The following is a 922746-nucleotide window of genomic DNA, read 5'->3' as shown; positions in this document are numbered from 1 at the left end:
TTTCTTAATAGGTTTTTTAGCATTATTTTTATTTGCAACATTAACTTCCGCATTTTCGATGTTAGAAATAATTGTGGCGGCTATTGTTAAGGGGAAAACAGAAAAGCGAACTAAGTATACGTTTATAATTGGTGCTCTAATTTTTATAGTTGGAATTCCTTCTGCATTATCCTATAGTATTTTTGCTGATTTTCTAATTTTCTCGAAAAGTATATTTGATTCTGCCGATTATTTAGTTAGTAATATTTTAATGCCGTTAGGCGTACTTTTAATCTCTATTTTCGTCTCACATAAGATAGAGAAAAGCACTTTACGAGAGGAACTATTACAGCATTCTCGTTTAGGTGCTACTGCATTTAATATTTGGTTTTTTATAATGAAATACATTATTCCATTAGTAATTATCCTCGTTTTTCTCGATATTACTGGTATACTCGATAAAATAGTTGAGATTTTTTATATTAAAGAGACTGGGACAGAAGTAGAAATTTTATTGGATAAGGAGAAACCTTTACTAAATAATGGATAGTTAATAAAATTGATTGGAATGGAGGGGCGACTCCTACGGGAATAGCGTGACGCCTGAGACTACAGGCTCAGGCCACGCCCGTGGAAAGCGTCCCTGGAATGGAAATCAATTTTGTGCACAGCAAAAAAACAGCATTTTTCTCACAGAGAAAAATGCTGTTTTGGGGTTCTGTCCCAGTCTCTTTTAGTTTTTAAGGCTAACTTTTTAAGGTTGTAATGCATTCAATATTGCCAAGAGATATAAATTTATCCCCAAAAAAAGAGTGCTTTCATAGCACTCTTTTCGACTTAAACTACATCGTATCCTTGATCATCAATTGTTTCTTTAATAACATCTAGTGATATTTTATCCTCTTCAAATGTAACGTCCACTTTTCCTGATTCTAAATGAACTTTTACTTCGTTTACTCCATCTAACTTTCCTACACTGCCTTCAACGGAACTAACGCAGTGACCACATGACATTCCTTGTACGTTTAATGTTACTTGGTTGACCATTTAAAATTCCTCCTCTTATTTTTTCATTAATTTTTGAATTGTAACTAATAATTCATCTAGTACTTCATCGTCACCTTCTGCTAGTCTATCCACTACACAGCCCTTTAAATGCCCTTGTAAAAGTACTTTGGCTACGCTATTCAGAGCTGACTGAGTTGCAGAAAGTTGCGTGATAATATCATCACAATAGACGTCCTTTTCTACCATGCCTTTTATCCCTCGGACCTGACCTTCAATACGATTTAATCGATTCGTTAAATCTTTTTTTACATGCTCAGGATGATGACTTTTTCTACAAGACTGATCAGACGTATTTGTATTCTCTTCTATTAAATTGTCCAACTCATCAACCTCCTATTTCTTATTATTTACATTATATAGTACCTGCAGGGGGTATGTAAAGTGTGATGCTTTATTATATATGGATTGAGTAAGCATTTATGACTTAGAAAATCCTGTGGATGTTTTATAAGCAAAGAAAAAGGACCTAATCTTAAGCCCTTTTATATTTCTAGCCTGATACACCAAGCCTATTATTATTAATGTTTTGCATGATCAATCGCCTGATGCAACAGATTCATAATATGGTCATCATCGCTTGAATAATACAAGGTTGTTCCTTCACGTCGAAACTTTACTAAACGTAAATTTTTCAAAAAACGGAGCTGGTGAGACACTGTGGACTGACCTAAATTTAGTGCCTCTGCAATGTCATTCACAGAATACTCCTCGCAGCATAGCAGATTTAATATACGTATACGTGTTGGATCACCTAACGCTTTAAACGTCTGGGATACGACAAAAAGAGTTTCTTCATCTAATTCATGTGTGTTAGCTTTTACTTCCTTTTCCATTCCATTATACCCCCTGCTATAAGTTTGAGTATTAAGAGCCGATATACATCATGTTAGTGATTGTGGTGTGCATGTGCATCTAGCGCCTTTGCCTTTACTGTACATAAAATGGAGTTATCATGTTTATGTGCTACTGTTTCTAGTTGAAGGGTCACATGTTGAATATTTTTATGCTCTAAATCATGTTCGATTTTACGAAGTAGTTTTTCGCTTTCTGCAATCGTCATTTGTTCCTCAACCACCACATGGCAAGAAAGTGCATTTAAACCGCTTGTAATTGACCAAATGTGTAAATCATGAACACCTAAAATTTCCTTTTCCTTCCTAATTGTTTCAACGATTTCGTCTACACTTACATTTTGAGGTGTTCCCTCCATCAATACATTTAGTGAAGCTTTCGTTACAAAGTAACCACTGCGTAAAACTAGTATAGCGACAATGACACTAGCTAATGGATCGGCCCATCCCCAACCAAAGAACATGATTAGTAAAGCTGCAATAATAGCACCTACAGAGCCTAGCATATCGCTGATCACGTGAAGAAATGCCCCACGCATATTCAGGTTGTCTTGCGTATCACTGCCTCGCATCATAATCCAAGCGACAAGGATGTTTACACCTAGGCCAATACTACTGATAATTAGCATTCCACTTGTGGCTACTTCAGGGGGATTAGCAAAACGTTCAATTGCCTCATAAAAGATAAAAAGTGCAATCAAAATTAACGTGACTCCGTTTAGGACTGCCGCTAATATTTCAAAACGCTTATACCCATAGGTTTTACTTGCATTGGCTGCTTTTGCACTAAATGTAAATGCCAGTAGGGCAATCCCAAGTGATACAGCATCGCTTAGCATATGTCCTGCGTCTGAAAGAAGCGCCAAGCTGTTTGTCAGATACCCCCCTATTGCTTCAACAATCATATAGACCGTAATAATGAAAAATGAAATCAGTAATACTTTCTTGTTTGCACCATTTGCATGGTCATGATTATCCGCCATTATAATCCCTCCGTTTAATATATAAAACTAATATATGATGATATGTTCATATATACACATTATATTCTTCTTTCTCTTTTGTCAATAATTAAACCGGATATTTTTTTAAAAATGTTAAAGTATTTCCATATTTCTAAGATTATTTTCACATAGAAATTTATTTGGAAGAATAGACTAAATTGTAACCCTTAAAAAATTTGTTGGTTATTTTAAGTCTAAGGTGAAAGGTGAAAGAGTATGACACCCTTGTTTTCTCATGTAACCCCCGACCAAATGGTTTCAATGATTCACCAGGGATTAAGTAAAAAACAAAACTCAAAGAGAATACTTATTGTTGGCGCAGGTATGTCAGGATTAGTTGCTGCCTCGCTATTAAAAGAAGCCGGACATACCGTAACCATAATTGAAGCTTCTGAAAGAGTGGGGGGACGAATATACACGAAACGCTTCCCTTTTATTAACGGTCAGTATATGGAAGCTGGTGCCATGCGGATACCATCCACTCATAATTTAACTTTAGAATACATAAAAAAATTCAATTTACCAATAAATCCATTTATAAACAGTACACCTAACGACTTGATTTACGTGAACGGAATTATAACACGCCAATACTTGTATGAACAAAACCCAGATATATTAGACTACCCTGTCGCACCTAATGAAAAAGGCAAAACAGCTTTGGAGTTGATACAATCAGTAATTCAACCTGTTATTGATTTTATCAATATAGATCCACCGGAAAATTGGAAATGGGTCATAAACGAATATGATAAATATTCAATGGATGCATTTCTAAGATATAACCCTAATGGCGTGACTTTATCGCCTGGTGCCATTGAAATGATTAAGGTACTTCTTTCTATCGAGGGCTTAGCAGAGCTCGCATTTCTAGATATATTACGTGAATTTATAATTCTTTTAAACCCAATTACTCGGTATTATGAAATTACCGGAGGCAACGACCAACTCCCAAATTCATTTCTTCCACAATTAAAGGAAAATATCATTTTTAATCAACAGATGACCAAAATTATTCAACACCATAACCAAGTAACTATATATTCGGAGCATACAGAATCGAAACAATCGTTCGAAACAACATGCGATATAGCTATTTTGACCATTCCATTCTCGATTCTGCAATTTGTTGAAGTTATCCCCCATAATTCATTCTCACATAATAAGTGGAAAGCGATTCGTGAACTCCATTATTCCACCTCCACAAAAATAGGTCTCCAGTTTAAGAATAAATTTTGGGAGAAACAAGGAATTCAAGGGGGGCAAACCGCAACTGATTTGCCCATTCGATTTAGTTATTATCCTAGCCATGATATCGGTAAGAACGAGACAGGAGTAATTTTAGCTAGCTATACTTGGGAGGATGATTCTCTCCCATGGGAAAGTTTATGTGAAGAGAAACGAATTCAGCAGGCCTTACAGAACTTGGCTACTATCCATGGTCGACAAGTTTATGATGAATTTATTACGGGAGCATCCTATAGTTGGGGGCAAAATCCATTTTCAGGTGGAGCATTCACTATGTTCAAGCCAGAACAGGAAACAGAACTTTTCCCTTATCTTGCCACACCAGAGGGTCGTGTTCACTTTGCAGGTGCACACACTACACTCCCACACGGTTGGATACAGGGTGCAATTGAATCTGGAATACGCGTAGCTTTCGAAGTCAATGATTTATCTTGAGAGAATCACTTAATTTGTGTCATTGCGAAACCTTGTTTGATTACTAATAGGGGATATACATAATTGAGTAAGGTAGGCAAACATGAACCGTATCATAAAGCATAGGAACAATCTCTTTAGTATTAACTGTTGATGATTCTGTTCAAGTATCCCAACTCTCCCTCTGTATACCCCAATAAAAGTAGACTTTAAAAAGAGACTGGGATAGAAGTAGAAATTTTATTGGATAAGGAGAAACCTATACTAAATAATAGATATCTAATAAAATTGATTGAAATGGAGGGGCGACTCCTACGGGAATAGCATGACGCCTGAGACTACTGGCTCAGGCCATGCCCGTGGAAAGCGTCCTGGAAAGGAAATCAATTTTGTGCACAAAAAAAACAGCATTTTTCTCACAGAGAAAAATGCTGTTTTGGGGTTCTGTCCCAGCCTCTTTTAAAATTTATATTTATCTTTACATATACTATTTTTTACTAAAGATATCTTCGATTTCATCTAACATAATATTTGCTGCTAAAACACCACCTGCTGTATTCCAAACAGCATCGCTTACTTCATGAACATTTCCACTTTTAACCGCATTTAAATTTTTCCAAAGAGGATCATTCGTCCATTCAGTTGCAGTATCTAATGCTGCTTGATCGCCTTGTGGTGCATACGTGAAATAGAAAAGTACATCAGCGTCCATTTTCGGAATAACTTCTTTACCAACCTCTATTGCTAAGTTACCAAGCTTGTTATCAGCAGTAAAAAGTTCCGTTTGCTGTGAAGCACGTTTAAATCCTAATTGGTCAAAGATAACTCCTGAAAATGAATCTGTATAATAAATTCTAGATTGACCAGCCATAAAGCGTACCACAGAAATTTCTTGATCCACTTTATCTCCTAGATTTTGTTTTACTTCATCTAAATGAGCATCAAACTGACTTAATACTTCTTTTCCTTTTTCTTCAAGATTCAATGCCTTAGAGTATAACGTAAAGTTATCTTTCCAATCGCCTCGTAATGTATCAGAAAATACTGTTGGGGCAATTGCACTTAACTGTTCGTAAACAGCTTCTTGACGTAGTTTGTTCCCGATAATTAAATCGGGTTTTAAGGCTGCTATTTTTTCTAAATTCACTTCATGCTCTACACCCACAACTTCTACGTCTGTCATGTCTTCTTTAATATGATCATACCAAGGATCACCTAGCCAAGATTGAACAGCACCCACAGGGGTTACTTCTAATGCAAGTAATGCTTCTGTACCTTCGTTTGTAAGAATTACAACCTTTTCGGGCGTTTTTTCAATCGTTGTAGTACCCATTGCATGTTCCACTGTATAGCTAGTATCTTCTTTGTTTTCATCACCTGTTGTAGCAGTGTCTTCTTTTGTTTGTCCGCACGCTGCTAATAGAAATAAAGAAAATATAGAAATCATAACGAAAAAACGTTTCATATTAATCATTTAGCTTGCCTCCCAAATTTAAACCTTATTGATAATCATTTTCAATACAAACTTTATAATAGTTCCGAAATTAGCCTATGTCAACAATTAATTGAAAATGATTATCAAGTTCATTGACACTCCTCATAACATACAATAGACTAGGTGATAAATAGATTATTTTACGGATTCTAGGAAGGTTAATATTATGTTATTAAAAACAAATGGACAAAAACTACTTGGACTAATCATTGTACTTCTAATATTAGTCTTATTAATGTGCGCAAGTATTGTTTACGGATATACACAAACATCTTGGAAGATGGTTTTAGATGCTTTTCAAAATAATAATGGCTCTAATGAACATATAGTAATTGAAACAGTTAGATTACCAAGAGCTCTAATTGCTGCTGCTGTTGGAAGTAGTTTAGCGATTTCAGGAGTGTTAATGCAAACTCTCACGAAAAATCCACTTGCATCGCCTGGGATTTTTGGCGTAAATGCTGGAGCAGGATTTGCAGTAGTGGTAGCTGTTACTCTATTCTCTGTAAGTAATCTTCAAGCATTCGCTTGGATATCCTTCTTAGGAGCAGCTATAGCCGCAATTGCTGTTTATATTATTGGTTCAGCAGGAAGAGATGGACTTACACCCATGAAATTGACATTAGCTGGTGCCGCGATGTCAGCAATGTTTGCTTCTTTTACGCAAGGTTTTCTTGTAATAAATGAAGCTGCTTTTGAACAGGTGTTATTTTGGCTCGCTGGATCAGTTGAAGGTAGAAAGATGGAAATTTTAACAAATGTTTTACCCTATTTACTGGTAGGTTGGGTAGGATCTGTTTTTATAGCTTCTAAAATGAATGTTTTATCTATGGGAGAAGATGTTGCCAAAGGTCTAGGTGTAAATACTGGTTTTTTAAAAATAATAATTGCTATTATCGTCATTCTATTAGCTGGAGGGTCGGTAGCTATAGCAGGACCAATTGGGTTTATCGGAATTGTGATTCCACATCTTACTAGATTTATCGTTGGTATCGATCATCGTTGGCTTATACCTTTTTCAGGTGCTTTAGGAGGAGTTTTGTTACTTGTAGCAGATATATTAGCTAGATATATAATTATGCCACAAGAAATTCCTGTAGGTGTAATGACTGCTATCATAGGGACTCCATTCTTCATCTACATTGCGAGAAAGGGGTTTAATGCACGATGAATCAATATAAAAGCTTTAGAAAGTTAGAAGGAAAAGTATCCTTTTTGTTAGATAAAAAAGCTCTATTCATATTAATAAGCTTCCTAATAGTAACTGGTGTTGTTTTTATCGTCAGCACAGGTTTAGGTGATATGAAGTTAAGCCCACTAACCGTCTTGTACGTTCTATTTGGCGGCGGAAGCGAAATGGAACAACTTGTGGTTCAATCCTTTCGCTTGCCTAGAATTATTGTTGCGCTAATGGTTGGGATAGCTTTAGCGGTGGCAGGTGGAATCCTTCAAGGAATGATTCGAAACCCTTTGGCTTCACCCGACATTTTAGGATTAACAGGTGGAGCATCAGTAGCTGTTGTCAGTTTTTTAGCCTTTTTCAGTGATGCAAATAACTCTCTGACAGTAAGCATTAAATGGTTACCCCTAGCTGCATTTATTGGGGCAGCAGTAATTGCATTACTAGTTTACATGCTAGCATGGAAAAATGGTGTATCTCCTATAAGAATAGTGCTTATCGGAATCGGAATTTCAGCACTCATGCAAGCATTAACTACACTAATGATGATTATGGGACCTATTTATAGAGCCAGTCAGGCAAATATATGGATCACTGGTACTGTATATGGTTCTAGTTGGAACAATGTAGCTATATTAGTGCCGTGGACTGTGATTTTCGTGACTATTGCATTCTTTATGGCGAAGAATATAAATATTTTGGAGCTTGGAGACGATATAGCTACAGGAGTGGGAGGTCGTATTCAACGACAACGATTCTTCTTATTACTAATAAGTACTGCTCTTGTAGGTGGGGCTGTAGCGTTTGCAGGTGGTATTGGGTTCGTCGGTTTAATGGCTCCTCATATGGCAAGGAGGTTAGTAGGCTCTTCTTTTGGAGCACTTTTACCTGTTTCGGCATTAATCGGTGGTATCTTAGTTATGCTAGCTGATTTAATCGGAAGAACGATGTTTTCTCCTTTGGAAATTCCTGCAGGTGTATTTACGGCCGGAATAGGAGCACCATATTTTATTTATCTATTGTTTAAAACTAGGAATGCATAATATGACCATGATAAGGAGTGTATTGAAATGAAACAAGTGATTGAGACACAAAATTTAACCCTCTCGTATGGGGAGAGTATTATTATAAATGATTTAAATCTTCAAATACCAAAAGGGGAAATTACTGTTTTCATTGGTGGAAACGGGTGTGGAAAATCTACACTTCTTCGTTCGATTGCTCGGTTGTTAAAGCCCAAAAGTGGAGCAGTATTGCTAGATGGAAGCGCGATATCTAAAATGGCCAGTAAGGATGTTGCAAAGCAAATGTCTATCCTTCCACAATCTCCAGTTGCTCCTGAAGGATTAACTGTACTTCAATTAGTGAAGCAAGGAAGATACCCTTACCAAACATGGTTAAAGCAATGGACAGAGGAAGATGAAGAAAAAGTAAGGATGGCCTTAAAAGCAACTGCTATTGAAGACCTAAAGGATCGTCCAGTGGATTCTTTATCTGGAGGACAACGACAAAGAGCATGGATCGCCATGACTTTAGCTCAAGATACAGATATTATCTTACTGGATGAGCCAACTACTTATCTTGATATGACACATCAAATTGAGATTCTCGATTTACTGTATGAACTAAATGAAACAGAGAAACGAACGATTGTAATGGTGCTACACGATTTAAATTTAGCATGTAGATATGCGGATAATATAGTTGCGATTAAGGACCGGGAAATCTATGCACAGGGTAAACCAGAGCATATTATTAGCTGTCCATTAGTAAAAAATGTGTTTGGTATGGATTGTCAGATTACAAAAGATCCTCTATTTGGTACGCCATTATGTATCCCATTCGGTAAGGGAAGATGCATTCTTAAGGAAGTTGGAGTTTAAGTGGATTTACATCTTGATAAGCTCCGAAAATTACGTTTGACTACAGTAAAAATGAATTCTTTTCTTTCAATTGAAACGACTAAGCTCATGGATGAATCATGCTTAAAGGAATATATAGTTTCTATTCAACATCATATTGGTGCAACTAATATAAAAGCTGCAGCATCTATTTTTTTAAAAAGATATGCATTCTTGTCTGTTATTTATTTGTATACAATGACGATGAACAATAAAAGATTAAATATCTCTTTTGAAAATGTCTCATTAGAAACGAACGATAGCAGTGAGCTTTGGCTACCTTGTTTCTATATTCACCGTTTAGAAGTACAAGCTCTTAAAGAAAATAGACAGCAATGGCGAGCAAATAGTATAGAGTTGCTTTTTAAAGAGCATATATCACCAATACTCAATACTCTTTCTAATGTTACGAAGGTGTCTAAGTTAGTTTTATGGGAAAACATTGCAGTATACATTTTTTGGCTATATGAAACGTTCATATTAGAGGAAGAAATTTCACAAGATATTTTAACTCGTGCACAGGAAGACTTTCAATTTATCATTTCCCCCACAGCAAGTAAGCTTTTTGGAGATTATAGTGAAAATCCTTTAGCAAGATACTATGAAGGAGAACTTGAAACTATCAATAGGAAGAGAACTACTTGTTGTTACTCTCATTTAACTAAAAGCCAGAAGTATTGTACGACCTGTCCACATATTATATCTAAGTGAAATTTGTTTAGGTACCTTTCCTTTTCGAATTCAGATTATTTTATGTAACTGGTACCCCACTATAACTACTGTTAATGCTTCTTTTATTTTTTATGGAAAAAAGTCGGCGAAGAGTCTACATTTGTTAACCACTGTTGTTCTAAATTATTTACCCCATTTTTAATCCAAACGTCCCCTTGGTTTTCCTTATCCCTCTTTCGATACCATGTAATAGTTGCCCCAATCACTTGGGGTGTATCGTCTATTTCATAGTTCGGTGGAAAGGTAAGTTGCTTTTGTTCTCCCGATTGAATATTAATAATATACAGCTTTGTAAACATAGTCGGAACTGGTCCCAATTTCCATTCCTTGTTTTCTTTTGCCCGAGCAACAATTATTTCATCTGGAGAAAGCCATTCTAAATCCAGATCAACATATCCTTTAGGTGTATATTCCTTTCGATCCTTTATGGAAGGAATATTAGTAACGGCGGTATTTTTGTTTTCAACCTGAAACCTGCCTTCACCAGATATAAAAGCTAGTTGATTTTTTCTAGGAGCCCATTTTATCCAGTTTTCATACCAAAGCATCTTTCCAATAACTTGAAATTGGTCTCCTACTGATGGGAGTACAGCTAAGGTATTGCTATCATTGGACCAAGATGCAGTTGGCATTGCTAGAAAGCTAACCCACTTACCATCAGCACTCCATTTAAAATATTGGGCATCAATTGCAAATAAGTCTGTCATATTTGTTTGAATGATATAAAAAGGTTTTATTTTAGTTGTATCAAGATTGGCATCTACTGGAACTTTGAAGAGTTGGACTGGCTCCCATCCAGTAGGCAGCAGATTAGACTGAGATGAAACGATAAATTCTTTTCCGTTTGGAAACCATTCGAAATCACTAACCCCTAAAGAGACATTCTCAAATCCTTGCGGTCGTCCATTTTTTGTTTTTGTAACGTTTAGGACACCCTCAGAAGTGTAAGCTAGTTGATTTGAAATTGGAGACCATTTAAAATTTCTCGTTTCAATTTGGTATGGCTGATAGTTTTCTTTTTTCTTTAAATCATATATAAACAAATATGTGTTATCTCCATTCTCATCACCAGCTAAATAAGCAAGGAACTGACCATCCTTTGACCACTTTGGTAAGGAAACATGTCGATCTGTTGTAAGTTGCGTCTCCTTATTGCCCTCTTTCATCCAAAGCTGATGATCTCGTATAAAAGCCGCTTTCAGTTGAACTTCAGCAGTAGCACCTATTGAAAAGTTAAAACTAAGTAGTAGTATGAATATTAAAATCCGAATTGCCATTCATCGCACCTCCTTGTAATAGGATGTCCTTATGAATAACATAAATTCGATCAGCAGACATAACAGTATTTGGGACCAATAAATCATTCCTTGTAAGTTGAGGAAGTAAAATTGCTCAACAAAAAAGATACATCACAAACTATATGATCAGTTTCCAATTAGAGGAATGCATTGCATGAAGTGAAATTTTATATTTTGGAATGTTTCTTCTCGTTTAAGTACTAAAAGATATTGTTTGTAAAAATTTTATAAAAATTATCAATAAATATATCCCTGTTTTGAAATAATTTTCCGATATGTCTTCACAATCAATTTTCTCGTTTGCCCTATCAAGTAAACTGGATATATGTGTCAAATTATAAATGTTCGTTTTTTCTAAAGAATAAGTAATTTTCTACTTTTCTTTTCATTAAATACATGATAGAATACATTAATTTGTGCATTAGGCGATAATTTTCTCGATATTACAAATTAGTTTTTTCTACAAGAAAAAGAAAGTAAAAGAGGATTAGATGGGGAGATGTTTTGATGGAATTCAGAGGAGCTAGTGTTTACGATCAAACGGATTTTTTTTCAAATTACATGAAAAGAAGAAACAGACAAGATAGTCCAAATAATGCTATTGAAGGTCCAATTATCTATGAATTAATTGGAAGTATTCAAGATATTGACGTCTTAGATTTAGGGTGTGGTGATGCATCGTTTGGAAAAGAACTCTTTCATTTAGGAGCAAAAAACTACATAGGAGTAGAAGGTTCGGAACAAATGGTGGAAGCGGCACGCTCTAACATACTTGAACAAAACGGGACAATACATTTTGAAACAATTGAATCCTATGATTATCCAAAAGAGGCATTTGATCTTGTGACATCTCGATTTGCAATCCATTATGTTTCAGACATTAACCGCCTGTTTCAAGATGTTCATAAAACACTTAAAGAAAACGGGAGATTTGCTTTTAGTGTCCAGCATCCACTTACAACTTCATCTTTTGCTAGTAAGCAATCTGGAGATAAACGCGGTAATTGGATTGTCGATGACTACTTCCATGAGGGGGAAAGAAAAGAACCTTGGATTGACCAAATAGTCGTTAAGTATCATCGAACAATCGAAAATTATTTTATGGCACTTAGACAAGCTGGTTTTACAGTATTGGATTTACGTGAAGGTACACCAAAGCGCGAACATTTTAGTAGCGAAGAAGAATTTGTTAGAAGACAGCGGATTCCAATCGTCTTGGCTTTTTCTTGTGTAAAGTAAAATAAATATCCTCATATTATTTGAAAAACAGTTAAAAGAGAAATTATGCTTTTGATAAAAATGGTGTGTTCAAAGAGTAAATAAATACATCGGTGGAATCATTATCGAAAATACCGATGAAGTTATACAGTCAATTTATCGACTAGATACTGCTTTAATGTTATCCATATTATTCACCAACTTAATAAATGATTCTGCTAAAAGGGATTACTATCTCAAGCGAGTTCATTTTTTAAGTCAAAAAATAAACAACACCTTATAGTCATATTCTTATTCAACACTAACGGCAGTTTCGTTTAACAAGAGGTTGCCTTTATGGGCAGATTTTGCTCCAATTCAATGCTTTAGTAACTCCACCAATCACTGCATTCAAAAGGACCCAAACCAATTCTTATTGTTATTAGACCACCGAAGAAAAGAAACCATTTTGAAAAAAGATTGATCAAAGTGGTTTCTTTTCTTATCAGTGAGTTTGCTGTTTTGATAAATAAGATTGGACATTTTACTTGATTTTCTCAGCCAGCTCCAAAACAATTCCTTCTGGCCCACTAACGAAGCATAATTTATAAGCGTTTTCGTAGTTTTGTATCTCTCCAATAAGTACTGCGCCTTTTTTGGTCAATTTTGTAACCATGGCTTCAATATCTTCTACATCAAAGGCAATATGCTGGATACCAAGAGTATTTGCTAAAGGACGCTGTATGCCACTTTCACCCGCGGGTGTGTGAAATTTTACTAGTTCTATATTTGCGTCACCATCTGGCGTTCGCAACATTACTAGTTCTATTTTTTCGTCACCATCTGGCGTTCCCAATATTGCAACTTCCTCTTTAACGTCTTGAAGCCCCATTATGCGCTCCATTCGCTGCACCCACTCGCCTTCCACTTTTCCTTCCCCTAGCATTTCAAGGCCACAGTCAAGAAAAAACGCTTTTGCTGCAGGAAGATCATTGACGATTATACCCACATGATCTATTCTATGGATTTTCATATCTCATACCACCTTTTTCCTAATTTTATCACATATTTCTCCTAAAGATTTCTTCTCGATTGCTTAATAGCTTTTCCTCTTTATTCTACAAACTGTCCCTTTAACAGAACAATTTATTTTCAATTTAACAATTCATTAATCTACTTTTTAATTCAGATGTTCTTTCCCTTCATTATAAAAATGCCCCTTTAGATAACCATATCCAAAGGGGCAAAACGTCGCGACTTTATTTCATCTATAATTTTTGTTGGTTTGGAATAAAGTTTGATCAAAAGTTTGCTACAAATGTTGATTATACAATAGAAGAAACTCACGCATTTTGAAAAAAGATTGATCAAAATGCGTGTTACTTCTATTTCTAATAATTATATTTTGTAAAAAAGATTGATCAGAATCCTTCCCCTCTTACCATTAATGATAAAAGGGAAGGACTTTTCATCTGTTCAACTAATTCTTGATAAAAAGAAACAAAACTTTTAATTAGATCTAATTTCAACCACAGCACTTTTTGTATTTATACACTTTACCAGTTTTCTCATTTATTTTCCCGCAAAAGCAAGGATCATTTCTTCTTAATTTTATTCTACCTTCTTCTTTCTTTATGGGGGGCAAATTTACTTTCTCAGTATTAAGTGATACAGACTGGACAATAAAATTTTGATTGCCATAACTTATTTCAATTTCATTCAAATTATAATCTACTCCCTCCTTTGGCAAGAAGAGATTATTATCAATAATTCGAATAACTTCTAATAAATCACCATTTGTATCAGCTAATATCTTCAAAAAGGATGCCTCATTAATAATTTTTGCTGAAGAATCAATAAAAGAGCTACCAATATTGTTTTTTGATATCACGCATGAATAAATTTGGTTTACTTCCAAATCATTCTGCCCAAAAGCTCTCTCTAAGACATCACTAGTGTTTTTCAAGGCGTATTCTTTAATTAACTTTGCCTGCGAAATACCCTTTTCAAGGTCTTTGTCCCTTGCACAAATTTCTTTGATAGAATCAATAGACAACAACCATTTAATTTCAGAAAGGAAAAGAACCTTTCTATTTTTATCATAAAGAATTAAATCCATATCAGGTAAGGGATCTGGTAATTTCTTAGCAGTAGAAACACTAATATTCGAATAATATTTTAATTTTTCAGATAAATCACCCAACATTATATCTTCTTTAAGGTTAGAGAGTCTCGAATAATCACCTTGTGCAATTTTATTTAAGAGATAAATCAAGTTTCTCTCAAAATTACTATTTATTATTAGATTGGGTGGTATGGCAATATTAATATCATCCAAAGGTATAATTGGTTGCCAAATTACATGCCCGTTTGTGATTGAAGCATCGTATAAAAGAGTTTCTAAAATTAACCTTACTTGTTCATTTGCTACCTTTGATTTATCTGTGATTTCTTTAGATAAGTCTTCAAATGTAGTAATCATAACAATATATTCAATGGCTCCTCCCTCTTTTTTTGAGGATTTACATGCAGCCTCGTGTATTAATGATTTTCTTAATAACACTTCCCATACTTTTCTGAATTCTCCTAGTGTAAACCCGTGCATTTTCCAGTCCTCTGGTAATTCACTAAAGTATTCAACTTGTGCTTTACTTATTAATTCAAAACTATTCAATTTAGCCTCTGATATATCATATTGTAAACCTTGATCGTTAAAGTAAATTTCTTTTTCAAGATTAAAACAATTAATAATATTATCTGGAATGGCTTTTAAAGCTTTTACAAGATTATCCTCTTTTGTGTTTTGTGCAAGAACAAGGTCCGCAGCTTCTCTTTTTCCTTGATCACCATTTTTAAATTTAAATATAAGCTGGTTATTTTCTTCGTTATATTCTACAATTTGTCTACCTCTTGAAAGCAGAGTATATCCATCACATATCCTACCGTACATCATCGATTGAATAAAAGTTTGTGAAGCAGCAAAATATAATTTACCATTATAGTCAATTTCTACAGAAGAGACACCATAAGGACAACATTCATATATCCATTTAATTGTTTGATCTAAACCATCAATAAAATTATTTATAACTAAGTCCTTATCGCTAAGCTTTTTTGAAATCAAGCCCCTTGCTTCAAATATTGAAGGGGCAAATTTTATACCATCTTCAAAAACCCTTAAAGCATTAAGAACAGCTGTACCTCGTTCGTTTTTTAGAAAAATATCACTTAAATGGTGTTTATCTATTATGTCTTCAATTGTTCTTTCAACTGATTTTTCCATTTGAACCTCCAAGTAAGCTAAAGTAAATTGATTCACACTCTTCACAGCAATTTCAACATAAATATCCAATAAAAAACGCCTCTGAGAAAAACTAGAGAGTTTATTTTTATAAAATATAATTATTAATAATGGTCCAATCTATAAAAAAAGTCTGTTTTTTTACAGACTTTTTCCTTATAAAGTTACTTTTATATTTTCCTCAAATCTCTCTTTTAACCACTTATAAAGAGATTCTATTACAAGTGAACTACTGTTTCGCATAATAAATATTTTATCTTGAATTTGTCTGCACTCTTCTAATGATTTATCTGGTAATCCAATGATTGATTCTACCTCGCCTAAATATTTCTCCTTTTTTTCAGCTAATTTTAGGTTCCCAATACCTGTTTCGAATCCAAAAAATAAAATTGAAGAAATCGGAAATACAAATGAAGCAACAGAATCCACAAAGGGGTTGTTTATAATCCACATTGTTATGAAGCATATAAAGATAATTAAAATAGTTATTCCAATTACTAAATAACCATATTTTTTTCTCAACTCAAAATCCCAATAAAGGTTTGTTCTTTGGCAAATTAGTACACTGTCTGGATATTCCATCTTGCTTACATTAGGATACCAGTCACGTAACTTTGTTCTTTCGACAATCGATAAACTTTTACTTTTTTCATATATTAATTCCTTTCTTACTTTTTTTCCCACAATATGTTTGTTCCACTTTAGACCAAACACTTCTGTATCAAATTCCTCTTGAATAGTAGCAGCCTGTTGCACCTTATGTTCAATTAACTTTTTATATAAAAAGATGTTAAATAACGCTAGAATAAAACTACCCAATGCAACACTCGCTTTATATTGTGGAAATTTTAAAGTTATTACAAGAGATATTAAACTTAATAAAATTACGCTACCTCCATAAAATTTCCATAATTTTTTTGCTTCTCTATAAAGGACTCTTTGTGCTGATAACAAATCTAAACATTCATCGCTGTTTTGGTCTTTTATTAATGCCAAAATACCCTGCTCCTTTATTATTTTCTACTTTCTTTTATTACATTATAAAATAGTTCATAAGATTCTATTATTAAACACAATATCAAGCCTATTTCGATTAGTTAGCCGAAGAGAAATATTGGTAGCCAGTATTATTCATATTCATCCCCGAAAACAATTCGCCATTTTTTATCAGCATTTTCGTAGTCCTTGGCATCTTCAAAATCTATAGCATCCTGTACTGCAGCCATAAATTCATTTGCTTTAGAGTCTACAGAATACTTTTTAGATAAATCTAAATCGTTAAGGTCACCTTGAATTTCTTTAGGGTCCCAAACAGCACTCCAAATTGCACTTTTCAAATACTTAAAGAACCCCATTAATTGATAAGGTCTTGTTAACCATAATTCTCCTTCATCATTCTCAAAATAATCCAATACTAGATTTTCAATTAAATATGAAGAAAGTTTTAGTGAGGAATGTACTTTATTACAATACTTAATAATTCTTATAAATTCTATAACATTATAATCAATCGATTTATTTAAGTTGGTTACTCGATTTTGATCAATTCGAGGGTCAGTCTTTTGCCAATGGCCATTACCATCCGGAATTAAATAATAAGAACGTCCGTCTGATTCTTCACTAGTTTTAAAAGCTGGAACAATATCAAAAGTCCAATCGTAGCTAATTAATTTTAAAGTAACCACTTCTTTACGAGTATTAATATCAGAGTTTTTATACTGTGAAACTTTATTAATATTATCTCGAATTTTATTTAGTAATTTTCTAGAATTAAGATACCCATTATCATCTCTAAGCACATATAATTCTTCAGCTGTAGCTGGTGGAATCATTTTAATGGTACCTCCATCTTGAAAATAAGTAGTCCCGTTTGCTGAAAAAAGAAGCATAAAATCAATATCATCTAGTGGACGAATTTTAGTACGTCTCGAGAATGACCCATAGTTAAAAGTTTCTCTATTAGAAAACAACTTAGGAAAGTTAGTTGTTTTCTCAGGAAGAGCAACTAATTGTTCATGTAAGAAATCTCTACTTGAACGTGCCTTCTTTGTCACTTCAGGGTCCAAATTAATTTTGTCTTTAATAAATGTACTCATATTTACTCTAGTGTAAGTCGACATGTTATTTCCTCGTTTCATTTTATTATTCGATAAAATAAATGCTACTGGTAGCACTTGCTTTCAAGAACCATTTTTTTACTTGCTATATCGTTGGTATAGTATCTTCAACTTGATTCACCTGATGTTTAAGATCCCTCCTACACCATGCTTATTATTTTAATAATAGAATTTATTTCCTAACTTTTCGGAATAGAGTTAGAAGTGAATAAATCATAACTTTTCTTATTAAAATGCTCTTAAATCTTCCAGAATTATACTCTATTTTTTATAATATTATAGCATACAACGGTATAAATTAACTATATATTGTGTTTTATACATAAAATAATTCAACATATTGTATTATAATGAATTCCTCATTAGTCGGTAGCCTTAAAATCAGAGTTTATAGTAATTGAAAGAGTTAATACGAATTAAAGACAACTGTGTCGTGATGTGAATAGAGTTTAATTAGTAAAATTATTTGATTATAGAATAAATAGTTAAATAATGGACAATAAATGTTGTAAGTAGGAGGGGAAATTATTTATGTTAAAAAAAGAAGATGATAAAGTAATTTTTTGCTATAGCTGTCGCAAAAAGAGTCTATTTACGCGGAGAGATGTGAGTAATAATAGTGGTGTAGAAAGCCATTGTAGCGAGTGTACATATCTGTGGTTTGAATGGCAAAATCGAGCAGTAGAGCGAGAAAAGGAAAAATGGCAAGAATTTAATGGAGGATTAGTAAATAATAAAAAAATTCCTCTTTCAAATTTCATACAATAACATTGTCTTTAAGTAACGTGAACATTCCGAGAACAAGATTCTCTAATATTCAAATATAAACAACACCGTTCTAAAGTTATGAGCGGTGTTGTTTGATTTTACACACTAATCAAGTGCCCGTTTTACCTTTGCATTAGCTGAGAACTCTATTATTTAATATTTCTATAGCCTTTAAAAAATTGGAGTAACTGTCTTTTCCATAAACTTCATTATTATTTTTAAAAAAGTTGTTAACCATATAGTCTTGTGCTTGTTCTAAAGAAAAAGATCTCGCTTCTCTAACCAGTTTTAGGTAGGAAATAAAGTAATCTTTAGATAAATTAGCACCATTATTTACAGTCACTTAAATTCACCTCTAACATTTGGATACCTCAGTTCCACAACATGATTGTGCATAATTTTGTGGCCCCAAATTAACACTACACACACCAGTTTCCGGCAAATCAAGTTCTACCTTTCTAGCCGATTCAAAATCACCAGTCAAATGGGCCACAATAGATCTAACTTGTTCATAACCAGTAGCCATTAAGAATGTTGGAGCTCGACCATAACTTTTCATTCCTACTATATAAAAGTCTTTTTCTGGCTGTCTTAATATCTCTTCCCCATGAGGTCGAACAGTACCGCAACTGTGAAGGTTTGGATCAATTAATGGAGAAAGTGCTTCGACGCTTTCTGTAGCAGTATCAATGTTTAGTCTGATTTCTCTTTCAAACGAGAAGTCTGGACGGCTGCCTGTGTTTGCAATGATTTCATCAACGGGAGAAAGTGTTTCTTCACCATCTTCTGATTCTCCAGTGATTGCGATTCCATCGTTTGTTTTAGTTAATTGATGAATAAAAAATGGGGTATAGACTTTTACTTGACCACCATCAACTAATTGGTGGATACGACTTCCCAACTCCCCTCTTGCTTCAAGAGCGTCTTTATCTTCTCCACCGTAAGCATCTTCTACGCTTTTCTTTCGCATAATCCACGTAATTTCTACATCATCATTTAACTGTGATAATTCTAAAATCGTGTTTATGGCTGAATGACCGCCACCTACAACAGCTACTCTTTTGCCTTTGTATTTAACCTTATGCTCCTCTTTAATATCTGGAATACCATAATATATATGTTGTTTTAATTCTATTTCTTCTTTTGTCCAAACATTATCGGCATTTATCGGATTTGGATGTGACCAAGTTCCCGTAGCATCTATGACTGCCCTGGCTTCAATTCTTTTTGATACTCCATTTTGTTCCAGGTATAAAACAAAGGACGATTTTTTACGATTAGCAGACTTCATTTTATCTAAGCCTTTTTTACTGATTGAAACAACTTTTGTACTTAGTAATAGATAAGGTTTTATTTCAGGTAAATTTGCTAAAGGCTTCAAATAATCGTTAACTAATTCACTTCCTAATGGAAGGTCATTTAAAACAGGTTCTTTCCAATCATGATCTTCTAGAATTTTTTTTGCTATCTTATCAATATTGTACTGCCATGGTGAGAATAACCGTACATGTCCCCAGTTTAGAATATTACTCCCAACACTATCACCTGACTCGAGTAATATAAAACGTTCACCGATATTAGCTAGATGGGCAGCCGCTGCTAAACCTACAGGACCAGCACCTATAATCGCTATCGGTAATTCCTTGTTTGAAGATTTTGCTACATCTAAATTTATTTTTGCAGCAGGTACGCAGCATCCACCAGTGTTTCCTTGTTTCAGTTCAATGTTATTCATTTTCTTACCTCCATAAAATTTTAGTTGTAGTAATATTAACGCTCTCATTAATTGCACTTTGCAAGTAATATATATTTTTTTAAGCAAGACTTAATCTTGCTTAAAGTAGAGGTGTACAGCAAACACTTGATTTGGACATAGCTTGATTTAGTAATTTAATAGAACGAATAACTGTTTCTCTTTCAAATTCGTTCATATGCGAGAATACTTCCTCTAAATAAGCATTCATCGATTCGTCAATGGTTGTAGCGACAAATTTACCTTGTACTGTAAGGGATAAAATATATACCCTTTTGTCTGCTGAGGAAGGTGTTTTCTTTACTAATTCCATTTTAATAAGAGTCTGGACTTGCCGGCTAAAAGTCGTTATATCCATCGCTATCGTTTCTGCAATCTGTTGCATGGATGGTGATGATTGTTTATCTATTTCATAAAGAATGTGACTTTGTACGGATGATATATCCACGGCTCCAATTGAACAACAATTTTTATTAAGAAGTCCAAACCTACGAGTAAGCAATTGAAATAGTTCACGTTTGTTTTCCATGTTTTCACCTCTTCTATAATATATACACCATTTACTTGCAATGTGCAACAAATAACATTAAAATTTCATTAAATACTTTTTAATTTTATTGGGGGAATCAGACATGAATTTTATTATTAGAAATGCTATTAAAGCTGATTGGGTCGAAATTAAACAAATTTATGAAGCTGGGATTTCCACAGGTTTAGCTACATTTGAAACTATAGCACCCACCACTTATGAACAATGGATCTTAAATGCTTCACCTGAATGTACTTTAATTGCACAAGCCGAAAATAAAATATTAGGTTGGTGCAAAATTACACCGATATCAAGTCGTTTGGCTTATGTAGGTGTCGGCGAAGTTAGTGTCTATGTTCATCCTGAAGCACAAGGGAAAGGAGTCGGCAATTTACTCTTGAAAAACTTGATTACTTTATCTGAAGAGAAGGGATTTTGGACTTTACAGGCTTCTATTTTCTCTGAAAATAATAACAGTATTTACTTACATAAAAAAAATGGCTTTAGAGAAGTAGGTATAAGAGAAAAAATAGGGAAATTAAATGGCAAATGGAGAGATAGTGTTTTATTAGAGAAAAGAAGCAATTTAGTCGGATTAGAAGGAGATTTTTAATTTATTTGCCCAAGACCAATTAAATTTGTTATATCTACTGAACTACTTGAAAGAATCCATTATGGATTGTCTTAAATGGATTCTTTTTGTATGCTTTATAACTCCTGCAATTACTTACCTAGCAGCATTCAGGTTTCCTGTTTTGATGTTCTTTTACTTGTTAGGGATAGACTGTAGGGCTTATCTCGTAACAAACTTTCTCACAGTTGGCTATGGTTACCTAAGAGAACACTTTGCCAATTACATTCGATGTTCAAGATAATGCAATAGTTTTTTCACGACATATTGTGCGTCAGGACCTACCCCTCTTAAGGTAGCAGAAGCAAAGGATCGTTGCCCTTCCATTCCCACATAATAGAGACCTGGAACTTCGCTTATACCCGCTTTATGTGATGGCTTACCCTCCTCATCCAATGCTCCAATCGCTTGAAGATATGGTAACTGTGGTCTGTATCCAGTCGCATATATAACAGTATCTACCTGTTCTTTTGTCCCGTTTGGCCAAATAACTCCGTTTTCATAAAAGGACGTAAACATCGGTTGTTGATCTGGTTTTCCTGCTATTATTCGCTCTTTGTATTTACCAGTATCATTAACAGCACTCGAACTAGGTGCTGTTTTTCCAAATCGCCAAAAGGGAAACTTGTCAAAACCAATAAATTTCAACCAAAAATGCAAATCCTTACCCCATACTTTTTGTTTTACAAACTTAATTGGACTTAACACTGCTAAAGACGTTTGACTCACCTCAGCTAGCTCAACTGCAATCTGAATGGCAGAATTCCCACGTCCCACAACCAATACTCTTTGATTTATAAATGGCTCTGAATTTTTGTATTCGGAGGAATGAATAGTTAGACCTTTAAACCCATCCCGCCCAGCTATATTCGGTATGAATGGATTGTTAAACGAACCGGTTGCATTAATGATAGTTCGTGTTTGAAATGTATCCCCTGTCATCGTACGAATCGTAAAACCTTCACTACCTTTTTCAACAGATTCTACACGCTGGTTGGTTTCAACTTTCAATTGAAACTTCCTCTTGTATTCCTGTAAATAACGAACGACCTCATCTCTCTTCGGATACAGACTTTGTTCTCCGGGGAATTTCATACCTGGCAGTGATGAATAACCTGCTGGAGAGAATAGTTTAAGACTGTCGTAATAACGTGACCACGAACCACCTACCTGATTGCTTGATTCCAAAATTAGATATCGAACCCCTTTTTTCTGCAAATGATAGCCTGAAGCAAGACCTGCTTGCCCTCCTCCAATGACTATTGTATCTAAAATTTCCACTCAAACACTCTCCTTTTTATTTGTATTTTACAAGTTCTTAAAATGATAAATAATGAATACCATTTGTTACTGCCAATAATTCGACATTGTATAGATCACGTTATAATTATTGATGTAATTATAACCTCACAAAGGTATAACTTTAAACACCGATTAAAAAACAACTATAAGATCAATTGTTTTCTTAATAAATATATACATCATTTATTTGTAAAATGCAACTATTTGTTATATATTAAAAGAAAGAACTGTAAATGGTCATACTTAAATTGATTGGATGTGATTGGTTGACAATTAAAATTTATTCTTCTTCAGCTAAAGGAAGGTTAGTTAAGAAGCGTAAGAAAAAAAGGGAAATAAATAACTTTATTAAGCACGCTGGGGATTAGGAGTGATTAGTATTGTCCGGAACAATCAAAGGGGAAAGTAAATCTTCTGTAATTGTCATTGTTGCCTTGATTACCGCAATAAGTCTGCTCGGGGATTCAATGTTATACATTGTCTTGCCCTTATATTGGAAAGAAATTGGCCTTGACTCGATTTGGCAAGTTGGAGTACTTCTATCTATTAACCGCTTTATCCGTCTGCCCTTTAATCCAATTGTCGGCTGGTTATATAATAGGATAACTTTAAAAACAGGATTAATAATTGCAATTATATTAGGTAGTATTACGACATTAGGATATGGACTATTAAATGGATTTATTGCATGGATTATTCTCCGTGGAATATGGGGGATTGCATGGTCTTTTTTTAGAATTGGAGGTTTATCAATTGTAGCCTTTAATACTGAAGAAAATAATAGAGGTAAATCAATAGGTCTATACAATGGACTATATCGATTAGGGAGCTTAGTAGGCATGCTAGCAGGAGGGCTGCTAGTTCCAATTTTGGGTTTAAGTACTGTTTCGATTATTTTTGGATGCCTTACGCTGTTAGCTCTACCTATAATTTTTATATATGTTAAAACAACTCCATTAAAAGATCATGAGCAGGATAATAAGGATAAGGTTGTATTTATTGATAACTCAATTGTAAACAGTCTCAAACAGAACAGAGGAAGGATTGTTTTTACTGGTTTCTGTATCACTTTATTATTTCAAGGGATATTTATGTCAACATTAAGTTCTGTAATTGAGCAAAACCATGGAGAAAGTGTCACCTTGTTCGGAACTGTGATCAGTGCAACTTTTCTAACTGGTATTATTTTATCGCTACAATGGATATGGGGGCCATTTTTAGGGGTACGTTTTGGAACTTGGTCAGATGGGGTCAAAGGAAGAGTGCCTGTATTAATTATGTCACTAATTTTTGCAAGTTTGACGTTTGGGATTATTTCTAGTGAACTTCCAATCCTAATATTGATTTTCTTTACATTTCTTGTCATGATTGCAGCAACCTCTCTAACGACAATTGTTGATGCAATTGCATTAGACATTTCAAAGAACTCAAATGTAGTTTCATTTTTAACTTCATACTCAATTGCTCAAGATCTTGGGGCATCCATTGGTCCATTTATTAGTTTCTTGATTATAGGTTTAGAATATGGTTTCTCCTACATTTACTGGGGAGGGGCAATCTTATTTTTATTATTAGCAATTCTTTGGTCAACCTCCTATAAAACAGAAGGAAAATCTATTTCAATTTCTTAATCAAAATTCTTGTAAATTATCTCAATTTCGAATATAAAAGTCCCTTAAAAACAAAAAAATTTAGGCTGTGTTAGAGGTAAAGGTTGATTTTTCGTAAAATGGTTTTATGAAGGTTGCCTGCATCTTAAAAAGTTTGTGAAAAAATGCACTTAAACTAACGCAGCAGTTTAGTTCAACAAGAAAAATGAAAAATATTCTATATTGAATGCTTTATTTTATAATTTTGTGATGTACTAGAGTTTGTTAATGTGCGATCCAATAATTTTTCTGTAAAAGTCATAAAGTAATTAAGTACAAGTCACTTTAACTTGAATTAGACCTCATATAATTGGAACACCCCTCAATCGGTAGACTCAACTATCCACGAAGGGGTGTTTTTATATTGAAAAAATTAAATATTCTAAATATCGCCTTGCTTTAACCCCCCCCCGGGGGATATATTTATGTAAAAGGAAGGGATGAAAATGGATCATCATTCGCATGTTCATAAAAACAGAAAACAAGTAATAAACAGACTAGCAAAAATCGAAGGTCATGTACGTTCGATTAAAGAAATGACACAAAACGGGCGAGATTGCCCAGATATTCTACTTCAGATAGCTGCAGTACGCAAAGCTTTAGATAACGCCGCAAAGATTATTTTAACTGACCATATGGAAGGCTGCTTGGTGGATGCCGTAAGGAATGGAGAAGAAGAAAAAGTCCTTCAAGATATTAAGAAGGCATTAGAAAATTTTATTCACTAAGGAAATGGTGAGTTATTATGACCAATGATAAAATAATGAATAATTTGACTTGGAAAGAAAAAACTACCGCTATTTTAGCTTTAGCTGTGCCTGCTATGATTGAAAATATTCTTCAAACCATTGTAGGGTTTGTTGATACATTGTTTGTAGCTAGGCTTGGATTAGCCGAAGTGACTGCTGTCGGAGTTGCGAATGCAGTGATAGCTGTTTACATTGCCATCTTCATGGCAATTGGTGTGGGTGCATCTTCTCTCATCTCCAGAAGTATTGGGGCTGGGGATATGAATAGGGCCAAGGCTTTAGCAAAACAATCCACGATTTTAGCGATTATCTTTGGACTAATTTTCGGATTGATTTCCCTCTTTTTTTCCAAAAATTTACTTTCACTTATTGGAGCAAAACAAGAGGTTATGGAACTAGGATCTGTCTATTTAACAATTGTTGGAGTTCCTTCTGTTTTTATTTCACTAATGCTTATGTTTGGTAGTATTCTTCGAGCATGCGGAGATACAAAAAGACCTATGTATGTGAGCTGGTGGATGAATATCTTGCACATTGTACTTGATTATATCTTCATATTTGGAATAGCAGGTTGGTTTGGTTGGGGTGTTGCTGGTGCAGCATGGGCAACAGTACTTGTAAGGATTTTAGGAACCCTCGCTTTATATTACTATATTCGAAAATCAGAACTGTCTTTTTCTTTGTTCGACGAAATCGATTCAAGTACATTGCTGGCACCAATTTTAAAATTATCAGCTCCTGCCGCTATAGAAAGGCTTACTATGCGATTAGGGCAAGTCCTTTATTTTGGACTAATTGTTTACATTGGAACGGAGACATTTGCTGCCCATACTATTGCTGGAAATATTGAAACATTCTCATATATGCCTGGATATGGCTTAGCAATTGCTGCAACTACTTTAGTTGGGATGCATATTGGGGCTGGTAAATTTAAAGAAGCATACCATTATGGTTTGCTGACAGCTGGGATTGCAGTTATTTTTATGAGTTTTATTGGAATAATTATGTTTTTTGGCGCACCCTGGATGGCGACGTGGTTTACAGACGATTTAGAAGCAATTAAAATGGTTACCATCGCTTTAAGGATAGATGCTTTCGCACAACCAGCTTTAGCCATCGGCCTAGTACTTGCGGGTGCTTTACAAGCCGCCGGTGATACTAAAAGTCCGATGTACAGTACAGCCATCGGAATGTGGTTAATACGGGTTGTTGGAATTTACTTTTTAGGAATTTACTTTAATTTAGGAATTGCGGGCATTTGGATTTCAATAGCAATCGATCTATTTATTCGTGCAATATTTTTATCTTGGAGATATAGAAATACTTTTAGAATCATGATGAACGAAGATAGTTTAAACAAAGAATAAACAATTGAAAAAGGAAATTTCTAACTTCCTAACGATAGGTGGTTTATAACCTTTGGATGAATATATACAACTCATTCCATTACTGAACATAGCACTTAAATTTTTCTTTTTACTTATCTTAAACTTGGGCGTTGGGGCTATCGGCTTTGTGCCAAGTTTCTTTATCACAGTAATCAACATCGATACTATGGGTTTAGTATTAGGCTCCGTACTTACATTTATAGGAGAAATTCTTGGAGCGCTTATCGGGTTTCACCTATACCGTTGGGGCTTCTCTAAAATTCGTTCTAAATGGTTAAATAATTCTTTTTTTAAAGCTATGAAAAAAAGCTCTCCTACAAAAGTATTTATATTAATTATTCTATTTAGGGTTCTACCCTTTGTTCCATCCGGTCTAGTTACCGGAGGTGCATCTTTGACAACTATTAGTGGAGTGCGTTTTATGATTGCAAGCTCTATAGGTAAAATACCTTCAGTAATCCTTGAGGTTGCTGTAGTCTTTGGAGTTCTCCAAAAAGTATCTATGACTTACTTGTATATCTTTTTTAGCTTGTTATTAATCATAATTACATCTTATTGGTTAAGAAATAAAAAGAAGATAACAGTTTGAAGTAAATCGATAGTAATGAGTATATCCACACTAATTCTGAGTTCTTTCTTCAACTAACGGAGTGCTCTAGTAAAAAAGACGGAAAAAAATGTGCTTGGAAATGCTTCTTCAAGCTCATTTTTCTATACAAAATCAACCCTTAGCTTTAACATAGCCAAATTTTATTAAAAGCCCGAAGATAAAGAAAAGAAACCATTTTAATCAAGCAAATTTAAAATGGTTTCTTGCTTGCAGTTTATTAGCTTATTTCTATCCCTATAACTTATTCAATACCAACAACCCAGTGCTTTAAGTTTGGCTTTAATTGAAAGCATAAGCATAACTTAGTACTTTTACATTAACAGCAACTACTTCCACCTATAAGAACTAGCCCTGCACCTCCGTCATTTTCTTCTATATCAAGAGTTAGACCTTCTGTATCACTTACCTCCGAATCAATCGCTAACTTAATGCCATTGATAGTTTGAATAGTATCCGATTCTAGTGGTGAATCTAAAGACAATGCAAATTGAGGACCGCAGCAACCAGTATTAGTAAAGAGACGAATTCCATCTACACCTTTTTCGCTTATAACGTTTTCTAGTAGTTTTTTCGCTCCGTCAGTAATATTCATTTAATATTCCTCCTAAATTTCTTTATGCATTTGGAAAGATTCTTTTCAAAGCTTCTTTCATTTCTGGTTTTACATTAATTTTCGGTCGCACTGTATTAGCTATTTTTTCTGCTTCTTCAATTGTGTTTGCTTTTCCTAACGTAAGTAATGTTCCAATCGCCACTGTTCCGGTACGGTTACTTCCACCCTGGCAGTGAAAGTAAACATTTTCCCCTTTATTATATGCATTCACAACCTGTTCAATTGAGTTCTTTATAGAAGTGTCTTGTTGGTCTGCATCATCAATGATTGGACAGTGTACACTAATCTCATTAAAGCTTACGTTTGGCGATTCCGCTCTTAAATCAAATATTGTATCTACTTTTTCTTTTCCGAGTACATCACCTACAGCATCGGCACCGCCAATAAAAATACGGTCTTTAATTAATTCTTGATAATTCTTTTTTGTCATTACATTCACCCATCAATTAGTTAATATAATCTTTAAGTTTTTCGTATCCAACTTTTTCTTCATGAAGCCACGGAATAATGACACAGTTTGATGCTTTATTTTCATTTACTTCATGAATCCATTCCAACTCGCCCATTGCTTTTGCACTTAATACTGGATCTGTTGTATTTGTAGCATATAAACTTTGATTAATAACCCACCATTTAGGGCTTATTTTTGCTCTTCTTAGATCTTCCTGTAGTCGTGATGCTTCTAAAACTGGTGTTGCTTCAGCCAATGTAACGATAACAACCTCAGTTACTTTTGGATCTCGAAGTAAAGGAAGCAAATTCTGCACACTTTGTGGTATTTCACCTGTAGATTGCTCTATTTCTTTACTGTAAGACTGAGCTGCATCTAACAATAGTAAAGTATGACCTGTTGGAGCTGTATCGATGACTACGATTTCATTATCCGTTTTAGCCACAACTTCAGCAAATGCACGGAATACTGCAATTTCCTCCGTACAAGGTGAATTTAGATCTTCTTGTAGGTATGCAATACCATCTTCATCCAAATCATTACTTGCCTTAGATAATATATCTGCTTTGTATTTTTCTACTTCTTGTTTTGGATCAATACTACTGATACTTAAATTTTGGTTCATTAATTTACTTTGAAATTGATAATTAAGATGTGCAGCAGGGTCTGTTGTTGTTAAATGGACACGATGTCCCTTTTCAACTAACCCAACTGCAATTGCTGATGCGACAGTTGTTTTTCCGACTCCACCTTTACCCATAGTAAAGATTAACTTTGTATCTGAGGAAGAAAAGTCAGCTATAATATCCTTTAATTTAGATTGGTTACTTAATTCAGGTTGATTGTTAGATATAAGTGTTGATGATGTGTACATTTTGAATAGATAACGAAGGTTTTCTACACCTGTTAAGGAATATGAAACAAAAGGTAAAGAATATATTACAGACTGCTTCAAATTTTGGGGCATCTGTTTTAAAGAATTTCTTTGTCGTTGATAAAATGCAGATGATATCTCATCCTCTTTTAGATACTCACGAAGAAGTCCGTTCACAATAACAATTTGGTTTTTTATCCCTATATCTTTTAGTTCTATGGAGGCACGATCAGCTTCTAACAGAGAAGAAACGTCTGGTCTTGTAACTAAAATTAATGTAGTTTTAGTAGCGTTAGCTAAAACCTCTACTGCTTTAGAATAGAGATCTTTTTTACCAGCTAATCCTGATAATGGACCTAAACATGATGCTCCATGCGTACTTTCCTCTAGGAACCCATTCCATGCTGTTGGAAGTTGTAAAAGTCGTAATGTATGCCCAGTTGGTGCAGTATCAAAAATAACATGATCATACTGACTTACCACTTCAGTGTTGGTCAACAAGCTTGTAAACTCATCAAATGCGGCTATTTCCACAGTACACGCACCTGATAACTGTTCTTCCATTGTGATGACTACAGATTCAGGAAGTTTTCCTCGATATGGTCCCACAACCTTTTCCCGATAGGCTCTCGCTGAAGCCTCTGGGTCTAAGTTACATGCATATAGATTATTAACATTCGGAACTTCTTTTGGTGAGTTAGTTAGTTCGATACCAAATACATCTTGTAGATTGGAGGCAGGATCTGTACTGATTAATAAGACATTTTTTCCCTTATCTGCTAATGAAATAGCAGTCGCACAAGCTGTGGAAGTTTTTCCTACTCCCCCTTTTCCTGTCAAAAATAAAAATGGAGTATTTATTACATTCTTTGGCTGAAAATCTTGAAACATGATTATCTCTTCTTTCCGTTTTAAAGTGAATTTAAATTAATAGAAAGTCGACCTTTAGGCTTTTCTTTTAGTTCTTCCAAACCTACATTAAACCATTCTGCAAGTTCATCGTTTGATGGATAACTTCCTAGTTTTACAATTTCACCATCTACTAAAACTACTGGCAAAGCATCTGTTCCATTTTCATGTAATGCATTGTTAACCACACCATTTTCAACAAACTTATCCGGGTTGTTTGTTAATTGATATCGGGTAATATTAAATCCTTTTTTTTCGAGTGAATACAAAGCCGAAGCGACTCTCGTTAATTCTGGGTCAACACTTGGTCCACATACTCCAGTTGAACAACACATCGCCGGATCAAAAATTTCTACTTTTTTCATGCATTAAACCTCCTTATATAATATCAAATAAGCATATACTTATATCCTAGTGAAAAGAGAACCAAGAGAATATTCTCTTGGTTATGGAAATCATTCGCCTGTCTCAGCAAAACTCTTGATTCTTTCTCCAATTTCATCACGAACTCGTTGGAAGGTAGCCCACTTCTCTTCATCAGTTCCCTCTGCTTTTGCAGGGTCGTCAAAGCCCCAGTGATCACGTTTCACGTGTGGTGGTGTCATTGGACATTTATCTGCAGCATCACCGCAAAGAGTAACAACAAACTCCGCATTATTTAACGTTTCCATATCAATGATATCTGAAGTCTGATTAGAAATATCGATTCCAATCTCATTCATTGCTTTAACAGCATTCGGGTTTAAACCATGTGCTTCAATACCCGCACTAAGAACTTCCCACTCATCACCTAAATATTTTTTCCCCCAGCCTTCTGCCATTTGGCTTCTGCATGAATTTCCTGTACATAAAAAGTAAAGTGTTTTTTTGGTCATAGTAAGAAATCTCCTTTGGTTTTAACTTTATAAAAAGTATTAGTTTATTTTGAGTTACATTATTTGATTGCTCATATTAGAAAAACGATAACGAAATATATAGACCTAATAATGTAATGAATAAGATAGGGACTGTTAAAACAATGCCTGTTTTAAAATAAGTACCCCAAGATATCTTCACACCTTTTTGGGATAAAACATGAAGCCATACTAGTGTTGCAAGTGAACCAATTGGAGTAATTTTTGGACCTAAGTCAGATCCAATCACGTTTGCATAAATAAGAGCTTCGCGAATGGTACCAGAAGTATTCGTTTCTGCAATCGCTAATGCGTCAATCATCACGGTTGGCATATTATTCATTAGGGATGATAGGAAGGCGGCAATGAAGCCCATCGACATCGTCGCTACGAATAGCCCTTGTTCTGCAGCTACTTCAATAACTCCAGCTAACACACTTGTAAGCCCTGCATTCCCAAGTCCGTATACAACCACATACATACCGATGGAGAAAAATACAATATTCCATGGTGCTCCTTTCATAACTGTTCTTGTATCGACAGCACTACTTCTTCTTGCCATGACAATAAAAAATATCGCTATTAATCCAGCTACTATGGAAACAGGAACTTGGATGAATTCGCTACTAAAGTAACCGATAACTAATATTGCAAGTACATACCATGAAAGATGAAACATTTTTATATCTTTAATAGCTTCTTTCGGTTCTCTAAGCTTGGATAAGTCATATGTTCTTGGAATACTCTTTCTAAAATAAAATAATAATACGCTGATTGTTGCAATCAGAGAAAATATGTTAGGAATAATCATTCTCGAAGCATATTCCACGAAACCAATATTAAAGAAATCAGCGGATACAATGTTAACCAGGTTACTAACCACGAATGGTAGCGAAGTTGTATCTGCAATAAACCCACTAGCCATAATGAACGGGAAGATCATTTTTTCATTGAAGTTCAAGTTTCGAACCATTGCCAAAACAATTGGCGTTAATATTAAAGCAGCACCATCATTAGCAAAAAAGGCAGCAACAACAGACCCTAATACACTTACATATATAAACATCTTAATCCCATTACTTTTGGCAGCTCTAGCCATGTGTAATGCAGACCATTCAAATAAACCAATCTCATCTAATATCAAAGAAATGAGGATAATTGCAATAAAGGACAATGTTGCGTTCCAAGTAATGCCAACTACTTCATTGACGTCACCAAAGTCTACAACCCCTACTAATAACGCTATAATAGCTCCACCACAAGCAGACCAACCGATATTCAACCCTTTTGGTTGCCAGATGACGAAGATGAGCGTTACGATGAAAATCAATGCTGCTAAAAAAACTTCTGACAAAATACTAACCTCCTTTAGTTACATGAAATACGTAAACCCTGTTGTTCCAACTCTTTTAATTTGAAATCTTGATTTGGTAGATGATGAATCAAACTTTGGATGAATGGATACACATCATTTTCCTTATTCAATGAATAGATAATCCATTGACCTCTTCTTGTTTCTCTAACCAATCCAGCATCTTTTAACTTCCTGACGTGTTGACTGATAGCTGGCTGACTAACTTTAAATATTTCAACAAATTCGCAAACACAGTAATCATGTGAATCCAGCATTTTAAGCATTGATAGTCTTGTTTTATCGCCCAACAATTTTAAAATAGTCGCAGCTTTTTCTATTTCAAGGGTTGATAGTTCCATCTAATAACATCTCCTTATATGATTTATATCATTAGCATATAATAATTTACTTATATAATATTGTACTTATATGTATTTTGCAACCTTTTTTTATTAGTTATTTGTAAATATGTTTTAAATAACAATATACAGTCTAAGTATATTATTATTTATAGTGAATGAATCCCAAGGAATGAGGAATGAGAAATAACAAAGACGCATTGAAAAAACGGGAAATCATTAAATATTTTTACCATTTTTCCCTTTTAAATATTCCTCTAACATTGGTTTTATTTCGTTGAAATGATGTGAAGAATTTATTCCAGCTTTTTGTCGTACCTTCCAAAGTACAACTAGTTCACCGCCTTCTAAAAATTTATCTATAACTTTTAGACAACGTCTAATTTGAAAATCTTGAACAGATTCAGTTATTTCATTTAATAAACGGTTTGTATGTGGTAATTTTATTACTAGTCTCTTTTCAATATTTGACAGTATATTCAATCTTCTCCCTATGATCCCACGTGTAATTCTTACCGGTTTGTCTAGAGCTAATAATTCCGCGTAGAGGACATTGATCTTCGCATAGTATTCCTGATCCCTAAAATTCCAATCAACCGTTTTTACTTGCACTTTTTTTTGTTTATTTGGAATGTTACTACTAAACCATTCTTTATCATTTTTAGACAAAAACCTATAAATCTTTTTAAATTTCCCTAATAATTCTGTCCTACTATAATCGGGAAATTTTTTCATGCCCTTAAGTAATTCTATACGATACTTCTCGATTAATTCTTCTTTATTCATTGAATTAATATCCTCTTTCAATTTTTCACTATATCCCAGTTGAGTTCTAATTACCTTTGGAGAGGCTTCTAAATGTTTTGCTATTTTATATATACTTACTCCCCCCTTATGTAGCTCTTTTAACTGAGCACGCCAACTATCTCCATAATCTTTTATATAGCTTATTCGATTTCTATCGTTAGCTGTTTTGTCAGGACCTTTTCGTGCGTAAATAAATCCACATGAACAAGAGAATTCACCTACAGGATTTTTAGTTCTATGGCCTCTTTTGATAACAAGTTTATTCACTACATCTTGCTCAAAGTGTTTTGAAAATTTATTAAGACATGGCCATGGTCCCATTCCAAATGGACCTTGATCTGGTTCAACCGCTAAAAATGATTCAATGTTTTGATCTAAAAAATATATCATTAGTAAATGCCTGAAGGGATGTATATGGCGTTTGAGATTAATCGTTATTATGTTCAACCAATTATTACCATCTGTTACATCTAGTGGTGATTCATATTTCTCTAAAAACCCTTTCGGAAATTTCTTGGAAAAAGTTCTGTATAATTCATTTTTCCTTACTTTATTTGTAAGTGTAATTAAATTTCGTTCTCGAAAGAGAGCTCGATATTTAAGAGCAATGAGCTCTCTCGATAATTTATTATTGGGAATATGGAACAATTGATATGCCATCTTTGCTAATTTAAGTTGAACGATAGCAAATTCATCATGTTCCCTATTTAGAGAGGCTGACAAATCCAGTATTTTTTTATCGAAACGAATATACTCAAATCTACTTCCCATTCTTGGTTCATTTGCATATTTTTTTAATTTAATTTCATGGTGTGCACAATATTCGATTCCTTGTAGTTGATGTTCACGATGTATGTAGGGCTCTCCACATTTTTCTATATCTTCATTTGCACACAATGAGCAGTAGTAGAGTCCGTCTTTTCTACAAATACTGCCTGCAACCATTCCAAGCCTCCCATAAAGCCCCATTCCTTTTCCTTTAACATCACTTAAAATTTCTTGTTGACGTTGAACCGAAAGAAATGGTGCATAATAAGGATAAATTGTATGTCCAGTGAGTAAGCCCTCGACTGAATAATTTTTCCCCATTTGTTCAGCTAAAATTGAAAATCTACTACCAATCTCCACACTCGCGATCACTGAACGACTTCTAAATAATTCTTCTAAAGTATCTTTGAAATTAATATTACCACTGTAGAAATGATACCGTGCTATTGATGAATAGACCAATTCATCTTTATATGGATCAGTAAAAAATGCAAGAATCCAAATCTCCCCCCAAAGAACTTATTTGGTATTAATCATTTCCATTCATTCATCTATAATAGATCCTTTTTCCAAAGATTTATACTTTATATAACTTTCTAACTCTCCTTTTATTTCAATAAAAGACAAGGATCTTAATCCTCCAACTCTTTGGACTTGCCAGAGCAATACTGACTTATTTTCTTCTAACATCTTGTCGATAATTTTACAACAACGTCGTATTTGAAAGTCTTGAACAGATTCAACAATGCTCTGAAGTAATATTTCTGTTTGCGGTAGTTTATTCAAATTACACTCTAAGTTAGCAAGTATTCCTAGTTTCTTTCCAATGATTGATTTTGTAATTCGAATTGGCTTCTCATATTGGACTAACTCTCGATATAGCTGGTTAATTTTCATATAATATTCTTTATCACGCTTTCCCCAATCAACTATTTTGGTTGACTCACTTTTCTTTTTCTTTACAGGTAGATGTTCATATAGCCGTTTCTTATCATTTCTATATAAATAAATATACTGCTTTGGAAAACGCTCGCGTATTTGTGTTCGATTTAATTCTTCATACTTCTTTATACCTTCAACTATCTCTACGAGGTATTGTTCGATTAAGGATGTATCTTTGGACTTTTTTTTAGTTACTACTTCATTAGAACCCTTTAAATACTTTTTCACAGTCTTTGAATCAACATTAAGTTCTCTCTTAATTGCTCGAATACTTAAGCTCTTCATTGATAGTTCTTGTAGTTTTTTTTGCCATACATGCCCAAATACTTTCACACGACCTATTCGATACCGATCTTCATCTATTTTATCAGGACCTTTTCTTGCATAAATAAAGCCACATGTACAAGCGAATGTTCCTATTGGACTTTTCGTTTTGAAATCTCTAGTTACCTCTACATCTTTAACAATAGATTGCTTATAATGTATAGCAGCCTTATTTAAACAAGGCCATGGGCCATTACCAAATGGACCTTTATCATTATCGACCTCTAAAATGCTTGATATATCAATCTCTAAGAAAAACAGTATAAGTAAGTGACGGAACGGATGCACATGACGCTTCACATTACGAGTAAGCACCTTCAACCAATTATATTCACTGCTTTCATCAATTGCTGAGCTATATTTCTCCAAAAACTCTTTAGGTATTTTCGTTTGGAAGACTTCATGCAAATTGCTCTGTCGTATACGGTTCGAGGCTGTGACTAAGTTTCGTTCTCGTAAAAATGCTCTATATTTTAAAGCCGTATTTTCTCTAGATAATTCATTCAGTGGCACTTTTAAAAGCTGATATGCCATTTTGGCTAATGTAATTTGAATCTTAGTAAATTCATCAACTACATTTAATGGCGACAATTCCATGTGCTTCAATTCAAAACGGATAAATTCTATTCTGCTTTGCCTGTTGACATCAACAGGATATTTTATTAACTTAATTTCATGATGACTGCAGTAATCGATACCTTGCAGTTGGTGCTCACGATGAATATACGGTTCTCCATATTGGTCAAAATCTTTCTTAGCACATTTATTACAATAATAGAATCCATCCTTCTTACAGATGCTCCCTGCTACCAGACCTAATCTAGTATATAGTCCTTGCCCATTACCTTTAATATCTTCCATTATTTCTCTCTGACGCTGCTTTGAAAGAAATAATGCATAATATGGATAAATTGTATGATCTGCTATTAGACTTTCAGCAGAATAATTAGAACCAATTTGCTGTGCTAATGCTGTAAACTGACTTCCTATTTCCATGCTTGGAATCACAGAGCGACTTAGAAAAACTTCTTCTAGTGTATCTTTGAAATCAATGTTGCCACTATAAAAGTGATAACGTGCAATTGCAGAATAAATCAGCTCATCTGGATAAGGGTCGGTGAAAAATGGTAGTATCTTAATTACCCCCTAGTTAAATTCGAATTATTTTTATAATGTCGATTTAACTAGGGTTTTAAACAGTTGATGAATAAAATTTAATAATTCAGTTAATTAACTATAGAATTCTTGTAATGGATTTTTAATATATCCACTTTTTTGCAAAACTTCATATGGGTTATTCTTTTTCTCTAATGCTTTCGTTCTAAGCTCTAATAATGGAAGTAATTGTAAACTTTTCACTTTAGGCACATTTTTCATTTTCTTTTGCTGGTTTAGTGTAATAGCCTGTTGAATTGCATCAGCTTTTAGTAAACTAAAATCTATTTCAATCGGGTTATTCTCAACAATTTTTGTTACGAGATTTCTAATATCATTTACATTTATACTGTCAAAAATTCCTAATGCTGAGGTTTCTATACTCAAATTTTCAATCACATCTCGTCGTCTATAATCTAGTGTATTTTGGCGTTCAGTAAATCCTTTACGAATTTTCCCTTCAAGTTCCGTATCACGTTTATGATTAATCATCAGTTCATCTAAATTAATCATGATATCCTCATATTTCATCATATCTTTTAAATTGTTGGTACGAATTGCATTCAACATAGGTTGAATAATTTGCATATCTACTTTAGCTGTCTTTTTGATCACTGTAGAATCAATAATTTCATTAACATTATCTTCATCAAACATAGCCCGTTCTTGAGCCAAGATAAATAGGCATACTGCAACAGAAGTTATTCCTTGGCATTCGTCATAAAATATCTTTTTTAGATCATCAGTGATTTCAGAACGTGTTTTCAGACATTCTAGTTCCCACAATGTTTCGAAGAAAAACTCCCATTCTTCGCTATCCTCAGCCATACGGTCCCAAATAATAGATCCTTCGCTTGCTGCACGACGGGCTTGCCGGAAGTTACCCGTAAACAATTTTTCTGCTTTTGATGTACCGATTAGCACCGTTGGAATCCCTACCGTATTTGATAATGTTACAATAAAGTTTAACATTTCTTCTTGGTCATTTTTTGAATACAAAAGGTGCTGAATTTCATCTATTACTAGTACACCAATCCCATACATACTTGCTAATGAAGTCATGTGAAGAAGCATGGTTGACGTAACACGACTCAAATAGCCAAATTTCTCTAAATAACGTGTTCCCAGTAAATCATCAATTGCCTTAAAAAAGCCTTTGCACAACGTAGAAAGACTACCATCATAAGGACAATCTATTTTAAGCCAAACAATTTGAGTACGATTAAATGGCTGTCCTTCATACGTTTCATGCTTAATGACCTGAGGATACATAAGTAACAATCGTTCAATTGCTGTTGTTTTACCGATACCTGAAATACCAATAATCGATAAGCTATCCGCTGTAGAACGAATATAATTTAGACGTTCATCAATATACTTATGAGCTTCTTCTCCATCCTCACGCAATTGATGTAACACTCTAATTCGCTCTAGGAAGCTTTTATCTAGTGGATTTCTCGCTAAGTAACCTCTTCTAATTAAAGTTGATAATCGACGCTCAACTTCAAAATGAATTGGTAAAGGCTGAATGAAATTCTTCACTCGCTTTAATACATGATAGCGAATATTCCTTTCACTCTGCTTATCTTGCAATGTAATCCGTGGCGTTAACATAAATCGTTCAAGTACATCATCCTCATCGAAAATTGGAGGAAGAGCTTCAATAAAGGGATTGTTGTTATACTCTAATAAAGCTTGTTTTTTATAATCTGCATCCTCAAAACCCCCTTTTAGAACAAGATTAATTACCTTTTTCAAATTCTTCATCTCGCTTCTTCATTAATTTTTCCATTAGACGTGAGTTCGACTTTTTTGGTAACGTTTCACTTTTCGCGGGTTTTGATGTGAATTCGACTACTTGAGTCGGTTTCTCGTTTACTTTATCTACTAAATCAAAATTCTCAAGTTTTCTGTTCATAATTTTTTCTGCCTGTCGATTAACACGAATACCTTTAATTTTTTCTGATTTACTTACGTTAGTAGGTACAGTACTTTTCTTTCCAGCTACTGCTTCTTTAATAATAGATTCAATTTCCGCATCTATTTGAATTGTATTTTCTATCTGGTTAATTGTTTCCTCTTTTTTTAACTCTTCACGTAGTTCTTGAAAAAATTCAATTTCTTCCAAAAATGTGCCTTTAAATTGTTTACTTGTGTCTAGTAAATAGCATGTATCAAAATTGTATCCATCTGCATGAGGAATATATAATTGATTCATATTCCTTGGATCATAGACGATTTCGATACTTTTTTTTCTATATTTTAGATACCATTGTTCATTCAATGCTTTTTCAGAACCATAAGAAAGTCCCTTGAATCTTATGCCTGCTCGAGTAATTTTGGCTTTTCCTTTAGGTAATAAATTCAGCCTAAGTACATTCTGTTCGGTTACAGTTTGAAGTCGACCTTTTTTATTTCCAATTCCCCAATACCACAAATTACTTGGTGTAGCTGTTAATCTATCCACCATCATTTCTTTTTCTAATGGATACTTATCAATAATTTTCTGGTTATGGTGTAATACAAGATGAATAATGATTTTAGTGAATTCAGTTAAGTTTAAACTTGCATCTAGACGATAATCACGGTCACCTCGTTCACGATATTCTTTCTGTATTGATCCGGGAGCCATACGTTTTATCTTTCCATTCATTGTACGGAAATATCTTTCTATAATCCCTTTTAAATCTCCACGATAAGGAGTCGTATTTTCAATTTTTATATTTAAGTTATTTATAAGATTCTCTACCGAATAACCTTCAAATTCACCACGATCAGCAATAATAATCTCTGGTAGATGATGAGCAGGCCATTGTGATTCTCCGATTGGTATATCGTACTGATTACAAAACTCAACTTTATTCATTACCATGTTATCTAACGCCATCATAGCACCAAGCCAAGATGGACCTTCTAGCCCAACATATACCCCTGTAATCATACGAGAATATACATCAATCACCCCATAAACGATGGGACGTCCAATAATTAAAGAGCGGTCAAATGAACTAACTAAATACACATCTGCAATCGTTGCATCAATTTGAAAGCGTGTTCCGGGACCATCTGTTTCAAGTGTTGAATTACTTAAAATAGGACGGTGCTTTAATTCAAACTCTTTCGAACTATGTCTTAACTGGATATCTATTTGAGGATTTTCGAATTTTTTAAACCAATAGTAAAACTGATCGTAGGTAGGTATTCTTGAGGCATCCCAAACATGGTACTTCAAGACATTAGCCTCATAATATTTATCAGCATAAAATTCCCTCAATAAATAGTTATAAGTATCCGTAAGAGATGGTCGTGCTTTTTTCCGATAATACTTCTTGATGACGTAATTAAACTGTTTTTTTATTTCTTCAGTTATATTGATACCATTTTTTAATGACGTATATCTTCTGGGTCGGCCTACTTTAGCTTCAGTTGTAAGCGTCCTTTCTTTCCCTTTTCCGCCTGAATACATATAGTCAGGTAATAAAGCGTTTTTATTTAATCCGCGTTGCCAAAAGCGGGTGAAGACGCGTTTAACCTTTATTTTGGAAGTGTTATATTGAAACGCTAGCTTATCAAATGCTTGATCTCTCATTTTTTTATTTAAAAAAACATCCTTTAAATTAGCCCATCCTTCAGATACAATGGTCCAATCTTCATCGCGTTTTCGAATTTGGTTTTTTGTTAAATCTTTATCTGAGTAACTTTTAGCAAATGGATCTGGAATAGGTAATAATATATCACTTTGTATTTCTGCTTCTAAATCCATTGTAGCCGCTTTTTTAGGCATTGATGTAACACCATGAAGTTCTACGAAATAAGTAACATCACTATTTGTCTCAATTACGCGAATACGACTTTCTTCTTCTTTATCAGTATACTGATATACCTGATTGTAAAAAATCATATTGCTTTCACCTTCTCAGAAAAATCTGTTCGAACTGCTTTTATGTGTAGAATTTTATTCATATCTAATTTCTCACTTAAATCAATATCAATTACTTTAGTCATTACAAGATGCCTAAAAATAGAAATACCACATCCAACTACCAGGCCAAAATTGTTTTCCAACTTTTTTGCAATTTCCTTAACCGTCTCTTCCTGAGCTAATAGCATTTGAAGAAAATAGATACTCATATCTTCAATATCGTATGTGCTACATTCCTCAAAGCCCTCCAGCACGGATAAGTCTGCATAGTTATGAACAAAAGCTATATTATGAGCCATTGTTTTAGGCACCTCTATTTCTGTTACAATTCCCCAATCAATACCTTGTCTTTCCCAATAAACTCGCTCAATTTCAAACTTTTCAAGTACACGTTCATCCATTAAATCATTCTTATATTTTAAAGTGCGGGCTACGTGCTCATGCTGTCCATCCTTGGAGGTCGTTACAAGAAAATCCGTAGTCATCACAATAGGCTCATTGGTCTTAGGGTCAGTAGCATGCTTAATCCCTAATTCATCTGCTATAACAATTGTTTCTTCACGAGGGAGTAAAGGATACTGTTCCCGAATATCGACTACATCGTCCGAATATTCCAATAAATAAAAGTAGTTTCGTTCCAAATCTGAAAAAAACTCGTATTGTCTCGGAATCTTATAACCATTTAACCGTGTAGAGCGTCCAAGTGAGGCTAAATCTTGAATAACTAACCAAGGCTTATAATCCGTTCCTAATCCTTGTCCGCGACCGTCTTTCAACTTTTTATCAATCGATGTTGAACGTTTACGTTTGGACATAATTCACCTCTAATATTTAATTTTCATTAACAATATTTTTTCTAAGTTCTAATTCAATCTCTTAATTTTTTGAGTTTCAATTACATTTTCATTTGCATAAATCATTTGTTTATTGCTTCAAAATATTAATTAAAATAATAATCCCAAATAACAGCTTTTTATAGTTATCAAATAACAATTCAAAACTTCTATCCAGATACTAGCCCGAAGTTAAATATTCTGAAAAAACAAAAATAACCTCTTTCAGATATAATATCCGAAGAGGTTATTTTAATCAATCTTTATTCCAAACGATCAAACTTTATTACAAATGATCAATCTTTATTCCAAATGATCAATCTTTATTTCAAAGCTACAATTTTTTTTGAACTCTACAACTCTTTTATTCCACAGTTACTGATTTTGCAAGGTTTCTAGGTTTATCTACGTCGCAGTCTCTGTGTAATGCTGCGTAATAGCTGATTAGTTGTAATGGAATTACGGCTACTAGTGGAGCGAAGAGCTCGTTTACTTTTGGAAGTACATAGCGATCTCCTTCTTCCTCATGGCCTTCCATTGCAATAATACATGGATTAGCACCACGTGCAACTACTTCTTTCACATTACCACGGATATTCAGGCTTACTGCTTGTTGAGTAGCTAAAGCAATAATTGGTGTACCGTCTTCGATAAGAGCAATTGTACCGTGTTTTAGTTCTCCACCAGCAAAGCCTTCTGCTTGAATATATGAAATTTCTTTAAGTTTTAATGCACCTTCTTGGCTTACGTAGAAATCTACGTTACGTCCAATGAAAAACGCATTTCTAGTAGTTGCTAAAAATTCTTTTGCAATTTCTTCCATCTCTTCTTTAGAATCTACAATTGCTTGAACAGCATTTGCTACAATTCCTAATTCTTTCACAACATCAAAGTCTAAAGTTTTCCCTTGAGATTGTGCATATACAGAAGCAGTTACCATTAATACTGCAACCTGTGCTACATATGCTTTTGTAGAAGCAACGGCAATTTCTGGGCCTGCATGTAGTAAAAGTGTATGATCTGCTTCACGGGAAAGAGTAGATCCCGGTACGTTTGTCATCGTGATAGTTGGGTACCCTAATTGTTTTATCTTCACCAGAACTTGTCTGCTATCTGCAGTTTCCCCTGATTGTGTTAAGAACATAAAGATAGGTTTTTCTGATAGTAGTGGCATATTATACCCAAATTCACTGGAAATATGCACTTCTACTGGGATACCAGCAATTTTTTCAAAGTATTCCTTCCCAATTAGTCCACCATGGAAGCTTGTTCCAGCTGCAATGATGTACAGACGGTCAGCATCTTTAAGTGCTGTTAAAATGGCTGGGTCAATTGAAAGTTCCCCTTGCTCGTTTTGGTACGCTTGTATAATTTTACGAATAACAGCTGGTTGCTCATCGATTTCTTTTAACATATAGTGAGGATATGTTCCTTTTTCAATATCGCTCATATCTAGCTCTGCTTTGTATGGAGCACGTTCCACTTTTGTGCCTTCCAATGTTTGAATTTCTACAGAATCTTTTCGAACGATCACTATTTCTTGGTCATGAAGCTCCACATACTGCTCTGTTACCTGAAGCATTGCCATTGCATCAGAAGCTACAACGTTGAATCCTTCTCCAACCCCTACTAGTAATGGTGATTTGTTTTTTGCCACATATATAGTATCTTCGTCCTCATTATCAAGTAATGCAAGAGCATACGATCCATGTATTAAATGCAATGTTTTGCGAAGTGCATCAATTGTAGATAATCCGTCCTTAGAAAAACGCTCTATTAGCTGTACAATTACTTCTGTATCTGTTTCAGAAGCCATTTCCACGTCTGATAAATATGCTTTTTTCATCAAATGATAGTTTTCAATTACTCCGTTATGCACTAATGTGAAACGTTTTGTTGTACTTTGATGAGGGTGTGCATTTTCATGGTTTGGTACGCCGTGAGTTGCCCAGCGAGTATGACCAATTCCAATTGTTGCCCCTACTTCTATATCTACTACGTCGCGTAAATCTGCAATGCGACCTTTTTCTTTGAATACCATTACACCATCTTCGTTTAATACAGCAATACCTGCTGAATCATAGCCTCGGTATTCTAATTTTTCTAACCCTTTTAATAAAATTTCCTTTGCATCTGTTTCCCCAATATATCCAACAATTCCACACATAATCTAAATTCCTCCGTTTACATTCATGTCAAAATAAGCTCCCTACACAAGACGCGTAGTAGCCAATTAAGCTAAGAATGCCTTCTTTTCCACTTGTCATCCGATCACTCGAATGTTTTATGAAAAAGAATAACAACCGGGCAAATACGGTCGGGAGGCATCCGCCGAAATTTCGATAACCTCCACCTCGTCTGCTGAAGATGATTTTCCGTCCAATTTCTTCAGCTCTGGCGCTATAATTGTTTTCTATGTTTTACGCGTTACCTTTCCTCCATTTCTACGCGGTTACCAATGTTAGATTGGCAACTTCTACATTATATATGTTCATAGTATGCTCGTCAATTTAATGGGTGCAGGAGGATTTACTCAACTTAAAGAAGCCATTACAAAAGTAATAGCTCTCTACTTACATATAATCTACCAGGCTGCAATAGATCCATCTGTACGAGACTCGGTTCCTCCCTGAAGAACTCCTGTATCATCGTTTCGCCAAATAATCTGTCCTCTTCCAAAGCTACCGCCGTCTGAAGCAACATGAATTTGATGCCCTTTACCTATAAGATTTTGTAAAAGGTAGCTTGGGAATTCCGGTTCTACATGAATTACTTTTCCTTTCATCCACTGCCAACGAGGCATATCTAGCGCTGCCTGGGGATTTAACAAATAATCTATTGTATTGGTCACTACTTGGAAATGCCCCTGTGGCTGCATATATCCTCCCATTACACCAAATGGTCCTACTGCCTTCCCGTCTTTGCTTAGGAAGCCCGGAATGATAGTATTAAATGTTCTTTTCCCTGGTTTTAACACATTAGGATGAGAGGCATCTAAAGAGAAGTCATGACCTCTATTTTGCAAGGCAATTCCTGTGTCTGGAATAACTATTCCTGAACCAAATCCCATATAGTTACTTTGGATATAAGAAACCATATTACCTTCTTCATCAGCTGTAGCTAAATATACTGTCCCGCCTTTAGGGATATCATAAATTTCTGGATTACCTGCTTCTTCATTTATAACGTTAGATCTATTTTTCGCGTACTCCTCTGATAACAGGTGCTCTATACTTATCGGCATTTCAGCAGGCTCCGTTATAAACGCCTGACCATCTGTAAAAGCTAGCTTCATCGCTTCTATTTGATGGTGTATGGTCTCCGCACTTTGCCATTTTGGTTCCCCCAAGTTTTTGTATACATTTAGTGCCATTAAAGCAATCATCCCTTGCCCATTCGGTGGGATTTCCCAAACATCATAACCTTTATAATCGACCGAAATAGGCTCTACCCATTCCACCTTATATGTAAGAAGATCATCTTTGCATAAATAACCTCCATGTTTTTTCATAAACTTATCAATTTTCTCTGCAATTTCTCCTTCATAGAAATCACGTGCATTCGTTTCTCCTATCGCTCGAAGTGTCCGTGCGTGACCAGGTGAGTTCCACATCTCTCCTATTTCTGGAACTCGACCATTTGGTGCAAAGGTTTCAAACCAAGCATTAAACTCTTTTGAAGTAAATGTAGTTTTATATTTGTTATACGCAAGCCTCCAGTACCTCCCTAGTATTGGAGTTAATGGATACCCTTCCTCGGCATATTGAATAGCAGGCTCTAAAACTTCTTGAAGTGACAGTTTTCCAAATCTTTCTGACAACGCAGCCCAAGCGGCAGGAACCCCTGGCACCGTCACGGGTATAACCCCGTAAGCAGGCATTTTGGTGTATCCTTTTTCTTTTAACACTTCGGCAGATATGGAGTGTGGAGCAGGACCTGAAGCATTTAAACCGTAGAGCTTGTCTTTTGTCCACACTAACGCAAAGGCGTCTCCCCCAATTCCATTGGAGGTGGGTTCTACTACTGTAAGCGCCGCTGCTGTAGCTATAGCAGCATCGATTGCATTGCCGCCCTTTTTCAATATATCCAATCCCGCCTGTGCAGCTAAAGGTTGTGAGGTCGCAACCATTCCTTTTTTCGAAAATACTGTATGACGCTTTCCTTGAAACGGGTGATGTAAATAATCCATAAGAACTCCCTCTTATACCATTTTTACAGGTATGATTTGATTTCTTAAGTATAATAAAAGAACTCCTTAAAATAAATATGAATTTTCTTGCAATTTAAAAAAGCACCTTCTAATGATTAGAAGATGCATTTTTAGATATATAGATTTATGCCTCCGCGTAATTGCGTCCAGATTTTGAAGGCTAAACTTGAAACAGCAGGAGTCCAATGCCCACAGTTGCAGGTTTATTTTATCAACCTAACAGCTTTACAATTTCTCTATTGAACGCTGGAATATCGTCTGGATTCCGGCTTGTTACTAGTTGGTTTTGGCAAACGAATACTTCTTCATCATGAAATTTTGCACCTGCATTTTCTAAGTCCACTTTTATCGACGTGTATCCTGTCGCGTCTCGACCATCTAACGTTTTCGCTGTGATGAGTAATTGTGGACCATGACAAATTGCAAACACTGGTTTTTTCTCATCCATAAAATATTTAGCAAATTGAACAAATCGATCATCTGCTCGTAAAATATCTGGTGAAAAACCTCCAGGTATAAATAATGCGTCAAAGTCTTCAGGTTTCACTTCGTCAATGCCATAATCGATTTTCACCGTGGCTTCGCCGTTTTTTCCTGTTACCTCTTTACCTGCTTCTTTTTCAATTGCAAATACTTCATGGCCTGCATCATTTAGTGCCTGTGCCGGACCTGTGTATTCTACGTCTTCAAACATATTTGTGATTAATGTTGCTACCTTAGCCATTTCCTCACTCCTTAATTGTTTGTTCACTCTTACTATTCCACTAAATTTACTCTAGTAAACATAAAAATCCGACACACTATGTATGTCGGATTTTTAAACTTATTCTTCTAGACCCATTTCAGCTTTTACAACTTCTACGATTCGGTTTACGTAGCTTTCGCATTCCTCTTCGGTTGCTGCTTCTACCATTACGCGGACTAACGGCTCTGTGCCAGATGGACGTACAAGGACACGACCATTACCAGCCATTTCACTTTCTACTTCACTAATAATAGCTGCAACTTTTTCATTTTCCGTTACAGCATGTTTATCTGTTACTCGAACATTAATAAGCTTTTGTGGATAGATCGTCATTTCGGCAGCAAGCTCAGAAAGTTTTTTACCTGTTATTTTCATAATATTCACGAGCTGTAAACCACTTAATAAACCATCACCCGTTGTATTATAATCAAGGAAAATAATATGCCCTGACTGCTCTCCGCCCAGGTTGAAGCCATTCTTTTTCATCTCTTCTACTACGTATCGATCTCCAACCGCAGTTTTAACACTTGCCATATCATGTGTTTCTAATGCTTTATAGAAGCCCATATTACTCATCACAGTGGAAACAACTGTCCCGTTATTTAGACGTCCATTCGCATGTAGATGTTTGGCACAAATATACATAATTTGGTCACCATCTACAATTTGTCCTTTTTCATCTACCGCAATTAGTCGATCTCCATCTCCGTCAAAAGCAAGCCCAACATCTGCTCCTTTTTCTAGAACAAACTTCGCTAAGTTTTCTGGATGTGTAGAACCGACGCCATCATTAATATTCAATCCATTTGGTGAAGATCCCATTGTAGATAGATCTGCATCTAAATCAGCAAATACGTGCGTTCCAAGAGACGATGTTGAACCATTTGCACAGTCCAGGGCTACATGGATCCCTACAAATTCTTCATCTATAGTTTGTTTCAAATACTGAATGTATTTTTGACCACCTTCGAAGTAATCAGATACCGTTCCGACACCTGCTCCGGTTGGACGTGGTAATTCATCTATATCTCTATCTAATAGCTGCTCAATTTCTTCCTCTTGTCCATCAGTTAATTTAAATCCATCCGAGCCAAAGAATTTAATACCGTTATCTGCCACAGGGTTATGAGAGGCAGAAATCATCACACCAGCACTTGCACTCATTGCTCTTGTTAAATAAGCTACTGCAGGTGTACTAACAACGCCTAGACGCATTACCTCAACCCCTACGGATAAAAGGCCAGCCACAAGTGCACCCTCTAGCATGTGACCAGATATACGAGTATCCCGACCAATCAATACTTTCGGACGTTCTGTTACTTCCTTCGTTAGTATATATCCACCAACTCTACCTAATTTAAATGCAAGTTCTGGTGTTAGCTCTGAGTTTGCAACGCCTCTAACTCCATCTGTACCAAAATATTTTTCCATTTATTCTTCTCTCCTTAAAAACCTGTTGTACAACCTATTAAGCTTCTTTAACCGTAAGGACTGCTTCTTGTTCAGAAGTTTCCCATTCTATATCAGATGAACCCTCTACTTGGATTGGAAGAACGCTTTCTCCCACCTCCGAATTAGTTGCTTCTACGTATACAGAAAAATTGTTTAATTGAACCTTGTCTAAAGCCTCTGCTGTTCCTTTTGCAACAACCGAGACGATGCCGTCTGCTGGTTTTTCGAAATTACTAACCAGTTTATCTGGTAGTCCTCTCACATTGATGGCTACTTGGTCAAATGATTTTTCTGTAATTGTCGAGACAGGTTCTTCCTGTTCATCTGTTTCTTCCGCATCAGGGTCAGAAGTAATTGTAACGTCGCCAGTAATCTCTACTGCTTCTTTAGATAATTTCGTAACCCCTTCTGGTACAGCTAGTTTCATATCAAAGCTACCAGACTTTTCTATTTTACTTATATCTACATCGACATTTAACTGATCTATTTTATCAAGGACTGATTTTGGTCCATATAATCGAATTTTTTCTGTCTTTGTAGTTAGTCCATTTATGGTGACCCCTTCTTTGGGTTTACCTTGTTTCACTAGAGCTATCGGTACCTCTTTACTATACTCTTCAATTTTTACACTTACTTGAACAGAATTTGGTTCAACGACAACGTCTAGCTTATTTAAGTCTAGATCAAGTACTTTAACCGTTGTTTCTTGATCAAAGGACTTATTGATACCTTGATCTCCTGAAATAGTAGCTTTTACATAACCTATGCTATTAATAACACTTTTTGCTCCTGTTACCGTTACTTTTTGTGGTTTCACCTCATAGGACTTCACCACATAGTTATCAGCTAACAGGCTTTCATTCATGTCCGTTTCTACGCTAAATTCTCGAGATATACGCTCTTCGATCACAACATCCACATACAAAGGATCTGTTCGTATATTTAGTTTTTCAGGGAAGTTTTCCGTTGCAATCGGAACTCGATGAGTACCAATAGCTAGTTCTCGAAGATCCACAAATACTTTAAAATCCTTCATCAATTTAGCCGATAACACCAATTGACTAGGACCTTCTACATTTACGTTAACGGTCTTTGGTGGACCAGTAACTACCAGATTATCATCGTCATAATAAACTTCCAGAGGTATATCACGAATTACATCGACATCATTGCTGCTTCTATTAGTATTATCTCTTTCTATATCACTTTTCACACTTATAAAAAGTGCAATTGCTAATACTAGTGCAATTATTCGCAAGAACCATGGATTATTCATCATCTTATCCATTTTGTTTCCCCCTCCACAACCATTTAGAAGAAGTTACTTGCTCCTCCTTTGGAAACCAAAGGCGAGTTAAATGGGACTCGAATTCCTCTATCGATAAATCTCTTCGTAAATCTCCATTTGAAGTTAAGCTAATCGCACCAGTTTCTTCTGAAACAACAATTGTTATAGCATCCGTCACTTCACTCAAGCCAATTGCAGCTCGATGCCTCGTACCTAGCTCTTTCGATATGAAAGGACTTTCGGATAGCGGCAAATAGGAAGCTGCTGAAGCAATTGTATCTTTTTTAATAATAACAGCGCCATCATGAAGTGGAGTGTTCGGGATGAATATATTAATAAGTAGCTCTGATGTGATATAGGAGTTTAGCGGGATACCCGTTTCTATATAATCTGTCAAACCAGTTTCTCTCTCTATAGAGATGAGTGCTCCGATTCGTCTTTTAGCCATATAACTAATCGATTTCGTCATTGCTGTAATTAGTCGACCTTGCTCTTCTTCCACTTGCATTGTGCTTCTAGAGAATAGCTTTCCTCTACCTATCTGCTCAAGCGCTCTTCTTATTTCTGGTTGGAAAATAATAATAATTGCCAAGAAACCATACTCAATTACTCGATCCAATAACCAATCAAGCGTATTTAAGCCAAAAAAGTCAGTCACAACTCGGGCAATGACAATGACAAAAATTCCTTTTAACAATTGAACTGCTTTAGTTCCTTTTATTAAGGTGATAACTTTATAAATAACAAACCATACAAATAAAACATCCAAAATATTTACAATAACGTTTACTGGCATTAAATCTGTAAATTGCTCCATAAACGACATGTGGCATCCCCCACTTTTCATCACTAATCCATTCTAATTAAGTATAACATAATTACGAAAATCCCTCGCTTTTGGAACTAAAAAAGTCTATCCAAAATATATACGGATAGACTTTTTCATTATTTTGTCTCATCTTTTTCAAAGAAGGAGACGACTTCCTTCGCACCATCTTTAATGTTGTACCATAGCCAATCAAAAGCTTCATTGATTTCTTCACTAGTTCCGGTAATTACTGCAGTAGAAGCCATATATTTAGATCCATTGATAATGGTTAAGTTTCCATCTAATTCTCCGTCAATCTGAACATCCCCGTTACGAACGACCAAATCACCTTTAACGACTTGTCCTTCGGGTATAATAACCGTTTCTCCCTCCACAAGAACGTTTTCTTGTTTAGTAAAGGAGAATTGTTTCTCATCATTAAAGTTTGTAAAAAGTGCACTACTCATCAACAAAAGGAACATTGCAGCAGCTGCAAGAACTGGATGGCGTCGCAACCATTTACTTACTCCTGCATGGGACTTTTCTTTTGGTAACCTAGCTATAACAGAATGATTGAAATCATTTGGCGCTTCTATATGAGCAGCTCCTTTGACGAAAGCAACAACATTGCTTAACTCATGCATATGAGCTTGACAAGCCTTGCATGATTGCAAATGAGATTTAAGTTCCAGCTCATGTTCACGGCTGATTTCACCATCTAAATATTCGTGCATAAAGTGAACAATTCGTTCTGGACACGCATTCATCTTGATTCCCTCCTATATTAGATATGAGGCTGTCTGCTTAGCTGTTTTCTAAGCGCTTCTCGTCCTCTATGAATTCTTGTTTTAACTGTTCCAAGTGGTAAATCTAATATCTCACTTATTTCTTGCAGAGATAATTCTTCCATATATTTTAATACGATAGCTGATCTATATTTATCAGGGAGTCTACTAATTTCATACTGTATACGCTCCTGTAGTTCAAGCTTCATGAGTTCTTCTTCTGGAAGTTCATCAGTCGCTGCTATTTGCGAATACATATCAAGTCCTTCTGTACCCCTAACTTCCGCATCTAAATAGTAATCCGGCTTCTTTTTCCGAATACGATCAATACATAAATTTGTTGCAATTCGATACAGCCAAGTTGAAAACTTTCTTTTTTGATCAAATGTATGAATATTAATAAAAGCACGGACAAACGCTTCCTGAGCTATATCCTCTGCCTCATGACGGTTACCAAGCATCCTATAACATATTTGATATAACCTATGCTGATACAGGTCGACAATCTCCGCGAATGCGTCTTTATCGCCCTTTAATATTTGCTTTATTCGTTTATTCACTAACGCATCCATCGTGTAATTTCGCCCCCGCTCCATGCGGCTGTCTTACCTATACGTATGAAGGTATCAACAGGTTTCATTTTTTTTATATCTTAATATTATCAAACATTTCCATCTTTGTGTGGATTATCAAAAAGAAAAAAGCAGACTGCATGTCCGCTTTTTCTTATCAGAGATATACCTTACCTGTTTTAACGTTCTATTTTGAGCACTACTAGTTACAATAAAAATTTTTATACAAGACTTTCCCCTAATAGTGACCCCATTAATCCTACCGCTACATCAGCCGTTTTATTTTTTTCATCGAGAATTGGATTTACTTCTACGAATTCAGCTGAAGTAACCATCTCTGAAGCATATAGCATTTCCATCGCTAAATGACTTTCTCTGTATGTAATGCCTCCAGCTACTGGAGTTCCTACCCCAGGTGTATATAAAGGATCTAAACCATCTAAATCGAGTGAAAGATGAACCCCATCAACTTTACGATCCTTAAAATACTGAATTGTTTGAGTCATTACTTCCGACATTCCAAGCTTGTCAATTTCATGCATGGAGAATACTTTAATCCCTTTTTCTCTAATAAGATCACGTTCTCCCGGATCAACTGAACGAGCACCAATAATCACAACATTCTCTGGTTTAATCTTTGGAGCAAAATCTCGAATATTCACGAGCGCTTCATGACCTAAGCCAATACTTACAGCAAGTGGCATCCCATGGATATTTCCAGAAGGAGATGTTTCGGCTGTATTTAAGTCTGCATGAGCATCATACCAAATAACTCCTAGATTATCATAACGATCTGCTAACCCTGCAAGTGTACCTATAGCAATACTATGATCACCACCAAGTACTATCGGAAAATTACCTTCACCAATAATATCGTGAACTCGATTAGCAAGTATTGTATTCGCTGCAACTACTTCTTCTAGATTACGTAATTTAGTATTTTGAGATGTCTCTCTTCTTCCAATCGCAATATCCCCAACATCATCTACTGAGTGCCCAAGCTCTTGAAGTCTTTCTACTACGCCCGCATACCGTATTGCACTTGGTCCCATATCGACGCCTCGTCTATTTTGACCCAGGTCCATTGGAACCCCTATAATTGAAATGTTTAATTTACTCATTATTTTATACCCCCTTAAGTTGTTACTTCCATTGTAAATGCTAAATGGTGTTTGGCTCAACCAAGCATAATTACGAATATTTATTCATTAATTGAACAAGCTTGTATTTCACTTCCGACCATTCACTTTCAATGATTGAGTATACAACCGCATTTCGAGCAGAGCCGTTAGATCGTATTCGTTCATTACGCAGTATACCCTCTTTTTTACCGCCAATTCGTTCGATTGCCCTTTGAGAAGACAGATTCAATTCATCTGTTTTAAACTGAACTCGAATCATACCTATTTGCTCAAAGCAATACTTTAACAGTAAGTACTTACATGTTGTATTTACGTGCGTACGCTGATATTGTTTCCCATAGAAAGTAGAGCCTATCTCGCAGCTATAATTTGTCTGATCCACCCCATAAATACGAGTGGTGCCCATAATTTCTTTCGTATCTGTATTTACTACTACAAATGCCAAAGCAGTTTTTGCCACATTCATTTGATAAATTCCAGCATTCAGCCATTGTTCTAGCTGTTCTTTGCTTTCAATCTTATTTAACATATATTCAAATATCTCCGGTTCATACAATTTCCACAATAGTTCATAATCCGAAACTAGTATTGGACGTAAAGTCACATCCCCATAAGTTAATATCTCACTCAAAACAGCCACCTCACTTTTTTTATTTCATCATAAAGGAAACTACGCTATATTGAAAAGTATTTTTTCTTGCAAAAAAAAACTCTTTCAACTATGGGTTGAAAGAGTTTTACTATAATATTTATGGAGCCTAGCGGGATCGAACCGCTGACCTCCTGCGTGCAAGGCAGGCGCTCTCCCAGCTGAGCTAAGGCCCCATGTAATTTTTATATCAGAATACGGTTGGCTGGGGTACCTGGATTCGAACCAGGGCATGATGGAATCAAAATCCATTGCCTTACCGCTTGGCTATACCCCAATAACTGGTGGAGGGGGACGGATTCGAACCGCCGAACCCTAAGGAGCGGATTTACAGTCCGCCGCGTTTAGCCACTTCGCTACCCCTCCAAAGCTAAATTTAAATATAATGGTGGAGGATGACGGGCTCGAACCGCCGACCCTCTGCTTGTAAGGCAGATGCTCTCCCAGCTGAGCTAATCCTCCTGGGTTTAAAAAATACTAGTACACTATAGTTTTCCATCTTGAACTACTATTATTCATTCAGATAAAAATACTGCTTGTTTATGTCAAAACCAGACAAGAACTATAATATCATATATCTGACATTAGGACAAGTTTTTTCCTTAAATAAATTGTAGTGAAGCTTCCAACCGGATTTGAACCGGTGACCTCTTCCTTACCATGGAAGCACTCTACCTACTGAGCTATGGAAGCAAAGACAAAAAAATGGCTCCGAAGGTAGGACTCGAACCTACGACCGATCGATTAACAGTCGATTGCTCTACCACTGAGCTACTTCGGAACGTTTATCTATTTAAAGTACAAATATAATTATAGCAACTCTTTTTAAAATTTCAAGTCTGTATTTAAAGAATTGATAAAAAGTATTCTTTTATAGCTTATATCCCTATTTTACGGCAAGAGAATTCTCCTATTGGGAAATGAATTTACACAATCATGCCTATCATCGTGTGTTATACAACGTCTTCACTAATTACAAGAGACTATACTTATTCATAACTAGACCAATGTGAAGGTAGTAAAAAGAATATTCTTTTTTGATATTTAAAGTAACATTTATATCCAGCCATTTTTGACTATCTATGTACTCAAATCCATACAAAAAGTCGATACCGAGATCTCTCGGTATCGACTTTTCTTTGGTGCCCAGCGACGTCCTACTCTCACAGGAGGAGACCCCCAACTACCATCGGCGCAAGAGCTTTACTTCTGTGGCCGGGGCTGCGAAAGCAGAGGGGCGGCAGATTTTTTTGTCAGCCGCACTCGTTCAATTATCGCGTATGTTATACGCTCCGAGTCTCTCTCACTTGCTTCCTTGAACTCTTTGCCCCTCTACTTTCTCGCATACTTTCTTATAGAGATAGACTACCTACGGCTTATTTTTTAACACAAAAAAGCCGCTACCAATTACTCGGTAACGACTTTTCTTTGGTGCCCAGCGACGTCCTACTCTCACAGGGGGAGACCCCCAACTACCATCGGCGCTGAAGAGCTTAACTTCCGTGTTCGGTATGGGAACGGGTGTGACCTCTTCGCCATCATCACTAGACTCATTCGGCTTTCAATATACGGCGCATTGCGTTGTCAACTTCATTCGATCCGTCAGTCACGTACGTTAGTACGTTCCTTCTTTCTCTCACTTGTTTCCTAGCACTGCTTGTATCTTGAAACCCTCATATATAGAGTGTTTGTTCACTCAAAACTGGATAAACGACATTGGAACTGAAACAAATTTGGTTAAGTCCTCGATCGATTAGTATTCGTCAGCTGCACGTGTCGCCACGCTTCCACCCCGAACCTATCTACCTCATCGTCTTTGAGGGATCTTACTTACTTGCGTAATGGGAAATCTCATCTTGAGGGGGGCTTCGTGCTTAGATGCTTTCAGCACTTATCCCGTCCACACATAGCTACCCAGCGATGCTCTTGGCAGAACAACTGGTACACCAGCGGTGTGTCCATCCCGGTCCTCTCGTACTAAGGACAGCTCCTCTCAAATTTCCTACGCCCACGACGGATAGGGACCGAACTGTCTCACGACGTTCTGAACCCAGCTCGCGTACCGCTTTAATGGGCGAACAGCCCAACCCTTGGGACCGACTACAGCCCCAGGATGCGATGAGCCGACATCGAGGTGCCAAACCTCCCCGTCGATGTGGACTCTTGGGGGAGATAAGCCTGTTATCCCCGGGGTAGCTTTTATCCGTTGAGCGATGGCCCTTCCATGCGGAACCACCGGATCACTAAGCCCGTCTTTCGACCCTGCTCGACTTGTAGGTCTCGCAGTCAAGCTCCCTTCTGCCTTTACACTCTTCGAATGATTTCCAACCATTCTGAGGGAACCTTTGGGCGCCTCCGTTACACTTTAGGAGGCGACCGCCCCAGTCAAACTACCCGCCTGACACTGTCTCCTACCCGGGTTACGGGTATGGGTTAGAATTTCAATACAACCAGGGCAGTATCCCACCGACGCCTCCTCCGAAGCTGGCGCTCCGGGCTCTATGGCTCCTGCCTATCCTGTACAAGTTGCACCAAAATTCAATATCAAGCTATAGTAAAGCTCCACGGGGTCTTTCCGTCCTGTCGCGGGTAACCTGCATCTTCACAGGTACTATAATTTCACCGAGTCTCTCGTTGAGACAGTGCCCAGATCGTTACGCCTTTCGTGCGGGTCGGAACTTACCCGACAAGGAATTTCGCTACCTTAGGACCGTTATAGTTACGGCCGCCGTTTACTGGGGCTTCAATTCGCACCTTCGCTTGCGCTAAGCACTCCTCTTAACCTTCCAGCACCGGGCAGGCGTCAGCCCCTATACTTCACCTTACGGTTTTGCAGAGACCTGTGTTTTTGCTAAACAGTCGCCTGGGCCTATTCACTGCGGCTCTTCAAGGCTATTCACCCTAAAGAGCACCCCTTCTCCCGAAGTTACGGGGTCATTTTGCCGAGTTCCTTAACGAGAGTTCTCTCGCTCACCTTAGGATTCTCTCCTCGACTACCTGTGTCGGTTTGCGGTACGGGCACCTATCACCTCGCTAGAGGCTTTTCTTGGCAGTGTGAAATCAGGAACTCCGGACATACGTCCTCGCCATCACAGCTCAATGTTATAGAATGCGGATTTGCCTACATTCACACCTTACTGCTTGGACATGCATAACCAACAGCATGCTTACCCTATCCTTCTGCGTCCCCCCATTACTCAAACGGTGGTTTGGTGGTACAGGAATATCAACCTGTTATCCATCGCCTACGCCTATCGGCCTCGGCTTAGGTCCCGACTAACCCTGAGCGGACGAGCCTTCCTCAGGAAACCTTAGTCATACGGTGGACGGGATTCTCACCCGTCTTTCGCTACTCATACCGGCATTCTCACTTCTAAGCGCTCCACCAGTCCTTCCGGTCTGACTTCAACGCCCTTAGAACGCTCTCCTACCACTGATACCAAAGGTATCAATCCACAGCTTCGGTGATTTGTTTAGCCCCGATACATTTTCGGCGCAGCGTCACTCGACCAGTGAGCTATTACGCACTCTTTAAATGATGGCTGCTTCTAAGCCAACATCCTGGTTGTCTAAGCAACGCCACATCCTTTTCCACTTAACAAATACTTTGGGACCTTAGCTGGTGGTCTGGGCTGTTTCCCTCTTGACTACGGATCTTATCACTCGCAGTCTGACTCCCAAACATAAATCATTGGCATTCGGAGTTTGTCTGAATTCGGTAACCCGGGATGGGCCCCTAGTCCAAACAGTGCTCTACCTCCAAGATTCTAACGTTTGAGGCTAGCCCTAAAGCTATTTCGGAGAGAACCAGCTATCTCCAGGTTCGATTGGAATTTCTCCGCTACCCACACCTCATCCCCGCACTTTTCAACGTGCGTGGGTTCGGACCTCCAGTAAGTGTTACCTTACCTTCATCCTGGACATGGGTAGATCACCTGGTTTCGGGTCTACGACCACATACTCATTCGCCCTATTCAGACTCGCTTTCGCTGCGGCTCCGTCTTCTCAACTTAACCTTGCATGTAATCGTAACTCGCCGGTTCATTCTACAAAAGGCACGCTATCACCCATTAACGGGCTCTAACTACTTGTAGGCACACGGTTTCAGGATCTATTTCACTCCCCTTCCGGGGTGCTTTTCACCTTTCCCTCACGGTACTGGTTCACTATCGGTCACTAGGTAGTATTTAGCCTTGGGAGATGGTCCTCCCGGATTCCGACGGAATTTCACGTGTTCCGCCGTACTCAGGATACACTCAAGAGAGAATGAATTTTGGACTACGGGGCTTTTACCCTATCCTGCGGACCTTTCCAGATCGCTTCGTCTAACTCATTCCTTTGTAACTCTATGTAGAGTGTCCTACAACCCCAAGAGGCAAGCCTCTTGGTTTGGGCTATTCCCGTTTCGCTCGCCGCTACTCAGGGAATCGATTTTTCTTTCTCTTCCTCCAGGTACTTAGATGTTTCAGTTCCCTGGGTGTGTCTCAGATGCGCTATGTATTCACGCAAATGTACTGCTCCATTACGAACAGTGGGTTTCCCCATTCGGAAATCTCCGGATCAAAGCTCACTTACAGCTCCCCGAAGCATATCGGTGTTAGTGCCGTCCTTCGTCGACTCCTAGTGCCAAGGCATTCACCGTGCGCCCTTATTAACTTAACCTAAAAGTTAAAAAGTCTTACACGTCATGATTACGTAAATAATCACAACAGAATTTCTTGTTGTTTATTGTTTCAATGTCGTTTTATCCAGTTTTCAAAGAACAAGCGTTGAATCTTCATATAAAAATGAACATTCAAAACTGAACTGCAAAACGTTAAGATACAGATAAAGATCTGTATTCCGATATTATCCTTAGAAAGGAGGTGATCCAGCCGCACCTTCCGATACGGCTACCTTGTTACGACTTCACCCCAATCATCTGTCCCACCTTCGGCGGCTGGCTCCCGTAAGGGTTACCCCACCGACTTCGGGTGTTACAAACTCTCGTGGTGTGACGGGCGGTGTGTACAAGGCCCGGGAACGTATTCACCGTGGCATGCTGATCCACGATTACTAGCGATTCCGGCTTCATGTAGGCGAGTTGCAGCCTACAATCCGAACTGAGAACGGTTTTATGGGATTTGCTCACCCTCGCGGGGTTGCGACCCTCTGTACCGTCCATTGTAGCACGTGTGTAGCCCAGGTCATAAGGGGCATGATGATTTGACGTCATCCCCACCTTCCTCCGGTTTATCACCGGCAGTCACCTTAGAGTGCCCAACTGAATGCTGGCAACTAAGATCAAGGGTTGCGCTCGTTGCGGGACTTAACCCAACATCTCACGACACGAGCTGACGACAACCATGCACCACCTGTCACCGCTGTCCCCGAAGGGAAAACTCTATCTCTAGAGCGGTCAGCGGGATGTCAAGACCTGGTAAGGTTCTTCGCGTTGCTTCGAATTAAACCACATGCTCCACCGCTTGTGCGGGCCCCCGTCAATTCCTTTGAGTTTCAGTCTTGCGACCGTACTCCCCAGGCGGAGTGCTTAATGCGTTAGCTGCAGCACTAAGGGGCGGAAACCCCCTAACACTTAGCACTCATCGTTTACGGCGTGGACTACCAGGGTATCTAATCCTGTTTGCTCCCCACGCTTTCGCGCCTCAGCGTCAGTTACAGACCAGAAAGCCGCCTTCGCCACTGGTGTTCCTCCAAATCTCTACGCATTTCACCGCTACACTTGGAATTCCGCTTTCCTCTTCTGTACTCAAGTCCCCCAGTTTCCAATGACCTTCCACGGTTGAGCCGTGGGATTTCACATCAGACTTAAAGGACCGCCTGCGCGCGCTTTACGCCCAATAATTCCGGACAACGCTTGCCACCTACGTATTACCGCGGCTGCTGGCACGTAGTTAGCCGTGGCTTTCTAATGAGGTACCGTCAAGGTACGAGCAGTTACTCTCGTACTTGTTCTTCCCTCACAACAGAGTTTTACGATCCGAAAACCTTCTTCACTCACGCGGCATTGCTCCATCAGACTTTCGTCCATTGTGGAAGATTCCCTACTGCTGCCTCCCGTAGGAGTCTGGGCCGTGTCTCAGTCCCAGTGTGGCCGATCACCCTCTCAGGTCGGCTACGCATCGTCGCCTTGGTGAGCCGTTACCTCACCAACTAGCTAATGCGCCGCGGGCCCATCCTGTAGTGACAGCCGAGACCGTCTTTTAACATTTCCCCATGTGAGGAAATGGATTATTCGGTATTAGCCCCGGTTTCCCGGAGTTATCCCAATCTACAGGGCAGGTTGCCCACGTGTTACTCACCCGTCCGCCGCTAAATCAGAAGAAGCAAGCTTCTTCGTCATTCGCTCGACTTGCATGTATTAGGCATGCCGCCAGCGTTCGTCCTGAGCCAGGATCAAACTCTCCATAATAGAGAACTTAAAAAGCTCATTTTGTTTTGCTGGCATCATCATTAAATGATGTCAAAATTGTTTTGCTTATCATTCTAACAAGTTAGCTGATAAGCTGTATGTCTTAACGTTTTGCATGTTCAGTTTTCAATGTTCATGTTGTTTAAGTTGTCGTCTTGTTTCAGCGACCTTTGTATCTTAACATCTTTTTAACATTAATGTCAACACTAAATCATAAAATTAATTAAAACGATTTGAAAAGGTGTGTGTTTCTTTGAAAACAAAGGCTTTATTAGTTGGTTTATTGATAGTTTTGGGATTGTTTTTGTTTAATGTACCGAAAAATTTTTCTTCGCTGCTCCCTGTTTTTCAGCTTACAGAAAAACCTACTGTTATTTCTAAAGGTTCGTATGGTAATACAATTACGATAGATTTAACTTTTGGAAAGGATGATATAGAAAAACTTGTAAATGATCTGCAAGCTCCTTACCCTCATTTTTTTATAAGTATTGATTGGATTGAACGCTCTGAGGATATTATAGAGGTCATGAAAGAAAAAAATGTACCTATTAGTCTTTTGGGTAAAAGTGGAGCAACTTATTTGGAAAATCCGACTTTGTTTGAAAAAGAAGTTGAACGTTTTGAACAAGCAATTGGTGAAAGTCCACTTTGGTTTAGAACAATCGATTATGATTTTCCTATTGAGTTGCAAAAAAAGGCTTGGGAACAGGAAGTTAATTTACTCAGCTCTAGTAAGTACTGGACCGATAAAGTTCCTGGGCTTGAAAAAGGCGACATTCTCACTATTCCTCTACATCAGGAAGAACGGATAGATATACAGCAACTGACAAAGTATGTTCAGTCTAAAGAAATTATCAGCATTGAACAAAATATCTTTGGTTTAAAAGTAAAAACCAAAACTTATCCAGAATAATTTATATAAATATAAAAGTTGCCCTGACTTGTAGTCAGAGCAACTTTTATTAATTCTTAGTCGATGCCGCTTCTCTTCTTTTTTTTCTGCGTTCCTCTAATTTCAAACGATCAACTTCTGACTTCGCATTATATTTTGGAAGCGCCAGTAATTGGTATGCATTAACTGCAAGAATCGGGAATAATAACAACGTAACCCAACTATCTACATTGTCAGCTCGTACCATTAATACCGGAAGCCACTCTAGAGTGGAGACAACAATCATAAAGAACAAAGCCGATATAAGCGCATGCTTTTTCGTGAGATTTGCTTTAATAATTGCCACGACTACTGAGGTAATGATTAAGGCCGCAAGTAAGATAACATATAGCCATATTTGTCCGGTAGTTTCAGCATTTGGTCGAAAACGGAACATAATTAAATCAAAAATAACAAATGCAATAATCAATAACTGTACCCAGTTCCACAAAGTAAGAGTTCTAAAAATATTGACTCCCATCTGGTGAATCGTTAAATAGGCAAAGTAACCCATTTGTGCAATGACACTAATCGTAAAACCCATTACTACCATAAAGGCAAATGCTGCAAAGAATTCACTCCATTGTCCTGCTTCAAAATATGTAGAAAAAGCATCGTCCCAACGTATAAATAAACCAAAAATACCTGTTACTAAACCACCGATTAACAAGGCATTCAGAAAGAATTTAAACCAATTTCGAATAGTCACAGCGAGATTTCCTCCATCTTTTCTATTTCCTTTGTAAATTGTAACAAGCCTTTTAAGAAAAATCTATTTCTTCCTTCTGACTATACATATTTCCAAACCAAATGTGAACAATAATCGAAAGGACGGTGACGGATATGAAATACTTTGCACTCTTATTAATGTGTCTTGGACTTCTTGCTAGCTGTAGTTCTCCCGCTGCTCAGCCTTCTTATGAAGAGAATAAGAAAATGTTCATCGATGCTCTGCAAACAGAGGATGGAAAAAAGGCAATTCGAACATTATTGTCAGATCCTCAATTCAAAGAACTTCTAGTATTAGACAGTGAACAAGTAAAGACATCTGTTGAACAGACAATGCTTTCAAAAGAAGCAGAGGATTTTTGGAAAGAAGTTTATTCGGATCCAAAGTTTTCAGAGACAATGGCAAAGAGTATGGTAAAGCAACAAGAAGAATTGATGAAAGCCTTAATGAAGGATCCTACTTATTTAAAGGATTTAGAGACCTTTTTTGGTTCAGCCGAGATGAAAAAAGAATTAGCTAAGGTATTGGAATCGAGCGATATGCGAAAAGAAATGCAAAAGGTTGTAGAAGAAACTATCCAAAGTCCGTTACTGCAAGCTAAGTGGCAGAAATTAGTGGAAGAAGCTGGTGGCAAAACAGAAAAAGCTGGCGGTGGAGCTGAAGGTGGAGAAGGAGAAGCAGGTTCTTCTGAAGAAGAGAAGAAGAAAGAGGAAGAAAAATAAGGCCGCTCCTCTTTGGAAACGGCCTCTTTTTTATGCTTTTTCGATAATTTTTTGTGCAATTTCCAAATAAATTTTTCCCGTATTATGTGTTTCTCCATAAACTGATGGTGCGAAATCGATATCATTCCAGTCCGGCTGCCCTAGAGGTAGTTGCCCAAGTAATTCTGTGCGAAGTTCTTCGGCAAGCTTTGGTCCGCCACCTTTACCAAATACAAATTCTTTTTCGCCTGTTGATTTTGATTCGTACCACGACATATTTTCGATTACTCCAAGAATTTCATGATCTGTTTGAAGTGCCATCGCCCCGGCTCTAGCAGCAACGAATGCCGCTGTAGGATGCGGAGTTGTTACGACAATTTCTTTAGACGCAGGCAGCATTTGGTGAATGTCTAAAGCCACATCTCCAGTACCTGGTGGTAAATCTAGGAGCAAAAAGTCTAGTTCACCCCATTCAACATCCTTGAAAAATTGGTCTAATACTTTTCCAAGCATTGGTCCACGCCATACAACTGGTGTATTGTTCTCTACAAAGAAGCCCATAGAGATAACTTTAACGCCTTTACGTTCTACAGGGATTATACGGTCCTCTATGATTTGCGGAATGTCTTTTACGCCCATCATATCAGGTACACTAAATCCATAAATATCTGCATCTACAAGTCCTACTTTTTTACCTATACGTGCAAGTGCAACTGCCAAGTTAACGGATACAGTAGACTTACCAACTCCACCTTTACCAGACGCAATCGAAATAATCTTCACTTTGCTATTTGGCGATAAAAGGTTTTCGTTATCACTTTCTTTTGTTTTCCCTCGGAATTGCTCCATTACTTCTTTTGGTAGCTCTTCAAAACGAATACCTACTGTTGCTGCTCCAGCTTCTTTCAATACTTCTACGACTTTCCCTTGTAGTTGCATTTGTTCTGCTGAATTTATCTTAGCTATAGCTAGTTTTACACTCACATGATTCTTTTCTTCTTTAATAGACACTTCCGAAATCCCGTTTGTTTCTTCTAGTGTTCTATGTAAAAATGGGTCGTTTAATGCTCCTATCAAAGCACGAACTTGTTGCTCATTAATCATCTGTAGACACTCCCCTTAAGTTTAACTATTCGCCTTATAGTATACCATAATCGAGTGTCTACATACGTTAGATAGTCTTAGTAAATATTATCCTCTACAAATTTAACTACACCTTCTGAAATAGCTTCCACCATTTGTTTCTGATACTTTTCAGATTTTAATAATTCTCGCTCTTCATCATTACTTAAAAAGCCTGTTTCTACTAACACTGCTGGAGCATTTGCTTTCTTCAATATATATACCTGTTTAATCGCCAGTGCCTCTCGCTCTGTGTTTCCGATATTTTCTCGAATAGATCCTTGAATAGATTTGGCTAATAGTTCTCCACCCGCGTGTCCTTCTGCATGATAGAAAACCTGAGCCCCTCTCCATCTTTCCTCTGGAACTGCATTCACATGCAGGCTAATGACCAAGTCCGCCTCTGAGTTATTCATAATTTCTTCACGTAACAATAAATCTGCACGTTTTCTAGCTCTTGTGGTCGGAAAATCTTCATCTGGTCTATGCTCCGCAATTGCATCTCCTTCTTTACTGCGTGTCATGACCACTGTAGCACCTTGCGCCTTTAACTTTTTCTCTAACATTAGAGACATAGCAAGCGTAATATCTCGCTCAACGGTATCTCCACTACTAGCTCCTCCATCAATTCCTCCATGCCCTGGATCAAGAACAATCTTCACTCCACTCATTGGTTCGGGTAAGAAGAAACCAATATCACTCGCTTTTGTTCCATACACAACTACAAGAAGGGATATCAAAAACAAAACCAAGATAATTAGCCACTTTTTCAGGTTCATCGCTCCTTTTTCACTCATTATACGTACAACGGACAAAGAGTATGATTAGAATTGTCCACGTATTTTTGAGCTATAATAGAACGATGGGATTGCCATTAACGTGACAAATGAAATAATGAAAAAGACCATCGCACCACTACTCATCGCATCTAGCAAAAAACCACCAAGGCTCGGACCTGCAATTCGACCTACTGACTTTACACCTGAAAGAGCAAAATAAGTACCCTTCTCATGATCCTCACACATTCCATCCAAATGGATATCCACCATTGTAAACACCAAGACTTCACCTGCTGTGAAAATAACCATCGCAACTAACAGCCATAAAATCGAGTCGCTCTGCCCAAAGGAAAATAAGCCTATGGATAATAACCCACTTCCAATCATTAAAGAAGTAGTCGTGCTGATCAATTCTCCGAGCTTATAGACAAAGTATTGAATAACTAATACGGTAATAGCATTTGTAGTTATGAGCCATGCAAAATATTGTATCGCTAGTTCATGATCAAAGGACTTTCCTAAGTATTGACTGAATGTGGAGTCAAACTGACTGTAGCCAAAACTAATAAAGATTAATGCCAACACAAAAAAGGAAAAAGCGGTATCCCTTTTAAAGACATGAAAAGAATGAAAGATTGATGTCTTCGTTACGCTAGTAGGTTCCTTTTTTAACGGGTACTTTTTAAATATAATGACGAACGTCCATATATTAAGCAAGAAAATAAGACCTACTATAAAAAACAAATTCTCCATTCCATACTGTTGGAAATACACAGAAGTCAGTGGGGCAATTGCAGCAGATATATTAATCAAAAAATAGCGGATATTAAATATTAACCGACGATTTTCTGGCTCTGTATATAAACTCAGCAATACTCGGTACGTTGGCTCCACAACTGCCTGACTCGCTCCAAGCAAAGCAGCAAATGCGATAAAACCTGCATAATGCTCAATGAAAGGGAAATAGAAATAACACCCTAAATATCCAAGGAGTCCTACAATGATGACTTTATTCTTAGGGTACTTATCAATATATGGTCCTACAAAAAAGCTCATCACTAAATTAGATAGAGCCAGTGTCGATATAATCACTCCAATTTGCACGCCCGAATAATGAAACTCATCGAGCAAAAAAAGTGTTAAATAAGGCAACACTAAAAATGTTCCAAAACGTGCGATAAAAATACTAACAAGAATTGTGCTCGTTACAATATTAAATTTACTTCTCATACATTTCCTCTTTTTCTTTCTACATCATTATTTACTTATATATGTATACACACTAACTGCCTTGCCTTTTAAAATTACTTCTTTCTCTAAGTGCATTCCATTTTTGATGGCTATATTACTGGACTTTGTGTTTTCCGGCTGAATAAGAGAAATCAGACGATCTATACCTAACCGATTAACTCCTCTTTTAAGTAAAGTACTAGCTGCTTCTGTTGCATAACCATTTCCCCAAAATTCTCTAGCGATCCAATAACCAATTTCTAACTCATCCACGTCATTAATTTGTTGCGGTATTATTCCAGCATGGCCCACTGGAATTCCATCCTTTTTACGAATAAGCATCTTTAAGCCAAACTCTTCGTTTTTCTCATAGTGACTCTGAATCCTTTCTAAAAATGCATGTGCTTCTTCTATATTTCGTGTTTTACCATTCCCTATGTACTGCATCATCTCTGGATCATTTAACATCGAACATAAAAAGGCAAAGTTTCCTTGCTCATAGGGACGAAAAATTAATCTTTGCGAGGTAAATTCCATTTACTCCTCTCCTCCCAATGTATTATCGTTTCCTAAATATACACCTCTCAAAATATACATACAATCACTTTTTCAACATTTTGACAATCATCTTTCTTCTCACATGACAAAAAAAGCACTCCTCGAGAAATCTCGAGAAGTGCTTTGAACTGATAATATAAGATTAACGTTTTGAGAACTGAGGTGCACGACGAGCGCCTTTAAGTCCTGGTTTTTTACGTTCTTTCATACGTGGATCACGTGTTAAGAATCCTGCTGATTTCAATGCTGGACGGAAATCAGGATCTACTGTAAGTAGTGCACGTGCAATACCATGACGGATTGCTCCTGCTTGTCCTGTGAATCCACCACCATTAACGTTTACGTGTACATCGTAGCTACCTAAAGTTTGAGTAGTTACTAATGGTTGTTTAATGATTTCACGTAAAGTTTCGTATGGTACGTAATCTTCTACGTCACGTTTGTTGATAACGATTTTTCCTTCGCCCGGTACTAAACGTACACGTGCTACTGAACTTTTACGGCGACCAGTGCCGATATATTGAACTTGTGCCAAGTGAATGTCCTCCTCTTAATTATTATCCGCGAAGCTCGTATGCTTCTGGTTTCTGTGCTGCATGTGGGTGTTCTGCTCCAGTGTAAACGTGAAGCTTACTGAACATTTGACGTCCTAAAGAGTTTTTAGGAAGCATTCCTTTAATCGCTAACTCAAGCATTTTCGTTGGGTACTTAGTACGCATTTCTAAAGCTGTACGTTGTTTAAGTCCACCAGAGAATTGAGTGTGACGGTAGTAAATTTTGTCATTTAGCTTGTTCCCAGTTAAATGAATTTTTTCTGCATTAAGAATGATCACGTGATCACCTGTGTCAACGTTCGGTGTGAATGTTGGTTTGTTTTTACCACGTAAAATAGCTGCAACTTCTGAAGCTAGACGACCAAGAGTTTGGCCTTCAGCGTCTACTACTAACCATTTACGTTCTACTTCGTGACCTTTAGCCATGAATGTTGTACGCATGTATTTTGTCCTCCTAATTCAATCATAATCGATCTAAAATTTTCTATATCCTCATACCAATAAGTTTCGGGGCTTATATTGTGGGGTTTAGAAATACCATACATCATCATACCCCGAATGGAACAAATAGTCAAGTATTTTTCGTAAAACACCTGGTGATGTTGTTTCGTCACTCATAAGCTACTTTTTCAAGGTACAAACCGTGTGCTGGAGCGGTTTTCCCTGCTTCCTTTCGAGCACATGATAATAGGATTTCTGGAATACTTTCCACAGTTTTTTTTCGAATTCCAACTTCCCATAATGTTCCTGCAATAATACGCACCATATTATATAAAAACCCACTTCCGCTAATAACCATATGAAGTTGTTGTGTTTCTTTTTTCACTTCAAAGTTAATAGAATAGATAGTTCTTACAAAATCATTTACATTCGTTTTAGCTGCACAAAAACTTGAAAAATCATGGGTCCCCAATAAATGCCCGGCTGCTTCTTGCATAGATACAATATCTGGTTTATATCGATCGGCATGTACCGAAAAATCACGCTCAAATGGACTATGTATTTCACTAAGTGACCAAATATAACGATATGTCTTTCCAACAGCATGGTATCTAGAGTGAAAATCATCCGGTACCTGCTCAATTGATAAAATACGAATATCTCTAGGCAGTTGAACATTTAAAGCTGTGCGCCAACGATCTAAGGGGAATGTTAACGGACTATCAAAGTGAATAACTTGTCCCGTTGCATGTACACCAGCATCTGTTCTACCACTCGCAACAATTTTTACAACAGCACCTTTATGAATTGTTTCTAAGACACGTTCTATCTCCACTTGAACAGTTCGTTTTCCCGGTTGAACCTGATAACCGGAAAACTGGCTGCCATCATAGCTAATAATCGCTCGAAGTCTCACGCTAACACCTCCTTATCATTTTCTAAAGTAAATCAGTATTGCGGCTAGTATGACAAGACAAAGGATGATTAGCGTGTCTCTCGTAGCCCATTCTAACTTTCGGTACCTTGTACGACCCTCGCCGCCTTTATAGCCTCTTACTTCCATTGCAGTGGCTAAATCCTCCGCACGTTTAAACGCACTAACAAACAAAGGTATTAGAAGCGGAACAATCGCATTCATCCTCTCCTTCATACTACCTGTTGTCATATCAGAACCTCTTGCCATCTGTGCTTTCATAATCTTATCTGTCTCATCCATCAAAGTCGGTATAAATCTCAACGAAATAGACATCATAAGAGCCAATTCATGTACAGGCAGCTTCCATTTTTTTAATGGATTTAACAAAATTTCTAATGCATCTGTAATCGAAATAGGTGTTGTAGTTAATGTAAGAATAGACGTCAAAACAACGAGTACGGTAAAGCGGATGGATATGAAAATTCCTTGCTTCAATCCTTCCTCGTAAATCTTGATAAACCTCCATTCAAAGATAATTGAACCTTCGCGAGTGAAAATCAGATGCAATAAAAACGTAAATATGATTAAAAACACAACAGGCTTTAATCCGTTAATCAAAAAATATAGCCTAATTTTTGATAATCGTATAATTAAAAAAGTAAACAGTAGTAAAATTCCATAAGTAATCCAGTCATTTGCAATGAAGACAACCATAATAAATAAGAACACGAATATCAGCTTTGCCCGAGCATCTAAACGATGAATAAAAGAGTCTCCTGGAATATAGCGACCGAATATCATTTTTTCAAGCATCAGATTTCACGCTCCTTTTCCATCATGCGCGCTAGTTCTTCTGCTAAAGTTTCTTCTGTTAAACAAAGTATTGGCAACTTTTTACCCATCATCTTTTCTAGTTTCTTTTGAAACTTAATAGATTGAGGTAATTCTAAACGATAATCCATTAAACGATCCTCATCCGAGAATATCTCCTGCGGTAACCCTTGCAGCACACATTTGCCACCATGCATAATAGCAATCCGATCTGCATACCTAGCAGCATCTTCCATGCTATGCGTTACAAGAACGGTCGTTAAACCTTTTTCTTGATGAAGTCGATAAAACAGCTCCATTATTTCTTTACGACCTCTTGGATCAAGCCCTGCCGTTGGTTCATCCAGTACTAATACTTCTGGATTCATCGCAAGGACTCCAGCTATGGCAACTCTTCGCATTTGTCCTCCAGACAGGTCAAACGGCGACTTTTCCATTACTTCTTCTGGCAAACCAAGTAATCGTACTAAATCTATAGCACGTTGCCTTGCTTCCTCTTCCGGCACCCCAAAGTTCATAGGTCCAAACATAATATCCTTTAAAACTGTTTCATCAAACAATTGATGCTCTGGAAATTGAAAAACAATCCCTACTTTTTGCCTAATCTCTCGTAATTTCTTATTCTTTTTAGCTGCTACTACTTCTGTGTTACCAATGCGAATAACACCTTCTGTGGGCTTTAGCAACGCATTTAAATGCTGAAGTACTGTAGATTTCCCTGAACCTGTATGACCAATAATCGCTTGATAGGATCCTGAAGGAATAAGTAAATCTACATCATATAAAGCTCTTTTTTCAAATGGTGTATCCTTGGCATATGCGTAACTCACTTGTTGAAGTGAGATGTCCATAAATCATTCACCAACTCTTCTTCTGACATATGGTCTGCTACAACCTGCACACCTTGTGCTCGCAGTAGTCTTGACATATTCATCGCAAAAGGAAGATCTAACCCCAAATCGATTAACTCTTGACCTCGCTCGAATATCTCATATGGTGATCCCTCTGCATACTTTTCTCCTTGATTCATAACAATCACGCGATCAGCGAGAAGCGCTTCTTCTAAATCATGCGTAATAGAGATAACCGTTAAGTCAGTTTCTACTCTCAACTGGCGCACTGTTTGCAGTACCTCTTCTCTTCCCTGTGGATCTAACATGGAAGTTGCCTCATCTAACAATAAAATCCTCGGTTGAAGTGCAATAGCTCCAGCTATGGCAACCCTTTGTTTCTGCCCACCCGATAAATGATGTGGCTCGCTATTCAAAAAGTCACTCATTTTCACTTTTACTAAAGAGGCTTGTACTCGTTCTACCATTTCCTCAAAAGGGATTCCGTTATTTTCTAATGCAAATGCAACATCATCTTGTACGGTTGCTCCTACAAATTGGTTATCTGGATTTTGAAATACCATCCCCATTTTAGAGCGAGTTTCCCATAAATTATGTTCATTTAATGGTTCTCCAAAAATTCGTACCGTTCCCATCTGAGGAAATAGAAGACCATTCATTAATCGTGCTAATGTCGATTTGCCAGAACCATTATGGCCTACAATCGCCACCCATTCACCTTCATTAATCGTATAGGACACATTCTGTATCGCCGGTCGCATTCTTGTATCTTCCTCGGCATATGTAAATATAACTTCCTGTAAAGAAATAATTTCACGTTTCATCCTTTACCTCCTCTGCTCAACTCAGCTGTGCTAATATTTTATAACATTTTACAATAAAGTAAAACTTCAATCTGTGGGGCTTTCCCCAACAGATTGAAATTTGAACTGGGAAACAACGCAACGTCCTTCGGCAATGCCTAAGTGACCAACATCCTATTGCCCCGGGGCTAGCAGGAAGCAAGTCACCCAGTCGAAGCCATACGACGTGGCGTCTTATTCGTCAGGTTTTACCTCGGGCTTTTACGAGCAGTTAAACTCCACTTACGTTTTGGGAGTAGACCAAATACTTTAGCGAAAATTTTACTGCGTGTTAAAGCGGGATAAATTAAAAAAGCGCGCACCTCATTTTGAGAAATGCGCTCTTCTATAACTTATTTCTAGATTGGTTGCTCAAGACCAATCTGAAAAATGAGGTGCGTAGAGCTAGACGAGACGCTACTTCTTTAGGTTCAAAGAACTTGAGAAGTCCGCTCATCGTAACACTCTGCTTTTAAATTGTCGTATAAATCTCTTTGAAAAAAGAAGAGGGCGGTAGTATCCCACCAAATACCCTCTTCAATTTGGCAGACGAATAAACGTCTGAAAATTAAATTAAACTAACTCAATTACTACTACTGGTGCTCCGTCTCCGCGACGAGGTCCAGCTTTCATAATACGAGTATAACCGCCTTGACGATCAGCATAGCGTGGTGCTACATCATCAAACAATTTTTGTAAAGCATAGATTGTTGATTCGTTTCCTTCTTCATCAGTAGAAGCAACGACCTCACGACGAATATAAGCCGCAGCTTGACGACGAGCGTGTAAATCTCCGCGTTTACCTAAAGTGATCATTTTTTCAACAACAGAACGTAATTCTTTTGCACGTGCTTCAGTAGTTTGAATACGCTCATTGATAATTAGGTCCGTTGTTAAGTCACGTAACATCGCTTTACGTTGAGAACTTGTACGTCCAAGTTTTCTGTAACCCATGGATGTTTCCCTCCTTTGGTGAATAATTCAAGTCTTGCTATATCAAAACCCGTTTAGTCTTCTTTACGTAATCCTAAACCAAGCTCATCTAACTTCGCTCTTACTTCTTCTAAAGATTTACGTCCAAGGTTTCTTACTTTCATCATATCGTCTTCTGATTTGCTTGCAAGCTCAAGTACTGTATTAATACCAGCGCGTTTTAAGCAATTATAAGAACGAACAGAAAGATCAAGTTCTTCAATAGTCATCTCTAAAACTTTTTCTTTTTGATCTTCTTCTTTTTCGACCATGATTTCAGCAGTCTGAGCCTCGTCAGTCATCCCTACAAAAATATTCAAGTGCTCTGTTAAAATTTTCGCTCCAAGAGAAATCGCCTCTTTAGGACCTGTGCTGCCATCTGTCCACACATCAAGTGTTAGTTTATCGAAGTTGGACAATTGTCCAACACGAGTATTTTCCACTTGGAAATTCACGCGTGAAACTGGAGTATAAATAGAGTCGATCGGGATTACGCCGATAGGAAGATCCTCACGTTTGTTTTGAACAGCAGGAGTGTAGCCACGGCCTCGACCTGCGTACATACGCATACGGAAATGACCATTTTTGCCGATTGTAGCAATATAGAGTTCCGGGTTTAAAATTTCTACGTCACTGTCATGTGTAATGTCAGCAGCAGTAATCGTTCCCTCACCTTTAACATCAATCTCAATGACCTTTTCCTCGTCAGAGTAGATTTTCAAAGCTAGTTTTTTCACATTCATAATAATAGATGCTACATCTTCCACTACGCCTTCAATTGTTGAAAACTCGTGTAAAACGCCATCAATTTGAATAGAAGTAACTGCAGCTCCTGGTAAAGAAGACAGAAGGATGCGTCGTAAAGAATTTCCCAAAGTATTTCCATAGCCACGTTCTAGCGGTTCTACAACAAATTTACCAAACTTGGTACCTTCGCTGATTTCTACACTTTCAATCTTTGGTTTTTCGATTTCGATCATTCCAATTTACCCTCCCTCAAAACATCGAATGTATAGGTTCTTTCCATCATGAATTCGATCGTTAACTGATTGCTGTTAATACATCCTCAGTCTGTACAATAAATGATGTTCTCAAACACGTTGAGTATCACCTATTAAACGCGACGACGTTTTGGTGGACGGCAACCATTATGTGGTACTGGTGTTACGTCTTTAATTGCTGTAACTTCTAGACCTGCAGCTTGAAGTGCGCGGATTGCCGCTTCACGACCAGCACCTGGTCCTTTAACAGTTACTTCTAAAGTTTTAATACCATGTTCCATTGAAGTCTTTGCAGCAGTTTCTGCAGCCATTTGTGCAGCAAATGGAGTAGATTTACGAGAACCTCTAAATCCAAGAGCTCCAGCACTTGACCAAGAAAGTGCATTTCCTTGCATGTCTGTGATAGTCACAATAGTGTTGTTAAATGTTGAGCGAATGTGAGCAATACCGGATTCGATATTCTTTTTCACACGACGCTTACGTGTTTGTTGTTTACGTGCCATGTTAAGAAGAAACCTCCTTTACCGATTATTTTTTCTTGTTAGCTACTGTTTTACGTGGACCTTTACGAGTACGTGCATTGTTCTTCGTATTTTGTCCGCGTACTGGTAAGCCTCTACGGTGACGGATACCACGGAATGAACCGATTTCCATCAATCGTTTAATGTTTAGTGATACTTCACGACGAAGGTCACCTTCTACTTTATATACACCGATTTGTTCACGGATTTTGTTTAGTTCGTCTTCTGTAAGATCACGTACACGTGTCTCTTCTGAAATACCAGCTTCTGCTAATACTTTTTGAGAAGTCGTTTTACCAATTCCAAAAATGTATGTTAATGCAATAACAACGCGTTTGTCGCGTGGAATGTCAACACCAGCAATACGTGCCATATGTGTCGTGCACCTCCTTCTTATTATCCTTGTCTTTGTTTGTGTTTAGGATTTTCACAGATTACCATTACTTTACCGCGTCGGCGAATTACCTTACATTTTTCGCAGATCGGTTTCACAGATGGTCTCACTTTCATCTAACCTAACCTCCTTAGTAGTCCGGAGTGCAAAAGATTATTATTTAAAACGGTACGTAATACGACCGCGAGTTAAATCGTAAGGAGAAAGTTCAATTGTGACTTTATCTCCAGGTAAAATACGAATGAAATGCATACGAATTTTACCCGATACATGCGCAAGTATCGTATGACCGTTTTCTAATTCTACCTTAAACATCGCGTTTGGCAAAGTCTCAACAACTGTTCCTTCGACTTCAATTACATCATCTTTCGCCATCAACCCTGTCTCCCTTCTATATACAAATCAGGTTCTCATCAATACTCAAACGTAATTTGCTGTTAGTATAGCCTCAGTAGGAACGAAACTATTCGTTCAAGCATATGTTTGGAAATCATGAGAGATGTTCGAAAGACACTCGTAAGGTTTCGCTTTTAGCAATCCACGGAGTAGACTCTCCCTCATGTCAACATGTTCGTACGAATGTGTTGGATGAGTTCCATAGTACCCGTTCGTTACACAGATGCTTCCACGAAACCCATTATACCCCGTAAGTATTTAAAATGCACGTGGACAAGGGAGTCCCCGCTTTTGATGCATTTCTTTTCCTCCGAACGTATACCGGGCGCAATATGCTTTTGCAGCTCTCGAAAAAAACATTTTCGTTCTTTGCATACTACCCGGGTATTCAGTCGTCTGCGACAGGCACCGGGCATTTATATGCGGTTGCCCTGTAACAGAGCATCAAGATCAGCGAATACTAATTTAATATCCTGCTGTCCATCTATATTAGTTAAAACACCTTTGTTTTCATAAAAATCAAGCAAAGGTTGTGTTTGCTTCATATTTACTTCCAGACGGTTAGTTACCGTTTCCGGATTATCGTCAGCACGTTGATAAAGCTCGCCACCATCTTTGTCACATACTCCCTCTTTGGCAGGTGGATTAAAGACTAAATGATAAGCAGTTCCACATTCTTTACAAATGCGTCGACCTGTTAGACGTTTGATCAATTCTTCTTGTTCTACTTGAATATTAAGCACATGCTCAATAGATTTATCAAGTTCCGAAAGTAAAGCATCTAGTGCTTCTGCTTGAGGAACTGTACGAGGGAAACCATCAAGCAGGAATCCTTTTTCACAGTCTGGTTTACTTAATCTTTCGCGGACAATACCAATCGTAACTTCATCGGGCACCAAGGCACCTTGATCCATAAACGATTTTGCTTTCAAACCTAGTTCCGTACCATCTTTAATTGCTGCACGAAACATATCGCCTGTAGAAATATGAGGGATTGCGTACTTCTCAACAATTTTATCTGCCTGAGTACCTTTACCAGCACCAGGTAAACCCATTAAAACGATATTCATACGAAAATGCCCCCCAGGACTATATAGTTGATTTTTAGGAACACCAACGTTCCTAAAAACCTACCTTATTTCATAAAGCCTTTATAATGACGTTTAACTAGTTGGGATTCTAGCTGTTTCATCGTTTCGAGTGCAACCCCAACCACGATTAACAAACTTGTACCGCCAATCTGTGCTGACTGCGGAAGATCCGCATATTTCACAAATAGCATCGGCATGATAGAAATGATAGCTAAGAATATAGCTCCAACAAAAGTTAATCGATACAATACGCTAGTTAAATAATTTTGTGTATTGATCCCTGGACGAATCCCTGGAATATACGCACCTTGCTTTTTCAAGTTGTCTGCTACGTTCTCCGGGTTCACTTGAATGAACGCGTAGAAGTAAGTAAACGCAATGATTAAAGCAATATAAATTGTCATACCAATAGGTTGTGTATAATCTAATGCTCTCGTAATAGCATCGGTAGTATTATTTTGACCGAAGAATAATACGATTGACTGAGGCGCCATAAGGAACGCTGAAGCAAAAATTACCGGAATTACTCCCGCAGCATTAACTTTTAAAGGCAAGTGAGTCTGTTGACCACCCGTTTGGGTCGTACCAGAAACACGCTTCGCGTATTGAATTGGAATTTTACGCAACGCTTGTTGAACGTAAATTACTCCAACTGTTACCGCAACAATCGCTAATAAAAGTAAAAGTACTATTACAATATTGATAAACAGTGCATCGCCTGCACCTTCAATTTGCTGTGCGTACACTTGGTTAACTGCGTTTGGAATGGCAGCAGCAATACCAGCGAAGATAATAATAGAAATACCATTACCAACACCTTTAGCGGTAATTTGCTCTCCTAACCACATTAAAAATGCAGTCCCGGCTGTCAAAACAACAGCAATAACTAAGTATGTCAATATACCGTCTTCTTTTATTAAAGAACCACTATACATACGGTTAAAGCCGTATGACATAGCAATCGCTTGAATAAAAGCTAAAACAATTGTGAAGTAACGAGTAAATTGTGCAAGTTTACGTCTTCCGACTTCACCTTGCTTAGCCCACTCTGTAAACTTCGGAACAACATCCATTTGTAGTAATTGTACAATGATGGATGCAGTGATGTAAGGCATGATACCCATTGCTAAAATAGAAAAGTTAGCAAGGGCTCCACCACCAAATGTATTAAGGAAACCAATCAAACCCATTTGGTCTGTTTGTTTTAAAACATCGGCATCGACGTAAGGCACCGGAACAAATGTCCCAATACGAAAGACGATTAACATCAATAATGTAAAAATGATTTTATTTCGAATATCTCTCACACGCATAAAGTTGGAGATTGTTTGAAACATTAAACCACCTCTGTTGATCCGCCAGCGTTCTCAATTGCTTCTTTTGCTGATGCAGAGAATTTATGAGCTCTTACAGTTAACTTCTTGTCAAGTGTTCCATTACCTAGAATCTTGATACCAGATTTCTCACTGCTCACAACACCTGTTTCGATTAATAAAGCAGGTGTAACTTCTGTGCCTTCTTCGAAACGATTTAATGTGTCAAGGTTCACAATTGCGAATTCTTTACGATTAATATTCGTAAATCCACGTTTTGGTAAACGACGGAATAACGGGTTTTGACCGCCCTCAAATCCTGGACGAACGCCTCCGCCTGAACGAGCGTTTTGACCTTTATGACCTTTACCTGATGTTTTACCAGTTCCAGAACCGATTCCGCGTCCGATACGCTTACGCGATGAACGAGATCCTTCTGATGGTTTTAACTCATGAAGTTTCATATGGTGGCACCTCCTTATTCTTAAAATAAACCTTAAATTTCTTTTGTTGTTACTAAGTGAGCTACTTTGCCAACCATCCCGCGGATAGCTGCATTGTCTTGATGCTCTACTGTTTGATGCATTTTACGTAATCCAAGAGCTTCTACTGTTTTGCGTTGAGCTGGTTTAGTACCAATCAAGCTTCTAGTAAGGGTAATTTCTAATTTAGTTGCCATTGTAATTTCCCTCCCTTATCCTAACAGTTCTTCTACTGATTTACCACGTAATTTAGCAACGTCCTCAGCACGTTTTAATTGAGTTAAACCTTCGATTGTAGCACGTACCATGTTGATTGGTGTGTTAGATCCAAGTGATTTAGAAAGAATATCAGTAATACCAGCTAATTCAAGTACCGCACGAACCGGTCCACCAGCAATAACTCCTGTACCAGGTGCTGCAGGTTTAACTAGAATAGATCCAGCACCAAAGTGTCCTACAACTAGGTGAGGAGTAGTTCCTTTAACTCTTGGTACTTCTATTAAGTTTTTCTTCGCGTCTTCAACTGCTTTACGGATAGCGTCTGGAACTTCTTGTGCTTTTCCAGTACCAAATCCTACATGACCATCTTTGTCACCAACAACTACTAATGCAGTAAAACGGAAACGACGTCCACCTTTTACAACTTTAGCAACACGGTTGATCGTTACTACGCGTTCTTCAAGTTCAAGTTTGTTTGGGTCAATACCACGCATGAAATATGTCCCTCCTTCTTCTTAAAATTCTAAGCCGTTTTCACGTGCAGCTTCAGCTAACGCTTTAACACGTCCATGATATAAGTAACCGCCACGGTCAAATACAACAGATTTGATGTTTTTTTCTGTAGCGCGTTTTGCGATTGTTTCACCGATCAATTTAGCAGCTTCTACATTTCCAGCTGTTCCATTGAAATCTTTATCCATAGTGGATGCACTTACGATTGTAACACCTTGAGTATCATCAATCAGTTGTGCGTATAAATGTTTATTAGAACGGAATACATTTAAACGTGGACGTTCAGTAGTACCCGTGATTTTTGTACGAACACGTGCATGACGTTTCTTACGAACTTGATTTTTGTCTTGTTTCGTAATCACAGTGGTCACTCCTTTCTAATGCGAGATGCATTATTTACCTGTTTTACCTTCTTTGCGGCGTACAACTTCGCCTTCATAACGAATACCTTTACCTTTATAAGGCTCTGGTGGACGAACTTGGCGAATGTTAGATGCTAAAGCACCAACGCGTTCTTTATCAATACCGCGAACGATAACTTTTGTATTAGAAGGAACTTCAACTACAAGTCCATCTTCAGGAGTGAACTCAACTGGATGTGAGTACCCTACGTTAAGTACAAGTTTAGTTCCTTGTAATTGTGCACGGTAACCTACCCCAACTAATTCAAGTCCACGTTCGAATCCAGCAGATACACCAGTGATCATGTTAGCTAGCAAAGCGCGAGTTGTTCCATGAATCGTACGGTGTTCTTTTGAATCTGAAGGACGCACTAAAGTTATTACAGTACCTTCTTGCTCAATTTTAATATCTTGGTTAAAAGATTTTGTTAATTCACCTTTTGGTCCTTTTACAACTACTGTGTTTTCAGCGTTAACTGTTACAGTAACTTCTGCAGGAACCTCTATTGGTTTTTTACCTACTCGAGACATTTTGTTGCACCTCCATTCGTTTGTTGATTATTACCAAACGTAAGCTACGATTTCTCCGCCAACTTGTTTAGCGCGAGCTTCTTTATCTGTTAATAAACCATTTGAAGTAGAAACTAAAGCAATTCCTAAACCGTTCAATACTTTAGGTACTTCGTTTGTTTTAGCGTAAACGCGTAGACCAGGTTTTGAAATACGTTTCAAACCAGTGATAACGCGCTCGTCATTTTGACCATATTTTAAGAAGATACGGATGATACCTTGTTTGCTATCTTCTACATATTCAACATCACGGATGAAACCTTCGCGTTTTAAAATCTCCGCGATTTCCTTTTTCAGGTTTGAAGCAGGAACTTCTAATTTCTCGTGACGAACCATGTTAGCATTACGAATGCGTGTAAGCATATCTGCAATTGGATCTGACATTGTCATTACATTTACCTCCTTCCCAGTTATAGGGGATTACCAGCTTGCTTTTTTAACGCCAGGAATTTGTCCCTTGTATGCAAGTTCACGGAAACAAATACGGCAAAGCTTGAATTTACGATATACAGAGTGCGGACGTCCACAACGCTCACAGCGTGTGTATGCTTGCACTTGGAACTTTGGCGTACGTTGTTGTTTAACGATCATTGATTTTTTAGCCACGTTTTCGCCTCCCTTATTTTACTTTTGGAATGGCATACCGAATTGTGTTAATAACTCACGAGCTTCTTCGTCAGAGTTCGCAGTTGTTACAATTACGATGTCCATACCGCGTACTTTCGAAACTTTATCATAATCGATTTCAGGGAAGATTAATTGCTCTTTAACTCCAAGAGTGTAGTTACCGCGACCGTCGAATGCTTTTTTAGAAACACCACGGAAGTCACGTACACGCGGAAGAGAAATAGCGATCAATTTATCCAAGAAGTCATACATACGCTCTCCACGTAGAGTGACTTTTGCACCGATTGGCATACCCTCACGAAGACGGAAACCAGCGATCGATTTTTTAGCTTTCGTAACTACAGGTTTTTGACCTGAAATGATTTGTAATTCTTCTACAGCAGCGTCAAGCGCTTTTGTATTAGATACAGCATCACCAACACCCATATTGATAACGATTTTATCAACTTTAGGTACTTGCATTACTGAGTTATATTCAAACTTGCTCATTAGAGCAGGAGAAACTTCCTTAAGATACTTTTCTTTTAGGCGGTTCATGTGTGTACCTCCCTTCTCTTTACTTATTTAATAATTTCACCGGATTTTTTCGCAACACGAACTTTTTTGCCATCTTCCACTTTAGAACCTACGCGAGTCGGCTCGCCAGTTTTTGGGTCGATTAACATAACATTCGATACGTGGATTGCAGCCTCGTGGCTTACAATTCCTCCTTGCGGATTAGCTTGGTTTGGCTTCATATGTTTTTTGATGATGTTTACACCTTCAACTAACACACGGTCTTTCTTAGGAAAAGCAGTAAGAACAACACCTGTTTTACCTTTGTCTTTACCTGAGATTACCATTACTTTGTCGCCTTTTTTAACATGCATTCTGTCGCACCTCCTTGATTGGCACTTTCATGTAAATTAAAGAACTTCTGGAGCTAAAGATACGATTTTCATGAAGTTGCTGTCGCGTAATTCACGAGCAACTGGTCCGAAAATACGAGTTCCACGCGGTCCTTTATCGTCTTTGATAATAACGCAAGCATTTTCATCAAATTTGATATATGTTCCGTCTTTACGGCGTACGCCGCTCTTAGTGCGAACGATTACAGCTTTAACGACGTCACCCTTCTTGACAACGCCACCTGGTGTTGCTTTCTTAACTGTACATACGACGATATCGCCGATATTAGCAGTTTTACGTCCAGTACCACCAAGTACTTTAATAGTTAAAACTTCACGTGCACCTGAGTTGTCTGCAACTTTCATACGAGTTTCTTGTTGGATCACTTAGGTAACCTCCCTTCGGAATTTATTAGTTCCGAACTTATTATTAGATAATAACCGCTTTTTCTACAACTTCCAATAGGCGGAAGCGTTTAGTAGCTGATAGCGGACGAGTTTCCATGATACGGACGATATCTCCGATTTGGGCTTCGTTTTGCTCATCATGAGCTTTAAATTTCTTAGAATACTTAACACGTTTACCGTATAACTTGTGTTTTTTATGAGTTTCAATTAAAACAGAAATTGTTTTATCCATTTTATCTGATACAACACGGCCAGTGTATACTTTGCGTTGATTACGCTCAGTCATGCCAGAAAACCTCCTTTATCAGTTGTTTGCACTGATTTCTCTTTCACGAACCACAGTTTTCATACGCGCGATAGCTTTACGAACTTCACGAATACGAGCTGTGTTTTCTAATTGACCAGTCGCCAATTGGAAGCGAAGGTTGAAAAGCTCTTCTTTCAGTGATTTTACCTTTTGTTCTATTTCTGCAGTAGTAAGTTCACGGATGTCATTAGCTTTCATTAGATTCACCACCAATTTCTTGACGTTTGATTATTTTACATTTAATCGGAAGCTTATGTGATGCTAAACGTAATGCTTCACGAGCAACTTCTTCAGAAACGCCAGCTATTTCAAACATAATTTTTCCAGGTTTTACAACTGCTACCCATCCTTCAGGAGCACCTTTACCTGAACCCATACGTACCTCAAGAGGCTTTTTCGTATATGGTTTATGAGGGAATATTTTAATCCATACTTTACCGCCACGTTTCATGTAACGTGTCATTGCAATACGAGCTGATTCAATTTGACGACTTGTAATCCAGCTTGCTTCAGTTGCTTGTAAACCGAATTCACCGAATGCTATTTCTTTGCCGCCTTTTGCTTCACCACGCATTTTACCACGGTGTTCACGACGATATTTAACGCGTTTAGGCATTAACATATTATTTGCCTCCTTCCTCAGAGTTCTTCTTAACTGGAAGGACTTCACCACGATAGATCCATACTTTAACGCCTAGCTTACCATAAGTTGTGTCAGCTTCAGCATGTGCATAATCAATGTCAGCACGTAATGTATGAAGTGGTACAGTTCCTTCACTGTAATGTTCAGCACGCGCAATGTCAGCGCCGCCTAAGCGTCCAGATACTTGAGTTTTAATACCTTTAGCGCCAGAACGCATTGTGCGTTGAATTGCTTGTTTTTGAGCACGACGGAAAGATACGCGGCCTTCTAATTGGCGTGCAATACTTTCTGCTACTAATTTAGCATCTAAGTCAGCTCTTTTTATTTCAACAATATTTATGTGTACACGTTTACCAGTTAAATCGTTTAAGTGCTTACGAAGTGCTTCCACTTCAGTACCACCTTTACCGATTACCATACCTGGTTTAGCAGTGTGAATTGTAACGTTAACACGTTTTGCAGCGCGTTCGATTTCTACAGTAGAAACAGAAGCTTCTTTTAAACGAGTTTCGATGTACTTACGGATTTTCAAGTCTTCGTGTAGTAGAGTTGCATAGTCTTTACCAGCGTACCATTTTGACTCCCAGTCACGAATGATGCCTACTCGTAATCCTATAGGATGTACTTTTTGACCCACGAATTATCCCTCCTTCTTCTCTGATACCACGATTGTGATGTGGCTAGTACGTTTGTTAATAGCACTTGCACGTCCCATAGCACGTGGGCGGAAACGTTTTAATGTTGGACCTTCATCAACGAAGACTTCAGAAACAACTAGGTTATTAACATCTAAATCATAATTGTGCTCAGCGTTGGCAACAGCAGATTTCAATACTTTCTCCACTACAGGCGATGCTGCTTTTGGAGTAAGTTGTAAAATCGCAACTGCTTCACCGATTTGCTTACCTCTGATTAAATCAACGACTAATCTTACTTTACGAGGGGCAATGCGCACTGTTTTAGCAATAGCTTTTGCTTGTGACATTTGAATGACCTCCTCTCAAATTAGCGTCTTGTTTTCTTATCATCTGCACCATGACTTTTATAAGCGCGTGTTGGTGCAAACTCGCCTAGTTTATGACCTACCATATCCTCAGTCACGTATACAGGAACATGTTTACGTCCGTCATATACTGCGATAGTTAAACCGATAAAAGTAGGGAAAATTGTTGAACGGCGAGACCAAGTCTTAATCACTTGTTTTTTCTCAGAGTCCTTTTGTGCATCGACCTTTTTCAATAAATGATCGTCTGCGAAAGGTCCTTTTTTCAAGCTACGACCCATGCTGAAACCTCCCTCCGTGATAACACCACGGCTCTATCTGTGAACCGTAGTAAAACCACTTTATTTTTTACGACGACGAATGATAAGTTTGTCGGATTTATTTTTCTTGTTACGAGTTTTGTATCCAAGAGTTGGTTTACCCCATGGAGACATTGGTGACTTACGACCGATTGGAGTTTTACCTTCACCACCACCATGTGGGTGATCGTTCGGGTTCATTACAGATCCACGTACAGTTGGACGTTTGCCTAACCAACGATTACGACCTGCTTTACCAATGTTCACAAGTTCATGTTGTTCGTTTCCTACTTCACCAATTGTAGCGCGGCAAACACCTAGGATTAAACGAACTTCACCAGATTGTAAACGTATGATTACGTATTTACCTTCTTTACCAAGTAATTGAGCAGATGTACCAGCAGAACGAACTAACTGACCACCTTTACCAGGTTTCATTTCGATATTATGGATAGTAGTACCCATTGGGATGTTTTGTAACGGAAGAGCGTTCCCTGCTTTAATATCAGCTTCTGGTCCTGACACGATTGTCATGCCCACTTCTAAGCCTTTAGGAGCTAGGATGTAACGTTTTTCCCCATCCGCATAATTAATTAATGCGATATTCGCAGATCGGTTTGGATCATATTCAATAGTAGCAACGCGTCCTGGTATACCATCTTTATTTCGTTTGAAATCAATGATACGGTATTGACGTTTATGTCCACCACCATGATGACGAACAGTAATTTTACCTTGATTGTTACGGCCGCCTTTACGTTTCACAGGAGCAAGTAGAGATTTCTCTGGCTTGTCAGTTGTGATTTCAGCGTAATCTAATGAAGTCATGTTACGACGTCCGTTTGTCGTTGGTTTATACTTTCTAATCGCCATGTTATTCCCTCCTTCTTGAGTATTAATTCCTTATTAAAAGGATTAGATTTCGAATAACTCGATTTCTTTGCTTTCTAGAGTTAACGTAACAATCGCTTTACGACGTTTGTTTGTATACCCACCAAATTTACCTACGCGTTTGTATTTCCCTTTGTAGTTCATGATGTTAACTTTCTCAACATCTACTCCGAAAATTTCTTCAACAGCGTATTTAACTTGAGTTTTGTTGGCGCGAGTGTCCACTTCGAAAGTGTACTTTTTATCTGCCATTACTTCAGAAGAACGCTCAGTAATGACCGGACGTTTAATAATATCACGTGCTTCCATTATCCAAGCACCTCCTCTACTTTTTCTACTGCAGCTTTAGTCATTACAAGTTTGTTATGACCGATTAAATCTAAAACGTTAATGCCTGTTGCAGACACAACTGTGATTCCAGGGATGTTACGAGCAGCTAATGCTACTGTTTCATCTAAATCAGCAGTTACGAATAACGCTTTTTTATCGATTGAAAGGTTAGATAACACTTTCACGAATTCTTTTGTTTTTGGTGCATCAAATGCTAAACCTTCAAGTACTACAATGCTTTCTTCACGAGCTTTTGTTGAAAGAGCTGAAAGAAGAGCTAAACGACGTACTTTTTTAGGTAATTTGAAGCTGTAACTACGTGGAGTCGGTCCGAAAACAACACCACCACCACGCCATTGTGGAGAGCGGATAGAACCTTGACGAGCACGTCCAGTTCCTTTTTGTTTCCATGGTTTACGTCCACCACCAGCAACTTCAGAACGGTTTTTCACTTTGTGATTACCTTGACGAAGTGAAGCACGTTGAGAAATGATAGCTTCAAATAAAACAGCTTCATTTGGTTCAATACCGAAAACTTTATCGTTTAATTCGATTTCACCAACTGAAGAGCCTGCTTGATTGAATAATGATACTTTTGCCATTCCTGTTTCCTCCTTTCTTAAGAGAATTATTTCGATTTAATAGCAGCTTTAACAACTACTAATGATTTACGAGAACCAGGAACATTACCTTTTACTAATAGTAGATTACGTTCAGTATCCACTCTTACGATTTCTAAGTTTTGGATAGTTACTGTATGTCCACCCATTTGACCAGGTAATTTCTTTTGTTTGAATACACGGTTCGGAGCAACTGGCCCCATTGAACCTGGACGACGGTGGTAACGAGATCCATGGGCCATTGGTCCACGAGATTGTCCGTGGCGTTTAATAACACCTTGGAAACCTTTACCTTTAGTAACACCTGTTACATCAATTACATCGCCTTCTGTAAAACTTTCTACCTTGACTTCTTGACCAACTTCGTAATTAGCTGTATCCAAGCCGCGGAATTCGCGGATGAAGCGCTTAGGAGCAGTGCTTGCTTTAGCTACGTGCCCTTTCGCAGGTTTATTAGAAAGCTTTTCGCGCTTGTCTTCAAAACCTAACTGAATAGCTTCGTAACCGTCTGTTTCAGTTGTTTTCTTTTGAAGTACTACGTTTGGAGTAGCTTCAATAACAGTTACAGGGATTAAGTCACCGTTCTCAGCAAATACTTGCGTCATACCGATTTTTCTACCTAAGATTCCTTTGGTCATTCGTCACACCTCCTATAATAATTTGTGTTTTTTATTTTTTACCATTAAAGTTTGATTTCAATATCAACGCCAGATGGTAAATCAAGCTTCATTAACGCGTCAACAGTTTGTGGTGTTGGGTTAACGATATCGATAAGACGTTTATGCGTACGCATTTCGAATTGCTCACGAGAATCTTTATACTTATGAACAGCACGAAGAATCGTATAAACAGATCTTTCAGTCGGAAGTGGAATCGGACCCGATACACTTGCACCTGAACGTTTAGCAGTTTCCACAATTTTCTCAGCAGATTGATCAAGAATTCTGTGATCATACGCTTTTAAACGGATACGAATTTTTTGTTTTGCCATTACTTTCCCTCCTTTTCGCCTATTTTCTAGACATTCTCCACGAAAATTTTCCGTACACTCGCCATGGCAAAGCGGCCGGGTGTGTCGGTAACCTCTCGCTTCATCGCAGTCAAAGACCAACATTCAACATTATATACAATAAAAAAAGATTTCGCAAGTGTTTTTACGAAATTCTTTTTAATGTTATAACCGCATTACTTTTTTATAATACTTATGTTTTTCTAAGCCGTTGTCTAGTATATAAAATTTCAATGAAAATAGCAACTGATAAGGTTGATAATATTTTTGTAATACGCAATTCCTTCTATACTAATGATTATGTTTTTACTGAAATAAAAGAGACTGGGACAGAAGTAGAAATTTTATTGGATAAGGAGAAACCTTTACTAAATAATGGATATTTAATAAAATTGATTGGAATGGAGGGGCGACTCCTACGGGAATAGCGTGACGCCTGAGACTACAGGCTCTGGCCACGCCCGTGGAAAGCGTCCCTGGAATGGAAATCAATTTTGTGCAGCAAAAAAAACAGCATTTTTCTCACAGAGAAAAATGCTGTTTTGGGGTTCTGTCCCAGCCTCTTCTTTCTATTATTATAGAACAAACACTACTGCAATCCATCCGAAAAGTACGAGTGGAATATTGTAACAAAGAAAAGTCGGAACACAAGTATCCCAAATATGGTTATGCTGTCCATCTACATTTAATCCAGCTGTCGGTCCGAGTGTTGAGTCGGACGCTGGTGAACCAGCATCTCCTAAAGCACCTGCCGTACCTATTAATGCAATTGTCGCTAATGGACTTAACCCGAGTTCCATTGCTAAGGGCACAAAGATAGCAGCGATAATTGGGATAGTAGCAAACGACGAACCTATTCCCATCGTCACGACCAATCCGATGACTAGCATGATCAACACTGCCACACTCACATTACCTGCTAAAAGCTTAGAGGATGCTTCCACAAGGCTTTTCACATGCCCTGTTGCATTAATGACCGCTGCAAATCCATTTGCTGTAATCATCACGAAACCAACGAACGCCATCATGCGCATACCTTCTGTCAGAAGTACATCTGCCTCTCTCCTTTTTAAAGCACCACTAATATAAAGTACAACGATACCCGCTAGTGCTCCTGCGATCATAGAATCTGTCTCAACCTGAACAACCAGAGCTGCTATTAAGGAAATAATAGTAAAGATTATACTACTTTTCTTCACTTCTACCTCTAATTCACTTACCTTCACGGCTTCTTGTTTATAGTTTCTAGGTTTGCGAAATAAAACAAACGCCGTTACTAATCCGAAAACCATTCCCAGAGCTGGAACCGACATCGCCTTTGGAATATCACTTAATGCTATCTCTAAACCTGATAGCCCCATCTGCGTTGCAACGATTTCTTGATAGATTGCACCAAATCCATACGGCAGAAACATATACGGAGTGATTAAACCGAACGCTAGAATACATGCTATCAACCTTCGATCCACTTGTAACATGTTCAACACTTTTAAGATTGGCGGTACTAACAATGGGATAAAGGCAATATGAATCGGTATCAAGTTCTGCGAGAACACAGCCATCGACAGTAACAATAAGAAGACTAGAGCTTTTACAAGCCCAGTTTTATTCGAGTCACCCTTGCTCTTTACTAGCTTCAGAATCGCTATTACTAATAATTCCGGTATACCAGTCTTAGAGATAGCGACGGCAAAGCCCCCTAGCAGCCCATAACTTAACGCTATGGTCGCTCCAGCACCTAACCCACCTGTAAATGCGTCAATTGTTTCTGCAACCGACAGACCAGCTGTAAGCCCTCCTACAAGGGCTCCTATAATTAACGAGAATACTACATTGATACGAAGTAAACTCAATACTAACATGACTATTACTGCAATTAAAACAGCATTCATATAAAACACTCACTTTCACACACTAGATTACTAACACATAGAAGTTTACTTGTTATTAAGTTTTATGTCAACATAAAAACCTCTTCGCAAAGTTGCAAAGAGGCTCATTTTTACAATGATTCGTTCACTACCTTACGATAGTACCCGATAGATAAAAATGCAAAAGTAGAATATAAAATCACATACACACCCATCGTTATTAATAAGGGAGCTAATAGTTCGGTACCAAAGAACATCCATCCGGACTTAACCGCAAAATAACTATGCGCTAGTCCTATGATTAACGGTACACCAAAGTTAAACAATTGCTTAATATAAATTCCTTTCATTAATTCATTTGTCGTAAATCCTATCTTGCGTAGATTTGTATAAGACGAGCGTTCTTCGTCGGCTTCACTCATTTGTTTAAAGTACAAAATGCTACCAGTAGCGATTAAAAATGCTAAACCTAAAAATCCTGTCACAAAGATTACTAATCCCATCATTTCCAACGTATCTTTCCGATAAGCTTCTTGACTTTCTACTTTCACGATTCTTCTTTCACCGGTATTTTTCATTACCTCTAGCATTCCAGCATTAGTTGTTTCTTCATATATAGTCTGAACTTCTGATAAGTGTGAACTATCCTCTAAGTCAATACCGACTTGTTTGTTCCAAAATGTTTGTTGTTGTATCAGCTTATCTTCCGAAAGTGTTTCAAATAACTCGTCATTTACAACGATCGACATACCTCCGCCTGATAGATAATACGCAAGAAGTGAATCCTCTGTTATTTCTTTTATTGTGATCTCAAGTTTTCCACTAGAGGTTGTCATTTGAACAGGATTATTTGGTTCTAGCTTTATTAGTTCAGCCATTACATCACTGTATCCTACTAAATAAGCTTCGCCGTCCTTTAACTCAAGTCCAGCTATAACCTGTTGCGCATCACTAAGTTTAGCAACTGGCATAAGACTCTTCGTCGTAACATTTATACCCTCAGGAATTTTACTAGTATATAACTCCGCAGTCTCAACTTCCATATCTAGCAATTCAATAGTTGTTTCCGTATATCGAATATTCCTATCGTCTAATGCAGCTATAAATGCTTCACCGCCATTGTTTGGTATTACATAATCAAACGGTATATTCTGTCTTGCTACTGATCCTGCAGAATAATAAGAGATGTATGACAAACACAGAATGCCTAATGCAGTCGCCGATATAATAGTTATGGTCGTAAGTGACATTGCATTAGATTTCATCCGATGCATGATAGGGGACAAGGACAATACGTCTACAATCGACAAGTGACCTCTTTTTTGTTTACGTATTACATTCAAAACAAAAGATACTGAAAAACGAAATACAAAATACGTTCCACTAATAGTACTCACTAAAATAATTATCATTCTTAGAAACAAGGCATTGACACTATCAATTTCTATATCGAATAGTTTAGTTGAAGAATAGTAGCCATAACTGATCAATAGAAGCCCGATTAATCCTAAACCCATTTGTAGACCACTAAATCTCTTGACCTTTGTATCCGCAATAGCCGTTGCAGTAAAAAGCGTCAGCAAGGACACACGACGTATTTGAATCATCGTCTGTATCAGTACTACAATAAGAAGAGCTACAAACACTACTATTGTCATTTGCAAAGCATCTACTGAAAAAAGCAAATCAACACTTGCTTCCTTTTCTAAAATTCGTAGCAAAATCATCGCAAACAATCGAGATGTCAAAAATCCAATTCCAACACCGATTCCAATCGCACCAACCCATAAAATAATATTTTCCAAAGCTAATAATCTAGTCACTAATCCTTTAGACATACCAATTAGCTGGTACAATCCGATCTCCTTGCTTCTCCTCTTCATAAATAAATGATTAGCGTATAATACGAAAAATACTACAACAAACAGCAGAATAAAAGAAGCAGATTTTAACCCTGCAGAAGCTTTCACTCCTTCAGATATTTCGAGAACACTTGGATTATACTGTAATGTCACAAAGGAAAAATACAGTGACACACTAAAGATCAATGCGAAGAAGTACAAATAGTAGTGCCTAATATTTTTCTTCATACTTCTAAATACTAGTTGACTAAGCGTCATAACCATCACCACCAAGCACACCTTGTGTATTTATTATCTCCTGGAAGAACTGTTTACGGTTCTTCTCTCCTTTATATAATTCGGTATATAACTGACCATCTTTTAAAAATAATACTCTGGAGCAAAAACTAGCTGCGACAGCATCATGCGTTACCATCATAATAGTTACTTGTTTGTCTTTATTAATCTTTTCTAAATTACTCAATAGAGTGGTAGCAGCTTTAGAATCCAGCGCCCCCGTCGGTTCATCAGCAAAAACAATAGTAGGCTTACTTATTAACGCTCTCGCTGCAGAAGTCCTCTGCTTTTGCCCGCCTGATATTTCATTTGGATATTTATTAGCCAGTTCCTGAATGTCTAATATTCTTGTTATTTCCTGAAAGCGTTGTTCTGCTTCCTGTTTAGAGATTTTACTAATAGAAAGTGGCAATAATATATTTTCTTTTACCGTCAATGTATCTAACAAATTGTAATCTTGAAAGATAAAACCTAATTGTTCTCTACGAAAATTGGATAATGCTTTTTCCTTCATTGTACGTAGGTTATGTCCACCTATTTCGATAACCCCTTCTGTTGCTTTATCTATAGAAGCAAGTACATTCAATAAAGTTGTCTTTCCAGATCCAGACGGACCCATTATTCCTACGAATTCTCCTTCGGTTACCTCTAAGTCAATCCCTTTCAACACTTCCTGCGATGTTGCCTTCTTGCCATATATTTTCTTTATTTTACGACCGCTCAGTATAGTCATGTATGTTCCTCCTACAACTTAGTAACCTAATTGTACGATTTTTCTTTTCATTAATCGTTTGATTTACGTTACAAACAAATAAAGTAGATGACAATTTTGTCACCTACCTAAAATCTTCACTATCTCATTTTTTAATGGAAATTGAAGAGAAAATGTCGAACCTGTTCCAATATTAGAAGAGACTAGTACTTGGATACCTAACTGCTCAGCGACGTTTTTAGCCAAGTAAAGTCCCATTCCAGTAGATGCGGTAGTTTGTCGACCATTTGTTCCCGTGAAAGCTTTTTCAAAAATTCTAGGTAAATCTGCCTGAGAAATCCCTGTCCCAGAGTCTCTGATCATTAAAATGATATGACCTGTGTCATCTATAGCAGTTCGAATATGAATTTCACTGTCCGCATTGCTGTACTTTACCGCATTGGATACTAATTGCCTCACAATAAAGGCTAGCCATTTTTGATCGGACAACACTTTTACTTCTAAATTTTCTAAGTCAAACCCAATGTTTTTCTGTATACACCATGCTTGAAATTCTTTAATTTCCATGTGTAATATCTTTTGAATGTCTACTTCTTCAATCATATAATCTTTTTCTATAGAAGAAAGTCTTGTGTTATGTAATTGCTGATCTAATAATAGATGGATTCGGAGCCATTCTACTTCTAGCTTTTTTTGAGCATTTCTATCATCTAACGAATCTATCATCAGCTTCATGCTAGTAAGCGGAGTTTTTACCTCATGAATCCATGCAAGCGTGTGATCATTTTCTTCTAAATGCTCTACTTTTAACCCATTAAGCTCTTCTTTTGCAACTAAAACAAGATCATCTATCGTAGTAGATAGTGTCTTCTCAAAGCTAGAATATCCATCTGGAAAAGATTCTAGTATGAAATCTAAATCTTTTTCGTTAGTCAAACTACTTACTAACGCTTTAATATACTTAGTTTCTTGGAAATATCGCCATATAAAAAAGAATACAAATGCAGTGATATTGATAAAGTTAATATATAGTATGGAGATTTCCATAAAGGCTACATCCAAAGTAAGTATGAAATTCAACCAAATCTGTAGAGTGAAAAAAAAGAGAATCCATGACTTTCTTTCTTTGATGTACAAAATGAACAAAATTTTTATCCCTCCCTAGTGACCGCCATATATCCCAAACCTTTTTTTGTTATAATCACATCTGCAAGTCCAATTTCCTCTAGTTTGGAGCGAAGGCGGTTAACGTTTACGGACAATGTATTATCATTAACAAAGCGCTCATCATCCCAAAGTTTTCGCATTAATTCATCTCTCGATACTATTTTATCCACAGATTGCAGCAGTACCCGCAATATAAATAACTCATTTTTCGTTAAATCTATCATTTTATCGATATAAGTAATTTCACCTTTTGCAAAATCGATAATAGCCCCATTCCAATTACTTATATCCATAGAATCTTCTTGGTAATCATTTGTCCTTCTAAGAAGGGCTTGGACTTTGGCAACTAATACATCGAGATGAAATGGTTTTTGTACAAAATCATCCGCACCCATCTGCATAGCCATGATCATATCCATAGGGTGATCTCTCGAAGACAAGAAAATAATCGGAACCTTAGATATACGACGTATTTCTCTACACCAATGAAATCCATCATATGCTGGCAATTGAATATCTATAAGAACAAAATGTGGTTTTTCCTTGATAAAAGTAGACATTACTTTTTGAAAATCTTCTGGTCTACTAACGTCAAATGACCATTGCACAAATCTTTCTTTAAGCATTTCAAATATGGCATTATCATCTTCAATTACAAATACTTTCATCGTCATCGACTAATTCACCTCTTTTGACTAGTGTACACTATTTTTTCATACAAAAAAAACCATCTCGTCGTCACGAGATGGTTTTTATATTAAAGAATTATAGATTACTTAGTGATATTAGCAACTACACCAGCGCCTACAGTACGTCCACCCTCACGGATAGAGAATTTAGTACCTTCTTCAAGAGCGATAGGTGAGATTAGAGATACAGTCATTTCGATGTTATCTCCAGGCATAACCATTTCTACACCTTCAGGTAAGTTACAAACACCAGTTACGTCAGTTGTACGGAAGTAGAACTGAGGACGGTAGTTTGAGAAGAATGGAGTATGACGTCCACCCTCTTCTTTTGAAAGAACATAAACTTCAGCTTTGAAGTCTGTGTGTGGTGTAATTGAACCTGGTTTAGCTAATACTTGACCACGTTGGATGTCATCACGAGAAACCCCACGAAGAAGAGCACCAATGTTATCTCCAGCTTCAGCATAGTCAAGAAGTTTACGGAACATTTCAACACCAGTTACAGTAGTTGATTTTGCTTCTTCAGAAATACCGATAATGTCTACAACGTCACCAATTTTAACTTGGCCACGCTCAACACGTCCAGTAGCAACTGTACCACGACCAGTGATTGAGAATACATCCTCAACTGGCATCATGAATGGTTTGTCAGTTTGACGTTCTGGAGTTGGGATATAGCTATCTACAGCGTCCATTAATTCAACGATTTTTTCTTCCCAATCTGCTTCGCCTTCAAGAGCTTTAAGAGCAGAACCTTTGATTACAGGAATGTCGTCGCCTGGGAAGTCGTATTCAGAAAGAAGGTCACGAATTTCCATTTCAACTAATTCAAGTAATTCTTCGTCATCAACCATATCACATTTGTTCATGAATACAACTAGGTAAGGAACACCTACTTGACGTGAAAGAAGGATATGCTCACGAGTTTGTGGCATCGGGCCATCAGCAGCAGATACTACTAAGATTCCTCCGTCCATTTGTGCTGCACCTGTGATCATGTTTTTAACATAGTCAGCATGTCCTGGGCAGTCTACGTGCGCGTAGTGACGAGTTGCTGTTTCATACTCAACGTGTGAAGTATTGATTGTGATACCGCGTTCTTTTTCTTCAGGTGCGTTATCGATGTCAGCGTATGATCTAGCTGTACCACCCATTTTTTTAGAAAGAACTGTTGCGATAGCAGCAGTTAGAGTTGTTTTACCATGGTCAACGTGTCCGATTGTACCAATGTTAGCATGTGTTTTGGAGCGGTCAAATTTTTCTTTAGCCATTAGAGAAGTCCTCCTCAGTAATTGTATGATTTTTTATTATAAAAGTAAGGGACTTAAAGCCCCTTGCCTTTCATAGACTACAAATTAGTTATACTTTAATTTTGGTGAAAATTCAATTATTCACCTTTATTTTTTTTGATAATTTCTTCAGAAATTGATTTTGGAACATCTTCATAGTGATCGAATGTCATTGAGAAGACTCCGCGTCCTTGCGTATTAGAACGTAAAGACGTTGCATATCCGAACATTTCAGCAAGCGGAACCATTGAACGTACAACTTGTGCGTTACCGCGAGCGTCCATACCTTCAACGCGTCCACGACGTGAAGTAATATCACCCATGATGTCTCCTAAATATTCTTCAGGAATAACAACTTCAACTTTCATGATTGGCTCAAGAATTACTGGGTTTACTTTAGAAACAGCATTTTTCAATGCCATAGAAGCAGCAACTTTGAAGGCCATCTCATTCGAGTCAACATCATGATATGAGCCATCGTATAATTTTGCTTTAATATCGATTAATGGATATCCAGCAAGTACACCATTGTTAAGTGAGTCACGAAGACCTGCCTCAACAGCTGGAATGTATTCACGTGGAACTACCCCACCGACAACAGCATTTTCAAATTCAAAGCCTTTTCCTTCTTCGTTTGGAGAGAATTCAATCCAAACGTGTCCGAATTGACCACGTCCACCTGATTGACGTACGAATTTACCTTCAACTTTTGCTGAAGAGCGGAAAGTTTCACGGTAAGATACTTGAGGAGCACCTACGTTAGCTTCTACTTTAAATTCGCGACGCATACGGTCAACTAAGATATCAAGGTGAAGTTCACCCATACCAGCGATAATAACTTGACCAGTTTCTTGGTCTGTATGAACGCGGAATGTTGGATCTTCTTCTGCTAATTTTACAAGAGCAGCACCCATTTTATCTTGGTCAGCTTTAGATTTTGGCTCAACTGATAAAGAAATAACTGGTTCTGGGAATTCCATAGACTCTAGAATTACTAAAGCTTTTTCATCACACAGTGTATCTCCAGTTGTTGTATCTTTCAGTCCTACAGCTGCAGCGATATCTCCAGCATGTACTTCTGAAATCTCTTCACGAGAGTTAGCATGCATTTGTAGGATACGTCCTACACGCTCACGCTTACCTTTAGTAGAGTTTTGAACGTAAGATCCAGCTTGTAATGTACCAGAATATACACGGAAGAATGTTAATTTACCAACGTAAGGGTCAGTCATAACTTTAAATGCTAATGCTGAGAATGGCTCTGAATCGTCAGAATGACGTTCAATTTCATCATCAGAATTAGGATCGATTCCTTTCATTGCTGGAATATCAAGTGGTGATGGTAGGTATGCAACAACTGCGTCAAGAACTTTTTGAACACCTTTGTTTTTAAATGCAGTACCACACACTACTGGATAGAATTCTACGTTTAGGGTACCTTTACGGATACCGTTAACTAATTCTTCGTTCGTGATTTCTTCACCATTTAAATATTTGTCCATTAAATCTTCGTCAAGTTCAGCAACCGCTTCTACTAATTTTTCACGGTATTCTTGTGCTTGAGCTTTGTATTCTTCAGGAATTTCACCTTCTTGAATATCTGTCCCTAAGTCATTACCATACAAAGTAGCAGTCATCGTTACTAAGTCGATAATTCCAGTAAACTGGTCTTCTGCACCGATTGGTAATTGAATTGGATGAGCGTTAGCTTGTAAACGATCGTGTAGAGTTCCTACAGAATATAAGAAGTCAGCACCCGTTTTATCCATTTTGTTGATGAAAACAATACGTGGAACGCCGTAAGTTGTAGCTTGACGCCATACTGTTTCTGTTTGTGGTTCAACACCAGATTGAGCATCCAGTACTGTAACCGCACCATCAAGTACACGAAGTGAACGTTCAACTTCAACAGTGAAGTCTACGTGTCCAGGTGTATCGATGATATTTACACGGTGATTATCCCAAGCAGCTGTTGTTGCAGCTGAAGTAATAGTGATTCCACGTTCTTGTTCTTGCTCCATCCAGTCCATCTGTGATGCACCTTCATGAGTTTCCCCGATTTTGTGGATTTTACCAGTGTAATAAAGAATACGCTCCGTAGTAGTCGTTTTACCAGCATCGATGTGAGCCATGATCCCGATATTACGTGTTTTTTCTAAGGAGAACTCTCTAGCCATATTGTATTTCTCCTTCCATATTCGGATTAGAGTATGATTTTATATTTATTTTAAAAAAGATTTTACCAACGATAGTGAGCGAATGCTTTATTAGCTTCTGCCATTTTGTGCATATCTTCACGTTTTTTAACTGAAGCACCAGTGTTGTTAGATGCATCAAGAATTTCGTTAGCTAAACGTTCTTCCATTGTTTTTTCTCCACGAAGGCGTGAATAGTTTACTAAGTAACGAAGACCTAGTGTTGAACGACGGTCAGGACGTACTTCAACCGGTACTTGGTAGTTAGCACCACCAACACGACGAGCACGAACTTCTAGAACTGGCATTACATTGTTTAGAGCAGCTTCAAATACTTCTAATGCATCTTTACCAGAACGTTCTTTAACAAGTTCAAACGCTCCGTATAGAATTTTTTGAGAAGTACCTCTTTTACCGTCAACCATCATTTTATTGATTAAACGAGTTACTAGTTTTGAATTATAAATTGGATCTGGTAACACGTCACGTTTGGAAACAGGACCTTTACGAGGCATGTGTTTTCCTCCTTTCGACGAATGTCAAATTATTAATTAAATTATTTCTTTTCTTTAGGGCGTTTTGCACCATAAAGTGAACGACTTTGCATACGACCAGTAACACCAGCAGTATCAAGAGCACCACGTACGATATGGTAACGTACTCCTGGTAAATCTTTTACTTTTCCTCCGCGGATAAGTACAACACTATGTTCTTGTAGGTTGTGTCCTTCTCCTGGAATATAAGCAGTAACCTCTAACGTATTAGTTAAACGTACACGCGCATATTTACGAAGTGCTGAGTTAGGTTTTTTCGGCGTCATAGTACCAACACGAGTACAAACCCCACGTTTTTGTGGAGAGTTAAGGTTAGTACCAGCCTTTTTAAAGCTGTTATAACCTCTTCCTAGTGCAGGAGACTTTGATTTCGTACTTTTGGATTGACGAGGCTTACGTACCAATTGGTTAATTGTAGGCATCGATTATTCCTCCCTTCATTTGTTCTTGTTAATACCACACATCCAGGTGGTTCATTTTTTGGGTAAAAACAAAGTCTTTGTGCTTAACACAAAAACTGTTACACAGTAATAGCTACAACTGACGCCGCTAAGCGCAGTCCACAAGCCTTACCAAGATCTACTTTAGACTCAACATAGTTAATCGAAACATTGTTATCCACGGCTGTTAGTCGTGCTAGTTCAATGATTCTCTCTTCTACATCTAGTGCAATATAAACTTCGTTGACAAGCCCTTTTTTCATTGCTTTTACTGCTTGCTTTGTACCTATGATTGTTTCTTTCGCTTGTTTCACTTTTTCATAAGACATTTACATATCCTCCAAAGGTACAAGTCAAATAACTATCAACCTTAAATATATTATCATTCATTGAAAAAGGTGTCAACAATAATCATGAAAATATTAGGGAGAAATATAATTTCTCCTCCCTAATATTCATTTGTTTTACTCAGCGTTAACTAATTCTTTTTCAGCATCTGCTTCATTGTCTGTGATTTTTATTTGGCGATAACGTTGCATACCTGTACCAGCCGGAACTAGTTTACCGATAATTACGTTTTCTTTCAATCCTAATAATTCATCACGTTTTCCTTTAATCGCTGCGTCTGTTAAAACACGAGTCGTTTCTTGGAATGATGCAGCAGACAAGAATGATTCTGTTTCAAGAGAAGCTTTAGTAATACCAAGGATAACTGGACGACATGTTGCAGGAATTTTAGCTTGTAATACTGCTTCCTTGTTCGCTTCAGCAAATTGATGGATATCTAGTAGTGATCCTGGAAGTAGGTCTGTTTCTCCAGCTTCAATCACACGTACTTTACGAAGCATTTGGCGTACCATCACTTCGATATGTTTATCTCCAATTTCTACCCCTTGCATACGGTAAACTTTTTGAACTTCTTTTAATAAGTACTCTTGAACAGTTGAAACGTCTTTAACTCTCAACAATTCCTTAGGATCCACAGAACCCTCAGTAAGTACTTGACCACGGTGCATTGTATCGTTTAATTGAACTTTTAGACGTGCATTGTATGGTGCCAAGTATTTACGAGTTTCTACATTTCCTTGAATTGTAATTTCTTTTTGGCCTTCTCTAATTTCATCAATTTCAGTAACAGTACCTGAAATTTCGGAAATAACAGCTTGCCCTTTAGGATTACGAGCTTCGAAAATCTCTTGGATACGCGGAAGACCTTGTGTAATATCGTCTCCAGCAACACCACCTGTATGGAACGTACGCATTGTTAACTGCGTACCTGGTTCTCCAATTGATTGAGCTGCAATAATACCAACTGCTTCTCCTACTTCAACTGTGTCTCCAGTAGCTAAGTTCAAGCCGTAACATTTTTTACAAACACCGTGTTTTGTATTACAAGTAAATGCAGAGCGAATTGTTAACTCACTAATACCTGCTTCTTCAATAACACGAGCGACATCTTGTGTAATTAACCCGTCTCTTTCTAAAATCAGTTCATTTGTAGTTGGGTGGAAGATTGTTTTCTTCGCATGACGACCTACAATACGTTCGCCAAACTCTTCAATAACTTCCGTACCTTCCATAAGTGAGCCGATCAGTAATCCACGGTCAGTTCCACAATCATCTTCACGAACGATTACATCTTGCGCAACGTCTACTAGACGACGAGTTAAGTAACCTGAATCGGCAGTTTTAAGAGCTGTATCGGCAAGACCTTTACGAGCACCATGTGTAGAGATGAAGTATTCAAGTACTGTTAACCCTTCACGGAATGATGACTTGATCGGAAGTTCGATAATTCGACCAGCCGGATTGGCCATAAGTCCGCGCATACCTGCAAGTTGAGTAAAGTTAGATGCATTACCACGGGCACCTGAGTCACTCATCATGAAGATCGGGTTCATGTTATCTAGTGATTTCATCAGTTTATCTTGAATAACTTCTTTTGCTTTACTCCAGTGTCCAATAACACTAGCATAACGCTCTTCTTCCGTTATTAGACCACGACGGAATTGCTTAATAACTTTATCTACTTTACCTTGTGCTTCTTCAAGAATTTCACCTTTGTCTGGGAGTACGACGATATCAGAGATACCAATTGTAATACCAGCTTTAGTGGAATATTTGAATCCAAGTGCTTTCATACGGTCAAGCATTTTCGACGTTTCTGTAATATGGAATCGTTTAAACACTTCCGCAATGATATTTCCAAGGATTTTCTTCTTGAATGGCTGTACAAGATCCATAGACTCGATATGCTTTTTCACATCTGTAATCATTGGAACGAAATATTTCTCCGGAGTTTCAATTTGTAAATTGAAATCTGTCGGTTCATTGATGTACGGGAACGTTTCTGGAAGTATTTCATTGAAAATTACTTTACCTACAGTCGTTAACAATAGCATGTTGTTTTGTTCTTCTGTAAATGTTTGATTGTTTACTGATGCTGCCGGTATTGCGATACGTGTATGCAAATGTACATGACCAGTATTATAAGCAATTAGCACTTCTTGTGGACCATAGAATGTTGAACCTTCGCCCATTGCACCTTTACGCTCAAGTGTTAAGTAATAGTTTCCTAAAACCATATCTTGAGATGGTGTAACTACCGGTTTCCCATCTTTCGGGTTCAAAATGTTTTGTGCTGCAAGCATTAGTAAACGAGCTTCCGCTTGTGCTTCTGCTGATAAAGGAACGTGAACAGCCATTTGGTCACCATCAAAGTCAGCATTATATGCTGTACATACTAGAGGGTGAAGGCGAATTGCGCGACCTTCCACTAATGTTGGTTCGAATGCTTGGATACCAAGACGGTGAAGAGTAGGGGCACGGTTAAGTAAAACCGGATGCTCTCTAATTACATCTTCTAATACATCCCATACTTCAGCATGCATACGCTCAATTTTACGTTTTGCACTCTTAATGTTGTGGGCTAAGCCACGTTCAACAAGTTCTTTCATCACAAATGGTTTGAATAGTTCAATTGCCATTTCTTTTGGAAGTCCACATTGATACATTTTCAAGTTTGGTCCTACTACGATAACGGAACGACCAGAGTAGTCAACACGTTTACCAAGTAGATTTTGACGGAAACGACCTTGTTTCCCTTTTAACATATGTGAAAGTGATTTCAGCGGGCGGTTACCTGGTCCTGTTACCGGACGGCCACGACGACCATTATCAATCAATGCATCAACAGCTTCTTGTAGCATACGTTTTTCATTTTGAACGATGATACTAGGAGCACCAAGATCCAATAGACGTTTTAAACGGTTATTACGGTTAATAACACGACGATATAAATCATTTAAATCCGATGTAGCAAAGCGTCCACCATCCAATTGAACCATTGGACGTAATTCCGGGGGAATTACTGGTAGCACGTCTAAAATCATCCAGTCAGGTCTGTTCCCTGAGTTACGGAAAGACTCTACAACTTCTAAACGTTTAATCGCACGTGTACGACGCTGACCTTGAGCTGTTTTCAACTCTTCTTTTAATTGTTCTGTTTCACTTTCTAAATCAATTTCTGAAAGTAAACGCTTGATAGCTTCTGCACCCATTGCAGCTTGAAACTTAGTACCAAACTTATCGCGATATGCACGGTACTCTTTTTCCGAAAGCAATTGTTTCTTCTCAAGAGGTGTATCTGCTGGCTCTATTACTACGTAAGAAGCAAAGTAAATTACTTCTTCTAGTGATCTTGGAGACATATCCAAAATCAGACCCATACGACTTGGGATACCTTTGAAATACCAAATATGTGATACAGGAGCAGCTAATTCGATGTGGCCCATACGTTCACGACGTACTTTTGCACGCGTTACCTCTACTCCACAACGGTCACATACAACACCTTTATAACGAACGCGTTTATATTTACCGCAATGACATTCCCAGTCTTTTGTAGGACCAAAAATGCGTTCACAGAATAAACCATCTTTTTCAGGTTTTAATGTACGATAGTTAATTGTTTCAGGTTTTTTTACTTCCCCATAAGACCATGAACGGATTTTATCAGGTGAAGCTAAACCAATTTTCATATACTCAAAATTATTAACGTCTATCAAGGAGCCTACCTCCCTTTAGTCTTGTGTCTTTTAAAAGACTTTTCCAAGTAGCTCTGCATTATGCAATTTTATACGGAAATACGGACAGGTATCACCTGTCCGATTTTTGATGTTCAATCTAATCTAGAATTTAATTTGCTCAAGCCCATGGTAGCGCCTTACGCTTTTCTTATTGTCTAGACTTCAGGTGCCAGCCACTCTAGTCGCTTCAGGTTTAAGAATAAAGGTAAAGTACACCTTTATTTCAACCCTTCCAGCGCTTGTCGTGGCTTTACCGACACCTTTCGCTTTTCTTTATTATTCTACTGTTCCAACTGGTTCTTCCTCTGTTGCGATTGGTAAAATACCAAGTGCATCAGCTGCTGGAATATCATCATCTTCATCTAAATCACGAAGCTCGATTTCTTCTTCATCGATCGTAAGCATCTTAACATCCATACCTAAACTTTGTAGTTCTTTGATCAATACTTTGAATGATTCAGGAACTCCTGGTTCTGGTACACTTTCACCTTTAACGATTGCTTCGTATGTTTTCACACGTCCAACAACGTCATCGGATTTTACTGTTAAAATTTCTTGTAACGTATAAGCAGCACCATAAGCTTCTAGTGCCCATACTTCCATCTCTCCGAAACGCTGTCCACCAAATTGCGCTTTACCCCCAAGAGGCTGTTGCGTAACAAGTGAATAAGGTCCTGTAGAGCGAGCATGTAACTTATCATCTACCATGTGGGCAAGTTTGATCATATACATAACCCCTACAGATACGCGGTTATCAAATGGTTCACCTGAACGTCCATCATAAAGGATAGTTTTACCGTCACGGTTAAGTCCTGCTTCTTCCATTGTGTTCCATACGTCTTCTTCGTTAGCACCATCAAATACTGGCGATGCCATATGAATACCAAGAAGTCTCGAAGCCATACCTAAGTGAAGCTCTAAAACTTGCCCGATATTCATACGAGAAGGTACGCCAAGTGGATTTAACATGATATCAACTGGTGTGCCGTCTGGAAGGAATGGCATATCTTCTTCTGGAAGAATACGCGAGATAACCCCTTTGTTACCATGTCGTCCGGCCATTTTATCTCCAACAGAGATTTTACGTTTTTGAACGATATAAGCACGGACTAATTGGTTAACTCCTGGAGATAACTCATCGCCATCTTCGCGATTAAATACTTTTACGTCTAATACAATCCCGCCTGCACCATGAGGTACACGTAGAGAAGTATCACGAACTTCACGAGCCTTTTCACCGAAGATTGCATGTAGTAAACGTTCTTCAGCTGTTAGTTCTGTAACTCCTTTAGGCGTTACTTTCCCAACAAGAATATCTCCATCACGAACTTCTGCACCAATACGTATAATTCCACGGTCGTCCAAGTTGCGCAATGCATCTTCTCCGACATTTGGTATATCTCTCGTAATTTCCTCAGGCCCAAGTTTTGTATCACGTGATTCAGATTCATATTCTTCAATATGCACGGAAGTATATACATCATCTTTCACTAGACGCTCACTCATAATAACGGCATCTTCATAGTTGTATCCGTCCCATGTCATGAAAGCTACTAATACATTACGTCCTAATGCAAGCTCCCCCTGTTCCATAGAAGGACCATCTGCAAGAATATCCAGAGGTTTAACACGATCACCAATTTTTACAATTGGACGTTGATTTATAGATGTACCATGGTTTGAACGCTCAAATTTATGAACTTTATAAGATGTTAAGTCACCTTTAACTTCTTTACCATCCACTTCTTCAATACGTCTAACACGAATTTCTTTTGCTTCAACATGCTCAACAATTCCGTGGTATTTCGCAATAACCGCAGCACCTGAGTCACGAGCATTCACATGTTCCATACCAGTTCCAACGAAAGGAGCTTCTGGGTTTAATAGTGGAACAGCTTGACGTTGCATGTTTGCTCCCATAAGCGCACGGTTGGAGTCATCGTTTTCCAAGAACGGAATACATGCTGTTGCAGCAGAAACGACTTGTTTCGGCGAAACGTCCATGTAATCAATTTGTTCTTTTCTAAACACGGTGTTATCTCCACGGAAACGACCTACTACTTCTTCTTTAAGGAATGCTCCTTCATCAGATAATGGAGAGTTCGCTTGTGCTACCACATAGTTATCCTCTTCATCCGCAGTTAAATAGTCGATACGTGATGTAACTAACCCCGTCTCCGGGTCAACTCGGCGATATGGTGTTTCAATAAAGCCAAATTTATTCACTTTCGCAAAACTTGAAAGTGAGTTAATAAGTCCAATGTTTGGTCCCTCAGGCGTTTCAATCGGACACATACGACCATAGTGAGAGTAGTGAACGTCACGTACTTCGAATCCTGCACGCTCACGTGTTAAACCACCGGGTCCAAGCGCCGATAGACGGCGTTTGTGTGTCAACTCAGCAAGTGGGTTCGTTTGATCCATGAACTGAGATAATTGCGAGCTACCAAAGAATTCTTTGATAGATGCAATAACTGGACGTATATTGATCAATTGTTGTGGAACGATTGATTGTGTATCGTTAATAGACATACGCTCACGTACCACACGTTCCATACGTGAAAGACCAATACGGAACTGATTTTGTAATAACTCACCTACAGAGCGTAAACGACGGTTACCTAGATGATCAATATCATCCGTGTTTCCAACGTTGAACAAAAGGTTAAAGAAGTAACCGATAGATGAAACGATATCAGCTGGTGTAATGTTTTTTACCTCTGTTTCCACATACGCATTACTTATAACGTTAACTTCTTTTTGCTCTTCATCATTTGGAGCATAAATTTTAATCGATTGGATTGTAATATCGTCCTCTAAAACACCACCTACTTGAGATAATGTTTTGAAGCCAATGCCGTTTTCAAGATGAGGAATTAGACGATCTAGTACACGACGATCAATTAACGTACCAGCTTCTACTAAAATCTCTCCTGTTTCCGGATCCACTAGCGTTTCGGCTATTGTTTGGTTAAACAAGCGATTTTTAATATGCAATTTTTTATTCATTTTGTAACGACCAACATTCGCTAAATCATAGCGTTTTGGGTCAAAGAAGCGAGAGTATAGCAGACTCTTTGCACTTTCCACTGTTGGTGGTTCACCGGGACGTAGACGCTCATAGATTTCCAGTAACGCTTTTTCAGACGTTTCTGTATTATCTTTTTCTAGCGTGTTACGTAAATATTCATTGTCACCGATTAAATCGATAATTTCTTGATCTGATCCAAAGCCTAATGCGCGAAGTAAAACAGTAACTGGTAATTTACGTGTGCGATCGATACGAACGTAAACTACGTCTTTTGCATCGATTTCATATTCTAACCAAGCACCACGGTTCGGAATAACTGTTGATCCAAAACCTTTTTTACCGTTTTTGTCTGTTTTATCGTGGAAGTAAACACTTGGTGAGCGGACTAACTGAGATACGATTACGCGCTCAGCTCCGTTAATAACGAAAGTTCCAGTTTCAGTCATTAATGGGAAATCACCCATAAAGACATCTTGTTCCTTCACTTCGTCCGTTTCTTTGTTGTGGAGACGTACTTTTACGCGTAGTGGAGCTGCGTATGTTGCGTCACGTTCTTTCGATTCGTCGACCGAATATTTCGGTTCGTTTAAACTATAGTCGACAAATTCAAGTGATAGATTGCCTGTAAAGTCCTCGATTGGTGAAATATCCTTGAACATTTCACGTAAACCTTCTTCAAGGAACCATTCATAAGATGCCGTCTGAATTTCGATTAGATTCGGTAGTTCCAGCACCTCACTAATACGCGCAAAACTTCTGCGTTGGCGGTGTTGTCCGTATTGAACTAGTTGACCTGTCAACTCATTCACCCCTCAATTAAAGCGATATTAGGTCTTTTCGATATGAACATTTTGGTGTATGATATCGAAAGACAAAAAGAAAACGAGTTCTTAACAAGAGCTCATTTTCGATTAACCAAACTTTTTCTCGGCCAGTATACCCATTTCTAGTACATTTTATACAAAAGGGCATAAGTCCTCAAAATAATATTTTTGCATTTTATTATAATATCATAGCGATTTTGTCAAGTCAATCTTTGTAGCTTTGATAATCCAATAACCTCTAGCTTTATCTACAACGTCTACTTGACCAAAAATCTCTTCTAAGTAACTAAAAGTTGATGGTGCCCCTTGTTTCTTTTGAATCACAACCCACAATTCTCCCTTTGAAACTAACTTTTCATAGGATTCATCGTAGAAACGAAAAATAGTTTCTTTCCCAGCGCGAATCGGTGGATTAGTTATAATAGCCGCAAAGTTCGCAGTGTCAACCGCTGACAATCCATCACTTTCATAGATTCGTACATTTTGTATCCCGTTAGCAGCAGCATTTTTTTCTGCAAGTTGGATTGCACGTGTGTTAACATCTACCAAATGAACTGTTCTTCCCTCATTTGCTTTTGCAATAGAAAGACCTATCGGCCCATATCCACAACCTATATCTAAAATTGGACCTTCTAGATCTGGTGCTTCAAAAGCATCAATTAATACACGGGAGCCAAAATCTACTTCGCTCTTACTAAATACACCAGCATCTGTTTCAAACCGAAAATTATACCCGAGCAATGTAAAATTCCAATGGCGCGGTTTACTTTCCGTTTGGGGTTTCCTAGAGTAATAATGATCAGACACCGAATCACCCTCCATAATACATACGAAGAAAAGCCCGTCGTTTACAGACGAGCTTTTTTCTTCGAATTGTAAAAAATTACTTGATTTCTACGCCTGCGCCAACTTCTTCAAGTTGTGCTTTGAAAGCTTCTGCTTCGTCTTTAGAAACGCCTTCTTTAAGTGCTTTAGGAGCGTTATCAACTACTTCTTTAGCTTCTTTTAATCCAAGACCAGTGATTTCACGAACCACTTTGATTACTTTGATTTTTTGATCTCCAGCAGATGCTAGGATTACATCAAAATCAGTTTTTTCTTCTTCAGCAGCAGCTCCGCCACCAGCAGCCATTGCCATTGGAGCAGCAGCAGTAACACCGAATTCTTCTTCAATTGCTTTTACTAAGTCGTTTAATTCAAGAACTGTCATTGATTTGATAGCTTCTAAGATTTGTTCGTTATTCATTTTATTTTCCTCCTATTATGGATAATTTTAGGTTATTAACCTTTTTTGTAGTGTTTAAGCCGCGTAATAAATTATGCGCCTTGTTCTTCTTTTTGTTCTGCAACAGCTTTTGTTGCAAGCGCAAAGTTGCGCATTGGAGCTTGAAGTACTGAAAGAAGCATAGAAAGTAGTCCTTCGCGTGATGGAAGTTCTGCTAATGCTTTCACATCTTCAGCAGATGCTACAGTTCCTTCGATGATTCCAGCTTTAATCTCAAGTTGATCGTTCTTTTTAGCAAAATCATTAATGATTTTAGCTGGTGCGATTACGTCTTCGTTAGAAAACGCTACTGCGTTTGGACCAATAAGGCTTTCGTTAATCCCGTCAACTCCAGCAACTTCAGTAGCACGGCGTGTAAGTGAGTTTTTGTAAACTTTGAATTCCACACCCGCTTCACGAAGCTGTTTACGTAATTCTGTTACTTGCGCAACGTTCAAACCGCGATAGTCAACAACTACTACGGAAGCAGCAGCTTTAAACTTTTCAGCAATTTCTTGAACTTGCACTTTTTTCGTTTCGATTGCTTTGTTCATCTTGGCACCTCCTATAAGAATTGGCCATTTATACCGACAAAAGAAAAGCCTCTGTTCTACGAATAGACACAGAGGCAGAAAGTCATCATCTTAAAAGAATCTGAATTTACTTGTCCTCGGTAGGGAATTAAGCAGTTTACTGCTCCTACTGTCTTCGGTACAAATGTATATTTAACAACAAAGGTCATCTTAACAGATAAACCTTTAACTGTCAACTATTATTTAATTGATTGAGCGTCAACTTTTACAGCTGGTCCCATTGTAGTCGTGATATTCACAGACTTCATGTAAACACCTTTAGATGCTGCTGGCTTAGCTTTTTGAATTACATCAAATACAGCTAAGAAGTTTTCTACTAATTTATCGTCTTCAAAAGAAACTTTACCGATAGGAGCGTGAATGATCCCTGCTTTTTCAGCACGGTATTCTACTTTACCAGCTTTAATCTCTTCGATAGCTTTTGTTACATCAAATGTAACTGTACCAGTTTTAGGGTTTGGCATTAAACCTTTTGGTCCAAGTACACGACCGATTTTACCAACTTCACCCATCATATCAGGTGTTGCAACGATTACATCGAAGTCAAACCATCCTTGTTGGATTTTGTTAATATATTCAGTATCGCCCACATAATCTGCACCAGCAGCTTCTGCTTCTTTTAACTTTTCACCTTTAGCGAATACTAATACGCGTTGAGTTTTACCAGTTCCGTTTGGAAGAACTACTGCTCCACGGATTTGTTGGTCATTTTTACGAGTATCGATTCCTAAACGGAAAGCAACTTCTACAGTTGCATCGAAGTTAACTGTGCTTGTTTTTTTCGCAAGCTCAATTGCTTCTTTAGCTGAGTATAATTTTGAAGCTTCTACTAATTTAGCTGCTTCTTGTAACTTTTTGCCTTTGTTAGCCATTATAAATGTCCTCCTTGATAGTGGTTTTAGCGGAATAAACCTCCCACGTGTAAAGGTTGCAGTTATCCTATATGAACAACTACAACCTTCCAAAAAACAATGCGTCATATCAAAATGCACATTAAGTATTAGTCTTCGATCGTAATACCCATGCTGCGTGCAGTACCTTCAACCATTAACATAGCTGCTTCAACAGATGCTGCGTTTAAATCTGGCATTTTTTGTTCTGCGATTTCGCGAACTTTTTCACGTTTCACTGTCGCCACTTTTACGCGGTTCGGTTCACCTGATCCAGATTGAATACCTGCTGCTACTTTAAGTAACACTGCTGCCGGCGGAGTTTTTGTAATGAAAGTAAATGAACGATCTTCAAATACAGAAATTTCAACCGGAATGATTAGACCTGCTTGATCAGCAGTACGTGCGTTGAACTCCTTACAGAATCCCATGATGTTAACACCTGCTTGACCCAATGCTGGACCAACCGGCGGTGCTGGATTTGCTTTACCAGCAGGAATTTGTAATTTAACAACTTTAATCACTTTTTTAGCCACGAGACACACCTCCTTAAGTCCGTGATGTGGTAATTGGGTTGCCCCTCCCACTCAAATATCTGTCTCTCAGCTCTGCGCTGATAACATTAGAAAAATTAATACAGACCTATTTTCAGTCTGACCTTTGAAATGATATCACTATTCTCCACCTTTAGCAAGTGGAAACAAAAATTATATTTTAATAACTTGTTCGAAATCAAGTTCCATATTGGTTTCGCGACCAAACATATCTACAGAAACAGTTACTTTACCTTTGTCTGTGTCAATCACTTCTACTTTACCTTGGAAGTGTGCAAACGGCCCTTCTAATACTTCAACTAACTCACCGACTGTAAAGTCTACCTCTACCACACGATCAGAATCACCCATTTGTTTCAGCATAGATTGCACTTCTTCTGGAGCTAAAGGTGTTGGTTTTGTTCCGCCGCCTGAAGAACCAAGGAATCCAGTTACACCTGGTGTATTTCTAACTACATACCAAGCATCATCTGTCATAATAAGTTCTACAAAAACATATCCAGGAAAGGTTTTTCTAACAACGACACGTTTTTTGCCATCTTTAAAATCCGTCTCCTCTTGTTCTGGGATATATACACGGAATATTTTATCTGACATACCCATTGTTTCTACTCTTTTTTCTAAGTTTGCTTTTACTTTGTTTTCATACCCAGAGTACGTATGAACAACATACCAATTTTTTTCCATAGTGTCAGGACTAGTCGTCCGTCCCCTCCTTTTCTCAAGACAAATGAAAAAACCCGTTCGTTTAATAAGACGGGCTATTTTCAAATATTTACATGCTACTTATTATAACGCTAAATACCAACGGAACAATTCAGAGACACCTAAATCAACTACAGCAAAAAATACAGCCATTACTACAACAGTAGCAAGTACAATTACAGTGTATTTAGTAAGCTCTTTACGTCTAGGCCAACTTACTTTTCTCATTTCAGTCATTACATTTTTGAAAAACCCACCAACATTAGCCATTTTAGCTAAACCCCCACACAAAAAATCTATCTTATTTTCATAACGTTTGTTTATGAAGTGTATGCTCATTGCAATGTGCACAATACTTTTTACGTTCAATTCGGATTGTTATATTCTCTTTAGATGCAGGAACCGTGTAATTGCGGTTGCCACACTGGGCACAACTTAAGACGATCTTCTTTGCCATATTATCACCTTTTTTATGCGTATACGTCTTTTTCAAGATTATCACCTTACGCAATCCATGTCAACAAAATCCCAGTTATGCATAATTACTACCAATCTCCATATAGCGTTCTAGTTTTCGCTTCACTCGTTGTAATGCATTGTCGATCGATTTTACATGACGATTCAATTCTTCGGAAATTTCTTGATAAGATTGGCCATCTAAGTATAAGGCGAGTACTTGTTGTTCCAACTCACTTAGTATTTCAGCCATCTTGCCCTCCATGTAATCAAAGTCTTCTCGATTAATGATTAGTTCTTCCGGGTCATCTATAACCGTACCAGCAATCATATCCATCAATGTTCGATCGGATTCCTCGTCGTATATAGGTTTGTCCAATGATACATAGGAATTTAGCGGAATATGTTTTTGACGAGTTGCTGTTTTAATAGCGGTTATTATTTGTCGAGTGATACATAATTCGGCAAACGCTCGAAAAGAAGCAAGTTTCTCTTCTTTAAAATCCCGAATCGCCTTATACAATCCGATCATTCCTTCCTGGAGAATGTCTTCCTTATCAGCCCCTATTAAAAAGTATGATCTTCCCTTCATACGGACAAAAGAACGGTATTTTGTTATTAAAAAGTCTAGCGCTTCAGTGTTTCCTTGATGAACCATCTCTACAAGCTCTTCATCTAGTAAACTATCCAATTGTAGATTCTGCTCTGTCTCTTCCAATGATGTCACCTCAGCTAACAAGAATATTATTCCAATTATACAGGAAGGAATTTTATAGCGTCAATGAATCATTTCATTCCTCTTCGCCATTTTTCGAAAATTTCTGCAATTTCTGTTGTTAATGGGATATTAGAAGCGGGTTTATCATCCTGAATACTTTTCACTTTTTTTGTTATTTTGGAGGAAATCGACAACATCTCAATTTCCAGTTCTCTTGCCGATTTTCGTAAAGCCCCTTGACCAAATATAACTCGTTGCTCGGTCAAATCGGATGTAGCTACGTATATTTGGACTCTTCTACTACTCAATTCTTTCGTCAATTTTTCAATGCGTTCATCTGCAATTTCATTTTTTCTCGTATAAATAACTTCTACGTTATATTGTTTCTTTTTATTTTCAACACCAGGTACTAAGTGCGCATCAAAGACCACAATCACTCGAACACCTGTATATGCTTTGTATTCTGCCATCAGCTCGATCAAGCGGTCTCTAGCTTCTAGTAATTTCACTTCTTTTAACTTCCTTAACTCGCTCCATGCGCCGATGATATTATATCCATCGACAAGTAGAATTTGCATCTTCTTATCCTTTTAGCGGATTTCTTACGCGCCATATTTCATATAACAAAACGGAGGCTGCAACAGACGCATTTAGACTCGTAACATGACCGACCATTGGCAAATAGTAAAGAAAATCACATTTTTCTTTTAACAGTCGACTCATTCCTTTTCCTTCACTACCAATAATAAGGGCAAGTGGAAGTGTCGCATCCATATTTCGATAATCAGTAGACTTCTCCGCATCCGTTCCAGCAATCCAAATACCACGTTCTTTAAGCTCATCAACTGTTTGTGCTAAATTACCCGCACGGTAGACCGGAATATGTTCAATTGCTCCCGTGGATGCTTTTGCAACTACCGCTGTTAGGCCGACCGCTCTTCTTTTCGGAATAATAATTCCATGCGCCCCTACCGCATCTGCAGTTCGCATGATAGAACCAAGATTATGAGGGTCCTCAAGTTCATCTAAAATAATAAAAAGAGGATCCTCTTGTTTGCTTGCTGCTAGCTCAAATAATTCGTCTAATTCCGCATAACGGTATGCAGCAACAGATGCGACTATCCCCTGATGATTCGCATCTGTTAAGTTATCTAGCTTCTTTTTAGGTACGAACTGTACGATTATCCCAGCGTCTTTGGCTAGTTGAATAATTTCAGATACGCCGCTTTTTTGAATGCCTTCAGCAAGCCAAACTTTGTTCATATCTCTGCCCGCACGAAGGGCTTCAACTACAGGATTTTTCCCTGCTATAAGCTCTCCAGTTTGCTCTGTTTGATCATTTTTCTCTGTCATTTACTTTTTCGCACCTTTCTGTTCATCGATAAAGTTAATCGAAAAATGTAACACTTCTTGCAAACGCTCCATTTGTCCACTCAAGTATAGACTCCCAACGACCGCTTCAAACGCAGTACTATGATGATAAGTAATGACATCTGTATTTTTTGGGACTGATCCTGACTTAGCATTACGCCCTCTTCGAAGGATTGCTTGTTCCTCTTCTGATAAAAATCCCTTATCTAGCATTTCCTTTACAATCGTCGCTTGCGCTTTTGCGGATACATAGTTAGTAGCTTCTTTGTGCAAAATATTTGGTCGAACTCGCCCAGAGCGGATGAGGTGTTCCCGAACGACTTGTTCGAAAACGGCATCACCCATATAGGCAAGTGCCAAAGAATTTAGTTGTTTTACATCTGATAGTTTTAAATTTTCCACAAGTTTATCCTCTTTTCCATCGGATACCCTGCGCAGTATCTTCCAAAATAATGTTTAACTCTTTTAATTGATCTCTAATTTCATCGGCACGAGCAAAGTTACGATCCTTTCTTGCCTGATTGCGTTCTTCGATCAATGCATCAATTTCTTCATCCAATACTTCTTTTTCTTTAGCAAACGTTAACCCTATTACAGCCGTTAATGTATCCATTACAGTTATAAATTGTTTCAATATAGCTTTAGAGGTTTGTTTTTCTTGTAAATACGTATTCGCAAGTTTCGACAATTCAAAAATAGCCGCAATTCCATTCGCTGTATTGAAGTCATCATCCATCGCGATTTCAAATTGTACTTTTACATCTGCAATTTTTTGTAACCAAATATCATCATGGTCTCCTAAATTTGCAGTGGTATCTAAGCGATGAACTAAGTTATCATAAGCAGTTCTTATACGGTCTAAACCTGCCTCTGCCTGCTCCACCAATTCCTTTGAATAGTTAATCGGGTTGCGATAGTGAACACTTAGCATGAAAAGACGCAATACTTGAGGATCAATTTGCTGACGAATATCATTCACCAACACAAAATTTCCGAGTGATTTCGACATTTTTTCATTGTCTATATTTATATATCCATTATGCATCCAATATCTTGCGAATGTCTTACCAGTTCTTGCTTCTGACTGAGCAATTTCATTTTCATGGTGAGGGAAAGTTAAATCCTGTCCTCCTGCGTGAATATCAATAGTATCTCCTAGTATTTCGCGAGCCATCACGGAGCATTCAATATGCCACCCTGGACGCCCTTGTCCCCAAGGGCTTTCCCAGAATATTTCTCCGGGTTTTGCAGCTTTCCAAAGTGCAAAATCGAGGGCATCCTCTTTCTTTACCCCAGTTTCAATACGCGCACCGACTTTTAAGTCGTCTACAGATTGATGAGAAAGCTTGCCATATCCATCAAATTTTCTCGTGCGGTAATATACGTCTCCTTGGGATTCGTATGCATACCCTTTTTCCTCTAATATTTTTATAAATTCAATAATTTGATCCATGTGATCCGTTACACGGGGATGTGAATCTGCTCGATTGCAACCAAGTGCCTCTACGTCTGCAAAATAAGCGTTGATAAAACGTTCCGTAAGCTCTGAGACCTCTTCTCCCAGTTCGTTGGCCGCTTTAATAATTTTGTCATCCACATCTGTGAAGTTAGAAACGTATGTCACGTCATACCCACGATATTGTAGATACTTTCTTACAGTATCATATACAATTACAGGTCGAGCATTTCCTATATGAATATAATTGTAAACAGTTGGTCCACATACATACATTTTGACCTTACCTTCTTCAAGTGGGATAAACGGTTCTTTTTCGCGCTTTAATGTATTAAAAATTTGGATTGTCATGACCAATTTCTCTCCTTTTCTTTCGTTAAGTGGTCGATTTCTTTATAAAGCTCTTCTATTTTAGCTTCCATTTGTTTACATCGATCAGTAAACGGATCAGGCAGGTCCTGATGATCGAGATTTCGCTTCACTTTTATACCATCTTGAATTACGACTACACCTGGAATGCCAACAACAGTTGAATTAGTAGGTACATCTTTTAATACAACTGATCCTGCTCCAACTTTACTATTTTCACCAATTGTTATCGATCCTAATACTTTTGCTCCAGTAGCAATTAGCACATTATTATGAAGAGTGGGATGTCTCTTCCCTTTTTCTTTTCCGGTACCACCTAGTGTGACACCTTGGTAGATCGTGCAATCATCGCCGATTTCACAGGTTTCCCCAATAACTACTCCAGAGCCATGGTCGATAAAAAAGCGTCGCCCAATTGTCGCCCCAGGGTGAATTTCGATACCTGTAAAAAATCTACTAACTTGTGAAATGGCACGTGCTAAGAAAAAGAATTTCTTTTTAAAGAATGCGTGTGCAATTCGGTGACTCCAAATTGCATGTAGGCCTGCGTATGTTAATACCACCTCTAGCTTGCTATTTGCTGCTGGATCTTGTTCAAATACCACTGCAATATCTTCTTTCATTCGTTCGAACACAAGATTGCCCCCCTTCATTTTTCTCCATAAAAAAAGTCTCTGTCTATAAATATATAGACAGAGACGCAATAAGCGCGGTTCCACTCTGATTGGAAAAATACGAATACTTCCCCCACTTTGCATCTTTAACGCAGATGATACGTTCAGCCTACTTAAAAGTTCGGCATGACACTTAGAGGTGCATTTCAGTAACTCATGGGTTCAGACCACTTTCAGCCGGTGATGGTCCTCTCTAAAGAACGTGCGTTACTTACTTCTCCTCGTCTTCGCTTGGTTATTTATTTCAGTTTCGAATTTGTATCACCATTTTCACACCTTGTAAGCGGAAAGTCAATCTTATTGTTTTGCAAATTTGGCAACGCGAGCAATTACTTTATCTTTCCCGATTAAGCTGATAGCATCAGCTAACTCTGGCCCGTGCATTTGACCAGTTGTTACTACACGAATTGGCATGAACAGATTTTTCCCTTTATGACCTGTTTCTTTTTGCACTGCTTTAATGGCAGCTTTAATCTCAGTCGCCTCAAAGATTTCTAATCCCTCTAGTTGTACTTTAAATGCAGCCATTACATCAGGAACCTGCTCCCCAGCCAACACTTCTGACGCTTCTTCAGTATATGCAATTTCATGATCGAAGAATAATGAAGATAACTCAACGATTTCAGCACCAAAACTCATTTGCTCATGATAAAGAGCAATTAGCTTTGTTGCCCACGTAAGTTCGTCTTCTGATAATTCAGCCGGAAGTAGATCTGCTTTTTGTAAATGTGGCAATGCAAGCTCTACTACTTTTTCAAGTGGTAGCTGTTTAATATATTGGTTGTTCATCCATGTAAGTTTTTGTTTGTCGAACATCGATGGTGATTTAGAAAGACGTGATACATCAAAGTTTTGAATGAATTCCTCTTTGGTGAAGATTTCATCTTCTCCTTCTGGAGACCATCCTAATAATGCAAAGAAGTTAAACATCGCTTCTGGTAAATACCCAAGATCCTTGTACTGTGTAACGAATTGAATGATCGACTCATCACGTTTCGAAAGCTTTTTACGATTTTCATTGATGATTAATGTCATGTGACCGTACTTAGGACATGCCCATTCGAATGCATCAAAGACCATTAGTTGTTTTGGTGTGTTCGATAAATGTTCTTCCCCACGGAATACATGAGAGATTTCCATAAAGTGATCATCTAATACTACAGCATAGTTGTAAGTTGGAATCCCATTAGCTTTCACTAGCACCCAGTCACCAACGTCTTTAGATTCAAAAGTAACTGATCCACGAACTAAGTCTTCAAATGTATAAGTTACATTTTCCGGTACACGCATACGAATCGTGTAGGCTTGACCTGCGTCTTCTTTTGCTTGTACTTCTTCTTTTGATAAATGACGGCATTTACCATTGTACATAGGAGCTGCAATACCTTTTTCTTTTTGTACTTCACGTTCAGCTTCTAATTCCTCGGAAGAACAGAAACATTTATAAGCATTTCCTTTTTCTAACATTTCTTCTGCATGCTTTGTATATATATCTAGACGCTCCATCTGGCGATACGGTGCAAAAGGTCCCCCAATATCTACAGACTCATCATAGTCGATTCCTAACCACTTTAAGTTTTCAAGTTGCGATAACTCGCCACCTTCTACATTACGCTCAATATCCGTATCTTCAATGCGAACAATAAATTTACCATTATGGTGCTTTGCATATAAGTAGTTAAATAATGCTGTACGTGCTCCTCCAATATGTAAAAAGCCTGTTGGACTTGGTGCATAGCGTACGCGAACTTCTTGTGTCATAAGTATATCCTCCTAGTTTTCGTTCCATCAAATTAGCCTTGGTGTATTTGTGTCCAGATGTTGAATTGAGCTTAGGCCTGCATGATGCAGGTCAGTTAGCCGTTGTACCATGGATGCGACGATTTTAGGCTAACATCATTCTAATACTCCCTACAAAGTCTGTGCCATCCGCCGGAGGCTTCACTTAAATAGGCAAGGGTTTGAATTTAACTTTTGCTGAATTAAGTGTAAACTTTATTCATTCTACCATTGCTTATATGTTTTTTAAAGTTAGTCTTTCTTAAGAAGCAATATTGTCGCCATCGATGCTATTCCTTCTTCACGACCAGTAAATCCAAGTCTTTCCGTTGTTGTAGCTTTCACATTAACCTGCGATACATCCGCCTGAAGTAACTCTGCTACGCGCGCTCGAATTGTTTCGATATGCGGTGCCATTTTTGGCTTTTGTGCGATAATTGTACAATCGATATTCCCTAACTTATAACCTTGAGCGTCTACCAGCTTCCAAATATGCTCTAGTAGCTTTGCCGAATCTGCATCTTTAAAATCTGGGTCTGTATCTGGGAAATGTCTGCCAATATCCCCTTCTCCAATAGCGCCTAAAGCCGCATCTGTAATTGTATGTAGCAGTACATCTGCATCTGAGTGACCAATTAGCCCTCGTTCGTAAGGGATTTCAATCCCCCCTATAATTAACGGACGATTATCCGCAAATTCATGTACATCGAATCCTTGTCCAATTCGCATCATATTATTGTTCCTCCTGCTCCCGCTTATTTAATATAACCTCTCCGTATAGAAGATCTTCCCTCGTTGTCATTTTCACATTATCATAAGTACTTTCAACAATATGAACAGGCTCTCCTAATCTTTCTACAAGCATCGCTTCATCTGTTCCAAGAAAATTTTCCGCTTCCGCTAATCTTTCTGCTTTTTCTAGTAATGTATACCGGAATGCTTGAGGTGTTTGAATAATCCACAAGCTCTCTCGATTGACTGTTTCTTGGATTATACCATTTTCTACTTTTTTCATTGTATCTTTTGCCCGAACTGCCGCAACTGCTGCTCCAGTGGCAGTTGCAACTTCCACTAATTGTTGTATTACTTCCTGATGAATAAACGGTCTTGCAGCATCATGAACGAGTACGATCCCTTCAGATGTAACAGCCTTTAAAGCTGCATATACACTATGCTGGCGCTCGTCTCCACCTTCTGCTATTGCAGCGACCTTCGTAATGCAATATTCTTTTAGCAGCTGTTCAATAAGTATTTTTTCCTCTTTCTTCACAGCTAATACTATTTGCTCACAATTCGGATCACTGTCAAATACTCGTAAAGTATGTATCAAAATAGGAATATTACGTAGTTCTAAAAATAACTTATTTTGACCAGCACCCATTCGTTTCCCACTGCCTGCAGCTGGCAATAAAACAGTATATATCATGCTATTGAACCTCCATCACACAGAAAAAGGGCGTATTCCTTTTGCAAAGGAAACAACCCTTCTTCATTATTTCGAGTCTTGTGGTTTTGCAAATATCATTCGACCGGCCGACGTTTGAAGCACACTTGTCACTTCTACGTTTATCGCCTGTCCAATATATGCCTTACCACCTTCCACAACGATCATCGTTCCATCATCTAAATATGCGACACCCTGATTGTGTTCTTTACCATCTTTAATAACGACAACATGCATTATTTCCCCGGGAATAACGACCGGCTTTACCGCATTTGCTAAGTCATTAATGTTCAAAACACGCACTTGATGCAGGTCACAAACTTTGTTTAGATTGAAATCATTCGTTACAACGATTCCATTCATCTTTTTAGCTAGACGAACTAACTTTAAATCTACCTCTTGGATATCCTCGAAGTCTTCTTCCACGATTAACACAGCAGAAGCTCGCTCTGTTTGTAGTTTCTTCAGTACATCTAACCCCCGGCGCCCCCTCGTTCTTTTAAGCGTATCCGAGGAATCGGCAATATGCTGTAACTCCGTCAGAACAAATTGAGGAACGACAAGAACTCCTTCGATAAATCCAGTTACCGAAATATCGGCTATACGACCATCGATAATAACACTTGTATCTAACAATTTATAAGTTCCTAGACTCAATTCTTGGTTATCCTCGTCCTCTGTTTTCTTTTTGCTACTATTCTGTTTAGAAGGAGTAAAAACTTGAAGCAGTTCATCACGTTTTTTAAAACCGACTTGGAAACCTAAGTATCCCAAAACAATAGACAATAGCACCTGTACAACCGATCCAATACCCAGTATAGCGATATTATTAAACGCAGAACCAAGGAAAAAGGCAACGATTAACCCAGTAACCAGACCAAGCGTTCCGAATAGCAAATCTCCAATGGGCGCTTTTAATAATCGCTCTTCCATCCACTTGATAAAGTTAACTAAGTAGTCAGTCATAAATAATGCAGCCACGTATAACAAAATGGCTCCAACTAAAACAGATACATACGGATTGTGAATCCAAGGGTTGTTAGATAAATTAAAAAGCTCGTATAAGTGCGGTAAGAATAGCAACCCCAATGTTCCACCTATTAAAACAAACGCAATTTGAATAATCCATTTTAACAAGTATGCCACCTCCATTTATTTTATTATACTTCCATCTTTCACAATAAGTCTAATCAGAAAAGAGCAGGTACCCACTCAAGCCCCGACAATGTTCTTTAGCAACGAACTTTGCGCAGGAGTAAGCTTGAAAGAATGAAGATAAAGGCGTCCTTTGCCTTTGTCCGGCATTCTGAAACGACTCGAGGGGCTGGGCACCGGAGCTAGAAAATAAGAAAAGCACTAGCGCCTGTTTCAGCCTTGACAGGCGCTGGAGCTAGAAGAATTTGTCCTCCTATTTCTTACGAAAATGCCTCTTTCATTGCTTGGTTAACTGTTTCAATCCCTATAATTTGAATTCCTTTTGGATAATCCCAACCACCTAAATTAGATGCTGGAACAATTGCTCTTTTAAAGCCAAGCTTGGCAGCCTCTTGCACACGCTGTTCAATCCTAGACACCCTTCTAACTTCTCCAGTTAAACCGATTTCACCGATAAAACAGTCTGTTGGTGTAACCCCTGTATCCCGGAAACTAGAGACGATACTTACTAGGACGGCTAAATCGATCGCAGGTTCGTCTAATTTTACTCCACCTGCAACTTTTATATAAGCATCTTGCGTTTGAAGTAGCAATCCCATTCTCTTTTCCAGTACTGCCATTAGTAATGAAACACGATTTTGATCAATTCCAGTAGCCATTCGTTTTGGATAATTAAAGCTAGATTGAGTCACTAGTGCTTGAATTTCTACTAAAATAGGTCTGGTACCTTCCATTGAGGCAACAATTGCAGAACCTGCAGCCCCATGAGATCGCTCCTGCAAAAATAATTCAGAAGGGTTAAGTACTTCTTTTAATCCAGATTGAATCATTTCAAAAATGGCGATTTCATTCGTAGAGCCAAAACGATTTTTCTGAGATCTTAAAATACGATACGTATGGTGACGTTCTCCTTCAAAGTACAAAACGGTGTCTACCATATGTTCCAGTATACGCGGACCTGCAATTTGACCTTCTTTTGTTACATGACCCACTAAAAAAATTGCTACGTTTTTCGTTTTGGCTATTCGCATAAGCTCGGCTGTACATTCTCGAACTTGTGATACACTCCCTGGGGCACTAGTTACTTCTGGGTGATGAACAGTTTGAATAGAATCCACAATGACAAATTTAGGTTCTACACTCTCAATAGTTTCATTGATTAGTTCTAAATTGGTTTCAGCGTAGATATAAAGCTCAGCTGAGGTAACCCCTAAACGTTCTGCACGAAGTTTTGTCTGACGGATGGATTCCTCACCCGAAATATATAGCACTCGCTCTCCTTTATTGGCAAGTAAAGCCGAAACCTGTAAAAGAAGAGTAGACTTTCCTATACCCGGATCTCCACCTATTAATACTAATGATCCTGGTACAATGCCCCCACCAAGAACACGATTCAATTCAGCAAAGTCTGTTGTCACCCGTGGTTCTTCAGCTGTTACTACTGAAATAATGGGGGTAGCCTTCTGCACTACGCCATCTGAATGCTGGAAGGAACGTTTCGGACCTTTGGAAACTATTTCAGTTTCCTCTACCAGCGTATTCCACTCTCCGCATCCTGGGCATCTTCCCATCCATTTAGCGGATTCATATCCACATGAGTTACACATAAATTTTGTTTTCTTTTTAGCCATAATACCTCCTATGTAATAAGAAAACCAGGCAAAAGACGACGCCCAGTCCTTTAGTTCAAAACCTGTTTCCAACATACGCTAGCTTCGAAACATGAAAGTGCGTTGTAACGGAAATTACAGGATTACTCATTCTTTAAAGTTCCTCGAAAAAAGTGTTCACGGTACATTTTTATATACTTTCTTATCTTTAAGTAAAGCACAGATCCTGGAGCTAGACAGTTAAAAAGGGCATTCCGGAATCTTTTTCGGAATGCCCGCTATATTAACCTTCTGTCACTAAAGCTTTTGTGCGAACCACGAATTCATTATCTTCTACATCAAATATTACATGTTGCCCATCTAATACTTCCCCTTTAAGTAGCTCTTCGGAAAGTCGATCTTCTACATGTTTTTGTATCGCACGACGTAGAGGACGAGCGCCATACTCTGGCTCATATCCTTCAGTTGTAATCTTATCTTGTGCTGCTTCTGTGATTTCTAATTCAATACCTTGCTCTTTCAAACGTTTTGCTAATTGCTCTGTCATCAGTGAGACAATTTGTTTTAAATGGTCTCTTTCAAGAGAATGGAACACAATCATTTCATCAAGACGGTTTAAGAATTCTGGGCGGAATGCTTTTTTCAATTCTTCTAGCATTTTGCCTTTCATATCTTTATAGTCTGTTTTGCCACCTTCTTGTAGGTTAAATCCAACGTATTTATTGAACTTAAGTGCATCCGCACCTACATTGGATGTCATGATGACTACCGTATTACGGAAATCTACTGTGCGACCCTTAGAGTCTGTTAATCGTCCATCCTCTAATACTTGAAGGAGAATATTAAAGACGTCTGGGTGTGCTTTTTCAATTTCATCTAATAAGATAACAGAGTATGGTTTACGACGTACTTTTTCTGTCAATTGTCCGCCGTCATCAAACCCTACGTATCCCGGAGGAGAACCAACTAGACGAGAAGTTGAATGTTTTTCCATGTACTCAGACATATCTACTCGAATCATCGCATCCTCGTCTCCGAACATCACTTCTGCTAAAGCACGAGCAAGCTCAGTTTTCCCTACACCGGTAGGCCCTAAGAAGATAAAGGAGCCAATAGGACGTTTTGGATCTTTTAGTCCCGCACGAGCACGACGAATAGCTCTTGAAATTGCATCCACTGCTTCACTTTGACCAATAACTCTTTCGTGTAATTTATCTTCCAGTTTTAATAGCTTCTCAGATTCTGTTTGTGCCAGCCTAGAGACTGGTACTCCGGTCCACATAGACACAACCGCCGCTATATCTTCTATTGTTACTTCTGACTCTTCTTTTCCTTGCTTTTCTTTCCAATTGTTTTTCATTTTTTCTAGTTCATCTTTAAGCTTTTGTTCTTTATCACGGAATGATGCAGCTTTCTCAAATTCCTGACTTTGAACAGCAGCATTCTTCTCAGATCGGATAGCTTCTAGCTTTACTTCTAATTCTTTTAAATTAGGAGGTGTTGTATACGAACGTAAACGTACTTTAGATCCCGCTTCATCTATTAAATCGATTGCTTTATCCGGTAAGAAACGATCAGAAATATAACGATCTGACATTTTCACGGCAGCTTCTACAGCTGCATCTGTAATTTTCACACGATGATGCGCTTCATAACGATCACGTAAACCGTAAATAATTTGGATCGCTTCGTCTACTGAAGGTTCATCTACTTGAATTGGTTGGAAACGACGCTCAAGTGCTGCATCTTTTTCTATATATTTCCTATACTCATCCAGCGTTGTCGCACCAATACATTGAATTTCTCCACGAGCAAGAGCTGGCTTCAAAATATTCGAAGCATCGATCGCACCCTCTGCGCCACCAGCGCCAATTAATGTGTGAAGTTCATCAATGAATAAGATAACATTGCCTGCTTGGCGAATTTCATCCATCACTTTTTTCAATCGATCTTCAAATTCTCCACGATATTTTGTGCCAGCAACAACTGTACCCATATCAAGCGTCATTACTCGTTTATCACGTAGGATTTCCGGTACTTCATTTTGTACGATTTGTTGTGCAAGCCCTTCTGCAATAGCCGTTTTACCAACACCCGGCTCTCCGATTAGAACAGGGTTGTTTTTTGTACGACGAGCCAAGATTTCAATTACTCTTGTAATTTCTTTACTGCGACCGATTACAGGATCTAATGTGCCTTCTCTTGCAATTTGCGTTAAATCACGAGCTAGACCATCTAGTGTTGGTGTACTAGCTGGAGCAGCTCCATTGTTTCCATTACCATGCGCTTGCTCTGTGCTTCCTAATAATTGAAGAACTTGTTGACGAGCTTTGTTTAAACTTACTCCCGCATTATTTAGAACACGAGCAGCAACACCTTCTCCTTCACGGATCAACGCGAGCAATAGATGCTCTGTTCCAATGTAAGAGTGCCCTAATTTTCGAGACTCATCTACTGAAAGTTCAATCACCTTTTTCGCACGAGGTGTGTAGTTAACAATTGGTCCAACTTCTTCTTTACCTGCTCCTACTAGTTCCTCGATCCCTGCTTCGATTACTTTTAGGTCTACTTCTATTGCTTCTAATGCTTTTGCAGCAATTCCACTACCTTCTCGGATAAGACCAAGTAATATATGTTCTGTTCCTATAGACTCATGCTTTAAGCGAATAGCTTCTTCTTGTGCTAGTTGTAATACTTTTTGAGATCTTTGTGTAAAACGATTAAACATCATTCAGATTCCTCTCCTTTTGTTTTCTGTTTTTCCTCTTTTTGCAATCGTTCCCTTAATAACTTCGCGCGAAACATATCCCGCTCGGAGGTATTCAATGAAGTTCCTGCATATTTTTGCAGAAATCCTGGTTGCATAAATACCATACATTCATTCAAGATAGACACATCGACATCTTCTATGAGTCCTATATCTATTCCTAATCGAACATCTGATAGGCATCTTGCCGCTTCATCTGTCGCCATAATACGAGCAAATGATAAAGTTCCTAAAGATCGATATAGTCGGTCTTCTAGTGTATTGGCTGAATGCTTTAGAAGTGCATCCCGCGCTTCTCTTTCTTTTTGAATAATTTGTTCGGTAATACTTTGAAGATCAGCAAGTATGTCTTCTTCTGACTTACCAAGTGTGGTTTGGTTGGACACTTGGTATACATTACCGAGCGCTTCACTACCTTCTCCGTAGATTCCTCTAACAACCATTCCTAACCTTGAAATGATCGTAACAATTCTGTTCATTTGCTTCGTCATCGTTAATGCAGGTAAATGCATCATTACAGATGCACGCAAACCTGTACCTGTATTGGTAGGGCAGCTTGTTAAGTACCCAAACTGCTCGTCGAACGCATATGATAATTCCTTATCTAAAACACGATCTAACACATCTGCCTGCGCATAGGCTTCTTGAATTTGAAGCCCCGGAAAAAGGCATTGTATACGAATATGATCCTCTTCATTGACCATCACACTAACAGACTCATCATTTGATAATAAAACCGAGCCTGTCATAGGTGAGTTAGCAAGCTTTGGACTGATTAAATGTTTTTCCACTAACACCTGGCGACTTAGTTCGGATACATCCTTTATATGAATAGAAGAAAATTGCATCTGCAGTTCGTCACTCGCGTCCAGCAAAGTGGCGGAAACAGATTGGTCAATTTTATGCGCCTCGTCTTCTGTAAATGCTAAAGGAAAACGATAGCCATTCAGATTTCGAGCTAAACGTATTCTTGTACTCATAACAATATCCGAATGCTTTCCAACGCCTGCCATCCAACTAGAAATTGAGTTGTCTAAAAAATGTTCAATTGACATCAGTTTGGTCACCTCCTGTAGAAAGTTGACTTTCCAAATCTCTGGCTTCATCTCTCAGCTTTGCGGCTTCCTCAAAACTCTCAGTGTCAATTGCATCTTTCATTTGAGAGCGAATCGCTTCTATACGTTTTTTTATAGCAATTTTTTCCCCTAGCGCACCTGGAGCCTTTCCAATATGCTTCATATTTCCATTATGAAGCCTCTTAAATACGTTAGGTAACTGTGGACGGAAACTGTTGTAGCAATTTGCACAACCAAATTTCCCTTCGTCTAAAAACCGCTGAATTGACCATCCACATTCATCGCATGCTATCGTATTTTTTTGTTGTTTTTGTTGCATTGGTTGTTGTTCTGTTTGACTGAACCAGTTCGATAATAGCTGATGCAGAGATAATGGATCTTGTTTGTACTCTACGTAAAACGGGTGGAGGCTATTTGCACAGACTTCACAATAATGTCTTTCAAAGTGTTCACCATTATGCACTTGGGTAACCGTTACTTTCGCCGGTCTTTGCTTACAATTTTCACAAATCACCTTTCAACACACCCCGTTCATTTTTCACTTTTTTCATATTTTAACGTTAATAACATGGCACATAAAATACGAGATCGCAATTCATCTCTTGCCGGTAGCGGAATAGCTAAAGTTGTTCTATTTAAAGCTGCTAAAATGAGTTTTGCTTCCCGCTTAGAAATAACATCCTCATCGATTAATCGAAAAACGATATCTTCCGTGACGGATTCAGAAGCACCATTTTCTAGTGTTTGTATAATATGTTCTATTAAATCAGCTTTCGTATGAGCTCGAACGCGGAGGATTCGAATATATCCCCCTCCACCTCGTTTACTTTCTACTAAGTATCCGCGGTCTTGGGTAAATCGCGTATTAATAACATAATTTATTTGAGATGGCACACACTGAAACTTTTCGGCAATTTCACTTCGCTTAATTTCAATTTGTTCCTTACTTCCTTCTTCTATAATGGCCTTCAAATACCCTTCAATTATGTCAGATATATTTTTCATCTTCTCACCTCTTCTCACAAACTGACTTTGACTAACTTTGACTATATTATAACGAGAATTTTTCGCATGTGCAATCGATACGATTTGCTCGTAAAAAGAAAAAAACTACAAACAGTCGTTTGTAGTTTAGGATATATTAAAGTGAATATTCCTATTCAATAAATCTTTTTTCCCTCATAAGTTAGTTGCGTGATATAGAAATTCGGTTCTATTTCAATATCAGCTACTTTCTTGAAATTATGTCTTTCATATAACGTGATTGCAGGTACATTTTTTGCCCCAGTTGATACAACTACATTTTTTTCGCTATTCTTAATACTTAATAGATAATCTATTAACTCTGATGCAATTCCTTTTCGAAAATAATTTGGGTCTACTACAAGCCTACAAATATCAATTAGTTCTTCTGTATCCTCATAAGAGAGAAAACCTACCAATTTCGAGCCATCTAACTTTCCAAAAAATAGTTCCTTAGAGTTTTTTATATCTTCTATAGTATCCAAAAGCTGTGGAATTCCATCAAACCCAATTAAATCAGCCTCTACTTTATACGCTGGTAATTGAATTGATAGAATACTTTCAGCTACTTTTTCATCCTTGTGATTGATCAATTGAATCATCCGTTAACTCACCCCTAAAATTAGATTTTCTTTTTAAAATTATTTCGTTGAGACTTCGTGATTTGCTTCCATTTATTCGTTTCAGCTTTTTTAGCTACTGCATCATTTTTCCGATCGATATGTGCAAGTTCTCTCATTAGTTTTACATAGCTTTTATAGCGTTCTTGTTTGAGCGTACCCGTATAAATTGCCTCTTGAATAGCACAGCCCGGCTCTTTTACATGCTGACAATCACGAAACCTGCACGCTAATCCAAGCTCTTCGATATCCTGAAAGCTAGCACTAACTCCATCATTCGTATCCCAAAGCTGAAACTCCCTCATACCAGGTGTATCGATTAATAAGCCACCTTCTGGTAATAGCGTTAGTTCTCTATGTGTGGTCGTATGACGCCCCTTACTATCATCTTCTCTTATATCGTTTACAACCATTACTTCTACACCTGACAAGGCGTTAATCAAAGAAGATTTCCCAACTCCAGAAGATCCTAGAAGTGCGCCAGTTTTATGTGCTGCCAACAGACTTCCTAGACGATCAACACCTTCTCCCGTAACACTACTCACTGCAAATATGTCTACACCAAATGCAATAGCTTCCACTTCTTTTATATAATATTCTAGGTCATCACAAGCATCTTTTTTCGTTAACACCACAACGGGTGTCGCCCCTGAATCCCATGCCGCCAATAAATATCTCTCTAGTCTACGGACATTGAAGTCATGATTGAGCGACATCACTAGAAATACAAAATCAACATTAACTGCAATTAGTTGAATCTCCGTCGTCAACCCTGCCATTTTCCTCGAGAACTGTGAGCTGCGAGGAAGCACTTCGTGAATGATTCCTTTTTCCTCACCAGGCATCTGTTCCAGCACTACCCAGTCTCCAACTGCCGGAAACGCTTCCCTACCATGCTCAAACTTAAATTTCCCAGAAAGTGAGCTTAGTAGCTCTCCTTCATTGGTCATAACTCTATATAAATTTTTATGTTCCAGTAGCACTCTACCCGCGATTCCACTACCTGTCATTTTTTCTTCCCAATTACTATTCCAACCATATTGTTCGATTAAATTCAATTTTACTTCCTCCTAATTTCCGTATGGATAAAAGCACAAGCCGCACATTGATGGCGGTTATAGCTAGACAATAAAAAAACCATGACTGCACGAATCAGCAGTCATGGTTTCCCGGCCATTAGTAAAGAAGCATATATCTGGTTAGAGACATACAGAGTGGGACATCATGAACTTACTGATTCGTGGATACGTATATAGATTTGCCATAATGCCTCACTCCTTTCTTTAAGTTATTTTCAGAATACTACAAGTATTAGTACTTCGTCAATATAAATTATGCAAGTTGCTATTGTGAATGTAGGTACTTTATAATACTGATTTTCGTTTCATGCGGACGCTTTTCGCGGGCGAGGTCGAGCCTCCTCGGGCCAGTATAATACTAATTACAGAATTATCGACACACGCCGTGGAATTCTTAGCCTTCGTTCCTATGGTCGCTCCCTGTGGGGTCTCGTCTTTCTCGCTTATCCCGCTGGAGTCGCCGCATTCCACTCCAATCAATAAAGTGGGTAGTAATTAATCATAAATTAGGATAGAGCAATCCTATTAAACACAATGAATATGCTAGGTCATATGTAGATCCTATCCACTTTAAGACAACTGAATGAATAGAAAACGACAAAACATCAGGGCACATATAAAAAACCATTAGAAATAGATAGAAACCTTAAATGAATAATCTTCTCTAAAAATGTTCTTTTTCAAAAAACACGATATAAAAAAGCCTTCAATTATAAAGATGACATGCTACAAAATGACCAGGCTCCTGTTCCTTCCAAGACGGTTTTTCTTCCGTACAAATGGACATAGCGTGTGCACATCTTGTACGAAACACACAACCAGAAGGTGGATTAATCGGGCTCGGAAGTTCTCCTTGCAATAGAATACGTTCCCGTGATTCCTCTATATCGGGGTCTGGAATCGGAATTGCAGATAACAAAGCCTGTGTATAAGGGTGTAGTGGATCTTCATATAATTGGTTACTCGTGGTCAGTTCTACCATATGCCCCAGGTACATGACCCCTATTCGGTCAGAGATGTACTTGACCATCGACAAATCATGTGCAATAAACAAATAGGTAAGATTTTTTTCTTTTTGTAGCCGTTGGAGCAGCTTCACTACTTGCGCTTGAACTGACACATCTAAAGCAGAAATGGGCTCATCCGCTATGATAAACTCAGGATCTAATGCAAGGGCCCGAGCTATGCCAATTCGTTGACGTTGCCCTCCAGAAAATTCATGAGGATAGCGATTAGCATGGTCCCTGTTCAGACCAACATCCTCTAGTAATTCATACACTCTAGCCTTTAACTCTTCCTTTTTATATAGTTTATGTATTTCCATCGGTTCTGCAATAATTTCAAACACAGTGGAACGGGGATTTAAGGATGCATAAGGATCCTGAAAAATCATCTGCATCTTTTTCAAATACCCAGTTCTTTCTTTATCACTCATCTCATGCACATTTTTATCTTCAAACAGAACTTTTCCCTCTGTTCGATTGTACAATCCTAAAATAGTTCTACCTGCGGTGGATTTACCACAACCCGATTCTCCTACTAAACCGAATGTTTCTCCTTTGATGATATCAAAACTTATCCCATCAACAGCCTTTAATGTATCCCCGTGCCCAATGTCAAAATGACGTTTCAAATCTTGAACAGATAATAGAACTTTTTCCGTCATGTAAATCCCCCCTAAACGGCATATCTTCTAACTGCACAAATTTCCTTTTCTAGCTTAGATCCTGCTAGTACTAAAATTTCTACTGTTTTCCCAGTTGAATGCGAATGCAAAAGCTGTCCATTCCCATAATAAAACCCAACATGCCTAACGAGTCCAGTCCCTTCATCATTTGCAAAAAATAATAAATCCCCTTTTTTCCAAAGAGAAGGGTCGTGTATAGATATTCCTTCTCCCATTTTTGCTTGGTCACTTGCATCTCTAGGAATTATATATCCACAGGCTTTCAACATATTGTACGAAAAACCCGAACAGTCATATCCATATGGAGACATTCCACCCCAGAGATAAGGCAAGTCTAGATAATTTTCTCCTAAAGCAACTGCCTCTTCTGCAAATCTCTTTGGAAGCTGCTCCACAGAAGGAGCAAATTGAGCATATGTTTTCGATAATAACGCTTTACCATGCGGAGTATGAACGGTATAAAACACTTCATCCTCTGACATTATTGGTAGAATAGTATTAAAAGGTAAAACGAGTAAAGGATTATGCTGTAAATCCCATAACTGAGCTTTTGCAGACGAAACTCGTGCAATACCTTTGAAATCTACTTGTTCAGCGGGCTGTATTTGCGATAGTGGAATCCACCCTGGATAACCCCGACTATCCTTATTGGAGGATTGCCAAATAGCAACAACCTTTGCCCATTCCCCTTCTATCGTATCCACAAGCACTGGCTCACCGTAAAGAAGCTGCGTTTGCACACGGTTTTCATTACATAATGCTAGCCTTTCTTTATATGGTAGTGCCTCAAGCCATTCCACCAATAATACGGGATTTGAGATTCCTGGGGCATCTACCTCTCTAGCGGAATTAGGTTCAGTCCAAATAGTCCCTACCTTTACAGCACAAACCCACTCTTTCGTTTCAACCGACATCTTTTAGCCTCCTAATCCAAATTTACATGTATAATCCCTAGTCCTGGTTCATTGGAAAACGTCATATTACTTTTTTCATAGATAACTCCACCGACTATTAAATCATTATCCAGCATCAAAGGGGCATCAAAATCGAAATATTGAATATTCGGCTGACTAGCAGCAAAATGTGCTGCGGCAGTAATGCCTAATTTCGTTTCAATCATACTACCTACCATACATTTCACGCCATTCGCCTCTGCAAGTGTATTTATTTTTTGGGCGTGATAAATGCCACCTGATTTCATAAGCTTTATATTGATCAAATCAGCAGCTCGCATTTTTAGAACTTGTTTTGCATCCTGCACTGAAAAAATACTTTCATCCGCCATTATTGGAGTATACGTATAATCGGTAACATACTTTAGCCCTTCTAAATCCCAAGCTGGCACTGGTTGCTCCACAAATTCGATGGATAGACCTGCATCCTCCATCAAACCGATTGCTTTTACCGCCTCTTTTGCGTTCCACCCTTGGTTAGCATCGAGTCTTAACTTTGGCGTCATTCCCACGCGCGCCCGAATAGCACGAATTCGTTCGATATCATCTTTTATCTCACCAATACCTACCTTGACCTTTAGAACTTCAAATCCATCCTTTATATACTGTTCCGCATCATCTGCCATCTCGGTGGGGTCATTCACACTAACTGTAAAATCGGTTTCTAGCGAATCCCGGTAACCTCCTAAAAACTGATATAAAGGAAGACCCGCATACTTAGCAAGTATGTCATGAATAGCCATATCTACTGCCGCTTTAGCACTCGTATTTCTTACTAAGACTGTGTTTAGTTTCTGAAATACCTGCTCACTTTGTAAAATGTTCATACCAATTAACTGAGGAGCAATTATTTCGTTAATAGCGTATCGGATACTATCCATCGACTCTCCAGTAATCACATGTGTCGGTGGAGCCTCTCCATAACCGACTATTCCATCACTCATCGTAATAGTCACATACACCGAGTATGCCGTTGTCACTGTTCGTAAAGCAGTTTTAAAAGGTTTAGTCAGAGGAATCGCGACATCAAATGTTTCAATCGACTTTATATACAATCTTCTCTCCCCCTATTCCACTCCAGGTAATATTGTTAGAGATAAGTTATTTGCATCCAATTCTGCTTCCATTCCAAGCGGAACTGCAAAATGAGGCTCACAATGTCCTATTTTAAATCCTTTCACCGCAGGTTTACCTAATTTACCAATATAGTGATCAAACACTTCGTCTAAAGACAAAGTAACCGGTCTTTTTTTAGGTTCTGCATTACTAAAATCTCCAATGACAAATCCAGCTGCTGCATCTAAAATACCAGCTTGGCGAAGTTGATTAAGCATACCGTCGACTTTGTAAGGCTCTTCCCCCACATCTTCTATGAAAAGAAGTTTCCCTTTTGTGTTTACCTCATATTTCGTCCCTACACCATTAGCAAGCAGTGATAAATTACCTCCTGTTAGCTCCCCCCTTATGACTCCGGGAGAAACTTTTGTCAATGGAGAGATTGCTTCAGTATAATATAGCTCCATCGGATTAAATAACTGCTGAAACATATTTTTGGATAGCTCGGAGAATGTATCCTTCCCCACATCCGAGGCTAGCATTGGTCCATGAAAAGTGACGATATCCGAATATAGATTCATCCCTGTATGTAGAAAGGTAATATCGGAGTAACCCCAAAAAACTTTTGGATTCTCTTGCATCAATTGAAAATCGATTTGATCCGTATAACGCGCAGAACCATAGCCTCCACCCGCACAAATAATTCCTGCGATGTTCGGGTTGGCGAACATCTCGTGTAAATCTTTTAATCGTTCCTCATCAGTACCCGCTAAATAACCACGTACATTTTCTACACTCTTGCCTAGCTGATAATTCAAGCCAAGCTCCTCTAAAAAGGCAAAAGAACGCTTTAAGTTTTCTAAATTCGGAGGACTTGAAGGAGCAATAATGCCAATAGTATCTCCTTTTTGCAATCGTTTCGGACGAATTTTCATATGTAATATCTCCTTTATAATAAAGCTTTGATAAACCAACTCTCAGCAAAGTTTAACATAGCTACTATGAAAGAAAAGGGCGGTACCAGAAGAGGCACCGCATTTTCTATAATCACTTCTTACTATTCTTTACTAGCCCATTTTAAATCCATATATCCAACTGGATGTCTTACGATTCCTGAGATTGTTGGTTTTTCAAGTGTCACTTGGTTGTAATAGTGAACTGGGAAAATAGGCATTTCATCCATTAATAATGCGTCTGCTTGAATAAGCATTTCCCAACGTTTAGCTTCGTCTGTTTCCTTTTTAATATCAGTAATTAGTTTATCAAATTCCGCATTTGACCAAGTCGTACGGTTCATAGAGGAACCTGTGATGAAGCTTTCTAAAGCATTCACTGGATCTGCATAGTCAAATAAGAAGGATGAACGAGACAATTGGTATTTAAACTCTTTTTGCTCGGTCGCAAATACACTTGCCTCTACATTTTGTAGTGTTACATCTACCCCTAACACTTCTTTAAATTTACTTTGCAGTGCTTCTGCTATTTTCTTATGCGTGTCACTTGTAGAATAAGTTAATATTACTTCGGGTAACTCGGTGTAACCCTCTTCAGCCATACCTTCAGCTAAAAGTGTTTTTGCTTTTTCTGCATCAAACCCTACAAGCTTACCTGCTGTTTCTCTGAATTCTTTACCATCTGGCCCTACAAAACCGTAGGGAATAAAACCTTCTGCTGGTTTTTCACCATTCTTCGTTACAAACTCTACGACTTCTTGTTGATCAACCGCTAATCCAAAGGCTTGACGAATTTTTTTATTCGTAAAAGGCTCTTGTGAAACATTGAAACGGTAGAAATATAAACCTGCTTGGTCTTCATTTTTCAGCTCAGGAGAATCCATTAACTGATCAGCCAATTCCGCTGGTACACCTGATACATCTAATTCCCCTGTTTCGTACATCTGGTATTCCGTATTGGAATCGTCTACCATAGCCCATTCTACTTTATCAAGCTTGACAGTGTCGGCATCCCAATAATTCTCATTTTTTGCAAACGTAAAGCTTACATCATGCTCCCATGCCGTTAACTTAAACGGACCATTCCCTACAAATGTATCTGATTCTGTAAACCAAGTTGCGTTCTCTGTCGCTACTTTCTCATTGACTGGGAAGAAACTTGGGTTTGTAATGATATTTAGGAATGCTTCTGTTGGAGCATTCAACTTCACTTCGAAAACTTTTTCCTCCAATGCTTTAATAGCAACATCCTCAGCTGCGCCTTCCCCACTATTATAAGCTTCTGCTCCATCAATGAAATACGCTAAAAATGCTGCTGGAGAAGCTGTTTCCGGATTTAACATATGCAACCATCCATAAACGAAATCACTTGCTAATACAGGTTCACCATTAGACCATTTCGCATCGTCGCGAATTGTAAATGTATATGTTAGACCATCCTCTGTTACATCAATTTTTTCAGCTGTTGCAGGTTCTGCTATATGGTCCTTTGAAAGTCGTACTAGCCCTTCCATTAGATTATTCAATGCATTCCAAGAAACCGCATCAAATCCTACAGATGGATCAAATGATGTTGGTTCATTTCCATTATTTAATTTGAGTACTTTTTCTGTTTCAGTTTCTACTGCAGTTTCCTTCTCTTCCCCTTCGTTACCTGTATTAGTTTCCGGTGTTTCACCAGCATCTTTCGTGGCTGTACAAGCACTTAACACAAGGACAAATAACGCTACTACAAACAATGATAACCATTTCTTCATCTAAGTTCCCCCTTTGTAATATATATGTGAATGCACTTACGCGCGCTCATCCTATTTTAAGATAACTCTTGTAATAATTTTGCACGTTCGTCTTGAAGCCAACAGTCAACCGCATGTGATTCAGATATTGTTGTCGTATAAGGATATACATGATCGCATACTTCCATCGCATAAGGACATCTCGCAGTGAACGGACACCCTTTCGGTGGCGAGAATAAATCTGGTGGCGTTCCTTCAATTGGTTGTAGTTCTTCCTCAACCAAGTCTAGACGAGGAACTGAATTTAAAAGCCCTTTCGTATATGGATGCTCTGGTGTGTAAAAAATTGCACGCTTGTCTCCAATTTCTACTATTTTTCCAGCATACATTACGGCTATTCGATCAGCTATTTTTGCAACAACCCCTAAATCATGCGTGATTAAAATAATCGAAATATCAGTTTTCTGTTGAATCTCCTCAAAAAGCTCCAAAATTTGTGCTTGGATCGTTACATCTAATGCCGTTGTCGGTTCATCCGCTATTAATAGCTCGGGTTCACAAATGAGCGCGATTGCAATCACGATTCGTTGACGCATCCCTCCAGAAAATTGATGTGGAAATTGCCTTAAACGCTCTGTAGGATTGGGTATTCCTACTAGTTCCAACATTTCTATCGCTTTCTGCTTTGCCTCCTGTTTATTTACTTTTTTATGCGTTCGAAGTCCTTCCGTTAACTGCTCTCCAATTGTGAGTGTTGGATTTAGCGCCGTCATAGGGTCCTGGAAAATCATAGATATGTCGACCCCTTGAATTTTCCGCAATTGCGACTTCGACATTCCCGTCAACTCTTCCCCTTTAAAAAGAACACGGCCATTCTTAATAATTCCAGCAGGTTGTTGAATTAATCCCATAATGGCATTAGAAGTAACACTTTTTCCACATCCTGATTCACCAACTATTGCAAGTGTTTCACCTTGATGTAGATCGAAACTAACCCCTCTAACTGCTTCAACCTCTCCACCATACGTTCGAAAAGAAACTTGAAGATTATTTACCTGAAGTACTTTTACATCTGACCTAAGCTTCTTTGCTTTCTTTCTATTCTTTTGCATCCCGGAGGTACCTACCGGAAGAGATTTGTCTACTTCACCAACTCGTGCTTTTATTTGTTCCTTTACATGATCTAATTGATGTTCATTCATCCAATCTACCTCCTAAGCTTCGGATCAAGCGCATCCTGCAGTCCATCCCCTAGCACATTAAAGGCAAACATCGTTAAAGAAATAAACAATGCAGGGAAGAATAAACGCCACCAATGACCAGATAAAATAACAGGAAGCGCATCATTTGCCATTACACCCCAGCTCGCAAATGGAGCTGCAATGCCTAAGCCTAAAAAACTTAGAAATGCTTCTGCAAAAATAGCACTCGGAACTGTAAGCGTCATCTGAACTATAATCGGTCCCATTGTATTTGGTAATAAATTTTTCCGGATAATTCTGGAGCTCTTGGCACCAAACGATTTAGAGGCTGTTACGAACTCATAGTTTTTTATTTGTAATACCTGTCCCCGAACAATACGGGCCATCCCTACCCAGCCAGTAACTGTAAGAGCTACTATGATAGTCGTTAAACTTGCCCCCATGATTACCATTAATAAAATAACAACTAACAAATGCGGTAATCCATAAAGTACTTCTACTATTCGCATCATGACGGAATCTGTACGGCCACCTTTATAACCACTTATACCACCGTAAATAATGCCAATAAAGAAATCAATTAGCGCAGCCATAACTCCAACAAATATGGAAATACGGGCACCATACCAAGTCCTTGTAAAAACATCTCTTCCTGCCTCATCGGTACCAAACCAATGAGCAGCGGATGGAGACTGGTTTTGACTGGGATAATCAGTAGCTGTAACCGAATATGGAGAAAAAATAGGACCAAATATAGCAAAAAGCATCAATAAAACAAGAAAGATTAATCCGCCCATCGCCAATTTATTTTTTCGTAATCGACGCCAAGCATCCTTCCAATAAGATAGTGAGGGGCGAACAACTGCTTCTGCACTACCATGTTCTTTCAGAAGGGGGCGAAACCATTCGTCTTTTACATGCTGTGGGGTCACTTCTTGTGGATTTGTCATTAAGCATCCCCCTCTTTGCGGTGTAATTTTATACGTGGATCCAGTAATCCGTAAACAATATCTACAATGAATAGCATGAACACCAAAAATGCACTATAAAACACAGTTGTTCCCATGATTACTGGGTAATCTCGATTATTAATACTCTCCACAAAATATTTACCCATTCCTGGAATAGCAAAAATACGCTCGATTACAAATGTTCCTGTTAGTATTCCAGCAAGCATTGTTCCCAGAATGGTCACTACTGGCATGAGTGCGTTTCTTAATGCATGTCGGACAATTATCCTTACCGGAGATAATCCCTTTGCACGAGCCATTTTAATATAATCCTGTGTTAGCACCTCTAACATACTAGATCTAGTTAAACGAGCAATGATAGCTGTAGGTCCCGTCGCAAGGGCAATTATGGGCAATATCATATGTAGCGGACTAGACCAGGTTGCCGCTGGTAGCAAGTCCCAGGTCACAGCAAGCTGTTGAATAAGCAATGTTGCAAGTACGAAGTTAGGAACAGATATACCAACAACTGCAAATGTCATGGCAAAATAATCAACCAGACCATTATGCCGAAGTGCTGCAATCGTACCTAGTATGATTCCAGATAGCAAAGCTACTAAAATAGTAGCCATCCCAAGTTCAAAGGAAATTGGAAATCCCCGCGCCAACAATTCATTTACCGATTCATTTGGCTTCTTAATCGATGGACCAAAGTCAAATGTGACGATCGATTTTAAATAACTTAAATATTGAATATGAAGGGGTTCGTCCAATTTATAAAACTTTTCTAAGTTTGCTTGAATAGTAGGATTAGTCGTTCGCTCTCCTTCAAATGGAGAACCTGGTATTAAGTGCATCAATACGAAAGTCAATGTAGCGATGATTAGAATCGTTGCAATCATCATGATAAAACGCTTAACGATATATTTCCCCATTCAAAAGCCCCCTTAACAGAATTTAGCTTGTAAAGCTAATTCCACCATAACAAGCATTGCTCGATATGCCTCTAATATATCTTTCGCTTTAAACTTAACCGTTGTAGTTCCTTCTATAATTTCACATCCTGGCATTAAAGCTGCCCACTCCGCTTGACCATAGTTAACAAATTCAATTCGCAATTCTGGTTTTTCAGGTGGTGTTAGAGGCTTTATTTGATCTCGTTTTTCTATTGCCTCCACAACTTTTTCTCTAAGTAAAGCTTGTGATTTTAAAGGATGTAACGTCTTTACAGCTGAACGAGAAATAGACTCTTTTACCACGGCAGTCACCACGCCAGGTAGAAGAGCCTGCGCTTCCCTACACGCACCGTCGTCTCCTGCCACCAGAATAACGGGCACGCCATAATGTCCTGCTACATAAGCATTTAGACCTAGCTCTCCAATCACTACATCATTTATGTACATATTACGAACCCCAAAAATCATCGAGTGACTCATCACCCCCGGTTGTCCGGCTCTTGAATGATAACCAGCAAACACTGCCCCTAAATACGTTTCGTCTAGTGCATGCACCATTGAATAGGGCTTAAAATCTCCTGTGATTAAGGAAGCATCTGGATGTAACTCTTCTACGAGAAGATTATTCATCTTAGAATGACTATCATTGACTAATACTTCTTTTATACCTTTTGATAAAGCACCTTCTACAATGGCATTTGCTTCTTGGGTCATTATACGTCTCGCCCGTTCGTAATTATGCTTATTAGACTCTACAAACGTGTAATCTGGTAATCCTGTTATCCCTTCCATATCTACCGATAAAAAAAGCTTCATATAATTCCCCCATGTCCTTCTATTTTTCTTTTATAAACCGAAATAATTATAAACTCTATCAAAATATACTGAAAATTACAATATATCTAAATACATAGATAATAATTTATTTGAGATTTTTTATATAATGTAAGACGTTTAGTAAGACTAGATAAGAAAAGCAAATGCACTTTTTAGATAAAAGGCATTTGCTCTTGTTTTCTATATAACGCAGAAATACTACAATATCGATGAATTATCTATTCTGACCTGGGAAGAACTGTTGCTGTCCGAATGGTTGTTGCCCAAATTGTTGTCCGAATGGCTGACCAAATGATTGTTGTGGAAACTGTCCTTGTTGCATAGGAAATGCTTGCTGACTTCCAGGTGCCATTACATTTTGATTTGTCACTGTGTAATAGTGCTGAGGGACGTTTACGATATGTTCTCTATTCACATTTACAATTGGATGGATAACAGGTTGCATTCTTGGTAAGAACGAATCACGCACTCGGTATTGTGGAGGACAAACAACTGGTTGCGCAGCTGGTTGATGCCACTGCGTTTGGTGACAGGAATTACAGGAACAGGGTTGACGATGTTGATTCATTGTTAATTCACCTCCTTCTTGCACTACTATTAGTAAATGCAAGAGGACAGGAAGCAAACTAGACAAATATCACCATTTGAAAAAAATAAAAATAGCTTTCGAAGCTTTCATTTAAGAAAAGGAAGTTTCAATATCATCTAATATGGAAATACTTAAAGGAACTAAGTATAAGTGTATTGGTTGATTCCATAATATTTTATTAGTATAGTTAACGGTTTAACTTTAAAAATGTAGGGGGAAACATGAGAAAATTATCAAAGGTATTTTATATTACCATGAGTTTAATAGTTTTAGCTGTCGGATACGGAGCTTTAGCACCGGCAAGTTTTGAAGCTATTACTACGACTATTAAGACTTTTGTTGCTTCGTCATTTGGTTGGTACTACATGTTACTTATGACGTTTATGTTAGTATTAAGCATCTTCTTCATCTTTGGTCCATACGGAAAAATCCGTCTTGGAAAAGATACGGATCGTCCACAGTTTTCAACTATTACTTGGATTGCTATGCTATTTTCTGCTGGTATGGGGATTGGGCTTGTCTTTTATGGGGCAGCTGAACCTTTATCGCATTATGCTATCGATCCTGCGACAGCAGAGCCAAATACTAGTGCGGCTTTTAAAGAGTCCCTGCGCCAAACTTTCTTCCACTGGGGATTCCACGTTTGGGCAATGTATGGGGTTGTTGCGCTATCACTTGCATTCTTCCAATTCCGTATGGGAGAACCTGGCTTAGTCTCTTCAACATTAAAACCTATTTTCGGCAAAAAGATGGAAGGACCATGGGGTACTCTCGTAGATGTACTCGCTGTCTTTGCTACAGCATTTGGAGTTGCTACTTCTCTTGGTTTTGGAGCTGTTCAAATTAACGCAGGCTTAAACTTCTTGTTCGGTTTCAAAATTGGGATCACATCTCAAGTCATTATAATTGCGGTTGTGACCGTCCTATTCATGGCATCCGCTTGGTCTGGACTAAGTAAAGGGATAAAATATTTGTCCAACACCAATTTAATATTAGCTCTTGCTTTACTTGGTTTTGTCATTATTCTTGGACCTACCTTGCTGATTTTCGATATGTTTACGGATTCTTTTGGTGGCTATTTAGGAAATATTGTACAAATGAGTTTCCGTACATCTCCATTAAATATCCACAATCGAGAATGGCTCGAAAATTGGACAATCTTCTATTGGGCCTGGTGGATTTCTTGGGCACCATTTGTAAGTATGTTCATAGCCCGAGTATCTAAAGGTCGTACGATTCGCGAGTTTGTTACTGGTGTCCTTGTAGCACCTACTTTACTAGGAGCAATTTGGTTCTCGGCTTTTGGTACGACGGCAATTGACTTTCAAAAGAGAGGGATTGCAGACTTAGCCCAAGTATCTATTGATTTGACTATTTTTGAAATGTTCAATTTGATGCCTCTTTCCACTTTTGTTTCTATTTTTGCTGTCATATTGATTGCTTCATTTTTCATTACATCTGCAGATTCTGCCACTTTCGTTCTTGGTATGCAATCGACCCATGGATCACTGACACCACCGAACAAAGTGAAACTCGCTTGGGGATTTTTATTATCTATTATCGCAATTATATTGTTATCCGTTAATGGATTGGATGCATTGCAAAATACAATAATTATTGCCGCCTTACCGTTTTCATTTGTCATGCTGCTTATGATTTTTTCTCTTTTGAAGGCATTAAAAGCAGAAGCAAAAAAAATGAAAATAAAAAAATAACTAAAATGCCAAGGGTTCTTTTATTCCCTTGGCATTTTAGTTATCTTAATTAGTTACTTTCTTTCCCATTATCAAATGAGATGCGAGAAAGAAAGTTATATTTTACTCGTCTACAGTCTTCTACAAATGAGTATGGAAGGTAGTCGAAATGTTACACAGATTAGCCCCAAACTTCTTTTGAGATATCAACGATGTATTTTAGTTTTTCCCATTGTTGTTCTTCGGTAAGCTTATTCCCATGATGAGTGGAAGCAAAGCCGCATTGTGGGCTGATACTCAGCTGCTCAAGCGGAACATATTGAGTTGCCTCTTCAATACGAGAAAGGATATTTTCTTTGTTTTCTAATTCACCAGTTTTAGAAGTGAAAATACCTAGCACTACTTTTGCTCCGCCGTTTGGAATATATTCGAGTGGCTGGAAATCCCCTGAACGATCATCATCATATTCCAAGAAAAACCCATCTACTTTTTCTTTTGCAAACAACGTTGGGGCTATTAAAGCATAGCTTCCACCGAAAGCCCAAGTTGATTGATAATTTCCGCGGCAAAGATGCGTTGTGATTACTAAATCTTCAGGTTTATTTTCTAGAATGCCATTTACGACACGAAGAGCAAGATCGATTAAGTATTCTCTTTCCCCTTCTTTATACGGAATGTCTGGGGAAGATAGACCCGCAATATAAACATCATCGATTTGTAGATATCTAACCCCAGCTGCATAAAAGGCTTGAATAGTTTCTTGATAAGCTACAATGATATCTTTGGCAAAGTCTTCTACATTTGGGTAGATATTTTCGTCTCGGATTCCAGGGTGGAACAATTGGTTAGGACTTGGAATAGTTTGTTTGGCAACTGCTCGACCAGCTACAATCTCATTAAAATCAATAAAGTCTTGAATAAATGGATGATTTGGGTTGAAAGAGATCTTACTAGTATTGCGAACTTCATATTTTTCAGTTTCTATCCCTTCAAATTTATATCCTTTTTCCGGTACATATCCTTCAAACCCATTCAAATGTTCTAAGAAGTCTAAATGCCACCAGTCACGACGAAATTCTCCGTCCGTCACAAGCTCTAGACCCACCTCAATTTGTTTATCAACTATTCGATGGATTTCTTTTGTTTCTACTTCTTTTAACTTTTCTCTTGTAATAGTTCCCTCCTTATACTTTTTTCTTGCTGTCAGTAAACTTTCTGGTCTTAACAAACTCCCTACATGGTCCGCTCTGAATGGTGCCTGAATAGCTGTTTTAACTGTCAATTTATCTCTCTCCTTTTATGGTAAAATCGCAAATGATCGAACTGGGAATCCAGAGGCTTTCTCCGGCTTCGGAACGATGTTGAATATAATGGCTCCTTTTGCAGGGAGCTTATCTAAGTTCGTTAATAACTCTATTTGATAAGTATCTTGTTCAAGCACATAATATTCCCCGTGTAATACACCATTTTTTAGATAATCCACACTTGAGTCAGTGTCAAATGTTTCATGTCCAATAGCCTTAATCTTTCTTTCTTGAAATAAAAACTTTAATGCTTCCAATCCCCAACCTGGTGCATGGTTATTACCATCTTCGTCTTTATTGTTAAATGCTTTTTCGTCAGGCCAACGTTTACTCCAATCAGTTCGAAGTGCGACAAATGAGCCTTCTTCGATTTTTCCGTGTGCTTTTTCAAATGTGAAAATATCCTCCACGGATAAAGTGAAATCATTATCTTCAGCCGCTTCTTTTGACTGATCAATGACGACTAATGGTAATACGAGTTCTTTCAATTCGAGTTCTTCTAAGTAACGCGTATCTCTCACAAAATGAATAGGTGCGTCTATATGTGTGCCATATTGTCCCGCAAATTGAAAGCTTTGTGCAAAGAATCCATCGTCATGATTAAATAATGTTTCTATTTCAGCTGCCTTAAAAGCTGAAAAATGTGGTGAATCAGCTCCGAATATGTGTGTTAAATCTACCCACTGCTTTTCTTTTAATGTGTTGAAGGCTTTTAATAATTCCGATGACATACTTGATTTCTCCTCCTATTTTTATAGTTTAAATCAAATAAAACCCCTTCTTAGAAACAAGAAGAGGTTTACACGTCACCAGTGATTATTCTCTTCTTATCTTCAAGCTAACGCTTCTGGAATTAGCACAGTACAAAATTGCCTGTTGCTGAGGTATCATAGGGCCAAGTCCCTCCACCTCTCTTGATAAGAAAGTTGTTTTATTTGATTAATACCTAGTATACGAATAGAAATTATATAAGTCAACAGTAATTTTCAATTTATTTAGAATATATTCTTTTTAAAGACTCGCGCTGGTCTTCTTTTAGGTTTATCTTTGATCGGATTGCTTTGGCTTTTCCCACAGCTTCCTCTACTGTTTCTGCTAGATTTAACTCCATTAGAGTAGCAACTGCCATTGTCCCGGCTCTTCCCCCTCCTGAAGTACAGTGAAAGTAGATATTTTTGCCTTCATTATATGCTTGAACAACTTCATGAACAGTAGCCTTTATAGAATCATCCTGTTGGCTTTGTCCATCCAAAATTGGTTGATGTACCTTTAAACTTTCTGCAGGATGATTGTTAGACGAAACCCTTAAATCGAAAATAACATCTATATGCTCATTTGCTAATAAAGGTTCGACACCATCTACTCCTCCTACAAATATACGATTAGGGATTAAAGCTTCATAATTATTCTTTTCCATAATAACTCTCCTTTGTTTTAGATTCATTATAACAGGGAGACTATGAGATAATAAGAAAAGAGATTGTGATGAAAGTGAGTGATTCCAATGATTCGAACAATCGGTATAACGACTGATCATGAAATAGTAAGTGACTTTCCTTTAGAGGATATAAAACAAAATAAGTTTGAATGGTACTGGATTGATATCGGAGAACCCTCCAAGGAAGAGGAACTTATACTTAGTTCTTTTTTTCATTTTCACCCACTCGCTATTGAAGACTGCTTACAAAGACTGCAACGCCCTAAGGTGGATTATTATGAAGGATACAACTTCTTTGTTTTGCATACGTTTAACGAGGAAACATTAGAGGCAGAAGAGTTAGACATGTTTGTTGGTCAAGATTATGTAGTGTCCTTTCATTTCCATCCAATGCATGAAATGGAGCAAGCACGAGAGCGTATTAAACAGAATCCACAAGGCTGGGGTAGAGGTGCTATCCATGCAACTTATCATATTGTCGATAAAGTGGTGGACGCCTATTTTCCGATTGTCTACAAAATTGAAGACTACTTAAATGCTGTAGAAGACAAGCTCACTTATGATATGCGCCATTTTTCGATGGATTTGGTGTTTGATCTTCGAGGCGATTTACTCCGATTAAGACGTACAGTTATTCCTATGAGAGATTTACTTTATCGAATTTTAAATTCAGAACGAATGAATTTACAACAAACAGAGCACACCTACTTTGCAGATATTTACGATCATTTAATACGACTGACAGAGATGATTGAATCGAACCGGGAACTTACCGCCGATATCCGGGATAGTCATATGTCGATAAATTCTAGTCGGATGAACCGTATTATGATGATACTAACGATTGTATCAACCGTTTTTATCCCCTTAACGTTTATCGTGGGAGTATATGGAATGAACTTCAAGAACATGCCCGAGCTTGAGTGGAAATATAGTTATTTTGTAGTGTTGGGCGCTATCGCTCTCATTGCTGTTTCAATGCTTGGTTGGTTCAAATACAAGGGATGGTTTAACTTGTTTAAAGATTAATATAAAGAAAAACCGGGCAAAAAACTCCCGGTCCTTTACGTTCAAAACCTATTTCTAGAGTTTCCGAAGTGCTTTGGACAGAATTGTCGCTATATTATTACCGAGTGAATTTTTAGAGATGCTACTTTCCTATTCATATAGGGGATGACAGTCTAAGTACGCGACATCGTGGTGCTCCTGCGCAAAGCTCGTCGCAAAATAAAGAAACATTTCGCAACGACTGCCTGACCCGCATCGTGCAGGCCCCGAAGATGCAATTTCGTTCGCTATTTCGCTTCTTTAAACACTTACTGCTTTTTTTATTTCCACTAGTATAAAAGAAAATCTACTTTCTTCTACTAACATTGGATAATCGCATTTCTAATTCAAAAGATATTGCAAATAATTTGATCACTCTCTATAATTTGACCAATCTTATCTTCTAATTAATAACCTATGCTAAATCTTCTAGTGAAGTACTAAACATTAATTGATTGCAGTGGAAGGTGGCGACTCCGGCAGGATGAGTGAGACAGATGAACCAGCACAAGCGAACGCGGAGCGTCGGTGATGGTTCATCGCTCACCCTGCGGAACGCGTCCACCTGAAACGGAAATCACAGTATTATACATTTACTCAAGTACCAAGAATCCAGTGTTACACTACATTTTTATATTGTTTCTGGTATATGAAAAAACGAGCAAATTCTATATGAACTTGCTCGCTTTTTATTGACTGGCTGTCCAGTAGTAAAACAACGCTGTAAAAGTAAGTCTTTCTGTATGCGTCAAATTATGGGCAAGCGATACATGAATATTCATCGCCTGCACTTCAAAGGCGGGATGCGTAGCATATAGAAATATTCCAAACCGATACTTAGCTAATCTATGGCCGTCTAAGTCATTCACATCAATATCTCCATACATACTTTTAGCTTCCATTTGAAGCAACTTTTCGTTATTTGCATCAAATACAATAGCTCTATTTTTTATGGACATTGATGGCAGAACAATAGTAGTTACATGCAGATTATTATGGTCACACACCTTTATTTCTAAAAATTTCAGCCTATTTTTAATGGTGAATTTAGAAACTAACTTCTCGTCCATTGTTTTTAATTGATAAGTAATTGGAAAGAACATACCCGTTTTAAAAATATTTAATGTCGATAGTTTCCTTCGAAGAGGCTGTTCTTCAGTAGGGTTGATTTTATATAAGCGTTCACCTGTACTGGATACTAAATAAGTTTGAGGGATTAGTGAAACATCTCGTTGAAAATTGAGTTCTTGAACCGGAAAATCAGCTGAGTAATAATCGCTGTCTATTTTCTTCTCATCCGGCAACTTTTCTGATGCATGTTGAAAGAAAAAAGATGAGCTATACAAAACAAATAACGCAAAACCAATGGCAAAATGATTTTCAAAGTCCTTCCACATGACATCTCTAAAAACTATAAGTAAAACTATGTATATTGCTACTAAAAGTATCGATCCAAACTTTGTATATTTGGCTGTTTTTTCGTAAATATGCTTCATCTCCAACATCCTTTCATTCATCTTTACGAACAAAAAGATAAGATGGTTTCAAAAAAAGCATTCCCTTCTATAGGAATGCTTTTAAATGTTACATATTTCTAGAACAGATTGTACAGATTCTACTGATTTATCTAGAGCTTGTTTCTCTTCATTCGTTAATGGAAGTTCAATAATACTTTCTACTCCGTCTCCTCCAATTACGGTTGGTACACCTAAATACAAATTCTTATAGCCATATTCTCCCTCTAAATAAGCAATAGAGGGTAGTATTCGTTTTTTGTCTCGAATAATCGCTTCGGCCATTTCTACCAGTGCTGCCGCTGGGGCATAATAGGCACTCCCATTGCCAAGAAGAGAAACAATTTCGCCTCCCCCTTTTCTTGTCCGTTCTACTATTGCATCTAATCTATCTTTCGGAATAATCTTTTCTAATGGAATTCCTCCTGCATACGAATAGCGAACGAGTGGGACCATATCATCACCATGACCACCTAATACAAAGCCCGATATATCTTCCACCGAAATATTTAGTTCCTCCGCAACAAATGTATTAAAACGTGCTGTATCTAATACCCCAGACTGACCAATTACTCTATTTTTCGGAAATCCAGTTGTCTTATAGCAAACGTAAGTCATGGCATCCACCGGATTGCTTAATATGAGAACATAGCTATTTGGTGCGTACTTTTTCACTTGTTCGGAGACAGCTCTCATTATCTTAGCATTTGTACTTACAAGATCATCTCTACTCATGCCTGGTTTTCTTGCAATTCCAGCTGTAATAATGACCATGTCGGCTTCTTTTATATCTTCATAATTCGAAGTCCCAATAATCTTCGAATTAAAACGCTGAACTGGTCCTGTTTCCAATATATCAAGTGCTTTCCCTTTGGCGGGGTTTTCTAGCTCTGGGATATCTACTAGCACGATGTCTCCTAACTCTTTTTGTGCAGCCATTAATGCTACGGTTGCCCCCGTATAACCAGCGCCTATTACGGCAATTTTATTTCTTTGAAATGCCAAGTATTTTCACCCTTTCCGATACCTATGAGTCTGTTGCTGGAGTCACTTCGGGTTTCACTGCTTTAGTGCGGGAAGCTTTTATAGGTTGTTCGGATTCTATTTGTTTGTTGTAATCGAGTGGCTCGATCATATCGTAAACACTTTGATCAGGACGTGGAATAACATGAGCTCCTAATAATTGACCTACTCTTTTTGCTGCTTCTTGCCCAGCGTCTACCGCTGCTTGAACAGCTCCAACGTCCCCCTGAACAACCACAGTTACAATACCACCATCTATCATCTCTTGTTTAATCAACGTCACATTGGCAGACTTAATCATGGCATCTGCTGCTTCAATGGAACCAACTAATCCCATTGTTTCAATCATCCCTATTGCTTGACTCATTGTTTTCACCTCTTTCTACTTCTGTCGAATCAATTATACCGATGATTACCGCATCAATCGGAATCGGATTCTCTCGCATAATATAACGAGATGACCCTCCACTCGTGACAAGAACGTCATCACCAATACCTGCTCCGATTCTGTCGGCTGCAACAAACTGAGTTCTTACCGGTTTTCCTTGTACATCAACCGGTTGGACAATGAGTAGCTTTAACCCTTGTAATCCTTCCTCTTTACGAGTAGCCCAAACGTTCCCGATAACCTTTCCTAGTTGCATGAATCATCACCTATTTCTATTTTCTATATGAAACGGATATACCAAGCTCTCTTACTGTATCGCGTGCAAGCGCAGTTACAATCGTTCCTTTTTCAAGTATTACTTCTTGTACGTTCAATTCTTTCACATCATCCTTAGAGAGCAATTTTTTGGGGTAGATTAAAGGAGAATCTACCTTACTTTTTGTTACGATTTCCGGAGCTACCTTTTGTACATTCACTGAACTCACTTCAGACTTTATCAAATGTCCAAGTGCACCTTTTGATATAAGACCTGCATTAGCCTCATCCGTATCAATATGCATTTCTAAACGGTATCTTTCGGAAACACGGACTTTTACTTGTCGATATGCTATTGGTCGTATTCCATCTGTTTCTACTGTTACGTAGTCACCATTTTGAACACCAAAATGAGCTGCATCCTTAGACGTCATATGAATATGTGCTTGTGCGATAATTAGACCTTCTTCTAGAAAAAGACTTCCTTTGGGTCCAATTATCGTAAAAGCTCCAGATCCTCCAATATCTCCTGATTCACGTAGTGGAGGACTCACTCCCAACTTCATCGCATCTGTCCAGCTTACCTCTGCTTGCGTCATAGACCGTGCAGGACCAAGAACTCTAACTCGTTCGATACTTCCTTTAGGTCCTGCAATGACAACTGTTTCATTGGAGGCAAATTGACCAGGCTGAGAAAGTTCTGCCCTTATGGTTAGTTCATACCCTTTACCAAATAATGCTTCCACATGGTGTGACGACAGATGAACGTGTCGAGCAGAAACAGCGATTGGGATTAAATCGTTTGGAGGTATTGCTTCAGCTTTTTCAAGTTGAGTCAAAACTTCTCCGACAATTCTTTCAATCAATTGCTGATTCATGTTGGAACCGCCTTTCCTGTAAACCTCTTATTAGTTTTCTAATTTTGGTAAAATCATTTCTAATTCGTTATGAGGTCTTGGAATAACATGGACAGATAATAATTCTCCTACTCGTTGTGCTGCCGCCGCGCCTGCATCCGTTGCAGCTTTTACAGCACCAACGTCTCCTCTGACCAATACAGTTACGATACCTCCACCGACATGTACTTTCCCAACGAGATTTACACTAGCAGCCTTTACCATTGCATCTGCTGCCTCAATTGCTCCAACTAATCCTTTTGTTTCTACCATTCCTAATGCTGTACCTTCTCTTGACATATTTGTTTCCTCCTAATAGGTTATTTAGATAATTTGTTTACTATTTCGCTGACTAAGTCTTTCACTATTTTAGGATTGACTTTGTCACTAGAACCCAATGACTGCAATACACTTTCTACCACTTGATCTGTTACATCGTCTGGACTATTATTTATTTTATTTTTAAAAACTTTAGGTGAGGTGAGATTTACTTCTTTAATACCGTAAGCCATTCTTTTAATATTCAAAAGATGCTTAGCAGTCACATTGTCGGAAGTTATGTTTCCGCCAAACGTACCGCATCCCAGGGTCATAGATGGCATTAAACCTGTAGTTCCACCTACCGCTCCCACTGAGGACATCGTATTGACTAGAATTCGAGACACTGGCATTTCTATCGCAAACTCACGAGCTACTTCATCCGTTTCTGTGTGAAGGGAGAGGCTGTGCCCCATGCCTCCAAGCTCTAAAAGAGACAAACAAAGCTCTTTTGCATGGTTAATATCTGTAGCTACATACATTGCAAATATAGGTGATAATTTCTCAAGTGAAAACGGTACCTCCTTGCCTACCTTCGTCTCTAATCCAACAATAATGCGTGTATCTATTGGTAAAGAAATGCCGGCAAGGTCAGCAATTGCTTGAGGACTTTTCCCAACAATTTTTGGATTTACTTTACCCGGAACTGGTGAAATCACTTTTTCCATCACTTGCTTTTCCTCATCTGACAATATGTAAGCACCATTTTTCTTAAGCGCTCTTGTCACTAACTCTGCAACATTTCGATCCACTACAATAGACTGTTCAGTTGCACAAATAGTGCCATAGTCAAAGGACTTGCTATTAACAATGTTCTCTATAGCTTTTTCAATCTTTGCCGTGCGCTCAATGTATACTGGAACATTTCCTGGTCCTACTCCGTAAGCCGGTTTCCCAGAGCTGTATGCAGCTTTTACTAATGCCCCTCCCCCTGTAGCCAAAATAAGGTTGATATCAGGATGTTTCATTAGTTGTTGCGTAGCTTCCATAGAAGACATCGTCAAGCATTGAACTAAACCTCGCGGAGCACCTGCAGTTACTGCTGCTTCCTCACACACTCTCAATGCTTCTTGCGTGCACTTCACTGCATAAGGATGTGGACTTACTACAATTGCATTTCTTGTTTTCAATGCAATAAGCGTTTTAAAAAAAGCAGTTGATGTAGGGTTTGTAGTAGGAATAATTCCCGCTATAGTTCCGAATGGCGCTGCAATTTCAATTACTTTATTCGCTTTATCCTCCCCAACTATTCCAACTGTTTTTAAATTTTTTATACTTTCATACACGTCACGAGAACCGACTTCATTTTTTATTTTTTTATGCTCTGCAACTCCCATACCTGTCTCTTCCACAGCCATAACCCCAAGTCTTGCCGATTCAGCAAAAGCAGCATTTGCTACGGCTTTAACAACTTGATCAACCTGATCTTGAGAAAATTTCATATAAACTTTTTGGGCTGCATTTGCACTTTTGACGGCAGTTCTCATTTCCTGTAACGCCAATAAGTCCGTATCTATGACGCTAACCATAGCCACCACTCCTTCCCTAATAATCTAATGGTCGTTTAGCCATATTTAAAATGGCCTCTCGAAATGCATCCGCAGCAGCTTGACAAGAAGATTGGCTTCCTTCAACCAACCCGCCTCCAAAGTTGGTTTCAGAAGGTGGTGTAAAAAGCTCCTTTACTTGAACATCCGCCGCTTTCAAAGCTGCGTCTAGTCCAACAATTGCCTCTATAGGTGGTGCGATTAAATAAGCAAGGGAGCTTCCTTCCTGCACCCCAGCTACCTGCGCTAAATAGCTTCCACAACTTGAAATAACTTTTGCATATAGAGCATGATTTTCATCCTCGTTTATTGCTTCAAAAAATGCATCATTTTCAATGGTAATTCGAATAGAGTCTAACCCACTTTTAACTTCTTCTGGAGAAGGACCTGCTATAATTCCGATAAATTCTCCCGAAAGAGGACCTGATGCATGTGCTGCTCCTGCATAGAAGCTTTTGGCATATACTACTTCTACAACAGACTTTTTCGTTGCTTCATCAGCAGCTGTATATCCAACATCATCAATAGTCGTTGTAAACAACCCTAGACTTCTTTGATAAGGCTTTAAGTTGAGTTTTTCAGCCAGACCAGCATCTACATTTGGTATAACTTGCATCGATAAAATATCTGCAAATATTTTTTTCACCTTCTAATAGATACCTCCTATCCTTCTTTTCTCACTAATGAAACTCCACTCGCTTCAAACTTCAATATTTTTTGTATAAGTGTTCCTAAATATGCCCCTGCCTCCACTGATGGTATGCCACCTTTATGGATATTAGAGACGACCATTCGATCCGCTTCAATCGTGCCAATTCTAGGCTTATAGCAGATATAAGCACTTAGCGATTCTGCGGATACAAGTCCTGGTCTTTCCCCTATCAAGATAATTACGATTTCAGGCTGCAGTAAGTCTCCAATCTCATCCATCAAAGCTACCCTGCCTTTGTCTACATAAAAAGTAGTGCCTATTTCTATATTCAAGTTTTTTAGGGACTGCTCAAGACTTAAATAGACATCTTCCAAATTTTCTTCAAGCGCCTTCGCACTTAGTCCATTCGATGCAACAATCTGAACTTTTGGAGAGTGTTGGCATTTATCCAAAACAATTTTTTTAGAGTCATCGGAAAGTCTTCTACCTAAATCTGGACGTCGAATATATTCTTCTTTGTCAAGCACTCTCGTATGTACTTGAAAGAAATTTAAACGTTCTAATATTTCCTTAGGTACCTCTCCATAAACAGCATCTACAGCTGCTGCATGGTCAAAACGAAATTGCAGCCAAGTATTTGTTTTAGGCCTGGTCCCTGCCCTACCAACTGCAATTCTAGCGGGAGTTTTCTTGCGTAATTCTGTAAAGTACTTTTCTTTTTCGTCTTCTTTTGAAGCTTGTTCACTTCTCATTTGTATATTTACATTATCTAGATTTCGAGTCGTCTCGTGAGAGGGATAAAATTTTACTTCTCCAACGGGTTCCGTTGAAATATTTGTTTCTGTTAAACTCCCTCTTGGGTTATCTGGATATAGATTTATATTTTGCTGCTCCTGCACTTCGTTCATCTGGAGTTTTTCAACAACCATTTTTGTAATTTGTTTAATCAATTGTTCATTCACATAAGTCATCTCCTAACGTGTGAATAGACTAGGGTCTCCTGCTCGATTACTCAACCGACCATTCTCATAAATTCCCATCTTCTCTAACCATTTTAAAAACTCTGGAGCAGGTGTTTTGCCAAAGGTTTGTAGTAGAGTAGCAACATCGTGATAACTCATCGATTGATAATTCAACATACAATCGTCTCCCATAGGAGTTGCAATAATAAAATTCACACCAGCTGCCGTTAAAAGAACACCCAAATCCTCAATATCATTCTGATCTGCTTTAATATGGTTTGTATAACAGATATCTACACCCATAGGTATACCATGCATTTTCCCCATAAAGTGATCCTCTAGACCAGCTCGTATTACTTGCTTACTGTTATACAAATACTCTGGTCCTATGAACCCTACAACAGTATTCACGATAAAGGGATCAAAATGTCGAGCAAATCCATAGTTACGAGATTCTAATGTCATTTGGTCAATACCAAAATGTGCTTCTGCCGAAAGCTCAGATCCTTGCCCAGTTTCAAAATACATCACCTGTGGACCAGTTCCAGTACCTTGTTTGAGAGCTAAATCACGTGCTTCTTTAATAAGTTCTGCAGATATTCCGAATGAACGATTCGCAACTTCTGTTCCCGCTATACTTTGGAAAATCATATCTGCTGGAGCACCTTGTTCAATTGCTTTCATCTGTGTTGTAACATGCGCTAGAACACAGTTCTGTGATGGGATTTTCCAATCGTTAATAAAACCGTGTGTAGCATGCAGTAATCGCTTTACACTTTCAACCGAATCGTCTACTGGGTTTATCCCAATTACTGCATCTCCAATTCCATACGATAGACCGTCCTTCAGTGAAGCAAGCATTCCATCCACACTATCCGTAGGGTGGTTTGGCTGTAAACGAGATGAAATTGTTCCTTTTTGACCAATTGTAATATTACAAGTGGATAAAATTTCAATCTTATTGGCTGCGTGTACTAAATCGAGATTGGACATTAGTTTAGCTACTGCCGCAATCATTTCAGAGTTTAGTCCTTTACTAATTCTTTTTAGTTCTCGGTCACCTACTTCGTTGCTTAAAATGTATTCTCTTAACTCAGCGACACTCCAATTTTTTATTTCACCGTAAATTTTTTCATTTAAATCTCCTTCAATTATTCGAGATACCTCATCTTCTTCTATAGGTATTAAAGGATGATTTCGTATGTCACTTAGTAAGATTTCACTAAGTACCGATTTTGCAGCAATCCGTTCCTGTACTGTATCTGCGGCTACACCCGCTAGGCGGTCACCTGATTTTTCTTCATTTGCTTTTGCCATTACTTCCTTCAGGTCTTGAAAGATATAGCTAATACCACCTAAAATTGTTTTAAAATTCACAGTTGAACACCCTCCTTTACGACGAGTGGAATGTTAAGGTTTTCACTACAACTGGTACAACGCCCGAGTTGAGTGCTTTTCCGATATCCATATAGTCGCCATGATCGACACTTACTTGATCAATACATATAACACTTTGGCGAACACGCATAGCTAGCAGTGTTTGACCGATTACCTTTGCATGGTCTGTCTGTAAAACGAGTACAATAGGCAGTGATGGATCCGGACGTTTTTCCATCACTCGTATTATGGCTTCGGATAGTTTTTGTATATCTCGAAATCCCATGTAAGGCAGCTCAGAGATATACAATGCAAAGTTTTGTCCCTCTCTCGTTGCATCATACATATCTATAGCTTTTCTAATCTCATCATCAAATTCTGCTAAACCCTGTTGCAAATTCGAATGAAAGTTAAAACTATATACAGGTACATTTTTTAAAGGTAAATCACTTGGAGACACCTGTATTGTTGCTCCACTAATTTCCGTCGTTTGAGTTCCAGCTCCTAGCACCGTAGCACGCACTGTTTCGATAGGTTCAAACCAAGTAAAGCTTCGTAGATTCTCATTTCTTTGTAATTCCCTTGCAAGTTCTTGACCAATATCGTCATATTGAGCTATCTGCTTACCATTGACTTCATGGTTATAAACACATTCAGCTATTCCCCCTGAAAGCACGATGGTATCGACTGCTTCTTTCCAGTTAGGCGAGTGTCCAAGTAAAAGTATCTGATCTATTTGATTTACTTCATTTTTTAATATTCGACTAAGCGATTCTGTCATAAACTTTACTACTAATTGAATTTCGGATGATGCCTTTGAATCTCCTACATGCAAAGATATTCCCTGTGATTCTAGTAACCTTTGTACAGGAGGAGAAATAGATTTTATCTTTTCATCCTCAAATTCTATTAATCTTCCACCAATATGCATCGTACACGTACCAAGGAGTTCCCTATCTTTGTAGACAGCAATATTCGCAGTTCCACCACCTATATCAATATTCGCAATTACTTTTTTGGAACGAGCAGAATATTCATATGCACCAGAACCTTTTGCTGCGATAATACCCTCTAAATCTGGACCTGCCGTGGCTACTAAAAAATCTCCAACTTCATCCGAAAGGTAGTGCAACATCTCTTTCGCATTTTGTTTCGTTGCCGTTTCACCTGTGATAATTACAGCACCTGTTTCAATTTGATTTGGTTTGATACCAGCATTTGCGTACTCAGAACGAATAATTTTCTCTATTTCTGAGACAAGAATAGTGGAAGCATCCTTTAAAGGAGTTCTAAAGATAGGGCTTTTATATATAATTTCCTTATCAACAATCTCAATTCTCGGTACATGAGTTGTTCCGGCGGTATTCATTAAGGAAAAGCGACTAATAATAAGCTTTGTCGTACTTGTACCTATGTCAATTCCAGCACTAATAATCGTTTCCATTTTTTGATTGAAATTGATCAAAATCGCACCTCATTTCTAACAAAAACTCATACTAAGACAGTGAAATGTAAATAATAATCCATAAAAAAACGCCTCTACTAAACACATAGGATTATCCATGTGGAAGTAAAGGCGTCATTGCCGATTTATAAACTTTTATTTGATAACTGTAAATATATCAAAAATTTAGTTAACTGTAAAGGTCGTTTGTAAATAATAGATAATCATCTTGTTTGTTTTCCACATAGTTTTTCATCGATGCCATATCATCCATATCCACTAATGCTTTTAAATGTTCCATTCCTGTCCCGTTGACTGAAGAAGTGATAACAATTGGACCAAATGAAATGACGGAACGAATCATTTCGATCGAGCGTTCGATATTTGCATCTGGATGATCACTTTTAGTTATTACACCAATAGGTAGTTTAGAAAACCCCATGCTAAATCCTGGAGGAAATATCATTTTCCCATTTGTTGCATCCTGCAAATAAAAAATATGTGTTACTTCTAAAGCAGTCGCCATAATATTTTTGTAAAAGAACGGATTTTCCGTGTATTCTCCAGGGGTATCCACAATCCAATCATAATAGACCAATGTTTGTGTTTTAATAGCAGGAACAATTTTTCCTAGCAAAGAGTTAGTCAGTGTCGACTTACCTGCTCCAATTGCACCAATGAGCATTGCTCTATTTTTCATGGTCTGTACACATCCTTACGACTTTGTTATTTCTGCTGGTGTATATCCTAGTCTTTCAGAAAGAAATCTATTAATCTCTATCATGGACATATCTACTTCAGATACACTGCCTACAATTACAAGACTTCCAGTGAATCTATCTAAAAATCCAATTTGAACATTTGCAGCTTTAGTTGCTAAATCTCCTGCAATTATAACCGTCTCACTTGGAGTACAAGTCATTATTCCTAATGCTCCAGCCTCTTGAATACCTAATTTCACAAACATATCTGGATCAGGATTAGCAATTAGATGACTTAATGTAATTTGTTTACCTGGTACAAATTCTTGTATGAATCTTTTTTTCTCTTCACTCATTCAGATGCTCCTTTCATGCGTAATATAGAATTACTTACGCTTGTACTGGAACCGAGTCTTTTCCAATATCCTCATCTTCTAAATATTCACCTTCTTTAATAATACCAGCCGCTCGGTCCTGTTCCTCTAATTTCAAAGCCGTAGGAACAGATAGCCAATAAGCAAACGCTATAGCGCATATACCAGCAAGTAGCTTACCTAAAATAACTGGTAGAATAATAGTTGGCTGGAAGTTAGCTGTAAAGGATAAGTGATCTCCTAATAAGAATGCAGCACATACTCCAAAAGAGATATTCAATACTTTGTCTTTTGGTCTCATATAGCGAACTAATGAGAACATCGCTAAAATATTAGCAATAGTAGCTAATATCCCTGCGCTTCCTACAGAAGTAAGACCTATTTTACGTCCACCTGCCTCTAATGGCCCTGATGCATATTTACGTAATAGGTACACCATTGGGAAGGCACCCGCTAACATAATACCAATATATCCAGCGGTTTCAAGCGCTCGGAATTGGTCAGCCTCATCAGCCATAATAGGATCAAAGCCCCAACCTCCAAAGAGTGTTGAAAATAGTCCTGTGAAAATTTCTACAATGGAGAAAACCAGTACTAATTTAATACCAGCATCCATTACTCGCCCAAATATCATAAAGCCCTTTATCATTCCATTCGGGAAGAATTTGAGCCCCGCTGCGATTAGTATAACGAAAATGAGTAAGGGTGTTAAGTTAATCAGTATTTGTCCGTAGCTTATGACGAACTCGTATGTTGAATCTGTTGTTGTACTAATGACATCTCGAATCTTTGTATCAAACAGCACAACTAAAACAGAGGCAATAAATGCACCAATCGGAATGGTAAGTACCCCTGACATAATACCGAGTGCCATATATTTGTGATCTCGTTTATCAAGCATTGCTAGTCCCATTGGAATAGAGAATACAATCGTTGCTCCTGCCATGTAACCTACAATAAGTGCCATTATCCATCCTTCGTAGGAATCTTTCAGTGCATTCGCTAACTGATATCCTCCCATATCCGATGCTAGTATGGCAGTTGCCGCAATTGCGGGATCTGCTCCTATAGAATTGAAAATTGGTCCAACAAACTTGTCGATAAACCATGTTAAATATGGAATAGACGCCATAATACCCGCAGCAGGAACAAAAATATGACCAACTGCATGCAAGCCAGACATAAACTCTTTCCCTAACCCCTTATCTGGATCCTTTATTGCGGCAAAAGCTCCAAGTACTGCACAAATCATAATTATGTACACTACCACTGTTCCTATCATTGCCATTTCTTTTTCCCCCTTTATGAAATAATATATAATGCCCAAATTAACTCCCTAATCCTTACTACTTGAATAGATAACACCCCCTTAAAGAAATACAAAAAGGCGCTCAAAGAATAAATTCTTTAAGCGCCATTGCTTATATATTCACTTGTATTTTAAAATAATCTCTTTGGCAATTGACTCCATTGTCATCTGCCTAGACATGCTAGATTCTCTTATTCTCTTAAAAGCATCAGCTTCTGTCGTTTCTTCGACTTGCATTAACAACCCTTTTGCACGTTCGATTAACTTTCTTTTCTCTACTTCTTGTTTAGCATTGTATATATCTTGTTTTAATCTTTTTGCTTTTTTGGATTGGTGTAAAGCTATCTCTACTGCAGGTAGCAAATTCGCTTCAGAAATAGGTTTTACTAAATAACCGACTATATTGTCCTGTTGAGCTTTTTCAACAAATTCCTTTTGGCTATAGGCAGTGATGATTAGAATCGGTAAATCTAGTTGATTTGCGATTATTTTACTAGCTTGTAGACCATTTATCTTTGGCATCTTAATATCCATAAGGATTAAATCTGGTTTATGTAAAAATGCTAACTCAATAGCTTTATCTCCATCTCCTGCTTCTCCCACTACTTCATAGCCTTGATCTTGAAGCATAAGTTTAATATCCATTCTTATGATAGATTCATCTTCAGCTATTAATATTCTCTTTTTCATGATAGATAATAACCTCCGAACTTATTGGGAATGTTACTACTGCATGCGTACCTTGCTCTACAGGAACGTATCTAAACTCCCCATTTAAATCATTTAATACAAGGTTATGAACTATCTCTAAACCTAAAGATGATTTTGGCTCCTGCATTCCAACTCCGTTGTCGAAAATATGAAGCTCTAAAAAGTCCTTATTTGAATAAAAACTTACTACTATTTCTCCTGCAATATCTTCTGGAAATGCATGCTTTAAAGAATTTTGTACAAGTTCATTGATAATCAATGCAATTGAAACCGCTTTCCTTGATGTTGTTAATATCTTATTGCCATTTGACTCAATAATCAAGTTAACTTTTTTTAAATATTCATTTAGCACTAAGGTTGAAGATACTTTTTTAGTTAAATCAATAATATTAACATCTTCATCATCGGCATTAGAGTTGGATAAAATCAGTTCATAAACGGAAGAAATACTATATATTCTATTAAGGGTATCTTCAAAATATACCTTACTTTCTTCTGGAAATCCTTTTCTCATTTGAAGACGTAACAAGCTAGCTACCGTCTGTAGATTATTTTTTACTCGGTGGTGAATTTCTTGAATAACTACAGATTTCATCATTAGTTCTTTTTCTTTTGTTCGAAGCTCTGTTACATCTTGAATAAGAAGAAGAGTTCCTTTAAGATGTTCTTTCTCTTTTATTCTAATTTTTTTTACTATCAAATTTTTTCTATCTACAGTTAAATCAAATATGAAGACATCTTCTTTAAAATCATAAACGGATTGAAGAAAAGGTAATAATTCTAAAATAGGCTGATTTTGAATTTTATCCATTTGAGTCATTTCTGCTATAAAGTTCACTCCGGCGGGATTAGAATATGTTAAGCAATCATCTTTGTCTGTTAGAAGGAAAATTTCCATTAAAAGATCCGAGATCATTGGTACTTCCCTTGAGTTACCTCCAAGGACTTCACTTAGCTCATCTTGACCAAATGATACATTTTTATAACTGCTACTAATCGGCATATGTTTATAAATTTCTTCCTCAGAAATTAGTACCCCAATCACTTGATGTTTGTCGTTTTTTATCGGGATAACACTTTGCTCTACAGTTTTTCCTTCTTGTGTAACTGCCTGGCTAGTAAGTGATTTTTTACCGGTTCGATAACTATAAAAAACACCCGGTTCGAACGATTCAAAAACAATTTTTCCTACTACGGATTTTTCATATATAGACTCAGAATTTCTAGGGAAGGCCTCCGAAACAACTATAGCTTGTTCCGAATTCTTCATCATACAGTCTATGAACATATACGCATTATTCAAATCTGCATATAATTGCAAATTAGAAGCAACATTTTCTAAAACCTTTATATCCTCTGTAGATAATTCCGTATAGATTTGACATAACTGGTTTAAGGTAGATTCACTCAAGTAATTATTTTCACCTCCATTTGTTGGAATTATTTGAATTCATTATACGAAGAAATATACGTTTGGTCAATGATCGCTTTGAGATGAAATAGGGTTTAAATAATTAGAAAAACCAGCAAAAAAGATGCCTGGTCCTTTAATTTCAAAACCTGTTTCTATCTTTTTCGAAGGAGCTTTGAACAGACTTGTTGCTATACTATAACCGTTTTTGGGGGGAGATTCTGGTAATCTTATAGCGTTTGCCTGTCCGTCCCCTCCTACAACTCTTAGAAACAGAGAAGTACATTTTGGGGTAACTAGTATTATTCATTCTTAAAGTCCCATGAGCCCAGTATTCACGAGACATTTTTATATTTTTGCTTTTAAAAAAACCTGTAAATTGCATAGCTTAAAGCAGTGCATTTACAGGTTTTCATTGTTTTTCTAGCGCTCTACCAAATAGCTTGCCGATAAAATACCACAAAATATATATGCCTATTACTATACATACAAAGAACAGGACACTTTCGATTTTTTCTGGTAGACCTATAGGCTCTAAGAATATCTGAATCGTCACAAGCAGATAAATGATACCTGCAATACCTGCTAGTAATACGACACCGATAATAGATAGTTGCGAATAGGTTAGTTGTTTAATATGGTGACGATGTTTCGTTAATTCCAAAAGAACGACGAGTATTATTGCTGTGAAAGTGATCGTAACTTCTTGTAGATAAATCGAATTGATTAAATATAAGACGAGCAGCATAATCATCAGATATTTGTATAGTTCATCAATTTGCTTTAGCACTTAGCCACTTCCTACTCTTTTAGTATTTCATTTCTAAGCGTTGTTTTCGATGAGCACGTCTAGCAGGTCCTGTTTCATAAAGACGTTTTTCAGCTTCAGTTTCTGGATGTATGCCTGGTACAGGTACAGGCTTCCCATTATCATCAACTGCGACCATTGTTACATAAGATTCAGTTGTTAATTTCTCTTCCCCAGTAATTAGGTTTGTTGATGTTACTCGAACATAAACCTCCATCGAAGAACGACCCGCATTAGAAACAACTGCTTCTAACTCTATTACATCTCCTACCTTTGCAGATGAAAGAAAGTCTACAGAATCAATAGAAGCTGTAACTACAGCACCTTGTGCGTGTTTCATAGAAGATATGGCTGCAATCTCATCGATAAATGCCAACACTCTTCCACCAAAAATTGTTTCGTGATGATTTGTATCCGGGGGTAATATTAAATGTGTTTGAATAGTTCTTGATTGACTCATTGGATTGGTGTTCATTATTCTAACTCCTCTTATATAGATAGTCTATGTTTAGTATAGCATGTTCATTAATCCGAGCCAGAACTAGATGCTGCTGCAGCGCTAGAAGCTGCAATAGTTGAAATCATAATCGCTTGTTGCGCCTGTAATATAAGCTCTATCGAAGTTGCCATGGAAATTGCTGCAGTTGCATAAGCTTCCTTAGAAGATCTTAAGGACAGTCCAAATGCGATAGGAAGAGCCGAGTCTTTGTACCACGAAAATAATTTCATACTAGCGATGGCTTCATAGTTTGCCACAATCTCGTTTAATTGTTCCTCATCCAATTTTAAAGCTGCCATAAAACCTATAATCGGATATTGTGCCTGAGAAGTTTTTATTTTGACGCTTTTTAATCCGTCTCGGATAATTACTGCTCTGCCCACCATATTTTCTTCATACTCTGGATTGGAATACGTAAGGACCTGGGACATCCACTGTAGTTCATTTCCGGAATAGAATTTATGTTGCTTTAACTCTTTGTAATAGCGGTTCATCGTTTCAGCTCGAACAGCCGTATCGCCTTCCATTTTGCCCAAAAACATTGCATATGGATAATCATCTGTAGATGTTAGAAAGCGATGATGTGCCTTCATATCATCCATTAATTTTTGTGCCATTTTCATTTCAAATGGCCATTGATCTTTTTGTTCCGACATCATGAGGGCGGCCAAATACGTATAGCTATTCACTTTAAAACCAAACTGTTTTAAAGCATCTGCTTTTTCCATTAACAAATTTACCGCTTGCTCAGGTTCTGCTCCGGAAACATCTAAAGTTGCTACAAAAAGAGGATGTAAGTGTGAGCGTAAGGGCGAAAAGACGCCTGCTCTTTTTTTTAAATGGCTAGCTACTTCTTTATACTTAGTTTCATCAAATTCCTTCTCTAAAGTTACATAGTACCCCGCAAGTGACAAAGTTATTCGTTTATCCACGGTCCAACCTAATGTTTTTTTCAGTGCATTAAATGTTTGCTCTAATCTTTGTTCAATATTCATACAAATCACTCCTTTCCTAATTTACGCTATTACTCTAATTTAGTTTCAACTTTTGTTATAATTAATACAATTAGAAAAGCGGCAGACGCTTTTCTTGCGACGAGCTAGCGCTAGAGCAAACGCCGCCCCGCAGCGAAAAGCGCTAGAAGACTTGAAGTAAAAGGGCCCTTTGCCTTTTCTACAAGTCTGAAGTGATCGAGTTGTTGGCGTCTGCAGCTGGACAGAGAATGAGTGAAAAGTAGGTGTTTATTATGCGGATTAATAAATTTTTAAGTGAAGCAGGGATTATCTCTAGACGCGGTGCAGACAAATGGATCACGGATGGAAGAGTAATGATTAACGGAAAAACTGCAGAACTAGGCAGTAAAGTAGAAGTTGGTGACGATGTACGCGTTGATGGTGAGCAAATTGTTGTTGAACAACCCCTCGTTTATCTAGTATTAAATAAACCTGTAGGTATTACTAGTACTACAGAAACTCATGTAAAAGGTAATATCGTCGATTTCGTTAACCATCCCCTACGTATTTTCCATATCGGGCGTTTAGATAAAGATTCTGATGGTTTAATACTTCTGACAAATGACGGAGATATTGTAAATGAAATTCTACGTGCAGAAAACAGCCATGAGAAAGAGTACGTTGTGACAGTCAATGAGAAAATCACCGATACATTTATCGAAAAAATGTCTACTGGGGTAAATATACTTGGTACAAAAACACTACCTTGTAAAGTAAAAAAGATTGGACCAAAAACATTCAATATAATCTTAACTCAGGGCTTAAATCGTCAGATACGTAGAATGTGTTCTGCATTAGGATTTACCGTGAAAAGACTACAACGAATACGTATTATGAATATATCTATTGAAGGTCTTCCTATTGGAGAATGGAGAGAACTTACACCTACTGAAAAAGCAGAACTATTTAAGACGCTTAACTATTCACCAAAACGGTAATAGTATATCAGGAGGTGTAAACATGTTAGCTCTTAAAAATACCGAGAACCTAACTGGAGCACTTATAAGTGGGGACTATTGGGATTTAGATGAACTATGTACTGCACTACATCGTTTAACAGGAAACGAATCACGCTATCTCGATTGGCAAGGTGCTCGAATGCGTTTATTGAGAACTATGCATGATTTAAGACAGGCGTATCAGGGAAGTAAGAATGTTGAAAGTGTTGGCAACGGGTTGAAGAGAGATACGATGAAGAATCACGATTTTATCGCTTCACAGAACAATATTTACTTCTCCACAGAAATCCTATGGCCTGAGCTTATTTTTGCTTTAGTTGCAATTAATGATTTTATCAATCTTCATAAAAAGTATGAACAGGCTACGGATTTAGATATTCATATCGTGAATGCCCGAAAACTTCAAGCTCTTATTGCAGAAGCGCTGAAAAAGAATATGTCTGAAGAAACGTATACGTTTGCTATGCAATATGTGATTACGTCAAATGCATTTGTAGAAGAGTATGCCATACAATACATCGACCTACTCAATATATCTTATATCGATATGTCTAAGGAGCAACGGACCCAAGCTTTTGAATCGATTGTACACAATATTATCGTCCAAACGAAAGACTATCATAATTTTAAAAGTAAAATTCTGTCAGAAACCAATAAAACTAAAAGTACTATCCATGATTTCCGAATGAATATAGAGTATCCAGAAAGTATTGAATGGTAAATTTTTGATTGTATAACAAAAAAGCAGCTCCATTCATGGAACTGCTTTTTCATATATTATGAGTTTCCAGCTACTCGTTTTTCAAGTGGTTGAAATAACTTCTTTTTATCGACATTTGGCCGAATGATTTCTAGTTGCTCTAATGCAAGTTTTGCCCCGTAATCCATTCCCTGACAACCAGCTAATAACAGTAGATCTCCATCTGTAATATCGTCTAGGCTACGGTTAATCGCTTCTGGTAACTCTTCGTAAAGTTGAACTTCGATACCTGCCTCTTCCATAACTTCCTGGAATACTGCAAGCTCACTCTCCGAAACGACATCTTTTTGAGTAACATGGGAACGACTTAATGTAGCAATTACCTCATGTATACCAAGCTTTGGTGCCCATTTAGCAATTGTCTCTGCATTTTCTCTATTCACCGTCACACCACGATCTCCACGAATAGCATAAACAAGCTTTATACGTTCAAAGTCCATCTTTTCTAAAGTACCTAGTGTAATATCTATATTACCACTGTTTGCAAAGTGGTCATCAATAATTTTAAAATCATCTTCAAAAATAATTTCAAAACGACGTTCTACCCCTACAAACTCTGCCAAACTCTTTTGGATAGTAACTACTGGAACTTCACATAATAGCCCAATCACAATACTGACCATTGAATTATATACCGAGTGGAAACCTGGAGTAGAAAGTTCAACTGTAAAACTTTGCTCTGGTATAACGAGATCCTGCGTAACTAGATCCTGTTGAATTTCTACTGTGAATTTTGCTCTACCAGTTGATAGGTCTAAATTCGTACAAATAACATCTGCAGATTGCTCCTCGACACCAATGGTGATAACCTTCGCTTTCGTCTTATTCACAAGTGATGCCGAATATGAATCATCCAGGTTTAAAATGGCAACCTTATCAGTACCAGCATTGCGAATAAGACTAGACTTATGATAAAAATAGTTTTCAAATGAGGAGTGCAAGTCAATATGTTCGCGACTAATATTATTTAGTGTGACGATATCAAAGTCCACACATCCTACACGATTTAATTCTAAAGCGGAGGATGATACTTCCATCGTTGCATGACTTACATTTTCATCCACCATTTGCGCATAAAATCGTTGTAAATCTAAAGATTCTGGAGTTGTTAGTTCAGAAGGCTCTGCATAATCTCCTATTTTCACTACAACTGTTCCCATAAGCCCCGTTTTAAAGCCATAGTTTTCTAAAATCGCATTTGTCATAAACGAGGTAGATGTCTTTCCGTTAGTCGCCGTGATCCCAATCGTTTTCAACTTACGAGTAGGGTGATTATAAAAAGCATCAGCAAGAGTAGCAAGTGCTGTACGTCCATTCTCTACTTTATATTGTGGTACCTCAATTTCATCGATAAAGTCTTCTACCACTAAAGCAACTGCACCACCTTCAACAGCTTGTCCTGCGAATTGGTGTCCATCTGCCTTAAATCCTTTTATACATACAAACACTTGCCCATTTTCCACTTTGCGTGAATTATAAGCAAGACCCGTTATTTCTATTGGCCCAGCATTTTTAGTTTCTAATACAGGTATATGCTTCATTAAATTTGTAATCTCCATCAAACAGCCACCTTTTGTTGTTGTAAATCTTCTCCATCAGTTTACCTCAATTACGATAAGAAGAAAACTTATATAACATGTTTTATTGTTTGGTAGAAGCATTCCTCTTAAAAACAAAAACCAAGAAGCACATGTCTTCTCGGTTTTTGTTTAAATAATATCATTATAATGTTCTTTGCAAAATGAAAGAACAATTGCTTCTTCTTCCTCTTCTAGGCCAAAATCTAATACTTTACCGTTGCTTCGGTTAATGAAATGGTATTGTACAATACGCGCTTCTGTTTCTTCTATCACTAGAATCACACGTAAATCTAATGAATTATTTTCATCAAAAAGTTCATCATCTTCAGGTACTTCAATTCCAAGTAGAAATTCAAAGCGATCGCCTGTTATGATTCCTGTTGGATCGTTTAACTTATCAACCTCGTAGGATGTTATTTTCAAAAAGTCCACCTCCGTAACTATAGTTTATCATTTTTAATAGATAATAATACATTTTCATTATTATTGATATAATATGCTTAATAACCTATAAATGAAGGAGTGAACAAATGCGTCTAAATCCTGAAAAGCTTATTTATATTTTGGTTCCTTTATATCTTTTACTATTAGTGTTCGGAAAGAGTATAAATGAAGGACTTTACTCTATACTTTCCTTTGTCTTAGGAATCTCTATGCTTTATTTGGCTTATAAACTCCTGAAAAAACAACGAAAAGAACGTCAGAAGGATTAATCCTGCTCAAATTTCGCAGGATTTTTCCAACTCTAGCAACATAGCATATGCACCCTTAGATTTATTGGAGCAAACAGCAAGTACAAGATCATTATGTGGATAATATGCTGAGTGAAAACTCACTCCAGGATCATATCCCATTACGTGATATTTATAGATTTCGTCCTCACGTTTATCTATCCAAACTCCGTACCCATAATAACTATCATCCTCCTCATGAACGTGTGGAGTCAGCAGTATTGTTTTATCGTTCAATAACTTATCTTGTATAAGAGCTTCCCAAAATAACACCATATCCTCGGCAGTGACAAATGCTCCGCCATCTGCCCCCCCCTGTATGGGAAGAGAATACATATTCGTTTTCCACGTACCATCCTCACGATCTATGTAACCAATTGCCGTTCTAGTAGGTAAAGCATCTAATGCAAAATAACCTGAGTTCCTCATCCCTGCTTTGTCCAAAATGTTCTGCTGAACATAGTCAGTAAATACCATTCCACTCACTTTTTCTACGATCAAACCTAAAACTATATATCCAGCGTTATTATAAGCAAACTTCTCTCCAGGTATAAACTTCTGCTGCTCCTTTTGAAACAATGGTAAAAAGTCATGCAATCGGCGCATATGGTACATCGGAGTATTTATCCATAATTCCTCAAAGTCATCCATTACTTCCTCATCAAAATAATCCGCGATACCCGAAGTATGCGTGAGTAAATGATGGATTGTAACGTCTTTGTGAAAATGTGGAAAAGAAATGTCTAATACGTCTCTTAAAAGGGCATCAAAACTCAATTTCCCTGCTTCTGCAAGTTGAGCAATCGCAACTGCAGTAAATAATTTACACCCCGAAGCAATACCAAAGCGGGTTTCTTTTTCATTGAGTATAGCTTCTGCACGATTAGCGTATCCAAAACTAGACTGTACTTGTACCGATTCACCTTGTTTCATAAAGATAGATCCTGCAAATTGATTTTCTTTTTGGATCTTTTCTAATTGATTCGTTAAATTATTCATAACAAAACACCCCTATTTTGTATATTGATCGATCCAATCGGTCGTTGTAATTTCCATTATTGGCTGTTGAACATTCTCTTTAAATACCGCCGGCTCGTTTAAACTACTAAAATCATCACCAAACCACTCTTCGACATTCTCTCTTGTTATTACATAGGATTGGTCTGTAAAACGCATATCAATTACTTCTAAATTTTTTATCAAAATAAAAGCCACTGTCGCATTATATATAGCAACTTTTTCTTCACCACTCGTATTGTAATTTACAACGAATGTGAGTGTATCTGGATCCAACTCTACTAAATCTCTATGATTAGAAAGAGGAAGATTATTAAATAGATTTGTGATGTTAGAATTATTGCCCATATAATCATTTTCGTAAGCTAGTACTTTTTTAAAGTTGTGAGTGTCTACAGATTGTTGTTCCACATCTTCTTGTTCTACTTGTTTCTGATTATTACTTAGTACATAAACTACTCCGAGTAATAATACTAAAGCTATTCCAACTACTAAACTGATTGTTTTTTGCAATTGTTTCCCCCCTAACCCCGTTCTCCTGCAACACTCAAGTGGAATAATTTGGACTTTACCCTTACAATAATAATATTAGAATAATTGAAGGAGATTGACAAAATGAGTCATCTAAACAAAGAATTATATGATTTTATCATGATAAATAAATCAGCAATAACAGATGCATGGTTAGCTGAACAATCAAAAGTTGACCCATCCTATGGTTTATCACAATATAAGACATATTTAAGAGAAGAAAATGAAGTTCTAATAGAAGCCATCTCTTCTGTATATATCCGAGATCATTTTGAATACGTAGAATATATCAACACTCGTTCTGCTGAAGTGGCAGAGAAAAGAGCAAAAGAAAAATATCCTTTATATGAAAGTATTCGTAGTTTCCGAAATGTCAGAATAGCCTATTGGAATATTGTTCAAAATTTCATCCAACAATCTACCACACTTGCTACGGTAGAAGATGTTGCTGAATGGTCAAACCTGATGAATACTGCATTCGATTATATTATAGAAAACTTTGCGAAATACCACCACGAATATACAGTAAATCTTTTCGCCTCCCAACAAGCTCTTATTACAGAGTTAAGCAGCCCAGTTATTCCTATAAAAGAAGGTATTGCAGTTTTACCTCTAGTAGGAAATATTGATACAGAACGCGCTACAGTTATTTTAGAGTCTACATTGGAGCAAAGTTCTGCTAAAAAACTGAGTACTATATTTATCGATCTATCTGCAGTACCAGTGCTAGATACGATGGTTGCTCAACAGCTATATCAACTGTATTCTGCGTTAAAGCTTATTGGCGTAAATTCTATTTTCTCAGGAATTCGACCTGAACTTGCTCAAACGGCTGTTTCGCTAGGTATTAATTTTTCGGAGATTCAAACATATTCTACATTAATGTATGCTCTGAAAGCTAATTCTTAAGTTATTCACGGCATATATTTTTAGAGAGTTATCCACATGTGAATAACTCTCTAAAAAGCGCTATTGTTCCCCTGTGGATATTTTTTATCGCTTTTATTTTATTGAATCGTTATTTTTCCTTCTCTGTTCACTAGAATTACTTTTCCATCTTCTATCACTATTTCTAATGGAGAGGTCTCACTCATTCTTTTAGAAAAATACCATCGTCGCTTTGGAGGAACTAATAAAATAAACGTATCTTTTTTTCCTAGAAAATTTAATTCATCAGGTTGAAGTTGGAAATGACCTGAAATAGGAATACCAATTTCTTGTAGCTTCTCTCCTGCTTCTTCTACAAATGGAGTAGTAATACTTACCTCACTTAAGTTTAAAAATGACTCGATGCTGAAGTCACTCCATTTATCTACATTACGTCTTGCTATTAGTTCAATGACGTTCCCCACTGGATCTTCAAAGTAAAATGCATCTGCTTCAAATCGAGCATAATAGATTTCATCAACTGCTGCTTCTCTATTTAGTACTACCCTTTCTTTTGCCCAATGCTTCGCAAGTGTAAACTGATTACCTGGTATGTTAATAGCAAAGTGATAGGAAGTCTGTAATTCGGAAAGCCGAAAAATAAGCGTCGAAGTTCCAATAGATATTTGAAAATGCTCGTCTGTTGATACCTCTATGGGAATTTCCAAAACATTTCCATAGAACCCTCGCAATTGTTTTAATTGATTTGTATATAGAGTTACCGTCTTAAACATATTCTCCCCTCCATTACTTAACGTCTATCAGTTCAAAGCGCTCGCAAACAAGTAACATGTCTTCTGAAAACTCCCTACCTACTCCTTTTAACTCGTTTGTGAAAAATTCGATATGTACCTTCCTCCAATGATCGTAGGAGCGATCTCCTTCTCCCTCCGCATAAGCAAAATCCGAAGGTACTTCATTCATCGGCATTATTTTCACGTCAGACGTACGAATTATACAAACAGGTTCATCCTTACTATTAAGTACAATACTATAATCATCCACCTTTGGAAGTGGCTCTTTCTCCAATTCATAAAATAGATGCAACGAGCATGTAGCAGATTTTACTCCATCCTTCACTAGCTGAGCCAGTTCATCTGGGCTCCCGCCAAACTGCCACGAAGTCACCGATAATGGTGTTTCTTTTCCTTTCCAATAAGTATCCCAATACGTTTGCGCCAATTTGTTCATTTATAAAACCTCATTCAACTTTTATTTTTTCGTTAAATTCAGTATATTAAACTATTTCCATAATTACTATTGCAATTTGGTGGATTTATTCTTACAACGTATGCTATAACAATAGCACTGCAACTAATTGATTTCATGATTCCTGTATCGATTGTATGCATTTTACTTTAATAGAATGCTCGAAACTATCAAGTCCAAAAGGAGCTCATTCAAATGACGAACAAACTCTATTATGAAGACCCATGCATCCAATCCTTTAAAGCGAAAGTAATAAAGCAACAAGCTGATTATGTTGTACTTTCCGAGACTGCCTTTTACCCTAATGGAGGTGGTCAGCCGCATGATCTCGGTCTATTAAACGGTATCGAAGTGACAAATGTTGAAGTGATCAACGGAGAATTAAGACATTTTCTTACCAATCCTTTACCTGAAAATACAACGGAGGTAAATGGACAGATTAACTGGGAGCGCCGTTTCGATCATATGCAGCAGCATGCCGGACAGCACATTCTATCAGCGGCCTTTGAACAATTATTTGGATTTCAAACGATTAGCTTTCATTTAGGAAAAGATACAGTCACGATTGACTTAAATGTCACGGAGGTGTCCGAACAGCAATTAAAGGAAGCGGAACAACTTGCAAATCAAATCATTCTGGAAGATCGTATTATTGAAACAAAGTGGGTAACGGAAGAGGAATTATTCAATTATAATCTACGAAAAGCGACATCTTTAAAAGAAAATATTAGACTCGTCATAATCCCCGACTTCGATTACAATGCATGTGGTGGAACCCATCCAACATCAACAGGACAAGTGAGGTCCATTAAAATCCTGCAAACAGAGAGGCAGAAGAAAATTGTTCGAGTGGAGTTTATTTGTGGGGAAAGGAATCTTACACATTTACATAGAAAGCACCAGGTACTAGTAAACTTAGTCAGCACATTAAGCACTCCTGAAGATAAAATAATCAATGCAACAAAAAATCTCTTAGAGCAAAATTCAAAACTCGCAAAACAAGTAGCAGATTTATCAAATTCTCTTTTAGCATACGAAGCAAAAGAGTTAAGAGAAAGTGCTAAGGGAACTACAATCACCTGTATACTTGAAAATAGATCCATGCAGGAGCTTCAAAAACTAGCTAAATTAGTAATCCAAGAAACACCGAAATCCATATGTATTTTCGTCTCCAACAACCAGGACAAGTTACAGGTCGTTGCTGCAAAAGGTAACGATGTAGAACAAAGTATGAAAGAGCTAATTGCACATGTCCTTCCATATATCAATGGAAAAGGTGGCGGTAATGAGCGAATGGCTCAAGGTGGTGGAGAGAAAATTTTAACAAGTGAGCAATTAATCGAAAAGGTAATATCCTATATCTGATAGGCACCGTTCCACAAATACCCTCCTTACATATACTAAGTTGATTACTTTATGAAAGGAGGATTTAACAATGAACAATCAATTTCCTTTTCCACAAGATTCAGGAGGTCCTCAAGGTTTCCCTTCAATTGAAGGTCAACAATTTGGAAATCAACTGTTTCCTGGAAGCATGATGCCTCCATTCGGACAACAACAGTTTCCTGGGAATATGTTCCCTCCATTCGGGCAGCAGGGGCCATCATTTCCTCCTAGTTTTCCACCAGGTGGGCAACAGGGTGGGCAACAAGGAGCTCCAACTAGTCCCCCACCATCTTTCGTTCCACAAAGACAAAGTCAGAGTGTCGGAGTATTTGCTGTAGATCCTGGCTCTATTCGTGGATGCTTGTTCCGCTTTACTTATGTATGGTTGAATAATGGCAATGCTTTTTGGCTTTACCCAACTCATGTCGGAAGAAGATCTATTGCTGGTTTTAGATGGAACGGATTCCGGTGGTCTTATTACGGAACCGACTTAGAGAGAATTTCCTCTTTTCAATGTTTTTAATACGGTGAATCTACCGAGCATATTGCTCGGTTTTTTTATTTGAGGATTATCAAAATTCTTGATAATTCTCGCATTGCTCACGACTACGTACTCTTTACAAATACTTTGTTACAAAGTAAAATATATTTAACTAGCTAAACAAATTTCATTTACTTTTAAAGGAGCGTCTCAACAATGAATCCACTTATTCATGAGCTTTTTCAAAAATCCCGTTTTTTAACTCAAGAAGCTAATGATACATTAAAACAGTTTAACTTATTTGCTTCTCAGTGGTCAGTACTCTACTGCATACAACGACATAAAGAAATGACATTGACACAGATTTGGAAATACTTAAATGTAGAGGCACCCACAATTACAAGAACTGTAAATAGATTATCTGAACTTGGCTGGATTGAAATATGCTCCGGGAGAGATAAACGGGAAAAAATTGTAAAACTGTCCGAAAAAGCATTACAACAGTACCCAGCTATCAAAGCATCTATGATAGAATTTGAAGATCAAATGACCGCTGGTTTATCCAAAGAAGAAGAAGTTCAGTTGTTTGAACTCCTAAAAAAAATTAGATAAAGCTAAACTTCAATCAGTGGGGTATTCTCATCTCCCACTGATTGAAAAGATGAATTCAGGCATTGCCGCATCGTGCGGCAATGCCTGAGTGACCAACATCCGGTTGGCCCGAGGCTCGCAGGAAGCGAGTCACATAGACGAAGCTACACTACGCGGCGCTTTTCTTCTATGTTCAACGTCGGGCTTTTACGGGAAGTTGTCTCCTACTTATGCCTATATTACTTGGACCAAGCATTGGAGTGGGAGGATTACGACGTACAGAACGTACTAGTGCCGATGTTGCTACAAGACGTGGCGAATTTAATCGGCCTGCCCGTTAATGCGAGATAAACAGGAGGATTATTAGTTTGAAGAACAAAGAGCCTATATGGACGAAAGCTTTTATTAGTTTGTTTACTACAAACTTTTCTATTTTTATAATTTTTTACGGACTCGTATCTACACTTCCACTCTACGCCACGGATGTATTGTCGCGTACAGACGAAGATGCGGGTTTATTAATGACTATCTTTTTAGTTTCTGCAATTCTTACCCGACCTTTTTCTGGTAAAATTTTAGATTTATTTGGAAAACGAAAGGTATTATGGCTAACTTTGTTCCTGTATCTAGTATGTACAGGACTATATTATTTTATTGAACCCTTTGAAGCTTTATTGGTACTTCGATTTGTACAAGGTATTTTCTTTAGTATCGCCACCACAGCGAGTGGTTCGATGGCTGCAGATAATATTCCTACCTCTAGACGTGGTGCCGGACTTGGTTATTTTACTATGTCAACAAATTTAGCAGTTGTTGTCGGTCCGTTAATTGCTTTAACTCTCATGCAAACTTTTTCATATGATGCAATGTTCTTATCCTTAACGATTTTACTACTAGTTGGCTCCATTGCTGCATTATTGATACCTGCTGATAGAAATTCCAGAACTGTTTTTCCTAAATCGAAGTTAACGTTAAATGATCTTTTTGAGAAAAAAGCGTTACCTGTTGCACTAATAGCTAGTTTAGTTGCTTTTTCTTATGCTAGTGTACTTTCTTATCTCTCTATTTACTCTCAAGAAAAAGGAGTACTCCACTTAACCAGTAGCTTTTTCGCTGTTTTTGCAATCATGATGCTAGCTACACGACCATTTACAGGTCGAATTTTCGATGAAAAAGGACCTAAATATATTGTTATTCCTGGTCTGGCCGCTTTCATGATTGGACTTGCTTTACTTGCTTATATGAACTCGCCCTTCCTTTTCTTACTCTCTGGTGCATTTATCGGACTAGGATATGGTGCAGTAGTTCCAAGTTTTCAAACACTTGCGATCCAGTCTACCAAGCATGAACGCAGTGGTTATGCTACAGCAACATTCTTTACATTATTCGATACGGGCCTCGCAATAGGTTCTTATATTTTAGGACTTGTTGCCACTTCGCTCGGCTATCAAAACTTATATCTATTCTCTATTATTTTCCTTGTTATCGCTCTCGTTCTGTTTATATTACGAGTAAAGAAAGTACAACGTCCTGTTTAACCGAGACGTTGTATTTTTTATTGGTAACTTTTTCATCTATCACGTATATATATGCCCTTAATTTGGTAATACTTGAAACAATACAGTATTTCAAGGAGGACAATTAGATGAGAAAGCAAATCGTAATTCCATTACTTATAGCGGTCACGGCACTTGGAGGATGTAATTTCCCCTCTGCAGATGCCGACTTAAATGAAACAGTAAAGGTTTCATTACTAAACACAGAAGGTAAAGAAGTAGGAGAAGCAACTTTGACTGAGCATTCAAAAGGAGTGCATATATTATTAAATGCAGAGGGACTTACTCCTGGTGTTAAAGCAATCCACTTTCATGAAAAGGCAAGCTGTGAAAAACCTACCTTTGAAACAGCTGGTGCTCACTTTAATCCGACTCACAAAGAGCATGGTTTTGAAAACCCTAAAGGTTATCATTTAGGGGATTTACCTAACATTGAAGTTGGAGAAGATGGTAAAGTAGAATTAGAGACAGTATCTCCAGCAGTAGTTTTAGCAGCAGGAAAAAGCAACTCATTACTAGATGCTGATGGAAGTGCACTTATTATTCATGAAAATGCTGATGATTATAAAACCGATCCTTCTGGCAATTCGGGAGATCGAATTGTTTGTGGAGAAATTAGCAAGTAGTTTGGGGGTATGACATGAGAAAAATAGGCTGGTTACTACTTTTTGTTTTAGCACTTTTCTTTTCTAGACCGTTATGGGAAGAGTATACAGTGGAATACGTTGACCTGTCATTCCTAGAGCCAGTGGATGAATGGATTGATTCACTGGAAGTAGAGCAATATTGGGATGAAGCAAAAGCGTACTGGACACAAATAAAAGATGAACCAGCCACTCATATTGCGTCAGATCAGGAAACACTACCGGGAACAGGCATTGAGTTAGACCAAATAAAAATAGGCATGAAAAAAAGTGAGATTGAGAAAATTCATGGTAATGCTAAACGAGTTAGTATAAATGAATATAATTTAGTATGGCATACATACCATGAAAACTACCGAAACTTCATGATGGTTTCCTATGATAGTAACAATAGGGTAAATGCTATGTTTACCAATCAGCCTTCCGAATCTTCCTTTCTAGGCTTACAAATGGATAGTACTAGAGAAGAAGTACTTTCTCGATTAGATGAACCTATTAAGAAACTGAAAAAAGGGAATATCATCTATCTCCTACCTGATGAAGGTGAATATGATTTGTTTTTAATCGATCAAAACTATGTAACATTTTTCTATGATCTTCATGAAAACAATACAATCACAGCCATCCAAGTAGTCGAAAAATCTGTTGAGAAAAATCACGAATCGACTTTTCGAGAGCCATCTGACGAACTGAAGAAAGGGTTTGAATTTCAACTTTTCGATCTCACAAATGCTGCTCGAGTAGTACATGGTCTTTCTGTTCTCTCCTATGATGAGAGTGTGAGCAACACCGCGCGAAAGCATAGTGAGGATATGGCCATTCACAACTATTTTAGTCATGAAAACCTAGAGGGAAAATCTCCATTTAATCGATTGGAGGAAGATGGTTTGAGCTTTTCCTATGCTGGAGAAAATCTAGCATATGGTCAAACTAGCAGCATCTTTGCGCATGAGGGGCTGATGAATTCATTGGGACACCGTAAAAACATTTTAAGTGTTCATTATGAAAATCTTGGCGTCGGTACCGCTTTTGATGAAAAATCGACTCCTTACTACACAGAAAATTTCTTCACAAAATAAAAGGTTGTTCAAAAGTCAGTGCTTACTGATTTTTTGTAATAACCTCTTTTTTTATTTATCCAGTAATATCGCTGATTTCCGTTTTAGGCTGACGCTTTCCGCGGGGGGAGTGATGAGCCATCACCGTAGCTTCGCTTCCGTTGTGATGTCTCATCTGTCTCACTCATCCCGCAGGAGTCCGCATCCTTCCAATACAATCAATGTACTGAGTGGTACCCAACACGAAGATTTAGCATAGTCTTATCGCTAAGACGATAGAAATAGATACAGTTAATATAGCGATAAAAATAGATAAAATATAACTATGCAACTAGTATTCAAACGCTATAAAATTACCAAGAAAAGAGATGCTGGACGTCATGAACGTCCAGCATCTCTAAAAAATCAGTCGATTAAAATATAGCAACAAGTCTATCCAAAGCTCTACGAAAGCGATAGAAACTGGCTTTGACTTTAAAGGGTACTTACGCTTTTCATGTAAATCATTTAAAATGCTTCAATGCCTCTCTCTTACTTAAAGGTGCTAGTGTGTGACTTCCTACAAATGCTTGTACTACTTGCGGATGTGTTTTAGCGTATTCCCTTAACACCCAACCGATTGACTTTTGAAGAAAGAATTCTTTTGACACTGCATGGCGCTCAATGGTTGCAAATAATAGCTCTTCATTCGTTTTTTCCTTGTATTTTAACTGATGTAAAATAGAGGCTCTATTCGTCCACATATTCGAGGACTTTGCCCACTCTATCATTACAGCTTCCCCTTCAATTCTGTTAGCTAAAACAATATCTCCCACTATCTTAGGAGCAATAGAATCCACACTATCCCACCAGGACTTCGTTTCAATAAGACGTTGACAGAAAGTTAAATCCTCTAGAGTCAATTGATTTTTATACTTGGCCAATAATTCAATTCCTATGTAATGATATTCTCTTTCCTCTAACTGGAACAAAGCCCATACTTCTTTTTGCATATCTTCATATAAGGGAAGCTCCATTTCTGTCGTCATCCTTTTAAAAAGCAATCGACGTTCAGGTGTTTTAATACCTAAAAATGGAAAGTGACTTTTCATATATTTTGCCATTGGAATTGCATTTTCGTCATTTCGACGAGGCTCCATATAGCCCTTAACTTGCTCTATCGTCCACTCCTTTTTCATTTGAGATGAAATCCTTTACTTGCTAAAAAATCAGCCATATGTGGTCTTCTCGGTTTCTCTAGAAAGTCAGCCATTGACTTGGTCCAATTTGCCATTTTTTGATTGGATCCACGACTTGTATAATAGCCTTCCATTGTTTGATCGTACTCGGGCAATAGTACTTCATACTTTGCACTATTATAGTTATTTTCATGTAATATTGCTGCTACCGGCAAACGAGGTTTCACTTCGTTTTGCTGATCTGGAATACCAAGAGTAATTGCAAATAGAGGAAATACCCCCGTTGGCAAATCAAACAAATGGCTAATTGCGCCTGGATCGTTACGTACTCCTCCTATATAGCAAATACCAAAACCTTTTGATTCTGCTGCAATGACTAAATTTTGGGCAAAAAGAGCTACATCGACTGCTCCTACTAACACATTTTCAGTTGTATCTATGTCAATTTCTGTCTGTTGTAATTTACCTGCCACCTGTAATCGATGAAAATCAGCACATAATAATAATGCCGCTCCAGCAGTTTCAAATTGTGTAGGATTTTTGGATAATTTACCTAGTTCTTCTTTTTTCTGTTCATCATTTACCCATATAACACTATATGCTTGTACAAAATGTGAACTAGCAGCATGTTGCGCAGTCTCCACAAGCTCGGACACTTCATCTTTAGTTAATGTATAATCTTTATACTTTCTGACAGATGAATGCTTTCTTAATAACTCTTGAACCAATGTAAGAACCCTCTTTCATCGTAAGTTTACTTTTAGTATACCCGAAGCCTCCTTCTGGATGAAATGAAAAGCGAAGCAGAGAGCTATAAGCTCTTTACTTCGCTTCATTTATACCTGTAATTGGTTATTTTCTTCTGATGTGAATGCTCGGGATCTCGTTAAAAATCGTTTTCCTTCCACACCTTCTAAAGAAAACATTCCTCCCCGACCATCCACCACATCTATAATCAGCTGTGTATGCTTCCAATAGTCAAACTGACTTTTGTGCATATAAAATGGAACATCGCCTATTTTCCCAAGAAGTACATCTTGGTCTCCAACGATTAAATCGCCATCCGTATAACACATAGGAGAAGAACCATCGCAGCACCCTCCTGATTGATGAAACATAAGAGGTCCGTGCTTACCTTTTAATAGTTCAATGAGTTCTAGTGCAGCGTCTGTGGCAATTACACGTTCAACCATCTACACTCTCCCTTTCTTTTATCCGCATTATCGGCAGGCAGATTAAAGGTTACTTTATCAAAAGAATCCTTGCTTATTTTCACTATAGCTTACAAGTAGGTTTTTCGTTTGTTGGTAATGATTTAGCATCATCAGATGATTTTCCCGACCAATACCAGACATTTTGTATCCACCAAAAGCAGCATGTGCTGGATATTGGTGATAACAGTTTGTCCATACACGACCAGCTTGAATTTTACGTCCGAAACGATATGCAGTATTCATGTTACGTGTCCAAATACCAGATCCTAAACCGTATAACGTATCATTGGCAATTTCTAGTGCCTCTTCTTTTGTTTTAAACGTCGTTACCGAAACGACTGGTCCGAAAATCTCTTCTTGGAAAATACGCATTTTGTTATTTCCTTTGAAGACTGTTGGTTTAATATAGTAACCTTCTGCTAGTTCTCCGTCTAATTTGTTTTGTTCTCCGCCGATTAAACACTCTGCTCCTTCTTGCTTTCCAATATCTAAATAAGAAAGGATCTTTTCCATTTGTTCATTCGAAGCTTGCGCACCCATCATAACAGATGGATCTAGTGGATTTCCTATTTTGATAGCTTCTACGCGCGCAATTACGCGCTCGATGAATTTATCATAGATAGATTCTTGGATTAGAACACGTGACGGACAAGTACATACCTCTCCTTGGTTCAATGCGAACATCACGAATCCTTCTACCGCTTTATCCAAAAATGCATCGTCTTCGTCCATAATGTCTTCGAAGAAAATATTTGGTGATTTTCCTCCAAGCTCTAATGTAACAGGAATTAGATTTTGAGAAGCATATTGCATGATTAAACGACCAGTCGTAGTTTCACCAGTAAATGCAATTTTACTAATCCGAGGACTAGATGCTAAAGGTTTTCCAGCCTCTAACCCGAAACCATTTACAATATTCACGACTCCAGGAGGCAATAGATCTCCAATTAGCTCCATTAGAACTAAAATAGACGCCGGTGTTTGTTCGGCTGGCTTTAGTACTACACAGTTCCCCGCCGCAAGAGCTGGTGCCAGCTTCCATACAGCCATTAGAATCGGGAAATTCCAAGGAATGATTTGTCCTACTACTCCTAGTGGTTCATGAAAATGGTACGCTACTGTATCGTTGTCAATTTGACTTAAGCCGCCTTCTTGTGCACGAATGGCGCCTGCAAAATAGCGGAAATGATCAATAGCAAGTGGAAGATCAGCATTTAATGTTTCTCTCACCGCTTTTCCGTTATCCCATGTTTCAGCAATCGCTAATTGCTCTAAGTTTTCTTCTATTCTATTCGCAATTTTATTTAATATATTTGCTCTTTCGGCTACTGAAGTGGTGCCCCATGCATCTTTTGCTGCATGCGCTGCATCTAAAGCTAGCTCAATATCTTCTGAAGTCGAACGCGCAACTTGTGTAAATACTTTACCTGTAATTGGTGTAACATTTTCAAAGTATTGTCCTTTTACCGGGGGTGTCCACTCGCCATTAATATAGTTTTCATACTTGTCCTTAAATGAAACCTTCGAGCCTTCTGTATTCGGAAATGCATAAACCATTTTCTAATTCCTCCCCTACATATCTATTTAGCACATTCCATATCGTATGCTAGATTCACTTTATGTATGCGCTTTCAAAACTATTAAAATAAAAAAATAGTCTTAAAGTTATTTTGACAGACTATACTAAACATTTCAACAATATTGATTGATCAATGAGACAAGTAGCTTGGATACCTCTGTTTGTTCGCCAATCGGATGGTTTACTTGCGTTCATTATGACTTTACTTGCTCTACTTCTTCATTTACTCAATAAAAAGGAAATAACCCATTATGATCCACGCTGTATTCCCTCTGCCCTAAACGTTGGGCAACCAAAAACAATAAATGGCCCAAATACATATTTAATGTACTCGAGCCACTTTTAAATGTTATTTACTTATCTCGTCGCCTGAGCAATGGCAGAAAGGACTACTACTGGTGAAGATACGGTGTAATCTAATCGATGATGTTCACCAACTCCGAAAATATCTAAACCGACCTCGTCTGCTATCTTCGCCAGTTCAATTACTTCTTTCAAACGTTGTGAAGCACTGATCGTTTCTCCTGTATGTGGATTTGGACCAAGATCCCCAAAAGTATAAACATCTATTTCCATCGATTATTCTGCCTCTGCTACTACCGTGAAGCGCTTGTTTACATGCTTTGGATTTTCCAATTCATCGACAATCGCAATAGCATAGTCTGCGTAGCTCACATAGCTTTCACCTATTGCGTTCACGATAAAGTTATCTTTGCCTGTTTGATAAGAACCAGTTCGTTTACCCTCTGGATTAAAAAATGCAGCAGGACTTACAAATGTCCATTCGAATCCTTCACTTTGTTGTAAATCTTCTAGATTTTTACCTTGGTTAGTTGCTGTTGGTAAATATTCTTTTGGAAAATCTGGCGTATCCATTACTTTAATTGTTTTTGCTTCATCTACATATAAACTTCCCGCCCCACCAACAACTACTAGCTTCGTATTGGCTGCTTCTTTAGCTGCTCCAATTAAGGACTTCCCAGCTTTCACATGAAGATGTTCTTGACCCGGAGGTGCGCTAATCGCATTTACTACTACATCGAATGCTTGAAGATCTGATCCAGTTAAATCGAAGACATCCTTCTCTAGTACTGCTCCATTTGCATTTTCTAACTTAGCAGCGTTTCTTACGATAGCCGTTACTTCATGACCTCTGTCAGCTGCCTCTTTATAAATCAAACTACCCGCTTTTCCTGTTGCTCCAATTATACCGATTTTCATCTTAATTCCTCCAATAGATTCATATTGTTGTAACTATATCAGTTACAACTATTTCAAAAAAAAGGATTCAAATTCATCCAATTTTTTTACTCAATACTTTGACTAGTTCTTCCATAGTAATTTCTATTAATACCGCTTCCATTGCATCTTGAGCTCGTACTAATATTAACTCTAGTACATCTTGTATATTAGCTCCTACCGGACAATTAGGGTTAGGGTTATCATGCATTTGAAAAAGTTCTCCGTCCTCCACTACTTCAACGGCTTTATACACATCTAGTAAGGTTATATCCTCTAGATTCCTTTGAAGAGTTGCGCCTCCAAGCCCACGACGAATATCTATAAGACCAGCCTTTTTCAGTTTCCCCATCACTCTACGTATAACAACAGGATTGGTATTTACGCTTTCTGCAATCCATTCGGATGTAGAAACAACATTTTGATTTAATGAAATTAGTGATAGTACATGTATGGCTACAGTAAATCGACTACTTATTTTCATATTATTCTACCTCCGATGTAACCATTGTAATTACAACTACTTTGTTCTGTCAACTAAGTTAGCTTTTGTTTATAAAGTACACTAATTCCTCTTTCTATATACAGAATTTTTCTATAAACTAAAACTATGATTACCTTTAAGAAAGAGGCGATGAACATTGAGTGATTTAACTTGTGAAATGAAACCTGTCAAGATCCCCCACAGAAGCACCCCTAAGAAAGTCATATTTGTCCGTCTACTCATGATTGCCATAGGAGCTATACTAATGGCTATTGGATTAGAATTATTTCTAGTTCCTAATCAGATATTAGACGGTGGTGTTGTAGGCGTATCCATCATCTTATCCCACCTAACTGGAATTCGTTTAGGGATCTTTATATTTGTCCTGAACATTCCATTCTTTTTCCTTGGATATAAACAAATAGGAAAAACCTTTGCTTTATCCACATTATTCGGCATCACCATACTATCCATATGTACCTCTTTCCTACATAATATTGATGCTATTACTCCTGATTTATTACTTGCTACAGTATTTGGAGGTATTGTTTTAGGCACGGGTGTTGGTCTAGTTATTCGTTATGGAGGCTCTCTAGACGGTTCAGAAATACTTGCCATTTTATTCAACAAGGCTACCCCGTTTTCAGTTGGGGAAATCATCATGATTATCAATCTGGTCATCTTTGCAATTGCTGGGTTTGTATTTACTTGGGAACAAGCCATGTATTCATTTTTAGCTTATTTTATTGCCTTTAAAACGATAGATATAGTGATTCAAGGATTAGATGAGTCAAAATCTGTCTATATCATTAGTGATAATATTGAAGATATTGGAGACGCTATTATGGATCGGTTAGGACGGGGTGTGACTTATTTACACGGTGAAGGTGCATACACTGGAGAAAATAAAAAAGTCATTTTCACAGTTATCACTCGATTAGAGGAAGCAAAACTAAAATCTATTGTAGAAGAAATAGACGACCACGCATTTTTAGCTGTTGGTAATATTGCCGAAGTCCGAGGCGGTCGCTTTAAAAAGAAAGATATACATTAGAAAAGCACAAGCGCATATACATGCCCTGGAGCTAGGCAGATGCCGAGTAAATAGCATTTCTTTCTAACGAAAAAAGACACCCGGTCCTTTTAGGTCAAACCTGTTTCTAGCGTTTTCGAAGTGCTTTGGACAGACGTTTTACTATAGGATTACCGAGTGAATTTTTAGGGAGTATTGGTTGTGACAGTCGTCACAACCAATACTCCCTTTTTTTCAGTAATCTTATGGCAGTTGCCTGTCCGTCGTCCTTCTACAACTTTTAGAAACAAGTTAGTGCGTTTTTGGATAACTAGAGAACTGATACAATTCTATTCCTAGCAGGAGCTCACGAAGATACAATTTCGTTCGCTATTTCGCTTTTTTACGGTACGAACACTTACTATTTCTCTTTTTTTCCACTAGTAGAAAAAGATCTGCTTTCTCCATCTATTCTTGGATAATAGTATTACTCACTCGAAAGCAATTACAAATAATTATTTTACTCTCTAAAATTGGAGCAATCTTATCTTCTTAGCGATAAGTTATGCTACATCTTATAGTGAAGTACTACATACTAATAGATTATTGCGGAAGGTGGCGATTCCAGCAGGATCAGTGAGACAGATGAAACATCACAGGCGAGCGCGGAGCGTCGGTGATGGTTCATCGCTCACCATGCGGAACGCGTCCACCTGTTTCTGCAACGCTACGCTAGCTTCGAAACATGAAAGTGCGTTGTAACGGAAATCAGCAGTACTGTCACTTCACTGAAGTCCCACGAAACCAATGTTCATGCTACATTTTTATATGCTTCTTATCTTTTAAGAAAAAGCGGGCATAAAGATGCCCAGTCCTTTCAGGTCAAAACCTGTTTCTAGCTTTGCCGAAGTACTTTGGACAGACTTGTTGCTAGAATAAACAAACAGTTCTTACAGTCGAAAAAACCGACTCCATATATGGAATCGGTTTTTTATCATACAAACGCTTTTTCTTTATCAAGCATTGTTCCATTGTTTGCAAGATTCGCATGGAATGAAAATGCTTTTTCTAGGACATGTGGAGTTTGTCCACCTCTAGTTAATGCCTCTTTATAGTAATTTCGTAACTGCTTCTTGTACATTGGATGTACACAATTATTAATGATTAGCTCTGCACGCTCTCTAGGTGCTAACCCACGAAGATCTGCATAACCCTGCTCTGTTACAACTACATCTACATCATGCTCCGTATGATCTACATGAGCTACGAATGGCACTATACTAGAGATGTTACCGTCTTTAGCAATCGATTTCGTTACAAAAATAGCAATTCTGGAGTTGCGGGCGAAATCCCCTGAACCGCCAATTCCGTTCATCATTTTGATACCTGATACATGTGTGGAGTTAACATTTCCATAAATATCAAACTCTAAAGCTGTGTTAATGGAAATAAGTCCTAAACGGCGAATAATTTCCGGATGATTCGTAATTTCCTGTGGTCTTATCACTAATTTATCTCGGTACTTTTCAAGGTTGCCGTACACCTTATCCATCATTTCTTGTGAAAGTGTTATAGAGCATGCAGAAGCAAAGTTTACTTTGCCGGCATCTATTAGTTCAAATACAGAGTCTTGAAGGACTTCAGAGTATACTTGTAGTTCTTCGAATTCTGATTTAATCATACCGCCTAACACTGCATTGGCAACTGACCCTATACCCGCTTGAAGTGGAGCTAGCTTATTAGTTAATCTACCAACGCTTACTTCTTGACGAAGAAATGAAATCAAGTGCTGTGCCATTTCCTCTGTTTCATGGTCTGGTGGGACAATAGGAGATGGTGAATCCGAATTGTTAGTAAATACGATCCCTTTTACTTTCGATGCATCAAAAGGAATACCTATTAGACCGATACGATCCTCTACTCCTGTTAATGGAATTGGTTCTCTGCTTCCTTGAGCAGCTGGTTCATATATATCATGAAGTCCTTCTAACATTTCTGATTGTGCTACGTTAATCTCTATAATTATATTTTTTGCTTGCGAAACAAAGGTTGTAGAATTACCTACAGATGTTGTTGGAATAATCATTCCATCTGCAGTAATTGAAATCGCTTCCACAATTGCAAAGTCAATAATTGGCAATACGCCGGAACGTATTAACTCCGAAGTGTGAGACAAATGCTGATCAACAAATAAATGATCTCCTGCATTAATATGTTTGCGCATCGTTGCATCCGCCTGGAATGGTAATCGTTTTTGTACAATACCTGCTTCAGATAATAATTTATCGATATCGGAACCTAAAGAAGCACCTGTAAATATATTCACTTTAAAAGATTCATTGGCGGCTCTTTCTACTAGTGCTAATGGAACCGCTTTCGCGTCACCGGCACGTGTAAAACCACTTAACCCTAATGTCATACCATGTTGAATCCATGAGGCAGCTTCTTCCGCTCCAACTACTAAACTATGTAAATTAGTATCCTTAATACGATTTAAATTGTTACACATGTAAGTGTCCCCCTCAAAAGTTGCATTTAAATAATTCTACCCCCTTTTGTCACAATTTTGCTTAAACTTGTCGAAGACATCTTTTATTTGCCTCAAGCAGAATATTTTTATACTAGAACAGAACAAATTATTCTAATAGTTTCTTTACTTCCATTATTATTGAAATTACAAAAAAAAAACGCTTGAATGTCGGAGTAATTACCCCTTATTCAAACGTTTTCTATTAGAATCCTAATAGCTTCCTAAAATAACTTGCGTAGGACTGGCTGACAGATATTTTTTCTCCATTTACCATTGCCAATAAAAAAGTTGAATGCGTGTCTGGGAAAATTTCTTGAATTTGATGTACATTGACGATAAAAGAACGATGGCAGCGTATGAACATTTCCCGTGGTAATCTATACTCAAAATCTTGAAGAGAGCTAGTGTGAGTTCCAGCGAAAGACTTAGTAACAATATGGGTTTTTCTATCCTTTGCCTCCAGATAGATAACATCTGAAAAAGGAATCGGAACCCAGCCATCCTGTGTCTTTATCGTAATCACAGATTTACCTTCTGTGAATGCTGGATAAATAGCCAATACACAGCCTTCTACTTCTCCTTGATGCAAAAAAGGTACTGCCATCCCATGATATGGAATACCAAAAACCTCTCGATTGATAAATTCGGATACCTTTTGTCTACTTTGCAGTGCTTTATAAGCTAAAGTCTCCTCTTTTAATAAATCCCCAGGAGTAATTTTCAAATCAATTCGTTTACTTGGTCGATAATAAATATACTTTTCCGTATCAGAGACAGCTATAGATACTTCATCTGAAAATAATTCTCCAACAACATCTAATAAGGCAACTATGGATAAATCCTTCATCCTTCCATCCCCTTTTTCGTTATCCTACTCGCAAACTACTATTTCGCGTGTAAATTGTTGTTTTTTTGTTATACAGCGGTCTTTTATACATAGACCAACCGTTTCTAATCGATCATCCATCGATTCTATCGTGACAATTACAACTTTTTTGGCAATTCTACGGGCATGCTTTAAAATAGTAAACTGTTCTTCCCAGGATGCATTTGTATACAAATTATAAGGTAAATCTATAATTGCTATGTCATACATCTCTTCGATATCTTCTATGGCACTCTTACGGACATCGCCAGTCAATCCAAAAAAGGCAATGTTTTCTCTAGACCCTTCACATACAAGTGGGTTAATATCTCTTCCTACAATATCTATACCCATTGACAGTGCTTCAACGAGTACTGTACCAATTCCGCAGCAAGGATCTATCGCTTGGATACCTTCCGGATGAGGAACTGCAATATTAGCCACCGCTCTGGCTACCCTAGTACTAAGAGCAGTAGAATACTCTCTCGGTTTCTTTATATGATTAAACCAAATAGGATCACTTTTCGTATATAAACCGAAATACCAACGACCACCAAATGGAACTACTGCAAATAACTGATCAGGATGATGTAAATCGAAATCACCTTGCATGTCACTTCCAATAGTTCGTGTTATTTGAAGCCTCTCCGCATTCTCAATTTTATCAATGCCTTGTCGGTCATTTATTTTTAAGAAAATTACTTTATTTGTTTCTTCCTCTGATCCGAACTTCGGGGCTTGAGCGATAATTTCCTCTACTGTGTCCCCTTCTGCTAAAATCTCTAATCTCCCTTTCATAAAAGGGCTTCTACTAGGATCTATTTTTATGGAACTTTTTAAAATTTTCGTTTCTGTGTCTATACCAAAAAAAGAGCGCATCTCTAGATGACATAGAGAGCGTTCGTCCTCATTATATGCGTATGTATAAATAAATGCCGATTGTCGGCTGTTGTTTATCAATGTATTCCCTCCAATAGTACTTCTATTATACCATGTGTCTCTGTTCAAATCATTTTTGCAATAGTGAATAGTAATTCATTATTTAATGGAATATAATACAATTAAGTTTCTGAATTTTTTAAAAATGGGGGATTCGATGGAATGGGATGTAATTGTAGTAGGGGCAGGGCTAGCGGGACTCGTTGCTACTGCTGAACTAGCGGATGCAGGAAAGAAAGTTTTACTGCTAGATCAAGAACCTGAAGCATCATTTGGAGGGCAAGCTTGGTGGTCATTTGGGGGATTATTTTTAGTAAACTCCCCTGAACAGCGAAGATTAGGGATTCACGACTCCTATGAACTGGCTTGGCAAGACTGGCTAGGAACAGCAGGCTTCGATCGGGAAGAGGACGAAGATTATTGGGCGAGGAAATGGGCTGAGGCTTATGTTCGTTTTGCTGCTGTGGAAAAACGAGATTGGCTTCATGCACAAGGTGTACGATTTTTTCCCGTAGTAGGTTGGGCAGAACGGGGAGGCTATCTTGCAGATGGACACGGAAACTCTGTACCAAGGTTTCATATCGTTTGGGGTACTGGACCAGGTATTGTGAAGCCCTTTGAGACCCGTGTTCGTGCCGCCATGTCAAAAGGAAATGTTGAATATAAACCACGTCACCAAGTAGATGAACTCCTTATGGACAATGGGCGAGTTAAAGGTGTGAGCGGCTCATTATTGCCCCCTAGCTCTGCTGCTCGTGGAGAACCAAGCCCAAGAGATGGAATCGGAAATTTTCAATATGAAGCTAAAGCAGTGATGGTAACGAGTGGTGGAATTGGTGCTAACCATGATTTAGTAAGGGAAAACTGGCCTTCACGACTTGGGAAACCTCCAAAACGTATGATTTCTGGAGTTCCAGAACATGTTGATGGTCGAATGCTTGCCATTACGGAGGAAGCTGGTGGTCGCTTAGTGAACAAGGATCGTATGTGGCATTATACAGAAGGTATTAAAAACTGGAACCCTGTCTGGCCACTCCACGGGATACGTATACTCCCAGGTCCATCCTCCATCTGGTTAGATGCCACAGGACAACGCTTCCCTGCTCCTAACTTCCCTGGTTTCGATACATTGGGAACACTTGAAGCTATTCAAAAAACTGGATATGATTACTCTTGGTTTATACTTACAGAGAAAATTATTGAAAAAGAATTTGCGCTTTCAGGATCCGAACAAAATCCAGATTTAACCGAGAAAAGTATTAAACAAGTACTAAAGCGAATTTTACCAGGGCCTACCGCTCCAGTAAAAGCTTTCATGGAAAAAGGAGAGGACTTCGTCGTATCCGACAATTTAGCTGACCTTGTAGATGGTATGAATAAAATTACTGGTGACAATCTATTAAACTTGAAGCATATTGAGAGTCAACTAGTCGATAGGGATCGTGAAATGGATAATAAATTTACAAAAGACCTTCAAATCACCGCGCTTAGAGGAGCTAGAAACTATATAGGCGATAAATTAATACGAGCAGCATCTCCCCATAAATTATTAGATCCTAAAAACGGTCCTTTAATTGCTGTTCGATTAAATATCGTGACTAGGAAAACATTAGGTGGACTTCAAACGGATTTGGACGGTCGTGTACTAAATGATAACGGACTTCCCGTACCCGGTCTTTATGCAGCGGGTGAAGTAACTGGCTTTGGTGGAGGCGGAGTTCATGGATATCGCTCTTTAGAAGGGACCTTTTTAGGTGGCTGTATCTTTACAGGAAGAGAAGCTGGTAGAGCGTTAGTTCGTAATCTAAATTCAATTTAATTTGAAGACTATTACAGACACAGAATCTGAGATAGGTGCAATTAATTACTGACGACCTGATTTGTATATTCATGTCGTCAGTAATTGTCCTCATCAGAATAACTCATCCTTACAGTAAGTATTTATATATTTCCTCCCCAATTTGAGAAAGAATTCGTTTTGACAGTATATCATCTTCATCCTTTGATAGAACCGTTGCGATAAACTTCCGATCACCTACATAAAAAATTCCTACATCGTGACGAGTTCCCGGAATCCACCCGGTCTTATTGGCAAACTCCCATGCCGTCATTCCATGATCAAAATCAGAATACGGAGACGGTAATTTCTCTGGCAAACAATCGCGTACCTGTTGCTTTTTCATGACTTCTATCATTTGGTCACTTGCCGAGCTACTAACTAATTCTCCTGTAGCCATCCTATGTAAAAGTATGGCAATATCCGAGGCGGCTATTCGATTAACACCTTTCGGACTAGGTTTACTCAACATGAGCTTATTAAAAAAAGTACTATAAATCATACCAGCTTCTTTCATGGTATTCTGGATATTCTCTACTCCTACAAGGTCGATTAATAGATTCGTAGCCGTATTATCACTTTGAATGATCATCAGCATAATGATATCTCGAAGTGGGAGGGATGAGCCTGAAGTAAAATGCTGAAGCACACCAGACCCTCCCACATAATCTTTTTCATCGAGGATTATTAAATCGCTTAGAGCCAAGTCTCCTCTTTCTACTGCACTATAAATCGAGGCCATGATAGGTACTTTAATAACACTTGCCGCATAAAAAAGCTCCTGTTCGTTATGCTCCCACTTCTCCCCTGAATTCAAGTCCTCTAAAACAATCCCCCAAGTCCCTTTTGACGGTGCTATCAATTTCTGAATCTTGCTCACAAGCCCATCCATAGTTCATCCCCCTATAGTAAATCTGTTTGTTTTATTATAGACTATTTGAGAATATATTTTTTGAAAATTACATTTTTAGATGGAGTACACAACTAATGAGACAACAACTACTATTAATACAACAAGTAATAGATTATATAGACAATCAAATAAAAGAAGAAATTCATCCAGAAAACCTTGCAAAGCTTATTGGATATTCTCCTTATCACTTTTATCGGATATTCCAACAAACAACTGGTTACACCGTTATGGATTATGTACAAAAAAGAAAGCTACAATTTGCTTTGTTTGAGTTACTCCAAGGGAAGAAGATTATCGATATCGCATTTGAATATGGATTCAAAACGCATGCAGGTTTTACAAAAGCTTTTAAACGTTGCTTTGGTAGTCCTCCAAGTCTTTATAAATTGCATTGTCCGGTATCATTGCCCCAGAAATTAGATTTAAATAGCCTCCATCAAAAGAAAACAGGAGGAATAGTGCTGCAGCCTAAAATAATTTCTAAACCCCCTTTTGAAATTGCAGGAAAAACGTTTGACAGTCTCTTAGAGAAGGTGTTTTTTACAAGAGATGCCCCTGCTTTTTGGGAGCAAAGAATTTCTTCCGATGAATCTATTGAGACAACATTATACAATCTCTTATCACCAAAAGAACACGGAGAATATTGCTTTAATCTAAGTGGTCCAGAGTTAAAGGATAGCTTCACTTATTTATTTGCAGTGAATTACGATAAAGGAACGCCCATACCAGAAGGAATCACTATGTTGCAGATAAAAGCCACTAATTACGCCGTTTTTAAAACTCCTCTAGTAAATGTAGATCAATTTGTTGCTTCTATTAAAGGAACTTGGCGATATATTTTAGAAGACTGGCTGCCCCACTCTCTTTATGAGGTAGATGAGGATAGCTACGACTTTGAGTACTACGATGAACATTGTCATGACTGGGAATACGAAAAAATATATATGGAAATTTACTTGCCGATTAAAGAAAGGGAAGGGTTAAAATAAGCATCAGTCCTAGAACCGATGCTTTTTTAATATTCGATATAAGTAAAATCGTTTTCTTTTATCTATCAATAAAAATCGGTGTAGTTAAACTATTCAAACTCTAGTACTCTTCAAAATAGTTTTATATAAGTAAAGAACTGGAGTTAATAAAACTGCACTTACAACGATGGCTGTTTTTATTGTAAACCCTGTTGCAATATATCCAATCATTGGACCCCCTCCAATTTGACCTATGGCATCTACTTGGCCCTTTACTGAGAAGAATGTTGCACGTGTAGAGGATTCACGTATGATCTTATTTAACCATATGTCCTCTAGTGGAAACATAACTTTCCTCGTCACTTGAATAACTATATAAAAGGCTAACAATCCAAACACAAATGACGAAAAAGCAAAGCCGATCAATGACAGGATTATAAATAAACTTCCTATAAAAAGTGCGATATAAATATGTCTAAGATTTTGATGTATAGAACTTCGATTCATTAAATGGAGTGCTACAAAAGAAACAAGTACAACTATGAATTGAATAGCTCCTGTAATCACAACTAACTTCTCTTCAGACAAAGCGCCTATATTTGATACTTCGAAAAAATGAGACATCCACAAACGATCAAAACCTTCACTATAAACCCCTACAAATAAAGCAATCAAAAATAGCATTCTTATAATGAAGCTAGCTTTAGAATAAAAAATAATTTTGCTCATATTACCTTTCATGTTTTCCCAAGTTGATATTCTTTCTATCTTATTTAGGGGTTTAAAGTTTTCTTCTTTCATAAAGATGACTAAATATACCGCTAACCCAATCATACATATTCCACCAATAATGATTGGTAAACTAATCATAAAATAACCAGTTACAATACTTAAAGGTATGGCTATGACTTGACCAAGACTACCGGCCTTTGCCCCTCTTATAAATGCTAATGAGGCACGCTCTTCTCCTATTTCATCTGCAATCCACGCTTGCTGAGAACCACTTGTAAACGTATACCCAATTCCCCATGCAACCTGAGCCAATAGCACAGTTGCAAAATAAGGGAATAATCCCTCCATTAAAAAACCAATTCCTATTAGAAAGTAACCAATTATAATAGAAAACTTTCGACTTTTTAAATCGGAAACCACTCCCGTAGGAATTTCAAAAAGAAATACAGATAGCTCCAAAATTGTTCCCACTAAAACAAGTTGAAATGGATCTAGCATTACAATCTTTACGTGATATAACAAATTCACCGTAAAAATAAAAGTAAAAAATAATTGTGATAAAAAACATGTGTAGATGTAAACTTGATATGGATTTCTTGTTCTTATTAAATTCATTTTATTGCCCCCTCGAATTGATTATAGTGAGGGAATCAACTAAGTTCTTATCCAAATTTGCGGTTATTTACAAAAATATATATAGGCTCGTCCACTTCATTTGATTTGATACACTCAACTTACAAGAAGCATTTAAACAAATTAAAAGTGAGATTTCAGGGATTATAGAGGACTAAATAAAAAAAGCGAACCGATTTTATCACTACATCGGTTCGCTTATATTATTCATAGATCTTGATAATCTCTTTGATATTTACCGCCGTCTTTTACTTCTGAATGATATAAAGCCTTTAAAGCAAAGCTTTTCTCTAAATCATGCTCCTTCATAACCTCTTTTAAACGCTTGCTTAACTCCGGGCTATATTTCACTAGCTCTTCCATTTTAGATTTCGAATATTGCAATGTTTATACCCTCTTTCTCGTTGTTTTAGTCTACCTAGTATAGCACTGATACAGGTGTTTTCGCCGTAATTTGCTATAATTAAGTTCAGAGGTGAGAACATGCACAAAACCATTGGAATTCTTGCACATGTAGATGCTGGAAAAACTACTTTTTCGGAGCAGCTGCTTTACCATACAAATACAATTAGACAAAGAGGACGAGTTGACCACCAAGACTCGTTTCTTGATAGTCATACAATAGAAAAAAATAGAGGAATTACTATCTTTGCTGACCAAGGAATCTTTACTCACAATAATTCTACGTACAATATTATCGATACTCCCGGGCATGTAGATTTTTCTCCAGAAATGGAGCGTGCTATTCAAGTAATGGACTATGCCATTATTCTTATTAGTGCAGTAGACGGCATTGAGGGTCATACAGAAACTGTCTGGCAATTACTACGCAAACACAAAGTACCAACTTTTTTCTTTATCAATAAAACTGATTATGAAGGGACTGACCCAGCAAGCATTCTTGTTGAAATACGTGACACCTTGTCGGAGGACGTATGCGATATAACAAATACTTTCGACGAAGAACTAATTGAATTTATTGCGGAGCGAGATGAGGCCTTATTAGAAACGTATATGGACAGCGGATTTGATAAGGACTTATGGACAATAACTCTTCAGCAAATGATAAAGGAAAATAAAGTCTTCGCATGTGCCAGTGGCTCCGCATTAAAGGATTTTGGAATAATAGAGTTTTTAGATAAACTAGATTTATTAACTACAACCTCCTATAAAGCAGACGATGCATTTGCAGCGCAAGTGTATAAAATTCGACATGATGAAAGTGGAAATCGTGTTACCTTTTTGAAATTAGTTAATGGAACGTTAAAAGTCCGTGATAGTGTAACCTACAACGAACAAACCGAAAAAATAACACAAATTCGCTTGTATAGTGGCAATAAGTTTAAAACCATAGATCAGGCTTTAGCTGGTGAGCTTGTTGCTGTAACGGGATTAACGAATGCTTCCATTGGGGATGGAATCGGTGCTATTTCCCAGAAAACTGAGTTCGATATGATTCCCACATTAAAATCCAAGGTTCTCTTTGATGCTTCTATCCATGTAAAGGAAGTATTGCGTTGCTTTAAACTACTAGATGCAGAAGATCCCTCTTTACGTGTATTCTGGGATGAGTATTTTCAAGAAATACATGTCCATGTAATGGGTGTTATCCAGCTAGAAGTACTCGAACAAATTGTTTTGGAGCGTTTTGGTTTTCACGTAACCTTTGGTGAGCCTAAAATTCTCTATAAAGAAACTATTGACAACTCCGTCCGTGGATATGGACATTTTGAACCCTTAAGACATTATGCGGAAGTGCATTTACTAATCGAGCCCGCCGAAAGAAATAGTGGAATTACATTTGCTAATATATGCCATGCGAATGATCTATCTATCGGCAATCAAAACCTAGTTAGGCATCACCTTTTTGAAAGAGATCATCACGGTTTACTAACAGGTTCCGCCTTAACTGATGTGAAAATTACTTTACTCACAGGTCGCGGGCATAATGAACATACACATGGCGGTGACTTTAGAGAAGCAACGTACCGTGCACTTCGTCAAGGATTGGAAAAAGCAGAAAATATCCTACTCGAGCCATTCTACGACTTTTCGATTAAAGTACATATGGACTTAATAGGTCGAGTATTATCCGATATTCAACAAGCAGCAGGAACCTTCGAACCTCCAGAAAATATGGGAGATAAAGTTCTCGTAAAAGGAAGAGTACCCGTGGCAACCTTTATGAATTACAGTACAGTTTTTGCATCCTTCACCCATGGTAAAGGATCCCTAAGCTTAGTCTTTGGAGGATATAATCGCTGTCATAATACAAAAGAAATTATTGAAACACTTGGTTATAATAAAGAAGCAGACCCTGAATATACGTCTACATCTATTTTTTGCGCTAAAGGAAAAGGATATCCCATCTATTGGAATGAGGCAGAAGCAGCTATGCACTGCCTATAACTTAAGGAGGAATAGTTCATGATTGCTACGATTCGAAAAGAAAACGGTAACTATATCGCACGATACGAAAGACAATTCCAGCATTCCGTAGAAACAGTATGGGCCATGTTAACCGATAATACGAAGCTTAAACAATGGTTTGATGAGCTGCAAATAGTAAATCTCCGTAAAGGTGGAATTATTAAGTTCGATATGCAAGATGGTACCTTTATCGATATGAAAATCCTTGATTATGAATCATTAAAAACTTTAGCATTTGAATGGGACACAGATATCGCTAGATTTGAATTATCCCCTATAAGCGGTGGTTGCCAATTGATATTCCTAGAAACAATCTCTTCTATAAATGAACAAACGGCTAAAGATCTAGCAGGCTGGCATGTCTGTTTAGATGTGATAAAAGCATTGCTAGACGAAGATGCAATTATCCGAGAAGATGAATGGAAAGTATGGCTCGAGAAATATAAAGAGCTTCTAAATAATTTATAAAATAAAAGCACTCCACTGTTATTAGCGGAGTGCTTCACTTATTCTAATCGAAAAACTAAAAACCGTTCATTATTATTTTCTTCATATAAACCCGGAAGTCGAATTTCCTTCCATAATTCAAACACTGTATAGACCTCGAGAAAATGACTATATTCTGAGGTTGGATAATAGAGAATGACATCCACTGAACGTGGATAATCTTCAACAGATCGAAGAATATTATCTATTACTTTTTGAAAAATCTGTAGCGAAAATGGATTAAAAAAATAAAATCGATTGTCTTCTTTGTCTATATCATACCCTTCGGCAAATATATGTTCAAACTGAATCGAAGCTCTTGAGCTTTTGGCACGTTCCATATATCTAGCCAGGTTCTCCATAGCCTCTTGATAGAGCTGACCATTCATTTCTACCCCAACTGCTGAGGCGTGCAAATGGTGGTAAACGTAAAATGGGAATCTCCCCTTACCACATCCAAAATCCACAAAACGATCGGTTGAGCTCCATTCGTATTCGTCAAAGAGAATCTCCAAAGCTGAATACGGTGTCGCTTCATATCGATTATAGTGAGACGATTGATGCTGCCACTCTCTTATACCTTCAGTCTTTATACGTAACAATCGGTCATGATCTTGTTCTTTCACACGTTACCTCCTAGCTCACTCTACTCCAAATACATGCTGTTGCACCCATGCATCCGCTTTTCCTATATCACTCTCAACATTTTTTAAAAAGTTAACCGTATAGGGTTCACCTATCACAACGGCTGTCGATGTAAAGCTAGGATTTTCTATAGTTATTACTTGTTCACCATTAACATTTTTCTTTAAAATTTCTATTTTAGCAATCCCACCAATATTAGTATACTCGTCTTTTTGACCCGAGAAAAAGTTTCCTAACGAATAAAACACATGTGTCCGATGACCACTTTCTGATAAAATCAGTTCATAGGGTTGAATAACATGAGGGTGATGACCGAATATAATATCTGCACCTGCATCTGCAATCGACTGAGCAAGCTGTTTCTGCATATCATTTGCCTCAAGGTTATATTCCGCACCCCAATGGATGCTAACAACAACAAAGTCTACCTTTGCTTTTAACTTTTTTATTTCCTCTATAATTCGATTCTCATCTATCCGATTTACTAAATAGTCCTTCCCTTCCGGAGTTTCATGACCATTTGTTCCATACGTATAACCAAGAATTCCAAGTGATATATTATCCACTTCGAATATCCGATCTACCTGTTGGTCCTCTAGTGATTTATAAGCACCAACATATGGCATTTTTATCTTCTCCATCTGTTGAATTGCTTCGAGAAGACCCGCTTCCCCTTGGTCGAGTGTATGATTATTAGCTATCGATAAAACGTCTACACCAATATCCTTTAAGTCTCCAATAATATGCGGAGGACTAGAAAAGTTTGGGTAACCAGATAATCCAAATACTCCACCTGCCGGTAAGGATTCCTGATTTGCTATTAACAAATCGACAGACTTCAACTCTTCCTGCACAGGAGAAAAAGAAGGAATAAAACTCATATAATTATAAAGCGGTAAATGTAGTAATATGTCTCCAATCATCGCAATCTCTATTTTTTCTTCCTTGTAATCCATATAAAATGTCGAAAATTGTTTCCCGTGGAACTCTTTATTAAATTGTAGAGGTTCCTCTATTTGTATATTAAAATATAGCAAAACGGAAATAACAACGACTAAAAAAGCAGCTAAAGCTTTGATAAATATCACCTCCACTCCAATCATATACCTCAATCACATTACTTATACAAAATAATCTTTATATACTTATAAGAATAATAGCTGCTATCTATTCTAATCCCTTTCATAGTATACAAGACATCCAGCATTTCATATATACAAATACGTTGCTATAACCCTAAGTATAATCATGTTTTGACTTGCAAAATCAACTATTGACCCTGCCATTATTAAGTATATAATTGTAGTGAGTGATTACTCACTTTCTAATAAAAAGGAGGTATAAAATGACTTCAACTATTGAATTAAACCAAGTAAGAAAAATTTACGGCAAAAAAGTAATCTTAAATAATATTAGCATTTCAGTTAAACCCGGGCAGGTGTTTGGGCTAATCGGTCCATCCGGTTCAGGTAAAACGAGCCTTATTAAAATCATCGTCGGAATGGATCAGCCAACCAGTGGTCATGTGGAGGTATTAAATACTCAGGTACCAAGTTTGAAGTTGCTGCAAAAAATTGGCTATATGGCACAAGCAGATGCACTTTACAATGACTTAACAGGTAGAGAAAACCTTTCCTTTTTTGCATCACTGTTCAAATTAAACAAAAATGCACAAAAGAAACGAATTGCTTACGTAGCACACCTAGTTAACCTTACAGCTCACCTTTCTAAAAGGGTAGAAAACTATTCTGGAGGTATGAAGAGAAGACTTTCCTTAGCGGTTGCTCTTATACATGATCCACAAATTATAATATTAGATGAACCTACTGTCGGAATTGACCCTGCGTTGCGGAAGTCTATATGGGCTGAGATTAATCGTCTCAAAGATGAAGGGAAAACCATTTTAATCACTACTCATGTTATGGATGAAGCAGACAAATGTGATCGACTCGTTATGGTAAAGGACGGAGAAATTATTTCAAATGGCACACCGGTTGAATTGAAAAACCTATACAAGGTAAGTAGCCTAGAAGAGGTTTTCTTAAAATCAGGAGGTGAAAAAGATGAATATAGTAGCACTAGTTAAACGAATTTGCATCCAAATGCTGCGTGATAAACGCACACTCGCTCTAATGATGGTTGCACCGCTTGTTATATTAACTCTGCTTCATTATTTATTAGATGCTGACACAGTCTCTCCAAAGCTCGGTGTTGTAGGCGTAGACGTAGCTATTATAGAACAATTAAAACAGCTAGAAATTGATATTGTTAATTACAAACAGTTAAACAATGTACAGCAAAATATTTCAAATGACCAATTAGATGGAATGCTCTTATTTGAAGGTAAGGAAATAGATCTAACTATTACTAACGATCAACCTTCAACAGCAAAGGTTTTACAAACAAAGGTATTGCAAGCAATTACTGCAGTAAACTCAAAAGAACAAGCAAGCAATTTTTCAAAAGTCTTAGAAAATATTGACAGTAAACTACCAAGTAATACATTAAATTTGGAGCCACCAGAAGTACTTAATATTAATACTTCTTTTATATACGGAACTAAGGACACCACCTTCTTTGATCAGTTAAGCCCTATTTTAGTCGGTTTCTTTGTATTTTTCTTTGTCTTTCTTATTTCTGGAATTGGGTTATTACGCGAACGGACGACCGGCACCTTGGACCGTTTAATGGCAACTCCTATCCGAAGATACGAAATTGTTTTTGGCTATTTAATCGGATATGGGTTATTCGCTATAGTGCAAACACTAATTGTAGTATTTTTCTCGATAAAAGTATTAGATATCATGCTTGTAGGTTCACTCTGGAATGTAGTACTGATTAATTTGTCTTTAGCACTTGTTGCGTTATTACTTGGGATTTTATTGTCAGCTTTTGCAAACTCTGAGTTTCAAATGATGCAATTTATACCAATCGCAATTATTCCTCAAGTTTTCTTTGCCGGGATTTTACCGATGGAGGGAATGCCAGAGTGGATGCAAGTCATTTCAAAGTTTATGCCCATGTACTATGGTGGAAATGCATTAGTGGACGTTATGTATAAAGGATTAGGATTAGATAATATTAAAAATGGTCTTTTTGTATTGCTTGGATTTGCTTTACTCTTTATCATTTTAAATATATTTGCTTTAAAAAAATACCGTAAAATTTAGTACGCTTTTGGAGAGGAGTAAACTATGGCAGAAGAAGAAACGTTGTTAGAACAACTTTTTGATGACGAAAAATTAACCGACAAACAAAAAAAAATAATCCTTGCAGCCATTGATACATTTTCCGAAAAAGGCTATGCTGCTACGTCTACAAGCGAGATTGCTAAAAAGGCCGGGGTTGCTGAGGGAACTATTTTCAAGCATTATAAAACAAAAAAAACATTGCTGATTTCTATAGTTGCTCCACTTATGACTAGGATAGTTGGTCCGTTAATTGTGAAGGATTTTCATAAGGTATTAGATGAACCATATGAAAATGTTGAAGATTTCCTAAGGGCAACAATTGAAAACAGAAGAGAAGTATTTAAAAAACTACTTCCAGTTATAAAAATTTTGATACAGGAAATCCCTTTCCAGCCTGAGTTACGTGAGCAATTTGTAGAACAAATAGCCAGAAAAACATATGAGCGGGTTTTGGAAATTATTGTGAATTACCAAGAAAAGGGTCAAATAATCGATATCCCCCCACCTAGCATAGTTCGATTCGCTGTTACAAGTATATTTGGTTACTTAATCTCACGGTACATTTTCTTTCCAAATAGCGAATGGGATGACGAGCTGGAATCAGAGCTCACTATTCAATTTATCCTCCGTGGAGTAGGAACAAAATAGACATTTTATCTAAAAAGAAAAGCATGTGCTACTAAGCATGCTTTTCTTTTTTGGATTGTGATGATCGTTGATTTAGTAAAAACACATACAAAAATGCACCCGCTCCTAGTAATCGCAATCCTGAGCTAATGTACATAGACAAATTCATTCCGATAAGATTCAATGACCAAATCCCAACCTGTGGTGCAATGAATGCGACGAAGGCAAGGAGCACATTATACGTGGTAATACAGTACGTACGGTACCTTTCAGGTGATTGCTCCAACAACAAGTTAAATAACAATAGAACAGTACCGGATAAGAAAAATCCTGAAGTTGTTTGAATTAGGGTTAAATAGTATAGGTTTGTCGATAGAACTGTTAAAAACGGGGTTGTTGCCATTCCAATTGCCGCCCATATGAAGACTTGCATATTAGAATACTTATCTGCCCATTTCTTCCATAACGGGAACGTTAAAAACTGCATAAGCATGCTTCCAACAGAGAACATACTAATCCAAAATATTGTTGCACCTGCTATTCGGACATTATAAATATTGAACAAGCCCCAAGCCATTTGCCAACCAAAGTTAAATAAAAGAGCAGCTGCCAAAAACCAAACATAGCTTGAATATTTAAAAATGCTCCAGTCCATCCATTTCTTTCTTACTTGCTCACCTGATGTTTCAACAACGTCTTCTTCTTGTTTTAATAGGAAAAATACTTCTAGTAATCCGAATCCAAAGGCTAGTGCGAACAGAATTTGATAGGCAATAATACTTTCAGTAGCATCTTTCATTAATATCCCAATAAGCAATGTTGATATAAGTCCAACCAGCGTTAACAGGCGATTGCGATCACTAAAAAATTGCCCTCTTCTCGATTCATCAATCATTCCACTTATCAATGTTTGCCACCCTACATTGGCTATCGTGTTCGGAACACTGATAAAAGCAATGATCCCTAGGAAAGCCCATGACTGAAACGAATCAGAAGGTAAATAAACAACAAGTACAATAAGCAAAAACATTAACCTTGCAAGTAAAACAGACATCGCAACTAGTTTCTTTTGTGTGCTTGCTCGATTAAGTAGGATTGCTGCTGGTATTGTCATTAACAGTGCCATTAATGGAGGTAACGAGCTAATTAATCCTACTTGATAATTAGTTGCCCCTAATATGGTTATAGCAAAAATAGGGAAAAAATTATTGGAAAAGTTAAGTGCTATCGTAGATGCCATTCCATGGTAAATACTAATCTTCTCATTATACGGTCTCAAATTCTGTCAGCCCCATCAATTTTTAATAGAGGATATGCTAGAATTATTATATACTTGCTTTGATAGAAAACAAGTACTTCGAGACACAAAATTTATACGATTTACAATTTTAAGAAAAACCAGACAAAAAGACACCCAATCCTTTAAATCAAAACCTGTTTCTAGCGTTTTTGAAATGCTTTGGACAGACATTTTCTATATGATTACCGAGTAAATTTTTAGTGATATTGGTTGTGACGTCCGTCACAACCAATATCACTTTTTTTCGGTAATCTTATGACGTTTGCCTGTCCGTCGCCCTCCTACAACTCTTAAAAACAGGTAAGTGCGCTTTTGGATAACTAAAGAAAGATACTTTCCTATTCACTGAGGAAGCTGACGGATATGCAATTTCGTTCTATATTTCGCTTCTTTATGAGGCAAATACTTACTAATTCAGCTGCGATTACAGATGGTTTTCACTATCTCGGAGACCAACAAGATGTTGATCACGAAGGAGTTGCAACCACGTTTGTAGCACTCTTAGCCTTTGTTCCTTTGCCTGAAATGGAAATCAGCTATATTATTCATTCTTTAAATTCCCATAGATCCAATATCCACAGGTCATTTTATATACTTTCCTATCTTACCAAAAACGAGGTTGCTAAATAATAAGTTTGGATAGCCTCTGCTACACGTACATTCATTCAACATTTGTATATATTTATAGGCTTAAATTTACCTAATTAAATAAAGTTCTTAAATTCTAATAAATACGCCCTTTCAAAATAGTTAAATAATGTATTAATACTTGTTTTATTAGTGACAATAAGCGGTCTTTTATTTACAATTGATTCTTAAAGAGTATAATGTGTAGATGATACAAAAGAACATTTACTGGGTATAATGGATTGCAGAAGGATACTGCATTATATAAACAAGCTTCACTTTATTTGAGAAAATGGGGTGTTATCAAAAATGAATCAAGAACAACAACTGACGCTTGTTGAACATTTAACAGAACTTAGAAAAAGACTTATAATTGTTGCATCGACTTTCATTCTTTCCCTTGCTTTAGGATTTTGGTTGGCCCCAAAAACACTTACTTTCTTAAAACAACAACCTACTGCTATAAATGTTGAATGGAATGTTTTCGGTTATACAGATGGTTTAATGATTTATGTTAAATGTGCGTTAATACTAGCCATATTAATAACTTTACCAATTGCCCTACATCAAATATGGTTATTCGTAAGACCAGGCCTTAATGAAAATGAAGTAAAGGGTACAGGCTATTTTATTCCGGTGTCATTTTTCTTATTTTTAATAGGAATCAGTTTTAGTTATTACATACTATTCCCCCTTATGCTGAATTTTATGTCTAATATCAACGATTCAATCGGTGCATTAGAGACCTATGGGATGAAGCAATATTTCACTTTTATGTTCAATCTAGTGATTCCCGTAGGTATTGTATTTGAATTACCTGTTATTATACTGTTTCTAACCAAATTGGGTATAATAACTCCAGATCGACTAAGAAAAATGAGAAAAGTATCATACTTTGTACTAGTAGTCGTAGGAGTTTCCATTACTCCACCAGACTTCATATCTGACTTTATTATTGTCATTCCATTGTTATTGCTGTTTGAAATTAGTATTCTTGTTTCCAGCTGGTCTTATAAAAAACAACTTGCAAAACAAGCACTTGAGGACCAAATTTTAGAGCAATAAATTAATGCGCACTTGCCACTGAATTTATATACTATCACCTAGAGGAGGAACTTCCATGCCAAACATTGGAGTACCAGGATTAATCATCATTTTAATAATTGCTTTAATCGTCTTCGGACCATCTAAATTACCTCAATTAGGTAAAGCAGTTGGACAAACGTTAAGAGAATTCAAAAACTCTACAAAAGACATCGTCGATGATGTTACCGAAGAGTTTAAATTGGATGACAAAGAAGCAGACACTAAAAAGAAAGCATAATAATAAAAACCAACTATCTTTCACCGGATAGTTGGTTTTTTGATTGATCAATTTTTAATAGATACTTCAAACCCTCCCAGTCCAATTATTGCCTGTAAAGTTTCACAAAGCTACTGTTAGGAAAAACCTGTTTCTATCGTTTTCGAAGGGCTTTAGACAGACTTATTGCTATACTATTACCGAGTGATTTTTTAAGAGAGACTGGTTGTGACAGACGTCACAACCAGTCTCTCTTTTTCGGTAATCTTATGGCATTTGCCTGTCTGTCGCCCTCCTACAACTTCTAGAAACAGGATAATGCATGTTTGATTAATTAGAGAAAAGCTACTTTCCTATTCATAGTGGAAGCTCGAAGATCCAATTTCTTCATGCTCTATTACAGAATAGTATCCCTAATTGACGGTTTCCCCCTATATTATCTTTGACTACTATTGTTATCATCATCTGAGCAATAAGCTATGGTAAATCTTCTTGTTGAATACTACACTCTCTAATCAGCGGTATTAGTCCTTCTTTCAAGTCCCATGAACCCCCGTGTAAAGGTGCATGTTTATATACTTTCTGTTGAAAAATCCCCTGTTATGCATTAATGCTTAACAAGGGATTTTCTGGCTATAGATTTTTGAAAAATACTCGTATAACATCCGCTCCACCTATAAAGGTACCGAACGATCCGAACAAGTTAGTTAACACAACTACGAGTAATACCCTAGTTACTTTGTTTCTCCAAAACCCTTTAATCGTAAAGACATCTTCTGATAACCTTTCAAAATCGGCTATCGTTGGGCGCTTGATATATGCTTGGACAAGTCCTGAAAACCAACCTGACGCTAAAATAGGATGAAGTGCTGTAACTGGTGCCGTGATAAATGCTGCTAAAATTGCTAATGGGTGTCCTAATGCTACCGCTGCTCCTACTGCAGCCATTGAACCAGTCCAAAGAATCCAGCTAAGTGCCTGGTCAAAACCTGCAGAAGGATTTGCTATGAATGTAAACACAATTAATGCGACAATCAAAATCGGAATTGCCCAACCGATTATTTTAGGGACAACTGACTTTGGCGGTAAAGCTGATAATTCAGCTAAATCCTGCTCCTTATGAATTTCCTTTGTAATACCAGGCACATGGGCAGCACCTAAAACCGCTATAACTTTCTTCCCTGGCGCTTCCTTAATTTTTTGAGCTAAATACTGATCACGCTCATCGATTAACGGTGTTTTTAGCTTTGGAAAAGATTCTGTAAACTCTGCTAAAACAGCATTTAAAGTATCCTTGGACTTCATATTCTCCATTTCTTCTTCCGATATAGTATCCTTACTGAAAATACTAAAGAAAACGGAAGTAAGTAATTGTGATTTCCCAGTCCATCCAAGATTATGCCATATACGTGAAAAAGTAGTTTGGATATTACGATCTGCTAATACAAGCTCTGCTCCATTCTCTTTCGCACTTGCTATACCTTGAATCATTTCCTGACCTGGCTTTATATCAAACTGTTTAGCCATCCGATTTTGGAAAGAAGAAATTGCCAGGTTCATTAATAGTAGTGTAGCTTTCTTATCTTTAATAACCTTAAAAATATCTGTCTGTTTCCACTTATTATTATCAATAATAGATTGGTATCTTTGCTCATCCAATTCAATACAAACAGAATCTGGCTGTTCTCTATCGATAACTTCCTTTACCTGTTCTGCACTCTGTCTTGATACATGTGCCGTTCCGATCAATATAATTTCCTTATCATTCACATATAAACGTGTAATATTTTCCTCGGACATAAACTACTTCCTTCGTCTAATGTATTATCTCTTAGTAATACCATTAAGAGATTCTCTATCTTTCATAATGAAGTAGATTATCATAAATTTCAACGATGATTCCATTTTATTTATAAATTTTTTGAAAAAACTTTATTTTTTTGCCAAGTTCTCCCCACTAAGCCCGAGAAAAACGTTTCTTTGCGTAAACGTAAGTTACTGCCAGTGCCAAAACTAATACTGTTCCTTTAATAATATCAAATGCATAATAAGGTAAATTTAAAATGGTTAGGCCGTTCAATAAGATTCCAATTACTGCTGCTCCAAAAAAAGTACCCAGTGCATTAGGCTTCCCAATTCCTAAAACGGAATAGCCAACGAAAACTGCAGCAACTGCCTCCATTAAAAGTGGGGTACCAGCATCAATTTGACCCGAACCTACCCTAGCTGTGAATAATACTCCTGCCAATGAAGCAAAAATTCCAGAAATAATATAAGCGATGAACTTCACTTTACGTGTGTTCACTCCCGACAATGTTGCAGCTTCCTCATTTCCACCCGTCATATATAATATACGGCCCCAGCGTGTATGATTGAGAACAATATAAGCTACTACCACTAGTATTAACATAATCCAAACAGGTACAGGTAACCCAAGTAATCTACCTTGGCCGATCCAAAGAAATGCCTCTGAAAATTGCCCTGGAGCAGTTCCACCTGATGTAAGTGGCATATTATTGTAAATTGAGTATCCTTCTGTATATGTCCGATGAAAGCCCGCAACAATATACATCGTACTTAATGTTGCTAGTAAATCAGGAATACCTATAATTACAATAAGGAAACTATTAAACAAACCCACTAATACTCCAACTAGAATTGGTACAATTAATACAAGCCATAAAGGCATCTCATACCAAACCATTAGAGATGCCGTCACAACTGTCGATAGCGACATTGTAGACCCTACACTTAAGTCAAAACCTCCTACTACAAGTGTGAAAGTCACTCCCAATGCTAATAGGGTAACGATAGAAATAGAGCGTAGAATATCTGTGAAATTTGCATATGTAAAAAAGGCATCACTTATTGAACTAAAATAAATAATAATACAAATAAGTAACGCAATAGCCCCAAACTTAAATAAAAAATTGATACCTCTTTCTTGCAACTTATTTTTCTTTACCACCGCTTGCATAAAGCAAAATCCTTTCCTGGGTCGCTTCTTTCCGTGATAATTCCTTCACGATTTGACCATCATACATAACTAAAATGCGATCAGAAATTCCTAGAACTTCATGAATTTCACTTGAAAAGTAAAGACAACCCTTCCCTTTTTCAGCAAACTCACGAACCATCCTATAAATATCTGTTTTTGCACCAATGTCTACGCCTTTTGTTGGCTCGTCGAACAAATAAAGAGCCGAATCGAGAGAGGTCCATTTACCAATGGCAACTTTTTGCTGATTTCCTCCACTTAAATAAACAAGTGGTGTCTCTGTACTACTTGTTTTAATCTGTAAACGCTCAATAATCTCTTTCGCAAATGACTTTTCTCTCCTTTTATTCATAAATAAGAAACGAGAAAAACTTTGTAAATTAGGGAAAGATGCATTGGTTTGCAATGATTCATGAACAAATAGCCCTTCTTTTCGTCTTTCTTCTGGAATTAGAGCCATGCCTGCTTTTATCGCATCTTTTGGATGCTTTATTTTTAAGGTGTTTCCTAAGATTTCAATACTTCCTTCTGTATGTGGAGAATATCCAAATAATGTTTTAGCTAACTCTGTTTTTCCTGCCCCAACAAGACCGACAATACCAACAACTTCTCCTTCAGACACTTGAAAAGAAATATTCCTTACCTTTTCTCCTCTCGAAATATCTTTAACACGAAGTAATATATTTCCCAATGTATGTGTACGAACAGGAAAATCTTTGCTATAAGAAGTTCCTAGCATAGCTTCAATAATCTCTTCTTGGCTAGTCTCGGTAATATTATAGGTCCCTACTAACGTACCTTCGCCCATAACAGTTATCCGATCGCAAATTTCAAATACTTCTGGTAGTCGATGAGATATGAATATACACCCTACTCCATTTGCTTTTAGCTTTTTAATAACTGAAAATAACTTTGTAGATTCATAAAGAGATAGGGGCGCCGTTGGTTCATCGAAGATAATAATCTTTGCAGAACTTACTAGCGCACGCGCTATCAATACCAACTGTTTTTCTGCCAGAGAAAGCATAAATGCTGGTTTTTCTACCGGTATATCCTCAGCTTGTAATTGCTTTAAGGCATTTTGTGCTACGCTATGTAGTTTCTTTTTGGAGATAAATATATTAGTACCAGCAACAATGGAATCCAGCAATATATTTTCTGCAACCGAGAGCTCTGAAACGATTGCAGTATCTACCTCTTGATATACACAGTAGATTCCAAAATCCTTTGCGACTTTAGGGGAATGTATACGTATTTTTTCTCCTTCTAACAAAATTTCTCCCTTGTCATGCTCATACACACCCGAGAGTACTTTCATAAGTGTACTTTTTCCTGCACCATTTACACCAAGTAAGGCATGTACTTCACCTTTTTTAAGTTCAAATTCAGCCTTTTTCAGAGCATTTACTTTTCCAAATGATTTATCTATAGCCTTCATATTAAGATAAGAATTCTGCATCGATTGCTCCTTTCTTAGAAAAAGCTGTCCCATAAACAGGACAGCTTAAATTCTTTTTAAGTTATCTGTTTTCTTCTAATCCTTTTAATTCATCTGTGTAGCCTTGATCGCTTGCTCCCCAACCTTCAATATGATCACTGAGTTCATTCGTCGTTACTGTTTCTTCCGGCAATTTAGAGGCTTCTACAAAAACTGGCTCTAATACGACTTTTTCTTCTACATTACCCCCACTAATTTTTTGATATAAATAACGAACTTGAATACGACCGATATCCTTAGGATCTACCGCTGCCGACGCAACCCAGGGACTATTGTCATTTTGAATCATTTGTAAATCTTCATCACTCATATCGATACTATATACCTTAATATCCGTACGCCCTGCTTGTTCTATTGCTCGAACTGCACCTTTGGCAAACTCGTCCCACGCAGCCCAAACAGCTGTAATTTCACCTTCGTTAGGGTATTGTTTTAATACCGCTTCCATTTGTGACTGAGTATCTAAAGCAGTATTTTGTGTTGCTGCTCCGAATGTCGCGATTTCTTTAATCCCTGGATTCTCTCCTAGAAAATTCTCATATGCTATTTGTCTTCTTTCCATCGGTGCAAAACCTGCTACCCATATTTTCACGATATTCGCTTCACCATTTGAATCTTCCGCTAGTTTTTCTAGCGTCATTTGGGCCATTTTTTCATCACCTTGTTCTAAAGAAGTTACTCCTTCAACTTCAACTCCCGCATCAAATGCGACAACCGGAATTCCCTTTGCAACTGCATTCTCTACCCCTTGGTTCAGCGCTTCTTTGGTACCGTGATCTATTAAAATACCGTCAACCCCTTGGTTCACCGCGGCATCCAAATTGGAAGCCATTTTAGATAAATCCCCTTCAGAAGTAAACACTGTGACAGTTCCACCAAATTTCTCTACTTGCTCTTTTACACCTTCAATATATTGAGCTGAAAATGTCCCTAAATTTTGTTGCATAACCAATGCAATTTTCTTGCCAGCTAGCGGATGGTCTGAAGCCTCTGCCTTACTGCTAGATGAAGTACTTACTTCTCCCTCTGCTTTTGGTTGACATGCGGCTAACAATACTCCAATAACCATAATCGCAAATAATAACCAATACTTATTAGTTTTCATAAATTTTCTCCTTTTCATTTGAAACCGCTAGTTGAGTTGAAATGTTTTCACTATAATTTGGATAGATAATACCTTTTTCTGTAATAATAGCGCTTATATATTTTGATGGTGTCACATCAAACGCAGGATTGAATACTTTTGTATTTACTGGGGCAATAGCTTTGTCGTTAATAATAATAATTTCCTCTGCTTTCCTTTCTTCTATTGGTATTTCTTCTCCATTATTTATGGATAAATCGAATGTAGAGGATGGTGCGGCCACATAAAATGGAATTCCATATACGGAAGCAAGAATAGCTAAGTTAAGAGTTCCTATTTTGTTTGCTGTGTCACCATTTTTAGCTATCCGATCAGCTCCAACAATAATTGCTTCTATTCCTTTTGCCCCTATTGTGTGAGCAGCCATACTATCGGTAATAAGTGTCACATCGACACCTGATTGCTGTAGCTCCCACACTGTCAGCCTGCCTCCTTGAAAGACAGGTCTAGTTTCACATGCAAATACTTCAAACTCTTTGCCACGTTCTTTTCCTAAGTGAAAAGGTGCTAATGCGGTACCGTACTTTGCAGTAGCAATAGAACCCGCATTGCAAATAGTCATTACTTTGGTTTTATCTTCAAATAAAGAAAGTGCAAATTCACCAATATTCTGACAGGACTCCTCGTCTTCCTTATGGATTCTCATTGCTTCTTTAACTAGTAGCTCTTTTGCAATCAGAACATTATCCATATGACTTGCTACTTTTAGCAACCTCTTAAGTGCCCAAACCAGGTTGACAGCAGTTGGTCGCGATTTGCCCAAGTATGTTGCATCCTTTTCTAGTATTTCTAGAAAATCTATCATTGAATTTGTTTTATAGTTCTGCGCCTCCATAGCTAATCCATATGCCGCCGTAATCCCTATGGCAGGAGCTCCACGAACTTTTAGGGTAATTATGGCCTCGTAAACATCTTTAAGTGTTTCTAGTTTTATATAGACAATTTCATGCGGAAGCTTCTGTTGATCTAAGATTATTAACTGCTTACCTTCCCACTTAATTGATAATGGAATACTCACTTTTTATTTCTCCTAACAACTCAATTACTGCATCTATTGAGTCTATTTCCTTATGACTCACTATTAATCTTTCACCAGCCTTAAGAGTTTGTTTTTTTAGTAAAATTCGTTGTTCTTGGTTTTCAATACTATCCAAGTCCTTCACATGTGCCAGTCCAATTGTTCTACGAATAAGCTCACACCCTGCAAATCCTAATGAATCATGAAATATTTTCCCTAACACAAATGCCTCATATCCCTCAACGTCATTAAATAAGTCAAATTCACTCTGTTTCAAATACTCCGAAAATTTACCGGAGAAAGTGATCCATGTGTTATGAATATGACTATGTATGACTTCACGTTGTTCGCCTTCTCTGGTTATAGATTGAACTATTAAATTTGCCAAAAATAAGCCTATATCAAATCCAATAGGACCATAAAAAGCAAACTCTGGATCTATTACTTTAGTTTCTTCTTCACTCGCAAATATACTTCCCGTATGAAGATCTCCATGTAGCAAAGCTTCAGCTTCTGTCAAAAAGCTTCTTTTTAATTTTGCTACTTCGAGCTTTAATAAATTATTATTCCATATTTCTTCCACTTCTGATCGTAATGCAGGTTCAAAGTCATTAGTTTCATGATTAAAAAAAGGATCCGTAAAGATTAAGTCCTCCGTGATCTTACACAATTCTGGATTAGAGAATTCTACAACAAGCGCTTTTTTTTCGAAGGGATGAAGTGCAAAATCAGAAGTATGAAAAAGTGTCGAAGCCAGATATTCCCCAATGTCAGATGACAGTTTAGGATAGGACTCCCCTTTTATCAAACCCTCACGCACTATTTCTAGATGAGATAAGTCTTCCATAACCGTGATTGCTAAATTTTCATCTGTTGCATAAACTTTGGGAACTAGAGCGGCAGCATATTCTCCATGTTTTTGTAATGCACTCGCTTCAATCTTTGCCCTTTTCAGTGTAAGTGGCCAACTCTCCCCGATTACTTTTGCATAGGGTAAGGCCTGTTTAATAATAACTCCATGCCCACTTGCTCGATTTGCTATATGGAATACATAGTTTAAATTTCCATCACCAATCTCTTCACAAACTAATGGAGCTTCGTTCGAGAACAATGATAATTCAATTGCCAGTGAAATTGCCGTTTCTTTAGTTAATGCTTCGTATTTTTTCGTCGCTACTACCGCCATTACTATCTCCCTCTCATTTAAAAAATAAAAAACCTCTTTCCAAAAGAAAGAGGCTAAGAATAAGAGATTCTGAACCTCTTATCTCTCAGAAAGTAAACTTTCTGATGGAATTAGCACCGTGCCTTACGGAATTTTACATTCCGGCGCATAAAGCGCCCCGTCTCACAACGGTATTACGGTCGGTTGCTGGGCGTCATCGGGCCATTATCCCTCTGCCTGCTCTTGATAAGAGTGCGGTACTACTATTGATGTTTGTTTAGAATCCTAGCATACTAGAAAAAGTTATGTCAACAGTATTTCGAATAAATATAATTTTTAATTTTTTTGTTGACAGAATTTTTAATGCATGGAATAATCAATGTAATTTATTAAATAATTCAACTGAATATTTTCTTATTTAGAGCAGGTGGAGGGACAAGCCCTATGATACCCGGCAACCGATTCAATTTTGAACACGGTGCTAATTCTTGCAGCCAACAGGCTGAGAAATAAGAAGTTGTTAAACTATTAACCTCTTCTTATTTGAAGAGGTTTTTTATATTATCCGTTGAGCGCTTGCGCTTTTCTTATATTCTATCCAGCTCCTCGTGCCGCTTCAGAATTTCAGCAAAGGAACAAGACGCCTTTTCGTGAAATTCTTCAAGCGCTAGTCGGAGGCCCACAGGATGTAGGTCAGTCAGTCGTTGCGAAATGTTTTTTTATTTTGCGACGAGCTTTGCGCAGGAGCACCACGATGTCGCGAACTTAGACTGACTTCCCAAGCATAGACGCTTGCACATTTATTAAGTTAGGAGTGAAAAAATGAGCGGAATTACCGCGCACTATCAACTATACGGAAAATCTGGTTCTTTTGAAAAAAAGGCGGAAGATATTGCACTTGGATTGACTATTGGTTCTTGGACCAGTTTAGCTTTATTAGAACAGGAACAGCTAAAAAAGCATAAAGGAATTGTAATATCTGTTACTGAATTTAAGGACATCCTACATCCCATTCAACCGGAAAAAATTAAGGGAGAAATTAAAATATTCTATCCTGCAGCAAATTTTTCTACTGATATTCCGGCAATTTTAACAACAGTCTTCGGCAAACTATCGCTAGACGGTGAAGTAAAGTTATTAGATTTACAATTCGATCTAAATATGTTGTCTCATTTCCCTGGTCCACGCTTCGGCATACAAGGAATCCGAGAAATATTAGGAGTCCATGAACGCCCACTAGTTATGAGTATATTCAAAGGAGTCATTGGGAGAGATATTGACTATTTAGCCGAGCAGCTTAAACAGCAGGCACTCGGTGGAGTTGATCTTGTAAAAGATGATGAAATTCTATTCGAAAACCCACTTACTCCTTTTGAAACACGTATTACTACTGGGCGCGAAGTCTTGAGGCAAGTGTATGAAGACACCGGGCATCGTACTTTATATGCAGTAAATTTGTCGGGACGTACATTCGAGTTAAAAGATAAGGCCAAAAAAGCCCGAGAACTTGGAGCAGATGCACTCCTATTTAATGTTCACACTTATGGATTAGACGTTCTTCAAGAGCTAGCGGAAGACGAGGAAATCCAATTGCCACTTATGGCACACCCGGCTTATAGTGGAGCATTAACGTCCTCAGCATTTTATGGGGTTTCAACATCACTAGTTCTTGGAAAACTTACTCGTTATGCAGGAGCAGACTTTTCATTGTTCCCTTCTCCTTATGGTAGCGTTGCGCTTGAAAAGTCTATAGCTCTTTCTTTAGGTGAAGAGCTAACAAAAATCAGCAAGGTTAAACAATGCTTTCCAGTTCCATCTGCAGGAATTCACCCCGGTCTCGTACCACTATTAATGGATGACTATGGAATTGATAGCATTATTAATGCAGGCGGGGGTGTACATGGGCATCCCGCAGGTGCAACAGGAGGTGGTTTAGCTTTTAGGCAGGCCGTATCAGCTGTTTTGGAAGGTATTCCGTTAGAACAGGCAGCGAAACAACATAGTGAACTAAAAACAGCAATTGAATTATGGGGGTGATTATATGAGTAAACTTGTAGTTTTTTGTGACTTTGATGGAACCATTACCAATCAGGATAATATTATGGCAATTATGAAAAAGTTTGCTCCACCAGAATGGACACCGATTAAAGATGATATTTTAGGTCAACGAATTTCCATACGAGAAGGCGTAGCAAAAATGTTCGCTCTCCTACCTATCGAGTCAAAAGATGAAATTATTTCTTTTGTACTTAAGCAGGCGATTATTCGCGATGGATTTAGTGAATTTGTATCCTTTACAAAAAAGCATGACATACCACTTTATATCGTAAGTGGCGGTATAGACTTTTTCGTCCATAAGCTACTAGAACCATTCGGGCCATTTGCAGGAGTTTATTGTAATACATCAGAATTTTCCAAGGATACAATTCACATTGATTTTCCACATAGCTGTGATGAACAATGCACGAGCCAAGGCTGTGGTTGCTGTAAACCATCTATTATTCGTACTCTGCTTGACCAAGATGCTATGAGTGTTGTAATTGGCGATTCTATTACTGATTTAGAAGCAGCAAAATTGGGAGATATCATTATCGCAAGAGACTTCTTAATCGAAAAATGCGAGGAAATAAATATTCCCTATGAGCCATTTGAGAACTTCCACGATGTGATAAAGATTATTGATGCTAAATTAGGTGTGAAATTATGACTTTACAAGATAAATGGGAAGAACTTGCGAATATAAAAGATGAGTTAGCTGCAAGAGATTGGTTTATGGGGACTAGCGGAAATCTTGCTATTAAAGTAAATGATAATCCTATAGAGTTTTTAGTAACTGCAAGCGGAAAAGATAAAAAAAAGAGGACTTCAGAAGATTTTTTACTTGTTGATGCCACTGGAAATCCAGTAGAAAATACTCATTTAACTCCATCTGCCGAAACATTACTACACTGTGCAATATATCGAGAGACAAATGCAGGTTGCAGTCTACACATCCATACAGTTGCCAATAACGTTATCTCTGAATTATACGGCGATAAAGGTTCAGTTGATTTTCAAGGCATTGAACTTATTAAAGCATTTGGAATGTGGGAAGAGGATGCAATACTCTCTATACCAATTATTCCAAACTACGCTCATATTCCGAAACTTGCAGAAGAGTTTACATCTTTTATTTCTGCTGACAAGGGAGCTATACTTATTCGGAACCATGGTATAACAGTTTGGGGAAAAGATGGGTTCGAAGCTAAAAAACTCCTTGAGGCTTGTGAGTTTTTATTTCAATATCAATTAGCATTACATCAAATACACTCAAAATAGAAAGGAAGATTTTTGATGGCTATTATTAAAATCCAAGAAACAAGTGAAACAATTGAAGTACAAAACGAGGTAGCAGCATTTTTAGAAAGTCAGGAAGTAATTTATGAACATTGGGATAATGACAAGTTACCAGAAAATCTTCGTGAAAAATTCGACTTAAACGACGAAGAAAAGCAAGAGATTCTACAAGCTTTCCAAGTGGAAATAGACGATATCTCTACCCGTCGTGGCTATCAAGCAGCTGATATTATTTCTCTATCTGATTCAAACCCTAATTTAGATGAACTGTTAAAAAATTTCGAACGCAAGCACCTTCATACGGACGATGAAGTTCGTTATATTGTAAGTGGCCATGGTGTCTTCATAATACAAGGCAAGGACAAAGGCTACTTTGAAGTTCATCTTTCACCTGGTGATTTGATATCCGTACCTGAGAATATTACACATTACTTCACATTATCAGAGGACCGTAAAGTTGTTGCTGTTCGCATATTTGTAACAACAGAGGGCTGGGTTCCAGTTTATCAAGAGGAAGCAGTAGAACAATAAAAATAAATACTCCTTGTAGGAATTAACTAAGGAGCAGCTTCCAATCTATTTCTCTAAAAATAAGAAAAAACGGAACTAGAGCAAAGCTACTTTCCTATTCATAGAAGGACTGACAGTCTAAGTACGCGACATCGTGGTGCTTCTACGAAAAGCTCGTCGCAAAATAAAAAGAAATTTCTCAACGACTGTCTGATCCACATCATGTGGGCCTAGAATATGCAAATTCGTTCGTTATTTCGCTTCTTTGTTTAGTGAATACTTATTATTTCCCTGTATTTCCACTAGCATAAAAGAAAATCACCTTTTTCATCCTTCCTTTCAAAATAGAACCCCTAATTTCACGGGTCCCTTTTATATACTTAATCTTAAAAAAAGTGGATGACTCATTTTATGAGTTCATCCACTTTTTTCATGTCTATTCGGTAGATACCTTTAATATCTCGTAAAATACATCCATTTGCTTCAAAAATACGTCTCATAGGGGCATTCCCTGTGTCTGTACTTCCTACATAAGTTTTGGCACCTAATGTTTTCAAAAGTTCCAATGTAATAGAATGAAATATCTTGCCATATCCTTTTCCTCGTCGCTCTGGTACAACCCCAAAATAAAACATTCTTCCCTCATCAGTAGTACCCTGTTCAATATGAGGAATACTGATTCCATAATTCATACCATCTTGAGAAAAGATAAAGCACTGTTCTCGCCAATCAGTACCTAATTCACGTTCAAGTGACTCCATTATTTGACTGATAGAAAACAACTTATTCTTGTTAGCCGAACCACTTCTGCATGAATCGTACAATATAGCAAATTCCGAATCAGTAACTAGGCTATTAGAAAGTGCATCTACTTGAAAAGTACTTATATTATTAAATGGGCCCACCAATGTCTTTGTATACTCCACAATAGAAGACACTTTCTTGAAACCACGCTTTAACAGCCAATCCTCATTCTCTTCATCCATCAGAAGAGATAGATAGGCTACTTTTTGTGCCTTCCACTCTGTTAATAATTTATCAAATGCAACTAAGTATTCTATGTTTGGAATATGAGATACTTTTAGCTGATCCACAAGCCAGTATTCTTGGTCTTTTTTAATCAGATTGAAAAGGTTCACCTATCGATTCCTCCAAGCGGTTGTTAGCTTAATGTTCGTTTTAAGAAAGCTTTTGTTCGTTCTTCTGTTGGATTGTTAAAGATTTGTTCAGGAGGACCTTCTTCGGCAATTACTCCTTTATCCATAAAAACAACTCGATCAGCAACTTCTTTAGCGAACTCCATCTCATGTGTAACTATTAACATAGTAAGGCCCGTACCTGCTAGCTCTTTCATCACTTTCAGCACCTCTCCAACCATTTCTGGATCAAGTGCCGAGGTTGGTTCATCAAATAACATGACATCTGGTTCCATAGAAAGTGCTCTAGCTATCGCAACACGTTGCTTTTGACCGCCTGATAATTGCTTTGGTTTGGCATTTACATAATGATCCATTCCGACTACTTTTAAGTATTTTAACGCAATTTTTTCGGCATCTTCTTTAGAGCGTTTTAACACTTTTACTTGACCGACCATACAGTTATTTAACACATTATGGTTATTGAATAAGTTAAATTGTTGGAAAACCATTCCTAGCTTTGTTCGGTAGGCATGAATATCATGTTTTTCATCTAAAATATTCTCCCCGTTATAAATAATTTGTCCGCCACTGGGCTTTTCTAACAAGTTTATACAACGAAGTAAGGTGGACTTTCCTGATCCAGAGGAACCTATGATGCAAACAACTTCTCCCTTGTTCACCGAAAAATCTATATCTTTTAGAACCTCATGATTTCCGAAGGATTTACTTAAATGTTGAACTTCGATGACATTTTCCACAGATTTTTCCTCCTTCGTTTAATCTAAATTAGTATTATTTTTGGTTACCATAAGTTGTGGTGGTGGCTGTCCAATCATGCTGTAGTTTTCTGGTCCATCTAATTTTCTTTCTATATAACGTAATATTAATGTTACAGTAAACGTCATGACGAAATACAAAATACATGCTATAAAGAAAGGCTCAAAGTACTTAAAGCTTATACCTGCAACTGTTTTCGCTTGAAAATATAGTTCCGTGACACCGATCACATTTAATACCGAAGTATCTTTAATATTTATGATAAATTGATTGCCTGTAGCTGGCAAAATATTGCGGATTACTTGAGGTAAAACAACACTCCACATTGTTTGAACGTGATTCATGCCAATTGCTTGTGCAGCCTCAAATTGCCCTTTATCAATCGAGATGACACCACCTCGCACAATTTCTGCCATATAAGCACCCGTGTTAATCGAAACAATGAATATCGCTGCCATAGTGCGGTCCATATCTATTCCAAAGGCTAGCGCGGACCCATAGAATATCACCATTGCTTGTACAATCATTGGTGTTCCTCTGAAAAATTCAATATATACAGAAAGTATCAGATTAACTATTTTTAATAGAATGCGTTTTAGTTTTCTTTCGGGCGTAGGAATTGTACGAATAACCCCTGCCAGCAAACCAATAACCGCTCCAATAATCGTCCCAATTATAGAGATTAATAACGTCATTCCTGCTCCACGAAGGAACATCGGCCAGTTACTTGTAATCATCGAAATAATATATTCTATGCTCATGTATTTCCCTCCTTCCAAATAAAAACCGACTGCAAAAAGATGCAGCCGGTATCACTTCATCCTTATTTCGCCGCTGGTTGGTTATGAATAGCAGCATCCATAATTTCTTGTCGCTCTTCTTCAGAAATTTCCGCTAAAATTTTGTTGATTTGCTCAGTTAAATCACTATCTTTTTTCAACCCTACTGCCACTGCTGTATCCTCTTCTGCAGCTTTAAATCCTTCTGTAAATTCAACCATTGCGAAGTTTTCATTTGCAGAAGAAGCACTAATCCCTTCTGGGCGTTCAGATACATAGCCATCAATAACTCCAGATTCCAATGCTACACGCATTGCGGAGAAGTTATCAGATGCTGGTTGTTTTTTCACACCTTTAATTTGATCGATTACACCATAATGTGAAGTATTCAGCTGGCCTGTGATTTTAGCACCACTAAAGTCTTGAATAGAAGTAGCCCCTTCAAAAGAACCACCTTTTTTCACAACCATAACAAAGTTGGATGTGTAATAGTTTTCCGAAAAGTCAATTGTTTCTTTACGCTCTTCAGTAGGTGACATTCCTGCGATAATTGCATCGATTTTATCTGATTGTAATGATGGTACAAGTCCATCCCATTCTGTTTTAACGATAACTAGTTCTTTTCCTAATCCGTCTGCAATGCGTTTAGCAATTTCTACATCATATCCACCGGCATATTCTGCGTTACCATCAATCTTCACTCCACCATTGGAGTCATCTAGTTGTGTCCAGTTAAAAGGTGCATAACCAGCTTCTAAACCTACTGTAAACGTATCTACAGCTGCTTCTTTAGTATCGTCAGAGGAAGATCCTGAAGTTTCTGTAGTATCTGTTCCACATGCTGCTAATAAAAACAAAAAGCTTACGAATATCGTTAAAAATACTAATCTCTTTTTCATTATAATTACTCCCTTTTTATCAATATATGTTCTTACTTATAAAAAAAGACAACTTGTACAAAAAAAGACCTGAGATGAACTCAGGTCGCAATATGTATAGTTGCCCTAAATCCTCTACTTTTCCCAAATGAGATAGCACACCATTATAAACTGGGATGTTTATAGTGGACAGTCCTGCAATTATTAACTGCAGACCCAGCAAGTAATACCGAGCAATATTACAAACTTCGGCGATATTTCCTTCTCCATAGAATCATAGCTTCTCAAACTCCACTAAGGACTGTTAAATATCGCGCCTCTACCTCACTATATTAAGTGAGGCTGTATTCAATTATGTTTCATAGTTTACAATACACATATATTTCTGTCAACTACTTTAGAATTATATTTAGCTAAGTATATGTTATAATGAATAGATGCGTCAAAAAAATAAAGAAATTTAGTTATCAAAGCGTCTACCCGCATGGATAATTATTTTTTATTAGGAGCTGATATTATGAGATCTGTCCAACTTACAGATCACAAAGTAACTGAAGAGAAAGACACAGACTATTCATTAGAGAAGGTGCCCCGTAGCCAAAGAAATATGGGTTGGTTAAGCATAACCAATATTACGTTCGGAATAGCCACTGCGATTTTTTACTTTCAAATGGGGAGTGTAATGGCTCTTCAATTTGGAGCAATTAATGCTATTATCTCCTCTATTTATGCAATAATAGTTGCCGGTATACTGGGAACCCTCATTGCTTACTTATCTGCAAAATCTGGAATGAATGTCAATTTATTATCTAGAAGTGGAGGCTTTGGCTATATAGGTGCTTCCTTAACATCCTTCCTCTATGCGACAAACTTTATTATGTATTGTGCATTTGAAGGTCTCATTTTAGTTTCCGCGGTTCATACCTTCTTCCCCAACCTACAAGAGTGGGCATTAATCATTTTCTTCGGTTTTATCGTTATACCTTTAAATTGGTTTGGCATTAAACAGCTAGATAAATTACAAAAGAGGTCTTTACCTATATTCGTTGTTTTCTTAATAGCAGCTATTGTTATTTCGTTTTATAAGACTCCAGTATTTGAAGGACCTTTTTGGACTTATCTACCTGAAGGAGTTCAAGTTGGAGGACAAGCTTTACTTCTATGCATAGGAGTTCAACACGGAATAATGGGTCTAACAGCCCTACTAGCTTCGGATTATGCACGTTTTTTAAAACCGAAGGATATTAAAGTTGGATCTGTGGCAATCGGTTTTATACCACAAATTTTCTGTTTCGGTATTATGGGTGGTCTAGGCATATGGTTTGGTGTTCGCTTAGGTGAACCGAATCCAGGAGTTTATATTGTAATGCTTCTTGGCATTGGCGGAGCATTATTCACTATGTTAACCCAACTACGTATAAATATTACTAATATATATAGTAGTTCCTTATCTTTATCCAACTTCTTTGAAAACATCTTTAAATTTACTCCCGGGCGTCGGTTTTGGGTAGTCGTAAGTGGAATCAGCGCAATAGCCCTAATGCTTGGTGGCATTGTTGATTACTTAGATACCGCTATGACATTTCAAGGTGTATTTTTACTTTCATGGGCAGCTATACTAGTTACCGATGCATTAATCGTAAAAAAAGTTTTGAAAATTGGTAATGGTTATTATGAGGAGCGCCAAGAATATTTATACAAATGGAATCCCGTTGGAGTTGTATCTTTGATCGTATCTAGTGGCTTAGGCACATTTGCAGCACTAGGTTATATGGGGAATTTTTTACAAAGTACTGCTGCTTTTTTTGCAGCCATTTTAGCAGCAATTCTTACAGTTTTTATTGCGGTATTAACAAAAGGTAAGTATTACAATAAAGGCACTGCCGATGATATTCCCAATGAAGATTATATTGCATAAACATTAACTACTTCTTTCAATTTAGTTAACCCCTAATCCCTAATGAATAAATCAAAAAAATATACTCATTATTGACATGAAAAAAGTAATCCATTTTTTGAGTTAACACTCGGGATGGATTACTTTTCACTTCTTTCATCTTCATTAAAGAAAATCGTGAATCCAAAGTGAAAATAAGCTTAACTTCCAAAAGTGCAGTTTCGTCTTTAACAATTTATATTATCAACAGGACATCAGTTTCATCTGTGTTACAAGTCACTTTCTTTTTTCTATACTATTGTTAACAACATTTGCTATATTGTGAATGGTATTTTCAAGAGAGTCTATTTTATTTTCAAATCGATGCAACAAATAAATAGTGACTACAATGGGAAATCCGAAGTTTCCAATTAATTGTATAATATTTTCCTCCCCAATCATGAGTATCCCCCTTTCCCTAGTTTTTACCATTCCACAAGCAGCGATATACCTGTTGAGTAAAACCAATTAAATAACTATAATCTTTTGACTGACTTGTCCCTAAAATAGAAAATCACACTTCTACTTAATTTTAAAATTACCTTTGTATAAATTATTTAATATTTATTATATTATACTAAATTTTTATCATTTTTAGAATAATTATAAGTTGGGAAATATGCTTTATGTCCTTAGACTATTAATACCTAACTCAAACGAATTTCATAATATGATGAAATTTTAATATTTTATAATAAAATTCGGATAATTATACTACCTATATTCGACAATCTTCTACCACTTTCTATGTTTTTCTACAACGCATTAGTCATTTTGAGTCGAACGATTGAAAAAGGGTATTTAGCTTTTTTCAAGAATTAGTACATTACTAATTCATAAGGGGTGAAGAAAATGAGTAGTATAGGTCATATAATAAAATCAGAAAGATTAAACCAAAGTATGAAACAAACAACATTGGCCAAGGGAATCTGCTCTACATCCTACTTAAGTAAAATAGAAAATAATTTAACCGTACCAAGTGAAGAAGTAATAACGTTTTTACTTAAAAAACTAAATATAGAAATAAATCAAGTATCCAATGAAAAAGAAAACAAAGTTATTGTTTCGTTATGTGAACTGTACAAAACTGGAATTCTGAAAAGGGATAAGGAATTTATAAGAGAATCCTTGCATAAATTCACCAGCCAAAAGCTATATTTTTTACAACTTAATAATTACTATAGTTATCACATTTATATGTTTCGTCTCTTGTTAATACTGGATGAAGAGAAGGATATCCTCCAATCTACCTTTAACGTAATTGCGAAAATAAAAGATGATATAGATGATAAACAAAAGTTTATTATTAATTTAAATCTTGGCCTTTATCATTATTTGAATGGAAATTATCAAGATGCATTAAATCAATTGGAAAAGTCATTAAAATTCATAAATAATGGGATCAATGAAGAATGGGAAATAGCAGATTTTAATAATGTACTAAGCTTAACGTACTTTAAATGTAATGAATTTTTTAACGCTATAAATTATGCGTCAAAATCATTACTTTATTATAAGGACAATCTTTTATTTGAAAGAGCGATTGATAATTACATCGTTATAGGAATTGCACATAAAAAAATGAGAAAATACGAAGAAGCAGAAAAAAACTATAATTTAGCAGGGAAACTGGCAATAGATTATAGACTGATTAATTATGAGGAGGTGATCTATCAAAATTTAGGTTCATTATATGCAATCCAGGGGAGTCATGAAAAAGCAATCGAGTTTTATAATCTTAGTTTAAAAATTAAGGAAGAAGGTTGTAACACCGATGGGTATTTATTAACAATTCTATCTGTTATAAAAGAGTATTCCAAACAGTCCGATCATCAACAGGTCCTCGAATGGTGTAAGAAAGGCTTAGATAAAATAGTGGGAGAGAAAAACTCTAGCAAAGAATATATTTCTTATTATTTTCACTTAGAAATATATAAGAATTATCATAATTCAACTGACGAACTTGAAATGATATTAAAGGAAGCTATTAATTACTTTGAACAAGAACAGGATGAACGACATGTTCAAAAGTATTCCATTTTGTTAGCAGATTACCTTTTTAAACAAAACAAATTTAAAGCTGCAAGTTTATATTATCAAAAATCAAATCAGATTCTATTTAAACAAAAATTTATTAATAAATGGGAGGATTTATAAGGTGAAAAAGAAAATTGTATTACTAACCCTATCAAGCATTGTCATCTTGGCTTTAAGCTTTACAACAAACATAAAACATATTGGTGAAGAAGAAACCCCAAGACCAACATCTATAGGAAATTCATTTATTTAAAACAACTTTCCACTGTGTTTTCTGCGTAGATTACTAATAAAACCGGTCATCCAAGTGGATAGCCGGTTTTACTGATTGTTGCTTTAGAAAACGGCTTATTTCACTCAACAAAGATATATAAAACCGTTTTTTCTAAAGAAAGATAATACTCTTCTTCTTTTTGTTGGTCGAATCGACCTTCCCACTTAGCCATAACAATTGACTAAACCTTCCAGTGGAATACCCACTGTTCCTACTTGTAACCACTTTCTGAAAAACAGATTAGATTAACTAGTAGTATATGGGCAACTTGTAAAATCATACAGTATTCTACATTTATATTTACGATGTAAATTTAACCTTAGATTATTTATAATTTTCTACTACTTCCAAATAAAGTACTTGAAGATATTTTTTTATATTTACCTTAATTTTAGAAGTATTTACCCTATTTTCTCCAATTTCAATTGTTAGTTTTCGAATCTCTTGAAAATCGAAGTATCGTGGCGCATAATGCTCGAATTCCGAGTTTGTATTATCAATGGCACCAATTGTAGCCATATGTTGCATAGCAGATAATATAGTTCTTCGTATTCGCTGTTCGATTGCCTTCATTTCTTTTTTTATATCTCCCGCATCCTGTTTCACCGCAAGCGATTCATATATATCTTTTAAGGGGGGAAATTTGTTCAAAGGATTACTATGATGAATAAGGATTTCCACTATCGAGATCAGATCATTGCATCCTACCTCACCCACTATCCCCATGTCGCTTAGCTTCGAGCTAACAATCTCTCTAACATTTTGCTTTTTTTGCACTGGCTTTAAAGAACCAATATTTGATAAGGAATCTTTTATCGCCCTGAGAGAATCCTTCAAACGAAATTGTTCTGCTGTTTTCGTTAAAATGCTCTGAACCTCCACACGATTAATCGGCTTATGTATAAAAAACTCAATACCTTTTATATATGCTTCTCCCACCATCTCTTTATTGACAACTTGCGAAATCATTATAAATTGCCCTTCAAATCCCTTACTTTTCAATTGATCAATCATTTCAAGTCCATCTAATTCTGGCATTAGAAAATCAATGAGAACAACATCCGGCTCTGTTGTGAGAATTGGTGATATACTTTCCACCCCATTTTCCGCTTCACCAACAACTAGTCCCAGCTCTCCCTCTGTTATGATTTTTTTAAGCATCAATCGGCTTGCTGAATCATCGTCTACAATATAATAGCGCAGTGTTCCTCCCTCACCTTCTCAAGTTTTTTGTTGGAATGTTAACTTTGAAAATAACACCCTTTTCGTGTGATTTAATGTGTATATTGCCTTCCAATGTAAGAATAATTTCTTTTGTGTGAGATAGCCCAATACCCGTTGCAGCTACTCCCTGATCATTGAACTTAGTTGTATAGCCTGGTTCAAAAACAATTACTTGATCTTCATCTGGAATACCTTTGCCAGTATCTTCAATCACAAACCACGTATTGTGAGACTCCTCATACATATCTATATAAATATCTCCGTCATAGAAAATTGCTTCTACTGCATTCGCAACCAGATTATTCAATATTGCCAATAACGGAATTTGCTGCTCCGTTTCAAAATCAATTGAAATAGTAGAGTGAATAACAATTCGTTTTTTCAACAATTCACTATATTTTTCATTGGCATGAATAACAAGTTGGAGTATCTCTGAAAGAAAATAACGTTTCTCCATTTTAGCTTTTGTAATTTTCTCCAATCCTGCTAAAATACGTTGGGAATCCTTTTTCACCTCATGAATTTCCTGCGAAACATGCAGTGCTTGAATACTTAAAGAATGACATTCTTGTTTTTTTAGCTGACGATATAAATCGTAGCTAGATGCAGTAATTTGTTCAATATGATTCATCGACTTTTGTAAATAAAGTGTTTCTGCATATAGATTGGAACCAACTTCTAGCATTTCCTGCATACGCTTGTTTTGTTCCATTATTGTAATGGAACTATATAAACCTACTACAAAATAACTTCGAAAAATGGCTACTAATGCTAATAATACCCATTCTTGAAACTCAAAATGCAAATCGCTTACTAACAAATAACGACCAATATGTTCCACACCATTAGCCGTAAACTCAATTGCTGTAGCAACTGCTCCAAGTAAAAGAGGCGCAGTTTTGAAACGTTCTAACTTTATAACACTTAAACCAACTGCAAATAGTAAATAAAATAAAAATGCGGGTAAATGATTCTCAAAGATTAGCCCAAAAGCATCATTCGTGAATAACATATCTTTCCCGATTCGTACAACTACAACAGCAACTCCTGTAAAAAGACCAGTGAAGACATACGAGGCTGGCTGAAGTATTAACAAAAGAAAGAAGAAAGCAGCACTTCCTAATCCAAAACGGAAGTCTTCCCCATTGAAAGGAATAACTTTAAATTCACTAGCAAGTACAGTAAATAATATTGTTATTGCCAAGGCACTCCATTTATTAGAGACTATTTGATGTCGTTTAATAACCATAAAACTCTCCTGTATGTATGGATGTATGTATTTAATAGTATGAGTATAACATTTCCAGGTCAACTTTAGACGAAGACCACATTGGTAGTATTGTATTTCCTATACATTTAAAACACACTATTATATAGTGACATTAGGTGATCATATGAAGATAAAAATGTATGTAAACAATGAAAAGATAATCGCAGGGATGACAATGAAGGATAAAAAGGAATTAGAACAGGGAAATATGGCTTTACATGCATGTATAAATCCAGAGCATATTTTAGAAAACCGTAAAAAGTTAGCAACTTCTCTATCTTGTGGGATTGATAATTTCGTTTGTGCCAATCAAACTCATAGCGTTCATTTTCATCGAGTAACACTTGAAGATAAAGGATCTGGCGCCAGAAGGAAAGATACAGCAATAGCTAATACGGATGCCCTGTATACATTTGAACCAAATATTGTTCTAACTAGCTTTACTGCGGATTGTGTTCCAGTTATTTTATACAATAACGTAAATGGTCTTATTGGTGTCATTCATTCGGGTTGGCAAGGAACGATTAAGGAAATTACCCCCAAGCTATTTAAGCATTTAATGGAGGTGGAAAACTGTAATCCAAGTGACTTCCATGTTCAAATAGGTGCTGCACTAAGCCAAGAGAAATTTGAGGTCGATGCAGATGTCTATGTAAAATTTAAAGACTTGGGCTATGCCAATGACTTTATGTATTATAAGGAATCCACCAACAAATATCATATTGATAATCAGTTGACTGTAAAAAAACAATGCGAACTTGCTGGAATCCCTTCTGACCAAATTACAATCGATCCTACCTGCACATTTTTGAGTCCAGATGGATTCTCCTATCGTGAAGATAAACAAGCGGGAAGACATTTAAGCTTTATAATGAGAAAAGATTAATCATCTACAAGAGGCTGGGACAGAACCCCAAAATAGCATTTTTCTCTGTGAGAAAAATGCTATTTTTTTGCTGTGCATAAAATTGATTTCCATTCCAGGGATGCTTTCCACGGGCGTGGCCTGAGCCTGCCTGTAGTCTCAGGCGCCACGCTATTCCTGTAGGAGTCGCCCCTCCATTTCAATCAATTTTATTAAATATCCATTATTTACTAAAATTTTCTCCTTATCCAATAAAATTTCTACTTCTGTCCCAGTCTCTTTATTTATTTCCAATTACCTTTTATAACCTTGTGTTTTTAACCTTCTGTTCATGCTGAAGTAACCACTCTTTTCTCCAGAGGCCTCCTGCATAGCCTGTTAGCTTACCATTTGTACCAATGATTCGATGACAGGGTATTACGATAGTTAACTTATTTTTACCATTGGCACTTCCTACCGCGCGTATTGCTTTTTCATTGCCAATAGAAATCGCAATATCTTTATAGGATCCTGTTTCTGCATAGGAAATACCTTTTAAAGCATTCCACACAGACTGTTGGAAAATAGTTCCATTCACCACGTATGGAAAGGTAAACTCATGCAGCTCTCCTTTAAAGTAATCATCTATTTGAGCAAGGCAATCTTTTAGAACCTGAGGAGTATTCTCCTGCAACGTATTTTCCATTACTTCTCTTTCTACAAAAAGAATGGAACTTATGGCTTGATCTGTCCCTTTTATTTCTAAAATCCCAATTGGTGATTTGTAGTCTACTGTATATAATTTATCCATCTAACTCATCCTTGTCTTTTTGTTTTCTATACTCACTTGGGGAGCAGTTTTGTAAACACCGAAAAACCTTATAAAAGTTTGATGAGCTTTGGAAACCAGTTTCATAGCAAACCTCTAAATTAGTTAAGCTCGTATTTTTCAACAGATAGACGGCTTTATCTATTCGGATTTTCTCTAAATAGCTACGAGGGGTTTCACCAGTTTCCTCTTTAAATAATCGTTCCAAATAATACGGACTCAGCCCAACATGATTTGCGATCTCCTGCAACTCTAGCTTTTGTTTATAGTTATTAACTAAAAAACCAATGACTTTTTTTACAACTTCTATATGGGGGGAGTGCTCAACCTCTGGCTTACACCTTTTACACGCACGATATCCCGCTTTTTCAACCTCTTGAATACCCTGAAAAAATTCTACGTTTTTCATTTTGGGCTTTCTCGATCGACAAGAAGGACGGCAATATATTTTCGTCGTTTTAACTGCCGTGTAAAATAGTCCATCGTACATTCGATCGCAGGTCATAATCTTATCCCACATTTCCTCGAAGGAAAGATGGAGAGTATTCATCAAAATCAAAATATTCACCGTCCTCATTTGATATCTTGTAATCCATTCTATCAACAGTTCTACAATACGGCGACCTCATTCTTGCTATTATGGTCGGAGGATGACTAGACCTTCATACTACGTCTCACTTTTTCTCGTTTAGTTTCATATACTTTTATGATTGGTCTTTTCATCGAAAGGAGGGAACGACATGGATGTATATGTTAGACCCGGGGATTCACTTTGGTATTATAGCCAATTATTCAGGATTCCTATTAGACTTATTATTGATTCTAACCGAAATATTAACCCACAAATACTTTCGGTAGGTTCACGTATTCAAATTCCAGGATTCGTTACTACTGAGTATCAAATTAGAACCGGAGACTCCTTATGGTCTATTGCTAGCAGTAGAAATCTTCCACTAGATGCACTTCTTCTAAGTAATCCTACTCTCAATCCAATACGACTACAAATCGGACAGACAATTAACGTTCCCGTAAGAGTAACTTGGAGGATTGTGAACGGAAAGCAAAATTACAATTACAGTACGATGATGAATGATATTAGGCAATTACAAACTGTTTATCCATTCTTACTGGTATCTGCTATCGGTAATTCAGTCGAAAATCGACAATTGCCTGAAATTTTAATAGGCAGTGGTGAAAAAAAGGTTCATTACAATGCTTCCTTTCATGCGAATGAATGGATTACGACACCCATCCTATTAACCTTTTTAAATGATTACGCATTGTCCTTAACTAACCAAACTGCTATTCGTGGACTTGATACCTTCCCATTGTATTCACAAACCTCATTGTCCTTAGTTCCAATGGTGAATCCCGATGGTGTGGATCTCGTGATAAATGGGGTTCCTGATGAAAGCCCTTGGAGAAGTAGAGTGATTGAGTGGAATAATGGTAGCTCTGATTTTTCCGGATGGAAAGCAAATATCAGAGGTGTCGACTTAAATGATCAATTTCCTGCGAAATGGGATCTAGAACGAGCACGAAACCCTAAAGTTCCGGGTCCGAGAGATTATGGGGGAGAAAGTCCATTATCGGAGCCAGAAGCAATTGCGATGGCAGATTTGACAAGGAGTCGTGATTTTGCAAGAGTACTAGCATTTCACACACAAGGAGAAGTGATCTATTGGGGATTTGAAAACCTCGAACCACCAGAGTCCGAAGCAATGGTTACTGAGTTTAGTAGAGTCAGTGGATACGAACCTGTACAAACAATTGATAGCTATGCTGGCTATAAGGACTGGTTTATCCAAGATTGGCGCAGACCTGGCTTTACTGTCGAGCTCGGCACAGGAACAAATCCCCTGCCTCTCTCCCAATTTGATGAAATCTATGAAGAGGCATTGGGAATCTTTTTAGCAGGACTGTACGTTTAATGTTTCAAAGACAATGCTGGAAAAAGTGGTTTTATACAACCTCACTTTTTCCGGCTTTATTTGTTTAACTTAGACTATGGACTCTGGTATCCAAACACTAAAGAAATTAACCAGATAAAGAAAACTATTCCCACAAAAATAAGTTCTATAAAATGGATTCTTAGAACCTTTTCATAATTCTGTTTTGCCTGTCGAATTCCCAAAAAGTCCACGTGATGGATGATATAGACGAACCCACACAAAAAAATAAGTCCAGACAAGCAATACATTCCACCTTCTAAAGTCATTACATTCATACCACCACTTATTTCAGTAAATGTATATCCTAGCTTTTTCGTTATTAAGTAGGAGAAAATTATTACTATGAATAGAAACAAAGACAAGCTATAAAAATGATTTCTATAATCAATTAAACTCATAAGCTTTCGAAATTTAGCGGTTTTTGATTTTAATTTTTCGTCATCTTCCATTTCCATATCATCATGGTACATCGAATAGAGAAAAGCTACTACAACCATTCCACAGAATATTATCGGTGATAATAAACTGACGGCTAATCCAAAATCAAAAATGGAGATAATAACTAAAACGATTAAGAGAACAACTACCAATCTCCCGCCCAATATATCTCTTTCATCCCATACTCTACGAATATACACTCTATTATCTTTCTGCTCAGACCCTTTCTGTACTTCTAAATCTAGAGGCTTTTTAAATTTAAATAAGAAGTAGGAGATAGCGATCAAACACATCCCTACTATTAAATAAACAAATGCCTCTCTTGGATAGGAAACAATCGAATCATATGACTCTACAATCCAAAGCCCGTCCAATACTATACAGAATAGGCCAATGATGAAAATATAAGGAGCAACTTTACTAATAATATTCTTCACTCCCTTTTTAAAGGTTTTTATATAGTTCACACTTCCTTCATTTCACCTTTTCTTAAATATTTGAATCCTCTTGGGATTATTTAAGATGGACTCTATAAAATCTCCTTTTCCGCGCGTATAAGATTCTCTGTCATTTGTACTTCTCGCTAATTCTTTTTTTAAACTTTCATATGCATGTGCAGCATCGAGATTCTGCCGTAAGTAATCTCTAAAAATTAGATGACGCTTTAATTCTTCGCTATTTTGAAGACATACATATAAATGATGTGCCATCCAGATTGTACCTTCATTGTCTTTTGGGACATTTTGATTGGTTCTGGCAAAAGCTTCCCTATTCTTAATTCCCAAATCTCCTTCATGATAGTAACCTAATTCCTCGAGTCCTTTTATCACTGGAGGAAGTAGATGGTTATTTTGGATGACAATATCAATATCGATTATTGGTTTAGAACTTAATCCTTTTACCGATGTGCTACCTACATGTTCAATAGACAGTATTAAGCTCCCTAATTTTTTTTGATAAATAGAAGATAAACAACGAAATGTTTTTTCCCACTCGGGATTATGTCTCTCAATTTTTATTTTCTGTTCCATAATTGTGTTCCCTTCGGCAAAGTTTCAATTGATCAATTAATAGGTGAAGATGAATGATACTTAGTTAAAGCATCCCTTCCCCCACAATTCTCAAATGACTCGTCACTTCAGATTATTTATCCTTATTTTATATTCGATATTCAATTTAAAAGTCCTTTAACTATGTAAATTAATAAATCAACCCTCTTTTAATCGTAGACTGTTTAGGAAAACATATAATTTGATCGATTCCTCTATAAACTGACCACTACATTTTTTGTAAAATTGATACTTTTAAAAAGACCAATTTCTTGTTAATGTAATTCTTAACTCATAAAAATCATTGAAAAGGAAGGTTTTAACTATGCAAAAAACAATAAGCTATTCCCCGGCACGTACTTTCGATTTAATTATTACATCTATGTTAATTGCCCTTGTCTTCATTGCTACAGTTATGTTAAACATTAAATTACCTATCACAGCAAACGGCGGTTTAGTTCACCTTGGGACAGCTGTACTCTTTATCTCTTCTATTTTATTTGGTCCTAAAAAAGGTGCTATTGCTGGTGCTGTTGGTATGGGTTTATTCGATTTAGTAGGTCCTTGGATTTTATGGGCACCAATTACGTTTTTAGCACGCGGCTTGCAAGGATATATCGTGGGTAAAATTGCTTGGTCGAAGGGACGCAACGGAAGTAGTTTAGCACTCAATTTAATTGCAACGATTGTTTCGATTCCTTTTATGCTAGGTGTCTATTATCTTGGAGAAGCAATCATATTTAAAAGTTGGATTGTACCAGCGGCCTCTATTCCTGGGAACATCGTACAAAATGTTGTAGGACTTTGCGTAGCCATCCCCGTTTGTGTAGTAATGAAAAAAATTCCATATTTTAAATAACTTTAAAAGTGGAGAATGCTTTATATATCAAGCATTCTCCTTCTTTTTATTTTTATTAATGGTTTAAACACCTGTTCAACTAGCCCAAGCTCTCAAAAAGCAAATATAATCCCGTAAACAACAAAATGACATATGTAAATATACGAAATAGCTTTTGGTTAATCCGCTTAAATAATAGTTGACCCAAGTACAGTCCAATTAATACAATTGGTAAAGCAATTCCGCTAGATATCCAAACTGTTTTGCTTGTTCCCGCAAAAATTACTTGGATTATTAGACTCACTGAATAGATAAATAAATAAAACGCCAGCGTAGTACCCCGCAACTTTTCTTTTTGAGTATCTGTACCGGAAAAGTATAACAATAAAGGTGGTCCAGGCATCCCTATACTTGTTGTTAGAGAACCTGATAATCCGCCCACAATCAAATCTCTTTTTTTATTCTGTTTTATTCTAAATCTAAGTATAAGCATTATTGTTAAAACTAAGATGATAAGACTTATTCCCAATTTAATATTATTAATATCTATTAGTAAAAAAACAATAATTCCTATTGGCAGTCCTGTGACACTTCCAAGTATAAATCTTTTTAACACGTCAAAATCTATATCCTTTATAATCTTAGTTATTAATGCACCAGAAATAACTAATGATAACAACAGGTTAATTTGTATTGCTTCCATTGGTTCAAATATCAAAAGAAGGAAGGGAGTAGCCAAAATAGAAAAACCAAATCCGGTACTCGTTTGGAGAATGGAGGCCACTAAAATAATTGCAAAGAATAGTACTGTATCCATATAAAACCTACTTTCTTACATAAGACATAGAATAAAAAACCATTTAAGTATAACGGTCCAGAAGTATGGTATCTTGAACTTATTCCGTAAGGTTGCACTTTAAATATTGTATCAATGATAAACGAACAAAGGATACCTTAAACGCAAGGTATCCTTTGTATTTATAAAAGCTATCTATTTTTAGAATATCACTATCCAAAAATAGGTCAACTTTTTTTCAGTAAATATGCCTCTAATATAATTCCCTCTTATTAAGGGGGACTAAAGGACACTTCCCTCTAGTCCCTCTCTAATCTCAATGTTTAGTTTACATCTGCCAATATTAAACCTAAATAATTGGACCTCATTTCAGTACTATTAAAAATAATACTATTTTTGATCTTCTTTAGGCTTGAACGTTTTACAGCACGTATCTGCAGAATGACTGGCTTCTTCAGAAATAGAGCGGTAATCAAATTCAGAAGCAAACTCTGTATTATTGTTGTTTGCATTGTAATCCATATCTATTTCAATTTGTTCTGCTCCACAAACATTTCCTTTTGCATGGAAAACACAATTTGATACAGCACATTTAACCTCTACATTTGGCATAGTTGTCCTCCTCATTGAAATATTTTGAGAAATACTTAAAAGTACTCCTCATAGAGTATCTTGTCCAATTCGATGATTTTAATTTATGTTAGAATTTTTCTTTTTGCATTTGATCTTAAGAATGAAAAAAGAATCTTTAATCTATCTATAGACAGATTAAAGATTCTCATTTTAAAGAATTAACTATAGACTTCCTCTTTTTGGCTTAGACCAAGTGCCTTTGCTGTTGAAGTATGGACTTCGTGTAAAAGCTCTGGATTTTCCATTAGCGATACGCCATAAGAAGGAATCATTTCTTTTATTTTCGGTTCCCACTCCTCTATTTGTTGCGGGAAGCATCTATAAAGTATTTCAATCATAGCGTGTACAGCGGTAGAAGCACCCGGAGATGCACCTAGCAATGCAGCGATAGAGCCATCAGCTGCAGTGACAATCTCTGTACCAAATTGAAGTGTTCCTTTACCACCAGTCTCTGTATCTTTTATAACTTGTACACGTTGACCCGCTACTACTGTATCCCAATCCTCTAGTTTAGCGTTCGGGATAAACTCTCGTAATTCTTCAATACGTTTTTCTTTTGACAGCATAACTTGCTGGATCAAGTATTTTGTTAAGGACAACTCTTTTGCTCCTGCTGCCAACATAGTTGTTAGGTTATCTGGTTTTACAGAAGTTACTAAATCCAACATTGAACCTGTTTTTAAAAACTTTGGTGAGAAACCAGCAAACGGTCCGAATAATAGTGATTTTTTATTGTCTATAAATCGAGTATCAAGATGCGGAACAGACATTGGTGGAGCACCAACTTTAGCTTTTCCATATACTTTTGCATGGTGCTGTTCTATAACTTCTGGCTTGTTACATACTAAAAATAGTCCACTTACCGGGAATCCTCCAATATGCTTTCCTTCAGGTATACCAGATTTTTGTAGTAAATGAAGACTTCCGCCTCCACCTCCGACGAAGACGAATTTTGCGGTATGGTATTCGATTTTACCTTCAGCATCATTCTTCACTTTCACTTCCCACTTGCCATCACTCGTACGTTTAAGATTTTCCACACTATGATTGTAGTTAATATCAACGTTTTGGTTTTTAAGGTGGTCAAGCAACATACGTGTTAAAGCTCCGAAGTTTACATCCGTTCCAGAGTCAATTTTAGTAGCTGCAATAGCTTCAGTCGCTGGACGATCTTGCATGATAAGCGGAATCCATTCCTTCAGTTTTTCTGGATTATCGGAAAATTCCATTCCTTCGAATAGAGGATTATTTGACATTGCTTCAAAACGTTTCTTTAAAAAAGCTACATTGTCTTCTCCTTGTACCATACTCATATGGGGTAATGGCATAATAAAGTCTTCTGGATTTTTTAGTAGCTTGCTGTTTACAAGATAAGACCAAAACTGCATTGACAGTTGGAATTGTTCATTAATGTTAATTGCTTTGGTAATATTTATAGAGCCGTCTGGATTTGCTGAAGTGTAATTTAGCTCACATAGCGCTGCGTGCCCTGTTCCTGCGTTATTCCATTCGTTAGAGCTTTCTTCTCCTGCTTTATCGAGCTTCTCAAATACTTTAACTTTCCATTCTGGTTTTAATTCCTTCAATAATGTTCCTAAAGTAGCACTCATAATTCCGGCACCTATTAAGATAACTTCTGTTTCTATTTCAGTTTCTCTTTTGTTCATATAAACCTTCCTTACTCCGTATTTGTTTAAAGGATGTACACTACTTAGGCATAACTATATGTCAAGTTAAATTACAGGAATACATCTTTTTTCATTCTATTATAACCATATCATAAATTCCAATTATTAATAATCTATCTTCTATTACGAGTTAATTATAAGCTATTTGTAAGCGATTTAAAAGTTAGTAAATAGTGAGAATATTACCAGTGGGCCGCTACTATATAATTTTCACAAATTCATGGTACGGTTCATCGTAATCGATAAGAAGGACGGCATAGAGTTAGGATATTTACTGTCTGTTATTAAATTAACGGTGTGCTTTAGTAAAAAACGGACATCAAAATACAGCGAGCTTGGAGATACATTCTCAAGCTCATTTTTATGTGCATTTAAATCAACCTTTACCTTTAACATAGCCAAAGAAAATATTGGGCAGTTCATTTATCTTAGTATTAACGAATAAGTTAATCTTAAACTAATGTGCTTTACTAAACTGCCATGAAAGAACGTGATATCTTTTCATTTTCCGAGCAGTAGCAATTGTTTGTGCTTTAGTGGAGGACCAGTGTGTTGCAATGCAGCACCTTTTTCATGTTCAACTAAAAAGGTATTTGGAAATATATGTAGAATATTAATCTATTAAAGAAAAAATAAAGTTGTCTTAAAAGTGCAAATGTAGGAGGGAATAATATGATAGGAAATTAGGTACTTATACTATTATAATGTTTATCGCTACATCCACTGTAACTGTAAAAATAATTACAAAGTGTGAAATTATTATAAAGAGGCTAATAACTTTGTTTCTTTATTTTCGAGCGAACATAATAATTTGAAAGTAAAAGAAGCAGAAAATTTGTTGAAACTGGGGGTAGTGAAATGAATAAATTTATAAAGTTAATAGGTTTCCTTGTAATTATTCTTTATGGATGTGCTCTAGATTCAGGCAAAATAGAAGTAGAAAATTTCGAATCAATAGATGAACACGAAACTGTTGAAAAACAGGAAATAATGACCGATGAAAGTGAATTAGTAAAGTCTCAACTCGTCCCAATGCTTGAAGCTATAGACAATAATGATGAAGAAGGATTTCTAGAGTTTCAAAACAGTGCAAATTCCTTGTTTTATAAAGAACAAAAGAGATGGATGGAAGACGCGATTTTTAAAAAGGAGCAAGGCTATACTTTTTCAGTGAACATTGGAGAAGTAAATCTAATGTCTTCAGAAAAAGGGGATATGGAGTTAATTGTAAACATGAAATATCAAGACAAGGAAACTCAAAATAAAGTTATATACTCAATTGCTAAATTAAATAACAAGTGGGTAATTGATGATGTACCTTTCAAGACAATATCTGAAGGGAATATTGTTGTTTTATATGTTTCAGACTTAGACGAACAAGCTTTGACTGTGTTAAGAGAGGCGAGTGATATTGTTCATCTATATAATAATGAATTTGGTTGGGACCCAAAGGATATAACAATAAAACTTTATGATTCTAGGGAACAAATTTCTGCCACTATACCTTCGTTTGGAACAACTGGTTGGAATGAGACAGGTGAGTCGCTTAAACTCATGATTGAACCGTCTGAACCGACTACATCCTTAAGTACCCTTAATATACTTGCGCATGAGTTATCTCATCAAATGCTCTTTGATTTTTCCAACGATAACGTATCACTATACATTCAAGAGGGTTTCGCAACCTTACTTCAGCATGTAGTAGAAAAAGATGCAACAGGTAAACTTATAATTAACTTAAATAATTTACCGTATAGGGAGCATAAGTTATTATCAAATAGGGATTTGGTCTTTTATTCGATAGATGACTTGAACAAAATGGATTACAACAATGCGTTTGAAATTTATAACTTAGGTTTTTTGCTTACCGATTACTTAATTAAAACTCAGGGCTTTGATACATTTTTGACTATGGTAAAAGAATTAAAGAATGAACCATATATTGACAGTAGAGTCGAGCATAAACTTCAAATACTTTCTGAGAGAACAACTAGAGCAATTGAAAAAGTGTATGAATCAACCGATCAAGTATCAGATGGATATATAAATTATTTTACTAATAAGAAGTAGTATTTATAAGGGAATCCTATTTTTAAAAATATACTACAGATAGACTGTATAATGAAAATGTATTCGTAAGTTGTGAAGGGATGTACTTAAACTAACCTAGTGCTTTAGTAAAAAAGAACAGGAAAAAATGAGCTTGGAAATGATTCTCCAAGCTCATTTTTCTATACAAAATCAACCATTAACTTTAATATAGTCTAATTGTATTAGAATGCCGGAATTGCGGTTTCATCATAATTTTCTTCTAAAAACTCGCGTACTTCGGTACTTGTCATGGCTTCAGCTAGCTTTTTAATTGCCTCTGAATCCTCATTATCTTTGCGTGCTACTAGAGTTATGGCAAAGTCATTATCATCACCCTCAGTTAGGAGAGCATCACTTTTTGGTGTTAATCCAAGTGGAGCAGCATAAGCAGGTGTCATTACTACTGCATCTGCATCATCGTACATTCTCGCTAGCATTAACAAATCTACTTCTTCAAACTTATAGTTTTTTGGATTTTCTACAATATCAGCTTTCGTGTAGTAAGGACCTGTTTTCTCTTTTAAAGTGATTACATCATGTTGAGCTAACAATGCTAACGAACGATCTATATTTGAAACGTCATTCGCAATAGCGATAACTGCTTCCTCCGGTAGTTCATCCATCGAATTATATTCTTTAGAATATGTACCATAATTCGCAAAATAGATTGGTACAATCGGAACTAAATCTGCATCGTTGTTTCTATTGAATTCCTCCATATAAGGCACATGCTGGAAGAAGTTTGCGTCTACTTCATCTGCTGCTAGAGCACTGTTAGGCTGAACATTATCTCCTAATACCACAATTTCAAGTTTAATCGATTCCTCCGCTAATTTTGGTTTAATAAGTTCAAGAATCTCTGTCATTGGTGGAATTAACGATGCTACTTTCAACGTCACTTCCTCCTGATCATTTTCCTGTGCTTTTTCTTTATCATTCGCCTCATTTTTTTGACTACAACCAGCTAAAATTAATACAAATATTGTCATTAAAAAAAGTAATTTTTTCATGTTTTCCTCCTATTATCTATCTCTTATCAATCAGTCTGGCTACAGTTGTACCAACAAATTGAATAAGCTGTACTAATATAATCATAATAATAATCATATAAATCATTAAATCTGTTTTAAATTGTTGATATCCATAGCGGATAGCAAAGTCACCTATACCTCCACCTCCAACTACTCCCATTATTGTCGAATAGGAAATAAAACTAATAATCGATGTCGTTAATCCAAGAACAAGACCAGATCTAGTCTCGACATAAAGAAATTTAAATATAATTTCCTTAACAGAAGCACCCATTGATATTGCCGCTTCCATTACACCTTTTGGTACGTCCAATAAAGATTGCTCAACTAATCTTGAATAATGCGCAATCGCTATTATCGATAAAGGAACAACTGCAGCAGCTGTACCTATAGCTGTCCCTATGATTAATCTTGTAAAAGGAATTAAAAAAACAACTAATAATAAGAATGGAAAAGAACGGATAATATTTACCAATAAATTTAAAACAGTAAAAACTAAACGATTCTCGAGAACCTGACCCTTTCGACAAAGGAAAAGTAACGTTCCAACTGGAAGACCTAATAAAATTGCTGCTACTATAGATGCACCAACCATTATAAAGGTTTCACCAATCGACATCCAAATTTCAGCCTCATATTGAACTAATATCTCAGGCATCGTCCATCTCCCCATCCTTTGTTAACTGCTCCACAAAGTAGCTAGGTCTATTATCTTTAATTTGAATCCTGACTGGATCAATTAATACTGTTTGATATATTTCTCCATCTGCCATAACAGTTACACGATTACATATACTTTTAATGACTTCCATCTCATGACTGACAATAACAATTGTAACACCTAGATTTTTATTAATAGTTTCTAATACCTCTAGTATTTCAGCAGTTGTATTTGGATCGAGAGAAGAGGTGGGTTCATCGCATAACAAAACTTGGGGATTATTCGCTAGTGCTCTTGCAATTGCAACGCGCTGCTTTTGTCCACCACTTAACTGTGCTGGATATTGTTCCATTAAATTCTCCAAGCCAACAAATTGAAGACACTCCATAACACGACTCTTTTGTTCTTTTTTGGGAACATTGGCCAACTCCAGGGAAACGGCAACATTTTCATAAACGTTTTTATTTGCCACTAGATTAAAATGCTGAAAAATCATCCCTATTTTTTTTCGTGCTTGCCGAAGTTCTTTGCTGCTCAAATTTGTTAACCTTTGACCATTAACCTCTACTTCACCTTCATCAGGGATTTCCAGTAAATTCATTAATCTAAGTAAAGTGGATTTGCCTGCTCCACTAGCTCCAATAATTCCGTGAATCTCGCCTTTGTCTATCGTTAAGGAAACAGACTTAATAGCTTGAAATGTTGAAAAACTTTTACTGACATTATGTAATTTAATCACAAAAAAACCCCTTTCTATTAGTTGAAGGGTGATTACAATGTTTTTAATTATAGCCGAATATACTTGTACTGTCATTTAGCAGATGCTTTTCCGATTGTATGGAACTAATCACAAATAAGAAAAACCGGGCAAAAAAGATGCCCGGTCCTTTAATTTCAAAACTTATTTCTATCTTTTTCGAAGTGGCTTTGATCTGACTTGTTGCTATATTATAACCGTTTTTTTAGGGGAGATGCTGGTCATGACTGACGTCACGACTAGCATCTCTTTTCTCGGTAATCTTATGACTTGGTCTGTCCGTCACCCTTCTATCTTTTAAAAAGGAACATTCGTAAGGTCCATTCCGAGAATCGCAAGCCAGCTCTGTTTTTAGAAGTAATTAACTTTGTTGGTACTCCATCGAATATAAATCATTCAATGTCAACTTACCAAAGCTAAAATCGGTCAGCTGCTGCCCTATTAAATACTGTGTGATATCACCTAATATCATTGTGTCCTGCTCACTTACATCGATAAGCGTTTTGCCACTTGGTAATGTCTGCACATGCAGTCCTGAAAATTGCTTCTTAAATACTTCAAGATGCTCTTGTGAAAAATTGGAGACTCGAACCGTTGTTACCTTATTGTCAGTAAAGCCAGGTACCAATTCATCTACTAGCTTTAGTTCCCCATTTTTCATAAAAAATATACGGTCCGCATATTGCTCAAGGTTTTCTAATAAATGTGAAGCAATAATAATTGTTTTACCTTCCGCTTTCTTTTGCAAAAGTATTTGGGATATTAGCTCTACATGCGTTGGATCTAAGCCATTCATAACTTCATCCATCAGCATCACCTGTGTGTTAGAGACAATTTGCATAGCAAAGCATAACCGTTGGCGCATTCCTAAAGAATAGGTGCCTGTTTTTTTCTTCACATATGAATCCATTCCAAGCTGTACAATCGTGTCGTCGATTAACTTGGGATTACTATTCCACATTGCCTGATAGATCTTCAGATGGTTCTTTCCAGATACATGATTATATAAATCACTTTGGTCCGGCATCATAGATACACCTTGATGTATCTTCACCTCGTTTGCTTTACTTGAATATTGTAATTCATTATTTAAAATCACCTGACCTTGATTGGGCGACAAATAGTTCATGATTACATTCATCAGTGTCGATTTCCCTGTTCCGTTTGGCGCTACTAAACCAATAATTTCACCAGATTGAAACGTAATTGATATATCCTTTAATACTGATTTATCTCCAAACTTAACACCTATTTGTTTTAATTCCAGCATGTCCATCACCCTTTCCCTAAGCTATTAACTTAAACCTTTTAAATTTACTCACAATCAGCGTCAATATCACCAAGAAGAGTGTACAACATCCTATAATTGATAACCCGTGTTGGTAAGTTAAGTCGGGCGACTGATAAACAAAATTTCTATATCCTGAAATGACTTGTCCTACTTGCACATATGATGTTGGGTAGCGCTCAATATCTGAATATGCTCCCATTACTCGTTCAAAATAAATCCACTCAGCTGCAATTATGATAAAGCTGACAAATAAATTAGCAAACTCAGCCTTTACAATGATACTTAGGAACAAAATGATTGCTATTAAGAATAAGAACCAAACACCAATAAACAATATGTTTTTCAATAGAAATGTACTCATAGTCATATTGGTAAAGGTTTCTTCTATGTAAGAATAGATAGGCACCGGGAGTGAAAAATCACCAAAACCATTTTGTAATCCGATAACTATAAAAACTACGTATAGAGGAACAAATGACAAAATACTTCCTACAAAAGCAACTAGCCCTTTCATCAATAGCTTTTTCCAATCAGAAATCGGAAATCCTTTTAATAAACTAGGGTTACGACGATCTTTCAACACAATATCTACAGATAAAAAGATACAACTTATAAACAGTACAATTGGTAGATAATCATTTAACATACGTTGTAACGTTTGTAGAGCAGTTCTTTCTTCAAACAACCCCATCGACAGCTCAGAACTTCCTTCTACATAGCCGGTAAATCGACTAGCCGTATAGCCATAACCATAATGACCATCAGCATGGGCATAATTATTACCATAGGTGTAATAGAGAGGATTATAGAAGAAAGAGTCACTGTTAACAGTTAGTTGGTCTGAATACAGGTACCATCCCGCTGTTGCTTCTGCATATTTTAGATAATCCTTTTCACCAATTGCATCAATTCTTGCCCTATCATATTCATTCCACTGAGGGAATACTGCAAGTGCAAAAGCAACTGAAGGATGTATATTATCTTTTCCTTCTACACTTTTGATAAAATCATCTTTTGTCGTGAAACGTGCTTCCATCTCAGCTACATCGACTTTTTCAATAGGTTCATACGAAGGTGCAACTTTTAATACAAAATATAAACCTAAAAAAAGTAAAATGACATAAACAGCTATGTTTTTCTTATTCGTAAAAAATTGCTTAAACTCCCATTTAAAATAAGCCCACATATCTTACACCCCCCTATATTTTCTGAAGCTTACCTGTCGATAAAAACCATTTAATAACTGCCATCAGCAATACTATGCTAATGCATAAAATGACCAAGCCTGCATTGCTATTCAACGCGACCGGGGTTTCTAAATTCAGAGTATCTCCATTTAAAACACTTGGAAAGTTTACATAGTTAAACGGATTAAATGGTAAAAGCTCAATTAGAGCTGGAAATAAAATTGGTATGACGACAAGGATGATCTGTACAAATAAAGTTAAATAAACATTTTTTAATAGTACATTTAAAATTACGGACAATAAAATTGCAAAAACTGCCAAGCAAATCATATATACAATCGAAACTGCTATGTATTTGTAAATTGGATAAATTGTTACTTCCCCATTAAAAACAGCTACTGGATAAGAAGCTTGTCCCAGTCCTTTAAAATAGATTAGCGGCAAACTACATACAATAAGCTCTATAATAAAAATAAAAACAATCCCCATTGAAGTCATACATTTCGCTAATACATACTTGGTAAAAGCGATAGGATAACCTTTAATAAGAGAGGTATGTCGGAAATCATCTATCATAATGTTAGATGCGTAAATACAGATAAGAACAAACCAAACTGATCCTACTATACTAAATAAAAACGCTAGAAATGGATAGAAGCTCAGTGACCCAAAAGACAATACCAAATCGTTCTCCTTTAAATATTGGTAATAGTAAGAATCCATTTCATTTTGTATTTTGGATGGCAAGTTTACGGCTACCAGATCATAATCATCCATTTCAAAAGCTTGTTTGCGTAATTCGGTTAACTCTAATGCTGTTTCTATAAATAACTCAGGCTGCTCTGTTTTTAATGCCATCCCTTGTTTTGGATAAGTGTAATATTGTTTCACGATATTTTTGTATATATCACTACCATCCCCGTATTCACTAGCATCAACAATTTGAAATTTATTCATAGCTACCTTGGCTGGTAACGATTCAATTGATTTTTCTTTAATCGGATTGCCTAATTCTGTTGCATTCGCATAAACAACCATCCCAATAATACTAAGCGCTACAATTAAACAAGCAAAAATATTCTTCTTATCTGTCCTTTCTATTATAAAAAGCGTTTTCAACATACTTCTCATACGATTTCACTCCTCCAGCAAAAACAAGATGAAAGTAATTCATCATCTGTATTATTCATTAAATTTCACATACTTTATTAATACTCCGTTTATTTAAGTTACATATAGGTCTTTGAAATGAGATAATTAACAAGAATATTTTTAATTCTCTATCAATAATTCTATACTCATCCGAAATATACCTTCTTTAGAAAAAAAAGTAACATTATATTTATAGAGGACGGTGAGCTTTTTAATATCGAACTAGACCAAGTGGAAACAACAGCTCGCATTCTACAAGGCGCTATAGCTGGTTCACTCATGATTTGGCTAAATGATTCTACACGTACATTGGAGCAATGGCTTGATGATTGCTTCAATATTATATTGAAGCAATCTTGAGAATGTGAAAGAAAGGAATGAATCTTATGCCGGTATATGAGGTAAATAACGTTAAGCTTTTTTATAAAATTAACGGATCAGGGGAACCTATTATTTTCACTCATGGACATTCGATGTATCACAAACAATGGGAACCTCAAGTAAATGAGTTGTCAAATGAATATCAAACCATCGTTTGGGATGTACGAGGCCATGGATATTCTAGCTTGCCCTCTGGCAAGGTAGATCCTGAGGATTTCTCGAGAGATTTAATTTCACTACTGGATTATCTCGAAATCCAGTCAACAGTCTTATGTGGCTTATCCATGGGCGGACATATTTCAATTCAAACAGCCATTCGATATCCAGAAAGAGTTAAAGGTCTTATTTTAATTAGTACTCCGTTTACAAATAGTTTTAACTGGTTCGAAAAATATACAACTCCTATTAGCAAGTTTAGCCTTCGTTTTCTTCCGTTTAATATGACTGCAAAGTGGACCGCCGATGTTATCTCAAAGATTAATCCAGAAAATCATGCTTTCGTTATGGAATCCTTCTCTAAGATGACAAAAGATAATTTCTTACGACATTGGAGTGGAAATTTGCGAATGGAAAGTAAAAATGATCTAAATAAAATTCAATGTCCAACTATGATTTTGCATGGTGAAAAGGACAATATGGTCGGAAGACAACAGCAATATTTGACAGCTAATATCAAAGATGCCGAATTTTATACAATTACTAATGCGCATCATCTAACGAACAGAGATAATCCGGAGGATGTTACGGATCATATCCAAAATTTTATGAAGCGTTTAAAATAAAATATTTTAAATCTGTTGGTTCTTCTATCTTTTTATTTGCTACCCTCAAGTGCATTTTCCTTTGAATGTTCAGTTGTATTTTAAGAATTACTACGTATTGATTTTAGGAGATTTGTACGCATAATTGTTACTAAGGAGGGAATTTCAAATTGAGTGGACAAAATATTAGCACTACAGTTTCAGGAGATTTAATCGTTACGCACCTTATTGGTAAGATTAATACAAACGATGTCAGTGAATGGTTTAACGGCTTTAATCAGGCTTGTCAGCTTTTTATTTCCGAGGGTCGTAAATTCAAATTGTTAGTGGATAGAAAAGGATACACTCCAGATCATTTTTCTGTTCAAAAAGCATGGAAAGATAAGTTCTTCAACGAAAATATTTTGAATCATAGCAAGGCAATTGCGTTTCTCCTTGATGAAGGGGAAATAATGAATTATTTACAACAAACCAATACAAAAGAATCCGTAAACTTCTTCAATAATTATGAACACGCGTTAATTTGGTTAAATGAATACCCAATATAATTCCTGTATTGAACCAGTTGCCTAATCGACTGGTTTTTGTCCGTATTTCTTTTCAAATTGCTTAGCAACTCTAGAATAATACGGGTCACAGTGATAGAACAAAGTGAGTTCTTTATTGTAAATACTTTTTTCCACTTGCATCATAATGTTAATACTGTAAGGATATTTGCAATAACCAAAATTAAATATATACTTGCTATATAATTAAACTAGTAAATATTATAATGGGCTGTGATTAAATGACAATTAATAATCAAATGTACAATGTGGAAATAATAATGAGAGAGATGCTTGAAGTACAGCAAAAATCTATGATGTTCGTCAACATGCTCTCTGAAGGAGAATCATTATCTCAAAACCAGCTTATACTTCTTCTTCAATTGAAAATTAAGGGTGGAATGAAAGCAACTGAAATTGCTGATTTTTTCAGTGTAACACCTGGAGCAGTTACATCAATGTGCGATAAACTAGAAAAATTAGATCTATTAGAACGAATTAGAGAAAATGAAGACCGAAGAGTAGTGAAAATGGTTTTAACGAAGGATGGAGAAATTAAAGTACAAGAAATATTTTTGAAATTTCCACAAGAAAAACTAACAGATATTGCAAAAGTTTTAATTGATGTAAATCAGTTAATGGGAAAACTTTTAGGGATTTCATAAAAATTGAAATCCTTTTTTTATTGTCTCAATATGTGGCGTGCCTATTTAAAATTGCCTTTTATGTACAATTTTTTGTTATTGACAAAACAAACCTGCATATAGTTTAATTAAAATATATTTTAGTAATTAAAATATATACTAATTAAATTAATGTGAGGTGTTTATCCATGACAAATGAACGGATTTCAAAGCTCCGCAGTTTAACTTTTACGAGTGGCAATATTAAAAACTTAGCCACAGACTGTGAACAATTAAATATCCGAGGTTCTGTAGCTTTACACCAAGAAGTACGATTAAGGGAAATTTCCACACATGGTCATAGCTCTTTTCATTCTCTCGTTTCAGCGAATATTTTTAAAAATACAGGAGCTTGTGTCATCAAAGATTTTTGCGAAATTGATGAGCTTTCAAATGCGGGAGACTTAAAACTGCGGGATGGAAAAATATCTAAGATTAACAGTTCAGGAAAACTAACAATTGAACAAAGTTTACAAGTAAAACAGTTACATGTAATTGGAATTATAAAAGCGAAGGAGATACAAGCAGAACAGTTTCATTTAAAATTGTCTGGTAGAAGTGACGTCGAACAACTTATTGCAGACGAGATATGTGTAGAAAAAAATAAGTTATCTATCTCTTTATTGAAGAAAAACCTGATTTGCAAATCCATAAAAGGGAAAAACGTGCATCTTTCCAATACAAATGCGGAAATTGTTGAAGGGGATATTGTGACGGTAGGAGATAATTGTATTATACACACACTTTATTACACAGAGAGCTATTCAATCTCGCTTAATGCCAAAGTACAGCATATTAGGAGTAAAAAGAAATGAAAATAATCCAAGCATTTTTTTGTTTATTAGCAATTCCGGTTCTATCTATTCTATATGTAGGGTTGATGGCAAGTGCATTAATATCAATCTTAGCAGGCATTTTGCGTACATTTGGACTGGACAAAATAGAAATGAGTATTTGGCAAGACGTTAACATTCCAGTACCTTTAAGCATCCCTTTCTCACTAATTGTTTCTATATTGCTTTTCTTTTCCTCACTTTATGTAAAACGTTCTATGACATTCTGTATTTCCAAGCTTAGGTATTAAACTTCTGTACACCTATTTGCTGATTTTAATGCCTGTAACGCTCATTTTTTAGAATAGTGACTAAACCACTAATCATCTAGGAGAAGAGCTAATAATATAAGTATGTTTTTACTAATAATCACCTATATTATATAGAAGTTTTTGATACGTGAGCTAACAAATAAGCTTGCATGGATAGGTATGCGAGGAGTGTACTTTGTGGATATAAAAAATATTGTTGACGTAAAGATTCTCTCTTTTGGAAGAAAACTTTTTTCCTCCTCAGCCTTATCTATACAAAAAAGCTTCTAGCCGATAGACAAGGACTAGAAGCTTTTTTTATTAAATCAGAAATAGTTAATCTGAAAACCGTCATTTCAATAAATCACTTGAACAAGTTAATGGTCGTGATAATGATTGGCGCGCTAAATACAACATCGATCAGGAATGCACCAACAATTGGCACGACTAGGAACGCCGTACGAGAAGGACCATACTTGCTCACGGTCGCGGACATGTTCGCCATTGCGTTCGGTGTTGCTCCCAGCCCGTGGCCTAAGAATCCCGAGATCATAACAGCCGCATCGTAATCCTTGCCAAGCAATGGGAACATCACAAAGAGGGCATACAAGACGACGACGATAACCTGTATGAGTATAATGCCGATGAGTGGTAGTGCTAGATCTGCGACTTCCCATAGCTTGATGCTCATCAGTGCCATCGAGAGAAAAATCGCAAGCGAAACATCACCGATTAAGTTGATCTCCTTCATGTTCACCGTGCCTTTTATAAAGCGATCGGCAAGATTCCTGACAATGACCGCCACGAACATCGCCCCGATATAGGACGGCAGGACGAAGCCAGTCACATTCGTAAACAAATCACCTAGATACGTTCCCACTGCCATCGAGAACGTGATGAGGGCAACCTGAATCATGAAAGACCGCTCTTGAATCGGTCTTTCATCTTTCTCTACATACCCTTCTATTTTACCTGTTGCCGGCTTTAAATCATGTTTTTTAATCAGGTAACGTGCAACCGGGCCACCGGAAAGGCTACCGCAAATCAGTCCAAGTGTGGCGGCGGCCATCCCAATCGTTAAGGCTGAGGAAATGCCCAAATCCTCAATCGTCTGTCCATATGCCGCAGCACCGCCATGTCCTCCGTTCATAGAAACTGCTCCAGCCATGACACCTAACAGTGGGTCAATTCCAAACAACTCGGCAAACGAAACGCCGATTACGTTCTGCAAGAACACCGTGACGCCACACAAAAGCAAGTAGATGACTAAGAGCTTCCCACCCAGTTTGATGAGCTTGAAGCTTGCCCCAAGGCCGACCGTCGTAAAGAAAGCGATCATAAACAGCGTCTGAAGCGATGTATCCAATGAAACCTCGACAATCCCCGTAGTTTTCAACACGAGTGCCAAAGTAGCGAATATCAAACCGCCGACTACAGGGGCAGGGATTAGAAATCGGTTAAGGAATCCAATCCGGTTGACAAGTGCCATTCCAAACAAATAGAGAGCTACTGCAAGGAACAGAGTTGTAATTTGGTTAAGTTCAATCATATATCTTCACCTTTCTAAAAAGCTTTACCGCTCGCTTGATGAAGTTCCTCCCAGCCAAACAATCAGCCGTTCTCATCAAGATCTAGGTTAACCTCGGATATGTTAAAGCTTGTCATTTTGACATTTACACGTATGTGCCGAATGAATGCAATCAGCTGATCACGACAGATTTGCCTATCTAAAGATTGCAGCTGCTATACTTTAACAAAAGATTCACCCTAAACTAATGCCGATACACTAGGTAACTATCCTTATATTCCAATAATAAATCCTAGTATTCGCACGGTAAAAATTTAATATACCTTAGTAAATTTAATTTTTTCTCTATAATAAGTTTCCTTTCCCCTGTTTAGTAAGCGCTTTCACTCCTAAGGGATATCTTTATACTAATATTTTACCGGATACTTATTAAATCCTACAAAATCCTACATTTCCGGTTATATATTTTGAAAAAAGGTGAATTTTACTCTATTTATCAATTAGCTCTCGCTAAACTTTTCTTTTGCCTCAATTCCATTTACTACCGGCATTAATAGTAATAGGTCAATAAAAGGACGTCAGATTGCAAGGTAAGAATCGGCAAAAGAAAGTGACACCCATTCTCCACCTCAACGATGACAAAAACAAGATTTCCTACATTATCATTTACTTCAACAATGTTCGACTTGACAATTTACATAATATAAAAGACAACCACCTAAATCATTGTCCTATCAACGTTTCAGATGGTCTTCTCTATAAACCGCACTTACTTATGATACCGTTCCCCGTGACACATCGAAATGAGGTTCTTCAATTTTTATTTGGCTTATTTGCGGCTCACTTTTTTATACACAAAGTCAGCTTTTTATAGTGATTAACAGTAGTTCGATTGAGGCTCATGAGATATACCCTATAGAGCATTATTTGTAAAGAGGAATGTTTTATTTTCTCCTTAATAACTTATTAACAACAAAAATGATATAAAAATGAATATATATTTATTGTTTATCAATAAATAACGTGTTAATATCTAATAAACGGTACTTATGAGAGGTGCTTTTCATGAAATGGAAAGGCAAAAGCGATTCGATTATCAACTCTAGAGGCGGTTTGTATATCATTAGAAAGTCAGCCTGGAGATATTTTAGAATACAAAAGAGACGAAGGCAGTCAAAAGTAAGAGAGTTTGATTAATAGTCATTGTTGAGGAAAGTAGGACTTAATATGACAATTATGAGGGAGGTATAATCATGGACAGTACAAATTTAATTATTGAAAATATTGCTAATCCCCATGAGCTGGAGAGAATGTTTAGAAATGACCCCAAAGCCTTTAAAAAGTCATTCACAGACGCATGGGGACAAAATCCTGATTCACAGGTTCTTGGCATTTGGTATGAAAGATTGCATTTCAAGGAAACGGCACATTCAGAAAAATCTTCCTTGCTTCAAAAAAGTTTCTTATTCATGGGCATTTTAGCCATTATGGCCGGGATAACCACCAGAATCATTTTCCATTTTGTCGAACAGGAAGCAATTGCTCCAATTAACCTGGCTTTTGGTATAATTCCCTTTATTGCTGCGTATTTTGTTTACAATAATACGCCGAAAAAAATTGTTATTTATTCCCTTGCAGCGTTGTTCCTAATTTCCGGGTTTTATCTTAATATGCTTCCATTAAATTACAAAGACAGTATTATCCTTGCTTATTTACACCTTCCTATATTCTTGTGGGTATTGGTAGGGCTTGCATTTACAGGAAATGAATATTCAAAAGGCAGTACAAGATTAGCCTATATTAAATTTAATTTGGAATTTTTTATTCTCTACGCCAGTATGGCAGTTAGCGGAATGGTGCTAGCGGCATTGACCATGCAGTTATTTAGCTTTGTTGGCTTGGATATAGAAGAATTCTATTTTAGTAATATCGTTTTATTTGGTGCTGCCGCTCTTGCTATTGTGGCTGCATACCTAGTATCAATGAATCTTAAACTTGCAAAGAATATTACACCATATATAGCTAAAATTTTTAGTCCTCTTGTCCTGGTCACATTGTTGGTCTATCTTATAACGGTTATATGGGTCGGAAAAAATCCATTCTTGGACCGCAATTTCCTGATAGCCTTCAACGGAATACTCCTTGGTGTATTGGCCGTTACCATATTTTCTATTACCGAAAGCGACTCAGACGAGAAAAAGAACATTTCAGATTATATAAATTTTTCCTTAATTGCTCTTGCGCTTATCATTGACAGTGTGGCTTTGTCAGCCATTGTGTTCAGACTTTCTTCTTATGGGATTACACCAAACAGACTTGCTGTTTTAGGTGTAAACATACTCATCTGGGGAAATCTTATTTGGATTATGGTCTCATATATGCGTTTTCTACAAAACAAGACCGGACCTTCACCCATCCAAGATGCGGTCACTAAGTATTTGCCAGTTTACGGACTTTGGGCGGCTTTCGTTACATTTACTTTTCCTTTCTTTTTTAATTAGAAAGGCAATATTAATGTAACGGATGTTGATCTTCTTTATAAACAGCAAAAATGAAAAAGTTATGCTCATAACTTTTTCATTTTTGGCTTTTTATTTTTCTAAAAGAACTTCATTTACTTATGGTACGGCTCACCTCACCATGTAAAAATGCAGTTTTTATAGAGCACTTAAATATAAATCTAATGAAGCCTCTACTTCTTTAGCAACTAGTTCAACAAAGACCATGTAATCCCCTATCGTATAAGGGAACACCTGCTAACCAGGAAGTTCCCTTTATTTCGTGAGATGAGAAAACACAATAAAAACATACAATTTAACCCATATATACGCTGTCACACCAGCTTTGGTTTATAATAACACCTCCATCAAATTCTCCAATACGTGTATCTATTTACCTCCTTGTTGGAGTAAAATCCATCCAGTGTTTAGAACAAAAAACTTATCGCGCCATTTTTTGACACATCATGAAATAAAAATCGTCTAATAAGCAGAGACCTATATAGGAGGATCAAAATAAATGCAGAACGAAAGAGAGATTATTTCCACTTGGTTTTTTCTCTATAGCCAAGATGTTTTCAATTTTTTAGTTTACTATTCAGGAACTCGTGATGTAGAAGATCTCGTACAAGAAGTGTTTATTAAGGCAGCTAAAGGTATGAGCACCTACCGAAACCATGCGACGCCCAAAACTTGGCTCTTTAGCATTGCCCGTAATCTAGCCATCGACAAAGCGAGAAAGAACAAAACAAAGATCAGTCGAACGAATGTGGCTTTCCATGAGGAAACTTTGGATCAGCACATCGGATTTTCTCCTGAGCAAATTCTGATAGGGCATGAGGAGAAACAAGAATTGTACAGTAGGATCAATCAGCAAAAAAAGAAATATCGGGATGTGCTAATTTTAAGGGGCATTCAAGGATTGTCCGTGAGTGAAACAGCACAAATACTAGGATGCAAAGAAACCGCCGTTCGAACCAACTATCATCGTGCAGTCAAGGCATTACAAAATGAACCGAATTGGAGGGAATCTCATGAAGGATAATCTAAAAAATGTCCAGGAGAAATTAAACGAATTTCCGCCATATCACATGAGCCAGTCTACTCAAGCTCTCCTCCATCAACAAGTGATGGACACCATCGAAGATTCTGAAATCCGACAAAAACGAAAAGGAGTGTTTCTCATTAAAGCAAAAGTAGGGATGGTTACGGCGGCGGCTGTCGTAATCGTTAGTATTCTATCCGTAAATCTATTAAATGATAATCCAAACTCATCCGGTGGAGAGAATCCTATACCCATTAATCAGGACGTTGACCAAGAATTCGAACAGACGCCTGGCGAAGAAGAGGACAACAATGTGTATGATCCCCTCCTGCTCGAGCAACAAGCTACAGAGATTCTTCAAGCGATCTATGACCATGATATGGATGTACTATCCAGTCATGTACACACAGAGAAAGGTTTACTGTTTTCCCCTTATTTTTCTGTGATGGACGATACAGTAAGATTTGAAAAGAATGAGGTACCATCACTATTAGAAAGTGAGACAACGTATTTGTGGGGCTATGGAGAAGCGAACATGGAAATACAATTGACGCCAGCGGACTATTTCGACAAGCATCTTCAAGTAAAGCGATTCTTTAAATCGGATGAAGTCTTTGTCGATACACAAAATCAAGAAGTGGACCCTACCAATTATTTAAAAACGGTTTTTCCTGATTCAAAAATTGTTGAGTTTTATCATGCTGGTACCGAACAATATAGTGGAATGGATTGGAGAAGTCTCAACCTGGTTTTCGAACAAGATGAAGAAGGTGCGTGGCGTCTAGTGGCAATAATCAACAATCTCTTTACTCCTTAACCGTGCTTATGCAAATTAGATATCTGCTTTAGTGTTTTTTAACATCAAGTAAAACAAGAAACAAGCCATCAGACTAGGAACATTACTAGTTCGATGGCTTAATTTGTATTTATTCTTATTTATGATATGGCTCACCTCATCTTATTAACTAGGAATTTTCATAACCGAAACTTTTTCCATTATTTTACGAAGGTAAGAGAAAGGGAGTGGCTATGGTGCGAAAGATTATATTAAGCGTAATCATGATACCTATTTTGTTTCTAACTTAATATTTGGTGGAACAATATCACCTTAGTGAAACATCGAAAATTCTGGAAGATTTTCAATTTGTAACGCCGGAACGCCTTAATTCATTGTCGATTGTGCAATATCCGGAAAAACGAGTATATACAAGCTTTCATGATGATGAAGTACAACAAATGCTAAAGGCGTTTAATAAATTAGATTTAAAGAAAACGAAGCGTTTATCGATGAGTGAAAATTATACGAAAATAAGATTTATGGAGGACGGCTTGCAATATTATATTGAATATCATTTATATGACAATGGTTTTATAAAATATGTAGAAGATGGGTTAGCTGGTGGTAAGAACATCACTTATAGTATGGAAGAAGAAAAATTAAATACAATCCTTGCCTCATTATTGATGGGAAAAACATTAGAGTAAGAAAAAATAAGCCTACTTGCAACAAATGTTTAATAAACGAAAACAGCACCTTCCATTTATTTTGGAGTGGTGCTGTTGCTATTTTTCAAAAAAACCGCCTTTACTTATGGTACGGTTCACCCTTCATAATCCTAAAAGCTCGGTAAACCTGCTCTACTAACACTAACTTCATTAACTGATGTGGTAATGTCATTTTACTGAAAGACAATTTTTCGTCAGAACGTTTCATTACATCTTCGTGTAAACCAAGAGATCCGCCAATGACAAAAGCGATTTTACTTCTACCATAAGTCATGAGAGACTCCATATCGTTTGCTAGCTGCTCCGAACTTTTCATTTTCCCTTCTATTGCTAAGGCAATTACATATGTGTCCAATCCTATTTTAGCTAAAATTCGATCACTTTCTTTTTTCTTAACAATTTCCATATCGGCTTCACTTAAATTTTCAGGTGCTTTTTCATCTGGTACTTCCACTAAATCGATTTTGGCATATGCACCTAATCGCTTTGTATATTCCTCTATCCCCATTTTTAAATACTTTTCTTTTAATTTTCCCACCGATACAATTTGTATATTCACAGGTTATCCACCTTTACATTTCGTTTACAAACAAGTTATACACATCACTTATGCACATATCCACAACAATTATCTACATCTTGTGTTTCAATTTTCTTTTGCCACAATATATAATGCAGACGACTCACAGTAGGTACAAACTGTGGATAACTTTTCTTCATCCTTTAATTCCTCTAGCATAGGAAATGTTTTTTGTTCTGCTACGAACATGTCTAAAGCGTGGTTTATATGGGTTTCACAACTGAATATTCTCACTTTTATCTCTCCTTTCATTGTCGGAATACTTTTAATAGTTATGCACAAATCATCCGTTGTTATCCACAACCTATTTTACCAAATGAAAAACGAGTAGGAAAGACAAGCTTTTCTTTTCCTACCCGCTGTGTAAATCTTTTATTTGCATTACTAAGTTATCCACATGTTTATAATTCTGATGATTGCTTTAAAAGGAGTGTTAATTCGACTAGTTCTCCTTGTCTGTACACTTTCACTTTTAGTTCGTCCCCAGTTTCTTTTTCGTTATATAAGTGTTTTCGTAACTCAATAGTATTTTCTACTTTTTCTCCGTCCATTTCTACAATGACATCATATGATTTCATCCCTGCAAGTGCAGCTGGAGTTCCTTCCACTACTTCGTCAACTACTACTCCAGTTGTAACTTCGGTTGGTAATTTTAATGTTTCTTTTTGGTGAAATGCAGGTACATTCGTCAAATCAATAAGGGTGATTCCCATGGATGGACGATTTACTTTTCCATTTTGCTCTAAATCCTCAATGATCGGGATAGCTGAATTGACTGGAATTGCAAGACCCATTCCTTCTACTGTAGATTCAGAAATCTTCATCGAGTTAATACCGATTAGCTGTCCTGCTAAGTTAATCAAGGCACCTCCACTGTTACCAGGGTTAATCGCTGCGTCTGTTTGTAGAACCTCTGACTGCCAATCCTCTAAACCATCTCCGTTTAAATCAACTGGTACTGCACGGTCTTTACCAGATACTACTCCCGTTGTAACGGAGCCATAAAAATCAAGTCCTAAAGGGTTACCGATAGCAATAACCGTTTCCCCTTGTTTTAATGCATCTGAGTCACCAAATTCTATAACTGCTTCTATGCCAGTATCATCAATTGCAAGAACAGCTAAATCTGTCCAAATATCTTCCCCTACAATATTTGCTTCTACTTTTGAGCCATCAGCTAATGTTACTTCTACAGATTTTGCATTTTCAATAACATGATAATTTGTAATAATATAAGCTTTACCATCTTCTTTTTTATAGATAACACCAGAGCCTGTGCCAACATCCTGTGTAGCTTCTGATTGACTCCAGAAGTTTGAGACTGATTGAATATTTGTTATTCCAACAACAGCACTTGAAGCTTTTTCTACAGCATCAGTTACATCTGTAGTGACATCTACTGAAAGCTGTTGGGTTTGTTGTGTTGTTTCATTCGATTTCGTTTCACCGCCCGATGGTAGATTAGTGACAACGGAAGGTATTAAAAACCATACAAGTAATGCACCAACTAATACACCTGCAAGTCCACTAAAGAAATAGCCGGCTAAGCCTCGTTTTTTTCCATTTCTTTTTTGGGGTTCTATCGGTGGTTGTTCGTTTGGTAATTGTGGTCCATATGGGTTATTTATATCCATCTTTCTCTTCCTCTCTTCTTCTAATATGCCTGTATTAACAATGTACCCATTCCACATTAAAATAAGATGAAAATTACTTAAAAAATAAATAAAAGTTCCAAATACTACATTCATAGTATTTGGAACTTCGATTAAAAGAGAAGAAAGTATATGATTTTTCCTATTATCTGTTTAGCCACTTGGGTCACTTCAGAATTACCTATACAGGTAAAGAACTCCTTCATTGCAATTCTTCTGCGCTATTCAGATCTACATAGGCTACTTGTGCTTTTCTTATTTACACAAGAACTAGCTCTGTTGGTTTATTGGCATCTGTGTCATGTAGATGCACATACTCTCCCGCAATCACACCACAGGACTGAAGTGTTTGCGTAACACTCATACGAGCTAGATCTTTCATATTATTATCTTTACTTAAATGTGATAAATAGATATTTGTATTTTTCACATCAATTACTTCACTCATAGCAACTGCAGCATCCTCATTGGAGACATGTCCTACATCACTTAATATTCTTCGTTTAATTGACCAAGGATAACGTCCCATCTGTAGCATACTAACATCGTGGTTGCTTTCAAAGACAAAGGAATCTGCTCCTTTAATATGCCCTTTCATTCGATCGCTCACATATCCAGTATCCGTTATTAAAACAAGTTTCCTACCGTTTTCATGAAAAATGTAAAACATCGGATCAACCGCATCATGGGATACTGCAAAAGATTGAATATCAATTGAGCCAAACTTTTTTACGGTTTCCATATCAAATTGAAATCGCTGGTCTAATGGAACATTTCCGATAAGTGGATCCATTGCAGACCAAGTTTTTTCATTTGCAAAAATGGGAACTCCATACTTTCTAGCTAAAACACCTAATCCTTTAATATGATCACTATGCTCATGTGTGATGAAAATTCCTGACAGCTTTTTTATATCCCGATCAATTTCCTGAAATAATTGATCCATCTTTTTTCCACTTAAGCCTACATCTACTAAAAAGGAATGTTCATCATTTTCCACATAAATAGCGTTACCACTACTACCACTTGCCAATACACTGAACTTCATTATTAAAACTCCTTATTCCACTACTGTTTGTTCCGTCTCTTTTTGTATCTCAATAACTCTACCCTCTACTGCATTTACAAAATATTCTTCAATGGTGCCATCAAGTAGTTCTACCAGGATATGCCATGTTGGTGCAAAAACCTGTGTCTCTGTTAGTTGAGCTAACGTGGAGTATCCCAGTTCAATTTCTTTAATCGTAGAATCTGGTTTTAACTGCGAATTTCCATACAATGTAGTAATTGCCTGCAAATGTGGCAATAATTTTTGCGACACCTTATAATTCTCTAAGTCGTCCAGAATAGTCTGTTCATAACCAATAAGCTCATTGTCATCATTCCAGTGAACTACTAGCTTCGCATTCGTATTATAGTAAACAAATCGTTTATTTACTTGTTGGAATAATATAGCTGTTTTATTTTCTTCATCTTTTTTCCACAGTCCATAGGTAGAGCCACGTATCACTTGCTCATGTACTATTTTTTCTAACGTATTTTCATCTGTTATTTTTATAGGTTCTTTAAAGGTACTAACTATTTGATAGCTAGTAGGTATTTCTACAGTTTGATTGTCCAATTCTTCTATTTCTTCTAGACTAAAATTATGGACATTGCCTGAAACATATGAAGCTTCTTTTATCTTGTTATCTGTTTCCAAAATTTTAATATTATCTAGAAAAAGTTTTTCCTCGATAGATGTATCATTAGATTTACCTATTTGTTGGGACTCATTATACCGATTCATATATAGTGAAAGTAAGAATACATTTAAAATAGAAAATACAATAATAAATATAGTCTTTGTTTTATTCCAATCCAAATTTTGCACCTCCTAATAATTCCGGAGATACGCGTACCCAGCTCCCACTCTCCAAGTAATACCAAGAAGGCTCAAGATTAAATAAGGATTGGCCGTCATCTCGAGATAAATAATATCCTATTACAACATCGTCTATAGAACTCACATTAATATCTGTTGCAGTAGAAAGGAAATCATAAATTGACTGCCCTGAAACTAGTTGTACTTCCCGTGTTTCCCAAGGAATAGGAACATCAAGCGTATAAAAAGGACGGTAATATCGATACACTCGGTCAATTCCCCAATACTGCGAGATTTCTGTTAATGTATCCTTACTAAATACCGGTAGACCGTCAAAATACAATTGATAATTAATTTGCCGAGTTGCGGTGTTCATTCGAGAATAACGATAGTCATCTGTCCATCCGTTATGCTCATTGACAAAATTCAAGCTGTTTTGAATGAGATCTACAGGATTCCCTGGATTTTCATTCTCCGAAGCTGGATGCACATAGTTTAAACTTTTAAAAGTAAAATTCACATTCATTAATGCACTATCATCTGTGAATTGTTGTTCCCCCATAACGACTGGATTACTTCTCACTAGGCTCGGATTATTGAAGAGGGCATCTTTGAATTTATCTGATTCAATCTCTTTAATAGAATAAGTATAATTGATGATATTTTCTGGTATAGAAGAAACGTATAACGATAATTTATTGTTTCTAACTATTTCATTATACACTTGCATTTTCTCTGCATGCTCTAAAATACGTTCGGTAAACCCTAATTTATCCGCTTTTGCTGCAGTTGCCTTATATATCTTCTGCTGTGATGTGCTTATAAAATACAGAGTCATACTATCTGGGATGTCTTCATTCCAGTCAATTATTAACCGATTAAAATAAGCTTCAGGAAAATGTTGATCCGGAAAAGTTAAGATATTGCCTAATATTTCAATAGGGACATCTGCTGCAAAAAAGAAACTTGCACGATTGGGAGCTTTGATAAATTCATTTATTTGATTGGTGTCTACCTTATTCATAGCTAACTCAATCGTTTGAATTTCCCAGGTCTTCATTTTGTTGAGTACAAATTCTATTGGTTGGCTGTCAAAAGACCCCTTTAGCGAGTCCTCTTGGCTTATAAGCATACGATACGGTTTAATAATGTCTTCCATATTCTTTTTTTCAGCAATAGATATATCTATAGTCGTTCCTTCATTTGGTTGAATAACAGGTGAGTAGGTCCATATAGAAAAAGTTAAAGTAAGACTGAGGAGAATAAGTAAGAGTAAGACAATTGATTTTACTTGCTCGATATATTTCAATCCCACTCACCTTCCTCATCCTTTAAAATATCCAATGTGAAGAAAATAGTCGTCCCTTGCCCTTCTTCACTTTCTGCCCATATTCTACCACCATGGGCTTCAATCATTTCCCGGGCAATTGCCAAACCTAGGCCAGTACCTCCCATAGATCTCGCTCTAGCTCTATCTACTCTGTAAAAACGATCAAAGACTCGATCGACATTTTCAGAAGGAATTCCCATTCCATCATCAGAAATCATTACTTTTATAATAGATTCTGACACTACTACCCCAAACCTTATATTCCCACCATCTGGAGAATATTTTATCGCATTTGAAATTATATTATCCATTACCTGCGTTAACTTATCTGTATCGATATCCACATAGTAGGCTTTATCAGAAAGCATGCGCACAAAGGTAACATGATCTGATTTGGAAAGTTCAAATCTGTCGATAATCCGGTTGAAGAATTGATTGAAGTTAACAATCTCCCGATTCAAATCGTAGTCTCTACTATCCATTTTAGACAATTGGAGTAGGTCATTTACAAGTCGAATCATTCTATGTGTTTCTGTTTGAGTTACTTCTAAAAATGATGGAGCAATCCCTTCATCTTCCCAAGCACCATCAACCAAAGCCTCCAAATAACTACTCATCGTCGTAAGTGGTGTGCGTAGTTCATGAGAAACATTTGCGACAAATTCTCTTCTTTCCATATCCACTTTTTCTTGTTCTGTATTATCATGTAATACTGCGATTAAACCATTAACAAAACCAGTTTCTTTTTGAATAACGGAAAAATTGGCACGTAAAATAAACGGTCTTTCATTAGAACTTAGATCCAGGTTAATAGGTTCTTTTAGATGTATTAAATCTTCAAATGAGTGTACAGGATCTATTCCAAGTACCGATACAATTGGTCGATTTAATACCATTTCTCTTGGTATGCGCAATAATCTAAGTGCTGGATCGTTTATAAGGATGACTCTTCCTTTACGATCTGTTGCAATTACCCCATCTGTCATGTTCGTTAAAACAGAGGCTAGCTTTCTACGTTCTGCTTCCGTCGTAGATTGAGCTTCCTGCAATCTATTTGTCAGATGATTGAAGGCAATGGCCAGCTGTCCGATTTCATCACTGCCATATACTCTTACTTTTCTAGAAAAATTCCCTTTTGCCATAGCTTGAGCTTGTCTTCTCATATCTGAGATCGGACGAGTGATCGTCTGGGCAATTAGTATTCCTAATATGACAGTAATAACTAATGCAACAGCTGTACCTCCAGCAAGTATTTGATTAATCTCATTCATCTGACCAAAAACATTTTCAATATTAGATTCTATATATAATGTTCCTTTTACTTCTCCCTTATAAATAATAGGAGTAGCTAAATTCCAAATTCTGTTACTAGTTTCTCGATCAATTGATATATTGTTAAAAGTGTCTTTTGCAGTAATGGATTTTCGAACTAAATCATCCATTGATCGTTGACCTACAATTGACTGGTTATTTCCATCAGATGTTGCCAATATCTGATACCGAGCATCGATTACACGTACTTCTTTAATATCATACGTATCATACGAACTAAGACCAGCCAAAATAGAACGTAAACTTTGTTCCAATGTTAGGTCTTCTTCGTTTCGTACTTTTATTATTTCTTCTCGCGTACTATATTCCAATAAGCTTACGCGGTCAGTTATAGAATCTTGAAAGTTTTTCCTCAACGTTTCTTCTAATTCACGAACAAAGTAAAGTCCGATAATTTGCATAGCAATAATGATAAGTAACACATAAATCAGCACAATCTTAACGTGAATTGATTTAAAGTATCCAACTTTTTGCATTTGCTTCTACTCCTGTTCAGGACTTCGTAAGTAGTACCCTACACCTCTTCTAGTTACTATCCATGTTGGATGACTTGGGCTGTCTTCAATTTTTTCTCGTAAACGTCTAATTGTTACATCCACTGTACGTACATCCCCAAAATAGTCATAACCCCATACCGTTTGTAGTAAATGCTCACGAGTCATAACTTGTCCTATATGTTTTGCCAAGTAATGCAATAACTCAAATTCTCGATGCGTAAGCTCAATTGTTTCTTCTCTCTTTAACACAAGATAAGCATCAGGCTGAATAGTTAGTGGACCAATAACAATGTCATTTGTCATTACTTCTGCATCTTCTTGAATAGTTTGGTGTCTACGCATATTTGCTTTTACTCGAGCGATTAATTCTCTCGTACTAAATGGTTTTGTAACATAATCATCTGCACCAAGCTCTAGACCGAGTACTTTATCTATCTCTGAATCTTTTGCTGTTAGCATAATTATAGGAAAATCATATTTTTTTCGAATTTCTCTACATACTTCCATTCCATCTTTGTTAGGAAGCATAATATCTAATAACATTAAATCTGGTTGATCTTCTTCTACCTTCTTCAATGCTTCATCGCCATTATAAGCACAGACTACTTGGTACCCTTCTTTTTTTAGGTTAAATTGAAGTATATCTGCAATTGGCTTTTCGTCATCTACTACTAGTATTTTTTTACTCATATTCTAGTCCCCTTTATTCTCGTATTCTATATTTAACTCAATTGAATTATTTTAACAATAATAATAATAACTTTAACATTGTTTCAGGCTTCCTGCATCTCTAAAGAAGTAGCGCTCCTATAATTCGACTCATTTTGTCGAATTATTTCCTAGGAAATTTTATACAGCAAGATTTCCACCTGTGGGGATATACAGCATGAAACCGAGATACAAAAAAGACAGTCCATATAGCGACTGTCTCATATATATTATTAGTTTAATACAGTTAAAGGATTAATAGTTACTCCATTTTTCTCCACTTCAAAATGTAGATGTGTTCCTGTAGAACGTCCAGTACTTCCCATAACACCGATTTTAGTACCTGTTGGGACTACTTGCCCTACTTTCGCTGTAATTGAAGAAAGGTGTGCATATGTTGTTTTATATCCATTTTGATGATCGATGATTATACGTTGGCCGTATGTTCCATCCCAACCTGCAGCAACTACTATTCCGTTATCTGCTGCTTTTATCGTAAAACCACTCGGTCTTGCAATATCGATACCTTCATGTTGGCGTCCCCAGCGATATCCCATTTTACTAGAAATATATCCACCTTCAGCTGGCCAAGCAAATACTCCCGAGCCGCGTGAAGGAATTACTTTCGTTCCTTTTAATACAATATGATCTTTTGGTTCTACAAGTATTGTTTCTTCTATAACAGATAGACCAACTTGTACTCCATTCTCTTTGCGAATTAAGTAAGTTGCCAATTTTTGGCCATCCGAACCCTCTTGTATTACCTTCGTATCGCCTTTGTACATATCCTCTGTTTCTTTTACTTCTTTCGTATGTATGATGGATTCTTTAGCTTTTTTCTCATACTGTACTTCAATATTAATAAGTGGTTTTAAGACTGTTACATTTAACTCTTGACCTATTTGTAAAACAGTAGAATCGGTTACACCTGGATTCAGTGCAATTAGTTCTGCAGATGTTAGATTATGCTTGTTAGCAATAGTTCCTAATACATCGCCTGCTGCAACTGTATATAACTCTTTTTCTAATGTTCCATCTAAAAGTAGCTTCACAGCATCATCTGGTGAAACAATCTGACTAGGATTTGTTTCTACTGTAACTCCAGATACTTTTTCTTTTAAAATTAAATTAGCAATACGAGTTTCATTTTCTTTTAGTTCGGGTAAAGGTTCACTAGTATTATTTCTAGCTTCCAGTAAGTTCAATTCTTCTTCTGAAATAAAATGTAATTTTAGTTTTCTTAACGCTTCATCGTAAGCTTCTAAGTCTTTGACGTAGACTGCCATCTCGTCATTGACCGATAATGCAAACGCCCTTGCTTCTACTTCTATTAAGCTATCCAGCTTTTGAAGAGTAGTCTCATCGTTTGTATTAAGAGTAAATACTTGTTCTGGCACTACCGACAAATTAGATCCAGCAGTTAAAGTCATATTTTTAAACTGGGAGCTAGATTCTTCCATCTTTTTGTCGAGTATTGATTGTAATTTGGTTTGATCCGAAATAGCCCCTACATATTGACCATCCGTGTATATATGGTATATTTCTTTTAATGTATTGCTTTCACTTTCTTTTGCAAAAGCCATATTAAACGAAATACTTGAAATAAGTAAAACTGATACGGCTGCTTTTTTCACCATATTTGACTTTCCGTTTGAAAGAACATTCAGTTTTGATACCTTTTGTTCCTCATTCTTACTTTTCAAAAACATGATAAAGCCCCTTCCAAACTATATATAAACCTTCTATCATTTCACGCTCCTTTAATTTAACATATTTGAAATGAAGATGTGTAGCTTTAGATGCGGTTGTAAAGAAACTGTAGCATTAGTTCCATATATTACATGATTTTTACATTTTTTAACACTCTTAAGTTCCTTGTACCTAATCATTCGACTTTGATAAATTAGTTTTCTCCAAATTTTTCATATTTTATACATAAAACAACAGAAATCTTCGTTATATTTGTCATAATAGAAGATTCACATAATGGCACTTTCTCAAATTTTTACATTAGCAGACAAAAAAACGTCAAAAAGCATATGCTTCTTGACGGTTTTTTTTCGTTTATTATTTCCAAACACTTGTAATGATATTTGTTTGCGTACGATCTGGTCCAACTGAGAAGATGGAGATTTGTACACCTGTAAGTTGAGAAATCCGTTCTAAGTAATGACGAGCTGTCTCAGGAAGTTCATCTAGTGATTTACATTTAGTAATGTCTTCACTCCAACCTGGCATTTCTTCATAAACTGGTTCACATTCACTTAAAATACGTAGGTTAGCTGGATATTCCGTAATTAATTCACCTTTATATTTATAAGCAGTACATAATTTAACTGTATCTAAACCAGTCAATACATCAATAGAGTTAACCGTTAAATCAGTTAAACCACTTACACGACGAGCATGTCTAATTACTACTGTATCAAACCACCCTATACGACGTGGTCTACCTGTAGTTGTCCCATATTCTTTACCAACTTCTCGGATTTGATTTCCAATTTCATCAAATAGCTCAGTTGGGAAAGGACCATCACCTACACGTGATGTATATGCTTTACAAACACCTACTACATGGTTAATTTTTGTTGGCCCTACTCCTGCTCCAATTGTTACTCCACCAGCTACTGGATTCGAAGAAGTTACAAATGGATAAGTACCTTGATCGATGTCCAACATAACTCCTTGTGCACCTTCAAACAATACACGACGACCATCATCTAATGCGTCGTTCAATACTTTTGAAGTATCTGTAACATACTTGGCAATCTCTTGTCCATAGCCATAGAATTCTTCTAATATTTCTTCTGAAGTAAATCCATCTGTTTCGTAAAACTTCTCAAACATTCTATTCTTTTCTTGTAAGTTAAGTTCTAATTTTTCCTTAAATACTTCGTAGTCCAGAAGATCAGCAATACGAATCCCGACACGTGCAGCTTTGTCCATATAAGCTGGTCCAATACCTTTACCTGTCGTACCGATTTTATTTACTCCTCTGCGAGCTTCTTCTACTTCGTCTTGTTTTAGATGGTAAGGAAGAATAACATGTGCACGATTAGAAATACGTAAGTTTTCGGTTGTTACTCCGCGGTCATGCAATCCTTTTAGCTCTTTTACAAGTGCTCTTGGATCCACTACCATTCCATTTCCTATAACAGAAATTTTATCTTTATAGAAAATCCCTGAAGGAATTAAATGAAGCTTGTACGTTTCTCCTCCAAAAATAATTGTGTGACCTGCATTATTACCACCTTGGTAACGTGCAATTACTTCTGAGTTTTCGGATAGAAAGTCTGTGATTTTCCCTTTACCTTCGTCTCCCCATTGTGTTCCAACTACTACTACTGATGGCATTTGCCAGCACCTCCGTCAGACATTTCATATGTCCTGATTCAAACAGTGTTATTGTACCAATCTAAACGTACTTAGTCAACTGATTTAACATAAAAACACGAACACAAAATGATTTAGCACATTTATTGTTCGTGTTTTTATTATAACTATATCTAAAAATCTCTGCCCACAAAACTAAAAGGAGCTTTTGCTTTTTTTAAGCTGGTGGCGCTTGGTGTTGACTCCAGTCAATGTTAACGAATTTGTTAAACTCTTTAACGAACGCAAGTGTAACAGTTCCAGTAGGGCCATTACGCTGTTTTGCAATAATAATTTCAATCATGTTCTGATTTTCTGTTTCTTTGTCGTAGTAATCCTCACGATACAGGAAGGATACAATATCTGCATCCTGCTCAATCGATCCAGATTCACGTAAATCAGACATCATTGGTCGCTTATCTTGACGCTGCTCAACTCCACGGGATAACTGAGACAAAGCAATTACAGGAACCTGCAATTCACGAGCTAAACCTTTTAAGGAACGAGAAATTTCCGAAACCTCTTGTTGTCTGTTAGCTTGGCTTCCTCCACTACCTTGGATTAGCTGTAAATAATCAATCAAAATCATCCCAAGACCAGACTCTTGTTTTAATCGACGACATTTAGCCCGGATTTCATTTACCCGAATACCAGGAGTATCGTCAATATAAATCCCTGCATTTGAAAGACTTCCCATCGCCATTGTAAGCTTACGCCAATCCTCGGTTGTCAGTGCGCCTGTACGAAGTACCTGAGCATCTATATTCCCCTCCGCACAAAGCATACGCATAACTAACTGTTCTGCACCCATCTCTAGACTAAAGATTGCTACATTTTCATCTGTTTTTGTCGCTACGTTTTGTGCCACGTTCAGAGCAAATGCCGTTTTCCCTACAGATGGACGGGCAGCTACAATGATCAAATCATTCCGTTGGAAACCAGCGGTAATTCGGTCTAAATCACGAAATCCAGTTGGAATACCAGTAACATCGCCTTTTCTTGTATGAAGTTTTTCTATATTATCGTATGTTTCCACTAAAACGTCTTTAATATGCTCGAAATCACCAGCATTTTTTCGGCTTGCGACTTCCATCATTTTACGTTCGGCTTCTGCTAATAATGCTTCTACTTCATCTTCCCTAGTAAAACCATCTTCTACTATGGTGGTCGCTACACGTATCAAGCGGCGTAAAATAGATTTTTCTTCTACAATCTTGGCGTAGTATGCTATATTGGCTGCGGTTGGAACTGCATTAGCAATTTCACTAATATACGAAATTCCACCTACATCTTCTAACTCTTTCTTCGCAGAAAGTTCTTCCGTCACAGTTACAACATCGATTGCCTTACCTTTATCGCTTAAATGAAGCATCGTTTGGAATATCTTCTGATGTGCTACACGATAAAAATCTTCTGCAAGCAAGATTTCTCCAGCGGTAATTAATGCCTGTGGTTCTAAAAATATGGCCCCAATGACAGACTGTTCAGCTTCCTGGTTATGCGGCGGTACACGGTCCAACATTGGATCGCTCATTGACCTCTCTCCTTACGATTCTTCTGCAACAAGAACTTTTAATGTCGCCACAACTTCATGATGAAGTTTCACTGGTACATTTGTATATCCTAATGCTCTAATTGCATCATCTAATTCCATTTTCCGTTTATCTAACTTAATACCATGTGACTTTTCTAATTGAGAGGCAATTTGTTTCGTTGTAATGGAACCGAATAGTCGACCATCATTTCCAGACTTTGCTTTTAACTCAACTGTTAATTGCTCTAATGTTTCTTTTAATTTTTGGGCTTCTTCTAGCTCTTTAGCTGCTTCTTTTTCAGATTTTTTCTTTTGTCCTTCAAGAGCACTTAATGCAGCTGCATTTACTTCTACCGCCAATTTATTTTTAAGTAAAAAGTTATGTGCATAACCATCTGCGACATTTTTGACCTCGCCTTTTTTCCCTTTACCTTTTACGTCTTTTAAGAATACTACTTTCATTCTTCGTTTCCTCCTTCGATTGTATCTATAATTGCATTTTTTAGAAGTAATATTGCTTCGTCTATCGAGGTATCCTCCAATTGACAGGCGGCATTGGTTAAATGTCCACCACCGTTTAGTTTTTCCATAATAACCTGAACATTGATATCACCTAATGATCGAGCACTGATTCCTAACGTAGATTCACTTTTACGCCCTATTACGAAAGATGCTGCCACATTATTCATCGTCAACAAAATATCCGCTGTTTGAGCAAGTAATACCTGACTATAGGAGACGTTTTCCATACCATGAGCAATAGCAATACCTTCTCTAAAAAATTCCACATTTTGGACGATTTTAGAGCGTTCTATATAGGTATCAATGTCTTCCTTCAACATACGTTGGACTAGAATTGTATCTGCACCATGCGTACGTAAATACGATGCTGCTTCAAATGTTCTTGCCCCTGTACGAAGCGTAAAGCTTTTCGTATCTACAATAATACCTGCTAGCATAGACGTTGCTTCTAGCATGGATAACTTTTCATTTTTCGGTTGATATTCAATTAGTTCAGTTACCAACTCTGAAGTAGAGGACGCATATGGTTCCATATAAACCAGCATTGTATTTGAAATGAATTCTTCTCCGCGTCGATGATGATCAATCACGACTACTTTCTCTGCTTTTTGAAGAAGCTTTTCATCAATTACTAAGCTCGGTTTATGTGTATCCACTACAACTAATAATGTTTTTTCTGTAATTTTGCTTATCGCTTCTTCAGGACTTATAAAACGATTATATAGCTCTGGTTGTTCTTTTATCTCATCCATTAATCGATTCACGCTATTGTCTAACTCATTAGTGTCTAATACAACATAGCCCTCTACTTTGTTCATCCCAGCCATTTTTCTTACCCCAACAGCTGATCCGATTGCATCCATATCTGGCATCCTATGCCCCATAACAAATACTTGGTCACTATCCTGTATTAAATCTCTTAGCGCGTGAGAAATCACTCTAGCTCTTACACGCGTCCGTTTTTCTACTGGGTTTGTTTTCCCGCCATAGAATTTTACTTTTCCATTTGAATGCTTAATAGCTACTTGGTCTCCACCGCGTCCTAATACTAAATCTAAGCTAGACTGAGCTAGTTCTCCGAGTTCTACTAGGGAAGTGGACCCCGCCCCAACACCTACGCTTAAAGTGAGGGAAAATCCAAATTTAGCAGTAGTTTCTCTTATATCATCTAATATGGAGAATTTACTTTTTTCTAATTCTACTAAAATGGATTCATTAAAAACGGCCAAAAAACGATCTGAAGAAATCCTTTTTACATAAATGCCGTATTTTGCTCCCCAATCGTTTACACAAGAAGTAACGATACTGTTGAGCCTTCCTCGTGTCTGATCGTCCATACCCTGTGATATTTCATCGTAATTGTCTATAAACAGCACACCTATAACAGTTCGATCTCCATAGTATAACGATTCCATCTCTACTTGTTCGGTTATATCAAAGAAATATAGAAGCTTTTCTTCCGCTTTATAAAATACTTTATAATTTTTTTCATCCAAAGAAATGGTCATTTCTTTGGATTCTTCTTGTTTTTTAAGCTGTTGAAAATCCTTTGATATAGAAAGAAGCTCCTCACCAATAATCGTATCGAATGGAAGCTGTTGCGTCATATATGGATTTGCCCATTCGATGATATATTGATCATTTATGAGTAATATCCCGATTGGCATTTCTAATAAGGCTTCCTCCCCCACCTTTTTCATCCGGTAGGAAAGAGTTTCGATATGTTTTTCTGTCTCTTCATATACACGTTGTTCAATAATCCACGCATAGATAAATACACCAATTACCATTAGAGCGAATAATAATCCAATCAATATGTTGGTAGACAGTAATAAATAAGTTGCAACCCCACTAAGTAGTAAAAACAGTATGAGTGGATATCGAATTGGCCGTTTCCTAAAAAAAGATGCCACTAGATCAGCTCCTTATTTTTTGTATCTGTCTTTTATAAATCCTCTTATATTAAATCCTAAATCTAATACCCCTACTATAATAGTAAACATGTATAGCGGGACTGCCAAAAATGTTGCAAGGATCATTGACCATCTTGGCCAACCTTCTGCATAAAAATAGTAGTGTATAAAAGAAACACCTTGTAAAAACAAGAGTGCACGTAATATTAATGCAGCGTTTACAAATACTAAGTAGCCGAACGTCCCTACTTCGAATGAAACAAACAATGAGAATATGGATACGATTAAATAATACCATAACACTGCTTTCGGTAGTCTAAAATCCATGAATTTAGGAAACTTGGGTACATCTAATTTCAATTTTTTTAATAGTGATAAGTTAATGATTAAATATAGCCAGGCACTTATAAACATTGCACCAATGAAATAGCTAGGCATAATAGATTCAATAAGTATTATGCTTTGTTTAACTAATTCGTCATAACCCTCAGGCAACTGACCAACGGAAGACATAATATTTCCCAGTTGTTCGTAGTATACTTCAATGGTCGTGATAAATTGCTTCAAAACATTCATATTGAAAAATAAAATGGATAATATGTATTGTACCGCCGTCATTAAAAGTAAGAAGAGTCCGGTTGCCATCAGCATATATAGCTTAGACTTTTTAGCTCGGATTGAATCCCCTATGATAAAACCTAACGGACCAACTAGCAAACCAAAGATAAATCCAAAAACTCCACCAATAATAAAAGAAAGTAGAACTGCGATAACCGTTACAAATGCAGCGTGTTTTCTTTCAAACTTTGCACTGTACCAAGCTAGAGGCAATGGCACGATAAATGAAGTGAAAAAACCAAGTACTGGAACATAAACAGACATTGCCAACAAAATAGCAAATAGTGCAATCATCATAGATCCATACGTTAAATAATTTGTTTGATTTCTTTGCATTTAGGAACCTTCCTTTAATGTAATCATCTATCCATTGTAACAGATTACTTACAACAACTAAAATTCCACATACTGTATAGAAAAGTGGAAGAGCCTATGATAGCCTCGAAAATCGTTGGAAGAATGGTGGAAAAGGCGTACTTTGCCTTTATCCATCATTCTGAAACGACTCGAGAGGCTAGGCGCTGGAGCTAGACAGATAGAAAAGTGGAAGAGCCTATGATAGCCTCAGAAATCGTTGGAAGATTGGTGGGAAAGACGTACTTTGCCTTTATCCATCATTCTGAAGCGACTCGAGAGGCTATGCGCTGGAGCTGGACACGTATTGAGTAAAATGTATTTTAAAAAGAAAAAAAGACCGGTTTCCCGGTCTTTCTAATTTATACTTATCTCTCTTCAGTAGAGAATGGAAGTAAAGCCATGATACGAGATACTTTAATAGCTCGTGTTAACTTACGTTGGTACTTCGCACTAGTTCCTGTCACACGACGTGGAAGAATTTTCCCACGTTCTGACACGAATTTTTTCAACAAATCTACATCTTTATAATCGATGTGTGTGATATTGTTTGATGTGAAGTAACAAACTTTACGGCGTCTTTTGCCTCCGCGACGTGGTGCCATATTTGGTTGCCTCCTTTTCGATTAAAGTAAACATGCTAAGTGATACTTTTTAGAATGGTAAGTCGTCATCCGATACTTCGATTGGCCCACTACTATTAGAAAAAGGATCCTCATCTACACGTGTATAGTTTTGCTGATTCATTGGTTGGTTTTGCTGATATGAAGGTGTTGAAAATTGCTGCTGTCCATTGCCACCAGATGATTGTCCACCTTGGTTACGTTCTCCAGAGCTATTACGTGGTTCTAAGAACTGAACGCTGTCTGCAACAACGTCTGTCGTATAAACACGTTTTCCATCTTGTCCTTCATAACTACCCGTTTGAATGCGACCTTCAACACCAGCTAAACTTCCTTTTTTCAGGTAGTTTGCTGTGTTTTCAGCTTGCTTTCTCCAAACGACACAGTTGATAAAATCAGCTTCTCTTTCACCTGATTGGTTGGAGAATGTACGATTTACAGCTAGTGTAAATCTTGCCATTGCAACACCACTTGGTGTGTAGCGAAGTTCCGGATCTTTTGTTAGTCTTCCAACTAAAACGACACGGTTAATCATCAGTAAACAACCTCCCTCGATCAGCTTTTTTAGTCAATTTTATTTTTTTGCTTTAACTTTAATATCATCGATACGAACAGCAATGTGACGGATAATGTCTTCATTGATGTTAGCTAAACGTGTATATTCATCGATTGCTCTTGAATCAGCGTTTACTTTAACGATTTGGTAGAAACCTTCACGCAAGTCATTGATTTCGTAAGCTAAGCGGCGTTTACCCCACTCTTTTGCTTCGATGATTTCTGCACCATTTGAAGTTAAGATTTCTTGGAAACGCTCTACTAAAGCTTTCTTTGCCTCTTCTTCAATTGCTGGTTGAATAATGTACATTAATTCGTACTTTCTCATCTATTTACACCTCCCTATGGTCTTTGGCCGACTATGAAAAGCCGACAAGGAGCAAGTAATTCTATTACTCACATCAATGAATTGTAACATAGTTTATCAAACGTATCAAGGATGATTGTCATTATTTTACTCATTCATGTATATTTATTTAAAATGGGAGGATTATATGGAAAAAAATGAAGAAACGTTAGTTGTAATTGATATTAATCTAAAAAAGGTCGCGTGGTTTAGTATTGGATTAACTGTGGGTCTATCTATAATAGGACTAATTCTATTTCCTTGGTTATCTAATGTAACAGAAATAACTTTCTCGTTTTGGAACTTCCTCTGGTTCTTTATCGGTTACGTAGTATTAATCGTCTTGCACGAATGCTTTCACCTTGTTGGATTTTGGGTTTTTGGTAAAGCACCTTGGAGTAGTATGGATTATGGGGTTAATCTTCAAATGGGTGTAGCCTATGCTACTACTACTATTGCGTTACAAAACAGTGCCATGAAAAAGGCATTATTACTTCCTTTTTGGGTTACTGGTGTTTTACCAATGATTATGGGCTTTTGGATAGGTTCCCTTATGCTTGTTCTTTTAGGTGCTTGGCTAATCGCTGGTGCTGCTGGAGACTTTGCTATGTATAAAGAGCTCAGAAAATATCCAAACGATTTATTGATTAAAGATGATCCAGTGAAACCTAGGTTATATGTATTAAGAAAAACCGGGTAAAAAGCCCGGTCCTTAAAAAATAATAATGTAGAGATGCAATTGATTTCGCCTCCGAGCGGGCGCTTTCCGTGGGCACGGCTTCAGCCGCTTCCCTCGCTGGCGTTCAGTTCAGTGTCTTCAGCTCGCGCTGTTCCCACTGGAGTCGCCGCTCTGCGCTCCAATCAATTAGATCCACTTTAAATAATCGAGTAATTGGAATAAAGCCACATACGTATACCTGTTCTATCTAAAATAAGTAAAGATAAAAGGGAATTTTGTAAAAGAAAATCAATTTTCTTCATCCTTGATTACAACAAAATATCCCTGATTAGGCAGAAGGTCTTATCCCAATATTAACCTTTGACTAATCTATCAACTAAGCGATAAGCTATGCTAAACTTTCTTGTTAGGTACTACTCGTTTAATTGATTGGAGTGTAAGGTGGCGACTCCAGCGGGAATAGCGTTAGGTGAAGACCCCGCAGCGTAGCGAGGAGGCTGAGGCAACGCCCGCGGAACGCGTCCACCTGTAACGCAAATCAGTTGTATCGATTAATTCTTTAAAGTACTATGGACACTTGATTCGCAGCACGATAAATTATATACTTTCTTATCTATAAAAAAGGATTAGTGATTTTTCACTAATCCTTTTTCTGCTTATTATACATTGAAGCGGAACAACATAACGTCTCCGTCTTGTACGATATATTCTTTTCCTTCTAAACGAACCTTACCAGCTTCTTTTGCAGCAGCCATTGATCCAGTTTCAACTAAATCGTCATATGCAACTGTTTCCGCACGAATAAATCCTTTTTCAAAGTCAGAGTGGATAACCCCGGCACATTGAGGAGCTTTCATACCTTTTAGGTATGTCCAAGCACGTACTTCTTGCACTCCGGCAGTAAAGTAAGTTGCTAGACCTATTAATGAATAAGAAGCTTTGATTAACTGATCTAACCCAGACTCTTTAATTCCTAATTCTTCTAGGAACATAGCTTTTTCCTCATCTTCTAGTGCTGCCATCTCTTCTTCAATTTTTGCACATATAAGTATTACCTGTGCGCCTTCTTCAGCAGCAAATGCACGTACTTTTTGTACATATTCATTTTCGCTATCAGCCATGATATCATCTTCTGAAACGTTCGCAACATAAAGCATTGGTTTCGTTGTTAACAGATGAAAGCCTTTCACTACGCGCTGCTCTTCTTCTGTAAATTCAACCGAACGACCTGATTTTCCTGCTTCAAAAGCTTCTTTTAAGCGAGTAAGAACTGGTTCTTCTGCAAGCGCCTCTTTATCTCTTTGTTTTACCATTTTAGTTACACGAGCAAGGCGTTTATCTACGCTTTCTAGATCTGCTAATATTAACTCTAAGTTAATCACTTCAATATCAGAAATTGGATCCACTTTTCCGGATACATGCGTGATATTTTCATCTTCGAAACAACGAACAACCTGACAGATTGCATCTACTTCACGGATGTGGGCAAGAAATTTATTTCCAAGTCCTTCTCCTTTACTTGCACCCTCGACAATTCCTGCGATATCCGTAAACTCGAACGCAGTAGGAACGGTTTTCTTTGGTACTACCAATTCTGTTAATTTATCTAAACGTGCATCAGGTACTTCAACTACCCCTACATTGGGATCGATAGTAGCAAATGGATAGTTTGCTGCAAGTGCTCCAGCTTTTGTTATTGCATTAAACAATGTAGATTTTCCTACGTTTGGTAATCCTACTATTCCAGCAGTTAACGCCATATATGTCACAGCCCTTCATAATTTTAAACTTTAAACTCTATCCCGCATAAACGGGCAGTATGACTCCCACTTTAAAGTTGTGCTCGAGCAATAAAGCATAGTGGGAGATAACTGCCCGTAACTGCCCGAATGGTTACTGATTGAAGTTTCACTTTATATACAACTTGTTCATTATATTGATTTTAGCGATAAAAGTCTATCATTACTCTGCATCGGCTTGCACAATAAGCTTCTTCATCTTCTTTTCAAATTCTTTCCTTGGTATCATTACACTGTGTTGACATCCCTCGCATTTAATACGAATATCAGCTCCCATACGAATGATTTTCCAAGCATTTGTTCCACATGGATGCTGTTTCTTCATTTCTACTATATCATTTAGTTGAAATTGTTTCTTTTCCATTTTATCACCTACTTATTTTTCTTTAGTAAACAATCATTGGAGTTATGAAATTTTAATGCCTTTTTGTTCAAGGAAATCTATTAAATCTCTTCTAATTTTTCTCGCTACACTGTTTTGTTTCGTAGGTATAGTCTCAGCGGTAAATCGTACAACTATTTCGGTTGCATCGAAACTTTGTACTCCAAGATAACTAGGTGTTTTAACGAGTTCTTCATATTTGTTAGGTAATTCTTTAAGAAATTCCTCAATGTTTTTTTCCATTGATGGAATATCATTTTCAGGTGCAACGCTAATATCTATTAAAGCCAAGGAGTTATAAATCGAATAGTTTATAACGACCAAAATGCTACCATTTGGAATTATGTGAAGTTCCCCTGTATAACTTTTCACTTTTGTTGTACGTAAACCTATTTCCTGAACAATTCCATTGGCTGTCCCTATCTGTACTTGGTCCCCCACCGAAAATTGATCTTCAAATATTATAAAAAATCCAGTAATGATATCTTTCACTAAACTTTGAGCACCAAAACCAACTGCTAGACCAACAATTCCTGCACCAGCAAGCAATCCGGCCACTTTTATACCAAATATAGTCAAAATGGCTATAATAGCACTGAAATACACAACATAAGTTAACACATTTTGAAGAAGCTTCATTAATGTATTTTGCCTACGCTCTGAATACCCTAAGGGGCTTCTTTGTCTGACTAAGAAAAACTTTTGGATAATGCGTTTACCAACTCTTATCGCAATAGCAGTTACCAATAAAATAAGTATTATTTTAATAACATCAAGCCCAAGTTGTATCCAAGTTTCTTCTTTAAATAAATAATCCTTCAAATTTTGAATTGTTGCTTCCATACTAGTTGTTTCCACCTCACTTGAATAAATAATTTCCTAGATGCATATACTGACTCTAAAAAGAAAGTGAGTAATTATATGAACTCTTCTGCTACTACTATTACCGAACCTTCTACAATTTATTATAAGGAAACAGGCGCAATTTGGCGATTAAGCAACTACTTTATAGAACAAATACCATTTGACCACCCAAATCTAGTTTTTTGTTGTATTGGTACCGATCGCTCTACCGGAGATGCACTTGGGCCGATGACAGGTTCTTTCTTATCACAACTTAAGTCATTTCCATTTGAAATTGTCGGTACGTTGGATAATCCTTTGCATGCACTAAACATTGAAGAAATTACGGAGACAATCCGAAGCTCTCCAAAAGCCCCTTATATTATAGCTATAGATGCTTGCTTAGGGAATGCAAATAATATTGGACAAATTATCGTTCACCCTGGTCCCTTATATCCAGGCAAAGCAGTAAAAAAAGAATTACCTCCAATCGGAGAAATCTCTATTAAAGCAATCGTAAATATCGGAGGTTTCATGGAATATAATGTTTTACAAAGTACTCGGCTTCATCTAACTTACGAAATGGGAAGAGTCATCTCTCGTTCTCTACTTTTAGCGTGGCATCGTTATAATTTAAAAGTTATAAATAATAGCAACAGCAATACCGACAATAACTAAACTTGGCAATAGATTCGCAACTCTTACCTTTGTTACCCCCAACAAATTAAGTCCAATTGCAATAATCATAATACCACCAGTAGCTGTCATTTCTTGAAGAAACATTTCAAGTGCAGCTTCTGGTATTATTTTTGTAATCTGGGTAGCAAAAATTGCAATTACTCCCTGATAGATAGCTACAGGAATCGCAGAGAAAAGGACACCTATCCCTAGAGTTGCAGACAGAACAATAGAGGTAAACCCATCAATTATCCCTTTACTGATTAATAGTTCATGGTCGTTTTGTAAGCCTCCGTTAAGCGCTCCCAGTACTCCCATTGCTCCTATAACGAATATTAAAGTTCCTGCAACAAATCCCTGTGCTATGCCTCCACCTTTCTTTTTAGATCCCATTCTAGCTTCTAAATACTGAGCAAATTGATTTAACCATTTATCCAAATCAATCCATTCACCTATAACGCCCCCGAAAACAATACAAATAATAATTAATACAAAATTATCACTTTCTAACCCCATTTGGATACCTAGTAAAGCAACTACTATTCCTATTGCATTCATAACTGTTTGCTTCATATTTTCAGGAATTCCTTTTAATAATCTACCAATTAATGCGCCTACTACTATTAAGATAGCATTTACCAATGTCCCTAATAAAACCATTACCATGCCTCATTCCAATAATAAAGTGAAACTTCAACCAGTGTGTTCTCTATCCCCACTGATTGTTAGTTGAATCAATCAGGCTTTTACAGGCAGTCGATCTTCCACATACACCACGTTACTTTAACCTTGCTTTGAAGTGGAAGTCTTACTGCCAGTTAAAACGGGGTAAAAATATAACCTATTCCTAGGCATTGCCTAAGGAATAGGTTCTTAATCTTCTAATAATTGCAATATCCTTTCTAAATCATCATCTGAATAAAACTCAATTTCAATTTTACCTTTATCCTTGTTTTTAACAATAGAAACAGGAGTTCCGAATATTTCTCTTAACTCAGATTCCTTTTCTTTCGTAAAGATATCCTTTTGAATCTTTTTTGTTTCACGTGGAACATTTTCATTTAAACGCTGAACTAAAGCCTCTAGTTGCCTCACATTTAAGTTTTCCTTAATTGACTTTTGCATGATTAATGGTATAGATTTTTTCTTCTTTAATCCAAGAAGTGCTTTCCCATGTCCCATTGATAAAATACCATCAGAGATTGCTTCTCTAACAACTTGAGGTAAAGATAGTAAACGAATATGATTTGCTATATGTGGTCTACTTTTCCCTAATCTAAAAGCAAGTTGTTCTTGAGTTAAGTTTAAATGTTCTATTAAATTTTGATAAGCCTCTGCCTCTTCAATTGCTGTTAAATCTTCTCTTTGAAGATTTTCAAGAATTGCAAGTTCCATCATTTGCTGGTCATTAAGCTCTCTTATCACAGCGGGAATTACTTCTAAATTTGCTAACTGAGATGCTCTGAATCTTCTTTCGCCTACTACAATTTCAAACTTCGAACCTTTTTTCCTTAAAATAATTGGTTGTAGTACGCCATGTTCCTTAATAGATTCGGAAAGTTCCTTCATAGCTTCTTCGTCAAATATTTTACGTGGTTGAAAAGGATTTGGTTTAATATCTATTATGAAAATCTGCTCAACTTGTTCTACTTGATCTAAATCTTCTCCTGGGAAAAGCGCATTAATACCCTTTCCTAATCCTTTAGCCATTACGAATCACTTCCCTCGCTAGTTCTAAATAAACTTCTGCCCCTCTAGACTTCGGATCGTAGATGATAATTGGTTCCCCGTGACTTGGTGCCTCACTTAGTCGGACATTTCTAGGAATAATTGTTTTATACACTTTATCTTGAAAATACTTTTTTACTTCTTCAATTACCTGAATACCTAAATTTGTACGCGCATCAAACATTGTTAATAACACACCATCAATTGAGAGATTTTTATTTAAATGCTTTTGAACTAAACGTATAGTACTTAACAATTGACTTAAACCTTCTAAAGCGTAAAACTCACATTGTACCGGGATAATGATTGCATCAGAAGCAGTTAATGAATTGATCGTCAATAACCCCAGCGATGGTGGACAGTCTATAACAATATAATCATAAAGATCTTGTACTTCCTGCAATGCTCTTTTTAAGCGAACTTCTCTGGATATGGTAGATACTAATTCTATCTCTGCACCGGCCAAAGAAATAGTAGCAGGAACTATATATAAATTTTCAACTTTTGTTTCTTGGATGGTTTCTTTAACACTAACATCATCAATGAGTACGTCATAAATGCATTGCTGAATCTCACCTTTATTAACCCCTACCCCACTTGATGCATTTCCTTGTGGATCTATATCAACTAGTAATACTTTTTTCCCCAAGTATGCAAGGCAGGCACTTAAATTCACAGATGTAGTTGTCTTTCCTACCCCACCTTTTTGATTGGCGATTGCTATAATTCTTCCCACACTTGCACCTACTTTCTAACTAAATTAATAACCACTACTATATTCTATCAAATTTCGAAAGAAAAATGGGTGTTATTCTTGTTATAAAAGAAAAACTCTCGCAAATTATATGCGAGAGTTGAAATAAGATAGTATATTATGATTTCTTTTTAGGTATTTTTACAGTAATTTGATAAAATTCATCTGTATCTTCTTCTTCAGTTTTTATATTAATACCGCTTTTAGTTACCATCGATAAAGATTGTTTAATCGTATTTAATGCAATACGGACATCTTTACTTACTACTTTTCTTTTTGATTTATCCTTTTTACCATTTTTTAATGGTGGGTTAATAATTTCATTAACCTTTTCTTCTAGCTGCTTAACATTCCATTGTTTTTCAATTGACATGTTCATCAGTTCTAGTTGTGTATCTTTTTCTTTAATAGCCATTAATGCGCGTGCATGTCTTTCCGAAAGTTCTTTTTTCATAATAGCTTCTTGAACTTCCTGAGGCAACTTTAGTAATCTCAGTTTGTTTGCAACTGTAGACTGACCTTTACCTAGACGTTGTGCCAGTGCTTCTTGTGTTAAATCGTGCAATTTCAATAGTTTTTGATAAGCTACCGCTTCTTCTATAGCTGTTAGTTCTTCACGCTGTAAGTTTTCTATTAATGCAATCGAAGCAGTTTCTTTATCACTTAAATTACGAATTATTGCTGGAACCTCAGCCCATTTTAACTTGGTCATCGCTCTAAAGCGACGCTCTCCAGCAATTATCTCGTATTTTTCATCATCCATCTTCCGGATTATGATTGGTTGGATCACGCCGTGTGTATGGATAGTTCTTGCTAATTCTTCTATTTTTTCATCATCAAAAACAGTTCTCGGTTGATATCTGTTAGGTACTATTTTCTCAATTGCTATATTTAAAACTTCTTCTAAATGATTTTGCCTCGGCTCGATCATTTCTTCCTGCCCTTGTTTTTCAGAACTCCCAAAAAAACGTGAAAAAGGACTTTTCATCTTACCCGCACCACCTTTTCGAAACTCTATACACAAAATATTCACGATTAAAATAATTATACTTTAAATGTTTCACGTGGAACGTTCCTCATTAAATAATTGGTGTTTTGTTTGGAATACCTGGTTTTCGAGGGTATCTTTTCGGTGTGCTTTTAGTTTTAGAAAAGACATACAACGTTCTTTCACTATTTTCTATTGGTAACAGAAATGAATAATCTGCAGCTTTTTCCGCACCTAAAACGGATAATGCTTTGGAAGCATCTTTTAATTCTTCGGATGCGCTAGCTGCTTTCATCGCTATAAATTTTCCTCCAACTTTCACTAAAGGAAGACAAAGTTCAGATAACACGGAAAGCCTCGCGACAGCTCTCGCAGTGACGATATCATAATTTTCTCTATATTCTTTATTTTGTCCGAAGTCTTCTGCACGGGAATGGACAAAATGAACATTTGTTAGTCCAAGTTCTTGACTAAGATGAGTTAAAAATTGAATTCTTTTATTTAAAGAATCTACAATTGTGACACTTAAATTAGGAAAACAAATTTTCAAAGGAATACTAGGAAAACCTGCTCCTGCTCCAACATCACAAATAGAGTATTTCCCTGTGAAATCTTCATAAAAAGAAGCACTAATGGAATCGAAAAAATGCTTTAAATAAACAGATGCTTCATCAGTTATTGCTGTTAGATTCATCTTTTCATTCCATTCCACTAGTAACTTAAAATAAGTTTGAAATTGTTTTACTTGTGTACTACTCAAATCTATTCCTTTTTCATGAAGGGCTTGTACAAATTGTTCTTCGTTCATGTAGTTCTCCTTATCATTTTAGACTATCCAGTGACTTTTGCTATTTTTCCTTGTTCAATATATATAAGAAGAATAGAAATATCGGCTGGATTTACTCCTGAAATGCGAGATGCTTGAGCAATCGACAACGGACGGACTTGCATCAGTTTTTGTTTTGCTTCTGTAGCAATACCATTGATTGCATCATAATCAATATTCTCAGGAATTTTTTTGTCTTCCATTTTTTTAAGTTTTTCTACTTGCTGAAGAGATTTTTCAATATACCCTTCATATTTAACTTGTATCTCTACTTGTTCTTTTTCTTCTAGAACTAATTCTACCTCAGAAGGTGATAATTGAGCTACTAAATCATAGTTCATTTCAGTTCGTTTTAACAGATCTGCTGCACGAATCCCATCTTTCAATTCGCTACCATCCACGCTTCGTATTAAAGCTTGGGTCATTTCATTTGGTTTTATCATTGTAGATCGTAAACGAACTAACTCATCTTCTATTCTTTTCTTTTTCTCTAAGAACTTATTATATCGTGTTTCTGGAACTAAGCCAATTTCATATCCGATTTCTAAAAGTCTTAAATCGGCATTATCGTGACGAAGTAATAAACGATATTCTGCACGTGAAGTAAGTAAACGATAAGGTTCATTTGTTCCTTTCGTTACTAAGTCGTCAATTAGTACACCAATATACGCTTCTGATCTACTTAACACTTTTTCTTCTTTCTTAAGTGCTCGTAAACCTGCATTTATTCCTGCCATCAAGCCTTGACCTGCTGCTTCTTCGTAACCAGAAGTCCCATTGATCTGACCTGCAGTATATAAATTTTTTACTTTTTTAGTTTCTAATGTCGGCCATAATTGTGTTGGTACCATTGCATCATACTCAATTGCGTATCCAGCACGCATCATTTCCGCATTTTCAAGTCCTGGAACAGATGCTAAAAGCTGGCGTTGAACATGTTCTGGAAGACTTGTAGACAATCCTTGAACATAAACCTCACGTGTATTTCTACCCTCTGGCTCCAAGAAAATCTGGTGACGTGGCTTGTCATTAAAGCGAACTACTTTGTCTTCAATGGAAGGGCAATATCTTGGTCCAGTTCCTTTAATCATACCAGAATACATTGGTGATAAATGTAGATTATCATTAATAATTTGATGTGTCGTTTCACTTGTATAGGTTAACCAGCAAGGTAATTGATCCATTATGAATTCAGTTGTTTCGAAACTGAATGCTCGCGGAACATCATCTCCAGGTTGGATTTCTGTTTTACTATAATCTATTGTTTTACTGTTTACACGTGGTGGAGTCCCTGTTTTAAAACGGACTAGATCAAATCCTAAATCACGAATACTGTCCGCTAATTTTATGGAAGGCTGCTGATTATTTGGACCACTTGAATATTTCAAGTCACCAATAATAATTTCACCACGTAAGAAAGTACCCGTCGTTATTACGACCGTTTCTGCACGATAAATTGCTCCAACTTGCGTTTCAAGTCCTACAATTTTATCGTCCTCTACTATTAAGTCTTCTACTACAGCTTGATGAATCGTTAAGTTTTCTTGCTCCTCTAAAAGTCGCTTCATCTCATTTTGGTATAATACTTTATCTGCTTGCGCACGTAGTGCTCGAACAGCAGGTCCTTTCCCTGTGTTCAGCATTCTCATTTGAATATGTGTTTTGTCTATAACTTTTCCCATGGCCCCGCCAAGTGCATCTATTTCACGCACAACAATTCCTTTTGCAGGTCCTCCGATCGATGGATTACAAGGCATAAATGCAATCATATCAAGATTAATTGTTAGAACTAAGGTATTTGCACCCATTTTAGCAGCTGCTAATGCTGCCTCCACGCCTGCATGTCCTGCTCCTACAACAATCACATCGAACTTGCCTGCTTCAAACTTCGGCATGTTCGTAACTTCCTTTCGTGTTTTATTTTCCTAAACAAAATTGTGAAAACAGTTGATCAATCAAACTTTCTTCTACTGTATCTCCTGTTATTTCACCTAATATCTCCCATGTTCTAGTAACATCTATTTGTATCATATCCACAGGTACATCACTCTGTGCAGCTTCTAATGCATCCGTAATAGTAGATTTTGCCAAGTTTAATAATGATATATGACGGGCATTCGAAACATAAGTCAGATCTGAAGCTTCGATTGAACCTTCAAAGAATAGTGAGGCAATTGCTTCTTCTAATTCATCTACACCTTCTTCTTGTAGCAAAGAAGTGGTCACTATACGTTTATGACCTGATAAGCTTCTTACTTCATCTATATCTATTTCGGTTGGTAAATCAGTTTTATTGATAATTAGGATATAATCCATTCCTTCAATTGCTTCTAACAATCTTCGGTCTTCCATCGTTAACTGTTCAGCACTATTTAATACAAGCAATATAAGATCTGCTTCTTTAAGTACCTGTCTAGATTTTTCTACGCCAATTCTTTCCACAATATCTTCTGTTTCTCGAATTCCAGCAGTATCAACCAACTTTAATGGAACACCGCGTACATTAACGTATTCTTCTATAATATCTCTCGTTGTTCCTGCTATATCCGTCACAATTGCTTTATTTTCTTGTATTAAACTATTTAATAGAGACGACTTCCCTACATTTGGCCTACCGATAATCGCAGTAGATAGCCCTTCTCTTAGTATTTTACCTTGGGATGATGTCAAAAGTAATTTATCGATTTCTTGGCTGACCCAAGTACATTTTTCGATCATCAGTGGAAGTGTCATTTCTTCCACATCATCGTACTCTGGATAATCGATATTTACTTCTACTTGTGCCAAAGTCTCTAAGAGTGCTTGCCTCAATGTTGCAATAAGCCTTGATAATCGACCGTCCATTTGTCCTAATGCAATATTCATTGCTTTATCTGTTTTTGCTCTTATTAAATCCATTACTGCTTCAGCTTGTGACAAATCAATTCTTCCATTTAAAAAAGCACGTTTGGTAAACTCACCTGGTTCTGCAAGTCGAGCTCCGTTAATCAATACTAACTGTAGTACTCGATTAACAGAAACTAGTCCCCCGTGGCAGTTTATCTCAATTACGTCTTCTCTTGTAAACGTTTTTGGACCTTTCATTAAGGACAGCATAACTTCCTCTACAACCTCATCCGTTTTAGGGTCAACTAAATGTCCGTAGTGAATGGTATGAGAACTCTGCTCAAATAAATCTTTTCCGTTTGGCGAACGAAATATTTTATTTGCTATAGCTATTGCACTAGATCCACTTAATCTCACTATTGCAATGGCGCCTTCTCCCATTGGAGTCGAAATAGCAGTTATTGTATCAAATTCCACAGGTGTCCACCTCCTTACAAATCCATACATATCCACATGTGTATAACAAAAACGAACACGACTATCTAACTTATAACAATACCATAAAACAACCAAAATCAGAAGTATAGATACTTTTACATATATGAACAAAAGTACCTAAAGTTAGACATAGGATGAATATGCATTAAAAAATTTTGTTAAACAGCAAGAAAAACGGACTTCAGTGTTTTACATAGCTGAAATCCGTTTAAGGGTTATTTAATTGGTTCAATGACTAGATAACGATTTGGATCCGTTCCCACTGAATAGGTTTCTATATCTACTCGTACAGACAATGCATTATGAATTATTTTTCGTTCAAATGATGACATCGGTTCAAATTCTACCTTACTACCAGTTCGAGTAGCCTTGTCTGCCATTCTTTCTGCTAGTTGCTCCAATGACTCTTGTCTTCGTTCTCGATAATTACCAACATCTAATTTAATAATGATAAAGGAATTAGAAAACTTATTGGCAACTAGTTGCGATAAATTTTCTAAAGCATTTAATGTTTGTCCACGCTTCCCAATTAACATAGCTGCTTTCTCACTATTCAGGTGAAGATGAATAAACTTCCCTTCTCTTTTTTCATTTATAACTAAATCGTCAATACTCATTTCTTTCGCAATCTCATTTATATAGCTTTTTGTTTCTTTAACTGCTTGTTCATTTGTTTCTGTAATAGTTGGTTCATCTTCCGTAACCGACACATTTGCGACTGTCTTTTCTAGTTCGACAACTTCTTCAACTTGTTCTTCTACTACTTTTAGTTCTTGTTCTTTTTTTAAAACAGTTACTTCAACAACTGCAGGCTTCGTTCCAAATCCAAGAAAACCTTTTTTACCTGCTTCCACTACCTTAATTGACACGTCATTTCTTGAAACACCAAGCTTTTCAAGTGCAACTGTTATAGCTTCTTCTTTTGTAGGTGCAGTTTGTGTAATCTGATTCATTTTTTTGGACCTCCCGTTTTAACAGGTGTTGTTTTTGGTTTGTTCCAAGGTTTGTAAATGAATAAATTTTGAAGAATAGAAATAATATTTCCAATAACCCAATACAAAGTCAATGCAGCTGGTAATACGATACCAAATCCCATAATCATAAATGGCATAATGTACATCATAAGCTTCATTTGAGGATTATCCATTGCCGGACCAGTACGTAAAACAATTAATTGCATAAGACCCGCCAGAATAGCTAAGAAAATACTAGGTTCTGCTAGTGCAAAGCCAACAAAATCTCCAAGATTAATCTCTGGTGTATTATTCATACGACTAATTGCGTGATAAAAACCAATTAATATCGGCATTTGAATAACAACTGGTAAACATCCCGCAGCAGGATTAACTCCTTTTTCTTTAAAGAGTGCCATCATTTCTTGCTGATACTTTTGCTGAGTCACAGCATCTTTGGAGCTATATTTTTCTTTTAATTTTTGTAATTCAGGTTGGACTTCTTGCATATTTTTAGAGCTTTTCGTTTGTTTGATCATTAATGGTAGTAATACTAAGCGAATAATTATTGTTACCGCAATAATACCCAAACCATATGTGCCTAATATTCCTTTAAAGAACGTAATGGACGATACTAAAGGCCATACGATGTATTCATTCCAAAATCCTTCTGAGTTATCATAGATTGGCTCATTAAATTCTGTACATCCTGCTAGTAAGGCAGTAGTTACTATTAATAATAGTACAAGTGATAAACGTTTATTCAACCTTCTTCCCCCTAATAAGTCTTATATATCTCTTCATTTCATCTTACCATTTCTTTAACAAGTTACTACTAACTTTTTTTGTTCAAGACTTTAGCTACTTTTAAAACATGTTCCAAACTTTTTTTGGTTTCATGAAAGTTTAACTTGGCCGCTGGATTTCTAGCGATAATAATATAGTCCATGTTTGGAAATACTTGATCATGTATTTCAAGGAAGGTTTGTCTAATATATCGTTTAATACGATTACGGACTACTGCATTTCCTACTTTTTTACTGACAGATAATCCAACCCGATAATAATCTTCTTCTTTTTTTAAGCAGTACACAACAAATTGTCTATTTGCAAAGGACTTACCTTTTTTAAAAATTGTCTGGAACTCTGCATTCTTTTTAATACGTTGTTTCTTGTTCATCTTCTCACCAGCTCCAACTAATCGTTTTAAAAGAAAAAAAAGACCACTGAAATGGTCAGTGGACTTATGCTGATAATACTTTTCTTCCTTTAGCACGACGGGCTGCAATTACGCGTCGACCGTTTTTTGTACTCATACGTGCGCGGAAACCGTGATTTTTGGCACGTTTACGTGTATTTGGTTGGAATGTACGTTTCATCTATATGACACCTCCTGAGTGGACATCTTCAAACTTCTTAAGACAGTCTCCGATATTATATATAAATTACAGTGGTTTTGTCAATGACTTTCAATAATTCTCCTCTCTTTTAGTAATACTTAGTTATCCACAATTAAGAATGAATCTGTTTTAGTACCTGTTCATAAAAAAATCCACCAAAAAATTATCCACAACACTTATAAACATATTCTTCACATATTATTCTATTGTGGACAACTTATATTGTTAATAATTAAATAATTGTGGATAACCCTTAAAATTCTTGTAATTCCTATGTTTTTTTGTTACGATATTTGTGTTTTACTTTTTCAATAATATTTCACTCTTTTTTATTATCCACAGTTGTTAGTAATCTGTGGATAAGTTTATTCCCATAACTTTATAAAGTTTATCCACAGTCGGTGGATTTGTGTATATGTCGAATTTTGTTATACATATTTTATTTTTTGAGAAAGAGTTTAACTATCAAATCTATAGTAAAGGAGACTAGATAATTGGAACATTTAGAAGAACTTTGGGCTAAAGTTCTCTCTGAAGTAGAAAAGAAAACATCGAAACCAAGTTTTGAAACTTGGCTGAAGTCGACCAAACTACTTTCATATAAAGGAGAAACAGTCACGATAGCTGCGCCCAATTCATTTGCTAGGGATTGGTTAGAGAATCATTATGTTCACCTAATAGCTGGTATATTAACTGAGTTAACTGGCAATGAATTACTTATATCTTTCGTTGTACCAAAAACTCAAGATATGGATGATTTCGACATTCCTAAACCTAAGATGCCTGCAAATGACGGAGATCAACCAGATTTTTCACCAGGGATGTTAAATTCTAAAAATACATTTGATACATTTGTCATTGGATCTGGTAATCGCTTCGCCCATGCAGCATCTTTAGCTGTAGCCGAGGCTCCCGCTAAAGCCTACAACCCACTATTTATATATGGAGGTGTTGGATTAGGAAAAACCCACTTAATGCATGCGATTGGTCATTATGTACAAGAACACAATCCAAATGCTAAAGTGGTTTATTTATCTTCTGAAAAGTTTACAAATGAGTTTATAAACTCCATTAGAGATAATAAAGCCGTCAATTTCCGCAACAAATATAGAAATGTAGATGTTCTACTAATAGATGATATTCAGTTCCTAGCAGGAAAAGAATCAACTCAAGAAGAATTTTTCCATACTTTTAATGCCCTGCATGAGGAATCTAAGCAAATTGTCATTTCAAGTGACCGTCCTCCTAAAGAAATTCCTACTTTAGAAGATCGTTTACGTTCTCGCTTTGAATGGGGATTAATCACAGATATTGCTCCACCTGACCTAGAAACTCGTATTGCTATTTTACGCAAGAAAGCACGTGCTGATGGATTAGATATATCAGATGACGTGATGGCGTATATAGCAAATCAAATAGATTCCAATATTCGTGAACTAGAAGGCGCTCTCATCCGAGTAGTGGCCTATTCTTCTCTTATAAATAAGGATATTAATATCGATTTAGCAGCAGAGGCTCTTAAAGATATATTGCCGAATGCTCGACCTAGAATTATTACAATTTTAGATATCCAAAAAGTAGTTGGAGAGCATTTTCATATTCGATTAGAAGATTTTGTCGCTAAAAAGCGGACAAAGTCGATTGCATTTCCACGGCAAGTAGCAATGTATCTTTCACGAGAATTAACTGATTTTTCATTGCCTAAAATTGGGGAAGAATTTGGAGGGCGTGATCATACAACTGTTATTCATGCTCACGAAAAAATATCTAAAATGCTAAAAGAAGACACAAATCTTCAAGACGATGTAAAACAAATCAAATCTATTCTTGGAAGATAAAAAGAGTTTGTGGATAAATGCTTAGTTTACTAGATTACTTAAACACAACTTATGCACATGTGGACAAGTAGCTCTACCTAGGTAAAAAAAGGCTTATCAACATATCCACAAGCCCTAGTACTATATCTATTATTCTTTAAATAAATAATAATTATATAAGTGAGGTATAAAAATGAAATTCGAAGTAATGAGAGATAGTTTATTAGAGGGATTAAGTGATGTTATTAAAGCAGTAAGTTCCAAAACAACAATTCCAATTCTAACTGGATTAAAACTCGAAGTAACTAATAAAGGACTTTATATTACTGGTAGTGATTCAGATATAACTATTCAAACTTTTATACCTGTTGAAAAAAATGGAGAACAAATTATTAGTATTAAAGAAACAGGTTCTATTGTTTTACAAGCAAGAGTATTTAATGAAATTGTACGTAAGTTACCAACAAACGATGTAGAAATTGAAGTAACCAATCAATTCCAAACACATATAAGATCAGGAAAATCGGAATTTAATCTAATTGGACTCGATGCAACAGAATATCCTTTACTACCTGAAATTGAAGAAGAAAGACAATTCTTTATTGCATCTGATTTACTCAAATCTATTATTAAAGAAACTGTATTTGCGGTATCTACTTCTGAAAGTCGCCCTGTTCTTACAGGCGTCAATTGGCAGGTAAAAGAAGGGGAACTTCACTGTGTAGCTACTGATAGTCACCGATTAGCCAAAAGAAAAACAGTTATTAAAGATTTGCCAGAGGAAGAATACAGTATAGTAATTCCTGGTAAAAGTTTAAATGAATTAAATAAAATCTTAGAAGAAACATCATCGGAAGTAGCAATTGTGATGACACAACAACAGATTCTATTTAAAACAGGCGATGTACTATTTTATTCACGATTATTAGAGGGTAATTATCCAGACACTTCAAGATTAATCCCAAGTGAGAGCAAAACAACTATTTTGGTAAACAGTAAATCGTTATTGCAAGCAATAGACAGAGCCTCTTTACTTGCACGTGAAGAACGAAACAATGTTGTACGCTTTTCAACTTTAGGTAACGGTTTTGTAGAAGTATCTTCTAACTCTCCAGAGATAGGTAATGTAGAAGAACAAATTCAAGCAGAAGAAATAGATGGGGAAGAATTAAAAATTTCATTCAGCGCCAAATATATGATGGATGCTTTAAAAGCTATTGATGGTCAAGATGTAAAGATTTTATTCACAGGGGCTATGAGACCATTTATATTGAAATCTGTACATGATGATTCAATTTTACAACTGATTTTACCAGTTAGAACTTACTAATATTCAAGAGATAGTCACGTTTGTGGCTATCTTTTTTTGATAGAAAGTATATAAAGATGTCCTGTGAACACTGGACTCATGGGGCTTTAAAGAACGAGTAATCCTGTGATTTCCGTTTCATGTGGACGCTTTCCGCGGGCGAGGCCGAGCCTCCTCGTTCGCTACGCTACCTGTGGGGTCTCGACTTTCTCGCTTATCCAGCTGGAGTCGCCACATTCCACTACAATAGATATAGGGAGTAGTACTTCACTGGTGATTTGTAAAAGCAATTCGGTTTTTCTAAGGTATGGAAAACAAACAATTTTTACTTCGTATTTCTCAAGTTTTGGTACCATTCACCCGAATCAGCTCAAAATTGTAGTATAAAGCCACTGGAAGCTTTTCTAGGCATAACTAGCCCTTCCACTTTTCTTTGCTTATTTCGTAATTTAAGGTAAAATGAAGGGATAATGATTAGGAGAAGAGGTTGAATTATTGTTGGAAAAAATTCGATTTGACTCAGAATTTATCACACTTGGTCAATTATTAAAAATGACAGATGCAATTAGCTCCGGTGGAATGGCCAAATGGTTTTTAAGCGAGCATGAGGTATATGTCAACGGAGAAGTGGATCAAAGACGAGGTCGTAAATTACGCCATGATGATATAGTGAACATACCAGGAGTAGGAAGATTTCAGTTGGTTGGACCTGAGAACGGGGATTGAAATGTATATTGAACGATTAGAGTTAAAAGATTTCCGTAATTACGATTCAATTGAAATGAACTTTTCCTCTAAGATCAATGTGTTAATAGGTGAAAATGCGCAAGGTAAAACAAATTTAATGGAATCTCTCTATGTATTATCCATGGCAAAGTCTCATAGGACTTCTAACGATAAAGAATTGATACGTTGGGAAGCAGACTATGGTAAAATAAAAGGAGATATACAAAAAAAGTATGGGCATTTGCCTTTAGAATTGATTCTTTCAAAAAAAGGAAAAAAAGCCAAAGTAAACCATTTAGAGCAAACGAGATTAAGTGATTATATAGGTCAGCTTAATGTCGTGATGTTCGCACCAGAGGATTTATATTTAGTAAAAGGAAGTCCACAAGTAAGAAGACGATTTCTCGATATGGAAATCGGTCAAATTTCCCCTATTTATTTACATGATTTACTTCATTTCCAAAAAATAATGAAACAGCGAAATCATATTTTAAAACAACATCAAGGTAAGCCTATGTTAAATGATGTGATGTTCGATGTTTATACGGAACAATATATAGATGCAGCAACAAAAGTGATTCAAAAGAGATTTCATTTTATGGAATTATTACAACAATGGGCGGAACCAATTCACTTTGGGATATCTAGAGGCTTAGAAAAATTGCGAATTTCCTACAATTCTTCAACCGGAATTCAACCAGAATGGTCAATAAGTGAAATGAAAAGTCATCTAGAAAGAAAAATAGCAGAGAATCAGAATAGAGAACTCTATCGTGGAGTATCCTTAATTGGACCACATCGCGATGATTTACAATTCTTTGTAAATGACTATGATGTACAAACTTATGGATCTCAAGGACAGCAGCGTACAACAGCATTGTCTTTGAAGCTCGCTGAAATTGAATTAATAAAACAGGAGGTTGGTGAATCTCCTGTTTTATTACTGGATGACGTTCTATCAGAACTAGATGACTATCGACAATCTCACTTGTTAAATACAATTCAAGGAGATGTCCAAACGTTTGTTACAACCACAAGTGTTGAGGGAATTGCCCATGAAACAATTCAACAAGCTGAATTGTTTCATGTGGAACAAGGTGCAATAGTAGATCAATAAGAACATACAATTAATACAAATATACAAATAGAATTTTTTTTAAAATGATTCACCATTATTGAAGGTATGAAAGAGTGGGTGAGCAAGTTGGCAATGGAAGAAAAAGACCTAAATCAATCTTATGATGCTGATCAGATACAAGTATTAGAAGGATTAGAAGCTGTTCGTAAGCGTCCAGGGATGTATATTGGTACAACAAGTTCAAAAGGGCTTCATCATCTTGTTTGGGAAATTGTCGATAACAGTATTGATGAGGCATTAGCAGGTCACTGTGACCATATTATTGTTACTATCGAAAAGGATGACTGGATCCGAGTAGAAGACAACGGTCGTGGTATACCAGTTGATACACAAGAAAAAATGGGTAAGCCGGCAGTAGAGGTAATCATGACGGTTCTACATGCAGGTGGTAAATTTGGAGGCGGCGGATATAAAGTATCCGGTGGACTACATGGTGTAGGTGCCTCAGTAGTAAACGCCCTATCCGAATATACAGAAGTATATGTTAAACGTGACGAAAAAATTCATCTTATTAAATTTGAGCGTGGAGCAGTTTCTTCTCCTCTAGAAGTTATTGGAGACACAGATGTTACAGGAACAACTACTAGATTTAAAGCAGATGCTGAGATTTTCATGGAAACTACTATCTACGAGTACGAAATTCTTGAACATCGTGTACGTGAACTTGCGTATTTAAATCGCGGATTATCTATAACACTTGCTGATGAAAGAGAAGGAAAAGAAAAAACCGTTAAATATTACTACGAGGGTGGTATTAAATCATACGTAGAAGATTTAAACGAATCCAAAGAGCCAATAACAGAAGAAGCAATATTTGTTGAAGGTGAAAAAGATGGAATTTCCGTAGAGATTGCTATGCAATATAATTCAGGATACTCTTCAAATATTTTATCTTTTGCTAATAATATTAGTACGTACGAAGGTGGAACTCATGAATCTGGCTTCAAAACTGCATTAACTCGTGTCATTAACGACTATGCAAGAAAGAACGGCTTGTTAAAAGATGCAGATACCAATTTATCTGGGGATGATGTGCGGGAAGGTTTAACTGCAATTGTTTCTATAAAACACCCAGATCCTCAATTCGAAGGTCAAACAAAAACAAAATTAGGTAACTCCGAAGTAAGCCCAATTACTAATAGTCTATTTTCCGAAGGATTTGATCGATTTTTATTAGAAAATCCTCAAATTTCTAGAAAAATAGTAGAAAAAGGGCTAATGGCTGCTAGAGCTCGCGTTGCTGCTAAAAAAGCGCGTGAATTTACACGTCGAAAATCGGCGTTAGAGGTTTCTAGTTTACCCGGTAAATTAGCAGACTGCTCTTCTCGTGTTCCTGCAGAAAGTGAACTATATATTGTAGAGGGTGACTCTGCCGGTGGTTCTGCTAAATCTGGTCGTGACCGTCATTTCCAAGCAATACTGCCTTTACGTGGTAAGATTCTGAATGTGGAAAAGGCTCGCTTAGATCGAATTTTAGGAAATGCAGAGATTCGTGCAATGATTACTGCACTTGGAACAGGTATTGGAGAAGAGTTTACTTTAGAAAAAGCTCGTTATCATAAGATTATTATTATGACAGATGCTGACGTTGATGGAGCGCATATTCGGACATTGTTACTTACATTCTTCTTCCGTTTTATGAGACCATTAATTGAGGCTGGCTATGTATATGCAGCTCAGCCACCTTTATATCAAGTTAAACAAGGGAAGCACGTAGAATATTGCTATAATGATGAACAATTAAAAGAAATTTTAGACCGTTTACCTAAAACTTCAAAACCAAATATTCAACGTTATAAAGGTTTAGGAGAAATGGATGCAGATCAGCTTTGGGAAACAACGATGGATCCGGAAGAACGTACATTACTACAAGTAAATTTAGATAATGCAATGGAAGCGGATAAGGTTTTTGAACAACTAATGGGCGAGGAAGTAGAACCAAGACGTCTATTTATTGAAGAAAACGCTGTATACGTGAAAAACTTAGATATTTAAGAAAGTGTGTGACTGGAGGTCTTTAGGATGTCAGAAATACCGAATAAAGGCGTAAAGGGGATCAATATTAGTACAGAAATGAAAACCTCATTTCTAGATTATGCGATGAGTGTTATTGTATCCCGTGCCTTACCAGACGTTCGTGATGGGCTAAAGCCTGTACATCGTCGAATTTTATATGGTATGCAAGAGTTGGGGAATACGCCTGATAAACCTCATAAAAAATCGGCTCGTATTGTAGGAGACGTAATGGGGAAATACCATCCACATGGCGACTCATCTATTTATGATGCGATGGTACGTATGGCGCAAGATTTTAGTTATCGTTATATGCTTGTAGATGGTCATGGAAATTTTGGTTCTGTCGATGGAGACGGGGCAGCGGCTATGCGTTATACGGAATCACGTATGTCCAAAATTGCTTTAGAATTATTGCGAGATATTAATAAAAATACGATTGATTACAAAGACAACTACGATGGACAAGAAAAAGAACCAGTTGTGTTACCTAGTAGATATCCTAATTTACTTGTAAACGGTGCTTCTGGAATTGCTGTTGGAATGGCTACGAATATTCCATCACATAATTTAGGAGAAGTAATTGACGGAGTATTGGCTTTAGCTGAAAACCCTGCAATTACAATTGAAGAGTTGATGTCTATTATACCTGGACCGGATTTCCCAACTGGTGGTATTATTTTAGGTCGTAGTGGTATTCGTCGTGCCTATGAAACAGGTAGAGGCTCTATATTAATACGTGCAAAAGTCGAGATTGAAGTAAAATCAAGTGGTAAAGAAGTTATTATCGTTAAAGAATTACCATACCAAGTAAATAAAGCTCGATTAATAGAAAAAATTGCTGAATTAGTACGCGATAAAAAAATCGATGGTATTACCCATTTAGCGGATGAATCAGATCGTAATGGAATGCGAATTGTTATTGAGGTACGTAAGGATGCGAATTCTCACGTATTATTAAATAACTTATATAAACAAACTGCATTACAATCAAGCTTTGGTGTTAATATGCTCGCATTAGTGGACAACCAACCAAAAGTTTTGAACATAAAAGAAATGCTTTATTATTACTTAGAACATCAAAAAGTGGTAATACGTCGTCGTACGCAGTTTGAACTGAACAAAGCTGAAGATCGTGCACATATTTTAGAAGGACTTCGAATTGCTTTAGATCATATCGATGAAATTATCAAGCTAATTAGAGCTTCACAAACAGGTGAAGAAGCTAAAAATGGATTGATAGAGACATTCAATTTATCTGAAAGACAAGCTCAGGCTATTCTAGATATGCGTTTACAACGTTTAACCGGTTTAGAACGTGATAAAATTGAAGAAGAATATAAAAACTTAATGAAATTGATTGAAGAACTAAAATTCATTTTGGCAAATGAATATCGTGTAGTTGAAATAATTAGAGAAGAAATTTCCGAGATTAAAGATCGCTATGCAGACAAACGTCGAACTGAAATTATTGCTGGAGGAGCAGAAGTTTTAGAGGATGAAGATTTAATCCCGATAGAAAATTCTGTACTCACTTTAACAAACAAAGGATATATTAAACGTTTACCTGCTAACACGTATAAGAGTCAAAAAAGAGGTGGTCGTGGTGTACAAGGTATGGGTACAAATGAAGATGATTTTGTAGAGCATCTACTGTACACATCAACACATGATACAATTCTCTTCTTTACAAACAAAGGTAAAGTATATAGAGCTCGAGGATTTGAGATTCCAGAATACGGTCGTACAGCTAAAGGATTACCAATTATAAATCTATTAGGCATAGAAAAAGACGAGCATATTACTGCTATGATTCCAATGGCATCGTTTGAAGAAGAAAATTATTTTATTTTCACAACGAAATATGGAGTAACGAAACGTACTCCTGTAACCGGATTTGCACATATCCGTGCAAATGGATTAATTGCTATTTCCTTACGTGAGGAAGATGAACTTATTGCTGTCCGTTTAACCGATGGCGTCAAGCAAATCATTATTGGTACACGTCAAGGTAAATTGGTTCGATTCGAAGAGACAGACATACGCTCTATGGGCAGAACTGCCGGAGGAGTCAGAGGTATTCGTTTGAAAGATGACGACTATGTAGTTGGTATGGAGATTATTGAACCTGATCAAGAGATTTTAGTTGTGACAGAAAATGGGTACGGTAAACGTACTCCAGAGTCGGAATATCGCCTACAAAGTCGCGGTGGAATGGGTGTAAAAACTTGCCAAATCACAGACAAAAACGGTCCTTTATCAGCTGTTAAGGCAGTTAACGGTACAGAAGACCTTATGCTGATTACGATTAATGGAATGCTAATCCGTATGGATGTAAAAGATATTTCTAGAACGGGTCGTAGTACACAGGGTGTCCGTTTAATGAGACTAGCAGAAGACGAGCTAATTTCTACTGTAGCAAAAGTTGAAAAAGAAGAAGATGACGATGACGAAAATGTAGAAATTCTAGACAAGCTAGAAGAGGGATCTACAATTGAAGTAGAGTCATCTCTAACAGAAGAAGAAACCGAATAATAATAATAAACGAGGTTGGGACAGAACCCCAAAACAGCATTTTTCTCACAGAGAAAAATGCTGTTTTTTTTGCTGTGCACAAAATTGATTTCCATTCCAGGGACGCTTTCCACGGGCGTGGCCTGAGCCTGTAGTCTCAGGCGTCACGCTATTCCCGTAGGAGTCGCCCCTCCATTTCAATCAATTTTATTAACTATCCATTATTTATTAAAGGTTTCTCCTTATCCAATAAAATTTCTACTTCTGTTCAAGCTTCGTTTTTAAGTATCTAGGTAAGACATTTTCCATATACTTTCAATATGAGTATTTAGTATAATTAAAGAAACGTTTGGAAAGGGGGATTCTAAATGAACCAAACCCTCGTTAATTTAGAGGAATTGAAATTAGGTACTATAATTGCAGAAGATATATTAGTTAATACTAACTCACCTATCATTCATAAAGAGTCAAAGGTAACTAGAGAACTTATTCAAGTTTTGAGTGCTTTTAATATAACTAAAGTGCCAATTGTCCTAGAAAATGTTTTTAATAGATCAGAAGAAGAGATAAAAAAGTTATTTGAAGATAAAGTAGAATCTTCTCATATAGAAGAAAAGCCATTAGTGACCATTAGTTTTGTTCAATTATATAAAGAGGCAGTAGATAGTTTCTATAAAGAATTTATTGGCTGGGAAGCAGGCATGAAAGTAGACGTGGCAAAGCTACGGAATATTATTATGCCTTTAGTCGAAAAAGCAATGGTAGAAAAACAAGTATTTTCGCTGTTAAATATGTATTCCAAGATGGATAAATATATTGCACATCATTCTATAGCTGTTGGAATTATTTCAGGGGCAATAGCTAAAAAGTTAAATTATTCTTCCGGTCAAATAACACAAATGGCTACCGCTGGTTTAATGGCTGATATAGGTATGGCAAAAGTGGATCCCAAAATAAGAGATAAAAAGTCTATTCTGACAGAATCAGAATTTTCAGAGGTAAAAAAACATACTATTTATAGTTTTCAAATGATTAAAGATAGTCCCTTATTAAAACCTGAAATGAAATTAGCGATCTTTCAACATCATGAACGTTTAGACGGGAGTGGCTATCCGAAAAGTGATAAATTGAATGATGTTACTGTTTACTCTCAAATAATAGCGGTAGCTGACGTCTACCACGCGATGACTTCAGAACGTATTTATCGTGCGAAAAGTTCTTCTTTTAAAGTTCTAGAAATGATTCGAGAAGAAGGGTTTGGAAAATATAATATAGAAGTAGTTAATAAATTAGTAGAGTTAGTTGGGTCTCTTCCTATTTCAACTAGTGTTCTTCTGTCAACTGGAGAAAAAGGAGAAGTAGTTTTCTTACATAGAGATTCTCCAATGCGTCCAATGATTCGATTAACTGACAGTGGGCAAATAATAGATTTAGCAGCGAAAAGATCCATTCATATAGAGAGTATTATTAGCTAAGATAGCCTAAACTCTTTCTTCTTTATTAGCAGAAGAAAGAGTTTAATATTATTTTCTAATAAAGTGTTGACAAATTCCTGAGGACTTGATATTATATAGAAGTCGCCAAAACGACATCACAACAACATGAACATTGAAAACTGAACATGCAAAACGTTAAGACATACAGCTTATCAGCTAACTTGTTAGAATGATAAGCAAAACAATTTTGACATCATTTAATGATGATGCCAGCAAAACAAAATGAGCTTTTTAAGTTCTCTATTATGGAGAGTTTGATCCTGGCTCAGGACGAACGCTGGCGGCATGCCTAATACATGCAAGTCGAGCGAATGACGAAGAAGCTTGCTTCTTCTGATTTAGCGGCGGACGGGTGAGTAACACGTGGGCAACCTGCCCTGTAGATTGGGATAACTCCGGGAAACCGGGGCTAATACCGAATAATCCATTTCCTCACATGGGGAAATGTTAAAAGACGGTCTCGGCTGTCACTACAGGATGGGCCCGCGGCGCATTAGCTAGTTGGTGAGGTAACGGCTCACCAAGGCGACGATGCGTAGCCGACCTGAGAGGGTGATCGGCCACACTGGGACTGAGACACGGCCCAGACTCCTACGGGAGGCAGCAGTAGGGAATCTTCCACAATGGACGAAAGTCTGATGGAGCAATGCCGCGTGAGTGAAGAAGGTTTTCGGATCGTAAAACTCTGTTGTGAGGGAAGAACAAGTACGAGAGTAACTGCTCGTACCTTGACGGTACCTCATTAGAAAGCCACGGCTAACTACGTGCCAGCAGCCGCGGTAATACGTAGGTGGCAAGCGTTGTCCGGAATTATTGGGCGTAAAGCGCGCGCAGGCGGTCCTTTAAGTCTGATGTGAAATCCCACGGCTCAACCGTGGAAGGTCATTGGAAACTGGGGGACTTGAGTACAGAAGAGGAAAGCGGAATTCCAAGTGTAGCGGTGAAATGCGTAGAGATTTGGAGGAACACCAGTGGCGAAGGCGGCTTTCTGGTCTGTAACTGACGCTGAGGCGCGAAAGCGTGGGGAGCAAACAGGATTAGATACCCTGGTAGTCCACGCCGTAAACGATGAGTGCTAAGTGTTAGGGGGTTTCCGCCCCTTAGTGCTGCAGCTAACGCATTAAGCACTCCGCCTGGGGAGTACGGTCGCAAGACTGAAACTCAAAGGAATTGACGGGGGCCCGCACAAGCGGTGGAGCATGTGGTTTAATTCGAAGCAACGCGAAGAACCTTACCAGGTCTTGACATCCCGCTGACCGCTCTAGAGATAGAGTTTTCCCTTCGGGGACAGCGGTGACAGGTGGTGCATGGTTGTCGTCAGCTCGTGTCGTGAGATGTTGGGTTAAGTCCCGCAACGAGCGCAACCCTTGATCTTAGTTGCCAGCATTCAGTTGGGCACTCTAAGGTGACTGCCGGTGATAAACCGGAGGAAGGTGGGGATGACGTCAAATCATCATGCCCCTTATGACCTGGGCTACACACGTGCTACAATGGACGGTACAGAGGGTCGCAACCCCGCGAGGGTGAGCAAATCCCATAAAACCGTTCTCAGTTCGGATTGTAGGCTGCAACTCGCCTACATGAAGCCGGAATCGCTAGTAATCGTGGATCAGCATGCCACGGTGAATACGTTCCCGGGCCTTGTACACACCGCCCGTCACACCACGAGAGTTTGTAACACCCGAAGTCGGTGGGGTAACCCTTACGGGAGCCAGCCGCCGAAGGTGGGACAGATGATTGGGGTGAAGTCGTAACAAGGTAGCCGTATCGGAAGGTGCGGCTGGATCACCTCCTTTCTAAGGATAATATCGGAATACAGATTTTTATCTGTATCTTAACGTTTTGCAGTTCAGTTTTGAATGTTCATTTTTATATGAAGATTCAAAACTTGTTCTTTGAAAACTGGATAAAACGACATTGAAACAATAAACAACAAGAAATTCTGTTGTGATTATTTACGTAATCATGACGTGTAAGACTTTTTAACTTTTAGGTTAAGTTAATAAGGGCGCACGGTGAATGCCTTGGCACTAGGAGTCGACGAAGGACGGCACTAACACCGATATGCTTCGGGGAGCTGTAAGTGAGCTTTGATCCGGAGATTTCCGAATGGGGAAACCCACTGTTCGTAATGGAGCAGTACATTTGCGTGAATACATAGCGCATCTGAGACACACCCAGGGAACTGAAACATCTAAGTACCTGGAGGAAGAGAAAGAAAAATCGATTCCCTGAGTAGCGGCGAGCGAAACGGGAATAGCCCAAACCAAGAGGCTTGCCTCTTGGGGTTGTAGGACACTCTACATAGAGTTACAAAGGAATGAGTTAGACGAAGCGATCTGGAAAGGTCCGCAGGATAGGGTAAAAGCCCCGTAGTCCAAAATTCATTCTCTCTTGAGTGTATCCTGAGTACGGCGGAACACGTGAAATTCCGTCGGAATCCGGGAGGACCATCTCCCAAGGCTAAATACTACCTAGTGACCGATAGTGAACCAGTACCGTGAGGGAAAGGTGAAAAGCACCCCGGAAGGGGAGTGAAATAGATCCTGAAACCGTGTGCCTACAAGTAGTTAGAGCCCGTTAATGGGTGATAGCGTGCCTTTTGTAGAATGAACCGGCGAGTTACGATTACATGCAAGGTTAAGTTGAGAAGACGGAGCCGCAGCGAAAGCGAGTCTGAATAGGGCGAATGAGTATGTGGTCGTAGACCCGAAACCAGGTGATCTACCCATGTCCAGGATGAAGGTAAGGTAACACTTACTGGAGGTCCGAACCCACGCACGTTGAAAAGTGCGGGGATGAGGTGTGGGTAGCGGAGAAATTCCAATCGAACCTGGAGATAGCTGGTTCTCTCCGAAATAGCTTTAGGGCTAGCCTCAAACGTTAGAATCTTGGAGGTAGAGCACTGTTTGGACTAGGGGCCCATCCCGGGTTACCGAATTCAGACAAACTCCGAATGCCAATGATTTATGTTTGGGAGTCAGACTGCGAGTGATAAGATCCGTAGTCAAGAGGGAAACAGCCCAGACCACCAGCTAAGGTCCCAAAGTATTTGTTAAGTGGAAAAGGATGTGGCGTTGCTTAGACAACCAGGATGTTGGCTTAGAAGCAGCCATCATTTAAAGAGTGCGTAATAGCTCACTGGTCGAGTGACGCTGCGCCGAAAATGTATCGGGGCTAAACAAATCACCGAAGCTGTGGATTGATACCTTTGGTATCAGTGGTAGGAGAGCGTTCTAAGGGCGTTGAAGTCAGACCGGAAGGACTGGTGGAGCGCTTAGAAGTGAGAATGCCGGTATGAGTAGCGAAAGACGGGTGAGAATCCCGTCCACCGTATGACTAAGGTTTCCTGAGGAAGGCTCGTCCGCTCAGGGTTAGTCGGGACCTAAGCCGAGGCCGATAGGCGTAGGCGATGGATAACAGGTTGATATTCCTGTACCACCAAACCACCGTTTGAGTAATGGGGGGACGCAGAAGGATAGGGTAAGCATGCTGTTGGTTATGCATGTCCAAGCAGTAAGGTGTGAATGTAGGCAAATCCGCATTCTATAACATTGAGCTGTGATGGCGAGGACGTATGTCCGGAGTTCCTGATTTCACACTGCCAAGAAAAGCCTCTAGCGAGGTGATAGGTGCCCGTACCGCAAACCGACACAGGTAGTCGAGGAGAGAATCCTAAGGTGAGCGAGAGAACTCTCGTTAAGGAACTCGGCAAAATGACCCCGTAACTTCGGGAGAAGGGGTGCTCTTTAGGGTGAATAGCCTTGAAGAGCCGCAGTGAATAGGCCCAGGCGACTGTTTAGCAAAAACACAGGTCTCTGCAAAACCGTAAGGTGAAGTATAGGGGCTGACGCCTGCCCGGTGCTGGAAGGTTAAGAGGAGTGCTTAGCGCAAGCGAAGGTGCGAATTGAAGCCCCAGTAAACGGCGGCCGTAACTATAACGGTCCTAAGGTAGCGAAATTCCTTGTCGGGTAAGTTCCGACCCGCACGAAAGGCGTAACGATCTGGGCACTGTCTCAACGAGAGACTCGGTGAAATTATAGTACCTGTGAAGATGCAGGTTACCCGCGACAGGACGGAAAGACCCCGTGGAGCTTTACTATAGCTTGATATTGAATTTTGGTGCAACTTGTACAGGATAGGCAGGAGCCATAGAGCCCGGAGCGCCAGCTTCGGAGGAGGCGTCGGTGGGATACTGCCCTGGTTGTATTGAAATTCTAACCCATACCCGTAACCCGGGTAGGAGACAGTGTCAGGCGGGTAGTTTGACTGGGGCGGTCGCCTCCTAAAGTGTAACGGAGGCGCCCAAAGGTTCCCTCAGAATGGTTGGAAATCATTCGAAGAGTGTAAAGGCAGAAGGGAGCTTGACTGCGAGACCTACAAGTCGAGCAGGGTCGAAAGACGGGCTTAGTGATCCGGTGGTTCCGCATGGAAGGGCCATCGCTCAACGGATAAAAGCTACCCCGGGGATAACAGGCTTATCTCCCCCAAGAGTCCACATCGACGGGGAGGTTTGGCACCTCGATGTCGGCTCATCGCATCCTGGGGCTGTAGTCGGTCCCAAGGGTTGGGCTGTTCGCCCATTAAAGCGGTACGCGAGCTGGGTTCAGAACGTCGTGAGACAGTTCGGTCCCTATCCGTCGTGGGCGTAGGAAATTTGAGAGGAGCTGTCCTTAGTACGAGAGGACCGGGATGGACACACCGCTGGTGTACCAGTTGTTCTGCCAAGAGCATCGCTGGGTAGCTATGTGTGGACGGGATAAGTGCTGAAAGCATCTAAGCACGAAGCCCCCCTCAAGATGAGATTTCCCATTACGCAAGTAAGTAAGATCCCTCAAAGACGATGAGGTAGATAGGTTCGGGGTGGAAGCGTGGCGACACGTGCAGCTGACGAATACTAATCGATCGAGGACTTAACCAAATTTGTTTCAGTTCCAATGTCGTTTATCCAGTTTTGAGTGAACAAACACTCTATTTATACGAGGGTTTCAAGACACGAGTAATTCGAGGAAACAATTGAGAGAGGAAAGGAACATACTAACGTATGTGACTGACCGAACGAATGCAGTTGACGAAGAAGTACGATGTGTATTGAAAGCCGAATGAGTCTAGTGATGATGGCGAAGAGGTCACACCCGTTCCCATACCGAACACGGAAGTTAAGCTCTTCAGCGCCGATGGTAGTTGGGGGTCTCCCCCTGTGAGAGTAGGACGTCGCTGGGCACCAAAGAAAAGTCGTTACCGAGTAATTGGTAGCGGCTTTTTTTTTATGTATTGATGGAAAGAGGGCAGTGGTATTTAGTGCTTAGTTTTGTTCAGTAGCAAAATGGTCTCGGATAACCTGATTTACTTGCCCTTCGAATCTCTTAAAACTAACAATTATGGACATAGAGAGTCTTTATTACAATTCTTCTAGCACTCGAAGGCCACTGTAGGTGTAGGTCAAGCTTTTGCAATGAGCTTTGCATATTCGTATAGAACAATGCTAGAGCTCTCAAAATGTATATTCGGAGCTACCAACGGTAATGATGTAACAAAATCAGTTCAGAGCACTCCGGAAACAGAAAAAAAATAGGTTATATCTCTTAAAAGACACTTACACTTTCTTATAAATGTTGCTATTTTTGATCTGAAGATCATAGTTTCTTTAGAATACTAATCTACTAAATAGAAATTACGGTGAAAATACTCATCTGACTTTGCTCTAGTAAACGTTTAAATATCCATTAATTTATATAACTATTATGCTAGTTTAACCAAAACATTAACTCTTTCTCACTAAAGCGAGAAAAGTCCGAATAAACATATTATTCAAGGTTTCTTGACACTTGTGTGAAGCGCTGATAACCTTGTAATAATATTTATTTAACGAGGAGGAATTCAGCGAAATGTGGGAATCTAAATTTCAAAAAGAAGGCTTAACATTTGATGATGTTTTATTAGTTCCAGCTCAGTCAGAAGTATTACCAAAGGATATCAATTTATCAGTGCAATTAACGTCTAAAATTAAATTAAATATCCCGATGGTTAGTGCTGGTATGGATACGGTTACGGAAGCTAAAATGGCGATTGCAATGGCACGTCAAGGTGGACTTGGAGTTATCCATAAAAATATGAGTATTGAAGAACAAGCGGAACAAGTTCAAACTGTTAAACGTTCTGAAAATGGTGTAATTACAGATCCTTTCTTTTTAACTCCAGAACATCAGGTATATGATGCTGAACATTTGATGGGGAAATATAGAATTTCAGGTGTCCCTATTGTAAACAATGAAGAAGATTTACAATTAGTCGGCATTATCACTAACCGTGATTTACGCTTTATTCAGGATTACTCTTTAAAAATTGATGATGTAATGACAAAGGAACAATTGGTAACAGCTTCAGTTGGAACAACTCTTGAGGATGCTGAAAAAATTCTTCAACAGTACAAAATTGAAAAGTTACCTATCGTTGATGAAAGTGGAATACTAAAAGGTTTAATCACAATTAAGGATATTGAAAAAGTGATTGAATTCCCTAATGCTGCAAAAGATCATCATGGGCGTTTGTTAGTAGGAGCTGCAGTAGGAATTACGAAAGATACAATGATAAGAGTACAGAAACTTGTAGAAGCACAGGTAGATGTAATTGTTATTGATACGGCACATGGTCATTCTCAAGGTGTTATGGATACAGTAAAAGAAATTCGTAATGCATATCCGGAATTGGATATTGTTGCTGGAAATGTTGCTACTGGTGAAGCAACAAAGGCTTTATTTGAAGCAGGTGCCGATGTTGTCAAAGTTGGTATTGGACCTGGGTCTATTTGTACAACTCGTGTTGTAGCAGGAGTTGGGGTTCCTCAAATTACAGCTATATACGATTGTGCTACAGAGGCTCGTAAGGCTGGTAAAACAATTATTGCTGACGGTGGTATTAAGTATTCAGGCGATATCGTAAAAGCGTTAGCTGCGGGCGGACATGTAGTTATGTTAGGTAGCTTACTTGCCGGTACGACAGAAAGTCCTGGAGAGACAGAAATCTTCCAAGGCAGACGTTTTAAAACTTATCGTGGAATGGGATCTATTGCGGCTATGGAAAAAGGTTCAAAAGACCGTTATTTCCAAGAGGATGCAAAAAAACTAGTTCCAGAAGGTATTGAAGGTCGTCTTCCTTATAAAGGACCACTTTCTGATACTGTTCACCAATTACTAGGTGGTGTTCGAGCGGGAATGGGGTATTGTGGGACAGGAACACTTGAAAGTCTACGAGAAAATGCACAGTTTATCCGTATGACTGGTGCAGGATTACGTGAAAGTCACCCACATGATGTTCAAATTACAAAAGAGGCTCCAAATTACTCTCTATCATAAGTAATTTCGTAATATAGAAACTTTTGCACTCATTCGTCGTCTTAAACTAGGTCGAATGGGTGCTTTTTTGTGTACAAGTGTCCCTACCGTGCTAAAGTGTGATAAAATGGGCAATGATAAAAACAAAAGGTGGAGGTACGATAGTGAAGAAGGTTTGGATGACATCAATGATAAAATGGCTAGTACTTCCGATGTTTCTTGTGTCAGTAGTATGTGGTATGCCTGCTGCTACAAAAGCAGAGGAAAGTTTGAATTTAAATGTAGATGCAGCAATTTTAATCGATGCAGAAACAGGAAAAATTCTATATGAAAAGAATTCTGAGTCATCGTTAGGTATAGCGAGTATGACGAAAATGATGACGGAGTATTTGTTATTTGAAGCAATAGAAGAAGGTAAAGTAACATGGGATCAACAATACAATGTCAATGAATATACATACAAAATCTCTCAAGATCGTCGTTTAAGTAATGTACCACTACGTGAGGACGGCAGTTATTCTATTCAAGAGCTTTATGAAGCGATGGCTATATACTCAGCAAATGCAGCAACTATTGCCATTGCTGAAACAATTGCAGGCACCGAAGAGAATTTTGTGAAGTTGATGAATGAAAAAGCAGCAGAAATGGGCTTAGAAGGATATAAATTTGTCAATTCTTCCGGTTTAAACAATGAAGACTTGCAAGGAATGCATCCAGCAAGTACCAGTCCTTCTGATGAAAACGTTATGCCAGCAAAATCAGTAGCAACTCTAGCTTATTATTTAATGAAAGATTTTCCTGAGGTTTTAGAAACAACAAAGATTGCTAAGAAAACATTCCGTGAAGGAACTTCTGATGCAATAGAGATGAGTAACTGGAACTGGATGTTACCAGGTCTAGTATATGAATATGAAGGTGTAGATGGATTAAAAACTGGAACAACAGAATTTGCAGGACATTCCTTTACTGCAACTGCTCAAAAGAACGGAATGCGTGTTATTTCTGTCGTAATGAAAGCAGTCGATGCAGATGGTAATGGCTCGTATAAAGCCCGTTTTGATGCAACAAGAGCCTTATTGGATTACGGATTCTCCCAATTTTCTAAAGAAGAAATTGTTCCAGCAGGATTTAAAATTCCAGAACATGAAACACTAGAAGTAGAAAAAGGGAAAGAGGATACAGTAGCTATAGCTGTGAAGGATCCTATTTCTATGGTCATTAAGACAAATGAAAAAGAATTGTACAAGCCTGTATTTACAGCAAGCAAAGAAAAGCTTGAAGCAGATATTAAAAAGGATACAGTCGTTGGTAAAGTTCACTTAGAGAAATCCGAAGGAACGGACTATGGCTATATAATTGACCAAGCAGCGGAAACGGACGTAGTAACTACTGAGGCTGTAGAACGTGCTAGTTGGTTTAGCTTGATGTTCCAAGGTATTGGTAAGTTTTTCGCAAACTTATGGAATAGCACAACAGACTTTATAGGTGGATTATTTTAAATAACAAAAACACTGTAGCTCATTGGAGTTACAGTGTTTTTGTTATTTCTAAAGCATGCATTAATTGATGAATGGAAGAAGCAACCTCCTCTACTTTTAATCCCCCAAATCCTAATACAAGCTTTGGAGCCGTCTTCTCCTCTAATTCCGATGAAATGTATTCCTGAAGCCCATATATCCGAATGTCTGCTTGTTCCGCAAGATTTACTAAATCTGCCTCTGTTCTAGTTGTATGAATCGTTAGCAGTATATGCATACCTGCTTGCTCTCCCGAAATTGTAACAGTTGGTTCGTATTGCATAATAGTTTTCGTAATAATCTCTAACTTTCGCTTATAAATTTTTCTCATTTTATTTAAATGTTTTGCAAAGTATCCATCCTCCATAAAGTTTGACAGTAAGTGTTGATCCATTCGAGGAACCGTAGCAGAATAATAGGAAAATCGTTGTTTATATTGGGAGAGTAGTGATTTTGGTAATACTGCATAGGCTATTCGTAAAGAGGGCATTAGTGACTTAGAAAACGTACTTAAATAAATGACCCTTTCATTTTGATCGATACCTTGGAGGGAAGGAATTGGCTTACCTGTATACCTAAACTCGCTATCGTAATCATCTTCAATAATATATCGATTATCCTGCTGGTATGCCCATGCGAGTAACTGACTGCGCCGAGTTGCGGATAATACTGCTCCTGTCGGAAATTGGTGGGAGGGAGTTACATACATCACATTGGCAAAAGACTGTTCTAGTTTAGCGACTACGACCCCATCGTCATCTACTGGAATAGGTACAGATTTTCTACTATCTTCAAAAAACAAATGGTGCGTAAGAGGATATCCGGGATTTTCAAATCCATACACTGCTTTATCTCCAAGTAAATGAATGATGAGTGGCATAATTTGTTCAGTACCTGAGCCTAGGATAATCTGTTCAGGCGTGCTTTTCACTCCTCTAGATTGGAACAAATAAGAAGAGATTTGCTGACGCAATCCATAATCTCCTTGAGGATGCCCTAGCTGAAGAAGGTCTTTGTTTTCATCATTTACAATATCCTTTGCATATTTTCTCCAAGTCGCAAAAGGAAATGAATCTGTATCGATTTTCCCTGGAGAAAGATCAATAGAAAAGGAAAATGTATCACTCGCTTCCTGCATTATGATGGGAGTATCCTGTTCAATAATAGCTAATTCCTCTAAATTTTGAACGAAGTATCCACGTCTAGGTTCAGAGGAGATAAATCCTTCAGCAACTAATTGGCTATAGGCAAATTCAATCGTTGTTTGACTAACAGCTAAATAATCAGCTAGCTTTCTTTTAGAGGGAAGCTTAATACCTTCTTCAATTGTTCCGTTTATAATTGCTTCTTTTATAGCACTATATAGTTGTTCATATAGTGGAGTTTTTGATTCTTGTACTAGCTGAAACATTAAGAAATCCATCATTGCTCCTATCTGACCACTTCATTTAATTTGTTTCTGACGCTTTTCGTAGGGTCATAATTTATTATACTAAAGTTTATAAAGATAATGGAGGGAAAATAATTATGGCAACTAATTTAACAGGAACAGATCGAGTAAAAAGAGGAATGGCTGAAATGCAAAAGGGTGGCGTTATTATGGACGTTATTAATGCTGAGCAAGCCAAAATTGCCGAGGCAGCAGGTGCAGTTGCAGTTATGGCATTAGAACGAGTACCATCCGATATTCGTGCAGCAGGAGGAGTAGCTCGTATGGCCGACCCCCGCATTATGGAAGAGGTAATGGGAGCAGTAACAATTCCAGTGATGGCCAAAGCGCGTATTGGTCATATTACAGAAGCACGTATTTTAGAAGCAATGGGTGTTGACTATATTGATGAATCAGAAGTACTAACTCCAGCAGATGAAGAATATCATCTACGAAAAAGTGAATTTACAGTACCTTTTGTATGTGGATGTAAAGATCTTGGAGAAGCAGCACGAAGAATTGGTGAAGGAGCTTCAATGCTTCGCACAAAAGGAGAACCGGGTACAGGGAACATTGTAGAAGCAGTGCGTCATTTACGTAAAGTAAATGCACAGGTTCGTAAAATAGTACATATGAGCGAAGATGAACTAATGACGCAATCCAAAAATTTGGGTGCACCATATGATGTTTTATTACAGATTAAACATGCTGGTAAATTACCGGTTGTAAACTTCGCAGCAGGTGGAGTAGCGACTCCTGCAGATGCGGCTCTAATGATGGAGCTTGGAGCAGATGGTGTATTTGTAGGGTCTGGGATTTTCAAGTCAGAAAGTCCAGAGAAATTTGCTAAAGCAATTGTAGAAGCAACAACACATTTCAGAGATTATAAATTACTTGTAGAGATTTCAAAAGATTTAGGAATCCCGATGAAGGGAATCGAAATTTCTCGTTTATCCGCCGCAGATCGTATGCAAGATAGAGGGTGGTAATATGGTTAAAATAGGTGTTCTAGCTCTTCAAGGTGCAGTTAGCGAGCATATTTTCTCAATTGAAGCAAGTGGAGCAAAGGCTTTAACAGTAAAAAGTGTGGAAGACTTAGCGTTAGTGGATGGACTAATACTCCCTGGAGGAGAAAGTACAGTAATGCGAAAGCTGATTGATCGATTTGATATGTTAGAACCACTACAGAAGTTTGCATTAGATAGGAAACCGATGTTTGGAACTTGTGCAGGCTTAATCCTACTTGCTAAAGACTTAGTGGGGTATGATTATTCACATTTAGGTGCTCTGGATGCTACTGTAGAACGTAACTCTTTTGGGAGACAGGTGGATAGCTTTGAAACAGATTTATATATTGAAGGTGTTGCAGATGGTTTTCCAGCGGTATTTATACGAGCACCACATATTGTAAATGCAGAGGGAAATGTAGAAATACTGGCAACTTATGAGGATAGAATCGTGATGGTAAGACAAGGTCATTTGTTAGGATGTTCTTTTCATCCCGAGTTAACTGATGATCATCGGATTACGGCATATTTTATAGAGATGGTAAAGGAAAGTCTTGCAAAAGAAGTTAACGTATAGTAAAGTATGAGTAATTTCATGAATCAAAAACGATGATAGGAAGCAGTAACAAGCACGTTTTTTTTAGAGAGTCAGCGGGTGGTGGAAGCTGATATAAACACTTGTGAATCCGTCCTTTGAGTTGTGCGACTGAATGATTAGTAAGTCGTGCCGGTTGAAAAGCCGTTACAGAACAAGTAAGTGGATTCGGTCGATGACTGGATCAATCAGGGTGGCAACGCGGGTATGCTCTCGTCCCTTTTCATGGGATGGGGGCTTTTTTGTCGTTTTTTCGAAAATTCTAAGGAGGAATTATATATGTTGGATGTAAAATTTGTACGAGAGAATTATGAAACAGTAAAAGCAAAACTAGCTAAGCGTGGAGAAAATATTTCAGAGTTTGATCAATTCCAACCTTTAGACCAAAAGCGTCGTGAATTGATAGCGAAAACAGAAGTGTTGAAGGCTGAAAGAAATGAGTTTTCTCAAAAAATATCTTTGATGAAACGAAATAAAGAAAATGCAGATGATCTTATTGCACGTATGCGTGAAGTAGGAGATGAAATAAAAGCATTAGACGATGAGTTACGTGACGTTGAAGAAAAGTTTGAATATATGATGATGCGTATCCCTAATGTTCCACATGACAGTGTGCCAATCGGTGACTCTGAGGATGATAACATAGAAATATTTAAATGGGGAGAAGTTCCTTCATTTGATTTTGAAACAAAAGCACATTGGGATATTGCGACAGACTTAAAATTAGTAGATTTTGAACGTGCTGCAAAAGTGACAGGAAGTCGATTTGCATTTTATCGTGGTTTAGGAGCTAGACTAGAACGTGGATTGTTAAACTTCATGATGGATTTGCACGCAGAAGAGCATGGCTATGAAGAAATGCTTCCACCTTATTTAGCAAACCGTACAAGTTTAACAGGCACGGGGCAACTTCCAAAATTTGAAGAGGATGCTTTCCTAATCGGGGAAGAGGATTACTTCTTAATACCAACAGCAGAAGTACCTGTAACGAACTTTTATAGAGATGAAATATTAGATGGGGCTGAACTTCCGCAGGCATTCACTGCTTTTAGCGCTTGTTTCCGTTCAGAAGCAGGTTCTGCTGGTCGCGATACTCGTGGATTAATACGTCAACATCAATTTAACAAAGTCGAATTAGTTCGTTTTGTGAAGCCTGAAGATTCTTATGAGCAGCTAGAACTTTTAACTGGTCATGCCGAAAAAGTTTTACAACTGTTAGGTCTCCCATATCGTAAACTTCATATGTGTACAGCAGATTTAGGCTTTACAGCTGCGAAGAAATACGATTTAGAAGTTTGGTTGCCAAGTTATGGTGAATATAAAGAGATTTCTTCTTGCAGTAACTTTGAAGATTTTCAAGCTCGACGTGCAGGAATTCGTTTCCGCCGTGAAGCTGGAGGGAAACCAGAGTACGTGCATACTTTAAATGGTAGTGGATTAGCACTCGGACGCACGGTCGCAGCTATTTTAGAAAATTACCAACAAGCAGATGGAACAGTAATAGTTCCAGAAGTTCTTGTTCCTTACATGGGTGGAAAAACAGTTATAAAATAATTAAAAGAAGAACCAGATTCGCTACAAACAGCGTTTCTGGTTCTTCTTTTGTTCGCGAAGATTACGAAAAAACTGAGTGAGTATATTGCCGCATTCCTCTGCTAAAACGCCTTCTGTCACTTCACAGCGGTGGTTAAATCGATCATCATTCAATAGTCGGTAAAGAGAATCGACACAGCCTGCTTTGGCGTCTCTTGCTCCGTATACTACTCGAGGAATACGGGACTGTAAAATGGCTCCTGCACACATCGGGCATGGCTCTAAGGTGACATATAGAGTTGTTTCTTCTAGTCTCCAATTATTTAATGTTGTACAGGCCTCTTGAATAGCAAGGAGTTCTGCATGTGTAGTGGCATTTTGGGTTGTTTCTCTTAAGTTGTAACCTGAAGCAATAACTTGATCATTATGTACTATTACTGCACCTATTGGAACTTCACCAATGGCAGCTGCTTTTTTTGCTTCTTCTATGGCTAACTTCATATAATATTCATCCATTTTCATCGACTCCTTTTGCATAGTGTAGCATGTTTTTTTGGCAACATGCATACCCTATGATGAAGGAGTGATGCATTGATCCATATAGTTAAACAGGGAGATAGTATATATGCAATCGCCAAACGGTCCGGAATAACAGTGGAAAGTATTGTCACTATTAATGAACTCCCTGACCCTGATGTATTAGTAGTAGGGCAGGCACTAGTACTCCCATCGACCCCGAGTCCAACCAGACCTACCATTGAAACGAACTTATACGTGGAATGGTATACAGAAATACCCTCGGAACGTGTGTTAGAGCAAGTAGAGAAAGTAGCCTCAAACTTAACGTACATGATGCCATTTTCGTATGAAGTGCTACGAGACGGGTCATTAACGAAAATGAATTGGGGTACGTTAAATGAAATTGCTAAAGAGCATCAAGTAGAAACAGTTATTGTGCTAGCAAATATTGAAAATTATGCGTTTAATGGTTCCTTAGCTCATACTGTTTTCACGGATGAAGTAGTAAAGTTGAATTTGTTTGAACAAGCAGTAGCAGAGGCAGAAAAAAGAGGAACGAATCATATTCATATAGATTTTGAGTATATGGATGCTAGTGACAGAGAAAATTATGTGAACTTTATAAAGGAATTTAAAGAATTTGCAAAAGGATATATTATATCTGTAACACTTCCTCCTAAAACAAGTGACGATCAACCAGGAAGATGGTATGAAGCATTTGATTATAAGGCGATAGGTGAAGTGGCAGATTTTGTTGTTATTATGACTTATGAGTGGGGTTATAGTGGGGGGCCACCGATGGCAGTTTCACCAATCGGACCTGTTCGCAGAGTATTGGAATATGCAAAAACAGAAATACTTCCAAGTAAAATTATGATGGGGCAGAATTTGTATGGATACGATTGGACTTTACCATATAAAGTTGGAAACCCAATTGCTAAAGCATTAAGTCCACAACAGGCCATTCAATTAGCAAAGGATCGAAATGCAGCAATTGAATACGATCAAAATGCGCAGGCTCCTTTCTTTCACTATTGGCAGGATGGTATTGAACACGAGGTATGGTTTGAAGATGCACGATCTATTCAAGCTAAGTTTAAGCTCTTAAAAGAACTACAACTACTAGGAATTGCATATTGGCACAGTGGTTTTGACTTTCCACAAAATTGGTATTTACTTCACGAAATGTTCCAGGTGAAGAAAATATAGAGCAAATTAGCCTTTCCTTGGAAAGGTGGATTTGCTCTATTTTTCATTTTTGGCGTGTGTTAAAATAGATGATACGACTTGAAATCTTAGAGTGAGGTTAAACTTATGTCCATTCCATTTATAACGGTAGAAGGTCCAATAGGGGTTGGGAAGACTTCCTTGGCCAAGGCTATAGCAACTAAATACCAATTTGAATTATTAAAAGAGATTGTGGATGAAAATCCTTTTTTAAATAAGTTTTACGAGGACATTGCAGAATGGAGCTTCCAAACAGAGATGTTTTTTCTGTGTAATCGTTATAAACAATTAAGTGATATAGAGAAAAAATATTTATCGAAAGAAAGTCCAGTTGTTGCAGATTATCATATTTTCAAAAATCTAATTTTCGCGAAACGTACATTGAGTGAAGTAGAATATGAAAAATATGAATCGATCTATCAAATTTTGACGAAGGATATGCCAGTTCCTAATATGGTCATATATATAGATGCAAGCATAGATATACTTCTTGGGCGAATCGATATGCGAGGGAGAGATTTTGAAAAAAAAATTAGCTCTGATTATTTGAAGCAGCTCTCAGCCGATTATCGCATGTTTTTCGATAACTTTGAGAAAAAACATCCAGAAGTACCTATTCTTCGATTTAATGGAGATGAGTTAGATTTTGTTCAAAATGGACAGGACCTACAAGTAATACTAGAAAAAGTAGATGCAACATTACATAAAAGGAGTTATTAATAATGAGTTTAAGAGAGAAGTATGGCATACCTTCTAATGCAGTTATTACGATTGCAGGAACTGTTGGAGTTGGTAAATCAACAATGACTAAAGCTTTAGCAGAAGCATTACATTTTAAAACATCTTTTGAAAAAGTAGATACAAACCCTTATTTAGATCGTTTCTATGAAGACTTTTCTAAATGGAGCTTTCATTTACAAATTTACTTTTTAGCGGAGCGTTTTAAAGAGCAAAAAAGAATGTTTGAGTATGGTGGTGGATTTATCCAAGACCGTTCTATTTATGAGGATACAGGAATATTTGCACAAATGCATAAGGAAAAGGGTACGATGGATCCAGTAGATCATGAAACGTATACGAGCCTATTTGAAGCAATGGTAATGACGCCATATTTCCCGCATCCAAACTTACTGATTTATTTAGAAGGATCAATGGATGATATTATCGATCGAATTCATGACAGAGGTCGCCCCATGGAGCAGCAGACACCTATCTCTTATTGGGAGGAAATGCATGGGCGCTACGAAAGATGGATTGACGCATTTAATGGTTGCCCAGTACTTCGTTTGAATATTAATGATTACGATATTTTGGAAAAGCCAGATGATGTGGAAGCGATCTTAGAACGTATTGGTCATTTCATGGAACAAACTGCTATTATTCGTAAATAAACAAAAACCTCCTGTTATTTTTTACAGGAGGTTTTTATATAAGTTGCTTTTTTTGCATAAAAAAAGAAGGTAACAGAATTCGCCACCTTCTTAATATTCTGAACACGTTATTGTAAGAAAAATTCGTTACCGACGTAACGAATTCAATCTCAAATTTATGCGTGTGTGTATTTAAAATGGAGGAGGAAGAGGGATTCGAACCCCCGCGCGGTATGACCCGCCTGTCGGTTTTCAAGACCGATCCCTTCAGCCAGACTTGGGTATTCCTCCGAAGTACAAGAACTAATTTATCATGGATAAAAATGAAAGTCAACATATTTTCATTAATTTCGTGGTTTTTATCTTAGATTTTTGTGTGGCATTTATGTGGGTCTCTTGAAAAAGCGAGCAAATTTTATAGCTATTATTTTTGAAATTTTTCCTGTCAGTTATAAAAAAATAGTAATGTAGATAAAATTTATATATGCGTTATCATTGATTTTTGTCTCTAAAAAAAGTATACTAGTAAATGCCGTGCTAGGTGGGAAGGTAGCGGTGTCTTGTAACTCGCAATCCGCTCTAGCGAGACTGAACTCCTTCTCTGAGGTTGAATACATGTAGGGTCTGGTATTTGCACGTGATGTTGACGTTTGGGTCCTGCGCAATGGGTACCCATGAACCATGTCAGGTCCGGAAGGAAGCAGCATTAAGTGGTGTTTTCTCATGTGCCGCGGGGTAGCCTAAACCGAGTTAACGACAAAGGTGCCGCTTATGTGTTTCAATCGAAGGAAGGTGCACGGCTTTAATTTTACACTTCAACTCACTTGTCAAATTGACAAGTGAGTTTTTTGTTTGGAAAAAATCTACTATACATAAATAAGCGAAGTCTATTTAGCTTTATGATATAATAGAAATCATTAACAATTAGAAATGAGAAGGAGGGGAATTAGTGTCGTATCAAGCTTTTTACCGTGCTTATCGGCCACAATCGTTTGCGGAAATGTCCGGTCAAACTCATATTAAGCAAACTCTTCAAAATGCCCTCCTTTATAACAAAACAACACATGCGTATTTATTTTCAGGGCCACGTGGAACAGGTAAAACAAGTGCAGCAAAAATTTTTGCAAAGGCATTGAACTGTGAAAATGGTCCAGCAAAAGAACCTTGCAATACATGTGAAACGTGTAAAAGTATAACAGAAGGCTCAAATACAGATGTGATTGAATTTGACGCAGCTTCTAACTCTCGAGTAGAAGAAATGCGTGATATTATTGAAAAAGTTCGGTTTGCACCTTCTAATGCTAAATACAAAGTGTATATTATCGATGAAGTGCACATGCTTTCTACAAGTGCATTTAACGCATTATTGAAAACATTAGAAGAACCACCCGCACATGCTGTTTTCATACTGGCAACAACGGAGCCACATAAAATTCCATTAACTATTATCTCTAGATGTCAGCGTTTTGATTTTAAACGAATTACATCTGCTGATATCGTTTCTCGTATGGAGGAAGTATTAACCGATGCTAAAATTGAATACGATGCAAATGTACTAAAAATTATTGCACAAGCTGCTGCAGGTGGTATGCGTGACGCACTTAGTATGCTGGATCAAGTTGTGTCATTTAGCGCAGATAAAATGACAATTGCAGATGCATTACTTGTAACTGGTTCTATTGGACAGGATGTCTTTTTTCAATTAGCAGATGCATTGATAGACAAAGATATAGCGAAGGCATTAGCCTGTATAGAAAAGTTAATAGAAGATGGCAAGGATCCGGTTCGATTAACAGAGGATTTTATAACTTTCTATAGAGACTTACTTGTTTTACTAGTTGCTCCGGAGCAAACTGAATTATTAGAAATAGCGACTGGGGATTCTATGTTTTTAGAGCTTGCTTCAAAGTTTCAAGTAGATACCTTATATAAGGGCATTTCGATCTTGACGAATACACAACAAGAAATGCGTTTTTCTAATCATGCGAAAGTGTATCTAGAAACAGCAATAATTCGATTGGCACATGTGCCAGTGGAAGGATCATTTTCAAATGAGAGCAACTCGGAATTAGAAACAAAGGTAAGATTACTAGAAACTCAATTACAGCAGCTACAACAGCAATTAAGTCAAGGGATGATCCCGCAGTCAAACAACGGAACACAAGATCAACCGAAGCGTCAAAGACAAAAGTCGTCTGGTGGCGTTAAAGTCTCAAGTGGTCGAATACAAGAAATCTTGAAAACAGCCACGAAAATGGATATCCAAACGATTAAATCTCAATGGGCAAATATTTTGCAACAATTACAAAAATCACATGCGGCATTATTAAATGATGCAGAGCCAGTAGCAGCATCTTCTAATGCATTTGTGTTAAAATTCAAGTATGATATACATTGCCAAATGGCTATGGAGAACAAAACATTTTCCACTTCATTTCCCCAGTTAATTGCTAATCTGACAGGGACGATGTATGAAGTTTTATACGTACCAGAGGAAAATTGGTTGAAGATCCGAGAAGATTTTATTAGACAAAATGGTTTAAAACAAGGTTCTCAAGAGAATGAGGAAGAAAATTCTTCTGAACCAACTGAATCGATGGAACTGTTACAAACGATGGAACAGGTTTCAGAGGATCCGCTGGTAGTGGAAGCAGAGAAATTGTTTGGAAAAGAATTTGTAGAAGTACAAGATGACTAAGGAGGAAATTAATTATGCGTGGAATGGGAAATATGCAAGGTATGATGAAACAAATGCAAAAAATGCAAAAGAAGATGGCAGAGGCTCAAGAAGAGTTAGCAACTCAACGATTTGAAGCAGTTGCCGGTGGTGGTATGGTGAAAGTCGTAGTTTCTGGACAAAAAGAAGTGCTTGAAGTAGAACTAGATCCTGCTGTAATAGATCCAGATGATATTGAAATGCTTCAAGATTTGATCGTTATTGCTACAAATGAAGCGATAAAAAAAGCAGAAGAAACAGCGAACTCCACAATGGGTCAATTCACGAAAGGATTGAACCTTCCTGGCATGTTCTAGGAGGAATAATAGATGCATTATCCTGAACCGATATCAAAACTAATAGATAGTTTTATGAAATTGCCAGGAATAGGGCCGAAAACAGCGGCCCGTCTGGCCTTTTTTGTCTTAACCATGAAAGAAGATACTGTTTTAGATTTTGCAAAAGCTTTAGTTGATGCTAAACGAAATTTAAGCTTTTGTTCTGTGTGTGGGCATATAACGGATATTGATCCTTGCCATATATGTCAGGATCAGCAAAGAGATGGCTCTTTGATCTGTGTTGTTCAAGATACAAAAGATGTAATTGCGTTGGAAAAGATGAGAGATTACAATGGACGATACCATGTACTTCACGGGGCAATTTCTCCGATGGATGGAATTGGTCCAGAAGATATAAATGTACCTTCACTGTTGAAAAGGTTACAAGATACAGAAATAGAAGAACTAATACTAGCTACTAATCCTACAATAGAAGGAGAAGCAACGGCGATGTATATTTCACGCCTTGTCAAACCGTCTGGTATTAAAACAACAAGAATTGCTCATGGATTACCTGTAGGTGGAGATTTAGAGTATGCAGATGAAGTAACTCTATCTAAAGCTCTTGAAGGTCGCCGAGAGTTGTAAGGGGCTGGGTTAGTGTGATGTTTTCTAAAAAAGGAAAACTGAAAAAAGAATTTGATGAGCAATTTGTGGCGCTCATGAAAGAAACGAAAAAAGAGTGGCAACAAGCTCAGATAATAGAAGATTATTTAAATGACTATGATTTAGATGCGGTTGCTAAAAGGAAAATGACAGAAAGTATCCACTTCTATCTATATAAAGAAGCAAGGATTCGAAATGTCATTTTAAAATAGAATAATAGATGTACTAGCTACATATAATGATAGATATGATTTTATGGAGGGTGTAGCTCATGAAGTTTACTATTATTATATGTTCGTTAGTGCTTTTATCTTTTTTATTATTTCGAAATTCATTTCCAAAATTTTTTGAAGGTATATCTATTTTATTGTTTCGTCTAGGTTTTTCTATTCTCTTGTTATACGGAGTTCATTTATTGCTTGGTTCAATGGGTTATGCAATACCAGTAAACTTGTTCACAGGCACTGTCGCAGCTACGTTAGGCGTACCGGGAGTAATCTCCGTTATAGCAATTTCTATATTAATATAAAAAAGTTTTTAAAAAGTGTTGACTTTATAATATAAAGCGAGTAATATTGTAGAAGTCGCCAAGAGGTAAAGCATTCTGGTAGACAACATGAACATTGAAAACTGAACATGCAAAACGTTAAGACATACAGCTTATCAGCTAACTTGTTAGAATGATAAGCAAAACAATTTTGACATCATTTAATGATGATGCCAGCAAAACAAAATGAGCTTTTTAAGTTCTCTATTATGGAGAGTTTGATCCTGGCTCAGGACGAACGCTGGCGGCATGCCTAATACATGCAAGTCGAGCGAATGACGAAGAAGCTTGCTTCTTCTGATTTAGCGGCGGACGGGTGAGTAACACGTGGGCAACCTGCCCTGTAGATTGGGATAACTCCGGGAAACCGGGGCTAATACCGAATAATCCATTTCCTCACATGGGGAAATGTTAAAAGACGGTCTCGGCTGTCACTACAGGATGGGCCCGCGGCGCATTAGCTAGTTGGTGAGGTAACGGCTCACCAAGGCGACGATGCGTAGCCGACCTGAGAGGGTGATCGGCCACACTGGGACTGAGACACGGCCCAGACTCCTACGGGAGGCAGCAGTAGGGAATCTTCCACAATGGACGAAAGTCTGATGGAGCAATGCCGCGTGAGTGAAGAAGGTTTTCGGATCGTAAAACTCTGTTGTGAGGGAAGAACAAGTACGAGAGTAACTGCTCGTACCTTGACGGTACCTCATTAGAAAGCCACGGCTAACTACGTGCCAGCAGCCGCGGTAATACGTAGGTGGCAAGCGTTGTCCGGAATTATTGGGCGTAAAGCGCGCGCAGGCGGTCCTTTAAGTCTGATGTGAAATCCCACGGCTCAACCGTGGAAGGTCATTGGAAACTGGGGGACTTGAGTACAGAAGAGGAAAGCGGAATTCCAAGTGTAGCGGTGAAATGCGTAGAGATTTGGAGGAACACCAGTGGCGAAGGCGGCTTTCTGGTCTGTAACTGACGCTGAGGCGCGAAAGCGTGGGGAGCAAACAGGATTAGATACCCTGGTAGTCCACGCCGTAAACGATGAGTGCTAAGTGTTAGGGGGTTTCCGCCCCTTAGTGCTGCAGCTAACGCATTAAGCACTCCGCCTGGGGAGTACGGTCGCAAGACTGAAACTCAAAGGAATTGACGGGGGCCCGCACAAGCGGTGGAGCATGTGGTTTAATTCGAAGCAACGCGAAGAACCTTACCAGGTCTTGACATCCCGCTGACCGCTCTAGAGATAGAGTTTTCCCTTCGGGGACAGCGGTGACAGGTGGTGCATGGTTGTCGTCAGCTCGTGTCGTGAGATGTTGGGTTAAGTCCCGCAACGAGCGCAACCCTTGATCTTAGTTGCCAGCATTTAGTTGGGCACTCTAAGGTGACTGCCGGTGATAAACCGGAGGAAGGTGGGGATGACGTCAAATCATCATGCCCCTTATGACCTGGGCTACACACGTGCTACAATGGACGGTACAGAGGGTCGCAACCCCGCGAGGGTGAGCAAATCCCATAAAACCGTTCTCAGTTCGGATTGTAGGCTGCAACTCGCCTACATGAAGCCGGAATCGCTAGTAATCGTGGATCAGCATGCCACGGTGAATACGTTCCCGGGCCTTGTACACACCGCCCGTCACACCACGAGAGTTTGTAACACCCGAAGTCGGTGGGGTAACCCTTACGGGAGCCAGCCGCCGAAGGTGGGACAGATGATTGGGGTGAAGTCGTAACAAGGTAGCCGTATCGGAAGGTGCGGCTGGATCACCTCCTTTCTAAGGATAATATCGGAATACAGATTTTTATCTGTATCTTAACGTTTTGCAGTTCAGTTTTGAATGTTCATTTTTATATGAAGATTCAACGCTTGCTCCTGCGATTACTCGTCGCAAAGTGAGCAAACCTTTGTTCTTTGAAAACTGGATAAAACGACATTGAAACAATAAACAACAAGAAATTCTGTTGTGATTATTTACGTAATCATGACGTGTAAGACTTTTTAACTTTTAGGTTAAGTTAATAAGGGCGCACGGTGAATGCCTTGGCACTAGGAGTCGACGAAGGACGGCACTAACACCGATATGCTTCGGGGAGCTGTAAGTGAGCTTTGATCCGGAGATTTCCGAATGGGGAAACCCACTGTTCGTAATGGAGCAGTACATTTGCGTGAATACATAGCGCATCTGAGACACACCCAGGGAACTGAAACATCTAAGTACCTGGAGGAAGAGAAAGAAAAATCGATTCCCTGAGTAGCGGCGAGCGAAACGGGAATAGCCCAAACCAAGAGGCTTGCCTCTTGGGGTTGTAGGACACTCTACATAGAGTTACAAAGGAATGAGTTAGACGAAGCGATCTGGAAAGGTCCGCAGGATAGGGTAAAAGCCCCGTAGTCCAAAATTCATTCTCTCTTGAGTGTATCCTGAGTACGGCGGAACACGTGAAATTCCGTCGGAATCCGGGAGGACCATCTCCCAAGGCTAAATACTACCTAGTGACCGATAGTGAACCAGTACCGTGAGGGAAAGGTGAAAAGCACCCCGGAAGGGGAGTGAAATAGATCCTGAAACCGTGTGCCTACAAGTAGTTAGAGCCCGTTAATGGGTGATAGCGTGCCTTTTGTAGAATGAACCGGCGAGTTACGATTACATGCAAGGTTAAGTTGAGAAGACGGAGCCGCAGCGAAAGCGAGTCTGAATAGGGCGAATGAGTATGTGGTCGTAGACCCGAAACCAGGTGATCTACCCATGTCCAGGATGAAGGTAAGGTAACACTTACTGGAGGTCCGAACCCACGCACGTTGAAAAGTGCGGGGATGAGGTGTGGGTAGCGGAGAAATTCCAATCGAACCTGGAGATAGCTGGTTCTCTCCGAAATAGCTTTAGGGCTAGCCTCAAACGTTAGAATCTTGGAGGTAGAGCACTGTTTGGACTAGGGGCCCATCCCGGGTTACCGAATTCAGACAAACTCCGAATGCCAATGATTTATGTTTGGGAGTCAGACTGCGAGTGATAAGATCCGTAGTCAAGAGGGAAACAGCCCAGACCACCAGCTAAGGTCCCAAAGTATTTGTTAAGTGGAAAAGGATGTGGCGTTGCTTAGACAACCAGGATGTTGGCTTAGAAGCAGCCATCATTTAAAGAGTGCGTAATAGCTCACTGGTCGAGTGACGCTGCGCCGAAAATGTATCGGGGCTAAACAAATCACCGAAGCTGTGGATTGATACCTTTGGTATCAGTGGTAGGAGAGCGTTCTAAGGGCGTTGAAGTCAGACCGGAAGGACTGGTGGAGCGCTTAGAAGTGAGAATGCCGGTATGAGTAGCGAAAGACGGGTGAGAATCCCGTCCACCGTATGACTAAGGTTTCCTGAGGAAGGCTCGTCCGCTCAGGGTTAGTCGGGACCTAAGCCGAGGCCGATAGGCGTAGGCGATGGATAACAGGTTGATATTCCTGTACCACCAAACCACCGTTTGAGTAATGGGGGGACGCAGAAGGATAGGGTAAGCATGCTGTTGGTTATGCATGTCCAAGCAGTAAGGTGTGAATGTAGGCAAATCCGCATTCTATAACATTGAGCTGTGATGGCGAGGACGTATGTCCGGAGTTCCTGATTTCACACTGCCAAGAAAAGCCTCTAGCGAGGTGATAGGTGCCCGTACCGCAAACCGACACAGGTAGTCGAGGAGAGAATCCTAAGGTGAGCGAGAGAACTCTCGTTAAGGAACTCGGCAAAATGACCCCGTAACTTCGGGAGAAGGGGTGCTCTTTAGGGTGAATAGCCTTGAAGAGCCGCAGTGAATAGGCCCAGGCGACTGTTTAGCAAAAACACAGGTCTCTGCAAAACCGTAAGGTGAAGTATAGGGGCTGACGCCTGCCCGGTGCTGGAAGGTTAAGAGGAGTGCTTAGCGCAAGCGAAGGTGCGAATTGAAGCCCCAGTAAACGGCGGCCGTAACTATAACGGTCCTAAGGTAGCGAAATTCCTTGTCGGGTAAGTTCCGACCCGCACGAAAGGCGTAACGATCTGGGCACTGTCTCAACGAGAGACTCGGTGAAATTATAGTACCTGTGAAGATGCAGGTTACCCGCGACAGGACGGAAAGACCCCGTGGAGCTTTACTATAGCTTGATATTGAATTTTGGTGCAACTTGTACAGGATAGGCAGGAGCCATAGAGCCCGGAGCGCCAGCTTCGGAGGAGGCGTCGGTGGGATACTGCCCTGGTTGTATTGAAATTCTAACCCATACCCGTAACCCGGGTAGGAGACAGTGTCAGGCGGGTAGTTTGACTGGGGCGGTCGCCTCCTAAAGTGTAACGGAGGCGCCCAAAGGTTCCCTCAGAATGGTTGGAAATCATTCGAAGAGTGTAAAGGCAGAAGGGAGCTTGACTGCGAGACCTACAAGTCGAGCAGGGTCGAAAGACGGGCTTAGTGATCCGGTGGTTCCGCATGGAAGGGCCATCGCTCAACGGATAAAAGCTACCCCGGGGATAACAGGCTTATCTCCCCCAAGAGTCCACATCGACGGGGAGGTTTGGCACCTCGATGTCGGCTCATCGCATCCTGGGGCTGTAGTCGGTCCCAAGGGTTGGGCTGTTCGCCCATTAAAGCGGTACGCGAGCTGGGTTCAGAACGTCGTGAGACAGTTCGGTCCCTATCCGTCGTGGGCGTAGGAAATTTGAGAGGAGCTGTCCTTAGTACGAGAGGACCGGGATGGACACACCGCTGGTGTACCAGTTGTTCTGCCAAGAGCATCGCTGGGTAGCTATGTGTGGACGGGATAAGTGCTGAAAGCATCTAAGCACGAAGCCCCCCTCAAGATGAGATTTCCCATTACGCAAGTAAGTAAGATCCCTCAAAGACGATGAGGTAGATAGGTTCGGGGTGGAAGCGTGGCGACACGTGCAGCTGACGAATACTAATCGATCGAGGACTTAACCAAATTTGTTTCAGTTCCAATGTCGTTTATCCAGTTTTGAGTGAACAAACACTCTATATATGAGGGTTTCAAGATACAAGCAGTGCTAGGAAACAAGTGAGAGAAAGAAGGAACGTACTAAAGTACGTGACTGACGGATCGAATGAAGTTGACAAAGCAATGCGCCGTATATTGAAAGCCGAATGAGTCTAGTGATGATGGCGAAGAGGTCACACCCGTTCCCATACCGAACACGGAAGTTAAGCTCTTCAGCGCCGATGGTAGTTGGGGGTCTCCCCCTGTGAGAGTAGGACGTCGCTGGGCACCAAAGAAAAGTCGTTACCGAGTAATTGGTAGCGGCTTTTTTGTGTTAAAAAATAAGCCGTAGGTAGTCTATCTCTATAAGAAAGTATGCGAGAAAGTAGAGGGGCAAAGAGTTCAAGGAAGCAAGTGAGAGAGACTCGAGCGTATAACATACGCGAGAATTGAACGAGTGCGGCTGACGAAGAAATCTGCCGCCCATCTGCTTTCGCAGCCCCGGACACGGAAGTAAAGCTCTTGCGCCGATGGTAGTTGGGGGTCTCCCCCTGTGAGAGTAGGACGTCGCTGGGCACCAAAAAAAGTCGTTACCGAGTAATTGGTAGCGGCTTTTTTGTATTAAAAAATAAGTCGTAGGCAGTCTATCTCTATAAGAAAAGTATGCGAGAAAGTAGAGGGGCAAAGAGTTCAAGGAAGAAAGTGAGAGAGACTCGGAGCGTATAACATACGCGAGAATTGAACGAGTGCGGCTGACGAAGAAATCTGCTGCCCATCTGCTTTCGCAGCCCCGGACACGGAAGTAAAGCTCTTGCGCCGATGGTAGTTTGGGGTCTCCCCCTGTGAGAATAGGACGTCGCTGGGCATCAAAGAAAAAGTCCTTACCGAGAGATCTTGGTAGCGGCTTTTTTGTGTATTTTTTCAATATTGTTGTTAAAACTCTTGTTTAGCAATAACTTGTTGTTAATAGATATTCCAAGAAAAACCTGCCAGAAATAAGTTGCCTACCGTCTTTAGATAGAACTATTCATGTATAATAGAAGAAAGAAATTTGAACATATAGTGAGGTAATATAATGCAAGAGAAAAGACCATTAGTTGAGGCATTGGAGCAATTTCATAAGAAAAAGTCGCATTCTTTTCATGTGCCTGGGCATAAACATGGACTTTTATCCAATTTACCACAACTTATAAGGGATTCGATGCAGTATGACTTGACTGAATTAAATGGATTGGATGATTATCATCATCCAGAGGAAGCTATTAAAGAAGCAGAGCAATTACTGACCAAACTATATAACACAGATAAAAGTTTCTTTTTAGTGAATGGCACGACTATTGGAAACCTAGCTATGATTTATGCAACTTGTCAGTATGGGGAACAAATTATTGTACAAAGAAATGCTCATAAATCTATTTTCCATGCTATTGAATTGGTCGGGGCAGAGCCTATTTTTGTATCTCCTGAATGGGATGAACAAACCAAAACAGCATCCTATGTATCATTAGAAGTAATGGAAGAAGCAATTCAACAATATCCTTTTGCCAAAGCAGTTGTCTTAACCTACCCAAACTATTATGGGGTTTCCTCTCCAGACTTAGAGAATATCATTAGATTATGTCATAGTCTACAAATGCCTGTGTTAGTAGATGAAGCACATGGTGCGCATTTCCAGGCAAATAAGGAATTTCCAAAGTCAGCGTTATTATATGGAGCTGATGTTGTTGTTCAGTCTGCGCATAAAACGTTACCAGCGTTAACGATGGGGTCATTTTTGCATATTCGTTCTCAATTGGTTGATAGTAGAAAAATAAATAAATACTTAAGAATGTTGCAATCAAGTAGTCCCTCCTATTTAATCTTAGCCTCTCTAGACGATGCAAGAAGTTATATGGAAAGATATAGCCCAATGGATTTTAAACAATTGATGGGTAGAAGAGAAGTGTTTATAGAAGCTTTAGAAACTATTCCATTAATTGAAGTAGTTCAAGTAGACGATCCATTAAAACTATTAATACGTGTGGGAAAATATTCTGGGTTTCAGGTACAACAAGCTTTTGAAAAACATAATATACATGTGGAGCTAGCGGATATATATCAAGTCTTACTCATTCTCCCTTTACTAAAAGTGGAGCATGAATATGCATTTGCAGAGATTAGAAAGCGAATAAAATATGCAGTAGAAGACTTAAAAAATGAAAGTTCAGATTGTACTAGTAATATATATCATATGGAACAAAAAACTATTTCTACTTTGCATATGAGTATGGAGCTACTAAGTGTGAAACAAGGGGAATGGATTCCTTATGCACGTTCGATTGGAAGAATTGCTAAAGGGATGGTTGTTCCTTATCCTCCAGGTATTCCTTTAATCTTACCAGGGGAAAAAATTACAGTTCCCATACTTACCGAATTAGAAAAGTGGATTGAAAAAGGTGCCTTATTTCAAGGAGAACATCGATTAGAAGAAAAGTTAATATATGTAGTGGAGGAGTAACTGTGCAAAAAAGAGGGTACTTTATAACAAGTGAGGGTCCAGAAGGTGCGGGGAAAACAACTGTTATGAATTTATTAGGAAAACGATTGATAGAAGAAGGCTACGATGTTGTAATGACAAGAGAGCCTGGAGGAATTATGATTTCCGAAAAGATTCGTAACATAATTTTAAATAATGAGCATACAATGATGGAGAGCCGTACTGAAGCATTATTATATGCTGCTGCTAGAAGACAACATTTAGTTGAGAAAATTCTACCTGCGTTAGAAGCTGGAAAAATTGTGATTTGCGATAGATTTATTGATAGCTCATTAGCATATCAAGGTTTTGCTCGTGGTATTGGAGTAGAGGAAATATGGGCTATTAATAAGTTTGCTATTGGAGATACAATGCCAGAAAAAACAGTTCTATTTGATGTGGACCCTGAGGTGGGATTATCTAGAATTAACGCGCATCAGGATCGAGAAAAAAACCGATTAGATGTAGAGAATTTAGCATTTCATCAAAAAGTACGAGCTGGGTATTTAGCGTTAGTTGAAAAATATCCGGAACGTATACAAGTAATAGATGCCTCTCAACCCGTAGAGAAGGTATTAGAAGAAACGTATATAGTCATCAAACGGGAATTAGAAATTATTAGATAATTCATGGTATAATAAAAGAAAAATACTAATAGGGGTGAGTATCGATGAAATTGATAGTAGCGGTAGTTCAGGATCAGGATAGTAATCGGTTGTCTAATGCATTAACAAAGGCAAAGTTTAGAGCAACAAAACTGGCAAGTACAGGTGGTTTTTTACGTTCCGGGAATACTACATTTCTAATCGGTACTGATGATGTTCTAGTAGCTTCTGCTTTAGAGTTAATAAGAGATAATTGTAGAGCAAGAGAGCAAATGGTAGCACCAGTATCTCCAATGGGAGGAAATGCAGATTCTTATATTCCATATCCAGTAGAAGTTGAGGTTGGAGGAGCTACTGTATTTGTACTCCCAATTGAACAATTCCATCATTTTTAATAATGAAGGAGGGAGTAGTAAAAAGTGAAGATTAACCAAGATATGCGTGTTGGTATAGATAATATTCGAAAAGACGCCATGCAAAATGGAAATCAGTCCGTTAAATTTGGTCAAATGATTACAAAACAGGAACAGCGAATGCAGACGGATACCATGACAAGGCTTCTTGGAGATATCTCCACAGCGGGGGATCGTTTAGCGCGTTCTCGAAACTTACGTGATATGGCAAAGTTTAAAATGCTTATCCGAAAGTTCCTACACGAAGCTGTCGATTTTGGAATGGGATTAAAACAGTCTCATACATGGAATCGTTTTGGTGAAGGAAGAAAGTTGAAACTTGTGGAAACAATTGATGAAAAATTAGTTGAATTAGCGGAAGAAATTTTAAACCAAGAAAAAAGTTCTATAGACTTGTTAGATAAAATTGGAGAGATAAAAGGCTTACTTATCAATTTATACACGTAAGTTTCCCGTGTTTTCGCATGATGCGAAACGCGGGATTTTTCACAAGAAAGTATATGATTATAACTCGTATCTGCCTAGCTCCAGCGACTATCAAGGCTGACATAGACACTGGAGCTTTTCTTAGAAAGTGGTGAAAGTGATGGAAAACTGGTCGATTGAGGATGTAGAAAGATTACAACCTACCGTAGTCAAACAATTACAAATGATTGTATCTAAAAATCGAATCGGACATGCCTATATCTTAGAAGGGGCTAAAGGAACTGGGAAAGAGAAAGTCATGCAATTTTTTGTTCAGCTTCTTTTTTGTGAAGACCCAGTAAATAATGTTCCATGTGAAACATGTCGATCATGTAAAAGATTAAAATCCTTCAATCACCTTAACTTTATGCAACTAGAGCCTGATGGTCAATTTATAAAAAAAGGACAAGTAGATGAATTAGTTCATGCATTAAGTAAGACTACTATTGAAAAGCAACGAAAAATATATGTAATACATCATGCAGACCAATTAAATGCAAGTGCAGCAAACACACTATTAAAGTTTTTAGAAGAGCCTCAAAGCGAGATAACAGCCATTTTATTGACTGATAGAATGCATGCTTTACTTCCAACTATTCGTTCCAGATGCCAGCATCTAAGTTTATCTTCAATCCCTACTGTTATCTTAAAACAGAAATTAATAGAAGAGGGGATCACTGATTCAATGGCTTCTACTGTTTGTAAAATGACGAATCAAGTAGAAGAAGCTTTAAATTTAGCGAAAGATGAGCAGTTTGGACTTGTAAGGAAATCAGTGTTAAAATTGGTTGAAGCGAATGGAAGAAGTATTCACGACGCATTAATGTGTATTCATGAAGATTTTGGATCATTGCTTAAAGAGAAAGAGCAGGCCGAACAAGCGTTAGATTTACTACTATTTGCATATCGTGATATAGTAGCTATAAAAGCAAGTCCCATCGCAGATTGTACTTTCCCGGATATGATTTCTTATTGGAAACAGGTTGCTCTACATACAACGTATGAGCAATTATCGAAGCAATTAGAAATGATTTTACATGCAAAACAAAACTTGCATAAAAATATGAATCGGACACTGATGATGGAGCAGTTAATGCTTAACCTGCAGGAGGGATTTACTTTTGTATAATGTTGTAGGAGTCCGCTTTAAAAAAGCGGGTAAAATATATTATTTTGATCCAGTGGATTTTGCTTTAGAAAAAGACGATTATGTAATCGTTGAAACAGCTAGAGGAGTAGAGTATGGTAAAGTTGTAGTTCCGATCAAGCAAGTCGGAGAACATGATGTTGTGCTTCCTCTAAAACAAGTAGTAAGACCTTCTTCGGATAAAGATCGTATCCAAGTAGAAGAAAATAGATTAGAATCAGCTCAAGCACTTGCTCTAGGGACTGAAAAGATTATCGAAAGAAATCTTGAAATGAAGTTGGTAGATGTTGAATATACATTCGACCGAAACAAAATTATTTTTTATTTTACTGCAGAAGGTCGCGTAGACTTTCGCGATTTGGTAAAAGATTTAGCATCAGTATTTAGGACTCGTATTGAACTTAGACAAATTGGAGTTCGTGATGAGGCAAAAATGTTAGGTGGTATAGGGCCTTGTGGTCGTATGCTTTGTTGTTCTACATTTTTAGGAGATTTTGAGCCGGTTTCTATAAAAATGGCGAAAGATCAAAACTTATCACTAAATCCATCTAAAATTTCTGGGCTTTGTGGCCGACTAATGTGCTGCTTAAAGTACGAGAACGATGAATATGAAACTGCTAGAGAACAAATGCCGGATATTGGAGACAAAGTTGAAACACCTGATGGGCTAGGTAGAGTAGTGAGTATGAATATTTTGGAGCGAGTTTTACGTATAGAATTACCTGATCCACAACGTGTTCTAGATTATACGTTAGAAGAAATTACAAACCATGCAACAAATCAAGTGCAATGGTCGGGGCAATGAGGTGAATGTGTGATGGACCGCAATTTTTTTGATACAATTATAGATTTTGAAAAACAATTAGAGTCCACGCAGCTGCAATTTCGCGCTTTAAAAGAATTTGTGGCGATAATGGTTGAAGAACGTGAAGCGCTACAACAAGAGAATAATCATTTAAGACAACGACTCGATGAAATGCATGAAAAAGAAGCAATGCTTGAGAAAATGAGAGATGAGAAATTGAACAAATTTGATGTAGGAGAGGGCCATGATAATCTAGCTCGACTCTATCAAGAAGGCTACCACGTGTGTCATGTTCACTTTGGAAGCTCTCGAAAAGAAGAAGATTGTCTATTTTGTCTTTCATTTTTAAACAAACAAAACACATAAACAATTGACTGATGCCACTCCATAAGTGGGTGTCAGTCTTTTATTTTGCTTGGGGGTAATAATTATGGAACAATGGTTAAAGAATGACGAACGACTGGATTATTTATTGGCAGAAGATCTACGTATTATTCAAAGTCCTTCTGTCTTCTCTTTTTCTTTGGATGCAGTATTGCTATCGAGATTTACATATGTACCGATTAAAAAGGGGAAAATTGTAGATATTTGTACAGGAAATGGGGCAATCCCATTATTTCTAAGCGCTCGAACAAATGCTGAAATCATAGGGGTGGAATTACAAGAAAGATTAGCAGATATGGCTACAAGAAGTGTTCAGTTCAATAATCTCAACGAGCAAATTACTATTATGGAAGCCGATGTTAAGGGTATTGCTAAAGAGCTTGGTTCCGAAAAATTTGATGTTGTTACTTGTAACCCACCCTATTTTCCAGCGCATGAGGCAAGTGAGAAAAACTTAAAGGAGCATTTAGCGATTGCTCGACATGAGATCTATCTTACATTGGATGAAGCAGTTCAATCTGCTAGTGAATTATTAAAGCAGGGTGGAAAAGCTGCCTTTGTTCATCGTCCTGGGAGACTTCTCGATATCGTAACTGCGATGAGAGCTAATCGTTTAGAGCCAAAAAGAATTCGTTTTGTCTATCCAAAAGAAGGAAAAGAAGCAAACACATTGCTAATCGAAGGTATAAAAGATGGAAAGCCTGATTTAAAAATATTACCGCCTTTATATGTATATGGAGATGACGGAAAATATACGCAAGAAGTAAAAGAGATGCTGTATGGAAAAGAGTGAAAAACGGCATACTTTTTACGTGTTAGAATGTAAGGATGGATCCTATTATGCAGGTTATACGAATGATTTAGTGAAAAGATTAAAGGTACATAATGAAGGAAAGGGAGCAAAGTATACACGCGCCAAGCGGCCGGTTAGTTGTATATATAGTGAACTATACGAAACGAAGCAAGAGGCTATGCAAGCGGAGTATGCTTTTAAGCAGCTAACGCGAAAACAAAAAATAAATTATATGGGGGCAAGTAAATGATAAAATCTCAGAAATCGACCGAGCATGAACAAAGTAGCTGCTTGTATTTAGTTGCAACACCCATTGGTAACTTAGAAGATATGACGATGAGGGCTATTAGAATATTAAAAGAAGTAGATATTATTGCAGCAGAGGATACGAGAAATACGAAAAAACTGTGTAATTACTTTGAAATTTCTACGCCACTTATAAGCTATCACGACCATAACCTGCAAACTGGTGGAGAAAAACTATTGGAATTATTGAGAGAGGGCAAACGTATAGCATTAGTAAGTGATGCAGGTCTTCCTTGTATTTCAGATCCAGGTGCAGACATCGCTGCTAAAGCAGTAAAAGAAGGCTTTGCGGTTGTACCGGTCCCCGGAGCAAATGCTGCCCTTAGTGCACTAATTGCATCGGGACTGACAACACAACCCTTTTTCTTTTATGGTTTTTTAAGTCGCAATAAAAAAGAAAGAAGAGTAGAAATTGAAAAGCTACAAAAAAGACAAGAGTCCGTTATTTTATATGAGTCACCACATCGTTTGAAAGAATCATTACGGGATATGCAATCTGTTATGGATGGAACACGAAAGATTGTTTTAGCACGAGAGCTAACAAAAAAGTTTGAAGAGTTTTTAAGAGGTACGATTGACGAGGCAGTTGAGTGGGTGGAGCAGGCAGAGATTCGGGGAGAATTTTGTATTGTGTTAGAAGGAAACGAAGATGAAGTAGAAATTGAAGAAACACCATGGTGGTCAAAACTAACACTGGAAGAGCATGTAGACCAACTAATAGAAGAGAAACATTGCACTTCAAAGGAAGCTATTAAAGAAGTGGCAATCCAAAGAGGTCTATCTAAAAGAGAAGTCTATCAAAATTATCATGTAGATTAGGAAAACGCAAGTGCCTATCGGGGCTAGGTGCTTGCGTTAGACATGTAAAAAGAACCGTAAACTTAAAAAGTTTACGGTTCTTTTTACTAATTATTTTAGGTTACTTTGAATCTCTTTGATTAGTAATTCTGCACCTTCTGGGCTTAGAATCAGTTTTCCACCAACTAGGCGTAGGTTATCATCTGATACTTCACCAGTTACAGCACAAGTCATATTTGGCATATATTTTTTTAGGATGATTTTATCATCATCTACGTAAATCTCTAATGCATCTTTTTCAGCAATACCTAACGTGCGACGTAATTCAATTGGAATAACTACACGACCTAATTCATCAACTTTACGTACAATACCTGTAGATTTCATAAAAAATTGTTCTCCTCTCAAGAGTGCATATTTTTCGCCAAGATTCGACATAAACCTCTTTTATGTAATATATCATACCAAGTACTACCATTTACGTCAATAATTAATGATTTAGCGAAAGAGAGTAATATAATAGTATTTTGATATTTAAAGCGTTTTTTATTAAAAATACGATTCTTTTTAAGTGAAATAGGAATTATTTTGATATATTAACTAGTTTTTTGAAATTTATCACTTAGCAATTTTTATTCGACAAACATGAATAAATGAATTGATTGAAACAAACTCTTCATTTCGATAGAATAAAGAATAAAGAGAATCAACATTGGAGGCATCTTTACATTGAAAGATCAACAGAAAACATTCTATTTAACAACCCCGATTTATTATCCGAGTGGAAAATTTCACATAGGAACCGCGTATACGACCGTTGCTTCCGATGCAATGGCCAGATATAAAAGACTTAGAGGATATGAAGTTCGTTTCCTAACAGGAATGGACGAGCATGGTCAAAAGATTCAAGAAAAAGCACAAGAAGCAAAAAAAGAGCCTCAAATTTATGTAGATGAGATTGCAGAAGCGGCCAAAAAGGTATGGGCTTTAATGGATATATCCTATGATGATTTTATCCAGACTACTGAGGAACGACATACAAAAATAGTGGAGAAAATATTTCAAAAATTCTTGGATAATGGAGACATTTATAAGGGAGAATATGAAGGATGGTATTGCACACCTTGTGAGTCTTTCTTTACTGAAACACAGTTAATAGAAGGAAACTGTCCAGACTGTGGTCGTCCAGTTCAAAAAGTGAAAGAAGAATCATACTTCTTTAATATGAAGAAATATGCTGATCGTTTATTGGCATACTATGAGCAAAATGTAGAATTTATAGAGCCAGAGTCTAGAAAAAATGAAATGGTAAATAACTTTATTAAACCAGGTCTAGAAGATTTATCTGTATCAAGAACATCCTTTGATTGGGGTATTAAAGTGCCCGGCGATTCAAAGCATGTAATTTATGTGTGGGTGGATGCTTTAACTAATTATATTACATCACTTGGTTATCTATCAGATGATGATGCTTTATTCCAAAAGTTTTGGCCAGCAGATGTCCATGTAGTAGGTAAAGACATTGTCCGTTTCCATACAATTTATTGGCCGATATTCCTAATGGCTTTGGATTTACCACTACCTAAGAAGGTTTTTGCTCATGGATTTATCATGATGAAAGACGGTAAAATGTCTAAATCGAAAGGAAATGTTGTATACCCAGAAATGTTAGTAGAACGTTATGGATTAGATGCAACACGCTATTTCTTATTGCGTGAACTTCCTTTTGGCCAAGATGGAGTATTTTCTCCAGAGTCATTCGTAGAGCGGACAAACTTTGACCTTGCAAATGATTTAGGGAATCTTTTGAATAGAACTGTTTCCATGATCAATAAATACTTTGATGGAAAAATTCCGGTAAGTCAAAGTGAATCGACAGAGTTTGATGCAACTTTACAGGATTTTACAAAGGATACAATTGGTAAATACGAAGCAAATATGGAAAAAATGCAATTTAGCTTAGTGCTTGGAGATTTATGGGCTTTAGTATCGCGTACAAATAAGTATATTGATGAAACTCAGCCCTGGGTACTTGCAAAAGACGAAACAACTAAAGGACAACTGGCTTCAGTTATGACTCATTTAGCAGAAAGCCTTCGTCAAATTGCAACACTTGCCCAGCCATTTATGACAAATAGTCCGAAACAAATTGCGGAGCAGCTTGGTTTTACAGAGGATTATTTGCAGTGGGATCATTTAGGCTCTTATAATGTTATAAAGGATGGTACAACAGTAATAAAAACAGGAGTTCCTATTTTCCCACGATTAGATGTAGATGTAGAGGTTGCTTATATTCGTGAACAAATGCGGGGGTCTGTTCAAACACCTCAAGAAGAGGAAAAAGAAGAAGGACCTCAAGCGGAAGAAATTTCAATTGATGACTTTTTTAAGGTGGACTTACGTGTTGCTACCGTATTATCGTGTGAAGCAGTGCCTAAAGCAGATAAATTATTGAAGCTGCAATTAGATATGGGATATGAAAAGCGTCAAGTAATTTCTGGTATTGCCCAGCATTACAAACCTGAAGAGGTTATTGGTAAAAAAGTAATTGTAGTAGCAAATCTGAAACCCGTGAAGTTAAGAGGAGAGTTATCTCAAGGAATGATTCTTGCAGGTGAAAAAAATGGATATTTGACCCTTGCTTCAGTGGATGAAAAACTAGAAAATGGCGCTCAAGTGAAATAAAAAAACCATATTAGTTGTGATGAAAATTTCTTGGGTTTCGATCAAAAATCCAGCAAAATTTATTGGCGACAATATAATTTAACAGCATTAACTTTTGAAATAGACCTGTTGCAGTTGGAACAGGTCTATTATTTTTAAATACTATTCAAAAATACTTTCTATTGGAAAACGCTTATACTTTCACGAAAGTGTCTTATATTATAGCTAGAAAACGTGAAAAACAAATAGTATTGATAAAAAGTAATAGTATTAATAATTATTGAGGAGGAAGTAATATGTTTATCGATACACATGTACATTTAAATGCAGATCAGTATGAGGATGATTTGCAGAAAGTAATTAATCGTGCGTTAGATGCTAATGTAAAAAAAATGGTGGTTATTGGATTTGATCGTATCACGATTGAAAGAGCCATGAAGCTGGTGGAGGAGTATTCTTTTCTTTATGCTGTAGTTGGATGGCATCCTGTGGATGCGATTGATTGTACAGAAGAGGATTTGAAGTGGATTGAAGAACTTGCAGCGCATAAAAAGGTTGTTGGAATAGGGGAAATGGGATTAGATTATCATTGGGATAAGTCCCCTAAAGACGTTCAACAGGCATTGTTTCGACAACAAATACGTTTAGCTCAGAAGGTAAATTTGCCGATTATTATTCACAATCGTGACGCAACAGAAGATGTGATACGTATTTTACAAGAGGAAGAGGCACATCTTACAGGTGGTATCATGCATTGTTATGGAGGAAGTGTAGAAACAGCTAAACAATGTATAGAGATGAATTTTATGATTTCACTTGGAGGACCTGTTACATTTAAAAATGCAAAGAAACCGAAAGAGGTAGCAACAGAAATTCCATTAGAATATTTATTGATTGAAACAGACGCACCTTATTTAGCTCCACATCCACATCGAGGGAAAAGAAATGAACCTGCTCTTGTGACACTTGTAGCGGAAGAAATAGCTCATCTAAAAGGAATTACAGTGGAAGAGGTGGCAGAAGCAACAACAAAAAATGCAGAAAGATTCTTTAAAATAACGGAATAAAAAAGTAATAGTAACATGCTATAAAAGAGGTATATATTTTACATGTTTTAATCTCAGAAGAAATCTTAACTGTTGACAAGCCCTTTGGGACTCTATATAATCACTTCAGTGAACAAGGAGGCGTTTTTCATGTCAAATAATTCCATGAAAAACCTGTTCTTTCATTCATTGAGGAGCAAGCAAACCTTAGTAACTGTAGCATCTTTACTACTGTTTCTTGCAGTCGTTTCTTTCGTTTTATTCGAAGGAACAAAGAAAACTGTTGCTTTAACAGTTAATGGTGAACAACAAGAAATATTAACGCATGCAAATACAGTTGGTGAATTATTAGATGATCATCAAATAGTAGTAGCCAATGAAGACTTTTTATATCCCTCAGTGAACACATCAATCGAAAATAATTTGTCGGTTGAGTGGGAGCAGGCAAGACAAATAGAAATCACAGTAGATGGAGAAATTCAAACACTTACAGCTACTGATGACTTAGTTTCAGAAATACTCGCAAAGGCAAATGTTGCAGTTACCGAACATGATGCTATAACACCTGCTGCAGATGCAGAGGTTGGACCTGATAACAAAATTGCTATTGAAAAAGCATTTGGAGTAAAGCTTTTAGATGGCGGTGAAGTAAAGAAGGTATGGTCCACTTCGACTACGGTCGCTGACTTTTTAAAACAACATAACATTCAATTGAGTGAATTCGACCGAGTAGAACAGAAAATGGATGAAGTAGTAGTCCCGAATTCTGAAATACAAGTAGTGCGAGTAGAAAAGGTCACCGATGTAGTTGAGGAAGAAATAAACTTTGCTGTAGAAACGAAAAAAGAAAACTCGCTACTAAAAGGGAAAGAAAAAGTAGTACAAACCGGTGTAAATGGAACTGTTTCACGGACTTATGAAGTAGTGAAAGAAAATGGTAAAGAGGTATCTCGTAATATGGTGAGCGAGAAGACGATCAAAGAACCAACCAAAAAGGTAGTGGCAGTTGGAACGAAAGTAGTGACTGCTAGTATTTCACGTGGAGCAAATTCGTCAGCAGCTCCATCTGGAGGAAAAGAATTTTATGCGACTGCAACTGCTTATACTGCTTATTGTAATGGATGTTCTGGCATAACTGCGACAGGCGTTAATTTGAAATCGAATCCTAATTTGAAGGTTATTGCTGTAGATCCTAGTGTTATTCCACTAGGTTCAAAAGTATGGGTAGAAGGCTATGGTTATGCGGTAGCTGGAGATACTGGTGGAGCTATCAAGGGAAACAAAATAGACTTATTTATGCCTTCTAAATCCAAGGCATATGACTTTGGTCGCAAAAAAGTACGTGTGAAAGTTTTGAACTAATCATTAACAGCTGTCCCTTTCGTTGATTGGGAGAGCTTTTTTGCGTTATGATAGATATAGCAGAAAGACAGAAAAGAGGAAAACCGGTTGCAAATAAAAGAAATAATAGTCGTTGAAGGAAAAGATGATACAACAGCCATAAAACGTTCTGTAGAAGCCGATACTATTGAAACGAATGGTTCCGCCATTTCTAAAGAAACACTTATGAAAATAAGGCATGCACAGGAAAAACGAGGAGTCATTGTTTTTACTGATCCAGATTATCCAGGAAGACGTATCCGTGCTATTATCGAAGAGCAGGTTCCAGGCGTGAAACACGCATTTTTATCCAAAGAAAAAACAATTGCTAAGAATGGAAAGGGTTTAGGGATCGAACATGCAAAGGACGAAGATATTCGCATTGCTCTTTCTAATGTTTATACCCCAAAATCGGACAAAGAAACGTTTTCCGAAATACCACTATCGATATTAGTTGATGGACAACTAATTGGTCATCCCCATTCGAAGGAAAGACGGACGAGATTAGGAGAGCTTTTGAAAATTGGCTACACCAATGGAAAACAGTTACAGAAACGACTATCTATTTTTCAAATTAGTCAGCAGCAAGTAGAAGAAGCGATTGCACAACTCAATATGGAGGAAAAATAATATATGCAAAAAGATATAGCGACGCCAATACGTACACAAGAAATATTAAAGAAATACGGGTTCTCATTCAAAAAAAGCTTAGGGCAAAACTTTTTAATAGATCCAAATATTTTACGTAATATTGTAAATCATGCGGATCTTACGAAGGATTCCGCTGCAATTGAAATTGGACCTGGTATTGGAGCATTAACCGAGCATTTAGCGAGAACTGCAGGAAAAGTTGTTGCATTTGAAATTGACCAAAGACTGTTACCTGTTTTAGCAGATACGTTATCGCCATACGATAACGTTGAAATTATTCACGCAGATATTTTAGAAGCAGATGTTCAACAAATATTTGAAGGCCAACTTCAAAACTACAAGGATGTTATGGTTGTAGCTAATTTACCTTACTACGTAACGACGCCAATATTGTTGAAACTATTAATGGATCGCCTTCCTATTCGCGGGATGGTTGTTATGATGCAAAAAGAAGTGGCTGATCGAATTACCGCATCACCAGGAACTAAAGCATACGGGTCTTTGTCCATTGCTATTCAGTACTATATGGAAGCGGAAATAGCGATGATTGTCCCTAAAGCGGTGTTTATGCCACAGCCAAACGTTGATTCAGCAGTTATTAAACTGACTCGCCGTGAAGCCCCACCAATTCAAGTAATCGATGAGGAATTCTTATTTAAAGTTTCTCGTGGTTCTTTTGTTCAACGAAGAAAAACAATTATTAATAACCTACAATCATCACTACCGAACGGAAAAGCAAAGAAAGATCTTATCATTCAAGCTTTAGAAAAAGTAGGCGTAGACCCAACTAGACGTGGAGAAACTTTGAGCATAGAAGAGTTCGGGAAATTATCCAATGAACTATATGAAGAATTTCATTAATCATACTTGTTACGAAATAAGTAATATTTATAAAAAAATGATTATGGCTGACAAATAAAAACGTTGACAACTATATAGATTGATTGTTAAAATATTTTGTTTGACAAAAATTTAAAACGGTGGTAAGATAGTAATCAGTGAGGTGTATGCGAAATGCCAAAAACTTTAGCTGATATTAAGAAGTCATTAGATCATCATTTAGGCAAACGTTTGCAATTAAAAGCAAACGGAGGACGTAAGAAAACAATTGAGCGTGCGGGTGTACTTAGAGAGACATATCATGCAGTATTTGTTATCGATTTGGATCAAGATGAAAACTCTTTTGAACGTGTATCTTATAGTTATGCAGATGTTTTGACCGAAGCAGTAGAAATCACTATTTTTGACGAAGCAAATAATTTAATAGTTGTAAAATGATTTTTTAGAACTTTTATCTTTTATTTTTATAATTTTAAAAACCCCTTTTCTATTTTATTTATTAGAAAAGGGGTTTTCTTTTGGTTTGCGGACATACTAAAAAAGCTAGTTGTTCTAAAGGAGGATTCGCCTATGTCTAGAAAAGGGATAATGTCTAAAGAATTAAAAGAAGAGATAGCCAAGGATCTTGGATTTTATGAGGTAGTCAAAACCGAGGGCTGGGGAGGAATTAAATCACGTGATGCAGGTAATATGGTGAAGCGAGCAATTGAAATGGCTGAACAGCAAATGAAATCACCAAAGTAAATAAGCATGTACCATAGTATTCATAGTATTAATGCACACGAGACAAAACTAAAGAACGACTAGCACATAGAAAAGACGGAGCAATCCGTCTTTTCTTTAAAGAGTATAAAATTTTATGTGCCTTGAACTCAGCTCAGTGTTCCAGGTATTTTGAATATAAGTTCTAACTAATGATATTACTGATTTCCGTTTCAGGCGGACACTTTTCCGCGGGCACGACTTCAATCTCCTCGTCACTGCGTTCCTGCGGGGCCTTCAGCTCGTGCTGTTCCCGCTGGAGTCGTCGCCTTCCACTTCAATCAATAAATAGTGTAATGCTTAACAATTAGATTTAGCACTGCCTATCGCGAAGATGATAGAAATAGTTTTAGTGTAGGGATAACAGCATTCTGTAATCGCTGTTGAATTAGGATTACTTTTTTTCTGCTTGATTTCTTTGCATTATTACAGGATAAAAGTAGATATTATGTAGCTATGCAACTAGTGTTTATAGGATTTTATGTCATTTATCTACTATTTACTGAGAAATTCGAGAAGTAGATTTCATTATATAGAAGTGGAAATATAGATAGCATCTCTAAAAATTATTCGGTAGTAAACAGCAGCAAGACTGTCCAAAGCTCACCGAAAACGATAGAAACTGGGTTTGACCTTAAAAGGACCTTGCACTTTTCATATTATCCATTGTTCTGCCGACGATGGTAGGAGAAATAATCTCATAGATTACTAATATAGATTATTAATAAGCTTTGCTTTACTTCTATAACCTATTTATTTACCAAGTATTGCAGCTGAATCTCGCTTCCGCATTCCTTATGCACTGTGTTAAAATAGGGGACAACATATTTGGGAAAAGGAGCAGATGGAATGTATTACGTAAAAGCACCTGCTAAAATAAATCTAACACTAGATGTACTACATAAGCGTCCAGACGGTTACCATGAAGTAGAAATGATTATGACAACGGTAGATTTAGCAGACCGTATAGGATTAGAGGTAAGAGAAGATGGAAAAATACATATATTATCCGTGGACCGCTTTGTTCCAAATGATCATCGGAATCTAGCATATCAGGCTGCAAAGATTCTAAAGGATATCTATCGAGTGAAAAAGGGAGTTTCTATTACAATCGAAAAGAATATTCCTGTAGCGGCTGGACTAGCTGGTGGTAGTAGTGACGCAGCAGCAACTTTAAAAGGATTAAATATTATTTGGGAATTAGGACTTTCTTTAGATGAACTTGCTGAGATAGGAACAAAAATTGGCTCCGACGTGGCATTTTGCGTATACGGAGGAACTGCTTTAGCAACAGGTAGAGGAGAGAGGATACAAGAACTTCCTTCTCCAGCCAATTGTTGGATCATCCTTGCGAAGCCAACACTCGGGGTATCGACTGCGGATATTTACGGTAATCTAAAAGTAAACGAAATAAAACATCCGAACACTGCTCAAATGATCGAATCTATTCAGCAGAAGGACTTTGATCTAATGTGTGCTTCTGTCGGAAACGTGTTAGAGGATGTAACACTTAAACTATACCCAGAGGTTGCTGGTTTAAAAGATCAGATGAAAAAATTCGGAGCCGATGCTGTTTTAATGAGTGGGAGTGGCCCAACTGTGTTTGGGATAGTCGACCAGGAGACGAGAGTACATAGAATATATAATGGTCTCCGTGGATTCTGCGACGAGGTATATGCAGTCCGTTTAATGGGTGATCGGGAACCACTTGCTTAAATCCGGATGTTTGTGGTAAGTTTTCTATAAAACATTCGTCTTTGGAGGTGAAGGTATGAAATGGAAAAGAAGTGAACGACTTGTAGATATGACTCAATATCTTATGGAGCATCCACATAAATTAATCCCTTTGACATTCTTTGCTTCTTTATATCAATCTGCTAAATCTTCCATAAGTGAGGATTTAACTATTGTGAAAGAAACATTTGAAGAAAGAGGTAGAGGTTTACTTGTTACTGTTCCCGGTGCAGCAGGTGGAGTCAAGTTCATTCCAACAATGACAGAAGAAGATGTCTTAAAAATAGCAGATGATTTAATGGCACAGCTCTCTAAAGTAGATCGATTATTACCTGGCGGGTATTTGTATATGACGGACCTGTTAGGAAACCCATCACTGATGAACAAAATCGGTAAAGTATTCGCATCCGCATTTGCTAATGCAAAAATTGATGCCATTATGACGGTAGCTACTAAGGGTATACCAATTGCACATGCTATAGCGAGACATTTAAATGTACCTGTAGTCATAGTGCGAAGAGATAGTAAAGTAACGGAGGGTCCGACGGTAAGTATAAATTATGTATCGGGCTCGGCACGACGCATCCAAACGATGGTTCTATCTAAAAGAAGTATGGAAAAAGGACAACGTGTTTTAATCACTGATGACTTCATGAAAGTCGGAGGAACGATTAATGGGATGAAGAGTTTATTAGGGGAATTCAATTGTGAGTTAGCTGGAATTGCTGTGTTGGTAGAAGCAGAGCATCAAGGGGAACAATTGGTAAAAGATTATTTATCCCTAGTTAAACTTCACGAGGTCAACGAAAAAGATGGTACAATTGCTTTAACACAAGGAAATTACTTTGAGAAAGGTGGCAAATTAGATGAAAGCAGTATCAACAACTAATGCACCGGCAGCAATCGGTCCGTACGTGCAAGGAATAATAGTGAATGGAATGTTTTACAGTTCCGGCCAAATCCCGTTAACTCCTGCAGGAGAAGTGATGGAAGGCTCTATTACAGAACAAACTGCACAAGTTTTTGCTAATTTAGAAGCAGTACTGACAGAAGCAGGATCATCCTTATCTAAAGTAGTAAAAACATTAGTCTTTTTAAAAGACATGAATGATTTTACTGAATTTAACGAAGCCTATGATAAACATTTTGCTGGTCATAAGCCCGCACGTTCTGCAGTAGAAGTTGCGAGACTACCAAAAGATGTAAAGGTAGAAATCGAAGTAATAGCTGTAGTATAAAAGCTAAATGGAAGGTGTTTTCTTCGGAGAACGCCTTTTTTATTTGTCTATTTATAAGATAAGACTATAACAAATAGAATATATTATTTAAAATATTAAAAATATTCTTATTTGAAAGAAGGATTTAATTAGTTTTTGTGGAATAACAAATAGATAGAGATATTTGTTACTTAGAAAAAAGGGTGGTGAGAGAATGGAAGTAACGGACGTAAGATTACGTAAAGTAGTGACTGATGGCCGTATGAGGGCTATCGCTTCCATTACGTTGGATAACGAGTTTGTTGTGCATGATATTCGAGTAATTGATGGAAATAATGGTTTGTTTGTAGCGATGCCAAGTAAAAGAACGACAGAAGGTGAATTTAGAGATATCGCTCACCCGATTAATGTAGGAACGCGCACGAAAATTCAAGACGCTATCCTTTACGCATATCATTTAAGTAGTGAGGTTGAAGAAAAAATTGGTGAGCCAACTGTATAACGGAAAAGTAAAAACCATTTCTTTAAAGGGAGATGGTTTTTTTGTTGCGCAATAAGAAAAAATTTAAACATAGAAAAGCATCAATTTCCTAGAACTTCAGAAAAACAAGTATAATTTAGCCGATTCTTCAAGAAATTCAACTATATTACTTGTTTTGTCATGTATTTGTCAAGAGATATTTCCTTGAAATCTCGCCTCATTTCGGCTATAGTCAAAAGAGTAAATTAGCCCACTGGAGGGAACTTGAAAAATGACAAATACTTATGCGGTTGTATTAGCTGCCGGTAAAGGTACACGTATGAAGTCTAGTTTATATAAAGTATTACATCCTGTATGTGGGAAGCCAATGGTAGAACATGTTGTAGCAAACATGGAACAACTTGGTGTGGAAAAAATTGTTACAATCGTAGGTCACGGAGCAGAAGATGTTCAACGTGGACTCGGGATTAGAAGTGAATATGCTCTTCAAGAAGAACAGTTAGGAACAGCTCATGCTGTTTTACAGGCTGAAGAAGTGCTAAAAAATTTAACTGGAACAACCATTGTTATCTGTGGGGATACGCCACTTATCACGCCAAAAACAATGAATGACTTGTTAGAACACCATAACGCAACAGGAGCAAAAGCGACTATTTTAACAGCGATTGCAGAAAATCCAACTGGTTACGGTAGAGTTATTCGTTCTGTAGATGGCAGTGTCCAAAGTATTGTAGAACAAAAAGATGCTTCTACGGAGGAACAACTTGTACGTGAGATTAACTCAGGAACATATTGTTTCGATAACGAAGCACTATTTAAATCATTGAAGTTAGTTAATAATAATAATAATGCACAAGGTGAATATTATTTGCCAGATGTCATTGAAATCTTACAAAAAGAAAATGAGATTGTCTCAGCATATGCTGCAAAGGACTTCGAAGAAATTTTAGGTGTGAATGATCGCATCGCTTTAGCTCAAGCAGAAGAAACTATGCGTTTACGTATTGCAAGGCATCATATGCGTGAAGGCGTCACAATCATCGATCCTAGAAATACATACATCAGTAGTGAAGCTGTTATTGGAGCAGATACAGTTATTCAACCTGGAGTTATCATTGAAGGAAAAACAACAATTGGCATGAACTGTACGATTGGTCCGAATAGCCACATCGTATCTAGTGTTATTGGTGATGAAACGACCATACACTCATCAGTTGTATTATCCAGTGAAATCGGAGACAATACCTCAATTGGTCCGTTTGCCCATATTAGACCACAATCCGATGTTGGAGATGACGTGAAGATTGGTAACTTTGTAGAAGTGAAAAAATCCACAGTAGGCAAGGGAAGTAAGATTTCTCATTTAAGCTATATGGGTGATGCTTCGATTGGAACTAACGTCAATGTTGGTTGTGGGACAATTACAGTGAATTATGATGGAAAAAATAAATTTATCACAACAATCGAAGACGATGCATTTGTCGGTTGTAATTCTAACTTAATAGCACCAGTAACTATTGGTAAAAAAGCTTATGTGGCAGCTGGGTCAACTATTACAAAAGATGTACCTGGTGAAGCACTTGCAATTGGTAGAGCGCGACAAGAGAACAAAGATGGCTACGTGAACAAACTAAATATAAAATAACCCATTATCCAGGAGGACTATCATGCCAGAACAATATGCAAATTCGAAGTTGAAAATTTTTACACTAAATTCCAATAAGGAATTAGCAGAAGAAATCGCAAAAGAAGTAGGAGTACCTCTAGGTAAAAGTACAGTAACTAGATTTAGTGATGGTGAAGTACAGATCAATATCGAAGAAAGTATCCGTGGATGCGACGTATTCATTGTTCAATCAACTTCGGGTCCTGTCAATGAGCATCTGATGGAATTATTAATAATGCTTGATGCACTAAAACGCGCTTCAGCTCGCACAATTAGTGTAGTAATCCCATATTACGGATATGCACGCCAAGATAGAAAGGCACGTGCTCGTGAACCAATCACAGCTAAACTTGTAGCAGACTTATTAACAACTGCGGGTGCAACTCGTGCAATCGTTCTTGATCTACATGCTCCACAAATTCAAGGATTCTTTAATATTCCAATAGATCATTTAGTTGCTGCTCCAATATTATCCGATTACTTCTTAGGTAAGAATTTTGATCCTGCCGAGTTAGTTATCGTTTCTCCTGATCATGGTGGTGTAACACGTGCACGTAAAATGGCAGATCGTTTAAAAGCACCAATCGCAATTATTGATAAACGTCGTCCACGTCCAAATGTGGCAGAGGTTATGAACATCGTAGGTAACGTAGAAGGAAAAACGGCTATTTTAATCGACGATATTATTGATACAGCTGGAACAATCTCCATTGCAGCAGCGGCATTGATGGAAAGTGGAGCAAAAGAAGTTTATGCTTGCTGTACGCACCCAGTGTTATCTGGCCCAGCAATCGAACGTATTGATAACTCAGTTATTAAAGAGCTAGTAATTACAAACTCTATTCAATTAGCTGACGATAAAATGTCACCAAAGATTAAAGAATTGTCGGTTGCAAAATTATTGGGCGATGCAATTGTAAGAGTTTTCGAAGAGAAATCAGTTAGCACGTTATTTGATTGATCTCAGAAATGTTTGAATTTTGCCGAAGATGGGTATTTATATTTATAGAACACACTTCGGGAGGATTGAGAATATTATGAGTACAGTTGTAAAAACACAAAAACGTAATAAAAAAGAGAATGCAAAGCTTCGAAACAGTGGGTTTATCCCAGCGATTGTATACGGCTTTGAACTAGAATCCCAGTCCATTGCTGTTAATGAAAAAGACTTTGTAAAAACACTTCGCGAGGTTGGTCGTAATGGTGTTATAAAACTCGATGTTGATGGTAAATCAGTAAACGTCGTGTTGAGTGATTATCAGATGAATATTCTAAAAGGACAAATGATTCATGCTGACTTTTTAGCGATCAATATGAAAGAAGAGTTAGAAGTAAATGTTGCAGTTAATGTGACGGGAGATTCAGTTGGTGTTTCAGAGGGTGGTATGCTTCAACAGCCAAATCGTGAAATTGCCATTACAGTGAAGCCTTCAGATATTCCGGATAGTATTGATATTGACGTGTCTGGCATGGCAATCGGAGATACATTAACGGTTGCAGATGTTAGAGATAAAGTAGGATATCCAATAACGAACGAAGATGACTATACATTGGTTACAGTATCAGCTCCTCGAGTAGAAGAAGAAACCGAGGACTCTGAGTCTGAGTCAGAAGAAACAACAACAGAAGAATAATAAAACAAAAGAGGTTGTCCTAAGGCAACCTCTTTTGTTTTGAATATGGTAAAATTAATAAAAACTTGTATTAAAGGAATGGAATAAAATGAAAATTATCGTTGGTCTTGGAAATCCTGGAAAACAATATGAAGCTACCCGCCATAATATTGGGTTTCATGTAATTGATGAACTTTCTAAACGATTAAATATACCACTTACACAGTCTAAATTTAATGGAATGTATGGAATTGGTCATATTGGTGCTGAAAAGGTCATGCTTTTAAAACCATTAACATATATGAATCTTTCTGGTGAATGTATTATACCTCTGATGGATTACTACGAGGTAAATGATGATGAAATAGTCGTTATTTATGATGATTTAGACTTACAGGTTGGCAAATTACGCCTGCGTCAAAAAGGTAGTGCAGGCGGACATAATGGTATTAAATCAATCATCCAACACTTAGGTTCACAGGAATTTAATCGAATCCGTATTGGCGTTGACCGTCCTAAAAATGGGATGAAGGTTCCGGACTATGTTCTATCCAAATTTCATGAAGATGAAAAAATAGAAATCATACAAGCAGTGAAAAATAGTGCTGATGCTTGCGAAGATTGGTTTGTAAAAAAATTTTTAGATGTAATGAATACATACAATGGTGCATAAAAAGTGAAGAAAAGGTCTATACTTCCTAAAAAGGAGGTTTTAATGGCCATGCCAATTCGTTATAAATGTCGCCATTGTGAAACAGAAATTGGGCAGTTGCCATTTGATCGCATAGATGACCAGTTTTTACAAAAACATGAGCTAACCCAAGAAGACCAACATATATATATTGAAAATGGATCAGAAGGAGACTACACTGTGCAGTGTATTTGTGAAGAGTGCCAGGATTCCCTTCAAAAGTTTCCAAATTACTATGCGTTAAAAAAGTGGATACAGTAAATGCTTTGGCACGTTTTCGTGCACAAAGCCTTTTTCTATTTAGATTGGGGGTACACAGATGGAACCTTTAAGTAATTTATTGTTCGAAGATACACAAATACAAAAACTAGTAAAAGAGTTGGAGAATGGTAGTGACCAACAGTTAATAACCGGTCTGACTCCCAGTGCAAGAGCTGTATTTACCAACATGCTATATAAAACAAGACAGGGAGCTATACTGATTGTAACGCCTAACCTATTACATGCTCAAAAACTGACAGAGGATTTAGTAAAACTAATTGGTGAGGACCTTGTGCGTTTATATCCTGCTGATGAGCTTATTGCAGCTGATATATCTATTACTAGTCCAGAACTTCGGGCACAAAGACTAGAAGCATTAGATCACATGTTAACGCATGATAATGGAGTTTATATTGTTCCAGTTGCAGGTCTTAAAAAACATATGCCTACTAAGAAAGACTGGCAAGCTAGTAGCATCTCTATTGCGGAAGGTGAAGAAGTTAACTTAGATTCTTTTTTACAAAGACTAGTGAATATGGGATATGTACGCCAGCCAATGGTTACTACCCCCGGAGAATTCGCTTTGCGAGGCGGAATTATCGATATCTATCCACTATATCTAGAGAACCCTATTCGTATAGAACTATTTGATACAGAAGTGGACTCTATTCGTACATTTTCTGCAGAAGATCAGCGTTCGTTAGAAAAACGGAAAGATATACGAATCCTACCAGCAACCGAATACGTGCTAACTGAAGAAAAGAAAATTCTGCTAGCTCATAAATTGGAAGAAGCATTGGCGGAAAGTTTAGAAAAAGTTAAAATTCCGGAAGTGAAGGATCTTTTCTATCAAAATATTCAACAAGATATCGAGCTGTTAAAGCAAGGCGAGCAACCAAAAGAATATATGAAGTATGTCTCTTTATTGGAAGAGAATAATAGTTTTTTAGGAAACTATTTTAACGAAAATGGAATGGTTTTATTTGACGAGCTTGGAAGAATTCAAGAAGTGACAGAAACCTTAGAAAGAGAAGAAAATGATTGGATTCTTTCTTTATTAGAAGAAGGAAAAACTGTACACCGTGTAAAACCTTCTTTTCGTCTAAAAGAAATTATTCAGATGTTTTCCAACGAAAAGCTGTACTTTTCGTTGTTTTCTCGTACTTTTTCTGGAATTACGATTAAAAAAAATATTAGTTTTTCGTGTAAACCTATGCAAAACTTCCATGGACAAATGCATTTATTAAAAAACGAAATAGAGCGATTTATCCAAGGGAAGTTTCGCTTATTTATACTTGCAGATGGTAAAGAACGTATCCCAAAAATACATGCAGTATTAGAAGATTACCAGATTACTTCGCAAATGGGTGCTTCGGCAAGTGATATGAAATCACCTGGTATTTTTATCGTGGAGGGAGATTTAGAAGCTGGTTTTGAACTTCCATTACAACGAATAGCTGTTATAACCGATTCTGAATTGTTTAAACAAAGGCATAAGAAAAAAGCAAGAGCACAGAAGGTAACGAATGCAGAACGTATAAAAAGTTACTCCGAGATAAAACCTGGAGACAATGTTGTACATATACACCATGGTATTGGGAAATATATTGGAATTGAAACATTGCTTGTGAATGGAATTCATAAAGACTATCTTCATATTCGGTATCGTGGCGAGGATAAATTATTTGTTCCCGTTGATCAAATCGATCTCATTCAAAAATATGTTGCGTCTGGTGAAAAAGATCCAAAGCTACACAAGCTGGGCGGAGCAGATTGGAAGAAGACCAAAACAAAGGTTTCAGCAGCAGTTCAAGACATTGCCGATGAGTTAATAAAGCTATACGCTAAAAGGGAAGCGGAAGTCGGATATGCATTTGAACCAGATAGTGAAATGCAGCAGTCCTTTGAAGCGGCATTTCCATATGAGGAAACGGATGATCAGCTACGTACTATTCAAGAAGTGAAAAAAGATATGGAAAAGGCTCGACCTATGGATCGTCTTGTATGTGGAGATGTAGGTTACGGTAAAACGGAGGTAGCTATACGTGCAGCATTTAAAGCTGTCATGGAAGGAAAGCAAGTGGCTTTTCTCTGTCCGACAACTATATTGGCGCAGCAACATTATGAAACAATGATAGAGCGCTTTCAGGATTTTCCGATTGAAGTAGGTCTACTAAGCCGTTTCCGTAACAAAAAACAACAAAGTGAAACGATTAATGGGTTGAAAAAAGGGTTAGTTGATGTAGTAGTAGGTACACATCGAATTCTATCCAAAGATGTGGAGTACCATGATTTAGGCCTTCTCGTTGTAGATGAGGAACAACGATTTGGTGTAAAACATAAAGAACGGATTAAGCAGCTGAAGACAAATGTAGATGTTATGACTTTAACTGCTACACCTATACCACGTACATTGCATATGTCCATGATCGGAGTACGTGACTTATCTGTCATTGAAACTCCCCCTAAAAACCGTTTTCCAGTACAAACCTATGTGATGGAACATAATGGAGCGCTAGTCCGTGAAGCAATTGAAAGAGAACTAGCGCGCGAGGGACAGGCATTTTATCTATACAATCGAGTGGAAGACATTACGAGAAAAGTGGATGAAATACAAATGTTAGTTCCAACCGCTAGAGTAGGGTTTGCGCATGGTCAAATGAGTGAAACGGAGCTAGAATCCATTATTATTAGCTTTATAGAGGGAGAATACGATGTTTTAGTGACTACGACTATTATTGAAACAGGTATTGATATTCCAAATGTAAATACACTTATTATTCAAGACGCAGATAAAATGGGATTATCACAATTATATCAATTACGAGGTCGTGTAGGACGTTCCAATCGTGTTGCTTATGCTTATTTAATGCATCAAAGAGACAAGGTATTGACAGATGTTGCAGAAAAAAGATTACAGGCAGTTAAAGAATTTACAGAGCTTGGTTCTGGATTTAAGATTGCCATGCGAGACCTGTCTATACGAGGTGCCGGAAACTTATTGGGCTCCCAACAACATGGATTTATAGACTCAGTTGGATTTGATCTTTATACGCAAATGCTGGAAGACGCAATTGCAGAAAAACGTACTGGTATTAAAAAAGAGGATTTACCAGATATAGAAATTGCGCTCACTACAGATGCTTATATTTCTGACGAATATATTCCAGATGGATATCAAAAAATTCAAATGTATAAACGTGTCAAAGGAATGGAAAAAGAAGAGGAGTACTTAGACCTCATAGATGAATTACAAGATCGGTTCGGAGATATACCTCTCGAAGCAGAAAAGTTACTGCGTATTGCACGTATGAAGATTTGGGGTATAGCCGTAGGTGTACAGTCTATTAAGGAAATAAATAAAATTATTTCAATTTCTTTAAGTGCAGAAGGAACTAAGGCTATTAATGGGGCGAAACTTGTAGAAGAATCTATGAAATACGGACGTGCGGTTGGCTTTAATATGGACAATGGCAGTCTTGTACTGACAATTGATGAACGTAAAACAGGAAAATTCAATCCATTTGATGTATTAGAAGAAATGATGAGATTGTTACCCGAATCCAAAAAAGAAATAGAAGAGGTCAAGTAGCTCTTTGCATATTTTTTGGTAATATGATGCATACTATGGCAGAAATGAACTTTAATTTCCAATCTGTCGAAAGTGAGGCATATTACATGAAAGCAACTGGCATCGTACGTCGTATTGATGATTTAGGTAGAGTAGTAATTCCGAAAGAAATACGTCGAACCCTTCGAATCCGAGAAGGAGATCCATTGGAAATTTTTACGGATAGAGAAGGAGAAGTAATTTTAAAAAAATATTCACCTATCAGTGAGCTTGGAGATTTTGCGAAGGAATACGCGGAAACCATATATGAAACTTTAGGAACTCCCGTATTAATAAGTGACCGTGATGAGATGATTGCTGCAGCAGGACTTTCAAAGAAGGATTACTTAAATCGCAGGCTAAGCCCAGATGTAGAAGACATTATTGGTAAGCGCTCTATTGTAATAGAGAAACATGAAAATTCGGTCGAATGGATTCCAGGAGTTACCGAAACAGTTAAGTCTTATTGTATTGCACCCATTATCGCTTCAGGAGATCCAATTGGAGCTGTATTCATCATTTCGAAAGTACATTTTATTGGAGAATCCGAACTAAAGTCAATTGAAACCGCTGCAAACTTTCTAGCAAAACAAATGGAAAGTTAAAAAAATCTTCCTCTTCTACAAAAGAGGAAGATTTTTTTTGATGGTGAGTACTTTTAGCTCTCAATGTATTATCCCATTGAGGATGAGAATTACTATAATAAATATTTAGGATGAAATTATCCATCATACAAGTGAAGTACACCTTTCCCCAAAATTCTTCCAGCGCTTTTCACAACTAAACGGGCGCCTTCCGCATTTCTGTTGTCCAGACTCCAGGCGCCAGTTGTTCGAGTCGCTTCAGAATTTCGAGAAAGGCAAAGGACGCCTTCCCCAAAATTCTTCCAGCGCTTTTCACAACTAAACGGGCGCCTTCCGCATTTCATATGTTGTCCAGACTCCAGCGCCTAGCCCCTCGAGTCGCTTCAGGATTTCAGTAATGGCAAAACTACGCCTTTACAAGAAATCCTTCCAGCGCTAGTCGGGGCTTTCATAGGCGCTTGCGCTTTTCTAGGTTATAATATTCCTATCGTATTATGGGAGTAGGATTGGTTATGGGGAATGAATGGAATATGAAAACTTATATGAAGGGTGCAGCTATGCTGACGATTGCGGCTATTATCGTCAAGCTACTTAGTGCGGTTTATCGAGTGCCCTTTCAAAATTTAGTGGGAGATGAAGGATTTTATATTTATCAACAAGTATATCCGTTCATTGGCATTATCACGACTTGGACCTCGTTTGGTTTTGCGGTAGCGTTGTCTAAAATTTTGTCGGATTATAAAGCACTAGGGAAAGACTTCGCCGTACCAAGGGTAAAGCAGATTGCTTTTTATTATATTGGTTTTATTTCTATTCTATTTTTTATGTTGTTGTTTATGGGCGCTGAATTTTTAGCTGAAACTATGGGCGATGTAAATCTTGCTCAGTTATTAAAAGCTGGTTCTTACGTAATTTTACTGATGCCTATGCTTGCTGTATTAAAGGGGGACTTTCAATCGGAAGGTCACATGCAGCCGGTTGCTTATGCGCAGGTAGTGGAGCAGGTGGTTCGTGTATTTGTCATTTTATTTGGAACATGGCTCATAGTTTCCAATAGCTTTGATCTGTATAGAGCTGGGAGTATGGCTATGTATGGTGCAGTGGCAGGAGAACTTGCGGGTGTCATACTACTTTCCTCTATTTATTGGAAGTCAAGGAAACAAACGAAGAAAGGAAAGAAAAAACAAGATGTACCTATATGGCCAATCGTAAAGAGTTTAACAATCATTAGTATAAGTGCTAGTATCAGTGCTCTATTATTCCTACTGTTTCAACTAGTCGATTCGTTTACAGTTTTCCAAGCCCTTATAGAAAGTGGCATGGAGAGACAGCAGGCAATGGAGAAAAAAGGAGTCTATGATAGGGGGCAACCGCTTGTCCAATTAGGGATAGTTATAGCTTCTACTCTTTCTTTGGCTATCGTTCCGCTAGTAGCGCATCGTATAAGTAAAGGTTCAGGGAGAACTGCGGTTCCATTTATGCAACTAACATACCGCGTTGCCTTTACCTTTGGAATTGCTGCAGCGATGGGATTAATCGTCGTTCTTCCATATGTGAATGAAATGCTATTTCAAACAAAAGAGGAATCTATGACTTTAATGGTTTTTTCATTTCAAATTGTATGGATGTCTTTAATCCTTACCTTAATGGCTATGCTACAGGGTAGTGGAACAGTGAAGGTGCCAACACTTTTCTTGTTGCTTGGGGTTCTGTGTAAGTGGCTGTTAAATAGTTTACTAGTCCCTACGTATGGAGTCTTAGGAGCGGCTATCTCAGGAAATATTAGTTTAGCTATTATCTACGTGTTGATGTGTTATTATTTTAAAAAGACTTGGAATATCCAATTTGCTTCCGCAGCTTTCTATAAGGGAATTACAAAAGCCTCTATTTTGATGATTGTTTGGGTCGTTGTATATGTAATATTGGGAGATGCTGTTTTATATGATAATCTTTCTAGTAGAATTCAATCGATTGTAATTTCGCTAACTGCGGTGATGTTAGGAGCCACGATTTTTTTAGTAAGTATAGCAAAAAGACGTGTAATAGCAGAGAAAGAGTGGTTTTTGTTGCCATTTGGTAGAAGGATGGCCACTTTTCAGCTTTGGTTAAATAAAGAAAAGTAAGGTTGTGAGCAAAATGAATGAAATTACGATAATTGGTCTTGGAGCAAGTGATTTAGATCAGCTTCCATTAGGTATATATAAAAAGTTAAAAACAGCCGAATATTTATATGTTCGAACGGAGCAGCACCCAGTTTTGGAGGAATTAAGAGCGGAAGGCCTATCCTTTACAAGTTTTGATGCTGTGTATGAACAAAATGATCAATTCGAAGGTGTCTATGAGGAAATTGTACGACAGCTTCTAGAATTGGCGGAGGAACATTCGATTATGTATGCTGTACCTGGGCATCCATTAGTTGCCGAACAAACAGTTCAGCTTTTAATCGAGGCAGAAAAACAAGGGAAGATTAAAATTCGTATAGAAGGTGGACAAAGTTTCCTAGATCCCATTTTCGGAGCTTTGCGAATTGATCCGATTGAGGGGTTTCAATTACTAGACGGAACTAGCTTCAAGCGTGATGAAGTTCAAATGAATGCGCATGTGCTTATTGGACAAGTATATGATGCATTTAGTGCATCCGAAGTGAAGTTAACTCTCATGGACAAATATCCAGATGATTATGAGGTAACGATTGTTACTGCTGCAGGGTCTTCTGAAGAAAGTTTAACGAAGGTTCCATTATTCGAATTGGATCGAGTGATGAAATTAGATAATTTAACTACATTATACGTACCACCAATTCATGAAAAAGAAAATCGCTTAAAAGAGTGGCAAACACTTCGTCAAATTGTAGCAGAACTACGTGGTCCTAACGGGTGTCCGTGGGATAAGGAACAAACGCATACAACCTTAAAGAAATACGCCGTAGAAGAGGTGTATGAGCTTCTGCAAGCCATTGACGAGGAAGATGATGATCATATCGTAGAAGAGTTAGGGGACGTCCTGTTACAAGTGTTTTTACATGCCCAAATAGGGGAAGATAACGGATACTTTAGTATGGAAGATGTATTAAATTCTATTGCAGACAAAATGATTCGTAGACACCCTCATGTATTTGGTAATGTAAAAGCTGATAGCACGGAGGAAGTTCTGCGTAATTGGCAACAAATAAAGTCCGAAGAAAGTAAAGGTTCTGGGTATTCCTTATTAGAAGGGGAAATGCGAGCAGATTCATCTCTACTTACTTCTTTTAATTATCAAAAGAAAGTTGCGAAGGTTGGTTTTGATTGGCCAGACGTTTCTGGAGCTTGGGAAAAGTTCCAGGAAGAGTTGGATGAATGGAAAGTGGAATTAGCAGAGGGTACGAAGGACTCCCAAGTAGATGAGTTAGGTGATTTGTTATTTACCATTGTAAATTTAGCACGTTTTTATAATTTATCTCCGGAGCAGGCAATGATTCAGGCTAATAAGAAATTTAAAAGCAGATTCCAATTTATAGAGGAGTGTGTAAAGAACGGAAAAGGCGACTTTTCTCATTACACCTTAGAAGAGTTAGACCAATATTGGAAAGATGCAAAAAAAATAGAGGGGTAGTGACCAAATGAGATTAGATAAATATTTAAAGGTTTCCAGACTTATAAAGCGTAGAACATTAGCGAAAGAAGTAGCGGACCAAGGTAGAATAACAATTAATGGGAAAGTAGCAAAAGCGAGCTCAGATGTGAAAGCTGGAGATGAACTGTCGATCAGATTTGGACAAAAAGTAGTAACTGCAACAGTTGACGCGGTTAGAGACTCTGCGAAAAAAGAAGAGGCTTCATTAATGTTCACGATTACTAAAGAAGAGAGATTAGAAAAAGTAGATCCAGAATTTATTGATGATGAAGATTAATTAAGAAAAATCGTTCATAAAGACACTCGGTCCTTTAAGGTCTAAACCAGTTTCTATTGTTTTCGAAGGGCTTTGGACAGATATTTTGCTATATGATTATCGAGTAAGTATTTAGGGATTCTGGTAGGTAATGACGGACGTCACATCCTACCAGAATCCTTTTTCTCGATAATTTGAAAGGTGACGACTCCGGCGGGATAGCTCGTCGCTCATCCCGCGGAGGTCAACAGGATGTTGGTCACGAAGGTGTTGCAATCGCGTGGTGGCGCTCTTGGCCTTTGTACTCCACCTGAAACGGAAATTAGTAGTATTATTCAATAGATAAAATTCTTTAATATACTAAATACACTGGAATCTAGATGAATACCAAATAGAAATTAAATAGTTTCTTGTAAAATAAGAAAAAAAGCATGGTAGTTGTCATGCTTTTTTTTTATGTGCATACAATAAAGTAGGACAAGGAGAGGAGAGAGTATATATGCAATATCAAGCAGAAAACCAAACTATTACAATTCCATCGGGGGACCACTTGATTTCGCTTAGAAATCGTAAACGTATGGACCTGACGTCTGTAAAATCTATTGAAAAATTTGATCAACAAGAATTTTATGTGAGAACTTCTCAAGGTATACTTCACATCAAGGGAGAAGACTTAAAAATTGTCCATCTGGATGTTGATAAAGGATTACTAACATTGGAAGGAATCGTTCGGGCAATGCAATATGATGAAGAGCAAAGTTTAGACGGCGCTAGAGGATTACTTCATAAATTATTCGGATGACGCTCTCATTACAATTCTTTAGTCTGTTACTAATGGTCTTTAGTGGGATATTGGTAGGGGCAATAATCGAAGGGGCGCGCTTTGTAACGGGAAGTTTCCCTAGGCGTTCCTACGTTTATAAATATCGTATAGTTCTTGAAATATTTATTTGGATCACACTTGGACTAGGTTCTTTTTATATACTTTATGAAGTACGAGATGGCGTATGGAGAATTTATGATCCGCTTGCACAAATAGTAGGTATTCTCTTATACGATCAAATATTTCAGCCAGTGTTTCGTCTTATAGGTAGAATCTTTTTACTTTTGATCATCCAACCGATTTGGTGGATAATTCGGTTCATCTGGATGGTGATTAATAAAATTATTTATCTTATATGGACGATCATCTCATTTATCTTCAAACCATTTCATTTTTTATTTCAAAAAACGTGGCATTTGGCCCTTCAGAAAAAGCCAAACTTCCGTTATAATGGGAAGTACACAAAAAAATTGAAATAGTTTGATAGGAGAGGGCAAAATGGGAGAGAAGCAAAGAAACATACCTATACGGAAACAAATTGCATCGATTAATACTGATTATGTTCGCTCTATCGAACGCCAAGAAAATCGAAACAAAGCCAAAAAAGTTCGTTTAGCGAGACGATTAGTATTATTTACAATTGTGTCTGTTGCTTTAGTTGGATTATTAATATCTACCTTGCTGAGCAGCAAAAGTGCATTTGAAGAAAAACAATTGCAAAAAGAGCAAGTTGCTCAAGAATTAGAGCAAGTGAAAGAAGAGCAAGAAATTCTTAAAGTGCAAATTTCAAAGCTGAACGACGATGAGTACATTGGCAAACTATTAAGAAAGCAATATTTCCTTTCCGAAGAGGGTGAAATTATATTTACTCTACCAGGAAAAGAGGAAAAATAATTTAAAAAAATCAAAAGCAAAAGAGTAGTCTTATTGACACTCTTTTTTTGTTAGCTATAATGAAGGTAGGGATTTGTATGTAAAAACCATATAAATTCGAAAAAGAGTCGCTTAAATTTTAAGGAGGAGCATTTTTTTTATGTCAATTGAAGTAGGCAGCAAGGTAGAAGGTAAAGTAACAGGAATCACAAATTTCGGAGCATTCGTCGAACTACCAGGAGGCTCAACAGGTCTTGTTCACATTAGTGAAGTGGCAGACAATTATGTAAAAGATATTAATGAGCATCTGAAGGTTGGAGATGTTGTTGAAGTTAAGGTGATGAATGTTGAAGCGGATGGCAAAATCGGATTATCTATTCGAAAAGCAAAGCCTCAAGCGGAAAGACCAGAGAGACCCGAACGTCCTCAGCGTCCTAGAAACAATAATCGCCCAAATGATCGCGATCGTCCTAGCAAAGAGAATTTTGAGCAAAAAATGGCTAGATTCTTGAAAGATAGTGAAGATCGTTTGTCTACGTTAAAGCGCGCGACAGAATCTAAGCGCGGTGGCAGAGGCGCTAAAAGAGGATAATTTGCTGTCTGTTTTATAGGTAGAAAAAATGTCATATAGATAAAAAGGTGTTTGGCTTTGCTAACACCTTTTTTTTGTACACAAAATATGCAAAAGAACATATTCTTAAGGTAAGGCATACTAATTTTTATTTATAATAACGTATGTATATTTTAGTTTTGATTTTTAGGAGGTTTCTTGATGGATGCAATGGATGTACTAACGAATATAGAACATGTAAAAGCATATTATCAACCGATTTTTAGTGCGGACGAACATATTGTGGTTGCTTATGAAGTTTTAGGAAAGCTGGTAAATGGAGAAAATCTTATCAACTTAAATACTTTTGCATATGATGAGGATATTCCGGTAGAGTATCGATTAGAAGTCGGACATAAAATTCTTCGCTTAGCCCTCTCTGAGTTAACAGAAAAAGCAAAAGACTATGATATATATTTACCATGTAATGCAAATTTACTCATACTAGATTATGGGGAGAGTTACTTCGATATTATTAATGAATATGTCCCTGAAGATTCCCTTTCACGAATTGTACTAGTCCTGTCAGAACATGATTATAAAGGCGATTTTAGCCAACTTAGTAATATACTCAAATATTACCGTACATACGGTATGAAAATAGCTATAAATCAAGTAGGTTCGGAAAGTCATATAGATTATATAAAAATGCTGTCACCAAATATATTAAAAGTAAATATTGAAAAGTTGAGCTATGAGTCGTGGAGTGCACAAAATGATTTATTTACATCTCTAGGATCGCTGGCTCGTAAAATAGGAGCAAATATGTTATTTGAAGGAATTGATAGTGTACACCAACTTCAATTTGCTTGGAAAAATGGTGGTCGATATTATCAGGGGAAGTATCTAGCGGACGCTCAGACAGAAACAATTTCAAGAGATTTATTAAAAGATCATTTCAAAGAAAAGTGCCAGCAATTTATTACTACGGAAAAGCGGTTGCTTGAAGAAAAATATAATGAATTGAAAAACCTGCAGAATATGTTAGAAAAAGCAGTGGAGCACATAAATCCAACTAGCGACAATGTAGCGCAATTATTATTACTTGCGGAAGAGTTAGATGATTGTTCATTCCGTATATATATTTGTGATGAAGATGGATTCCAACTATCACCCAATATTATGCGTGTCAACAAAAAATGGGATATCCAAGAAGATGCGATCCATAAAAACTGGAGTTGGCGTCCATATTTTCTAAAAACGATTATAAAAATGCGTAATGATCAAAGTGGTGAGTTTTCAGACATGTACAGCGATATTGTTACGGGAGAAATGATGCGTACATTTTCCATTCCTCTTAATAATAACGAATATTTGTTTATTGATATATCGTATGACTATTTGTTTACACATAATATTTTTAGGTAAGGTATTTATATAAAGGGGGGTTATCCAGTGACGAAAGAAGAACTACTTAAAGCATATGGTGAATATATCAATTGGTTGGACTCTTTGACTACATTAGACGAAACGAGAGCGACTGCTCCTTATGCCGAAGGAAAGTGGTCACCAAATGAAATAATGATGCATCTTGGGGAATGGGATCGATTTACGTTTGAACAACGTTTGCCAAATATGAAGGAAGGTGAAAAGCTTGAAAGGTTTCCAGACTTCGAGACATTTAACGCAAAAGCTGCAGCCCTTGCTCATGAACAAACATTTAAAGAAACCCTTGCTTATGCAAAAAAACAACGTCAACATATTATTGAAAGGCTTCAGCAAACGGATGAAATAGAGTGGGACAAAGCTTTTTACATTGGGGAGAGTAAATCCTCTATTCGTAGTTATTTTACGGATTTTTTAGAGCATGACGAGCATCACAGGAAACAAATTTCCTCTATGTAAATAATTTTTTTGACTATTTGGTTTCCGTTTATGAATCGCGTTCTTGCATGAACTTCGACAAATTGTTAACTTCCAAAACATATAAAAAGCAGTTCCTATTTTTATAGGAACTGCTTTTTATTAGATGACCCCTACGGGATTCGAACCCGTGTTACCGCCGTGAAAGGGCGGTGTCTTAACCGCTTGACCAAGGGGCCGTAAAATATGGCGGCCGAGGGGATCGAACCCCCGACCTCACGGGTATGAACCGTACGCTCTAGCCAGCTGAGCTAGGCCGCCGTTTTTAACGAACAAATTATATATTACAAGCGTTTTGCCAAAGTGTCAATGCTTCTTAAAAGGAATTTTAAAAATATAAAAAGAAAGTTTGTTTAAAATATTTAAACTATTTAGATTATTAGCTGATGACGTCGAAAAGTTATTTAAAGTACATGTCAGAAACAGACATACTTTTTGAGGTGATACTAGGTATACTTCCATCAATAGTTGAATAGGAGGTATTCGCTTTGAAGACGGTTTATGAACAGGAACAAAAACGCAGTATATCGTTGAGAAGGATCACGGAGGCATTGAAAGCCAAAAGGATTACTCTTTTATTTTCTGTAATTTTCCTTTTGATCTCATTTTTTCTAGCACAGGTTGTATTGTTCGAGGCCTCGGTTCCATTTTTTCTTCCTCTTTGGGCTCTAGTTAATCTGAGGTTTCAACGCTTTGTACCTTGGGTGGTTGTAGGTGCTATACTTGGTAGTTTTACTCTAGGGTTTGGACAAGTCATCATTCATGCAATACAGGCATTAATATTTCCGTTTTATCAAAATAGATTTATTAATAAAATTCCCTTACCTGTATTTGTACTGATAGATGTCGTATGTGTCCAGATTGCATGGCAGTTTGTTTCGTATGGAGGAGAAATTCCAGTTTCTATTTGGCTAGCCATTGCATATGAAGGCGTATTAAGTTTATTTATGACAATATTTTTGTTTCAGTTATTCCTTCCATTTCCGGACTTATTGCATAAAAGGTGGACTGTAGAAAGAATGGGTGCTGCATTACTCATAGGAGCACTGGTGTTAACTGGAATGTCCTCGTATATATTTGGATATGTTTCGATTCCTCTTATGGCAGCTCATTTAGTAATTGCGGTGTCAGCAGCTATTGGGGGTGTCCAACTCGCCACAGTAGTTGCAGTACTTTCTGGAACAATATTAAGCATTTCTAAACTTAGCTTTAGTGGAATGATTGCCGTCTACGCGGTAACGGGTTTCTTAGCGGGGCTTCATAAGCCTTTTGGGAGACTGTGGCAAGCCTTTAGTATGCTAGGGGCCACGTTTTTCTTTATTTTATATGATCGTACATTGCCACTAGACTCTGTTTATATAGGATCCCTTGTTGTTGCATCTCTATTGTTTTTCATTGTTCCTTCTACTTGGATTAAAGAATTGAAGGATCAATTATATCCTGATACAACGAGTGTTCTGTTAAGAAGACAAAAGTGGATGACGGAAAAAGTAAATCATCAACTCCAAGAGTTTCAGCATTTTGTCGATTTTATCACACGCTTTATATCGGAGAAATTTGATACGAAGGCATTGAGAAAAGACGAGAAAACAGAACCGCTACCTATTTGTCGTTCGTGTTTTCAATACGAAAAATGTTGGGGAGAGAAATCTAATGGGATGCCAGTATTGATAAAGGAGTGGGAGGAACAGCCTAAAAAATCCAGAATGCAAACAGAGAATAGAATTCAGTATAAATGCGTAAAACCAATTCAAGTGATGCATGATTTGAAGGAAAGAGAAGCCAAACAACATCTCACATATGAGTTGCAGCACGGAAAAAAGATGTTTGCACTCAAACTGAAAGATATGGGCAATCACATGAGTGGGTTGATGAGCAATTTAGAAAACAATATAACTATGTACTCTTCTCATGAAGAAGTGATTAAACAAAGATTCCAGCAAGCGAATATCCCTTTCTTCCAAATAGATGTATTAAGTGTAGAAATTGGACAAATGGAGATTGTTTGTTGTTTACCAATTGAGGCAAGAGCAAAAATGTTAGGTGAACGTTTGATAGTTCCGCTTTTATATGATCTTTGGAATGAACCATTTGAGATTATGGCGATGAAAGAAATTCATCATCCATATGAACATATTCAACTGACCTGTAAATCATCTGTTCGCTTTCAAATTACGCATGATGTGTATACATCATCTAGTAAAAATACAATCTATTCGGGTGATGCCCATGCAGTGTTTCCGTTACACCCAGGTTTGATGGCAGTTATCTTATCGGACGGAATGGGGAATGATGTGGAGGCACACCGAGAAAGTAGACGAGTTATGCAATTCATGAGGGAATGTTTAAACAAAAAAATGGATCCCGAAACAACGATGCATACACTCCATTACATGATGAGTCTCCAAAATGACAATGACAGCTATGCAACAGTAGACTTGGCGTTAATAGACTTACAAAAAGGGGAGTTATGGTCTTGGAAGGCCGGGAGTATGTCGACATATCTCGTACGAGGGAGTGAAATGAGAAAAATAGAAAGCAAACATGTCCCATTCGGATTTCTACCTACCTTCTCGATCGAAGCTCGAAAAATGGACTTGAAAGACGGGGATGTATTGGTCATGCTATCAGACGGTGTATTCTCAGGTAACACAACTGTCGAAAAACAGGAGCAATATTACCAAAAAATATTACAGGACCCAACAATGAATGCAGAGCGTTTTGTGAAAATGTTAGAAGAAACATACTCACTACCAGGGGACGATCGAACCGTTATTTTCATGCAAGTAGAGCATGTAGTACCAGAATGGTCCCTCTTCACACCACGTCAAACAGCCAAATACCAAGAAAAAATGGTACACTAAAAGAAAAGCGAAAGCGCCTATGTCTGCCCCGAAAGGCGCTGGAAGAATTTCGTGGAAAGGCGCTCTTTGCCTTTCTCGAAATTTTGAAGCGACCCGAGGGGCAAGGCGCTGCAGCTGGCCAGAAAAGAAAAGCGGAAGCGCCCGTTGGGGGAATACAGTCTAAGAACGCGACATCATGTCGCAACGACTGCATGACCCACATCCTGTGGACCTCTGAAAGGCGCTGGAAGAATTTCGTGGAAAGGCGCCATTTACCTTTATCTGCCATTCTTGAAGCAAAAGGTGCCCGTTAGTCTTTCACAAAACAATGAAGTTCTTGAGGAGTAAAAGGAAAGTGCTAAGTAAATGTCCGCCGAGACTGGCGGGCGATTTACTAGTAGAATGATCAATAATTGAGGTGAAAAAATGCATCCTTTCGTTATGAAAGTTAAAAAATATATAGATAAGCAACAGCTGATTCAAAGTGGGGATCGTCTTCTTCTGGCTTGTTCTGGAGGAGTGGACTCCGTTGCTGTGGTACTCTTATTTCAAGAGATTCAGAAAATATATAACGTACAGCTTGGGATTGTTCACACGGATCACCAGCTTCGCGGAGAAGAGTCGGCAGAAGATATGCAATTCGTTGAACAACTGGCTAATAGGTTAGAAGTACCTTTTTATGGAACTACACTTGAAGTGCCTTCTAGAGTGGAAGCGGAGGGTGGAAATGTTCAGGTGATATGCCGTGAAGAACGATACGATTACTTTGATAGTGTTATGAAACAAGAGCATTTTGATAAGTTGGTACTCGGACATCATGCGGATGATCAGATAGAAACAATAGTCATGTCATTAGTTAGAGGATCTTTGGCGTCTTCTCTTACTGGAATACCAATAACAAGGCCATTTTCCAATGGCAGCATCATTCGTCCGTTCTTATCTGTAACGAAGGAAGACATTTTGGATTTTGTTCAGTCTCATGAGCAATCCTTTAGACATGATCCTAGTAACGATAAACATACATATACAAGAAATCGTTTGCGCCATACTGTGGTGCCTCTTTTACGCCAAGAAAATATGCATGTGGCAGATAGTATCCGGACGTTCGTAGAGAAACAACAACAAGATGATACTTTTTTACAGATGCTTGCTAAAGAAAAATTTGACCAGCTTGTGACAGTTAAAAACGAATCGAACTTTGTTTTGAATACAAAACAGTTTAGTGAAACCCCAGTTGCTTTACAAAGAAGAGTGATTCTAATACTATTAAAGTATCTGTATGATAGCTCCAATACGCTATTAAATAATCGCTTAATTGAATCTATTTTAACTGCTTGTAATGAGCAGGATGGTAATACAGTAATTCATTTGCCAAAAGATTTTTTCCTCATACGTCATTACAGTCAAGTACAGTTTTCCTCTAATCCGATACAATCTCTACCAACTCAAAGTCAACTAGTTGATGAAGATTGTTGGAAGGCAGTTGGTGCTGGTTATTCTATCTACCTGACTAGAAACTTAAACGAGCAGGTTCCTTCCGATGAAAAGTGGTTTATCCAACTGGAAAATGATTCATTACCTCTATCTATAAGACAGAAGATGGAAGGAGATCGAATTCATTTAAAAGGGATGTCTACTCCAAAAAAAGTTTCACGATTGTTTATTGATGAAAAAATTCCGACCGAAGAACGAGTGGTTTGGCCAATACTTGTATCAGCAAAAAATGATATAATGGCTATAATAGGTCTTCGTTACGGGCAGCAATTTGAAAAGAAAAGAAATATGCAAAATTTTGTATTATACGTAAAGAGTTATTAACCCATAGGAGGATTAACCATGTTAGAAAAGGATATTTTAGAAGTCTTGTTATCTGAGGAACAAATCAATCAAAAAACACGTGAATTGGGAGCCTTGTTAACGGAAGAGTACAAAGATCAGTACCCACTTGCGATTGGGATTTTAAAAGGTGCAATGCCTTTCATGTCCGATTTGATGAAACGTGTAGATACATACATTGAAATGGATTATATGGATGTATCAAGCTATGGAAATGCAACGGTTTCATCTGGAGAGGTTAAAATTGTAAAAGATTTAAACACGAGTGTTGAAGGACGAGATATTTTAATAATCGAGGACATCATCGATAGTGGGATGACATTAAGTTACTTAGTAGACCTTTTCAAATATCGTAAAGCAAAATCGATTAAGATTGTTACATTATTAGACAAACCAACTGGTAGAAAAGTAGACTTAAAAGCAGATTTTGTTGGCTTTGAAGTACCAGATGCATTTGTAGTTGGATACGGTTTAGATTATGCAGAAAAATATCGTAACTTACCATACGTAGGTGTATTGAAGAAAGAAGTTTACAGTTTTTAGTTTTTAGTCCAGTTAAAAGGCTTTTCATTGTACGTCCAAAAATTCATATGATAAGATAATCATTAGTTTTTCTGTTTACCTTGTGAGGAGGCTGGGAATGAATCGAGCATTGCGCTACGCCATATTATACTTATTAATATTTTTTGTGATCGTTGGAATTTTTGCTACGTTCAATACGAGCAATACGACAACTAAAAATATTAGTTATAACGAATTTATGACTTCTTTAGAAAAAGGGGAAATAACAAGTGTTAAATTACAACCTGAAGCGGGTGTCTACTACGCTGAAGGTGAAATGAAAGGCTATAAAGATGGAGAGCAATTTTTAGCAATTCTTCCATACAATAGCGAAGACTTACAATCAAGAATCCATACATTGGCAACATCCAATTCAGTAGACGTGGAATACAAAGAAACACCTAAAACAAGCGGTTGGGTTCAATTTTTCACAGGATTATTGCCGTTCTTAATTATTATCATTTTATTCTTCTTCTTATTAAGCCAATCACAGGGCGGTGGTAACCGCGTGATGAACTTCGGTAAGAGTAAAGCGAAGTTATATGATAATGATAAGAAAAAAGTTAGATTTAATGATGTTGCTGGTGCAGATGAAGAAAAAGCTGAACTAGTGGAAGTAGTAGATTTCTTAAAAGATCCGCGTAAATTCGTGGAAATTGGAGCTCGTATACCTAAAGGGATTCTGTTAGTAGGTCCTCCGGGTACTGGTAAAACATTACTTGCTCGTGCAGTTGCAGGTGAATCTGGCGTGCCGTTCTTCTCTATTAGTGGATCTGACTTCGTTGAAATGTTTGTCGGAGTAGGGGCTTCTCGTGTACGTGATTTGTTTGAAAATGCGAAGAAAAATGCACCATGTATCATCTTTATAGATGAAATTGATGCAGTAGGTCGTCAACGTGGAGCAGGACTAGGTGGAGGTCACGATGAACGTGAGCAAACACTGAACCAACTACTTGTTGAAATGGATGGTTTCGGTGCAAACGAAGGTATTATTATCGTCGCTGCAACAAATAGACCAGACGTATTAGACCCAGCACTTCTTCGTCCAGGTCGTTTTGACCGTCAAATTACTGTAGGTCGTCCGGACGTTAAAGGTCGTGAAGCAGTACTTCAAGTACATGCTCGTAATAAGCCACTTGATGAGTCAGTGGACTTGAAAGCGATTGCTCAACGTACACCAGGATTCTCTGGAGCGGACTTAGAAAACTTATTGAACGAAGCAGCTTTAGTAGCAGCTAGACGAGATAAGAAGAAAGTTGATATGCGAGATATCGATGAAGCTACAGACCGAGTTATTGCAGGTCCGGCTAAATCAGGAAAAGTTATCTCTGAAAAAGAACGAAACATTGTTGCATTCCATGAAGCAGGACATGTGGTTGTTGGATTAACTTTAGACGATGCTGAAATCGTACATAAGGTGACAATTGTTCCTCGTGGTCAAGCTGGTGGTTACGCAGTAATGCTTCCTAAAGAAGATCGTTATTTCATGACAAAACCAGAATTACTAGATAAGATTTCTGGATTACTTGGTGGTCGTGTAGCGGAAGATATCATTTTCGGTGAAGTTTCTACCGGAGCTCATAATGACTTCCAACGTGCGACGGGCATTGCTAGAAAAATGGTTACAGAATATGGTATGAGTGACAAGCTTGGGCCAATGCAATTCGGTCAAGCACAAGGAGGCAATGTCTTCTTAGGTCGTGATTTTAACTCGGAACAAAACTATTCAGATGCAATTGCTTATGAGATTGACCAAGAAATGCAAACAATGATTAAAGATCAATATGCTCGTACGAAACAAATATTAACGGAAAAACGTGATTTATTAACATTAATCGCAAAAACGTTATTAGAGGTAGAAACTTTAGATGCTGCTCAGATAAAACATTTAGAAGAGCATGGTACACTTCCTGAACGCTCCTATGAGGAGTTAGATCAACAAGCAGCTATTGAGCTTAAAAAAGAAGAAGTATCGGATGCAGTAGGTGCTCCTGCTGATCCATCTATTAGTGACTTGCCAAAAGAAGAGGATTCGCTAAGAGAAACAGAAAGCCCGGTTCAAGAAGAACGTAGAGATTAATAGATAAGAATAAAAGCTGATTGCCTCCTTTATACTCGAGGCAATCAGCTTTTTTCTTGGTCTGTATATATGGTATGATGTGTTGGAAACTCAACAAAAAAGTGAGGAAAAGCTAGATGATACTTGTCTTAGATACAGGAAATACTAATATTGTGTTAGGAGTTTACGAAAACGATAAGCTAATCCATCACTGGCGAATGGAGACAGATCGTTTAAAAACAGAAGATGAATATGGAATGCAGGTTAAAGCGCTGTTTTCTCATGCTACTATCTCTTTTGAGCAAATAGAGGGTATTATTATTTCTTCTGTAGTTCCACCTATTATGTTTTCCTTAGAAGCGATGTGCAAAAAATATTTTGGTATTAAACCGTTAGTAGTAGGTCCTGGAGTAAAAACGGGACTAAATATAAAGTATGAAAATCCACGCGAGGTTGGGGCGGATCGCATAGTTAATGCGGTTGCCGCCATTCATGAATATGGAAGTCCATTAATCATTGTAGATTTCGGAACTGCTACAACCTATTGTTTTATCAATGAACGTGGAGAGTATATGGGTGGGGCGATTGCTCCAGGCATCGGTATCTCAACAGAAGCTCTTTTTAATAGAGCTAGTAAGCTTCCGCGTATAGAGCTGACAACGCCTGAGAATGTCATTGGAAAAAATACGGTTTCTGCAATGCAAGCGGGAATAGTGTACGGCTATGTGGGGCAAGTTGAAGGTATTGTGAATCGTATGAAAAAAGTATCGAAGTTAAATCCAAAAGTAATCGCTACAGGTGGTATGGCTTCCTTAATTGGGGACGAAACAATTATAATGGATGTTATTGATCCATTCTTAACGTTGAAAGGTTTATATTTAATTTATCAACGAAATAATGATGAAAGAGGTAATAAATAAATGAGTGATTATTTAGTAAGAGCTTTAGCTTTTGAAGGGAGTGTACGTGCATTTGCTGCTCGTACAACTGATACAGTAGGAGAAGGACAAAGACGTCATGGTACTTGGCCGACTGCATCCGCTGCACTTGGAAGGTCAATGACCGCTGCGCTTATGATGGGTGCTATGCTAAAAGGCGAAGATAAGATAACGGTAAAAGTAGAGGGTGATGGTCCGGTTGGTCCAATGATTATTGACAGTAATGCAAAAGGGGAAGTGCGTGGTTATGTAACTAATCCTCAAACCCATTTCGAATTAAATGAGCACGGAAAATTAGATGTTCGTCGCGCTGTAGGGACAGAAGGCACGCTTACAGTTGTAAAAGATTTGGGTATGAAAGACTTTTTTACTGGACAAGTGCCAATTGTTTCGGGTGAAATTGGAGAAGACTTCACTTATTACTTTGTTGTTTCTGAACAAGTCCCTTCTTCTGTTGGACTTGGAGTTTTAGTAAATCCAGACAACTCTATTCTAGCTGCGGGAGGGTTTATAATCCAACTAATGCCTGGAACGGATGATGAAACGATTACAGTGATTGAAGAACATTTGTCTAAGATGGAACCTGTTTCTAAGTTGATCGAAAGAGGATTAACTCCTGAAGAATTACTATTTGAAATTTTAGGCAAAGATAATGTACAAATTTTAGGTTCTTCCCCTGTATCGTTTGAATGTAATTGCTCCAAAGAAAGATTTGGAAATGCCATTATTACTCTAGGTGAAAAGGAAATTCGTGGAATGATCGAAGAGGATGGGGGAGCGGAAGCACACTGTCATTTCTGTATGGAGAAATACAATTATTCAGTAGATGAACTGGAGTCATTTATCGATGAAATCAACGCGTGATTATGATAATGCTCCAACTAAAAAACGTTTAAAAACTAAACCGGTACTAATAGTAATGAGTGCCCTGCTACTTGGTAACTTGCTTTGGTTCATCGCGTGGTTAATACCGAATGATACAAATAAAACGAATGATTCAGAAGAAGTAGCTTCCGTAGCGGGCAAAGTTATCACGAAAGAACAATGGATGGCTTCAATGGAGTCGATTTATGGAAAAGAAGTATTGTTAGATATGGTGAATGCAGAGGTTATGGAAGCGGCGGCTAAAGAGTATAAGATTAAAGTAACAGATGCAGAAGTGGATTTAGAGCTCGCTTTAATCCGTTCTACCCAAGAAGGCACTTCCTTGCAAACCTTTGACGAAGAGGTAGAGCGTAAGGATATTCGTTCTCGCTTAATCTTAGAAAAAGTATTAGCCAAAGATATTGTTATTGAAGATGATGCGATCAAAGAATTCTATGACAATAACAAAAATCTGTACAATACTTCCACCTCTTATCGGACAAGTGTCATTTATGTAAGTACAAAGGCTGAAGCAAACGAAGTTGTGAAAGAGCTGGAAAATGGTTCATCCTTTGAAGGGCTGGCAAGAGAGCGATCGGCCGATGCAAGTTCGGCTAGTCTTGGTGGAGATATCGGTTACGTATCAGAAGGAAATGAATCGGTGGATGAAGCTTTGGTTAGTGTAGTACAGAATACCGACAAAGGTAAATGGAGTAACCCGATTGCATTAGGTGATGGTAGATTTGCCGTGTTAATGGTGGAAAGTGTATTTGAAGGTCAATCCTTTTCATATGCTGAAGTAAAAGACCATATTCGTCGTGAACTTGCACTTGATCAGTTGCCACAATCAGTTACCCAGGAAGCTTTTTGGAAAGAATTTGATGCAGACTGGGTTTATAGTGAATGATTAATAGAGCAATAAAAGATTAGCTTGTCCAATACCCTTCCGTTAAATTCAAAACGGAAGGGTATAATTCTTTTATATTTCAACCAATTACCTATGGGTGAAATGACTAGCCGAAACATTTGAAATATTTGAATGTAATTTTATTGACAATTCTTCTGATTCATTGGTATGATTAAAAAAATAAAACCTATTAGACAAGTAGGAATTGGGAGTGGGAAAATGACGAAGTTAGCGCAATCTGTATTGGATCTGATCGGAAAAACACCAATCGTAAAATTAAACCGTGTAGGAAACCCTGAGGATGCAGAAGTGTATGTAAAACTTGAATACTTTAACCCGGGTAGTAGTGTAAAAGATCGTATTGCACTTGCCATGATCCAAGCTGCTGAAAAAGAAGGTAAATTAACGGAAAATGGCACAATTATTGAGCCTACAAGTGGTAATACAGGTATTGGTCTTGCGATGATCGCAGCGGCAAAAGGATATAACGCTGTATTAGTTATGCCAGACACTATGAGCCTAGAGCGCAGAAACTTACTTCGCGCATATGGAGCTGATCTTGTATTAACTCCTGGAGCTGATGGTATGAAAGGTGCTATTGCAAAAGCGGAAGAGCTTGCAAACGAAAATGGATGGTTTATGCCACAGCAATTTAACAACGAAGCTAATCCAGAAGTTCACCGTTTAACAACAGGTCCAGAAATCGTAGAGGCATTCGATCAATTAGATGGATTTGTATCAGGTATCGGTACTGGTGGAACAATAACTGGGGCAGGTGGCGTGTTAAAAGAGAAATTCCCAGACATTCATATTGCTGCAGTAGAGCCAACAGATTCAAATATTTTATCTGGCGGTAAACCGGGTCCTCATAAAATTCAAGGTATTGGTGCAGGATTTATACCAGAAGTTCTAGATACAAAGCTCTACGACTCCATTATCGAAGTATCAAATGATGATGCATATGCAACTTCCCGTGAAGTAGCGAAATTAGAGGGTATTCTTGGAGGAGTTTCTGCAGGAGCAGCGATTTATGCGGCACTTCAACTTGCTAAAAAACTTGGAAAAGGTAAAAAAGTATTGGCGATTGTTCCAGATAACGGAGAACGCTACTTGAGCACACCTTTATACCAATTCGAAGATTAATCCAAAAAGAATAGAATATGTGAAGGAGGGAGCAGCTAATGCTTCCTCTTTTTTCTCTGTAAATCTATTTGATAAATAGTTTCTGCATTTTTTCTAGTGGCGAAAAGTAGTAGTTTCAAGTTAAGATGAAGTCAAATCGTTTTTAGGGGGATTTGAGAAAGTGAATATCAAACTGGAAACACATACTTTTCATATGTCGAAGGAAGCTTTTTTCTATGCATATAAAACGTTAACTAAGGAAGAAGCATATAATATATTTTTGGAGAGTGGCAGAGGTGGTCATTTATCTGTTGCAGCATGGAATCCAATAGCTGTCACAAAATCAGTAGAAAATGGCTTGCAAATTCATTGGAGTAGCGGAGAGCAAGAGGTTCGTGCAGGAGAAGCGCTTGAGGAGTTAGAAAAACTGATTTCTGAATATACATTACCTTTTCAGCAGGGTTTACCTGACTTTCAAGGAGGGGCAATTGGTTTTATTAGCTATGATTATGCAAGAAAAATAGAAGTTTTACCGAATCTAGCTGATGATGATTTACATATACCAGATATCTACTTCCATATATACGATTACTGGGCAGTGTTAGATATAGAAACAGAAATAGTCACATTAATGAAGTTATCTACTTGTAATGTGGATTTAGTGGAACTTGAGCAAAAATATATGGAAGCTGCTGAAAAGGGCATGGATTTAAGAATATTCCATCCTGGCTCTGCAATGGAAATGGCTGAAGACCCTGCTGAATTGCATGTATCGGTGAGTTCAAGTGAATTTGAAGCAGCAGTACTGAAAATTCAACAATATATAGCTCAAGGTGATGTCTTCCAGGTTAATTTATCTGTTAGGCAATCAAAGCAATTGAAAGTAAGTCCAATTGCGATGTATGAGGCGCTACGTGCATTCAATCCTTCCCCTTATATGGTATATATACAAGCACCGGAATTTTCGGTTGTCTCTGGATCACCCGAGTTATTAGTAAAGAAAAAGGGAACTGAATTATCTACGAGACCAATAGCTGGGACAAGACCACGTGGAAAAAATGATGAGGAAGATATAACACTAGCAAATGAACTGATCGAAAACGAAAAAGAGAGGGCGGAGCATGTCATGCTTGTCGACTTAGAGCGAAATGATCTTGGTCGCGTTTCATCCTATGGAACAGTAGAAGTGGATGAGTTCATGGTCATAGAAAGATATTCCCACGTGATGCATATTGTTTCTAATGTAAAGGGGACGCTTCGATCTGGAACATCTAATGCAGAGATTATCCGAGCAATGTTCCCTGGAGGTACCATTACTGGTGCACCTAAAATTCGAACAATGGAAATAATTGAAGAGCTAGAGCCAGTTCGTAGAGGGTTATATACAGGATCAATTGGTTGGTTAGGGTTTTCAGGTGATTTAGAATTTAATATTGTAATCCGAACCGCGTTTATTCAAGATGGGATGGCTCATATTCAAGCGGGAGCTGGTATCGTCATTGACTCGGTACCAAGTGCGGAATACGCGGAATCTTTAAATAAAGCAAAAGCAGTATGGCAGGCGAAAGCTATGGCAGAAGGAGGGCATAAATGATTTTAATGATTGATAACTACGATTCGTTTACGTACAATCTCGTTCAATATATTGGAGAGTTAGGAATCGAAGTGAAGGTGGTTCGTAATGACGAACTAACCATAGAGGCTATTCAAGCGATAAATCCTCAAGTCATCGTTGTGTCGCCAGGACCATGTACACCAAATGAAGCTGGTATTAGTTTAGAGGTAATCAACCATTTTGCAGGAAAAATCCCCATATTGGGTGTTTGTTTAGGTCATCAGGCTATTGGACAAGCATTTGGTGGAAAGGTTATCCGTGCAGATAGATTAATGCATGGGAAAGTGTCCCCTGTTTTCCATAATAGCGAAGGTGTAAATGCCGATATGCCAAATCCTTTTCGGGCCACCAGATATCATTCTTTACTTGTAGAGAGAGAATCGTTACCAAGATGTTTGGAGATAACAGCTTGGACAGAAGAAGGAGAAATTATGGGACTTCGCCATAAAAAATATGCAGTAGAGGGTGTTCAATACCATCCAGAGTCAATTATGACGGAGGAAGGGAAAAAGATCATCCGTAATTTTGTTGAAACTTATAGTTTAACTGCCAAGGAGAGCAGATAAATGGATGCTTGGAAGGATGGAAGGCTATACCGCGCAGAAGATTTAGTGGTCTCTGCATATGACCATGGTTTTTTATATGGACTTGGTTTTTTTGAAACATTCCGGACATATAGTGGGCAAGTTTTTTTATGGGATGCTCACTGGAATAGGTTGTGTCGGGCACTTGAGGATTTTCGAATAACAATGCCTTATGAAGAGCAAGAGATATTATCTGCGGTAGAAGCACTTACAGAAGCGAATAATAGGGAGGATGGCTATTTTCGTTTGAATATTTCGGCTGGCGTACATGATATTGGTCTACAACCTTCGCATTATAAGAAGCCGACTGTTATTTTATATCGGAAGGCATTAAATTTAGCACCTAGAGGAACAGAAAAAACTGCGGTCTGGCTAGATACAATAAGAAATACTCCAGAAAGTGGTATACGTCATAAATCGCACCACTATGCCAATAACGTACACGCTAGATTTGAAGTAGAGTCGCTTGCTTCTTGTGAAGGGGTCTTCCTAACGGCGGAAGGATTTGTAGCGGAGGGGATAACTTCGAATATCTTCTGGTCGACTAATGGAAAAGTATATACTCCATCTTTGGAAACAGGTATTTTAGCCGGTACAACTCGAGAGTGGATGATGAACTGTTCTTTGTTTGAAATAGAAGAAGGTTTCTTTACGAAAGAAGTATTAGAAAAGGCAGATGAGGTTTTCATTACAAATGCAATACAAGAAATCATTCCGATTAAGCAAATAGAGGAAATTCGGTTTTTGGGTAACACTGGAGCTGTTTATAAGGCGTTACACGAAGCCTATACAAGATGCATACAATCAGAAAGGGTTGAATGATGAATTTACATAATAATAGTGGCAGATTTGATGCAGGTGGAGTTACATTAAACTTCGATAAGGAAACAATTGTAATGGGCATACTGAATGTTACTCCAGATTCTTTTTCGGACGGTGGTAAGTTTAATGATATAGAAGCAGCTGTTACAAGAGCAAAGCAAATGGTAGCGGATGGTGCGAAAATTATAGATATCGGCGGCGAGTCTACTAGACCTGGCTATACACTTATCACAGATGAAGAGGAAATCGCCCGTGTTGTACCTGTCATTAAAGCAATAAGTGCAGAGGTAAATGCAGTAATCTCCATTGATACATATAAGTCAGCAGTTGCAAAAGCTGCGATAATCGCAGGTGCACATGTGATAAATGATATTTGGGGAGCGAAGAGAGACCCTGAAATAGCAAAAGTTGCAGCAGAGTATGGCGTTCCGATAATATTGATGCACAATAGGGACAATGAAGAGTATACAGATTTCTGGTCTAATGCGAAACAAGATCTAGTAGAGAGTATCCGAATAACGAAAGCTGCTGGAGTTCCAGATGAGCATATATGGCTTGACCCGGGAATTGGCTTTGCCAAATCAACAACACAAAATATATTGATGATGCAGCATTTAAATGAATTAGTCGAGATGGGCTACCCTGTGCTACTGGCAACATCGCGCAAACGATTAATCGGAAATGTACTGAATCTTCCAGTCGATGAACGGATGGAAGGAACTGGAGCAACAGTTTGTTATGGTGTTCAGGTTGGATGTCATATGGTACGCGTACATGATGTAAAAGAAATGACTCGTATGACAAAAATGATGGATGTGTTGACTGGAAAAGTGCACTATACAGAAAGTGAGGCTTAATCTAAATGGATTATATACATTTGAATGATTTAGAATTTTACGGATTTCACGGAGCGTTACCAGAGGAAACGAAGCTAGGTCAAATTTTTCGGGTGACCATCACCTTAGCGTGTGATTTAAAAAGAGCTGGTGAAACCGATAATTTAGAGGAAACTGTAAATTACGCAGAGGTTTTTGAATTATGCAAAGAAATAGTAGAAGGTAAACCATATTTATTAATAGAAGCAGTTGCGGAAAAAATTGCTTCGTCTATCTTGCATACATATGCAGCAAAGGTTAGTGGCTGCCGTATACAATTGGTGAAACCGAACCCGCCGATTGTCGGACACTATGCTTCTGTAGCCGTCGATATCACTAGAGGCGCACTATGATGAACATTGCTTTTATATCACTAGGTTCTAATATAGGAAATCGTCTTGAATATCTTCAGCAGGCGGTAGATTTACTACAACAGATTGAACATGTGAATGTGGCAAATATGTCTTCGGTTTATGAAACAGATCCAGTGGGATATGAGGATCAAGCAGCATTTTTGAATATGGTGGTGGAGATCAAAACTTTATTGACACCGCATGAAATATTGAAAAAATGCAATGAAATTGAGGCGAAGTTAGGTCGCAAGAGAGATATTCGTTGGGGGCCACGAACCGTAGACCTTGACATTTTGTTGTATAATGAAGAGAATGTGAAAACAGAAGATCTTACTATCCCACATCCTAGGATGATGGAAAGAGGCTTCGTGCTTATACCACTTGTGGAATTACAAGCAAATTTAGTAGATCCACAATCTAAGCAGTTAATAGCAGATGTAGCGCATGTTCAGAAAGAAGGCGTCCATTTATGGAAAACATTCGATGGGGTCGGCGCATTCGTGCATTTCGCAGGTTAAAGATGGTAAAGCAAGTTGAACTTGCAAAAGAAATGGATATGTCTGTGTCTATACTCGGTCAAATAGAGCAAGGTAAACGAGTACCGAGTGATGAGCAATTAGAAAAAATTGCCTCTATACTTCATATACAAGTAGAAGAATTAAAAGGAGAAAAAGAAGAAGGTGAATAATGATGGCAAATACATCAACAAAACCATTTAAAATAGGCAATCATGTGATGGATAACCGAGTAGTGTTAGCGCCAATGGCTGGTATTTGTAACTCTGCATTTCGATTGACAGTAAAAGAATTCGGAGCAGGCTTAGTATATGCGGAGATGATCTCGGATAAAGGGATTGTACAGAAAAACGAAAAAACGTTGAGTATGCTTTATATCGACGAGCGTGAAAATCCACTGTCACTACAAATTTTCGGTGGAGAAAAAGAAACACTTGTAGAGGCAGCTAAATATGTTGACCAACATACGTCAGCGGATATCATTGATATCAACATGGGCTGCCCCGTAAACAAAATCATTAAATGTGAAGCAGGGGCTAGAATGCTTTTGGATCCTAACAAGATCTATGAAATGGTAGCGGCAGTAGTGGATAACGTTAAAAAGCCTGTTAGTGTTAAAATGCGTACTGGTTGGGATGAAGAACATCTTTATATGGTGGAAAACGCGCAAGCAATCGAGCGTGCTGGTGGATCAGCGGTAGCTGTACATGGTCGTACACGTGTTCAAATGTATGAAGGGCATGCAAATTGGGATTTAATACGTCAAGTGAAAGAGGCAGTGAATATTCCTGTTATCGGAAATGGTGACGTAAATACACCTCAAGATGCAAAACGTATGCTAGATGAAACAGGCGTAGATGCAGTGATGATTGGTCGCGCAGCACTTGGTGATCCATGGATGATTTATCGTACGGTAGAGTACTTGGAATCTGGTCAGCTAAAACCAGAACCTACAGTACAAGAAAAGATGGACATATGCTTACTTCACTTTGATCGCTTAGTGGCTTTAAAAGGTGAAAATATTGCAGTTAGAGAAATGCGCAAACATGCATCTTGGTACTTAAAAGGTATTCGCGGAAATGGAACAGCAAGAAACAAGATTAACCAAACAGAATCTGCAAAAGAGTTAAGAGACTATTTGTGTTACTTTGCTGAAGAATCTTCTAAAGAATATGAAGAAGTAAAATCTATCGTGATCTAATCGTAAAACAAAGGGCTGTCACTATAGGTGGCAGCTTTTTTCGTTTTGATTCAAAAACAGAATAATAGAAAAAGTTTTCTTCTATTAGAAAAAGATGATTAGAACGCAGAAATTGTGTACAATAAATGCAACGTGAAATGTAATTGCGGATAATAGGTAGTGGAGGAGTGACGAATATGTCTAATATGGAAGAATTAAACGATCAACTTTTGGTGAGAAGACAAAAGATGACTGCAATACAAGAAAAAGGGCTAGATGCTTTTGGTAGTAAATTCGTACGTTCGCATTTAAGTAACGAAGTAGTTACTGAGTTCGATCAATATACAAAAGAACAATTAGAAGAAACTTTACATGAAGTAGTCATTGCAGGTCGTATTATGACTAAGCGTGGAAAAGGGAAAGCGGGATTTGCTCATATTCAAGATCTTGGTGGCCAAATTCAAATTTATGTACGTAAAGATGCAATTGGTGATGATGCATATGAGTTATTTAATACGGCTGACTTAGGAGATATCGTTGGTGTCCGTGGAAATGTATTCCGTACACAAGTTGGAGAGCTATCTGTAAAAGCAACCGAGTTTACTTTCCTAACAAAATCACTACGCCCGATGCCAGAGAAATTCCATGGCTTAAAAGATGTAGAGCAACGTTACCGTCAACGTTACTTAGATTTAATGACAAGTGAAGAAAGTAAAAATACGTTTATTACTAGAAGTCGTATAATCCGTGCTATGCGTCGTTATTTAGATAACGAAGGTTATTTAGAGGTGGAGACACCAATGTTACATACAATAGCTGGTGGAGCAGCAGCACGTCCCTTCATCACTCACCATAATGCGTTAGATATGGAATTATATATGCGTATCGCAATTGAGTTACATTTAAAACGCCTTATAGTTGGTGGGTTAGAGAAAGTATATGAAATTGGTCGCGTATTCCGTAACGAAGGAGTATCTACCCGTCATAACCCGGAGTTTACGATGATTGAATTGTATGAGGCTTACGCAGACTACAACGACATTATGAATTTAACCGAGAACTTAGTTGCTCATGTAGCACAAGATGTTTTAGGAACGACAACAGTAACTTACGGCGAAGATCAGATTAATCTTGCCCCAGGCTGGAGACGTTGGCATATGGCTGATGCAGTGAAAGAAACTACTGGTGTTGACTTCTGGGCAAAACTAACGAAGGAAGAGGCACACGCATTAGCTAAGGAACATGGCGTAGAAGTTAAACCTTCTATGGAAGTGGGACATGTATTAAATGAATTCTTCGAACAAAAAGTAGAAGAAACACTAGTGCAACCAACATTTATCTTTGGTCATCCAGTGGAAGTATCACCACTTGCGAAGAAAAATCCAGAAGACGGTCGTTTTACGGATCGCTTTGAATTATTCATCGTACGTCGTGAACATGCAAATGCATTTACAGAGTTAAATGATCCTATTGATCAACGTCAGCGCTTCGAAGCACAAATGGTAGAAAAAGAAGCTGGTAATGATGAAGCACATGAAATGGATGAAGATTTCTTAGAGGCATTGGAATATGGAATGCCGCCAACAGGTGGTCTTGGAATCGGAATAGATCGCTTAGTAATGTTATTAACTAATTCAGCATCTATCCGCGATGTACTATTATTCCCAACAATGCGTCATAAAGATTAAGTTGGATTGTGAGTTACTACTATTGGTAGTGGCTCACTTTTTATATTTGCACTATATATTGTAGGTGAAATATATATAAAAGTTTTTAAAGAAAAGTTTATAAAACTACTTGCCATAACTATTTACAGGTGGTATAGTTATCAAGTTGTCATTTTCATTAGTGACTTACACGAAAAACAAATTAAAAAAAGTTGTTGACAATGATATCGAGATTTGATATGATATTAAAGTCGCCAAAACGACATGACGAACTGAACATTGAAAACTGAACATGCAAAACGTTAAGACATACAGCTTATCAACTAACTTGTTAGAATGATAAGCAAAACAATTTTGACATCATTTAATGATGATGCCAGCAAAACAAAATGAGCTTTTTAAGTTCTCTATTATGGAGAGTTTGATCCTGGCTCAGGACGAACGCTGGCGGCATGCCTAATACATGCAAGTCGAGCGAATGACGAAGAAGCTTGCTTCTTCTGATTTAGCGGCGGACGGGTGAGTAACACGTGGGCAACCTGCCCTGTAGATTGGGATAACTCCGGGAAACCGGGGCTAATACCGAATAATCCATTTCCTCACATGGGGAAATGTTAAAAGACGGTCTCGGCTGTCACTACAGGATGGGCCCGCGGCGCATTAGCTAGTTGGTGAGGTAACGGCTCACCAAGGCGACGATGCGTAGCCGACCTGAGAGGGTGATCGGCCACACTGGGACTGAGACACGGCCCAGACTCCTACGGGAGGCAGCAGTAGGGAATCTTCCACAATGGACGAAAGTCTGATGGAGCAATGCCGCGTGAGTGAAGAAGGTTTTCGGATCGTAAAACTCTGTTGTGAGGGAAGAACAAGTACGAGAGTAACTGCTCGTACCTTGACGGTACCTCATTAGAAAGCCACGGCTAACTACGTGCCAGCAGCCGCGGTAATACGTAGGTGGCAAGCGTTGTCCGGAATTATTGGGCGTAAAGCGCGCGCAGGCGGTCCTTTAAGTCTGATGTGAAATCCCACGGCTCAACCGTGGAAGGTCATTGGAAACTGGGGGACTTGAGTACAGAAGAGGAAAGCGGAATTCCAAGTGTAGCGGTGAAATGCGTAGAGATTTGGAGGAACACCAGTGGCGAAGGCGGCTTTCTGGTCTGTAACTGACGCTGAGGCGCGAAAGCGTGGGGAGCAAACAGGATTAGATACCCTGGTAGTCCACGCCGTAAACGATGAGTGCTAAGTGTTAGGGGGTTTCCGCCCCTTAGTGCTGCAGCTAACGCATTAAGCACTCCGCCTGGGGAGTACGGTCGCAAGACTGAAACTCAAAGGAATTGACGGGGGCCCGCACAAGCGGTGGAGCATGTGGTTTAATTCGAAGCAACGCGAAGAACCTTACCAGGTCTTGACATCCCGCTGACCGCTCTAGAGATAGAGTTTTCCCTTCGGGGACAGCGGTGACAGGTGGTGCATGGTTGTCGTCAGCTCGTGTCGTGAGATGTTGGGTTAAGTCCCGCAACGAGCGCAACCCTTGATCTTAGTTGCCAGCATTTAGTTGGGCACTCTAAGGTGACTGCCGGTGATAAACCGGAGGAAGGTGGGGATGACGTCAAATCATCATGCCCCTTATGACCTGGGCTACACACGTGCTACAATGGACGGTACAGAGGGTCGCAACCCCGCGAGGGTGAGCAAATCCCATAAAACCGTTCTCAGTTCGGATTGTAGGCTGCAACTCGCCTACATGAAGCCGGAATCGCTAGTAATCGTGGATCAGCATGCCACGGTGAATACGTTCCCGGGCCTTGTACACACCGCCCGTCACACCACGAGAGTTTGTAACACCCGAAGTCGGTGGGGTAACCCTTACGGGAGCCAGCCGCCGAAGGTGGGACAGATGATTGGGGTGAAGTCGTAACAAGGTAGCCGTATCGGAAGGTGCGGCTGGATCACCTCCTTTCTAAGGATAATATCGGAATACAGATCTTTATCTGTATCTTAACGTTTTGCAGTTCAGTTTTGAATGTTCATTTTTATATGAAGATTCAACGCTTGCTCCTGCGATTACTCGTCGCAAAGTGAGCAAAACCTTTGTTCTTTGAAAACTGGATAAAACGACATTGAAACAATAAACAACAAGAAATTCTGTTGTGATTATTTACGTAATCACGACGTGTAAGACTTTTTAACTTTTAGGTTAAGTTAATAAGGGCGCACGGTGAATGCCTTGGCACTAGGAGTCGACGAAGGACGGCACTAACACCGATATGCTTCGGGGAGCTGTAAGTGAGCTTTGATCCGGAGATTTCCGAATGGGGAAACCCACTGTTCGTAATGGAGCAGTACATTTGCGTGAATACATAGCGCATCTGAGACACACCCAGGGAACTGAAACATCTAAGTACCTGGAGGAAGAGAAAGAAAAATCGATTCCCTGAGTAGCGGCGAGCGAAACGGGAATAGCCCAAACCAAGAGGCTTGCCTCTTGGGGTTGTAGGACACTCTACATAGAGTTACAAAGGAATGAGTTAGACGAAGCGATCTGGAAAGGTCCGCAGGATAGGGTAAAAGCCCCGTAGTCCAAAATTCATTCTCTCTTGAGTGTATCCTGAGTACGGCGGAACACGTGAAATTCCGTCGGAATCCGGGAGGACCATCTCCCAAGGCTAAATACTACCTAGTGACCGATAGTGAACCAGTACCGTGAGGGAAAGGTGAAAAGCACCCCGGAAGGGGAGTGAAATAGATCCTGAAACCGTGTGCCTACAAGTAGTTAGAGCCCGTTAATGGGTGATAGCGTGCCTTTTGTAGAATGAACCGGCGAGTTACGATTACATGCAAGGTTAAGTTGAGAAGACGGAGCCGCAGCGAAAGCGAGTCTGAATAGGGCGAATGAGTATGTGGTCGTAGACCCGAAACCAGGTGATCTACCCATGTCCAGGATGAAGGTAAGGTAACACTTACTGGAGGTCCGAACCCACGCACGTTGAAAAGTGCGGGGATGAGGTGTGGGTAGCGGAGAAATTCCAATCGAACCTGGAGATAGCTGGTTCTCTCCGAAATAGCTTTAGGGCTAGCCTCAAACGTTAGAATCTTGGAGGTAGAGCACTGTTTGGACTAGGGGCCCATCCCGGGTTACCGAATTCAGACAAACTCCGAATGCCAATGATTTATGTTTGGGAGTCAGACTGCGAGTGATAAGATCCGTAGTCAAGAGGGAAACAGCCCAGACCACCAGCTAAGGTCCCAAAGTATTTGTTAAGTGGAAAAGGATGTGGCGTTGCTTAGACAACCAGGATGTTGGCTTAGAAGCAGCCATCATTTAAAGAGTGCGTAATAGCTCACTGGTCGAGTGACGCTGCGCCGAAAATGTATCGGGGCTAAACAAATCACCGAAGCTGTGGATTGATACCTTTGGTATCAGTGGTAGGAGAGCGTTCTAAGGGCGTTGAAGTCAGACCGGAAGGACTGGTGGAGCGCTTAGAAGTGAGAATGCCGGTATGAGTAGCGAAAGACGGGTGAGAATCCCGTCCACCGTATGACTAAGGTTTCCTGAGGAAGGCTCGTCCGCTCAGGGTTAGTCGGGACCTAAGCCGAGGCCGATAGGCGTAGGCGATGGATAACAGGTTGATATTCCTGTACCACCAAACCACCGTTTGAGTAATGGGGGGACGCAGAAGGATAGGGTAAGCATGCTGTTGGTTATGCATGTCCAAGCAGTAAGGTGTGAATGTAGGCAAATCCGCATTCTATAACATTGAGCTGTGATGGCGAGGACGTATGTCCGGAGTTCCTGATTTCACACTGCCAAGAAAAGCCTCTAGCGAGGTGATAGGTGCCCGTACCGCAAACCGACACAGGTAGTCGAGGAGAGAATCCTAAGGTGAGCGAGAGAACTCTCGTTAAGGAACTCGGCAAAATGACCCCGTAACTTCGGGAGAAGGGGTGCTCTTTAGGGTGAATAGCCTTGAAGAGCCGCAGTGAATAGGCCCAGGCGACTGTTTAGCAAAAACACAGGTCTCTGCAAAACCGTAAGGTGAAGTATAGGGGCTGACGCCTGCCCGGTGCTGGAAGGTTAAGAGGAGTGCTTAGCGCAAGCGAAGGTGCGAATTGAAGCCCCAGTAAACGGCGGCCGTAACTATAACGGTCCTAAGGTAGCGAAATTCCTTGTCGGGTAAGTTCCGACCCGCACGAAAGGCGTAACGATCTGGGCACTGTCTCAACGAGAGACTCGGTGAAATTATAGTACCTGTGAAGATGCAGGTTACCCGCGACAGGACGGAAAGACCCCGTGGAGCTTTACTATAGCTTGATATTGAATTTTGGTGCAACTTGTACAGGATAGGCAGGAGCCATAGAGCCCGGAGCGCCAGCTTCGGAGGAGGCGTCGGTGGGATACTGCCCTGGTTGTATTGAAATTCTAACCCATACCCGTAACCCGGGTAGGAGACAGTGTCAGGCGGGTAGTTTGACTGGGGCGGTCGCCTCCTAAAGTGTAACGGAGGCGCCCAAAGGTTCCCTCAGAATGGTTGGAAATCATTCGAAGAGTGTAAAGGCAGAAGGGAGCTTGACTGCGAGACCTACAAGTCGAGCAGGGTCGAAAGACGGGCTTAGTGATCCGGTGGTTCCGCATGGAAGGGCCATCGCTCAACGGATAAAAGCTACCCCGGGGATAACAGGCTTATCTCCCCCAAGAGTCCACATCGACGGGGAGGTTTGGCACCTCGATGTCGGCTCATCGCATCCTGGGGCTGTAGTCGGTCCCAAGGGTTGGGCTGTTCGCCCATTAAAGCGGTACGCGAGCTGGGTTCAGAACGTCGTGAGACAGTTCGGTCCCTATCCGTCGTGGGCGTAGGAAATTTGAGAGGAGCTGTCCTTAGTACGAGAGGACCGGGATGGACACACCGCTGGTGTACCAGTTGTTCTGCCAAGAGCATCGCTGGGTAGCTATGTGTGGACGGGATAAGTGCTGAAAGCATCTAAGCACGAAGCCCCCCTCAAGATGAGATTTCCCATTACGCAAGTAAGTAAGATCCCTCAAAGACGATGAGGTAGATAGGTTCGGGGTGGAAGCGTGGCGACACGTGCAGCTGACGAATACTAATCGATCGAGGACTTAACCAAATTTGTTTATCGTAACAATGTCGTTTATCCAGTTTTGAAAGAATAAATTTTTATTAAATAACTCTTGCATTATTCTACAGAGTTGTTATAATAAAACATGTCTTTCAAAAGTATTCAAGTCTAGTGATGATGGCGAAGAGGTCACACCCGTTCCCATACCGAACACGGAAGTTAAGCTCTTCAGCGCCGATGGTAGTTGGGGGTCTCCCCCTGTGAGAGTAGGACGTCGCTGGGCTTGCAATAAAATTATATTTCCCATGGAGGATTAGCTCAGCTGGGAGAGCATCTGCCTTACAAGCAGAGGGTCGGCGGTTCGAGCCCGTCATCCTCCACCATATATTTACTCCTGCCGGAGTAGCTCAACTGGTAGAGCAACTGACTTGTAATCAGTAGGTTGAGGGTTCAAGTCCTTTCTCCGGCACCATTTTTCGAGCCATTAGCTCAGTTGGTAGAGCATCTGACTTTTAATCAGAGGGTCGTAGGTTCGAATCCTACATGGCTCATCACTTTTTATAGTGAATATATATTGCGGGTGTGGCGGAACTGGCAGACGCACTAGACTTAGGATCTAGCGCCGCAAGGCGTGGGGGTTCGACTCCCTTCACCCGCACCATTTAATTTAATAACCGAGCGGAAGTAGTTCAGTGGTAGAACACCACCTTGCCAAGGTGGGGGTCGCGAGTTCGAACCTCGTCTTCCGCTCCAAAGATTCATTAAAGTGCCGGGGTGGCGGAACTGGCAGACGCACAGGACTTAAAATCCTGCGGTAGGTGACTACCGTACCGGTTCGATTCCGGTCCTCGGCACCACTTTTATGAAACATTGCGCTCGTAGCTCAATTGGATAGAGCACTTGACTACGAATCAAGAGGTTGCAGGTTCGAGTCCTGCCGAGCGCACCATATAACGGGAAGTAGCTCAGCTTGGTAGAGCACTTGGTTTGGGACCAAGGGGTCGCAGGTTCGAATCCTGTCTTCCCGACCAGTTATTATTTTAGGGGCCTTAGCTCAGCTGGGAGAGCGCCTGCCTTGCACGCAGGAGGTCAGCGGTTCGATCCCGCTAGGCTCCACCATGAACATTGAAAACTGAACATGCAAAACGTTAAGACATACAGCTTATCAGCTAACTTGTTAGAATGATAAGCAAAACAATTTTGACATCATTTAATGATGATGCCAGCAAAACAAAATGAGCTTTTTAAGTTCTCTATTATGGAGAGTTTGATCCTGGCTCAGGACGAACGCTGGCGGCATGCCTAATACATGCAAGTCGAGCGAATGACGAAGAAGCTTGCTTCTTCTGATTTAGCGGCGGACGGGTGAGTAACACGTGGGCAACCTGCCCTGTAGATTGGGATAACTCCGGGAAACCGGGGCTAATACCGAATAATCCATTTCCTCACATGGGGAAATGTTAAAAGACGGTCTCGGCTGTCACTACAGGATGGGCCCGCGGCGCATTAGCTAGTTGGTGAGGTAACGGCTCACCAAGGCGACGATGCGTAGCCGACCTGAGAGGGTGATCGGCCACACTGGGACTGAGACACGGCCCAGACTCCTACGGGAGGCAGCAGTAGGGAATCTTCCACAATGGACGAAAGTCTGATGGAGCAATGCCGCGTGAGTGAAGAAGGTTTTCGGATCGTAAAACTCTGTTGTGAGGGAAGAACAAGTACGAGAGTAACTGCTCGTACCTTGACGGTACCTCATTAGAAAGCCACGGCTAACTACGTGCCAGCAGCCGCGGTAATACGTAGGTGGCAAGCGTTGTCCGGAATTATTGGGCGTAAAGCGCGCGCAGGCGGTCCTTTAAGTCTGATGTGAAATCCCACGGCTCAACCGTGGAAGGTCATTGGAAACTGGGGGACTTGAGTACAGAAGAGGAAAGCGGAATTCCAAGTGTAGCGGTGAAATGCGTAGAGATTTGGAGGAACACCAGTGGCGAAGGCGGCTTTCTGGTCTGTAACTGACGCTGAGGCGCGAAAGCGTGGGGAGCAAACAGGATTAGATACCCTGGTAGTCCACGCCGTAAACGATGAGTGCTAAGTGTTAGGGGGTTTCCGCCCCTTAGTGCTGCAGCTAACGCATTAAGCACTCCGCCTGGGGAGTACGGTCGCAAGACTGAAACTCAAAGGAATTGACGGGGGCCCGCACAAGCGGTGGAGCATGTGGTTTAATTCGAAGCAACGCGAAGAACCTTACCAGGTCTTGACATCCCGCTGACCGCTCTAGAGATAGAGTTTTCCCTTCGGGGACAGCGGTGACAGGTGGTGCATGGTTGTCGTCAGCTCGTGTCGTGAGATGTTGGGTTAAGTCCCGCAACGAGCGCAACCCTTGATCTTAGTTGCCAGCATTTAGTTGGGCACTCTAAGGTGACTGCCGGTGATAAACCGGAGGAAGGTGGGGATGACGTCAAATCATCATGCCCCTTATGACCTGGGCTACACACGTGCTACAATGGACGGTACAGAGGGTCGCAACCCCGCGAGGGTGAGCAAATCCCATAAAACCGTTCTCAGTTCGGATTGTAGGCTGCAACTCGCCTACATGAAGCCGGAATCGCTAGTAATCGTGGATCAGCATGCCACGGTGAATACGTTCCCGGGCCTTGTACACACCGCCCGTCACACCACGAGAGTTTGTAACACCCGAAGTCGGTGGGGTAACCCTTACGGGAGCCAGCCGCCGAAGGTGGGACAGATGATTGGGGTGAAGTCGTAACAAGGTAGCCGTATCGGAAGGTGCGGCTGGATCACCTCCTTTCTAAGGATAATATCGGAATACAGATTTTTATCTGTATCTTAACGTTTTGCAGTTCAGTTTTGAATGTTCATATTAATATATGGAAATTCAAAGAGGGCCTATAGCTCAGCTGGTTAGAGCGCACGCCTGATAAGCGTGAGGTCGATGGTTCGAGTCCATTTAGGCCCACCATACCCTTTTTTTGTTTCGGGGCCTTAGCTCAGCTGGGAGAGCGCCTGCCTTGCACGCAGGAGGTCAGCGGTTCGATCCCGCTAGGCTCCACCAAAAATTTATAATTTGCTTCTGCGATTATTCGTCGCAAAGGGCAAAACCTTTGTTCTTTGAAAACTGGATAAAACGACATTGAAACAATAAACAACAAGAAATTCTGTTGTGATTATTTACGTAATCATGACGTGTAAGACTTTTTAACTTTTAGGTTAAGTTAATAAGGGCGCACGGTGAATGCCTTGGCACTAGGAGTCGACGAAGGACGGCACTAACACCGATATGCTTCGGGGAGCTGTAAGTGAGCTTTGATCCGGAGATTTCCGAATGGGGAAACCCACTGTTCGTAATGGAGCAGTACATTTGCGTGAATACATAGCGCATCTGAGACACACCCAGGGAACTGAAACATCTAAGTACCTGGAGGAAGAGAAAGAAAAATCGATTCCCTGAGTAGCGGCGAGCGAAACGGGAATAGCCCAAACCAAGAGGCTTGCCTCTTGGGGTTGTAGGACACTCTACATAGAGTTACAAAGGAATGAGTTAGACGAAGCGATCTGGAAAGGTCCGCAGGATAGGGTAAAAGCCCCGTAGTCCAAAATTCATTCTCTCTTGAGTGTATCCTGAGTACGGCGGAACACGTGAAATTCCGTCGGAATCCGGGAGGACCATCTCCCAAGGCTAAATACTACCTAGTGACCGATAGTGAACCAGTACCGTGAGGGAAAGGTGAAAAGCACCCCGGAAGGGGAGTGAAATAGATCCTGAAACCGTGTGCCTACAAGTAGTTAGAGCCCGTTAATGGGTGATAGCGTGCCTTTTGTAGAATGAACCGGCGAGTTACGATTACATGCAAGGTTAAGTTGAGAAGACGGAGCCGCAGCGAAAGCGAGTCTGAATAGGGCGAATGAGTATGTGGTCGTAGACCCGAAACCAGGTGATCTACCCATGTCCAGGATGAAGGTAAGGTAACACTTACTGGAGGTCCGAACCCACGCACGTTGAAAAGTGCGGGGATGAGGTGTGGGTAGCGGAGAAATTCCAATCGAACCTGGAGATAGCTGGTTCTCTCCGAAATAGCTTTAGGGCTAGCCTCAAACGTTAGAATCTTGGAGGTAGAGCACTGTTTGGACTAGGGGCCCATCCCGGGTTACCGAATTCAGACAAACTCCGAATGCCAATGATTTATGTTTGGGAGTCAGACTGCGAGTGATAAGATCCGTAGTCAAGAGGGAAACAGCCCAGACCACCAGCTAAGGTCCCAAAGTATTTGTTAAGTGGAAAAGGATGTGGCGTTGCTTAGACAACCAGGATGTTGGCTTAGAAGCAGCCATCATTTAAAGAGTGCGTAATAGCTCACTGGTCGAGTGACGCTGCGCCGAAAATGTATCGGGGCTAAACAAATCACCGAAGCTGTGGATTGATACCTTTGGTATCAGTGGTAGGAGAGCGTTCTAAGGGCGTTGAAGTCAGACCGGAAGGACTGGTGGAGCGCTTAGAAGTGAGAATGCCGGTATGAGTAGCGAAAGACGGGTGAGAATCCCGTCCACCGTATGACTAAGGTTTCCTGAGGAAGGCTCGTCCGCTCAGGGTTAGTCGGGACCTAAGCCGAGGCCGATAGGCGTAGGCGATGGATAACAGGTTGATATTCCTGTACCACCAAACCACCGTTTGAGTAATGGGGGGACGCAGAAGGATAGGGTAAGCATGCTGTTGGTTATGCATGTCCAAGCAGTAAGGTGTGAATGTAGGCAAATCCGCATTCTATAACATTGAGCTGTGATGGCGAGGACGTATGTCCGGAGTTCCTGATTTCACACTGCCAAGAAAAGCCTCTAGCGAGGTGATAGGTGCCCGTACCGCAAACCGACACAGGTAGTCGAGGAGAGAATCCTAAGGTGAGCGAGAGAACTCTCGTTAAGGAACTCGGCAAAATGACCCCGTAACTTCGGGAGAAGGGGTGCTCTTTAGGGTGAATAGCCTTGAAGAGCCGCAGTGAATAGGCCCAGGCGACTGTTTAGCAAAAACACAGGTCTCTGCAAAACCGTAAGGTGAAGTATAGGGGCTGACGCCTGCCCGGTGCTGGAAGGTTAAGAGGAGTGCTTAGCGCAAGCGAAGGTGCGAATTGAAGCCCCAGTAAACGGCGGCCGTAACTATAACGGTCCTAAGGTAGCGAAATTCCTTGTCGGGTAAGTTCCGACCCGCACGAAAGGCGTAACGATCTGGGCACTGTCTCAACGAGAGACTCGGTGAAATTATAGTACCTGTGAAGATGCAGGTTACCCGCGACAGGACGGAAAGACCCCGTGGAGCTTTACTATAGCTTGATATTGAATTTTGGTGCAACTTGTACAGGATAGGCAGGAGCCATAGAGCCCGGAGCGCCAGCTTCGGAGGAGGCGTCGGTGGGATACTGCCCTGGTTGTATTGAAATTCTAACCCATACCCGTAACCCGGGTAGGAGACAGTGTCAGGCGGGTAGTTTGACTGGGGCGGTCGCCTCCTAAAGTGTAACGGAGGCGCCCAAAGGTTCCCTCAGAATGGTTGGAAATCATTCGAAGAGTGTAAAGGCAGAAGGGAGCTTGACTGCGAGACCTACAAGTCGAGCAGGGTCGAAAGACGGGCTTAGTGATCCGGTGGTTCCGCATGGAAGGGCCATCGCTCAACGGATAAAAGCTACCCCGGGGATAACAGGCTTATCTCCCCCAAGAGTCCACATCGACGGGGAGGTTTGGCACCTCGATGTCGGCTCATCGCATCCTGGGGCTGTAGTCGGTCCCAAGGGTTGGGCTGTTCGCCCATTAAAGCGGTACGCGAGCTGGGTTCAGAACGTCGTGAGACAGTTCGGTCCCTATCCGTCGTGGGCGTAGGAAATTTGAGAGGAGCTGTCCTTAGTACGAGAGGACCGGGATGGACACACCGCTGGTGTACCAGTTGTTCTGCCAAGAGCATCGCTGGGTAGCTATGTGTGGACGGGATAAGTGCTGAAAGCATCTAAGCACGAAGCCCCCCTCAAGATGAGATTTCCCATTACGCAAGTAAGTAAGATCCCTCAAAGACGATGAGGTAGATAGGTTCGGGGTGGAAGCGTGGCGACACGTGCAGCTGACGAATACTAATCGATCGAGGACTTAACCAAATTTGTTTCAGTTCCAATGTCGTTTATCCAGTTTTGAGTGAACAAACACTCTATATATGAGGGTTTCAAGATACAAGCAGTGCTAGGAAACAAGTGAGAGAAAGAAGGAACGTACTAACGTACGTGACTGACGGATCGAATGAAGTTGACAACGCAATGCGCCGTATATTGAAAGCCGAATGAGTCTAGTGATGATGGCGAAGAGGTCACACCCGTTCCCATACCGAACACGGAAGTTAAGCTCTTCAGCGCCGATGGTAGTTGGGGGTCTCCCCCTGTGAGAGTAGGACGTCGCTGGGCACCAAAGAAAAGTCGTTACCGAATTATCGGTAGCGACTTTTTTTATTTGTAGAGTAATTCAGCCCTGTTGGGAATTAATCACTGTTGATTTGGTATTAAAAAGAACGACAGCTGACGAATCTCAGTTGGTTGCTATCGAGGATTAAATAGTTGATCTACTCCACTTACTTACAAACAAACTCTCTTTTATTGTATAGTGTACACTTTTAATTCGTAGAATAAATTATCTATGATTGCACTAGATTAGCATGAGGTAAGTGGTATTAAACTAAGTAGAGGTCCATAATAGTAATTGTACAAAAGTAAATAAACTAAACAATAGGAGCCACAACAATATAAATCACTTGCCGAATGGGAAAGAAGGAGACACAATATAGGTGAAGAGGGGGGTTATATGTGGTTGTAATATTAGCAGTAGATGATGATATGCATACGTTAGAGTTAATATCAATTTTTTTATCAAACACAGGGTATCGAGTTGTAAAGGCAAGAAATGGGAAAGAAGGGTTAGCATTAATCGAAAAGGAAATGCCTGATCTTGCAATAGTTGACGTGATGATGCCAGAGATGGATGGTTTAACGCTAACAAAGATTATTCGAGAACAGTATGATTTTCCAATTCTATTACTAACAGCAAAAGGACGTCTAGAAGATAAAGAAAAGGGCTACTTAGCAGGATCGGATGACTATTTAGTAAAGCCCTTTGAACCGAAAGAGTTGTTATTTCGTATCCGCGCAATATTAAGAAGATACGACAAAACAAGTGATGCCAATATACAAGTAGGAAATATGTTGATCAATAGAAAGAGCTTTGTGGTGCAAATAGGGGAAGAGATACTAGTCCTACCTTTAAAGGAATTTGAATTGCTTTCTAAGCTTGCGTCGAAACCAAACCAAGTCTTTACTCGTGATCAATTAATCGAAGCGGTATGGGGGATTGATTTTGAAGGGGAAGAACAAACATTAAGTGTACATATAAAACGGATACGGGAACGATTAGCCAAAACGCAAACAGATATAGAGATTAAGACGGTTCGGGGAATGGGATATAAATTAGAAGGAATGCATGTATGAAAACCTTATATAGTAAATTTGTCTGGATGACACTCCTTATTATGTTTGCAAGTGGGACAATAGGTTTTATGATTGTAAATACGTTTTATCATCAAAATTTGAAAGAGAAAAATGATGAGAAAAATGTAGAAGTAGCTAACTCTATAGTAGAGCTTATCGAATCTTCTAATGTATATAGCATAGAGTCACTTCTACAGACAATTGGAGATACTGGGTACCAGATATATATTGTAAGTGAGGACGGCGAAGAGAGCTTTTATGGTGGGGATTTCAGGGCTCGTGAAATTAGTGATTCTATTGTGAAGAAAGTTCTAAATGGCGAGGTATATCATGGAATGCGAGAGTTTCCAAAGGAGACGTTTATAACTGGATACTTTTCAAATGAATTAACAAATACAGTAGGGATCCCATTCACGTATGAGGATAAAAGTTACGCACTTTTTCAAAGACCTAATATTAAATTTCTATTTAATGAAATTCATCTCCTTTTAGGAGGACTTGCAGGAGCAATGATATTCATTAGCGTTATTGCTATGTTAATCGTTGCCAAAAGGATGATTGATCCTCTAACAAAACTGACGATTGCTACAAATAAAATTGCGAATGAAGATTTCCAAGTGCCAATACTAGTAAACCAACGAGACGAAATTGGTCAATTGGCGGACAGCTTCCGGAATATGGTGAAGCAATTGGAAGCTAGTGACCGCTATAAAAAAGATTTTATCGCTAGAGTGTCGCATGATTTTCAAACACCATTATTAAATATACAAGGATATGCTGCTTTGCTAGAGAGTGGGGATTTAAATGGAAATTACGCAGAAATCATTCAAAAAGAAGCAAAGCGTTTATCGGGATTAATGAAGCAATTATTATTACTTACCTCATTCGATCAAGCGAATACTCGAACGAAAAAAGAGTTATTTCAACTGGACGACCAATTGAAACAAGTTGTGTTGAAATTTAGATGGCTATTAGATGAAAAGGATATTTCCATCAAATTGCATTTGAAAAAAGTAGAGGTATTGGGAGATAGAGAGATGTTAGAATACGTCTGGGAAAATCTCATTTCTAATGCGATTAAATACAATTACTCTCCGGGAGAAATACAAGTAGAAATGACAGAAACTACGGAAAATGTGCAAGTTATCATACAAGACACTGGTATCGGAAACAAAAATACGGACTATGGACAATGGACGGAACGATTTTACCGAGAGGATGCAGCGAGATCTACACAAATCGAGGGCAGTGGGCTAGGTCTTGCAATTGTAAAGGAAGTCATTCAGTCGCATAATGGCATGCTTTCATTTGAAAATGTAGAACCCCATGGAACAAAGGTGTACGTCCAACTAAAGAAGATGTAATTCCCCGTTCATCTTCTGTTCACTTTCGAAATGTATAGTTACCCCTGTAAGGAAATTTAATAGGGGGTAGCGAAATGAAAAACAAGCGTACTTGGCTTATAACTTTAACGAGTTGGTTAGTTATAGTAGTATTACTTTCTTTTCTTGCACCATCCAGTAAAGAAGTTGCAAGTACATCCAAAAATGCTGGTCTTCCAGAAACTGCTTTATCCATTCAAGCTGATAAAGTAGTAAAAGAAAATTTCTCTAGTAGTGAGGGGATACCTCTCCTAATAGTTTTTGAAAAAAATAAGGCTGCCACAGATGAAGAAATACAAAGCATTCTTACATTAGTGGAGAAGAATTATCCAGGTATACCGAAGTTTTCAAAAATCCCTATGGAGCAACGAAATTCTTTTGTGTCTGAAGATAAGAAGACATTCTTTGTGCCATTAATTTTAGAAGGACAATTAGAAAGTAAAGAGATTCATGCGCAAGTGAAAGAGATTAAAAAGAATGTATCTAACATTATCCCATCAGGTTTTACTATTTATTATACGGGACCGGCTGGTATAGCAAGCGATACAATTGAGCTATTTTCACAAGCTGATGTAGTTTTACTTCTAGCAACTGTAGGGATTATTTTTATACTATTAATCATTATTTATCGCTCATTCATTCTTGCTATCATTCCACTAATTGGCGCTGGAATTGTATATGGTGTAGTGGATCGACTGATAGGACTAACTGGTAAATTTACTTCTATAACGATTGAAAACCAAGCACTTTCCATCATGATGATTTTATTGTTTGCCGTTATTACCGACTATTCTCTACTACTTTATGCTCGTTATAAGGAAGAGCAGGATATGAGAATAGCACTTGCTAAAACAAGAGAAACTATCCTGTTTAGTGGTGGTACTATTTTAGCAGGAGTAGCAACACTTGCCTTTGCTATTTATGAACCGTACCGTAATTTTGCCCCAGTGTTTGCAATTGCAGTAGTCATCATGCTAATCGCGGGACTTACATTATTGCCAGCTTTGTTTGCACTTGTAAAAACACCGAAAAAGAAAGAAAAAACAACAAAGCTTTGGGCAAATGCGGGAAATGTAAGTACGAAAAAGCCTTGGAAAGTAGCAATACCAATTTTGTTACTACTAGGTATTGGCACATGGCATGCAACGACAATTATCTATTCATACGATTTACTGGCATCTTTCCCAGAAGAGTTGTCTTCAAGAGAAGGTTTTACAAAGTTAGGGGAGGCATTTTCGGAAGGTGAAATAGCACCAACAACGATTCTCATAAAATCAAAAGACGAGAAAGTGACTGCAGATATTCAAGAGAAATTAGAAGATAGACCGATGGTAAGTCAGGTACGACCTTCGACTTCAGAAAGCGAAAAGTACACAAAGTTTTCTATCATATTAAAAGCGAATCCTTATAGCAAAGAAGCTTTAAATGAATTGGAAATGATAAGAGATGAATTGGAAAGCCAACATGTTTTAGTAAGTGGAGAGACAGTAAAGCAAGTGGATATTCGGGATATTAATAATAGAGATACATTACTCGTAATGGGGTTAATGACGGTATTGATTGGATTAATGCTTGCTTTCCAAACTAAATCGATTCGGGCATCTTTGTTAATGATGTTATCCATTTTATTGTCATTCGGGGCGGCTTTAGGATTCTCTACATGGATTTTCGATGTGTTCTTTGGTTATACGTCGTTTAGTTATCGAATCCCGCTTTACACATTTGTATTTTTAGTGGCACTAGGTGTGGACTACTCAATTATGTTAATGAGTAGGTTGAAAGAAGAACGAAAACAGTATGACGAACAGGAAGCAATTGCGAAAGCGGTTGAAAAAACAGGCGGTGTTATTTCTTCGGCAGGGTTAATACTTGCTGCTACATTTGCTGTTTTAATATCGCAGCCAGTCATGGAGCTTAAACTATTTGGTTTTGCTGTCGCGATTGGTGTACTGCTGGATACGTTTATCGTTCGACCATTATTATTACCAGCGTTATTAATAATTACAAATAGGGGGAAATGACAATGCAAGAAAAATGGAGTTTACGACTAGTTAGGTTTGGAGCATTATTTGGATTATTGGGAGCTTACCTTGGTTCTCATATGGCTGGGGCGGGATCTTATGCACTTCGTCCAATTCATGCACATATATTATTGGTTGGATGGTTATCGTTATTTGTTTATGGGCTATTTTATAAGTTGTATAAGATTAAGTCTCCTAAGTTAGTAGCAATCCATGGCTGGTCCGCTATAATTGGGGCGATTGGATTGACATTAGGTATGTATTTACAGTTTATACACCCTTTCCAAGTAAATGAGACGGTTGCGTTAATCACGTATATTGTAGGTGGAACGATATTGTTGATCAGTTTTGCTATATTTGTTTTAGTGACTTTTAGAGTAGAAAAAGGTAGAAGCGCAGTCTAATCTGTGCTTCTGCTTTTTTTATTTTTAATTTAATGACCTTCCAATTAATGTATACTTTTAAATAACTGAAATAATATATCAACATTTGAAAGAGTGTACCAAATAATTTGAGTATTAGTTGTAGTTTTTCCCTACTACTTTTTTCTACTTTCATTAGTTTTTATGAAGGATCACAAATATTAACAAATACTTTGGTGTGGAGCATACAGCGACTTTTTCTCATTGGATAAACGGAGATACGACTGTTTCTAGTGATATTTTAACAATTGATTATTTGGTATATACAGCAAAACATTCTACCTTCTTTCCACTGCTAATGTTGAGTTCGCTAAGTACAATTTTTTCAACTAGTTTTTGGTTGTTAAAAAACAATCAAAAAGTGACAGTTACTTTTTGTATGATAGTAGTAGCATTCGCAATCGTTATATTAATCGTCCTGAAAGACTCGCCTACAATTGGATTGCATTTAATTTCCATGTTTTTTGGTATACTAATAATCTTTTCAATGATAATGACTTTTTGGACCGGCAAAAACTATAAAAAAGATGAATACTATATTAGTGAAGTGTGATATTTTATCATTCTTTACACACCAATCGGCTTCTGTTATATTAGTCATATAACAGAGGTGGGGGGATTGTATGAGGAGACAGCGAATTGTTTTTTCTTTAATAGCTATGGTCTTTTTATTACTTGCAGCGTGTAGTAAGGAAAAAGAGGAGGCATCAGAGATGAGTTCATTAGAAAATATAGAAGGTGTATGGGAAGGGTCTATTAATATACCCGAACAACCCCTGCCAATTATTGTTGAATTCGAAAAAGACAAAGGAACGATTAGTATTCCAGTACAAGGATTAAACGAATATCCACTCACAGGTGTGAAATTAGAAGAACCGGACGTGTTTTTTAATATGAATATTCAAGGCCAGAAGTTAACGTTTGATGGTAAAGTCGAACAAGAAAAAATTACCGGAACTTTCACTCAGCAAGGGCAAACTTTCCCTTTTGATTTGGTGAAGGGAAGTAAAGAGGAGGAAGTAGAAAAAGATCGTTTGGTGGAAGTGAAGGTCCAGGATGGAACGATGTCTGGGCAGCTAGAAATCCCTCAAGGGGATGGACCTTTCCCTCTTATGGTCGTCATTGCTGGTTCTGGTCCTACTGATCGAAACGGAAACTCAATTGCATTGCCCGGAAAAAATAATAGTTTGAAAATGCTCGCGGAGGATTTAGCGGTAAATGGTGTGGCAACTATCCGCTACGACAAGCGTGGTGTTGGAAAAAATGCAAGTTTGGCAGGCAAAGAAGAAGATTTGCGATTTGACCAATACATTGATGATGCTGCTGCATGGGTACAATTCGCAAAAAATGATAAACGTTTTTCAAAGATTGGAATAATCGGTCATAGTGAAGGTTCCCTTATTGGAATGGTGGCTAGCCAAAAAGTAGATACGGACGTATTCATTTCCATTGCTGGAGCAGGAAGACCAATCGATCAGATTCTCCTTGAACAACTCAAAGCACAACTTCCAGCAAACCTAATGGAAGAGTCCACCGATATTCTGGAAAAATTAAAACAAGGTGAGCAAGTGAAAACAATAAGTCAGGAATTGCAAAGCGTGTTCCGATCATCGGTACAACCATATATGATATCTTGGCTAAAATATGACCCAGCTGAGCAACTGCAAAAGTTAAATGGACCAGTACTTATAGTGAATGGAAATCTCGATATTCAAGTCCCTGTGAAAGATGCAGAGCTATTACATCAAACGAAAAAAGATTCTGAAATACTTATTGTTGATAAGATGAATCATATATTGAAAGAAGCGCCTGCCGATCGAGAAGGAAATATCGCTACGTATTCAAATCCTAATCTTCCATTAGCGAACGGGTTAGTGGATGGTATAGTCGATTTCTTGCAAGAACATGTAAAATGAAGTAATGTTTGAACACAATGCTGAACTTTTTGGAGTTCAGCGTTTTTACTATAGGGGGAAAATGGGATGAGAAAAAGTCATATCCGACTAGATGGAGGTTTTCATAACGAGGTTTATTATATTGAGGAAAAAGATAAAGTAGTAAGAGTGTCTAATGCTAGAAAAACGAAGGAAATGGTTTTACAGGAAATTGAGTGGATGAATTTCTTATACGAACAGGAGGTTGCTGTTCCTAAGCCTGAAATGCATGTGGAAGATGAAAACGGGCAAGTAAGGACATATTTCGAGTACGTAAAAGGCGATATGATGGATGTGAAAAACGTTTTACATTGGAATGAAGAAGTATTTGAACAATGGGGAAAGACCTTAGGAAAGATGCATGCTCTATCTAAAATTTTCAAAGTAGTAAAAATACATCGACCTATTTGGACAGTTGAGAATACTGATGTGTTTGGTATTAGGGCAAACTTATCCTCATGGTTAAAGGAACTTTACGACAGACTGATGCAAAATCTATGTGAATTTGATAGCACAGAAAGCACATTTGGTCTGATTCATAATGATTTTCATCAAGGGAATCTAATCATTACAAAGGATGGAACTATTACAACGATTGACTTTGATGATTGTGCATTTAATTGGCATGCACAAGATATTGCGGTTGCCTTCTATCATGCATATTGGCAACATAGTTCTTACAATGGCGAAACAAAAGCTTTTCCAAAGACATTTATGAATCATTTTTTTACGGGGTATCAATCGGAAAGTTTGCTTCATGAGGACATTGTCAAACAAATTCCTATATTCCTAAAGATAAGGGAGATTTTTTTATACCAGCTATTTAATAGTAAATGGGATAAGAACAATTTGGAGGAATGGCAAAAGTATACTTTGTTAGACTTGGAAGAAAAGATTAAAAATAACAATCCATATGCTGGAATTAGTGATTTTTCAATCTATCTATAAATTTAAAAAACAAAAAGAGCCTAAATTCCTGTGCGAATTAGACTCTTTTTAACTGTATATCAAGTAGATTATAAAGCAGTTTTCCGTTTTTTGTTTTTCGAAATTGTAGCGAGCGTTGGAATACACATACCAACTAAAATCACGATTATTCCTAAAACTTGTAGCCATGATAATGCCTCGCTCAATACGAGTACCGAAACAATTACGGCAACAGGTAACTCCATCGCACTTAATATAGAAGAAACTGCGCCACCCACTTTAGGTACTGCAATTACAAAGAAGTAGATTGGAATAATGATACCTAACAATCCAAGAGCTAGTCCATAAAATAGTAGTGGTTCTGTAAAGAGTTTTCCGTTCCATATTATTTCTGGGTTTTGGAAGATAGCGATCATAATCATTGCGATAAAAGAGACGAATAATAGACGGGTAGTTGTATTCATGCCCTCGACTTGCTTTGTGTTAACATTCATATTTAAGGAGAATGAAACTGCAGCGGCAAAACCATAAACCCAACCTCTCCAGTCGATTCTACTCAAATCAACATCAAGAACACCAGCTGCTAAAATCGTTCCGACAAATAAAATAATAAGCGAAATAACTTCTGGTCTTGTTGGTAACCGTTTTCTTAAAATACAATCGATTAACGTTCCAATCCATGTAAATTGGAATAGCATAACAACTGCAAGGGAGGCAGGTAAGTATATAAGCGACATCCCATAAACAATTCCTGTAGTAGCGGTAAATATACCAGCTAATAAAATAATCTTAAAACCTCCATATAACCGTGGAAGTTTTCGTTGAGTAATTAGGTAAAAAATTAGAGCCAACATAAATCCTACAATATATTGACTAGAAATCGCTTCAGAGGCTGTGTATCCATCTCCGATTGCTAGTTTAACCATAGTTGATAAAGTCCCATAACTGCTTGCTGCAAAAACAACCATTAGGGGATAAATCCATAATTTCATATAAGTTTCTCCTTTAATCTGCACCTACAGTTTTCACCATATGATGAAAAGGCTCACCAATAATTGTCCAAGGACATAGGGTATCAAATCCTAGACGATTATACAAGCGAATTGCAGCATCTTTTTCAAGCTCCACATTCAAGGATAATATACCACCACCTGAATTCTTCACTAATTGTTCTGCATAGCTTAATAATTTCGTGCCTATCCCATGACCACGGTATGTCGGATCAACTACAACAGTGTCGATATACCACTCACCAGGGGCAGTTTCAGGGTCTATTGTGACAACAGCACCCTTTTTGTTAGATAAATATGCTTCTAAATTTGCATCTAGAATAATTGCCTGTTCCGCAGTATAAAACACCAATACTCCCGCAACATGTCCATTCATTTCAGCAATATACGTATTTAAATAGGAATGTCGATTATCCGTCTTTGTAAATAATTGTATGAATTCTTTAGTAATGGCAGTTTCTTCTGTTTCTCCAGTCATCTGCATAGAGATGTCTCCAATGGCTTCCATTATTAGTGGAATAGCCTCAGTTGCATCTTCTTTGTAAGCTTTTCTGATTAATATTTCCATTATATATTCACCTTCCAACTGTTCATTATACCATAGTGTTTCTTAAAGTACCTAAGGGCAATATAGGGTATGTAATAATAGAAATATTAAGAAACTAATTGAAACTTTTCTGTTCTATATTCAGTAGAATAGTGAAAAGTTAAAAGGAGGAGTGACAATGAACTGGGATTCAATACCTTGGATGCTCATCTTACCAGTGCTTATCATTCAACTATTATTAGTAATTATTGCAGTGATTGATTTGTTACGGGTAAAGCACACTAATGGACCGAAGTGGATGTGGGCACTTATTATTATTGTTATCAATATTATTGGACCTGTTATTTATTTTATAGTGGGGAGACGAAATGAATGAAAACATTACTTCATGTGCAAGGGCTAACAAAGGAATATGGGAAAGAAAAAGCAGTAAATGAGGTTACTTTTTCACTAAATAAAAATACTGCAACTGCGTTGATTGGACCGAATGGTGCTGGTAAGACGACCACGTTATCTATGCTAGCGGGACTCTTACGACAAACAAGTGGAACAGTAGAGATTAATAGCGATATGAAAAGAGACTTTCGAAGAGAAATAGGCTTTTTGCCACAGTATCCGCAATTTTACTCATGGTTAACAGCACTTGAATTTACTGAAATGGTAGCGAAGTTAAGTGGGTTAGACGGAAAATTTGCTAAATCGCAAGCTGAAAGAACATTAGACTTTGTTGGCTTAGGAGATGCGAAAAACAAAAAAACAGGGACGTTTTCGGGTGGTATGAAACAACGACTAGGATTAGCGCAAGCAATTGTGCATAAACCAGGATTGCTATTGCTAGATGAGCCTGTATCCGCATTAGATCCAGTGGGCAGACGAGAAATTTTGAATCTACTAAAAGAACTGCAAGAACATACAACTATTTTATATTCCACTCATATTTTAAATGATGCAGAAGAAATGACCGATCAGCTGTTGTTTTTAAGAAAAGGGCAATTAGTGGAGCAAGGATCGTTAAAGGAAGTAAGAGACAAGTATGCGAATCCATTATTTAAAATTCTCTTTTCGGACTCGGAGGAAGCAGCAAAGTTTATCGAAATCGCTCCATGGCCTGCTAGACAAGAAAACGAGGTTGTTTTTATACATCTTGAGGAAAACAAACCAATGATGAATGAAGTCTTACATGTACTTGCTAATAGCAATCTGCGATTATCAAAAGTAGAGCGAGCATCAGCCAGCTTAGAAGAAATATTTTTACAGGTGGTGAATAAGCATGAATAATTTCTCTATACTATTTCAAAAAGAGTGGCGTGAAAATGTTCGAAACTTTAAAATTCTATGGATACCCCTAGTGTTTATCTTATTTGGTATTTCCGAACCGTTAACCTATTATTATCTACCACAAATATTAAATGCAGTCGGAAATATGCCAAGTGATATGGTTTTTCAGCTTCCCGAGTACACACCTGAACAAATAATTATGTCTACAATTGGTCAGTATCAATTTATTGGAATGTTAATTGTAGCATTTGGATTTGCTGGAATCATTGCTAGGGAGCGCAAAAATGGAACGTCAACTATGTTATATGTAAGACCGATTTCTTATACCGGTTATGTGTTTAGTAAGTTAGCTATTATGGGCATCTTAATTATAGGAAGCGCATGTATCGGCCTGTTGGCAAATGTCTACTATACGTATATTTTGTATGGTGCAGTAGATGCGTTTACGTTTATTGGGTTCCTAGGAACGTATAGTATATGGTTGTTATTTGCTATTAGTGTTGTTATTTGTTCCAGTGCAGCTTTTTCTACAGGAATAGCTTCTGTTATATCGATTTTTTTGTTAGTAGTCGTCCAATTAGTGGATGGTCTGTTAGGTGCTTACTGGACCATTTCACCTTGGAAGTTACCGATGTATGCAGGGCAAATATTAAGTGAAAATATAGACAAAACACCATTTTTCTGGAGTTTAACTATAACTTTAGTGGTAGTAGTGTTGTTATTAGTAGGAGCAGTTTATATAGCTAAACGAAATGTAGCTAAAGCAAAAATATAATGGTGGGGTGATTTAGGTGGTAGCTCGTAATTCTGATCGATTTATTGTATCCTACAACCGAATAGACCAATTGATGAAAGACCTGATTGGTACGAATGAGCATATGGCATTTTTTCGGTTAATTGATTTTGCTAAAAAGAAAAATGCCATTATTAGAAGGTACGAGGCAGATTTACGAGAATTCGGGGATTTAAGAAATGCCATTATACATCATCGAACCTCTTTGGAATTTGCCATTGCTGAACCGCATGACGAAGTTGTGGCAAAAATGGAGGAAATAGAAGGAGCATTAGCTAAACCGATTACAGTTGCTCAAATGTTCCGGACAAATGTGACGATCTTTCAAGAGACCGATTCACTCAGCTACGCTTTAAAAGTGATCAAAGATAAAAAGTACAATCAGTTCCCTGTTTATATAGGGAAGACCTTTAAAGGACTTATCACCCCGGTAGGCATTACTATGTGGATGGCAAGTAAAGTGGATTCTGAATCCTTTTCGAGAAAAAGAACAATGTTGTCGGAAATACTAGCTCATGAAAGCAATAGAGATAATCATAGATTTATACATGCGCAGACATCCGTTTTTGAAGCAGTAGAAATATTTAAATCCTCCGTAATACGTGGAAGACGCCTAGAAGCACTTCTTATAACGGAAGATGGAAAAGCTAGTGATAAATTAATTGGAATTATAACTCCTATGAGTTTATTGAAGGTGGAATAATTCAAATAAGGTAGTCTTTTTCTTGGGAACGGTCATAATATTAAGGTAGGCACTAAAATGTCTAAAGACAGTCGAAAAAGGGGGAATATAGTGGATTCATTAGAAAAGGTCCAAGAACAGGGATATGACACCCATGAGAAAAAAGGTCAAGACATGACAGTTGGGGATTGGTTAATCACAATGCTTATACTAATTATACCTATCGTCAATATTGTCATGCTGTTCATTTGGGGGTTTGGAAATTCCGATCCAAGACGTAATTATGCGCGAGCTTCACTGATTTGGATGGCAATTTGTATCGTTCTTATGATTATTTTTTATGGAGCAGTATTTGCATTTATTTTTTCTTTAAATAGTTATTAATTATTTCCTGGGAAATAACATAGTTCGACATATAAGAGTGTTCCTTTGTAAAAGAAGGGATGCTCTTTTTGATGTTATACTAAGAAAAGAGCTAGAGGTAGACAGAAAATGAATAAAAGGAGCGACCTAGATGAAAATAGCACTCTTTGGAGCAACTGGACGTGTGGGACATGCAATACTCACGTTATTACTAGAAAAAGATATAAAAGTTACTGCATTGGTAAGAAATCCTAAAAAGGTGCAACCTCAGGTTGGTTTAACCGTCCTACAAGGCGATGCAAGAATCATTGCGGATGTAGAAAGAACACTAGATGGAGTTGATGCAGTTATAAGTGCACTCGGCACCGATAAAACTAACGTATTAACAGAATCGATCACACATATAATTTCTATTATGCAAAAGCGGCAGCTAAAGCGAATTATAACAATTGGTACAGCAGGAATATTGGATAGTAGGGCAGAGCCAGGATTACTACGTTATCAATCATCCGAATCTAAGCGTAAATCCATAGTAGCTGCGCTGGAACATCATAAAGTTTATGATTTATTAAAAGATACTTCACTTGACTGGACTATTGCTTGCCCAACCTATTTGCCAACGGGAAATTCAACGGACGAATTTATTATATTGCGAGATAAGCTGCCAGAGGATGCGGTTCAAACTACGACAGGGGATACTGCTTTATTCACCGTAAATGTGCTATTGAAAAATGAACATATTGGTTACCGAGTAGGAATCATGAGTCCACAATATTAGGAGAAAATAAATGAAGAAATTTTTAATGTTTACCATAGTGATTATCATTTTGTTGTACATAAGCAATAGCTGGATTCAAACTACTGAAATTACCGTGGAGTCGGATAGAGTTCCCGCTAGTTACGATGGGGTAAAGATACTGCAAATTTCCGACTTACATGATGCAACCTTCGGAGACAATCAGGAAAAACTAGTAAAGAAAATAAAGAACACAGACCCGGACCTTATTTTTATCACTGGCGACCTTATTGATAGTAACCGATACAATTTAGATCAAAGTTTAGAATTGGTAAGGCAGATTGTTGATCTTGCTCCCATCTACTATGTGACGGGAAACCACGAAATCGCTACTAATGATACTGAGAATATAAAGACTTCTTTAACTGAACTAGGAGTAAATGTACTTTCTAATGAGGAACAAATAATTGAGCATAATGGGGAACAAATTCGTATTATTGGTATTGAAGATCCTCTTAATGGGATTCTAGTGAATGAGGCTTTAAGTCAATTTGAGAACAATGATTTGTTCACTTTAGTACTATCCCATCGACCTGAGACCTTTCCAGATTACGTAGAATATGAAATGGATGTTGTTTTTTCTGGACATGCACATGGCGGACAGTTTCGACTTCCAGGTCTAGGAGGATTAGTTGCCCCCGGACAGGGGCTATTTCCTAGCTATACAGCGGGAATGTACACCGAAAACACTACACATATGATTGTGAGTAGGGGACTAGGTAATAGTGTTATCCCTGTAAGAGTATTCAACTCACCGGAGATTGTCCTGGTAACCTTAAAGAGTTTGTAAATGAAAGGACCGCTGACTAAAACATATAGTCAGCGGTCATATTTTTAAAAGAAAGAAGTATATAAAAATGTACCGTGTACACTGGGTTTGTGGCACTTTTAAAAATGAAAAATACAGCTGATTTCCGTTTCAGGTGGTTACAAAGGAACGAAGGCTAGGAGCGCCACCTTTCACTACAATCCATTAGTGTGTAGTACTCCACTATAAGATTTAGCATAGCTTATCGCTTAGATGATAAGATTGGTCAAATTTTAGAGAGTGATCAAAATTATTTGTAATCACTTTTGAATTAGAAATGCTAATATCCAATGAAAGAGGAAGAAAGGAGATTTTCTTTTATGCTAGTGGAAATACAGCGAAATAGTAAGTGTTCACAAAATAAAGAAGCGAAATAGCGAACGAAATTGCATCTTCGAGAGCTTACTCTATGAATTAGAAAGTATCTTTTCTCTAGTTATCCAAAAAAGCACTAACCTGTTTCTAAAAGTAGTAAAAGGGCGACGGACAGACAAACGCCATAAGATTACCAAAGAAAAAATGATATTGGTTGTGACGGACGTCACAACCAATATCACTAAAAAATTCACTCGGTAATAATATAGCAAAACGTCTGTAAAAGCCCTTCGAAAACGATAGAAACATGTTTTGAGCTTATAGGATTGGGCATGTCTTTTGCACATTTTTCTTATTAACGATCGTTTTTACGATCGAAGCGATCTTTTATTTCTCCAACTTCTTTTTGAACTTCACCTTTTAATTTATCTATTTTACCCTCTGCTTGTAATTTATGATCGTCGGTTGCATTACCAATTTGGTCTTTTGCTTCACCTTTAGTTTTGTTCACTGTACCTTTTACTTTGTCGGATAATCCACTCATGTATATTCCTCCTCCAAGTTTTTAACTCTACTGTTTATTTACCCTCGAAGAGGAAGTCTAAACTTAATCTACTATTTCAAACTCTTGCAGCATAGCATAGAATCTTGCACCATGACCTTCTGCAGCCTCTAAAAAATACTTTTCTGTAATGACAAAGCTTCCGCCATTAAGATTATCTACAACATAGACGTTTGTTACAGGGCTATTCCATTCTGATCCGCTAATACCATGTAATTTAAAGCCTTCTAATGGTTCTGTAACAGATTCTGTTTCTGTCACCTTTGTATATTCTGAAGCAAGCTCTGTTTCTAGGGTTGAGACCATTTCTTGTGGTGCAATATCTGTAAATTGTTTAATTTCCATTGAAACTTCCGGATATCTTTCTTCCAATGGCTCTTTAGTTGTGATGATATCCGATTCTTCTCCTTTCACAAGCTTATATCGCTCTTCGTCGATATAAATTATATAATCGGAGTCTTTACCTTCCTGCAGGTTTACATTAGTTTCTTCTTCGTTTCCTTCGATACTTTGAATAATTTCTTTTTCCGGAACGAACATATCCTTAATTTGTTTGATAAAAGCACTACCTGTTTCCGTTTGTGTGCTGAATAGAATCATTACCCCGGCAGCTGCTGCAATAACAATTGGAATTACCTTCGATTTCTTTTTCATCTTTTTCTCCTTTCTGCTTTTTGTTTGGAAAAGCTCTTGATCTATGTGGTTCCAAATATCTTCTTTTAATGTAGAGGAGGTGTCCTCTGTATGGTCTAAAATTTCTTTTTTAACTCGATCATCTAATTGCTCCATTATTAACTTCCCTCCATTTCAATCAACTCTAATTGAGTCTTTAACAAGTTTCTTCCATTGAACAGCCTAGATTTTACGGTATTCTGATTCAAGTCTAAAATAGCGGCAATTTCTTTTTCAGAAAAACCCTTTATATATTTCAATAAAATAGGAATGCGATATAAATCAGCCATATTTTGAATCATGTTATACAAGTCGGATAGATTCTCTTTCGAATGCTCCGCCAGTTGTTCATTATTTTCCATCGTAGAATTATCCACTGGAGTATTTTTCTTCTCTTTAGTTAAAATGCGATAACACTCATTTACTAAAATACGATAAAACCATGCATCGAACGATAAAGTGGAATTATAGGAAGATATATTGCGGTAAACTCTTATAAATGCTTCTTGCACAGCATCCTTTGCATGTTCATCATTTCTTGTGATTGCTTTTGCTGTTCTAATTGCATAATTTTCATACGTATCATAAAACTGTTTAAAAGCATCACGGCTGCCATTTCTAATTTCTTTTAAGATGTCATTATTCATGTACGCTTTTTCACTCCTTTCACTATATATACCCTGCGAGTTGGCAAAAAGTTTAGTTCAAAATAAAAAAAGCTCAGGAGCAATTTGCCCTAAGCTTGTACATAAATTATTTAAACCAACCTTTTTCTTTAAATCTAGAAATGGCCTCAATTCGATTTCCAACGTCCAGTTTATCTAAAATAACGGAGATATAGTTGCGGACAGTACCAGTCGTGATAAACAGCTCACTGGCAATCTCTTTTGTGTTTTTTCCATTTGCGATTAACCCAAGTACCTGACTTTCGCGGTCTGTAAGAGGATTCTCCTCTTCATAAGCCATATCAACAAGCTCAGGAGCATATATTCGGCGACCATCCATAATTACACGAATGGAATTTGCTAGCTCTTCACTCGGGCTATCTTTTAATAAGTACCCATTAACGCCGGCTTTACGTGCACGCTCGAAATAACCGGACCTTGCGAAAGTGGTCAAGATAATCACCTTACAATCATTTCCTTTTAACTCCTCAGCAGCATCCAGCCCACTTTTAATAGGCATTTCAATATCCATGATACAAATATCTGGCTGCAACTGTTCAATTAGCTTTAACACTTCTTCCCCATTATTAGCTTTTCCGACAACTTCCATGTCCTCTTCTAAATCGAGTAACGAGCCTAGAGCACCTAGCACCATTCGTTGATCTTCTGCAATGACAATTCGTATCATGTCTATTCCTCCTGACTTGGTTGTTGAATAACATTAGGGACACGTATATTCAATGTAGTCCCATTTTTTGAATGAATGTCTAGCGTCCCATTCACAAATTCTAGTCTTTCTTTAATACCGAGAAGGCCATGTCCCTTAGACCAATTTGTTTTCTCTTCCAAACCTTTGCCGTTGTCATATACCTTTAACAATGTTTCTTTCGCCGACTGTTTAATGGAAATTGAACAAGTAGAAGCACCACTATGCTTGACTACATTATTTACTGCCTCTTTTAAACACATACTAAGTACATTTTCTACAAGAAGAGGAGTATTCACTAATTTAGGACTACCGCTCACATTATACTTTATCTGTGCGGCATTTAGGATTTGATTGATCCGGAATAGTTCATCCTCCAGTTTTGTTCCACGCATATTTGTTACGAGTTCTCGAACCTCTTTTAAGACAGAACGTGCTGTCTGGTTAATATCCAAAATTTCCGTTTTAGCAGCTTGCGGATTTTTTTCAATCAATCGGCTAGCTAAATCACTTTTCAATCCTATTAGTGAGAGCTTTTGTCCAAGTGTATCATGCAAATCTCTTGCGATTCTTTCTCTTTCTTCAATAATAATATACTGAGAAATTTTTATCTGTGCTTCTTCTAATTGATCTTCTAGAGCCTCACGCTGATTTCGAGTATATGTATTAAAGGGCAATAGGATAACGCCTATCAAACAAATAATAAGAAATGGTAAATGGGAGAGAAATAACTCAGTTTGTATGAAAAATCCTATAATAACTGCTGCAATAGTCGCGACTAAATGAATACTATAAATAACAAAGAAGCTCACTCGTCTTTTTATATTTCCGATTAAAAAGGATAAGAAAATGGAGAAATATATGTAACCATACAAATAAGTCATCCAAACACTGATAGAAATTTCTAATGCAACGGATAAATATAATAACCAACCTTTAGTTGAAAAAGATAATCGGTAGGCGATAAAAAATAATAATGTCAGTGCCAATCCTATAACAATCTCCATAGGACCTGTGGACCTAAATATAAAAAAGAATGGAAAAATACAAAAAACAATCCAAGCATAAATACTTAGCCACGGAGATTTGGGGAATATTTGATACCATTTGGACACTTATTTCACCTTCTTGCCTATGTATACTTTAATTCATTATAATGCAAAAACCATTCCTAGGTAATTATGGGAATGGTTTTTGCAGAAATTTTACTTACTTTCAAAGGTTGAGTTTTTTGAGTTCAACTTTACGGCTTGATTAGAATTTTTTAATAAATGTTTTATCTCTTTGAAGTTCACAAAACTTTTATTATCTTCATCGAATAGTCGGAAATGGATAGACTCCAAACTCTTACGTAAGTTAATCGTAGTAGCTTTGTGTAAAGGTGGTGTAGAATCATGTGCTTTTTCTAGATTATAGTTAGGAACCCTTGGGCTCAAATGATGCACATGATGGAATCCGATATTTCCAGTTACCCATTGTAAAACTCGAGGCAACTTGTAATAAGAGCTTCCTTCTATAGCAGCTTTTACATAATCCCATTCCGATTCATCTTCAAAATAGGAATCCTCAAATTGATGCTGAACATAAAATAACCAAATCCCAAATGCTCCAGCAACGAATAATATAGTACCTTGAATGATCGCAAATGCTTGCCATCCGATTAACCAAATCATCAACGCATAAATAATAATTACAGAAATATTGATGAGATACGTATTGTTGCGTTCTTTGCCACGAGCACCTTTACGGTTAATCCGGTTGCTAACTAAGAAAAGTAACGCTGGTCCTAAACCGAACATAACAATCGGATTTCTATAGAGACGATAAGAAAGTCGTTTCATCGGCGATGCTTCGATATATTCTTCTACAGTCATCATCCAAATATCTCCAACGCCACGTTTATCTAGATTTCCACTAGTAGCATGGTGGATATTATGTTCACGTTTCCATTTTTCATAAGCGAATAGCGTAATAATTCCTGTAATTGTCCCAGTAATATCATTGGCTTTTTTATTTTTAAAGAATGACCCGTGTGTACAATCATGAAAGATGATGAATATCCGAACGACAAATCCAGCCGCGATAACAGACAACCCAACGGTTAACCATACAGATACATCTAAACTTATATATGCTAAAAACCATAGAATAAAAAATGGTGGGATAGTGTTGATTAGTTGAATAATACTTTTTTTAAGTTCGGAGTTTTCAAAGGGTTTTACATTTTTACGTAATGCGAGTGTTTTTTCTCTGCTCATTTTATTCCTCCTGTTGTGAATTATTATCTTAATAATAAGGAAAATCAAAAATTAGTAGTAGGCATAAACGTCAAGTCATAAGTATGACAAGTGTCATATAGGACATATAGGTTATACAAAAACGAAGAATGTAAAATTGACTAAACGAACAGAACCAAAGGAAGCTTACTGAGGCATATAGGGGTTTCGAAGTTGGCGTACTTGAAGCTACAACTTCATTTTGGTTTTTTGGCAGACGAAAATCTTTCGGGATTTTTCCAAATTTATTTTGCTCTTACCTTCCATTATTTATACTCGCCAAACAACACAAATCTCGAACTAAGAATCACATGATTCCTCTTTTTAAATGCATTTCATCAATTAGAATAAAAAAGAGTCCCATGACTCTTACTAATACTACCTAGTAGTAAAGTGAGATACATGAGACTCTAATTAAAAACGGTCAATTCATAAAGTATTTATATTAACGATCTTTTTTCAACAAACGTAATGTTTCATCAAATTCTTTTTCAATCTCCGCATTCGGCTTGTATGTCATTAAGCTGACTACAACTGCAACGATTAATGCAAGTACAAATCCAGGGACGATTTCATATAATGCTCCAGAAAGTGCATCATTTGTACCCCAGACTACAACAACTACAGCACCTATGACCATACTTGCTAATGCTCCAGCTGAAGTAATTTTTCTCCAGTAAAGTGTTAGTAAGATAACTGGACCAAATGCTGCACCAAAGCCTGCCCATGCAAATGCTACAAGACCTAAGATTGTTTCATTTTGTTCCCAAGCAAGGATTGCAGCGGCAATGGAGACCACTAATACAGCGGTTCGACCATAGTTAACGTACGTTCTGTCAGATGCATCTGTTTTAATAATTGCTTTGTATAAATCTTCGATTAATGCTGAAGAAGTAACGATTAACTGAGAAGAAATTGTACTCATAATTGCTGCTAAAACTGCCGCTAATACTAGACCAGCTATAAATGGATGGAAAACAACTTGTCCTAGTGCGATGAATATTGCCTCAGGACTTGATAGTTCTAAATTCGGATTTTGTTGGTAGTATGCAACCCCTACTAATGCAGTTGAAATTGCACCTACAAGACTTAAAATCATCCAGCCAATACCGATTCTACGAGCTTGTTTAGTTTCTTTAACAGAACTAATAGCCATAAAGCGAACGATAATATGTGGCTGACCAAAGTAACCTAGTCCCCAAGCTATAGAGGAAATAATACCAGCAGCTGTTGTACCGGCGATTAAACTTAAATGAGTTGGGTTCACAGCTTTAATAGATTCCACTGTTTCGCCAATTCCACCAGTCATAAATACACCAAAGATTGGTACACATATTAATGCAAGGAACATAAGGAGCCCTTGAAGGAAATCTGTATAACTAACAGCAAGGAATCCTCCAAATAATGTATAAGCTACAACTACTGCAGATACAACTAAAAGTCCTGTATGATAGTCTAAACCGAATGAGCTTTCAAAGAAAACTCCTCCTGCTACCATTCCAGAGGATACATAAAACGTGAAAAATAGTAAAATGATTAAACCAGATGCAACACGTAATAAACGAGATGATTGCTTTAAACGACTTTCTAAATAACTAGGAATTGTAATAGAATTGCTTGATACTTCTGTATATACACGAAGTCTTGGTGCTACATAAAGCCAGTTAAGATAGGCACCTATTGTAAGACCTATTGCAATCCAAGCTTCACCCATACCTGATAAATAAATTGCACCAGGTAAACCCATTAGTAACCAACCAGACATATCTGCAGCTCCCGCACTAAGTGCAGTAACAGCAGGACCTAGTGAGCGTCCACCGAGCATGTAATCCGTTAAATTGGCAGTCTTTTTGTAAGAGTACCAGCCAATTGCTAACATAGCGATCATATAAATAATAATGGCCGCGAGTTGATAAGTTTCTGTAGACATGTTAACATCCTCCTCCCTCTTGTCATCATAACATGGTGACAAAGTAGGCGCATCAAAAATTTTGCAATATCCATAATTTCCTATTACTTTTGAATTATCAATTAAACGGTAAACGTATATAAAAAGAAGGAGTGTATTTCTTTGAAATTTTTCCACACAGCAGATTGGCATCTTGGTAAATTGGTACAAGGCGTATATATGACGGAGGACCAACGTGTTGTTTTACAACAATTTCTCCAAGCAATCGATATAGAAAAACCAGATGCCGTAATTATTGCGGGAGACTTGTATGACCGGGCCGTCCCCCCTACAGATGCAGTGCATTTATTAGACGAGCTATTTGAGGAGATAGTGTTGAAGCGAAAGACCCCATTGTTAAGTATTGCAGGAAATCATGATAGTCCAGGGCGCTTAAACTTTGGAAGCAATCTAATGAAAGAAACGGGCTTACATATTGTAGGTCAATTAAGCCGAAATATACAATCTGTCATTTTAAATGATACTTATGGAGAGGTGCATTTCCACCTTGTACCATACGCAGATCCTTCTCAAGTCCGATACCTATTGGAAGAAGAGACAATTAATACACATAACCAGGCCATGAAAAAAGTAATACAATCAATAGAAGAGAAGATGGACAAAACGAAAAGACATGTATTTATAGGACATGCATTTGTAACTCCTCATGGTCAAGAGGAGGAAAATACGAGTGATTCTGAACGCCCTTTAGCTATAGGTGGAGCAGAATATGTAGATGCTAGTCTATTTCTACCGTTTCATTACACAGCCCTAGGACACTTACACCAAGCACACTATGTATTAAACGAAACAATCCGGTATTCAGGATCTCCATTGAAATATTCAATTTCAGAGGAGCACCACAAAAAAGGGTTTTTCATTGTGGAGATGGATGCAGAAGGTAATACGACTGTGGACAAAAGATTACTTGAACCTATTCGGGATATGCGGACAGTAGAGGGGTTCTTAAAGGATATATTAAAACAACCAGTTAGTGAAGACTATGTGTTCGTGAAGCTATTGGATGACACACCGATTTTATCTCCGATGGAACAAATACGAACTGTCTATCCTAACGCCATGCATGTGGAACGAAAAGCGTTCCAATTAATAGGTTTGCAGGAAAAGCAAGAAGTTGGACGGACAAAAAAGGATGAATTCACATTATTTCGTTCGTTTTATACCGAAGTCAGTGGAAAAGAAGCATCTGAAGAAACTGAACAAATCTTTAAAGATGTATTAACTTTATTAGCACAGGAAGAACGGGAAGGAGGAAAAACCAATTGAAACCAATTCAACTGAAAATGAGTGCGTTTGGTCCATACAAGTTTACTGAAACGATCGATTTCACGGAGTTAAACGGCAATCAGTTATTTGTTATTTCTGGAGCAACTGGAGCAGGGAAAACGACGATATTTGATGGCATTTGTTTCGCACTTTACGGGGCAGGAAGTGGGGAGGATCGTCGCGATACGAAAATGATGCGTAGTGATTTCGCAACAGATGATACACATACTTCTGTCGAGTTGATCTTTGAGATACATAATCGACGTTACCGTATATTGCGACAGTTACCTCATGTAAAAAAAGGAAATAAAAGTGCAACAGGTGAACGATACGAATTTTTTATGGTACAAGCTACTGGAGAAGTACCTGCTGTAGAAAGACAGATTGTATCAGAGATCAATAAAAAAATAGAAGAAATCATTGGATTGACTTTAGATCAGTTCAGTCAGATTGTCATGCTTCCACAAGGGGAGTTTAGAAAACTATTAACCTCTACTACAGAAAACAAAGAGGCTATATTACGTAAGATTTTTAAAACAGAACCATATAAAATAATTCATGAAAAGTTAAAAGAGAAAAAGGTAGTTGCAGAGGCAGAACTAAAAAAAGAGCAATTGAGTCGAGATAATTTCACGGAAAAAATTATTGCTTCATTTCCTAATCGAGAGTCTAATCTTTTTCAAATGATAGAAGAAAGTAACTTTAATACTTTTCAATTAGTAGAAGCTTTAAAAGAAGAGACTAGCTTTTATAAAGAGAAGATCACACTAGATGAACGTAAATGTGAAGAAGCTTATGAAAGACATATCAACAAGCAAAAGGCATACCATGAATCAAAAGCTATCAATGACCGCTTTAGGGAGCTAGAAGTAAAAGAGGAACAACTTAAAGCTTTAAGAGAACGTCAAGATGAATTCATGCAGAAGCAGCAACAATTAGATTCTGCCGACCGCGCGAGCATTATAGAGCCTGTCGAAAATTATTTCAATGAACTGGAGCTAGAGGTAAAAGGGAAACAGGATTTATTTGAAAAGGCAAAAGAAGGAAAGGTAACTGCAGAATACACATTACAACAAGTAGAAGCTTTTTTTACAAAAGAATCTACTAATAAGGAAGCGCGGGAAAAAAGTCTAGAGACACTTATTCACTTAAATAGCCTATTGCCTATATTGGAAGAATTAGAGACGAAAAGAACTGGGCTGCTAAATTTAGAAAAAAATAGCTCCAAGTTGGAACAAAAGCTTGAGATAATAACAGCAAGTATTCAAAGTCAAAAAGTATCTAGTAAAGAACAAAAGCTGCAAATAGAGATGTTAGAAGAACTTGTTGAACCATTAGACGACAGAGTACAACACCTTACTTTGCTACAAACACAGCATAGTAAACTACAGGAATATAAAGTGGTTGATCGGGAACTACATATGCTGATCACAGAGGAAACAAAACAGCAAAATAAGTTCCAACAATGTAAAGAAACTTATGAAGTCATCGAACAACAATGGATAGGAAATCAGGCAAGTATATTAGCATCTAAACTAGTAATGGGCGAGCCCTGTCCAGTATGTGGAAGTATGGATCATTCAAATTCACATGTTGCTACAGGGGTGCAGAAGGTTGAAGAAAGTGAGCTCCGATTAGCAAAAGCAACATTAAATAAGGAAGAGTCTATACTATTAACCTTTCAGGCAAAAAAAGAGACAGCGGAAGCGCAAAAACAAAAAGTAATCGTTCAATTGAAGGAATACGAAGTAGATGCTGGATTAGTGGAGCAGGTAGAAACGGATCTTCTAGATATGCAAAGAGAAGTTCAACAGCTTCGTTTAGAAAAAGAAACGCTTTCTTCATTGAAACAACCTTTTAAAGAGACCTTAGCCAAAATTGAAACGCTAGAACAGGAAAAAATAGAGGTCGATGCATTATACAGAGAGCAATCTAGCCAAGCGAAGCAAGCAAAAGCGATATATGCATCGAAGTTAGCTTCAGTACCTAGTCATATACCAACCTTACAGCATTTAAAATCGGAAATCACTCAGGCGACGAAACAAAAGGAGCAATTCGAAAAAGCTTGGGAAGAAGCACAAAACAGGATGAAGATTGCCCAAGACGCAAGTATAAAAGCACACTTGTCACTTGAGCATACACAAGCATCTTTAGAGGAAATAGAACTAAAACGAGACAAGGCACTAGAGAACTTTTATAAAGCCTTAAGCAAAGCATCCTTTGTAACGATGGATTCCTATATAGCTGCCAAGCTAGCTGAATCAGAACGAGAAGGTCTTAAATTACAATGTGAAGAGTACAAACAAAATCTTCATACAGTAATGGAACAAGTAAGAGAAGGAAAAGTACAACTGGAAAACAAAACAAAAGTGGATCTGACACCCCTAGAGGAAGAGCTGCATCAGTTAAAAGAAGCGTATGGGCAAGCTTTAGCAACAGTTAAAAGTACGAAGGAATACGAAAAAGCGGGAAGAGAAATAGAAGAAAAAATTGCCTCTACTAGTGAACGAATCGCATTATTGGAGGAACAAGTACATCGAATTATGGACCTGTACGACATATTAAGAGGGCATAACCCGCTGAAGATATCATTTGAGCGGTATGTCCAAATTGAGTACTTAGAGCAAATTGTCCAGGCAGCCAATGAACGCTTAAAGCATATGTCGAGTGGGCAATTCCAATTGCTTCGCAGTGAAAGACAAGAAACGCATGGGAAACAAAGTGGTCTTGGGCTGGATGTATACGATGCATATACGGGTCAAAAACGAGATGTAAAAACATTGTCTGGCGGCGAAAAATTTAATGCCTCTTTATGTCTAGCACTTGGAATGGCAGATGTCATCCAAAGCTTCCAGGGCAACATCCGTATCGAGACAATGTTTATCGATGAAGGATTCGGGTCCCTTGATGAAGAATCTTTAAACAAAGCTATTGATACATTAGTTGATCTACAAAAGTCAGGTCGAATGATTGGCGTCATCTCCCATGTGGCAGAGCTAAAAGCAGCCATCCCTGCTATTTTGGAAGTAGAAAAACAAAAAGAGGGCTATAGTCGAACAAAAATTGTTATTAAATAAAGGAGACTTTCACATGGATCAGGATAGATTCTTTTTAGAGCTGGCATTGGAAGAAGCCAAGAAAGCATTGCAGGAGAACACGTATCCTGTAGGCGCGGTTATCATAGATGAAGATTTCAACGTGATCGGAAAAGGGAGAAATAGAGTGCATCCTAGCCAAGATATTACAGCACATGCTGAAATAGATGCTATGCGAAACGCAGGATCCACCATGTTTGATGCCAAAATTAACAACAAAAAGTTCACTCTTTATAGCACGCTGGAGCCTTGTCCTATGTGTACGGGAGGAATTTTATTTGCTAAAATTCAACGAGTCGTCTGGCTACTAAATGACGACCAAGGGTTTGGTGGATATAAGAAGATTAAGGATTCTGCCGTTTTTTTGGAAAAATTTAATCGGATTGAAATGGTAGAGGAGCCATTGGAAGATTTGAAAAAGAGGCAGCTAGATTTAATGGCTAACTGGGCAACGAATCCTAATAATGTGATTTCTCTGCGTCAGAGCGTACAATAGGAGAATAATAGTATTTGAAAAAGTCCCATGAACATTGAGTTCACGGGACCTTTTCAAATGAATAATACTGCAGATTGCACGTTTCCTGTAGTAGAAGATCCAATAGCTATTACGATCCAAGGAATCCTAATTCTTGGTTGAAAAACTGGTGCAAGTTAAAGTATTAAACTATCTAGTCATAGGACAATAATCTGCTATATAATATGTATAAAAAAATGAAATAATTGGAAATGGAGAAATATACTTGTCATACATTCTAGTAGTTATATTGGCGGGCACAATAAGTTTATTTCTTAGCTTGTACATTCTAGTAAAAGCTAAAGATGCCCCTGGCGGAAAGTCGTATATTCGAGTTACATTTTTATCATCGATCTTCACCTATGCTTATGCTTTTGAATTAGCAAGTACATCCTTAACAGAAATGAAGTTTTGGCTTAGTATAGAATATCTTGTCATGCCATTTATACCAATATTTGTACTATTCATGTGTATAGAGTATGTAGGGCATAAAATAAAAACGTGGAATTATGCACTTTTTGTCATTCCTCTCACTACGATATTTATGATGCAAACAAATGAACTACATCATCTTTATTACAGAACGATAAAGGTAGATAGGAATGGTTTATTCCCTGTACTAGATTTAGAGTGGGGTCCGTGGTTTTATGTTCATGCCATTTTCCTATTTGTATGCTTAACAATATCGGTCCTAATATTGCTAAGAGAATTTCGTAAATCTTTATTTATGTTCCGTATGCAAACTTTATTGATGGTGGCAGGTTTGCTTATTCCAGTCATAGCAAATTATTTTTATCTAAATGATTGGAGTAATGGCATTGATCTTGGACCAATATCATTGAGTATCACTTTTATGTTCCATGGTGTGGCTCTTTTAACCTTACAAATGTTCAATGTTGCACCTATAGCTAGGGAAAGTGTATTTGAAAGTTTGAAAGAAGGCGTGATTGTGTTAAATCAAAATCGGGTGATAGTTGACTATAATAAAGCTGCATTAAATGTGATCCCCACTATGAGCTCGCATTATATTGGTAAACCTATTGCTGAAGTTCTCGTTCAAAATCCCTTACTTACGGAGAAATTGAAAGAGGAACAGGAGTGCGATTACACCAATTTTCTAGAGTCGGGGGCTACACACTTCCGGATCAATTTTTCAGAAGTTGTGAATAAAAGTGGATTACATGTGGGCAAAATTGTTACCTTTGTCGATGTCACTGAAAAAGTGCGAATGGAAGAAAAGTTAAAGCAATTAGCAAGTTTAGATGGCTTGACACAGTTGTATAATCGCACATTCTTTATGAAAAAATCTGAAATGATATTTGATGACTTAATGGCCTACGGCGGGGGTGTATCCATTATAATGTTTGACATCGATCATTTTAAAAAGGTAAATGACACATTTGGCCATGAGGCAGGGGATATAGTATTAACCCATATTACAAGCATTACTAAAGAAGAATTACGAGTAATAGACTTTATGGGGCGTTACGGAGGGGAAGAGTTCATTATATGCATGCCTGAAACCACTCTAATGGAGGCTACTTATAGAGCGAATAGAATTCGACAAGCGATAGAAGAAAGTTTTACAACCTTTAATGAAAGAGAAATTCTTGTAACTTCAAGTTTTGGGGTATCCTATGTTCAAATGGCGGCAGGAGAGGATAGATATTCTGTCCAACAACTTATTAGACAAGCTGACCAGGCTTTATATGCTGCTAAACATAAAGGTAGGAACTGTGTGGAAGTCTACGAGGCAAATGATATCTATATGCAAGTTTAGTATGAACAACTCGCCAAAAGTTCTTCTTAAAAATATATTTTTGAACGTAAATCAACATTGTTCGGATTTTATTACTACTTAGCTTTTTATGAATTGATGCAATATATATAAATAGAGCAGGCTACCGAAACGTATCGTCGGGAGCCTGCTTTTTACTTAGGATTGAGTTTATATCAAAATATTACTCTAAGATTTGGTGCCTACCACTATGGAGCACTAGTGAATTCATTTAGAGAATCAAGAAATTCATCATCGCTATTAACTCCCATTATGTTGTTGCCTGAATATCCTTCTGGATCAAGGGTAGCAGGATTAGCACCATACTTATATAGTAGTGCTGCCATGTCGTAATTCTCATAATAAAAGGAAGCTGTTAACGCATTAGTGTATTGATCTTCTGTGTTTGGGTTAGCACCATAGATCAATAATAACTCAGCAACTGCATTATTATCGGAGTAAACCGCATGGTGTAAAGCAGTTGTATTTTCTGCATCTCTTTCCTCTAAGTTGACACCATTAGCCACAAGTTCACGAATTGTTTCTTCATCATCAGCTAGAACTGCATCCATAAGTGGAGTCAAATTAAGTGATTCCTCTGTTAAAGGTGCAGTGCTCTCTAGTGTGGAAGTTTCTGTAGTGGAAGCCTCAGATGATAACGCTTCTTCTTGCAACAAGCCACCTGTAAAGAAATTTTCATACTTTACTGCACCAGTTACCATAACTGCTATGACTCCTATATATCCAATGATGAAAATACCTAGTAATGCACCAATACCAAGTGCGATTTTTGAAGTATTAGGATAATAAAGTGGAGTGCCCTCTACTTGCATGAAATGCCCAACTGCTTGGACCCTTTTTGGAGTAGTCGGGTGAGATGATAGTACTTCACTCAACCATATAAATACATTCGATTCGGTATTGATTTGTTCTAAGTAAGCATTTTCATTAACCTCTTTATATAGCTGTTTCCCAATACTCAATATGGTTAGTCCACGTTTTGCAGCAGCCCCATCTCTTATAAAGAATGCTGCATGTCGGTCACAAGTATACTCACAGGAACGACTATATGCTTGCGATAGAAAAGGCACTAAACGTGCTGGCAAGATAAACGTGTTTTTTAAAACGTGATTACGTTTTATATGTGTAAGTTCATGAGCAATGATGAAATCGAGTTCAGCATTCCCTTGCTCTCTAGCAAGCTCAAAAACTTCTGAATAGAGAACAACCATATGTTTTCCTAAAAAACGGGTTGCGAAGGCATTAAAAGCCCCTTCTGAGTGAACCACGAATACATCTGGCACCTTTTTAAAACCCATTTCCTGAGAAATATGTACGATTCTTTCATATACATCCGGAAATTGCTTTTCACTAATGCGAATTCCATTTGCACGGATATAACCCAACGACATGTAAAGTGCATAAATACTAAATAAAATAAGTGCTAGTAAAATAGCTATTCCGATTATTGAAACGATTGCTAAAAAGTAAATGAGTACACTGAATATTAGAGATAAAATAAAATATGGAATTTCGCGATTCGATCTTAACTGCATATCTGTCATATTATTCCTCCTTTTCCTTTAAAGTTATCAAACGATAAATTTTATGTCAATTTAAAAATGGGCTGTCTTTCACACAAATTCCTCTTTCGTCATATTATTTTTAGAAGAGGTGGTGAAAAATGCACGAAGAAAAAGAGGGCAAACTATACAATCCCTACGAAATGGAACAACAGGAATGGAAGAAGCGACAGGTAAAAGAACGAGGAAAGCAATTACTAACTATTATTTCACCTATTTTTATTCTTTTGTTGTGGGAAATTTGTTCACGCACAGGTGTACTTGATATACGATTCTTTCCACCGCCATCTGCAATTATTTCTACGTTTTTTGAGTTAATGACAAGTGGCATGTTATGGACACATATTTCCGTCTCTTTATATAGAATAGCAGCTGGATTTTTATTGGGGGTAATACCAGGAATAATCATTGGACTACTCATGGGGTTGTATGCTCCGATCCGTCATTTTATCTCGCCAATTGTCATGGCTTTTATGCCTATTCCAACTTTGGCTTTACTTCCGATTATAATTATCCTTTTTGGTATTGGAGATTTTTCTAAAGTTGTTACTATCGCAGGAAGTGTATTTTTCCCAGTAGTCATTAATACTGTCGCAGGTGTGTTGAATATAGAAAAGGTTCATTTAGATGTGGCCAAAAATTATGGAGCAAGTCCGACTGATTTCTTTCTCAGGATTGCATTCCCAGGTGCACTTCCCGTTATGTTAGAAGGAATTCAAATGGGGCAGGCGATTGCACTTCTTACGATTGTCGCAGCTGAGATGATGGGAGCTACATCAGGTATCGGATATTTAATCTGGACTTCCTACAAAGCGTTTATGTTGAAAGAGATGTTTGTCGGATTAATACTCATTTCTTTTTTTGGGTTTATGTTTTCTCTTTTATTACGTGGGCTACAAAGAAAAATTGTCCCTTGGAGGTGATTAGATGGACCAACCAGTGAAAATTTCTATTGATAATCTCACGAAAGTATTTTATAAGAAAAACAATAGTGTAACAGCTATACAAAATATTACGTTAAATGTAGAAGAAGGCGAGTTTGTCTGTATAGTTGGTCCAAGTGGATGTGGGAAAACAACTTTACTACGAATACTTGCTGGGCTGGAACAGCCAAGTTCGGGTACATTTTCCATAGAATCGGATACAGACTTACGGCCGCTGCAATCGATGGTCTTTCAGGAAAAGGGAGTCATACCCTGGCTGACTGTAGAAGAAAATGTTGCATTCGGATTAAATATGCGCCACTTACCAAAAGAATTTGTACGGAAGCAGACCAATTATTATTTGAAAAAAGTAGGTCTTACCAAATTTTCGAAGCTGTATCCAAAAGAACTCTCTGGTGGTATGAAACAACGAATAAGCATTGCTCGAGCATTTGCAAATGACCCGGAGATACTACTAATGGATGAACCATTTGCAGCACTGGATGAACAGAACAAATTCATATTACAAGAAGAACTACTGTCTATTTGGTCCGAAACGAAAAAAACGGTGATATTTATAACGCATAGTATTGATGAGGCTCTGTTATTAAGTGACCGTATAGTTTTGATGAGCGCTCAACCAGGTGAAATAGTAGAAGAAATAAAAGTTCCTCTACCAAGGCCACGCACGATGGAGCAAGTTCGTGCAAATCTAGAAATGGCGGAGCAGTTTATAGCGATCTGGAATCACCTACAACAGGAAGTCCAAAAGTCGAGAAAGTAAGGAGGAAATATGTGAAAAAATGGTGGATTGTAATTATAGCATCTATTGTACTTCTACTAGGTGCGTGTAGTTCTAAGGATAAAGATAGTACATCTAAAGTGAATGATGAAGTGAGCAAAGACAATCCTTCAGGTGACCTTGCTCCGTTGGATGAAAAAGTGAAGGTTGTTATTGCAGAGGATGGATCTGCCTCTGGAGCTGGATTTTATATTGCAAAAGAAAAAGGATACTTTGAGGAATACAATATAGATGTAGAGTTTGCAGTGTTCTCAAACAGTGATGAGATGTTACCAGCCCTTGCGTCTGGAGATGTAGATATCGCAGGAGGGGTATCGACTGCGTCATTCTTTAATGCCATTGCACAAGGAATTGACGTGAAAATTATTGCAGATAAAGGGCATAATGTGCCAGGGAAATCCTATTTTACATTTGTTATTGGAAACCAAATGGTAGATGAAATAAAAGATTACGAAGATTTTAAGGGTAAAAAAATTGCTATATCCTCTAAAAACTCGATTGATGAATATATCTATTTGGAAATGTTAAAGCATGCCGGATTAACGTCTGAGGATGTAGAGCTTGTATTGCTTGCTGATTTCGGAAGTATGCTAGGTGCAATTGAAAATGGATCAATTGATGCAGCGTTACAGATTGAACCTTTAATAGCACAAGGCATTGAAAATGAATTTCATCTGCGTTTTGGAGATGCGACGGATTATGCACCAGAATCTCAAATTGCGATGGTTTTAGGATCTCCACAATTTATGAGTGATGAACAGGATGTATCTCTGCGGTTTATGGCTGCCTATTTAAAAGGGGTTCGAGACTACAATGATGCCTTTATCAAAGGTGAAAATAAAGCTGAAATTATAGAAATTATGATAAAGCATACATCGTTAAAAGACTCAGCTCTTTGGGAAAAAGTATATGTAACTGGGTTAGACCCAGATGGAAAAATGTTTTTAGATGATGTATTAAAGCAATATGATGCATACAAAGAAAACGGAGCTATAAGTGGGGAAGTAGACTTTGATAAGGCGGTAGATACGTCAATGACAGAAAAAGCGGTAGAAATATTAGGAGCATACGAAAAGTAAAACGTCCAGAGTATAGGACGTTTATTTAAAAAGATAAGAAAGTTTATAATTTTCCATTCCAAAATCCATTGCATTCTGTTTCAGGAGGACGCGTTCAGTGGGGGGAAGCGATGAGCCATCATCGCCCCTTCGGGTATGTATGATGGTTCATTTGCTCAATCATCCCACCGGAGGCGTATATCATTATTTAAATACGGATGTTGTTGTTAGTAGTGGAAATACAATGAAACGGTGAGGATTTATCAAGTAAGAAGCGAAATAGCGAAAGAAACTGTATCTTCGTGAGCTTGTTCTATGTATTAGAAAGTCTTTTTTCTTTCATCATAAAAAACTGTACTAAAACTGTTACTAAAGTTGAAGAAGGGGATGGATAGATACACGCCATAAGATTACAAAAAAAGAGAGGCAGGTCGTGACTTGAGTCACGATCTGCCTCTCTAAAAATTCAGTGAATAATAATACTGTGTAATATCTTTCCAAAGCACTTTAAAACGATAGATACAGATCTTGAACTTAAACAGCGCTGCCTTTTTCTTATACATTGTACTTCGATAGATTGGATATAATACAATGGAAGGCAAGCAAGTAAAAAAGAGGTGCGTAAAATGGTAAATATTTTAGTAGATGCAGATGGGTGTCCAGTAGTGGATTTGACTATTGATGTGGCGAAAAAGTATAAATTGAAGGTAACATTACTATGTGATACCGCTCATTATATGCAACGAGAAGGTGCTGATACAATAATGGTATCTAAAGGAGCAGACGCGGTAGATTTTGTTCTAGTTAATAGAGTAAAAAAAGGTGATATAGTCGTGACACAGGACTATGGTCTAGCTGCGATGGTTTTAGCTAAACAAGGTTTTGCTATCGACCAAAACGGACGTTGGTATACCCCTGAAAATATTGACCAGCTTCTCGATAGTCGTCATATATCCAAGAAAATTAGACAGGCTGGTGGTCGTTTGAAGGGTCCAAAAAAACGTCAAAAAGAAGACAATGAAAAATTTGAAGCAAGCTTCCATAAAATTTGCGAGCACGCTCTTCAAACAGGAAACTAACTTTCTTCTTGCGGTAAATGCTCACCAAAAGTGGGATTATCTATGAAGACTCCATTTACATCAAGTCGGAAAGCATTTTTCACATCTATTTCGTTTTTAATAGAATAAAGATGAACCTGCAATCCATTTAATTGAGCATCATGGATAAAGTCTTGATCAACCGATTTTATATTGACCCCAATTCCACTGGCATAAGTTTGTAACCGTTTATAATCAGAATGGGATAAAGTAGCTTTCTCTTTGAAACTAAATAGTTGAATAAGAGGAAGCGCCGGCCCTAGTGCATGAAAATTTGTTAGGCTATCTTCATTAAAAGACTCCACAATTACTTTTGGTAGGTCTTGTGTTTCTCGAATTAAATCATACTTCTTTAATAAGGCAAAAAGTTCTTCCTCCATCCCTTTATAAATACGTGGCGACTTCAATTCGATATAATAGTTCACATCATCTCCGAAATGCATAAAGATTTCCTCTAAAGTAGGCACCTCTTCTTGTTCAAACTCTCTGTTAGCCAGTCCTGGATATTCCTCATTAAACCATTTCCCTGCATTTAACTGTTTTAATTCCTCCAAAGTGTACTCCTTTACAAATCCAGTTCCATTTGTTGTACGATCCACCTTTTCATCGTGCATGGCAACTAGAACGCCATCCTTCGTCATTTGTAAATCTATTTCAATATAGTCTACATCTGCTTCATGAGCTATCTCGTAGGCGATCATCGTATGTTCGGGTGCAAATGCAGAAGCCCCGCGATGTGCAATGATTAAAAACTTGTCATTTGCAATAGGTTGTATATTGCCATCTTGGTTATCACAGCCTGCAACTAAACATAAAATTACTAGTATAAAAAATAATAACCGCATAAGAGACTCCTTTTTTGTAAAGATTTTATAAGGTTTAGTTAAAATGTAAATATTGTGTAAAAATTGGGTATTTCTATATACATCAACGGTATGTCTTGTAAAATGAAATTGCTAGAAGTATTACTTAGTATATTCGATTGATAACACTACAATTTGATGATTGGTAGAGAGGATGAAGTGCTTGAAAAGGGTGGAACTGATCGATATCTCCAAATCTTATGATAAGCAATCTAATGTTATTTCCAATATTAACGTAACTATTGAACCGGGGGAATTTTTTGTTCTCGTTGGTCCCTCTGGTTGCGGCAAAAGTACAATGCTTCGAATGATTGCTGGACTAGAAGATATTACAGGTGGGATATTGAAAATTGGCGATACAGAAGTGAATGATTTACCACCAAGTAAAAGGGATTTATCGATGGTATTTCAAAACTATGCATTATATCCGCACTTATCGGTAGAAGAAAATATTCAATTTGGTTTACATGTAAAAAAAATTAATAAAAAAGAACGAGCGAAACGTACAGGTGAAGTGGCAACAATGCTTGGTTTGACGGATTATTTAAAGCGAAAGCCTAGAGAGTTATCTGGAGGTCAACGTCAAAGGGTGGCACTAGCACGGGCAATTGTGAACGAAGCACCTATTTGTTTAATGGATGAGCCACTATCTAATTTAGATGCAAAGCTACGAGCGCATATGCGTTCTGAGATAAGACAAATTCAAAGACGATTAGGGATTACGATGATTTATGTGACACATGACCAAATCGAAGCTATGACTATGGGTGATCGAATTATGATTCTTCATGAAGGGGCTATTCAGCAAATAGGCAAGCCTATCGAAATTTATAACACCCCAGCTAATCCTTTTGTAGCAACATTTATCGGATCACCTCCTATGAATCTAGCGCTAGGTTTTGGAGACAAATTGACAAGTACGATTCGGTTAAGTGATTCTATTATAATTCCGGTTCCAACACAGGATGCACATTATTTAACAGAGCGAGTAATTGTAGGGATACGTCCTGAACATATAAAAGCAGCGACAAAAGAGTCAAAAGATAAAGACAAAGTTGTGGTGGAAGTTTCGAATGTAGAAATTTTAGGAAATGAAACGATTTTCACATTTTTACTTAATGAGGAATCCTGGCAAGTTAAATGGAGCGGACAGTGGCAAATAGAAATAGGCGATAAAATTCCTTTAATTATGAACTATGAATCCTTTTGTTTTTTTGATAGTGAAACAAAGAATATTATTAAAACTCCCTCCGACGTTGAAAACCATGTATTTGGCAAAGAGGTATTTGTATGACGACTGTAAGCAGATCTAGAAAGATGAGCAATTGGAAACGTTCCTCTAACGCAAGAACGGCTCTATTGTATTTATTGCCTTCTATTATATTATTTTCTGTATTTGTTTTTTATCCGATGTTTCGGACCATTTACTTAAGCTTCTATTTAACGGATCAAGCGGGTGAAGCAGCAATTTTCGTAGGTCTAGAAAACTATGCTTATTTACTAGAATCAGTTGCTTTCCGCAACAGTATTAAAGCGACGTTCCTATTTGTTTTATATACAGTTCCAACAGGGATTATAATTGCACTGATTTTAGCGCTACTTGCAAATGAAAAACTAAGAGGAATCGGATTTTTCAGGACCATCTATGCATCCACAATGGGGGTTTCCGTTGCAGCATCCTCTGTCGTTTGGTTGTTCTTATTTCATCCGAGTGTAGGGATGTTCAACAAATTACTAAGTATCTTTAATTTGCCTCAAATTGAATGGCTATTAGATCCAACATGGGCATTATTTTCGGTGTCCCTGTCGACTATATGGCTGAATACAGGGTTTTCCTTCTTAATAATACTTGGTGGTTTGCAAAATATAGATGAGCATTTATATGAGAGTGCGCGTATTGATGGTGCTAGCTATTGGTATCGATTAAAGCGAATTACTATTCCAATGCTATCTCCAACTTTGTTTTTCATCATTACCATTTCATTGATCAATGCATTTCAGACGTTTGGCCAAATCGATATTTTAACTAAAGGTGGTCCATCTCAGTCGACTAATTTAATCGTATATTCCATATATAGAGAAGCATTTATCAATTATCAATTCGGGACAGCAAGTGCCCAGGCAGTGTTCTTATTTATATGTATTTTAATCGTAACAATTTTACAATTTAAGCTTGGGGAAAAGAAGGTGCATTACCAATGAGAATATGGAAAAAGCTAATTCTTTACTTCTTATTGACTGTTACTTCGTTAATCCTGTTTTTTCCAATTATTTATGCGTTTATGATAAGTTTCATGACTGGCGGAGAGATTTTATCTGGAAAGTTACTACCGTCCACCTTTAGTTTGGATAATTATGTAAAGGTATTTGATCGACTTCCTTTATTTAATTATTTGATCAATAGTTTTGTCGTTTCTATTGGGGTAATGATTGGGCAGTTAGTTGTTTGTAGCTTGGCTGCGTATGCATTCGTATTTATCTCGTTTAAGGGTAGAGATTTTATCTTTTTCTTATTTATATCGACGATGATGATTCCATGGGAAGCGACGATGATTCCTAACTTTTTTACCATTCAAAAACTAGATTGGATTAATACTTACCAAGGAATGACGTTGCCGTTTTTTGCATTGGCATTTGGTACGTTTTTACTAAGACAGCATTTTAAAACTATCCCGAAAGAGCTTCATGAGGCTTCGCAAATAGCAGGACTAAGTAAATTTGGATTTTTCTTTCGAGTAGTTTTACCTGTTTCTAAAACAAGTCTTGTTACATTAGGTGCTTATGGATTTTTGACTACATGGAATATGTATTTATGGCCACTTCTAGTGACGACCAATAATTCTGTTCGAACCGTCCAAATCGGTTTAAAGCAGCTTCAATCGCAGGAAGTGTCTACAGAATGGGGGGTGGTTATGGCGGGGGTAATTGTAGTTATCATACCAACACTACTATTATTATTTTTAGGACAAAAGCAATTACAAAAGGGGTTAACGCAAGGAGCTCTAAAATAACGGTTGTTTAAAACTAAAAAAGAGGTGTACGTTAAATATGAGGAAATCATCGAAATTTGCATTTTTAGCTTTATTATTACTTAGTCTTTTTGCTTTAGTAGCGTGTACAAACAGTGATAGTAGTTCGTCTGAAACGGGCGGTAACGAGGCAGAAACAGAAAAAGAAGTAGTTACCAATGAAGAAGGCAAGACAGTTATTTCTTTTTGGCATGCAATGTCTGGGGCAGGTCAGGTTTCCTTAGATGCTATTGTTGCAGACTTTAATACATCTCAAGATAAATATGAAGTGCAGGCAGAATTCCAAGGATCATATGAGGAATCATTAACGAAGCTTCGTAGTGTTGGAGGTACAAAAGATGCTCCAGCCATAACGCAGGTATTTGAGGTTGGAACAAAGTATATGATTGATAGCGGCTTTGTGGAGCCCATTCAAAAATTTATAGATGAAGATAATTATGACATTTCACAGCTTGAAGAAAATATTTTAAATTACTACACAGTCGATGATCAGTTATATTCTATGCCGTTTAACTCATCTACACCGGTAATGCTTTATAACAAGGATGCATTTAAAGCAGCTGGACTTGATCCAGAGAAGGCTCCAGAAACATTTTCAGAGGTTATTGATACTGCTGCAAAATTGAAAACAGATGAAATGAAAGGTTTCTCCATGCTAACATATGGATGGTTTTTTGAGGAGTTAGTTGCGACGCAAGGGGGATTATATGTAAATGAGGAAAATGGACGTGCGGCAGATGCAACAGAAGCGACCTTTAATGGACCAGAAGGACTAAACGTATTTAACCTGTTAGATACGATGAACAAAGCAGGGACTTTCGGAAACTTCGGAACGAACTGGGATGATATCCGCGCAGCATTCCAAACTGGAAAAGTTGCGATGTACATGGACTCGTCTGCAGGTGTAAAAGGAATTATTGATAACGCTCCTTTTGAAGTCGGAGCAGCTTATATTCCGTATGCGGATGAAGTAAAACGTAACGGGGTTGTTATTGGTGGAGCATCTCTATGGATGTCTAAAGGAATTGCGGAAGCAGAGCAAGAGGCTGCTTGGGAATTTATGAAATACTTAACTACCCCAGAGGTTCAGGCAAAATGGCATTTAGAGACAGGCTATTTTGCGATCAACCCATCTGCATATGAAGAACAAATCGTAAAAGATGCATGGGAAGTTACACCGCAGTTAAAGGTAACTGTAGATCAACTACAAAGCACGGAACCCTCTACGGCAACACAGGGTGCATTAATATCGGTATTCCCTGAATCACGTCAACAAATTGTAACAGCATTAGAAAATCTATATCAAGGAATGGATCCCCAAGAAGCACTAGATGCAGCAGCAGAAGGAACCAATCGTGCGATAGAAATTGCCAATAAAACAAAATAGATTAGAACATACAAAACGAACAAGAGGCATTCATTTGCTTTCTCGTTCGTTTTTTTTAATGATATGAACCCAGAGTTTCTCGTCTTTGAACTTTTAGTAGTGGGATTTGGAAAACAAAAAATTTAGTTGTAAAAATCATTAAATTTTATTAGGTTCTGGCGAAAATTAAAGTACATTTAATTACCTTTCATTTGATATAATATTCACAAAAGTGAAATTTTAGGGTGGGAATTATGATAGAAGTAAGAAGACTACAATTAGACAAAACAAAACGTGTGGTAGTCATTTCAGATATACACGCAAATCTAAAGCTATTCAAAAATCTATTACATAAAGTAGAGTACACGGAGGAAGACTATCTATTCATCAATGGAGATCTTTGCGAAAAAGGTCCAAATAGTTTAGAAGTCATGGAATTTGTAAGAGGTCTATGCGAACAATCTGACAAGGTCTTTGTAACAAAAGGAAACTGTGATGTAGTCCATCGTTATGTTTTTAATGGGAGTGGGGGAATCATCCCATACATGAATAGACAAAAGAATTCTGTTTTAAACGAAATGTTAGCCAAAAATCGTAAAACATTAGAAGATTTCATGAATTTAGAAGAACTTGCCCATTACTATCACCAATACTTTAAAGATGAAATAGAATGGATAGAATCATTACCAGTTGCTTATGAAACCGAAGATTTTATAGTCATTCACGCAGGTATTGAGAAAAAGGGAAATTGGAGAGAAACAACAGAAGAAGTAGCTTTATATACACAAGAATTTTATAACCAAGAGCACCAAGAGGAGAAAATAGTCATCGTAGGTCATTGGCCAGTTGTTAATTATCGAGAAACGCAAATTAGTTCACATAATCCGCTCATTGATTTGGATAAAAGGGTCATCGCATTAGATGGTGGAAATCAGATTAAGAAAGACGGCCAACTAAATGCGCTCATTATCCAAAAGGGTAAGTATACATATACATATGTTGATGAGTTAACAAACGAAATGACTGTGCAAAAAGAATATAACGATTCGATGAATAGAGTAGGGACCGTTACATATCCAAATTATGACCTGCAAGTAATACGTCAAGAAGAATACTTTGCTCTGTGTGAAAATACGAATCTCGGTATAGAACAATGGATTAAAAATGAATATCTACTATCTGATAATGAATCGACTCGTGCCAAGACTGACCTAAGTACAACTTTTTTATCTGTCAAACAAGGTGAAAAAGTGTCGGTAATTGATCAGGAATGTGAAGGATATGTCTTAGTAAAAAGAGAGAACGGGGAAGTGGGTTGGATACTGAAAGACTTCATAGATATTTGAGTTAATGACTATGGGCATATCTTTAAAAAATGTATTAGGTCTAAACCCGTCTATTCTTACAGATGTAAAACATGCTGTTAAGGCTTTAAAAGAAAAGGATCTTGTACGATTTGGAACATGTATTCATCACTTTAATGGATTTAGTGTGCAATTTTAGTTTTTTAGTGTAGGGTACCTGGTACTTTTCTCGATGGGATAGTTTTAGGAAACATGGTTCCTAAAACTATCCTCCATTGTAAAGTTGAATTTTTTTAAAAATCTCCTGTAGTTTCAAGCTAAAAAGGTGCTTACAACAGAACATGTCGCCCGCACCGGTTAGTGTCAAAAAGTTCTCCTGGCCTAGCAGCTAAATCTACATTTGAAGTTAAACAAATAAGAAAACATTTCACTTCATCTGCATTGGCTTGTAGATCTCATTTTATCCTCCTCCTTCTTACCAAATTTTTACCTGTGATATTTATATATAGATTTAAAATATTATTCGTTACAAGAATTTTAACTTTTATGCAAACTTCACCATCCGCAACACCGAAATCGTTTGTAAGGTATCAGGTACTTTTTAAATTATAAAAAGAAACAATCTATTTAACATTTGACGTATTTTTTGGTATATTAGACGGTGGACAAAATTAGAAAAGGTGGAGTAAAAAATGGAAACAAATGCATACAGAGTATTACTTTACTATAAATATGTCCCGATTGAAGATCCAGTAACATTTTCGCAAGAACATCTTGCAGCATGTAAGGAAATTGGGTTAAAAGGGCGTATTTTAGTATCAGACGAAGGAATAAACGGAACTTGCTCAGGAACGATTGAACAAACTGACGCATACATGAACATGATGAAGGCAGACGAACGTTTTGCTGACATGGTGTATAAAATAGATGAAACAGAAGGACATGCCTTCAAAAAAATGCATGTTCGTCCTAAGAAAGAGATTGTACATTTAGGATTAGCAGATGATATTAATCCAAATGAACTAACAGGACAATACCTCTCTCCAAAAGAGTTCTTTGAACAAATGCAAGCAGAAGATACGGTTGTTATTGATGCTCGTAATGATTATGAATTCGACCTAGGTCACTTCCGCGGTGCCATTCGCCCAGAAATTCGAAACTTCCGGGATCTACCGGACTGGATGCTAGAGAACAAAGAAATGTTCGAAGGCAAAAAAGTGCTTACGTATTGTACTGGTGGAATACGCTGTGAAAAATTCTCGGGTTGGTTAGTAAGAGAAGGTTTTGAAGGTGTTGGTCAACTACACGGGGGGATCGCAACTTACGCCAAAGATCCAGAAGTCCGTGGACAGCTTTGGGATGGGCAAATGTACGTATTTGATGAGCGCATCGCTGTACCGATTAACCAAGTAGAGCATGTCGTTGTAGGTAAAGACCATTTCACAGGAGAGCCATGCGAGCGTTATGTAAACTGTGCAAACCCTGATTGTAATGATAAAATTCTTTGCTCAGAAGAAAACGAACACAAGTATCTACGTAGTTGCTCGGACGAATGCCGTGAGCATCCACGCAACCGTTACATCGTAGAACATAATTTATCTGAAGAAGAAGTAGAAGCTAGATTAGCTGCTATAAAATAATGAATGAGATCCCATGTCGGTTTACTGGCATGGGATTTATTAGTTGTCACAACTCTGTGACTGTATATTATGTAGAGACTTGAAATATATTAAACGTATAGAGGGGATTTGCCTTCCTATATAGAAAGTAACAAAGAGTTCATTTTTCAAAAATAGAATGGAGGAACGTATATGTCAATCGAAGTGAAAAATATTTCAGATTTGAACGCAGTCAACGTATCCAAACTAATTAAAGAAAGTGAAAAAGAAGGGTATCGTTTCGTGTCAAGGTTAGCATCGGAATATGAAGACGGAACGCATCGCTTCAGTGAACAGGGAGAAGCAATTTATGGCGCATGGGATGGAGATGAGTTAGTGGCAATTGGCGGTTTGTTTAGAAATACCGCGAGTGAATCTGACAACTCTGCTCGACTATACCGATTTTACACTTTACCAGAGTATCGTCGAAAAGGTGTAGGAAGTGAACTTTTAAAGGTGGTTTCTGAAAACGCCAAAGGTCATTTTAAGGAAATAACGACTAAAACAGAATCCGCAAAGGCAGATTCTTTTTACCGTGCAAATGGATTTTTATTTGACGAACGCTCACCGGATGTCACTCATGTGATGAGCCTAGAATAGAAAGGGTTTACATTGATGGATAAACACGAATTAGAAATTAGATTTCCTTTAATCTCAAATATGCAAAACAAAGAAGAAATAATATGGTTCAACCAAAATAAAATAAAATCAGAAGATGCTATAAAAAACGTATCTGTTACTGCTGAGATGGTGCAAGATGCAAGCGATCGTTTAGATCGCTTTGCATCTTATTTACGTGTTGCCTTCCCGGAGACAGCAACAACAAATGGTATTATTGAGTCACCGCTTGTGAAAATTCCAACGATGGAATCTGCCTTAAAGGAATTCTTTCAAAAAGAATTTGGCGGGGAATTACTATTAAAATGTGATAATGCCTTACCAATTTCCGGATCTATAAAGGCTCGTGGTGGAATTTATGAGGTACTTAAAATTGCAGAGCAACTTGCGATACGAGAGGGTTTATTGAAAGAGACAGATGATTATGAAAGACTCTCAATGGATAAGTTCAAACAATTTTTTTCTAACTATTCAATTGCAGTAGGCTCGACTGGGAATCTAGGACTTAGCATAGGGATAATTAGTGCAAAGTTTGGATTTCAAGTAACTGTCCATATGTCTAGCGACGCAAAGCAATGGAAAAAGGACATGCTTCGCTCAAAAGGGGTAACAGTCGTAGAATACGATTTTGATTATAGCATTGCGGTAATGGAAGGCAGAAAACAAGCGGAAAAGGATTCGTCTTGCTTTTTTATAGACGACGAAAATTCAGTCGATTTATTTGTCGGGTATGCTGTTGCAGCAAGTAGGTTAAAAACTCAATTGGAACAAATGCAAGTCAATGTCGACGCCGAACACCCACTGTTTGTGTACTTACCGTGCGGAGTTGGTGGTGGACCAGGAGGAGTCGCATTTGGACTAAAGCTTTTGTTTGGAGACCATGTGCATTGCTTTTTTGCGGAGCCAACGAGCTCACCTTGCATGCTACTGGGGTTAATGACTGGATTGCATGAAAATATTTCAGTAGTCGATATCGGACTTGATAACAAAACGGATGCTGACGGACTAGCTGTAGGTCGACCGTCAGGATTTGTAGGGAAAACTCTAGAACATCTCATTAGTGGAAGCTTCACAGTTAATGATAAAACCTTATATGAGCTGCTAGTTTTAGTGGCGGACACGGAGAATATTCTATTAGAACCATCTGCACTGGCAGGCATGACAGGCCCAATTCATCTAGCTAAACAAGGAGTTTCCTTACAAAATGCAACGCATATTGTTTGGGCAACTGGGGGAGGAATGGTTCCTTCTCAGGAAATGAAGAATTATTATGAAAAGGGCAAAAAATATTTTCTGTAGTAAATTCCTGAGGCTAGGACAGAACCCCAAAACAGCATTTTTCTCTGTGAGAAAATGCTGTTTTTTTGCTTTGCACAAAATTGATTTCCATTCCAGGGACGCTTTCCACGGGCGTGGCCTGAGCCTGTAGTCTCAGGCGTTACGCTATTCCCGTAGGAGTCGCCCCTCCATTTCAATCAATTTTATTAAATATCTATTAGTGTTTGCTCTACTTTATATAGAACAAATGTGTTATGCTATATATAGAACAGGAAAGGGAGGGTGACCTCATGTTTATTGAAATAAAATCTAATTCTGATGTCCCCATCTATTTGCAGCTTGCTCACCAACTTATGGAAGGGATAGTACGAGGTGAGTTAAAACCAGGTGACTCGCTTCCGTCTGTAAGAGCATTTGCGAGCGATCTCGGGATGAATATGCATACAGTAAATAAGGCTTATCACTACCTAGAAGAAAAAGAATTTATACAAATAGTAGCAAAATCAGGTGTAATTATTCAACCGAACGGTGTTTCGAAGGCTTCAGAGGAAAAAAAGCAAAAACTAGAAGCGCAACTACGACCATTTGTAACAGAGGGATTGGTCCTAAAGCTCTCGGAAGAAGAACTGGTAGTTATGGTACGTAAGCTTGTGCAAAATATTGAGGAGGGGAACGAATGATTATTGCGTTATTTGGATTTATACTATTTTTCATTACCGTTTTACAAGCATTTATGCCAAAATTTTTAAAGCCGACAGAAGCATTTGGAGTGTATGTACCAGATAGCCATACAAAAGATCCAGAGGTAGTAAAACTAATTAATAGGTATACAACGGTTGTATTAACATTCGGAATGATTATTTTTGTGGTCTATCTTTGGTGGGCTTTAACACAAAATCCAGCAGAGGAAACGTTTGCATTAGTGAGTGTAGGAGTCCAGTTTACAACCTTGTTTGTGAGCATCGGATACTATTTTATAATGCATCTTCGAATGAAAAAACTAAAAGAAACACAAGGGTGGTTAAGTGGAAAAAGTGAAGTGAGAGTAGTCGATGTGAGATTTCAAGAAAAACTGAAACTAATACCCCGCGTTATCTTTATCATACCTATGATTGTTACGGTGGGATTAATCATTTATACATTTATGAAATATGACCAATTGCCAGAGATGATTCCTACTCATTGGGGACCAACTGGAGAAGCGGATGCATTTAGCGAAAAGACATATTTTAGTGTCATTGCAATGCCACTTATTCTACTAGTTATGCAAGGTATGTTCCTATTGATGAGTGAAGGTATGAAATTTTCAGGTGCTCGCCTTAATCCAGCAAACAAAAAAACTTCTCTTACACAGCAACTCGCGTTTCGAAAATATACAAGTTTATTAGCGCTCTTTATCACTATTGGTATAACGCTAATGATGGGATATTTTCACTTACAAACAATTCATCCGGAAATATCCTCATCTATTATCATGTGGGTTCTACCACTGATTTTCTTACTATTAACATTTACAGTTATCGGCATTTATACTATAAAAGTAGGGCAAAGCGGATCTCGGCTAAATGTAGGAGGAAACAGTACGACCTTAGAAAACAAGATAGCTGTTGACGAGGATCGATATTGGAAGGGTGGATTATTTTACTTGAACAAAAATGATCCAAGTATAATGGTAGAAAAGCGATTTGGCGTAGGCTGGACTCTAAACTTTGCTCATCCTATAAGTTGGATTGTATTGCTCCTGCCTCTTCTACTTATATTCGGCATAATATTTTTACTATAAGAAAAGCAGCTCCCCAAATTTTGGGGAGCTGCTTTTTGCTTTTTTATATCCAAAAAAAGTATCCTTTTTCTCGGTATCTGTCTAGTTCTAGCGCCTGCTCCTGCGCAAAGCTCGTCGCAGAAGAACGTTGTTGGGGCTTGCATAGGCGCTTACACTATTCTATTCAGCGTCGAAAACTTCTACTTTTTCCATTTTAGCGCCGTTTTTCATAGCTTTTGCAACTTCAAGACCACTTGTTACTTGACCAAAAACAGTATGAACACCGTTTAAATGCGGTTGTGGCTCGTGAACGATGAAGAATTGGCTAGAACCTGTATCTTTACCAGCATGTGCCATAGAAAGGCTTCCTGCTTGGTGTGTGTGGGGGTTTCCAGCTGTCTCACATTTAATGTTTTTTCCGCTACCGCCCATACCTGTACCAGTTGGGTCTCCACCTTGGCTTACGAAGCCAGGAATTACACGGTGGAATACTACTCCGTTATAAAATCCGCTGTTTGCTAACTCTTCAAAGTTTGCTACTGTGTTTGGTGCCTCATTTGGGAATAAATCAAATTCAATTTTTTCTCCAGAATCCATTAAAAAATAACCTTTTTTTGTCATTTAAAACACTCCTTTTTCGAATAAATCATTTATTAGTATAGCATGTACCTAAGTCATTATCCAAAAACAGAGACTGATAACTGGTTGATTTATTGTTAAGAAGAACCCGCACAGTTTTCGTGAGATTATAAAAAGTACTTTTCTGGTATGAGTGAGCACTATGTCATGATCAAGTTGTTTAATTCGGTTGTCGAATATTTAACAAAGCCTGTAGAATCCTTGATTGCTCATCAGTATACCTTCTCTTAGGATTTCGTTCGAATCTCGAGTTTGATAAGCACAGAACATGTAATACTCATTACATAGGAAACGGGATGACAAAAGATAAAGTGGAGGATAAACTAAAAAAATGAGCTCCAAAAGTATAATAAGGAGTTAGGATGCAATATAAAAAATATGAAAACAATGCATAAAGATTCATTAGAAAGCTTTTCTTATGTAAAAATAATGTTGTTGAAGGAGTGTTTTCCCATGTTTAGAGTAGGAGTTGTTGGTCCGCAATCTACAGTAGAAAGAATTATAGACATAGCAGAAGAGTTAAAGTTGGATGTAATTTTCTTGATGTATCCATATAAAGAAGTGAGAGAAACAAAGGATATTGTAAAATATAATGATAATAAAGTTGATTTCTGGATTTTTTCAGGGAGAATTTCTTATAACTTAGCATGTCAGGTTACTGGAAGTACGGAAAAACAAATTTATATCGAGCATACTGAAGCAGGGATTTTTAAAGGGTTGTTGGAGTTCTCACATAAAACAGGTTCTTTTTTAGATTGTTTGAGTATAGATGAAATATCAAAAAGCCATTGGGAGAATGCACTTTACCAACTTAATATAAAACCGGGAGCGATTCATGTAAAAACTTTTTCCGAAAGAACTTCTACTAATGAATTGACAGATTTTCATTTTCATTTATGGAACGAAAAGGAGACAAAAGGAGCTATTACATCTTTTGAAGAGGTATATATACAACTTAAAGAACGCGGTGTTCCCGCATTTAGGATTTCAACTAGTGATATTGAAATCCGTCACACTTTAAATATCCTTTCAGAAAAATTAAAGACCTTTTATTTTATGGGTTCACAAGTTGCTGTTCATCTATTTGAAATAGACTTTTTAAAGAATCATTTTAAAAGTTCAAAACAAACTTATCAACTGCAACACCTAGAATTAAAAATTAAAGAAATTTTAATTAACTTAAGTGAATGTTTAAATGGTTCACTGTTTGAAAAAGGACTTGGAAGATATCTAATATTTAGTTCGCGTGCTGACAGTGAACGAGAACTGCAAAGAATTGAAGAAACAGTTAATAAATTGATTTTGGAGTCTGGATTGAAGGTTGGTATAGGAATAGGACTTGGTGAAACCATATTCTCTGCGGAATCGAATGCAAACCAGGCACTTAAACAATCCAAAGAAAAGTATGGTTCCATAATTATTATTCAGGAAAACGGTGAGGTCATTGAAGTAGATAGTAACAAACTTGAAAGTGTTGAAACTCTACAATTTAATGATGAGAACTTTATTACTAGGCTCAAAAAAGAAAAAATAAATATAAAGAATTATATTGAGATATACTCATTGACAAGAAATGCAGGAATAAGAAGTTTTACAGTTAAAGATATATCTATTCAATTATCTAAAGACGAAAGAAATACAAGGCGCTTTATAGAAGATTTATGTAATGCGGGCTTTGCGGAATGTATCGGAGTAGAAGAATATCCTACAAAAGGAAGACCTAGACGTGTTTACAAATTGACAAACTCGCCAAAAAAAGTTGTTTATGACGAGAAGGACTAGTTAACTCGCTAGTAAATTTTTATTTTGGAATAAAAATAACAGAAAATTAAAAAATGTTGTTGCTTATAATAGATTTAATAATTATAATTTCATTTAGGGTAATTATTGATTATTTACCTTCAAAATAATGTGATTTTCAGAGAAACTGTAATACCATTTTATTAAGGGGGAGATTTATTTATGGAGCATATGAGTTGGGTATCTTTGATACCTCCAATAATTGCTGTAGTTCTCGCAATTGTTACAAAGAATGTTGTCATATCGTTGTTCTCGGGGGTATATATTGGAGTTCTAATCCTTGTAGGAGGACGTCCTCTTGAAGCAACAATGGAGGTAATTGGAAATTTTATTTTTCCGCAAGTTGCTGATAGTTATAATGCGGCTGTTCTAGTATTGTTATTCTTTATTGGTGGATTCGTAGCTCTTATGGAGAAATCCGGTGGAGGTGCTGCACTTGCTTCAAGCGTTGTAAAGTACATCAATACTCGTGCTAAAGCACAAATATCTGCTTGGTTCGGAGGGATTATTATTTTCTTCTCTGATTTGGGAACCCCATTGATTGTAGGGCCAGTTTTTGAAAAGATTTTTGATAAAGCGAAAATTTCAAGAGAGAAACTGGCATGGATCATTGATTCTACATCATCTCCTGTCGCCGTATTGATTCCGTTCATTGGATGGGGTGTGTACATAATGGGGCTTATAAAAAAAGAATTTGATTTATTGAATATAAACACGTCCGAATTTAGTACGCTAATTCAAGTTATACCATTTCAGTTTTATGCTATATTAGCTGTTTCAATGGTGCCTCTTGTGGCATTTATGAAATTGGATTTTGGACCTATGGCAAAGGCGGAAAGAAGAGTACAGCAAACAGGTGAACTGTATTGGCCCGAATCGAAACCGCTAAGAAAACCAGATAAACTTGAGGAATACCAAAATAGCGGGCGCGCTATATTTATATGGCTACCGTTATTAGTGCTGTTTATTACGTTATTTGGACTATTATTTTCATATGGCTTCCCGTTCGAGCCTGTACCAGGAAATGAATTCAGAGTTTCTTTAAGTGCTGCATATTTATTTGCGGCGTTATCGATTATTATCTTAATGATTATAAATAAGTCGAAAAAATTCGGAGAGATTATTGATATTTATACAACCGGCATGCAGAAAATGGTTTACGTCGCACTCACGCTTGTCCTCGCATGGTCGCTTGGGAAAGTAATCAATGATATGGGGACTGCAGCATTCATCGTTGAGGCGATGAAAGGAAATGTACCAGCTTTCATAATACCTGCAATTTTGTTCTTGGTCGGAGCAGCAATGTCTCTTGCATCTGGTACTTCATGGGGAACATTTGCAATTATGCTTCCAATCGCCATTCCAATGGCTGTAGGTCTCGATGCGCATTTACTAGTTTGTATAGGAGCAGTGTTGTCGGGTGGTATCTTCGGTGATCATTGTTCACCGATTTCCGATACTACAATTTTATCATCAACTGGTGCTGGGGCGGATCATATTGATCACGTTAAAACACAGTTGCCATACGCGATACTCAATGCAGCAATTGCATTAGTAGGTTTTATCGTTGCTGGTATTACAGGGAGTGCATTAACGTTGATTTTGACAATTATATTACTTGTAACAGCTGTTTTTATCATATCTAAAACACAGGATAGAAAGCATAGTGAAAGGGTTGAATTATAAGTGAAACTTTGGGGTGGACGATTTACAAAGCGAGAAGATAAAATTATGGAGAAATTCAATACATCTCTACCTATTGATAATAGACTGTATTTCGAGGATATAACAGGAAGTATAGCGCACGTAACAATGCTTTTAAAATGTGAATTGCTCACGGAGTTAGAAGGAAATCTACTTATTAATGGCCTAGAAACGATATTGAGTGATATTGAGTCAGGTGAGTTGAAAGTGGAGGGTGAATATGAAGATATCCATTCTTTTGTGGAAATGAATTTGACGGAGCGAATTGGAGAAACCGGGAAGAAACTTCATACGGCAAGAAGTAGGAATGATCAGGTAGCTTTAGATACAAGGCTATATGCAAAAAACAAAGCAAGAGAAGTGACGATCGCTATTCAGGAACTGATTGATTCATTGAGTAAAAAAGCATTAAACAATAATGTTATCATGCCTGGATACACTCATTTGCAACGGGCACAAGTCGTAACATTTGGACATCATCTAGGTGCATATGCACAAATGTTTAGCCGAGACAAAAAAAGAGTTGAGAATGCGATTGATATTCTAGATGAAAACCCGCTTGGATGTGGGGCGCTTGCAGGAACAACACATAATATCGATCGCCAAATAACAACTGACCTTTTAGGTTTTGTAAAACCGGTTGAGAACTTTCTGGACGGTGTAAGTGATCGCGATTACTTACTTGAACTCATGTCTAACTTTTCTATAATGATGATGCACATGAGCCGACTTAGTGAAGAGCTCATACTTTGGAGTAGCCAGGAATTTAAATTTATCGAAATGGATGATGCCTATTCAACTGGTAGTAGTATTATGCCTCAAAAGAAAAATCCCGATGCCGCTGAACTGATTAGAGGCAAGACTGGTAGAGTTTATGGTTCTCTCTTCGCATTATTAACAACGCTGAAAGGATTGCCACTAACTTATAACAAAGACATGCAGGAAGATAAAGAGCAGTTCTTCGATGCTGTCGATACAGTAATGGATTGTTTAAAAATTATGGCTAAAATGATTGAAACGCTGCATGTGAAACAAGAAAATATGAAAGCGGCTATTAAAGCAGGCTTCTTGAATGCAACAGAAGTTGCTGATTATTTAGTGAGTAAAGGAACAGCATTTAGAGATGCCCATGAAATCGTAGGTAAAATCATTATTTATTGTGAAGACCAAAAGAAGGCGATTGAAGATTTAACGATTGAAGAGTTATCAAAATTCAGTAATAGCATAACAGATGATATTTACGAATATATCGACTATGAGAGTATATTGAATAAAGGGAATAAAAAATTGATTAAGCAGGTTACAAGAAGTGAGAGTACTATATAGATTTCCATTTAGAAAGATGAGATAGATGTTTTCAGTCGAATGTAAGCATGCTTTTCCTGATTAACACATACCCATTACGAGAGTGAAACATCTAAAGGGCTCTATTCTACAGTTTCTATATAACAAAGAAGGACAGTTGGCTTTTAACAAGCTACCTGTCTTTTTACTTTAAGTTGTCTATTACTTTTCTTTATCTTTAAGTTTTAAATGCTCAGAAAATATTGAACTGGCGTCAAAAAGTAAAGCTGATACAAATAAAATGTCTAGAAAAACATTGAAACAAATTTCTTACATCAACTGATTTAAAAGAAGCAGTTAGCGGAACTCGATTTGTCACTGAAGAAGTAGCTGAAAATCTAATCATTAAATTTGACTTGTTTAAGCAGTTGGAAGTGGTCATAGATAACGATATGATTATTGCATCCAATACATCAGAGATGCTTTTTTTTGACCGTAAAAAAAAGTTAGGTAGGATAAAGTTTATAAGTTTATTACTAATCACCGCTAATCTATGCAAAAACATAATCCCTCACCAAATACAATCCATAAATTTTAAGAATAATTTTAATAATATAAATATTACAATTTCAAATTTCCATAATTTAGTTTACAATATAGTTATTACCTAAAAAGGGGGACTATTTGATTTGAAGAAGCTAGGAATTATATTAACTGCATCTGCTTTATCTATTGGTGTGTTTTCATCTGCTGCTAGTGCGGCGAGTACAGTAGAAGGGCAACCAGCAAAGGTGGTAGCACAGGTGGATGCTACAGAGAAGGTTGTTACTAAGGAGGACTTGCTTAAAAAGTTTCATTCTGCTTTTCCTGGGATTTTTGACTTTGTAAATGCTAGTGATTTTCATATGAGTTCTCATAATTATCCTGAGGATGAGATGACAAGGTATCATTTATATTTTAGTAAGCTACAAAATGGGAAGGATATTAGTGGAAGCATAGGATTTTATGGAGAAGATTACGAAATCGAATCCTTTAACTACGAGCCTGTTAGTACTCCAGACGCTTTGTTTCCAGCTAAATTTTCTAAAGAAGAAGCTAAAAAGGTTGCAGCCGATTTCGTTAAGAAATACCTTAAAGATGGTAATTACAAATTAGATGAGGATTTTAATGATCACTACAATTATTATTCAAAGCAAATTTTAACTAGGCCAATAAGTTATTCCTTTTCTTTCAATCGTATGAAGGATGATGTTGCAATTGCTGACCAGAGTGTAAACGTAACCGTTCTCGGAAACGGGGAAATTGTAAGCTTCTATGGTTCACAAATAACTAAATCTCCTACCTTTGAAGATGTAAAAAAAGTAAAAGATCAAAAAGAAGCATTAGAAAAAATCAAAGGAAATCTTACTGCGAAACTACAATATCAAGTTAACACCAACTATGAAACTGGGGAAAATGACGTAAAGCTGGTTTATGTGCCTGATGTTCTGAGTATGAATGCCATCACAGGAGAATGGTTTACTGGTAAAGAGTTTTTAGCAGAACAGCCAACTAAAAAGGAATATGTAAAAGTTACAGAAACTGCATTGCCTGCTAAGCAAAATGGGATAACGAAGGAAGAGGCAAAGAAAGCTGCAGAAAAGTTATTACAAGTGAAGTCTAACAAGATCAAGTTAAGCATTCAATCAGTCGAAGAAGTAACAAACAGTTATGGTCAAGATATATTTAGTGTTCACTATATGTACAACTACGGTAATAGTGGAAGTGGGTCTACATTAGAATTTGATAAGAAAACTGGTGAGCTGCTCCAGTATCATAATACCCAAAATGATTTATTGGTCGAAATGGATGAGACTAAAGAGGAGATCACAATTTCTAAAGAAGAGGCGATTGCTCAAGCAGTTAAGTATTTAAAGGAATTGGTACCTTCATACCTTCATGAATACGCTATGCCTTTAGAGGAAGGTTATCATGATGAAACAATGGGCAATTACTATATAACCTTCCCCCGCATAGTTAATGGAGTTATGGTTATGGGAGATCAAATTAGTGTAAATATTCATAAAGATGGATCTCTAGAAAGTCTAAATGTAGTTAGACCACAGATTGATAAATGGCCGGCAGTAGAAGAGGTAATCTCTTCTAAAGAAGCAGAGGATATTTTGAGTAAAGCGCTAAGTATTAAAATGAGCTATATGAAAGAAAATCAAAAGAAAGAAAATAAACATTATAATTTAATATACTCTCCATTTTTTAATAAAACAGCCTTTAATGTGTTAGAAGCCAATTCTGGCAAGTGGATTAACCAATACAATATGGAAGTGACTCCCGAGGTTTCTCATCCAACAGCGGCTGAAGAACTGAATTATTTAATCAAGGCAAAGGTATTGACGGTTGATCCAAAAACCTTTAACGGGGATGCAGCAGTGTCTAGAGGGGAAGCAATCAAGATTATGATGAATTCCTTAACGTATATTTATGAGACAAGCAACTATAGAGAGTCAGATAGTATGAAGCAATCCTATACAAATGTGGGTCCTAAACATGCTTCCTATCAAGCAATTGAGCGTGCGGTGGAAGCGGGGATTTTGAAAACAGAACAGAAGACCTTTGATGTAAATAGTCCAATTACGAAAGAAGAGCTAGCAGTATGGTATATTCGGGCACTGGGTCTTGAGCAAGCAGCAAAACAAAACAATATTTTTAAAAATGATTTTACAGATGGCGAAAAAATGAAAGTGGAAAACACAGGATATGTGGTTTTGGCGCACTCACTTGGATTAGTGAAGGCAGAAAAAAATCAGTTTAACCCAACAAAAGAAATAACATATGCAGATTTAGCAGTGTCCTCTATCCGCCTAGCGTATGAAATTTCCAATAAGGGAAGAGATTTCAGATATGATTATTAAATCCCAACCAAATAAATAATCAACAATATAACAAGAGGGTTATGACAACAGTCACGACCCTCTATTTTTAGTGGGAAAACTATACTAAACAAGAGATGCTCTTCCGCTTAAACCTTTGCAACCATACCCTCTAATAGTCGTTCCGCAAAATCATCTGGTATATTGACTTCTATGTGTCGTTGAATTGGGGTGTACTGATTCACAACATTAATGTACTTCACTAACTTTATTATGATTTTTTAAGTAGTTTTTCAGGAATTTTTTTGTTCTTTCGTTTTGTGGATTTTCGAAAATATCCTTCGGTGTACCTTGTTCTACTATAATACCATCTGCCATAAAAATCACTCGGTCTGCTACACTTTGTGCAAAATCCATTTCATGTGTAACAACAATCATTGTCCGTTTTTTATCGACGATAACAGACTTCATAACATTCAAAACTTCCTCGACTAATTCCGGATCTAGAGAAGAAGTAGGCTCATCGAATAAAATAACATACGGATCAAGTGCTAAGGCACGTGCAATCCCTACCCGTTGTTGTTGTCCTCCTGAAAGCGCAATTGGATAATTATGCTCCTTACCTTGAAGACCAACCTCTGCTAAGAGTTTAAAGGCTAATTGTTCAGCCTCTTGTCGGGGTGTATTACGTGTTAAGCGTACAGGTTCAGAGACATTTTGAAGTGCGGTCTTATTTTTAAATAAACTGTAGTTTTGAAAAACCATGCCTGTTTTCTTGCGAAGGTCACTCACAAGCTTCTTTGTATAACTCTCTAAATCTACTTTGGCACCATCAATTTCAATTGAACCTACTTGAGCTTCCTCTAAAAAGTTTATGCAACGTAAAAATGTAGACTTTCCCGAACCAGATGGTCCAATAATAGCTACAACTTCTCCTTCAGCAATTTCTACATCAATTCCTTTTAGAACATTGGTAGGACCATAGCTTTTATGTAAATTAGTTATTTTAATCATTTAACTTCCTCCTTCCGATATGGCTTTTCAACATAATACTCAAGTTTAGATTGTAGGAAAGAGAGTATGATAGAAATCATCCAGTAAATTAGACCAACCATCAAGTATGCCTCTAGAAACTTGTATGTTACGGCAGCTTCTAGTTTTGCGCGAGCCATCATGTCTATTACTCCAATCGTAAAGGCTAAAGAAGTATCTTTAATCATCATAATGTAGTAGTTACCAGAGGGTGGGATGGCAATGCGGATCATCTGAGGTAAAATAACAGTTCGTAGGGCTTGCCATTTAGTCATATTAACAGATAAGCATGCTTCATATTGCCCTTTATCAACTGCTAAGAAGGCAGAACGGAAAACCTCTGATAAATAGGCTGCATTACGTAAACTGAGGGCAATAGTAACAGCAGTGACCGCATTCATTGTACTGAAGCTTGGAAATATTTGTGGCACTCCAAAGTATAAAATGAATATTTGTATTAAGGTTGGAACTCCTCGGAAATAGGATATTATGACTTTTAAAATAGGATATAATATCTTAGTTTTATTATTAGTGAGGAATGCAAAAACTAATCCAAACAAAATAGCTAATAGAAATGACAATGTCCCTATATATAAAACAATTGGTAAAAATTCAATGATTTTCGGGAAGAGACTGATCATATACTCAAAATCGAATTTCATAAAGTAGGCAACCTTTCTTATATAAAATAATGAAAGGCCACTCTGCTGCGAGTAGCCTTTCTCTTTTTATTTCTCGTGTGGAATGGTTACGTCAATTGCACTCCATTTGTCAGATAGTTTTTTTAAGGTACCATCTTCTTGTAACTTTTCAATTTCAGCACTGAAATCTGCTAAAAACTCTTTATTTTCTTTAGATCGTACAAATGGGAAAGCATAATCGAAGTCGATTAAGTAATCCTCACCATAAAGTTTTAAAGGTAGACCCTCGTCTTTAATCCGTGATGCAGCAGTAATCTTCACATCAATAAAGGCATCTAATCGACCTAAGGCTACTTCATTATAAGTACCGCTCACGTCTTGGTAAGGGGTAATAATAATTTCGTTTCCATTTTCTTTATTCCATTTTTCTAGGAATTGATGTAGATTGTTACCGAGTAAGACACCTACTTTTTTCCCCTTTAAATCTTCGATGCTATTAATATCAGTATTATCTTCTGGTACAACTAATGACGCTCCTGAGTATGCGTAAGGAGAAGAAAAGTCATATTTTGCACGACGTTCTTCCGTAGCTGCAATCAGATTTGAAACTGTATCAATATTACCTGCGTCTAACATTCCGAAAATACCTGAGAACTCAGCAAATGTCCATTCAATCTCGTAACCTAGTGATTCAGTTACTAACTCTAACACTTCCACGTCATAGCCTTGTGGAACACCCTTATCATCAACTGAGATAAACGGAGGATAAATGCCTGAAGAACCTACTTTTAATACTTTTTTGTCAGCAGATACCTCGTTTTTATTTCCTGCAGATGTTTTCTCCGAATCGTCTCCACAGGCTGCTAGTAAAATAGAAATGCATAATATAAATGATAACGACAAGATCTTTTTTAATTTCATGTTTATACTTTCTCCTTAGATAGTTGTTGCTCTAACACTTGAACTAATTCTTCCGAGAAAATTTCACGAGGGTATTGGAATTCTAAATCATTTATAAATACAGTTGGAACCATTTTGACTCCACGTTTAATTGCTTCTGCAGTGACTTGAAGACTAATATCAATATTTGGCTCTTCTTCCTTCAAACCATAATTATTTTCAATGTATTCCTTAATACCATGACTTGAAAGTTTATCCCATGTTTCCTGCTCTTTAAATAACGAATTAATGTTATCTAATGTTTTTGCAGGATTACTATAGTCTAAGTTGAGGTTAATCAGCGTTCCTGGTAAGAGCATTTCTCGTGGTTTATCATAATGCTTCACGATTAACTCGACTTTGTTCTCATTTATGTATTGTAGAAGTGCTCCATCTACAAGTTCAAAGAAGGATGCGCAATAAGGACAAGCTAGATTTAAAAATACCTCCACTTTTATCGGTGCTTCCGCATTGCCTAACGTTAAATGTGTATTCTTGAGTGTTACCAAAATATAAACCTTCTTTCTTATATTTTTTGAAAATTCTAATTCGTATTTTTAATACTAACTAAACTGATAGGTATTGTAAACCTTTTTCAAGAAGTATTTTTTTATAATATTTTGATACTGAAGAATAGGCGATTATAAATTAATGGTTCAGTAAATTAAATAGTATTACTACCAGATTACGATGTAATTGTGTTATTAAAAGTTAGTGAGCATCAGGCAGATTTTATAAAAATCCAGGAATATTCGTAGCTAGTGGAACCCTAGTGGAACATCTAACGCTTATACGGTCACTCTTGATCCAGTACCTTTAGATATTCCGGAACTTTTGGGGATTACAATTATCCCACCTCCTACCCTTACAAGGTCTTGGAGCAATCGCACTTACAGAGTAAAAAGGGGTTGATATGCAGTTGGAAAACTACTAGCTGGTAGGCCATATTTATTTAGTGAAGTAGGGACGGAATTTTTAGCGGATAAATAGTGAAGGGGGAGAGTACAGAAACGCAGGGTCCTGTGAATTTCGAATAGGTTAGGTCATGACGAAAAAGAGCAAAAGGATTATTGATATCCTATTGCTCTATTTTTTATATACGGGCTTTAAAAAATTTTTCTTCCAAAGTAAGTTCTTCCAGATTAATAAATTAAGTAAAAGATCATTCGTATTTAAGAATGCTGCTTTATAGTTTCTGTTGTTTCATTAAATACCAAAGACCACTGGTTAGTTCTTTTACTACTTGTACCATCTCACTATCGCTAAATTCATTGGTCATTGTTCTTAATAATGATTCTAGTACAATATTTCGAATTGGCTGTTGCTCAAGCTCTTGTGTAACTGCTTCAATAATCTCATGCTGATTTTTGGTAAAATCGCTACTATTTTTAAACTGTTCTAACTGGTCAAACACTTCCTTACGTGTTATTTCGATCGCTACAAATGAACTAAAGAAAATATGTAAATCATCTGTATTTAAAACACTCGTCTGTTCATGCATGAGCATCTCCACAATTTTTTCTATATAACGTAATGTGCTTTTTATAACAACTTCAAATTTAAAATCCTGCTGATTCATTAAGCGACCTGTGAATGTTAAGTGCTGTAAAATACCATAATAAATGATAGCGGCTTCAAATGAATGGCTTCGTATTTCTTCCCCAAACACTTCGATAAAGCGCTGTCCTAACCACTGCAGCTCATGTACGCGTGATTTTAGTACTAATTTCTTTAATTCTTTATCGCCTGAATGTAAGATTTCTTCATAAATTTTATCTAATCCTCTAGACTGATTTATTAGTAATAAGACTGTAATTTGTTCTACTAATACATCTAGATCCTTTGCATCCTTACCTATCATTTGCCCGCTCCGCATTAATGCAGCATCGTAGCGTGTCTGTTCTAAAATTGCTTCTACACAATCATTCTTAGATGAAAAATAATTATAAAAGGTTCCCTTAGAGATACTTGCTCTCTCTAAAATATCTTGTATCGATGTATTAGCAATCCCTTGCTCTACAAATAAGGATATTGCGTGGTCGACCACTGCTTTTTTACGTTTATTCATAATAACTCCTTCTTTAACATTCTACGGTCATTATATAACATATTTTCGTTGAGAATGTAATATTTGAACTACGAAGACATTTTTATAGACAAATTTGGACTACTAGTATAAAATCTTTCAAGTGAATAAAAAAAGGAATATATAAACTAAGGAGATATTACAAATGAATACTTCAACGATAGAGAAGAAACCACCGTATTTAATGCTGGCAATTTTATTTTTCGGTGCCTTTGTTTCTTTCTTAAATAACTCATTATTAAACGTAGCATTACCATCAATCCGTGATGATTTTGGTAAAGACTATTCAACGGTTCAATGGTTAGCCACAGGTTACATGCTAGTAAGTGGTGTGTTAATACCTGTTTCAGCATTTTTAATTACACGCTTTAAAAACCGAACATTATTTATTGTATCAATGATTTTATTTACAATTGGTACAGCAATGGCCGCTTTGGCACCAAACTTTGGATTCCTCTTAGCAGGGCGTATGGTACAAGCTGCCGGTTCGGCAGTTATGGGACCATTGTTAATGAATGTTATGTTAGTTAGCTTCCCTCGTGAAAAACGTGGTGCGGCTATGGGTGTTTTCGGTTTAGTTATGATTACAGCTCCAGCAATTGGGCCTACATTATCAGGCTATATCGTACAATACTACGATTGGCGCGTACTGTTTGAGATGATTTTACCCTTTGCGATTCTTTCCATAATTCTAGCGTTTTGGAAACTTGAAAATGTGATGGATACACGTAAAGTATCTCTTGATTACTTCTCAATTGTGTTATCTGTAATTGGTTTTGGTGGTATTTTATATGGTTGTTCAATGGCTAGTTCAAATGGTTGGGGAGACACAGTTGTTTTGACAACAATTATTGTTGGTGCTGTTGCATTGTTTTTATTCATTACACGCCAATTCAAATTAGAGGAACCATTATTGGATTTGCGAGTTTATAAATATCCAATGTTCGCACTTGGTTCTGTTATTTCAATGGTAAATGCTGCGGCATTATTCTCTGGGATGATTTTAACGCCTGCCTACGTACAAGACGTGCGAGGTATTGACCCTTTAGAATCTGGTTTAATGATGTTACCAGGTGCTATTATTATGGGAGTTATGTCGCCAATCACAGGGAAATTATTCGATAAATTTGGACCCCGAGTTTTAGCGGTTATTGGTTTAGGTATTACCGCTATTTCAACATTCATGCTTGCAGGTTTAGATCTTGAATCTTCCTATGCTTACATTATTGGTATTTACACAATACGCATGTTTGGTATGTCGATGGTTATGATGCCAATTATGACGAATGGTTTAAACCAATTACCTACACGTTTAAACCCACATGGTACAGCTGTTAACAATACAGCGCAACAAGTGATCGGTTCAATCGGTACAGCTATTTTTGTTACGATTATGACTAGTGCTGCGGCTACTCGTGGTAAGGAGTTAGCTGCAGCAATGGACCCTGCATCCATGACAGAAGAAGCAATGAAACAAATACAGGCACAAAGCTTATTACATGGTGTTCAACTATCATTCATCGTTGCCGCTGTTGTAACATGTGTTGCTTTAGTATTATCATTCTTCTTAAAACGTGTGGACGTAAGCGCAACGGCACTTGCTGACATTGAAAAAGAAGTGAAAAGTTAATCATGGGGCTATCTCGTAAGTGATATTAAATCACTTCTAGGATAGCCCTATTTTTGTTGCTTTTTATTCATATCCCTTGTCTATTAATTTGGTAGATTAACAAAAAGGGTATGTTACAATTCCATCCTCATTAACTTGTGCAGGAGCTCCCCACATCCCAACTTCGTGATTTACAATTTCAATTTCATTATCATTTACGTCAATAATATGCTTCACGATATGCCCGTTTGCTACTAGAAAGTTGCTGATAAGCAAACGATGACAACGGGAAGGATGACGCTCCGAACAACAATAGGCAGTTCTTTTATCTGCTGCTTTTTCCAAAAGTTCATTTATACCTATTTGGAACTCTTCCGTCAAAGTATAATCCGCATAATTATGAAATGATTGGTTGTTCCAGCCTGCGTTCATTTCTTCACTAATTTTTTTAGACTTTCTACGTCTACCACCTAGTTTGGAGAGGTGTTCATATGAAATGTCTTCTTTTATAAGCCACTTTGGAAAATCATCCTTTGAAAATTGTGGCCATTTTCTACTGCCTGGAAATGCCCTTACATCCGCCAAAAGCTCGATGTTATTCTTTTTTAGCATGCTTCCGAAAAATTTTTGTGTGTGGCTAGAATGTCCAATTGTATATATTTCCAATCTTATCACCTCTTTCTCCACGAATATCCTTCTTATTATTATTCCTGTTCCTTTGTTGGACCAAACATATTCTACAGTTACAATTTATGAAGCAAAATACTGAAACCAAACCATGAAAGTGGTACGATACAAAAAGAGGTGAAGATAAATGAATGGTCAAAATAGAAAAGATGTAAAACCTGGATTAGAAGTATATATAGTATTAAAAAAAGATCAACGATCAGGGGAGAAAACAAAAGGAATTGTGAAAGACTTATTAACGAATTCGTCATTTCATCCACATGGCATAAAAGTACGATTAACAGATGGACAAATAGGACGAGTTTGTGAAATCATAGGATAAATTACCGCGTAAAAAGGGAGTGTAAGTGAAATGCAAGTAGAAAATCAAATTTTACAGTGGTTTAACCACTTTCATCAGTATCCAGAAGTTAGCTGGAAGGAATATGAAACTACAAATAAGCTTGCAGAAATATTGGATGGTTTAAGTATTTCCTATCGAAGATTTGATGATGTAACTGGATTGCTAGCAGAAATCGGAGAAGGGCCAGAAGTAATAGCTGTACGTGCAGATATTGATGCTCTATGGCAAGAAGTAGATGGAGAGTTCCGTGCCAATCATTCCTGTGGACATGATGCCAATATCTCTATGGTGCTAGGAGCGTTATTGCTATTAAAGGATGAAAAATTAAACAAACGAATTCGCTTTATCTTTCAGCCAGCAGAAGAAAAAGGTAACGGAGCGAATTCCATGATAGACCGTGGGGCTCTCGATGACGTTACACATCTTTTTGGCGTGCATTTACGACCGATTGAGGAACTTCCTTTCGGCAAAGTAGCACCAGCTATACATCATGGAGCGGCTTTATTTGTAGAGGGCAAAATAAAAGGAATCGATGCTCATGGAGCTAGACCACATCAAGGAAACAATGCGATTGACGTAGTAATGGCCATTCAACAAGCACTGAAAAATATGTATTTTTCTCCATCCGAATCATATTCTGCAAAGCTAACAAAAATTCAAGCAGGTGGAGAGAATGCTAATATTATTCCTGGTATTGCAACGTTTTCAATTGATGTAAGAGCAGCAAAGAATAGCATATTATCACAATTGAAAGATCGCATTGACAAAGATTTAAATATCATTCAACAATTATTTGATATAGAAATCGAGTGGGAATTTCAAGATATTACACCAGGTGCTGAAGTATCGAAAGAAGCGTCAGCAATTTCTAAAGCAGCAATAATTGAAACCGTAGGTATGGAAAACCTTGCAGATGAAGTAATTACTTCGGGAAGCGATGATTTTCATTTTTATACAATTAGACATCCTGAAGTGAAGGCAGCAATGATTGGTATAGGAGCTGACTTGTCACCGGGATTGCATCATCCAAATATGACTTTTAACAGAGATGCATTAATTTTGGGGGCTAAAGTTATATCGAAAACGCTTACAAATGTTTCGAAATAGTATTGACTAGCATCTGATTTCCATTTAATATTACTTTATTAACGACTATTAAACGTCAATTTAGAATTGTCTCTATAGTTGTAAGGAGGAAATATTTTGAAGGAAAAGAAAGCGGTTACTAAAAAAGAGATGTCTTTAATATGGGCGATTATGCCGCTACTACTCATGGTTATTACTATGGTTATTACTATTATATATTTAGAACAGGGACCGCATATTCCATTGATTGTTGGAACAACAGTTGCAGCGATTGTTGCGTGGAAGCATGGATTTAAATGGTCTGATATTGAAGAAATGATGTATAAAGGTATAAAACTAGCATTACCAGCAGTAGTCATTATTATTTTAGTAGGACTAATCATTGGTGCATGGATAGGTGGCGGAGTTGTTGCAACGATGATCTATTATGGTCTAAAAATTATTACTCCTGCTTTCTTCTTAGTGGCTATTTGTATTATTTGTGCAATTGTTGCACTTGCAATCGGCAGTTCTTGGTCAACTATGGGGACAATCGGTGTTGCGGGAATGGGTATTGGACTTAGCATGGGAATTCCAGCTGGAATGATCGCTGGAGCCGTAATTTCAGGTGCATACTTTGGAGATAAGATGTCCCCGTTATCCGATACAACAAACCTTGCAGCAGGACTAACAGGAACAGATCTTTTTGTACATATTAAACATATGTTATTTACGACGATACCAGGAATTCTAATAGCTCTTGGAGTATATGGTTTCCTAGGAAACAGATATAAATCAAGTAATATTGACCAAGAGGGTATCAACCAAACAATATCAATGTTAGATCAAAGCTTTGTCATTTCTCCATGGTTATTGTTAATACCCCTAGCAGTAATTGTCTTAGTAGCACTTAAAGTACCAGCTATACCAGCATTGATTGTTGGAATTTTATTTGGCTTCTTATCTCAAATACTCATCCAAGGTGGAAGCGTTGCAGAGGCAGTTGGAGCTTTGCAAAGTGGATATGTTATCGATACTGGAAATGCAATGGTTGATGAATTATTTAATCGTGGTGGATTAGATTCGATGATGTATACGGTCTCCATGACGATTGTTGCCATGACATTTGGTGGTATATTGGAATACTCTGGAATGCTGCAATCCATTATGGATCAAATTTTAAAGTTTGCTAAAACAGCAGGATCACTTATTGCTTCAACAATTGTTGCGTGTATTGCAACAAATGCATCTTGCTCAGAGCAATATATTTCTATTGTTGTGCCAGCTCGAATGTTTTCAAAAACATATACAAAAATGGGACTACATTCTAAAAATCTATCGCGCGCTTTAGAAGATGGAGGTACACTTACTTCGGTCTTTGTTCCTTGGAATACGTGTGGAGTGTTTATTTTAGCAACATTAGGTGTAGGAGTAGCAGAGTATGCATTATTTGCCGTATTAAACTTTATAGTACCAATTATATCAATTATCTATGCAATGACAGGCTTTACGATTCAAAAAATCTCTGAGGCTGAAAAGCTAGCGATATTAAATAAAGAAACTGTAGAAGTATAAAAGGAAATGTGCAAGCCTGGAAAACAAAAGGGAGTTCATATGGAACTCCCTTTTGTTATAAGTCCTATTAAAAGAAGGTGATGTTGCTATATTGATACGTAGATTCTAATTGTAGGTTGGAAAGTTCAGCTCATAAATAGCGCGTGGGCGACCTTGCTGATAGGTCATTTCTTCCCCTATGATTTGGGCATATCCATGATCTGCTAGTTTTTTTAGTATTCGTTCAGTTGTACGTCTACTAACTTGTAAATAGACTTCTAAGTCATATGCAGTAAACTCTGTGGACTTTCTAGAACGACTAAACTGTATGACCTTAGATAAGTTCGCTGGACTTAATGTAGTCTCTTTCGCAATTTGCACTAACTGTGGTTCAACATTTTTTAAACGCACTTGCTTATTACTATATGGATATGGCCCAAGCAATTCCTTAGAATCGGTTAATAAATAGGCTGTATTATCAGTTGCATAAGATAAGGCATCCCTTGCATTTTGAGTAGCTTCCAAAACTGTTTTTCCATAGCCAAATGCAATTTTAACCGTGGGAGAGGAGTTCATCCAAGAAGTAATCAAGTTATTGTTTAAAGCTTCCTGCACATCACCTTGAGTTGAAAATAAGCTATATAAATTGTCGGCTTCTTTTACGGTATTTGCTTGAATAGAGGCTGCAATTTGTTTAACTTTCTCTTCTGATATGGAAAGCTCTTTATTTGTTTGGATATAACCAACTGCAATTTTAGCAGACTGACTTTTGAATAGAAGGGCAAGGGATTTTGTATCCTCTATTGCCTTAATAATGGAGCTTTTCGGATCAATCATTCGAATGACAGAAAAACCATTGTCTCGCAATCTTTGATACACTGCATGAATACTAGTAATCGCTAGCAAAGTGGCGTCTTTCTGTTGTAAACCTGTATGGAATGCAACTATTTCTTCCAGATCGAAAGAGGTATCAATTTTCATTAAAAATGGTGTTTGATCAGTTAACCCGATATCCTCCAAAACATTTTTTACGCCCTCTGGATGGACTAGATCAATGGATAGTTTATGTACGGCGGTTGGGTTAGTAAGACTAAGTGAAAGTAGAGTATTCGTGATAGCGCTTTCATCTTGTTTCAGATAAAAAGTTGGAATAGGTAGTTTTGCGATTGAGTCTCTTGCATAGGTAAATGGAAATGAACCTGAAAAAAATACTGCATCACATGGTTTTATCGTTGGTACTATATCCTTTGCATCAGAAGGTATATTATATGTATAATAATCCAATCGAGTGGATGAAAGTTCATGTTCAAAACTTCTTAAGCGTTCGATGAAAGTGGCCGATCCTAATACAGCTATACGTGTTAACATATGGTCACCTCTTTTTTTATTTTTTAACGACTATTTAACGACAACTATAACGAACTTAATCCAATATGTAAAGAAAGTAGGAAATTCAATTGAAAATTAAAGAAATTGATATTTATGCAATCCGTTTACCATTAGTAGATCCTTTTATCATAAGTTATCATACTTACGATGATATGCCATCTATTATTGTAAAAATAACAACGGATGATGGTTTAGTAGGTTACGGGGAAGCTGTTGCAGATGAGCATGTGACAGGTGAGACTTGGGAAAGTACATATGCATTATTGAAAGATACACTAGCTCCAGCTATTATTGGAGAAAATCCTATGGAGTTTGAGCGTTTACATGAAAAAATGAATAAAGCGGTTTACCAGGCACCTGCAGCAAAAGCAGCGATAGATATTGCTTGTTATGATTTGGCAGGGAAAAAACTTGGTGTCCCTGTGTACCAATTATTAGGTGGACGCTATCACGAAAAGTTCCCTGTCACTCATGTATTAAGTATAGGAAAACCAGCTGACATGGCAGAAGAAGCAGAAAGAAGGATGAAAGAAGGATATTCCTCCTTTAAAATGAAGGTCGGGACAGACGTGCAAGTTGATGTAAAACGTATTCAAGCAGTGCGCGCAAAAGTCGGAGAAGAAGTCGCTATTCGTGTAGACGTAAATCAAGGTTGGAAAAATAGCGCTACTACTATTGTGGCTATGCGGCAGTTGGAAAAAGAGGGATTAGACTGGCTAGAGCAACCGGTAATCGCGGATGACTTTAATGGTATGGTAGAAGTAAAAGCTAAGACAAGTACCCCTCTTATGATGGATGAAGGCTTGCGAAACTTTCGTGATATGCGCGAGTTGATCGAGAAACAAGCAGCACATAAAGTAAATATTAAGCTGATGAAGTGTGGCGGGATTTATCCAGCGATGAAGCTAGCTCATATGGCAGAGATGGCAGGCATCGAGTGTCAAATCGGTTCCATGGTGGAATCCTCTATTGGATCTTCAGCAGGATTTCAAGTAGCATTTTCTAAAAAAGTGTTTACGAGTGTAGAGTTAACAGGTCCTTTGAAATTCTCTAAAGACGTTGGGAATTTACATTATGACGTTCCATTTATACAATTAAATGAACGTCCTGGACTTGGGATTGATATTGATGAAGAAACTCTACAAGAGTTAACTGAGTTCTCTACAAAAGTAACAAAATAAGAGGAAGTGTTTGCGTGAAAGAATGGAAAGGTAAACTTGGTGTGAAAGAATATATTGTTCGTCAATTGACGCAAGAACATCTGGATAGCGTTTTACGTTTGCAGCATGTCGTCCTTGGAGCAATGGAAAATGATAATTTCTTATCGCCATTAACAATAGGAGAATATGAGGATTCGATAGCTCGTAACCTAATGATTGGAGCATTTGTAGACAATGAACTAATCGCCTTCCGTGCATTGGCATTACCACCAATTGATGATCAACATTTAGGATATGATATTGGTCTTTCAAAAGAGCATCTTGAGAAGGTCGTTTATCAAGAAATAACGAATGTTCATCCTGATTATCGTGGATTTGGCTTGCAAAAGAAACTCGGGGTTATCGTCATGGAACTACTAGACGCTTCCCCGTATACGCATGTATGTGCAACAGTTGCACCATTTAACATTGCAAGCTTAAAGGACAAACTAAGCCAAGGAATGGTAATAGGTGCATTAAAGAAGAAATACGGGGACATGCTACGATATGTATTTTATAAAAAAATTCATGTAGATCGTAATAACGAAGAAAGGTTTATAGAAGTTCCTATGGATGCGGTTGAAAAACAACAGCAACTAATTGCAGATGGTTGGATCGGGACAGCAATTTTACAAAAAGATAACAACTGGTATGTAACGTATGAAGGAAAAGGAACATACATCTAAACGAAAACACTCGGTGACTAAATCACTGAGTGTTTTTTTATTGTTTAGTAATTATAAAATCTATTGCAGGTGGATAACTACTTTCAATTTATTCTCCGTCCAGACTCCAGCGACTAGCCCTTCTGACTTGCGAATAAAGGTAAAGATCACTTTAATTGCAATTCATCCAGCGCTTGCTCCAGCGCAAAGCTCGTCACAGAAGAACGTTGTCAGGGCTTACTTAGACGCTTGCGCGTTTGTTCTTTTCTTCCGTCAAATGTATGAGAAAGACTCAAGACTAATGACTGAACTAAATAGCTGAATTTTCAATTATAGTGAAATAATAAGAATAAGTTAAGGAGTGTTTCAATTGAAAAATCTATATAAAGACTCCCGATTCCGGCTCATTATTTTCGCTAACATTGCTTCCTCAATTGGTTCTGGAATAACGATGATTGCGATTCCATGGATGCTTGTATCGAGTGAAGATGGCAATAAGGTATTTGGCTATATAACGATCGGTATGACGATATTGAGTTTTATCCTTACACCATTTATAGGAAATCTAGTAGATAGAGTATCTCGAAAGAAGCTATTAATAATAAGTGAAATCATATGTTTTGCTCTATTATTTATGTTTTCTTTAATAGGTTTTATCGGCTTATCATATGAAATTTGGCATTATACTATTATTTATATGATCGGTAGTTTATATTACACGATTTTTTATCCGACGATGTTTGCTCTAAATCAAGAAATATTTACGAAGGACCAATATAAATCGTTAAATGGAACGATGGAAGTGCAGGGACAGCTTTCTAGTATGATTGCAGGTGCATTAGCTAGTATCTTATTATTAAAATGGGATTTACACTATATTTTATTACTAGATACGATATCTTACGGTGCTGCCATCTATTTTTACTTGAAGTTACCGTATGTGAGATTATCCATTGAAAAGACGGGAAAAGTCGTTAAATCGCAAGTAAGTGAAGGACTTAAATATATATTAGCTCGTCCTTCCTTGTTTATTTTTTTATTATTTTCTTTCATGCCTTTCATTGGTGTGATGCTAACGAATTATTTGTTTCCAGTCTATTTAGTAGATGTACTTGAAGCGGACGCAAGTGTCTATGGGATTGAAGGGATGATTTATGCAATAGGAGCAATAATTGCAGGGATTTTCGTACCGACCTTATCAAGTAAATTTGGAAATGAAAAGACGATTATCTTCGGAGTATGCGTTTATACGATTGCTATATCATTAATAGTCTTCGTTAATTTACCAGTTTATCTATCCTTAATGTTGTTTTTAGCGATAGGTAATAGCAGTACTAGGGTTGCTAGAAACTCTTTCTTAATGGATCATATTCCTAACAATATAATAGGGAGAGTCGATAGTTTGTTTCGTACATTAGGCCTCTTAATAAGAATTTTATTACTTGCTGTATTTACCGAAATGGTATCCTCAGACCTTATTATTTATTGTTTCATTGTTCTTAGTGGGATTTTAATGCTTTCTTTGTTCCTAGTAGTTATATCGTGGAAAAAGAGGTTTAAGGTAAAAGAGAAAAATTGTCCTGTCATAGCAAACACCTAACAAGAATTAGTGCTAAGTATATGCTATGCTATCGTATTATTTATGTATTTGTGAAACCATTTCCCAACTCATCCGTAAAATAACTATGCTTAAAAAAAGAGAGGGTTTGAGAAAATGACCAGTGTATTTATTATTTCGGCAGTTGCAGCGATAATTACCGCATTGTTAGTAGTCCCGTTGACAGCTAAAAGAAAAGACATGATAACTTCTATTATTGGTCTGTCGGTTTTAACTTTTATCGTACTTGCGATTATATATTATGTAACGAACTTAGATCGTAATTGGACAGCATTATGGCCATTACTAGTTATTGCAACATTAGCAGGGATGATTCTATCTAAAGGAAAAGAACAAAAAGCAAAAGGTATTCTATTCTTAGGAAGCTTGGTTTTAGCCATTTTCATGCTAACAGCATCATTTTGGAATGCAGACGAAAAATACAAAGTAGCAGAAATGCAGCAAGAGGTGGAAATTGAAGCATTTGACGAAACGAAGACACCTGCTAGCGTACCGCCAAAATTTGCACGCAATAAAATGAAAAAAGCTTTTGGGCAAGTGCCAAATACGAGCTATTATGAATTAGGTAATTTACAAATTCAAAAAGTAAAAGATGAGTATGTATATATTGCTCCAGTAGAATTTTCGGGACTTTTCAAGTGGTGGAATGGAGACGTGACACCAGGTTATTTTACAATGAGTGCAACCGACTCATCGGATAATCCGAAATTTGTAGAAGCGGACATGAGTTATACACCTTCTTCTTATTTCCATAAAAACTTAGAAAGACATATGCGTATGAAACATCCAACTAAAATTTTCTACGGGGATCCTCAGTTAGAAATTGATGAGGATGGAAAACCATATTACATCCGATCCTATGGTAGTTTCATCGCTGCGCGAAATGGATTTGAGGTAAAAGGAATCGTGGTGGTAGATCCCGCTACAGGTCAGACAGATTCCTATAAAATTGCAGATGTACCAGCATTTATAGATGGTGCAGTATCTCCAGAAACAGTGAGCTTGCAAAATAGTTATTTTGGTAAATATGTACATGGGTTTATCAATAGTCTCTTTGGTAAAAAAGATGTGAAACTTCCATCAGATGAAGGAACCGAAGCGAATGTAAGTCCAATTTTCGCTGAAGATGGTCAAATGTATTATTTCACAGACTTTACGAGTCCGAAAGAGGGAGTAGACTCGATGCTCGGTTATTCCTTAACAGATGGTCGAACAGGTGAGGCTACTTTCTATACAGGGAATCTAGAGGATTCTTATATGGATTCTCAAGGAGCTCTACAAATTATTGAAAAGAAATTCATCGAGAAGAAATGGTCTGGCGAGATGCCTGTATTGTACAACTTTTACGGAGAAGCTAGCTGGTTAACACCGGTATTGGACTCTAATGGATTCCTGCAAAATTACTTTATAGTATCAGCTGCAAATCCAGAGATTTCTGTATATGGTAATACGCCAAACGAAGCACTAAAGCTATATAAAATAGCGATTCAACGTGGAGGAAGCTCAGTAGACGGAAGCTCCAATGCTGAAGAGAAATCGATAGCTGGTACAGTTGTACGTGTCTTTAAAGAACGTGTAGGTGAATTTACTCAAGTATCGTTCTTATTAGAAAACAAACAAAGTTATATTGTATCTTCCGAAGTTGCACCCCTTGCAGTTTATATGCAAGAAGGAGATAAAGTACAAGTGACATTCTTAAATACAGAAGAACTTTTCTTGCCAGTAAAAGAGGTAAATATTCAAGGAATTGAATAGTAGAACAATAAAAGCTATCCTATATTCAATAGGATAGCTTTTATTAGAGCTTATAAAACTGCTTGTTTAGAAACAGGGGGATTATTTGAAAGTTCATTATTTAACGATAGGCGAGGTAGCAAAGCTAAGTAATATTTCGATTCAAACTTTACGATACTATGATCAGATAAACTTGTTTAAACCTATGGAAAAAAATTTAAGTAACCACTATAGATACTACCAAAACACACAATTATATTACTTGGATATTATAAAGTCATTGAAGTATCTTGGGTTATCGCTTAAGGAAGTTAAATCCGTTTTAACATTGAAACCAGAAGAGTTAGTTGAATATCTAGAGAACCAGGAGAAAAGAATTGAAGAACAATTTCAACGACTAAACAAGACGAAGCAGGTGCTACAGCGGAAAAAAGAGCAAATACAAGCCTTTGTATTGGATTCAAATATGATGACCGTAAGCATTAAGAAAGAACCAGCTCAAAAAATAGTAAAGATTAAAACCTACAATATGAAAGTCGATGATATTCCAAATAAGGAATATGGGCGTATAAGTAAGGTGTTAGAGGAAGAGGGCAGCATATTTGATACATTGTATGGTGGAGCTTTTCCTTTCCAAAGGTATGAATCATTAAATGACATCAACTATGATTATTTATTTACTTATATTGTGACAAATAAGGATTTTGAAGAAAAATATGAAGATGTGGAAATTAGTACACTTCCAGCTGGAGATTATCTTAGCATTTCTTTTGTTTTAAAGGACGATGAATACGAGGCGTGCTATCAGAAGTTAATAGACTATATAGAGCAACACCAATTAGTCGTCGCCCCCATTGTATATGATGTTTGGATGCCGATAAATTACACGGCTTCCAAAGAGGATGAATTCTTAGTAGAACTAAAAATACCTTTTCAAACTACTTGACCCTATAGTTACTATAGGGTTTATTTTATTTATATGCTGAATCTGGATTTGAAGGAGTTTTGAAGATGGTTTCTCAAAGAAATAGTCTAAATAAGGTAATTTATTTAGTATTAGTAAATTTATTTATTGTATTTTTAGGAATAGGACTAATTATTCCTGTTATGCCCACATTAATGCGGGAGATGAGCCTAGAAGGTTCTACGATGGGGTATTTAGTTGCGGCCTTTGCATTTGCCCAATTATTGGTTTCTCCAATCGCAGGTAAATGGGTTGACTCGTTTGGCCGTAAAAAAATGATTGTAATTGGTATGTTTATATTCGGATTATCGGAAATGCTCTTCGGTTTTGGGCAAGATGTGAAGATATTATATATTTCAAGAATACTAGGAGGTATAAGTGCTGCATTCATTATGCCTGCCGTGACAGCTTATGTTGCAGATGTTACCACTTTAAGAGAACGACCAAAAGCAATGGGTTATGTTGCGGCAGCAATCAGTGCTGGGTTCATCATTGGACCGGGAATTGGTGGCTTTTTAGCTGAACATGGCACTAGACTTCCCTTCTTTGTTGCCGCGGCACTAGGATTTTTAGGAGCAATATTCTCACTTGTTATTTTGAAAGAACCTAAAAGGGTGAGTGTAGAAAGAGAAGGAGAGTTAGTTAAACCAGGTTTTAGAAAAGTTTTAGAACCAATATATTTGATCCCGATGATTATTATTCTAGTATCTAGCTTTGGATTAGCTGCTTTTGAAACCGTTTATTCCCTATTTGTAGATCATAAATACGGATTTACACCAAAGGATATTGCATTAATCATTACTGTCAGTGGTGTTCTGGGAATAATATTCCAAGTGCTAACCTTCGATCGTGTTGTAGGAAAAATTGGAGAAATTAGATTAATTCAAGTTTGTATAGGTGTATCAACGATTTTCATTTTTGCGATGATAAAGGTTTCTGCTTACTGGTCCATATTACTCGTAACCTTTGTGATTTTCTTGTTGTTTGACTTAATGAGACCTGCGCTGACAACGTATTTATCTAAAATAGCTGGAAATGAGCAAGGCTTTGTTGGGGGACTAAACTCTACATTTACGAGTATTGGTAATATTATTGGACCAAGTATTGCAGGGATTTTGTTTGACGTGCATATTGATTATCCATACGTATTAGCGATGATTATACTCGCAATTAGCTTTGTAATATCGTTATTTTGGAGGGAACAAAAAACAGTATATAAAGAAACAGTAAAACAATAAAATAGTTGAACTTTTACCTTGTCCTTCTTTGCAAATGGTAGTCATTTTATCTTTTCGCAAAAATCCTATACAATGGAGTGTAAAGGATTCAAGTTAAGCCTCTGGCGGCGGATGTCACAGCTTTTGAAGAGAATTTGTAAAGTATGTCGTACCCATGCGACTATGGCTACCTGACCTGCATCACGCAGGCCAAAGTACACTTCAAAATCTGGACGCAATTACGCTGAGGCTAAATGAATGAAACGGGGGACTAGTCGTGCATGATGTAGCAACGTTACAAAAAGAAGCGATGGACATGCTAAAGAAAACAAGTAGAACTTTTTATATTCCAATTACTTTTTTAGAACCTAAACTAAAAAAGGCGGTTGCTTCTGCTTATTTATGCATGCGTGCGATAGACGAGATTGAAGATCATGAATCATTAGATCCACAAGATAAACAGGAAATACTGCTATCTACAAGTAAACTATTGTTAGCAGATTTTGATAAACAAGCGTATGGAGAACTAGTTGAAGACTATCAAGATATACTTCCTCCAGTATCTCTTAGATTAGGGGACTGGTTGGAAATTTGCCCGGCTGATTTATTAGAAACTGTAAAAACCTATACTAGTGAAATGGCAGAAGGAATGGCTAAATGGGTAGGTAAGAACTGGCAAGTGAAGACAAAAGAAGATCTCGATGAGTATACCTATTATGTAGCAGGTCTTGTTGGTGTGATGCTTTCGGATTTATGGAAGTGGAGTGCAGATATAAATACAGACCGTAATTTAGCAATTGCATATGGACGCGGTCTTCAAGCAGTTAATATATTGCGAAACAAGGACGAAGATAGCGAACGTGGTGTACAATTCTTCCCAGAAGGATGGACAAGAGCAGACATGTTCGATTATGCAGAAGACAATTTAGCACAAGCAGATGAATACATCAAGAGTATCAACCGCAAAAGTATATTGTTATTCTGTAAATTACCTCTTGCACTCGCTCACAAAACACTGAAAGCACTAAAGAACGGGAAAGAAAAAATGACCCGATCAGAGGTAGAGCAAACTGTAGAGGAAGTACAAGCGGAGGTTTAAGAGCATACTTGAAACAAAATCTATTGAGTAATTGATAATCATTATCACTTATTATTTGTTTTTAAAATGGATTAAGTTGTATACTTAAAGGGAAATTGAATCTTTCTACTATGAGAGGAGTTTAACTATGCTGTCTAAAAATTTACATAAAGCATTAAACGATCAAATGAACTTTGAGTTTTATTCTGCACATACCTATCTTGCTGCGGCTGCTTATTGTACGGCTGAAGCATACGATGGATTTGCTAATTTCTTTTTAGTTCAGGCAGAAGAAGAACGTTTCCATGCTATGAAATTTTATAACTTTTTAAGTGACTTAGGCTACCGAGCTACAATTGATGGATTTGACAAGCCGGGCAATGAGTTTTCTTCGACTTTAGACGTTTTTGAAACTTCTTTAAAACATGAAAAAGAAGTGACGCGTCGAATTTATCATCTATCTGATATTGCATTAGATGAACGTGAACATGCAACTATGGCATTCTTAAAATGGTTCATTGATGAGCAAGTAGAGGAAGAGGCATCATTTGATACTCTAATTAACAAAATTAAACGTATTGAAAATGATTCTAATGCTATGTTTATGCTAGACTCTGAGTTAGCAACCAGAACATTCACACCGGACGAAGCATAATACATAGTTTCGGATAAAGTGAAACTTTATCCAGTCTGCCATTAGTGCGGGATAAATTAATATCGCTTTTCTAAAAAGCTCTAGTGTTCTGAAGTTTTCTTCGCTCACTTGGAGCTTTTCTTCAATTATTGTAGTGTGATCTACTTAATTCTTGGCGTACCTACGTAGGGAGAAGCATGACTGAGGAAAGATTCTAGACTAATTGATTTATTTTCTATACCATTAGCAAATAAACAAGTACAAAGGAGAGGAAGTAAAAAATATGTTAAAAACGATTGTTTTCGACCAAATAAAACGCGCGATGAAAGAAAAAGATGTACTAGCTAAGGGAGTATTAACCATACTAAAATCTGCACTGGATAATGCGGAAAAAGAAAAAGGATCTGCCCTTACACCAGAAGAAGAAATTGCCATCGTAAATAGAGAAGTGAAACAAACAAACCAGGCTTTAGAAGGTGCAAAAGAAGCAAATCGTGAGGATTTAATAGAAAAAGAAAATGCAAAACTAAAACTACTAGCAAGCTTCTTGCCAAAACAATTAACTGAAGAAGAAATTGTGACGATCTTAACTGAAGCTGGAGTTACAAAAGGCATGAACATGGGAGATGCAATGAAAATTGCTAAGCCATTACTTACAGGAAAAGCTGATGGATCCACTATGTCTAAAGTAGTGAAAAGCATGATTTAACAAAAAAGAGGGCGCAAATGCGTCCTCCTTTCTAAAAACATTTACTTCACTTTTATGAACAGCACCTTCAAATAATTACCCTCTTTAAAAAGGGGAGAGGTTCTGAAATCGCTTGGAAGGGAAAACTCTTCCTCAATTGTGTATTTTCGGTTACTCTCCTTAAAAGCTTTTTCCACAAACGTTTTGAATTTTTTCATACCAAATGTAGCATTATTAGTAGATGCTACAATAACACCATTTTTTTCTGTAATATTAATAGCATCCATTAGTAATTTTGTATAGTCTTTAGCAGAACTAAATGTATACTTTTTTGAACGTGCAAAGCTAGGTGGATCGAGAATGACCATATCAAAGGATAATTCCTTCCGTTTCGCGTATTTAAAATAATCAAATACATCCATCACGATAATGTCTTGCTTTTCGACATCGATTCCATTTACTTCAAATTGTTCAGTCGTTTTACTTAAGCTTCGTTTGGCAAGATCGACACTGGTTGTTTTTGTAGCACCACCAGATGCAGCAAATACAGAAAAAGCTCCAGTATACGAGAATGTATTCAGTACTGTTTTTCCTTTCGAATAGTTATCTCGAATTGTTTTACGAACATCGCGTTGGTCTAAAAACACCCCAACCATTGCTCCATCATTTAAGTAAATAGCAAAGTGCTGCCCATTTTCTTTTACGTTGAGTGGAAACTCTCCGCGTTCACCTTTAACGAAATCATCGTCTTCGACATATTGACCCTTTGTATCAAAACGTTTCTTTTCATAAATTCCTTTATAAGAAACTGAAGCTTCTAATGCTTCCAAAATCATATCTTTAAAGGAATAAATACCCTCACTATACCAGCTGATTAAATAGAATCCATCAAAATAGTCAATGATTAAACCGCCGATACCGTCTCCTTCACCGTTGAATATACGAAAGGCTGTTGTATCAGTATTATGATAATAATCCTCACGATGACTAATTGCTGTAGCTATTTTCTTTTGGAAAAAGGATTTGTCAATTTTTTCATTTTCATTTTTCGTTAACAGCCAGCCAATCCCTTTATTTTGTTTTCCGACATAGCCTTTACCGATAAATTTGCCAGCAGCATTTTTCAGCTTTAAAATGCTTCCTTCCTCAAGAGATTCTGTCTCGTGGAAGCCGTCTTTCATTAAAATCGGAACGCCTTTTTGTAAATCTTGGGCAAGTGTTTCAGTTACTTTGATATCTAATTCATTTCGCATCATTGTAGTCATCCTCATATGTTTTTTTATATATTATCTCATACGTATGGGTAAAAACCCTTGATAGTCTTATGGTACAATATACTATACATGCGAAGAGGAAGGAAGTTTGCTATGAAAAAGTCAAAACTAATCCCGCCAATTATGATTGTTGTGGCGGTGTTGGCAACTATAATTTTAAACCAAGAAGAATATTCGGAAGTAACAATTATAAATAGAATACTTATCATTGTAGGAGCAGCTATCGTGTCTTCCATAATTGGCTATTTTCTACTAGGATCTGATGTAGATAAAGTTGACCCGAAACCAACTAATAATACGATTAGCAAAATCGACAAGAAAAACAGTAACAGAAAATAGTGAGCTTCCAAATAAATGACAGGAGGGACCTCCGTGTTAGATAAAGCACGTCAATTATTACAAACTTATTTTGGATATGATTCGTTTCGCGAAGGCCAAGAAACGGTTATTAACTATGTATTAGATGAGAATTCTAGTTTATGTGTAATGCCTACTGGGGGAGGGAAGTCTCTTTGCTACCAAATCCCTGCCTTAATGTTAGAAGGCACTACAATTGTTATCTCTCCATTAATATCCCTTATGAAAGACCAAGTGGATACTTTAACTCAGGCTGGGATTCCTGCAACCTTCATAAACAGTACGTTAACTGCAGAAGAAGTAAGAGAAACAATGGAAGAGGTACAAAATGGTCAATATCGTTTACTCTACATAGCACCGGAGCGTTTAGAATCGCCCAACTTTTTAAATCAATTAAAAAAGGTAAAGGTTCCATTAATAGCAGTGGACGAGGCGCATTGTATTTCACAATGGGGGCATGATTTCCGACCAAGCTATCGTGCTATTCATCGGTTAAAGGAAGTATTTACAGAGCAGCCAACTGTACTTGCCCTAACCGCTACTGCAACTCCGGCTGTCCGGGATGATATATGCCGATTGTTACAAATTCAAGAGGATAATACAGTAATCACTGGATTTGCAAGGTCAAACCTTGCGTTTTCAGTCGTATTAGGACAAGATAAAAATAAATTTTTAAAAGAATTCATAAAGAAAAATACGAACGAAGTAGGAATTATTTACGCAGCGACAAGAAAAACAGTAGACCTGTTATATGATTTACTAAATAGAGCAGGTATTCAGACTGCGAAGTATCATGCCGGACTTCCAGAGGCGTTTCGAAATAAGGAACAAGAGCGTTTTTTAACAGATGAAGCACAGGTGATGGTTGCGACCAATGCATTTGGTATGGGAATCGATAAATCCAATGTCCGCTATGTAATCCACTATCAGTTGCCGAAAAATATGGAGAGCTACTATCAGGAAGCTGGGAGAGCGGGACGAGATGGTTTACCAAGTGAATGTGTCGTTTTGTATGCATCGCAGGACGTTCAAACGCAACGATTTTTAATAGATCAAGCAATGGATCGTGAACGAATCCCTCAGGAGCTTGAGAAACTGCAAGGAATGGTGGATTATTGTCACACCGAAAATTGCCTGCAACAGTTTATTGTTACTTATTTTGGAGAGTCAGATGCTGCTAGATGTGGTCGATGTGGAAACTGCACAGATTCTAGGGAAGTCCAAGACGTAACAAAGGAAGTTCAAATGGTTCTTTCGTGTGTTGTTAGAATGGGGCAAAGATTTGGCAAGACGATGACTGCTCAAGTATTGACTGGTTCTCAAAACAAAAAAGTAATCGATTTTGGTTTTACGAAGTTATCAACTTACGGCATATTAAAGAGTAAGTCATTAAAAGAAGTGTCTGGCTTAATGGAGTTTATGATTGCAGAAGGGTTTCTTTCAGTAAATCATGGTAGCTTACCAACCATTTATGTATCCGATGCAGGAAAAGAAGTATTGTTGGGGAATAGGGTAGTGGAACGCAAAGGTGTAACTGTAACGAAGCAAATCGCGAAGAATGACCCGTTGTTCGAAAGACTAAGAATACTTCGGAAAAAAATTGCGGACGAAGCAGGTGTACCACCATTTGTTATTTTTTCTGATAAGACTCTACAGCATATGTGTGCAGAGCGTCCGCAAACCGAAGAACAATTATTAGAAATTCACGGAATAGGTGCAAACAAACGAGAAAAATATGGACAAGCTTTTCTCGAGGAGATTCACAATTATATTACCGTGTAGTTTTTATGAGATACTACCGTAAGATTCGAAGGGACATTAATCTTTTTAGCATCTTCGGTAGAAATTTCAACAATTACCGATTGCTCTAAAATTTTAAAAATAGTTCCTTGTACTTCGTGATCATTACGAGTGAAAGAGATCTTCTCATCAATTTTCCTAGCTGCCACAAAGGGTGAAACTTCCTTAGGTTGTCGTTGGAAACTCATGTGTCTGCCTCTTTTCTAGTTTTATTACGCACTTAGCGATAGTTTGATTATACCATAGATTAGGGTTAAAAATCGGAAAAAGAGATTATAAATACTCGAATACAAAGGAATCGTGTCGAATATTATTGTTATAATGGAGAAACCGTAGAAGGTGTCATTGCTTTTACGGTTTATTTTGTAATTAATTGTTTTGTCGCTTTATTTTATTTTTCGTAAAACTACGTATATGATAGATTTAAGAGGATTTTGTGCACCAGTATGAACGGGAGGAGCATAAGATGAATTTAGTTGATACACCTTATGTATTGGAAGAAAAAGAGAAGCAAATTACAAATGTTCTAAAAGAAGATTTTGATATGTTGAATATTCAATTACGAGCTGGGGAAGAAGTAAAGGAACATCATGCCAATGCAAATGTGTTAATTGTCGTACGAAGAGGGAAGGTACAGTTTACGGTAGAAGGAACGGAGCATGTTGTAACTACAGAGAACATCTTGCATATGAAACCATTAGAAAAACATTCGTTAAAAGCATTAGAAGATTCGGATATAGTAGTAACTAAAATTAGTTTGTAAGAGGAGATTATGCATAGTGCATTTTAAAGAGTTTAAGTTAGACGAGAAAATTTTACATGCCATTGAACAGTTAGGCTACACAGAGCCAACAGAAGTGCAGCAAAAAGTAATACCGGTTGTTTTAGAGAAACAGGATGTATTAGTGAAATCTAAAACGGGTAGTGGAAAAACAGCTTCTTTTGCGACGCCATTATGTGAGCTTGTAGACTGGGAAGAAAACAAACCTCAAGCATTAGTGTTAACACCTACACGAGAACTAGCGGTACAAGTCCAAGAAGATATTACAAATATCGGTCGTTATAAACGTATAAAAGGGCTGGCACTATATGGGAAGTCACCTTTTGCTAGACAAAAATTAGCTCTAAAGCAAAAAACACATATCATTGTTGGTACACCTGGTAGAGTATTAGACCATATAGAAAAGGGAACGCTAGATGTGTCTAAAATGGAGTATCTTGTTATTGATGAAGCAGATGAAATGCTGAATATGGGCTTTTTAGAACAAGTGGAATCCATTATTAAATTACTTCCAAAAGCGCGCACGACGATGTTATTTTCAGCGACACTTTCGGACCAAATTAAAAAATTAAGTACGAAGTATATGAAACAAGCAGTATCCATTGAAATTGACGCATCTGAAGAAAATGCTCCAGATATTGAACATGTGAAGTATGTTGTAGTAGAGGAGTTAAAGCTTTCGCTACTTGAAAAGCTAACAATTGTCGAGAATCCCGACAGTTGTATTATCTTCTGTCGTACAAAAGAACGTGTAGAACAGCTTGTAGATGTATTAGATGAAAAAGGCTATACAGCTGATAAAATTCATGGCGGTATGATGCAGGAGGACCGCTTCGAAGTGATGGATGATTTCCGAAGAGGGGAATTCCGTTATCTAATTGCTACGGATGTTGCAGCTCGTGGGATTGATATAGATGATATTACTCACGTTATTCATTACGATGTTCCATTAGAGGAAGAAAGTTATGTCCATCGTACAGGTAGAACAGGACGAGCAGGGCGTAGTGGTAAATCGATTATGCTGGCAACTCCTTTTGAGGATAAGTTTGTAAGAGAGATTGAATCATTTATAGGTTTCGAAATTCCTACAGCATCAGAGCCTACAAAAGAGGAAATTGTAAAAGGTCGTGCTGCATTTGACGTGAAAATGCAGGAGCAGCCAGAAGCAAAAAAATCTAAAGGTGAGCAGCTAAACGCGAACATTACAAAACTGTATTTCAATGGCGGAAAGAAAAAGAAAATCCGTGCAGTCGATTTTGTTGGAACTATCGCTAAAATCGAAGGAGTCTCAGCAGATGATATTGGAATCATCACGATTCAAGATACCGTGTCTTATGTAGAAATTTTAAACGGCAAAGGTCCGCTTGTATTGAAAAAAATGAGAAATACAACAGTTAAAGGTAAATTACTGAAAGTGCATATCGCCAATAAATAAAATGAAAGAGGCTATCCAACTTTGGAAAGTCTCTTTCCTTTTTGAACCTAATGTTGCTCATAATTAAAAATGCCGCTAATTTCCGTTTCAATCGACCACTTAGTAGAAATTGATTATAGAAAACTAGATGCTACACATTTGGGTGGAAATTTTTTCTGTTTTGCGAGTAAAATGCAATTGATCGCAAGTAAATATCGACGTAGATCAAGTAAACCTCATACGGTCGCAAGTAACCCAAAGGTGGAAGCAAGTAAATGATAAATAAGTGCAAGTAAAAATAAAATTAGAGTAAAAAGATATAAAGTCACTGAAAAAAGAGAGGCTTTCATGGGTAGTGACCTCTAAAAGTTAAAGCAAAGCATCTTCAATAAACTTACGATAGCTCACCATAATTCCATCAGGCAATTTAGTAGGTGAAAAAAATTGAAGGCTAACGGATTCAACTCCATCTGCTAAAATCTCTCCACTGTATTCGAAGGTTTTGTAAACTGCAGAAACTGAATAGAACGTATCACCATTTGAATTTTCAACATAATAGTCCGGACCAGAATAGACTTGGCAAAGCTGGAGTGCTCCTATATAGAGCCCGGTTTCTTCCAATACTTCACGTCTAGCTGTATCCTCGAAGCTTTCTCCGAGTTCCATTAATCCACCAGGTAGTCCGAAAATACCTGGCTCTCGTTCTTGCAGTAACACTTGTCCTTTATCATTCAATATAAGTACATTCGAGCCTGGTAGAATAAGGGGCTGATGCCCTACGTATTTTCTGAGTTGCTTATAGTACTCCATATTAACTCATCCTTCCGATAATAATTTATTTAAAAGTGTACCTTAAAAATGGTACGATATGTAATAATAATTGAAACTTTAAGTCAGTAAAACCGTAACATGTAGTAGTTATTAATAATAGAGGATGTGAGCATCACATGACAAAGAAACTTTGGTTTCAAACAGGAGTAGCCATACTACTGACATTAGTTATTATTCGTATGTTCATGGAAGTCAAAGGTATTTTTTCACCACTTTTGATAATTGGACAAACGATATTTTTACCTTTACTTATAGGTGGTGTACTTTTTTATCTATCACGTCCGCTGCTAACTTTGCTGGAGTCAGTTAAATTTCCAAGATGGGCAAGTATTCTATCGGTATTTGTTGTGATTGGTCTAATTGGATGGCTATTTTATGCCCTAATTGGTCCTCATCTTACAAAACAGGTGAATACACTAGTTAAAAATACACCGGAGATTGTAAAAGATGTCGAGCAATTTACAAAATATGTACTTTCTCAAAAGAATCTATTACCAGATAACCTTCAACATACAGTAAATGATGCTACAGGGAAGATTAATGATATAGCCGTTTCAGCTGGCTCCTTCCTTTTCAAATTCATCCAAAATGTATTCCAAGGGGTTTTCTTGCTAGTACTTGTACCGTTTTTCCTTGTGTATATGTTAAAGGATCACGAAAAGTTTGCACCCTTTGTTTCTAGTTTTTTTAGAGGTGAGAAAAAGACTTGGATACGTAAGACTTTAGCAGACATTGATGATACATTGCGTTCATATATTCAAGGTCAATTATTTGTCAGCTTTTTAGTTGGATTGATGTTGCTGATTGGATATTTTACTATTAAATTAGAATATGCTTTATTACTAGCGATATTTGGAATGGTGATGAATGTTATTCCATTTTTAGGGCCATATATTGCGGTTGTTCCAGCAATAATAATTGCGCTTATCCAAAAACCAAAGCTAGCAATTTATGTAGCAATTATTATGTTAGTAGCGCAGCAAATTGAAAGTAATTTCATCACACCGAACGTAATGGGGAAATCACTAGATATTCATCCATTAACGGTTATTACGGTTATTTTGGCAGCTGGGAATATCGCCGGATTATGGGGAATTATATTAGCAATTCCTACCTACGCAGTGATTAAAGTTATTTTAAAAAATATCTATGCACACCGAAAGGGCATAAAGGATGCAGCTACAAAGTCGATTTAGGAGGTAAAAACAATGAAATTCCGTTCAAAAATAGATCGGACATTTATAATCATGATGTCGGTTGCGCTATTTATTGTTGCTTTAGCGACATTGTGGCCGGTCGCATACGAATTGTTTTTTACAAATTCACCTGAATATACTGCTATATGGATAATGACTGTATTGTTTTTTGTATGTGCAGGTTTCCTAATATGGATTTCCTTAGATATCCAATACATTTTTTATGATGATTTTCTGTATGTCAAAGGGGGTCCTTTTCGGAGTAAAATAAAGTATAAGGATATGACAAAGATAAATAAATCATCCAATATATTAGCTGGATATCGAATTCTATCTTCCAAGGATGCACTTGAAATTCATTATAAAAACTCGTTAATGGGGAGTATAATTATTTCTCCCGACAATCAAGAACAGTTTATAAAAGTATTATTAGATAAAGCAGCACATATTGCTCATGCAAGATTGTGATCACTCTCGAACAGCCTGATTTCGCTCTCGTATAGAAGACAATCTCTCTCGTATAGAGCTCGATTGAACTTACAAGGCTGAAGTACTCTCGTATAGATTGTGATCACTCTCGAACAGCCTGATTTCGCTCTCGCATAGAAGACAATCACTCTCGTATGGAGCTCGATTGCACTAACAGGGCTGAAGTACTCTCGTATAGGTTGTGATCACTCTCGAACAGCCCGATTTCGCTCTAGTATAGAAGACAATCACTCTCATACAAAATAGTTTTTAATCGCATTCCAAAAGAATAACCTAATCATTCATGAAGGAGAGTTCACTATGGATAATGATAGCTTCAATAAGCCAAGTAATGATTTGATAGGAGATATTTTAAAGGAGTACTCAAAGACAGGTGGTATGGATAATCTAAAGGGAGCAGGCAAGCCGATTTCGGAGGAATATTTCTCGGGGGACATCTTTCAACACTTTCAAAAAATTGCGAAGGATGCGGGATTTAAACCACACTGGTTAAAGCTCCAGCATGAGATAAAAGACGAATTGAATGATATTGCCCAAAAATATGCAAATGGTGAAAAAGAAGGCTTACAATTTAGAGTAACAAAAGTGAATGAGAAAATAATGCAGTATAACAAAGCTTGTCCGCCACCTATGCAAAAAGGAACAGTGAGATTAGAAACAATAGATTCAGCTATTAGTAGATGGTAATAATGAATGTGTCACATTCCCTAGGGGTGTGACGCATTTTTTATTTGCAAGTTAACGTATCTGACAATTATTTGTATTGACGAGCGTTCCATTTCTTACTAAAATATAAATGAGTTAACTAAAAAATAAAATTTAGTTAACTCATTTAATGAGGGGGAAGACTTATGAGAAACGAGCGTTTAAAAATGATGATTGTAGCAGCAATGTTTGCAGCGATCATCGCAGTTGCTGCACAAATTATGATTAATATACCACCAGTACCGTTTACATTAATGACGATTGCGGTAATGTTAACAGCAACTATATTAGGAGCAAAGTATAGCACACTTGCAGTAACTGTGTATGTGTTGATGGGGATAATAGGTATTCCAGTATTCGCCGGCATGAAAGGTGGATTCGGTTATATACTTGGTCCGACTGGTGGTTACCTAATAGCAATAATACCTGCAGCTTTATTTGTTGGGTGGTATTTAGATACATTTCAGTATTCAAAAGTACAAGCAATGATTGCAAATATAATAGCTGTATTTATCATATTACTCCTTGGCTCAATTTGGCTCAAGGTAGCTGCAGAACTGCCTTGGGATGCAGCGTTTAAAGGGGGAATGTTACCATTTGTGCTTCCTGACCTAGCGAAAGCGGTTGTTGCTGCGTTAATAGGTATTATCATTCGTACAAGACTAGTAGCGGCAAAACTAATATAGGGGTAGAGTTTGCTTCTCACATAAAAACACTTGCTCCTGCGCAAAGCTCGTCGCATAAAAACACTTGCTCCTGCGCAAAGCTCGTCCTATAAAAAAAGCTTGCTCCTGCGTGGATGGGAGCAAGCGTTTTTCTTATTTGGGGTATCGTTCCTCACTGAGTGAACGATTTTTTGTGTGGTTGTGGTCTTTTTCATCTAGAAACTCAATATTTATATCCTCAACAGGTAGGGCATCTACCGTTTGCATGTCCTCATGCATATCAAACAAACTTTCCTTGGTGGTGCGTACACCATCGGGATTGTCGAGGAATCTTCCTGTTGCATCCTTGCGAATATCTTCAGCCATTTTTAACCATGTTCAAAAGCATATGGCTGAGTGCTTGTTGCTGATCTTTGTCTCCGCTTTTCCACAATTGTTGAAGAACATGTTCTTCTCGGTTACGTGGTTCTTCGTGGTTGGCTAAATAACCAGCAACTTTTTCGGTAGCTTTAGCTAAAACTTCATCACTAAGTCCCATTTTTTCACCGGCTGCAACTTTTCCGGATAAATACGATTTAAAGCTAGAAAAGTTTTTTAGAATTTCTTCTTTTTCTTCTTGACCAATGCTATCAAGCTTAGCTTCGACACGTTCGTCTATATTGTTTCCCAATCTTCCTCACTCCTTTTTATTGAACTCTTCTTAGGTATGTCCAAAGAGGGAGCAAACATGCATAAATTATCTAATATAATTATTTTCCTTGTGGGCAAAAACCACACTTTTGCAATCCAGGTATATCCTTTGAAAAGCAACAAGTGGTTCTGACTGTTGTATTTATGAGTTCTGCGGGATTTCGTTCTTTCAAATAAAAACGTAAATATTCTTTCGAGGTAAATGCCTTCCAAATTGTTGGATCCTTTAACAGATTCCAGTCATGCCAAGCTTTTTGATCTAATGCTGGGTTTTCAAAAAACGTATAGTAATGCCATAATAAGTATCCAAAAACATTTTCCCAAAGTGTTAATGGAGAAATACTGCATTGTGAGCGAAGCTGTTCAATAATAGGGAAACATTGTTGCTCCCAAATAAGCTGCACATCCACCTTGCGATTTTCTTGTACGTCTCGAAAATACTCTTGAGGGATAAACGTACTAATTGTTTTATTTCCATATTCGGTCGTGCCAAAAAACTGCAGCTGATCTAGAGGACCATCCCAAATCTCATCATACATCGTCATCATGTAAAACTGCATGGAGATGAACATTCCAACACGTCTCATAAAGAAAGAAGCAGCGATAGGATCATTAGGTGCAGAAGAAATTAGCTTAATGATGGGAAGCGCACTAGCTATATTATTTCCATTGAATAAAGTTGTTCCACTCGTCTGGATAAAAACACTATAGTTATTTAATTGTTGGATTTGGTCATTCGATAAGATTGTCATATAAGTAGTATACATTTTTTTATACAAATTGTTTGACTTTTTAATTGAAAATGATTATCATTACCATATAGAAAGTTTCTCCTAATTGAGAAATTCTAAACAGCGACTTTTCTCCAAATTGTAGCTGATTACTCGGCACACCTTAACCCCCTCAAAGTTGAGACAGTGCATTCATATGTCGGTAGCCAAAAAAATGGCTGCCGATTTTTTTTTGCAAATTTTTGATGATTATTAACCTTAAATAATAAAAAATATACTTTATTTTCCAATAAAATATAAACATAGGAAGTTATTTGTGAAGATGTTCACTAAGTATTAACCGTTGACATCCACTTTAATACTATCTATAATTCTCAGAATATAAAGATTTTGGAGAGAACACTCTAATAATCCTTATCAAAGAGGAAAATACAAAAAAGGATGGTGTGTGCGAAGATGGATTTGAGATCAAGAGCATTAAGATTGCATCGTGAAAGCAAGGGAAAGATGGAAGTTGTCTTTAAAGTTCCAATGGACAGCATGGAGGATTTAAGTTTGGCGTACTCTCCGGGGGTTGCGGAACCTTGTATTGAAATCCATAACAATCCATCCACAATTTACGACTATACCGCTAAAGGGAATTTAGTTGCTGTAGTAACAGATGGTACTGCTGTATTAGGCCTCGGTGATATTGGACCAGGAGCTGCTTTACCCGTTATGGAAGGAAAAGCAATTTTACTAAAAAGATTTGCAGGCGTTGATGCATTTCCGATTTGTTTGGACACAAAAAATGTAGATGAAATCGTCCAGATTGTTAAAGCACTAAGTCCAACTTTTGGTGCTATAAACTTAGAGGATATTTCCGCGCCACGTTGTTTTGAAATTGAAGATCGACTTCGCATGGAATTAGATATACCAGTATTTCATGATGACCAACATGGCACGGCAATTGTCGTAGGTGCGGGACTTCAAAACGCGATGAAACTTGTAAATAAAACAAATAATAATGTTAAAGTTGTGATTAATGGAGCTGGGGCTGCCGGAATGGCCATTTTAAAAGTGCTTCTTCAATTAGGATATACTAATATTATTATGTGTGATTCAACAGGAATTATTTATGAAGGCCGGGAAAAAGGCATGAATCCTGTTAAACAATCGATTGCAAATTTAACAAACCCACTTGGTTTAACGGGTTCTTTAAAAGATGCAATGGAAGGATCAGATATATTTATCGGTGTATCCGTAGCCAATCTTCTCACAAAAGATTTAGTTCAATCGATGAATACGGACCCAATTATTTTTGCTCTTGCTAATCCTACTCCTGAAATTCCGTATGAACTTGCAAAAGAATGGGGAGTTAGAGTGGTGGCAACTGGACGCTCTGATTATCCAAACCAAGTTAATAATGTTTTAGCGTTTCCAGGGATTTTCAGAGGTGCCTTAGATGTAAGAGCAACGGATATTAATGAACAGATGAAGTTGGCTGCGGTCGAGGCAATTGCATCACTAGTGAATGAAAACGACCTTAGAGATGACTATATCATTCCAAATGCATTGGATGAGAGAGTCGTTCAAGTTGTGGCTAAAGCAGTGAGTGAAGCAGCAATTTCTTCGGGAGTTTCTCAACTTTACCAGCCAGTATTAGAAAGTTAACATAAAAATTCTGAGAGCCCATATATTTGTAAAAAATGGAGTGCCGAAAATTGTTCACGACACTCCATTTTATCTTTTTCTAATGCTCTGTTTTTGTTTGTATAGTTAAAGCTTTTGTATTTAATATTTTTGTATAGTAGCTATGTAAGAACATACCGAGAATAATGATTCCAAGTCCTATAAGTGCAATTGGCGCTGGTAGAGGAACATGTAGCAAAAACATTTCACCAATAATAACAAAAATGATTTCAGTTGATTGTGTTGCTTCTACTGCTGCTAATTTACCTTGATGATCCCGAACCCGATCGGTTGCCATGAAGAATAATATGGTAGCAATAACTCCAGAGCTAATAGCTACAACAAAAGACTGAAATACTTGACCTGAAGATGGTAAGCCTACTGTGAAAACTGCGTAAATCCCCAATAAAATCCAAGCAGGCATGGACGCAACAGTCATACCTAAAACGCGTTGAAATGTATCTAAACGTCCATTTAAATGCCCCATCATTTTACGGTTTCCTAAAGGATAGGCAAATGCTGCTATCAGTACAGGTAAAATCCCTAAAAAAATCATTCGCAAATTGACTGATTCGGTATTTGGAACTTGTATAAGAATGATTCCTATTAAAATGAGGAGGGAAATAAATAACGATACGACTGGGACTTTTTGTTTAATGACTACGTTTTCCACCTTCATCATAAATAATGGTGCAAGCAGAACCCCGGCGACAATCGTGAATTGCCACATTCCCGATATTAACCAACCAGGTCCATATGCCGCTGCAAAAGTGAGTGGTGCATAAAATAATACAAAACCTACAAAGCTCCATAGTAACCAAGGGGCAGGAGCAGATTTTATTTCTTTAAATGTTGCATACAAACCTTTTCGATAATAGACAATGATGAATAAAAAAGGCAGCATGAAGAAATATCGAAGGGAGGAGCTCCAAATCCAACTTCCTCCCGATATTTCCATCGAACGATTAAGTATAAAGGTTACTGCAAAAAACAAAGAAGCTAAAACTCCTAGTAATATTTCACGCATATCCGCACCAACTTAAGCTTGTTTTTCAAACGACAGAATAATTCCTTTTACTACTTCGGTTGATTTTTCCATTACATCTACAGAGATAAACTCATATTTCCCATGATAGTTTTCTCCACCAGTAAATACGTTAGGTGTTGGCATTCCCATATACGAAAGCTGAGAGCCATCTGTTCCACCTCGTACTGGAATAATAAGTGGTTCAATATCTAATGCAATCATCACATCTTTTGCTGCATTTACAATTTCCATTACAGGCGTGATTTTTTCACCCATATTGTAATATTGATCGTTTAACTCTACAGAAATAGCATTTTCTCCGTACTCTGCTTTTATTTTATCAGCTGTATCAAGGAATAATTGTTTTTTCGCTTCAAATTTTTCGCGGTCATGGTCCCGAATTATATAGCTAAGCTCCGTTTTTTCTGTATCTCCAGTAATATTCATCAAGTGAATAAAGCCTTCATATCCGTCCGTCTTTTCAGGAACAGCATCTGTTGGCATATGGGATTGGAACTTCGTAGCCATCGTAATAGAATTCACCATTTTGTCTTTTGCAGAACCTGGGTGCACACTTTTCCCGTTTGTAACAACCTTGGCACCTGCTGCGTTAAAGCTTTCAAATTGTAATTCTCCTAATGGACCACCATCCATTGTATAGGCAAATTTTGCTCCAAATTTTTCTACATCAAATTTATGTGGTCCACGTCCAATTTCTTCGTCCGGTGTGAAAGCTACCCGAATTTTACCATGTTTTACTTCTGGATGCTGAATGAAATATTCCATTGCAGTCATAATGATGGCAATTCCGGCTTTATCATCTGCACCTAGAAGCGTAGTACCATCTGTAGTCAACAAAGTGTGACCGACATAATTTTTTAATTCAGGAAAGTCTTGAACAGTCATGATTGTATTTTCATTTAGGGTAATATTTTGTCCATCATAGCTATCGATTCGTTGTGGGTTTACATTTTTCCCTGTGTAATCTGTAGCCGTATCAACATGTGCTAAGAAACCGATTGTCGGCATCTCCTTATCTGTATTAGCAGGTAAAGTAGCGAAAAGGTATCCATTTTCATCTAAAGTAATTTCCTCTAAACCAACAGTGGCTAATTCTTTTTGAAGCTCATGAAGTAAATCCCATTGTCCTTCAGTAGATGGGCAGGCTGTACTAGAAGCATCGGATTGTGTATCTATTTTTGCGTAGCGAACTAAACGTTCGATTAAAGTTTCTTTCATGAGATTATATCTCCTTTCGATTTGTAAAGCTTACTTTTATTTTAACAGATTCTTTCGAGTTGCGGAATAATTAATGCTAAGAGCAAACATAAACTGAGCTCCGTAATAAGAAATCATAATAAGTGCGTCTGAGAAAGGAATATCTACTATAAATTTATTAATAGCGAGTGTGGAATCGGAGAAGATAAATAAAAGAGCACCGATAATGGCAAACTTATTGGCGGTTTGAAAAGCGTTCCACCCCATCATGAGAATAACTGCTATATAAATAATAACTGCAAAAGCCAATACTGTATCGCCTTGAGACCAAAGAGTTCCTGATAGCCAAATAACCATTGCAAACCCGTAAGCTAGTAGTAATACAATAGCCCATTTTGGAAGGGAATTATGTTGGATTTGCCTAAACGCAAAGATATACCAAATATGCCCGATTAAAAATGTGATAAGTCCGACTATAAACCAATAAATTAAACCATCAGCTAGCATACATACCGTAAGCCCGATTAGTATAAGGGGCTTGTACTTTCTAGATTCTCCGGCAGGTTGTAGAAATGCAAACAATATAATAAGCAGCATCGGAATAAGCTTAAAAACAATCTTTGTTGCAACAGGATCACTTGGTATGAAGAAAATATAAATAATGCCCATAACCCCTATTAAAACCCCAATAATTTTACTCCACATAAAAACAAACACTCCCCTTTCCTTTAGATTCGTTACTGGAGGTGAAACTTCCTCCACATTGTATGCGAAAAGAACAGTCCAAAATTCAAATAAAACAAAAAAGAGACTGGGACAGAAGTAGAAATTTTATTGGATAAGGAGAAACATTTACTAAATAATGGCTATTTAATAAAATTGATTGAAATGGAGGGGCGACCCTACGGGAATAGCGTGACGCCTGAGACTACAGGCTCAGACCACGCCCGTGGAAAGCGTCCCTGGAATGGAAATCAATTTTGTGCACAGCAAAAAAACAGCATTTTTCTCACAGAGAAAAATGCTGTTTTGGGGTTCTGGCCCAGCCTCGTATTAAGTTCTTATTTTTATAGTTCAGTCTTGCTTTTTAAGAAGTATTAGTAAGCAGTCCAACCAGCATCAGCAGCAATAATTTGTCCATTAACAAAACTTGACTCGTCGGAACCTAAGAATACTGCAAGTTGTGCAATTTCTTCCGGTTGACCAACACGTGGCATTGTCCCACTACCAGTTTGCTGACGACCCATGCCAAATTCAGAAAGGCTAGTCATAGAAGCTTGAATATTTGTCATTACGCCACCTGGAGCAATTCCGTTACAACGGATTCCAGAGTTTGCGTACATATAAGCTGTATTTTTAGTTAAACCTGTAACAGCGTGTTTAGATGCTGTGTATGCTACACCAGCACGAGCACCACGTAGCCCACCTGCAGAGATGTTATTAACAAAAACTCCGTGCCCTTGTTCTAAGAAAATGTTAGTTGCGATACGCATTGCACGCATAACACCTGTAGTATTTACTGCAAATAAGCGATCCCATTTCTCATCTGAAATTTCACCAACAGGCTCCATTCCATCCATGATCCCAGCGTTGTTTACTAAAATATCTAATTTACCAAATGCTGCTTTTGTTTCAGTAAATAAGTTTTCTAAATCTGCAAGTTCTGCCACATTTGTGCGGTTAGCAATTGCTTCTCCGCCAGCTGCTTTAATAGCTGCTGCTACAGTTTCTGCACCTTCTAAGTTGTAGTCGGAAACAACGACCTTTGCACCTTGTTTTGCATAAGCTTCAGCGATTGCTTTTCCCATCCCAGAAGCTGCGCCTGTAACGATAGCTACTTTGTCTTGTAATCTCATAATTATTTCCTCCTCAAGTTTTATTCCGGTTCACTTTATCAGACAGTTGTACAATAACAGTATAGATTGAAATGTAAACGTATTCAATCAACAGTTTTCACAATTATTGTATAATATTAAACAACTATCGATATAATTGTTCGATAAAGGAGAGATATTCTTGAAGAAAAATGATTTACGAGTTATAAAGACGAAGAAAGCTATCTATCAAGCCTTAACTCATTTATTGAAAGATAAGCTTTTAACAGACATCAAGGTGTCTGAGCTTTGTCGGGAAGCAGATATAAACAGAGGAACCTTTTACTTTCACTATGAAGAGGTTGGTGATGTTTTTAAGGAGTTTTTTGAAGAGGTAATTGGAGATTTAGAAGAATCCTATAAAGAGCCATACAAACATATTTCCGCCCTACAATTAAAAACTTCAGCTTATAAAAACTTGGATCCTAAAACAGTTCGTATTTTTCATCATGTCAAAAAGTATGAAGATTTCTATCGCATTATTTTATCAGATAATGTATCGACTACTTACTATTATATGTTTTTCGATGCAATCCGTTCGAATTTCATTGAGGATAGTAAAATTGGAAAATATGATGAATCTAAAAAATTCGTATATTCCTTTATGACAAATGCAATCATAGGATTAATTATTGAATGGTATAGAAATGACTTTGAAGAATCAGTAGATGTTATGAATCTACATTTGGTCGAAACTTTAAATGTAATTACGGGAAGATAAAGAAAATATGTATAAATAAGAACAAGAAGTCTATGTGTTCTTGTTCTTAATACCTATACTAGTTTCTGACGTGTTCGAATTGATACCCGTTTCCTCCAGTACTTGATAAGCTCCTGCTAATGCAATTCCTTTCATTACATTCCCTCGCTTGAAAATCCTCCACCGATTAACATACTAACTTACTCGTTTTTCATGTAGTTTAACGATTAAAAAAAGAAGGCACATTGGAACAAAAGTCAACCAAAGTATAACAATAAGAGTTTTGAAGAATCATCATTAGGACTATTTTTATAAATATTACTATTGCTAATGGTTAATGTTGTATTTACTACAGTTTCTAATGAAAAATAACATTATTATTATTATTTCATGTATTGTACACAAAGTTGTCAAACTATCTCGCCTTATTAAGTAGTAAAGTAATACCTGGTGTACATTTTTCTATTAAATAATAGGATATTGTGCTTATTAAAGCGAAATGAGAGGCAAGTTACATGAAAAAATTCTTCCAAGCGTTCAGAAATTTAAAAGTAAAATTGTTTGTTTCTTTTTTGTTAGTCTTAATGATTCCAGGAATTTTTATAGGATATCTTTCTTATTCAACCGCAAAAGAATCAGTTGTAAATGAAATATTGGATGGAATAGAGGAAAACTTAAACTTATTAAATATTTCCATTAACAATATGATTCAATCAAAGTTACATGATGTAGATACTTTTTCCCAGAAAATATCTAGCGCTCAATATAATTTCGATAGTAATCCAGAGTTAAGGACCAAATTTGATCAATATATGCAGTTACACCCAGAAGTTGAACTTGTTTATTTAGGTACAGAGACGGGATTATTTATACAAGAGCCAAATACCAAAATGTCATCAGATTATAATCCTAAAAATAGAGATTGGTATAAAAACGCAGTGACCCAAAAAGGAAAAGTTGTAATATCAGATCCTTATATTTCGGCAACTACAAATAACATGGTAGTAACTGTTTCAAAAACTACTCAAGATGGGTCGGGAGTAGTAGCCATTGATATAAAACTAACTTATATACAAGAACTTACGAATCAGGTACAGATTGGTGATAAAGGATATGCACTTCTATTAGATGCCAAGAAAAAGTTCATCTCACATCCTACTGCTGAAATAGGAAGCGAGGCAGGAAGTTTTTACGATAGTATGTATAAACATGAAAAAGGAGATTTTCAATATGTATTAAACGGCGACAATAAAGTAATGAGCTACGTAACTAATGAGATGACCGGATGGAAAATTGGTGGTAATGTAATTTATTCGGAGATCAATGAAGCGACTGCACCAATATTGCATAAAACTGGTTTAGTAATCCTTCTGTCTATTATTATTGGGATACTAGCTGTTTACTTTATAATAAAATCTGTGATAAAACCAATTGTTAAGTTAAGAGAAAAAGCTTTAACGATTAGTCGTGGCGACTTAACTGAAAATATTATCGTAAATTCCAAGGATGAAATTGGGCATTTAGGTGATGCTTTCAACACGATGCTAGAAAGTCTTCGGTCACTCATTGATAAAGTTGAACAAACCGCTGAAATAGTGGCTTCTTCTTCAGAGGAATTGTCCGCAAATGCGCAACAAACTAGTGACACCACAGAGATGGTATCAACTTCTATCCAAGAAGTTTCTCAAAATGCAGAAAAACAAACGAATAGTGTTGACATAAACGCTCAGTCTCTAGCTGAAATTTCCATAGGTATCGATAGAATTGCAAATCATGCTTCAAAAGTTTCTGAACTCTCTTATGAAGCAACAACACAGGCGGAGATGGGGGGGCAGGCAATTACAAATACGGTCAATCAAATGAGTTCTATCCATACATCAGTAATTGAATCTAATACAAAGATCAACTCATTATCCGTCCGTTCACAAGAAGTACGTTCTATATTAAACGTTATTACCGAAATTGCTGACCAAACGAACCTTCTAGCTCTAAATGCAGCAATCGAAGCTGCAAGAGCTGGGGAATATGGAAAAGGATTTGCTGTTGTGGCAGATGAGGTTAGAAAGCTTGCCGAACAATCTCAACAATCAGCTAAAGATATCCATGAAATTATTTTAGGTATTCAGGAAGATACGGAGAGTTCTGTCCAAATCATGGCACGTGTGACGGAAGATGTACAAGCAGGTGTTGAAGTATCCAATGATGCTATTAAAAAGTTCACTCTAATTATTCAAAGTATGAAAGAAATTACACCACAAATGGAAGAGGTTTCTGCAACAGCACAACAGGTATCTGCATCTGTTCAGGAAACTTCACATATCGCCAACGATATAGCTATCCTTGCACAAGGAAATGCAGCAACTTCAGAAGAAGTAGCAGCCTCTGCCGAGGAGCAACTAGCTTCCATGGAAGAAATTTCAGCATCTGCTCAATCTCTTTCTTCTATGGCCCAGGAACTAAAAGATGTAATCTCGCATTTTAAATATTAATAAACAAAAAGTTATCCGCTTCTATTTCCATTTTGGAATTAGAAGCGGATATTTTTCTACCAATAATATATTCTTAACTCTATCTGCTAGAATTTATGAGATGAATACACGCTTTGACATTTAATCATAATCAAGTGCAAATTCCTTGGAATGCTTTTGGAAAGTAAATACAAAAGTACACTCCGTACATTCTACATATTCGGTTATTCTAACCTTGGCTTTGCAACTACCTTTAGATTATTACCTCTGCCTGATGTTGAATTGATCTTTAACTATTCCTCTTTTAGTAACTCATGTAACAGACTGGATTAATTTTCTCGCTTTGCATGCAACATGAAAAAGAAAAAGAACAAGCATCCTGATGAATGCTTGTTTTTGCATATCTTATTTTTGCCAAGGTGGATTGAAAGATACATAAGTTCCTGCTATAAAGTCATGAATTGCTCGTTTATCTTCGCGAATCCCCACCATAAAGGCACTAACAATAATACCTATGCCAAAGGTAAACGCATAGAGAATACCGGCAATTAAATGCCGTTTAATCATTGTCCAAAAACTGACATCTGTATCATCTAAATTCACAATGCGAATACCAAGAATTTTCTTTCCAATAGTGTATCCTACCCAAAATACAGGAAGTAATATGAAATATAAATACGACCCTAAAGTTGTAAACCATGTATCACTTTCTCCAAGCAGAAGATAACTAATAATGGCTAGTGGTATACCAATAATAATGCCATCCAAAAAACTGGCACCAAATCTTATCCAAAAACCGGCCGGGTTCAATACATTTCAACTCCTTTCTAATACCTATAATGCAGAGTCATCCACGCTATTTAAATATTCCTCAATCGAACCAATTACTGATTCTACACAACCATCCTCAAAAGGAGAGATTAAATTTGCTTCTGCTACTAATTTAGTGAAAGACTTCGAACCGCCAAGCTGGCAAAGATGTAAATAATCCTTCCAAGCAGCGTCGTGATCCTCTCTCGAGCGTTTCCAAAATTGGAACGCACAGATTTGAGCGAGTGTGTAGTCGATGTAATAGAATGGACTAGCATAAATATGTGCTTGGCGCTGCCAGAACCCACCAGTCTCGTAATAACTATTGCCATCATAATTTAGATGAGGTAAATATATTTCCTCGATTTTTTTCCAAGCAGCTTTACGTTCAGCAGGAGTCATCTCCGGATTTTCGTATACAGCATGTTGGAATTCATCCACTGCAACTCCGTAAGGTAGGAAAAGAAGTCCGCTACTTAAATGAGCAAATTTATATTTGTCGGTTTGATCCTTAAAGAACAGCTCCATCCAAGGCCACGTAAAGAATTCCATACTCATCGAATGAATCTCACAAGACTCGTATGTTGGCCATACATACTCTGGGATACCTATATTACGACTTGTGTACACTTGGAAGGCATGACCTGCCTCATGTGTGAGTACATCAATATCACCAGATGTTCCATTGAAATTAGAGAAGATATATGGTGATTCGTAATTATCGATAAACGTGCAATACCCACCAGCCTCTTTGCCTTTTTTCGCAACTAAATCCATCAAATCACGGTCGATCATAAACTGGAAGAACTCAGCGGTTTCAGGAGACAGCTCCTCATACATTTTCTTCCCATTTTCAACAATCCACTCGGGAGAACCTTGTGGAGTTGCATTACCACTTAGGAAGTTAAAAGGTTCATCATAATACTTCAGACTGTCTACTCCAATACGTTTTGCCTGACGTTCATAAAGCTTAGTCGCAACAGGAACAATAAAATCACGGACCTGATCACGGAATTTTTTAACCATTTCTGCATTGTAATCAATACGGTTCATACGAATATAGCCGAGTTCTACAAAGTTCTTGTACCCAAGAGTTGTTGCTATTTCATGACGTACTTTTACTAGTTGATCATAGAGATCATCAAATTTTGCTTCATTTTTATGGAAAAATCCACTACTGGTCTCTTTCGCCTTTTTACGAATATCACGATCTGTCGATTCAGCATATGGTCCGAGCTGAGCAAGTGTTAATGTTTCACCATTGAATTCCACCTGTGCAGAAGCAACTAGCTTCGAATAGTCGGATGCAAGCTTGTTTTCTTTTTGCATAAGAGAAATGATTTCTGGTGAGAATGCCTTAATTTGGTAATCAGCCAAATCAAAAAGCTGATTCCCCCATTTATTTTCCAGTTCATCCCGAAATGGGGATTCAACCAAAGCCTTGTAATATTCAGTAATCATTTCTTCAATTTCAGGATTTGTTTCATCAAAGTAGTCACGCTCTTTTTGATAGAACTCATCATTAGTATCTATAGATGCACGTATATAAACTAAGTTTGCATGTGTAGAATAATCATTGCGAAATGTATTGATATTCTCAATTGCTTCATTCTGTTCTTCCACCGATGATGCTTCTTTAAATTTTGTTAATAACACTTGAAATGTAGCTTTGTCTTGTTCTAAATTTGGACGTTTATACTCATAGTCCTTAAATGTAACCATTTGTATTCCCCTCTCTCTCGTTTCGATTACCGAAACGTCTTATTTATATTGTTTATTATTTTCAGAAAAATTGCAACCACATTTTTACATATTGATATTTTATAAACATTATTATATAATGTTTATAAAATAATAAACAAAGAAAGGTTTTGTTTGCTTGTGGAAGTATCGGAATTACTATGGAATGCATCTTCAGAACAATTGAAGAAAGGCTATATAGAAGAGGAAGAAATGTATGTATGCCTTATGTGCGGAAGTAAAGTAGAAAAAGGGTTGATTTATCCAAAGAATAATATGTTATATGAGGCAGAAAAATTCATGAAGTGTCATATTGAGACAGAGCATGAATCTGTTTTTCATTATCTAATAGGGTTAAACAAAAAACTGACCGGGTTAACTGATCATCAAAATAGCCTATTACGCCTGTTTTATGAGGGTAGAAGCGATGCAGAAATACAGACAGAATTAGGAATTGGAAGCTCCTCAACGATTCGTAATCATCGATTCGTGTTAAAAGAGAAGGAAAGACAAGCAAAAGTATTTTTAGCGATGATGGAATTGTTAAAGGAGAAGGACAATCATGCGCCAACATTTTTGCCCCTTCATAAAACAGCGACAATGGTTGACGATCGGTATAACATCACACAAGGGGAGCAAGAAGATGTTGTAAAGAAATTTTTCCCGGATGGAACAGATGGGCCTCTTATGAAATTCCCACGGAAAGAGAAGCAAAAACTAGCAACCTTGCGGGTTCTTATCCAAAGATTTGAACCAGGAAAAAAATACACAGAAAAAGAAATAAATCATGTTTTAAAGAATGCTTATGAAGATTTCGTAACACTAAGACGTTACTTAATAGAATATGGGTTTCTAGATAGAAAAGAAGATGGTAGTGCGTATTGGGTAAAAAACTAAACTAGAAGGATGGAATATAAATGGATCGCAAGAAAGAGCTAAAACAAGAATATAAAGAAATAAAAATAGAGGGTGGAATTTACGTTATCACAAACAAACAAAATGGTAAAAAGTTTGTGGCATCTACACCTAACTTTAAGACATTGAACGGAACCAAATTCACGCTAGAAAGTGGGCTACACACAAACAAAGAGCTACAAAAAGAATGGTCCGAATATGGCAAAGACAATTTTGACATGGAGCATGTAGAGGTTTTAAAAAAAGAAGCAAATGAAAACCGCATAGATAAGAAAAAACTAGAAAAGTTATTGGAGAAATGGCTAGATAAACTACAGCCCTATGGTGAAAAAGGATATCATTCCAAAAGCTAACGAACTAGCAAAGACAGGGTGGTTTAACTTTGAATATTGAATGCACAAGATTTCGAGTGAAGGAAGGTAAAACTAGTAAAGTAAATGAATGGTTAGCTTTTTTGAATGAGCATATGGAGGAAGTATTAGTTACTCTTGAAGGTGAAAAAATGTATATAGAAACGATTTTTAGAGAATTTATAAACGAACATGAATATCTTTATTGGTATTCTGTGCAGGGACAAGGTGGACAGACTGTGGAAGAATCCAAGCATTGGATTGATACGAAACACCTTGCCTATTGGGAAGAATGTATAGATACATCATATCGAGCGGTAGATCTGCAAACAGAAGTAGTAATGATTCCTAATCGAATACGGGATTCTATGAAATAAGCTATAAGATGGGTGTGAAGAAAGTAAACGCAATACTTTCTTTACACCCATCTGCAATCATTTTCCTAAAATATATGCCTTTAACAATGCCATACGTTCTCGCATACGAACCTTAAGTTCCACAACCTTTGGGGTCTTAGCAGCCACAACGTCCGATTCCCAATCGAGCTTGCTTGCTAGTATCTTGGCACGTTGCAAATGGTAGTCACTTGTAATAATCGTTACTGAGTTAATATTACTTGGCAATATTTCTTGTGAATACAATAGATTTTCATACGTAGAAGTCGCTTTATCCTCTAAGAGGAGTCGATCTGCCTCTATTCCATTCTCCAATAGAAAATCCCTCATTACGACAGCTTCTTCGATATCTTCATCGGGACCCCTTCCTCCCGAAAGAACTAATTTTACATGTGGATACACTTGGGCATATGCAAGTGCTGCATCTAATCGATACTGCAAAGCTAAGGAAGGGATATTCCCTTTCTTCACTTTGGCACCCAGCACAATGGCGTATTCATTAGTTCCGTCTGCTTTAGGGTCTAGACCATCCTCGAGCCACTTACTCGTGAGCAACCAAATTCCAGCCCCACTAGAAACAACAATTATTAATGGGATAAGCACTATCCACCTCATTTTAATCTTCATAACCTTCACTCATTTCATACAGATGGTTTTTTCCTACGTAAAAAAGTGGAGATTTTCATTTCCTCTCTTCGCATTAAACGACGGAAATTTTCGATATGTAAAACAACTGCCATCAAAAATAGAAAACCAGCAATAGCCATTGGTCCAATTCCTTCCGCAAACCAAATAGAGGCACCGATAAAAACAAAGTAAAAAACAAATACACCAATTAATAAATAGTCCGTTATAAATGTAGTGCCGATTAATAATATAAGTCCGATTAAACCAAGCGGCCAGCTAAGAGCAAGTAGCACTCCGATAAGGGTTGCGGTCCCTTTTCCGCCTTTAAACTTAGTATAAAGAGGGAAATTATGACCGAGTATTACAGCAGCACTTGCACTATATAGCAGTACATCCTGTTCAGCTAACGAAAAGTCTGCGTACTCAACCATCCAGAATCGGACCGCAATTACGACGATTACTCCTTTTAAAATATCAATAATTGCAACTAAAATACCATATTTTGCGCCGAGAACAATAGCGGCGTTTGAAGCACCAGAGTTCTTTAAACCTTCTTTTTTAATATTTACGCCGCTAAGATATTGCGCTATTTTAGAACCATGAATGGATCCAATCAGATAACTAATAACGAGGATACAAATCAATGAAATGACCATTTTCTCACCTCCCACTAACTTCAATATATTAAACGAACGAAAAGATAAGAAGTTTCAGATTCTCAAAATATGGGTAGCTCAATCAAGAATAAGTATGCATTTAAAAATGGAAGGTAATGCCAGCTCCGTCAGCAATTATATTGCAAAATCACTTTGAATAATTTATTATAGAACTATAACGTTATGGTTTGGAGTGATTTAATTGGGAAAGAGAAATTAAAAATTGGTGAATTAGCTGAGAAAACTGGTATAACTAAACGTACAATTGATTACTATACAACTCTTGGGTTATTAAAAGCTGAACGTTCTCCTTCAAATTATCGATACTATTCTTGCGAAGCCATTGATAGATTAAGAATCATCGAAGACAAGAAGTCGGCTGGTATGTCCTTAGAAGACATTAAACATGAGTTAGAAAAAGACTCGGTAGAAGAAATAGATATACATGAAATTCGATTACACATGAAATATTTAGAAAAAGAAGTTTCACACCTGATAGAGCAAATCAATAACAAAGAAGAAAACACACAACACACGATTAAACAAAAGGTCTCTTCAGAAAGCGTTGCTTTAATGCAATCACTACTATTACTTATCACTTAGGAGGTGAAGTCTTACTTTAATAGGTAAGACAACTTATTGACCATATTAAATTTAACAATCTTTGTAATATTACTAGCATTAACCGGATTCTTTGTAGCAACAGAATTTGCGATTGTAAAAGTACGACAATCAAGAATTGATCAAATTGTTGCGGAAGGTCGTAAAGGATCACTTGCTGCAAAACATGTAACCACACATTTAGATGAATATTTATCAGCCTGTCAGTTAGGAATTACGGTTACAGCTCTTGGTATTGGTATGGTAGGTGAATCGACATTCGAATTCATTTTACATCCTTTATTTGCAAGCATCGGTATTGGTACAGATTATATTCACTATTTCACTATTGGTGGCGCATTTGCAATTGCAACTTTTTTGCACGTAGTTGTCGGAGAATTGGCACCTAAAACGGTGGCAATTCAAAAGGCTGAAGCAGTGACACTAGTTTTTGCGAAGCCAATAATGATTTTCTACAAAATTTTGTATCCATTTATTTGGTTTTTAAATGGATCTGCACGGGTTTTAGTTGGTCTATTCGGTATGAAACCAGCTTCTGAACACGAGTTGTCGCATACGGAGGAAGAGCTTCGTCTCTTGCTTGCTGATAGCTACAAAAGCGGTGAGATTAATCAGAACGAATTAAAATATGTTAATAATGTCTTTGAATTTGATGATCGTATTGCTCGTGAAATTATGGTACCCCGTACTAAAATTATTGGATTTGAAAAAAAATCTACTTTCCATGATGTATTAACCATTATTTCAGAAGAGCGCTATACACGATATCCTGTCTATGAAGGAGATCGAGACAATATAATCGGTTTTATTAATATTAAAGACTTTTTGACACAAGGTATTAACAATCGAATTACATCAGAGTCCTTCGATATAGAAAAGTTTATGAATCCTGTCATAAATACAATTGAGTCAACTCCTATCAATGACTTGTTATTGAAAATGCAAAAAGAACGTACACATATAGCTATTCTTTTGGATGAGTACGGTGGTACATCAGGGCTTGTAACAGTAGAAGATATTTTAGAAGAAATTGTTGGAGAAATTCGCGATGAATACGATGGTGATGAAATTGCAGATATTCGCAAGTTAGCAGATGGCCATTATATTATTCATACAAATGTTTTACTTAACGATGTAGCAAAATTGTTAAGGATTAATTTAGAAAATCCTGATGTAGATACTATTGGTGGCTGGTATTACACACAAGATATTGAACTAGCAGAGGAAAATCATATTGAACAAGGTGGCTATATATTTTCAATTTATGAAAAAGAAGATAATCAATTAAGTTTTATAGAAGTGAAAAAAACTACTACTTTTGCATAGAAGAAAGAAAATTTTCTAGTGCCAGGTTCTAAGGAAATTCTGAGTTATTTCAGAACCTAATATCACAATAGTTTTTTAATTTTTCAAAAAAATGTTGACAAATAGTTTGATAGAAATCTATACTTTGTAACAAGATGGAAAACTAAATCTAATACTCTTATCAAGAGTGGCGGAGGGAATAGGCCCTACGATGCCCGGCAACCAACAAGTTCTCGACTTGGAAAGGTGCTAAATCCTACAAATTCTAAAACGAATTTGGAAGATAAGAGGAGGAACATGCGAACTTGCACCCTCTTCTTAAATGAAGAGGGTTTTTGTATGTTCTAACCCTCCCTCGCCTCCATAAGCGTCCATCTAAACTACATTTTAGGAGGAATTCAAATGACAAATCTTCAAAAAGAAACACTACTTTTACACGGTGGCCAACAACCAGATCCAGTGACAGGCTCACGAGCAGTACCTATTCACAAGACAACATCCTTCGTATTCAAAAATACAGAGCATGCGCAAAATCTATTTGCTCTTGCGGAATCAGGTAATATCTATTCTCGTATTACGAATCCAACTGTAGATGTGTTTGAACAACGAATTGCATTATTAGAAGGGGGTACAGCAGCAGTTGCACTTTCTTCTGGAATGGCTGCTATCGCATTTTCTATTCTAAATATTGCAGGAGCAGGGGACGAAATTATTGCCGCTGAAAATTTATACGGTGGTACATTTAATTTATTTGCCCATACATTGCCGAGGTATGGAATTACAGTTAAGTTTGTAGATTCAACGGATCCAGAAAATTTCCGAGCAGCAGTTACGGATAAAACAAAAGCATTTTTTGCTGAAATCATCGGGAACCCAAGCTTAAATGTATTAGATGTAGAAAACGTTGCAGCCATTGCCAACGAAGTAGGTGTTCCATTATTGGTTGATAGCACATTTGCTACTCCTTATGGATCAAATCCGATTAAACACGGTGCACACGTAGTAATTCACTCGGCAACTAAGTGGATTGGCGGTCATGGTACAACTATCGGTGGAGTAGTGGTAGATGGAGGGAATTTTAACTGGGATTCAGAGAAATTCCCTGGATTCACTCAGCCGGATGTGACCTATCATGGTTTAAGATATGGAATAGATGTTCCGAGTGTAGCATTCGCAGTGAAATTACGCGTTCAATTGCTTCGTGATTTTGGTCCAACTTTAAGTCCTGAAGCAGCTTTCTCCTTTCTACAAGGATTAGAAACACTTCACCTACGTGTACCAAAGCACAATGAAAATGCCCAGAAAATTGCTGATTACTTAGAAAATAACGAAGAAGTGACTTGGGTTAACTACTTAGGTTTAGAAAGTCATCCTTCACATGAGCTTGCAAAAAAATACTTACAGAACGGTTTTGGCTCCATCTTAACTTTTGGAGTAAAAGGAGGTAAAGAAGCAGGACGTAATATTATCGACAATATTGAAATTTGGTCTCATGTAGCTAATGTTGGGGATGCCAAATCACTAATAATCCACCCTGCATCTACAACACATCAGCAGTTAACTCCAGAGGACTTGGTTAAATCAGGAGTTACAGAAGATTTAATCCGCTTGTCAGTTGGACTAGAGGCGGTCGAAGATTTACAGGCTGCACTTGATAAAGTACTCGTAGGAAAAACAAATGTCCTCTCTAGATAGAATTTTGTTGATAACTGAGTGAAAATGGGCTACAATATGTAAAATAGTTCTTCGTATATAATTGCGATTATGAATTTTACTAATAGAAGCAAATTGGAACTCAATTGTGCGGATTCATTTGGAGGAGATAGCATGGCGACTATAAAAGCAGCAATCCTAGGTTTCGGAACAGTCGGGCAAGGGATTTACCACATTGTAAATGAAAAAAGAGAAGATCTTAAAAAGTCTTTAGGATTAGACTTAGAAATTAGTGCTATTCTCGTAAACAACGTTGGAAAAGAAAGAATAGCTACACCGGGTGTCTTAGTTACTGATAACTTCGAGGATATTATCAATATTCCTGGGCTCCAAGTAGTATTCGAGGCAATTGTAAATGAGGAACCGGCATATAACTACTTATGTAGAGCGATTGATAAAGGCTGTCACGTAATAACGGCAAATAAAGTAATGTTTTCCAAATATAGTATCCCATTGCATGAGCGTGCAAAGTCTCGTGGAGTATTTATCGGATACGAAGCAACAACAGCAGGCGGAGTTCCAGTTATTAAAACGTTGAAAAATTTACTACAAGTAAACTCAGTAAAAAGAATTCAAGGGATCTTAAATGGTACGTCGAATTATATTTTGACACAAATGAGACAGGATGAATGTCAATTTGATGATGCATTAAAAGAGGCGCAGGACCTTGGCTATGCAGAAGCAGATCCATATAACGACGTGTCCGGGCAAGACGCATTCCGTAAACTGATGATTTTAAGTGCCCTAGCATTTAAAAAACAGCCTAATTGGAACGATGTTCGCGTAGTGGGTATTGATGAAATCTCATTAGAGGATGTTCGTAAAGCGAAGGAACAAGGATTACGTTACCGGCATGTGGCAGAAATTGAGCAAGACGAAAACGGAGAACTATACGCTTCCGTTGGACCACAACTAGTAGGACCAGATCATCCTTTATACTCAATCGAAGGAGTAAACAACGCAGTTGCTCTAGATACAAATTATATTGGAACATTAACATTAGTCGGTCCTGGAGCTGGAATGTATCCAACGGCAAGTGTGATGGTAGAGGATTATGCAGAAATAATTGGGAAACGAGCAGGATTCTTTATTACAATATAGAAATGCGAAAGCGCCTATGTTAGCCTCGACAAGCGTTGGAAGAAGGACGGTAAAGGCTTCCTTTGCCTTTAACCGACATTCTGAAACGACTCGAGAGGCAAGGCGCAGCAGCTGGACAATGTAGAAATGCGAAAGTGCCTAATTTTGTTTAATAAAAAAGGACATTCTCCTCATTTGGAGAACGTCCTTTTGCTTTGTATTAATCTTCGTCTTTAACATCAATATCATCTGGGATTGGAGTATTTCGCCATTCGTCGATTTGCCGTTTCAAGTCCTCAAGCTGCTGTAAGTGCGTTTCAAATTGAGCGCTATTTACGTAATACTCTTCTCCATCGAAAATGGCACGGATCTTCTTCTCTGATATATATCGTTTTACCTGATCAATAGGCATTGATAAATAATTCGCAGTTTCTTCTACTGTCATATACATGTAAAATGCCTCCTATCGTTATTAGTATAAGATACGATTGGCGGTAACTCAATATGTGCTATATTTGAAGTAAGAAAATGTAGGAAGGTAGGGGGAAAAACTTGACCGTATTACCATATATATTTGTGTTATTTGGTGCTATTTTGTGGGGCACAACAGGAACTGCACAAACATTCCTACCAGACAGTGCACACCCATTTATCATTAGTGCTGGACGTTCTGCAACGGGGGGATTATTCCTTCTGATCGTTATGGTTTTATTAAAAAAAATTAAATTCCGTTCATGGCCCTGGAAAAAAACGCTCTACGCCGCAATTTGTATTTCATTGTTTCAGCTCTTATTCTTTTCATCGGTTCGTTTGACAGGGGTAGCGATAGCGAGTGTGGTTGCTATCGGAAGTGCTCCAGTGTTTTCAGGTTTAATTGAATGGGCATTTTTAAAGATGCGTCCTACAAAAGTTTGGGGAATTTCCACGGCTCTAGCTATTATTGGCTGTATGTTTTTGTTTATTACAAAAGGTGAAGTGAGCATTAATCCATTAGGAATTTTATACTCATTAGTCGCTGGAATTATTTTTGCTTTGTATACAATGACGAGCAAATCTTTGTTGCAAAAAGAAGAAGCTATATCCGTAGTTGCAATGACCTTCTCGTTTAGCGCATTATTGTTAACACCTTTCTATTTCATATTTGATGTAAGTTGGTTGAAGGATGCTGGAAATGTAGGAATCATTTTTTATTTGGGAATAGCAACCACTAGTATTGCTTATGTATTATACGGATGGGGGCTTCGGAAAATCCCTGCTTCCTCCGCTTTAACTTTGTCCTTGGCAGAACCGACTACGGCAGCTTTACTTGGTGTAATCGTAGTGGGCGAAATTCTGAGCGCAACATCTTGGGTAGGGATTGGTCTATTGCTTGGGAGTATAGCTATTTTAACGTTTGGGAGTAAAGCTAATAGCGTACAGAAAGAAAATGAAGGTAAAATGTCTTTCTAGATAGAACTAAATAAAAAAACAAAAGACTGTTCCGAGAAATATCGGAGCGGTCTTTCTTATACGTAAAAATTGTTTTTAATATTCGAAAACGTGGTGTCAGTGAGTATCGTCTATTAGTTAAAGGCTAGGTTAGGGGAGTGTGAGATGAATCGTTTTATGGAAGAGCAGCAATTTCAACAGGTTATGAAAGAATATACCGATTATTTGTTAAGGCTTGCCTATTTGTATATAAAAGATTGGTCGGCTGCTGAGGATATAGTACAGGATGTGTTTTTAACCTATTATCAAAAATTTGAGCAGTTTGGAGAACGTGCCTCATTGAAAACCTATTTAGCAAAAATAACAATCAATAAATGTAAGGATTACTTAAAAAGTTGGCGATATCGTAAGCAAGTGTTGACGAATAACTTTTTTAATCCTTCAAAAAAGGGCAGAGACCGAATCATAGAAGAAGATGAAAAGTTAGAACTTGCAGATGCAGTGTTACGGCTACCGGTAAAGTATCGAGAAGTCATTATCTATTACTATTTTGAAGAATTATCCGTGTTAGAGATTTCTCAACTGCTGTCAATCCCAGACAATACCATAAAGACAAGGCTAAGAAAAGCGCGATCACTTTTAAAGATTCAATTGAAAGAGAACGATTGGGAGGTGCTAATCCATGAATGAAGTTAAACAACAGTTGCTAACCAAAATGGGAGATACATCAGAACGTGTAAAACGGATTCAACAGCAAGTGAACTTAAAAAAAACAAAAAAACCTAAAGAAAATAAGGAACGATGGGCGTACTATGGAATATTCGTAACATTTATAGGGTTACTCACATTTAGCGGATATTTTTTACCTTCCAAGTTAACAAATGAAAATGGTCAAATAACCGAACCAGAGTTAGTCGTTCCTACTGAAGATGATACAGAAAATGAAATGTTCTTAGAAAAAGGGGATTATTACGACGAACTAAAACAATATTTTCCTCCTCATGGTGCGGAGGCAGTATATTTAGGTGGCTTCGAAAATGGTGGAAGTACTACTCAAACGTATTGGTTGGATGATCATTATGTTCAACAGGTTATTAGTAATGATGGTGGGAGTGTAGAACGTGTTTATCGATTAGACAGAAATCAGACCGAAATTGTATATGAAGAGATGGTGGATGATGTATCAGGGCGATTGCAATGGTCAAGTGAGGAATTGAACAAACTTCCCCAAGGAGAGCTTTTTTTAGAAGCTCCTTTGGAAATAGGAGATGAGTATGGTGATTGGACTGTTGTGAATACTTCAGGACAGGTGACCACGGCTTATGGTGAATTTGAAAATGTATTAATACTCGAAAGCATAAAGGAAGACTATCGAATGAGAAGGTATTATGTCCCAGGTTTTGGTGAGGTGAAATGGGAATATGATTTTCTGGATGAGAAAAGCGGTAAATATGAATCGATGATTAACACGGACTTAACTACTTTCACTTTAACGGAAGAAGAGGTAATAACTCCTGCTCATTTCGATGTGAAAAATGAAAGTAATTATGAACTTACTTTTCATTCTCCTTGGATACCTTCACCAAATGGTAAACAGCAAGTAACAATTGAAGGAATATATGCACAGGCAGGGGAAGAGGGAGAAGATATATTAGTTATAGAAAACTTGGAAACGGATGAATCTACTATTTTTAAATTGAAAGATAATGAGCACGGTCAATATACTCCTAAGAAAGTAGAGTGGATTGATGAAGACAGAATGTTCGTCATCATAGGAAATGCATATGGGATGGTAACAATGGGGGGGAAATTATATGTGCTAAATATTAAAGATAATATTGTTAGTCCAATAATTACGGACCTACCGCCAAAAGAGGAGATTATGACTGTTAAAGTCAATCAAGATGGTACATTCACTTATGAGAAACATGTGTACGACACAGATGCTATGGAACAAAGCGAAAGCCATGTGGAGGAAGGGACACTTCCTATTCCTGAATTTAAATAGATGTGCTTGTTTTACTAACAACTATTAGATTTGAAACTTTTTGTGGAAATTTCCGTAAATATACTAACAATATATGTAGGAAAGAGTGAGAATTTGAGAACCCTTACTGTAGCTAAAATTTTTTTTCAAGTAGTTAGTCTAGTTATTTTGGCAGCCATATTGGTATCACAAAAATTCAATCTGATGCCATTCGCTTTCGGTCTCTTAATAATATTATTTACACTATCAGGTTACGAACAAATAAAATTTAAGAAAAACTTAGCTAATGGGCTAACTATATTGAGTGCAGCTGTTATTACTATTTTTTTGGTGGGGTTTAGTTTTTTATAAAAGGATAGTAAAGGACGAGGACGAATATATAGATATAAATTAATCTTGAGGGGGGGATTATCATCGCCGAAATAATCTTTTACTTTCTACTGCTGATGCCATTAAACGCAGCACTTATTTGGAGTTATTACTATCCAAAAGAAAGTTTATTATTCGGAAAACGATGGATGTACAAGGAAGATCCTGAATTATCGGAAGGTGCTATTAGATATACAAAAGTTGCTTCTTTAATTAGTTTAATCGTGATAGCTTTAATGTTTTTTATTTCGATAGTTATCTATGTCATAGGAAAGCTTATGTGAATAATCATCAGTAGCTAAAAAGGGGAGGGTGTGACGTGGGTCATGCCCTCCCTAAAACCAGCCTTGCTACTGTTCTGTAGACCGTCTAGCTTTAGGAGGCGCGCTTAAATGTTCATGTATTAATAGCCATTCATCGTGAATTTTCACAAATACATTGGTAGCTCTTCCTTCACCACTGGTGTAAGCTCCGTTAATATAACCCTCGTAAAAATAAGTATAGATACATGAAGCAGATGAATCACCTTTGAAAAGCCATTTAACTTCTCGTGCTTCATAATTCTCATCACTTATATAAGTCCAAGCATTCTCAAAATATGACTGTATTTCTTGGTGATTAATACAAGTTTTATTTGAGAAAAAATACATAGCCTCAGGGTGCAAAATTTTTCGGACTTCTTCAAAGTCATGTGTGTTCGTTGCTTTAATATACTTATGCAATATTTCCATTATTACCCTCCTTAACGTATTAAGTTAATATTACGTAAAACTACTAATTTAGACAATTCTTTATAGGTTTTGGATCAAGAAACTATTACCAACTATTTTAATAATCACTTGGGGCTATTTGAGTTTAAAACCCCAACGCAGTACGAACATCAGTGATATAAGACTGACTCACAGGCAACTCGGTCCCATCCTGTAACTGTACTAATAAATTGGAAGAAAAATCGCGGACGATTCGGTCAATGAATGAAACATTTACAATATAAGAGCGATGGATCCGTAAAAAGCTATCGGGTAGTCGTAGTTGTAAATCTTTCAGGGGGATACTTATTTTATAAGGTTCCTTATTGGCATAGAACCATGTCTTTTTTTGGAGACTTTCTATATGGGAAACTTTTTCGATTGGGATAGGCTTCCACTCATCCTCTTGCTTCCCGGTCAAAAACTTATAAGGAGAAGTAATAGGTACTGCGTGATGAGGAGGGAGTATAACAACTAATGCAGCCTTCTCTCCGTTAATTTCTATCGGATATCCTATTCCGTAATATGGTACCTGAAATAATGTGTCCACCAGTACAGCTTCTGTTCTACATCCTTTTTTTAGTACTAAATCTGCAATACTATTAGTTTGGATTTTTTGTCCTTCTTTTACATGAAGATCATGTGCCCCTGCCAAATAATAAATATATTGATCCCCTGCTGCTATAGCAATAGAGGCTTCTTTCGGAACCCATTCCTCCATTATTAAACTGTACTGTTTTAGTTGTTCCCTTCTAAAATCCACTAGCACACCCCCGAAATTATATATTCTGCATTCGTCATTCTAATTCTTCATTCATCCTTAAAAAATGATCATTCATCCAAAAACCAATACAAGAAATATCATTGTGTTATATATTAGATTACAAGAAAAGGGACTGTTATGATACAGTAAAAAAGTCGTATTTTAAAATAATGTTCCTACAAAAAATATTAAGGGGTGTGTGTAAATGTCAAAAAGACAACAACAGGTAGAAGAGCTTCAACAACAATGGCAAGAGGAAGGTCGTTGGAACGGAATTGAACGTCCATATTCAGCAGAGGATGTAGTGAAACTACGAGGATCTGTCATCATTGAACAAACATTAGCTCGTAAAGGAGCAAATCGTTTATGGAAGTCACTTCACCAAGAAGACTTCATCAATGCCCTAGGAGCTTTAACGGGTAACCAGGCAGTTCAACAGGTAAAGGCTGGTCTTCAAGCAATTTATTTAAGTGGTTGGCAAGTGGCTGCAGATGCCAACCTTTCGGGTCAAATGTATCCGGACCAAAGTTTATACCCAGCAAACAGTGTCCCGGCAGTAGTTAAGCGCATTAACCAAGCGTTACAACGTGCAGATCAGATCGATCAGGCAGAAGGTAGAGAAGATGAGTTCGACTGGTTCGCACCTATTATTGCAGACGCGGAAGCTGGATTTGGTGGACCATTAAATGTCTTCGAATTAATGAAAGGGATGATTGAAGCTGGAGCAGCTGGCGTACATTTAGAAGATCAGCTTGCTTCTGAAAAGAAGTGTGGTCACCTTGGAGGGAAGGTTCTTCTGCCAACTCAAAATGCTATTCGTAATTTAGTATCAGCTCGACTAGCAGCAGATGTAATGGGTGTACCGACTGTACTAATTGCACGTACTGATGCAGATGCTGCAGATATGGTTACAAGTGACATTGACCCACGTGATGCAGATTTCTTAACGGGCGAAAGAACACCTGAGGGATTCTTCAAAACAAAACCAGGAATCGACCAAGCAATCGCACGGGGCTTAGCGTATGCACCATATGCGGATCTTATATGGTGTGAAACGTCTCATCCAAGTTTAGAGGAAGCAAAACAGTTTTCTGACGCTATTCATGCAGAATATCCAGGTAAATTGCTAGCTTACAATTGTTCACCATCATTCAACTGGGAAGCAAACTTAGACCAAGAAACAATTGCAAAATATCAAGTAGAGTTAGGGAAGATGGGGTACAAATTCCAATTCGTAACACTAGCTGGATTCCACGCATTAAACCATAGCATGTTTGAGCTAGCACATGAATATAAAACAAATGGTATGGCTGCTTACTCTAAGCTTCAACAAGCAGAATTCGCAAACGAAGCAAAAGGATACACCGCGACTAAACATCAGCGTGAAGTAGGAACTGGATACTTCGATGAAATTTCACAAATAGTTTCTGGAGGAAATTCTTCTACCACAGCGATGAAAGGCTCTACAGAGGTAGCACAATTTGCTTAAACCAAACATGGAGATGGGAGGTTAACGAGAAATGGAACAAGTAACGACTAAAAGAATTGAAATTGTAGGGAAAGAAGTTGAAGGGATATTCAAAATCTTAACGCCAGAAGCTTTAGATTTCGTAGCTTCCCTCCATCATCTCTTTGATAATAGAAGAAAAGAATTGCTACAGGCACGTCAAGTTCGTCAAGAGAAGTTAGATAACGGTGGAACATTAGACTTTTTACCAGAAACAAAAGCGGTTCGAGAGGGGGATTGGACAATTGCTCCACTCCCAGAGGATTTACAGGATCGCCGCGTCGAAATAACTGGTCCAGTTAATCGTAAAATGGTTATTAATGCATTAAATTCAGGTGCAAAGGTATTTATGGCTTGCTTTGAAGATGCTACTTCACCAACTTGGGAAAATATGATTGAAGGTCAACTCAATATGCGTGATGCTGTTCGCAAAACAATCTCTTATACACAGCCTAACACTGGTAAAGTATATAGCCTGCAAGAGGAAACAGCAGTACTAATCGTACGACCTAGGGGACTGCATCTTTTAGAGAAAAATATACAAATAGATGGTGAGTCAATCTCAGGTAGCTTCTTCGACTTTGGAATTTATTTCTTCCATAATGCAAAAGAAGCAATCTCTCGAGGAACTGGTCCTTACTTCTATTTGCCGAAGCTAGAAAGTCATTTGGAAGCGCGGTTATGGAATGATATTTTCGTATACTCTCAGCAGCAATTGGAGATTCCAAGCGGGACGATTAAGGCAACTGTTTTAATCGAAACGATTATGGCAGCATTCGAAATGGATGAAATATTATACGAGCTTCGTGATCATTCTGCAGGATTAAACTGTGGACGTTGGGATTATATATTTAGTTATATCAAACGACTTCGCAATCAATCACAGGTCATCTTGCCAGACCGAGGTCAAGTGACGATGACATCACCATTTATGCGTGCGTATTCTCAATTATGTATCCAAACCTGTCACCTGCGAAATGCATCTGCCATTGGTGGAATGGCCGCACAAATTCCTATTAAGGGTGATGAAGCAGCAAACACCGCAGCTTTCGCAAAAGTAAGCGAAGACAAACGTAGGGAAGCAACGGACGGTCATGATGGAACATGGGTAGCGCATCCAGGTCTTGTACCCGTCGCTTGGGAGCAATTCGAAGAACTTATGCCTACACCAAACCAAATTCACCGTAAACGGGAGGATGTTCAGGTAAATGCTGAAGATTTACTAGAAGTACCAGAGGGGACCATTACAGAAGAAGGTCTTCGCATGAACTGTAGCGTAGGGGTTCAATATATAGCATCTTGGCTACGTGGAAATGGAGCAGCCCCGATTAATAACTTAATGGAAGATGCTGCAACAGCAGAAATTTCTCGTACACAGGTATGGCAATGGATCAGACATCCAGAAGGAAAAATGGAGGATGGACGTAATATTACAATACCTTTAGTAGAACAAGTATTAACAGAGGAATTAGGAATACTAAAAGCCACATTTGGAAATGAAGCATACGGAAGTGGTCGTTACACAGAAGCGGCGGAGCTATTCCTATCATTAGTAAGAGAAGATGAATTTATCGAATTTCTAACATTGCCAGGCTACGAAAAAATTAGCTAAAAAACGAATCCATTCGAGGAGGTGATTTGCATGAAAACAACTACTCAAGAACTAAATACAAAGCATTGTCGTGAATGTGGATGTGTTATTAATGAGCAAGTAGAATCATCCCTTTACGAGTGCGAACGTTGCATCGGCATGAACGAGGAATAGAGTTGAAAACGAAAAAACCAGTGAGAGCTCTTATGTCCCGCTGGTTTTTTTATGCATTTCACTATTATTATGAACTGACACAAAGTATTATTAACATAAATTAATTGGTGCACGGATATCAAATAATCTTATATAAGGAGATATGATAATATGGCAACAACTGAAAAAGAATTAAGGATTTGTGGCAAAGGGCATAAATATTATAAAAGCAGTGACTGTCCAACCTGCCCTGCCTGTGAGAAAGAAAAAAAGCCTGACAGTGGATTTCTTTCGCTACTCTCTGCACCAGCTAGACGAGCCCTAGAAAATAACGGAATAACTTCTGTGCAGAAACTCTCGGAATTTAGTGAGAAAGAAATTTTGAAATTTCATGGTATAGGTCCTGCTTCATTACCAAAGCTTAGATCTAGTTTAGAGGAAGAGGGTTTATCCTTCAAAAACTAAACTAAAATCACCATACAAAATGCACCGCAAGATCGCGATGCATTTTTTTATGGTTGTTTAGAATCTTATTCAGCAGGATACGTAGTTTGAACGATCTTTTGATCATTTTTTTGTACGTATTCAATGATTAGCTGTGTGCCTTCCTCCAGGTTTTCAAACTGTGGCATTGCCACCTCAGATAGTTGCATTACTTCTGTACCACCATCTAGGTTTTCCACTTCGATGGAGTGAGGATCAACTAGTCCAGTAAAGGTGACCTCCTGTGTTAGAACAACAAGTTTTCCAGGTGTCGTCAGTAATTCATATGCTATTTTTTCTTTTTGCTCATTTAATCCTTCTGCGGTCGACCATACAACTAGTGTATAGGACCCCTGAGGAACTCCAACAAGTTCTTCTTCCAGATTAAGTGGAATCGTCCATTCTTCACCAGTCTGTAGTTTCTTTTCTTGCATTTCCTGTATGAATAATTTATTTGCCGAATAAGTGTAAATAACTGTATTCGCTTTATTTAATAGTTGGAATTCGATTTGCTGACCACTCGACATCTTCAAAACAGTTTCTTTAGATGATTCATTTTTAATCGTAAAAGATCCTTCTCCATCACCTGTTAGGTCTAGTCGTGTAGATAAATGTTCCTCTACAGGGTCACTTCCTGTTGTAGATTCAGTTGCACTGGATCCACAGCTAGCTAAGATAAAGAGAGGGATTGCAAACAGTAAAAACCAACTAATTTTTTTGCCTCTTCTCATGTTGTACACCTCCTATTTACGAATTAGACCATTTTTTAGATAAAAAGTTTCACACGCTAGGAACAATAATTTTTGTAAAAAAAGAGACTGGGACAGAAGTAGAAATTTTATTGGATAAGGAGAAACCTTTACAAAATAATGGATATTTATAAAATTGATTGAAATGGAGTGGCGACTTCTACGGGAATAGCGTGACGCCTGAGACTACAGTCTCAGGGCACGCCCAGGGAAAGTGTCCCTGGAATGGAAATCAGTTTTGTGCACAGCAAAAAAACAGCATTTTTCTCACAGAGAAAAATGCTGTTTTGGGGTTCTGTACCTGCCTCAATTGTTACGCCTTTACAGGACTAAATTCATGAACCCATACAGTCATATGAGGTAACCACGGCATGCCTGGATGATAAGACAGAATGGATTGTTTATAATCTTCTACAGATTCAAAGCCTTCTTGCTTTGCATGATCATCCGTTAATTCACCAAGTGTTTGAATATAAACACGGTCTACAACGAAGGACTGCCCTTGAAGCTCCATTATTTCGCCTACATCTGCATAGCGACCATTACGTCGTGTAGCAGTTTTTTTTCCTTGTAATACTAAAGCAACATCCGATTCCATTGTTACTAATCTTTCAACGGAACATGTCTTTGGAGGTAAATTTGTTTCTTCGTGATTTGTCATCCATAGCCCACCTTATTAAAAAATTTGCTGATTATAACTAAGTGTACACTTTAAATTGATTTCGGACTATGGGTATAAAAAGGCTATTTTTTATTTGTATAGTCCTGATCCCTTGTAAATGGCTTCGACACCACTATATGCGCGAGTTCAACCGGGGATTTACCTTCCTCTTCGAAGTATATTTCCTCTATATCGGGAAGGTTTTCAAAATAGGAATGAACAATTGTCCCAATAAATATATTCTCGCCAGCACTTCCCTGTACATTCTCTAGTCCACTATCCATATTTAAGATTAGCTTTGTGTTATTATTCTCTAAACGATAATCAATTAACCCGACTTCAAGCACCATAATTTCTTCGAAAATTTGATGAACTAAATCGCTTGTAGGATCAATACTTACGTCGTATGGTTCAACATACTCTGCATTTGCGTCCCCTCTATAGACGGTAATCGTTTCATTACTTTCTTCCGCTACTTCATCTCCAGCCCATTCATAGGCTACCTCTTGTTTCTGGTCACTTAATTCTTTTGCGGTTGACCAAGCTACAAGTGTGTATGAACCAGCAGGTACTTCTGCCAATTCTGTTTTTAAGTCAAGTGGTATGACGATTTCTTCATTTGGCTGTAGCAGTTTTTCGGAAATCATAAGGACAAATACCTTGTCGGCTGAATAGGTGAATACAATATTGTCTTCATTGTTTAAAAGCTGATATTCAATTTCTTGCCCGCTCGGATATGTTAATGTCATTTCTTTTGGTGTTTCATTTTTCATGGTAAATGAAGCATTGCCATCCTCTTTTACTTTTAGTTCAGTTGTGATGCTTTTGTCTTCCTTTTGTTGAGGTTTACCGGTAATGCTATCTGAATTATCCGTTCCGCAACTCGCTAAGATCAAAATAATAAAAATCGAACATATACCCCATATTATTCTTTTTATCTTAATCACTCCTTTAACTATTAGACACTTTAGCTCGAAGAAAGTTACAGGATGAATTGTTAGTAAAATAAGTAATTGGTATAATTATGTAAAAAGGGGGGATTCAGTGAATAGGAAGATATCTATATTATTTTTGCTGATAATTTTCGTGATGACTGGAATTTTTATTTATAATGAACAGTTTAGTGCAGATGCTATTAAAAAGAAAATAGTAAACCAAAAAGGCTATACAATCGAGCTCCAAAAGGAGAATGTCCCAATTGAGTTCTTTATCAAATCAGATTGGATTCCTCTTTCTTCAGAAGAACCCTTAAAAATTGATGAAATAGTCTATACGGATGATCAAATAAATGTAGTTCTAATGGAAGTGATGAAACGAGACAAGCATTTAAACTTTTCTTTTGATGCAAAGAATCGGTTGAATCGAAAAAGTGGCGATTTGCTTGTAAATTATACGATTAATCCAGATGGAGGGATAACAACTAAGAGTGGCATAGATGATATTCAGCTATTTGATAAAAATCATAATAAAATAGAGACAGATGGGATTGGGATGGGACCAGACGAAATGTTTGGCTTTAATATAGAACAAGGAAAATATTCTACGATTAAAGATGGCTTTTATGTTAGATATAACGTATTGAATAAATACTCATACAAAAAAATTAAATAAAAGTAATTAAATGCGTTCATTAGTGGCTAACCCATTGAGAGCGCATTTATTGTTTTCTTAAGAATTTCTTCATATTTTCCCTACTGGAATGTTAAGGAATGAGGGGTACAATAAGTAACATAAGAATGATGAGGAAGGCATCCTAAGTACATCACTACATGGATGCTGCGGGCCTGGGAGGTAAATAAATGACACAGTTTACAGTATTGGTAACTGATGACGACCAAGATATTCGAGATGGTATCGAGATCTATTTGAAAAATGAGGGCTACCGGGTTTTAAAAGCTGCTAATGGGTTAGAAGCATTGCAGTTAATAGAAGAAAACGAAGTTCATGTCATCGTGTTAGATATTATGATGCCGAAAATGGATGGAATATCAGCAACTTTTAAAATCAGAGAGCAAAAAAATATCCCAATTATTATGTTAAGCGCTAAAGCAGAGGACTCCGATAAAATTCATGGGCTATCTGTTGGAGCAGATGATTATGTGACGAAGCCTTTTCATCCGATGGAATTGGTGGCACGTGTGAAGTCACAGCTTAGAAGATATACGAAGTTAGGCAATTATCAAGGACAGCAGCAAGTGATTGAAATCGATGGGCTGGTCTTGAATAAAGAAGCGAAGGATCTTTCTGTAGAAGGCGAGTCCGTTAAACTAACGCCGATTGAATTTAAAATAACAGAGCTACTGATGACAAATGCAGGACGCGTTTTTTCCATCAATGAAATATACGAACGTGTTTGGAATGAGCCAGCCTATAACGCTGAAAATATAGTAGCTGTTCATATTCGAAAAATTCGAGAAAAAATAGAAACAGATCCTAAAAATCCTAGATATCTAAAGGTGGTGTGGGGCGTTGGCTATAAAATCGACAAGTAAAATGAGTTTCCTCCTATCTATAGTGGCAATTGTCTGTGGAATACTTTGCTTGTTGTATTGTATAACCAACTTAGTGCCTTTAGTAGAAATTAGAGAGAGCTTCGTAGAAATTATCCAAAACATGAAAGGTGGCGCAGAGGGATGAAAAAACCAATGGTAAAAGATATAATACTTTCTTTGTTAGCGGTAATGATGGTTTTAGCTATACTAACCCTAATTAGAGATAGCGGTAATTATATAGGGAAAACCTATTTCGATAGCGATAGCTTTAATGAAGAAGTACGTGGCTTTGAGTCGTCTATTGTTTCACTTATTTTAGCTGTTCCAGATATTGAAGAAATAAAGAAAAACATTACCGTAACAACCGAAGAAATAGATGAACATCGCTATCGGTTTGGTAGTCTACAAGATCAACTAGACTCCATCAAATATCAATATGAAGGAAGAACAGATGATGCATCAATTGCAGAACGCAATAAAAAAATGGAAGATATCACTAAAAATTTTGAGGATAATGTGCATGTAGCAGATAAAGTACGACTTGAAAAAGAAAAACAGGTAGATGAGTATTTTCTAACATTAGAGCGCAGGAAGAATGAATTCTTAAATGGTGATACGGGATTTATTTATAGCTTGAAAAATAAAGAAACTGGCGAAAAATTTACAAATGGTGATATGAATACCAAGTTTGCTTACAAAAAAGAATACTCTAGTAAATCCAACTATTTAAGAAGAAATGTTGTAAATGAAAGTATAGATAACTCTTGGTACGTACAAAATTTAATTGGCTATGGCTTCCCGCAATTCGAAGGAACTATTGCTATATCAGAAGCAAGTATTAAAAATGGTAATCGCGCGGATAGTTATCAATATTTTAAAAAAGAAGAGAGATTCTTTTTTGGGATACTTATCCTAGGTGTCTTAGCAGCTATCACATTTATTTTCTTGTGGAGAAAAGACAAGACTCATTTTCAGCATGAGGAAGGAAAGCGAAAGTATCGTAGCTTGCCGATAGATGTACAATGGATATTATTTTTTGTCAGTGTCTTTATTGTATATACTGCTACAAATGAATTGAGAAATGGTATTTTACATTACGGTGGATATGATATACCAATTTTTACGTTAATCATTGCAATTCTTACAGCCGCTTTAGTATTTTATCAGAGGGAATGGTTAAAAGTAGATTTTGAAAGTTTTGATTGGAAGAATACGCTTTTGTATAGTTGGTTTAAGTCATTAGAAGGCTTTTTCTTAAAACGCACTATTGGGGTACAAACACTGATTATGCTAATCGTTATATTCTTCTGGGGATTTGGCACAATGATGGTGTTCTGGGAGCCAAGTATAATAATCGTTTGGATACCGGCTACGATTTTAATCGGCATTCCAGTGCTCATGTTTTTATTGTCCAGAATGTCATACTTGAACCGAATTATGATGAAAACAGAAGAAATGGCAAGAGGCGTGATCGGCAACGAAGTCGAAGTGAGAGGGAAGTCGCCTATTGCTGAGCATGCGGCTAGCTTAAATGGGCTTCGCGACCGAATAAAGTCATCTCATTCCGAGCAAGCCAAAAGTGAACGCTTGAAAACGGAGCTTATCACAAATGTTAGTCATGATTTACGAACACCGTTAACATCGATTATTACGTACACAGATTTGTTGAAGAACCCGAGCATTACGGATGAGGAGCGTTCGTCCTATATTGCAATTTTGGATAAAAAGTCGATGCGCTTGAAAACGCTAATCGAAGACTTGTTTGAAGTATCCAAAATGGCGACCGGAAATATCGAATTAGATAAACGGAAAGTGGATTTAACCCAACTGCTGCAGCAAGCAATCGCAGAGCACCAGGAAGACATTGATAAATCAGGGTTAGATTATCGCGTAGCCATTGGCACTAAACCAATCATGTCCTATGTAGATGGTCAAAAGTGGTGGAGAGTTCTTGATAACCTGATCATCAATACGCTGAAGTACGCCCTACCTAATACTCGCGTGTATATCAATTTGGACCAAGTCGACGGAGAAGCCATTTTCGTCATCAAAAATATAGCAAAGTATGAGTTAGGTAACGATGTGAATGAATTAACCGAGCGATTCAAGAGAGCAGACACATCTCGTCATACAGATGGTTCGGGACTTGGCCTTGCTATCGCACAATCCATAGTGGATTTACACGGAGGCAGCTTAAGAATGGAAGTAGACGGAGATTTGTTCAAAGTAACCGTGAAAATAGCTGTAATAATATAGAAAAAGAAATTTCCTAGCGTATAAAGGGGATCGTTACTTTTCGGAACTTTGAAATATTACTAAATATATAAATCTAAAGAGGCTGGGACAGAACCCCAAAACAGCATTTTTCTCTGTGAGAAAAATGCTGTTTTTTGCTGTGCACAAAATTGATTTCCATTCCAGGGACGCTTTCCACGGGCGTGGCCTGAGCCTGTAGTCTCAGGCGTCACGCTATTCCCGTAGGAGTCGCCCCTCATTTCTAAAATAAAGTAACCTAGCCATAATGAACTAGGTTACTATTGCATTATTTTAAATTAATTATTAAGTAAAGCAAGAGTTAGTTGAGTAAGGAATAGAACCAAAAATAATTTATTGTTTATATTTCGTAGTAAAATCAAGGTCAAAAAAACACCCTATTATCTATCGGGTGTGGGTTTCTAACGTTCAATTGGTATATGTTATGACAAAAACATTAAGAATCCATAGACATAAAAATCCTGTCCGATACATTGAAAAAAATGAGAACTTGTGGTAAATTTATATAGATATACGCTAAATATATCAATGTGTATTATATCCCTAATTTATATTATACATTATAATTTTTCGTTTGTCAATTCCAATTTTTTTAAGGAGTGGTTGCTATGGAGTCAGAATTTCTGCAGGAGCAAAAACGAGTGGATAGTGTAGTAGAGACAATAACGGAGCAAATCACGAGATTAGAGGAAGAAACTTCTCGGAGTCGAAACGAACTGGTTAAGATACGTAAACACTTTTGGGATGAAGTCAAGGTCAATGTTGATACCTTTGATGATTATCTTGAGACCATCATTGGCTTGAGACAAGAGACTCAAGCTCTATCAGTTATCCAAAGCACCGATAGACATACTTCTAAGAAATTATCCAAGCTTCGACGTATGCAGGAGACTCCCTACTTTGGTCGAATCGATTTCATCGAAGAAGGAGATTCTACTCAGGAACAAATTTATATTGGAATTTCCACACTTAGGGATGCAAGTGGCGAAGAATTTCTTATCTACGACTGGAGGGCGCCTGTCTCAAGTGTCTACTATGAATACCAGACTGGACCTGCCAAGTATGCGACACCTGGTGGTGAAATTAAAGGTATATTAGTGAAAAAGGGGCAATATCTTATCCGTGGCGGTGTTCTCCAATCCATGTTCGATACGAGTCTCACTATTGGAGATGAGATTTTACAACAGGTGCTGGGTAAAGGTACAGACAAACATATGCACAATATAGTAGCTACCATTCAACAGGAGCAAAACCGAATCATTCGTCATGATCGTGGCAGACTGCTCATTGTACACGGTGCCGCTGGAAGTGGAAAGACATCGGCCGCTCTGCAGCGGATTGCTTTTTTACTCTACAAATATCGAGGTAGTATGAATGCTGATCAAATTATTCTATTTTCACCTAATTCGATGTTTAACAGTTATGTGTCCAATGTGCTGCCAGAACTTGGAGAAGAGAGTATGCAGCAGGTCACATTTCAGGAATATTTAGACCATCGGCTAAGTGAAGAGTTTCAAGTTGAAAATCCCTACGAGCAATTGGAGTATGTTTTAACTGCTTCGAATACCCCTTCCTACGGGGCAAGGGTTGCGAGCATTCGATTCAAAGCATCGCCTCTTTTTTTCGATGCCATCGAATCATATAGGAAATCGTTAGAGTTATCTGGAATGTTATTCAAGGACATGATCTTCAGAGGAAAGCCAATTGTTACCGCCGGGCAAATAGCAGAAAGATTTTATAGTAACGACACATCACTCCGCTTCCATAATAGACTAGAAAATTTAAAGGATTGGCTAATTAAGAAAATAAACGAGACCCAACAGGCTGAACTGACTAAGCCGTGGGTACAGGAGAAAATTGAGCTACTTAGCAATGAGGATTACCATAAGGCCCAGATCTATTTGGCGAAAAAACAAGGTTATAAAAGAGAAGAGATTGCAGATTATGAGGTCGAACATGAAGCGCTTGCCCGATTGTTTGTTCAGCAGAAACTGAAGCCGTTACGTAAACGAGTCAAAACATTTGGTTTCATCGACATTAAGGGAATATATGAGCAGCTTTTTGCTGATCCTCTGCAAATCAAACGGTGGATAGAGGGGGAAACACCTGCGGAGTGGGAGGAGATTTGCCAAGCAACGCTGGAAATGCTAAATGAAGGCAAGCTGTCTTATGAAGATGCTACTCCTTTCTTACTTATGAAAGAGCTGATTCAAGGCTTTCAGACGAACGGCTCGATAAAGCATATACTTGTTGATGAGGCTCAGGATTATTCGCCGTTTCAATTTGAGTTTCTAAAGCGTTTATTTCCATCGGCTAGAATGACTGTACTAGGTGACTTTAATCAGGCGATATTCGCCCATGCAAGTGAAAAGGAAAATTTTGACGTGCTTATGAGCTTATACGGGCAGGTTGAAACGGAAGTGATTAACATGACGCGCAGCTACCGATCCACAAAGCCGATTATCGAATTTACACGAAAACTAGTACCAAACGGCGAACGGATTATCCCTTTCGATCGCGATGGTGAGCAACCCGTGCTGACGCAATTGCTCAATCACACAGAACTGCACCGCTGCATCACATCCAAAGTCGCAACTTTGCGAAGCCTTCGTTATAACAGTATTGCAATAATATGTAAATCAGCAGAGGAGAGTAAAAGTGCATACGAATCCTTGTCCAACATCGATGATATTAAGCTCGTGAAGAACGGCTCGAGTGAATATGAACAAGGTGTTGTTGTCATTCCTTCGTATTTGTCCAAAGGCATCGAATTCGATGCTGTCATCATTTATGATGCATCAGAGCAAGTATACGGGGATGAGAGCCTTCGCAGAGTATTCTACACTTCCTGTACTAGAGCTATGCATTATTTGCAACTTTACAGTGTAGGTGAACCGACCCCATTATTGGGAAACGTCTTGCATGAAAGTTTCATCCAAGCTTGACATAGTTGAACTTTCAACGATAGCCTCATATGCAATTATCTCATTAAGAATAATATTAATCAGCCGAAAATATGTAAGTTTTTACTCACTGCTTACATATTTTTCGGCTTTATTGCATAAAAAAATACAGCCTATTACAATAAGATTAATTTGAGCAGGCTCTTACCAGCAGAAGAATTACGACAACTATTACAACTGAACCAATATTGACCAAACACCCACTACTAGGTGCTCCTATATGGGCTTGAGCCCAGGCATTATTTAAAGCACCACCAGGGTTTTTTCGTTGTTCTTTAGTTTTTAATCTTTCTCTGGATTCCTCGGACATTAAAAGCCTCCATTTTTTGTGATTTTAATGGCATGACCTTTCTTTTTTCTACCCGTTTCGTTGAACAAGACAATACAACTCCACTAAATTCTCAAATCCCCAATCTTTTCACATAGTTCTTTAGCTCTTTTAGACAACAAAATCTCCCGATGCAAATATTTCACCATTTTAGACCTAAGAAACTCATCTATACAGTAGAACAGACTTGAGGATAGGATAGCGGTAATGAAATAAAAATTATAAAATAAACTCCTGATGTCAGAAAGTAACAAATCCCTTTCCCATTCTGAAAACAAGGTTGGGGTTGGGATCAAAACAAACAAAGCGGCAAAAAAAAAGTGGATTAATAATGCTAAACTTCCTCTATGAAATGCTCTTACTTTTTTTGTGACAAAATCAGAGAGAATAGATGCTGGTACTCCATAAATCAATAGAATTGGAAATAGATACATACCTATTATGATTACAAAACCGTTCTGATCTATGAGGAAGTAAATGAACATAACGAGTACACAAGCCAATATTGAGGAAACAATCTTTCTAATAATCATGTGATTCACCCCGATTCAAAATAATCTCCACCTGCATGTATTTAATGGTCAACTTTTCCATGCACATTCAGAACTCCTACTTAAACTAACCAACTCCTTATTTACAGTATTTTATGAGTCTTTTTTGAAAAGCTGTTTAAGAAACTCCTTGATTTACAACTATTTCAACCGTTAATTTGAGATGAACTCTTTCGAATATTATTAAGCGATAAAAAATCAATTAATATCATTATTATCCCTATTCAAATTAGTAAAGGCCATTTGTCATAAGCATATATATTACAACAGTTGTTTTTAGGACCAGAATATTCACCTGAAGTTGTATACGGAAAATCAATTACAAAAGGGATTAATTCAATTATTGTGCCTATTGTACCGAATATAAACAATAAAATACCTAGTAGTTTTATATAAGTACCTCCTAAAAAAGTTTTATTTCTAAGTATTCTCTAAGCACTTAAGCTATTCCTTCCTAAGCCTAAGCAATCCATGTTCTTACCCAACCAACCATCCATACAACGACTTCTTTCTAAGTTGATACCCTCCTATTTGCTTATACATATGCGATATATATGACATCTGGCAATTGTTTATATTCACCGATATAGATAGAGACGTCGTAACCCATGGTATGGTATATTTTGGAGAAGTGCTAATCTACTATTGATACATATTGAATTGAAGAATGGGGATGAAAAAATGGAAACGTTGAATCAATTTAATTTTGCGAGAATTTATACATTAGGGAGAATTAAACAGGTAAATGATGTCGCATGGGATATCCAACCACCTGGTTTCAATAACACAATACGTTGGAATGTTGGCCATGTGTACGTGAACGCAGAGATACTGTCGCAAAAGGCAATTCCTTCCTATGAAATTGTACATCCGGAATGGGTACCACTATTTGTTCCTGAAACAAAACCAAGTGATTGGGACGTAGAGCCGCCAACTTCAGTTGAATTAGTCAGTGCTTTAAAGGAACAAACAGAGCGAATAAAAGCAGTGCTAGCCAACAATCTATCTAATTTTTTAATAGAGTCCATTTCAATAGGTAATCTACATGAAATGAATACAGTTGAGGCACTCGCACAATTTATGGTTTGGCATGAAGGTGTGCATGCAGGAATTATCCATGCATTGAACCGTGCCACGAGTGAATAACGGTGAAAATTTACATTGTAGGCTCAGTGGGAAGTGGCAAAACCACACTTGCACGTAAAGTTGCAGCCAACCTCCACATACCACATTTTGAAACGGATAGTTTCGTATGGAATCATCAACCGACTGGTGACACTCGAAATGATATTGATGTCAGAAACCAATTACTTATCGACGCAGTACAACTAGAAGAGTGGGTTATAGAAGGTGTTCACATCGATTGGACAGACGAGGCATTACTAGTTGCTGACCAAATTATTTTCTTAGATATCCCTGTGCATAAACGAACGTGGCGCATAATTAGACGATACATTCGTCAGCTTCTAAAAATAGAAAAGGTAAACTATAAACCGACCTTTACTATATTCCGGAAGATGTTTCAGTGGAATACATACTTCGAAGAACAAATGAAACCATTGTTCCTAACAAAATTTGAAGTCTTTGGCACAAAAGTGCATTACCTTTATACAAATGAAGAAGTAGAGGAATGGTTGCAGAGACTTCAAATGGAAGAAACTCGATAAAATTGAACTAAAAAAAGATATGAAGGGTATTTGTTCTTTATTGTTTTTTAATTTATTTTCTCTGTTACCATACTGGGTTTGTTATTGACCTAACGCAGCAGGTTAGTTGAATAGTGGTAAAATCTCTTGTTAAATGAATGATTGGAACTTTGAAAGAGAGGATGTTCAAATTGACTTTACAACAATAGAAATATGCATTAGAGGTAGCAAGCAAGGGATCCATGAATGAAGCAGCATCTGACTTATGTAATACCGTTATTTTTTAGTCAAAATTTCGTTAACCTCATTAACATAAAGTTTTGCTTGCTCTGATAGTTTATTTTCATTCTTTTTAATCCAACCAAATCTGAACGACGTGTCAAAAGAATCTACAATGCTCAAAGTAGTCATTTTATTAGAAGGATAGTTAGGGTTGAATTTGGTAGAGACATCGTGTCCAATAGTTACGAATCCAAGTTCTGTTACTGCTTTAGTAATCATATCTAGATTTGTCGTTTTAAAAGAGATATTTATTGGACCATATAATCTTTGAAAGTTAGTAATAAAACCTTGTACATATTCATCCTTATATAAGACGAATGTTTGTTTTTTTAACAAATCAGCAGTAACTACATCATTGGTTTTAGCTATATGTGATTCATTTGAAGCATAGACTAAAATTTTCCCTTCAATAATTGGAGTGAAATTAAGCTCATTTACAAGGTTGGTGTTAGTTTTGTTGAGCGCAATGAACCCAATATCAATTTTATTACTAATTATGTCTTCAATTATTTCCAAGCTAGATTTTTCGTCTACCTCAACTTTTAAATGGGATCCCCTTTTACTATATGATAAATAAGTGTCTATTATTGGATCTGCCAATCCTGGAATAGTGGATAATCTAAGCACATCGTTTAAATTATTTAGTTGATTTTTTGCCTCTTCTTTTATTTGGTAAATTGCATTCAAAGCACTTTTAGCTTTTTCTACTATATAATCTCCTTCCTTAGTAGTGACTGCACCCGTTCTACTACGATTAAATATTTTCAAATTTAGTTCACTCTCTAACTTTGTTATAGCTTGGCTCAATGCAGATTGACTTATATTCAAAGTTTTTGCAGCTGTTGCTAAAGAATTTGAATTTGCTACTTCAACAATATATGTTAATTGTTCTATGTTCATAAAATCATTCCTTAAGTAATAGTTAACTTTAATTAAATTATATTAACTTTTGTTAAACAAATCAAATTGATATACTAATATTGAAGATTTAAAAATTACGTAAACAAAAGGGGATGTAATCATGCAAGCAGCAGTTTGGCATAATATTAAAGATGTTCGTGTAGAACAGATAGAAGAGCCTGTGATTTCTTCAGGTCAAGTTAAAGTAAAAGTTGAATGGGCAGGAATCTGTGGAAGTGATCTTCATGCATATTCACATGGCTTATCAATGGAAGCGCATTCATTGAGTGGTAAAAAACCACCACTTACACTTGGTCATGAATTTTCCGGAACAATTGTGGAGGTTGCAGATGATGTAACTAGCCATCAAGTTGGGGAGAGAATTGCAATTGAACCTCTAATCTATTGTGGTGATTGTTATGCTTGTAAAAGGGGCTATTATAACCAATGCAGCAAAGTAGGATTTGTCGGATTAAACCGTGACGGTGGTTTCGCTGAGTATGTAATTGTTAATGAAAATATGGTACACGTACTGCCAGAAAATGTTTCCTTTGAAGAAGGGGCTTTAGTTGAACCAACGGCTGTTTCATTTTATGCAGTAAGAGAAAGTAAACTAAAAGCAGGTGATTCTATAGCAATTTTTGGTGCAGGACCCATTGGATTATTGACTTTGTTATCTGCTAAAGCAGCTGGTGCAACAAAAATCATTGTAATAGACCTGTCAGAAGAACGTCTGGAAAAGGCAAAAGAATTAGGGGCTACTACCATTATTAATGGTATGCGTGACGACATTGTTGAAACAATTCACGATTTGACAGATGGTGGAGTTAGTGTTGCATTTGAATGTGCTGGTGCACAGCCTACAATGACAAGTGCGGTTGCTTCTGTAAAACAAGGTGGACAAGTAATGGCAATAGCAGTATTCGCGAAACCTGTTTCTGTTGATATGGGTCAGCTAATGTTTAAAGCTGCAGACATAACTTCAACACTTGCTTATAGACATGTTTTTCCTGAAGTCATTGATATGATTTCTACCGGAAGATTGGATGTAAAACCTGTTATTACAAAGAAAATTGATCTAAAAGAAATAGTCGAAGAAGGATTTAACCAATTAATTAACGATAAAAACCAATCAAAAATTTTAGTAAAACCATAAACTATTAATTTTTAGGAGGAATTCACATGACAAATTTATCTGGTAAAGTAGCGCTTGTAACTGGAGGAGCTTCAGGAATTGGTTATGCTATTGTTCAACGTTTATTAAAAGCTAATATTAAAGTAGCTGTTGCTGATTTAAATAGAGAAAAATTAAGCGAAATGGAGGAAGCCCATAAAGGAAATTTAATAGGTTGTGTAACTAATGTAACAAAAGAAGCTGATATCGAAAATTTAGTCAATAAAACTGTTGAAACATTCGGTGGCCTTGATTATGCATTCAATGTTGCGGGTGCTTCAAAAGCTGGTGCAATTGTAGATCAAAGTGAAGAAGACTGGGATTTCACTGTAGATTTATGTTTAAAAGGTGTATTTTTATCAGTAAAACATGAAGCAAGATATATGAAGGAACATGGTGGAGGAGCAATTGTAAATATAGCTTCTTTAAATGCACATGTACCAATGTTTTACGGAGCAGCTTATTCATCAGCAAAAGCTGGAGTTGAAATGTTAACGAAGAATGCTGCATTAGAATTAGCACAAAATAATATTAGAGTGAATGCAATTCTGCCAGGATTGGTTGCAACTCCTTTAACAAGCGGGTTAACTAATGTTGAAGCAATCAATGAAGCTTATATGGAACGCATACCTATGCGTCGGGCGGGAGACCCAGATGAAATGGCAGGACCTGCATTATTTTTAGTTAGTGATGATGCTTCTTACGTGAACGGTGCAAGTCTAATTGTTGATGGTGCATGGGCTGTAAGTGGTTATCCGGATTTAAGCAAATTCATGTAAAAATATTGAAAAGAGAATGGGTTGCCTTAAAAGTGTCGACAACAATGACCTTTTGAGAACAGCCTCTTCTTATTAAATCAAGTTGTTCAAATAATATAAAGGAATTATCTTGATTAATTAAGTTGTTTTTTCCACAGATCTGGCGAGAATATGGAATAAGCCTCTCTTTTCTTTTTCAACTAACGCCAGTGCTTTAGTTTAAGAATCGGCTGCCTTCCCATGGCAGCTTTTTCTTATTGAGTAATGGAGTTAACTACTTCCGTGAACGGGGCATTATAGTGAAAATAAAGAATTAATCCTACATAATGGTGCACAAATTGTCGGACGTATATATTTAACTCTTGCTATTCTATTGATGAAGGAGGTCATAAAATGGATTTGCTGAAAAATATGAATGATTCAATGAAGTATATCGAGGAGAACCTTACTAAAGAAATAGACTTCAAAATGGTGGCTAGGTTAGCTCGATGTTCCGAATATCATTTTAAAAGAATGTTTTCTTTCCTTGCAGGAATTCCGTTATCAGAATACATTCGGCGCAGACGACTTAGTTTAGCAGCATTTGAGCTTAATAATAGTAACATAAAAATAATTGATGTTGCGATTAAATATGGATACAGTTCACCGGACTCTTTTACTAGAGCTTTTCAGAATTTACATGGTATAACACCATCAGAGGCAAGAAACAATGGACAACAATTAAAAGCCTATCCACTAATGACCTTTCAATTATCAATTAGAGGAGGAAATGAAATGAATTATCGAATTGAACAAAAAGAGGCATTTAACATAGTTGGTATTATGAAAAGAGTCCCAATAATTTTTGGAGGAGAAAACCCAGAAATTACAGCGATGTGGAAATCTTTGACGATGGGAAAAATAGATCAATTAAAAAAGCTCTCTAATGTTGAACCCAAAGGAATGGTTCAAGCATCTACAAACTTTTCTGAAGGACGCATGGAAGAAAAAGGAGAGCTTGATCAATATATAGGGGTGGCCACAACACAAGAATACCCTGAAAACTTTTCAAAACTTGAAGTTCCTGCCTTAACATGGGCTGTATTCGATTCAATAGGGCCTTTTCCTAGTACACTACAGGAAACTTGGGGAAGGATTTATTCTGAGTGGTTTCCATCTTCTAACTATCAAGTAATAGAAGGTCCTGAAATCTTGTCGATTGAAAGTGAAGATTTAACTTCACCATCAGTAAAAAGCGAAATTTGGATTCCCGTATCGAAAAAATAAATTAAAATTTAAATCAAAATCACTGAGCTGCTTCGGTAGTTCATTTTATATTTAACTATTTTCTTTACAGATGACCTGATTGTAAATGTATACACTTAAAATAACGGGTGCTTTGGTAAAAAACACAAAAAAGATTCATCCATCAGCTTTAACAGAGCCAAACATAAAAAAGGATCACCATCTTCTAAAATGGTCATCCTTTTTTTTCATCGTATTCATTTCCTTAATTAAATAATCCAATTTACTCTGAATATCTGATAATTGTTGCTGATCAGCTTGCTTTTTTTGTTCTATATTCTTTTCTTCCTCAGCGAGTTCAGAAATGGCGATGCCTTCACTGATGGCTTCAATAATGTATCCTATTGTTGTAACAACAGTGCCTAAAAATCCAACCTTTGCGGCTAGGTTAGTCGTTTGCTCGTTCTCTGGCTCGTTAGGGTCTAGTGGGTTCATGCGCACTAACATCCTTTATGCTATCTTTTTCTTAGACAAGATAGTGTATACTTTTTACTCATTATCTGTCCAGCTCCAGCGCATAGCCCCTCGAGTCTCTTCAGGATTTTAGCAAAGGCAAAACGCGCCTTTACGTAAAATCCTTCCAGCGCTTTTCAGGGCTGACATAGGCGCTTGCGCTTTTCTTATTAGCATATGATGGTGGGAACGAATAAGTTATTTTTTTGTGGGAACTAATTTATGTTCAAATGCATATATCACCGCTTGAGTTCGGTCACTTACCTCTAGCTTCGATAAAATATTGCTGACATGTGTTTTAGCTGTTTTCAATGCTATAAAGAGAGTGTTTGCGATGTCTTGATTTGTTTTGCCTTCTGCCATGAGTAATAGTACTTCGTGCTCTCGGTCCGTTAAATCTTCATGGAGAGCGTGGTCCGAGCCTTGACGCATACGCTTCATCATTTTATTGGTTACTTCAGGCTCTAATACAGCATCTCCATTTAATGTTTTGCGGATAGAGTCTGCAATATGAGAGGCTTTCGACGTCTTCAACAAATAACTGATAGCACCAGCTTCAAGTGCTGGGTATACTTTGTCATCATCGATAAAGCTCGTGACAATCATTACTTTTGCTTCTGGCCATTGCCCGACAATTTCTCGTGTAGCCTCTGCACCATTCATAATGGGCATAACCATATCCATTAAAATAATATCCGGTTTATGCTCAAGTGCCATTTTCACCGCTTCTTTTCCATTAATCGCCTCTGCAACTACTTCCATATCTGGCTGCGCCTGCAAGTATGCGGAAACGCCTATACGCACCATTTCATGGTCATCCGCTAGTAATATTCGAATCATTTTCTCGCTCTCCTTTCTCAAACTGGATTATTTCCATTTCTTTTTTTTCAATCGGTAGTTTTACTTCTACAATTGTACCTTGAGAAGGAACGGAAACAATTTTACATATTGCACCGATTTCCACTGCTCGTTCCTGTACACTCTGCAAACCGTAAGAGCCGTTTTTAGAGTCAACCTGTTCAAATCCAACGCCGTTATCTTGAACGCGGAAAATAGCAAGATTATCTCGTTCCACGAATAATATATCCACTTCAGTAGCATTTGCGTGTCGCAGTGTATTGGATAACGTTTCCTGTGCAATTCGGAATAAATGATCTTCGGCACCTTTAGACAAAGGAACATCTTCTAAGCGATAACGAATCGTGAAAAATACCTTTTCCTGTAATTCCATAAGCAACTCTTCTAAACCTTCCTTTAGCGTTTTATCATGAAGGGCTGCTGGACGAAGATGCAGTAATAATGCGCGCATTTCTAATTGAGCCTGCTGTACAATTTTTTCGGTTTGAAGCAATGTTTTTGGGGCTTTTTCATGCTGTGCTTCTTCAATTTCTACCATAGTGGATAATAGCATAGATGCAGCAAACAATTGCTGAGATACGGAATCATGTAGCTCTCTAGCTAGTCGCTGTCTTTCCTGTATGATTCGCTCCTGGATAAGCTTATCTTGTGCCTCCGCTTTTTCATTCGTAATACGCTGTAATGTTTTACGCTGTGTCATGATAAGTTGCTCTAATTGAGTTGTTGTAACGTGTAATCGCTTTGAATAGGAATACTTTTTCTTCGCTGGTACGAATGTTTCTGCTTCAAGTAGAGGACGGAGGCTAGTATCAATCTTCTTTTCTTGATCTCTAATCTTTTGTAGCGTGTTCATTGAAAAACTAAAACTCATAATTGCCAAGATGATAATAATCCAAGCTCCGAAAGGAACCTCAGCATATTTTATTTCTAGTAAGGACCACCAAGCATCTTCATTTGGCCATCCCCATAGTGCATAAAGTAAAAGTGTTGCCAGTGCCAGCAAAATGATGAAAATAGAGAGACCTTGACCAAAAACAATCTTCATTTACGGATCACCTCAATATCCCCAATCCATGTAGATACGGTAATAACTAACTCGGAAGCGTAAGTGACGTCCTCTAAATAACCATCTTTCACTAGGACAGATTGGTTCCATAATCGCTGTACACCTCGACCAAATATATTCGCCTCTCCAATAATAGTTGCATAATGTAGTCTTACCGGAATTTCGTATGGTACATAGATGGTCACTTTCCCAAGGGACTGGCGAATGGAAACGAAGGACGTCCCCTTTGGCAATACCGTTTGTGTTACATCAATTACTTGTTCTCCATAAAAGCTTTGGACGTGGACATCCTGCCACTCATATGCATTAAAAGGTGTCGTTTGGGAAGAAAATAACTTATTTTGAATAATACTATTCGGAGTTTCTTTATATACGGTGTCAAATGGGCGAACTACTTTTTGAATAGGTTCATTTTTCCATAATTTATACAGGATGTACCCCATAATAGCGAGTAGTAGAAGTCTCAAGCTCCACATAGAAAAAACCGCTATGATTAAAAGAGTAAATCCGGTCCAAAATAAAAATCGGGTACGTTTTCGCATGCTAAAATACATCATCCCGATGCCAAGAAGAACTAATACAATACTGCCGTTTCCAAAAATCGTAGCCTCTATGAACATAAGGAAAACAAAACAAATGAGTATAAAAGCAAGCTTGTTTGTTTGGTTTTCTTTCATAATGAGTATTCCTCCTTCTTCGCATAAGGATTAGTAAGGAGAAGGCGAGTGCCTTCTCCTCTACTTAATACCTGCTAATTCTAGTTTACACAATTTCTTCTTTCTTTTGTGCGTTTTTTTCTAACATTTCTAAACGTTGTTCCATTGAAGTGATTTCATGCTCTTTTTCAATCTTTGTTCCAAGACGTTCGATGTATTGTTCCATGTCTTCGAATGTGCCGAAATTCTTTTCTTTTTGTTCAGGCTGTAAAATACGATCCATTTGATGGTGAGCACGAGTTACATTCTCTTTTCCCATCAATTGTAATTGGCGAACTTTCATGTCTTTGATCTTATGTTTCATCTCTTCGTATTTACGTTCTAATCCGAAAAGTTCTTCCGTTGTTTGGTGAATACTGTTTTGTAATACGGTAGCACGTTCCTCGTACGCGTTTACTTCCGCTAGAGCAAATGCTGCTAGGTCTTCCTCGCCGCTTGCAGTTGCTAGCTCTACTTGATTTTTACGTTTTTCAACCATTTGCATCGTTTCAGTTAGTTCTTTTTCCAGTTCTTGTTTTAGGTTTCCTTGGCGTTCTAACCATTTACCAGTTTGTTCAGTTTGTTTTTCTGCCTCCCGAATGTATTGGTTTAGCATTGCAATCGGGTTTTTTTCTTCTTTTTTATCAAATAACTTGTGTAAGTCTGCTTCTATTGAATATTTTAATCTGTTTAATAATGATGTCATGTTAGTTTCCTCCTTATTTTGAAAGCTCATTCCATTGTTTTTCAAAGTTTACAAATGGGTCGTCTGTTTTAACGATTGGTGATGAAAAGCTTAGTGTTTCGTTGTTCCATTTTTTCACTACATACCAAACTGCTAGAATTGCTAAGATAGCGAAGAATGCAGGTACGTTTACAACTGCAGTGATTAAACCAACGATTCCCACGCTTGCCCAAAAGATTTTCAAGAAGGTTGAATCACTCTTCAAGTAAAAATGTACCCCCGCAAAGACAACTGCAGCGGAAACTCCAAGAGCTAAAAGTGAACCTAAGTTAGCTAGTGCTACAATCCCTGCGATAATTCCTAGTGTTAATAAACCAAATTTTTTCATATATTTGTTCCTCCTCTCGTTTGTATTACAAGCTTATCAATTCTAGAAACGAATCCAAACGGGCTTAGAATCGATTTTCCTATCGGTCTAGAGACTTAGGAGTACTAAGACAATTTCTGCTATACTTATGAAAAAGTGGTTAGGAATCAGTTTAGTACCTGATTCTTTGTTGAGTTAAAAATACATACATTGGAGAAATGACACATGAAAAGAATCGCTGGAGTAGCAGTAGCAATCCTCTTATATTCTGCAATTGTATTTTACTTTGGCTGGAGCGTCGCCACTTGGATAGAACAATACCTCCCTATAAATAATTGGATATTCGGCATCGTTTGGAGTCTAATCGCTTTTGGATTTATCATTGGAAGAGTCAGTCATAAGCTACGGCTTTTTAGTATAATAGGATCCTACTGGATTATTATAATGCAGTATGGGACTATCCTTTTTCCAATAGCGACCGTTCTTACATGGATTTTCCCGGCTCATTTAAATCTAATAGGTTGGATAGTTTTCGGGATTTTTATCTTTATATTAATATTTGGTACGTATAACGCATATACACCGGTTGTTCGAGAGCTTTCTATTGTAATGCCGAAAAAGGGTTCCAAGCTAGAATCTATTAAAGTAGTGGTTGCATCTGATTTCCATCTTGGTTTATTATCCAATAGGGCACATTTAACTCGCTTTGTGAAAAAAGCAAATGCAGAGAAACCGGATTTAATATTATTAGCAGGCGATTTAGTCGACGATGATCCTATTTGGTTTGTTCAAAATGGCATGTCCGAAGTGATGAAACAACTAGATTCTACGTATGGTATATATGGGGTGCTTGGAAATCATGAGTATTATGGAAAAAAGATTCCCCTATTAGTAGAAGAGATGGAAGCATCGAATGTCCGCATGTTATTAGATGAAACTATTTTAGTGGCGGATTCGTTCTATTTGACAGGTCGTGAAGACTTGACGAATAAAAACAGAAAGCAATTATCCGAGTTAGCTCCAGAAGAAAGAGCTTTACCATGGTTTGTGATGGATCATACACCATCAAATTTATTGATTCCGGAGAAGGAAGAGGTAGATTTTCATGTGTCTGGGCATACGCATCTTGGACAAATGTGGCCAAATCATTTATTTACAAGAAAGATTTTTGAATTAGATTATGGGTATAGACAAAAAGGAAGTTTGCATGCAATTGTATCTTCTGGATTTGGTTTTTGGGGACCTCCTATACGATTAGGTAGTCAATCGGAGCTATGGTCAGTAAACATTAAGTTAGAGGATGGGGAAGTATAATGGAAGCATGGATTACAGACTGGATGAATCAGTTTGGTTATCTAGGAGTATTTTTATTAATTTTGGCAGAGAATGTTTTCCCGCCGATTCCTTCTGAAGTGATTTTAACACTTGGAGGATATATGACGACGATTACGAGTATGACGAAGTTCGGAATTATCATAGCATCTACAGCAGGTTCTGTGATTGGGGCTGCTATTTTATATGGTATCGGTTTACTGTTAGACGTAGAGCGTTTGGAGAAAATTATAGGGAAGTACGGCAAGTTCTTACGATTAACGATTAAGGATATTCACAAAGCAGACGCATGGTTCGATAAATATGGAGTCTGGGCAGTATTTTTCGGAAGATTAATACCACTTGTAAGAAGTCTTATTTCGATTCCTGCCGGGATGTCGAATATGAATTTTGGGTTATTTCTTCTATTTACCACGCTTGGAACATTAATATGGAATACGGTATTAGTTTCGGTAGGGGCAGCAGTAGGGGATAATTGGGATCAAATTGTTGGCTATATGGATATATACTCCAACATTGTTTACGCACTTATAGCTATTTGTGGTATTGCATTTCTTTTTTGGTATTTTAAAAAACGTGACTAAGGAGATTATATGGAGATTTTAGAGTTATTAAAAGCACTTATACTTGGATTTGTTGAAGGGATGACAGAGTTTGCACCGGTGTCATCCACGGGACATATGATTATTGTCGATGATATGTGGTTGAAAACGGAGGAGTTTTTAGGGAAGTATTCTGCTAATACGTTTAAAATTGTAGTCCAATTAGGATCAATTTTAGCTGTAGTAGTGGTTATGTGGAAACGATTATTTAGTTTAGTCGGGTTATACAAAATAGATACAGAAGAGTCGAGTAAGCAGTTCAATTTACTGCACGTTATTGTTGGTATTATTCCAGCAGGAGTATTAGGAGTTTTATTAGAAGACTTTATAGATAAAAATTTATTTGGAGTAGAAACAGTAATATTTAGTCTTGTAGCGGGCTCTATTTTAATGATTGTTGCAGATAAGTTTGGACCTAAAAACCCTTCTATCGTAAGCTTGGACCAAATTACATATTCAAAGGCTTTTAAGGTAGGGTTAGTGCAATGTCTTTCTTTATGGCCTGGCTTCTCTCGTTCAGGAGCAACCATTTCTGGCGGGGTATTATTTGGAATGAGCCATAAAACAGCAGCAGATTTTACATTTATAATGGCTGTGCCGATAATGGCTGGAGCAAGTCTAATATCTGTTCTTAAAAACTGGGAAGACATTGATATGAACCACTTAAGTTTTTATGTTGTCGGATTTATTAGTGCGTTTGTATTCGCCCTTATTTCTATTAAGTTCTTCCTGAAATTAATCTCGCGCGTTAAATTAATGCCATTTGCAATTTATCGCATTATTTTAGCGGTGATTCTAGCAGTTATTGTATTTCTTTAAATAATGAATTTGATAAAGTGCTCCGTGTCCGAGGAGCGATAAATATAGAAAAAAGCATTGCCGCTGGCAGTGCTTTTTTTAAAGTAATAAAATTTTATATGAAGTGTAGGGAGAAATTAGAAAAAGCGTGAGTGCCCTTTAACAGAAAGGATTTGCTAAAAGTAAAGGGTGTGAAAGTGTTCACTTAAACTAGCGTAAGCAGGGTGAACTTTGGAAAAGTATTCAACTTTTTCAGACAACGGGTTAGTTATATTATTAGGCCATCATTTCGATGGTTTTTTTTTTAGAATAACAGGAATGTTTTTACAATCAATTGTGAATGTTACACGCTTAAGCTAACACAACAATGTACTTTAAAAAGAACTAGATTAAATCTAGTTTTAGAAATGCTGATTACTAGAATCATCTCATTCTAAATAAAAAATTAAATAAACTACATAAAAATAACAATATTTTTTCAACAGCTTTGTTCTTATTTCATAATTATTTTGACAAATGTGAGAATTTATCCAATTTAAAACGATGTATTAAGTGTAAAGGCCTTTACAATTTAAGTAGGAGTGGTTGTATGAGAATTACAAGTGAAAATTTTATAAAACATCTTAAAAAAAAGAGAGAAGAAGCACTTGAATATGTAATTGAGGAATACATCGGAATTGTAAAAGCAACTATCTACAATTCCCTCCAATCCTCCAACGATCCTCAGTCAGTAGAAGAATGTATTAATGATACATTTTTAGGTGTCTTTGATAATTCCAGACAATTTGAAGGTAATAAGGAAGACTTCAGACGATGGATTTGTACCATAGCTAAGTTTAAAGCTATTGATAAACTAAGGAAACTGTCAAAAACTGACATAGTAACTGAGATTAATGAAAACAATAATGCTGTGAATTCAGCAGAAGAGGAATTTTTGATAAGGTCAGCAACAGAAGATTTATTAAAAATGATGACGCAATTAGAACCACTAGACCGTGATATTTTTACTATGAAATTCTTTTTAAATATGAACAACGAAGAAATTTCTCAACACCTCGGTTTAACGAAGGCTTCTGTTGATAATCGAATATATCGTGGGAAAAAAAGATTACAACAAATTCGTGTGGGAGGTATATTGACTTGAAAAAATTATATAAGCAGTTTAATCACCTGAATATTGAGATGGAACTCGAACCGATGGAAGTAAGTGATCTCGAAAAAGAAAGGGTTAAAAAGAATTTAATAAAAAATAAAAAGAAAAGATATATTTCAAGAAATTTTTCTGTAGCAGCTGCTCTTTTAGTTGCTTCAAGTATTACTTTTAGTTTTGCATTTCCTACCATTGCAGCAAAACTTCCAATTATGGGAGATATATTTGAACTATTTAATAATGATGAGGAGTATGTGTTTGAAAAACATAATACTTATTCAACAGAAATTGGGATATCCGAAGAAAGTAATGGGATAGATGTAACGGTAACAGATGCTGTATACGATGGGGAAAATATTACAATAGCTTATACTATAAAAAGTGAACATGATTTAGGAGCTAGACCAATTTTAGATGGAAATTTAGTTGCAGATGAATTTGAAAACGAGTATGAGTATAGTGGATACGCTGAAAATTATATAATAGAAAAAATAAGCGAAAAAGAATATGCAGTAGTATATATTTATGAGTTAATTAAAGGACCAAAACCTGATAAGATTCATATTACTTGGCAAGGTGGCACAATAATAGATTTAAATAATGTTAACAATACCTTCCAAGGTGATTGGTCGTTTCAATTTTCATTAAATGCACTTGAAAGTGAAACACAAAAATTCACAGGTGGCAGTATAATAACTGAAGAGGACAGTATTGAGATCTTAGTTACAAAAATGACGGAAACCCCTATATCTACAACACTTTACTTATCTGAAGGGGTAGATATACGTTTAATAGCTGAGGAAGATGAAGAACTACGCGTTGTACAAATTGAATACACTGTATTTGATAACTTAGGAAATAAATACAACACTATTCACTATAGAGATATTGGCCATAGTACAGATTTCCCTAAAACTCGTCATAGTTATCCTAGATTAACTACTACAAATTTCCATGAGAAAGCTACATCTCTAACCATTACACCAATTATTAATATATATAAAAAGAAAGAAAATGATACTTTACTTGAACTGGTTAAAGAACCATACACTATTGAACCAATCTATATGCCATTGAATAAGTAACATATTTTAATTAAAATTACGTTAACAAAAGTATGCAAGTAGTATACACGCCCAACCCTAATTTATAAAGGTTTTGGGCGTTTTTGTGTTTAGGCGTTAGTGTTGTTGGAAGAAGGAATAAATACTTTTTTCTTGTTCAACTAAAGCAACTTTTAGTTGAACAAAAAGGTTAGATAATATTATTTTAGTCATTTGGAAAGAGTGAAGAATTTTTTATACATATGGGACTTTTTATAGATTTCTTGTTTAATAATATATTATCTATTGCTCCTATAAACACAATATGTTAGATTATATAAATGAACTAAACACAATATATAGTATGTTAACGATGAGAAGGTACCTTTATGGTTTAAAAGGGAATTCGGTAAAATGCCGAAGCTGTCCCCGCAACTGTAAGTGTGGACGACTGTTGAAATAGCCACTGCGAGCAATCGTGGGAAGGCCAACAGGAGAGTGAAACACGAGCCAGTAGACCTGCCTTTTCATCGGTAAGCAACACTTTCTTCGGGGGTTGAGAGGTGGGAGCGAAGGCCACTATCTCGAATGCTTGATATGTCTTGTTGTATCCTACACTTTTAATTTTGAGCGATGTCTCAGCCGAAGATGGCTGTGACATCGCTTTTTTTGTGCTGAAGTTTAAAGGTGTTTACCACATAAAGAGTGGTAAGTACCACATAACCGAGGGCAAGCACCACATAAATAACCAAAAGTACAACATAACTATACTTGATCAACAAATAGGAGGAATTCAAATGACAATCATCTCAAACACAACTAAACAAGAAGTACTACATAATCTAATCAGAGAATTTGGGGAGGAAAAAATTGCTCCTCTTATAAAAACACATGAAAGGTGGATGCAAAAGCACCCGGAAGGTACAATAGCTGCTTGGTCGAAGTCAATGTCCCTGGAAGCATTAAGTTTTCTAGATGAACAAGAAACTTACTGGACCTTTGTAGCTGCAAGAGTGCATTTAGCAGAGGTTTATGAACAAGTAGCTGAGAGAAGAAGCACAACCGCGGATGCAGTGTATACAAAGTTTGCTAGCAATGTTCAACTATTAAGTGAAAAAGGCATTTACGACAAACGTCTTAAAGAATCGTATTCCTTACAGGAACTAGAGCAGCTATCTGAAATTCTAGTACAGGAGAGAGATTATTTATTTACATATATTGGGCTGAAGACACTGCTGGATCGATATGTAGCTAAAGACTTTGATAAAACAATAGTCGAACTACCTCAGGAGCGCTGGCTTATTATTGCGATGACACTTATGAAAGACGAGCAGGAAAATCGTTTAGAAAAAATAAAAGAAGCATATTGGGCAATGAGCAACCTATATATGACAGTAGCAACACCAACACTTTCTAATGCAGGTAAGCCTCATGGACAGCTTTCTAGTTGTTTTATCGATACGGTTGACGATAGTCTTCAAGGAATCTACGATAGCAATACCGACGTAGCAACTCTGTCGAAATTTGGTGGTGGTATCGGTGTTTATATGGGTAAAGTGCGTAGTCGTGGGTCTTCTATTAGAGGTTTTGTAGGCGCATCTAGCGGTGTACTTCCTTGGATTAAACAGCTTAATAATACTGCAGTAAGTGTGGATCAGCTTGGGCAGCGCCAAGGAGCGGTAGCTGTTTACTTAGATGTGTGGCATAAAGATATCTTCACATTTTTAGATCTACGTTTAAACAATGGGGATGATCGCCTTCGTGCGCACGATATTTTTACTGGCGTGTGCTTGCCAGATTTATTTATGGAGAAAGTAGATGCTAGAGAGGAATGGCATTTATTTGACCCGCATGAAGTTCGCCAACTAAAAGGCTATTCGTTAGAAGAATTTTATGATGAAAAACGTGGTGATGGATCATTCCGCCAAAAATATGAGGAATGCGTCAGCGATCATCGTTTGTCTCGAGAAACAGTTCCCGCTATTGACTTGATGAAGCGAATTATGCGCTCTCAGCTAGAGACAGGCGTGCCATTTATGTTTTATCGTGATGAGGTCAATCGTAGCAACCCTAACAAACATGCTGGGATGATTTATAGTAGTAATCTTTGTACGGAAATTTTCCAAAACCAAAGTGCAACAACATTCGAGTCGATTCAAATGGAGGACGATATCATTGTCACTCGTCGTAAGCCAGGGGACTTTGTCGTATGTAATTTGTCCTCTATTAATCTAGGTCGAGCAGTTCCGGCAGATGTATTAGAAAAGCTTATAAAAATTCAAGTTCGAATGCTCGATAACGTGATTGACCTAAATATGATTCCAGTTCCTCAAGCTGAGCGCACAAATTCTAGATACAGAGGGATCGGTCTAGGAACATTTGGATGGCATCATTTACTTGCATTAAAGAATATTCGCTGGGAATCAGATGAAGCAGTAGAGCTTGCGGATACATTATACGAAAAAATTGCTTACTTAACGATTAAAGCTTCTGCAGAGATTGCAATGGAAAAAGGAGCATATCCATTATTCGAAGGGTCAGACTGGCAAACAGGGGTCTATTTTGACAATCGTGGGTACGACAACGAATCGTGGAATGAACTACGAGAGCAGGTAAGCAAAAGTGGAATACGGAATGGTTATTTAATGGCAGTTGCTCCGAATTCTTCGACATCCATTATAGCTGGAAGTACTGCAAGTATTGATCCTATTTTCCAAAAGTCGTACTCCGAAGAGAAGAAGGATTATAAAATTCCAGTCACAGTACCGGATTTAAATTCCGAAACTACATGGTACTACAAATCTGCTTATTTCATTGATCAGCATTGGACACTTAAACAAAATGCTGCACGCGGGCGTCATATCGACCAAGGTGTTTCGCTAAATCTATATGTGCAAAATACGATCAAAGCAAAAGAATTATTAGATTTACACCTAGATGCCTGGAATAGTGGACTGAAAACAACTTACTATGTGCGTTCCACTTCAGTTGAACTAGTAGATTGCGATTCTTGTTCAAGCTAATGAAAACAATTATTTGTTACTTAAGTTATAGCGGAAATACAGAGGAAGTAGCGGATCTATTGAAGGAGGAATTGGAAGACAGCAACTTCGATATAGATATGTACAGCATTGGCTATGGTGCGGTACCGAATTTGTTTGAATATGACCTTATTTTTCTTGGAACTTTTACTTGGGATAAGGGAAGTACTCCAGAGGAAATGAAGGATTTTGCGAAAGAAGTTGGAGACAAGCCTAAAAATGTCTATGTCTTTGGGACTGGAGACACACAGTTTGGCGGAGATAACTTGTTTTGTAACGCTGTAAACAAATTGGCTCGTTTCTATGAAAGTAATTATCCGGGTTTGAAAATTGAGCAATCACCGAGAGGTAGCCAGGAGCAGCTGGTAACTAAATGGTTAAAAGGAGTTTTGGAACATGCAGAAGGCAAAAACATTAGAACCTAGAAATCCAAATAAATCGACAGGAATTTTCAACGGTCAGTCAAGTGGGATATTAAACTGGAACGATATTGCGTATCCACATTGGCATAAGATGTACAAACGCTTGCTAGGCAACTACTGGCAGGCAGATGAGATCAATATGTCCAATGACATTAAGCAGTTTGCAAGCCTTAGTCAGTCGGAGCAGGATGCCTATTTAAAAATTATAGGCTTACTTGCAACATTAGATGCACCTCAAACACGTACTGCTCTGCTTCTATCGCTATATGCAACCGATCCGTCTGTACAATCGATTATGGCGGTCATAGCGCAGCAGGAAGCGGTACATAATGAAAGCTATTCATATGTACTATCTTCAGTTGTATCACTTGACCAGCAAAATAAGGCATTCGAATTTGGAAGAACAGACGAAATTCTGCTCAAGCGCAATCAAAATATCGCCAAGTATTATAATGACTTCGTTGAAAACCCTACGACAGAAAATATAGTGAAAACTTTAACGTATACAACCTTGCTAGAAGGCTTATTTTTCTATTCAGGCTTTGCATACTTCTATAATCTTGCTCGCTATAACAAGATGGTTGGGACTTCTACAATGATTAGCTATATTAACCGAGACGAGCTAGAGCATGGCCGGTTTATATCAGAACTATTTAGAGCGACTCTTTCAGAAAACCCAGAACTGAATAACGAAGAACTAATCGAATGGGTATACGAGCAATTTAAAGAATCCGTGAAACTAGAAATAGAATGGTCGGAGTATGTATTAGCCGATATTGAAGGAATCGAATTAGCGGAAATGCATGGGTATATTAAATACCGTGCAAACAAAATGCTACGTCTTATTGGGCTTAATGAAATCTATCCTGAGTATGTGGACAATCCGATGAAATGGATACGTGCATACGCAGACAATATTGATGGCACAAAAACAGATTTCTTTGAGCAAAAATCTCGCCAATATGTAAAAGTAAATGCTATTGATAATGGATTTGATGATCTGTAAAAAGGAAAACGCATGTATGGTCGTAAACCATTCATGCGTTTTTGTTATTTTTGAATAGGACCGTTGTTAATAGTAGAAAGGGCTTCAATAATTTCAAAGATTTTCCCACGAATATCTGTAATACTGAAGCTTGCTAAACGTGCAGAGTGCATTGTTAAATATCTTTGTGCAGGTTTGTTCAACAATCATTCCCGCAAAATGCAGTTAAATCGGGAACTGTTCTTGGCGAAACATATTATGTTCAAGTATAGGTCCATGGATAAGTGAACAACAAAAGACCGTAATTCAATAAAATGAAATACGGTCTTTAAGCAGGCTAAATCAAGAAACCCACTCTAATATTTCGATACGATTGCCAAATGGGTCATGTACATATATTCGATCGGCTCCCGGCAAATCGATATCGACTACAAAGCTCACATCACTTTTAGATAAATGTGCCTTTAAAGCATCTAAATTTTTTATTTGAAAAGCAGGATGAGCTTTTTTAGCTGGTGCAAATGGTTCCTCAATTCCTATATGGATTTGATAGGAGCCAAATGCAAACCAAACGCCACCTCTTTTCTTTAGGAGCTCTGGTTTTTCTACTTCTGTAAATCCTAAAATCTCCCCGTAAAATGTTCTAGCGCGTGATTCGGAACCTTTTGGAGCAGCTAATTGAACGTGATCGATTGATTGAAATACAAATGACATCATTATCCCCTCCCTATACTTTCATTTTAATAGAAAGTTATATATAAGGATAATTTATTAAAATCATTAGTGTACATAAGGATTTCTTATGAGAATTTAGCTAATATTTTATTAACCGTATTTTTATTACGAGCTGTTGAGGGAATACCTAGTTTCCGCTCAAAAAAAGCATTCGTAAATTTCGTTTGATGATAATTTTTCGAAAGACTAATAATCACATTTTGTTTCTTCCAAACAACAAAATCATCATCGATTAAGCTCGTAAGCATCTCCTGTTGCTCTTTAGAAATTTCCTGAGCTAAAAACATGACATACACTTGCTCCTTGGAGAAGATAGAATGTTGCCTAATCTCCTCCAATTCTTCTTTAGAACGAACTGCTACTGGTATTTCAAATCCATATGATTCTCGGAGAGCTGCCTCTATAGCAGGTGCATCAATACTAGATTGTTCAACAAGCACGTTTCCGGTCTGAATATAGGTTTGTACATTTCTATAGCCCATCTCTTCAAAAAGAGATTTTAAGGATTTCATATCTACCTTATTTTTTGCTCCAAGATTGATCCCTCGAAGTAATACAACTGACGACATCCCCATCACTCCTTTGCAAATGTTGATATGCAGCCCATTACGTCGTCAACTTCATTCGTTCGGTCCGTCACGTACTAAGTACGCTCCTTTCCTCTCTCAATCATTTCCTAGTACTGCACTACATTTTAACATTTTGTTAAAATCATAAAAGTTCTGCCTCTATTTTAACTAAGCCAGTAGGAGTTCGTACAGCTTAAAACTAAAACGAATAAAAACAGTACTACTATCAAGGCATCTACTTTACTTACTGAAATAACATGAAAGAAACTATTTCTCGGCTCTCCTGTAAAGCCCCTTGCTTCCATGGCGAAAGCAGATCGCTCCGCTTTACGAACAGCACCCGCAAGTAAGGGGATAAGCACTAGACGAGATGCAAGTATCCGTTGCAAGGCATTTTTCTTCTGGACAATGCCTCTCAATCGTTGTGCTTGTTGAATTTGTATGAACTCGTCTTTTAAAACAGGTAAAAACTGAAAGCCTACTAAAATACCATAAGCAATTTTGGGAGATAGTTTCAATTGCTGCATTAAGCTCAATATGAAAGTAACTGGATTAGTTGTTAGCGCAAATAGCAGAGACAAACTAGAAAAAGCCAGTACGCGAAAGGTCAATGAAAGTGCATGATCTAGCTGGATTTCTGTTACACCAACAGATCCGATTGACCAAATGATAGGACCAGATTTTTCCTTAGCAAAGATAAGTGTGGTCCAGAAATAACCAAAAGCAGTAACAAAAAAAGGAAGCATAAACAACAACCATTTCTTCCAGTCGATCTGGCTGAAGAAAACTTGTAGCAACAGCACACCGACCAAAAACACAAGGGGAGTCCAAGGGTCAAAGAAAAATGCCATCGTGAACATACAAATTGTAATTACTAAAAACTTCACCGAAGGATTCATCCTATGAAAAGCATTCTTCACGACACATCAATCCTTTCGGTGGAAGTAAGTGGTGATCCAGTAATAACTGCTCATTCTGCCATAGAGTTTCAGCTACAAACTTTCCAGTCAAGCGACCATTATTTATCAATAAAATAGAATCGGCCAAACAATGGGCGAACTCCATATCATGCGTGACGATTAAAAAAGTAGTTCCAGCACGTGCACGTTCATCGATTAATTGAAGTAACTCGGTCAAAGCTGCCGCATCCTGACCGGAAGTTGGCTCATCCATGAGTATAATATCGCGTCCATCACAAAGCATGGCTGCGATAGCCACTCGTCGCTTTTGCCCATGACTTACTGCAAAGGGATGGGAATCCGTAATAGGTAGCAGCTGCAATCTAGTCAACATTTCATCCACATTATTTCCGCCACCATAACCAACTTCATCTCGCACATTTTTGGTGAGAAATAAAAACTCAGGAGATTGAGGAACATATCCTAAATACTTCGGTTCTACACTGCCACTCGAAGGAACTAGTTGACATAATGATTTCAACAAAGTAGACTTTCCGCTACCATTTGGTCCGGCAAGAACTGTTATTTCACCATGATTTAATGTAAAGGTGGTTTCTTGCAAAATGGGTTCTGCTTGTACTTTACTAACTACTAATGAAGCATTTGCCCGTATACTGCTTGTTCGTTTTTCTAACTTAGGAGCTACTTCGCCTTTATGCAAGGAAATACTTCTTTCAAAAAAGCCTCCCCATAAATCCAATCGATGCTCAATGGCTACTATCGTCATCTTTCGTTTTTGCTGTAAATCATCTAACCACTCTACATACTTTTTCGCGGTATAAGGGTCTAAATGAGAGATTGGTTCATCTAGCAGCAGTATTTCTGGATCCATAATAAGTGCGCAGGCAGTCGCGATACGTTGCTTTTGTCCGCCAGAGAGTTTCTGAATAGTTGCGTGCCGAAATTCAGTTAATTCGGTTAAAGTTAGCACGTCAGAGATTCTTTTTTCCATTTCTTCGCGTTTAGTATGCAAATTTTCAAGCGTAAAAGCAAGTTCCTCTTCGACTGTTTGCATGCAAAATTGAGCATCTGGATCTTGAAAGACGGTCGCTATTCTACGGTTTATTTCCCCGGGAATGAACATCGAACTGTCCTTCCCGAATAGCTTAATCTTACCCGTCAAAATACCGTCGCAGTTATCTGGATATAATCGATTGCACAGGTAAAGTAGTGTAGTTTTCCCACAACCACTAGGTCCAGTTAAAACAACCCTGGACCCTTTCTGTACGGTAAAAGAAAAGTCATTTAAAATCCATTTTTCCTCGTCGGGATAACGGAAACTTACTTTATCAAATTGAATAACCTCATGCACGAACCTCACCCTTTTTCGAACGAGAGATGGCATAGCCACGAAGCGAACCGGTCGCAAGTAATCCGTCTGCTACTGCCTTTCCACCAACACCTGCAAGCAAAGCCCCGCTTAGTATACGAATTCCGAGCATTAATGCTACATAGCTCGTGCTATACACCGTAAACCCACCTAACAAATAACCATAAGCAAAACTAAATACTGAAGATCCAACACCGGCAAGTATCAGCACCCATAGGTCAAAACGCTTGTAACGCGTCGCAGCAAATACTGCCTCTGCACCTAAACCTTGAATCACCCCTGAAAGTATTAAACGGGGACCAACCGCATTCCCTAATAACACCTCAATTGCTGCGGCAATAGTTTCCGAAACAACGGCAGCACCAGGCTTGCGGATAATATACATACAAATAATTGACACGATAAACCAAATTCCAAAAATCCACTCATATGCAATCGGTCCTATAAACCCAGCCCAAATATTGCCGACATGCAAAAATAGCAAGTAAACAATACCAAATACAACTGCAAATAAAGACATAAGTACAATCTCTTTTAACTTCCAAGACTTCAGCACACTAAAGACCCCCATGCGAAGGACTATTAATACTCATTGAAACCGTCATCACTAAATGCTTATATTCTTCAGAGCGAGCATTTGTAAAAGCTTCTTCGTAAAAAGCGAATACATCATGAATATCGCCGTGAATTCCACTTGCATAATGCATCGATTCGTTAAATACGCCATGTTCTTTTGCACGGTCCACCTCTTGATAAATAATCTCCATGTAATTCGGATTATTCATTGGATAAAGGGCAAATTGAGAAGACACGTATTGCTTAGTCGTGTCATTATTTGCGACTTCATCTCCTTTATCTAAATATACATCCCCAGCAGTATCACCAGGACAACCAGCAGAAAAAGTACCAGATAAAGCAGCGTGCACACCTGTTTTAGCTGCATATAAAGTAAGTGCTTTCGCCACATTAAACACATGCACTTGTTTTCCACGAATTACTGTCGAAACATCATCCGTATGCATCCACACATTTGACGTATCTGTTTCTTGAAGAGCTCCTTTAATCACCGAGATAAAATCATTGGTCATCGGATGTAACGAAAAACGAAATCCGACGATAGGACTTAAACCGCATTGCATAATAAAAACCTCCCGAAAAATTTTTCATAAAAAAAGACCACATCCGTGAAGATGCAGCCACTTATCCAACATGAAAAATTCGGAAAGTCACCGCACTTCCTCACGCAGGTATTATCCTGATCGAGTAATAAGGGATCGGAGCTAAAAAGCTCTCATCACAGCCAAAGTGGGCACCCCTAGTGCAGAAAACGGTATGTAGTTTTTTTAATGTGCCCAAAGTATAACGCAGGTATTTGAAGATGTAAATATGTTTGCAAAATTTCGTACTTTCGTCCATGCTTTATTTAACACCACTATTTGGCTGCTGGGTGCATTGTAATACTGACCGAGCTGTAAGATCTTTTACAAAACGGTGAAACACCCGAATAGAGAAATCAAAGGAGGAAGAAGTCTTGGAAAAAATATACATAACACGTAAACTACCGGAGGAAATCGTAGAGCCTTTAAGAGAAAAATTTGACGTTCATATGTGGCATAGCGAAAATATTGGGATGACATATGAAGAGATAAAAACAAATGCTAAAGACGTTGATGCTCTTTGGACAATGTTATCTGATAATATCGATTGCGCACTTATAGAAAGCCTTTCAAATGTAAAAGTAATTAGTAACTTTGCTGTTGGCTATAACAATATAGACATAGATGCAGCAAAAGAACGCGGTATCGTTGTAACTAATACACCAGGTGTGTTAACAGAGACAACGGCAGACTTAACATTTGCATTATTATTAGCAACAGCTCGAAGAATAACAGAAGTGGAACAAGAAATTCGTACAGGTAATTGGACATCCTGGTCGCCAATGCAATATACAGGAATGGATGTTTTTGGTGCGACGCTTGGTATTATTGGGATGGGACGCATAGGCGAGGCAGTAGCCAGACGTGCGAAAGGCTTTGACATGAATGTGCTCTACCATAATCGTTCTAGAAAACTAGATGCGGAAGAAACATATGGTTTAACTTATACTGAATTAGACGACTTATTAAAGCAATCTGATTTTGTTATTCTGTTAACTCCGCTGACGCCAGAAACAAAAGGACTTATAGGTAAACGTGAACTAAACCTTATGAAGGAAACTGCAGCAATTATTAATGTCGCACGTGGTGGCATTGTAGATGAACAAGCTCTTTACGAAGCGCTTGTATCTAAAAAAATATGGGCTGCAGGACTTGATGTATTTGAACAGGAGCCAGTCCCGGTGGATCATCCTTTATTGACATTGCCTAATGTAACTGTATCGCCACATATCGGTAGTGCCAGTATCCGAACTCGTCTAGCGATGATGCAAATGAACGCAAAAGATATAGAAGCAGTACTAGAAAACAGTGAACCTCAAAATCGAATTGTATAAAATGAAATTTTAATCAGTGGGGGGGTTCTTCATCCCCCACTGATTGATAATAGAACTTAGGCAAATACGCTGCGTCCTACGGCAATGCCTAAGTGACCAACATCCTGTTTGCCTGAACCATTTGGGCTTTTACGGGTTGTTGATCTTCCTATTACGCTTTGCTGCTTGTCACAAGCCTTGAAGTAGGTGTCTTACTGTCCGTTAAAGCGGATAGTACTTAAGTGGCGGTTCAAATATACAAGGACAGCTCTTTCTTTTCACTAATAAATCAAACTAATTATTTCTAGTTCTAGTTGAATTACCTCAAATAATCCTCCGTAAAAGCAGAAAATTCGATAATCCCAAGATTGAATCTAAATACCTAATTAAAACTGCGAAAATCACATAATAAATACCATAAAATCATAACTAATAGTCTATAAATTTAATTGTGATTATTTTGAATTATTGTATAATATACCGTTTTTTCGCTTGTTCTATTTGCTTCGCTATAAAAACTCTAGTAACATAAACACTCATAAAATAGACATACCAGAATTTTGGGGATTTTGGTGACAAAGTTCTATAAAAAAATTCATATGATTAAACTTGAGAAAAAAGGGTATGTATTGGAGGGCATGACTATGTGTCTATTTTAATAAATAGAGAAAAGGGGAAAAATAATGAGGAAAATTATGTTGTTTATTTCTTTGTGTGCATTTTTAGTACTAGGTGCATGTAGTAGTGAATCTAGCACAGACAGTATTGAAGTGATTAAATTTGCAGATGCAGGATGGGACAGTATACGTGTTCACAATAGTATAGCCCAATTAATCGTCGAAGAGGGCTATGGCTATGAAACCGAGGTTACAAGTGGAACTACCGCAGCTACGTTGCAATCACTTGAACAAGGGGACATCAATGTTTATATGGAGATATGGACAGATAATACAAAGGAAATTTATGAAAAAGCAATTGATAGTGGAAACATTGTGAAATTAGCAACTAATTTCAATGATAATACGCAAGGACTATATGTTCCAACTTACGTGATAAAAGGGGATAAAGAAAGAGGGATTGAAGCAGTTGCACCTGATTTGAAAACTGTCCAAGACCTAGAGAAATATCCAGATATTTTCCAAGACCCTGAAGACAACACCAAAGGTAGAATAATTGGTGCACCTTCTAGCTGGGCTGTAAGTGAACACTTGGAGACGAAACTTGAAACATATGGCCTTGACGCGAACTACAATTACTTAGCACCTGGATCTGACTCTGCAATAGTAGCAGATTTAGCGGGAGCATATAAAAAGGGTGAACCATGGGTAGGGTATTACTGGTCGCCAACATGGGTAACTGCTAGTTATGACTTAACATTACTTGAGGATACTCCTTATGATGCAGCAACTTGGGAAGAATCTAAAGGAACTGAATTTCCTCCGAATGATGTTGTAATTGCAGTTCACAAAGATTTTCCAACGCAAGCTAAAGACGTAACTGATTTCTTAAGCAAATATGAAACTAGTAATGCTCTAACAGAAGAAGCATTAGAATATATGAATGAAAACGAAGTAGAAGCAGATGAAGCCGCACAGTGGTGGATGAATGAGCATGAAGATATTTGGACTACTTGGGTGTCTGAAGAAGTTGCAGAAAAAGTGAAAGCAGCTTTGAAATAATGGTTCATGATCATAGTAATTTAACCATAAAAAGTGAGGTGTATGCGACTGTTCTTTTTGATACAGTCCAAAGTGTATGACAGAATTTCCAGAAGTAAGAATTCCAATTGGAGATGTAGTAGAGAATTTCATTGACTTTTTAGCGATGAATTTTGAAGCGTTCTTTGATTTTATCTTTGTTATTTCCTCTACCATGATTAAGGGGCTTGAAGCAGGTCTTCTAGCAATCCCTTGGTGGATTTTTATCATAATTATCTTTCTTTTAGGGTGGTACTTTACAAATTTATATGGAGGACTTCTTTTTGGCCTCTTTATATTCTTAATAGGTACATTCGATTTGTGGCCCGAAACAATGACCACTATATCCATTGTATTAATCTCAGTTATACTTTCTCTTGTAATTGGGATTCCACTAGGAGTTGGGACTGCATTTAGTAAAACAATGTCGACAATAATGAGACCTGTTTTGGATGCAATGCAAACAATGCCTAGCTTTGTCTATTTAATACCAGTAATATTCTTCTTCCCTCTAGGAAATGTTCCAGCGGTTATTGCTACTATTATTTATGCACTTCCACCAGTTATTCGATTGACCGAGCTAGGTATTCGTAATGTAGATAAGGAAGTAGTAGAATCTGCACAATCATTTGGTTCTTCCACATCTCAAATGCTTATGAAAGTACAATTACCTCAAGCATTGCCAACTATTATGGCTGGTGTAAACCAAACGACGATGATGGCATTATCGATGGCAGTTGTTGGATCGATGGTAGGTGCACAAGGTCTAGGAGAACGTGTGCTATATGCGATTAATCGAATTGATATTTCGCTTGGGTTTGAAGCAGGGATTAGTATTGTATTCCTAGCAATTATTATTGACCGAATTACAGGAGGAATTGCAAACCGCCTTCAGAAACATAGGAGGGATGCAGTATGACAGTAAAACTCAAAGTAGAAAATGTATCTAAGATTTTTGGGCCAAGACCTAAAAAAGTCATTTCTATGGTTGAAAAGGGCGTTCCAAAAGATGAAATTCTAGCTAAAACGGGCCATACTGTAGGTGTTTATAATGCTTCGATGGATATTATGGAGGGCGAAACATTTGTTATCATGGGCCTTTCCGGAAGTGGAAAATCAACGTTAATTCGTTGCTTAAATTTATTGAACAAACCAACCTCTGGAGCTATTTATGTCGATGGTGAAAATGTAGTTGGTTATAATAAAAATCAGTTAAAATACTTCCGTCAGAAAAAAATTGCAATGGTATTTCAACATTTTGGTTTATTCAGCCATAGAACTGTATTAGAAAATATTGAATATGGTCTGGAAATACGAGGGATGTCTAAAGTAGAGCGCCGAGACATTGCCAGGAAGCATTTAGAGACGGTTGGTTTAAAAGGATATGAAAATCAATATCCTGATGAATTATCTGGAGGAATGCGGCAGCGCGTGGGTATTGCCAGAGCACTTGCAAATGATCCTGACATTTTACTGATGGATGAACCATTTAGTGCACTAGATCCATTAATACGACGCGAAATGCAATTAGAGCTACTTGATATACAAAATAAATTACAAAAGACAATTATTTTCATCACACATGATGTAAACGAAGCATTTAAAATTGGCGACCGTGTAGCAGTGATGAAGGATGGAAAAGTAGAACAAATCGGGACCCCAGAAGAAATTTTGGAAAAACCGGCAAGCAACTACATTTCGGAATTTATCAGAGATATTGATCGTTCTAAAATCCTACAGGCCGAGCATATCATGTCCAAACCATATGGCTTAGTCTCTTTAAAGGATGGACTTAATGTTGCAATCCAAGTTATGCGTGAAAATGGTATATCTAGTGCATTCGTTACTGATCGCAAGCGCCAGCTACAAGGAATTATTACGGTTGACCAAGCGATTAATGGTCTGAAAGAAAAAAAGACATTACAAGAAGTCATGTCTACAGAAGTTCAAACAGTACGACCGGATGAATATGTCCAAGATATTATACCGTACGTATTAGATTCTAAATATCCAATCGTCGTTACGGATGAAGAACAAACAATTATGGGTATTATACTGAGAGTTCATGTATTGGCAAGTCTTATCAGTGAGGGTACAGAAGAACAAAACGAGGCACAGAAACTTTAACTAGTTTCTGTGTTTTTTTAATCTATAAAGTATGTGGAAATACGCATAAACAATGGGTTCATGTGCTATGAGTATGGCTGGTTGTGATGTAATTCACGACTAGCCTTTCAAAAAGATAATAGGTAATATTATAGAAACAAGTCAGTTAGCTCGGAAACGATAGAAAATATAAAGGACTGAACATCTTTTTGACTAGCTTTTCATAAATAGTACATCGATTATAATGCTATAAAACCAGTGTTACTATTTCAGCACGAATATTTTATCCTCGTAAATAGTTATGCTTGTTCATTATAAAAATATTAGTTTTTTAAAATTTTACACAATTTATTACTTGATATGAAGTATGGTATAGTCAAAAAGGTAGAGGATGGTGGAGAATATATTCAATTATAATAACAATAGTCCTGTAAATAATTCATATGTAGAAATAAACGGCGATTACTCTATGATAATAGTAGTGTTTTCAGTCATTATAGCGATAGTGGCATCCTATACGGCTCTGTCATTGAATAACCGAGCAAGAGAAAATAGTTTTTTTCATAAGAATTTCTGGTTGTTGCTTGCCTCTATCTGTTTGGGATTTGGTATATGGTCTATGCATTTTGTAGGGATGGGTGCATTTTCGTTACCAGTACACATGGATTACAACAATATTATTACGCTAGTTTCAATTATTCCTGCTATGCTAGCATCATTTATAGCTTTCTATTTGGCGAATCTTCCAAGACGAAACGTTTGGTCATACATTTTCGCTGGGATTGCAATGGGGGCGGGGATATCCTCCATGCACTATATAGGGATGTATGCGATGGAAATGGATGCTATCTATACTTATGATCGCCTACTGTTTATAGCTTCTATTTGCATTGCAATTATTGTTTCTGTAATTGCAGTCTACATTTTTTCAACGGTCCAAGCGTATAAAGGAAATTATATAATTCAACTTTCAATATCCTTAATCATGGGAATGGCTATCTCTAGTATGCATTATACAGGCATGGCTGCTATGCACTTTTATATTCCAAAAGAGTATGAATTGGACTTTGGGCATATCCATATGACGGAAATGTATGGACTAGCAATTATTGTGGCGGTGGGAATGGCAATGCTTTTGGGTATATTATTACTATCTAGCTTGCTAGACCGTTATATTGAGTACCGTGCAAATTATTATGATGCATTAACACAATTACCAAATCGCCGGTTGTTTGAGAAAAAACTTCAGTCTCCTAATGTTTTAGCTGTTTGGCATATACATGACTTGGAATATATTAATAGAGAGTTCAATTATGCTTTCGGTGATGATGTAATTCGCGCTTTAGTACATCTCTTCAAATCTAGAGCACCCTCAAAGATAGAAATTTATCGAATAGAGGGGCATCGTATTGCTCTAATAGCTAGGGATGTGGATAGTGCAAAACAATTAATAGATGCTTTGAAGGAAGTAGCTGATGTTCTTCGTCAACCTATACAAGTTAAAGACCAAAAAGTTTTTTCGTATGGCGTATGTGTAATATCTGAAGCAGTTCATACTGATAATGCTTCAGATATTTATACAAATGTACTTGCGGTTCTAAACTACCCATCTATAACGTACAATCATGATATTGTTTACTTTGATCCCACTATACATACGTATACATTTGAACGGGAAATAGCAGAAGATGTCATTCGAGCTATGAGAGAAGATGAATTATTTCTTGTTTACCAGCCGAAAGTTCGCTTAACCGTACAAAACATTGCAGGTCTTGAGGCATTATTAAGGTGGGATCATCCGAAGTATGGTGTTTTATCACCTGCTGTTTTTATTCCTATTTTAGAGGAATATGATCGTATGATTTATGTGACGAATTGGATAATAGACCGAGTGTGTCAACAAATAGCTAACTGGAAACAAGACAATATTTCGTTTAAGCAAGTTGCTATCAATATTCCAGGGGAGTATGTAACTTCACCGCTATTATTAAAAGTATTAACAGAAAAACTGAATGATTACGGTTTGGAACCCGCGCAAATAGAATTAGAAATAACAGAGAATAGTTTTGTGAAAAATATGGAAGAAGCCATGAGGGCGGTAGGAGCGTTTAGACAAGAAGGTTTCTCTGTCGCATTGGACGACTTTGGTACTGGTGTATCATCACTTTCTTATTTAAAGCAAATGCCTATTTCCACCTTAAAAATAGATAAATCTTTCATAGACGATGTACCAATATCACCTAAAGATTCAGCAATTGTTCAAGCTATTATTACTTTAGGAGAATCATTAGACTTAAATGTAGTCATCGAAGGTGTAGAAACGAAGGAGCAATTAGAGTTCTTAACAAATACTAGTAAAACTCCTATTTTTCAAGGTTATTATTTTGCAAAACCGATGAAGGCTCATGACCTTATTAAGTGGTATCAAGGATTATGATATAAAAACCAGAGTGAAGGAATGGAATAATAAAGAAGCGAAATAGCGAACGAAATTGCATCTTCGAGAACTTATTCTATAAATCAGAAAGTATCTTTTCTCTAGTTGTCCAATAACGCACTAACCTGCATCTCAAAAAAATCAAACGGTAATAATATAGCAAAACGTCTGTCCAAAGCCCTTCGAAAACGATAGGAATAGGTTTTGACCTTAAAGAACCAGGCATGTCTTTTGCCTGGTTTTTCTTATATTTTATAAAATTCAATACCTTTTTGGACATAAAAAGAGGGAAGTACTACTATAAAGTATAGGAGGTGCTAGTGAAATGTCCGAGCAAAACCTTATTTCAAAGATCGACATGAAGGCTCTTATTCCTTTAATCAGTAAGGAATTCAAAAAGTACTTTACGAAAAATATTAAAGCATTATATCACTATACAAATCTAGAAGGCGCACAAGGAATAATTAGCGATAAAACCTTTTGGGCTTCGCATATAAAGTTTATGAATGACTCGAAAGAATATAGTCATGGGCTAGAAGTATGTGAAAGTATTGTACAAAAGCTCATTCAAGAATTACCATTAGAAAATCCTAGAAGAGCATACCTAGAAGAAGTTTTTGCGATTCTTGAGGAACAGGATACAGATATTTTTGTTGTTTCATTTTGTGAAAGTGGAGACCTACTGAGTCAGTGGAGGGGGTATAGCAGAAGCCAGCATGGCATCTCTATTGGCTTTGATTTTTCATCTTTGTTTGATGTTTCCTTTCATTTAAGTGAAGAAAACTTTTTTCCTCGAAAAGTGATATACGATCATAAGCTGCAAGAACGAATTATTCGCAGAATTATAAATATCTCGCTCCTCAGCTTAGAGCTAAGCGTACAAAAACCTCAATTTTCTCCAAAGGAAGTGGCACGAACGATTGGATACTTTCTTCCACTATTTAAACATGCTACTTTTTCAGAGGAAAAGGAATGGCGAATCATTGTGACGAACTCCAAGAGTATGCCCTATCAGCATGAGCTTAAATTCCGTGCGCGAGATAATATTATTCTTCCATATATCGAGCTAGAGACACATAACAAAATACTTCAAAATGACAATAGGCTTCCTGTAAACCAAATCATTATTGGCCCTTCCGGAACCAATGAATTCACAGCAAGAAGTATCAATTATTATTTGAAAAACGTAGGATATCCAACTGTACCTATTAAACTTTCCCATATTCCATATAGATAGTAAGAAAAACCGCCAAAAAGACGTCCGGTCCTAAAAGGTCAAAACCTGTTTTTACCGTTTCCAAGAGCTATGGACAGACGTCACAACCAATATCACTTTTGGGGGTCATCTTATGGCGTTTGTACCGCATTAATGGGCAGTAGATAACTGACCGTAAAAGCCCGAAGTAGAACATAGACGTAAAAGCGACACATAGTGTGGTTTCGTCTATGCGACTCGCTTCCTGCGAGCCTCGGGTCAACAATATATTGTTCACTTAGGCAATGTGCACGACGCGACGTTATTTGCCTGAGTTCAATTTTTCAATTAGTGGGGATGAAGCCACACTAATTGAAGTTTCACTTTATCTGTCTGTCGTCCTCTGTTGAGTAAAAGGCAGATACTTTACTTTAAATAAAGTGAAACCTATTACAGTGTAAAATCGTAAAAATGGTATAAAAACTAAAGGAGAAGTGTTTATGTCATTTTTCAATAAAGTATTAGCAAGTATCGGAGTTGGTGGGGCTAAAGTAGACACTAAATTAGAAAAGTCAGAGTTTACTGCTGGAGAAATCATGCAAGGTGTAGTAGAGGTCAGTGGTGGGAATTTAGAACAACAGATTGATGCAATCTACTTAACGCTAAATACAACTTATATTCGTGAATCGAATGATCGAAAATACACGGATGTAGCGGCTATTCAAAAGCATAAAGTAACTGAACCTTTTACAATTGGAGCAAATGAAAAGAAAGTAATCCCCTTTTCACTAACACTTCCTGAAGACGCACCAGTCACTTATGGAAGCACCCGTGTATGGGTTAGCACAGGACTAGATATCAAAAATAGTGTGGATCCTACAGACAAAGATTATATTAACGTACGACCAACGAGAATAGCGACACATATTTTAGAGACGATTGAACAACTTGGATTTAAAATAAGAAAAGTTGAATGTGAGAAAGCCTCCTATAAATTAGGTAGTCGATATCCGTTTGTCCAAGAATTTGAATTTGTGCCGACTAGCAGTTCCTATAGAGCAAAACTAGATGAACTAGAAATCCTATTTCTGTCTCAGTCCGCTCAATCAGCTGAAATTTTAATGCAGGTTGACCGAAGAGCAAGAGGTCTCGGGGGACTGTTAGCAGAGGCATTTGAAATGGACGAGAAATTCATTCGATTAACGATCAATGCACAAGACATACCTACTCTTAAAGACAAACTAAAGAGAGCTATAGGGATCTAGCGCATAATTCATTCAAAATGCATATAAAATAATAAGCACCTCCAACTATTTTTAAAATGGTTGGAGGTGTTTTGATGGGAGTGGGATTTTATTCACGGTAAATACTTGTTTGATGATTAGGAGTACTGACTCAGTCTATTTTTCAAATGGATTCCCCCTTTTCACAGTTGTTGGAAGTTTAGGTAACTAATTATACTGCTGTTATTATGGAAATAAAATTATTGATCCTCGCTGGATGAAGTAGAGGGAATGTCTATAAAACTAATTTATGTTGTGCGTATTTTAATGAAATTCCCCCTTTTTTGACACTTAACTAACCATTGGTTATAATATAACCAATGGTTAGTTTTTTTACGAAAAGAGGGCATATAATATGAAAAGTAAACAAGAACAACGTTCAGAGGAAACCAAAATGTTGATATTGCAATCTGCTGCAAATTTATTTGCCAAAAAAGGATATGATGCAGTAACGATTCGAGAAATTGCAAAGGATGCGGGCTGTTCACATACGGCAATTTATCTATACTTTAAAGATAAGGAAACATTACTTCACCAGCTTTCTTTGCCACCATTGCACCAACTACAGCAAAAATTGAAGGCTATTTCAACATTGGATTCATTAACATCAGAAAGCAAGCTAAAAGAAATAAGTTTAGAGTATATTTCCTTTTGTTTAAAACACCGCAATATGTATGATATTTTTTTCAACGCTAAATCCTCGAGAGTGGATAAAAAGCCAGAATTAGAGGTAAACCAACTTCGATTTGAAATATTTGAACTATTGAAATCGATTATCGAGGAAAATCTTTTCATTTCAAATGATGAGCAGCTGTTAGCATTTTCTCGAATTTATTATTACCAATTGAATGGGGTATTGAGTACGTACTCCTATCAGCATGAGCCACATGATGTGCTAATGGAAAGATTGAAACCAACATTTAACCTAGCAATAGAAGTTTTACTTTTAGGTTTTCAAGAAAAATTAAAGTAAGGGGTAATGACGATGCAGGTGAAAAAGATTTCTGAGCATATATGGAGCTTAAAAACATGGATGATTATTCCTATTCATGTATGGGTCGTAACTGATAGGGAAGGTATCACCTTAGTAGATGCGGGAATGCCGATGATGACAAAAGGAATTATGAAATTCATAGAACAACTAAATGCTGGCCCATTACAGAGAATACTCTTAACGCATGGACACTCCGATCATGTTGGCGCGGTAAAAGGAATTTTGAAGAAGTATGAAGTTCCAGTGTACGCTCATCAAATTGAAATCCCTTATATGGAGGGAGAAGTCGTTTATCCAAAGAGAAAAAAGTTGGAGAATAATCTTCCAAAAACATTAACTAGATCGCTATTAGAAGAGGACTCAAAAGAATTGAAGAAAATCGGGGGACTTACTCCTTATTTCACTCCAGGGCATTCTCCAGGTCACGTCGTCTATTACCATGAACAAGACCAAGTATTATTAGCTGGAGATCTGTTCACTTCGAAAAAGGGAAAGCTCAAGCAGCCTATGCCTACGTTCACAGCAGATATGAAGCAAGCAGTAGAAAGTGCTAATATTATAAGCCTATTAAAGCCAAAGCAGTTAGAAGTATGTCATGGAAATACAGTTCTTCAACCTTCCGATCAACTAGAGGAATACATAAAAACTATGAAGAGAAAGTTAGGGGGGTATTAGGAATGTTGCTATTCAAATATACAGTATTTGGCTTGTTTTTTGCTATGGAGCTATTTGCACTTGGTGCTTTTTCTTACTGGGGCTTTCACATGAACAAAGGATGGTTCATCAATACTGTATTTGGAATAGGAACACCCTTACTAGTTGCAATATTTTGGGGAACTTTCATTGCTCCGAAAGCCACTTTTCCGGTGACAATTCCTATTCGAATATTACTACAAATAATCGTATTTGCTCTTGCTACGACTGCACTATTTGCAGCAGGAAAAGGTAAACTGGCTATTATATTTGGTTTTATTGTTTTCATAGAAATGATTTTAATGTATTCCATAGAGGAATGAAAAAATATAAGGTTCATACTACCTTTTAATAATGGCGGGGGCTTTTTTTAAAAGAAAGTATATAAAAATGTACTGTGTACAATGGATTCATGGGACTTGAAGTAATGATTAATACCGCTGATTTCCGTTATAGGTGGACGCGTTCCGCAGGGTGAGCGATGAACCATCACCGACGCTTGCGCGTTCGCCGTTAATGCGGGACAAACGCCATAAGATTACCGAAAAAAAGTGATATTTGTTGTGACGGATGTCACAACAATCACTAAAAATTCACTCGGTAATAATATAGCGAACGTCTTTCCAAAGCCCTTCGAAAACGATAGAAACAGGTTTTGACATTAAAGAGCGCTTGCACATTTTACAGGTTTTAAGCATCTCTTTAATCCTTTAACTAGGTACATTGGAAGGATCAACTACAATTTTTGAAGTCAACTCATAGAAGGAAATATTGGAATCTATGTAGAATTGAAGGATATGGGATAGATGAAAAGAGGGAGTTATTATTTGGTGGAGTGGTGAAATTGTTGAACAGTTAATGATAGTTTTAGGATGGATTGTAATTGGCATAATTGCCTCGCGTCTATATAAAACGCGGTTAGAGAAGCCTGTGATTTGGAAACTAATAGTAGTTCTTCTTGTAGGTTTTTTTACATTTTCTGTTAATTTGAATGTTTTTGGCCAAGTAGTACAAATTTCTATCCTTCCCCTTGGAGTATGGATACTATATGCGCTATTAAGTAAAAATAAGGCAACCTGGCAAAAGTATCGACCATTTGCTTGGTTAGGCTTTATGGCTAATTATATTTTATTGATATTCCTATTGGTGGGAATACTAGTAAATCATCTTCTTTACCCGGGAAATAACTTAAGTACATATATTTCTAATGTGGAGGATGCCTATATTATTAATACGCATCCAACGGCAAACGAAAGCTCTCTTATTAAGGGAAACTTAATAGCTTCTCTACAAGGTGCTAAGCAACAAGATTATTTCAGTAATAGTTGGTACAACGAGACATTAATAGGACCCAATAAAACAACTGAGCGCTTTCCTTATATGCTAGCGAATACTATTCCAAAATGGGGAAGTGGACTTCGTACTACTATTTATCTGGAGAAAAACGGAAAAGGGATATTAATAACTACACAGGAGAAGCAATTTTATTTTCAAACGGAAAATTCCCTGTTGGAGGAGGCGGAATAAGTGAAGAAGACAATCGTACTTGCCTCCATACTAATCGGGGTTATTCTACTTTCCGCAAGTTTCTGGTATTACACTTCTGATCCAACGCCGTTTCCAACAGATGAACAGTTAGTGGAAGAGATGACCGATGATTTTTCAGTAGTTTCTAATAGTGTAATTCAAGATACTGTCTTTTTAGATGACCATCATGTGTTTGTTCCATTTATAGCAGAGGGTGATATGTATGGGTTTAGTTTATGGGAGTGGAACAATCGTAAATGGGATGAGGTTCTCGTTTCAACAAATGGGGATATACGAGTATGGAAGATTGATAGTAAGGATCCAACAACCTACCATATCGTTTGGAACTACCCACCCCAAGATCAGTTAGATTATATGAAGTTTTACTTTATCAATAAAAGAGGATTTCAAGTTAGTGATGGTGAAGAACACTACGAACCAGGTATGCAATTAGAGCAAACAATCACACTATCAGAGAATCTTTATGGAAGTATGAAACTTTCGACGGAGTGGGTATCAGTTATTAATTCATTAATCGATTCTAGAATGGCCTCAACATATTATTTTGGTTGGAGGGCTTTTGATAGGTCAGATAAAATTACATATCCTGAAGGAACTGGAAATGGAAGTTCTTCCTGGGGCGGAGATACACATATCGAATTTATCAACTTTTTAGAGGAATCCGAATTAGAATAAGCGTACAATTATTCAAATTTCCGAGATAAATTAATTATGCAAGCGCTTGCATAATTATTGTGGAAAGATTAAAATAACTCTATTAAGTTCATTTAGGGCGGTGGTAAAATGGGGCAGCAAATGGATCCTTGGTGGAAAAAAAGTGTCGTGTATCAAATTTATCCAAGAAGCTTTATGGATTCAAATGGTGATGGTCTTGGGGATATTCAAGGCATTATTTCTAAGTTAAATTACCTGCAAAAGTTAGGGATAGATGTTATTTGGCTGAGTCCAGTCTATGATTCTCCGAACGATGATAACGGCTATGATATTCGAAACTACCGGACAATTATGCAGGAATTTGGAACAATGGAAGATATGGAACAGTTGATAGAGGAAGCTAAGAAACGTAGAATACGAATTTTGATGGATTTAGTGGTAAATCATAGTTCAGATGAGCATGAATGGTTTGTAGAATCAAGGTCTTCTATGAATTCTAAATATCGAGATTACTATATTTGGAAAGATGGAAAGAATGGCCAACCACCTAATAATTGGGGCTCCGTTTTCTCGGGCTCCGCTTGGGAAAAAGATGAGCTTACAGATTCGTATTATTTACACTTATTTTCTAAAAAGCAGCCAGATCTAAATTGGGAGCATCAACCTCTGCGGGAGGAAGTGTACCAATTAATGGAGTTTTGGCTCGAAAAAGGGATTGGTGGCTTCCGAATGGATGTTATCAACTTTATCTCGAAGGATGAACAGCTACCAGATGGTATAGTGCATCCAAATAAATTATTTGGGGATGGGAGCCCTTATTTTATTAATGGACCGAAAATTCACACTTACCTTCAAGAGATGAATGAAAAAGTATTGAGTAAATATGATGTGGTTACGGTCGGGGAAATGCCTGGAGCGACAACCGATGATGCACGCATTTACACAAATCCTAATAATAAAGAAGTGAATATGGTTTTCACATTTGAACATATGGATTTAGACAGTGGATACGAAAAATGGAATGTGCAGCCGTTAAATTTAATCGATTTAAAAAGAAATTTCGAAAAGTGGCAGTATGCACTTCATAAAGTGGGCTGGAATAGCTTATATTGGAACAACCATGATCAACCAAGGGTAGTATCCCGTTTTGGTAATGATGGAGAATATCGGAAGCTTTCTGCAAAAATGTTAGCCATCTGTCTGCATATGCTACAAGGTACCCCGTATATTTACCAAGGGGAAGAGCTTGGAATGACGAATGTGAAATTCCAGATGCTTGAGGATTACCGAGATATTGAGACGTTGAATATGTATAATGAAAAAATTGAGCAAGGAATTTCCCATGAAAACATAATGTCTGGTATTTATGCAAAAGGTCGGGACAATGCAAGAACACCTATGCAATGGACATCAGAGGGTGGCTTTACGACAGGTACTCCGTGGATTCGAATGAACCCCAATACAGATGAGATAAATGCCGAACAAGCTATAAATGATTCCGCATCTATTTTTTATACGTATCAAAAGCTAATACAGCTTAGAAAGCAGCATGACATTATTACATATGGCAGCTTCCAGCTTTTACTTGCCGATCATCCAAACTTATTTGTTTATAAACGACAGTTGGCCGATGAAGAGTGGCTAGTGGTTACAAATTTCTCCACCCAATCGGAGGAGCTAGAATGGAATACATGTGATGTGCCATCAGAATCAGGTAAACTTATTATTTCAAACTATGACACGATCCAAAAAAATGAAAATTTAATAAAAATTCGTCCATATGAAGCCTTTGTGGTCGCTTTTAAAAGGGAGATAGAGAATTGAAGAAGGTACTGGGAGTAGATATTGGTGGAACGAAAATACGGATGGGTATCGTAAATGAACAGGGTGAAGTTCTAGTTGATAAGACGATACCAACAGTATTGCCATTATATCCATATTTAGAGGAGCAGGTTCTTGCGATGAAGAACGATGTTCCAGACATAGCTGGAGTTGGAATTGGAACAAGAGGAATGGTAGACGCGGCAACGGGTGTCATCACATTTGAAACAGAAATGCCGGGATGGCAAGGGACACCTGTAAAAGCACTACTTGAAGCAGCAACAGGTCTTCCGGTAGAGATCAACAACGATGCCAATTGTGCTGCGCTGGCAGAAGCTAGACTTGGTGCAGCAGCAGGCTTTAATCATGTAGTTTGCCTAACAGTCGGAACAAAACTTGGCGGTGGCATAGTGCTTGATGGAAAAGTGATGAATGGGACAAATGGTGGCGGTGGCGAGGTTGGTCACTTAATATTGTATCCAAACGGTATAGTGTGTGGGTGTGGCAGACCTGGCTGTAGTGAAGAGTATGTATCCGGAACGGCTATCAATAGACTTATCCAAGAAGGGAATGTCATCAATACAGAAACAAATGAATTGGCAAAGCCACACGACTTATTCCGTTTAGCTGCAAATGGTCATGCTGGAGCAATAGCAGTCCGTGAGCGTTTTCTGTCTGATTTTGCTATAGTTATCTCTAGTCTTCAAGCAGTACTCGATATGGACTGTGTCGTTATTGGAGGCGGCGTATCCGACTCTGCTGATCATTGGTGGGAAGAGCTGCTTGCTAAAGTAGAACCACTTAAGCTAAAACCAGTTCAAGTTCGACGTGCAACTTTTGGCAATGAAGCAGGGATGTTGGGAGCAGCTATGCTTGTAATAGATTCATCAAAATAAGCTAAAAGTGTGCATACATCATGCACACTTTTTTTATGGGAATAATTAAGTAGATACATTCCTTTTCGTAAGTAATTTCGACCCAAAAGCAAGTAAACAAAGGTATTCGCAATTCTTGAAAATAATACAGAATCATGCTTGGAATTCTATTGTTATTAAATATTATAATAGGATGTCAGTTATAAAAAAGTCTTCTCCAATATGGACAAGACTATTTTGAGTTGGTGATTATGTGATGGTCTCGTGAGAATACATGTCAGTCTCATCCATCCATGTTCTGAGCAATATTTTTGCAACATGACAAAAATGTCACTTCAGATGATGTTAAATCTATGGTGGGCTAGCTAATTAGTCGTTATAGTATGTTGGTAAAGGAGGTCAAAACAATGACAAAAATTATACAAACAAAGAACTTATCGAAAGCTTACGGAAAAACACAAGTCTTAAAAAATATTGACATGACGATTGAAGAAGGTGAATTCACTGCAATTATGGGACCTTCTGGTTCTGGGAAAACGACATTAATGAACACCCTCTCGACTATTGATACTTTTAATGGCGGGGATGTTTGGATAGAGGGAAAATCGCTGTTAGATATAAAAAAGAATGCTTTACGAGAATTCCGTCAAAAAAGGATGGGGTTTATTTTTCAGGATTATAACTTACTGGATACCCTAACAGTGAAGGAAAATATTCTGCTACCGCTTGCGTTACAAAAAACACCCATAGTGGAAATGGAACAACGATTAGCAAAGCTGATTGAAGCATTAAATATTGAATCGATTTTACATCAATATCCGTCTGAAATTTCAGGTGGCCAAAAGCAGCGTACGGCCGCAGCTCGGGCAATTATTACAAATCCAGCCATTGTGTTTGCCGATGAACCAACAGGTGCACTTGATTCAAGGTCAGCTACCCAGTTGTTAGAACAAGTTCAATTACTCAATCAAACGTATAAAACAACGGTTCTGATGATTACACATGATTCATATGCCGCGAGCTACTGCAGGCGCGTGATTTTTCTCCGTGACGGAAAAATCGTCAACGAACTGTTTAAAGGAGAGCAAACGGAAAAAGAATTTTTCGATCGCATCTTAACGATTCAAAGTGCTATTGGCGGTGATCAGAGATGAACATAATAGATTTATCATGGAGAAATATGAAACGGAACTTCCGTTTGTATACTATCTATTTTATTTCCATGCTTGTTGGAGTTGTTATTTATTTTACCTTTTCCGGTTTAATGTTTAACAAGGATGTAGTTGCAGCCATTCAAAATAAAGAAAACTACGAAACGAGTATTTTCATTGCTTCGATTATCGTCTTTTTGTTTATAGTGTTTTTTATTTTGTATGCTAACTCTTTTTTTATGAAGCAGCGGAAAAAAGAATTTGGTATGTATTTACTTTACGGGATGAAAGAAAGACAAATTGTCACAATGGTCTTTTTTGAAACGTTATTCTTAAGCGCGATTTCAGTGGCCAGCGGAATATTAATCGGTGGATTACTATCGAAATTTTTCGGTAGGGTATTAATGAACTTAATGCGCTACAATGACGACATTTCCTTTGCTTTTCCATTGGAAGCCATCATCTCCACTATTCTGTTATTCGCTTTATTAATCGGCATTATTACTATTCAAAGTTATTTTAGCGTCCGTCGTGTGCAGTTAGTTGAATTGTTTCATGCAAAAGAAAAAATGGACAAACCGCTTATATTTTCTATGCCTTTGGCGATATTGTCCATCCTATTGATTGTAGCTTCCTACTACACGATTACCTTAGCGGGAGATACAGATATATGGAAAGATTATTTTAAAGAAACATTAATTGCTACAACATTAGCATTGATTGTAGGGACGTATTTATTTTTCCGTCAGTTTTCTGGTTGGATTTTACAGAAAATGAGTCAGAGTAAAAATTACTTAAATGGTAACAAGGTGCTATGGATTTCCTCCCTTCGTTTTTCTATTCGAGGAAATACAGTAAACTTTACGTTTAATTCGCTAATTAGTGCGGTTGTCATCTTTTCGGTTGGATTTATCGCCGTAGATTATGCAGTGAAAGGTGACGTTGTAAAAAAAGAGTTTCCAAACCATATTGCCTTTTCGGTGCAAGAAGAAGAAACACAAAAACAAATTGAACAAATTATGAATGACTCACATCCAATTATAGGACATGAAACAATTACGGGAATTCAAACAGAAAAAATCCAAAATAGAAAAACGTTCTTTAGTCATCCCGAATATTACACAGAGGAATTTTACCTTTTCCCAGAGTCCCAATTAAACGCAATTGTTGATTTGCGTAAAGTTGGTGACAAAGTAGATTTGGATGGTGAAGAAGCAATTGTTTTAACAAGAGGATTAGATGAACCAACAAAATATAAAAGTTCTAAACCTGAAATTACTGTTCTAGAGAACAATACATTTAGTGTAGTCGAAAAAATACGATACCCGTTGTTAAGTATTCCAACGAGTCCTGGTGGAGATTCCGATCTTCAACCTTCTGTACTCGTTATTTCAGACGAATTTTTTGAGTATTTAAAAGAAGATCATACCCTTTCTTTGTATGAAATTTATGAAATTGAAGATTCGAAAACATCCAATGATGTATCACGAGAAATATACGATATCGTTATGCAAACAGAAGGAGCATATTATTCAGCTTTTATAGATATATATTCCATGGATACAGAATCATCATCTTTAGTATTGTTCTCGGTTGCGTTTTTTGCAGTAATTGCATTGTTTGCTTTAAGCAGTGTCATTTACTTTAAACAGCTACGCGAAGCTACAGAAGAGCGAGAGCACTACGCAATCTTACGGAAAATGGGTATTGGCGATAAAGAAATGAAAAAGATTATTCGGAAGCAATTACTTTTCGTATTTTTACCACCACTAATTATTGGATTGGTTCACAGTTGGTTTCTTTTATACTACACAGTCATCCTAGTAATAAAAGATTTACCGTCCTTAACGACGATTATTTTTTCTGTCATGGGATTGTATGTGTTAACTTATCTAATTTTTTATGTATCATCAACATCTATTTATTACAAAATTATCAACGAAAAAAACACACGATGAGTTATTCTACTCTTCGTGTGTTTTTTGGCGTATTAGATACGGATCATCATCCTTTGGAAAATGAATGATGAATTGGGTATATACGCCGACTTCAGACATACAGCTAATATAATGACCAAGTTTGTTTGATAAGCTTTGCGCCAAATATAAACCCATTCCTGTTGACATTGCATGAGTGCGACCGGTTTCACCAGTAAACCCACGATTAAAAATTCGCGGAAGATCTTTTTGGCTGATGCCAATTCCGCTGTCTTGAATTAGCAGCTGCTTTTCTTGCGGGGTTTCGAATGCAGAAATGGTAATTTTCCCACCATGTTCTGTATATTTCAAGCTATTCGTCAATAACTGATTAACGATAAACAGCAACCATTTCGAATCACTTTGAACGACAAGTGTTTCTGCCTGGAAGTCAATGCGGATTTTTTTGGAAATAAAGGTTTTCGAGTGCATCTTAACGACTTCTTTCGAAATTTGGATCAAGTCACAGTTTTGAATTTCGTAATCCTGGTTAAAGCTATCGAGCTTTGCGTAATAGAGAGCTTGGTCGACGTAATTCTCAATCTTCGTGATTTCTTCCCTTAAACTACTCTCGTCCATATCGGTTTGCTGCAGTAAGCGAAGAACAGCGATAGGTGTTTTAATTTCATGGAACCAGGAGACGATAAAATCATAATGGTCCTTCTGCATGTCTTGAATTCGGTTGATTTCACGGATATGCTGCTTGACCAACTCTTCGATGTGTATTTTAGCGAACTCTCCTTCAAGTGACAAACTCTCATAATCCTCACTTTTCATTTTTCGGATCAAACGCACATTTTGCTGGTAGCGAAATATTAGAAATCCGAGCAACACAATTGAAGAGAGGGCAAAGGCATAGAAGAATGTACCCCATGCCCATCCGTCATTGCTATCAGTAAAAAAAACCGTGGCAGAGATTAAGAAACCAGTTAGGTACAGATAAATAAATGGCTTTTCATAGGTTAGATAGCGTAGGAAGGTCATTCAATCAAATACCCCATTCCTTTTCGTGTGACAATGAACTCCTCCAGACCAAGTGAAGCGATTTTCCTGCGCATTCGGTTCACATTCACAGTTAGAGTGTTATCGTCTACAAATTGTTCCTCGGTCCATAATGCTTGCATTAAGTCATCGCGCGAAATAATTTTTCCAATATTTCGCATCATTAATTGTAGAAGGATGAATTCATTCCGGCTTAACTCTGCGCTTTGCCCTTTATATTCAATTGTTGAATTGGTCACATGTAATTTCAAGTCTCGATGGGTGAAGCTGCTGTTCTCCTCATCTTGATAAGTATATTTCCGGCGGAGGAGCGCACTGATTTTCATGACCAGTATATCCAAATCAAATGGCTTCTGGATAAAATCATCCCCACCCATATTAATCGCCATTATAATATCCATATTCTGATTTCTGGATGAAAGGAATATAATCGGAACCTTGGAAACCGAGCGTAATTGTTGGCACCAGTAGTATCCATCAAAAACCGGAAGATTGATATCTAAAAGAACGAGGTGTGGACTGTTGCGCTCAAATTCCGTTAAAACCTGGTCAAATTGGGTCACTTCTATGACATCATACTGCCATTTTTTTAATGTATCAGCGACAATTCGTCTAATTTTTTCATCGTCCTCAATGATCATTATTCTGTACATAAAATCCCTCGTTGTTTGTAATAGATTCAATACAATAAGCTAAGAGTGTGCATAAATTATGCACACTCTTCTTAAAGAAAGTATATGCTTTTTTCTCAATACCTGTCCAGATTCAAACTTCCAAGGCAAAGGTGCTTGCGCATTTCATATTAATAACCAGGTTTTTTGAGAATCTTGAATATATTATTCTTGTAATCTTCTACACCGGGTTGGTCAAATGGATTAATATCTAATAAGTATGCGCTATATGCACATGAAATCATGTAGAAGTACAACAAGTATCCGATATGCTCCTCGTCAATTTGCTCGATGGTCAAGGAAACCTGTGGTACACCGCCATCCAAGTGAGCGCTAGCAGTTGCTTCATGGCAGGCATGGTTGAATTCATGAAGTGATAACCCGCTTAAATAGTTCAATTCGTCGCCATCGTTCTCAGCTTCAAAAACTGTTAGATCTTCATGCGCATTTTCGACAGTTAAAAAAGTTTCGAATAACATGCGTTTTCCATCTTGAATGTATTGTCCTAATGAATGCAAGTCCGTCGAATAGACAACAGATGCTGGGAAAATCCCTTTACCATCTTTGCCTTCACTTTCACCGAACAATTGCTTCCACCATTCTTGGATATAGCGTAGTTTTTCATCAAAAGTAGCCATAATCTCAACCGGGTATCCTGCATCATACAAATGCTTCCGGATAATAGCATACTGAATAGCGCTATTGGTTCTTGTATCTACTGCGCTGAATTCATGTTCCGCTTTTGTGGCACCACCAATTAATTTTCCGATGTCATATCCTGCAGCCGCGATAGGAAGTAAACCAACAGCAGTAAATACGGAATATCTTCCCCCTATGTCATTTGGCACGACATAACGCTTATATCCTTTTTCGATCGCAAGTGATAGAAGTGCACCTTTTTCTTCATCCGTTGTTACTAAAATACGAGATGCTGCCTGATCCCCATAGCGTTTTTCCATGTATTGCTGTAAAAATCGGAACGCCAAGGCCGGCTCGGTCGTTTTACCAGACTTGGAAATGACATTTAGTGATACTTCTTTTCCATCTAAGTAGGACATCAGTTGCTTTAAGTATTCTCCACTAACCATATGACCAGCAAAAATTACTTCCAGGTCGCCTTTTGTTTCAAATGGGGTCGATAGTGCCTCGATAACTGCTTTGGATCCTAAGTATGATCCACCGATTCCAATAACGACTAGTACATCCGAATTAGAGCGAACTTGTTCGGCTGTTTTTTGGATTTCTTGTAGAAATTCAGTGCTCATATTGCTTGGCCAATCAACCCAGCCTAAAAACTCTGCCCCAGCTGCTGATTTAGTATGAATCCCCTGATGAATTGCCTCTAATCTATTCGTTACTTCTGGTGTTACAAGTTTTGAAAAGTCCCCTGAAAAATTCACATTAATATTCATACGCATCCCCTTTGTAATCCTACATATTATAAGACTAATTTTAACATTAAGTACTTAGAAAAACGAGGAGAGGGAATAAGAATATTTCGAATAAATAAAATCCCCAAACGGTTATAGCTCATGTTTGGGGTATTTTTAGTTATTGAATTACATCATCGTAAATTAATCCATCATTATCTAAGCTAACAAGCTTTAAATGGTTGGCTTCTTTTACGAATACACTCTTATAATCTTTCTGTCCTTCTTCATTCTCAAAGAAAATGACGCGTGTTCCATTATTATCGCTTTCCACATCCGCATCATACGTAGACAAATCAATATATTTAGCTAATAAATCATACTCGGGAAGGTCATTTAATGTTTCATTTTCTTCCTTTACTATAGGTAACTCTTCTGTTCCTGTTTGATTGGATGCTTCATCAGCACAACCTGCTAATAAGGATATTCCTAAAAGTGCAGTAAATAATAATTTTATAGTGAATCACTCCTTTAGTCCGGATGTGTTAAAGTAAATCAATGCTCACCACGGTCACTTAATGGATATTGATTTAATCGATTTTCCACATCTCCTGCACGGATTGATTCTCCAGTATACCCCATCTCTGTTCCCTCATAAGAAGAATCAGACTGGTTTTTCGCATATTCATCGTAAATTGTGCCGTAATTTTTATCCACATATAGGAGAATGCCTCCGCTTTTCACTTCATTATAATAGCGATGCGAATCCTCATCTGTAAATCCCATTTGGCTAAAAGCAGCACGGACAGGCTCATCCCCTGTTAGGAACGCCTTAAATTTGTCTAACCAGTTGTCTCCAACCGATTCTAGCTCCACATCTGTTTGTCCGCGAACGATCGAAAGCGATTCCTTGTTATTTGTTACGACATAAATATCGTCTTCAACGTAACCTTCCAGTTTTAGTTCTCTAATTTTGTCTAGTACTTCCTGTTCTGTTAGAAAAGATCCCACAAATTTTTTATCTGCCATGTTTAGTTCCCTCCTGATTAATAATTTTCTTGTTTTAATTATTCCCCTTTAAAGAACACTTAAAACTTTGTAATGATAATGACGTAATGCATTTTTAAATGAAATAGCTTTTTTGTATGCTATATTGATAAAATTTTGTACTTTTAAAGGTGCATTGAATTGCGGAAAACAGTTGAGCCAGTCGATGATAATGCAAAACACCGTATGTCTTACTAAAGTTATATAGTCATAACTGAAGAAAGAGAATAAAGAATTGAAGTTCAGTCAAGTTTCTCCTTTTTGGAATATCCATAAAGCTACCTGTAAAATTAAGGAATCATTGAAATTCCTAGCATCATACCCCGTCTCATCTAAAATCTTATTCAAACGATAAATTAACGTATTCCTGTGGAGGTACAAATCATCTGCTGTTTTTTGGATATTTAGGTTGTTAACAAAAAAAGCCTCTAGTGTATTTGCTTTGTCTGCATTGAAATTTTTTAATACTCTCTGAGAAAAACGTTTTGCCACAAAATCATCAACCTGATAGATTAATGATTTTGCTTCAATTTGGGCAAATGAAACGATGTCACTCTCTAAATCGCTAATTTTTAAAGTCAACTCGCATTCTTTATAAGATTGGTTGAATTTATCTAGCGTACTAAAAGGAAGACTATATGCCATTCTTGAAATTACATTTAATGATTTAAATAGGTGATTAATAGATTCTATATTAGATTGAATTTCTTTTTCTTCTATGCCAAAAATAGTTATGAAAATCCGGTTAACATTCATAAAACTAACAATTCCGTTTTTGACGCCAATTATTTCTTCTATGTCTTGAATTAATGTTCGGTTTGGCACAGACCTTTCTGTTATCTGAATAATAATTGTCGTGAAGGGTGCCGTAAGATTCAAACCTAGTAAACTAAGACTTTGATCTATACTTCCATTAACCGAAGTATGTCTGTTCAGCAGTTGTTCAATAATAGTTTCTTTAGTTCGTTGTTTCCATTCCATTTGCGAGTCCATAAATTCTTGTCTAATCATCAGTTCAGTAGTCATTTTAACCATTTCTCCAATACTACCCATCTCATTAGGATCCCCAGTTATACCGATAACACCTATGACTTGCTCCAGGAAGACAATTGGCAGATTAATACCAGGTTGGGCACCATCCCAATTTTCTTTTTCATTCATGTGAATAGTAAGTGTTTTTTTGTTTTTTAGAACTTCCATTGCTCCTTTATGAATAGAGCCTATTCTAGATTTATCTTGCGTTGCAATGATCTTACCTTCCATGTTCATGATATTAACGTTGCGATTTAACCTTTTAGAAGTCTCTTTCACAATTTCATTGGCCATTGTTTTGGTTAGCATATGCATAGATTCCCTCATCCTTTAGTCAAAGTAAACAAAAATTAGCAGTTTTATATATATATTTCTGTATGGTACAACTATAGACTAATTGAGTTAAGATTCATATAATTTTGAATACAAGATGTAACCGTTTTCAGGAGGAGAATTTTATGAGAATTATTATTGCCCCAGATTCATTTAAAGGGAGTTTAAGCGCAGTTGAAGCAGCAAGTTCCATAGACAGAGGCATAAAAAAAGTGTTTAGTGATGCTGAAACTATATTACTCCCTGTTGGTGATGGTGGTGAAGGTACAATGGAAACTTTAGTCGCAGCAACAGGGGGGGAAATAAGAAAGGTACTTGTAATTGGGCCTCTAGGCAATCAAATAGAAGCAGCATATGGAGTACTAGGAGACGGAGAAACCTGTGTTATTGAAATGGCTTCTGCATCTGGACTACAGCTAGTACCTGAAGGAGAGCTTTGTCCTCTAGAAGCAACTACGTATGGTACAGGAGAGTTGATCTTACAAGCTCTTAATGATGGTTTCACTACTTTCATTATTGGTTTGGGTGGTTCTGCAACAAATGATGGAGGAAGTGGAATGTTACAGGCACTGGGAATGCATCTTTTGGATGAACAAGGAAATGAGATTAGCTGGGGAGGAGGAGAGTTAAGTAAGGTTAATCGTATTGACATAAATTCTTTTGATAAAAGAATTAGTAAAAGTAGATTTATCATTGCTTCTGACGTTCAAAATCCATTAGTTGGTCTACAAGGAGCTTCTCATGTTTTTGGACCTCAAAAAGGCGCCTCAGTAGAAGAGGTTAATTTCTTGGATAGTAATATGCTTGTTTGGGCGGATGAGATTGCTAAAACCACAGGAATTGAACTTCATAATCAGCCGGGTGCTGGTGCAGCAGGTGGAATAGGAGGAGCATTTCAAGCATTCTTTCCAATTGAGATGAAACGTGGAGTAGATGTAGTACTTGAGTACACTAAACTAGAAGATGAATTGGAAAATGCTGATTTAGTTATTACAGGAGAAGGAAAAGTTGATAGTCAAACAATATTTGGAAAAACTGCGTTAGGAGTCGCTCAACTAGCAAAAAGTAATAATGTTCCAACCATTATTATAGCTGGATCTATAGGGGAGGACATTGAGGCTCTTTATGATCATGGTGTTGTAAGTATAAATAGCATTATAAATAGGCCAATGACGTTAAAAGAAGCAGTTGATAATGCAGAAGGGTTACTAACTTCATGCGCTGAACAAGTTGTTCGATCTTATTTCTATAAAAGTGTAAATGAAAAAGGGAGGTTATTAATTTGAATATTAAAGATACTGTTGAAAAAGTACCAGGTGGCATGATGGTAGTTCCACTTTTATTGGGGGCTACACTTAACACAATTGATCAAATGCACATTCCAGTAGTTATGAACTTTTTAAAAATGTTAGGAACTGCACCAACAGATGCTGGTCACTATGAATTTTTAAGAATTGGTGGATTTTCACAAGAATTATTTAAAGATAGTGCATTAGTTCTTATTGCATTATTCTTATTTTGTGTAGGAAGCCAAATGAATTTAAGAGTAGGCGGAAGAGCGTTGAAAAAGGGAGTACTGTTAACTAGTACAAAATATTTTACTGGACTTGCAGTAGGTATGGCATTCGGATTTATTTTTGATCCTTGGACAGGAATACTAGGACTTTCCACTTTAGCAATTATTGCGGCGATGACTAATAGTAACAGTGGAATGTATGCGGCTTTAACTGGACAGTATGGTAACAGATCAGATGTGGGTGGATTATCAATATTAGCTATTAATGATGGACCTTTCTTGACATTGGTTTCTTTAGGACTTTTAGGGACAACATTACCAATCATTGCTTTTGTCGCAGTGTTATTGCCGATTGGTATTGGAATGCTTTTAGGAAACCTTGATCCCAAAATCCGCGAATTTTTAAAACCGGGCGAGTCGTTAACAATTCCATTTTTTGCATTTGCATTAGGAGCGGGGATGAATTTAGCGAATTTCTTAAATCCTGATGTTTTAGCAGGAGGATTAGTCATTGCTCTTTTAACATTTTTCCTTACGGGTGGGATTGGAATTCTTGTATTTAAACTATCTGGTGAAAAGAGTTATATTGCTCCAATTGCGGAAGCATCAACAGCAGGAAATGCAGTAGCAACACCTGCTGCGGTATTAGCTGCAGCATCAGTAGCATTGGGTACAGGGGCGATGAGCGCAGTGGATTTTGAAATGTTACAAAGTGTTGTTCCGATTGCTACAGCTCAGATTTCTATATCCACAATAACCACCTCTCTACTGTGTCCGCTTGGAGTAATCTTGATGGATAGATATCAAAGAAAAAGAGGGATTATTGGGACTGCAGAAGATATAGAAGTAGGAAATAAGAAAAAAAAGAAAAGTAGTAAAGAGGTATTAAGTAACTAAGACATTGACTTATTAATTACTAAATCACTTATCTCACTAACATTCAGGCTGGATAAGTGATATCTTTAAATAGAATTATAAATTATCAGAAAAGTGGGGTATTCAGAATGATCACAGAATTACTCTATGGAAAAGATGGTATTTCAATAGATTTTCCAGATAACTCTTTTATCATCGAACCTAAAAACTTGCCTACATTAGAGAATGAAAAAGAGGCAGTTAGACGAGCATTAAGAAATCCAATTGGCGCATTGCCGCTAAAGGAATCTGTAAAATCTACAGATACTGTATCTATTGTAATTAGCGATATTACTAGACCTACTCCCAATCATATATTAGTACCATTATTAATTGAGGAATTGAGCCATGTACCTTTGGAGAATTTTGTGATTATCAATGGAACTGGAACGCATCGAGATCAAACAAGAGAAGAGTTTATTCAAATGCTTGGTGAATGGGTTGTTGATAACATCAGAATTATTAATAATAACTGTCATGAAAAAGAGACGCTTGTAAATCTTGGTCATAGCAAATTTGGCTGTGATGTATATTTAAATAAAGAATATGTGGAATCAGATTTTCGTATTGTAACAGGCTTTATTGAACCTCACTTTTTCGCTGGCTTTTCTGGGGGACCCAAAGGAATTATGCCTGGAATCGCCGGAATTGAAACAATTATGACTTTTCATAACGCTAGAATGATAGGTGATCCCCTTGCAACTTGGGGAAATATGATTAATAATCCCGTTCAGGATATGACTCGTGAAATAAATGCCTTATGTAAACCTAATTTCATGCTGAATGTCACGCTCAATCGCGAAAAAGGAATTACGGAAGTTTTTGCAGGAGAGTTATATGAAGCACATGATAAGGGGTGCGAGTTTGCAAAAGAACACACTATGTTCCGTTGTGAGGAGCGTTTTGATGTAGTTATTACTTCAAACTCCGGTTATCCGCTTGACCAAAATCTTTATCAAGCAGTAAAAGGAATGAGTGCAGCGCATAAAATTGTGAAAGAGGGAGGATCTATTATTATTGCATCTGAATGTTCAGATGGACTTCCTGATCATGGAAATTATTCTAAGATTTTTGAAATGGCAGATTCACCACAAGCTTTACTTGATTTGATTAATAATCCTGACTTCAAACTGTTTGACCAATGGCAAGTACAAAAACAAGCGGTAATACAGGTTTGGGCTGAGGTGTATGTATATTCGAAGTTAAAAGATGAACAAGTTTTGGGGACAATGTTGAAACCAACTCATAATATTGAGCAAACACTAGAAGATTTAAAGCAAAAGTATGGTGAAAATATGACAATAGCCATACTTCCACTTGGGCCATTAACTATTCCATATGTCGAGGAACAAGTATTAGCGACTGATATCTAGACTATCTAAACAAAATGAGATGAGGTTGAAAAATGAATAAAACAATAGAGAAAAATGAAAAGCTAGGTGAAATACTATCTAGTATGAATAGAGTTATTGTAGCTTTTTCTGGTGGAGTTGATAGTACATTAGTTTTAAAAAGAGCACAACAAGTGTTAGGAACTTCCAATGTTCTTGCAGTCGTAGTTGGATCTGAGCTATTTCGTAAAGAAGAGTTTGATGGTGCTGTGCAACTAGGGAAAAAAATGGGAGCAGTAGTTCATGAGACTGAAATTAAAGAATTAGAAGAAGAAGAAATTGCAGCGAATACACCTGATAGCTGGTACTATAGCAAGAAATTATTGTATTCACATTTAAACCAACTTGCTAAAAAATTAAATTATGACTATGTTCTAGACGGTATGATAATGGATGATTTATCCGATTTTCGCCCAGGATTAAGAGCGAGAACTGAAGCAGGGGCACGCAGTGTATTGCAGGAAGCTGGTTTCTATAAGCAAGAAGTCCGTGAATTGTCTAAAGAACTTGACCTTCCAGTATGGAATAAACCAGCGTCTTGTAGTCTTGCGTCCAGAATTCCTTATGGAATAAGATTAGATAAACGTAAAATTGAACAAGTGAATCAAGCAGAAAAATTCATTACAGAACTTGGGTTTAACATGGTTCGTGTACGCTATCATGATAATGTTGCTCGTATTGAAGTAAGGCCAGAGGATATTATTGGATTGTTAAAACATAGAGATAGAATCCAGTTAAAATTAACATCACTCGGGTTTAGTTATGTGTCGGTAGATATATTTGGATATCGCACTGGAAGTATGAACGAGGTCTTACCAGCTGATTTATTGAAGGCAGAAGGTAATTAATAAAACTCTACAATGTGTCCAATACTAAGAGAAGTGAATCTTTTCTTTACGCAGATTAGATTCGCTTCTTTATTGGGAATCAAAGTATAAACGTGTAACGTTAATGTAACTATGTTTAAGAAGAAGGTGAAGAAATGGAGAGTTTTGAAGATTTGGGGTTTAGTAAAGTAGATTTTGATAGAGAGAAACGGCAAGGCTTTCCAGAGGTTATTTATGGCGAGGGAAAAACAACCGAGCAAATCAAAATTATCATGTCTAAGTTAATTGAGGAACATGGAAAAGTGATGGTTACAAGAGTTGATAAAGAGAAAGGTCAAGCCCTCATGGAAGTATTCCCTTTAGCTAAATACGATGCCACGAGCCGTATTTTACTATATGGTGCTCCAACACAACAATTTGGTGGTGAGGTTATGGTGTTATGTGCAGGAACCTCAGACCTATTTGTAGCAGAAGAGGCAGCGATTACAGCGACATGGATGGGCTGCAAGGTAAATAGATTATATGACGTTGGAGTCGCTGGTATTGATAGATTACTTGCCTATCGTGACGAAATCCAAAAGGCTAGTGTGCTAATCGTTGTAGCTGGAATGGAAGGTGCACTTCCAAGTGTAGTTGGAGGGTTAGTTCAGAGACCAGTAATAGCGGTACCAACTTCCGTCGGATATGGTGCACATCTTCAAGGGTTAACACCATTACTTGCTATGCTCTCTTCTTGTGCTTCAGGGATGAGTGTGGTGAACATCGATAATGGATTTGGTGCAGGGTACCAAGCTACGCTTATTCTAAAACTTGCTTCAGAGGGGGTAAATAATGAAGTTATTATATCTTGATTGCCAATCGGGAATCTCAGGTGATATGACACTTTCTGCATTGATTGATTTGGGAGCGGATATTAACTATATTAGGAAGCAGTTAGAAGAACTCCCAATTGATCCATTTACGTTAAGTGTAAAACAAGTTGATAAAAGAGGTATTTCTTCAAAACTATTAGACCTACAATTTGATGAAATACCTTTTAAAGAACATTCGCATAGTCAAGAGCATGATCACACACACGAGCACACGCATAATCATGAGCATGGTCACACACACGAGCACACGCATAGTCAAGAGCATGGTCACACACACGAGCACAAGCATAGCCATCAACATGACCATACTCATAGTCACGTACATAGTCATACTCACGATGAACATCACCATCACTCCCATAGAAAAGCTTCCACAATCTTAGACATGATTAAAAATAGTAAACTACCTATTCGAGTGAAAGACAGAAGTTTAGCTGTTTTTCAAGCAATTGCAGAAGCCGAAGGAAAGGTTCATGGGATGGATCCGAACGAGGTGCATTTTCATGAGGTTGGCGCAATGGATTCAATCATCGATATAATTGGTGTTTGTTTAGCACTTGAAAGTTTGAACGTTTCCAAGGTTATGGCATCACCAGTACCGACAGGGCATGGGAAAATAATGATAGCACATGGACTTTATCCAATTCCTGCTCCAGCTACAGCTGAACTATTGAAGGGAGTTCCTTTGGCCGACTTTCATGTTCAGGGAGAGTTAACAACACCCACAGGAGCTGGATTTTTGAAAGCTTTGGCAAGTGAATATACTCACATGCCTCCGTTTGCAATAGAAAATATTGGATATGGAGCAGGAAAAAAAGATTTTGAACATCCAAATGTTTTAAGAGCAATTCTTTTCAATAATATAGAAAATAATGATAGAGAAAAAATAGTGGTTTTAGAATGTCAGCTGGATGATTCAACTGGTGAGGCACTCGGTTATGTGATGGAAAAAATATTGGAACAAGGAGCTTTAGATGTTTATTTTACTCCAGTTTCTATGAAAAAAAGCAGACCAGGTATATTAATTACGATCCTGACAAAAGAGGAAAAAGCATCCGTTTTAGAAGAACTTTTATTACGTGAGACAAGTACATTTGGTGTTAGAAGGTCGGAATGGTCTCGAAGAATATTAACACGAGAGTTTAAAACGATTGAAACGATATACGGAAAAATTGTCGTCAAAATTGGTAGTCTTGAAGGTAAAGTTATAAAGGTTTCCCCTGAATACGAGGATGTAAAACAAGCAGCTCTTCAAAGTAATATGCCATTATTAGATATTTATTTAGCCGCCCAGGAAGCCGCTAAAGAACAATTGTAAATATTAAAAAAGCACTGGGTTACCAGTGCTTTTTTGTAACCCATAATAAGAGTATTAATAGTGGCGTCCATCGTTATTTCGGGGGGGAATAACGATAGTGTCATTTCTAATGTAAAAGAAATTCAACTTACATATGCTTCTGATAATCTGATAATGAGATTTCTGGGTTAAATACAATTTTGAAAGAAACTAATATTGATACCCTGTTATACCAAGAGTTAATGAGGTTTGATGAAAATAATAGACCGATGCTAGGGTAGATATAGCCCAATCATTTGAAATTTCAAAAGCTAAATTAAATTTTTTAGATGAATAATAAATGCTACATGTCCAATTTATATGCAGTACGGGTACGGTTGTTTCTCAGGTAGAGGATTTTCTTCATAGCATTGAAAAATAATATGTATAGGAAATTATTGATTGCCCTTCACCTTATTTCATACTTTAAGGTAAAACATGCTAAAATATATCCTAGCAGCACAAGAAATGAGATACCTAACAGTAATCGAGAAAGGACTATAATATGAATTTTTCGATGAATGAAGCAAAAATAAAGAAATTATGCGGGGTTACAGCTTTTAAAAAAGGTAAATCCTATTATCAAGCGGGAAAAGTACAGGTGCATTCTTTTCAACCAGATGATTCGGTCATAAAAGCCACTGTACATGCAGGCGATGATGTTGAAGTTATGGTAGTAGCAGATTATGATGGGAAGGTTGGAGCTACTTGTACTTGCCCGCCTATAGGATTTGTCAAAACGTACTGTCAGCATATTGCAGCAGTGCTATTTGTAGTAGAAGAAAAGGAAATAGAGGAACGTTTGGCATCAAGAATGCTTGATTTGTTTGAAAATAGATCTGTGCATCCTACAGCGAAGCAACTACATTTTGATAAAAGACAAACGCTACATGTCGAATTTATATGCCGTCCATTACCGTTAATGGAAGGTGAGGACAATGGAATCGGAATTCATTTAAAAGTAGGTTTAAATACTTTGCATAGTATTTTCAACGTGAAGAGTTTTCTTCGTAATATTGAGAAAAAAGAGCCGTTTGAATATGCCCCGGGGCAGTATTATGCACAGGAAATTTATAGCTTCTCAAAAGAAACTGATGCAGTTCTTCAGCTATTGATAAAAGGGCAGCATGAGCAAGTTGTCCAAATAGATACTTTAGTCATTTCAGCATCGGATTGGGATCAGCTACTTCCTTTATTAACAAAAGCACCGTTAGTTCGATTCAAACACGAAGAAAAATTGTACGATGGAGTACAGCTTGGAAAAGATCTGCCTCTTCGTTTTGCCTTTGATGAAACAAAGAAGACCAATTACCAGCTAAATGTGGAGGGACTTGACCGAGTAATTGTTTTCAAAGGATATAGTTTTGCATTTTCAGAAGGAATTCTGTATAAACTTCACCCAGCTGATTGCATTCGACTGGCAGAATTAAAAGAAATGCTCGATCAGTCTGGAAAACATGAATTGGTCATTTCGGAGAGTCAAATAGATCTTTTTATGGAGAAAACTATACCTGGACTTATGAAACTTGGCCATGTACATATAGCAGAATCTATTTCAAAAAGAATCGGTGAAACTCCACTTCGGGTTAAGTTATTTTTAGACCGAGTCAAGCATCGAATACTTGCAGGGCTTGAATTCCATTATGGACATCTTGTTCTCAACCCTTGTGAGGAGTTAGAGTCAGATGTTATGCATTATCCTGGTATTAGACGTCACCTCAATAAGGAACAACAGATTATCGATGTACTATTGGAGAGTGGATTTACTCAAACTCCAGGGGGATTTTACTTATTCGACGAAGAGGCAGAATATCACTTTTTATATCATGTGCTATCTAGCCTGGAAAAGTGGGTTCAAATATATGCCTCGACAGCAGTTAAAATGCGTGTACAAAGAGGATATATTGGTCCGAGGATAAGAGTGGAAGTGAAGGAACGCACAGATTGGTTAGAGTTTAAGTTTGATCTAAAAGAGATTCCAGAGAAGGAAATCCAGCGATTGATGGCTTCCATTGAAGAAAAACGAAAATATTATCGTATTCCTGGTGGTAACTTAGTCTCACTTGAAACACCTGAATACCAAGCTCTATCTAGTTTTATCATCGATATGGGAATTACTACTGATACAATTGAGGATGAAATTCGTATCCCATTAATAAAAGGAATGCAAATGATTGAATCTTTGGATCAAAGTGAACTTGTGGAGCCTGGTCAAAATTTTGCCAAGCTTATGAAAAACTTACACGACCCTGAAAACCTAGAATTAGATGGTTCAACCCCTCTAGATGGGGTACTTAGAGACTATCAAAAAGTAGGATTTCGATGGTTTCAACTACTAGCAAAATATAAATTTGGTGGCATCCTAGCCGATGACATGGGACTTGGTAAAACGCTTCAAAGTATTACATTCATTGAATCTGTACTTCCGGATGTACGTACACGAAATTTACCGGTGTTGATCGTATGCCCTGCCTCGCTCTTATACAATTGGAGGAATGAGCTAAAAAAATTCACGCCACATATTCAAGTCCAAGTGATAGATGGCAACAAAACAAAAAGAAGTGATTTGTGGAAACAGACTTCACATGCTGATGTAATAATTACTTCGTATCCAACGCTTCGAATGGATACAGAACTATACCGAAATCACCTCTTTCATACATTGTTCCTAGACGAAGCGCAGGCATTCAAAAACCCAGGAACTAAAACAGCAAAAGCGGTAAAGATGATCAAAGCAGAATATCGATTTGCCTTAACAGGGACTCCAATCGAGAATGCATTAGACGAGCTTTGGTCAATATTCCATGTAGTGTTTCCAGAACTATTGCCTGGTAGAAGAGCTTTTAGTGAATTAAGCCGTGAAAATATTGCGAAACGGGTAAGACCGTTTATATTGCGTCGGATGAAACAGGACGTGCTTAAGGAATTACCAGAGAAGACAGAAACGATGCTCTATTCCGAATTACAACTGGAACAAAAAACGTTATATGCTGCTTACTTGGCTGAACTTAAACAGGACGCACTGAAGCATTTGAAAAAAGGTAATCTTCAAAGAAACCGCATAAGAATATTGGCCGGATTAACACGACTTCGCCAGCTATGTTGCCATCCAGCCCTTTTCGTAGAAGGGTATAAAGGAAGCTCAGCTAAATTTGAACAGTTGATGGAACTCTTAGAAGAAAGCCGTATATCGGGGAGAAGAGTGCTCATTTTTTCACAGTTTACACAGATGCTAGGTATTATTAGAGGGAGACTTATACGAGAGGGGACCCCTTATTTTTATCTAGACGGTCAAACCTCATCTGAAGAACGAGTAGAATTATGTGATCGCTTTAACAATGGAGAAGAGAATCTATTTCTAATTTCCTTAAAAGCAGGAGGGACTGGGTTGAATCTGACTGGAGCAGATACAGTTATTCTATACGACCTATGGTGGAATCCGGCAGTGGAGCAGCAAGCTGCAGATAGAGCTCACCGGATGGGTCAAGAAAATGAAGTACACGTCATTCGTTTAATAGCAAAGGGCACCATCGAAGAGAAAATTACTCAGCTGCAACATAAAAAGAAAAGCCTTATTGATGAAGTTATTCACTCGGGGCAGGACACATTGTCCACAATGACAGAAGAGGATATAAAAGAAATATTGATGATTGAATAGTTACCTTAAATAGAAGTATGGTTCAAGTTAAGCGTATATCGTTTATCTTGGACTTTTTTTGTTAATGCATATCTATTTGTTCTATTTATATCAGTTTTGATTATAGAATACGTAAATTGTTGAAGTAGGCTAACTTTTTTCAAAAAATATAGTCATGAGTTTCAATGATCCCACTAATTTCACTTTAAATACGCCATTCTAAGTTGTTTATTTTTAAAGCCTAATACAAAGAGGTCATAGTCGGCAACAAAGTCTAGAAAGTCCCTTTAAATGCTTATAGTAAGAAATAAGTAACAAATTTTAATTTGATATCCTCTAAATGGGTTATAGTTACCGTTATATTAAATAGTTATATTGTTGTAAAAGCAACATGAAAAAGGATAAACAAGCCTTTTCTTTTTATTAAAAATCGATGTATTCAAAAAAGTATACAAGTATACAAAAAGAAAACTTAATGTATACAAATTGGTAAACAAGTCTACAAAAATGTGTACATGTTGATATAAAAGGATGTACACAATTTTGTTTACGTGTATACGTAATTGCGTAATGTGTAAACAAAATTAAGTGTAGCGTTTACAATTTGAGTACAACTTTTGGTGGATTGACCGAGCTTTGCCAGTGAGATAATCTGAAAATGATAGAACATATGTATGAAGGGATGATTTGATGAACACTTCAAGAATTTGTGCAATCGATGTAGGAAACGACTCAGTTAAAGCTTTATTTGGAAAGTTAGATTATGAACTAAATATTCCTAATGTAATAGCAGTATCAACAGAGGACAGACCGGTTATAGGTATAGAGGAATTGAATGATAAAGATCCAATTGAAGGGATTCATATTAAAGTACACTCCCCTGCCCTAAACGAAAACAATGTAATTTACCGTGTTGGTAGCTTAGCAACTAAAAGTGATAATGCAACTGAATTAGACCCTGGTAGCAACAAATCAGAGGAAGATCAAACATTAGTTATGTTATTTGCTACTTTAGCTTTAGATGCAGTTAGAGGAGAAAACGCAGAAGTTTTTAAAAAGAATAATAATGTAATTGATGCTAACTATACGCTAGGAACTGGTCTACCACTTCGTGAAGTTAAAGAAGGAAAAGATGTAGGCTATCGCTCGCAGCTATTAGGATCTGTTCACCAAGTTGAATTTTTAGTAACCCCTAAATACCAAGGGTTAAAAGTAAATATTAAGTTCGATGAAGTTAAGATATATCCTGAAGGATTTGCAGCATATATTAACTTAGTAATGGATAATGATTTAAACATTATTAATAGAGATTTAGTAGACAAAAGTATCCTAATTCAAGATATTGGTGGCCTTTCAACTGATGTTGCGGTCATTAAGAATCGTAATGTAGATGACGATAAAGCACAGGGATTCAATTTAGGTGTTTCTGAGGCACTAGAGTCCATTCGAGAAGAAATTAGATTAAAACATGGTGTAGAATTAGATAGCCGAAGAGATGTTGTAGATATTATCACCAGAAAAAATGATCGTAATCATATTATGGTTAATGGTAGCCGTACAAGCGTTCATGATATTACCGATAGAATTCTTCTAGACTTAGCGAAGAAAGAATATCGCCATTTACGTAATGTTTGGCAAAAAAATTCGCAAACAGAGATCTGCTATTTTGTAGGCGGTGGAGCAATCGTATTAAAAGAATATATTAAAACACTAAATAACAACTTAAATGGCTATAATATCGAATTCTTTGAAGATGAAAAAGAGAGCATTTGGATGATGGCAAATGCTTATCACAAATTAATCTCTGATTTTGTTAGAAAGAATAAGAAAGATATAAAAAGCAATGAAGCAACGAAACAAAAAGTAGAAAAATAGGGTGATTTCGTGGAAAAATCAAGGAATTCTGGTATTCAAAGGGGGCAAGCAATTACTTTTCGTCTCCCTTCTGACACTCCTGATCATATTATAAAGCAAATGCAAAAGTTAAAAGAGACTGAAAGAAGAAACTTTTCAAGTAAAATAGCGGAGTTTGTTTTGGAGGGGGTAAGTACCTCCTTATCTAAGGATAGAGAAACTGTCACTATTCCTATGCCGAAACAGTTAAGCAAGGAACAGCGTAACTGGCTCAAACATGCACACTCAGAAGCTATGCTAGGGAATATTGTCTATCAATTGTTATCAGATCCTGTCCGTGCGATGTCTATTCTTGCCTCTCTTAACAGTAATGCCTTAGATATTGACCAAGCCCTACATTTACAAGTTGAGCCAACAGAAAAAGTAGAAGAAGAGTTGAATGTAAATACTAACACTAACATTTCAACTGAATCTGTAGAAAATCAACAAGAGTTTCTTGGTGACGAACTTGAAGATGATTTGATGAACTTTGACTGGGATCAAGTAAAACATGAGCATGCAGCAACAGCAGAAGATTTAGAGGAGAATGTCGAAACTGAGAGTTTAGATGATTTACTTGGAGATTTTCTTTCGAGAATGAATAAATAGTAGTTGTAGAATATGTAGTAGTAATTCCAATTTATTAACTAACATTTTTCATGTTTGTTTCTTACACAAGTAAACGATTAAATCCCAATTATCAATTGATGATTGGGGTTATTAGTTTATTGGAGTTTAGAAATTATAATCTTTCACGTTTATTCAAAGGATCATTGTCTAGTGCGTTTTAGAGTTAACATCTACTAGATTAAAAAGTCGTTATTTCCCAGCTACATCTGTAAAATAACACGTTAATTCAAAAAACATGAATGTTTAAATTTTCATGTTTGTTTTATACACAGGGACACAAAACCCCAAAATAGTATGCACTGTAAAAAGTGCAGCTGTTTTGGGGTTTTTTCTTAGTTTTTAGTATTTTCGTTAGAACCCTCAAACTTAGGAACTAAATCGAAAATTCGTTGGTCTTCAAAAGCATCTATGAGGCGTTCTAGCCAGTTGTAGTAGTCTTTCATGTATTTTAGCTTATCAATATCTATTTGAACCTCTTCACGTAATTCTTCACTTAGGACCGGATTCTGTAATAATTCTTCAAGTTCTGCCAGTGACTTTTTAATTGCCGCCGTATGCAGTGTGACTGATCTTTGCCATTTAATAGAAAACAAATCGATGAAGCTTTGGTGCCAATCATCTGTCACTTTATATAAATCTTTACGGACTCCTTTTTTCCAGGCACGTTCGACTAACTTAAGTTCGGATAGCGCTCGGACAGAAGTGCTCATACTTGTTTTACTCATGCCTAGTTTTTCTGTCATATCATCTAATGTTAATGGTTCATTTTGAAAAAACATTGTTCCGAATTGTCTACCTGCAGAAGGCACCAAGCCGTATAAATGTATGTTTTGGGCAATTGTCTCTATAATTCTCTCCCGTGCTTTATCTATTTTTTCATGGTCCTCCATATACGTTCCCTCCACTGAAATTAGCCTTGTTCACATAATCCAGCTAACTAAATTTAAATGTATTATATCCTTACCCAAAAAGCAATTTTTTTAAATATTTATTGTACAGTTTTTACTGTACAAACAATTAATTTAGTTTAAACTGTTGAAAATTTATGAAGTTCACTCTATAATGAATAGGGTTCGTGTGTTTCGGACGGTAAGGAGTGAAGACATGAGTGAGGAATATATTAATAAAAAAATAGTAGTAAAAGACACTACGAAGATTTTTGGTAAAAGTAGTGGGCGTGCTATACAGTTGCTGAAAGATGGCAAATCTAAAAGTGAAATTTTGCAAGCAACTGGTGCAACGGTTGGTGTAAAACAAGTGTCATTCGATGTTAATGAAGGTGAAATTTTCGTCATAATGGGTTTATCCGGAAGTGGTAAATCTACATTAGTTAGACTGTTAAATAGATTAATAGATCCAACGATGGGACAAATATTACTGGATGGTAAGGACATCGTTCAGATGAATAAAGAACAGCTTCGCGATGTAAGACGGAAGAAAATTGGAATGGTATTTCAAAACTTTGCCCTCTTTCCGCATAAAACAATCGTAGAAAATACTGAGTATGGCTTAGAAATCCAAGGGGTTTCTAAAAAAGAACGAAACGAAAAAGCAATAGAATCATTAAGACTTGTTGGTCTTGCTGGATATGAGGATCAGTATCCTAAACAACTAAGTGGAGGTATGCAACAGCGTGTTGGACTTGCTAGAGCTCTGGCAAATAATCCGGATATATTACTTATGGATGAAGCGTTTAGTGCATTAGATCCCCTTATTCGAAAAGATATGCAAAACGAGTTACTTCAGCTTCATCATGATATGCAAAAAACTATAATTTTTATCACACATGATTTAGATGAAGCTCTTCGCATTGGTGATCGTATAGCACTGATGAAGGACGGAGAAATCGTTCAAATTGGGTCACCTGAGGAAATTCTGATGAGCCCATCCAACGAATATGTTGAACGATTCGTGGAAGATGTCGACTTATCCAAAGTACTAACTGCTGGTCATATCATGAAAAAAGCCGATACGGTAAAAGTTGACCGCGGTCCTCGAGTAGCACTTCGATTGATGAAACAATTAGGTATTTCTTCTATATATGTAGTAGATAATGCGAATCGCTTATTAGGAGCTGTAACAGCACAGGATACTGTAGAAGCAATCGAATCAGAGAAGTCGCTAAATGATGTCATTATTTCCGACCTTCCGATGATCTCACCGGATACGGTTCTCACGGAGTTATTTGATGTAGTATCAACCGCAAGCATTCCTGTGGCAGTTATCAATGAGGAACAAAAGCTGCAAGGGATTATTATACGTGGTGCACTTATCGGTGCATTATCTGGTGATAATGAATTTATAAATAAAGATGGAACGATGGATTCCGAAGAGCAACCGATTACGGAGGTGGTTTAAGATGGATGAACTATTACCTCGCCTCCCTTTTGCAGATTGGATTGACACTGGAGTTGATTGGTTAGTAGATACGTTTGGGAATGGCCTAGACGGATTTGCTGATGTATTAGAAGGTGTAGTAGAAGGCTCAGTAGATATATTGGACATGGTTCCTTCTATATTACTAGCTTTCATCTTTGCTTTAATAGCTGGGCTAATTTCTACGAGAAAGATCGCTTTCTTTTCTCTAATTGGTCTACTATTCATCGATTATTTAGGATATTGGTATCCGATGCTTCAAATGTTAACGCTAGTATTGACTTCGGTTATCTTCGCGTTAGTGATTGGTATTCCTATAGGGATTCTTAGTTCACAAAAAGCGGGTGTTCGAAAGGTAGTAAATCCAATATTGGATTTAATGCAAACAATGCCTGCGTTTGTATATTTAATACCAGCGATTTTCTTTTTCAACATTGGCGTTGTACCGGGAGTTGTAGCATCGGTAATTTTTGCTATGCCTCCTACAATTCGTTTAACGATGTTAGGGATTCAGCAAGTACCAAAAGATCTAATAGAAGCAACAGAAGCATTTGGTTCAACGACGTGGCAGCGGTTGTTTAAAGTACAAATTCCACTAGCGAAACCCACTATTATGGCTGGAGTGAACCAAAGTATTATGTTATCTCTATCGATGGTAGTAATTGCTTCGATGGTAGGAGCACCAGGGCTTGGTGAAGAGGTTTACCGCTCTGTTACTCAATTGAAAACTGGAGTTGGCGTAGAAACGGGACTATCTATCGTAATCGTAGCTATAATTTTGGATAGAATCACACAATACGCTGGAAATAGAAAGAAAAAACTAGGGGGAAATACATTATGACATTAGCAAAAAAAATAACAGGTCTTGGAGCAGTTGCATTACTTTCATTGGGGTTAGCAGCATGTGGTGATACAGAAGAGACAAATGATTCAACATCTAAGGAATCAAATACAAGTTCAGTTGGAGAGTCACTTAACTACAAAATTACGGGCATCGATCCTGGAGCTGGAATTATGGAAGCAACAGAACGAGCTATTACAGATTATGAATTAGATGAGTGGGACCTTGTAAGTGGTTCAAGTGCTGCAATGACAGCATCTTTAAAGAAAGCATATGATTCGGAAGAGCCAATTGTCGTAACAGGTTGGACTCCTCACTGGAAATTTGCTGAATATGATTTGAAATATCTTGAAGATCCAAAAGGTTCATATGGTGGGGAAGAAGAAATTCACACGATTGGTCGTACTGGATTACAAGAAGAAATGCCAGAAGCTCATCAAGTCCTTTCCAATTTCAACTGGTCAGAGGATGATATGGGTGAAGTTATGATTGCTATTAAAGACGGTGAAAAACCAGAAGTAGCTGCACAAGCTTGGGTAGATTCAAATCCCGAGAAAGTTGCAGCATGGACGGATGGTATTGAAAAAGTCGACGGCGACAAAATCAAACTTGCATACGTGGCATGGGATAGTGAAATTGCCAGTACAAACGTTATGAGCATAGTATTAGCGGGCCTAGGATATGACGTAACAATGCTTCAAGTGGAAGCAGGTCCAATGTGGACAGCCATTGCAGACGGTAGTGCAGACGCATCTCTTGCTGGATGGTTACCATTAACACATGCTACGTATGCTGAAAAATTCGATGGTAAATTTGAAGACCTTGGCACAAGCATGACAGGTGTGAAAATTGGCTTAGTTGTTCCAGCATATATGGACATCACATCTATTGAAGATTTGAAAAAATAATAAATATAAACGAAACCCCTGGAGCAAGTAAAACTTGTTCTGGGGTTTTTTCGATTTGTCCCTGTGTTGAACATTCAGGTTAATTCAACCAAACATGCATGTTTATATTGTCATGTTTGTTTCTTACATGAGGTAAAATCTATATCACGTGGTCCTAGGCTTCTGGCAGAGATTTACTGTGTTCAATTGATATAATAATGTACATACCAATGTAGTAAGAAATTGAAAGCAACTTTTGTGACCAATAGTCATCTTAAGTGAAAGCGATTTCCGTTATAATTTATGTGAGGGGGAGCTAGTGATGTTGGAGAAACGAAGCCTGAATACTTTTTATCAATTGATGAAATTGCAACCGGCGCAACAATCCTCTTTTATCGACAAGATAAACTTAACTGAACGTCAGTTTCAATATGATGTAGAAAAAGTTAATAGCTTCTTATTCGACATGGGGATACCTCCCATTAGAATTTTGGGCGACCGAATCTTGATAGAACAAGAGGTTGTCGATTATTGGAAGGGAAATGGAGCAGGCTTTGTAGCAAATCAATTTTCTTTTGAGCAGGTAGAGCGTGTAATCATATTCCTATTATATACCTTCATCCGACATGAACCTCTTTCCAATTTTCACTTTCAACATTTGTTTGGCGTTAGTAAGAATACAGTCAGTTCAGATGTGAAGCGAGTTAATAAGTTTTGTGTGGATTTCCGTGTTGAAGTACGCTATTCACGGGAACACGGATATCATTTAAAAGGGACGGAAGAGGATAAACGAAACTTAATGCTTAAGGCGATTTCCATGTTAAAGATTAAATCATATGCTCATGAGAAATTTACATTTATATTTCAGCAGCAACAATTGCAGAATCAGTACGATAACTACCAACAAGTATTGAAGGATTTTGAACAGCAATATTCATTTGCGTTCACAGAAGACAGGTTGGATGAATTTATCTATTTGCTTCAAATGATCCATATTCGCCAACAACAACAAAAACGGGTGCAAATTTTTCCGGATACAGTGAGTTTTTTGGAAAATCAACAGGCTTTCTTGGTATCTACATTGATACAACAGCGCTTGGGACATACAACTAATCGGGAAGAGGTTGCATTTTTGACAATTCAACTCCTCGGCATATGCCAAGGGGAGGTTAGCCCTGTAAGGACTGATGCACTGTTTGCTATTACGGAACAAATCATTGTTAACTTTGAACGGTATGCATGTATTCAATTATTAGATAGAAACAAGGCAATGGAAACACTATATTTACATTTCAAGCCAGCTTACTACCGTATGCTCTTTAAAATACCAATTACAAATGTATTGCTTGATGATATTAAGGAAGAGCATAGAGACTTGTTTATTGTTGTAAAAGAAGTACTCAAACCGATTGAAGAAATGTTAAATATTAAGATACCAGAAGATGAGATTGGCTTCCTAACCCTCCATTTTGGTGGATTACTTGAACTAGATAGTGAAAGCTCGGAGAAAGTATATAGAGCTTTAATCGTATGCCCAAATGGGGTTAGTTCTAGTTTAATGTTGGAAAATCAATTAAGATCACTTTTTCCACAATTTAAGTGGACTTCATCGTTTTCATCCTATGACTTTCAACATCTTGAAGATACAGAGTATGATCTTGTATTTTCCACTGTTGTACTGAAAACAAGAAAACCATTATTTATAATTAGAGCAATTATGAGTGAAATGGAAAAGAAGGAACTAGTACAAACAGTAGAAGGGCTTACGCTCCAACAGTCATACCATAATCCAACTTCAGATGAATTAATAAGAATTATCCGTCAGTATGCGGATATCAAACAACCTGAGCAGTTAAAAAGCGCATTGCAGCAGGCATTGTTTAAAAACGATCACTTGAATATAGGGAGGAAACAACCAGTGTTAAAAGATTTATTAATCGAAGAAAATATTCAGTTTATGCATGAAATAGGTGATTGGAAAAATGCTATTAAGAAGGTAGCGGAACCTTTATTATCAAATGATTCCATTACAAATCAGTATGTAGAGGTCATGATTGAGAACGTAGAAACGATGGGGCCATATATTATCATTGGCGAACAAGTTGCGATTCCTCATGCACGCCCGGAGTTCGGCGTGAAAAAATTAGGGATGAGCTTGTTGAAACTATCAGAACCTACTTACTTGTTAGGTGAAGAGCAAAACAAAGTGGAAATATTCATTTGTTTAGCTGCTATTGATAACCAAACACATTTAAAAGCTTTGGCTCAATTGACTACCTTGTTGAGTGATCCCGAAAAACTAGAACTTTTAAAGAAGGCTGAGAAAAAAGAAGATATTCTAAACTTAGTTGTAGAGTTTTCTGAACTATAAGCTTACAAAAATGAAAAATACAATCGAAACTAACTATTAATAGGAGGAAGTAAAAATGAAAATTTTAGCAGTATGTGGAAACGGTTTAGGTACGAGTTTTATATTGTCGATGAATGTAAATAAGGCACTAAAAGTATTGAATATAGACGGTGAATGCAAGAATATGGACTTAGCGAGTGCAAAGACAGAAGTAGCGGACTACTATATTGGTACTCCTGAAATTATGGAACAATTGCAAGATGGTAACAAAAAAACTATTAGTATTATCAATATGGTCAGTGCAGATGAAATCCAGAAAGAGTTAACTTCTCATATCTTGGGGGAAAAATAGTATGTTTGATTTTATCATGAAGGATATTTTAGGGACTCCTGCTATTTTAGTAGGGTTGTTCGCTTTATTTGGTTTGCTTTTACAGAAGAAGGCAATTACCGATGTTGTTTCTGGAACATTAAAAACGATAATGGGCTTCCTTATCCTTAATGCAGGTGCGACAGTATTAACGGGTTCACTAACTATCTTCGGAGAAATGTTTGAAAAAGCATTTAATATTGAAGGCGTTATTCCAAACAATGAAGCAATTGTGGCGTTATCACAAAATGCTTTTGGTACTGAGACAGCTATGATTATGTTAATAGGTATGATAGTGAATATCGTATTAGCACGATACACGAAGTTTAAATATATCTTTTTAACAGGACATCACACTATGTTCATGGCTTGTTTACTAGCTGCTGTGCTTTCCACATCAGGGATGGGGAGTGTTCCTCTTGTAATTCTTGGCTCTCTAATTTTAGGTGCATTGATGGTTCTACTACCTGCAATGCTACAACCTACAGTAAGAGAAATTACGGGTTCAGATGACATTGCTGTAGGACATTTCGGTTCATTCGGTTATTTCGTTGCTGCTAAAGTTGCGAAATTGACAGGAGACAAAACGAAATCAACGGAAGAGGTTAAAGTACCAAAATCACTTGGTTTCTTACGTGATTCATCTGTAGCATTAGCGTTAACAATGACAATTATGTTCCTTGTAGTTTCTTTATTTGTTGGTCCTGCATACATAGAGGAAAACCTTAGTGATGGTACAAACTTCTTAGTATTCTCATTACTACAGGCCATTACTTTTGCTGCTGGTGTTTTCATCATTTTAGCGGGTGTTCGTATGCTGATCGCTGAAATTGTTCCCGCTTTTAAAGGGATTGCAGACAAAATTGTTCCAAATGCAAAACCTGCACTAGACGTACCAATTGTATTCCCATTTGCACCAAATGCAGTTATTATTGGATTCTTATCAAGTTTCGTAGCGGGATTACTAAGTATGTTTTTACTTCCACTCGCAGGATTGGCAGTAATCGTACCAGGTCTTGTTCCTCACTTTTTCTGTGGAGCAGCCGCTGGAGTATTTGGTAATGCAGTAGGTGGACGTAGAGGTGCTATAATTGGTGCTTTTGTACAAGGAATCTTAATCAGTTTCCTACCAGCAATGTTGTTGCCAGTTTTAGGTTCCCTAGGATTTGAAGGCACAACGTTTGGCGACTCTGATTTCGGTGTAGTAGGTATTATCATTGGGTATATTATTAATCTTTTTAATTAATAACAGGTAGCCATATAATAACGTAGGCAATCAACCTATAGTGTAAATTAAAATTAAAGCAGCCATGGACAATAGTAGTCCATGGCTGTTTTGTTTGTACATGACTTATTTTCGGATGTTGTACACAGGTACCTTACACTATTCTTTACAAAATATTGTTGAAAAAATTAGTGATAACTTAAGATTCTCCTGTATAACTAACTTTTCCAGTCTCAACTAATTCCTTCAGCCCCATGAACATATAATTCCAACCATGTTCACTTCCATCATGATATTCTCCTAGTGCTTTCTCAATATCAGATTCTGTCCAATTTTCTTCATGAGCAACGTGAATATGTTGTGAAAATGTCATTTCGCATCCTTGTGGAAGTTCTTTTAGCTCAACTGTAATCGTATCCTCTAATTCACTGAATTGAGGCATTTTAAAAGTAAATACCAATTTTTGAGGAGGATCTATTTCAAGATATTCCCCAATTGCACGGTAATCTTTACCCTCTCGATGATCGACAATTTCCCAAGTCCCGCCTACTTGAGGATTGTTTTGTGCGACCTTGTTTGTCCCTTCCAATGTAAAAAACCATTTTCTCATCATCTCAGGATTCAACCATGCGTCAAAAACTCTTGCGGCTTCTACGTCGAATATTCTTGTCATTGTTAAAGTCGTTGTTGATAAATTGTTCATTTAATCGCTCCTTTTCCTTTTAATGTTCTTTCTTTTTCGCCTTCATTAGCTCACTTTCAAGAAGATCAAAGCGTTTACTCCAAAATTTCTCGTAAAAGTGAAGCCATTCTGTCGCTTGAGATAATGATTCAGCCTTTAAGCGACATATGTGTATTCTTCCATTTACAATCCTCTCGACTAAATTTGCCTTTTCCAAAACTTTTATATGCTTTGAAATTGCAGCCAAGGACATATCAAACGGTTCAGCCAGTTCAGAAACTGTCCTTTCATCCAGAGCCATCATACGAACCATATTTCTTCTTGTTTCATTTGCCAATGCATGGAAAATGTCATTTAGATTTTCTTCATTTTGATTAACCATGTAGTTAAATATAACTGATCATTGCTTGATATTCAACCACATGGTTAAATTAATATTTACAAATCAAGGATTAGTGATATTATTTTCCAATATAATGAAACAATTCCTCCCCCTAATCGTATAAAAAATAGAGGTGAACTATTGTTATGTATTTATCTATTGAAGAACCTACAAAAAAAATTTCCAAAGAGGCAGTAAAAGTCTGGAGACTAAGTAATACTATTGGACATGGTATTGGTATCCTAATACTAGGAGCCTTACTATTTGTAGATTTCTATTTTGACTGGAAGTTTTGGATCGGCTGGATACTAATAGGCGTTACCGGGTTAACCGCACTTTCCGCCATGTATTCGATTTTTATTGAGCCCTTTTATTTACAAAAGACATGGCGATATGAGGTGGATACTGAGCATGTTCAACTTAAACACGGAAGAATTGAACAAAAACATATTATAATACCGATGTCGAAAATAGAATTTGTCTCAACACATCAAGGACCTCTACTTCGTAAATATGGTTTGTATAACTTGGGGATAGGTACGGTCACTTCATCCCACACAATACCTGCAATACCTGCCGAAGAGGCACTTGAATTACGTGCTAAGATCGCAAGGCTAGCGAAAGTGAAGGACATGGATGATGTAGCAGGTGAGGAACAATGACGTTTTCTAGATTGAATCCATTATCTATTTTGTACAGACTAATTCATCTTATAAAGAACTACATGATAGGTGCGGTCTTTCTTTTCGTGTTTAAAGCTCAATCTGAATCTACCTTTATTCTTATTTTTAAAGTAATCTTTTTACTGATTGTCACCGTGCAGATATTGTCTATCTTTATAAACTGGTGGACTTTTAGGTACAACATATCCAATTCTATGGTTCATATTCATGAAGGAGTTTTCGTGAAAAAACAACGTCACATTGAGATTAAACGAATTCAAAACGTTCAGCAGCAAACTACTTTTTTACATCGAATATTTAAGTCCACTGCTCTTACGCTTGAAACTGGTACTAGTAAGGATGATTCTTCGGTTACCTTTCCTTTTATTAAGACAATAGATGCACTAATAATCGAGGATCAAGTTTTACAATCGAAAAACAGCAAAGAAGATGTGGAAGAAACAACAGTGGACAAGTACATAACTTTGTCTAACAAAACGATACATTTCACTCCTACGAAGAAAGAACTTATAAAAGCTGCCTTTACGTCTTTTCGATTTCTAGCATTTATACCGCTGCTTAGTTCGCTTTATTTCGGTATAAACGACTGGATTAACATCGAATCAGAAGCAGAGTCTATTTTTAATTACTTTCTCACTCATTTATGGTTGCTGATTCCGATATCACTTGTTGCAATTGTCCTCTCTATTATTACAGCTCTAATCACAACTTATTTAAAATATGGAAGGTTTGAAATAGCTGCAGATGAGGAGCGAATATATATAAAAAAAGGAGTACTTTCGGAGAGTTCTTTTTCTATTACAAAAGATAAAGTACAAGCTATACAATTTCAACAATCTATTTTAAAGAGAATGTTTGGTTTAGTTGAAGTGAAATTAGTGAGTGCTGGCGGTGTAGGGGAAGAGAAATTGGAAAGCAATTCATTATTTCCATATCTATCCGTAAACGAAGCTACTCAATTAGTTGAAAAGTTACTTCCGAAATTTCATATTCCGCAGAAAGAGAATCGATTACCTCCCAAAGCTCTTTTTGTTCGATATATAAGGCCTCCATATATCTGGTTTATCATTAGCCTAGGAATTTTTATTTTTAAGCGAGAGTGGTTATTTTTATCCCTTATTTTATTTATCATTATTTACATTGCACGGTATATGGATTACCGAAATACTCGTTACGAGGTGGAGCATGATTTTATAAAAATAAGAACAGGCGCTTTAACTCTTTCTTCCTTTGTAACGAGACGTGTCAAAATCCAAGAAATTGAAGTAACAAATAGTATGCTTCAGCGGAAGATGAATGTAGCAAGTATTCAATTTTCAAATAGAGCAAAACCTACGGAAATATCTGTATTAAAGGATATACCAAAGGAATTTGCTTCCACATTTGCGAATTGGTATAAAAAAAGAACAAGGGAAGTTCAATAAAGAAAACTTCCTTCAGTTGAGACTTTCTTCACCGCCCACGGATATAAACTCCAAGATGATCTATTCACATAGGTCGTCTTTTTTTGTTTTTTGGAGCTATCGCCAACTGTTTTGTCATGTTTAGCGGAAGTTTAATCAAATTAGTGTAAGGTTCTAAAATCATCAACCGAATAAATAAAAATTATACTATTGACAATTTATAGGCATACTTATAGAATTAATTGAAAATGATTATCATTATTAATTAAAAACGTTTTCATCATACTATTTATCAAAAGGAGAAAATCACTTTGAAAAAGCTATTTATACCAATTCTATTTTTGTTTGTACTCATTGTTAGTGCTTGTGGAAATAATGAGACAGAAAACGAAGAAAATACAACTAAGACAGAGGTAGAATCAGAAACATTTACTTACCAATCAGAAACTGGACCTGTTGAGGTTCCTAAAGACCCACAACGAATAATTGCTCTTACTAACGGACCAAATGTCTTGGCTTTAGATGCTAACATCGTTGGAATTGATGAATGGACTAATATGAATCCCCTTTTTGAAGAAAGATTAGGGGGAGTAGAAATCGTAACAGAGGACAACCTGGAGAAAATCATCGAACTAGAACCAGACCTAATCATAGCTGGATCTTATATGAAAAATATAGATAAACTAAATGAAATTGCTCCTACTGTAGTTTATACATGGGGGAAACTGGACTATTTAACGCAGCAAATTGAAATTGGAAAACTCCTAAATAAGGAGAAGGAAGCAATAGAATGGGTAAATGATTTTAAAGAGCGTGCCGAATCCACTGGAGAGGCTATTCGAGCAAAAATTGGTGAAGACGCAACCGTTTCTGTAATAGAAAGCGGAGATAAAGAGTTTTATGTATTCGGAAATAATTATGCACGCGGAACAGAAATATTGTATCAAGCAATGAACTTGAAAATGCCTAATAAAGTACAGGAACTAGCGCTTGAATCAGGTATCTATACCTTTTCCTCGGAAATGCTTCCAGAGTTTGCTGGAGATTACGTAATTTTAAGTAAAAACCCTGATGTTGATAATTCCTTTATGGACACGGAGTTATGGAAAAACATACCTGCCGTTAAAGACAATCATATATATGAAATAAACACTAAAGCATCTACCTACAGTGATCCAATAACTCTAGATTATCTTCTGGAAATTTTCGAAGAATCATTTCTTAGTAATTAGTAAGCAGGAAAGAAAGAATTTTTATAAGATGCTGGGACAGAACCGCAAAACAGCATGTTTCTCTGTGAGAAACATGCTGTTTTTTTGCTGTGCACAAAATTGATTTCCATTCCAGGGACGCTTTCCACGCTATTCCCGTAGGAGTCGGCCCTCCATTTCAATCAATTTTATAAAATATCCATTATTTAGTAAAGGTTTCTACTTATCCAATAAAACTTCTACCCCAGCCTCTTTTATATAAAAAGACCCTCTTATGTCCAACTTTTAACAACTTAATATGGAAATAGCAGTGCTTCATTTATCTGCAAGTTTTTTAAAATCATTCCCGGTTGGATTCTGGAAAAGGTGAATTCCAAACTCCGGTGCTACGGCGAAAAGATGGTCAAAGATATCTGCTTGAACCGTTTCATACACTGCCCATTGTATATCGTTGGTAAATGCATATATTTCTAAAGGTAAACCGTTCTCGGTTGGAGCTAACTGCCTAACCATTAAAGTCATTTCCTGATTGATTCCAGGATGATGTTGAATATAGTTACTAATATACGCTCTAAATACACCAATATTCGTAAGAGCTCTACCATTCACCGGATTGCTTTGATTAATTTTATTTCTCGTATTGTATTCCGCAATTTCCCGTTCCCTATGGATTACATAGTCCGAAAGATAGTGGATATTTTTAAAGTTATTGATCATCTCCTCAGTACAAAATGTAATACTGTTCTTATCGATAAATAATGAACGCTTGATCCGTCGTCCTCCAGAGTTTTGCATCCCACGCCAATTTATAAAAGAATCGGATATTAGAGCATAACTTGGAATCATTGTAATAGTTTTATCAAAGTTTTGCACTTTGACTGTATTAAGGGAAATATCAATAATGTCTCCGTCTGCACCGTACTTTGGCATTTCAATCCAGTCCCCAACCTGAACCATATCATTGGTCGACAACTGAATCCCAGCAACAAGGCCTAATAATGAATCCCTAAAAACCAACATGAATACGGCGGAGAGAGCACCAATTCCACTTAGAAGTATAAGTGGGCTTTCCCCTATAAGGGTTGCGATCAGCAGGATGATCCCAAGCGTTATGATAATAATTTTAACCACCTGAATATACCCTTTAATAGGCTTGGTCCTAGATACTTCATAGGTTTGATAAATATCATTCATTGCATTTAAAGCGCTACTGATAATTACTAACCCCATAATTATTAAATATGCTATTGCAATCTTTTCAATTAACTGTTGAAAGGATTCTGGAAAGGCGGGAGCAAATGCGTAAATAATAATCGCTGGAACTATATGTGATAGCTTATGAAAAACTTTCCTTTCCAAAAGCATATCATCCCATCGGAATTTAGTCTTTTTCACGACTTTAGAGATTATCCTGATTACTACCTTTTTAGTAATAAAATTAGCTACAATACAGATAATCATTATTAAAAGAATCATGATAATAATAGAAAGATATCCGGCTAAGGTAGTGTTCATATCAAATTTTAAAAGTTGGTTATGAATGTAATTCATTTATTTCACCTCATTGTATGTATTATTGTTGGTATCATAGTGTGCTACTCATATTTGTTACAAGTGTAATGAGATAATAACCATTGTATCAGAAAAAATTAATCTTCACTTTCTTCGACACTTAGCGAGGGAAAATTCTAAGATATGAACAAATATAACGATAGATTGAAGAAATAACTAAGGGGAATCGAGATCGGATCAATAGTGGAAGTATACTTCATATTAAATATAGAATAGCGTATGACAAAACAATAGAATCTGGAAGCCGTGGAATTGGGAGAAAGACTTGAGGAGTGTAGATTCATGTCAGTTTTTGTATTAATGAAAATCGGTCCTGTGTAAGAAACAATCAAGAATGTTTAAATCATCATGTTTGTTTCTTGAACAGGGTTATTTTGTAAGGAGATTTTTTAATCATATTATTCAATAGAAGTTGCAATTTCCAAAGCAATCATTGGATCTTTTACTTCGTCTATCATATAAACTATATTTTCCTTTTGCCAAGTAATTCGATTATCTAATTGATACACGTCAATGTGAGCGAATCCGTTTGGTTTAGGAATAGGTAATGTATGACTTTCTAAAAATTCAGTAGCTTCTTTTGCAAGCTTTTCTCCACTTTCTCCTTCTGAAGTATGTGTGTGTGCACCGATTGCCCAACGACCTTCATTCCAACTTGTCCACATGGAACCAGCCCCAGCATCCTGATATCCGGTGATGTTATAGCCAAGATCAATTGTTTGTCCTCCCAGCTCACTAAAGTTTTCAAAAGCTACTTGTTCACTTGCTTCCTGCACACTCTCATACTTTTGTGCATTAATACGAGCTATAATTTGGCCATTTTCTAAACTTTCATGATTAATAGCAACCGGATTAACGCTTTCGTAAAAAACAACTTCATAATAACTTTCATCTGATTTAGTCGTTGCGGTTAAATGCTTTCCATTTTCTAATGGTAATTCACTTGGAAGAAGTTTAGTTAAATCCGTTTTCAAGTCTGTTTTTACTGCTTCTATTACTTCTGCTTGTGTCATAGCTGGTTTAGTTTGATTGGCTCCCTTTTCTGTTGGGAGGTTTTGGCCCGACTGTACTCCAGGATTCTGTTCTTTACTATCGTTGGTAATTTTTTTTTCGTCATCGCTAGTGGAACAGGCACTAAGCAAACTTATTATTAGGATCGAGATAAAAATTCGTGTAAAAGATTTCATCTGAATCTTCCTTTCTCTGTATGTTTAATTTTTCCCCACCCTCAAAAAAGTAAACTCGCTTTGTTAGTGAAGGTTGCCAGGTTTTAATATAAAACCTCCCTTTTTTTCACTTATGGTCTACAAATGACTTCGATATGTTAGGTGTGATATGAAATGGTATGCTTAGTAAAAAGTAGATAAAAAGGTGGTGGAAATATGGAAAAGTCAATTCACATTTTAGTAGTGGAAGATGATAATGATATAAATGAATTATTATGTAATATTGTTAGAAAAAATGGTTATATCCCACAGGCTGCCTATTCAGGTACGGAAGCTATGCTATATATCAAAAACAGGGAATGGGATATGCTATTACTAGATTTAATGCTCCCAGGAATGACGGGAGAGGAAATTTTAGAAAATATAAGTGAACAAACGACTTGCCCAATCATTATTATTTCTGCAAAGTTAGCACAACAAACGAAAATTGATGCATTGCGAACAGGAGCGGATGATTATATAACAAAACCTTTTGATATTGGAGAGGTATCTGCAAGAATTGATTCGCATTTGCGAAGATATCAAAAGATGGGTAATATATCAAAAAAGAAAGAACTTCGTTATAAAGACTTAACTATCGATACAGAGGCGAAATTAGTACAAGTGAATAACCAAATGCTCAATCTAACAGCTCGTGAATACGCTATTTTAAAGCTATTATTATCTTCACCCAAAAAGGTTTTCACGAAGGCAAATGTATTTGAAAGTGTGTGGAAAGAAGAATTCCACGGAGATGATAACACGATTAATGTACATATAAGTAATGTTCGAAACAAGCTAGCGAAGGCCAATCCGAAAGAGGAATATATCGAAACGATTTGGGGTATGGGGTACCGATTGAAAACTTAAGGTTTTCTTAAGAAACGCCTTAAGCCTTTCTTATGTTTTCCTTTTTATACTAAAAAGTATCACATAGAGGAGGCGGGAAATATGGGCGATTATGTTTTGAAAACAAACCAATTATCAAAACAATATAAACATCAACTTGCGTTAAGTAAAGTCAGTCTATCCATAAAAAAAGGATCCATCTATGGCTTTATTGGACAAAATGGAGCTGGTAAATCAACACTTATTCGTACAGTCACAGGTTTAGCTATCCCATCAACAGGGACAATTGAATTATTTGGGGAGAGCAATGAACAGCATCTAATTGAGGCTAGAAAGCGAATTGGGACAATTATCGAAGGTCCTGCATTGTATCCACAAATGACGGCTAAAGAAAACTTGGAAGCACATCGATTGTTAAAAGGAATTCCAGGTAATGAGTGTGTCGAGAAAACACTTGCATTAGTTGGACTAAAAGATACTGGGAAAAAGAAAGCAAAAAATTTTTCGTTAGGTATGAAACAACGGCTTGGACTTGGTATTGCATTACTTGGAGACCCAGAGTTTTTAATTTTGGATGAACCGATAAATGGACTGGATCCCATGGGAGTAGTAGAAATACGAGAGTTATTGAAAAGACTGAATCGTGAATATGGCATAACTATTTTAATTTCCAGCCATATTTTAAGTGAACTTCATTTGTTAGCGACACACTACGGAATTATTCATAAAGGCGAGTTAATAGAGCAATTAACAGTAGAAGAGCTAAACAACAAATGCCAGCAGTATTTGCATATTAAAGTAGATAATGGGCAAAGAGCAGCCGCATTGTTGGAAAACAAACTAGCGACATCAAAATTTGAAGTGATGCCGGATGAAACGATTAAACTATTTGATTATCTAAATACCCCTGGGAAAGTTTCCACATTCCTTGCGAGTGAAGGTTTGATTATCGAACAATTCATGCCAATGGGGGAGGATTTGGAAACGTACTTTATGAATCGAATCGGGGGTGCCGAGTATGAATAATTTAGTGAAATCTGAATTATTTAAGTTGAGGAAAGATCGATCTTTTTGGACATTGGTTATTGGATTAGTTTTGGTAGCGACTTTATACCCATTTCTTATCTTTTACGATGATAGTACTGCCGATGTCTCTGTGAAAGAGCTATTTGCATATACAGCTCTTGGGGGAAATAATTACATTGTAAAACTTGTTCCTTGTATTCTTGCAGGTTTCTTCATTTCCAGTGAATACTCAAATGGTACGATGAAAATAATGGGCTCTTCCGGTAATAGCAGGATTCGTATCTATTTTTCGAAACTTCTCGTTTTTACACTTGGAGCCGTAATTATTTCGTTAGTATTCCCAATTGTTCTGACGGGAGTCGGAGCAATCTTTGCAGGATTTAATGATATGCCTGGATTAGGCTATATGGTACGAGCGAGTGGTCTAACTGTTCTGTATGCAGCTGCGTTCGCTTCGATTATGGCTTTAGTTTCCATTATTTTCACGGATAGCGGTAAGACGATTGGTTTTCTCATCCTATTTTTCATCTTGTTTGATAGTATTTTTTATGCATTAAGTCAAAAGTTTTCTTTCATTGAACTGACTTTTAATAATTCGGCATTCAAGCTTTTTATGGATATCGGTAAATTTAACCTGTCCAATAGTGAACTTTTCAAATTAGCGATAGTACCAATATTAACCTATATTGCATTGGCAATTGTAGGTAGTCTCGTGTTCCACAAGAAAGAAATAAAATAATTTAGAAAAGCGGGTGGGCAGTATGCTGTATATAACAACTCTTTGTATAATAATAGTGCTATTATTGTTCACTCGCCTTTTTTTCGTCAAAAAAGAGATCCAAAGTATGACTAATCAGCTTAAGCAAAAAAATAGGAAAATTAATCTTTCTTTTTTTGATAAAGATTTAGAAAAGTTAGCAAAGGAGATTAACGAACAAATTGATTTAACGAATACGGCCAGTGCTGAAAAAAAGCGAACTGAAAACGAGTTGAAGCAAGCGATTGCCAACATTTCGCATGATATACGCACACCGATGACATCCATTTTAGGGTATGTTCAATTTTTAGAATTGGAAGAAATAACGTCTAAGGAAAGAGCCGGTTATACAGCGATTGTGAAAAATGGAGCACTGCGACTTAAAGCTTTACTTGAAGACTTTTTCGAATTGTCGATTGTGGAATCCACTGAATATCCTTTAAGAATAGAACGTGTAACGTTGAACAATTTAGTTTTAGAAGTGTTAGTAGGGTTTTATGAAGAATTTCATCAAAAAGGGTTAGAGCCAATTGTCCAGATTCTTGAACAGGACATTCAGATAACTGCAGACGTTTCAGCAGTGAAGCGGGTCATTGAAAACTTACTTATCAATACGATTAGGCATTCACAAGGAAATGTAATTTTATGTTTGGAGCAGCATGATAAACTTGTTCAGCTTACAATCAGTAATCCCGCACCCCTGTTACAGGAAATTGACGTTGCTCATCTGTTTGACCGCTTTTACAAAGTGGATCAAACGAGAACCGGCAAAGGTACGGGACTTGGGCTTTCTATTGCAAAAAGCTTGATGATGAAAATGAATGGCAGTTTAACAGGTGAACTAAAAGAGGGGCAATTGATCATGACATGTGCATGGAAAATCTGAAATACGAATCTACCCTGCGTTAGAAACATTAATAGCTTCTACACTTTCCTATTTGTTCTTGTTCGCCTATTGCACAACAAATGGGGAGTATACATATCATGGGAAGAATGTGCTTAAACACATTACAATTGCAAAAAAGGCAGGTCAAGTTATGGATTCTTCAATCGATTACACCTCACCGTCCACACAGTTCACTTTTGATGTAAATAAAAGCCCCTTCTTTAAAAAAGATAATTATAACTTTATGAATATTTTAGGAGTCCAACAACTAAATACATTGGATAATATATCTTTACTTGATATTTTTCTCAGCACCAACAATAATATAGAGCCACATTATCACCCAAATGCAGCAGAATTGGTTTACTGTATTTCCGGAGAACTAGCTGTTTCTATACTCAATCCATTTACAAAGCAATATCAACATTACACGATTACACCAGGTCAAGTGACAAATATCCCACAAGGTTGGTGGCATTATCAAATGGCTACCGAAGATCGAACGCATATTATAGCTATATTCAATGCTTCCACGCCTGAAGTAATTCTTGGTTCAGATATTTTAAAATTGACACCTTCGAATATTATGGCGCATACCTATTGTATGAACGAAAACGAGTGGAAAAAAGCGATAGCTCCAGTTATGCCATCCACATATATTGGTCCACCAAAAAACTGCAACAAAACTAGAACAGATAATCCGCAATACTATCCAAATCATTTCATCAATCAAAGCTATCCAATGCAGTAATACAACCTATATGAGTGAAAGGCACCAGTTTCTAAAACAATTCTGTATTGTATTAGAAACTGGTGCCTTTTTTTAGACATGGCTAAAGGGAACAAAGGTTGTCCATTAAAAAAACAACATATATGTATTATCTTCCAAAACAGGTTTCAATTAGATAGGATGAAAAAGAATTAGTCTAGTTATATTCTTTTAGTAGGCGAAGTAATAGGCAGGGAATACTTTTTATGGAATTTCATGTGAATAAGGGAGAAAGGGATGTTGTGAAATCGAAAGCTCGTTACAATACCTAATTACTTGCGAAAACCTCAGTTATTAATTATTAAGTAATGCTAAAGCCTTGGAGTTTTCTCTATACGTTTTACTGATGATATAATATGCTACATTAGTAAAGAGTATCAGCTATTCACGCATGGAGGATTTCAAATGATTGAAGTAATAACGGTAGTTAATATGTTAGTGGAAGTAAAAAATACGAAAGATTATGAAAAAAAAGTAGAAAAGATTTTGCGATCCAAGACTCGGTCTATTCAATATATAGAGACGATTAGTATGTCTGAACCAAATGAAAAACTGATCGTAAGTGCTTTGGTGAAGTATAGAGTGCTCATAGAAGAAAGAATGGAAAACAAGTTTTTAGATGATTATGTGGGTCTCGTTCTCCCGATGTTTTATAATCGTTTTAAAGCGATGCCAGTAAGCAACCAAATTTATAAAATTTCGAGGATCAAAAAAGAATATGGTGCTCGGCGTTAATATTTTTTGGCACATAGGGAACCTAAGAAGTTCTGAATAGTAAACACTAGCACTAACCATAATATAAGTTCTTAGCACTTATCAACTCATAACAAGTTCCTTCTCAGTTTCCTTTGTTTCTACCGGTTCTAGAAAAGTAGGTGATAAGGAAGGAAATGTAAATATAAATGTCGTTCCTTCTCCAATTTCACTTTCTACATGAATTGTACCATTCATAGCACGTACGATACTATACACTACCATAATGCCGAGGCCTGTCCCCTTGTCTCCTTTTGTTGAATAATAAGGCTCACCTAGACGGGTCACTTGTTCAAGTGTCATACCTGAACCAGTATCTTTAATGAGAATGCTTACAGTTGTTGGCGTGCTCTTTGTTTCAACCGTTAATATTCCTCCCTTTGGCATTGCTTCTATTGCATTTTTCATGATATTTACTAAGCATTGATGAAATTTTTGTTTGTCTCCTTCAATCTCCTCTCCCGGTGAAAACATAGAAACTATTTTGACTGAATTTCGCTTTGCTGATGGTTGTAGCAATTGAACTACTTGTTCTAGTTCTTCCTGAAGAAGCAGGGGTTCGATCGATTTAATTTCAGGATTAGAGAAATTCAAATAATCTTGAATGACTCTTTCAGCAGATTTCAGCTCGTTTTTAATAATGGAGAGGTATTGTGTATGGTTCTCTCTTGAAATAGAATCATTTTGTAAAAGTTGAACAAAACCAATCGCTGTTGTCAACGGGTTGCGAATTTCATGACTAATAGCTGCACCCATTTGTTCAACAGCCTCTAACCTTTTGGATTTCATAGTGCGTTGGCGCAATTGAATGGCCATAGTAATCCCTTCAATAATATAGGAAATGATTCCAACCGCGATTGGTTGAATGACTAAATAGGCTAACCAAACTTCGGTAGAATTGTGGGGCAAGTGCCATACTCCCGTTGTAAAAGTTTGGACAAAACTGAATAGAAATGCTACGCCTACCGAAAAAAGAACACGCTGGTTGGGAGAGCGTTTTTTAAACCATGGAGAGATTCGCCAAAAAAGAATAGCAAGCCCTCCATAATACATGATGGTCATCCAAAAACCATAATCAATTCCAAAAAAACCTCTTACGATTATAATGAATGCAGCCAAAAAAGGACCTAAACCCAAATATAAACTTCCAACAATGAACGGAATCTTCCGTAAATCAAATACGATATTAATGCCTTCTATTTGAAAGGTAAACATAAAACAGACTACTATACTAACAATAAAATAGGTGATGGCAATAAATTGAAGAGACCTATACTCTTTCGTTTTCTCTGCCCATAATACTCCAAAAAATAGTAATACTATTAACAAGGATAAGTTGAAAAAGAAATATACTATTAATTCCAAGATACTATCCCTCCAATACTATTTAATACAAAGAGTATTCATCTTTTCTGTACTTTAGTTTTATGAAGCTTAAAATGAAATTGAGAAATTGTACCTTTTCCGATTTCACTTTGAACTTCAATTGTCCCTCTCATTGCACGTAGTATGCTATAAGCAACCATCATGTTGAGACCAGTTCCTGTAGGTCCTTTTGTAGAATAATGTGGTTCTCCTAAGCGATTAATTTGTTCATTACTCAAAACTGTTTCTTTATCTTGTATTGCAATAATTATTTTGGACTGGGTAGCGGTAGTTTTAATGACTAATGTGCCACCTTGAAGCATAGATTCGATGGAACTTTTTATAATATTTATAAAGCATTGATGGAATTTTGATTGGTCTCCTTGTATCATTCCATTGGAAGAAAAATCAGTAGTAACCTTTACAGAATGATAATTAGCCAGAGGCTGAAGTAATTTTATAATATGCGTTAATTCTTTCTGAATATCTAGTTCTTCTGTTGATTCAATAATTGGTTTAGAAAAGGTTAAGTAATCTTGTATGATACTTTCTGCTGAATCTAGTTCATCTTTTATGATAGACAGATATTTTGTTCTTTTATCTTTATCAAGGGAACCTTGGTCGAGGAGTTCAATAAATCCAATTGCTGTAGTTAATGGATTTCTAATTTCATGAGATATTGCAGCCCCCATTTGTTCGACTGCAGCCAGCTTTTCCTCGATTATTAGCTGTTGTTGCAACTGTTGAATCTTTTCTCTTACTTCAATGACGTAAGATAACATGGCAACCCCAAGTGGTGGGACTACTACGTAGGCGATGAACATGTCTAGCAATTGGTCAGGAGATACTATGTTTAATGCTAAGGTGAATAGGATGCCAATACTTATGAGTAAAGTAATACCGGTAGAAAAAAGTATTCGTATATTAGAAGTGAGTTTTAAAAACCAAGGAGAAATATACCATATAAAAAAACTAAACACGCTATAAAATGCAACTGCTATAAAGAATCCAACATCTATTCCATGGAATGCACGAAAGAAAATAACTAAAAATCCTAGTATAGGACTGAACCTCAAATAGAGTCCGCCCAATAAAAAAGGAATTATCCTCAAATCTAAAACATACTCACTTTGTATGGGATAAGAAAATAGAGAACAAAGTATTAACGAAAAAACAAAATAAAATAAGCCTGCTCGCTTGTGTAAATGGATACTACCGGCTCTCTTATTTAATAGAAAAAAAATAAAAAATAAAATCATTAATAAGGAAAGATTAAATAGAAAATGCATCGTAATAATTCCCAATATATACCTCTTCTAATAATTTATATAAATTTATAGTAACGAAAGAATGCGGAATATACAATACTTTTCTATTGAATATTCAGAAGATTCATGATGATTTTTGTTTGAAATTGGTAGAAAGGTTTGAAGTCATAGTCATCAACGGTAAATCCACTGACAAAACAGGTGAAATAGTGGGCAAATTTGCTAAAAGTTACAGTTTTATAAAAACGATTCATATGGTGGTCCCATATTTTTATGCTAACCGTGAAAGGTACTTTTACTACTAAGAAATTAGTAGATTAGCCTTTAGTTCTACTACTATCCTCTTAATTATTTGATAATTCAAATTTCTCGTTGACCTAACACGTACGCTTCGGTATGTTATTTTAAGGAGGATTATTCCGGGATTTTATATTTTTCCGGAGGTTATTACCTTCAAAATCTTTATCTTTATGAAATCTACTATATATAATGGAGGTGGAAAATGATCTTTGTAGGTTGACCAAAGTCACAATACTATAATAAGGGAGTGAAAGTTTTGAAAATCAGAAAGTTTTTTAGTGTTTTTCTAGCTTTACTATTAATTGTTTCTTTGTTCCCGATCTCTTCACTAGCTGAAACGAACAATGAAGATTTGATTGAGGTTGAGGCTGCTCCATTAGACCCTTCCATGAGTCCAGTGGGAGAAATGCATAAGATAAATTATATTAATCAAAGCATTGATGGTAAAGCAGATTTTATCATGCTTTATACATCTGAGTATGCGAAAGAGATTTTAGTGAAAAAGTTTTGGGTAGCCGTTCAAGTCGATGCAAACAATACGGTTACAAAGGTAGTCGGTCAATCATTAAATGGTGCGCCACCTGTTTGGGAGGATGAACAATCTATAGCAATACCTGAAGGGGGATATGTTCTTCTAGCACAAGACGACTCTTGGGCTACGAAAGACTTCCGTAAATTCTTAGCTATCAATTTTAAGGAAGGCGATGTTATTAAGTTAAGAAAAAATGGGAATGTGGTTCCAATTACAGAATTTATGACAGGTAATGGATTGAACGCAAGAATCAATTTACAAAACGAGTTAATGTATTCGGTTACGGAACCGCAAGCTAATATCTCTGGTTCTATCCAAAACTTTGAAAGTGATAAAAACTATAAATTGCTAGTGAATAAACAGGAGGTAGAACTTCAAGAAGATGGTTCCTTCGAATATACGTACGAACTAACATCAAGGACCAATTACATCGATGTAGAAATTTACAAGAATGAGATTTTACATGATAAAAAATCGTTAGTTGTTTACTATCAAGACTCCCCGGCTGAAAAAAAAGAAGTCTTTCTCTGGGTTGATCAAGCATCAAACGCAAGAAGATTCCAATCCAGTGAGGATGTTCTTAACATGCTCATTGAAGCCAAAGATGCAGGTGTTACAGCTGTGATGTTTGATGTGAAGGGCGTTGAAGGTTTCGTATCCTATCAAAAGAACGATCTAACAAATCGTCCATATGTAAGTGAAATGATAGCAGATAGTAGAAGTGGCTCAAACCCAGATTTAGATTTATTAGAAGTATTTATCGAACATGGTCATCAATTAGGGTTAGAGGTTCATGCTGCATTTAACGTATTTGCGGAAGGTTCTATTGCCTTTGATGAATTTGCAATATTAAATGACCATCCAGAGTGGGAAGAGAAGGTTTATCGATCTGAAGATAACGGAGAAATTTTACCATTAAGAGAGAGTGCATATGGTAAAAAAGGTGCTTTAGTAGCTTTTGTTAACCCTTCTAACCCTGAGGTTCGAGACTATCAATTAAAAACGTTTGAAGAAGTAATGAAAAACTATGATGTTGACGGTATCTCATTGGACCGTGGGAGATATGACAACTATTTCGCTGATTTTAGTGATCAATCTAGAACACAATTTGAAGATTTTCTTGCTGAAAGAGGAAAAACATTAACGAATTGGCCAGAGGATGTCTTTTATTATGAAGGAAGTAATCGTGTAGATGGCCCACTTATCAATGAATGGTTTACATTTAGATCTAGCGTAATTAATAGTTTCGTAGAAGAATCAAGGGAATTAGTTGACCAATACAATATAAGTGATAATCGTGATATTGAGTTATCTGCATATGTTGGCTCTTGGTTTGAATCTTATTATCTAAACGGTGTAAACTGGTCTAGTCCAACCTTTACCTATGATTCACGATTGCAATTCCCGCAAGAAAGTTTGTATGGGGAAGATTACCAGCAGGCAGCTTATTCTGATAAGTTAGATTTCCTAATGATTGGTACTTATCAAACTACAGCACAGGAAATCAATAAATATATTACACTTGGAAATATCCTAACAGATGGACAAGTACCTCTTTATGCAAGTATGGCTTTAGCAAATTTACAAGATCCATCCTTACAAAGAGAAGCCTTCCAAGCAGGGCTTAATAATACAAGTGGACTCATGCTTTTTGACTATTCACAAGCAAACTTCCCTGTCATCAAGGCTTCTATAGCGGACGAGGAATATGTGAAGGATTATGTACTAGGAATCAGTAATCCATCTGAACCAGATAATCCATTTGTTGGAGACTTCTTAAATATCAATCGTAATGAAGATAACTTAAATGTGTACTCTAACACATTTGGACTTTCTACGGCTACCAATAAATGGGGAGTCGAGGCAGTTGTGGATGCCAACGGTGAAGTCGTTAAGATGGTGAATAAGAAACAAGCGATGAACTGGAGCTGGAACGTGGTAGAAGATAACAATAGCCTAATTCCAGAGGGTGGCTTCGTCATTTCAGCACTTGATAGTTCCGGCATCCGTGAAAGAAGAGTTCTTGTTGGTACTAACTTTGATATTGGGGATAAGGTTCGTTCCGCTATTGTGAAAGGTTTCTTGAACTATGAAGGGAAAACATTCTCTACTGTTGGTTTCGAATATCAAGGTATAGTACAAGTAGTGGGGCCGGGTAATGCTGAAGTATCTGTGAATGGTTTAGCAGCGCCGATACAATCAAATGGTGAATTCTCTGCACAGCTTTCACTTCAGCCTGGTGAAAATCAGATTGAAATCGTCGTTTCTGTTGATGGTTTTAAAACACATCAACAAGTGGTAACCGTTTTTGCTGAAGAACCAACTCTAGAACAAGTTATCGAGTTTGTCGAAAAGGCTTCTTTCACTAACAAGGGTATTCAACAAGCGGTACTTGCCAGATTAGTAGGTGCACAAAAAGATTTTGCTTCAGCAGAAGAGCTTAACGAGAAAGGATTAGTTGATCAAGCAGAAGAAGCAAGATTAACAGGAATTCAAAAACTAGAAGAACTTCAAAGTTTTGTTCAAAAGCATGCAGGCAAGCATATCCCTGTCGAAGTGGCCGAAGAGCTAGTCTCGTATATTGAAATATTTACCCTAGCCTAAGTAGATTCTGAAAATGCAACATGAGAAAGCATAAAGTGGGATGGAGGGCAGCTCCATCCCACTTTTTTGGTGGACAGAGAATCTTTCCCTCTGACCCACCTTACTATTGGTTTCACTTAAATTTCTGGCACAAAGTATATTACGGAAGGACCAGATGCGCCGCCTGGAAGACTCGTGACAAAATCGTATTGATTTCCGTTTGCTCCGATTTTTTCAGACGCAAACTTCCATGCATTTACATAGCTAAGAAAACCGGTAGTGTTAAGTTTACCGTTCCATTGCATAGCAAAATGACCAAATCCACCTGCAGGGTTATCATAGATGGAGAGTTGCTGTGGACTTTGTAAACTATTTTCCACGTTAACGTCTAAATTATATAAAACACCATAGTTCCCATTGTTGGTCACTGGTATGTTTCCATCGACTACACTAATACCTTCTTCGTATTCTCCCGGTAATTTATCGCTCCATTGACCAGAGGCCGCAGATGAAAGTCGAATATAGGCATTTCCTAATGCGGTATCATACGTGATTATACCTTCACGATCAAAATGTGGAAAACTTCCGCGAACATGTGAGTCAGGCGGCAAGATTTCAACAGAAAGTGGGTCAGCCGGCCGTTCTGCATAGTTAAGTGTGGTTGCAGTGACCGTGGCCTGCTGGTGACTGTGTTTCGTATAAACAACATATTGGGCAATCCCACTTACTGTTTCTCCGTCGTCTGCATTTGTTTCCAGGTAATAGCTTTCACCAGGCTGCAAGGTTTTAATGTATTTTTTTTTAGCCTTTTCTTCTAGGAATTGTACTAACGCTTCTTTGCCAGCTACGTCAGGATAAATACTAACTGAAGCTCCAACTCCTTTAGAATATAGCATCACTGGTTCATCCGAAGTATTCGTTAGGGCTAGGCTGACGCTTCGATTCTCTCCACTAACATTTTGATGATGCCAAAATACACGGAATTCACCTGTAGCGGTGTCGCGATAAAACGCACCATTGTCGGAGTATGTTTCTGGTGAATCACTTAGTATCAGTTTTCCTCCTGTTTGTTTTAATTCTGGTTTTTCTAGATGAACTGCAGGCTTAAGGGTTTCAATTGGTACATAATTTTCATTGGCATATGACTGGTTTGGCAGAAGAAATGCCAATAGAACAGTACCTAAAACTAAAGCAGACTTCATTTTCATTCCTTTTCCTCCTCTCAATTTTATTGAAATCCCAATAATGACTGTCAAATTTTCTTAAGAGGTTGAGATGGGAATTCAATATTTATAATATTCTATATTTATTGAATTTTTCCTCCTTTTTATCAAAAAAAGGGGGATAGATTTTCTTTTTTTAGTGATTGATAGAAAAGGCACTTACAAATGTAGAAAAATGGTGAGTCGAGAAGCTTTCCTTGTGAACACCAAAAACTTGCTCAGAGCATTGACGAATCGAGAGGGATTTTGTATTCTGTAATTGGAGGATAAATCCTCTTTTTATATAAATGGAGGAATATTTCTTCAAAACGATTTCAGAACCAATATAAAGGAGAATTTTTATGCCAAAGACTGAGAAAGTGAACCCTCTTTTAATTATTAAATCAGTTTATAATTCGCTTACGAAAACAGAGCAAAAGGTAGCCGATTATATTATGGTCAATCATGCGGAAGCTGTGTATTCCTCTGTAACTGATTTAGCGGAAGTGGTTGGGGTTGGTGAAACAACCGTATTGCGTTTTTGTAGAAAATTAGGATATAGAGGATTTCAAGAATTTAAATTAGCAATTGCACAAAATCTAATGGAAGTTGACGAACAAGTTTATGGGAAAATTGAGGAACAAGATTCAGTTGATATAGTCGCGAAAAAGATAGCTACTCAAAATGTAAGTGCTCTAAATGATACTGTGACATTACTCCGAGAGAGTACTTTGCAGGCTGCGGTAGACAAGATTAACAGTGCAAAGAAGATCTACTTCTTTGGTGTGGGCTCATCTGGAATTACGGCATTGGATGGCAAACATAGATTAATGAGACTGGGCTATAATACGGAACATGTTTCTGATTCACATATCATGTCAATGACTGCTTCGTTATTAGGTGAAGAGGATTTAATTATTGCTATCTCTTCATCAGGGAGTACAAAGGACGTTGTGGATGCAATTGAAATTGCGAAGGAAAACAATGCTTGTATTATTTGTATAACAAATCAAGCTAGATCACCTATTACAAAGTATGCAGATTTAATTCTTCTGGCTGCAAATAAGGAATCGCCATTTGAAGGTGGAATTTTTTCTTCCAAGATTGCTCAGCTTTTACTATTAGATGTTCTGGCAACGAATGCTGCTCTTTGCAACAAAGAACAAGCGTCCAAAGCAATAAAAAGTACAGCAGAATCAGTTCTTGATAAATTGTACTAACAAACTAATAGAAAAAAGGTGAAAATCATGATTTCTTCAAATAATAAACTATTTGAAGTTCTTGAATATATAGTGGATTTGGTTCTATTAAACTTTTTATTCATAATATGCTCACTTCCATTAGTAACTGCTTACCCTGCCTTTGTAGCATTGGTAGGAACTATTAAAGATATGTCTGAAGATAAACCAATACCAGCTTGGAAACAATTTTTTAAGCTCTTTTATGATTATCTTAAAAAAGGAATTAAAATTTGGCTGGTTCTTCTATTTGTTTCAGTCGTCATAATTGGGGACATTATGGCTGCTATTTATTTGCCAAATACATTACAGAATATTCTTCTGCCCTTTAATATAATTGCAACTCTTTTATTCTTAGGGGTATTTAGCAATCTTACAAAACTATTTATTTTGGGTGAACATCGTATTAAAACATTATTTATTCGTAGTTTTTTTCTATTCATTAGACAACCTCTAAAGCCCTTGCTTATCATTTTTATCAATGCAATTATTGTCATACTATCAGTCTATCTTAGGTTTGTTCCGTTTATTATTACTCTCAGTTTTCTTGCATTTACCTATTATTATCTTATGTTCGCTAGGGATCATGAACTAGAAAATAGTTAGACTAGAATGAAAAATGGAGATTTTTTTTAAAATAAAATAAAAAGGTGGATTTAATCTCCATAAAATGATACATTTCTAATAGAGAGTTAATTCTCTAATGAAAGCGCTTTGTGAAAACGTTTTCTTTTTCTGTTTGGGAGAACGGAGAAAAGTACTAGATTAAACAAAAAAACAAAAAACATTAGTGGGGGGAATTGCAATGAGTAAAGGTTTCAAAAAAGTACTATCTTTAGCTATGGTGTTTTTACTTGTTTTAGGTGTCCTAGCTGCATGTAGCTCTGAAGGTTCTGGCTCGGATGCAGGTAAAGACGAAAAAACAACAGTAGAATTTTGGACAATTTCGCTTCAACCAACATTTAATGATTATTTCAATGACCTTATTGCAAAATACGAAGAAGAGAATCCGGGTGTAAAAATTGACTGGAAAGACTTCCCGTATGATGCGGTTCAGAACAAATTAATGACAAGTATTGCAAGTAAAAAAGCTCCTGACGTAGTTAACTTAAATACTGTCATGGCAAACCAAATGGCTTCAAAAGGTGCTTTAGTTGATTTCAACCAACAATTAACAGACGAGCAAAAAGGAATTTATTTTGACGGAATTTATAATTCGACTTTGCAGGGTGAAGGAGCATATGCACTTCCATGGTATACAGGTATCCCGGTTCTTTATATCAATAAGTCATTGGCGGAAAAAGCAGGTATTGATGTAAATAATCCTCCACAAACAAAAGAAGATCTAGCAAACTGGGGTAAACAAATTACAGACAAAACAGATTCTTTTGGATACGTATTCACTATGGAAACTCGCTCTATCCTTGAAGAGGGTTTCAAAATTGTAGAAGGCGATAAAGCGATATTCAATAACGATGAAGTAAAAGAATATATCCAAGGCAATATTGATTTAATCGAAGCTGGTGTTATTCCAAAGGATATTCCAGCATTTGATAAACAAGTTCAATTATTTGGTAGTGAACAAGTAGGTATGATTATCTCAAGTTCTTCGTTTATTAACCAATTAAAAACAGCTTCACCAGATGTATATGAAAATACAATCGCTGTTCCAGCGCCAGTTGGAAAAGCAGGCATTCGTTATACAAATACTATGAATCTAGTTGTTCCTAAGGAATCTAAGAATGTAGATGCTGCAACTGCATTTGCACATTATGTAACAAACGATGCGAATCAATTAGCATTCTCGAAAGCAGCAAATACACTTCCTTCTACTAAAGAAGCTGCGAAGGATGAGCACTTCTATAAAAATGATGGAACATTAGAAGGTCAAGCTTTAACTGCCTCTGTTGAAAGCTTAGACAAAGCAACAGACTTTTACCTTGGTATTGAAAATGCAGGTGACGTAGATAGTGCAATAAATAAACATTTACAAAACATCTACATCAATGATCAAGATCTTGATGCTGAGCTTGAAGAAGCTGAGAAAGAAGTTAATGATATCCTAGCTCGTTAATATATGAAAACAGAATGGGCAGATGAATTTCTGCCCATTTTCGATTAGGAGGAAAAACCCTATGGGAAAGAAAAGAACTGTCGGTTTTAGCAGATTTTCCGAGGTTCAAACTGCATGGCTTTTTATGGCGCCAGGGTTACTATTACTTGCTCTATTTACCTTTTGGCCGATTATTTTCAGTCTACCTTTGGCATTTACGAACTATTCAGTAATAGGTGAAACATCATTCGTAGGACTTGACAACTTTAAACGTGCATTTTCTGATGTTGATTTTATTGCTTCTATTAAAAACTCTCTACTATATATGATTATTGTTCCTTTTATTCAAATTATATCCATTTTAATGGCTATACTAGTGAATCAAAAAATAGCGGGTATTAAGTTTTTTAGGACTGCCTATTATATTCCAGTTGTTACATCAATGGTTGCCGTGGCGATAATCTGGGGTTGGTTAATGAGCTCGAATGGAGTACTTAACTATCTATTAATGTCTGTTGGTTTATTAGATGAAAAGATTAACTGGTTGTCTGATAAAGATACAGCCCTTTGGGCATTAATGTTTATCACCTTATGGAAGGGCCTAGGTTATTATATGATGATCTATCTTGCAGGTCTGCAAGCTGTTCCAACGGATTGTATCGAGGCTGCAAAAATCGATGGTGCTAGTAACTTCCAAATTATTAGAAAAATCATCCTTCCTTTGTTAAAGCCATATATATTCTTCTGTACCTTAATTTCCTTAATGGCAGCTATTCGAGTATTCGATGAAGTCTTCGTCTTAACGTCTGGTGGACCTGGTAATGCTACATTGACAAGTAGTGTGTATATCTACCAGCAAGGATTTGAACAATTTGAATTTGGATATTCTTCCGCACTAGGCTTAATTGTTAGTTTCATTATTATGTTCTTTAGTATTTTCATCTTCGTGTTTAACAAGAAGGGTGGTGTAAATCCATATTAATATGGATAAGCCTATGAAAAATACAAATCAACTAAAAAGAATTATCAGTAAATTCTTTGTTTATGTGTTGTTAATCATATTTGCTATCTTCATGATGGGGCCATTCCTTTGGTTGCTTAGTGTATCTCTCATGCCTGGAAAAAACATTTTTGCATTTCCACCTGCAATACTTCCAACCTTCATTGATTTTAAAAACTATTTGGAAGTATGGGAGTATATGGATTTCCTTAAATATATTTGGAATACGGTTATTATCACATTCTTAGGAGTAACCCTTAGTCTTTTATTCAGTGCTTTAACAGCATATCCGTTAGCTATTTTCAAGTTTAAAGGTAGAAACTTTATTTTCCTGTTGCTCGTCTCAACGATGATTATTCCAGCAGCGGCAGGACTTGTCGTTAACTATTTAACAATTAATTCGATGGGATTAATTAATACTTTTACTGGGGTTGTCCTTCCAACACTTGTTTCTGTATTTAATGTCTTCCTATTCAGACAAGCATTCATGGGAATCCCAACCGATATAAGGGACTCTGGAAAAATGGATGGTGCATCCGAATTTCGAATTTGGGGTCAATTAATGATGCCGATGATTAAACCTGCCGTTGCAGTTGTTGGACTATTTGAATTTATGGCGAACTGGAATAGCTTCCTATGGCCAATTATTGTATTAAATACTGAAAAATACCCATTAGCTTCTGCATTAAGTTTCTTAAATGGACAGTTTTCATACAACTTTGGGTGGATTGCTGCTGGTACGGTAATCTCTGTATTGCCAATCATCTTCGTATTCTTATTTACGCAAAAATACTATATGGAAGGAATTTCAGGAGCAGTTAAAGGATAATGCATCTGAAATGAAAACTGCAAAGAAAAAGGGAGATTTCAAATGTACAAAATTGCTTATATCCCATTAGACGAACGCCCATGCAACTACTCCTTCCCAAACCTTCTTTGGGACAAAGGGACAGGTTCCTCGTCTCAAGGAGAAGTGAATCTCGTAAGACCAGATTTGAGCCTGATGGGGAATAAAAAAGTTCAAGGAAACACTGAAAAGATATGGGAATGGCTGTATGAGGAATCAGTTGATTCAGACGGTCTAATTCTGTCTTTAGATACATTGCTATATGGAGGAATCATTCCTTCCCGATTGCACCATCTAGCATTGGATGATTGCAGGAGTGCACTAGCAAGGCTTTCCCGGATTAAGGAAATAAATCCAGACGTAAAAATATACGCATTCAACTTAATCATGAGATGTCCCAAGTATTCAAGTAGTGACGAAGAACCGGATTATTATGCAGATTGGGGAAGTGAGATTTTTCAATACGGGAAATTGCATCATCTGATTTCATCCAATCTAGCATCTGAAGAAGATCATAAGCAGTACGAAAACCTAAAGCAACAACTGCCACAAGAAATAGTAGATGATTATTTATCTCGCCGGAAAATCAATGTGGAGGTCAATAAGATCGTCCTAGAGTATGTGAATAATGGCTTGATTGATTTCTTGATTATTCCTCAGGATGATTCTGCACCTTACGGATGGACCGCGATTGATCAACAGGAGGTTAGAGGAACAATTGCCTCCCATAATCTTGAGCTAGATGTGTATATGTATCCCGGGGCAGATGAAGTCGGCTGTACGTTGTTGGCGAGAATGATCAACAGCTTTAAAGGTAAGAGACCGTTGGTATATCCAATTTTCTCAAGTACACAAGGTCCGTCTGTCACACCGTTATATGAGGATCGTCCTTTAATGGAAACGCTTAAATATCAAATTTTAGCCGCAGGGGGACTTATCACCTCAAATCGTGCAGAAGCTGACTTTGCATTATTCGTGAATTCCCCGGTAGAGCCGATGATGGAAGCAGCCTACCAAGACAATCTTAGTACAAGATATCAAGTGAATCGAAATCTAATTGATTTTGTGGAACAGCTTGATTTTACAATGAATGAAAGAAGCATCCCATGTGTAGTAGGCGATGTTGCGTTTGCGAATGGTTCAGATTTGGCGTTGCTGAAACTAATGAAAAGAAAAAATCTTCTTTTTAAATTAGCTGGTTACGCTGGCTGGAATACGAGCTCAAATACATTAGGAACATGTATTGCACAAGGAATGATTCACAATATATATGGTAGTACGCAAACCCATACTAATTTTCTAGCATTGCGTTATGTAGAAGATGCAGGATATTGCAGTTCTGTCAGAAAAAATATCACGAATACCATTTTGCTTGAATTAGGTTATGACTATTTCCTAGTTGACGGAAAGAATGGAAAGGTTTCTGAAATAGTTCAGGAGCAATTGAATGTGTTTATTAAGGAAAATCTCATCGATGAAGATAACGAGATACTGATCAAAGAATGTTACATGCCTTGGAGTCGTATGTTTGAAGTTGGTTTGGAAGTTGAGCATATACCTAGAGGTAAACAAAATGGGGCAGGTTCCTTGTCCCTGTAAAAATATGATGGGACGACGGGCTTGTCCCTGTGACCCACAAAGGAGTTGCTGGTAATGGGGAGGCAAGAATCTACAGATGTTGTGGTGATAGGCGGAGGGTTAGGTGGTTGTATGGCCGCATTAGCTGTTGCCAAAATGGGTTTAAAGGTCATTATGACGGAAGAAACAGATTGGTTGGGTGGACAGCTTACAAGTCAGGCGGTACCTCCAGATGAACATAAATGGATTGAAAAATACGGTAGTACCGACACGTATCGAGAATTTAGAAATAGAGTACGTCAATATTATCGAGATAACTATCCACTTACGAAGGAAGCAAGAGAAAATGAAATACTAAACCCCGGAAATGGCTGGGTAAGTCGGTTAGCACATGAACCAAAGGTTGCCTTAAAGGTAATTGAAGATATGCTTGCCCCATACCTAAACAGCGGGAAAATAAAAGTTCTATACAACTATAAGCCCTTAGATGCGAAGACAGAAGATGATGTCGTAAAATCTGTCACGGTGACTCATACCCAAGAACCTCAAACAATTGAATTGATCGGTCAATACTTTTTAGATGCCACTGAATGTGGGGATGTTTTACCAATTGCCGGGGTTGAATATGTGTCAGGTGCCGAGTCCAGAAAACAAACTGGGGAACCACATGCACTAGAGGAAGCAAATCTAATCGATATGCAATCTTTTACGTATGTGTTTGCAGTTGATTATGTTGAAGGTGGCAATTTTACAATTGATAAACCCGAGCAGTATGATTATTGGCGCGAGTATATGCCAAGCTTCTCACATCTGCCTCTTTTTAGCTGGTATGCAACAGATGCCGATGATACATCAAAGTTAAAACAATTTACGTTATTCCCAAATAATGAAGATATTCCTTCCTTATTTACGTATCGAAGAATATTAGATACAGAGAATATAGACGGGGATTTATATGAAGGTGATATTTCTCTCATAAATTGGGCGCAGAATGACTATTTTCTTGGTCCAATCTATGGAGTACCAGAAGAGGAAGTCGAAAAGAACTTATTCAATGCGAAACAACAAAGCTTATCTCTCTTGTACTGGCTACAAACAGAAGCACCAAGACTTGACGGCGGAAAAGGCTACCCTGGCTTAAGGCTCCGTAAGGATGTATTGGATACGGAGGATGGTCTCGCCAAATATCCATATATCCGTGAATCAAGGAGAATTAAGGCTGTATACACCATCACAGAAAAAGATGTCAGTAAAGAAATAAGAGGAGACCAAGGGATATGTGAGTATTTTGATAGTGTAGGTGTTGGAAGCTATCATTTGGATTTACATCATACAACGGTTTCAAAACGAAGTTTCTATATCCCAAATTATCCTTATGAAATTCCACTAGGTGCATTATTACCAATCCGTGTAAAGAATCTACTCCCTGCATGTAAAAATATCGGGACTACTCAAATCACAAATGGATGTTATAGACTTCACCCAACGGAATGGAATATTGGAGAATCAGCAGGTTACTTAGTGGCGTATTCGTTATTAAACAATGTTATCCCTCATCAGGTAAGACAAGTGGAGGAACAACTAAGGGGTTATCAAAAACTTCTAGTGAATAATGGCGTTCAGCTTCATTGGCCAGAAGATATTGACCTATAAGAAAGGGTGAGAAAAGTGAACCAATCAAACATATTATGGGTGGATTTTTTAGCAAACGGTACTCGATTGTTAGAGCCGGAAAAAATGAAAGAGCTAATTCAACATGCCCTTACAAGTAAGATTACACATCTTGTAATTGATGCAAAAATCCCATATGGATTTACAACATTTCCAAGTGAATTTGCCTATCATGTTAGTGAAATGAAGGACGAACAGTATCATGCTTGGAAAGGTCGAGATTTTCTTCAAGAAATGATCCATCATGCAAAAGGCTCTGGTCTGAAGATTATCGCAAATATCGATATATTCGCTGAAGGAAATGGAATAGAAAAAGAAGGAATGGTCTATGACAAGCCCGAGTGGCAAGTTGTTCATTATAACCAGGCCCTTTCTAATATGCCGACAGCTGCGGAAAATCACAATGATCCAACTGTTTTTGTTAACCCGATTCACCCAGAGGTTGAAACATATGAACTAAATATTATTCAAGAAATTGTACGTACCTATGATATAGATGGTGTTGTCTTAGATAGATGTCGATATCCAAACATCTATGGAGATTTTAGCGATTTAAGTAGAGCGAAATTTGAAGCTTATATCGGCCAAGAACTGAAAAACTGGCCAGAGGATATTATGACTGTTGAGGAAAAGAAACCTGTATTTGGTCCACTTTTTCCAAAATGGGCAGAGTTCCGTGCTAAAAACATTAAAAACTTTGTTCAAAAAGCAAAAAGTGTGGTTAAAACAAAGAATTCAGATTTAATTTTTACGATATATGTGGGTTCATGGTATCCGCTATATTATAACGAAGGGGTCAACTGGGGGAGTGAAACCTATCACCCTTCTTTAGAATGGGCTTCTGACACGTATCATACATCTGGCTATGCAGAGGAATTTGATTTTATCATGACAGGCTGCTACTACAAAGAGGTTACGATTGAAGAAGCAGAAAGTAACAGAAGACCTGCTAGTTGGTATAGTGTCGAAGGTGCGATTGATATGAGCAAGGAAGCTATTAATGGAAAAATTCCGGTGATTGCTAGTTTATATTTGAAGGATTATGTCAACAATGTTGAACAATTTAAGAAGGCGGTTCAGTTATGTAAAGAACAGTCAAATGGAGTAATGCTTTTCGATACGGTGTATTTAGAGGAATACAAATGGTGGGGCGAACTAGACCTTTAAATAATAATCCTAGGCAGGTAACTGGAGTGTATGAAATGGATAACAAACAAGCGTTTTTTGACAAAATTTATAAAAAGTTAGTCGTGTCTTGTCAAGCATTGCCACATGAGCCTCTTCATAGCTCCTATATTATGAGCAAAATGGCGGTGGCTGCAACCCAGGCAGGTGCAAGTGGCATAAGGGCTAATAGTGTAGAAGATATTCATGAAATTAAAAAAGTAACTGACTTACCAATTATCGGGATTATTAAACAGGACTATGACAATTCTGATGTTTTTATTACTCCAACAATGAGGGAGATTGATCTTCTTGTAAAAGAAGGGGTAGATATGATTGCATTGGATGCTACCATTCGAGTACGACCAGATAGTTATACAATTACAGAGGTTTTTCCAGAAATCAGAAGGAAATATCCACATCAACTATTTATGGCGGACTGTTCGACACTAGAAGAAGGCATTCAAGCAGAAAAATTGGGATTTGATGCTGCAGGAACAACATTATGCGGCTATACAGATTATACAAAGGGCGTAAAATTACCTAACATAGATTTGATTAAGCAATTTGTTAATCATTTAACGTTACCGGTAATTGCCGAGGGCGGAATCTCGTCACCAGAGGAATTAAAGGAAGTCTTTGCAACTGGGGTTCACTCAGCTGTAGTAGGGTCTGCCATTACACGTCCGCAAGAAATTACTAAACGATTTTTACAAGTCATAGAGGACTAAGTTCCATTGAGGTGAGAGTTAAATGAAGATATTTGCTGCGGATATTGGTGGGACATCGATAAAAATGTGCGTAACCGATGAGAATGGAAATATAGTGTTCTTTAACGAAGTTGAAACAGAAAGTAAAAAGGGTGGGCTTTCTCTCATTCAAAAATTGGAGGATATAATCTCCGAGTATCCTGGTATAGATGCAATCAGTATTAGTACTGCTGGACAGGTAAACAGTGAGGAAGGTTATATTATCTATGCAAATGACAATCTACCAAACTACACTGGTACAAGAATAAAGGATCTCTTAGAATCAAAATTTAAAGTGCCTGTTAAGGTAGAAAACGATGTGAATGCAGGGGCTCTTGGTGAAAAATTTTATGGAGCTGGTAAGAAGTATCGAGATTTTCTCTTTTTAACTTTCGGAACAGGCATCGGCGGCGCTATTATGATCGACTCAAAGCTGCACCGAGGTGTTACTGGGAGTGCGGGAGAATTTGGTCATATGAACCACTACCCTAACGGTATCCATTGTGGTTGTGGAAAACGAGGATGCTATGAGCAATATGGTTCCACAACAGCCTTGCTTAGAGAAGTAAAAAAAGTAAATCTAAACTGCTCAAATGGTAGACAGCTGTTTGAAATGATACAGGCTGGCGACAAGAGGTTGTTTGAGGTATTTGATACTTGGACAAATGAAGTGGCACTTGGTATTGCCAGTTTAATTCATATCTTCAACCCTCCTTGTGTCATTTTAGGTGGGGGAATTATGGAACAAGATATATCTATCAAACTCGTTTCTGAAAAAGTTCAACAACATATAATGGATAGCTATTCAGATGTGAAAATTTTGAGATCACAATTTGGTAATAAAGCTGGACTGTATGGAGCAATTTCTTTGCATAAATTTAGCTAAAAAAGGGGCTAAATACATTGAATAAATGTAATCGTACATTTTATAGTTCTCATTTAAAGAAAACGCTAGATTACATGGTTGTAACGACTAGCGAGAATATTGAGGATGCTTATCTCTTATATATCCAAGATGGCAAGGACTATTTAGAGCTGGGAGGGCTAGAGAAAGCCATTCAGGATGTAGTGCATCTATATCCTGAACTGGCTAACCATCTTGTATTCGTTCTGATCCACCCTGGCGATTCGATTGAAAGATGGGAATCGTTTAGTAGGAAAGGAGCTTCCTTTCACGATTACTTGCGTTTTATAAATGATGAATTTATTCCTGAAATTGAAAGTAATCTAGGAGTTGCAAAAATTAGTAAAAGAGGTCTTCTGGGGGATTCTTTAGCAGGTAATATTAGCTTAAATATCGCATTAGAAAAGCCGGAAATATGGACGCATGTATTGCTTCAGTCTCCGGCTATTTCTGATGGAGATATTAAACAGTTGGAGGCTTTGGATCTATCTACATGGAATGTCTATCAAACCGTGGGAATCTATGAGGATGAGTTTGTATCCGCGATATCTAAGGAAAAATTATATATTTTGACAAGGAATCGTCAATTGTATAAAAGCTTTCTTTTAAAAAATGTAAATGTGAATTATGTAGAATCTGAGGACGATCATCTATGGAAGGTTTGGGAAAGGGATTTACCAGCCGCATTGCAATTTTTTGTGAATAAGTAGGGGGGCAGGGGGCAGGCCCTTTCCCTGTAAATATATGGTGGGATATAGTACCTGTCCTCAAGACCCGTGAAGGAGGTTTCATATGAAAATACATTTTACAGGTGATCTAACAGAGATCATAGAAGGGATTTCGATCCTTAGTGATGATTTGGGAATACAAAGTGCTGAGGGCGGATATCCGATTGAAGTGATAAATTGTCAAGGACCTTTAGTTGTACAAAATAAAGATGGTAAAGGGCAGATCGTCTTTGAAAACAAGATTCATTTTTTTAGAGGGTTAGGACTATGGCTTCAACACATTGAAAAAAGCAAAGAATTCCATCTAACTGAAGAACCTCAATTTGAAACAAGTGGTGCGATGATTGATGTTTCGAGAAACGCAGTATTAACGGTCGATGGAATAAAAATTCTATTGCGTAAAATGGCCGTAATGGGTTTAAACATGGTAATGGTTTATACGGAGGAAATGTATAAGGTTCCAGAGATACCTTATTTTGGATATATGCGTGGAAGATACACCGAGGATGAAATTCGAGAATGTGACGACTATGCCTTCCGATTAGGTATTGAAATGATTCCATGTATTCAAACATTGGCTCATTTAAAGGAAGCCTTAAAGTGGGGTTATGCGAATGATATAAAGGATACGGAAGATATTTTACTCGTCGGCGAACCGAAAACCTATGAATTGTTAAAGAGATTGATAGAGGCAGCGTCGAGGCCGTATCGTACGAAAAGGATTCATATTGGAATGGATGAAGCTTTGCAGTTAGGCCGTGGAAAGTACATTGAAAAAAACGGGTATCAGAATCGATTTGAAATAATGAATCAGCATCTTCAGGAAGTAGTATCAATCACAGAGGAATACGGGTTGCAGCCGATGATTTGGAGTGACATGTATTTCAGATTGGCTTCTCAGAATGGAAATTATTATGATTTTGATTCATCGGTGTTGGACCAAGTTAAACAATCCATACCAAACGTAAAAATGGTGTATTGGGATTACTATCATTCCGATGAAAGATTTTATGAGGGAATGCTGAATACTCATAAACAGATCGTATCAGATCCACTTTTTGCTGGAGGGCTGTGGACCTGGAATGGAATCTCTCCAAATTACGCGAGGGCATTTAGGAACTCAGAGGCGGCTTTAAATGCCTGCAGAAAAACAGGAGTTAAAGAGGTCTTTGCAACAATGTGGGGGGATAACGGAGCTGAAACACCAATCCAAACTGCTCTTCCTGGATTACAATTATTTGCTGAACATACGTATCATCAAGAAGTGAGTAGAGAGCATTTGGAAGAACGGTTTACCTACTGTACAGGCTACAAGCTAGATGATTTTCTTTTATTGAATCAATTTGATGAAATTCCTGGAGTCATGGAGGATAACTTATATTCCTCAAACCCGTCTAAATTTTTACTTTGGCAGGATGTATTAGTGGGACTGTTTGATGAAAATATAAAAGGACTTCCGATCGCTGAACATTACAGTGGCTTAGTGGAGCAGTTAAGGGCGGCTAAAGTACGTAATCAGGGCGTGGATTCGTTGTTTAGTTTTTATGAGCAGCTAGCAAGGGTATTAAGCGTGAAGGCGGAGCTTGGTATTGATTTGAAGTCAGCCTATGATAAGCGGAATAAAGTAGGAGTTAAGGTTTGTCTTGAAAAGCTTGAAATTCTTAAAGTAGAGGTTGATTCTTTACGAAAGGCACATAGAGATGTCTGGTTTTCGGTTAATAAAGCGTTCGGATGGGAAGTTTTAGATATTCGATATGGTGGCTTATTGACAAGAATAGAAACGGCAGAGTACCGACTACATGCTTGGATAGATGGCAACGTATCGAAACTAGAGGAACTAGAAGAAGAGCGCCTTCGTTATGATGGCCCCGAACAATTTCCTGATAACGTAACATTGGGTAGAGGCGAAACATACAATCGGATAGTAACAGCGGGGAGCATCTAAAGGGACGGAGGGACAGACAGGTTCGCTGATCCTGTAAAATATGGTGGGACGGCGAACCTGTCCCCTTGACCCAGAAAGAGGGATGAAAAGTGACAGAAGAGATACGATGGTACGACCCAAAGGAAAAGCCATTTCGTATAAGTGGCTTTGCATGGTTTGACAAGGAGAAACGGTACCTGCGACTTCCGGCTCAATCTGATTATGACATACCCGCACGCGTGGATGAATTAGCGACTAATACTTCCGGTGGACAAATTAGTTTTCGGACAAATGCTTCCAAGTTCGAATTAAAAGTAAAGTTAACTGATGCTGCAAGTTTGGGGCATATGGCTGCTTCAGGTCAATGTGGATTTGATGTATACGTGGGGGAACCTGGACAGCAAATGTATTATGCAACTGTCTTTCCATCTCTTCTTGAACAATCGTATGAGAAAACGATTTGGAATTTTTACAGTAGTAGTCAACAAAGTACGGAAGAACTGAGAGAAGTGACGTTGAATTTTCCTCTGTATCAGGGGATAGAGGAGGTACTGATAGGAACAAATCCAGATGCAATCATTGAACAGCCTACTCCGTATTTTTCAGATAAACGAGTGATTTTCTATGGTACTTCCATTACGCAAGGTGCCTGTGCAAGTAGACCTGGTATGTCGTACACAAATATCCTCAGCCGAAGATTTAATTTAGAATTTATTAATTTAGGATTCTCCGGTAGTGGGAAAGGTGAACATGGAGTGGCATTAACCATCAGAGAAATCGAACGACCAGCCTGCTTTGTGCTTGATTATGAGGCAAATGTTTCATACAAGGAATATCAAGATAAACTAATTCCCTTTATCGAAACTTATCGGGAATATCATCCGCATGTCCCTATTATCATCATATCAAGAATTCCGTTTGTACAAGATAAAGCAATAGGCGAGTACGAGGATTATCAAAATCGTAGAGAATACTCGAAATTAACTGTGGAAAAATTGAAGCAACAAGGCGATAAGAATATTTCATTTATAGATGGTTCTACTTTGTTAGGAGAATTATGGCATGAATGCACAGTCGATGGTATCCATCCGAATGACTTAGGATTTATGGAAATGGCGAATCGTATGGAGAGTGCATTTGTGTTTTTAAGGCACAACGAGCTCTAAGCATTAGTAGGTTCTGTATTGAGGTTCAAAATTGTAAAAAACAACTCAAATAAACATTGACTAGGACCGCAGTAACGCCTCAAAATTTGTCGGAGGTTGATGGGTAACATGGAAAAAGCAAATTACTTAAAGTTACATACCGCATAGAATGACATGAAACTGGAAATTTTAAAACACAGCCATTCATACCTACCCATAATACTTTCATGAACACAAGTGACTGTTTTGGAAAAACAATAACTACTTGGGAGGGTTATTTTGCCTTATTTTGAAAATCAAATCAAAGAATATGAAACATATAAACCCCTTTTAACAAAGACTGAGGACTTCCACACTTTTTGGGAAAATACATTAAATGAGTCTGAACGACTTCCTTTACAAGGCACACTCGAAAGAGAAGAATATCCGATTAAACAGGTCGACGTATATCGTGTTACCTACCAAGGATTTGGTGGAACCCCCATAAGAGGATATTATATTTTACCGAAAGAAACAAAGGAAAGCCTGCCTTGTATAGTTATATACCATGGCTATGGCATGGATAAAGGGTCTATTTCAGATTACATGAAATGGGTCATACAGGGAATTGCCGTTTTAGCGATCGATAATCGAGGGCATGGAGAGAGTAGCGACGACTCTGGCTATATGACTGGAACAAATGGAACGTGGGTTTTAAATGGTATTTTAGACAAAGACGAATATTATTATCGAAAAGTATATATTGATAGTAAACGTGCCATTGACTTTCTTTTCTCAAGACCTGAAATTGATAAAAGTCGCATTTGTATTTATGGTGGTAGCATGGGGGGAGGAATTGCACTAGCCGTGGCTGCCTTAGATAATCGTCCTAAATTAGCCATAGCTGATGTACCAAATATGTGTAATATTGAATTGGCAATTCAGCTAAAATTAGGAGGGTCTCTACTAAGTCTTGAAAGCTATTTTGCAAGATACCCTGAAAAGGTACATCAAGTTTTCCAAAACCTAACTTACTTTGATAATCTTAATTTTGCCTCCATGATAAAAAGTAAGATTAGAGTAACGGTCGCGCTGAAAGATATCGTTTGTCCACCGCAAGGGATATTTGGCGTCTATAACCATATCCAAGCAGATAAGAGCGTAGTAGTTTACCCATTTACAGGACATAACGTCGGGAGCATTAGCTCACATCTGGACGATACAATCTCTTATGTAAGCGAGAATTTATAAGCGGTTGTAGAATTAGTATCATGCCAAAGTGATATAATTTTTTAGAGGAATTCTGTACTAAATTTCGGTTTTAAAAATCAAGTAAATATTTGAATAGTTGAGATTATCGGATGGAATATCAGGCAGTTATAGTGTTCTAGATTATACGCATAAGGAAAGATGCTTTCACTTATAATTAGGCCACTTTTTGGTCTGTTTTCTTATCCTGTTTTTCACATGAAACTTGTCGATTTCCCGGGAAATATTTCGAATTACGTCTAAACTTTTTTAATAAAGTAAATTAAGCTAGGAATGCGACCCTGTGTAAGAAACATTCACATTAATTCATACAATCGTGAATATATATTTTTTCATGTTTGTTTCTTGCACAGGGACATAAAACCTGTACCTAAAAATTGGTTTAGTAAATATCTCGATTCCAGAATCGTTGCTGTGCGATTATATTAACAAATTCTTTTCTAAATTCTGGATTACTTGAAGCGAATGCAATTCCAGGTCCTGCTTTTGCATTAGAAGCATTGAAATAAGGAACCCCTGAAGTCGCTATCCCTATCGGTTTATAATGCTTATAAGCTTCATTTATAAAGTCGATAATATCAGAATTTAACTTTGCTTGATTGGTAGCTGTACCTCCAACAACATACAGCGAATCAAACAATACCGGAGCAGTTGTAAGAAATGTTTCGTTTACCCTCACTTTTTGTCCATCTGAACTTCTAATGGTTCCGAGTTTTTCGCTTACAATTGTATAGTCTACACCATACTGTCTTAATGTTTTTATGGTCATTTCAACTTCGGGAAGATTAAAGTCGTTACCAATTAACACAGCCACCTTCAGAGTTTGAGGAACTTTTATAGTGTTTTCTTGACTAAGTGCGGGGGAGGAAGAAGTGACTTGGGATTGTTTCCCGGTCGGTCTATTTACCCCTAAATTATCTGCAATCTTGTTTGCCATTACTTGATCTACATGAACGAACATATCTACAACTTGTTGTCTTACATCTCGACTGTTAACTTTTCCAACTTCAAAAGAAAATGCATCAATGATATGCTGTTTTTCTGGAGGTGACATGCTGTTCCAGAAAAGCCTTGCTTGTGAAAAGTGATCCTTGAAAGACTCACTTCTTGCCTGAATGACACGTCCTTCTACTTTTTCAGCGTAATGTACAAAACCACCCTCTTTAGCTGTGCTCGTGGAAGGTGTGTTATTATCGAGTGAATTTTTGTGATAACTTACTTGACCTACGTTTATCGTCTGACGGCTAAAACCATTTCGCTGATTATTATGGAATGGGCAAATTGGACGGTTAATGGGAATTTCCGTAAAATTCGGACCACCTAGACGGAGTAACTGAGTATCTATATACGAGAATAATCTCCCCTGTAAAAGCGGGTCATTCGTAAAATCGATACCTGGTACAAGATTTCCTGGGTGAAATGCTACCTGCTCTGTTTCCGCAAAAACATTGTCAACGTTTCGATTCAATGTCATCTTACCAATTATTTTTACAGGTACAATCTCTTCTGGCCAAATCTTGGTTGCATCAAGAATATCGAAAGTGAACTTGAATTCGTCTGCTTGGTCTATTATTTGTACACCAAGTTCATACTCGGCATAATGGCCATTTTCGATTGATTTCCATAAATCACGTCGCTGAAAGTCTGGATCTTTCCCTGAAATTTTCTGAGCCTCATCCCATACGAGCGAATGAACACCCAGTACAGGTTTCCAGTGGAACTTCACAAATCTGGAAATTCCTTCTGCATTGACGAACCGAAATGTGTTTACCCCAAATCCTTCCATCACTCGATAATTCTTTGGTATTGTACGATCAGACATATGCCACATGATCATATGAGCGGACTCCTGATTGTTTGCGACGAAATCCCAGAATGTATCATGGGCAGAAGCTGCTTGAGGCATTTCATTATGCGGTTCTGGTTTAACAGCATGAATCAGATCTGGAAACTTCATCGCGTCTTGAATAAAAAATACTGGAATATTGTTTCCAACTAAATCATAATTCCCTTCTTCCGTATAAAATTTAACTGCAAATCCACGAACATCACGAACTGTATCAGGGGATCCCAGGCTCCCTACTACATTTGAAAATCGTGTAAATACAGGGGTTTTAGTTCCGGCCTTTTGCAAAAATCCTGCTTTAGTGAATTCCGTCATCGATTCATACAATTCGAATTCTCCATGAGCAGCGTATCCTCGGGCATGCACCACCCGCTCAGGTATTCGCTCATGGTCGAAATGGGTAATTTTCTCTCGAAGGTGAAAATCCTCCATGAGTGTCGGTCCACGTATACCAGCCTTCAATGATTCCTCATCGTTGGATATTTTTATTCCTTGATTGGTGGTGAGTTTTTTTCCATCATTGTTCATGCGAAATTCTTCTAATTGGCGTTCCTTTTTGTTTTGATCTGAGGACGATTTATCCACTTAATCCCCTTTCGTATAATAAACTACGCCACATTTGGGCTCTATGCCTACTATATGTATATCTTTTGCAGCTTAGTATAAAGAATACAACTTTGCATTTCTACCCTGTATAAGGAATATTCAAGTTAGTTCAAACAATCGTAAATGTTTTATAATTTCATATTTGTTTCTTGCACAGGGACACAAAAATTATCTTTATAGGTATATATAAATCTTTTAGGTAATTTTATTAAACCCTTAGTTGCATTATGAATATAGTGTTAACCATCCCTATGAATCATTTTTCCATTATTATTGAACTCTACCTTTACCACCTATCTAAAAAATGGAATATTATAACTAATAGGGTTGAGGAGGAGTTTAATGTATAAGGAAAGGAAGATATCGTTCTTTAGAGTCAACAGTTGCCGCTTACATTCTTTCAACAGAAGAAAAGAATCCAAGGTGTGCCTATGAAAATACTAGACGTAGATTTGGTTCAAGATGGTTTAAGACGAAATATTTCCATGTTGGACAGGCTTGAAAGTGAAGTAGATGCAATCCGTCGAGCAGTAGAAGGATTAGTAGCGATGGAAGACGAACTTAAAGGAGAAGGAGGCAGTGCCATTCGTGCTTTCTATGCGGAATGTCATCTGCCATTACTCAAACAATTTCTTGTTTCTGCTGCTGGTTATAAGCAAGTGCTTCAACAAATGGAAAGTGCTCTATATACACTTGAACCAGATACATCCGGCCATATTGTAGAGCAATTTCTGGAAAGTGAGGTAGAGCAGGGACTTTCTACAATCGCACAACTGACTGAAAATCTAACGAATGAGTCAAACAGTATTATGGATCAGGTGAGCGATATCGTGGCCCTTCCACATCTGAACGATAGTGAAGTACAGGAAGGCGTTCTAAATGCAAAAAGAAAGCGAGACGATACAGTAAGTACTCTTCTAGAATTTGATGCAACCCAGACAGCCGCTTTACTACCTTTCGAGCAAGACATGCAGGCAATGGATATGTGGATCCATAACATGGAAGAGATGTTCACAAGTAATCTCACGGATATCCACTTTCAAACAGATCGATGGGCAGAGCTGGTTGCGTGTAATCGCCCTTTAACCATTACCACGCCAACTATTGAAGGAGAAATGTGCCTACGTGAAGAAGAGGAAGAAAAGTCGATCGTAGATACTGGTTTAGAAATAGTAGATGGAATTTTATCTGGTTTATTTGATGTAGGGAAAGATTTTGTTACTGGAATTGTAGATATAGTCCAGGACCCGAAAGCCACGTTGGAAGCTACGGTAGAGGCAGTTACTAATCCCATGGAAACATTTAACACGATTAAATCTGCCATCACCACCTCCTATGAACGTGATATGGTCAACGGAGATGCCAATTCCCGTGCTCACTGGGTAACCTATGCATTAGGCACGGTTGCCACTTCAGTAGTTGGAACAAAAGGTGTCGGTGCACTTACCAAATCGGGGGTCACGGTCACAAAGGCAGTTGTTCCAAAAGTAGTCGGGGCTGCCAACAATGCCTCGGACTCATTAGCTAATCTATTACCCTACGGACCCCGTACACAGTTTGCGATCGCAGGTGAAGTTCCTTATAACACAGTGAATGCAACGGGCTTGAGGGATCAGGTGACTTCTATAGTGAGGGTTGAAAGTGGAGTTAAGGGTACTGGTGATACTAAGACTAAGAATATTAATAAAGAAAAATTTGAGAATGCAATGGTTGAAGCTGTAAGGAATCAACCTCCGTATACTAGAAAGCCTAATAAACCTAGAAATTTCAAAAGCAAAGTTCGTAATGAGGATGGAACTACTACTTATACGTTCATATCTAAAAAGAATGAAAAAGAGTATAATGTAGCATATGATAAAAAGGGTTTTCCAATATTTAATACAAAGCATGAAATTTCTTTACCAGAGAAACTTTATCTAGAAACTGACGCAGTTCAATTTGAATATTTATCTAAATCGTTATACAAAGAAATAAAAGGAAATCCAGAATTGGCAACAAAATTCACAAAGCAAGAAATAGAATTACTGGAAGCAGGTAAAGTACCTCAAACTTTAACATGGCATCACAACCAACAGCCAGGAGAAATGCAAATAGTTGATTATTTTGAACACCAATCAGCTAGTCATACTGGTGGAAGAGCAATATGGGGTGGAGGTGAAGCTGGTAGAAAAGGGGAAATTAAAAAGCAGATTTTGGAGATGATTTCATGGGACTAATTAAATGGGTTTTTACAGAAGAACCACTAGATGAAATGAAAATTGGTGAAGTTGAAAATTCATTTGGGTTTATTCTACCTGATGACTATAAACAGTGCATAATAGAAAATAATGGTGGTTTCCCAGAACCTAATGTTTTTGATTGTGATGATGGTAGGATTGAAGCTGTCTTCAATAATCTAATAAGTTTTACTAATAAAGACTTAAACATTAAAATGTTTTATGAGTTCTCATCTCAGAAATTAATTCCTTTCGGTAAAGATCCTTTTGGTAATTTATTATGTTTTGACTATCGGTACAATGAAAAATCACCAAAAATTGTTTTTTATGACTGTGAAGAAACAACAATAACTTCAGTGTGTGATTCATTTACTGACTTATTAGAGAGATTATATGCGTTAGAAAATATTTAATGGAGTAGGAAGTGATATAATTGGAATTAAATTTCGAATTTTCATATAAACCATTAGTTAGTCAAGATATTGAGGCATTCGAGAATGAATATGGTATAAATCTGCCAGAAAATTATAAGAGGTTTTTGCTTCTCAATAACGGTGGTAAACCAGTAAAAAGAAGATTTAAGACAGCAGATGGAACTATTACGTCCTCAGTAATGTTGTTTCTACCTTTATCGAAAGAAACAGATTCAAATCTAGAGAGCTTTTATGAGAAATATTGTACAAACAAGATAGTCCCTTCTAATTTAATTCCTATTGGTGTAGATCCTGCTGACAGTTTGATTTGTTTAACAATTAGTGAGCAGGATAAAGTGTATTTTTGTGATATGGATTACTTTGAAGAGGATAATGAGTTAAAAAATGATTACGTTAATTTAATTTCAGAAAACTTCACATTATTCCTCAATAGTTTGTACGAAGCTTAATTATTTGATGAATTCTTGGATAACTTATATGAGGACACTGAAGAATAAAAAGAAGTATTAACAATGAATAACATTATACAGCTAGTTATAAAGCACTTGATTGTTTAATAGGCAACAAGTGCTTTTTTGTTGAGAGTTTTAAGAAAAGGAAATTACATTAATAATGTTTTGTAAAATCAATAGCTCATGAAGGTAGTACCATCATGGAGTTTGATTATATACAGGGACAATAAAAAAGGATGAGAAATGGGCGAGATGATATTAAGAATTAGGTACGCATGGAAGCGTGGCTAAACTAACGAGAATGTCAAAGCTCGTGACGATGAAACAATAAATTAAATATAAAAATGATTATTAAAACTTATCAAAAAGCTAAACAAATTCAGTCAACCTAAGAAATTGCAGACGAGAAATATACAAAACTCTTCTTTCTTAATCGAGCTAGCAATTGTACAAAAAAGGAAAGCGAGGGGAATTCCCCTCGCTTTATTATTGGTCAAAAAAATGGAGGATTGAAACTAAAAAAAATATTTATCGTAATATAAAGATAGAAAGATTTTGGTCTTGAATCTAGGGGCAAATTTAATAAGAAAGCAGTGGGGAAAGTGAAAACCAAGAAGAGGTTTAGATTTCGAATTATTATTAGAAACATAGTATTAGCATTAGCTGCATTATTCCTTATTTGGGTTGCTTTCCATCAAGTTATGGTCGCATATGAACAAAAGAGTTACCCAGCATTAGATAAATTAGTTGAGGTGGATGGAAAGAATATGCACGTGTATACAAAAGGAGAGGGGCCAAATACAATTGTTTTGTTAAGTGGTTTAGGTACGGTAGCACCTGTATTGGATTTTGAGCCATTAATTGATGAGATGTCAAAAAGAAATAAGGTTGTTGTGGTAGAGCCTTTTGGTTATGGTTGGAGCGACCTAACAGATAAGGATCGAACAGTGGAGAGTTTAGTACAGGAACTAAGAACAGCTTTAATAAAATCGAATATCGAAGGGCCATATATATTGATGCCCCATTCTATTTCCGGGGTCTATAGTATGTATTATGCAAATAAATATCCAGAGGAAATTAAAGCTATTATAGGAATCGATCCCACCTTACCTAATGCCTTAGAGTATTTTGATGAATCTGTTCCAACAATGCCCAAGTATATGAGTTACATCGCCCCCACGGGAATTGCGAGATTGGCATTAAATTTAAGTCCAGAAGACTTCCTTCCTTTAGCAGACGAAGGAACTTATTCAGAAAAAAATTTAAAAATGACCAAAATCCTTTCTGTACAGAGAGGGTATAACAAAAATGTAGTAAATGAAGCAAATGAAATAAATAATAACATTAAAAAAACGCGTAATTTAATGTTTCCTTCAGATATGTCTGTTATGATTTTTACGACAAACGATAAAAAAGTGAATGAGGAAGGAAAATCAAATATTACTTTTTATCAATCGGAATTACGTAATGTGTCTTTACATAAAATTGTTCCTCTAGAAGGACATCATTATCTGCACTGGACTCAATACAAGGAAATGAGTAAATATGTTAATGAATTTACCGATGCATTTGCAAATGATTGATTGTGGGGGAGTCACAAGTTATAGCAACTTTGTTTACAGATTTACTTGAACGTCTGATAAATAATAGGAGTCAATATTGATGTTTGTTGAGAAGTGACTTCACTAATTTAGGTGATGCTTGTGATGATACTGATAGAAAACACTAAAGGTTATAATTATGGTTCGATCCTGTGTAAAGAAAATTTAAGTTAATCAGGGATACTATACAAGAAGGAAGGAAAGATTTCCATGATTTTGTAGAAACCCAAATCGGCGACAAGGTAATGAAAAGTATCTTAAAACATAAACTACCAGAAAATTGAAGCGAGAGTATACCATTTTAAAGAGGATGAGAATTTGGTATGGATAAGAAACAGCAGTTGCTCGAACAAATAAAGCTAGTAATAAATAATCTTCAAATAAATCATGTAAATGAAATAAATAGTGGAATTTTGCAGCTTTTATATAAAAGATATAAGGATGCATTAGAGATCTTAGAAAATAACAAAGACGTAGAAGGAATAAATATTAGTGGTGGAGTACGTGCATACATGGATGGATATAATAACTACCAACATCCGTTATTAGGAGAATTGCATAAGGCAGAAAAACTATTTAAAGAATTATAATAAGGTGTTTATTAACCAATAAAATATAAAGTCTCAACTTATCGTTGATTGACTCCTCCCCTTAATGTAGGATTTTCTCTTAATAATCTTTGAGAATAATATTACTTTAAGATAAAAGAGTATCCTCAGTTAAGAATTTTTGGTGAGGATACTCCTCTTTGTTCGTATTTTTATTCTTCCACTAAATAATGATATATATCGTACTGTACGGGTTGTTCTAGAATCATGTTCATTGTAGCAACATTGTACACTTTACCTTTATCTATAAGAGTATCGTTTTCTGCACTATCTGAATCTACCACAACTTTACCAAGGTAATAGAAATCTTTTCCTTCACCATTATGTTTTTTTACAAACAAATGAACACTTATGTTTGCTGCAGAAGAGTTTACTATTGGTGCGATATCTTTAGCTGTAATTTTTCTGTTTTTAGTTGAACACCATTTAAATATGTCTGTAGATAAGAACTCGTCCATATATTTCACTTCTAAATTCTCTTCGTTAGTTTTATGATAGTTTACAAAGATAGGACAGGTATTCATTTTAACTCTGCCGCCGTTTAATGTCCCTTCTTCATTACTACTCCAATTCAAAATTCTACATACGTCTTTTCTAGAATACTTTTCATATATAGTCAAAGGAGTCTGTTTGTTATATTTTTTATTCTTTTCAAAACTACATAGAATTATATCCTCCAACATTTTCATGAAGTGATCATTCTCTATGCTTTTCTGTAGTTCATTGTTTAGTTTATATTTTCCGTTTGCTAAGATTACTATTGGTTTTGAACCATAATTTTTCTGAGCAGTTGTTACGAAAAAATTTAATGATAATAAATTTTCTACTGAAAAAATCGTCTCGTCATCAATATAAGTTCCATAATCACTTAATAGTTTTAGATAATCTGTTTTAGAAATTTCACCTATTTTTATTAGATTTTGAACTAATAAAACTTCATGAATTCTTTTGCCATTTATAAGTTCTTGAGAAAACATTGTTAATACTGCTTGTTCATAATCATTTATATTTGTTACAGGTTCATTCATACTTACTAAAAAATCAAGGTAATTTTTCTTTTTTACAAAGATTACTTCCGGGTCAATAGAATTATTCTTTATAAAATCAATTAGAAGGGGCACTCTACCCAATCTATTTTTTAATTCTTTGTAAGGAGTCGTGAGAAACTCCATATTGTACAATTTTAACTTTTTACTATCAATTGCATCAAAAATACGTTTTTTAGCAATCTCTTCAAAGTTAATTGTTGAAACACCTTGGATATAATCTGTATTAACCGTTCTACGTCGGACATTATCCTTGTTCATGGATTGATCGCCAGAAAGGGCAATAGGGATCAAATAGTTATTTTTATAGTTTCCGATGAAATCAATAATAGTTACATACTCTTTTTCATTATGCTTGCGTAGTCCACGTCCTAATTGCTGGATGAAAATTATACTTGATTGTGTTTGGCGAAGCATGATAATTTGGTTTAAAAATGGAATATCAATACCTTCATTAAAAATATCTACAGTTAAAATATAATCTAGTTCATATCGCTCTAATTTACTAATAGCATCTTCTCTTTCAGGTTGTGAATTATCACCTGTAAGTGCGACAGTTTTTAAACCTTTGGTATTTAAAACTGTCGATAATGCGTGTGTTTCTGCCTTGGAGCTACAGAAGATTAAACCTCGTACATGCTTTCCGGAATAGCCATAGTATTTAATTTTTTCAAGAATATGGTGGACGCGTTCATGTGATACAAGATGTTGCAAAGTAGATGTATCATCAATTATTTCACCATTTCTCTCATAATCTGTCACGCCAAAGTAATGGAATGGACAAAGCATTTCTTCTTCAAGAGCAGCTTGAAGTCGAATTTCATAAGCAATATTGTAATCAAAGAGTTCAAAAATATTAAAACTGTCCGTTCGTTCAGGAGTGGCCGTCATTCCAAGTAAGAAATCAGGTTCAAAGTAATTAATAATATTCAGATACGAATCTGCACCTGCACGATGTACTTCATCTATTAAAATATAGTCAAATTCTTCTTTAGCGAACTGTTGTAAATACCGTTGCGAGGATAGTGTTTGAACTGTGGCAAATAAGTATCTTGCATTTGTATCTTTTGAATTACCTGAAAGAATTCCAAATTCATCTTCATGACCACCTAATATTTTTCGGTAATCTTGAAGAGCCTTCTTTAAAATTTGTTCTCGATGGACGACAAAGAGCACTTTTTTAGGGGCAAAGTTACGAACATCAAAAGCAGATAGATATGTTTTTCCTGTACCGGTAGCAGAGATAATTAACCCCTTTTTAGCTCCGGTTTCACGGAGAGTCTTTAACTGTTTCAGCGCATCAATTTGCATTTTATTTGGCTGAATAGTTAGACTATCTGCTAATTGGTTTGTTAGATACTCTGTGTTCACTTGAAATACATTTGAGGTTGTCTGTTTAACGAAGGGCTGCTGTTCATAATTCAAATTGTAGTTGTTAATCCATTCTACGGTTAAAGGGATGGACTCGTTCCAAGCCTCTTCAAATTGATTTTTGAAGTGATGGATGATTTCTCCATCTTCTAAAGAAGTTAAATAGACATTCCATTCATAGTTAGCTTTTAAAGCACTATCCGTTAGGTTAGAACTTCCCACTATTAAAGAATAATAGTCTGTGTGTTCGAATATATATCCTTTTGAGTGGAAACCTTTGACACCAGTTAGACGGACTTCCACATTTTCTAGTTTTAGTAGTTCTTTAAACATTTTGGGTTGATTAAAATTTAAAAAAGTAGACGTTAAAATACGACCTTTTATACCCTTTAACTGAAGGTCGAATAGCATAGTTTTTAAAGTTGCTAGTCCACCCTCGGTTATAAAGGCAACGGAAAAAGTGAAGGTTTCGCATGTTTTCATTTCTTGAAGAAGAGTAGATAAAACATTTTCATGAGCTTTATTTGATAGCAGCTTAGGCTTAAACTTTCCTGATACAGGATTATTTTGATCAATAAAACCTTTATGTAATGAATTCTTCATTTTGCGAATCAGTTGATCCATTTAAACCACATCATTTCATTTCAGATTTTCCGAACTACTTTTTTCATTTGCTACTTTTTCAACTGCTGGAATATCAGCGGCTGCAAAATTAAGTGTATGTAAGTTTTCCCGAGTTACCCATCTCGTGTCAGCATGCTCCCTTGCAATAGGGATACCTTCTAATAGTTTTGCTTGATACGTTTCTAGTCTAACGATAAATTTTTCGTATTCATAGGTTGTATCTTCAACTTTTTGACCAACTTCAATTGTACAATTAAATTCTTCTGTAATTTCCCGTTGTAAAGCTTGTTCTGGTGTTTCTTCAAGTTCAATTTTACCACCAGGGAATTCCCAAAGGTTTGGAAGTGACATAACCGGACTTCTTAACGCACAAAATATTTCGTTCTTCTCGTTTTCAATAATTGCCCCGACAACGTGGACTAATTTTTTCATTATTTACCACCCTAAATTTAGTTTATATCTTTATCATAGCTGATTTTAAAGTGATGAGCAGCAAGAAACTTCAAATGATTGGAATTTACTGATTGTTATGTATTTGATCTTTTAAGCGAAATCAAAATGATTCCGATCCAATTTAGTAAAAAGCATTGGTAGGGTCCATTGAAATTACAAATTACAAATTACAACATAGCAATAACGGTTATTCAACTTTTAAATGATTCTGATGAAATTGTGGCTAAGGGGATATTAATAGAGGGTAATGGTCTTTGTACTAGTTATTATGTTGAAGAGGAGAGCTTTAATTTTGTATGTATAAGCAGATTTAAGCTAGATACAATGCTAGTTACCCAATATCTTCGGATAAAAGTATGGAAGGAATATGAATTACACAGCTTAGCTCGAGGGCGGAAATCTAATGAATGAAGGATTTTATTTTGAATCTTTGATGGAGCACATTATTGTAGTAGGGGCTGATTGGTGAAAGTAATAACTTGGGAAGAATATATAGTAATTTACGACGGTGGCAATTGATATACAAATTGGATTAGTTCGGAATGAATAACAAAAAGTAGATATCTCCACATAAGTAGAGGTATCTACTTTTATAATGTTTCCGAGTCTCTTTGATAATCTAAATCTCTCCTAGGTTAAGATAGTTTGTAATATTAGCTTCAATAACTCTTCAGTTGTTTCTGGTAATTGTTCCGGTAAATAAATTGGATGTTTCATTTTTGCTCCTCCTTTAATCTCTTATTCTATTAACAATATAGTCAATCTAGTTCGAATTTATGCATGATATTATAAAAAAGTTTTCGAATCTCTTAAAAAAAGATTTAAGTGGTTTCAATGACTAAAATGTCTATTTGACGTTTTGGTCAATATTCTATATTATGATTTAGTACCCGTACTTGACCGGGAGAGGTTCATAGCTTATACCCTCTATAAAAAACTATGGATACATGACTATTCGCCATGTCCATATACTTTGGACGTGGCTTTTTTTGTTTTTATCCTTTTGTTTGCATAGATTGGTTTGTGAAGCCTCTTTTGAAAGTGTTGGGAAACATTTTTTATAGGAGGTTTTTTATTATGTCTGGAAGAAGTCATGATGAAGGTTTAAAGGATTTAACATTGTTAGGTAACCAAGGCACAAAATATTCATTTGATTATGCACCTGAAGTATTGGAGTCGGTAGATAATCTTCATTCTACTCGGGATTATTTTGTTAAATTTAACTGCCCAGAATTTACAAGTTTATGCCCAATTACAAATCAACCGGATTTTGCAACGATGTATATCTCGTATATTCCGGATAAAAAAATTGTAGAAAGTAAATCGTTGAAGTTGTATTTGTTCAGCTTTAGAAATCACGGTGATTTCCATGAAGACTGCGTTAACATCATCATGAACGATTTAATTGAATTGCTAGACCCAAGATATATTGAGGTCTGGGGGAAATTCACTCCACGCGGAGGTATTTCGATTGATCCGTGGTGTAACTATGGAAGACCAGGGACGAAATATGTAGAGATGGCGGATTTTCGTTTGATGAACCATGATCTATATCCAGAAAAAATCGATAATCGTTAAGTAGAATAATCCTTATTGAAGGAAGAGGTTATTAGCTACCCTCTTAAAAAAACTAAGAAGACACAGCACTCCTTCTTAGGGTGCTGTTTTGTCATTATAAGGGAGTTTTTATGGATGAAGCAGGAAAAAGCAATTATTGTGTTTAGTGGAGGACAGGATAGTACGACATGTCTGTTTTGGGCGAAAGAACGTTTTAAAGAGATTGAGGCAGTGACGTTTGATTATAGGCAAAGACATAATCTAGAAATCGAGTGTGCCAAGGAGATAGCTAAGGAGCTTGGTGTAAAGCATCACATACTGGATATGTCGATTTTAAATCAGCTTGCACCGAATGCATTGACACGAGATGACATAAAAGTAGAGGACGGAGAAGATGGTGGATTGCCGTCGACTTTTGTACCAGGTCGAAATTTGCTCTTTCTATCATTTGCCGGTGTTTTAGCGAGCCAGGTAGGAGCAAAGCATATCGTTACTGGCGTGTGTGAAACTGATTTTAGTGGCTATCCGGATTGTCGAGATATTTTTGTGAAATCCCTAAACGTAACACTAAATCTTTCTATGGATACTACCTTTGTGATTGATACACCACTAATGTGGTTGAACAAAGCACAAACATGGGAGCTGGCAGATCAGCTTGGAGCACTCGAGTTTGTCCGAGAGAAAACGTTGACCTGTTATAACGGAGTAATAGCGGATGGCTGTGGGGAGTGCCCAGCATGTAAGCTGAGAAATAGAGGGCTTGATGAGTATTTAAGCTTCAAGAAGGGGTCCTAAGACATGACTGATTTTAGAATTGTCGATAAGCTTCAAAAAATAGATGAAGATATTCAAAGTAGTCAATTAAAGTATCATTCAAAGCGTGTTCTCGTGAGCAAGGAATTTACCTTCGATGCTGCCCACCATTTACATAATTATGAGGGGAAATGTAAAAATCTGCACGGCCATACGTATCGTGCCGTATTAGGATTGAGTGGATACACGGATGACTGCGGTTTGATGATTGATTTTGGCGATATAAAAGAAATATGGAAACAAAAGATAGAGATATATTTGGATCATCGTTATTTGAATGAAACCCTTCCAACGATGAATACGACGGCAGAGAATATCGTTGTCTGGATTTACGGGAAGTTGTCTGAACATTTGCTTGATGAGCAACGATTTAATGGGGCACGTGTAGAATTTATCAGGCTGTATGAAACTCCGACAAGCTATGCTGAAGCAAGACGGGAGTGGATGGAAGTTGAGTAAGGTACCCATTATGGAGATTTTTGGACCGACGATTCAAGGCGAGGGAATGGTAGTGGGCCAGAAAACAATGTTTGTGCGGACTGCAGGCTGTGATTATTCCTGTTCTTGGTGTGATTCATCGTTTACATGGGATGGTAGTGGTAAGCATCTCATTGTCCAAATGACTGCAGAAGAGATTTGGTCTGAGTTAAAACGTCTTGGAGGCAGTGGTTTTTCTTTTGTCACGGTTTCGGGTGGAAATCCGGCACTCCTTCGAAACTTGGATGCACTTATTGCTATTTTAAAGGAAAACGACATAAAGATCGGAGTGGAGACACAGGGAAGCAGATGGCAGGAGTGGCTGTATGATATCGATGAACTGACGATTTCACCAAAGCCTCCCAGTTCCGGAATGATCACGGAATTTTCTGTGCTTTCGGATATCATCGAAAAGCTTAACAATCGAAATAGCGAGCAGCATACATCCCTCAAAATAGTCGTTTTCAATAAAGAGGATTATGAATATGCCAAGCAAGTTCACCTTCGATACCCGACAATCCCTTTTTATCTCCAGATTGGTAATGATGATATCACGACGACTGACAACCCACAGCTAATCAGCCATTTATTAAAGAAATACCAAGAGCTGATCGACTGGGTGATTGAGGATGAAGAATTAAGAGATGTCAAAGTACTGCCACAGCTGCACGCCCTTGTTTGGGGAAATAAAAGAGGCGTATAGTGGTCAGCCGTAAAACTGTATTTAATTTAACTAAAGGAGTAACATCATGAGAATTTTATTTTATTTAATATCTATTGTGACTGCTAATGTCGTAACCGCAGCTTTTGCACCATTACAGCTTGGCATGTTCATTGTCCCTATGGGAACGCTGTTAATAGGAGCTACCTTCATTTTTAGGGATCTTGTGCAAAACAAATACGGTAGAGCGAAGACATACTTATTCATTTTTGTAGCTTTAGCATTTTCTGCATTAGCATCATTTATGTTAGGGGATACTCTATTAATTGTACTTGCTTCAGCCATTTCCTTTGTTGTAGCTGAAACAGCAGATACAGAGATTTACACAAGACTAAAACTACCAATGGCTTGGCGTGTCTTCTATAGTGGTATTGTGGGAGGATTCCTGGATTCCGTGATTTTTGTAATAATTGGCTTGAGTCCTCTTGGAGCGAATTTTCTTCCATGGGAAGCAGTACCAGCTGCGATTGTAGGGCAAATTATTGTGAAAACCGTGATCCAGATGATTGGGGCACTGATTTTGAATCAGGTTTATGTAATAAAGGAAAAGCGTTTACTTTCTGAATGACTATATAAAAATGTAATATTTATTTTAGCCTTCCATAGATTTGGAAGGCTATTTGTTAGGTTAGAAGTTTAGTTTTGGGAATCATCATTACGTGGAAAGCTATTACTTGAATAGCCTAGTAATCTCCAGTAGACTAATAATTACGATAAAGAGACAACTGAGGAGTGAAACGCCGATGGAAATTTCTATTACAAAAGCTTTGCGTGAGTTAAAGACATTGGATGCACGCATCTTAAAGAAGATTAACGAAACGACTTTCGCGGCGTCAAAAAAACCGAAAGAGAATATTCGTGGTTTTAAGACAGTTGATGAGTTTGAAAAGGAAGCAAAAGAAAGTATACAATCTATAAAGGATTTGATGGATCGCAGAAAGCAAATCAAAAAATCGATTGTAGAATCGAATGCAACAACTATAGTTGAAGTTTCTGGAGTAAAAATGACGGTGGCCGACGCGATTGAGCGTAAAAACTTTATTGAAATCGAAAAAACACTCCTTCGTAAAATGAATACCGATTATGCTCAGTCTCAAGAAAAAGTAGAAGTTAATAACGAAATTGCCCAAGATAGATTAGATACTCAGTTAAATAATATGATTTCTAAAGATGGTAAAACCGATTTAACTGCGGTTGAAGGCTACAAAAAGTTATTTTGGGAATCCGAGGAAACGAAACTGATTGATCCAATTCATGTAAAAGAAATTGCGACAAAAATGGCTCTAGATATCGAATCTTTTGAAGATGACGTGGATGTAGCACTAAGTGAAATTAATGCACGCACGTTAATCACTATTAAACAATAAATAGTTTAAAAACTTGCTGTTATAGTGAAAAAGAAAAAAGTTTCCCCGTTTGCAGGGTCTGGGTTAATCCCTGCTCTTACAATCAACATTTGCGTATGGCTATAAAGCTTAAAGCTCAACCTTTAAAATTAAAAGCTTAACCATCAACTCTCTTATATCCTAACGTTCAATATTCAGCGATAAAAAATCTATAAAATCTCGGGTAACAGGTGCCAAAGGATTTGAAACTTCCTTTCTTCCCCTCCGAGCAGCTATGACAGCACAAAAAAGAGTGGTCCTTAGGGGTCACTCTTTTTTGTTTGGAATTTAATTTTTTAAAAATCGCCTTGTGCAAGAAACAATTATGTTTGTTTCTTGCGCAGAGTCATTTTCTAATGCTGTTATATAGAAAGAGTGATTGTCGAATAAGACGGCTACTCTTTTTTTCATTTTATTCCAGTTAGTCAGCGACCAAAGACACTAAAGGGATCCTGTATCTGATTTCAGTTACTAGATTTTAGTTTAGCGGAAATATTATTACCGGTTTCGATTATTTTACTTGTTAAGAATGCGAGTCGTTCTTCCGTTAGGTTGAAGCTGACGACACCAACGCTTATGGCACCGATGATTTGTCCAAGACTGTCCTTGATAGAGACTGCGACTGAAGAAGTGCCTTCGGTTCGTTCAGAGTGACTTATTGCATATCCCTGCTTCGTAATCTGGCTAAGTGTTTGTGAAAAGTTGGGGATTTCTCCTGCTGGTAAAAGCTGTGACAATATACTTTCTGATTGGGAACTAGGCATGGCTGCAAGTATTGATTTGTTGGCAGCACCGATGTGCAATGGAATACGCAATCCTAGTTGGTCGTATATTCGGATTGGATTATTTTCGCTATCAATTCTTTCTACAATCATTGCTTCTATCCCAACAGGTTTGCTTAAATAGACACTCTCTTCTACTTCTTTAGACAAGCGTTCTAGCTCTGGTCTGACTTTACTGACGTAGTCTATCGTATCGTACACTTGTAGACCATACTCTAACCAAACCATGCCAAGACGGTACAACTTGGAGTGCTCATCTTGCTCTACCATGCTTTGTTTAATCATCGCTTGTAATAATCTATGCATCGTGCTCAGTGGGAGCTCACATTGTTTGGAAAGCTCAGAAATACTTATTCCTTTATCATTTGCATGTGCTACTAAAACCTTTGCAACAGACATCGCGCGAGTAATGGATTGCATATGAATCACCGCCTATTTTATATTGTTCGAAAAAACAGCATTTAAATATTCGAAATATATTGACATCATATCATGAAACGCATATATTTTAAATATAATATTTCCGCTATTCAGAAACGTTTTCCGATATGCGGAAAAGGAGGAGTAGAAATGTCTTTTAACTCATCTATGTATAAAAAATTAGAGAGAGTAATTGTAAAGCATCCGAACGAAGCTTTTATTAGTCAAGAACACTTATCGGATAAGTGGAGATCATTCAATTACCTAGAAGAACCTAATTTTGAAGAAGCGGTGCGTGAATATAAAACATTCATCGAAATTTTAGAAAAGCATGTACCACAAATCGATTATCTGCCGAAATCGGACAAAGTAGGTTTAGATTCAATTTACGCACATGACCCAGTGAAACTTACGCCAGCTGGTGCCATTATTTTAAAATCAGGCAAGAAAATAAGACAGCCTGAAGCAGCCATTTATAAAGATTTTTTACAAGAAAAAGAGATTCCGATTATTGGAGAGTTAACTGGTGAAGCAGTATCAGACGGTGGAGATATCGTCTGGTTAGATGATAAAACTCTTGTAGTGGGTCGCGGATATCGTACAAACGACGAAGCCATTCGTCAACTAAAAGAAATAACAGCCCCATATGTAGATGAGTTCATCGTAGTGCAGCTTCCACATGATCAAGGAGAAGCAGAATGCTTACATTTGATGTCTTTCATCAGTATGGTTGATAAAGATTTGGCAGCAGTACATTCACCATTGATGCCAGTATTTTTCCGTCAGTTACTGATAGAGCGTGGTATTCAATTAGTAGAGGTACCAAAAGCAGAATACGATAATCTTGGATGTAATGTACTAGCGCTTGCACCACGTGTTTGTGTAATAGTCGAAGGCAATGAATCGACGAAACAGCAATTGCTTGATGCGGGAGCAACAGTTTATGAATACAAAGGACGAGAAATCAGTGTATTAGGTACTGGTGGTCCAACATGTCTAACAAGTCCAGTTATTAGAAATTAAGGGGGAACATGAAATGAGTAAATTTCAAAATGTAATTGCAAAAACGCCAGGTAAAAGCTACGTAGAAGGATTAACAACTTCCGATCTTGGGAAACCGGATTATGAAAAACTATTAGTTCAGCATAAGGCTTACGTGGAGGCACTAAAAAAATGTGGAGTAGAGGTAACACTGCTTTCAGCAAGTGAAGAATTCCCAGATTCGACGTTTGTAGAAGATGCTGCAGTGCTGACATCTGGATTTGCTGTTGTTACAAATCCGGGAGCGGAATCTAGAAATGGAGAAATTGTTGAAATTGAAAGCGCTTTAAAAGATTTTTATAAGAAGTTTCATTATATAAAATCACCTGGAACACTTGATGGTGGAGATATTCTTCAAGCGGACAATAAATTCTATATTGGAATTTCTGAACGTACCAATGAAGAAGGTGCACATCAGTTAAAAGAAATTTTAGAAGGCGAAGGTTTTGAAGCAACAATCATCCCGTTACAAAAATTCTTCCATTTGAAAACTGGTATCGCATATTTAGGGAATAACAAAATGGTCGTTGCAGGTGAATTTGTCGATCATCCAGCTTTTGAATCATACGACAAAATCATTATAACTAATGAAGATGAATACTCAGCAAACTGCATTCGTGTAAACGAATATGTAATTATTCCAGAAGGCTACAGCGAAACAAAACGCAAAATCAACGAAGCTGGCTATGAAACAATTGAACTTGATATGTCTGAAGTTCGTAAGCAAGACGGCGGTCTTAGTTGCCTATCATTGAGATTCTAACGAATTATTACGGGTGCCAGCCACCCGTAATAATCAGAAATAATAAGCGCATTAGATTAAGTTAAAGAGATAACAAGGGGGAGGGAATAGTATGTCTAATAATAGCGATTCAGCACAACAAAATGTATTAAACCGCTCGATGAAAAGCCGTCATTTACTTATGTTGTCACTTGGTGGGGTAATTGGGACTGGATTATTTTTAAATGCAGGTTATACGATTAATCAGGCAGGTCCAGGAGGGGCTATACTTGGTTATCTATTTGGTGGGTTAATCTTGTATATGGTAATGATCTGTCTTGGAGAGCTTGCTGTTCATATGCCGGTAACAGGTTCTTTTCAAACTTATGCGACGCGATTTATTAGTCCATCTGCAGGATTTTCACTTGGATGGATGTATTTTGTAGGCTCGGCTGCTACGGCTGGTGTCGAGTTTACCGCTGCGGGCATACTAATGCAGCATTGGTTCCCAGATGTTCCAATCTGGATTTGGTGTGCAATTTTCATGGTTTTATTATTTGCTTTGAATGCGCTGACAACTAAAGCTTTTGCTGAAGCGGAATTTTGGTTTGCGGGCATTAAGGTAGTGGCGGTAGTTCTGTTTATAATCATTGGGGCTGCAGCAATTTTTGGCCTTATTCCATTGGAAGAAAGAGCAACGCCATTTGCGACTAACTTAGCACCTACAGGACTGTTTCCAGCAGGGATTGCTATTGTTTTTGTTACAATGATGAATGTTATCTTCTCCTACCAAGGTTCTGAGTTAGTAGGTATTGCAGCAGGAGAAACGGAAAATCCAGAAAAGAATATCCCAAAAGCTATTCGAACAATTATTTTTAGAATCGTCGTGTTTTATATTGCTTCTATTATTGTATTATCTGCTATTTTCCCAGCATCCGAACTTGGGCTGCTTGAAAGTCCATTTGTTACTTTAATGAATTTAGCGGGTATACCGTATGCTGGTAGTATTATGAATTTTGTTATTTTAACTGCAATTTTGTCAGTAGGGAATTCATGTCTATATGCTTCAACCCGTTTATTGTGGTCGATGGCAAAGGAAGGTATGGCCCCAAAGATATTCGGTCGTTTATCTAAACGAAAAGTTCCACTTACTGCTTTAATATTTACGATGGCTTTTTCTTTACTATCATTATTAACAAGTGTAATGCAGGCAGATACAGTATTCGTTTTATTGATGTCGATCGCAGGGATTTCAGTTACTATTTCATGGATGGGAATTGCGGCATCTCAATTAATGTTTCGTCGCCAGTATATGAAGAATGGTGGAAAACTGGATGATTTAGGTTATAAAGTTCGCTTCTATCCATTAGTTCCGATAATCTGTATTGCGTTTTGTTTACTGATATTAGTATTTTTAGCGTTTGATCCGACACAGCGCGTAGGCCTTTATTATGGAGTAGGGTTTTTCATCGCCTGTATGCTATTCTACAAATTGAGATTAGAAAAGAAAAATAATAAAGCAGAATTAACAAATAGTAACGTGGTTCAAGAGAATTAAAATCTTTGTTATCTGAATATTTAGAATTACTGTTTTGTTGGGCATTAGTAATAAAGGAGAAATTTTAATGAGTCAATTATTATGGAGTACATCAGAAAAGCTTAGGACGTTGTTATGCGAATTAGTTAGTTGGGACAGTATTTCTTTAACAGAAGGTGAAACTACTTTTGCTCCAAAAACATTGGATAAATTAAGAGAATTAAAGTATTTTCAAGAACACCCGAGTCATTTGCAGTTGCTTGATGCAGGACTGGGCAGATATGCGGTAACTGCATTGTATAAACATCCAGATGCTGTTGAAACGGTCGTTTTGATCAGTCATTTTGATACGGTTCAAACAGAGGAATATGGTGCTTTGCAGCCACTCGCTTATTTTCCAGAGGAGCTGACGCAAAAGCTAATGGAAGATCCGAGTGATTTACCGGAATCAGCTCGTATCGATTTAGAAACTGGAAAGTATTTGTTTGGTCGAGGCACGATGGACATGAAAATGGGGCTTGCTCTCCATATGCAATTGATAGAAAAAGCAAGTGTCGAGAAGTGGCCGATCAATCTTGTATTGACGACCGTTCCGGATGAGGAAGTGAATTCTGCAGGAATGCGTGCAGCGGTGACTCAGTTAGTACGTCTTCGTGAGGAATTTGGGTTGACTTATAAATTATTTTTGAATAGTGAACCATCGTTTTCTCAAAACCCAACAGATATCGCGGAGTATATTTATTCAGGAACGATTGGTAAAATTATGCCCGCCGCTTTATTTTATGGGAAAGAAACGCATGTTGGAGAACCGATGAAAGGGATGACGGCGAACTATATTGCATCCTATTTGACCCAACGTATGGAATGGAATTCATTATTCCGTGAGACGGATCTTGGAGAAAGTACTCCGCTTCCAGTTTCCTTGCAGCAAAAAGATTTAAAGCTGTCCTATTCTACACAAACACCATATCGTGCAGTATCATTGTATAATGTATTTTTATTTAAACGTACTGCATCGGAAGTGATGGATCTTTTTGAACAAGTGGCAACAGAGGCGATGAGTGCTTTAAATGCCGACTATCAGAAGATATGCCAACGTGAGGGAGTAAAAGGTGTAGGGGAAGTCAAAGTACTTCGTTATGAACAACTGCTTCTCTATGCAAATCAAAAACTAGGAACGGAAGAAGTAGAACGATTAAAACAAGAGACACTTGTGCAGGAAGATTGGGACGATCGTGAAAAATCATTGAGGATTGTTGATAATCTGATGATCCAGTGCCAAGAATTAGCTCCTGCGACAGTAATCCTATTCGCCCCACCTTACTATCCAGCAGTCAATACATCCAATGATCCGCTTATAGTGGAAGCGGTTGAGCTAATGAAGAAATCAGCGCAATCATTCAATAATAAAATCGACCAAATCCACTACTTTAACGGAATTTGTGATTTAAGTTACGTAAATTATGATGATGGTTCCAATGGATGGACAGCTTTCGAAAATAACACGCCGGTTTGGGGAGACACATACAGTATCCCATTTGAAGACATGGCACAATTGAAAGGTCCCATATTAAATGTTGGTCCTTTCGGTAAAGACGCGCATCAAAAAACCGAAAGATTGCATGTAGACAGTGCATTCGTCGAAATGCCTGTAATGCTAGAAACATTATTGAAAAGCTTGTATTAATAGGGAAAGTGACTCCAGAACTATATATGGAGTCACTTTTTTGTTTATAATCGACTCTGTGTAAGAAACAATTCGTAACAGACTTGAATGCTGAAACTTTCACGTTTGTGTTTTACACAGGGGCATTACTTTACTTTCTAAAAACTTTTTTCAAAGTGGTAAGTCTAATAGATAGGGACATATGAAAAGAGGTGAAATCTTGACCGAAGAAATACTAGTAAAGCAAGCGATCAAAGGTGACGAAGAAGCATTTTTAACATTAATCCATTCATATGAGGAAGCACTATATCGAACAGCTATCTCTTATTTGAAAAATGAAGGAGATGCACTAGAGGCTATCCAAGAAGTGACTTATAGAGCCTATCGAAGTATAAAAACGGTGAAGGAGCCTGCCTATTTTAAAACTTGGCTCATCCGAATCATGATGAATTATTGCCGGGATGTTATCAAGAAAAGTAAGAGGGAAGTGTTCGAGGAACGAATACTTAACATACAAGGAATAACTGAAGATTTCACTTTTTTGGAGGTCGAGGAGGCTCTTTTAAGTTTATCCGATTATGAAAGAGAGTTATTACATTTGAAGTATTTTGAAGATGTCAAAATAAAGGACATTTCCGTTATGTGGAATACCCCAGAAGGAACGATTAAAACGCGGCTACATAAAGCTTTACGAGCACTTAGGGCAGGATTTGAAGAGAAGGGAGAGGTTAAACGTGTTTGAGGAGGAAAAAAAGAAGCTGGAGCAGAGGAAAAAATCTATTGATAAGATGGAAGTATCAAAGGAAAAGCTACACTTTGCCGTACAAAGTGGATTCGCGAAAGCAAAAAAAGAACAAGCATTAAAAAGAGTGAAGATAATAAAGCGGAGTTCATGGTCGATTGTAATTGCTGCAATCCTTCTCATCTCGTTTATCACAACAATCTCTGTATCTCCTGTATTCGCAAACAAGGTTGCTTCTATACCAGGGATGGATAGGGTACTCTCTCTTATTCAGCAAGATAAAGGATTGACTGCAGCTGTAGAAAATGACTATTACCAGCCAATCAATAAGTCTCTAGAAAAAAATGGTATTACAGTAACCCTGGATGGAGTTTTAGCAGATAATAATGGACTGGTCGTATTTTATTCTGTTCAATCAAAGGAAATAGATATAAGCAAGCTAGAATTGAAGTATATTCAATTATGGTCGGGATTACATACTACTAACTATAGTTTTGACTTAGGTAGTCACTCTATTCCTTTGGCTCCTGAAGAAAACACCGATATTTATAGTACCTCGGAACACTTATGGAAAGTAAAACAAGGCAAAGATCTTTCGTGGGTAGTCGGTTTGAAGAATGGTGATAAGACGGAGCATTTTAGAATTCCATTTTCTTATAAAAAGATGGATGTTGAGAGTAAGAATTTTATAGTAAACAAAGAAGTGAAAATTGAAGGGCAAAGCCTTAAAGTAAAGGAGGTAATAGTCGATCCAATACGCGCGGTTGTTAAGATAGAAGAAAATCCTAAAAACACAAAAAAACTTCTGGCTCGACCATTTGATGAATTAGAACTGGTAGATGAAAAGGGAAGGAAATGGTCTGCTATCCCTGGAAATGCATATAAACCACTAGAGGAAGGTAATGTATGGGAAGTACCACTAAAAGAAAGTTTTTACTTTTATGAGCCAAAAAAGTTAACGTTAACATTTGGAAAAATAGCAGCAATGGATAAAGAGGAAGCCTATATTTTAATCGATACCGAATCCAAAAAGTTTATACAACAGCCTTCCCAATCAATATTCTCAAATTTGCAAGTGAAGGATAATCGTGTCAGTTTTACTGTAAATATCGATAAAGATTACGATATGAATATGGTTGGATTTATAAAATTTACAGATGCTGATGAAAAAGAATTTTATATACACTATGAGGGACGTACACCACTCTATTCTAACTATGTAAAAGGTTCAAAGACTAACTCTCCTGGAGAAGGGAGAATCGAATTTGAACTACCAAATAAGTCGGTTACTACTTTTACAAATCCCATTCGATTGGATCTTGATTTTTACCCATCCTGGATAGAAGAGGATGCGGAGATAAAAGTCAAATAAAAAAGAGGAGTGGGAAGAAGCTTTACACTTCCCAATCCTCTTAAAACTTACCCGGTATGAGTTACCAACATATTGTTCAAAGCACACAAGAAACAATGAAGACGATGGAAATATAAATACAACTATCTAAATTTAAATCTCTTCCAAAATCCCTTTAACTAACTCAACAAATTTAAGTCTAACTTTCCCTGCAACGTCAATTACTTCCTCGTGATTTAGCGGCTGATCTAATATTCCACATGCCATATTCGTTATGCAAGAAACACCAAGTACTTTCATACCACCGTGAACAGCTACAATCGCTTCGGGTACAGTAGACATACCTGCTGCGTCAGCTCCTAATGTGCGGAACATACGGATTTCTGCCGGAGTTTCGTAAGTAGGTCCACTCCACCAAGCATACACTCCTTCTTGCAATTCCATGTTTTGCTCTTTTGCTACCTTGGTTGCAATACTACGTAGCTCTTTGTTATATACCTCTGATAAATCAGGGAAACGAGTACCTAATTTATTATTATTGGGTCCAATTAAAGGATTGGCCCCAACTAAATTAATATGGTCCGTAATTAACATTAAGTCACCTGGTTTAAAGCTTGTATTCACGGCACCGCAGGCATTTGTAATAATTACTTTTTCAATGCCTAGTGCTTTCATTACACGTACTGGGAAGGTTACTTCATCCAATGTAAAACCTTCATAATAGTGAAAACGACCTTTCATAGCGGCTACTATTTTTCCATTTAATTCTCCAATGACAAGCTCGTTGGCATGACCTATAGCTTCGGACTTTGCAAAGTGAGGAACTTCACTATAAGGAATTTTGACTGGGTTCTTAATTTCATCAGCAAGTGTCCCTAAGCCTGAGCCTAGAATCATTCCGATCACAGGGCGGTGATCTGTCTTACTCATTATGAAATCTCTAGTTTCTATAATATCTTCGATGTGGTGCATCAATAATTCCTCCTTGAAATGGTACATTAAAAAACAATACACAAAGTATGTTGTTGGTAAAAGTTTAATGTAGGTGAGGAACATTGTAAAGAAAACTATAATGTAATTTGAACGCATTACTCGAATAGAATCAATAATCTCTAACAATAATATACAAATAAATATCAATAGATAAAATAGTTTTAAAATATGGTGCCAGGTTCTAAAAAAGTGAACTGCATTAGAACCTGGTACCTCTTAATATTTAAACCAATTTAAAATCAGAAACAACGTCTTGAAGCTTCTCGGACATTTCTGCTAAAGATCGCGAAGCCGCAGTCATCTCAACCATGGAAGCGTACTGCTCTTGTGCAGCAGCTACTACATTTTGAGTATAATCAGTAGATTTTTCTGTGACATCTTTTGTATTGTCTACTTCATTTACAAGAACATCTGTATTATTATTTATTTCTTGAATTTCTGCTGAAATAATCGACAATTTATTATTGATTAAACTCACATCAGTTGCTATTTTTTCAAACGTACTGCCGGCGTTAGAAACGAAACTCATACCAGTTTCAATTGCTATTTTTCCTTCGTTCACGGTTTGAACTGTATGTTTTGTATTGACTTGGATTTCACCTATTAAAGTAGAAATATTTTTAGCAGCATTTCCAGATTCCTCTGCTAGTTTACGTACTTCGTCTGCTACAACCGCAAATCCTTTACCGTGTTCCCCTGCTCTAGCTGCTTCAATTGCAGCGTTTAAGGCAAGTAAATTTGTTTGTTCTGCAATACCTGTAATTACGTTAATAATTTCTCCAATTTCTTGTGATTTACGTTCAAGGATTACCATTGATTCTGTTGTTATCGTACTCTGACTATTGATTTGCTTCATTTGTTCTACCGTTTGCGTAATAACTTCATTGCCTGATAGAGAAACTTTAGATGTTTCAATAGAAAGGTCATTTACTTCCTTAATATTCGATGTTATTTCAGTAATGCTAGATGAAATTTGACTAACAGAGTTTTTTGCTTCCTCCATACCAAATAACTGTTTTTCTTGACCAGAAGAAATTTGCTGAATGGAATCCGTAATTTCCTCTGAAGCTCTACTAGTCTCTTCACTACTTGCGGTAAGTTCCTCAGACGTTGCCGCTACTTGTTGTGCGGAGCTAGAAACCGAATCGATAACATCTTTTAAATTAGACGCCATTGTGTTTATGCCAGTAGCCAAATCACCAAGCTCATCTTTATTTTTTATCTGAATATTTTTACTGGATAAGTCTTGATGAGCAATTTTTTTCACATTTTCAACGATTAATTGAATCGGAATTGCTAAATGTCTTGAAAACAGAACAATAACAATAGTACCCAACAAGATACTCACTGCTAGCGTAATGATAAGTGTTTTAAGGATTGAGTTAGTCCCTTCATTAAAGGCTTCCATATAGGTTCCAGCACTTATCACCCATCCCCAGTTTGGATCTAGCGCATTATAAGTAACTTTTCTAGCTGCAGTATCTGGCTGATTTGGTAAGTCCCATTTATAATACGTAAATCCACCGCCATCCTGCGCCACTTTTATGATATCCTGTACAACATAATTACCATCAACATCTTGCATGTCCCAACCATTAGTTCCTTCTATAGTAGGATGCGCTACTTCTAATCCATCTTCCAAGTAAGCCGCAAAATATCCGTTCGCACCTAAGTCTACCTTAGACGATATCGTACGTTTACCATCACTTTGTAAATCCCCGATTAAATATTGTTTTACTTTTTCCTGTGCATCCTCCAGGGGTATATCCCCGTTTTCAACTGCGTAATTCATTGATTCGATTAATTGGAGCGCCATCTCTACGCCGTTTTTGAGAGTTTTTTCTCCCAGGTTATCTAAACTTTCTTTAGACGAATAATAACTGCTTACCCCAATTATTACACTTGGAATTAGTAGTAGACAGATGGAAATAATAAATAGCTTTGTACGTATTTTCACTGTTAAATCCTCCGATTCTCTGTAGCCATTAACTAAGTATTGTAGTAATTTTTTTCCAAGCATTTATAAATGTCAAATAATCAACTTAACGATGTATTATTAACTCTATTTCAATTATCGACTAGATCTTTGTATTCTTTAGAAAATATTAAATTGATAAGAAAGGACTATTCTAGTGCAGGTGAAAAAGTATCATAAAATACAAGATAATATGTGAGTGAAATCTAGTAATAACCCTTTTTCATCTCATATATCGTTCTGCAAAAATAGGATAAGCAAGACAAACAAGGTTATTAGTCATGTATTATAGTATAATTACATTATTTGCATGAAAATTGTCGAATAATCTCTTTTAATAGAAATAACTGAAGGAAGTACATATGTATATGAAAAGTCATAAAGTAAAAATAATTCTTGTCTTATCTACTGTATTACTACTCTTTTTTTCAGCTTTAAATGTGTATACCTCATACGTGAGAATGAAAAATACAGTCGAAGAATCAGTTGCAAACCAAAGTTTAGAGGCGGCTAAGTCCATAGCTTCCTCTATAGATGTAGAAACGTATCAGAAATTTTTGGATAACCCGGAGAAAAATGAATATTTTCGAGAAATTGAAATCTATTTGAGTGATGCGCGCGAAAAGTTGGGCTCCCTATATGTTTATACACTAAAGGTCGATAATCCTGAAGTATCTAAACAGATGATATTAGGGCACTCTGGCGAGTTAGAGAGTTTAGAAAATTATCGGATAGGTGATGCATGTACAGTACCAAAAGAGCAAGTAAAAAAAGCCTACGAGGGAAAGACATATGTAACCAAAGTACTGAAGGATCCAAGTTATGGAGATTACTTATCTGTTGGAGCACCGATAAAGAACGATGAAGGAAAAATCTTAGGTTATTTAGGTATCGATACGAGTATAGATACAATCAATCAGATTAAAGGAGATGCGTTAGAAAGGAATACTGCAATACTTGTATTCAACGGTGTACTCATTTTCATTGTAATAGGCTCTTTTGTATTTATGCAAAGATGGTATCAAAGAGAGGTTACAAAGGAAGTAGGGCATACAGAGGATACATATCAAACAGAGATAAAAACATTAATAACCTCCATTTCTTCATTACGACATGATTTTTCTAATCATATTCTAGTTTTACATGGACTCTTAAAAATAGGGCAGTCGGATAAGGCATTACAATATGCAACCTCTCTTTTTGAAGAAGTAAAAACGATAGAATCTCTTAAAATAGATATAGATCACCCAGGTCTTTCGATATTGTTGCAAACAAAGAGGATAGCTGCTCAAAATCATCGTATTAATATGGATATAGCAATCTCTCAGGTTTCGTTTGAGAGTATAAAAACGACGGATTTAATCATCATTTTATCGAATTTAATCGATAATGCCATGGATGCAGCGATAGCGTTACCAGAGGGAGAACGAAAAATAAAGATAGACTGTACAGCAAATGATACTCATTATCTATTTAAGATTACAAATACTGGTCCAAAGATTTGCGAGAAAGAACAAATTTTTAAACAAGGGTATTCAACAAAAAATGAAGAAGAAGGAAAAATAAGAGGACAAGGATTATTTATAGTGAAGGAAGTTGTAAACAAATATAATGGGATAATTTCAATTGAATCAACAGCCGAATTAGAAACAACGGCTATTGTGAAAATTCCGCTAAAGTAAATTTGCTTTTTCATAGTTATGCAGATTGCTATATCAATCAAAAAGGACGCTGGGACAGAAGTAGAAATTTTATTGGATAAGGAGAAACCTTTACTAAATAATGGATATTTAACGAAATTGATTGGAATGGAGGGGCGACTCCTACGGGAATAGCGTGACGCCTGAGACTACAGGCTCAGGCCACGCCCGTGGAAAGCGTCCCAGGAATGGAAATCAATTTTGTGCACAGCAAAAAACAGCATTTTTCTCACAGAGAAAAATGCTGTTTTGGGGTTCTGTCCCAGTCTCATTTTTTTGCTATTTGCTTTTAGTTTGAAGAGATATGGAAACACCTATGACAATTATAAAAGCACCAATCAGTTGCAGGAGTTGAATGCTAATACCTAACAGGAAGAATCCGAATACCATTGCCACGAAAGGTTCAAGGTTTAACAAAAGTGCAGCTTTAGTAGCACCGACTTTGTGAATAGAGTTGTTCCATAAATACGTACATAAACCATGCATGATAATTGCAGTAATTATAAGTAACGCCCAATAGGAAAATGGTACGGACAAGACAATATAGGTTTTATGCCAGGGCACAAAAGGAAGTAGGCCTATTAAACCGAAGACATTACTATACCAAGTGATGATAGAAGGGGATATCGATTTCGATAAATGTTGAACAAAGACTAAAAACACTGAAAAAGATAGCATTGTTAAAGTGATTAGTAACTCACCTTTACCAAAGCTCGGAACAAGGAAAGATCCTTTTGTAATAACTAACCACACACCGATTAAAGCAACAAATGAGCCAATCCAAAATTGAAGTTTCTTTCTCTCATTAAAGTAATAAGAGGAGAGTAAAGCAGTGACTATAGGTGATAAAGCGAGGATTAATGCAGCTGTGACGGGCTCTGTATATTGAAGACTTGCGTAAAAACTCCACTGGTTCAACGATATTCCTACAAAACCAGCAATAGCTAGCCATATGTAATTATGGAGAGTTAACTTCTGGTTTTTTATATTTCTATACGTCAAAAAAAATAGGAATATAAGAATAAATATTAAACGAAAAAACGCTATAATGCTTGGATCAAATACATCGACTAAAATAGAACCGAATACGAAATTGCTTCCCCAAGCAATAACGCACAGAATAAGAATCAAATAAATAAACCACTGTTTGTTCATAAGTTTAAATAAATCTTCCTTTCAGTTGGATATAATTTCGGAAAGAAAGTTAGATTCTTTCTGATCTATTCTAACATAAAGTTAACTACTCAGATGGACTCTGGATATTAACTAAAATTAATTATGGACCTTTGAAATAGTCACTAACGAGAAGTAAAAGCGTAATCTTCTATTAGTGGCACTAGTGACAGGAGCAATTACAATATTCAAAAAAACAGTCCACTTAGATACTTTGTCTAAGGGGACTGTTCAACTGGGACCAGGTTATTAATAGATGTGCCGTTGCACGAGACATATTCATGATATGGAATAAGCGAGTATCATTAAGAAAATGTGCAGGATAGGTAGGAACTGATGTATTTACAAATCCTTTTATATGCATATCACCAACAAGTGGCAGCTCGTTGCCTATTGCTAGCCCTGGATGAATTGGGCCATTGTTAAGTTGAATATATCCTATCTTTGCTGGTTCACCTAAACTAGCATCAATACTTATGATAAATGGATTTGCATAGTGTTTAATAATTATATTTATGGTGTCCTCTAGATTAAATGCGTTGACAGGATTTTGTAAAGTACCATACACTTCAAATGGAAAGTTATTTTCAATTAAGAAAGTACCGACTAAAGGACCGAAACCGTCCGAAATGTTTTTATCTGATCCAATACATAATATAACAATAGGACGCTCTAACGAAACCTCGGAAGTTGCATTTTTAAAAGTATGTGCAGCTTCATAAATAGCATTTTTTTCAATAAAATCAAGTGCCTTAAATTTAAACAAAATTTGTGGTTTTTTCATTAATTTTAAGTCCTTCCTTTTAATAAATATGCTAATTAATCGTTTTAAATAAACTTTTAGGAAGTGATACATACATATGAAGTTACAAGGCATTTTATTGCTTATTTTTTTGTTTCAGACAATCATTAATGCGACAAGACCAGTCATTACGTTATCGGCAGATGAATTTGGAGCATCTATTGTCATTATAGGTATCTTAACATCATCATTTGCATTATTACCAATGATATTTTCCATTCATGCAGGAAAAGTTATTGATAAATTCGGAAATCGAATGCCAGTAATTTTTGGATTTACTGCAGCAATTGCCGGGATGATTGTTCCTGCAATTTTTACAACAATATGGGCATTATTTGCAAGCCAATTATTACTAGGACTTGCGAATATTTGTATTCCTATTGCTTTACAAAACCTTTTAGGGCACCAATCTACCTCTAAAAATCGAGATTATTTTTTTAGTATGTTTAGTCTTTGTGTTGCTTTAGGAGCAGTCATCGGGCCATTGGCCGGTGGTTACTTATCAGAACATGTATCATTTCAGATGGTTTATATTTTTTGTATAGTGATTGGTATTATTTCTATTACTTTTTCATTTCAGATTCCAAAAGTTACGCAGAAACTTAAGGGATCACCTACAAAATTAGTAGACTCACTTAAGCTATTTGAGAATTCATTCATACGAAAAGCTTTGTTTTCAAGTGCACTTGTATTATATTCCAAAGATATTTTTGTGGCATATTTTCCGTTGCTAGGAAAACAGTTGAACTTATCCACCTCTACAATAGGATGGATTATAGCTTTACAGGGGCTAGCTACGATGTTTGTCCGCTTTGTATTACCGAAGTTATTGGAAACTTATAAGAGAGATACAATTTTATTTTTGTCTATTTTGATTGCTGGGATTACTTTTCTACTTTTACCAGTAAGTCAATCGGTGTTCTTAATTGCTTTGTTGGCTATCGTGATGGGTCTAGGCTTGGGCTGCGGTCAACCAATTTCGATGACGACTACATATAATGCTTCTCCACCTGGTAGGACAGGGGAAGTATTAGGGCTTCGTATTGCTACTAATCGATTTTTCCAGTTAGTGGCCCCTACTTTTTTTGGTGTTATTGGAGGTTCTGTAGGAATGACAGGAATCTTCTTATTTAGTGGTGTGTTCTTAGTTGGCGGCTCGTTATTTTTTAGGAAACAAGAAGAGTAATTGAATGGCTTATTTCAATTGAAAAAGGTGGCTCCTCGTTCAAGGTCGAACGAAGTGTCACCTTTTTTTACGCGATTCTGTAATAGAAATAAGTTTTTTTCTAACTAGCAGGAGATCTCGATACCGTTCTTGAATTAATATAAAAATGCATTTTAGGAGGAATATGGATGGGGATTTTAGATGGGTTAATGGGGAATGCATCGGAGGTTGAAAACGATAAGGTTGAAAGTGAATTGAAGGATTTACTTGCATCTTCTGAGAAGGTGGAGCATGCATATAAGCTTATACGGGATTTGATTGTTTTCACGGATAAACGATTATTATTAATCGATAAACAAGGGGTAACGGGGAAAAAAGTAGAGTATCACTCGATTCCATATAAAAGTGTCGTTCATTTCTCAATTGAAACAGCAGGTTCTTTCGACTTAGATGCTGAATTGAAAATATGGTTATCAGGAAGTGTAGCTCCTATACAGAAGAAATTCAATAAATCCTTAAATATATATAAAGTTCAAAGTGTATTGGCTGGATATGTATTGAAGTAAAGAGGAGGTATGCAAGTTGGAGCTACTTATCGTTAGACACGGACAATCAGAAGCAGATTTGTTAGGTGTGCATGAAGGAAGGGCTGATTTTCCATTAACCAAATTGGGAGAACAGCAAGCAAGAAAAATGGCAGCATATGTATCAGAACATCTTCCACCCGACATTATCCTAGCTAGTCCGTTATTAAGAGCAAGAAGTACTGCCGAAATGCTACAGGAATTAATGGGCTGCGACTTGTTTTTAGAAAATGACCTAATGGAATTTAATAATGGAGTGTTAGCGGGTCTTTCCAGAGAGGAAGCTAGTATGAAATATCCATTACCTCCAAAAGGGAGGCCAATACATATTGCTATTGAACAAGGTGAATCAGAATTAGATCTTCGTTTCCGAGCAGAAAAGATTTTTCATAAAATCATACTAGATTATCAAAGTTACAACAGGGTGGCGATTGTCTCTCACGGAGGACTAATTTCTCAGTTTATCAAAGCATTTCTGAAACAACCAAATTCAAGTGAATATGTATTTGCAACAGGTGATACCGGAATACATCTTTTAGAAATAAAAGAGAATGCAAGGATTATTAGATTTCTAAACAAACTCGAACATCTATAGGGGGGATAAATTGATATTACATACAAACATTGCAGGTGATGGTAAACCAATCGTATTTTTACATACTGGTCTACAAACAGGACTTTTAGATTTTGAGTTTCAACGAGCGTATTTTAGTCAGAATTATCAAGTGATTTCTCCAGATTTGAGAGGGCATGGACAGTCTAAAACAGAATATATACAGAATTTCTTTGAGGATTCTGCTAAGGATTTATTGGAAACGCTGGATCATTTAAAATTACCTGCTGTCCATCTAGTAGGATGTTCATTGGGAGCTCTTGTCGCGATTAAGTTTGCTCAACTGTTTCCTAACAGGATTATTACATTAGCTATTTCAGGAATTACACCGGTGAAGCCTGAAAACTGGCTGGAAATGCATGAGGAAGATGTCAAAGGACAAACCGAGGTGTTGAATAGTAAAGAAATAGCTAGTTACTTCGATCAAATACATGCGTCTAATTGGAGACAATTTATTCATTTTGGAAAAGACGAAAGCTGGTATCCATTTGATGATGTAAAAGCGGTAACCGAATTTGGATTCCCTGTGCTTTTCATAGTGGGAGAGAATAAGACGAATGAAACGATTGGTGCATCCATTTATCCAGAAAAAACCCCAAATATTCGTATAGCAATTGTGCCGTTTGCAGGGCACTTAGTTCATACTGAACAACCTGAAATCTATACTAAAATAGTAGAAGTATTTATAAAAAAAGCGGAAGGTTCTTAGAAATGTAAATGGGTTGTTTCGAGTTGAAATTAAGGAAGAATTCAAAAAGTGTAATTGAAAAAGCTACTATCCTCTTTTCTTTGAAAGAAGTTAGTAGCTTTTCAAGTTGTTGGCTAATTCTATAAATAGAAATATTTTTTTAATAGTTAAGCAAATATTAATTTGATAAGTATCTTGTTTTTAAACTAAAGACCCACCAGTTTTTAAGTATTTTTCGATACCTTCTGCAGCACGATATGCAAGAGCTCCAACTGTGCCTGTAGGATTCATACCAGAATTATGTGGGAAAGCTGAAGCGCCAGGGACAAATACATTTTCACAATCCCACATTTGAAGGTAGTTGTTTAATGCGCTTGTTTTAGGATCTGCACCCATGATAACTCCACCAGTGTTATGAGTGGTTTGATATTTTGTCGTATCCCAATCACCTTGATCTCCTGGGGTAGTAATCATGTCTGCACCCATTTCTTCAAGAATTTTGGTAGTGATATCTCTAATATATTTTTGTTGATTTCTTTCATTATCTTTATAGTTAAATGTCATACGTAATAATGGATCACCAAATTGATCTTTATACGTAGGATCTAGGTCAATATAATTTTCTTTGTTTGGCATAACTGAGCCTTGTGAGCCTACTGACAAGCTGCGGTTCGCCCAATATATAGATTCATCTTTAAACTCTTTACCCCAAGTTGGTGTACCTTTAGGGACAGAGTTATTTGAAATAGGACGTTTTCCGTAATGACCAAGTGCTATGTTACCACCGTGAATAAAATTCAAATCAGTATGGTCAAAATTATCTCCATTAAAATCGTCTAATACTCCAGCAAGTGCACCTGTACCTGCATATAAATTAAATTCTTTCTCCTTAAAGAAGCCTGTTGAACCTGATGACGTCATTTGATAAGCGTAGTTCTTTCCGATTACGCCAGTTCCCGATTCTGGATTATACGGACGTCCTAGTTGAGAGTTTAATAGAATTCTAATGTTATTAAGTGCATACGCTGATACAACTACAACGTCAGCCTCTTGAATATACTCTTCTCCAGTACGAGTATCGACATATAAAACTCCAGTAGCTTTTCCGTTCGTATGTAAGACTTTGCGAACAACACAGTGCGCTCTAACTTCAAAATTACCTGTCTCTTTTGCCACTGGTAAAACAGTTACTACTGGCGATGCTTTTGCCCCATATTCACAGCCGAAACGCTCACAAAAACCGCAATATTGACATGCTGCCCGAGAGATTCCATCTGGATTTGTGTAGCTTTCAGAAAGTGTAGCTGCCGGTGCAATATAAGGATGATATCCTAAATTTTTTGAGGCTTCCTTAAACATTTTCATAGAAGGTGTCTCTTTTAGCGGAACTGTAGGGTATTTAACTTCAGGGACTTCTGGATGAGGATTAGTTTCACCAGAGATACCAGCCATTGCTTCAAATTTTTCAAAATATGGTACTAAATCGTTATAAGTAATTCCCCAGTCTTGTAGGGGCATATCCGCAGGAATTTTATCTTTTCCATAACGTTCTACAGTTTTTGTGTAAATTTCAAAATCATAAGGGAAAAATCGGTATGTTAATCCATTCCAGTGTTCACCAGAACCACCTACACCATCACCGATTAAAAATGAACCATGTTGACGATAAGGTAGAGCTCTCTTTGAACGGTCATGACGCAATGTCAAAGTTTCTTTGGAAAGATCTTGCATCATTTCATTTCTTTGTTGATATCTAAGCTCATCGTGAACCATTAGATAATCTTCTGTCTTTCTTTCTTTACCGCGTTCTAAACCTACTACTTTATAACCTTTTTTAGTAAGCTCGGCTGCGATAATACCACCAGTCCAGCCAACTCCTGCCAATACTATATCTGTTTTTGGTAATTTCTTAGCCATGTCTAATTAGCTCCCTTTCGATTAATGTTTATGTTGTGAATTCAAGCTTGTCGGTTCGATTTTTACAAATTCATCTTTTTCAATGATATTTGCATAACTCATTTGATGGCCAGGGAAGTTTTTCATCTTCCATCCTGCCATATCTTTATTCCCACCATATAAAGGATCGGCATAAGCACCTTCAATAGTTGCACTTTTTAGTAATGAGAAGAAATAAGTAGAAGTAACAGCGCCATTTAATGTGACTTCACCTGCTTCAAAAGCTTGTAAAATAGCAACCTGTTCTTCCGCTGTTATTTCTGAAAACTTTGCTTTATATTGTTTTGCTGCTTCTGAATTTAAAGCTTCAATCCCTAGATTGAAAATTTGTTGTCTGTTTAAGTGTGTTTGATGTCCGAACAATGATGTAGCTTCTGCTGGATAAAATGGTCCAGACATATATTCTTTAGAATTTAGTCCCCAGCTTCCAGCAAGCTGATGATCGATATAAAAAGCAACGAGTAATTCTTTTGCTCCTGGTCCTACTTCTGTTTTTGGAAATATTTGTTCTGCTGCTGCTTCAATTGTGTCAAATTGTGTTTTGTCAAAATACATTAGTGCTTGGTTGAAATTTACTGCAGTTGCTGTAGAATGAACACCTGTTTCATGAGTTTGAGTAGTTGAGTCTTTACTTAGTAAAGAACCAAGAGCTCCACCTAGGACAACCCCACCTACTGTTAACCCAGAATTCTTGATAAATGTACGTCTAGATGAACGTTTGTCTAAGTATGGAGCATTTTTTTCCTGTTCTGACATAATATAACCTCCAGTAAAAATAAGTAGAAAATTGAACGAATTTCTTTATTTAGGTAAATAATAAATTTAAAAAAATATACTCATTAATGAACGATAGTATGCCAGTTGTATACTAATGAGAATAAGACAGTATAAACCAATATAGAAGCGATAAAGTATATATGTTTTGTTCCTGTCCAGCAAAGAACAATAATAGCTAGTCCAATACCTGAACCTAATAATGCAAACCAAGGGAATTCATTGTTATAGAAAAAAAGACCTAGTGATAAGTCTGCCACTATAAATAATGCAAAAAGAACTTGATTCAAGAGTTTTAATTCTTCTAAATTATATTGAGTCACTTTTGTTCTCCTTCGACTAATAAACTATTTAAAAATGTACCGATACAAAACAACCGTTTCCAAGTCTACTCCTTTTTTTTCACTATTTCTACACATTTGCAAAAAAAAAAAATATAGTTATATTCTGAAAATAACATTAAATTACTCTCTTTTTTACAAATTAAAGGGGAGGATACACAGTGTTAGTGGTACAAAAAGACCAATTTTCTCTCTATGAAGATATGCCAATGGACTGGGTGTAATCCTATTTTTTTAGGGGGTGATTTCATTATCAGTAAATAGTTTTTATAACTATGTGTTTACAAATTGGAACGAAGGAGTATAATGTGTAATTGTTACAAAACAACCAATACTTTTGAATACAACTTATGCATAAAAGTCACAGGAACATTATATATACTCAGTTATGAGGAGGGAACATAATGCCAAATATCGGTGTACCAGGTTTAATCATTATATTAATAATTGCTTTAATCGTGTTCGGTCCGAAAAAGTTACCTCAATTAGGTAAAGCAGTTGGACAAACATTAAAAGAATTCAAAAACTCAACTAAAGATATCGTGGACGATGTAGCAGATGAATTTAGATTAGATGATAAAGAAACAGACGATAAAAAGAAAATCTAAAATTAAGAAGCCAACTATTTTAAAATAGTTGGCTTTTTTGAGATTAGAAAGTTTATAAAAAAGTCCCATGGATACTGAGTTTAAGGCACTTTCAAGAATGAATACTCCTTCTGATTTCCGTTGCAGGAGAAAGAACGAAGGCTAAGAACGCCACCTTTCTCCAATCAATCAGTGTGTAGTACTCCATTAGAAGATTCAGCATAGCTTTTCGCTTATATGATAACAATGGCTAAATTTTAGAGAGTAATAAATTTTTTTGTAAATGCTATTGAATTAGAAATATTTATCCACTACAAGATGGAGAAAGTAGTTTTTCTTTTCTGCTAGCGGAAATAAAGAAAAGTAGTAAGTGTTAGCCTCATAAAGAAGCGAAGTAGCGAATGAAATTCTATCTTCGTGGCTTACACTAGGAATAGTTAGTGAACGAGCAGTAACACTCTTTCCACAACCGGATTCTCCAACAATCCCTATAGTTTCACTTTTTTTCACATCAAAACTGACACCTCGCACAGCTTCAAATTCTGTTTCATTCGTTAGAAACGAGATATTCAAATCGTTCACTCTTAGAACAGTCTCTAATAACTGTAAGTCCACTTGTTGATAATGGAAATGAGGTAGTTGCAGATCCAGCGAAAGTGAAGGAGTTCTTAGAAGCTTACCATGTAAGTAAATAATAATTATAAAGCGCCGGTTTCTATACAAATTTCTATTTGTATTAGAGGCTGGTGTTTTTTTAAAAAAGATAAGAAAGTATAAAAAATGTCCCGTGAACACTGGGTTTTCGACAATTTTAAGAGTGAATAATCCTGCTGATTTCCGTTTCAGGTGGAGTACAAAGGCTAAGTGCGCCACGTCGTGTGGCAACGCCTTCGTGACCAACATCCTCTTGGCCTCCGCGGGGGAAGCGATGAACCATCACCGCCCCTTCGGGTACGTTGTGATGTTTCACCTGTCTCCCTCATCCCGCTGGAGTCGCCACCTTTCACTTCAATCAATGTAATGAGTATTACTCCACTAGGTGATTTGGCAAAGAATATCGCTTTGATGAAAAGATTTTCCTTATTACTAGCGCTAATTTCATCTGGACGTTTTATCATATAATCCTAGTTTATTTAGCTGACTTGTTTCCAATTATCCGTTTTGTAAAGTGAACATGGTTGATTGGAGCGCAGGGCGGCGACTCCAGTGGGAACAGCAAATGTTTTCTGCACCGAAAGCGGAGCGACAGGTGCACGAGCTGAAAGCCCCGCAGGAAAGACATTGGTCAACTTTTTTTGACCAATGTCTTTGCGACGAGTAACCGCAGGAGCATTTTTTTCGGAGTGACGAGGAGATTGAAGCCGTGCCCACGGAAAGCGTCCGCCCGGAGCGGAAATCAACGGCATGTCTATGTTTCTGTTCTTAAAGGACCGGGTGTCTTCTTTCATCAAAGGATGTAGTATTCTTTAAAAAAGTAAATTGTAAAGTATAATAAGTGAGTATTTAATTTTAAAATAGCTTCAGGGGGTTAAGATATGGTTTCAAACAAAATGAATGCGCAAAAATTGGCTTATGAATACATTCGAGAATCTATGCTTAATGGAACTTATAAAGGCGGAATGAAGCTCGTAGAAGAACGTCTTGCTGATGAGATTGGTGTTAGTCGTACACCAATTCGTGAAGCGATTAAAAGACTAGAGCAAGAAGGTTTAATAAAGAATAAGCATATTTATAATCCTACAGCACAGGATTTGATATACATATATGAGATGCGCATAGTACTAGAAAGTTTTGCAGCAAATAGAGCGGCGAAAAATATGACAGCGGAAAAGGTTAAAGAACTTGAGAATACCATACAGAAATCTCGTGATTCGCTTATGGAAGGACAGTCAAAAAATATATACAATGCAAACCAACGCTTTCATGAATTAATTATAAATGAATGCCAAAACCCAATAATGATTGAAAGGTTAGAACAAGCTCAGACAATTTTCTATTTATTTAGCTTAAGGCTCGATATATATAGTCGACCACATATAATAGATGAGCATGAAGAAATTTACAAAGCCATTAAGAATAAAAATGAACAACTTGCTGGTGAACTAATGTCTAAACATTTATATAAAGATATGAATTTTACTTTGGAGATTATCGGCAGGAATGGACAGTTTTAGAGTCCACCAAGAATCAAATTGCATTTCCATAAAACGAATTTATCCGCAATACGAAAATAAATAATTTCTTCATATATAAAGCACTAATTCTCCAATAAGCAAATGAATTAGTGCTACCTTTGTATATATTTACTTGCGAAATCATCGAAATTATTTACATCTAATAATTAACAATCGAGTGATCAGCAAATTTAAGATTTCTCCGCCAACAGCATAAGATGTTGTCGCATCTCTGATACGTGTATTTTTAAGTAGTCCTCCTAAGTAATTTTTCAAACCTCCTTTACAACCTCTTTTAAACCTTACCGTAAATACATTTACTTTAAAGTTTTGCCGAAGCAAATAGCACATTCAAGTAAAAAAAGTGAAGTACTGCTGCCTTTTAATGGAAACTAATATATACTCGCTCTCCATCACTAAGAAAAACAAAATCTCTTTACCGCTAATTTTATTAGAGATTTCTTATAACAATCAAGTTGATGGATTGGAAATAGGCAATGATTATATATCCTCATTTGCTAAGATTTTAATATGTACAAATAACAAAGGAGTGTAGTAGAATAATAGATGTTATTTTTGTATACAAAATTTATATTTTTGTATACAAAAATTATTAAAGATAATTTTAATTGCATATAAAAGGAGAATAAGTATGACGCAATACAATTTAGAAGAATTGAGGATGCTCAATCAAGTGCTACTGGCCCTTTTTATCGTAGCTGATTTTGCCCTTTTACTCTTTTTTAACAATAGTCCATTCCCTTGGTTTGCCCTATTAGGTTCTGGAATTGGTTTATCCATTATTGTTCTTTGTTGGACAGGAAGAAAACACACTATTTTTATAGCTTCATTACTTGTTTTTTCAGCTCTTCATACAATTGTTTATAATTGGAGCTCTATTGTGCATTAAAAGAAGAAAAAATTTTGCACATTTTCTATTTAACTAGTTAAATGAGTCAATTTCTTATTACTTGTTCATTTAAAAATACGAATGTTTACTTAATATCGCAATATATTATTTGTTTTTTAAAAGCAAGCTCGTTGATTGGAGTGGTAGGCGGCGACTCCAGCGGGAACAGCGCGAGCTGAAAGCCCCGGAGGAACGAGTGACGAGGAGATTGAAGCCGTGCCCGCGGAAAGCGTCCGCCTAGAGCGGAAATCAACGTTGTTCAGATTTAACTATATAAATTCTTTATGAAATTGATTCAAATAGAAAATTACTAAATTTATGGGAGGTTTTATAATGTCAGAACAAGAAAAGAAAGAGTCCGTTTTAGATAAACGTTCGTCTAGACGTACGTTCATTAAAAACTCTGGTTTGACAGTAGGCGGAGTTGTTTTAGGTGGAGCTTTAGGAAGTCTTCTAATAAAAGATGATAAATCGACAACACATAATACTGATACTCAGAATCACGCAAAAACGCCTGCTGCTAATCCAAATGTAGCTCTAATGTTCTTCACACCAAGCCAATATCAGGTTACTCAAGCAGCAGTGGATCGTATTTTCCCTGAAGATGCAAATGGCCCCGGTGCTAAAGAACTTAATGCTGCTATTTACATTGATCACCAATTGGCAGGTCCATGGGGTTCTAATGTAAAAGATTACCGTTTGGGTGCATTTTATAAAGCGGAAGAAAACCAAGGTCCACAAACGAAAATCCTTCGTAAAGATTTGTTCCTAGCTGGTTTAGACAGCTTAAACACGTATAGCAACAAACAATTTAAAGTTGACTTTAAAGAGTTAGAAGCTACTCAACAAGATGAAGTTCTACTGGCTTTTAGTGAAGGGAAAGTTGAATTATATGGAAAGGTTTCCTCTTCTCAATTTTTCAATTTACTACGCACATTGACTATTGAAGGTGTATATGCAGACCCAATGTATGGTGGTAATAATGAAATGATTGGCTGGAGTATGCGTAAGTATCCAGGATCACGTATGCAATACGTAGCTGAAATACAAGATGAAAAATTTATAGAACTTGAACCACAAAGTTTAAATTCTCATATGGGACATTAATAATAGAAAGGACTGACGTATAAATGGTTACAAAATTACCTAAAGTACCTGTCGTAGTAGTAGGGATGGGGTGGGCTGGTGGTATAGTCTCAGCTGAACTAACAAAAGCAGGAATAAACGTTGTTGGATTAGAACGCGGTAAAGACCGGACAACAGCTGATTATACAATGGGACATGATGAACTTCGTTACCAACATCGTCAAGAATTAATGCAAGATCTTTCTAAAGAAACTATTACTTATAGAAATACAGTATCAGGTAAAGCTTTACCGATGCGTCATTATGGTACATTCATAGTAGGAGACGGAGTTGGTGGTGCAGGTAGTCACTGGAATGGACAAACTTATCGTTTCTTACCTTATGATTTCGAAATTCGTACAAAAACAATTGAGCGTTACGGAATCGAGAAAATTCCTGCTTGGATGGAAGGTCTTAACGACTGGGGTATTACTTATGATGAAATGGAACCATATTATGACACATTCGAAAAAATGGCTGGTATTTCAGGTGAAACAGTCGAACTATGGGGGAAACGTACTAATCCATATCCAACACCTCCTCTAGTGAAAACTCCATTAATGAAAGAATTCGAAAAAGCAGCAACAAGCTTAGGATACAAACCTTTCGTTATTCCAGCAGCTAACCTGTCTGAAGCATATACAAATCCAGATGGCATCTCTCGTGGAGCATGTCAGTACTGTGCGTATTGTGAAAACTTCGGATGTGAATATGGAGCTAAGGGTGACCCTGCTGTTACAGTAATTCCGGTTGCTAAACAAACAGGCAAGCTAGATCTTCGTACACATTCTAATGTTTTAGAATTAACTAAAAGTGGTGGTAAAGCAAGCGGAGTTATTTATGTAGATATGCTAACTGGAGAAAAGTTTGAACAACCTGCAGATGTAGTTGTCGTGGCAAGTTATGTATTCAACAATTCTCGTTTGCTTCTAAACTCTGGTATTGGTACTCCTTATGATCCAAAAACAGGTAAAGGGACAATTGGTAAAAATTACTGTTACCAAGTAACTGCTGGAGGTTCTCAGCTATTCTTCGAGGATAAAGAGTTCAATCTGTACGGCGGTGCTGGTGCATTAGGAATGGAAATTGCTGAATATATGGGTGATAACTTTGACCATTCCGAAGTAGACTTCATTCATGGAGCTGGCATTCGTTCAACACAATACGGCGACCGGCCAATTGCTGTAAACCGTGTACCTGCAGGAACACCAAACTGGGGTGCTGAGTTCAAAGAGAAATCTATTAAATATGCGAATTCAAACTTCCCAGTTAAAACACAGGGAGCTTCTTTACCACATAAAGAAAATTACCTAGATCTTGATCCAGAATTTAAAGATGAATTTGGATATCCATTATTACGCATGACATATGAATATACAGACAATGACCGTGCAATGGGTAAATATATGTCGGCTATCACACGTAAATTTGCAGAGGAAATTGGTGCAGATATTATTGATACAAATGAAGAGCAAGGTCCATTTAACGTAAACAAAGATTCAAACACTCATAATACAGGTGGAGTAATCATGGGAACAGACCCTGAGAAATCAGCGCTAAACACTTACCTACAAATGTGGGAAGCTGAAAACGTATTTGTTTTAGGTGCATCTGCATTTCCACATAATAGTAGCTTTAATCCAACTGGTACACTGGGTGCACTTTCTTATCGTGCAGCAGAAGGTATTCAAAAATATTTAAAAGAAGGCGGATTACTAGTTAAAGCATAAATGACAACTAGTTATTCTATAAAAGAGCTCTTGACCTGTATTGAATATGCGGTCAGGAGTTTTTTTATAGAGAACTAAAAGTATGGTAGTGTTTCTAGAAAATAACGTCTAATGAGCATATGGACCATTTCTGATTTTTCAAAATCACATTCACTTTTAGTGAAACAAATACTAGGTACATACGTATAGAAACTAAAGGTTAATAAAGGAGGTCTTCAATGTTGAGAAAAATTATTCCCGTTGCTTTACTCGCATTGCTTGTCTCGGGCTGTAGTGAAAATGAAAAAGCAGAGGTCACGGAGCAGTTAGAGGAGACAGTTGTAAAGGAACAAAAAGATATGGAGAAATCTATAGAAGCAGACCTTAGTGTCATCGACCAAGTAGTGATCCCCACAACAATAGAAGAATGGAAGCATACTGAGCCTGGATTGTTTGCACTTGACTATACATTAGATTATGAAACTTCTAGCTGGCCAAAGGATGCTAGGGAATTAAGCACGGAGGAAAAGAAACAGATAGAAAGTATAGTAACAGCAACAGATGATACCAGTGCAATGTTACAGGCTTTACAATATTACTTTGGAAGTAATGTATATAAAGATTTACTAGATAAGCAGATTAACTATGCTGCGGTCATGAACGAGCCATATTTACCAAAACCAACAAAAGAATTTGGTGCAGAGGAGAATGATGGGAAGGTTGCACCACCAAAAGCCTTTCTTTTGTTGGATGCTAGCTCCAGTATGCTACTTTCAGTAGATGGGAAGCAAAAAATGGGTATTGCGAAAATTGCGGTTAAGCGGTTTGCGAAAACTTTAGGAGAAGACAATGAAGTCTCCCTTTATGTATATGGACACGCTGGATCACAGGAAGATAAGGATAAAGAACTTTCATGTACACAAATAGATGAGATATATCCATTCCAAAGTTATAAGGAAAAAGAATTTGATACTACGGTAGATGAGGTGGCTGCCAAAGGATGGACTCCGTTAGCTGCTGCTATTCAGACGGTCAATGAAACGAGCAAAGATTTGGAAGGTCCATTGACAGTTTATATTGTTAGTGATGGAGCAGAAACTTGTGATGGAGATCCGATTAAAGCAGCAGAAGAATTTGCACAGGATAACGAAAATCGCAAAGTGAATATTATTGGATTTAATGTGGATCAAAAAGGAGAAGACCAGTTAAAAGCAGTAGCTGAAGCGGGTAATGGAGAGTATATTTCTGCAAATAATAGCGAGGAACTAAATAATAGTATTGCAGAAAAGTGGGTTATCCCTAGTATGACAGATGTAGTTTATATTGAGCTATCAGGACCTAATGGTTTTGCGGTATCTAATGCAAAATATTCAATAGGACAACTGTCAATGAAACTAAATAATGCAGTCACCATAGAAAGTAGTCGCTTTAGGGAAATGATTCAGTTATTAGTTACGGAAGAGATGATTACGAAGGAACAAGGAGAAGAACTTACCGAGATGGTTAATCAGCGTAAAGACCAATTACTTGCCATCAATAAAGAACTAAAAAACGCTAAAGACAAAGAGGTCGATGATGAGTATGAGCGCATTCATCAAAACATCGACGCTTGGGTAAATGAAATAGAAAAAATTAGAGCAGTGCAATAAATAAATCCCTATGTAGCATACTATTTTTAAATAGTGTGAAGCATAGGGATTTTTAAAAACTTAATTACATGAAAATAAATATTTTCATAAATTTGTTTTTAAGGGAGTATATATGTGATAAGCAAAATTTGAAATAGACTCTTATGAGTGATTGAAGATTAGAAAACTTAAAAGTTAAATAAAAAAAGTATTTGACTTATTCTGAATATTTTGTTTTAATCATAGTAATTAAGAGTTATAAATATTTGAAGTTTATTTTTTTAAGTTAACTGGTAGGGACGTCATGTTGAGATAGAAAGGTGAATTATATGATAAACAATGAATTGCATATTCCTCTTCATATTCAAATAAGTCTAGTACTTGAAGAAAAAATAAAGGAAGGAGTATACACAGAAAAAATACCAAGCGAAAGGGAATTAATGGACCAGTATTCAGTTAGTAGAACTACCATTAGAGAGGCAGTATTGAGACTTGTAAATAATGGTGTATTAAAAAAAGTACATGGAAAAGGAACTTTCATCAAGGAGAAAGCCCCTATTAATGAGTGGCTTTCCACGTTAAATAGTTTTACGGAAAGGGTCAAAAACGCAGGCATGGAACCAGGAAGTAAGCTATTATCTTCGGGAAGGATCAATGAAGAGGATTCTTCAATAGATATATTCGGAAGTGATATGTATACAATTGAACGACTACGTTATGTGGATAAAAAACCTGTTGCAATTGAACGGCATTTTTATTCAGTTGACCTTGGACTGAGTTTAGCGGAATATGATTTGGACAATGCTACCATTTTTGAATTATTAGAGAATGAACTAGGTATAAGATTAGTTGAAGCGGAACAATCCATCAGCACCGAGGTTGTAGATGATCGAATAGCTCAACTGTTGAACGTACCCCCGAACACCAGTGTGTTAAGTGTTGAGAGGGTAATATATGATGAATCTGAAAATCCAGTTGAATATTATAAAGGACTTTATCGATCAGATATGTATGTATTTAGGATTAGAAACAAAAGGGAAAGTAATTAACTTAACAAAAAGATGTAAGCGTTATCATTTCGATTGGAGGAGCATATGAAGAATTCTAAGTCATTGATTATTGCAAGTTTAGTTGTCTTGACTTTTTTCTGTATGATTGTTGGAGGTAATTATGCAATGGGAAAAAGTTCAGGATCTCTTGATAATGATGTTATTACTTTTCGTGCCGCACAGTCCAAAGCAGGGAATCACCCAGTATCACAAGGAATTGATAAATTTGCAGAACTTGTTGAAGAAAAATCGGAAGGAAAAATGGTAATCGAAACATATCATGATGGATTAATAGGGGATGACAGGGAAGTAATCGAAAGTGCTCAGAGAGGAAGTATCGATTTTGCAAGTTCATCTACACCAAATATGACTAGTTTCACTAACTATTTTACTGCTTGGGATCTTCCATATATATTCGAAAACAAAGATGAAGTTTATAAAGCACTTGATGGAGAACCAGGAGATATTATTCGAAAAGAAATGTTAGATTCGGGTTTTGTCATTATATTCTTTCCGGATTATGGATTTCGTCAAATAGTAAATAATATTAAGCCTATAGAAAAACCTTCAGACCTAATGGGAATGAAAATAAGAACAACAAACTCAAAGATTGAACAGGCAGATTTTAATGCATATGGTGCAAATCCAACGCCAATGGCCTGGTCAGAAGTTTTCACGGGTTTACAACAAGGAACGGTTGATGGGGAAGGGAACAGCTACTCACTTTTATGGGATACAAAACATCAAGAAGTTTTAAAGTATGCAACGGAGGTCAATTACAATTATAGCTCGGATGTACTAGTTATGAACAAAGAAACATTTGAAGCTCTTTCAGAAGAAAATAGAAAAATAATTATGGACGCTGGAGTAGAAGCAATGCAATGGCAAAGAGCTCGTGCAAATGAAAGAGAGGAGGAGGCGAAACAACAATTTATAGATTATGGAATAGAAGTTTTTGAACCAACTCCAGAAGAAATGAAAGAATGGAAAAAGTCGACAGTGGTTGTATGGGATAAATTTGTGAAAGAAGGACTAGCTGAACCGGAATATGTTGATGTTATTCTTGAAACACTTGGTAAAACGAAAGAAGACATTTTCAAGTGAAAAATTATGAAACCAGGGGGTGAATGATTTTGAAACAAGAATCTATATCGGAAATGCATGGTAATATCCCTACTCCTCTAAGTAATACTAACGGGATAAAAAAAGTTATTAAATTTCTTGATCAAAGATTTGAAGAGATGTTGATTGTTTCAGGTTTTATAATCTTTATCGTACTAATAAATTTTCAGGTGATTAACAGGTACTTGTTACCGTTTATGGAAATAGCAAATGTTACTACTTGGACTGAAGAAATTTCCCGATATATTTTTATTGCTGTTTCCTTTCTTGGAGCAAGTTTAGCGATAAAGAAAAGAGAATCCATCCAAGTCAATGCACTTGTGAAAAGATTTCCAGTGAGTATCCAAAAGTCAATTAATTTGGCAAATACAATTTTTATGCTTTATTTCAGTTACATTATGATCCGCTATGGTTTCGAATTAATTTCATTTCAAGTGTCGACTGGACAAACATCTCCGGCTCTTGGAATGCAAATGGCGATTCCATATAGTGTCGTGCCAATAGGATTTTCATTAGTAATTATAAGGCTTATTCAGAATTTTAATATGGATTTAAAACTGCTAGAAATAAAAGATGGAGTTTTGGGTATCTTGTTGGCCGTCATAATTATCTTACCTATGGCATTATCGGCGAAGACAGCAATTGCTGTAGTTCTTTTTGGATACTTCATATTGTTCATCATGATAGGGATGCCAATTGCTTTTACGCTTGGAATTAGTACGCTGGCAACTGTTCTTGCTACAGATGCCATTCCTATTGATTTCCTGCCACAAACAGCTTTTACAAGTATTGATAACTTTCCAATTATGGCTGTTCCGTTTTTCATAGCAGCGGGCATAATTATGGGTGGCGGAAACATTATCAAACGACTCTTACGACTATCTGATGAATTATTAGGATTTCTGCCTGGCGGTTTAGCGTTAGTTGCCATAGTGACTTGTATGTTTTTTGCGGCGATCAGTGGATCAGGACCTGCAACTGTTGCGGCAATCGGAACTTTGCTAATACCCGCTATGATCAAACAAGGATACAATGCTGGATTTGCAACAGCGGTAGTTGCGACTGCAGGGTCACTTGGGGTAATTATACCGCCAAGTAATCCTCTAGTAATTTACGGTATAGTTGGGCAACAATCGATTTCAAAGCTATTTATGTCGGGTATTCTACCTGGGATACTGACAGGTCTGGCACTGATGCTTGTGACTTATATCATCTCTAAAAAAAATGGATGGCGAGGAGATAAAACAAGTTTTAATCTGAATTCAACCTGGAAGGCTGCTTGGGATGCAAAACTTGCTCTTTTAGTACCAGTCATTATTTTAGGCGGTATATATGGAGGATTTATGACTCCGACAGAAGCCGCTGCGGTTTCTGCAGCATATGGTTTGATAATAGGATTCTTTGTTTATAAGGACCTAACTTTTAAGAAAATGTATGATAACTTAGCGAATGCAGGTGTTACTTCTTCTATTATTATCTTATTAATAGTAATGGCTAGTATTTTTGGTAGATTGATTACATTGGAAGGTGTCGCTGAAACTGTCGCACACTTTGTCTTGACGATCAGTGACAATAAAATCATCATACTTTTGTTACTAAATATACTCTTACTTCTTGTCGGACTTGTAATGGAAGCGCTAGCGGCTATTGTTATATTAACACCAATACTTTTACCGATAGCTGTTGAATTAGGTGTAGATCCAGTACATTTCGGCTTGATTATGGTATTCAATCTTGCCATTGGATTTATTACTCCACCAGTAGGGGTAAATTTGTTCGTAGCAGCTGGGATTGCCAAGCTGGAAATTGAGCAAGTGATTAAAGGGGTAGTTCCATTGCTTATAACGATGCTGGTTTTACTAGGATTGATTACTTATATTCCGATGATCAGCTTATGGCTAGTTGGCTTCCTAGAATAGGAATTGGTATTTATGAATATATAAGGAGGATAAGTTATGACATCAACATATTTCCCAAGACAAATAGAGATAGGCAGGGATAGTTTAAGTGAATTAGGTAGAATTGCACTGGAAATGGGGGTGAAGAACTTATTCGTAATTATCGACGCATTCCTAATACCGGAACTTGGTTATGATAAAAAAGTTAAAGATATTGTCGAATCTAAAAATATAAAGGTTACTTTTTTCTCAGATTATCAAGGAGAACCTACAACTAATCATGTCAAAGATGCCCTATTGAAACTTAATAATGAACAGTCTGATTGCGTCGTGGCAATCGGTGGTGGGAGTGCAATCGACATCGCAAAAGCCGTTTCCTTATTTGGGTCTAATCCAACGATAAAGTGGGAAGAGATTGCAGAAACATTAAAACTAAATCGGCTTCCACTAATAGCAATACCGACCACAGCAGGCACGGGCTCGGAAGCTACTAAAGTTATGGTTGTAACAAATGTAGAGACACATCAAAAAATGAATCCTGGGCACAAGGATCTTGTTCCGGACATTGCAATTTTGGACCCAGTATTAACAGAGAGTCTACCGCCACACTTTACTGCGTACACAGGTATGGATGCATTAACGCATGCTATTGAAGCGTATATATCTACAAAAGCTAATCCAATAACCGATAATTTTGCCCTAACAGCTATAAAAATGATTCGCAAATCGTTACCGCGTGCATACAAGAATGGGCAGGATCTTGATGCGAGAGAAGAAATGTTGTTAGCAAGTTCATATGCAGGTATAGCCTTCTCAAATGCTTCAACGAATCTTGCTCATGCTATTGGTAGGGCATTAGGGGCAAGGTTTAATATTCCTCATGGTTTAAGTGTTTCATTGATGCTTCCTTTCGTCCTACGTTATGGACTGGAGGCAACTACTGAAAAATATGTCGAAATTGGGCATGCTTTAGGCGTGGTAAATGATGGGGACGATAAAAAAATGGCGAAATCTACAATCCAATATATCGATAAAATGAATGATCATTATGGAATTTGGCAAGCTGGAGTGAAATACATTAATGTGGAAGACCTGAAAGAAAATATAAATATTTTAGTTGAAGATGCACTTAGTGGCAATGGTATTTTGACAAATAGGATTGTTCCAACTCAGAAAGATGTTCAAGATATACTTCTTATGTTAATAGAGAAGTTAAAAAAAGCAGGAAATAATGAGTTGATAACCTCATGAGAGGTATTTTAAAAATATAGAGGTTCAACGCATGCAATCTGGTACGGACGTCATGATGAAAATATTAAATCACTAAGTATTAATTGTTGGGAGTAAAGTATAAAAATACTATTATATAGGAGGAAAAAGAATGACAAACACAAAAGAAGTAATGAAGGAAAAGGTAAATAAAAAAGTGAAGATGACGCCAAGTGAGGCAATTGTAGAAACATTGGTTGCGGAAGGTGTAAAAGATATTTACGGAATACTTGGATCAGCATTCATGGATATGCTCGATTTACTCCCAACGGCCGGTATTAACTTTGTTCCGGTTCGACATGAACAAAGTTCTGCGCATATGGCGGATGCGTATACTCGTGTTACTGGTGTAGCTGGGGTTGTAATCGGTCAAAATGGTCCCGGCATTACTAATATGGTAACTTCGGTTGCTGCTGCAAATCAAGCACATACTCCAATGGTTATCATTTCACCATCTGCAGGTACCCCTACGATCGGTTGGGATGGTTTCCAAGAGTGTGATCAAGTTTCAGTCTTTAAATCCATTACAAAAGAAACTGTTCGTGTTACACATAGAAACCGAGTAGCAGAAACGTTAAGAACTGCTTTCCGTATTGCGTATGCAGAAAGAGGACCTGTTTTGTATGATATCCCGCGAGATTACTTTTACGGTGAACTTGAGGAGCAAATCTTATCTCCGCATCAATATCGTGTAGATGCTCGAGGTAGCGGTGATCCTGCTTCTATTGAAAAAGCTGTAGAGCTTTTAAAAAATGCTGAAAATCCTGTAATTCTCTCAGGGCGTGGAGTGGTTGATGCGAATGGAATAGATGTTGTAGGTAAGATAGCAGAATATTTAACTGCACCGGTAGCTGTTTCATATATGCATAATGATGCTTTTCCAGCTGACCATCCATTGGCGGTTGGACCAATTGGATATATGGGGTCAAAAGCTGCTATGAATTCTTTAAAGAACGCAGACGTATTGCTTGCAATTGGTACTCGATTATCCGTATTCGGGACATTGCCAGCTTATGATATTGAATACTTTCCGAAAGATGCAGCAATAATTCAAATCGACATTAACCCAAGGAATATTGCCCGAACACATCCGGTTGAGGTAGGTATCATCGGGGACGCAAAAAGCGCAAGTGAAGAAATCCTTAAACAATTAGTTAGTGATGAAAGGGAAGTAGTATCTTCTCGTTTAGTAGAAATAAACAACCTTAAAGAGGAATGGGAAAAAGAGCTTGTTGAATTAGCGATGGTTGAAGGAAATCGAATTAATCCAAGACGGGCACTGTTGGAGGTAAGAAAAGCACTACCGGATAATACTATAATTTCGACTGATATTGGAAACGTATCTTCCACAGCAAATGCTTATTTGCACTTTAACCAAAGTAGACGACATATTGCAGCATTAACTTTTGGAAATTGTGGATTTGCTTATCCTGCAGCAATGGGTGCGCAAATTGCAGAACCAGATTCACCAACATGTGCAATTGTAGGTGATGGAGCTTGGGGAATGAGTTTACATGAGATTAGTACTGCAGTTGAACAAAATCTACCTGTTATTGCTTGTGTATTTAATAATGAATCATGGGCGGCAGAGAAAAAAAACCAAGTAGATTACTATAATAATCGTTTTGTAGGATCAAATATCGAAGCACCTGATTTTGCGGAAGTAGCTCGCTCGATGGGGGCATTAGGCTTTACAGTGGAAAAGGCAGAAGACATTGGACCAGCGATTGAGAAAGCATTGAAGGCGAAAAAACCAGCAATCATTGATATTCATGTTGATGGAACTATGCTTGCGCCACCATTTAGAAAAGATGCATTAGAAATGCCGACCCGTTACTTGGAAAAATACAAGCATTTGGATTACCATACTTGGAAAGATCAATAAATATATAAATACTTCTTAGAAGTAATCTAAATGAACATTCATAATCTCTATTTACCTACTTTTAATTATTGAAAGTATGGGAGATTATGAATGTTTCTTATTTAAATAAGAGTTCAAAAGTAAGGAGCGCGCTTATGGGGAAAATAAAAACCTATATGGATAAACTTGCAGTAGCCCCTAACCGTAATTTCTTTAGTGTTAATTTTCCTGGAATTGTTCTTTGTTTTATTGTGATGGTTGCAGGAGTTTATTTAGCTAATCTTATTGGGGTTGTAGTGGTAAATCTGAAAGTTTTACCAGAGGGCAGTTCGAGTCCTGTATCTGGAATATTTGTAGCTATTATTCTTGGTATTATCATTCGGAATCTAATTAATATACATCCTATTTTCATTTCTGGAATCGCTTTTGCCGTAAAATATGCTTTGCGGTTAGGAATTATCTTGCTAGGACTGAGGTTAAGTCTAATAGAAGCACTTAGACTAGGGGCATGGGGTATCCCGTTAATTATCGCCTGCATATCCTCAGGTATCATAGTGACTTTATATTTTACTAATAAAATGAAACAGTCCAAACGACTTGGGACGTTAATTGCAGGTGGTACTGGTATTTGTGGTGTAACTGCTATCATGGCAATTTCTCCTGTAATAAAGGCTAAAGACAATGAAATTTCATATGCTATTGCTAATATTACCATCTTCGGTCTTGTTAGCATGTTATTCTATCCTTTTCTTGCCAATACTTTTTTTGGAGATGATCCAGTCAAAGCAGGTCTTTTTTTAGGAACGGCAATTCATGATACAGCGCAAGTAACAGGGGCGGCACTTATATACAATCAGATGTATGACATTGAAGAAGCGGTTAATGTTGCAATGGTGACAAAATTGACTAGAAATTTGTTTATAATAGCAGTAATCCCACTTATTTCCTCTTTATTCTTTAGAAATGGGGATAGTAAAGACGCAGTAAATGGAAGTGAGAGGAGAATTCCAAAATGGTATAAACTTGTACCAATGTTTGTTATTGGATTTTTGCTACTTGCATTTCTAAGAACGGTTGGTGACATGAATTTAGAAAATAATAGATTAGCTCTAGGTTTCTTAGATTCGGCATCATGGGAAGCTTTTTATAGTTATGGAAGCTCATTTGGTACTACTTATATGCTTGGGTTAGCGATGGCGGGTGTAGGGTTATCGACTAGTTTTAAATCATTCAAAGGTATGGGATTGAAACCATTCTATATAGGGTTTATTGCAGCAATATCTGTTGGAATTGTTAGTTTGACATTAATTAGTCTGTTTGGTCACTTAGTTATTATTTAAAACAGTTTGGATTCATTGTCAGGACTGAACAATTTTTGAGTAAAACATAAATTTATAGAAGTTAAAATACAGTAACTAGATAGCTAAACTAAGAGAGTCTATTTCCAAGATATAGGGCTGTAGTCTATTCTTAGTTTTGAGTATTTTCATCCCTATGTAGCATACTATTTTTAAATAGTGTGAAGCATAGGGATTTTTAGTGTGGCAGATTGTTGGAAGATTACGACTAACTTCTGTAGTATTTAAATAGAAATCAAATTTTCCGTAAAAGAAGGACGAGTAAAGGAGTTATTACTATGAAGCAAAAATACGAAAAGATTTTTCAAGAATTTACTTTTCCATCAGGGGTAGTAGTAAAAAATCGAATAATGGTCGCTCCGATGACTCACTATTCCTCTGAAGAAAGTGGAGAGGTTTCTGAAAGAGAGCTAGCTTATTATAAAGAGCGTTCTGGTGGAGTCGGAACATTCATTACCGCTTGTGCGTATGTAAGTAAAGATGGTAAAGGATTTCCGGGTCAATTCGGTATAGATGATGACAAATTTCTTCCGGGATTGAAAGAACTAGCAAAAGCTATTCATTCGAATGAGACAAAAGCTATTATCCAAATTTATCATGGGGGCAGACAGTCACCTCCAGAATTACTTCCAGATCAACAACCAGTCTCAGCGAGCGCTATTGCGGCAGAACGTGAAGGTGCAATAGTTCCGCGAGAGATGACAGAGGAAGAAATTCATCATACAATCCACGCTTTTGGTGAAGCTACTAGAAGAGCAATTGAAGCGGGTTTTGATGGAGTAGAAATCCACGGCGCGAACACTTATTTATTACAGCAATTCTTCTCGCCACATTCAAATAGAAGAGAAGACCTATGGGGCGGATCTCTTGAGAATCGGATGAAGTTTCCTTTAGCAATCGTAGATTCTGTTAACAAAGCAGTGAAGGAACATGCAAAAGCTCCATTTATCGTTGGTTACCGAATATCACCTGAAGAAGGAAGTAACCCAGGGATTCAATTGGAAGATACACTTCACTTCGTAGATAAACTAGCAGATCAACACTTGGACTATTTACACGTATCGGTAAATCATTTCTGGAATGGTTCCTTCCGTGAAAAAGATAAAACGCAGTCGAGAATTATTAAAATACATGAAAAAATAGGGAATCGTACTCCAGTAGTTGGGGTAGGTTCAATGCATACACCTGATGAAGTGGTAGAAGCACTCGAAACAGGTGTCCCATTCATTGCGCTAGGTCGTGAATTATTAATGGAACCGAAGTGGACCGAGAAAGTCCAAGCAGGCGAGGAAGATCAAATACGTGTAACTCTTTCTAAATCTGCTCAGGAAGAATTAGTTATCCCTGATCCATTATGGGACAGATTGATGAATGTAAAAGGCTGGTTGCCTGTAGAAGATTAAAAATAGCCGAGAAAAGTGATGACCACTTCTCTCGGCTCTTTTGTTTAGTATATTAACGTGAAGTATATCCTGCATCTGCATGAATAGTTGTACCCGTCACGTAAGATGATGCATCGGATGCTAACCATAAAGAAGCTTGTGCAATTTCACGTGGTTGACCAAAACGATTCAACAAGCTTAATTGAGGGGCATATTCCTCTTCTGTATATCCGAATTGCTCTAATGCTCCACGAAGCATCGGTGTATCAATTGCACCTGGTGCAACCGAGTTTACACGAATGTTCAATGGGCCATTTTCTAAGGCAGCAACTTTTGTTATTCCTACTACACCGTGTTTTGCAGCAACATAGGCAATGTTATCTGGTTGTGGACGGAAACCACTTACAGAAGAGATATTAATAATAGATCCGCCTTGACCTTGTTCGCGCATTTGTTTTAATTCATACTTTAGGCATAATGCAGTTCCTGTTAAGTCAACACCGATTAAACGATTCCAATAGTCTTCATCGAAATCATGTGCAGGCTTATCATCTGGTGTAAGTGCAGCGTTATTGACTGCAACATCTAACTTACCGTACGTATCGACAGCAAATTTAACCATTGCTTGAACAGCCTCTGAATTAGATATGTCCACTTTAACGAATGAAGCTTCACCGCCGGCAGCTTTAATTTCTTCTACAACTTCTTTCCCTTTTTCTTCATTGAAATCAGCAATAACGACTTTTGCTTTTGCTTCTGCAAATAATATTGCTGTTTCTTTCCCCATACCCATTGCTGCGCCAGTAACGATTGCTACTTTACCTTCTAAAACTGGAAATGTCATGACATAAAACCTCCAAATTATTTTGTCTACACTTCCATTTTAGTGTGGGATAATAACATTACAAGAAACAGAATGTATTTGAATGTTCACTAATAAACAAACATCCTCACTTTGTGCAATAAAATACATATTTTCGGAGGTACGTATGAACGATTTCACAGATAAGAGAATTCAACGATCCAAAGAAATGTTAAAATCAACATTTATAGATCTGCTAGAACACAAAGATTTCAACGATATCAGTGTCACGGAAATTGTTAAAATGGCAAATTATAATCGTGGTACATTTTACAATAATTTTGGGACAAAAGAATATTTATTAGATGAAATTATACAAGAAACATTAGATTCGTTAAAAAGTGAAATTAGAAAGCCATACAATCGAACATTAGAGGTAAATTTATTGGAGATGAAACCTGAGGATATAAGTGTATTTCACTACTTTGTAATGGAACAACGGTTATATTCGATATTATTGAGTACGCATATTCGTGTAGATTTTCGTCATCAATTAGCAAAAACAATTGAAGAATTATTTATCAAAGAATACCAGTTTGAAATTCCTGAACAGCTTCATCTAGATAGCTCTTGGTTATATGTATACAGGGCGCATGGCGTGGCGGCTGTGATGATAAGATGGCTAGAAAATGGCTGTGTAGAATCACCTATGGAAATGTCTAAGCAAATTCTATTGTTAATGATAACCGGTACTTCGACATTTATAAATAAAAATATGGCAGACAAATAATACCTAGATTTTCATCGTGAAGTTGATTGATTGGAATTTTCCAATTTACTGGATTATGATAGAGAAAGATTATTAATATCAAAGGAGTTGCTAAAAATGGGACAATCATTAAAAGGTAAAGTGGCATTTGTTACGGGAGCAGGAAGAGGTATTGGTGAAGCTATAGCAATTGCTTTGGCAAAAGAAGGAGTAAACGTTGGATTACTTGCAAGAACAGAGGAAGCGTTAAAGGATGTAACAAAGGAAATAGATGGCTTAGGTGTTAAAGTGGCTTATGCACCAGCAGATGTTTCGTCAATAGAAGAAGTGGAGCAGGCAATTGAGAAACTAACTAATGAATTAGGAACGGCAGATATACTAATTAACAACGCAGGAATTGGTGGCTTCGTGAAACTAGTAGATGCTGATCCTCTGGAATGGAAGAAAATCATCGATGTTAACTTAATGGGTACCTATTATGTGACACGAACAGTACTTCCACAATTGATCGAAAAAAATGGGGGAGATATTATTAATATTTCTTCTACGAATGGATTAAACGGAGCACCTGGTTCAAGTGCCTATAGTGCATCTAAGTTCGGTGTTATTGGACTAACAGAATCATTGGCTCAGGAAGTTCGCCGAAATAATATACGCGTGACAGCATTGACTCCAAGTACAGTAGTAACAGAGCTTGCTACGAATTCATCTTTAGTGGATAAAGATAAAGTGGAACAATATATGCAACCAGAAGACATTGCAGAGTTCATTGTTTCGCAATTAAAACTGAATGCAAGAATATACGTAAAAACAGCTAGTCTATTAGCGACAAATCCTTTCTAATTTACGTAACAAACCATAGTGATTAGTTTAAATAATTTGCTCCATTCCTTTGAGGTATGGGGCTTTTTTGTGTTTAGAAGCAATTATCTCTAATAGGTGAAAGTCCTTAAAAGGTTTACTGTTGTTCTGAGTAAGGGTATTCAGTTAAAAAAATACTTAGTGTTCTAGTAGTTTTTGTTTTTTCATTAAATAGGTATTTTAAGCTAATTTGGGAATGGGGTATAAAATGTTTTGTAAGTCGAAATGCTTATTTTTGTTATTGTATTGCATGCTTTGGGTTGATATAATCCTCTTAAGAGAGTATAACGAGAAACTTATTTTTAATGCTAACCAAAAGTGAGGTGAATATGATGGAAATCTACTTTAATGATAGTACTACTTTAAACTCAAAGTTTAATAAAAGTGATTTTGTGCGATTTATTGAAAACTTCCCTGAACCAATATGTATATTGACGTTGAAAGAGGGACAATATCCAGATCGGTTTATATATGCTAACGAAGCAGCTGTGAAATTGACTGGTATGGATATGGAAGATATATGTTCACATAGTTGGGAAGACATGTTTGAGGTTCCTAGCGATTCAGATTTTGAAGCTTTGGAAAAAGAACATCGCTCAAAGACTCATAAGGCGGATTCTACGCCATTAAAGAGAAATCTAGAAGGGAAAGCATTAAAAGTGACAGGGCATGCAATTGAGCTCGAAGATGGTAATCGATATTTAATTTTAACTATTATCGATGTAACCGAACATCAGGATACTCGAAATAAGTTGAAAAAATCGAAGAGAGAGTTCGAATCACTGTTCTATCATAACCCTGATATAGTTTTTACGATTAATCCGGAGGGTATTTTCACAAACTTCAATGCAGCAGGGTTGAAGATTGTAAAATATTCGATTGAAGAAATCACAAGTATGAGCTTTCAGAAATTGATTGTTCCTGAAGATATTCAGCTTACAAATGATTGCTTATTAGAAGTATTGAAAGGCAATACAGCGGAATTTAAAATATCAATCTTCAATAGTGAAGGGATAGTATTGAAGATTGATATTACAGCGGTCCCTACTATACTGGATGGTGAAGTGGTGGAGGTTATTTGTGTCGCTCGTGATATTACCGAACAGATTCGAATGGAAGACCTCTTAAAGGAAAGTGAACAAAGGTATAGGGCATTATTTGATCACAACATAGATCCTGTTATTACCTTTGATTTGAACGGAAATTTTCTAGTCGTAAATGAGGCTACCGAGAAAATTCTGGGTGTCGCTGCTGAAGAATTGATTGGAAAGCCTTTTCTTCCCTTCATTGATAAACACAAGCAAAGTGAGACAATAGCTAATTTTCAAAAGGTTCATAGCGGAAATCCACATCAATATGAGACCTCTTTGCATAATAAAAAAGGTGAACAGGTTTTGTTACACATTACAGTAATCCCTGTGCTTATCGAACAAAAATTCTCTGCAGTTCATTGCATTGGGAAAGATATTACGAATATAAAGCGTAATGAGGATAAGGCAAACTTTATGGCACATCATGATATGTTGACTGGACTTGGGAATCAACGCTTATTCCAAGAGGATCTGCGTAGAGTAATTGAAACTCAAACTCCCGAAAAAATTAACTCAGCTGTTTTGCTGATCGATCTCGATCGCTTTAAGTTTATCAATGATTATCTTGGACATGAAATGGGAGATGCATTATTAAGACAAGTCTCAGAGCGTTTAGTGAAAACAATGGACCTAGATGGTACAGTTTACAGGTACGCTGGAGATGAATTTACTATTATTATGCAAGGCATTAATGAAAATCAAGTCCTTCTGAAAGCACAGGCATTAATATCGAAAATAGGTGAACCCTTTGATCTTGACGGTTTTGAAGCAATTTTAACTGCGAGCATAGGAATAAGTTTGTTTCCGAAACATTCAACCGATATTAAAGGTTTGATGAGGGCTTCTGATCATGCTATGTATCATGCCAAGCGTCAGGGACGCAATAATTATCAGGTCTACAATGCCCAAATAGAAGGTCTTTCAAAAACAGACCTTCATATGGAGACGCTACTACATAAAGCGTTAGTTAAACAAGAATTTGTACTTTACTACCAGCCTCAATACGATGCAAACACCAACAAGATTTCAGGGATTGAAGCATTATTGCGTTGGAACAGCAAAGAATTAGGGATGGTTTCACCTGCTGACTTTATCCCACTTGCTGAGGAAACGGGTATGATTGTACCGATTGGTGAATGGGTTATGCGAGAAGCATGCACTCAGAACAAAGAATGGCAGAGACAAGGTTTGCCGCCAGTACCTGTATCGGTTAATCTTTCTTTACGACAGTTTTATCAAACGGATCTAGTGGAAAAGGTTGAATTGATTTTAAAAGAAACGAAACTGGATCCGAAGTATTTGGAACTCGAAATCACAGAAACGATTGCAATGCAGCCCGATATTGCTATTCATGTGCTAAATGAACTCAAATTAATCGGTGTATTGATAGCGATGGATGACTTTGGTACAGGATATAGTTCATTGAACTACCTTCGTCGCTTTCCAATCGATCACCTCAAAATTGATAAAGCATTCGTGCAAAGTATCCAACAGGATGAAGAAGACCGTAGTATTATCGCGACGATTATCGCACTAGGTCATAATTTACACATGCCAGTCATTGCTGAGGGAGTAGAAACGGAAGAGCAAGCAAATTTATTGAAGAATTATAATTGCGACATGTTCCAAGGATATTTATTTAGCTGTCCACTGCCTGCAGAAATGATTCCAGCAAAGTTTAAATAGATTAGACCTGTTAACTCATTATTTCAGAAATGAGCTAACAGGTTTTTTGTTGACAAAATAACTGTTCCAAGAAGGCTAACTGTTAGTTAACGTACATTATTCCTACACAATTAAACCTTTCGCTGCTAACCTTAATTGAAACGTTGTATATTGTATGATCGGGGGTAGATTCCTCTTCTTAATTGGTTGAGGTGTTCATTCCACTATATCCCAAAATTGAGCAGCTACTTTTGAGGTAGGTGCGTCTTTTAGTTTTAAGATGACTGGTTCTACATTATGACTATATTCCTTCAATTCGAACAGTGTTAGATTTTCTAAAAAGGTAGATGCATAATCCATGCTTGGAATGATGGATACTCCCAAGCCTTTACTGACAAGTGATGCCACCATGGATATATCCTTACATTCAATAATAATATTTGGTTCTATGTCATGTTCTTCAAACGCTCTTCGTATATCCCCGTGAAAAGAATGCCCTTCCATTGCGCCAAGCATGATAAAAGGTAATTTGGCAATTTGTTTAAATGTCACATATGGGTGTGAAAATGATGTTGACCAGCTAGTTGGGACAATTATGACATACGGTTGTTTTTTTAATATTTTTATCTCATAGTGTTCGCTATTGCTAAGGCGTAAAAGGAAGGTCAAATCTATTTCTCTTTGTTCGAGCCGTTTTAATAATTCCTCTGAGTTACCATTAATAATACTAAGTTTGACGTTTGGAAATTGTGTTCTATACATGCTAATATAGTCGATCAGCATGTTTGAGCATGCGGAGGAAACACCGATACGCACAGTTCCGGCTATACCTTGCTCTACTTCATGAATTCTTTGCTTCACATCCTGCATTTGCAAAAGCATTTGCTCCGCGTATTGATATAATATTTCACCTGTTTCAGTCAGTTCCCATTTTTTACGATAACGATGGATTAAAGTTGTGCCAAGCTCTGTTTCAAGTTTTTTTAAGAGCTGACTGAGTGGTGGTTGTGCAATATGAAGTGCTTCTGCAGCTTTAGAAATACTGGACTGTTTTACAATTTCTCTAAAGTAATGTAGTTGGCGAATATCCATTTATATATACCTCCATCATATGTGTTTGCATATGAATAGTTTATCATATATATATTTTTCATATCTCGAATACGATGTTATGATTTATAAGAGATCAAAAAGAAAGCAGGTTATTTATGAATCATACAGATGTTACAATGAAGCGCCTTGTCTTATACGTAGGTGGCTTATTTTTTTTGACGCTTGGAGTAAGTTTGTCAATTCAAGCAGGACTTGGTGTATCGCCCGTTTCTTCTCTGGCGTATGCACTTGTGTTAACGACAGGATTATCCATCGGTATTACTACAGTCCTTGCAAATATATTATTTATCCTTGTTCAAATCATATTAAACAAACGTATTAATATAAAAGAATTCATACTTCAACTAATTATTTCGGTTGTATTTGGGTTCTTTATGGACGCTACATTATTCATCGTACAATTACTACCACCACCTGAATCCATCGTATTACGTTGTGTATATTTAATTATTAGTTTGTTTGTTGTATCAGCTGGATTAATCGGTTATTTCACCGCAAAACTCCCACTAATGCCCTATGATGCATTAACATATGTTATTAGTGAACGGTTCAAAATAAAGTTTAGTAAAGCAAAAATTATGGGTGATTTATTAAATGTTTTTGTCTCAGCTACGCTGGGTTTAGTTTTTATAAAGTCCTTTGGATCTATAGGCATTGGAACAATAGTAGCGGCCTATTTTATCGGTAAAATTTTAGGTTGGATGATATCGCACTATCAAGAATCCCTGAAACAATGGGTATATCAAAATGAAAAAGTAGTTCTTTAAGTTAAAAGAGAAAAATTATGAAGTAAAGAAACAGACACAGTATGGATCCGTAAATGTTATATTAATAATTGTAGGTTTATAAAGCTTACACTCAGTCAACCGGATAAGTGGGAATATAAATCATTAATAGGGGATGGGGTTAAACCAATACTACTACTCGACGAGCTTACTGCTTTTCAAAAGGATATGACAACGGTAAGTCTAGTTTTGGCTTTGGGAGATACTGCAATAGAAGGTTTAACTGATTAATTCGATAAAGAATTCCAAGAAACTGCCAGTAGAATCAATGATATGAAATTATCATCAGACGGCCAAGAACTGCTTGATAGAATTAGAGAATCATTATGCTTCACTGAATAATACTATTACTAGAGAGACAGTACCTATATTTAGCTGAAGTATTACAAAATGAAGTAAGTCATTTTAAAATCAACTAAGTATAAAGATTAAAAGGGGCACAACTAAGCGTTGTGTCCCTATTTTTGCATCTTTCAATTAGTAAGATCTATCCCTCTCACTCATATCACGTCGATTTGGAGACATTGACCCTTGCTTAGGTGTTAAATAACCAAGCTCGGCTAACTCTAGAGAAATCTCTTCTTTCTTACTAGTTGGTCGTTTCGCCATAGAACCTCTTTTATTAGCTCCTAGATGAGTACCATTTTTCATAAGAAAACCCCTCTCGACGTTTTTTTGATGCTTACTTAATATGGTTTGAAATATAGAAAAAATGCGTATCTAAACTATAAAGTAAAGTTTTTTTACAAACGTAAGCAGTTTAGTTTAAGTCTTTAGTTATTCCACCATTTCCTTATAGATAAAATAATCAAAATCGGCTGGAAGACTCTGGCCAGATGTATCCTGACATTGCATGCCGACAAATGCTCCGGTAAAAAAGCCACCGCCTTGAATATAGTCATCGGATAATTTATGCGATGCAAGTTGAATAGGGATTAGCGTCCAATTCTCACCGTCAAATGAATAAGAATATTCGTAAATAGACGTCTTTACATCCACTCTTAGATACACATATTCATGCTCCACAGGAATAACGATTTCTTTGCCTTTTAGAGGCTGATCATAGGTAGTGTTATCACATGTACTTAGCTCAAGAATTCTTCCCTTTTCCTCATGCCAGGAAATCTGAAGTGCAGTCCAGTTTTCTGTATTGTAATAATTAACTAAACCAGCTGATTGTTGAAAAGAATTTGGGTTAAATGCTACTTTCGTTTCTGCAGTAAAATTGAAGTGCTGCCAGCGCCTTGCTATAAAAGCTTGTGTAAACTTTGATGTTAAGGATTCTTTTCCGTAAAGTCGTAAATGACTGGGATTGTCCTTTAGTGAAAGAATATGTTCGCCAAGTGGTATCCGCAGCGATTGGAAATGATTGTTTAATAGTTCTCCGTCAAAATCATCCTTCTCCTCGAAATCCTTTTCCCAAACTACTTCTTCAATTGTCGGTCCTTCAATTTCAAGTGATGGTCCATTCCCATTCACAACGTAAGGCCAGTCATTTTTCCATTCGACTCTTTGAATAGCGGTCTCTCTTCCAAGTGGACAATATCCACGTGGATCCAATAATGGATGGTTGTCTTTTGGGAGAGGACGACCGGTTAAGTGAACTAAAAACCACTCATTAGTATGTGTTTGGACGATAGAAGCATGACCTGACTTTTGTAAAGGGTTTCGCGGATAAGGAAATGATGTTAATAATGGATTCTCCGGATGTACCTCGTAAGGCCCCTCTAAAGATTTGGAACGTGCAATAGTAGCAGCATGGTCATATTTTGTTCCACCCTCAGCGGTTAGCAAATAATAATAGTCGTTAATTTTGTATAGGTGAGGAGCTTCTACTAATTTGATATCCGTTCCTTTAAAGATAATAGTAGATTCCCCGACTAATTTCTTCTTCTCCACATCATATTCCTGAAGTGCAATACCATAAAAATTATGATGATGGAGCCGATGATCCCATTTCATATTCACCAAGTACTTTTTCCCAGATTCATCATGATATAAAGACGGATCAAAACCAGAGCTGTTCAAATAGATAGGCTCTGACCATTCACCATCGATAGTGTCGCAAGTAACCAAGTAATTATGGCAATCTTTCCACTGTCCCTCCGTAACCTTTACATCTGTGAAGATTAGCCAAAACTGACCTTCACTGTAGGATAGGGCAGGTGCCCAAACACCACCAGAGTTAGGGTTTCCCATCATATTCAATTGACTAATACGATTAAGAGGGCGAGAAACTAAGCGCCAATTTTTTAAATCCTTGGAATGATAAATACCAACACCTGGGAACCATTCAAAAGTAGAAACGGCAATATAATAGTCTTCCCCAACTCTGCAAATACTTGGATCTGGATTAAAACCGGGTAATATTGGATTTCGTATAGTTGTCAATTGTCATCATCCTTTGCATCTAGTTTTGTCTCTATAAAGCCATGGAGCGGGTTATAAATATAAGTTAAAGTTAGGCTTCACACGATTAAATAAAATACTAATAATTCCAGAAAAAGAATTTATTTCAACATAACAATACATATAACACTAGATCGAATAAAATGGCAAGTCATAATTTTTGGATAATTAATCGGAATAAAATAGTTTCTATTCTAGGACCGTATTTTGTTGGATACTGACACTCAAAAAGTTTTCGATGGAAAAAGCAGCAACTCCCAGTGCAGTAGATTTTGTCGATAACTCGGAAAAATCGATTTGCAAATCATTTTGTTGGAACCATAGAGCTTGGTTTGAAATTCTTTTATTTAACGATTCCTTTAACCATTTTTCAGAGTAAGCTAATCTATTACCGATAATGACTTGCTGAGGATTGAAGATATTAATAATGTTATTAATACCAATACCTAAATAATCTCCAGTTTGTTCAAACAATGCAACGATGTCGTTATTTCCACTCTCTGCAAGTTTTACTAGACCTTCTAAATCCTGCATATCAGAAGGAATCTCCAATTTTTCCGCCTGCCTTGCTAACGCTTGCTCCGAAGCATATAATTCCCAGCAACCTTCGTTTCCGCATCGACATTTAGCACCGTCCGCTTGAATCGTCATATGTCCTAGTTCACCTGAAAATCCATTTGAACCTTTGTATAGAGAACCATTGAGTATTAATCCAACTCCGATACCAATTCCAGCACTCACATAAATGACGTTTTCAAAATCTTTACCGACACCGAAGTTTTTTTCGCCGTATGCTCCAGCATTGGCTTCGTTTTCTATGATGATTGGAAGTTTATATCTGTCTTCTAGCACTTCTTTCAGGTTTACATTCCGCCAGTTTAAATTCGGAGCTAGTAGGATATTATCATCCTTATCCACAATGCCCGGGACCCCAACGCCAATTCCTATAACGCCATGTGGGCAATCGGGAGTGGAGGTGAGAAGGAACTCTATTGTTTCAAATAATTTAATCTCAATTTCTTCATAGGATAGATTTTTAAATGTTATTTGCTTCTCAGTGTGAATGTTTCCGTTAAGGTCTGTTAGTACTCCGAGTAAATAGTTAACTCCTAAATCTATTCCGATAGAGTAACCTGCTTTTTCATTGAACAGTAACATAACTGGTCTTCTACCGCCGCTAGATTCACCTGGACCAGATTCATAAATGAGATGCTCCTCTAGTAGATCATTTACTAAAGAGGACACAGTTCCTTTATTTAATCCGACTTGGCTTGCAACAGATGCTCTGGAGATAGGGGAGTTGTATTTTATTTTATCTAGAACTAGCGATTTGTTCCCTTTTTTTACAACATGATGATTCCATGTTTGGTTGGCGCTTAGTTTCATCCTTCTTCAGCTCTTTCTATCTTTTTTCATCATTCTATCATATAAACGAAGAATAAAAAAACTTTGTTTATCCACTAGACTAACATAGTTTTATTTGCTACAATGAAACCGCATACAATAGTCAGAATATTGTTGTAAAAATAATTGGGGTGGGGGAAATAAGAATGAAAATCAACAAAATGATTAAAGTTCTATTATTTGCTTCTGTATTTTATTTGTTGGCAGGGTGTTCAGATTCAAGTGAAACATCATCAAGTTCAAGTGGAGACAAAGAAGTTAAGTTTATGCATTTATGGCCAGAAGGAAGCTCCAAACAGCATTACGATGTTGTCAATGAAATTATCGCAGATTATGAAAAAGAACATGAAGGAGTCAAAGTGGATCTGGAAGTGTTAAGTAATGAACAATATAAAGATAAACTAAGAGTTTTATCGACGTCTAAAGAACTTCCAGATGTAGGAATGACTTGGGCAGCGGGATTCTTAGAGCCTTATGTTGGTGGTAACATGTTCGCTCCATTAGACGATGTTATTGGAGATCAACTAAGTGATAGCTTTGTACCGGGAACTGCAGAAGCATATGCATTAGATGGTAAGACATACGGTTTGCCATTAGAATTGAACATTGTGACTCTTTACTATAATAAAGCGATGTTTGATGAACAAGGCTTAGATGCACCAAAAACTTTTGAAGAATTAGAGAATGTTGTAAAAGCGTTTAAAGAAGATGGAATTGACCCAATTGCTTTAGGAAATAAAGATGCTTGGACAGGATCACTTTGGTATATGTATTTAGCGGATCGCCTTGGTGGGGCCGATGTCCTAAATAAGGCAATTGATCGCTCAGGTTCTTTCGAAGATCCTGCATTAGTAGAGGCAGCGCAAAAGGTTCAAGACCTTGTAGATATGGGTGCATTTGTTAATGGATTTAACGGATTAGCAGATGAGGAAGCAAAAAGTATGTTCATGAGTGAGCAAGTGCCAATGTATTTAATCGCAACTTGGGATTTGCCAAACTATACAACGAACGAAACTGTACCACAGGAATTTAGAGATTCCGTTGAATACCTGAAGTTCCCTACAGTAGATGGTAACGGGGATATGAATAGTTTTGTTGGTGGTCCTGGAGTTGGACTATTCGTAGCAGAGGATTCTAAAGTAAAAGAAGAAGCGAAAGATTTTGCAGCGTACTTTGTTAAGAAATGGGGAGAAAAAGCTGTTACACAAGCTGGCGTAATCCCTGCTACTAAAGTGGATGCTGATTCATTAGATCTTCCGGAAATGTATATTGATATTTTAAATGAATTAAATGAAGCAAGTAATATTACGCTATTTGCGGATGTTCAAATGAGTCCAGATGTAGCACAAGTACATTTAGACTCGATTCAAGCTCTATTTGGAAAAGAAATGACTCCTGAAGAATTTGCAAAAGCACATGAGGAAGCACTTTCAAAATAGAAATGAACGAGTCAATTTCATAATTAACTTATTATAAAGTAGACTTCGTTGATTGGAGCGAAAGGCGGCGACTCCAATGTCTTTGCGACGAGTAACCGCAGGAGCATATGTTTTCGCAGTGATGAGGAGATTGAAGTCGTGCCCACGAAAAGCGTCCGCCTAAAGTGGATATCAACATTAATCAGACTTTACTACTAATCAGTTCTTTAATAAATTGGATTAAAAAGAAAATTTCTAAAAAAGAGGGTTATCCTTTTCGGTTGGATAACCCTTCTCTACATGGTAAGGAAGGAGTTGACTGTTTTGAACAAGGTAATGTCTAACAAACTGTTAATAGCTTTATATATTTCTCCTGCATTGTTGCTAGTTCTGGTGTTAGTATTCATTCCGCTAATTCTATCAGGGTATTATGGCTTAATGGAGTGGGATGGAATAGGTGATAAAACATTCATTGGATTAGAGAATTATATAAATGGTCTGCAAGATATGAAGTTTTGGAGTAGTGCCTATCATTCGTTTTTACTGGCGATATTCTCCACACTGAGTTTAGGCATTTATTTAACAATATCCTTTATATTGGCATCCAAGATAAAAGGATCGGATTTATTGAGAAAGATATATTTAATACCGATGCTATTGTCCTCTGTTGCGATTGCTCAGCTTTGGATCAAAGTATATAATCCTTCGAATGGTATTTTAAATGTGTTTCTTAAACAAATAGGAGTGGAAAATCCACCTGCTTGGCTAGCGGATCCATCTTTAGTTTTATTTGCAATTTTCATCCCAATTTTGTGGCAATATGCGGGCTTTTATATTTTGATTTACTATGCTGCATTAAAGAATATTCCGGAGTCATTAATCGAAGCGGCGAGAATCGATGGTGCTTCTGCATTTCAAATTGCTACGAAGATTAAGTTGCCTTTGATCAAGGAAGTAGTCAGTGTGACGGTCGTACTAGCAATAGTTGGGTCGTTAAAATATTTTGATTTAATATATGTGATGACTTCTGGTGGACCGAATGGTGCAAGTGAAGTAATGGCTTCCTATATGTATAAGTTAGCATTTTCAAGTTATAACTTCGGGTATGGAAGTGCGATTGGATTCCTTCTACTAATAATTACATTAATCGTAACCTTTATCATTCGTAAATTAACTACACCAAAAGAGAGAATAGAATATTAAAGGAGGTTTGTATATGAAGCGTGTAGGCTACTTTTTTTTATATTTTAGTCTATTGGTTGTAGCATTGTTTCAAATCGTCCCGCTAATATGGTTATTCATCTTCTCATTAAAAGATAATCGAGAAATATTTGCGGGTTCACCATTTGCATTACCCTCTGAGTTTAGATGGGAAAACTATCTAAAAGTATGGGATGGAGGTATAGGAGTTTACTTCTTTAATAGTGTTTGGATCACCGCACTAGCTATATTGTTAACCGTACTTTTTGCAAGTATGGCAACTTTTGCGATAACTCGAATGAGATGGAAGTTAAGTGGGGCAGTTCTTAGCCTGTTCATCATAGGGCTTATGATTCCTATCCATTCAGCACTAATCCCTCTATACAGTATGTTTTTAAGTGTAAATTTAATAGATAATCCGCTGGGAGTTGTTATTACATATACAGCCTATAATCTACCAATTACGATGATGATTTTGCTTGGTTTCTATTACACGCTGCCAAGGGAAATAGAGGAAGCAGCCGTAATAGATGGTTGCTCAGTGAATCGAATGTTTTTCCAAGTTATTCTCCCTATGACAGTACCAGTAATGTCTACTACTGTTGTGATTAATATGATTTATAACTGGAATGAGTTTGTTTTCGTTAATACGTTTATAAGCTCTGAGAAATATAAAACATTAACAGTCGGTATCCAAAACTTTATCGGTCAATATATGACGGATTGGGGGGCAATAGGGGCAACTCTTATCATAAGTGTACTACCAATCATTATTGCTTTTATCTTCTTTAGTAATAAAGTAGTGGAAGGAATCTCTGCAAGTGCAGTAAAAGGGTAAGAAGAAAAGTGCGAGTGCTAGCTCCAGCGCGTGTTAGTGTTAGGCGCTGGAGCTAGACAACAAAAAATAGCTTCACGCAATGGGAAGCTATAATTCATTACTCACTTTTAATGATTCTTGCTTTTTGCTCACTTTCTGAAATGCGTGTAAGCTAAATCTCATCGATATAAAAGCGTAAACACTTCCGCCAAATATGAATCCAATTGCTGGGAGAAGACTTACTAAGTAGAAAAATGGTAATAGGCTTAGGAAAATTAGTAGAGTTGTAATTGGATTAATAAGCATGATAAAAAATGAATTTTTGATAACTTGTCCTAATTTTAAGTTGAAGTGTACAAAAGACGGAAAAAGATAAAATAGGAACATGATGAACAGTAATATAAAAGCAAACAATGGCAGGTATGTCCAAGTTAACAAATTACTATCGGTAGATTGTATGTAAAAAATATCTAATACAATAATAGCTCCAATTAGGGTAACAAGGACTCCTAACAAGTTGCTTTTAACGAATTCATCACGAAAATGTTTCCAAAAGGTATTAAATAATGGTATATCTGTTTCACCTTTCGACCATTCTCTCACTATGGCAAACATCGATATAGTGGATGGGAAAAACCCGAAAATCACGCCGCCTAGCAATGTAAATAGAATCCATAGCAAGTTTAAATAGGCAAATTTTGTGATCCATTCGGCTATATTATATATAAAACTACTTGTTGCATTCATAGAGAACCGTCCTTTTTTTCAATTTATTTGCAAGAGTTTAATAATTATTAATAGCATACACTTTTTATTTACAATAATACAACTTTGTTCGTATGATTAACAAACTAATTAAACAATTCAATTTCACACAAAAACCGTTGGTGAATAGTGTAGATAAAATTCAGGAGGTAAAAATAATGGTCTATTTCCAAAATGTCGAGAAAGTTAAATTTGAAGGTGCAACTTCAAAAAATCCTTATGCGTTTAAATTTTATAATCCAGAAGAGAAAATTGGCGGTAAAACGATGGAAGAAATATTAAGGTACGCTGTTTCTTACTGGCATACGTTTACGATGGATGGATCGGACCCTTTCGGAGCAGGAAGTATGAACCGCCCTTGGGATAAATTTAGTGGGTTGGATTTAGCAAAAGCACGAGTAGAGGCATCGTTTGAGTTTTATGAAAAAATGGATGTCCCGTTCTTCTGCTTCCATGATATCGATATTGCACCGGAAGGAAGTAATCTTAAGGAAAGTAATCATAACTTAGATGTTATTGTTAGCATGATAAAGGATTATATGAAAAATAGTAAAGCAAAATTGCTTTGGAATACGGCAAATAACTTTACGCACCCTCGCTTTGTTCATGGCGCAGCAACTTCAAGTAATGCAGATGTTTTTGCATACTCTGCTGCTAAAGTGAAAAAAGGTTTAGAAATTGGTAAGGAGCTTGGCGCACAAAATTACGTGTTCTGGGGTGGACGCGAAGGCTATGATACTTTACTAAATACAAATATGAAACTAGAGTTGGATAACTTATCTCGCTTTTATCATATGGCTGTAGACTATGCTAAAGAAATTGAATTTGATGCACAATTCTTAATCGAACCAAAACCAAAAGAGCCTTCTACTCACCAATATGATTATGATGTTGCAACTGCCCATGCATTTTTACAAAGCTACGGTCTGGAAAATTCATTTAAATTTAATATCGAAGCAAACCATGCAACACTTGCTGGTCACACATTTGAGCACGAGCTTCATTACGCTCGTATTAATAATATGTTAGGTTCCGTTGATGCGAACCAAGGTAACCCACTTCTAGGCTGGGATACAGATGAGTTCCCAACAGATCTATGGACAACAACTCTTGCAATGTATGAAATTTTGCAAAACGGTGGACTAGGCAGGGGAGGTTTAAACTTTGATGCGAAAGTTAGAAGAGCGTCATTTGAACCAGAGGATCTATTCCATGCACATATTGCTGGGATGGATGCTTTTGCAGTAGGTTTGAGAGTTGCACAAAACTTGATAGATGATAAAGTGCTTGAAAATGTTGTGGATGAACGCTACAAAACGTATAAAGAAGGTATCGGACTAGATATTGTAGAAGGCAAAACAGATTTCCATAAGCTAGAAGCGTATGCTTTGGGACTTCAAGATATTAAACAGACTTCTGGACGTTTGGAGCAAATCAAGGCGACAATTAATCAGTATTTATTGCAATCATTTAATAAATAATTTGAATGCATTTGGTAGGAGAGCTGAGCTATGAAATATGTTATTGGTGTAGATTTAGGAACGAGCGCTGTGAAAATATTGCTAGTTAATAAAAATGGGGAAGTTGTTCGAAGTGTATCGAAAGCCTATCCTTTAATACAGGAAAAAACGGGCTATAGTGAACAAAACCCCGAGCACTGGGTGGACCAAACGCTGCTGGGATTAAAAGAACTGTTGAAGGATTTTACAGGCGATGTAGCGAATATTGAAGGGATGAGTTTTTCAGGACAAATGCATGGCCTTGTTCTATTAGATAAGAAAAATGATGTTTTGCGTCCTGCAATTCTCTGGAATGACACACGCACTACAGCTCAGTGTCAGCAAATTTATGATGTGATAGGTGAGGATAGACTGCTTGAAATAACAAAAAACCCTGCTTTAGAGGGTTTTACATTGCCAAAAATATTATGGGTCAAAGAACATGAACCACAAATATTTGAGCAGGCAAAGACATTTGTACTCCCGAAAGACTATTTACGATATAGACTAACTGGCCAGCTTCATATGGAGTATTCGGATGCTGCAGGAACACTTCTATTGGATGTTAGTAGGAAAGAATGGAGCACAACTATATGTGCGTCATTAGATATCGAAACTAGTCTGTGTCCACCATTGTTAGATTCGCATGACGAAGTTGGTACTATTACTTTAGATGTTGCACAAGCTACCGGTCTTTCAGCAACAACTCGTGTGTTTGCAGGTGGTGCGGATAATGCTTGTGGTGCAATTGGCTCAGGAATTTTAGAAGATGGAAAAACGCTTTGTAGCATAGGAACATCTGGTGTTGTCCTATCCTATGAAGCGAACTCGGATAAGGATTTTGAGGGGAAGGTTCATTATTTTAATCACGGAGCATCAGAAGCCTTTTACACAATGGGTGTAACACTTGCTGCAGGCCATAGCTTGACTTGGTTTAAAGAGGTTTTTGCAAGTGAAGAGTCGTTCCAGGAATTATTATCTGAGGTAGAGAATGTTCCGATAGGGTCACATGGGTTGCTATTTACCCCTTATCTAGTTGGGGAAAGAACCCCGCATGCGGATGCAAACATTCGTGCTAGTTTCATCGGAATGGATAGTTCGCATCAGCGTAAAGACTTTGTTCGTGCTGTTTTAGAAGGAATAACATTCTCCTTGCATGAATCTATTGAAATTTTTCGGAAAAATGGAAAGTTGATAGATACAATTGTATCTATTGGCGGCGGTGCACAAAATGATGATTGGCTTCAAATGCAAGCAGATATTTTCGATGCAAAAATTGTTCGATTAACTAGCGAACAGGGACCAGGAATGGGAGCAGCGATGCTGGCGGCTTATGGATGTCAGTGGTTTGAGTCATTAAAAGGTTGTGCAGATGAGTTTTTAAAGGAAGATAAACAGTTTAATCCTATTGAAGCAAATGTGGAAAAGTATAAGAAGTTATTTCCTATTTATCAAGAAGTCTACAGTCAAACGAAGAATCTAAATAAAGTACTTTTGGAATTCCGTAAGTAAGGATGATGAAGAGTCTCAACTATATAGTTGAGGCTCTTATTTACAAAAGGGAGGAGTAGTAAGATGAATTATCGTCAAATTGGTAGTACGGATTTACAGGTAAGTGAGCTAAGCTTTGGTACTTGGGCAATAGGTGGAGCATGGGGAAAAACAAATGACGAGGAATCATTAAAAGCACTAGATTATGCAATTGGTAACGGGGTAAACTTTTTCGATACTGCGGATGTATATGGTGATGGGCATAGCGAAGAGCTTTTAGCTAAAGCAACACAAGGAAAGCATGCAGATATCCATATTGCTACGAAATTTTGTAGAGCAGCTGATGTGCATGATCCTCATACATATTCCATGGAAAGTGTAACTAAATACTGTGAGGATAGCTTAAGACGACTTGGGAGAGAGCAAATTGATTTGTTTCAAATTCACTGTCCACCTCTAGAAATTTTAAAGAATGGTCAAGTATTTGATGTACTTGATCGTTTAAAGGAGCAAGGGAAAATTCGCTATTACGGTGTCAGTGTAGAAACAGTTGAGGAAGGATTACTATGTTTGGAGCAGCCTAATGTTCGTAGCCTTCAAGTAATTTTCAACATCTTCCGACAAAAGCCGTTGGATGAGTTATTTCCTAAAGCAAAGGAAAAGGGTGTTGGGATTCTTGCGCGAGTTCCACTTGCTAGTGGACTGCTGACTGGAAAATTTAATGTTGATAGCAAGTTTGAATCAGACGATCATCGTAACTTTAACCAAAGTGGAGAAGCATTTAATGTTGGTGAAACCTTTGCTGGGCTAGGATTAGAAAAAGGTGTTGAATTAGCAGGCAAGCTAAAATGGATCGCGGAAGGTAGAGATAATATGACCCGCGCTGCATTGAAGTGGATATTGGAGCATGATGAAATTTCATGTGTCATACCAGGCTTTAAAACAGTTGCTCAAGTAAAGGATAACTTGCAAGCAGTGAATGTAAGTGCATATACAGCAGAAGAAATGCAGAAACTAGCTAAATTTTATAAAGAAAAAGTCCACAGGGAAATTAAAGGAGTTTACTAGTAACTTTCTGTGTGAATAAATGGGGTTATTGAATTTAAAAGTAAAGGTGGATGATTGGATGAAGAACATTCGTTGGGGAGTATTAAGTACGGCAAATATCGCACAGCAACAACTAATACCTGCGATTACAAGAGCGAGTAATGCGGAGCTAGTAGCTATTTCGAGTCGTGGAAGCCAAGTGCATCCAGTAGCCTCTAAATTAGGTATTACTAAAGCCTATGAAAGCTATGAAGAGCTTCTAAACGATTCAGAAATAGAAGCTGTCTACATTCCGCTTCCTAATCATTTACATAAAGAATGGGTATTTAAAGCGGCTAAGCAAGGAAAGCACATACTCTGTGAAAAGCCAGTTGCGTTAACAGCCCGAGAAGCTGAAGAAATGGTAGAAGTATGTCGTGAAAACAACGTTAAGTTCATGGAAGCCTTCATGTATCAGTTACACCCACAGCATCAGCGAGTGAAAGAAATTATTTCCTCAGGCGAAATTGGGGACATTAAGCTTATCAAATCGAGTCATTCCTTTTACTTACAATCACGTGTTGATAAATTTAGAATGGACAAAGCGATGGGTGGTGGGGCTCTTTATGACGTTGGTTGTTATAGCATTCATGTAATTCGCTATTTGTTAGATTCAGAGCCGGTTTCCGTGCAATGTTTTGCAGAACTAGACCCTGAAACAGGTGTAGATACTAGTACATTTGGATATTTAAACATGGGTAGAAACGTGCAAGCTATATTTGACTGTAGCTTTGATATGACTGGAAGGAATGAGTATGAAGTAATAGGTACAAAAGGCACGATCAAAGTACCTTTTGCCTTCCGACCAGATAACAATGGAGGAATAGGAAAAGTTATTACACAAGTAGCAAATATGGTTCGTGAAGAGAGTGTATACGGGGATTTATACCGACTAGAAGTGGAGCATTTTTCAGATGTCATACAAACAAATGGTGATCCAGAAATTACAGGAAATTCTACTATTAATAATATGCGAGTAATAGAAGCTTGTTATCAATCTATACAAACCGGTGAACTCGTAAAGATGATGTAATTTAGGAAAGGGTTGAATTGCTTAGTGGTAGTGCAAGAGAAGCTATTTGGATTTATAGATAATCTTCCGGTTACGTTATTTACAGTAAGAAATAAAAATGGTTTTGAAGTATCCTGCATGAATTATGGATGCGTAATTACCGAGATTTTAGCTTCTGACAGAAAGGGTCAATACGAAAATGTTGTTCTCGGATACGATACGTTTGAGGAATACGGTCAAAATCCTAAGTATCTAGGAGCTGTTGTAGGTAGAGTTGCAGGTCGCATTAAAGGCGCATCGTTTCGTTTAGGAGACGATGTCTATAACATTCCAGTGAATGAGAAAAACAATCACATACATGGCGGTCCGAATGGATTTAGCCATAGATTATGGAATACTACCGTGTTAGAAGGTGACATGGAAACAACGGTTGAGTTTACTTATTTAAGCAAAGATGGAGAAGAGGGTTACCCTGGAAATCTAGAAATGAAGGTAGCTTATACGATTCAACACGATGAAGATACGCTTTCTATTACATACAATGGCATCTCTGATAAGGATACATTAGTAAATATAACAAACCATTCATATTTTAATCTTAGTGGAAATCTGAAAAGGGATGTATTAGATCATGAACTAATGATTGATAGTCCTGCTTATTTGGAGTTGAATGAGGAGTTTATTCCAACTGGAAGTTTAGTTCCAGTAGAGGGTTCTGTATTCGATTTTCGAGAGAGTCGTAAAATTGCTGATGGAGCAACGTCTGTTCATCCCCAAAATGTATTAGTAGGAAACGGTTATGATCATCCATTTATATTGAAAGAAAACGAATCTAGTATAATGGTATTAACGGATGAGACAAGTGGTCGGCAACTGGTAGTAGAAACGACAGAATCTGCCGTCGTTCTCTATACAGGTAATAACTTGGGCAACTCTGAAATAATGAGAGGAGAACAACTAAGGGATTATTTAGGTATATGCTTAGAAACACAAGGTCCACCTGATTCCATCCATCATCCTCATTTTCCTTCGTCCATCCTACAAGCAAGGAAGGAGTATAAATCAACAACTACTTATTCTTTTGGGGTTACCATGATTGAATGATAATAAAAATGCCGAGAGAAGTTTAAAGACACTTCTTCCGGCATTTTTTTCTATTAAAATTGAATTTCATCTGGGTCAGGACCCATACGAACGTTAGTAGCTAAAGTGGCAATTGCGTCCATATCCTCAGAGGATAACTCGAAGTCAAAGACATCAAAATTTTCTTTAATGCGAGTAGGAGTAATCGATTTTGGCAAAGCAACTCTACCTAATTGTAAATGCCAACGAAGTACTATTTGTGATGGAGACTTCCTGTACTTTTCAGCTAACTGATGGAATAAATCAAAATCCAAGAACTTCCCTTGCATTAGTGGGCTCCAAGCCTCTACATGAATACCTTTTTTTGATAAATAATTCACATATTCGTGCTGTGGTAATTGCGGGTGTAGCTCAATCTGATTGACCATAGGAGTCATCAATCCAGCTGCTTCTAATTGTTCCAAGTGATGTTCTTTAAAATTGGACACGCCGATTGCTTTTATCTTTCCTTCATTGTACAGCTCAATAAGTGCACGCCACGCTTCTACAATACCATCAACTGGCCAATGGATTAAACATAAATCCAAATAATCAGTTTTTAAGCGGTTAAGAGATTCTTGGAATGCCTCTTTTGTACGGCCGGCACGAATATCATCGTTCCAGATTTTTGAAGTTAGGAAGATGTCCTCACGTGCAACACCTGAAGCAATAATTCCTTTTGCGACTCCTTCTTCGTTTCCATAAGTAGCAGCGGTATCAATATGACGATAACCCACTCGCAAAGCTTCTTCTACAGCAGCGGGAGCTTCTGTTTCGTTGTCAACTTGCCACACCCCAAAACCAATTTGAGGGATTTTCAAACCATTGCTAAGTGTAATAAATTCCATATTTATCTCTCCTCTCGAAAATCTAATATTACCATTTGCACCACTTAGTTGCCATTAGAAGTGCTTCAAACTCCAAACCTCTGTCTATATCCACATTTTCTGCACATTTCTTCGACTGCTTCTCTTCTTGTAAATCCATCATACAAATTATTTGCTCGTTCACTCTCAATAATGTCTGAGAAAGAATTATTATGGATATTACCTAAGTTAATAACGCCTTCACCATCTAGACAACATGGTACGACGGTTCCATCTACGAGAATAGCTGCTTGGTTGCGAAGAGCATGGCAAAAGCCTTTTCCATCATCCTCTGGTGCAAGTAAACTTGGCCATTGAAACTCATGATCCTGGTTCAAATAGATATTATGAGCGATTTTAATCCCTTTACCAGGTTGTACTTTTTCTTCAATTTTAAAATCTAGATTATATTCTTTTTCAAGCATTTCCAATGTCTCTCGATTTCTCCGTTGTGCAACTTCTGAAACTTGATCCTTCTGTAAGTTCCATAATCGGTAGGAAATAATAATATTGTGTTCCTTGGCTTCTCGTACAAAATCCAGTATATCTCCCAAATATTTCTCGCGATTTTCAGAACCTTCATGACCGTCGAAACTATGTAAAGAAAAATTGATTTGACGAAGTGCTGGTTTGCCTAATAATTTATGTCTATTTTTATTGATAAGGGTACCATTAGTCGTAATATTAACTTTAAAATCCTTGGCATGACTGGCATCCAATAACTGGTCAACCCGTGGATATAAAAGTGGCTCACCTTTTACGTGAAGGTAAATATATTTTGTATGTGGTCGAATCTGATCTAATGTTTTATTAAAAGCATCCAGTTTGAGGATACCTTTTGCTCTACTTGTCGGTGGACAGAAGCTACAAGCAAGGTTACAAACGCTAGTAATTTCAATATACATTTTTTTAAAGGTTTTCAAGGTATGTTCTCCATTTCATTTCTTATTACATTCATTTTATCAGATTATCTCTGCTTTAGTTGACTAGTTTTGAACATAATAAAACATCCCCAAATGGCAACTTAACCAATTGGAGATGGTATTAAAATTAAAGATCTATAATTTCATCATAACCGACCATTCTATCCATATGACTAGCAATCATGGCAATAATAGTGCTGGCTTCATCTTTTTTAAAAGTAAAGGTGCTTTCATCTTCGAGCTCTTCGTCATCTGTCCAAATACGATTCACCCTACGGAGAACGCCATCGCCATTTGCACTGTCTACACCGAATTGATAAGTTACTTCAATTTCATCTTCTATTAGAAATGCAGTGACTTCAGGAGTTTCCCATTCCACATCAATTTCCTCGACTGTAATTTCGTCGTCTTCGTCATCTTCCATATAAACCAATTCACTATCACTATCTTCCATAAGAAACTCGTGAAAGCTTTCATGAACAGCTTCTACAATATCGGTAATATCATCCAATATTATTCTAGTAGGTTGGAGAAGTTCGACATCAAAGCTTTCTATATAGAATTCTTCGTTATATGGATCAAACAGAATGGTACAAAAGTAGTCTCGTTCTTCCTCTTCCGTACTAACAAAAAATTCAATTCTTGGATGTTTAGAAGCGCGATTAATATTCATATGGCCGACTTGGTCATACTCCTCGCAAATCGAATTCAAATGATCCTGTAGCTCCTCTGTCACTCTGTCAAACCATTCCGTAGTAATAGTCATTACCGCCCCTCATTATTTTTTCTCCTACTTATCTTGTCCCAATTGGAAATTATTATTCCAGCCAATAAAAGAAATTTAGAATATCCGAATATTTTTAAAGAGATAGGGGACGATAAAATGCGTATGACAAAAAAGGAGGAATTGAAGTGACTGATAACAATAAGCCAAAACCAGATGATCGATCAGATAATGTGAGAAAGTTGAAGAAAATGGTGAATAATACGAAGGAGAATATGGAGGCCGCAGAAGAGACGATGGAACACACTACTGGTAATGATCGAGAAGCTATCCAAGAGAAAAACAAACGTAGAAAAGAAAGTATTGAAGGTTTTCGAAGAGAAATTTTAGACGAGGCAGAAGCTCGCAAAAAATAACAAAAAAGAAGACCTATTGATCTTTGCATCAATAGGTCTTCTAACTTTATGAAGCGGGTGAAGAGAATCGAACTCTCATCATCAGCTTGGAAGGCTGAGGTTTTACCACTAAACTACACCCGCACAATATGGTGGCTCAGGACGGAATCGAACCGCCGACACAAGGATTTTCAGTCCTTTGCTCTACCGACTGAGCTACTGAGCCATGTCAGTTTACACTAAGCTACGCATCTCTTCGTCAACTTCAGTCGTTCAATCAGTCACGTACTTGAGTACGCTCCTTCTTTCACTCGTTCGTTTCCTTGACCTGCTTGCTTATTCCAAACTTCTATACGATTTGTGCTAAGCTGCGCATCTCTTCGTCAGCTTCACTTGCTCTATCAGTCACGTACTTGAGTACGCTCCTTCTTTCGCTCGATTGCTTCCTCGACCTGCTTGCTTATCCTAAATCTCAATCTAAAAAATGGCGGTCCCGACCGGGATCGAACCGGCGATCTCCTGCGTGACAGGCAGGCATGTTAACCGCTACACCACGGGACCATTTGGTTGCGGGGACAGGATTTGAACCTGCGACCTTCGGGTTATGAGCCCGACGAGCTACCACTGCTCCACCCCGCGACGTTAATATACTTACAAACACAATGATACTGCGCTCAAGAAAAGTAGGACACCTGTTTCGGCTGACGCCTGCATCGGTGTTAATCGCTTTCTTCGTAAAGCGATTTGCTCCACCCGCGACAATAATAAATATACAACTTTCAAAAAATAAAAATGGAGGAGGAAGAGGGATTCGAACCCCCGCGCGGTATGACCCGCCTGTCGGTTTTCAAGACCGATCCCTTCAGCCGAACTTGGGTATTCCTCCAAAGAAAATAATAGATTGGATATTTTCCAAAACATCATTTGCGACTTTTATATTATATAACATTATTGTCCTGAAAGGCAATGTTTTTTTGTGAAAAATTTAAATTAGTTTCTAAAACGGCGGATTTTGGTAGATTCTTTGTGTTTTGATTTCCGAAAATGTCGCAAAGTTATAGTTATGTAAATTCACTATCTCTTTATTTCACAACCTTAAACATACACTTCTATTTTTGGGACATCATAAGGAAAAGTAATATGAGGTGATGGAAATGATTATCGAAAGGTCATCGGAATGGGCAGAGGGATTTATTAAACGGCTAGAAAATGTTGAGCCATGGGATAATTGGACTCTTTATAATATGAGCTATGATATTGCAAAAAATAGTTTAATCACAGAGTTTACAGGTCTTCAATCTCCTAAGTATTTGACTAATTTAAAGCCGCTTGAACATCAATTAAAGGTTGCGGAAACAGTTATTGAAAGAATGAATGGAAAAGCAATATTGGCTGATGAGGTGGGACTTGGTAAAACAATTGAAGCAGGTTTGATATTGAAAGAATATCTTGTTCGTGGACTGGTAAAGAAGGCTTTAATACTGGCTCCTGCCTCACTCATCAATCAATGGGTGGAGGAGCTGCATTATAAATTTTATATACCAGCAGTGCCTTATAAGAAAAATACTCCATTAGAACATTGTGACGTTATCGTTCTAAGCATGGATACAGCGAAAAAAAGTCCTCACAGAGAACTTATCTTTGCGCAGGATTATGACATGATTATTATTGATGAGGCACATAAGTTAAAAAACCACAAAACCAAAATCTACGAGTTTGTGCAAAGCTTAAAGAAGAAGTTTTGCTTACTGTTAACTGCTACTCCTGTTCAAAATGATGTGTTTGAGTTATTTAACCTTATTTCTTTACTAAAACCAGGTCATCTTGGAAATTACGAAACGTTCCAATCGGCATTCTCTGCTAGCAAACATGATTTAGAGCATGATGACTACTTGAAGGAATTAGTAAACCAGGTGATGGTACGAAATCGTAGACAGGACACGGGAATAGAGTGGACGAATCGCCAAGTAAATATTATTCCAATACAGTTTACAAACGAAGAAAAAGAAGTGTACGAAATGATAGTGGATTTAAAAAATATCTCACCTGTATTCTCAGGTGCCTTTTCGATGATTACACTGCAGAAGGAAATGTGTAGTAGCAAGGAGGCTACATTCCTTACATTAAATAAAATGCGGCAAAATTGTACAAATCCAGAGGAAAATGCTTCTATAGAAAATGTTATGCAAAGATTAATGGCATTAGAAATAAATTCAAAAGCAGAGAAAGCATACGAAATAATATCACAAGCAAAGGATAAAGTAATTATTTTTACAGAATATAAAGCAAGCCAAGCATACTTACAGTGGTATTTACACACAAAAGGTATTACGAGTGTGCTTTTTAATGGGAAATTCAATAAAAATAAGAGAGATTATATGAAGCATTTATTCAAAGAGCATGCTCAAGTATTGATAGCTACTGAATCAGGTGGGGAAGGTATTAACCTTCAATTCTGTCATCATGTGATCAATTATGATTTGCCATGGAACCCGATGAAGTTAGAACAGCGAATAGGACGTGTGCACCGGTTAGGGCAAGAACATGACGTTCATATTTATAATTTGGCAATTGATAACACGATTGAGATAGATATATTACAGCTACTCTACAAAAAAATTGATGTTTTTGAAAAGGTTGTAGGTGATTTAGATGATATATTGTCCGCTTTCCAAAAAACAATTTAAATTGGAACATGTAAAGGAGGATATAAATGTATCCGCAACAAGTTCAACAGTACTTACGAACTTTTTTCTCAGAAAATAATTGTCAGTTCGTGAATGACACGGATCACTATCTTACCGTTCAGCTGACGATTGATATGGATAAACGAATTATGAATAGACCTTATTATTGGCAATACGTCGAAAGTGTAGGGGCAGTACCTTGTCCGTCACAGCTCACATTAATAACGGACCAAAGAAAGCTAAAAGATAATATCAAGGGGGAATTGGTACACTTTGGATCACCACGACTTGGCCAACTCTTTAAAGCAACACATGAAATGGGTGCTTTTATCCAAATGTTTGAGCAGGTGGAAGAGACGATTAAACGTCCAATATTAACTCCCTGGCTAGGGGTGAACTATAAAGTTTCCTATTACAGTAACCAAACGAAAGAAATGCTCCATTCCTTAGGTATTAATCTAATGAATGGCAATATAATAACGGATTTTCATGCTTCTTTAATCGAGAAGAATATCGCTTCTACAATGCAGCCAAATGCTTTTTTATTACCTTACGTTATAAAACCAGTTCGGGGTTTAGAGCGTTTAGATGGAGTGGTTGAAAACGTTATTCAGCAGGATGATCATTCATGGGCCGAACAAGCCAAAAAAAGATGGCAGCGAGATATACGGGTGTTAGAATTCTTTTATGAGGGAGTAGAGGAAAGACCTGAATGCTACGAGATGGAGAAAACTGCATTACAGCAACAATACGAAGCAAGAATAAAGATAGAAATTATAAATGGTGGTCTGTTTTATTTAAAATAGAACTACTTATTAAAACCCGCCTTGAGCTACTGCTCTAGTAGATGTGATTGTGAATGTAGTGAATAATGAACTTCGTGAAGGTGAAAAATAAATCATACATGAAAACAACGAATAGAAGAAGATTTAAAGAATCGTGGTAAATCATTTAGACAATGCTAAACGTTATAAAAGCCAACACTAATAATATGGTGTTGGCTATTATTTGTTGTTTTGTGTGGCGAATAAATAGCAGAGGAGCAACTCTGTGCTGCTGTTCATTTATTCATTCATATAACGTATCTTCGACTGAGCCATCTTCCTCATAAACCGTTAGTATTCCGTTTTGTTCATTCACATATGGTTTTGCTTTTTGGAGTAAGTTCTCTTTCGTTTCCTCTACAAGAATGGCTCGTTTGCCATCTACCCTTCTGAGCATCCAGTCAGTTTCACGAGAAATAACTTCGTATGTAACACGATCCTCCTCATCCCCGTGTATCGCTTTTCGTGCCTGAGAAGTGGCAATGGAAATGGCTCGTCCCTCCTCGTAATTATCTCTTAATAATGCATTAGCAATTTCGATGGCTTTCTCTCGTACACTTACATCTAAGTTTTTCATAGAATCTGGATAATCATTTTTATTCCACGGCATTTTTAACGCCTCCTTAGCATTCGTTTTCCCGTTTCTTAGAGTCTGAAACGTTTTATGAATCATCAAATGCTATTTTGGACAATCTAAATGATAAAGAGGAGGGAGTCCGTTGAAGTATAAAAAAAATTCTAAAATACATATTATCCTTTTTGCTATCGTTATCTTCGTTTTATTATGGTCAGTGATCAAACCATTAGATTATCTCGATTGGTTAGCAGAAGTAAGTCCTGGAGTGGTTATTATAACCATACTTGTCTTAACCTATAAGAAATTTCGATTCACCACGCTGTCATATGTAATTATTTCCTTTTTATGTATTCTTACATTTATAGGAGGTCATTATACATATTCCGAGGTTCCGTTGTTTAATTGGATTAAAGATGAATTTGATTTAAAACGAAATAATTATGACCGTATGGGACATTTCTTTAAAGGTTTCTCTGCGATTGTAGTAAGAGAAACACTGCTACGTCTTACCCCATTATCAAAAGGGGCATGGCTGTTTGGAATCACGACAAGCATCGTCTTATCCATCGCAGCGTTATATGAAATTATTGAATGGTTAAGTACGAAAGTTTCGAAAGGTGGCAAGGCTTCTAAAGACTTTGTAGGTATGCAAGGGGATCAGTGGGATGCTCAATGGGATATGGCTTTGGCATTCATTGGTTGTGTGATCGCCTTACTTATCTTATCGAAATGGCATAATAAGTTCCTGAAGAAGTAATATTACAAATGTTGCATTATGTCGAATCTTGTCATATAAATGATATTTTTACCTAATGATAATGCAATGGTTCTGTCATATGTAGGTGGTATGATGAATCTCGTTAGTGAAAAGGAGGAAATTCATTTTATGAAAAAACACATTATTGCACTAACCGCATTTGTAACACTATCAGTAGGAGCGGCAGGACAAGCGTCTGCGTCAAACGTTCATACGGTAGAAAAAGGAGATACACTTTGGTCAATTTCTCAAGCAGAGAATGTTAGTGTGCAAGACTTACAACAATGGAACGATCTTAATTCAACCGTTATATACCCATCTCAACAGTTAAGAGTGGAGGGAGCTCTAGAAACGTATATCGTTGTTTCAGGAGATACATTATCTACTATTGCAGAAAAACATAATGTGACTGTAAAACAACTAATGTCGAACAATCAGCTAACAAGTGATTTAATCATACCTGGTGACAAATTAGTGTTGAAAGGATCGAAGGTTACACAGCCCGAGGTAAAAGGAGCTACGAAAACTTCTGTTACTTCTAATACACCATCAGAGACTAAACCTGCTGCTACTGCTGCGAAAGAGTTAACAATGACCTCTACAGCATATACAGCGTCATGCGCAGGATGCTCAGGAATCACAGCGACTGGCATTAATCTAAAAGCTAATCCAAACCAAAAAGTTATTTCTGTTGATCCAAATGTAATTCCCTTAGGATCAAAAGTATGGGTAGAGGGTTATGGAGAAGCAATTGCTGGTGATACAGGCGGTGCCATAAAAGGAAATAAAATAGATATTTTCATCCCATCAAAACAAGCAGCGATCAATTGGGGACGCAAAGAAGTGAAAGTAAAAATATTAGATTAATCTCCATGAAAAATAAAGGGATTCAGCGAAGTTAGAACGGTGCCGCACGCCAAAAGTTAGATTTTTTACTCTAACTTTAATGGGACACTACCTACTCGCTGGATCTCTTTTTTATTAATATACATAGTATATGTAAGAGATCATTTGGAACAATCTCACACTTGCTAGTAAGTAGACTCCATTAGTAAACATATTGAGGCAAAAGGTCTGTCCTAATAATTTACTAATGAAGTTACAATTTATAACTATGAACTACAGCAAAACATTGAATTTAGGCTGGGAATTCAATTAAGGAAATTTCACGGCAATCTGCAACAACCAATTCGCCTCCTGTTTCTCTAAAGTAAGCAAGGTCAGTGCGTTCGTCAAAGCTTATAAAACGAAATACAGTCGTAGAAAGACCATCTACAACAATCTCATCAACGCGATAATTTGGCGGTAGATTCTCTAATAAACCACAAATACCATCTCTTCTATTGTTCAATTATATTCACCTCCATCTTAAAAGACTTCCCCTCTAAAAAAGGGAATACTATAATATATTAATTGTTATAATCTATCGCTAGGTTTATATCTTACTAAAATAGTTTTATTTATTGGAAAGAGAAACTTTGTGGGAAAAGAAGTCTATTTTACAGAAAAATAGGTCGGACATGACGGAAGTCACGACCAACCATTTTTAAAAACGAGCTAAAAGGAAAAGTAAATGAAAAGCGATTTCAACCGTTACTCCCGCTTTTTTATTCCCATTTAATAGCTTCAATTTTTTCGATATCCACGGATATAGTTTGCGTGCCATTTGAAAAGAACGCAATTCCCGTTTTTTGATTGATTTGAATTATTTTTTCTACAGCAATTGCTAATCCGCTTACAGTTACTTCTGTAATAGGATAGTTTGGGGGAAGTTTGGATAGAAATCTATCTATATTCCCTTTTGAATATAGCGTTTTTTCTATTGATTCTTTTATTTCCTTTAGTGAATTTTCTTGTTGTGTGTATTGTTTGTTTAAATTGTCTAGCATTTTTTCGTTTAATCGAATTAGTGAGTCTTGTCTATCCATTGATTTTTTATTGAGTAAATAGTGACTTTCTAAATTATTTGTTATTTTTTCAAGCTGTCTATTTAGACTATCAGAGAGCTGGAGTAGAAAGCCCTGCTGCCTTTTTAAACTATCCTGTAAATAATTGTATAAATCATCCTGTTGGATAATTTGAAGTTTGATTTCCTCTAATATTAATTCATCTATTTCCTCGGGTAGCGGCTGTTTCTCGCCAGCTTGTTTTTTGAGGTGGTTTCGTTCTTTTAATTGGTTAAAGACTAAATCAAATTGACTGTTTTGATTTTCAGATAAATTATTAATCGCTTCGTTCTGTCGATAAAACTGTTCGTGTAACAGATGAAATGCTTCTGCTTGGCGATCTAGTTTGGATTGCAGATTATTAAACGTTTCTTTATTTTCTTGAATTAACTGATCCTGTTTTATTTCATGGAAACGGTTCTGTTCTTCCGAATAGTTCGATACTATAGTAAAAAATCGCTTTTGTTCTTCCAACACATTTTGTATGGAATCATTTTGTATATCTAATCGATTTTGTAGCTGTACATTTACTTCCTCTTGATGACCGAGTTGGTGTTTAATGTTATCGAAAGAACTGCTTTGCTTGATAGCAAAGTTATTCAGAAAATTTCTTTGTCTATTTATACTTCCTTGTAACTGGTTTAGCACTTTTTCATGATTTGTTGTGCGTTTACTATTTAACTCGTTAAATTTAGATTGCTCATCAAGATGTTCGTTGATGTTTTGCAGAGAGTATGTTTGTTTCTGTAAATGTGATCCGTAGCCCCTCGTGGTCTGTGCAAGATTGAACAATATCTTTTTTAAATTTACATAATCGTATTTATGATTATTGTTTAGTTTGTTCAGTGATTGGTTTTGGTTACGTATTTCACTTAAAATGGTTTTACACGATTGGTCCAGCTGAGAAATAGAATTCATTAAATGGTGATTTACGGATGATTGTTCTTCTAGAAAATCTAAATGTTGATTGGTATAGAAATGATCTTGGTTATTATTCTTTGCCAAGGCAGCAGAAACTAAATGGACCTTCGATTTTTTCAATTCTCCATACTCCTTTTACACGGAAAGTCATTATGCCTTATTTTATGAACGTTATATTTATTTGTGATAAATTAGGTTGTTGTGAAAATAAACATATAAAAAAGGAGGTAATTCCATGTTGTATTCAGGTATTCCATCACTTTCGGTTCCTATGGTGCGAGTCATCACGGTAACTGGTAGTGGGGTGGTAGAGGCATTGCCTAACTATGTTCAACTCCAAGTAGAAGTTAGGTCGGAAGGGGAAGAGGTGCAACAAACGCAGGTAGAAAATGCAGAAATCATGAACCGTGTTATTCAATCCTTGTTGGCTTTGAATATTCCAAGGGAAAATATACAAACAGCAGCTTTTAATATTTTTCCTCAATATGATTTTATTGAGGGAAAACAGTTATTTAGAGGATATGAGGTAACGAATGCCCTTACGGTAAAAATAGACGATACTGAAAAAGCTGGTATAGTAATCGACACTGCGGTGGCGAATGGAGCCAATAGTGTATCGTCAATTCAATTTGGTCTAGATAATCCAGAGCTTGTTTATCAACAGGCACTTCAGCGAGCTCTCCAAAATACCCAAACGAAAGCACAAACAATTGCTCAGACGATGAAGCTCACACTATATCCACAACCGATTTCCATCGTGGAAGAGCAGCAACAAAATGGACCAGTACTTTATAAGACGTTATCGATGGCTAGTTCACAGGCGGGAACACCGATTGAGCAAGGAGAAATTTCTGTAACTGCAACTGTTACTGTTAAATATCAGTATTAAGATAGCTGATGAGTCCTTAAACCAGGCGTTAGGTCATAAAAGCAAATAGCCCATAACTAAAAAATCGGATGCTAGCTGTTCTTCAGAAGCAGCATCAGAAGATGAACTGTCCCAAACTATGTATGTGCAAAGAAAAAGGAGCCTCTAATGGGCTCCCGCACTTATTTTTCTATAATAACTCCATCAAATGCGGCTTTGTAGATGATATAGATATCCTCTTTTAATAATGGCATCGGACTACGAGCGAGAATTCGTTTCTGCTTAAGAGCATCTATTGTTAAGCTATCCAGTGCATCCTCAGTTATGTTGAATCCTTTTAACGTCGAAGGGATATTTACGTCTTCTACTAAACGTTTCAGTTCAGCAACGCATTTGTATGATGCTTCTTCTTGTGAAAGATTCGCAGAGCTAAAGCCCATCGCATCGTAAATATCTTTCATTCGTTTTTCGCAACTTGGACGAATATATCCCATTACATATGGAAGTAAAACAGCATTGGAATCACCATGCGCTATATGGAATTGTCCACCAATTGGATAAGCTAACGCATGAACTCCAGCAACGCCTGCATTGAAGAAGGCTAGACCTGCTAAATAGCTACCATAACTCATATCTGTACGCGCTTGTTTATCTTCTCCATTGGTAACTGCAGTACGGATAGAATTACTAATTAATCGAATTGCTTGTAACGCCAATGCATCAGACACGGGGCTAGCATTTTTAGATATATATGATTCTACCGCATGAGTAAGTGCATCTACTCCAGTTGCAGCAGTTACTTTTGGTGGTAATGAAATGGTTAAGGCAGGATCTACTATTGCGACATCTGCCAATAAATAATCATGTGTTATAACGTCTTTAGTAGTTTCAAGTGAAAGAACCGAGATATTTGTCACTTCCGAACCAGTTCCAGAAGTTGTTGGGATTAATATGGTAGGAATACCTTTTTTTGTAACTTTCTTTGTGCCGGTCAAATTTAAGTAATCTGCAACTTTTCCTTCATGCGAAGCGATGACTCCAGCAAGCTTAGATAGGTCTAGTGCGCTACCACCGCCTACACCAATAACCAAATCGAATGCATTTTCACGGGTATAAGCGACTAATTTTTCGCCGATTGCTAAAGGTGGTTCTGGAACAACATCTGTATAAATCTCTGTTGAATAACCTGTTTCTTCCAGTGGATCGACTACTTTATTGGTTATACCTATATCCTTTAAGAATGGATCCGTAATAACTAGAATTTTTTTCGCGTTAAAGCGTTCAACTTCTTCTAATAAGTGGGAAAGGGAACCCCAACCAGTATAGCTAATCGGTGGTAATGTAATTTTTTCAGACATATGTGACACTCCTTATTATTGCTGGTTCCAAACGACAAGCTTAGTCTCGGTCATTTCATGAATCGCATATTTTAATCCTTCTTTTCCAGTACCGCTCTCTTTTACTCCGCCGTAAGGCATTTGATCAATGCGATAGGTAGGGATGTCGTTAATCATGACCCCACCAACCTCTAATTCTTTGGAAGCTTTAAATGCAGTTTGTATATCGTTCGTGAAAATACCTGCCTGTAAACCGAAATCGGAATTGTTGATAGCATCAATACCTTCTTCAATAGAAGAAATACGGTTGACTACAACAATCGGTGCAAAAACTTCCTGACATGAAACTTTCGAAGTAGCGGATACATTTGTTAAAATCGTAGGCAAGAAAACGCCATTTTCTATTGTTCCACCAGAAATAATTTCTGAACCTTGTTCTACTGCTTCCTGAACCCAATTTAACGCTCGATCTTGTTCGCCAGGATTAATCATAGCGGAGATATCTGTTGCCTCATCCGTTGGACTACCAATAATTAGCTGTTTTGTTAAAGTAGAAAATTGCTCAAGAAATTCATCATATACTTCATTCATTACATAAGTGCGTTGCAAAGAGATACATACCTGTCCTTGGTTGGAGAATGCACCCATTACACATTTAGGTATTATTTGAGAAAGATTTACGTTTTTGTCGATTATCAATCCGGCATTGGAGCCTAATTCAAGTGCTACTTTTTTCAATCCAGCCTTATCCCGGATACCTTTTCCGACAACTGGACTTCCAGTAAAGGTAATCATTTTCACTTTATCACTTTCAACAAGTGCATCTCCAACCGTTTTACCACTACCTGTAACGACATTGAATACCCCTTTAGGCAAAGCGGTTTGGTCGATTAACTCTGCTAAAAATAGTGCAGAAAGAGGAGTCTGTGATGCCGGTTTCAAAACAATTGTGTTACCAGCAGCGATTGCAGGTCCCACTTTATGTGCTACTAAGTTTTGTGGGAAATTAAAAGGTGTAATGGCACCAATAACACCGATTGGCTGCTCGATTGTATATCCAAAACGATTTGCTCCATTTTTTGCAGCATCCATTGGTATCATTTCACCCGTTAAACGCTTGGCTTCCTCTGCAGCAAATTTATATGTTTCAATCGTCCTATCTATTTCACCCAACGCATATTTAATCGGTTTTGCTGCCTCTAAAGAAATAATTTCAGCTGCCTTTTGGCGATTATCAATAAATAGCTGAGTAATATGCTCTAAAATAGCAGCTCGTTCATAAGCAGTTAGTGCTTCCATCTGTTTTCTAGCCTCATATGCGACATTAATTGTTGCTTCTACTTCCTCATGAGATGCTTGTGGAATTTGTGCTATGACCTCTTTTGTATGAGGAGAAAAGAGCTCTGAATATTTGCTTGAAGATTTCCATTCACCATTCACGTAATATTTTTTTTTCATCGAATCATCCTTTCGTAATAATAATATATATACCCATACTAGATAAATTGTTCAGTAAAGATAAAAAAAATACTGAATTCACCTTAATGTATACGTATTCATTTTGATTTTTATTTAAACCCAAACTAAATTTAGTTTGGGTTTAAAGTTTTCGAGTCGTACTTCTATCGAATAGTCTAACAGGTTCTGTAATTTTTACGCAACTATTATTTTTTCCTTTTATCATTTCAATTAATTTTTCAATCGCGAGATGGCCTAAATTTTCCCCAGAGATGCTGCCAATAGTAGTTAAGTTTATCGAGCTGTGTTGACTAAGATTCACATTATCGATACCTATAATGCTTAAATCATTAGGTACTGATAAATTTCCACGTGTTGCATCATCAATTAAGTTTAAAGCAAGCGAATCAGATCCTGCGCAAATAGCAGTTGGTCGTTGTTCTAAATGTATAAGTTTATCAAAAGATTTAGAAATATCTTCTTTAGTTGTATCAGTGATGTTTATATATTCTATTGGCAAATGAATTTGAAAATCTTGAATTGCTTGCATAAAACCCTGGTATCTATTATTAAATGTACTAACGTTTAAAGGTCCCCCAACCCAAGCAATGTATTTATGACCCTGTTCAATCATATGTTTCGCTGATAGGTAACCAGCTTCAAAGTTATCAATTTCAACAAAGTATTTATTATTTTGATGTTTTCTATTATATGTAATAAATGGGATATTCATTCTGGTGAGTTTTTCGAAAATGGGATCGTCATTTAGAATACAAGATAAAATAATTCCATCAACTTTCTGCTCGAATGCAGTAGTATAAGCTTCGCTCAATTTTTTATCGTTTACAAATTGTACCTGAATTCTGTAATCCATTTCACTTGCATAGTTAACAATAGCAGTAGTTGTATCTACGAAAAATGGATTGTGGAGAGGACCAGATAAAAGAGCAATTGTTCCAGTTTTATTTTGGACAAGGGAGCGGGCATTGGCATTTGGTATGTAGTTTAAATCGTTAATTGCATTCATTACTTTTTCTGTAGTAAGTTTTTTTACCAGTTCAGGAGTATTTAATACACGTGAAACAGTGGCTTGTGAAACCCCTGCAAGTTTTGCAACATCTTTTGATGATACCAAGTTTAGCAACCTCCAAAATTTACTTTTATTTCTTTGACCGGTATTTCCACACGATTAAAGTATATATATTTGATATTATCAATACAAGCCAAATATATATTGAAAAATAAATATTCGGAAAACATTGACAACCTATTAATGTAAAAGTATATTAGTTTTTGAAAGCGCAATCATATTAATGTATACGTATTCATAAAGTGACTTATTGAATTTTTAAAAAACATTAAGTACATTTTATTGATCAGTTAGAAAAATTGGTTAAGGATATTCAAACTTGAAAAGAAGGTGTTTAAAATGAACGAATTGATTCGAGTTGAAATTGAGGATAGGGTGGCAATTATAACAATTGATAATCCTCCAGTAAATGTACTGAGTGGAAACGTTGTTCAAGGTTTATTGAAGGCGTTTAAAAAAGTAGAAGCAGATTCACTTGTAAAAGCAGTAGTTTTAACTGGCGCCGGAGAGAAGGCGTTTATGGCAGGTGCAGATATTAAGGAATTCCCCACTTGGCTTGGTCGTGAGGATATGGTGCAACACGTGAAGCTAAATCATCTACTTTTTAACTATATTGAGAGATTGAGAAAACCCACTATTGCTATGTTAAATGGACTTACACTTGGTGGTGGATGTGAGCTTGCCCTTAGTTGTGATTTAAGGATTGCAGAAGAGAATACGCAAATTGGTTTGCCTGAGATTAATCTTGGCATTTTTCCAGGGGGAGGGGGAACTCAAAGATTGCCAAAGCTAATTGGCATACCTAAGGCAAAGGAATTGATGTTTTTTGGGGGAAGTATCAATGCCAAAGAAGCACTCAATATTGGATTAGTAAACAAAGTGACAAAAACAGGAGAAGGATTATATGCAGCTAAAGAGTGGGCAACAAATCTCTCTGAAAAATCTTTGAACTCAATTAGAAATATAAAAGAAGCAATGGAATATGGATTTGAGCATTCCTTCGATGAAGGTATAGCTAAGGAAACAGAACTATTCTGTAAAACATTTCAACATGAAGACGCATTTGAAGGGATTAAAGCGTTTATTGAGAAGAGAAGTCCGAATTTTAATACAGGTAATAAATAAATTGAAATCAATTTCACAATGAGTATTTTGTAATGAAATTCGAACAAAATTGATTTTTGCTCCAATCAACAAAATCCATTTTGTATCAGCGAATAACCGAGTGTAGAATCACATAAACGTTCGTGTTTTTTATAGACATAAGTAATTATGAAATTGAATTGAATGAATAAATATAAACTTTGTTAGGGGGATGTAAGATGAGTGTTATTATGTTGTTAATTGGGTTGGCAATATTAATATATATGACAGTTAAAGGTATTAATATTATTATCAGTGCTGTAGTAGCAAGTACGTTTGTTGCATTAACTTCTGGTCAAGACATCATTGAAGCAATGACGGGAACGTATATGCAAGGTTTTACCGGTTACTTTGCCACGTATTTCTTGTTGTTCTTGCTTGGAGCAATTTTCGGTAAGGTAATGGCTGAAACTGGAGCTGCTGAAGCAATTGCAGTGTGGGTTATGAAAATCATTGGTCCTAAAGGAGCGGTAATGGCGGTTGTATTAGCGTGTGCAATTATGACTTATGGTGGAGTTTCATTATTCGTTGTAGGTTTTGCTGTTTATCCACTTGCAGTATCTTTATTTAGAAATGCAAATCTACCACGTCGATTTATACCGGCAGCATTAGTTTTTGGATCTGTTACTTTTACAATGTTTTTACCTGGATCTCCTGAAATACAAAATATCATGCCGACAGAGTTTTTTGGTACCACACCTTATTCAGGGTTTTGGATCGGTATGATTGCTTCTCTATTCAACTTTATACTGGGTACTTTCTTCCTTCATTTACTTATTAGAAATGCGGTAAAAAGAGGAGAAAAATTTGAAAAATATGATTCAGACATAGAGACTGATGAAGAAAACAAAAGAAAACTACCAAATATCTATCTTGCACTTTTCCCTGTAATCGTTGTGGTTGCAGGAATGGTTACGTATTCACAATTATTTAATGCCAATACGGCAGCAATCTTAGCTCTATTGGGAGCTATTGTGATAGCGTGTCTGACAATGTTTAAGTTTATCAATGGATTCTGGGATGTGTTAGGCAAAGGGTCAAACGATGCAATTGTTGCAATTTGTAATACAAGTGCTGTTATTGCCTTTGGTAAAGTTGCTGCTTTAACGACTGGCTTTACGCAAATCGTTGAAACAGTCTTAGAAATTCCAGGACCACCACTGTTAAGTATGGCAATTTGTATTAACTTAATTGCAGGTTTAACTGGTTCTGCTTCAGGTGGATTAGGAATCTCTCTTCCAATCCTGTCTCCAATTTATTTGAACATGGGGGTAGATCCAGGTGCATTACACCGTGTATCTGTAATGTCTTCTGATGGTTTGGCATCCTTGCCGCACAATGGCTACATCGTTACAACGATTCGCAACATCAGTCATGAAACCTTTAAGCGGGCTTATCCTGCTGTTGCCTTGATGGCCGTAGTACTCACGATGTGTGCAACTGCCTTGGCCGTAGTTTTATTTACGATTTTCACATAATTAGTAGTTTGATAGACAACAAGATGAGGTGAAATTATGGAAAAAGTATATATTGTATCTGCTCTAAGGACAGCAGTAGGAAGATTTGGAGGAAGCTTGAAGCAATTCAGCTCCGCTGAATTATGTGCAGAAGTTATAAAAGCAACTGTCAAAGATTTGAAAGTTTCACTTGAAAAAATAGATGAAGTCATTATTGGGAACGTCTATCAAGCAGGAGGGAAAGCCAACCCAGCGAGGCAAGCTGCCTTAATGGGGGGGATACCCAACTCCGTACCGGCTATGACGATTAATAAACAATGTGCCTCTGGTATGCGGTCTGTTTCATTAGCTTATCAGCAAATAAAGGCAGGAGAAGCAAATCTAATAGTAGCTGGTGGAACAGAAAGTATGAGTAATGTTCCTTATATTTCAAAGGATAGTCGCTGGGGGAAAAAGCTAGGTGCCATTCAATTGGAGGATAGTATACTTCACGATGGGTTAATATGCTCGATAGAAAATTATCATATGGGAGTAACAGCTGAGAATGTTGCTGAACAGTATAATATTTCTCGTAAAGAACAAGATATATTTGCTTTAAATAGCCAAGTAAAAGCCGCTGCAGCTATTCAAAATGGTGTTTTTGAAAAAGAAATTGTGCCAATTGAGACCATAAAAGAAGTATTCCTCACCGATGAACATCCACGTGCTACATCATTAGAGGCATTAGAAAAGTTACCTGCTGCCTTTAAAGAGAAGGGAAGTGTTTCAGCAGGAAGTGCTTCAGGGTTAAATGATGGAGCTTCGGTTTTACTTATTGCTTCCGAAAGTATGGTCAAAGAATATAATTTAACCCCTCTAGCCGAAATTATTTCCGTTGCCTCTGCTGGAGTCGATCCAAGTGTAATGGGAATAGGACCAGTCCCAGCAACCAAGCTCGCACTAAAAAAAGCAAATCTACGCTTAGAGGATATAGATTTGATAGAACTAAACGAGGCGTTTGCTTCCCAAGCGTTAGCAGTAATAAAAGAGCTAAATCTAAATGAAGAAATCGTTAATGTTAATGGGGGAGCTATCGCTCTTGGACACCCTGTGGGAAGTTCTGGTTCCAGAATCATTGTTTCTTTAGTACATGAATTGATTCGAAGAAATAAAGAATATGGACTTGCAACCCTATGTATTGGTGGGGGACAGGGAGCTACTGTAATTGTAAGAAAATTTTAAATCAAAGATTAGTATATAGAAATGAGGTTATGAAATGGGAAAGAAAGTAATGATAGTTGGCGCAGGACTTATGGGAAGTGGAATAGCACAGGTATTTGCTTTAGCAGGAATTCCAGTAATTTTAACAGATCGTTCAGAGGAAGATTTAACAAGAGGAAAAAATTTTATAACTAAAAGTATTCAATCGATGTTAAAGAGAGAGAGATATACAGTTGATGATGAACAGAGAATTCATAGTTCTATACATTATTCGACAAACATTCAGGATGGAAAAGATGTAGATTTAGTCATTGAAGCCGTTCCTGAAAGATTAGACTTAAAGCAACAGGTGTTTAAACAACTCGATGAACTCGTTCAATCAAATGCTATATTAGCGAGCAACACTTCTTCATTATCTATCGCAGCTATTGGTTCAGTAACAAAGCGACCAGATAAGGTGATCGGAATGCATTTCTTTAGTCCAGTACCAATTATGAAGCTATTGGAAATAATTACTTCGATTGAGACCTCTGAGGAAACACTTTCTCGAGTGAAGGAATATGCAAAAGCAATTAACAAAGAAACGGTTACTGCACAGGATTATCCTGGCTTTATCGTAAACCGTATTCTGCTTCCAATGATGAACGAGGCGGCATTTTTAGTCATGGAAGGCACGGACCCTGAAGAAGTTGACAGAGGAGTAAAGCTTGGAGCAAATCATCCAATCGGTCCTCTACGCCTTGCTGATGAATGTGGCCTTGACACAACCCTCTATGCACTCGAAAGCTTATATGAAGGTTTTGGAGACTCCAAGTACCGTCCCTGTCCATTGCTGAAAAGAATGGTTGAGGCAGGGAAATTGGGAAGAAAATCTGGCAAAGGTTTTTATGATTATAACTAGCTATGGTTATCAAAACAGATCATTTGTTGATTACAGAATGCCATTTGCTGTTGCCCATTATTTGGGAAGGAGATTTAAACATCCACTCTAACAGCCCGTTGATGAAACAGTCTCGTTTTGGAGATGTCATTATGCACGGGGACACAGTGTTTTCCTTAGCAACTGGGTTAGTAGAGAAGCAGGAATCAAGATATACGTATATATATGAGTTTGAGACTTCCTATAAAAGAAGCGTCACTATTGGAGATGAAATTTTTGTTGAATACAAGATTACACGAACAGATGTGAATAATCTACATTTCTCCGTTTATAAAAATGGTAGTGAGCTTGTAATGGATGGTTCTTTACAGTTCTCTTATGGCAATGAGGTGCTAAAGATTTGAACTTTATCAAGCAACCAAATACACCAATCAGCAGAACATTATATGAAACCGACAGATTTCTTTTTCAAAAACTTTTAAATGATGAAACTCCGCAAAAAAATGATTGGATAGATAATCGTCAGGTGGTAATGGTTGCTATTGGAATCCTAAATAGAACACTCGACTTGGATACGTTTTTAGTAGCAGTTGTAGGCCAAAAGTGGAGATTTAACAGGCAAGTTAAGATTGGAGAGTCCCTTTCAGTAGCATACCAAATTCTAGATAATAAAAGCTTTAGTAATAAAAGATTTTTATATGATATAAAGATGGAACTATTTGTAGGTGAAGAAGTGATCGCAGCAGGAATCTGGGAGATTATGTTGAACAGTAAATTATAAAGGAAAGGAGAGAATAAGATGTATCAAACAATAATTGAACCACGTGTTTCTGAAACAGATGGGGTAGGACATATAAATAACACAACGGTGCCGATATGGTTAGAAGGTGGTAGAAATAAGCTCTTCTCCTTGTTCAATCCGGATTTAAGTTTTGAAAACTGGAAAATGATTATTTTAAAAACAACCGTTGAATATAAACAACAAATATATTTTGGAACAGATGTAGTTGTTAAATGCTGGGTGAAACGAATTGGGAACTCTAGTTTAGAACTGTATGAGGAGATTTGGCAGCAAGATAGAATGACTGTTCAAGCAAACACTATTTACGTTAACTATAATGTGCATGAAAACAAAAGCGAGAAAATACCAGATGATATTCGAATAGAATTAGAAAAACATTTGTACGAGGAGGGGTTAAATGAGTAATAAAGTAATTTTTCAAGTAGAAAATCATATAGCTAGAATTAGGTTAAATCGTCCGAATGCCTTGAATGCATTAGATAATGACATGATTGCAGATTTGATAGACTATCTAATAGAAAGTAAGAAAAACGACGAAATTCGAGTTGTCATAATAGAAGGAAATGGAAAGGCATTTTGTGCGGGTGATGATCTCGTTGACATGGGTACAGAGAATAATCCTAATCCCACAGATAAGTTAACGGAGTATTCAGATGGATATCCTGCAGTTGTCCTAACGATGAAAAATTTAGAAAAACCAATTATTATAAAGGCGCAAAAGTATGCTTTAGGAGCAGGTTTTGAAATTGCCTTGGCAGCTGATTTCATAATTGCATCAACAGATACTAAATTCGGTCTCCCGTTTGTTCTAAGAGGAATTTCTGCAGGTACATATCTTCTTCAAAAACGAATTGGATATCACCGTGCAGCAAGATACCTGTTCTTAGGAGAAATGTTCGGAACAGAAGAGGCGTTTAATTGGGGCTTACTTTATAAACAAGTAGAGCTGGAAGCATTAGATCAGGAAGTAGAAAAGTTAGCAGGGCATTTATCAATGAGTGCTACCCGCGCCATAGGCTTAATGAAGAAAGCAATGCATACTAGTGAGTGTATGGCTATAGAAGAAGCCTTCCAAGTACAGACGTATTCGACCTTAGCTTCCTTCTATACAGAGGATTATGCAGAAGGGAAGCAAGCTTTTATCGACAAAAGAGAGTCTAATTTTAAAGGGAAGTGAGGAATTCAGAATGCAACTAACATTACAAAATCAACCAATCCATTCTTACATTGAACAACATGCAAAATTAAGTTCCGAGAAAACAGCTATTAATTTCTATGGGCAAGAGATTTCGTATGGAGAGTTATGGGATTCGATAAATCGAATGTCTAATTTTCTTGTTGATCATGGGGTGAAAAAAGGTGATACAGTGGCACTTTTCCTTCAAAACTGTCCTCAATATGTGATAGCCTTTTTTGCAACACAGAAAATAGGGGCAATTGTTGGACCATGTAATCCGATGTTCAAAGAATGGGAACTAAAATACCAATTAAATGACTTAAATGCAAAAGTCCTTATTACAACTCCTGATCTATTTGAAGTTTATGAAAAAATCCAAGATGAAACGAATGTACAAAGTGAAATAACAACTAGTTATCGTGATTATTTGCCTGAATCTCCTTATCCAGATTTTCCAGAGAAGATAATAGAAAAACAATTTGATAACGTGCTGGATTGGTCTTCAATTTTAAAAGATGATAAGTATGATTATGAAAGTAACGTAGATATTAATATGAATGAAGATGTAAGCTTAATTATTTATACTTCTGGTACGACTGGTTCTCCAAAAGGGGCGATGCTCACTTTTACAAACTCAGAGTTTCAAGCAACTTGTGTTGCAAAGAATTTTGGTTTTACAAAGGATGATACATACATTGCAGCCATGCCAATCTTTCATATTGCTGGAAAACTTGTAAGCTTATTTAGTGCAATGGTTGTTGGAGCTGATATAGTGTTACTTACTCGATTTGAGTCAAAAGGTATGCTCCAAGCATTTGAACGTTACAAAGCAACTGTTTTATACACGACCACGCCAATGAATATACAAATGATGAGAGAAGAGTTGATTCATCAAATTGACTTTAGTCATTTGAAGATTAATATTGTAACAAGTTTTGGCATTCAAATATCACAAGAGATTTCAGATGATTGGGAGCGAATAACTGGGAAGCCTTTAATGGAGTTTGCCTATGGGATGAGTGAAACCCATACAGGAAACGCTATGACTCCACCTAAGGAAATAAAATATGGAAGTGTTGGTAAACCAACCTTTGATACAGAGGTCAAAATAGTTCAATTTGATAATTATGATGAAGAAATGCCAGTTGGTGAGCAAGGAATGATTCTTGTAAAAGGGCCGAGTGTATTTAAAGGTTACAAAGGAAGAGTAGAAGAGACAAAGGAATCATTTCATCGTGATTATTTCATTACTGGTGATATAGGAATGTTTGATGAAGATGGTTTTTTATATTTCTTAGGCAGGGTTAAAGAAATGATTAAATGCTCGGGATATAGTGTTTATCCAGAAGAAGTAGAAAAAATGCTATCAAAGCATGGGAAAATTAACCAAGTAGCTGTAATAGGCGTACCGGATCCAGTAAGAGGAGAATCTGTAAAGGCTTTTGTTGTCTTGGAAGAGGGTATGAAAGTATCAGAATTGGAAATTATTGAATGGGCAAGAGATAAAATGTCTGCTTATAAATATCCCCGTGAAATTGAGTTCCTAGATGAACTTCCTAAAACAAGTTCCGGTAAAGTGTTAAGACGTCTGTTAAAAGAGAAAGTAGTATAATTTAAGATATTCTGTGCAACATTTATCTGTTTAATAGAAAAACCGCTTGATGGTTCCCCATCAAGCGGTAAGCTAGTATTATTTTATTAATCGTCATAACGATCGTCGTCATCATCATCATTATCAAGTTCATACTCAAGGATTTTACCTGTGCTTGCATCGATTGTGAACTCTGCTTCTCCTTTTGCCGTGTGAAGCTCTATTTCATATTCATATCGGCCATCATCTGAATCTAATTCGATCTTTACTAATGTACCTTGGATTTGTTTTTGAGCAATTTCAATTGCTTTTGCTTCTGTAATAAGTTTAGAATTTGAAACTACTTTATCAAGATCATCATCATCGTCGTGGTTATCGTTATCTTCTCTTACATTCAATACTTTTGCATTATAGGCATCTACTCGTACTTCATATTCTTTTAATTTCTCTCCGTCTATATCTACTTCATAAAATGTTTTTCCGTTATTTTTTTCAAGTTCTATACTTTCAATTGTACCTTTAGCTTCTTTCAATGCTACTTCTTTAGCTTTTTCAACACCAATTAATTTTTCACTTTGAGTTTTACTTAGGTTAACATTGTCATCTGCCAAAGCATTAATCCCAATTCCTCCGCTAATCACAAGTGCAGCTGCTAATGTACCAATTACTAATTTTTTCATTTTTTCTCCTCCTATGTTTTGTTTGCCTTACATGTATTAATATATACTGCTAAAAAGAAAGGACGGGGAGGGAAAGGTTAAAATTTGGATAGAATTTAAAATTATACCCAAAGAAATATTGGATAAAATTCCCCTTCCGCAAGTATTCGCCAATTAAGAGCAAGTAAATGAAGCTAGAGAACAAGTAAAATAAGTTGAACGCCAGTAACCAGTAGTAAGCAGCAAGTATACAAGAAATGAACGCAAGTAATCAGAAAATGAACCCTCATTTTCTCCTGCGCAAAGCTCGTCGCTATAAAATTATCCTCAGCAGTACAATAACCAAAAAAGAAAGGTTGGTGTGGCCTTAGCCACTACCAACCTTATTTCGGACTTCTTAGTTTTCCCAATTTATCGATTTCACCGTACCAGTATATGCATCAACTTGGACAACGGCTTCACGATCGTCTTCTCCATTTTCAATCTCTACCTCCACCAAGTAGTATGGTGTTTGGCCAGAAGGTTGATGAAGTTCTGCATCATCATCAGCAACTCCTTTTAAATGTTCTGCTGCAATAATGAGTGCCTCTTCTTCTGAAAGAAGAACGCTCTTTGGTGATATAGGAGTTTCTATTGGAGCTTGAGTCGAGTCTATTATAGAACCATCATATGGGTCTACTTTTAAAGTGATTTCTACATTTTCCTTATGCACAACGGCTTCATAGTAAGAGGTGTCTGCATTTGCAAAATGAATGGATTGAAGCTCCCCTTGTGTAGCGATTTCTTTTTTTATCTGAGCTTCAGTAAGTACGTCAACAGAAGGGGACAATTCCTCAGTCATTACTTGTTTTAGGGAAAGAATATTTCCGTTGTTGGTATCCATCCTAATAGCGTAAACTCCACTCTCCATTTGTATTTCTATCTCATACTCGTTATCGGTTTTAGCTGTATGAATGATTTCACCTGGGTATTTTGTAAGTGCAGTTGCCTTTAACTCCTCCTCTGTAAGAGTCTTTGTTGAAAAAGAAGATAGCGATAGCACACCAAATACTAACAAAACCAATAGTATAATTCCTCCGGTTATCCAAAGGACCTTACTTTTCTTCATCGTATGTCACCTCATGGTTCAGTTTGTTAGCTATAGTATATAACGCGAAAGTAAGAATTTGGGGAGAGCGACTATTTTTCTTTTGGCATGAAAAGCGTAACAATTGTTCCTTGGTTTTCTTTACTATTTATTTCAATTCGTGCACCGAGTGCATCAGCAATATCTTTTGCCATAGTTAAACCGAGACCTGATCCACCTTGCTTACGACTTCTTGCCTGATCCACTCGATAAAATCGATCAAATACTTTCGGCAAATCCTCTTTTGGAATGCCAACTCCTCTATCCTCAATTTGGATAGTCGATTCTTTTTCTACCTGGCCAACGTGAACAGTAATAGGACCTTCACTATACTTACGTGCATTATCTAAAAAGATAAAAAGTAATTGCTTTAGCTTTTGAATGTCTGTATAGCCAATTATTTGGTAGCTACCTTCGATATTTATATCTCGTTGGTAAGTAGTTTGAAAAGCGTTTACTGTTTCCTGGACAAGCCGGGTAATATTAACCTGCTCCTTTTGAATATTCCATTGCTCATGCCTTGCAATGGACAATAACTGCTCTGTCATTTCTCGCATTCGTATAGCTTCGGAGTGGATTGCATCAATAGATTCCTCAAATAAGTCGGGTCGCTCGAGACCTCGACGCTTCAGTAAATCTGCATAATTTTCAATAATAGTTAGAGGAGTTCGAAGCTCATGTGATGCATTAGAGACAAATTGCTCCTGCTTTTCATAGTTCGTTTGAAGCAACGTCATCATATGATTGAACGTTTCGCCCATTTCGACTAGCTCTCCTTCGGTAGTATCCTCTAACTTCAATTGTTTAAAATGACCGCTTTTTTGAATATCCTTCATCGTATTAATCATTGTACGAATTGGTTGGATGATTAAATTGCTTAGAATTCGACTAGAAACAAAAGTTGGTATCATAGCAATCACCGTTATAAATATTAAAACGATTGCTAATAAATGAATCATATCGGTTGTAGATTCAATGCTAGTAGTCAACTGTAAATTCACGACAGTTCCATCACTCCATACAATAGGAAAGGATACGAATACATAGGGAGTTCCATCATGCGATATCAATTCGCTAAACTCACCCGGATAAAAACTACTCTTCCTTGCTCGTAGTTTTTCTGCCGAAGTAGAAGTGGTTTTCCCATCACTTGTCAAATCCTCTTTCAAAATTTGTATCATGCCGTCCACGGGGACGAAAGCAAGTATTAGCTCATTAGGGGCAATACCATCTACGGCATTTCCTATTTCTATGGAAACTTTTTCTGCCTCTGCCTGTGCACGCTCCAACTCATTTTCTTTCATCAGATGACTGAATACAAAATAGATGGAGGCGTTCATGCATATGAGCAGCACGATAAATAAAACAGACGTATATAAATTTATTTTACTGCGTAGCTTCATGTGGCATCCTTCAGGACATATCCTACGCCTCTCACTGTATGAATAAGTGCAGTATCAAAATCTGCGTCAATTTTTTTGCGCAAATACCTGATATATACATCAACGATTTTAGTATCTCCGTAGTAGTCATAGCCCCAAACAGCTTCCAGAATTTGTCCACGGTCTAGAACTTGTCGTTTGTTTTTCAATAAATATAAAAGTAAATCATATTCCTTCGGAGTCAAACTGACATCTAGATCACTTCTAACAACTTCTCTTGTTTTGTCATTCACTCGTAAGTCACTGAACTGAAGCCACTCCTCATCAATGGAACTTGAAGGGATGGTTGCTTGACTCATCCTTAGCACTGCACGAATTCTAGCAAGCAATTCTTCCATTCTGAAAGGTTTGGTTATGTAGTCATTGGCACCAAGGTCAAGACCGGAAACTTTGTCTTCAATAGAATCCTTGGCGGTCAATAATATAATTGGAACCGCAGAATTTTTCCCTCGAATGCGTCGAAGTAATTCAATTCCACTCATACCTGGAAGCATTATATCTAGTAAGATTAAATCCCATTTTTGTGAAAGGAACATTTCAAAAGCATCAATTCCATCTAATGCCTTGCCAGTTTCATATCCTTCATATTCTAATTCAATTTCAAGTAGCCTTACTATTTTTTCTTCATCTTCTACAATTAGAATAGATTCTTTAGACAAATTATTCACACCTTTCGAATCTTTTAGTGGCTTCATTATATCAATAATTAATGACCGAGGAGTAAGAGATAGATTAGGTTTAATAAAGGAATCGGAAAAACATTAGTAAATTAGATGAAATAAGGTAAACCTATTGTAATCATTTAAGCTTGAAAAGTTCGAATAGCCTTTCATTTAAAATTGTAATGAATGAATTTGTTTCCTATTCTTCATTTTCAATAATATTCCAGATTTATCACCTAAAACAGTTATTGTAGTTTGTTTTGCATTATGTGGATTTGCCAATTTGAGTTCTATGGCTATTTTACTCGGTGGTCTGGGGGCAGTGGCGCCAAACCGTCGTTCAGTTACTGCTCGTTTAGGACTTCGTGCAGTAGCAGCAGGAACACTTGCTTCACTATTAAGAGAATCTATAGCTGGAATGTTCATATAGGGATAACTTCTTCACTTTCTATAATCGCGTTTAATTGCTTAGTTTTAGGGAATCTATAACTAAGTGAGTTTATGAAAGTGAGGAGATCTATTTTGCAAATGTCGTCCTATGAAGAATGTATTAAAGCGTGCCAAGAGTGTTTGGAGGCATGTAATAATTGTTTCCAAGCCTGTCTAAATGAAGAGCATGTGAAAATGATGGCAGGCTGTATTAGGCTAGACCGAGAATGTGCTGATATTTGTAGTTATGCTGTACAAGCGATGACTCGTAATAGTCCATTCGTTAAAGAGATTTGTGATTTATGTGCCAGAATCTGTGAGGATTGTGCAGAAGAATGTGCAAAACACGACCATGAACATTGTAAGCGCTGTGCAGAGGCTTGCCGTAAATGTGCTGAAGCTTGTCGTCAAATGAATGCATAACTAAATAATTAGCAAACCCCATCCAATTCGAGTGGATGGGGTTTTATATATTTTGGTACTGTCTGTTCCAACTATTTGTATTACTAAGTTTTAATAAGATGCAATAGGGAAAAGATGATGAGGAAAGTTTTAGAGGGAAAGGATGTATGAACATGACTAAAAGTATTCCTCGTGAAGAAGGGTTAGACCATAGTCTGAGTTTGTTAAGAGAAGGTTATATGTACATTCCGAATAGAAAGAAGAGCTTTGCCTCCAACGTATTCGAAACTCGTTTATTAGGACAAAGCGCAATATGTATGAGTGGAGAAAAAGCAGCAGAATTGTTTTATGATGAAGAGAAATTCATGCGAAATGGAGTAGCGCCTAAACGTTTGCAAAAGACATTGTTTGGTGAGGAAGGTGTACAAACATTAGATGATGAGGCACATCGCCACCGTAAGTCGATGTTTATGTCATTAATGACGAAGAATAGCCTAGAAGCTTTACATGAAATTACAAAAACGCAATGGCAATTTGCTGCAAAGAAGTGGGAGCAGATGGAGCAGATCATTTTGTATGATGAGACAAAAGAAATCATGTGTAGAATTGCATGTGAGTGGGGAGGAGTTCCGATTAAGGAAGAGGAAGTAAAAGAACGAGCGGAGCAGCTAGCAGCTTTGTTTGAATCTCCAACCGCTCTTGGACCCCAGCATTGGAAAGGAAGACATGCACGTAAGCAGGTTGAGCATTGGATAGGGGGCTTGGTTAATCAGGTTAGGGAAGGGAATCTGACCCCACCTGAAGGTACTGCGTTACGTGAAATCTCTTTGCACAAAGATTTGGAAGGTAAGTGGTTAGAGGAAGAAATAGCTGCTGTTGAAGTGGTAAATATTATAAGGCCTATTGTAGCGATTGCTATTTATATTAATTTTACTGCATTAGCAATTCATCATTATCCTGAGCAAAAAGAAAAACTCGAGACTGCAGATGCGAAGTATTTCCAAATGTTTGTTCAAGAAGTACGGCGTTTCTATCCTTTCTTTCCAATGGCTGCAGCTAAAGTAAGAAAAGATTTTACTTGGGAGGGTTATTCATTTAAGAAAGGAACGTTGACGCTACTTGATTTGTATGGAACAAATCATGATGCGGAATTGTGGGATAACCCAGATCTATTTAATCCATATAGGTTCTCTGGGTGGAATAATAGTCCATTCGATTTCATCCCGCAGGGTGGGGGAGATTATATGATGGGTCACCGTTGTGCAGGGGAATTTGTGACCATTGAAATAATGGAAGTATCGCTCAAGTTTTTAGTAAATCACCTAATATATCAGCTTCCAGAGCAAGACTTGAGTTATAGTTTGGTTAGTATGCCAAGTATCCCGAAGAGTGGGATAATCTTAACGGATATCAAAAAAATAATGTAATATAAACGGTAAAAAAAGGCTGGATGTAACGGTAAAATCTGTTGCGACCAGCCTAAAAGTTAATCGATAATGATACACTGTTAGATAATAGGGTAATACTGTTCATATCTTGGATTATAGAAAAAAGGGGGACGTATCCCAATTTTAGGTAGCAAAAATGGGCTAGAATTGGAGTTATACAAAACCTTAACCTGTTCCTTAGAATGATTGATTAATAGTATTTCTACTTGTCTATTGAGTGCTAAATTATGCATGATGTAACCTCCCAGTAATTTTAATGCTTACTTAATCTATTCGGCATGTTATACAATGGGAACGTCCTAAGATCATTCATAAATATTCACCTTAGTTGTAAGAGGGACATATGATAATTCGACTAATACATTTAGGAGGATTACGATTACGATGCCCTACAATAATGAAATCTATCCAATGTATCCGAACTATGGGAAAATTACGAGATATGAAGATGTTCCGATCACTGTGCCAGAACAACGTCAACTAAGACAACCAGGTGTAGAAGGTTTGATGAATCCACGTCCAATTATTGAAAACCCGAATTACGAAGGAAGTAACAAACTAAAAGGAAAAGTTGCACTCATTACAGGTGGTGATAGTGGGATAGGAGCTGCAGCAGCTATTGCCTTTGCGAAAGAAGGGGCAAATATAGCAATTTCTTACTTAGATGAACATGATGATGCAAGCCGTACAAAGAAAAGAGTAGAAGAACTTGGGCAACGTTGTTTATTACTTGCTGGAGATTTGCGAGAAAAAAAGCAATGTGCCGATATAGTGGAAGCGACAATCCAAGTATTCGGGCAGCTTGATATTCTTTGTAATCACGTTGGAATTCAGTTTCAACAACTAAGTTTACTTGATATCACTGATGAGCAATTCGACGATACGTTTAAAGTAAATATCTATTCTCATTTCTATACAACGCGTGCTGCACTACCGCATTTAAAAGCTGGTAGTTCCATTATTAATACCTCCTCCGTTGTTGCATTTGATGGCAATGAACAACTAATTGATTATACTGCAACAAAAGGTGCAATTATCGGTTTTACACGTGCACTTGCCAATAGTTTGGTTAGTAAAGGTATTCGGGTAAATGCTATAGCACCTGGAAGGATATGGACACCACTAATACCGGCAAGTTTTTCAGCGGATGAAGTTACGCAAGCAGGCAATCCTATGCAACGTCAAGGTCAACCTTTTGAGGTAGCTCCAACGTTTGTGTATCTAGCTTCAGATGATTCCCGTTTTGTGACTGGACAGACACTTCATGTAAACGGTGGTCAATTTACTTCATCGTAGATCTAAGTAATTAACAAAACTGTTACCCTCTTCGATAAGAATATGAATAGAAGCTGAACCCTGAAAATATATAAGAAAAACCGGGCAAAATGATGCCCGGTACTTTAAGTTCGAAAACTGTTACTATTGTTTTCGAAGTACTTTTGTCTGCTCTGTCGCACTTCTACAAATACTTTCCTGTCTTTTGAAAAAAACCCGAGTGTTGCTACACACTCGGACACTAATTAGGAGAAACTATTTTGCTGTTTGGCTTTTACGCATATAGTGAATCACGAAAGTCGCTACAAACGTAACAACCAGAATCGTGAAGAAGACATAATGGCTAATATGAATGCCAAATACACCTAACATCATTTTCGCTGCAATGATTAATATTAACACGTACGCACTAGTTTCCAATTCAGGAATACGGTCAATTAGTTTAATGAATATCCCTGCAATCCCACGCATCATCAGAACCCCAAGCATCCCACCAAGCAATAATACCCATACTTGATCACTAATGCCGAAAGCCGCCAATACACTATCAACAGAGAATGCTATGTCCATCATTTCAACTGCCACTACTGTACCCCAGAAAGTACCGAAAAGTCGAATAAGTAATCCCGTCTTATTTACACCTTCAACGATTTCTTCCTCTGTTCCAGCTCGTTTATCCATGAAGTATTTGATCGCCAAATATGCAAGATAAAGAGCACCGATTACTTTTACCCACCAAAGTTTGATGAGGAAGACACCTATTCCAATTGCTATAAATCTAAAAACGTAAGCACCTAGTAATCCGTAGAATAATGCCTTTTTACGTTGCTTTTCAGGTAAGTGTTTTACCATAACAGCTAAAACAAGCGCGTTATCTGCTGAAAGAAGTCCTTCTAAGACAACTAGCGTACCGATTAACCCCCAACTTACTGGATCGGTTAAAACTTCGGCCCACATGTCCCAATCAAAAAACATTGCGTACGTATCGATAAAACCGTTAATTATATCCATTAATCTTCAATTTCCCCTCAGTTAAAATCAGGTTAGCTCAATCCAAATTCAGTAATTAGTGATGCTAATCCGCCTTGGAACCCACTACCAATTGCATTAAATTTCCATTCATTGTTGTGCCTATAAATTTCCCCTACTACAAGTGCTGTTTCTATTGAAAAGTCTTCCCCTAAGTCGTATCGCACAATTTCTTCATTTGTATCTTCGTTCACTATTCGTATAAAAGCGTTTGAAACTTGACCGAAATTTTGTTTTCGTTGGTCTGCATCGTGAATGGTTACAGTAAAAACAACTTTTTGAACAATGCTTGGAACAAGTGGTAACTTAACGAGCAGTTGTTCGTCATCGCCGTCACCATCTCCAGTACGGTTATCCCCAGTGTGGATAACTGAACCCTCCTCGCTTTGGAGGTTATTATAAAAGATAAAGCTTTTTTCATTGAAGGCTTTTCCGTTACCATCTACGATAAAAGCTGAAGCATCTAAATCGAAATCTTCTCCGCCGCTATATCTATTCGTATCCCAGCCCAGTCCAACTAAGACATTCTTTAATCCTGGATTCGTTTTCGTTAAATCAATCTTTTGTCCTTTTGATAGGTTAATAACTGACATTTTGTTTCCCCCTCATCCATTTTTAAAATTACTTTCTTTGACCATCCTCATATTTCTTTTGCAATTCTTCCAAACGAAGACGACCTTGTTCTCTCATTTTACGATTTTCTTCTTCAATAGCTTTTGTTTCGTTCATCCCACGCATAATCGTATCCCATGTTTGCTCAATTGTTTCGATTTTAATACTAGGCTGACCTGACATTCTGGCGATATCCACACTTTGCTTCGATATATCATTAGCATTACGAAGTAACATCTCGTTCGTTCTACGATCTAGCTCGCTCATAGATTGTGCAACAAGATTTTGTCTTTTTGCGGATATTGCATTGATAAGTCCTGTTTTAAAAATAGGGATAGTTGTTACAAATGCTGAGTTTATCTTACCGATTAATTTTGTATTACCTCGTTGCAGCATTCTAATTTGTGGTGCTGATTGATAGGATACCTGTTTAGCCATTTCCAGATCATAAATACGTTGATCGAGTAGCTCAATCGCATTTTGAAGTGAGTTTAGTTCCATTAGTACTAATTGATCACCATTTTCAGCTTTTTGCTGTAGGTTAGGCACGAGTTGTCTTAACTGATTGACCTTTAACTCACCAGCTACAATATACTTTTCTAATTCCATAAAGTAGTTGAAGTTTTTGTCGTACAAATCCTCTAATGTAACAGTAGATTTTTTCATTTCTGTCTCGTACTTTGTTATCTCAACAAATACCTTATCGATTTCGCCACCCATTGTTTGATATTTATTGAATAGCTTTTCGATTAATTTCTCACCTTGTTTAAAGATTTTACCGAAGATAGAGGGCTTTGCAACAAAGTCTTTTTTATCGAATTTATCCATAATCTTGCCTAGTTGTTTTAATAGTTCGCTGGATTCTTCCATGCTACTAGACTTAATGGTGCTTAAAATTTGTCCTGTAAACTTGGAAATTTCATCTGCTGGTTCACGACCAAATTCTAATAGCCCAACCTGATTTTTGGGGTCAATTTTTGCGACTAACTGCAATACTTGTGGATCACGTTTCAGCTGTGCTTTTAAATCATTACTTTCTTCCATCATTTGTTCTTGCTGCTCGATTTCTAACTTTTGTAATTCCATGTTTTCTCCCCCTATTTCTATAGAAATTTCTTGAAAATTTTCTGAACTACACTAGGTTCTTTAAAAGGGTCATTGAAGCTTCGATCGTCCATCCAGTGTATATCAAAAGTGCCTTCTTGTACCCATTTTTCTATATCAAGATGGCCTTTAGGATTTACTATAATGATATCTAATCCTAAATGATGCATCATACATAAGGAGTTGGCGTCAGATCTTGATAGTTCAGGACCTTTCTCCTCGTTATAAATAAATATAGTTGGAACAAATTGAGGATAATCGAATGTTTGTAAAAGCCGTATAACAAAATCAGGTAAAACCATAGATTGTGCAAATGCGTATAATTGTAAATCTTCCATCGTTTCGTTGGACTGTCGAATGAGTATCGGTTCGTTAACATGTTTGGCGATTGTCTCACCGATTACAGTTTGCGTCCCCAGTGGAAGCTTATCATATGTCCACCAATTGGCAGCTTTCATTTTTTCTGGGTCCAACATTCCGTCCGCTTTTAAAGCATCTCTATAATGAAACAGCTGATTCGTTTTTTGTTCTTTTGTGAAAGGGAACTGGCGAATTACCTGCGTATCATCTCGTTCTGTTAACGAATGGACATTATTCCAGAAGCGCTTTCTGTTTTTGTCTATACCTAACAGTTTTGCGAAAACTACAGGAATTGTTACCTGTTGGCTACTAACCTGGAAGTGAGGACGAATCATTGCTCTTTCTTTAGAAATTAAGAATGCCTCATCCTCTGTAGTTTTCAAGCGGATAGAGTTTATCGAATAAGATTTAAATTGAAATGGCTTGTAAAGCCCTGAATCCTCATGGTGTAAAAGCTCGTTAATTTCTTGGGTTGCCTTAAATGCAACAGTCCCTGCAATTTTTGGCATCTCATCTGGCAATGGTTTTATATCTTGGGATACCTTTGGGAAACGGAAACTAAGCTCATCCGTAATTGCCAGTAGACTTTTTGGCCATGGTTCATCACTTGGATTGAAAATAACTACATGGAGTCCGATGTCGGCTAGATATGTTAGAAACCATTTTTCGCTGGGTGTTGCACTGCCGTACCAAAGAAATGCAGGAAGACCTTGTTCGAAATTTATTTTTTCTAGTGCAGGTTCTACGTGATTGAAAATCCACTTAACAAGATCAGTGGTAATACGACGATATTCATGGTGAAGTGTACCTTCTTTGTAGCTATTTTGTAGCTTCTTTAGTAAATCTATTAGGACTGTTCTAATTCGTCTATTTAAACCTAAATCTTTCATATTTGGCAGTAAGGAATATCCATCAAGAAAGGCAACCATCCGATTTGGAGAGAGTCCTTTTTCTTTCCTATGCAAATCAAAGAGTTGGTTGAGGGCACGTAATTTCTCGGCAGAAATTTCTTTGTTAAGTGCACCAGTCAGGATGCTTAGCTTTCCTAAGGAATCATTGACTTGTGTATGCAGAATCGAGAAATATTCATCTTCATCTAAGGACATGCCAATATACTGGCAAACTAATTGAGGATACGTTAAGTTCTCTCCGTCAACTGTTACTTGCGAAGAGTCTCCTAAAGAATCTTTCAACCATATACCTGTATTAGATGAATCCCACGACTTCATCCTAATGGGATTTAAATTAACCATGGGCTTTCCCTCCTATTCATACATATTATAACAAATAATCGCTCACCTTTTTTAATATTTCTTCTCCCGCTAATACTCCAGTTTGGTTTGTGATAGAGACATGAGGGGGAAGACTTCCGCCTTTATGAATCGCTTCGCCGTGGGAAGGGATAAAGCCGTGATTAGCATTTAAAACCATATCGAAGTCGAGCATGGAATCCCCAGCGGCAATGACTGTAGTTGCCGCAACACGCTCTTTAACAAATTGAAGAGCAGTCGATTTGTTTATGCAGGTAGGCATGATATACACTTTTCTCCCCTGGTGGGAAAGAGTGAACCCTTGCTGATAAAAAATTTGAGAAAGATATTCAAAATCCTCGACTGAAAATGCATCTTCATCAATGATTAAGTATACAAACCATGATTCTGCTTGCATAACTTTCAGGACAAATTTGTTTTTTGTATATGCATCCAGTTGAGGAAGTACATGTTCTATAGAGGTACGATCCTGCTGCATCTGTGCGATCACTTTATCTGACCATTCTGTAAGTACTTTGCCGTCCTCCAAAATGACTGCGCCGTTTGATACAATTGCATATTTGGGTTTTTCTGCTATATGAAATAACCCTGTAATTCGATTGTATTGCTCAGCTGTTCTTGTTGTTACTGGCAAAAAGGTTATAGAGGGGGAGATATGTTGAAACAGTTGAAGACCTTTATTGGTCATAAATGCAGTTGGTTTTTCGTTTATCCATTCTACAGCTGCAAAATCCTGTTCACTAACTTCCTTGCCTCTTGAATTTTTACTATATATAAGTGTTCGATCTAGATCACTAGCAAATAGGATTGTCATAATCGATCCTCCGATTCTATCAGTCCGATGGCAAGGTAAAAGAGCCCAGGCACAATTTCGGTAGGAATATTTTTTTCTTTGCATAATAGAAGGATATGACGTAGGGATGGGTGTTTATCATCACTAAGTAATATTTTAAAAGGCTTTCTTCTTAATAGCACTCTAGTCGTTTCTCCAACACTTGGCTTTACTTTACTAATATCAGCAGTTTTATAAAACTTACGGGCAATGGATTCCACTTCCTGCATGCCTCTCCAAGTTCGTTCGTTTGTGATTGGAAACTTTTCTATAAGTTTTTTTATAACCGGCTCCTGCTCTTGAAATCTCCTGGATATATTTTCGATAAATTCGTTGGATACATCCACTTCCTCAAGATTGGCGTAATACTTAGCCCCGTGGTAATCATCGGCATCTTGAAAGTCATTATTTAGTACAGTTCGACTAACTAATCCCGACACTGTTGAGTTCAAGCAAGCGTTTGGAATAAGAAAGTCTTCTCTTGTTGCAAATAATGTGGCGCATTCGCCTGGATCGGTTAAAACGGCTAGGTCATCATTTAAGTTAAGCTCATAAGCTGCATTTAACTTTTGAATGGACTTAGTAAGCTCGTTTTGTATAGCTCCTTTTCCTGTCCAACCATCAACGAATTGAAGGTGGCTTGTTGGATGCAGCTCTCTAATAGTGCGAACAGCCTTCTCGTCGATTCCTTTTCCTCTTAGTATAGATATACTAAAGTGTGGCCAATTAAGTTTCAGATATTTTTTCGCGTATCGTTTCATTAATATCCCAATTGGACTTCCTGCTCGTGCAAGAGAAACCAGGACGACATCATCAGAATCTGAGAATCGTCTAACCCTTCTACATAATACCCCAACTAATTGTGCTATATGATCTGCCGAGTCAACCAGAGCTTGTTCATATAACTCCGTATATTCAGACGTTGGTCGATTTTCAATTGGCAGAGATTCGGAGTAGTGACCACCTGATTGAAATAGATGTTCTCTAGTCTCTACAGAGGACTCAATCTGAACATCCGATAAATCCTTAAGTAAAAAAGTGATATCTTCCGAAGGGTAGCTAGATTTAACCAATCCCGATGTATTAATGCTCATTTTTTTCACCTCTATCTGGTAGAGTAAGAGACACCCATGAAACTGGTGCTAACGTCTCTAAATAAGAAAGAAGTGGGAACCAAGTAGCACGATCTTGAACTGACTCAGAAATAACGATGATTTGTTCGGCATCTATTTCCGAGAGGTTGTATAAATATTGGTTAATTCCATTGGAATCCGGCAGCTCAAATTTACATTTATGCTGTATAGGATATGATTTATCTGTTTTTGCTAAGATAGGGCTTCTTGTGGTAGTTTGGACTTTTGTGTCATTACCAAAGGAAAGTGCTAATCTAAGCGGGAAATAGATGTTTTCTCCAATGCCTATTATTAAAGTGGGTTTATCTCTATCCAGCTTAGGAAGCCTAGTGATAAACCTTTCTATCCAAACGTCCATTTCTTCGTGAAGTTTGCTTGTTAAACCGAATCTACCTGTGAAGTGGCAATATGCAGCATGTTCACTTCGATGCTTAGATGTAATTTCTAGGGATAATTGTTCGTCAGCAAACACATCAAATGGTTGCATTCTACTTAATAAGGGAGTTTCTTTTTCTTCGATTGATGCTTGGTTTAATAGAGTAAATTGTCCACCCATAATGGTAATAATTTCTGCGGAAATATTGTGTGTGTTCATCAGTTGCTTAAAATCATGTTGATGTGCTTCGGTCCTCCAGTCCAATATAGATAGAATTTTATATCGTTTGCCAGGAAAAGAATTATTTAAAGCAACGATTAAATTGGACAGTGTAAGACCAGTCGTTATTTCATCATCTATTAACACAATTGTGTTCGCATCCGTTAATGTTTGTTCAGGAGCATAGACTCTGTGAGAGGTTGCGTGTGAATGCTCTTCTTCAAAATAAAAGGAAGGTTCCATATGTAGGATTTCTTCTCTTGTTGTATGAATGTAATGTGCGTTTTGAAAGTGATGAAACACTGCATGGCCAAGACCGGTTGCCGTTTCAGCAAAACCGATGAATACGGTCTTAGTTGGTAGGTTAGACTTGAAGGCTAAAGAGTCCAGACTAAGTTTTCGATTGGGAATTCCAGAATTGATCATTTGAACGAGTTCATTTACTAATGGATGACTATCTAAGCTCTCATTCTCCATAAGCATTGAAGCTAAAATAGTACCTGTTCCAAGTGAAATTGCAGGGTCTACTGCTAAATGCTTGCCTAAAAGTCGGCTGACGAATAAAAATTGGCGTTTTTTATTAATTCTCACGGCCATCTGGAAAAGTGCTTCCGGAGAGAAATTATACGGATTGTCTTTAATGTCGATTTCTAGCTTTAAATCTCCATGTAAATTATAGGTTTTTGATGTATTGAAGGAAGTCGAGTGATGTAACATTTTCTTTTAACACCCCATATATTTCTGCTTGAGCAATAATCTTCATAGCCCAGCTGTAGTGAGGTTTTACCTCATTCATTTTGTTTCGAGCTGGACTTCGCAAAACTCCATTTGTTTCAGCGTTATTTTCTACGATTACACAAGCATCTTCAAATAACTCTTTGGGCACTACGTATACACTATTAACAATATCGATTTGAGAAGGGTGAATACAGGTTTTCCCGTAGAAGCCATTTAAAACGTCTAGCTGAACCTCATTCCATAGAATAGATTCTATACTATTTGCGTCCGTGAATAGACGAAAAGAATCTTGAGATTCAAAATACTCGTAAACAGGACCGGAAACAACAAAGTTATCCTCTTTACGATTGAATTTGTTTAATATATCAGTTAAACAGTTGGTGATTAGCAGTAAGTCGTAGATTGTTCTATTACCAGGACGTCTTTGACTGAAGAGGCTGGTGAAATCCGTAGCGCCAACTCGTATAGTGAGTACTAGGTCTTCAAACTGTTTGAAAACTGTATATAGGTTGGAAAGTTCTTGCTCTCTAGTTTCTGTATAAATAATTTCTTTCGTTTCCAAAATGGGTAATGCATATAAGTGAATAGAGTGCTGAAGGTTTAGGTTTTGTAAACATAAAAAAAAGTTTTTTGCATTATAAGAGGTACACTTTGGAAAAACGAAACCAGAAATATATCGAATTGCACTTCCTAATAAGGTAGCGATCTTTTCTAATTGTTGAACGTTTCTAATTCGGACAAATAGAAGAGGGATTTCATTGGTATCTATTAAGCCGTTTTGATCATTTTGTTCGATAAATTTGAATTCATTTACAACGTTTAGTTCTGCTTCTAAAAGTTCTGAATCGGAAACAGCATCTTCTAAACAAATAATTGTGCTCGTTAGATTTTTTAAATTCTTGTTATTTAATTTAACGGAGAAATTGGGCATTGAACCTGGTAAGTATAAAGCCGCTCCCATAGCCATCCCTAATTTTTTTCTTTCCAAGTTTTTGGAAAAGTCGCTAGGTGGTATATGAAAGAATTCACGTATCTCTTTCTCACTAACCCCTCTAAATTGTCTCATATTATCCACTCCTAAGAATGAAGAAGGGAGTTATTAGGTATACCCAAATACCTCTACGTTCTTCAGATACTAAAACAAAAAGCAAGGAAGCATCCCCTTGCTTTTTGAGAGAAGTTATTAATTCAAGCCGAAGTCTGAAACTAATGCTCCAAGACCGCCTTGGTATCCACTTCCGATTGCATTGAATTTCCATTCGTTATTATGGCGATATAGTTCACCAACAACGACTGCAGTTTCAATGGAGAAATCTTCACCAAGATCATAGCGAATCAATTCTTCTTGTGTATCTGCATTTAAAATACGTACATATGAATTGCTTACTTGACCAAAGTTTTGACCTCTGTCTTCCGCATCATGAATTGTGATACAAAAAGCAATTTTTTCAATAGATGAAGGAACAGTAGATAGATTCACGTTTACTGACTCGTCATCTCCGTCTCCATCACCCGTACGATTATCTCCTGTATGAACAACAGAGCCGTTACCACCAGTAGTGTTGTTATAGAATACGAAGTCACCTTCTGAAGAACATTTACTGTTACTACCTAAAAGAAACACAGATGAGTCTAAGTCGAAGTCCTTTCCTCCGTCATATTTGTTTGTATCCCAGCCTAGACCTACAGTTACGTTTACTAAACCAGGGTTTGTTTTTGTTAAATCTACCTTTTGTCCTTTTGATAAGTTAATGCCCATTTTTAACCACTCCTTATAAGTATTTGTTTGCTATTGAGCCAATATCTAAATCTAATGTGCCTTCTCCAACTGCTGAGAACTTCCAATCTGATCCGTTACGGTATAGCTCTCCAGGAATAAGAGATGTTTTACCGGCATAGCTTTCACTTAAATTATAATGAACTAATTCTTCTTTTGTACCATTATCCACTAAACGGATAAATGCATTTTGAATTAGTCCGAAGTCTTGTTTTCTTTGTTTTGCTTGATAAATGTTTACTACAAACACCAATCTATGTACAGATGGCGAAATAGCACTTAGATTCACGTTGATCACTTCGTCGTCTCCATCGCCATCTCCAGTCAAATTATCTCCAGAGTGGACAACACTACCATCTTGACTTGTTTTATTTCCGAAATAAATAACATGTTGCTTAGACACTAATTTGCCTTTTTCATCTAAAAGAAGTACAGATGCGTCGCAATCAACAGCTGCTCCGCCACCACTACCTCCGCCTAATAGTCCACCAAAAAGCCCGCCGCTTTTTTTCTTTTCCACAGGGTCCCATCCTAGTCCTACCATAACACTAGATAGGGAAGATCTACCCTTTGTTAAATCAATTTTTTGACCTTTAACTAAATTAATGCCCATTCTTGTACCTCCAAATTTTAGTCATACCATATATACGAGGAAACGACGTAATAAGTTTCAAAAACCAAAGCATCTTTTGCAAAGGATAGTTTAATTTTATCAGAATTTTTCAGCTTTAGCTATTAAGTTGAATAGCAAATACGTAGAGAAAAACCTCTTGAAGGTGAGTATAAAAAAACAAGGTTGAAAAATGTATGGTTAACATATTTTCAGCCTTGTAATAGTTAGTTCTCTTTTAAAAATCCAATTAAATCTCGATGATTCTCTGGTGTAACCCCATGACCTTCATTGTATGTTTTAAAAGTGACGCGAGCTTTCATGGTTTCAAAATAATCTTTACTTTCGATACCCCATTGCGAAGGAATCACGTAGTCATAATCGCCATGAGAGATAAAAATGGATAAATGATCCACGGACCGCTTACTATATTCCGTCTTTACAAACTCGGGAATATATCCACTTAGTGCTACTACTTTGCTAATTTCGCTGCCCATTGTCAGCGCAGTTGTTTGCGCAAGAATAGCTCCTTGACTAAATCCAAGTATCGTAATGTCATCAGCATTTAAGTTGTACTCGGCAATTGCTTCTCGAATGAAAGCTTGAATATGCGTTACAATTTTATCGAATATATCTCTAATTGGTTTACCGATTTCTTCAATTTCGAAAAATGAGTAGCCAGGTTTCTGAACGATAGGACCTCGTAAGCTAAAAATATGATGTGTGTTCTCGAAATCCTTCACTAGCTGCGGTAAATCTGCTTCATTACTCCCCATACCATGTAGTAAAAATATGGCAGGTTGTTTTTGGTCAGTGTTACTGGGTGCTGTATAGTTAAAAGTAAAAGGAGATTTCATGTATCGTACTTCCCTTCAATTATAGTATGTCTATTTTATCATAAGTAGAAATAGGCGCTTGTTGTGAAATCTTTAGCTGATTCTTCTTGCCGTACAAATTGACAATAATGACACTAGCGATAGCTATGAATCCTCCCACAATAGAAAGGGTCGAAGGAAGCTCCTGCAACCAAATCCATGTCACGATAATCGCAACAACTGGCTCTAAGTACAAAGAATTTGAAACAGAGCTGGCTTCACTATGGGACAATGCCATTGCCCACATTAAATACGCAATTGCAGTTGGGAATATTCCTATATAAATGGCAGATAAATTAGCCTCTAACGTTGCGTGCTGAATTCCCTCGAAAAGTCCAGGTGCAAAGAACAAAAAAGGAATGGTGCCTACCCAAGTAAAATAAGCCGTCAATTCAATGGCACTATACTTTTTAAATAAAGGCTTTTGGTAAACAAAAAAGATTGCAGTTGAAAAGGCTGCAATAAGAACAAAAAATACACCCGATGAAATACCCAAGGAGCTTCCACCTGTCCCTAAAGCTATTAAAAGGATACCGACAAATCCAAATGCTAATCCAAGCCAACCAATTCTTCCTAGGCGTTCCTTCAATACAATAATCGCAATAATAGTCGTGAAGATAGGGGCAGAACCAATCAGCATACCTGCTGTTCCTGCAGATATCGATAGTTGTCCAAATGTAACGCAAAGATGGTATATATTAATCCCGATAAAACCGAGAATGACTATTTTAAATATGTCTTCCTTTTGAGGTAATTGAAATTTGACTCCAGGCCAAAGTGCGATAACAAGAAATATAATAGAAGCAATTAGAAATCGAACTAGTATTAAATGCCCGGCAGAATAGCCCCCCTGTAAACTAGCGCTAATTGCCGCAAAAGAAGAACCCCAAATAACGACGGTGAATAACGCAAGTGTTAATGCTTTTGTATTCATTTTCTTCCACCAAACTTTCTAATGACTATTGTTAAAAGCAAACAATTAATCCTACAACAAATTTTAGGTTCTCACAAGTTGTTGTAAAGTTGAATGCATTACAAAATATTATGAATTTCTATAATTAAACGGATCTAAAAAAACACCCTAGCTAGAGCTATCCCTGAGTGAAGAATAGCTGTAAACTGGAGTGCTTTTTAGTTTGGATCAATTTAGATTAATAGACTTCAGTAAGTGTGCTTTTTTTCTCGAAGATTAAGAGAAAGTATATAAAAATGTCCAGTGAATACTGGGTTCATGGAACTTGAAAGAATGAATAATACTACTGATTTCCGTTTCAGGTGGACGCTTTCCGCGGGGTGAGCGATGAGCCATCACCGTCGCTCACGCGTCGATGTGATGGCTCATCTGTCTCACTCTGACATGAACCCAAAAAGTTGTACCCGATTTATGCTGCTTTTTCATAAGCTAAACGAAACTCAGTGGGACTCATGCCATTGAGTTTTTGTTTAATTCGATGGTGATTATAGTACTGAATAAAAGCCTCTATTTTTTGAACGGCGTCTTTTACCGAATCAAACGTTTCGCGATAAATACATTCATTTTTTAAGATGCCGAAGAAACCTTCCATTAGTGCATTATCCAAGCAGTTTCCTTTTCGCGACATACTTTGTTTCATCTCATATTGTCCCACCAGTTTCTTAAAGCGCGGGATTTGATAGAGCCAGCCTTGATCAGAGTGAATGATAGCCTGACTAGTTGGCGATAGTTTTGCCTGACTCACAGCTTTTTCAAACGAGTCTTGAACTAAATGGAAATTCGGGTTTTGTGTAACGGAGTACCCGACAATCTCCCGATTAAACACATCTAAAAAGGCGGATAGATAGAGCTTTACCCCTTGTACTTTGAACTCGGTGACATCCGTCAACCAAAGGGTGTTTGGGGCCTTTGCTTCAAATTGGCGATTCACTTCATTCTCTGCCACAAGCCCGACATCGCCTTTATAGGAACGATATTTTTTTGCTTTTTGGAAGCCCTTTAAATTTAGTTCTTGCATCAGACGATAAACCGTTTTGTGGTTAATTGGAAAGCCCTCTCGACGTAATATTAACGTAATACGACGATAGCCATACAACCCTTTATGCTGGTGAAAAATGCGTTGAATCGCCTCTTTTACTTCTTCATACTTATCTACTTTTTCAAAAGTATGAACATGATAGTAATAAGTACTTTTGTTCAGTTTGGAGACAGTCCATAAAATTTTCAATGAAAATTCATGCCTTAGCTCATAAACAGCTCTTACTTTTTCTTTGGTTTTATCTGTTGTTTTTCCTGAACTAAGGCTTGTAACTTTTTTAAATAAGCGTTCTCTGCACGCAATAATTCATTCTCTTCTTGTAGTTTTTCAAGATCTGTTATCACACGATTTGGCTGCTTTTTTTTCATATCCCGACGCTCCCTTTTTAATTGATAGAGCGCCCAATCTTCTGTAGACATGTATTGATGCATCCATTTCCAAATCGTTGCCCGACTAGGGATTCGAAAGCGCCCTGCCACAACTGAAAATGGTTCGACCGTCTCTATCATGTGTTGTATTACCCTTAGTTTAAAGGTTTTATCATACGTTAAACAAGCAGGAGCCATCAGCCCCTCCAATCCGTGATAGCGATAGACTTCAATCCAACCACAAATGACCGTTCGATCAAGACCCAACTCGCGGGCAATTGAACGTTGGGATTGACCTTCTTCAAAGAAAGATTGAATTGCTTTTTTCTTTCGTTCGTCCATAACCTACACCTCCCATGTTGAGTAAGAAAAGTTCAACATTTTGGGTGCACCTCACTCATCCCGCTGGAGTCGCCACCTTCCACTATAATCAATTAGTGTTTAGTACTCCACTAGAAAATTTAGCATAGCTTATCGCTTAGATGATAAGATTGGTCAAACTTTAGCGAGTGATCAAATTGTTGGTAATCGCTTTTGAATTAGAAATACGATTATCCAATGATAGAGGAAGAAAGCAGATTGTCATTTATACTAGTGGAAATAAAAAGAAATAGTAAGTGTTTGCCCCATAAAGAAGCGAAATAGCGAACGAAATTGCATCTTCGTGAGCTTATACTATCGATAGGGAAGTATCTTATTTTTAGTTATCCAAAAACGCACTTACCTATTTCTAAGCGTTGTAGGAGGGCGACGGATAGACAAACGCCATAAAATTACCGGAAAAAGAGAAGCTGGTCGTGACGCAGTCACGACCAGCTTCTTTAAAAATCAATCGGTAATAATATAGCGACTCGTCTGTCCAAAGCCTACTGAAAACGGTAGAAACAGGTTTTGAATTTAAAGGACTGGGCGTCTTTTTGTCTGGTTTTTCTCAATTCTATTAAATGCTCTAAAACTTAGAATGGTGGAGATATATGCAAAAACACTACCGGAAAACAATGGAATAGCGCCAGGGAAAAGGGTCATTGCAAAATAGATTACTACTGCTGATACGCCAATTGCAAATAATTCAATAGGTGATGTGATTGCAATGAAAAAGGACTGTTTAATATATTGAAAGAAACGGAGCTTAAAGTGTGAATAAACAGGAAACAAGAATATTAAAGTGACTATAAAAGATATGAAAATAAGTAATAATATAGGTACCAAAAACTGAAAACCATTGCTTTGTTCTACGAATTTAAAATCGAAATAAAGTAAATAAATAGTGATTAAAATAATGAGGCCAAAACCGTTAGCTTTTATGAAATCTTGTTTGAAATATTTCCAAAATGCAGGAAGTGTCTTAAAATTCTTTTCTCCAATAATGAACTTTCTTGTGACGGCAAACATTGCAGTAGTAGCTGGAAAGAGTCCAAAAATCCCCAACCCTATAATGGAAAATAGTAGCCATAAAATATTTATGTACGCCAACCTTAGTATCTTATATGCTATCGCATTAAAATTCTCCCAATTCATTAGATCAATCCTTTCTTGAAATTTACTATATGTAGCAATGGTTTAAAAGCCAATATAAAAAGCAAGAAAATAATAAGAAAAGATATTATTAGCAAGTCTATTAAGGACACTTAATAGACTTGTCTGCATATAAAAAATAATATAAGCTTAACGAAAGTTTACAAACAATTTAGTAATTTCAGTATATTCCAGATTAAGGTGTGACACAAATAGTTTCTTTAGTGAACTTGATGATTAAGAGGTGAATCTCACATATATGGAGACTGATACTCTTAATTCATTTTAATTATTATAAGTTACTAGAAACAGTTCCAGACTGAAGGGAGGTATAAATAAAATAGTGATAGTGTAACGGCATTGAGGGTGTCTTATTTAACTAATCTGAGAGGGGTCAATGAGATGAAAAAATTTAGTTTAGTTCTATTACTATTGTTATTTGGTGCTTTAATGGCTGCTTGTAGCGATGAAGGAACAGATGGGAATACATCGGCAGGGGATTCTGATGCGGAAGGACTGTCTGGTGAAATTACGGTATGGGCTCATCCTTTTACGGGTGATCAGGAAACGGAAGGCGTTATGTGGGATGAAATAATTGCCTCTTATGAAGAAGAAACAGGCGTTAAGGTTAACTTTGAACAAATTCCTTGGGCAAATAGAGATCAAAAGGTTCTAACCGCTCTTGCTGCTAATAATGGACCAGACGTATTTTATGCTATTCCAGACCAAATGCCACAATACGCAGATGCAGGAATGCTATTAGAATTAGATCCATATCTTGAAGATAACGAAATGGATGATTTTGTGGATTCAGCGTTAGTTTCAACGACTTGGAAAGATAAGGTGTATGGACTTCCGATTCTTCAAGAAGCATATACTTACTTATATAATGTGGATATTGTAAAAGCGATTGGGGAAGATCCAGCAAAACTCCCTGCAACTTGGGAAGAGTTTGAAGAATGGGCAGTTAAAGCAAAAGAAAAAGGTTACTATGCTACGAGTTTCCAAGGCGGTGGATCTATGAATGGAACATTATATCCATTCTTATGGCAAGCTGGTGGGGATGTTTTGACAGCAGACAATGAAGTATTGATTAACAACGATGCTGGAGTAGAAGCATTTGAGTTTATTAACAAAATGTACCAAGAAGAGTGGACTCCAAAAGATTCAATTACAGCTATGGAACATAATGCATTGTGGGATGGCGGAAAAATGCTTTCTGTACAAGGTTCAGGTATATCTGTTAGCCGTATGTTAGGTCAAGATGCGTTTGAATTTGTCATTGCTCCACCTTTGAAAAACAAGGAGCAAGTTACTTATGGAACTACTGGGATGTTTGTAGCTCCAATTAATACGGATAATCCAGAGGCAGCAGCTGAATTTATAAAAGTGATGACAAACGCAGAAAACCAACGAAAATTTAATACCGTGACACAGTATATTCCTACTAGAGAATCTGCAAAAGATATTTTTGGAGATCAAGAGTATATGGCACAGCTTGCAACGTATACAGAATATGCGTTGCCAGGAGTTATTCATCCAGAAGGTCGTACAATTATGCCTTTAATCCAAGCAGAGTTGCAAACGATGATGGAAGGGAAAAAAACTCCTAAAGAAGCAGCAGATGCTGCGGCGGAGGCTATAAAAGCCAAAGTAAATTAATAACAGTTAATAGAGAGGTTGATCTAGGTGAGATCAAGCTCTCTCTTATTAACTTACATAGGAAAGGGTGATTACACTGAGTAATACACTGACTTCTAAAAAAGAAAAGTTGCCGCTTCTCGTAAGGATGAAAAAGGAGTGGAAGAAAAATGCGATTGTTTATATTGTATTAATACCTATTTTAATCCATTTTGTTATTTTTCAAGTATATCCATTTTTATTGAGTTTCTATCTTACTTTTATGGATTGGAAAGTAATAGGGGATGCAGAATTTGTAGGTTTAAAACATTGGAAATATTTATTTAGTGACACTTTGGCGTGGAAGGCTATATGGAACACGGTAAAATTTTCTCTCTATTATATAATTCCAACCATGGCATTAGGCTTAATACTGGCCCTTATTATTAACTCAGGAGTAAGGGGTGCTAAATTTTTTAAAGGAGTATTTTTCCTTCCAGTCGTCACTTCATTTGTAATCATTGCAGGTATTTGGGGTTGGTTATTTAGAGGTTCAGAAGAAGGTATGATTAACTACATTATTGGATTTGTTGGTATTGAACCACAACTATTTCTCTCTGATTCTAGCCAAGCTCTTGCTGTATTAGCGGGCTTAAGTGTATTTAAAGTAGCTGGTAGTACAATGATTTACTATTTTGCTGGCTTACAATCCATTGATCGACAATTATATGAGGCTGCGAGAATTGACGGAGCATCACCAATTAAGATTTTTTGGAATGTCACTTTCCCATTATTAAAACCAATTCATTTTTATGTAGCGATAACTACTACAATTGGTTCATTTCAAATTTTCGATTCTGCGTATTTGTTAACTGGCGGAGGACCGAATTATGCAACAACTACTATTGTGTATTATTTATATTCTCAAGGATTTACAAGTCTTAACTTAAGTTATGCAGCTGTGCTGTCATATGTCTTATTCTTTATTATTTTAATAATTTCACTTGTACAGAGAAGGTATCTTGGTAAGGAATCAAATCATTATTGATTTTCTGGGAAAGGAGGATGAAAAATAATGAAAAAAGTAATTTCATATATTGCTTTAACTGTTTTAGGATTTTGTTTTTTAATGCCTTTTATCATTATGGTTTTAGGTTCTTTAAAAGATGTTGAATATGCGCAATTAGATCCGTTATTTTGGATACCTGATGAGCCTACATTAAAAAACTATAAATATATTTTGAGTGATGGGCTGTTCTTACGCTGGATATGGAACTCTGTTGTTATCACGATAATCCCTGTATTGAGCCAAATGTTATTCTGTGCAATATTGGGCTATATCTTCGCTAAGAAGCATTTTATAGGAAGAGAGTTTATATTTTGGGTATTCATGGGAGTTATTATGATTCCACAGCAACTATTAATCATCCCTAAGTACATTATGTTCTCCGATTTTGGCTGGATCAATACATATTGGGCACTGATCGTACCAGAAATTTGGGGAATCATGGGGGTATTTCTAGTAAGGCAATTTTTACAAGGGATACCAAACGATTTAGAGGAAGCAGCCTATATAGACGGTGCTAATGATCTTCAAGTATTCTTTAAAATAATTTTACCTCTATCTATACCTGTTGTTGCAACGGTCGGCACCTTTTCGTTTATTTCTAACTGGAATGATCTTTTCCAACCATTGATATATTTGACCCAAGAAACAATGTTTCCTGTGACACTAGGGCTGGCATCTATTTTAGGGAAAGAAGGAAACTTTGGTATTGAAATGGCTGGTTCAGCTGTCTCCTTCATACCGACATTTCTTATATTCCTATTCTTCCAAAGATTTTTCACAGAAGGAATTCAAATGTCAGGCTTAAAATAAACCCGAACGAATGAATGTTGGAATTTAAGGTGGCGTAACCATTAAAAAAATATTGGTAGAAATACCAGAGTTCTTTTAGATGAAACAATAGAAATTACACGCTTTATAGTTGCACTAACGTAAGCAATCATATTATTTAAAGTTTATATTAAACCGAAGAGGGGTTATGAAACACCTCACAATTGGAATCTGCAAGCTTATCGTTGTTCTTCTTCAATAAAACTTAGACGGTAAATTCGGCGAGGTCTTCCTTTATGAGTGACTTTTTCCTCACCTACAATATCGACTAATTCCGCATCAGTCCACTTTAAGAGAATACGGTTTGCACTTCTGATTGTTACATTAAGTGTGGAAGCTAACTCTTGAGCGGTATATTCAATTTTTTTATGCCTAGAAACACGAGCCATAAGCTTGGTCATATAGGAAGCAGACATTCCAGCTTTTTCGGCTTTATCAAGTAATTGGGGGTCGGTAATCGCCAAATCATATCGTTCATATTGTTTATAGGTTGTTATATCTACTGGTCCCAAAACACTTTGGTCTTCTCGTACGATGTAACAAACGTTTCCACCTAAATCGAGCGATTGTCGAAGTGCCAATCTTGCATGGTTTCCTGACTCAGTAGCGGTTCGACCGAAGCCTACACCAAGGCTTATAGTAACACCAAGCTCATTTTTAACATCTTGTAGAAGAGGGATAAACTTATATCCTCTTGTCTCACGCTCGAAAATACCACGAGTAGTGATAAAAGAATACTCATCGCCCCCAAGGATGATGAGATGTCCATCCAACATCTTAATATACTCAAGTAGCATTTGCTGCAACTTCAATTTTAATAATTGCACATCATGTTCAGACGAATATTTTGCGGTGATATTTTTAAAATTATCTATATTGATTAATCCAAATACAATTTGGGATTCTTTATTTCTTCTAGTATCAGTTGCTAACAAAGCTCGTTCAAAAGATACAATCATATCCTGTTGTGTGGGTGTTACCCATTGATACGGAATTTGAAGATTGTCTAGCTGTTTAGCGACATCTTGTATTCCCGTCAGAACAATAGAGTTGTGTATTCGGTAGTTTTCTATGTGGAATTTAATAATCTCGTAAATTCCAGAGCTAGAAGTATTATTTTTATAGACGAGTAAATCATAATTGACTTCTTCAAGTTCTAACAAAATTTGTTCAATATATTTCTTATCAAAAGTATCGATAGACAAGCAAGTTAAAGGGTATGCAATTTTAATAAGAAATAGAGACCTATAAAGTCCGGTGCCCATTAAAGGCATATGATGTACTGGGATTTTAAATTCTACAAGTTGTTTGGCGATATTATACGCATGATATTCAGTGAACATTAAAACTTCAACATCATTTATTAATTCTTTCGTAATTTCATGAATTTGGCTATCCTGTTCAACCAAACGGAAAACGGGGGTGAAATTTGGGAAAGACTTTAAAGTTTCTTTTGTTTGATTCACTAAATCTTTTGGTCCAATAATTCCGATTTTAATGTCGGAGGTATTATTTAATGTATTTTTACTAGGCACACCTATTCCTCCTATTCGAAATCTAATTTGGGAGAGTAGTAATTTAATCTATCTTAAGTTTTCTGTATTAAATTGTCAAAATATTATAAATGTTATTTTGTGTATAGTGTGTTTATTTTGTAAAAGGAAATCACAAAACGATTCTCCCATTAAGGAGTGAGCGAAATGAAATCAATCGTTGCAAGTAATGGTGTAGTACAGATTTTAGAAAGGGAAAGTCCGGTAATCAAACCTTCCTTTTTACTAATAAGAACTTTATTTTCCGCGGTCTCTCCAGGTACCGAGATTGGATTAGTGAGTCTTAGTAAGGATAAGGAAATCTCTTTAGGGTATAGTGCTGTTGGTATAGTGGAGGAATGCGGAGAAGATATAACAGAATATCAGGTGGGAGATACAGTAGCTTGTTACGGTGCACCATACGTAGGGCATTCTGAATATCTCTTAGTACCCACTACATTATGTGCTAAAGTACCGGAGAATGTAGAACCTAAACAGGCCGCTTTAGCCGGGATTGGTGCAATTGCCATTCATGCTTTAAGAGTGGCAAAACTTGAATTTGGAGAAACAGTAGTTATTGTAGGCTTAGGATTACTAGGACAAATGATTGCTAAAATTGCCAATGCAGCTGCTTTTAATGTTATTGCACTAGACATTTCAGAAGAGCGAGTAAGTATGCTGCAACCGGATGGAATAAGCTCTTTTTCTTCGGTAAGTAATATGGAAAATGCTCTGATGAAAGCCACACATAATAATGGGGCAGATGCAGTTTTATTATGTGCGGGTGGAAAACGTTCAACACTCACTCATCAAAGCTTAAGTTGGATTAAAAACCAAGGGAAGGTAGTAATTGTAGGAGATATAGAGCCAGACTTCCCTCGTGAAACAATGTTCGCTAAAGAAGCACAAATCCTAATTTCTCGAGCTGGTGGACCAGGCCGCTATGACAAGAGGTATGAATTGCAAGCCTTGGACTACCCGTATGGTTATGTGCGCTGGACGGAAGGTAGAAATGTAGCTGAGTATCTTCGTTTAGTAAACGAAAACCGGATAAATGTTCAGACCTTTATAACAGAAATAGTAGATTTTAATAGTGCACCTCAAGCATATGAGGATTTGATAAATAAACAGGCAGTAACGAAAATCATTGCTTATAACAATTAAGAGAGGGAGGAAAATAATATGTTAAAAGTTGGAGTAATTGGGGGAGGCTCTATATCAGAGTTTCATATAAATTCATATATTTCAAACCCGGATGCTGAATTGATAGCATTATGTGATAGTAATGAACAACGTCTAACTCTAGCAGGTGAAAAATATGGAGTTACAAATTTATATAATAATTATAATGATTTACTGCAAAACAAAGATGTAGATGCTGTAAGTATCTGCACTTGGAACAACACTCATGCGGAAATGGCTATTGCAGCGTTAGAAGCAGGGAAGCATGTGTTGGTTGAAAAACCATTAAGTTCGACAGTGGAACAGGCTTTGGCTGTGGAAGAGGCTGTAAAGAAATCCGGTAAGCAATTACAGGTTGGCTTTGTGAGACGACATGGTAGTAATACAAAACTTCTTAAACAGTTTATCGATCAAGATGAGCTTGGAGAAATATATTATGCAAAAGCCTCTTGTATAAGAAGATTAGGGAATCCAGGAGGTTGGTTCAGCGATCGCTCTAAGTCAGGAGGGGGGCCACTAATAGATTTAGGTGTGCATATGATAGACATCTGTTGGTATTTGATGGGGAAACCACGACCAGTGTCAGTAAGCGGGAATGCATATTCAAAGTTAGGAAACAGAAGCAATATAGAAAATTTATCTTTTTATAAGGCTGCTGATTATGATTCTACGTTAAATGATGTAGAGGATTTAGCGAATGCGCTCATTCGATTTGAAAATGGTGCTTCCCTATACGTAGATGTCAGCTTCACGCTGCATGCACAAGAAGATGAGCTCTATGTGAAGTTGTTCGGTGTTAAGGGTGGAGCTGAAATAGAACCAGAGTTAGTAATGGTGACAGAGAAAAATAATACTATATTAAACATGACTCCTCAAATTGATAATTTAAGTTTTGATTTTGTAGGTGCCTTTACAAACGAAATTAATCACTTCGTTGAATGCTGTTTAGAAGGAAAAGAAACACTTGCCCCAGTTGAAGATGGCGTCCAAGTGATGAAAATGTTAAGTGCAGTATATGAATCCGCAAGTACAGGGAAAGAAATATATTTATAAATGAATATGTATCAGATAGATCTAGTCATTGTAGGTGGAGGTCTTGGTGGTTGTGCAGCAGCTTTATCTGCATGTGCAAAAGGACTGCGTGTACTATTAACAGAAGAAACAGATTGGATTGGAGGGCAAGTAACCTCACAAGGAGTGCCTCCTGATGAGCATCCCTGGATAGAAGAGTTTGGTACCACAAGAAGATACCAATCGTATCGAAAAAAAGTACGAGAATTTTATGCGCAAAGTATGGATATAAAAAAGGCAAGTGATCGATTCAACCCTGGGAATGGTTTAGTTAGTAACCTTTGTCATGATCCAAGAGTAAGCGTGCAGGTTCTAAATGAAATGCTTCTACCTTTTGTATTGACTAATCTGCTAACCATTAAGTTAAATACTGTAGTGAAAGCTGTGAATAGAGAAGGTAGAAAACTATTTGATGTTTCTGCGGAGAACTTGATAACAGGTAAACTAGAAACGTTTAAAGCCTTATATTTTGTAGATGCAACAGAGTCTGGTGATTTACTTCCACTTGCAAATCTTGACTACGTAACTGGAGCAGAAGGAAAAAGTGATTTCAATGAACCACATGCTTTAGATGTAGCAGATCCTTGTGATGTTCAAGCTTTTACCTTTGTACTTGCCATGGAAAATCGAGATGGAGAAAATCATGTGATCGAGAAACCAGAAATGTATTCATTTTGGAGGGAGTTCCGACCAAGTATTTGGCCAGACAAATACTTAAGTTTCTTTGCACCTCATCCTATAACGAAAGAGAAAAGAAAATATACTCTCTTCGGTGAAGAAAATGGATTTCCACTTTGGGAGTATCGACGAATTTATGATCAAAACCAGTTTTACACGCGTAATGACTCAAAAGATGTTAGTTTAATGAATTGGCCTCAAAATGATTACTTTTTAGGCAATATTTATAACGTATCAATAGAAGAAAGAGAAAAAAATATCTATCAAGCTAAACAACTAAGCTTGTCGCTTTTATATTGGCTGCAAACGGAAGCACCTAGGCCTGATGGGAGCAAAGGGTATCCAGGATTAAAGTTACGTAAAGATGTTTTTGAAACGGAAGATGGTTTAGCGAAAGCTCCTTATATTAGAGAATCTAGGCGTATTAAAGCTGAATACACAATTGTCGAACAAGACGTTTCTCCGGTATTTAATGAAGGAAGTACAGGGAAGTTATATGATGATCGAATTGGAATAGGTTCATATAGCATTGATTTGCATCCGAGTATGTCCGGACGATCGTATCTGGATATAAAGGCATTGCCTTACCATATACCACTTGGAGCTATCATTCCAAAAGCTACAGATAATCTACTAGCTGGATGTAAGAATATTGGTACTACACATATCACTAATGGTTGCTATCGTTTGCACCCAACCGAATGGAATATTGGAGAGGCGTGTGGAGCATTAGTAGCATTTTGTTTAGAAAATGATGCAACACCAAGAGAAGTTCGAGAAAATAATCGATTGTTAGCAGAATTCCAAAGTAGACTTAGGGTGGACGGCTTTGAATTAGAGTGGCCAGAGTCATTTTATCAAAAAATCTAGATATTGAATGATAGGCGTGTGATAAAAAATGGGAAGACAGATCGGAGATTTTCCGCTAGAAGTACTGAAAGGATATAAACCTAATCTTATTTATAAGCCTACTGACTTTGAGCGGTTTTGGGAGAAACAAAAGATTGAGCTAAGTGCTCTTTTTCCGAAGGTAAGTGTAGATTGGAGGAATTACCCAGTTCCGACAGTTGATGTAGCTGATATCACTTTTGAAAGTTGGGATGGTACCCCTTTAAAGGGGCTTTTAATAAAACCAAAATCAGTCGAAAATTGCCCTGTTATTATGAACCACCATGGTTATACCGGAAGTTGCGGGTTGCCGATTGATTTCTTGAAATGGACTTCCTTAGGCGTTGCCGTATACTCATTCGATGTACGTGGTCAAGGTACTTCTCCTGATTTTGCTCAATATGTAAACGGTAGTAGAACTCCTGGTTGGATGCTACAAGGTATTCATGATCCAGCGAACTATTATTATACAAATGTTTATAAAGATCTTCTTATGCAAGTGAGTTGGATAAAATCTGATAATGCTCCAGTAGCAGTGACAAAGTTAGGATTAACAGGTTCGTCGCAGGGAGGCGGATTAGCGCTAAGTTTAGCAGCTTTAGCTGGGGATATTGATCTAGTTATCGCGGACTACCCATTTATCTCACATTTTGAACGTGCATTAGAAGTGGCGAATTTAGGACCGTATATGGAGATTGTGAACTACTTTAAACTTTCTGATCCTCAGTATCACTCCTATGAAAACGTAATGCGAACTTTGGGTTATATAGATTCTGTTCATTTCTGTGATGCGATTACTTGTTCTACATTAATGACGATTGGGTTAGAGGATGCAGTAACCCCACCATCTACAGTGTTTGCTGCTTATAATCATTTAGCAACTATTGATAAAAGGATAGAAGTGTATCCGCAATTTACACATGAGAACAATCCATTTCACGAAGAAAACAAATTATCATTCATCATGAAACATTTGGTGAATGCTACCTAAAGGTGGGATTCTGTTGAAGATTAGTGTAAGTATGTACAGTTTAGCTTCTACTATAAAGAAGGAAAATTGGTCAGTAATCAATTTTATTGATTATGCCAAGAGTATTTCTTTAGATGGCGTGGAATTACTAGATTTTTACTGGGCAAACCCCGAACAACCAGATCAAGAGCTAGAGCTAGTAAAAAAAGCATTGAAAGAAAATAATTTAAAAGTATCTGCATATGATGTTTCGAATAACTTTGTTAAGGATTCTAAGGAAGAACAAGATAAGGAAGTGCTTAAAGTTTTAGAAGGTATTCAAATTGCCAAAAAGCTAGGAACTAATATTGTTCGAGTATTTTGTGGAGACCTCCATGAAAATTTAACGTTTAAAAACGGTGCTGAGTTAATAGTAAGCGGATTAAAACGATGTGCCGAAGTGGCAGAAAAAGAAAGAGTGTATTTGGCTATTGAAAATCATGGGTTACTAGCTGGGAAAAGCTCTCAGGTTAATAATATTATTCGAGAAGTTAATAGTCCATTTGTCAAATCGACGTTTGATACGGGGAACTTTTTACTTGTTCATGAGAGTCCAACAAAAGCTTTTGAACAATTGAAAAATGACATAATACATGTTCACTTCAAAGATTTTCGGGAAAAAGAACAAGGTGAAGAATGGAAGGGTTTCCATTCAACAGAAGGAGTAGAACTAATCGGAGTAATTCCAGGAGATGGCAAAGTGAATCTTGAATATATTGTGAATGGGCTAAAAGAAATAAAATACGATGGATGGTTATCGATAGAGTATGAGGGTTTGGAAGATGCAAGATTAGCAAATGAAGAAGCCATCAATCGATTAAGAAAGTTATTAGATGAAGGGGGCGAAAATCATCGCTAATATTATTTTAGGTGATTTAAATAAAATAGACTCACACCTTCCCATAAAAAAAGTAACCATTTCAAATTCACCTGACGAAATCCAAGAAAATCTTTATGAGGATGTTAGCTATGTAATAGCTGCAACTGCTAATAATGTAAATGGAGTTATAAATAAAAATGGGAATGTTTATTTACCGTACAGTTTGTATAACAAAAATTATCTGAATAGTAGAACATATATCTACTTTGAGTTAGAAGTTTTACCTTTCTTTAGAAGTTTTACTGAAATAATCAAAAAAGAAGTTAATCCACGTGGTGTTTTTAGATACAGACGAACAATTCAGGGAGAAAGTATTCTCTCAATGATTGTTGGAGATTTGTATGTAATTACTTCTTTATTGGGCGAACCAAAGGATATTCATCTTAAACAATCGAGACTATCCTTAATGCCAAGACATATCATTATTATGATAGATTTTGGTCTAGGAACAATGGCACATATTGAATATACAACGGGTAACCAAGAGAAAATTGAGCTCGAATGGAGTGGTATAAAACATATCATTGAATTTGATAGTGATCAAATGAAGCCTGTACATCCAAATGATAGAACGCTGTTACCACTAACCTATTCGGTAGATGCTCTAGTATCCTCAGCAAAAGTAATTGACGAAAAAATAATCACCCGATTAGATTACTTCCAAAAACTAATGGATGAGGGGTTGCGGTTATGAAAATTGGAATAATGAGCTTTGCACATATGCATGCTTATAGCTACGCGGATTGTTTAAAGAAAATTCCTGATGTAGGGTTAGCTGCTATTTTTGATGAAGATATTAAAAGAGGCAGAGAAGCTTCTGAAAAATATAATGTCCCGCATTATTCTAATCAATCAGATTTTCTCAAGGAAAGTATGGACGCGGTTATTATTTGTAGTGAAAACAGTCGACACAAAGAAATGGTGATAAATGCAGCCAAAGCTAAGAAGCATATTTTGTGCGAAAAGCCGATTGCAACGAATGTATTAGACGCACAAGAGATGATTGATGTTTGCAAAGAGCATAATGTTACTTTGCAAATAGCTTATCCAGTTCGATTTAGTTCACCTATACAAGAGTTAAAAGAAATGATCGATAAAGGGGAGTTAGGAGAAATACTAGCTTTTCGAACAACCAACCGTGGGCAAAATCCTGGTGGGTGGTTCATTGATATAGAACAATCAGGCGGGGGAGCTGTGCTCGATCATACGGTGCATATGGTTGATATTATGCGTTGGTATTTAAACAAAGAAGTCGTGGAGGTCAAATCCATTGTCGATTCTTACTTCCATAATATTGACATAGACGATGCAGGTTTGCTTACCTTGGAGTTTGAAAGTGGTGTAATTGCTTCTCATGATTCAAGCTGGTCTCGCTTTGCTGAATTTCCGACCTGGGGAGATGTCACAATTGAAGTGATTGGTACGAAAGAGACGGTAAAGGTTGATGCCTTTAAAGAACATTTTAGGATTTTTTCTAACGGGAAGAAATCACTGGAACACCATTTCTTTGGTAATGATATGGACTTAGGTTTGATATTGGATTTTGTAAATTGCATTAAAGAAGGAAAAGAACCTTCTATAACGGGATTCGATGGACTAAAGTCACTAGAAGTTGCTTTAGCTGCGTATAAGTCGAGTGAGTTGAAAAAGGCGGTAATATTAAACGATGTATAAAAAGGCAACCATCTGTTTAGAAAGGTGTTAATAATTGTGCATAAAATTATTTACTTTCAAAATCACGAAACTATTCTATTTGCTGTTGAAGAGTTAAAAAGATTAATAGAAAAAGCCGGCTATAAGAGCTCCGTTCATGATCAAAGTGTTCTTACTGAAACAGAAGCAAATGAAAATGATTTTAGAGTTATATTAATAACTACTACTCAATACTGTGCAATGGTTTCGAAAGAAAATAAAGTAAATATTAATTCGGATGGATTTGCATTCGTCTCTTCTGGTAAAGATTTGTGGATTATTGGAAATGAGCCGAGATCCATCTTATATGGTGCATATATGTATTGTAGAAAGTTTTTCGGCTATCAATGGATCCACCTGGATAGAGAAGAAATATTAGAGCAATCACAAGGTATAAACTTGGACTTATTTATTCATGAGCCGATGTTTGGAAGACGCGGGAATATTTTTGAGACAATAGATGAACCTGGATACATAAATTCCATCATTGATTGGGGAGTAAAAAATGGTCAAAATGAGTTTTTCTTCACATTCTTCTTATGGGATGAAATTAAATCATATATAGTCTCAGGGTTAAAAAAACGTGGGGTTCAAGTTACCTTAGGTGGGCATAGTCTAAGGTATTTATTGGACATTATTCAAAAGGGAAATAAGAAAAATAGCTTAGAGAACTACGAAAATCTCCAGTTCTTTGCTGAAAATATAGCACTTCAAGATGAAGTAATTAATAAAATTATTTCCATTTGTAAAGAGAATGAAGTAATTTCGAGAATCTCACTTTGGCCAGAAGATGTAGGGATAGAAGAAAAAAATGCCGATGGATTTTTATTAAATTATATTCGATTTACGGAGAGATTAAAATCGTCGTTAAATATCTCTAACTTAGCTGTAGAAGTTGAATATATAGTTTATAATGCCGGACTTTCTTGGGACATGCTTGAAAGGAAGGAAACGAAGGTATCTGACACGGCAGATGTTTTATATGCCTATTGGGGGAGGGATTACTCCAATTCTATTCATGCTAGTGAACCTAACCAAGTAAGGGCTTTTCAAACCTTAGAGGATTGGAGTACGCAAACAAGCATGAAAGGACGTTCACTAACTGTCTTAGAATATTACAGTGATCATTTCATGTTAAGTGAACTATTTCCACCGCTTCTAACTAGAATAGCGAGTGATTTACACGATTATAAGCAATTGCAAATACAAGGTGTATTAAACTTAATCGTTCCAGTGCACCAAAAACAAACAAATCATAAAGTAAGTGCTAATTATCCATGGCAGTGGATTCATCATTTGAATAATTATCTATATTCGCGTGTTGCATGGGGCGAGAAATATGAAGTGGTGTTGGAAGAATACTTCGCTGTTTTTAAGGAAGAAAAAGAAGCTTTTCAACAGATGCTTTTAGATTTAGAGAATTTAATATCTCCATATTCAAAATGGAATATCCCGTTATTTCCAGCAAGAGTTGTAGACTCCGAAAAGGTGGATAAATCAGCATCTTCCTTACAAATTTTAACTGAATTAAAAGCAGCAGATAGTTATTTATCTGCTATTGAACTATCTGATATAGAACCATTAATAGCCATTCAAACAAAAGATAATTATTCTTCTTTTACACCGAGAGAAATGACTCTATTTTATATTTATTATCTTCGGTTGATAAACAAAAACTATTCCGAAGAGTGGGGAAGCAAAGTCCAGTGAAAACATAAGTGGCAAATGGAGGTTTTAATAATGGATTTTAGTAATCTACATTATTACGTGCCAACTGAAAAAAAAGAAAGCCCATCCGTTATCGAAAAAGACTTAGTTATTTATGGAGGGACACCTGCTGGTATTACTGCTGCTATTCAAGCTAAAAGAATGGGTCTAACAGTAGTTATTGCGGAATTCAGTAATAATATCGGTGGGATGACGGTGAGTGGGTTGGGGGCAACTGATCTTGGTGCAGAGAATGCAATCGGCGGACTCTCAAAAGAATTTTATGATGCAATTGCTAAGTATTACGGTAAGGATAAGCAGTGGAAGTTTGAACCAAAAGTAGCGCGTCAAGTGTTTGAACAATGGATAAAAAAGTATGATATTCCGATTAATTTTAGACAACATCTAAGAGTAGTTAAGAAAACTAATCAAAATATATCGGAAATAGTGATGGAGGATGGTACTTCGTATTGCGGTAAAGTATTTCTAGACTGTACATACGAGGGTGATTTGCTTGCGTTTGCAGGAGTTTCTTATTTTGTGGGTCGAGAATCAAATGCTACCTATAATGAAATCTATAATGGAGTACAGTTCGGTGCTCTGCATCATAAATTTGAAAAATGGATAGATCCATATATCGTGGAAGGTAAGCCGGAAACCGGACTATTACCAGGTATCACAGAAAGCAAACAAGATTCACTGGGCTTTCAAGGACAAGGTGATCATAGAATTCAGGCTTATAACTTTCGTATCTGTTTAACGAATGATGCAACAAATCGTGTTCCGTTTCCTAAACCACCTGTCTACGAACCAAACCGTTATCAATTACTTCTGAGGTATATCAAAGCAGGTATTTGGGATGCCATGAAACTGCATACTATACTCCCGAATGGAAAGTCCGATTTGAATAATCATGGAGCCGTTTCTACCGATAATATTGGGATGAATTATGACTGGCCAGAAGGGGACTATGAAAGCCGAGAAATTATATTTCAAGACCATCTGAATTACGACCTTGGAATGTTATATTTCTTATCTAATGACCCTCAAATTCCAAAAACAATAAGAGATGAAGTTTCTGCTTGGGGATTGCCGAAGGATGAGTTTGAACGAACAGGACATTGGCCACATCAGCTATACATTCGAGAGGCAAGAAGAATGATTTCAGATTATGTTATGACGGATCATAATTGTTTAAAACAAGAATTGATAAACGATTCTATCGGCTTAGCTTCCTTTCATATGGATTCCCATAATTGTCGTCGTGTAGTTATTGAAGGCAGATGTGTAAATGAAGGAGATGTGCAGGTACCGATCGCACCTTATGAAATTTCGTATCGATCCATTCGTCCAAAAGCAGAGGAATGCACTAATCTTTTAGTTCCGGTTTGTTTGTCCAGCTCGCATATTGCATATGGTTCTATTCGTATGGAACCGGTTTTTATGATTTTAGGGCAGTCTGCAGCAATCGCAGCCTCACTTGCCATCAAACATAAAACATCTGTTCAAGATGTAAATTATGAAATATTAAAACAAGAATTACTAAACTGTAAGCAGGTAATCTGTTGGAGTATGGAGATGGAAGATGACCCAATCAGACGAATGGAAGAGACTTTTGCGAATAAGTAATTGAATGCTTGATGAAAGGAGGCTGTTATGAATCTAATAGCATGGAATAGAAATCATATCGATGAATTGGTAGCACTTTGGAACAAAGAATTGAGCACCCATTTCCCTATGCGCAAGGAACTATTTGTTCAAAATAGCTTTGAGGATGTTAACGTTTTAGAGGAAGGATCATTTATAGCGGTTGACGATAATAGCAAAGTAATAGGATTTGTAGTCTCTAAAAAATGGCAAGAAAAAAAGAAGGTTGAAATGGATTTCAAAAAGGGATGGATTCAAGTTCTCTTAGTGGACAGCGCTTATCGAGGAAAAGGTATAGGAACCTTGTTATTGGAACAAGCGGAGGCTGCTTTAAAAGAAAGTGGAGCGGAAGTAATACAACTTGCTGGAGACCCTTTTCACTATTTTCCGGGAGTTCCTGAGGTTTATCCCGACGTACAAAAATGGGTTGAGAAATTTGGATATAACAAAAAGCTGGATGCATTTGATTTGATTAATCATCTGGTAAAAAAATATCCATTCCCAAATGAAAGCTCGGCATCCTTTTCTGTACTGCAAATAGAGGAAAAAGAAGAGTTCTTATCTTTTTTAGCTAGGTGCTTTCCCGGTAGATGGGAGTATGAGGCGATCAAATACTTTGAAATGGGTGGGATAGGTAGAGAATTTGTTGTGGCAAAAAAGAATGGAAGCATCATTGGTTTTTGTAGAATGAATGATTCCATATCGCCATCAATTGCACAAAACGTTTACTGGAGTCCTCTTTTTGAACAAGAGGTTGGTGGAATTGGACCATTAGGTATTGATTCAAGCGAGCGAAAGCAGGGTTACGGATTGGAAGTTGTGGTGGCTGCCATGGCTTATCTGCAGGAAAGAGAAGTAGAAACTATCATTATTGACTGGACTAATTTACTGGAATTTTATGGGCAACTTGATTTTGTACCGTGGAAAAAGTATGGAATTTATCTAAAGGATAAGGAATAATACTTGGAAAATGCTGAAGTTTATATTATAAGGTCAAAGAAACCCCAGAATCATAGAGATTCTGGGATTTTACTGTACTATTGTTATTTTACTTGAAAGTTAATCGCAGCCATTCCCAACGTTTTCGCCGCTACTAACATTGCTCGTTCATCGAAATCGAACATAGGACTATGGTGAGGGAATACATCCCCTTCAGGCATAGCGCCGGTAAAGAAGAACGTACCGGGTATTTCTTCTAAATAATAACCAAAATCCTCTCCGATCATCAATAAATCAGATTCATTCACTTCTTTAACTCCTGGAATTGTTCTAGCAATGTCTGCTATATACTCTGTTTCTTCTTTGTGATTAATTACTGGAGGATAGCCTCTTTCATATAGGAAAGAATAAGAACAATCTGCTGTATAGCATGTACCCTCTATAACACGTTTTAATTCATTTTCCATTAAATTTCTAACGTCTGGTTTAAATGTACGGACAGTACCGGTCATTTTCACAGTGTCCGCAATAATATTAAATGCGTTATCCGCTATGAAAGAACCGACAGAAAGTACTGCAGATTCAGTAGGGTTTACTCGTCTTGCCACTAATTGCTGCAAGTTTACAACTAATTGAGAGGCAACTACGATAGAATCCTTTGTGTCATGCGGATTTGCTCCGTGACCACCTTTCCCTTGGACAGTGATAGAAAATCGATCTGCTGCCGCCATAATGGGACCACTTTTATATTCAATAGTTCCTAGAGGAGTTTGAGACCATAAATGTGTACCGAAAATTACATCTACTCCATCTAAACAACCAGCCTCAATCATTGGTTTTGCACCACCTGGAGCATATTCTTCTGCATGCTGATGGATAAATACATATTCGCCTGTCAATTGTTCTTTAAATTCATTTAACGTACGAGCGAGTATGAGTAATGCAGCAGTATGTCCATCGTGACCACATGCATGCATGACACCTGGAATAGTCGATTTATAAGGTACATTTTTTTCATCTTGTATTGGGAGGGCATCAAAGTCTGCTCGTAAAGCAACCGTTTTACCTGGAAAAGCGCCTTTTACTCGAGCAACTACCCCATTACCACCAACATTTGCTTGGAAGGGTATTTGTAAATCTGTATAGAACTTTTGTATATATTTTGCTGTTTCGGTTTCTTGAAATGATACTTCGGGATGCATATGTAAGTAACGTCGAATATTGACCATTTCATCGTATGATTCCTCAAGTTGCTTAATAATATCCATACTCATTTTTAATAATCTCCCCTTTTCTGATTTTTCATTAAATAAATTATATCAAAGATTGGCCCAGTTTTAATGAACTTACGCATAATTCACTTTAAAAAGACCAAGCTATTTGTATAGCAAATCAAAAGGAGGAAAAATAAAGTGAGTAAATTACTGAAATTAGTATTTATGATGCTTCTCATCGGCTTATTGACCGCTTGCGGAACTAATAATAATGACGATAAGGCAACAGACAACGACGCAGATAAAGCAACAGAAAACACGGATACGGTAAATGAAGGCATGAATGATAATGATGACGCTACAAATGATGGAACAACAGGTAATGATGGAACAACAGGTGATGATGGCGCAACAAACGGTACAGAGTCACAAAATGTGGAAGTAGCGGATGAAGTAGCCGATAAAATCACAGAGTTAGAGGAAGTAGAATCGGCAAGTGTGCTTGTAACTGACAATAATGCATACGTTGCAGTCGAACTAAGCGAAGGCACTGAAGAGACGGAAGAAATAAAAACTAAAATTTCAGATGCAGCAAAAGCTGAAAATGCGGAATTTAATAATGTTTATGTATCTGCAAATCCCGATTTTACTAAGCAATTTAGAGACTACGGAGACAGAATTCGAGCAGATGAACCAGTGGAAGGATTCTTCGATGAATTTACAGATACTGTGGAAAGAGTATTTCCAGACCAAGCTAAGTAATTATTATGAAGAAACCGATTCCCAAAAGGAGTCGGTTTTTTCACGGAATTATTATATATTATTTCAATTCAATAAATGCTTTTACATCCTGGAAATAGTTTCAGGAAAAGAAAGTTAAGTTGGATTATGCAATTTTCAGAGTAAAAATGATAACATATATAAGTTAGACTAATTTGTCTAAACTACGATTAAAAAGGAGGTTTGTTCATGAGCCAATCAACAACCTTAGTTAAAACGATGCGCTGCAACTTAATGATTACAAATAAGGCACGCAAAGGAATTCAGGAATGGTCAACTGATGAACATGCCTTTTTTAACATACAGAGTTCTTTTGAGGTACATATTGAAAAACGCCCAGTAAATAATCATGGGAATACGTCACTTTCCATATATTTTGATAATGTAACAAACATTAAGCTAGCAGAAAAAGTAGATAATCGAGTAGTGGTGATGGAATGCATACTACAAAAGGATGGTTTGCTCGCAACTAGTCTTCATGTTAGAGGTCCTAGGGTTCCCGTTCGAACAAATCGTCGTCTTCCGGTTGATTTGACTTTTGTTACTGCTAGAAATAATGGAGCAGGAATGCCACTTACACTACACACTAAAATTCAAGATCTTCCTGTTGCAGAAGAGCGTTCAGAGTATGTGAAAAAGCGAATTTCTAGCTGGGAAGGTTACTTGAAGATTCAAGAGCGTAATGCAGATATTGCAGATGTAACTAGTCCGTATTCTAAACTTATTTTCAATGCGGATTTTAGTCGTATGACATTGCATGGCTGCACGATGAATGCGAACGAATGGAAAAATTTAAGAGGTCTTAGTGTGACGTTAAAAGGATTCCAAAACGACGTAGGCGATATTTTGAAATCAGATCGAGTAAAACAAACGATAGAAATAGAGATCAAACCCAAATTTCGAGAACTCGCAAGAAAAAACCAGTGGAATCCTAAATCGAAAGAGGCTGTATTTAGTAATTTTGCATCCCTTAGCCAAATTAGGCGTCTTCGAAAGGGATTTGAAGATTTGCAAAATGGATTCGCTGCCAATCCCAACCTCGAAAAAATCTTATTTGAAGATCGCCCGACCATTCGTATTAACGCAAAGCGTAAAGAATTAGAATTTCATAATCAGCTAAACGAGTTTCAACAAGAAGCAGTTATTGGTGCGATGACTGCAGAGGATTTGTATGTCATTCAAGGTCCACCTGGCACAGGAAAAACGACAGTAATTTCTGAAATATGTCAGCAAAATGCCAAGGCAGGCTTACGTACACTCGTAGCGTCTCAATCTAATTTGGCGGTTGACAATGCCCTTAGTAGATTACTTTCAAACAAAGAAATTCGTATTTTACGATTCGGTAGGACAGAAAGTATTGAAGAAGAAGGCAAGAAATTTATCGAAGAAAATGTAGGGCAGTACTGGAAAGAACAGACTTTAACTGCTTTACAGAAAGAAATAGACGAGCAAACCTTAAAAGAAGGTCGGCTTCTTGAACAAATAGCCGGATGTAAGCGTCAAATTGAGGAATTGAGTAAGGAACAATTATTATTTGAAAAAGCGATTGAACGAAAAGCGGAAGCAAAAGTAGAGCATGATACAAGAATAGAAGAAATAAAAAAACTTAAAAAAGAATTAGTTTCATTAAAAAAAGACCGTGAACAGTTAGAAAATAATGTGATAGAAGAACGAGGTAAGTCAGAAGCTTTATCCAACGAGATTAACGATATGGTACAATTCATCGAATCAAATCCTTCAAAAGGTGAGTTGTTAGAAAAAGTAAATCAGCTACTATTAAAGACGAAAGAAGTACAAGATCTCCTTTCTTACCGAGAAGCAATAGATTCCTTACGTGAAATGGAAACATCCATGGAAGAATCTAGGAAGAAGTATCAAAGTACACAAGTGAAGATAAACCATCTAGAGTTATTCCAGAAAGAAATAGATTCTATTAGAAAAATTGATCAGCTTAAAAGTAAAATGGCGGAATATAATATGGAACTTTCAATATTTCTTCAACAGCAAATAGCTGAATTAGATGAACTAATAGATCATATTAAAACGTTCGCCGATTGGCAGGATTTAAATGCTCGCTTATTAGCTGCAATAGATTACGTAGAAAAGCTACTTCGAAAATACAAATTTTCTGTGGAAAATGTCCGAAATAATATTGGAAGAAGTGGTATTCTTTTTGATTCCTCTTATACGATAAAAGAAATTCATCAGTTTATGAATCGTTTGAAGAATATGATGACTTCTGGTGATGACGATATGACGACGGAGAAATTAGCGATTTTACTAGAAGGTCTCTATGTGAGAGAGAAATTTGTTATGAAGCAGAAATCGGCCGTTCAGTTGGCGAAAAATAGTTCTATAACAAAATTTCAAACGATTAAAACACAGCTGGTTAGTGATACTAGCAGGGAATCAATAGCTCTTCAACAACTCAAAAATGAATTAGCCAATAAGGCAATCAGCCAAAAGAATCAGCTAGAGCTACTGCAGAAAACGGTGAATCAGCTACAGCCAGAAATAGATACAGTTGATTCACTCTCATCCTCATCAGAGTTAAAAGACAAAAAGTTTGAGATGGAAGGCTCTATTGTAAAATTGAAAAAAACGTTAGAAACCGTTACAAACTATATAGAACAACTGGAAATGAAAAAGAGTCATTTTCAGAAGCTAACGGAAGAACTTGTGAAGATTGAAGCAATTCTCCAAGACAATGAACTAAAAACTAAACAAGTGAATGCAGATGGTTTAGAGCAGGAGCGCATACTAAAAGCTTTAGATGAAATTATACTTCAAAACCCTGAGCATGCACTCGAAAAAACAGTGGAAGAGATAAAAGGAACTAAAGAGGAAATGGTAAAGCTTCACTTAGAGAAGGATCATCTTCCAATCACACAAACAGTTCAAAATGAATGGTACTCATTATTGAAAGAGGCAAATGACCACGATTTAGATGAAATTCGTAAGCTATATGTTCGACATGCCAATGTAATTGGAACAACATGCGTTGCATCAGCTCGTAAAGAATTTATGGAAAACTACCCTGTTTTTGATGTAGTTATTATAGATGAAGTTTCTAAAGCAACACCACCTGAATTACTACTACCAATGTTAAAAGGTAAGAAGATTATCTTAGTAGGTGACCATCATCAGCTTCCTCCACTAGTCGGTGAGGACACTCTAGATGAAACACTTCAGGCAATACTAGAAGAAAGTGATAATCTAGAAGAAAAAGACGAATTGAAAAAGCTTTTGAAGGAATCATTATTCGAACGTTTATTCAAAAATTTACCAAAGACGAGCAAGACGATGCTAGCAATTCAATATAGAATGCATGAAAGTATAATGGAGACTATCACTCCATTTTATGAGGAAGAAAATTATCGACTACAATGCGGGTTGGCCGACTCAGATACTGCTCGTGATCATCTACTTGAGTCAAGATATGTGAAAAGAAAAGACCATTTGCTATGGCTAGATATGCCAAGCGAAAAACCATATTTTGAAGAACGTATGAAGGATGGCAAAAGTAGATTCAACCAAGCAGAGTTAGATGCTATCCGTGATGTACTAATCGATTTGAATGATGCTACAGCTAATGCAAAAAAAGAAGGAAGAATGGATCCAGATGAACGTAAAAGTATTGGGGTCATTAGTTTTTATGGAGAACAGGTTAAACGAATTGACCGCCTTATCCAACAACAAGCTAACTTATCACATTTGACCTTCAGAACTGGAACTGTAGACAAGTTTCAGGGGATGGAAATGGATGTCATTCTCTTAAGTATGGTAAGAAACAATCAAGAAAAGAGTGGAGATATTGGATTTGCAAATGATTATCGCCGCTTAAACGTTGCATTATCACGAGCAAGAGAGCTACTTATCTTAGTAGGAAGCTCCCATATGTTCACAAAACGAGCAAAACAAAGAACCTCTAGAGAAATGTATGAACGTTTGCTTCAAATTGTAAAAGGTAATAACGGACTGATTAACTTTCAGAAAGACGGTAAGAAATAACGTTTTTAGCTATAGGAGTATATTAATATGATTGATTTAGAAAAACGTCTAAAAAAAGAATTACAACAAAATGTACAAGCTAAAATAGTTTCGTCCACTGCATGGACGATTCCACTTCATACAATTGAAGTGGAATACAAACCTGTAAAGCGTATTAAAATGGATGTTCTCATGAAAATGATGTTGATAACATGCCAAAAAGCAGAATTAACAAGTGGTAAACAAATCAGTGAATTATTGCTTGTAGAGCAGCTATTTATGGAAGACTTGATCAATATTATGAAGAGAACTCGTTTAATCGAAATAAAAAACCAAATATTTACGCTGACAGAAAAAGGGTGCAATCAACTGGAAGAAGGAATATTTGAAGAAGAACTAGATGCCCGAAGTCAAAATTTACTTTATAGCCCAAGTCATAGTAGTTTTTTGCAAGGTGAAATAAAACCAGCACTGGACGGCGAGGAAACACTGAACCTATATCGTTATGCTTCTGAGGAAAAGGTGAGGTTAAAGTGGGAAGATGCGGTACTAGTAGACGCCCTCCAAACAAGTGGGATGGAAACTGTGGATGGTGACCTTCAAACAGTAGTTTCTGAAATTGTATCCAACTCTGAATTATATGTGGATGATGTTCCCTGCTTTGAGTTTATTTTGCACAATAAATCAGAGGATCTTCTATACGCCAGGGTATGGAATACATTTCTTGATCAATGGGATGAAACACTAGAAAATGAGTTGAATGAAAGAGAACGAGTTGTTTGGCGGGAGAAATATTTGGGTCTGGATAAGTGATTATTATGAGAGTAGTTCGCTCCTATGCGAGAGAGCCACTACCGTGAACGAGAGAGATTCGGTCCTATATGAGAGAGAGCAACGGCTATACGAGAGAGATTCAACTTCATACGAGAGCAACACTAGCCTGAACGAGAGAGATACACTCGTATACGAGAGCAACATGAAAAGACCCGTTTAGCATTCCAGTGCTAAACGGGTTTTCTGCAATCATTTTTGTGCTCTAGAGTATTCTTCAATCGGTACAAAAAGTCCGACTTTTCCATGCTCGTCATGATCTAATGTGGCAAATACGACGCCAATTACTTGTCCATCCTCATTTAAAACAGGACTTCCACTATTTCCTCTATATACTGGTGCTTCCATCATCATCACAGGAACATCCCAATCAGTTAATTGATGAAAATCGATTAATGATCCTTCATTCGCAATGCCTGTAAATTTTAGTGGATTGCCTATGAAAGTGATAGGATCACCTAGCTCATAAGATGGATTTTCTGAAAGCTCTAGAAAAGGCAAGTCTTCTTCATCGACTTGCAATACTGCAAGATCTATAGATGGATAGGTTTGTATAACATCTGCATTAAAACGTCCCGCTTCAGGAAAACCAACTACTACGCTGTTATTATCCTCCACTACATGATAATTGGTGAGGACCTTTCCCTCACTAGAGATAGAAAATCCAGTTCCTTTACTATCATCAGTTAATACAACAACAACAGCCTCTTTATATCGGGCAATATCTTCCTGTGCCGATAACCTAGCGGAGGTTTTGATAAATTCAATGGCTGGAATGGAATAAATCTGAAAAATCATCGCAAATGTATTGACGAATAAGACGAAAGCCATTGTCCAAAAAATCCATCTTGGAAAAGGTCGCTTAAGTTTTGGTCTCGTTTTTTCTAATGCTTCTTTTTCAAGTGCCTCTCGCTGTGCTTCCAGAACTAGTATCTGTAATTCTTCATCACTAATTTCCTCAAGCTCACCATTTGGCTGGTTCTTATCCATTCCATCACATCCTCATTCCAGCGTATCTATACTTTCTATTATACCTAATTATACAATGAAATCATTTCCATTGATAAATAATTGAAATGGGTATATTATATAAACATAAGCTGCATTGTACGTATGGATATTAAGTTTTAACCTTTAAGCTGTAACAGGGAGTTTTATATAGAGCTGGAATGACAAGCCTTATTCTCTTTAAGACAATGAGGACATGCAGGATAGTATCTGCGAACACCCACTTTGAGGAGTGGTGGTTTAAAACTTTCTAATGAATGTACGGCAAAGGCGGCTTACTTATAAAGACTTTTATAGCAACGTTTATAGAGCACTTTTGCCAGGAATGGTAAGGGTGTTTTTTTGATAGATAAGAAAGTATATAAAAATGTAGCGTAAACACTTGGTCGTGGGACTTTATTAAAGGGATAGTACAGCCGATTTCCGTTTCAGGTGGAGTACAAAGGCTAAGTGCGCCACGTCATGTGGCAATGCCTTCGTGACAACATCCTGTTGGCCTCCGCAGGGTGAGCGATGAACCATCACCGCCCCTTCGGGTACGTTGTGATGCTTCATCTGTCTCACTGATCCTGCTGGAGTCGCCACCTTCCACTACAATCCATTAGTGTGTAGTACTTCCTTAATGTACGGCAAAGACGGCTTACTTAAAAAGACTTTTATAGCAACGTTTATAGAGGACTCTTGCCAGGAATGGTAAGGGTGTTTTTTTGATAAATAAGAAAGCATTTAAAAATGTAGCGTAAACACTTGGTCGTGGGACTTTATTAAAGGGATAGTACAGCTGATTTCCGTTTTAGGTGGAGTACAAAGGCTAAGTGAACGTCTGTCCAAAGCCCTTCGAAAACGATAGAAACAGGTTTTGACCTTTAAGGACCGGGTATGTTGCCCGGTTTTTTTGTGCAGATTTTTATGGGGTTAAAATTTGAGGTAAATTATTATAAAACGTAATTAGACAAATTATTTACAACATAACAGAGGCTAATTTATTTCCCCTAGGAGACTCTACATTCAAAAATACAGTGGTTATTAGCTATATGAAAAGTACCACATTGCCACCAGCAGCCACTGCTTTTTTACAGATGACCATAGAAGAGTACGCCAGGTATTAAATGGGTTTGGTCCTGTGAAAATGTAAGTATGCTTTACTGTGTTTTGGGTAAAGTTAAAGGTACCCAGTAAGCTGTGGTTATAATTTTGAAAAGGGGTACCTTTAATATGTCTCACAATACGTTTGATTTAACACCATTGAAGAAACAATTAACGGAAATCTTAGAAAGTATATCATTTGAGATAAATAAAGGAATAAAAACTCTAAATAATGATAGTTATTGTGTTTTGGGGGAGCTTAAGGATCTCAAGAATAAATTTGAAGAAGTAGAAACGATGGCTGCTTCTTTTTATCTAAATAATTATTTATCCCCTTATACTGATAAATACTTGGAAATAACTACTTGCATTCAGCATTTGTCTCATCAAAAACATGGGGCTTTAATCGTGATTGAGCGTAAGGACCAAGTGGACCCATTAATTCGAGCTGGTACGGCTATTGGTGCAACATTGACCCAATCATTATTAGAATCCATCTTTTATCCTGGAAATCCTTTACACGATGGTGCTGTGTTAATAAGAGGAGATAAAATATATTCCGCAGCGAACGTTCTTCCTTTATCTAATATAGTGTCAGGTGGAAAGAAAATTGGTACCCGTCACCGTGCTGCAATAGGACTTTCAGAAAAATGTGATGCGTTAGTTCTAGTAGTTTCAGAGGAGTCGGGAATTATTTCATTTACAATAGATGGAAGTCTTTTCCCTATAAGTGTGAGCAGCTCTATCAATTGAGTATACAAATCGTCACATAAATTGAGGGTTTGACTTAAGTATTATTTAATATTAGTTAAAGTGTTGACAACGAAAATGAATTCATGTTATATTTAGTTCGAATTAAAGATACTTTAATTAAAGGTAAATTAGAGGAGTGATACGATTGGAACTAACTCCAATAAAATTGAATGCTGTTTCCTTTATCCTTCGTGCCTCCCAGTCGATTCAAGAAGTGATTAGAAAAGATGCAGCTAAATATGAATTGAATCCTACAGAGTTTGCAGTATTAGAATTACTTTATCAAAGAGGCGATCAGCCGATTCAAGTGATTGGGAAAAAGGCTCTTATTTCAAGTAGTAGTATTACTTATGTAATAGATAAGCTAGAACAGAGGGAGTTTGTTGTTCGTAAAGCATGTCAGAAAGATCGTCGTGTGACTTATGCTAGTTTGACGAGTCTAGGGAAGGCACTTGTGGAGCGAATTTTTCCTCCATATGAGAAGAAGATTGAAGAGATCTTTGGTAAGTTAACAGAAGCGGATATGAACAAAATGGTAGAACTACTAAAAAAAGTCGAGAATCATGCTTTATAAATATAAATTTTTTTGGTTTTTATCTCAGATTTGAGAATTATTAATTCAATGTAAACAAAAGGAGGAAGCATAATGGATCATTTAAAAGGAATACACCATGTAACAGCTATAACAAGTAGTGCAGAAAAAAACTATGAATTTTTCACCTATGTATTAGGAATGCGTCTAGTAAAGAAAACAGTCAATCAGGATGATATTCAGACGTATCACTTATTCTTCGCAGATGATAAAGGGTCAGCTGGTACCGATATGACATTCTTCGATTTTCCATGTATTCCAAAAGGAACACATGGAACGAACGAGATTTATAAAACGGCTTTCCGCGTACCGACAGATGCGGCACTTGATTACTGGGTGAAACGCTTTGATAAGTACGAAGTAAAGAATACGGGCATAGAAGAAGTATTTGGGAAGAAGACAATTTCATTTGTGGACTTTGATGACCAACAATATATGTTGGTTTCTGATGAATTTAATGAGGGCATTGAATCAGGGACACCTTGGCAAAATGGTCCAATTCCATTGGAATTTGCGATTAAAGGTTTAGGACCAATTCATGTTCGTATCGCACAATTTGATTACTTTAAAGAAGTATTGGAAAAAGTAATGTTAATGAGTGAAATTGCACAAGAAGGATCACTGCATTTATTCGAAGTTGGCAAAGGTGGCAATGGTGCGCAAGTAATTGTGGAACATAATACGATTTTGCCAGCAGGTCGCCAAGGATACGGAACAGTACATCACGCAGCATTCCGCGTAGAAGACACGAAAGTGCTATATGAATGGATTGACCATATGCAAGCAGCTGGTTTTGGTACTTCCGGGTATGTGGATCGCTTTTTCTTTGAATCTTTATATGCACGTGTAGCACCTGGCATCCTTTTTGAATGGGCAACAGATGGACCTGGATTTATGGGTGACGAGCCTTACGAAACAGTAGGAGAAATACTGTCGTTGCCGCCATTCCTTGAAGGAAAAAGAGAACAAATTGAGGCATCTGTACGACCGATCAATACAGTGCGGAGCACGCTTAACATAGAGAAAGAGTATTTATAAGGAGGTGAAATTAAAAAAATGGGTTTTTTAAATAAATTATTTGGAACACAAGAACAACAACATGAGGAGGATAAAACAATGACAAAATCAAATATAGGTATTATTTTAGGATCAACACGTGAGGGACGCGTAAGTCCACAAGTTGGAGCATGGGTAAAAGAATTAGCAGATAAACGTGGGGATGCAAACTATACTATTATCGATATCGCAGAATACAAATTACCACTTTTAGGTGAAGCTGGTGGGGACGCATCAGGCGCAGCAGCATGGTCTGAAATTATTTCAAAACAAGATGGTTTCGTATTCATCGTTCAAGAATACAATCACTCAATCACTGGAGCACTTAAAAATGCATTAGATTACTTACGTGAAGAGTGGAACAACAAAGCGGCAGGTATCGTATCATACGGTTCTGTTGGAGGAGCTCGTGCAACAGAACATTTACGTGGGATTTTAAGTGAGTTACTTGTAGCACATGTTCGTGTACATCCAGCATTATCATTATTTACAGACTTCGAAAACGGTACAGACTTCAAACCAGCTGCAGTTCAAGCTGATTCAGTCAACCAAATGCTAGACCAAGTTATCCCTTGGACAACTGCATTAAATACAATACGTAAATAATTATTATCTTCCTTCAGCAGAAAACTACCACCTCTGTGGGTAATTAGATGAATGTGGTTTTATTATCTTGTCCAGCAGGTAACCAAACGCCCGCTGAAGGATGATAAAGCTTCTGGCGGATGTTATAGATTTTGAATCGTGCAAGCTCGATTCAAAATCTGGACGCAATTACGCCTAGGTGTAATTGATAAAAATAGCAAAATGTGCATGTGCGCATGTACATTTTGTTTTTAGATAAATTCGAATAAATTTTGAGCTAAACGCTATCAAGCAGATTGAAGGTTTTGTTCAGAATTTATCCAAACAGAAAATGGGAGGAACTAAGATGAACAAGATAGCAGGACATCATCATGTTTCGATGATTACAAAAAAAGGACAACAAAACAATCAGTTTTATCAAAAAGTGCTTGGGCTTCGTAGAGTGAAAAAAACAGTTAATCAAGATGATCCTAGTATGTATCATCTCTTCTATGGGGATTTAACGGGCAGTGCGGGAACAGAGTTATCCTTCTTTGAAATCCCTATGGTAGGAAGAACGAAACGAGGAACGAATGCCATAACGAGAATTGGCTTACTTGTCCCGTCTTATGACAGTTTACTATATTGGAAGAAAAGATTTGAATTACTCGATGTGCAACATGGGGAGCTGACCAAGTACGCAGGACGTGACGCACTCCACTTTGAAGATTGTGAGGGATTACGACTTGTCCTTCTAAATAATAATGGCGATGAAGTACCAGCGTATTGGCAGTCTTGGAATGATTCAATCGTTGAAGAGGAGCATCGTATTCTGGGAATGGGTGCTGTAGAAATGACCGTACAATCACTTAATAGCTTAGCAAATACATTAGAAAAACTGTTTGGGTATGAACTTGCTACACGTAATAAAAACGAAGCTATCTACCAGTCGGTAAAAGGTCAGGCTTTTGGTGAAATTGTCATTGTGGAGCAAGATGGTCCAAAAGAAAAACCTGGAAAAGGCAGCGTGCATCATGTAGCTATCCGTGTAAAAGATGGCGAGGAACTAAGGGAATGGCAAGACCGTATTCAAGATTTTGGATTTGAAGTTATGAAAATAACAGACCGTTACTATTTTGAGAGTTTATATTTTAGAGAAGAAAATGGGATTTTATTTGAGTTAGCGACAGATGGACCAGGTTTTACAGTGGATTCAACCATTGAATCCCTTGGTAAAGAGCTAGACTTACCACCATTTTTAGAAGGCAAGCGAGCGGAAATTGAAGCAAAATTGGTACCAATAGAGTAAAGGTAGGGAATGGACATGGACTTTACAAAACTAATAGATATACGTAGATCTGCAAGTAACTTTTTAAAAGAAGTGAAAATGACAGAAAGTGATTTAAAGCCCATTTTTGATGATTTAAAGCTTACTCCTTCTGCCTTTAACTTACAGCATACAGAATATGTGGTTGTCTTAGATGAAGAGATGAAGGAAAATATACGAATAGCTGCCAATGGACAGTACAAGGTACACAGCGCATCTGCAGTTATTCTAGTATTAGCGGATCGATATGCTTATCGCCAAACAGAACGCCTACATGAAGGAATGAGAGACTTAGGAATCATTACAGATTTCGAATTAAACAAAATGATTCAGGAGAATAACCAGTTCTATGAAGAAAAAGGGGAGCAATTTATGAAGGAGGATGCGATTCGAAATGCATCACTTTCATCCATGATGTTTATGCTCTCTGCAAAAAATCGTGGATGGGATACTTGTCCAATGATTGGTTTTGACCAGGAGAAGATACGTGAATTACTCCAAGTTCCAGACACACATGAAGTAGTATTAATGATTACTATAGGAAAAGAAAAACTAAGTAGTCGACGTTTACGTGGTTACCGTAAACCAGTCGATGAATTTGTGAAATTTATCAAATAGGGAGGAAATAATGATGAAAAAACATACTGCGGGAATTCACCATATTACAGCTATCGTAGGTCATCCACAGGAAAATATTGATTTTTATGCAGGTGTATTAGGTTTACGTTTAGTTAAACAAACAGTGAATTTTGATGATCCTGGCACATATCACTTATATTTTGGAGATGGAGGGGGAAAACCAGGAACAATTATTACCTTTTTCCCTTGGGCAAATGCTTATCAAGGACAAATTGGGGATGGTCAAGTGGGAGTTACTACGTATGTAGTACCAACAGGATCATTAAGTTTTTGGATCAATCGACTTGCAACATTTGCGATTCCATTTAAAAAAGCCGTGCGTTTTGGTGAACACGTAATTCAATTTGATGATCCACATGGCCTACATCTAGAACTTGTTGAACGAACAAAAGGTGAACAAAACAACTGGACATTTGGAGGAGTAACACCTGAAGTCGCGATTAAAGGCTTTGGTGGTGCAACACTTTACTCAAGCAGACCAGAAGAAACGACTAAAACATTAACGGATGTAATGGGGCTTGAAGTGGTTGGAACCGAGGGTGATTATACACGCTTTAGATCTTCAGCGGATATCGGCAATATTATAGATTTAAAAATGGTCACCGGTGTAAGAGGCGGGGTAGGTGTTGGCACCGTTCACCATATTGCATGGCGTGCACAGGATGATGCTGATCATGCTGAATGGCAACAACATGCCATGAATCTTGGTCAACATGTAACCGAGTTGAAAGACCGTAACTACTTTAACGCATTGTACTTCCGTGAATCAGGGGAAATTCTATTTGAAATTGCAACAGATCCACCAGGATTTGCACATGATGAAACACTGGAAACAATGGGGAATCAGTTAATGTTACCCCCACAATATGAACAACACCGTGAGCGATTAGTTAATTCACTTATTCCTATTCAAGTGCGTCCAATCGACTAATAAAAGGGGGCAGAACATGTTGATTTCGATTGATCCAAAACAAAATAGTGAGCGAGATAATTATAAACTTTTAATCGGTTCCATCATCCCTCGACCTATTGCTTTCGTTACCACACAATCTGAGGACCGAATTGTTAATGGGGCACCATTTAGCTATTTCAATATTGTTTCATCCAACCCGCCGATGGTGTCACTTGCTATCCAAAGATCGGGTGGCCAAGTAAAAGATACTGCTCGTAATATTTATAATAACCAACAATTTGTTGTGCATATTGTGGATGATGAGAATGTAGCGAAAATCAATGAAACAGCGGCTTCATTACCTGCATCAGAAAGTGAAATCGAATTGGCGAATCTAACACTTGTACCAAGTGAAAATGTCTCTGTACCGGGTGTAAAGGAAGCAAAAGTTCGCATGGAATGCAGACTAGTACAAGCAATTCCTCTAGGAGGGGAAGAACCGGGTAGTGATTTATTCATTGGGGAAGTTGTACGGTTTCATTTAGATGAAGCAATTTATGAAGATGGGCGGATTGATCCGAGAGGTTTAAATGCTGTCAGTCGTTTAGCCGGCAATAGCTATGCAAAAATTGGAGATATCTTTTCAATAGAAAGACCTAAATAGTGAGTTTTATTACAGGCTGTTACAGCACTCTTGCCAAATTGGTAAGGGTGTTTTTATATGCATTCACACTGCAAAAAGAATGAATTATTAAACACTTTACAAAATCAAAAAAATGTTATTTAATTAATTAGACTAACTAACTAATTTACATAATAATAAAGGAGGGGTTAATATGAATTCGATGTTTGCTAAATTTAAAATTCTTCAGCGACCTTATGCGAATGGTCTCCAGCAAGTGTTGAGTCCTTTTCAGATGTCAGAAGCACAGTGGGGATTGATCCGATATATATATGAAGTTGGTCCTGCGACAAATTCAGAAATTGCTTTGTATTGGAGTGTTGAGAAGCCTTCAGTCACAGCACTTGCCCAGAAACTTATTGATCAAAATTTGATATACGTAGTTTATGGAACAGATAAGCGAAAGAAAGTAATGCATTTAACGGAGGAAGGTATTGTTAAATATCAACAATTAAAAAAGGCAGTTCATACTTTCCAATCTTCGCTTTTAGAAGGCGTAACTGAAGAGGAATGTGAGATAGTGGAAAAGGTTTTAGTAAAGTTGCAACAAAATATTAGGAAGTAGTGGTAATTCATGAACAAGGAAAAACTTTGGACAAAGGATTTTATAATCGTTTCAACGATAAATTTTTTAGCAACATTAGTATTCTTTTTGTTAATGGTAACAATTGCATCTTATGCAAAATCGGAATTTGAGGCCACTACTAGTACGGCGGGCTTAGTATCAAGTATTTTTATTATTGGTTCATTGTTGGGGCGAATTAGTGCCGGACGTTTCATCGGACAAAAAGGACCTATTAAAATATTATGGATTGGTTTAACTTTCTTTACAATTACATCAGGACTTTACTTCTTGGCGAACAGTATTCCACTACTTTTGGCTAACCGATTAGCACAAGGGATTGCTGTTGGAATTATTGGTACAGCAACGGGTACCATTGTGGCTCATATATTGCCAAGTGCTCGTAAAGGAGAGGGGATTGGTTATTTTAGTTTAAGTGCTATATTAGCAACAGCTATTGGACCGTTTATCGGAATTCTACTGTTGAAAATGGACAATGGATTTATTATCATGTTCACAATGAACTTAGTTTTGTCTATCATATGTATATTATTCTTTGCTGCTGTGAAACTAAAGTTACCTCCTATTAAACAACCAGATTTAACAGAAGAAAAAAGCTCCATTTTATCTCAATTTATCGAACCGAAGGCAGTACCTATTTCTTTTATTGCATTGATCATCGGGTTTAGTTATTCAGGCGTAATGACATTTTTGTCGTTTTATGCGGAGTCCATTAATCTAGTTAGTGCAGCGAGTTATTTCTTCTTAGTTTATGCAATTGTTATTATCTTCTCCCGTCCATTTACAGGTAAATTAATGGATTCTAGAGGTGCAAACATTATTGTTTACCCGTGCATTGCTCTATTTGCTATTGGCATGTTTTTGTTTAGCCAAGCTTCCGCAGGATGGATGTTACTTCTTGCAGCAGCTTTTATAGGTTTTGGTTATGGCAACTTTAATTCTGTTGCACAAACGGTCGCGGTTAAAGTGACAAAGCCCCACCGATTCGGTTTAGCTACTGCAACCTATTTTATCCTATTTGATCTCGGTTTAGGAATAGGACCTTACGTTTTAGGATTCATCGTGCCAGAGACCGGATATCGTGCAATCTTTGTAGCAATGGTAGTAGTAATTATTATTTGTATCCCACTTTACTATTTACTACATGGTAGAAAAGATAAAGAATTAATAAAAACAGCCTTGTAATAACAAAGAGGCTGGGACAGAACCCCAAAACAGCATTTTTCTCTGTGAGAAAAATGCTGTTTTTTTGCTGTGCACAAAATTGATTTCCATTCTAGGGACGCTTTCCACGGGCGTGGCCTGAGCCTGTAGTCTCAGGCGTCACGCTATTCCCGTAGGAGTCGCCCCTCCATTTCAATCAATTTTAATAAATATCTATTATTCGGTAAATGTTTCTTATCCAATAAAATTTCTACTTCTGTCCCAGTCTCATTTTCTTTTTACTTGAAATTACATCTGTATAGGTAGTTATTTTCCGTGGTTTTTCGTTTATATTTTTAACTTTCCATTTCCACGGATTTCTTTCATTACCAAACTTTCAATCGGAAAGATAAACGTCCATGGCATACTAGTTTTTCGTTTAATAATTAACTGAGGAACAGTAAAGATATGCTCTGCAATAATTGCTTCTTTTTCTATATAGGTAAATTTTTGATTTTGAAAAGTCAACTCTGTATCCATAAAGTTATGGATTAGGACAGTGATCAAAACCTCTCCTTTATAATTCATTGCTTCCCAAATGGGCACCAATCGAATACTTTGCCCATCTTCCGTATTACTATTTTGAAAAATCTCGGCTATTAGTTCTTTATCCTTTACAGCAATTGCCTTTCCCCAGGAAGATTCAAATTTCAACTTTTGCATATATAAAACTCCTCCAATAAATAATCTCCTTCAACCATACCATTGAACTTCACAGAGTAAAATTTTTCAACTTTTAGCCTTTGGTGCATGGTAGAAATGAGCTCTGTGCTATTAGGTAAATAAGAGACTTAATAAAATAATGAGTCTAAGGGGCTAATGGTAACTTGTGTTAATAATAAAAATGTCCTGTCAATTTTGTGAAATGCAGAAAAAAGAAAATTGTAGATAAAAGACATTGAAAATAGAGGTTTTAGAAAATTTTTTTAAAAATTATATAGTCAATAAGGTCTACTTTAAATTATTGATAAATTTTTGGGTCGATTTAATTTTTGTATAACTGGGTAGAAATATTTATTTATTTAAAAAGTACAAAAAATATGAAAAAACAAACAAAAAGTTATTAATTTTACAATTCGTAGTGGTGCCAACGATTCTATGGATTATTTTCTCATTGTATGACTTTTTAAATAGCGACTATTAACCTACTAAAAAAATATTAAAAATAGTTGATTTTTATTAATTTTGAAAATTCGGATTATTATCGACAGAGTTCGACAGAAATTAGAGTTGTATTCCTTTATTGTTGTAGTTACACCAAGAGATATTTAGATTGTCACCATTGATTCTATTTACCAAAATTTATTGGGAAGGAGGAGAAGGTGTTTTTTTATGCCCTTTTATAAGTTCTATTGGTAAAAAAAATCGTAGTAAAATTCAGGGAGGAATGAAGTTGAGGAAGAAAAAAAGTCAAACTAAAGTTCTAAGTGTCGTAGCTAGCGTACTTATGACGTTTTCACTTGTCGCACCAAACGTTGTTAGTGCAGAAACAGCAAATAAACTTCACCAATCGTTCAGGGATTCAAGTTCTAATTCTCTTTCTGCTAAGGACAAGCTAAACAGTCGATTACTGGAAAGTTTTAAAAGTGATGATAAAGTTACGTTTCTTATAAAATTCAAGGAGAAATCAGATTCTTTACAAGTAGCTGAAGAAGCTAGGGAAAATGCTGAAAAGGCAAATTTGTCCTCTCATAATGCTAAGCTAATTCAACGATCTGCAGTTGTATCAGAACTGAAGTCTACTTCCTTAGAATCTCAGCAAACTGTCACAGAGTTCCTGGAGCAAGAAGTTGCGAAAGGGAATGCGAAGGATGTTGAATCTTACTATATAGTCAACGGAATGTCTGTTACGGCAACGCAGGAAGTTGCAGAAAAGTTAGCTACATTTCCAGAGGTAGAGAAAATTTTGCCGAATGAAACTCGTCAATTATTTACTACAAAAACAGAAAGTGCAGTCGTGCCAAAAGCAGAAACTGCAAATGTTGAATGGAATGTGGAACGTGTCAAAGCTCCAGAAGTATGGGAGATGGGCATTGATGGAGCAGGAACGGTAGTAGCAAGTATTGATACAGGTGTCCAATGGGATCATCCAGCCTTAAAAGAAAAATACCGTGGCTATAATAAGGCGACTGGAGCGGTTTCTCATGACTATAACTGGTTTGATGCAACAGCAGGACGGGCTACACCATATGATGACCAAGGACATGGAACACATGTAACGGGAACAATGGTTGGTAGTGAACCTAATGGTGCGAACCAAGTTGGGGTAGCTCCAGGAGCAAAATATATTGCCGTTAAAGCTTTTACGGCAAGCGGAGGATCGGATACAGATTTACTAGAAGCAGCTGAATGGATATTAGCTCCAACAGATGCGGAAGGTAATGCACGAGTGGATATGGCTCCGGATGTTGTGAACAACTCATGGGGTGGCGGTGCAGGGCTTGATGAATGGTACCGTGATGTTGTAGTTAACTGGCGTGCAGCAGAAATTTTCCCGGAGTTTTCTGCAGGTAATACTACACTTACCAATCCTGGTGGAGCAGGTTCTGTAGCAGCACCTGCTAACTATCCAGAGTCTTTTGCAACAGGAGCAACGGATATTAATAATACAGTAGCAAACTTCTCGTTACGTGGACCTTCTCCGTATGCAGAAATTAAACCGGATGTCTCTGCACCTGGTGTAAATATACGTTCATCTGTACCAGGAGGTGTTTATGAAGGTGGTTGGAATGGTACATCGATGGCAGGGCCAGCTGTAGCAGGTGTAGCAGCATTGCTTAGACAAGTGGATGCTGACATAACAGTGGATGAGATGGAAGAAATTCTGCTTACTACAGCCAATCCATTAACAGATTCTGTGTATACAACGGTTCCGAATCACGGATATGGCCATGGTTTAGTAGATGCATATGAAGCAGTGGCGTCTATTATTACAGGTCTTGGAACATTAGAAGGACAAGTTTCACAGCAAGGTGATGATACAGAGGCTCCAGTATTTGAACATACTGCTCCTAGTGAGACGTATGAAGGAATGGCTTTACCTCTAACAATCTCCGTTACTGATAACATCAGCGTTTCATCAGTTGGCTTAAACTATAAAGATGCAGATGGTGCATGGCAATCAATTGAAGCTGGGCGCACATCTGGAGATTATACGGATGGTGAATATACTGTAGTAGTACCTGGAGAATTAATAACAGGGGAATCTTTTACTTACAAATGGACGATAAATGATTTTGGGAATAATGAAGTAGTAAGCGAAGAATACGAGATTCAAGTGAATCCAGGAATCACAGTTGGTTATTCAGAAGATTTTGAAGCAACTCCTATTGGATGGACTTCTTTCGGAGAGAAAAATAGCTGGGAATGGGGTACTCCAACTACGGGTCCAGAAAATGCAGCGTCTGGAGAAAAAGTGTACGCTACCAATTTAGATGGAACGTATGAAAGTTCTATGAATGCGACGCTTGTTATGCCTCCAGTAGATTTGCCTGAAGGAAATTCATACATCCAATTCAAGCAATGGCATGAGTTCGAACAGTCTTCCACGGGAAGAGCGTGGGATTATGGTCATGTATTTATCTCTACAGATCAAGTAGAATGGACGCAACTTTTAATGGTTCAAGGCACATCTGACGGTTGGATAGATGCAGAGGTTGACTTGTCAGCATATGCTGGACAACGTGTATACATCGGATTTAACGCTTTTTCAGATGGAAGTGTTGTGAAAAATGGCTGGTATTTAGATGATGTTGTTTTAGCGGATATTTCCCAAACTGGAAAAGTATCGAAAGGAAATAATGGCAAAAAAGGTAATAACGGCAACAATGGAAATAACGGTAATAAAGGATTAAATGTAAACAAAGGTAATAACAAGGAAACAGATAAAAAGTCATTAAAAGAAGCAATTGATCCTAAAACAATTAAGCCGGTAATGCCAGTAAAAGAAGCACCTCCAGTAGTAGATACAATTGTTAATCCTACATTATTGCCATTAGGTGCACAAGTAAGTGTCTTAGAGTCTGGTCGCTCAGTTTATACAAACCCAGCGGATGGTACGTATTCACTTACGCATGGTGCAGGAACATTTACAGCTAAAGCAGAAGCGTACGGATTTGAGTCTGAAGAAAAATCTGTAACGATAGAAGCAGATGGTACGGCAACTGCTAATTTCACATTGTTGGAAATGGAAGAAAATACGGTAAGTGGAGTAATCACGGACCAATCGACAGGAGAGGCGATTGAAGGTGCAACAATTATCCTTGTCGAAGATGCAAATGTAACGCCTGTAATAACAGATGCATCTGGTAATTACTCTTTAACAGCATACGAGGGAGACTACACACTAAAAATAATTGCTCGTGGCTACCATAGCCAAGAAGTAACAATTACAATTGGTGCAGACGCGACAACACAAAATATTGCCCTAGAACCTTTCTACACATATCCAGGTGGAGAAATTGGATATGATGATGGAACAGCAGAAAATGCACGTGCATTCAATGCTGCAGGAAACGCTTGGGCAGTAAAAATGTCTCTTCCTGAAGGCAAAGAAAATGGAATTGTTACGGATGGAGTTTTCCGTTTCTGGGATACAGAATGGCCAAGTCCAGGTGGCACAGCGTTTGCGGTAGAAGTTTGGGATGCGACAGGAGCAGATGGGACACCTGGTAAAAAACTTGCGGGTCCTATTGATGCAACAGCACTTCGTAATGGTGAATGGACTGTAGTTGACCTCACGGAACACAATATCACCGTGAATGGCGACTTCTATATGGTATATCGTCAAACTGTAGCAAACCCGAACTCACCAGGACTTGCAACAGATGAAGACGGAGTAAACGCAGAAAGAAGTTACCAAGGAGTATCCGGAGCATGGTCACCTTCTCCAGCAGCAGAAGGAAATTATATGATTCGTGCCCGTGTTAGCTATGAAGTAGTTGGTCCAATTATTACTTCACCAGAGGCTGGTTTAGTAACAAATGATCCGCAGTTTATAGTAGAAGGAACTGCTTCACCTACAACTACAATTGAGTTAAAGCAAAATGGAGAAGACGCTGGCTCAGCAGTTGTTGGTGATGATGGTAAATTTGCTATTGAAGTAGAATTGACAGAAGGGTCAAATGAATTTGTAGCAGTTTCTGTGTTGGACGATCGAGTAACAGGTCAATCCGATCCTGCCACAGTTATTTTGGATACAGTAAAGCCAGAACTAACTATCGATAATCCAGTGAATGGAGAAAAAACAAATCGTGAAACTGTAACTGTTCAAGGTACCATTGCAGATGAAAATCTAGAGTTCGTTCGTGTTAATGGGCAAGCTGCCACGGTTTCGAACGGTAAATACTCTAAACGAATTCTTCTAGACGAAGGAATAAACGAAATCGTAGTAGAGGCTAGTGACAAAGCTGGTAATAGTGTGTCGAAAGCAGTCACTGTTACAGCAGATTACAATGCACCTGAAATTTCGAACCTGAAGCCAGCAAGTGATCTTTATTTGGCAACAGGAAGAAGCGTTAAAATTGAATTTGATAGCGATCCAGGGTTAAAACCTTCGTTTGTTATCCATATGCCATTAACTAATGTAGGACAATTGAACAATGCAACAGAGCTACCTATGATGGAAATGGGCGATGGACATTACGTTGGTTATTGGACAGTGCCTGCTGATACTGTTGCAAATGGAGCAGTTATCGAAGTAAAAGTAGTAGATGAGTTTGCTAATGAAACACGTCAAAAAGCTACAGGCAAACTATTTATCAATGTTCCTGCACCAACGGAACAATCTAAAGAAGAGGCGACAGAAGTAAAAGTAGAAATGCCAGTCAAAGATTTAGCAGAATAAGTTTAATATAAGGATGCCGAAGAGGGAAATATCCTCTTCGGCATCTTTTTGACAGATAGGAATACAAAAATGTACCGTTTACATAGGGTTCATGGGACTGGAAAGAATGATTAGTACCGATGATTTCTATTTCAGGCGGACGCTTTCAGCAAGGTGAGTGATGAACCTTCACCGTATTATCCAAAAACGCACTATACTGTTTCTAAAAATTGTAAAAGGGCGACGGACAGGCAAACGCCATAAGATTACCGAAAAAAAGATGTTGGTAATAATACAGCGTCAAGTCTGTTCAAAGCCCTTCGAAAACGATAGAAACAGGTTTTGATCTAGGACCGGGCATCTTTTTTGCCCGGTTTTCTTATTTGAAAAAATACTTGTCCAAGGAAATAATCCGAAACTAAGTATTTTTTGCCTAAAGAAAAGAAATAGGTTACTTATTGAAGCATATGATGGTTCAAAGGGGTGTAAATGTGAATGATTATGTGAATGTGCTATTGAATTTTCTACCACCAACCGCATCGATCCTTGAATTGTCAGGACTTCCTAATAATCCAGCAGTGTTAATGGCTGATATCGATAACGATCAAATCAATGAATTAATCGGAGCATATAAATATAAAGACCAAAATTACCTAGTGATTCTAAAAAATGTCCATGACCAGTGGCTACCTTTAATACACATAAAAGGAAGTGGGTATGGAATTTCAAGCCTAATGGCGGCGCCGATTACAGCTAATTGGGTGAATACGCTCATTGTCGGTTGGCAAATAGGTAGCGAATGGTCCAAGTTGGATTTATTGCAATGGGTGGATGGTGGAATTATAAGACTTCCTACTTCTAATATAGCTTATAGTAGATTGGAAGTAGAAGACATGCCTGGTCTATATGGTCCTGATGGTCAATATGAACTCGCAATTTGGGTTCATGATACGGGAGAAGCCTACAAAATAGATGTATATCGTTTTGAAGAAAATAAGCTTGTTTTAGCAAAAGATGTATATCCGTATTACTTTAAGAGAGTAGAAGATTATTATGAAACCCTACTCCAATCCAATGATTTCTCTTATTATTGGTACTATTTAGCAGAGGCGCAAAAGAAGGCAGGTGATTTGGAACAGTTTATGATTTCTATTGATAAGGCTTTGGCTTTCAGTGAACCGTACCCTTCACTTGAGTTTTTACTAAATATGAGGCGGCAAGTGTTAGAGCAAATGCAAAATAATGGTCATAACAATGATGAGATTATTGTATATTCCAGAGGTGATTTGACCGGGAATGGATTTTTGGACACAGTTTACCTAACTGGAGAAAAGACGGAAGGGAGTCCATTTTGGCAGAACATCACTTTAAATGTCTTGTACCAGCATGAAAATACGTTAGAGAAAGTTTATATGAACCAAAATGTTGGTTATAACCCGACCATTTTTCTTGGTGACTTTACTGGTGACCAAGTAGATGACATTTTAGTTGTTATAGATACTGGAGGAAGTGGGGGTACTATTTATGCATTTGTCTTTTCCTATGCTCATGGGAATATACAGCAAGTATTTAACGTAGAAGAGTTCAATGAAACCTCCAAATATGAAGTCCATTATGAAAACTACTATCGGGTCAAAGTAGTTAGTTCCTATCCAAACAAGCAATATATATTGGATTTAACGTATAAAGGAAATGAATATTTATCGGAAATTTACGATGAAGACGGAATTCTAAAGGAACCGATAGAGGGGTGGGTTGTCCCTGTTAGTGGGTTGTATCCTATTGACTTTGCTAGGGATGGCACCTATGAACTGATGGCTTTTCAAGAAATTGCGGGAAGATATCATGCTGATGGTTTAGGGTATGTTCAAACAGTACTTAGATGGGATGGACAAAAATTTATATCTGATAGGCAAAACGTTTCTATCTATGGAGAAGATATTTCTTCGCTTTAAAAAAATGGGGAAGTGTATAAAATTGTCTAGTGAATACTAGGTTCATAAGATTTTAAAGAATAAATAATACAGGTGATTTCCGCTCCAATCGATATAGGGTGTAGTATTCCACAAGAAAATTTAGCATAGCTTATCGCTTAGCTGATTAGAGTGGTCCGATTTTAGAGAGTGATCTAATTATTTGTAATCGCTTTTGAATTTAGAAATGCTATTATCCAATGATAGGGAAAGAAAGTAGATTTTCTTTTATACTAGTGGAAATAAAGAGAAATAATAAGTATTTACCAAATAAACAAGCGAATAGCACCAGAAATTGTATCTTCTGAGGCCCACAGGATGTGGGTCAGGCAGTCGTTGCGAAATGTTTCTTTATTTTGCGACGAGCTTTGCGCAGGAGCACCACGATGTCGCGTTCTTAGACTGTCTTCTCCTTTATAATTAGGCAAGTTTCTTTTCTCTTAGTTATCCAAAAAAGCATTAATCTGTTTATAGAAGTTGTAGGAGGGTGACGAACAGATAAACGCCATATGATTACTTTAGAAAAGAGAGGCCAGTCGTGACGTCAGTCACGACTGGCCTCTTTTAAAATTCACTCGGTAATAATGTAGCAACCAGTCTGTCCAAAGCCTTTCGAAAAGGATAGAAACAGGGCTCGGTTTTTCTTTAGGATTATAAAATACATATCCACCAAGTCCGTAAATTATTGCATATTTATGTCACGTCGTGATATAGTCGTAACGTGACATAGTGGAGGTGGGAAATTGGAAAAATTACTAAAAAAATATATACCGATGACCGAAACTGCCTTTTATATACTGCTTTCTTTAACAGAGCCATCCCACGGCTACGGCATTATTAAACGTGTGGAGGAATTAACAAACGGTAGATTAAAGCTAGGTTCAGGTACGATTTATGGTACTTTAACAAAAATGCAAAACGATGGAATGATTAGCGTATTTTCAGATGAAAAACGTAAAACGATTTACGAAATTACTGAGGTTGGCAAGAATGTGATGCGAGCGGAAATTGTTCGTTTAAAAGAATTACACACAAATGCCTTACGCTTGGAGGAGGAATTTAAATGAAAAAAATGAGGTGGCTTTGGAGTTACCGGATTGATACTACCGAAATATGGCTAGAGGATTTGGTAGCAAAAGGTTTTCACTTAAAAAGTCTTAACCGTTTTTCGAGGGTGTTTACGTTTGAGCAAAGGGATTCAGTAGAGAAAAAAGTACGTATTCATTACGGTGAAAAAACACTTGCCCCTAAGCTCGTCTCTGTTGGTTGGGAAACTGAGGTAAATTCTGGCAAGTGGCAAGTGCTCACAAATGAGAGCCCAGATATCTCCGTTTTTCCTAGTAAGGATCAATTGTTTAAACGAACTCGATTGCATGCTTATATGTATTTCTTAATCTCAACCTTCTATTTATCATCTTATTTATCGTTTATATTTTTATTTGGCATTATTCTTAATATTTTTAGTGAGACTTTTCAAGTTGGTCCACTATTAATACCAATAATCATTTATACCGGACTAATCGCGTTAACTATTTTCGTCTATAGAGCTTATCGTAAATTTGAAAAGCAATTACTCGGTACTGCGGTCATTAAAAAGTCTGGAACGAAGAAAGTCCGTAGAGTTCGCCCAGCTTGGATGTACGAGCCATTAAGAACGAAAATTTGGCTCGAGGAAATGGCAGAAAGGGGCTATGAGCTTGAATCCGTTTTTGCAACGATTTTCACATTCCGTCCAAAGGAAAAAAATAATATTTCTTATGAGGTAACGTTTGAACCGAAAATTAATGCAAATTACTTTCAGCTTCATAAGGATTTTGGGTGGGAGTTAAAATACACTTCTAATATAACATGGTTGAACTACACAATATGGGGGATGCCTTATGAAGAGGGGGAAGAAAAACCTGCATTTTCGTATGATCAACTAGAGAGAAGAAAAGTCGCAAAAAAGGCTTTTTTCATGAACTGTGGTATATCTATCTTCATTTTATTCATTTGTGCTCAGTCTATATATATGAATACAATCACAATTGATCAACCATTTCTGGTATGGTCATATATGGGGGTTATTCGCATATTGCTTGTGGTTATGAGTGTGTTTTGGGTCTTTTTGTTTGTTCGTATTGTTTTAGGCTACCGAAAAGAGTTGAAATTAATTAGTGGAGCGTAATTTAGATGATTTCCCCCTTTAAAATTACAAAACAATTCATTTCCGTTCACAAAAAAGACAAAAACAATTGACAACTTTGTGAACATGGTGAATAATGTAAGTATAAAGGGGTGTTACAATATGGAAACTTACTTAAAAATGTTGCACGCTACTAAATTTGTCGGTGCTACTTTACTTACAATAGGAATTGCTATCTTTTTATATGGAACATTAATGAGCGAATTTAGTACGATTATGGGCGTTGGAATTGGCGTTGTCATGGGAGCAGTTTTCATCTTTTTAATCGGAATGATTTTAGTTGCTTCGGAAGAAATGATTCTTAACTCCAATCAATGCAAAAAAGAGAGTGTCTGAAACTTGTTACGGGTTCCTATCGCATACATTCAAAATTTAATCTAAAATGACTATCAAATTGTATATCAATTTGATAGTCATTTTTTGATATCTTTAAACTGAAGGTACAGATTACATCAAGAGGAGGACATTATACTTCAAGTCATTTTTGTTAGACATAATACATACCTTTCTTAACAGGAGGGATTATGTGTTAAAAAAGATATTAATAATTGTTGGAATATTTATAGTGGGAATGGCATCAATTAGCCTGTTAAACAAGTCTTTAGATACCGATACTGCTGTTGCAAATAAAGAGGAACAAAAACCTTTATTTACTAAAGAAGAACTAAATTTTGCTACATTGAACATGGTAGCTGAAAAAATTCATGAGATTTATGAGGAATTAGAATTTGGAGTAAGTTCGAACTCAGAGACAAAATTGAAGATACAAGTTAAAGAGAATGAAGAATATTTCAATTCAGTAAAAAAGGATATTGAGTCCATTGCAAAAAGTGTTATTAAATCTTCCGCATTAAAAGACTATACAGTTGTTGTAGAGAGACTGGATTTATCTTTCATTACCGAAGAAGTTAACAAAGAACTTCTACACTTAACATCAACTTTAATGAAAGGTCTTAAAAGTTTCGATGTATTCGAAAAAATAAATGCTGAGTACCAAAAATCCATTACCATTCATACTTCAATAGAAAGTTCAGATAAAGATGCACATAAGTTAGCATTGGAAATTGAAGAGATAGTAAATGAAATCTTACTTTCCAAAGAACTAAATTCATTATCTTATATTGACACTTATGATATTAAAATATTGAATACTAAAGGGAAATTAATAAAATAGTCAACATATAAGGCTAAACAGTATTTGCATCACTTCTTATTATGCTAATGCTGGAGTTGATTCAAGAAGGAACTAACTCTAATTTTATAAAAGTTATTGCCCAAGGCATTCACTAATAACGATCATCATAAAAAAGGAGGATCGAGACTGTAGCAGTCACGATCCTCCTTTTCATATATCTCTATTGCTTTTTTACATATCCCAAACCAATACAAGTAGTGTACCGAAAATGGTAATTAGAGCAATAAGTAGGGAATAGTAGATATTTAGATAGATAGAACCTTTATCTTTAGTCTCTCCAGCGTGCATAAACACAACTATCTGTAGACCAGCTTGAACGAAAGCAGTTATTAGTAGCACTGTCATTCCTACTGTGTAGGACATGTCAGTAAAGTAAACTAAAAGCGCTACGACAGTTAGGACTAACGAAAATGCAAAGCCCATTACTTGTTTAAGAGGGAATAATTCTTTCATATTACATCATTCCTTTCAAGTAGATGAAGCTAAAGATGAAGATCCAAATAATATCTAGGAAATGCCAATAAAGTGAGAAAATAAACGATTTATTGGCTGTTTCTGGAGTTAGCCCCCGTTTTTTAATCTGTATTAATATAAATAATCCCCAGAAGAATCCTAATGTTACGTGCAAACCATGTGTTCCTAAGGTCGTCAACAAAGCAGCGGTAAATGCACTTGTTTGCAGTCCCGCACCAACATGTACGTAATGAGAGAACTCGTAGATTTCAACTCCTAGGAAAGCTGCTCCTAAAATTAATGTGACGATAAAGAATCCCATTGTAGCTTTTTTCTTATTTAATCGCATGGCATGAATAGCAAGCCCAATAGTAAAGCTACTTGTTAACAGTAAAATAGTTTCTATTAGAACTGGTGTGATTTCAAAAATTTCAGCACCAGTTGGACCATTGCCAGTACGATTTTCTAATGTGAAATACGCAGTGAAAAGTGTTGCGAAAAGCATTATTTCCGCACCTATAAAGATCCAAAAACCTAGGATCTTCAGGTTATTTTCTTCTGTACTATATTCAAGTGGAAGCGAGTTATCTACCTTCATTTTTTAGCACCTCGCAATCTAGTTTCTGTTTCTTTAATTTCTTCGACAGAAATATATCTTCCATGGTCTTTCTCAAATGAACGGTAAGCTAAACAAGCTAAAATACCGATTAAAGAGACAATTACCACTGGCCATATACTAAATACCAGGGCAAAGCCAAATACAAAGAAAATACAACTCATGATAAATGGTAAACCACTATTATTTGGCATATGAATTTTTTCTATATCGCCTTTATATAACTCATGTCCATTTTTCTTTGAGTCCCAGAATGCTTGTGTAGAAGCAACCTGTGGTGTAATAGCAAAGTTATACTCTGGTACTGGGGTATGCGTTGCCCATTCAAGTGAACGTGCATCCCAAGGGTCGCTACCAATATTTCTTGGAGAGTAACGAATACTATAGTAAATGTTATAAACAAGTAGAACAAAGGCGATTGCCATAACTGCAGCACCGACAAATGAAACCATGTTCAATAAACTAAAGCCAGTAGATTCAGAGTACGTATACATACGACGTGCCTGACCATCCAAACCAGTAATATACATTGGTATAAAGGCTAATACAAAGCCGACTGAAAGTATCCATGCAGTCCATTTACCAAGTCTCTCATTCAACATGAAGCCAAAGATTTTTGGCCAATAGAACGTAAGACCAGCAAGCATGGCATAAACTACCCCTGGAATAATTACGTTATGGAAGTGAGCCACTAAGAACATCGTATTGTGATATTGATAGTCAGCTGCTGACATCGCTAACATTACACCAGTAACTCCACCTAAAGTAAATAGTGGGATAAAAAGAACCGAATAGAGCATTGGTGTAGTAAACTCGATTTTTCCTTTCCACAAGGTGAATAGCCAGTTAAATATTTTTACACCCGTTGGAATAGCAATCGCCATCGTTGTAATGGAGAATATACTGTTTGCAAAAGGACCTTGACCCATTGTAAAGAAATGGTGAGCCCATACTAAGAACGAAAGTACAGAAATAATTACCATTGATGCAACCATCGATTTATAACCATACAGATTACGTCGTGCAAACGTTGGAATAATTTCACTGTATAGACCAAATGCAGGTAATATCAAAATATATACTTCAGGATGTCCCCACACCCAGAACAAGTTAGCCCAAAGCATATCCATACCACCATTATCGGTAGTAAAGAAGTTTGTTCCAAATAGTCTATCCATTGTTCCCATTGCTAGCAATACTGTTAACACAGGGAAAGCAAAAACAATAATAACGTTGGCGATGAAAGCGGACCATGTGAACATTGGCATTTTCATAAGAGTCATGCCAGGTGCTCTCATCTTTAAAATAGTCGTAATGAAGTTAATACCAGTCATTAATGTACCGATACCAGCTATTTGAATAGCAATCATGTAATAGTTCGTACCAACAGACGTACTAAACTCATTACCAGCTAGAGGGAAGTAAGATGTCCAGCCTGCATCAGGTGATCCACCTATTATAAATGATAGATTGAATAATCCCATTCCCATAAAGAATAACCAAAAACTTAAAGCATTTAAGCGTGGAAATGCAACATCTCGCGCTCCAATTTGTAGAGGAACAAGATAGTTAAAGAAAAATATAATGAATGGCATAGCCATAAATAGGATCATAACTACTCCGTGAGTTGTGAAAACTTCATTATAATGTTGTGAATCTAAAAATGTATTTTCAGGCATAGAAAGTTGATAACGCATCATAATTCCATCTACGCCACCGCGGAACAGCATAAGTAATGCTGTTAGTAAATACATGATACCAATTCGTTTATGGTCAACAGTAGTTATCCATTCGCGCCATAAGTATCCCCATTTCTTAAAGTAGGTGATTCCTACAACAATGGCAAGCATAGTTAATCCGATACCAACCATGGATGCATATATTAAAAAGCTTGGATGTGGTACTGCAAAACGATCAAAGAAATCCATACTTTTGTTACTCCTTTCAAAAAAATAATGTGTAGCTATCGTGCATTAATGATTTGAATGCTCTTCTGCATTATGTGCATCGTGTTCTTCATGACCTTCTAGATCAGAATCTTCTTCACCATCAGTATTTGCTGAACCGTGATCATGTTCTGGCGGAGGAGCAAATTCTAAGTGTGTTCCTGTATAAGTAGAACGACCAAGATGCCCAGGTTCTAATAATTCCTCAAATTTTTCTTCTGTAAGAGGTGAAGCAGTTTCATGTACTTCTTCTACCCATTCTTCGTATTCAGCAGGAGACATTGCAGTAACTTCAAAAGTATTCTCTGCGAATCCAGCTCCACTGAAGTTAGCATTTCTACCCATAAATTCTCCAGGTTGATCTGCCGCTAAGTGTAAAGTTGTAATCATATCAGACATAGCGTACTTTTGACCTCCTAGCTGTGGAATCCAGAAGCTTGTGATTGGACCATATGAATACAGTTTAAATTCAATAGCACGGTCCTCAGGGATATATAAATAGTTTACTGTTTCGATATCTTCTTCCGGATAGCTAAAATGCCATTTCCAGTTAGATGAAGAAGCATAAATAACTAAAGGCTCTTGATCTTCGTATCCTACTGGAGTTGCTTCGACTTCATAGTTACTTTTTACGGAAACGATAGATAAGAAGATAACTATTATAATAGGTATACCGATACAAATTGCTTCAACAATTGGGCTTCCTTCAATATGTGGTGGCTCGTAATCTTTCGGTTGTTTTGAAGCACGGTATTTTAATAAGACAAACACTAAAATAGCTAAAACGACAATAACTATACCTAACATAAGCCAAATAGATAACATAATATCGTCAGCCTGTGTTTTTGCTTGCGGGCCTTTCGGATCTAAAACTAGTAATGGTTCACAAGCGGTTAACACGGTGGAAATAGTGATAACCATCGTTAAAAGAATCCATTTCATTTTTAATTTCATAGTTCTACCCCTTCCCAGAATATTTATCCCGCATTAACGGGTATACTCCCACTTCAAGTATTGGTCTAGCAACAAAGCATAATTGGGAGAAAACTGCCCGTAAATGCCCGAATGGTTCAACTAACAATCAGTGGGGATAAAGGAAACCCTCACTGATTGAAGTTTCACTTTATATAAACGAATAGTAAACAGATGTTGTCTCTGTATGCCTCTATCTTATTACCACGAATTGAAAAAACAAAATGAAAAAAAGCAACTTCACAAAACGTTCATGAAGATGTGAACAAATTAAAGTAAATTGGTAACGTAATTGTGAAGTATAAGGTAAATGCTGGGGAAATGAGCAAAAATGGGCATGCCAAAAGGCTACAGAACAACTATGTGCTGTTCTGTAGCCTTGGTAATGAATCGCTTCCACTATATCATTTTTAAAAGGGCTTTCCTTCCGATCATACCTTGAGTGATACCTAGTTCTTCCGCTTCGTAGGTAATGGATTCAAGCGGCGCATCCAAAAGCTGAGATATTGTTTTTACTCCAACAGCTCTTCCGGCAACTACCTTTCTATCTTTCAATTTCTCATTAAGTAGCGCAACGTCTAGAGCACCACACATTATATACCCTTTATCATTGGTGACAACGAGTAAGTTCGTTTTAGGCAATTCTACAGAAATCGATAAAAATGTATACCCCTCAATATTAATTGGTTCTAGATTAATCATGACCAAGCAGTCCTCCTTTTTCTATCTCTACAATTTATGTGTTCAATAGAAAAAGCGTGTTTAATTTCGATTTAGGTTTTACTTCATTTTATATTGAAAAAAACATGAAAGGGTTCTTTAGGTAGGTTCTCTAGGTCCAATTCGAACTCATACCATTTGCGTTCGTCTTCGGTCATATTAGTTATTAGGAAGGGGATATTTTTATGCTGCGCAATTTCTTTTATTTGATTGGCTTTGTGAAGACCATCTTCTGACAAATTTTGAAACCTATAGAGTACGTCTTCATTTGAATAAGATTCTATTACCATTGCCCAAGAAATATGCGTTTCGTCACTTGTATCGCTTAAAGAAGCATAGTGAACATAAGGGTCTACATAAATTCGAGTGATATTCTCCCAAGGAATAGATTCTTCAACACCATTCCACTTATTGGTGATCAAACCTTTGTCTGCATGAATTCCCCTATAATCTTCCCATAAGACATATAAAGAGGTGCCATATGCAATAAGTGTAACTACTATTATTAGATTAGGTATCCATTTCCGACGTATATCGGAACTAAATAGGCGTATAGAAACAAATAATAGTAGAAGCAACATGCAACCAAGAGAAATACCTCCACCATTTACTGAGGAAGTCGACTCAAAAAGAATGAAGTGATCGTTAAAAGTCGTTGATTTTAATTGTTCGTAATGTGTATAGCTAAAAAATAGAAGAGGAATGAGCAATGCAACAAATGCATATGCGGCAGACCACAAAATTACTTTCTCTTTAAAAATTTTAAAAGTGCAGCGTAATAAATGACCTGTTAAATAGAGTGGAAAGCTGATTAATATAATGACTAATATGTACGTTAAGATATTCTCCGGCAAATTTTGCAAATTAGTATAAGCAATAATAATACTTAATCCTATAAGAAATATTCCTGTAAAGTTTTTCATAATCTCACCTCAACTTCTCTACGAAAAGAAGTTAAAATAGTTTCAATTTATGTAATGAAAAAGCCAGCCACGATATTATTTCATATCTGGCTAGCTTAAGAAGTGTTATAGGTATCCTTTTAATCCTGATTTTTCAGCTGCTTTAATTTCTTTCTCCAATCCTTCTATACTTTCCGCGCGTTGTTCATTTTTCTTTTTAATTGCAGCAACGTCTTTTTCAGGAGCATATTCCATCGCTATTTCGGCTGCTTCCATATGTCTGATTGTTTTCTTTAGTCTTTCTTCACTATTCGAACGATCATTAGGGCCACGTCTGGTTTCAGGCATAACTTTTCCTCCTTATAATTTGAAGCTTTCCATAGATAGTGTTTCCTAATTCACTAAGAATATTAGTCGTCATGCAACCGTCATGTTAATGCACAAATGAATAAATATAGGATGAAGTTGCCATAGTAATCCTAACAATAGAGGAGGGCTTTAATATGGATCACACACAAATGAGTTGGAAAGAAGATAATGTTCTTGCGCGATTACACAATTCTGTGGATAATGTCACGCTCGCTGTTGGTCAAGCTTTAACAAATCCTACAGAACAGTCCATCCAAAATGCAGAGGATATGATTGAGCGTGCCAATCGTTCAGTTGAAATGGCATTAGAAAGTAGAGGGGATATGGAGCCTATAAGTACACTTCAGGAACAATTGCATCAAAACAAAGAGAGATTAAATACGTTACAGTAGTTAGTATTGATATTTTTTACGAAAAACCTACCGCCATATTTTGAGGCAGTAGGTTTTTATGCTTGAGCCCCCATAGCGTGTATGATACTTATATTCAATAATTATTGTATGGTAGTTGCGTAGTTATTCATCAGATCAATGTTAATATAATAGAAGAGATTTATTTGCAAAATATTCAAATATTATTATGGAGGAGATATTGAAATGGCAAACAAGTATCCGAAAAAATTAAATGAAAGAATTTATTTAATTGATGGATTTGATATGGGGGAGTCAGAACGCACTGGAACGTATGTCATCGATGAAAGCGAACTTACTATAATAGAAACTGGACCAAGCCCGTCGGTAAAGCATGTGAAAAGTGGATTAGAATCATTAGGTTTTTCATTAGACCAAGTTAAATACATAATTGTTACTCATATACATTTGGATCATGCAGGAGGAGCGGGACTTCTCTTAAAGGATTGCCCAAATGCCAAGATCGTTGTTCACCCTAAAGGAGTAAGGCATCTGGCGGAACCAGAAAGGCTGATAGCTGGTGCAAAGGCTGTTTATGGGAATAAGTTTGAGGAATTATTCGATCCTATCATTCCGATTCCCAATGAGCGAATGGTTATAAAAAATGATGAGGAAATATTAAAGATAGGGGCAGCTTGTATATTAAAGTTTTTTGATACTCCTGGTCATGCTAATCATCATTTTAGTATTTACGATCCGATTAGTAATGGAATGTTTACGGGAGATACGGTTGGTGTTCGTTATGAACAACTCATATCAGATGGTGTTACTTTCTTTTTACCATCAACCTCACCAAACCAATTCAATCCTGCTGCTATGCAAAGGGCAATAGAGCTTTTCGTTCAAATGAATCTTCAATATATTTATTATGGACATTTTGGAGTAACAAACTCTCCCAAAGAAGCACTTTCTCAAGTTTCGATGTGGTTAAATATTTTTATGACAGAAGCAGAAGCTGTGTACGCGGAAGCAAAGGGATATGATGAGCTAGCAAATAGACTCAATAGGTTAGTGAAAGAACACCTGAAAAATCAAGGCATTTCAGAAAAACATAATGTATTTAGACTAATTAAATTGGATTTAGAAGTAAGTGCAATGGGAATGATAGATTATTTAACAAAAAAAGAAAAGGGATGAGCAGTTCTTGAGATAGGGGTTAATTTGTAATTACTGAGTAATCCCTATAAACTTATAGGTATATTTGTAAAGAAGAAGGGGAAATTTGGTGGAGTTCTTTTTAATCATCTTATTATTATTGCTCATTATCGGATTATCTAACTTTATTAATCATTTTTTACCATATATACCAGTACCATTAATTCAAATAGTACTTGGAGTTTCGCTTGCCGCTTTACCTTTAGGAATACATGTTGAGTTAGAACCAGAGCTGTTTTTTATTCTATTTATAGCTCCATTGTTGTTTTATGACGGAAAAAATGTTTCTAGACATGAGTTATGGAAGCTACGTAAACCGATTTTAATGCTAGCACTTGGGCTCGTGTTCTTAACCGTGTTAGTAATAGGATATTTAATACATTGGCTTATACCATCAATTCCATTATCTGCTGCATTTGCGCTAGCAGCTATTTTATCCCCAACAGATGTTGTGGCAGTTGGTGCCATTTCTAGTCGTGTGAAAATACCTAAAACAATTACCCATATTCTAGAAGGCGAAGGTCTCATGAATGACGCATCTGGATTAGTTGCGTTTAAATTTGCTGTTGCAGCTACTGTAACAGGAGTTTTCTCACTGGCGGAGGCAAGTGTGAGTTTTGTACTAATAGCTTTAGGCGGGTTTCTGGGAGGTGCGTTACTGGCTTATTTGATCATTCGCTTGAAAGTTTTTATACGCAGATTAGGTATGGAAGATGTTACTATACATATGCTTATTCAACTACTAACACCTTTCATTATATTTTATATTATTGAACACTTTCATCTATCTGGAATTCTTTCGGTTGTAGCAGCTGGTATTGTACATGCCATTTTCAAAGACCGTGAACAGTCACCAGCCATACAATTACAACTAGTGTCAAAAAGTACTTGGACGATTGTTATATTTATTTTGAATGGACTAGTTTTTGTTTTACTTGGATTACAAATTCCAAATGTTTCAGAAGAAATATTTGAAAGTCCATTATTTAATAATTACCAAGTAATTATGTATATTTTTATCATCACTGCAGCCTTGCTGATACTTCGTTGGATTTGGATTTATGTAGCTTGGTGGGTTGGTTGGTTTATGAAAGAGAAAAATTTAACTAAGCCTTCTATTCGATATGTTGCTATTACAACCATTGCGGGAGTACGAGGCGCGGTTACGCTAGCGGGAGCCTTTACAATTCCATACTTTTTAGTGAATGGGGATGTTTTTCCGCAGCGTGCATTAATAATTTTTATAGCAGCGGGAGTAATTCTATTGACACTTGTTCTGGCAAGTATTGTTCTTCCTTTACTGGCAAAATCGGAAAAAGGAAATACGGAGGAAGCAAAAGAAGAAATGGAAAGATTGGCTATTCTTCGAACGGCAGAGAGGGCAATAAATACTTTGCGTGATTTAACAACGGAAGAAAATCGCGGAGCGGCAGTCTCGATTATTGCTAATTACAATCAAATAAGAAACCAGCTATTATTTGTAAGTGAGGATGAAGCAAACCGTATAAAAGTGTTAGAAACATCAACTCGTATGAAAGTTTTGGAAGTTGAGAGTGACTATATAGAAAAATTAAAAACAAATAGTAAAATTGACCGGGAATCACTTTACTTAATCGAAGAGCATATTCATCGAATGCGTGTGGCTGTAACCAGTCGCTTACTATATAGAGTGTTACTTGTTTGGACAGTTATTAAAAGAGGTTATTATAATATTTTGAAGCTATTCATGCATAAAAAAAGGGATACGATCAAAGTTCGTTTAGCAAAAGGCAATAAAGTAGTGAGTTTTAAAGTAGAAATGGCAAAAGCCGCTATTAAGTATCTGAGGGACACAATGACCTCTGAAAACGAGGTAGTTAATGTTCAACTTATTGGAGAGTACAATGATATGATTGTTAAATTTAAACTTGCCAATAAATTAACCGATTCTGGTCATTATATAAGTGTACAAAGAGAGCTACGTGATCAGGCTTTTCAGGCAGAACGTGATGAAATTCAATACTTGTATCAAAATGGTGAAATATCTATGGAAATAACTAGGAAAATGCGAAGACACATCAATATTCGAGAAGCGTATTGGATGGAGGAAACCAGTATCCATTCGCATTAGGAACAACAGAGCAAGCGCCTTTGCAAGCCCCGACATTCTGAAACGACTCGAGGGGCTAGGCGCTGGAGTCTAGACAGACACTAAGTAAAAAGTATACCCTTTCCTGTCTTTTGACAAAACGTATCGATTTACAATCGGTGCGTTTTTTTTATTTCCTTAATGCCTTTTTTCAAATTTACAAAATTTAATCATTATCTTTTCTGTGTAATCCTTTGAAGGAAGGTGATACTACGAAGAGTTAGACAAAGGAGGAAGATAGAATGACGATAAATAAAGAAATTCAAGCGCTGAATGCATACTCAAGTATGGATCGAAGTGTTTTGAGTATTTATTTGAATACAAATCCTGGAGATCCTGAGCAACTAAATGGTGCTTGGGGGATTCACTTGAAAAGTGGCTTGAAGCGTATCGGAGAATATATAGAAGCTTCAGGTGATGAGAAGGAATTAAAAGCATTTAATCATGTAAAGGAAAAAGTTAAAAATGAAATGGAAAAAAACTCATTGGAGTTACGTAAGGGTGCTGTCATTTTTGCTAGTGCAAATGATGATTTATGGTCTGTTCATTATGTGCAGGTTCCTGTAAAAACAAATTTCTATTGGGAAAATCATCCTGTCACAGAACAACTGGAGTATATGTATAAAGCATATCCAGAAGCAGGTATAATCATGCCTAGCTTTGGGGAAGTTCGTATTTTAGACACTGCATTAGGCTTTGTACGAGACGATGTAACGTTCAAATATGACCCAGTTTCTGAAACGTGGAATGAAAAGGTCAAATTAGATAGTCGGGGAAGACGAGCAACTGCTGATAGCAAAACTGCTGTATTAGACACGAAATACAGATCCAATGCGAGTACCTTTTACAAAGGTATGAGAACAACCATTGAACAGTTAAAGAAAAAACGAGGTTGGCGAGAGTTTCATGTTGCAGGAGAGGCAGAAATGGCGAATGCATTTACAGAGACACTAAGGGATTCCCCAGCAAGCTGTATTTATAAAAATTTAAACAACAGTAAAGCGAACGAAGTGATTCACCAAATCCTAGAAAAGTAAATTCAGACATTCTTGAAAAATATTAACAAAATTTACGGTTTCATTTGGTGGTATAAATGATGAAAAAATACACAATATAAGCTTACAAGGAGGTGAACAACATGCCAAACAACAATCAACTTGTAGTACCAGGCGTTAAACAAGCTCTTGACCAAATGAAATATGAAATCGCTCAAGAATTCGGTGTTCAACTTGGAGGAGAAGCTTCAGCGCGTGCTAACGGTTCCGTTGGCGGAGAAATTACTAAGCGTTTAGTAGCTCAAGCCCAATCACAAATGAATGGAAATCAATTTAGCTAATAATTGTTAGGTCGGTGGGAAATTCCACCGGCTTTTTTCTTTATTATAGAAAAAAGCTGAAGAGATTTCCTCAGCTTTAAACTCATTCAGCCAAATTCCTCCGCTAAGGAAAAGGTGGAGTCTCACCGTTTAATCCTAGTTCATCATTATTCTTTGACTAATTAACTAACGCTTTGAATCGTTAAGCACCGGCGAGCAATTTCGGATTCTAATAGTTCTAGAAATTCTGGACTTAGTTTTAGTTTTTTTGCTGTTAAATAAGCCTCGATTAGAAGATCGTCAGACATTTTACTCATAAATCCTAGCACCTCCGTTTTCATTAATCAATATGGAAAAATATATATATATATGCTTCTGTGTAAGCTGGTGTAACAAAATTTAAAAACTTTAAGGCCGGCAATGATTAAGGCTAATTAAGTAAAAAAATAAGTAATCTTTCTAAGACTAATTTAACAAATATCGCACTTAAGAACAACTGTTCTATTATCCACAGGTGAAAGTGGATAATATGTGAATAAGTTGTTAATAGGAAGATAAAACTTATATATATCAGTGTGAATTATGTGTATAAAGTTATCCACAATTATTGAAAAGTCGAATAATGTCGAAAAATTTCAATGAAAATCATTCAGAATAAGGTTCTAAAAACATTTTTCTATGAAAAAAAAAGAATTATTTTAGGTTTTGTCAAAATTAATCCCTGTTTTTAATATTTTTTAGATATAGCAGAAGGGAAAATGTTAATATATAAATATTTATCCACAATATTCAGTGGATAAAATGTGGATTACTATTATTTTGTCTAACTTATTATAGATATAACTTGATTTGAATTGTGTATAACTTTATCCACAAACATCAACTTATGTATTTGTCGAATATTGAGTGTAATTGGACATCCAATACCAACATATTATGGTGTAAATCGTTAAAAGGAAGTGAATAGGATTACCAACAAAAAGTGTAAAAAATGCAACAAACTAAATGGGAAAGGAACTTGTACATGTAAATAATAAGTCATGACCCTCACAAAAATAGTGAGGGTATGACTTATTTTTGATAATGAAAATGCTATTCACGATCCTTATCCATGACTTCTTATTCGGTATCTTCTACGTCTTCTTTTTCCCCGTCAGTATCTTCCACATTTTCATCGTTTTCAATATTTACATCCACATCTTCTTCTACGGGATTATCGTTTAGATCATCATCATCGTTATTATCTCCACAAGCTGCCAACAACCCTACTGATAGAAACGCTGCTGTACCGATTTTCCACAACTTGTGTCCTGTAATTGAATTTGTAGCCATAATATTTACCTCCTCCGGTCAAACGTTTACTCTCCGTCTTTATCTTCCTCTTCAAGCTCTTGCTCAATATCTTCTTCGATATTATCATCTACATCTGATTCGTTTTCTCCATCACCACACCCTGCTAATAAGCCTGCAGATAAGAATGCTGCTGCGCCTATCTTCCACCATTTTTGTCCTGCGATAGAATTATTAATCATGTTAAATTCCTCCATTTTATTATTATTTATTGTTTATTAGTAAGTACTTACCCTAGAAGTCTTCTGTTATAAACATTTTTTAGAAGATGACATATGCTCGTTATGTTATTAATATGTTTGTAACAAAAGGAAGGCAGAACAAAGAATAACCCATAAAATTGCTCCTAAAGAACATAAACCTGGCAAAATGCCCTAAAAAAAACTACCTCTTCGAATTAGGAAGAGGTAGCTATATCTTAAAATTTACGAGTAGTTTCTTCTTTTAAATACAAATACGTTTTTTCTACATCCACACTAAAAATACGATCTTCTGTTATGGAAGGAACGACGCCTCGAATTTTTTGCCACTTGTTCTGCAGGGCAGGAGATATGAGGTTATTGCCTCTATATTCCACTCCTTGCACAGCGCAAATGGCTTCGATTGCGATGACTCTGCGGCTATTTTGAATGATTTGATAGGCATGTCTTGCCCCGATTGTTCCCATGCTCACATGATCTTCCTGATTTGCGGAAGACGGAATAGAGTCAACGGAGGCAGGGTGGGACAAGGTTTTATTTTCAGAAACAAGGCTTGCTGCTGCATATTGTAAAATCATAGCTCCAGATTGTAATCCGGGCTCTGGGCTTAAAAAAGGTGGTAATCCTTCATTTAGATGTGGATTCACTAAACGTTCAATTCGTCGCTCAGATACATTTGCAAGTTCAGCCATTGCAACCTTTAGGAAATCCATGGCAAATGCAATTGGTTGACCGTGAAAGTTTCCTCCCGAAATAATCACTTCTCCATCCTCTACGATTAACGGGTTATCCGTAGCTGCATTCATCTCAATTTCCAGTTTATCCTTTACATAAGCAAGGACCTGCCAGCTCGCTCCATGAATTTGAGGTATACATCTTATAGAGTAGGCATCCTGCACACGTTTTTCACCTTGTCTAGTTACAAGTTGACTGCCTTCAAGCCATTGAAGCATTCTTTTCGCAACTCCTACTTGCTCGGGATAACCTCGTGCTTCATGAATAGCTGGATGAAAAGCATCTGTAATACCGTATAGAGCTTCCATTGTCATGGCAGCAATCCATTCACTTTGATAGGCAAGTGTTTCGGATTCAAGCCAATTGACTACTCCTTGAGCAGTCATCGCTTGCGTTCCATTTATCAATGCCAGACCTTCTTTAGCTTCTAATACAATTGGTGTTAAATGATGTTTTTCCCAAACTAGAAGAGATGGAACTTGATTGTCCCCGTCCCAGACGAACCCTTCACCTATTAAAACTAAAGCAAGATGGGAGAGGGGAGCTAAGTCACCAGAGGCTCCAAGAGATCCCTGCTGAGGAATTACAGGGTGAATACGATGGTTCACCATGTATGACAGCCGCTCTAACACTTCTAAACGAATACCAGAAAATCCTTTAAGTAATGCATTTAAACGAAGAACGACCATTGCACGTGATACAACTTCCTCGAATGGTTCTCCAATACCACATGCATGGGAACGAATAAGATGTAGCTGAAGGGCGTGGACATCAGACTCGTTTATGCTCACATCACTGAATTTTCCAAAGCCAGTATTTATGCCATAGACGGTTTGACCAGCTTCCACAATCCTTTCAACGACTTTTCGACTCTTCACAACATTTTCTTTTGCACAATCATCTATAATAATTTGTTCATGCTGATATAAAATAGCTCGCATATGCTCTAGTGTAAGGTCATTTCCTTTTAAATTAATCAATACTAATCACATTCTTTCTACGATGAATTTATTGAATGCCAGTAAGCTAAAAAGGTACAGATCCCTGCTGCTGTTTTCCAAAGGCATTCTAGCTGGACTAATTTCGTTGTAAACCGACGACCTGTACTCCTTTTTTCCACACACTATTCACATGATTTACTCCAAACAAATACTGTAATTGCTGGTAATTTGGAACGTTCCAGAGCACAATATCTGCTTGTTTACCTATTTCTAAAGAGCCGACTTTATCCTCCATTTGAATAGCACAGGCTGCATTGAATGTTGCCGCACATAAGCTCTCTGCAGGAGTAAGTCTCATCGAAATACAGGCTAAGTTCATCACAAGCGGCATGGATGTTGTCGGAGAGGAACCGGGATTGCAATCAGTTGAAATCGCAACTGGCACACCAGCATCAATCATAGCGCGACCCCTCGCGGAAGTTTCTCGTAAATACAAAGCTGTTGCGGGTAGTAAACATGCGATAACACCTTGTTTGGCCATTGCAGCAATACCGCTATCTGATGCTTTCAATAAATGCTCTGCAGAAATAGCTCCCACTTCCGCCGCAAGTTCGGCTCCTCCATAAGGTTCAATTTCATCTGCATGAATTTTAGGTGCCAATCCAAGAGCCTTCCCAGCCTCTAAAATTCGCTTCGATTGCTCAGGGGTAAAGACGCCTACTTCACAGAAGACATCATTAAACTTAGCGAGCTTTTCACCAGCTACTTTGGGCAGCATATCATTCACTATCAAATCAACGTATTCATCTTCTTTTTCTTTAAATTCAGCGGGAACAGCATGTGCCCCCATAAAAGTTGGAACAATATCTACTGGATGCTCTGTCTGCAATCGCTGCATAACTCGAAGTTGTTTTATCTCCGTTTCAACATTTAAACCATATCCACTTTTTCCTTCTATAGTAGTTACTCCATGAGCTAAGAAGGAGTCTAGCCTGACTTTAGTCTGGGCAAAAATTTCTTCTTCAGTTGCTTCTCGTGTCATGCGGCTAGTAGCATGGATACCTCCACCTGCGTTCATAATATCCATATAGGTTGCACCTTCTAGACGCATTTCAAATTCACGCTCACGACTTCCTCCATATGCGACATGCGTATGCGGATCAACAAGCCCAGGTGTCACGAGTTTTCCGAATGCATCAATGATTTCGGCTTCATCTATACGAGTTGCATATTTTCTTTGAAGCTCCTCTGTTGTACCAATAGCTTGAATTACTTCATTTTCCAACCAAATACTTCCATCTTCTATAATAGTGAGTTCACTCATGGCCTCTTTCGTTCGTGGACCTTTATGTTTACTGGCCAGAGTAACTAATTGAGATGCATGTTTAATCCAAACTGCTTTACTCATATGTTTTAGTCCTCCTTTTCCATCATTGGAATGTTGACGCCTTTAGCACGAGCTGTTTTTTCTGCAAGCTCATAACCAGCGTCAAAATGACGAACAATTCCCATACCTGGATCTGAAGTGAGCACTCGTTCTAATCTTACTTCCGCTTCTCTTGTTCCATCAGCCACTATGACCATACCAGCATGAATGGAATATCCCATTCCGACCCCACCTCCATGGTGGACGGAAACCCATGTTGCACCACCTACAGCGTTTATCATGGCATTTAATATTGGCCAGTCTGCCACTGCGTCTGAACCATCTTTCATAGCTTCTGTTTCACGATTGGGGGAGGCGACTGATCCCGAATCTAAATGGTCCCGGCCAATTACAATTGGTGCACTTAATTCCCCCGAAGCAACCATATCATTTATAATTTTCCCAAAGCGTGCTCTTTCGCCATAACCTAACCAGCATATTCGGGAAGGAAGGCCCTGGAATTGGATTTTTTCACGAGCCATTTTAATCCAGTTGCACAGATGAGTGTTATAACTAAACTCACGTAAGATTACTTCATCTGTTTTATATATGTCTTCAGGATCTCCGGACAATGCAACCCATCTGAAGGGACCTTTGCCTTCGCAAAACTGTGGTCGGATATAAGCTGGGACAAATCCTGGGAAGTCAAACGCACGATCGAGCCCTTCATCCTTGGCCACCTGGCGTATATTATTGCCATAATCGAATGTTATGGAACCTTTATCCATTAACTCGACCATAGCACGCACATGCACGGTCATAGAGGTCTTAGAGCGCTTTATATATTCGCTAGGATTTTCTTGGCGTAAGAGTAGTGCTTCCTCTAGGGACGTTTGGGAAGGGATATAGCCGTTTAATGGATCATGCGCTGAAGTTTGATCGGTCAATACATCTGGTGTAAAACCACGAGCAATCATTTCAGGTAAAATATCCGCAGCATTTCCAACAAGCCCTATGGATAGAGGTTTCCCAGCTAGCTTTGCTTCTTCTGCTAGTTGAATTGCCTCGTCTAATGTATGCGCTTTCAAATCTGTGTAGCGTGTTTCGATGCGTCTATCTATTCTCGTTTCATCTACTTCTATAGCAATACATACTCCACCATTCATCGTAACTGCTAATGGCTGAGCTGCCCCCATACCACCTAACCCCGCGGTAAGTGTAATCGTATTCTTTAACGTTCCATTGAAATGCTGTTTAGCAAGTTCAGCAAATGTTTCATAAGTGCCTTGTACAATCCCTTGAGAACCAATATAAATCCAACTACCAGCAGTCATCTGTCCGTACATCATTAAACCCTTTTTATCGAGTTCATGAAAATGCTCCCATGTAGCAAACGCTGGCACTAAGTTCGAGTTAGCTATTAATACACGGGGTGCATCGATGTGAGATTTAAATACAGCTACTGGTTTTCCAGATTGGACAAGCAATGTTTCATCGTTTTCAAGTTCCTTTAAGGAGCGAACTATTGCGTCAAAAGCTTCCCAGTTCCGAGCTGCCTTTCCGATACCGCCGTAAACAACTAAGTCATCAGGATGCTCTGCTACCTCCGCATCTAAATTGTTCATAAGCATGCGAAGTGCTGCTTCTTGTAGCCAGCCTTTCGTATTCAACTTGGTTCCTCTATAACGAATAACCTTATCGTTTGCTTTTCCCATTCAAATACCTCCTCAATTTCTACCTCTATTCTATCTAAATTTTTTAATTATTTAAGGATTTTTGTGAAAAAAGTAAAAATTTCTCATCTGCTAACGGGGTACTTTATTAGCATGGTAGTGTACTGTAAAAGTGAAATGAAACTCTTTCCATTACTATTCGTCTGATTATTCAGATATATATATATAAGGGGGCAATTATTTTGAAAAAAGCGTGGTTATTCTTAGTCACTATAAGCCTATCCGTGTTATTAGCAGCCTGTAGTGGAGATGACGAGTCAGCCAAGATGAGCACTGCAGAAAGTGCATCTGATTCAGCGGAATTTGCAACTGAGGAACAAAAAAGTGAAGAAGCAGAAGTGGAACAGGGGAGTGCAACAGAGGATAGAGAGGCTCCTAACATTCGAATGATCATTCATCAGGCTAGAATTAGTACGAATGTAAAGGATTTAGAAAAGGCGCAGCATAATATGGAACAAAAGGTGAAGAATTATGATGGCTATATTGTAGAGTCCAATGTGTATTTGGAATCTGATGAAACAAGTACTGGGAAAATGGTTGTGCGAATTCCAGAAGAACATTTTGAAACATTTTTGTCGGAAGCAGAGGCAGAAGCATCCAAAGTTTTAGAAAAAAATGTAACTGGACAGGATGTAACCGAGCAGTATGTAGACCTAAGCTCTCGAGTAAAATCGAAACGTGCAGTGGAGGAACGATTACTAGCATTTATGAAAGATGCTGAAAAAACAGAGGACCTACTGAAAATTTCCACTGATTTGGCAAAGATCCAAGAAGAAATTGAGGTGTTAGTAGGGAAAATAAATTATTTAGAAAACCAAACGTCCTTTTCCACAATCGAATTAACGATGTATGAAAACCGTGTCATTATTCCAGAAATAGAAAACAAAGACTTGAATACATGGGAAAAAACGAAAAAGCAATTTATAACAAGTACAAATTCACTTTTATCGATAGGCTCAGGAATTATAGTGTTTATAATTGGTAATTTACCAGTGCTTGCATTTTTAGCAATTATTGCAGGTGTGGTAGTTTTGGTAATTAAAAGAAGGAAAATAAAAGAATAGCAATCTAAAATCAAGTATTTATTGAGAATATATCCTATAACAACGAATAAAGCATCTCTTGATCTGACAAGAGATGCTTTATTGTTGTAGAGAATTTGGTATCATAATTTCTAAAACTTCATACTATGTATAAACTACTCCCATGAATGGAGGGAAACATGGACATTTTAAACAAAGTAAGAAATTATCGAGAAGAAGAGAACCAGCTCAAGTGGGAAGGTACGTTTGAAGAATTTTTAGCGATTGTGAAGGAACGTCCAGAGGTTGCCCAAACGGCACATGCACGGGTTTATAGCATGATAAAAAATGCAGGACTTACTGAACAAGAAAACAAAAAACAATTTACTTTTTTTCAAAACGAGATTTTTGGATTAGAGGAATCACTAGAGCGATTAGTAGAAGAATATTTCCATCCTGCAGCCAGAAGATTAGATGTACGTAAACGAATTTTGTTATTAATGGGACCAGTAAGTGGAGGAAAGTCGACTATTGTAACACTTCTTAAACGAGGGTTTGAACAATATTCTCGTACAGACGAAGGCGCAGTATACGCTATAAAAGGCTGTCCAATGCATGAGGATCCTCTGCATTTAATCCCTCAGCATTTACGAGAAGACTTCTTTGATGAATATGGAATTCGCATTGAAGGTAGTTTGTCCCCCTTAAACTCGATGAGGCTTGAAAAGGAATATGGTGGGCGCGTAGAAGATGTCATAGTGGAGCGGATTTTCTTCTCTGAAGATAAACGTGTGGGAATTGGTACCTTTACACCATCCGACCCTAAATCTCAAGATATCGCGGATTTAACAGGCTCTATAGACTTTTCAACAATAGCGGAATATGGTTCAGAATCAGATCCTCGTGCATATCGCTTTGATGGGGAGCTCAATAAAGCGAATAGAGGTATGATGGAGTTCCAAGAAATGCTTAAACTAGATGAAAAATTTCTTTGGCATTTATTATCACTAACTCAGGAAGGTAATTTTAAGGCAGGACGCTTTGCATTAATCAGTGCAGATGAATTGATCGTAGCCCATACCAATGAAACTGAATACCGATCATTTATAGCCAATAAAAAGAATGAAGCGTTACATTCCCGTATTATTGTCATGCCAATACCTTATAATCTAAAGGTCAGCCAGGAAGAACGGATATATGAAAAGATGATTAAAGAAAGTGATATGACACATGTTCATATTGCTCCACATGCACTAAGGGCTGCTGCAATTTTTTCCGTATTAACGAGGCTCGAGATTCCGAAAAAAACAGGAATAGATCTCGTCAAAAAAATGCGCCTTTATGATGGAGAAAACGTGGAAGGCTTTAACGACATCGATGTGGAGGAATTGAAGAAGGAATCTCAAAATGAAGGAATGAATGGAATTGATCCACGTTACGTGATCAACCGTATTTCCTCTGCGATTATCCGTAAAGAAGTTCCATCGATTAATGCCCTAGATGTGCTACGTTCTTTAAAGGAGGGGCTGGATCAGCACGCATCCATTTCTGATGAAGACAAAGAAAAATACATGAATTATATAGCAATTGCTCGCAAAGAATACGATGAAATAGCGAAGAAAGAAGTACAAAAAGCATTTGTCTACTCATATGAAGAGTCAGCAATTACACTAATGAACAACTATTTAGATAACGTCGAGGCTTTTTGCAATAAAAACAAAATGAGAGACCCACTAACTGGGGAAGAGATGAATCCAGATGAGAAGCTAATGCGCTCCATTGAGGAACAAATCGGCATTTCTGAAAATGCAAAAAAAGCATTTCGAGAAGAAATACTCATTCGATTATCGGCATATGCAAGAAAAGGAAAACGTTTTGAATATAATTCGCATGAGCGTCTACGTGAAGCCATCCAAAAGAAATTATTTGCTGATTTAAAGGATGTCGTGAAAATTACGACTTCAGCGAAGACACCAGATGAAGCTCATCTAAAGAAAGTAAATGAAGTAGTGGCAAGATTAATAGACGAACATGGATACAACTCTACATCAGCCAACGAACTATTGAAATATGTTGGCAGTTTACTAAATAGATAGACGTAAATAGACAAATAACATAGCTGAAATTTTAATAAAACCGGGCAAAAGACATGCCCGGTCCTTTAAGGTCAAAAACTGTTTCTATCGTTTTCGAAGGGCTTTCGAAAGACGTTGTGCTATATTATTACAGAGTGAATTTTTTGGGATGCTGGTTGGTTGTGACGGACGTCACAACCAACCAGCATCCCTTTTTTTCAGTAATCTTATGGCGTTCGCCTGTCCGTCTACCTCCTACAAATCTTAGAAACAGGACAGTGCATTTTTGGATAACTAGAGAAAAGTCCCTTTCCTATTGATAGAGTAATCTTTCAAAAAAAACACCCTTACAATTCCTGGCAAGAGTGCTCTATAAACGTTGCTATAAAAGTCTTTTTAAGTAAGCCGCCTTTGCCGTACATTCATAGGAAGTACTACACACTAATGGATTGTAGTGGAAGGTGGTGACTTCGGTGGGGTGAGCGATGAGATATCACAACGACGCGTTGAGCTGTGGTGATAGCTCATCGCTCACCCCACGGAGGCCAACAGGATGTTGGTCACGAAGGCATTGCCATACGACGTGGCGCACTTAGCCTTAGTTCTCCACCTGTTTCTGCATCGCTGCGCTAGCTTCGAAACATGAAAGTTCGTTGAAACGGAAATCAGCAGTATTAATGGATAGCTTCTATTCTTCAAAATTTTCTTTTGTAAAAGGCAATTCCATCACCGGTTTTCGGTATGTGAATGCCTTTTTCTTATCTATCATAATATTAACCTCTACATTTTTCATTTTCATCTGCAATAAGAATGACGAACAGGCATATGATAAAAAATAGGTAGGTGTTGAGAAAAATGGAGAATAAAGAAGAAGCAAAACAATTTGTCGTTTCGCAGGAAAACTGGTCTTTGCATCGAAAAGGTCACCAAGACCAACAGCGACATATGGAGAAAGTGAAGGAAGCGATTCAAAACAACTTGCCCGATTTGATCAGTGAAGAAAATATCATTATGTCTAATGGACGAGAAGTCATTAAAATCCCGATTCGCTCACTAGATGAATATAAAATAAGGTACAACTATGATTCATCAAAGCACGTTGGGCAAGGTGATGGGGATAGCCAAGTAGGAGATGTTATCGCAAAAGGTTCAGGAGATGAACAAGGAAAAGCAGGGCAAGGTAAACAGGCCGGTGATCAGGCAGGTCAAGACTATTATGAAGCTGAGATATCTATTGCAGAAATAGAACAGGAGCTTTTCAACCAAATGGAGTTGCCCAATTTAGAAGAAAAGGAACAGTCAGAAATTACAACGGAACATATTACATTCAACGATATACGGAAAAAAGGTCTAATGGGCAATATTGATAAAAAGCGAACTATCATGACTGCTATTAAACGAAATGCAATGAAGGGAAAGGCAGGAATAATGCCTATCCACCAAGATGACTTGCGTTTTAAAACATGGGATGAAGTAGTAAAACCAGAATCGAAGGCAGTTGTGTTAGCAATGATGGATACCAGTGGATCAATGGGGAACTTTGAAAAGTATTGTGCTAGAAGCTTTTTTTTCTGGATGGCAAGGTTTTTACGCTCTCAATATGAAACGGTAGAAATTGAATTTATCGCTCATCACACTGAAGCAAAAGTTGTAACAGAAGAAGAGTTTTTTTCAAAAGGGGAAAGTGGAGGTACGATTTGTTCCTCGGCATACATGAAAGCGCTAGAGCTTATTAAAGAAAAATATAATCCTACTCGTTATAATATTTATCCTGTGCATTTTTCTGATGGCGAGAATATGACTAGTGATAACGTCAAATGTATTCAACTTGTAAATGAATTAATGGATGTTTCGAGTATTTTTGGCTACGGCGAAGTAAATGCTCATAGCAGATATTCTACTTTAATGAACACTTATAAAAAAATTGAAAATCCAAAGTTTAGATATTATGTATTGAAAGAAAACCAAGACGTATATGAAGCACTGAAGAGTATTTTTCAAAAGGGAGCCAAGTAATGGAGAGAAAACTACAACATGCCATTGCGGAAATTACCGAAATCGCCACGGGATTCGGCCTCGACACGTATCCAATGAGGTATGAGATTTGCCCCGCAGATATCATTTATACATTCGGTGCGTACGGTATGCCCACACGTTTTGCTCATTGGAGTTTTGGAAAACAGTTCCATAAGATGAAAATGCAATATGATTTTGGACTCAGTCAAATTTATGAATTGGTGATTAATTCAGATCCTTGCTATGCGTTTTTATTGGACACAAATAGTCTCATCCAAAATAAGCTTATTATTGCGCATGTACTCGCTCATTGTGACTTTTTCAAACATAATGTTCGTTTCTCTAATACTCGCAGAGATATGGTGGAGAGTATGACGGCAACCGCTGAACGCATTGCGGCCTATGAGAGGTTGTATGGAAAAGATGAGGTGGAGAGTTTTTTAGATGCAGTATTAGCAATTCAAGAGCATATTGACCCGTCTATTATGAGACCCAAACTGCCCGTTTATGAGGATGAGGAAGAAGTTGAAGGGGTAAGAAGAACTGATTATGATGATTTGTGGAGATTGGATCATCGAGAAGAAAAAACAAAATTGATTCTTCCTTATCGAAAAAAGTTTCCTCCGAAACCAGAAAAGGACCTACTCCTATTCATAGAGGAATATAGCAGTGAGTTAGAAGAGTGGCAACGAGATATTTTAACAATGATGCGAGAGGAAATGCTCTACTTTTGGCCACAATTAGAGACCAAGATTATGAACGAAGGCTGGGCATCGTATTGGCACCAACGTATATTAAGGGAAATGGATTTAACGAGTGATGAAACAATTGAATTTGCCAAGTTAAATGCCAATGTAGTGCAGCCTTCTAAAACTGGCATCAATCCATATTATTTGGGTGTGAAAATTTTCGAAGATATAGAAAAGAGATATAATAATCCGACGAATGAAATGAAAGATTTAGGTATTGAAGCTAATTCGGGTAGAGAGAAAATGTTTGAAGTAAGAGAAATAGAATCAGACATATCTTTTATTCGAAATTACTTAACGAAGGACTTAGTGAAACAGGAAGATTTATATTTGTTTGAAAAGAAGAATGGTAACTATGAAATAACAGATAAGGACTATGAAAATGTCCGCGATCAGCTTGTGTCAATGCGAGTGAATGGAAGCTTCCCTTATATTGTAGTAGAAAATGGAGATTATATGAGACTTGGAGAGTTGTATTTACATCATGGTTATGAAGGAACGGAACTAGATCCTCATTATTTGGAAAATGTTCTACCATATATCCATCAATTATGGGGGAGAACAATCCACATGGAAACTGTCGTAGAAGGAAAAAAGGTTTTATATACATTTGACGGTAAAAAGGTTTCGAAAATGAATCTGTAAGATTAAAACGAGATTCTCCATATAGAGAATCTTGTTTTTTATGAGACAAGAAATTATATGATTTATGTACTTTGAAGCTAATGGATATAATGTTTTAGAGAATAAAACGATACCGGGCGTGTCTTGTACCCGGTTTTTCTTTATTTGCAATCGCTTTTGAATTAGAAATGGGATTATCCAATGTTAGTAGAAGAAAGTAGATTTTCTTTTGTACTAGTGAAAATATAGAAAAGAAGTAAATGTTTATTAAATAAAGAAGCGAATAGCGAACGAAATTGCATCTTCGGGCCCACACGATGTGGGTCAGGCAGTCGTTGCGAAATGTTTCTTTATTTTGCGACGAGCTTTGAGCAGGAGCACCAAGATGTCGCGTACTTAGACTGTCATCCCCTCTATGAATAGGAAAGTAGCTTTTCTCTAGTTATCCAAAAATGCATTTACCTGTTTCTAAGAGTTGTAGCAGGGCGACGGACAGGCAAACACCATAAGATTACCAATATCCCTAAAAATTCCCTCGGTAATCATATAGTAAAATGTCTGTCCAAAGCCCTTCGGAAACGATAGAAACAGGTTTTGACCTTAAAGGACCGGGCATCTTTTTTGTCTGGTTTTTCTTAGTTTATTTTAAGCTGTCGTTCAAAATGCTGTCCTCTAAAACAGAAAACTTATCTCCGTATACTTTTGTAATATGCTCTTCTCCCCATGAACAAAGGGCGCTGAGTATACTTTCAAGACTTGTACCATATTCGCTCAATTCATATTCTACTTTTGGCGGGACTTGGTTATAGACAATCCTATTAATAACACCATCTCCCTCTAACTCTCTAAGTTGCTGCGTTAACATTTTTTGGGTTATGTCAGGCATAAGCCGCTTTAATTCACTCGTTCGCTTTTTTCCATGGGTTAAATGGCATAATATGACGCATTTCCACTTGCCGCCAATGACCTCTAGTGTAGCTTCCACAGATATATTATATTTTTTTGGTTTCATACTATTTCTCCTTTAATAGGAACTAAAAAGTACCTATAGAACTTTATAGTGCCTATATTACTAAAAAGTGCGTACTTTTCTTTTAGATCTCTATGAATCATAATAACATTTGCCGGTAGATTTACAATATATTTTGGTCCAGCGGAATTTATTTATCCCGCATTCGAGAAAGGTTGAGAAATAATGACTTTAGATAAAAAGAGAAGTATGTTTGCATTACTAGCATTGGCAGTAAGTGCATTTGCAATAGGAACGACTGAATTTGTCAGTGTCGGGCTATTGCCACTAATATCTAAAGACTTGGATATATCTTTGACAACAGCGGGACTGACGGTTTCGTTATATGCGCTCGGTGTAACAGTAGGTGCACCAGTTTTAACATCACTTACTTCAAGGATGCCACGCAAATCCTTACTACTTTGGATAATGATTGTGTTCATTATTGGGAACGGAATAGCTGCTAGTGCAACAAGTGTAACAGTGCTTTTAATTGCACGGGTCATTTCTGCATTTTCACATGGTGTTTTTATGTCCATCGGTTCAACGATAGCTGCTGATTTAGTACCTGAAAACAAAAGAGCTAGCGCGATATCTATTATGTTTACAGGGTTAACAGTCGCAACCATTACAGGTGTTCCTTTTGGTACTTTCCTTGGACAACAGTTAGGTTGGCGTTTTGCCTTTGTAGCAATTGTCGTGATAGGCATCATTGGATTTATAGCAAACAGCATACTTATCCCATCAGATTTAAGAAAAGGCACACGGACTTCGCTACAGGATCAAGTAAAGCTTGTAACAAATAGTAGATTATTATTAGTCTTCGTAATTACCGCACTTGGTTATGGGGGAACATTTGTCGTGTTCACGTATTTATCTCCATTGCTTCAGTCAGTAACAGGATTTAAACAAGGGACAATCGCAATAATATTACTTGTTTATGGGATTGCAATTGCAATTGGGAACATGATTGGTGGAAAGCTTTCCAATAAAAACCCGATTGGCTCACTCTTTTATATGTTTATTATTCAAGCGATTGTACTGCTGCTATTAACATTTACAGCTCCTTTTAAAGTTGTAGGATTAATAACAATCATTTTAATGGGAGTCTTTGCATTTATGAACGTTCCAGGCCTGCAAGTATATGTCGTTATGTTAGCTGAGCGCTATGTTCCAAGTGCGGTTGACGTTGCTTCAGCTATGAATATAGCGGCTTTTAACGCTGGAATTGCGATTGGGTCTTATTTAGGAGGAATTGTCACTGATTCTATCGGCCTCATCCACACTGCTTGGATTGGATCGATAATGGTTATGCTTGCAGCAATATTAACCGGCATTAGTAGAAAATTGGAGAGAAAAGACCAACACAATAATTAACAGATGGAGGAACTAAAATGAAAAATTTACAATCTATAAAAACATTACACAATGGTGTAGAAATGCCATTATTAGGGCTTGGAGTATTTAGAGTAGAGGATGGACAAGAGTTAATAGATGCAGTGAAAACTGCTATTAAGCATGGATATCGTAGCATCGATACAGCAGCGATTTATGGAAATGAAGTAGGGGTAGGACAAGGAATCCAAAAAGGTATAGAAGAAGGAAATATTGCAAGGGAGAATCTTTTTATTACTTCAAAAGTATGGAATTCTGAATTAGGGTATGAGGAAACAATTGCAGCCTATGAAGAAAGCTTGGCTAAACTTGGACTAGAATATTTAGATTTATACTTGATTCATTGGCCGGTGGAAGGGAAGTATAAGGAAGCTTGGAAAGCTCTAGAAACACTGTACAAAGAGGGGCGTGTGAAAGCAATTGGTGTAAGTAATTTTCAAATCCATCACCTGGAGGAGTTAATGAAGGACGCTGATATCAATCCGATGATAAACCAAGTGGAATATCATCCGCGTTTGACACAAAAAGAATTACAAAAATTCTGTAGTGAGCATAATATACAATTAGAGGCATGGTCACCATTAATGGCAGGACAGTTACTCGAAAATGAAGAACTTCAAAAAATAGCATCTAAGTATGGAAAATCTGTGGCACAAATTATCGTACGCTGGGATATTCAAAACGATGTTATTACAATTCCAAAGTCTACAAAAGAACATCGCATTATAGAAAATGCAAGTGTGTTTGATTTTGAATTAACAAAAGAGGACATGAATCAAATTAATCTTTTAAATAAAAATCATCGTGTTGGACCAGATCCAGATAACTTTGATTTTTAATTTAATAATAAATCTAAGCGCATATAATAAAAACGAGATTCTACCATAATAGAATCTCGTTTTTTGTATATATAATTGTTTAGTTAAATATCTTGTGATTCTTCAGGTTGAACTTGCGATTTAGAGTCATTTACTTGCGATTCAGTACGTGGATCTTGCGATTCAAAGCCCCTAATTTGCGATTCACAACCAATTCAGCTCTTATCAATAACCACCGCCACCGTAACCACCATCAACAAAAGCAGCACCAACAATAATAAGCAAAATAAACAACACAACAATCAGTGTAAAACCAGAACCGTATCCATAAGATCCACCAACATTTTCATTTCCAGACATACTAATCATCCCTTTCCTAGTGATATTATTAGAGTATTAATAAATTTAAATAATATCAGGGCTTCAAGGTAAAAAATGTATTCAGCAATATAGTGTAATCCCAAAAGTACTACTGATATTGGATAAAATTGCTTTAAATATGTATTCCAATACACTAATAATCATTACTTGTTCTGCACTAAGAGTACTTAAATGTAAAAGAGGTTGGGACAGAACCCCAAAACAGCATTTTTCTCTGTGAGAAAAATGCTGTTTTTTTGCTGTGCACAAAATTGATTTCCATTCCAGGGACGCTTTCCACGGGCGTGGCCTGAGCCTGTAGGTTTTTATTAAAATTATCAGTTACCTAACAGTAATAGCTGTTAATTTCCCAATTAAGAACCTACAAAATCCCCACCATCTACATGAATCGTTTGGCCAGTCATATAACTGGAATCAGTGGAAGCTAAAAATACATAGGCCGGAGCATTTTCTGCTGGCTGTCCACGACGACCAATTGGTGTATCAGCTCCATGTTGTTTCACTTTTTCTTTATCAAATGTAGCAGGGATAAGTGGAGTCCAAATAGGTCCAGGCGCCACCGCATTTACCCTGATTCCTTTCTCGATTAAGTTCAATGCCAACGAACGAGTAAAGGATGTTATAGCCCCTTTAGTTGCAGAGTAATCGATTAGGCCAGGTGAACCGTTATAAGCTGTGATGGAAGAAGTATTGATGATTGTATCGCCTTTCTTCATATGAGGAAGTGCTGCTTGAGATAAATAAAACATAGAAAAAATATTTGTAGAGAAAGTTTCCTGTAATTGATCTGGGGTAATTGCTAGAAAATCATCCGTTGGAAATTGTTTTCCAGCATTATTAACTAACACATTCAGCTGTCCAAATTCCTGAATCACCTGCTCTACTGCTTGTTGACAATTTTCATCATCACTTAAATCAGTCTTGATTGTTAATGCTTTTCCGCCATATTTTTCTATTAATTTTGCTGTCTTATCCGCATCTTGTTGTTCATTTTCATCTAAGTATACAATCGCTACATTTGCACCTTCTTTAGCAAATGCGATAGAAACCGCACGTCCTATTCCACTATCCCCACCAGTAACTAAAGCAACCTTATCCGTTAGTTTACCGGATCCTTTATAATTTTGGTCATCGAATATAGGCTCTGGGGTCATTTCCTCTTCAATCCCAGGTTGGTGCTGCTGTGTTTGACCTGGAACTTCTTTGTCAATTTTTTCGTATTTATCTGCCATTATGAATTCCTCCTTTAACTTGGTTGTTACATTTATTCCCCTCTATCAATAAAACAAACGTATAACTAATGATTTGTCCGAATAGTTCATTACGTTTTTAAAAAATTGGAAGCGGGTATATATTAGGAGAATATACTTATGAAAAGAAAAGAGAGAGAATATGAAACCAATAATAGGAATCACAACAGAAGTTCTAGAGGATGGCTGTTATTTTATGCCACCAGTTTATGCAAATGCCATTATACAAGCAGGTGGAATTCCTATATTAATCCCTTTAGTACCAGAGGAAGACATAGATGAATTGAGTAAAAGGTTAGACGGACTTTTTGTTACAGGAGGGGAGGATATTGACCCGAGTTATTACAATGAAGTTCCTCATGTGCACTTAAAGCAAATTACACCCCAACTAGATGAAATGGAATATAAACTTATTCAAAAAATGCTGGATTTAGATAAACCTTATATTGGGGTATGTCGAGGTTTACATATGTTAAATATTGTACAGGGTGGATCACTTTATCAATCCATTCACTCGCAGCGAGAAGAACCGGTTATGCAACATTTACAAAAGGCAATTCGAACGCATAGATCGCATCCAGTAAAACTGAAAAAGGGTAATCGACTTTATGACATACTGCAGGAGGAAGAATTTAAAGTAAACTCGTTTCATCACCAAGCGGTCAATGAAGTTGGCAGAGGTTTGGAAATAATTGCAAAAGCAGCGGATGGAATTATTGAGTGTTTAGAAAGTAAGGACCATAGTTTCGTATTTGGCTTTCAATGGCACCCGGAAGAATTTGCTATTGATGGAGACGAACCTTCAAAACGTATTTTTAAAGCCTATATAGATGCAGCTTTAGAGCGCAAGAATAAATAATATCAATACTTTGCCTCCTGGAATGATAAAATTAATTGATAATTCGTAAATATGAGGAGGCAAAGAATATGACTGAAAGTATTTCTTTAGTGGGAGCGTTTAAACAAACGCAGTATCAAATAGCTGGAAATGGCAAAAGAAATATACAAGTTCTAAAAGAAGCATTTGAGCAGATAGATGGACAGCAAGAAAGTGATATATACGGAAATGGGAAGGTCATTGAGGAATTTCAAGAAAAGATGGCCGCCTATTTAGGGAAGGAGTCTGCCGTATTCTTTCCAAGTGGCACAATGGCTCAACAAATAGCCTTACGAATTTGGTGCGACGAAAAAGAGGTTAAGAAAGTCGCGTACCATCCACTAAGTCATCTAGAAATTCATGAAGAAGATGGTTTAAAGGAAATACATCATATCGATACAGTTTTACTGGGTGATGAAGCAGGCGTAATAGGATTAGAGGATGTCCTGAATTTAGATCAAAAAATAGCCTGTCTATTATTAGAGTTGCCTCAGCGAGAAATTGGTGGACAGCTCCCTGACTACAAAACTATTATAGAAATCTCCGAATATTGCAAAGCAAACGGGATTCGATTGCATTTAGACGGAGCAAGACTTTTTGAAATTCTTCCGCATTATCAGAAATCTGCAGCAGAAGTTTGTGGTCTTTTTGATAGTGTGTATATTTCGTTTTATAAAGGAATTGGAGGATTAGCCGGAGCTATTCTTGCAGGGGGCAAAGAGTTTACACAACAATCGAAAGTCTGGAAGCGTCGCCATGGTGGAGATTTAATAAGTCTGTATCCGTACATCATAAGCGCCAATTACTATTTTGATAAGAGAATATCAAAAATGGAGCAATACTACGAAAATGCAATAGAATTAGCAGCACTATTTAATTCATGTCCTTTCATCCAAACTAAACCAGCTGTTCCCGTATCTAACATGTTTCATGTGCATATAACTCAACCAAAAGCACAGTTAGAAGCGATACTTGAAGAAATTTACTACAAAACCGGTATAGGTTTAACTAGCTATCTTAAAGAAACTAACCAATCTAGCTTCAGTTTTGAGGTGAGTGTCGGAGATCAATACAATTCCATACCAAAAGATAAATTACAGGAAGTATTTCAATTACTTCAAGTTAAGCTTAAGTAACCAATGAATAAAACCTAATAATTTACACAAATTATTCTTCATGGAGGTGAAATTTCATGTCGAAGAAAAACAATAACAACAAGAGTAACTCATTAGATCGTGAAGAATTTGGTTTTGGATATGATGTAAGTCCGGACGATTTAGATGTATTTGTACAAAACAATGCCAGTCAGAAAAAGAAAAATAATGAAATCAAGGAAAAATCTAATTCTAATAATAAAGGAAAATAATACTGACAACATAACAATAATTAATATACCCGTTCACAAGACAATTATCGTTTTGGAATGGGTTTTTTTAGTGTGCTCAAAATTCAATACTAGACTAAAAATAAATTGTAGTTCTATTTCTTCCTTTTATTTCTTACAGTGTAACAACAGCTAGAAAAAAAGGGGGATATTCATTTGTTAATAGATGGTGTTTTTTCTGGGGGTGGACTAAAGGGATTTGCGCTTGTAGGCGCCTATCAAGTGTTAGAGGAGAAGGGATATCGATTCAAGCGTGTAGCAGGTACTAGTGCAGGAGCCATCCTAGCTAGCTTTATTGCGGCTGGTTTTACTAGTAAAGAAATAGAAGAGTTATTGAACGAACTAGATACATTAACCCTTTTAGATCCTCGAAAGACAATTCTACCACTCCCATTAATGAAATGGATAAACCTATATTGGAGGCTAGGATTATACCAAGGGAAGGCTCTCGAAAACTGGTTTTTAGAAAAGCTTGCCTTAAAGGGCGTATATACATTTTCAGACATCGAGCCAGGTTCGCTGAAATTAGTCGCTTCAGACCTTACAAACGGTAAAATGATGGTACTTCCTGATGACTTAGAAAGGTACGGAATATCCCCTGCTAGTTTTCCAATTGCCCGCGCTCTACGAATGAGCTGTGGAATTCCATTTTTCTTTGAACCTGTCAAATTAAAGGTTACCTCCTCTGATACGATTATTGTAGACGGTGGAGTGCTAAGTAATTTTCCTATGTGGATTTTTGACAATGGAAACAAAGAGAGACCGATAGTAGGCTTAAAGCTAAGTAGCAAATCGGAAGAGATGGAACCTCGCAAAATAAAAAACGGCTTAAGCTTATTTGAAGCTTTGTTTTCCACCATGAAAAATGCTCATGACGAAAGATATATTTCAAGGAAAATTGAAAAGAACATAATTTTTATACCTGTGGAGGATTATGGAGCAACTCAGTTTGATTTGAGCGATGAAATGAAGCAAGATCTGCTAGAAAAAGGTCGAAGTCGTGCCATTCAATTTTTGAAAACCTGGTAAGTAGAATGTTTAATATGACCAGACAAAGGAATAATAAGAAAGAGGATACACTAAAAGGAGAGGACTATTTATGGCAAAGACTGCAAAAGAAGAAGCACTAAAAATCTTAGATAAAAATATGGTTGGTACGATGGCAACGGTTCAGCACAATAAACCACATTCTCGATATATGACTTTCTTTAACGATAACTTTACGTTGTATACTGTAACTAGTAAGAAAACGCATAAGGCAGAAGAGTTAAAGCTTAATCCAAATACCCATATTTTATTAGGCTATGATGGACATGGATTTGGCGACAGTTTTTTGGAAATTGAAGGGACAGTCATTGAATCAGATGATGAGGGTATGAAAGAAAAGGTTTGGAACAAGGCACTAAAAGGATGGTTCGATGGCCCAGAGGATCCTGACCTCTTAATCTTAAAAGTTACTCCCACAAAAATACGGTTAATGAATACAAAAGGAGAAGAGCCTCAAGTTATAGAACTTTAAAGCTCCTTTTTCTATTTTGGGGAGACCTTTCTGAAGTTAAGTTAGGTCTCTTTTGTTGTTGATTTAAAAAAAGAGGTCGTTATAGGAGTCACGCCCACCAAAATTTGTTTAGCTTATTAAATTGTTAGAACTATCTTTGCTTAATCTCTCCACAATTCTTCTCTTTCGATAAAGCATCATTCCCGCTTCTGCTATATCGTTAATCGCGGAACGATTAATAAAAGCACCAAAAACTAGACCTGCAATAGGAACCATTTGAAATAGCTTTTTCCACCCAAACTGATCTCTGTAGGATAATACCACTTCACGCCAGCCTTGAATCTCCGATAAAACCTCCCGCTTTGTTTCTTCGTCTTGCTTATCAAACTTAGATAGTTGTGACAGTATCGCCTTTTTTCCGACAATATCTGATGAAATAAATTGAAGGGATTTAATAATAAATAATCGTTCCTTTTTATCATTCGGATCATAACCATAACAAATGGCAATATCCTGTAACGTTTTCAGCTGTAAGCCTAATAGGAAAGGGATATCAATAGATAAAGTAAAGATACCTCCAATACCTGTCCCAGCCCCCTGTAGGGTAGCTAAATTTTTTCTGTTTTTCGCTATTCCTTCCACGGCCTTGTCCATTGTTGAAATAGGCAATCCGTTGACGTCTTCCATATTTTCAATTCCCATATTTGGATAATAGGTTTTGATCTTCAATGTCGAACTTAGATAGCTGCCACCTGTTTGGACATACTGACCAAGCTCATCAATTAACGATCCCATTTTTGTTTGGATAAATTTTGGAGTCCATTTATCCATAAGTTTAAAAGGTAAACGACCAAGTTTTTCCCAAAACCATAGGTCACCCTGATCCTTCTCCCAAGCCTCTACTTTTATTAACTCAGACTGTAACCAATCTTGTGAATCTAACATCACTAAATCACCTCTTTTTACTAATACGTCCATCCATCAAAATAGTTTCATTACAAGATATTCTCATGTTTAAAATACATATTTTTCGAAAGGCGTGGCAAACTAAGGAAATCTTTATGTAGGAGAGTGGTTCTTGTGAAAATAGGGAAGTTAGTGCGTGCCACTTTAGGTGGATCATCCCAAAAGAAATCAACAAAAATAGAATACGAAGAACCAATGCAAGAACCAACGCAAGAACAAAAGGACCAAGTTACAGAAAGACTGGAAAATATTAAAAAACAGACATCTGAGATAGACGATATTATATTTAAAAAAATTGCTACAGATGAAGGTGTAGTTACTGTTATATATTCTAATTCATTAGTGGAAAAGATGACGATGCAAACGATGGTTTTCATTCCTCTCACAAACTATATCAATCAAATACACCAGGTTTCAGATTCTATTGAGGATAAGGATATACAAGGGATAACTACAAGGGTTATCTCTGGACATACCGTTTTGTTTTTTCACAATACCTTTCAATTACTTAGTATTGATACATACAGCGCACCAACCCGTTCTATCACAAATACAGAGGTAGAATCTACCGTAATAGGCCCGCAGGATGCTTTTACAGAATCGTTAGAAACGAATATCTCTTTAGTAAAGAGACGTATTAAAAGTCCGATGCTGAAAAATGAAACATTTACAATAGGAACTGAAACGGATACAAAAATTTCCGTAGTTTATATGGATGGCATTGTAAACAAAGATAACCTAGAAGTTTTGAAAGATAGAATTGATAAGTTAGATCACCCGGCCTATACAGATGTCACGATTCTCAAACAATTGATAGAGGATAATCCTCTATCTCCTTTTCCACAGTACTATTTAACGGTGCGTCCAGATACGGTAAGTGGCTATTTGCATGATGGAAGAATTGTCGTTTTTATGGAAAATAGTTCTGCTGTAATGATCTGTCCAGTCACTTTTATGGAAATGTTCATGTCTGTAGAGGATTATTATAATCGCTGGACAACGGCTTCCTTACTAAGAATGCTTCGATTTTTTGGGTTCTTTTTAACAATCACAATCACTCCATTGTACGTATCAGCTTTGACATTTCATCCAGAAATTCTCCCTTATGAGCTTCTACTAAACCTACAGGAATCTAGAGCTAAGGTACCGTTTCCACCCCTATTTGAAGTGTTATTTATCGAACTCATTATTGAAGTACTAAGGGAAGCAGGGTCTCGAATGCCGGCTAAAGTAGGGCAAACAATAGGTATCGTAGGGGGTATTGTAATTGGAACTGCAGCTGTTGAGGCGGGACTGATTAGTAATATCTTGGTTGTACTTGTTGCTACTTCAGCATTACTTTCCTTTTTACCACCTATCTTCTTAGTTAGTAATACTAGCAGGTTTGTACGATATATTTTCATTATTTCAGCCGGATTGTTTGGCTTGTTTGGGCAAATGATTGCTTTTACTTGGTTAATGGTCCATCTTTTAAGAATTGACTCCCTAGGAAAGCCTTATATGAGTCCTGTTATTCCTAGAAAGGCAACGGATTTATTGAATGGCATCATTAGATTTCCGACTAAGTATTTGACTAAGAAATCGGGGATTTCCAAATCGCCCAAGAAATAATATTTTAAACGGAGGAGGGAGAACTTGAGTCAAAAGAACTTAAAAGTCCTAGGAGTATACCACGTAATTTTTTTAGTGCAAAATACAATGGTTGGAACTGGGCTTCTCTCCGCTCCTCAAAGATTAAGTGTTCTAGGCTATAGTCAGGTGCTTATGCCAATCTATTTTGGAATCATAGCAACTATAACCTTATGGCCCATGGTATGGATTTGTTCTCAGTATAAAGGGGATAACTTGTTTCGTATCAATGAAATACTGTTAGGGAAGTGGATGGGGAAGGGGATTAATGTCTTAATAGTTCTCCATTTTACTTTGTTGATTGCTGCTGTAATTAGTAACTATATGAATCTGATACAAACTACTGCGTTACCTGAACAAACTACTACTGTAACCATTCTATTAGTGCTTCTACTTCTTACTTATATTGTTAACGGTGGTATTAAAACAATTGCACGTTTCTGCACGTTAACCTTTTTTTTAGCTATGCCGATGGTGTACTTTTTAAGGTGGGGCATTGAAAAAGGTGATCTAAGTCATATATTTCCTTTGTTTAATTTTACTTCAAAGGAGTTTTTCAAAGCTATGCAGCAAGGTTATTTATCAATTCTTGGATATGAATTAATTATGTTTTATTTTCCATATATAATTGATCAAAAAAAGGCATTTAAACATGCCATGATTGGGATATGGATTACAATTTCCTTAGTATTTATTACAACAGTGGTGAGTGTGATGTACTACTCAGAATGGCAGTTAGAGCATGTTGAATTTTCGGTACTGCACCTATTTAAAGCTGGTGAGTTCTCTTTTGTAGAACGAATCGATATCATGGGTATTACGTTTTGGGTTTCTTTAATACTAACGACGGCAGCGGTATACTTGTGGAGCGCAAGAAAGGGATTGGATTCCATTAGATCCAAAAAAAATAAATACCATGTATATTTTATTGCAGCGGCAACATTTGGGGTTATAATGCTTCCCATTAACCGTGAATTTCAACAGAAGCTTTTTGATGCAAGTATTTATATAGAATATATAGTAATCATATGGCCAATTTTTTTATGCCTAATACATTTAGTTCGAAAAAAGCAGGTGAGATCAAAATGAAGAAGAGTATCATACTACTCGTTTTAACGATATTGTTAACCGGTTGCTCCGATAAAGAGCTGAAAGTGCCTTTAGAGGATATTGGAATGGTTAGTACACTCTCATTTGACTATATTGATGAAGAAATGATGAAATTAACTGTTGCAATTCCACAATTTTCACCAGAGGCTAAAGAGAATACGCAACTCTTCTCGGTAACTACAGATATGATTTCTAAAGGGATTGTTGAGATCGAAATGCAATCGGACAAAAAAATTGTCTTAAATCAGCTAAGGGTAGTGCTTTTCAATGAGGAATTTGCAAAGCATGGAAGAATGAGGAAAGTGATACGACATTTATATCGGGATTCATCAGTTGGCAATAAGGTACTTATTGCTATTGTAAAGGAAAATGGTGAAGAAATGTTAAAAGCTGATTACCCAGACAAACCAAATGTCAATTTATATATTAATGATCTATTACAGCCTAGTATTAATACTGCTTTCAATCCAAATACGAATATTCATGACTTTATATATACCCAAACTAGTACAGTCCATGATTCTATTGTTCCGATAGTTGATAAAAAAGATGGGATAATTAAAATCGAAGAGGTTGCCTTATTTAAGGGGAAAGAAATGTTAGAAAGTATACCCCATAACGAAGCACTTATAATACAAGCACTCCAGGGGAGAAAAAACCTTGCACCGTTAGCTTTAGACCTAGGAGATGGAGAAGAAGATAAGCTTGTGTTGGATTTAATCAGTAATAAGGTAAAGATGAAAAGTAATAAAAGTATGGAAGCACCAAAGTTATCTATTACTTTAAAAATGGAAGGAACTCTTGTAGATTATGTAGGATATAGAGTTGGTGAACTAGAAAGTATGGAAAAATTATCCGAATTGGAAGAGGATATAGACAAGCATACCTCCAAGCAGGTCGAAGAATTTCTAGATAAGTTAAAAGAATTAGAAGTAGACCCCATTGGTTTAGCGGAAGAATTCCGGAAACATTATCATGGTAAATGGGATAAAGAGAAAACTAATGATATTATTAGCAAACTACAGGTAGACGTTCACGTAGAAACTTCTATTATTAGTACAGGTAATCTAAAGTAAATTCGTTACTTCAGTAATTATGACAACCAATCAAGTTCAATTTTGGCGTGAATAAAGAAGACATGATAGCGTTTACATTTTGTTGAATACTAAATGTAAACGCTTTAATATGATAGACAACAAGAAACTTAAATAAATTAAGTAAGGGAGGATGACGAAAATGAGTACAGAACAACAAGAACAATCGGCGTTCAAGGTTAAAGTACAACGTTTTGGTAGCTTTTTAAGTGGCATGATTATGCCGAATATCGGTGCGTTTATCGCATGGGGTCTCATTACAGCTTTATTTATACCAACTGGATGGTTCCCTCATGCAGAATTTGCGGAGCTAGTCGATCCGATGATCAATTATTTACTGCCAATTTTAATAGGTTTTACTGGAGGTCGTCTCGTTCACGGAATACGAGGTGGAGTAGTCGGTGCAACTGTAACAATGGGAGTAATTGTTGGAGCAGATATCCCAATGTTCCTTGGTGCGATGATAGTAGGTCCACTAGGTGGATGGGCTATCAAGCAATTTGATAAGCTAGTTGAAGGTAAAATTAGAGCTGGTTTTGAAATGCTCGTAAATAACTTTTCAGCAGGTATTATCGGTGGTGGTTTAACACTATTTGCATACAAACTAATAGGACCAGCAGTCAACGCATTGACGGATTTCCTTGCAGCTGGGGTTCAATTTATATTTGATGCAAATCTATTACCACTTGCAAGTATTTTCATAGAGCCAGCTAAAGTATTATTCTTAAATAATGCTATTAATCATGGGATATTAGGACCATTGGGAATTGAGCAGGCTGCAGACGCAGGTAAGTCCATGCTATTCTTATTAGAGTCAAACCCAGGTCCTGGTCTTGGTATTTTACTTGCATTCATGTTCTTTGGAAAAGGAGCGGCTAAACAAACTGCACCTGGAGCAGTCATTATTCATTTCCTAGGTGGGATTCATGAAATTTACTTCCCTTATATTTTGATGAAGCCATTTTTACTTGTAGCAGCCATTGCCGGTGGAGCATCTGGTATCTTCACACTTCAATTATTCAACGCTGGTTTAGTGGCAGCACCATCACCAGGAAGTATATTCTCAATATTAGCATTAACTCCGAAAGGAAGTCATTTAGGAGTTATATTAGCCGTAGTAGTTGCAACTGCAGTATCCTTCTTGATCGCTTCTATTATTCTTAAAACATCTAAAGATGTAGCGGAGGACGATTTACTAAAAGCAACAGAAAAAACTTCTTCACTTAAAGGGAAAGAAAGTAGAGCTTCTGAATTTATAAAACCAACGGCAACAGCTGGATCTATTCAAGAGACTTCCCTTGCAAATGTACAGCATGTTATATTCGCTTGTGACGCGGGGATGGGATCAAGTGCTATGGGAGCTTCTATTCTAAGAAACAAAATGAAAAAAGAGGGTCTTGATGTATCTGTAACAAATACAGCTATAAGCAATCTTCCAGCAGATGCAGAAGTAATTATTACTCATAAGGATTTAACGAGCCGTGCGAAGGATAAATCGCCAAATGCACATCATATTTCTGTAGAGAATTTCTTAAATAGCCCGAAATATGATGAGCTAATTGAGCAACTAAAAAAATAAAGACACATCCGAAACTCGGCCTATTTTATAGGCTGAGTTTTGCCAATGATTTTGGATTGTTAGAAATGAGGTGTTGATTATATTTATTTCGAGCAGAGAAAAGATGATTATTGAAGCATTAATAGTAGAGCAGGAAGAAATAACGATTAAAGAATTATCTAAAAAAATCGATGTGAGTTCACGAACTATCCAGCGAGATTTAAATAATGTCCAAAGTATTTTAGATTCCTATCAGCTCGAACTGATTAGAAAATCAGGAGTCGGTGTACAAATCATAGGGAACGAACAAAGAAAGCAAGAATTAGTTCATCAGCTTAAAAAGTTCACGCAGAGGGAATACACGTTGGAAGAAAGGTTAACATTAATCCTATGTATCTTGTATGAAGCTGCTGATCCGGTCAAGCTCTATTCCCTTTCCAAGGATCTAGGAGTCTCCATTTCAACCGTCAGTGCAGATTTGATGAAATTAGAGGAGCAACTACAGCCTGTCCAGCTTTCTATTTTGAAAAAAAGAGGGTATGGTGTAGAACTATCAGGGACGGAAAATGCAAAACGTAGAGCTATAAGCTATGCATTATCTAAAACCTTGAAGGAAGAAGGATTGTTCTCCTTAATAAAAGAAAAGATTCATCAAAAATCGAGCAATTATGAGGATCCAATTTCTGAAAGATTAATGCATCTTGTTGATAGAGAAAAGTTAGGAATGATTGAAGAAGCAATGAAGGATCTATATCCGGATTTCTCTTTGTCGATGACAGATAGTGCTTACGTTGGGTTAATCGTTCATCTTGCTTTGGCTATTGAACGAATTTTGCAGGGAGAAAACATTACTATTGATGAAGCATATTTAAAACAAATTTCGCTTGAACCAGAATATCCTATTGCAAAAAAAATTATTAATATGCTCATGGACCGTTTCGAGGTGGATATCCCAGAAGCAGAGGTAGGATATATAACGATGCATCTTCAAGGAGCTAAACTTCGTCAACAAGAAGGGGTATTAGTTGAGGCTTCCAATTTAGAATTATATAGACAGGCGAAGAGATTAATTCGAGAGATGGAGAAGCAAACTGGCTTCCACCTATCAGACAATGAATCCCTTCTTGAAGGACTCGTTACTCATTTAAAGCCTGCTATCTATCGTATTGAGCAAAATATGGGTATAGTGAACCCCTTACTAGAGGAAATTCAAACGAATTATGCGGATTTGTTTGACCAAGTAAAGGCTGCTGCTAGAAAAGTCTTTCCAAAGCTACTAGTCCCAAACGAAGAAATTGGATATTTGGTTATGCATTTTGGATCTGCCTTAATTGGGGTATTAGGTAAGGGAGACCTAAAGGCTTATATTATTTGTTCCAGTGGAATTGGAACTTCTAAATTACTGGCATCACGGCTACTAAGGGAAATTCAAGAGATTTCGGAAGTAGCTAATATTTCCGTATTTGAACTAAATAAGCTGGCCGACACTATTACGGATAGAGATCTCATTATATCCACAATTTACCTGCAGGATTTTCACAGAGAGTACATTATGGTGAACCCTTTTTTAACTACAGAAGAGATTAACCAAGTTCAATTATATGCAAGAAGGAAAATGCTTGTACAAAAAGCTCATCCATCAGTTAAGGAAAGTCATCCAACTGTAGACATATTAACGGAAAAAATAGAAAAGCTACATTATTACTCAGGGGTAATGCTAAGGATATTGACCAATTTCCGACTTTCGTTGCTAAAACAGCAATCTACAGTCAAGCAATACATACAAGAGTTTTGTGCGTTGCTGGAGGATAGTCAAATCATTGAAGAAAAGGAACTGGTTGTAGAAGCATTGCTGGAGAGAGAAAAGAGTGGTGGTATTGGTATTCCAGGAACAAAACTTGCGCTATATCATACTCGTAACGAATATGTTCAAAAACCTTCGTTCACTATTCACAAGCTCGAACACACTATTTGGATAAAAGGCATGGATGGAAGTGACGTAGAAGTGGACACACTACTTGTATTACTTTCACCTGAATCACTCTCAACAGCAGGTTTAGAAGTACTAAGTTTGATCAGTACATTAGTAATTCAAAATGAACAAAGTATACAATTATTTGAAACAGGAGATGAATCTCAAATCCATTCATTTTTAGCAGAAGCATTTGAAGCATTTATCCCGCATTAACTGGGCAGTAGGACTCCCTCTTCAAGGCTTGGTCCAAGAAACAAAGTATAAGTGGGAGAGATGGCAACCTACTTATTGAAGTTCACCTTATTAGAGAAAATATAAAATAACGGAGGCGTTTTACAATGGCATTACCAATTTTAGCAGAAGAAAATATTTTACTAAGTCAACAATTAGCAACAAAGGAAGAAGCAATTCGTTTAGCAGGTCAGATTTTAGTGGACCAAGGTTATGTGGAGTCTGGCTATATAGAAAAAATGTTAGAACGAGAAGAGATGACATCAACGTATATGGGGAACTTTGTTGCAATTCCACATGGTACAGATGATGCAAAAAAAGAAGTGAAGGAAACAGGTATCGCTATTATTCAAGTTCCAGACGGTGTAGATTTTGGAGATGGCAATATAGTAAAACTTATTTTTGGAATTGCTGGTAAAGGTAATGATCACTTAGATATCCTATCTAATATTGCAATTACTGTTTCAGAAGTAGAGAATGTAGAAAAGATAGTTAAAGCAACTTCACCAAAGGATATTCTTTCCTTTTTTGAAGGAGTGAACTAATATGAATGCTGTTCATTTTGGAGCAGGAAATATAGGTAGGGGATTTATCGGTTTATTATTGCACAAGTCAGGATATAGAACCTGTTTTGTAGATGTGAATGCAGAAATCGTTAATTTATTGAATGAGAAAAAACAGTACACTGTAAAGCTTGCTGAGGCATCTCGCAAAGAGCTACTCGTAGAAAATGTTCATGCGATTAACAGTTTAAAAAATCCCGAGCTTGTCATTGATGAGGTAGCGAATGCAGATATTGTAACTGCTGCAGTGGGACCAAATATACTTCCGTTAATAGCAGGATTAATAGCGAAGGGATTGAAAAAACGACTAACACAATCTAAAAAGGCTTTAACAATTATTGCATGCGAAAATATGATTGGTGGCAGTACCTTTTTAAAAGAAAAAGTATATGAAGAGTTAACGAATGACGAAAAGGTCCAGTTCGAAACGTATTTTAGCTTTCCAAATGCAGCAGTAGACCGAATTGTCCCAAACCAAACAAATGTCGATAAATTAGAGGTAACAGTTGAGCCATTTTACGAGTGGGTCGTGGATGAGTCAGAGATAAAAGGAACCAATCCCCCAGTTCAAGGAGTTACATTTGTTCAGGACTTGGAGCCGTTTATTGAACGTAAATTGTTCACAGTTAATACAGGGCATGCTGTTGTTGCTTATTTTGGTTATTTAGCCGGAATTCGTAATATGCATGAGGCTCTTGAGAAAACGGAAATAAGAGAAATGATTGAGCAAGTGCTGAAGGAGACTAGCAGATATTTGACTGCAACTTACTCGTTTGATGAAAAAGCACATGCTGAATACGTACAAAAAATCATAAATCGTTTTGCTAACCCATATATATCAGATGATACAACTCGAGTAGGGCGTTCACCGATGCGTAAACTCAAAAATAATGATCGACTTGTCCGCCCTGCAACCAAATATGTAGAAATGTTTAGGGAGAATCCTTTATACTTAGCTAGAGGGATAGCAGCAGCTTTACACTATGACTTTATAGAGGATCCAGAAGCAAATGAAATACAAGCTATGATTGAACAAAAAGGAATACAGTTTGCAATTGAAAGAACGACTGGTATTAAGCCAGGTACAGAATTATTTGAAATGATTCAAAAGCAGTATGAGGAAATGGCATTAAAGAAAATAAAATAAAACCAATTTAAGGGAGTAGATTATTATGACAAATCATACGTATACAGTTGTAGCAGAATCAGGAATTCACGCAAGACCAGCAACGGGGCTTGTTCAAACCGCTTCAAAGTTTGTTTCAGATGTTTTCATGGAGTATAAAGGAAAAAAAGTTAATCTAAAATCTATTCTTGGTGTTATGTCCCTAGGTGTAGGTCAAGGAGGAAGTATTTCCATATTCGCTGAAGGAACTGACCAACAAGAAGCATTGGAGGCCATTGAAAGTTTCCTTAAATCTGAGGGGATTATTGAGTCATGATAGAAAATTTAATAGGAATTGCTGCATCCAGTGGTATTGCCATTGGTAAAGCCTTTTTGATGATAGAACCGGATTTAACTGTTACTAAAAGTACAGTTTCTAATAAAGACGATGAGATTACTCGATTTCATGGGGCAGTAGATGCTGCTAAACTAGAGTTGCAAAAGATTCGTGACCGTGCTGAGATTGACTTAGGATCGGAAAACGCTGCGATTTTTGATGCACATTTGCTTGTCCTTGGTGACCCTGAATTATTGGGTTCAGTAGAAGGTAAAATAAACGAGGAAGCAGTAAATGCAGAGTTTGCTTTACAGGAAACTGCCGATACATTAATAGTGATGTTTGAACAACTTGATAATGAGTATATGCGTGAGCGTGCAGCTGATATTAGGGATGTAACGAAGAGAGTAATTGCAAAGCTCTTAGGAGTAGAAATTCCAAATATCGGGTCAATCAATGAAGAGGTTGTTATCATATCCAAAGATTTAGCACCTTCAGACACAGCTCAACTAAACAGAGCATTTGCTAAAGGATTTACAACAGATATGGGAGGCCGCACGTCCCATTCAGCTATTATGGCTCGCTCATTAGAGATCCCTGCTGTTGTTGGTACAAAAAAAGCTACATCTGCTATTAAACAAGGAGATTTGATCGTTGTGGACGGAGATAATGGTGAAGTACTTATAAATCCTCCAAACGATGTTATTGAGAGCTATGTAGCAAAAAGAAATGAACAAGAAGCTGAGAAGAAGGAGCTCTCATTGCTGAAAGATAAACAAACTATCACATTGGATGGTATACATGTGGAAGTAGCTGCAAACATCGGAACACCAAAAGACGTAGAAAGTGTACTTGAAAATGGTGGAGAAGGAGTCGGGCTTTATCGTACCGAGTTTTTGTATATGGAACGAGATTCCTTACCAACAGAGGAAGAACAGTTCCAAGCATATAAGCAAGTGCTTGAACAAATGGGTGATAAGCCCGTGGTTGTTCGAACATTGGATATTGGAGGGGACAAGCAACTCCCATATTTAAATCTTCCAGAAGAAATGAATCCATTTCTTGGTTTCCGAGCAATTCGTCTTTGCTTAGAGGAACAAACAATTTTCAGAACTCAACTTCGTGCTTTACTACGTGCAAGTAATTTCGGTAATCTTAAAATAATGTTCCCAATGATTGCGACTCTGGAGGAATTCAGAGAAGCAAAAAAACTATTACTAGAAGAAAAAGCTCAGCTTCAGCAGGAAGGTACATTAGTATCCGATCATATTGAAGTTGGTATTATGGTAGAAATTCCTTCGACAGCAATACTAGCTGATCAATTTGCCAAAGAAGTGGACTTTTTTAGTGTTGGAACAAATGATTTAATCCAATATACGATGGCTGCAGATAGAATGAACGAATCAGTTGCCTATTTATATCAGCCTTATCATCCAGCTATTTTACGATTAGTTAAAATGGTTATCGAAGCTGCGCATTCCCAAGGGAAATGGGCGGGTATGTGTGGGGAGATGGCAGGAGATTCAATTGCCATTCCATTATTGATTGGCTTGGGGTTAGATGAGTTCTCTATGAGTGCTCCTTCTATGCTAAAAGCTAGAAGCCAGATCAATCAGCTGACGCAAGTGGAGATGAAACAGCTTGCGGAAAAGGCGCTGTCTATGCAAACTTCCGAGCAAGTGAAGCAATATGTAAAAGAAACCCTAGAAGTTTAATAGATTAAAAGCTTCATGAATGCCCACTCAAGATGATCTGAGTGGGTTTATTCATGAGGCTTATTTTCTTTTTGCTTTCGGATTAGTTTTTTCAAGTTCTTCAAATTCCTTGGCAAATTCTTCTCGAATGTCACTTGGTTTGATTTTTAAATTTTTAGGCGTTTGAGGTAGTGAATCTTTGTTGTTACTTTTACCCTGCTTATTGTCTCTTCCCATACAAAATCTCTCCTTTCCATTATTCGATCCATCTTAATATGGCTAATTTCAGTTCATTTAAACAGGAGGAATTGGATTTTGCAGAAGATTAAGTGAGAAAGTAATTCTACATAACCATTTACTTGCTCTTGCAAGTGAGTTACGTTCATTTGGTTTTTACTTGCTCTCAAAGGTGATTTACTTGCAAAAAGAAAAATTAATCCATTAAAAATCAACACTTTTATATTTATCTACTACTTTGTAAATAAAAAACATAGAGAAATATTTTCCCTATGTAGTAAGCTCGTGTTATTAAAATGATACTAAGTTTCTGTTTTCTATAATATCTAACCCAGTATTATTACGTTTAAAAGATTAGACAATCGTTCCAAGGTAAAAACCAAAATCTACACCATAATGGATACGTAATAGGATGATAACGAATACTAGAATAGGACCCTGCCTAAAATATCAACTTCCAATAATAAAAGGTACAATTCTAAGGTCTAATTTAACCTCGTTATAGTAGCTGAATAGATGACATAGTAGTAAAGATAATATAAGATAAACCAAAATAAGTTTATGGGTAAGAATACCATGAGACTTTTTCGTAATCATAAAATTACTTCTTCACAAAATATTATTAGAAGAATTTGAAAAAAAGCAAAAAAATTCAAGTACATGGTTTCAACTTTCCAAGTACTTGAGCATTTTTACTATTTGTTGAAAAAGGTGATAAGTTGTTTCTTAGTAGGGGCTTGAATTTTGTAGGTTAACTCACGATCACCACTATTTTCTATGCGTGGAATGATGGACTCTATTACATTAAATTTCCAAAAAGATGGTTTGCTTTTAGTACTCTTTTCCGTATCTTTTGTCATCATTTTGCGTTGAAATGGGTGTAGTTTAGCCATCAAAAATTTTTCTTTTATACGTATTAATAAGTAACCTTCGTCTGTTTCAGGATTGAACTTTTTCATTAGGGATTCACCTAATTCGAACGTATTCGATTTGTTTTGAACAGATGGGGATAGAACTAAAATATTCCCTTTACGGAACAAGGCTGTATTCGACACTTGCTTGAGACCTAAATCATTAATAAGAAAATCTAAGTTCACTTGAGACGCTTCGCTAGCGACTGACATATTCCATACCTCCTCAACATTTACAGACTCCTATGTTAAGTATACCCTATTTTCCTAAGGAAATCTTAGATACACTAAGATTTGCATGATATTTTTTGAAATATTTATAAAACTGTTGTGTATTTTCGTATCTATTTTAGGCTAAACCTTAAATTCCTCTTACTTTCATGTTAAAATAAGCACTTACCAAAAGAGAAGGAAGTGTTAAGTATGGTAGGTCGAAATGATCCTTGTCCATGTGGTAGTGGAAAAAAATACAAAAAGTGCTGTGAGTCAAAGCAGACTGATTCAATAGAAGAGGTACAAACCGAAGAATTGGAACGAATATTACAATCTTTTTATGACCACTATCCAGAGCGTAAGGATATGGAAGAATACGCAGATCTTGTGCGTGATTGGAGCAAAACGATAGGTGACTATTTAGATTTAGAAATGATTGAAGCCATCGTAATGGATGAGTTCTTCTTCCATTATAAACAGGAGATATGGTTAGGCTATCTTGAAAAGCAAAAGAAAAAAATGGTACGACCTTCAACACTAAATGTTCTGAGTCAATGGCAAAATCCATCGGTTTTCATTGGGAAAGTGGTAGAAGTAGATGAGAACTATATGACGGTATCCCATATACTCACGAAAGAGAGCATTTTGCTTAGACGAGAAAGTGATAAACCCGTACCTGTTGGAGTTCATGTATACTGTTTCATCTTGCCAGATGGCTCTAACAAAGAAAATCATTATTTAGCTATTTCTAGCTTAGTTTTCTTCCCGGTTGATCATCAGGAAGTTTTTGATAATATAGAAAAACAATTTGGAACAAAAGAGACACTATCAGCTTCAGCCTTTCTCAAGGACTTGGGAGCAACCTTATGGAAATTGCTTGGACAAAATGGCTATGAGGGTGGAGAGTATACACACTTTGAAGTCGGAGTATTACAAGTAGCCATAGATTTCCTGGAGAAAAATAATCGTGAATATGGCAAGTTTATAGAAATAGTGGAAGATTATTTAGTGGAGCAACAGCCAAATGCGCGTAAGGAAGTTGCAATTGCTGCCGGAGCCATTAGATTTGGTCAAGAAAATGGATTATTTGAACCATTTGATATGACGATAAAAGAAATTGCAGAGACATTTGAAGTTTCCACCTCTTCTCTAAATAAGTACTATAACGATTTAACAGAGTATTACAGAGGAAAATAGTTTAAGTATAAAAGGAGGATGGGACAAAACCCACCTCAAAATTAAAAGCAGTTCAAATTTTACGATGAGTAAAATTTGAACTGCTTTATTTTTATGTCTACTTCGTAGCCGTTGTTCTCCGTTACGGCGGACGCTTTCCTGGGGGCACGGGTCGAGCCTGTAGTCTCTCCCACTCGCTTTTCCCCTGGGAGTCGCCGCCTCCACTCCGCACAACTAATATTATTTTCAGGATGTAAAGTATCTCGCCATATAGAATTTCTACAGTATTTGTTTTAGCACCACATGTAAAAGAGGTAGGGACAGAAGTAGAAATTTTATTGGATAAGGGAAAACCTTAACTAAATAATGGATATTTAATAAAATTGATTGAAATGGAGGGGCGACTCCTACGGGAATAGCGTCCCGCCTGAGACTACAGGCTCAGGCCACGCCCGTGGAAAGCGTCCCTGGAATGGAAATCAATTTTGTGCACAGCGAAAAAACAGCATTTTTCTCACAGAGAAAAATGCTGTTTTGGGGTTCTGTCCCAGCCTCTATATAAATAATGATAAGTAAGTTCCTGTCGCTACGACTCATTTAATAATCCAAAACAAGTATTTAAAAAACCAATCTAATTAAACAATCCACCTAAAATATTCTTGCCCTTTGTTGAGCTAGTAGCTGTTTTATCTGCTTTCGTTCCACGGATAGGAGTATTAGTAAAGCTATCAAATTGTTTAGCTAGTTTATCCCGTGATCCTTTATTTCTCATTAAAAATGCTGCTCCAACACCTAGTGCAGCTAGTGCCATTTTGTTTTTATTCATAATAGTTTCCTCCTTATATTATTTTGTTATAAATTGTTTTCCCACATTTTTGGATATTAAACTATCGATTGGCTGATGTTTAGTAATTGATATAAAAGGATAAACAATTTAAAACATATTAAAGGGGAGTGGTACAATGTCAAAAAAACACCAAGATGACAAAGAAAAACAAGATATTTCAGGACGTATTATGGATAATCCTGATCTATTAAATACTGAAAAAGAAAGTATTTTTGATAAGGATGAGGATATGAAGACAGTTGATCCAATCCCGGTAGAAGAGTTAAATGAAAAGGTGAAGGATGAAAAAGATAAGCGAGGTACTAAATCTACCTCTGCGAGTGAAGAGCGTTATCCAGGATAATTTTCCATGAGTTGTTTATTTTCGCTAAACAATGGTGATAATTTAAGTGGTAAAGTTATCATGAAATGAAGGAGTGTTGCATAATGAGAATAAAAAAATTTCCATTACTTGGTATTGCTCTTATCTCAACTGTCCTATTATTAGGGGCTTGTGGAGATAAGGAAGAAGTGACCGAAGCACCTGATAAGGACGCTGCTCAAAGTGAATTTGGTTTTCAGTCATTTGAATTGGATGTAGATACGGCAGATCAAAAGGATGCAATTGATGCTTCTTTTGATATTGATATTTCAGAAACAGAGGCGGAGTACGTTAACCAATTAGAATCCATAAATCTTACAGGCGATGATGCCTATGCAGAGTTGGAACCAATCTTTAAAGAACTTGGCCTAACAAAAGATATGAGTAAGGATGAAGTGATCGAAAAGGTTACTCAAGCATTTGGAGTAGAGGAGTATACTGAATTCGAGTTAGAAGTAGAATTTTCTGACGGAGATACGCAAGAATTTAATGATAGAAAATAATAGATAAAAGCCTTGAGAGACGTTGGAATCGTTTCTTGAGGCTTTTTTTCTAGAAGTATAAGATACTAGTGGAAATAATGAGAAGTAGTAAGTGTTTGTCCCATAAAGAAGCAAAATAGCGAACGAAATTGCATCTTCGAGAGCTTACTCATTGAATAGGAAAGTATCTTTTCTCTAGTTATCTAAAAATGCACGAACCTATTCCTAAGGATTATAGAAGTGTGACGACCAGCATCTTTTAAAATTCACTCGGTAATAATTTAGCGACCTGTCTGTTCAAAGCACTTTGAAATCGATAGAAACAGGTTTTGTCCTAAAAGAGAGCTTACGCTTTTCTCGTTATGGTGTTGGGCTGGAATAATTACTTTTTCATTACAAAGTGATTAACATTAGCTTTATTGTGTTTAGGTTCTATCTTAAGGGGGGTAAGTAAAGAATAAGACTAAAAACTTTGAGGAGGCAACACCATGAACATTGAATCGAATAGACGAATTGAAATTGCTCGTACGGAAGAAGAAATGTATGAAAAATTGGAAGGCCTACAAAATCAGGGTTATACAGAAAGTGATATACATGTAATCTCAACTGAAAATGCACATTTAAATACACTTAGTCGTCATTCAGAAGTTTCTACACATGAGACTGGAACATTAATGGATAAGTTCAAATCCTGGTTTACTGGAGAAGATGCAATAGCAGAAGGACTAAGAAAATTAGATTTAAGTGAAGAGGAAAGAGCAAGATATGCAGGAGAAGTGGCAAGAGGAAGTATTGTCCTCTACACAGATGTCCTAACGTTTAACGATGAACCGATGTACGGTACCCATGAAAATGAGTTTGAACAAGAATATACAGATACAGTTGGCACAGATATGGTACAAAATCGTTTTATGGAAAACGAAGAACCGATTAGTGAGTATGCTAAGGAGCAGGGATTCACACCATCCAATAATAAGTTTGTAAATGATACAGATAGCCGCTTTGATGAACCTCAGGATCGCTTCGCACGTGGGGAGACCTTTTCAACCGATCCATACTTAGCTCGTGAAGAGGATCATATTGGACACTCTATGCAGGAAGATAGAGTAGTTAGAGAGTCTCGTCCGAAGATTGATGAAAATGTTATGACAGAAGAAAGAACATATGGCACGCAATCGCCAGGCGTCGATCCGAATCTAGGTCCTGCAGCGTATGGGAGTGAAACGGTAATTGAGGAAGAAGAGGAAAGACTTTCTCATGATCAATATGAAGAGAAATTGGAGTATCAAAAGAAACTAGATGATATCCCTCCAACTAATCGACTGTATTAAATTCCACTAAACTAATAGAACCTCTCTAATTGGAGAGGTTCTTCTTTGCATTCTATTATGAGATAATGAGAGTTAATCTAACTAACTGAGGTGACGTAAAAGTGGACTTTGTAGCGATCGATTTTGAAACAGCAAATAACCTACGTTCAAGTGTGTGCTCGGTAGGAATCGTGCAAGTTAAGAACGGGAAAATATATAGAGAAATACAATCCTTGATAAATCCTTTAAGTGAATTTCATTACTATAATACAAAAATTCATGGAATTACCGAATATATGGTACATAGTGCACCAACCTTTGAAGAATTTTGGCCAAACATGAAAAATCTTATTGAAGGTCAAGTTGTCATTGCACATAATGCTAGTTTCGACATGGGTGTTTTACAGGAATCCTTACGTCAATTTCATGAACCTTCTCCAAAATTTGAATATGGATGTTCTTATCGAATTGCTAAAAAGGTTTGGCCACAGCTATACAATCATAAGCTTTCAACTGTAGCGAGCTACTTAGGTATTTCTTTAAGACATCATGATGCCCTAGAGGATGCTCGTGCAGCAGCTATCATTACAATAGAAGCGATGCAGAAAACGCAAACAAATACAGTTCAACAAATGGCAAAACTACATAATGTGAAAATAAGCTCATCTATTCAAACGAAGAAACTGCCCACATCCAAGCGCAGTAGTAAATCAGACAAGACTATTGAATTTTTAGAACCGGAAAGTACAGAGCTAAATTCCAAGCATCCATTTTACGGAGCTCAAATTGTTTTCACAGGAAGAATGCTTTCTATGACAAGATCAAAAGCAGCCCAACTTGCAGTGAATTGTGGAGCAGTTTGCAAAGGGGCGGTCGACCTTCAAACAAATTACTTAGTCGTGGGAGATAATGATCTAGCCAAATATCTACAGGGCATTAAAAGCACTAAAATGCAAAAGGTAGAAGGCATGATTCAACAAGGGCTTCCAATTGAAATCGTAGGAGAGCAAGACTTTTTAAGATTAGTTCGATATACAATGTAGTTACTTAAATTAGGTTCTCTATATAGAAAAGTCTAGATAATTTCTCATGATTGAAGTTCTGATATAATGTGTAAAGCGATCTATATTGGAGTTTTTGGAGGAATCACATGAGAATCAAAACAAGAATAATTTTGGTCACAACAGTCTTAATCATTTCCATAATGGGTGTGGGGGGATTATCTACATGGGTATTGAGTGATGTTGTTTCTAAAAATAATGAGTTAGATAAATTAACAGAGATGCAAACAATTTCAAAGCATATACAGTTTCGTCTGGCTGGGCTATCCAATGATGAACGAGCACTTCTATTAACAGGTGATTTGACCTATGCCAAACAAATGGAAGAAAAGTCAGAGGATGTTTTATCTCAAATAAGTCGTTTAATCGAACTTGCTAGTACAACTAGTGACAAAAATGTTATAGAGGGTATCCAAAATGATTATAAAGAATTTTGGTCAGCAAGTCGGCAAGTAATAACTAATAGCACGATAAACAGAACAAAAGCAGAAGAAATCCATTTTGGAGAGGAACGAAGAATACGAAAAGAAGTTTTAGATCCGTCTTTCGATAGTTTTATAGAACAATTAGATGAAAAGACAACTCAAGCAAGTGCAAATCTACAAGAACAATCTAAGGCTAGTCAGATTATCTTAATAGCAATCTCTATAATAGCGATATTGGTGGGGATCATACTAAGTATAATTCTCTTAAAAGCTATTATTAGACCTTTGCGACAACTAAAAGAACAAATGACTGAAATTGCTAATGGGGATGGAGATCTAACAAAAACAATTCACATAAAAAATAAGGACGAATTAAGTGAAGTTAGTGGAGCTTTCAATCAGTTTATTTCTTTCCTGAGAGAGATGATAGCTAAAATTAGTTATTCAGCGGAACAAGCAGCTGCTTCTTCAGAAGAATTTTCTGCTAGTGCTGAGCAATCTAAATTTACCTCTCACCAAATTGCAGAAAGTGTACAAAATGTATCAATTGCTATGAATGATCAATCTACTATACTACTAGAAGGTACAAAAGCAGTTGAGCAATCTTTGGAGATTTTAAAGAATATGTCTGTATATACGATCGAGGTATCAGAAGAAACAACTGAGGTTAATAGCCAAGCAGAAGATGGTGAGAGGGCTGTAACAGAAATAGTTGCTAATATGGGGACTATACAGAAATCTGTAGATGAAGCTGATAAGAATATTAATTCATTAGCAAATGATGCATTGAAGATTGGTGACATAACCTCCATGATTAATGAAATAGCAGAGCAAACTAATCTACTAGCTCTAAATGCAGCAATAGAAGCTGCACGAGCGGGAGAGCATGGAAAAGGATTTGCTGTTGTCGCAGAGGAAGTCCGCAAGTTAGCGGAACAATCTAGTAAATCGGCAAATGAGATTAAAGAACTCATTACACTTATACAAAGTACATCTAAAAAAACAGTCAACACGATTGAAACGGTGAAATCAAGCGTGAATAATGGAATCCAATTAACTTCTGAGACTGCAGTTCAATTTAAAGAAATTATGCTATCGATTTCAAATGTTTCAGATAAGATACAGGAAATAGCTAATCAAACAGAACAGCTAACTGAGGATTTCACATCAGTCGCAGAAAAAAACGTACATGTTTCTAAGTTATTCAGTATAAATAGCGAAAGCACCAACGAAATAGCAACTGCTACTGAAGAACAATTAGCGTCCATGGAAGAGATCCAAATTGCTGCATCTTCTCTAACATCAGTTTCAGATTCCTTGAATGAAATGGTACATCGTTTTAAAATATAAATTTAACAGACATCCTATAAGTAGATTTTACTTGTAGGATGTCTTTCTTTGAAGAAAATTACCCTACTTATAAATAGTTAAACTACTTTAAAGGATTGTATAAATAATTGTCCGGGTGAAATGCTAATAGCAAGTTCAATAGAGAGGATGTATTACTTTGGATAATTCGATTGCTTATGGTGATGATTACAAATATATACCAGCAACTTCAGTAGGAAGTGGTATAGGTCAAGAGATTTTGCCGGACATTTTTTGTCATACCATTCAAATTGTCAATATATGTTTAGTGGGTAATGCCAATTCTGATGATTTTGTATTGATAGATGCTGGTATGCCGTACTCAGCAGAAGAAATTATTTCAGTAGTGGAGGATCGCTTTGGAGTAAACAAGCAACCCAAAGCCATTATATTAACCCATGGGCATTTCGATCATGTTGGGGCAATAATAGAATTAGTAAAAAAGTGGGGAGTTCCTGTCTATGCTCATGAGTTAGAATTACCTTTTTTAAAGGGGAAAGAAAGCTATCCAAAACCTGATCCTACTGTTGAAGGAGGATCAATTGCAAAAATGTCTTTTATATTCCCTGTTGATCCTATAAATCTGGGTAATCATGTAGAAGCCTTACCTTCAGATGGTACAGTACCTTTTATGGCTGGTTTTCAATGGGTTCATACACCGGGTCACACACCTGGACATATTTCATTATTTAGAGAAGTGGATAGGGTATTAATAGTTGGAGATGCATTTGTTACTGTAAAACAAGAATATCTTTATAAAGTGTTCACACAGGAACAGGAAATAAGTGGTCCACCAAGATATCTTACCCCTGATTGGGAAAAGGCTAGGGAATCGATAAATAAGCTTGCAAAATTAAAACCAAAAGTCGCAATTACAGGACATGGCTTACCTATGGCAGGAGATTTACTCACAAGTAATTTGCATTTGCTGATAACTGATTTTGACTCGATTGCTCTGCCTAGTCATGGAAAATATGTAAATAAAAAATTTCAGTAAAAATTCAAGGTCTCATTCATTCCAAAATGATGGGATCTTCTTTTAATTGTCAGAATAAAAAGTTAAAATATAACTAGATTAAGTGAAAGGGGAATGCATATGACATTTTCTATCGTTGGTTTCGATCCGCAAACAAAGGAATTGGGTGTAGCCGTTGCATCCAAATTTTTGTGTGTTGGAGCAGTAGTTCCATTTGCAAAGGCGGGTGTAGGCGCAATTGCAACTCAGTCCTGGGCAAATTTAGATTATGGTGTAGATGGCTTGGACATGCTGCAAAGAGGCATGTCACCGGAAGAGGTTCTAAAAGAGTTAGTTGCAAATGATGAAAAGTCTGGTGCCCGACAAGTTGGTATGGTAGATGCAAGTGGTCGTAGTGCTATATTTACTGGGAAAGATTGTTTCGATTGGGCAGGAGGATTGGCAGAAGCGAATTTTGCGATTCAAGGAAACATATTGGTCAGTGAAGATACAGTCAACGACATGAAGGCAGTTTTTCTACAAAAGGAGGGATCTCTTGCTGAACGACTATTGGCAGCATTACAAGCTGGTGATATTGCAGGGGGAGACAAACGGGGCAAACAATCTGCTGCTTTGTTAGTAGTAAAAGAAAATGGAAGCTATGGTGGCTATACAGATCGTTATATAGACCTTCGAGTGGATGACCATGCAGACCCAGTGAAAGAATTAGCGAGGCTCTTAAAACTTCACCAGCTCTATTTTACGGGAACAACTCCGGAAGATGTTGTGGCTATTGAAGGAGTACTAGCGAATGATATTCAAAATATGTTATATGAAAATGGTTTTTTAGATCGAGATCTTACTGAGGTGGATGACTTGTTAGATGCTATCCAGTCCTATCATCTTATTGAAAATTTTGATGAACGAGTTCAAGAAAGAGGTTTTATCGATAAAAAAGTTGTAGAATTTATGCGTATTAATAAGTAGGGTGTTAGCAAAATGGATTTGTAAAAGATACTTTTCAAAACTTATAATAACGAAATATAAAGAGACTGGGACAGAAGTAGAAATTTTATTGGATATGGAGAAACCTTTACTAAATAATAGATAGTTAATAAAATTGATTGAAATGGAGGGGCGACTCCTACGGGAATAGCGTGACGCCTGAGACTACAGGCTCAGGCAACGCCCGTGGAAAGCGTCCCTGGAATGGAAATCAATTTTGTGCACAGCAAAAAAACAGCATTTTTCTCACAGAGAAAAATGCTGTTTTGGGGTTCTGTCCAAGTCTCTTTTCTTTATGAAAGTATAAAATTTCTAATTCCATAAATTTCTTTTTAGTAGATAACCGAATCAAATTGAAAAGTATGCTTATATTATTATTTATATAAGATTAACGATAGCCTTAATTCCTTTCGAGGGGTTGGGCTATTTCTAATTGAGGAGGAATCGACTACAACAATTTAATATTTCGGATGAGAAGTATTTATAGGGGGTTTTTGCTACTAAAATATAACTATTTCTAATCGGAACTAAAGAACTGTTAATTTGTATAATTTATCTTTGAAAAGTAGTATATTAAATACATATTAACAAGTGGAAATAATTATAATTGGAGTGAAGTAAATGTTAACCGTATTCAAATCTCGCAAAGAGGATATAGAACAATTCAAACAAAAGATAGATGATTTAAATTCTAAATTGGATAAAAAAGATAATGAGTTTCAAATTTTCTTAAATGATTTACATAAAGAATTAGTGTCTACTATTGATCAGCATGACATCGTAAACAATCAACATGCTATTTTAGGGAAAATGGTTGGAGAAATTTTAAAAGAGTTTAAAAGAGTGGAAGAGAGCACGATAAACTCAAATAAGATATCGGATGAAGCACTGGCAAAAGGGGAATCATTAATCGCCTCATCGGATGAGATGGTTACTTTATCCGTGGATAGTAGAGAGGCCGTACACGCTGTAGAAAGCCTTATCGATAACTTAGGAGATCAGTCTAGAAAAACATCTGCAAGTATGAACCAATTAAGTGAACGCTCTAAACAGATTGAAGAAATTGTAAAAGTGATTAGCGATATTTCTAGCCAAACAAATTTACTTGCTTTAAACGCATCCATTGAAGCTGCGAGGGCAGGGGAGCATGGAAAAGGTTTTTCTGTTGTAGCAGATGAGGTTCGTAAACTTGCGGAAAGTACGAAGGAGAGTACTGCAGACATTGCAGATCTGACAAAAAAAATTCAAGAACAAATTTCAAAAGCGTATGAAGACAATATAAGCAATATGAACTTAGTAAATGAAGGAATGAAAACCAGTTCCGAAACATCCGAGCAAATAAACTCCTTGTTAAGCATCATTACAAATGTTCAGGGAGAGGTAAACGAACTATTAAATTTCATCAAGCATCAAAAAGTATCAAGTGAAGATGTTATACAAAAATTCCAAAAGACAACTGAATTATTCGATGAAACAAATGATGTGCTCATGAACCATATTGATGAATCAGAAGTAGTTACAGTAAAGCTTATAGAGGCTGTAGATAAAGTAAAAGGATTTCAATCCAAATAAAAATACCAAGTATCAGCAGGCTGATACTTGGTATTTTTATTTTGTTAGTTGAGTAAATTTCAACGAAATTTATTGTTCTTTTATAAAAAAAGTCGTTCCCGCTGGAGTGGCAGATGGCGACTCCAGCGAAAATCAGAGTTGTTAGAATTTCACTTTATAATATGCTTTTATGAATTGGTTCAATGAATTAAAAATTTATTTGAAAGTATGAGAAAAAGACAGAACTATTATCTTAATTTAATAAAAATCATAACTCTAGAAGTCGTTGTAATCCTTTAATTTAGAAATGAAAATAACCTGAATGCGTCTTAAGCACTCATTTATTCAATTTCCAAACGGCATAATTAAGACCCAATGCAAAAGCAACCCATCCAACATATGGAATCATCAGTGCACCCGCTGTTTTATCTACTTGTTGAAATTCGTATGCCGTTAACGTAATGCATGCTAGCATAAGAGTAATTTCTACAAGCGCGGTTCCACGTAATCCCCATCGGAAAAATAGAAAGGACCATAAATAATTCAAACCCAATTGTAGGTCATACAAGGGAACAGCAGTTGGAGAGTCCTTCTTTTTTTGATCTACACGGTATTTAGCAATTCCCATAGTCGTGTAGAGAGTGGTCCAAACGATAGGAAAAACAGCGCTAGGGGGGGAGAATGATGGCTGTTTTAGTTTTTTGTACTTCTCCTGCGCATTTTTATTAGCAATCCAACCAGTAATTGAGCCTCCAATCACTGGTATAAGAATACTAAGTGCTAATTTTTTTTTATTTATACGACCATTTACTTGTAGCAATTCCATTTTACAGCCTCCTTGTTCTATTTATTATTCCATTCCCTAAACCTTTCAAAATAATCTAGTTTTATCAAAATAGATTAATTAGAAAAATTAGAATATGGTATAATTGTCAAGTTAAATACATATCTGGGGGCGTCTATGAGACTTAAAATATTGCATACAAATGACATACATAGTAATTTTGAAAACTACAAAAAAATAGTTACTTTGATTAACCAACAGAAAGATGAAGACACGATTATTTTAGACGGAGGGGATTTTGCTGATTTTAAAAGCATTGAGCTCCAAGGCACTAGAGGTATGGCTGCTATAGAGTTATTAGCGGCCGCTGGGTACGATGCAATAACGATTGGTAATAATGAGATGTTCAATGGAATAGATACTCTAGAGCATATGGCGAGTAATAGCCCTATTCCTTTTATAAGCAATAATTTGTTTAAAAAAGATCGTACTTATATAAATGGAGTCAAACCTAGCGTTATTTTAGAAAAAAACGGACTTCGAATTCTCATTACAGGATCTTCTCCCGACATGGGAGTATTTAATGACGGACTGGGCATATATATGACTGATTATTCCAAAGCTATAAAAGAAGAAATAGATAAAAACGAAGGTAAGTACGACATTTGTATTTTATTAAGCCATGTTGGCACCTTTGCAGATGAACCACTCGCTGAAGAGATTAAAGAGATTGATATTATTGTTTCTGCGCATGATCATAAATTATTTGAACAAGCAAAGATTATCGATAAGACATTTATGAATAGCGCAGGTAATTACGGAGAACATATAGGTATTATGGAGTTAGAAATAGAGGATGGTAAAGTTCATCTTGTCCATTCAGAGACTATTTCTACAAAGGATATAAAAGAGAGTGAACAGATAGAATCTATTTTAAGATTCAATAAAGAAAAAGCTATAGAAGCATTAAGTAAACCTTTGTATACAGTGGAACATCCTTTGTGGCATGACGTTGTGGAAGAAAATCCAATTTCTAATTTAATAGCTGACGGGCTGAAGGATATGCTGGGAACAGAAATTGGCCTTATCAATAGTGGTATTTGTAATGCGGGAATATTTCATGAAATGACACCAAAAAAGCTAATCGAGATATGTCCTTCTCCATTAAATCCAACTTCCTTTGAGATGCAAGGTAAGCATTTAAAAGAAGCATTGGAGCAGTCATTAGATGCGCAAATATGCTTGGCAGATGGAAGAGGTCCAGGATTTAGAGGGAGATTTGTAGGGAGGCTGCATGCTTCGGGACTTCAAATAGAACATGATGGGAAGGATATCCATGCAATCTATGTAAATGGGGAATTATTAGAAGAGGATAAATGGTACTTAGTCGGTAGTTCTGATTATTTACAAAGAGGTTCTGGATATCCCTCTCTTGCGAACAATCGAAATGAAAAATATTTAGCAGAAGAAATAAAAGATGTTCTGCGTTTATATGGGGAAAAACAAGACTTTTGTGAGGAATCTTTGATTCATAGATGGAAAGAAGTTTCTAAAGTTAGGGGATAGTAAACGTGGAGCCTAAAAAAATTAGACAACGTGGTATGACAATAGGAAGATTATCTATTGGGAAAAAGAACTGTATCACGGATGTGCATGGTGTGAAAGTTGGACATGTTACATTAGACAGCCCACTTAGTGAAGGAGAATATGCTTGTACTGGAGTAACAGCGATCTTGCCCCATGGTGGTAATTTATTTCAACAGAAAGTAGTTGGAGCAAGTTATATCCTAAACGGTTTTGGAAAAACAACCGGTCTTGTACAAGTAAATGAGCTAGGGTTAATTGAATCACCGATCATGCTGACGAATACATTTGGCATTCCAGCAGTTTCTCAAGGGACACTCGAGTATATGCTAGAAAGAAACCCGGAAATAGGGGATTCTACGGGAACTATTAATATAGTAGTAGGGGAGTGCAATGACAGTCGGTTAAATTCAATTCGCAAGCTTCCTGTTGAGCCGAAGCATGCGATTGAGTGTATTCAAAATTCATCGTCAGAAACCTCACCTGAGGGAGCAGTTGGAGCAGGTAAAGGTATGATTTGCTTTGGATATAAGGGAGGTATCGGTTCCTCCTCACGTATTATTCAAGATAGTGATACAGTCTATACTGTGGGATGTATGGTGCTTAGTAATTTCGGAAGAAAAGAGGAATTTCAGGCTGCCAGGTATCAAGTGAATGAAGTGAAAGATGTTCCTACCTTTCCAAAGCCAGCAGACGGATCTATTATGATTGTATTGGCGACAGATGCACCTTTAAGTAATAGACAGCTTACACGTCTTGCTAAACGATGTGGGGTGGGGTTAGGTAGAACAGGTAGTCATTTTAGTAATGGAAGTGGCGATATAGTTATCGCATTTTCGACTGCTCATCAAATACAGCATAATTCACAAGAAAGTGTGGAGGTAAGGCGGCAATTACGAGATGACCACTCAATTATGAATGATTTATTCCAAGGAGTGGCAGAGGTAACAGAAGAGGCTATTTTAAATTCTTTGTCACAGGCTGTAACTACAACAGGGCGAAATGGAACGGTAGTTCATGCATATCCTTTTGAATAAAATGAAGGCTGATCTTCTCCATGGAGATCAGCCTTATTTTGAATAAAGATATTATTTGGGAATTCAATATTGTGTTATGAATTTTAAATAACAACATTATATTATAAGGGAGGTGTTTAGATGAATCTTGTTGCTTGGACAATAGTTGTCTGTGAAATTGGATTTTGGGTTGTTATCTTACTAGGCCTTTTAGTCCGCTATATGTTTAAACGTGAAAAACTAGGCTTATTCTTTCTGGCACTGACGCCTGTTATCGATCTTGTTCTTCTCATCGTCACAGCTGTAGATTTATATAACGGTGCAATAGCCAATCGATTTCATGCACTTTCAGCGATTTACCTTGGAGTATCTATTGCATTTGGTAAAAGTATGATTCGATGGACGGACGAACGGTTTCTTTATTATGTGAAAAAACAAGGCACGAGACCCATCCGTAAAACTGGTATGGATTATGCCTATCACTCTATGAAAGGATCTATTTTGCATCTTCTTGCTTATGCTATCGGTGCTGTAATTATTGTTGCGATGATCTATTTCATAGATGACACTACAAGAACAAAAGTATTATCCGGCACATTGGAACTCTGGTTATTCATCCTCGGAATTGATTTTGCTATTTCAATTTCTTACTTCATCTGGCAACGGCCAAAGAAAGAGAAGTGAGCATACTGTTGTTATTAAAACTCCAATTTAATTTTACCTTCAACAAATGCTAAGTAGGCATCAAATTTTTGACCGTTTTCGGCTTCAAATCCTTTGATAATATTTGTTTTACCCTTTGTACAAAGCATTTTTATTTGGCTAGGGGTTATTTTTTTCTTTAAAAAGTATCCATTAAATGTCTGTGTACATCCATTTTTGTATTCTGTGCAACCATAGAAGTTCTTATGGGCAATAATGGAACCTTTATGACATTTAGGGCAGGTTACAATGGGATCTCTCTTGAATTTAGCATCATATTTTGATGGACGAGGTGCTAGCTTTATATCAATTTGTTTTGTTTTTAACTGATGGGGTACCTCTTGCATCAAACTATGGATAAACTTTGCAATACTACCTAGAAAACGATCCATCGAGCCCTCGCCATTACCGATTTTTCGTAAATAGGTTTCCCATTTAGCTGTCATCGATGGACTAGCGAGAAGATTACCGTCAATTGCCTGACAGAGGACTCGTCCTTTATCTGTTATGGAAACAATGTTTTTCGTTACGCTAATATAACCGTGTCGCTTAATCGTTTCGATAATCCCACTTCGAGTTGCTTCCGTACCGAGCCCCTCTACTTCTTTTAAAATTTCTGTTTCCAGTTTGTCTTCCACAAGCTTTCCACAGGTTTTCATCATGGCGATGAGCTGTCCTTCTGTATATGGCTTCGGAGGCAATGTTTTCCCTTCTTTAATACCAATATTGCTTTCTACTTTTTCCTGCTCCTGTAAGGGTGGAAGGGGTTGATCATCTTTATCCTTGGATGAACGCGGAAATAGCGCTTTCCATCCTTGATCACGCTCAGTTTTCCCAGTCGTGAAGAAGGGCAGGTCGTTTACATCGGTGGTTACCTTCGTTTCCGTATATAAGTAATCGGTATGGAACATTGCCAGTGTAGTACGTACGATTTCCTCATATAAATTTCTTTCCACACTAGATAGTCCAGCAAGTTTAGCGGGAGTAGGGAGCTTCTTCGTTGGAATGATGGCGTAATGCTCCTGTACTTTTGAGCTATCAACGTAACGCTTTTTAGGAGCGAGTGAAGCAACTTCAAATGGGTGACCAATAATTTGCTGATAAGCCGAAACCTGAGCAGCTATATAGGAAAACTCATTTGGTGTAATATGTCTTGCGTCAGTTCTTGGGTAAGAAACTAATTTTTTCTCATAAAGCCCTTGCATCGTTTTTAGCACATCTGCTGGGCTTGTTTTCCATAAGCGATTGGCTGTTGCCTGTAATGTCGACAAAGAATGGAGCTGAGGAGGCGGCGTTCGTTTATCGATTTTTTCTACAGAAGTAATAACACCCGGAGAGTTAGGCTGAATATGATGCCCGGAAAGGAGCTCTAGAATCTTTTCTCTTTTGGACTCCTTAGCCTTCGCTTTTCCTTTATATTCTCCTTTTTCCGCTTGGAAAGTAGCTTCTATTTCATAAAAGGGTTCCGAAACAAATTGCTCAATTTCTTGTTGACGTTGGTAAATCAAGAAAATAGTCGGTGATTGGACTCTCCCTATAGGAAATACTTCCTTAATACCTTGTCCCTGCAACAAAAGAGAATATAATCTGGAGCCATTCATACCTACTAACCAATCACTGATTTGACGAGCCTTGGCTTCGTCGTATAATAAAAGGTCCTTACGATTATCCTGTAAATTACTAAAGCCTTTTAGTACTTCATCAACCTCTAAGGAATTAATCCATAACCGTTTAATTGTTTGACCCCGTGCTCCGCTTTGGTTGTATATACTATAGAAGATATTCGATCCTTCACGGTCTACGTCACATGCATTAATAACTGTATCAGTAGATTTAAGTAATTTTTTCACTACGGAAAACTGCTTAAATTTCCCTTTGGCAATCTGAAATTCATACTTCTCTGGTAAAATAGGTAAACTTGCTAGTGACCATTTATCCCATTTTGGGTCATATGCTTTTGGCTCTTTCAATTCAACTAAGTGGCCGATTCCCCAAGTTATAAAAGCTCCTTCTGGGAAGATGGGACAAGGGTTGATTTCTAAATAGCCTTCGTGACGTTTTACTTTAAAAGCATCCGCATATGCCTTTGCTTGACTAGGTTTTTCGGCAAGTATGACCGGTTTCATGAGGACACCTCTTTTCCTTTGGTAAAAGAAACGCTAGTTCAATTATTATCACATATATGCAGGATATTTTCTAATCTGATTGGCTAGGGATAGGACGTGGGGAATAAATAAAGAGAATAATATGATGTTCTATAAAAAGCAAACTGAATTTATTATTAAGAGCAATATGCTCAATGAAGCTTCAATAAAAAAGCGATTTTCCTATGCTAAGGATGAAATCGCTTCTTTTGTTCCTGTTTCAATACTAGGTTGTTTCAAAGATTGCTTCTGAATCGCATCTTTGACTAACTGTTTTTCTATCCTTTTGCCCTGTTACGTCTAGAACTAAAACATTCACTATCTTTCCACCGTACGTTAATGTTTAAGCTGTTTTCAGTCTTTTTTGTTTGATAATCAATCGATCGCCTTTTTCCAAAGGTGCATGAAACATCAATAAATAGGATGAAAGAAGAAATACAATGGATAACCCAAACAAGATGTTAACAAACTGTAGATGGTGCATGAAAATTACTTCTATTAACCAGCTTATATTACCGAAAACAATGATAGGCACACATATAATTAAGAGTAATGTTGCCGCAGCAAGAGAAAATAAAGTACCATAATTGAACCAAATCGTTTTTGCGATCATTCCTAAACTAAATAAAAAGATAATCCAAGAAAAATCTACCCATAGATATATAAGCCAATTCGAGCTATTTACTAGATCTGCTAAATGAAAAAAGTTAACAGAACGACTGCCACTACTAATAATATTTGTGCTCAGGTAGTAAAACAAATTTAGAAGTGTCACACTGATAACACTAAAAATAAATGCGGAAAGATATATAGCCAAAACGAACTGATTTCTAGTACCACCTAAAGAAAGAATATAATTATACCCTTTGAAATTAATAAACGGATATAGTAGAAATACAATGTAAAGTGGACCGAAAAAGATAAATGATGCAGATTCTGCATCAATAAATCCTAATAAGTTAAAGAAAACAAAGAGCACGAAAGTAATTACAACATTTATATAAAAGGTTCTGCTCATTTCTTTCATCATTAATCGGAATGGTCCAGTAAATGTATTCATACTTTTTGCACCTCTTTTTTGGTTGTATAGTTAACAAGATAGTCCTGTAATGGTGCCTTTTCCACAGTAACACCAGCTTCTTTTGCTCTTGATTTCCATTCATCCGTAAATACGTCGTCAATCATCACATTGATTTGTTTTCCAAGTTTTCTTTTTTCTAAAATGGTATGCCCTTCTATTAAAGGTTCTATTATCTTTGCTGATCCGGATAAATGAATACCATGCATTTTTAACTCTTCTGTATCTTCATAACGTACAATTGTCTGCTGATTGATGATAGCAATCTTCTCACATAACGCTTCAATTTCATCAATATGATGTGTAGATAAAATAATTAAACGAGGATCTTCCTCATACGTATTAAGGAGCGCATCGTAAAACTGCTTTCTCATATAAGCATCAAGCCCATTCGTTGGTTCGTCCATAATCGTTACGGGAGATTTACTAGCAAGACCCATTATAATTTGTACCATTGTCTGCATCCCTTTAGAGAACTTTCTGATTTTCTTTTTTAGTGGTAATTCAAATAAAGCAACTAGATGTTCTGCTAGCTCCATATCCCAGTTTTTATTAAATAATGCTCCATAATGTAACGCATCTTCAACATTCCAAAGATCTGAGAAGGGGTGATTTTCTTGTATATACGTGATGGTGTTCATCGTTTCATTATTGTTATAAGGGATAATACCGTTCACATTGATGGAACCAGCATCTATATTTTCCATACCGGATAAAAGCTTCATGAGCGTTGTTTTTCCAGATCCATTTCTACCCCAGAGCCCTATGATAATTGGCTTAGTTTCAGAAATATTTACATTCTTTAGAGCTGGGTTATTCCCATATGAAAACGAGACATTTTCGAGTTTAATCATCCTTATAATCCTCCTTGATTATTTGAAGTAATTCTACTTTTTTTATTTCAATTCGCTTAGCTTCTTCCATCATTGGTCTTAAATACTCGTTGTAGAAGTCTTCTTTACGCTTTTCAAGTAACTTTTGTTTGGCACCTTTTGAAACAAACATTCCAACGCCACGTTGCTTATATACATATCCAGAATCGACTAATGCAGCAAGCCCTTTTTGAACAGTTGCACGGTTTATTTGATAAAATTTTGAAATTTCGGTGGTAGAAGGAATTTGATCGCCTTCTAATAACTCACCTTCCACAATTTCATTGGCAATCATATCTGAAATTTGCTGGAAAATAGGTTTCGAGTCATCAAAAACAGCTTTCACGATTTTCTCCTTTCTCAATGGTTGATTGGTTGATTAGTTGTGTAATCAACCATATAATAATTTTTTACATTTGTCAATCCTTGCATTCGTTGCTTTGATACAAAGTTTTATCCCTTTCGTATTCTATATCATGATGAGAGGGGGAAAATAATACAGACTTTAAAACTAAAAAGGATAGAGGAGCAGGAACGATGTCTGCTTTCTCTATCCTTTTTCATTTTTTAGTATTTTTCTAAATAATAGATCCTTACGTAAGCGATCGGTTATCAATGAGGGTTCACCCCCAAAACTATTCACTTATTTAGTTATTCACTATATTCCCCATGGAAATGGATAACCTATTCCACATGTTGATCTGATTTACGATTATAACTAAATCTACATATTCTTTTTCAGCATAATGGTCTCTTACTCGGTGATACAGCTCATCATTCACTCCTCTTTCTGAGATTAATGTCATGTTTTCAGCTAGTTCTAACGCTACTTTTTTGGTACCACTGATTTAGTTAAAGCCTTTGAAAAAATAAGTTATTTTAACTTCAAAAAATAAGCAATTAGCATAAAATACATAAAAGACAAATAAAATCCTTGATGAAAAGTATCTTCAAGTAAAATAATCATAATAAAATCGAATTCCTTGTGGACGACGGATTATATGCTATGAAAAAAGAGAAGTTTGTATTGTTACAAAAACTTAAAGCAAAAAATCATCCGTTCAAAGGTCCATTCACCATTAGACGTGTCCAGCCAGGTAATGTTATTGGGAATAAAAATGCGGATACTGTATTTGGACCGATAGCTATCATTGATCATGCGGAAAAAGTAAAAGGTAGAAATCATAAAGCAATCGCAAAAATATAATTGTGATGTAGTTGGGAAGAAATTTGATAAAGAATCGATAGATGTAAAGGATTCCTATAATTATGACTAATAAAAATCCCATTCCTAAGAAGGAATGGGATGTACTTCAATTATTAGTTATGAGCTATAATTACTAATTTGCCCTCATCTAATTCTTTTTCTGCTGCTTCCGCCTCTTGTTTAGAGATACCAGCTGCTTCCATTTTACTGCGAAGCTCATCTCCACGAGAAGTAAACATGTTTTTAAATGATTGTAAAAAGCCTTGTTCTTTCATGCCCACATCAGAAGTGTCGAGCGCATCATTAATATCGTCTGCTCGTTCTTTAAAATGGGCGAAAATATGAATATTGTCTCGAACGTATCCTTGTGTCTCAAGTTTTTCAATTTCTTGTTTAGCTTGAACTGCATTTTCAACTGTTAGTTTGACTGTCATGTATAATTCCTCCATTTTATTAGTAATGTGTTCTAGTTTATATTTACCCGGTAATAGTAACTTTAAACAAAATAGGTTCGAATGAATCCAAATATGTGAAAGAAATGGTTGGTTTTGATATGCTTAAAAGAAAAAGAGAATGGATGTTATTTAGATGGAAAATAAATTAGATCAAGTAGCCAGCTTTAAAGCGGCAATGGGGAATTATCCTACTGGAGTCACTGTAGTTACAGCTTATAATAGCGATGGTAAACCAATGGGATTAACCGTTAATTCCTTCGCTTCTGTTTCGTTGGAACCATTATTAATATTATGGTCTATTGATAAAAGAGTATACTCATACGAAGAGTTTTTAAAAGTAGATAAGTTTACGGTAAATATTCTAGCAGCAGATCAAGGAGATATTTGTAATTTATTCGCTAGCAAAGTAGAGGATAGGTTTGCTGAGTGTGAATGGAATAAATCAGAATTGAATTTGCCGGTGCTTTCTAACTCGTTAGCAACATTAGAATGTAAAGTATTTAATAAAGTGGAAGCTGGCGATCATACAATTATGATAGGTGAAGTACTGCATATTCAAAATGCGGCAAAAGAGCCTTTAATGTATCACCGTAGAAATATCGGTGGTATACCTACAGAATTTTATAAATGAGTAAAAAGGATATCCTGGTGGATATCCTTTTGTTTGTAATAGGATTATTCGATTTATTAAAGACGGCTCTAATAGAATTGGTCTAGGTATAAATACTTTCAAATGAACTATAAATCTCGAAATTTTTTGTTATGAAGGAAAATATACCTAGTAACATTTCCTTTTTGTGGGCAATCAAAAGGTTCATTAATTTAGTAATTTAAGAGAATTGTAAGAGTAATCTATTACAATAAAAGAAATGAATTTTAATATTTCCAACTTGAATATACAAATTAATAAATTGAAGAAGAGGGATAATATGGACTACCAACAAAGTAAACTCAAGAAAAAAAATGATAACTTGGTAAGGAAGGAAGTATTCAACATTTCTTTATCTGTATTGAAAACATTCATAGTTGCACTAGTAAATTCTAATGGAAATATAGTAAAAGCTAATGAGAAGTTTTTAAGTGTTTTTAACTATTCGTTGGATGATATAGAGACTTTAACTATTGATATGGTAATTAGTGAGTCCTCAAACCCTGGTTTTAAAAAAACTATGTATGAAAATATCGAGAAGGAAAAGTATTGGTCAGGTAATTTAAGACTAATAGATAAATTTCACCAACCAGTAGATTCTATTGTTGATATTTTGGAATTTAGAGGTGATGGTGATAATGAAAGGAATTATCTTTTAATAATACTTCCTGTCAATAGATTCAACGAAGAAGAAAAGTGGAGAAGTATTGCCTACACAGATGATCTAACTGGTCTTCCTAATCGTAGGAAATTTAGCGAATGCATCTCTTATCATATAGAAAAGAGTAATCAACAAAGTTCAAAATTTGGGCTATTATTTTTGGATATTGATAATTTTAAACATATAAATGATCAATATGGTCATGTTGTTGGCGATCAGCTTTTAAAAGAATGTGCATTAAGATTAGTGGATGCTGTGGGCAATAGTGCGGTTATATTTCGCAAAAGTGGGGATGAATTTTTAATTATTGTTGAAGAAGTGGGGAAAGTGAAAGATATTTGCGATTCTATTCAACATCAATTTACAGCTAATTTTTATATCGATAATAGTCCTATTTCAGTCTATATAAGCTTAGGAAACAGTGTTTACCCTGATTGCGGGCTTTACGAAGAATCATTAATCCATCATGCAGATAGAGTGATGTATGAACAAAAGAAACAGAACAAATCTAAGAGAGAATTTGTTACTCCAAAAAGATAAGACATGTCTAAACTACACATTGGAATAGATAACAATAAAAGCAGAAGTCCCCTAATAGCTTCAATAAGAAACAGTAGAGGACGATAAAGGCAATTTTTCGTAATATACTCGAAGTATACATCTCCATATTGCTATGCTGGTGCAACCATTCATAGTACATTTTGATGTTTACAACGTTTGAAATTCTGTCTAGGAACGTTCAGCTGTTGATATGAGAACATTAAATAACTCAACAAATGAATCATCCAGTCCTATTTCTAAGTCTTTCAATAATAATTGTTCATACTCATGATACGTTTTAATTGCTTCGAATCGATCCTCCATTTTTACTAATAAATTGATTTTTTGCTTAATTTTTTCATTTGAGTATGGATTTAACCTAAGGTAAGTTTGCAAATAAAAGAGTGTTTTTGAGTCATCATTAAGCTGATAGTAATTGATTATTTTATCTAAAGAAATCAGCATGTGATTTTGATATGCCTGTGCTTCTACAAAAGCCCAGTCGTACCTATTCAATTCCATATATTCACCTGTATATAACTTTACTGCATTTTCAGCAATTTGAATATTTGTAACATCAAGTTTATCCAGACTTTGTAGGGTTTTTTTCAATTCTATTGCATCACAGTAAATTGGTTCCAAAGTGAAAAAATAACTTTGGTTGGAGAATGTAATACAGTTAGAGTAGCCAAGCTCATCTAGAATTTTACGTAAATAAGATAAGCATGTATGCAGGTGAATTTTAGACTTTTTATAATCTTGTCCTGGCCATAAACTTTCTATTAAAATATCTCGATTTATATATGTGTTAATATTTGTAAGAAAAAATCCAAATAATTCCTTAACTTTGGCGGTTTTAAAATGAATTAGCTGTCCATTACGAAATACTTGCAATTCATTAAAACACTTAATGTAGGGTACAGAAGTAGAGATATCTTCAGTCCTATCTTCGTGATTTCTACATACTTCTACAATTTTAGTTAATCTATTAATAGTTTTAAGAAGACGTTTTGTAGTAATTGGTTTTAATAAGTAATCAATCGAGTTTAATTCAAATGCTTGTATTGCGTACTCCGAATGGGCAGTTACGAAGACAATTTGTATAGATGGCTGAATTGATAGTATAGCCTCGGCTAAGTCTAATCCATTCAAGTCCGCCATTTCAATATCTAAAAATGCAACATCCACATGGGTTGTTTTTAGGTCAGATAGAACATGCTCTTGTGAATTGTATTTTTTTATAATATGTATGTTAGGGAATTCCTGTAACTTTTTTTCTAGGGTGAAAAGTGAAAGGTCTTCATCATCCACTAAAATTGTTTTTATCATAAAATCCCCTCCATTTATGGAAAAATTCTAAATTTATTTCTATTATAATAATATTAATAAGATTCATCAAATCTCTAAATAGAGAAGTAAATAAAAGAATAGCCAATAAATAGAACCTTTAGAGACTAACTATTCTAAAGGTAAATTGGGTTAATAATGTTAGTAAAATGAAGGTAAAGGTATGTTGGATTGCTAGCCGAAAAACAGAGTTTGCTTCTGCAAGATAGGGATTAGATTAGTTTTATCGACTTTTTTGAAAGTTAAAGCTAGTGAAGAATTTGATCAAAGGAATATGCAGTAAGAGGAACTGGAAAAAGAATTATAATAGCTTTTCAATAAATTAGAGATGTTTAATTTGTAAAGATTATATATGCAAACAAATATGATTAATTTAATTTCAAAGTAAATTACCCCTACAGCTAAAAAATCTCTTCTGATTAATATCTACTAGTGTGATTTTCCTTTAAATTATTCCTCTATATAAAAAAGCTTAAACATTATTTCTCTTTGTGGCACCTGGAGTGCATCGAACTTTTCTAAAAAGGTTTTTTTATCATAGGCTACTTGATGAATAGTAACATCTGGTTTAATAGAACCTAAGTCAACTATTGCATATGGAGCAGTAATGCCTTTGGATACACCTAGAGAACCTGGATTTATATATATTTTATCGTCAGTTTGAAATAGGTGCTCTGGATGATTATGTCCAAAGCAAATAATGTCTGCGGGATAATCACCGAACATCGTTTCCATGTTATCTAGTGTAGGTTTTAAAATAGAGTAAAAGGGCTCTTCTCTAATATGTGAATCACGCATATGTGTTTCTATATGGTAGTGAATGCCAAATAGACGCATACCGTTAATTTCTTTTGCAATCGTTCTTGGTAATAAGCGAAGGCGTTCAGCATTTTGTTCGGACAGTTGGTTGGCAATCCATTGATGGTGTTCACGTGTATGCTTATAGCTATCGGGATGTCCTTCTCCAGAGATAAGGGATAGTATTGCCTCGTCGTGGTTACCGGTAATCATTTGAACATCGGAACGCTCAAATAGAATATCAAGAACTTCATTCGTATCCGGTCCCATAGCTATCATGTCTCCAAGACACCAAATTTCCTGCACATCCCTCATAGCATCTATTTCTTTCAATACTGCTTGTAGGGCAAGTTCGTTCCCATGAATATCTGTAATAATCGCTACCTTCAATATAATCACTCCTACGCTTAATCTAACGAATCTACTTTTTCTGTAGATTTTTTTTTGTGCTTTACATACTTCACTAAATAATAAATAAGAATAGTCGCAAAAATAATACTGAAAATGACATATTCATCTACATCAGATGATAATATTCCAGCTGGAATTAGAGCAAGGACAAAGAAATAAAGGAAATTTCCAATTGCAGTAGCTATAGTGAAAGGCACGATACGTATTGTGCTAAGACCAGACAAAATATTAATCAAACTAGTTGGGATAAAAGGGAAAAGTCTTCCTTGTAGTACATAAGCAAAACCATTTGCATCAACCTTCTCAATTAATCCTTTGTTGAACTTTTCAATAATAATTTCTTGGAAAACATAGCGTACACCGTACAGCACAATAATAGAGGCAATTACACTCGTAAACCAGCTCCATAAAAAGCCATTTATAAATCCAAATAACGTGATATTGATTGTAATCACGATAATGAGTGGAAATATTGTAAATGAATTTTGTATGAGCATGACCAGGGCCATAAAAAATAGCGCATAGCCAATATTTCTTTCTAAAAATAGTTGGACCTCATCTATATCTCCATGCAATAAAGACGTAACAATATCTTTGTTTAATAAGACGAAAACTAAAATTAACAGCAAACCGCCCCATATAATCCATTGTCTTTTCGTTAGATGTTGAATTTTATTCTTCATTTGTTAACGTCACCTGGTCCTTTTCACATTTATCCCGCATTAACGGGCAGGCCGATTAAAGTCGCCACTTCCTGTACGTCGTAATCTCCCATCCCAAAGCCTCTCCCAAGTAACAAAGCATATGTGGGGGACAACTGTCCGAATGGTTCAACTAACAATCAGTGGTGATAAGGAAAATCTCCACTGATTGAAGTTTCACTTTATTATTCAATCGTACCATGGTTTAAGGTTACTAAAAAACTTTTAAGGACTCTTCCTTATAAAGATATTCAATTGAATTATGTTAAGACCAAAAAATACTACATTCTATTAGAGCAATTTCCTTTTAGTTTGATTAGCTGAAAGTAAAGTTAAGTAGAGAGCTACACAAAACATTAGAATGGAACCTCCTATGACCACTTCTTTTACAGAAAGCCATTGAGATGCAAGACCTAAAAAAAGAATAACGATAATTTGTATAAAACTAGAAAGCATCTCATATAGGCTTGATATTCTACCCATCATATCGGTAGGGATATTGGATTGGATGTATGTCATAAACCCCGTATTTGAAATAGATAGAAAAAATGAAAGAACAAAAAATCCGATACTAGCTAACAAATAGGTTGTGGAAAAACTGTAAATAACATAACCAATTGAGACAAATAGTGTCCCGATACTCATCAACAGTTTAGCTGGAGCGATTCTTACTAATATATTGGTACAAAGAGCACCAACTAGAAATCCAATCCCAGCAAGAGTGACAAGAGATCCATAGGCAGTATTGGACAGATTAAGGACCTGCTTGGCAAAGGTAACTTCCATGGAGTCTAATGCGGCAGTTAGTAGCATAACCATTTGGAACATCATATATAAGACGAAAAAAGGAATAGCCTTCTTACTAAAATGTACAACTAATCTCCAATCATCTTGGATGTTCAACCAAGTTATTCTTGAATTTTCAAAAGTAGCTGTAGACATTTTTCTAGGAAGTAAAAGTGCAAGAGCAGCACATAATAGAAAAATACCAACGTTTACAAATAATGCTTCCTTAAGAGAACCACTCATAAATAAAACACCTGCAATTAATGGACCGGTTACAAAGGCACCCGAATGGACAAAGCTAAGAATTGCGTTAAATCGATGTCTTATATTTTCAGGTAGCAAAAGCGTCATATACGTAAAGGATGCTGGCTCAAATATTGCCCCAGCCATTTGGATGAAAAACACTAGTATATAAATGAATACGATGGAATCAGAAAAAGGTATGAAGAAGATTAATATTGCTCTAATCACGTCTAAACAGACCATAATATGCTTAGTAGAAACACGGTCAATAAGACTACCAGCCCAAGGTCCAACTAATAACTGGGTGATAGGTTTAATAATATACAACGCCGCAACTGCTAAAGCAGATCCTGTTATCTCTAATACCATTAAGTTGATTGCTAATAAGTATATCCATCCTCCGATATTGGCAATTCCAACGGAGAACAAATACATAATAGGAAACTTCCATTTGAATGAACTCATGTTAAAACCTCCGACATATTTAATTTGGTCAATAAAAAAATCCCACCCCCAAGACTGCTGTCTTAGGGACGAGATTAATATGTCGTGGTGCCACCCTAGTTTGCCCTAATGTCACCATTAGTAGCCTTTTCAAGTACGGCATGAAGGCATGCTTATACTCTAGCTCGATAACAGGAGCGTCTGTCACATAATGCCTTGCTTTGTACAAGTCCTACGTGAAGCTCAGAGGCTTGTTTCGGAAACTTCATTCTTACCCACTCGCAGCTAATAGGGCTCTCTGTTAAGAAATTCGGTTACCTACTCTTCTCTTCATTGCTTTTTAATTTTTCCTATCATACCATATTTTCCTTTAAATACTAGCTGTTTTTTTATCGTAGGCAAAATACTTATCGGTATAAAGGGTGCTAGTGTAACGCAAACTTCTAGGGAAAAGGAGTGTTTAAGATAAAATCTCTTACAGAAGCTATTAAAAAGTTTGCACTGCCATTTAATATTCCCGAGGATTTGACTCCTCTATTAAAAGCGATTGGAGATGCGAAAATTGTTTTACTAGGAGAAGCTAGTCACGGGACATCCGAATTTTATAAAGTTCGAGCAGAGTTATCAAAGCGCTTAATAGAAGAAAAGGGATTTACTCTAATTGCGGTAGAAGGGGATTGGCCATCCACTCAGCGAGTAAATAGATTTATAAAAGGATACGATCCAGAGGCTAACAAAAAAAACGTACTAAATGCATTCGAACGCTGGCCAACGTGGATGTGGGCAAATGAAGAGATTTCTAAATTTGTTATGTGGTTAGAGAAACATAATAAGCAATTAGAAGAAAACAGGAAAATAGGATTTTACGGAATCGATGTGTACAGTTTATGGGAATCCTTAGATGAGGTTGTAAGTTATTTGCGTAAAACGAATCCGGAAGGAACAGATATGGCTTTTGCAAAGAAGGCAATTTCCTGTTTTGAACCTTTTAATCGTCATCCCGAAACGTATGCTTTTTCTTCCATTCACATTTCTGACGCATGTGTGGAGGAAGTGGTGAAGTTAGTGGCATCCATTCGTAAAAATGAAAAACAGTATGAAGGTAATCAGGAAGCAGATTTAAATTTAAAGATAAATGCATTAGTTGCTCAAAATGCAGAAGAATATTACAGGGCAATGGTTCGTAGTGATGAACTTTCGTGGAATGTTCGTGATGAGCATATGGTCGAAGTGATCAATGAAATAATGGATTATCATGGGAAAGACACGAAAATAATAATCTGGGCACATAACACCCATATTGGAGATGCATCCTCAACGGATATGAAAGAAGAAGGACTGACAAACGTAGGAGAAATTCTTCGTCTACAAAACAAGACTGAAAATGTGTTTTCAGTTGGATTTGGTACCCATAGCGGCGAGGTAATTGCGGCAGACGAGTGGGGAACTATTCCTAAGAAAATGACTGTGCCACCTGCAATAAAAGATTCATGGGAGGATATACTGCATCGAGTGGAAGCTACAGATAAGATTCTGCTTTTTGACGAGGAGAATCGTGCATTCTTTAATAATTGGATTGGGCATCGGGCGATTGGAGTAGTGTATAATCCAGACTTCGAAGCTTATGGAAATTATGTGCCTTCTAAAATCGGGAGCAGATATGATGCCTTTATATATATAGATAAAACAAATGCATTATCACCAATTCAAGTAATTGAATAAAAATCATGGACAGATGGAGAAGGTGTGAGTCTCTCCACTCATTAAAAGATAAATAAGTATATGGAATATCGTGTTCCAAATACATTGTTCCTTGTATTTTAAAGAATTAAATAATATCGCTGATTTCCGTTTCAGGTGGATGCTTTCCACGGGCGAGGCCGACCATCCTCGGTCTCTACGCTTCCTGAGTGGTCGATAAGGTTTTTCTTATTACTAGCGCTAATTTGATTATGACTTTTTATCATATAATACTCGATTATTTTGCTGATACTATTTACAGTGATCCGTTTTTATAAAGGGAACATGGCTGATTGGAGCGCAGGGCGGGACTCCAGTGGGAATAGCGCGAGCTGAAGACCCTGGACTGAGCGTAGCGAAAATCAACGGCATATCTAGGTTTCTGTTCTTAGAGGACCGGTGTTTTTTGCCTGTTTTTCTTATTTAGATTCTAGATTTCTTCATTAGCCATGAAATCAGTATTAATATAGATCCTATACCAAGTGAAGCCTGCCAAGGTAATATAAAGGATGGCCCGATTTCCTTTACAAAAAAGCTAATGATTGCAATAACTAAAAAACCACCAGCTCCATATAAACCAGCCTTAATCATCATCTTTTTATCAGTAGCATTTTCATCGAAAGACGACTGACTTATTAACCCAAAAATCATTTTCACTCCAAGCCCTGTCATAACCAAAATCAGAATGATAAGAAGCAGGGAAGATATAACATACACTTTTTCCGAAGTTTCTCCTCCGATTATTGGAATAATTATGCTTCGCATTATTAGAAACCATCCAATTACATTTAAAGCTATCTCACTCATAAATATGAAGCTATTTCGTTTATTTTCGTGCGGTAAATGGCTTACAATCTCATCTGCGTATCCCTTAGGATCATTGCCAAAGATTTCTATAGCAGTTTTTCCGTCCTGTTGACCCTCTATAAGATGATCTAACATTTCCATCAAAACTTCCTCTGATTGTTGCTCTGATAAGGTTAGTTTAGTTCGGATATAGAGCAATAAATTCGTGTAATAATGCTCATTTTCTTCCGTTAGTAACGCTCTTTTTTGATTGTTTTCTTGGATTAACTCACTTGCCTTCATACGTTTCATCCCCTTTCGATAATAAAGCATTAATAGGTACTGATAGCTGATTCCATTCTATGGAAATTGTTTCAAGCGCCTCTTTGCCAGCAGCGGTTAATGAATAATACTTACGGTTGGGTCCAGATTCTGATGCTCTCATTTCACCAATAATTAACTCATTTTTTTGAAGTCTTAATAGAACAGGGTAAATAGTACCTTCACTCACATCCTCTAAACCGACTTTTTGGAGCTTTTTTGATAATTCATAACCGTAAACGGTTTCTTTTTCGATAACGGCAAGTACACAGCCATCAAGAATTCCTTTAAGTAACTGACTTCTAATGGACATATTTTGTCTCCCTTTCACTATCTTGTAAAACAAAGTAGTGGTGTAAAAAATAGCTACCTTGTTTTACAAAGTAGTTAAACCTAGTATAAGGATAATTAGAAATGATGTCTACTAGGTCAATGGTCCAATTTCTTGTAAGGATTAAAAAAGAATCTTATTATCTGACAATTTCGTGATAAACTAACAATAACTTCAATAATGATATAGGAGGTACATAGTGGGAATTTGGAAAAGATTATTAGTTACTGTCATTTCAATCGTTATGATTAGTGGTTCTATTTTTATTTCTACAGGTGAGGATAATACTGTAGAAGCCGCTACTTCGTACAATAGTTTAAAAAGCAAGATTAACACCATAATGGCAGATAGTCGTATGAAAAGTGCAACAACAGCACTTACGGTACGAAAAGCATCTACTGGTGAAATAGTATATCAATATAACGGGGATATAGGGATAACGCCTGCGTCTTCATTAAAACTTTTAACTGCAGCAGCAGCCTTAGAAACACTTGGGGAAAACTATCGTTTCCCAACGGCAGTTTATACGAATGGGCAAGTACAAAATGGCATATTAAATGGTAATTTGTATTTGCGGGGTAAAGGTGATCCAACCTTATTGAAGTCCGACTTTGATAATTTCGCGAATAGTTTATCAAAACAAGGTATTAAAAGAATTTCTGGAAATATAGTTGGGGATGATTCATGGTATGATTCCGTTCGACTGTCTGCAGGTATTTTGGCAGAGGACGAGCCATACTATTATGCAGCACCTATTTCTGCTCTGACAGTTTCACCCAATAGTGATTTTGACGCTGGGTCGGTAATAGTTCAGGCGATACCTTCTACAAATGGGAAGGCAACTAAAGTAACGCTAACTCCTCAAACTAGTGTTTTACAGGTAGTGAATAAGTCCAGAACCGTTCCTAAAGGATACAAAAACACTTTGAAAATTACTCGACAATTAGGGACTAATAAGGTAATTATTTCTGGAAACTCACCAATTGGAACCTACGGAACGAAGGAATGGATTTCCGTGACAGATCCAACATTATATGTATTGGATATATTTAAAAAGTCATTACAAGCAAAAGGTATCACATTTATACCTTCCTCTGTAGTAATGAAAGGGAAGACACCCGACAATGCAAAGGTTTTAGAATCTAAAAGATCTAAACCGCTAAAGGATATAATCATTCCATTTATGAAGCTTAGTAATAATACTCATGCGGAGATGTTAGCAAAAGAAATGGGAAAAGTGAAGTATGGAGCGGGAAGCTGGAATGCAGGATTAAAAGTAATGAGAGAATATGCTAATTCTATTGGATTGGACAGCACTAAATGGAAATTTGAAGACGCATCAGGTATGTCATATTCAAACAAAATTACAAGTAGAGAATTATCGCATTTACTTTATGCAGTTCAGTCAGAACCTTGGTATAAGACTTTCAGTAAAAGCCTTCCAGTAGCGGGTATGTCTGATCGTTTTGTAGGTGGTACCCTTCGAAATAGATTGAAAACTACTGGTACTAGAGGTAACATAACAGCGAAAACTGGTAGTCTAGAAAATATAAAATCCCTCGCTGGATATGCAAAAACTAAAAGCGGTGAGACTCTTATATTTACCGTGTTAACAGAGAAAAATAAAACGAGCACAATCCCCGCACTTGATAGAATTGCTACAACGATTGCTAATCACTATTAATAATAGGAAAGCGTCGCCTTTGCAAGCATTGGTGGCGCTTTTATGATTTGCAGAAAAAGTGTAGTTTATGTATTTCAAATTATGTACTATACTATTTGTGTAGTGAGGTGAAACAAGTGGCACGTGAGCGTAAATTTACTGACGATGAGTTATTTAAAGCAACAAAGCTATTACTAATTGGGGATGGCTATGAATCCTTTACGTTTAGCAAGTTAGCTTCGATGATGGAAGTTTCTCGTGGCAGTATATATAAATATTATGAGAACAAAGATGAATTGATATCGGAATTTCTGATGTATGAAATGAATCGCTTTCTCCAAGATTTTAGTGTGCTTGATAAAAGTGGAGATTTTCAAACACAGTTTTCTCTAGTTATTGATTTTATTTTTAGACATAGTGAAATTCATCAGATTCTAGAGATTATTCATCAAATTCCTAAACAGTCTTCCAATCGTGTCGTCTCCAATCAGACACAGTTAAATACATATTACATTAATATGTACAAACAATTCCAAGGGTTAATCGAGCAGGGGAAGAAAGAACAAGTAATTAAAAGTCATCTATCTGATGCTATAATTCTTGGGATGATTTTTCAAACTATTGCTATTCCTAATCATTTTGGGATTCCTACTGACGAATGGGTAGATTCTATCAAAGAGATCTTAAGTGACGGAATGTTTTTGAGAGATTAATTGACATACAAGTCACTTTTACACATAATGTAAATGACAAGTATGTTTTTTTTGTTCAAAGTGACACTAGTGTCATTAACTAAATGGAGTAGGAAGTGGTCATATTGAAAAAGTTACTAGGCATAGTAACCGATTTTGTCACGACGAGAAAAGGTATGTGGATTACATTAGGTATTTGGATAGCGCTAACAGTAATTCTTACAGTATTTGCACCTAGTTCAAGCGATTATAAGGTTTCGAGTGTAGCCTCATTGCCTGAGGATGCTAAGTCGATTGTGGCCCAAGAACATATTGACAAGCATTTTAAAGATGCAGAAAGTTTGCCAGGGATTCTTGTTATTCAGTCGAAAGAAGAGATAGATATTAAAATGCTTGGAGCAGCTTTGGATAAAGTAGCGGCAGCAGATATAAATGGTCTGAAAGAAATGGTTCCGTTTAGTAGTCTGCCACCCCAGGCGTTGGAAGGATTTTTCTCGGAAGATAAGAAAACATCAGTTATTCCTATTAGCTTTATCACCTCTTTAGAAACCTCTGATTTAGAGGAAAGCTTGGCTCAGGTGAGGGAAATTGTAGCAGAGGAAACCAGATCGATTGTTTATATGACAGGTCCTGCTGGAATTGCTGTAGATACAACAAATCTATTTGAACGTGCGGATCTTGTATTAATCTTATCGACAGTAGGAATTATTCTTATTCTACTAATTGTCATTTATCGTTCGCCGCTATTAGCTCTAATTCCATTACTAGCAGCAGGAATTGTTTATCAGGTTGTAAACCAAATACTTGGTATGATTGGTGCTACGGGCTTGGAGTTAGCTACTCAATCGTTATCGATAATGTCGATTCTGTTGTTTGCAGCGACGATTGATTATTCGTTGTTTGTATTTTCTCGATATAGAGAAGAGTTAAAGAACTATGAAACTAAATTCGATGCTATGAAGTACGCAATGCGTGAGACTGGAATTCCTGTATTCTTTGCAGGTGGTACAGTTTTAGCTGCAATGCTCGTACTATTCTTTGCATCATTTGGAGATTATCGTAATTTCGCACCAATTTTCGGGACGACAATGTTTGTCATTATGTTTGCATCTGTCACACTAATCCCAGCATTATTTACTCTTTTCGGTCGTAAGTCTTTCTGGCCTCGTGTTCCGAAATATGGAGAAAAAGAAGTGAAAGCGAACTCATTATGGAGTAAAATTGCTTCATTTGTTGTCAATAAACCAGTAATCGCTGCAGTGTCGATATTAGTTATTTTAGTAGTTTCCGCATTGAACTTGTTTAATCTGAAATATGAGTTCGATACGATTAAATCTTTCCCAAGCGACATGCCGTCCCGTGAAGGTTATGAAGTCATTGAACAAGAATTTGAAAAAGGGGATTTAGCTCCAACAACTGTCCTTTTTGAATCTGAAAGTGAAATTACAGAGGAAATGCAAGCAAGTCTAATTGATCAGCTATTACAACGAGGCTTAGTGAGTAGTGTTCGTGCTTCAGGAATTTCAGAAGATGGACTTGCGGCACAATTCCAACTAACATTCGAGGAAAGTCCATATTCAACAGAGTCAATGGACGCCTTGGAAACCATGGTGGAGGAAGCAGATAATATTGTTAAGGAAAGTGACGTAGAGGGTGAATTGTACTTTGCTGGCGAAACCGCATCTAACTTAGATGATCGTTCTGCAAATAGCCGTGATTTAATCATTATTGTATTGCTTGAAACACTCTTAATCTTTATCTTATTAATTGTATTAACGAAATCTATTAAAATGCCAATTTACATGATGGGTACTATTCTATTGTCATTCTTGGCTGCACTTGGTCTTGGTATGTTCTTAACTAACTTATTTTTCGATATTGATACGATTAGTAATCGTGTTCCACTCTATTCGTTTGTGTTCTTAGTAGCACTAGGAATCGATTATAATATTATTCTTATATCTAGATTTTTAGAGGAACGTGAAAAACATTCCGTTAAAGAAGCAGTTCAAATTGCAGTATCCCACACAGGTGGAGTTATCTCTTCAGCAGGTATTCTACTTGCTGCAACATTCGCTGTACTAATGACGCAGCCGATCCAGCTGCTATTTGTTTTTGGATTTATCGTAGCGGTGGGAATTATTTTGGACACATTTTTAATACGTGGAATTCTTTTACCCGCATTGATCGTCCTATTTGAAAAAGATAAAAAATAATATAAACGCATGGTCTTTAGGAATAATTCCAATAGACCATGCGTTTTTGGTTTTTAGAAAATCTTTTTTCGGTCCCTTTCATCTTTAAGCAATTCTACAGCCTCACGGAAACGAAGAGAATGAATATTTTCTCGTTCTCTTAAGAAACGTAAAGCATCATTGATACCAGGATCGTCTGAAATATCGATTAACCATTGGTAGGTTGCGCGTGCTTTTTCTTCTGCAGCAATATCTTCATATAAATCTGCTATGGGATCTCCTTTAGATTGAATATACGTAGCTGTAAATGGAACTCCTCCTGCATTCTCATAAAACAATGAATGTCCATGATTAACAAAGTGTGCACCTAAACCAGCTTTTTCTAATTGTTCAGGGGTAGCATCCTTAGTCAATTTATAAATCATTGTTGCCAGCATTTCAAGATGTGAGAATTCCTCAGTGGAAATATCCGTAAGCAGTCCGATTACTTTATCCGGAACGGTATAACGTTGGTTCATATATCTGAGTGCGGCTGCAAGTTCACCATCCGCGCCTCCGTATTGCTCCATAAGATATTTTGCAAGCATCGGATTACAGGTTGTTACTTCGACGGGATAAAGCAACTTTTTTTCATAAACCCACATCAAATTTCCCCTTTCTCATAATTGCCATGGCCACGGGTCTTGATTCCAACGCCAGCCTACTTCTAGGGCCTGTCTAGAGGGAATGGATTTTAGGGATAAAGGTCCAAATTTATTTTCGTATTGTTTGCGTGCAGATGCAGCTTTTTTAATCGCTTCTCTCCATTGCTCTAAAGCATCTTCATCATCTGGATGTGTGTCCGTGTATAATGTCCATTCGACAACAACAAAATCCATTTGTTGTACTTTTTTTAACAGAAGCATTCTTTCATCAAAAGCATTCATGAAATTCCTTCCTCTCGGGAGAATCCATCCACAAATTTAGGCCAAAGCGAACCTTGCATTAGTGCCTCCTCGGGAGAATTTTGCGGTAGGCCAGGCTGCTGGAAATTTGTGAAAATTTGTGGAGGCAACACGAAATACTTCACGGTAACCGGGGGGCAGGGATCCCGTGGTGAAACAAAAGGCTTAAAACTTCCTCGATAACTTGGACGTTCCAAATGTCATCACTCCTTCTACCCATCTTATGAAGTTAGAACTTGTCTAATTACGGCAACATAAAAACTCTTATCAGTTATGAAAAACTAATAAGAGTTTGCACAATATTCATCCTTTATTTTTCTAGGAAACACCTAAGAAAAATAGAACAAACGGAATAGAAATGATGCTGACAAGTGTTGTAACTAGAGTTGTAAACGAAACAAGATCTGGTTCAGTATTAAATTGCAATGCTAACATCGTTGTATTAGCTGCAGTTGGCATAGCTGCCAAAATAATCGCAACCTGTTTGACCATATCATTAACTGGCAAGAAGTATAAAATTCCAACCGCTAGAAGGGGGGACACAATTATCCGTATAAAGGAAACCGCAACAACATATCGATAGGCAACCTTTTTTCGCGAAATGACAGCTAATTGCATTCCGAGAACGAGCATAACTGTTGGTATCGATGCATCGGCAGCAAGTCCGACGCCATCCATGACCGCATGTGGCACGGTCAGTCCAGTTTCTTGTAAGAAAATACCGAGGGCAGCTGCATATACGACTGGCATTCTAATAACGCGCTGCAAGGACTGCTGCCATGTCGCCTTCTCACCGCCACCAAGAGATGCAAAAAAAATACCAAATGTATTGATGAACAAGCCGTGTAAAACCATGATCATTACAGCATAATCAAAACCAGTGGCCCCTAAGGCAAATAACACTACCGGAGCACCGTAATTTCCGCTATTCATAAACATTCCACCTAAAATCATCGCAGAAAGTTCCGAGCGTGAAGTCTTCATAAATGTTCCAGTCACCCAAGTTATTATAAGTAAAATAAAGGCCAAAATAAGACAAAATAATATGATATAAAAATATTCCATCGTTAAGGCATTTGTATAAAATGTTCGGAAAGCTAAAAATGGAGACATTAAATATAGCGCGGCTGTAGAGATAGATTTTATATCGAAACCAATAAATTTCTGTCCAATAAAGCCGATAAAGAAAATAATAAAAACCGGCAAAATAATTAAAACCAGTTCCACTTCAACACCTTCAATCTAAAATCAAACTTAAGTAGTTCTGTCTATTAAATTACTATATCATATTGCATAAATATATAATCGCAACTATGTGTAGAAATCACTCAAATGGAAATGATAAAAAAGGTAGTGCAGAGCATCAATTCTTTAATTCTTTGAAAAAATAAGGAGGGAAATAATGTCAGTAGAAAAATTAAAAATTGGAATTGTTGTAGGTAGTGTAAGAAAAGGACGTAATGCGGAGGCAGTTTCGAACTGGGTGTATAATTTTGCAACAAAGAGAAATGATGCAGACTATGAAATAGTTGATTTGATAAATTATAGATTACCTCTTCTGGGGCAAGAGATTTTTTCAGAACAACAGGAAGAAGCAAATTCGGCTATCAAAGGCTGGTCTGAGAAAATGGCTACGTATGATGGTTATATTTTCGTAACTCCAGAGTATAATCATGCGGTAGGCGGTGCACTAAAAAATGCATTAGATTACTTAAATCCTGAATTAAACAATAAGGCAGCTGGTCTTGTTGGATATGGTAGTTTAGGTGGAGCACGTGCTCATGAAAATATGCGTTTAATCTTAGGGGAATTACAGGTTGCAGATGTTCGTACTGCTGTAACATTCTCACTAATGACTGATTTTGAAAGTATGAGCGTATTCAAACCTGCAGACTTTCATGAAGGAAATGCAAATACAATGCTTGACCAATTACTTGCATGGAGCAGGGCTTTAAAAACACTTCGTTAATTTATTTAAAAGAAAGTCAAATCCAAGGGAATTATACTTTTCCCTTGGATTTTTTACGTTATAATTAAAATTAAATATTAAAAATTTTAAGATAACTACAAAGGGAATAATAATGGGGTGGAGCAATGGATATTAACGATAAAGTGGCCATTGTAACAGGTGGGGCATCTGGATTGGGGCTTGCAACTGTTGCACATTTATTACAAAAAGGGGCAAGGGTAGTAATTTTTGATGTAAATGAAGAATTAGCAAAAAAAGCAAGTGAGGAATTCGGGGGAAATGTAGTCTATGAAATAGTAAATGTTACTGATGAAAATTCTGTCCATAAAGCAATTCAGCAAACAGTAGAGAGGTTTGGGGCAATACATATTTGTGTGAATTGTGCAGGTATAGCCCCTCCTCAAAAAACGGTTGGAAAATCTGGAGCAATGCCTTTAGAAAATTTCAAAAAAGTAATAGATATAAATTTAATAGGAACGTTTAATACGTTGAGATTAGCTGCTGCGGAAATGACAAAAAATGATTTGCTCATGGAATCCAATGAGCGAGGCATTATTATTAATACCGCTTCGGTCGCAGCATTTGAAGGACAAATGGGGCAGGCAGCTTATAGTGCTAGTAAGGCTGGAATAGTAGGGATGACCTTACCTATTGCAAGGGACCTATCTTCTTATGGAATACGTATTAATGCGATTGCTCCAGGATTATTCCGTACCCCTATGGCAGCAGGTTTAGGAGATAGAGTAATAGAGAAGCTAGAGTCATTAGTAGAATTTCCAAAGCGATTAGGTCGACCAGATGAATTTGCTACATTAGTAGCTTTTATGATTGAAAACGAATATATCAATGGGGAAGTAATTCGATTAGACGGGGCAATTCGAATGCAACCGAGGTAACAAGAAAAGCACAAGCGCCTATGCAAGCCCCGAAAAGCGTTGGAAGAATGACGGAAAAGGCGTTCTTTGCCTTTCCCGACATTCTGAAACGTCTCGAGGGGCTAGGCGCTGAAGCTGGACAGGTAGAAAAGCACAAGCGCCTATGCAAGCCCCGAAAAGCGTTGGAAGAATGACGGAAGAGGCGTTCTTTGCCTTTCCCGACATTCTGAAACGTCTCGAGGGGCTAGGCGCTAGAGCTGGACAACAAGAAAAACGGAAGCGCCTAGCTTTGGAAGTCAGTCTAAGTTCGCGACATCTTGTCGCAACGACTGACTGACCCACATCCTGTGGGCCTCCGACAAGCACTGGAAGGATTTCGGAAAAGGCGTCCTTTGCCTTTATCGAAATCCTGAAGTGACTCGAGGGGCTAGGCGCTGAAGCTAGAAATAAGAAAAGAGAAGGGTGGAAATGACATGACAGAGGTTGTAATAATAGAAGGGGTACGAACAGCAATTGGAAGAAGGAAAGGGACGCTTTCAGAATATCGACCAGATGAACTTGCAGCGATTGTTTTAGACGAGTTAGTGAATCGTGCTGGTGTGGAGAAAGCAGATATAGACGATGTCATTTTAGGGTGTGTCACACAAATAGGGGAACAAAGTGCGAATATCGCCCGTACTGCAGCACTGATAGCTGGTTTTCCAGTACATGTACCTGGGGTTACTATTGATCGTCAATGTGGTTCAAGTCAGCAAGCGGTCCATTTTGCTGCACAGGCAATTGCAGCTGGAGACATGGATATGGTTATTGCTGGGGGCGTAGAAAGCATGACGCGTGAGCCTATGTTTTCAAATGTAGGAAATGCGAAAGTAAGTCCAAAACTAACTGACAAATACGAGATCATCAATCAAGGATTATCATCAGAACGAATGGTAAAGAAATGGAAATTAACGCGTGAAGAACTAGATAAGTATTCTTCTGAAAGTCATGCCAAAGCCTTTGAAGCAATTGAAAAAGGTCATTTTGAAAAAGAAATTGTTCAGGTAGAGATTCCTCAAGCAGATGGTACGGTAAAAAGCTTTGCAACTGACGAAGGACCCCGTGCAGGCTCTACTGTTGAAGTATTAAGTGGATTAAAACCTGTATTTGATGAAAATGGTGTGATTACGGCTGGGAATGCTAGTCAAATGAGTGACGGAGCTTCTGCAGTTCTTTTAATGTCTCGTGAAAAGGCAGATGAGCTTGGGCTAAAACCAAAAGCTCGTATAATAGCTCGTAGTGTTACGGGGTCTGATCCAACGCTTATGTTAACTGGTCCTATTGAAGCGACGAAAAGAGTGCTTTTAAAAGCGGGTCTTACAATTGAAGACATGGACACCTATGAGGTTAATGAAGCTTTTGCACAGGTTCCACTAGTGTGGTTAAAAGAGACAAATGCCAATCCAGAAAAGTTAAATCCAGATGGAGGGGCAATAGCCTTAGGTCATCCGTTGGGAGCAACAGGAACAAAGCTATTGGTAACTATGCTACACAGGCTAGAACGCACTGGTGGGCGCTATGGTCTTCTTGCTATTTGCGAGGGGATGGGCATGGCAAATGCCACAATTATTGAAAGAATTGAATAGGGGGTGTAGGAGTGGGAAGATATAGATTTGAGACGGAGGATCATGTGATATTTCGAAAATCTTTACAAAATTTTCTTCAGAAAGAAGCTGCCCCCCATTATGATTCATGGGAAAAGGATCGACTTATTCCAAAGAACTTTTGGAGAAAACTAGGTGAGATGGGCTACTTATGTCCACAGGTAGAGGAAGATTTCGGTGGCCTCGGTTTAGATTTTAGTTTTGGTGTAATTATTTCAGAGGAATTAGAAAGAATCGGCTCCAGTCTTGTAGGGGTTGGATTGCATAATGATATTGTTGTTCCTTATATAGAATCTTTTGGCTCGCAGGAGCAAAAGCAAAGATGGCTACCGGGGTGTATAACTTCAGATTTCATAACTGGAATTGCTATGACAGAGCCTGGAGCGGGTTCAGACTTGGCTAATATACAAACAACAGCAATTCGTGATGGAGATCATTATGTTATAAATGGGCAAAAGACATTCATCACTAATGGAGTTAATGGCAATCTGTTTTTAGTAGTAGTGAAAACTAATCCTAAAGCAGAACCAAGGCATCAAGGCATCAGTTTAGTTATTGTGGAAGAGGGGACACCTGGATTTTCGAAAGGGCGTAAGTTAGATAAGGTAGGATTACATGCTCAGGATACTGCAGAGTTATACTTCGAGGATTGTCGGATTCCTATTTCTAATTTAATCGGAGAAGAGGGTAAAGGCTTTGGTTACTTGATGGAGAAACTACAGCAGGAAAGATTAGTAGTAGCAATCTCTGCTCAAATTGCTTCAGAGGATATGCTAGAAATGACAATGGAGTATGTAAAGTCTCGTAAAGCTTTTGGAAAATCAATATCCTCCTTTCAAAATACACAATTTAAAATAGCCGAAATGGCTACCAAAATCGAACTTGGAAAATCATTTTTGGAATCACTAATTGAGGATCATATTTCAGGAAAAGAAGTTGTTACTAAAGTATCGATGGCAAAATATTGGCTAACCGAAACTGCAAGAGAAATTTCGATTGACTGCATGCAATTGCATGGTGGATATGGGTATATGGAAGAATATAAAATTGCCAGAAGATATCGAGACATTCCTGTAGCTTCTATTTACGCAGGGACAAATGAAATAATGAAAGTAATTATTTCAAAGAATTTAGGGTTATAGAATATGGAATCAGTTAAAGCTCGGTAAATGAATTAAATATTCATTTGCCGAGCTTTATTAGGTTCCTGTTAATTATTCAGTTTCCGGCATGTCGCCATTGTGTAGGAGTTCCTGCTTTTGGACAATTAGGGAATGTAGCACCTTCTACTAGGTCTAGTTTGTCGCCATCTTCATCAATATATGTGCCAGATTCTGTTACTGGTTCACCTGAATTATGATGATGACCTTCTGCATGCTTCCAATAAGTAGCTACTTGTGATTCTGGACAAGAAGGGAATTTATCACCCTTATTTAATCTTTTAGTAAATCCAGCCTCACATGTATATGCGCCGCTTTCTTCTACTACCTCATCTGTTGCATGCTCATACTGTTGGTTTCCCATGTTTAAATTCCTCCTTCATGTTTATAACCTCTACAATCTATTTACCCAGCACAGCATGTCTAAAACATGACATGTATATCAGAAAAAGTTTAATATTCAATCAATTCGGAAATATAAAATATAATGAGGCTATTTTCTAGTAGTTAGGAGGTGAAAACATGGAAAGAAATATAATAGCTATAATTGTCTTAGGAATGTTTTTTATAGTTCCATTTCAAGTTCAAGCGGAAGAATTGGAGAAAGAGCACGGAGGTTTGCTAAGTAAAACAGCCGATCAATTATTAGGAGCAACTGAGAATTTAGTTAACACCGTTCAAACTACAGTTCAGAATGTTGAGGAAGTTGTTCCTGTCTTAAAACCTGGAACAAATGTAATTTCAGAGGTTGAAAAGAATACTTTACCAATTGTAGAGGATGTAGTAATAGGTGTTACAGATACAACTGATACAGTGCTTACTGAAGTAGTGGACGAGGTTGATAAAACCGTCAAGACACTGCCAGTAACTCCGGTTGTTACGCCAATTCTTACAACAACGACCGAAACATTAAGTGAAGTAGCATCAGAAGTTCAAACAGTCGTGAAATCGAGTGAAGAAACGGTTAAGAATGTAGTAGATAAAGTGGTGGAAGAAAAGGGTAGAAATCCTATTGAGGAGTCTACAAATGTTCAGATTACTGAGATATCTACAAAAACTACTAATCTTTCTTCTGAAAAAGAGGAATTGCCGTCAATCGCAGAAACGAAGACTCCAATTGATGTTACTGTAACAGACGAACCAGTGGGAGAGGAAACAACTCTTAAAAAGGTTGCTGTTGAAGTTGAATTAGAAGGACCTGAAAAAGTGGATGAAATTTACGAACATCATATAGAAGTGGATAAGAAAAAAACTGCTCATAAAATTCAACAGAAAATAATAACGGAAGCAATACAGGAACAGAATTTAAAAGTCCCGGTTATACCGGCAATTCCATTAGGACCAGATGCAAAAATGACAGTGGCTTCGGGAGTAACATGGGGTGGTCAAGGAAATACATTTTCATCGGGAGTATCTTCTTTGTCAACCGGAAGCGATGTTTTACATGGTTTTCTCCCATCCGATGAAATGTTAAAGGAATTAACAAAGAAAAAATGGTATCACAAAAATAGCTATGCGGTTATTCAATGGATTCATACGCCTCTGAGGAAACCACCAGTATTAACTCCTTTTTTATACGTGATTTAATTCATAATAAAAAAGGAGATAAAAAAATGAAAAATAATAGCTTAAAAATATTTTGGTCTTTACTTGGTATATGGACGTTTCTTTTGATGACACCGACATTTGTGGCTGCGGAGGATCATGACTCCAATATGTCTATGTCAATCGATATAAACTTATTGAGTGAAAGCCCTGAAAATGCCGAAATTCTAGATGTGGAAGTCAGTGACTTGCTTGGAATTGATAATGTCGATGTGAAGATTCCAAACAGTGAAGCAAATACAGACGAATTAGCAAGTGTTTCTATTACTGATGAAGAGATTGGTTATATAGATGCGGATGTGTTAACTACTACTGAAACATCAGAATCGAATGAACAAGCTGTTGCAGATATAGCAGCAGAAGAATTACTCGGTAAAGATGAAGTAGATGTAGAAGTACTAAAGCATAAAGAGAATGACTGGAAAGACTCCCATTCAAACGAATCGTCAGTAGCAGATATAGCAGTAGAAGAATTAATCGGTACAGATGAAGTAAATGTAGAAGTACTGAAGCATAAAGAAAACGACTGGAAAGACTCCCATTCAAACGAATCTTCAGTGGTAGATATAGCAGTAGAAGAATTACTCGGTACAGATAAGGTTGACGCAGAAGTACTAAAGCATAAAGAGAACGACTGGAAAGACTCCCATTCAAACGAATCGTCAGTGGTAAATATAGTAGCAGAAGATTTACTCGGTACAGATGGGGTTGACGCAGAAGTACTGAAGCATAAAGAAAACGACTGGAAAGACTCTCATTCAAACGAATCGTCAGTGGCAGATATAGCAGTAGAAGAATTACTCGGTACAGATGAAGTAAATGTAGAAATACTGGCACAAAAAAAAGACGCTTCAATGAATGGTTCATCTAATAATGAATCAGTTGCTCAAGCGACTATTGATAATTTAATTACAACTGATCAAATTGAGTTGAATGTCCTTAAGAGTGATGAATCAATGCATGATCAAAGCCAAATGGAAGAACAACAAGCAGTACATTTTGAGATTAATGATCTTCCGCTGCTTGAAACATTACATGTAGGTGTATTGGAGAATAAATCCATCGAAGAGTCAACTCTTCTACAAGATGCCTCCGCTTTAGTTACTGTGGGGCTAGGCGACGACTCATCTTCAACTACTAGTTCACTTTTAGATGAAGTGGAGATAAATGTGTTACAAAATAGCCAATCTTCGAGTAATAATTTCGAAGCAGAAAAGTCTGCTGTTGTAGGACTTGAACTAGCTGATACAAACTTAGGTGATTTTTCCACATATGTTTTATTGTCTGAGTCCACAGTGGACAATGGAGATATGATGAATAATAGTGGTTTAGTAGAGGTTAATTCTGATGATTTAGCCATACTTGAGGATGTTCATCTAGGTGTAGTCGATAAACATGAAGAAGGGGACGGACAAAATAGTTTATTTTCCGAGGGGTTTATACAGTTAGATATTTTGTCAGATTTTACGGATGAAATAGAAGTAGATATTCTAACGAATGACGAGCTTACAACTAATAGTGAAGCTTACCAAAATGAAAAAACTATATCTATTGGTTTAATAAATGATCTAGCCGGAGAAACAAATATCGATATTCTTCCAACAGAAAGCTATGTAACGGCTGCTTTCGATAACCCAATACTTCCACTGGAAGATGGTGAAGAAGTAGTGGAGGATAACGGATTGGATGGAGCAGAGGAAGGTAATAACGAAGAAGGTACCCCAGTTACCAATGGGGATGGAAGTATTATCGAAACGCAAAATCCGTCTACAGATGAAGAAATTATTGTCGTAGATAGTGAGAGTTCAGAATCAAAAGATACGATGATAGAAAAACCTACTTTAACAGAAAGTGATGAAAGTGTGACTGAGGAAGATATGTCTGGTATCGGTGCCAATTTCAATAATAGTGACGGCAACTTTTTCACTGGTTCTTCCTTACCACAAACTGGAGGTTTTTTTACAGGAGTAATGTTGTTAATTATAGCTTTGAGTTTATTAGGTAGTGGTTGGACTATACGTAAACTTGCATAAAGGAGACCTACAAATGACGAAAAAAAGTGTAGGGAATATATTAATGATCATTGGATGTGTCTTACTCGTCATTGTTAGTTATGGAATGATTGAAAATAAAACACACCAAAAAGAATTGATTGAATCCTTTAAAGCTATAAAAACGGAAGCTGCATTAGCTTCAAATGAAGGAACGGAGAAAGCGACAACCATAAAGGATTCTGCGGATATAAGCATCTTGAGAATACCTTCTATCCAATTGGAATCTCCTGTTATAGAAGGCACAACTTCCACTAAGCTAAATCGTGCACTTGGAATGATAGCGAATCTGGATGCACCAGGTACTCCAAATGGGAGTACAGCTATTGCTGGACACCAGTCACATCAGTTTGGACATTTTTTTAATCGTCTGAATGAATTACAAATAGGGGATAGACTTGAATTAGAAACAAGTACAGACCTATTAGTCTATGAAGTATTTGATATTCAAATAGTTAAACCAAACAATGTGGAAGTATTGAGTCGTCAAGAAGGAATATCTATGTTATCGCTCGTGACCTGTTATCCAGAAAGGTCTAATAAATATCGTCTAGTGGTACAAGCAAAGCAGCAAGAAATATAAACTAAATCATCAATCTAAAAGTGTGCACCCGATTTCAACTGGATGCACACTTTTAGTTTTTTGAATCTCCTTATTTCCAAACATCCTTAGCGATTTGAATAACATGCTGAACTTTCGACCATTGTTCTTCCTCGGTTAAAAGATTTCCCTCTTCAGTAGATGAGAAACCACATTGTGGACTTAAGCAAAGCTGTTCAAGAGGGACATATTTAGTAGCTTCATTAATTCTATTTTTGGTAAGATCCGCATCTTCTAAATCCCCGTGTTTGGACGTGATTAACCCTAATACAATAAAAAGATCAGAACGATTAATGTGACGAAGTGGTTCGAATCCGCCAGAACGTTCGTCATCAAACTCTAAGAATAGGCCGTCTACATCTAATCCTGCAAAAATAGTTTCCGAAACTAGCTCATAGCTTCCACTTGTAATATACGTAGATTTAAAATTACCACGGCAAATATGCATAGTCACAAGCAAGTCTTCAGGGCGTTTAGAGATAGATTCATTAATAGCGCGTGCAGATAATGCTAATGTCTCTTCCAGTTCTAGTTCCTTTTCTTTTAAGGAAGCAATTCCTTCCTCAGAAAAAGTAGTAGCCCATGAAGTATCATCAATTTGAAGATAACGGCAGCCTTCATCATAAAGTGCTTGAATCACACCTTGATATGCAACGACTAAATCGTTAAACAATTCATCCTGACTCGAATAAACGCCTTCCTCAATAGTTGCTCGGTAAAATAACATATTTGGACTAGGTATAGTAAATTTTGCTACAGCATCACCAGCAATACCTTGAAGAAACTTAAAGTGTTCAATCATATAGTGAGTGCTAAATCCAATTTTCCCAGTTACTTTAATACCGTGTGCTCTAGTTTGCACACCTTTAAACGTTAATCCTTTATCTGTATCATAAAATTCTATCCCGTCAAATCCACCAAGGAAATCGAAATGCCACCATTTACGTCTAAACTCTCCATCCGTAACAGACAGAAGTCCAATTTCCTTTTGTTTTGCTACTAGTTTCGTAATTTCTTCGTCTTCTATTTGTTTTAATTGATCAGTAGTTATTTCATTATTTTCAAATTGTTGTCGAGCTTCTTTTAAGCGAGCTGGTCGTAAAAAGCTTCCAACGTGATCTGCTTTAAATGGTGTATTTACAACTAATCGTTTTGACATTTAAATTCCTACCTTCTCATTTTGTTTGGATGCAATTGTTAATGCTTGCTCAAAGTCTGCTATTAAATCATCTACATTCTCTAATCCAACTGAAAAACGTAGTAAACCATCCGTTATTCCACGTTTTTCTCGTTCGGCTTTAGGCATTGCAGCATGAGACATTTGAGCTGGATGTGAGAGAATTGATTCTACTCCGCCAAGACTTACGGCAAATACAGGGATTTTGACACTTTCTACAAATGCCTTTGCAATGGATCTATTCGGTAAACGGAAGGAAAGGACTGCCCCAGCACTACTCGATTGCTTGTTATGCATTTCATATCCTGGATGAGTGGAAAGACCAGGGAAAAAGACTTTCTCTACTAAATCATGTCCATTTAGATAGTTTGCAATTTTTTGCGCAGAATGAGCGGATTTCTCAAAACGCACACTTAATGTTTTGATGCCTTGGATTAAAGAAAATGAATCCTGTGCTCCTAAAATAGCACCGAATGAGTTTTGGATAAATGCCAAACGTTTACCTAAATCCTCGTCTCGTGTAACCGCAAGTCCTGCAATGATATCGCTATGTCCAGATAAAAATTTGGTGGCACTATGTAAGACGACATCAACTCCTAAGTCAAGTGGACGCTGATAAATCGGTGTCATAAATGTATTGTCTAAAAAGGTTAAACAATCATTAGATTTCGCAAGATCCACAACAGCAGAGATATCTGTAATACCTAAGCATGGATTAGAGGGAGTTTCGATATAAATTAATTTTGTATTTGGCTGAATGGCACTTGCGATGGCTTCGACATTCGTAAAATCTACAAAAGTATGCTCGATACCAAAACGCGGCAATACCTCAGTAACAAAACGGAAAGTACCACCGTATACATCTTCTGTTATTACGATATGATCGCCTGATGACAAAAGCATAAAAGCAGAAGAAATAGCTGCGATTCCTGAAGCAAATGCCAGTCCTCTAGTGCCCCCCTCTAATTCTGCAATCGTTTTTTCCAGTGCATCCCTCGTAGGATTTCCCGATCGACTATAGTCATAAGGTCCAAAATCATCAAAGCCTCCTTGATGGAAAGTGGAGGATAAATAGATAGGAACATTGACAGCTCCAGTTTTTATTTCTGAGTCTCCCCGAGTAGATGCCACGATTAGGGTAGTTTCTAACGATTCTTTATAGCTGCTCATTAGTTAGCCACCTCACTTTCTAAAGTATTGAATACCTGTTTCAAATCCGCTATTAAATCATCTGCTTCCTCGATTCCTACAGAGAATCGGAGCAGGCTACTGTCAACTCCACGTGCATTGCGTTCTTCCTCTGGGATATCCGCATGTGTTTGTGTAGTAGGATATGTGATGAAGCTTTCCACACCACCAAGACTTTCAGCAAATACAATTAGTTTCAGACTCTCTAGGAAAGGAGCAACCCATTCACTTTTTTGCAAACGGAAGGAAAGCATACCACCTATACCAGGATACAGAACATCCTTAATTGAATGCTCATTCTTCAAAAAAGCTGCAATCTTTTTTGCATTTGTGTCATGCTGCTTCATACGAAGATGAAGTGTTTTTAATCCTCTTATTAATAACCAAGAATCGAAAGGAGAAAGAACAGCGCCTGCAGCATTATGGTTGGTTTGCAATTGTTCACTAAGTTCAGTACCTTTTGTGACTACAAGTCCCGCAAGTACATCGTTATGACCTCCAATATATTTTGTGCCACTATGGATGACAATATGGGCACCCAATTCAATAGGTCGCTGTAAATAAGGGGTTAAGAATGTATTGTCTACGATCAACAATAATTTATGCTTTTTTGCTACATCTGCAAATAGTTGTATATCGATTTCTTGCATCAAAGGGTTTGTTGGTGTTTCTATAAACAAAGCTTTTGTATTTTCATTAATTAAAGCATTTACTTCTTCAGCTGATTCAAACTTTGCATATGAAGTACGAATATTGTAGGAATCTGCATACTGGTTAAATAATCGATACGTCCCACCGTACAAATCTTCAGGAGCAATAATCTCATCTCCCGAACGAAAAAGGGATAAAACTAATTGTATTGCCGCCATGCCGGAACTACAGGCAAAGCCAGCATCTCCACCCTCTAATTTAGCAATTCCTTCCTCTAAAATAGCGCGTGTCGGGTTCTTAGTTCGCGTGTAGTCGTATCCTGTAGATTGACCGATTCCATTATGTATATATGCTGTTGATAAATATATAGGCGGGTTTACAGCGCCGGTTTTCTCATCACTATGATTTCCTAATTGCACCAACTGTGTATCAATACTGTTCTTTGACATAAATATTCATCCTTTACAATTAAAATAAAAAAAGAGGATTCTCTAATAAGAAGAGAACCCTCGGGTAAATATCGAAGTTTGTCTTCTTATCTTCAAGACGTCACACGTCTATTGGAGTTAGCACCATACCTCGACTTGGCTGGTTGCTGAGACATCTTCGGGCCAATCCCTCCGTCTCTCTGGATAAGAAAAAATATATGAAATTATCAAAATTTTAAATTTAAATAAGCTTAACACGTAGTAGGTATTAATACAATACGCTTTTTGTTTAATATTATGACCAAAGTGTCAAAATTAAAACAATTACACCGAGTATTAAAGATATCCACCCTACTACTAACTTGTGAGAATAAGCTAAAGCTACTAGCCCTAAAAGAACTGCTCCAGCACCTAACCAAAGCGGAGCATAAAAGAAACCTAGCACCCCTAAGACTATGCCTAATAAACCGACCCATAAACCTGTAGAAGAATTCAACATCCACACCTCCCATCCTATAATGTAGGAACCCCAAGGTATAGCGTCCCTCCACATATTATATGAAGGGAATAGGGAGGGGGTATAAACAATCTGCTGAATGATTGCAGAGTTGAGTGGTGTCACCGTAGATATTTTGCACTTTTTCGAAATTCCAACATGACAAGCCTCTCAAAAAAATAATTCTTTCCAAAGCCCTCGAAAACGGTAGAAACAGGTTTTAAACTTAAAGTAGGCATGAGCTTTCAGAAAGTCCTTTATTGTAATAAACAAAATACTATAATGTTGGTTAGGATTTGTTATACAAACCAGATATGGATACTAAATTACTTTTGATTGAAACTGCTACAACCCTTTTTCAGCAAAAAGGCTACAAAACTGAAGGACTCAATGAAATTTTAAAAGCCTGTAATGTTACAAAAGAAACCCTTTACCATCACTTTCCAAATGGCAAAGACGAACACTTGATTACTTGTTTACATGCATAAAAAGAAGATGTACAACTGAAGATGCCATAATATCAATGATTGATACGTTAATTCGTAGTTTTGAACGGTACTATTACGAGCTATACATTACGCGAATCGCAAGATCAGTCACGAGAATCGCAATATCATATAGTCAAATCGCAAGAAGCCCCTCAGGAATCGCAAGTTGGGCACCAATTTTTACTGAATCGCAAGTTAGAGCCTCCGAATCGCAAGGTCAGTCACGAAAATCGCAAGATCATATAGCCAAATCGCAAGAAGCCCCTCAGGAATCGCAAGTTGGGCACCAATTTTTAATGAATCGCAGACACCGTTATGATTGCAGCACCCACGGCTCTAATTAGCATGGAAATATAAGGGAATGCATATTCGCCAGTCAATATCAATATTAAAAAAACGACTTTCCGTTCAAAAGGGAATGGAAAGTCGACTTTTTTGTATTGAATATGTGTTACAAACTTAGACACATTTTTATGGCTTATTGGACGCAACCATCAGTAGTTATAGGCACAAAGGAATGCGTATGCGCAACTTTCAGATGTATGTCCGCAACATTTAGCACAGTATGCGCAATCTTCAGATGAATATCCGCAACGTTTAACACAGTATGCGCAACAAATTAGTTATGCGCAACCTTCATTTGGTTACACGCAACATAGGAATGCGTATGCGCAACTTTCAGATGTATGTCCGCAACATTTAGCACAGTATGCGCAATCTTCAGATGTATATCCGCAACGTTTAGCACAGTATGCGCAACAAATTAGTTATGCGCAACCTTCATTTGGTTACACGCAACATTGGAATACGTATGCGCAACTTTCAGATGTATATCCGCAACATCTAACCTGATATGCGCAACAACAAAGTTTATAAAACCCAATAAAAAAAGAATGACCCAAAAAGCGAGTCATTCTCTAAAATAAGTATTTATTTCCCACCAAGCATGTTAAATAATCCACCTGCAATACTGCCTTCACCTTTTGAACCACCACCTGGTGTTTGTGGGGCAGCAGCAAATACTTTACTAGCTAATCTGCTAAATGGAAGTGATTGGATCCATACGGTACCCGGGCCACGTAAAGTAGCGAAGAATAATCCTTCTCCACCAAATAAGGCTGTTTTAACTCCCTTGACCATTTCGATATTGTAATCTACATCCGCAGTCATTGCTACTAGACATCCAGTATCTACTCGTAAAACCTCACCTTGCTGTAGAGACTTTCTATGGATAGTTCCTCCTGCATGAACGAAAGCGAGACCATCACCTTCTAGTTTTTGCATTATGAAACCTTCACCACCAAAGAAACCTGCTCCTAGCTTACGTTGAAATTCAATGCCAATCGTAACCCCTTTAGCTGCAGCTAGAAATGCATCCTTTTGACAAATAATTTTGCCGCGGTATTGACTTAAATCCATCGGAATAATTTTGCCTGGATAAGGTGATGCGAAATAGACATGTCTTTTTCCACTACCGGTATTAGTAAATGTTGTCATGAATAAACTTTCTCCTGTAAGCATACGCTTACCTGCACCCATTAATTTGCCCATAAGACCGCCACCGCTACCACCAGAACCTGAGGAGCCATCGCCGAAAATAGTTTCCATTGAAATGCCATCTTCCATCATCATTAAGCTGCCTGCTTCTGCAACAACCGTTTCTTTTGGATCCAATTCAATTTCTACAAATTGCATATCATCTCCATATAATTTGTAGTCTATTTCATGATTATTCATAATCTAGCTCCTCCTAAATTGTTATTAACCAATTATACGATATGAAAGTTAAAAAGTTTCATTCTAAAATTCTAAATATTTTAAAGGGATTTATAAACAATTATCGAATATATTATTAATGGAAGCGTTTACATTTAAAAGTGAAAAGAGGGAATAAAATGAAATTAACAAATTTTATTGATGGAAAATGGCAGGATGCTGGGAGTGCGGAGTATACGTCAGTGTTAAATCCTGCGAATGGGGAGCAGCTTGCAGAGGTCAAGCTATCTACAGAGGAAGATGTAAATCTTGCAGTAAAAGCGGCAGTGAATGCTCAAAAGAAATGGGCACTCGTTCCTGCACCAAAACGTGCGGATTATTTATATGAGATTGGAAGAATAATGAAAGAAAAGAAAGAGCATCTAGCTCAAGTGTTAACAAAAGAAATGGGAAAAGTGATTGAAGAGGGACGGGGAGAAGTACAAGAAGGTATTGATATGGCATTTTATATGGCAGGTGAAGGGCGTCGTTTGTTTGGCGAGACAACTCCATCTGAATTGGCAGACAAGTTTGCGATGAGTGTCCGCGCACCAATTGGAGTGGTGGGACTCATAACTCCTTGGAATTTTCCAGTTGCGATTGCTACGTGGAAATCATTCCCTGCTATTGTTGCAGGAAATGCATTCATTTGGAAACCAGCAACAGAAACTCCGATGATGGCATATGAAATGGCTAAGATCTTTGATGAAGCAGGATTACCACCTGGAGTTGCTAATGTAGTTTTTGGATCCGGTTCGGAAGTTGGTACGGCTATGATTGAGCATCCAGAAGTGAAGGTTATTTCGTTCACTGGTTCTACAGAGACAGGGAGTAAAGTAGCGGAGCTTGGTGGTCGTCACTTAAAGAAAGTTTCCCTCGAAATGGGTGGGAAAAATGCAGTAATCGTAATGGAGGATGCAGACCTTCCATTAGCAGTAGAGGGTATTTTATGGAGTGCCTTTGGAACTGCAGGACAAAGATGCACAGCATGTAGCAGGGTTATCGTGCATAAAGATGTAAGAGAAGACTTAGAAAGAATGCTCTTAGAACAAATGGAAAAACTAACGATTGGCGATGGATTAGATGAAACGGTCAAAATTGGTCCAGTTATTAATAAAAAAGCTCTGGAGAAAATCCATTCCTATATAAAAATTGGACAAGAGGAAGGGGCTACTCTCTTAACGGGAGGGACCATTTTAAATGAGGCGGAGCTATCAAAAGGGAATTATTACGCACCAACTCTATTTACAGACGTGACACCGAATATGCGAATAGCACAGGAGGAAATCTTTGGTCCAGTTGTTTCCTTAATAGAAGTGAGTTCACTAGAGGAAGCCATTGAAGTAAATAATGGAGTGAAGTTTGGACTATCAAGCTCGATTTATTCGAGTGATGTTAACAAAGTATTCCGTGCACAGCGTGATTTGGATACTGGAATTGTATATATTAACGCAGGTACAACAGGTGCAGAAATTCACCTACCTTTTGGAGGAACAAAAGGAACTGGAAATGGCCATCGCGATTCAGGGGTAGCAGCATTAGATGTGTATACAGAATGGAAGAGCATATATATAGACTATAGTGGGAAATTACAGCGTGCACAAATAGACACTCAAGTAATAGGGGGATGATTACATGATAGTTGCTGTATTAGGTGCAGGGTTAATGGGGAAAGAAGCAGCTCGTGATTTAGTATTAAGCCCGAATGTGGAAAAGGTTTTATTATGTGATTTAGATGTGGGACAGGCGAAAATGTTTAAGGAAAGATTGCAAAACTCCAAAATTGAAGTATTGAGACTTGATGCAAACGAAGACGATAGTATACGTAAAATAATGAAAGAAGCAGATGTAGTGATAAATGCATTATTTTATACGTTCAACGAAAAAATAGCTAGGCTCGCTGTAGAAGTAGGAGTACATTCTATTGATTTAGGAGGACATATTGGAGGGGCTACAGATAATGTATTGATACTTCATGAAAAAGCTAAGGGCAAGGGGATTACACTAATACCTGATCTAGGTGTTGCTCCTGGAATGATCAATATATTAGCTGGATACGGTGCTTCCAAACTTGATGAAGTGAATGCTATTCGATTGTATGTTGGAGGAATACCAGTAGAGCCTGAGGGAATTTTTGGCTACAATATCGTCTTTTCATTAGAAGGGGTGTTCGATCATTATACAGATGCTTCACACGTTATAAGAGATGGGAAGTGTCAAGAAGTACCATCTCTTACAGAAGTAGAATCGATTACCTTTGAAGAGTATGGTGAACTAGAGGCATTCCATACAGCTGGCGGTACTTCAACTCTACCAAAATCATTTCCGAATGTAGATACGCTTGAATATAAAACAATTCGATATAAAGGGCACGCAGATAAATTTAAACTCCTCGTAGACTTAGGGTTAACGAACAAAAATACAGTGGTAAATGTAAACGGCAATATGATCAAGGCACGAGATGTATTGAAGGAAGTCCTAACTCCACAGCTACTACTTGGAGATAAAGAGGACGCAGTATTGCTACGGGTCATCGTAGAAGGTTTAAAAGACGGGGTCCCTACCAATTTTACGTATGAAATGGCGACCAAAAAAGACTCCCTTTCAGGTGAAACCGCAATGGCTAGAGCAACAGCAAATACTATTTCCGTTGTTGCACAGATGATTGGAAACAGCGTCATTAAAAATCGCGGGGTGTATCCTCCCGAACTAATCGTTCCTGGTGAATTGTATATCCGAGAAATGGCAGCAAGAGGTGTAGAAATAAGAGAATCCATTACTAGAGGTGAGTAAAGATGAACTTTGACTTCTCAGAAGAACAAGTGCTATTGCGTAAAACAGTTCGACAGTTTGTAGATAATGAAATAATTCCTCATATAGCAAAATGGGAATCAGACGGTGCATTTGATCCTGCCATTTGGAAAAGACTCGCAGACCTAGGTTTGATGGGTGTATGTGTGCCTGAAAAGTATGGTGGAAGTGGAATGGATTATAATTCACTTGCAATCGTTTGTGAGGAATTGGAGCGCGGCGATACTGCTTTTCGGACTGCAGTTTCGGTTCATACTGGTTTAAACTCCATGACTTTAATGCAGTGGGGATCGGAAGAACAAAAACAAAAGTATTTAGTTCCACAGGCTACTGGTGAGAAAATTGGAGCATTTGGCTTAACAGAACCAGGTGCTGGTTCAGATGTAGCTGCGATGTCTACAGTAGCAGTGCTAGACGGAGAAGACTATGTCCTAAATGGTCAGAAGACATGGATTTCACTATGCGATGTGGCGGATCATTTCATCATTTTTGCATACACGGATAAATCTAAAAAGCATCATGGTATTAGTGCGTTTATCGTCGAGCGTACGTTAAATGGCTTCTCATCTAAAGCCATTAAAGGTAAATATGGCATTAAGTCAGGAAATACAGGAGAACTGTTTTTTGATAATATGCGCGTGCCAAAGGGAAATCTTCTCGGAAAAGAAGGAGAAGGGTTTAAAATTGCCATGTCTGCTTTGGATAATGGGCGATTTACAGTAGCTGCAGGAGCAGTCGGGCTTTCTCTTGCGTGTCTAGAAGCAAGCGTAAAATATAGCAAGGAGCGTCAAACATTTGGAAAAGAGATTGGCAGGCATCAGCTTGTTCAACAAATGATTGCAAAAATGGAAGCTGGTCTCCAAATGAGTCGTCTTCTCGTATATCGTGTAGGAGAGCTAAAAAACAAAGGTGTGCGCAATACAAGAGAGACTTCTCTAGCTAAATGGCAGGCATGTGATTTTGCCAATAAAGCTGCGGATGATGCGGTGCAGGTGTATGGTGCCTATGGATATTCAGATGAATACCCGGTAGCGCGATATTTGAGAAACTCAAAAGCTCCTGTTATTTATGAAGGAACGCGAGAGATTCATACAATCATGCAGGCAGAATATGTCCTCGGTTACCGTGAAGACAAAACGTTAAGCAATATGCTACCGAATTGGCCATTTGATGAATAAAAATGATTGCTAGCTTTGTGTTAAGTTGGCAGAAAGTAAGAGCTAGACCAATAAAGAAAAAAGCTCCCGTTTAATAATTCGGGAGCTTAATCTGCGTAAATTTACATTTATTCTATTTAAGCATCTTACTGAGAGGGATAGGAATACTACTGAAATCTAACTATGTTTAAAAGAAAAATAGACCAATACTTATAACTAATCCACTTAGTAATAGGATAATTACACAGTATCCCATAATATCCTTTGCTTTTAAACCAGCAATTGCTAATGCAGGTAATGCCCAGAAAGGTTGAATCATGTTTGTCCACGCATCACCCCATGCAATGGCCATTGCGGTCTTAGCGTAACTAAGGTCTAAAGCAGATGCAGCATCTAGCATAATTGGTGCTTGCACTGCCCATTGTCCGCCTCCAGATGGGACAAAAAAGTTTACAATTCCCGCAGCAAAAAATGAAAATAGGTAAAAAGTATGCTCATTAGAAATACTGATAAATGCCTCAGATACGACACCTGCAAGTCCAGAAGCAACCATCATCCCCATGATCCCTGCATAAAATGGAAACTGAATAACGATATCACCAACAGTTTTAGCTGCATTTTTCACTGCAACTAAGAATCGCTGAGGTGTGCCATGACAAATTATACCGAGAATGATAAATATTAAGTTAACAATATTAAGATTTAAATCAAATCCTTTATTCATAAAATGTTGAACTAGATATACCAAACCAAGCAATCCGATTAAACCAGTTAGAATATAACTCTTTTCTAATCGAAGAGCAGGTGTGAGATTTTTTGTATTCTTTTCAACAGTTTCTTCTTCCTCTAGTAGAGCAGGGTCAATAGAGAATGTTTCTTCTTTACTTGGCATCATCCATCTGTTTAATAGTGGAACAGAAACAAAAAGTGCAATTACAATAAATAGATTGTATGTAGTAAATAAAGTTTCTGTAGTAGGTACAATACCCATTATGTCTGCGAAGGGATGTCCTTCCGTCGCGATAGATAGTGGAATAGAACCGGCTAAACCTCCGTGCCAAATGATGAAACCAGAATAGGCACTAGCAATAAGTAATCGATAGTCCACATTTTTAACTTGTCGTGCAATTTCCTTGGCAAATAGAGCCCCGATTACTAAACCAAATCCCCAGTTAATCCAGCAACCGATAAGTGAAACGACTGATACTAGTAGAATAGCAGCTCCTGGGGTCTTTGCTATACCAGCAAGAGAGCTTAATATTTTTTTAAAAACTGGACTACTTGCTAATACATGTCCTGCCAATAGTACAATAACCATTTGCATTGTGAAGGATAATAATCCCCAGAATCCATCTCCCCAATAAGTAGCCATCTCAAGAGGAGTAGAGTCTGTTAGAGTTACTCCCAGTAAAAATACAAGTATCGTTAGTATTGCTACAAAAATATATGGATCAGGTAAGTATCTTTCCATTAAGGAATTAGTAAATCGTGTTAAAACCTTCAAATTAATGTCCCCCTTTGTTTTGTTATCCTGCCCCCTCTTAACCTATGATAAATGAACACTAGTTAATTCGCTATACAATTCATAATGTTTAATTTATATCAAAAGAGATTGAGGTGAATAATAATTTCTGAATTTTCTTCCTATATGTGTAACTAATTCCTTTTTTTAAAGTCTAATGGGGTAACAAAGAGAAAAGGAAGGGTGATCCATATTGAAAAGGTGGATTATTTCAATAGGAATATTAGGTTTAGTTGTCAGCTTAGCTAGCTTATTTTATTTCACTAAATTATCTGTGACAGCACAGTCAGTTGTGCTATCGGGTCAAGTTTTTCAAGCATCTTTTTCTTCTGCTATTGGAAAGGATGCATTAGAAAATGAAGATGTGTATGTGGAGGATCAACAAGGTAAGAAGGTGGATGCAAATTATTCGCTCACTTCAAACGGTAAATCCATAGAAATTGAGGGCTTGAATGAGGGTTCATATATTTTACGTGTAAAAGACAAACTTGGAATTACAAAAACTGGTTTTCCTTTTCACGTATATAAAGAGCTACCTACTGTTCAATCAGAAGCGGAGTTAAAAGCCCATTTTGAAATGGTAAAGAAGTTGCAAAACATTCAAAACGAGAAGTTTGCTTTTACGGAAACAGCAGAAGAATCTTCGGAGTTATCTTCAGATGCGAGGGGTAGCGGTGATCATTCTACCACGAACAACCAAGTAGAGGGAGTAGACGAGGCAGATATTATAAAAACAAATGGCACACATATATACTCGATTACAGAAAATAATATAGCTGTTGTTAATATAGAAGATCCAACAAAAATGAAAGAAGAAACAAAGATTCGAATTGGTTCGGATTATTATCCAATGCAGCTGTTCCTATCCGATAAAACGCTAATAGTTTTGGCGCAAAAGAATTCTATTCATGCATTACCATACGAACAAAGTGGCAATGATATAGCACGTATGTCTATGCCAATGGATTCCATGACGACTGCGTTGTTTTATGATATTTCCAATCCAGCAGAACCGAAACTTCAAAGAGAGGTCGGGACGGAAGGACATATGTCTGGAGCTAGGCTAACAGCTGGTACACTCTATTATGTAACGAATGTCTACCCGAACTTTTGGATAATGGAAGAACAGGAAAATACAGAGTTGCGTCCGTACACATACGACTCTGAAAAAGGGGATACAGTGAAACCTTTACCGTACGAGGATCTCTCCATCTTACCAAATTCTAAGGAAGCGACTTACAGTATTATCACAGCTTTGGACGTTTCTAATCCTGAAAAAAATGAAGTAATAACGAAGGGATATCTCGGTGGAAGTGAACAATTGTATATGTCGAAGAATAATTTATATTTAACGTCTAGTATTTATGAGGAAGGTACTTCAACAGGTAAAATGTTTTGGAATCCAGGCTCTATGGATACGGAGGTATTCAAATTTGCGCTAGATAAAACAGCAATCCAATTTGTTGCCTCTAATCGGTTAAAGGGTCATATTTTAAACCAGTTTTCCATGGATGAACATGATGGGTATTTCCGAGCAGTGACAACGAAAGGAAATAGTTGGAACGAAAATGAAGTATCGGAAAATAACTTATTTATATTAGATGAAGGAATGAAATTGATAGGCTCTCTAACTGGTCTTGCAAAGGACGAAAGAATTTATTCGGCAAGATTTATGGGTGATAAAGCTTATATGGTGACTTTCAAAGAAACAGATCCACTATTCGTGATAGATGTCGCTACTCCTACTTCACCGAAAGTATTAGGTGAATTAAAGATACCCGGTTTTAGTAATTATCTACACCCATTAGATGAAAATCATCTCATTGGCTTCGGATATGAAACGAGAGTTGATACGCAAAGTGGTGGGAAAGAGCCGCTGATCATGACGGAAGGAATGAAAATTTCCTTGTTCGATGTAAGTGACTTTGCAAATCCGAAAGAAAAAGATACAGAAGTCATAGGTGATCAAGGCACATATTCACCAATACAATATGATCATCATGCGCTTTTTGAGCATCAGGAGAAACACTTATATGGATTCCCAGTCTCCATTTACGAGAGACAGCCTGGCAAGGAATATGCTGATTTTAAACAGGATGGAGCATTAATCTACGAAATAACGCCTGAAAATGGAATCGAACGAAAAGGGGACTTACTTCGACCCGAGGTTTCTGGTCAAATGTATGAAGAATGGGAAAGCTCGATTCAACGAATTGTCTACGCAGGAGACACAATCTATACAATTGCGATGAAAGAGATTAAAAGTTATAATATCAATACTTATAAGCAAACTGGATTAGTAAAGTTTTAGACTGAAAGTGACTATTATAGTCACTTTCTTTATTTTATATAAGGTGAAACTTCCATTAGTGGAAGTTTTCTTCATCCTCCACTAATGGTTTGTTAAACAAGGACAAATATCCAACAGAATTTGTTTTTTCACAGTTGGTTCTATAAGATTAGCTTAAATGGAAGAAAGAAGGTGTTCCTCATTGGCTGCAGATTATGAATTGGTAGTAGAAAGCTGTTTACTTGCGGGGCGTTTAATGATGGAAAGTGGTGCAGAAACGTATCGAGCAGAGGATACGATGGATCGCATGGCTGTTTCACAGAAACTTACGCAATCTCAAAGCTTTGTCACTCCAACCGGAATCATTTTTAGTGGAAATAAAAACCTTCCAACAAGATTAGTACGAATAAATGCAAGAACGACCGATTTAGGGAAAATAACATTAGTAAATAATGTGTCGAGAAAATTAGCTTTAGGTGATATTACAATTGAAGAAGCGTTTAGCGAGCTGAAAAAGATTGAGAAGGATCATAAAACTTTTCCTTTTTGGATTCAAGTAGCTGCAGCTGCAATTGCCTCAGGTGCTTTTCTTTTACTATACGGAGGAAATCTAATGGACGTTCCACCTGCACTAATTGCAGGTGGTATTGGTTATGCTATAGCAGACCGGTTAGAAGTACGGACTAGAGTTAAATTTTTTGCGGAATTTATAGCAGCAGTGTTCGTTACAATTATAGCTACCTTATCAGTTGCTAGTGGCTTTGGGGTTGAAATAGATAAAATTATTATTGGTTCTGTTATGCCACTTGTTCCTGGTTTACTAATTACCAATGCGGTGCGGGATTTGATGGCAGGTCATTTTGTATCAGGTCTATCAAAGGGAGCAGAAGCTTTTCTTACAGCGTTTGCAATTGGAGCAGGAGTAGCGCTAATACTATCACTGTAGGGAGGATTAGGATGATATATCTTACTCAAGGTATTTTAAGTTTTATCGCAGCCACTGCGTTCGGAGTAGTATTTAACGCACCTAAAAAATTACTGTTTTACTGTGGGATAGTGGGAATGACCGGTTGGCTTGTTTATATGAGCGTGAACCAACTAAATCAGGATCAGGTGAGTGCTTCATTTGCTGGAGCTTTTACCGTCGCATTCGTCGCACATTTAATGGCAAAAAAGTTTAAAATGCCGATGATTATTTTTAGTGTTGCAGGGATCATTCCATTAGTTCCTGGAGGCACTGCCTATAATGCTATGCGGAGTGTTGTTGAGAAGAATTATGCTTTAGCTCTCGAACATGCTTCTGTAGCCTTACTAATTTCGGGTTCAATTGCAATGGGTTTAGTATTTGCAGAGACTATTACACAACTTTGGTTGAAAGTAATTGTGAGATTAAAAACAAAACCGTGAGCAAAGAGAATAACTTTGCTCACGGTTTTAAAATTTATCGGATAGTGAAAATCCAAAGCTGAAGTAATAAAATATGGGGAAAATTGCCTTTCCGCAAATGAATCACTTAGGAGAGCAAGTAAACTAAGAACGAAGGCAAGTAACTGAGAGAATGCTACAAGTAAATGCCTAGTGAACGCAAGTAAATTACTTACTGGAGAAAGTAAATAAAGATGTGGATGAATTCTCCATTTAGATGCGTATTAACTGAATCATTTATAGAAAAATATAAAAGGACCCTTAAAACTCTAAAACATAAAAAGAGAGGCTGTCCGCTAAAGTCGTTTTCAACGATCTTTTGGGACAACCTCCATAAATGAAATATACTTTATAACATTTCTTCTACTTCTTCAGCTGAAATTGGTAGGCTTACGTAATAGCCTTGAACCGCATCACAGCCAACTTGTTTAAGTAGCTCAAACTGTTCGGCCGTTTCTACACCTTCGGCAACTACTTGTAAATCTAATGATTGTCCAAATTGTACTAAACCTTGAACTAGCTTTTCTAGTTTTTCATGTTGAGTTATAGAATTGATGAATGATTTATCTATCTTTAATTTACCTATTGGTAGCATTTGTAAATACCGTAAAGAGGCATAGCCTGTTCCGAAATCATCTAATACAAAGACAATACCATCTTGCTGTAGCTTTTGTATTTGCTGAACGATTGCTTTTTCTGCCTCAGCCTCTAGTGCAAATTTCTCGGTGAACTCTATTTGGATCAGCTCTGGAGAACAATTATACTTTTCTAACACTTTTCGAATGGTCTTCACCATGTTTTTATCTCTAAACTCGCGAATAGATGAGTTGAAGCTTACTTTGATAGGTATTCCTTTTCGTTGCCAAATAGCGGCTTGTTCACAAGATTTTTCAAGCATGAACTGACCAATTTCGTTGATCAATCCTGTCTCCTCAGCTATTGGGATTAGTTCTTCAGGAGATACAGTACCCAATACGCTATCTTCCCATCTGACTAATGCCTCCACGGAAGTTATTGCACCAGTTTTTACATCTTTTTGAGGCAAGAACATTACATGTAAATCGTTATGATTCAATGCTTCTAGTAATCGTTTTTCAATTTGAACCTTACGAGAAAGTTTCGAATGATCAGATTTCGAAAGGGTAGCAATCATACTACCACCTTCTAGCTTAACCTTTTGGATCGTATTTGTAGTAGCTTTTAATAAATGTAGATAAGATTGCTGATCTTCGGGATATCTAGTAATAGCTCCGCTAATAGTAATCGGAATTATTTTGCTATCCAAGTAAATAGGATTTTGCTTTAAATAATTGGAGAACCCTTGAATATACCAATCACTTAAGGGAGTAACTATAGCAAAATCATCTCTGCCTGATCTTGCAATAATAGAATCCTCAAAATAGATTTTGAGTCGTTTAGTAAACTCATTTAACATTTTTGTTTCCGTTTGATCATTGAAAATTTCTTTTAACGTATAAAATTGATCGATGCTAATGAAAACAAAAGAAAATGATTTTTTTTCTTCAATATATTCATTTACTACTTCTTCTAGACGATGTCTGCTTAACAAACCTGTTTCTGTGTCTACATAGGCAATCTGTTCAAGTTTGGTTTGCATTAATTTCTTTTCAGTAATTTCCTCTTCCAATAATAAAAAGTAAGGAGTATTATTTTGGGTATTGGATACTGGAATACCTAATAAATTCACCCAATAAATAGTTCCATCTTTTGTGATTTTTTCAACGGCAGCTTGAAATACTTTTCCATCTCGAAGTTTAGTAATAATTTGGTTGCCAATTGCTATATTTTCAGGATTATCCGGGAGTAACTGCCAAAATGATTTTCCAATAATTCGTTTAGGGGTCCATGCACTTTTTTTCAAAAACTTATCATTCGCATGCATGATTAGCCCTTCACGATCTATATAGAGCAGCATGAAAGAATCTGATAATCCTTTTTTTATGAGCTGAAGTTCATGAAAAGCAGATAATTCCATTAAATTATTTGTATCTGTTTTAATCTGAAATAATACATAACGCATATCCTGCCAGGCAAAGGATTTTGCAACAATAGAAGTTTTTATAGCTTTTTTATCTTTAGAGTAAAGGACTACCGGACTAACCTCAAAAGGATCTTCAGTATGTAAAATAGCTTCCCAATTTGCCGTGAAGTGTCCTTGCGTATAGTCTGTAAATAGTGGTACATCCGTATCCTGTAAATCATTAATAGAGTAACCAAATTGTTTTTCCGCCTCTTGGCTCCACCAGACAATCTTGCCTTCGTTATTTGTCATGAAACTAGGTGTTGGCAAGTGGCTAAAAACAGTGTTACTTAAGTCTAAAGATTCTTCTTTGAGAAACATATTCAGAGCCCCCTTAAATAGTCTATGATTATAATATATAGTTTCAAAAAATTAGTCATTAGTATAATACCATATATTCATTTAAATATAAATAGGTGGGTAAAAAGTACTTCGGAAAGTGGGTGAGAAAAATGCCTAAAAGTAAATTTGTAAGGTCCAAAGGTATATTATTAATAGTTATAGGATCTATTCTATGGGGTGCAACAGGACCTATGATGGAATGGGTTTTAAATAATACAAGCTTATCTGTTTCTTTTTTCTTAACGGTTCGCTTATTAACAGCTGGATTATGTATATTGTTTTTTCTATTAATAACTGGTAATAAAATTTTTCTTATATGGAAAGATATTAGTTGGCTTAAACAATTAGTTATTTTCGGCGTACTAGGAATGTTGGGTGTACAATATACATTTGTTGCAGCAATTGATGCTAGTAACGCAACGATTGCTACATTACTACAATTTTTAGGGCCTGTTTATATTATTTTATTTTTATCCTGGAAGAACAAAATGTTTCCACCTAAATATCAGGTTATTGGTATTATCGGTACATTACTCGGTTTGTTTTTATTGTTAACGAATGCAAATGTGAGCATATTGTTAATAAGTAGGGAAGCGTTACTATGGGGCTTGGCGGTAGGAGTAGCATTTTCTATATATACCGTCTATCCAGCTCGGCTGATGAAAGAATGGGGTGTTCTTGTAATTGTCGGTTGGGGAATGTTAATAGGAGGAGTAGTACTAGCGTTGGTTACCCAAATATGGAAAACAGATGAATGGATTCATCTTGCCGCATATCCTATAAACTTTATCGTTGTAATTATTATATTAATCGGAACCATTGCATTTATATTGTTTTTGTCGAGTATGAAATACATTACGGCAGTAGAAACAAGTATACTGTCCAGTATTGAGCCATTAACGGCGATGATAATTTCGGTATTTTGGTTTAGCCAAATACTTGGAGTATGGCAATATATTGGGGTTATTATTATGCTTCTATTTGTCACATGGCTATCTGTTGCAGGGGATATTAAATGGATACGTAAAAGAAAAGGATGACTTTCTAAATATTAAGTCATCTTTTTCTATGTCTTCAGAAGAGTTTATGGCATAATAGATTTTACAAGAATTAATTCGAGTGTCGAAGAATCTAGGGGTGTTCCATTTTGAAGACAATTTTTTCTTATTTATCTCCATATAAAATGTTGGTCATCGTCGCTTTATTGTTTATGTTAGTGGAGCTTTCCGTAGAGCTTGTTCAACCATTGCTAATCGCGGTTATTATTGATGATGGGATTCTGGCAGGGGATCAGCAAGCTATTGTTTTTTGGGGAAGTATTATGCTTGGAATTTCCTTTTTGGCATTCTTAGCAGGAATTATTAATACATTTATCGCCTCTCACATTGTACAAAGCTATGGGTTCGATATACGTCAGGCATTATTTAAAAAGGTACAGGCTTTTACAATGGCTACTTTTTTAAAGTTTCCAACCGCCAGTTTAATCACCCGTTTAACTACTGATGTGACGATTACACAAAATCTAATTTTTATGGGATTACGTATTATGCTCCGTGCACCTTTACTAGTTGTCGGTAGTATTATTATGTCCTTTATAGTGAACCCATATTTGGCTATGTTTCTAGTAATTGGTGCCCCTTTTTTAGTAGTGTTCCTTTATATTATGAGTCGGAATGGTTTAAAGCTATTTGGGAAAGTTCAAAAAAGGGTGGACCAAGTCACAAGAAAGATACAGGAAAATTTACAGGCAGTACGTTTGATAAAAGCGTATTTGCGTGGTCATTTTGAATCTAGTCGCTTCGCAGCTGTGGCAGCAGATCTAAAAATGGATAATGTAAAAGCATTCCGAATCATGGAGTTAATATTGCCTGTTTTACTTTTTGTCATGAATGTCAGCTTGTTGGCAGTTTTATGGTTTGGTGCAAAAGAAATTCAAACAGGAGATGTGGAACTAGGTGAGCTAGTAGCTATCGTTAACTATGCAATGCGTATGACAGGTGCCTTCTCCATGTTTGCTTTCATTATTATTTTCTTCTCTAGAGCAAAAGCATCCTCTGAACGTATGGAGGAAGTGCTCCTTGTGGAGGAGGGAATTGAAATTATTAATACAGATTCCGATGGGGCAGCTCCAAGGATAGGGGAAATTGAGTTTCAGCATGTTTCGTTTCATTATCCCACGACCGATATGCCAGTATTAAGAGACGTGACCTTTAAGGTTAAACCGGGATCGAAGCTGGCGATTATGGGAGCAACTGGCTCTGGTAAATCGACACTTCTCAACTTAATACCAAGATTTTTCGATACAACAGAAGGAGCTATATTAATAGATGGAGTCGATGTCAAAGAATGGCCACTGGAAGAACTGAGAAAGATAATTGGACTTGTCCCTCAGCAATCTATTCTTTTTACTGGAAGTATAGAGGAAAACTTAGGATGGGGAGATTCCACTGCAACAGAAGAGTTATTAAGAGAAGCCGCAAAACAAGCGCAAATTCATGACTCTATTGAACAATTCCCAGACCAATACAATACGAGAGTTGGTCAAAAGGGAGTCAATCTATCTGGTGGTCAAAAACAGAGACTCTCCATTGCACGTGCACTCGTGAGAAAACCAGAAATATTATTACTGGATGATAGTACAAGTGCATTAGATGTATCGACAGAAAATGCATTATGGGAAGCGTTAGAGGAAGAGAATGCAACGATGCTTGTTATTACACAGAAAATCCGAACTGCAAAGGGTGCGGATCACATTTTGTTATTAGAAGAAGGTCAAGTTTCTGCATACGGCACGCATGATGAGCTTATGAAGGACTCTTCTCTTTATAAAGCTATTGCAGAATCGCAGCAGGAGGGGGGCGAGCATGATGAAGTTCATTCGTAAACCTTTTGGCTATGAGTCTATCATTACTAAAGAAGATTTAAAGAAAGATCATAAAAAGAAAGTCGATAAAGCTTCCGATTGGAAGGGTGTCTTAAAGAGAATATGGAAGTTGGTCGATGAACAGCGGTTTTTATTAATCATTGTTCTGCTGATGGTCATCGTCAGCTCAGCCTTAGCATTAGTTGGTCCATATTTAATCGGAGTTATTGTAGATGAGCATATTTCCAAAAGTATATTTGTCGGTCTTTCCAAAATAATTGGTGTACTACTCATCGTTTACTTGTTTTTCTCTCTCGCTACTTATTTGCAAAGTTATTGGATGATTGGTATTTCTCAGCAAACAATTTATAGATTACGTACAGGATTATTTGAGCACTTGCAGAAGCTACCCGTGTCCTTTTTTGATAAACGGCAGCACGGAGAGTTAATGAGCCGCATGACAAATGACATTGAAAACGTAAGTCAAACACTAAACTCGTCTCTTATCCAAGTATTTTCAAGTGTTTTAACCTTGGTTGGTACTACAGTCGTCATGCTTTTACTGAGTCCGCTTATGACATTAGTTACGCTTATTATTGTACCCTTTATGTATTTTGCGATGAGATGGATTACGAAAAGAACATCTAAATTGTTCAAGGAACAACAAAAAGCAGTTGGTGAATTGAATGGGATGATTGAAGAAACGATTTCTGGTCAACGAATTGTAAAAGCCTTCTCACAAGAAGGACGCATGCAAGAAGAGTTTGCCGTTAAAAGTGAACGTTTAAAACTAACTGGATTCTGGGCGTTAACTTACTCTGGTTTTATACCAAAAGTGATGAACTTATTGAATAATACTAGCTTTACACTTGTAGCTGCAGTAGGTGGATTATTAGCGTATTATGGACATGTGACAATAGGAGAAATTGTTATTTTCACGGAGTATTCAAGGCAGTTTACTCGTCCATTGAATGATTTAGCAAACCAATTTAATACGGTGCTTTCTGCAATTGCAGGGGCAGAACGTGTTTTTGCTATTATGGATGAGCCTATTGAAGAAGATGATGCAGTTGATAATGCAGATTATAAGCTAAAGGGTAATGTGACATTTGAAGATGTAACATTTTATTACAATAAAGAAGATGAGTCTCCGACGATTTCCGATGTATCTTTTCATGTGGAGTCAGGAAAAACAGCTGCATTAGTTGGTGCGACAGGAGCAGGGAAAACTACGATAATGCAGTTACTTGCGCGTTTTTATGAAGTAAATGGTGGACGTATATTAGTTGATGGTATTCCTATTGATAAGTTGCCAAGACATACGCTACGAAGCCAAACGGCATTTGTTTTACAGGATCCCTTTTTGTTTGAAATGACGGTAAGAGAAAATATTAGATACGGCAAATTAAATGCCACAGATGAAGAGGTGCTCCACGCTGCAAAAGAAGCTAATGCACATGATTTCATCATGAAATTACCAAATGAGTACGACACTATTTTATCGGCTGATGGTGGGGAAATTAGTCAAGGGCAAAAACAATTATTATCCATTGCCAGAGCACTCGTTGCAGATCCAGCAATTCTGTTGTTAGATGAAGCAACGTCTAGCATAGATACAGTTACAGAAATGAAAATTCAAGAGGCCCTTGAACGACTGATGGAAGGCAGAACAAGTTTTGTAATAGCCCATCGATTAAATACAATACGTCAAGCAGATTTAATATTCGTGATGGAAAGCGGGAAACTAATAGAGTCTGGTCCACAGGAAGAGCTGTTGCAAAAGAAAGGTAAATATTATAGCATGTTAACGAATTCAAAGATTTAAGGAGAAATAAATGAATATATCTGTAATGACTGTGTCCTTTCCGTTAGACCAGGAGACGATGGAAGAAATAAAGCAATTAATAGCTGAATCAGAAACAGTTGATAAAGTGGATTATACATCACTTCTAAGCGTGGCTGAGCTATCCGATTTTTTCACACAAGGTTTTTGTGTAATGGCCTATGATGATGATAGCGACCGATTAGTAGGCGTGTTAACCTCTATTGATCGAATAGCAACACTGGATTTTGAGTGGAGTAGTGTTGTACTGCCTAATGTTCGAAGATTTGGGATAGGTGAACGACTAGTAATAGAATTAGATAGGAATTTAAAGTTAAGAGGAGTAGTATCGGATATTGCTTTATTACCTGAAGGTTCGGAATCAGGTCAGCAACTTCTTCACAAATTTGGCTATACCTATGACTACTCGGAGAGAACGATGGTAGCTGATGCGAGAGAAGTGAAATTAAATAGTGAAGTGAAAGTTTCGCATTATACCGACGAGGAGTCAGAAGTCGTTGGAGTATTAGTAAGCGCATTTGGTGATACGGAAGAAGAAGCTAAAGAGTTAATCGCGTTTAATATGCAAACACCAAGTCGTCAATTGATGATTGCCAAGCTACAAGCCGAAGTAGTTGCAACAGTTACTATAGTTGCTGACGGTGAAAAGTTATGGGTGACAGGGCTTGCTGTTCATGAAAATGTACGTGGTAGAGGTGTGGCAACATACTTACTGAACTGGAGTAAAAACGAAGCGAATCGAATGGGGAAAGAAACCGTCTATTTGGATGTAGAAATAGACAATGAGCAGGCGCTATCCATTTATGAAAAAGCAGGATTTACCACAGTGAGTAACACCCATTTTTATAAAAATTTTAACTTGGAAATTTAATGATAGCAGCGAACAAATTGTGTGTTGATTTGTTCGCTGCTTTTTTGTCTCTGTTAAAGGCAAAGGTTGATTATAGTTAAAGAGTGGCCATTTACACACCCCCAAAAAAAGGGTGTCGTTTTTTTGGCGACTTCCAGTCGTAAATAATGCATTGTATTGGACCTAAAGTTGATAATCAGTTTTAGATGGAATAGTGAAAAAAAGATGCTGGGATAGAACCCCAAAACAGCATTTTTCCCTGTGAGAAAAATGCTGTTTTTTTGCTGTGCACAAAATTGATCTCCATTCCAGGGATGCTTTCCACGGATTTGGCCTGAGCCTGTAGTCTCAGGCGTCACGCTATTCCTTTAGGAGTCGCCCCTCCATTTCAATCAATTTTATAAATATCTATTATTCGGTAAAGTTTTCTCCTTATCCAATAAAATTTCTACTTCTGTCCCAGTCTATTTTTCAAATAAATTTTAAGAAATATATTCCATATTTTCCAGGTCCATTTAAAAGTTTCGAATTAGATTATATGTTTTTTATCAAGAATACGTATTTCTACTTTTGTCTTTAACACAATTCTCGTAGGAATTATATTTGAAATAGTGAACTACACATGAATGTTACATATAATTTATTAATTTTATTATGTACAAGTAAGGTCATACGTACAGTTAGTGTGAGAGATTCTAAATATAATGAGTAAGTGAAACCAAATTAACATCTATATTCTATGTACCTCATCACAAAGAATATTCTCTATTTTAAACAATTTCCTATCGCTATTTGACTATTTATATATTTTATTACTATTAAGCAAAGGAGGGGAGAAAATGGATAATAACAGTAAACATAACAAACATAACAAACATAACAAACATGATAAACATGAAACACTAAATGCATTAGATAAAAGATTATCAACAATGGAAGAGTTATATGAGAATATGGAAAAGCAACAAGAACTATTGAATGAAATTCTATTGGAAATCAGAAAAGATCCTCGACCATCAGAATCACTTTTTAATATTTTGAAAGATTTAGACTTAGATATGGAGAAAATTATAAAGGTTGCTACATTTATTTGGCGTATATATACCGATAGTAATGAAGAGAAAATTTAATTATTTTTGTTTGGCAAGATAGTTGTCCATATTATTTCTGTTTAACAAGAATAGTTTAATAAAGTAAGCTTACAAAATTTACTTTAAGGAGTGTGAATTATGACTAATAGCGGCAGATACGGTTCAAGCTTTGTATTGATCGTAGTATTGTTTATTTTGTTAATTATTGTTGGAGCATCATTTTAATAAACATTAATAAATATAAGTAGTTAGAAATGAGAAAGAAGCTGATTTATAAATCAGCTTTTTTCTATGGAAATTGTGAAGTTATATATTTATCTTTAAAATTCTTGGGACTTACCAACTTGTCATATGTACGATCTTGAAACAATTGATACGCCATAAGTTGCTCATAAACTTTAAAAACTTAAAAAACGGTCATCTATTAAGTGATGATGTATTAAATGCTTTTTATAATTTTTCACCTCTTTTAAATGGCTGATTTTATAAAATTATTTACATTGTTATTCAACTAACGGATGCTTTACATTAATAAGGAGTACAGCCTTTTTTCTTATTGAACTAAAGCAGCAATTTAGTTCAACAAGAATATCTAAATCCTCTTTTTTTAAAAGGAGGATTTTCACTTACTATAATGAATTTATATATATAAATTCATAGGGGGAAGCTAATTGAGGTATACTGAACGTTCTTTAAGAATTCTGAAATTTGCAGAAATGGAAGCTGAAAGGACAACAATGATTGTTTATCCAGTTCATTTACTATTGGGAGTATTGTTAGAAAGAACAGGGGTATGTGCCGAACTTTATATTAATTATCCTAGCCTTACAAAGATATTAGATGAAAGAGTAAAGAAAATGCAACTTGATAAAAATGATGAAGGAATCAATTATGAACCTTTTACAATTAAAATTTCACAAACAACGAAAATGGTATTGGAGAACGCAAATAAACGAATGAACAGGTACAACCAAGTTTATATAAACGAAGGACATATAGTAGGGGGAATTTTTAAAATTTACGACCCTCAAACGAAGGCGATAATTGATGGGTTGGATGTTACTAGAATTGTTGAAATCGTGTCATCCCCTAGAGATATGATTGTTCCTTTAAAAGATTATTCGTTTCCAACAATTCTAAAAAACAATTTAACTTTTAGAAAAGCAAAGCAAAGTGATGCTACACTCATAAAAAAATTTGTAGAGAAAGAATTCGGTAAGGGATGGATAGAATCAATTGAAAATGGATTTTTACAAGAAGATGTTCCTATTTTCTTAGCTTTAGAAAGGCAAGAGATTATAGGTTTCGCCTGCTTTGATGTAGTGAGAAGAAAAAAAGGATTATTTGGTCCAATGGGTACATCTTTATCAAATAGGATGCAAGGAATAGGATATACTTTGCTTCATTATTGTTTATATGAGATGAAGGAAATAGGGTATGAATATGCTGTTATTGGAGAAGCTGGTCCACTTGAGTTCTATGAAAAAGCTTGCAATGCAGTTGTAATTTCCGGAACTTTATGAACACTTTTTTAAGAGAAGAAGAAATGGAAAAGATAATAGGTTTCTCCTGCAACCTATTATTCTTATTAAAATAAAAAAGCAGTTTGGTGAAAAATTTTTTTACAGAAGAATAAAGAATATCCTACTTTTCCAAATAAATTGAAGGTGTAAATAATGGTTTTTCACAAAAATTAAATTTCAAAGGGGTTCATAGGGTGAGATTTCTAATAATGACGGTAGGGACAACACATAGTGGAAAAACTACTTTCGCTAAGCTTTTAGAAAAAAGATTAATTAATTCAGTTGTTATTGACCAAGATGTACAAGGAGAATTTTTAGAGAAACATTATCCGTCCTTATTACCAGAAAAAGGACCGAAAATTTTAAAATTTGCTCTTTCGCAAACAATTGTAGAATTTGCTATTCATAAAACCGATAACCATATTATTTTATGTAATTCTAACCGACAAAAACAACCTCGATTAAACTTAATAGAAAAATTTAAAAAAGTAGGTTTTCATACCCTTATTGTTAATTTCGATTTACCGATAGATATATTAAAAGACCGTATTATAAATAGTCATCGTGATACAATAATCCTTAGAAACGTTTCAAACTATGACGAAGTATTAAAAATTCAGCTGAAACAAACAGAAAATGAGGGTTTTATTTCTCCTAATAAAGATGAAGTGGACATACTATTCACTATTAGTAATGAAACCGAAGTTCAAACAGTTATTGAAAAAATCATTAAATTAGTTTAAGTAAAATATATAAAATGCACCTATTCAACTAACGCGTGCTTTAGCTAACCATGGCCATCATTTTGATGGTCTATTTTTATAACCAAAACATCAAGTAAATCTCAGATATCTATTATGAAATGTTACACTTAAACATAAAGGGCAGTTTAGTGAAAGATGTAGTAAAGAGGGAATAAGGTTAACAGTGAATGAAATAACAAATGTTGACAAATTGTTTGAAGATAAAGAGTTCCATAGCATCTTATTATCTATTGATATTAATGGTGCTGCTATGAAGCTAATGCTGTATTTGAATTTATGAGTAAGCTATCAAGCATTCTTGGTAAAGAAATCTTTCTAACTGAAGAGAACATACCTGAACGTCCTTTGGTCACGATTAAATCAGATGGTACGTTGTTTATCCATATTTAATAAATGTGCTTGTTCTACTAACGGGGGCTTTACTTCAAGATGGAGTAAAGCCTTTTTTCTTATTGTAGTAACGCGGCAGTTTAGTTGAAGAAGCTCTGTTTTATAGTATCAACTATTAATAGCAAGTGATAAAATTAATTTAATAGTCTTAATAATATTGTTATGGGGGTTTGAATGATGTTAGATACTCAAAAAATTAAGGAAATAATTAGACACCGATATCCATTTCTATTAGTGGATAGGATTTTGGAAATAGAAGAAGGAAAAAGAGCGGTTGGTATAAAAAATGTGACAGCAAATGAGGACTTTTTTAACGGGCATTTTCCCAACTACCCTGTTATGCCAGGTGTATTAATTGTTGAGGCATTAGCTCAAGTGAGTGCAGTTGTGATGTTAACTAAAGAAGGAAATGAAGGTCGATTAGGGTTATTAGTAGGAATAGATAAATGTCGTTTTAAACAGCAAGTTAAACCAGGAGACCAACTCCGTCTTGAGGTTGAAATCACTCGATTAAAAGGACCTATTGGTAAAGGTAAAGGTATAGCTACGGTTGATGGGACATTAGTTTGCGAAACAGAAATAACATTTGCGTTTGGTGATTAAAATCGCTAAATTAAAAAATGTTATTCAGAGTCTTGAATGAGGGATACGAGCAATTTACAAAAAGCTTATTCAACTAACGAGTTGCCTTACTTCAAGAAGGATTAAAGTATTTTTCATATTTAACTAAAGTAAGGAGTTTAGTTAAATATGTAACATTGTTATATATACATCGTCTAATTCATAAAAAACTGGGAGAGTGTTCTATGAAAGCACGCCTGAAGATAATGTTAATTTTTGGTCTCCTTATTACTTTAAGTGGATGTAGTACAACAATGGATAATACAGTAAGTAAACAAAATACAGAAAAATTAATTGACGAAGAACCTGAAAGTGTTGTCTCGGAAGAAAGCAGCGAAGATAGTGCTATTAACAATGAAATTACGCTCAGCACTGAACGGAATGTATTACAGGATTCCCCCGAATATGTAGCTAAAAATGAAGTGGGACTATCTATTCAGGATTCTGAAACGGCTTATGAAATGTGTGTGAGAGTGCTAACTGACTATTATAAAGCGGTCTGGAACGGCTCGGATATTGAATTGGGTGCATTTAACGAAAACCTTAAACAGTATACGCAAAATAAGATTCGATACCAATTTGACTTGTACTTAACGCATAATCTTACTGATAATTTGGTGAAGAGTGTTGATATTGGCACTCGGGAAGTGGAGTATACTGATGACGTAGATGGGGGTTTTCTCTATTTAAATTTACCTGCGGAAATTAAAAAGACTATTGGTAGTTATGGTGAACCCACTGAATTTCTCGTACGGAATGTAAACGGCAAGTTAGTCATCGTTGATTGGTATACGGGTGCAAAAGATAGTTATGATTTCATGGTACGTGGAGAAAATTTAACAATTGACAACCCTAATATTTGGGATGATAGTGAATTTGTGAAGAAGTTAAATAGTAAACAGGGTGAATTTTCAGGCTCAATTCGATAGTTAGTTATTTACAGCTAACTCGGCAATCTAAGTTTGTTAATGAAAGCCCAATATGAGACTTGCTTCCAAATTAATTTCTCTTATTCAACTAATGGGGTGCTTTAGTTAAACAAGACCATCATTTTGAGGGTCTATTTTTACGTCCAAACAACAAGTATATTTCGGCGATCCATTGTGAAATGTTACACTTAACTAACGAAACAGTTTAGTTGAAGAATAATAGGAGTTTTTATTTCGCAATTGACACATTATTCATATTAAGAAGATGAATAAAAAGAAAGTGCGTCTCTGTATTAAAAACCACAAGCTGTTGAAATGACGCCTAAATACAGTAGTCCTCCTGAAATCGTCGGCTGTAAAATAAGCGATAGGTCTAAATCGTTTAACTTCGGTAAAACGAATGGCGTCAATAAAATTACAGCTATCATAGAAGAATAAGTTGTAAAAACAATTTGTGAATAATGAGTAGGGGCTTTTTAAAACCAAATATTGAAGAAGTATGCATTTTAAAATCGATTGTAAGGGGCGTATTTTCTGTCAACAAGCAAACAAAAAAAGCACGTTTTAGAGGTTTCCCTTTGAAACGAGCATACGTGTGTTATGTTAATTTTCCAGCAAGTACTAATTTAGTATGACTATAAATGATAATTGTAACAACAATTAATAGTATTAATTGTTTTATAATAGGCATCAAATTGGAAAAAACCAAAAAGATTAATCCTAACGTAGTAAAGGCTTCAATTAGTGTTATTTTTGTTTTCATATTTCCCTGAATTAGCTTATTTTTAAACAATAAAAGCAATCCGCCAATAAATAGCAAAATTAACCAAAGGAAATATAAATCTGGATTTAACGTATACCCCAATAAAGGGAAGTACAACATTACATATGTCCATTTTGAAAGTTTAAGTAATTTTTGAGCATTTTCCAATTGTCTTGCTAACCTCCATTCGCGAAAGCCTTACCACGTACCTTGTGCGTAATTAGGAAATGCTCCATTCCAAGATATTCCAATGTAAATACCTTTCTTTTGAACTACTGCTTGTGTAATAAGGTAACATAAGTTAACTAACGTAGCAGTTCCAATAATAGTTAAAACAAGGGAAATAGTTGTTGCAACAGGTCCGGTAGCAGCGGCAGCAAAAAAGTACATTTCTACTTCATCAAGAGAAAAATAGACCTTCCAGTCTTTTACTGTAGCCATCAGGTTGACAGTAGTATCACCTGATAACTCCTTGGTAATAACGCTACTTTCTCCAGGAGTTGGAATTGAAACAAAATCATCATTAACTAATCCCTTTGTTAGTCCTTTAGCATTTGCATCATCCATAATAGCATTCAAAAGTTTAAGAAACTCACCATCTACATTATAACTGTCCATTAAATAATTTACATCATCATTTAGTAGAATCATATTTCCCACATTGTCAGTCGAGAGTTCATCCATAATACCACTAGTTGTAAATACCTTTTAAAGGAACAAGGTTGATTAATCATTGATGAATGTGGAGAATGGGTTTCTGTGTATTTATGAAAAAATAATATTAGTTTGTGAAAGTGTTCACTTAAACTAACGAAGCAGTTTAGTTGAAGAAGGAGATAATGAATAAGGGTATTTCAAAACATAAAGTGACTTTCATTAAATCGTCTTTTGAAGACGATTTTTTATTTTCATTGAAAAAACTTATAAAAGTTTAAGCCAAACTGAACTTTTAATTGTCTAATAGATGTAAGACAAAATAGAGAGGATGAACTAAGATTATACGTTTAGTAAAAAAGGCTCAAAAAGGGAATGAAAAAGCCTTTTTAAAAGTTTTTCAAGCATATGAGGGTGATATTTATCGAATGGCCTTTATATATGTGAAAAATCAGGAAGACGCATTAGATATTGTCCAAGAAGTAGCATTTAAATCTTTTGATAAAATCGATACATTAAAAGAACCAGCTTATTTTAAAACCTGGCTTATTAAAATTACGATTAGTTGCTCACTCAATTTTATAAAACAACATAAGAAGGTTGTGCCACTTACATTTGAAATGCTTAATGAAGTTCCTTCAAATGCAACAGATGTAGCCACTTCAATTTTACTACAGCAAATGTTAGATAAGTTAAGTGAAGAGGAAAAAGGCGTCGTGATTTTAAAGTATTTCGAGGGATATTCATTTAAGGATATTTCGGAGTCATTACATATTCCTCTAGGTACAGCAAAATCTGTTTTATATAGGGCGATCCAAAAGTTACGATTACAAGTGGAGGAAGGAGATTTTTATGAATAGAATTCGAAGAGCAATCGAATCAATTGAGCTACCTAGTGATTTACATAACCGATCTAAACTAGGAGTACAGCAGGCGAAATTACGAAAAAGAAAGACAAAAAAAATAATTATAGTCCCAGTTATTGCGTCCCTATTCCTTGTATTTTCTGTAGGAGTGGCTGCAGCTACTTCGACAAGTATGAACGAGCTAGTAGCAAAGGTTAGCCCAGAAATCGCATTGCTACTTCAACCGATTGAATTAAGTAGTACGGATGAGGGGATTAACATGGAAGTGGTGGCTGCAATGAACGATGATGATACGGCAGTTGTTTATGTCACAATGCAGGATTTGAAAGGCGAACGTATCGATGAAACATTAGATATTTATGATTACTTTATATCGGGTGGACACTCATTTACAAGTGAAGTTGTTGCATTCGATGATAAAACGAAAACGGCAACAGTGCGTTTTCTAGCAAGTGCTGGAGAAAAATTAAGTAATAAAAAATTGAAATTTCAAGTACGCTCATTTTTAAGTGATAAACAAGTTTTTGAGCAAACTAAAGTAAATATCGATCTAAAAAGCGTTGAAGACAAAAAATCTATTGAACTTCATAGAGATTTCATATCAGGAATGGGAGGAAAACTGTATTCAAATGTTAAAGATCAAGAGAGCTTTAAAATTCTCCTAGATAACCACTTAAATATTAAAATACCAGCTATTGATTTTATGGAAGTTAGGAATGTTGGATTTATACAGAACAAACTTCACATTCTAACAAAATGGATAGATAATGATAAAGATAATCATGGGAGCTTTTTTCTTATGAATACAGCAGGAGAAAAGATTTATCCGTCGAGTATTTCATTCGGTAAAGACAATAGTGGGAAACTTGTATATGGAAATAACTATCAAGAATATGTTTTTGATGTGGAGGCTATCAATGTTGAGAATTATGAATTAAGTGGAGACTTTACAACGAGTGGTAACTCCGTAAGTGGTAATTGGCAAACGACATTTAAATTAAGTGATGTGCATGAAAGTAAAATAGTTGATTTCTTATATAATTTCGATAACTGGCAATCACAAGAAGTCACTATTTCTCCACTAGGATTAACGATAAAAGGTATTGGAGAAGTGGAAAATTCAACAGAAATGACGGCAACGATCAGTATGAAAGATGGTCGTACACAAAAATTGACTCACTTAATCTCCATTGCAGACAAAGGGCAAATAAAACTTAAACTCTTAACGGATGAACCTTTAAATGTTGAGGAGGTTAAATCCATTAGTATTAATGGAATCGACCTTGATATCTAACAATGATGAACAAACATTAATAACATAAGAAATTGTAACTTTTGTTCAACTAACGGGTGCTTTAGTTAAACAAGTGGCTACCTTAGGGTAGCTTTTTCTTATTGAACTAAAGCAACAGTTTAGTTCAATAAGCAAAATAGAAAATTTATATAAAATTGGAACCCTTTTTTTCTTGTGAACGTATTAGAGTAAAGCGTTATGTTAGTTGAAGAAAATAGAATTATCTTATGAAAGGGTGTTTCTAATAAAAAATAAGTTATTCATGCTTTTTAGTTGCCTTATAAGAGATACATAAGATAACTTCCATTAAGAAAAGTTTTTGGCATTAAGCGGGAAGAGGGGGAAAGATTTTTGATAAAAAAAAGATACCAATATCTAATCTTAAATATGCTTTTATTATTTTATTTGGTATTTAATGTGCTAGATTTGTACTTAAAAGCTGAAAATATTAAAGAATTGATTTTGATCTGTTTTACTTTTTTTCTAATAGTTAATCTTTTAATATTCATTACTAATTTTTCTTTTAATAAGTTTTTTAGTTGGTATGATAAACATACAGCAGAAAAATATAACTTTTACCAATGGATGGGTAATCCTCAAGCACCAATAATGTTTTATGAAGAATTTTCTAGTATTAAAAATTTTGAGCATAATAAGTTTGTAGAAAATTGCAATCGTATTAAAGAAAAAATATTACGGGATTTGCCTGAGCAAAGTGACCTGAATGGATTTAGAACTTTTCTTGAACTTGAGACATCTAGTCCTCGACTAACATCGCTCTTAGGTTCAATGCAAACAATATTAATTGCTGTTATAACTTCATCTCTTATTACTACTTTAAATTTTACAAATTGGAGTGTTTGGAAGTTTATTATTAGTTATATTTTATTGTTAGTTTTTTTTGTGGGCTTAATGAGAGTAATAGACTTTATTAGTAAAACTATTGATAGAAATAAACTTTTGTTGGTATTGGTTAATGAATGTATTCAAGAAAAGGAAAATGAAGAAGTTGTATAAGAGGAATATACATCTATCACAAAGTTGATTGTGATGGTTGTAAAGAGCATCATTATTAAGCCATCGAGGTGCTTTAGTGAAAGATCGTTGAGCTGCTAGATGGTTCTTTGTGGAATACAGGTAGGCAGATTAAGGGGGAGTTTTGTGAAGTTATTGTTATCCTTCCTATTAGCTGGTCTTTTAGGTATTTTGGTTTTCCTCGGTACCATTGGAATCTATATCTTATGTGCAATTATTATCGGAGTCATTTTTAGGTCATTTATATTAATTAATGAGATCCATAAACAAGTAGTACCAGCCAATAGCAATGACAGGGTGAAAGAAACGTACGAAAGATATATAAAAGAGAGAGACCAAAAAGAAACAGAAAATTAATGTATGACGATTTTCAACTCCCATGAAAATTAAAAAATGCTCAAAATCACAAAATTGCATAACAAAAGAGACTCAGAAATAGCTTTTTTAAAAAAAGGCTGAGCCTTTAGAGTGGTTATATTAAGTTGAAAGGTAAATCAAGAATCAACTCCATTCTTGTAAGAATAAAGGCAGGCTGGTGCAATAACCAGAGTAGGATTAATCTCCCATGAGTGCTACTCGTATAGAGTGCGACAGTCTGTGATGCACCGTGGTCGTCGGAGTCAGACTAACGGATGGGCTCAATGGCACCATAGTTGATCGACCTTCTTCGCCAGCCGTAGTACCCTATACCCGTTTTTCACATTTTCATTCTCTGTAGTGAAGCGCTGATTTTGCGCTTCATGGATGGCTAACGGGTGCATTTGTTGAATATTTGAATACCGAAATAATAAAGAAGTGCTTAGTTTTCCAATGAACTAAGCACTTCTTTATGTAAAAATTATTGTTATTTATGTCAGTCGTTGTGCTAATATTTTCCTGATTTGAGTGCGATTTCGAATATTTGTTGTTCCATCACTGTACTGAACAGGGTACATATTGATTAGGATGTGTTTTTTCTAAAACAAAAAGTCACCATTTGGTATCTTCAAGTGTGTTAGTAGTGAAAGGAGTTGAGGAATGTTGCAACAAGTAGTTTGGTCGGCTGAACTAACGGGTGCTTTACTTCAAGAAGGAGTAAAGTCTTTTTTCTTATTGAACTAACGAAGCAGGTTAGTTGAATAAGGTACTATGATAAAACAAAAAAATAGTGTGGTTAGAGGTGCCAGTATGAACAAAGTTTTCATTATTGATGGAGAGAAGTTTTCTAATTTCAAGGGGTTTTTTAAGGAGTTTTTGAATGTAGTTCCCTCTGGGAAATATGAATGGAACGAAAGTCTAGATGCGTTTAATAATATTTTGTGTGGCGGTTTTGGAGATATAGAATTTGGAGAAGAATACACAATTATTTGTAGACAAAAAGAGATTTAGGGTATGGAGAAACGCGTTTTTGGGCTGTTCATACCCTATCTTTTGTCAATTTATATTTAGGTGGAAGCTACGCTACATCAACGTTTATCGGTTACTTACGCACAGTTAAGAGAAGGCTGTTGTTCAAGAATAATAAAGTTAATAAAAAAGTACGTCTATTACGTCTGTTCGGTTATAATCAAAATAAAAGAACAGACGTTTTTAGAGGGTTTTCAAGGAGGGAACGAATATGAACAAAAAAGTGAGTGCTGTGATGTCTCTTTTGATCGCATTTTCTATCGGGATGGTCCTACATGGAAATGCTGGACAAGCCGCTCAGAAAAACGAGTTGTACGTGTCTCCGGTTGGGAATGACAAAAATGCGGGAAGCAAGAAAAAGCCTTTAAAAACCATACAACAAGCGGTCGATTTGGCGGAACCTGGTACAACTGTTTACGTAAGAAAAGGTATCTACAAAGAACAAGTGGTCATACGGAAATCTGGCCTAAAAGATTCCCCGATCATCATTAAGGCTTATCCAAAGGAAAAAGCGACCATCGATGGGAGCGGCCTTAAGGTGTCATGGGACTATCAAGGCTTAGTCTCAATACATGACGTAAGCTATGTCAACATCGAAGGATTTGAAATCAAAAATCACAAAATAAAACACGAAGATTTAGTGCCAATCGGCATCTCAGTAAGCGGGAGCGGAGAAGGAATCCGTATTTTGCGGAACCATGTTCACCATATCGAAACGCATCATAAAAATGGGAACGCTCATGGGATTGCTGTATATGGAACAGAAGCACCTGAAGCGATTGAAGATATTTTCATTTCGGGCAACAAACTAGAAGATATGAGGCTGGGCGCAAGTGAAACGCTCGTGTTAAACGGGAATGTATCGAACTTCAAGGTTACAGACAATATCTTAAGACGAAACGATAATATAGGAATCGATATCATCGGATTTGAAGGCGTATCCCCTGTTGAAGCGTTTGATCAGGCAAGAAACGGAACCATCAGCAACAATACGGTCTATCAAATATCCAGTTACGGAAATCCAGCCTACGGAAACCATTATTCGGCTGGTGGGATCTATGTCGATGGTGGAAAAGAGATTATTATCGAAAATAATAGGGTTTATAAAAACGATATAGGAATAGAAGCAGCTAGCGAACATGCGGGCAAATTCACAAGTTCTATAACCATACGAAAAAATACGATTTATGAAAATAGGAGTGCAGGTATTGCAATAGGAGGCTATGACAGTGAAAGAGGAAGCACCATAAACAGCATCATTACCGATAACATCCTGTATAAAAATGATACAAAATATCAGGATGGCGGACAGTTGCTCCTCCAATACAATACCAAACAAAATAGAATTGAAAACAACACCATGGTCGCTGGAAATTCCCGCCTCCTTATCAGCAGCCCTTTCAAGCAAAACGACGATAACAAAATAGACAACAATGTCTATTACCTAGATAAGGGAGAGGAAGAGACGCGCTGGATATGGGAAGCAGAAGAAATCACCGGATTCTCTGCCTATAAAAAGAAAAGCCTCCAAGATGGAAACAGTGTTTTTAAGAAACCTAAGTTCGTGAATGAAAGCAAATGCGACTTCCGATCGGACGCTAAAACGCGATAATTTCCTTGTCAATCATGCGATGGGTTTACAAAGTAGACAGAAAACCATCATAGGTATGATTTCTATGATTATTTTTTGGGGCTGTGGCTAATGAACAACAACTTGACAGAGGCAAAATTTTAGTAATATCCAAAGATGAAAAGACGGTTATTTAAGATACTGAACGTAACATAAATGCTATTTTGTTACGTTTAAATTAAAAACACCCTGGCTTTCTTAAAAGGCCAGGGTGTAACTTTTTTCTATCCTAACTACCAACAGAGTTTATAAAGAATGAATCATTTTCTTTCTTTTTGTTTTAGGTTCTTTTCAACGAAGATCCATCCGTAATAAGAGACCCAAAACAGGACAAGCACATAAGAACCTATAACTATTCTTTCAGGATAATTAATAAGAGTATATAACAATACTAATAAAAATGGCGGCAGTAGAATCCAATACTTTTTTCAATGCAAGAAATCACCTTCTCTATTAAAGAATTCAAAACATGTTTTCATATTTTGTATAAATTATTTATTTTTTGATGATTGATTTTATAATATCCAATACAACATGTTGGATATAAAAGTTTGTAAAATAATGTACTTAAAGTAACGGGTGCTTTAGTAAAGATCATGGGGTTGCTTAGGCAGCTCTTTTTTCATAATGAACTAAAGAAGCAGTTTAGTTGAATAAGCGGTATTTCTGAAAGTTCAAATTTAAAAATAATTCTTAGTTGGAGAACAGATTTCATATAATTCCTAATTTTTTGAAACCTTTCCGTTTTTTAATCTGTATATATTTTAGAAGGAGGAATTGTGATGAAAAAGATGATGTTAATGTTTTTCTCAGCTTTACTTTTAGTTGCTTGTACTGATAGTTCCAAGAATGATGAATTAAAAGCATATGTCTCAGATTTTGAAAACTCAGGGTTTATAAATAATTCTAATCAAATCATTGTTTTATCAGAAGAAGGAATAAGGATTAGTAGTCATGTTCAGAGGGGAAAGAGTCACAGAAAAAGCAATATTGATAAAGTTCTTGAAAAAGAAAATATTCCACTTACCCAACAATTTAATAAAGTTTATAAAGACGCCACGATTAAGACAGATGGTTCTAAATACTATGTAACTCTTGACGAAAATATTAAGTTAGAGTTTGAAAAGGTAGGATTAAGAATTATCGAGGACCCAGAAGGTGTCGAGTATTACACACAAGAATATTCTGAGGAGAATTAAAATGGAATACCAACTCCCATGAAAATTAAAAAATGCTCAATATCTATAAAATTGCATAACAAAAGAGACTCAGAAATTGCTTTTTTAAAAAAAGGCTGAGCCTTCAGAATGATTATATTAAGCTGAAAATTAAATCAAGAATCAACTCCATTCTTGTTAAAATAAAGGCAGGCTGGTGCAAAAACCAGAGTAGGATTAATCTCCCATGAGTGCTACTCGTATAGAGTGCGACAGTCTGTGATGCACCGTGGTCGTTGGAGTCAGACTAACGGATGGGCTCAATGGCACCATAGTTGATCGACCTTCTTCGCCAGCCATAGTATCCTATACCCGTTTTTTACATTTTCATTCTCTGTGGTGTAGCGCTGATTTTGCGCTACATGGATGGCTAACGGGTGCTTTACTTCAAGAGTGGGGTAAAGCCTTTTTTCTTAGGCTATGTTAAAGGTAAAGGTTGATTTATAGTGAAATGGTATGGTGACTTGCACCCTAAATCTGTTAAATTAAATTCACTTCAACTGGGATATTTATGTTAAAACCAGAACAAAAAAATCCTTTTCTAACATGTAGAAAAGGATACATAAAGTTTTGTAGAGCATTCATAAAGAAAACTACTCATAATTAGCCATGTAATTTCCTTCTTCAAAAATTTCTCTCGGACTTTTGGAAGTCCATTCTTCTACTGTCGCATCGGGATGCAAGTTTAAGTAAGACCTAATCATTTTATAGCCTTCACTATAGCCATAATAATCAGGCAAACCCTTAGAGCCACCTAATATAAATTCATTGGTTCCACTGCTCTCAAGATATGTTTCAATCATACTCCAATATTCTTTGTTAAAGCTTTCGTCAAGCACATAATCAGTACTATTTATTTCGGGGTACACGAAGGTTTCAAACATCACTGCAGACCCTTCCAAAATTATATTATCTAAAACTGTCATGAAATAATCTTCCGTATAATGTTTTTCAAACCAAACACTATGATGATATTCATGAGAAATACCTGATTTATTATAATTATCAAGTTCACTCAATTTAAAATAATTATTAAGCTCACTGAGAAAGACTGTAATTTTTCCTGTTCCAAATGTTATCATGTCAGAAGGAAATTTTTCATTTTCAGGAAACACACATACTGTTGTTTTTTTATCTGATGAAAGTATATCTGAGGATTTAACAAGGGATTCCTCAATTAACTTGTTCATATGTTCTTTATCCATTGATTCAATTTGATTTAAGATACTATTAAATTCACTTTCTTCCGGTGTCCATTGAAACAAACTAAATTTATAATACTCCGCATCTTTAAAACATGCATCGTACACAGGTTCGATAATCCCTTGTTGATATAATTCGTATGGGGATTCATCAGGATTATTCTTTACTGTTTCAAAATATTTTTCATATAGCATGTAAGCATGAATTATATTAAATTCCTGCCCTGTTTTGGTATTTTTAAAAGAATAGGTTATATTTTGTTGCTCATTTTCTAAAGTTATTTTCTCGTGAGATAGTTCATTTTCCAAATTTACAGGTTCGTAAGGTTGTTCTGTTTGCTTACAGGCTGATAAAGTAAAAATAAATAGAAGCATACCAAGAGAAATTATAACTTTATTTGCGATAATCATTCACTTCAACTCCGTTTTTAATAATTAATCTATTATTTCCTTTACGTTCCATTTTGCCTAAAAGTTCCATTAATTTTAATAACATTAAACAAAACGTAATTTTTGGCTCGAATAGTTGGAAGGGAGATTCTTGAAGAGGAAGACTATTATCCAATTACAAATAAAACCTGTGTGAAATAATGCACTTTACTTCAAGAAGGAGTAAAGCATTTATTAAACTAAAGCAGCAGTTTAGTTGAATAAGGGATTAGCTAATTCTTCGAGAAACCAACGACTCAACTATTGAAAAATCACTATGCTATGGGAAGTTGTTGTTGTGGTACGTTAAGAAATTCCTGAAATGTATGTAGTTTTTGATATTGCTTCTTCAATTTAAAAATCAGAATTAGGGGAGAATAATTAGTTATTAAAATCAAAGTAAATCGTAGTGAATTGCAAACTAACGATGACATTTGGAATGCTGTTTTATCAGCCTATGGAGAATACATTTTTCCGACGGACGACGAGAAAAGGAACGATTTCTTAATTTTGTTTAATTATTTTTGTGAGCTTGAAAGTGGAGGGCATGAAAGCTTATTCAATTGGTTTCCAGAGCATATTGAGGAAATGGGTATTCAAACCTACTTAAATAGATTGACGATAATGCTTGAAAAAGTTGAAGCTCATGAATACGCAGAAATAGAAAAGAATTATATCGAGTATATATGGAGATTATTTTTAGCGGTAGAAAATAGTAAAAGTGAAGAACCTCATTATGAAAGTTTGGAAGAGAAATTTTGCATTCTTATTGAAAAAGCAATAGTGAATATAGAAATCTTGGCGAGGAATTAAGTGAATGACTAAGTAATTATGCCACTGTAACTTATACGGAGATGATCGAGATAGTGAAACAATAGCTCGGTGTTTGTCAAGATAGTTGTCACATATTGCTCTTTTCCTAGATTATATATTGTTCTTCTTTCCTACTGCGCTTCGCTTGCTCGACAGGACAACTAGCAGCTATGATGTATACATAGGTATTTGACGTGACTTATTTGATCGTCATTTCTTGTAACTCTGCCGAATTTAAAATACGTGCAGTAAAAGGGAATCTTATTGTTGAAGGTCCTTCTCAAATCTTTACCGAGAATGATTTTTCATTTATAGTATTTTCTATTTGGTTTTAAGGTGGGATTTAAATCGCTTTTTTATTCTCTAATAAGCAATCTGTAGTTTTTTAAAAAGACTTAACCACTCAAGTGAGTGCGCTTTTTTCTTTTATTATAATTAACTTTTTGCGTTTGAATCCGTCAAAGGCTCAATATTAAGCTGATAATCAATCTTAATGTCCATCTTCTCAAAAAGTTCAATCCATTTTTTTTCATCCATTGGTTTTGAAAATGGTTTTAATGTATGAATGCCTAGCTGTAATGGATCGACATTCAATTCTTGCATTTTTTTTACTAGTTCTTGTGTTTGTTTTTCAAGATTGGATTGGATTTCTTTTTTCAAGTCTTCTAAATCCTTTGGTTCAAATAATTGCTTTTCTCCCCGGTATTCTTCAATTCTTGAGTCTATATTCACTGTATAGGTCATTGTAGACAAACTTGTATCAATATCCACTTTCGTTTTTGATCTAACATGACCTAGTACAACTTCTAATTCTGGGATCGGTAAAATTTCTAAGTAATGATCGTTGTTTAAAAGCTGGAAGATACGATCATCAAAAGATGTTATTGTTTCAACTAGTTTGTCATTTTGAAACAGTGCGGTACCTTCATAGCTGACTGCGTCATTTTCTATTTTGAAAACAGGTAAGTAAGGATCTGAATAACGGGTATATAACAAATTTTTAAATTCATGCAGATTAACGACAGTTAATTCTCCCTGATTTTTTTCCTCATAGTGCTTCAGCATTCGGTAAAAAGAGTAATCAAGATTTTCTTGTTTGTCCAATTGAGTTTCCAAGTATTCTTCAATATTTCCTTTTACGATAACTAAATAGATTCTTAAAGAGATATCCGGATCAGTCAATAACACATTAATAATGGACATGATTCCCTCTTTTCCGAGTTCTTCATTAATTATCAGCATTCGCATTTGCCCAGATTTAATTTCCTGGTAGAAGTTTAAATTAAATTCCCTTACTCCCTCCTTTAATAAGCTGACTTCTTGTGACATTACACTCTTTTCTTCTTTGCTTAGAGGAGGAATAATCGTACTGATTTTTATTTTCCCTTCATCCCCTTTACTAAGTGACAAAAATGTTATTGGAGCAATCTCTTCAATAATATTATTTTCAGTAAAAGGGGCACATCCAGTTAACCATAAAGCTATAAATATGATTGCCAATTTTTTAGCCTTTTTCTTTCGCAGTCCCATGTTTATTAACCCCCTTTATCTTCATCACTACGATAATAATAATTGGAACCACTAAGTAACTTAAGCTTCCTGCTAAAATTTGAAGATTAAGTAAAATGACCTGCTTTTCACCTGACTTCCAAATCAATTCATTCACAAGAATCATTCCAATGAAAATAAGGAATACACTGAATATAAAGCCCACTCGACTTGGTGGTTTCTCCATTTTCCCAAAAGCTATTTTGGATGCTCCATAAAACAACAGTAGAAAAATTGACACTGCAAAGACGATGTTAAATAATTGCAATGAAAGCATGACCATATCAATACGTTCAATTATTGGATTTTGAAAATAACGTGCCATATTGACAATTGGGAATTGATTTTTGCTTAAATAATTGGAACCGAAATATAATAAGGATGCTATATATAAGAATACATACTCTATAACGGTTAAAGCATTGCCATAAGATAAATAGCGAAATGTTTTATTATTTGTTTTAAACCACGGTCCCAAAAATACTAGAAATTCAGGGCCTGAAAATGAAGACAAAATTAAAAATATTCCTCTCCAGGAATCTCTATTCCATTCCATTGGAATAATCGGATACAAGTCACTAAGTTGAGCTATTGGTGGAAGGAAGAAAAAAGCGAAGAAAAAGAACATCCAAAATGTACACAAAAATGAAATCACTACGAAACGAATGGTTTTTTCAACACCCTTCCCTGCGACATACCAACAAGACAATAGAATAAAAAAGATAATCCAATTTGAATCTGTAGATGGAAACATAAATATTTGAACGATTTCTGAGAATCCTAACATGACTACAAAAAGTTTAAGCAAGATAAAGAACAAACCGATGAAGGAGAGGATACGCACAATTTTTTTTCCGAACAATTGGACAAATCCGTTGTATCCTTTGCTCGAAAACCCGGTGGAAAACCATTTGGATAAAAGAAGAAGGTTAAGTTGAGACAATAATCCGACCGCAAGAATCACCCAAATCATATACGGATGGATCAAAAACCTTGGCATAATCAAAAAAAAGTAAAGCATTTGGAGGCGATTTACCATCAACATGACATAGAGCCCATTATAGGTTTCATTTTTATTAAATAATTGAAGGGCTTCCATTAGGTCATCTCCTAGTTTGATATCTCTTCATCTTCAGCGGTTTAAGATGTTGTGGACGCTCCTTCATTTTGACTAAAGGCCCTCGAATGAATAGGTCAATCCAATCTTTTCCATAGAAAGGGGCAACAGGGGATAAATATGGCTGCTTGAGTGAAGACAAGCCATTAAGGTGGGCTAAAATGATAATCATTCCCAGAACAATCCCCACTATCCCAAGAAACGAAGAAAATACAAGAAGAATGAATTGAATCAATGAATTCGCCTTTGTCATAAGGTAATTGGGACCAAGAAAGGATCCAATAGTTGAAATCCCTACCATGACAATTAACACCTTACTTGCAAAACCAGCCTCAACTGCTGCTTGACCAATTACAATGCCCCCAATAACCCCAAGCGTTTGACCTGTTTTTGTTGGCATCCGTAAACTTGCTTCTTTTATAATTTCAATAAAAATTAACATGATAAATGCTTCCCAAAAAGGAGTGAACGGAAGCTTGCTCCTTGACTCCACTAAGACCAAAAGTATTTGTAAAGGAATCATTTGATAATGATGAGTTGTTAATGCCACGTAGAATGGAATCAATGTGATAGACAGAATAAAACTTACATATCGGAGGATGCGCAAAAAACTGGCAACTACCCATCGATTAATATAATCCTCTGGTGATTGGAACAAATGAAAAAATGTAATTGGAGCAACGAGAGCAAAAGGTGTATTATCTACCAGAATCGTAATTTTTCCTATTCCCAGAGAATAAGCAACAACATCAGGCCGGTCAGTTTGCTGAAACTGAGGAAAAATACTGTCTTGATGGTCCTCCATGAATACCGCAACTTGAGAAGAATCAAAGAAGAGATCATAATTAATTTCCGAAATCTTCTTTTTGACGGTTGAAACAAGTTCTGGATTGGTGAGCCCTTCTATGTACAATAAGACCACATTAGTCTCACTTAAAGAACCAATGGTGAACTTCTCTGTTTTCAAATCATGTGTTGGAAGACGTCTTCGAATGAGCGTAATATTTTGTTCTAGCTGTTCACTGAAGCTGTCTTTCGCTCCTAAAAGGATGGTTTCAGTATCGGATGTTTCAATGGCACGTCCAAGTGGATTTTCTAAAGGGATAGCGAACCAAAGGTTTGACGAAGAGTCAAATAACAAGACAGATCCTTTAAACAGCTGCTTTTTTGCCTCATTAAAAGTGGAAATGGAATTTATTGTTGAGTGAACAATGCATTCTTGAATGGATTGTTTGGAACAGTTAGATAAAGGTTTTAGAATGCTTTCATTTAATCTTTCTTGGTCAATCAGAGTTCTTACGTAGATAAGATCAACATTTTGATTTTCAGAAATGTTGATTTCCACAAATTCCGCATCATCCATTTGAACGAGGGCTTTTTTTAGAGTCTCTATTGATATTTCTGATTCTGCGTTTGATTGAGAAACAGGCTTATTTTCATTTGATTGTTTTTTCCAAAACATGTATATTCCTCACTTCTATATGTAAAAAAGCATTTTTGGAAGAACGGTAAAATTCCATATTAATTCCATTGTTAGCTTTTTAAGTTTAAAATATACGAAACTAAATTAATAAGATTCAGAGGCACACCCTTACCTTCTTAACAAGAGGGATTATATGTTAAAAAGGATATTGATTATTAATGGGATACTTATAGTTGGAATAGCATCATTTAGCCTGTTAAATAAGCATTCAGAAGTTGATACTCCCGTTGCGAATAAGGATGAACCAGAACCTTTATCTACTAAAGAACGAGAATTACAATTTTCTACATTGAATACGGTAACTGAAAAAAATTATGATAAATATGGGAATTTGGAATTTACAGTAAGTTCGAACTCGGAAATAGAATGAAGGTAAAAGTTAAAATGTTAGACCACATTATTGAAATAAGTAATTTGGCAAACTTTGAAGTATGGGAGTCTTTATTGAATCCGTTATTTGATATTGTAGAAGAATATGAGGAAGTTTACTTAAGATACCACCTATAGATGTGTATGAGTATATAAAAAAATTAAAAGGAATAAACGATGCATTCTTCAATAAGCGTCTCTTACTTATTCAACTCCCATGAAAATTAAAAAACGCTCAAAATCTATAAAATTGCATAACAAAAGAGACTCAGAAATAGCTTTTTTAAAAAAAGCTGAGCCTTCAGAATGTTAGATTAAGTTAAAAGGAGGGAATTACTATGGTGGCAAAAAATGAAAAAGAAATTCTATTACTGAATAGCGACAAAAATTTAAAATTATTACTTGAAATAATTGAGTCAGTGCCTAGCAGAAAAAGAGGCATTTCTATTGAAACTCAAGACAGAGATAAGAATTTTCGTGATGTATTAATGCATCTATATGAATGGCATGTAATGTTTGAGAGATGGTATAGAGAAGGTATGGATGGAGATATTCCTTTTATGCCAGCACCTGGTTATAAATGGAGCACTATCAAGCTACTTAATATGCAAATTTTGGAAAACTATCAGGATGTAAAATTAAATCAAGCAATAAGGAAATTGAAGTTAAGCCATGAAAGAGTAATGGATTTAATAAGATTACATACCAACGAAGAAATCATGACAAAAAAATATTATAAGTGGACAAAAACAAGTAATTTATACAGCTATTTTGCAGCAAACACTTCCAATCATTATATTTGGGCTATAAAAAAATGTGAAGTAATTGCAAAGTCTATATAAAAGGAAAAGGACAAGTTTGTGAAACATTTCACTTAAACTAACGGGTGCTTTAGTTTAAGATCATTGAGCTGCTAAAGTAGCTCTTTTTTCTATTTCACCAAAAGAGAACTTTTAGTTAAAAGGGATATTTGAATTAATATAGAATAGTTACTTATGAGTAAAAAATGGAATAATTAAGGAGCATTATATTGGAAATAAGGTTCAACAATTTTTTTAGAGAAGAATTAACAATTAATGAAATTCAAGTAGCTATGGAAAACGGTGAAATAACTTCAAAAGAGTTAGTTATGTATTACCTTAACAGAATTGCAAAGTATGACCAAGATGGTCCAAAAATAAATTCTATTCTTGAAATAAATCCTGACGCAATCTTCATTGCAGAGTCATTAGATTATGAAAGAAGAATAGTGGGTGTTAGAGGTCCTTTACACGGTATTCCCGTTGTTCTAAAAGACAGTATTGAAACAAATGATTCTATGCACACCAGTGCAGGAACACTTGCATTAGAGAATCATATTAGTAGTCATGATGCATTCCTTGTTGAAAAACTCCGTAACTCAGGTGCAGTACTCTTAGGCAAGGCTAATATGACAGAACTAGCTAATGGGATGTCAAATACAATGTGGGCAGGCTATAGTTCCAGAGGTGGGCAAGTATTAAATCCATATGGCGATGCTGACCTTTTTGTTGGGGGTTCCAGTTCAGGTTCAGCGGTGGCAGTTGCTGCAAATTTTACAGTATTGGCTGTTGGCACTGAAACAGATGCTTCTATTCTAAGTCCAGCGGTTACAAACGCTGTGGTAGGTATAAAACCTACTGTTGGATTGATTAGCCGTACTGGTATAATTCCTTTCACATATTCTCAGGATACAGCAGGGCCAATGGCCAGAACCGTTACAGACGCATCTATATTATTAGGAGCCTTAGTTGGTGTTGATCACCTTGATGCTGCTACTCATAAAAACAGAGGAAGGCTACAACAGGATTATTCAACTTTTTTGGATTCTAAGGGTTTAAAGGGAGCGAAAATTGGTGTATTCAAAGGAGCTTCTAAAGCGTTTTGTGAATCCGAGGAATATGACGCGGGATTGTTTGAGGATGTTATACAGACCTTAAATGAAGAAGGTGCTTTGGTCAATGAAGATATAGAGATTCCTTCTTTTCATAGAGAGTGGAAAAGGGTGGTACTACTATCAGAGTTGAAACATAGCCTAGAAAATTATCTTTCCAAACTCCCCTCGCACTTACCTGTACATTCTATAACCGATCTGATTCAGTTTAATAAGAGCAATGCAGAAAAGGCTTTGAAATACGGACAGAATAAGTTAGAGGAAATTGTAGGACTACCCAATACGTTAAGGAATCCTGAATATTTGAATGCAAAACTAGATGATTTATATTTTTCTCAGACAGGGATTGATTTTGCTTTAAAAAAGTATGACCTTGATGCAATTCTTTTCCCTTCATATATAGGTTCGACAATCTGTGCTAAAGCAGGGTATCCATCCATAGCTCTACCTGCTGGATACAAGGAAAGTGGAAGACCATTTGGTATTACTTTTGCTGGTACTGCTTTTAGTGAAGGTATATTAATCAAACTTGCTTATGCTTTTGAACAAGCTACAAAACATCGGAAAAGTCCGAAATTAATATAGAAGACAAATGTAATTCAGCCCGATTAAGAAGTAAATCAACCCCGAAAAAAATTTGATTCAAATATAAAATCTACTAATCCCTTATTCAACTTACGAGTGCTTCACTTCAAGAAGGATTACAGCATTTTTTCTTCTAACAACATTAGCGGCAGATTAATGAAAGAAGAACAAGAAGGTGTCAGTACTTATAAAAACCGATTGTTCTTCTCTCAAAGAAATAAAATAGCTAGTCAAACTATAATGGTTTTACTGGTATGCATATTTCGCAATAATGGTTGTTTACCATATCCTCCGTGTATCTTTCTAAAATGGGTTTGTTATCAATCAGGTATCCATTGCTTTGTATAGTAGAAAAAATATGAGCATATGCTTTTTGAATGTCTTCAGCTGTATGTTTGACTTCGTAAATAAGATACTTTCCACCAGCAAGTTCACCTTCGCAAATTGAATCATCCATCTGATAATCCTCTGTAATAACAATACAAGCATCAAATCTACAGTTTTCAGGAAGCGTTGTCTCTGGATTATCTTGTTGAATTGCAAGTATAATTGCGGAAAGATTTTTCTCGGTTGCCCACTTTTTTAACTTCTCCATTACTTCAATATTTGCCGAACCATACGGGCCGACTCGTCGCACGTAAGCCAAGCGATAGTTAGGGAGTGTTTCAATTTTAAACATCATACATTCTTCCTTTCTTTATTCAGATTTGTTTGGTACATTTCGAATGTAACATGCTTAAAAAATATATTCACTTTATTTTTTAAAAATTAATAATATTCCTCATTAAACTTCCTTGAAAATTAAAAACCGCTCAAAAGTTATAAAATTGCATAATAAAAAAGACTCGGAAAAACAAGCATAAGTGGGAGAAAAGCGCTCGTAGAAAAAATTGCTTCTCTAATTATCCAAGAGGGACTAAGCTGTTTTCAACAGCTGTGGGTGACAGACGGAAAACCGTCATAAAATTACCAGCTCTTCTAAAAATTAATCGTTAATAATAAACCCGTTCAAAGCATACGGGTAGAAACAAGCTTTGAACTTAAGGACTATGCATCTTTTTTGCACGGTTCCTCTCAATCAAAAATCACCAAATAAAGGGAAAGACTTTTACGATATAGAATATAAAAAAAAGGAGGGAAGTACATGTTCATAGTTAATGTTGAAGGGGCAATTTACAAAAATGCAAAATGGCTGTTAATAAGAAGGAGTGAAAAAGAAGAGCACGCAGGAGGGGGGCTATCCCTTGTTGGAGGTAAGGTAGAAAAAGATGAGATAAAAACAAATATATTAGAAGAAACTCTAAAAAGAGAAGTTGCCGAAGAGGTAGGCATAGAGGTTTCGAATCTTAGGTATGTTAATAGTTCTTTATTTGAAACAGACACTGGTTTAACTGTAATAGATATTGTTTTTCTTTGCGAGCATCAATCTGGAGAGCCCTATGCTAAATGCCTGGATGAAGTAAGTGATGTTTTTTGGATGTCGACACAGGAAATATTAGATAGAGCAGATATCCCAGTTTATCTAAAGGAAAACATTAAGTTGGCTGATAAAATCCTACAGGGAAACTGATTTCACTTAACAAAAGGGGATAAATATTTTGACTACTATAGGACTTGTAAGGCATGGAATTACAGAATGGAATGTACTTGGGAAATCACAAGGTATTTCAGATATTCCTTTGAATGATCTCGGAAAACTGCAGGCGATTTCTTTGGCAAATAGGCTTGTATTAGAAGGAGAGTGGGATGTTATTGTAACAAGTGATTTATCACGTGCCAAGGAAACAGGACAAATAATCGCCGCTAAACTAAACCTATCAACCAATATATATGATAAAAGAATACGAGAAATAAATTGCGGAGAAATTGAAGGTACAACGGAAGAGGAAAGGTTTAAAAGGTGGGGAAGTAACTGGCGAAAATTAGACCTAGGAATGGAAAAGTTCGAAGATGTATCTAAAAGAGGGCATGAATTTCTAACAGAATTAGCTACTACATATAGTGACAAACGAGTATTGGTAGTGAGTCATGGAGCATTAATAGGGCTAACTCTGCAAAGGTTGCTACCGGAGCAGTTCCAAAAAACACAACTAGATAATACATCGTTAACTATTCTTAATATAAAACAAGGTGTTTGGAATTGTTCTCTCTATAACTGTACGAAGCATTTAGATAATAATTTTAGTAATATATAACAGAGTCTAAATAAATTAAATCGTAGGTGATGACATGTCCTTAAAAAGAATTGAGCTTCAGCGAGATCTTATTCCATCATATAATCAGTATCCATTCTCCATTCCTTCTATTGCAAATCTACATCAGCTGGAATTACATAACAAAGTTACTTTTTTCGTTGGAGAAAATGGTTCGGGCAAATCTACACTGTTAGAAGCCATTGCGGATAAATGCGAATTTAATACAGCAGGTGGTGGTAAGAATAACTTTTACGAGGTAGATGCATCGGAATCAGCGCTTGGGGATTATATTAGGTTATCCTGGCTTCCAAAAGTAACAAATGGTTTCTTTCTTCGTGCAGAATCCTTTTATAATTTTGCCTCTCATATCGATCAAATGGGAACAGGTCCATATGGTGGAAAGTCCTTGCATCACCAATCTCATGGAGAAGCATTTTTTTCTTTATTCTCTAATCGGTTTAGAGGGAGAGGGATTTATTTATTGGATGAACCAGAAGCTGCTTTATCTCCCTCACGTCAGCTGGCTTTTTTAAGGATTTTACATGATTTAGTACAAGAAGATGATAGTCAATTTATAATCGCCACACACTCTCCAATTCTATTAGGCTACCCTTATGCTGACATACTTAGCTTTGACCAAGGGGAAATTAAAGCGATAGATTATGAGGAGACTGACCATTTTCAGATAACGAAATACTTTTTACAAAATAGAGAAAAATTTTTACAAGATATATTTGCAGAAGATTAAAAAGCATCTAAATTTGCTTTCTAATGCAAGAAATAAAGAGGTATAATAGTTTTAATAAGGGTACAAGGAGGTAGGCTTTATGAAAATTTATGCCCATAGAGGTTCTTCAGGTACGCATCCAGAAAATACAATCGCAGCCTTTAGAGCAACCGCAAAATTACCTGTGCACGGTGTGGAATTCGATGTTCATATGACGAAAGATCATGAATTGGTTGTTATTCATGATGAGACGATTAATCGCACATCCAATGGAGTAGGTTTTATTAAAGATTTGACTTTAGCTGAATTGAAGGAATTTGACTTTGGTTCTTGGTACTCCCCCCAGTTTAAACAGGAAACAATCCCGACGCTAAGAGAAGTGTTATATGTATTTAAGGATACAGAGCACCACCTAAATATAGAATTGAAATCCGACGTATTTCCATATGAAGGTATGGAGCAGGCAATAATCCAAATGTTAAATGACTATCGACTAGAAGCACGTGTCGTTATCTCTTCTTTTAACCATGAGATGATTAGGAACTTTAAACAATTAGCTCCCCCTATAGAGACTGCCATTCTCTTTATGGAAGTTATGATAGAGCCGCACAAATATGCAGAAAAAGTAGGAGCAGATGC

Annotated in this window: 864 protein-coding genes, 25 tRNA genes, 15 rRNA genes, 2 other RNA genes, 9 pseudogenes, 9 riboswitches and 4 other annotated features (2 of these 928 cut by a window edge); of the genes and pseudogenes, 496 read left to right on the top strand and 419 right to left on the bottom strand. The window is 37.0% G+C overall.

The window, feature by feature from the left end; genetic code table 11:
• Positions 1-436: pseudogene (locus MKY37_RS11730) on the top strand (sodium-dependent transporter); its annotated part reaches 902 nt to the left of the window's first position; the annotation flags it as partial.
• Between the two features lie 380 nt (positions 437-816).
• On the opposite strand, the gene copZ reads toward MKY37_RS11730, so the two are convergent.
• The 4 genes from copZ to MKY37_RS11710 all read right to left on the bottom strand — a co-directional run bounded on the left by copZ (position 817) and on the right by MKY37_RS11710 (position 2881).
• A complete protein-coding gene (gene copZ, locus MKY37_RS11725; protein ID WP_340777222.1) occupies positions 817-1026 on the bottom strand; it encodes a copper chaperone CopZ in 210 nt (69 codons plus the stop codon).
• A 15-nt stretch (positions 1027-1041) separates the two neighbouring features.
• On the bottom strand, positions 1042-1368 hold the full coding sequence (locus MKY37_RS11720; protein WP_340777221.1) for a metal-sensing transcriptional repressor: 327 nt from the start codon (positions 1366-1368) through the stop codon (positions 1042-1044).
• Between the two features lie 197 nt (positions 1369-1565).
• Positions 1566-1880: an ArsR/SmtB family transcription factor gene (locus MKY37_RS11715; RefSeq protein WP_211895923.1), complete on the bottom strand. Its 315-nt coding sequence runs from the start codon at positions 1878-1880 to the stop codon at positions 1566-1568.
• A 53-nt stretch (positions 1881-1933) separates the two neighbouring features.
• Positions 1934-2881 (bottom strand): cation diffusion facilitator family transporter, encoded by a 948-nt coding sequence (locus MKY37_RS11710; RefSeq protein ID WP_340777218.1) that lies wholly within the window; start codon positions 2879-2881, stop codon positions 1934-1936.
• A gap of 237 nt (positions 2882-3118) precedes the next feature.
• On the opposite strand from MKY37_RS11710, the gene MKY37_RS11705 reads away from it, so the two are divergent.
• Positions 3119-4585, top strand: coding sequence for a flavin monoamine oxidase family protein (locus MKY37_RS11705; RefSeq protein ID WP_340777215.1), 1467 nt, complete (start codon positions 3119-3121; stop codon positions 4583-4585).
• 466 nt (positions 4586-5051) lie between these two features.
• On the opposite strand, the gene MKY37_RS11700 is transcribed toward MKY37_RS11705, so the two are convergent.
• A complete protein-coding gene (locus MKY37_RS11700) occupies positions 5052-6029 on the bottom strand; it encodes an ABC transporter substrate-binding protein (RefSeq protein WP_445323066.1) in 978 nt (325 codons plus the stop codon).
• A 196-nt stretch (positions 6030-6225) separates the two neighbouring features.
• On the opposite strand from MKY37_RS11700, the gene MKY37_RS11695 reads away from it, so the two are divergent.
• The 4 genes from MKY37_RS11695 (at position 6226) to MKY37_RS11680 (ending at position 9851) form a co-directional block, all read left to right on the top strand.
• Positions 6226-7230, top strand: coding sequence for a FecCD family ABC transporter permease (locus MKY37_RS11695; RefSeq protein WP_340777209.1), 1005 nt, complete (start codon positions 6226-6228; stop codon positions 7228-7230).
• A complete protein-coding gene (locus MKY37_RS11690; protein WP_340777206.1) occupies positions 7227-8282 on the top strand; it encodes a FecCD family ABC transporter permease in 1056 nt (351 codons plus the stop codon). Before MKY37_RS11695 ends, MKY37_RS11690 begins: the two co-directional genes overlap by 4 nt.
• 27 nt (positions 8283-8309) lie before the next feature.
• Positions 8310-9122, top strand: coding sequence for an ABC transporter ATP-binding protein (locus MKY37_RS11685; RefSeq protein WP_340777204.1), 813 nt, complete (start codon positions 8310-8312; stop codon positions 9120-9122).
• An 87-nt stretch (positions 9123-9209) separates the two neighbouring features.
• A complete protein-coding gene (locus MKY37_RS11680; protein WP_340777201.1) occupies positions 9210-9851 on the top strand; it encodes an IucA/IucC family C-terminal-domain containing protein in 642 nt (213 codons plus the stop codon).
• Between the two features lie 83 nt (positions 9852-9934).
• Here the strand turns inward: MKY37_RS11680 and MKY37_RS11675 are convergent, their stop codons facing one another.
• Entirely contained in the window at positions 9935-11149 is a 1215-nt protein-coding gene (locus MKY37_RS11675) for a translocation protein TolB (RefSeq protein ID WP_340777199.1), read from the bottom strand.
• A 528-nt stretch (positions 11150-11677) separates the two neighbouring features.
• Between MKY37_RS11675 and MKY37_RS11670 the strand changes: the two genes are divergently transcribed.
• On the top strand, positions 11678-12409 hold the full coding sequence (locus tag MKY37_RS11670) for a class I SAM-dependent methyltransferase (RefSeq protein ID WP_340777197.1): 732 nt from the start codon (positions 11678-11680) through the stop codon (positions 12407-12409).
• 502 nt (positions 12410-12911) lie between these two features.
• Here the strand turns inward: MKY37_RS11670 and MKY37_RS11665 are convergent.
• The 4 genes from MKY37_RS11665 to MKY37_RS11650 all read right to left on the bottom strand — a co-directional run bounded on the left by MKY37_RS11665 (position 12912) and on the right by MKY37_RS11650 (position 17788).
• Positions 12912-13400 carry a VOC family protein gene (locus tag MKY37_RS11665; protein WP_340777195.1) on the bottom strand — a complete coding sequence of 163 codons (489 nt, stop codon included), beginning with the start codon at positions 13398-13400 and terminating at the stop codon, positions 12912-12914.
• Positions 13401-13892: 492 nt separating this feature from the next.
• Positions 13893-15650 (bottom strand): YecA family protein, encoded by a 1758-nt coding sequence (locus MKY37_RS11660; RefSeq protein ID WP_340777192.1) that lies wholly within the window; start codon positions 15648-15650, stop codon positions 13893-13895.
• 174 nt (positions 15651-15824) lie between these two features.
• Positions 15825-16664: an S-4TM family putative pore-forming effector gene (locus tag MKY37_RS11655; protein WP_340777189.1), complete on the bottom strand. Its 840-nt coding sequence runs from the start codon at positions 16662-16664 to the stop codon at positions 15825-15827.
• A gap of 131 nt (positions 16665-16795) precedes the next feature.
• The gene (locus MKY37_RS11650; protein WP_340777187.1) at positions 16796-17788 is read right to left on the bottom strand and encodes an SMODS domain-containing nucleotidyltransferase; all 993 of its coding nucleotides are present in this window, start codon (positions 17786-17788) and stop codon (positions 16796-16798) included.
• A 528-nt stretch (positions 17789-18316) separates the two neighbouring features.
• On the opposite strand from MKY37_RS11650, the gene MKY37_RS11645 reads away from it, so the two are divergent.
• The gene (locus MKY37_RS11645; RefSeq protein WP_340777185.1) at positions 18317-18553 is read left to right on the top strand and encodes a hypothetical protein; all 237 of its coding nucleotides are present in this window, start codon (positions 18317-18319) and stop codon (positions 18551-18553) included.
• Between the two features lie 133 nt (positions 18554-18686).
• Here the strand turns inward: MKY37_RS11645 and MKY37_RS11640 are convergent, their stop codons facing one another.
• From MKY37_RS11640 to MKY37_RS11630, 3 genes are all read right to left on the bottom strand, one after another.
• Positions 18687-18896: a hypothetical protein gene (locus MKY37_RS11640; RefSeq protein WP_340777182.1), complete on the bottom strand. Its 210-nt coding sequence runs from the start codon at positions 18894-18896 to the stop codon at positions 18687-18689.
• A gap of 12 nt (positions 18897-18908) precedes the next feature.
• A complete protein-coding gene (locus MKY37_RS11635; protein ID WP_340777179.1) occupies positions 18909-20288 on the bottom strand; it encodes an NAD(P)-binding domain-containing protein in 1380 nt (459 codons plus the stop codon).
• A 100-nt stretch (positions 20289-20388) separates the two neighbouring features.
• Positions 20389-20835: a MarR family winged helix-turn-helix transcriptional regulator gene (locus MKY37_RS11630; protein WP_144513287.1), complete on the bottom strand. Its 447-nt coding sequence runs from the start codon at positions 20833-20835 to the stop codon at positions 20389-20391.
• Positions 20836-20938: 103 nt separating this feature from the next.
• Between MKY37_RS11630 and MKY37_RS11625 the strand changes: the two genes are divergently transcribed.
• Complete coding sequence (locus tag MKY37_RS11625) at positions 20939-21448, top strand: GNAT family N-acetyltransferase (RefSeq protein WP_340777175.1); 510 nt, start codon at positions 20939-20941, stop codon at positions 21446-21448.
• A 240-nt stretch (positions 21449-21688) separates the two neighbouring features.
• Here the strand turns inward: MKY37_RS11625 and MKY37_RS11620 are convergent, their stop codons facing one another.
• Positions 21689-22747, bottom strand: coding sequence for a flavin-containing monooxygenase (locus MKY37_RS11620; protein ID WP_340777172.1), 1059 nt, complete (start codon positions 22745-22747; stop codon positions 21689-21691).
• A 401-nt stretch (positions 22748-23148) separates the two neighbouring features.
• Here MKY37_RS11620 and MKY37_RS11615 point away from each other — a divergent pair, with 401 nt between their 5' ends.
• The 4 genes from MKY37_RS11615 (at position 23149) to MKY37_RS11600 (ending at position 27143) form a co-directional block, all read left to right on the top strand.
• Entirely contained in the window at positions 23149-24399 is a 1251-nt protein-coding gene (locus MKY37_RS11615; RefSeq protein ID WP_340777170.1) for an MFS transporter, read from the top strand.
• A gap of 464 nt (positions 24400-24863) precedes the next feature.
• Positions 24864-25145, top strand: coding sequence for a metal-sensing transcriptional repressor (locus tag MKY37_RS11610; RefSeq protein ID WP_340777167.1), 282 nt, complete (start codon positions 24864-24866; stop codon positions 25143-25145).
• 17 nt (positions 25146-25162) lie between these two features.
• Positions 25163-26533 (top strand): MATE family efflux transporter, encoded by a 1371-nt coding sequence (locus tag MKY37_RS11605; protein WP_340777165.1) that lies wholly within the window; start codon positions 25163-25165, stop codon positions 26531-26533.
• A 52-nt stretch (positions 26534-26585) separates the two neighbouring features.
• Positions 26586-27143 carry a TVP38/TMEM64 family protein gene (locus tag MKY37_RS11600; RefSeq protein WP_340777163.1) on the top strand — a complete coding sequence of 186 codons (558 nt, stop codon included), beginning with the start codon at positions 26586-26588 and terminating at the stop codon, positions 27141-27143.
• 337 nt (positions 27144-27480) lie between these two features.
• On the opposite strand, the gene MKY37_RS11595 is transcribed toward MKY37_RS11600, so the two are convergent.
• The 31 genes from MKY37_RS11595 to MKY37_RS11445 all read right to left on the bottom strand — a co-directional run bounded on the left by MKY37_RS11595 (position 27481) and on the right by MKY37_RS11445 (position 59431).
• Positions 27481-27756 carry an adhesin gene (locus tag MKY37_RS11595; protein WP_340777161.1) on the bottom strand — a complete coding sequence of 92 codons (276 nt, stop codon included), beginning with the start codon at positions 27754-27756 and terminating at the stop codon, positions 27481-27483.
• 22 nt (positions 27757-27778) lie between these two features.
• Positions 27779-28207 (bottom strand): protein-tyrosine phosphatase family protein, encoded by a 429-nt coding sequence (locus MKY37_RS11590; protein WP_340777159.1) that lies wholly within the window; start codon positions 28205-28207, stop codon positions 27779-27781.
• A gap of 16 nt (positions 28208-28223) precedes the next feature.
• Positions 28224-29993 carry an arsenical pump-driving ATPase gene (gene arsA, locus MKY37_RS11585; protein ID WP_340777156.1) on the bottom strand — a complete coding sequence of 590 codons (1770 nt, stop codon included), beginning with the start codon at positions 29991-29993 and terminating at the stop codon, positions 28224-28226.
• A gap of 20 nt (positions 29994-30013) precedes the next feature.
• Positions 30014-30376, bottom strand: coding sequence for an arsenite efflux transporter metallochaperone ArsD (gene arsD / locus MKY37_RS11580; protein WP_340777154.1), 363 nt, complete (start codon positions 30374-30376; stop codon positions 30014-30016).
• A gap of 90 nt (positions 30377-30466) precedes the next feature.
• Positions 30467-30886 carry an arsenate reductase (thioredoxin) gene (arsC, locus tag MKY37_RS11575; RefSeq protein ID WP_340777152.1) on the bottom strand — a complete coding sequence of 140 codons (420 nt, stop codon included), beginning with the start codon at positions 30884-30886 and terminating at the stop codon, positions 30467-30469.
• 76 nt (positions 30887-30962) lie between these two features.
• On the bottom strand, positions 30963-32261 hold the full coding sequence (locus MKY37_RS11570; protein ID WP_445323065.1) for an arsenic transporter: 1299 nt from the start codon (positions 32259-32261) through the stop codon (positions 30963-30965).
• An 11-nt stretch (positions 32262-32272) separates the two neighbouring features.
• Positions 32273-32617 carry an ArsR/SmtB family transcription factor gene (locus MKY37_RS11565; protein ID WP_340777148.1) on the bottom strand — a complete coding sequence of 115 codons (345 nt, stop codon included), beginning with the start codon at positions 32615-32617 and terminating at the stop codon, positions 32273-32275.
• 219 nt (positions 32618-32836) lie between these two features.
• Positions 32837-34690: a TnsD family Tn7-like transposition protein gene (locus MKY37_RS11560; RefSeq protein ID WP_340779913.1), complete on the bottom strand. Its 1854-nt coding sequence runs from the start codon at positions 34688-34690 to the stop codon at positions 32837-32839.
• A 45-nt stretch (positions 34691-34735) separates the two neighbouring features.
• Complete coding sequence (locus tag MKY37_RS11555; RefSeq protein ID WP_340779912.1) at positions 34736-36592, bottom strand: TnsD family transposase; 1857 nt, start codon at positions 36590-36592, stop codon at positions 34736-34738.
• A gap of 96 nt (positions 36593-36688) precedes the next feature.
• Complete coding sequence (locus tag MKY37_RS11550; RefSeq protein ID WP_340777147.1) at positions 36689-38380, bottom strand: ATP-binding protein; 1692 nt, start codon at positions 38378-38380, stop codon at positions 36689-36691.
• Complete coding sequence (locus MKY37_RS11545) at positions 38355-40514, bottom strand: transposase (protein ID WP_340777145.1); 2160 nt, start codon at positions 40512-40514, stop codon at positions 38355-38357. The genes MKY37_RS11550 and MKY37_RS11545 overlap by 26 nt, the downstream gene beginning before the upstream one ends.
• Positions 40511-41350, bottom strand: coding sequence for a TnsA endonuclease N-terminal domain-containing protein (locus MKY37_RS11540; protein ID WP_340777142.1), 840 nt, complete (start codon positions 41348-41350; stop codon positions 40511-40513). Before MKY37_RS11540 ends, MKY37_RS11545 begins: the two co-directional genes overlap by 4 nt.
• Before the next feature lie 382 nt (positions 41351-41732).
• Entirely contained in the window at positions 41733-43535 is a 1803-nt protein-coding gene (gene glmS / locus MKY37_RS11535; RefSeq protein WP_340777140.1) for a glutamine--fructose-6-phosphate transaminase (isomerizing), read from the bottom strand.
• Between the two features lie 417 nt (positions 43536-43952).
• On the bottom strand, positions 43953-45557 hold the full coding sequence (gene ggt / locus MKY37_RS11530; RefSeq protein ID WP_340777138.1) for a gamma-glutamyltransferase: 1605 nt from the start codon (positions 45555-45557) through the stop codon (positions 43953-43955).
• Positions 45558-45789: 232 nt separating this feature from the next.
• The gene (locus MKY37_RS11525) at positions 45790-46302 is read right to left on the bottom strand and encodes a type 1 glutamine amidotransferase domain-containing protein (protein ID WP_340777136.1); all 513 of its coding nucleotides are present in this window, start codon (positions 46300-46302) and stop codon (positions 45790-45792) included.
• Between the two features lie 99 nt (positions 46303-46401).
• Positions 46402-47754, bottom strand: a complete 1353-nt coding sequence (gene glmM, locus MKY37_RS11520; RefSeq protein ID WP_340777134.1) for a phosphoglucosamine mutase — start codon at positions 47752-47754, stop codon at positions 46402-46404.
• 37 nt (positions 47755-47791) lie between these two features.
• Positions 47792-49063, bottom strand: coding sequence for a CdaR family protein (locus tag MKY37_RS11515; protein ID WP_340777132.1), 1272 nt, complete (start codon positions 49061-49063; stop codon positions 47792-47794).
• Entirely contained in the window at positions 49056-49889 is an 834-nt protein-coding gene (cdaA, locus tag MKY37_RS11510) for a diadenylate cyclase CdaA (RefSeq protein WP_340777130.1), read from the bottom strand. The genes MKY37_RS11515 and cdaA overlap by 8 nt, the downstream gene beginning before the upstream one ends.
• A 119-nt stretch (positions 49890-50008) precedes the next feature.
• Positions 50009-50638: a zf-HC2 domain-containing protein gene (locus tag MKY37_RS11505; protein ID WP_340777127.1), complete on the bottom strand. Its 630-nt coding sequence runs from the start codon at positions 50636-50638 to the stop codon at positions 50009-50011.
• 17 nt (positions 50639-50655) lie between these two features.
• A complete protein-coding gene (sigW, locus tag MKY37_RS11500) occupies positions 50656-51228 on the bottom strand; it encodes an RNA polymerase sigma factor SigW (RefSeq protein ID WP_340777124.1) in 573 nt (190 codons plus the stop codon).
• A gap of 221 nt (positions 51229-51449) precedes the next feature.
• On the bottom strand, positions 51450-52349 hold the full coding sequence (rocF, locus tag MKY37_RS11495; protein WP_269922766.1) for an arginase: 900 nt from the start codon (positions 52347-52349) through the stop codon (positions 51450-51452).
• Between the two features lie 70 nt (positions 52350-52419).
• The gene (locus MKY37_RS11490; RefSeq protein WP_340777121.1) at positions 52420-53010 is read right to left on the bottom strand and encodes a GNAT family N-acetyltransferase; all 591 of its coding nucleotides are present in this window, start codon (positions 53008-53010) and stop codon (positions 52420-52422) included.
• Positions 53011-53122: 112 nt separating this feature from the next.
• A tRNA-Ala gene (locus MKY37_RS11485) sits at positions 53123-53195 on the bottom strand.
• Between the two features lie 26 nt (positions 53196-53221).
• A tRNA-Gln gene (locus MKY37_RS11480) sits at positions 53222-53296 on the bottom strand.
• 5 nt (positions 53297-53301) lie between these two features.
• Positions 53302-53385: transfer RNA gene (locus tag MKY37_RS11475), tRNA-Tyr, on the bottom strand.
• A gap of 20 nt (positions 53386-53405) precedes the next feature.
• Positions 53406-53481 (bottom strand) — tRNA-Val (locus MKY37_RS11470).
• 158 nt (positions 53482-53639) lie between these two features.
• A tRNA-Thr gene (locus MKY37_RS11465) sits at positions 53640-53712 on the bottom strand.
• Between the two features lie 13 nt (positions 53713-53725).
• Positions 53726-53800: transfer RNA gene (locus tag MKY37_RS11460), tRNA-Asn, on the bottom strand.
• Positions 53801-54452: 652 nt separating this feature from the next.
• Positions 54453-54568: ribosomal RNA gene (rrf, locus tag MKY37_RS11455) — 5S ribosomal RNA — on the bottom strand.
• Between the two features lie 184 nt (positions 54569-54752).
• A 23S ribosomal RNA gene (locus MKY37_RS11450) occupies positions 54753-57681 on the bottom strand.
• Positions 57682-57877: 196 nt separating this feature from the next.
• Positions 57878-59431, bottom strand: a 16S ribosomal RNA gene (locus tag MKY37_RS11445).
• 253 nt (positions 59432-59684) lie between these two features.
• Here MKY37_RS11445 and MKY37_RS11440 point away from each other — a divergent pair.
• Positions 59685-60344 carry a hypothetical protein gene (locus MKY37_RS11440; protein ID WP_340777119.1) on the top strand — a complete coding sequence of 220 codons (660 nt, stop codon included), beginning with the start codon at positions 59685-59687 and terminating at the stop codon, positions 60342-60344.
• Positions 60345-60393: 49 nt separating this feature from the next.
• Here MKY37_RS11440 and MKY37_RS11435 read toward each other — a convergent pair whose 3' ends face one another.
• The gene (locus MKY37_RS11435) at positions 60394-61071 is read right to left on the bottom strand and encodes a KinB-signaling pathway activation protein (protein WP_340777116.1); all 678 of its coding nucleotides are present in this window, start codon (positions 61069-61071) and stop codon (positions 60394-60396) included.
• Between the two features lie 134 nt (positions 61072-61205).
• On the opposite strand from MKY37_RS11435, the gene gerD reads away from it, so the two are divergent.
• Positions 61206-61814, top strand: coding sequence for a spore germination lipoprotein GerD (gene gerD, locus MKY37_RS11430; protein WP_340777115.1), 609 nt, complete (start codon positions 61206-61208; stop codon positions 61812-61814).
• A gap of 30 nt (positions 61815-61844) precedes the next feature.
• On the opposite strand, the gene MKY37_RS11425 is transcribed toward gerD, so the two are convergent.
• The 39 genes from MKY37_RS11425 to rpsJ all read right to left on the bottom strand — a co-directional run bounded on the left by MKY37_RS11425 (position 61845) and on the right by rpsJ (position 84796).
• Positions 61845-62897: an Mrp/NBP35 family ATP-binding protein gene (locus tag MKY37_RS11425; protein WP_340777114.1), complete on the bottom strand. Its 1053-nt coding sequence runs from the start codon at positions 62895-62897 to the stop codon at positions 61845-61847.
• Positions 62898-62974: 77 nt separating this feature from the next.
• A complete protein-coding gene (locus MKY37_RS11420; protein ID WP_340779911.1) occupies positions 62975-63688 on the bottom strand; it encodes an N-acetylmuramoyl-L-alanine amidase in 714 nt (237 codons plus the stop codon).
• Between the two features lie 51 nt (positions 63689-63739).
• Entirely contained in the window at positions 63740-64924 is a 1185-nt protein-coding gene (locus MKY37_RS11415; protein ID WP_340777112.1) for an MFS transporter, read from the bottom strand.
• Positions 64925-64951: 27 nt separating this feature from the next.
• Positions 64952-65461, bottom strand: a complete 510-nt coding sequence (locus tag MKY37_RS11410; protein WP_340777110.1) for a GNAT family N-acetyltransferase — start codon at positions 65459-65461, stop codon at positions 64952-64954.
• A 163-nt stretch (positions 65462-65624) separates the two neighbouring features.
• Positions 65625-66017: a 30S ribosomal protein S9 gene (rpsI, locus tag MKY37_RS11405; protein ID WP_144512714.1), complete on the bottom strand. Its 393-nt coding sequence runs from the start codon at positions 66015-66017 to the stop codon at positions 65625-65627.
• A 22-nt stretch (positions 66018-66039) separates the two neighbouring features.
• Positions 66040-66477, bottom strand: a complete 438-nt coding sequence (gene rplM / locus MKY37_RS11400; protein WP_090567905.1) for a 50S ribosomal protein L13 — start codon at positions 66475-66477, stop codon at positions 66040-66042.
• A 169-nt stretch (positions 66478-66646) separates the two neighbouring features.
• The gene (truA, locus tag MKY37_RS11395; RefSeq protein ID WP_340777103.1) at positions 66647-67393 is read right to left on the bottom strand and encodes a tRNA pseudouridine(38-40) synthase TruA; all 747 of its coding nucleotides are present in this window, start codon (positions 67391-67393) and stop codon (positions 66647-66649) included.
• 15 nt (positions 67394-67408) lie between these two features.
• Entirely contained in the window at positions 67409-68206 is a 798-nt protein-coding gene (locus tag MKY37_RS11390; protein WP_340777101.1) for an energy-coupling factor transporter transmembrane component T family protein, read from the bottom strand.
• Positions 68206-69075 carry an energy-coupling factor ABC transporter ATP-binding protein gene (locus MKY37_RS11385; protein ID WP_340777099.1) on the bottom strand — a complete coding sequence of 290 codons (870 nt, stop codon included), beginning with the start codon at positions 69073-69075 and terminating at the stop codon, positions 68206-68208. Before MKY37_RS11385 ends, MKY37_RS11390 begins: the two co-directional genes overlap by 1 nt.
• A complete protein-coding gene (locus tag MKY37_RS11380; protein ID WP_340777096.1) occupies positions 69051-69899 on the bottom strand; it encodes an energy-coupling factor ABC transporter ATP-binding protein in 849 nt (282 codons plus the stop codon). Before MKY37_RS11380 ends, MKY37_RS11385 begins: the two co-directional genes overlap by 25 nt.
• A gap of 591 nt (positions 69900-70490) precedes the next feature.
• Complete coding sequence (rplQ, locus tag MKY37_RS11375) at positions 70491-70871, bottom strand: 50S ribosomal protein L17 (protein ID WP_090567888.1); 381 nt, start codon at positions 70869-70871, stop codon at positions 70491-70493.
• A gap of 53 nt (positions 70872-70924) precedes the next feature.
• Positions 70925-71869: a DNA-directed RNA polymerase subunit alpha gene (locus MKY37_RS11370; RefSeq protein WP_340777092.1), complete on the bottom strand. Its 945-nt coding sequence runs from the start codon at positions 71867-71869 to the stop codon at positions 70925-70927.
• Between the two features lie 134 nt (positions 71870-72003).
• Positions 72004-72393, bottom strand: coding sequence for a 30S ribosomal protein S11 (rpsK, locus tag MKY37_RS11365; protein WP_090567882.1), 390 nt, complete (start codon positions 72391-72393; stop codon positions 72004-72006).
• 25 nt (positions 72394-72418) lie between these two features.
• Positions 72419-72784 carry a 30S ribosomal protein S13 gene (gene rpsM / locus MKY37_RS11360; protein WP_090567879.1) on the bottom strand — a complete coding sequence of 122 codons (366 nt, stop codon included), beginning with the start codon at positions 72782-72784 and terminating at the stop codon, positions 72419-72421.
• A gap of 23 nt (positions 72785-72807) precedes the next feature.
• Positions 72808-72921, bottom strand: a complete 114-nt coding sequence (gene rpmJ / locus MKY37_RS11355; RefSeq protein WP_003247619.1) for a 50S ribosomal protein L36 — start codon at positions 72919-72921, stop codon at positions 72808-72810.
• Between the two features lie 40 nt (positions 72922-72961).
• A complete protein-coding gene (gene infA, locus MKY37_RS11350; protein WP_016429904.1) occupies positions 72962-73180 on the bottom strand; it encodes a translation initiation factor IF-1 in 219 nt (72 codons plus the stop codon).
• 437 nt (positions 73181-73617) lie between these two features.
• On the bottom strand, positions 73618-74271 hold the full coding sequence (locus MKY37_RS11345; RefSeq protein ID WP_340777089.1) for an adenylate kinase: 654 nt from the start codon (positions 74269-74271) through the stop codon (positions 73618-73620).
• 65 nt (positions 74272-74336) lie between these two features.
• Positions 74337-75629, bottom strand: coding sequence for a preprotein translocase subunit SecY (gene secY / locus MKY37_RS11340; RefSeq protein WP_340777088.1), 1293 nt, complete (start codon positions 75627-75629; stop codon positions 74337-74339).
• Positions 75629-76069, bottom strand: coding sequence for a 50S ribosomal protein L15 (gene rplO / locus MKY37_RS11335; RefSeq protein WP_093062500.1), 441 nt, complete (start codon positions 76067-76069; stop codon positions 75629-75631). The genes secY and rplO overlap by 1 nt, the downstream gene beginning before the upstream one ends.
• Before the next feature lie 32 nt (positions 76070-76101).
• Positions 76102-76284, bottom strand: coding sequence for a 50S ribosomal protein L30 (gene rpmD, locus MKY37_RS11330; RefSeq protein WP_090567866.1), 183 nt, complete (start codon positions 76282-76284; stop codon positions 76102-76104).
• Between the two features lie 15 nt (positions 76285-76299).
• Positions 76300-76800, bottom strand: a complete 501-nt coding sequence (rpsE, locus tag MKY37_RS11325) for a 30S ribosomal protein S5 (protein WP_090567863.1) — start codon at positions 76798-76800, stop codon at positions 76300-76302.
• Between the two features lie 21 nt (positions 76801-76821).
• Positions 76822-77181 carry a 50S ribosomal protein L18 gene (rplR, locus tag MKY37_RS11320; protein WP_169359354.1) on the bottom strand — a complete coding sequence of 120 codons (360 nt, stop codon included), beginning with the start codon at positions 77179-77181 and terminating at the stop codon, positions 76822-76824.
• Positions 77182-77211: 30 nt separating this feature from the next.
• Complete coding sequence (gene rplF, locus MKY37_RS11315) at positions 77212-77751, bottom strand: 50S ribosomal protein L6 (RefSeq protein ID WP_211895970.1); 540 nt, start codon at positions 77749-77751, stop codon at positions 77212-77214.
• A 30-nt stretch (positions 77752-77781) separates the two neighbouring features.
• Positions 77782-78180: a 30S ribosomal protein S8 gene (rpsH, locus tag MKY37_RS11310; protein ID WP_090567854.1), complete on the bottom strand. Its 399-nt coding sequence runs from the start codon at positions 78178-78180 to the stop codon at positions 77782-77784.
• A 30-nt stretch (positions 78181-78210) separates the two neighbouring features.
• Positions 78211-78396, bottom strand: coding sequence for a type Z 30S ribosomal protein S14 (locus tag MKY37_RS11305; RefSeq protein ID WP_093537852.1), 186 nt, complete (start codon positions 78394-78396; stop codon positions 78211-78213).
• 18 nt (positions 78397-78414) lie between these two features.
• Positions 78415-78954, bottom strand: a complete 540-nt coding sequence (rplE, locus tag MKY37_RS11300) for a 50S ribosomal protein L5 (protein WP_090567848.1) — start codon at positions 78952-78954, stop codon at positions 78415-78417.
• A 23-nt stretch (positions 78955-78977) separates the two neighbouring features.
• The gene (gene rplX / locus MKY37_RS11295; RefSeq protein ID WP_090567845.1) at positions 78978-79286 is read right to left on the bottom strand and encodes a 50S ribosomal protein L24; all 309 of its coding nucleotides are present in this window, start codon (positions 79284-79286) and stop codon (positions 78978-78980) included.
• Between the two features lie 36 nt (positions 79287-79322).
• On the bottom strand, positions 79323-79691 hold the full coding sequence (gene rplN / locus MKY37_RS11290) for a 50S ribosomal protein L14 (RefSeq protein WP_053591327.1): 369 nt from the start codon (positions 79689-79691) through the stop codon (positions 79323-79325).
• Positions 79692-79734: 43 nt separating this feature from the next.
• Positions 79735-79998: a 30S ribosomal protein S17 gene (rpsQ, locus tag MKY37_RS11285; protein WP_090567844.1), complete on the bottom strand. Its 264-nt coding sequence runs from the start codon at positions 79996-79998 to the stop codon at positions 79735-79737.
• Positions 79999-80016: 18 nt separating this feature from the next.
• Positions 80017-80217: a 50S ribosomal protein L29 gene (gene rpmC, locus MKY37_RS11280; protein WP_090567840.1), complete on the bottom strand. Its 201-nt coding sequence runs from the start codon at positions 80215-80217 to the stop codon at positions 80017-80019.
• On the bottom strand, positions 80207-80641 hold the full coding sequence (gene rplP / locus MKY37_RS11275; RefSeq protein ID WP_090567838.1) for a 50S ribosomal protein L16: 435 nt from the start codon (positions 80639-80641) through the stop codon (positions 80207-80209). The genes rpmC and rplP overlap by 11 nt, the downstream gene beginning before the upstream one ends.
• A 1-nt stretch (position 80642) precedes the next feature.
• A complete protein-coding gene (rpsC, locus tag MKY37_RS11270; RefSeq protein ID WP_090567835.1) occupies positions 80643-81299 on the bottom strand; it encodes a 30S ribosomal protein S3 in 657 nt (218 codons plus the stop codon).
• 3 nt (positions 81300-81302) lie between these two features.
• Positions 81303-81647 (bottom strand): 50S ribosomal protein L22, encoded by a 345-nt coding sequence (gene rplV, locus MKY37_RS11265; protein ID WP_093062492.1) that lies wholly within the window; start codon positions 81645-81647, stop codon positions 81303-81305.
• 20 nt (positions 81648-81667) lie between these two features.
• A complete protein-coding gene (gene rpsS, locus MKY37_RS11260) occupies positions 81668-81946 on the bottom strand; it encodes a 30S ribosomal protein S19 (protein WP_090567829.1) in 279 nt (92 codons plus the stop codon).
• 60 nt (positions 81947-82006) lie between these two features.
• Complete coding sequence (gene rplB / locus MKY37_RS11255) at positions 82007-82837, bottom strand: 50S ribosomal protein L2 (RefSeq protein WP_340777076.1); 831 nt, start codon at positions 82835-82837, stop codon at positions 82007-82009.
• 42 nt (positions 82838-82879) lie between these two features.
• Positions 82880-83164 carry a 50S ribosomal protein L23 gene (gene rplW / locus MKY37_RS11250; RefSeq protein ID WP_090567820.1) on the bottom strand — a complete coding sequence of 95 codons (285 nt, stop codon included), beginning with the start codon at positions 83162-83164 and terminating at the stop codon, positions 82880-82882.
• The gene (gene rplD, locus MKY37_RS11245) at positions 83164-83787 is read right to left on the bottom strand and encodes a 50S ribosomal protein L4 (protein WP_211895971.1); all 624 of its coding nucleotides are present in this window, start codon (positions 83785-83787) and stop codon (positions 83164-83166) included. Before rplD ends, rplW begins: the two co-directional genes overlap by 1 nt.
• Before the next feature lie 26 nt (positions 83788-83813).
• Entirely contained in the window at positions 83814-84443 is a 630-nt protein-coding gene (gene rplC / locus MKY37_RS11240) for a 50S ribosomal protein L3 (RefSeq protein WP_340777072.1), read from the bottom strand.
• A 44-nt stretch (positions 84444-84487) separates the two neighbouring features.
• Positions 84488-84796, bottom strand: a complete 309-nt coding sequence (gene rpsJ / locus MKY37_RS11235) for a 30S ribosomal protein S10 (protein ID WP_042478628.1) — start codon at positions 84794-84796, stop codon at positions 84488-84490.
• Positions 84797-85047: 251 nt separating this feature from the next.
• Here rpsJ and MKY37_RS11230 point away from each other — a divergent pair, with 251 nt between their 5' ends.
• Positions 85048-85242, top strand: a complete 195-nt coding sequence (locus MKY37_RS11230) for a hypothetical protein (protein ID WP_340777070.1) — start codon at positions 85048-85050, stop codon at positions 85240-85242.
• A gap of 147 nt (positions 85243-85389) precedes the next feature.
• Here MKY37_RS11230 and MKY37_RS11225 read toward each other — a convergent pair whose 3' ends face one another.
• From MKY37_RS11225 to MKY37_RS10995, 47 genes are all read right to left on the bottom strand, one after another.
• Positions 85390-86706, bottom strand: a complete 1317-nt coding sequence (locus MKY37_RS11225; protein ID WP_340777068.1) for a Na+/H+ antiporter family protein — start codon at positions 86704-86706, stop codon at positions 85390-85392.
• A gap of 110 nt (positions 86707-86816) precedes the next feature.
• Positions 86817-88805 (bottom strand): FtsX-like permease family protein, encoded by a 1989-nt coding sequence (locus MKY37_RS11220; protein WP_340777066.1) that lies wholly within the window; start codon positions 88803-88805, stop codon positions 86817-86819.
• Positions 88795-89556, bottom strand: a complete 762-nt coding sequence (locus tag MKY37_RS11215) for an ABC transporter ATP-binding protein (RefSeq protein ID WP_340777063.1) — start codon at positions 89554-89556, stop codon at positions 88795-88797. The genes MKY37_RS11220 and MKY37_RS11215 overlap by 11 nt, the downstream gene beginning before the upstream one ends.
• Positions 89557-89655: 99 nt before the next feature.
• On the bottom strand, positions 89656-90582 hold the full coding sequence (locus MKY37_RS11210) for a sensor histidine kinase (protein ID WP_340777060.1): 927 nt from the start codon (positions 90580-90582) through the stop codon (positions 89656-89658).
• Between the two features lie 104 nt (positions 90583-90686).
• Positions 90687-91370: a response regulator transcription factor gene (locus MKY37_RS11205; RefSeq protein ID WP_340779910.1), complete on the bottom strand. Its 684-nt coding sequence runs from the start codon at positions 91368-91370 to the stop codon at positions 90687-90689.
• Between the two features lie 104 nt (positions 91371-91474).
• Complete coding sequence (gene tuf, locus MKY37_RS11200) at positions 91475-92662, bottom strand: elongation factor Tu (RefSeq protein WP_340777058.1); 1188 nt, start codon at positions 92660-92662, stop codon at positions 91475-91477.
• A 116-nt stretch (positions 92663-92778) separates the two neighbouring features.
• The gene (fusA, locus tag MKY37_RS11195; protein WP_340777056.1) at positions 92779-94857 is read right to left on the bottom strand and encodes an elongation factor G; all 2079 of its coding nucleotides are present in this window, start codon (positions 94855-94857) and stop codon (positions 92779-92781) included.
• 62 nt (positions 94858-94919) lie between these two features.
• On the bottom strand, positions 94920-95390 hold the full coding sequence (gene rpsG / locus MKY37_RS11190; protein ID WP_090567783.1) for a 30S ribosomal protein S7: 471 nt from the start codon (positions 95388-95390) through the stop codon (positions 94920-94922).
• A 41-nt stretch (positions 95391-95431) separates the two neighbouring features.
• Positions 95432-95851, bottom strand: coding sequence for a 30S ribosomal protein S12 (gene rpsL / locus MKY37_RS11185; RefSeq protein WP_340777053.1), 420 nt, complete (start codon positions 95849-95851; stop codon positions 95432-95434).
• 98 nt (positions 95852-95949) lie between these two features.
• The gene (locus tag MKY37_RS11180; protein ID WP_340777051.1) at positions 95950-96198 is read right to left on the bottom strand and encodes a ribosomal L7Ae/L30e/S12e/Gadd45 family protein; all 249 of its coding nucleotides are present in this window, start codon (positions 96196-96198) and stop codon (positions 95950-95952) included.
• Positions 96199-96333: 135 nt separating this feature from the next.
• Complete coding sequence (rpoC, locus tag MKY37_RS11175; RefSeq protein WP_340777049.1) at positions 96334-99936, bottom strand: DNA-directed RNA polymerase subunit beta'; 3603 nt, start codon at positions 99934-99936, stop codon at positions 96334-96336.
• Between the two features lie 297 nt (positions 99937-100233).
• Positions 100234-103788: a DNA-directed RNA polymerase subunit beta gene (gene rpoB / locus MKY37_RS11170; RefSeq protein WP_340777047.1), complete on the bottom strand. Its 3555-nt coding sequence runs from the start codon at positions 103786-103788 to the stop codon at positions 100234-100236.
• Between the two features lie 210 nt (positions 103789-103998).
• A complete protein-coding gene (locus MKY37_RS11165; RefSeq protein ID WP_340777045.1) occupies positions 103999-104619 on the bottom strand; it encodes a class I SAM-dependent methyltransferase in 621 nt (206 codons plus the stop codon).
• Between the two features lie 76 nt (positions 104620-104695).
• Positions 104696-105058 carry a 50S ribosomal protein L7/L12 gene (rplL, locus tag MKY37_RS11160; protein WP_211895983.1) on the bottom strand — a complete coding sequence of 121 codons (363 nt, stop codon included), beginning with the start codon at positions 105056-105058 and terminating at the stop codon, positions 104696-104698.
• Positions 105059-105129: 71 nt separating this feature from the next.
• On the bottom strand, positions 105130-105630 hold the full coding sequence (rplJ, locus tag MKY37_RS11155) for a 50S ribosomal protein L10 (RefSeq protein ID WP_340777042.1): 501 nt from the start codon (positions 105628-105630) through the stop codon (positions 105130-105132).
• 32 nt (positions 105631-105662) lie between these two features.
• Positions 105663-105806: a sequence feature (ribosomal protein L10 leader region), on the bottom strand.
• A gap of 42 nt (positions 105807-105848) precedes the next feature.
• Positions 105849-106541, bottom strand: a complete 693-nt coding sequence (rplA, locus tag MKY37_RS11150) for a 50S ribosomal protein L1 (RefSeq protein WP_340777040.1) — start codon at positions 106539-106541, stop codon at positions 105849-105851.
• Between the two features lie 128 nt (positions 106542-106669).
• Complete coding sequence (gene rplK, locus MKY37_RS11145) at positions 106670-107095, bottom strand: 50S ribosomal protein L11 (protein ID WP_139176005.1); 426 nt, start codon at positions 107093-107095, stop codon at positions 106670-106672.
• Between the two features lie 171 nt (positions 107096-107266).
• The gene (gene nusG, locus MKY37_RS11140; protein WP_340777038.1) at positions 107267-107800 is read right to left on the bottom strand and encodes a transcription termination/antitermination protein NusG; all 534 of its coding nucleotides are present in this window, start codon (positions 107798-107800) and stop codon (positions 107267-107269) included.
• 102 nt (positions 107801-107902) lie between these two features.
• The gene (gene secE / locus MKY37_RS11135) at positions 107903-108088 is read right to left on the bottom strand and encodes a preprotein translocase subunit SecE (RefSeq protein ID WP_340777036.1); all 186 of its coding nucleotides are present in this window, start codon (positions 108086-108088) and stop codon (positions 107903-107905) included.
• Positions 108089-108125: 37 nt separating this feature from the next.
• Complete coding sequence (rpmG, locus tag MKY37_RS11130; protein WP_340779908.1) at positions 108126-108275, bottom strand: 50S ribosomal protein L33; 150 nt, start codon at positions 108273-108275, stop codon at positions 108126-108128.
• A 75-nt stretch (positions 108276-108350) separates the two neighbouring features.
• Positions 108351-109001 (bottom strand): RNA polymerase sporulation sigma factor SigH, encoded by a 651-nt coding sequence (gene sigH / locus MKY37_RS11125; RefSeq protein WP_340777033.1) that lies wholly within the window; start codon positions 108999-109001, stop codon positions 108351-108353.
• A 59-nt stretch (positions 109002-109060) separates the two neighbouring features.
• Positions 109061-109570: an NYN domain-containing protein gene (locus MKY37_RS11120; RefSeq protein WP_340777031.1), complete on the bottom strand. Its 510-nt coding sequence runs from the start codon at positions 109568-109570 to the stop codon at positions 109061-109063.
• 4 nt (positions 109571-109574) lie between these two features.
• Positions 109575-110345: a 23S rRNA (guanosine(2251)-2'-O)-methyltransferase RlmB gene (gene rlmB / locus MKY37_RS11115; protein ID WP_340777028.1), complete on the bottom strand. Its 771-nt coding sequence runs from the start codon at positions 110343-110345 to the stop codon at positions 109575-109577.
• Positions 110346-110765, bottom strand: coding sequence for a Mini-ribonuclease 3 (locus tag MKY37_RS11110; RefSeq protein WP_340777025.1), 420 nt, complete (start codon positions 110763-110765; stop codon positions 110346-110348).
• A gap of 4 nt (positions 110766-110769) precedes the next feature.
• On the bottom strand, positions 110770-112170 hold the full coding sequence (cysS, locus tag MKY37_RS11105; RefSeq protein ID WP_340777023.1) for a cysteine--tRNA ligase: 1401 nt from the start codon (positions 112168-112170) through the stop codon (positions 110770-110772).
• Positions 112167-112823: a serine O-acetyltransferase gene (gene cysE / locus MKY37_RS11100; protein WP_340777019.1), complete on the bottom strand. Its 657-nt coding sequence runs from the start codon at positions 112821-112823 to the stop codon at positions 112167-112169. Before cysE ends, cysS begins: the two co-directional genes overlap by 4 nt.
• A 56-nt stretch (positions 112824-112879) precedes the next feature.
• Positions 112880-113099 (bottom strand) — a binding site (T-box leader).
• Between the two features lie 60 nt (positions 113100-113159).
• Positions 113160-114623, bottom strand: coding sequence for a glutamate--tRNA ligase (gene gltX, locus MKY37_RS11095; protein ID WP_340777016.1), 1464 nt, complete (start codon positions 114621-114623; stop codon positions 113160-113162).
• 270 nt (positions 114624-114893) lie between these two features.
• Positions 114894-115373 (bottom strand): 2-C-methyl-D-erythritol 2,4-cyclodiphosphate synthase, encoded by a 480-nt coding sequence (ispF, locus tag MKY37_RS11090; RefSeq protein WP_340777015.1) that lies wholly within the window; start codon positions 115371-115373, stop codon positions 114894-114896.
• 1 nt (position 115374) lies between these two features.
• Positions 115375-116067, bottom strand: coding sequence for a 2-C-methyl-D-erythritol 4-phosphate cytidylyltransferase (gene ispD / locus MKY37_RS11085; RefSeq protein ID WP_340777012.1), 693 nt, complete (start codon positions 116065-116067; stop codon positions 115375-115377).
• Positions 116068-116133: 66 nt separating this feature from the next.
• On the bottom strand, positions 116134-117222 hold the full coding sequence (locus MKY37_RS11080; protein ID WP_340777010.1) for a PIN/TRAM domain-containing protein: 1089 nt from the start codon (positions 117220-117222) through the stop codon (positions 116134-116136).
• 278 nt (positions 117223-117500) lie between these two features.
• On the bottom strand, positions 117501-118871 hold the full coding sequence (gene radA / locus MKY37_RS11075) for a DNA repair protein RadA (RefSeq protein ID WP_340777007.1): 1371 nt from the start codon (positions 118869-118871) through the stop codon (positions 117501-117503).
• Positions 118872-119133: 262 nt separating this feature from the next.
• Positions 119134-121581 (bottom strand): ATP-dependent Clp protease ATP-binding subunit, encoded by a 2448-nt coding sequence (locus tag MKY37_RS11070; protein WP_340777005.1) that lies wholly within the window; start codon positions 121579-121581, stop codon positions 119134-119136.
• Positions 121578-122672 (bottom strand): protein arginine kinase, encoded by a 1095-nt coding sequence (locus MKY37_RS11065; RefSeq protein ID WP_340777004.1) that lies wholly within the window; start codon positions 122670-122672, stop codon positions 121578-121580. Before MKY37_RS11065 ends, MKY37_RS11070 begins: the two co-directional genes overlap by 4 nt.
• Complete coding sequence (locus MKY37_RS11060) at positions 122662-123207, bottom strand: UvrB/UvrC motif-containing protein (RefSeq protein ID WP_340777001.1); 546 nt, start codon at positions 123205-123207, stop codon at positions 122662-122664. The genes MKY37_RS11065 and MKY37_RS11060 overlap by 11 nt, the downstream gene beginning before the upstream one ends.
• A 17-nt stretch (positions 123208-123224) precedes the next feature.
• Entirely contained in the window at positions 123225-123698 is a 474-nt protein-coding gene (locus tag MKY37_RS11055; protein WP_090567701.1) for a CtsR family transcriptional regulator, read from the bottom strand.
• A 155-nt stretch (positions 123699-123853) separates the two neighbouring features.
• Positions 123854-124318 carry a GNAT family N-acetyltransferase gene (locus MKY37_RS11050; RefSeq protein ID WP_340776999.1) on the bottom strand — a complete coding sequence of 155 codons (465 nt, stop codon included), beginning with the start codon at positions 124316-124318 and terminating at the stop codon, positions 123854-123856.
• Between the two features lie 20 nt (positions 124319-124338).
• Positions 124339-125346, bottom strand: a complete 1008-nt coding sequence (rsgA, locus tag MKY37_RS11045; protein WP_340779907.1) for a ribosome small subunit-dependent GTPase A — start codon at positions 125344-125346, stop codon at positions 124339-124341.
• 775 nt (positions 125347-126121) lie between these two features.
• Positions 126122-127081: an ABC transporter ATP-binding protein gene (locus MKY37_RS11040; protein ID WP_340776997.1), complete on the bottom strand. Its 960-nt coding sequence runs from the start codon at positions 127079-127081 to the stop codon at positions 126122-126124.
• An 11-nt stretch (positions 127082-127092) separates the two neighbouring features.
• On the bottom strand, positions 127093-128016 hold the full coding sequence (locus MKY37_RS11035; RefSeq protein WP_340776995.1) for a C40 family peptidase: 924 nt from the start codon (positions 128014-128016) through the stop codon (positions 127093-127095).
• Between the two features lie 11 nt (positions 128017-128027).
• The gene (locus MKY37_RS11030; RefSeq protein ID WP_340776993.1) at positions 128028-129110 is read right to left on the bottom strand and encodes a dipeptide epimerase; all 1083 of its coding nucleotides are present in this window, start codon (positions 129108-129110) and stop codon (positions 128028-128030) included.
• A 12-nt stretch (positions 129111-129122) separates the two neighbouring features.
• On the bottom strand, positions 129123-130046 hold the full coding sequence (locus tag MKY37_RS11025; protein WP_340776990.1) for a S66 peptidase family protein: 924 nt from the start codon (positions 130044-130046) through the stop codon (positions 129123-129125).
• 122 nt (positions 130047-130168) lie between these two features.
• Positions 130169-131821, bottom strand: coding sequence for a peptide ABC transporter substrate-binding protein (locus MKY37_RS11020; protein WP_340776988.1), 1653 nt, complete (start codon positions 131819-131821; stop codon positions 130169-130171).
• Positions 131822-131877: 56 nt separating this feature from the next.
• Entirely contained in the window at positions 131878-132912 is a 1035-nt protein-coding gene (locus MKY37_RS11015; protein WP_340779906.1) for an ABC transporter ATP-binding protein, read from the bottom strand.
• Between the two features lie 95 nt (positions 132913-133007).
• On the bottom strand, positions 133008-133952 hold the full coding sequence (locus MKY37_RS11010; protein ID WP_340776986.1) for an ABC transporter permease: 945 nt from the start codon (positions 133950-133952) through the stop codon (positions 133008-133010).
• On the bottom strand, positions 133952-134887 hold the full coding sequence (locus MKY37_RS11005) for an ABC transporter permease (protein WP_093537902.1): 936 nt from the start codon (positions 134885-134887) through the stop codon (positions 133952-133954). Before MKY37_RS11005 ends, MKY37_RS11010 begins: the two co-directional genes overlap by 1 nt.
• 12 nt (positions 134888-134899) lie before the next feature.
• Positions 134900-135724, bottom strand: coding sequence for a M55 family metallopeptidase (locus MKY37_RS11000; protein ID WP_340776983.1), 825 nt, complete (start codon positions 135722-135724; stop codon positions 134900-134902).
• Positions 135725-135959: 235 nt separating this feature from the next.
• On the bottom strand, positions 135960-136313 hold the full coding sequence (locus MKY37_RS10995) for a hypothetical protein (RefSeq protein WP_340776981.1): 354 nt from the start codon (positions 136311-136313) through the stop codon (positions 135960-135962).
• Positions 136314-136555: 242 nt separating this feature from the next.
• Between MKY37_RS10995 and MKY37_RS10990 the strand changes: the two genes are divergently transcribed.
• A complete protein-coding gene (locus MKY37_RS10990; RefSeq protein ID WP_340776979.1) occupies positions 136556-138049 on the top strand; it encodes a BCCT family transporter in 1494 nt (497 codons plus the stop codon).
• 160 nt (positions 138050-138209) lie between these two features.
• Here the strand turns inward: MKY37_RS10990 and MKY37_RS10985 are convergent, their stop codons facing one another.
• The 3 genes from MKY37_RS10985 to MKY37_RS10975 all read right to left on the bottom strand — a co-directional run bounded on the left by MKY37_RS10985 (position 138210) and on the right by MKY37_RS10975 (position 140749).
• Complete coding sequence (locus MKY37_RS10985) at positions 138210-139310, bottom strand: 5-methyltetrahydropteroyltriglutamate--homocysteine S-methyltransferase (RefSeq protein WP_340776977.1); 1101 nt, start codon at positions 139308-139310, stop codon at positions 138210-138212.
• A gap of 15 nt (positions 139311-139325) precedes the next feature.
• Positions 139326-140063: a cyclase family protein gene (locus tag MKY37_RS10980; protein ID WP_340776974.1), complete on the bottom strand. Its 738-nt coding sequence runs from the start codon at positions 140061-140063 to the stop codon at positions 139326-139328.
• A 93-nt stretch (positions 140064-140156) separates the two neighbouring features.
• Positions 140157-140256, bottom strand: a riboswitch (SAM riboswitch).
• A 67-nt stretch (positions 140257-140323) separates the two neighbouring features.
• Positions 140324-140749 (bottom strand): protein-tyrosine phosphatase family protein, encoded by a 426-nt coding sequence (locus MKY37_RS10975; protein ID WP_340776972.1) that lies wholly within the window; start codon positions 140747-140749, stop codon positions 140324-140326.
• Between the two features lie 87 nt (positions 140750-140836).
• Between MKY37_RS10975 and corA the strand changes: the two genes are divergently transcribed.
• Positions 140837-141799, top strand: coding sequence for a magnesium/cobalt transporter CorA (gene corA, locus MKY37_RS10970; protein ID WP_340776970.1), 963 nt, complete (start codon positions 140837-140839; stop codon positions 141797-141799).
• A 707-nt stretch (positions 141800-142506) separates the two neighbouring features.
• Here the strand turns inward: corA and MKY37_RS10965 are convergent.
• The 19 genes from MKY37_RS10965 to MKY37_RS10875 all read right to left on the bottom strand — a co-directional run bounded on the left by MKY37_RS10965 (position 142507) and on the right by MKY37_RS10875 (position 159001).
• Complete coding sequence (locus tag MKY37_RS10965; protein WP_340776968.1) at positions 142507-143334, bottom strand: hypothetical protein; 828 nt, start codon at positions 143332-143334, stop codon at positions 142507-142509.
• A gap of 60 nt (positions 143335-143394) precedes the next feature.
• Positions 143395-144336 carry a malate dehydrogenase gene (gene mdh, locus MKY37_RS10960; RefSeq protein WP_340776966.1) on the bottom strand — a complete coding sequence of 314 codons (942 nt, stop codon included), beginning with the start codon at positions 144334-144336 and terminating at the stop codon, positions 143395-143397.
• 22 nt (positions 144337-144358) lie between these two features.
• Complete coding sequence (locus tag MKY37_RS10955) at positions 144359-144721, bottom strand: BMC domain-containing protein (protein ID WP_340776960.1); 363 nt, start codon at positions 144719-144721, stop codon at positions 144359-144361.
• Complete coding sequence (locus MKY37_RS10950; protein WP_340776957.1) at positions 144696-144998, bottom strand: EutN/CcmL family microcompartment protein; 303 nt, start codon at positions 144996-144998, stop codon at positions 144696-144698. The genes MKY37_RS10955 and MKY37_RS10950 overlap by 26 nt, the downstream gene beginning before the upstream one ends.
• A gap of 16 nt (positions 144999-145014) precedes the next feature.
• Positions 145015-145875: a phosphate propanoyltransferase gene (gene pduL / locus MKY37_RS10945; protein WP_445323040.1), complete on the bottom strand. Its 861-nt coding sequence runs from the start codon at positions 145873-145875 to the stop codon at positions 145015-145017.
• Positions 145876-145905: 30 nt separating this feature from the next.
• Entirely contained in the window at positions 145906-146193 is a 288-nt protein-coding gene (locus MKY37_RS10940) for a BMC domain-containing protein (protein WP_211896023.1), read from the bottom strand.
• 20 nt (positions 146194-146213) lie between these two features.
• On the bottom strand, positions 146214-147740 hold the full coding sequence (locus MKY37_RS10935; RefSeq protein WP_340776955.1) for an aldehyde dehydrogenase family protein: 1527 nt from the start codon (positions 147738-147740) through the stop codon (positions 146214-146216).
• 16 nt (positions 147741-147756) lie between these two features.
• A complete protein-coding gene (gene eutL / locus MKY37_RS10930; RefSeq protein ID WP_340776953.1) occupies positions 147757-148404 on the bottom strand; it encodes an ethanolamine utilization microcompartment protein EutL in 648 nt (215 codons plus the stop codon).
• Between the two features lie 17 nt (positions 148405-148421).
• A complete protein-coding gene (eutC, locus tag MKY37_RS10925) occupies positions 148422-149372 on the bottom strand; it encodes an ethanolamine ammonia-lyase subunit EutC (RefSeq protein WP_340776951.1) in 951 nt (316 codons plus the stop codon).
• Positions 149373-149384: 12 nt separating this feature from the next.
• Positions 149385-150749 (bottom strand): ethanolamine ammonia-lyase subunit EutB, encoded by a 1365-nt coding sequence (locus MKY37_RS10920; protein WP_340776949.1) that lies wholly within the window; start codon positions 150747-150749, stop codon positions 149385-149387.
• Positions 150750-150765: 16 nt separating this feature from the next.
• Complete coding sequence (locus tag MKY37_RS10915) at positions 150766-152214, bottom strand: ethanolamine ammonia-lyase reactivating factor EutA (RefSeq protein ID WP_445323039.1); 1449 nt, start codon at positions 152212-152214, stop codon at positions 150766-150768.
• 169 nt (positions 152215-152383) lie between these two features.
• Entirely contained in the window at positions 152384-152893 is a 510-nt protein-coding gene (locus MKY37_RS10910; RefSeq protein WP_340776946.1) for a EutP/PduV family microcompartment system protein, read from the bottom strand.
• Between the two features lie 15 nt (positions 152894-152908).
• Positions 152909-153250: an ethanolamine utilization microcompartment protein EutS gene (gene eutS, locus MKY37_RS10905; protein WP_211896029.1), complete on the bottom strand. Its 342-nt coding sequence runs from the start codon at positions 153248-153250 to the stop codon at positions 152909-152911.
• A 34-nt stretch (positions 153251-153284) separates the two neighbouring features.
• The gene (gene eutH, locus MKY37_RS10900) at positions 153285-154556 is read right to left on the bottom strand and encodes an ethanolamine utilization protein EutH (RefSeq protein WP_340776943.1); all 1272 of its coding nucleotides are present in this window, start codon (positions 154554-154556) and stop codon (positions 153285-153287) included.
• Between the two features lie 141 nt (positions 154557-154697).
• The gene (locus tag MKY37_RS10895; protein ID WP_340776940.1) at positions 154698-155267 is read right to left on the bottom strand and encodes an ANTAR domain-containing response regulator; all 570 of its coding nucleotides are present in this window, start codon (positions 155265-155267) and stop codon (positions 154698-154700) included.
• A complete protein-coding gene (locus tag MKY37_RS10890; protein ID WP_340776938.1) occupies positions 155242-156699 on the bottom strand; it encodes a sensor histidine kinase in 1458 nt (485 codons plus the stop codon). Before MKY37_RS10890 ends, MKY37_RS10895 begins: the two co-directional genes overlap by 26 nt.
• A gap of 412 nt (positions 156700-157111) precedes the next feature.
• Positions 157112-157489 carry a hypothetical protein gene (locus tag MKY37_RS10885; protein WP_340776936.1) on the bottom strand — a complete coding sequence of 126 codons (378 nt, stop codon included), beginning with the start codon at positions 157487-157489 and terminating at the stop codon, positions 157112-157114.
• Positions 157490-157508: 19 nt separating this feature from the next.
• Positions 157509-157982 (bottom strand): acyl-CoA thioesterase, encoded by a 474-nt coding sequence (locus MKY37_RS10880; RefSeq protein WP_340776933.1) that lies wholly within the window; start codon positions 157980-157982, stop codon positions 157509-157511.
• 50 nt (positions 157983-158032) lie between these two features.
• Positions 158033-159001 carry a DUF4003 family protein gene (locus MKY37_RS10875; RefSeq protein WP_340776931.1) on the bottom strand — a complete coding sequence of 323 codons (969 nt, stop codon included), beginning with the start codon at positions 158999-159001 and terminating at the stop codon, positions 158033-158035.
• Between the two features lie 251 nt (positions 159002-159252).
• Here MKY37_RS10875 and rluF point away from each other — a divergent pair, with 251 nt between their 5' ends.
• Positions 159253-159957: a 23S rRNA pseudouridine(2604) synthase RluF gene (gene rluF, locus MKY37_RS10870; RefSeq protein WP_340776928.1), complete on the top strand. Its 705-nt coding sequence runs from the start codon at positions 159253-159255 to the stop codon at positions 159955-159957.
• Between the two features lie 22 nt (positions 159958-159979).
• Positions 159980-160699, top strand: a complete 720-nt coding sequence (locus MKY37_RS10865) for a DUF6904 family protein (RefSeq protein ID WP_340776925.1) — start codon at positions 159980-159982, stop codon at positions 160697-160699.
• 56 nt (positions 160700-160755) lie between these two features.
• Here MKY37_RS10865 and MKY37_RS10860 read toward each other — a convergent pair whose 3' ends face one another.
• The 4 genes from MKY37_RS10860 to MKY37_RS10845 form a co-directional block, all read right to left on the bottom strand.
• Positions 160756-162297: a Mur ligase family protein gene (locus MKY37_RS10860; protein WP_340776922.1), complete on the bottom strand. Its 1542-nt coding sequence runs from the start codon at positions 162295-162297 to the stop codon at positions 160756-160758.
• Positions 162298-162447: 150 nt separating this feature from the next.
• Positions 162448-162741 (bottom strand): DUF6509 family protein, encoded by a 294-nt coding sequence (locus MKY37_RS10855; RefSeq protein ID WP_445323038.1) that lies wholly within the window; start codon positions 162739-162741, stop codon positions 162448-162450.
• A 296-nt stretch (positions 162742-163037) separates the two neighbouring features.
• Positions 163038-164048, bottom strand: coding sequence for a serine hydrolase domain-containing protein (locus MKY37_RS10850; RefSeq protein ID WP_340776917.1), 1011 nt, complete (start codon positions 164046-164048; stop codon positions 163038-163040).
• Positions 164049-164060: 12 nt separating this feature from the next.
• Positions 164061-164579: a DUF4825 domain-containing protein gene (locus MKY37_RS10845; RefSeq protein WP_340776913.1), complete on the bottom strand. Its 519-nt coding sequence runs from the start codon at positions 164577-164579 to the stop codon at positions 164061-164063.
• 102 nt (positions 164580-164681) lie between these two features.
• Between MKY37_RS10845 and MKY37_RS10840 the strand changes: the two genes are divergently transcribed.
• Positions 164682-165506 carry an STAS domain-containing protein gene (locus tag MKY37_RS10840; RefSeq protein ID WP_340776911.1) on the top strand — a complete coding sequence of 275 codons (825 nt, stop codon included), beginning with the start codon at positions 164682-164684 and terminating at the stop codon, positions 165504-165506.
• A 98-nt stretch (positions 165507-165604) separates the two neighbouring features.
• Here MKY37_RS10840 and MKY37_RS10835 read toward each other — a convergent pair whose 3' ends face one another.
• Positions 165605-166258 (bottom strand): glyoxalase, encoded by a 654-nt coding sequence (locus tag MKY37_RS10835; protein ID WP_340776909.1) that lies wholly within the window; start codon positions 166256-166258, stop codon positions 165605-165607.
• Between the two features lie 13 nt (positions 166259-166271).
• On the bottom strand, positions 166272-166715 hold the full coding sequence (locus MKY37_RS10830; protein ID WP_340776908.1) for an ASCH domain-containing protein: 444 nt from the start codon (positions 166713-166715) through the stop codon (positions 166272-166274).
• 198 nt (positions 166716-166913) lie between these two features.
• Here MKY37_RS10830 and MKY37_RS10825 point away from each other — a divergent pair.
• The 7 genes and pseudogenes from MKY37_RS10825 to MKY37_RS10795 form a co-directional block, all read left to right on the top strand.
• Positions 166914-167174: pseudogene (locus MKY37_RS10825) on the top strand (alanine--tRNA ligase-related protein); the annotation flags it as partial.
• Positions 167175-167198: 24 nt separating this feature from the next.
• Entirely contained in the window at positions 167199-168098 is a 900-nt protein-coding gene (locus MKY37_RS10820) for a DHHA1 domain-containing protein (RefSeq protein ID WP_340779903.1), read from the top strand.
• A gap of 70 nt (positions 168099-168168) precedes the next feature.
• Complete coding sequence (locus tag MKY37_RS10815; RefSeq protein WP_090567619.1) at positions 168169-168642, top strand: hypothetical protein; 474 nt, start codon at positions 168169-168171, stop codon at positions 168640-168642.
• 174 nt (positions 168643-168816) lie between these two features.
• Positions 168817-169212: a MarR family winged helix-turn-helix transcriptional regulator gene (locus MKY37_RS10810; protein WP_340776904.1), complete on the top strand. Its 396-nt coding sequence runs from the start codon at positions 168817-168819 to the stop codon at positions 169210-169212.
• A gap of 347 nt (positions 169213-169559) precedes the next feature.
• Positions 169560-170729, top strand: coding sequence for an MFS transporter (locus MKY37_RS10805; RefSeq protein ID WP_340776901.1), 1170 nt, complete (start codon positions 169560-169562; stop codon positions 170727-170729).
• Between the two features lie 107 nt (positions 170730-170836).
• Positions 170837-171373: a superoxide dismutase family protein gene (locus MKY37_RS10800; protein ID WP_340776898.1), complete on the top strand. Its 537-nt coding sequence runs from the start codon at positions 170837-170839 to the stop codon at positions 171371-171373.
• Between the two features lie 14 nt (positions 171374-171387).
• Positions 171388-172470 carry a CAP domain-containing protein gene (locus MKY37_RS10795; protein WP_340776895.1) on the top strand — a complete coding sequence of 361 codons (1083 nt, stop codon included), beginning with the start codon at positions 171388-171390 and terminating at the stop codon, positions 172468-172470.
• Positions 172471-172952: 482 nt separating this feature from the next.
• Here the strand turns inward: MKY37_RS10795 and MKY37_RS10790 are convergent, their stop codons facing one another.
• The 7 genes and pseudogenes from MKY37_RS10790 to MKY37_RS10760 all read right to left on the bottom strand — a co-directional run bounded on the left by MKY37_RS10790 (position 172953) and on the right by MKY37_RS10760 (position 178143).
• The gene (locus MKY37_RS10790; protein ID WP_340776893.1) at positions 172953-173627 is read right to left on the bottom strand and encodes a DNA alkylation repair protein; all 675 of its coding nucleotides are present in this window, start codon (positions 173625-173627) and stop codon (positions 172953-172955) included.
• On the bottom strand, positions 173624-174355 hold the full coding sequence (nfsA, locus tag MKY37_RS10785; protein ID WP_340776891.1) for an oxygen-insensitive NADPH nitroreductase: 732 nt from the start codon (positions 174353-174355) through the stop codon (positions 173624-173626). Before nfsA ends, MKY37_RS10790 begins: the two co-directional genes overlap by 4 nt.
• Before the next feature lie 108 nt (positions 174356-174463).
• On the bottom strand, positions 174464-174820 hold the full coding sequence (locus MKY37_RS10780) for a DUF779 domain-containing protein (RefSeq protein WP_340776888.1): 357 nt from the start codon (positions 174818-174820) through the stop codon (positions 174464-174466).
• A 57-nt stretch (positions 174821-174877) separates the two neighbouring features.
• Complete coding sequence (adh, locus tag MKY37_RS10775; protein ID WP_340776886.1) at positions 174878-176398, bottom strand: aldehyde dehydrogenase; 1521 nt, start codon at positions 176396-176398, stop codon at positions 174878-174880.
• 385 nt (positions 176399-176783) lie between these two features.
• Positions 176784-176996, bottom strand: a pseudogene (locus MKY37_RS10770) (LLM class flavin-dependent oxidoreductase); the annotation flags it as partial.
• Positions 176997-176999: 3 nt separating this feature from the next.
• Positions 177000-177641 carry an NAD(P)-dependent oxidoreductase gene (locus MKY37_RS10765; RefSeq protein ID WP_340776884.1) on the bottom strand — a complete coding sequence of 214 codons (642 nt, stop codon included), beginning with the start codon at positions 177639-177641 and terminating at the stop codon, positions 177000-177002.
• A 73-nt stretch (positions 177642-177714) separates the two neighbouring features.
• A complete protein-coding gene (locus tag MKY37_RS10760; protein ID WP_340776882.1) occupies positions 177715-178143 on the bottom strand; it encodes an Rrf2 family transcriptional regulator in 429 nt (142 codons plus the stop codon).
• Between the two features lie 241 nt (positions 178144-178384).
• Here MKY37_RS10760 and MKY37_RS10755 point away from each other — a divergent pair, with 241 nt between their 5' ends.
• Entirely contained in the window at positions 178385-179197 is an 813-nt protein-coding gene (locus MKY37_RS10755) for a YitT family protein (protein WP_445323064.1), read from the top strand.
• A gap of 952 nt (positions 179198-180149) precedes the next feature.
• On the opposite strand, the gene MKY37_RS10750 is transcribed toward MKY37_RS10755, so the two are convergent.
• The 3 genes from MKY37_RS10750 to MKY37_RS10740 form a co-directional block, all read right to left on the bottom strand.
• Positions 180150-181664: an acetyl-CoA hydrolase/transferase family protein gene (locus MKY37_RS10750; RefSeq protein ID WP_340776880.1), complete on the bottom strand. Its 1515-nt coding sequence runs from the start codon at positions 181662-181664 to the stop codon at positions 180150-180152.
• A 223-nt stretch (positions 181665-181887) separates the two neighbouring features.
• Entirely contained in the window at positions 181888-182532 is a 645-nt protein-coding gene (locus tag MKY37_RS10745) for a LytTR family DNA-binding domain-containing protein (RefSeq protein WP_340776877.1), read from the bottom strand.
• A 24-nt stretch (positions 182533-182556) separates the two neighbouring features.
• On the bottom strand, positions 182557-183507 hold the full coding sequence (locus MKY37_RS10740) for a TRM11 family SAM-dependent methyltransferase (RefSeq protein ID WP_340779901.1): 951 nt from the start codon (positions 183505-183507) through the stop codon (positions 182557-182559).
• A gap of 88 nt (positions 183508-183595) precedes the next feature.
• On the opposite strand from MKY37_RS10740, the gene MKY37_RS10735 reads away from it, so the two are divergent.
• Complete coding sequence (locus MKY37_RS10735; RefSeq protein ID WP_340776875.1) at positions 183596-185308, top strand: FAD-binding dehydrogenase; 1713 nt, start codon at positions 183596-183598, stop codon at positions 185306-185308.
• A 109-nt stretch (positions 185309-185417) separates the two neighbouring features.
• Here MKY37_RS10735 and MKY37_RS10730 read toward each other — a convergent pair whose 3' ends face one another.
• On the bottom strand, positions 185418-186218 hold the full coding sequence (locus MKY37_RS10730) for a serine hydrolase (protein WP_340776873.1): 801 nt from the start codon (positions 186216-186218) through the stop codon (positions 185418-185420).
• Positions 186219-186313: 95 nt separating this feature from the next.
• Here MKY37_RS10730 and MKY37_RS10725 point away from each other — a divergent pair, with 95 nt between their 5' ends.
• On the top strand, positions 186314-187228 hold the full coding sequence (locus tag MKY37_RS10725) for an AraC family transcriptional regulator (protein WP_340776871.1): 915 nt from the start codon (positions 186314-186316) through the stop codon (positions 187226-187228).
• Between the two features lie 93 nt (positions 187229-187321).
• On the opposite strand, the gene MKY37_RS10720 is transcribed toward MKY37_RS10725, so the two are convergent.
• Positions 187322-188554, bottom strand: coding sequence for an MFS transporter (locus MKY37_RS10720; protein ID WP_340776868.1), 1233 nt, complete (start codon positions 188552-188554; stop codon positions 187322-187324).
• A 225-nt stretch (positions 188555-188779) separates the two neighbouring features.
• Positions 188780-188956 carry a hypothetical protein gene (locus tag MKY37_RS10715; RefSeq protein ID WP_090567581.1) on the bottom strand — a complete coding sequence of 59 codons (177 nt, stop codon included), beginning with the start codon at positions 188954-188956 and terminating at the stop codon, positions 188780-188782.
• A 99-nt stretch (positions 188957-189055) separates the two neighbouring features.
• Here MKY37_RS10715 and MKY37_RS10710 point away from each other — a divergent pair, with 99 nt between their 5' ends.
• Positions 189056-190981: a translation factor GTPase family protein gene (locus tag MKY37_RS10710; protein ID WP_340776864.1), complete on the top strand. Its 1926-nt coding sequence runs from the start codon at positions 189056-189058 to the stop codon at positions 190979-190981.
• Positions 190982-190999: 18 nt separating this feature from the next.
• A complete protein-coding gene (locus MKY37_RS10705; RefSeq protein WP_340776862.1) occupies positions 191000-191470 on the top strand; it encodes an SRPBCC family protein in 471 nt (156 codons plus the stop codon).
• A 38-nt stretch (positions 191471-191508) separates the two neighbouring features.
• Here MKY37_RS10705 and MKY37_RS10700 read toward each other — a convergent pair whose 3' ends face one another.
• Together MKY37_RS10700 and MKY37_RS10695 are read right to left on the bottom strand one after the other, a co-directional pair.
• Complete coding sequence (locus MKY37_RS10700; RefSeq protein WP_340776860.1) at positions 191509-192114, bottom strand: class I SAM-dependent methyltransferase; 606 nt, start codon at positions 192112-192114, stop codon at positions 191509-191511.
• Between the two features lie 15 nt (positions 192115-192129).
• Complete coding sequence (locus tag MKY37_RS10695; RefSeq protein ID WP_340776856.1) at positions 192130-193221, bottom strand: CapA family protein; 1092 nt, start codon at positions 193219-193221, stop codon at positions 192130-192132.
• A 257-nt stretch (positions 193222-193478) separates the two neighbouring features.
• Here MKY37_RS10695 and MKY37_RS10690 point away from each other — a divergent pair, with 257 nt between their 5' ends.
• The 3 genes from MKY37_RS10690 to MKY37_RS10680 are packed head-to-tail and all read left to right on the top strand — an operon-like array spanning position 193479 to position 195972.
• Positions 193479-194219, top strand: coding sequence for an ABC transporter ATP-binding protein (locus MKY37_RS10690; RefSeq protein ID WP_340776854.1), 741 nt, complete (start codon positions 193479-193481; stop codon positions 194217-194219).
• Positions 194197-195303 carry an ABC transporter permease gene (locus tag MKY37_RS10685; protein ID WP_340776852.1) on the top strand — a complete coding sequence of 369 codons (1107 nt, stop codon included), beginning with the start codon at positions 194197-194199 and terminating at the stop codon, positions 195301-195303. Before MKY37_RS10690 ends, MKY37_RS10685 begins: the two co-directional genes overlap by 23 nt.
• A 24-nt stretch (positions 195304-195327) precedes the next feature.
• Positions 195328-195972, top strand: coding sequence for a TetR/AcrR family transcriptional regulator (locus MKY37_RS10680; RefSeq protein ID WP_340776849.1), 645 nt, complete (start codon positions 195328-195330; stop codon positions 195970-195972).
• Between the two features lie 31 nt (positions 195973-196003).
• Here the strand turns inward: MKY37_RS10680 and MKY37_RS10675 are convergent, their stop codons facing one another.
• Positions 196004-197230 (bottom strand): MFS transporter, encoded by a 1227-nt coding sequence (locus MKY37_RS10675; protein ID WP_340776847.1) that lies wholly within the window; start codon positions 197228-197230, stop codon positions 196004-196006.
• Between the two features lie 414 nt (positions 197231-197644).
• Here MKY37_RS10675 and MKY37_RS10670 point away from each other — a divergent pair, with 414 nt between their 5' ends.
• From MKY37_RS10670 to tatA, 3 genes are all read left to right on the top strand, one after another.
• Entirely contained in the window at positions 197645-197881 is a 237-nt protein-coding gene (locus tag MKY37_RS10670) for a hypothetical protein (RefSeq protein ID WP_340776846.1), read from the top strand.
• Between the two features lie 306 nt (positions 197882-198187).
• Positions 198188-198943, top strand: a complete 756-nt coding sequence (gene tatC, locus MKY37_RS10665; RefSeq protein ID WP_340776844.1) for a twin-arginine translocase subunit TatC — start codon at positions 198188-198190, stop codon at positions 198941-198943.
• Positions 198944-198998: 55 nt separating this feature from the next.
• Positions 198999-199202: a twin-arginine translocase TatA/TatE family subunit gene (gene tatA, locus MKY37_RS10660; RefSeq protein ID WP_211896070.1), complete on the top strand. Its 204-nt coding sequence runs from the start codon at positions 198999-199001 to the stop codon at positions 199200-199202.
• Positions 199203-199814: 612 nt separating this feature from the next.
• Here the strand turns inward: tatA and MKY37_RS10655 are convergent.
• The 6 genes from MKY37_RS10655 to mtnK all read right to left on the bottom strand — a co-directional run bounded on the left by MKY37_RS10655 (position 199815) and on the right by mtnK (position 207025).
• Positions 199815-200981, bottom strand: coding sequence for a TraB/GumN family protein (locus tag MKY37_RS10655; protein WP_340776839.1), 1167 nt, complete (start codon positions 200979-200981; stop codon positions 199815-199817).
• Between the two features lie 157 nt (positions 200982-201138).
• Entirely contained in the window at positions 201139-202158 is a 1020-nt protein-coding gene (locus tag MKY37_RS10650) for an ABC transporter permease (protein WP_340776837.1), read from the bottom strand.
• Complete coding sequence (locus tag MKY37_RS10645) at positions 202133-203638, bottom strand: sugar ABC transporter ATP-binding protein (RefSeq protein ID WP_340776834.1); 1506 nt, start codon at positions 203636-203638, stop codon at positions 202133-202135. The genes MKY37_RS10650 and MKY37_RS10645 overlap by 26 nt, the downstream gene beginning before the upstream one ends.
• A 61-nt stretch (positions 203639-203699) precedes the next feature.
• Positions 203700-204782, bottom strand: a complete 1083-nt coding sequence (locus MKY37_RS10640; protein ID WP_340776833.1) for a sugar ABC transporter substrate-binding protein — start codon at positions 204780-204782, stop codon at positions 203700-203702.
• Positions 204772-205839, bottom strand: a complete 1068-nt coding sequence (gene mtnA / locus MKY37_RS10635) for an S-methyl-5-thioribose-1-phosphate isomerase (protein ID WP_340776831.1) — start codon at positions 205837-205839, stop codon at positions 204772-204774. The genes MKY37_RS10640 and mtnA overlap by 11 nt, the downstream gene beginning before the upstream one ends.
• Complete coding sequence (gene mtnK, locus MKY37_RS10630; protein ID WP_340776830.1) at positions 205817-207025, bottom strand: S-methyl-5-thioribose kinase; 1209 nt, start codon at positions 207023-207025, stop codon at positions 205817-205819. Before mtnK ends, mtnA begins: the two co-directional genes overlap by 23 nt.
• Positions 207026-207100: 75 nt before the next feature.
• A riboswitch (SAM riboswitch) is annotated at positions 207101-207257 on the bottom strand.
• Positions 207258-207415: 158 nt separating this feature from the next.
• Positions 207416-207520, top strand: a riboswitch (SAM riboswitch).
• Between the two features lie 306 nt (positions 207521-207826).
• On the opposite strand from mtnK, the gene mtnW reads away from it, so the two are divergent.
• From mtnW to MKY37_RS10610, 4 genes are read left to right on the top strand one after another with little or no spacing between them, the layout of a single operon-like run.
• On the top strand, positions 207827-209041 hold the full coding sequence (gene mtnW, locus MKY37_RS10625) for a 2,3-diketo-5-methylthiopentyl-1-phosphate enolase (protein WP_340776829.1): 1215 nt from the start codon (positions 207827-207829) through the stop codon (positions 209039-209041).
• 4 nt (positions 209042-209045) lie between these two features.
• Complete coding sequence (locus tag MKY37_RS10620) at positions 209046-209711, top strand: 2-hydroxy-3-keto-5-methylthiopentenyl-1-phosphate phosphatase (protein WP_340776827.1); 666 nt, start codon at positions 209046-209048, stop codon at positions 209709-209711.
• A complete protein-coding gene (locus tag MKY37_RS10615) occupies positions 209708-210322 on the top strand; it encodes a methylthioribulose 1-phosphate dehydratase (RefSeq protein WP_445323037.1) in 615 nt (204 codons plus the stop codon). The genes MKY37_RS10620 and MKY37_RS10615 overlap by 4 nt, the downstream gene beginning before the upstream one ends.
• Before the next feature lie 15 nt (positions 210323-210337).
• Positions 210338-210871, top strand: coding sequence for a 1,2-dihydroxy-3-keto-5-methylthiopentene dioxygenase (locus tag MKY37_RS10610; RefSeq protein ID WP_340776825.1), 534 nt, complete (start codon positions 210338-210340; stop codon positions 210869-210871).
• 383 nt (positions 210872-211254) lie between these two features.
• Here the strand turns inward: MKY37_RS10610 and MKY37_RS10605 are convergent, their stop codons facing one another.
• From MKY37_RS10605 to MKY37_RS10590, 4 genes are all read right to left on the bottom strand, one after another.
• Positions 211255-211989 (bottom strand): hypothetical protein, encoded by a 735-nt coding sequence (locus MKY37_RS10605; RefSeq protein ID WP_340776822.1) that lies wholly within the window; start codon positions 211987-211989, stop codon positions 211255-211257.
• Between the two features lie 23 nt (positions 211990-212012).
• Entirely contained in the window at positions 212013-212747 is a 735-nt protein-coding gene (locus tag MKY37_RS10600; RefSeq protein ID WP_340776820.1) for an amino acid ABC transporter ATP-binding protein, read from the bottom strand.
• Between the two features lie 18 nt (positions 212748-212765).
• Entirely contained in the window at positions 212766-213527 is a 762-nt protein-coding gene (locus MKY37_RS10595) for an amino acid ABC transporter permease (protein ID WP_340776816.1), read from the bottom strand.
• Between the two features lie 62 nt (positions 213528-213589).
• A complete protein-coding gene (locus MKY37_RS10590) occupies positions 213590-214444 on the bottom strand; it encodes a transporter substrate-binding domain-containing protein (RefSeq protein WP_340776814.1) in 855 nt (284 codons plus the stop codon).
• A 125-nt stretch (positions 214445-214569) separates the two neighbouring features.
• Positions 214570-214753: riboswitch (Lysine riboswitch) on the bottom strand.
• 187 nt (positions 214754-214940) lie between these two features.
• Here MKY37_RS10590 and MKY37_RS10585 point away from each other — a divergent pair.
• Positions 214941-216341 (top strand): purine-cytosine permease family protein, encoded by a 1401-nt coding sequence (locus tag MKY37_RS10585; RefSeq protein WP_340776811.1) that lies wholly within the window; start codon positions 214941-214943, stop codon positions 216339-216341.
• Between the two features lie 255 nt (positions 216342-216596).
• On the opposite strand, the gene MKY37_RS10580 is transcribed toward MKY37_RS10585, so the two are convergent.
• Positions 216597-216761 (bottom strand): YvrJ family protein, encoded by a 165-nt coding sequence (locus MKY37_RS10580; RefSeq protein WP_340776809.1) that lies wholly within the window; start codon positions 216759-216761, stop codon positions 216597-216599.
• A 450-nt stretch (positions 216762-217211) separates the two neighbouring features.
• Here MKY37_RS10580 and MKY37_RS10575 point away from each other — a divergent pair, with 450 nt between their 5' ends.
• Positions 217212-218516, top strand: coding sequence for a helix-turn-helix transcriptional regulator (locus tag MKY37_RS10575; RefSeq protein WP_340776807.1), 1305 nt, complete (start codon positions 217212-217214; stop codon positions 218514-218516).
• A 1-nt stretch (position 218517) separates the two neighbouring features.
• Positions 218518-218649, top strand: coding sequence for a hypothetical protein (locus MKY37_RS10570; RefSeq protein WP_340776804.1), 132 nt, complete (start codon positions 218518-218520; stop codon positions 218647-218649).
• A gap of 345 nt (positions 218650-218994) precedes the next feature.
• Here the strand turns inward: MKY37_RS10570 and MKY37_RS10565 are convergent, their stop codons facing one another.
• On the bottom strand, positions 218995-219873 hold the full coding sequence (locus MKY37_RS10565) for a response regulator (protein WP_340779899.1): 879 nt from the start codon (positions 219871-219873) through the stop codon (positions 218995-218997).
• Positions 219874-219883: 10 nt separating this feature from the next.
• A complete protein-coding gene (locus MKY37_RS10560) occupies positions 219884-221143 on the bottom strand; it encodes an ATP-binding protein (RefSeq protein WP_340776801.1) in 1260 nt (419 codons plus the stop codon).
• 145 nt (positions 221144-221288) lie between these two features.
• On the opposite strand from MKY37_RS10560, the gene pgeF reads away from it, so the two are divergent.
• On the top strand, positions 221289-222050 hold the full coding sequence (pgeF, locus tag MKY37_RS10555) for a peptidoglycan editing factor PgeF (protein ID WP_340779898.1): 762 nt from the start codon (positions 221289-221291) through the stop codon (positions 222048-222050).
• Between the two features lie 280 nt (positions 222051-222330).
• Here pgeF and MKY37_RS10550 read toward each other — a convergent pair whose 3' ends face one another.
• Both MKY37_RS10550 and MKY37_RS10545 read right to left on the bottom strand, forming a co-directional pair.
• Complete coding sequence (locus MKY37_RS10550) at positions 222331-222819, bottom strand: methylated-DNA--[protein]-cysteine S-methyltransferase (protein WP_340776799.1); 489 nt, start codon at positions 222817-222819, stop codon at positions 222331-222333.
• Entirely contained in the window at positions 222812-223387 is a 576-nt protein-coding gene (locus MKY37_RS10545; protein ID WP_340779897.1) for a bifunctional transcriptional activator/DNA repair enzyme AdaA, read from the bottom strand. Before MKY37_RS10545 ends, MKY37_RS10550 begins: the two co-directional genes overlap by 8 nt.
• A gap of 190 nt (positions 223388-223577) precedes the next feature.
• Here MKY37_RS10545 and MKY37_RS10540 point away from each other — a divergent pair, with 190 nt between their 5' ends.
• The gene (locus MKY37_RS10540) at positions 223578-224768 is read left to right on the top strand and encodes a M14 family metallopeptidase (RefSeq protein ID WP_340776796.1); all 1191 of its coding nucleotides are present in this window, start codon (positions 223578-223580) and stop codon (positions 224766-224768) included.
• A 74-nt stretch (positions 224769-224842) separates the two neighbouring features.
• Here the strand turns inward: MKY37_RS10540 and MKY37_RS10535 are convergent, their stop codons facing one another.
• Both MKY37_RS10535 and MKY37_RS10530 read right to left on the bottom strand, forming a co-directional pair.
• Positions 224843-225694 (bottom strand): hypothetical protein, encoded by an 852-nt coding sequence (locus MKY37_RS10535; protein WP_340776793.1) that lies wholly within the window; start codon positions 225692-225694, stop codon positions 224843-224845.
• A 12-nt stretch (positions 225695-225706) separates the two neighbouring features.
• A complete protein-coding gene (locus MKY37_RS10530; protein ID WP_340776791.1) occupies positions 225707-226258 on the bottom strand; it encodes a GrpB family protein in 552 nt (183 codons plus the stop codon).
• Between the two features lie 343 nt (positions 226259-226601).
• Between MKY37_RS10530 and MKY37_RS10525 the strand changes: the two genes are divergently transcribed.
• A complete protein-coding gene (locus MKY37_RS10525; protein ID WP_340776789.1) occupies positions 226602-227135 on the top strand; it encodes an ECF transporter S component in 534 nt (177 codons plus the stop codon).
• Between the two features lie 79 nt (positions 227136-227214).
• On the opposite strand, the gene MKY37_RS10520 is transcribed toward MKY37_RS10525, so the two are convergent.
• The 3 genes from MKY37_RS10520 to MKY37_RS10510 form a co-directional block, all read right to left on the bottom strand.
• Positions 227215-227931, bottom strand: a complete 717-nt coding sequence (locus MKY37_RS10520; protein ID WP_340776787.1) for a sulfite exporter TauE/SafE family protein — start codon at positions 227929-227931, stop codon at positions 227215-227217.
• 369 nt (positions 227932-228300) lie between these two features.
• Positions 228301-228522: a DUF1540 domain-containing protein gene (locus MKY37_RS10515; protein ID WP_340776785.1), complete on the bottom strand. Its 222-nt coding sequence runs from the start codon at positions 228520-228522 to the stop codon at positions 228301-228303.
• A 179-nt stretch (positions 228523-228701) separates the two neighbouring features.
• The gene (locus MKY37_RS10510) at positions 228702-230210 is read right to left on the bottom strand and encodes a malate:quinone oxidoreductase (protein ID WP_340776783.1); all 1509 of its coding nucleotides are present in this window, start codon (positions 230208-230210) and stop codon (positions 228702-228704) included.
• Between the two features lie 241 nt (positions 230211-230451).
• On the opposite strand from MKY37_RS10510, the gene MKY37_RS10505 reads away from it, so the two are divergent.
• Together MKY37_RS10505 and MKY37_RS10500 are read left to right on the top strand one after the other, a co-directional pair.
• Positions 230452-230676, top strand: a complete 225-nt coding sequence (locus tag MKY37_RS10505) for a hypothetical protein (RefSeq protein WP_340776781.1) — start codon at positions 230452-230454, stop codon at positions 230674-230676.
• Positions 230677-231089: 413 nt separating this feature from the next.
• Positions 231090-232301 carry a hypothetical protein gene (locus MKY37_RS10500; protein WP_340776779.1) on the top strand — a complete coding sequence of 404 codons (1212 nt, stop codon included), beginning with the start codon at positions 231090-231092 and terminating at the stop codon, positions 232299-232301.
• A 203-nt stretch (positions 232302-232504) separates the two neighbouring features.
• Here the strand turns inward: MKY37_RS10500 and MKY37_RS10495 are convergent, their stop codons facing one another.
• The 6 genes from MKY37_RS10495 to MKY37_RS10470 all read right to left on the bottom strand — a co-directional run bounded on the left by MKY37_RS10495 (position 232505) and on the right by MKY37_RS10470 (position 238380).
• The gene (locus tag MKY37_RS10495) at positions 232505-233332 is read right to left on the bottom strand and encodes a MetQ/NlpA family ABC transporter substrate-binding protein (RefSeq protein ID WP_340776777.1); all 828 of its coding nucleotides are present in this window, start codon (positions 233330-233332) and stop codon (positions 232505-232507) included.
• Between the two features lie 16 nt (positions 233333-233348).
• Positions 233349-234011: a methionine ABC transporter permease gene (locus MKY37_RS10490; RefSeq protein ID WP_340776774.1), complete on the bottom strand. Its 663-nt coding sequence runs from the start codon at positions 234009-234011 to the stop codon at positions 233349-233351.
• Positions 234004-234753: a methionine ABC transporter ATP-binding protein gene (locus tag MKY37_RS10485; protein ID WP_340776772.1), complete on the bottom strand. Its 750-nt coding sequence runs from the start codon at positions 234751-234753 to the stop codon at positions 234004-234006. Before MKY37_RS10485 ends, MKY37_RS10490 begins: the two co-directional genes overlap by 8 nt.
• Positions 234754-235132: 379 nt before the next feature.
• A complete protein-coding gene (locus tag MKY37_RS10480; protein WP_340776770.1) occupies positions 235133-236041 on the bottom strand; it encodes an ABC transporter ATP-binding protein in 909 nt (302 codons plus the stop codon).
• A gap of 16 nt (positions 236042-236057) precedes the next feature.
• The gene (locus MKY37_RS10475) at positions 236058-237248 is read right to left on the bottom strand and encodes an ABC transporter permease (protein WP_340776768.1); all 1191 of its coding nucleotides are present in this window, start codon (positions 237246-237248) and stop codon (positions 236058-236060) included.
• Positions 237249-237261: 13 nt separating this feature from the next.
• Positions 237262-238380, bottom strand: a complete 1119-nt coding sequence (locus MKY37_RS10470; protein ID WP_340776764.1) for an ABC transporter — start codon at positions 238378-238380, stop codon at positions 237262-237264.
• 252 nt (positions 238381-238632) lie between these two features.
• Here MKY37_RS10470 and MKY37_RS10465 point away from each other — a divergent pair, with 252 nt between their 5' ends.
• The 6 genes from MKY37_RS10465 to MKY37_RS10440 all read left to right on the top strand — a co-directional run bounded on the left by MKY37_RS10465 (position 238633) and on the right by MKY37_RS10440 (position 241855).
• The gene (locus MKY37_RS10465) at positions 238633-238761 is read left to right on the top strand and encodes a hypothetical protein (protein ID WP_340776762.1); all 129 of its coding nucleotides are present in this window, start codon (positions 238633-238635) and stop codon (positions 238759-238761) included.
• A gap of 26 nt (positions 238762-238787) precedes the next feature.
• Positions 238788-239564, top strand: coding sequence for an alpha/beta fold hydrolase (locus tag MKY37_RS10460; RefSeq protein WP_340776760.1), 777 nt, complete (start codon positions 238788-238790; stop codon positions 239562-239564).
• A 149-nt stretch (positions 239565-239713) separates the two neighbouring features.
• Complete coding sequence (locus MKY37_RS10455) at positions 239714-240091, top strand: STAS/SEC14 domain-containing protein (protein ID WP_340776758.1); 378 nt, start codon at positions 239714-239716, stop codon at positions 240089-240091.
• A 239-nt stretch (positions 240092-240330) separates the two neighbouring features.
• The gene (locus MKY37_RS10450; protein WP_090567422.1) at positions 240331-240753 is read left to right on the top strand and encodes a MarR family transcriptional regulator; all 423 of its coding nucleotides are present in this window, start codon (positions 240331-240333) and stop codon (positions 240751-240753) included.
• Positions 240754-240920: 167 nt separating this feature from the next.
• Positions 240921-241586 (top strand): hypothetical protein, encoded by a 666-nt coding sequence (locus MKY37_RS10445; RefSeq protein WP_340776751.1) that lies wholly within the window; start codon positions 240921-240923, stop codon positions 241584-241586.
• Positions 241583-241855, top strand: coding sequence for a hypothetical protein (locus tag MKY37_RS10440; RefSeq protein ID WP_090567416.1), 273 nt, complete (start codon positions 241583-241585; stop codon positions 241853-241855). Before MKY37_RS10445 ends, MKY37_RS10440 begins: the two co-directional genes overlap by 4 nt.
• A gap of 364 nt (positions 241856-242219) precedes the next feature.
• On the opposite strand, the gene gltS is transcribed toward MKY37_RS10440, so the two are convergent.
• Positions 242220-243404: a sodium/glutamate symporter gene (gene gltS / locus MKY37_RS10435; RefSeq protein WP_340776747.1), complete on the bottom strand. Its 1185-nt coding sequence runs from the start codon at positions 243402-243404 to the stop codon at positions 242220-242222.
• Between the two features lie 1048 nt (positions 243405-244452).
• Between gltS and MKY37_RS10430 the strand changes: the two are divergent.
• The 5 genes and pseudogenes from MKY37_RS10430 to MKY37_RS10410 form a co-directional block, all read left to right on the top strand.
• A pseudogene (locus MKY37_RS10430) lies at positions 244453-244566 on the top strand (helix-turn-helix domain-containing protein); the annotation flags it as partial.
• A gap of 70 nt (positions 244567-244636) precedes the next feature.
• Positions 244637-245884, top strand: coding sequence for a DUF4153 domain-containing protein (locus MKY37_RS10425; RefSeq protein WP_340776745.1), 1248 nt, complete (start codon positions 244637-244639; stop codon positions 245882-245884).
• Positions 245885-246401: 517 nt separating this feature from the next.
• Complete coding sequence (locus tag MKY37_RS10420; protein ID WP_340776742.1) at positions 246402-246926, top strand: RNA polymerase sigma factor; 525 nt, start codon at positions 246402-246404, stop codon at positions 246924-246926.
• A complete protein-coding gene (locus MKY37_RS10415) occupies positions 246916-247743 on the top strand; it encodes a hypothetical protein (RefSeq protein WP_340776740.1) in 828 nt (275 codons plus the stop codon). The genes MKY37_RS10420 and MKY37_RS10415 overlap by 11 nt, the downstream gene beginning before the upstream one ends.
• Before the next feature lie 275 nt (positions 247744-248018).
• On the top strand, positions 248019-248411 hold the full coding sequence (locus tag MKY37_RS10410; RefSeq protein ID WP_340776738.1) for a hypothetical protein: 393 nt from the start codon (positions 248019-248021) through the stop codon (positions 248409-248411).
• A gap of 100 nt (positions 248412-248511) precedes the next feature.
• Here the strand turns inward: MKY37_RS10410 and rlmH are convergent, their stop codons facing one another.
• The 17 genes from rlmH to rpsF all read right to left on the bottom strand — a co-directional run bounded on the left by rlmH (position 248512) and on the right by rpsF (position 266214).
• A complete protein-coding gene (rlmH, locus tag MKY37_RS10405) occupies positions 248512-248991 on the bottom strand; it encodes a 23S rRNA (pseudouridine(1915)-N(3))-methyltransferase RlmH (protein WP_090567388.1) in 480 nt (159 codons plus the stop codon).
• Between the two features lie 87 nt (positions 248992-249078).
• A complete protein-coding gene (locus tag MKY37_RS10400) occupies positions 249079-249246 on the bottom strand; it encodes a CxxH/CxxC protein (protein ID WP_340776733.1) in 168 nt (55 codons plus the stop codon).
• A 167-nt stretch (positions 249247-249413) separates the two neighbouring features.
• Positions 249414-250646, bottom strand: coding sequence for a S1C family serine protease (locus MKY37_RS10395; protein ID WP_445323063.1), 1233 nt, complete (start codon positions 250644-250646; stop codon positions 249414-249416).
• Between the two features lie 277 nt (positions 250647-250923).
• Positions 250924-251712, bottom strand: a complete 789-nt coding sequence (locus tag MKY37_RS10390; protein WP_340776730.1) for an MBL fold metallo-hydrolase — start codon at positions 251710-251712, stop codon at positions 250924-250926.
• A gap of 12 nt (positions 251713-251724) precedes the next feature.
• A complete protein-coding gene (locus MKY37_RS10385) occupies positions 251725-252537 on the bottom strand; it encodes a two-component system regulatory protein YycI (RefSeq protein WP_340776729.1) in 813 nt (270 codons plus the stop codon).
• Positions 252515-253843, bottom strand: a complete 1329-nt coding sequence (locus MKY37_RS10380; RefSeq protein ID WP_340776727.1) for a YycH family regulatory protein — start codon at positions 253841-253843, stop codon at positions 252515-252517. Before MKY37_RS10380 ends, MKY37_RS10385 begins: the two co-directional genes overlap by 23 nt.
• The gene (gene walK, locus MKY37_RS10375; RefSeq protein ID WP_340776725.1) at positions 253834-255666 is read right to left on the bottom strand and encodes a cell wall metabolism sensor histidine kinase WalK; all 1833 of its coding nucleotides are present in this window, start codon (positions 255664-255666) and stop codon (positions 253834-253836) included. Before walK ends, MKY37_RS10380 begins: the two co-directional genes overlap by 10 nt.
• 6 nt (positions 255667-255672) lie before the next feature.
• Complete coding sequence (gene yycF / locus MKY37_RS10370) at positions 255673-256377, bottom strand: response regulator YycF (RefSeq protein WP_340776723.1); 705 nt, start codon at positions 256375-256377, stop codon at positions 255673-255675.
• A 251-nt stretch (positions 256378-256628) separates the two neighbouring features.
• Complete coding sequence (locus tag MKY37_RS10365; protein WP_340776720.1) at positions 256629-258104, bottom strand: peptidoglycan DD-metalloendopeptidase family protein; 1476 nt, start codon at positions 258102-258104, stop codon at positions 256629-256631.
• 358 nt (positions 258105-258462) lie between these two features.
• Positions 258463-259749 carry an adenylosuccinate synthase gene (locus tag MKY37_RS10360; protein ID WP_340776718.1) on the bottom strand — a complete coding sequence of 429 codons (1287 nt, stop codon included), beginning with the start codon at positions 259747-259749 and terminating at the stop codon, positions 258463-258465.
• Between the two features lie 196 nt (positions 259750-259945).
• Positions 259946-261301, bottom strand: coding sequence for a replicative DNA helicase (gene dnaB / locus MKY37_RS10355; protein WP_211896127.1), 1356 nt, complete (start codon positions 261299-261301; stop codon positions 259946-259948).
• 12 nt (positions 261302-261313) lie between these two features.
• The gene (gene rplI / locus MKY37_RS10350; RefSeq protein WP_211896128.1) at positions 261314-261763 is read right to left on the bottom strand and encodes a 50S ribosomal protein L9; all 450 of its coding nucleotides are present in this window, start codon (positions 261761-261763) and stop codon (positions 261314-261316) included.
• Positions 261760-263736, bottom strand: coding sequence for a DHH family phosphoesterase (locus tag MKY37_RS10345; RefSeq protein WP_340776711.1), 1977 nt, complete (start codon positions 263734-263736; stop codon positions 261760-261762). The genes rplI and MKY37_RS10345 overlap by 4 nt, the downstream gene beginning before the upstream one ends.
• Before the next feature lie 12 nt (positions 263737-263748).
• Positions 263749-264690 (bottom strand): YybS family protein, encoded by a 942-nt coding sequence (locus MKY37_RS10340; RefSeq protein ID WP_340776709.1) that lies wholly within the window; start codon positions 264688-264690, stop codon positions 263749-263751.
• A 386-nt stretch (positions 264691-265076) separates the two neighbouring features.
• A complete protein-coding gene (gene rpsR / locus MKY37_RS10335; RefSeq protein WP_093062321.1) occupies positions 265077-265313 on the bottom strand; it encodes a 30S ribosomal protein S18 in 237 nt (78 codons plus the stop codon).
• A 49-nt stretch (positions 265314-265362) separates the two neighbouring features.
• On the bottom strand, positions 265363-265866 hold the full coding sequence (gene ssb, locus MKY37_RS10330) for a single-stranded DNA-binding protein (protein ID WP_340776706.1): 504 nt from the start codon (positions 265864-265866) through the stop codon (positions 265363-265365).
• A 39-nt stretch (positions 265867-265905) separates the two neighbouring features.
• Complete coding sequence (rpsF, locus tag MKY37_RS10325) at positions 265906-266214, bottom strand: 30S ribosomal protein S6 (RefSeq protein ID WP_340776704.1); 309 nt, start codon at positions 266212-266214, stop codon at positions 265906-265908.
• Between the two features lie 166 nt (positions 266215-266380).
• On the opposite strand from rpsF, the gene MKY37_RS10320 reads away from it, so the two are divergent.
• Entirely contained in the window at positions 266381-266932 is a 552-nt protein-coding gene (locus MKY37_RS10320; RefSeq protein WP_340776702.1) for a DUF3267 domain-containing protein, read from the top strand.
• A gap of 638 nt (positions 266933-267570) precedes the next feature.
• Here the strand turns inward: MKY37_RS10320 and ychF are convergent.
• From ychF to MKY37_RS10305, 3 genes are all read right to left on the bottom strand, one after another.
• On the bottom strand, positions 267571-268671 hold the full coding sequence (ychF, locus tag MKY37_RS10315) for a redox-regulated ATPase YchF (protein WP_340776700.1): 1101 nt from the start codon (positions 268669-268671) through the stop codon (positions 267571-267573).
• 202 nt (positions 268672-268873) lie between these two features.
• On the bottom strand, positions 268874-269074 hold the full coding sequence (locus tag MKY37_RS10310) for a DUF951 domain-containing protein (RefSeq protein WP_340776698.1): 201 nt from the start codon (positions 269072-269074) through the stop codon (positions 268874-268876).
• 42 nt (positions 269075-269116) lie between these two features.
• A complete protein-coding gene (locus MKY37_RS10305) occupies positions 269117-269935 on the bottom strand; it encodes a mechanosensitive ion channel family protein (RefSeq protein WP_340776696.1) in 819 nt (272 codons plus the stop codon).
• Positions 269936-270001: 66 nt separating this feature from the next.
• On the opposite strand from MKY37_RS10305, the gene yyaC (MKY37_RS10300) reads away from it, so the two are divergent.
• On the top strand, positions 270002-270613 hold the full coding sequence (yyaC, locus tag MKY37_RS10300; protein ID WP_340776693.1) for a spore protease YyaC: 612 nt from the start codon (positions 270002-270004) through the stop codon (positions 270611-270613).
• Here yyaC (MKY37_RS10300) and MKY37_RS10295 read toward each other — a convergent pair.
• The 11 genes from MKY37_RS10295 to rpmH form a co-directional block, all read right to left on the bottom strand.
• The gene (locus MKY37_RS10295; RefSeq protein ID WP_340776690.1) at positions 270569-271273 is read right to left on the bottom strand and encodes a DUF554 domain-containing protein; all 705 of its coding nucleotides are present in this window, start codon (positions 271271-271273) and stop codon (positions 270569-270571) included. The genes yyaC (MKY37_RS10300) and MKY37_RS10295 overlap by 45 nt on opposite strands.
• A gap of 213 nt (positions 271274-271486) precedes the next feature.
• Positions 271487-272323, bottom strand: a complete 837-nt coding sequence (locus tag MKY37_RS10290) for a ParB/RepB/Spo0J family partition protein (protein WP_340776688.1) — start codon at positions 272321-272323, stop codon at positions 271487-271489.
• Entirely contained in the window at positions 272316-273077 is a 762-nt protein-coding gene (locus MKY37_RS10285; RefSeq protein WP_340776686.1) for a ParA family protein, read from the bottom strand. Before MKY37_RS10285 ends, MKY37_RS10290 begins: the two co-directional genes overlap by 8 nt.
• A gap of 136 nt (positions 273078-273213) precedes the next feature.
• Positions 273214-274083: a nucleoid occlusion protein gene (gene noc, locus MKY37_RS10280; protein WP_340776684.1), complete on the bottom strand. Its 870-nt coding sequence runs from the start codon at positions 274081-274083 to the stop codon at positions 273214-273216.
• Between the two features lie 91 nt (positions 274084-274174).
• The gene (rsmG, locus tag MKY37_RS10275; RefSeq protein ID WP_340776681.1) at positions 274175-274891 is read right to left on the bottom strand and encodes a 16S rRNA (guanine(527)-N(7))-methyltransferase RsmG; all 717 of its coding nucleotides are present in this window, start codon (positions 274889-274891) and stop codon (positions 274175-274177) included.
• Between the two features lie 23 nt (positions 274892-274914).
• Entirely contained in the window at positions 274915-276804 is a 1890-nt protein-coding gene (gene mnmG / locus MKY37_RS10270) for a tRNA uridine-5-carboxymethylaminomethyl(34) synthesis enzyme MnmG (protein WP_340776679.1), read from the bottom strand.
• 22 nt (positions 276805-276826) lie between these two features.
• Positions 276827-278212: a tRNA uridine-5-carboxymethylaminomethyl(34) synthesis GTPase MnmE gene (gene mnmE / locus MKY37_RS10265; protein WP_340776677.1), complete on the bottom strand. Its 1386-nt coding sequence runs from the start codon at positions 278210-278212 to the stop codon at positions 276827-276829.
• A 236-nt stretch (positions 278213-278448) separates the two neighbouring features.
• Positions 278449-279186: an RNA-binding cell elongation regulator Jag/EloR gene (gene jag / locus MKY37_RS10260; RefSeq protein ID WP_340776675.1), complete on the bottom strand. Its 738-nt coding sequence runs from the start codon at positions 279184-279186 to the stop codon at positions 278449-278451.
• Positions 279183-279953 (bottom strand): membrane protein insertase YidC, encoded by a 771-nt coding sequence (yidC, locus tag MKY37_RS10255; protein WP_340776673.1) that lies wholly within the window; start codon positions 279951-279953, stop codon positions 279183-279185. The genes jag and yidC overlap by 4 nt, the downstream gene beginning before the upstream one ends.
• A gap of 68 nt (positions 279954-280021) precedes the next feature.
• Positions 280022-280366, bottom strand: a complete 345-nt coding sequence (rnpA, locus tag MKY37_RS10250) for a ribonuclease P protein component (protein ID WP_340776671.1) — start codon at positions 280364-280366, stop codon at positions 280022-280024.
• Between the two features lie 64 nt (positions 280367-280430).
• The gene (rpmH, locus tag MKY37_RS10245; RefSeq protein ID WP_090567297.1) at positions 280431-280565 is read right to left on the bottom strand and encodes a 50S ribosomal protein L34; all 135 of its coding nucleotides are present in this window, start codon (positions 280563-280565) and stop codon (positions 280431-280433) included.
• A 515-nt stretch (positions 280566-281080) separates the two neighbouring features.
• Between rpmH and dnaA the strand changes: the two genes are divergently transcribed.
• The 12 genes from dnaA (at position 281081) to MKY37_RS10185 (ending at position 300432) form a co-directional block, all read left to right on the top strand.
• Positions 281081-282424, top strand: a complete 1344-nt coding sequence (gene dnaA, locus MKY37_RS10240; RefSeq protein WP_340776669.1) for a chromosomal replication initiator protein DnaA — start codon at positions 281081-281083, stop codon at positions 282422-282424.
• 172 nt (positions 282425-282596) lie between these two features.
• Entirely contained in the window at positions 282597-283733 is a 1137-nt protein-coding gene (dnaN, locus tag MKY37_RS10235; protein WP_340776667.1) for a DNA polymerase III subunit beta, read from the top strand.
• Positions 283734-284210: 477 nt separating this feature from the next.
• Positions 284211-284438 (top strand): S4 domain-containing protein YaaA, encoded by a 228-nt coding sequence (gene yaaA / locus MKY37_RS10230; RefSeq protein ID WP_340779896.1) that lies wholly within the window; start codon positions 284211-284213, stop codon positions 284436-284438.
• A gap of 1 nt (position 284439) precedes the next feature.
• A complete protein-coding gene (recF, locus tag MKY37_RS10225; protein ID WP_340776665.1) occupies positions 284440-285555 on the top strand; it encodes a DNA replication/repair protein RecF in 1116 nt (371 codons plus the stop codon).
• Between the two features lie 93 nt (positions 285556-285648).
• On the top strand, positions 285649-287571 hold the full coding sequence (gene gyrB, locus MKY37_RS10220; RefSeq protein ID WP_340779895.1) for a DNA topoisomerase (ATP-hydrolyzing) subunit B: 1923 nt from the start codon (positions 285649-285651) through the stop codon (positions 287569-287571).
• Positions 287572-287598: 27 nt separating this feature from the next.
• Positions 287599-290124, top strand: a complete 2526-nt coding sequence (gyrA, locus tag MKY37_RS10215; RefSeq protein ID WP_340776663.1) for a DNA gyrase subunit A — start codon at positions 287599-287601, stop codon at positions 290122-290124.
• A 347-nt stretch (positions 290125-290471) separates the two neighbouring features.
• Positions 290472-291578, top strand: coding sequence for an HD-GYP domain-containing protein (locus tag MKY37_RS10210; protein WP_340776661.1), 1107 nt, complete (start codon positions 290472-290474; stop codon positions 291576-291578).
• Between the two features lie 263 nt (positions 291579-291841).
• A 16S ribosomal RNA gene (locus MKY37_RS10205) occupies positions 291842-293395 on the top strand.
• A 196-nt stretch (positions 293396-293591) separates the two neighbouring features.
• Positions 293592-296520: ribosomal RNA gene (locus MKY37_RS10200) — 23S ribosomal RNA — on the top strand.
• Positions 296521-296706: 186 nt separating this feature from the next.
• Positions 296707-296822, top strand: a 5S ribosomal RNA gene (rrf, locus tag MKY37_RS10195).
• A gap of 665 nt (positions 296823-297487) precedes the next feature.
• Positions 297488-298954, top strand: a complete 1467-nt coding sequence (gene guaB, locus MKY37_RS10190) for an IMP dehydrogenase (RefSeq protein ID WP_340776659.1) — start codon at positions 297488-297490, stop codon at positions 298952-298954.
• Positions 298955-299097: 143 nt separating this feature from the next.
• Entirely contained in the window at positions 299098-300432 is a 1335-nt protein-coding gene (locus MKY37_RS10185; protein WP_445323036.1) for a serine hydrolase, read from the top strand.
• A 28-nt stretch (positions 300433-300460) separates the two neighbouring features.
• On the opposite strand, the gene pdxR is transcribed toward MKY37_RS10185, so the two are convergent.
• Complete coding sequence (pdxR, locus tag MKY37_RS10180; protein ID WP_340776657.1) at positions 300461-301873, bottom strand: MocR-like pyridoxine biosynthesis transcription factor PdxR; 1413 nt, start codon at positions 301871-301873, stop codon at positions 300461-300463.
• Positions 301874-301977: 104 nt separating this feature from the next.
• Between pdxR and pdxS the strand changes: the two genes are divergently transcribed.
• The 3 genes from pdxS to serS all read left to right on the top strand — a co-directional run bounded on the left by pdxS (position 301978) and on the right by serS (position 305035).
• Positions 301978-302868 (top strand): pyridoxal 5'-phosphate synthase lyase subunit PdxS, encoded by an 891-nt coding sequence (pdxS, locus tag MKY37_RS10175; RefSeq protein ID WP_340776655.1) that lies wholly within the window; start codon positions 301978-301980, stop codon positions 302866-302868.
• Position 302869: 1 nt separating this feature from the next.
• Complete coding sequence (pdxT, locus tag MKY37_RS10170) at positions 302870-303463, top strand: pyridoxal 5'-phosphate synthase glutaminase subunit PdxT (protein ID WP_340776652.1); 594 nt, start codon at positions 302870-302872, stop codon at positions 303461-303463.
• 23 nt (positions 303464-303486) lie between these two features.
• Positions 303487-303705, top strand: a binding site (T-box leader).
• Between the two features lie 55 nt (positions 303706-303760).
• Positions 303761-305035, top strand: coding sequence for a serine--tRNA ligase (gene serS / locus MKY37_RS10165; RefSeq protein ID WP_340776649.1), 1275 nt, complete (start codon positions 303761-303763; stop codon positions 305033-305035).
• Positions 305036-305056: 21 nt separating this feature from the next.
• On the opposite strand, the gene tadA is transcribed toward serS, so the two are convergent.
• The gene (gene tadA / locus MKY37_RS10160) at positions 305057-305536 is read right to left on the bottom strand and encodes a tRNA adenosine(34) deaminase TadA (protein ID WP_340779892.1); all 480 of its coding nucleotides are present in this window, start codon (positions 305534-305536) and stop codon (positions 305057-305059) included.
• Positions 305537-305605: 69 nt separating this feature from the next.
• Between tadA and MKY37_RS10155 the strand changes: the two genes are divergently transcribed.
• From MKY37_RS10155 to MKY37_RS10145, 3 genes are all read left to right on the top strand, one after another.
• Positions 305606-306742: a glycosyl hydrolase family 18 protein gene (locus tag MKY37_RS10155; protein ID WP_340776646.1), complete on the top strand. Its 1137-nt coding sequence runs from the start codon at positions 305606-305608 to the stop codon at positions 306740-306742.
• Between the two features lie 105 nt (positions 306743-306847).
• A complete protein-coding gene (locus MKY37_RS10150; RefSeq protein WP_340776644.1) occupies positions 306848-307480 on the top strand; it encodes a deoxynucleoside kinase in 633 nt (210 codons plus the stop codon).
• A gap of 2 nt (positions 307481-307482) precedes the next feature.
• Positions 307483-308151: a deoxynucleoside kinase gene (locus tag MKY37_RS10145; protein WP_340776642.1), complete on the top strand. Its 669-nt coding sequence runs from the start codon at positions 307483-307485 to the stop codon at positions 308149-308151.
• Positions 308152-308328: 177 nt separating this feature from the next.
• On the opposite strand, the gene MKY37_RS10140 is transcribed toward MKY37_RS10145, so the two are convergent.
• Positions 308329-308421: transfer RNA gene (locus tag MKY37_RS10140), tRNA-Ser, on the bottom strand.
• Between the two features lie 241 nt (positions 308422-308662).
• Here MKY37_RS10140 and ffs point away from each other — a divergent pair.
• The 19 genes from ffs (at position 308663) to rsmI (ending at position 325524) form a co-directional block, all read left to right on the top strand.
• An RNA gene (ffs, locus tag MKY37_RS10135) (signal recognition particle sRNA large type) lies at positions 308663-308930 on the top strand.
• A 149-nt stretch (positions 308931-309079) separates the two neighbouring features.
• Entirely contained in the window at positions 309080-310828 is a 1749-nt protein-coding gene (dnaX, locus tag MKY37_RS10130; RefSeq protein WP_340776640.1) for a DNA polymerase III subunit gamma/tau, read from the top strand.
• A gap of 14 nt (positions 310829-310842) precedes the next feature.
• Entirely contained in the window at positions 310843-311163 is a 321-nt protein-coding gene (locus MKY37_RS10125) for a YbaB/EbfC family nucleoid-associated protein (protein WP_211892434.1), read from the top strand.
• Positions 311164-311175: 12 nt separating this feature from the next.
• Complete coding sequence (recR, locus tag MKY37_RS10120; RefSeq protein WP_211892435.1) at positions 311176-311772, top strand: recombination mediator RecR; 597 nt, start codon at positions 311176-311178, stop codon at positions 311770-311772.
• Positions 311773-311786: 14 nt separating this feature from the next.
• Entirely contained in the window at positions 311787-312002 is a 216-nt protein-coding gene (locus tag MKY37_RS10115; protein ID WP_340776635.1) for a YaaL family protein, read from the top strand.
• Positions 312003-312061: 59 nt separating this feature from the next.
• Positions 312062-312319 carry a pro-sigmaK processing inhibitor BofA family protein gene (locus tag MKY37_RS10110; protein ID WP_340776633.1) on the top strand — a complete coding sequence of 86 codons (258 nt, stop codon included), beginning with the start codon at positions 312062-312064 and terminating at the stop codon, positions 312317-312319.
• 224 nt (positions 312320-312543) lie between these two features.
• Positions 312544-314097: ribosomal RNA gene (locus MKY37_RS10105) — 16S ribosomal RNA — on the top strand.
• 234 nt (positions 314098-314331) lie between these two features.
• Positions 314332-317260: ribosomal RNA gene (locus tag MKY37_RS10100) — 23S ribosomal RNA — on the top strand.
• 184 nt (positions 317261-317444) lie between these two features.
• Positions 317445-317560, top strand: a 5S ribosomal RNA gene (gene rrf, locus MKY37_RS10095).
• Positions 317561-318347: 787 nt separating this feature from the next.
• Positions 318348-319769, top strand: a complete 1422-nt coding sequence (locus MKY37_RS10090; protein WP_340776631.1) for an aminotransferase class I/II-fold pyridoxal phosphate-dependent enzyme — start codon at positions 318348-318350, stop codon at positions 319767-319769.
• Positions 319770-319771: 2 nt separating this feature from the next.
• Positions 319772-320413 (top strand): dTMP kinase, encoded by a 642-nt coding sequence (gene tmk, locus MKY37_RS10085; protein WP_340776629.1) that lies wholly within the window; start codon positions 319772-319774, stop codon positions 320411-320413.
• A gap of 44 nt (positions 320414-320457) precedes the next feature.
• Positions 320458-320787, top strand: a complete 330-nt coding sequence (locus tag MKY37_RS10080) for a cyclic-di-AMP receptor (RefSeq protein ID WP_093063120.1) — start codon at positions 320458-320460, stop codon at positions 320785-320787.
• A 24-nt stretch (positions 320788-320811) separates the two neighbouring features.
• The gene (locus MKY37_RS10075; RefSeq protein ID WP_211892440.1) at positions 320812-321252 is read left to right on the top strand and encodes a YaaR family protein; all 441 of its coding nucleotides are present in this window, start codon (positions 320812-320814) and stop codon (positions 321250-321252) included.
• Between the two features lie 139 nt (positions 321253-321391).
• Entirely contained in the window at positions 321392-322399 is a 1008-nt protein-coding gene (holB, locus tag MKY37_RS10070) for a DNA polymerase III subunit delta' (RefSeq protein WP_445323035.1), read from the top strand.
• Positions 322392-323222 (top strand): PSP1 domain-containing protein, encoded by an 831-nt coding sequence (locus MKY37_RS10065; RefSeq protein ID WP_340776624.1) that lies wholly within the window; start codon positions 322392-322394, stop codon positions 323220-323222. The genes holB and MKY37_RS10065 overlap by 8 nt, the downstream gene beginning before the upstream one ends.
• Positions 323223-323234: 12 nt before the next feature.
• Positions 323235-323588, top strand: coding sequence for a DNA replication initiation control protein YabA (yabA, locus tag MKY37_RS10060; protein WP_340776622.1), 354 nt, complete (start codon positions 323235-323237; stop codon positions 323586-323588).
• Between the two features lie 64 nt (positions 323589-323652).
• Positions 323653-324399: a tRNA1(Val) (adenine(37)-N6)-methyltransferase gene (locus tag MKY37_RS10055; protein WP_340776620.1), complete on the top strand. Its 747-nt coding sequence runs from the start codon at positions 323653-323655 to the stop codon at positions 324397-324399.
• Positions 324386-324649, top strand: coding sequence for a GIY-YIG nuclease family protein (locus tag MKY37_RS10050; protein WP_340776618.1), 264 nt, complete (start codon positions 324386-324388; stop codon positions 324647-324649). Before MKY37_RS10055 ends, MKY37_RS10050 begins: the two co-directional genes overlap by 14 nt.
• Complete coding sequence (rsmI, locus tag MKY37_RS10045) at positions 324649-325524, top strand: 16S rRNA (cytidine(1402)-2'-O)-methyltransferase (RefSeq protein WP_340779890.1); 876 nt, start codon at positions 324649-324651, stop codon at positions 325522-325524. Before MKY37_RS10050 ends, rsmI begins: the two co-directional genes overlap by 1 nt.
• A gap of 90 nt (positions 325525-325614) precedes the next feature.
• Here rsmI and MKY37_RS10040 read toward each other — a convergent pair whose 3' ends face one another.
• Complete coding sequence (locus MKY37_RS10040) at positions 325615-325890, bottom strand: AbrB/MazE/SpoVT family DNA-binding domain-containing protein (protein WP_053592248.1); 276 nt, start codon at positions 325888-325890, stop codon at positions 325615-325617.
• 342 nt (positions 325891-326232) lie between these two features.
• Here MKY37_RS10040 and metG point away from each other — a divergent pair, with 342 nt between their 5' ends.
• From metG to MKY37_RS09905, 27 genes are all read left to right on the top strand, one after another.
• A complete protein-coding gene (gene metG, locus MKY37_RS10035) occupies positions 326233-328188 on the top strand; it encodes a methionine--tRNA ligase (RefSeq protein WP_340776609.1) in 1956 nt (651 codons plus the stop codon).
• 275 nt (positions 328189-328463) lie between these two features.
• Positions 328464-329234: a TatD family hydrolase gene (locus tag MKY37_RS10030; RefSeq protein ID WP_340776607.1), complete on the top strand. Its 771-nt coding sequence runs from the start codon at positions 328464-328466 to the stop codon at positions 329232-329234.
• Between the two features lie 129 nt (positions 329235-329363).
• Positions 329364-330575 (top strand): ubiquitin-like domain-containing protein, encoded by a 1212-nt coding sequence (locus MKY37_RS10025; protein WP_340776604.1) that lies wholly within the window; start codon positions 329364-329366, stop codon positions 330573-330575.
• Positions 330576-330662: 87 nt separating this feature from the next.
• Positions 330663-331223, top strand: a complete 561-nt coding sequence (rnmV, locus tag MKY37_RS10020) for a ribonuclease M5 (RefSeq protein WP_340776602.1) — start codon at positions 330663-330665, stop codon at positions 331221-331223.
• 3 nt (positions 331224-331226) lie between these two features.
• Positions 331227-332105: a 16S rRNA (adenine(1518)-N(6)/adenine(1519)-N(6))-dimethyltransferase RsmA gene (gene rsmA, locus MKY37_RS10015; protein WP_340776600.1), complete on the top strand. Its 879-nt coding sequence runs from the start codon at positions 331227-331229 to the stop codon at positions 332103-332105.
• Positions 332106-332258: 153 nt separating this feature from the next.
• Positions 332259-332522, top strand: a complete 264-nt coding sequence (gene veg, locus MKY37_RS10010) for a biofilm formation stimulator Veg (protein ID WP_090570777.1) — start codon at positions 332259-332261, stop codon at positions 332520-332522.
• Between the two features lie 132 nt (positions 332523-332654).
• Positions 332655-332828, top strand: coding sequence for a small, acid-soluble spore protein, alpha/beta type (locus MKY37_RS10005; RefSeq protein WP_090570780.1), 174 nt, complete (start codon positions 332655-332657; stop codon positions 332826-332828).
• An 867-nt stretch (positions 332829-333695) separates the two neighbouring features.
• Positions 333696-334562: a 4-(cytidine 5'-diphospho)-2-C-methyl-D-erythritol kinase gene (gene ispE, locus MKY37_RS10000; protein ID WP_340779889.1), complete on the top strand. Its 867-nt coding sequence runs from the start codon at positions 333696-333698 to the stop codon at positions 334560-334562.
• Between the two features lie 55 nt (positions 334563-334617).
• Positions 334618-335469, top strand: coding sequence for a pur operon repressor (purR, locus tag MKY37_RS09995; RefSeq protein ID WP_340776595.1), 852 nt, complete (start codon positions 334618-334620; stop codon positions 335467-335469).
• Complete coding sequence (locus MKY37_RS09990; RefSeq protein ID WP_340776593.1) at positions 335447-335818, top strand: RidA family protein; 372 nt, start codon at positions 335447-335449, stop codon at positions 335816-335818. The genes purR and MKY37_RS09990 overlap by 23 nt, the downstream gene beginning before the upstream one ends.
• A 193-nt stretch (positions 335819-336011) precedes the next feature.
• Positions 336012-336299, top strand: a complete 288-nt coding sequence (gene spoVG, locus MKY37_RS09985; protein WP_340776591.1) for a septation regulator SpoVG — start codon at positions 336012-336014, stop codon at positions 336297-336299.
• 250 nt (positions 336300-336549) lie between these two features.
• Complete coding sequence (gene glmU, locus MKY37_RS09980; RefSeq protein ID WP_340776589.1) at positions 336550-337923, top strand: bifunctional UDP-N-acetylglucosamine diphosphorylase/glucosamine-1-phosphate N-acetyltransferase GlmU; 1374 nt, start codon at positions 336550-336552, stop codon at positions 337921-337923.
• 22 nt (positions 337924-337945) lie between these two features.
• Positions 337946-338905, top strand: a complete 960-nt coding sequence (locus tag MKY37_RS09975) for a ribose-phosphate diphosphokinase (RefSeq protein WP_093496472.1) — start codon at positions 337946-337948, stop codon at positions 338903-338905.
• 76 nt (positions 338906-338981) lie between these two features.
• The gene (locus MKY37_RS09970) at positions 338982-339578 is read left to right on the top strand and encodes a 50S ribosomal protein L25/general stress protein Ctc (protein WP_340776586.1); all 597 of its coding nucleotides are present in this window, start codon (positions 338982-338984) and stop codon (positions 339576-339578) included.
• 88 nt (positions 339579-339666) lie between these two features.
• Positions 339667-340230: an aminoacyl-tRNA hydrolase gene (gene pth, locus MKY37_RS09965; RefSeq protein WP_340776583.1), complete on the top strand. Its 564-nt coding sequence runs from the start codon at positions 339667-339669 to the stop codon at positions 340228-340230.
• Positions 340231-340272: 42 nt separating this feature from the next.
• Positions 340273-340509 (top strand): anti-sigma-F factor Fin, encoded by a 237-nt coding sequence (locus MKY37_RS09960; protein ID WP_340776581.1) that lies wholly within the window; start codon positions 340273-340275, stop codon positions 340507-340509.
• Between the two features lie 58 nt (positions 340510-340567).
• Positions 340568-344101 carry a transcription-repair coupling factor gene (mfd, locus tag MKY37_RS09955; protein ID WP_340776579.1) on the top strand — a complete coding sequence of 1178 codons (3534 nt, stop codon included), beginning with the start codon at positions 340568-340570 and terminating at the stop codon, positions 344099-344101.
• Positions 344102-344187: 86 nt separating this feature from the next.
• On the top strand, positions 344188-344724 hold the full coding sequence (gene spoVT, locus MKY37_RS09950) for a stage V sporulation protein T (protein WP_340779888.1): 537 nt from the start codon (positions 344188-344190) through the stop codon (positions 344722-344724).
• Between the two features lie 491 nt (positions 344725-345215).
• Entirely contained in the window at positions 345216-346826 is a 1611-nt protein-coding gene (locus MKY37_RS09945) for a putative polysaccharide biosynthesis protein (RefSeq protein ID WP_340776577.1), read from the top strand.
• Between the two features lie 13 nt (positions 346827-346839).
• Positions 346840-348297 carry a nucleoside triphosphate pyrophosphohydrolase gene (gene mazG / locus MKY37_RS09940; protein WP_340776575.1) on the top strand — a complete coding sequence of 486 codons (1458 nt, stop codon included), beginning with the start codon at positions 346840-346842 and terminating at the stop codon, positions 348295-348297.
• A 7-nt stretch (positions 348298-348304) separates the two neighbouring features.
• Positions 348305-348595 carry an RNA-binding S4 domain-containing protein gene (locus MKY37_RS09935; protein ID WP_093063096.1) on the top strand — a complete coding sequence of 97 codons (291 nt, stop codon included), beginning with the start codon at positions 348305-348307 and terminating at the stop codon, positions 348593-348595.
• 478 nt (positions 348596-349073) lie between these two features.
• Complete coding sequence (gene yabP, locus MKY37_RS09930) at positions 349074-349376, top strand: sporulation protein YabP (protein ID WP_093063095.1); 303 nt, start codon at positions 349074-349076, stop codon at positions 349374-349376.
• On the top strand, positions 349373-349876 hold the full coding sequence (gene yabQ / locus MKY37_RS09925; RefSeq protein WP_340776569.1) for a spore cortex biosynthesis protein YabQ: 504 nt from the start codon (positions 349373-349375) through the stop codon (positions 349874-349876). Before yabP ends, yabQ begins: the two co-directional genes overlap by 4 nt.
• Before the next feature lie 19 nt (positions 349877-349895).
• Positions 349896-350291: an FtsB family cell division protein gene (locus MKY37_RS09920; RefSeq protein WP_340776567.1), complete on the top strand. Its 396-nt coding sequence runs from the start codon at positions 349896-349898 to the stop codon at positions 350289-350291.
• Between the two features lie 139 nt (positions 350292-350430).
• A complete protein-coding gene (locus tag MKY37_RS09915; protein ID WP_090570830.1) occupies positions 350431-350862 on the top strand; it encodes a S1 domain-containing RNA-binding protein in 432 nt (143 codons plus the stop codon).
• Between the two features lie 180 nt (positions 350863-351042).
• Positions 351043-352248: an EAL-associated domain-containing protein gene (locus MKY37_RS09910; protein WP_340776563.1), complete on the top strand. Its 1206-nt coding sequence runs from the start codon at positions 351043-351045 to the stop codon at positions 352246-352248.
• A gap of 27 nt (positions 352249-352275) precedes the next feature.
• Positions 352276-352725 (top strand): DinB family protein, encoded by a 450-nt coding sequence (locus MKY37_RS09905; RefSeq protein WP_340776561.1) that lies wholly within the window; start codon positions 352276-352278, stop codon positions 352723-352725.
• Positions 352726-352850: 125 nt separating this feature from the next.
• On the opposite strand, the gene MKY37_RS09900 is transcribed toward MKY37_RS09905, so the two are convergent.
• Positions 352851-352922: transfer RNA gene (locus MKY37_RS09900), tRNA-Glu, on the bottom strand.
• An 8-nt stretch (positions 352923-352930) separates the two neighbouring features.
• Positions 352931-353004 (bottom strand) — tRNA-Met (locus tag MKY37_RS09895).
• Positions 353005-353231: 227 nt separating this feature from the next.
• Between MKY37_RS09895 and MKY37_RS09890 the strand changes: the two genes are divergently transcribed.
• The 41 genes from MKY37_RS09890 to MKY37_RS09690 all read left to right on the top strand — a co-directional run bounded on the left by MKY37_RS09890 (position 353232) and on the right by MKY37_RS09690 (position 390799).
• Entirely contained in the window at positions 353232-355607 is a 2376-nt protein-coding gene (locus MKY37_RS09890; protein ID WP_340776560.1) for a SpoIIE family protein phosphatase, read from the top strand.
• Between the two features lie 420 nt (positions 355608-356027).
• Positions 356028-357404, top strand: coding sequence for a tRNA lysidine(34) synthetase TilS (gene tilS / locus MKY37_RS09885; RefSeq protein WP_340776558.1), 1377 nt, complete (start codon positions 356028-356030; stop codon positions 357402-357404).
• Positions 357405-357422: 18 nt separating this feature from the next.
• The gene (hpt, locus tag MKY37_RS09880) at positions 357423-357965 is read left to right on the top strand and encodes a hypoxanthine phosphoribosyltransferase (RefSeq protein WP_093538651.1); all 543 of its coding nucleotides are present in this window, start codon (positions 357423-357425) and stop codon (positions 357963-357965) included.
• Between the two features lie 97 nt (positions 357966-358062).
• Positions 358063-360063 (top strand): ATP-dependent zinc metalloprotease FtsH, encoded by a 2001-nt coding sequence (ftsH, locus tag MKY37_RS09875; RefSeq protein ID WP_340776555.1) that lies wholly within the window; start codon positions 358063-358065, stop codon positions 360061-360063.
• A 116-nt stretch (positions 360064-360179) separates the two neighbouring features.
• Complete coding sequence (locus tag MKY37_RS09870; protein WP_340776552.1) at positions 360180-360962, top strand: type III pantothenate kinase; 783 nt, start codon at positions 360180-360182, stop codon at positions 360960-360962.
• Positions 360963-361844: an Hsp33 family molecular chaperone HslO gene (gene hslO / locus MKY37_RS09865; RefSeq protein WP_340776550.1), complete on the top strand. Its 882-nt coding sequence runs from the start codon at positions 360963-360965 to the stop codon at positions 361842-361844. It begins immediately after the preceding gene.
• Positions 361828-362751 carry a peptidyl-prolyl cis-trans isomerase gene (locus MKY37_RS09860; protein WP_340776548.1) on the top strand — a complete coding sequence of 308 codons (924 nt, stop codon included), beginning with the start codon at positions 361828-361830 and terminating at the stop codon, positions 362749-362751. Before hslO ends, MKY37_RS09860 begins: the two co-directional genes overlap by 17 nt.
• A 219-nt stretch (positions 362752-362970) precedes the next feature.
• Positions 362971-363894: a cysteine synthase A gene (cysK, locus tag MKY37_RS09855; RefSeq protein ID WP_340779887.1), complete on the top strand. Its 924-nt coding sequence runs from the start codon at positions 362971-362973 to the stop codon at positions 363892-363894.
• A gap of 193 nt (positions 363895-364087) precedes the next feature.
• Entirely contained in the window at positions 364088-365467 is a 1380-nt protein-coding gene (locus MKY37_RS09850) for an anthranilate synthase component I family protein (RefSeq protein WP_340779885.1), read from the top strand.
• Entirely contained in the window at positions 365464-366054 is a 591-nt protein-coding gene (gene pabA / locus MKY37_RS09845; protein WP_340776546.1) for an aminodeoxychorismate/anthranilate synthase component II, read from the top strand. The genes MKY37_RS09850 and pabA overlap by 4 nt, the downstream gene beginning before the upstream one ends.
• Positions 366055-366894, top strand: coding sequence for an aminodeoxychorismate lyase (gene pabC / locus MKY37_RS09840; protein ID WP_340776544.1), 840 nt, complete (start codon positions 366055-366057; stop codon positions 366892-366894).
• On the top strand, positions 366894-367751 hold the full coding sequence (gene folP, locus MKY37_RS09835) for a dihydropteroate synthase (protein WP_340776541.1): 858 nt from the start codon (positions 366894-366896) through the stop codon (positions 367749-367751). The genes pabC and folP overlap by 1 nt, the downstream gene beginning before the upstream one ends.
• Before the next feature lie 5 nt (positions 367752-367756).
• Positions 367757-368122, top strand: a complete 366-nt coding sequence (folB, locus tag MKY37_RS09830; protein WP_340776538.1) for a dihydroneopterin aldolase — start codon at positions 367757-367759, stop codon at positions 368120-368122.
• The gene (gene folK, locus MKY37_RS09825) at positions 368119-368640 is read left to right on the top strand and encodes a 2-amino-4-hydroxy-6-hydroxymethyldihydropteridine diphosphokinase (RefSeq protein ID WP_340776536.1); all 522 of its coding nucleotides are present in this window, start codon (positions 368119-368121) and stop codon (positions 368638-368640) included. Before folB ends, folK begins: the two co-directional genes overlap by 4 nt.
• The gene (locus MKY37_RS09820) at positions 368592-368810 is read left to right on the top strand and encodes a helix-turn-helix domain-containing protein (RefSeq protein WP_340776534.1); all 219 of its coding nucleotides are present in this window, start codon (positions 368592-368594) and stop codon (positions 368808-368810) included. The genes folK and MKY37_RS09820 overlap by 49 nt, the downstream gene beginning before the upstream one ends.
• A gap of 2 nt (positions 368811-368812) precedes the next feature.
• A complete protein-coding gene (gene dusB, locus MKY37_RS09815) occupies positions 368813-369838 on the top strand; it encodes a tRNA dihydrouridine synthase DusB (protein WP_340776532.1) in 1026 nt (341 codons plus the stop codon).
• Positions 369839-370014: 176 nt separating this feature from the next.
• The gene (gene lysS, locus MKY37_RS09810; protein WP_340776530.1) at positions 370015-371505 is read left to right on the top strand and encodes a lysine--tRNA ligase; all 1491 of its coding nucleotides are present in this window, start codon (positions 370015-370017) and stop codon (positions 371503-371505) included.
• A gap of 388 nt (positions 371506-371893) precedes the next feature.
• Positions 371894-373447: ribosomal RNA gene (locus MKY37_RS09805) — 16S ribosomal RNA — on the top strand.
• A 235-nt stretch (positions 373448-373682) separates the two neighbouring features.
• Positions 373683-376611 (top strand): 23S ribosomal RNA (locus tag MKY37_RS09800).
• 119 nt (positions 376612-376730) lie between these two features.
• Positions 376731-376846: ribosomal RNA gene (rrf, locus tag MKY37_RS09795) — 5S ribosomal RNA — on the top strand.
• 24 nt (positions 376847-376870) lie between these two features.
• Positions 376871-376946: transfer RNA gene (locus tag MKY37_RS09790), tRNA-Val, on the top strand.
• A gap of 13 nt (positions 376947-376959) precedes the next feature.
• Positions 376960-377035: transfer RNA gene (locus MKY37_RS09785), tRNA-Thr, on the top strand.
• A gap of 6 nt (positions 377036-377041) precedes the next feature.
• A tRNA-Lys gene (locus MKY37_RS09780) sits at positions 377042-377114 on the top strand.
• A 25-nt stretch (positions 377115-377139) separates the two neighbouring features.
• A tRNA-Leu gene (locus MKY37_RS09775) sits at positions 377140-377224 on the top strand.
• 17 nt (positions 377225-377241) lie between these two features.
• Positions 377242-377316, top strand: a tRNA-Gly gene (locus MKY37_RS09770).
• 15 nt (positions 377317-377331) lie between these two features.
• A tRNA-Leu gene (locus tag MKY37_RS09765) sits at positions 377332-377420 on the top strand.
• Positions 377421-377435: 15 nt separating this feature from the next.
• Positions 377436-377512, top strand: a tRNA-Arg gene (locus MKY37_RS09760).
• A 5-nt stretch (positions 377513-377517) separates the two neighbouring features.
• Positions 377518-377594: transfer RNA gene (locus MKY37_RS09755), tRNA-Pro, on the top strand.
• 12 nt (positions 377595-377606) lie between these two features.
• A tRNA-Ala gene (locus tag MKY37_RS09750) sits at positions 377607-377682 on the top strand.
• 136 nt (positions 377683-377818) lie between these two features.
• A 16S ribosomal RNA gene (locus MKY37_RS09745) occupies positions 377819-379372 on the top strand.
• Positions 379373-379466: 94 nt separating this feature from the next.
• Positions 379467-379543: transfer RNA gene (locus tag MKY37_RS09740), tRNA-Ile, on the top strand.
• A 17-nt stretch (positions 379544-379560) separates the two neighbouring features.
• A tRNA-Ala gene (locus tag MKY37_RS09735) sits at positions 379561-379636 on the top strand.
• Between the two features lie 153 nt (positions 379637-379789).
• A 23S ribosomal RNA gene (locus MKY37_RS09730) occupies positions 379790-382718 on the top strand.
• 184 nt (positions 382719-382902) lie between these two features.
• Positions 382903-383018 (top strand): 5S ribosomal RNA (rrf, locus tag MKY37_RS09725).
• A gap of 396 nt (positions 383019-383414) precedes the next feature.
• A complete protein-coding gene (locus tag MKY37_RS09720; protein ID WP_340776528.1) occupies positions 383415-384092 on the top strand; it encodes a response regulator transcription factor in 678 nt (225 codons plus the stop codon).
• Complete coding sequence (locus MKY37_RS09715; protein WP_340776526.1) at positions 384089-385456, top strand: sensor histidine kinase; 1368 nt, start codon at positions 384089-384091, stop codon at positions 385454-385456. The genes MKY37_RS09720 and MKY37_RS09715 overlap by 4 nt, the downstream gene beginning before the upstream one ends.
• A 74-nt stretch (positions 385457-385530) precedes the next feature.
• On the top strand, positions 385531-387495 hold the full coding sequence (locus tag MKY37_RS09710; RefSeq protein WP_340776523.1) for an MMPL family transporter: 1965 nt from the start codon (positions 385531-385533) through the stop codon (positions 387493-387495).
• A gap of 2 nt (positions 387496-387497) precedes the next feature.
• On the top strand, positions 387498-387899 hold the full coding sequence (locus tag MKY37_RS09705; RefSeq protein WP_340776520.1) for a hypothetical protein: 402 nt from the start codon (positions 387498-387500) through the stop codon (positions 387897-387899).
• 196 nt (positions 387900-388095) lie between these two features.
• Positions 388096-388470, top strand: a complete 375-nt coding sequence (locus tag MKY37_RS09700) for a DUF4306 domain-containing protein (protein ID WP_340776517.1) — start codon at positions 388096-388098, stop codon at positions 388468-388470.
• A gap of 70 nt (positions 388471-388540) precedes the next feature.
• The gene (locus tag MKY37_RS09695) at positions 388541-389833 is read left to right on the top strand and encodes an alpha/beta hydrolase family protein (protein WP_340776515.1); all 1293 of its coding nucleotides are present in this window, start codon (positions 388541-388543) and stop codon (positions 389831-389833) included.
• Between the two features lie 66 nt (positions 389834-389899).
• Positions 389900-390799 (top strand): phosphotransferase enzyme family protein, encoded by a 900-nt coding sequence (locus MKY37_RS09690; RefSeq protein WP_340776513.1) that lies wholly within the window; start codon positions 389900-389902, stop codon positions 390797-390799.
• A gap of 68 nt (positions 390800-390867) precedes the next feature.
• Here MKY37_RS09690 and MKY37_RS09685 read toward each other — a convergent pair whose 3' ends face one another.
• Positions 390868-391770: an EamA family transporter gene (locus MKY37_RS09685; protein ID WP_340776511.1), complete on the bottom strand. Its 903-nt coding sequence runs from the start codon at positions 391768-391770 to the stop codon at positions 390868-390870.
• Between the two features lie 13 nt (positions 391771-391783).
• Positions 391784-392356, bottom strand: a complete 573-nt coding sequence (locus MKY37_RS09680) for a GNAT family N-acetyltransferase (RefSeq protein WP_340776509.1) — start codon at positions 392354-392356, stop codon at positions 391784-391786.
• 157 nt (positions 392357-392513) lie between these two features.
• Here MKY37_RS09680 and MKY37_RS09675 point away from each other — a divergent pair, with 157 nt between their 5' ends.
• From MKY37_RS09675 to MKY37_RS09645, 7 genes are all read left to right on the top strand, one after another.
• Complete coding sequence (locus MKY37_RS09675) at positions 392514-392711, top strand: PLDc N-terminal domain-containing protein (protein WP_340776507.1); 198 nt, start codon at positions 392514-392516, stop codon at positions 392709-392711.
• Positions 392708-393613: an ABC transporter ATP-binding protein gene (locus MKY37_RS09670; RefSeq protein ID WP_340776506.1), complete on the top strand. Its 906-nt coding sequence runs from the start codon at positions 392708-392710 to the stop codon at positions 393611-393613. Before MKY37_RS09675 ends, MKY37_RS09670 begins: the two co-directional genes overlap by 4 nt.
• Positions 393606-394388: an ABC transporter permease gene (locus MKY37_RS09665; RefSeq protein ID WP_340776503.1), complete on the top strand. Its 783-nt coding sequence runs from the start codon at positions 393606-393608 to the stop codon at positions 394386-394388. The genes MKY37_RS09670 and MKY37_RS09665 overlap by 8 nt, the downstream gene beginning before the upstream one ends.
• Positions 394389-394404: 16 nt before the next feature.
• The gene (locus MKY37_RS09660) at positions 394405-395109 is read left to right on the top strand and encodes a CBS domain-containing protein (RefSeq protein ID WP_340776501.1); all 705 of its coding nucleotides are present in this window, start codon (positions 394405-394407) and stop codon (positions 395107-395109) included.
• Between the two features lie 90 nt (positions 395110-395199).
• Positions 395200-395472: a hypothetical protein gene (locus tag MKY37_RS09655; RefSeq protein ID WP_340776499.1), complete on the top strand. Its 273-nt coding sequence runs from the start codon at positions 395200-395202 to the stop codon at positions 395470-395472.
• Between the two features lie 130 nt (positions 395473-395602).
• Entirely contained in the window at positions 395603-396229 is a 627-nt protein-coding gene (locus MKY37_RS09650) for an NAD(P)-dependent oxidoreductase (RefSeq protein ID WP_340776497.1), read from the top strand.
• A 10-nt stretch (positions 396230-396239) separates the two neighbouring features.
• Complete coding sequence (locus MKY37_RS09645; protein ID WP_340776494.1) at positions 396240-397037, top strand: metallophosphoesterase; 798 nt, start codon at positions 396240-396242, stop codon at positions 397035-397037.
• A 688-nt stretch (positions 397038-397725) separates the two neighbouring features.
• On the opposite strand, the gene MKY37_RS09640 is transcribed toward MKY37_RS09645, so the two are convergent.
• The 7 genes from MKY37_RS09640 to putP form a co-directional block, all read right to left on the bottom strand.
• Positions 397726-397914 (bottom strand): CsbD family protein, encoded by a 189-nt coding sequence (locus tag MKY37_RS09640; RefSeq protein ID WP_340776491.1) that lies wholly within the window; start codon positions 397912-397914, stop codon positions 397726-397728.
• A 63-nt stretch (positions 397915-397977) separates the two neighbouring features.
• A complete protein-coding gene (locus MKY37_RS09635; protein WP_340776489.1) occupies positions 397978-398721 on the bottom strand; it encodes a hypothetical protein in 744 nt (247 codons plus the stop codon).
• A 2-nt stretch (positions 398722-398723) separates the two neighbouring features.
• Positions 398724-399251 carry an RNA polymerase sigma factor gene (locus tag MKY37_RS09630; protein WP_340776486.1) on the bottom strand — a complete coding sequence of 176 codons (528 nt, stop codon included), beginning with the start codon at positions 399249-399251 and terminating at the stop codon, positions 398724-398726.
• A 106-nt stretch (positions 399252-399357) separates the two neighbouring features.
• A complete protein-coding gene (locus MKY37_RS09625; RefSeq protein WP_340776482.1) occupies positions 399358-399957 on the bottom strand; it encodes a response regulator transcription factor in 600 nt (199 codons plus the stop codon).
• 2 nt (positions 399958-399959) lie between these two features.
• Positions 399960-401090 carry a sensor histidine kinase gene (locus MKY37_RS09620; RefSeq protein WP_445323034.1) on the bottom strand — a complete coding sequence of 377 codons (1131 nt, stop codon included), beginning with the start codon at positions 401088-401090 and terminating at the stop codon, positions 399960-399962.
• A gap of 90 nt (positions 401091-401180) precedes the next feature.
• Positions 401181-402233 (bottom strand): fatty acid desaturase, encoded by a 1053-nt coding sequence (locus tag MKY37_RS09615; RefSeq protein ID WP_340776478.1) that lies wholly within the window; start codon positions 402231-402233, stop codon positions 401181-401183.
• A 463-nt stretch (positions 402234-402696) separates the two neighbouring features.
• Positions 402697-404181, bottom strand: coding sequence for a sodium/proline symporter PutP (gene putP / locus MKY37_RS09610; protein WP_340776477.1), 1485 nt, complete (start codon positions 404179-404181; stop codon positions 402697-402699).
• A 141-nt stretch (positions 404182-404322) separates the two neighbouring features.
• On the opposite strand from putP, the gene MKY37_RS09605 reads away from it, so the two are divergent.
• From MKY37_RS09605 to MKY37_RS09590, 4 genes are all read left to right on the top strand, one after another.
• Positions 404323-405486: an exonuclease SbcCD subunit D gene (locus MKY37_RS09605; RefSeq protein WP_340776474.1), complete on the top strand. Its 1164-nt coding sequence runs from the start codon at positions 404323-404325 to the stop codon at positions 405484-405486.
• Positions 405483-408563 (top strand): SMC family ATPase, encoded by a 3081-nt coding sequence (locus MKY37_RS09600; RefSeq protein WP_340776472.1) that lies wholly within the window; start codon positions 405483-405485, stop codon positions 408561-408563. Before MKY37_RS09605 ends, MKY37_RS09600 begins: the two co-directional genes overlap by 4 nt.
• Before the next feature lie 13 nt (positions 408564-408576).
• The gene (locus tag MKY37_RS09595) at positions 408577-409077 is read left to right on the top strand and encodes a nucleoside deaminase (RefSeq protein WP_340776471.1); all 501 of its coding nucleotides are present in this window, start codon (positions 408577-408579) and stop codon (positions 409075-409077) included.
• Positions 409078-409321: 244 nt separating this feature from the next.
• Complete coding sequence (locus tag MKY37_RS09590; RefSeq protein WP_340776470.1) at positions 409322-410875, top strand: histidine kinase N-terminal 7TM domain-containing diguanylate cyclase; 1554 nt, start codon at positions 409322-409324, stop codon at positions 410873-410875.
• 206 nt (positions 410876-411081) lie between these two features.
• Here MKY37_RS09590 and MKY37_RS09585 read toward each other — a convergent pair whose 3' ends face one another.
• Entirely contained in the window at positions 411082-412437 is a 1356-nt protein-coding gene (locus tag MKY37_RS09585) for a M48 family metallopeptidase (RefSeq protein WP_340776468.1), read from the bottom strand.
• A 119-nt stretch (positions 412438-412556) separates the two neighbouring features.
• Here MKY37_RS09585 and MKY37_RS09580 point away from each other — a divergent pair, with 119 nt between their 5' ends.
• The 4 genes from MKY37_RS09580 (at position 412557) to MKY37_RS09565 (ending at position 416317) form a co-directional block, all read left to right on the top strand.
• Positions 412557-413378: an ABC transporter permease gene (locus tag MKY37_RS09580; RefSeq protein ID WP_340776466.1), complete on the top strand. Its 822-nt coding sequence runs from the start codon at positions 412557-412559 to the stop codon at positions 413376-413378.
• A gap of 4 nt (positions 413379-413382) precedes the next feature.
• A complete protein-coding gene (locus MKY37_RS09575; RefSeq protein WP_340776464.1) occupies positions 413383-414162 on the top strand; it encodes an ABC transporter ATP-binding protein in 780 nt (259 codons plus the stop codon).
• Between the two features lie 11 nt (positions 414163-414173).
• The gene (locus tag MKY37_RS09570) at positions 414174-415259 is read left to right on the top strand and encodes an ABC transporter substrate-binding protein (RefSeq protein WP_340776461.1); all 1086 of its coding nucleotides are present in this window, start codon (positions 414174-414176) and stop codon (positions 415257-415259) included.
• Between the two features lie 605 nt (positions 415260-415864).
• Positions 415865-416317, top strand: coding sequence for a YaiI/YqxD family protein (locus MKY37_RS09565; RefSeq protein WP_340776458.1), 453 nt, complete (start codon positions 415865-415867; stop codon positions 416315-416317).
• Here MKY37_RS09565 and MKY37_RS09560 read toward each other — a convergent pair.
• Positions 416314-417180, bottom strand: a complete 867-nt coding sequence (locus MKY37_RS09560; protein ID WP_340776455.1) for a glycerophosphodiester phosphodiesterase family protein — start codon at positions 417178-417180, stop codon at positions 416314-416316. The genes MKY37_RS09565 and MKY37_RS09560 overlap by 4 nt on opposite strands.
• A 181-nt stretch (positions 417181-417361) precedes the next feature.
• On the opposite strand from MKY37_RS09560, the gene MKY37_RS09555 reads away from it, so the two are divergent.
• From MKY37_RS09555 to MKY37_RS09505, 11 genes are all read left to right on the top strand, one after another.
• Positions 417362-418492, top strand: coding sequence for an ABC transporter ATP-binding protein (locus MKY37_RS09555; protein ID WP_340779884.1), 1131 nt, complete (start codon positions 417362-417364; stop codon positions 418490-418492).
• A complete protein-coding gene (locus MKY37_RS09550) occupies positions 418489-419400 on the top strand; it encodes a carbohydrate ABC transporter permease (RefSeq protein WP_340776453.1) in 912 nt (303 codons plus the stop codon). Before MKY37_RS09555 ends, MKY37_RS09550 begins: the two co-directional genes overlap by 4 nt.
• Positions 419397-420209, top strand: a complete 813-nt coding sequence (locus tag MKY37_RS09545; protein ID WP_340776451.1) for a carbohydrate ABC transporter permease — start codon at positions 419397-419399, stop codon at positions 420207-420209. The genes MKY37_RS09550 and MKY37_RS09545 overlap by 4 nt, the downstream gene beginning before the upstream one ends.
• A gap of 37 nt (positions 420210-420246) precedes the next feature.
• A complete protein-coding gene (locus tag MKY37_RS09540) occupies positions 420247-421614 on the top strand; it encodes an ABC transporter substrate-binding protein (protein WP_340776449.1) in 1368 nt (455 codons plus the stop codon).
• Between the two features lie 233 nt (positions 421615-421847).
• On the top strand, positions 421848-422939 hold the full coding sequence (locus MKY37_RS09535; protein WP_340776447.1) for a metallophosphoesterase: 1092 nt from the start codon (positions 421848-421850) through the stop codon (positions 422937-422939).
• Between the two features lie 4 nt (positions 422940-422943).
• On the top strand, positions 422944-423096 hold the full coding sequence (locus tag MKY37_RS09530) for a hypothetical protein (RefSeq protein ID WP_445323033.1): 153 nt from the start codon (positions 422944-422946) through the stop codon (positions 423094-423096).
• 493 nt (positions 423097-423589) lie between these two features.
• Positions 423590-424537 (top strand): oxygen-dependent tRNA uridine(34) hydroxylase TrhO, encoded by a 948-nt coding sequence (trhO, locus tag MKY37_RS09525; protein WP_340776445.1) that lies wholly within the window; start codon positions 423590-423592, stop codon positions 424535-424537.
• A gap of 171 nt (positions 424538-424708) precedes the next feature.
• The gene (locus MKY37_RS09520; protein WP_340776442.1) at positions 424709-425155 is read left to right on the top strand and encodes a GNAT family N-acetyltransferase; all 447 of its coding nucleotides are present in this window, start codon (positions 424709-424711) and stop codon (positions 425153-425155) included.
• Positions 425156-425170: 15 nt separating this feature from the next.
• Positions 425171-426472: a D-serine ammonia-lyase gene (locus tag MKY37_RS09515; RefSeq protein ID WP_445323032.1), complete on the top strand. Its 1302-nt coding sequence runs from the start codon at positions 425171-425173 to the stop codon at positions 426470-426472.
• Positions 426473-426741: 269 nt separating this feature from the next.
• Entirely contained in the window at positions 426742-427131 is a 390-nt protein-coding gene (locus MKY37_RS09510; RefSeq protein ID WP_340776438.1) for a GntR family transcriptional regulator, read from the top strand.
• Complete coding sequence (locus tag MKY37_RS09505; protein ID WP_340776436.1) at positions 427128-428234, top strand: DUF1648 domain-containing protein; 1107 nt, start codon at positions 427128-427130, stop codon at positions 428232-428234. Before MKY37_RS09510 ends, MKY37_RS09505 begins: the two co-directional genes overlap by 4 nt.
• 159 nt (positions 428235-428393) lie before the next feature.
• Here MKY37_RS09505 and MKY37_RS09500 read toward each other — a convergent pair whose 3' ends face one another.
• Positions 428394-428834, bottom strand: a complete 441-nt coding sequence (locus tag MKY37_RS09500; RefSeq protein ID WP_211892528.1) for a peptidylprolyl isomerase — start codon at positions 428832-428834, stop codon at positions 428394-428396.
• A gap of 471 nt (positions 428835-429305) precedes the next feature.
• Between MKY37_RS09500 and MKY37_RS09495 the strand changes: the two genes are divergently transcribed.
• The 5 genes and pseudogenes from MKY37_RS09495 (at position 429306) to MKY37_RS09480 (ending at position 436549) form a co-directional block, all read left to right on the top strand.
• Positions 429306-430634 (top strand): hypothetical protein, encoded by a 1329-nt coding sequence (locus MKY37_RS09495; RefSeq protein ID WP_340776429.1) that lies wholly within the window; start codon positions 429306-429308, stop codon positions 430632-430634.
• A gap of 180 nt (positions 430635-430814) precedes the next feature.
• Positions 430815-432338, top strand: coding sequence for a Na+/H+ antiporter NhaC family protein (locus MKY37_RS09490; RefSeq protein ID WP_340776426.1), 1524 nt, complete (start codon positions 430815-430817; stop codon positions 432336-432338).
• A complete protein-coding gene (argH, locus tag MKY37_RS09485; RefSeq protein ID WP_340776424.1) occupies positions 432339-433682 on the top strand; it encodes an argininosuccinate lyase in 1344 nt (447 codons plus the stop codon). It begins immediately after the preceding gene.
• Between the two features lie 302 nt (positions 433683-433984).
• Positions 433985-434311, top strand: a pseudogene (locus MKY37_RS22390) (3-hydroxyacyl-CoA dehydrogenase NAD-binding domain-containing protein); the annotation flags it as partial.
• Between the two features lie 18 nt (positions 434312-434329).
• Positions 434330-436549, top strand: a complete 2220-nt coding sequence (locus tag MKY37_RS09480) for an S-layer homology domain-containing protein (RefSeq protein WP_340776422.1) — start codon at positions 434330-434332, stop codon at positions 436547-436549.
• 207 nt (positions 436550-436756) lie between these two features.
• On the opposite strand, the gene MKY37_RS09475 is transcribed toward MKY37_RS09480, so the two are convergent.
• From MKY37_RS09475 to MKY37_RS09455, 5 genes are all read right to left on the bottom strand, one after another.
• Positions 436757-437521, bottom strand: a complete 765-nt coding sequence (locus MKY37_RS09475) for an amino acid ABC transporter ATP-binding protein (protein ID WP_340776420.1) — start codon at positions 437519-437521, stop codon at positions 436757-436759.
• Positions 437518-438201 carry an amino acid ABC transporter permease gene (locus MKY37_RS09470; RefSeq protein ID WP_340776418.1) on the bottom strand — a complete coding sequence of 228 codons (684 nt, stop codon included), beginning with the start codon at positions 438199-438201 and terminating at the stop codon, positions 437518-437520. The genes MKY37_RS09475 and MKY37_RS09470 overlap by 4 nt, the downstream gene beginning before the upstream one ends.
• Positions 438202-438267: 66 nt before the next feature.
• Positions 438268-439101, bottom strand: a complete 834-nt coding sequence (locus MKY37_RS09465) for a transporter substrate-binding domain-containing protein (protein ID WP_340776416.1) — start codon at positions 439099-439101, stop codon at positions 438268-438270.
• Between the two features lie 2 nt (positions 439102-439103).
• The gene (locus MKY37_RS09460; RefSeq protein ID WP_340776412.1) at positions 439104-439628 is read right to left on the bottom strand and encodes a thioredoxin domain-containing protein; all 525 of its coding nucleotides are present in this window, start codon (positions 439626-439628) and stop codon (positions 439104-439106) included.
• A gap of 677 nt (positions 439629-440305) precedes the next feature.
• On the bottom strand, positions 440306-441187 hold the full coding sequence (locus tag MKY37_RS09455) for a TetR/AcrR family transcriptional regulator (RefSeq protein WP_340776409.1): 882 nt from the start codon (positions 441185-441187) through the stop codon (positions 440306-440308).
• 163 nt (positions 441188-441350) lie between these two features.
• Here MKY37_RS09455 and MKY37_RS09450 point away from each other — a divergent pair, with 163 nt between their 5' ends.
• Complete coding sequence (locus MKY37_RS09450) at positions 441351-442835, top strand: DHA2 family efflux MFS transporter permease subunit (protein ID WP_340776407.1); 1485 nt, start codon at positions 441351-441353, stop codon at positions 442833-442835.
• 96 nt (positions 442836-442931) lie between these two features.
• Here the strand turns inward: MKY37_RS09450 and MKY37_RS09445 are convergent, their stop codons facing one another.
• On the bottom strand, positions 442932-443489 hold the full coding sequence (locus MKY37_RS09445; protein WP_340779883.1) for a DUF488 domain-containing protein: 558 nt from the start codon (positions 443487-443489) through the stop codon (positions 442932-442934).
• A 139-nt stretch (positions 443490-443628) separates the two neighbouring features.
• On the opposite strand from MKY37_RS09445, the gene MKY37_RS09440 reads away from it, so the two are divergent.
• The 3 genes from MKY37_RS09440 (at position 443629) to nhaC (ending at position 446484) form a co-directional block, all read left to right on the top strand.
• Positions 443629-443823 (top strand): YwbE family protein, encoded by a 195-nt coding sequence (locus tag MKY37_RS09440; RefSeq protein WP_269923068.1) that lies wholly within the window; start codon positions 443629-443631, stop codon positions 443821-443823.
• Between the two features lie 30 nt (positions 443824-443853).
• Positions 443854-444951 (top strand): amidohydrolase, encoded by a 1098-nt coding sequence (locus tag MKY37_RS09435; RefSeq protein WP_340776402.1) that lies wholly within the window; start codon positions 443854-443856, stop codon positions 444949-444951.
• 129 nt (positions 444952-445080) lie between these two features.
• The gene (gene nhaC / locus MKY37_RS09430; RefSeq protein WP_340779881.1) at positions 445081-446484 is read left to right on the top strand and encodes a Na+/H+ antiporter NhaC; all 1404 of its coding nucleotides are present in this window, start codon (positions 445081-445083) and stop codon (positions 446482-446484) included.
• A 105-nt stretch (positions 446485-446589) separates the two neighbouring features.
• Here the strand turns inward: nhaC and MKY37_RS09425 are convergent, their stop codons facing one another.
• Positions 446590-447831: a transcriptional regulator gene (locus MKY37_RS09425; RefSeq protein WP_340776401.1), complete on the bottom strand. Its 1242-nt coding sequence runs from the start codon at positions 447829-447831 to the stop codon at positions 446590-446592.
• 89 nt (positions 447832-447920) lie between these two features.
• On the opposite strand from MKY37_RS09425, the gene MKY37_RS09420 reads away from it, so the two are divergent.
• The 9 genes from MKY37_RS09420 to MKY37_RS09380 all read left to right on the top strand — a co-directional run bounded on the left by MKY37_RS09420 (position 447921) and on the right by MKY37_RS09380 (position 457670).
• On the top strand, positions 447921-449033 hold the full coding sequence (locus MKY37_RS09420) for a mandelate racemase/muconate lactonizing enzyme family protein (RefSeq protein WP_340776399.1): 1113 nt from the start codon (positions 447921-447923) through the stop codon (positions 449031-449033).
• 14 nt (positions 449034-449047) lie between these two features.
• Entirely contained in the window at positions 449048-449737 is a 690-nt protein-coding gene (locus MKY37_RS09415) for a GNAT family N-acetyltransferase (protein WP_340776397.1), read from the top strand.
• 349 nt (positions 449738-450086) lie between these two features.
• Positions 450087-451316 carry an MFS transporter gene (locus MKY37_RS09410; RefSeq protein ID WP_340776395.1) on the top strand — a complete coding sequence of 410 codons (1230 nt, stop codon included), beginning with the start codon at positions 450087-450089 and terminating at the stop codon, positions 451314-451316.
• Between the two features lie 114 nt (positions 451317-451430).
• Complete coding sequence (locus MKY37_RS09405) at positions 451431-453089, top strand: hypothetical protein (protein ID WP_340776391.1); 1659 nt, start codon at positions 451431-451433, stop codon at positions 453087-453089.
• An 85-nt stretch (positions 453090-453174) separates the two neighbouring features.
• Positions 453175-454014 carry a MerR family transcriptional regulator gene (locus tag MKY37_RS09400; RefSeq protein ID WP_340776390.1) on the top strand — a complete coding sequence of 280 codons (840 nt, stop codon included), beginning with the start codon at positions 453175-453177 and terminating at the stop codon, positions 454012-454014.
• A 65-nt stretch (positions 454015-454079) separates the two neighbouring features.
• Complete coding sequence (locus MKY37_RS09395) at positions 454080-455270, top strand: MFS transporter (protein ID WP_340776388.1); 1191 nt, start codon at positions 454080-454082, stop codon at positions 455268-455270.
• Positions 455271-455526: 256 nt separating this feature from the next.
• Positions 455527-456348, top strand: coding sequence for a phytoene/squalene synthase family protein (locus tag MKY37_RS09390; RefSeq protein ID WP_340776385.1), 822 nt, complete (start codon positions 455527-455529; stop codon positions 456346-456348).
• Positions 456349-456475: 127 nt separating this feature from the next.
• Positions 456476-456982, top strand: a complete 507-nt coding sequence (locus MKY37_RS09385; RefSeq protein ID WP_340776383.1) for a ferritin — start codon at positions 456476-456478, stop codon at positions 456980-456982.
• A 262-nt stretch (positions 456983-457244) separates the two neighbouring features.
• Positions 457245-457670 carry a GatB/YqeY domain-containing protein gene (locus MKY37_RS09380; protein WP_340776381.1) on the top strand — a complete coding sequence of 142 codons (426 nt, stop codon included), beginning with the start codon at positions 457245-457247 and terminating at the stop codon, positions 457668-457670.
• Positions 457671-457711: 41 nt separating this feature from the next.
• Here the strand turns inward: MKY37_RS09380 and MKY37_RS09375 are convergent, their stop codons facing one another.
• The gene (locus tag MKY37_RS09375; protein ID WP_340776380.1) at positions 457712-458902 is read right to left on the bottom strand and encodes a class I SAM-dependent rRNA methyltransferase; all 1191 of its coding nucleotides are present in this window, start codon (positions 458900-458902) and stop codon (positions 457712-457714) included.
• A 114-nt stretch (positions 458903-459016) separates the two neighbouring features.
• Between MKY37_RS09375 and MKY37_RS09370 the strand changes: the two genes are divergently transcribed.
• The gene (locus tag MKY37_RS09370) at positions 459017-459262 is read left to right on the top strand and encodes a hypothetical protein (RefSeq protein WP_340776377.1); all 246 of its coding nucleotides are present in this window, start codon (positions 459017-459019) and stop codon (positions 459260-459262) included.
• Positions 459263-459295: 33 nt separating this feature from the next.
• Positions 459296-461062 carry a DNA helicase RecQ gene (gene recQ / locus MKY37_RS09365; protein WP_340776374.1) on the top strand — a complete coding sequence of 589 codons (1767 nt, stop codon included), beginning with the start codon at positions 459296-459298 and terminating at the stop codon, positions 461060-461062.
• Here recQ and MKY37_RS09360 read toward each other — a convergent pair.
• Entirely contained in the window at positions 461047-461268 is a 222-nt protein-coding gene (locus tag MKY37_RS09360; RefSeq protein WP_090570704.1) for a DUF2187 family protein, read from the bottom strand. The genes recQ and MKY37_RS09360 overlap by 16 nt on opposite strands.
• Before the next feature lie 278 nt (positions 461269-461546).
• Here MKY37_RS09360 and MKY37_RS09355 point away from each other — a divergent pair, with 278 nt between their 5' ends.
• The 3 genes from MKY37_RS09355 to MKY37_RS09345 all read left to right on the top strand — a co-directional run bounded on the left by MKY37_RS09355 (position 461547) and on the right by MKY37_RS09345 (position 463554).
• Positions 461547-461843 (top strand): AraC family ligand binding domain-containing protein, encoded by a 297-nt coding sequence (locus MKY37_RS09355; protein WP_340776368.1) that lies wholly within the window; start codon positions 461547-461549, stop codon positions 461841-461843.
• 16 nt (positions 461844-461859) lie between these two features.
• A complete protein-coding gene (locus tag MKY37_RS09350; RefSeq protein ID WP_445323031.1) occupies positions 461860-463296 on the top strand; it encodes a DEAD/DEAH box helicase in 1437 nt (478 codons plus the stop codon).
• A 69-nt stretch (positions 463297-463365) separates the two neighbouring features.
• Positions 463366-463554, top strand: a complete 189-nt coding sequence (locus MKY37_RS09345; RefSeq protein ID WP_340776366.1) for a hypothetical protein — start codon at positions 463366-463368, stop codon at positions 463552-463554.
• A 90-nt stretch (positions 463555-463644) separates the two neighbouring features.
• Here the strand turns inward: MKY37_RS09345 and MKY37_RS09340 are convergent, their stop codons facing one another.
• On the bottom strand, positions 463645-464085 hold the full coding sequence (locus MKY37_RS09340; protein WP_340776364.1) for an NUDIX hydrolase: 441 nt from the start codon (positions 464083-464085) through the stop codon (positions 463645-463647).
• Between the two features lie 137 nt (positions 464086-464222).
• Here MKY37_RS09340 and MKY37_RS09335 point away from each other — a divergent pair, with 137 nt between their 5' ends.
• The 4 genes from MKY37_RS09335 to MKY37_RS09320 all read left to right on the top strand — a co-directional run bounded on the left by MKY37_RS09335 (position 464223) and on the right by MKY37_RS09320 (position 467182).
• The gene (locus MKY37_RS09335) at positions 464223-465302 is read left to right on the top strand and encodes an AI-2E family transporter (protein WP_340776362.1); all 1080 of its coding nucleotides are present in this window, start codon (positions 464223-464225) and stop codon (positions 465300-465302) included.
• A gap of 12 nt (positions 465303-465314) precedes the next feature.
• On the top strand, positions 465315-465770 hold the full coding sequence (locus MKY37_RS09330) for a PH domain-containing protein (protein WP_340776360.1): 456 nt from the start codon (positions 465315-465317) through the stop codon (positions 465768-465770).
• Positions 465771-466091: 321 nt separating this feature from the next.
• On the top strand, positions 466092-466478 hold the full coding sequence (locus tag MKY37_RS09325) for a DnaJ family domain-containing protein (protein ID WP_340776358.1): 387 nt from the start codon (positions 466092-466094) through the stop codon (positions 466476-466478).
• Positions 466479-466642: 164 nt separating this feature from the next.
• A complete protein-coding gene (locus MKY37_RS09320; RefSeq protein ID WP_340776356.1) occupies positions 466643-467182 on the top strand; it encodes a biotin transporter BioY in 540 nt (179 codons plus the stop codon).
• Positions 467183-467314: 132 nt separating this feature from the next.
• Here MKY37_RS09320 and MKY37_RS09315 read toward each other — a convergent pair whose 3' ends face one another.
• The 3 genes from MKY37_RS09315 to MKY37_RS09305 form a co-directional block, all read right to left on the bottom strand.
• On the bottom strand, positions 467315-467527 hold the full coding sequence (locus MKY37_RS09315; protein ID WP_340776354.1) for a hypothetical protein: 213 nt from the start codon (positions 467525-467527) through the stop codon (positions 467315-467317).
• Positions 467520-467831 (bottom strand): DUF3243 domain-containing protein, encoded by a 312-nt coding sequence (locus tag MKY37_RS09310; RefSeq protein WP_340776352.1) that lies wholly within the window; start codon positions 467829-467831, stop codon positions 467520-467522. Before MKY37_RS09310 ends, MKY37_RS09315 begins: the two co-directional genes overlap by 8 nt.
• Positions 467832-467910: 79 nt before the next feature.
• Positions 467911-468618, bottom strand: a complete 708-nt coding sequence (locus MKY37_RS09305; protein WP_340776349.1) for a hypothetical protein — start codon at positions 468616-468618, stop codon at positions 467911-467913.
• Positions 468619-469038: 420 nt separating this feature from the next.
• Here MKY37_RS09305 and MKY37_RS09300 point away from each other — a divergent pair, with 420 nt between their 5' ends.
• A complete protein-coding gene (locus tag MKY37_RS09300) occupies positions 469039-470235 on the top strand; it encodes an NAD(P)-dependent malic enzyme (RefSeq protein ID WP_340776345.1) in 1197 nt (398 codons plus the stop codon).
• A 79-nt stretch (positions 470236-470314) separates the two neighbouring features.
• Here the strand turns inward: MKY37_RS09300 and MKY37_RS09295 are convergent, their stop codons facing one another.
• The 4 genes from MKY37_RS09295 to MKY37_RS09280 form a co-directional block, all read right to left on the bottom strand.
• A complete protein-coding gene (locus MKY37_RS09295) occupies positions 470315-471280 on the bottom strand; it encodes a DMT family transporter (protein WP_340776342.1) in 966 nt (321 codons plus the stop codon).
• Between the two features lie 12 nt (positions 471281-471292).
• Positions 471293-472519, bottom strand: a complete 1227-nt coding sequence (pepT, locus tag MKY37_RS09290; RefSeq protein WP_340776339.1) for a peptidase T — start codon at positions 472517-472519, stop codon at positions 471293-471295.
• Between the two features lie 36 nt (positions 472520-472555).
• Positions 472556-473203 (bottom strand): lysoplasmalogenase, encoded by a 648-nt coding sequence (locus MKY37_RS09285; RefSeq protein ID WP_340776337.1) that lies wholly within the window; start codon positions 473201-473203, stop codon positions 472556-472558.
• 392 nt (positions 473204-473595) lie between these two features.
• Positions 473596-474354 (bottom strand): SDR family oxidoreductase, encoded by a 759-nt coding sequence (locus MKY37_RS09280; RefSeq protein WP_340776334.1) that lies wholly within the window; start codon positions 474352-474354, stop codon positions 473596-473598.
• A gap of 160 nt (positions 474355-474514) precedes the next feature.
• Between MKY37_RS09280 and MKY37_RS09275 the strand changes: the two genes are divergently transcribed.
• Both MKY37_RS09275 and MKY37_RS09270 read left to right on the top strand, forming a co-directional pair.
• On the top strand, positions 474515-475093 hold the full coding sequence (locus tag MKY37_RS09275) for a TetR/AcrR family transcriptional regulator (protein ID WP_340776331.1): 579 nt from the start codon (positions 474515-474517) through the stop codon (positions 475091-475093).
• Between the two features lie 494 nt (positions 475094-475587).
• Positions 475588-477561, top strand: a complete 1974-nt coding sequence (locus tag MKY37_RS09270; protein WP_340776328.1) for a methyl-accepting chemotaxis protein — start codon at positions 475588-475590, stop codon at positions 477559-477561.
• Positions 477562-477945: 384 nt separating this feature from the next.
• Here the strand turns inward: MKY37_RS09270 and MKY37_RS09265 are convergent, their stop codons facing one another.
• A complete protein-coding gene (locus MKY37_RS09265; RefSeq protein WP_340776325.1) occupies positions 477946-478350 on the bottom strand; it encodes an RDD family protein in 405 nt (134 codons plus the stop codon).
• A 24-nt stretch (positions 478351-478374) separates the two neighbouring features.
• Positions 478375-480072, bottom strand: a complete 1698-nt coding sequence (locus tag MKY37_RS09260) for a M3 family oligoendopeptidase (RefSeq protein ID WP_340776323.1) — start codon at positions 480070-480072, stop codon at positions 478375-478377.
• Between the two features lie 159 nt (positions 480073-480231).
• On the opposite strand from MKY37_RS09260, the gene MKY37_RS09255 reads away from it, so the two are divergent.
• From MKY37_RS09255 to MKY37_RS09245, 3 genes are read left to right on the top strand one after another with little or no spacing between them, the layout of a single operon-like run.
• Positions 480232-480987: a DUF2087 domain-containing protein gene (locus tag MKY37_RS09255; RefSeq protein ID WP_340776321.1), complete on the top strand. Its 756-nt coding sequence runs from the start codon at positions 480232-480234 to the stop codon at positions 480985-480987.
• A 20-nt stretch (positions 480988-481007) separates the two neighbouring features.
• Positions 481008-481358: a GIY-YIG nuclease family protein gene (locus tag MKY37_RS09250; protein ID WP_340776319.1), complete on the top strand. Its 351-nt coding sequence runs from the start codon at positions 481008-481010 to the stop codon at positions 481356-481358.
• A gap of 29 nt (positions 481359-481387) precedes the next feature.
• Positions 481388-481732 (top strand): DUF6176 family protein, encoded by a 345-nt coding sequence (locus tag MKY37_RS09245; protein WP_340776316.1) that lies wholly within the window; start codon positions 481388-481390, stop codon positions 481730-481732.
• 57 nt (positions 481733-481789) lie between these two features.
• On the opposite strand, the gene MKY37_RS09240 is transcribed toward MKY37_RS09245, so the two are convergent.
• Entirely contained in the window at positions 481790-482377 is a 588-nt protein-coding gene (locus MKY37_RS09240) for a YdcF family protein (RefSeq protein ID WP_340776313.1), read from the bottom strand.
• Positions 482378-482391: 14 nt separating this feature from the next.
• The gene (locus tag MKY37_RS09235; RefSeq protein WP_340776311.1) at positions 482392-483033 is read right to left on the bottom strand and encodes a glycerol-3-phosphate acyltransferase; all 642 of its coding nucleotides are present in this window, start codon (positions 483031-483033) and stop codon (positions 482392-482394) included.
• A 183-nt stretch (positions 483034-483216) separates the two neighbouring features.
• Here MKY37_RS09235 and MKY37_RS09230 point away from each other — a divergent pair, with 183 nt between their 5' ends.
• The 4 genes from MKY37_RS09230 (at position 483217) to MKY37_RS09215 (ending at position 487773) form a co-directional block, all read left to right on the top strand.
• On the top strand, positions 483217-483636 hold the full coding sequence (locus MKY37_RS09230; RefSeq protein ID WP_340776308.1) for a MerR family transcriptional regulator: 420 nt from the start codon (positions 483217-483219) through the stop codon (positions 483634-483636).
• Between the two features lie 36 nt (positions 483637-483672).
• Positions 483673-484980, top strand: coding sequence for a hemolysin family protein (locus tag MKY37_RS09225; protein ID WP_340776305.1), 1308 nt, complete (start codon positions 483673-483675; stop codon positions 484978-484980).
• Positions 484981-485134: 154 nt separating this feature from the next.
• A riboswitch (SAM riboswitch) is annotated at positions 485135-485249 on the top strand.
• Positions 485250-485361: 112 nt separating this feature from the next.
• Entirely contained in the window at positions 485362-486654 is a 1293-nt protein-coding gene (locus MKY37_RS09220; RefSeq protein ID WP_340776302.1) for an O-acetylhomoserine aminocarboxypropyltransferase/cysteine synthase family protein, read from the top strand.
• A 132-nt stretch (positions 486655-486786) separates the two neighbouring features.
• The gene (locus tag MKY37_RS09215; protein WP_340776300.1) at positions 486787-487773 is read left to right on the top strand and encodes a homoserine dehydrogenase; all 987 of its coding nucleotides are present in this window, start codon (positions 486787-486789) and stop codon (positions 487771-487773) included.
• Between the two features lie 199 nt (positions 487774-487972).
• On the opposite strand, the gene MKY37_RS09210 is transcribed toward MKY37_RS09215, so the two are convergent.
• Entirely contained in the window at positions 487973-488203 is a 231-nt protein-coding gene (locus MKY37_RS09210; protein ID WP_269922789.1) for an excisionase family DNA-binding protein, read from the bottom strand.
• 101 nt (positions 488204-488304) lie between these two features.
• On the opposite strand from MKY37_RS09210, the gene MKY37_RS09205 reads away from it, so the two are divergent.
• The 4 genes from MKY37_RS09205 (at position 488305) to MKY37_RS09190 (ending at position 491820) form a co-directional block, all read left to right on the top strand.
• Positions 488305-489201 (top strand): DMT family transporter, encoded by an 897-nt coding sequence (locus MKY37_RS09205; protein WP_340776294.1) that lies wholly within the window; start codon positions 488305-488307, stop codon positions 489199-489201.
• 144 nt (positions 489202-489345) lie between these two features.
• Complete coding sequence (locus MKY37_RS09200; RefSeq protein WP_340776292.1) at positions 489346-489870, top strand: sigma-70 family RNA polymerase sigma factor; 525 nt, start codon at positions 489346-489348, stop codon at positions 489868-489870.
• Positions 489863-491188 carry a DUF4652 domain-containing protein gene (locus tag MKY37_RS09195; protein WP_340776291.1) on the top strand — a complete coding sequence of 442 codons (1326 nt, stop codon included), beginning with the start codon at positions 489863-489865 and terminating at the stop codon, positions 491186-491188. Before MKY37_RS09200 ends, MKY37_RS09195 begins: the two co-directional genes overlap by 8 nt.
• A gap of 425 nt (positions 491189-491613) precedes the next feature.
• The gene (locus MKY37_RS09190; RefSeq protein WP_340776289.1) at positions 491614-491820 is read left to right on the top strand and encodes a hypothetical protein; all 207 of its coding nucleotides are present in this window, start codon (positions 491614-491616) and stop codon (positions 491818-491820) included.
• Between the two features lie 66 nt (positions 491821-491886).
• Here the strand turns inward: MKY37_RS09190 and MKY37_RS09185 are convergent, their stop codons facing one another.
• Together MKY37_RS09185 and MKY37_RS09180 are read right to left on the bottom strand one after the other, a co-directional pair.
• The gene (locus tag MKY37_RS09185; RefSeq protein ID WP_340776286.1) at positions 491887-492267 is read right to left on the bottom strand and encodes a YybH family protein; all 381 of its coding nucleotides are present in this window, start codon (positions 492265-492267) and stop codon (positions 491887-491889) included.
• Between the two features lie 124 nt (positions 492268-492391).
• Positions 492392-493048 carry a LytR/AlgR family response regulator transcription factor gene (locus tag MKY37_RS09180; protein WP_340776284.1) on the bottom strand — a complete coding sequence of 219 codons (657 nt, stop codon included), beginning with the start codon at positions 493046-493048 and terminating at the stop codon, positions 492392-492394.
• 205 nt (positions 493049-493253) lie between these two features.
• Here MKY37_RS09180 and aceA point away from each other — a divergent pair, with 205 nt between their 5' ends.
• The 4 genes from aceA (at position 493254) to MKY37_RS09160 (ending at position 496764) form a co-directional block, all read left to right on the top strand.
• Positions 493254-494537 (top strand): isocitrate lyase, encoded by a 1284-nt coding sequence (gene aceA / locus MKY37_RS09175; RefSeq protein WP_340776282.1) that lies wholly within the window; start codon positions 493254-493256, stop codon positions 494535-494537.
• A 31-nt stretch (positions 494538-494568) separates the two neighbouring features.
• Positions 494569-496167, top strand: a complete 1599-nt coding sequence (gene aceB, locus MKY37_RS09170) for a malate synthase A (protein ID WP_340776280.1) — start codon at positions 494569-494571, stop codon at positions 496165-496167.
• A 30-nt stretch (positions 496168-496197) separates the two neighbouring features.
• Positions 496198-496320 (top strand): protein YhfH, encoded by a 123-nt coding sequence (yhfH, locus tag MKY37_RS09165; RefSeq protein ID WP_340776277.1) that lies wholly within the window; start codon positions 496198-496200, stop codon positions 496318-496320.
• A 150-nt stretch (positions 496321-496470) separates the two neighbouring features.
• Entirely contained in the window at positions 496471-496764 is a 294-nt protein-coding gene (locus MKY37_RS09160) for an RNA polymerase alpha subunit C-terminal domain-containing protein (RefSeq protein WP_340776274.1), read from the top strand.
• A 65-nt stretch (positions 496765-496829) separates the two neighbouring features.
• Here the strand turns inward: MKY37_RS09160 and MKY37_RS09155 are convergent, their stop codons facing one another.
• The 3 genes from MKY37_RS09155 to MKY37_RS09145 form a co-directional block, all read right to left on the bottom strand.
• Positions 496830-497513 (bottom strand): BsuPI-related putative proteinase inhibitor, encoded by a 684-nt coding sequence (locus MKY37_RS09155; protein WP_340776272.1) that lies wholly within the window; start codon positions 497511-497513, stop codon positions 496830-496832.
• A 331-nt stretch (positions 497514-497844) separates the two neighbouring features.
• Positions 497845-498192 carry an ASCH domain-containing protein gene (locus tag MKY37_RS09150; protein WP_340776270.1) on the bottom strand — a complete coding sequence of 116 codons (348 nt, stop codon included), beginning with the start codon at positions 498190-498192 and terminating at the stop codon, positions 497845-497847.
• A gap of 83 nt (positions 498193-498275) precedes the next feature.
• Positions 498276-499088, bottom strand: a complete 813-nt coding sequence (locus MKY37_RS09145) for a BsuPI-related putative proteinase inhibitor (RefSeq protein WP_340776267.1) — start codon at positions 499086-499088, stop codon at positions 498276-498278.
• Between the two features lie 148 nt (positions 499089-499236).
• Between MKY37_RS09145 and MKY37_RS09140 the strand changes: the two genes are divergently transcribed.
• The 4 genes from MKY37_RS09140 to helD all read left to right on the top strand — a co-directional run bounded on the left by MKY37_RS09140 (position 499237) and on the right by helD (position 505903).
• On the top strand, positions 499237-499803 hold the full coding sequence (locus MKY37_RS09140) for a hypothetical protein (protein WP_340776265.1): 567 nt from the start codon (positions 499237-499239) through the stop codon (positions 499801-499803).
• Between the two features lie 188 nt (positions 499804-499991).
• Positions 499992-500684: a response regulator transcription factor gene (locus MKY37_RS09135; RefSeq protein ID WP_340776263.1), complete on the top strand. Its 693-nt coding sequence runs from the start codon at positions 499992-499994 to the stop codon at positions 500682-500684.
• A gap of 141 nt (positions 500685-500825) precedes the next feature.
• Positions 500826-502940: a sensor histidine kinase gene (locus MKY37_RS09130; protein ID WP_340776262.1), complete on the top strand. Its 2115-nt coding sequence runs from the start codon at positions 500826-500828 to the stop codon at positions 502938-502940.
• A gap of 626 nt (positions 502941-503566) precedes the next feature.
• Positions 503567-505903, top strand: coding sequence for an RNA polymerase recycling motor HelD (helD, locus tag MKY37_RS09125; RefSeq protein WP_340776259.1), 2337 nt, complete (start codon positions 503567-503569; stop codon positions 505901-505903).
• Positions 505904-506048: 145 nt separating this feature from the next.
• Here the strand turns inward: helD and MKY37_RS09120 are convergent, their stop codons facing one another.
• Entirely contained in the window at positions 506049-506231 is a 183-nt protein-coding gene (locus MKY37_RS09120; protein ID WP_340776257.1) for a DUF6366 family protein, read from the bottom strand.
• 83 nt (positions 506232-506314) lie between these two features.
• A complete protein-coding gene (locus tag MKY37_RS09115) occupies positions 506315-506662 on the bottom strand; it encodes a hypothetical protein (protein ID WP_340776254.1) in 348 nt (115 codons plus the stop codon).
• A gap of 819 nt (positions 506663-507481) precedes the next feature.
• Between MKY37_RS09115 and MKY37_RS09110 the strand changes: the two genes are divergently transcribed.
• Positions 507482-507946 carry a DinB family protein gene (locus tag MKY37_RS09110; protein ID WP_340776251.1) on the top strand — a complete coding sequence of 155 codons (465 nt, stop codon included), beginning with the start codon at positions 507482-507484 and terminating at the stop codon, positions 507944-507946.
• A gap of 2 nt (positions 507947-507948) precedes the next feature.
• Positions 507949-508467, top strand: coding sequence for a DNA topology modulation protein FlaR (locus tag MKY37_RS09105; RefSeq protein WP_340776248.1), 519 nt, complete (start codon positions 507949-507951; stop codon positions 508465-508467).
• A gap of 255 nt (positions 508468-508722) precedes the next feature.
• Here MKY37_RS09105 and MKY37_RS09100 read toward each other — a convergent pair whose 3' ends face one another.
• Positions 508723-509628 carry a LysR family transcriptional regulator gene (locus MKY37_RS09100; protein WP_340776244.1) on the bottom strand — a complete coding sequence of 302 codons (906 nt, stop codon included), beginning with the start codon at positions 509626-509628 and terminating at the stop codon, positions 508723-508725.
• A 121-nt stretch (positions 509629-509749) separates the two neighbouring features.
• On the opposite strand from MKY37_RS09100, the gene MKY37_RS09095 reads away from it, so the two are divergent.
• The 3 genes from MKY37_RS09095 to MKY37_RS09085 all read left to right on the top strand — a co-directional run bounded on the left by MKY37_RS09095 (position 509750) and on the right by MKY37_RS09085 (position 512826).
• Positions 509750-510784 carry a 2,3-butanediol dehydrogenase gene (locus MKY37_RS09095; RefSeq protein ID WP_340776240.1) on the top strand — a complete coding sequence of 345 codons (1035 nt, stop codon included), beginning with the start codon at positions 509750-509752 and terminating at the stop codon, positions 510782-510784.
• A 26-nt stretch (positions 510785-510810) separates the two neighbouring features.
• Positions 510811-511581, top strand: coding sequence for an SDR family NAD(P)-dependent oxidoreductase (locus MKY37_RS09090; RefSeq protein WP_340776238.1), 771 nt, complete (start codon positions 510811-510813; stop codon positions 511579-511581).
• Between the two features lie 372 nt (positions 511582-511953).
• Complete coding sequence (locus MKY37_RS09085; RefSeq protein WP_340776235.1) at positions 511954-512826, top strand: AraC family transcriptional regulator; 873 nt, start codon at positions 511954-511956, stop codon at positions 512824-512826.
• A gap of 174 nt (positions 512827-513000) precedes the next feature.
• Here MKY37_RS09085 and MKY37_RS09080 read toward each other — a convergent pair whose 3' ends face one another.
• The 6 genes from MKY37_RS09080 to MKY37_RS09055 all read right to left on the bottom strand — a co-directional run bounded on the left by MKY37_RS09080 (position 513001) and on the right by MKY37_RS09055 (position 516989).
• Positions 513001-513279 (bottom strand): hypothetical protein, encoded by a 279-nt coding sequence (locus MKY37_RS09080; protein WP_340776231.1) that lies wholly within the window; start codon positions 513277-513279, stop codon positions 513001-513003.
• Positions 513280-513495: 216 nt separating this feature from the next.
• Positions 513496-514137, bottom strand: coding sequence for a response regulator transcription factor (locus tag MKY37_RS09075; RefSeq protein WP_340776229.1), 642 nt, complete (start codon positions 514135-514137; stop codon positions 513496-513498).
• A complete protein-coding gene (locus tag MKY37_RS09070; protein ID WP_340776226.1) occupies positions 514112-515200 on the bottom strand; it encodes a sensor histidine kinase in 1089 nt (362 codons plus the stop codon). Before MKY37_RS09070 ends, MKY37_RS09075 begins: the two co-directional genes overlap by 26 nt.
• A complete protein-coding gene (gene liaF, locus MKY37_RS09065) occupies positions 515197-515898 on the bottom strand; it encodes a cell wall-active antibiotics response protein LiaF (RefSeq protein WP_340776223.1) in 702 nt (233 codons plus the stop codon). Before liaF ends, MKY37_RS09070 begins: the two co-directional genes overlap by 4 nt.
• A gap of 85 nt (positions 515899-515983) precedes the next feature.
• Positions 515984-516622: a PspA/IM30 family protein gene (locus tag MKY37_RS09060; protein ID WP_340776220.1), complete on the bottom strand. Its 639-nt coding sequence runs from the start codon at positions 516620-516622 to the stop codon at positions 515984-515986.
• 13 nt (positions 516623-516635) lie between these two features.
• On the bottom strand, positions 516636-516989 hold the full coding sequence (locus MKY37_RS09055; protein WP_090569920.1) for a lmo0954 family membrane protein: 354 nt from the start codon (positions 516987-516989) through the stop codon (positions 516636-516638).
• A gap of 204 nt (positions 516990-517193) precedes the next feature.
• Between MKY37_RS09055 and MKY37_RS09050 the strand changes: the two genes are divergently transcribed.
• The 8 genes from MKY37_RS09050 (at position 517194) to MKY37_RS09015 (ending at position 526362) form a co-directional block, all read left to right on the top strand.
• Entirely contained in the window at positions 517194-518282 is a 1089-nt protein-coding gene (locus tag MKY37_RS09050; protein WP_340776205.1) for a metallophosphoesterase, read from the top strand.
• A complete protein-coding gene (locus tag MKY37_RS09045; protein WP_340776204.1) occupies positions 518282-518884 on the top strand; it encodes a DedA family protein in 603 nt (200 codons plus the stop codon). Before MKY37_RS09050 ends, MKY37_RS09045 begins: the two co-directional genes overlap by 1 nt.
• A gap of 9 nt (positions 518885-518893) precedes the next feature.
• Positions 518894-519721 (top strand): undecaprenyl-diphosphate phosphatase, encoded by an 828-nt coding sequence (locus tag MKY37_RS09040; protein ID WP_340776201.1) that lies wholly within the window; start codon positions 518894-518896, stop codon positions 519719-519721.
• Between the two features lie 568 nt (positions 519722-520289).
• Positions 520290-520844, top strand: coding sequence for a sigma-70 family RNA polymerase sigma factor (locus tag MKY37_RS09035; protein ID WP_340776198.1), 555 nt, complete (start codon positions 520290-520292; stop codon positions 520842-520844).
• Positions 520841-521935 carry a DUF4179 domain-containing protein gene (locus tag MKY37_RS09030; RefSeq protein ID WP_340776193.1) on the top strand — a complete coding sequence of 365 codons (1095 nt, stop codon included), beginning with the start codon at positions 520841-520843 and terminating at the stop codon, positions 521933-521935. The genes MKY37_RS09035 and MKY37_RS09030 overlap by 4 nt, the downstream gene beginning before the upstream one ends.
• 320 nt (positions 521936-522255) lie before the next feature.
• A riboswitch (cobalamin riboswitch) is annotated at positions 522256-522434 on the top strand.
• Positions 522435-522690: 256 nt separating this feature from the next.
• The gene (locus tag MKY37_RS09025; protein WP_340776190.1) at positions 522691-524916 is read left to right on the top strand and encodes a ribonucleoside-diphosphate reductase subunit alpha; all 2226 of its coding nucleotides are present in this window, start codon (positions 522691-522693) and stop codon (positions 524914-524916) included.
• A complete protein-coding gene (locus MKY37_RS09020) occupies positions 524916-525359 on the top strand; it encodes a flavodoxin (protein WP_340776187.1) in 444 nt (147 codons plus the stop codon). The genes MKY37_RS09025 and MKY37_RS09020 overlap by 1 nt, the downstream gene beginning before the upstream one ends.
• The gene (locus MKY37_RS09015) at positions 525331-526362 is read left to right on the top strand and encodes a ribonucleotide-diphosphate reductase subunit beta (RefSeq protein WP_340776184.1); all 1032 of its coding nucleotides are present in this window, start codon (positions 525331-525333) and stop codon (positions 526360-526362) included. Before MKY37_RS09020 ends, MKY37_RS09015 begins: the two co-directional genes overlap by 29 nt.
• A gap of 44 nt (positions 526363-526406) precedes the next feature.
• On the opposite strand, the gene MKY37_RS09010 is transcribed toward MKY37_RS09015, so the two are convergent.
• The 7 genes from MKY37_RS09010 to MKY37_RS08980 form a co-directional block, all read right to left on the bottom strand.
• Entirely contained in the window at positions 526407-526544 is a 138-nt protein-coding gene (locus MKY37_RS09010; RefSeq protein WP_340776181.1) for a YdhR family protein, read from the bottom strand.
• A 139-nt stretch (positions 526545-526683) separates the two neighbouring features.
• Complete coding sequence (locus tag MKY37_RS09005; RefSeq protein ID WP_340776179.1) at positions 526684-527055, bottom strand: VOC family protein; 372 nt, start codon at positions 527053-527055, stop codon at positions 526684-526686.
• An 86-nt stretch (positions 527056-527141) separates the two neighbouring features.
• On the bottom strand, positions 527142-527645 hold the full coding sequence (locus tag MKY37_RS09000; protein WP_340776175.1) for a DUF1697 domain-containing protein: 504 nt from the start codon (positions 527643-527645) through the stop codon (positions 527142-527144).
• Positions 527646-527809: 164 nt separating this feature from the next.
• Positions 527810-528532, bottom strand: coding sequence for an energy-coupling factor transporter transmembrane component T family protein (locus MKY37_RS08995; RefSeq protein ID WP_340776172.1), 723 nt, complete (start codon positions 528530-528532; stop codon positions 527810-527812).
• 13 nt (positions 528533-528545) lie between these two features.
• Positions 528546-529916 carry an ABC transporter ATP-binding protein gene (locus tag MKY37_RS08990; RefSeq protein ID WP_340776169.1) on the bottom strand — a complete coding sequence of 457 codons (1371 nt, stop codon included), beginning with the start codon at positions 529914-529916 and terminating at the stop codon, positions 528546-528548.
• On the bottom strand, positions 529909-530487 hold the full coding sequence (locus MKY37_RS08985) for an ECF transporter S component (RefSeq protein WP_340779879.1): 579 nt from the start codon (positions 530485-530487) through the stop codon (positions 529909-529911). Before MKY37_RS08985 ends, MKY37_RS08990 begins: the two co-directional genes overlap by 8 nt.
• 4 nt (positions 530488-530491) lie before the next feature.
• Complete coding sequence (locus tag MKY37_RS08980) at positions 530492-531073, bottom strand: YkoF family thiamine/hydroxymethylpyrimidine-binding protein (RefSeq protein WP_340776166.1); 582 nt, start codon at positions 531071-531073, stop codon at positions 530492-530494.
• 80 nt (positions 531074-531153) lie between these two features.
• A riboswitch (TPP riboswitch) is annotated at positions 531154-531261 on the bottom strand.
• A 204-nt stretch (positions 531262-531465) separates the two neighbouring features.
• On the opposite strand from MKY37_RS08980, the gene MKY37_RS08975 reads away from it, so the two are divergent.
• The 16 genes from MKY37_RS08975 to MKY37_RS08900 all read left to right on the top strand — a co-directional run bounded on the left by MKY37_RS08975 (position 531466) and on the right by MKY37_RS08900 (position 550816).
• Entirely contained in the window at positions 531466-532425 is a 960-nt protein-coding gene (locus MKY37_RS08975) for a 2-hydroxyacid dehydrogenase (protein WP_340776163.1), read from the top strand.
• A 662-nt stretch (positions 532426-533087) separates the two neighbouring features.
• Positions 533088-534083, top strand: coding sequence for an ABC transporter substrate-binding protein (locus tag MKY37_RS08970; protein WP_340776160.1), 996 nt, complete (start codon positions 533088-533090; stop codon positions 534081-534083).
• 76 nt (positions 534084-534159) lie between these two features.
• Positions 534160-535020 (top strand): ABC transporter permease, encoded by an 861-nt coding sequence (locus MKY37_RS08965; protein WP_340776157.1) that lies wholly within the window; start codon positions 534160-534162, stop codon positions 535018-535020.
• Positions 535017-536228, top strand: a complete 1212-nt coding sequence (locus MKY37_RS08960; RefSeq protein ID WP_340776154.1) for a quaternary amine ABC transporter ATP-binding protein — start codon at positions 535017-535019, stop codon at positions 536226-536228. Before MKY37_RS08965 ends, MKY37_RS08960 begins: the two co-directional genes overlap by 4 nt.
• A 373-nt stretch (positions 536229-536601) precedes the next feature.
• Positions 536602-538644: a bifunctional diguanylate cyclase/phosphodiesterase gene (locus MKY37_RS08955; protein ID WP_340776151.1), complete on the top strand. Its 2043-nt coding sequence runs from the start codon at positions 536602-536604 to the stop codon at positions 538642-538644.
• A 325-nt stretch (positions 538645-538969) separates the two neighbouring features.
• Positions 538970-539881 carry a DUF2971 domain-containing protein gene (locus tag MKY37_RS08950; RefSeq protein ID WP_340776148.1) on the top strand — a complete coding sequence of 304 codons (912 nt, stop codon included), beginning with the start codon at positions 538970-538972 and terminating at the stop codon, positions 539879-539881.
• Between the two features lie 458 nt (positions 539882-540339).
• The gene (locus MKY37_RS08945) at positions 540340-541104 is read left to right on the top strand and encodes a sporulation protein (protein WP_340776145.1); all 765 of its coding nucleotides are present in this window, start codon (positions 540340-540342) and stop codon (positions 541102-541104) included.
• A 373-nt stretch (positions 541105-541477) separates the two neighbouring features.
• Positions 541478-542095 (top strand): TetR/AcrR family transcriptional regulator, encoded by a 618-nt coding sequence (locus MKY37_RS08940; RefSeq protein ID WP_340776142.1) that lies wholly within the window; start codon positions 541478-541480, stop codon positions 542093-542095.
• 12 nt (positions 542096-542107) lie between these two features.
• Positions 542108-542791, top strand: a complete 684-nt coding sequence (locus tag MKY37_RS08935) for an MBL fold metallo-hydrolase (RefSeq protein WP_340776139.1) — start codon at positions 542108-542110, stop codon at positions 542789-542791.
• 2 nt (positions 542792-542793) lie between these two features.
• Complete coding sequence (locus MKY37_RS08930; RefSeq protein WP_340776136.1) at positions 542794-543132, top strand: YrdB family protein; 339 nt, start codon at positions 542794-542796, stop codon at positions 543130-543132.
• Positions 543133-543667: 535 nt separating this feature from the next.
• Positions 543668-544336: a hypothetical protein gene (locus MKY37_RS08925; protein WP_340776133.1), complete on the top strand. Its 669-nt coding sequence runs from the start codon at positions 543668-543670 to the stop codon at positions 544334-544336.
• Positions 544337-545032, top strand: coding sequence for a hypothetical protein (locus MKY37_RS08920; RefSeq protein WP_340776130.1), 696 nt, complete (start codon positions 544337-544339; stop codon positions 545030-545032).
• 108 nt (positions 545033-545140) lie between these two features.
• The gene (locus MKY37_RS08915; protein ID WP_340776128.1) at positions 545141-546835 is read left to right on the top strand and encodes a glycoside hydrolase family 13 protein; all 1695 of its coding nucleotides are present in this window, start codon (positions 545141-545143) and stop codon (positions 546833-546835) included.
• Complete coding sequence (locus MKY37_RS08910) at positions 546832-547728, top strand: ROK family protein (RefSeq protein WP_340776124.1); 897 nt, start codon at positions 546832-546834, stop codon at positions 547726-547728. The genes MKY37_RS08915 and MKY37_RS08910 overlap by 4 nt, the downstream gene beginning before the upstream one ends.
• A gap of 386 nt (positions 547729-548114) precedes the next feature.
• Positions 548115-548861 (top strand): ABC transporter ATP-binding protein, encoded by a 747-nt coding sequence (locus MKY37_RS08905; protein ID WP_340776121.1) that lies wholly within the window; start codon positions 548115-548117, stop codon positions 548859-548861.
• Complete coding sequence (locus MKY37_RS08900) at positions 548858-550816, top strand: ABC transporter permease (RefSeq protein ID WP_340776118.1); 1959 nt, start codon at positions 548858-548860, stop codon at positions 550814-550816. The genes MKY37_RS08905 and MKY37_RS08900 overlap by 4 nt, the downstream gene beginning before the upstream one ends.
• A gap of 6 nt (positions 550817-550822) precedes the next feature.
• Here the strand turns inward: MKY37_RS08900 and MKY37_RS08895 are convergent, their stop codons facing one another.
• From MKY37_RS08895 to MKY37_RS08870, 6 genes are all read right to left on the bottom strand, one after another.
• Complete coding sequence (locus MKY37_RS08895) at positions 550823-551818, bottom strand: sensor histidine kinase (protein ID WP_340776116.1); 996 nt, start codon at positions 551816-551818, stop codon at positions 550823-550825.
• On the bottom strand, positions 551815-552489 hold the full coding sequence (locus MKY37_RS08890; RefSeq protein WP_340776113.1) for a response regulator transcription factor: 675 nt from the start codon (positions 552487-552489) through the stop codon (positions 551815-551817). The genes MKY37_RS08895 and MKY37_RS08890 overlap by 4 nt, the downstream gene beginning before the upstream one ends.
• Positions 552490-552638: 149 nt before the next feature.
• The gene (locus tag MKY37_RS08885) at positions 552639-553925 is read right to left on the bottom strand and encodes a glucose-6-phosphate isomerase (RefSeq protein WP_445323030.1); all 1287 of its coding nucleotides are present in this window, start codon (positions 553923-553925) and stop codon (positions 552639-552641) included.
• 133 nt (positions 553926-554058) lie between these two features.
• A complete protein-coding gene (locus tag MKY37_RS08880) occupies positions 554059-554232 on the bottom strand; it encodes a hypothetical protein (RefSeq protein ID WP_340776107.1) in 174 nt (57 codons plus the stop codon).
• Positions 554233-554432: 200 nt separating this feature from the next.
• Positions 554433-554906 carry a general stress protein gene (locus MKY37_RS08875; protein ID WP_340776104.1) on the bottom strand — a complete coding sequence of 158 codons (474 nt, stop codon included), beginning with the start codon at positions 554904-554906 and terminating at the stop codon, positions 554433-554435.
• A 264-nt stretch (positions 554907-555170) separates the two neighbouring features.
• Complete coding sequence (locus MKY37_RS08870; protein ID WP_340776101.1) at positions 555171-556271, bottom strand: CdaR family transcriptional regulator; 1101 nt, start codon at positions 556269-556271, stop codon at positions 555171-555173.
• A 143-nt stretch (positions 556272-556414) separates the two neighbouring features.
• On the opposite strand from MKY37_RS08870, the gene MKY37_RS08865 reads away from it, so the two are divergent.
• The 9 genes from MKY37_RS08865 (at position 556415) to MKY37_RS08825 (ending at position 569285) form a co-directional block, all read left to right on the top strand.
• Positions 556415-557575, top strand: coding sequence for a glycerate kinase (locus MKY37_RS08865; RefSeq protein WP_340776099.1), 1161 nt, complete (start codon positions 556415-556417; stop codon positions 557573-557575).
• Positions 557572-558702, top strand: coding sequence for a 2-keto-3-deoxygluconate permease (locus MKY37_RS08860; protein ID WP_340776097.1), 1131 nt, complete (start codon positions 557572-557574; stop codon positions 558700-558702). Before MKY37_RS08865 ends, MKY37_RS08860 begins: the two co-directional genes overlap by 4 nt.
• Positions 558703-558809: 107 nt before the next feature.
• Positions 558810-560093, top strand: a complete 1284-nt coding sequence (larA, locus tag MKY37_RS08855) for a nickel-dependent lactate racemase (protein ID WP_340776095.1) — start codon at positions 558810-558812, stop codon at positions 560091-560093.
• 32 nt (positions 560094-560125) lie between these two features.
• Positions 560126-560959, top strand: coding sequence for an ATP-dependent sacrificial sulfur transferase LarE (larE, locus tag MKY37_RS08850; RefSeq protein ID WP_340776093.1), 834 nt, complete (start codon positions 560126-560128; stop codon positions 560957-560959).
• A 134-nt stretch (positions 560960-561093) separates the two neighbouring features.
• Entirely contained in the window at positions 561094-561789 is a 696-nt protein-coding gene (gene larB / locus MKY37_RS08845; RefSeq protein WP_340776091.1) for a nickel pincer cofactor biosynthesis protein LarB, read from the top strand.
• On the top strand, positions 561770-563128 hold the full coding sequence (larC, locus tag MKY37_RS08840; protein ID WP_340776089.1) for a nickel pincer cofactor biosynthesis protein LarC: 1359 nt from the start codon (positions 561770-561772) through the stop codon (positions 563126-563128). The genes larB and larC overlap by 20 nt, the downstream gene beginning before the upstream one ends.
• A 523-nt stretch (positions 563129-563651) precedes the next feature.
• A complete protein-coding gene (locus tag MKY37_RS08835; RefSeq protein WP_340776087.1) occupies positions 563652-566804 on the top strand; it encodes a DEAD/DEAH box helicase in 3153 nt (1050 codons plus the stop codon).
• A 669-nt stretch (positions 566805-567473) separates the two neighbouring features.
• Positions 567474-568658 carry a ParM/StbA family protein gene (locus MKY37_RS08830; RefSeq protein WP_211892642.1) on the top strand — a complete coding sequence of 395 codons (1185 nt, stop codon included), beginning with the start codon at positions 567474-567476 and terminating at the stop codon, positions 568656-568658.
• A 9-nt stretch (positions 568659-568667) separates the two neighbouring features.
• Positions 568668-569285, top strand: coding sequence for a hypothetical protein (locus tag MKY37_RS08825; protein WP_340776081.1), 618 nt, complete (start codon positions 568668-568670; stop codon positions 569283-569285).
• A 353-nt stretch (positions 569286-569638) separates the two neighbouring features.
• Here MKY37_RS08825 and MKY37_RS08820 read toward each other — a convergent pair whose 3' ends face one another.
• Positions 569639-570196, bottom strand: coding sequence for a GbsR/MarR family transcriptional regulator (locus MKY37_RS08820; protein WP_340776079.1), 558 nt, complete (start codon positions 570194-570196; stop codon positions 569639-569641).
• A gap of 214 nt (positions 570197-570410) precedes the next feature.
• Between MKY37_RS08820 and MKY37_RS08815 the strand changes: the two genes are divergently transcribed.
• The 6 genes from MKY37_RS08815 to MKY37_RS08790 all read left to right on the top strand — a co-directional run bounded on the left by MKY37_RS08815 (position 570411) and on the right by MKY37_RS08790 (position 577376).
• The gene (locus tag MKY37_RS08815) at positions 570411-571664 is read left to right on the top strand and encodes a quaternary amine ABC transporter ATP-binding protein (protein ID WP_340776077.1); all 1254 of its coding nucleotides are present in this window, start codon (positions 570411-570413) and stop codon (positions 571662-571664) included.
• A 1-nt stretch (position 571665) separates the two neighbouring features.
• Positions 571666-572523: an ABC transporter permease gene (locus tag MKY37_RS08810; protein ID WP_340776076.1), complete on the top strand. Its 858-nt coding sequence runs from the start codon at positions 571666-571668 to the stop codon at positions 572521-572523.
• Entirely contained in the window at positions 572520-573431 is a 912-nt protein-coding gene (locus MKY37_RS08805; RefSeq protein WP_340776074.1) for a glycine betaine ABC transporter substrate-binding protein, read from the top strand. The genes MKY37_RS08810 and MKY37_RS08805 overlap by 4 nt, the downstream gene beginning before the upstream one ends.
• Positions 573432-573732: 301 nt before the next feature.
• Positions 573733-575781 (top strand): BglG family transcription antiterminator, encoded by a 2049-nt coding sequence (locus tag MKY37_RS08800; protein WP_340776072.1) that lies wholly within the window; start codon positions 573733-573735, stop codon positions 575779-575781.
• A gap of 55 nt (positions 575782-575836) precedes the next feature.
• On the top strand, positions 575837-576112 hold the full coding sequence (locus tag MKY37_RS08795) for a PTS sugar transporter subunit IIB (RefSeq protein ID WP_340776069.1): 276 nt from the start codon (positions 575837-575839) through the stop codon (positions 576110-576112).
• A gap of 1 nt (position 576113) precedes the next feature.
• Entirely contained in the window at positions 576114-577376 is a 1263-nt protein-coding gene (locus MKY37_RS08790) for a PTS ascorbate transporter subunit IIC (RefSeq protein WP_340776066.1), read from the top strand.
• Between the two features lie 178 nt (positions 577377-577554).
• Here MKY37_RS08790 and MKY37_RS08785 read toward each other — a convergent pair whose 3' ends face one another.
• On the bottom strand, positions 577555-578058 hold the full coding sequence (locus MKY37_RS08785) for an SRPBCC family protein (RefSeq protein ID WP_340776064.1): 504 nt from the start codon (positions 578056-578058) through the stop codon (positions 577555-577557).
• A 19-nt stretch (positions 578059-578077) separates the two neighbouring features.
• Positions 578078-578419, bottom strand: coding sequence for an ArsR/SmtB family transcription factor (locus MKY37_RS08780; RefSeq protein ID WP_340776061.1), 342 nt, complete (start codon positions 578417-578419; stop codon positions 578078-578080).
• A gap of 146 nt (positions 578420-578565) precedes the next feature.
• Here MKY37_RS08780 and MKY37_RS08775 point away from each other — a divergent pair, with 146 nt between their 5' ends.
• From MKY37_RS08775 to MKY37_RS08765, 3 genes are all read left to right on the top strand, one after another.
• A complete protein-coding gene (locus MKY37_RS08775) occupies positions 578566-579081 on the top strand; it encodes a PH domain-containing protein (protein WP_340776059.1) in 516 nt (171 codons plus the stop codon).
• Entirely contained in the window at positions 579078-580526 is a 1449-nt protein-coding gene (locus MKY37_RS08770) for a PH domain-containing protein (RefSeq protein ID WP_340776057.1), read from the top strand. The genes MKY37_RS08775 and MKY37_RS08770 overlap by 4 nt, the downstream gene beginning before the upstream one ends.
• Before the next feature lie 290 nt (positions 580527-580816).
• Entirely contained in the window at positions 580817-581737 is a 921-nt protein-coding gene (locus tag MKY37_RS08765) for an iron-hydroxamate ABC transporter substrate-binding protein (protein ID WP_340776055.1), read from the top strand.
• A 294-nt stretch (positions 581738-582031) separates the two neighbouring features.
• Here MKY37_RS08765 and MKY37_RS08760 read toward each other — a convergent pair whose 3' ends face one another.
• Positions 582032-583267, bottom strand: coding sequence for a mechanosensitive ion channel family protein (locus tag MKY37_RS08760; RefSeq protein ID WP_340776050.1), 1236 nt, complete (start codon positions 583265-583267; stop codon positions 582032-582034).
• Positions 583268-583686: 419 nt separating this feature from the next.
• A complete protein-coding gene (locus MKY37_RS08755; protein ID WP_340776047.1) occupies positions 583687-584475 on the bottom strand; it encodes a hypothetical protein in 789 nt (262 codons plus the stop codon).
• Between the two features lie 195 nt (positions 584476-584670).
• Between MKY37_RS08755 and MKY37_RS08750 the strand changes: the two genes are divergently transcribed.
• The 6 genes from MKY37_RS08750 to MKY37_RS08725 all read left to right on the top strand — a co-directional run bounded on the left by MKY37_RS08750 (position 584671) and on the right by MKY37_RS08725 (position 589515).
• A complete protein-coding gene (locus MKY37_RS08750) occupies positions 584671-585363 on the top strand; it encodes a response regulator transcription factor (RefSeq protein ID WP_340776046.1) in 693 nt (230 codons plus the stop codon).
• An 81-nt stretch (positions 585364-585444) separates the two neighbouring features.
• Positions 585445-586368: an ABC transporter ATP-binding protein gene (locus tag MKY37_RS08745; RefSeq protein ID WP_340776044.1), complete on the top strand. Its 924-nt coding sequence runs from the start codon at positions 585445-585447 to the stop codon at positions 586366-586368.
• Positions 586361-587107 carry an ABC transporter permease gene (locus MKY37_RS08740; protein WP_340776040.1) on the top strand — a complete coding sequence of 249 codons (747 nt, stop codon included), beginning with the start codon at positions 586361-586363 and terminating at the stop codon, positions 587105-587107. Before MKY37_RS08745 ends, MKY37_RS08740 begins: the two co-directional genes overlap by 8 nt.
• Positions 587108-587213: 106 nt before the next feature.
• Entirely contained in the window at positions 587214-588011 is a 798-nt protein-coding gene (locus tag MKY37_RS08735; protein WP_340776038.1) for a sensor histidine kinase, read from the top strand.
• A gap of 151 nt (positions 588012-588162) precedes the next feature.
• Positions 588163-588762, top strand: a complete 600-nt coding sequence (locus MKY37_RS08730; RefSeq protein ID WP_340776036.1) for a cupin domain-containing protein — start codon at positions 588163-588165, stop codon at positions 588760-588762.
• Between the two features lie 423 nt (positions 588763-589185).
• The gene (locus tag MKY37_RS08725; protein WP_340776035.1) at positions 589186-589515 is read left to right on the top strand and encodes a hypothetical protein; all 330 of its coding nucleotides are present in this window, start codon (positions 589186-589188) and stop codon (positions 589513-589515) included.
• Between the two features lie 81 nt (positions 589516-589596).
• Here the strand turns inward: MKY37_RS08725 and MKY37_RS08720 are convergent, their stop codons facing one another.
• Together MKY37_RS08720 and MKY37_RS08715 are read right to left on the bottom strand one after the other, a co-directional pair.
• Positions 589597-590898, bottom strand: coding sequence for an ATP-binding protein (locus MKY37_RS08720; RefSeq protein ID WP_340776033.1), 1302 nt, complete (start codon positions 590896-590898; stop codon positions 589597-589599).
• A gap of 38 nt (positions 590899-590936) precedes the next feature.
• Positions 590937-591974 carry a HAMP domain-containing sensor histidine kinase gene (locus MKY37_RS08715; RefSeq protein ID WP_340776031.1) on the bottom strand — a complete coding sequence of 346 codons (1038 nt, stop codon included), beginning with the start codon at positions 591972-591974 and terminating at the stop codon, positions 590937-590939.
• Between the two features lie 299 nt (positions 591975-592273).
• Here MKY37_RS08715 and MKY37_RS22385 point away from each other — a divergent pair, with 299 nt between their 5' ends.
• Complete coding sequence (locus tag MKY37_RS22385; RefSeq protein WP_445323029.1) at positions 592274-592471, top strand: glycosyltransferase; 198 nt, start codon at positions 592274-592276, stop codon at positions 592469-592471.
• Between the two features lie 251 nt (positions 592472-592722).
• The gene (locus MKY37_RS08710; RefSeq protein WP_340776029.1) at positions 592723-595602 is read left to right on the top strand and encodes a family 10 glycosylhydrolase; all 2880 of its coding nucleotides are present in this window, start codon (positions 592723-592725) and stop codon (positions 595600-595602) included.
• A 116-nt stretch (positions 595603-595718) separates the two neighbouring features.
• On the opposite strand, the gene MKY37_RS08705 is transcribed toward MKY37_RS08710, so the two are convergent.
• The gene (locus tag MKY37_RS08705; RefSeq protein WP_340776026.1) at positions 595719-596789 is read right to left on the bottom strand and encodes a hypothetical protein; all 1071 of its coding nucleotides are present in this window, start codon (positions 596787-596789) and stop codon (positions 595719-595721) included.
• A 356-nt stretch (positions 596790-597145) separates the two neighbouring features.
• On the opposite strand from MKY37_RS08705, the gene MKY37_RS08700 reads away from it, so the two are divergent.
• The 14 genes from MKY37_RS08700 (at position 597146) to MKY37_RS08635 (ending at position 613014) form a co-directional block, all read left to right on the top strand.
• The gene (locus tag MKY37_RS08700) at positions 597146-598003 is read left to right on the top strand and encodes a MurR/RpiR family transcriptional regulator (RefSeq protein ID WP_340776024.1); all 858 of its coding nucleotides are present in this window, start codon (positions 597146-597148) and stop codon (positions 598001-598003) included.
• A 72-nt stretch (positions 598004-598075) separates the two neighbouring features.
• A complete protein-coding gene (locus tag MKY37_RS08695; RefSeq protein WP_340776022.1) occupies positions 598076-598627 on the top strand; it encodes a YesL family protein in 552 nt (183 codons plus the stop codon).
• Between the two features lie 199 nt (positions 598628-598826).
• Entirely contained in the window at positions 598827-600095 is a 1269-nt protein-coding gene (locus MKY37_RS08690) for an ABC transporter substrate-binding protein (RefSeq protein ID WP_340776020.1), read from the top strand.
• Positions 600096-600156: 61 nt separating this feature from the next.
• Positions 600157-601056 carry a carbohydrate ABC transporter permease gene (locus MKY37_RS08685; RefSeq protein ID WP_340776017.1) on the top strand — a complete coding sequence of 300 codons (900 nt, stop codon included), beginning with the start codon at positions 600157-600159 and terminating at the stop codon, positions 601054-601056.
• Positions 601057-601069: 13 nt separating this feature from the next.
• Complete coding sequence (locus MKY37_RS08680; protein ID WP_340776015.1) at positions 601070-601903, top strand: carbohydrate ABC transporter permease; 834 nt, start codon at positions 601070-601072, stop codon at positions 601901-601903.
• 42 nt (positions 601904-601945) lie between these two features.
• On the top strand, positions 601946-603520 hold the full coding sequence (locus MKY37_RS08675; RefSeq protein WP_340776013.1) for a DUF4127 family protein: 1575 nt from the start codon (positions 601946-601948) through the stop codon (positions 603518-603520).
• 54 nt (positions 603521-603574) lie between these two features.
• Positions 603575-605152: an FAD-dependent oxidoreductase gene (locus MKY37_RS08670; protein WP_340776011.1), complete on the top strand. Its 1578-nt coding sequence runs from the start codon at positions 603575-603577 to the stop codon at positions 605150-605152.
• Between the two features lie 15 nt (positions 605153-605167).
• Positions 605168-606337 (top strand): alpha amylase family protein, encoded by a 1170-nt coding sequence (locus MKY37_RS08665; protein WP_340776008.1) that lies wholly within the window; start codon positions 605168-605170, stop codon positions 606335-606337.
• A 35-nt stretch (positions 606338-606372) separates the two neighbouring features.
• Positions 606373-607065 (top strand): N-acetylmannosamine-6-phosphate 2-epimerase, encoded by a 693-nt coding sequence (locus MKY37_RS08660; RefSeq protein ID WP_340776006.1) that lies wholly within the window; start codon positions 606373-606375, stop codon positions 607063-607065.
• Between the two features lie 22 nt (positions 607066-607087).
• The gene (locus MKY37_RS08655; protein WP_340776004.1) at positions 607088-607969 is read left to right on the top strand and encodes an ROK family protein; all 882 of its coding nucleotides are present in this window, start codon (positions 607088-607090) and stop codon (positions 607967-607969) included.
• 17 nt (positions 607970-607986) lie between these two features.
• Complete coding sequence (locus MKY37_RS08650) at positions 607987-608697, top strand: alpha/beta hydrolase (RefSeq protein WP_211892687.1); 711 nt, start codon at positions 607987-607989, stop codon at positions 608695-608697.
• 82 nt (positions 608698-608779) lie between these two features.
• Entirely contained in the window at positions 608780-610660 is a 1881-nt protein-coding gene (locus MKY37_RS08645; protein ID WP_340775997.1) for a beta-N-acetylhexosaminidase, read from the top strand.
• 89 nt (positions 610661-610749) lie between these two features.
• Positions 610750-611805 (top strand): SGNH/GDSL hydrolase family protein, encoded by a 1056-nt coding sequence (locus tag MKY37_RS08640; protein ID WP_340775995.1) that lies wholly within the window; start codon positions 610750-610752, stop codon positions 611803-611805.
• 258 nt (positions 611806-612063) lie between these two features.
• The gene (locus MKY37_RS08635; RefSeq protein WP_340775993.1) at positions 612064-613014 is read left to right on the top strand and encodes an acetylxylan esterase; all 951 of its coding nucleotides are present in this window, start codon (positions 612064-612066) and stop codon (positions 613012-613014) included.
• Between the two features lie 400 nt (positions 613015-613414).
• Here the strand turns inward: MKY37_RS08635 and MKY37_RS08630 are convergent, their stop codons facing one another.
• Entirely contained in the window at positions 613415-615463 is a 2049-nt protein-coding gene (locus MKY37_RS08630) for a catalase (RefSeq protein ID WP_445323028.1), read from the bottom strand.
• Between the two features lie 452 nt (positions 615464-615915).
• Between MKY37_RS08630 and MKY37_RS08625 the strand changes: the two genes are divergently transcribed.
• The 6 genes and pseudogenes from MKY37_RS08625 (at position 615916) to MKY37_RS08600 (ending at position 620777) form a co-directional block, all read left to right on the top strand.
• On the top strand, positions 615916-617700 hold the full coding sequence (locus MKY37_RS08625; RefSeq protein WP_340775990.1) for a T7SS effector LXG polymorphic toxin: 1785 nt from the start codon (positions 615916-615918) through the stop codon (positions 617698-617700).
• The gene (locus tag MKY37_RS08620) at positions 617691-618113 is read left to right on the top strand and encodes an SMI1/KNR4 family protein (RefSeq protein WP_340775987.1); all 423 of its coding nucleotides are present in this window, start codon (positions 617691-617693) and stop codon (positions 618111-618113) included. The genes MKY37_RS08625 and MKY37_RS08620 overlap by 10 nt, the downstream gene beginning before the upstream one ends.
• Before the next feature lie 20 nt (positions 618114-618133).
• On the top strand, positions 618134-618583 hold the full coding sequence (locus tag MKY37_RS08615; protein WP_340775984.1) for an SMI1/KNR4 family protein: 450 nt from the start codon (positions 618134-618136) through the stop codon (positions 618581-618583).
• 605 nt (positions 618584-619188) lie between these two features.
• A complete protein-coding gene (locus MKY37_RS08610; protein ID WP_340775982.1) occupies positions 619189-620169 on the top strand; it encodes an alpha/beta fold hydrolase in 981 nt (326 codons plus the stop codon).
• Positions 620169-620249: pseudogene (locus tag MKY37_RS08605) on the top strand (SMI1/KNR4 family protein); the annotation flags it as partial. The gene MKY37_RS08610 and the pseudogene MKY37_RS08605, both read left to right, overlap by 1 nt.
• Before the next feature lie 261 nt (positions 620250-620510).
• Positions 620511-620777, top strand: a complete 267-nt coding sequence (locus MKY37_RS08600; protein ID WP_340775979.1) for a hypothetical protein — start codon at positions 620511-620513, stop codon at positions 620775-620777.
• 170 nt (positions 620778-620947) lie between these two features.
• Here MKY37_RS08600 and MKY37_RS08595 read toward each other — a convergent pair whose 3' ends face one another.
• The gene (locus MKY37_RS08595) at positions 620948-623836 is read right to left on the bottom strand and encodes a DEAD/DEAH box helicase (RefSeq protein ID WP_340775976.1); all 2889 of its coding nucleotides are present in this window, start codon (positions 623834-623836) and stop codon (positions 620948-620950) included.
• A gap of 15 nt (positions 623837-623851) precedes the next feature.
• The gene (locus MKY37_RS08590) at positions 623852-624268 is read right to left on the bottom strand and encodes a (deoxy)nucleoside triphosphate pyrophosphohydrolase (protein ID WP_340775975.1); all 417 of its coding nucleotides are present in this window, start codon (positions 624266-624268) and stop codon (positions 623852-623854) included.
• A gap of 921 nt (positions 624269-625189) precedes the next feature.
• A riboswitch (PreQ1 riboswitch) is annotated at positions 625190-625236 on the top strand.
• A gap of 130 nt (positions 625237-625366) precedes the next feature.
• Here MKY37_RS08590 and queF point away from each other — a divergent pair.
• The 6 genes from queF (at position 625367) to MKY37_RS08560 (ending at position 629224) form a co-directional block, all read left to right on the top strand.
• Positions 625367-625867, top strand: a complete 501-nt coding sequence (queF, locus tag MKY37_RS08585) for a preQ(1) synthase (protein ID WP_093061915.1) — start codon at positions 625367-625369, stop codon at positions 625865-625867.
• A gap of 114 nt (positions 625868-625981) precedes the next feature.
• Positions 625982-626641 (top strand): 7-cyano-7-deazaguanine synthase QueC, encoded by a 660-nt coding sequence (gene queC, locus MKY37_RS08580; RefSeq protein WP_340775967.1) that lies wholly within the window; start codon positions 625982-625984, stop codon positions 626639-626641.
• 3 nt (positions 626642-626644) lie between these two features.
• On the top strand, positions 626645-627118 hold the full coding sequence (queD, locus tag MKY37_RS08575) for a 6-carboxytetrahydropterin synthase QueD (protein ID WP_340775965.1): 474 nt from the start codon (positions 626645-626647) through the stop codon (positions 627116-627118).
• A complete protein-coding gene (queE, locus tag MKY37_RS08570; RefSeq protein WP_340775962.1) occupies positions 627111-627839 on the top strand; it encodes a 7-carboxy-7-deazaguanine synthase QueE in 729 nt (242 codons plus the stop codon). Before queD ends, queE begins: the two co-directional genes overlap by 8 nt.
• 46 nt (positions 627840-627885) lie before the next feature.
• Positions 627886-628425 (top strand): VUT family protein, encoded by a 540-nt coding sequence (locus tag MKY37_RS08565; RefSeq protein WP_340775959.1) that lies wholly within the window; start codon positions 627886-627888, stop codon positions 628423-628425.
• Between the two features lie 175 nt (positions 628426-628600).
• Positions 628601-629224, top strand: a complete 624-nt coding sequence (locus tag MKY37_RS08560) for a hypothetical protein (protein ID WP_340775957.1) — start codon at positions 628601-628603, stop codon at positions 629222-629224.
• A 482-nt stretch (positions 629225-629706) separates the two neighbouring features.
• On the opposite strand, the gene MKY37_RS08555 is transcribed toward MKY37_RS08560, so the two are convergent.
• The gene (locus MKY37_RS08555) at positions 629707-630444 is read right to left on the bottom strand and encodes an IclR family transcriptional regulator (RefSeq protein ID WP_340775955.1); all 738 of its coding nucleotides are present in this window, start codon (positions 630442-630444) and stop codon (positions 629707-629709) included.
• A 150-nt stretch (positions 630445-630594) separates the two neighbouring features.
• Here MKY37_RS08555 and MKY37_RS08550 point away from each other — a divergent pair, with 150 nt between their 5' ends.
• From MKY37_RS08550 to MKY37_RS08525, 6 genes are all read left to right on the top strand, one after another.
• Entirely contained in the window at positions 630595-631467 is an 873-nt protein-coding gene (locus MKY37_RS08550; protein ID WP_093496678.1) for a dimethylarginine dimethylaminohydrolase family protein, read from the top strand.
• Between the two features lie 13 nt (positions 631468-631480).
• Positions 631481-632248 carry a dimethylarginine dimethylaminohydrolase family protein gene (locus MKY37_RS08545; protein ID WP_093496679.1) on the top strand — a complete coding sequence of 256 codons (768 nt, stop codon included), beginning with the start codon at positions 631481-631483 and terminating at the stop codon, positions 632246-632248.
• Positions 632249-632339: 91 nt separating this feature from the next.
• Positions 632340-633764, top strand: a complete 1425-nt coding sequence (locus MKY37_RS08540) for an amino acid permease (RefSeq protein WP_340775952.1) — start codon at positions 632340-632342, stop codon at positions 633762-633764.
• A gap of 67 nt (positions 633765-633831) precedes the next feature.
• A complete protein-coding gene (locus MKY37_RS08535; RefSeq protein WP_340775950.1) occupies positions 633832-635430 on the top strand; it encodes a M20/M25/M40 family metallo-hydrolase in 1599 nt (532 codons plus the stop codon).
• 199 nt (positions 635431-635629) lie between these two features.
• Positions 635630-636151 (top strand): sigma-70 family RNA polymerase sigma factor, encoded by a 522-nt coding sequence (locus tag MKY37_RS08530; RefSeq protein ID WP_340775948.1) that lies wholly within the window; start codon positions 635630-635632, stop codon positions 636149-636151.
• Positions 636144-637523: a DUF4179 domain-containing protein gene (locus MKY37_RS08525; RefSeq protein ID WP_340775946.1), complete on the top strand. Its 1380-nt coding sequence runs from the start codon at positions 636144-636146 to the stop codon at positions 637521-637523. The genes MKY37_RS08530 and MKY37_RS08525 overlap by 8 nt, the downstream gene beginning before the upstream one ends.
• Positions 637524-637655: 132 nt before the next feature.
• On the opposite strand, the gene MKY37_RS08520 is transcribed toward MKY37_RS08525, so the two are convergent.
• Positions 637656-638474: a purine-nucleoside phosphorylase gene (locus MKY37_RS08520; protein ID WP_340775945.1), complete on the bottom strand. Its 819-nt coding sequence runs from the start codon at positions 638472-638474 to the stop codon at positions 637656-637658.
• A 244-nt stretch (positions 638475-638718) separates the two neighbouring features.
• Entirely contained in the window at positions 638719-640515 is a 1797-nt protein-coding gene (locus MKY37_RS08515; protein ID WP_340775943.1) for a methyl-accepting chemotaxis protein, read from the bottom strand.
• A gap of 323 nt (positions 640516-640838) precedes the next feature.
• On the opposite strand from MKY37_RS08515, the gene MKY37_RS08510 reads away from it, so the two are divergent.
• Entirely contained in the window at positions 640839-642152 is a 1314-nt protein-coding gene (locus tag MKY37_RS08510; RefSeq protein ID WP_340775940.1) for a GHKL domain-containing protein, read from the top strand.
• Between the two features lie 297 nt (positions 642153-642449).
• Here the strand turns inward: MKY37_RS08510 and MKY37_RS08505 are convergent, their stop codons facing one another.
• Both MKY37_RS08505 and yyaC (MKY37_RS08500) read right to left on the bottom strand, forming a co-directional pair.
• On the bottom strand, positions 642450-643325 hold the full coding sequence (locus MKY37_RS08505) for a DMT family transporter (protein ID WP_340775937.1): 876 nt from the start codon (positions 643323-643325) through the stop codon (positions 642450-642452).
• A 223-nt stretch (positions 643326-643548) separates the two neighbouring features.
• Positions 643549-644127, bottom strand: coding sequence for a spore protease YyaC (yyaC, locus tag MKY37_RS08500; RefSeq protein ID WP_340775935.1), 579 nt, complete (start codon positions 644125-644127; stop codon positions 643549-643551).
• A gap of 76 nt (positions 644128-644203) precedes the next feature.
• Here yyaC (MKY37_RS08500) and MKY37_RS08495 point away from each other — a divergent pair, with 76 nt between their 5' ends.
• From MKY37_RS08495 to MKY37_RS08480, 4 genes are all read left to right on the top strand, one after another.
• Positions 644204-645331: an MFS transporter gene (locus tag MKY37_RS08495; protein WP_340775933.1), complete on the top strand. Its 1128-nt coding sequence runs from the start codon at positions 644204-644206 to the stop codon at positions 645329-645331.
• A 167-nt stretch (positions 645332-645498) separates the two neighbouring features.
• The gene (locus tag MKY37_RS08490; protein WP_340775931.1) at positions 645499-645876 is read left to right on the top strand and encodes a PH domain-containing protein; all 378 of its coding nucleotides are present in this window, start codon (positions 645499-645501) and stop codon (positions 645874-645876) included.
• A gap of 16 nt (positions 645877-645892) precedes the next feature.
• Entirely contained in the window at positions 645893-646489 is a 597-nt protein-coding gene (locus MKY37_RS08485) for a histidine phosphatase family protein (protein WP_340775929.1), read from the top strand.
• 10 nt (positions 646490-646499) lie between these two features.
• Positions 646500-647216: an alpha/beta fold hydrolase gene (locus MKY37_RS08480; protein ID WP_340775927.1), complete on the top strand. Its 717-nt coding sequence runs from the start codon at positions 646500-646502 to the stop codon at positions 647214-647216.
• Positions 647217-647396: 180 nt separating this feature from the next.
• Here MKY37_RS08480 and MKY37_RS08475 read toward each other — a convergent pair whose 3' ends face one another.
• From MKY37_RS08475 to MKY37_RS08465, 3 genes are all read right to left on the bottom strand, one after another.
• A complete protein-coding gene (locus MKY37_RS08475) occupies positions 647397-649112 on the bottom strand; it encodes a GMC family oxidoreductase (protein ID WP_340775925.1) in 1716 nt (571 codons plus the stop codon).
• A gap of 21 nt (positions 649113-649133) precedes the next feature.
• Complete coding sequence (locus tag MKY37_RS08470) at positions 649134-649907, bottom strand: gluconate 2-dehydrogenase subunit 3 family protein (protein WP_340775924.1); 774 nt, start codon at positions 649905-649907, stop codon at positions 649134-649136.
• 83 nt (positions 649908-649990) lie between these two features.
• Positions 649991-650248, bottom strand: coding sequence for a hypothetical protein (locus MKY37_RS08465; RefSeq protein ID WP_340775922.1), 258 nt, complete (start codon positions 650246-650248; stop codon positions 649991-649993).
• A 422-nt stretch (positions 650249-650670) separates the two neighbouring features.
• Here MKY37_RS08465 and MKY37_RS08460 point away from each other — a divergent pair, with 422 nt between their 5' ends.
• Positions 650671-650874, top strand: a complete 204-nt coding sequence (locus MKY37_RS08460) for a twin-arginine translocase TatA/TatE family subunit (protein WP_416235979.1) — start codon at positions 650671-650673, stop codon at positions 650872-650874.
• Between the two features lie 273 nt (positions 650875-651147).
• Here MKY37_RS08460 and MKY37_RS08455 read toward each other — a convergent pair whose 3' ends face one another.
• Both MKY37_RS08455 and MKY37_RS08450 read right to left on the bottom strand, forming a co-directional pair.
• A complete protein-coding gene (locus MKY37_RS08455) occupies positions 651148-651435 on the bottom strand; it encodes an ATP-binding cassette domain-containing protein (RefSeq protein WP_445323062.1) in 288 nt (95 codons plus the stop codon).
• Between the two features lie 551 nt (positions 651436-651986).
• Entirely contained in the window at positions 651987-652301 is a 315-nt protein-coding gene (locus tag MKY37_RS08450) for a hypothetical protein (protein WP_340775917.1), read from the bottom strand.
• A gap of 87 nt (positions 652302-652388) precedes the next feature.
• On the opposite strand from MKY37_RS08450, the gene MKY37_RS08445 reads away from it, so the two are divergent.
• From MKY37_RS08445 to MKY37_RS08390, 12 genes are all read left to right on the top strand, one after another.
• Positions 652389-653027: a GntR family transcriptional regulator gene (locus MKY37_RS08445; protein ID WP_090565037.1), complete on the top strand. Its 639-nt coding sequence runs from the start codon at positions 652389-652391 to the stop codon at positions 653025-653027.
• A gap of 652 nt (positions 653028-653679) precedes the next feature.
• Entirely contained in the window at positions 653680-653937 is a 258-nt protein-coding gene (locus MKY37_RS08440) for a hypothetical protein (RefSeq protein ID WP_269923263.1), read from the top strand.
• 333 nt (positions 653938-654270) lie between these two features.
• Positions 654271-655044 (top strand): gluconate 2-dehydrogenase subunit 3 family protein, encoded by a 774-nt coding sequence (locus MKY37_RS08435; RefSeq protein WP_340775909.1) that lies wholly within the window; start codon positions 654271-654273, stop codon positions 655042-655044.
• Between the two features lie 23 nt (positions 655045-655067).
• On the top strand, positions 655068-656792 hold the full coding sequence (locus tag MKY37_RS08430) for a GMC family oxidoreductase (protein ID WP_340775907.1): 1725 nt from the start codon (positions 655068-655070) through the stop codon (positions 656790-656792).
• Positions 656793-657010: 218 nt separating this feature from the next.
• Positions 657011-658420: a VWA domain-containing protein gene (locus tag MKY37_RS08425; protein ID WP_340775905.1), complete on the top strand. Its 1410-nt coding sequence runs from the start codon at positions 657011-657013 to the stop codon at positions 658418-658420.
• A gap of 308 nt (positions 658421-658728) precedes the next feature.
• Entirely contained in the window at positions 658729-659448 is a 720-nt protein-coding gene (locus MKY37_RS08420; RefSeq protein WP_340775902.1) for a GntR family transcriptional regulator, read from the top strand.
• A 45-nt stretch (positions 659449-659493) separates the two neighbouring features.
• The gene (locus tag MKY37_RS08415; protein ID WP_340775899.1) at positions 659494-660552 is read left to right on the top strand and encodes a TRAP transporter substrate-binding protein; all 1059 of its coding nucleotides are present in this window, start codon (positions 659494-659496) and stop codon (positions 660550-660552) included.
• A gap of 29 nt (positions 660553-660581) precedes the next feature.
• The gene (locus MKY37_RS08410) at positions 660582-662489 is read left to right on the top strand and encodes a TRAP transporter large permease (protein ID WP_340775897.1); all 1908 of its coding nucleotides are present in this window, start codon (positions 660582-660584) and stop codon (positions 662487-662489) included.
• A 36-nt stretch (positions 662490-662525) separates the two neighbouring features.
• Positions 662526-663719, top strand: coding sequence for an iron-containing alcohol dehydrogenase (locus tag MKY37_RS08405; protein WP_340775894.1), 1194 nt, complete (start codon positions 662526-662528; stop codon positions 663717-663719).
• A 130-nt stretch (positions 663720-663849) separates the two neighbouring features.
• Positions 663850-665622: a sulfoacetaldehyde acetyltransferase gene (gene xsc / locus MKY37_RS08400; protein ID WP_340775891.1), complete on the top strand. Its 1773-nt coding sequence runs from the start codon at positions 663850-663852 to the stop codon at positions 665620-665622.
• 134 nt (positions 665623-665756) lie between these two features.
• A complete protein-coding gene (locus tag MKY37_RS08395; protein ID WP_340775889.1) occupies positions 665757-666941 on the top strand; it encodes a YeiH family protein in 1185 nt (394 codons plus the stop codon).
• Between the two features lie 296 nt (positions 666942-667237).
• Positions 667238-668362 carry an NADH-dependent flavin oxidoreductase gene (locus MKY37_RS08390; protein WP_340775887.1) on the top strand — a complete coding sequence of 375 codons (1125 nt, stop codon included), beginning with the start codon at positions 667238-667240 and terminating at the stop codon, positions 668360-668362.
• 52 nt (positions 668363-668414) lie between these two features.
• Here the strand turns inward: MKY37_RS08390 and MKY37_RS08385 are convergent, their stop codons facing one another.
• Positions 668415-669185, bottom strand: coding sequence for an SDR family NAD(P)-dependent oxidoreductase (locus MKY37_RS08385; RefSeq protein WP_340775886.1), 771 nt, complete (start codon positions 669183-669185; stop codon positions 668415-668417).
• Positions 669186-669330: 145 nt separating this feature from the next.
• Here MKY37_RS08385 and MKY37_RS08380 point away from each other — a divergent pair, with 145 nt between their 5' ends.
• The 3 genes from MKY37_RS08380 (at position 669331) to MKY37_RS08370 (ending at position 673550) form a co-directional block, all read left to right on the top strand.
• Complete coding sequence (locus MKY37_RS08380) at positions 669331-669933, top strand: TetR/AcrR family transcriptional regulator (RefSeq protein ID WP_340775884.1); 603 nt, start codon at positions 669331-669333, stop codon at positions 669931-669933.
• Positions 669934-670029: 96 nt separating this feature from the next.
• Positions 670030-670755 carry a 3-ketoacyl-ACP reductase gene (locus tag MKY37_RS08375; protein WP_340775881.1) on the top strand — a complete coding sequence of 242 codons (726 nt, stop codon included), beginning with the start codon at positions 670030-670032 and terminating at the stop codon, positions 670753-670755.
• A 350-nt stretch (positions 670756-671105) separates the two neighbouring features.
• On the top strand, positions 671106-673550 hold the full coding sequence (locus MKY37_RS08370) for a sensor domain-containing protein (protein ID WP_340775879.1): 2445 nt from the start codon (positions 671106-671108) through the stop codon (positions 673548-673550).
• Between the two features lie 195 nt (positions 673551-673745).
• Here the strand turns inward: MKY37_RS08370 and MKY37_RS08365 are convergent, their stop codons facing one another.
• Positions 673746-674621, bottom strand: a complete 876-nt coding sequence (locus MKY37_RS08365) for a LysR family transcriptional regulator (RefSeq protein WP_340775876.1) — start codon at positions 674619-674621, stop codon at positions 673746-673748.
• Between the two features lie 116 nt (positions 674622-674737).
• Between MKY37_RS08365 and MKY37_RS08360 the strand changes: the two genes are divergently transcribed.
• On the top strand, positions 674738-675409 hold the full coding sequence (locus MKY37_RS08360) for a YczE/YyaS/YitT family protein (RefSeq protein ID WP_340775873.1): 672 nt from the start codon (positions 674738-674740) through the stop codon (positions 675407-675409).
• Between the two features lie 495 nt (positions 675410-675904).
• Here the strand turns inward: MKY37_RS08360 and MKY37_RS08355 are convergent, their stop codons facing one another.
• From MKY37_RS08355 to MKY37_RS08345, 3 genes are all read right to left on the bottom strand, one after another.
• Positions 675905-676078, bottom strand: a complete 174-nt coding sequence (locus MKY37_RS08355) for a hypothetical protein (protein WP_340775870.1) — start codon at positions 676076-676078, stop codon at positions 675905-675907.
• Positions 676079-676204: 126 nt separating this feature from the next.
• The gene (locus MKY37_RS08350; RefSeq protein WP_340775867.1) at positions 676205-677818 is read right to left on the bottom strand and encodes a glycoside hydrolase family 43 protein; all 1614 of its coding nucleotides are present in this window, start codon (positions 677816-677818) and stop codon (positions 676205-676207) included.
• 207 nt (positions 677819-678025) lie between these two features.
• The gene (locus tag MKY37_RS08345) at positions 678026-679222 is read right to left on the bottom strand and encodes an ROK family protein (protein WP_340775865.1); all 1197 of its coding nucleotides are present in this window, start codon (positions 679220-679222) and stop codon (positions 678026-678028) included.
• A 164-nt stretch (positions 679223-679386) separates the two neighbouring features.
• Here MKY37_RS08345 and MKY37_RS08340 point away from each other — a divergent pair, with 164 nt between their 5' ends.
• The 3 genes from MKY37_RS08340 to MKY37_RS08330 all read left to right on the top strand — a co-directional run bounded on the left by MKY37_RS08340 (position 679387) and on the right by MKY37_RS08330 (position 682696).
• The gene (locus tag MKY37_RS08340) at positions 679387-680679 is read left to right on the top strand and encodes an extracellular solute-binding protein (RefSeq protein ID WP_340775862.1); all 1293 of its coding nucleotides are present in this window, start codon (positions 679387-679389) and stop codon (positions 680677-680679) included.
• A 303-nt stretch (positions 680680-680982) separates the two neighbouring features.
• Positions 680983-681861 (top strand): carbohydrate ABC transporter permease, encoded by an 879-nt coding sequence (locus MKY37_RS08335; protein ID WP_340775860.1) that lies wholly within the window; start codon positions 680983-680985, stop codon positions 681859-681861.
• Between the two features lie 13 nt (positions 681862-681874).
• Positions 681875-682696, top strand: coding sequence for a carbohydrate ABC transporter permease (locus MKY37_RS08330; protein ID WP_340775858.1), 822 nt, complete (start codon positions 681875-681877; stop codon positions 682694-682696).
• A gap of 87 nt (positions 682697-682783) precedes the next feature.
• Here MKY37_RS08330 and MKY37_RS08325 read toward each other — a convergent pair whose 3' ends face one another.
• Positions 682784-683422, bottom strand: a complete 639-nt coding sequence (locus MKY37_RS08325; protein WP_340775856.1) for a YesL family protein — start codon at positions 683420-683422, stop codon at positions 682784-682786.
• Positions 683423-683598: 176 nt separating this feature from the next.
• Between MKY37_RS08325 and xylA the strand changes: the two genes are divergently transcribed.
• The 5 genes from xylA to MKY37_RS08300 all read left to right on the top strand — a co-directional run bounded on the left by xylA (position 683599) and on the right by MKY37_RS08300 (position 689632).
• Complete coding sequence (xylA, locus tag MKY37_RS08320) at positions 683599-684921, top strand: xylose isomerase (RefSeq protein WP_090565006.1); 1323 nt, start codon at positions 683599-683601, stop codon at positions 684919-684921.
• Between the two features lie 30 nt (positions 684922-684951).
• Positions 684952-686451, top strand: a complete 1500-nt coding sequence (gene xylB, locus MKY37_RS08315) for a xylulokinase (RefSeq protein ID WP_340775854.1) — start codon at positions 684952-684954, stop codon at positions 686449-686451.
• 63 nt (positions 686452-686514) lie between these two features.
• On the top strand, positions 686515-687498 hold the full coding sequence (locus tag MKY37_RS08310) for an aldo/keto reductase (RefSeq protein ID WP_340775852.1): 984 nt from the start codon (positions 686515-686517) through the stop codon (positions 687496-687498).
• 58 nt (positions 687499-687556) lie between these two features.
• Positions 687557-688549, top strand: a complete 993-nt coding sequence (locus MKY37_RS08305; RefSeq protein ID WP_340775848.1) for a Gfo/Idh/MocA family protein — start codon at positions 687557-687559, stop codon at positions 688547-688549.
• 24 nt (positions 688550-688573) lie between these two features.
• The gene (locus tag MKY37_RS08300) at positions 688574-689632 is read left to right on the top strand and encodes an aldose epimerase family protein (RefSeq protein WP_340779874.1); all 1059 of its coding nucleotides are present in this window, start codon (positions 688574-688576) and stop codon (positions 689630-689632) included.
• A gap of 53 nt (positions 689633-689685) precedes the next feature.
• On the opposite strand, the gene MKY37_RS08295 is transcribed toward MKY37_RS08300, so the two are convergent.
• The 3 genes from MKY37_RS08295 to MKY37_RS08285 form a co-directional block, all read right to left on the bottom strand.
• A complete protein-coding gene (locus MKY37_RS08295; protein WP_340775845.1) occupies positions 689686-690498 on the bottom strand; it encodes an aldo/keto reductase in 813 nt (270 codons plus the stop codon).
• Between the two features lie 65 nt (positions 690499-690563).
• Positions 690564-691439 (bottom strand): radical SAM/SPASM domain-containing protein, encoded by an 876-nt coding sequence (locus MKY37_RS08290; RefSeq protein ID WP_340775843.1) that lies wholly within the window; start codon positions 691437-691439, stop codon positions 690564-690566.
• Between the two features lie 127 nt (positions 691440-691566).
• Positions 691567-692199 carry a hypothetical protein gene (locus MKY37_RS08285; RefSeq protein WP_340779873.1) on the bottom strand — a complete coding sequence of 211 codons (633 nt, stop codon included), beginning with the start codon at positions 692197-692199 and terminating at the stop codon, positions 691567-691569.
• Between the two features lie 152 nt (positions 692200-692351).
• Between MKY37_RS08285 and tlp the strand changes: the two genes are divergently transcribed.
• Positions 692352-692579, top strand: coding sequence for a small acid-soluble spore protein Tlp (tlp, locus tag MKY37_RS08280; protein ID WP_340775840.1), 228 nt, complete (start codon positions 692352-692354; stop codon positions 692577-692579).
• A gap of 52 nt (positions 692580-692631) precedes the next feature.
• Here tlp and MKY37_RS08275 read toward each other — a convergent pair.
• The 5 genes from MKY37_RS08275 to MKY37_RS08255 all read right to left on the bottom strand — a co-directional run bounded on the left by MKY37_RS08275 (position 692632) and on the right by MKY37_RS08255 (position 693444).
• Positions 692632-692702: transfer RNA gene (locus MKY37_RS08275), tRNA-Gly, on the bottom strand.
• Between the two features lie 6 nt (positions 692703-692708).
• Positions 692709-692784, bottom strand: a tRNA-Phe gene (locus tag MKY37_RS08270).
• Between the two features lie 259 nt (positions 692785-693043).
• A tRNA-Asp gene (locus tag MKY37_RS08265) sits at positions 693044-693119 on the bottom strand.
• A gap of 3 nt (positions 693120-693122) precedes the next feature.
• A tRNA-Met gene (locus tag MKY37_RS08260) sits at positions 693123-693197 on the bottom strand.
• 154 nt (positions 693198-693351) lie between these two features.
• Positions 693352-693444 (bottom strand) — tRNA-Ser (locus tag MKY37_RS08255).
• 262 nt (positions 693445-693706) lie between these two features.
• Between MKY37_RS08255 and MKY37_RS08250 the strand changes: the two genes are divergently transcribed.
• A complete protein-coding gene (locus MKY37_RS08250; protein WP_445323027.1) occupies positions 693707-695245 on the top strand; it encodes a DEAD/DEAH box helicase in 1539 nt (512 codons plus the stop codon).
• Between the two features lie 26 nt (positions 695246-695271).
• On the top strand, positions 695272-696051 hold the full coding sequence (locus MKY37_RS08245) for a YqhG family protein (protein WP_340775836.1): 780 nt from the start codon (positions 695272-695274) through the stop codon (positions 696049-696051).
• A 262-nt stretch (positions 696052-696313) separates the two neighbouring features.
• On the opposite strand, the gene MKY37_RS08240 is transcribed toward MKY37_RS08245, so the two are convergent.
• Positions 696314-696679, bottom strand: a complete 366-nt coding sequence (locus MKY37_RS08240; RefSeq protein ID WP_340775834.1) for a hypothetical protein — start codon at positions 696677-696679, stop codon at positions 696314-696316.
• 109 nt (positions 696680-696788) lie between these two features.
• Here MKY37_RS08240 and MKY37_RS08235 point away from each other — a divergent pair, with 109 nt between their 5' ends.
• The gene (locus tag MKY37_RS08235; RefSeq protein ID WP_340775832.1) at positions 696789-697403 is read left to right on the top strand and encodes a DUF2238 domain-containing protein; all 615 of its coding nucleotides are present in this window, start codon (positions 696789-696791) and stop codon (positions 697401-697403) included.
• Between the two features lie 129 nt (positions 697404-697532).
• Positions 697533-698270 (top strand): LysM peptidoglycan-binding domain-containing protein, encoded by a 738-nt coding sequence (locus tag MKY37_RS08230; protein ID WP_340775829.1) that lies wholly within the window; start codon positions 697533-697535, stop codon positions 698268-698270.
• 271 nt (positions 698271-698541) lie between these two features.
• Here the strand turns inward: MKY37_RS08230 and MKY37_RS08225 are convergent, their stop codons facing one another.
• Positions 698542-698754, bottom strand: coding sequence for a hypothetical protein (locus tag MKY37_RS08225; RefSeq protein ID WP_340775826.1), 213 nt, complete (start codon positions 698752-698754; stop codon positions 698542-698544).
• 256 nt (positions 698755-699010) lie between these two features.
• Positions 699011-700390, bottom strand: a complete 1380-nt coding sequence (locus MKY37_RS08220; protein ID WP_340775824.1) for a hypothetical protein — start codon at positions 700388-700390, stop codon at positions 699011-699013.
• Positions 700391-700505: 115 nt separating this feature from the next.
• Here MKY37_RS08220 and MKY37_RS08215 point away from each other — a divergent pair, with 115 nt between their 5' ends.
• Positions 700506-701159 (top strand): SIMPL domain-containing protein, encoded by a 654-nt coding sequence (locus MKY37_RS08215; protein WP_340775822.1) that lies wholly within the window; start codon positions 700506-700508, stop codon positions 701157-701159.
• 161 nt (positions 701160-701320) lie between these two features.
• Here the strand turns inward: MKY37_RS08215 and MKY37_RS08210 are convergent, their stop codons facing one another.
• From MKY37_RS08210 to MKY37_RS08200, 3 genes are all read right to left on the bottom strand, one after another.
• Positions 701321-702496, bottom strand: a complete 1176-nt coding sequence (locus MKY37_RS08210) for an iron-containing alcohol dehydrogenase (RefSeq protein ID WP_340775819.1) — start codon at positions 702494-702496, stop codon at positions 701321-701323.
• Between the two features lie 15 nt (positions 702497-702511).
• Positions 702512-703933, bottom strand: coding sequence for an aldehyde dehydrogenase family protein (locus MKY37_RS08205; RefSeq protein ID WP_340775816.1), 1422 nt, complete (start codon positions 703931-703933; stop codon positions 702512-702514).
• 142 nt (positions 703934-704075) lie between these two features.
• Positions 704076-705068 (bottom strand): LacI family DNA-binding transcriptional regulator, encoded by a 993-nt coding sequence (locus tag MKY37_RS08200; protein WP_340775812.1) that lies wholly within the window; start codon positions 705066-705068, stop codon positions 704076-704078.
• A 294-nt stretch (positions 705069-705362) separates the two neighbouring features.
• Here MKY37_RS08200 and MKY37_RS08195 point away from each other — a divergent pair, with 294 nt between their 5' ends.
• From MKY37_RS08195 to MKY37_RS08155, 9 genes are all read left to right on the top strand, one after another.
• On the top strand, positions 705363-706148 hold the full coding sequence (locus tag MKY37_RS08195) for an enoyl-CoA hydratase/isomerase family protein (protein ID WP_340775810.1): 786 nt from the start codon (positions 705363-705365) through the stop codon (positions 706146-706148).
• Between the two features lie 197 nt (positions 706149-706345).
• Positions 706346-707644: a GntP family permease gene (locus MKY37_RS08190; RefSeq protein WP_340775808.1), complete on the top strand. Its 1299-nt coding sequence runs from the start codon at positions 706346-706348 to the stop codon at positions 707642-707644.
• A gap of 36 nt (positions 707645-707680) precedes the next feature.
• Complete coding sequence (locus MKY37_RS08185) at positions 707681-708844, top strand: acetyl-CoA C-acetyltransferase (protein WP_340775806.1); 1164 nt, start codon at positions 707681-707683, stop codon at positions 708842-708844.
• 34 nt (positions 708845-708878) lie between these two features.
• Positions 708879-709724: a 3-hydroxyacyl-CoA dehydrogenase family protein gene (locus tag MKY37_RS08180; protein WP_340775804.1), complete on the top strand. Its 846-nt coding sequence runs from the start codon at positions 708879-708881 to the stop codon at positions 709722-709724.
• Positions 709725-709726: 2 nt separating this feature from the next.
• The gene (locus MKY37_RS08175; RefSeq protein ID WP_340775802.1) at positions 709727-710107 is read left to right on the top strand and encodes a MaoC/PaaZ C-terminal domain-containing protein; all 381 of its coding nucleotides are present in this window, start codon (positions 709727-709729) and stop codon (positions 710105-710107) included.
• Entirely contained in the window at positions 710104-710484 is a 381-nt protein-coding gene (locus MKY37_RS08170) for a hypothetical protein (protein WP_340775799.1), read from the top strand. Before MKY37_RS08175 ends, MKY37_RS08170 begins: the two co-directional genes overlap by 4 nt.
• Before the next feature lie 18 nt (positions 710485-710502).
• Positions 710503-710910, top strand: a complete 408-nt coding sequence (locus MKY37_RS08165) for an acyl-CoA thioesterase (protein WP_340775797.1) — start codon at positions 710503-710505, stop codon at positions 710908-710910.
• Positions 710903-711682, top strand: a complete 780-nt coding sequence (locus tag MKY37_RS08160; RefSeq protein ID WP_340775796.1) for an enoyl-CoA hydratase/isomerase family protein — start codon at positions 710903-710905, stop codon at positions 711680-711682. The genes MKY37_RS08165 and MKY37_RS08160 overlap by 8 nt, the downstream gene beginning before the upstream one ends.
• 10 nt (positions 711683-711692) lie before the next feature.
• The gene (locus MKY37_RS08155) at positions 711693-713294 is read left to right on the top strand and encodes a class I adenylate-forming enzyme family protein (protein ID WP_340775792.1); all 1602 of its coding nucleotides are present in this window, start codon (positions 711693-711695) and stop codon (positions 713292-713294) included.
• A gap of 86 nt (positions 713295-713380) precedes the next feature.
• Here the strand turns inward: MKY37_RS08155 and MKY37_RS08150 are convergent, their stop codons facing one another.
• From MKY37_RS08150 to MKY37_RS08135, 4 genes are all read right to left on the bottom strand, one after another.
• Positions 713381-713953, bottom strand: coding sequence for a PepSY domain-containing protein (locus MKY37_RS08150; RefSeq protein ID WP_340775788.1), 573 nt, complete (start codon positions 713951-713953; stop codon positions 713381-713383).
• Positions 713954-714329: 376 nt separating this feature from the next.
• Positions 714330-715040, bottom strand: a complete 711-nt coding sequence (locus MKY37_RS08145; protein WP_340775785.1) for a PepSY domain-containing protein — start codon at positions 715038-715040, stop codon at positions 714330-714332.
• A gap of 71 nt (positions 715041-715111) precedes the next feature.
• On the bottom strand, positions 715112-716461 hold the full coding sequence (locus MKY37_RS08140) for a sensor histidine kinase (RefSeq protein ID WP_340775782.1): 1350 nt from the start codon (positions 716459-716461) through the stop codon (positions 715112-715114).
• Positions 716458-717195 (bottom strand): response regulator transcription factor, encoded by a 738-nt coding sequence (locus MKY37_RS08135; protein WP_340775779.1) that lies wholly within the window; start codon positions 717193-717195, stop codon positions 716458-716460. The genes MKY37_RS08140 and MKY37_RS08135 overlap by 4 nt, the downstream gene beginning before the upstream one ends.
• 140 nt (positions 717196-717335) lie before the next feature.
• Here MKY37_RS08135 and MKY37_RS08130 point away from each other — a divergent pair.
• From MKY37_RS08130 to MKY37_RS08120, 3 genes and pseudogenes are all read left to right on the top strand, one after another.
• Positions 717336-717592: pseudogene (locus MKY37_RS08130) on the top strand (nucleoside transporter C-terminal domain-containing protein); the annotation flags it as partial.
• Between the two features lie 98 nt (positions 717593-717690).
• A complete protein-coding gene (locus MKY37_RS08125) occupies positions 717691-718014 on the top strand; it encodes a four-helix bundle copper-binding protein (RefSeq protein ID WP_340779871.1) in 324 nt (107 codons plus the stop codon).
• A gap of 146 nt (positions 718015-718160) precedes the next feature.
• Positions 718161-719420 carry a cytochrome P450 gene (locus MKY37_RS08120; RefSeq protein ID WP_340775778.1) on the top strand — a complete coding sequence of 420 codons (1260 nt, stop codon included), beginning with the start codon at positions 718161-718163 and terminating at the stop codon, positions 719418-719420.
• Positions 719421-719500: 80 nt separating this feature from the next.
• Here MKY37_RS08120 and MKY37_RS08115 read toward each other — a convergent pair whose 3' ends face one another.
• Positions 719501-719674, bottom strand: a complete 174-nt coding sequence (locus MKY37_RS08115; protein ID WP_340775774.1) for a hypothetical protein — start codon at positions 719672-719674, stop codon at positions 719501-719503.
• A 151-nt stretch (positions 719675-719825) separates the two neighbouring features.
• Between MKY37_RS08115 and MKY37_RS08110 the strand changes: the two genes are divergently transcribed.
• Positions 719826-720737 (top strand): SDR family oxidoreductase, encoded by a 912-nt coding sequence (locus MKY37_RS08110; protein ID WP_340775772.1) that lies wholly within the window; start codon positions 719826-719828, stop codon positions 720735-720737.
• Positions 720738-720971: 234 nt separating this feature from the next.
• Here the strand turns inward: MKY37_RS08110 and MKY37_RS08105 are convergent, their stop codons facing one another.
• From MKY37_RS08105 to MKY37_RS08035, 15 genes are all read right to left on the bottom strand, one after another.
• Entirely contained in the window at positions 720972-721727 is a 756-nt protein-coding gene (locus MKY37_RS08105) for a TerC family protein (RefSeq protein ID WP_340775770.1), read from the bottom strand.
• A 32-nt stretch (positions 721728-721759) separates the two neighbouring features.
• Complete coding sequence (locus tag MKY37_RS08100; RefSeq protein WP_340775768.1) at positions 721760-722338, bottom strand: TerD family protein; 579 nt, start codon at positions 722336-722338, stop codon at positions 721760-721762.
• 28 nt (positions 722339-722366) lie between these two features.
• Entirely contained in the window at positions 722367-723443 is a 1077-nt protein-coding gene (locus MKY37_RS08095) for a toxic anion resistance protein (RefSeq protein WP_340775765.1), read from the bottom strand.
• 17 nt (positions 723444-723460) lie between these two features.
• Complete coding sequence (locus MKY37_RS08090) at positions 723461-725074, bottom strand: YceG family protein (RefSeq protein ID WP_340775762.1); 1614 nt, start codon at positions 725072-725074, stop codon at positions 723461-723463.
• Positions 725075-725099: 25 nt separating this feature from the next.
• Complete coding sequence (locus MKY37_RS08085) at positions 725100-725906, bottom strand: HAD family hydrolase (protein WP_340775760.1); 807 nt, start codon at positions 725904-725906, stop codon at positions 725100-725102.
• Complete coding sequence (locus MKY37_RS08080) at positions 725903-727018, bottom strand: cysteine protease StiP family protein (protein ID WP_340775757.1); 1116 nt, start codon at positions 727016-727018, stop codon at positions 725903-725905. The genes MKY37_RS08085 and MKY37_RS08080 overlap by 4 nt, the downstream gene beginning before the upstream one ends.
• A complete protein-coding gene (locus MKY37_RS08075; RefSeq protein WP_340775755.1) occupies positions 727008-728369 on the bottom strand; it encodes a phosphoribosyltransferase domain-containing protein in 1362 nt (453 codons plus the stop codon). Before MKY37_RS08075 ends, MKY37_RS08080 begins: the two co-directional genes overlap by 11 nt.
• Positions 728326-729456, bottom strand: coding sequence for an HpcH/HpaI aldolase/citrate lyase family protein (locus MKY37_RS08070; protein WP_340775752.1), 1131 nt, complete (start codon positions 729454-729456; stop codon positions 728326-728328). The genes MKY37_RS08075 and MKY37_RS08070 overlap by 44 nt, the downstream gene beginning before the upstream one ends.
• A gap of 117 nt (positions 729457-729573) precedes the next feature.
• Positions 729574-730149 carry a TerD family protein gene (locus MKY37_RS08065; RefSeq protein WP_340775750.1) on the bottom strand — a complete coding sequence of 192 codons (576 nt, stop codon included), beginning with the start codon at positions 730147-730149 and terminating at the stop codon, positions 729574-729576.
• A 13-nt stretch (positions 730150-730162) separates the two neighbouring features.
• Positions 730163-730780: a TerD family protein gene (locus tag MKY37_RS08060; protein WP_340775749.1), complete on the bottom strand. Its 618-nt coding sequence runs from the start codon at positions 730778-730780 to the stop codon at positions 730163-730165.
• 224 nt (positions 730781-731004) lie between these two features.
• Positions 731005-731634: an alpha/beta hydrolase gene (locus MKY37_RS08055; RefSeq protein WP_340775747.1), complete on the bottom strand. Its 630-nt coding sequence runs from the start codon at positions 731632-731634 to the stop codon at positions 731005-731007.
• A 19-nt stretch (positions 731635-731653) separates the two neighbouring features.
• Positions 731654-732586 (bottom strand): DMT family transporter, encoded by a 933-nt coding sequence (locus MKY37_RS08050; protein WP_340775745.1) that lies wholly within the window; start codon positions 732584-732586, stop codon positions 731654-731656.
• Positions 732587-733034: 448 nt separating this feature from the next.
• Positions 733035-733967, bottom strand: coding sequence for an IS3 family transposase (locus tag MKY37_RS08045; RefSeq protein WP_340779856.1), 933 nt, complete (start codon positions 733965-733967; stop codon positions 733035-733037).
• The gene (locus MKY37_RS08040) at positions 733886-734374 is read right to left on the bottom strand and encodes a hypothetical protein (RefSeq protein WP_340775242.1); all 489 of its coding nucleotides are present in this window, start codon (positions 734372-734374) and stop codon (positions 733886-733888) included. The genes MKY37_RS08045 and MKY37_RS08040 overlap by 82 nt, the downstream gene beginning before the upstream one ends.
• Positions 734375-734929: 555 nt before the next feature.
• Entirely contained in the window at positions 734930-735550 is a 621-nt protein-coding gene (locus MKY37_RS08035) for a YesL family protein (RefSeq protein ID WP_340775743.1), read from the bottom strand.
• A gap of 399 nt (positions 735551-735949) precedes the next feature.
• On the opposite strand from MKY37_RS08035, the gene MKY37_RS08030 reads away from it, so the two are divergent.
• The 3 genes from MKY37_RS08030 to MKY37_RS08020 all read left to right on the top strand — a co-directional run bounded on the left by MKY37_RS08030 (position 735950) and on the right by MKY37_RS08020 (position 739046).
• Positions 735950-737209 carry a sugar ABC transporter substrate-binding protein gene (locus tag MKY37_RS08030; protein WP_340775739.1) on the top strand — a complete coding sequence of 420 codons (1260 nt, stop codon included), beginning with the start codon at positions 735950-735952 and terminating at the stop codon, positions 737207-737209.
• A gap of 127 nt (positions 737210-737336) precedes the next feature.
• The gene (locus tag MKY37_RS08025) at positions 737337-738215 is read left to right on the top strand and encodes a carbohydrate ABC transporter permease (RefSeq protein WP_340775737.1); all 879 of its coding nucleotides are present in this window, start codon (positions 737337-737339) and stop codon (positions 738213-738215) included.
• A gap of 27 nt (positions 738216-738242) precedes the next feature.
• Complete coding sequence (locus MKY37_RS08020; RefSeq protein WP_340775736.1) at positions 738243-739046, top strand: carbohydrate ABC transporter permease; 804 nt, start codon at positions 738243-738245, stop codon at positions 739044-739046.
• A gap of 197 nt (positions 739047-739243) precedes the next feature.
• Here MKY37_RS08020 and MKY37_RS08015 read toward each other — a convergent pair whose 3' ends face one another.
• The gene (locus MKY37_RS08015; protein WP_340775733.1) at positions 739244-740599 is read right to left on the bottom strand and encodes a GTP cyclohydrolase IIa; all 1356 of its coding nucleotides are present in this window, start codon (positions 740597-740599) and stop codon (positions 739244-739246) included.
• 165 nt (positions 740600-740764) lie between these two features.
• Between MKY37_RS08015 and MKY37_RS08010 the strand changes: the two genes are divergently transcribed.
• The 10 genes from MKY37_RS08010 to MKY37_RS07965 are packed head-to-tail and all read left to right on the top strand — an operon-like array spanning position 740765 to position 752310.
• The gene (locus MKY37_RS08010) at positions 740765-741760 is read left to right on the top strand and encodes a zinc-dependent alcohol dehydrogenase (RefSeq protein WP_340775732.1); all 996 of its coding nucleotides are present in this window, start codon (positions 740765-740767) and stop codon (positions 741758-741760) included.
• An 18-nt stretch (positions 741761-741778) separates the two neighbouring features.
• Positions 741779-742831: a Gfo/Idh/MocA family protein gene (locus MKY37_RS08005; RefSeq protein WP_340775729.1), complete on the top strand. Its 1053-nt coding sequence runs from the start codon at positions 741779-741781 to the stop codon at positions 742829-742831.
• Positions 742832-744397, top strand: a complete 1566-nt coding sequence (locus MKY37_RS08000; RefSeq protein ID WP_445323026.1) for an FAD-dependent oxidoreductase — start codon at positions 742832-742834, stop codon at positions 744395-744397.
• Positions 744398-744425: 28 nt separating this feature from the next.
• Positions 744426-745406: an acetylxylan esterase gene (locus MKY37_RS07995; RefSeq protein WP_340775727.1), complete on the top strand. Its 981-nt coding sequence runs from the start codon at positions 744426-744428 to the stop codon at positions 745404-745406.
• A 13-nt stretch (positions 745407-745419) separates the two neighbouring features.
• Complete coding sequence (locus MKY37_RS07990; protein WP_340775725.1) at positions 745420-746283, top strand: sugar phosphate isomerase/epimerase family protein; 864 nt, start codon at positions 745420-745422, stop codon at positions 746281-746283.
• A complete protein-coding gene (locus MKY37_RS07985; RefSeq protein WP_340775723.1) occupies positions 746258-746998 on the top strand; it encodes a hypothetical protein in 741 nt (246 codons plus the stop codon). The genes MKY37_RS07990 and MKY37_RS07985 overlap by 26 nt, the downstream gene beginning before the upstream one ends.
• Entirely contained in the window at positions 746995-747978 is a 984-nt protein-coding gene (locus MKY37_RS07980) for a Gfo/Idh/MocA family protein (protein WP_340775721.1), read from the top strand. Before MKY37_RS07985 ends, MKY37_RS07980 begins: the two co-directional genes overlap by 4 nt.
• A gap of 36 nt (positions 747979-748014) precedes the next feature.
• The gene (locus MKY37_RS07975; protein ID WP_340775720.1) at positions 748015-749706 is read left to right on the top strand and encodes an alpha-glucuronidase family glycosyl hydrolase; all 1692 of its coding nucleotides are present in this window, start codon (positions 748015-748017) and stop codon (positions 749704-749706) included.
• A gap of 30 nt (positions 749707-749736) precedes the next feature.
• On the top strand, positions 749737-751332 hold the full coding sequence (locus tag MKY37_RS07970; protein WP_340775718.1) for an FAD-dependent oxidoreductase: 1596 nt from the start codon (positions 749737-749739) through the stop codon (positions 751330-751332).
• A gap of 27 nt (positions 751333-751359) precedes the next feature.
• On the top strand, positions 751360-752310 hold the full coding sequence (locus tag MKY37_RS07965) for a GNAT family N-acetyltransferase (RefSeq protein WP_340775717.1): 951 nt from the start codon (positions 751360-751362) through the stop codon (positions 752308-752310).
• A gap of 83 nt (positions 752311-752393) precedes the next feature.
• Here the strand turns inward: MKY37_RS07965 and MKY37_RS07960 are convergent, their stop codons facing one another.
• Entirely contained in the window at positions 752394-753563 is a 1170-nt protein-coding gene (locus tag MKY37_RS07960; protein ID WP_340775715.1) for a M20 family metallopeptidase, read from the bottom strand.
• Between the two features lie 138 nt (positions 753564-753701).
• Here MKY37_RS07960 and MKY37_RS07955 point away from each other — a divergent pair, with 138 nt between their 5' ends.
• The 3 genes from MKY37_RS07955 to MKY37_RS07945 all read left to right on the top strand — a co-directional run bounded on the left by MKY37_RS07955 (position 753702) and on the right by MKY37_RS07945 (position 759086).
• Positions 753702-754265, top strand: a complete 564-nt coding sequence (locus MKY37_RS07955; protein ID WP_340775712.1) for a YhcN/YlaJ family sporulation lipoprotein — start codon at positions 753702-753704, stop codon at positions 754263-754265.
• 207 nt (positions 754266-754472) lie between these two features.
• Positions 754473-758294 carry a DEAD/DEAH box helicase gene (locus MKY37_RS07950; RefSeq protein ID WP_340775709.1) on the top strand — a complete coding sequence of 1274 codons (3822 nt, stop codon included), beginning with the start codon at positions 754473-754475 and terminating at the stop codon, positions 758292-758294.
• A gap of 27 nt (positions 758295-758321) precedes the next feature.
• Positions 758322-759086 carry a hypothetical protein gene (locus tag MKY37_RS07945; protein ID WP_340775707.1) on the top strand — a complete coding sequence of 255 codons (765 nt, stop codon included), beginning with the start codon at positions 758322-758324 and terminating at the stop codon, positions 759084-759086.
• Positions 759087-759296: 210 nt separating this feature from the next.
• On the opposite strand, the gene MKY37_RS07940 is transcribed toward MKY37_RS07945, so the two are convergent.
• Positions 759297-760094 (bottom strand): S1C family serine protease, encoded by a 798-nt coding sequence (locus tag MKY37_RS07940; RefSeq protein ID WP_340775705.1) that lies wholly within the window; start codon positions 760092-760094, stop codon positions 759297-759299.
• 104 nt (positions 760095-760198) lie between these two features.
• Between MKY37_RS07940 and ssrS the strand changes: the two genes are divergently transcribed.
• The 11 genes from ssrS to MKY37_RS07885 all read left to right on the top strand — a co-directional run bounded on the left by ssrS (position 760199) and on the right by MKY37_RS07885 (position 769471).
• A non-coding RNA gene (gene ssrS / locus MKY37_RS07935) (6S RNA) lies at positions 760199-760393 on the top strand.
• 934 nt (positions 760394-761327) lie between these two features.
• Positions 761328-761951, top strand: coding sequence for a sporulation-specific diadenylate cyclase CdaS (gene cdaS / locus MKY37_RS07930; RefSeq protein ID WP_340775703.1), 624 nt, complete (start codon positions 761328-761330; stop codon positions 761949-761951).
• A 145-nt stretch (positions 761952-762096) separates the two neighbouring features.
• Positions 762097-762525 carry a MarR family winged helix-turn-helix transcriptional regulator gene (locus tag MKY37_RS07925; protein WP_340775701.1) on the top strand — a complete coding sequence of 143 codons (429 nt, stop codon included), beginning with the start codon at positions 762097-762099 and terminating at the stop codon, positions 762523-762525.
• A gap of 72 nt (positions 762526-762597) precedes the next feature.
• Entirely contained in the window at positions 762598-763581 is a 984-nt protein-coding gene (locus MKY37_RS07920) for a ring-cleaving dioxygenase (protein WP_340775698.1), read from the top strand.
• Positions 763582-763599: 18 nt separating this feature from the next.
• Positions 763600-764205: an NADPH-dependent FMN reductase gene (locus MKY37_RS07915; RefSeq protein WP_340775695.1), complete on the top strand. Its 606-nt coding sequence runs from the start codon at positions 763600-763602 to the stop codon at positions 764203-764205.
• 325 nt (positions 764206-764530) lie between these two features.
• On the top strand, positions 764531-765472 hold the full coding sequence (locus tag MKY37_RS07910; protein ID WP_340775691.1) for a ring-cleaving dioxygenase: 942 nt from the start codon (positions 764531-764533) through the stop codon (positions 765470-765472).
• A 15-nt stretch (positions 765473-765487) separates the two neighbouring features.
• Positions 765488-766108 carry a nitroreductase family protein gene (locus MKY37_RS07905; protein WP_340775689.1) on the top strand — a complete coding sequence of 207 codons (621 nt, stop codon included), beginning with the start codon at positions 765488-765490 and terminating at the stop codon, positions 766106-766108.
• 13 nt (positions 766109-766121) lie between these two features.
• Positions 766122-767060: a ring-cleaving dioxygenase gene (locus MKY37_RS07900; RefSeq protein WP_340775686.1), complete on the top strand. Its 939-nt coding sequence runs from the start codon at positions 766122-766124 to the stop codon at positions 767058-767060.
• A 19-nt stretch (positions 767061-767079) separates the two neighbouring features.
• The gene (locus MKY37_RS07895; RefSeq protein ID WP_340779869.1) at positions 767080-767685 is read left to right on the top strand and encodes a flavin reductase family protein; all 606 of its coding nucleotides are present in this window, start codon (positions 767080-767082) and stop codon (positions 767683-767685) included.
• Positions 767686-767857: 172 nt separating this feature from the next.
• Entirely contained in the window at positions 767858-768268 is a 411-nt protein-coding gene (locus MKY37_RS07890) for a MarR family winged helix-turn-helix transcriptional regulator (RefSeq protein ID WP_340775684.1), read from the top strand.
• Positions 768269-768277: 9 nt separating this feature from the next.
• Entirely contained in the window at positions 768278-769471 is a 1194-nt protein-coding gene (locus MKY37_RS07885; protein ID WP_340775682.1) for an MFS transporter, read from the top strand.
• A 306-nt stretch (positions 769472-769777) separates the two neighbouring features.
• Here MKY37_RS07885 and MKY37_RS07880 read toward each other — a convergent pair whose 3' ends face one another.
• Entirely contained in the window at positions 769778-770152 is a 375-nt protein-coding gene (locus MKY37_RS07880; protein WP_340775679.1) for an SLAP domain-containing protein, read from the bottom strand.
• A 724-nt stretch (positions 770153-770876) separates the two neighbouring features.
• Here MKY37_RS07880 and MKY37_RS07875 point away from each other — a divergent pair.
• The 6 genes from MKY37_RS07875 (at position 770877) to MKY37_RS07850 (ending at position 780645) form a co-directional block, all read left to right on the top strand.
• Positions 770877-775334, top strand: coding sequence for a S8 family serine peptidase (locus MKY37_RS07875; RefSeq protein ID WP_340775676.1), 4458 nt, complete (start codon positions 770877-770879; stop codon positions 775332-775334).
• Between the two features lie 470 nt (positions 775335-775804).
• Complete coding sequence (locus tag MKY37_RS07870) at positions 775805-777268, top strand: hypothetical protein (RefSeq protein ID WP_340775674.1); 1464 nt, start codon at positions 775805-775807, stop codon at positions 777266-777268.
• A gap of 791 nt (positions 777269-778059) precedes the next feature.
• On the top strand, positions 778060-778353 hold the full coding sequence (locus MKY37_RS07865) for a PadR family transcriptional regulator (protein ID WP_340779868.1): 294 nt from the start codon (positions 778060-778062) through the stop codon (positions 778351-778353).
• On the top strand, positions 778350-779453 hold the full coding sequence (locus MKY37_RS07860) for a DUF2812 domain-containing protein (RefSeq protein ID WP_340775672.1): 1104 nt from the start codon (positions 778350-778352) through the stop codon (positions 779451-779453). The genes MKY37_RS07865 and MKY37_RS07860 overlap by 4 nt, the downstream gene beginning before the upstream one ends.
• Before the next feature lie 120 nt (positions 779454-779573).
• Positions 779574-779807, top strand: coding sequence for a hypothetical protein (locus MKY37_RS07855; RefSeq protein WP_340775670.1), 234 nt, complete (start codon positions 779574-779576; stop codon positions 779805-779807).
• Between the two features lie 190 nt (positions 779808-779997).
• On the top strand, positions 779998-780645 hold the full coding sequence (locus MKY37_RS07850) for a hypothetical protein (protein ID WP_340775667.1): 648 nt from the start codon (positions 779998-780000) through the stop codon (positions 780643-780645).
• 192 nt (positions 780646-780837) lie between these two features.
• On the opposite strand, the gene qoxD is transcribed toward MKY37_RS07850, so the two are convergent.
• The 7 genes from qoxD to MKY37_RS07815 all read right to left on the bottom strand — a co-directional run bounded on the left by qoxD (position 780838) and on the right by MKY37_RS07815 (position 786623).
• Positions 780838-781119 (bottom strand): cytochrome aa3 quinol oxidase subunit IV, encoded by a 282-nt coding sequence (gene qoxD / locus MKY37_RS07845; protein WP_340775664.1) that lies wholly within the window; start codon positions 781117-781119, stop codon positions 780838-780840.
• A gap of 1 nt (position 781120) precedes the next feature.
• On the bottom strand, positions 781121-781717 hold the full coding sequence (gene qoxC / locus MKY37_RS07840) for a cytochrome aa3 quinol oxidase subunit III (RefSeq protein WP_340775661.1): 597 nt from the start codon (positions 781715-781717) through the stop codon (positions 781121-781123).
• Complete coding sequence (gene qoxB, locus MKY37_RS07835; protein WP_340775659.1) at positions 781714-783663, bottom strand: cytochrome aa3 quinol oxidase subunit I; 1950 nt, start codon at positions 783661-783663, stop codon at positions 781714-781716. The genes qoxC and qoxB overlap by 4 nt, the downstream gene beginning before the upstream one ends.
• A 45-nt stretch (positions 783664-783708) precedes the next feature.
• Entirely contained in the window at positions 783709-784635 is a 927-nt protein-coding gene (gene qoxA, locus MKY37_RS07830) for a cytochrome aa3 quinol oxidase subunit II (protein ID WP_340775656.1), read from the bottom strand.
• 417 nt (positions 784636-785052) lie between these two features.
• The gene (locus MKY37_RS07825) at positions 785053-785355 is read right to left on the bottom strand and encodes a YunC family protein (RefSeq protein WP_340775653.1); all 303 of its coding nucleotides are present in this window, start codon (positions 785353-785355) and stop codon (positions 785053-785055) included.
• 83 nt (positions 785356-785438) lie between these two features.
• On the bottom strand, positions 785439-786296 hold the full coding sequence (locus MKY37_RS07820) for a hypothetical protein (protein ID WP_340775651.1): 858 nt from the start codon (positions 786294-786296) through the stop codon (positions 785439-785441).
• Between the two features lie 105 nt (positions 786297-786401).
• Positions 786402-786623 carry a small, acid-soluble spore protein tlp gene (locus MKY37_RS07815; protein ID WP_340775648.1) on the bottom strand — a complete coding sequence of 74 codons (222 nt, stop codon included), beginning with the start codon at positions 786621-786623 and terminating at the stop codon, positions 786402-786404.
• A 155-nt stretch (positions 786624-786778) separates the two neighbouring features.
• On the opposite strand from MKY37_RS07815, the gene MKY37_RS07810 reads away from it, so the two are divergent.
• The 5 genes from MKY37_RS07810 (at position 786779) to MKY37_RS07790 (ending at position 791673) form a co-directional block, all read left to right on the top strand.
• The gene (locus MKY37_RS07810) at positions 786779-787036 is read left to right on the top strand and encodes a hypothetical protein (protein ID WP_340775646.1); all 258 of its coding nucleotides are present in this window, start codon (positions 786779-786781) and stop codon (positions 787034-787036) included.
• Positions 787037-787240: 204 nt separating this feature from the next.
• On the top strand, positions 787241-788191 hold the full coding sequence (locus MKY37_RS07805; protein WP_340775640.1) for an MBL fold metallo-hydrolase: 951 nt from the start codon (positions 787241-787243) through the stop codon (positions 788189-788191).
• Positions 788192-788279: 88 nt separating this feature from the next.
• Positions 788280-790319 carry a Na+/H+ antiporter gene (locus MKY37_RS07800; RefSeq protein ID WP_340775637.1) on the top strand — a complete coding sequence of 680 codons (2040 nt, stop codon included), beginning with the start codon at positions 788280-788282 and terminating at the stop codon, positions 790317-790319.
• A gap of 260 nt (positions 790320-790579) precedes the next feature.
• Positions 790580-791374 carry a VLRF1 family aeRF1-type release factor gene (locus tag MKY37_RS07795; RefSeq protein WP_340775635.1) on the top strand — a complete coding sequence of 265 codons (795 nt, stop codon included), beginning with the start codon at positions 790580-790582 and terminating at the stop codon, positions 791372-791374.
• Positions 791375-791475: 101 nt separating this feature from the next.
• Complete coding sequence (locus MKY37_RS07790; RefSeq protein ID WP_340775633.1) at positions 791476-791673, top strand: alpha/beta-type small acid-soluble spore protein; 198 nt, start codon at positions 791476-791478, stop codon at positions 791671-791673.
• A gap of 161 nt (positions 791674-791834) precedes the next feature.
• Here MKY37_RS07790 and MKY37_RS07785 read toward each other — a convergent pair whose 3' ends face one another.
• The 6 genes from MKY37_RS07785 to hutU form a co-directional block, all read right to left on the bottom strand.
• Positions 791835-791969, bottom strand: coding sequence for a sporulation histidine kinase inhibitor Sda (locus MKY37_RS07785; protein WP_340775632.1), 135 nt, complete (start codon positions 791967-791969; stop codon positions 791835-791837).
• An 802-nt stretch (positions 791970-792771) separates the two neighbouring features.
• Complete coding sequence (locus tag MKY37_RS07780; protein WP_340775629.1) at positions 792772-792984, bottom strand: hypothetical protein; 213 nt, start codon at positions 792982-792984, stop codon at positions 792772-792774.
• Between the two features lie 26 nt (positions 792985-793010).
• Positions 793011-793184, bottom strand: a complete 174-nt coding sequence (locus MKY37_RS07775; RefSeq protein ID WP_340775626.1) for a hypothetical protein — start codon at positions 793182-793184, stop codon at positions 793011-793013.
• Between the two features lie 236 nt (positions 793185-793420).
• Positions 793421-794917, bottom strand: coding sequence for a histidine ammonia-lyase (hutH, locus tag MKY37_RS07770; RefSeq protein WP_340775624.1), 1497 nt, complete (start codon positions 794915-794917; stop codon positions 793421-793423).
• A gap of 97 nt (positions 794918-795014) precedes the next feature.
• Positions 795015-796286, bottom strand: coding sequence for an imidazolonepropionase (gene hutI, locus MKY37_RS07765; RefSeq protein ID WP_340775622.1), 1272 nt, complete (start codon positions 796284-796286; stop codon positions 795015-795017).
• A 5-nt stretch (positions 796287-796291) separates the two neighbouring features.
• Positions 796292-797959: a urocanate hydratase gene (gene hutU, locus MKY37_RS07760; protein WP_340775620.1), complete on the bottom strand. Its 1668-nt coding sequence runs from the start codon at positions 797957-797959 to the stop codon at positions 796292-796294.
• Between the two features lie 200 nt (positions 797960-798159).
• Here hutU and MKY37_RS07755 point away from each other — a divergent pair, with 200 nt between their 5' ends.
• From MKY37_RS07755 to MKY37_RS07740, 4 genes are all read left to right on the top strand, one after another.
• A complete protein-coding gene (locus tag MKY37_RS07755; protein ID WP_340775618.1) occupies positions 798160-799041 on the top strand; it encodes a DUF4349 domain-containing protein in 882 nt (293 codons plus the stop codon).
• 158 nt (positions 799042-799199) lie between these two features.
• Positions 799200-801095 (top strand): PrkA family serine protein kinase, encoded by a 1896-nt coding sequence (locus MKY37_RS07750; protein WP_340775615.1) that lies wholly within the window; start codon positions 799200-799202, stop codon positions 801093-801095.
• An 834-nt stretch (positions 801096-801929) separates the two neighbouring features.
• A complete protein-coding gene (yhbH, locus tag MKY37_RS07745; protein ID WP_340775612.1) occupies positions 801930-803090 on the top strand; it encodes a sporulation protein YhbH in 1161 nt (386 codons plus the stop codon).
• On the top strand, positions 803090-804484 hold the full coding sequence (locus MKY37_RS07740; RefSeq protein ID WP_340775609.1) for a SpoVR family protein: 1395 nt from the start codon (positions 803090-803092) through the stop codon (positions 804482-804484). Before yhbH ends, MKY37_RS07740 begins: the two co-directional genes overlap by 1 nt.
• 619 nt (positions 804485-805103) lie before the next feature.
• On the opposite strand, the gene MKY37_RS07735 is transcribed toward MKY37_RS07740, so the two are convergent.
• On the bottom strand, positions 805104-805475 hold the full coding sequence (locus MKY37_RS07735) for a winged helix-turn-helix transcriptional regulator (protein ID WP_340775606.1): 372 nt from the start codon (positions 805473-805475) through the stop codon (positions 805104-805106).
• 183 nt (positions 805476-805658) lie between these two features.
• Here MKY37_RS07735 and MKY37_RS07730 point away from each other — a divergent pair, with 183 nt between their 5' ends.
• Entirely contained in the window at positions 805659-806849 is a 1191-nt protein-coding gene (locus MKY37_RS07730) for an MFS transporter (protein WP_340775603.1), read from the top strand.
• A 17-nt stretch (positions 806850-806866) separates the two neighbouring features.
• Positions 806867-807706 (top strand): aldo/keto reductase, encoded by an 840-nt coding sequence (locus MKY37_RS07725; protein ID WP_340775601.1) that lies wholly within the window; start codon positions 806867-806869, stop codon positions 807704-807706.
• Positions 807707-807910: 204 nt separating this feature from the next.
• Here the strand turns inward: MKY37_RS07725 and MKY37_RS07720 are convergent, their stop codons facing one another.
• The gene (locus tag MKY37_RS07720; RefSeq protein WP_340779867.1) at positions 807911-808045 is read right to left on the bottom strand and encodes a YjcZ family sporulation protein; all 135 of its coding nucleotides are present in this window, start codon (positions 808043-808045) and stop codon (positions 807911-807913) included.
• A 374-nt stretch (positions 808046-808419) separates the two neighbouring features.
• Positions 808420-809298 (bottom strand): SDR family oxidoreductase, encoded by an 879-nt coding sequence (locus MKY37_RS07715; RefSeq protein WP_445323025.1) that lies wholly within the window; start codon positions 809296-809298, stop codon positions 808420-808422.
• A gap of 160 nt (positions 809299-809458) precedes the next feature.
• Between MKY37_RS07715 and MKY37_RS07710 the strand changes: the two genes are divergently transcribed.
• The 5 genes from MKY37_RS07710 (at position 809459) to MKY37_RS07690 (ending at position 813096) form a co-directional block, all read left to right on the top strand.
• Positions 809459-810175: a gamma-glutamyl-gamma-aminobutyrate hydrolase family protein gene (locus MKY37_RS07710; protein ID WP_340775599.1), complete on the top strand. Its 717-nt coding sequence runs from the start codon at positions 809459-809461 to the stop codon at positions 810173-810175.
• Positions 810176-810243: 68 nt separating this feature from the next.
• Positions 810244-811329 (top strand): threonine aldolase family protein, encoded by a 1086-nt coding sequence (locus MKY37_RS07705; RefSeq protein ID WP_340775596.1) that lies wholly within the window; start codon positions 810244-810246, stop codon positions 811327-811329.
• Between the two features lie 56 nt (positions 811330-811385).
• A complete protein-coding gene (locus MKY37_RS07700; protein ID WP_340775593.1) occupies positions 811386-811559 on the top strand; it encodes a hypothetical protein in 174 nt (57 codons plus the stop codon).
• A gap of 174 nt (positions 811560-811733) precedes the next feature.
• A complete protein-coding gene (locus MKY37_RS07695; protein WP_340775590.1) occupies positions 811734-812606 on the top strand; it encodes a patatin-like phospholipase family protein in 873 nt (290 codons plus the stop codon).
• Between the two features lie 70 nt (positions 812607-812676).
• Complete coding sequence (locus MKY37_RS07690; protein WP_340775588.1) at positions 812677-813096, top strand: pyridoxamine 5'-phosphate oxidase family protein; 420 nt, start codon at positions 812677-812679, stop codon at positions 813094-813096.
• Between the two features lie 108 nt (positions 813097-813204).
• On the opposite strand, the gene MKY37_RS07685 is transcribed toward MKY37_RS07690, so the two are convergent.
• Positions 813205-814023: an EcsC family protein gene (locus MKY37_RS07685; protein WP_340779865.1), complete on the bottom strand. Its 819-nt coding sequence runs from the start codon at positions 814021-814023 to the stop codon at positions 813205-813207.
• A gap of 132 nt (positions 814024-814155) precedes the next feature.
• Between MKY37_RS07685 and MKY37_RS07680 the strand changes: the two genes are divergently transcribed.
• The 9 genes from MKY37_RS07680 (at position 814156) to ptsP (ending at position 825358) form a co-directional block, all read left to right on the top strand.
• Positions 814156-815652 (top strand): spore germination protein, encoded by a 1497-nt coding sequence (locus MKY37_RS07680; protein ID WP_340775585.1) that lies wholly within the window; start codon positions 814156-814158, stop codon positions 815650-815652.
• A gap of 24 nt (positions 815653-815676) precedes the next feature.
• Positions 815677-816759 (top strand): GerAB/ArcD/ProY family transporter, encoded by a 1083-nt coding sequence (locus tag MKY37_RS07675; RefSeq protein ID WP_340775583.1) that lies wholly within the window; start codon positions 815677-815679, stop codon positions 816757-816759.
• Positions 816756-817856, top strand: a complete 1101-nt coding sequence (locus MKY37_RS07670; protein ID WP_340775581.1) for a Ger(x)C family spore germination protein — start codon at positions 816756-816758, stop codon at positions 817854-817856. Before MKY37_RS07675 ends, MKY37_RS07670 begins: the two co-directional genes overlap by 4 nt.
• A gap of 160 nt (positions 817857-818016) precedes the next feature.
• A complete protein-coding gene (locus MKY37_RS07665) occupies positions 818017-819453 on the top strand; it encodes a PTS mannitol transporter subunit IICB (RefSeq protein WP_340775578.1) in 1437 nt (478 codons plus the stop codon).
• Positions 819454-819523: 70 nt separating this feature from the next.
• Positions 819524-821620: a BglG family transcription antiterminator gene (locus MKY37_RS07660; RefSeq protein WP_340775577.1), complete on the top strand. Its 2097-nt coding sequence runs from the start codon at positions 819524-819526 to the stop codon at positions 821618-821620.
• A 125-nt stretch (positions 821621-821745) separates the two neighbouring features.
• Positions 821746-822183 carry a PTS sugar transporter subunit IIA gene (locus MKY37_RS07655; protein ID WP_340775575.1) on the top strand — a complete coding sequence of 146 codons (438 nt, stop codon included), beginning with the start codon at positions 821746-821748 and terminating at the stop codon, positions 822181-822183.
• Position 822184: 1 nt separating this feature from the next.
• Positions 822185-823348: a mannitol-1-phosphate 5-dehydrogenase gene (locus tag MKY37_RS07650; protein ID WP_340775572.1), complete on the top strand. Its 1164-nt coding sequence runs from the start codon at positions 822185-822187 to the stop codon at positions 823346-823348.
• A gap of 25 nt (positions 823349-823373) precedes the next feature.
• Positions 823374-823643, top strand: coding sequence for a phosphocarrier protein HPr (locus tag MKY37_RS07645; protein ID WP_340775569.1), 270 nt, complete (start codon positions 823374-823376; stop codon positions 823641-823643).
• Positions 823640-825358, top strand: a complete 1719-nt coding sequence (gene ptsP, locus MKY37_RS07640) for a phosphoenolpyruvate--protein phosphotransferase (protein ID WP_340775566.1) — start codon at positions 823640-823642, stop codon at positions 825356-825358. Before MKY37_RS07645 ends, ptsP begins: the two co-directional genes overlap by 4 nt.
• Positions 825359-825418: 60 nt before the next feature.
• Here ptsP and MKY37_RS07635 read toward each other — a convergent pair whose 3' ends face one another.
• Positions 825419-825574, bottom strand: coding sequence for a YfhD family protein (locus MKY37_RS07635; RefSeq protein WP_340775563.1), 156 nt, complete (start codon positions 825572-825574; stop codon positions 825419-825421).
• A 695-nt stretch (positions 825575-826269) separates the two neighbouring features.
• Complete coding sequence (locus MKY37_RS07630; RefSeq protein WP_340775562.1) at positions 826270-826698, bottom strand: hypothetical protein; 429 nt, start codon at positions 826696-826698, stop codon at positions 826270-826272.
• Positions 826699-826908: 210 nt separating this feature from the next.
• Between MKY37_RS07630 and MKY37_RS07625 the strand changes: the two genes are divergently transcribed.
• Positions 826909-827895 (top strand): YecA family protein, encoded by a 987-nt coding sequence (locus MKY37_RS07625; protein ID WP_340775559.1) that lies wholly within the window; start codon positions 826909-826911, stop codon positions 827893-827895.
• Between the two features lie 610 nt (positions 827896-828505).
• On the opposite strand, the gene MKY37_RS07620 is transcribed toward MKY37_RS07625, so the two are convergent.
• Positions 828506-828700 (bottom strand): hypothetical protein, encoded by a 195-nt coding sequence (locus tag MKY37_RS07620; RefSeq protein ID WP_340775557.1) that lies wholly within the window; start codon positions 828698-828700, stop codon positions 828506-828508.
• Between the two features lie 136 nt (positions 828701-828836).
• Between MKY37_RS07620 and MKY37_RS07615 the strand changes: the two genes are divergently transcribed.
• The 8 genes from MKY37_RS07615 to MKY37_RS07580 all read left to right on the top strand — a co-directional run bounded on the left by MKY37_RS07615 (position 828837) and on the right by MKY37_RS07580 (position 837260).
• Positions 828837-829064 (top strand): hypothetical protein, encoded by a 228-nt coding sequence (locus MKY37_RS07615; RefSeq protein WP_340775556.1) that lies wholly within the window; start codon positions 828837-828839, stop codon positions 829062-829064.
• An 83-nt stretch (positions 829065-829147) separates the two neighbouring features.
• The gene (locus tag MKY37_RS07610; RefSeq protein WP_340775554.1) at positions 829148-829585 is read left to right on the top strand and encodes a YusW family protein; all 438 of its coding nucleotides are present in this window, start codon (positions 829148-829150) and stop codon (positions 829583-829585) included.
• 467 nt (positions 829586-830052) lie between these two features.
• Positions 830053-830895, top strand: a complete 843-nt coding sequence (locus tag MKY37_RS07605) for a general stress protein (RefSeq protein ID WP_340775552.1) — start codon at positions 830053-830055, stop codon at positions 830893-830895.
• A gap of 101 nt (positions 830896-830996) precedes the next feature.
• Complete coding sequence (locus tag MKY37_RS07600) at positions 830997-831917, top strand: exonuclease domain-containing protein (RefSeq protein ID WP_340775550.1); 921 nt, start codon at positions 830997-830999, stop codon at positions 831915-831917.
• 107 nt (positions 831918-832024) lie between these two features.
• Entirely contained in the window at positions 832025-833710 is a 1686-nt protein-coding gene (locus tag MKY37_RS07595) for a methyl-accepting chemotaxis protein (protein WP_340775548.1), read from the top strand.
• Positions 833711-833867: 157 nt separating this feature from the next.
• Complete coding sequence (locus MKY37_RS07590; protein ID WP_340775546.1) at positions 833868-834725, top strand: MBL fold metallo-hydrolase; 858 nt, start codon at positions 833868-833870, stop codon at positions 834723-834725.
• A 99-nt stretch (positions 834726-834824) separates the two neighbouring features.
• Complete coding sequence (locus MKY37_RS07585) at positions 834825-835670, top strand: DUF1028 domain-containing protein (protein ID WP_340775543.1); 846 nt, start codon at positions 834825-834827, stop codon at positions 835668-835670.
• Between the two features lie 639 nt (positions 835671-836309).
• Positions 836310-837260, top strand: coding sequence for a methyl-accepting chemotaxis protein (locus MKY37_RS07580; RefSeq protein ID WP_340775540.1), 951 nt, complete (start codon positions 836310-836312; stop codon positions 837258-837260).
• A gap of 316 nt (positions 837261-837576) precedes the next feature.
• Here MKY37_RS07580 and MKY37_RS07575 read toward each other — a convergent pair whose 3' ends face one another.
• Positions 837577-838065, bottom strand: coding sequence for a TspO/MBR family protein (locus tag MKY37_RS07575; RefSeq protein ID WP_340775537.1), 489 nt, complete (start codon positions 838063-838065; stop codon positions 837577-837579).
• A gap of 135 nt (positions 838066-838200) precedes the next feature.
• Between MKY37_RS07575 and MKY37_RS07570 the strand changes: the two genes are divergently transcribed.
• The 3 genes from MKY37_RS07570 to MKY37_RS07560 all read left to right on the top strand — a co-directional run bounded on the left by MKY37_RS07570 (position 838201) and on the right by MKY37_RS07560 (position 841307).
• Positions 838201-839589: a bifunctional metallophosphatase/5'-nucleotidase gene (locus tag MKY37_RS07570; protein ID WP_340775535.1), complete on the top strand. Its 1389-nt coding sequence runs from the start codon at positions 838201-838203 to the stop codon at positions 839587-839589.
• Positions 839590-839624: 35 nt separating this feature from the next.
• Positions 839625-840644 (top strand): DmpA family aminopeptidase, encoded by a 1020-nt coding sequence (locus MKY37_RS07565; RefSeq protein ID WP_340779863.1) that lies wholly within the window; start codon positions 839625-839627, stop codon positions 840642-840644.
• A gap of 120 nt (positions 840645-840764) precedes the next feature.
• On the top strand, positions 840765-841307 hold the full coding sequence (locus MKY37_RS07560; RefSeq protein ID WP_340775533.1) for a hypothetical protein: 543 nt from the start codon (positions 840765-840767) through the stop codon (positions 841305-841307).
• Between the two features lie 14 nt (positions 841308-841321).
• On the opposite strand, the gene topB is transcribed toward MKY37_RS07560, so the two are convergent.
• From topB to MKY37_RS07535, 5 genes and pseudogenes are all read right to left on the bottom strand, one after another.
• The gene (topB, locus tag MKY37_RS07555) at positions 841322-843451 is read right to left on the bottom strand and encodes a type IA DNA topoisomerase (RefSeq protein WP_340775531.1); all 2130 of its coding nucleotides are present in this window, start codon (positions 843449-843451) and stop codon (positions 841322-841324) included.
• A gap of 361 nt (positions 843452-843812) precedes the next feature.
• Positions 843813-844529: a hypothetical protein gene (locus MKY37_RS07550; RefSeq protein ID WP_340775529.1), complete on the bottom strand. Its 717-nt coding sequence runs from the start codon at positions 844527-844529 to the stop codon at positions 843813-843815.
• The gene (locus tag MKY37_RS07545; RefSeq protein ID WP_340775527.1) at positions 844526-845401 is read right to left on the bottom strand and encodes an ABC transporter ATP-binding protein; all 876 of its coding nucleotides are present in this window, start codon (positions 845399-845401) and stop codon (positions 844526-844528) included. Before MKY37_RS07545 ends, MKY37_RS07550 begins: the two co-directional genes overlap by 4 nt.
• Entirely contained in the window at positions 845394-845765 is a 372-nt protein-coding gene (locus MKY37_RS07540; RefSeq protein WP_340775525.1) for a GntR family transcriptional regulator, read from the bottom strand. Before MKY37_RS07540 ends, MKY37_RS07545 begins: the two co-directional genes overlap by 8 nt.
• A 301-nt stretch (positions 845766-846066) precedes the next feature.
• Positions 846067-846264 (bottom strand): annotated as a pseudogene (locus MKY37_RS07535) (carboxymuconolactone decarboxylase family protein); the annotation flags it as partial.
• 161 nt (positions 846265-846425) lie between these two features.
• Here MKY37_RS07535 and MKY37_RS07530 point away from each other — a divergent pair.
• Positions 846426-846626, top strand: coding sequence for a hypothetical protein (locus tag MKY37_RS07530; protein WP_340775523.1), 201 nt, complete (start codon positions 846426-846428; stop codon positions 846624-846626).
• 113 nt (positions 846627-846739) lie between these two features.
• On the opposite strand, the gene MKY37_RS07525 is transcribed toward MKY37_RS07530, so the two are convergent.
• Positions 846740-847060 (bottom strand): general stress protein, encoded by a 321-nt coding sequence (locus MKY37_RS07525; protein ID WP_340775520.1) that lies wholly within the window; start codon positions 847058-847060, stop codon positions 846740-846742.
• Positions 847061-847214: 154 nt separating this feature from the next.
• Between MKY37_RS07525 and MKY37_RS07520 the strand changes: the two genes are divergently transcribed.
• On the top strand, positions 847215-847712 hold the full coding sequence (locus MKY37_RS07520; protein ID WP_340775518.1) for a flavin reductase family protein: 498 nt from the start codon (positions 847215-847217) through the stop codon (positions 847710-847712).
• 298 nt (positions 847713-848010) lie between these two features.
• A complete protein-coding gene (locus tag MKY37_RS07515; RefSeq protein ID WP_340775516.1) occupies positions 848011-848931 on the top strand; it encodes a sensor domain-containing diguanylate cyclase in 921 nt (306 codons plus the stop codon).
• A gap of 189 nt (positions 848932-849120) precedes the next feature.
• Here MKY37_RS07515 and MKY37_RS07510 read toward each other — a convergent pair whose 3' ends face one another.
• The 4 genes from MKY37_RS07510 to MKY37_RS07495 form a co-directional block, all read right to left on the bottom strand.
• Positions 849121-850260, bottom strand: a complete 1140-nt coding sequence (locus MKY37_RS07510; RefSeq protein WP_340775514.1) for a response regulator — start codon at positions 850258-850260, stop codon at positions 849121-849123.
• A 468-nt stretch (positions 850261-850728) separates the two neighbouring features.
• Positions 850729-851466, bottom strand: coding sequence for a metallophosphoesterase family protein (locus MKY37_RS07505; RefSeq protein WP_340775512.1), 738 nt, complete (start codon positions 851464-851466; stop codon positions 850729-850731).
• Positions 851467-851483: 17 nt separating this feature from the next.
• A complete protein-coding gene (locus MKY37_RS07500; protein WP_340775510.1) occupies positions 851484-852170 on the bottom strand; it encodes a TVP38/TMEM64 family protein in 687 nt (228 codons plus the stop codon).
• Positions 852171-852479: 309 nt separating this feature from the next.
• A complete protein-coding gene (locus MKY37_RS07495) occupies positions 852480-853682 on the bottom strand; it encodes an MFS transporter (RefSeq protein ID WP_340775507.1) in 1203 nt (400 codons plus the stop codon).
• A gap of 61 nt (positions 853683-853743) precedes the next feature.
• Positions 853744-854004 (bottom strand) — a binding site (T-box leader).
• 113 nt (positions 854005-854117) lie between these two features.
• On the opposite strand from MKY37_RS07495, the gene MKY37_RS07490 reads away from it, so the two are divergent.
• Positions 854118-855383 carry an erythromycin esterase family protein gene (locus MKY37_RS07490; protein WP_445323024.1) on the top strand — a complete coding sequence of 422 codons (1266 nt, stop codon included), beginning with the start codon at positions 854118-854120 and terminating at the stop codon, positions 855381-855383.
• A 441-nt stretch (positions 855384-855824) separates the two neighbouring features.
• Here the strand turns inward: MKY37_RS07490 and MKY37_RS07485 are convergent, their stop codons facing one another.
• Both MKY37_RS07485 and MKY37_RS07480 read right to left on the bottom strand, forming a co-directional pair.
• Positions 855825-856490 carry a DUF1129 family protein gene (locus MKY37_RS07485; protein ID WP_340775504.1) on the bottom strand — a complete coding sequence of 222 codons (666 nt, stop codon included), beginning with the start codon at positions 856488-856490 and terminating at the stop codon, positions 855825-855827.
• Complete coding sequence (locus MKY37_RS07480) at positions 856477-856821, bottom strand: PadR family transcriptional regulator (RefSeq protein WP_340775502.1); 345 nt, start codon at positions 856819-856821, stop codon at positions 856477-856479. Before MKY37_RS07480 ends, MKY37_RS07485 begins: the two co-directional genes overlap by 14 nt.
• Before the next feature lie 217 nt (positions 856822-857038).
• On the opposite strand from MKY37_RS07480, the gene dacB reads away from it, so the two are divergent.
• The 3 genes from dacB to MKY37_RS07465 all read left to right on the top strand — a co-directional run bounded on the left by dacB (position 857039) and on the right by MKY37_RS07465 (position 861410).
• Positions 857039-858523, top strand: coding sequence for a D-alanyl-D-alanine carboxypeptidase/D-alanyl-D-alanine endopeptidase (dacB, locus tag MKY37_RS07475; protein WP_340775499.1), 1485 nt, complete (start codon positions 857039-857041; stop codon positions 858521-858523).
• A gap of 107 nt (positions 858524-858630) precedes the next feature.
• Positions 858631-859215: a TetR/AcrR family transcriptional regulator gene (locus MKY37_RS07470; protein ID WP_340775497.1), complete on the top strand. Its 585-nt coding sequence runs from the start codon at positions 858631-858633 to the stop codon at positions 859213-859215.
• A gap of 104 nt (positions 859216-859319) precedes the next feature.
• Entirely contained in the window at positions 859320-861410 is a 2091-nt protein-coding gene (locus MKY37_RS07465) for an MMPL family transporter (RefSeq protein WP_445323023.1), read from the top strand.
• Positions 861411-861463: 53 nt separating this feature from the next.
• Here MKY37_RS07465 and MKY37_RS07460 read toward each other — a convergent pair whose 3' ends face one another.
• From MKY37_RS07460 to MKY37_RS07445, 3 genes are all read right to left on the bottom strand, one after another.
• Complete coding sequence (locus MKY37_RS07460; protein ID WP_090564714.1) at positions 861464-862033, bottom strand: manganese catalase family protein; 570 nt, start codon at positions 862031-862033, stop codon at positions 861464-861466.
• A gap of 15 nt (positions 862034-862048) precedes the next feature.
• Complete coding sequence (locus tag MKY37_RS07455; protein ID WP_340775488.1) at positions 862049-862315, bottom strand: spore coat protein CotJB; 267 nt, start codon at positions 862313-862315, stop codon at positions 862049-862051.
• A 336-nt stretch (positions 862316-862651) separates the two neighbouring features.
• On the bottom strand, positions 862652-863560 hold the full coding sequence (locus MKY37_RS07445) for an AEC family transporter (RefSeq protein WP_340775484.1): 909 nt from the start codon (positions 863558-863560) through the stop codon (positions 862652-862654).
• Between the two features lie 175 nt (positions 863561-863735).
• On the opposite strand from MKY37_RS07445, the gene MKY37_RS07440 reads away from it, so the two are divergent.
• The 4 genes from MKY37_RS07440 (at position 863736) to MKY37_RS07425 (ending at position 867962) form a co-directional block, all read left to right on the top strand.
• Positions 863736-864302: an NADPH-dependent FMN reductase gene (locus tag MKY37_RS07440; RefSeq protein ID WP_340775481.1), complete on the top strand. Its 567-nt coding sequence runs from the start codon at positions 863736-863738 to the stop codon at positions 864300-864302.
• Positions 864303-864427: 125 nt separating this feature from the next.
• Entirely contained in the window at positions 864428-865198 is a 771-nt protein-coding gene (locus tag MKY37_RS07435; protein WP_340775479.1) for an SDR family NAD(P)-dependent oxidoreductase, read from the top strand.
• 452 nt (positions 865199-865650) lie between these two features.
• Positions 865651-866802, top strand: coding sequence for a thiolase family protein (locus MKY37_RS07430; RefSeq protein WP_340775477.1), 1152 nt, complete (start codon positions 865651-865653; stop codon positions 866800-866802).
• An 11-nt stretch (positions 866803-866813) separates the two neighbouring features.
• On the top strand, positions 866814-867962 hold the full coding sequence (locus MKY37_RS07425; protein WP_340775475.1) for an acyl-CoA dehydrogenase family protein: 1149 nt from the start codon (positions 866814-866816) through the stop codon (positions 867960-867962).
• Between the two features lie 76 nt (positions 867963-868038).
• Here MKY37_RS07425 and MKY37_RS07420 read toward each other — a convergent pair whose 3' ends face one another.
• The gene (locus tag MKY37_RS07420; protein WP_340775473.1) at positions 868039-868344 is read right to left on the bottom strand and encodes a hypothetical protein; all 306 of its coding nucleotides are present in this window, start codon (positions 868342-868344) and stop codon (positions 868039-868041) included.
• Positions 868345-868502: 158 nt separating this feature from the next.
• On the opposite strand from MKY37_RS07420, the gene MKY37_RS07415 reads away from it, so the two are divergent.
• From MKY37_RS07415 to MKY37_RS07405, 3 genes are read left to right on the top strand one after another with little or no spacing between them, the layout of a single operon-like run.
• Positions 868503-869567, top strand: a complete 1065-nt coding sequence (locus tag MKY37_RS07415; protein WP_340775471.1) for a hypothetical protein — start codon at positions 868503-868505, stop codon at positions 869565-869567.
• Between the two features lie 26 nt (positions 869568-869593).
• Positions 869594-871618: a hypothetical protein gene (locus MKY37_RS07410; protein ID WP_340775469.1), complete on the top strand. Its 2025-nt coding sequence runs from the start codon at positions 869594-869596 to the stop codon at positions 871616-871618.
• Positions 871619-871631: 13 nt separating this feature from the next.
• Positions 871632-872219, top strand: coding sequence for a class D sortase (locus MKY37_RS07405; protein ID WP_340775467.1), 588 nt, complete (start codon positions 871632-871634; stop codon positions 872217-872219).
• Between the two features lie 70 nt (positions 872220-872289).
• Here the strand turns inward: MKY37_RS07405 and MKY37_RS07400 are convergent, their stop codons facing one another.
• The 4 genes from MKY37_RS07400 to MKY37_RS07385 form a co-directional block, all read right to left on the bottom strand.
• The gene (locus MKY37_RS07400; RefSeq protein WP_340775464.1) at positions 872290-873396 is read right to left on the bottom strand and encodes a 5-methyltetrahydropteroyltriglutamate--homocysteine S-methyltransferase; all 1107 of its coding nucleotides are present in this window, start codon (positions 873394-873396) and stop codon (positions 872290-872292) included.
• A complete protein-coding gene (gene metC / locus MKY37_RS07395) occupies positions 873397-874584 on the bottom strand; it encodes a cystathionine beta-lyase (protein ID WP_340775462.1) in 1188 nt (395 codons plus the stop codon). It abuts the gene before it with no gap.
• Entirely contained in the window at positions 874584-875702 is a 1119-nt protein-coding gene (locus MKY37_RS07390; protein ID WP_340775459.1) for a methionine biosynthesis PLP-dependent protein, read from the bottom strand. Before MKY37_RS07390 ends, metC begins: the two co-directional genes overlap by 1 nt.
• Before the next feature lie 83 nt (positions 875703-875785).
• Positions 875786-875892: riboswitch (SAM riboswitch) on the bottom strand.
• Between the two features lie 84 nt (positions 875893-875976).
• Positions 875977-876177: a hypothetical protein gene (locus tag MKY37_RS07385; protein ID WP_340775457.1), complete on the bottom strand. Its 201-nt coding sequence runs from the start codon at positions 876175-876177 to the stop codon at positions 875977-875979.
• A 314-nt stretch (positions 876178-876491) separates the two neighbouring features.
• On the opposite strand from MKY37_RS07385, the gene MKY37_RS07380 reads away from it, so the two are divergent.
• On the top strand, positions 876492-876665 hold the full coding sequence (locus MKY37_RS07380; RefSeq protein WP_340775455.1) for a TetR/AcrR family transcriptional regulator: 174 nt from the start codon (positions 876492-876494) through the stop codon (positions 876663-876665).
• Positions 876666-877595: 930 nt separating this feature from the next.
• Here MKY37_RS07380 and MKY37_RS07375 read toward each other — a convergent pair.
• Complete coding sequence (locus MKY37_RS07375) at positions 877596-878402, bottom strand: TIGR00266 family protein (RefSeq protein WP_340775453.1); 807 nt, start codon at positions 878400-878402, stop codon at positions 877596-877598.
• Positions 878403-878560: 158 nt separating this feature from the next.
• Here MKY37_RS07375 and MKY37_RS07370 point away from each other — a divergent pair, with 158 nt between their 5' ends.
• Genes MKY37_RS07370 through MKY37_RS07360 form a run of 3 tightly spaced genes read left to right on the top strand, consistent with a single transcriptional unit; the run spans position 878561 to position 882409 of the window.
• Positions 878561-880051: an aldehyde dehydrogenase family protein gene (locus MKY37_RS07370; protein ID WP_340775452.1), complete on the top strand. Its 1491-nt coding sequence runs from the start codon at positions 878561-878563 to the stop codon at positions 880049-880051.
• A 4-nt stretch (positions 880052-880055) separates the two neighbouring features.
• On the top strand, positions 880056-881213 hold the full coding sequence (locus MKY37_RS07365; protein ID WP_340775450.1) for a saccharopine dehydrogenase family protein: 1158 nt from the start codon (positions 880056-880058) through the stop codon (positions 881211-881213).
• A gap of 2 nt (positions 881214-881215) precedes the next feature.
• Entirely contained in the window at positions 881216-882409 is a 1194-nt protein-coding gene (locus MKY37_RS07360) for an acyl-CoA dehydrogenase family protein (protein WP_340775448.1), read from the top strand.
• 166 nt (positions 882410-882575) lie between these two features.
• Here the strand turns inward: MKY37_RS07360 and MKY37_RS07355 are convergent, their stop codons facing one another.
• Complete coding sequence (locus MKY37_RS07355) at positions 882576-883892, bottom strand: short-chain fatty acid transporter (protein ID WP_340775446.1); 1317 nt, start codon at positions 883890-883892, stop codon at positions 882576-882578.
• 211 nt (positions 883893-884103) lie between these two features.
• On the opposite strand from MKY37_RS07355, the gene MKY37_RS07350 reads away from it, so the two are divergent.
• The 3 genes from MKY37_RS07350 (at position 884104) to MKY37_RS07340 (ending at position 887607) form a co-directional block, all read left to right on the top strand.
• Positions 884104-886221, top strand: coding sequence for a beta-propeller domain-containing protein (locus tag MKY37_RS07350; protein WP_340775443.1), 2118 nt, complete (start codon positions 884104-884106; stop codon positions 886219-886221).
• Between the two features lie 181 nt (positions 886222-886402).
• Positions 886403-887146, top strand: coding sequence for a threonine/serine exporter family protein (locus tag MKY37_RS07345; protein ID WP_445323022.1), 744 nt, complete (start codon positions 886403-886405; stop codon positions 887144-887146).
• Positions 887147-887157: 11 nt separating this feature from the next.
• A complete protein-coding gene (locus MKY37_RS07340) occupies positions 887158-887607 on the top strand; it encodes a threonine/serine exporter family protein (RefSeq protein WP_340775437.1) in 450 nt (149 codons plus the stop codon).
• Between the two features lie 367 nt (positions 887608-887974).
• On the opposite strand, the gene MKY37_RS07335 is transcribed toward MKY37_RS07340, so the two are convergent.
• A complete protein-coding gene (locus tag MKY37_RS07335; protein WP_340775434.1) occupies positions 887975-889987 on the bottom strand; it encodes an EAL domain-containing protein in 2013 nt (670 codons plus the stop codon).
• Between the two features lie 131 nt (positions 889988-890118).
• Here MKY37_RS07335 and MKY37_RS07330 point away from each other — a divergent pair, with 131 nt between their 5' ends.
• The 10 genes from MKY37_RS07330 (at position 890119) to MKY37_RS07285 (ending at position 900882) form a co-directional block, all read left to right on the top strand.
• Positions 890119-891048: a DMT family transporter gene (locus MKY37_RS07330; RefSeq protein WP_340775433.1), complete on the top strand. Its 930-nt coding sequence runs from the start codon at positions 890119-890121 to the stop codon at positions 891046-891048.
• Between the two features lie 107 nt (positions 891049-891155).
• Positions 891156-892892, top strand: a complete 1737-nt coding sequence (locus tag MKY37_RS07325; RefSeq protein ID WP_340775431.1) for an ABC transporter ATP-binding protein — start codon at positions 891156-891158, stop codon at positions 892890-892892.
• Positions 892876-894696, top strand: a complete 1821-nt coding sequence (locus tag MKY37_RS07320; RefSeq protein ID WP_340779859.1) for an ABC transporter ATP-binding protein — start codon at positions 892876-892878, stop codon at positions 894694-894696. Before MKY37_RS07325 ends, MKY37_RS07320 begins: the two co-directional genes overlap by 17 nt.
• 10 nt (positions 894697-894706) lie before the next feature.
• On the top strand, positions 894707-895585 hold the full coding sequence (locus MKY37_RS07315; RefSeq protein WP_340775429.1) for a GNAT family N-acetyltransferase: 879 nt from the start codon (positions 894707-894709) through the stop codon (positions 895583-895585).
• 818 nt (positions 895586-896403) lie between these two features.
• Positions 896404-896694 carry a hypothetical protein gene (locus MKY37_RS07310; protein WP_340775426.1) on the top strand — a complete coding sequence of 97 codons (291 nt, stop codon included), beginning with the start codon at positions 896404-896406 and terminating at the stop codon, positions 896692-896694.
• A 99-nt stretch (positions 896695-896793) separates the two neighbouring features.
• Complete coding sequence (locus tag MKY37_RS07305; RefSeq protein WP_340779858.1) at positions 896794-896880, top strand: YjcZ family sporulation protein; 87 nt, start codon at positions 896794-896796, stop codon at positions 896878-896880.
• A gap of 446 nt (positions 896881-897326) precedes the next feature.
• Positions 897327-898178 carry a GNAT family N-acetyltransferase gene (locus MKY37_RS07300; protein ID WP_340775425.1) on the top strand — a complete coding sequence of 284 codons (852 nt, stop codon included), beginning with the start codon at positions 897327-897329 and terminating at the stop codon, positions 898176-898178.
• 209 nt (positions 898179-898387) lie between these two features.
• Positions 898388-898921, top strand: a complete 534-nt coding sequence (locus MKY37_RS07295; protein WP_340775423.1) for an AAA family ATPase — start codon at positions 898388-898390, stop codon at positions 898919-898921.
• A gap of 588 nt (positions 898922-899509) precedes the next feature.
• Positions 899510-899935, top strand: a complete 426-nt coding sequence (gene fabZ, locus MKY37_RS07290; protein WP_340775421.1) for a 3-hydroxyacyl-ACP dehydratase FabZ — start codon at positions 899510-899512, stop codon at positions 899933-899935.
• A gap of 203 nt (positions 899936-900138) precedes the next feature.
• Positions 900139-900882, top strand: a complete 744-nt coding sequence (locus MKY37_RS07285; RefSeq protein WP_340775419.1) for a hypothetical protein — start codon at positions 900139-900141, stop codon at positions 900880-900882.
• 296 nt (positions 900883-901178) lie between these two features.
• Here MKY37_RS07285 and MKY37_RS07280 read toward each other — a convergent pair.
• The 3 genes and pseudogenes from MKY37_RS07280 to MKY37_RS07270 form a co-directional block, all read right to left on the bottom strand.
• A pseudogene (locus MKY37_RS07280) lies at positions 901179-901358 on the bottom strand (EamA family transporter); the annotation flags it as partial.
• Between the two features lie 122 nt (positions 901359-901480).
• Positions 901481-901813 carry a hypothetical protein gene (locus MKY37_RS07275; RefSeq protein WP_340775417.1) on the bottom strand — a complete coding sequence of 111 codons (333 nt, stop codon included), beginning with the start codon at positions 901811-901813 and terminating at the stop codon, positions 901481-901483.
• Between the two features lie 30 nt (positions 901814-901843).
• The gene (locus tag MKY37_RS07270; protein WP_340775416.1) at positions 901844-902296 is read right to left on the bottom strand and encodes a hypothetical protein; all 453 of its coding nucleotides are present in this window, start codon (positions 902294-902296) and stop codon (positions 901844-901846) included.
• A gap of 344 nt (positions 902297-902640) precedes the next feature.
• Here MKY37_RS07270 and MKY37_RS07265 point away from each other — a divergent pair, with 344 nt between their 5' ends.
• The 7 genes from MKY37_RS07265 to MKY37_RS07235 all read left to right on the top strand — a co-directional run bounded on the left by MKY37_RS07265 (position 902641) and on the right by MKY37_RS07235 (position 909709).
• A complete protein-coding gene (locus MKY37_RS07265) occupies positions 902641-903159 on the top strand; it encodes an RNA polymerase sigma factor (protein WP_340779857.1) in 519 nt (172 codons plus the stop codon).
• Positions 903152-904459, top strand: a complete 1308-nt coding sequence (locus MKY37_RS07260; protein ID WP_340775415.1) for a hypothetical protein — start codon at positions 903152-903154, stop codon at positions 904457-904459. The genes MKY37_RS07265 and MKY37_RS07260 overlap by 8 nt, the downstream gene beginning before the upstream one ends.
• Before the next feature lie 351 nt (positions 904460-904810).
• Positions 904811-905476 (top strand): hypothetical protein, encoded by a 666-nt coding sequence (locus MKY37_RS07255; RefSeq protein WP_340775413.1) that lies wholly within the window; start codon positions 904811-904813, stop codon positions 905474-905476.
• A gap of 144 nt (positions 905477-905620) precedes the next feature.
• Positions 905621-905851, top strand: a complete 231-nt coding sequence (locus MKY37_RS07250) for an ATP-dependent Lon protease (protein ID WP_340775411.1) — start codon at positions 905621-905623, stop codon at positions 905849-905851.
• An 810-nt stretch (positions 905852-906661) separates the two neighbouring features.
• Positions 906662-906862, top strand: a complete 201-nt coding sequence (locus tag MKY37_RS07245) for a hypothetical protein (protein WP_340775409.1) — start codon at positions 906662-906664, stop codon at positions 906860-906862.
• Between the two features lie 229 nt (positions 906863-907091).
• Positions 907092-908492 (top strand): right-handed parallel beta-helix repeat-containing protein, encoded by a 1401-nt coding sequence (locus tag MKY37_RS07240; protein ID WP_340775407.1) that lies wholly within the window; start codon positions 907092-907094, stop codon positions 908490-908492.
• Positions 908493-909292: 800 nt separating this feature from the next.
• Complete coding sequence (locus MKY37_RS07235) at positions 909293-909709, top strand: hypothetical protein (protein WP_340775405.1); 417 nt, start codon at positions 909293-909295, stop codon at positions 909707-909709.
• A 611-nt stretch (positions 909710-910320) separates the two neighbouring features.
• Here the strand turns inward: MKY37_RS07235 and MKY37_RS07230 are convergent.
• On the bottom strand, positions 910321-911340 hold the full coding sequence (locus tag MKY37_RS07230) for a DUF2268 domain-containing putative Zn-dependent protease (protein ID WP_340775403.1): 1020 nt from the start codon (positions 911338-911340) through the stop codon (positions 910321-910323).
• Positions 911324-911494: a hypothetical protein gene (locus MKY37_RS07225; RefSeq protein ID WP_340775401.1), complete on the bottom strand. Its 171-nt coding sequence runs from the start codon at positions 911492-911494 to the stop codon at positions 911324-911326. The genes MKY37_RS07230 and MKY37_RS07225 overlap by 17 nt, the downstream gene beginning before the upstream one ends.
• Before the next feature lie 374 nt (positions 911495-911868).
• Between MKY37_RS07225 and MKY37_RS07220 the strand changes: the two genes are divergently transcribed.
• Complete coding sequence (locus MKY37_RS07220; protein ID WP_340775399.1) at positions 911869-912171, top strand: hypothetical protein; 303 nt, start codon at positions 911869-911871, stop codon at positions 912169-912171.
• A gap of 435 nt (positions 912172-912606) precedes the next feature.
• On the opposite strand, the gene MKY37_RS07215 is transcribed toward MKY37_RS07220, so the two are convergent.
• From MKY37_RS07215 to MKY37_RS07205, 3 genes are all read right to left on the bottom strand, one after another.
• The gene (locus MKY37_RS07215; protein ID WP_340775397.1) at positions 912607-913701 is read right to left on the bottom strand and encodes a Ger(x)C family spore germination protein; all 1095 of its coding nucleotides are present in this window, start codon (positions 913699-913701) and stop codon (positions 912607-912609) included.
• Positions 913676-914719 (bottom strand): GerAB/ArcD/ProY family transporter, encoded by a 1044-nt coding sequence (locus MKY37_RS07210; protein ID WP_340775395.1) that lies wholly within the window; start codon positions 914717-914719, stop codon positions 913676-913678. Before MKY37_RS07210 ends, MKY37_RS07215 begins: the two co-directional genes overlap by 26 nt.
• Positions 914720-914822: 103 nt before the next feature.
• On the bottom strand, positions 914823-916298 hold the full coding sequence (locus tag MKY37_RS07205) for a spore germination protein (RefSeq protein ID WP_340775393.1): 1476 nt from the start codon (positions 916296-916298) through the stop codon (positions 914823-914825).
• Between the two features lie 154 nt (positions 916299-916452).
• On the opposite strand from MKY37_RS07205, the gene MKY37_RS07200 reads away from it, so the two are divergent.
• From MKY37_RS07200 to MKY37_RS07190, 3 genes are all read left to right on the top strand, one after another.
• A complete protein-coding gene (locus tag MKY37_RS07200) occupies positions 916453-916689 on the top strand; it encodes a hypothetical protein (protein ID WP_340775391.1) in 237 nt (78 codons plus the stop codon).
• A gap of 337 nt (positions 916690-917026) precedes the next feature.
• Positions 917027-917530, top strand: coding sequence for a ClbS/DfsB family four-helix bundle protein (locus MKY37_RS07195; protein ID WP_340775389.1), 504 nt, complete (start codon positions 917027-917029; stop codon positions 917528-917530).
• Between the two features lie 188 nt (positions 917531-917718).
• Positions 917719-919185, top strand: a complete 1467-nt coding sequence (locus MKY37_RS07190) for an amidase family protein (protein ID WP_340775386.1) — start codon at positions 917719-917721, stop codon at positions 919183-919185.
• Positions 919186-919420: 235 nt separating this feature from the next.
• Here the strand turns inward: MKY37_RS07190 and MKY37_RS07185 are convergent, their stop codons facing one another.
• On the bottom strand, positions 919421-919867 hold the full coding sequence (locus MKY37_RS07185) for an AraC family transcriptional regulator (protein ID WP_340775383.1): 447 nt from the start codon (positions 919865-919867) through the stop codon (positions 919421-919423).
• Between the two features lie 462 nt (positions 919868-920329).
• Here MKY37_RS07185 and MKY37_RS07180 point away from each other — a divergent pair, with 462 nt between their 5' ends.
• The 4 genes from MKY37_RS07180 to MKY37_RS07165 form a co-directional block, all read left to right on the top strand.
• Positions 920330-920755 (top strand): NUDIX hydrolase, encoded by a 426-nt coding sequence (locus MKY37_RS07180; protein ID WP_340775381.1) that lies wholly within the window; start codon positions 920330-920332, stop codon positions 920753-920755.
• Between the two features lie 28 nt (positions 920756-920783).
• A complete protein-coding gene (locus MKY37_RS07175) occupies positions 920784-921380 on the top strand; it encodes a histidine phosphatase family protein (protein WP_340775380.1) in 597 nt (198 codons plus the stop codon).
• A 34-nt stretch (positions 921381-921414) separates the two neighbouring features.
• The gene (locus MKY37_RS07170) at positions 921415-922128 is read left to right on the top strand and encodes an AAA family ATPase (protein WP_340775378.1); all 714 of its coding nucleotides are present in this window, start codon (positions 921415-921417) and stop codon (positions 922126-922128) included.
• Positions 922129-922207: 79 nt separating this feature from the next.
• Positions 922208-922746, top strand: partial view of a glycerophosphodiester phosphodiesterase gene (locus MKY37_RS07165; protein WP_340775374.1) — the 5' portion only. It continues 181 nt past the right edge of the window; the window shows 539 of its 720 coding nt (coding positions 1-539); it begins with the start codon at positions 922208-922210; its stop codon lies beyond the right edge, outside the window.

The organism is Psychrobacillus sp. FSL K6-2836, assembly GCF_038003085.1.
Lineage (GTDB): Bacteria > Bacillota > Bacilli > Bacillales_A > Planococcaceae > Psychrobacillus.
This window is presented reverse-complemented; position numbering and strand designations above follow the sequence as displayed.

Excerpts from the sequence above, each read along its gene's own strand:
- MKY37_RS07805 (WP_340775640.1), top strand. The coding sequence starts at position 787,241 with ATGGCAAACAAGTATCCGAAAAAATTAAATGAAAGAATTTATTTAATT.
- MKY37_RS10090 (WP_340776631.1), top strand. The coding sequence starts at position 318,348 with ATGCAAGAGAAAAGACCATTAGTTGAGGCATTGGAGCAATTTCATAAG.
- MKY37_RS07905 (WP_340775689.1), top strand. The coding sequence starts at position 765,488 with ATGGACTTTACAAAACTAATAGATATACGTAGATCTGCAAGTAACTTT.
- MKY37_RS10835 (WP_340776909.1), bottom strand. The coding sequence starts at position 166,258 with ATGTTTAAGACGGTAACTCTATATACAAATCAATTAAAACAATTGCGA.
- MKY37_RS07550 (WP_340775529.1), bottom strand. The coding sequence starts at position 844,529 with ATGAATACATTTACTGGACCATTCCGATTAATGATGAAAGAAATGAGC.
- MKY37_RS08540 (WP_340775952.1), top strand. The coding sequence starts at position 632,340 with ATGTCTAATAATAGCGATTCAGCACAACAAAATGTATTAAACCGCTCG.
- MKY37_RS09360 (WP_090570704.1), bottom strand. The coding sequence starts at position 461,268 with ATGAGTTTCCAACGACAACCTAAGGAAGTTTCACCCTTTGTGGCAGCT.
- MKY37_RS07735 (WP_340775606.1), bottom strand. The coding sequence starts at position 805,475 with ATGAAACCAAAAAAATATAATATATCTGTGGAAGCTACACTAGAGGTC.
- MKY37_RS07370 (WP_340775452.1), top strand. The coding sequence starts at position 878,561 with ATGAAATTAACAAATTTTATTGATGGAAAATGGCAGGATGCTGGGAGT.
- MKY37_RS10110 (WP_340776633.1), top strand. The coding sequence starts at position 312,062 with ATGAAGTTTACTATTATTATATGTTCGTTAGTGCTTTTATCTTTTTTA.
- rplW (WP_090567820.1), bottom strand. The coding sequence starts at position 83,164 with ATGGAAGCACGTGATATTATTAAACGTCCGGTCATTACTGAGCGTTCT.
- MKY37_RS08895 (WP_340776116.1), bottom strand. The coding sequence starts at position 551,818 with ATGACCTTCCTACGCTATCTAACCTATGAAAAGCCATTTATTTATCTG.
- MKY37_RS07920 (WP_340775698.1), top strand. The coding sequence starts at position 762,598 with ATGGATCATTTAAAAGGAATACACCATGTAACAGCTATAACAAGTAGT.
- MKY37_RS11000 (WP_340776983.1), bottom strand. The coding sequence starts at position 135,724 with ATGAAGCTTTTTTTATCGGTAGATATGGAAGGGATAACAGGATTACCA.
- MKY37_RS07295 (WP_340775423.1), top strand. The coding sequence starts at position 898,388 with ATGACGGTAGGGACAACACATAGTGGAAAAACTACTTTCGCTAAGCTT.
- MKY37_RS07440 (WP_340775481.1), top strand. The coding sequence starts at position 863,736 with ATGTCAGTAGAAAAATTAAAAATTGGAATTGTTGTAGGTAGTGTAAGA.
- MKY37_RS11020 (WP_340776988.1), bottom strand. The coding sequence starts at position 131,821 with ATGAAGAAATGGTTATCATTGTTTGTAGTAGCGTTATTTGTCCTTGTG.
- guaB (WP_340776659.1), top strand. The coding sequence starts at position 297,488 with ATGTGGGAATCTAAATTTCAAAAAGAAGGCTTAACATTTGATGATGTT.
- gyrB (WP_340779895.1), top strand. The coding sequence starts at position 285,649 with ATGGAAGAAAAAGACCTAAATCAATCTTATGATGCTGATCAGATACAA.
- MKY37_RS08745 (WP_340776044.1), top strand. The coding sequence starts at position 585,445 with ATGGGCGATTATGTTTTGAAAACAAACCAATTATCAAAACAATATAAA.
- MKY37_RS08395 (WP_340775889.1), top strand. The coding sequence starts at position 665,757 with ATGGGGAAAATAAAAACCTATATGGATAAACTTGCAGTAGCCCCTAAC.
- MKY37_RS07720 (WP_340779867.1), bottom strand. The coding sequence starts at position 808,045 with ATGTCTGGAAATGAAAATGTTGGTGGATCTTATGGATACGGTTCTGGT.
- MKY37_RS10895 (WP_340776940.1), bottom strand. The coding sequence starts at position 155,267 with ATGAAAAAGAGAATATTAATAGCTGAAGATGAATCTATCATAAGAATG.
- rplP (WP_090567838.1), bottom strand. The coding sequence starts at position 80,641 with ATGTTAATGCCTAAACGCGTTAAATATCGTCGTGAACACCGTGGTAAA.
- MKY37_RS11215 (WP_340777063.1), bottom strand. The coding sequence starts at position 89,556 with ATGACTATACTGAGCGGTCGTAAAATAAAGAAAATATATGGCAAGAAG.
- MKY37_RS07525 (WP_340775520.1), bottom strand. The coding sequence starts at position 847,060 with ATGACAGTCAAACTAACAGTTGAAAATGCAGTTCAAGCTAAACAAGAA.
- MKY37_RS09585 (WP_340776468.1), bottom strand. The coding sequence starts at position 412,437 with ATGACAGATATGCAGTTAAGATCGAATCGCGAAATTCCATATTTTATT.
- MKY37_RS10850 (WP_340776917.1), bottom strand. The coding sequence starts at position 164,048 with ATGAATAATTTAACGAATCAATTAGAAAAGATCCAAAAAGAAAATCAA.
- MKY37_RS10305 (WP_340776696.1), bottom strand. The coding sequence starts at position 269,935 with ATGGAAGCAACAATTCAAAATTTGAAGGATTATTTATTTAAAGAAGAA.
- MKY37_RS10780 (WP_340776888.1), bottom strand. The coding sequence starts at position 174,820 with ATGGTTGAACGTGTAATTGCCACAGACGCTGCACTAGAACTCATTGAA.
- MKY37_RS07855 (WP_340775670.1), top strand. The coding sequence starts at position 779,574 with ATGGAAACTTACTTAAAAATGTTGCACGCTACTAAATTTGTCGGTGCT.
- recR (WP_211892435.1), top strand. The coding sequence starts at position 311,176 with ATGCATTATCCTGAACCGATATCAAAACTAATAGATAGTTTTATGAAA.
- ptsP (WP_340775566.1), top strand. The coding sequence starts at position 823,640 with ATGATAGAAAATTTAATAGGAATTGCTGCATCCAGTGGTATTGCCATT.
- liaF (WP_340776223.1), bottom strand. The coding sequence starts at position 515,898 with ATGAAAGAAAACCAAACAAACAAGCTTGCTTTTATACTCATTTGTTTT.
- MKY37_RS09130 (WP_340776262.1), top strand. The coding sequence starts at position 500,826 with ATGAAAAAACCAATGGTAAAAGATATAATACTTTCTTTGTTAGCGGTA.
- xylB (WP_340775854.1), top strand. The coding sequence starts at position 684,952 with ATGAAATATGTTATTGGTGTAGATTTAGGAACGAGCGCTGTGAAAATA.
- MKY37_RS07945 (WP_340775707.1), top strand. The coding sequence starts at position 758,322 with ATGATTGATTTAGAAAAACGTCTAAAAAAAGAATTACAACAAAATGTA.
- MKY37_RS11385 (WP_340777099.1), bottom strand. The coding sequence starts at position 69,075 with ATGGACATCTCACTTCAACAAGTGAGTTACGCATATGCCAAGGATACA.
- MKY37_RS08095 (WP_340775765.1), bottom strand. The coding sequence starts at position 723,443 with ATGGAATTACAAAAGTTAGAAATCGAGCAGCAAGAACAAATGATGGAA.
- adh (WP_340776886.1), bottom strand. The coding sequence starts at position 176,398 with ATGGTTTATGCATTTCCGAATACAGAAGGCTCGAAGGTTTCATTTAAG.
- MKY37_RS10795 (WP_340776895.1), top strand. The coding sequence starts at position 171,388 with ATGAGAAAAATAGGCTGGTTACTACTTTTTGTTTTAGCACTTTTCTTT.
- glmM (WP_340777134.1), bottom strand. The coding sequence starts at position 47,754 with ATGGAAAAATATTTTGGTACAGATGGAGTTAGAGGCGTTGCAAACTCA.
- MKY37_RS08545 (WP_093496679.1), top strand. The coding sequence starts at position 631,481 with ATGAGTAAATTTCAAAATGTAATTGCAAAAACGCCAGGTAAAAGCTAC.
- MKY37_RS10735 (WP_340776875.1), top strand. The coding sequence starts at position 183,596 with ATGGAATATAATACAATTAAGTTTCTGAATTTTTTAAAAATGGGGGAT.
- eutS (WP_211896029.1), bottom strand. The coding sequence starts at position 153,250 with ATGAGTGAAGAGAAAAAAAGATTCATACAAGAATTTGTACCAGGTAAA.
- MKY37_RS10475 (WP_340776768.1), bottom strand. The coding sequence starts at position 237,248 with ATGTGGGCTTATTTTAAATGGGAGTTTAAGCAATTTTTTACGAATAAG.
- MKY37_RS11205 (WP_340779910.1), bottom strand. The coding sequence starts at position 91,370 with ATGAAAGTATTTGTAATTGAAGATGATAATGCCATATTTGAAATGCTT.
- MKY37_RS08565 (WP_340775959.1), top strand. The coding sequence starts at position 627,886 with ATGAGAATTTTATTTTATTTAATATCTATTGTGACTGCTAATGTCGTA.
- MKY37_RS07610 (WP_340775554.1), top strand. The coding sequence starts at position 829,148 with ATGAGAATAAAAAAATTTCCATTACTTGGTATTGCTCTTATCTCAACT.
- qoxD (WP_340775664.1), bottom strand. The coding sequence starts at position 781,119 with ATGAAAGAATTATTCCCTCTTAAACAAGTAATGGGCTTTGCATTTTCG.
- MKY37_RS11670 (WP_340777197.1), top strand. The coding sequence starts at position 11,678 with ATGGAATTCAGAGGAGCTAGTGTTTACGATCAAACGGATTTTTTTTCA.
- MKY37_RS08550 (WP_093496678.1), top strand. The coding sequence starts at position 630,595 with ATGTCTTTTAACTCATCTATGTATAAAAAATTAGAGAGAGTAATTGTA.
- MKY37_RS09375 (WP_340776380.1), bottom strand. The coding sequence starts at position 458,902 with ATGCGAAATGAATTAGATATCAAAGTAACTGAAACACTTGCCCAAGAT.
- MKY37_RS09510 (WP_340776438.1), top strand. The coding sequence starts at position 426,742 with ATGTTTATTGAAATAAAATCTAATTCTGATGTCCCCATCTATTTGCAG.
- folK (WP_340776536.1), top strand. The coding sequence starts at position 368,119 with ATGATGAACATTGCTTTTATATCACTAGGTTCTAATATAGGAAATCGT.
- MKY37_RS11345 (WP_340777089.1), bottom strand. The coding sequence starts at position 74,271 with ATGAATATCGTTTTAATGGGTTTACCTGGTGCTGGTAAAGGTACTCAG.
- MKY37_RS08390 (WP_340775887.1), top strand. The coding sequence starts at position 667,238 with ATGAAGCAAAAATACGAAAAGATTTTTCAAGAATTTACTTTTCCATCA.
- MKY37_RS07200 (WP_340775391.1), top strand. The coding sequence starts at position 916,453 with ATGTTAAAAAGGATATTGATTATTAATGGGATACTTATAGTTGGAATA.
- MKY37_RS07815 (WP_340775648.1), bottom strand. The coding sequence starts at position 786,623 with ATGCCTGAAACCAGACGTGGCCCTAATGATCGTTCGAATAGTGAAGAA.
- MKY37_RS10615 (WP_445323037.1), top strand. The coding sequence starts at position 209,708 with ATGACTTTACAAGATAAATGGGAAGAACTTGCGAATATAAAAGATGAG.
- MKY37_RS07625 (WP_340775559.1), top strand. The coding sequence starts at position 826,909 with ATGGTAGGTCGAAATGATCCTTGTCCATGTGGTAGTGGAAAAAAATAC.
- nusG (WP_340777038.1), bottom strand. The coding sequence starts at position 107,800 with ATGGAAAAAAATTGGTATGTTGTTCATACGTACTCTGGGTATGAAAAC.
- MKY37_RS07400 (WP_340775464.1), bottom strand. The coding sequence starts at position 873,396 with ATGTCAAAACGATTAGTTGTAAATACACCATTTAAAGCAGATCACGTT.
- MKY37_RS09150 (WP_340776270.1), bottom strand. The coding sequence starts at position 498,192 with ATGACAAATCACGAAGAAACAAATTTACCTCCAAAGACATGTTCCGTT.
- MKY37_RS08145 (WP_340775785.1), bottom strand. The coding sequence starts at position 715,040 with ATGAAGAAAAGTAAGGTCCTTTGGATAACCGGAGGAATTATACTATTG.
- MKY37_RS10050 (WP_340776618.1), top strand. The coding sequence starts at position 324,386 with ATGGAAAAGAGTGAAAAACGGCATACTTTTTACGTGTTAGAATGTAAG.
- pdxR (WP_340776657.1), bottom strand. The coding sequence starts at position 301,873 with ATGGATTTCTTAATGTTTCAGCTAGTACAAGAATCAAAAACTCCACTA.
- MKY37_RS09095 (WP_340776240.1), top strand. The coding sequence starts at position 509,750 with ATGCAAGCAGCAGTTTGGCATAATATTAAAGATGTTCGTGTAGAACAG.
- MKY37_RS09435 (WP_340776402.1), top strand. The coding sequence starts at position 443,854 with ATGCAAGTAGAAAATCAAATTTTACAGTGGTTTAACCACTTTCATCAG.
- MKY37_RS09520 (WP_340776442.1), top strand. The coding sequence starts at position 424,709 with ATGTCAATCGAAGTGAAAAATATTTCAGATTTGAACGCAGTCAACGTA.
- MKY37_RS09545 (WP_340776451.1), top strand. The coding sequence starts at position 419,397 with ATGAGAATATGGAAAAAGCTAATTCTTTACTTCTTATTGACTGTTACT.
- MKY37_RS09690 (WP_340776513.1), top strand. The coding sequence starts at position 389,900 with ATGAGAAAAAGTCATATCCGACTAGATGGAGGTTTTCATAACGAGGTT.
- rpmH (WP_090567297.1), bottom strand. The coding sequence starts at position 280,565 with ATGAAACGTACATTCCAACCAAATACACGTAAACGTGCCAAAAATCAC.
- MKY37_RS09405 (WP_340776391.1), top strand. The coding sequence starts at position 451,431 with ATGACCAGTGTATTTATTATTTCGGCAGTTGCAGCGATAATTACCGCA.
- MKY37_RS08375 (WP_340775881.1), top strand. The coding sequence starts at position 670,030 with ATGGGACAATCATTAAAAGGTAAAGTGGCATTTGTTACGGGAGCAGGA.
- MKY37_RS10610 (WP_340776825.1), top strand. The coding sequence starts at position 210,338 with ATGGCTATTATTAAAATCCAAGAAACAAGTGAAACAATTGAAGTACAA.
- MKY37_RS11025 (WP_340776990.1), bottom strand. The coding sequence starts at position 130,046 with ATGAAAATTCGTCCGAAACGATTGCAAAAAGGAGATACTATTGGCATT.
- MKY37_RS08420 (WP_340775902.1), top strand. The coding sequence starts at position 658,729 with ATGATAAACAATGAATTGCATATTCCTCTTCATATTCAAATAAGTCTA.
- MKY37_RS09565 (WP_340776458.1), top strand. The coding sequence starts at position 415,865 with ATGGTAAATATTTTAGTAGATGCAGATGGGTGTCCAGTAGTGGATTTG.
- MKY37_RS10420 (WP_340776742.1), top strand. The coding sequence starts at position 246,402 with ATGCAGAACGAAAGAGAGATTATTTCCACTTGGTTTTTTCTCTATAGC.
- gerD (WP_340777115.1), top strand. The coding sequence starts at position 61,206 with ATGAAATACTTTGCACTCTTATTAATGTGTCTTGGACTTCTTGCTAGC.
- rplL (WP_211895983.1), bottom strand. The coding sequence starts at position 105,058 with ATGAATAACGAACAAATCTTAGAAGCTATCAAATCAATGACAGTTCTT.
- MKY37_RS11540 (WP_340777142.1), bottom strand. The coding sequence starts at position 41,350 with ATGTCCAAACGTAAACGTTCAACATCGATTGATAAAAAGTTGAAAGAC.
- MKY37_RS09935 (WP_093063096.1), top strand. The coding sequence starts at position 348,305 with ATGAGATTAGATAAATATTTAAAGGTTTCCAGACTTATAAAGCGTAGA.
- MKY37_RS11605 (WP_340777165.1), top strand. The coding sequence starts at position 25,163 with ATGACCAATGATAAAATAATGAATAATTTGACTTGGAAAGAAAAAACT.
- mtnW (WP_340776829.1), top strand. The coding sequence starts at position 207,827 with ATGAGCGGAATTACCGCGCACTATCAACTATACGGAAAATCTGGTTCT.
- MKY37_RS10145 (WP_340776642.1), top strand. The coding sequence starts at position 307,483 with ATGAGTTTAAGAGAGAAGTATGGCATACCTTCTAATGCAGTTATTACG.
- rplI (WP_211896128.1), bottom strand. The coding sequence starts at position 261,763 with ATGAAAGTAGTATTCTTAAAAGACGTAAAAGGTAAAGGGAAAAAAGGC.
- MKY37_RS10640 (WP_340776833.1), bottom strand. The coding sequence starts at position 204,782 with ATGAAAACTAATAAGTATTGGTTATTATTTGCGATTATGGTTATTGGA.
- MKY37_RS08475 (WP_340775925.1), bottom strand. The coding sequence starts at position 649,112 with ATGGCTAAGAAATTACCAAAAACAGATATAGTATTGGCAGGAGTTGGC.
- MKY37_RS08600 (WP_340775979.1), top strand. The coding sequence starts at position 620,511 with ATGGATAAGAAACAGCAGTTGCTCGAACAAATAAAGCTAGTAATAAAT.
- MKY37_RS07565 (WP_340779863.1), top strand. The coding sequence starts at position 839,625 with ATGACAATAGGAAGATTATCTATTGGGAAAAAGAACTGTATCACGGAT.
- MKY37_RS08755 (WP_340776047.1), bottom strand. The coding sequence starts at position 584,475 with ATGAAATCTTTTACACGAATTTTTATCTCGATCCTAATAATAAGTTTG.
- mnmG (WP_340776679.1), bottom strand. The coding sequence starts at position 276,804 with ATGCCGAAGTTTGAAGCAGGCAAGTTCGATGTGATTGTTGTAGGAGCA.
- rplF (WP_211895970.1), bottom strand. The coding sequence starts at position 77,751 with ATGTCTCGAGTAGGTAAAAAACCAATAGAGGTTCCTGCAGAAGTTACT.
- MKY37_RS07940 (WP_340775705.1), bottom strand. The coding sequence starts at position 760,094 with ATGGATAAGAACCAGCCAAATGGTGAGCTTGAGGAAATTAGTGATGAA.
- MKY37_RS07530 (WP_340775523.1), top strand. The coding sequence starts at position 846,426 with ATGAAAAAAGAGAAGTTTGTATTGTTACAAAAACTTAAAGCAAAAAAT.
- MKY37_RS08430 (WP_340775907.1), top strand. The coding sequence starts at position 655,068 with ATGGTTACAAAATTACCTAAAGTACCTGTCGTAGTAGTAGGGATGGGG.
- MKY37_RS10875 (WP_340776931.1), bottom strand. The coding sequence starts at position 159,001 with ATGAATATTGAACAAAGATTAGAGCAAACATTTAATGCACTGAAAAAA.
- MKY37_RS10590 (WP_340776814.1), bottom strand. The coding sequence starts at position 214,444 with ATGAAAAAGAGATTAGTATTTTTAACGATATTCGTAAGCTTTTTGTTT.
- rplJ (WP_340777042.1), bottom strand. The coding sequence starts at position 105,630 with ATGAACAAAGCAATCGAAACGAAAAAAGTGCAAGTTCAAGAAATTGCT.
- rplD (WP_211895971.1), bottom strand. The coding sequence starts at position 83,787 with ATGGCAAAAGTATCATTATTCAATCAAGCAGGCTCTTCAGTTGGTGAA.
- MKY37_RS07360 (WP_340775448.1), top strand. The coding sequence starts at position 881,216 with ATGAACTTTGACTTCTCAGAAGAACAAGTGCTATTGCGTAAAACAGTT.
- MKY37_RS08080 (WP_340775757.1), bottom strand. The coding sequence starts at position 727,018 with ATGAGCATTAATACATCGGGATTGGTTAAATCTAGCTACCCTTCGGAA.
- MKY37_RS10025 (WP_340776604.1), top strand. The coding sequence starts at position 329,364 with ATGTCAAATAATTCCATGAAAAACCTGTTCTTTCATTCATTGAGGAGC.
- MKY37_RS10125 (WP_211892434.1), top strand. The coding sequence starts at position 310,843 with ATGCGTGGAATGGGAAATATGCAAGGTATGATGAAACAAATGCAAAAA.
- MKY37_RS11610 (WP_340777167.1), top strand. The coding sequence starts at position 24,864 with ATGGATCATCATTCGCATGTTCATAAAAACAGAAAACAAGTAATAAAC.
- MKY37_RS09100 (WP_340776244.1), bottom strand. The coding sequence starts at position 509,628 with ATGAACATAGAACAATTAACATATATTGTTGAAGTAGCAAATTCAAAT.
- MKY37_RS07185 (WP_340775383.1), bottom strand. The coding sequence starts at position 919,867 with ATGATGTTTAAAATTGAAACACTCCCTAACTATCGCTTGGCTTACGTG.
- rlmB (WP_340777028.1), bottom strand. The coding sequence starts at position 110,345 with ATGACAGAGAAAAATGATCAAACAGAGCAAACTGGAGAGCTTATAGCA.
- MKY37_RS08065 (WP_340775750.1), bottom strand. The coding sequence starts at position 730,149 with ATGGGCATTAACTTATCAAAAGGACAAAAGGTAGATTTAACAAAAACA.
- sigW (WP_340777124.1), bottom strand. The coding sequence starts at position 51,228 with ATGGATGCGTTAGTGAATAAACGAATAAAGCAAATATTAAAGGGCGAT.
- MKY37_RS08830 (WP_211892642.1), top strand. The coding sequence starts at position 567,474 with ATGAACACTTCAAGAATTTGTGCAATCGATGTAGGAAACGACTCAGTT.
- MKY37_RS08305 (WP_340775848.1), top strand. The coding sequence starts at position 687,557 with ATGAAGAACATTCGTTGGGGAGTATTAAGTACGGCAAATATCGCACAG.
- noc (WP_340776684.1), bottom strand. The coding sequence starts at position 274,083 with ATGAAAAGTCCTTTTTCACGTTTTTTTGGGAGTTCTGAAAAACAAGGG.
- MKY37_RS10390 (WP_340776730.1), bottom strand. The coding sequence starts at position 251,712 with ATGAAGTTCAGTGTATTGGCAAGTGGTAGTAGTGGTAACGCTATTTAT.
- MKY37_RS07245 (WP_340775409.1), top strand. The coding sequence starts at position 906,662 with ATGAACAAAGTTTTCATTATTGATGGAGAGAAGTTTTCTAATTTCAAG.
- MKY37_RS09295 (WP_340776342.1), bottom strand. The coding sequence starts at position 471,280 with ATGCGTGAAATATTACTAGGAGTTTTAGCTTCTTTGTTTTTTGCAGTA.
- MKY37_RS08965 (WP_340776157.1), top strand. The coding sequence starts at position 534,160 with ATGACAGAATTTCCAGAAGTAAGAATTCCAATTGGAGATGTAGTAGAG.
- MKY37_RS08805 (WP_340776074.1), top strand. The coding sequence starts at position 572,520 with ATGACATTAGCAAAAAAAATAACAGGTCTTGGAGCAGTTGCATTACTT.
- MKY37_RS09635 (WP_340776489.1), bottom strand. The coding sequence starts at position 398,721 with ATGGAGCAATTAGATGATCGAGTTAAAAAAGAAATTTTAGACCATACA.
- MKY37_RS08680 (WP_340776015.1), top strand. The coding sequence starts at position 601,070 with ATGAAAAATACAAATCAACTAAAAAGAATTATCAGTAAATTCTTTGTT.
- MKY37_RS07320 (WP_340779859.1), top strand. The coding sequence starts at position 892,876 with ATGAAGTTCATTCGTAAACCTTTTGGCTATGAGTCTATCATTACTAAA.
- MKY37_RS07285 (WP_340775419.1), top strand. The coding sequence starts at position 900,139 with ATGAAAGCACGCCTGAAGATAATGTTAATTTTTGGTCTCCTTATTACT.
- rpsH (WP_090567854.1), bottom strand. The coding sequence starts at position 78,180 with ATGACAATGTCAGATCCAATTGCAGATATGCTTACACGCATTCGTAAT.
- arsC (WP_340777152.1), bottom strand. The coding sequence starts at position 30,886 with ATGACCAAAAAAACACTTTACTTTTTATGTACAGGAAATTCATGCAGA.
- copZ (WP_340777222.1), bottom strand. The coding sequence starts at position 1,026 with ATGGTCAACCAAGTAACATTAAACGTACAAGGAATGTCATGTGGTCAC.
- MKY37_RS09210 (WP_269922789.1), bottom strand. The coding sequence starts at position 488,203 with ATGTATATGACAGTAGAAGAAACTGCGAATTATTTATCAATGCCTATT.
- MKY37_RS07965 (WP_340775717.1), top strand. The coding sequence starts at position 751,360 with ATGAATCTAATAGCATGGAATAGAAATCATATCGATGAATTGGTAGCA.
- tatC (WP_340776844.1), top strand. The coding sequence starts at position 198,188 with ATGAATCAAGAACAACAACTGACGCTTGTTGAACATTTAACAGAACTT.
- holB (WP_445323035.1), top strand. The coding sequence starts at position 321,392 with ATGGAAAACTGGTCGATTGAGGATGTAGAAAGATTACAACCTACCGTA.
- yycF (WP_340776723.1), bottom strand. The coding sequence starts at position 256,377 with ATGAGTAAAAAAATACTAGTAGTAGATGACGAAAAGCCAATTGCAGAT.
- qoxC (WP_340775661.1), bottom strand. The coding sequence starts at position 781,717 with ATGAAGGTAGATAACTCGCTTCCACTTGAATATAGTACAGAAGAAAAT.
- MKY37_RS07455 (WP_340775488.1), bottom strand. The coding sequence starts at position 862,315 with ATGAATGCTTTTGATGAAAGAATGCTTCTGTTAAAAAAAGTACAACAA.
- MKY37_RS09120 (WP_340776257.1), bottom strand. The coding sequence starts at position 506,231 with ATGTCCGAGGAATCCAGAGAAAGATTAAAAACTAAAGAACAACGAAAA.
- MKY37_RS08795 (WP_340776069.1), top strand. The coding sequence starts at position 575,837 with ATGAAAATTTTAGCAGTATGTGGAAACGGTTTAGGTACGAGTTTTATA.
- MKY37_RS07810 (WP_340775646.1), top strand. The coding sequence starts at position 786,779 with ATGGATCACACACAAATGAGTTGGAAAGAAGATAATGTTCTTGCGCGA.
- MKY37_RS08685 (WP_340776017.1), top strand. The coding sequence starts at position 600,157 with ATGGGAAAGAAAAGAACTGTCGGTTTTAGCAGATTTTCCGAGGTTCAA.
- MKY37_RS08370 (WP_340775879.1), top strand. The coding sequence starts at position 671,106 with ATGGAAATCTACTTTAATGATAGTACTACTTTAAACTCAAAGTTTAAT.
- MKY37_RS09850 (WP_340779885.1), top strand. The coding sequence starts at position 364,088 with ATGTCGAAGGAAGCTTTTTTCTATGCATATAAAACGTTAACTAAGGAA.
- MKY37_RS07730 (WP_340775603.1), top strand. The coding sequence starts at position 805,659 with ATGACTTTAGATAAAAAGAGAAGTATGTTTGCATTACTAGCATTGGCA.
- MKY37_RS09710 (WP_340776523.1), top strand. The coding sequence starts at position 385,531 with ATGAAAAACAAGCGTACTTGGCTTATAACTTTAACGAGTTGGTTAGTT.
- MKY37_RS07650 (WP_340775572.1), top strand. The coding sequence starts at position 822,185 with ATGAATGCTGTTCATTTTGGAGCAGGAAATATAGGTAGGGGATTTATC.
- spoVT (WP_340779888.1), top strand. The coding sequence starts at position 344,188 with ATGAAAGCAACTGGCATCGTACGTCGTATTGATGATTTAGGTAGAGTA.
- MKY37_RS08945 (WP_340776145.1), top strand. The coding sequence starts at position 540,340 with ATGTCATTTTTCAATAAAGTATTAGCAAGTATCGGAGTTGGTGGGGCT.
- radA (WP_340777007.1), bottom strand. The coding sequence starts at position 118,871 with ATGGCTAAAAAGAAAACAAAATTTATGTGTAACTCATGTGGATATGAA.
- gyrA (WP_340776663.1), top strand. The coding sequence starts at position 287,599 with ATGTCAGAAATACCGAATAAAGGCGTAAAGGGGATCAATATTAGTACA.
- MKY37_RS10540 (WP_340776796.1), top strand. The coding sequence starts at position 223,578 with ATGGATGTATATGTTAGACCCGGGGATTCACTTTGGTATTATAGCCAA.
- fabZ (WP_340775421.1), top strand. The coding sequence starts at position 899,510 with ATGTTAGATACTCAAAAAATTAAGGAAATAATTAGACACCGATATCCA.
- MKY37_RS08900 (WP_340776118.1), top strand. The coding sequence starts at position 548,858 with ATGAACATAATAGATTTATCATGGAGAAATATGAAACGGAACTTCCGT.
- infA (WP_016429904.1), bottom strand. The coding sequence starts at position 73,180 with ATGGCGAAAGATGATGTAATTGAAGTCGAAGGAACAGTTGTTGAGACT.
- secE (WP_340777036.1), bottom strand. The coding sequence starts at position 108,088 with ATGGCTAATGTTGGTGGGTTTTTCAAAAATGTAATGACTGAAATGAGA.
- rpsK (WP_090567882.1), bottom strand. The coding sequence starts at position 72,393 with ATGGCACGTAAACAACAAACACGTAAGCGTCGTGTGAAAAAGAATATC.
- MKY37_RS07790 (WP_340775633.1), top strand. The coding sequence starts at position 791,476 with ATGCCAAACAACAATCAACTTGTAGTACCAGGCGTTAAACAAGCTCTT.
- rpmJ (WP_003247619.1), bottom strand. The coding sequence starts at position 72,921 with ATGAAAGTGAGACCATCTGTGAAACCGATCTGCGAAAAATGTAAGGTA.
- putP (WP_340776477.1), bottom strand. The coding sequence starts at position 404,181 with ATGTCTACAGAAACTTATCAACTCGCGGCCATTATTATTTATATGATC.
- MKY37_RS08935 (WP_340776139.1), top strand. The coding sequence starts at position 542,108 with ATGCAGGTGAAAAAGATTTCTGAGCATATATGGAGCTTAAAAACATGG.
- MKY37_RS07420 (WP_340775473.1), bottom strand. The coding sequence starts at position 868,344 with ATGGGAAACCAACAGTATGAGCATGCAACAGATGAGGTAGTAGAAGAA.
- MKY37_RS07995 (WP_340775727.1), top strand. The coding sequence starts at position 744,426 with ATGGGAAGACAGATCGGAGATTTTCCGCTAGAAGTACTGAAAGGATAT.
- pepT (WP_340776339.1), bottom strand. The coding sequence starts at position 472,519 with ATGAAAGAAACTTTAATCGAACGTTTAGTTCGCTACGCAAAAATAGAT.
- MKY37_RS07305 (WP_340779858.1), top strand. The coding sequence starts at position 896,794 with ATGACTAATAGCGGCAGATACGGTTCAAGCTTTGTATTGATCGTAGTA.
- MKY37_RS09160 (WP_340776274.1), top strand. The coding sequence starts at position 496,471 with ATGGCAACAACTGAAAAAGAATTAAGGATTTGTGGCAAAGGGCATAAA.
- MKY37_RS08040 (WP_340775242.1), bottom strand. The coding sequence starts at position 734,374 with ATGGACGAACGAAAGAAAAAAGCAATTCAATCTTTCTTTGAAGAAGGT.
- MKY37_RS08230 (WP_340775829.1), top strand. The coding sequence starts at position 697,533 with ATGAAAAAACACATTATTGCACTAACCGCATTTGTAACACTATCAGTA.
- pabA (WP_340776546.1), top strand. The coding sequence starts at position 365,464 with ATGATTTTAATGATTGATAACTACGATTCGTTTACGTACAATCTCGTT.
- MKY37_RS10880 (WP_340776933.1), bottom strand. The coding sequence starts at position 157,982 with ATGAACACCAATCCAATGAGTCAATCAAGAACTATTCAAACACATTTA.
- MKY37_RS08165 (WP_340775797.1), top strand. The coding sequence starts at position 710,503 with ATGTATCAAACAATAATTGAACCACGTGTTTCTGAAACAGATGGGGTA.
- MKY37_RS08700 (WP_340776024.1), top strand. The coding sequence starts at position 597,146 with ATGCCAAAGACTGAGAAAGTGAACCCTCTTTTAATTATTAAATCAGTT.
- queF (WP_093061915.1), top strand. The coding sequence starts at position 625,367 with ATGTCTGGAAGAAGTCATGATGAAGGTTTAAAGGATTTAACATTGTTA.
- MKY37_RS11390 (WP_340777101.1), bottom strand. The coding sequence starts at position 68,206 with ATGCTTGAAAAAATGATATTCGGTCGCTATATTCCAGGAGACTCTTTT.
- MKY37_RS11515 (WP_340777132.1), bottom strand. The coding sequence starts at position 49,063 with ATGGATAAGATGATGAATAATCCATGGTTCTTGCGAATAATTGCACTA.
- MKY37_RS09470 (WP_340776418.1), bottom strand. The coding sequence starts at position 438,201 with ATGAAATTCGATTTTGAGTATATGATCAGTCTCTTCCCGAAAATCATT.
- MKY37_RS07645 (WP_340775569.1), top strand. The coding sequence starts at position 823,374 with ATGACAAATCATACGTATACAGTTGTAGCAGAATCAGGAATTCACGCA.
- xylA (WP_090565006.1), top strand. The coding sequence starts at position 683,599 with ATGGTCTATTTCCAAAATGTCGAGAAAGTTAAATTTGAAGGTGCAACT.
- hutI (WP_340775622.1), bottom strand. The coding sequence starts at position 796,286 with ATGAGTAAAGCAGTTTGGATTAAACATGCATCTCAATTAGTTACTCTG.
- MKY37_RS10055 (WP_340776620.1), top strand. The coding sequence starts at position 323,653 with ATGGAACAATGGTTAAAGAATGACGAACGACTGGATTATTTATTGGCA.
- pduL (WP_445323040.1), bottom strand. The coding sequence starts at position 145,875 with ATGAATCAGCAATTGATTGAAAGAATTGTCGGAGAAGTTTTGACTCAA.
- purR (WP_340776595.1), top strand. The coding sequence starts at position 334,618 with ATGAAATGGAAAAGAAGTGAACGACTTGTAGATATGACTCAATATCTT.
- MKY37_RS11705 (WP_340777215.1), top strand. The coding sequence starts at position 3,119 with ATGACACCCTTGTTTTCTCATGTAACCCCCGACCAAATGGTTTCAATG.
- mtnK (WP_340776830.1), bottom strand. The coding sequence starts at position 207,025 with ATGGCGGTAGTAGCGACGAAAAAATACGAAGCATTAACTAAAGAAACG.
- larE (WP_340776093.1), top strand. The coding sequence starts at position 560,126 with ATGAATAAAACAATAGAGAAAAATGAAAAGCTAGGTGAAATACTATCT.
- MKY37_RS07415 (WP_340775471.1), top strand. The coding sequence starts at position 868,503 with ATGGAAAGAAATATAATAGCTATAATTGTCTTAGGAATGTTTTTTATA.
- MKY37_RS10150 (WP_340776644.1), top strand. The coding sequence starts at position 306,848 with ATGTCCATTCCATTTATAACGGTAGAAGGTCCAATAGGGGTTGGGAAG.
- MKY37_RS08330 (WP_340775858.1), top strand. The coding sequence starts at position 681,875 with ATGAAGCGTGTAGGCTACTTTTTTTTATATTTTAGTCTATTGGTTGTA.
- MKY37_RS07980 (WP_340775721.1), top strand. The coding sequence starts at position 746,995 with ATGAAAATTGGAATAATGAGCTTTGCACATATGCATGCTTATAGCTAC.
- MKY37_RS10790 (WP_340776893.1), bottom strand. The coding sequence starts at position 173,627 with ATGAAAAAGGAGTGGACGATAGAGCAAGTTAAGGGCTATATGGAGCCT.
- trhO (WP_340776445.1), top strand. The coding sequence starts at position 423,590 with ATGGAAACAAATGCATACAGAGTATTACTTTACTATAAATATGTCCCG.
- MKY37_RS10975 (WP_340776972.1), bottom strand. The coding sequence starts at position 140,749 with ATGGAAAAGAATAATTATGAAGCTTTAATCCCTAATCGTATATTTGTA.
- rocF (WP_269922766.1), bottom strand. The coding sequence starts at position 52,349 with ATGAGTAAATTAAACATTTCAATTATAGGGGTTCCAATGGACCTGGGT.
- MKY37_RS09535 (WP_340776447.1), top strand. The coding sequence starts at position 421,848 with ATGATAGAAGTAAGAAGACTACAATTAGACAAAACAAAACGTGTGGTA.
- MKY37_RS08085 (WP_340775760.1), bottom strand. The coding sequence starts at position 725,906 with ATGACAATCCTATTTGCTAGTGATCTAGATCGAACACTTATATATAGT.
- MKY37_RS08875 (WP_340776104.1), bottom strand. The coding sequence starts at position 554,906 with ATGGCAGATAAAAAATTTGTGGGATCTTTTCTAACAGAACAGGAAGTA.
- MKY37_RS10830 (WP_340776908.1), bottom strand. The coding sequence starts at position 166,715 with ATGAACAAATTGGCGCAAACGTATTGGGATACTTATTGGAAAGGAAAA.
- MKY37_RS07545 (WP_340775527.1), bottom strand. The coding sequence starts at position 845,401 with ATGATTAAACTCGAAAATGTCTCGTTTTCATATGGGAATAACCCAGCT.
- MKY37_RS09190 (WP_340776289.1), top strand. The coding sequence starts at position 491,614 with ATGCCATTAAACGCAGCACTTATTTGGAGTTATTACTATCCAAAAGAA.
- rpsJ (WP_042478628.1), bottom strand. The coding sequence starts at position 84,796 with ATGGCAAAACAAAAAATTCGTATCCGTTTAAAAGCGTATGATCACAGA.
- MKY37_RS10815 (WP_090567619.1), top strand. The coding sequence starts at position 168,169 with ATGAACAATCAATTTCCTTTTCCACAAGATTCAGGAGGTCCTCAAGGT.
- MKY37_RS10765 (WP_340776884.1), bottom strand. The coding sequence starts at position 177,641 with ATGAAAATCGGTATAATTGGAGCAACAGGAAAAGCGGGTAGTTTGATT.
- MKY37_RS07875 (WP_340775676.1), top strand. The coding sequence starts at position 770,877 with ATGAAGTTGAGGAAGAAAAAAAGTCAAACTAAAGTTCTAAGTGTCGTA.
- corA (WP_340776970.1), top strand. The coding sequence starts at position 140,837 with ATGATTCGAACAATCGGTATAACGACTGATCATGAAATAGTAAGTGAC.
- MKY37_RS09085 (WP_340776235.1), top strand. The coding sequence starts at position 511,954 with ATGGATTTGCTGAAAAATATGAATGATTCAATGAAGTATATCGAGGAG.
- rpsM (WP_090567879.1), bottom strand. The coding sequence starts at position 72,784 with ATGGCACGTATTGCTGGTGTTGACATTCCACGCGACAAACGCGTTGTT.
- rpsQ (WP_090567844.1), bottom strand. The coding sequence starts at position 79,998 with ATGACTGAGCGTAATCAACGCAAAGTATACACTGGCCGTGTTGTATCA.
- MKY37_RS09070 (WP_340776226.1), bottom strand. The coding sequence starts at position 515,200 with ATGAAGATTGTTTTTGGTCAAGGTCTCTCTATTTTCATCATTTTGCTG.
- MKY37_RS09870 (WP_340776552.1), top strand. The coding sequence starts at position 360,180 with ATGATACTTGTCTTAGATACAGGAAATACTAATATTGTGTTAGGAGTT.
- MKY37_RS08415 (WP_340775899.1), top strand. The coding sequence starts at position 659,494 with ATGAAGAATTCTAAGTCATTGATTATTGCAAGTTTAGTTGTCTTGACT.
- MKY37_RS11595 (WP_340777161.1), bottom strand. The coding sequence starts at position 27,756 with ATGAATATTACTGACGGAGCGAAAAAACTACTAGAAAACGTTATAAGC.
- rpsR (WP_093062321.1), bottom strand. The coding sequence starts at position 265,313 with ATGGCACCACGTCGCGGAGGCAAAAGACGCCGTAAAGTTTGTTACTTC.
- MKY37_RS08075 (WP_340775755.1), bottom strand. The coding sequence starts at position 728,369 with ATGTTACATCACTCGACTTCCTTCAATACATCAAAAACCTATAATTTA.
- MKY37_RS10510 (WP_340776783.1), bottom strand. The coding sequence starts at position 230,210 with ATGAACAAAAGAGAAACTGAAATAGAAACAGAAGTTATCTTAATAGGT.
- MKY37_RS09920 (WP_340776567.1), top strand. The coding sequence starts at position 349,896 with ATGGGAGAGAAGCAAAGAAACATACCTATACGGAAACAAATTGCATCG.
- MKY37_RS10910 (WP_340776946.1), bottom strand. The coding sequence starts at position 152,893 with ATGAAAAATAGAGCAATGCTCATTGGTGCAATTGGAGCAGGTAAGTCG.
- MKY37_RS10865 (WP_340776925.1), top strand. The coding sequence starts at position 159,980 with ATGTTAGCTCTTAAAAATACCGAGAACCTAACTGGAGCACTTATAAGT.
- tatA (WP_211896070.1), top strand. The coding sequence starts at position 198,999 with ATGCCAAACATTGGAGTACCAGGATTAATCATCATTTTAATAATTGCT.
- MKY37_RS07520 (WP_340775518.1), top strand. The coding sequence starts at position 847,215 with ATGGAAAATAAATTAGATCAAGTAGCCAGCTTTAAAGCGGCAATGGGG.
- ftsH (WP_340776555.1), top strand. The coding sequence starts at position 358,063 with ATGAATCGAGCATTGCGCTACGCCATATTATACTTATTAATATTTTTT.
- MKY37_RS09820 (WP_340776534.1), top strand. The coding sequence starts at position 368,592 with ATGGAAAACATTCGATGGGGTCGGCGCATTCGTGCATTTCGCAGGTTA.
- rplX (WP_090567845.1), bottom strand. The coding sequence starts at position 79,286 with ATGCATGTTAAAAAAGGCGACAAAGTAATGGTAATCTCAGGTAAAGAC.
- ychF (WP_340776700.1), bottom strand. The coding sequence starts at position 268,671 with ATGGCGTTAACTGCTGGAATAGTAGGATTACCAAACGTAGGAAAATCT.
- MKY37_RS11040 (WP_340776997.1), bottom strand. The coding sequence starts at position 127,081 with ATGACGGAAAAAGTTCTATTATCTGTTCAAGATTTGAAACGTCATTTT.
- folB (WP_340776538.1), top strand. The coding sequence starts at position 367,757 with ATGGATTATATACATTTGAATGATTTAGAATTTTACGGATTTCACGGA.
- veg (WP_090570777.1), top strand. The coding sequence starts at position 332,259 with ATGCCAAAAACTTTAGCTGATATTAAGAAGTCATTAGATCATCATTTA.
- MKY37_RS10445 (WP_340776751.1), top strand. The coding sequence starts at position 240,921 with ATGACAAATGAACGGATTTCAAAGCTCCGCAGTTTAACTTTTACGAGT.
- MKY37_RS08050 (WP_340775745.1), bottom strand. The coding sequence starts at position 732,586 with ATGAATACAAAAGCATTAACACTTGCGTTATTCACCGTCGTTATTTGG.
- MKY37_RS08595 (WP_340775976.1), bottom strand. The coding sequence starts at position 623,836 with ATGGATCAACTGATTCGCAAAATGAAGAATTCATTACATAAAGGTTTT.
- MKY37_RS09945 (WP_340776577.1), top strand. The coding sequence starts at position 345,216 with ATGGGGAATGAATGGAATATGAAAACTTATATGAAGGGTGCAGCTATG.
- MKY37_RS10310 (WP_340776698.1), bottom strand. The coding sequence starts at position 269,074 with ATGGAAAAGAAACAATTTCAACTAAATGATATAGTAGAAATGAAGAAA.
- MKY37_RS09305 (WP_340776349.1), bottom strand. The coding sequence starts at position 468,618 with ATGTATACTACTTATATGACAATCTTATCGAATGACCAAATCCAACAA.
- MKY37_RS09500 (WP_211892528.1), bottom strand. The coding sequence starts at position 428,834 with ATGACAAAAAAAGGTTATTTTTTAATGGATTCTGGAGAAAAAATTGAA.
- MKY37_RS07725 (WP_340775601.1), top strand. The coding sequence starts at position 806,867 with ATGAAAAATTTACAATCTATAAAAACATTACACAATGGTGTAGAAATG.
- MKY37_RS08450 (WP_340775917.1), bottom strand. The coding sequence starts at position 652,301 with ATGAAAGAAGACACCCGGTCCTTTAAGAACAGAAACATAGACATGCCG.
- MKY37_RS07915 (WP_340775695.1), top strand. The coding sequence starts at position 763,600 with ATGGGTTTTTTAAATAAATTATTTGGAACACAAGAACAACAACATGAG.
- MKY37_RS08535 (WP_340775950.1), top strand. The coding sequence starts at position 633,832 with ATGAGTCAATTATTATGGAGTACATCAGAAAAGCTTAGGACGTTGTTA.
- MKY37_RS07635 (WP_340775563.1), bottom strand. The coding sequence starts at position 825,574 with ATGGGAAGAGACAATAAGCAGGGTAAAAGTAACAACAAAGATTCACTA.
- MKY37_RS08185 (WP_340775806.1), top strand. The coding sequence starts at position 707,681 with ATGGAAAAAGTATATATTGTATCTGCTCTAAGGACAGCAGTAGGAAGA.
- MKY37_RS08000 (WP_445323026.1), top strand. The coding sequence starts at position 742,832 with ATGAATATGTATCAGATAGATCTAGTCATTGTAGGTGGAGGTCTTGGT.
- MKY37_RS07780 (WP_340775629.1), bottom strand. The coding sequence starts at position 792,984 with ATGGCTACAAATTCAATTACAGGACACAAGTTGTGGAAAATCGGTACA.
- MKY37_RS10655 (WP_340776839.1), bottom strand. The coding sequence starts at position 200,981 with ATGTCCGAGGAAAATATTACACGTTTATATGTGAATGATAAGGAAATT.
- MKY37_RS08560 (WP_340775957.1), top strand. The coding sequence starts at position 628,601 with ATGGAAATTTCTATTACAAAAGCTTTGCGTGAGTTAAAGACATTGGAT.
- MKY37_RS07825 (WP_340775653.1), bottom strand. The coding sequence starts at position 785,355 with ATGATTAATCTAGAACCAATTAATATTGAGGGGTATACATTTTTATCG.
- MKY37_RS11225 (WP_340777068.1), bottom strand. The coding sequence starts at position 86,706 with ATGAATGCTGTTTTAATTGCAGTAATAGTCATGTTAGTATTGAGTTTA.
- cysS (WP_340777023.1), bottom strand. The coding sequence starts at position 112,170 with ATGACAATCCAAATTTTTAATACATTAAAGCGCGAAAAAGAACCGTTT.
- MKY37_RS09465 (WP_340776416.1), bottom strand. The coding sequence starts at position 439,101 with ATGAAATTAAAAAAGATCTTGTCGTTATCATTTATATTATGCATTTCT.
- yabP (WP_093063095.1), top strand. The coding sequence starts at position 349,074 with ATGCAATATCAAGCAGAAAACCAAACTATTACAATTCCATCGGGGGAC.
- MKY37_RS07570 (WP_340775535.1), top strand. The coding sequence starts at position 838,201 with ATGAGACTTAAAATATTGCATACAAATGACATACATAGTAATTTTGAA.
- helD (WP_340776259.1), top strand. The coding sequence starts at position 503,567 with ATGGAGTCAGAATTTCTGCAGGAGCAAAAACGAGTGGATAGTGTAGTA.
- MKY37_RS08035 (WP_340775743.1), bottom strand. The coding sequence starts at position 735,550 with ATGAATTGGGAGAATTTTAATGCGATAGCATATAAGATACTAAGGTTG.
- MKY37_RS07315 (WP_340775429.1), top strand. The coding sequence starts at position 894,707 with ATGAATATATCTGTAATGACTGTGTCCTTTCCGTTAGACCAGGAGACG.
- MKY37_RS07460 (WP_090564714.1), bottom strand. The coding sequence starts at position 862,033 with ATGTGGGTTTATGAAAAAAAGTTGCTTTATCCCGTCGAAGTAACAACC.
- MKY37_RS08175 (WP_340775802.1), top strand. The coding sequence starts at position 709,727 with ATGGTTATCAAAACAGATCATTTGTTGATTACAGAATGCCATTTGCTG.
- MKY37_RS08340 (WP_340775862.1), top strand. The coding sequence starts at position 679,387 with ATGAAAATCAACAAAATGATTAAAGTTCTATTATTTGCTTCTGTATTT.
- MKY37_RS10500 (WP_340776779.1), top strand. The coding sequence starts at position 231,090 with ATGAATAAATTTATAAAGTTAATAGGTTTCCTTGTAATTATTCTTTAT.
- hutU (WP_340775620.1), bottom strand. The coding sequence starts at position 797,959 with ATGGGAAAAGCAAACGATAAGGTTATTCGTTATAGAGGAACCAAGTTG.
- MKY37_RS08345 (WP_340775865.1), bottom strand. The coding sequence starts at position 679,222 with ATGAAACTAAGCGCCAACCAAACATGGAATCATCATGTTGTAAAAAAA.
- MKY37_RS07410 (WP_340775469.1), top strand. The coding sequence starts at position 869,594 with ATGAAAAATAATAGCTTAAAAATATTTTGGTCTTTACTTGGTATATGG.
- MKY37_RS08140 (WP_340775782.1), bottom strand. The coding sequence starts at position 716,461 with ATGAAGCTACGCAGTAAAATAAATTTATATACGTCTGTTTTATTTATC.
- rplC (WP_340777072.1), bottom strand. The coding sequence starts at position 84,443 with ATGACCAAAGGAATCTTAGGTAGAAAAATCGGTATGACGCAAGTATTT.
- MKY37_RS10745 (WP_340776877.1), bottom strand. The coding sequence starts at position 182,532 with ATGAAGGATTTATCCATAGTTGCCTTATTAGATGTTGTTGGAGAATTA.
- MKY37_RS07690 (WP_340775588.1), top strand. The coding sequence starts at position 812,677 with ATGGCAAAGACTGCAAAAGAAGAAGCACTAAAAATCTTAGATAAAAAT.
- rpsG (WP_090567783.1), bottom strand. The coding sequence starts at position 95,390 with ATGCCTCGTAAAGGTCCTGTTTCCAAACGTGACGTGTTACCAGATCCA.
- mfd (WP_340776579.1), top strand. The coding sequence starts at position 340,568 with ATGGAACCTTTAAGTAATTTATTGTTCGAAGATACACAAATACAAAAA.
- rplB (WP_340777076.1), bottom strand. The coding sequence starts at position 82,837 with ATGGCGATTAGAAAGTATAAACCAACGACAAACGGACGTCGTAACATG.
- MKY37_RS10670 (WP_340776846.1), top strand. The coding sequence starts at position 197,645 with ATGAGGCAAATACTTACTAATTCAGCTGCGATTACAGATGGTTTTCAC.
- queC (WP_340775967.1), top strand. The coding sequence starts at position 625,982 with ATGAAGCAGGAAAAAGCAATTATTGTGTTTAGTGGAGGACAGGATAGT.
- MKY37_RS09075 (WP_340776229.1), bottom strand. The coding sequence starts at position 514,137 with ATGATTCGAATATTACTAGCGGATGACCATGAAATGGTGCGTATAGGC.
- rplQ (WP_090567888.1), bottom strand. The coding sequence starts at position 70,871 with ATGGGTTACAGAAAACTTGGACGTACAAGTTCTCAACGTAAAGCGATG.
- MKY37_RS07375 (WP_340775453.1), bottom strand. The coding sequence starts at position 878,402 with ATGAATAATCATGAAATAGACTACAAATTATATGGAGATGATATGCAA.
- MKY37_RS08705 (WP_340776026.1), bottom strand. The coding sequence starts at position 596,789 with ATGAAAATGAAGTCTGCTTTAGTTTTAGGTACTGTTCTATTGGCATTT.
- MKY37_RS08360 (WP_340775873.1), top strand. The coding sequence starts at position 674,738 with ATGAATCATACAGATGTTACAATGAAGCGCCTTGTCTTATACGTAGGT.
- MKY37_RS11410 (WP_340777110.1), bottom strand. The coding sequence starts at position 65,461 with ATGGAATTTACCTCGCAAAGATTAATTTTTCGTCCCTATGAGCAAGGA.
- rluF (WP_340776928.1), top strand. The coding sequence starts at position 159,253 with ATGCGGATTAATAAATTTTTAAGTGAAGCAGGGATTATCTCTAGACGC.
- MKY37_RS09370 (WP_340776377.1), top strand. The coding sequence starts at position 459,017 with ATGAAAAAGTCAAAACTAATCCCGCCAATTATGATTGTTGTGGCGGTG.
- MKY37_RS10955 (WP_340776960.1), bottom strand. The coding sequence starts at position 144,721 with ATGAGTCAAGCAATAGGGATGATTGAAACAATGGGATTAGTTGGTTCC.
- MKY37_RS10290 (WP_340776688.1), bottom strand. The coding sequence starts at position 272,323 with ATGGCTAAAGGATTAGGAAAGGGTATTAATGCGCTTTTCCCAGGAGAA.
- MKY37_RS09325 (WP_340776358.1), top strand. The coding sequence starts at position 466,092 with ATGGATAATGATAGCTTCAATAAGCCAAGTAATGATTTGATAGGAGAT.
- MKY37_RS10705 (WP_340776862.1), top strand. The coding sequence starts at position 191,000 with ATGATTGCTACGATTCGAAAAGAAAACGGTAACTATATCGCACGATAC.
- MKY37_RS09040 (WP_340776201.1), top strand. The coding sequence starts at position 518,894 with ATGGAGATTTTAGAGTTATTAAAAGCACTTATACTTGGATTTGTTGAA.
- MKY37_RS09975 (WP_093496472.1), top strand. The coding sequence starts at position 337,946 with ATGCCAGAACAATATGCAAATTCGAAGTTGAAAATTTTTACACTAAAT.
- cdaA (WP_340777130.1), bottom strand. The coding sequence starts at position 49,889 with ATGTCGTTTATGGAGCAATTTACAGATTTAATGCCAGTAAACGTTATT.
- MKY37_RS10755 (WP_445323064.1), top strand. The coding sequence starts at position 178,385 with ATGATTGCCATAGGAGCTATACTAATGGCTATTGGATTAGAATTATTT.
- MKY37_RS07705 (WP_340775596.1), top strand. The coding sequence starts at position 810,244 with ATGACTGAAAGTATTTCTTTAGTGGGAGCGTTTAAACAAACGCAGTAT.
- aceB (WP_340776280.1), top strand. The coding sequence starts at position 494,569 with ATGGAACAAGTAACGACTAAAAGAATTGAAATTGTAGGGAAAGAAGTT.
- MKY37_RS10490 (WP_340776774.1), bottom strand. The coding sequence starts at position 234,011 with ATGCCTGAGATATTAGTTCAATATGAGGCTGAAATTTGGATGTCGATT.
- MKY37_RS07500 (WP_340775510.1), bottom strand. The coding sequence starts at position 852,170 with ATGAAGAATAAAATTCAACATCTAACGAAAAGACAATGGATTATATGG.
- MKY37_RS09675 (WP_340776507.1), top strand. The coding sequence starts at position 392,514 with ATGAACTGGGATTCAATACCTTGGATGCTCATCTTACCAGTGCTTATC.
- MKY37_RS09055 (WP_090569920.1), bottom strand. The coding sequence starts at position 516,989 with ATGAAAAAATTTGGTTTATTAACACTAGGAATTATCGCAGGGATTGTA.
- MKY37_RS11715 (WP_211895923.1), bottom strand. The coding sequence starts at position 1,880 with ATGGAAAAGGAAGTAAAAGCTAACACACATGAATTAGATGAAGAAACT.
- MKY37_RS09705 (WP_340776520.1), top strand. The coding sequence starts at position 387,498 with ATGCAAGAAAAATGGAGTTTACGACTAGTTAGGTTTGGAGCATTATTT.
- MKY37_RS11005 (WP_093537902.1), bottom strand. The coding sequence starts at position 134,887 with ATGGGGAAATATATCGTTAAGCGTTTTATCATGATGATTGCAACGATT.
- mazG (WP_340776575.1), top strand. The coding sequence starts at position 346,840 with ATGAATGAAATTACGATAATTGGTCTTGGAGCAAGTGATTTAGATCAG.
- MKY37_RS09005 (WP_340776179.1), bottom strand. The coding sequence starts at position 527,055 with ATGTCATTTGTATTTCAATCAATCGATCACGTTCAATTAGCTGCTCCA.
- MKY37_RS08055 (WP_340775747.1), bottom strand. The coding sequence starts at position 731,634 with ATGAAATCTCCTTTTACTTTTAACTATACAGCACCCAGTAACACTGAC.
- MKY37_RS11685 (WP_340777204.1), top strand. The coding sequence starts at position 8,310 with ATGAAACAAGTGATTGAGACACAAAATTTAACCCTCTCGTATGGGGAG.
- MKY37_RS09270 (WP_340776328.1), top strand. The coding sequence starts at position 475,588 with ATGAAAAAATTCTTCCAAGCGTTCAGAAATTTAAAAGTAAAATTGTTT.
- MKY37_RS07950 (WP_340775709.1), top strand. The coding sequence starts at position 754,473 with ATGAGCCAATCAACAACCTTAGTTAAAACGATGCGCTGCAACTTAATG.
- MKY37_RS11695 (WP_340777209.1), top strand. The coding sequence starts at position 6,226 with ATGTTATTAAAAACAAATGGACAAAAACTACTTGGACTAATCATTGTA.
- MKY37_RS09300 (WP_340776345.1), top strand. The coding sequence starts at position 469,039 with ATGGATTTGAGATCAAGAGCATTAAGATTGCATCGTGAAAGCAAGGGA.
- MKY37_RS11070 (WP_340777005.1), bottom strand. The coding sequence starts at position 121,581 with ATGATGTTTAATCGTTTTACACAAAGATCTCAAAAAGTATTACAACTA.
- MKY37_RS07170 (WP_340775378.1), top strand. The coding sequence starts at position 921,415 with ATGTCCTTAAAAAGAATTGAGCTTCAGCGAGATCTTATTCCATCATAT.
- yabA (WP_340776622.1), top strand. The coding sequence starts at position 323,235 with ATGGACCGCAATTTTTTTGATACAATTATAGATTTTGAAAAACAATTA.
- MKY37_RS08365 (WP_340775876.1), bottom strand. The coding sequence starts at position 674,621 with ATGGATATTCGCCAACTACATTACTTTAGAGAAATTGTAAAACAGTCC.
- rpmD (WP_090567866.1), bottom strand. The coding sequence starts at position 76,284 with ATGGCAACTAAATTAGAAATTACCCTTACTAGAAGCTTGATTGGTACT.
- MKY37_RS10530 (WP_340776791.1), bottom strand. The coding sequence starts at position 226,258 with ATGGAACAGAAAATAAAAATTGAGAGACATAATCCCGAGTGGGAAAAA.
- MKY37_RS08355 (WP_340775870.1), bottom strand. The coding sequence starts at position 676,078 with ATGAAAAATGGTACTCATCTAGGAGCTAATAAAAGAGGTTCTATGGCG.
- MKY37_RS07230 (WP_340775403.1), bottom strand. The coding sequence starts at position 911,340 with ATGATTATCGCAAATAAAGTTATAATTTCTCTTGGTATGCTTCTATTT.
- MKY37_RS07715 (WP_445323025.1), bottom strand. The coding sequence starts at position 809,298 with ATGGCAGATAAATACGAAAAAATTGACAAAGAAGTTCCAGGTCAAACA.
- dnaN (WP_340776667.1), top strand. The coding sequence starts at position 282,597 with ATGAAATTCGAAGTAATGAGAGATAGTTTATTAGAGGGATTAAGTGAT.
- MKY37_RS08070 (WP_340775752.1), bottom strand. The coding sequence starts at position 729,456 with ATGAGACAATTTAGAGGGGTTAGTGAGAAAGAGATACGTGAATTCTTT.
- rplO (WP_093062500.1), bottom strand. The coding sequence starts at position 76,069 with ATGAAACTTCATGAGTTAAAACCATCAGAAGGATCTCGTTCATCGCGT.
- MKY37_RS09515 (WP_445323032.1), top strand. The coding sequence starts at position 425,171 with ATGGATAAACACGAATTAGAAATTAGATTTCCTTTAATCTCAAATATG.
- MKY37_RS09080 (WP_340776231.1), bottom strand. The coding sequence starts at position 513,279 with ATGAACCCACTAGACCCTAACGAGCCAGAGAACGAGCAAACGACTAAC.
- tuf (WP_340777058.1), bottom strand. The coding sequence starts at position 92,662 with ATGGCTAAAGAAAAATTTGACCGCTCCAAAACACATGCTAACATTGGT.
- MKY37_RS11565 (WP_340777148.1), bottom strand. The coding sequence starts at position 32,617 with ATGGAACTATCAACCCTTGAAATAGAAAAAGCTGCGACTATTTTAAAA.
- MKY37_RS09440 (WP_269923068.1), top strand. The coding sequence starts at position 443,629 with ATGAATGGTCAAAATAGAAAAGATGTAAAACCTGGATTAGAAGTATAT.
- MKY37_RS10800 (WP_340776898.1), top strand. The coding sequence starts at position 170,837 with ATGAGAAAGCAAATCGTAATTCCATTACTTATAGCGGTCACGGCACTT.
- MKY37_RS08240 (WP_340775834.1), bottom strand. The coding sequence starts at position 696,679 with ATGCCGTGGAATAAAAATGATTATCCAGATTCTATGAAAAACTTAGAT.
- MKY37_RS08925 (WP_340776133.1), top strand. The coding sequence starts at position 543,668 with ATGATAGTTTTAGGATGGATTGTAATTGGCATAATTGCCTCGCGTCTA.
- MKY37_RS10515 (WP_340776785.1), bottom strand. The coding sequence starts at position 228,522 with ATGCCAAATGTAGAGGTTAAATGTGCTGTATCAAATTGTGTTTTCCAT.
- rpmC (WP_090567840.1), bottom strand. The coding sequence starts at position 80,217 with ATGAAAGCTAATGACATCCGTGAACTTACTACTGCAGAAATAGAACAA.
- recF (WP_340776665.1), top strand. The coding sequence starts at position 284,440 with ATGTATATTGAACGATTAGAGTTAAAAGATTTCCGTAATTACGATTCA.
- MKY37_RS08005 (WP_340775729.1), top strand. The coding sequence starts at position 741,779 with ATGTTAAAAGTTGGAGTAATTGGGGGAGGCTCTATATCAGAGTTTCAT.
- MKY37_RS11680 (WP_340777201.1), top strand. The coding sequence starts at position 9,210 with ATGGATGAATCATGCTTAAAGGAATATATAGTTTCTATTCAACATCAT.
- MKY37_RS09695 (WP_340776515.1), top strand. The coding sequence starts at position 388,541 with ATGAGGAGACAGCGAATTGTTTTTTCTTTAATAGCTATGGTCTTTTTA.
- MKY37_RS08655 (WP_340776004.1), top strand. The coding sequence starts at position 607,088 with ATGAAGATATTTGCTGCGGATATTGGTGGGACATCGATAAAAATGTGC.
- MKY37_RS08180 (WP_340775804.1), top strand. The coding sequence starts at position 708,879 with ATGGGAAAGAAAGTAATGATAGTTGGCGCAGGACTTATGGGAAGTGGA.
- MKY37_RS07785 (WP_340775632.1), bottom strand. The coding sequence starts at position 791,969 with ATGAGTAAAATGTCTGACGATCTTCTAATCGAGGCTTATTTAACAGCA.
- MKY37_RS11660 (WP_340777192.1), bottom strand. The coding sequence starts at position 15,650 with ATGGAAAAATCAGTTGAAAGAACAATTGAAGACATAATAGATAAACAC.
- MKY37_RS08520 (WP_340775945.1), bottom strand. The coding sequence starts at position 638,474 with ATGCACCACATCGAAGATATTATAGAAACTAGAGATTTCATAATGAGT.
- MKY37_RS08120 (WP_340775778.1), top strand. The coding sequence starts at position 718,161 with ATGAACATGACTAAAAGTATTCCTCGTGAAGAAGGGTTAGACCATAGT.
- MKY37_RS10520 (WP_340776787.1), bottom strand. The coding sequence starts at position 227,931 with ATGGATACAGTACTATTCTTTGCAATTATTTTAGTGGCCTCCATTCTC.
- MKY37_RS10860 (WP_340776922.1), bottom strand. The coding sequence starts at position 162,297 with ATGGAGATTACAAATTTAATGAAGCATATACCTGTATTAGAAACTAAA.
- MKY37_RS10760 (WP_340776882.1), bottom strand. The coding sequence starts at position 178,143 with ATGAAAATAAGTAGTCGATTTACTGTAGCCATACATGTACTATCACTA.
- MKY37_RS10295 (WP_340776690.1), bottom strand. The coding sequence starts at position 271,273 with ATGGTTTTATTAGGGACATTGGTAAATGCTATCTTAATAGTAGTAGGC.
- MKY37_RS07700 (WP_340775593.1), top strand. The coding sequence starts at position 811,386 with ATGTCGAAGAAAAACAATAACAACAAGAGTAACTCATTAGATCGTGAA.
- lysS (WP_340776530.1), top strand. The coding sequence starts at position 370,015 with ATGTCTAATATGGAAGAATTAAACGATCAACTTTTGGTGAGAAGACAA.
- MKY37_RS10495 (WP_340776777.1), bottom strand. The coding sequence starts at position 233,332 with ATGAAAAAATTACTTTTTTTAATGACAATATTTGTATTAATTTTAGCT.
- MKY37_RS11590 (WP_340777159.1), bottom strand. The coding sequence starts at position 28,207 with ATGACAAAAAAGAATTATCAAGAATTAATTAAAGACCGTATTTTTATT.
- MKY37_RS09355 (WP_340776368.1), top strand. The coding sequence starts at position 461,547 with ATGAATTTAGTTGATACACCTTATGTATTGGAAGAAAAAGAGAAGCAA.
- MKY37_RS08325 (WP_340775856.1), bottom strand. The coding sequence starts at position 683,422 with ATGAATGCAACAAGTAGTTTTATATATAATATAGCCGAATGGATCACA.
- MKY37_RS08385 (WP_340775886.1), bottom strand. The coding sequence starts at position 669,185 with ATGACATTTCCAGTTTTAGAAGGTAAAGTAGCAATCGTTACTGGCGCA.
- MKY37_RS08675 (WP_340776013.1), top strand. The coding sequence starts at position 601,946 with ATGTACAAAATTGCTTATATCCCATTAGACGAACGCCCATGCAACTAC.
- MKY37_RS08150 (WP_340775788.1), bottom strand. The coding sequence starts at position 713,953 with ATGAAAAAATTAGTAATTGGTACATTAGCAGCTGCACTTGTGATTAGC.
- MKY37_RS11505 (WP_340777127.1), bottom strand. The coding sequence starts at position 50,638 with ATGAATGCGTGTCCAGAACGAATTGTTCACTTTATGCACGAATATTTA.
- MKY37_RS07515 (WP_340775516.1), top strand. The coding sequence starts at position 848,011 with ATGGACTACCAACAAAGTAAACTCAAGAAAAAAAATGATAACTTGGTA.
- MKY37_RS10210 (WP_340776661.1), top strand. The coding sequence starts at position 290,472 with ATGAACCAAACCCTCGTTAATTTAGAGGAATTGAAATTAGGTACTATA.
- arsA (WP_340777156.1), bottom strand. The coding sequence starts at position 29,993 with ATGTTTCAAGATTTTCAGCCAAAGAATGTAATAAATACTCCATTTTTA.
- MKY37_RS11010 (WP_340776986.1), bottom strand. The coding sequence starts at position 133,952 with ATGACAAATCCACAAGAAGTGACCCCACAGCATGTAAAAGACGAATGG.
- pth (WP_340776583.1), top strand. The coding sequence starts at position 339,667 with ATGAAAATTATCGTTGGTCTTGGAAATCCTGGAAAACAATATGAAGCT.
- MKY37_RS10965 (WP_340776968.1), bottom strand. The coding sequence starts at position 143,334 with ATGAATGAAAGGATGTTGGAGATGAAGCATATTTACGAAAAAACAGCC.
- queD (WP_340775965.1), top strand. The coding sequence starts at position 626,645 with ATGACTGATTTTAGAATTGTCGATAAGCTTCAAAAAATAGATGAAGAT.
- MKY37_RS09110 (WP_340776251.1), top strand. The coding sequence starts at position 507,482 with ATGGAAACGTTGAATCAATTTAATTTTGCGAGAATTTATACATTAGGG.
- MKY37_RS08115 (WP_340775774.1), bottom strand. The coding sequence starts at position 719,674 with ATGCATAATTTAGCACTCAATAGACAAGTAGAAATACTATTAATCAAT.
- MKY37_RS07665 (WP_340775578.1), top strand. The coding sequence starts at position 818,017 with ATGAGTACAGAACAACAAGAACAATCGGCGTTCAAGGTTAAAGTACAA.
- MKY37_RS07880 (WP_340775679.1), bottom strand. The coding sequence starts at position 770,152 with ATGCAAAAGTTGAAATTTGAATCTTCCTGGGGAAAGGCAATTGCTGTA.
- larA (WP_340776095.1), top strand. The coding sequence starts at position 558,810 with ATGATCACAGAATTACTCTATGGAAAAGATGGTATTTCAATAGATTTT.
- MKY37_RS10505 (WP_340776781.1), top strand. The coding sequence starts at position 230,452 with ATGGTACGGTTCATCGTAATCGATAAGAAGGACGGCATAGAGTTAGGA.
- MKY37_RS07670 (WP_340775581.1), top strand. The coding sequence starts at position 816,756 with ATGAAGAAGAGTATCATACTACTCGTTTTAACGATATTGTTAACCGGT.
- MKY37_RS08555 (WP_340775955.1), bottom strand. The coding sequence starts at position 630,444 with ATGCAATCCATTACTCGCGCGATGTCTGTTGCAAAGGTTTTAGTAGCA.
- MKY37_RS08250 (WP_445323027.1), top strand. The coding sequence starts at position 693,707 with ATGGAAATGATTATCGAAAGGTCATCGGAATGGGCAGAGGGATTTATT.
- MKY37_RS09615 (WP_340776478.1), bottom strand. The coding sequence starts at position 402,233 with ATGAGCAGAGAAAAAACACTCGCATTACGTAAAAATGTAAAACCCTTT.
- MKY37_RS11665 (WP_340777195.1), bottom strand. The coding sequence starts at position 13,400 with ATGAAAATCCATAGAATAGATCATGTGGGTATAATCGTCAATGATCTT.
- MKY37_RS08215 (WP_340775822.1), top strand. The coding sequence starts at position 700,506 with ATGTTGTATTCAGGTATTCCATCACTTTCGGTTCCTATGGTGCGAGTC.
- MKY37_RS09250 (WP_340776319.1), top strand. The coding sequence starts at position 481,008 with ATGGATCGCAAGAAAGAGCTAAAACAAGAATATAAAGAAATAAAAATA.
- MKY37_RS08800 (WP_340776072.1), top strand. The coding sequence starts at position 573,733 with ATGTTGGAGAAACGAAGCCTGAATACTTTTTATCAATTGATGAAATTG.
- MKY37_RS08470 (WP_340775924.1), bottom strand. The coding sequence starts at position 649,907 with ATGTCAGAACAGGAAAAAAATGCTCCATACTTAGACAAACGTTCATCT.
- MKY37_RS07335 (WP_340775434.1), bottom strand. The coding sequence starts at position 889,987 with ATGTTTCTCAAAGAAGAATCTTTAGACTTAAGTAACACTGTTTTTAGC.
- MKY37_RS09000 (WP_340776175.1), bottom strand. The coding sequence starts at position 527,645 with ATGTCGTCAGTTGTATTACTTCGAGGGATCAATCTTGGAGCAAAAAAT.
- MKY37_RS11120 (WP_340777031.1), bottom strand. The coding sequence starts at position 109,570 with ATGCAAATTCTACTTGTCGATGGATATAATATCATCGGCGCATGGAGC.
- MKY37_RS10585 (WP_340776811.1), top strand. The coding sequence starts at position 214,941 with ATGAGATCTGTCCAACTTACAGATCACAAAGTAACTGAAGAGAAAGAC.
- MKY37_RS09045 (WP_340776204.1), top strand. The coding sequence starts at position 518,282 with ATGGAAGCATGGATTACAGACTGGATGAATCAGTTTGGTTATCTAGGA.
- dusB (WP_340776532.1), top strand. The coding sequence starts at position 368,813 with ATGGCAAATACATCAACAAAACCATTTAAAATAGGCAATCATGTGATG.
- MKY37_RS10525 (WP_340776789.1), top strand. The coding sequence starts at position 226,602 with ATGCAAAAAACAATAAGCTATTCCCCGGCACGTACTTTCGATTTAATT.
- MKY37_RS07595 (WP_340775548.1), top strand. The coding sequence starts at position 832,025 with ATGAGAATCAAAACAAGAATAATTTTGGTCACAACAGTCTTAATCATT.
- folP (WP_340776541.1), top strand. The coding sequence starts at position 366,894 with ATGAATTTACATAATAATAGTGGCAGATTTGATGCAGGTGGAGTTACA.
- eutH (WP_340776943.1), bottom strand. The coding sequence starts at position 154,556 with ATGGCAATGATAGGAACAGTGGTAGTGTACATAATTATGATTTGTGCA.
- pdxT (WP_340776652.1), top strand. The coding sequence starts at position 302,870 with ATGGTTAAAATAGGTGTTCTAGCTCTTCAAGGTGCAGTTAGCGAGCAT.
- MKY37_RS08780 (WP_340776061.1), bottom strand. The coding sequence starts at position 578,419 with ATGGTTAATCAAAATGAAGAAAATCTAAATGACATTTTCCATGCATTG.
- MKY37_RS07330 (WP_340775433.1), top strand. The coding sequence starts at position 890,119 with ATGCCTAAAAGTAAATTTGTAAGGTCCAAAGGTATATTATTAATAGTT.
- MKY37_RS08490 (WP_340775931.1), top strand. The coding sequence starts at position 645,499 with ATGGGGATTTTAGATGGGTTAATGGGGAATGCATCGGAGGTTGAAAAC.
- MKY37_RS07215 (WP_340775397.1), bottom strand. The coding sequence starts at position 913,701 with ATGGGACTGCGAAAGAAAAAGGCTAAAAAATTGGCAATCATATTTATA.
- MKY37_RS08810 (WP_340776076.1), top strand. The coding sequence starts at position 571,666 with ATGGATGAACTATTACCTCGCCTCCCTTTTGCAGATTGGATTGACACT.
- MKY37_RS08950 (WP_340776148.1), top strand. The coding sequence starts at position 538,970 with ATGTCCGAGCAAAACCTTATTTCAAAGATCGACATGAAGGCTCTTATT.
- secY (WP_340777088.1), bottom strand. The coding sequence starts at position 75,629 with ATGTTTCAAACAATCTCCAACTTTATGCGTGTGAGAGATATTCGAAAT.
- MKY37_RS08890 (WP_340776113.1), bottom strand. The coding sequence starts at position 552,489 with ATGTACAGAATAATGATCATTGAGGACGATGAAAAAATTAGACGAATT.
- MKY37_RS11645 (WP_340777185.1), top strand. The coding sequence starts at position 18,317 with ATGTTAAAAAAAGAAGATGATAAAGTAATTTTTTGCTATAGCTGTCGC.
- MKY37_RS09335 (WP_340776362.1), top strand. The coding sequence starts at position 464,223 with ATGACAAAGAAACTTTGGTTTCAAACAGGAGTAGCCATACTACTGACA.
- MKY37_RS10450 (WP_090567422.1), top strand. The coding sequence starts at position 240,331 with ATGACAATTAATAATCAAATGTACAATGTGGAAATAATAATGAGAGAG.
- MKY37_RS08310 (WP_340775852.1), top strand. The coding sequence starts at position 686,515 with ATGAATTATCGTCAAATTGGTAGTACGGATTTACAGGTAAGTGAGCTA.
- pabC (WP_340776544.1), top strand. The coding sequence starts at position 366,055 with ATGGATGCTTGGAAGGATGGAAGGCTATACCGCGCAGAAGATTTAGTG.
- MKY37_RS07585 (WP_340775543.1), top strand. The coding sequence starts at position 834,825 with ATGACATTTTCTATCGTTGGTTTCGATCCGCAAACAAAGGAATTGGGT.
- MKY37_RS07820 (WP_340775651.1), bottom strand. The coding sequence starts at position 786,296 with ATGAAAAACTTTACAGGAATATTTCTTATAGGATTAAGTATTATTATT.
- MKY37_RS10690 (WP_340776854.1), top strand. The coding sequence starts at position 193,479 with ATGACTTCAACTATTGAATTAAACCAAGTAAGAAAAATTTACGGCAAA.
- MKY37_RS07240 (WP_340775407.1), top strand. The coding sequence starts at position 907,092 with ATGAACAAAAAAGTGAGTGCTGTGATGTCTCTTTTGATCGCATTTTCT.
- MKY37_RS08770 (WP_340776057.1), top strand. The coding sequence starts at position 579,078 with ATGACGTTTTCTAGATTGAATCCATTATCTATTTTGTACAGACTAATT.
- MKY37_RS09960 (WP_340776581.1), top strand. The coding sequence starts at position 340,273 with ATGGCCATGCCAATTCGTTATAAATGTCGCCATTGTGAAACAGAAATT.
- MKY37_RS11545 (WP_340777145.1), bottom strand. The coding sequence starts at position 40,514 with ATGATTTTTTACAATCAGGTATATCAGTATACTGATAAAGAAGAAGAA.
- MKY37_RS08125 (WP_340779871.1), top strand. The coding sequence starts at position 717,691 with ATGTCGTCCTATGAAGAATGTATTAAAGCGTGCCAAGAGTGTTTGGAG.
- jag (WP_340776675.1), bottom strand. The coding sequence starts at position 279,186 with ATGAATCAGATTACACAAACTGCACCTACAAAAGAAGAAGCTATAACA.
- MKY37_RS09340 (WP_340776364.1), bottom strand. The coding sequence starts at position 464,085 with ATGGAGTACTATAAGCAACTCAGAAAATACGTAGGGCATCAGCCCCTT.
- MKY37_RS09670 (WP_340776506.1), top strand. The coding sequence starts at position 392,708 with ATGAAAACATTACTTCATGTGCAAGGGCTAACAAAGGAATATGGGAAA.
- MKY37_RS11050 (WP_340776999.1), bottom strand. The coding sequence starts at position 124,318 with ATGATTCAATTGATCAATCACAAGGATGAAAAAGTAGCTGAAAGTATT.
- MKY37_RS10935 (WP_340776955.1), bottom strand. The coding sequence starts at position 147,740 with ATGGTTAGCGTCATAGATACGGACTTATTGGCGTTACAGGAAATGAGA.
- MKY37_RS08210 (WP_340775819.1), bottom strand. The coding sequence starts at position 702,496 with ATGTCTGAAAAAATTACATTACCACCGATTAGCTATACTGGTTGGGGT.
- rplV (WP_093062492.1), bottom strand. The coding sequence starts at position 81,647 with ATGTCACAAGCAAAAGCTATTGCTAAAACAGTGCGCATTGCCCCTCGT.
- MKY37_RS09035 (WP_340776198.1), top strand. The coding sequence starts at position 520,290 with ATGAGAATTACAAGTGAAAATTTTATAAAACATCTTAAAAAAAAGAGA.
- MKY37_RS11710 (WP_340777218.1), bottom strand. The coding sequence starts at position 2,881 with ATGGCGGATAATCATGACCATGCAAATGGTGCAAACAAGAAAGTATTA.
- larC (WP_340776089.1), top strand. The coding sequence starts at position 561,770 with ATGAAGTTATTATATCTTGATTGCCAATCGGGAATCTCAGGTGATATG.
- MKY37_RS08625 (WP_340775990.1), top strand. The coding sequence starts at position 615,916 with ATGAAAATACTAGACGTAGATTTGGTTCAAGATGGTTTAAGACGAAAT.
- MKY37_RS08835 (WP_340776087.1), top strand. The coding sequence starts at position 563,652 with ATGAATTTTTCGATGAATGAAGCAAAAATAAAGAAATTATGCGGGGTT.
- MKY37_RS07605 (WP_340775552.1), top strand. The coding sequence starts at position 830,053 with ATGAACATTGAATCGAATAGACGAATTGAAATTGCTCGTACGGAAGAA.
- MKY37_RS08740 (WP_340776040.1), top strand. The coding sequence starts at position 586,361 with ATGAATAATTTAGTGAAATCTGAATTATTTAAGTTGAGGAAAGATCGA.
- ispE (WP_340779889.1), top strand. The coding sequence starts at position 333,696 with ATGTATTACGTAAAAGCACCTGCTAAAATAAATCTAACACTAGATGTA.
- MKY37_RS09090 (WP_340776238.1), top strand. The coding sequence starts at position 510,811 with ATGACAAATTTATCTGGTAAAGTAGCGCTTGTAACTGGAGGAGCTTCA.
- tadA (WP_340779892.1), bottom strand. The coding sequence starts at position 305,536 with ATGAAAATGGATGAATATTATATGAAGTTAGCCATAGAAGAAGCAAAA.
- aceA (WP_340776282.1), top strand. The coding sequence starts at position 493,254 with ATGTCAAAAAGACAACAACAGGTAGAAGAGCTTCAACAACAATGGCAA.
- MKY37_RS07270 (WP_340775416.1), bottom strand. The coding sequence starts at position 902,296 with ATGATTCTACTAAATGATGATGTAAATTATTTAATGGACAGTTATAAT.
- MKY37_RS09135 (WP_340776263.1), top strand. The coding sequence starts at position 499,992 with ATGACACAGTTTACAGTATTGGTAACTGATGACGACCAAGATATTCGA.
- MKY37_RS08090 (WP_340775762.1), bottom strand. The coding sequence starts at position 725,074 with ATGGTTAATTTAAATCCCATTAGGATGAAGTCGTGGGATTCATCTAAT.
- MKY37_RS10940 (WP_211896023.1), bottom strand. The coding sequence starts at position 146,193 with ATGTCAAGAGAAGGTACAGCATTAGGAATGGTAGAAACAAAAGGATTA.
- yyaC (WP_340775935.1), bottom strand. The coding sequence starts at position 644,127 with ATGAAAAAACCACAAATTTTGTTTAAATTTAAGGCACTTGATTTTATT.
- MKY37_RS08930 (WP_340776136.1), top strand. The coding sequence starts at position 542,794 with ATGTTGCTATTCAAATATACAGTATTTGGCTTGTTTTTTGCTATGGAG.
- MKY37_RS09285 (WP_340776337.1), bottom strand. The coding sequence starts at position 473,203 with ATGTGGAGTAAAATTATTGGGGTTTTAATAGGGGTTATGGGCATTATT.
- MKY37_RS08100 (WP_340775768.1), bottom strand. The coding sequence starts at position 722,338 with ATGTCAGTTATTAACCTATCAAAAGGACAAAAGATTGATTTAACGAAA.
- MKY37_RS08670 (WP_340776011.1), top strand. The coding sequence starts at position 603,575 with ATGGGGAGGCAAGAATCTACAGATGTTGTGGTGATAGGCGGAGGGTTA.
- MKY37_RS08440 (WP_269923263.1), top strand. The coding sequence starts at position 653,680 with ATGACGCAATACAATTTAGAAGAATTGAGGATGCTCAATCAAGTGCTA.
- MKY37_RS09020 (WP_340776187.1), top strand. The coding sequence starts at position 524,916 with ATGAAAACAATTATTTGTTACTTAAGTTATAGCGGAAATACAGAGGAA.
- MKY37_RS08760 (WP_340776050.1), bottom strand. The coding sequence starts at position 583,267 with ATGAATTACATTCATAACCAACTTTTAAAATTTGATATGAACACTACC.
- MKY37_RS08660 (WP_340776006.1), top strand. The coding sequence starts at position 606,373 with ATGGATAACAAACAAGCGTTTTTTGACAAAATTTATAAAAAGTTAGTC.
- MKY37_RS07860 (WP_340775672.1), top strand. The coding sequence starts at position 778,350 with ATGAAAAAAATGAGGTGGCTTTGGAGTTACCGGATTGATACTACCGAA.
- MKY37_RS08905 (WP_340776121.1), top strand. The coding sequence starts at position 548,115 with ATGACAAAAATTATACAAACAAAGAACTTATCGAAAGCTTACGGAAAA.
- MKY37_RS07985 (WP_340775723.1), top strand. The coding sequence starts at position 746,258 with ATGAAGGGGGCGAAAATCATCGCTAATATTATTTTAGGTGATTTAAAT.
- MKY37_RS08775 (WP_340776059.1), top strand. The coding sequence starts at position 578,566 with ATGTATTTATCTATTGAAGAACCTACAAAAAAAATTTCCAAAGAGGCA.
- MKY37_RS08620 (WP_340775987.1), top strand. The coding sequence starts at position 617,691 with ATGGGACTAATTAAATGGGTTTTTACAGAAGAACCACTAGATGAAATG.
- MKY37_RS10470 (WP_340776764.1), bottom strand. The coding sequence starts at position 238,380 with ATGAGAAGTATGTTGAAAACGCTTTTTATAATAGAAAGGACAGATAAG.
- MKY37_RS08460 (WP_416235979.1), top strand. The coding sequence starts at position 650,671 with ATGCCAAATATCGGTGTACCAGGTTTAATCATTATATTAATAATTGCT.
- MKY37_RS09490 (WP_340776426.1), top strand. The coding sequence starts at position 430,815 with ATGGAGCATATGAGTTGGGTATCTTTGATACCTCCAATAATTGCTGTA.
- MKY37_RS09640 (WP_340776491.1), bottom strand. The coding sequence starts at position 397,914 with ATGAGTGGATTATCCGACAAAGTAAAAGGTACAGTGAACAAAACTAAA.
- MKY37_RS11035 (WP_340776995.1), bottom strand. The coding sequence starts at position 128,016 with ATGTCGGTTGAAACGAAAGAGTGGGTTTGTGCTGTAAAGGTAGGGACT.
- MKY37_RS10650 (WP_340776837.1), bottom strand. The coding sequence starts at position 202,158 with ATGCAAGCGGTGGTAAAGAAAAATAAGTTGCAAGAAAGAGGTATCAAT.
- MKY37_RS10595 (WP_340776816.1), bottom strand. The coding sequence starts at position 213,527 with ATGAGCATAGAATATATTATTTCGATGATTACAAGTAACTGGCCGATG.
- topB (WP_340775531.1), bottom strand. The coding sequence starts at position 843,451 with ATGAAACCGGTCATACTTGCCGAAAAACCTAGTCAAGCAAAGGCATAT.
- MKY37_RS08790 (WP_340776066.1), top strand. The coding sequence starts at position 576,114 with ATGTTTGATTTTATCATGAAGGATATTTTAGGGACTCCTGCTATTTTA.
- MKY37_RS09315 (WP_340776354.1), bottom strand. The coding sequence starts at position 467,527 with ATGGCTGAAGATATTCGCAAGGATGCAACAGGAAGATTCCTCGACAAT.
- MKY37_RS09330 (WP_340776360.1), top strand. The coding sequence starts at position 465,315 with ATGAAATTCCGTTCAAAAATAGATCGGACATTTATAATCATGATGTCG.
- MKY37_RS07750 (WP_340775615.1), top strand. The coding sequence starts at position 799,200 with ATGGACATTTTAAACAAAGTAAGAAATTATCGAGAAGAAGAGAACCAG.
- rpsF (WP_340776704.1), bottom strand. The coding sequence starts at position 266,214 with ATGAGAAAGTACGAATTAATGTACATTATTCAACCAGCAATTGAAGAA.
- MKY37_RS08750 (WP_340776046.1), top strand. The coding sequence starts at position 584,671 with ATGGAAAAGTCAATTCACATTTTAGTAGTGGAAGATGATAATGATATA.
- MKY37_RS07795 (WP_340775635.1), top strand. The coding sequence starts at position 790,580 with ATGACGATAAATAAAGAAATTCAAGCGCTGAATGCATACTCAAGTATG.
- ispD (WP_340777012.1), bottom strand. The coding sequence starts at position 116,067 with ATGATATATACTGTTTTATTGCCAGCTGCAGGCAGTGGGAAACGAATG.
- MKY37_RS08010 (WP_340775732.1), top strand. The coding sequence starts at position 740,765 with ATGAAATCAATCGTTGCAAGTAATGGTGTAGTACAGATTTTAGAAAGG.
- yabQ (WP_340776569.1), top strand. The coding sequence starts at position 349,373 with ATGACGCTCTCATTACAATTCTTTAGTCTGTTACTAATGGTCTTTAGT.
- MKY37_RS10415 (WP_340776740.1), top strand. The coding sequence starts at position 246,916 with ATGAAGGATAATCTAAAAAATGTCCAGGAGAAATTAAACGAATTTCCG.
- MKY37_RS08105 (WP_340775770.1), bottom strand. The coding sequence starts at position 721,727 with ATGGATATAATTAACGGTTTTATCGATACGTACGCAATGTTTTTTGAT.
- MKY37_RS10395 (WP_445323063.1), bottom strand. The coding sequence starts at position 250,646 with ATGGATATAAATAACCCATATGGACCACAATTACCAAACGAACAACCA.
- MKY37_RS08155 (WP_340775792.1), top strand. The coding sequence starts at position 711,693 with ATGCAACTAACATTACAAAATCAACCAATCCATTCTTACATTGAACAA.
- MKY37_RS07435 (WP_340775479.1), top strand. The coding sequence starts at position 864,428 with ATGGATATTAACGATAAAGTGGCCATTGTAACAGGTGGGGCATCTGGA.
- gltX (WP_340777016.1), bottom strand. The coding sequence starts at position 114,623 with ATGACACAAGAAGTTCGCGTACGCTATGCACCAAGTCCAACAGGCTTT.
- MKY37_RS09215 (WP_340776300.1), top strand. The coding sequence starts at position 486,787 with ATGGCGACTATAAAAGCAGCAATCCTAGGTTTCGGAACAGTCGGGCAA.
- MKY37_RS10710 (WP_340776864.1), top strand. The coding sequence starts at position 189,056 with ATGCACAAAACCATTGGAATTCTTGCACATGTAGATGCTGGAAAAACT.
- MKY37_RS09345 (WP_340776366.1), top strand. The coding sequence starts at position 463,366 with ATGCCGCTAATTTCCGTTTCAATCGACCACTTAGTAGAAATTGATTAT.
- MKY37_RS09630 (WP_340776486.1), bottom strand. The coding sequence starts at position 399,251 with ATGAATAATGACATCTTAAAAGAAATTAGAAATGGCAGCCGTGATGCT.
- MKY37_RS07575 (WP_340775537.1), bottom strand. The coding sequence starts at position 838,065 with ATGGAATTGCTACAAGTAAATGGTCGTATAAATAAAAAAAAATTAGCA.
- MKY37_RS08815 (WP_340776077.1), top strand. The coding sequence starts at position 570,411 with ATGAGTGAGGAATATATTAATAAAAAAATAGTAGTAAAAGACACTACG.
- MKY37_RS10810 (WP_340776904.1), top strand. The coding sequence starts at position 168,817 with ATGAATCCACTTATTCATGAGCTTTTTCAAAAATCCCGTTTTTTAACT.
- yhbH (WP_340775612.1), top strand. The coding sequence starts at position 801,930 with ATGGAGAATAAAGAAGAAGCAAAACAATTTGTCGTTTCGCAGGAAAAC.
- MKY37_RS08960 (WP_340776154.1), top strand. The coding sequence starts at position 535,017 with ATGACAGTAAAACTCAAAGTAGAAAATGTATCTAAGATTTTTGGGCCA.
- MKY37_RS08980 (WP_340776166.1), bottom strand. The coding sequence starts at position 531,073 with ATGCAATGCGGTTTAAGTCCTATCGTCGGATTTCGTTTTTCGTTACAT.
- MKY37_RS08510 (WP_340775940.1), top strand. The coding sequence starts at position 640,839 with ATGAAAAGTCATAAAGTAAAAATAATTCTTGTCTTATCTACTGTATTA.
- MKY37_RS09015 (WP_340776184.1), top strand. The coding sequence starts at position 525,331 with ATGCAGAAGGCAAAAACATTAGAACCTAGAAATCCAAATAAATCGACA.
- MKY37_RS07390 (WP_340775459.1), bottom strand. The coding sequence starts at position 875,702 with ATGTCAAAGAACAGTATTGATACACAGTTGGTGCAATTAGGAAATCAT.
- pdxS (WP_340776655.1), top strand. The coding sequence starts at position 301,978 with ATGGCAACTAATTTAACAGGAACAGATCGAGTAAAAAGAGGAATGGCT.
- MKY37_RS08380 (WP_340775884.1), top strand. The coding sequence starts at position 669,331 with ATGAACGATTTCACAGATAAGAGAATTCAACGATCCAAAGAAATGTTA.
- MKY37_RS11380 (WP_340777096.1), bottom strand. The coding sequence starts at position 69,899 with ATGAAACGTGAAATTATTTCTTTACAGGAAGTTATATTTACATATGCC.
- MKY37_RS08870 (WP_340776101.1), bottom strand. The coding sequence starts at position 556,271 with ATGCATATGCTAACCAAAACAATGGCCAATGAAATTGTGAAAGAGACT.
- MKY37_RS10720 (WP_340776868.1), bottom strand. The coding sequence starts at position 188,554 with ATGAATTTAATAAGAACAAGAAATCCATATCAAGTTTACATCTACACA.
- MKY37_RS08725 (WP_340776035.1), top strand. The coding sequence starts at position 589,186 with ATGATTGAAGTAATAACGGTAGTTAATATGTTAGTGGAAGTAAAAAAT.
- MKY37_RS10685 (WP_340776852.1), top strand. The coding sequence starts at position 194,197 with ATGAATATAGTAGCACTAGTTAAACGAATTTGCATCCAAATGCTGCGT.
- nhaC (WP_340779881.1), top strand. The coding sequence starts at position 445,081 with ATGTCTTTAATATGGGCGATTATGCCGCTACTACTCATGGTTATTACT.
- MKY37_RS09625 (WP_340776482.1), bottom strand. The coding sequence starts at position 399,957 with ATGATACGAATTGTCATTGCAGAAGATCAACGAATGGTGCTAGGTGCT.
- MKY37_RS11210 (WP_340777060.1), bottom strand. The coding sequence starts at position 90,582 with ATGGAAATCTCCATACTATATATTAACTTTATCAATATCACTGCATTT.
- MKY37_RS11550 (WP_340777147.1), bottom strand. The coding sequence starts at position 38,380 with ATGAAGAATTTGAAAAAGGTAATTAATCTTGTTCTAAAAGGGGGTTTT.
- MKY37_RS09380 (WP_340776381.1), top strand. The coding sequence starts at position 457,245 with ATGTTAAAAACGATTGTTTTCGACCAAATAAAACGCGCGATGAAAGAA.
- MKY37_RS08970 (WP_340776160.1), top strand. The coding sequence starts at position 533,088 with ATGAGGAAAATTATGTTGTTTATTTCTTTGTGTGCATTTTTAGTACTA.
- MKY37_RS07910 (WP_340775691.1), top strand. The coding sequence starts at position 764,531 with ATGAACAAGATAGCAGGACATCATCATGTTTCGATGATTACAAAAAAA.
- glmS (WP_340777140.1), bottom strand. The coding sequence starts at position 43,535 with ATGTGTGGAATTGTTGGATATATTGGGGAAACAGATGCAAAGGAAATT.
- MKY37_RS08940 (WP_340776142.1), top strand. The coding sequence starts at position 541,478 with ATGAAAAGTAAACAAGAACAACGTTCAGAGGAAACCAAAATGTTGATA.
- MKY37_RS10545 (WP_340779897.1), bottom strand. The coding sequence starts at position 223,387 with ATGAATACTCTCCATCTTTCCTTCGAGGAAATGTGGGATAAGATTATG.
- MKY37_RS10730 (WP_340776873.1), bottom strand. The coding sequence starts at position 186,218 with ATGGATGGGCTTGTGAGCAAGATTCAGAAATTGATAGCACCGTCAAAA.
- MKY37_RS09540 (WP_340776449.1), top strand. The coding sequence starts at position 420,247 with ATGAGGAAATCATCGAAATTTGCATTTTTAGCTTTATTATTACTTAGT.
- MKY37_RS07885 (WP_340775682.1), top strand. The coding sequence starts at position 768,278 with ATGAACAAGGAAAAACTTTGGACAAAGGATTTTATAATCGTTTCAACG.
- larB (WP_340776091.1), top strand. The coding sequence starts at position 561,094 with ATGGAGAGTTTTGAAGATTTGGGGTTTAGTAAAGTAGATTTTGATAGA.
- qoxB (WP_340775659.1), bottom strand. The coding sequence starts at position 783,663 with ATGGATTTCTTTGATCGTTTTGCAGTACCACATCCAAGCTTTTTAATA.
- MKY37_RS07775 (WP_340775626.1), bottom strand. The coding sequence starts at position 793,184 with ATGATTAATAATTCTATCGCAGGACAAAAATGGTGGAAGATAGGCGCA.
- MKY37_RS10360 (WP_340776718.1), bottom strand. The coding sequence starts at position 259,749 with ATGCCATCAGTAGTAGTAGTTGGAACACAATGGGGAGACGAAGGTAAA.
- MKY37_RS10460 (WP_340776760.1), top strand. The coding sequence starts at position 238,788 with ATGCCGGTATATGAGGTAAATAACGTTAAGCTTTTTTATAAAATTAAC.
- MKY37_RS10340 (WP_340776709.1), bottom strand. The coding sequence starts at position 264,690 with ATGCAAAGAAATCAAACAAATTATTTAACGTATGGATCTATGATGATT.
- MKY37_RS09915 (WP_090570830.1), top strand. The coding sequence starts at position 350,431 with ATGTCAATTGAAGTAGGCAGCAAGGTAGAAGGTAAAGTAACAGGAATC.
- MKY37_RS09230 (WP_340776308.1), top strand. The coding sequence starts at position 483,217 with ATGGTTTGGAGTGATTTAATTGGGAAAGAGAAATTAAAAATTGGTGAA.
- serS (WP_340776649.1), top strand. The coding sequence starts at position 303,761 with ATGTTGGATGTAAAATTTGTACGAGAGAATTATGAAACAGTAAAAGCA.
- MKY37_RS08865 (WP_340776099.1), top strand. The coding sequence starts at position 556,415 with ATGAGAATTATTATTGCCCCAGATTCATTTAAAGGGAGTTTAAGCGCA.
- rplM (WP_090567905.1), bottom strand. The coding sequence starts at position 66,477 with ATGCGTACAACATTCATGGCTAAAGGTCACGAAGTAGAACGTAAATGG.
- MKY37_RS11700 (WP_445323066.1), bottom strand. The coding sequence starts at position 6,029 with ATGAAACGTTTTTTCGTTATGATTTCTATATTTTCTTTATTTCTATTA.
- hpt (WP_093538651.1), top strand. The coding sequence starts at position 357,423 with ATGTTAGAAAAGGATATTTTAGAAGTCTTGTTATCTGAGGAACAAATC.
- MKY37_RS10725 (WP_340776871.1), top strand. The coding sequence starts at position 186,314 with ATGAGACAACAACTACTATTAATACAACAAGTAATAGATTATATAGAC.
- MKY37_RS11635 (WP_340777179.1), bottom strand. The coding sequence starts at position 20,288 with ATGAATAACATTGAACTGAAACAAGGAAACACTGGTGGATGCTGCGTA.
- MKY37_RS08590 (WP_340775975.1), bottom strand. The coding sequence starts at position 624,268 with ATGAAAAAATTAGTCCACGTTGTCGGGGCAATTATTGAAAACGAGAAG.
- MKY37_RS09560 (WP_340776455.1), bottom strand. The coding sequence starts at position 417,180 with ATGCGGTTATTATTTTTTATACTAGTAATTTTATGTTTAGTTGCAGGC.
- MKY37_RS09505 (WP_340776436.1), top strand. The coding sequence starts at position 427,128 with ATGATTATTGCGTTATTTGGATTTATACTATTTTTCATTACCGTTTTA.
- MKY37_RS10005 (WP_090570780.1), top strand. The coding sequence starts at position 332,655 with ATGTCTAGAAAAGGGATAATGTCTAAAGAATTAAAAGAAGAGATAGCC.
- MKY37_RS11220 (WP_340777066.1), bottom strand. The coding sequence starts at position 88,805 with ATGACGCTTAGTCAACTAGTATTTAGAAGTATGAAGAAAAATATTAGG.
- spoVG (WP_340776591.1), top strand. The coding sequence starts at position 336,012 with ATGGAAGTAACGGACGTAAGATTACGTAAAGTAGTGACTGATGGCCGT.
- MKY37_RS10980 (WP_340776974.1), bottom strand. The coding sequence starts at position 140,063 with ATGTCATCGGAATTATTAAAAGCCTTCAACACATTAAAAGAAAAGCAG.
- MKY37_RS09280 (WP_340776334.1), bottom strand. The coding sequence starts at position 474,354 with ATGAGATTACAAGACAAAGTAGCTATCGTTACAGGCGCAGCTTCTGGG.
- MKY37_RS10645 (WP_340776834.1), bottom strand. The coding sequence starts at position 203,638 with ATGCAGAATTCTTATCTTAATATGAAGGCTATAGATAAATCATTTGGA.
- pgeF (WP_340779898.1), top strand. The coding sequence starts at position 221,289 with ATGAAGATAAAAATGTATGTAAACAATGAAAAGATAATCGCAGGGATG.
- MKY37_RS11425 (WP_340777114.1), bottom strand. The coding sequence starts at position 62,897 with ATGATTAATGAGCAACAAGTTCGTGCTTTGATAGGAGCATTAAACGAC.
- MKY37_RS08160 (WP_340775796.1), top strand. The coding sequence starts at position 710,903 with ATGAGTAATAAAGTAATTTTTCAAGTAGAAAATCATATAGCTAGAATT.
- MKY37_RS07430 (WP_340775477.1), top strand. The coding sequence starts at position 865,651 with ATGACAGAGGTTGTAATAATAGAAGGGGTACGAACAGCAATTGGAAGA.
- MKY37_RS09530 (WP_445323033.1), top strand. The coding sequence starts at position 422,944 with ATGACTATGGGCATATCTTTAAAAAATGTATTAGGTCTAAACCCGTCT.
- MKY37_RS10680 (WP_340776849.1), top strand. The coding sequence starts at position 195,328 with ATGGCAGAAGAAGAAACGTTGTTAGAACAACTTTTTGATGACGAAAAA.
- MKY37_RS07560 (WP_340775533.1), top strand. The coding sequence starts at position 840,765 with ATGAATCTTGTTGCTTGGACAATAGTTGTCTGTGAAATTGGATTTTGG.
- MKY37_RS10040 (WP_053592248.1), bottom strand. The coding sequence starts at position 325,890 with ATGAAATCTACAGGTATTGTACGTAAAGTTGATGAATTAGGTCGTGTA.
- MKY37_RS09260 (WP_340776323.1), bottom strand. The coding sequence starts at position 480,072 with ATGGTTACATTTAAGGACTATGAGTATAAACGTCCAAATTTAGAACAA.
- MKY37_RS07205 (WP_340775393.1), bottom strand. The coding sequence starts at position 916,298 with ATGTTTTGGAAAAAACAATCAAATGAAAATAAGCCTGTTTCTCAATCA.
- MKY37_RS08445 (WP_090565037.1), top strand. The coding sequence starts at position 652,389 with ATGGTTTCAAACAAAATGAATGCGCAAAAATTGGCTTATGAATACATT.
- MKY37_RS09220 (WP_340776302.1), top strand. The coding sequence starts at position 485,362 with ATGACAAATCTTCAAAAAGAAACACTACTTTTACACGGTGGCCAACAA.
- MKY37_RS09235 (WP_340776311.1), bottom strand. The coding sequence starts at position 483,033 with ATGGTCATTTCATTGATTTGTATCCTCGTTATTAGTTATCTGATTGGA.
- MKY37_RS07510 (WP_340775514.1), bottom strand. The coding sequence starts at position 850,260 with ATGATAAAAACAATTTTAGTGGATGATGAAGACCTTTCACTTTTCACC.
- MKY37_RS09425 (WP_340776401.1), bottom strand. The coding sequence starts at position 447,831 with ATGTTAACACGTATAGCTGTATTAGGATCGGCCACTTTCATCGAACGC.
- MKY37_RS07480 (WP_340775502.1), bottom strand. The coding sequence starts at position 856,821 with ATGTCCATTAGAAGTCAGTTACTTAAAGGAATTCTTGATGGCTGTGTA.
- MKY37_RS11625 (WP_340777175.1), top strand. The coding sequence starts at position 20,939 with ATGAATTTTATTATTAGAAATGCTATTAAAGCTGATTGGGTCGAAATT.
- MKY37_RS08020 (WP_340775736.1), top strand. The coding sequence starts at position 738,243 with ATGAAAAAAGTAATTTCATATATTGCTTTAACTGTTTTAGGATTTTGT.
- rnpA (WP_340776671.1), bottom strand. The coding sequence starts at position 280,366 with ATGAACAAGAAACAACGTATTAAAAAGAATGCAGAGTTCCAGACAATT.
- rpsE (WP_090567863.1), bottom strand. The coding sequence starts at position 76,800 with ATGCGTGGTATTGACCCAAACAAACTTGAACTTGAAGAACGCGTAGTA.
- MKY37_RS08425 (WP_340775905.1), top strand. The coding sequence starts at position 657,011 with ATGTTGAGAAAAATTATTCCCGTTGCTTTACTCGCATTGCTTGTCTCG.
- MKY37_RS09450 (WP_340776407.1), top strand. The coding sequence starts at position 441,351 with ATGAATACTTCAACGATAGAGAAGAAACCACCGTATTTAATGCTGGCA.
- MKY37_RS09860 (WP_340776548.1), top strand. The coding sequence starts at position 361,828 with ATGAAATCAACGCGTGATTATGATAATGCTCCAACTAAAAAACGTTTA.
- MKY37_RS09665 (WP_340776503.1), top strand. The coding sequence starts at position 393,606 with ATGAATAATTTCTCTATACTATTTCAAAAAGAGTGGCGTGAAAATGTT.
- MKY37_RS07865 (WP_340779868.1), top strand. The coding sequence starts at position 778,060 with ATGACCGAAACTGCCTTTTATATACTGCTTTCTTTAACAGAGCCATCC.
- MKY37_RS09650 (WP_340776497.1), top strand. The coding sequence starts at position 395,603 with ATGAAAATAGCACTCTTTGGAGCAACTGGACGTGTGGGACATGCAATA.
- MKY37_RS07235 (WP_340775405.1), top strand. The coding sequence starts at position 909,293 with ATGAAAAAGATGATGTTAATGTTTTTCTCAGCTTTACTTTTAGTTGCT.
- MKY37_RS09910 (WP_340776563.1), top strand. The coding sequence starts at position 351,043 with ATGGATGCAATGGATGTACTAACGAATATAGAACATGTAAAAGCATAT.
- MKY37_RS09580 (WP_340776466.1), top strand. The coding sequence starts at position 412,557 with ATGCACGAAGAAAAAGAGGGCAAACTATACAATCCCTACGAAATGGAA.
- MKY37_RS09550 (WP_340776453.1), top strand. The coding sequence starts at position 418,489 with ATGACGACTGTAAGCAGATCTAGAAAGATGAGCAATTGGAAACGTTCC.
- MKY37_RS07405 (WP_340775467.1), top strand. The coding sequence starts at position 871,632 with ATGACGAAAAAAAGTGTAGGGAATATATTAATGATCATTGGATGTGTC.
- MKY37_RS08245 (WP_340775836.1), top strand. The coding sequence starts at position 695,272 with ATGTATCCGCAACAAGTTCAACAGTACTTACGAACTTTTTTCTCAGAA.
- MKY37_RS09385 (WP_340776383.1), top strand. The coding sequence starts at position 456,476 with ATGCTGTCTAAAAATTTACATAAAGCATTAAACGATCAAATGAACTTT.
- MKY37_RS09240 (WP_340776313.1), bottom strand. The coding sequence starts at position 482,377 with ATGAAGATTAAAATGAGGTGGATAGTGCTTATCCCATTAATAATTGTT.
- MKY37_RS07890 (WP_340775684.1), top strand. The coding sequence starts at position 767,858 with ATGAATTCGATGTTTGCTAAATTTAAAATTCTTCAGCGACCTTATGCG.
- xsc (WP_340775891.1), top strand. The coding sequence starts at position 663,850 with ATGACAAACACAAAAGAAGTAATGAAGGAAAAGGTAAATAAAAAAGTG.
- MKY37_RS10575 (WP_340776807.1), top strand. The coding sequence starts at position 217,212 with ATGAGTAGTATAGGTCATATAATAAAATCAGAAAGATTAAACCAAAGT.
- MKY37_RS09060 (WP_340776220.1), bottom strand. The coding sequence starts at position 516,622 with ATGACATCATTATTAAACAGATTAAAATATTCAATAGAAGCAGACTTA.
- MKY37_RS10560 (WP_340776801.1), bottom strand. The coding sequence starts at position 221,143 with ATGGTTATTAAACGACATCAAATAGTCTCTAATAAATGGAGTGCCTTG.
- rsmG (WP_340776681.1), bottom strand. The coding sequence starts at position 274,891 with ATGAACGAAGAACAATTTGTACAAGCCCTTCATGAAAAAGGAATAGAT.
- MKY37_RS10365 (WP_340776720.1), bottom strand. The coding sequence starts at position 258,104 with ATGTTTTTGAAAAGTAAGAATGAGGAACAAAAGGTATCAAAACTGAAT.
- MKY37_RS10750 (WP_340776880.1), bottom strand. The coding sequence starts at position 181,664 with ATGTGTAACAATTTAAATCGTATTAAGGATACTAATTTACATAGTTTA.
- MKY37_RS09475 (WP_340776420.1), bottom strand. The coding sequence starts at position 437,521 with ATGATTAAAATAACTAATTTACATAAAAGCTATGGTCCTACCAATGTT.
- MKY37_RS09200 (WP_340776292.1), top strand. The coding sequence starts at position 489,346 with ATGAATCGTTTTATGGAAGAGCAGCAATTTCAACAGGTTATGAAAGAA.
- MKY37_RS11230 (WP_340777070.1), top strand. The coding sequence starts at position 85,048 with ATGAAAATAGCAACTGATAAGGTTGATAATATTTTTGTAATACGCAAT.
- MKY37_RS08730 (WP_340776036.1), top strand. The coding sequence starts at position 588,163 with ATGGATTCTTCAATCGATTACACCTCACCGTCCACACAGTTCACTTTT.
- MKY37_RS09990 (WP_340776593.1), top strand. The coding sequence starts at position 335,447 with ATGAAAGCAGTATCAACAACTAATGCACCGGCAGCAATCGGTCCGTAC.
- MKY37_RS10550 (WP_340776799.1), bottom strand. The coding sequence starts at position 222,819 with ATGGATAAATTATATACAGTAGACTACAAATCACCAATTGGGATTTTA.
- MKY37_RS08135 (WP_340775779.1), bottom strand. The coding sequence starts at position 717,195 with ATGAAGCCACTAAAAGATTCGAAAGGTGTGAATAATTTGTCTAAAGAA.
- MKY37_RS08030 (WP_340775739.1), top strand. The coding sequence starts at position 735,950 with ATGAAAAAATTTAGTTTAGTTCTATTACTATTGTTATTTGGTGCTTTA.
- MKY37_RS09320 (WP_340776356.1), top strand. The coding sequence starts at position 466,643 with ATGAGAAACGAGCGTTTAAAAATGATGATTGTAGCAGCAATGTTTGCA.
- MKY37_RS11180 (WP_340777051.1), bottom strand. The coding sequence starts at position 96,198 with ATGTCTTATGAAAAAGTGAAACAAGCGAAAGAAACAATCATAGGTACA.
- MKY37_RS07900 (WP_340775686.1), top strand. The coding sequence starts at position 766,122 with ATGAAAAAACATACTGCGGGAATTCACCATATTACAGCTATCGTAGGT.
- MKY37_RS07260 (WP_340775415.1), top strand. The coding sequence starts at position 903,152 with ATGAATAGAATTCGAAGAGCAATCGAATCAATTGAGCTACCTAGTGAT.
- MKY37_RS08820 (WP_340776079.1), bottom strand. The coding sequence starts at position 570,196 with ATGGAGGACCATGAAAAAATAGATAAAGCACGGGAGAGAATTATAGAG.
- MKY37_RS08190 (WP_340775808.1), top strand. The coding sequence starts at position 706,346 with ATGAGTGTTATTATGTTGTTAATTGGGTTGGCAATATTAATATATATG.
- MKY37_RS09195 (WP_340776291.1), top strand. The coding sequence starts at position 489,863 with ATGAATGAAGTTAAACAACAGTTGCTAACCAAAATGGGAGATACATCA.
- MKY37_RS10440 (WP_090567416.1), top strand. The coding sequence starts at position 241,583 with ATGAAAATAATCCAAGCATTTTTTTGTTTATTAGCAATTCCGGTTCTA.
- MKY37_RS08645 (WP_340775997.1), top strand. The coding sequence starts at position 608,780 with ATGAAAATACATTTTACAGGTGATCTAACAGAGATCATAGAAGGGATT.
- arsD (WP_340777154.1), bottom strand. The coding sequence starts at position 30,376 with ATGAAAAAAGTAGAAATTTTTGATCCGGCGATGTGTTGTTCAACTGGA.
- MKY37_RS10580 (WP_340776809.1), bottom strand. The coding sequence starts at position 216,761 with ATGATTGGGGAGGAAAATATTATACAATTAATTGGAAACTTCGGATTT.
- MKY37_RS08205 (WP_340775816.1), bottom strand. The coding sequence starts at position 703,933 with ATGAAAAAAAAATATTACGTGAATGGTGAATGGAAATCTTCAAGCAAA.
- MKY37_RS08025 (WP_340775737.1), top strand. The coding sequence starts at position 737,337 with ATGAAAAAGGAGTGGAAGAAAAATGCGATTGTTTATATTGTATTAATA.
- metC (WP_340775462.1), bottom strand. The coding sequence starts at position 874,584 with ATGAGCAGCTATAAAGAATCGTTAGAAACTACCCTAATCGTGGCATCT.
- MKY37_RS10840 (WP_340776911.1), top strand. The coding sequence starts at position 164,682 with ATGAGTCATCTAAACAAAGAATTATATGATTTTATCATGATAAATAAA.
- fusA (WP_340777056.1), bottom strand. The coding sequence starts at position 94,857 with ATGGCTAGAGAGTTCTCCTTAGAAAAAACACGTAATATCGGGATCATG.
- MKY37_RS10030 (WP_340776607.1), top strand. The coding sequence starts at position 328,464 with ATGTTTATCGATACACATGTACATTTAAATGCAGATCAGTATGAGGAT.
- rsgA (WP_340779907.1), bottom strand. The coding sequence starts at position 125,346 with ATGACAGGTAGTGGAATCGCGGGTAGAGTGCTACTGGAACATAAAAAT.
- MKY37_RS08505 (WP_340775937.1), bottom strand. The coding sequence starts at position 643,325 with ATGAACAAACAGTGGTTTATTTATTTGATTCTTATTCTGTGCGTTATT.
- MKY37_RS07340 (WP_340775437.1), top strand. The coding sequence starts at position 887,158 with ATGATATATCTTACTCAAGGTATTTTAAGTTTTATCGCAGCCACTGCG.
- rplA (WP_340777040.1), bottom strand. The coding sequence starts at position 106,541 with ATGGCTAACAAAGGCAAAAAGTTACAAGAAGCAGCTAAATTAGTAGAA.
- MKY37_RS09595 (WP_340776471.1), top strand. The coding sequence starts at position 408,577 with ATGGATCAGGATAGATTCTTTTTAGAGCTGGCATTGGAAGAAGCCAAG.
- MKY37_RS07655 (WP_340775575.1), top strand. The coding sequence starts at position 821,746 with ATGGCATTACCAATTTTAGCAGAAGAAAATATTTTACTAAGTCAACAA.
- MKY37_RS08435 (WP_340775909.1), top strand. The coding sequence starts at position 654,271 with ATGTCAGAACAAGAAAAGAAAGAGTCCGTTTTAGATAAACGTTCGTCT.
- MKY37_RS09025 (WP_340776190.1), top strand. The coding sequence starts at position 522,691 with ATGACAATCATCTCAAACACAACTAAACAAGAAGTACTACATAATCTA.
- rpsL (WP_340777053.1), bottom strand. The coding sequence starts at position 95,851 with ATGCCTACAATTAACCAATTGGTACGTAAGCCTCGTCAATCCAAAAGT.
- MKY37_RS11525 (WP_340777136.1), bottom strand. The coding sequence starts at position 46,302 with ATGGCTAAGGTAGCAACATTAATCACAAATATGTTTGAAGACGTAGAA.
- MKY37_RS11630 (WP_144513287.1), bottom strand. The coding sequence starts at position 20,835 with ATGGAAAACAAACGTGAACTATTTCAATTGCTTACTCGTAGGTTTGGA.
- qoxA (WP_340775656.1), bottom strand. The coding sequence starts at position 784,635 with ATGAAATTAAAAATGAAATGGATTCTTTTAACGATGGTTATCACTATT.
- MKY37_RS07310 (WP_340775426.1), top strand. The coding sequence starts at position 896,404 with ATGGATAATAACAGTAAACATAACAAACATAACAAACATAACAAACAT.
- MKY37_RS07970 (WP_340775718.1), top strand. The coding sequence starts at position 749,737 with ATGGATTTTAGTAATCTACATTATTACGTGCCAACTGAAAAAAAAGAA.
- cdaS (WP_340775703.1), top strand. The coding sequence starts at position 761,328 with ATGTCTCACAATACGTTTGATTTAACACCATTGAAGAAACAATTAACG.
- MKY37_RS07630 (WP_340775562.1), bottom strand. The coding sequence starts at position 826,698 with ATGTCAGTCGCTAGCGAAGCGTCTCAAGTGAACTTAGATTTTCTTATT.
- MKY37_RS11650 (WP_340777187.1), bottom strand. The coding sequence starts at position 17,788 with ATGTCGACTTACACTAGAGTAAATATGAGTACATTTATTAAAGACAAA.
- MKY37_RS10950 (WP_340776957.1), bottom strand. The coding sequence starts at position 144,998 with ATGCAACTAGGAAAGGTTATCGGGAACGTTTGGGCTACTCGTAAAGAG.
- MKY37_RS09155 (WP_340776272.1), bottom strand. The coding sequence starts at position 497,513 with ATGAGAAGAGGCAAAAAAATTAGTTGGTTTTTACTGTTTGCAATCCCT.
- MKY37_RS11675 (WP_340777199.1), bottom strand. The coding sequence starts at position 11,149 with ATGGCAATTCGGATTTTAATATTCATACTACTACTTAGTTTTAACTTT.
- ssb (WP_340776706.1), bottom strand. The coding sequence starts at position 265,866 with ATGATTAACCGTGTCGTTTTAGTTGGAAGACTAACAAAAGATCCGGAA.
- ggt (WP_340777138.1), bottom strand. The coding sequence starts at position 45,557 with ATGGATTATTTACATCACCCGTTTCAAGGAAAGCGTCATACAGTATTT.
- MKY37_RS09645 (WP_340776494.1), top strand. The coding sequence starts at position 396,240 with ATGAAGAAATTTTTAATGTTTACCATAGTGATTATCATTTTGTTGTAC.
- MKY37_RS09050 (WP_340776205.1), top strand. The coding sequence starts at position 517,194 with ATGAAAAGAATCGCTGGAGTAGCAGTAGCAATCCTCTTATATTCTGCA.
- MKY37_RS10080 (WP_093063120.1), top strand. The coding sequence starts at position 320,458 with ATGAAATTGATAGTAGCGGTAGTTCAGGATCAGGATAGTAATCGGTTG.
- MKY37_RS07620 (WP_340775557.1), bottom strand. The coding sequence starts at position 828,700 with ATGAATAAAAACAAAATGGCACTAGCTGCACTAGGTGTTGGAGCAGCA.
- MKY37_RS07710 (WP_340775599.1), top strand. The coding sequence starts at position 809,459 with ATGAAACCAATAATAGGAATCACAACAGAAGTTCTAGAGGATGGCTGT.
- MKY37_RS11015 (WP_340779906.1), bottom strand. The coding sequence starts at position 132,912 with ATGCAAAAGAATAGAAAGAAAGCAAAGAAGCTTAGGTCAGATGTAAAA.
- MKY37_RS10425 (WP_340776745.1), top strand. The coding sequence starts at position 244,637 with ATGGACAGTACAAATTTAATTATTGAAAATATTGCTAATCCCCATGAG.
- MKY37_RS11065 (WP_340777004.1), bottom strand. The coding sequence starts at position 122,672 with ATGTCAATTGAACATTTTTTAGACAACTCAATTTCTAGTTGGATGGCA.
- dnaB (WP_211896127.1), bottom strand. The coding sequence starts at position 261,301 with ATGAGCGATCCAATGTTGGACCGTGTACCGCCGCATAACCAGGAAGCT.
- MKY37_RS11370 (WP_340777092.1), bottom strand. The coding sequence starts at position 71,869 with ATGATCGAAATCGAAAAACCAAAGATTGAAAGTGTAGAAATCAGCGAA.
- MKY37_RS11415 (WP_340777112.1), bottom strand. The coding sequence starts at position 64,924 with ATGAGAAGTAAATTTAATATTGTAACGAGCACAATTCTTGTTAGTATT.
- rpmG (WP_340779908.1), bottom strand. The coding sequence starts at position 108,275 with ATGGCAAAGAAGATCGTCTTAAGTTGTGCCCAGTGTGGCAACCGCAAT.
- MKY37_RS07740 (WP_340775609.1), top strand. The coding sequence starts at position 803,090 with ATGGAGAGAAAACTACAACATGCCATTGCGGAAATTACCGAAATCGCC.
- MKY37_RS07580 (WP_340775540.1), top strand. The coding sequence starts at position 836,310 with ATGTTAACCGTATTCAAATCTCGCAAAGAGGATATAGAACAATTCAAA.
- MKY37_RS08060 (WP_340775749.1), bottom strand. The coding sequence starts at position 730,780 with ATGGGCATTAATTTAGTTAAAGGTCAAAAAATTGATTTAACAAAGGGT.
- MKY37_RS08495 (WP_340775933.1), top strand. The coding sequence starts at position 644,204 with ATGAAGTTACAAGGCATTTTATTGCTTATTTTTTTGTTTCAGACAATC.
- MKY37_RS07960 (WP_340775715.1), bottom strand. The coding sequence starts at position 753,563 with ATGAGTATGGATATTATTAAGCAACTTGAGGAATCATACGATGAAATG.
- MKY37_RS07365 (WP_340775450.1), top strand. The coding sequence starts at position 880,056 with ATGATAGTTGCTGTATTAGGTGCAGGGTTAATGGGGAAAGAAGCAGCT.
- walK (WP_340776725.1), bottom strand. The coding sequence starts at position 255,666 with ATGCAAAAAGTTGGATACTTTAAATCAATTCACGTTAAGATTGTGCTG.
- MKY37_RS10320 (WP_340776702.1), top strand. The coding sequence starts at position 266,381 with ATGGAAAAAAATGAAGAAACGTTAGTTGTAATTGATATTAATCTAAAA.
- MKY37_RS08915 (WP_340776128.1), top strand. The coding sequence starts at position 545,141 with ATGGGGCAGCAAATGGATCCTTGGTGGAAAAAAAGTGTCGTGTATCAA.
- MKY37_RS11055 (WP_090567701.1), bottom strand. The coding sequence starts at position 123,698 with ATGAAAAATATATCTGACATAATTGAAGGGTATTTGAAGGCCATTATA.
- MKY37_RS08195 (WP_340775810.1), top strand. The coding sequence starts at position 705,363 with ATGAACGAATTGATTCGAGTTGAAATTGAGGATAGGGTGGCAATTATA.
- MKY37_RS09680 (WP_340776509.1), bottom strand. The coding sequence starts at position 392,356 with ATGGAAATATTAATCAGAAAAGCTTACAAAGAAGATGCAACTGAGGCT.
- gltS (WP_340776747.1), bottom strand. The coding sequence starts at position 243,404 with ATGATTGAACTTAACCAAATTACAACTCTGTTCCTTGCAGTAGCTCTC.
- MKY37_RS07380 (WP_340775455.1), top strand. The coding sequence starts at position 876,492 with ATGGATACTAAATTACTTTTGATTGAAACTGCTACAACCCTTTTTCAG.
- MKY37_RS10620 (WP_340776827.1), top strand. The coding sequence starts at position 209,046 with ATGAGTAAACTTGTAGTTTTTTGTGACTTTGATGGAACCATTACCAAT.
- rpsS (WP_090567829.1), bottom strand. The coding sequence starts at position 81,946 with ATGGGTCGTAGCTTGAAAAAAGGACCTTTCGCAGACGATCATTTATTG.
- yhfH (WP_340776277.1), top strand. The coding sequence starts at position 496,198 with ATGAAAACAACTACTCAAGAACTAAATACAAAGCATTGTCGTGAATGT.
- MKY37_RS08690 (WP_340776020.1), top strand. The coding sequence starts at position 598,827 with ATGAGTAAAGGTTTCAAAAAAGTACTATCTTTAGCTATGGTGTTTTTA.
- MKY37_RS09970 (WP_340776586.1), top strand. The coding sequence starts at position 338,982 with ATGAGTACAGTTGTAAAAACACAAAAACGTAATAAAAAAGAGAATGCA.
- MKY37_RS10990 (WP_340776979.1), top strand. The coding sequence starts at position 136,556 with ATGAGAAAATTATCAAAGGTATTTTATATTACCATGAGTTTAATAGTT.
- hslO (WP_340776550.1), top strand. The coding sequence starts at position 360,963 with ATGAGTGATTATTTAGTAAGAGCTTTAGCTTTTGAAGGGAGTGTACGT.
- MKY37_RS08735 (WP_340776038.1), top strand. The coding sequence starts at position 587,214 with ATGACTAATCAGCTTAAGCAAAAAAATAGGAAAATTAATCTTTCTTTT.
- MKY37_RS08785 (WP_340776064.1), bottom strand. The coding sequence starts at position 578,058 with ATGAACAATTTATCAACAACGACTTTAACAATGACAAGAATATTCGAC.
- MKY37_RS10995 (WP_340776981.1), bottom strand. The coding sequence starts at position 136,313 with ATGAATCAACATCGTCAACCCTGTTCCTGTAATTCCTGTCACCAAACG.
- ispF (WP_340777015.1), bottom strand. The coding sequence starts at position 115,373 with ATGATGCGAATTGGACAAGGATTCGATGTACATGAATTTGCGGATAAT.
- rplE (WP_090567848.1), bottom strand. The coding sequence starts at position 78,954 with ATGAACCGCCTAAAAGAAAAGTATCTTAAGGAAGTTTCTCCTGCTCTA.
- MKY37_RS10820 (WP_340779903.1), top strand. The coding sequence starts at position 167,199 with ATGCAGCAGCATGCCGGACAGCACATTCTATCAGCGGCCTTTGAACAA.
- MKY37_RS07615 (WP_340775556.1), top strand. The coding sequence starts at position 828,837 with ATGTCAAAAAAACACCAAGATGACAAAGAAAAACAAGATATTTCAGGA.
- MKY37_RS09185 (WP_340776286.1), bottom strand. The coding sequence starts at position 492,267 with ATGGAAATATTGCATAAGTATATTAAAGCAACGAACACACATGACTTT.
- MKY37_RS09575 (WP_340776464.1), top strand. The coding sequence starts at position 413,383 with ATGGACCAACCAGTGAAAATTTCTATTGATAATCTCACGAAAGTATTT.
- MKY37_RS07180 (WP_340775381.1), top strand. The coding sequence starts at position 920,330 with ATGTTCATAGTTAATGTTGAAGGGGCAATTTACAAAAATGCAAAATGG.
- MKY37_RS08295 (WP_340775845.1), bottom strand. The coding sequence starts at position 690,498 with ATGGAATTTATTACACTTAGCAATGGTTTGAAAATCCCTCAAATTGGT.
- MKY37_RS10480 (WP_340776770.1), bottom strand. The coding sequence starts at position 236,041 with ATGCTGGAATTAAAACAAATAGGTGTTAAGTTTGGAGATAAATCAGTA.
- MKY37_RS09495 (WP_340776429.1), top strand. The coding sequence starts at position 429,306 with ATGTTTAGAGTAGGAGTTGTTGGTCCGCAATCTACAGTAGAAAGAATT.
- glmU (WP_340776589.1), top strand. The coding sequence starts at position 336,550 with ATGACAAATACTTATGCGGTTGTATTAGCTGCCGGTAAAGGTACACGT.
- rsmA (WP_340776600.1), top strand. The coding sequence starts at position 331,227 with ATGCAAAAAGATATAGCGACGCCAATACGTACACAAGAAATATTAAAG.
- MKY37_RS07495 (WP_340775507.1), bottom strand. The coding sequence starts at position 853,682 with ATGAGTTCATTCAAATGGAAGTTTCCTATTATGTATTTGTTCTCCGTT.
- MKY37_RS09395 (WP_340776388.1), top strand. The coding sequence starts at position 454,080 with ATGGTTTCTCAAAGAAATAGTCTAAATAAGGTAATTTATTTAGTATTA.
- MKY37_RS08515 (WP_340775943.1), bottom strand. The coding sequence starts at position 640,515 with ATGCTTGGAAAAAAATTACTACAATACTTAGTTAATGGCTACAGAGAA.
- tilS (WP_340776558.1), top strand. The coding sequence starts at position 356,028 with ATGAAAGTTAAAAAATATATAGATAAGCAACAGCTGATTCAAAGTGGG.
- MKY37_RS11690 (WP_340777206.1), top strand. The coding sequence starts at position 7,227 with ATGAATCAATATAAAAGCTTTAGAAAGTTAGAAGGAAAAGTATCCTTT.
- MKY37_RS08110 (WP_340775772.1), top strand. The coding sequence starts at position 719,826 with ATGCCCTACAATAATGAAATCTATCCAATGTATCCGAACTATGGGAAA.
- MKY37_RS07210 (WP_340775395.1), bottom strand. The coding sequence starts at position 914,719 with ATGCCAAGGTTTTTGATCCATCCGTATATGATTTGGGTGATTCTTGCG.
- cysK (WP_340779887.1), top strand. The coding sequence starts at position 362,971 with ATGACGAAGTTAGCGCAATCTGTATTGGATCTGATCGGAAAAACACCA.
- MKY37_RS09685 (WP_340776511.1), bottom strand. The coding sequence starts at position 391,770 with ATGAAATTATGGATTTATCCCCTAATGGTTGTTTTTGCAGCAAGCAGT.
- MKY37_RS09715 (WP_340776526.1), top strand. The coding sequence starts at position 384,089 with ATGAAAACCTTATATAGTAAATTTGTCTGGATGACACTCCTTATTATG.
- MKY37_RS08885 (WP_445323030.1), bottom strand. The coding sequence starts at position 553,925 with ATGCGTATGAATATTAATGTGAATTTTTCAGGGGACTTTTCAAAACTT.
- MKY37_RS09455 (WP_340776409.1), bottom strand. The coding sequence starts at position 441,187 with ATGAATAAACGTAAAAAAGCAGTGGTCGACCACGCAATATCCTTATTT.
- MKY37_RS07195 (WP_340775389.1), top strand. The coding sequence starts at position 917,027 with ATGGTGGCAAAAAATGAAAAAGAAATTCTATTACTGAATAGCGACAAA.
- MKY37_RS08405 (WP_340775894.1), top strand. The coding sequence starts at position 662,526 with ATGACATCAACATATTTCCCAAGACAAATAGAGATAGGCAGGGATAGT.
- MKY37_RS07485 (WP_340775504.1), bottom strand. The coding sequence starts at position 856,490 with ATGAAGGCAAGTGAGTTAATCCAAGAAAACAATCAAAAAAGAGCGTTA.